At 70.7% G+C, this 686,834-nt stretch carries 610 protein-coding genes, 5 tRNA genes, 1 other RNA gene, 9 pseudogenes and 2 riboswitches (1 of these 627 only partly in view); of the genes and pseudogenes, 253 read left to right on the top strand and 372 right to left on the bottom strand.

Annotated features, from left to right (window positions below; genetic code table 11):
* Positions 1-4 precede the first annotated feature (4 nt).
* Positions 5-382 carry a transposase gene (locus ACFY2Q_RS08185; protein ID WP_387128488.1) on the top strand — a complete coding sequence of 126 codons (378 nt, stop codon included), beginning with the start codon at positions 5-7 and terminating at the stop codon, positions 380-382.
* 205 nt (positions 383-587) lie between these two features.
* Here the strand turns inward: ACFY2Q_RS08185 and wecB are convergent, their stop codons facing one another.
* Positions 588-1,787: a non-hydrolyzing UDP-N-acetylglucosamine 2-epimerase gene (wecB, locus tag ACFY2Q_RS08180; RefSeq protein WP_387128450.1), complete on the bottom strand. Its 1,200-nt coding sequence runs from the start codon at positions 1,785-1,787 to the stop codon at positions 588-590.
* A 211-nt stretch (positions 1,788-1,998) separates the two neighbouring features.
* Between wecB and ACFY2Q_RS08175 the strand changes: the two genes are divergently transcribed.
* Genes ACFY2Q_RS08175 through ACFY2Q_RS08165 form a run of 3 tightly spaced genes read left to right on the top strand, consistent with a single transcriptional unit; the run spans position 1,999 to position 5,263 of the window.
* Positions 1,999-3,033 (top strand): SDR family NAD(P)-dependent oxidoreductase, encoded by a 1,035-nt coding sequence (locus ACFY2Q_RS08175; RefSeq protein ID WP_387128449.1) that lies wholly within the window; start codon positions 1,999-2,001, stop codon positions 3,031-3,033.
* Positions 3,030-4,352 carry a glycosyltransferase family 4 protein gene (locus ACFY2Q_RS08170; RefSeq protein ID WP_387128448.1) on the top strand — a complete coding sequence of 441 codons (1,323 nt, stop codon included), beginning with the start codon at positions 3,030-3,032 and terminating at the stop codon, positions 4,350-4,352. The genes ACFY2Q_RS08175 and ACFY2Q_RS08170 overlap by 4 nt, the downstream gene beginning before the upstream one ends.
* Complete coding sequence (locus ACFY2Q_RS08165) at positions 4,349-5,263, top strand: dTDP-4-dehydrorhamnose reductase family protein (protein ID WP_387128447.1); 915 nt, start codon at positions 4,349-4,351, stop codon at positions 5,261-5,263. The genes ACFY2Q_RS08170 and ACFY2Q_RS08165 overlap by 4 nt, the downstream gene beginning before the upstream one ends.
* 478 nt (positions 5,264-5,741) lie before the next feature.
* On the opposite strand, the gene ACFY2Q_RS08160 is transcribed toward ACFY2Q_RS08165, so the two are convergent.
* Positions 5,742-7,268 (bottom strand): hypothetical protein, encoded by a 1,527-nt coding sequence (locus ACFY2Q_RS08160; RefSeq protein ID WP_387128446.1) that lies wholly within the window; start codon positions 7,266-7,268, stop codon positions 5,742-5,744.
* Positions 7,269-7,381: 113 nt separating this feature from the next.
* On the opposite strand from ACFY2Q_RS08160, the gene ACFY2Q_RS08155 reads away from it, so the two are divergent.
* The 3 genes from ACFY2Q_RS08155 to ACFY2Q_RS08145 all read left to right on the top strand — a co-directional run bounded on the left by ACFY2Q_RS08155 (position 7,382) and on the right by ACFY2Q_RS08145 (position 13,463).
* A complete protein-coding gene (locus tag ACFY2Q_RS08155; protein WP_387128445.1) occupies positions 7,382-8,674 on the top strand; it encodes a glycosyltransferase in 1,293 nt (430 codons plus the stop codon).
* Between the two features lie 209 nt (positions 8,675-8,883).
* Positions 8,884-10,107: a hypothetical protein gene (locus ACFY2Q_RS08150; protein WP_387128444.1), complete on the top strand. Its 1,224-nt coding sequence runs from the start codon at positions 8,884-8,886 to the stop codon at positions 10,105-10,107.
* Between the two features lie 248 nt (positions 10,108-10,355).
* Entirely contained in the window at positions 10,356-13,463 is a 3,108-nt protein-coding gene (locus ACFY2Q_RS08145; RefSeq protein WP_387128443.1) for a M14 family zinc carboxypeptidase, read from the top strand.
* A gap of 67 nt (positions 13,464-13,530) precedes the next feature.
* On the opposite strand, the gene ACFY2Q_RS08140 is transcribed toward ACFY2Q_RS08145, so the two are convergent.
* Complete coding sequence (locus ACFY2Q_RS08140) at positions 13,531-14,787, bottom strand: acyltransferase family protein (RefSeq protein WP_387128442.1); 1,257 nt, start codon at positions 14,785-14,787, stop codon at positions 13,531-13,533.
* A 207-nt stretch (positions 14,788-14,994) separates the two neighbouring features.
* Between ACFY2Q_RS08140 and ACFY2Q_RS08135 the strand changes: the two genes are divergently transcribed.
* Complete coding sequence (locus ACFY2Q_RS08135; protein ID WP_387128487.1) at positions 14,995-15,906, top strand: NAD(+)/NADH kinase; 912 nt, start codon at positions 14,995-14,997, stop codon at positions 15,904-15,906.
* Positions 15,907-15,928: 22 nt separating this feature from the next.
* Here ACFY2Q_RS08135 and pgm read toward each other — a convergent pair whose 3' ends face one another.
* Entirely contained in the window at positions 15,929-17,572 is a 1,644-nt protein-coding gene (gene pgm / locus ACFY2Q_RS08130) for a phosphoglucomutase (alpha-D-glucose-1,6-bisphosphate-dependent) (protein ID WP_387128441.1), read from the bottom strand.
* 31 nt (positions 17,573-17,603) lie between these two features.
* Positions 17,604-18,836 (bottom strand): glucose-1-phosphate adenylyltransferase, encoded by a 1,233-nt coding sequence (gene glgC / locus ACFY2Q_RS08125; RefSeq protein WP_387128440.1) that lies wholly within the window; start codon positions 18,834-18,836, stop codon positions 17,604-17,606.
* A 72-nt stretch (positions 18,837-18,908) separates the two neighbouring features.
* Between glgC and glgA the strand changes: the two genes are divergently transcribed.
* Positions 18,909-20,117 carry a glycogen synthase gene (gene glgA, locus ACFY2Q_RS08120; protein ID WP_387128439.1) on the top strand — a complete coding sequence of 403 codons (1,209 nt, stop codon included), beginning with the start codon at positions 18,909-18,911 and terminating at the stop codon, positions 20,115-20,117.
* 105 nt (positions 20,118-20,222) lie between these two features.
* On the opposite strand, the gene ACFY2Q_RS08115 is transcribed toward glgA, so the two are convergent.
* From ACFY2Q_RS08115 to ACFY2Q_RS08105, 3 genes are all read right to left on the bottom strand, one after another.
* Positions 20,223-20,618 carry a fluoride efflux transporter FluC gene (locus ACFY2Q_RS08115; protein ID WP_387128438.1) on the bottom strand — a complete coding sequence of 132 codons (396 nt, stop codon included), beginning with the start codon at positions 20,616-20,618 and terminating at the stop codon, positions 20,223-20,225.
* Positions 20,618-21,016 carry a fluoride efflux transporter FluC gene (locus tag ACFY2Q_RS08110; protein WP_387128437.1) on the bottom strand — a complete coding sequence of 133 codons (399 nt, stop codon included), beginning with the start codon at positions 21,014-21,016 and terminating at the stop codon, positions 20,618-20,620. The genes ACFY2Q_RS08115 and ACFY2Q_RS08110 overlap by 1 nt, the downstream gene beginning before the upstream one ends.
* Before the next feature lie 88 nt (positions 21,017-21,104).
* Complete coding sequence (locus ACFY2Q_RS08105) at positions 21,105-21,266, bottom strand: hypothetical protein (RefSeq protein WP_387128436.1); 162 nt, start codon at positions 21,264-21,266, stop codon at positions 21,105-21,107.
* A 133-nt stretch (positions 21,267-21,399) separates the two neighbouring features.
* Here ACFY2Q_RS08105 and ACFY2Q_RS08100 point away from each other — a divergent pair, with 133 nt between their 5' ends.
* From ACFY2Q_RS08100 to glgB, 3 genes and pseudogenes are all read left to right on the top strand, one after another.
* Positions 21,400-22,650: a DUF222 domain-containing protein gene (locus ACFY2Q_RS08100; RefSeq protein WP_387128435.1), complete on the top strand. Its 1,251-nt coding sequence runs from the start codon at positions 21,400-21,402 to the stop codon at positions 22,648-22,650.
* A gap of 325 nt (positions 22,651-22,975) precedes the next feature.
* A pseudogene (locus ACFY2Q_RS08095) lies at positions 22,976-25,024 on the top strand (maltotransferase domain-containing protein); the annotation flags it as partial.
* 209 nt (positions 25,025-25,233) lie between these two features.
* Positions 25,234-27,336 (top strand): 1,4-alpha-glucan branching protein GlgB, encoded by a 2,103-nt coding sequence (gene glgB / locus ACFY2Q_RS08090; protein ID WP_387128434.1) that lies wholly within the window; start codon positions 25,234-25,236, stop codon positions 27,334-27,336.
* A 172-nt stretch (positions 27,337-27,508) separates the two neighbouring features.
* Here the strand turns inward: glgB and ACFY2Q_RS08085 are convergent, their stop codons facing one another.
* The 3 genes from ACFY2Q_RS08085 to ACFY2Q_RS08075 form a co-directional block, all read right to left on the bottom strand.
* Entirely contained in the window at positions 27,509-27,853 is a 345-nt protein-coding gene (locus ACFY2Q_RS08085; RefSeq protein WP_387128433.1) for a hypothetical protein, read from the bottom strand.
* An 11-nt stretch (positions 27,854-27,864) separates the two neighbouring features.
* Positions 27,865-28,386 carry a hypothetical protein gene (locus ACFY2Q_RS08080; RefSeq protein ID WP_387128432.1) on the bottom strand — a complete coding sequence of 174 codons (522 nt, stop codon included), beginning with the start codon at positions 28,384-28,386 and terminating at the stop codon, positions 27,865-27,867.
* A gap of 131 nt (positions 28,387-28,517) precedes the next feature.
* Positions 28,518-29,558, bottom strand: coding sequence for an App1 family protein (locus ACFY2Q_RS08075; protein WP_387128431.1), 1,041 nt, complete (start codon positions 29,556-29,558; stop codon positions 28,518-28,520).
* Between the two features lie 115 nt (positions 29,559-29,673).
* On the opposite strand from ACFY2Q_RS08075, the gene ACFY2Q_RS08070 reads away from it, so the two are divergent.
* The 4 genes from ACFY2Q_RS08070 to ACFY2Q_RS08055 all read left to right on the top strand — a co-directional run bounded on the left by ACFY2Q_RS08070 (position 29,674) and on the right by ACFY2Q_RS08055 (position 33,994).
* A complete protein-coding gene (locus ACFY2Q_RS08070; RefSeq protein ID WP_387128430.1) occupies positions 29,674-31,299 on the top strand; it encodes an ArnT family glycosyltransferase in 1,626 nt (541 codons plus the stop codon).
* A 64-nt stretch (positions 31,300-31,363) separates the two neighbouring features.
* A complete protein-coding gene (yaaA, locus tag ACFY2Q_RS08065; RefSeq protein ID WP_387128429.1) occupies positions 31,364-32,161 on the top strand; it encodes a peroxide stress protein YaaA in 798 nt (265 codons plus the stop codon).
* 106 nt (positions 32,162-32,267) lie between these two features.
* Positions 32,268-32,957: a hypothetical protein gene (locus tag ACFY2Q_RS08060; RefSeq protein ID WP_387128428.1), complete on the top strand. Its 690-nt coding sequence runs from the start codon at positions 32,268-32,270 to the stop codon at positions 32,955-32,957.
* Positions 32,958-33,040: 83 nt separating this feature from the next.
* A complete protein-coding gene (locus ACFY2Q_RS08055) occupies positions 33,041-33,994 on the top strand; it encodes a TAXI family TRAP transporter solute-binding subunit (RefSeq protein WP_387128427.1) in 954 nt (317 codons plus the stop codon).
* Between the two features lie 10 nt (positions 33,995-34,004).
* On the opposite strand, the gene ACFY2Q_RS08050 is transcribed toward ACFY2Q_RS08055, so the two are convergent.
* From ACFY2Q_RS08050 to ACFY2Q_RS08040, 3 genes are all read right to left on the bottom strand, one after another.
* Positions 34,005-35,438, bottom strand: coding sequence for a sensor histidine kinase (locus tag ACFY2Q_RS08050; RefSeq protein WP_387128426.1), 1,434 nt, complete (start codon positions 35,436-35,438; stop codon positions 34,005-34,007).
* Between the two features lie 9 nt (positions 35,439-35,447).
* On the bottom strand, positions 35,448-36,104 hold the full coding sequence (locus tag ACFY2Q_RS08045) for a response regulator transcription factor (protein ID WP_387128425.1): 657 nt from the start codon (positions 36,102-36,104) through the stop codon (positions 35,448-35,450).
* Positions 36,105-36,190: 86 nt separating this feature from the next.
* The gene (locus ACFY2Q_RS08040) at positions 36,191-36,502 is read right to left on the bottom strand and encodes a hypothetical protein (RefSeq protein WP_357005949.1); all 312 of its coding nucleotides are present in this window, start codon (positions 36,500-36,502) and stop codon (positions 36,191-36,193) included.
* Between the two features lie 101 nt (positions 36,503-36,603).
* Here ACFY2Q_RS08040 and ACFY2Q_RS08035 point away from each other — a divergent pair, with 101 nt between their 5' ends.
* Complete coding sequence (locus tag ACFY2Q_RS08035) at positions 36,604-36,942, top strand: DUF952 domain-containing protein (RefSeq protein WP_387128424.1); 339 nt, start codon at positions 36,604-36,606, stop codon at positions 36,940-36,942.
* A gap of 53 nt (positions 36,943-36,995) precedes the next feature.
* On the opposite strand, the gene ACFY2Q_RS08030 is transcribed toward ACFY2Q_RS08035, so the two are convergent.
* The 3 genes from ACFY2Q_RS08030 to ACFY2Q_RS08020 form a co-directional block, all read right to left on the bottom strand.
* Positions 36,996-38,759: a CDP-glycerol glycerophosphotransferase family protein gene (locus tag ACFY2Q_RS08030; protein ID WP_387128423.1), complete on the bottom strand. Its 1,764-nt coding sequence runs from the start codon at positions 38,757-38,759 to the stop codon at positions 36,996-36,998.
* A 350-nt stretch (positions 38,760-39,109) separates the two neighbouring features.
* A complete protein-coding gene (locus tag ACFY2Q_RS08025; protein WP_387128422.1) occupies positions 39,110-41,206 on the bottom strand; it encodes a DUF6077 domain-containing protein in 2,097 nt (698 codons plus the stop codon).
* 138 nt (positions 41,207-41,344) lie between these two features.
* Positions 41,345-41,947: a TetR/AcrR family transcriptional regulator gene (locus tag ACFY2Q_RS08020; RefSeq protein WP_387128486.1), complete on the bottom strand. Its 603-nt coding sequence runs from the start codon at positions 41,945-41,947 to the stop codon at positions 41,345-41,347.
* A gap of 217 nt (positions 41,948-42,164) precedes the next feature.
* Between ACFY2Q_RS08020 and ACFY2Q_RS08015 the strand changes: the two genes are divergently transcribed.
* The 4 genes from ACFY2Q_RS08015 (at position 42,165) to ACFY2Q_RS08000 (ending at position 47,243) form a co-directional block, all read left to right on the top strand.
* Positions 42,165-43,061 (top strand): ABC transporter permease, encoded by an 897-nt coding sequence (locus tag ACFY2Q_RS08015; protein ID WP_387128421.1) that lies wholly within the window; start codon positions 42,165-42,167, stop codon positions 43,059-43,061.
* Entirely contained in the window at positions 43,054-43,872 is an 819-nt protein-coding gene (locus tag ACFY2Q_RS08010; protein ID WP_387128420.1) for an ABC transporter ATP-binding protein, read from the top strand. The genes ACFY2Q_RS08015 and ACFY2Q_RS08010 overlap by 8 nt, the downstream gene beginning before the upstream one ends.
* A gap of 145 nt (positions 43,873-44,017) precedes the next feature.
* Positions 44,018-45,532 carry a D-ribitol-5-phosphate cytidylyltransferase gene (locus ACFY2Q_RS08005; protein WP_387128419.1) on the top strand — a complete coding sequence of 505 codons (1,515 nt, stop codon included), beginning with the start codon at positions 44,018-44,020 and terminating at the stop codon, positions 45,530-45,532.
* 25 nt (positions 45,533-45,557) lie between these two features.
* On the top strand, positions 45,558-47,243 hold the full coding sequence (locus tag ACFY2Q_RS08000; RefSeq protein WP_387128418.1) for a CDP-glycerol glycerophosphotransferase family protein: 1,686 nt from the start codon (positions 45,558-45,560) through the stop codon (positions 47,241-47,243).
* A gap of 9 nt (positions 47,244-47,252) precedes the next feature.
* Here ACFY2Q_RS08000 and ACFY2Q_RS07995 read toward each other — a convergent pair whose 3' ends face one another.
* From ACFY2Q_RS07995 to ACFY2Q_RS07975, 5 genes are all read right to left on the bottom strand, one after another.
* Complete coding sequence (locus tag ACFY2Q_RS07995; protein ID WP_387128417.1) at positions 47,253-47,999, bottom strand: alpha/beta fold hydrolase; 747 nt, start codon at positions 47,997-47,999, stop codon at positions 47,253-47,255.
* Positions 48,000-48,123: 124 nt separating this feature from the next.
* The gene (locus ACFY2Q_RS07990; protein WP_387128416.1) at positions 48,124-48,972 is read right to left on the bottom strand and encodes a C39 family peptidase; all 849 of its coding nucleotides are present in this window, start codon (positions 48,970-48,972) and stop codon (positions 48,124-48,126) included.
* 242 nt (positions 48,973-49,214) lie between these two features.
* Positions 49,215-49,356: riboswitch (cyclic di-AMP (ydaO/yuaA leader) on the bottom strand.
* A gap of 287 nt (positions 49,357-49,643) precedes the next feature.
* A complete protein-coding gene (locus ACFY2Q_RS07985; protein ID WP_387128415.1) occupies positions 49,644-50,408 on the bottom strand; it encodes a hypothetical protein in 765 nt (254 codons plus the stop codon).
* A 153-nt stretch (positions 50,409-50,561) separates the two neighbouring features.
* On the bottom strand, positions 50,562-50,960 hold the full coding sequence (locus ACFY2Q_RS07980; protein WP_387128414.1) for a hypothetical protein: 399 nt from the start codon (positions 50,958-50,960) through the stop codon (positions 50,562-50,564).
* A 93-nt stretch (positions 50,961-51,053) separates the two neighbouring features.
* Positions 51,054-52,280 carry an acyltransferase family protein gene (locus tag ACFY2Q_RS07975; RefSeq protein ID WP_387128413.1) on the bottom strand — a complete coding sequence of 409 codons (1,227 nt, stop codon included), beginning with the start codon at positions 52,278-52,280 and terminating at the stop codon, positions 51,054-51,056.
* 228 nt (positions 52,281-52,508) lie between these two features.
* Here ACFY2Q_RS07975 and ACFY2Q_RS07970 point away from each other — a divergent pair, with 228 nt between their 5' ends.
* Both ACFY2Q_RS07970 and pseI read left to right on the top strand, forming a co-directional pair.
* Positions 52,509-53,708: a glycosyltransferase family 2 protein gene (locus ACFY2Q_RS07970; protein WP_387128412.1), complete on the top strand. Its 1,200-nt coding sequence runs from the start codon at positions 52,509-52,511 to the stop codon at positions 53,706-53,708.
* On the top strand, positions 53,705-54,757 hold the full coding sequence (gene pseI / locus ACFY2Q_RS07965) for a pseudaminic acid synthase (protein ID WP_387128411.1): 1,053 nt from the start codon (positions 53,705-53,707) through the stop codon (positions 54,755-54,757). The genes ACFY2Q_RS07970 and pseI overlap by 4 nt, the downstream gene beginning before the upstream one ends.
* 57 nt (positions 54,758-54,814) lie before the next feature.
* Here pseI and ACFY2Q_RS07960 read toward each other — a convergent pair whose 3' ends face one another.
* Genes ACFY2Q_RS07960 through ACFY2Q_RS07945 form a run of 4 tightly spaced genes read right to left on the bottom strand, consistent with a single transcriptional unit; the run spans position 54,815 to position 57,581 of the window.
* Positions 54,815-55,195: a hypothetical protein gene (locus tag ACFY2Q_RS07960; RefSeq protein WP_387128410.1), complete on the bottom strand. Its 381-nt coding sequence runs from the start codon at positions 55,193-55,195 to the stop codon at positions 54,815-54,817.
* Between the two features lie 34 nt (positions 55,196-55,229).
* Entirely contained in the window at positions 55,230-55,985 is a 756-nt protein-coding gene (locus ACFY2Q_RS07955; RefSeq protein WP_387128409.1) for an SDR family NAD(P)-dependent oxidoreductase, read from the bottom strand.
* Positions 55,978-57,330, bottom strand: a complete 1,353-nt coding sequence (locus ACFY2Q_RS07950) for an AMP-binding protein (protein WP_387128408.1) — start codon at positions 57,328-57,330, stop codon at positions 55,978-55,980. The genes ACFY2Q_RS07955 and ACFY2Q_RS07950 overlap by 8 nt, the downstream gene beginning before the upstream one ends.
* Positions 57,327-57,581, bottom strand: a complete 255-nt coding sequence (locus ACFY2Q_RS07945) for a phosphopantetheine-binding protein (RefSeq protein WP_387128407.1) — start codon at positions 57,579-57,581, stop codon at positions 57,327-57,329. Before ACFY2Q_RS07945 ends, ACFY2Q_RS07950 begins: the two co-directional genes overlap by 4 nt.
* A 99-nt stretch (positions 57,582-57,680) precedes the next feature.
* Here ACFY2Q_RS07945 and ACFY2Q_RS07940 point away from each other — a divergent pair, with 99 nt between their 5' ends.
* The gene (locus ACFY2Q_RS07940) at positions 57,681-58,190 is read left to right on the top strand and encodes a GNAT family N-acetyltransferase (protein ID WP_387128406.1); all 510 of its coding nucleotides are present in this window, start codon (positions 57,681-57,683) and stop codon (positions 58,188-58,190) included.
* A 106-nt stretch (positions 58,191-58,296) separates the two neighbouring features.
* On the opposite strand, the gene ACFY2Q_RS07935 is transcribed toward ACFY2Q_RS07940, so the two are convergent.
* Positions 58,297-60,030, bottom strand: coding sequence for a hypothetical protein (locus tag ACFY2Q_RS07935; RefSeq protein ID WP_387128405.1), 1,734 nt, complete (start codon positions 60,028-60,030; stop codon positions 58,297-58,299).
* 240 nt (positions 60,031-60,270) lie between these two features.
* Between ACFY2Q_RS07935 and pseB the strand changes: the two genes are divergently transcribed.
* The 7 genes from pseB (at position 60,271) to ACFY2Q_RS07900 (ending at position 67,665) form a co-directional block, all read left to right on the top strand.
* The gene (pseB, locus tag ACFY2Q_RS07930; RefSeq protein ID WP_387128404.1) at positions 60,271-61,254 is read left to right on the top strand and encodes a UDP-N-acetylglucosamine 4,6-dehydratase (inverting); all 984 of its coding nucleotides are present in this window, start codon (positions 60,271-60,273) and stop codon (positions 61,252-61,254) included.
* 5 nt (positions 61,255-61,259) lie between these two features.
* Entirely contained in the window at positions 61,260-62,411 is a 1,152-nt protein-coding gene (locus tag ACFY2Q_RS07925; RefSeq protein ID WP_387128485.1) for a DegT/DnrJ/EryC1/StrS family aminotransferase, read from the top strand.
* Between the two features lie 10 nt (positions 62,412-62,421).
* Positions 62,422-63,273: a hypothetical protein gene (locus ACFY2Q_RS07920; protein WP_387128403.1), complete on the top strand. Its 852-nt coding sequence runs from the start codon at positions 62,422-62,424 to the stop codon at positions 63,271-63,273.
* A 40-nt stretch (positions 63,274-63,313) separates the two neighbouring features.
* Complete coding sequence (locus ACFY2Q_RS07915) at positions 63,314-65,071, top strand: class I SAM-dependent methyltransferase (RefSeq protein ID WP_387128484.1); 1,758 nt, start codon at positions 63,314-63,316, stop codon at positions 65,069-65,071.
* 116 nt (positions 65,072-65,187) lie between these two features.
* Positions 65,188-65,910 (top strand): cytidylyltransferase domain-containing protein, encoded by a 723-nt coding sequence (locus ACFY2Q_RS07910; RefSeq protein WP_387128483.1) that lies wholly within the window; start codon positions 65,188-65,190, stop codon positions 65,908-65,910.
* The gene (locus ACFY2Q_RS07905; RefSeq protein WP_387128482.1) at positions 65,907-66,965 is read left to right on the top strand and encodes a PseG/SpsG family protein; all 1,059 of its coding nucleotides are present in this window, start codon (positions 65,907-65,909) and stop codon (positions 66,963-66,965) included. The genes ACFY2Q_RS07910 and ACFY2Q_RS07905 overlap by 4 nt, the downstream gene beginning before the upstream one ends.
* Positions 66,966-67,029: 64 nt before the next feature.
* A complete protein-coding gene (locus ACFY2Q_RS07900) occupies positions 67,030-67,665 on the top strand; it encodes an alpha-ketoglutarate-dependent dioxygenase AlkB (protein WP_387128402.1) in 636 nt (211 codons plus the stop codon).
* Positions 67,666-67,713: 48 nt separating this feature from the next.
* Here ACFY2Q_RS07900 and ACFY2Q_RS07895 read toward each other — a convergent pair whose 3' ends face one another.
* From ACFY2Q_RS07895 to ACFY2Q_RS07880, 4 genes and pseudogenes are all read right to left on the bottom strand, one after another.
* Entirely contained in the window at positions 67,714-70,023 is a 2,310-nt protein-coding gene (locus tag ACFY2Q_RS07895; protein WP_387128481.1) for a DNA topoisomerase (ATP-hydrolyzing), read from the bottom strand.
* Positions 70,024-70,443: 420 nt separating this feature from the next.
* Positions 70,444-71,076: pseudogene (locus tag ACFY2Q_RS07890) on the bottom strand (LAGLIDADG family homing endonuclease); the annotation flags it as partial.
* Positions 71,074-71,502: pseudogene (locus ACFY2Q_RS07885) on the bottom strand (DNA gyrase subunit A); the annotation flags it as partial. The pseudogenes ACFY2Q_RS07890 and ACFY2Q_RS07885, both read right to left, overlap by 3 nt.
* A 32-nt stretch (positions 71,503-71,534) precedes the next feature.
* Entirely contained in the window at positions 71,535-73,592 is a 2,058-nt protein-coding gene (locus ACFY2Q_RS07880; protein ID WP_387128401.1) for a type IIA DNA topoisomerase subunit B, read from the bottom strand.
* Positions 73,593-73,933: 341 nt separating this feature from the next.
* Between ACFY2Q_RS07880 and ACFY2Q_RS07875 the strand changes: the two genes are divergently transcribed.
* Together ACFY2Q_RS07875 and ACFY2Q_RS07870 are read left to right on the top strand one after the other, a co-directional pair.
* A complete protein-coding gene (locus ACFY2Q_RS07875) occupies positions 73,934-75,205 on the top strand; it encodes a hypothetical protein (RefSeq protein ID WP_387128400.1) in 1,272 nt (423 codons plus the stop codon).
* Positions 75,206-75,315: 110 nt separating this feature from the next.
* Positions 75,316-76,179, top strand: coding sequence for an alpha/beta fold hydrolase (locus ACFY2Q_RS07870; RefSeq protein ID WP_387128399.1), 864 nt, complete (start codon positions 75,316-75,318; stop codon positions 76,177-76,179).
* An 18-nt stretch (positions 76,180-76,197) separates the two neighbouring features.
* Here ACFY2Q_RS07870 and ACFY2Q_RS07865 read toward each other — a convergent pair whose 3' ends face one another.
* On the bottom strand, positions 76,198-76,368 hold the full coding sequence (locus ACFY2Q_RS07865) for a hypothetical protein (RefSeq protein ID WP_387128398.1): 171 nt from the start codon (positions 76,366-76,368) through the stop codon (positions 76,198-76,200).
* Between the two features lie 186 nt (positions 76,369-76,554).
* Between ACFY2Q_RS07865 and ACFY2Q_RS07860 the strand changes: the two genes are divergently transcribed.
* Positions 76,555-77,187: a hypothetical protein gene (locus ACFY2Q_RS07860; protein ID WP_387128397.1), complete on the top strand. Its 633-nt coding sequence runs from the start codon at positions 76,555-76,557 to the stop codon at positions 77,185-77,187.
* A gap of 202 nt (positions 77,188-77,389) precedes the next feature.
* On the top strand, positions 77,390-77,761 hold the full coding sequence (locus ACFY2Q_RS07855; RefSeq protein WP_387128396.1) for a hypothetical protein: 372 nt from the start codon (positions 77,390-77,392) through the stop codon (positions 77,759-77,761).
* Positions 77,762-77,809: 48 nt separating this feature from the next.
* On the opposite strand, the gene ACFY2Q_RS07850 is transcribed toward ACFY2Q_RS07855, so the two are convergent.
* The gene (locus ACFY2Q_RS07850) at positions 77,810-78,733 is read right to left on the bottom strand and encodes a DUF72 domain-containing protein (RefSeq protein WP_387128395.1); all 924 of its coding nucleotides are present in this window, start codon (positions 78,731-78,733) and stop codon (positions 77,810-77,812) included.
* A 126-nt stretch (positions 78,734-78,859) separates the two neighbouring features.
* On the opposite strand from ACFY2Q_RS07850, the gene ACFY2Q_RS07845 reads away from it, so the two are divergent.
* Positions 78,860-79,363 carry a DinB family protein gene (locus ACFY2Q_RS07845; RefSeq protein WP_387128394.1) on the top strand — a complete coding sequence of 168 codons (504 nt, stop codon included), beginning with the start codon at positions 78,860-78,862 and terminating at the stop codon, positions 79,361-79,363.
* A gap of 30 nt (positions 79,364-79,393) precedes the next feature.
* Here ACFY2Q_RS07845 and ACFY2Q_RS07840 read toward each other — a convergent pair whose 3' ends face one another.
* Together ACFY2Q_RS07840 and ACFY2Q_RS07835 are read right to left on the bottom strand one after the other, a co-directional pair.
* Positions 79,394-81,472 (bottom strand): glycogen debranching N-terminal domain-containing protein, encoded by a 2,079-nt coding sequence (locus ACFY2Q_RS07840; RefSeq protein ID WP_387128393.1) that lies wholly within the window; start codon positions 81,470-81,472, stop codon positions 79,394-79,396.
* Positions 81,469-81,858: an SCP2 sterol-binding domain-containing protein gene (locus tag ACFY2Q_RS07835; protein ID WP_387128392.1), complete on the bottom strand. Its 390-nt coding sequence runs from the start codon at positions 81,856-81,858 to the stop codon at positions 81,469-81,471. The genes ACFY2Q_RS07840 and ACFY2Q_RS07835 overlap by 4 nt, the downstream gene beginning before the upstream one ends.
* 182 nt (positions 81,859-82,040) lie before the next feature.
* Between ACFY2Q_RS07835 and ACFY2Q_RS07830 the strand changes: the two genes are divergently transcribed.
* A complete protein-coding gene (locus ACFY2Q_RS07830) occupies positions 82,041-83,087 on the top strand; it encodes an NAD(P)-dependent alcohol dehydrogenase (protein WP_387128391.1) in 1,047 nt (348 codons plus the stop codon).
* 3 nt (positions 83,088-83,090) lie between these two features.
* On the opposite strand, the gene ACFY2Q_RS07825 is transcribed toward ACFY2Q_RS07830, so the two are convergent.
* Positions 83,091-83,600 carry a DinB family protein gene (locus tag ACFY2Q_RS07825; protein WP_387128390.1) on the bottom strand — a complete coding sequence of 170 codons (510 nt, stop codon included), beginning with the start codon at positions 83,598-83,600 and terminating at the stop codon, positions 83,091-83,093.
* Between the two features lie 300 nt (positions 83,601-83,900).
* Between ACFY2Q_RS07825 and ACFY2Q_RS07820 the strand changes: the two genes are divergently transcribed.
* Positions 83,901-84,086, top strand: a complete 186-nt coding sequence (locus ACFY2Q_RS07820; protein WP_387128389.1) for a hypothetical protein — start codon at positions 83,901-83,903, stop codon at positions 84,084-84,086.
* A 15-nt stretch (positions 84,087-84,101) separates the two neighbouring features.
* Here ACFY2Q_RS07820 and corA read toward each other — a convergent pair whose 3' ends face one another.
* Positions 84,102-85,232, bottom strand: coding sequence for a magnesium/cobalt transporter CorA (gene corA, locus ACFY2Q_RS07815; RefSeq protein WP_387128388.1), 1,131 nt, complete (start codon positions 85,230-85,232; stop codon positions 84,102-84,104).
* A 203-nt stretch (positions 85,233-85,435) separates the two neighbouring features.
* Here corA and ACFY2Q_RS07810 point away from each other — a divergent pair, with 203 nt between their 5' ends.
* The 4 genes from ACFY2Q_RS07810 (at position 85,436) to ACFY2Q_RS07795 (ending at position 90,267) form a co-directional block, all read left to right on the top strand.
* Positions 85,436-87,385, top strand: a complete 1,950-nt coding sequence (locus ACFY2Q_RS07810; protein ID WP_387128387.1) for an amino acid transporter — start codon at positions 85,436-85,438, stop codon at positions 87,383-87,385.
* 72 nt (positions 87,386-87,457) lie between these two features.
* Positions 87,458-87,569, top strand: a riboswitch (SAM riboswitch).
* Positions 87,570-87,847: 278 nt separating this feature from the next.
* Entirely contained in the window at positions 87,848-88,705 is an 858-nt protein-coding gene (locus ACFY2Q_RS07805) for an ABC transporter substrate-binding protein (protein WP_387128386.1), read from the top strand.
* A 45-nt stretch (positions 88,706-88,750) separates the two neighbouring features.
* Entirely contained in the window at positions 88,751-89,527 is a 777-nt protein-coding gene (locus tag ACFY2Q_RS07800) for an amino acid ABC transporter permease (RefSeq protein WP_387128385.1), read from the top strand.
* Positions 89,528-89,529: 2 nt separating this feature from the next.
* Positions 89,530-90,267 carry an amino acid ABC transporter ATP-binding protein gene (locus ACFY2Q_RS07795; protein ID WP_387128480.1) on the top strand — a complete coding sequence of 246 codons (738 nt, stop codon included), beginning with the start codon at positions 89,530-89,532 and terminating at the stop codon, positions 90,265-90,267.
* A gap of 30 nt (positions 90,268-90,297) precedes the next feature.
* Here the strand turns inward: ACFY2Q_RS07795 and ACFY2Q_RS07790 are convergent, their stop codons facing one another.
* Both ACFY2Q_RS07790 and ACFY2Q_RS07785 read right to left on the bottom strand, forming a co-directional pair.
* Positions 90,298-91,908 carry a Na+/H+ antiporter gene (locus ACFY2Q_RS07790; RefSeq protein WP_387128384.1) on the bottom strand — a complete coding sequence of 537 codons (1,611 nt, stop codon included), beginning with the start codon at positions 91,906-91,908 and terminating at the stop codon, positions 90,298-90,300.
* 85 nt (positions 91,909-91,993) lie between these two features.
* Positions 91,994-95,371 (bottom strand): BTAD domain-containing putative transcriptional regulator, encoded by a 3,378-nt coding sequence (locus ACFY2Q_RS07785; protein ID WP_387128383.1) that lies wholly within the window; start codon positions 95,369-95,371, stop codon positions 91,994-91,996.
* Positions 95,372-95,521: 150 nt separating this feature from the next.
* Here ACFY2Q_RS07785 and ACFY2Q_RS07780 point away from each other — a divergent pair, with 150 nt between their 5' ends.
* The 3 genes from ACFY2Q_RS07780 to ACFY2Q_RS07770 all read left to right on the top strand — a co-directional run bounded on the left by ACFY2Q_RS07780 (position 95,522) and on the right by ACFY2Q_RS07770 (position 97,600).
* Entirely contained in the window at positions 95,522-96,400 is an 879-nt protein-coding gene (locus ACFY2Q_RS07780; protein ID WP_387128382.1) for an alpha/beta fold hydrolase, read from the top strand.
* A 358-nt stretch (positions 96,401-96,758) separates the two neighbouring features.
* Positions 96,759-97,208 (top strand): hypothetical protein, encoded by a 450-nt coding sequence (locus tag ACFY2Q_RS07775; protein ID WP_387128381.1) that lies wholly within the window; start codon positions 96,759-96,761, stop codon positions 97,206-97,208.
* On the top strand, positions 97,205-97,600 hold the full coding sequence (locus tag ACFY2Q_RS07770; protein ID WP_387128380.1) for a hypothetical protein: 396 nt from the start codon (positions 97,205-97,207) through the stop codon (positions 97,598-97,600). The genes ACFY2Q_RS07775 and ACFY2Q_RS07770 overlap by 4 nt, the downstream gene beginning before the upstream one ends.
* Here ACFY2Q_RS07770 and ACFY2Q_RS07765 read toward each other — a convergent pair.
* The 4 genes from ACFY2Q_RS07765 to ACFY2Q_RS07750 form a co-directional block, all read right to left on the bottom strand.
* Positions 97,595-99,784, bottom strand: coding sequence for a hypothetical protein (locus ACFY2Q_RS07765; RefSeq protein WP_387128379.1), 2,190 nt, complete (start codon positions 99,782-99,784; stop codon positions 97,595-97,597). The two genes, ACFY2Q_RS07770 and ACFY2Q_RS07765, sit on opposite strands and share 6 nt — an antisense overlap.
* A gap of 7 nt (positions 99,785-99,791) precedes the next feature.
* The gene (locus ACFY2Q_RS07760) at positions 99,792-100,991 is read right to left on the bottom strand and encodes a low temperature requirement protein A (RefSeq protein WP_387128378.1); all 1,200 of its coding nucleotides are present in this window, start codon (positions 100,989-100,991) and stop codon (positions 99,792-99,794) included.
* A 99-nt stretch (positions 100,992-101,090) separates the two neighbouring features.
* On the bottom strand, positions 101,091-101,867 hold the full coding sequence (locus ACFY2Q_RS07755) for a TetR/AcrR family transcriptional regulator (protein WP_387128377.1): 777 nt from the start codon (positions 101,865-101,867) through the stop codon (positions 101,091-101,093).
* A 53-nt stretch (positions 101,868-101,920) separates the two neighbouring features.
* Positions 101,921-103,552, bottom strand: a complete 1,632-nt coding sequence (locus ACFY2Q_RS07750) for an MFS transporter (RefSeq protein WP_387128376.1) — start codon at positions 103,550-103,552, stop codon at positions 101,921-101,923.
* A 233-nt stretch (positions 103,553-103,785) separates the two neighbouring features.
* Between ACFY2Q_RS07750 and ACFY2Q_RS07745 the strand changes: the two genes are divergently transcribed.
* The 3 genes from ACFY2Q_RS07745 to ACFY2Q_RS07735 all read left to right on the top strand — a co-directional run bounded on the left by ACFY2Q_RS07745 (position 103,786) and on the right by ACFY2Q_RS07735 (position 106,906).
* On the top strand, positions 103,786-105,099 hold the full coding sequence (locus ACFY2Q_RS07745) for a histidine kinase (protein ID WP_387128375.1): 1,314 nt from the start codon (positions 103,786-103,788) through the stop codon (positions 105,097-105,099).
* Positions 105,087-105,749, top strand: a complete 663-nt coding sequence (locus tag ACFY2Q_RS07740; RefSeq protein ID WP_387128374.1) for a response regulator — start codon at positions 105,087-105,089, stop codon at positions 105,747-105,749. Before ACFY2Q_RS07745 ends, ACFY2Q_RS07740 begins: the two co-directional genes overlap by 13 nt.
* Positions 105,750-105,844: 95 nt before the next feature.
* A complete protein-coding gene (locus ACFY2Q_RS07735) occupies positions 105,845-106,906 on the top strand; it encodes a Gfo/Idh/MocA family oxidoreductase (protein ID WP_387128373.1) in 1,062 nt (353 codons plus the stop codon).
* A 104-nt stretch (positions 106,907-107,010) separates the two neighbouring features.
* Here the strand turns inward: ACFY2Q_RS07735 and ACFY2Q_RS07730 are convergent, their stop codons facing one another.
* Both ACFY2Q_RS07730 and ACFY2Q_RS07725 read right to left on the bottom strand, forming a co-directional pair.
* Complete coding sequence (locus tag ACFY2Q_RS07730; RefSeq protein WP_030335934.1) at positions 107,011-107,232, bottom strand: hypothetical protein; 222 nt, start codon at positions 107,230-107,232, stop codon at positions 107,011-107,013.
* Positions 107,233-107,426: 194 nt separating this feature from the next.
* Positions 107,427-108,521 (bottom strand): NYN domain-containing protein, encoded by a 1,095-nt coding sequence (locus tag ACFY2Q_RS07725; protein WP_387128372.1) that lies wholly within the window; start codon positions 108,519-108,521, stop codon positions 107,427-107,429.
* 237 nt (positions 108,522-108,758) lie between these two features.
* Between ACFY2Q_RS07725 and ACFY2Q_RS07720 the strand changes: the two genes are divergently transcribed.
* Positions 108,759-110,780 (top strand): glycosyl hydrolase family 28-related protein, encoded by a 2,022-nt coding sequence (locus tag ACFY2Q_RS07720; RefSeq protein WP_387128479.1) that lies wholly within the window; start codon positions 108,759-108,761, stop codon positions 110,778-110,780.
* A gap of 63 nt (positions 110,781-110,843) precedes the next feature.
* Here ACFY2Q_RS07720 and ACFY2Q_RS07715 read toward each other — a convergent pair whose 3' ends face one another.
* From ACFY2Q_RS07715 to ACFY2Q_RS07700, 4 genes are all read right to left on the bottom strand, one after another.
* The gene (locus tag ACFY2Q_RS07715) at positions 110,844-111,482 is read right to left on the bottom strand and encodes a hypothetical protein (protein WP_387128371.1); all 639 of its coding nucleotides are present in this window, start codon (positions 111,480-111,482) and stop codon (positions 110,844-110,846) included.
* Between the two features lie 14 nt (positions 111,483-111,496).
* Positions 111,497-112,582, bottom strand: coding sequence for an SRPBCC domain-containing protein (locus ACFY2Q_RS07710; RefSeq protein WP_387128370.1), 1,086 nt, complete (start codon positions 112,580-112,582; stop codon positions 111,497-111,499).
* Between the two features lie 68 nt (positions 112,583-112,650).
* Positions 112,651-113,700 carry an NAD(P)H-dependent flavin oxidoreductase gene (locus ACFY2Q_RS07705; protein ID WP_387128369.1) on the bottom strand — a complete coding sequence of 350 codons (1,050 nt, stop codon included), beginning with the start codon at positions 113,698-113,700 and terminating at the stop codon, positions 112,651-112,653.
* A gap of 17 nt (positions 113,701-113,717) precedes the next feature.
* Entirely contained in the window at positions 113,718-114,908 is a 1,191-nt protein-coding gene (locus tag ACFY2Q_RS07700) for a hypothetical protein (RefSeq protein WP_387128368.1), read from the bottom strand.
* 123 nt (positions 114,909-115,031) lie between these two features.
* Between ACFY2Q_RS07700 and ACFY2Q_RS07695 the strand changes: the two genes are divergently transcribed.
* The gene (locus ACFY2Q_RS07695; RefSeq protein ID WP_387128367.1) at positions 115,032-115,304 is read left to right on the top strand and encodes a hypothetical protein; all 273 of its coding nucleotides are present in this window, start codon (positions 115,032-115,034) and stop codon (positions 115,302-115,304) included.
* Between the two features lie 332 nt (positions 115,305-115,636).
* A complete protein-coding gene (locus ACFY2Q_RS07690) occupies positions 115,637-116,038 on the top strand; it encodes a hypothetical protein (protein WP_387128366.1) in 402 nt (133 codons plus the stop codon).
* A gap of 80 nt (positions 116,039-116,118) precedes the next feature.
* Here ACFY2Q_RS07690 and ACFY2Q_RS07685 read toward each other — a convergent pair whose 3' ends face one another.
* From ACFY2Q_RS07685 to ACFY2Q_RS07660, 6 genes and pseudogenes are all read right to left on the bottom strand, one after another.
* A complete protein-coding gene (locus tag ACFY2Q_RS07685; RefSeq protein ID WP_387128478.1) occupies positions 116,119-117,324 on the bottom strand; it encodes an ROK family protein in 1,206 nt (401 codons plus the stop codon).
* Between the two features lie 165 nt (positions 117,325-117,489).
* Entirely contained in the window at positions 117,490-118,593 is a 1,104-nt protein-coding gene (locus tag ACFY2Q_RS07680) for a substrate-binding domain-containing protein (RefSeq protein ID WP_387128365.1), read from the bottom strand.
* Positions 118,594-118,647: 54 nt separating this feature from the next.
* Positions 118,648-119,946, bottom strand: a complete 1,299-nt coding sequence (gene mmsB, locus ACFY2Q_RS07675; RefSeq protein ID WP_387128364.1) for a multiple monosaccharide ABC transporter permease — start codon at positions 119,944-119,946, stop codon at positions 118,648-118,650.
* A complete protein-coding gene (gene mmsA, locus ACFY2Q_RS07670; RefSeq protein WP_387128363.1) occupies positions 119,943-121,490 on the bottom strand; it encodes a multiple monosaccharide ABC transporter ATP-binding protein in 1,548 nt (515 codons plus the stop codon). The genes mmsB (ACFY2Q_RS07675) and mmsA (ACFY2Q_RS07670) overlap by 4 nt, the downstream gene beginning before the upstream one ends.
* Before the next feature lie 345 nt (positions 121,491-121,835).
* Positions 121,836-122,720, bottom strand: coding sequence for an alcohol dehydrogenase (locus ACFY2Q_RS07665; RefSeq protein ID WP_387128491.1), 885 nt, complete (start codon positions 122,718-122,720; stop codon positions 121,836-121,838).
* A 28-nt stretch (positions 122,721-122,748) separates the two neighbouring features.
* Positions 122,749-122,874: pseudogene (locus tag ACFY2Q_RS07660) on the bottom strand (alcohol dehydrogenase catalytic domain-containing protein); the annotation flags it as partial.
* 307 nt (positions 122,875-123,181) lie between these two features.
* Here ACFY2Q_RS07660 and ACFY2Q_RS07655 point away from each other — a divergent pair.
* The gene (locus tag ACFY2Q_RS07655; RefSeq protein ID WP_387128362.1) at positions 123,182-124,630 is read left to right on the top strand and encodes an aminotransferase class V-fold PLP-dependent enzyme; all 1,449 of its coding nucleotides are present in this window, start codon (positions 123,182-123,184) and stop codon (positions 124,628-124,630) included.
* Between the two features lie 45 nt (positions 124,631-124,675).
* On the opposite strand, the gene ACFY2Q_RS07650 is transcribed toward ACFY2Q_RS07655, so the two are convergent.
* The gene (locus tag ACFY2Q_RS07650; protein WP_387128361.1) at positions 124,676-125,074 is read right to left on the bottom strand and encodes a hypothetical protein; all 399 of its coding nucleotides are present in this window, start codon (positions 125,072-125,074) and stop codon (positions 124,676-124,678) included.
* Between the two features lie 296 nt (positions 125,075-125,370).
* Here ACFY2Q_RS07650 and ACFY2Q_RS07645 point away from each other — a divergent pair, with 296 nt between their 5' ends.
* The gene (locus ACFY2Q_RS07645) at positions 125,371-126,630 is read left to right on the top strand and encodes a family 16 glycosylhydrolase (RefSeq protein ID WP_387128360.1); all 1,260 of its coding nucleotides are present in this window, start codon (positions 125,371-125,373) and stop codon (positions 126,628-126,630) included.
* Between the two features lie 61 nt (positions 126,631-126,691).
* Here ACFY2Q_RS07645 and ACFY2Q_RS07640 read toward each other — a convergent pair whose 3' ends face one another.
* Positions 126,692-127,990, bottom strand: coding sequence for a DUF1479 domain-containing protein (locus ACFY2Q_RS07640; RefSeq protein WP_387128359.1), 1,299 nt, complete (start codon positions 127,988-127,990; stop codon positions 126,692-126,694).
* Positions 127,991-128,080: 90 nt separating this feature from the next.
* Between ACFY2Q_RS07640 and ACFY2Q_RS07635 the strand changes: the two genes are divergently transcribed.
* Positions 128,081-129,199: an ROK family transcriptional regulator gene (locus ACFY2Q_RS07635; RefSeq protein ID WP_387128358.1), complete on the top strand. Its 1,119-nt coding sequence runs from the start codon at positions 128,081-128,083 to the stop codon at positions 129,197-129,199.
* 98 nt (positions 129,200-129,297) lie between these two features.
* Positions 129,298-130,320 carry a DUF4331 family protein gene (locus ACFY2Q_RS07630; RefSeq protein ID WP_387128357.1) on the top strand — a complete coding sequence of 341 codons (1,023 nt, stop codon included), beginning with the start codon at positions 129,298-129,300 and terminating at the stop codon, positions 130,318-130,320.
* A 94-nt stretch (positions 130,321-130,414) separates the two neighbouring features.
* Here the strand turns inward: ACFY2Q_RS07630 and ACFY2Q_RS07625 are convergent, their stop codons facing one another.
* From ACFY2Q_RS07625 to ACFY2Q_RS07610, 4 genes are all read right to left on the bottom strand, one after another.
* Entirely contained in the window at positions 130,415-130,645 is a 231-nt protein-coding gene (locus tag ACFY2Q_RS07625; RefSeq protein WP_387128356.1) for a DUF2188 domain-containing protein, read from the bottom strand.
* 95 nt (positions 130,646-130,740) lie between these two features.
* Positions 130,741-131,385, bottom strand: coding sequence for a M23 family metallopeptidase (locus ACFY2Q_RS07620; RefSeq protein WP_387128355.1), 645 nt, complete (start codon positions 131,383-131,385; stop codon positions 130,741-130,743).
* 107 nt (positions 131,386-131,492) lie between these two features.
* Positions 131,493-132,368 carry an N-acetylmuramoyl-L-alanine amidase gene (locus ACFY2Q_RS07615; RefSeq protein ID WP_387128354.1) on the bottom strand — a complete coding sequence of 292 codons (876 nt, stop codon included), beginning with the start codon at positions 132,366-132,368 and terminating at the stop codon, positions 131,493-131,495.
* Positions 132,369-132,432: 64 nt separating this feature from the next.
* Entirely contained in the window at positions 132,433-133,599 is a 1,167-nt protein-coding gene (locus ACFY2Q_RS07610; RefSeq protein WP_387128353.1) for a peptidoglycan DD-metalloendopeptidase family protein, read from the bottom strand.
* Positions 133,600-133,988: 389 nt separating this feature from the next.
* On the opposite strand from ACFY2Q_RS07610, the gene ACFY2Q_RS07605 reads away from it, so the two are divergent.
* The 3 genes from ACFY2Q_RS07605 (at position 133,989) to ACFY2Q_RS07595 (ending at position 138,686) form a co-directional block, all read left to right on the top strand.
* Entirely contained in the window at positions 133,989-134,642 is a 654-nt protein-coding gene (locus tag ACFY2Q_RS07605) for an ABC transporter ATP-binding protein (RefSeq protein ID WP_387128352.1), read from the top strand.
* Between the two features lie 79 nt (positions 134,643-134,721).
* Positions 134,722-137,778 (top strand): FtsX-like permease family protein, encoded by a 3,057-nt coding sequence (locus ACFY2Q_RS07600; RefSeq protein ID WP_387128351.1) that lies wholly within the window; start codon positions 134,722-134,724, stop codon positions 137,776-137,778.
* Positions 137,775-138,686: an ABC transporter ATP-binding protein gene (locus tag ACFY2Q_RS07595; RefSeq protein WP_387128350.1), complete on the top strand. Its 912-nt coding sequence runs from the start codon at positions 137,775-137,777 to the stop codon at positions 138,684-138,686. The genes ACFY2Q_RS07600 and ACFY2Q_RS07595 overlap by 4 nt, the downstream gene beginning before the upstream one ends.
* A gap of 57 nt (positions 138,687-138,743) precedes the next feature.
* Here the strand turns inward: ACFY2Q_RS07595 and ACFY2Q_RS07590 are convergent, their stop codons facing one another.
* The 18 genes and pseudogenes from ACFY2Q_RS07590 to ACFY2Q_RS07505 form a co-directional block, all read right to left on the bottom strand.
* Positions 138,744-139,862, bottom strand: coding sequence for a DUF3103 family protein (locus tag ACFY2Q_RS07590; protein WP_387128349.1), 1,119 nt, complete (start codon positions 139,860-139,862; stop codon positions 138,744-138,746).
* 167 nt (positions 139,863-140,029) lie between these two features.
* Positions 140,030-141,280 (bottom strand): multiple monosaccharide ABC transporter permease, encoded by a 1,251-nt coding sequence (mmsB, locus tag ACFY2Q_RS07585; RefSeq protein WP_387128348.1) that lies wholly within the window; start codon positions 141,278-141,280, stop codon positions 140,030-140,032.
* Positions 141,277-142,815, bottom strand: a complete 1,539-nt coding sequence (gene mmsA / locus ACFY2Q_RS07580) for a multiple monosaccharide ABC transporter ATP-binding protein (RefSeq protein ID WP_387128347.1) — start codon at positions 142,813-142,815, stop codon at positions 141,277-141,279. Before mmsA (ACFY2Q_RS07580) ends, mmsB (ACFY2Q_RS07585) begins: the two co-directional genes overlap by 4 nt.
* 82 nt (positions 142,816-142,897) lie before the next feature.
* Positions 142,898-144,043, bottom strand: a complete 1,146-nt coding sequence (gene chvE, locus ACFY2Q_RS07575; RefSeq protein ID WP_387128346.1) for a multiple monosaccharide ABC transporter substrate-binding protein — start codon at positions 144,041-144,043, stop codon at positions 142,898-142,900.
* Between the two features lie 260 nt (positions 144,044-144,303).
* Complete coding sequence (locus tag ACFY2Q_RS07570; RefSeq protein WP_387128345.1) at positions 144,304-145,293, bottom strand: LacI family DNA-binding transcriptional regulator; 990 nt, start codon at positions 145,291-145,293, stop codon at positions 144,304-144,306.
* A gap of 411 nt (positions 145,294-145,704) precedes the next feature.
* Positions 145,705-147,831, bottom strand: a complete 2,127-nt coding sequence (locus ACFY2Q_RS07565) for a family 43 glycosylhydrolase (protein WP_387128344.1) — start codon at positions 147,829-147,831, stop codon at positions 145,705-145,707.
* A 346-nt stretch (positions 147,832-148,177) separates the two neighbouring features.
* Positions 148,178-149,680 (bottom strand): L-arabinose isomerase, encoded by a 1,503-nt coding sequence (gene araA, locus ACFY2Q_RS07560; RefSeq protein WP_387128343.1) that lies wholly within the window; start codon positions 149,678-149,680, stop codon positions 148,178-148,180.
* Between the two features lie 26 nt (positions 149,681-149,706).
* On the bottom strand, positions 149,707-150,696 hold the full coding sequence (gene yjfF, locus ACFY2Q_RS07555) for a galactofuranose ABC transporter, permease protein YjfF (protein WP_387128342.1): 990 nt from the start codon (positions 150,694-150,696) through the stop codon (positions 149,707-149,709).
* Positions 150,693-151,763 (bottom strand): ABC transporter permease, encoded by a 1,071-nt coding sequence (locus ACFY2Q_RS07550; protein ID WP_387128341.1) that lies wholly within the window; start codon positions 151,761-151,763, stop codon positions 150,693-150,695. Before ACFY2Q_RS07550 ends, yjfF begins: the two co-directional genes overlap by 4 nt.
* On the bottom strand, positions 151,760-153,301 hold the full coding sequence (locus ACFY2Q_RS07545) for a sugar ABC transporter ATP-binding protein (protein ID WP_387128340.1): 1,542 nt from the start codon (positions 153,299-153,301) through the stop codon (positions 151,760-151,762). Before ACFY2Q_RS07545 ends, ACFY2Q_RS07550 begins: the two co-directional genes overlap by 4 nt.
* A gap of 191 nt (positions 153,302-153,492) precedes the next feature.
* On the bottom strand, positions 153,493-154,494 hold the full coding sequence (locus ACFY2Q_RS07540; RefSeq protein ID WP_387128339.1) for an ABC transporter substrate-binding protein: 1,002 nt from the start codon (positions 154,492-154,494) through the stop codon (positions 153,493-153,495).
* Positions 154,495-154,621: 127 nt separating this feature from the next.
* Positions 154,622-155,314, bottom strand: coding sequence for an L-ribulose-5-phosphate 4-epimerase (locus ACFY2Q_RS07535; protein ID WP_387128338.1), 693 nt, complete (start codon positions 155,312-155,314; stop codon positions 154,622-154,624).
* Entirely contained in the window at positions 155,311-157,017 is a 1,707-nt protein-coding gene (gene araB, locus ACFY2Q_RS07530) for a ribulokinase (protein ID WP_387128337.1), read from the bottom strand. The genes ACFY2Q_RS07535 and araB overlap by 4 nt, the downstream gene beginning before the upstream one ends.
* A gap of 560 nt (positions 157,018-157,577) precedes the next feature.
* Complete coding sequence (locus tag ACFY2Q_RS07525) at positions 157,578-158,366, bottom strand: ABC transporter permease (RefSeq protein WP_387128336.1); 789 nt, start codon at positions 158,364-158,366, stop codon at positions 157,578-157,580.
* On the bottom strand, positions 158,363-159,319 hold the full coding sequence (locus ACFY2Q_RS07520; RefSeq protein WP_387128335.1) for an ATP-binding cassette domain-containing protein: 957 nt from the start codon (positions 159,317-159,319) through the stop codon (positions 158,363-158,365). The genes ACFY2Q_RS07525 and ACFY2Q_RS07520 overlap by 4 nt, the downstream gene beginning before the upstream one ends.
* Before the next feature lie 32 nt (positions 159,320-159,351).
* Complete coding sequence (locus ACFY2Q_RS07515; RefSeq protein ID WP_387128334.1) at positions 159,352-160,194, bottom strand: DUF4097 domain-containing protein; 843 nt, start codon at positions 160,192-160,194, stop codon at positions 159,352-159,354.
* 76 nt (positions 160,195-160,270) lie between these two features.
* Complete coding sequence (locus tag ACFY2Q_RS07510) at positions 160,271-160,795, bottom strand: hypothetical protein (RefSeq protein ID WP_387128333.1); 525 nt, start codon at positions 160,793-160,795, stop codon at positions 160,271-160,273.
* Positions 160,796-160,857: 62 nt separating this feature from the next.
* Positions 160,858-161,088 (bottom strand): annotated as a pseudogene (locus tag ACFY2Q_RS07505) (aromatic acid exporter family protein); the annotation flags it as partial.
* A 186-nt stretch (positions 161,089-161,274) separates the two neighbouring features.
* Between ACFY2Q_RS07505 and ACFY2Q_RS07500 the strand changes: the two are divergent.
* The 3 genes from ACFY2Q_RS07500 (at position 161,275) to ACFY2Q_RS07490 (ending at position 165,546) form a co-directional block, all read left to right on the top strand.
* Complete coding sequence (locus ACFY2Q_RS07500) at positions 161,275-163,482, top strand: hypothetical protein (protein ID WP_387128332.1); 2,208 nt, start codon at positions 161,275-161,277, stop codon at positions 163,480-163,482.
* Positions 163,483-163,571: 89 nt separating this feature from the next.
* Positions 163,572-164,222 (top strand): class I SAM-dependent methyltransferase, encoded by a 651-nt coding sequence (locus ACFY2Q_RS07495; protein WP_387128331.1) that lies wholly within the window; start codon positions 163,572-163,574, stop codon positions 164,220-164,222.
* A gap of 331 nt (positions 164,223-164,553) precedes the next feature.
* Complete coding sequence (locus ACFY2Q_RS07490) at positions 164,554-165,546, top strand: ice-binding family protein (RefSeq protein WP_387128330.1); 993 nt, start codon at positions 164,554-164,556, stop codon at positions 165,544-165,546.
* Between the two features lie 184 nt (positions 165,547-165,730).
* Here ACFY2Q_RS07490 and ACFY2Q_RS07485 read toward each other — a convergent pair whose 3' ends face one another.
* Entirely contained in the window at positions 165,731-166,261 is a 531-nt protein-coding gene (locus ACFY2Q_RS07485; RefSeq protein WP_387128329.1) for an adenylate kinase, read from the bottom strand.
* A gap of 165 nt (positions 166,262-166,426) precedes the next feature.
* Between ACFY2Q_RS07485 and ACFY2Q_RS07480 the strand changes: the two genes are divergently transcribed.
* From ACFY2Q_RS07480 to ACFY2Q_RS07465, 4 genes are read left to right on the top strand one after another with little or no spacing between them, the layout of a single operon-like run.
* Positions 166,427-167,605 (top strand): RNA ligase RtcB family protein, encoded by a 1,179-nt coding sequence (locus ACFY2Q_RS07480; RefSeq protein WP_387128328.1) that lies wholly within the window; start codon positions 166,427-166,429, stop codon positions 167,603-167,605.
* Complete coding sequence (gene prfH, locus ACFY2Q_RS07475) at positions 167,602-168,207, top strand: peptide chain release factor H (RefSeq protein WP_387128327.1); 606 nt, start codon at positions 167,602-167,604, stop codon at positions 168,205-168,207. Before ACFY2Q_RS07480 ends, prfH begins: the two co-directional genes overlap by 4 nt.
* Before the next feature lie 43 nt (positions 168,208-168,250).
* A complete protein-coding gene (locus tag ACFY2Q_RS07470; RefSeq protein WP_387128326.1) occupies positions 168,251-169,078 on the top strand; it encodes a PIG-L family deacetylase in 828 nt (275 codons plus the stop codon).
* Between the two features lie 13 nt (positions 169,079-169,091).
* A complete protein-coding gene (locus tag ACFY2Q_RS07465) occupies positions 169,092-169,424 on the top strand; it encodes a putative quinol monooxygenase (protein WP_387128325.1) in 333 nt (110 codons plus the stop codon).
* Between the two features lie 120 nt (positions 169,425-169,544).
* Here the strand turns inward: ACFY2Q_RS07465 and ACFY2Q_RS07460 are convergent, their stop codons facing one another.
* Positions 169,545-170,933, bottom strand: a complete 1,389-nt coding sequence (locus ACFY2Q_RS07460; protein ID WP_387128324.1) for an endo-1,4-beta-xylanase — start codon at positions 170,931-170,933, stop codon at positions 169,545-169,547.
* 431 nt (positions 170,934-171,364) lie between these two features.
* Here ACFY2Q_RS07460 and ACFY2Q_RS07455 point away from each other — a divergent pair, with 431 nt between their 5' ends.
* Positions 171,365-171,934: a hypothetical protein gene (locus ACFY2Q_RS07455; protein ID WP_387128323.1), complete on the top strand. Its 570-nt coding sequence runs from the start codon at positions 171,365-171,367 to the stop codon at positions 171,932-171,934.
* 64 nt (positions 171,935-171,998) lie between these two features.
* On the opposite strand, the gene rox is transcribed toward ACFY2Q_RS07455, so the two are convergent.
* The 3 genes from rox to ACFY2Q_RS07440 all read right to left on the bottom strand — a co-directional run bounded on the left by rox (position 171,999) and on the right by ACFY2Q_RS07440 (position 176,087).
* Positions 171,999-173,426 carry a rifampin monooxygenase gene (rox, locus tag ACFY2Q_RS07450; RefSeq protein WP_387128322.1) on the bottom strand — a complete coding sequence of 476 codons (1,428 nt, stop codon included), beginning with the start codon at positions 173,424-173,426 and terminating at the stop codon, positions 171,999-172,001.
* Positions 173,427-173,979: 553 nt separating this feature from the next.
* A complete protein-coding gene (locus tag ACFY2Q_RS07445; protein ID WP_387128321.1) occupies positions 173,980-175,623 on the bottom strand; it encodes an MDR family MFS transporter in 1,644 nt (547 codons plus the stop codon).
* The gene (locus ACFY2Q_RS07440) at positions 175,620-176,087 is read right to left on the bottom strand and encodes a MarR family winged helix-turn-helix transcriptional regulator (RefSeq protein WP_387128320.1); all 468 of its coding nucleotides are present in this window, start codon (positions 176,085-176,087) and stop codon (positions 175,620-175,622) included. The genes ACFY2Q_RS07445 and ACFY2Q_RS07440 overlap by 4 nt, the downstream gene beginning before the upstream one ends.
* A gap of 107 nt (positions 176,088-176,194) precedes the next feature.
* Between ACFY2Q_RS07440 and ACFY2Q_RS07435 the strand changes: the two genes are divergently transcribed.
* Entirely contained in the window at positions 176,195-176,815 is a 621-nt protein-coding gene (locus ACFY2Q_RS07435; RefSeq protein WP_387128319.1) for a TetR/AcrR family transcriptional regulator, read from the top strand.
* Positions 176,816-176,953: 138 nt separating this feature from the next.
* Here the strand turns inward: ACFY2Q_RS07435 and ACFY2Q_RS07430 are convergent, their stop codons facing one another.
* Positions 176,954-178,441, bottom strand: a complete 1,488-nt coding sequence (locus tag ACFY2Q_RS07430; protein WP_387128318.1) for an arabinofuranosidase catalytic domain-containing protein — start codon at positions 178,439-178,441, stop codon at positions 176,954-176,956.
* Between the two features lie 160 nt (positions 178,442-178,601).
* Positions 178,602-180,437 carry an RICIN domain-containing protein gene (locus ACFY2Q_RS07425; protein ID WP_387128317.1) on the bottom strand — a complete coding sequence of 612 codons (1,836 nt, stop codon included), beginning with the start codon at positions 180,435-180,437 and terminating at the stop codon, positions 178,602-178,604.
* Positions 180,438-180,731: 294 nt separating this feature from the next.
* Between ACFY2Q_RS07425 and ACFY2Q_RS07420 the strand changes: the two genes are divergently transcribed.
* Genes ACFY2Q_RS07420 through ACFY2Q_RS07405 form a run of 4 tightly spaced genes read left to right on the top strand, consistent with a single transcriptional unit; the run spans position 180,732 to position 185,526 of the window.
* Positions 180,732-181,973: an extracellular solute-binding protein gene (locus tag ACFY2Q_RS07420; RefSeq protein ID WP_387128316.1), complete on the top strand. Its 1,242-nt coding sequence runs from the start codon at positions 180,732-180,734 to the stop codon at positions 181,971-181,973.
* Positions 181,974-181,991: 18 nt separating this feature from the next.
* Positions 181,992-182,960 (top strand): carbohydrate ABC transporter permease, encoded by a 969-nt coding sequence (locus ACFY2Q_RS07415; protein ID WP_387128315.1) that lies wholly within the window; start codon positions 181,992-181,994, stop codon positions 182,958-182,960.
* The gene (locus ACFY2Q_RS07410; RefSeq protein ID WP_387128314.1) at positions 182,957-183,781 is read left to right on the top strand and encodes a carbohydrate ABC transporter permease; all 825 of its coding nucleotides are present in this window, start codon (positions 182,957-182,959) and stop codon (positions 183,779-183,781) included. Before ACFY2Q_RS07415 ends, ACFY2Q_RS07410 begins: the two co-directional genes overlap by 4 nt.
* Positions 183,782-183,813: 32 nt before the next feature.
* Positions 183,814-185,526, top strand: a complete 1,713-nt coding sequence (locus tag ACFY2Q_RS07405) for an amylo-alpha-1,6-glucosidase (protein WP_387128313.1) — start codon at positions 183,814-183,816, stop codon at positions 185,524-185,526.
* A 19-nt stretch (positions 185,527-185,545) separates the two neighbouring features.
* Here the strand turns inward: ACFY2Q_RS07405 and ACFY2Q_RS07400 are convergent, their stop codons facing one another.
* Positions 185,546-186,568, bottom strand: coding sequence for a LacI family DNA-binding transcriptional regulator (locus ACFY2Q_RS07400; protein ID WP_387128312.1), 1,023 nt, complete (start codon positions 186,566-186,568; stop codon positions 185,546-185,548).
* Positions 186,569-186,777: 209 nt separating this feature from the next.
* Here ACFY2Q_RS07400 and ACFY2Q_RS07395 point away from each other — a divergent pair, with 209 nt between their 5' ends.
* Complete coding sequence (locus ACFY2Q_RS07395) at positions 186,778-187,218, top strand: iron chaperone (RefSeq protein WP_387128311.1); 441 nt, start codon at positions 186,778-186,780, stop codon at positions 187,216-187,218.
* Positions 187,219-187,226: 8 nt separating this feature from the next.
* Here ACFY2Q_RS07395 and ACFY2Q_RS07390 read toward each other — a convergent pair whose 3' ends face one another.
* The 7 genes from ACFY2Q_RS07390 to argG form a co-directional block, all read right to left on the bottom strand.
* Positions 187,227-188,168 (bottom strand): GlxA family transcriptional regulator, encoded by a 942-nt coding sequence (locus ACFY2Q_RS07390; RefSeq protein WP_387128310.1) that lies wholly within the window; start codon positions 188,166-188,168, stop codon positions 187,227-187,229.
* 17 nt (positions 188,169-188,185) lie between these two features.
* Complete coding sequence (locus ACFY2Q_RS07385; RefSeq protein WP_387128309.1) at positions 188,186-188,629, bottom strand: DUF6010 family protein; 444 nt, start codon at positions 188,627-188,629, stop codon at positions 188,186-188,188.
* Positions 188,630-188,744: 115 nt separating this feature from the next.
* A complete protein-coding gene (locus ACFY2Q_RS07380; RefSeq protein ID WP_387128308.1) occupies positions 188,745-189,725 on the bottom strand; it encodes a DUF2804 domain-containing protein in 981 nt (326 codons plus the stop codon).
* A 52-nt stretch (positions 189,726-189,777) separates the two neighbouring features.
* Positions 189,778-190,917 (bottom strand): RNA polymerase sigma factor, encoded by a 1,140-nt coding sequence (locus ACFY2Q_RS07375; protein WP_387128307.1) that lies wholly within the window; start codon positions 190,915-190,917, stop codon positions 189,778-189,780.
* Complete coding sequence (locus ACFY2Q_RS07370) at positions 190,914-191,321, bottom strand: YciI family protein (protein WP_387128306.1); 408 nt, start codon at positions 191,319-191,321, stop codon at positions 190,914-190,916. Before ACFY2Q_RS07370 ends, ACFY2Q_RS07375 begins: the two co-directional genes overlap by 4 nt.
* A gap of 216 nt (positions 191,322-191,537) precedes the next feature.
* Positions 191,538-193,103, bottom strand: coding sequence for a polysaccharide lyase family 1 protein (locus ACFY2Q_RS07365; protein WP_387128305.1), 1,566 nt, complete (start codon positions 193,101-193,103; stop codon positions 191,538-191,540).
* A 373-nt stretch (positions 193,104-193,476) separates the two neighbouring features.
* Positions 193,477-194,928, bottom strand: a complete 1,452-nt coding sequence (gene argG, locus ACFY2Q_RS07360; protein WP_387128304.1) for an argininosuccinate synthase — start codon at positions 194,926-194,928, stop codon at positions 193,477-193,479.
* A gap of 154 nt (positions 194,929-195,082) precedes the next feature.
* On the opposite strand from argG, the gene ACFY2Q_RS07355 reads away from it, so the two are divergent.
* Complete coding sequence (locus ACFY2Q_RS07355) at positions 195,083-195,958, top strand: alpha/beta fold hydrolase (protein ID WP_387128303.1); 876 nt, start codon at positions 195,083-195,085, stop codon at positions 195,956-195,958.
* A gap of 108 nt (positions 195,959-196,066) precedes the next feature.
* Positions 196,067-196,780, top strand: a complete 714-nt coding sequence (locus ACFY2Q_RS07350; protein ID WP_387128302.1) for a hypothetical protein — start codon at positions 196,067-196,069, stop codon at positions 196,778-196,780.
* Positions 196,781-196,845: 65 nt separating this feature from the next.
* On the opposite strand, the gene ACFY2Q_RS07345 is transcribed toward ACFY2Q_RS07350, so the two are convergent.
* From ACFY2Q_RS07345 to ACFY2Q_RS07290, 12 genes are all read right to left on the bottom strand, one after another.
* On the bottom strand, positions 196,846-197,481 hold the full coding sequence (locus ACFY2Q_RS07345) for a GntR family transcriptional regulator (protein ID WP_387128301.1): 636 nt from the start codon (positions 197,479-197,481) through the stop codon (positions 196,846-196,848).
* Positions 197,482-197,510: 29 nt separating this feature from the next.
* On the bottom strand, positions 197,511-198,260 hold the full coding sequence (locus ACFY2Q_RS07340) for an SDR family NAD(P)-dependent oxidoreductase (RefSeq protein WP_387128300.1): 750 nt from the start codon (positions 198,258-198,260) through the stop codon (positions 197,511-197,513).
* 26 nt (positions 198,261-198,286) lie between these two features.
* Complete coding sequence (locus ACFY2Q_RS07335; protein WP_387128299.1) at positions 198,287-199,495, bottom strand: CaiB/BaiF CoA transferase family protein; 1,209 nt, start codon at positions 199,493-199,495, stop codon at positions 198,287-198,289.
* Positions 199,492-200,376, bottom strand: coding sequence for a hydroxymethylglutaryl-CoA lyase (locus ACFY2Q_RS07330; RefSeq protein ID WP_387128298.1), 885 nt, complete (start codon positions 200,374-200,376; stop codon positions 199,492-199,494). The genes ACFY2Q_RS07335 and ACFY2Q_RS07330 overlap by 4 nt, the downstream gene beginning before the upstream one ends.
* Positions 200,373-200,804, bottom strand: coding sequence for a heme-binding protein (locus ACFY2Q_RS07325; RefSeq protein ID WP_387128297.1), 432 nt, complete (start codon positions 200,802-200,804; stop codon positions 200,373-200,375). Before ACFY2Q_RS07325 ends, ACFY2Q_RS07330 begins: the two co-directional genes overlap by 4 nt.
* A gap of 10 nt (positions 200,805-200,814) precedes the next feature.
* Entirely contained in the window at positions 200,815-201,135 is a 321-nt protein-coding gene (locus tag ACFY2Q_RS07320; RefSeq protein WP_387128296.1) for a NifU family protein, read from the bottom strand.
* Positions 201,125-202,183, bottom strand: coding sequence for an amidohydrolase family protein (locus ACFY2Q_RS07315; protein ID WP_387128295.1), 1,059 nt, complete (start codon positions 202,181-202,183; stop codon positions 201,125-201,127). The genes ACFY2Q_RS07320 and ACFY2Q_RS07315 overlap by 11 nt, the downstream gene beginning before the upstream one ends.
* Positions 202,180-203,283 (bottom strand): ABC transporter permease, encoded by a 1,104-nt coding sequence (locus ACFY2Q_RS07310; protein WP_387128294.1) that lies wholly within the window; start codon positions 203,281-203,283, stop codon positions 202,180-202,182. The genes ACFY2Q_RS07315 and ACFY2Q_RS07310 overlap by 4 nt, the downstream gene beginning before the upstream one ends.
* Positions 203,280-204,059 carry an ATP-binding cassette domain-containing protein gene (locus ACFY2Q_RS07305; RefSeq protein ID WP_387128293.1) on the bottom strand — a complete coding sequence of 260 codons (780 nt, stop codon included), beginning with the start codon at positions 204,057-204,059 and terminating at the stop codon, positions 203,280-203,282. The genes ACFY2Q_RS07310 and ACFY2Q_RS07305 overlap by 4 nt, the downstream gene beginning before the upstream one ends.
* Complete coding sequence (locus ACFY2Q_RS07300; protein WP_387128292.1) at positions 204,056-205,261, bottom strand: substrate-binding domain-containing protein; 1,206 nt, start codon at positions 205,259-205,261, stop codon at positions 204,056-204,058. The genes ACFY2Q_RS07305 and ACFY2Q_RS07300 overlap by 4 nt, the downstream gene beginning before the upstream one ends.
* Before the next feature lie 324 nt (positions 205,262-205,585).
* The gene (locus tag ACFY2Q_RS07295) at positions 205,586-205,969 is read right to left on the bottom strand and encodes a hypothetical protein (RefSeq protein WP_387128291.1); all 384 of its coding nucleotides are present in this window, start codon (positions 205,967-205,969) and stop codon (positions 205,586-205,588) included.
* Positions 205,966-207,075 (bottom strand): amidohydrolase family protein, encoded by a 1,110-nt coding sequence (locus tag ACFY2Q_RS07290; RefSeq protein ID WP_387128290.1) that lies wholly within the window; start codon positions 207,073-207,075, stop codon positions 205,966-205,968. The genes ACFY2Q_RS07295 and ACFY2Q_RS07290 overlap by 4 nt, the downstream gene beginning before the upstream one ends.
* A gap of 480 nt (positions 207,076-207,555) precedes the next feature.
* Between ACFY2Q_RS07290 and ACFY2Q_RS07285 the strand changes: the two genes are divergently transcribed.
* Genes ACFY2Q_RS07285 through ACFY2Q_RS07260 form a run of 6 tightly spaced genes read left to right on the top strand, consistent with a single transcriptional unit; the run spans position 207,556 to position 213,177 of the window.
* Entirely contained in the window at positions 207,556-208,299 is a 744-nt protein-coding gene (locus tag ACFY2Q_RS07285; RefSeq protein ID WP_387128289.1) for an ATP-binding cassette domain-containing protein, read from the top strand.
* A gap of 47 nt (positions 208,300-208,346) precedes the next feature.
* Positions 208,347-209,456, top strand: a complete 1,110-nt coding sequence (locus ACFY2Q_RS07280) for a sugar ABC transporter substrate-binding protein (protein ID WP_387128288.1) — start codon at positions 208,347-208,349, stop codon at positions 209,454-209,456.
* Positions 209,457-209,495: 39 nt separating this feature from the next.
* The gene (locus tag ACFY2Q_RS07275; protein ID WP_387128287.1) at positions 209,496-210,443 is read left to right on the top strand and encodes an ABC transporter permease; all 948 of its coding nucleotides are present in this window, start codon (positions 209,496-209,498) and stop codon (positions 210,441-210,443) included.
* Positions 210,440-211,471 carry an ABC transporter permease gene (locus ACFY2Q_RS07270; protein WP_387128286.1) on the top strand — a complete coding sequence of 344 codons (1,032 nt, stop codon included), beginning with the start codon at positions 210,440-210,442 and terminating at the stop codon, positions 211,469-211,471. The genes ACFY2Q_RS07275 and ACFY2Q_RS07270 overlap by 4 nt, the downstream gene beginning before the upstream one ends.
* Before the next feature lie 47 nt (positions 211,472-211,518).
* Positions 211,519-212,724: a CaiB/BaiF CoA transferase family protein gene (locus ACFY2Q_RS07265; RefSeq protein ID WP_387128285.1), complete on the top strand. Its 1,206-nt coding sequence runs from the start codon at positions 211,519-211,521 to the stop codon at positions 212,722-212,724.
* 33 nt (positions 212,725-212,757) lie between these two features.
* Entirely contained in the window at positions 212,758-213,177 is a 420-nt protein-coding gene (locus ACFY2Q_RS07260) for a heme-binding protein (RefSeq protein WP_387128284.1), read from the top strand.
* Between the two features lie 71 nt (positions 213,178-213,248).
* Here ACFY2Q_RS07260 and ACFY2Q_RS07255 read toward each other — a convergent pair whose 3' ends face one another.
* Positions 213,249-213,878, bottom strand: coding sequence for an enoyl-CoA hydratase/isomerase family protein (locus ACFY2Q_RS07255; RefSeq protein WP_387128283.1), 630 nt, complete (start codon positions 213,876-213,878; stop codon positions 213,249-213,251).
* A 9-nt stretch (positions 213,879-213,887) separates the two neighbouring features.
* Entirely contained in the window at positions 213,888-214,655 is a 768-nt protein-coding gene (locus ACFY2Q_RS07250) for an enoyl-CoA hydratase-related protein (protein ID WP_387128282.1), read from the bottom strand.
* Between the two features lie 299 nt (positions 214,656-214,954).
* Here ACFY2Q_RS07250 and ACFY2Q_RS07245 point away from each other — a divergent pair, with 299 nt between their 5' ends.
* The 11 genes from ACFY2Q_RS07245 to ACFY2Q_RS07195 are packed head-to-tail and all read left to right on the top strand — an operon-like array spanning position 214,955 to position 226,669.
* Positions 214,955-216,109, top strand: coding sequence for an acyl-CoA dehydrogenase family protein (locus tag ACFY2Q_RS07245; RefSeq protein WP_387128281.1), 1,155 nt, complete (start codon positions 214,955-214,957; stop codon positions 216,107-216,109).
* Positions 216,106-216,939 carry a cyclase family protein gene (locus ACFY2Q_RS07240; RefSeq protein WP_387128280.1) on the top strand — a complete coding sequence of 278 codons (834 nt, stop codon included), beginning with the start codon at positions 216,106-216,108 and terminating at the stop codon, positions 216,937-216,939. The genes ACFY2Q_RS07245 and ACFY2Q_RS07240 overlap by 4 nt, the downstream gene beginning before the upstream one ends.
* Entirely contained in the window at positions 216,936-217,577 is a 642-nt protein-coding gene (locus tag ACFY2Q_RS07235; RefSeq protein WP_387128279.1) for a TetR/AcrR family transcriptional regulator, read from the top strand. The genes ACFY2Q_RS07240 and ACFY2Q_RS07235 overlap by 4 nt, the downstream gene beginning before the upstream one ends.
* Complete coding sequence (locus ACFY2Q_RS07230; protein WP_387128278.1) at positions 217,574-218,896, top strand: phenylacetate--CoA ligase family protein; 1,323 nt, start codon at positions 217,574-217,576, stop codon at positions 218,894-218,896. The genes ACFY2Q_RS07235 and ACFY2Q_RS07230 overlap by 4 nt, the downstream gene beginning before the upstream one ends.
* 12 nt (positions 218,897-218,908) lie before the next feature.
* Positions 218,909-220,075: a thiolase family protein gene (locus ACFY2Q_RS07225; protein ID WP_387128277.1), complete on the top strand. Its 1,167-nt coding sequence runs from the start codon at positions 218,909-218,911 to the stop codon at positions 220,073-220,075.
* Positions 220,072-221,475, top strand: coding sequence for a 3-hydroxyacyl-CoA dehydrogenase NAD-binding domain-containing protein (locus ACFY2Q_RS07220; protein WP_387128276.1), 1,404 nt, complete (start codon positions 220,072-220,074; stop codon positions 221,473-221,475). Before ACFY2Q_RS07225 ends, ACFY2Q_RS07220 begins: the two co-directional genes overlap by 4 nt.
* Complete coding sequence (locus tag ACFY2Q_RS07215) at positions 221,472-222,287, top strand: SDR family NAD(P)-dependent oxidoreductase (RefSeq protein WP_387128275.1); 816 nt, start codon at positions 221,472-221,474, stop codon at positions 222,285-222,287. Before ACFY2Q_RS07220 ends, ACFY2Q_RS07215 begins: the two co-directional genes overlap by 4 nt.
* Positions 222,284-223,087: a CoA transferase subunit A gene (locus ACFY2Q_RS07210; RefSeq protein WP_387128274.1), complete on the top strand. Its 804-nt coding sequence runs from the start codon at positions 222,284-222,286 to the stop codon at positions 223,085-223,087. Before ACFY2Q_RS07215 ends, ACFY2Q_RS07210 begins: the two co-directional genes overlap by 4 nt.
* Positions 223,084-223,812 carry a co-chaperone HscB gene (locus ACFY2Q_RS07205; protein ID WP_387128273.1) on the top strand — a complete coding sequence of 243 codons (729 nt, stop codon included), beginning with the start codon at positions 223,084-223,086 and terminating at the stop codon, positions 223,810-223,812. The genes ACFY2Q_RS07210 and ACFY2Q_RS07205 overlap by 4 nt, the downstream gene beginning before the upstream one ends.
* Positions 223,809-225,923: an acyl-CoA dehydrogenase family protein gene (locus tag ACFY2Q_RS07200; protein ID WP_387128272.1), complete on the top strand. Its 2,115-nt coding sequence runs from the start codon at positions 223,809-223,811 to the stop codon at positions 225,921-225,923. Before ACFY2Q_RS07205 ends, ACFY2Q_RS07200 begins: the two co-directional genes overlap by 4 nt.
* Positions 225,920-226,669, top strand: a complete 750-nt coding sequence (locus ACFY2Q_RS07195) for an enoyl-CoA hydratase (protein ID WP_387128271.1) — start codon at positions 225,920-225,922, stop codon at positions 226,667-226,669. The genes ACFY2Q_RS07200 and ACFY2Q_RS07195 overlap by 4 nt, the downstream gene beginning before the upstream one ends.
* 58 nt (positions 226,670-226,727) lie before the next feature.
* Here the strand turns inward: ACFY2Q_RS07195 and ACFY2Q_RS07190 are convergent, their stop codons facing one another.
* A complete protein-coding gene (locus tag ACFY2Q_RS07190) occupies positions 226,728-228,170 on the bottom strand; it encodes a non-reducing end alpha-L-arabinofuranosidase family hydrolase (RefSeq protein WP_387128270.1) in 1,443 nt (480 codons plus the stop codon).
* A gap of 349 nt (positions 228,171-228,519) precedes the next feature.
* Between ACFY2Q_RS07190 and ACFY2Q_RS07185 the strand changes: the two genes are divergently transcribed.
* The gene (locus ACFY2Q_RS07185) at positions 228,520-230,181 is read left to right on the top strand and encodes a Na+/H+ antiporter (protein WP_387128477.1); all 1,662 of its coding nucleotides are present in this window, start codon (positions 228,520-228,522) and stop codon (positions 230,179-230,181) included.
* A gap of 108 nt (positions 230,182-230,289) precedes the next feature.
* On the opposite strand, the gene ACFY2Q_RS07180 is transcribed toward ACFY2Q_RS07185, so the two are convergent.
* Together ACFY2Q_RS07180 and ACFY2Q_RS07175 are read right to left on the bottom strand one after the other, a co-directional pair.
* On the bottom strand, positions 230,290-232,812 hold the full coding sequence (locus tag ACFY2Q_RS07180) for a M14 family metallopeptidase (RefSeq protein ID WP_387128269.1): 2,523 nt from the start codon (positions 232,810-232,812) through the stop codon (positions 230,290-230,292).
* A 426-nt stretch (positions 232,813-233,238) separates the two neighbouring features.
* Positions 233,239-235,938: a ricin-type beta-trefoil lectin domain protein gene (locus tag ACFY2Q_RS07175; protein WP_387128268.1), complete on the bottom strand. Its 2,700-nt coding sequence runs from the start codon at positions 235,936-235,938 to the stop codon at positions 233,239-233,241.
* A 513-nt stretch (positions 235,939-236,451) separates the two neighbouring features.
* Here ACFY2Q_RS07175 and ACFY2Q_RS07170 point away from each other — a divergent pair.
* The 4 genes from ACFY2Q_RS07170 to ACFY2Q_RS07155 all read left to right on the top strand — a co-directional run bounded on the left by ACFY2Q_RS07170 (position 236,452) and on the right by ACFY2Q_RS07155 (position 240,431).
* Positions 236,452-236,805 carry a hypothetical protein gene (locus ACFY2Q_RS07170; RefSeq protein ID WP_387128267.1) on the top strand — a complete coding sequence of 118 codons (354 nt, stop codon included), beginning with the start codon at positions 236,452-236,454 and terminating at the stop codon, positions 236,803-236,805.
* Positions 236,806-237,061: 256 nt separating this feature from the next.
* Complete coding sequence (locus tag ACFY2Q_RS07165) at positions 237,062-237,568, top strand: SigE family RNA polymerase sigma factor (RefSeq protein WP_387128266.1); 507 nt, start codon at positions 237,062-237,064, stop codon at positions 237,566-237,568.
* Positions 237,565-238,971, top strand: a complete 1,407-nt coding sequence (locus tag ACFY2Q_RS07160) for a WD40 repeat domain-containing protein (protein WP_387128265.1) — start codon at positions 237,565-237,567, stop codon at positions 238,969-238,971. The genes ACFY2Q_RS07165 and ACFY2Q_RS07160 overlap by 4 nt, the downstream gene beginning before the upstream one ends.
* Positions 238,972-239,438: 467 nt before the next feature.
* Positions 239,439-240,431, top strand: coding sequence for a glycoside hydrolase family 11 protein (locus ACFY2Q_RS07155; RefSeq protein ID WP_387128264.1), 993 nt, complete (start codon positions 239,439-239,441; stop codon positions 240,429-240,431).
* A gap of 547 nt (positions 240,432-240,978) precedes the next feature.
* Here ACFY2Q_RS07155 and ACFY2Q_RS07150 read toward each other — a convergent pair.
* Positions 240,979-242,274, bottom strand: coding sequence for a protein NO VEIN domain-containing protein (locus tag ACFY2Q_RS07150; RefSeq protein ID WP_387128263.1), 1,296 nt, complete (start codon positions 242,272-242,274; stop codon positions 240,979-240,981).
* A gap of 440 nt (positions 242,275-242,714) precedes the next feature.
* Between ACFY2Q_RS07150 and ACFY2Q_RS07145 the strand changes: the two genes are divergently transcribed.
* Both ACFY2Q_RS07145 and ACFY2Q_RS07140 read left to right on the top strand, forming a co-directional pair.
* Entirely contained in the window at positions 242,715-243,683 is a 969-nt protein-coding gene (locus ACFY2Q_RS07145) for a hypothetical protein (protein ID WP_387128262.1), read from the top strand.
* Positions 243,684-243,706: 23 nt separating this feature from the next.
* Positions 243,707-245,215 carry a PIN-like domain-containing protein gene (locus ACFY2Q_RS07140; RefSeq protein ID WP_387128261.1) on the top strand — a complete coding sequence of 503 codons (1,509 nt, stop codon included), beginning with the start codon at positions 243,707-243,709 and terminating at the stop codon, positions 245,213-245,215.
* Positions 245,216-245,642: 427 nt separating this feature from the next.
* Here ACFY2Q_RS07140 and ACFY2Q_RS07135 read toward each other — a convergent pair whose 3' ends face one another.
* The 4 genes from ACFY2Q_RS07135 to ACFY2Q_RS07120 are packed head-to-tail and all read right to left on the bottom strand — an operon-like array spanning position 245,643 to position 254,733.
* Positions 245,643-248,744, bottom strand: coding sequence for a DEAD/DEAH box helicase family protein (locus tag ACFY2Q_RS07135; RefSeq protein ID WP_387128260.1), 3,102 nt, complete (start codon positions 248,742-248,744; stop codon positions 245,643-245,645).
* Complete coding sequence (locus ACFY2Q_RS07130) at positions 248,745-250,739, bottom strand: site-specific DNA-methyltransferase (RefSeq protein WP_387128259.1); 1,995 nt, start codon at positions 250,737-250,739, stop codon at positions 248,745-248,747.
* A gap of 44 nt (positions 250,740-250,783) precedes the next feature.
* Positions 250,784-251,560, bottom strand: coding sequence for a DUF4391 domain-containing protein (locus ACFY2Q_RS07125; protein ID WP_387128258.1), 777 nt, complete (start codon positions 251,558-251,560; stop codon positions 250,784-250,786).
* Complete coding sequence (locus tag ACFY2Q_RS07120) at positions 251,557-254,733, bottom strand: helicase-related protein (protein WP_387128257.1); 3,177 nt, start codon at positions 254,731-254,733, stop codon at positions 251,557-251,559. The genes ACFY2Q_RS07125 and ACFY2Q_RS07120 overlap by 4 nt, the downstream gene beginning before the upstream one ends.
* 303 nt (positions 254,734-255,036) lie before the next feature.
* Here ACFY2Q_RS07120 and ACFY2Q_RS07115 point away from each other — a divergent pair, with 303 nt between their 5' ends.
* A complete protein-coding gene (locus ACFY2Q_RS07115) occupies positions 255,037-256,110 on the top strand; it encodes a hypothetical protein (RefSeq protein WP_387128256.1) in 1,074 nt (357 codons plus the stop codon).
* A 93-nt stretch (positions 256,111-256,203) separates the two neighbouring features.
* Entirely contained in the window at positions 256,204-256,389 is a 186-nt protein-coding gene (locus tag ACFY2Q_RS07110; RefSeq protein ID WP_387128255.1) for a hypothetical protein, read from the top strand.
* Positions 256,390-256,682: 293 nt separating this feature from the next.
* On the opposite strand, the gene ACFY2Q_RS07105 is transcribed toward ACFY2Q_RS07110, so the two are convergent.
* From ACFY2Q_RS07105 to ACFY2Q_RS07090, 4 genes are all read right to left on the bottom strand, one after another.
* Positions 256,683-258,155, bottom strand: coding sequence for a tyrosine-type recombinase/integrase (locus ACFY2Q_RS07105; RefSeq protein WP_387128254.1), 1,473 nt, complete (start codon positions 258,153-258,155; stop codon positions 256,683-256,685).
* Positions 258,152-258,559, bottom strand: coding sequence for a hypothetical protein (locus ACFY2Q_RS07100; RefSeq protein WP_387128253.1), 408 nt, complete (start codon positions 258,557-258,559; stop codon positions 258,152-258,154). The genes ACFY2Q_RS07105 and ACFY2Q_RS07100 overlap by 4 nt, the downstream gene beginning before the upstream one ends.
* Positions 258,534-259,451 carry a DUF2637 domain-containing protein gene (locus ACFY2Q_RS07095; protein ID WP_387128252.1) on the bottom strand — a complete coding sequence of 306 codons (918 nt, stop codon included), beginning with the start codon at positions 259,449-259,451 and terminating at the stop codon, positions 258,534-258,536. Before ACFY2Q_RS07095 ends, ACFY2Q_RS07100 begins: the two co-directional genes overlap by 26 nt.
* Positions 259,452-259,832: 381 nt before the next feature.
* The gene (locus tag ACFY2Q_RS07090; protein WP_387128251.1) at positions 259,833-260,720 is read right to left on the bottom strand and encodes a replication-relaxation family protein; all 888 of its coding nucleotides are present in this window, start codon (positions 260,718-260,720) and stop codon (positions 259,833-259,835) included.
* Positions 260,721-261,196: 476 nt separating this feature from the next.
* Between ACFY2Q_RS07090 and ACFY2Q_RS07085 the strand changes: the two genes are divergently transcribed.
* A complete protein-coding gene (locus ACFY2Q_RS07085) occupies positions 261,197-261,709 on the top strand; it encodes an HAD domain-containing protein (RefSeq protein WP_387128250.1) in 513 nt (170 codons plus the stop codon).
* A gap of 114 nt (positions 261,710-261,823) precedes the next feature.
* On the opposite strand, the gene ACFY2Q_RS07080 is transcribed toward ACFY2Q_RS07085, so the two are convergent.
* The 6 genes from ACFY2Q_RS07080 to amcA (ACFY2Q_RS07055) are packed head-to-tail and all read right to left on the bottom strand — an operon-like array spanning position 261,824 to position 264,949.
* Complete coding sequence (locus tag ACFY2Q_RS07080; protein ID WP_387128249.1) at positions 261,824-262,393, bottom strand: kinase; 570 nt, start codon at positions 262,391-262,393, stop codon at positions 261,824-261,826.
* A gap of 15 nt (positions 262,394-262,408) precedes the next feature.
* Entirely contained in the window at positions 262,409-263,071 is a 663-nt protein-coding gene (locus ACFY2Q_RS07075; RefSeq protein ID WP_387128248.1) for a pentapeptide repeat-containing protein, read from the bottom strand.
* Between the two features lie 60 nt (positions 263,072-263,131).
* A complete protein-coding gene (amcA, locus tag ACFY2Q_RS07070; RefSeq protein ID WP_377568327.1) occupies positions 263,132-263,314 on the bottom strand; it encodes a multiple cyclophane-containing RiPP AmcA in 183 nt (60 codons plus the stop codon).
* Complete coding sequence (gene amcB / locus ACFY2Q_RS07065; protein ID WP_387128247.1) at positions 263,311-264,447, bottom strand: cyclophane-forming radical SAM peptide maturase AmcB; 1,137 nt, start codon at positions 264,445-264,447, stop codon at positions 263,311-263,313. Before amcB ends, amcA (ACFY2Q_RS07070) begins: the two co-directional genes overlap by 4 nt.
* Entirely contained in the window at positions 264,444-264,791 is a 348-nt protein-coding gene (locus tag ACFY2Q_RS07060) for a hypothetical protein (RefSeq protein WP_387128246.1), read from the bottom strand. The genes amcB and ACFY2Q_RS07060 overlap by 4 nt, the downstream gene beginning before the upstream one ends.
* On the bottom strand, positions 264,788-264,949 hold the full coding sequence (amcA, locus tag ACFY2Q_RS07055; RefSeq protein WP_387128245.1) for a multiple cyclophane-containing RiPP AmcA: 162 nt from the start codon (positions 264,947-264,949) through the stop codon (positions 264,788-264,790). The genes ACFY2Q_RS07060 and amcA (ACFY2Q_RS07055) overlap by 4 nt, the downstream gene beginning before the upstream one ends.
* Before the next feature lie 370 nt (positions 264,950-265,319).
* On the opposite strand from amcA (ACFY2Q_RS07055), the gene ACFY2Q_RS07050 reads away from it, so the two are divergent.
* Positions 265,320-266,546: a helix-turn-helix domain-containing protein gene (locus tag ACFY2Q_RS07050; protein WP_387128244.1), complete on the top strand. Its 1,227-nt coding sequence runs from the start codon at positions 265,320-265,322 to the stop codon at positions 266,544-266,546.
* Positions 266,547-266,552: 6 nt separating this feature from the next.
* On the opposite strand, the gene ACFY2Q_RS07045 is transcribed toward ACFY2Q_RS07050, so the two are convergent.
* The 4 genes from ACFY2Q_RS07045 to ACFY2Q_RS07030 form a co-directional block, all read right to left on the bottom strand.
* Entirely contained in the window at positions 266,553-267,227 is a 675-nt protein-coding gene (locus ACFY2Q_RS07045; RefSeq protein WP_387128243.1) for a YdcF family protein, read from the bottom strand.
* A gap of 293 nt (positions 267,228-267,520) precedes the next feature.
* Complete coding sequence (locus tag ACFY2Q_RS07040; protein WP_387128242.1) at positions 267,521-269,425, bottom strand: hypothetical protein; 1,905 nt, start codon at positions 269,423-269,425, stop codon at positions 267,521-267,523.
* 190 nt (positions 269,426-269,615) lie between these two features.
* Positions 269,616-270,449: a hypothetical protein gene (locus tag ACFY2Q_RS07035; RefSeq protein WP_387128241.1), complete on the bottom strand. Its 834-nt coding sequence runs from the start codon at positions 270,447-270,449 to the stop codon at positions 269,616-269,618.
* Positions 270,450-270,892: 443 nt separating this feature from the next.
* A tRNA-Lys gene (locus ACFY2Q_RS07030) sits at positions 270,893-270,968 on the bottom strand.
* Between the two features lie 186 nt (positions 270,969-271,154).
* Here ACFY2Q_RS07030 and ACFY2Q_RS07025 point away from each other — a divergent pair.
* Together ACFY2Q_RS07025 and ACFY2Q_RS07020 are read left to right on the top strand one after the other, a co-directional pair.
* The gene (locus tag ACFY2Q_RS07025) at positions 271,155-272,429 is read left to right on the top strand and encodes an Ig-like domain-containing protein (RefSeq protein WP_387128240.1); all 1,275 of its coding nucleotides are present in this window, start codon (positions 271,155-271,157) and stop codon (positions 272,427-272,429) included.
* A 250-nt stretch (positions 272,430-272,679) separates the two neighbouring features.
* On the top strand, positions 272,680-273,969 hold the full coding sequence (locus ACFY2Q_RS07020) for an Ig-like domain-containing protein (RefSeq protein WP_387128239.1): 1,290 nt from the start codon (positions 272,680-272,682) through the stop codon (positions 273,967-273,969).
* A gap of 110 nt (positions 273,970-274,079) precedes the next feature.
* Here the strand turns inward: ACFY2Q_RS07020 and ACFY2Q_RS07015 are convergent.
* Both ACFY2Q_RS07015 and orn read right to left on the bottom strand, forming a co-directional pair.
* Positions 274,080-274,152, bottom strand: a tRNA-His gene (locus ACFY2Q_RS07015).
* A 168-nt stretch (positions 274,153-274,320) separates the two neighbouring features.
* A complete protein-coding gene (gene orn / locus ACFY2Q_RS07010) occupies positions 274,321-274,911 on the bottom strand; it encodes an oligoribonuclease (RefSeq protein WP_387128238.1) in 591 nt (196 codons plus the stop codon).
* 72 nt (positions 274,912-274,983) lie between these two features.
* Between orn and ACFY2Q_RS07005 the strand changes: the two genes are divergently transcribed.
* The gene (locus ACFY2Q_RS07005; RefSeq protein ID WP_387128237.1) at positions 274,984-276,261 is read left to right on the top strand and encodes a glycosyltransferase family 87 protein; all 1,278 of its coding nucleotides are present in this window, start codon (positions 274,984-274,986) and stop codon (positions 276,259-276,261) included.
* Between the two features lie 128 nt (positions 276,262-276,389).
* Here the strand turns inward: ACFY2Q_RS07005 and ACFY2Q_RS07000 are convergent.
* The 3 genes and pseudogenes from ACFY2Q_RS07000 to ACFY2Q_RS06990 all read right to left on the bottom strand — a co-directional run.
* Positions 276,390-276,845, bottom strand: a pseudogene (locus tag ACFY2Q_RS07000) (hypothetical protein); the annotation flags it as partial.
* Positions 276,846-277,520: 675 nt separating this feature from the next.
* Complete coding sequence (locus ACFY2Q_RS06995; RefSeq protein WP_387128236.1) at positions 277,521-278,258, bottom strand: YcnI family protein; 738 nt, start codon at positions 278,256-278,258, stop codon at positions 277,521-277,523.
* Between the two features lie 17 nt (positions 278,259-278,275).
* The gene (locus tag ACFY2Q_RS06990) at positions 278,276-279,940 is read right to left on the bottom strand and encodes a copper resistance CopC/CopD family protein (protein WP_387128235.1); all 1,665 of its coding nucleotides are present in this window, start codon (positions 279,938-279,940) and stop codon (positions 278,276-278,278) included.
* Positions 279,941-280,142: 202 nt separating this feature from the next.
* Between ACFY2Q_RS06990 and ACFY2Q_RS06985 the strand changes: the two genes are divergently transcribed.
* Genes ACFY2Q_RS06985 through ACFY2Q_RS06970 form a run of 4 tightly spaced genes read left to right on the top strand, consistent with a single transcriptional unit; the run spans position 280,143 to position 283,066 of the window.
* The gene (locus tag ACFY2Q_RS06985; protein ID WP_387128234.1) at positions 280,143-280,721 is read left to right on the top strand and encodes a sigma-70 family RNA polymerase sigma factor; all 579 of its coding nucleotides are present in this window, start codon (positions 280,143-280,145) and stop codon (positions 280,719-280,721) included.
* A gap of 32 nt (positions 280,722-280,753) precedes the next feature.
* Positions 280,754-281,278, top strand: coding sequence for a MauE/DoxX family redox-associated membrane protein (locus ACFY2Q_RS06980; RefSeq protein WP_387128233.1), 525 nt, complete (start codon positions 280,754-280,756; stop codon positions 281,276-281,278).
* Complete coding sequence (locus tag ACFY2Q_RS06975) at positions 281,271-281,987, top strand: DsbA family protein (protein WP_387128232.1); 717 nt, start codon at positions 281,271-281,273, stop codon at positions 281,985-281,987. The genes ACFY2Q_RS06980 and ACFY2Q_RS06975 overlap by 8 nt, the downstream gene beginning before the upstream one ends.
* A complete protein-coding gene (locus tag ACFY2Q_RS06970; RefSeq protein WP_387128231.1) occupies positions 281,984-283,066 on the top strand; it encodes a hypothetical protein in 1,083 nt (360 codons plus the stop codon). The genes ACFY2Q_RS06975 and ACFY2Q_RS06970 overlap by 4 nt, the downstream gene beginning before the upstream one ends.
* A gap of 303 nt (positions 283,067-283,369) precedes the next feature.
* On the opposite strand, the gene ACFY2Q_RS06965 is transcribed toward ACFY2Q_RS06970, so the two are convergent.
* Genes ACFY2Q_RS06965 through ACFY2Q_RS06950 form a run of 4 tightly spaced genes read right to left on the bottom strand, consistent with a single transcriptional unit; the run spans position 283,370 to position 286,058 of the window.
* Positions 283,370-284,140: an energy-coupling factor ABC transporter ATP-binding protein gene (locus ACFY2Q_RS06965; RefSeq protein ID WP_387128230.1), complete on the bottom strand. Its 771-nt coding sequence runs from the start codon at positions 284,138-284,140 to the stop codon at positions 283,370-283,372.
* Positions 284,137-284,907, bottom strand: coding sequence for a cobalt ECF transporter T component CbiQ (cbiQ, locus tag ACFY2Q_RS06960; protein WP_387128229.1), 771 nt, complete (start codon positions 284,905-284,907; stop codon positions 284,137-284,139). Before cbiQ ends, ACFY2Q_RS06965 begins: the two co-directional genes overlap by 4 nt.
* Before the next feature lie 15 nt (positions 284,908-284,922).
* Positions 284,923-285,345: a PDGLE domain-containing protein gene (locus tag ACFY2Q_RS06955; RefSeq protein WP_387128228.1), complete on the bottom strand. Its 423-nt coding sequence runs from the start codon at positions 285,343-285,345 to the stop codon at positions 284,923-284,925.
* Positions 285,342-286,058, bottom strand: coding sequence for an energy-coupling factor ABC transporter permease (locus ACFY2Q_RS06950; RefSeq protein ID WP_387128227.1), 717 nt, complete (start codon positions 286,056-286,058; stop codon positions 285,342-285,344). The genes ACFY2Q_RS06955 and ACFY2Q_RS06950 overlap by 4 nt, the downstream gene beginning before the upstream one ends.
* A 165-nt stretch (positions 286,059-286,223) precedes the next feature.
* Here ACFY2Q_RS06950 and bcp point away from each other — a divergent pair, with 165 nt between their 5' ends.
* The 4 genes from bcp to ACFY2Q_RS06930 all read left to right on the top strand — a co-directional run bounded on the left by bcp (position 286,224) and on the right by ACFY2Q_RS06930 (position 288,022).
* On the top strand, positions 286,224-286,700 hold the full coding sequence (gene bcp / locus ACFY2Q_RS06945) for a thioredoxin-dependent thiol peroxidase (protein WP_387128226.1): 477 nt from the start codon (positions 286,224-286,226) through the stop codon (positions 286,698-286,700).
* Positions 286,701-286,730: 30 nt separating this feature from the next.
* Positions 286,731-287,327, top strand: a complete 597-nt coding sequence (locus tag ACFY2Q_RS06940) for an HNH endonuclease (RefSeq protein WP_306272622.1) — start codon at positions 286,731-286,733, stop codon at positions 287,325-287,327.
* Positions 287,318-287,391, top strand: a tRNA-Leu gene (locus tag ACFY2Q_RS06935). Before ACFY2Q_RS06940 ends, ACFY2Q_RS06935 begins: the two co-directional genes overlap by 10 nt.
* Positions 287,392-287,494: 103 nt before the next feature.
* The gene (locus ACFY2Q_RS06930; RefSeq protein ID WP_387128225.1) at positions 287,495-288,022 is read left to right on the top strand and encodes a GNAT family N-acetyltransferase; all 528 of its coding nucleotides are present in this window, start codon (positions 287,495-287,497) and stop codon (positions 288,020-288,022) included.
* A 4-nt stretch (positions 288,023-288,026) separates the two neighbouring features.
* Here ACFY2Q_RS06930 and ACFY2Q_RS06925 read toward each other — a convergent pair whose 3' ends face one another.
* The 4 genes from ACFY2Q_RS06925 to ACFY2Q_RS06910 form a co-directional block, all read right to left on the bottom strand.
* Entirely contained in the window at positions 288,027-289,046 is a 1,020-nt protein-coding gene (locus tag ACFY2Q_RS06925; protein ID WP_387128224.1) for an expansin EXLX1 family cellulose-binding protein, read from the bottom strand.
* A 53-nt stretch (positions 289,047-289,099) separates the two neighbouring features.
* Complete coding sequence (locus ACFY2Q_RS06920; protein ID WP_387128223.1) at positions 289,100-289,432, bottom strand: hypothetical protein; 333 nt, start codon at positions 289,430-289,432, stop codon at positions 289,100-289,102.
* Positions 289,433-289,494: 62 nt separating this feature from the next.
* Positions 289,495-290,313: an MOSC domain-containing protein gene (locus tag ACFY2Q_RS06915; protein ID WP_387128222.1), complete on the bottom strand. Its 819-nt coding sequence runs from the start codon at positions 290,311-290,313 to the stop codon at positions 289,495-289,497.
* 4 nt (positions 290,314-290,317) lie between these two features.
* On the bottom strand, positions 290,318-291,151 hold the full coding sequence (locus ACFY2Q_RS06910) for a class I SAM-dependent methyltransferase (RefSeq protein ID WP_387128221.1): 834 nt from the start codon (positions 291,149-291,151) through the stop codon (positions 290,318-290,320).
* 139 nt (positions 291,152-291,290) lie between these two features.
* Here ACFY2Q_RS06910 and ACFY2Q_RS06905 point away from each other — a divergent pair, with 139 nt between their 5' ends.
* Positions 291,291-292,382, top strand: a complete 1,092-nt coding sequence (locus ACFY2Q_RS06905; protein WP_387128220.1) for an LCP family protein — start codon at positions 291,291-291,293, stop codon at positions 292,380-292,382.
* A 337-nt stretch (positions 292,383-292,719) separates the two neighbouring features.
* A complete protein-coding gene (locus ACFY2Q_RS06900; RefSeq protein WP_387128476.1) occupies positions 292,720-294,021 on the top strand; it encodes a sugar transferase in 1,302 nt (433 codons plus the stop codon).
* A gap of 31 nt (positions 294,022-294,052) precedes the next feature.
* Here the strand turns inward: ACFY2Q_RS06900 and ACFY2Q_RS06895 are convergent, their stop codons facing one another.
* Both ACFY2Q_RS06895 and ACFY2Q_RS06890 read right to left on the bottom strand, forming a co-directional pair.
* A complete protein-coding gene (locus tag ACFY2Q_RS06895) occupies positions 294,053-295,525 on the bottom strand; it encodes a glycosyltransferase (RefSeq protein WP_387128219.1) in 1,473 nt (490 codons plus the stop codon).
* A complete protein-coding gene (locus ACFY2Q_RS06890; RefSeq protein WP_387128218.1) occupies positions 295,518-297,293 on the bottom strand; it encodes a hypothetical protein in 1,776 nt (591 codons plus the stop codon). The genes ACFY2Q_RS06895 and ACFY2Q_RS06890 overlap by 8 nt, the downstream gene beginning before the upstream one ends.
* Positions 297,294-297,812: 519 nt before the next feature.
* On the opposite strand from ACFY2Q_RS06890, the gene ACFY2Q_RS06885 reads away from it, so the two are divergent.
* Positions 297,813-299,519 carry a hypothetical protein gene (locus tag ACFY2Q_RS06885; RefSeq protein WP_387128217.1) on the top strand — a complete coding sequence of 569 codons (1,707 nt, stop codon included), beginning with the start codon at positions 297,813-297,815 and terminating at the stop codon, positions 299,517-299,519.
* A 27-nt stretch (positions 299,520-299,546) separates the two neighbouring features.
* On the opposite strand, the gene ACFY2Q_RS06880 is transcribed toward ACFY2Q_RS06885, so the two are convergent.
* The 7 genes from ACFY2Q_RS06880 to ACFY2Q_RS06850 form a co-directional block, all read right to left on the bottom strand.
* Positions 299,547-301,043 (bottom strand): flippase, encoded by a 1,497-nt coding sequence (locus ACFY2Q_RS06880; RefSeq protein ID WP_387128216.1) that lies wholly within the window; start codon positions 301,041-301,043, stop codon positions 299,547-299,549.
* Positions 301,040-302,104, bottom strand: coding sequence for a glycosyltransferase family 4 protein (locus ACFY2Q_RS06875; protein WP_387128215.1), 1,065 nt, complete (start codon positions 302,102-302,104; stop codon positions 301,040-301,042). Before ACFY2Q_RS06875 ends, ACFY2Q_RS06880 begins: the two co-directional genes overlap by 4 nt.
* A 22-nt stretch (positions 302,105-302,126) precedes the next feature.
* Complete coding sequence (locus ACFY2Q_RS06870) at positions 302,127-303,209, bottom strand: glycosyltransferase (RefSeq protein ID WP_387128214.1); 1,083 nt, start codon at positions 303,207-303,209, stop codon at positions 302,127-302,129.
* On the bottom strand, positions 303,206-304,360 hold the full coding sequence (locus ACFY2Q_RS06865; protein WP_387128213.1) for a glycosyltransferase: 1,155 nt from the start codon (positions 304,358-304,360) through the stop codon (positions 303,206-303,208). The genes ACFY2Q_RS06870 and ACFY2Q_RS06865 overlap by 4 nt, the downstream gene beginning before the upstream one ends.
* Positions 304,361-304,425: 65 nt before the next feature.
* On the bottom strand, positions 304,426-305,637 hold the full coding sequence (locus ACFY2Q_RS06860; RefSeq protein WP_387128212.1) for a glycosyltransferase: 1,212 nt from the start codon (positions 305,635-305,637) through the stop codon (positions 304,426-304,428).
* A 15-nt stretch (positions 305,638-305,652) separates the two neighbouring features.
* Positions 305,653-306,744, bottom strand: a complete 1,092-nt coding sequence (locus tag ACFY2Q_RS06855) for a glycosyltransferase (RefSeq protein ID WP_387128211.1) — start codon at positions 306,742-306,744, stop codon at positions 305,653-305,655.
* A gap of 53 nt (positions 306,745-306,797) precedes the next feature.
* On the bottom strand, positions 306,798-308,243 hold the full coding sequence (locus ACFY2Q_RS06850) for a hypothetical protein (RefSeq protein WP_387128210.1): 1,446 nt from the start codon (positions 308,241-308,243) through the stop codon (positions 306,798-306,800).
* A gap of 145 nt (positions 308,244-308,388) precedes the next feature.
* Between ACFY2Q_RS06850 and ACFY2Q_RS06845 the strand changes: the two genes are divergently transcribed.
* Genes ACFY2Q_RS06845 through hutH form a run of 6 tightly spaced genes read left to right on the top strand, consistent with a single transcriptional unit; the run spans position 308,389 to position 316,253 of the window.
* Complete coding sequence (locus ACFY2Q_RS06845; RefSeq protein ID WP_387128209.1) at positions 308,389-309,240, top strand: MurR/RpiR family transcriptional regulator; 852 nt, start codon at positions 308,389-308,391, stop codon at positions 309,238-309,240.
* A 16-nt stretch (positions 309,241-309,256) separates the two neighbouring features.
* Positions 309,257-310,906, top strand: a complete 1,650-nt coding sequence (gene hutU / locus ACFY2Q_RS06840) for a urocanate hydratase (RefSeq protein ID WP_387128208.1) — start codon at positions 309,257-309,259, stop codon at positions 310,904-310,906.
* Positions 310,907-310,917: 11 nt separating this feature from the next.
* Positions 310,918-312,138: an allantoate amidohydrolase gene (locus ACFY2Q_RS06835; protein WP_387128207.1), complete on the top strand. Its 1,221-nt coding sequence runs from the start codon at positions 310,918-310,920 to the stop codon at positions 312,136-312,138.
* Positions 312,139-312,175: 37 nt separating this feature from the next.
* The gene (locus ACFY2Q_RS06830) at positions 312,176-313,537 is read left to right on the top strand and encodes a formimidoylglutamate deiminase (protein WP_387128206.1); all 1,362 of its coding nucleotides are present in this window, start codon (positions 312,176-312,178) and stop codon (positions 313,535-313,537) included.
* Positions 313,534-314,718: an imidazolonepropionase gene (gene hutI / locus ACFY2Q_RS06825; protein ID WP_387128205.1), complete on the top strand. Its 1,185-nt coding sequence runs from the start codon at positions 313,534-313,536 to the stop codon at positions 314,716-314,718. Before ACFY2Q_RS06830 ends, hutI begins: the two co-directional genes overlap by 4 nt.
* A complete protein-coding gene (gene hutH, locus ACFY2Q_RS06820; protein ID WP_387128204.1) occupies positions 314,715-316,253 on the top strand; it encodes a histidine ammonia-lyase in 1,539 nt (512 codons plus the stop codon). The genes hutI and hutH overlap by 4 nt, the downstream gene beginning before the upstream one ends.
* Before the next feature lie 30 nt (positions 316,254-316,283).
* Here hutH and rdgB read toward each other — a convergent pair whose 3' ends face one another.
* The 9 genes from rdgB to ACFY2Q_RS06775 all read right to left on the bottom strand — a co-directional run bounded on the left by rdgB (position 316,284) and on the right by ACFY2Q_RS06775 (position 323,204).
* On the bottom strand, positions 316,284-316,901 hold the full coding sequence (rdgB, locus tag ACFY2Q_RS06815; protein WP_387128203.1) for an RdgB/HAM1 family non-canonical purine NTP pyrophosphatase: 618 nt from the start codon (positions 316,899-316,901) through the stop codon (positions 316,284-316,286).
* A 106-nt stretch (positions 316,902-317,007) separates the two neighbouring features.
* Positions 317,008-317,733 (bottom strand): ribonuclease PH, encoded by a 726-nt coding sequence (gene rph, locus ACFY2Q_RS06810; RefSeq protein ID WP_387128202.1) that lies wholly within the window; start codon positions 317,731-317,733, stop codon positions 317,008-317,010.
* A gap of 77 nt (positions 317,734-317,810) precedes the next feature.
* Positions 317,811-318,554, bottom strand: a complete 744-nt coding sequence (locus tag ACFY2Q_RS06805) for an MBL fold metallo-hydrolase (protein WP_387128201.1) — start codon at positions 318,552-318,554, stop codon at positions 317,811-317,813.
* A gap of 226 nt (positions 318,555-318,780) precedes the next feature.
* The gene (locus tag ACFY2Q_RS06800) at positions 318,781-319,746 is read right to left on the bottom strand and encodes a PLP-dependent cysteine synthase family protein (RefSeq protein WP_387128200.1); all 966 of its coding nucleotides are present in this window, start codon (positions 319,744-319,746) and stop codon (positions 318,781-318,783) included.
* 11 nt (positions 319,747-319,757) lie between these two features.
* On the bottom strand, positions 319,758-320,111 hold the full coding sequence (locus tag ACFY2Q_RS06795; RefSeq protein WP_387128199.1) for a MoaD/ThiS family protein: 354 nt from the start codon (positions 320,109-320,111) through the stop codon (positions 319,758-319,760).
* A gap of 68 nt (positions 320,112-320,179) precedes the next feature.
* Positions 320,180-320,668 (bottom strand): Mov34/MPN/PAD-1 family protein, encoded by a 489-nt coding sequence (locus tag ACFY2Q_RS06790; protein WP_387128198.1) that lies wholly within the window; start codon positions 320,666-320,668, stop codon positions 320,180-320,182.
* Positions 320,669-320,720: 52 nt separating this feature from the next.
* The gene (locus tag ACFY2Q_RS06785; RefSeq protein ID WP_355592229.1) at positions 320,721-321,215 is read right to left on the bottom strand and encodes a DUF2017 domain-containing protein; all 495 of its coding nucleotides are present in this window, start codon (positions 321,213-321,215) and stop codon (positions 320,721-320,723) included.
* 2 nt (positions 321,216-321,217) lie between these two features.
* Positions 321,218-321,508 (bottom strand): ATP-dependent Clp protease adapter ClpS, encoded by a 291-nt coding sequence (gene clpS / locus ACFY2Q_RS06780; protein WP_387128197.1) that lies wholly within the window; start codon positions 321,506-321,508, stop codon positions 321,218-321,220.
* 148 nt (positions 321,509-321,656) lie between these two features.
* The gene (locus ACFY2Q_RS06775; protein ID WP_387128196.1) at positions 321,657-323,204 is read right to left on the bottom strand and encodes a hypothetical protein; all 1,548 of its coding nucleotides are present in this window, start codon (positions 323,202-323,204) and stop codon (positions 321,657-321,659) included.
* 196 nt (positions 323,205-323,400) lie between these two features.
* Between ACFY2Q_RS06775 and ACFY2Q_RS06770 the strand changes: the two genes are divergently transcribed.
* The 3 genes from ACFY2Q_RS06770 to ACFY2Q_RS06760 are packed head-to-tail and all read left to right on the top strand — an operon-like array spanning position 323,401 to position 328,014.
* The gene (locus ACFY2Q_RS06770) at positions 323,401-326,079 is read left to right on the top strand and encodes a LuxR C-terminal-related transcriptional regulator (protein ID WP_387128195.1); all 2,679 of its coding nucleotides are present in this window, start codon (positions 323,401-323,403) and stop codon (positions 326,077-326,079) included.
* A gap of 16 nt (positions 326,080-326,095) precedes the next feature.
* Complete coding sequence (locus tag ACFY2Q_RS06765) at positions 326,096-327,382, top strand: nicotinate phosphoribosyltransferase (protein WP_387128194.1); 1,287 nt, start codon at positions 326,096-326,098, stop codon at positions 327,380-327,382.
* A gap of 50 nt (positions 327,383-327,432) precedes the next feature.
* Complete coding sequence (locus ACFY2Q_RS06760) at positions 327,433-328,014, top strand: isochorismatase family protein (protein WP_387128193.1); 582 nt, start codon at positions 327,433-327,435, stop codon at positions 328,012-328,014.
* Positions 328,015-328,391: 377 nt separating this feature from the next.
* Here ACFY2Q_RS06760 and ctaD read toward each other — a convergent pair whose 3' ends face one another.
* Both ctaD and ACFY2Q_RS06750 read right to left on the bottom strand, forming a co-directional pair.
* Positions 328,392-330,152, bottom strand: coding sequence for a cytochrome c oxidase subunit I (ctaD, locus tag ACFY2Q_RS06755; RefSeq protein ID WP_387128192.1), 1,761 nt, complete (start codon positions 330,150-330,152; stop codon positions 328,392-328,394).
* A 128-nt stretch (positions 330,153-330,280) separates the two neighbouring features.
* Positions 330,281-331,393 (bottom strand): FAD-dependent monooxygenase, encoded by a 1,113-nt coding sequence (locus ACFY2Q_RS06750; RefSeq protein ID WP_387128191.1) that lies wholly within the window; start codon positions 331,391-331,393, stop codon positions 330,281-330,283.
* A gap of 301 nt (positions 331,394-331,694) precedes the next feature.
* On the opposite strand from ACFY2Q_RS06750, the gene ACFY2Q_RS06745 reads away from it, so the two are divergent.
* Positions 331,695-332,819 carry a cellulose binding domain-containing protein gene (locus ACFY2Q_RS06745; RefSeq protein ID WP_387128190.1) on the top strand — a complete coding sequence of 375 codons (1,125 nt, stop codon included), beginning with the start codon at positions 331,695-331,697 and terminating at the stop codon, positions 332,817-332,819.
* A gap of 89 nt (positions 332,820-332,908) precedes the next feature.
* On the opposite strand, the gene ACFY2Q_RS06740 is transcribed toward ACFY2Q_RS06745, so the two are convergent.
* Positions 332,909-333,382: a winged helix-turn-helix transcriptional regulator gene (locus ACFY2Q_RS06740; protein WP_387128189.1), complete on the bottom strand. Its 474-nt coding sequence runs from the start codon at positions 333,380-333,382 to the stop codon at positions 332,909-332,911.
* Between the two features lie 136 nt (positions 333,383-333,518).
* Here ACFY2Q_RS06740 and ACFY2Q_RS06735 point away from each other — a divergent pair, with 136 nt between their 5' ends.
* Positions 333,519-334,385 (top strand): aldo/keto reductase family oxidoreductase, encoded by an 867-nt coding sequence (locus ACFY2Q_RS06735; protein WP_387128188.1) that lies wholly within the window; start codon positions 333,519-333,521, stop codon positions 334,383-334,385.
* Positions 334,386-334,554: 169 nt separating this feature from the next.
* Here ACFY2Q_RS06735 and ACFY2Q_RS06730 read toward each other — a convergent pair whose 3' ends face one another.
* From ACFY2Q_RS06730 to ACFY2Q_RS06715, 4 genes are all read right to left on the bottom strand, one after another.
* Positions 334,555-335,145: a hypothetical protein gene (locus ACFY2Q_RS06730; protein WP_387128187.1), complete on the bottom strand. Its 591-nt coding sequence runs from the start codon at positions 335,143-335,145 to the stop codon at positions 334,555-334,557.
* A gap of 85 nt (positions 335,146-335,230) precedes the next feature.
* The gene (locus ACFY2Q_RS06725; protein ID WP_387128186.1) at positions 335,231-336,193 is read right to left on the bottom strand and encodes an N-acetylmuramoyl-L-alanine amidase; all 963 of its coding nucleotides are present in this window, start codon (positions 336,191-336,193) and stop codon (positions 335,231-335,233) included.
* The gene (locus ACFY2Q_RS06720; RefSeq protein WP_387128185.1) at positions 336,193-336,345 is read right to left on the bottom strand and encodes a hypothetical protein; all 153 of its coding nucleotides are present in this window, start codon (positions 336,343-336,345) and stop codon (positions 336,193-336,195) included. Before ACFY2Q_RS06720 ends, ACFY2Q_RS06725 begins: the two co-directional genes overlap by 1 nt.
* 125 nt (positions 336,346-336,470) lie before the next feature.
* On the bottom strand, positions 336,471-337,259 hold the full coding sequence (locus tag ACFY2Q_RS06715) for an aldo/keto reductase (RefSeq protein ID WP_387128184.1): 789 nt from the start codon (positions 337,257-337,259) through the stop codon (positions 336,471-336,473).
* A 95-nt stretch (positions 337,260-337,354) separates the two neighbouring features.
* Between ACFY2Q_RS06715 and ACFY2Q_RS06710 the strand changes: the two genes are divergently transcribed.
* Complete coding sequence (locus ACFY2Q_RS06710) at positions 337,355-338,404, top strand: DNA polymerase ligase N-terminal domain-containing protein (RefSeq protein ID WP_387128183.1); 1,050 nt, start codon at positions 337,355-337,357, stop codon at positions 338,402-338,404.
* A 14-nt stretch (positions 338,405-338,418) separates the two neighbouring features.
* Positions 338,419-339,609 carry a threonine synthase gene (locus ACFY2Q_RS06705; RefSeq protein WP_387128475.1) on the top strand — a complete coding sequence of 397 codons (1,191 nt, stop codon included), beginning with the start codon at positions 338,419-338,421 and terminating at the stop codon, positions 339,607-339,609.
* A gap of 52 nt (positions 339,610-339,661) precedes the next feature.
* Here ACFY2Q_RS06705 and ACFY2Q_RS06700 read toward each other — a convergent pair whose 3' ends face one another.
* From ACFY2Q_RS06700 to ACFY2Q_RS06685, 4 genes are all read right to left on the bottom strand, one after another.
* The gene (locus tag ACFY2Q_RS06700; protein WP_387128182.1) at positions 339,662-341,038 is read right to left on the bottom strand and encodes a pectate lyase; all 1,377 of its coding nucleotides are present in this window, start codon (positions 341,036-341,038) and stop codon (positions 339,662-339,664) included.
* A gap of 238 nt (positions 341,039-341,276) precedes the next feature.
* Complete coding sequence (locus tag ACFY2Q_RS06695; protein WP_387128181.1) at positions 341,277-343,073, bottom strand: glycoside hydrolase family 15 protein; 1,797 nt, start codon at positions 343,071-343,073, stop codon at positions 341,277-341,279.
* A gap of 39 nt (positions 343,074-343,112) precedes the next feature.
* Positions 343,113-343,508, bottom strand: a complete 396-nt coding sequence (locus ACFY2Q_RS06690; RefSeq protein WP_387128180.1) for a cupin domain-containing protein — start codon at positions 343,506-343,508, stop codon at positions 343,113-343,115.
* 263 nt (positions 343,509-343,771) lie between these two features.
* Positions 343,772-344,665: a sulfotransferase domain-containing protein gene (locus ACFY2Q_RS06685; protein WP_387128179.1), complete on the bottom strand. Its 894-nt coding sequence runs from the start codon at positions 344,663-344,665 to the stop codon at positions 343,772-343,774.
* A gap of 91 nt (positions 344,666-344,756) precedes the next feature.
* On the opposite strand from ACFY2Q_RS06685, the gene ACFY2Q_RS06680 reads away from it, so the two are divergent.
* Positions 344,757-345,827 carry a hypothetical protein gene (locus tag ACFY2Q_RS06680; RefSeq protein ID WP_387128178.1) on the top strand — a complete coding sequence of 357 codons (1,071 nt, stop codon included), beginning with the start codon at positions 344,757-344,759 and terminating at the stop codon, positions 345,825-345,827.
* A gap of 15 nt (positions 345,828-345,842) precedes the next feature.
* Here ACFY2Q_RS06680 and ACFY2Q_RS06675 read toward each other — a convergent pair whose 3' ends face one another.
* Both ACFY2Q_RS06675 and ACFY2Q_RS06670 read right to left on the bottom strand, forming a co-directional pair.
* Positions 345,843-346,124 (bottom strand): adhesin, encoded by a 282-nt coding sequence (locus ACFY2Q_RS06675; RefSeq protein WP_387128177.1) that lies wholly within the window; start codon positions 346,122-346,124, stop codon positions 345,843-345,845.
* A gap of 194 nt (positions 346,125-346,318) precedes the next feature.
* Entirely contained in the window at positions 346,319-347,392 is a 1,074-nt protein-coding gene (locus ACFY2Q_RS06670; RefSeq protein WP_387128176.1) for an NAD(P)-binding domain-containing protein, read from the bottom strand.
* A gap of 109 nt (positions 347,393-347,501) precedes the next feature.
* Between ACFY2Q_RS06670 and ACFY2Q_RS06665 the strand changes: the two genes are divergently transcribed.
* The gene (locus ACFY2Q_RS06665) at positions 347,502-348,233 is read left to right on the top strand and encodes an MIP/aquaporin family protein (protein WP_387128175.1); all 732 of its coding nucleotides are present in this window, start codon (positions 347,502-347,504) and stop codon (positions 348,231-348,233) included.
* Positions 348,234-348,284: 51 nt separating this feature from the next.
* Positions 348,285-349,868 (top strand): D-alanyl-D-alanine carboxypeptidase/D-alanyl-D-alanine-endopeptidase, encoded by a 1,584-nt coding sequence (gene dacB, locus ACFY2Q_RS06660; RefSeq protein WP_387128174.1) that lies wholly within the window; start codon positions 348,285-348,287, stop codon positions 349,866-349,868.
* A 34-nt stretch (positions 349,869-349,902) separates the two neighbouring features.
* On the opposite strand, the gene ACFY2Q_RS06655 is transcribed toward dacB, so the two are convergent.
* The 3 genes from ACFY2Q_RS06655 to ACFY2Q_RS06645 all read right to left on the bottom strand — a co-directional run bounded on the left by ACFY2Q_RS06655 (position 349,903) and on the right by ACFY2Q_RS06645 (position 352,108).
* Positions 349,903-350,229 (bottom strand): hypothetical protein, encoded by a 327-nt coding sequence (locus tag ACFY2Q_RS06655; protein WP_387128173.1) that lies wholly within the window; start codon positions 350,227-350,229, stop codon positions 349,903-349,905.
* Between the two features lie 117 nt (positions 350,230-350,346).
* Positions 350,347-351,321 (bottom strand): hypothetical protein, encoded by a 975-nt coding sequence (locus tag ACFY2Q_RS06650; RefSeq protein ID WP_387128172.1) that lies wholly within the window; start codon positions 351,319-351,321, stop codon positions 350,347-350,349.
* 193 nt (positions 351,322-351,514) lie between these two features.
* Entirely contained in the window at positions 351,515-352,108 is a 594-nt protein-coding gene (locus ACFY2Q_RS06645; RefSeq protein WP_387128171.1) for a pentapeptide repeat-containing protein, read from the bottom strand.
* A gap of 95 nt (positions 352,109-352,203) precedes the next feature.
* On the opposite strand from ACFY2Q_RS06645, the gene ACFY2Q_RS06640 reads away from it, so the two are divergent.
* The gene (locus ACFY2Q_RS06640) at positions 352,204-353,436 is read left to right on the top strand and encodes a serine hydrolase domain-containing protein (protein WP_387128170.1); all 1,233 of its coding nucleotides are present in this window, start codon (positions 352,204-352,206) and stop codon (positions 353,434-353,436) included.
* 12 nt (positions 353,437-353,448) lie between these two features.
* Here ACFY2Q_RS06640 and ACFY2Q_RS06635 read toward each other — a convergent pair whose 3' ends face one another.
* Together ACFY2Q_RS06635 and ACFY2Q_RS06630 are read right to left on the bottom strand one after the other, a co-directional pair.
* Positions 353,449-353,913 carry a PPOX class F420-dependent oxidoreductase gene (locus ACFY2Q_RS06635; RefSeq protein ID WP_387128169.1) on the bottom strand — a complete coding sequence of 155 codons (465 nt, stop codon included), beginning with the start codon at positions 353,911-353,913 and terminating at the stop codon, positions 353,449-353,451.
* A gap of 44 nt (positions 353,914-353,957) precedes the next feature.
* Positions 353,958-354,596, bottom strand: a complete 639-nt coding sequence (locus tag ACFY2Q_RS06630) for a DUF6642 family protein (protein ID WP_387128168.1) — start codon at positions 354,594-354,596, stop codon at positions 353,958-353,960.
* Positions 354,597-354,900: 304 nt separating this feature from the next.
* Between ACFY2Q_RS06630 and ACFY2Q_RS06625 the strand changes: the two genes are divergently transcribed.
* Positions 354,901-355,680 carry a D-Ala-D-Ala carboxypeptidase family metallohydrolase gene (locus ACFY2Q_RS06625; protein WP_387128167.1) on the top strand — a complete coding sequence of 260 codons (780 nt, stop codon included), beginning with the start codon at positions 354,901-354,903 and terminating at the stop codon, positions 355,678-355,680.
* Between the two features lie 98 nt (positions 355,681-355,778).
* Here ACFY2Q_RS06625 and ACFY2Q_RS06620 read toward each other — a convergent pair whose 3' ends face one another.
* The 3 genes from ACFY2Q_RS06620 to ACFY2Q_RS06610 all read right to left on the bottom strand — a co-directional run bounded on the left by ACFY2Q_RS06620 (position 355,779) and on the right by ACFY2Q_RS06610 (position 358,445).
* Entirely contained in the window at positions 355,779-356,216 is a 438-nt protein-coding gene (locus ACFY2Q_RS06620) for a hypothetical protein (RefSeq protein ID WP_387128166.1), read from the bottom strand.
* A gap of 244 nt (positions 356,217-356,460) precedes the next feature.
* Positions 356,461-357,213 carry a response regulator gene (locus ACFY2Q_RS06615; RefSeq protein ID WP_387128165.1) on the bottom strand — a complete coding sequence of 251 codons (753 nt, stop codon included), beginning with the start codon at positions 357,211-357,213 and terminating at the stop codon, positions 356,461-356,463.
* Complete coding sequence (locus ACFY2Q_RS06610) at positions 357,192-358,445, bottom strand: sensor histidine kinase (protein WP_387128164.1); 1,254 nt, start codon at positions 358,443-358,445, stop codon at positions 357,192-357,194. The genes ACFY2Q_RS06615 and ACFY2Q_RS06610 overlap by 22 nt, the downstream gene beginning before the upstream one ends.
* A 132-nt stretch (positions 358,446-358,577) precedes the next feature.
* Between ACFY2Q_RS06610 and ACFY2Q_RS06605 the strand changes: the two genes are divergently transcribed.
* From ACFY2Q_RS06605 to ACFY2Q_RS06590, 4 genes are all read left to right on the top strand, one after another.
* Positions 358,578-359,474: an ABC transporter ATP-binding protein gene (locus ACFY2Q_RS06605; protein ID WP_387128163.1), complete on the top strand. Its 897-nt coding sequence runs from the start codon at positions 358,578-358,580 to the stop codon at positions 359,472-359,474.
* Positions 359,471-360,265: an ABC transporter permease gene (locus ACFY2Q_RS06600; protein ID WP_387128162.1), complete on the top strand. Its 795-nt coding sequence runs from the start codon at positions 359,471-359,473 to the stop codon at positions 360,263-360,265. Before ACFY2Q_RS06605 ends, ACFY2Q_RS06600 begins: the two co-directional genes overlap by 4 nt.
* A 2-nt stretch (positions 360,266-360,267) precedes the next feature.
* A complete protein-coding gene (locus tag ACFY2Q_RS06595; RefSeq protein ID WP_387128161.1) occupies positions 360,268-360,978 on the top strand; it encodes a hypothetical protein in 711 nt (236 codons plus the stop codon).
* A gap of 71 nt (positions 360,979-361,049) precedes the next feature.
* A complete protein-coding gene (locus tag ACFY2Q_RS06590; protein ID WP_387128160.1) occupies positions 361,050-361,595 on the top strand; it encodes an SOUL family heme-binding protein in 546 nt (181 codons plus the stop codon).
* Positions 361,596-361,616: 21 nt separating this feature from the next.
* Here the strand turns inward: ACFY2Q_RS06590 and ACFY2Q_RS06585 are convergent, their stop codons facing one another.
* A complete protein-coding gene (locus ACFY2Q_RS06585; RefSeq protein WP_387128159.1) occupies positions 361,617-362,594 on the bottom strand; it encodes an MBL fold metallo-hydrolase in 978 nt (325 codons plus the stop codon).
* 153 nt (positions 362,595-362,747) lie between these two features.
* On the bottom strand, positions 362,748-363,659 hold the full coding sequence (locus ACFY2Q_RS06580; protein WP_387128158.1) for a serine hydrolase: 912 nt from the start codon (positions 363,657-363,659) through the stop codon (positions 362,748-362,750).
* A 51-nt stretch (positions 363,660-363,710) separates the two neighbouring features.
* Between ACFY2Q_RS06580 and ACFY2Q_RS06575 the strand changes: the two genes are divergently transcribed.
* Together ACFY2Q_RS06575 and ACFY2Q_RS06570 are read left to right on the top strand one after the other, a co-directional pair.
* A complete protein-coding gene (locus ACFY2Q_RS06575; RefSeq protein WP_387128157.1) occupies positions 363,711-364,679 on the top strand; it encodes a LysR family transcriptional regulator in 969 nt (322 codons plus the stop codon).
* A gap of 97 nt (positions 364,680-364,776) precedes the next feature.
* Positions 364,777-365,628 (top strand): aldo/keto reductase, encoded by an 852-nt coding sequence (locus ACFY2Q_RS06570; protein ID WP_387128156.1) that lies wholly within the window; start codon positions 364,777-364,779, stop codon positions 365,626-365,628.
* Between the two features lie 24 nt (positions 365,629-365,652).
* On the opposite strand, the gene ACFY2Q_RS06565 is transcribed toward ACFY2Q_RS06570, so the two are convergent.
* The gene (locus ACFY2Q_RS06565) at positions 365,653-366,168 is read right to left on the bottom strand and encodes a GNAT family N-acetyltransferase (protein WP_387128155.1); all 516 of its coding nucleotides are present in this window, start codon (positions 366,166-366,168) and stop codon (positions 365,653-365,655) included.
* Between the two features lie 130 nt (positions 366,169-366,298).
* Here ACFY2Q_RS06565 and ACFY2Q_RS06560 point away from each other — a divergent pair, with 130 nt between their 5' ends.
* Genes ACFY2Q_RS06560 through ACFY2Q_RS06550 form a run of 3 tightly spaced genes read left to right on the top strand, consistent with a single transcriptional unit; the run spans position 366,299 to position 368,755 of the window.
* Positions 366,299-366,856 (top strand): NADPH-dependent FMN reductase, encoded by a 558-nt coding sequence (locus ACFY2Q_RS06560; RefSeq protein ID WP_387128154.1) that lies wholly within the window; start codon positions 366,299-366,301, stop codon positions 366,854-366,856.
* Positions 366,857-366,881: 25 nt separating this feature from the next.
* Complete coding sequence (locus tag ACFY2Q_RS06555; RefSeq protein ID WP_387128153.1) at positions 366,882-367,895, top strand: ATP-binding cassette domain-containing protein; 1,014 nt, start codon at positions 366,882-366,884, stop codon at positions 367,893-367,895.
* Positions 367,892-368,755 (top strand): ABC transporter permease, encoded by an 864-nt coding sequence (locus ACFY2Q_RS06550; protein WP_387128152.1) that lies wholly within the window; start codon positions 367,892-367,894, stop codon positions 368,753-368,755. Before ACFY2Q_RS06555 ends, ACFY2Q_RS06550 begins: the two co-directional genes overlap by 4 nt.
* A 50-nt stretch (positions 368,756-368,805) precedes the next feature.
* On the opposite strand, the gene ACFY2Q_RS06545 is transcribed toward ACFY2Q_RS06550, so the two are convergent.
* Positions 368,806-369,711, bottom strand: a complete 906-nt coding sequence (locus tag ACFY2Q_RS06545; protein ID WP_387128151.1) for an AraC family transcriptional regulator N-terminal domain-containing protein — start codon at positions 369,709-369,711, stop codon at positions 368,806-368,808.
* A 158-nt stretch (positions 369,712-369,869) separates the two neighbouring features.
* Between ACFY2Q_RS06545 and ACFY2Q_RS06540 the strand changes: the two genes are divergently transcribed.
* Together ACFY2Q_RS06540 and ACFY2Q_RS06535 are read left to right on the top strand one after the other, a co-directional pair.
* Positions 369,870-370,175, top strand: coding sequence for a putative quinol monooxygenase (locus tag ACFY2Q_RS06540; RefSeq protein ID WP_387128150.1), 306 nt, complete (start codon positions 369,870-369,872; stop codon positions 370,173-370,175).
* 50 nt (positions 370,176-370,225) lie between these two features.
* Complete coding sequence (locus ACFY2Q_RS06535) at positions 370,226-371,179, top strand: alpha/beta hydrolase (protein WP_387128149.1); 954 nt, start codon at positions 370,226-370,228, stop codon at positions 371,177-371,179.
* 28 nt (positions 371,180-371,207) lie between these two features.
* On the opposite strand, the gene ACFY2Q_RS06530 is transcribed toward ACFY2Q_RS06535, so the two are convergent.
* Positions 371,208-374,510 carry an ATP-binding protein gene (locus tag ACFY2Q_RS06530; protein ID WP_387128148.1) on the bottom strand — a complete coding sequence of 1,101 codons (3,303 nt, stop codon included), beginning with the start codon at positions 374,508-374,510 and terminating at the stop codon, positions 371,208-371,210.
* Between the two features lie 181 nt (positions 374,511-374,691).
* On the opposite strand from ACFY2Q_RS06530, the gene ACFY2Q_RS06525 reads away from it, so the two are divergent.
* The 4 genes from ACFY2Q_RS06525 (at position 374,692) to ACFY2Q_RS06510 (ending at position 377,124) form a co-directional block, all read left to right on the top strand.
* Positions 374,692-375,141, top strand: coding sequence for a helix-turn-helix domain-containing protein (locus tag ACFY2Q_RS06525; protein WP_355631634.1), 450 nt, complete (start codon positions 374,692-374,694; stop codon positions 375,139-375,141).
* Positions 375,134-375,502: a DUF4180 domain-containing protein gene (locus ACFY2Q_RS06520; RefSeq protein WP_387128147.1), complete on the top strand. Its 369-nt coding sequence runs from the start codon at positions 375,134-375,136 to the stop codon at positions 375,500-375,502. The genes ACFY2Q_RS06525 and ACFY2Q_RS06520 overlap by 8 nt, the downstream gene beginning before the upstream one ends.
* A gap of 134 nt (positions 375,503-375,636) precedes the next feature.
* Positions 375,637-376,476, top strand: a complete 840-nt coding sequence (locus ACFY2Q_RS06515; protein WP_387128146.1) for an AraC family transcriptional regulator — start codon at positions 375,637-375,639, stop codon at positions 376,474-376,476.
* A gap of 66 nt (positions 376,477-376,542) precedes the next feature.
* Positions 376,543-377,124: a dihydrofolate reductase family protein gene (locus tag ACFY2Q_RS06510; RefSeq protein ID WP_387128145.1), complete on the top strand. Its 582-nt coding sequence runs from the start codon at positions 376,543-376,545 to the stop codon at positions 377,122-377,124.
* Between the two features lie 23 nt (positions 377,125-377,147).
* Here the strand turns inward: ACFY2Q_RS06510 and ACFY2Q_RS06505 are convergent, their stop codons facing one another.
* Positions 377,148-377,783 carry a hypothetical protein gene (locus ACFY2Q_RS06505; protein WP_387128144.1) on the bottom strand — a complete coding sequence of 212 codons (636 nt, stop codon included), beginning with the start codon at positions 377,781-377,783 and terminating at the stop codon, positions 377,148-377,150.
* Positions 377,784-377,930: 147 nt separating this feature from the next.
* Here ACFY2Q_RS06505 and ACFY2Q_RS06500 point away from each other — a divergent pair, with 147 nt between their 5' ends.
* Positions 377,931-378,818, top strand: coding sequence for a fibronectin type III domain-containing protein (locus tag ACFY2Q_RS06500; protein WP_387128143.1), 888 nt, complete (start codon positions 377,931-377,933; stop codon positions 378,816-378,818).
* Positions 378,819-378,884: 66 nt separating this feature from the next.
* On the opposite strand, the gene ACFY2Q_RS06495 is transcribed toward ACFY2Q_RS06500, so the two are convergent.
* The 4 genes from ACFY2Q_RS06495 to ACFY2Q_RS06480 are packed head-to-tail and all read right to left on the bottom strand — an operon-like array spanning position 378,885 to position 380,768.
* Positions 378,885-379,193 carry a DivIVA domain-containing protein gene (locus ACFY2Q_RS06495; protein WP_387128142.1) on the bottom strand — a complete coding sequence of 103 codons (309 nt, stop codon included), beginning with the start codon at positions 379,191-379,193 and terminating at the stop codon, positions 378,885-378,887.
* Positions 379,193-380,257, bottom strand: coding sequence for an FAD-binding oxidoreductase (locus ACFY2Q_RS06490; protein ID WP_387128141.1), 1,065 nt, complete (start codon positions 380,255-380,257; stop codon positions 379,193-379,195). The genes ACFY2Q_RS06495 and ACFY2Q_RS06490 overlap by 1 nt, the downstream gene beginning before the upstream one ends.
* Positions 380,254-380,544 (bottom strand): hypothetical protein, encoded by a 291-nt coding sequence (locus tag ACFY2Q_RS06485; protein WP_387128140.1) that lies wholly within the window; start codon positions 380,542-380,544, stop codon positions 380,254-380,256. The genes ACFY2Q_RS06490 and ACFY2Q_RS06485 overlap by 4 nt, the downstream gene beginning before the upstream one ends.
* On the bottom strand, positions 380,541-380,768 hold the full coding sequence (locus ACFY2Q_RS06480) for a hypothetical protein (protein ID WP_387128139.1): 228 nt from the start codon (positions 380,766-380,768) through the stop codon (positions 380,541-380,543). The genes ACFY2Q_RS06485 and ACFY2Q_RS06480 overlap by 4 nt, the downstream gene beginning before the upstream one ends.
* 219 nt (positions 380,769-380,987) lie before the next feature.
* Between ACFY2Q_RS06480 and ACFY2Q_RS06475 the strand changes: the two genes are divergently transcribed.
* The 7 genes from ACFY2Q_RS06475 (at position 380,988) to ACFY2Q_RS06445 (ending at position 390,796) form a co-directional block, all read left to right on the top strand.
* A complete protein-coding gene (locus ACFY2Q_RS06475) occupies positions 380,988-381,506 on the top strand; it encodes a flavoprotein (RefSeq protein ID WP_387128138.1) in 519 nt (172 codons plus the stop codon).
* A gap of 585 nt (positions 381,507-382,091) precedes the next feature.
* Positions 382,092-383,087 (top strand): hypothetical protein, encoded by a 996-nt coding sequence (locus tag ACFY2Q_RS06470; protein ID WP_387128137.1) that lies wholly within the window; start codon positions 382,092-382,094, stop codon positions 383,085-383,087.
* On the top strand, positions 383,084-383,986 hold the full coding sequence (locus ACFY2Q_RS06465; protein WP_387128136.1) for an aminoglycoside phosphotransferase family protein: 903 nt from the start codon (positions 383,084-383,086) through the stop codon (positions 383,984-383,986). The genes ACFY2Q_RS06470 and ACFY2Q_RS06465 overlap by 4 nt, the downstream gene beginning before the upstream one ends.
* Positions 383,987-384,270: 284 nt before the next feature.
* Positions 384,271-385,869, top strand: coding sequence for a restriction endonuclease (locus ACFY2Q_RS06460; protein ID WP_387128135.1), 1,599 nt, complete (start codon positions 384,271-384,273; stop codon positions 385,867-385,869).
* A 27-nt stretch (positions 385,870-385,896) separates the two neighbouring features.
* A complete protein-coding gene (locus ACFY2Q_RS06455) occupies positions 385,897-386,562 on the top strand; it encodes a DUF4433 domain-containing protein (protein ID WP_387128134.1) in 666 nt (221 codons plus the stop codon).
* Positions 386,559-387,638, top strand: a complete 1,080-nt coding sequence (locus tag ACFY2Q_RS06450) for a macro domain-containing protein (RefSeq protein WP_387128133.1) — start codon at positions 386,559-386,561, stop codon at positions 387,636-387,638. The genes ACFY2Q_RS06455 and ACFY2Q_RS06450 overlap by 4 nt, the downstream gene beginning before the upstream one ends.
* A 74-nt stretch (positions 387,639-387,712) precedes the next feature.
* Positions 387,713-390,796: a DUF3427 domain-containing protein gene (locus ACFY2Q_RS06445; protein ID WP_387128132.1), complete on the top strand. Its 3,084-nt coding sequence runs from the start codon at positions 387,713-387,715 to the stop codon at positions 390,794-390,796.
* Between the two features lie 10 nt (positions 390,797-390,806).
* Here ACFY2Q_RS06445 and ACFY2Q_RS06440 read toward each other — a convergent pair whose 3' ends face one another.
* A complete protein-coding gene (locus ACFY2Q_RS06440; protein WP_387128131.1) occupies positions 390,807-391,106 on the bottom strand; it encodes a multiprotein-bridging factor 1 family protein in 300 nt (99 codons plus the stop codon).
* Positions 391,103-391,441, bottom strand: a complete 339-nt coding sequence (locus ACFY2Q_RS06435) for a type II toxin-antitoxin system RelE/ParE family toxin (protein WP_387128130.1) — start codon at positions 391,439-391,441, stop codon at positions 391,103-391,105. The genes ACFY2Q_RS06440 and ACFY2Q_RS06435 overlap by 4 nt, the downstream gene beginning before the upstream one ends.
* 208 nt (positions 391,442-391,649) lie before the next feature.
* On the opposite strand from ACFY2Q_RS06435, the gene ACFY2Q_RS06430 reads away from it, so the two are divergent.
* Positions 391,650-392,078 (top strand): VOC family protein, encoded by a 429-nt coding sequence (locus ACFY2Q_RS06430; protein ID WP_387128129.1) that lies wholly within the window; start codon positions 391,650-391,652, stop codon positions 392,076-392,078.
* Between the two features lie 13 nt (positions 392,079-392,091).
* Here the strand turns inward: ACFY2Q_RS06430 and ACFY2Q_RS06425 are convergent, their stop codons facing one another.
* Positions 392,092-393,321 (bottom strand): hypothetical protein, encoded by a 1,230-nt coding sequence (locus ACFY2Q_RS06425; RefSeq protein ID WP_387128128.1) that lies wholly within the window; start codon positions 393,319-393,321, stop codon positions 392,092-392,094.
* 162 nt (positions 393,322-393,483) lie between these two features.
* On the opposite strand from ACFY2Q_RS06425, the gene ACFY2Q_RS06420 reads away from it, so the two are divergent.
* On the top strand, positions 393,484-394,185 hold the full coding sequence (locus tag ACFY2Q_RS06420; protein WP_387128127.1) for a hypothetical protein: 702 nt from the start codon (positions 393,484-393,486) through the stop codon (positions 394,183-394,185).
* A 78-nt stretch (positions 394,186-394,263) separates the two neighbouring features.
* Here the strand turns inward: ACFY2Q_RS06420 and ACFY2Q_RS06415 are convergent, their stop codons facing one another.
* The 6 genes from ACFY2Q_RS06415 to ACFY2Q_RS06390 all read right to left on the bottom strand — a co-directional run bounded on the left by ACFY2Q_RS06415 (position 394,264) and on the right by ACFY2Q_RS06390 (position 399,849).
* Positions 394,264-395,400 carry an epoxide hydrolase family protein gene (locus ACFY2Q_RS06415; protein WP_387128126.1) on the bottom strand — a complete coding sequence of 379 codons (1,137 nt, stop codon included), beginning with the start codon at positions 395,398-395,400 and terminating at the stop codon, positions 394,264-394,266.
* 182 nt (positions 395,401-395,582) lie between these two features.
* Complete coding sequence (locus tag ACFY2Q_RS06410; protein ID WP_387128125.1) at positions 395,583-395,963, bottom strand: YciI family protein; 381 nt, start codon at positions 395,961-395,963, stop codon at positions 395,583-395,585.
* A 34-nt stretch (positions 395,964-395,997) separates the two neighbouring features.
* Positions 395,998-396,672 (bottom strand): DUF998 domain-containing protein, encoded by a 675-nt coding sequence (locus ACFY2Q_RS06405; RefSeq protein ID WP_387128124.1) that lies wholly within the window; start codon positions 396,670-396,672, stop codon positions 395,998-396,000.
* A 113-nt stretch (positions 396,673-396,785) separates the two neighbouring features.
* On the bottom strand, positions 396,786-398,060 hold the full coding sequence (locus ACFY2Q_RS06400) for an RNA polymerase sigma factor (protein ID WP_387128123.1): 1,275 nt from the start codon (positions 398,058-398,060) through the stop codon (positions 396,786-396,788).
* A 49-nt stretch (positions 398,061-398,109) separates the two neighbouring features.
* The gene (locus tag ACFY2Q_RS06395; RefSeq protein WP_387128122.1) at positions 398,110-398,643 is read right to left on the bottom strand and encodes a hypothetical protein; all 534 of its coding nucleotides are present in this window, start codon (positions 398,641-398,643) and stop codon (positions 398,110-398,112) included.
* A 45-nt stretch (positions 398,644-398,688) separates the two neighbouring features.
* Positions 398,689-399,849: a hypothetical protein gene (locus ACFY2Q_RS06390; protein ID WP_387128121.1), complete on the bottom strand. Its 1,161-nt coding sequence runs from the start codon at positions 399,847-399,849 to the stop codon at positions 398,689-398,691.
* A gap of 152 nt (positions 399,850-400,001) precedes the next feature.
* On the opposite strand from ACFY2Q_RS06390, the gene ACFY2Q_RS06385 reads away from it, so the two are divergent.
* The gene (locus tag ACFY2Q_RS06385) at positions 400,002-401,567 is read left to right on the top strand and encodes a gluconokinase (protein WP_387128120.1); all 1,566 of its coding nucleotides are present in this window, start codon (positions 400,002-400,004) and stop codon (positions 401,565-401,567) included.
* A gap of 12 nt (positions 401,568-401,579) precedes the next feature.
* Here ACFY2Q_RS06385 and ACFY2Q_RS06380 read toward each other — a convergent pair whose 3' ends face one another.
* The gene (locus tag ACFY2Q_RS06380; RefSeq protein ID WP_387128119.1) at positions 401,580-401,864 is read right to left on the bottom strand and encodes a putative quinol monooxygenase; all 285 of its coding nucleotides are present in this window, start codon (positions 401,862-401,864) and stop codon (positions 401,580-401,582) included.
* 157 nt (positions 401,865-402,021) lie between these two features.
* Here ACFY2Q_RS06380 and ACFY2Q_RS06375 point away from each other — a divergent pair, with 157 nt between their 5' ends.
* On the top strand, positions 402,022-403,389 hold the full coding sequence (locus tag ACFY2Q_RS06375) for a serine hydrolase (protein ID WP_387128118.1): 1,368 nt from the start codon (positions 402,022-402,024) through the stop codon (positions 403,387-403,389).
* A 7-nt stretch (positions 403,390-403,396) separates the two neighbouring features.
* Here the strand turns inward: ACFY2Q_RS06375 and ACFY2Q_RS06370 are convergent, their stop codons facing one another.
* The 10 genes from ACFY2Q_RS06370 to ACFY2Q_RS06325 all read right to left on the bottom strand — a co-directional run bounded on the left by ACFY2Q_RS06370 (position 403,397) and on the right by ACFY2Q_RS06325 (position 413,962).
* Positions 403,397-404,203: a hypothetical protein gene (locus ACFY2Q_RS06370; protein ID WP_387128117.1), complete on the bottom strand. Its 807-nt coding sequence runs from the start codon at positions 404,201-404,203 to the stop codon at positions 403,397-403,399.
* A 92-nt stretch (positions 404,204-404,295) separates the two neighbouring features.
* Entirely contained in the window at positions 404,296-405,054 is a 759-nt protein-coding gene (locus ACFY2Q_RS06365; protein ID WP_387128116.1) for a MerR family transcriptional regulator, read from the bottom strand.
* A gap of 39 nt (positions 405,055-405,093) precedes the next feature.
* Positions 405,094-407,361: a putative bifunctional diguanylate cyclase/phosphodiesterase gene (locus ACFY2Q_RS06360; protein WP_387128115.1), complete on the bottom strand. Its 2,268-nt coding sequence runs from the start codon at positions 407,359-407,361 to the stop codon at positions 405,094-405,096.
* Positions 407,362-407,741: 380 nt separating this feature from the next.
* Positions 407,742-407,975 (bottom strand): zinc-ribbon domain-containing protein, encoded by a 234-nt coding sequence (locus tag ACFY2Q_RS06355; protein WP_387128114.1) that lies wholly within the window; start codon positions 407,973-407,975, stop codon positions 407,742-407,744.
* 89 nt (positions 407,976-408,064) lie between these two features.
* Positions 408,065-408,343 (bottom strand): hypothetical protein, encoded by a 279-nt coding sequence (locus ACFY2Q_RS06350; RefSeq protein ID WP_387128113.1) that lies wholly within the window; start codon positions 408,341-408,343, stop codon positions 408,065-408,067.
* 21 nt (positions 408,344-408,364) lie between these two features.
* The gene (locus ACFY2Q_RS06345) at positions 408,365-409,462 is read right to left on the bottom strand and encodes a hypothetical protein (protein ID WP_387128112.1); all 1,098 of its coding nucleotides are present in this window, start codon (positions 409,460-409,462) and stop codon (positions 408,365-408,367) included.
* A gap of 245 nt (positions 409,463-409,707) precedes the next feature.
* A complete protein-coding gene (locus ACFY2Q_RS06340; RefSeq protein ID WP_387128111.1) occupies positions 409,708-410,571 on the bottom strand; it encodes an SRPBCC family protein in 864 nt (287 codons plus the stop codon).
* Positions 410,564-411,121: a helix-turn-helix domain-containing protein gene (locus ACFY2Q_RS06335; protein ID WP_387128110.1), complete on the bottom strand. Its 558-nt coding sequence runs from the start codon at positions 411,119-411,121 to the stop codon at positions 410,564-410,566. Before ACFY2Q_RS06335 ends, ACFY2Q_RS06340 begins: the two co-directional genes overlap by 8 nt.
* 103 nt (positions 411,122-411,224) lie before the next feature.
* Entirely contained in the window at positions 411,225-412,568 is a 1,344-nt protein-coding gene (locus ACFY2Q_RS06330) for a class I SAM-dependent methyltransferase (RefSeq protein WP_387128109.1), read from the bottom strand.
* Positions 412,565-413,962, bottom strand: coding sequence for an FAD-binding oxidoreductase (locus ACFY2Q_RS06325; protein ID WP_387128108.1), 1,398 nt, complete (start codon positions 413,960-413,962; stop codon positions 412,565-412,567). The genes ACFY2Q_RS06330 and ACFY2Q_RS06325 overlap by 4 nt, the downstream gene beginning before the upstream one ends.
* Positions 413,963-414,055: 93 nt before the next feature.
* On the opposite strand from ACFY2Q_RS06325, the gene ACFY2Q_RS06320 reads away from it, so the two are divergent.
* Genes ACFY2Q_RS06320 through ACFY2Q_RS06310 form a run of 3 tightly spaced genes read left to right on the top strand, consistent with a single transcriptional unit; the run spans position 414,056 to position 415,609 of the window.
* Positions 414,056-414,526 (top strand): aminoacyl-tRNA deacylase, encoded by a 471-nt coding sequence (locus ACFY2Q_RS06320; RefSeq protein WP_387128107.1) that lies wholly within the window; start codon positions 414,056-414,058, stop codon positions 414,524-414,526.
* Between the two features lie 39 nt (positions 414,527-414,565).
* A complete protein-coding gene (locus tag ACFY2Q_RS06315) occupies positions 414,566-414,850 on the top strand; it encodes a DUF427 domain-containing protein (RefSeq protein ID WP_387128106.1) in 285 nt (94 codons plus the stop codon).
* A 45-nt stretch (positions 414,851-414,895) separates the two neighbouring features.
* Positions 414,896-415,609, top strand: a complete 714-nt coding sequence (locus ACFY2Q_RS06310; protein WP_387128105.1) for an RICIN domain-containing protein — start codon at positions 414,896-414,898, stop codon at positions 415,607-415,609.
* A 128-nt stretch (positions 415,610-415,737) separates the two neighbouring features.
* Here ACFY2Q_RS06310 and ACFY2Q_RS06305 read toward each other — a convergent pair whose 3' ends face one another.
* The 5 genes from ACFY2Q_RS06305 to ACFY2Q_RS06285 form a co-directional block, all read right to left on the bottom strand.
* Positions 415,738-416,205 (bottom strand): hypothetical protein, encoded by a 468-nt coding sequence (locus ACFY2Q_RS06305; RefSeq protein WP_387128474.1) that lies wholly within the window; start codon positions 416,203-416,205, stop codon positions 415,738-415,740.
* A 120-nt stretch (positions 416,206-416,325) separates the two neighbouring features.
* Positions 416,326-418,278, bottom strand: a complete 1,953-nt coding sequence (locus ACFY2Q_RS06300; protein ID WP_387128104.1) for a VWA domain-containing protein — start codon at positions 418,276-418,278, stop codon at positions 416,326-416,328.
* A 2-nt stretch (positions 418,279-418,280) separates the two neighbouring features.
* Entirely contained in the window at positions 418,281-419,759 is a 1,479-nt protein-coding gene (locus ACFY2Q_RS06295) for a magnesium chelatase (RefSeq protein ID WP_387128103.1), read from the bottom strand.
* Positions 419,760-419,807: 48 nt separating this feature from the next.
* A complete protein-coding gene (locus ACFY2Q_RS06290) occupies positions 419,808-420,305 on the bottom strand; it encodes a hemerythrin domain-containing protein (protein ID WP_387128102.1) in 498 nt (165 codons plus the stop codon).
* Positions 420,306-420,310: 5 nt separating this feature from the next.
* Positions 420,311-421,291: an aldo/keto reductase gene (locus ACFY2Q_RS06285; RefSeq protein WP_387128101.1), complete on the bottom strand. Its 981-nt coding sequence runs from the start codon at positions 421,289-421,291 to the stop codon at positions 420,311-420,313.
* A 70-nt stretch (positions 421,292-421,361) separates the two neighbouring features.
* Between ACFY2Q_RS06285 and mgrA the strand changes: the two genes are divergently transcribed.
* Positions 421,362-422,357, top strand: a complete 996-nt coding sequence (gene mgrA, locus ACFY2Q_RS06280) for an L-glyceraldehyde 3-phosphate reductase (RefSeq protein ID WP_387128100.1) — start codon at positions 421,362-421,364, stop codon at positions 422,355-422,357.
* Between the two features lie 30 nt (positions 422,358-422,387).
* Here the strand turns inward: mgrA and ACFY2Q_RS06275 are convergent, their stop codons facing one another.
* On the bottom strand, positions 422,388-423,314 hold the full coding sequence (locus ACFY2Q_RS06275) for a lytic polysaccharide monooxygenase (RefSeq protein ID WP_387128099.1): 927 nt from the start codon (positions 423,312-423,314) through the stop codon (positions 422,388-422,390).
* A gap of 137 nt (positions 423,315-423,451) precedes the next feature.
* Here ACFY2Q_RS06275 and ACFY2Q_RS06270 point away from each other — a divergent pair, with 137 nt between their 5' ends.
* A complete protein-coding gene (locus tag ACFY2Q_RS06270) occupies positions 423,452-423,574 on the top strand; it encodes a ribosomal protein bL36 (RefSeq protein WP_053657252.1) in 123 nt (40 codons plus the stop codon).
* 144 nt (positions 423,575-423,718) lie between these two features.
* Here the strand turns inward: ACFY2Q_RS06270 and ACFY2Q_RS06265 are convergent.
* Positions 423,719-423,791, bottom strand: a tRNA-Ala gene (locus ACFY2Q_RS06265).
* A 96-nt stretch (positions 423,792-423,887) separates the two neighbouring features.
* On the bottom strand, positions 423,888-424,478 hold the full coding sequence (locus ACFY2Q_RS06260; protein ID WP_357008696.1) for a YqgE/AlgH family protein: 591 nt from the start codon (positions 424,476-424,478) through the stop codon (positions 423,888-423,890).
* A 522-nt stretch (positions 424,479-425,000) separates the two neighbouring features.
* Between ACFY2Q_RS06260 and mdlC the strand changes: the two genes are divergently transcribed.
* On the top strand, positions 425,001-426,596 hold the full coding sequence (gene mdlC, locus ACFY2Q_RS06255; protein ID WP_387128098.1) for a benzoylformate decarboxylase: 1,596 nt from the start codon (positions 425,001-425,003) through the stop codon (positions 426,594-426,596).
* A gap of 13 nt (positions 426,597-426,609) precedes the next feature.
* Here mdlC and ACFY2Q_RS06250 read toward each other — a convergent pair whose 3' ends face one another.
* The 9 genes from ACFY2Q_RS06250 to pruA all read right to left on the bottom strand — a co-directional run bounded on the left by ACFY2Q_RS06250 (position 426,610) and on the right by pruA (position 434,879).
* The gene (locus ACFY2Q_RS06250) at positions 426,610-427,554 is read right to left on the bottom strand and encodes a hypothetical protein (protein ID WP_387128097.1); all 945 of its coding nucleotides are present in this window, start codon (positions 427,552-427,554) and stop codon (positions 426,610-426,612) included.
* Between the two features lie 36 nt (positions 427,555-427,590).
* Complete coding sequence (locus ACFY2Q_RS06245; protein ID WP_387128096.1) at positions 427,591-428,118, bottom strand: hypothetical protein; 528 nt, start codon at positions 428,116-428,118, stop codon at positions 427,591-427,593.
* 398 nt (positions 428,119-428,516) lie between these two features.
* Positions 428,517-428,892: a transfer-messenger RNA gene (ssrA, locus tag ACFY2Q_RS06240) on the bottom strand.
* Positions 428,893-428,997: 105 nt separating this feature from the next.
* Complete coding sequence (gene smpB, locus ACFY2Q_RS06235) at positions 428,998-429,477, bottom strand: SsrA-binding protein SmpB (protein ID WP_387128095.1); 480 nt, start codon at positions 429,475-429,477, stop codon at positions 428,998-429,000.
* Between the two features lie 152 nt (positions 429,478-429,629).
* On the bottom strand, positions 429,630-430,505 hold the full coding sequence (ftsX, locus tag ACFY2Q_RS06230; RefSeq protein ID WP_387128094.1) for a permease-like cell division protein FtsX: 876 nt from the start codon (positions 430,503-430,505) through the stop codon (positions 429,630-429,632).
* A gap of 67 nt (positions 430,506-430,572) precedes the next feature.
* Complete coding sequence (ftsE, locus tag ACFY2Q_RS06225) at positions 430,573-431,253, bottom strand: cell division ATP-binding protein FtsE (protein WP_328423791.1); 681 nt, start codon at positions 431,251-431,253, stop codon at positions 430,573-430,575.
* Positions 431,254-431,371: 118 nt separating this feature from the next.
* A complete protein-coding gene (gene prfB / locus ACFY2Q_RS06220) occupies positions 431,372-432,493 on the bottom strand; it encodes a peptide chain release factor 2 (protein ID WP_387128093.1) in 1,122 nt (373 codons plus the stop codon).
* Positions 432,494-432,557: 64 nt separating this feature from the next.
* A complete protein-coding gene (locus tag ACFY2Q_RS06215; RefSeq protein ID WP_387128092.1) occupies positions 432,558-433,073 on the bottom strand; it encodes a PadR family transcriptional regulator in 516 nt (171 codons plus the stop codon).
* Between the two features lie 177 nt (positions 433,074-433,250).
* Positions 433,251-434,879 carry an L-glutamate gamma-semialdehyde dehydrogenase gene (pruA, locus tag ACFY2Q_RS06210; protein ID WP_387128091.1) on the bottom strand — a complete coding sequence of 543 codons (1,629 nt, stop codon included), beginning with the start codon at positions 434,877-434,879 and terminating at the stop codon, positions 433,251-433,253.
* 361 nt (positions 434,880-435,240) lie between these two features.
* Here pruA and ACFY2Q_RS06205 point away from each other — a divergent pair, with 361 nt between their 5' ends.
* Positions 435,241-436,329, top strand: coding sequence for a hypothetical protein (locus ACFY2Q_RS06205; protein ID WP_387128090.1), 1,089 nt, complete (start codon positions 435,241-435,243; stop codon positions 436,327-436,329).
* 100 nt (positions 436,330-436,429) lie between these two features.
* Here the strand turns inward: ACFY2Q_RS06205 and ACFY2Q_RS06200 are convergent, their stop codons facing one another.
* On the bottom strand, positions 436,430-436,939 hold the full coding sequence (locus ACFY2Q_RS06200; RefSeq protein ID WP_387128089.1) for a DUF6912 family protein: 510 nt from the start codon (positions 436,937-436,939) through the stop codon (positions 436,430-436,432).
* Between the two features lie 218 nt (positions 436,940-437,157).
* Here ACFY2Q_RS06200 and ACFY2Q_RS06195 point away from each other — a divergent pair, with 218 nt between their 5' ends.
* Positions 437,158-437,385, top strand: a complete 228-nt coding sequence (locus ACFY2Q_RS06195; RefSeq protein ID WP_357008733.1) for a helix-turn-helix domain-containing protein — start codon at positions 437,158-437,160, stop codon at positions 437,383-437,385.
* A gap of 196 nt (positions 437,386-437,581) precedes the next feature.
* A complete protein-coding gene (locus ACFY2Q_RS06190) occupies positions 437,582-438,163 on the top strand; it encodes an Rv3235 family protein (protein ID WP_387128088.1) in 582 nt (193 codons plus the stop codon).
* A 272-nt stretch (positions 438,164-438,435) separates the two neighbouring features.
* On the opposite strand, the gene secA is transcribed toward ACFY2Q_RS06190, so the two are convergent.
* Positions 438,436-441,363 (bottom strand): preprotein translocase subunit SecA, encoded by a 2,928-nt coding sequence (gene secA / locus ACFY2Q_RS06185; protein ID WP_387128087.1) that lies wholly within the window; start codon positions 441,361-441,363, stop codon positions 438,436-438,438.
* A gap of 159 nt (positions 441,364-441,522) precedes the next feature.
* On the opposite strand from secA, the gene ACFY2Q_RS06180 reads away from it, so the two are divergent.
* Both ACFY2Q_RS06180 and ACFY2Q_RS06175 read left to right on the top strand, forming a co-directional pair.
* Positions 441,523-442,674, top strand: a complete 1,152-nt coding sequence (locus tag ACFY2Q_RS06180; protein ID WP_387128086.1) for a GNAT family N-acetyltransferase — start codon at positions 441,523-441,525, stop codon at positions 442,672-442,674.
* Positions 442,671-443,783 (top strand): GNAT family N-acetyltransferase, encoded by a 1,113-nt coding sequence (locus ACFY2Q_RS06175; protein WP_387128085.1) that lies wholly within the window; start codon positions 442,671-442,673, stop codon positions 443,781-443,783. Before ACFY2Q_RS06180 ends, ACFY2Q_RS06175 begins: the two co-directional genes overlap by 4 nt.
* A gap of 62 nt (positions 443,784-443,845) precedes the next feature.
* Here ACFY2Q_RS06175 and hpf read toward each other — a convergent pair whose 3' ends face one another.
* From hpf to mtrA, 5 genes are all read right to left on the bottom strand, one after another.
* Positions 443,846-444,487 carry a ribosome hibernation-promoting factor, HPF/YfiA family gene (gene hpf, locus ACFY2Q_RS06170; protein WP_387128084.1) on the bottom strand — a complete coding sequence of 214 codons (642 nt, stop codon included), beginning with the start codon at positions 444,485-444,487 and terminating at the stop codon, positions 443,846-443,848.
* Between the two features lie 245 nt (positions 444,488-444,732).
* Positions 444,733-445,440 carry a ComF family protein gene (locus ACFY2Q_RS06165; protein WP_387128083.1) on the bottom strand — a complete coding sequence of 236 codons (708 nt, stop codon included), beginning with the start codon at positions 445,438-445,440 and terminating at the stop codon, positions 444,733-444,735.
* Positions 445,441-445,444: 4 nt separating this feature from the next.
* A complete protein-coding gene (locus ACFY2Q_RS06160) occupies positions 445,445-447,220 on the bottom strand; it encodes an LpqB family beta-propeller domain-containing protein (RefSeq protein ID WP_387128473.1) in 1,776 nt (591 codons plus the stop codon).
* A gap of 38 nt (positions 447,221-447,258) precedes the next feature.
* Positions 447,259-449,016, bottom strand: coding sequence for an MtrAB system histidine kinase MtrB (gene mtrB / locus ACFY2Q_RS06155; RefSeq protein WP_387128082.1), 1,758 nt, complete (start codon positions 449,014-449,016; stop codon positions 447,259-447,261).
* A 12-nt stretch (positions 449,017-449,028) separates the two neighbouring features.
* The gene (mtrA, locus tag ACFY2Q_RS06150) at positions 449,029-449,718 is read right to left on the bottom strand and encodes an MtrAB system response regulator MtrA (protein ID WP_007455837.1); all 690 of its coding nucleotides are present in this window, start codon (positions 449,716-449,718) and stop codon (positions 449,029-449,031) included.
* 304 nt (positions 449,719-450,022) lie between these two features.
* On the opposite strand from mtrA, the gene ACFY2Q_RS06145 reads away from it, so the two are divergent.
* Complete coding sequence (locus tag ACFY2Q_RS06145; protein ID WP_387128081.1) at positions 450,023-450,181, top strand: hypothetical protein; 159 nt, start codon at positions 450,023-450,025, stop codon at positions 450,179-450,181.
* A 61-nt stretch (positions 450,182-450,242) separates the two neighbouring features.
* Here ACFY2Q_RS06145 and ahcY read toward each other — a convergent pair whose 3' ends face one another.
* The 14 genes from ahcY to ACFY2Q_RS06075 all read right to left on the bottom strand — a co-directional run bounded on the left by ahcY (position 450,243) and on the right by ACFY2Q_RS06075 (position 465,274).
* On the bottom strand, positions 450,243-451,742 hold the full coding sequence (ahcY, locus tag ACFY2Q_RS06140; RefSeq protein WP_387128080.1) for an adenosylhomocysteinase: 1,500 nt from the start codon (positions 451,740-451,742) through the stop codon (positions 450,243-450,245).
* 274 nt (positions 451,743-452,016) lie between these two features.
* Positions 452,017-453,180: a mannose-6-phosphate isomerase, class I gene (gene manA / locus ACFY2Q_RS06135; protein WP_387128079.1), complete on the bottom strand. Its 1,164-nt coding sequence runs from the start codon at positions 453,178-453,180 to the stop codon at positions 452,017-452,019.
* A gap of 3 nt (positions 453,181-453,183) precedes the next feature.
* Positions 453,184-454,191, bottom strand: coding sequence for a cation diffusion facilitator family transporter (locus tag ACFY2Q_RS06130; protein WP_387128078.1), 1,008 nt, complete (start codon positions 454,189-454,191; stop codon positions 453,184-453,186).
* 49 nt (positions 454,192-454,240) lie between these two features.
* Positions 454,241-455,437 (bottom strand): SIS domain-containing protein, encoded by a 1,197-nt coding sequence (locus tag ACFY2Q_RS06125; protein ID WP_387128077.1) that lies wholly within the window; start codon positions 455,435-455,437, stop codon positions 454,241-454,243.
* Positions 455,434-455,619 (bottom strand): Trm112 family protein, encoded by a 186-nt coding sequence (locus ACFY2Q_RS06120; protein WP_091394023.1) that lies wholly within the window; start codon positions 455,617-455,619, stop codon positions 455,434-455,436. The genes ACFY2Q_RS06125 and ACFY2Q_RS06120 overlap by 4 nt, the downstream gene beginning before the upstream one ends.
* A gap of 61 nt (positions 455,620-455,680) precedes the next feature.
* Positions 455,681-457,066 carry a phosphomannomutase/phosphoglucomutase gene (locus tag ACFY2Q_RS06115; RefSeq protein ID WP_387128076.1) on the bottom strand — a complete coding sequence of 462 codons (1,386 nt, stop codon included), beginning with the start codon at positions 457,064-457,066 and terminating at the stop codon, positions 455,681-455,683.
* A gap of 69 nt (positions 457,067-457,135) precedes the next feature.
* Complete coding sequence (locus ACFY2Q_RS06110) at positions 457,136-458,200, bottom strand: hypothetical protein (protein WP_387128075.1); 1,065 nt, start codon at positions 458,198-458,200, stop codon at positions 457,136-457,138.
* A gap of 175 nt (positions 458,201-458,375) precedes the next feature.
* Positions 458,376-459,020, bottom strand: a complete 645-nt coding sequence (nfi, locus tag ACFY2Q_RS06105) for a deoxyribonuclease V (protein WP_387128472.1) — start codon at positions 459,018-459,020, stop codon at positions 458,376-458,378.
* Positions 458,902-459,192, bottom strand: a complete 291-nt coding sequence (locus tag ACFY2Q_RS06100; protein WP_387128490.1) for a hypothetical protein — start codon at positions 459,190-459,192, stop codon at positions 458,902-458,904. The genes nfi and ACFY2Q_RS06100 overlap by 119 nt, the downstream gene beginning before the upstream one ends.
* Positions 459,173-459,484, bottom strand: a complete 312-nt coding sequence (locus ACFY2Q_RS06095) for a hypothetical protein (RefSeq protein WP_387128074.1) — start codon at positions 459,482-459,484, stop codon at positions 459,173-459,175. The genes ACFY2Q_RS06100 and ACFY2Q_RS06095 overlap by 20 nt, the downstream gene beginning before the upstream one ends.
* Before the next feature lie 179 nt (positions 459,485-459,663).
* Positions 459,664-460,044: a hypothetical protein gene (locus tag ACFY2Q_RS06090; RefSeq protein ID WP_387128073.1), complete on the bottom strand. Its 381-nt coding sequence runs from the start codon at positions 460,042-460,044 to the stop codon at positions 459,664-459,666.
* A 59-nt stretch (positions 460,045-460,103) separates the two neighbouring features.
* Positions 460,104-464,507, bottom strand: coding sequence for a toxin glutamine deamidase domain-containing protein (locus ACFY2Q_RS06085; RefSeq protein WP_387128072.1), 4,404 nt, complete (start codon positions 464,505-464,507; stop codon positions 460,104-460,106).
* Between the two features lie 15 nt (positions 464,508-464,522).
* Positions 464,523-464,855, bottom strand: coding sequence for a hypothetical protein (locus ACFY2Q_RS06080; protein WP_387128071.1), 333 nt, complete (start codon positions 464,853-464,855; stop codon positions 464,523-464,525).
* The gene (locus ACFY2Q_RS06075) at positions 464,852-465,274 is read right to left on the bottom strand and encodes a YbaB/EbfC family nucleoid-associated protein (RefSeq protein WP_387128070.1); all 423 of its coding nucleotides are present in this window, start codon (positions 465,272-465,274) and stop codon (positions 464,852-464,854) included. The genes ACFY2Q_RS06080 and ACFY2Q_RS06075 overlap by 4 nt, the downstream gene beginning before the upstream one ends.
* Before the next feature lie 79 nt (positions 465,275-465,353).
* Between ACFY2Q_RS06075 and ACFY2Q_RS06070 the strand changes: the two genes are divergently transcribed.
* Positions 465,354-466,583, top strand: coding sequence for an SUKH-3 domain-containing protein (locus tag ACFY2Q_RS06070; protein ID WP_387128069.1), 1,230 nt, complete (start codon positions 465,354-465,356; stop codon positions 466,581-466,583).
* A 49-nt stretch (positions 466,584-466,632) separates the two neighbouring features.
* Here ACFY2Q_RS06070 and ACFY2Q_RS06065 read toward each other — a convergent pair.
* A pseudogene (locus ACFY2Q_RS06065) lies at positions 466,633-467,100 on the bottom strand (aldehyde dehydrogenase family protein); the annotation flags it as partial.
* A 141-nt stretch (positions 467,101-467,241) separates the two neighbouring features.
* Between ACFY2Q_RS06065 and ACFY2Q_RS06060 the strand changes: the two are divergent.
* Together ACFY2Q_RS06060 and gabT are read left to right on the top strand one after the other, a co-directional pair.
* On the top strand, positions 467,242-468,678 hold the full coding sequence (locus tag ACFY2Q_RS06060) for a gamma-aminobutyraldehyde dehydrogenase (protein ID WP_387128068.1): 1,437 nt from the start codon (positions 467,242-467,244) through the stop codon (positions 468,676-468,678).
* Complete coding sequence (gene gabT, locus ACFY2Q_RS06055) at positions 468,678-469,946, top strand: 4-aminobutyrate--2-oxoglutarate transaminase (RefSeq protein ID WP_387128067.1); 1,269 nt, start codon at positions 468,678-468,680, stop codon at positions 469,944-469,946. The genes ACFY2Q_RS06060 and gabT overlap by 1 nt, the downstream gene beginning before the upstream one ends.
* Positions 469,947-470,003: 57 nt before the next feature.
* On the opposite strand, the gene ACFY2Q_RS06050 is transcribed toward gabT, so the two are convergent.
* The 6 genes from ACFY2Q_RS06050 to ACFY2Q_RS06025 form a co-directional block, all read right to left on the bottom strand.
* A complete protein-coding gene (locus ACFY2Q_RS06050) occupies positions 470,004-470,669 on the bottom strand; it encodes a hypothetical protein (RefSeq protein WP_387128066.1) in 666 nt (221 codons plus the stop codon).
* Between the two features lie 57 nt (positions 470,670-470,726).
* Complete coding sequence (locus ACFY2Q_RS06045) at positions 470,727-471,392, bottom strand: M15 family metallopeptidase (RefSeq protein WP_387128065.1); 666 nt, start codon at positions 471,390-471,392, stop codon at positions 470,727-470,729.
* Positions 471,389-472,516 (bottom strand): D-alanine--D-alanine ligase family protein, encoded by a 1,128-nt coding sequence (locus ACFY2Q_RS06040; RefSeq protein WP_387128064.1) that lies wholly within the window; start codon positions 472,514-472,516, stop codon positions 471,389-471,391. The genes ACFY2Q_RS06045 and ACFY2Q_RS06040 overlap by 4 nt, the downstream gene beginning before the upstream one ends.
* Positions 472,513-473,511: a threonine/serine dehydratase gene (locus ACFY2Q_RS06035; RefSeq protein WP_387128063.1), complete on the bottom strand. Its 999-nt coding sequence runs from the start codon at positions 473,509-473,511 to the stop codon at positions 472,513-472,515. Before ACFY2Q_RS06035 ends, ACFY2Q_RS06040 begins: the two co-directional genes overlap by 4 nt.
* Positions 473,512-473,608: 97 nt before the next feature.
* Entirely contained in the window at positions 473,609-474,673 is a 1,065-nt protein-coding gene (locus ACFY2Q_RS06030; RefSeq protein WP_387128062.1) for a sensor histidine kinase, read from the bottom strand.
* On the bottom strand, positions 474,670-475,335 hold the full coding sequence (locus ACFY2Q_RS06025; protein ID WP_387128061.1) for a response regulator transcription factor: 666 nt from the start codon (positions 475,333-475,335) through the stop codon (positions 474,670-474,672). Before ACFY2Q_RS06025 ends, ACFY2Q_RS06030 begins: the two co-directional genes overlap by 4 nt.
* 235 nt (positions 475,336-475,570) lie before the next feature.
* Here ACFY2Q_RS06025 and ACFY2Q_RS06020 point away from each other — a divergent pair, with 235 nt between their 5' ends.
* The 3 genes from ACFY2Q_RS06020 (at position 475,571) to ACFY2Q_RS06010 (ending at position 478,917) form a co-directional block, all read left to right on the top strand.
* Positions 475,571-476,848, top strand: a complete 1,278-nt coding sequence (locus tag ACFY2Q_RS06020) for a transcriptional regulator (RefSeq protein ID WP_387128060.1) — start codon at positions 475,571-475,573, stop codon at positions 476,846-476,848.
* 48 nt (positions 476,849-476,896) lie between these two features.
* Positions 476,897-478,402, top strand: a complete 1,506-nt coding sequence (gene adh, locus ACFY2Q_RS06015; RefSeq protein ID WP_387128059.1) for an aldehyde dehydrogenase — start codon at positions 476,897-476,899, stop codon at positions 478,400-478,402.
* A 146-nt stretch (positions 478,403-478,548) separates the two neighbouring features.
* Positions 478,549-478,917: a DUF779 domain-containing protein gene (locus tag ACFY2Q_RS06010; RefSeq protein ID WP_387128471.1), complete on the top strand. Its 369-nt coding sequence runs from the start codon at positions 478,549-478,551 to the stop codon at positions 478,915-478,917.
* A 201-nt stretch (positions 478,918-479,118) separates the two neighbouring features.
* On the opposite strand, the gene ACFY2Q_RS06005 is transcribed toward ACFY2Q_RS06010, so the two are convergent.
* The 8 genes from ACFY2Q_RS06005 to ACFY2Q_RS05970 all read right to left on the bottom strand — a co-directional run bounded on the left by ACFY2Q_RS06005 (position 479,119) and on the right by ACFY2Q_RS05970 (position 488,110).
* The gene (locus ACFY2Q_RS06005; protein ID WP_387128058.1) at positions 479,119-479,970 is read right to left on the bottom strand and encodes a type IV toxin-antitoxin system AbiEi family antitoxin domain-containing protein; all 852 of its coding nucleotides are present in this window, start codon (positions 479,968-479,970) and stop codon (positions 479,119-479,121) included.
* A 261-nt stretch (positions 479,971-480,231) separates the two neighbouring features.
* A complete protein-coding gene (locus ACFY2Q_RS06000; protein WP_387128057.1) occupies positions 480,232-480,831 on the bottom strand; it encodes a G5 domain-containing protein in 600 nt (199 codons plus the stop codon).
* 550 nt (positions 480,832-481,381) lie between these two features.
* Positions 481,382-482,569 carry a saccharopine dehydrogenase C-terminal domain-containing protein gene (locus tag ACFY2Q_RS05995; RefSeq protein ID WP_387128056.1) on the bottom strand — a complete coding sequence of 396 codons (1,188 nt, stop codon included), beginning with the start codon at positions 482,567-482,569 and terminating at the stop codon, positions 481,382-481,384.
* A complete protein-coding gene (locus ACFY2Q_RS05990; RefSeq protein WP_387128055.1) occupies positions 482,569-483,990 on the bottom strand; it encodes an NAD(P)/FAD-dependent oxidoreductase in 1,422 nt (473 codons plus the stop codon). Before ACFY2Q_RS05990 ends, ACFY2Q_RS05995 begins: the two co-directional genes overlap by 1 nt.
* A 37-nt stretch (positions 483,991-484,027) precedes the next feature.
* Positions 484,028-484,864, bottom strand: a complete 837-nt coding sequence (locus ACFY2Q_RS05985; protein WP_387128054.1) for an ABC transporter permease — start codon at positions 484,862-484,864, stop codon at positions 484,028-484,030.
* On the bottom strand, positions 484,864-485,772 hold the full coding sequence (locus ACFY2Q_RS05980; RefSeq protein WP_387128053.1) for an ABC transporter permease: 909 nt from the start codon (positions 485,770-485,772) through the stop codon (positions 484,864-484,866). Before ACFY2Q_RS05980 ends, ACFY2Q_RS05985 begins: the two co-directional genes overlap by 1 nt.
* The gene (locus ACFY2Q_RS05975; protein WP_387128052.1) at positions 485,769-486,920 is read right to left on the bottom strand and encodes an ABC transporter ATP-binding protein; all 1,152 of its coding nucleotides are present in this window, start codon (positions 486,918-486,920) and stop codon (positions 485,769-485,771) included. Before ACFY2Q_RS05975 ends, ACFY2Q_RS05980 begins: the two co-directional genes overlap by 4 nt.
* A 5-nt stretch (positions 486,921-486,925) precedes the next feature.
* A complete protein-coding gene (locus ACFY2Q_RS05970; protein ID WP_387128051.1) occupies positions 486,926-488,110 on the bottom strand; it encodes an extracellular solute-binding protein in 1,185 nt (394 codons plus the stop codon).
* A 217-nt stretch (positions 488,111-488,327) separates the two neighbouring features.
* Here ACFY2Q_RS05970 and ACFY2Q_RS05965 point away from each other — a divergent pair, with 217 nt between their 5' ends.
* From ACFY2Q_RS05965 to ACFY2Q_RS05955, 3 genes are all read left to right on the top strand, one after another.
* On the top strand, positions 488,328-488,840 hold the full coding sequence (locus tag ACFY2Q_RS05965) for an Lrp/AsnC family transcriptional regulator (RefSeq protein ID WP_203177830.1): 513 nt from the start codon (positions 488,328-488,330) through the stop codon (positions 488,838-488,840).
* 401 nt (positions 488,841-489,241) lie between these two features.
* Entirely contained in the window at positions 489,242-490,588 is a 1,347-nt protein-coding gene (locus ACFY2Q_RS05960) for an aspartate aminotransferase family protein (RefSeq protein WP_387128050.1), read from the top strand.
* Complete coding sequence (locus ACFY2Q_RS05955; protein WP_387128049.1) at positions 490,573-491,979, top strand: NAD(P)/FAD-dependent oxidoreductase; 1,407 nt, start codon at positions 490,573-490,575, stop codon at positions 491,977-491,979. The genes ACFY2Q_RS05960 and ACFY2Q_RS05955 overlap by 16 nt, the downstream gene beginning before the upstream one ends.
* Positions 491,980-491,987: 8 nt before the next feature.
* Here the strand turns inward: ACFY2Q_RS05955 and ACFY2Q_RS05950 are convergent, their stop codons facing one another.
* Positions 491,988-492,353 carry a DUF3499 domain-containing protein gene (locus ACFY2Q_RS05950; RefSeq protein WP_053658603.1) on the bottom strand — a complete coding sequence of 122 codons (366 nt, stop codon included), beginning with the start codon at positions 492,351-492,353 and terminating at the stop codon, positions 491,988-491,990.
* 153 nt (positions 492,354-492,506) lie between these two features.
* Between ACFY2Q_RS05950 and ACFY2Q_RS05945 the strand changes: the two genes are divergently transcribed.
* Entirely contained in the window at positions 492,507-492,956 is a 450-nt protein-coding gene (locus ACFY2Q_RS05945) for a metallopeptidase family protein (protein ID WP_007455785.1), read from the top strand.
* 82 nt (positions 492,957-493,038) lie between these two features.
* Here the strand turns inward: ACFY2Q_RS05945 and ACFY2Q_RS05940 are convergent, their stop codons facing one another.
* From ACFY2Q_RS05940 to ACFY2Q_RS05915, 6 genes are all read right to left on the bottom strand, one after another.
* Positions 493,039-493,296 (bottom strand): WhiB family transcriptional regulator, encoded by a 258-nt coding sequence (locus tag ACFY2Q_RS05940; RefSeq protein ID WP_007455784.1) that lies wholly within the window; start codon positions 493,294-493,296, stop codon positions 493,039-493,041.
* 467 nt (positions 493,297-493,763) lie between these two features.
* Positions 493,764-494,093: a phospholipase gene (locus ACFY2Q_RS05935; protein ID WP_387128048.1), complete on the bottom strand. Its 330-nt coding sequence runs from the start codon at positions 494,091-494,093 to the stop codon at positions 493,764-493,766.
* Positions 494,094-494,113: 20 nt separating this feature from the next.
* Entirely contained in the window at positions 494,114-495,508 is a 1,395-nt protein-coding gene (locus ACFY2Q_RS05930) for a DUF4331 domain-containing protein (RefSeq protein ID WP_387128047.1), read from the bottom strand.
* A 53-nt stretch (positions 495,509-495,561) separates the two neighbouring features.
* Complete coding sequence (locus ACFY2Q_RS05925) at positions 495,562-495,840, bottom strand: hypothetical protein (RefSeq protein ID WP_387128046.1); 279 nt, start codon at positions 495,838-495,840, stop codon at positions 495,562-495,564.
* Positions 495,841-495,999: 159 nt separating this feature from the next.
* The gene (locus ACFY2Q_RS05920) at positions 496,000-498,540 is read right to left on the bottom strand and encodes a bifunctional FO biosynthesis protein CofGH (protein WP_387128045.1); all 2,541 of its coding nucleotides are present in this window, start codon (positions 498,538-498,540) and stop codon (positions 496,000-496,002) included.
* Between the two features lie 190 nt (positions 498,541-498,730).
* Entirely contained in the window at positions 498,731-499,792 is a 1,062-nt protein-coding gene (locus ACFY2Q_RS05915) for a hypothetical protein (RefSeq protein WP_387128044.1), read from the bottom strand.
* A 98-nt stretch (positions 499,793-499,890) separates the two neighbouring features.
* Here ACFY2Q_RS05915 and cofD point away from each other — a divergent pair, with 98 nt between their 5' ends.
* Both cofD and ACFY2Q_RS05905 read left to right on the top strand, forming a co-directional pair.
* Complete coding sequence (gene cofD, locus ACFY2Q_RS05910) at positions 499,891-500,838, top strand: 2-phospho-L-lactate transferase (protein WP_387128043.1); 948 nt, start codon at positions 499,891-499,893, stop codon at positions 500,836-500,838.
* Positions 500,835-501,923, top strand: coding sequence for a coenzyme F420-0:L-glutamate ligase (locus ACFY2Q_RS05905; protein WP_387128042.1), 1,089 nt, complete (start codon positions 500,835-500,837; stop codon positions 501,921-501,923). Before cofD ends, ACFY2Q_RS05905 begins: the two co-directional genes overlap by 4 nt.
* Before the next feature lie 70 nt (positions 501,924-501,993).
* On the opposite strand, the gene ACFY2Q_RS05900 is transcribed toward ACFY2Q_RS05905, so the two are convergent.
* Entirely contained in the window at positions 501,994-502,983 is a 990-nt protein-coding gene (locus tag ACFY2Q_RS05900) for an ArsR/SmtB family transcription factor (RefSeq protein ID WP_387128041.1), read from the bottom strand.
* Positions 502,984-503,354: 371 nt separating this feature from the next.
* On the opposite strand from ACFY2Q_RS05900, the gene ACFY2Q_RS05895 reads away from it, so the two are divergent.
* Complete coding sequence (locus tag ACFY2Q_RS05895) at positions 503,355-503,954, top strand: NUDIX hydrolase (protein ID WP_387128470.1); 600 nt, start codon at positions 503,355-503,357, stop codon at positions 503,952-503,954.
* On the opposite strand, the gene ACFY2Q_RS05890 is transcribed toward ACFY2Q_RS05895, so the two are convergent.
* The gene (locus ACFY2Q_RS05890; RefSeq protein ID WP_387128040.1) at positions 503,923-505,014 is read right to left on the bottom strand and encodes a mannose-1-phosphate guanylyltransferase; all 1,092 of its coding nucleotides are present in this window, start codon (positions 505,012-505,014) and stop codon (positions 503,923-503,925) included. The two genes, ACFY2Q_RS05895 and ACFY2Q_RS05890, sit on opposite strands and share 32 nt — an antisense overlap.
* Before the next feature lie 63 nt (positions 505,015-505,077).
* Entirely contained in the window at positions 505,078-506,223 is a 1,146-nt protein-coding gene (locus tag ACFY2Q_RS05885; RefSeq protein ID WP_387128039.1) for a glycosyltransferase family 4 protein, read from the bottom strand.
* Between the two features lie 154 nt (positions 506,224-506,377).
* Between ACFY2Q_RS05885 and ACFY2Q_RS05880 the strand changes: the two genes are divergently transcribed.
* Positions 506,378-507,067 carry a TIGR03089 family protein gene (locus ACFY2Q_RS05880; protein WP_387128038.1) on the top strand — a complete coding sequence of 230 codons (690 nt, stop codon included), beginning with the start codon at positions 506,378-506,380 and terminating at the stop codon, positions 507,065-507,067.
* Positions 507,068-507,213: 146 nt separating this feature from the next.
* On the opposite strand, the gene ACFY2Q_RS05875 is transcribed toward ACFY2Q_RS05880, so the two are convergent.
* Positions 507,214-509,184 (bottom strand): acetoacetate--CoA ligase, encoded by a 1,971-nt coding sequence (locus ACFY2Q_RS05875; protein WP_387128037.1) that lies wholly within the window; start codon positions 509,182-509,184, stop codon positions 507,214-507,216.
* A 142-nt stretch (positions 509,185-509,326) separates the two neighbouring features.
* Positions 509,327-509,845: an acyl-CoA thioesterase gene (locus ACFY2Q_RS05870; RefSeq protein WP_387128036.1), complete on the bottom strand. Its 519-nt coding sequence runs from the start codon at positions 509,843-509,845 to the stop codon at positions 509,327-509,329.
* Positions 509,846-509,868: 23 nt separating this feature from the next.
* On the opposite strand from ACFY2Q_RS05870, the gene ACFY2Q_RS05865 reads away from it, so the two are divergent.
* A complete protein-coding gene (locus ACFY2Q_RS05865) occupies positions 509,869-510,534 on the top strand; it encodes a hypothetical protein (RefSeq protein ID WP_387128035.1) in 666 nt (221 codons plus the stop codon).
* A 48-nt stretch (positions 510,535-510,582) separates the two neighbouring features.
* On the opposite strand, the gene ACFY2Q_RS05860 is transcribed toward ACFY2Q_RS05865, so the two are convergent.
* Both ACFY2Q_RS05860 and ACFY2Q_RS05855 read right to left on the bottom strand, forming a co-directional pair.
* Positions 510,583-511,866: a multidrug effflux MFS transporter gene (locus ACFY2Q_RS05860; protein ID WP_387128034.1), complete on the bottom strand. Its 1,284-nt coding sequence runs from the start codon at positions 511,864-511,866 to the stop codon at positions 510,583-510,585.
* Positions 511,867-512,062: 196 nt separating this feature from the next.
* Positions 512,063-512,788 carry a TetR/AcrR family transcriptional regulator gene (locus ACFY2Q_RS05855; RefSeq protein ID WP_387128033.1) on the bottom strand — a complete coding sequence of 242 codons (726 nt, stop codon included), beginning with the start codon at positions 512,786-512,788 and terminating at the stop codon, positions 512,063-512,065.
* Between the two features lie 127 nt (positions 512,789-512,915).
* On the opposite strand from ACFY2Q_RS05855, the gene ACFY2Q_RS05850 reads away from it, so the two are divergent.
* Entirely contained in the window at positions 512,916-513,953 is a 1,038-nt protein-coding gene (locus ACFY2Q_RS05850; RefSeq protein ID WP_387128032.1) for an amidohydrolase family protein, read from the top strand.
* 123 nt (positions 513,954-514,076) lie between these two features.
* Here the strand turns inward: ACFY2Q_RS05850 and ACFY2Q_RS05845 are convergent, their stop codons facing one another.
* Positions 514,077-515,240 (bottom strand): acyl-CoA dehydrogenase family protein, encoded by a 1,164-nt coding sequence (locus ACFY2Q_RS05845; protein WP_387128031.1) that lies wholly within the window; start codon positions 515,238-515,240, stop codon positions 514,077-514,079.
* A gap of 248 nt (positions 515,241-515,488) precedes the next feature.
* Between ACFY2Q_RS05845 and ACFY2Q_RS05840 the strand changes: the two genes are divergently transcribed.
* Positions 515,489-516,916 (top strand): UDP-glucose dehydrogenase family protein, encoded by a 1,428-nt coding sequence (locus tag ACFY2Q_RS05840; RefSeq protein ID WP_387128030.1) that lies wholly within the window; start codon positions 515,489-515,491, stop codon positions 516,914-516,916.
* 150 nt (positions 516,917-517,066) lie between these two features.
* Positions 517,067-521,956: an SCO7613 C-terminal domain-containing membrane protein gene (locus ACFY2Q_RS05835; protein WP_387128029.1), complete on the top strand. Its 4,890-nt coding sequence runs from the start codon at positions 517,067-517,069 to the stop codon at positions 521,954-521,956.
* 163 nt (positions 521,957-522,119) lie between these two features.
* On the opposite strand, the gene purE is transcribed toward ACFY2Q_RS05835, so the two are convergent.
* From purE to mca, 6 genes are all read right to left on the bottom strand, one after another.
* On the bottom strand, positions 522,120-522,608 hold the full coding sequence (gene purE, locus ACFY2Q_RS05830) for a 5-(carboxyamino)imidazole ribonucleotide mutase (RefSeq protein WP_387128469.1): 489 nt from the start codon (positions 522,606-522,608) through the stop codon (positions 522,120-522,122).
* 26 nt (positions 522,609-522,634) lie between these two features.
* Complete coding sequence (locus ACFY2Q_RS05825; protein WP_387128028.1) at positions 522,635-523,810, bottom strand: 5-(carboxyamino)imidazole ribonucleotide synthase; 1,176 nt, start codon at positions 523,808-523,810, stop codon at positions 522,635-522,637.
* 99 nt (positions 523,811-523,909) lie between these two features.
* Positions 523,910-525,967, bottom strand: coding sequence for a thioredoxin domain-containing protein (locus ACFY2Q_RS05820; protein WP_387128027.1), 2,058 nt, complete (start codon positions 525,965-525,967; stop codon positions 523,910-523,912).
* A gap of 73 nt (positions 525,968-526,040) precedes the next feature.
* On the bottom strand, positions 526,041-528,572 hold the full coding sequence (locus ACFY2Q_RS05815; protein WP_387128026.1) for a putative bifunctional diguanylate cyclase/phosphodiesterase: 2,532 nt from the start codon (positions 528,570-528,572) through the stop codon (positions 526,041-526,043).
* Positions 528,573-528,752: 180 nt separating this feature from the next.
* Positions 528,753-529,046 carry a hypothetical protein gene (locus ACFY2Q_RS05810; protein WP_387128025.1) on the bottom strand — a complete coding sequence of 98 codons (294 nt, stop codon included), beginning with the start codon at positions 529,044-529,046 and terminating at the stop codon, positions 528,753-528,755.
* Between the two features lie 48 nt (positions 529,047-529,094).
* Positions 529,095-529,976: a mycothiol conjugate amidase Mca gene (gene mca, locus ACFY2Q_RS05805; protein WP_387128024.1), complete on the bottom strand. Its 882-nt coding sequence runs from the start codon at positions 529,974-529,976 to the stop codon at positions 529,095-529,097.
* A 201-nt stretch (positions 529,977-530,177) separates the two neighbouring features.
* On the opposite strand from mca, the gene ACFY2Q_RS05800 reads away from it, so the two are divergent.
* Both ACFY2Q_RS05800 and greA read left to right on the top strand, forming a co-directional pair.
* Positions 530,178-530,618: a DUF4307 domain-containing protein gene (locus ACFY2Q_RS05800; RefSeq protein ID WP_387128023.1), complete on the top strand. Its 441-nt coding sequence runs from the start codon at positions 530,178-530,180 to the stop codon at positions 530,616-530,618.
* A gap of 158 nt (positions 530,619-530,776) precedes the next feature.
* On the top strand, positions 530,777-531,274 hold the full coding sequence (greA, locus tag ACFY2Q_RS05795) for a transcription elongation factor GreA (RefSeq protein ID WP_387128022.1): 498 nt from the start codon (positions 530,777-530,779) through the stop codon (positions 531,272-531,274).
* A gap of 57 nt (positions 531,275-531,331) precedes the next feature.
* On the opposite strand, the gene ilvA is transcribed toward greA, so the two are convergent.
* The 4 genes from ilvA to ACFY2Q_RS05775 are packed head-to-tail and all read right to left on the bottom strand — an operon-like array spanning position 531,332 to position 535,619.
* On the bottom strand, positions 531,332-532,552 hold the full coding sequence (gene ilvA / locus ACFY2Q_RS05790) for a threonine ammonia-lyase (RefSeq protein WP_387128021.1): 1,221 nt from the start codon (positions 532,550-532,552) through the stop codon (positions 531,332-531,334).
* Between the two features lie 56 nt (positions 532,553-532,608).
* On the bottom strand, positions 532,609-533,058 hold the full coding sequence (locus ACFY2Q_RS05785) for a DUF4328 domain-containing protein (protein ID WP_387128020.1): 450 nt from the start codon (positions 533,056-533,058) through the stop codon (positions 532,609-532,611).
* Positions 533,055-534,464 (bottom strand): amidase, encoded by a 1,410-nt coding sequence (locus tag ACFY2Q_RS05780; RefSeq protein ID WP_387128019.1) that lies wholly within the window; start codon positions 534,462-534,464, stop codon positions 533,055-533,057. The genes ACFY2Q_RS05785 and ACFY2Q_RS05780 overlap by 4 nt, the downstream gene beginning before the upstream one ends.
* 12 nt (positions 534,465-534,476) lie before the next feature.
* Positions 534,477-535,619 (bottom strand): cystathionine gamma-synthase, encoded by a 1,143-nt coding sequence (locus tag ACFY2Q_RS05775; RefSeq protein WP_387128018.1) that lies wholly within the window; start codon positions 535,617-535,619, stop codon positions 534,477-534,479.
* Between the two features lie 67 nt (positions 535,620-535,686).
* On the opposite strand from ACFY2Q_RS05775, the gene ACFY2Q_RS05770 reads away from it, so the two are divergent.
* The 4 genes from ACFY2Q_RS05770 (at position 535,687) to ACFY2Q_RS05755 (ending at position 538,648) form a co-directional block, all read left to right on the top strand.
* Entirely contained in the window at positions 535,687-536,097 is a 411-nt protein-coding gene (locus ACFY2Q_RS05770) for an HIT family protein (protein ID WP_387128017.1), read from the top strand.
* Between the two features lie 84 nt (positions 536,098-536,181).
* Positions 536,182-536,844: a peptide-methionine (S)-S-oxide reductase MsrA gene (gene msrA / locus ACFY2Q_RS05765; protein ID WP_387128016.1), complete on the top strand. Its 663-nt coding sequence runs from the start codon at positions 536,182-536,184 to the stop codon at positions 536,842-536,844.
* Between the two features lie 368 nt (positions 536,845-537,212).
* Positions 537,213-538,142, top strand: coding sequence for a ribonuclease Z (locus ACFY2Q_RS05760; RefSeq protein WP_387128015.1), 930 nt, complete (start codon positions 537,213-537,215; stop codon positions 538,140-538,142).
* Positions 538,139-538,648 (top strand): GNAT family N-acetyltransferase, encoded by a 510-nt coding sequence (locus tag ACFY2Q_RS05755; protein WP_387128014.1) that lies wholly within the window; start codon positions 538,139-538,141, stop codon positions 538,646-538,648. The genes ACFY2Q_RS05760 and ACFY2Q_RS05755 overlap by 4 nt, the downstream gene beginning before the upstream one ends.
* A 364-nt stretch (positions 538,649-539,012) precedes the next feature.
* On the opposite strand, the gene ACFY2Q_RS05750 is transcribed toward ACFY2Q_RS05755, so the two are convergent.
* Together ACFY2Q_RS05750 and ACFY2Q_RS05745 are read right to left on the bottom strand one after the other, a co-directional pair.
* The gene (locus tag ACFY2Q_RS05750) at positions 539,013-540,383 is read right to left on the bottom strand and encodes a cystathionine beta-synthase (RefSeq protein ID WP_387128013.1); all 1,371 of its coding nucleotides are present in this window, start codon (positions 540,381-540,383) and stop codon (positions 539,013-539,015) included.
* Positions 540,384-540,455: 72 nt separating this feature from the next.
* Entirely contained in the window at positions 540,456-540,812 is a 357-nt protein-coding gene (locus ACFY2Q_RS05745; RefSeq protein WP_357008924.1) for a YkvA family protein, read from the bottom strand.
* 151 nt (positions 540,813-540,963) lie between these two features.
* Here ACFY2Q_RS05745 and ACFY2Q_RS05740 point away from each other — a divergent pair, with 151 nt between their 5' ends.
* From ACFY2Q_RS05740 to ACFY2Q_RS05730, 3 genes are all read left to right on the top strand, one after another.
* A complete protein-coding gene (locus tag ACFY2Q_RS05740) occupies positions 540,964-542,016 on the top strand; it encodes an SGNH/GDSL hydrolase family protein (protein WP_387128012.1) in 1,053 nt (350 codons plus the stop codon).
* Entirely contained in the window at positions 542,013-542,825 is an 813-nt protein-coding gene (locus tag ACFY2Q_RS05735; RefSeq protein ID WP_387128011.1) for an SGNH/GDSL hydrolase family protein, read from the top strand. The genes ACFY2Q_RS05740 and ACFY2Q_RS05735 overlap by 4 nt, the downstream gene beginning before the upstream one ends.
* A gap of 78 nt (positions 542,826-542,903) precedes the next feature.
* Complete coding sequence (locus ACFY2Q_RS05730) at positions 542,904-544,166, top strand: acetyl-CoA C-acetyltransferase (protein ID WP_387128010.1); 1,263 nt, start codon at positions 542,904-542,906, stop codon at positions 544,164-544,166.
* 7 nt (positions 544,167-544,173) lie between these two features.
* Here the strand turns inward: ACFY2Q_RS05730 and ACFY2Q_RS05725 are convergent, their stop codons facing one another.
* From ACFY2Q_RS05725 to ACFY2Q_RS05710, 4 genes are all read right to left on the bottom strand, one after another.
* On the bottom strand, positions 544,174-544,494 hold the full coding sequence (locus tag ACFY2Q_RS05725) for a hypothetical protein (RefSeq protein ID WP_387128009.1): 321 nt from the start codon (positions 544,492-544,494) through the stop codon (positions 544,174-544,176).
* Positions 544,495-544,525: 31 nt separating this feature from the next.
* Positions 544,526-545,284, bottom strand: a complete 759-nt coding sequence (locus ACFY2Q_RS05720; protein WP_387128008.1) for a Bax inhibitor-1/YccA family protein — start codon at positions 545,282-545,284, stop codon at positions 544,526-544,528.
* Between the two features lie 136 nt (positions 545,285-545,420).
* A complete protein-coding gene (locus ACFY2Q_RS05715; protein ID WP_387128007.1) occupies positions 545,421-546,236 on the bottom strand; it encodes a Bax inhibitor-1/YccA family protein in 816 nt (271 codons plus the stop codon).
* Between the two features lie 107 nt (positions 546,237-546,343).
* Positions 546,344-546,427, bottom strand: a tRNA-Leu gene (locus ACFY2Q_RS05710).
* A gap of 101 nt (positions 546,428-546,528) precedes the next feature.
* Here ACFY2Q_RS05710 and ACFY2Q_RS05705 point away from each other — a divergent pair.
* Positions 546,529-548,385 carry a hypothetical protein gene (locus ACFY2Q_RS05705; RefSeq protein WP_387128006.1) on the top strand — a complete coding sequence of 619 codons (1,857 nt, stop codon included), beginning with the start codon at positions 546,529-546,531 and terminating at the stop codon, positions 548,383-548,385.
* A gap of 83 nt (positions 548,386-548,468) precedes the next feature.
* Here ACFY2Q_RS05705 and ACFY2Q_RS05700 read toward each other — a convergent pair whose 3' ends face one another.
* From ACFY2Q_RS05700 to eno, 16 genes are all read right to left on the bottom strand, one after another.
* Positions 548,469-549,800: an NAD(P)/FAD-dependent oxidoreductase gene (locus ACFY2Q_RS05700; protein WP_387128005.1), complete on the bottom strand. Its 1,332-nt coding sequence runs from the start codon at positions 549,798-549,800 to the stop codon at positions 548,469-548,471.
* Between the two features lie 102 nt (positions 549,801-549,902).
* Complete coding sequence (locus ACFY2Q_RS05695; RefSeq protein ID WP_387128468.1) at positions 549,903-550,463, bottom strand: hypothetical protein; 561 nt, start codon at positions 550,461-550,463, stop codon at positions 549,903-549,905.
* Between the two features lie 202 nt (positions 550,464-550,665).
* Entirely contained in the window at positions 550,666-552,108 is a 1,443-nt protein-coding gene (locus ACFY2Q_RS05690) for a DUF58 domain-containing protein (protein WP_387128004.1), read from the bottom strand.
* Positions 552,108-553,115 (bottom strand): AAA family ATPase, encoded by a 1,008-nt coding sequence (locus ACFY2Q_RS05685; RefSeq protein ID WP_387128003.1) that lies wholly within the window; start codon positions 553,113-553,115, stop codon positions 552,108-552,110. The genes ACFY2Q_RS05690 and ACFY2Q_RS05685 overlap by 1 nt, the downstream gene beginning before the upstream one ends.
* On the bottom strand, positions 553,115-553,699 hold the full coding sequence (locus ACFY2Q_RS05680; RefSeq protein ID WP_387128002.1) for a hypothetical protein: 585 nt from the start codon (positions 553,697-553,699) through the stop codon (positions 553,115-553,117). Before ACFY2Q_RS05680 ends, ACFY2Q_RS05685 begins: the two co-directional genes overlap by 1 nt.
* 55 nt (positions 553,700-553,754) lie before the next feature.
* Positions 553,755-554,558, bottom strand: coding sequence for a DUF4129 domain-containing protein (locus ACFY2Q_RS05675; protein ID WP_387128001.1), 804 nt, complete (start codon positions 554,556-554,558; stop codon positions 553,755-553,757).
* 21 nt (positions 554,559-554,579) lie between these two features.
* Complete coding sequence (locus ACFY2Q_RS05670) at positions 554,580-555,320, bottom strand: uracil-DNA glycosylase (RefSeq protein ID WP_387128000.1); 741 nt, start codon at positions 555,318-555,320, stop codon at positions 554,580-554,582.
* Positions 555,313-555,999 carry a dienelactone hydrolase family protein gene (locus ACFY2Q_RS05665; RefSeq protein ID WP_387127999.1) on the bottom strand — a complete coding sequence of 229 codons (687 nt, stop codon included), beginning with the start codon at positions 555,997-555,999 and terminating at the stop codon, positions 555,313-555,315. The genes ACFY2Q_RS05670 and ACFY2Q_RS05665 overlap by 8 nt, the downstream gene beginning before the upstream one ends.
* Before the next feature lie 213 nt (positions 556,000-556,212).
* A complete protein-coding gene (locus tag ACFY2Q_RS05660; protein ID WP_387127998.1) occupies positions 556,213-556,695 on the bottom strand; it encodes a hypothetical protein in 483 nt (160 codons plus the stop codon).
* 130 nt (positions 556,696-556,825) lie between these two features.
* Entirely contained in the window at positions 556,826-557,842 is a 1,017-nt protein-coding gene (locus tag ACFY2Q_RS05655; RefSeq protein WP_387127997.1) for an HAAS signaling domain-containing protein, read from the bottom strand.
* Positions 557,839-558,171, bottom strand: a complete 333-nt coding sequence (locus tag ACFY2Q_RS05650; protein WP_088986312.1) for a PadR family transcriptional regulator — start codon at positions 558,169-558,171, stop codon at positions 557,839-557,841. The genes ACFY2Q_RS05655 and ACFY2Q_RS05650 overlap by 4 nt, the downstream gene beginning before the upstream one ends.
* Positions 558,172-558,303: 132 nt before the next feature.
* Positions 558,304-559,245: an exopolyphosphatase gene (locus ACFY2Q_RS05645; protein ID WP_387128467.1), complete on the bottom strand. Its 942-nt coding sequence runs from the start codon at positions 559,243-559,245 to the stop codon at positions 558,304-558,306.
* A 44-nt stretch (positions 559,246-559,289) separates the two neighbouring features.
* Positions 559,290-559,811, bottom strand: coding sequence for an amino-acid N-acetyltransferase (locus ACFY2Q_RS05640; RefSeq protein ID WP_387127996.1), 522 nt, complete (start codon positions 559,809-559,811; stop codon positions 559,290-559,292).
* Positions 559,808-560,365 (bottom strand): DUF501 domain-containing protein, encoded by a 558-nt coding sequence (locus ACFY2Q_RS05635; protein ID WP_387127995.1) that lies wholly within the window; start codon positions 560,363-560,365, stop codon positions 559,808-559,810. Before ACFY2Q_RS05635 ends, ACFY2Q_RS05640 begins: the two co-directional genes overlap by 4 nt.
* A 34-nt stretch (positions 560,366-560,399) precedes the next feature.
* The gene (locus ACFY2Q_RS05630) at positions 560,400-561,041 is read right to left on the bottom strand and encodes a septum formation initiator family protein (protein WP_387128466.1); all 642 of its coding nucleotides are present in this window, start codon (positions 561,039-561,041) and stop codon (positions 560,400-560,402) included.
* 34 nt (positions 561,042-561,075) lie between these two features.
* A complete protein-coding gene (gene eno, locus ACFY2Q_RS05625) occupies positions 561,076-562,359 on the bottom strand; it encodes a phosphopyruvate hydratase (protein WP_387127994.1) in 1,284 nt (427 codons plus the stop codon).
* Positions 562,360-562,572: 213 nt separating this feature from the next.
* Here eno and ACFY2Q_RS05620 point away from each other — a divergent pair, with 213 nt between their 5' ends.
* Positions 562,573-563,265 (top strand): hypothetical protein, encoded by a 693-nt coding sequence (locus ACFY2Q_RS05620; protein WP_387127993.1) that lies wholly within the window; start codon positions 562,573-562,575, stop codon positions 563,263-563,265.
* Between the two features lie 49 nt (positions 563,266-563,314).
* On the opposite strand, the gene ACFY2Q_RS05615 is transcribed toward ACFY2Q_RS05620, so the two are convergent.
* The 4 genes from ACFY2Q_RS05615 to mfd form a co-directional block, all read right to left on the bottom strand.
* A complete protein-coding gene (locus ACFY2Q_RS05615) occupies positions 563,315-564,934 on the bottom strand; it encodes a DUF885 domain-containing protein (RefSeq protein ID WP_387127992.1) in 1,620 nt (539 codons plus the stop codon).
* Positions 564,935-565,100: 166 nt separating this feature from the next.
* Complete coding sequence (locus tag ACFY2Q_RS05610) at positions 565,101-566,087, bottom strand: nucleoside triphosphate pyrophosphohydrolase (RefSeq protein WP_387127991.1); 987 nt, start codon at positions 566,085-566,087, stop codon at positions 565,101-565,103.
* Between the two features lie 2 nt (positions 566,088-566,089).
* Complete coding sequence (locus ACFY2Q_RS05605; RefSeq protein WP_387127990.1) at positions 566,090-566,872, bottom strand: hypothetical protein; 783 nt, start codon at positions 566,870-566,872, stop codon at positions 566,090-566,092.
* A gap of 116 nt (positions 566,873-566,988) precedes the next feature.
* On the bottom strand, positions 566,989-570,618 hold the full coding sequence (gene mfd, locus ACFY2Q_RS05600) for a transcription-repair coupling factor (RefSeq protein WP_387127989.1): 3,630 nt from the start codon (positions 570,616-570,618) through the stop codon (positions 566,989-566,991).
* 294 nt (positions 570,619-570,912) lie between these two features.
* On the opposite strand from mfd, the gene ACFY2Q_RS05595 reads away from it, so the two are divergent.
* Both ACFY2Q_RS05595 and ACFY2Q_RS05590 read left to right on the top strand, forming a co-directional pair.
* Positions 570,913-571,827: a cyclase family protein gene (locus tag ACFY2Q_RS05595; protein ID WP_387127988.1), complete on the top strand. Its 915-nt coding sequence runs from the start codon at positions 570,913-570,915 to the stop codon at positions 571,825-571,827.
* A 176-nt stretch (positions 571,828-572,003) separates the two neighbouring features.
* On the top strand, positions 572,004-572,906 hold the full coding sequence (locus ACFY2Q_RS05590; protein WP_387127987.1) for a helix-turn-helix domain-containing protein: 903 nt from the start codon (positions 572,004-572,006) through the stop codon (positions 572,904-572,906).
* A 266-nt stretch (positions 572,907-573,172) separates the two neighbouring features.
* On the opposite strand, the gene ACFY2Q_RS05585 is transcribed toward ACFY2Q_RS05590, so the two are convergent.
* Entirely contained in the window at positions 573,173-574,213 is a 1,041-nt protein-coding gene (locus ACFY2Q_RS05585; protein ID WP_387127986.1) for a S66 peptidase family protein, read from the bottom strand.
* Between the two features lie 153 nt (positions 574,214-574,366).
* Here ACFY2Q_RS05585 and ACFY2Q_RS05580 point away from each other — a divergent pair, with 153 nt between their 5' ends.
* Positions 574,367-575,029, top strand: a complete 663-nt coding sequence (locus tag ACFY2Q_RS05580; protein ID WP_387127985.1) for a hypothetical protein — start codon at positions 574,367-574,369, stop codon at positions 575,027-575,029.
* Between the two features lie 396 nt (positions 575,030-575,425).
* Positions 575,426-578,212: a phosphoenolpyruvate carboxylase gene (gene ppc / locus ACFY2Q_RS05575; protein ID WP_387127984.1), complete on the top strand. Its 2,787-nt coding sequence runs from the start codon at positions 575,426-575,428 to the stop codon at positions 578,210-578,212.
* A gap of 70 nt (positions 578,213-578,282) precedes the next feature.
* Here the strand turns inward: ppc and ACFY2Q_RS05570 are convergent, their stop codons facing one another.
* Positions 578,283-579,110: a hypothetical protein gene (locus ACFY2Q_RS05570; RefSeq protein ID WP_387127983.1), complete on the bottom strand. Its 828-nt coding sequence runs from the start codon at positions 579,108-579,110 to the stop codon at positions 578,283-578,285.
* Between the two features lie 54 nt (positions 579,111-579,164).
* Between ACFY2Q_RS05570 and ACFY2Q_RS05565 the strand changes: the two genes are divergently transcribed.
* On the top strand, positions 579,165-580,319 hold the full coding sequence (locus ACFY2Q_RS05565) for a DNA recombination protein RmuC (RefSeq protein WP_387127982.1): 1,155 nt from the start codon (positions 579,165-579,167) through the stop codon (positions 580,317-580,319).
* Between the two features lie 8 nt (positions 580,320-580,327).
* On the opposite strand, the gene ACFY2Q_RS05560 is transcribed toward ACFY2Q_RS05565, so the two are convergent.
* Together ACFY2Q_RS05560 and ACFY2Q_RS05555 are read right to left on the bottom strand one after the other, a co-directional pair.
* A complete protein-coding gene (locus tag ACFY2Q_RS05560) occupies positions 580,328-580,729 on the bottom strand; it encodes a hypothetical protein (protein WP_387127981.1) in 402 nt (133 codons plus the stop codon).
* A gap of 64 nt (positions 580,730-580,793) precedes the next feature.
* Positions 580,794-581,786: a 4-hydroxy-3-methylbut-2-enyl diphosphate reductase gene (locus tag ACFY2Q_RS05555; RefSeq protein ID WP_387127980.1), complete on the bottom strand. Its 993-nt coding sequence runs from the start codon at positions 581,784-581,786 to the stop codon at positions 580,794-580,796.
* 155 nt (positions 581,787-581,941) lie between these two features.
* Here ACFY2Q_RS05555 and xseA point away from each other — a divergent pair, with 155 nt between their 5' ends.
* Together xseA and ACFY2Q_RS05545 are read left to right on the top strand one after the other, a co-directional pair.
* The gene (xseA, locus tag ACFY2Q_RS05550; RefSeq protein WP_387127979.1) at positions 581,942-583,165 is read left to right on the top strand and encodes an exodeoxyribonuclease VII large subunit; all 1,224 of its coding nucleotides are present in this window, start codon (positions 581,942-581,944) and stop codon (positions 583,163-583,165) included.
* A gap of 58 nt (positions 583,166-583,223) precedes the next feature.
* Entirely contained in the window at positions 583,224-583,445 is a 222-nt protein-coding gene (locus tag ACFY2Q_RS05545) for an exodeoxyribonuclease VII small subunit (RefSeq protein ID WP_030328827.1), read from the top strand.
* Between the two features lie 39 nt (positions 583,446-583,484).
* Here ACFY2Q_RS05545 and ACFY2Q_RS05540 read toward each other — a convergent pair whose 3' ends face one another.
* Positions 583,485-584,342, bottom strand: coding sequence for a hypothetical protein (locus ACFY2Q_RS05540; protein WP_387127978.1), 858 nt, complete (start codon positions 584,340-584,342; stop codon positions 583,485-583,487).
* 161 nt (positions 584,343-584,503) lie between these two features.
* Entirely contained in the window at positions 584,504-585,253 is a 750-nt protein-coding gene (locus tag ACFY2Q_RS05535) for a DUF4245 family protein (RefSeq protein ID WP_387127977.1), read from the bottom strand.
* 156 nt (positions 585,254-585,409) lie between these two features.
* Between ACFY2Q_RS05535 and glpX the strand changes: the two genes are divergently transcribed.
* Positions 585,410-586,441, top strand: a complete 1,032-nt coding sequence (gene glpX / locus ACFY2Q_RS05530; RefSeq protein ID WP_387127976.1) for a class II fructose-bisphosphatase — start codon at positions 585,410-585,412, stop codon at positions 586,439-586,441.
* Positions 586,438-587,412 carry a DMT family transporter gene (locus ACFY2Q_RS05525; RefSeq protein ID WP_387127975.1) on the top strand — a complete coding sequence of 325 codons (975 nt, stop codon included), beginning with the start codon at positions 586,438-586,440 and terminating at the stop codon, positions 587,410-587,412. The genes glpX and ACFY2Q_RS05525 overlap by 4 nt, the downstream gene beginning before the upstream one ends.
* A gap of 117 nt (positions 587,413-587,529) precedes the next feature.
* Here ACFY2Q_RS05525 and ACFY2Q_RS05520 read toward each other — a convergent pair whose 3' ends face one another.
* The 3 genes from ACFY2Q_RS05520 to ACFY2Q_RS05510 all read right to left on the bottom strand — a co-directional run bounded on the left by ACFY2Q_RS05520 (position 587,530) and on the right by ACFY2Q_RS05510 (position 591,896).
* Positions 587,530-589,158 carry a hypothetical protein gene (locus ACFY2Q_RS05520; protein ID WP_387127974.1) on the bottom strand — a complete coding sequence of 543 codons (1,629 nt, stop codon included), beginning with the start codon at positions 589,156-589,158 and terminating at the stop codon, positions 587,530-587,532.
* A 119-nt stretch (positions 589,159-589,277) separates the two neighbouring features.
* A complete protein-coding gene (locus ACFY2Q_RS05515) occupies positions 589,278-590,885 on the bottom strand; it encodes a hypothetical protein (RefSeq protein ID WP_387127973.1) in 1,608 nt (535 codons plus the stop codon).
* A 93-nt stretch (positions 590,886-590,978) separates the two neighbouring features.
* A complete protein-coding gene (locus ACFY2Q_RS05510) occupies positions 590,979-591,896 on the bottom strand; it encodes an NAD-dependent epimerase/dehydratase family protein (RefSeq protein ID WP_387127972.1) in 918 nt (305 codons plus the stop codon).
* 142 nt (positions 591,897-592,038) lie between these two features.
* Here ACFY2Q_RS05510 and ACFY2Q_RS05505 point away from each other — a divergent pair, with 142 nt between their 5' ends.
* Complete coding sequence (locus ACFY2Q_RS05505; RefSeq protein ID WP_387127971.1) at positions 592,039-592,737, top strand: TetR/AcrR family transcriptional regulator; 699 nt, start codon at positions 592,039-592,041, stop codon at positions 592,735-592,737.
* Positions 592,738-592,767: 30 nt separating this feature from the next.
* Here the strand turns inward: ACFY2Q_RS05505 and ACFY2Q_RS05500 are convergent, their stop codons facing one another.
* The 6 genes from ACFY2Q_RS05500 to ACFY2Q_RS05475 all read right to left on the bottom strand — a co-directional run bounded on the left by ACFY2Q_RS05500 (position 592,768) and on the right by ACFY2Q_RS05475 (position 598,088).
* A complete protein-coding gene (locus tag ACFY2Q_RS05500) occupies positions 592,768-593,736 on the bottom strand; it encodes an NAD(P)/FAD-dependent oxidoreductase (RefSeq protein ID WP_387128465.1) in 969 nt (322 codons plus the stop codon).
* Between the two features lie 104 nt (positions 593,737-593,840).
* Complete coding sequence (locus ACFY2Q_RS05495; protein ID WP_387127970.1) at positions 593,841-594,488, bottom strand: rhomboid family intramembrane serine protease; 648 nt, start codon at positions 594,486-594,488, stop codon at positions 593,841-593,843.
* A 115-nt stretch (positions 594,489-594,603) separates the two neighbouring features.
* Positions 594,604-595,281: a lytic transglycosylase domain-containing protein gene (locus tag ACFY2Q_RS05490; RefSeq protein ID WP_387127969.1), complete on the bottom strand. Its 678-nt coding sequence runs from the start codon at positions 595,279-595,281 to the stop codon at positions 594,604-594,606.
* 276 nt (positions 595,282-595,557) lie between these two features.
* Positions 595,558-596,973: a PhoH family protein gene (locus ACFY2Q_RS05485; protein WP_387127968.1), complete on the bottom strand. Its 1,416-nt coding sequence runs from the start codon at positions 596,971-596,973 to the stop codon at positions 595,558-595,560.
* Between the two features lie 403 nt (positions 596,974-597,376).
* Positions 597,377-597,712: a hypothetical protein gene (locus ACFY2Q_RS05480; protein WP_357009047.1), complete on the bottom strand. Its 336-nt coding sequence runs from the start codon at positions 597,710-597,712 to the stop codon at positions 597,377-597,379.
* Positions 597,713-597,743: 31 nt separating this feature from the next.
* The gene (locus ACFY2Q_RS05475; protein WP_387127967.1) at positions 597,744-598,088 is read right to left on the bottom strand and encodes a hypothetical protein; all 345 of its coding nucleotides are present in this window, start codon (positions 598,086-598,088) and stop codon (positions 597,744-597,746) included.
* A gap of 264 nt (positions 598,089-598,352) precedes the next feature.
* Between ACFY2Q_RS05475 and ACFY2Q_RS05470 the strand changes: the two genes are divergently transcribed.
* The 3 genes from ACFY2Q_RS05470 (at position 598,353) to otsB (ending at position 600,205) form a co-directional block, all read left to right on the top strand.
* On the top strand, positions 598,353-598,796 hold the full coding sequence (locus tag ACFY2Q_RS05470) for a helix-turn-helix domain-containing protein (protein WP_387127966.1): 444 nt from the start codon (positions 598,353-598,355) through the stop codon (positions 598,794-598,796).
* Positions 598,797-598,957: 161 nt separating this feature from the next.
* On the top strand, positions 598,958-599,311 hold the full coding sequence (locus ACFY2Q_RS05465; protein WP_387127965.1) for a hypothetical protein: 354 nt from the start codon (positions 598,958-598,960) through the stop codon (positions 599,309-599,311).
* 69 nt (positions 599,312-599,380) lie between these two features.
* Positions 599,381-600,205, top strand: coding sequence for a trehalose-phosphatase (gene otsB / locus ACFY2Q_RS05460; protein ID WP_387127964.1), 825 nt, complete (start codon positions 599,381-599,383; stop codon positions 600,203-600,205).
* 21 nt (positions 600,206-600,226) lie between these two features.
* Here otsB and ACFY2Q_RS05455 read toward each other — a convergent pair whose 3' ends face one another.
* The 4 genes from ACFY2Q_RS05455 to ACFY2Q_RS05440 form a co-directional block, all read right to left on the bottom strand.
* The gene (locus ACFY2Q_RS05455; RefSeq protein WP_387127963.1) at positions 600,227-600,997 is read right to left on the bottom strand and encodes an isoprenyl transferase; all 771 of its coding nucleotides are present in this window, start codon (positions 600,995-600,997) and stop codon (positions 600,227-600,229) included.
* A 31-nt stretch (positions 600,998-601,028) separates the two neighbouring features.
* Positions 601,029-602,171: an NAD(P)/FAD-dependent oxidoreductase gene (locus ACFY2Q_RS05450; protein ID WP_387127961.1), complete on the bottom strand. Its 1,143-nt coding sequence runs from the start codon at positions 602,169-602,171 to the stop codon at positions 601,029-601,031.
* A 233-nt stretch (positions 602,172-602,404) separates the two neighbouring features.
* The gene (locus tag ACFY2Q_RS05445; RefSeq protein WP_387127959.1) at positions 602,405-603,262 is read right to left on the bottom strand and encodes a hypothetical protein; all 858 of its coding nucleotides are present in this window, start codon (positions 603,260-603,262) and stop codon (positions 602,405-602,407) included.
* A gap of 37 nt (positions 603,263-603,299) precedes the next feature.
* Positions 603,300-605,144, bottom strand: a complete 1,845-nt coding sequence (locus ACFY2Q_RS05440; protein ID WP_387127957.1) for a phosphoenolpyruvate carboxykinase (GTP) — start codon at positions 605,142-605,144, stop codon at positions 603,300-603,302.
* A 439-nt stretch (positions 605,145-605,583) separates the two neighbouring features.
* Here ACFY2Q_RS05440 and ACFY2Q_RS05435 point away from each other — a divergent pair, with 439 nt between their 5' ends.
* The 3 genes from ACFY2Q_RS05435 to ACFY2Q_RS05425 all read left to right on the top strand — a co-directional run bounded on the left by ACFY2Q_RS05435 (position 605,584) and on the right by ACFY2Q_RS05425 (position 607,685).
* Positions 605,584-606,144 (top strand): GtrA family protein, encoded by a 561-nt coding sequence (locus ACFY2Q_RS05435; protein ID WP_387128464.1) that lies wholly within the window; start codon positions 605,584-605,586, stop codon positions 606,142-606,144.
* Positions 606,145-606,207: 63 nt separating this feature from the next.
* On the top strand, positions 606,208-606,912 hold the full coding sequence (locus ACFY2Q_RS05430; RefSeq protein ID WP_387128463.1) for a GtrA family protein: 705 nt from the start codon (positions 606,208-606,210) through the stop codon (positions 606,910-606,912).
* Positions 606,909-607,685 carry a MaoC/PaaZ C-terminal domain-containing protein gene (locus tag ACFY2Q_RS05425; RefSeq protein WP_387127955.1) on the top strand — a complete coding sequence of 259 codons (777 nt, stop codon included), beginning with the start codon at positions 606,909-606,911 and terminating at the stop codon, positions 607,683-607,685. Before ACFY2Q_RS05430 ends, ACFY2Q_RS05425 begins: the two co-directional genes overlap by 4 nt.
* 37 nt (positions 607,686-607,722) lie before the next feature.
* On the opposite strand, the gene ACFY2Q_RS05420 is transcribed toward ACFY2Q_RS05425, so the two are convergent.
* Together ACFY2Q_RS05420 and ACFY2Q_RS05415 are read right to left on the bottom strand one after the other, a co-directional pair.
* The gene (locus ACFY2Q_RS05420; protein WP_387127953.1) at positions 607,723-608,295 is read right to left on the bottom strand and encodes a PH domain-containing protein; all 573 of its coding nucleotides are present in this window, start codon (positions 608,293-608,295) and stop codon (positions 607,723-607,725) included.
* A gap of 197 nt (positions 608,296-608,492) precedes the next feature.
* Positions 608,493-609,368, bottom strand: a complete 876-nt coding sequence (locus ACFY2Q_RS05415) for a biotin--[acetyl-CoA-carboxylase] ligase (protein ID WP_387127951.1) — start codon at positions 609,366-609,368, stop codon at positions 608,493-608,495.
* An 84-nt stretch (positions 609,369-609,452) separates the two neighbouring features.
* Between ACFY2Q_RS05415 and ACFY2Q_RS05410 the strand changes: the two genes are divergently transcribed.
* Positions 609,453-611,036: an acyl-CoA carboxylase subunit beta gene (locus tag ACFY2Q_RS05410; protein WP_387127949.1), complete on the top strand. Its 1,584-nt coding sequence runs from the start codon at positions 609,453-609,455 to the stop codon at positions 611,034-611,036.
* Between the two features lie 8 nt (positions 611,037-611,044).
* Here ACFY2Q_RS05410 and ACFY2Q_RS05405 read toward each other — a convergent pair whose 3' ends face one another.
* The 4 genes from ACFY2Q_RS05405 to ACFY2Q_RS05390 form a co-directional block, all read right to left on the bottom strand.
* A complete protein-coding gene (locus ACFY2Q_RS05405) occupies positions 611,045-611,905 on the bottom strand; it encodes a hypothetical protein (RefSeq protein ID WP_387127947.1) in 861 nt (286 codons plus the stop codon).
* The gene (locus ACFY2Q_RS05400) at positions 611,898-612,398 is read right to left on the bottom strand and encodes a sigma factor-like helix-turn-helix DNA-binding protein (RefSeq protein ID WP_387127945.1); all 501 of its coding nucleotides are present in this window, start codon (positions 612,396-612,398) and stop codon (positions 611,898-611,900) included. Before ACFY2Q_RS05400 ends, ACFY2Q_RS05405 begins: the two co-directional genes overlap by 8 nt.
* Before the next feature lie 62 nt (positions 612,399-612,460).
* On the bottom strand, positions 612,461-613,444 hold the full coding sequence (locus ACFY2Q_RS05395; protein ID WP_387127943.1) for a ketopantoate reductase family protein: 984 nt from the start codon (positions 613,442-613,444) through the stop codon (positions 612,461-612,463).
* 89 nt (positions 613,445-613,533) lie between these two features.
* On the bottom strand, positions 613,534-614,277 hold the full coding sequence (locus ACFY2Q_RS05390) for a M50 family metallopeptidase (RefSeq protein WP_387127941.1): 744 nt from the start codon (positions 614,275-614,277) through the stop codon (positions 613,534-613,536).
* 318 nt (positions 614,278-614,595) lie between these two features.
* Between ACFY2Q_RS05390 and ACFY2Q_RS05385 the strand changes: the two genes are divergently transcribed.
* Complete coding sequence (locus tag ACFY2Q_RS05385) at positions 614,596-615,348, top strand: GH25 family lysozyme (RefSeq protein ID WP_387127939.1); 753 nt, start codon at positions 614,596-614,598, stop codon at positions 615,346-615,348.
* Between the two features lie 82 nt (positions 615,349-615,430).
* Here the strand turns inward: ACFY2Q_RS05385 and ACFY2Q_RS05380 are convergent, their stop codons facing one another.
* Positions 615,431-615,664, bottom strand: coding sequence for a hypothetical protein (locus ACFY2Q_RS05380; protein WP_387127937.1), 234 nt, complete (start codon positions 615,662-615,664; stop codon positions 615,431-615,433).
* Between the two features lie 87 nt (positions 615,665-615,751).
* Positions 615,752-617,725, bottom strand: coding sequence for a protein kinase (locus ACFY2Q_RS05375; RefSeq protein WP_387127935.1), 1,974 nt, complete (start codon positions 617,723-617,725; stop codon positions 615,752-615,754).
* A 90-nt stretch (positions 617,726-617,815) separates the two neighbouring features.
* Between ACFY2Q_RS05375 and ACFY2Q_RS05370 the strand changes: the two genes are divergently transcribed.
* From ACFY2Q_RS05370 to ACFY2Q_RS05345, 6 genes are all read left to right on the top strand, one after another.
* Entirely contained in the window at positions 617,816-618,028 is a 213-nt protein-coding gene (locus ACFY2Q_RS05370) for an acyl-CoA carboxylase subunit epsilon (RefSeq protein ID WP_387127933.1), read from the top strand.
* A gap of 85 nt (positions 618,029-618,113) precedes the next feature.
* On the top strand, positions 618,114-618,572 hold the full coding sequence (locus ACFY2Q_RS05365) for a hypothetical protein (RefSeq protein ID WP_387127931.1): 459 nt from the start codon (positions 618,114-618,116) through the stop codon (positions 618,570-618,572).
* Positions 618,569-619,939: a hypothetical protein gene (locus tag ACFY2Q_RS05360; protein WP_387127929.1), complete on the top strand. Its 1,371-nt coding sequence runs from the start codon at positions 618,569-618,571 to the stop codon at positions 619,937-619,939. The genes ACFY2Q_RS05365 and ACFY2Q_RS05360 overlap by 4 nt, the downstream gene beginning before the upstream one ends.
* On the top strand, positions 619,939-621,105 hold the full coding sequence (locus ACFY2Q_RS05355) for a S8 family serine peptidase (RefSeq protein ID WP_387128462.1): 1,167 nt from the start codon (positions 619,939-619,941) through the stop codon (positions 621,103-621,105). Before ACFY2Q_RS05360 ends, ACFY2Q_RS05355 begins: the two co-directional genes overlap by 1 nt.
* A 254-nt stretch (positions 621,106-621,359) precedes the next feature.
* Complete coding sequence (locus ACFY2Q_RS05350) at positions 621,360-622,028, top strand: Maf family protein (protein WP_387127927.1); 669 nt, start codon at positions 621,360-621,362, stop codon at positions 622,026-622,028.
* The gene (locus ACFY2Q_RS05345; protein ID WP_387127925.1) at positions 622,025-622,678 is read left to right on the top strand and encodes an O-methyltransferase; all 654 of its coding nucleotides are present in this window, start codon (positions 622,025-622,027) and stop codon (positions 622,676-622,678) included. Before ACFY2Q_RS05350 ends, ACFY2Q_RS05345 begins: the two co-directional genes overlap by 4 nt.
* Before the next feature lie 70 nt (positions 622,679-622,748).
* Here ACFY2Q_RS05345 and ACFY2Q_RS05340 read toward each other — a convergent pair whose 3' ends face one another.
* The 3 genes from ACFY2Q_RS05340 to ACFY2Q_RS05330 all read right to left on the bottom strand — a co-directional run bounded on the left by ACFY2Q_RS05340 (position 622,749) and on the right by ACFY2Q_RS05330 (position 625,216).
* Positions 622,749-623,504 carry an ABC transporter permease gene (locus tag ACFY2Q_RS05340; RefSeq protein WP_387127923.1) on the bottom strand — a complete coding sequence of 252 codons (756 nt, stop codon included), beginning with the start codon at positions 623,502-623,504 and terminating at the stop codon, positions 622,749-622,751.
* Between the two features lie 18 nt (positions 623,505-623,522).
* Positions 623,523-624,482 (bottom strand): ATP-binding cassette domain-containing protein, encoded by a 960-nt coding sequence (locus ACFY2Q_RS05335; RefSeq protein WP_387127921.1) that lies wholly within the window; start codon positions 624,480-624,482, stop codon positions 623,523-623,525.
* A gap of 122 nt (positions 624,483-624,604) precedes the next feature.
* Positions 624,605-625,216: a PadR family transcriptional regulator gene (locus ACFY2Q_RS05330; protein WP_387128461.1), complete on the bottom strand. Its 612-nt coding sequence runs from the start codon at positions 625,214-625,216 to the stop codon at positions 624,605-624,607.
* 148 nt (positions 625,217-625,364) lie between these two features.
* Here ACFY2Q_RS05330 and ACFY2Q_RS05325 point away from each other — a divergent pair, with 148 nt between their 5' ends.
* The 5 genes from ACFY2Q_RS05325 (at position 625,365) to ACFY2Q_RS05305 (ending at position 633,206) form a co-directional block, all read left to right on the top strand.
* On the top strand, positions 625,365-627,116 hold the full coding sequence (locus tag ACFY2Q_RS05325) for an acetyl/propionyl/methylcrotonyl-CoA carboxylase subunit alpha (protein ID WP_387127919.1): 1,752 nt from the start codon (positions 625,365-625,367) through the stop codon (positions 627,114-627,116).
* 144 nt (positions 627,117-627,260) lie between these two features.
* Positions 627,261-628,700 carry a GuaB1 family IMP dehydrogenase-related protein gene (locus ACFY2Q_RS05320; RefSeq protein WP_387127917.1) on the top strand — a complete coding sequence of 480 codons (1,440 nt, stop codon included), beginning with the start codon at positions 627,261-627,263 and terminating at the stop codon, positions 628,698-628,700.
* Positions 628,701-628,918: 218 nt separating this feature from the next.
* Complete coding sequence (locus ACFY2Q_RS05315; protein WP_387127915.1) at positions 628,919-629,401, top strand: MarR family winged helix-turn-helix transcriptional regulator; 483 nt, start codon at positions 628,919-628,921, stop codon at positions 629,399-629,401.
* Positions 629,395-631,128: an ABC transporter ATP-binding protein gene (locus tag ACFY2Q_RS05310; protein WP_387127913.1), complete on the top strand. Its 1,734-nt coding sequence runs from the start codon at positions 629,395-629,397 to the stop codon at positions 631,126-631,128. The genes ACFY2Q_RS05315 and ACFY2Q_RS05310 overlap by 7 nt, the downstream gene beginning before the upstream one ends.
* A 164-nt stretch (positions 631,129-631,292) precedes the next feature.
* Entirely contained in the window at positions 631,293-633,206 is a 1,914-nt protein-coding gene (locus tag ACFY2Q_RS05305; protein ID WP_387128460.1) for an ABC transporter ATP-binding protein, read from the top strand.
* A gap of 46 nt (positions 633,207-633,252) precedes the next feature.
* On the opposite strand, the gene ACFY2Q_RS05300 is transcribed toward ACFY2Q_RS05305, so the two are convergent.
* Positions 633,253-633,402, bottom strand: coding sequence for a hypothetical protein (locus ACFY2Q_RS05300; RefSeq protein WP_387127911.1), 150 nt, complete (start codon positions 633,400-633,402; stop codon positions 633,253-633,255).
* Positions 633,403-633,792: 390 nt separating this feature from the next.
* On the opposite strand from ACFY2Q_RS05300, the gene ACFY2Q_RS05295 reads away from it, so the two are divergent.
* Positions 633,793-634,404 (top strand): DedA family protein, encoded by a 612-nt coding sequence (locus tag ACFY2Q_RS05295; protein ID WP_387127909.1) that lies wholly within the window; start codon positions 633,793-633,795, stop codon positions 634,402-634,404.
* Between the two features lie 182 nt (positions 634,405-634,586).
* The gene (locus ACFY2Q_RS05290) at positions 634,587-635,315 is read left to right on the top strand and encodes a DUF998 domain-containing protein (RefSeq protein WP_387127907.1); all 729 of its coding nucleotides are present in this window, start codon (positions 634,587-634,589) and stop codon (positions 635,313-635,315) included.
* On the opposite strand, the gene ACFY2Q_RS05285 is transcribed toward ACFY2Q_RS05290, so the two are convergent.
* The gene (locus ACFY2Q_RS05285; RefSeq protein ID WP_387127905.1) at positions 635,272-636,675 is read right to left on the bottom strand and encodes an NAD(P)H-quinone dehydrogenase; all 1,404 of its coding nucleotides are present in this window, start codon (positions 636,673-636,675) and stop codon (positions 635,272-635,274) included. The two genes, ACFY2Q_RS05290 and ACFY2Q_RS05285, sit on opposite strands and share 44 nt — an antisense overlap.
* Before the next feature lie 106 nt (positions 636,676-636,781).
* On the opposite strand from ACFY2Q_RS05285, the gene ACFY2Q_RS05280 reads away from it, so the two are divergent.
* On the top strand, positions 636,782-637,237 hold the full coding sequence (locus tag ACFY2Q_RS05280; RefSeq protein ID WP_387127903.1) for a gamma-glutamylcyclotransferase: 456 nt from the start codon (positions 636,782-636,784) through the stop codon (positions 637,235-637,237).
* 75 nt (positions 637,238-637,312) lie between these two features.
* Here the strand turns inward: ACFY2Q_RS05280 and ACFY2Q_RS05275 are convergent, their stop codons facing one another.
* The 4 genes from ACFY2Q_RS05275 to ACFY2Q_RS05260 all read right to left on the bottom strand — a co-directional run bounded on the left by ACFY2Q_RS05275 (position 637,313) and on the right by ACFY2Q_RS05260 (position 640,790).
* Positions 637,313-638,272, bottom strand: a complete 960-nt coding sequence (locus ACFY2Q_RS05275; RefSeq protein ID WP_387127901.1) for a GNAT family N-acetyltransferase — start codon at positions 638,270-638,272, stop codon at positions 637,313-637,315.
* Between the two features lie 70 nt (positions 638,273-638,342).
* The gene (locus ACFY2Q_RS05270) at positions 638,343-639,077 is read right to left on the bottom strand and encodes a hypothetical protein (RefSeq protein ID WP_387127899.1); all 735 of its coding nucleotides are present in this window, start codon (positions 639,075-639,077) and stop codon (positions 638,343-638,345) included.
* 116 nt (positions 639,078-639,193) lie between these two features.
* A complete protein-coding gene (locus tag ACFY2Q_RS05265) occupies positions 639,194-640,156 on the bottom strand; it encodes a hypothetical protein (protein ID WP_387127897.1) in 963 nt (320 codons plus the stop codon).
* Between the two features lie 4 nt (positions 640,157-640,160).
* Positions 640,161-640,790, bottom strand: coding sequence for an MBL fold metallo-hydrolase (locus ACFY2Q_RS05260; RefSeq protein ID WP_387127895.1), 630 nt, complete (start codon positions 640,788-640,790; stop codon positions 640,161-640,163).
* Between the two features lie 93 nt (positions 640,791-640,883).
* On the opposite strand from ACFY2Q_RS05260, the gene ACFY2Q_RS05255 reads away from it, so the two are divergent.
* Positions 640,884-641,846, top strand: a complete 963-nt coding sequence (locus ACFY2Q_RS05255) for a DUF4349 domain-containing protein (RefSeq protein ID WP_387127893.1) — start codon at positions 640,884-640,886, stop codon at positions 641,844-641,846.
* Here ACFY2Q_RS05255 and ACFY2Q_RS05250 read toward each other — a convergent pair.
* Positions 641,803-643,062, bottom strand: coding sequence for an amidohydrolase (locus tag ACFY2Q_RS05250; RefSeq protein WP_387127891.1), 1,260 nt, complete (start codon positions 643,060-643,062; stop codon positions 641,803-641,805). The genes ACFY2Q_RS05255 and ACFY2Q_RS05250 overlap by 44 nt on opposite strands.
* Before the next feature lie 448 nt (positions 643,063-643,510).
* Positions 643,511-645,094, bottom strand: coding sequence for a methylmalonyl-CoA mutase (locus ACFY2Q_RS05245; RefSeq protein WP_387127889.1), 1,584 nt, complete (start codon positions 645,092-645,094; stop codon positions 643,511-643,513).
* Positions 645,095-645,300: 206 nt separating this feature from the next.
* Between ACFY2Q_RS05245 and ACFY2Q_RS05240 the strand changes: the two genes are divergently transcribed.
* Positions 645,301-647,355, top strand: a complete 2,055-nt coding sequence (locus ACFY2Q_RS05240; protein ID WP_387127887.1) for a serine/threonine-protein kinase — start codon at positions 645,301-645,303, stop codon at positions 647,353-647,355.
* Positions 647,356-647,403: 48 nt separating this feature from the next.
* Positions 647,404-649,071 carry a phospho-sugar mutase gene (locus ACFY2Q_RS05235; RefSeq protein ID WP_387127885.1) on the top strand — a complete coding sequence of 556 codons (1,668 nt, stop codon included), beginning with the start codon at positions 647,404-647,406 and terminating at the stop codon, positions 649,069-649,071.
* A gap of 79 nt (positions 649,072-649,150) precedes the next feature.
* On the opposite strand, the gene ACFY2Q_RS05230 is transcribed toward ACFY2Q_RS05235, so the two are convergent.
* Both ACFY2Q_RS05230 and upp read right to left on the bottom strand, forming a co-directional pair.
* The gene (locus tag ACFY2Q_RS05230; RefSeq protein WP_387127883.1) at positions 649,151-649,828 is read right to left on the bottom strand and encodes a GPP34 family phosphoprotein; all 678 of its coding nucleotides are present in this window, start codon (positions 649,826-649,828) and stop codon (positions 649,151-649,153) included.
* Positions 649,829-649,901: 73 nt separating this feature from the next.
* Entirely contained in the window at positions 649,902-650,534 is a 633-nt protein-coding gene (gene upp / locus ACFY2Q_RS05225; RefSeq protein WP_357009184.1) for a uracil phosphoribosyltransferase, read from the bottom strand.
* A gap of 134 nt (positions 650,535-650,668) precedes the next feature.
* Between upp and deoC the strand changes: the two genes are divergently transcribed.
* The 10 genes from deoC (at position 650,669) to ACFY2Q_RS05175 (ending at position 662,082) form a co-directional block, all read left to right on the top strand.
* Positions 650,669-651,628, top strand: coding sequence for a deoxyribose-phosphate aldolase (deoC, locus tag ACFY2Q_RS05220; RefSeq protein WP_387127881.1), 960 nt, complete (start codon positions 650,669-650,671; stop codon positions 651,626-651,628).
* A 6-nt stretch (positions 651,629-651,634) separates the two neighbouring features.
* Entirely contained in the window at positions 651,635-653,065 is a 1,431-nt protein-coding gene (locus ACFY2Q_RS05215; RefSeq protein ID WP_387127879.1) for an aldehyde dehydrogenase family protein, read from the top strand.
* Positions 653,058-653,882 (top strand): aldehyde dehydrogenase family protein, encoded by an 825-nt coding sequence (locus tag ACFY2Q_RS05210; protein WP_387127877.1) that lies wholly within the window; start codon positions 653,058-653,060, stop codon positions 653,880-653,882. The genes ACFY2Q_RS05215 and ACFY2Q_RS05210 overlap by 8 nt, the downstream gene beginning before the upstream one ends.
* 209 nt (positions 653,883-654,091) lie before the next feature.
* Positions 654,092-654,556: a BlaI/MecI/CopY family transcriptional regulator gene (locus ACFY2Q_RS05205; RefSeq protein WP_387127875.1), complete on the top strand. Its 465-nt coding sequence runs from the start codon at positions 654,092-654,094 to the stop codon at positions 654,554-654,556.
* Between the two features lie 6 nt (positions 654,557-654,562).
* A complete protein-coding gene (locus ACFY2Q_RS05200; RefSeq protein WP_387127873.1) occupies positions 654,563-655,468 on the top strand; it encodes a M56 family metallopeptidase in 906 nt (301 codons plus the stop codon).
* Between the two features lie 138 nt (positions 655,469-655,606).
* Positions 655,607-656,857: a cytochrome ubiquinol oxidase subunit I gene (locus ACFY2Q_RS05195; RefSeq protein WP_387127871.1), complete on the top strand. Its 1,251-nt coding sequence runs from the start codon at positions 655,607-655,609 to the stop codon at positions 656,855-656,857.
* Positions 656,858-656,867: 10 nt separating this feature from the next.
* Entirely contained in the window at positions 656,868-657,875 is a 1,008-nt protein-coding gene (locus ACFY2Q_RS05190) for a cytochrome d ubiquinol oxidase subunit II (RefSeq protein WP_387127869.1), read from the top strand.
* Positions 657,872-659,548 (top strand): thiol reductant ABC exporter subunit CydD, encoded by a 1,677-nt coding sequence (gene cydD, locus ACFY2Q_RS05185; RefSeq protein ID WP_387127867.1) that lies wholly within the window; start codon positions 657,872-657,874, stop codon positions 659,546-659,548. Before ACFY2Q_RS05190 ends, cydD begins: the two co-directional genes overlap by 4 nt.
* Positions 659,545-661,338 (top strand): thiol reductant ABC exporter subunit CydC, encoded by a 1,794-nt coding sequence (gene cydC, locus ACFY2Q_RS05180; RefSeq protein ID WP_387127865.1) that lies wholly within the window; start codon positions 659,545-659,547, stop codon positions 661,336-661,338. The genes cydD and cydC overlap by 4 nt, the downstream gene beginning before the upstream one ends.
* A 69-nt stretch (positions 661,339-661,407) precedes the next feature.
* On the top strand, positions 661,408-662,082 hold the full coding sequence (locus ACFY2Q_RS05175; RefSeq protein WP_387127863.1) for a permease prefix domain 1-containing protein: 675 nt from the start codon (positions 661,408-661,410) through the stop codon (positions 662,080-662,082).
* Positions 662,083-662,116: 34 nt separating this feature from the next.
* On the opposite strand, the gene ACFY2Q_RS05170 is transcribed toward ACFY2Q_RS05175, so the two are convergent.
* On the bottom strand, positions 662,117-662,458 hold the full coding sequence (locus tag ACFY2Q_RS05170; protein WP_357009217.1) for a helix-turn-helix transcriptional regulator: 342 nt from the start codon (positions 662,456-662,458) through the stop codon (positions 662,117-662,119).
* A 177-nt stretch (positions 662,459-662,635) separates the two neighbouring features.
* On the opposite strand from ACFY2Q_RS05170, the gene ACFY2Q_RS05165 reads away from it, so the two are divergent.
* The 3 genes and pseudogenes from ACFY2Q_RS05165 to ACFY2Q_RS05155 all read left to right on the top strand — a co-directional run.
* A complete protein-coding gene (locus tag ACFY2Q_RS05165; protein WP_387127861.1) occupies positions 662,636-663,565 on the top strand; it encodes a DNA primase in 930 nt (309 codons plus the stop codon).
* A gap of 39 nt (positions 663,566-663,604) precedes the next feature.
* Positions 663,605-665,270, top strand: a pseudogene (locus ACFY2Q_RS05160) (transposase); the annotation flags it as partial.
* Between the two features lie 281 nt (positions 665,271-665,551).
* A pseudogene (locus ACFY2Q_RS05155) lies at positions 665,552-666,019 on the top strand (transposase); the annotation flags it as partial.
* Positions 666,020-666,269: 250 nt separating this feature from the next.
* Here ACFY2Q_RS05155 and ACFY2Q_RS05150 read toward each other — a convergent pair.
* From ACFY2Q_RS05150 to ACFY2Q_RS05135, 4 genes are all read right to left on the bottom strand, one after another.
* Positions 666,270-666,863 carry an ATP/GTP-binding protein gene (locus ACFY2Q_RS05150; protein WP_007455465.1) on the bottom strand — a complete coding sequence of 198 codons (594 nt, stop codon included), beginning with the start codon at positions 666,861-666,863 and terminating at the stop codon, positions 666,270-666,272.
* A gap of 1 nt (position 666,864) precedes the next feature.
* Entirely contained in the window at positions 666,865-667,242 is a 378-nt protein-coding gene (locus ACFY2Q_RS05145; protein WP_377663989.1) for a DUF742 domain-containing protein, read from the bottom strand.
* Positions 667,243-667,339: 97 nt separating this feature from the next.
* On the bottom strand, positions 667,340-667,744 hold the full coding sequence (locus tag ACFY2Q_RS05140; protein ID WP_007455462.1) for a roadblock/LC7 domain-containing protein: 405 nt from the start codon (positions 667,742-667,744) through the stop codon (positions 667,340-667,342).
* Positions 667,741-671,409: a nitrate- and nitrite sensing domain-containing protein gene (locus ACFY2Q_RS05135; protein ID WP_387127859.1), complete on the bottom strand. Its 3,669-nt coding sequence runs from the start codon at positions 671,407-671,409 to the stop codon at positions 667,741-667,743. Before ACFY2Q_RS05135 ends, ACFY2Q_RS05140 begins: the two co-directional genes overlap by 4 nt.
* A 501-nt stretch (positions 671,410-671,910) precedes the next feature.
* Between ACFY2Q_RS05135 and ACFY2Q_RS05130 the strand changes: the two genes are divergently transcribed.
* A complete protein-coding gene (locus tag ACFY2Q_RS05130; RefSeq protein WP_387127857.1) occupies positions 671,911-672,204 on the top strand; it encodes a hypothetical protein in 294 nt (97 codons plus the stop codon).
* 3 nt (positions 672,205-672,207) lie between these two features.
* On the opposite strand, the gene ACFY2Q_RS05125 is transcribed toward ACFY2Q_RS05130, so the two are convergent.
* The gene (locus ACFY2Q_RS05125; RefSeq protein WP_387127855.1) at positions 672,208-673,287 is read right to left on the bottom strand and encodes an adenosine deaminase; all 1,080 of its coding nucleotides are present in this window, start codon (positions 673,285-673,287) and stop codon (positions 672,208-672,210) included.
* Between the two features lie 103 nt (positions 673,288-673,390).
* Here ACFY2Q_RS05125 and ACFY2Q_RS05120 point away from each other — a divergent pair, with 103 nt between their 5' ends.
* Entirely contained in the window at positions 673,391-674,428 is a 1,038-nt protein-coding gene (locus tag ACFY2Q_RS05120) for a putative RNA methyltransferase (protein WP_387127853.1), read from the top strand.
* Between the two features lie 12 nt (positions 674,429-674,440).
* Here ACFY2Q_RS05120 and ACFY2Q_RS05115 read toward each other — a convergent pair whose 3' ends face one another.
* The 9 genes from ACFY2Q_RS05115 to ACFY2Q_RS05075 all read right to left on the bottom strand — a co-directional run bounded on the left by ACFY2Q_RS05115 (position 674,441) and on the right by ACFY2Q_RS05075 (position 685,357).
* The gene (locus tag ACFY2Q_RS05115) at positions 674,441-675,121 is read right to left on the bottom strand and encodes a DUF4272 domain-containing protein (RefSeq protein WP_387127851.1); all 681 of its coding nucleotides are present in this window, start codon (positions 675,119-675,121) and stop codon (positions 674,441-674,443) included.
* A gap of 112 nt (positions 675,122-675,233) precedes the next feature.
* Positions 675,234-676,517 carry a thymidine phosphorylase gene (locus ACFY2Q_RS05110; RefSeq protein WP_387127849.1) on the bottom strand — a complete coding sequence of 428 codons (1,284 nt, stop codon included), beginning with the start codon at positions 676,515-676,517 and terminating at the stop codon, positions 675,234-675,236.
* A 17-nt stretch (positions 676,518-676,534) separates the two neighbouring features.
* Positions 676,535-677,239 (bottom strand): cytidine deaminase, encoded by a 705-nt coding sequence (locus ACFY2Q_RS05105; RefSeq protein ID WP_387127847.1) that lies wholly within the window; start codon positions 677,237-677,239, stop codon positions 676,535-676,537.
* Between the two features lie 77 nt (positions 677,240-677,316).
* Entirely contained in the window at positions 677,317-678,597 is a 1,281-nt protein-coding gene (locus tag ACFY2Q_RS05100) for an ABC transporter permease (RefSeq protein ID WP_387127845.1), read from the bottom strand.
* 3 nt (positions 678,598-678,600) lie between these two features.
* Positions 678,601-679,956, bottom strand: coding sequence for an ABC transporter permease (locus ACFY2Q_RS05095; protein ID WP_387127843.1), 1,356 nt, complete (start codon positions 679,954-679,956; stop codon positions 678,601-678,603).
* On the bottom strand, positions 679,953-681,629 hold the full coding sequence (locus ACFY2Q_RS05090) for an ABC transporter ATP-binding protein (protein WP_387127841.1): 1,677 nt from the start codon (positions 681,627-681,629) through the stop codon (positions 679,953-679,955). The genes ACFY2Q_RS05095 and ACFY2Q_RS05090 overlap by 4 nt, the downstream gene beginning before the upstream one ends.
* Before the next feature lie 124 nt (positions 681,630-681,753).
* Positions 681,754-682,821 carry a BMP family protein gene (locus tag ACFY2Q_RS05085; protein ID WP_387128459.1) on the bottom strand — a complete coding sequence of 356 codons (1,068 nt, stop codon included), beginning with the start codon at positions 682,819-682,821 and terminating at the stop codon, positions 681,754-681,756.
* Positions 682,822-683,097: 276 nt separating this feature from the next.
* Positions 683,098-683,439, bottom strand: coding sequence for a hypothetical protein (locus ACFY2Q_RS05080; RefSeq protein ID WP_387127839.1), 342 nt, complete (start codon positions 683,437-683,439; stop codon positions 683,098-683,100).
* 142 nt (positions 683,440-683,581) lie between these two features.
* Complete coding sequence (locus ACFY2Q_RS05075) at positions 683,582-685,357, bottom strand: LVIVD repeat-containing protein (protein WP_387127838.1); 1,776 nt, start codon at positions 685,355-685,357, stop codon at positions 683,582-683,584.
* 269 nt (positions 685,358-685,626) lie between these two features.
* Here ACFY2Q_RS05075 and ACFY2Q_RS05070 point away from each other — a divergent pair, with 269 nt between their 5' ends.
* Positions 685,627-686,346, top strand: a complete 720-nt coding sequence (locus ACFY2Q_RS05070; protein ID WP_387127836.1) for a DUF305 domain-containing protein — start codon at positions 685,627-685,629, stop codon at positions 686,344-686,346.
* A 33-nt stretch (positions 686,347-686,379) separates the two neighbouring features.
* Here the strand turns inward: ACFY2Q_RS05070 and ACFY2Q_RS05065 are convergent, their stop codons facing one another.
* A protein-coding gene (locus tag ACFY2Q_RS05065) for a glycoside hydrolase family 13 protein (RefSeq protein ID WP_387127834.1) crosses the window boundary here: on the bottom strand, positions 686,380-686,834 show its 3' end. The gene runs 1,360 nt beyond the window's last position; the window shows 455 of its 1,815 coding nt (coding positions 1,361-1,815); the start codon falls outside the window, past its right edge; its stop codon occupies positions 686,380-686,382.

Below are 686,834 nucleotides of genomic sequence, written 5' to 3'. Positions count from 1 at the left end.
CCGCATCCGCGACCGGAAACGATGGCGGGAGTTCCTCAGCTTCCTCAAGACACTGCGCGCCCGGTGGCCCGATGACCGGCTCTACCTGATCCTGGACAACTTCTCCCCACACAAGCACCCCGAGGTCCGCGCCTGGTGCACCGCCAACCAGGTCGACCTGGTGTTCCTACCGACCTACGCCTCCTGGCTGAACTGGATCGAGGCCGAATTCGCCGCCGTACGCTACTTCGCCCTCAACGGCACCGACCACCGCACCCACGCCGAGCAAGACACCGCCATCGGCGCCTACATCCGCTGGCGCAACCAACACGCCCAACCCAAAACCGGATACGCGATCAACTCCAAGATCCGCCATCCCGATTACCCGTTCAAGGCCGCATGACGAGGCACTAGATAGCAATTCTGCTCGACGCATCGGCTTCGGTCGACGGCGAGAGGAAGTCGGGTGGGGGCCGTCGCGGCGACACCTGCGGACGTGACGACGGATGGGGTGATGGTGGGCCCGGGAATAAGCCCGAGCCCACCATTCACGCGCTACTACCGGATCGAGTTGAGCGTGACGATAGGCGCGGCAGGCGGCGACCAGGTCAGCGCCGAATGCCCGCCCAGTCGTGGTGGCGACGCACGGTCGACAGAATGAAATCGACGACCCGTCGCGACGTGTCGGACACCTGGTAGTCACTCGGGCACGGAGCAGCGCCGACGGTGGCCTGCTGGACCATCACCCCCACCGACTCCAGCACGGACTCAGGATCGAGCCCTGTCATGACGATGCCGCCGACGTCCAGGGCTTCCGGCCGTTCGATCGATTCCCGCAGTGTCACCGCCGGAAAGCCGAGGATCGTCGCCTCCTCGCTCACGGTGCCGCTGTCAGACAATGTGCAACGGGCGTGCCGCTGCAACGTGATGTAGTCGAAGAAGCCGAACGGTTCGTGGAAGGCGATCCCGTCGAGCACCGCGTCGTCCATGGCGAGGCCTTCCAGCCGCTTGCGGGTCCGGGGGTGAGTGGAGACCAGCAGCGGCAGGCCCCACCGGTCCCGGACCGCTCGCAGACAAGCCAGCAACCGCCGCAGTCGCTCGGGATGGTCCACGTTCTCCTCGCGGTGAGCGCTCACCACAAAGTACTGGCCAGGCTCGATCTCAAGCTGACGCAGCACCGTCGACCGCTCGATGTCGGGCCGGTAATGGTCCAGCACCTCGCGCATCGGCGATCCGGTGTGCAGGATGCGACGGGGATGCAGCCCTTCGGCGAGCAGGTTGCGGCGAGCGTGCTCGGAGTAGACCAGGTTGAAGTCGGCTACGTGGTCCACGAGCCTGCGATTGGTCTCCTCGGGCACGTTGAGGTCGAAGCAGCGATTTCCTGCCTCCATGTGGTAAACCGGCACGCGCATACGACGGGCCATCAGGGCCGCGATGGCGCTGTTGGTGTCGCCGAGCACCAGGAGAGCGTCCGGTCGGAGCTCGGCGATCGCCTGTTCAGTGCCGACCAGGACCGCACCGAGGACGTGACCCAGCGACTGGGTGTCCACCTGGAGTAAGCGGTCGGGCTGTCGCACCTTCATCTCGCGGAAGAACACGTCGGACAGCGCGGGATCCCAGTTCTGCCCGGTGTGCACGAGTACGTGATCCACGGTCTCGTCGAGCCGCTCGATGATCCGCGACAACCTGATGATTTCGGGTCGCGTTCCCACGACCGTCATAACCCGCGTCATGCAGCACCCTTTCACCGTTGATCCTGCCGGGGCCAGCGGGTCGCCGTTCGCCTGCCTGAGCACACCACGCCGCATGACCTTCTCTGGCGGAGCAACGACTGGATCGCCACGCCGTAACGCGGCATGAACTAATTTTCTGTTTCACAAGTGTAGTGAATTGAGAACCGATTATTGGCGTTTCGCGGTTGAAGCGCCAGTTCGATCGCTATCGTCACTCTCTGATCCCGTCCCTTACCTTTCGCCATCAGCGGCGAATCAGACAGGAGGAGATGTGTCGTCCTCACTTATGGACCGACGCGTTTTGATCACCGGCGGGACCGGGTCGTTCGGTCAGACGATGGTGTCCAGGCTGCTCGACGCCGGTGCGGCCGAGGTACGCGTATTGAGCCGAGACGAGGCCAAACAGGAGGCCATGCGGATCCGCCGGGTCGACGACCGGGTCCGGTTCTACGTGGGCGATGTCCGCGATATGGACAGTGTCAACAAGGCGACCCGGGGCGTCGAGTACGTGTTCCACGCCGCGGCGCTCAAGCAGGTCCCCTCCTGCGAGTTCTTCCCCTTGGAGGCGGTGCGGACCAACGTCCTCGGCAGCGCCAACGTGGTCGACGCCTGCGAACGCAACGAAGTCGCTTCCCTGGTCATGCTGAGCACGGACAAGGCGGTCTACCCGGTCAACGCGATGGGGATGACCAAGGCGCTCATGGAGAAGGTCGCCCAGGCCCATGTCCGCAACAACCCTCGGGCCAACACCCGGGTCTGTGCTGTCCGCTACGGCAACGTGATGTGCTCCCGGGGCTCGGTCATCCCGCTGTTCATCGACCAAATCAAGAGCGGCGTGCCGCTGACCGTGACCGAGCCGACCATGACGCGGTTCCTGATGTCCCTGCGGGACTCGGTGGACCTCGTCGAGCACGCGTTCCACCACGCACAACCCGGTGACGTCTTCATCCGTAAGGCCGACGGCTGCACCATCGGCGACCTGGCTACGGCGCTGTGCAACCTGTTCGAGGTACCGGCCAAGTTCGACGTGCTGGGGTTGCGGCACGGCGAAAAGATGTCGGAGACCCTGGCGAGCCACGAGGAACTGGCCCGAGCCGAGGACTTCGGCGAATTCCTGCGCGTGCCGGTCGACAGCCGCGACCTGAACTACGCCCTCTACTTCGAAGAGGGCGACAACACCAGCAACCACCGCGTGGACTACACCTCGGACAACACCACGCGGCTGTCGGTGCCGGAGATCATGGCGCTGCTGCTCACCCTGCCAGAGGTACAGCAACACCTCGATCCGGTGCAGTCTCTGTCGTTGGCGGCGCGCGGATGAGCCCGGCTACGGGCTCCCCGGGCGCCGACGGGGTGGGGGGACAGGCCCGGCCCCGCGTCGCCTTTGTCACTCAGTGGTTCGCCCCCGAGCCGAACAAGACTCCGGTCTGGATCGCACAATCACTCACTGAGCAGGATCTGCGGGTAGAGGTCCTGACCGGGGTGCCCAACTATCCGACCGGTGTCGTCCACGACGGCTACTCGCGCTGGCGGCGCAGCAGGGAGATCCACCAGGGCATCCCGGTGCGCCGCGTACCGCTGTATCCGAGTCATGACCAGTCCGCGGTGCGTCGTGTCACCAACTACGCCAGCTATGCCGCGTCCGCCGCGACCATGGGGGCATCGGTTCTGCGGTCCGCCGACGTGGCGGTGATCTACTCAACGCCGGCGACCGCCGCCGCTGCAGGCATGTACGCGCGCCTGCGCTGGGGACTGCCGTACGTGCTGATGGTGATGGACGTCTGGCCCGACTCGGTCTTTGCCACCGGCTTCCTCACCGCAGGCGCCAAGCGGCGCATCGCGGAGCCCGTCCTCACCTGGTACACCGAGCAGACGTACCGCTGGGCCAGCCACGTCACCGCCACGTCGCCCGGGATGCGGGACGCGCTGGTCTCGCGCGGTGTGCCCGAGGACAAGGTCTCGGTCGTTTACACCTGGACCGACGAGAAGGTCATGCGGCCCAGCGAGCCCGACCAGCAGCTACGGGCCAGCCTGGGCCTGTCGTCCGAGTTCGTGCTGATGTACGGCGGTAACCACGGCGCGGCACAGAACCTGGACGTCGCCGTCCAGGCGATGGACGAGCTGCGCGATGTGCCGATACATCTGGTGTTGATCGGCGACGGCATCGAAAAGGCCCGGCTTCGTGCGCTTGCCTCCGACCTCGGCCTTCGCTCGGTGCACTTTCTCGACCCGGTGCAGCCGGAGCAGATGCCGGGCGTCATGGCCGCTGCGGACATGCAGTTGGTCGCTCTCGCCGACGAGGAACTTTTCCGATTCACACTGCCCAGCAAGGTCCAGTCCATCCTCGCGTGCGCCCAACCGATCCTCACCTGTGCACCGGGCGACGCCGCCCGGGTGACGCATGAGGCGGGCGCAGGGTTCAGCTCACCACCGGGCGATCCACATCAGTTGGCGAAGACCATCAGGCGGGCCGCCGAGTTGCCGCGCGCCGAACTCCGGTCCATGGGCCAGGCCGGGTACGCGTACTACCGGTCCCGACTCAGCGAGGAAATCAACGCCCGCGCGCTGGCCGACATCGTCCGGGCCTCGGCCGGTCGGCGCCGTCGGACCCGCAGTGGTGAGACACGAGGTGTGAGATGACGCAACGCGTGCTGATCCTCGGGGCAACCGGGATGCTCGGCCATACCCTGCTGCGCGAGCTGAGTGAGGCCGCCGAGTTGGAGGTCCATGGTTGTGCGCGCAGCACCGCAGTGCCGCAGGCCATGTTTCCCAGTCACCTGGCGCAGCAGATCACACCGGGGATCGATGTCACCGAGCCCGGCTCGCTCCGCCGGATCCTGACTGGGCTGAACCCGCACGTCGTGGTCAACTGCGTGGGCGTCATCAAGCAACGCCCGGACGCGGAGGACGCCCTCAACACCATCGCGGTGAACGCTCTCTTCCCCCACGTACTCGCACGGGAGTGCGAGGCGCAGGGTGCCCGGCTCGTGCAGGTCAGCACGGACTGCGTCTTCTCCGGCAAACACGGCGACTACCGGGAAGAGGATGTTCCCGACCCGTACGACCTCTACGGTCGCGCGAAGCTGCTCGGCGAGACCTCCCGGGCGCCTGCGCTGACCTTGCGAACCTCGATCATCGGACACGAGCTGGCGAGTTCGCGGTCCCTGGTGGACTGGTTCCTCACCCAGCGCGGCACGGTGAACGGCTACACGAAGGCGATCTACAGCGGATTGACCACTGTTGAGTTCGCCTCGATGCTGCGCACGGTCGTGCTGCCACGGCAGGATCTCACCGGCCTCTACCACGTGGCCTCAACCCCGATTTCGAAGTACGAGCTACTGCAGATCGTCGCCGACGTGTACGGGTGGTCGGGCCAGCTGGAGCCGTCGGAGCAGGTCCGGTGCGACCGGTCGCTGTCGGCGCAAGCGTTTCGGAAGCGGACCGGCTACCAGGCGCCCGCGTGGCGGGACATGATCGTGGAGATGCACCGACGCGCTGTTCAGTGGCACCTTCCGGTGGCGCTCGACTCTGCCCAGCCGGCACATTCCTGAACGATTTCGGTACTGAACCGGACCGTTGGCGCGAGAACGGTTCCGCCCGGTCGAGCCTCTCACTGTCCAACGTAAATCTTTCGCTGCCGCACAGGCCCCCAGCACAGTCGTGTTTGGGGCCTTCGGCGTGAGACGGTGGGAGTTGTGTGATAGCGCAGCCGCGCTCGCGGTCCTGCCTGATCACACGGCTCCCGCACCGGCGGCACGGTCGCCTGGCGTCGGCACCGGTGTTACTGGCGATCTGCCGTTTCCTTGAGCCTACAAACGCGCTGGACTCATCTTCCCCGGCCAGCCGGGGCACCGACCATGGACGACGCGAAGGCCGGAGCGCCTACTATGACGCGAACCCGCGGAACGCAGGGGCGCGGGGCCTGCCGGCCCCTACCGGCGGTCAAACCGCTCTGCCCGTCCGGTGACCGCAGAATATCCTCCCGGCCGTGGGTTCCGCTCGCGCGGTTGCCCGACCTTCACGTGGGCGTCACGGTCGTCGCGTCCCCACAGGCCCCCGCGACCAGGAGCTTCGGCCGCCGGAACCGCCGGCGGCCGGGCCGCCCCGGGCAGTCGTTCGCCGAGTTCGGTCATCGAGTGGCGACCCCGGCCCGACCTCCGGCGCGGCCCACCGTAGCCATCCCACGGCCAGGACCAGCACCGCCAGTACCGCCAGGCGACCGCCGGTCCGCGCCATGTAGGTGAAACTACCGACCCAGACGAGATCGAACAGACCCACGACGGCGAGGACCGCCGCGACATAGGCGCCCATCGCGCGGGGCGTGGTCAGGGGCCGGCCCGACGCCCAGGCGAGCAGCCGGTCGATGCCTCGCACGGCGAGGCCGGTCACCGGAATCATGAGCGCCAGACCGAGCAGGCCGAAGTTGTACAACCACTCCCCTTGCCAGAGCGCTGCCGAGGAGTGCCCCGTGCCGACCAGTTCCGGCGACAGGAAAGGCACCAGTTCAGTGCCGAAGCCAACTGGCTTGTCCGCCCAGAACTCGCGGGGGACCAATGCGACGGACGAGTTGAGGAAGGTCACCCCCCCTCCGTGGGGCAGCAGCCCTTCCGTGTCCAGACGCAGCAACTGGGCAAACGAGTAGAGCGGGATCACCGCGGACTTGAATCCGTCGGGATCTGCCGTGAAACCCGGGCTGCCCGGTTCGGCGGCCCGAAGCCCGGCGAGGAACAGCAGGACCGGTGCCGCCCCGAGAACGAGGACGGCCTTCGTGAGCCGCTGTCGGTCCCGGTGGGCCAGAACGATGAGCAACGCGAGCGCGAGCGTACCGATGACGATCCGCCCGAAACCATCGAAGAGGTAGATGAAGTAGAGCGCGAAGGCGACCGCGACGATCGCTCCACAGACCACCGTCCACCGGCCCATCGGCCCGCGCAGCAGACCCGCTCCGAGAAGGAGGACGCCGACGAATCCCGTCGCATCGACCATGAGCCCTGGCTGCGGCAATAGGGCCGACATGGCTAATGCGAGCACCAGCAGGACACAGCCGTACTTCACCGCCCACCACGCCGTCTTCGCGTCCGCACGGGCGGCATCGGGTAGTGGCCGGGATGGCGGCTCCGCACTCCAAAAGAACAGCCATGTCGTCACCTGACCGAAATAGCAGACCGCCGCGACGGTGAGCAGTGGGACGCCCGGGTCGTTCGTGGACATCTTCAGGGCGTAATACAGGCCACCGAAGCCGACGAAGACAGCGAAGGCGAGGTTGTAGACCCCCACGGCCGTGATCCGGCTGCCGCCGTGACACCAGAACACCCAGCCGCCGAACAGGGTCGCCAGCACGCCCAGCAGCAGCGTCCCGTCGTGCCCCCAACCGCTTGACGCCACGGGATCGAAGACGAGACACGCCGCGCCCAACCCCAGCCACGTCAACGCCGCGAAGCCGCGCCGGAGGAAAGCGGGCATGGCTCCCCCGGCCGGTCGACCGTCGTCCGGATCACGGCGATGGCGCCCACCCGCGCGTTGAGTTACGCCCACCGCTGAGGGCGCGCCGATCACTAGTCCCATAACAGCGAAGCCTATTACGAGCAATGACCTCTCATCGTCAACTCCGGCGATATGCCCGCGCCAATTCCACCGTCACCATCTCACACCCTCGTCGTTAGCCAGGCGTGGCTGAACGCTCTACCACCGCGCGCCACGACAGCACAGGATATGCCCTGAACCATATTCGCGATCCGGGGGAATCCGCCGTGACGGTCCACGACGGGCGATTGACCACTCACGCGGCAGAAAGAATTCGGCCGGAGACGCCTTCCCAGCCGTTCCGAGTGCTGCTGACGTGCGACTTCTTCGAGCCGGGATTCCGCGCCGGAGGGCCCGTCCGGTCCATCGCGCAACTACTCGACGCCGTCTCGCCGGCGGTCGAGGTCACCATGGTGACCAGAGACCGGGACCTCGGCTCGACAACACCGTACCCCGGTCTCTCCGGCCGCTGGGTCCAGCGGGGGCGCACCCGGATCTTCTACCTCGACCCGAGCAGTCCGCGGCATTGGCGCGCACTGCTCCGCAGCCTCCGATACACCCGTTTCGACCTGCTGTACGTCAATAGCCTGTGGGCGACTTCATCAATACTGCCGATCCTCGCGGCGCGGATCCGACTCATCCACGTCACGCAGATCCTTATTGCGCCACGGGGTGAGCTCGCGCCGAGCGCACTCAGCGCCAAAGCCGGTAGGAAGCGACTGTTCCTGCCGATGTGGCGAACATTTCTCAGGTGGTCCGGGGTACGCTGGCACGCCACCAATCCGCAGGAAGCGAACTTCATTCGGGAAACCTTTCCGTGGGCCCGAATCGAGATTCGGCAGAATGAGGTCTCGCTTCCGCCGGAGCCAATACCGCCGGCCGCTACGGGGGAATCCGTACGACTCGTCTTCATCGGACGGATCAATCCGATCAAGAACCTGTCGCTGGCGATCGCTGCGCTCGCGCAGGTCACGGTGCCGGTGGTGTTCGACGTCTACGGCCCGCTGGAGGACAGCGCGTACTGGGCGGAGTGCCGGGAACACGCCCGGCAACTTCCCGACGCCGTGCGGGTCACCTACCAGGGGGAACTGACGCCAGATCAGGTCCGGGCCACCTTCGCCAGGTACGACGCGTTCGTCTTCCCGACCCAGGGAGAGAACTTCGGCCACGTCATCGCCGAGAGCCTGTCCGCGTCGTGTCCGGTCATCTGTTCCGACCAGACGCCGTGGAGCCCGGTGCTGCGCGCCGGTGGGGGGATCGTGCTGAACGACCTCACGCCGGCCGCCCTGGCCGACCAGCTGAAGCGGGTGGCGACGATGTCGGCGGCCGACCGGCTTCGGGCACGCCGGGCGGCGGGTACGGCGTACCGGTCGTGGCGCGCCGACACGGCGGGTCCGAACATCCTCGACCGGATCAGGCTGAGCGCAGGGGGGCGTTGACGCCGGACCGCCTGGAGGCCCGCCCGGTGGAATCACCGGCGACGAGCAGCCACGGCTGCCGGTCCCCCGTTAGCGCGAAAGGACTGCGAGTGAGTGACCGGTTGACGCGGGAGCAAACAGAGCCGCCGCCCGCGGGGCTCCCCGGACCGCGCCGGTTCCGCACAGGTGGCGTCCGGTCGAACACCATAGTGGCGTCGGCCGCGAGTCTGGTGAGCGGCCTGCTGAACGCCGGGATGCTCGCCTACAGCGCACGGCAGGGCCAGACCGGTGAGCTCGCCGCGTACAGCGTCATGACGGCGGCGCTCACCTGGGTCGCGATTCTGATCATGGGCGGGTCGTCGCTCCTGTACGTCTCCGGAAACGACGACGAGCGGCGCTCGGTGCGTAGTCAGCGCCTGCTGCTGGCGGTACCGGCAATGGTCGTGGCCACACTGCTCATCGCCGGGGCCTACGCCGGCCGGGGATACGGTACGGCGGCTCTGATCAGCGCCGGCGGCGTGCTGATCCTCAACAGCCTGGCGGAGCTACGCTTCAGCGACCTCATCCGGGGGATGAGGTTCCTGGCGGCGGCGGCCGCGCTGACCACCACCCGGCTACTCGCCACGTTGCTGCTGATCGCCGGTGTGCCGCTCACATTCGCCCTGGCGGTCGGGGCAGCCTCGTACCTGCTCACCACCGAGGTGCTCGCCTGCCGCGGCCGATCCGGCACCCGGCCGATGTGGCGCGACCTGTCGTTGCCCGCAGCGCGACGGGCCTTCCGGTTGAACCGCCAGCTCTTCACGTACAGTCTCGCGGACGCGTTCACTGGGAAAGCCAGCACCATCGCGATCTCCCTGGTCGCCGGCCCGCACGTGGTCGGCTGCTTCGGCGCCCTGATCAGCATCTATCAGGCGCTGATCGCCGTCGTCTTCAGCGGGCTCCGGGTGCCGATGGCGATCCGTACTCGGCGGCGGCACAACCTCGGGCCTACCGAGGCCGTCAACCGGGACGGCGAGGTGATCTCGATAGGCGGCGCGACCCTCATCGCCGCGGTGGTCATCGTCTCCGCTCCGTGGCTCGCGACCAGTGTGCTCGGCCTGCAGATCCCCGCGTCGGCGACCTGGTTGCAACTGCTGGCGCTCGCCCTGCCGTTCACCACGGTCAACCGGGCCTTCGCGCTGAATCGCATCGGCGACGGCAACTACCGCGCTGCCACCCGGGTGGTGGTGTCCATCTCCGTGGCGGTCGCCGGCGGGCTGCTCGTCCAGGCCATGGGGCTCGGTCCGGCGGGCGCCGCCGCCACAACGTTGGGCGCGGAAGCGGCAGTCGCTGGCGTCCTCGTCTCGCTGGCCGCGTCCCGTTGGTACCGGAGCAGGAAGGCGAAGGGTCGTAGCCCGGGTGCCGCTGATCAGGGACATGACCGCCCCCGGCCCTCCGCCGCCGTCGGCGGATGACGAGCGGCACCCCGGCGTTACTCGACCGGACGCCGGCGGCGTTCCGCGAACAGCCACCCGCGCTCCATCAGCGCACGCACGTTTGATTCGACTCCTGGCTTCGCCGCCACCCGTGGGGAGCAGAACCCACCCATCACCCGCAGCGCCGACACCGACACGGTCAGCCACGACGCTCCCATCGACCGATTGACATTGATCAGTTCACACCGAAGGCTCGCGCCTACAGGTCCTTCACCCAAGGAGGCGCGATGAGACCGAGACCACTGGCGATCGCCGGCGTGGTCACCCTGCTCGGCGCACTGGCGCTGGCCCCACCGGCGAGCGCGCGGCCACCATCCGACCCGGGCGCCCGCGACGGTCTGGAGGTGTACGTCGGCACCGTCGACGCGAAACAGCGCGACCAGCTACGCGCGGCGGGCGTGGACCTCGGTCACGACGCGAAGGCGGACTCGGCCGGTCGTACCAACGTCGAGACGGTCCTCACCCGTCGGCAGGCCAAGCGGCTGACCGACAAGGGCGTCCCGCTGTCGGTGAAGAAGGTCCGTGGCAAGGACGCCTCGCAGGCGCTGCGGGAGCAGGCCGCCGCCGGCTGGACGTCGTTTCGCCCGTACGGCAAGCCGGGCGGCATCCGGGACGAGCTGGCCGCCACCGCCGCCCGCTATCCGAAGCTGGCCAAGGTGGAGACGATCGGCCGCAGCCAGCAGGGGCAACCGATCGTCGCCGTGAAGGTCACCAATAACGCGCGGACCGTCCCGGACGGCAAGCGACCGGCGGTGCTCTACGCCGGCGCCCAGCACGCCCGGGAGTGGATCACGCCGGAGATGACCCGCCGGCTCATGCACCACGTGCTGGGCAAGTACGGCACCGACCGTGAGATCACCCGTCTGCTGGACACCACCGAGTTGTGGTTCCTGCCGGTGGCCAACCCGGACGGCTACGACTTCACGTTCACCCCTGGCAACCGGCTGTGGCGCAAGAACCTGCGCGACAACAACGGCGACGGGCAGATCACCTCAGGTGACGGCGTCGACCTGAACCGCAACTTCAGCTACAAGTGGGGCTACGACAACGAGGGCTCGTCGCCGGAGCCGAACAGCGAGACGTACCGCGGCCCGGGCCCCAACTCGGAGCCCGAGACCAAGGCCCTGGACGGCCTCTTTCGCCGGGTCGGCTTCGAGTTCTTCGTCAACTACCATTCGGCGGCCCAACTGCTGCTCTACGGCGTCGGCTGGCAGGTGAGCACGCCCACCCCGGACGACGTGATCTACGAGGCGATGGCCGGTGACGACGCAAACCCGGCCGTTCCCGGCTACGACCCGGACATCTCCGCCGAGCTGTACACGACAAACGGTGACACCGACAGCCACGCCACCGTCAAGTACGGCACGTTGGGCTTCACCCCGGAGATGTCGACGTGTGAATCCGTCTCGGCCATCGACCCGAACGACCAGTGGCGCCCGGAGGACTGCGTCAGCGGCTTCAACTTCCCCGACGACGAGAAGCTGATCGCCGGTGAGGTGAGCAAGAACCTGCCGTTCGCGCTGTCGGTGGCGCGCTCCGCGGCGGACCCGGACGACCCGGTGTCGGTCGTCGGCCGCAGCACTCCGGACTTCGTTGTCGACTCGTTCGACACGTCGTACGGGCGCACCCAGCAGGTCGCCGCGATCACCCGCCGGGCGTTGAAGAACGTGCGGATGCACTACACCGTCAACGGCGGTCGAGCGAATACCGCGCCGGTCCGCGAGTGGCGCGGTGGCGAACGGTACGGCGACACGCACAACGACTACTACGCCGAACTGCGCGGCACGGTCACCGGAACGAAACCTGGTGACCGGGTGGAGGTCTGGTTCACGGGGGTCAAGCAGCGGGCCGGGGTGGTGGCAAGCGAACATTTCACCTACCGGGTGCACACCGACATCGGCGGCGACGTGCTGGTCCTCGCGATGGAGGACGTCACAGGGCTCAGCCCGGCGCAGACGGGCACCACCGCGAAGTACGCCGACGAGATCGCGGCGTCCCTGAAAGCCGCCGGGCGCAGCAGCGACGTGTACGACTTCGACGCGCGGGGACGCGCGGCGCCACACCCGCTCGGCGTGCTGTCGCACTACAAGACGGTGGTCTGGGAGACCGGCGACGACGTGATCCTGCGCTCCCCCGGTCAGGTGCCCGGCACGGCGGCCAAGGCCGCGCTGAACACCGAACTGGCCGTGCGGGATTACCTCAACGAGGGCGGAAAACTGCTGGTCAGCGGTCAGTACGCGCTGTACGGGCAGGGCGCCAACGGGTCGTACGTGTACCGCCCGGACGCGCCGCCGGAGTGCACCGACGCCGAGGACCCCACGTGCCTGCCACTGTTGAACGACTTCCAGCAGTACTGGCTGGGCGCGCACACCTACGTCAGCGACGGCGGCACGGCACCTGAGGGTGACCCGTACCCGGTCGCCGGCAACAGTGCGGCGTTCACCGGGTTCACCGGGCAGCTCAACGCTCCCGGCTCGGCGCAGAACCAGGCGCACACCGCCTCGTTCCTGACCACGTCGAGCTTCCTGCCGGCGGACCAGTTCCCGCAGTTCGCCAGCTCCGCGCCGGTGGGCTGGAGCAGGCCGGGCGGCGCGCCGTTCGACCCGCGCACCGGGCAGTGGTACCTGTACGGCGGCCAGGCGGACGAGTCGTACAAGCGGCTCTCCCGCACTGTCGACCTGACCGGGGCGACGAGCGGCGAGCTGCGCTTCTTCACCTCGTACGACATCGAGGCGGACTGGGACTTCCTCTTCGTCGAGGCGCACGAGGTGGGCAGCGACACCTGGACGACCCTGCCGGACGCCAACGGCAAGACCAGCACTTCCACCGGGGAGAGCTGCGCCTCGGGCTGGGTGGCGCAGGTGCACCCGTTCCTCGCGCACTACCAGGGCGCGGACTGCTCCCCCACCGGCAGCACGGGCAGCTGGAACGCGGCGACCGGCTCGTCGGGCGGTTGGAAGGAGTTCGTGGTCGACCTGTCCGCGTACGCCGGTAAGCAGGTCGAGGTGTCGATCTCGTACGCCTCGGACTGGGCCACCCAGGGCCTCGGCGTCTTCGTGGACGACGCCCGGGTGCTCGTCGACGGGTCCACGGTCAGCGAGACGTCGTTCGAGTCGGCTGACCTGGGCGGTTGGACGGTGGCCGGTCCGCCGGCCGGGTCCGCCGGCAACGCCAACGACTGGTCGCGCAGCCAGCAGGCGTTCGAGGAGGGTTCGGTGGTGGTCACCGCCGACACCGTCTACCTGGGCTTCGGGTTGGAAGGGCTGTCGCCGGCGGCCCGCAACGACCTGGTCGCCCGCTCGCTCAACCACCTGAGCGGCCGACCCCGCCGCTGACGGCGGGAGACAGCGCAAGGAACGGGAGGTGCCCCGGACGCGGTCCGGGGCACCTCGCTCGTCCGGCTCAGTCGGTGGGCCGGGGAGTGACCGTGGCCATCGCGAGGGTCGGGCCGTCGATCGGCGACCGCGGTGCGTCCGGCACGGGCACCGCGTCAACGGCTGCCGTCGCCGGCACGGGCTCGGCCGCTGGGCCGTCGGTCGACACCGGCGGGGGCGGACGCAGCCAGGACGGCGCGGCGCCCGCCGGGTTCCGCAGGTACGCCGACTTCCGGGCCTCGGCGAAGCGGCGCCGCAGCCAGCCGGAGACGGGCTTCTCGACGAACCGGTGCACGAGCCACGAGGCGACCAGGAGGATCACCACCACGATGAGCCCGGTCAACCAGGCCGGGAGCACCTGGTGCAGGTAGTGGATCATCACCCAGCCGATGTACTCGTGCAGCAGGTAGAGCGGGTAGGTCAGCGCCCCGGCGGTGGTCAGCCAGCGCCAGCCGACCGCGAGACGACGGGTGGCCACCGCAGCCAGGACCAGGTAGAAGAGCGTGACCAGCGCCGCCTCGACCATGCTGATCTGGGTCGACGACAGCATGGTCCGGTTCGGGGCGTACGGGTTGACCGTGCCGATCATCTGGAGCGCGACGAGCCAGGACGCGCCCACCAGCCCCCAGAGGTAGATGTCGGAACCGTGGCGGTAGATCAGGAACAGGGCCATGCCGCCGACGAAGCAGGCCGCGCTGCGGGGCACCAGCAGATCGGTGAGCATCGGGATGGAGTGGTACGCGAAGAGGCTGGCGATCAGCCACCCGGAGGCGAAGAGCAGCACCCGCCGCGGGGTGTATCCGCGGACCAGCACGAAGAGACCGAAGAGGAGGTAGAAACGCAGCTCGTGGGCGAGGGTCCAGTAGACGGAGTCGACCGCGTCCACTCCCATGAGGTCGTTGAACATGGTGAGGTTGGTCAGCACGTCGCCGGGACGCATCGGCTGGCGGACCACCGGCCAGAGGGTGAGCACCGCGGTGGTGGCGAGCACCCCGAACCAGTACGCGGGGTAGAGCCGGATGATCCGAGCGGCGGCGAACTGCCCCAGGCCACGCCCCTCCGCGCTCATGCAGATCACGAAACCGCTGATCAGGAAGAACAGGTAGACCCCGAGCCACCCGAACTGGGTGTAGAGGCTGAGCGTCGGCAGGGCCGCGCCGTCCGGACCACCCCAGGCGCCGCCGAAGACCGTGAGATGGAAACCTACGACGAACAGGGCTGCGACCAGTCGCAGGCCATCGAGCACATACAGGCGTGAGGGCGCGACCCCGGAAGGCGATTTCACACGAACTCCCCGTCAAGGGGGCCCTGGCCCCGTGCCGGCCCCCAATGTGCCGTTGCACAATGGCGATCGGCGAAGCGCAAGTTAGCAGGCCGGCGCGAGGGCGGCAATCCCGTCCGAGAGCCGGGGCCGGGCCTTCGTCGGCCGGCGACCTGCCCGGTACGCCGGACGCGTCCGACGCCTGTGTGATGAGCTGTACGGGTGTCGGGGCTGGGACTGGTACTGCACCCCACCCGGGATGTCACCGAGGTGGTCGGGATCATCGAACGGTGGGCGACGCGCCACCACAAGTCGTTGATGGTGCGCACGGAGGACGCGCACCGCGTGCCGGGCAGCATCGAGCCGGTGCCGGAGGCCGAGGTGGCGACACGCGCCGACGCGTTGATCAGCATCGGCGGTGACGGCACCATGCTGGGGGCGCTGCGTTCGGCAGTCCTCGACCCCAAGCCGGTGCTCGGCGTACACCTGGGTCGGCTCGGTTTTCTCGTCGAGGTCGAGCCGCCGGAGCTGCCGGAGGCGTTGAGCCGGTTGCTGTCCAAGGACTTCACCGTCGAGTCGCACGCCTGCCTGGCCTGCGACGTATGCGGCGACGACGTCGTGGCGTTCAACGACATCGCTCTTGTCCGCCAGCCCGGGTCCGGTTTCGTCACCGCCACCCTCGCGGTCGACGGCCAGCAGTACGGCTACTACCGCGCCGACGCCGTGGTGGTCAGCACGCCGACCGGTTCGACAGCGTACAGCTATGCCGCCGGTGGTCCGCTGATCTCCCCGGCGACGGACGCGGTGGTGATCACGCCGTCGGCGCCGATGGCCGGCATCTCCCGGTCGGTGGTGCTGTCGCCGGACGAGAGGGTCCGCCTCGAATTGGAGCCCAACTCGTCGGCGGTCGTTGTGGAGATGGACGGGTTGGTGTTCCGCGACGCGGCGACCGAGGGGGCCGTCGACATCAGCTACCGCCGCAACGCGGGTCTGGTGGTGCGCTTCGACCCGCAGCGCTACCAGGAACGCAACCAGCTGAAGATGACCCTGCTGGACCTGCCGTTCCTACCCGAGCAGCTCCGCGAACTGCTCCCCAGTGAACTCCGCAACGCACCCAACCAAGAAATCCCCCCACGCTGCTAACCCCATCCCAGTGGGGGTGGGGTTAGGCGCTTTCTAGGGCCTGGTCCACGAGGCTTTTGGCTTCTTGTTGGATGCGCTTCAGGTGGTCGGGGCCTTGGAAGGACTCGGCGTAGATCTTGTAGACGTCCTCGGTGCCGGAGGGTCGGGCGGCGAACCAGCCAGACTTCGTGCTGACCTTGAGACCGCCGATCGGGGCGCCGTTGCCGGGCGCGGTGGTCAGGGTCGCGGTGATCGGCTCACCTGCCAACTCGGTGGCGGTGACCTGCTCCGGGGAGAGCTTGGCGAGCACGGCCTTCTGCTCGCGGGTGGCCGGGGCGTCGATGCGGGCGTACGCGGGTGCGCCGAACCGGTCGGCCAACTCCGCCCAGTGCTCGCTCGGGCTGCGACCGCTGGCGGCCAGGATCTCGGAGGCGAGCAGGCAGAGCAGCAGGCCGTCCTTGTCGGTGGTCCAGGTGGAGCCGTCCCGGCGCAGGAACGACGCGCCGGCGCTCTCCTCGCCGCCGAAGCCGACCGCGCCGTCGAGCAGCCCCGGCACGAACCACTTGAAGCCGACAGGCACCTCCAGCAGCGGCCGTCCCAGGTCGGCGGCAACCCGGTCGATCATCGACGAGGAGACAAGGGTCTTGCCCACCGCGGCGGCCGGACCCCAGTCAGCGCGGGTACGGAACAGGTGGTCGATCGCCACCGCCAGGAAGTGGTTGGGGTTCATCAGGCCGGCGTCGGGGGTGACGATGCCGTGCCGGTCGGCGTCGGCGTCGTTGCCCGTGGAGATCTGGTAGTCGGCGCGGGCGGCGATCAGCGACGCCATCGCGTTCGGCGAGGAGCAGTCCATCCGGATCTTGCCGTCGCCGTCGAGCGTCATGAACCGCCAGGTTGGGTCGACCGTCGGGTTGATCACGGTCAGGTCCAGCCGGTGCCGCTCGGCGATCTCACCCCAGTACGCGACGCTCGCCCCGCCCAGGGGGTCCGCGCCGATCCGCACACCGGCGTCGCGGATCGCGTCCACGTCGATCACCGCCGGCAGGTCGTCGACGTAGTTGGCGAGGAAGTCGTACTCCCCTGTGGTGTCGGCGACCCTGGCCCGCGCGTAGGTGATCCGGCGGACCTCCTTGAGCCCGGCGGCGAGGATCGCGTTGGCGCGGTCCTGGATCCACCGGGTGACGTCGGTGTCGGCGGGCCCGCCGTTTGTGGGGTTGTACTTGAAGCCCCCGTCGTCAGGCGGGTTGTGCGACGGGGTGATCACGATGCCGTCGGCGAGGCCGCTGGTGCGCCCCCGGTTGTGGGTGAGGATCGCGTGCGACAGCGCCGGCGTCGGCGTGTAGCCGTCGCGGCTGTCGACGAGCACTGTGACCCCGTTGGCGGCGAGCACCTCCAGCGCGTCCACAGCGGCCGGCGCGGAGAGCGCGTGGGTGTCCCGAGCCAGGAACAGCGGGCCGTCGAGGCCCTGCTCCCGCCGGTAGTCGCAGAGCGCCTGGGTGACCGCGAGGATGTGGTCGGAGTTGAACGCGTTGCGCAGGCTGGAACCCCGGTGGCCGGAGGTGCCGAAGGAGACCTGCTGCGCCGGGTCCGCCGGGTCGGGGTGCTCGGCGTAGTAGGCGGTCACCAGGCGCGGCACGTCGACCAGGTCGCCGGGCTGGGCGGGTTGGCCGGCACGGGGATGGGTCACTGCGGGAACCTCCAGGAGCAGGTACGGGTGGTCACAGCTCGACCTTCTGGCCCTTGCCGATCACGACGATGCCGTTGTCGGAGACGGTGTAGCGCTGCCGGTCCTTTTCCAGGTCGACGCCGATCTCGGCGCCCTCCGGGACGAACACGTTCTTGTCCAGGATGGCCCGCCGGACGACCGCGTGCCGGCCGATCTCCACACCCTCCATCAGCACCGAACCCTCGACGTGCGCCCAGGAGTGCACCCGCACCTTCGGCGACACGATCGAGTTCTCCACAAGCGACCCGGAGATCACCACGCCCGGCGAGACCATCGAGCCGACCGCCCGACCGACCCGCTCCCCCCACTGGTGGACGAACTTGGCCGGCGGCCACGGCAGCTGCTCGGTGTATATCGGCCAGTCGAAGTTGTACATGTTGAAGACGGGGTGCACGTTGATCAGATCCATGTGCGCGTCGTAGAACGAGTCGAGCGTTCCCACGTCGCGCCAGTAGCCGCGGTCCCGATCGGTGCTGCCCGGCACCTCGTTGTCGCGGAAGTCGTAGACGTTCGCCTCGCCCCGCTCGACGAGCATCGGGATGATGCTGCCGCCCATGTCGTGCTTGCTTGTCTTGTCGTCCGCGTCGCGCTCGACCGCCTCGCACAGCGCCCGCGTGGTGAAGACGTAGTTGCCCATCGAGGCGTAGATCTGGTCGGGCGCGTCGGGCAGGCCGACCGCGTCGGTGGGCTTCTCGCGGAACGCCCGGATGCGCCGGCCGTCCTCGCCGACCTCGATGACGCCGAACTGGTCGGCCATCGACAGCGGCTGGCGGATGCCGGCGACGGTGACCGCCGCGCCGGAGGCGATGTGGTCCTCCACCATCTGCCGCGGGTCCATCCGGTAGATGTGGTCGGCCCCGAAGACGATCACGTAGTCGGGCTGCTCGTCGTGGATGAGGTTGAAGCTCTGGTAGATGGCGTCGGCCGAGCCGGCGAACCACCAGGGGCCGCGACGTTGCTGCGCCGGCACCGGCGTGACGTAGTTGCCGAGCAGCGTCGACATCCGCCAGGTCTTGGTGATGTGCCGGTCGAGGGAGTGGGACTTGTACTGGGTCAGCACGACGATCTTGAGATAGCCGGCGTTGGCCAGGTTGGAGAGGACGAAGTCGACCATGCGGTACATCCCGCCGAACGGGACGGCCGGCTTGGCCCGGTCCGTGGTGAGTGGCATCAGGCGCTTGCCCTCCCCACCCGCCAGGACGATCGCGAGCACCTTGGCAGCCATGCCCCGACGCTATCCACCCGCGTCGGACTTCACCACTCGTACGGTGAGTCTTCTGCACTAGGGTGCGAGGTCATGACGGAACCCACCCCGCTGCGCGTCGACCTGCTCACCCGTGAGTACCCGCCGGAGGTCTACGGCGGCGCCGGTGTGCACGTCGAGTACCTGGCCCGGGAGTTGCGCCGCCTCGCCGACGTGCGGGTGCACTGCTTCGGCCTGCCGCGCACCGAGGCGGGCGTCACCGCGTACCCCGAACCGCCCGGCCTGACCGGCGCGAACGCCGCGCTGCGCACGATGGGCGTGGACCTGGAGATGGCCGCCGGCACGGCCGGCGCCGACGTGGTGCACAGCCACACCTGGTACGCGAACCTGGCCGGGCACACCGCGAAGCTGCTGCACGGGGTGCCGCACGTGGTGACCGCGCACAGCCTGGAGCCGCTGCGGCCGTGGAAGGCCGAGCAGCTCGGCGGCGGCTACGCGCTCTCGTCCTGGATCGAGCGCACCGCGATGGAGACCGCCGACGCGGTGATCGCGGTCAGCGGGGGGATGCGCACCGACGTGCTGACCGCCTACCCGCAGATCGACCCGTCGAAGGTCCGGGTGGTCTACAACGGCATCGACACCATCCAGTACGCACCGGACCAGGGCACCGACGTGCTGGACCGGCTCGGCATCGACCCGTCCCGCCCCAGCGTGGTCTATGTGGGAAGGATCACCCGGCAGAAGGGGCTGCCCTACCTGCTGCGTGCCGCCCGGGAGTTGCCGGCGGACACGCAGCTGGTGCTGCTGGCGGGCGCTCCGGACACGGCCGAGATCGCCGCCGAGGTGGAGGGGCTGGTCGCCGAGCTGCGGGCCAACCGCTCCGGGGTGGTCTGGGTGGCGGAAATGCTGCCCAAGAGCGAGGTGATCCAGGTGCTCACCCACGCGACGGTCTTCGCCTGCCCGTCGGTGTACGAGCCGATGGGCATCGTCAACCTGGAGGCGATGGCCTGCGAGACGGCAGTGGTGGCGACAGCCACCGGCGGCATCCCCGAGGTCGTGGCCGACGGCGAGACGGGCCTGCTGGTGCCCATCGAGCAGGCCACCGACGGCTCCGGTACCCCACTGGCCCCGGACCGCTTCGTGGCCGACCTGGCGGCGGCGATCAACACCCTGCTGGCCGACCCGGTGAAGACCGCCGAGATGGCCCTCGCCGGCCGGCGGCGTGCGGTGGCCCACTTCTCCTGGGACGCCATCGCCGCCCGCACCCTCGACATCTACCGCGAGGTCCGCGCCGCCGGCTGACCAGGGCTCGCGGGCTCCGGGGCTCGCGGGCTCGGCGCTCGGGGCTCAGGGCTCGCGAGCTCGGCGCTCGGGCTCGCGGGCTCGGCTCGGCTCGGCTCGGCTCGGCTAGAGCAGGCTGCCGATCCACAGGCCGAGGGCTGCCAGCACGAGGCTCGCGCAGATGCTGCCGAGCACGTTGAACGCCTCGACGGCGGCGTTCTTGCGCAGCAACCCCAGCGTGTGCCATTCCTCGGTGGAGAACGTGGTGTACGCGCCGAGGAAGCCGACCCCGACGATCGCGGCGAAGTCCTGCGCCCCGGCAGCGGTGTGCTTGACCGCATAGCCGGTGACGATGCCGAGCACGAATGCGCCCGAGACGTTGATCAGGAAGGTGCTCGCCGGGAACGCCTTACTGGACCCGGTAGCCCGTCTGCTCCACCACGGCTTCACCAGCGCGTCGACCCCGGCGCGGCTCAGCGCCCCGAGTCCGCCGGCCAGGAACACCCCGATGCCAACCCACATCACGCGCCCCTTTCCGCCGGACGCCCGATCCGCATTTCCACCAGGCGGGCGCCGAGCGCCGCCGCGATCACCCCGCCGACGATGGACACGACCAGATAGACGATGCCGATCCCGCTGCGCCGCGCCCCGATCAGTTGGTCGGACTCGACGATGAAGTGCGACCAGGTCGTGAACCCGCCGATGAGCCCGGTCGACAGGAACGGCTTGCCCCACGGGCCGGGCAGCCGACGCGCCGCGAGCAGCGTCATCACGGCGCCGAGCGCGAAGGCGCCCACCATGTTGATCACGAAGGTGACCCACGGGAAGTCCGGTGGCGTGGACGGTGCGAGCCCCAGCCCCAGCAGGTACCGCAGCGTGGCGCCGATGCCACCGCCGACGACGATCGCGAGGATTGTCATGCACCCATTCACCCACCGGCGTCCCCCGTCGCCGGCCATGGGTGGACGGCGTCACCCGATCGGTCCGGCCGACACGCCTGGGCCGATCTCAGATCGACGTTCCCGGCGGGGACTTGAGCAACGACGTCGCCTCGGCGGCATGACCACCACGCCCATTCCGTAGCGCGCTGGCGGCGATGCGGATCAGGTCGCTGTTGACGCCCGCGGCACCACTCGGATCGTGCACCGTCAGCTTCACGTCGAGGCTCACCGAGGTCTCACCCCAACCCTGCGCCTCAAGGTTGAGGTGCGCTGGGAGGCTACGTCACCGAGCCGATCCGGTGGTTCGGTGACCCGCTCTGGCAGCGCCGAAAAGTGTCGTACACGTGTTCTAGTCTTTGGTGGTGATCGATGAGTTGGCGCAGGCAGAGGCCGCTGTGGTGGCGTGCCTCGACCGCTCCACCTGGGCCGCCACCGATCAGGACCTCGTCGCCGCCCTGGACGCCGCCCACCGCCTGGAGCAACGCCTGGCCGCGGTCAAGCTGACTCTCGTGCGCGAGTTGGACGGTCGAGGCACCGCCACCGCGCAGGGTGCGTCCTCGACGGCGGTGTGGCTGCGGGACCGACTGCGGCTCGGGGTCGGTGCCGCACGCCGTCTGGTCGAGTTGGCCGTGACCCTCGACGCCGCCCCGTCCGGGGTGCGCGACGCGCTTGCCGCTGGGTCGGTCACCGTGGAGCAGATCCGGGTCATCGCCGAGACGGTCGAGACCGTCCACGCCAGCGCCGGCGCGCAGGCCGCCGACAAGGCCGTCGGTGTCCTCGTCGACTGGGCGGCGCAGTTCGACGCCGCCCTGCTGCGCAGGCTCGGCACCCGGATCCTCGACCACGTCGCCCCCGAGGCGGCCGACGCTGCCGACGAGGCCGCGCTACGGGCGCAGGAGTCGCGGGCCGCACGGGACCGGCACGTCACCGTCAGCGAGCAGCCCGACGGTCGGCTGCGCCTCACCGGCGTCCTCGACGCCGAGGCCGCCGCCCTGCTGCGCGCCGCCATCGACCCGCTCACCACACCCAGCGGCCCCGACGACGCCCGCGCTCCGGGCCAGCGCCGCCACGACGCGCTAGCCGACGTGTGCCGGCTCGCCCTGCGGACCGGTGAGCTACCCGAGACCGGCGGCGACCCCGCCCAGGTCGTGGTCACCGCGGGCTATGACGCACTGGCCCGGCAGTTGGGCGCCGGTGCCCTTGACACCGGTCTTCAGCTCACCCCCGAGGCCGTGCGTCGGCTCGCCTGCGACGCCGCGATCCTTCCCGCCGTCCTCGGCGGCGCCGGGCAGGCACTCGACGTCGGCCGGCAGCGCCGCCTCATCAGCGGTCCGCTACGGCGCGCGCTGGTGTTGCGCGACGGCGGCTGCGCGTTCCCCGGCTGTGACCGCCCGCCCCGGTGGTGCGACGGTCACCACATCCGGCACTGGGCCGACGGCGGCACCACAAGCCTCGACAACGCCGTCCTGCTCTGCGGTCACCACCACCGACACGTCCACAACGGCGACTGGGCCGTCCGCCTGGGCGGCGACGGGCACCCCGAGTTCGTCCCACCGGCCTGGCTCGATCCCGAACAACTCCCCCGCCGCAACCACTACCACCGACGCAGATAGCCGACGACCTCACTGCTGAAGCGTGCGCACGGGCGTCATGGGCCACCACCACCCGCAGGTGTTGGCGCGACGCTGCGATAAGCGGCCGCCACGACGCGGAGCCAGGGCTGACGACGGGCCGACCGCACCGTGCTCTACTCCGTCGGCATCGCACCGGCCACCGCGAAGATCCACACGACCTCGGGGATGTTGCTCCGTCACGGCGCCTTGAGGCAGCAACCTCCCGAAAGTTCGCGGATCGTGACGTGTGACGCCGGTCGGCGACGAGGGACTGACAGGGGTGCTTGGCCGCGCGCGAACGGATCTCGCGCAGTAGGTTGGCGGGGTGACTGGACGGTTCCCGATCGAAGACGTCTCCCCCGTCGTCTCGTGCGGGCGGTACCCGGCCAAGGCGGTGGTCGACGAACCGGTTCCGGTGTCGGCGCGCGCCTACCGGGAGGGGCACGACGCGCTGGGTTGCAACGTGGTGTGGAGCGGCCCGGACGGCACGAGCCGGCCGTTCACCCGGATGCGCCCCGGCGAGCCCGGTCAGGACCGCTGGCACGCCACGATCACGCCGGACGCCGTCGGCAAGTGGACCTTCTCCGTCGAGGCGTTCCAGGACCCGTACCTGACCTGGCAGAACGCGGTGACCAAGAAGATCGCCGCCGGGCAGGGGCCTGCCGATCTGGCAAACGACCTGGCCGAGGGCGCGCGGGTGCTCGCCGCCGCCCGGGACCTCGTTCCCGCAGCCGACCAGGCCCGGGTCGCCGACGCGCTCACCGCCCTCGCGGCCACCGACCTGCCGTTGCCGCAGCGGGTCGGCCCGGCGCTGGCCCTGGCCGACCTGCTCTGGGAGCACCCGGTGCGGGAGTTGGTCACCGCCGGTGCGACGTACACCATCTGGGTTGACCGCAAGCGGGCGCTCTACTCGGCCTGGTACGAGTTCTTTCCGCGCTCCGAAGGAGCCGCGGGCGGCCGGTCGGGCACCTTCGCCACCGCGACCGAGCGGTTGCCGGGCGTTGCCTCGATGGGCTTCGACGTGCTCTACCTGCCGCCGATCCACCCGATCGGACGGGTCAACCGCAAGGGCCGCAACAACGCGCTCACCGCCGGGCCCGACGACGTGGGCTCGCCGTGGGCGATCGGCGCCGCCGAGGGCGGCCACGACACGATCCACCCCGACCTGGGTACGCCCGCGGACTTCCGAGCCTTCATCCAGGCGGCGGCGGCGCAGGGCCTGGAGGTGGCGATGGACCTGGCGTTGCAATGCGCGCCGGACCACCCGTGGGTCACCGAGCACCCGGAGTGGTTCACCACCCGCGCCGACGGCAGCATCGCGTACGCGGAGAACCCGCCGAAGAAGTACCAGGACATCTACCCGGTCAACTTCGACAACGATCCGGAGGGCATCCGGGCCGAGGTGCTGCGGGTGGTGCTGCACTGGGTGGGCGAGGGCATCCGGATCTTCCGGGTGGACAACCCGCACACCAAGCCGTTCGACTTCTGGCACTGGCTGATCGCCGAAGTCAAGGCTGTCGACCCGGACGTGCTGTTCCTGGCCGAGGCGTTCACCCGGCCCGCGATCATGCACGGGCTGGGCAAGATCGGCTTCACGCAGTCGTACACCTATTTCACCTGGCGCACGACGGCGGCCGAGATGCGGGAGTACTGCGAGGAGCTTGTCGCGTCGGCCGACTACATGCGGCCGAACTTCTGGCCGAACACACCCGACATCCTGCACGAGTCGTTGCAGCACGGCGGGCCGCCGATGTTCAAGATCCGGGCGGTGCTGGCCGCGCTGCTCTCCCCCTCCTGGGGGCTGTACGCGGGCTACGAGCTGTTCGAGCACGTGGCCCGGCCCGGCGCGGAGGAATACCTGGACAACGAGAAGTACGAGCTGCGGCCCCGCGACTGGGCCGCCGCCGAGTCGCAGGGCCGCTCGCTGGCGCCGTTCCTGACCACCCTCAATCGGGTACGCCGGGACAACCCGGCCCTGCACCAGCTGCGCAACCTGCGGTTCCACGAGATCGACAACCCGGCGTTGCTCTGCTGGTCCAAGCACGACCCGGCGACCGGCAACACGGTGATCGTGGTCTGCTCGTTCGACTCGCGCGAGGTGCAGTGGGGCAACACGACACTCGACATGCCGGCGCTCGGGTTCGACTGGCACGAGCGGTTCACCGTGCACGACGAGCTGACCGGCACCAGCTACGACTGGGGTCAACGCAACGCGGTGCGCCTCGACCCGTACCTGCAACCGGCACACGTGTTGACAGTGCGCCGCCCGACGCCGCCCGCCGCACCGGCGCCCGCCGCTACCGTCGCGGCGGAGCTGACCGTCGCGGACATCCCCGACGACATCTCCGGCGGAACCGCACCGACCGCGCCGGCACCGACCGCGCCCGTGCCGACTACGCCCTCGCCGACCGTGCCCGTGCCGCCAAAGCCCGTGCCGACCCCGCCTCGTCGGTCCGCTCCCGTTCCGACCCCGCCCCGCCGGTCCGGCTCGCGCACGCCCGCGTCCCGCAGCCTGAACGGAGCACCGGGCGACGCCCCCCGCACCGACACCGCACCGACCGACGCCGCCCCGAAGGACGCCCGATGGACCAGCTGATCACCGGCGCGACGCACGACCCGCACGCGCTGCTCGGCGCGCACCCGGCCGACTCCTCGACGACGATCCGCACGATGCGCCGAGGCGCCGGTGACGTGGTGCTGCTCGTCGGTGACGAGCGCTACCCGATGAAGCGGGTCCACGACGCGGGCGTCTTCGAGGCGCAGGTCGAGGGCAGCGTGCTCGACTACCGGGTGGAGGTCGACGGGGCCGTCCACGACGACCCGTACCGCTATCCGCCGACCCTCGGCGAGTTGGACCTGCACCTCATCGGCGAGGGCCGACACGAGCGGCTGTGGGACGCGCTCGGCGCGCGGGTCTTCGACGAGGGGGTGGCGTTCAGCGTGTGGGCGCCCAACGCCCGTGGGGTGCGGGTCATCGGTGACTTCACCGGCTGGTCGCCCGACGACGGCTGGCCAATGCGGTCGCTCGGGTCCAGCGGCGTGTGGGAACTGTTCGTGCCCAACGCCCGCGTCGGCGCCCGCTACAAGTACCGGGTGCTCGGCGCCGACGGGCAGTGGCGCGACAAGGCCGACCCCTTGGCGGCGTACGCCGAGGTGCCGCCGGCCACCGCGTCGGTGGTGTACCACTCGACGTACCTGTGGAACGACGCGGACTGGCTGGCCCGGCGGGCCGAGCGGCAGCCGCACCAGGAGCCGATGAGCGTCTACGAGGTGCACCTCGGCTCGTGGCGGCCCGGCCTGGGCTACCGCGAGTTGGCCGAGCAGCTCACCGCGTACGTCACCGAGCTGGGCTTCACGCACGTGGAGTTCCTGCCCGTGATGGAGCACCCGTTCGGCGGTTCGTGGGGCTACCAGGTGACCGGCTACTACGCGCCGACCTCCCGCTTCGGCGACCCGGACGAGTTCCGGCACCTCGTCGACGCGCTGCACGCCGCAGGCATCGGGGTGATCCTGGACTGGGTTCCCGCGCACTTCCCCAAGGACGAATGGGCCCTGGCCCGCTTCGACGGCACCCCGCTCTACGAGCACCCCGACCCACGGCGGGGCGAGCATCCCGACTGGGGCACGTACGTCTTCGACTTCGGTCGCAACGAGGTGCGCAACTTCCTTGTCGCCAACGCACTCTACTGGTGCGACCAGTTCCACATCGACGGGCTACGCGTCGACGCGGTCGCCTCGATGCTCTACCTGGACTACTCCCGCGAGCACGGCCAGTGGGCCCCCAACCAGTACGGCGGTCGGGAGAACCTGGAGGCCATCGCGCTCATGCAGGAGGTGAACGCGACGGTCTACAAGCACCACGCCGGTGTCGTCATGATCGCCGAGGAGTCCACCGCCTGGCCGGGCGTCACCAGCTCCACGGCAGAGGGCGGGCTGGGCTTCGGGTTCAAGTGGAACATGGGCTGGATGCACGACACCCTGCTCTACACGTCGAAGGACCCGATCTACCGCCAGCACCACCACCACCAGCTCACGTTCTCCCTGGCGTACGCCTGGAGCGAGAACTACGTGCTGCCGATCAGCCACGACGAGGTCGTACACGGCAAGGGCTCACTGGCCGGCAAGATGCCCGGCGACACCTGGCAGCGGCTGGCAAACGTACGGGTGCTGCTCGCGTACATGTGGGCGCACCCCGGCAAGCAACTGCTCTTCATGGGCTCCGAACTGGCCGACGACAGGGAGTGGAGCGAGGAACGCGGCCTCGATTGGTACCTGCTCCACGACCCGGCCCGCGCGGGCGTGCAACGGCTCGTCGGCGACCTCAACCGGGTCTACCGGGACACCCCGGCGCTCTGGGCACAGGACACCGCACCGGCCGGGTTCCGCTGGATCGCCGGTGACGACGTCGCCAACAACACCGTGTCGTTCATCCGGATCGCCCCGGACGGCTCGACGCTTGTCTGCGTGGCGAACTTCTCCGCCCAGCCGTTGCACGACTACCGGATCGGGTTGCCGGCCGGCGGGACGTGGACCGAGGTACTCAACACCGACGCGCAGCACTACGGCGGGTCGGGCGTGGGCAACCTGGGCGCGGTGCGGGCCGAGGACGTGCCGTGGCACGGGATGGTCGCCTCGGCGGCCCTTCAGGTCCCGCCGCTCGGTGCCGTCTGGCTCCGGCAAGGCTGACCATGCCGCCGCCGACACCGGCCGAACACCGGCTGTTCGATCACGCACTCTCCATCGTGGAGAGAGACGTGAAGGCGGAGGTCGGCGACGCCGGACGACTACGCCTGGTCACCAGCGGAGGTGAAGTTCGTAGCTCTGAATGATGGCCGGTTTCACGGTGGCCCGGTCCAGGTCACTCCCGGCGGGCGTTGGGACTCCACGGCAGGGTCACCAGATCCACCAGAAGCATGCGACTGAACCGGACCTGCCGCTGCAAGGCCCCTCTGCCGAGAGGGTCGACCGAGAAGTGAGCTGCCTGAATCGCACCGGTCACGAGCAACAGGAACAAGGAACCACCGAAGGCCGCAACAAGCGGAACGACCACGACCACTGAAGCCAGATGGCCGATGATGTGATTGGCGCGCAGGACCTGGGTCAACGCGGCAAGGGCACCGGCCAGGAACGCCAGCCGCCAGGACAACACGTGCAGACGGTAGGACGTGCGACGCCTGGTCGCGGCCACCTGCTCATTGGGCATCTGCCGGCTCCTCAGAGGACGCGGACCAACGATGGTATGAGCAACGCGAAAACCGACCAGCCACCCACCAGAAACACGAGGTGCCGCCTCCAGGCAACTGCTCTTTGTGGATCGTCCTCGCCGGCTGTCCGGACAACGGCCTGCCCATAGCTTTCGATCTTTCTGACCGCCCGATGGGCGCCCGGATACCCCAGCAGCCGGCCGACGACGGAGGGCTGGAACGCGGAGCAGTGGACATCCTCCGCGTCTCGGACCCGCACCACCAGACCACGCTCCGCGGCCACCTTCTCGACCCGATTCCACGGTATCGCGGCCGACAGGCCCGGGTTGACCACCAGAAGGGCGGTCGGAGTCACCTTCACGTAGGAGAACATGGCGTCGAGCGTGACGAGGTGACAGAGGCCGACGAAGAACGCGGCGACCACCATCAGCTGACCCCAACCGTTTGCCGGGTTCCTGCTGAACATCACCATCATGAAGCCGAACACGGCCCACAGCAGCAAACCGCCGAACCAAAGGCCCCAGTTCCTCATCGGCATCAAAGTACGGGGCCGAACAACTTCCCGGAAGTTGCTGCCTCCGACGCGTGGGAGACACCAACAGCCCTGATGTTGCGCGGATCTTGGCGACGGGCAACCCCCTCGGCCGAGGCCAGCCGGCGGTTTCAGACCAGGCCGGCGTCGCGCAGCAACTGCCACAGGCCTGCGCCGTCCGGGGCGGACAGCCACTTCTGCCCCACCGGCCCCGCCGACGACGAGCCGGCCGGGGCGGGCAGGCTTCCGGCAAGCACCGACTGGGTCGGGGAGAGCCGGCGGATCGCCACGCCGGCGACGTTCTCCGGGTGGGCGGCGGCGAACTCGCGGTAGATCTCCTGGTCGTGCTGGCCGTCGTCGCCGACCAGCAGCCACTTCACGTCGGGGAACTCCTTGGCCAACCGGGCCAGGGTGCTGCGCTTGTGTTCCATGCCGCTGCGGAACCAGCGGTCGGCCGTCGGGCCCCAGTCGGTGAGCAGCAGCGGCCCGGCCGGGTAGAGGTGCCGGGAGAGGAAACGGGTAAGCGTCGGCGCGACGTTCCACGCGCCTGTGGACAAGTAGAACACCGGGGCGCCGGGGTGGGCGGTGACCAGGCGCTCGTAGAGCACCGCCATGCCCGGCACGGCGTTGCGGGCGTGCTCGTCGAGGACGAACGTGTTCCACGCGGCGAGCAGCGGCCGGGGCAGCGCGGTCACCATCACCGTGTCGTCGATGTCGGAGAGAATGCCGAACGTGACGTCCGGGTCGAGGATCCGCACCGGCGCGTCGACCGGCTCGGCGTCGGCGACGCTGAGCCGGACCGAACCCCAGCCGGGCGGCAGGTCGGCCTCGACGAGCGTGTCGACGAAGCCGCTGCGGTCGGCCTGGGCCTCGTGCCGCACCCCGCCGGCCTCGATGTGCACCGTGACGTGCTTGGCGGGCAGGGTGGTGAAGCTGCGCCAGCCGCGGACCTTGTCCAGGCGGCCCCGCTGGCGGGTGTCGGGGCGGCCCAGCAACACCCGGCACATCACCCGCACCCAGCCCGGACGGCCATAGCCGGCGTACGCGACGATGTTCATCCGCCAGCCGGTGCGCCGCAACCGGCGCTCCACGAGCTGGTGCACGGCGTCCTCGAACCGCGCGGCCCGGTGCAGGCTTGGCACGGCCAGTTGACCGGCGGGAGTGGGGGGCACCCGCCAACCCTGCCACACCCCGGCACTCGCGGCCACGCGAGCCGACCCGGCTACGCCGATCCACCTCGGCGGCCCCGCCGAACGTGAAACACTCCGTCGGAGCGACGACGGGGGCGTGGTCGTGACACATCCAGAGCAGCACCGTGGGCGGTGGCGTCCGCGACTCGACAGGCCGGCGCTCGTGGCGCTGCTGTTCGGGCTGATCGGCGTGGGATACCGGCTGGTCCTCACGCTGTACACCGTGCCGTCGTCGAACAGCGACGAGGCGACCTTCGGGTTGGCCGCGCTGCACATCGGGCAGGGTCGGGAACGGCCCGTCTTCCTCTACGGCCAGCACTACATGGGCATGCTGGAGTCGTATCTCGCCGCGCCGCTGATCGCGGTGACCGGACCGAGCTGGCCGGTGCTGCGGCTGCCGATGCTCGCGCTGTACGCGGTCTTCCTCTATCTGATCTACCGGCTCACCCGGCGGATCTACACGCCCTGGTTGGCCGTCCTCGTCGTCGGTCTGCTGGCACTCGGGCCGGAGCGGGTGGTGCGCGACCAACTCACAGTCGTCGGCGGGCGGCCTGAGGTGAAGCCGGCGGTGCTGCTGATGCTGCTGATCACCGTGGGGCTGGCCGCCGGGACGATTCGCCACCGCCGGCTCGCCGTCGCGCTGTTCGGCCTGCTCGTCGGGCTTGCCGTCTGGTCGGACTGGCTGATCGTGCCGTACCTGGCGGTGGCCGGGTTGGCGCTGGTCTGGGCGGTGCGACGGGAGTTGTTCGGCTGGTCCGGGCTACTGCTGGTGGCGGGTGTCGTCGGCGGCGTGGCGCCGATGATCTGGGACAACCTGCGCGCCGGGCCGGGCGAGGACTCGCTGTCGGTGTTCCAGGAGGTCAGCACCAAGGCCGGGCCGATGCCAGCATGGTCGGAGCGGATCCGGGGCGGCCTGCTGGAGGGGGTGCCGCTGGCGCACGGGCTCTGCCCGGTGGACGGTTGCGGCCGCTGGCAGCAATGGTTCGGGCTGCTCTACCCGGTGCTGCTGCTGGCCGCCGCGGTGCTCGCTTTGCTCGCGTACCGCAGGGCCGCCGGCCTGCCGCGCGGCGCGCGGGTCGGGCCGGTGGTGCACCTCGCGCTTGTCGCCGGCGCGGCGTTGACACTGCTGTCGTACGTGCGCAGCCCGCTCGCCGCCACCAGCCCGCTGGACAACGCCCGCTACCTGTCGGTGCTGCAACTGTCGCTGCCGGCGGTGCTGTGGCCGCTCTGGGTGGCGGCGGTCGCCTGCTGGCGGGGCACTGTGGGCGCGCTCGGCCGGCTCACCGGCGCGCTTGCCACCGCCGTGCTTGCCGCGCTGACCGCGACCACGCTCGTGGTCACCGTGCTCTTCGCGACAAGCGGCGTGGCGGCGCCACGGACCGAGGAGCGCCAGGCGCGGGAGTTGGCCGCCGCGCTGCGCGCCGACGGCCCCCGCGAGGTGTACGGGGACTACTGGACCTGCAACCGGCTGGTGTTCAACACCGACGAGACGGTGGTGTGCGGGGTGCTCGACGGCGACCTGTCCCCCGGGCAGAACCGCTACCGGCCGTACTGGCGGCAGGTCGGGCGGGCCGAGCGGCCGGGCTACGTGGTGGCTGTCGACTCGCCGATGGAGCGGCGGTTGCGCGGGCTGCTCGCCGACCGGGCGGACACCGCGCTGGTGCGGGAGGTCGGCGGCTATCGCGTGTACCACCCCGACACCCCGGTGCGGCCCTGGCGGTAACGGCGGGTCGTACGCTGGCCGGGCCGGCGCGTGGGGCGCCGTACCGCCCGTCGAGGAGACCCCGATGCTCATCCTGCTGCCGCCCTCGGAGGGGAAGGCCGACGCCGGCACCGGACGACGGTGGACTCCCGACAAAATGTCGCTGCCGGAGCTGAACCGGGCCCGCGAACGGGTCCTCGACGCGCTCGTGACACTCAGCGCCGGCCCCGACGAGGAGGCGGCGCGGGCCGCGCTGGGGCTCAGCGAGGGCCAGCGCGGCGAGCTGCGCCGCAACGCCCGGCTGCGGGTGGCGGCCACCGCGCCCGCCGCGCAGATCTACACAGGGGTGCTCTACGAGGCGCTGGACCTGGCGTCGCTGCCGTCGGAGGCGAAGCGGGCGGCACGCCGCACGATCCTCATCAGCTCCGGGCTGTGGGGCGCGGTACGCCTCGCCGACCGGATCCCGCCGTACCGCTGCCCGATCGGCACACGCCTGCCGGACGTCGGGGCGCTGTCGGCGTACTGGCGTAGGGAGCTGGCGCCGGTCCTGGCCGGCGCGGCCGGCAGGGGCCCGGTACTGGACCTGCGCTCCGGGGCGTACGCGGCGACCTGGACGCCGCGCGGGGAGCTGGCCGAGCGGACGGTGACCGTGCGGGTGCTACACGAGCGCGACGTCGACGGTGTGCCGACGCGTTCCGTGGTGAGCCACTTCAACAAGGCCACCAAGGGGCGGCTGGTCCGTGACCTTCTGCTCGCCGGGGCGCGCCCGCGAACCGCCACAGAACTCGTCGGCGCGCTGCGCGAACTGAAGTTCACGGTCGAGGAGGAAACCCCCGTCGCCGGTCGTATCCGGCAGGTGGATCTGGTGGTCAGCGACCTGTAGGGGCGCTCTGCCGCAAGATTTCCTCAAGGCTGGGCGAGAGCGGTTCCGCAACGGCCCCGCACAGGTCACGGTAGGGAAGCCCAGATTCCGACGAGGGAGCCCTCTGTTGGCCCGCAATCCCGCCCTGCTCGACCGGCCCCGCCCTCCAGCGACCCCACCCCCGCTGGACTGGCTGACCCTGGGCGACGCGTTCGAGGCTGCCTGCCTGCTGCGCTGCACGGCGGCGCCGATCCCCGCGCGGCCGAGCACCGCACTGGAGTGGCACTCACCTGGGGTGGAGTTCAATCGGGAGGACGCCGCGCAGCGGATGCGGCAACTGCTCGCCCGACTCGACATCCCGGTCACCCAGGAGGTGGCGGTCGGCGGTCTGCGCCGCCGCTACGAACTGCACCGACTCTGGGTGCCCCCGGAGCACCGGGGGACGTACACCCGGATGGTGAACTCCGGCTGGTGGCAGGGTCGTCGGGAACTGCTCGGCGGTCCCCTGCCGGGCGCCTCGCCGGCCCGCCGGCGTTGGGTGTCCCGGCTCGCGGCGGCAGCGTGGCGGTCGGCGCTGCTGGCCGGCGGGCGGCACGTCCGGCGGCACATCCTCGGTGTCCGGATCACCGACCGGGAGATGGCCGCCGTGCTGATCCGCAGCGCGACAGTGTTGGACGTGCCTGCCGTCCTCCGCCCGGGCACCGGTTGTTTCCTGGTGAGCGTGGCCGACGGCCCGGATCGGGACCGCATTCTGCGGAGCGCGTCGATGGAGCCGGCACGCGGCACGGTACTGGAACCGGCCCAGCACGCCGGCTGAGGCAGGTTCGCGCCGCCCGGCACGGCGGCCCGCTGGCGAGACGAGCTTGCGCACCGCCACTCCGACAGCGCACAGTGCACCGCGTGAGTCGTACCTTGTCGGGCCGGTTCGGTCAGCACCGTGCCAGCGCGGCCGCGCTGGTGCTGGTCGCGGCCCTCCTCGCCGCCGGCTGCCGGGACGCCCGGGCCGAGCCGGTGGCGATCCGGATCGCCACCGGCAGTCCCACGGCCGTCTACTACGCGTTCGGGCAGTCCCTGGCGACAATCCTCAACCGGGAACTGCCCGGGGTACGCGCCAGCGTGGTGGTCACCGCCGCCTCTGCGGAGAACGTGCGCCTGGTCGGCTCCGGTGCGGCCGAGCTGGGCTTCACCCAGGCCGACGTGCTGCCGGCCAGCGCGACGGCTGTCCAGTCGGTGGAGGCGGTCGCCCGGGTGTACGACGACCAACTGCACCTGGTCGCGATGGACGGCGGGCCCATCCGCACGGTCGAGGATCTGCGCGGCCGGCGGGTGTCGGTGGGCGCGCCCGGTTCCGGCACCGAGATCACCGCCACCCGGCTGCTGGAGGTGGCCCATCTCGCCGGGGACGGGGTACGCCGGGCACGGCTCGGGTTGGACGACTCGGTTGTCGCGCTGCTCGCCGGGCGCATCGACGCGTTCTTCTTCTCCGGCGGCCTGCCGGTGCGGGCCATCGAGGAGCTGGCCGGGCAGAGCGCCACCCGAATCGTGGACCTCGGTGACTGGATCGAGCCGCTGCGCGACCGCTACGGCCAGGTCTATGTCTCCCGGGACATACCCCGCTCGGTGTACGGCGTGAGCTCCGTGATCACGGTGGCCAACCCGAACTACCTGATCGTGCGACCCGACCTGCCGGAGTCGCTGGTGCGGGACGTGACCCGGCTGCTCATGGAACGGCGGGCCGAGCTGGCCGCGGCGCATCCGGCGGCCGGACGGATGAGTCCCCGCTCGGCGATCGCCATCGCACCGTTGTCGCTGCACCCCGGGGCCGCCGCCTGGTATCGGGCGGCGAAACCCTGACGCCCGGCAGCTACCGCGCCAGGGTGGGCCGTAGGTCGACGACCGCGTCCCCGTCCGCCGGTTCCGCCACCGCGTCCGGTGGGGGCGCCGGGAACCACAGGCCCGCGACCAGCCCGCGCGGCTTTCCGGCGCGCATGGTGAGCCGTCCGTCGGACGCGTCCACAAGCACCGCGACGATGGTCAGGCCGAGCCCGGCGCCGTCGACGTTCTGCGCGTCCGGCGCCCGCCAGAACCGCTCGGTGGCCTGATCGAGCTGCCTCTCGGTCATCCCCGGGCCGGTGTCGCGCACCTCCAGGGCCACCCCGTCGTCGTGGCGTGCCACCGTCACCGTCACCGACGCGCCGGCCCCACTGAACTTCACCGCGTTGTCGATCAGGGCGTCCAGCGCCTGGTCGACGGCGGTCGGCACGGTCCGGGCGTACACCGGGGCGTCGCTCGTTTCGAGCCGCAGCTCGACCGACCGGTGCCGGGCCAGCGGCGCCCACGCCGCCACCCGGGACGCGGCCACCGCGGCGGCGTCCACGGTGACCCGCTCGTTCTCCTCACGCTCGGCCCGGGCCAGGGTGAGCAGGGCGTCGAGCACCAGCGCCAACCTGTCGGTCTCCTCCAACGCCAGCCGGTGCTCGGCGCGCCCGTCCGGGTCGGTGAGGCTCGGCCCCAGCTCCTCCACCCGCAGCCGCAGCGCGGTGAGCGGGTTACGCAACTGGTGGCTGGCGTGCGCGACGAACGCCCGCTGCCGGTCCATCACGTCGGACACCACGTCGGCCATGTGGTTGAAGCTCGCCGCGAGCCGACGCAGCTCCGGCGGGCCGAGCCGATGCTGCACCCGGGCACCCCGGTCACCCTCGGCGATCTCGTGGGTGACCGCGTCCAGCTCGGTGACCGGGCGCAGCACCCAACCGGCCAGCCCGAACGCCGTGAGCACGCACGCCAGCACGAAGAGCAGGCCGGCAAGGGCGAGCAGCAGCCACCACGCGACGACGGCCCGACGGATCTCGTCGGCAGGCGTCACGATCACCACCGCGCCGAGCACCTCACCGACGTCGTTGATCGGCACCGCCACCACCACCGGGCCGGCCGACCAGGGCCACACCGATTCGGGGTGGCTCACCTGCTGGCCGGACAGCGCGGTGTCCAGGACCGTTGAGGTGTCGGCGGCCGGCCAGAGCGCCGAGCCGACCACGATGTCCCGGTCCCTGTCGACGACGGCCGCGCCGATCCCGTACAGCTCGCCGTAGCTGCGCAGCTCCGCCTCGATCGGGCCCGGTGCGCCGCCGCGCAGCGCCGGGCCGGCAAGCGAGGCGAACCGGGTGGCGTCGGCGAGCCGGTCGGCGCGTACCCGCTCGGTCTCGCGGCTGGCCAGGGTGATCGCGAGCGGGCTCTCCAGCCCGACGAGTACGAGCACCATCAACAGCAGATAGCTGATCACCAGTCGACGGCGCACGACAGCCCCTCACGCATCGCGCAGCCGGTAACCGACCCCGCGTACGGTCTCCACCAGGCGCGGGTCGCCCAGCTTGCCGCGCAACGACCCGACGTGCACCTCGACTGTGTGGCGGTCGGCCCAGGTGGTGCCCCAGGCGTCGAGCAGGATCCGGTCGCGGGGCACCACCACGCCGGGCTGACGGGCCAGCGACAGCAGCACGTCGAACTCCTTGCGGGTCAACGTGACAGTGCGGCCGTCGACAGTCACCATGCGGGCGGCCACGTCGATGCGCATCGCTCCCGCCTCGATCAGGTGCCGCTGGGGCGCGGCGTTCGCGGCCCGGCGCAGCACCGCCTCGATGCGCGCCTGCAACTCCACCATCGAGAACGGCTTGACCACGTAGTCGTCGGCGCCCAGGCGCAGGCCGAGCACCCGGTCGCGTTCCTCACCACGTGCGGTCACCGCGATGATGCCGATCTGGCTGCTGCGCCGACGCAGCTCACGGCACAGGTCGGTGCCGTCACCGTCGGGCAGGGTCAGGTCGAGCAGCACCAGGTCGCACGGGGCGGCGGACAACGCGGCGGCGACGGTGGCCGCGTGCTCGACCTCGTACCCACGGCGTGTGAGAGCGGACGAGAGCGCGGCGGCCACCCGGCGGTCGTCCTCCACCAGCAGGATTCGCACCCGTGCCCCCGTCCATCGCAGCGTCGTTCTGCGAATGGTGGCAGAAGGGTGCCGCGAACGGGAGCGCCGCCTCCCGTCGTCTCGATCTACAGACCGAAGACGTCGTCGGCGACGGCGTCCCGGACGCCGTCGGCGAAGCCCCGGAAACCGGGGTCGTCGTGGCGGGCCGGCACGCTTGTGACGTCGACTCCGCTGGCCTGGGTGACCGCGTCGACAAGAGGCGGATAGTCGATCTCCGCGTCGTTGAAGGCGTCGTCGTCCGCCTCGGCGAGATTGATCACATGCTGCACGTCGTCGGACGGGGTGTCCGGGTCCTCGGCCCACTCGCCGCCGGCCCGGTAGCACTCGTCGTACAGTGCGCGCTGGCTGTCGGTCCAGTCGTCGTCGTAGCTCGCCATCGTCCATCCCTCCACGGCCGCTCCACCTGAGCATGCCGGGCCGCGACCGGCGTCGGCGGCGGTACGGCCGAAACGCGTGCCTGTCGACGTAGGCTGCGGAGGTGATCTACAAGCTGTTGCCGACCATCGAGTGGGACGACGCCCAGGCCGCCGGCAGCTTCACCGGCTCGGCGGTGGACCGGCAGGACGGTTTCATCCACCTCTCCGCCGCCGACCAGGTGGTGGAGACGGCCCGGCGGCACTTCGCCGGCGCCACCGGGCTGACCCTGCTCAGCGTCGACGAGCAGCCGCTGGGCGACGCGCTGCGCTGGGAGCCGTCCCGCGGCGGGCATTTGTTTCCGCACGTGTACGGCCCGCTCCCGGTGACGGCTGTGGTGGCGGCGCAGGCGCTGCCCGAGGACACGCCGGTCGCCGACGCGGTGGCCGCCCTGCTCGGCTGACACGACCGCGCCCGGCCGGTGTCGGGCCGGGCGCGGGTCGTCACACGCGAGGGTCAGCGGCAGAGGCGGGCGATCTCCTCCTGGAACCGGTCCATCGGGTTGGCCTCGGCGGGGCCGAGCAGGTAGGTCTTCAGCTCCCGGCGGGCCTCGGTCATCGGGTCGTCGCCGGCCCGGGTCACCGTCACGATCTTCTCCAGCTCACCGCAGTCCTTCGAGAGCAGGTACGCGGCCCGAGCCGTCGGGTACTCGCGGCGGAAGTCGTCCTCCGAGAGGCCTGCCGGGTTGGCCACCACGTACGGCCGCTGGCTCTGCACGAAGTCGGAGACCACACTGGACACGTCACTGATCAGCAGGTCGGTCTGGTTGAAGCAGTCGAACAGCGCCGGCGTGCGGCCGGTGACCACCAGATGCGCGGTGCCGTCCAGGGAGGACGCGTCCGGGTTGCCGCCGGCGGCGCGGATGGCCGCCACCACCCGCTCGTGCGCCACCCTGGCCGCCCTGGACCGCGACCCGGTGAGCGGGTGCGGCTTGTAGATCAGGCGCAGCCGGGGGTTCGTGGCCAGCAGACCCTTGACGATCCGCTCACCCATCAGCACCAGCGAGGTGTGGTAGGGGTCGTCGTCGAGCCAGCCCTCCCAGGTGGGGGCGTAGAGCACTGTGAACGGACGGTCCACCGACTCCGCGCCGAAGGTGTGCACCCCGGCGAGCTGCGGCCGGCCGATCTCGACGATGTCCGAGTCGAGCACCCCCACCCCGGCCCGGGCGTAGCGCTCCCGGCCGGCCAGACCGGCGACCCAGACCTCGTCGTACACCTTGCTGTAGGGGTTGACGCTTGCCTGCTTGTCGCTGTCGCCGTGCCCGACGAAGATGTGCTTCGTGCTCGGCTCACGGAGCATGTGGATGTTCGCGCCGACGTTCGCGGCGTAGAGCGCCGCGCGGACACCGCTGAGTTCGAGGTTCATGAAGTCGACACCGGCCGGTACGCAGATCACCGGCAGCCGGGTGTCGGCCAACTCCAGGAACGCCTCCTTGCTGCGCAGCAGCACCACCGCGCGCTGCTGGAGCGCCTCGGTCGGTGCCAGCCACATGTTCGCCTGGTAGACGTCCTTGGCGGGGCCGGCGAAGTAGAGCGCCACCTCCGGCCGGTAGGTGTCCAGCCACCGCTGAACGGCCGACAGCACGGGGCCCTGCCCCGTGCCCTGGCCCCGACCCCGCAGCCAGGTCAGCGCGACGATGGCACCCACCACACCTGTCGCCGCGACCGACACCGCGCCGGCGACAAAGAACGGCGTCGGATCGTGCTGCACGGCGGCGACCACGGCGGCCGGCACCAGCAGCAGGTTGAGCAGCGGCATCCGATCGCCGGCGACCGCCGCCGCCCAGGCGGGCGGCTGGGGTGCGGCGTGCAGCGGACCCAGCTCGATGTTGCGCACCATGGCGGAGAGCGGGTTACGACGCTCGATCATCGTGGAGAACGCCCCGGCGAAGACCGACACGACCCACACCGCCGCCGGCAGCACCAGCAGCAGGGTCAGCTCGCCGCCAGTGAGCCGCACCTCGGCGGCGACAAGCAACACGGCAGCGAGGTCCCGGGTCAGCTGCCGGTACGACCAGTGCAGACCGACCTTCTCCAGGAGCAGCAGCGACGGCGGTGACCAGCGGGCGACCGCGAACTCGCCGATGATGGCGGCCAGCCCGGCGACGGCGAAAAGGCCGATCCAGCCGAATACGCCACAGACGAGCATGAGCAGATAGGCCAGCACCAGCAACGCGCTGTAAGCGGCCACTCCGAGGCGTCCTGTCAACGTGCCGAACAACGAGTTCGCTCCCCTACTAGGTCGTGTACGGGCAGGGCCCGAGGTCGTCACGGAAGGACCGGACGGCTGTGCTCGGGAAGTCGCGGCCCGGTCCGTCCACCATCACCGTGGGTGACCGTCGCGGAGCTGGGTGGCCGTCGACAGCACCGCAGCCTCGTCCCATGTCCGAACTCCCGCATCGCAAGCTGTACGAAGCGACCCGATCCGCCGCTTCGTACACCTGCGACCTTAACGCGAGGCGACAACGAGGCGCCGCTCGGGTATCAATGCCCCGACCGGTCAAAACTCGCTACCCGTTCGGCGTTCGACGCACCCCGCCATTCGTGCAGCACAACGGCCGGTACGGGCTCTCACCCACGCCGGAAACAGGTCATCGCCCCCGGCCGCTTGCGAGTGGCGAACTGCTCGAAGCCCAACTGCGGAGCCAGATCCCGGGCCACCCGGTTTCCCGAGTAGACGCAGATCGTGGTGACGTCGAGCCGCTCGATCGCCCCGGCCAGCTCGGCCGTCGGCGCGAGGTCGGCACTGCCGTTGGCGAGCGCCGCCAACTTCAGCCGGTCCTGGGCGAACGGCGTGTCGATGCCGTAGTCGGGCAGGTAGCGCTCGTTGGGGCTGACCACCCGCATCCTGCTGGTCACCATCGGAGCGGTGTGCATCAGGGTGGACGGAGCCAGCACCACGCCGTTGGGCCGGTCGAGTTGGGTCATCCAGAAGACGATCGACTTGCGCTGCTGCGGCAGCTTCCAGACCGGCTTGTCGTGCACCGTCACATAACTCTTCGGCGACCACATCGGCGTGCCGACGAGGGCGAAACCGGCGACAAGCGCCACCGCGATCGCGACGCTGCCGAACACCCGCAGGCGCGGCAGCTCGACTGTGCAGAGGATGCCGATAACCGCCGGGAGGGCGAACATCCACGGCATTCGCCAGAGCACGACGCCGATGCCGGTCAGGCTGTTGATCACCTCAAGGACACCGGGGAAGAGCAGCACGCTCATCGCGAGCGTGCTGCCCGCGACGAGCAGTTGGGGCGTCCGTCGGCGGGCGACCAGCGGGCCGAGCCACAGGGCCAGGCCACCGATCACGCCGAGCACACCGAAGAGGATTGTCCGCCGGTAGGTGATCTCGGCGTCGTAGAAGGCCGCCGCCGCGTTCTCGGTGATGGGGCCGGCGTTGAGCCGCGACCAGATGGTCGCGCCGATGGGATAGAGCAGCGCCGCCGCACCGGCCACGATCGCGTCCCGCCAACGGCCGACCACGATCATCGCGAACGCCGCGCCGCCGACCAACAGGGGAAGGACGATCGCGGAGGTGGTGCTGAGGCCTGTGGCCACGATGGAGAGGGCGGCGATGAGAACCAACCCGCGACGGGACCGCGAGTCGAACCACTCGGTCAGGTAGACCCACATCAGCGGCACCACCGCAGCCACGAACATGGTCTTGCCCTGGTGCAGCCGCGTCAGGTGGAACGTGCCGAGGGCCGCGTCCTGGCCGGCGACCAGGTAGAGGTAGGCCACGGCGACGGTGAAGGCGAGCACGGCGCGGCGCGGCGCCCAGCGCTGCACCAGCCGCCACAGGGCCAGCACGGCCAGCACGGACATGACAGGCACCACGATGTACCAGGTGGCGGAGGCGGCGTGCAGGCCGAAGACGTGCGCGAAGGCGCCGTAGAAGACCTCGATCGAGGGCACCGGCGGCTGGGAGTTCATCGCGGGCGCGACGCCGTCGGTGAACAGGAAGTCGCGCAGCGGCACCTGGTCGCGCTCGGCAACCCACACCGACTTACCGACGAAGAAGGCGTCGTCGACGGAGTTGCGGGCGAAGAAGAGCCCGGAGATCGCGGCCAGCACGGCGACGATCAGGGCGTACGCCGACGAGAGCGGGGTCGCGGCGGCGGCCGGCGCGGCGCCGACCGGCGTGGCGAGCCAGCGCCACCGGGCCAGGTGTAGTGCCCCCACCCCGGCGAGGGCGCCGAAGCCACCCGGGATCCACCACGGGATGCCTGCGCCGAAGCCGTCGTCGACGGTGGTCAACCCCGCCGTGACGGCGGCCACGATGCCCGCGCCGAGCACAAGGGCGAGCAGGGGACGCGGATACGCCGGGGCGACGCCGCCGGCGGCCTCCTGATCGGCGGGACCGGCGGCGGACGCCGGACGCGCCCGGCGGCGCCGCCACAGCCACCCCGCGAGCCCGACGACACAGGTGCCGGCCCAGACAAGGAACGTCGTCGACGGGGCCAGGCCGAACAGGAAGGCCAGGTGGTAGAGGACGGTCCAGAGCGCGAACGCCAACACACCCGCGTCGGTCACCAGCACCGGGGCCGCGGCCACGAGGGCGCGCAGTCGCGCTCCGGTGGTTGGCCGAGGTTCGCTGGCGCCGCTCTGCGCCGGCTCCGGCCCGGCGCCTGCCGAGGTGGGCGCGACGGCGACGTGTTCGACGTTGGGCACAGGAGGTCCTTGTCGTCATACGAACGAGTTCGCGAAACGTTGATCAGATATAGGTGGCGACGCAGGGCCCCGCCACGGCGGGGGCAAGCCTAGCGGAATCGGTCCTGGCGACACCTCGTCCGACTCGTCACGAGATGGTCAACTGCCCACCGAGGCGTCACGTTGGCGGGTGACGCCCGCGCTGCCCGCGCCGAGAGCGACGGCCACGGATTCGACGAGGTTGTCCAGGTAACTGTCGGTGAGCGGCAGCCGGGCGATGGCGAGCCGCCAGTAGAGCGGGCCGACGATGAGGTCGACGGCGGCGTCCGCGTCGGTGCCGGCGGGCAGCTCGCCGCGCTGCACGGCGCGGGTGACCAGGCGACCGCCGATCTCCTGCTGCCGGGCGTGCAGCACCTGGCGCAGGGTCTGGTCGATGGCCGGGTTGCGGGCGGCCTCGGCCAGCAGGTCCGGGATGATCTGCGACGCGAGGGGGTGGCGCAGCGCGTGGGCCACCGCCTGGAACAGCAGCGCGAGGTCGCCGCGCAGGGTGCCGGTGTCCAGCACCGGCAGCTTGCCGTGGACCGCCGCGGCGACGATCTCCACCACCAGGTCGAGCTTGGAGTTCCACCGCCGGTAGATCGCCGTCTTGCTGACGCCGGCCCGGCGGGCCACCGCCTCGATGGAGAGCCGGCCGTAGCCGACCGCGGCGAGCTCCTGCATCAGCGCGTGCCGGATGGCCGCGGTGATCTCGCCACGCAGCACCGCCGCCCCGGCCGGGGCGCGCCTCTTCTCGGTCGTCACCAGGATCTCTTCTCGCAGGTCACGCCCATCAGCGTAGCGCAACGACGGTACGGTTGCGTCCCGACGTGTTTCGGACTACTGTCCTCGCAGCGACGAGGCGGCGCCCCGCGCACACTTCCCACTAGGATCTCATCGTCGCGAGCCACCCGTCTGCACGAAAGATCGGAGCGCCATTTCCATGGCCACCACCGCGCTGGTCGACCCCGACACGGGCCTGACCCAGGCGCAGCTGGCCGCTCGGCACGGACTGCGGGTCGCCGGTGAGCGCCCCTCTCTCGTCGAGTACAGCCGCCGACTGTGGGCCTACCGGCACTTCGTCGCCGCGTACGCCAATGCCAAGCTGGTCGCCTCGTACAGCAATGCCAGGCTGGGCCAGCTCTGGCAGGTGCTCACCCCGCTTACCAACGCTGCCGTCTACTACCTGATCTTCGGGGTGGTGCTGGGGCAGAACGACCGGATCCCGAACTTCATCGGCTACCTGACCACCGGGCTCTTCATCTTCAACTTCACCCAGAGCGCGGTGCTGGCGGGCACCCAGTCGATAAGTGGCAACCTCGGGCTGATCCGGGCCCTGCACTTCCCCCGGGCCAGCCTGCCGCTGTCCACCACCGTGACCCAGTTCCAGCAGCTCCTGGCCTCGATGGTGGTGCTCATCGGGATCGTGCTCGTCACCGGCGAGTCGATCACCTGGAAATGGCTGATGCTGGTGCCGGCCCTGCTGCTCCAGGCGGTGTTCAACGCCGGCGTGGTGCTGTTCGTCGCCCGGTTGGGCTCCAAGGCGAGCGACCTCAAGCAGGTCATGCCGTTCCTCATGCGCACCTGGATGTACGGCTCCGGCGTGCTCTACAGCGTCAGCCTCTTCGCGCGGCTGCCCGGCTGGGCGGCGACGCTTGTCCAGTACAACCCGCTGCTTGTCTACATCGAGCTGGCACGCTACGCGCTGCTCGACGAGCCGCCGTTGCTCAACGAGTCACTGACCCAGCTCTGGCTGGTAGCGGCGGGTTGGGCGGTGGCGGCCGGGATCGGTGGCTTCATCTACTTCTGGCGCGGCGAACAGGAGTACGGCCGTGGTTGAGCACATCGGGGCCTCCAACGAGGCGACCGCGACACTGACCCCCACGCGGGAACGCATCCCGACAGTGGTGGTGGACGACGCGCACATCATCTACCGGGTGCACCAGGGCGCCGGCGGTGGCACCACGCCGGTGGCCGCGCTGCGCCGGCTGATCAAGCGCACCAACGCGCCGAACGTCCGGGAGGTGCACGCGGTCAAGGGCGTCTCGTTCACCGCGTACCGGGGCGAGGCGATCGGGCTGATCGGCAGCAACGGCTCCGGCAAGTCCACGATCCTGCGGGCCATCGCCGGTCTGCTGCCGGTCAACAGGGGTGCGATCCACACGCAGGGGCAGCCGTCGCTGCTGGGCGTCAACGCGGCACTGCTCAACGACCTGTCGGGTGAGCGCAACGTCGTCCTGGGCTGCCTGGCCATGGGCATGCATCCCGACGAGGTCGCCAAGCAGGCCGAGGGGATCATCGACTTCTCCGGGATCAACGAGCGGGGTGACTTCGCCAGCCTGCCGATGCGGACGTACTCGTCAGGCATGGCGGCCCGGCTGCGGTTCTCCATCGCCGCCGCCAAGAAGCACGACGTGCTGCTCATCGACGAGGCGCTCGCCACCGGCGACAAGGGCTTCCGCAAGCGCAGCGAGCAGCGGGTGCGGGAGCTGCGCGAGGGCGCCGGCACGGTGTTCCTGGTCAGTCACCAGCTCTCCTCGGTACGCGACACGTGCGAGCGGACGATCTGGCTGGAATCGGGCGTCCTTCGGATGGACGGCCCCACTGACGAGGTCATCCGCGAATACGAGGCGTACGCGAACAGCAAGTAGAGTCCCGGCAAACCTGCGGCATCGACACGGCACCATGGGCCGCGTCGCCCACGTTGGGGCGGCGCGGCCCGCGCGTTAAGGTTCATTCCGTCGCCGCTGGGGCGGAGCCTTCCGTTAACGCATTCCCGAGAGTGAGGATCCGGCAATGACGCAGGACCAGACCACTGGCCCGGACGCCGCAACGGAGACTCCCGTGCCGTGGCGGCCCGCACGGACAGTGGCCGTGGTGCTGGCGGGCGGCACCGGGACCCGGCTGGGCCTCGGCATCCCCAAGCAGCTGCTGAAGATCGCCGGCAAGCCGATCATCGAGCACACCCTGGCGGTCTTCGAGGCCGCACCGGAGATCGACGAGATCATCGTGCTGATGGCCACCGGTCACGTCGAGGACGCCCAGCAGATCGTCGACAAGGCCGGCCTGCGCAAGGTCACGAAGGTGATCGAGGGCGGCGACACCCGCAACGCGACAACCCGGATCGCACTGGACGCGGTCGGCGCGGCCGACTGCAACATCCTCTTCCACGACGCGGTACGCCCGCTGCTCAGCGGCCGGATCGTCCGCGAGTGTGTCAACGCGCTCTGGACCTACGACGCCGTGGACGTGGCCATCCCGTCCGCGGACACGATCATCCAGGTGGACGAGAACGACTGCATCACCGACATCCCGGTGCGCTCCCGGCTGCGTCGCGGCCAGACCCCGCAGGCGTTCCGCTCCCCCACCATCCGCGAGGCGTACCGGCTCGCCGAGGGTGACCCCGACTTCGCCGCCACCGACGACTGCGGCGTGGTGCTGCGCTACCTGCCGGGCACCCCGATCAAGGTGATCGACGGCTCGGACGAGAACATCAAGGTCACCCACCCGGTCGACGTGCACCTGGCGGACAAGCTCTTCCAGCTCGCCGCGGCGCAGGCGCCCCGGCTGACCGACCACCGCAGCTACACCGAGGAGCTGACCGGCCGCACCATCGTGGTGTTCGGCGGCAGCTACGGCATCGGCCACGAGCTGACCGAGCTGGCCCGCCGCTACGGCGCCCAGGTCTTCCCGTTCAGCCGCTCCACCACAGGCACCCACGTGGAACGCGCCGCGGACGTCGAGGCCGCGCTGAAGACCGCCTTCGGGGCCACCGGCCGGATCGACCACGTGGTGGTCACCGCCGGGATCCTGGAGCGGGGCGCCCTCGCCGAGATGGACGAGGAGACGATGGACCGGCTCCTGCAGGTCAACTTCGTCGGCCCGGTCACCATCGCCCGCCAGTCCCTGCCCTATCTCCAGCAGACAAAGGGGCAGCTGCTGCTCTACACGTCCAGCTCGTACACCCGGGGTCGGGCTCGCTACGCGCTCTACTCGGCCACCAAGGCCGCCCTTGTCAACCTGACCCAGGCGCTCGCCGACGAGTGGGCCGACGTCGGGGTCCGGGTCAACTGCATCAACCCGGAGCGGACGGCCACCCCGATGCGGACCCGTGCCTTCGGCGAGGAGCCGGAGCACACACTGCTCGCCGCGGAAGCCGTCGCCCAGTCGTCGCTGGACGTGCTCGTGTCCGACCTGACCGGCCAGGTCATCGACGTACGCCGAGCGCCAGGGGACGCGCCGGCCGCCGTGCCGGCCCAGCCCGGGTCGGAGCGGGTCGAGGTGTCGGCCGGCACGATCGCCGCGAACTGACGCGGACAGCGGCGAACGGAGCGCCATGCGTGGTGACCTGATCCGAAAGCTGGCCGCTCGGTGCCTGAGCGTCGGCCTGGCAGTCCTGGCGTTCGTCGTGGTGGCGCTTACCGGCGCCACCGGGTGGGGGCTGGCGCTTGGGATCGCCGCCCTGGCCGCGGCCGCCGCCGAACAGCGGATCCGGCCCGGCGCCGACCTCGTCGCCGAGACCGCGCTGATCGCCGCCGCCGTGCTTGTCGGCTACTCCCGGCGGCTTGACGACGGGGTCGACCTGGCGCTTGTCGCGACCGCGCTTGTCGTGCTCGGGCTGGTGCTGCTTGTGGGGCCGCTGCGCACCGCCGGCAACCTGGAGATCCGGGCGGCCAACCTGCCGGTACGGACCTGGACCCCGCTGATCGTGGGCCATCTCGGTGTCGGCGTGCTCGGGCTGCTCGCCGCCGTGGCCCTGGCCGCCGCCCTCGCCCTGCCCGCCGCCGTCGCACTGGCCGCCAGCCTGCTCGTGGGCGCCGGCGCCGGGGCTGTCGCGCTGGACCTGGCCCGGCGGCGGTTCCGGCCGAGCAACGGCGGCGGCTCGGTCGCCCGCGCGCTGCGCCGGCACCAGCCGGAGTTCCTGCTCCACTTCTCCGCGCCGCCCGGCTCCGAATACCAGGTCACCATGTGGCTGCCGTACCTGGAGCGGATCGGCCGCCCGTTCATGGTCATGGTGCGTGAGCCGGAGTTCCTCGCGCCGATCGCCGCGGCCACGAACGCGCCTGTCGTCTACTGCCCCACCCTGCGGACCATGGACGACGTGCTGGTGCCGAGCCTGCGGGCTGCCTTCTACGTCAACCACGGCGCGAAGAACAGCCACTGCATCCGGTTCACCCAGCTCACCCACGTGCAGTTGCACCACGGCGACAGCGACAAGGCGCCCAGCGCCAACCCGGTGTCGGGAATCTTCGACCGGATCTTCGTGGCCGGTCCGGCGGCGATCGACAGGTACGTCCGTGCCGGGGTGCAGATCCCGGCGGAGAAGTTCGTCGTGGTGGGCCGGCCGCAGGTCGAATCGATCGAGGTACGCCCCGAGCCGACGGTCGGCCTGGCCCACCCCACGGTGCTGTATACGCCGACCTGGACCGGGCACCACGCCGACGCCGACTACTGCTCCCTGCCGGTGGCCGAGGAGCTGCTGCGGCGGCTGCTGGAGCGTGGCGCGACGGTGATCCTGAGGGCCCACCCCTACACCGCGCAGAACCCGACGTCGGCCCGTCAGTTGGGCCGGCTCACCGAGCTGCTGGTCGCCGACCGCAGCCGCACCGGCCGGCAGCACGTGGTCGGCGCGGCGGCTCGGGAGCTGAGCCTGACCGAGTGCGTCAACCGCTCCGACGCGCTGATCTCCGACGTGTCCGGAGTGATCTCGGATTACCTCTACTCCGGCAAGCCGTACGCGGTCACCGACATGGGCGACGAGGGCGACCGGTTCACCGAGAACTTCCCGCTGGCCGGGTCGGGCTACGTGCTGCGGCGGGACATGTCGAACGCGGTCGAGGTGCTGACCTCGCTGCTCGACACCGACCCGCTGGCCGAGGCGCGCTGGGCCACCCGCCGTCACTACCTGGGTGACTTCCCCGCCGACACGTACGCCGAGGCGTTCCTGACCGCCGCCCGCCGCGAGTTGGCGCCGGCGCACCAGACGATCGAGCGGCCGGCGCAACTCACTCCCCTGACCTGACGCCGCCGCTCAGCGGTACGCGTCCAGCAGCGCCAGCACTGCCGCCGGGTCCTCCACGTGCGCGTTGTGCCCGAGACCGGGCAGCGTGGCGACCGGCACGCCGTACTCCTTGAGCTGCGCGTCGGTGACCATCGGGTCGTGCTCACCGCGCGCCAGCACCACAGGCACGTCGGTCGCCGCCAGCAGCGCGGCGAGATCGGGATCGCCGACGGCGAACGCGCCCGTGTCCATGGCGAGGCGCCACCGACCGTCGACCTGGCGCAGGCCGGCGTCCACGATCGGGGCGTCCGGCGGGACCAGGCCGGCCAGGCCGGCGACCCGCAGGTAACGGCGGGCCGCCTCGGCGCGGCTGGCGAACCAGCTGACCGGGCGGGCGGCGAGGTCGGCGGCGCGGGTCAGCTCGTCCGGTGACCAGACGGCCTTGATACCCAACCCGACGACGGCGTCCACAGGCGTCCCGGCGGCGCGGGCGGCCAGCGCCAGGCCGACCACCCCGCCCAGCGAGTGCCCGAGCACCACCACGCGGTCGCCGGGCGCCAGGGCCTGGGCGATCCGCTCGGCGAAACCGCTGAAGGAGTACGACGGCAGCGGGGCCGACCAGCCGTGGCCGGCGAGATCCGGTGCCAGCCACCGCCCGGGCCAGTGCCGCTCCAGAAGCGGGGCCCAGGGCAGCCAGACGTCACCTGTCGCCCCCATGCCGTGCAGCAGAAGCAGGACCGGCCTACGGTCGGCGTGACCACCCGATTCATCCACCACGGCCGCAGTCTCCCACGGTTCACAGCCCGCGACGAGAGCCGTCGCCCCCGCATCGACGAAGACGCCACGAGCGCCGGCCCCTTGTGGGGGACGGCGCTCGCGGCGTCTTCGGACTCCGCCTGGGTCAGGCGGAGTAGCCTCGTGTGGCGATCCAGTTGGCCAGGTCGATCGTGGTCATCCAGTACTCGGGGTAGGCCGCGTTGGCCGAGTCGGCGATCCGCACGGTACGGCCGTCGTCCTTGTAGCCCACCACCGCGATGTAGTGCCCGCCGCCGTAGGAGTGCCAGCCGCCGCCTGTGTCGACGGCGTCACCGGCGACGTTGGCCACCACGCCGCGACCGTCGGTGATCGCGGTGACGACGTCAGCCTGGAGGCGGTCCATCTGGGCCGGGCTGGGCGAGCCGGCGAACATCCGGGTCTGGTACGGAGAGCCCTTGACCTCGGCGTTGAGCACCCGGGTGGTGTCCAGGGCCGAGTTGGTGCCCATCTCGGTGGTGCCCAGCTCGGCACCCAGCTGACTCTGGGTGCGGTTGATGCCGGCGGCGCTGAGGGCGTTGCGGGTGGCAGCCGGGCCGCAGTTGTAGTACGTGTTCTGCACCTGGTAGTCGTAGTCGAGCACCTTGGTCGCGGGCGGCTTCGGCGCTGCCTTGGCGGTCAGGTCCGGGTCGCTCTTGGCCTTGGCGGCGGGCGGGGCGGCGCTTGTGGCCGGCGCGGCGGTTGTCGGCGCGGCGGTTGTCGGCGCGGTGTTTGCCGAGGGGGGCGCGACGCGGGCCTCGCTGCGGGACGCGGCGGTGTCGCTGCGCATCTCGGCGACAGTTGTCGCTGTGTGCTGGCTGGCCGGGGCGTCATCGGCGCCGGCGGCCAGGGTGCCTGCGGTGGTCGCGATGACGAGGACCGCGGCGGAGGCGGCGGCGATCTGGTACGGACGTTCGGTGGCGAGGCGACGCAGTTGACGCTGCAGGGTGTGCTTCACGGTTCCTCCACGGTTCGGGGGGAGAGCGGCACACCGGGGCAGCCCGGTATCCGTGCAGGCGCCAGCGCGCGGACCGTGGTCCGCGGATGGTGAACCGCTCAGGGGTACGCCCGGCGCGGCCGGGCGGGGATGCGGTGGCCCGGGGGGTCAGCTCACCGTCACGAGACGGACGAGCGCGGGTACCGCGACGCCGTGAAGGCGGAGGAATGGCGCAGGGGTGCAGGGGTGCTGCATGAAGATGGAACTCCTTCCGACACCGCCTACCGGGTTAGCTGACGGATTCGGGCGGGAAGATCGCCCTACCGCGGGCCGTGGCTCGCGGATTCACCCCAGACGTACGTGTGGGTCCCCGGTTCGTTGATCACGATTGAGCGGGTCAGCGCGGCGTCGCCACTTGCGATCAATTACCGCACTCGACGGCACGACACTACTGGCCGGCCTTAACCCCTGCCAAGCCTGGCTCAGCTGCGTAAACCCCAAACGGCGCGACAATTTCTGGGCGTATTGCCGCTGACGTGACTCGATAGGACGAGCGGTTACGGCGGCACCTCAGGTCGACAATCGGACAGGCCGTCGACAATGGCGACACATCCGCGCGAACAATCCGGCCGAACGCGCCAGCCGCCCGGTTTCCGGGGCGTGTGACCGGGCTCACCGAATATTCGGGGCGATCAGCCCACCCGGGCCGGGCGCCACCGCGCCGCAGCCGCCGGAAGGGCCGCCGCCACGCGCACGGGTCGGCGGGGCATCGCCCGGGTCGGCCGCAGCCGGGCCGCCGCCGCGTACGCCTCGTCGGCCAGGGCGCGAGCCGAGGACGCGGCCAGTTCGGCGTCGCGCCAGGCCGACCGTTCCCGCGCGGCGGCGACCTCGTAGTCGGCTCGCCTCGCGTTGCGGATCGCCCGGCTGAGCAGCGCCTCCTGCTCCACCGGGTGCCGGCGCGGATCCCAACCGTGCCGGTGGCCGAACACGTCGCTGAGCTGCCGCATGGCCAGGTCCCCCCGCCAGTGCGCCGCCATCGCCGCCTGGTGCAGGTAGCGCTCCCGGGCGGCGTACTCGGCGGGCGTACGCGGCGTACGCGGGGTGGGCAGCGCCCCGGCGCCCGCGAACCGGCGGGCGGCGGCGTCCGCCTCGTCGTACCTGACCCAGGCCCGCTCCACCTGCTCCTGAGCGGTAAGCCAGTCGGCGCGTCGACGACGGGCGGTCTGCGCCGCGCCGGCCGCGGCGACGGCCACCTCGTCGGCGTACCGGCGCAGGTCGGCGGCCTCGGCGGCGGCCAACTCCCGGGCGGTGGGCGCCGGGTCGACAGCCGGCGTGTCCCGCTCGGGACGGGCGACCAGGACAGCGAGCACGGTAAGCGCCAGCAGGAGCAGGAGCGACCAGATGGCGGCGGCCTGCGGCACCTCGGTCAGGAACTGGTAGAAGACGATGGTTTCCATGGTCGGCACCTCGGCGAGAGAGCGTTGCGATGGGAAGCCGCACGACCGTCCGAGCCAGGGCGGGGCCACGGGTCGGCGGGGTGCGGAGCGGCGTGTCGACAGGTGCGGTGGCGGGACGGGCGTCCCGGAGGGCGGGACGGGCGTCCCGAGGGCTCAGCGCCCGGGTGGGGCGCGAGGACCCGGGCTGGCCGGGTCGTCGGCGTGGGGCAACCGGTCGGCGGTCGGGCCCGCCGGCACCAGCCCGACCGCGACGGCGGGCACGGCACCCACGCCGCCGGGCGGTGCCGGCTGCGGGTCGGTCGCGCGCACCGAACCGGTCTCGTCGGCGGTCATCTCGGCGGAAGCCGGGTGCCCGACGCCGACCACCGAGGCGGGCTGGTGCGACGACACGGCAGACCCGACGGCGAACGTCCCGGCGGCCGGCGACGACGCCGCACCCGGGGCGGCCCAGGCACCCAGCGCGAGGGCGGCGACGACGGCGAGGCTGGTCAGCACCCGTGTCGCCCAGCGCGCCACCCACCACAAGGGACAGGTGAGCGCAACCGGAAGCACGGTCCCACGCTACCGCCGGGCCCGATCGGGCGCATCGGCAGCGGGCGTGTCGGCACACGCCGCGCCGAAGGCGTCCGACCAGGACGGCTCCCGTCAGCGCGAGTCGGCGTACGTCGATCGCTCGTCGGGCTTGTCGGCGCCTCCGCTGCCGGCGGCCTCGCTGCCACGGGCCTCGCTGCCGGCGATCTCGGTGTCGCCGTTCCGCTGCCGGGGGACCGCCGCCGGCCGGGGCGTGCGGCGCGGCGCGAGCCGGCGCATCAGCGGCGTCTCGACGAAGCGGTGCAGCAACCCGGCAAGGGCCAGGCTCACGACCAGGAACCCGAGCACCACCGCCGGGCCACGCCAGCCACGGAAGCCGGTCCCCCAGTCCCCGCTCCAGCGCAGCACGCTCGTCATCACCAGCACATGCACCAGGTAGAAGGCGAAGGAGACCTCGCCGAGCCAGACCAGCGGGCGGGACCGCCACGGCGAACGCCGCTCCCGCACGTCCGCGTCTGCGGCGGCGGTGATCACCAGCAGGTACGCGACCGCGAGCAGTGTGGTCCACAGTTCGGCGCGGATCCACTGCGCGGCGACCACCCAGGTCGCCACGAAGATCACAGTCGCCGCCGTCAGGCCGGGGCCGCGCCAGAGACGCCGACGCATCAGCTCGGCCGCCACCGCACCCAGCCAGAACTCCAGCGACCGCACGGGCGGGAAGATCTGGGTGAACCACCACCGGCTGACCTCCGGCACCAACTGCTGGGCCGGCCAGAGCGCGAGGATCAGCAGCGGCAGCGCGACGATGAGCGTCCAGAGCACCGCCGGACGGGCCCGGCGCAGCAGTGGCAGCGCCAGCGGCAGGCAGAGATAGAAGAAGAACTCGCAGGAGAGCGACCAGCTCACCGTGTTGATGCTGTAGAACCAGCCCGGCCGGGGATCCCAGGCCTGCAACAGCAGCAGGTTCTCCAGGGCCGCCGCCGGCAGCACCGGGTCGGCGAACCACCAGGCGACGAGCAGCGCCGCCGCCCACAGCACCAGGTGATTCGGATAGATCTTGGCGACCCGCCGGCGCCAGAAGGCGCGCCGGGAGTCACCCGGGCGGGCCGACCAGACCAGCACGAAGCCACTGAGGATGAAGAAGAACTGCACCCCGGACAGGCCGAGGGAGAACACCGCGTCGACAACTGCCTTGTAGTCCGGCTCGGCGATGATCCGCATGGTGCCGGCGTGGAAGCCGAACACCAGCAGCGCTGCGATCCACCGCAGCCCGGTCAGCGAGGGAAGCCGGGCGAACGCGGGTACGGGCGGCGTCACCGAGACGTCGGCGGTGCTCGTCATGCCGGGGTCCCGACGCTCCGCAGGGTCACCAGCACGTACGTCTCCTCCTGGGCGCGGGTCAAACGACGTGGCGGCCCCGGAAGGCCGCCCCGGGGCACCTTACCGGGTCACTCCCGGGTGAACCGGGCGGCGTTGTTAACCTTCCGCTCCGCCGGAGTTCAGGAATTTCACCTTCCGCCGCCACGTCAGGTTCCGGGGCTGTCCACCCCCGTCGTCGAATGTGGCGACGTGGTCAATGAGCCGACGCACGCACCGCTGCTGAGCATCGTCGTGCCGGTCTACGGTGTCGAGGCGTACCTGTACCAGTGCCTCGAATCGATCCGGGCCGGCATCCCGACGGGCGAGTCGGACGCGGTCGAGCTGATCGCCGTCGACGACGCCTCGCCGGACGGCTGCGGTGAGATGCTGCGCTCGTACGCGGCCGGACGCGACGGCGTCCGGGTCGTGCACCTGACCAGCAACGTGGGCCTGGGCCTGGCCCGCAACGCCGGCCTCGACGAGGCCACCGGCCGGTACGTCTGGTTCGTCGACAGCGACGACTGGCTTCCCCCGGGCACTGTCGCGGCGGTGCTGGACCGGCTGCGCGAGCACCAGCCCGACGTGCTGATGCTCGACCACCTGCGGGTGCACGAGGACGGTCGACGGGAGGTCGACGCGAGCAGCCACCTGCTGCGCGGGGTGTCGGGCGTGGCCCGGCTGGCCGACCAGCCGCACCTGCTGCGGGTGCAGCACACCGCGTGGAACAAGGTGATCCGCCGGGCGTTCCTCGACGAGTTGGAGCTGCGCTTCTTTCCCGGCTGGTACGAGGACATCCCGTTCAGCCACCCACTGCTGATCGGCGCGGAGAAGATCTCGGTGCTGGACCGGGTCTGCTACCTGTACCGGCAGGGTCGCCAGGGCGCCATCACGTCCACCCGCAGCGGCCGGCACTTCGACGCGTTCGCCCAGTACGAGCGATTGATGGACTGGGTCAGCCGGCGGCACCCGGACGAGGGCCTGCAGGCCGAGTTGTTCCAGCTGATGATCAGCCACTACCTGGTGGTGGTCGGCAACGACGACCGGCTGCACCCGCACCTGCGGCGGGCCTTCTTCCGTCGGGTGGCCCAGCACTACCGCCGCTACCTGCCCTCCGGCGGCTACCCGATGCCCTCCGGGGTGAACGGGGTCAAGCACCGGCTGGTCGGGCGCGGCGACTGGTTGGCGTACTCGGCGCTGCGTCAGGCGCACCGGGTCGCGGGCCGGCTGCGCCGGTCGGGCGCAACCGGCGGCACCGGCGGCGGCTCGGCCTCGGCCGACGAGGACCCGGGCCGACCACCGCACACCACACCGGTTCCCGGTGCCCTTGTTTCCCAGGCCGTCCGCCCGCCGGGCGGACGACGACAGCACCACCGCACACTGGTGCGGGTACCTGAGCAGAGGTCGGAATGACGGCGACAATCAAGATCGGACCGCACGCGGTCGGTGCCGGGGAGCGACCCTTCGTGGTCGCCGAGATGTCCGGTAACCACAACGGCGACCTGAACCGGGCGCTGGCCATCGTGGACGCGGTGGCGGAGAGCGGGGCGCACGCCCTCAAGCTCCAGACGTACCGACCGGACACCATCACGATCGACGTGGACACCCCGGCGTTCCGCATCTCCAGTGGTCACGAGCTGTGGGGCGGGGAGAACCTGTACCGCCTCTACGAGCGGGCGCACACCCCGTACGAGTGGCATGACCCGATCTTCGAGCGCGCCCGCGAGCGAGGGCTGACGGTCTTCTCGTCACCGTTCGACTCGACGGCCGTGGAGCTGCTGGAGTCGCTGGACGCGCCGGCCTACAAGATCGCCTCGTCGGAGTTGGTCGACCTGCCGCTGATCCGGCTGGTGGCCAGCACCGGCAAGCCGATGGTGATCTCCACAGGGATGGCGACGGTGGCCGAGATCGACGCCGCCGTACGGACCGCCCGGGACGGCGGCGCGGCGGGCATCGTCCTGCTGGCCTGCACCGCCTCCTACCCGGCGCCGCCCGCCGACAGCAACCTGCGCCGGCTGCCGGTGCTGGCCGGCGCCTTCGACGTGCCTGTCGGGCTCTCCGACCACACGCCCGGCATCGGCGTGGCGGTCGCCTCGGTGGCGCTCGGCGCCTGCTTCATCGAGAAGCACGTGACCCTGGACCGGGCCGACGGCGGCGTCGACTCGGACTTCTCGCTGAACCCCGCGGAGCTGACGGCCCTGGTCGCCGAGTCCGGCCGGGCGTACGCGGCGCTGGGCGGCACCGCGATCGGCCCCACCCCTGCCGAGCGGGAGGGCCTGCGGTTCCGCCGTTCGCTGTTCGTGGTCGAGGACGTCCGCACCGGCGACACGGTGACGGCGGACAACGTCAGGTCCATCCGGCCGGCGGGCGGACTCGCCCCGGTCGAGATCGAGCGGGTGCTGGGCCGCACCTTCACCACCGACGTCCCCCGAGGCACTCCCCTGAGCTGGAACCTGATCTGAACGATCCCCACCCAGGCAGTCCATGGTGGGCGAGGGCTGGACGCGGCGAGGGGCTGGCTACCGGGTGGGGGCGAAGCCGACCGTGACCACCAGGTCGGCAAGCCGCAGGGTCCGCCAGATCGCCGCCCCGTCGTACGGTGTGCCCAGGCCGTAGCGGCGCCACCAGGCGACCACCGGCACGTCGGCAAGCTTGCAGCAGCACTCGGCCCGGGTCCACCGGGCCCAGAAGTCCCCGGCGCCGAACCGGCGGGCGAGCGCCGGGGGCACCGGGGCGTCGGCGCGCTCCGCGTCGATCGCCACCTGCCAGCCGGGCGCCGGCGGGCCGTACCAGCCGACGCACCTGCCGTCGTCGAGGTAGCTGCGGGTCACCGCGTCGGCGAGCGCGTCCGCGGGGCCGATACGCAGGTGCCGTTCGGCGGCGGCCAGCAGTCCCGGCACCGGACGCGGCCCACCGGCGCCACCCGGGCGCCGGTCAGATGGAGGCCGCACCGTCCACCACGATGACCTGGCCGTTGATGTTTGTGTGCTCACGCAGCAGCATCCGCACGACGGGCACGACCTCCGCCGGCTCGGTCAGGTGACCGGAAGGGGTGCGGCGCACGATCTGGTCGAGCTGGGTCGGGCCGAGCACCGCTGACATCTCCGAGGCGAAGAAGCCGGGCGCGACCGCGTTCACCAGCATCCGGCCGCCGAGTTCCCGGGCGAGCGACCGGGTGGCGGCGTCCATGCCGCCCTTGGTGGCGGAGTACGCGACCAGACCCGGAAAACCGCGCTGCGCGCAGATCGAGGTGATGTTGACGATCCGCCCCCGCAGGCCCTTGCCGAGCATCCGGCGGATGACGAGCCGGGTCAGTTGCAGCGGCGCGGTCAGGTTGGTGTCGATGATCCGGGCGATGTCGTCGGTGGCGGTGTGCACGTGCAGGGAGTCCTGCCCGATGGCCGCGTTGTTGACGACGCCGTCGATCGGGCCGAGGCGCTGCTCCACCTCGCGGACGAAGCTCTGGGCGGCACGCATGTCGGTGACGTCGACCGCGCCGACGTGCACCCGGTCGGGGTGCTCGGCGGCGAGCTTCTCCAGCTCCGGCGTGACGGTACGCGCGAACGCGGCCACCCGTACGCCCGCGTCGAGCAGGTCGGTGACGATGGCCAGGCCCAGCCCTCGGGAGCCGCCGGAGACGAGGACCACGGAGCTGGGCGGTACGAGTGGGGTGTCGGCGAGGTCAGACATCGCTCTTCAGGGTCTCCTTGACGGGAATCTCGGTCAGCACACGGATCCGGCGGGGCACCGCGTGCTCGGGCAGCCGGTCGGCGCACCAGCGGACCAGCGCTGCCTCGTCCGGCACGGCAACGGGCCGGTCGGCCCGGGAGGCGGCACTGTCGGCCAGGGGGGCGGCACTGTCGGCCAGGGGGGCGGCACTGTCGGCCGGAGCGGAGAAACCGGCTGTGGGGGCGAGGACCACGTCGGCGACCACCATCGCGCCGAGCACCGGCGCCCGGCGTCCGGTCACCCGAGCCCAGGCCACCGCGGGGTGCCCGGTCAGCACGCCACGGACCACGCCGGCGGACACCTTGCTGCCGCCGACGTTGATCTCGTCGGAGTCCAGGCGGCCGGTGATCAGCACCCGGCCGTCGAGCACCTGCACCCGGTCGCCGGTGCGGATCGGGCCGGCCAGCCCGGCCCCGTGGTGCGGCGAGGTGACGACCAGTTCGTCGTCGTGGACGGAGAGGGTGGGCCGGCCCGGGGTTTCCCGCCCCAGCCACTCGACGGGGAACCCGGCCCGCCCGTCGTGCACCACTATTGACGCTCCCACCTCGGAGGACGCGTAGATCCAGGAGATCCGCGCGGCGGGAAAGACCTCCCGCAGCCGGTCCAGGATCGCCTGGTCCACAGGCTCACCGCCGAGGGTGATCTGCCGCAGCGGCACCCGGGCGAGCGCGTCGGGGTCCCGGTAGAGGGTGCGCCGCCAAAAGGTCGGGGTGCCGGACGCGGCGTCGACCCCGTGGGCGGCGGCGACGGCCGGCCAGTCGTCCAGCTCGTCCGGCTCGACAACCACGAGGTGCTGACCGGGCTGGGTCAGCGACAGCGTCACCACCTGCCACCAGGCGTACGTGCCGGGGGCGTACGGGCACAGCCAGGTCCGTGCCGGCTGGTCGCCCCGCACGGTGGTGAGCGTGTCGAGGGTGTGCCCGACCCGCTTCGGGCGACCTGTCGACCCGGAGGTCAGCAGCCAGAGCCGTCTGGGCTCGGCGGCACGCGGCCGGGTCGGCGCGCTGAGGTGCACGCCGTCGTCGTCGACGAGTGTGACGGTGAAGCCGGCGTCCGACAGCTCCGAGCGCATCGTCGCGTCGACCCGACTCGCGGTGCTGAGCAGCAGCTCGGTGCCGTGCGTGGCGTGCTGCCGGGCGGCCGCGAGCGCGTGCCCCGCGCTGTGCGCCAGCACCGCGGCGGGGTCGGGTAGGACCGGCGTCGGCAGCGTCCGCCAGGTCAGCGGGGTGCCGCCGACGACGAGCCGGTTGTCGACGCCGGCCGGCGCCGGGCGCGCGGAGGCCGGACCGGCGGGCGGGACGTTCACTGCTGCTGCTGGAGCTCGACGAGGAAGTCGAGGACGTCGGAGACGGTGGCGATGCGCCGCAGGCCGGGGGCGTCGAAGTTGAGCTCCTCCCCCGTCTCGTCCTCCACCCGCAGGGCCAGCTCGGAGAAGTCCAGCGAGCGGAAACCGATCTCCCGCAGTTGCGCCGTGTCGTCGGCGGGCAACTCCTTGCCCTGGTTCTTCAACACCTGAGCCATGAGGTCGCGGATCTGCGCGCGACTCAATTCGTTCATGCGCCGGAGTCTACAACCCAACGAATGGATATTCGATTTCCGGTGACCCGGTAAGGTGCCTGGAGACCAACTGTTAACAGGTGCGAAAGTGAGAGGCACGTGCTGCGCGAAGCGACGGCGGACGACGTTCATCTGATGTTGTCCTGGCGTAATCAGGAAACCAACCGTCAGGTCAGCAAGACGAGCCACGAAATCACCTCCGACGAGCACGACCGGTGGTGGTCGGCGGTGCGCGACGACCCGTCGCGGCGGGTTCTGGTGTACGTCCGCGACGACCGGCCCTGCGGCGTGGTCACCTTCTTCGACCTGCGGCTGGACGGTCCTCGCACAGGCGCCTGGGGCTTCTATCTGGACGCCGACGGGCTGGCCGAGCGGGACGAGACGCTGCCCGCCTGGCTGGCGGTCATGCGGGAGGCGGTGGAGTACGCCTTCGACGGGTTGCACCTCGATCGGCTCGACGGGGAGGTGCTCGCGCACAACACCGTCGTGCGGCAGATGAACAGGCGTTTCCGATTCGTCGAGGGCACGCCGCGACAGGAGTTGTCCGACGGTCGGGAAATCACCGTCATCCCGATTTCGCTGGCCCAGGCCGATCGTCGTCGACGCTGATTGTCGACGCGCAATTGTCGTACATGTAACCGCCCGTGCCCCCGGTGGCCATCCGCCGTTCACAAAAGGCGATTCCCACCGGGGCACGGGCGAAAAGAATTGGCGGTCAGGCTCGCCGCCAGGCAGCCCAGTGCTGCTGCGCGTTGCCGCCGAGCCGGACGAAGCCGTACTTCGCGCCGTCCCAGTCGTCGGGTTGGCCGGGCGCCCAGCGCGTGAAGACCACCTGCGCCGCGGCCGGCGGCTGTTCCCGGAACCACCGCACGTCGGTCCAGGTCACCTGGTGGCTGAGGTTGAACCGCAGGATGTAGTGCACTCCCGTCGAGGCCCACACCCGCTCGCCGGGGCGTACCCCGACGTCGGCGACCCGTGGGGTCGGCGCGGTGCTCGCCACCATCGGCCGCACCAGCCTCTGGTCGATCACCTGCATGGTGATGAGGTTGACCACTACCAGTGCGCCGAGCATCGGCAGCCGTAGCCGGGGCACGCGGACCACTGCGACGAGCAGCAGGCAGCCGGTGATGCCGACAAGCGATCCGACGACGGGTCGCATCTCCCGCCAGCCGTTGGTGAGCGTCATCAGGTCCGGCGCGCCAAAGCCGCCGTAGCGCAGGGTGTGCCCCCGGCTGGCCACATAGGCGAGCCGGACGGCGACAAGCGCGCCGCCCGCGACGAGCAGCGCCACCGCGACGGCGGCCCGGCGCAGCACCACCCGGCGCCCGGCGGTGAGCAGCACCCCGAGGCCGACCAGCAGCCAGAACGGGGCGAGCATCTGCACATAGCGGCCGTAGATCGCGTCCAGCGGCTTGCCGGTGATGCCGGCCAGGATCACCGACGCGCCGCTGGCCACCCCGACGCTCACCACGAGCGCCACACCCATCGTCCAGCGGGTGGCGTCGCCCCGGCGCGGGCGCCACAACTCCCGGACGGCGGCGGCCCAGGCCACCCCTGCCATCCCGAACGTGATCACCACGAGGTACCAGAGTTGGGTGGCGACGGCAGCGCCGACGCGTACCACGCCCTGGCCGGAGGCGACCGCCGCGACAGTGCCGCCGCCCGGCGTGCTGCCCAGCAGATAGACCTTGTCGCCGAGCAAGCGGATGCCTGCCTCGTTGACAAGCGCCATGGCCAGCACCGGCAGGAGCGCCGCGAGCACCGCCGCCGGCGTGATGCGGCGGCGGACGAGCAGCAGCAGGACCAGACCGGCGTGCACCGCCACGATCACCAGGCCGCGCGAGTGCAGCAGGTGGAACGCGCCGACCAGCAGGCCGACGGTGGCCGCGGCGAGCGGGCCGGGACGCTCGATCCAGCGGTGCACGGCGAGCAGCCAGGCGACCACGAGCGGGGCCATCACCGTGTCGATCATCGCGACGCCGGCGTAGAAGGCGGTGGCCGGCAGGGTCGCCGCCACCACCGCCGCGAGCAGGGCGTACGGGCGGGGCAGGTGGAGCACGCGTCGACCGAGCAGGTACGCCAGCGGCAACAGCGCCGAGTTGACCATCGCGTTGATCAACTGGACGAGCCGGTAGCTGTCGGTGAAATCCCTGTCGCCGAGGAAGGCCGGTGAGATCAGCATCGGATAGCCGACCCGCCGCAGCAGGTCGTTCTCGCTGCTGAACCCACCGGGCCCGCCAGCGAGGGCGCGGGCGGTGTTGAGGTAACTGTCCTCGTCGGTGTGCGCGATGGGCAGCACGATGTGCCGGGACAGCCACATCCGCCAGGCGACGCTGAGCACCCAGCCGACGACGAGCAGCAGCGGCACCAGCCACCGCCGCGCGGGTGCCTCGGGCGGCGTCTCGGCCGGGACCGCCGGCCGTTCCATCACGTGGCTGCCGGATGCCATCAACGCCTCCTGAAGTGCGAGCCGGGTCGCTCGCGCGGCCACTGTAGCGACCAGATCCGGCCTGGTCAGCCCACCTTCCGGGCGGTCGGAAGTGTTCGCCTGCCCGCTGCCGGCCATTCACCTCTGCCGGTCTGGTGGTTAACCCGCGAGCGCCGACCCGTTAACCCGCCACGGTTAGCGTCTCACCCCGGTCGGCCGGCCGAGGGCCGCCCGTTCATCCACGATCACGGGAGCACCACATTGAGTGAGTTGAATGGATCGTCCATTCTCATCACCGGGGGAACGGGTTCCTTCGGCAGGACCTTCCTCAAGCACGTTCTCACCGAGGCCGACCCCGCCCGGGTGGTGGTCTTCTCCCGCGACGAGCTCAAGCAGTACGAGCTGCGCCAGCAGCTCGGTGACGACCCGAGGCTGCGCTGGTTCATCGGCGACATCCGGGACCGGCACCGCCTCACCCGCGCGATGCACGGCGTCGACCACGTCGTGCACGCCGCAGCCCTCAAGCAGGTCGACACCGCGGAGTACAACCCCTCCGAGTTCATCGCCACGAACATCACCGGCTCCCAGAACGTTGTCGACGCCGCGATCGAGGCCGGCGTCCGCAAGGTCGTCGCGCTCTCCACCGACAAGGCGTCCAGCCCGATCAACCTGTACGGAGCGACAAAGCTGGTCGGCGACAAGCTGTTCGTCTCGGCCAACCACTACGCCGCGCATCACCCGACCCGGTTCGCGGTGGTCCGCTACGGCAACGTGGTGGGCAGCCGCGGCTCGGTGGTCCCGCTGTTCCACCGGCTGGCCGCCGAGGGCAAGAGCCTGCCGATCACCGACAAGCGGATGACCCGGTTCTGGATCACGTTGGAGCAGGCCGTTCAGTTCGTCATGGACTCGTTCGACCAGATGCAGGGCGGCGAACTGTTCGTCCCGCGCATCCCCAGCATGCGGATCCTCGACCTGGTCGAGGCCGTCGCGCCGGAGGCCACCACGCACGAGATCGGCATCCGCCCCGGCGAGAAGCTGCACGAGGAGATGATCGCCCCGGACGACAGCCGACGGACGCTGCGCGCCACGGACCGCTACATCGTCCAGCCGACAATCGCCGGCTGGGGTTACCAGCCGCCGGTCGACTGCGAGCCGGTGCCGGACGGCTTCGCGTACCAGTCGGACAGCAACGACGAGTGGCTCACGGTCGACCAGCTACGCACCATGCTCGGCCTCACCGCGTGATGGCGATGCTCCCGTACGGCAGGCAGTCGGTCACCGACGCGGACGTCGAGGCGGTCGCGGCGGTGCTGCGCAGTGACTGGCTCACCACCGGCCCGCAGGTCGACGCCTTCGAGGCGGATCTGGCCGAGGTGACCGGCGGGGTCGGTGTCGCCGCCGTCTCCAACGGCACCGCCGCGCTGCACGTGGCGTACGCGGCTGCCGGTGTCGGCCCCGGCGACGAGGTGATCGTTTCGCCGATGACGTTCGTGGCGACCGCCAGCAGCGCGGTCGCCCTCGGCGCGACCATCGTCTTCGCGGACGTGGAGGAGGAGACCTTCTGCCTCGACCCGGCGGCGGCGGCCGCCGCTGTGACATCGCGGACGACTGTCGTCGCGGCGGTCGACTACGCCGGCCACCCGGCCGACTACGACGCACTGCGCAAGTCGGTCGAGGGCAGCGACGCGCTGCTGCTCGCCGACGCGGCGCACTCGATCGGCGGGACGTACCACGGTCGGCCGGTCGGCTCGCTCGCTGATCTGACGACGTTCTCGTTCTTCCCGACGAAGAACCTCACCACCGCCGAGGGCGGCGGGGTCGCCGCCCTCGACCCGCAGGTCCTGAAGCGGGCCCGCCGGTTCCGCGGCGTCGGCATGGTGCGCGAGCGCGACGACCTGCGACGGCCCGACGAGGGCGGCTGGTTCTACGAGGTCCCCGAGTTCGGGCTCAACTACCGCCTGCCCGACGTGCTCTGCGCGCTGGGCCGCAGCCAACTGCGCCGCCTCGGTGAGTTCGTCGCCCGCCGGGCCGCACTTGTCGCCCGCTACAACGAGGCACTTGCCGACCTGGACGGGGTACGGCTGCCGGTCCAGCAACCGTGGGCCGAGCCCGCCTGGCACCTCTACCCGATCCGCGTCCTGGACGGGCGTCGCCGCGAGATCTACGACGCGATGCGCGCGGCCGGCATCGGCGTGCAGGTCAACTACATCCCCGTGCACTGGCACCCGGCCTTCGCCGACCTGGGCTACCGGCGCGGGTCCTGCCCGGTCGCCGAGTCGTTCTACGCCCAGCAACTCTCGCTGCCGCTCTACCCGACACTCAGCGAGGCAGACCAGGATCGCGTCATCGACGTGCTCACCGCCGCACTGCGCGGCCACCGGGCGCGGTCCGCCGCCGCGTGATGGGACGCTGATGCACCACGCCAACCACTTCTATGGCCACGCGCACGTCCTGGCCCGCTACGCGGGGCTCGGCGACCGCCACCCGCCCCGAATCAACGGGTACGTGCAGCACGGCTGGAACATCGGCGACGGCCTGGCCCCCGGCCACCCGTACGCCGACCGCACCCCGAGCCTGCTCTGGTCCGAGCAGACCCGCCGCCGCGCCTGGTCGGTGGGGCGGCGCAACGTCGTCGTGATCGGCGCCCCGTTCGTCTACCTGCTGGGCATGCGGCCCGAGGACCCGCCGGCGCAGGAGCGCGAGGGCACCATCTGGTACCCGTTCCACGGTTGGGAGGGCCAACACGTGAAGGGTGACCACCGGGCGCTGATCGCCCTGATCCGGGACACCGAGCCCGGCCCGGTCACCGTCTGCCTCTACTGGCACGAATACCGGATGCGCAACGTCCGCCGGCTCTACGAACGCGCCGGGTTCCGGGTGATCTGCCACGGCTACCGGGGGCACTGGTGGAAGGACACCGACCCGGAGTTCCTCGACAAGCAGCTGACCGAGCTGCGCCGGCACCGCCGGGTGGCATCCAACCGGCTGACCAGCGCGATCTTCTACGGAATCGCGGCCGGCTGCGAGCCGGCCGTCTACGGCGACCCGATGATCCTGTCGAACGAGGACCCGACCTTCGGCGGAACCGCCCGCATCCGACGGCAGTGGCCGGAGTTGCACGGCACCGCCGTCGACCTGCCCACCGCGGTCGAGATAGCCCGCGCCGAACTGGGCACCGATCACCGCTGCACCCCCGCCGAGCTGCGCGAGCTGCTCGGCTGGGCGAACCTCCCGGAAGAGGAAGAGGACGACAGTGAAGACTGAGACGGCACCCGCCGGCCGGATCACCCTGCCGGGCGGCGAGATGCTGGCCTGGTCCGACCTGCCGCCGGAACCGTTGGCCGACGGAGGGCCCCTCGCCACGCTTGCCGCCCGGATCGTGCCGCCCGGCGGCCGGGTCCTGCTCGCCGGCCCACACGACCCGGCACTGCTCGACCGACTCGCCCACGCCGAGGTGACCTGCCTACTGCGCAGTCACCGGGACGCGGTGGCGCTGGCCCAGCGGGCCGCCCGCGTGGTGGTAGGTGGCCCGGCCGGGCTGCCCGACGACGAGACGTACGACGTGGTCATCGCCGGTGCCGGACTGGACCCGGTGGAGTCCGTGGAGGGCACCCGGCTCGGCTGGGACGGCGTGCTGGCACGGCTGGCGGCGGCGGTGCGCCCGGGTGGCACGCTGCTGCTGCGCCTGGACAACCCGATCGGGCTGCACCGGCTCGTCGCCGCCACCCCCTGGTACGCCGGCCGCGACGACTCCGCCTGGGTGATCGGCGGGGTGCTGGACCAGACCCACCCGGCCAACCGGGACCAACTGCGGGAGCGGCTCACACGTGCAGGGCTGCACCCGAGCGCCTGCTGGGCCGCGTACCCCGATGGGAAAACCGCGACGGCGCTGCTCGACGCCGACAAGCTCGACCGGGGCGCGGGCTCGGGGTTGTTCGACGCGGTGCTGCACGGCGCCTGCGCCGTCGGCACCGCGACGGTTCTCCAGGACCCGGCGCGGCTGGCGGTGGACGCGCTGCACGCGGGACGGGCCGCCGACCTCGCGCCGAGCTGGCTGATGCTCGCCAGCCGACCCGGCGTTGCGGTCACGGCAGTCGACGGTGACCTGCCGGTGGCGCTCGTGCAGACCGGGCGGCCCGGTCGACCCGGCATCGGTGTGCTGGAGGTCCTGGACGGCCCGTCCGGCTGGCGGTGGGGCCTCGCGGCCGGCACGAACGCGCCGGCCGCGCCGTTCGCCAGCCGCGAGGCCGCGTACCGGGACCTCGACGCGCTGTCCGGGCCGGTGCCGTCCGGGCGGCTGCTGCGCACCCTGCTGCTCGACGCCGCGCTGCGCCGCGACCTGACGACGCTGCGCACACTGCTGCACGGGTACGCGGCCTGGCTCGCCGACCAGGCCGACACCGACGGCCGGCTCACCGGCGCGGTGGCGCTTGCCAGCACCGACAACGTGGTGGTCAGCGGCGAGCGCTACGCGGTGCTCGACCCGAGCTGGCAGGCCACCGGCACCCTGCCCGGCGACGTGGTGCTGGCCCGTGGCCTGTGGCGCTTCGCGGCGGGCCTGCTCACCGGCGGGTACGCCCACCCGTGGCCGTCCACACTCGACGTGGCGGGTCTGACGGTCGTCCTCGGCGGGCTCGCCGGCCACGACCTCGACCGGGCGACAGTGGCCGAGGCGGTGCAGTCGGAGGCGGCAATCACGGCCACGCTGCACGGCCTGGACGCCGACGACCAGGCGAACCTCGCCGGCGAACTACGCGCCGTCGAGCCGACCGACCCGCCGGTCGGCTCGCACAGCTACCAGCAGCTGCGCGAGGCGTGGCTGCGCCAGCGCGAGGAGATCAGCCGTCTCACTGCGCTGACCAGATGGACCGATGAGCTGCTCACCTCCCGGGAACGCGCGCTGCGCCGGGCCGAGGCGACGATCGGCCTGCTCAGCGGGTCCATCAGCTACCGCGTCGGCCGGCTGGCCATCACCCCCGCCCGGCTCGCCAAGCGCGGTGCCCGGGCTGCCAAACGCCGGGCGCGTGCCGTGCTCGCGCCGAGGCAGGAGGAGCAGCAGTGACAGGCGACAGCCACGGCACCGTGACTCCCGCCGGGACGGGCAGGACGGCCCCGACGGCCGGCACGGGGGTGGCCGTCGGGGCGCGGGCCTTCGGGGCGCAGGGCGCGGGGCCGCGCATCGTCGGGATCGTGCAGGCCCGGATGGGCTCGTCGCGACTGCCCGGCAAGGTGCTCCGGCCGCTCGCCGGGCGATCCGTGCTGGGCCGGGTGGTGCGTGCCGCCCGGGACAGCGGCGTCCTCGCCGACCTGGCGGTCGCGACAAGCACGGACACGGTCGACGACGCGGTGGCGGCCGAGTGCCGGCGACTGGACGTGCCCTGCCACCGCGGGCCTGTCGACGACGTGCTGGGCCGGTTCGTGGGTGCCCTGGCAGCCCACCCGGGAGACGCGGTCATGCGGTTCACGGCCGACTGCCCACTGCTCGACCCGGAGATCATCACACTCGTCGCCTCCGTGTACCGGGCGGTGCCCGGCCTGGACTACGCGAGCACGTCGATCGCCCGTACCCTGCCCCGAGGCCTGGACGTCGAGATCATCCGCGCGGAGGCGCTGCGTACCCTCGACAGGCTCGCCACAGGGCACCACCGGGTGCACGTGACCTCGTACGCGTACACCCACCCGGAGCTGTTCCGGGTGCTCGGGGTGACCCTCACCCCGGACCGTTCGGCGCTGCGGCTGACCCTCGACACCGAACAGGACTGGGCGCTTGTGAGTGCCGTGACCGACCATTTCGGCGACGTCAGCGTGCCGCTGGCCAAGCTCGCCGACTGGCTGGACGGGCAGCCCCGACTGCGGGCGCTCAACGCCGACGTACGCCAGAAGCGGTTGGAGGAGTCCTGAGCACGCTACGCGTCGGACTGCGCTGCGACGCCGGGCCGCGGCGCGGCGTCGGCCACCTCGTCCGCTGCCTCGCGCTCGCCGAGGAGTTCCTGGCCCGCGGCGCCCACGTCGCCGTGTTCGGCACTGTGGAGCGGCTCGACTGGGCCACCGTCGAGTTGGCCGCACGCGGGATCCCCCTGCACCCCGGCCCCGAGTCGCCGGCCGACCTGGTCGAGACGGCCCGCCGGCACGACCTGGACGTGGTGGTCCTCGACTCCTACGAGCTGGACCCGGCGGGCGCGGGCGCGCTGCGCGCCGCCGGGGTGTTCACCCTCGCGGTGATCGACGGGGACAGCCGGGGCCAGGACGCCGACCTCTACCTCGACCAGAACTTCGGTGCGCGGCTTCCCGACCTGCCCGGACGGCTGCTCGCCGGCAGCGGATACGCTCTGCTGCGCGACTCGGTAACGACCGCCCGGCCGGCGACACCCCGGCCCGCCACAGCGGTCAGCCGACCCCGGGTGCTTGCCTTCTTCGGCGGCACCGACGCCCTCGGCGCCGCCCCGGTGCTGACCCGGGTGCTGCTGGCCACCCGCCAGCCGATGGACCTCACGGTCGTCGTCGGCCGACCCGAGATCGAGACCGAACTGGAGGAGATCACCCCCGGTCGGGGGCAACTCGTCCGTACCGTCCCACCCACCGGCTCACTGCCGTCGCTCATCACCGAGGCGGACCTGGTCGTCAGCGCCGCCGGCACCTCGACGTGGGAGCTGTGCTGCCTCGGCGCACCCGCCGCACTTGTCTGCGTGGTCGACAACCAACGCGAGTCGTACGCCCGGGTGGTCCAGCACGGCCTGGCCGCCGGCCTCGGCGAACTGCCGGAGCTGACCGAGGGCGGCCTGCCCGGGCGTACCGCCCGCGCGGCGGCGGCACGGACCCTGCACGGTCTGCTCAGCTCGCCGCAGCGCCGCGCCGCGCTCGCCGCCCGAGCCTGGTCCACTGTCGACGGGCAGGGCCGGGCACGGGTCGTGGACGCGGTGTTCGACGCCGTACGCCCCGCTGCCGTACGCGGCTGAACCCGGTCACGCCCACCCGGCCGGGAGTAGCACGGGTGTACGAATGTGCTGCTAGGGTGGCCGCATGACGCCTGCCGCCTACCAGCCGTCGATGCTCGACCTCGCCGACGCCGGGCCGACTCTGGGGCCACTGGCCGGTCAGATCCGGCGGCACCAGCTCAGTCGGGGCGCCTGGGTCGACCACCTGCCCGGCTGGGTGCGCGGCTCCGACGCGGTCCTCGACACCCTGCTCAGCGAGGTGCCGTGGCGGGCCGAGCGACGCACCATGTACGACAGCGAGGTCGACGTGCCCCGCCTGCTCTGCTGGTATGCAGGCGACCGGCAACTGCCACACCCCGTGCTCAGCGCGGCACGGGCGGCCCTGAGCGGGCACTACGCTCCCGAGTTGGGCGAGCCGTTCGTCACCGCGGGCATGTGCCTCTACCGTTCCGGCCGCGACAGCGTCGCCTGGCACGGCGACACCATTGGCCGCTCCGCGCACAGCGACACCATCGTCGCGATCGTCTCGTTCGGGTCACCCCGACCGCTGCTGCTGCGCCCGCGCGGCGGTGGCGACAGCCTGCGCTTCCCGGTGGGCCACGGCGACCTGATCGTGATGGGTGGCTCCTGCCAACGCACCTGGGAACACGCCATCCCCAAAACCACACGCCCCGTAGGCCCCCGGGTGAGCGTCCAGTTCCGCCCCGTAAACGTCGCCTAATCCCCGCCCGCCCCGGTCTGGGCCGGGGCGGTGCGGGGGCAGGCGGGGTTAGTCGCGTTCTATCAGATGGCCCACCACGGTTGGGCCGAGCATCACCGCGAAGCCGCTGCCGTCGCGACGGGGGTCGGCGGCGGGCAGTTCGACAGGTTCGCCGGTGCCTGTGGCGCCGACCGGGCGCGGCCCCACCCAGGCGACCGCGACGTCCGTCTCGTCCTTGAGGAAGCGGTGCGCCCGCACGCCGCCGGTCGCCCGGCCCTTCGGCGGGTACGCCTTGAACGGCGTCACCTTTACCGTCGCCCCGGTGGACGTGACGACCATCGGCTCACCGTGCCCCGGATCGTCGGTGCGCACGGCCCCGAAGAAGACCACCCGCGCCCCGGCCGGCAGGTTGATGCCTGCCATTCCGCCACCCTTGAGGCCCTGCGGGCGGACCACCCCGGCGGCGAAGCGCAGCAGGGACGCCTCCGAAGTGACGAAGGTGAGCGTTTCGGTGCCGTCGGTCAGCCACGCCGCCCCGACCACCTCGTCGCCGTCGCGCAGACCGATCACGTCGAACTCGTCGGACCGCACCGGCCACTCCGGCGAGCAGATCTTCACCACGCCCTGCCGGGTGCCCAGCGCCAGCCCGGGCGAGCCGTCCGCCGACCCGCCGAGCGGGGCCAGCCCGACAACCGTCTCCCCCGCCTCCAGCGGCACCAACTCGGCGGCCGACATGCCGCCACGCAACGACACCGTGCCGGCCTGCTCGGGCAGCACCGGCAACGGCAGCACGTCGATCTTGAAAGCGCGGCCGGCGCTCGTCACAAGGAGCACCCGGCCACGGGCCGTGGAGTGCACGATCGCGCGTACCGTGTCGTGCTTGACCCGGCCGTTGCGCCGACGCCCCTCGGCGCTCTCCTCCGACTCGGCGGCGGTCCGGGCGACAAGCCCGGTCGCGGAGAGGATCACCTGACACGGGTCGTCGGCCACCTCCAGCGGCCCGGCCGGCGCGGACGCGGCAAGCACCTCCTTGAGGTCACCGTCGACAAGCGTGGTGCGCCGCTCGGTGCCGAACTGCTTGACCACTGCCGCCAGCTCGTCGGAGACCAGCTTCCTGAGCACCCGCTCGTCGTCGAGGATCGCGGACAACTCGGCGATCTCGGAGCGCAGACGCTCCTGCTCGGCCTCCAGCTCGATCCGGTCGAACTTCGTCAACCGGCGCAGCGGAGTGTCCAGGATGTAGGTGGCCTGGATGTCGGAGAGGCCGAACTGGCTCATCAGCCCGTCCTTGGCGGCCTGCGCGTCGTCGCTGCCCCGGATCAGCCGAACCACCCGGTCGATGTCCAGCAGAGCGATCAGCAGACCGTCGACCAGGTGCAGCCGCTCCTGACGCTTACGGCGACGGTACGAGGTGCGCCGGGTGACCACCTCGTAGCGGTGGGCGAGGAAGACCTCCAGCAGCGCCTTGAGCCCGAGGGTACGCGGCTGACCGTCGACCAGGACCAGGTTGTTGACGCCGAACGACTGCTCCAGCGGGGTGAGCCGGTAGAGGTCGGCGAGAAGCGCCTGCGGGTTGACCCCCACCTTGCACTCGACGACGAGTCGGGTGCCGCTCTCGCGGTCGGTGAGGTCCTTGACGTCGGCGATGCCGGTCAGCCGCTTGGTCTTGGTGACCTCGTTGGTGATCGCGGCGATGACCTTCTCGGCCCCGACGCCGTAGGGCAGCTCGACAACCGTGATCGCCTGACGGCCCCGGCTGCCCTCGATCGGGCCGATCTCCACCTTGCCGCGCATCCGCACCACGCCACGCCCGGTCTCGTACGCCCGGCGCACCTCGTCCAGGCCGAGCAGCACGCCGCCGGTGGGCAGGTCGGGGCCGGGGACGAACTCCATGAGCTTGTCCAGTGTGGCGTCCGGGTGGTTGATCAGCCACCGGGCGGCCTGGACGACCTCGGCCAGGTTGTGCGGGATCATGTTTGTGGCCATGCCGACCGCGATCCCGGACGCGCCGTTGACGAGCAGGTTGGGGAAGGCCGCCGGCAGCACCGTCGGCTGGGTCAGTGAGCCGTCGTAGTTGGGCTCGACGTCGACGGTGTCCTCGCCCAGCTCACCGACGAGCAGCATCGCCTCGCGGGACATCCGGGCTTCGGTGTAACGCGAGGCTGCCGGGCCATCGTCCGGAGACCCAAAGTTCCCATGCCCGTCGATGAGTGGCACGTTGAGGGAGAAGTCCTGCGCGAGGCGGACCATGGCGTCGTAGATCGCCGTGTCGCCGTGCGGATGGTACTTACCCATGCAGTTGTGAACGACAAGGCCTTCGGCAACGAAGGCGTGCTCGTCGCTGTCCACCTGGATGTCGTACGTGACATCGGTCGACACCGCCTCGACAGAGGTGACCCGCAGGAACGCACTACCGACCAGCGCCTCCAGCCGGGCAGCGAGCGGTGAGCCGATGCGGTGGAGCTTGCCAATCCAGCCGTCTCTTACCGCCCGCTCCAACTGGAACGACCGGTCGGCGAGGGGGACGCCATTGCGGTCCTTGCCGTACCGCACCTTCGGTCCACCGCTCGCCGAGAGCGAATCACGGAACGCCTGCCCGTTTTGGTCCCGAAACCAACCGCCACCTTGATGCGCTGCGGCGAATTCCGCGATGACCGGGCCGTACGGCAACCGGTCGTTGCCCTGTTTGCCGCTGTACCGGTAGTCGATCTCGGTGATCCGCTGCAGGCCGTCCTGCTTGTAACCGATCCGCACCCATGGCAGCAGCAACCGAGCAAGGTCTGCGGCGTCCCGCCCGCTGATCGAGAGACCAAACAGCGGGTTACCGTCGGAGGCACGACCGCTGGTCCAGTGGTGCCCATGCAACCCCAGGTCGGCGAGCATGGCGTAGATCTGCCGCACCAGCACCTCACTCGTGCTGACGAAGACGATCTCTCTAAAGCGCTTACGGACGTAGCCGTCACCGTCGAAGAAGCCGGCGAGGAACGGCACCCACGCCGACCGGTCCCGGATGATGTCGTCGGGCACGCGCTTGTCGCGGCTGAGCGGCTGTGCGGCCTCCAGCAGCCCTTCATGTCGAGCGAAGGTCACAATGTGTTGGTCGCGATGGAGCGGATTCTGCGCCTCGCGCTTGCCTCGGGAGACGTTCAGTCCGCTGGCGATGGCCCAGCCGTGGGCGACATCCAGCGGCTCGACGTCACACATGTGGATCCGGACACGACCGTCCGCATCGCGAGATCGCTGCACAGGGAACCCCTCAGCCACCAACAGCCCGCGCACATAGTCGTAGACGTCGCCAGCAGGAATCGACACCGCACGGCGGCGGCTCCCGTACGCCAGCGCCACCTGCCCCGCGAGATCCTGAGCCTCGACCCATCTGACTGAGAGGTCATCGGCTACCACGCGGAACCGTTGGCCCGGGGTTACGACCATCGTGTGCCCGTTGCTCCAGGTGACGCGTACGAGGTCGGAAGTCGGATTCCGATACACAGCATTCACCGGCACGGAGGCTCCGTCTCCGTCCAGCACGAGGTCCCCTACCTCGATCTCCTCGATTGGCCGTAGGCCATCGGGCGTGGAGACCAGTGTGCCGGCAACGAAGCAGTCGCCCACGATGCGCGCCGACTTCACGTGCCCACGGTCGGGGCGATAGCCCTGCTCGTACATCGACCAGAGGATGCGTCGGTGCACCGGCTTGAGGCCGTCGCGGGCGTCGGGCAGGGCACGGGAGTGGATGACCGAGAACGCGTACTCCAGATAGGAGTCGGAGACCTCGGTGACGAGTGGGTTGTCGAAGACCCGCGCGCCGGCCTGGTCGAACGAGGAGAGATCGACCTTGTTTTCCTTACGGCGTGCCATGACTCAGATCTCCACTCGAACGAAACGGGTGCTCATGCGTCGATCGCCTCGCGGTCGACGCGGTCGGCGGAGTCGATGAGCCAGTTGCGGCGCGGCTCGACCTTCTCGCCCATCAGCAGTTCGAGGATGCTTTCGGCGGCGTCCACGTCCTCGATGGTGATCCGGCGTACGGCGCGGGTGGCGGGGTTCATAGTGGTGTCCCACAACTCGTCGGCGTCCATCTCGCCGAGGCCCTTGAAGCGTGGGATGGGCGTGACGATCTGCTTGCCGGCCTTCTCCAGCTTGCGGACCGTCGTCTCCATCTCGGCCTGGGTGTACGTGTAGACGGTCTGCGGGTTGCGCCCCTTGGTGGTGATCTTGTGCAGGGGTGGCATCGCGGCGTAGAGCCGGCCGGCCTCGATCAGCGGGCGCATGTACCGCGCGAAGAGCGTGATCAGCAGCGTACGGATGTGCGCGCCGTCCACGTCGGCGTCGGCCATGATCAGCACTCGGCCGTAGCGCAGCGCGGACAGGTCGAACGTCCGCCCCGAGCCGGCCCCGAGCACCTGGACGATGGCCGCGCACTCGGCGTTGTCCAGAACCTGCTGGAGGTTTGCCTTCTGCACGTTGAGGATCTTGCCCCGGATCGGCAGCAGCGCCTGGTATTCCGAGGAGCGGGCCATCCGGCTCGTCCCGAGGGCGCTGTCACCCTCCACGATGAACAGTTCGCTGCGGTCGATGCCCGTGGCCCGGCAGTCGACGAGCTTCGGCGGCATCGACGCGCCCTCCAGGGCGGTCTTGCGCCGGGCGGCGTCCTTCTGTTGCTTCTGGGTGAGCCGCACCCGCGCCGCGTCGACGATCTTCTGGAGGACGACGCGCGCCTCGGCCTTGGTGCGCCTGTCGTCCAGCCACGCCTTGACGTGCGCGTCGACGAGGGACTGGATCACCTTGGTGATGCCTGTGGTGGAGAGCTCGTCCTTGGTCTGCGAGGTGAACTGCGGCTCCGGGATCCGCACGTGCACCACGGCTGTCATCCCCTCCAGGACGTCGTCCAGGGTGGGTGGCTCCTCCTTGGCCTTGAGCAGCCCGCGGGTGTTGCGGACGGCGTCGCCGAGGGAGCGGACCAGTGCCCGCTCGAAGCCCTTGCGGTGGGTGCCGCCGTGCGCGTTGCGGATGGTGTTGGTGAAGCACTCGACGGTGCGCTCGTAGCCGGTGCCCCAGCGGAACGCCACCTCGACCTCGGCGCGGCGTTGCACGTTTGACTGCATGACGCCGTTGGCGTCTGCGGCGTTCTCCCGGTAGGTGCCCTCGCCGTTGACGAGCAGGATGCCGGAGACGGGCCGGTCGCCGGCCGGTGCGAGGAACTCCACCATGTCGCTGAGCCCGTTGGGGTAGTGGAACCGCTCCTCGACTGGCATCTCACCGGTCAGGTCGCGCAGCAGGTAGCTCACGCCGGGGACCAGGAACGCGGTGTTGCGCAGCTTCGTGCGGACGGCGTCGACGTCGAGCGCCGCACCTGTCTCGAAGTAGCGGGCGTCGTGCCACCAGCGGATCGAGGTGCCGGTGCGGTGGCCGCGCTTCATCGCGCCCATCACCTGGAGGCCGGGGCCGGCGGTGAAGGGCGCCTGCGGGCCGTCGCCGTCGAAGATCCCGGGGACGCCGTGCCGGAACGACATCGCGTGGACCTTGCCGCTGCGGCGGACGGTCACGTCGAACCGGCGGGAGAGCGCGTTGACCGCCGAGGCGCCGACGCCGTGCAGGCCACCGGAGGTCTTGTAGCCGGAGCCGCCGAACTTGCCGCCGGCGTGCAGGCGGGTCAGCACCAGCTCGACGCCGGAGATGCCGGATTTGGCGTGCACGTCGGTGGGGATGCCGCGACCGTCGTCGTCGACCTGCACCGAGCCGTCGGCGTGCAGTGTCACCTCGACCTTTGTGGCGTGGCCGGCGACACCCTCGTCGGTGGAGTTGTCGAGGATCTCGTTGACGAGGTGACCCACGCCACGGCTGTCGGTGGAACCGATGTACATGCCGGGCCGCTTGCGGACAGCGTCCAGCCCCTCAAGGTGGGTGAGGTCATCGGCCCCGTACAGGGTGTCAGGCTCTGCGGTCAACTGGTCGTACTCCCCGGTCTCGGCGGTGTGCTGCCCGTCACCGGCGAGATCAGCCGGCGTGGCGCGCCGCAGCGAGCCTAGCCCGAGGCTAGGACAACCCCCGGAGGACCTACGCGACCCGCCGCGTCGCAGCCCTCAGACGTGAGCCAGCAAACACCCACGATGGTACGCGGGTTCGGCGGTCTCGGCTCGGGCAGCGCGCGGCCACTGACGGAACGCTACGTCCGCTCGGTCGTGTCATTCATTGAACGATTCCGTTACGGGCCATTGACGCCCGTCATGCGCGGGTGATCTGATCGCGCTCTCAGAGAATCTTTCATCTTTCGATGGATGGGGGCCCCATGCCCAGAATTCGGCGTACCGCGCTCGCCGCGGCACTCACGATCGTCACGGCCGCCCTGTCGACGGCCGTCGCGCTACCCGCGCCCGCTGCCGCCGCGCCCGCGGTGGCCGCACTGCCCACCGCCGCGGTGGCCCTCGGTGACAGCTTCATCAGCGGCGAGGGCGCCGGGGCGTACACAGCAGTTGTCGACGCCAACGGGGTCGCCCAGGGCTTCCCGGGCTGGACGGCTCCCAACAACAACGCGTACTTCTGCCACCGGTCGGCGAACGCCTCACTGAACAAGGCGAACCTGCCGGGCATCCAGAACCGGTTCAACCTCGCCTGCTCCGGCGGCCAGCCACACGACATCGCCAACGCCTCCGGCGCGCGGGCCAACGGCCGCACGGTCGCCGCGCAGCTCGACCAGCTGCGGGCGGTCGCACAGACCAACGACATCGACCTGGTGCTTGTCGGCCTCGGGTCCAACAACAGCTCGTTCACGTTCGGCAGCGTCGCGGAGAAGTGCGCCAACCGGTTCATCGCCGACGCCTGGACCGGCTGGTGGGAGTTCTGGGCATACCTGGGCGGCCCGGTGGAGCAGAAGCCGTGCACCGACGCCGACCTGGCCACCGCCGCACAGCTCAGCGCCGCCACCGCGGAGACCACCGCCGCCGTACGCCAACTGCTCACCACCCTCGACCAGGTGGACGCGGACGGTCAGCACCGGGTGGTGTTCCAGGACTACACAAACCCGCTGCCGTTGGACCTGAACGCCACGTTCCACAGCGAGGACAGCCGCGACGACACCCGGGACAAGTTCCGCGCCCTCGGCGCCGAGCGGTACGCGGCCGGCTGCCCGATCCACCGGGCCAGCCTCGCTCCCGGGCACCGCTTCTCGCAGGGCCTGGGCACCATCGTGAAGACCACCCGGGACACCCTCGCGGCCGAGTTCCCCGCCGACGACCTGGTCTACCTCAACGTGCAGCGGGCCTTCGACGGCGCACGGCTCTGCGAGACGACCACAAGCCCCACCGGCTCGCTGGCCACGCCGATCCGGTTGCAGGACAGCCCGAACGGCACATTCGTCACAAGCCTCTCCGGCAAGGACAAGATCGCCATTCAGCGGATCGCCAACACCTGCGTCAGCTACTTCCAGACCTGCCAGGAGTCGTGGCACCCGAACGCCAGCGGACACCAGGTGCTCGGCCAGTGCCTCGCCGGGGCGGCGACCACGAGCGCCCGCGCGGTGAGCTGCGTCCGGGCCGGCAACGGCACGATCACCGTCTCCTGAGCCAACCCCGCGTCACCGGAGGCCCCGCCACCCCGGCGGGGCCTCCGCCGGCGTCCGGCCGCCCGACCCGGCCGCTACCAGCCGGTAACCTCGGCGACTAGGCTGAGCCGGTGAACGGTGACCCGGAGTACGCGCAGGAGTTCGTCGACGTCGACGGCGCCCGAATCGGCGTACACATCTATCCGGAGCCGGACGGCCCGCCCGGCGCCCCGGTCGTGGTGATCTGGCCCGCGATGGGGGTCCGGGCCCGCTACTACCGTCCGTTCGCCGCCGAACTGCGCGCCGCCGGGCTGGCCGTGGTGGTCGCCGACCTGCGCGGCACCGGGACGAGCACCCCTGCGCCGAGCCGCGCCGACCGCTACGGCTACACCGAACTGGCCGGCGACGTGGGCGCCGTCCTGGCCGCGCTGAAGCCTCGCCTGGACGGACGTACCCGACTGCTGCTCGGCCACTCCCTCGGCGGCCAGGCCGCGCTGCTGCACCTCGCCCTGGACGGCGGCGACACTGTCGACGGGTTGGCGCTGATCGCCGTCGGCATCCCCTACTGGCGCGGTTACCCGGGCCTGCGCGGGCTCGGCGTGCTGCCGTACACCCAGGGGATCGCCGCCATGGCGGCGCTGCTCGGCGTCTGGCCGGGGTGGGGTTTCGGCGGCCGGCAGGCACGCGGCGTGATCCGCGACTGGGCACACACCGCGCGGACCGGCCGTTTCCCCCACCTCGACGGTACGGACACCGAGGCGGCGGTACGCGCGGTGCGGACACCCGTGCTCGCGATAAGCGTTGACGACGACCAGTACACCCCGCACGAGACAATGGACCAGCTCTGCGCGAAGCTCGCCGCCGCCCCGGTGACCCGCCAGCGCTACACGGTGGAGCAGGCCGGCACCGCGCTGGACCACTTCACCTGGGTACGCGCGGGCGCCCCGCTGGCGCAGCAGGTGGCCCGCTTCGCCGGCGGCCTTCCGCCCCGCTGAGTCGCGCCGCCCGCCGGCTTACTCGTCCTCGTCCAGCGGGACCAACTCGTCGTCGCGTTCCACCTGGATCTCGCCGTGGTCCTTGCGTGGAGCGACCTCGGCGATGTTCCTGTGCGGGTCGTTGCCCGGGTGCATGAGCACCGGGTCGGTGGTGGCGGTCTTCTCCCTGCTCTCCTCCGGCTGCGACATCGCGTCTCCCCCTCCGTCGGCGTCGGAGGGATCTACCCGCCACCGCCCCGACGACTCCTGTCACCGACCTCCGGACCCGGATGTCCGTGACGTGCCCGCTGGGACGGGGATCGGCCGGCCCGGGCCGGGGTTAGCGACCCGGGCGGCGGGTAAGCCGCAGCGCCCGACACGGCGGAAGGGGATCAGATGTCCGAACGGCATACCGCACTGCGCTCCATGCACGATCTGGGCTTGGCGGCCTGGTTCGGCGGCTCCCTGATGGGGGCCTTGGGCGTCAACGGCGCAGCGACGAAAATCAACGATTCAACCCAACGGCTCCCGATCGCATCGGCGGGGTGGTCCAAGTGGACTCCGGTCAACGCGGCAGCGATCGGCGCCCACCTGGCCGGCGCGGTCGGCGAACTGGTGACGGAGAGCCCACGCGTGGCCGCCCAGTCCGGGGTGGCCCGGGCCAGCGCACTCAAGACGGCGCTGACGATCGGCGCCCTCGCGGTGACCGCTTACAGCCGCCTGGTCGGCATGCGGCTGGAGAAGGCGGGCGGGCCACCGGTCAACGGCACCACCGAGCCGAATCACCAGACGCCGGCGAGTGTGGCGTCCTCACAGCGGCAGATGAAACTGCTCCAGTGGGCGGTTCCGGCGATAACCGGAACGCTTGTGGTGGTGACCGCGTACATGGGCGAGCAACAGAAGCCCGGCCAGGTTCTCCGGGGAATTCTCAATCGGTCCGGTGGGCTGATGAGCGCCCCGAAGTCGATGGCCAAGATGGGCATGAGCATGGGTGCCGGCAAGCGGCCGATGGCGATGGCCGGGCGCTGACCGCCCCGGCCCGGCCGGCGTCCCGCCGACACCTCGACGGCGGGGCGCCGGCCGGCCTGCACCGGGTACGACGCGCCGTCCCCGCACACCACGCGGCCGGCGGGCACGGCGGTCCGGGGCGCCACCACAACCCCGGGCGGCACAGCCGTCTGAGGACGGGCAATCGTCCGCCGGTTGCGGCGGACCGACGAGCGAGGTGGCCATGACGGCGCACGAGGGACGCAGTGGCGAGGGCGCCCGGCTGGAGCCGGAGGCGACCAAGCCGTGGAAGGCCGACGGCGGCTTCGACGCGGAACCGCCCTGGGGCACCGATGAGGACTCGCCGCTGGACGAGGGCAGCGAGGAGACGGCGGTGCCGCAGGGGCGGCGCGGGGAACGCCGCGCGGGAGCCCCGACGGGCCGGCACGACCCGGCCGGACGGCACGGCTTCGGCTCGGTGGAACCGACGCGTACGACAGCGGCCGGACCGACCGCGCCTCCGGACCCGGCTCCGAGCGGCAGGTCCTTTCCCGACGACGCGGACATCGACGACCGGGCGCAGGACGCGCTGCGCAGCCGGGGTCGACGCTCCTGAGGCGCCCGCCGGCCCGCCCCGCGTGCCGGCTGCCCGCCGGCCCGACAGTCAGCTGCCGGAGACCGCCGGGACTGTCGGCCGCCCGGCCTCGTCGCCGACCAGTGTCTCGGTGAGCACCTGCGCCATCCGGGTCGCGTCGCGCTGCGCCTGGCCGGCGCAGCAGTTGTTGAAGAGCACGTGCAGCTCGTCGGCCGGGTCGGCCACCTCGGCCAACCTCCCGGCCCAACGCCGCAGCTCCTCCTCGGCGTACGCGTAGCGGAACTTCTCCTGCTTGTCGCCGTCGTGCCAGGCGTCGCTGTGGCCGTGGAACCGGACGATCGCCGGCTCCGCAGTGGTGGTCAGGATCGGCGGCACCGACGACGGGTGCCCCTGGGGCATGTCGACGCAGACCAGCGACAGGTCGTGGGCGCGCAGCAGGTCCAGGGTGTCGGCTGCCGCCGGACCGTCGAACCAGGACCCGTGCCGCAGCTCCACAGCGACCCGCCACGGCCGGCACCGCTGCGCCAGCTCGACGATCCGGTGCTGCGCGGCGGCGCCGCGCGCCAGCCACGGCGGGAACTGCAACAGCACCACGCCCAGCTTGCCGGCGCCCGCGATCGGGGCCAGCGCCGCCCGGAACCGGGCCCACAGCTCGTCGTACGTCGACTCCGGCAGGTCCCGACGGCGGACCCGGCTCGGGCCGACGGCCGGACGAAGGTCGCGGGGCAGCGTGGCCACCGGAGTGGGGTGGCCGGTGAAGAGGCTGAACGCCTTGACGTCGAATGTGAACTCGTCAGGTGTGGCGTCCACCCAGCCCTGGGTGACCTCCGGCACGGGGATCGCGTAGTAGGACGTGTCCACCTCGACGAGCGGGAACCGGGTGGCGTAGAAGCCCAGCCGTCGGGCCGGCGTGTTCGCCGAGCGCGGGTACCACCCCGAGCGCAGCAGCGACTGGTCGGCCCAGGAGGACGTACCCACCCTAATGACACCCATGTTGTTCAGTGGACCGCTGTCCGGGCGGATTGGCAACCGCTGAGGGCTTCCGGGCGTCCCGTCCCGGAAAGTGTCGGTCCGTCGCCATACCCTCGGGCGAACCCACGACTACGGAGGGACGTCACCATGACCAGCACCACCCAACTCACCGGCGAGCGGGCCGACCTGTTGCAAGCGCTGCGCCAGCACCGGAGTTTCCTGCTGCGCACTGTCGACGGGCTGACCGACGAGCAGGCGGCGACCCGCAGCACCGTCAGCGAGCTGTGCCTCGGGGGCCTCATCAAGCACGTGGCCGGCATCGAGGAGCAGTGGATGCGTTTCGCCGTGGGCGGCGCCCAGGAGATGCAGCGCGAGGCTTTCGACTGGGCCGGTCAGTTCCGGATGGCACCGGGCGAGACCCTCGCCGGGCTTGTCGAACGGTTCCGTGCCGTGGCCGACCAGACCGACGAGCTTGTCGGCACCCTCGACCTGGACGCGGCCCACCCGCTCCCCGATGCGCCGTGGTTCGAGCCGGGGGCGACCTGGACGGTTCGCCGGGTGCTGCTGCACGTGATCGCCGAGACGTCCCAGCACGCAGGGCACGCCGACATCCTGCGCGAGACGATCGACGGCGCCAAGACGATGGGCTGAGCCTCGGCGCGACCCCTCCTGGCCGGGGGGTCAGCGCTGGGGCTTCGGTGAGCGGGGTGCCGTGCGGTCTCCGGCGTAGGCGTCCAGGCGACCCCATCGGCCGGGGATGCCCAGCAGCTCGACGCGGCCGAAGCCCGCGGGCAGGGCCGGGTTCACCAACAGGTTGTCGCCTGTTGGTCGCAGGCCCAGCAGGGTGCCCAGCAGCATCAGCAGCGCCCCCGACGACCACGACTGGGGGCGACCCGCAAGTGGCAACTGGACCGGATACTTCGTCAGGCTGCGCTCATAGCCGGCGATCACCTCCGGCACCGCCCCGCCGAGCGTCTGCGCCATGTCGAAGATGCCTGCCGCGATCTTGGCCGCCTGCGCGTCGAAGCGGTAGTGCCGCAGCCCGGCGGCGATGAGCGCGTTGTCCGACGGCCACACCGACCCGAGATGCGAACCCATCGGGTTGTACCGCCGCTGCTCGGTGGCGAAGGTCCGCACACCCCAGCCGCTGAACAGCCGCGGCCCGACCAGGTGCTCGGCGACCGCCTCGGCGCGATCGTCAGGGACGATCCCGCTCCACAGCAGGTGCCCGATGTTCGACGACAGGGCGTCGACGGGCTCGCCGTACGGGTCCAGGGCCAGCGCGTAGTACTCCCGGTGTGGCAGCCAGAAGTCCCTGTTGAACCGCTCCTTGAGCGCCGCCGCCTCCCGCTCCAGCCGGTCGGCGTACTCGGGGTCTCCCCAGCACTCCCGGGCCAGTCGCGCGCCGCGCCGCTTGGCGTCGTACGCGTAGCCCTGCACCTCGCAGGTGGCCCGAGGAAAGGCGGGCTCCCGCCCGTACGCGTCGACGATGGCGTCTGCGGAGTCCTTCCAGGACTGGTTGACCACGCCGTGCCGCTCGTTTCGGCGCTGGTAGCGCAGGTAGCCGTCGCCGGTCAGGTCGCCGTACTCGTCGATCCAGTCCAGCGCCATCCGCGCCGGGTGGCGCAGTTCGCGGACCAGGTCGGCGTCGCCGGACCAGCGTTCGTACTCGTCGAGCAGGACGACGAACAGCGGGGTGGTGTCCACCGCGCCGTAGTACCCGGCGGTCGGCCGGTCGCCGAACGCCGCCGATTCGCCGTAACGCGCCTCGGCCAGGATCTTGCCCGGCTCCTCCTCGTGCTCGTCGTCGAGCCGGCTTCCCTGCAGCAGGGCCAACATCCGCAGCGTCGCCTGGGTCAACTCGGGGGTGAACGCCATGGTCTGTAGGCAGGTGACGATGCTGTCCCGCCCGCACAGCGTCATGGCCCACGGCAGGCCACCGACCGGCACTCGCTCGCTGTATGCCAGCGGCGTGTACCGCAGCGCCGCCAGGTCGGCGAGGCTGCCCTGGTACATCCGCTCCAGACTGTTCCGCTCGGCAATCAGCTGCGGCGCCCGGTCCAGCCAGGTCGTCAGGTCGTCGCGCATCCCACCGCCGATGTCGCGCTGGTGGGACTCCAGGCTGGCACGCACGTCCCGGCCGCCCTCGCTGAGCATGGTCGTGGCGACGTGCAGTGTGGTCTCCCACGTACCTTCGGGTGCGACGCGGATCCGGAATGTCAGTCCCCGCTCGTCGATGTCGGCGGGGGCGGTGCTCATCACGGTGGTCACGCGGACGAAGCGTTCCCGTTGGTAGCGCAGCACCAACCGTTGGTCCCTGGTGTCGACGGTGACCTGGACGTCGCGCTGCCGTGGGCCGCCGTTCTCGGCGACGTAGGCGATGTCCGCAATGTCGGCGAAGTCGTTGCGGACCTCCATCCGCACGGTGAAGTCGGCGGGCTTGGACGAGTGGTTGAGCACTGTGATCCGCTCGTGCATGCGGTCGTGGATCGAGCGGTGCCGGATGACCGACACGTCGGCGTCGATGTAGTGACTCGCCACGCCGGGCACCAGGAAGAACCGGGTCTCGTAGTACGCCATGTCGTCGCGGGAGAGGGCGTTGAGTCGTTCCCCGTCGACGCTGAGCACCCAGTGGGACAGGAAGCGGGTGTCGAACGAGAAGAGACCGACAGGCGCCCGCGGATCGACCTCCATGTCGCCCTGGGCGTCGCTGATGGCGAACACGTTGCCGGCGACGACGTGCACCTGCTCCTGTTTCACGACCGCCCCTCCCGTTGCTCCAGAGCGGCCCGGCCCAGCTCGCGGGGGTGCCGCGCGCCGGGCGGGCCGGGAAAGATCCGCCGCAGCAGCATCAGCAGCGCCATGTTGCCCCGCACGGTCAGCTCGTTGCGCACCAACGCCACCGCGAGGTGCATCTGGCCGTTGGCCAGCTGGTCGAAGATCGCGCGGGAGGCCCTGACCACCAGGTCGGCGTCGTCGGCCGACCGGGTCACCTGGACGTGCTGGTCGGCGATCGTCAGGTACCAGTGCTCGGTGCAGCCGTCGCTGCGGATGTCCAGCCGCACCGTCCCGGCGGTGGTCTCCGGCAGTTCGGGACGCCGACCGGCGCCCAGGTCTCGCAGGAACTGCTGCGCGGTCGTGGCCATCACGTCCCCTCTCCCGGCATAGCGGCAGGATCACCGACGTCCGGGTGAGTCCGGTTCACCCGGACCGGGTGACGCCGACCCGAGCGGCGGGGTCGCCCCCGGATCGGGCATCCGAAACCGGCTGTTTGCCGATCTTTCGAGTGGGCAGGCACCGGCAGAGCCAGACCAACGGGAGGTATCGGATGCGTGCGCTGCGACTACGGCAGTGGAAGTCGGAACCGGAACTGATGGAGGTCCCCGAGCCGACGCCCGGCCCCGGTGAGGTGGTGGTACGCGTCGGCGCGGCCGGCGCCTGCCACTCCGACCTGCACCTGATGGACGAGTTCGAGCCCGGCACCGTGCCGTGGAACCCGCCGTTCACGCTGGGCCACGAGAACGCGGGGTGGGTGCACGCCGTCGGCGACGGCGTGCGCGGGCTGACGATCGGTCAGCCCGTCGCCGTGTACGGCCCGTGGGGCTGCGGCACCTGCGCCCGCTGCCGCGTCGGCGTCGACCCGTACTGCGAGAACCCGGCCGGCGCGCCGGTGCCCGGTGGCGGCGGCGGGCTGGGCCTGGACGGCGGCATGGCCGAGTACGAGCTGGTGCCGGACGCGCGGCACATCGTGCCGTTGCCGGACGGGTTGGATCCGGTGGACGCGGCGCCGCTCACCGACGCCGGTCTCACGCCGTACCACGCCATCCGGCGCTCCTGGGCGAAGCTGCCACCGGGCAGCACCGCGGTCGTCATCGGGGTCGGCGGGCTGGGCCACGTCGGCGTGCAGATCCTCAAGGCCACCACTGCCGCCCGGGTGATCGCCGTGGACAACCGCGCCGAGGCGCTGCGGCTGGCGACGGAGTGCGGCGCCGACCAGACCGTCGCCGCCGGGCCCACCGCCGCGGAGGAGATCCGGGCGGCCACCGGGGGCCGGGGCGCCGACGTGGTGCTCGACTTCGTGGGCGCGGACGCCACCCTGGCGCTCGGTGTGGCGGTGGCCCGCACCGTTGGCGACCTGACGATCGTGGGCATCGGCGGCGGCACCCTGCCGGTGTCGTTCTTCTCGGTGCCGTACGAGGTGAGCATCGCCACCACCTACTGGGGCAGCCGTCCCGAGCTGGTCGAGGTGCTGGAGCTGGGCGCTCAGGGGCTGGTCCGGCCGAAGACCACCACCTTCGCGCTCGACGACGCCCTCGACGCGTACCGCCAGATGCGTGCGGGGACGCTGGAGGGTCGGGCCGTGATCGTGCCGTGACGGTCAGCGGGCCTCGAGCAGGCCTCGGACGTAGTTGGCCTGGCCGGCGTGCTGCTGGTCGTCCTCGGCGATGCTGACCAGCCGCACGCCGAGGGTGACCGGCGGGTCCCATGCCTCGTCGACGACGCGGTCCAGGTCCGCCGGTCGCAGCCCGGCCAGGAACGATCCGGTACGCGCCGAGACGGCCGCGTAGTAGTCGATGAGCGCCTGCGCGCTCTCCGGGTGCACCGCCGCGACCTGCTCGGCCGAGTGGCCGTAGCCGGTGTCGTCCGGGTCCGGGGTGAGCCCGAACCGCCCCGCCCAGTCGCCGCTAGCCCAGATCTGCTCGGCGTCCAGCAGGTCGGCGACGTGATGGTCCTGGACCCGGGTGAGGTGCCAGACGAGCCAGCCGATCGAGTTGGCGCCCGGGCCGGGTGCCCAGCGCAGTTGCTCAGGGGTGAGCCCGTCGACCGCCGCGCGGACGAGGTCGGGCAGCCGGTCGTACGTCTCGGTCAGCAGGTCACTCACGTCCACGGGTCACGCCTCCTGGTCTTGTTGCGGATCAGGTACCGCCGACGCCGACGCGTCAAACCTCGTCCGCTGTGATGATCGTGCCCCGTGACCGTCCGCGGCGCGACCACTGACCTCGGTGCGGAATGTCCGGTTTGGCAGGCGGCAGTCGGGAAAACGCAAACAAGCGGTGCGAACCTGGCCGGGCGTGGGATGGTTCGACGTGGATGCCGTACCGGTGTCGACCCGTCCTGGGTGGCCCGGCCGGTGGCGTGGGTGCACACCGCGCGCCGAGGGCGGCTTCGACGAGGAGAGGCAGGGCCCATGCAGGCTCAGCGCAGGCCACCGCGCAACCAGCGGAGCCAGACCCGGGACGACCGTACCGGCGGCGGCATGACCGGGGCGGCCACACCGCTGACCATCTGGGCCGCCGCCGTGCTCCTCGGCCGGATCGGCGCCGGTGAGGACGACGTCGAAGACGAGCGGCACATCCTGCGCGGCATCGAGTGACCCTCGGCGGCCCGGTCACAGCCAGCCGCGCCGCTTGAAGATCAGGTAGAGGGTGCCGCAGACGAGCAGCATGAGCAGCAGCGCGAACAGGTAGCCGAAGCGCCACTGCAGCTCCGGCATGTGGACGAAGTTCATGCCGTACACGGTGCCGATCAACGTGGGCGCGAACAGGATCGCGGCCCACGACGAGACCTTCTTCAGCTCCTCGTTCTGCGCGTAGCTGGCCGCCGTGAGGCTGCGCATCTCCTCGTTCTGCTGCTGCGAGACGAGTGTGGCGTTGACGGTGAGGATGTTCTGCAGCAGGTGCCGGAAACCGTCCACCCGCTCCACCACCTGCGTGAGGTGGTCGGTGACGTCGCGTAGGTAGCGGCGCAGCTCCTCGTCGGCGGCGTAGCTGCCGGCGCCGTCGGCCAGGGCGTCGAGCATGGTGAGCAGCGGTCGGGCCGCCCGCTGGAACTCGATGACCTCCCGGCTGAGCCCGTAGATGCGCCGGCTGGCGTTCGGGTCGCCGCCGAACACCTGCGTCTCGATCTCGTCGATGTCGTTCTCCAGACCGGCCACCACCGGCGCGTACCCGTCGACCACCTGGTCGAGGATCGCGTACAGGACCGCCTCGGGTCCCTGGGCGAGCATCGGCGCGTCGGCCTCCATCCGCCGCCGTACCGCGGCCAGGTCGGGGGCCTCGCCGTGGCGGACCGTGACCACGAAGCCCGGCCCGATGAACAGGTGCAGCTCGGAGAACTCGACCTCCTCCCGCATGTCGTCGTAGCGGGCGGCGCGCAGCACCACGAACAGGGTGTTCCCATAACGTTCCAGCTTGGGCCGCTGGTGGGCGTTGATCGCGTCCTCCACCGCCAGGTCGTGCAGGCGGAACTCCCGGGCCAGCGAGGTGATCTGGTCGATGTCGGGTCGGTACAACCCGATCCAGGCCATCGCGTCGTCCTGCTCCTGAAGGCAGCGGTACGTCTCCGCGAGGCCGTTCGGCGAGGCGAAGCGGTGGCCCCTGATGTAGACAGCGCTGTCCACCAGCCCGCCGGCCGGTATGGGGGCCGGTTCCCCCGCGGGCGGGACGCCGACGCGGGTCTCGTACTCGTCGAGCTGGCGGCCGAAGCCACCACCCGGGCGGAACCGACGGCCGCCGACCATGGCCCGCTCCCCTTTCCCGGTGTCGCCCGTCCGGCGGCCTGCCTGCCGTGGGGGCGCTGCTTTCCCCCGGCCTCCGGCCCGAAACCCTCCGACACGCGCTCGCAGGTGGCCACGACGGGCGGGTTTCCGCGCACGGCGGACGGGTGCCGGCCTGCCGGCGGATACTCGCGGTGACCATGGGCGGGACGACGGGGGTAGCGCCGATGGAGGTCGACAGGCGCGCCGGTCGGCGGACCGACCGGCTGCGGCGCTGGCTGCTCGCCGACGCGTCGGAGCGGCAGGTGCCGCAGGGCCTGCATGTCCGCCAAGCGCAGCAGCGGCACCACCCGTGGTGGAAGGTGATGTGCCTGACCGGCGTCGACTACTTCTCGACGCTCGGCTACCAGCCGGGCATCGCGGCGCTCGCCGCCGGGGCGCTGTCGCCGGTGGCGACACTGGTGCTGGTGTTGGTGACGTTGCTCGGCGCGCTGCCTGTCTATCGGCGGGTGGCGGCGGAGAGCCCGCACGGTGAGGGCTCGATCGCGATGCTGGTACGCCTGCTCAGCTACTGGCCGGGCAAGCTGTTCGTGTTGGTGCTGCTCGGTTTCGCGGCCACCGACTTCATCATCACCATCACCCTGTCCGCGGCCGACGCGACAGCGCACCTCGACGAGAACCCCTTCTGGCCCAGTGGCCTCAAGGGCCACGAGGTGCTGCTCACGTTGCTGCTCGTGGCGTTGCTCGGCGCGGTGTTCCTCAAGGGATTCGGCGAGGCCATTGGGATCGCCGTCGTCCTGGTCGCGGTCTACCTGACGTTGAACGCGGTGGTGATCGTCGACGCGCTGTGGCGGGTGGTGACCCATCCGAGCGCGGTCGGGGACTGGACGAGCACGCTGACCACCGGGCACGGCGATCCGCTGATGGTCGTCGCGCTGTCGCTGCTGGTGTTCCCGAAGCTGGCGCTGGGCCTGTCCGGCTTCGAGACGGGCGTGGCGGTGATGCCGCACATCCGGGGGGACCGCCAAGATTCGGAGGATCGGCCGCTGGGTCGGATCCGGGGCGCGCGTCGGTTGCTCACCACCGCCGCCGCCACCATGAGCGTCTTTCTGATCACCAGCAGCGTGACCACCACAGTGCTGATCCCGCCCGAGGCGTTCCAGCCGGGCGGTCCGGCGAACGGGCGGGCGCTGTCCTATCTGGCACACCAGCACCTCGGCCAGGTGTTCGGCACGGCGTACGACCTGTCGACAATCGGGATCCTCTGGTTCGCGGGCGCCTCGGCGATGGCCGGCCTGCTCAACCTGGTCCCCCGCTACCTGCCCCGGTACGGCATGGCGCCGACCTGGGCCCGGGCGATCCGGCCGCTGGTGCTGGTGTTCACCGGGGTGGCGTTCCTGATCACGATCGTCTTCCGGGCAAGCGTCGATGCGCAGGGCGGCGCGTACGCCACGGGGGTCCTTGTGTTGATCACCTCGGCGTCGACGGCGGTGACCCTCGCGGCGCGACGGCGCCGGCAGCGCGGGCGCATGATCGCGTTCGGGATCATCGCTGTGGTGTTCGTCTACACCACTGCGGCGAACGTGGTGCAACGTCCCGACGGCGTGAAGATCGCCGCCTGCTTCATCGGCGCGATGATCCTGGTGTCGGCGCTGTCGCGGCTGATGCGGGCCTTCGAACTGCGGATCGACCGGGTCGATTTCGACCCGGACGCGGCGGCGTTCGTGGCCGAGCGCAGCGGGCGACGGATCCGCCTCATCGCGCACGAACCGGCGCGACGCGACCTGACCGAATACCGCGACAAGCTGGCGCAGACCATGGCGGACAACGACTTCCCCGACGACAGTGACGTCATATTCGTCGAGGTCCACGTCACCGACCCGTCGGATTTCGAGACCGGGCTGCTGGTGCGCGGCAGCGTGGCGCACGACCGGTTCCCGGTGCTCAGCCTGGCCAGCTCGTCGGTGCCCAACGCGCTGGCCGCCCTGCTCCTGGAGATCCGCGACCGCAGCGGACGACGCCCGCACATCTACTTCGAGTGGACCGAGGGTGGCCCGGCCCGCAACGTCCTGCGGTACCTGGCTTTCGGGCAGGGCGAGATCGCCTCGGTCACCCGGGAGATCCTGCGCCGCCAGGAGCCCGACCAGACCCGCCGGCCGCACGTGCACGCCGGCTGACCAGGCGACGGACGGTGAGCATGGTCATATCGGCTGGACGATCGGCCGGGCTCTGCTGCTAGCCTCGGCGCAGGTCATGAGTGCCAGCGCGAAGCCCCGGCTCGCTGGCCGGCAACCCTCCTCCGCGGTGGGGTGCCCCGGGTGAAGACCAGGCACCGGCAGCACGCCGGTGCAAGCGTGGCCTGGCACCCAGGTCAGCACAGACCCGGGAGACCTGATGCACATCCTCAGCACCGATCCACCCGCCCTCGGCGCGCACGTCCGCGCCGGTCGACCCTCGCCGGCACTGATTCGGCGGCGGCACGTGGACATGATGCGAGTGTGCAGCGCCGCCTGTCGCGGCCGCGCAGCGCACTAGCGCACGCCCTCTTTCCACGAACCACACAAGCGGTACGCCCTCATCGGGCGCACCGTCGGCGGCGCACGCCCATGGCCGCCAGACGCGACCCCTCGGAGACACTCATGCGATTCCTTCCTGCCCTGACCCGTGCCGCCGCCGTCGGCGTCGCCGCCATCCTGGCCGCGACCGCGCTCACCGCCTGCGGCTCCGACGATTCGTCGTCCGACGCCGACAGCAACCCGTACGGGCTGATCCAGGCCGGCGTGCTGCGCGCCGGCACGCTGTCGGACGCGCCGCCGAACGTGTACCTCAAGGACGGCAAGTTCACAGGCTTCGACAACGACCTGCTCACGGCGGTCGCCGACAAGATCGGCCTGAAGGTCGAGTTCGTCGGCACCGACTTCTCCGCGCTGTTGTCCCAGGTCAACAACCGCAAGTTCGACGTCGGCAGCTCCTCGATCACCATCACCGAGGCGCGGAAGAAGAACGTCGACTTCGGCAACGGCTACGACTTCAGCTACTTCGGCCTGGACGTTCCGGCCGGTTCGTCGATCACCGGCTTCGACCAGCTCGCCGGCAAGCGGGTCGTCGTGGTGCAGGGCACCGTCCAGGACGACTACGCCACCGCACAGAAGCTCGACCCGGTGCGGGTGCCGGACTACAACGGTGCGATCAACCAGCTCAAGGCGGGCACCGCCGACGCGTGGATCGCCCCGGCGGAGATCGGCGACAAGTTGGCGGCCGACAGCAACGGCAAGATCACGGTGGCGGCCAAGCAGCTCAGCAACGCCCCTACCGCGTACGCCGTGGCCAAGGGCAACGACAAGCTGCGCGAGGCGCTGAACAAGGGCCTCGACGAGGTCATCGCGGACGGCACGTGGAGCCGGTTGCAGTTGCAGTACTACCCGGGCCGGCCGGTCCCGGAGGACTTCAAGCCAGGCAGCGGCACGGTGGCAGTGCCGTCGCCGGCCGTGTCCTGACGACGTACCGGTGACGAGCGAGCAGGGCGGTAGGAGAGGCGACCGATGGATCCGTTGAGCACCCTGTGGGAGACGTTCTTCGACTGGGACGCCATGCGCGAGGCACTGCCCGACATGCTGACGGTCGGGCTGCCCAACACGCTGATCCTCGCGGTCTCCGCCGCCCTGCTCGGCTCGGTGCTGGGCCTGCTGCTCGCCGTCGCCGGCATTTCCCGCAGCCGGTGGCTGCGCTGGCCGGCGCGGGTCTACACCGACGTGTTCCGAGGGCTGCCGGCGGCGGCGACGATCCTGCTGATCGGCGTCGGGCTGGCCCCGCTGGGCATGCAGGTCTGGGGACCCGATCCGTACCCGCTCGGCATTCTGGCGTTGTCGCTGATCGCGTCCGCGTACATCGGTGAGATCTTCCGCTCGGGCATCCAGTCGGTGGAGGCCGCCCAACTGGAGGGCGCGCGGGCTCTCGGCTTCTCCTGGGCCGACTCGATGCGGCTGGTGATCATCCCGCAGGGCATCCGGCGGGTGCTGCCGGCCTGGGTGAATCAGCTCATCGCGCTGATCAAGGACTCCAGCCTTGTCTACTTCCTCGGGCTGGTGGCCAGCCAGCGGGAGCTGTTCCGGATCGGGCAGGACTACGCGGCAAACACCGGCAACCAGTCCGCGCTGCTGCTCGCGGGGCTCTTCTACCTCGCGTTGACAGTCCCGCTGACACACATCGTCAACTGGATCGACAGGCGCCTGCGCCACGGCCGGCCGGCGACCGCGCCGCCGGACGACGACGAGGACGAGTCGGCGCTGGCCGGCAGCACGGAAGGAGACCGGCGATGAGCATCGTGACGACCACATCGGTAAGCCTCGACGCGCGGGACGTCCACCTCGCCTTCGGGCCCAACCGGGTGCTGCGCGGCGTCGACCTGAGCGTGCCGCGCGGTGCGGCGGCCTGCGTGATCGGGCCCTCCGGCTCGGGCAAGTCCACTCTGCTGCGTACGCTCAACCGGCTGATCGAGCCCGACCGCGGCGACGTGCTGCTGGACGGGCGCAGCGTGCTCGGCGACGACCCGGACGCGCTGCGGCAGCGGGTGGGCATGGTCTTCCAACAGTTCAACCTCTTTCCGCACATGAGCGTGCTGCGCAACATCACCCTCGCGCTGCGCCGGCTGCGAAAGCTCGGCGAGGACGAGGCGGTGGCCGTCGCCCGCGCCCAGTTGGAGCTGGTGGGGCTCGCCGGCAAGGCCGACGCCCGGCCGACGCAGCTCTCCGGCGGTCAGCAGCAACGGGTGGCGATCGCCCGGGCGCTGGCGCTGCGACCCCAGGTGATGCTCTTCGACGAGGCCACCTCGGCGCTCGACCCCGAGCTGGTCAAGGGGGTGCTCGCGGTGATGGCCGACCTGTCCTCCGCCGGGATGACAATGGTGGTGGTCACCCACGAGATGGGCTTCGCCCGGCAGGTCGCCGACACCGTCGCCTTCATGGACCGGGGCGTGGTGCTGGAGGCCGGCCCGCCGGAGGCGATCTTCGAGGGGGCCGAGCATCCCCGGCTGCGTCGCTTCCTCGACCAGGTGCTCTGAAGGGCGCTGGGACCGCCCCGCAGGGCGACGTCAGTCCTCGGGGCCACGGCCCAGCAGCCGGATCTCCTCGTTGTCGAGCGCGGCCTGCAACTCCAGCAACACGAGGTCGTCGATCTCCCGGTTGTCGCGCAGCCGGGTGACCTCCCGGCGCTTGTGGGCGAGGACCTCGAGGCGCAGTCGGCGTTCCAGTTGGCGTTCCTCGGCGGTGTCGCCGTCGATCTCGTTGATGTCCGCCAGGTGCCGTTGGTACTCGGCCTGCAAACGGCGTACCGACTCCTCCCGGGCGCCGACCTCGGACGCGATGCGGGGCAGTTCGGCCAGGCCGACCTCGGTGGCCCGCATCTGGGCCCGCCGCAACTCGTCGGCACGTCCGGGGTCGCCGCCCAGTCCCGCCCAGCGCACCACAAGCGGCAGGGTGGTGCCCTGCACCAGCATGATCAGCACGATGACCAGTGCGGTGACGAAGATGATCAGATCGCGTTCGACGACCGGTCGACCGGCGACCGTCATCGTCGGGACGGCAAGCGCGGCGGCGAGCGAGACGGCCCCCCGGAAACCGGCCCAGCCGGCGACGGTCCCCACCCGCCAGCGGGACACTCCCGCGTTCTGGTCGTCCGTCATCCGGCGGCGCAGCAGCATCGCCGATTCGGCGGTCAGGTAGACGAAGAGCAGCCGGGTGCCGACGACTACCGACGTCACCACCACCACGATCACCAGGGCCCGCTGCGGCGACGTGCTGGTGATGCCCCGGACGGCCCGAGGGATCTGCGTACCGAGCAGGACGAACAGCCCGCCGTTGATGAGGAACGTGGACAGGTCCCAGAACGCGTACGCCAGCACCCGGGAGCGGGCGCGGATCACCCGTGGGCCTGCGTAGGCGAGGACCAGGCCGGCGACGACCACCGCGAGCACACCGCTTGCGTGCACCGCGTCGGCGAGCAGGAACGCGGCGAACGGCGTCAGCACGCTCAACGCGCCCTCGCGCAACGGGTCGTCGAGCCGCTTGCGGACCAGCACCACGGCGCCGCCGACCAGCAGACCGGCGAGCACCCCGCCGAGGCTGGCACCGACGAACTCCTCGCTGATGCCCAGGACACCCGGCTCCGCTCCGCCGGTGAGCAGACCCACGGCCACCGCGAAGATCACCAGGGCGGTGCCGTCGTTGATCAGGCTTTCCGCGTGCAGGGTGGTGAGGAGCTTGCGGGGCAGCCGTTTCGCCAGGCCGGTGACCGCGGCGGCGTCGGTCGGCGCGAGAACCGCGCCGAGCACCCACGCGGCGGCGGGGTTCACCCCGAACGCCTGCGCGGTAAGCGACACAGTGACCATCGTGAGCAGCACGAGCACCACGGCGAGCAGCCCGATCACCGGCAGGTTGGCCCGGATCTCGCGCAGGCTGATGGTGAGGCTCTCCCGGTAGAGGATCGCCGGCAGGAAGATCAGCAGCACCAGGTCCGGTTCCAGGGTCAGCTCGGACAGCGGCGGCGTCAGCCCGAGCAGGACCCCGAACGCGATGAGCAGGACCGGCGGGGCGACCCGGTACCGGCCACCGAGGGTGGTGCCGACCAGGACGGTGGCGCCCAGCACCACGATCAGGACAAGCACCTCCACGCGTACCCCCTCGATCCGTGGTCGACGGCGCACACGCCGGTGCTTCCATCTGACCGCACGTCGCCGGCCCGTTCCGCGAGATCCGGTAAGTCACCTCGGGCGCGAGCGTCGGGGACGTTCAGGCGGGGTCGACGGTGGCGCGGGCCCGTGCGGTGACCGCGTGGGCGGTATGGCGGTGGTGCGCCGCCTCCTCGTCGCGGCCCAGGGCGGCGGCCAGATCGGCGAGGTGAGCGGCCACCGGGCCGACGGTGAGCACCCCGCTGCCGGCGGCCAGTTCGGCGGCGGCCGGCCGGAGCGCCGCGGCGACGTCCTCCATGATCGCCCGGTCGTCCACGGCGAGCGCCGCGCGGGCGGTGAGGCAGAGCCGCGCCTCCCGCAGCAGGTCGTGCGGTCCGTCCGGCAGGGCCCGCAGGGCCGCTCGGGCGGCTTCCCGGTCGCCGTCGGCCGCGAGCAGCAACGGTCGGACCCACGGCTCGTGCGGACCCCAGTCGAGGCTCGCCCAGGCCGCGTCGTCCGGCCCGGGGATCGACACACCGCTCAGGCCGAGGACCGGCCGCGTGGCACCGGCCGGCGGGGCGGTGCCGGCCCCGTCGGCGGGAGGCGGGTCGGCCGGCGGTTCGGCCAGACGCAGGCCGAGCAACGCGAGCGGGAGCAGCCCACGGGTCAGACCCGGCATGCCGTCGGCGGGCAGCCGATCGGCCGCCGCCCGGTACGCGTCGGCCGCCGCCGCCCGGTCACCGTCCAGGGCCAGGCGCAGCGCGGCGTACCAGCCGGTGAAGACGCCGACAAGCGGCAGCTCGTACCGCAGCGCGAGGTCGTCGGCGGCGCGGGCGTGCCCGTCGGCGCCGACACGGTCCGCCTGCGCACAGCACGCCTGGACCAGGATGAGGTGGCCCAGCACCTCGAAGGTGACCAGCTGGTGCCGGCGGGCCAGGTCGACAAGTTCGGTGCCGATCCGGGCCCGCTGGGCGGCCTGCCCGACGCGGTCGAAGGCGTGCATGAAGCGCGCGTTGAGCGCGAAGGCCAACAGCCCGGGGTCTCCGGCGGCCCGGGCGATCGTCTCGGCCTCGACGGCGGCCCGGCGACCACTGTCACCGGTGGTGCCGCGCAGCTCCAGCGCGAGCGTGCTCAACAACCGACTGCGCTGCGCGGAGCCGGTCGGGCCGAGCCCGGCCAGGGCCTGTTCGGCGGCGCGGACGATCCGCTCGGAGAGCAGGTCGTCGTCGTTGCGGGTCCAGATGGCGGGCACGTCGAAGCCGGCAAGCACCTCCGCGATCAGACGGGCGTCACCGACTGCCTCGGCGTCGGCGATCGCCTCGGCCCGATACCGCCGCGCCTGCGCCAGCCGGCCGGTCACCGCCAGGGCACGCCCCAGGCCGAGCACCGCGCCCAACCGCTCGCGCCGCTCGGTCCCGCCGGCCCTGTCGTACGCCTCGATGACCTGCGCCCACAACCGGGCCGCCTCGTGCGGATTGCCGTCCCGCTCGGCCAGTTCGGCGGCGGTACGGGCGTAGCCGGCCGCTCGGTGGGCGGCCGCCGGCCCGCCGGCGCGCAGCAGGTGGTGGGCGAGCGCGGCCGGGTCGACGGGCTCGCGTCGTTGCAACGCCTCGGCCACCGCGGCGTGCCAGGCCGCGCGGCGTGGCGCGGACAGGTCGGCGTAGAGCGTGTCGCGGACCAGGATGTGGGTGAACCGTAGCCGTCCGTCGGGCTCCTGCTCGGTCAGGAACCCGGCCCGCAACGCCCGTTCCAGGGCGTCCAGCAGGGCCGCCGGGTCGCCCGTCAGCGCGTCGAGCACCTCCGGGTCGAGGTCCCGGCCGAGCACTGCCGCCTGCCGCAGCACGGTGCGGGTCGGCTCGGGCAGCTGTGCGAGGCGGTGCCGGATGACGTCGCGTACCCCGGGCGGCACCGCCGCGAGCGCGGCGGCACCCTCGGCCGCGTACAGCTGGGCCAGCTCGCGGACGAAGAACGGATTGCCGCCGCTGCGGTGGTGGATCAGCCGGACGGTGGGTGGGTCCAGGTCGACACCGGCGACGACGTGGGCAAGCGTGCCTGTCGCCTCGTCGGCCAGGCCGCCCAGGTACTCCCGCACCGGTTCGAGGCCGGCGGCGCGGGCGAGGGCGGCGGTCAACTCCGGGCTGATCTCGGTGGCCCGGTAGGTGCCGAGGATCAGCACCGGCCCGGTTGCCGGTTGCGGGCCGGTGAGCAGGGCGGTCAGCAGGTCGAGCGTGTCACCGTCGGCGCGGTGCAGGTCGTCCAGGACCAGCAGCACGGGCGCCCGGTCGGCGGCGGCCGAGATCAACGCCGCCACCGCGCGGTGCCTGCGGAACCGGGCCACGGCGGGATCGCCCGGGACGTCCGTTCCGGCCGCCCGGACCGGACCGCCTGCGGGCGGCCCGGCGAGCGCGTCGGTGATCTGTGTCCACGGCCAGGCCGCCGGCGCGCCCTCGTACTCCGGGCTGCGGCCCCACGCGGTGGTCCAGCCCTCGGCGGCGAGTCGCCGGGTCAACGCCTCGGCCAGCGCGGTCTTGCCGGCGCCCGGGTCACCGCTGATCAGTGCGAGCGCGGGTCGGCCGTCGCGGGCAGCGGTCTCGGCGGCGTGTCGCAGCCGATCCAGCTCCGCGTCCCGCCCCACGAACGGCCGTTGCGGCACTGGTCCGGACACGCCTGCCCGCGCCGGTCCGGCCGGGTTGGCCGTGGCGGGGGCGACGGTGAGGTGCGGCGCCTGGGCCAGGATGTCGGCCTCCAACCGCCGCAGCTCCGGCCCGGGGTCCAGACCCAGCTCGGCCACCAGGATGTCGCGGGCCTGGCGCAGCGCGGCCAGCGCCTCACCCTGCCGACCGGCGCGGTACCGGGCCATCGCGAGCAGTCGCCAGGCGTCCTCCCGCAGCGGGTGGCGGGCGAGGTGGGCGGGCAGGTCGGCGGCGGCCTCGTCCGGCCGGCCCAACGCCAGCAGCGCCTCGGCCCGCCGCTCGACGGTAAGCGTCCGCAGCTCGTCCAGCCGGTTGATCTCGGCGATCGCCCAGACCTCGCCCGCGCAGTCGGCGTACGCGGGGCCACGCCAGAGGCCGAGCGCGGCGTCCAACTCGTCAAGGGCCGGCGCGGGCAGCCCCGCCGTCAACAGCCGTCCCGCCTCGCCCACCGCCGCCTCGAACCGCCCGGCGTCGACCGCCTCGGCTGCGGCCCGCAGGACGTACCCGGAGGGCTCCGTCACCAGAAGTCGGGGCGGCTGCCGGGGCGGACGGTCGGGCTCCAGCGCCCGTCGCAGGTCGGCGACGAAGGTCCGGATCGCGCCGACCGCGCCGACCGGCGGGACCTCCCAGAGATCGTCGACGAGACGCTCCACAGGCACGACCCGGTCGCGGGCGATCAGCAGCCGGGCCAGCACCGAGCGCTGCCGAGGCCCCTTGAGCGGGACGGGGCCGTGCTCCGCCACTGCGGTCACCGGCCCGAGCACACCGAATGTCACCGCCGGGGGTGCGGTCGGCTGCCTGGTCATGGCACCAATCTAGGCGGATCGTCGCGGGCGGCCCGGCCGCCGGCACTGATCCGACGCTGACCGGCCACTGATCGCCGCCGCGCAGGCTCGACAGCGTACGACGGCGACGGGCACCGCCCCCGCCGGCCCCGCTCACCAGGAAGGTTCCCCGTGGACCCGAGGATCAACGGTTTCGACTACCGGCGCGTCACCGTCGCCGACGGCGTGACGCTCACCGCCGCCGTGGGCGGTTCCGGACCTCCGATCGTGCTGCTGCACGGCTTCCCGCAGACCCACCTCATGTGGCGTCACGTCGCGGCCGACCTGGCCGCCGACCACACCGTCATCTGCCCCGACCTGCGGGGGTACGGCGACAGCGACAAGCCCGTGGACACCGACGGCAGTGTGTACGCCAAGCGCACCATGGCCGCCGACGTCGTGGCGCTGGCCAAGGCGCTCGGCCACGAGCGCTTCGCGCTTGTGGGGCACGACCGGGGCGCCCTTGTCGCGTTCCGCGCCGGCCTCGACCATCCGGCGGCGGTCAGCCAGCTCGCCCTGCTCGACGTCCTGCCCACGCTTGACATGTGGGATGTGATGCACGGCGTCTCCGCGGCTGTCGGGTTCCACCTGTACCTGATGGCGCAGCCGCCCGGCCTGCCCGAGGAGATGATCGGTGCCAGCCCGGACGCGTTCTTCGGCCACTTCCTGGACGTCTGGACCCGCGATCCCGACGCGCTGCCGGCCGATGTGCGGGCCGCGTACCTGCGCGCGTCCCGGGAGGCGGTCACCTCGATCGTGGCCGATTACCGGGCGTCCGCCGGGGTCGACGTCGCCCACGACACCGCCGACCGGGAGGCGGGTAATCGGCTGCGGATGCCGGTGACCGTGCTCCAGCAGGACTGGGGCGCGGCCCTCGGCTACGACGCCGCAGCGGTGTGGCGGGCGTGGGCGGCGGATCTGGAGCACCAGACGGTCACCTGCGGGCACTTCATGGCCGAGGAGGCGCCGGCAGTGGTGGTCCGGGCGCTGCGTGCCCTGCTGCTGCGGTGATCGATCAGCCAACCCTCATGACGTTCAGTTAAATATCCGACACTGAAAGTAGTCAGTGGCGTGGAGGGGTCGGTGAGCCGGCCCCTCCACGCGCGTGCGCCGCCCAAACGCCCTCCGCAGGGCCTCCAACCGGGCTCTGACCTGCGGAAACACGACGTTACGCAGGTGGACGCAAACCGCCTGCCGGTGATAAACAGGCAGATACCGGCCAGCCAACGGCGGCGAGTCGCTCACCTCCTCGACCATCGACCGTCCACACGTACCGCCTCCACCGGGCGCCCCGCGGTCGCGCGCCAGCAGCAACGGAACGGCCCCGGGCAGGCGGCGGGTGACCACGGTCCTCGACCAGGGAGTTGCCGTGGGAAATCTGCGAAACCGGGCCAAGCACCAGCCGTTCGAGGTGGCCGCGCTTGTCACGACGCCCATCTGTGGTGTCCTACTGATGGCGCTCGACGCCCGACCTCAGTCGGTCGAACTGTCCATGCCGGACGTGGTCCAGCTCGGCTGGGAAGTTTCCCTGATCATCGTCGGCGTCGCCGGGCTGCTGGGCATCCTGTGGCCGGGTCGGCTCTCCACAGGCCTCGGCATCGAGTTCGCGTCCGTCCTGGTGCTCGGCACCATCACCGGCATGTACGCGGTGGCGCTCGTGGCGGTGACGGGCCAGCAGGGCGTCGTCGCGGCGTCGTTGATCAGCGCGGTGCCGGCGGGGTCGTTCTGGCGGGCCGCCCAGATCGCCGCCGACCTGCGCTGCCTGGCCTACAGCCACCAGTGCGCGACCCATCAACAGGTCGTCGGAGGTGTCACGTGATCTCAGCACCCGCCCCCGAGGCGCCGCACTGGGTGCAGGTGCTCCTCAGCCTGCTCGGCATCCTCGGCGGAACCACAGGCCTCGCCGCCATCGCCACAGTCGTGGTGCAGCGCGGCAAGTTCAAGGCCGACGCGGCCGACACCCTCACCGAAGCCGCCCTGACCCTCGTGCAACCGTTGCAGACCCGGATCACCGAGTTGGAGGGTCAGGCGATAAGCGCCCGATCGGAGCTGGGGCTGCTGCGCGAGCAGGTCAACCAGCTGCAGTTCGTCGTCCGGGTGCTCACCCGCACGCTGGACCGGTGGCGGGCGGCGATCCGGGCGCCCGACGCGACCCTGCGCAAGGTCCGGACCGTCGTCGCCGAGTCCGACAGGCAACCCGAAGGCTCATGACCTGTCCCCGGGCTCGCGATCCGCGCGGCGACGGTCCAGGTCGCGCAGCCGTCCGGCGAGGTCGCACACCGCCGCCCGGAACTCGGGGTCGGACTCCCCCGGGTGGTGGCCCCGCACCGGCGGCGGGTGGTGCTCGCCCGGCGCCGGCGACACGTCCCGTGGGTCCCGCAAGCGACTGTCGACCCGTCCGGCCGGGTCGGCGGCGTCGGCCGGTGGATCCCCGGGCCGGTGCGCGACGAAGATCCAGCCGCCGACCGGGTCGGTGTCGCGCCACAGGTTGACCCACCGCCAGCCGACCCGCTCCCCCACCTCGCGCAGCACTTCCACACCGAGATACGCCGGGAACAGCCGCGCGTACAGGCGGTCCAACGGGGAGCCGTAGGTGAGCAGCGCGACCCGTCGACGCACCCGCGCCGGAAGCCGCAGCACCGCCAGGGCCAGCAACACCGAGCCGTGGCTGTGCCCGCAGAGCAGCACCCCTGTGTGTCGCTCAGCCAACCGGGTGATCCGGTCGACAAGCTCCGGCACCGCCCGGTCGGCGTAGCTCGGCGGGGCGAACGGGTGGGCCGTGCGGGGCCAGAACGTGCCCAGGTCCCACAGGATCCCGACGTGCCGGCGGAACCACGTCGTCCGGTAGGCGAACACACCGCCCAGCACCAGGGCGACCACCACGCCGGCGACGAGATAGCTGCCCAGGGCGAGGCCGACGCCGACGGACCCGGCGGACAACCCGAGCACCTGCTCGGCCAGCCGGTCCGGTTCGAGCCCGAACAGCCCCGGCACGCTCGTGCCGAGGCCGACCACCGCGAGCAGGGCGTACGTGACGGTGAGCAGCCCCAGCCACTCGGTGATCCGGGCCCGCGCGATTGTCGCCGTCACCTGCCGCAGTCGTCCGCCGGCCACGGAGGGCGCGACCGGGAAGTCCCGCGCGGTGATCGCCTCCGCCGCGCGCCACCGGCGTCGCCACGACAACAGCAGCAACGCGCCGCACAGCACCGCCGCCGAGGCGACGTGCAGAAAGAAGGCCAGGATCGTCCACCGGTACGCCCGCGGCGGCCCACCATCGCCCCGGTAACCGCCGAGCAGGTCCCCGGTCTGATAGACGAGGTTGGCCGAGAACGCACCTGCCAGGCCGACCGCGAGGGCCGCCACGACCGCCGCGCCGAGCCCACCCGAGAGGGCCGACCGACCGCTCCAGCCGGACGGCCGCCACAGCACCACACCACTCAACGCCACAAGCAACGCCATCTGGCTCAGCAACGCAACGGCGACGATCTGGTCATAGCCGGGCAGCCCGGCCGACGACGGCCACCCGCGCGAGTCCATGGCGACTGTCACGAGGGTGGCGACGCTCAGGGCGTACGCCATCACCCGCGTCGCGTGGGCGACCCGGGTGACGCCGCGCTCGACCCGCATCCCGCCGAGCCGGCCCCCGGGTACGGCGACCAGACCGGCGCCGACCAGCAGCACCACGACGGCGAGCGCCAGCAGCGTGGACGTCCAGGCCGTCGCCCCGCCCGCCGACCGGGCCACGAGCAGCAGCACGTCCAGCACGACGAGCGCGACGGCGATGTGGATCACGCGCAGCCGTCCCACAGTCGGTTCGACTGCCACCTGCGGGATGTCGGCCGCTCGGGGCCGCCGGGTGCCGAGCAGGCGCAGGAAGGCGACGGCGGCGATCGGCAGCAGCGCCAGCACCGCCAGCCGCTGCCCGACCTGTCGGTCGTCGAGCCCGGCCAGGGTGTCGAACGGGCCACGGCAGCCTGCCGCGCCGAGACACCTCCAGGCGAGCAGGTCGAGTGCGACACCTGCGGTCGACAGCACGTACAGCGTGGTGAGGTTGAGCGCGAGGAGCCGGCACAGCACGGTGACCGCCGGCCCACGGCGCCGGCCGACCGGCCGCATCCAGACCGCCACGTTGCTGAGCATGAACGGCAGCAGGAAGACCAGGGACAGCGTGCGGGCCACGGTGCCCGACGGCAGATCACCCCACCGGTACGCCTCAAGCGTCACGCCGTCCGGGCTGGTGCCGTCCGGCGGATCGGGGCGGTGGAAGCCGCCGTGCTCGTCGCCGGCGACCTGCCGGACGTGCGCCCGGTCGAGGATCCGCTCCGGTCGTGCCCCCGACACGCCGTGCACCCGCAACTCCACGATGTCGCCCCGCCGTGCCGGCCCCTCAGGCATCGGCCCGCTACGCACGGCGCCGCTTGTCGACCACGTCGCTTCCGTCGGCTGTCTCCCGCCTCCACAGGCCGGGCATCGCGTCGAGCAGGACGATCAGGAGCAGCAGCACGGTGATGACTGCGCTGGCGGCGAGCTGCGACAGCCGTATGCTCGCGATCCCGCCCACGATGATGACCGGCACACCGATCAGCCGAGCCCAGGGCAGGTTGGAGTCGACAAGCGTCGAGAGCAGGATCCGGCCGGTCAGGAACAGCGCCGGGCCGACGACACCCACGACCAGGTGCCCCTGATCGCGCAACGCCGGGTCCTCGATCGTCATCTCCACGGCGACGGAGGTGGCCAACACGCCCGCGATCATGACGAGGTGCAGGTAACCGGCGAGGAGCGCCAGCTTGCTGCCGGGCGGGCCGGCCGCCTGGATGGCGATGCCCACCCGCCCGCCGGCGGGCACCAGGTAGAGCCGGGCGAGGGCAGCCGCCGTCACGACCGCCACGACGAACGCCGTGGTGCGCTGCCGATCGAAGCCGGCGTCGCTGTAGGTCACGCCGGCCATCAGGATGAGCTCACCAAGCGCGATGATGAAGATCTGCTGGTAGCGCTCGGAGAGATGGTCGCCGTTGACCTGGAGGTCCGACCACGAGCTGCGGCCGAGCTTCGGCGTCGGCCAGCGCAGCCGCGCCAGGCCGTACTCCATCAGCAGGGCAAGCGCCCAGAGCACCTCCCGTGCCCGGGCGACCACCGCGCCGACGATCCACAGCACGCCGGAGACCGCGAACCAGATAGCCACGCGCGCGGTCCGCAGCCGCGCGGGGTGCCCCCACAGGGCCGGCAGCAGCAGCGCCGCCCGGCCCAGGTGGATGGCGACGTAGGCGACAGCGAACACGAGGGCGTGCTTGTCGAACGCGGTCGGCACGGCGGCGGCCATGAACAGGCCGCCGAACATCACCCAGAGCAGCAGGACGACGATCAGCGGGGCGCGCGGGTCGAACCAGTCGGCCGACCAGGCGGTCACGAACCACACCCACCAGATCGCCGCCAGCAGCAGCAACACCTGAAAGCCGCCGCGGATGCTGAGGTCGTCGAGGATCGCCCGGGACAGCCGGGTCAGCGCGAAGATGACGGTCAGGTCGAAGAAGAGCTCCAGGAACGACGTGCGGCGAGGATTTTCCCGCCGTTGCAGCAGCCGCGCCGGAAGACCGCTCGCCATTCGCCGTCCTCCCCGGGCCGCAGCCGACGTCGCCGCCACAGTCGTACCACCCATGGGGAGGTGCCCGGGGTGATTCCGGCGGGCCGCCGGGACGCTTCGCTAGCCGGCCTGCCCGCTGGACGCCCGCTCGGCGACAACCACCGAGATGCCGTCGAGGACGCGTTGCAGGCCGAACTCGAAGGCGTACTCCGGGGCGTACGCGGCACCGTGCTGCTGACCTGCCGCCGTGCCGACCCGCGAGGCGGTGGGGAACTTCTCGGCCGTCAGGAACGTCTCCAGCCACGGCGCGTGCGACTGCCACCACTGACCCTCGGTCAGGCCGGTCTCCCGCTCCAGGTCGAGAACCTCCGACGCGGCGCGTGCGGCGCTCTTGACGTGCCCGAGGACGAGGGTGAGCACCGCGTCCATCTCCACGTCGGTGAGCCCGATGTCGGCGACCGCGCCGAGTTCGTGGTCGTACTTGGCGACCAGGTGGGGACCGAGCACCGGCCGGGTCGTCTCGGCCCGCAGCATCCAGGGGTGGCGCTGATAGAGCGCGAGATTGTCGCGGGCGATCCGCTCCAACCGGGCCCGCCAGTCGCCGGGGACGGGAGTGCGGGGCATCTCGCCGTACGCGGTGTCGATCATGACGTCGACGAGTTCGGCCTTGCCCGGCACGTACGTGTAGACGGACATCGTGCCGACGTCCAGCGCCTCACCGACCCTACGCATGGTCAACGCGTCGAGGCCCTCGGCGTCGGCGATCTCGATCGCGGCGCGGACGATCCGGTCGACGGTGAGCCCCGGCCCGGCACTGCGGCTGGTCGGCTCCCGGGTGCGCCACAGGATGGCCAGACTGCGGGCCGGACCCGCGGTCGCCTTACGCTGACTCGCCATGATCCGGCCATCCTAACAACGTGCCCGTACGCCGTACGTCACCCGGAGCCGGGTCAGACGCCTTCGCGATCGTCGCTGAGTGTCGGGCCTGCGGCCGCCGGCAGCAGGTGGAGGATCTCCGGCGCACCCTCGGTCAGTTCCTGGACCCGCCGCTCGGCCGCACGGTCCTCGGCCGTCAACCGGCCGCCGTGCTGGCGCAGGTGCTCGCCCCAGGACGGCACCAGGTACACCTCGACGAACAGGTTCTCCGTCTCGGCCGGCCGGAACAGCCCCCATCGCATCGCGCCGGTCCGCTGCCGGGCACCGCGCACCACGTCCATCGCGGCGAGGAACGCCTGCGCACGTTCCGGCCGCACCCTGTAATTCACGGTCACCAGCACCGGCCCGACCCCCGGATCCGGCTCGTACACCAGGTCCAGTTGCGGCCAGTAGACCGCCGGTTGCCGGTTGTCCGTGCGCAGGTCCGGCAACGGCCAGAGCCGACTCGTCACGGTGCCGAGCAGCATGACCGCCGCCGCAGCCAGATAGGCGAGCACCAGCCCGCCCAGGTCGGCGACCAGACCCCAGACGAGGGCACCGGCAGCCTGCCCGCCGGCGAAGAAGATCTGGTAGACGGCCAACCCTCGGGCTCGTACCCAGCCGGGCAGGAAGAGCTGCATCTCGGCGTTGATGTTGGCCAGCACCGTCACCCAGGCCATCCCGGCGGGCAACAGGGCGACGAGCACAAGCGGCACCACACGTACCGTGCCGACCACTGTCAACGCGATGGTGAACAGCGCGCCGGAGATCAGCAGCAGCTGGTTGGCCGACAGTCGGGTGCGGAAAACGGACAGCAGGAATCCACCTCCCACCGCGCCGACCCCGAGGGCGGCCAGCAGCAGCCCGTACCCGCCGGAGCCCAACCCCAGCCGTCGATCCGCCACGAGCGGCAGCAACGCCCACAACGAGCTGGCCGGGACGACGAAGACCATGGAACGGCGCAGCAGCCGGCGGGCGATCGGTGAGTGACGTACGAAGCGGCTGCCGGCGCGCAGCGCGGCGGTGAACCGCTCGGGCACCTCGACGGCGCGGGTGTTGCCGGGCCGCCAGCGCCACAACGCGTACGCGAAGATGCCGAACGCCACAGCGTTCAGCGCGAAGACCGGGGCGACGCCGGTCTGGGCGATGAGCACGCCTGCCACCGCCGGTCCGACGGCCCGCGCGGCGTTCACGCTTATCGAGCCGAGAGCCGACGCCGAGCGCAGGTGCTCCTGCGGCACCAGCTCCGGAATCACCGCCGCCCAGGCCGGCAGGGTCAGCGCCTGCCCGACCCCGAACGCGAAGGTGAGGGTGAGCAGCAGCGCCGGCGGCATCCGGTCGGTAAAGGTGAGCACTGCCAGCACCGCCGCCACCGCGACCAGGAACAGCTGCACGGAGATCAACAGGTGCCGACGGTCGAAGCTGTCGGCCAGCACCCCGGCGGGCAGCGCCAGCAGGAGCACCGGCAGCAGGCTGGCGGTCTGGACCAGCGCGACGAGCGTGGAGGCGTTGGCCTGGTGGATGAGCAGCCACTGCGCGCCGACGGTCTGCATCCACGTGCCGACGTTGGCGGCGAGCAGAGCCAGCCAGAGATTGCGGTAGGCAGCGATGCGCAGGGGCGCCCAGGCGGGGGCCGGACGCTCAGCGGGTCCGGCCGCGGCTGTCACCGCCGCCCGTCCGCGCGCAGCCGGCGCCCACCGCCGACCACCACAGACGTTCCTGCACCCATGTCTCTCCATCCGCGACCTGAGGGCGTGACGGCACCTTCTTCCCGTTTGTCGTCATGCCACACCCGGCGGGGTTCGTATCGACGACAGGTGGCACAGGTAGGCCTGGGCATACCTCGGTTGGGGATCTGGACGGCTGGGGTGCCGGGCCGTCGGCGAATAGCGTCTGCGGCATGACCTCGGAACACAGTCGTCACCTGGCCGAGGCGCTGCGCCGCCGCGACTGGCTGGTGTCCGCCTGGCCCTGGCGAGCGCTTGCCTACCTGATCAGCACAGTGCCGGTCGCCGGCGTGCTCGCCGTCGGGCTTCTCGTCATCGGCGCGCCACTGCTTGCCGCCGTCAACGCGCTCCGGCAGCACGGCCGACCGCCGGATCTCCCCCTCATGCTGTTCCTGGCCGTCGGCAGTCTCACACTGCTGGCGCTGGCGCCGATCGTGAGCTTCCCGGTCGCCGTCGTCGAACGCTGGCGGCTCGGCCTCGTGGACGGCCGCCCTCTGCCGGCGCCGCGGTGGACCGGCCTGGCCGCCCGCTACCGCAGCGCTGCCGGCTGGCGTGAGGTGGCGTACCTGTTCTGGCTGGGCGGGATCGCGCCCGTCGCGTACTGGGTGTTCCTGCTTCTGGTGCTCCTCGACCTCGGGTTGATCGCGAGCCCGTGGCTGGCGTTCGACAGCACGTCCGAGTCCGGCGACGCCGCGCAGGTGATAGTCGTCTGGGGCACGGTGGACACCGCTGGCGAGGCCATCCCGTACGCGATCGTGGGTGTGCTGCTCGTTCCCGTGCTCTGGTACGCGGCAGGGCTGCTCGCCGCCGGTCAGGCCGCGGTGGCCCGGTGGATGCTGGCCCGGCCGGTCGACGCGGCCGCGCTGCGCGAGGTCGCCCGGTCCCGGACCCGGCTTGTCGGCGCGTACGAGGCCGAGCGACGCCGGATCGAGCGCGACCTGCACGACGGCGCGCAACCCCGGCTGACAAGCCTCACGCTCCAGTTGGGCCTGGCCCGGCTGGACTTGGCAGAGGACTCCCCCGCCGCCCGGCCGCTCGCGGTCGCGCACGACCAGGCGAAGGGCCTGATGGTGATGCTCCGGCAGTTGGTGCACGGCATCCGCCCGCAGAGCCTCACCGATCTCGGCCTCGCCGGCGCCGTCCGGGAACTTGCCGACGCGGCTCCTGTCGCTGTCACCGTCTCCGCCGACCTGGACGGGGAGTTGCCGGAGATCGTCGAGACCACCGCTTACTTCGTGGTGTCCGAGGCGCTTGGCAACGTGGTCCGGCACGCCGGGGCGACCCGCGCCCAGGTCCGCCTCAGCCGGGCCGACGGCGATCTCGTCATCGAGGTGTCCGACGACGGACGCGGCGGCGCCGACCCGTCCCGGGGCACCGGCCTGACCGGTCTCGCCGACCGGGTCGCCGCCGCCGATGGGCGGCTGCTGCTGGCCAGCCCACCCGGTGGGCCTACCCTGATCCGGGTGGAGCTGCCATGGCCCCGGTGACTGTGGTGCTCGCCGAGGACGAGGTGCTGTTGCGGGAGGGCCTTGTCGCGCTGCTGACCCGCTTCGGCTTCGAGGTGTGCGCCGCCGTCGGCTCCGCGCCCGAGTTGCTGGACGCGGCGCGCACGCACCAGCCGGATCTGGTGCTCACCGACATCCGGATGCCGCCGGACCGGCGCGACGACGGGCTGCGTGCGGCAGTCGCGCTGCGCGCCGAGCGACCCCGGCTCCCGGTGGTGGTCCTCAGCCAGTACGTGCAGACCGGGTACGCGGCGGCGCTGTTGGACAGCGGCGACGGCCAGCGGGTGGGCTACCTGCTCAAGGACCGGGTGGCTGAGGTCACCGAGTTCGTCGACACGCTGCGCCGGGTCACCGCCGGCGGCACCGCAATCGACCCGGACGTGGTGCGGCAACTGCTGCACCGCCCGCGCGACCCGCTGCGCGCCCTCTCCAATCGGGAACGTGAGGTGCTGGCGCTGCTGGCCGAGGGCCGGTCCAACGCGTCGATCGCCGCCCGACTGCACGTCACCGAGGCGGCGGTCGGCAAGCACGTCGGCAACATCCTGTTGAAGCTGGACCTGCCGCCGAGTGACGACACCAACCGCCGCGTGCTCGCCGTTCTCACCTATCTGCGCGCCGACCCGGCCGGCTGACCAGCACCGGGGCCGGATCACGCCTCCTGCCGCAGCGCGTAGATTCGACAGGCGGTGCCGCAGCCACTCGGGCGCGGGCCGGGGAGGAGCACGGCATGTCGGAGGCGTTGCGGGTCGGTCTGCTGGGGTACGGGTTGGCGGGGCGGGTGTTCCACGCGCCGCTGATCGCCGCGACGCCGGGGCTGCGACTCGACGCCATCGTGACCCGCGACCCGCAGCGGCGCGAGCAGGCCCGCCAGCACTTCCCGGACGCCCGGCTTGTCGACGACGCCGCCGAGCTGTGGCGTACACCGGAGGCTCTGGACCTTGTCGTGGTGGCGACGCCGAACCGGCAGCACGTGCCGATGGCGCGGGCGGCGCTGGCCGCCGGTCTGCCTGTCGTCGTCGACAAGCCGCTCGCCCCGACCGCCGCCGAGAGCCGCGCGCTCGTCGACGAGGCCGCGGAGCGTGGGGTGCCGCTGACGGTGTTCCAGAACCGGCGTTGGGACGGTGACTTCCTGACCGCCCGTCGCCTGGTGGAGCAGGGCGAGCTGGGGCGGGTGCTGCGCTTCGAGTCCCGCTTCGAGCGGTTCCGGCCGACGATCAAGCCGGGCTGGCGCGAGCTCGCCGGCCCCGAGGAGGCCGGTGGTGCCCTCTTCGATCTCGGCGCCCACCTCGTCGACCAGGCGGTGCAGTTGTTCGGTCGGGTCGAGCGCGTCTACGCGGAGGTGGACCGTCGCCGTGCCGGTGCGGCCGTCGACGACGACGCCTTCGTGGCGTTGACCCACGCCAACGGGGTGCACTCGCACCTGTGGATGGGTGCGGTGACCGCTCAGCTCGGGCCTCGGCTGCGGGTGCTGGGCGACCGGGCCGGCTACACGACGTACGGCCTCGACGTGCAGGAGGCAGCGCTGCACGAGGGTGGCCGACCGGACCAGCCGGGCTGGGGTGAGGTCGGTCCGGAGCGGTACGGCCTGCTCGGCGTCGACGGCGACCTGCGCCCGGTGCCGACCGAGCCCGGGGCGTACCAGAACTTCTACGAGCAGGTGGCGGCGGCATTGCGCGACGGCACGCCGATGCCTGTGGACCCACGGGACTCGGCTGCCACGGTCGAGCTGATCGAGTTGGCGCACCTGTCGGCCACCGAGGGTGTGACGCTCCCGGTCCCGATCGCCTGATCGTCGTCCGCAGCACCGGTGCCCGGGTGACGTGGACACCGGGCCGGCCGGCTAGCGCGCCGGGCTGGAGCCCAGGAGCGTTGCCGGCCCGGCCCGGTGCCGGATCAGCGCTGCTTCAGCTCACGCCAGGATGGGTGCGTGCCGCGCCACGCATCGGCGAGGATGGCCGCCGAGGCCCGGCTTGGGCACTGCTGCACCCGCTCACGACCCGACGCCCCACCGATCTGGGCGCGGACCTCCCAACCCTGCCCATCAGTACGGATGTACACGTCCCGGCGCCCGCGCGGAGTCGTGTCTCCGTTCCACCAATGCTCCTCGACCTTCATTCGCCGACCGTATAGCAAATTTTGCGCGGAGGGTACGGCGCAGGAATGGCCAGAACGGGGCAAGGAGAACAAGTCGGGCGTAAATCCGGCGCAGTGTTAACGGTTAGCAACCTTCCAACGGGCGACCCTCCTCCACCTGAGCGCCAGCTCAGACGACGACGGCCCCATTCACCAACCCGGATCGGGGTGGGGGGTCAGGTCCGGGTGGTGAGCAGGTAGTCGTCCGCCTCCGGGCTCCAGCGCAGGTCGACAGCACCACTTGTGGCGGCGGCCTTGCAGAACTGGAGGAAGCTGCGGTAGCCGAGTTTCTTCTCACTGAAGTCGGGACGGGCGCGACGCAGTTGGTTCTTCAGGCCGGACAGCGCCACCGGGTTGCCAGCGCTGCCGAGGTCGCCCACCACGCCACGGAGCAGACCGAAGGCCACCTCCCGGTCGCCGTGCTCGGGCAGCGAGACCTCAGGGTCGCCCTTCGCCGGGCCCTCCGCCAACTCGACCACGTTGTGCTGGGCGAGGTGGCGCAGCAGCTCGCCGAAGGTGCGGAAGCCGTAGTCGGACTCACTGAATGTCGGGTCCTTGCGCAGCAGGGTCCGCTTGAGCCGGGAGGCGGTCACCTCGCCGCTGGCGCTGCCCTGCAACCCGGCCACCGTCTGGGCCACCAGCACGGCGAGGGCGTCCACGTCGCGGCCGGGCTCCTCCCCCGCCGGCCGACCCTCCGCCTCCTGCTCCCGCTCCTCCTGCTCCGGCTCGGGCGGTCGCTGGCCGGGCCCGGGCTGCCGGACCGGGCGGCCCCGCCGGCTGGAGGTCGGCGGGATGTCCACGCCCTCCAGCCGGTCGTAGTAGAGGAACTCGTCGCACGCCGGGGGGAGCAGCGCCGAGGTCGACCCCTCGACGCCGACGCCGATGACCTTCTTGTTCAGCTCGCGGAGCTTGTGCACCAGCGGGGTGAAGTCGCTGTCACCGCTACAGATGACGAACGTGGAGATGTAGTCACGCTCGAAGGCCAACTCGATCGCGTCCACTGCCATCTTGATGTCGGCCGCGTTCTTGCGGGAGGCGCCCATCCGCTGCGGGATCTCGATCAGCTCCACGTGGGACCGGGTGAGCATCCGGCGGTCCTCGTCGAAGAACGACCAGTCGGCGTACGCCCGCCGCACCACCACCCGCCCCCGCTCGGCCAGCGCGTCGGCGATCGGCCGGAAGTCGAAGGCCGCGCCGCCACGATTGTCGCGGGCCCCCAGCGCGAGGTTCTCATAGTCAAGGAAAAGGGCGATCCGGTCTTCTTGCTCCACGCGGCACAGCCTACGCCGGGCGGGTGCGGCCGGGGCGCACCCGTAGAACGACACCTCAACTCGCCGAAGGTCCATTTTTTGCAGTCGAGCTGTCTGTTCTTTTCGCTACTCGATTGCGGTCTTGCAGCGCTATGTTCGGTGCTGGCATCATAACGATCAATGTCGGGCGCGGGGGAAGCGCCGGACGGGCCTCCCACCACCACCCACAGAGGAGTGTCACCGATGTTTCGGATGTCGATGCCAGCGCGGGGGCGCCCAGGCCGGTCGGCCTTGACCGCCGTCACCCTCGCGACCGCCGTCGCCCTGCTCGTCACCGGCGGGTCCACAGTCGCCGTCGCCGGGCCGCCCTCGTCCACCGCGCGGCCGGTGGTCACCCGGGCCGCCCTCGACCCGGCGCTCGTCGCCGGACGCGGCGCCGACGTCGACTTCGTCGAGCAGGAGGCCGAGAACGCCCGCACCAACGGCACCGTCATCGGCCCCGACCGGTCCGCCTACACGCTGCCCTCCGAGGCGTCCGGCCGCCGGGCGGTCCGGCTCGCCCCCGGCCAGTACGTCGAGTTCGTCCTGCCCCGCGCGGCCAACGGCATCACCGTTCGGTACAGCATCCCGGACGCGCCGGCCGGCGGTGGGATCACCGCGCCGCTGCGGGTCGCCGCCAACGGCACGCACCTGCGCACCATGACGCTCACCTCGCAATATTCGTGGCTCTACAACCAGTACCCGTTCTCCAACGACCCCCGCGCCGGGCTGCTGCACCCCGACTGGTGGATCACCGAGTGCCAGTGCGTGCCGGCGGCCACCACGCCGTACCCGAGCATCAGCACGCCGTTCCGGCCCACCCACTTCTACGACGAACAGCGACTGCTGCTCGGACGCACCTACCGGGCCGGCGACACGATCCGGCTCACCGCGCCGACCGGCACCGCCGCCGCCTGGACGGTCATCGACCTGCTCGACTCCGAACTGGTCGCGCCACCGCGCATCCGACTGCTCGCGGCGAACGTGCTGGCCTTCGGCGCCGACCCCACCGGCCGGCGGGACTCCGCCGACGCCCTGGACCGGGCCATCGCCCTCGCCCGGCGCGCCCACCTGAAGGTCTACATCCCACCGGGCACCTACCAGGTCAACAGGCACATCGTCGTGGACGACGTGACAATCGAGGGCGCCGGCAACTGGCACACGATCATCAGGGGGCGCGAGGTGGCCCTGCCGACGCCCGCGCCGGACGGCTCGGTGCACACAGGCGTCGGCTTCTACGGCCGCGACGCCGCCGACGGCGGCAGCCGCAACGTCCACCTCTCCGGCTTCGCCATCGAGGGCGACGTCCGGGAGCGCATCGACACCGACCAGGTGAACGCGATCGGTGGCGCGATGAGCGACTCCACGATCGACGGCCTCTACCTGCACCACACAAAGGTCGGCGTGTGGTTCGACGGGCCGATGCGCAACGTACGCGTCACCAACAACATCATCGTCGACCAGATCGCCGACGCGCTCAACTTCCACACCGGCGTGACCGACTCGCTCGTCGCGCACAACTTCGTCCGCAACACAGGCGACGACGGCCTGGCGATGTGGTCGGAGAAGACGGCGAACGCGCGCAACACGTTCGACCACAACACAGTGCAGTCCCCGACGCTCGCCAACGGCATCGCCATCTACGGCGGCACCGACACCACCGTCTCCAACAACCTCGTCGCCGATCCGGTCCGCGAGGGCAGCGGCCTGCACGCCGGGTCGCGCTTCGGCGCCGAGCCGTTCACCGGGCACCTGCGGTTCACCAACAACACGACCGCCCGCGCCGGCACGTACGAGCTGAACTGGAACATCGGTCTCGGCGCCATCTGGATCTTCGCCCTGGACCGGAGCATCGGCGCGAGCATCGAGGTGACCGGCGACGCGTACCTCGACAACACCTACAACGCGATCATGCTGGTGAGCGACTGGCCCGTGAAGGACCTCTACTCGATCAGCAACGTGCGGTTCCGCGACATCCGCATCGACGGCACCGGCACCTCGGTGGTCAGCGCCCGCTCGGCGGGGTCGGCGTCGTTCGCCAACGTGGACGCCCGAAACATCGGCGCGGTAGGCGTCAACAACTGCGGGTCGTTCCACTTCACACCTGCCGGATCGGAGTTCACGCTCACCGACCTCGGCGGCAACGACGGCGGCTGGCTCGCCCCGTGGCTGCTGCCCAACACCATCACCTGCGACGACCGGCCGCCGGTCTCGCCGCCGCCGCCTCCGTCGCGGTGGTGAACGCGGTGGGCGGCCCGATCTCGTCGGGCCGCCCACCGCACGGCTTCTCCGACCGCCCCGACGTCAGAGCGTCCGGGCGTACGCCAGCGGCACGATCGTCGGCTGCCCGTCCCAGTTGCCGCTCAGGGTGGCACCGGCCGCACCCACGGCCCCGTCCGTCGCGGGTCGGCGGACCACTACCAGCTCGACGGAGTCGGTGAAAATGACAGCGCTGGCCCCGTCGACCACCCGACGGATGTCGCCGACCGGGCGCACGCTCGTGTCCCCCGCGCCGCTGGCGACGACGGTCATCGTCGGCTCGCGCACCTCACGCCGGCCGTCGACCTCGAAATACTGCTCCGCCTGACCGGTGCCGGCCAGGATCGCGTGGGCCAGCGCCGCCGCGTAGACCGGGTCGCCGCAGCCGTCGTACACCCAGCGCGGGCCGAGCGCCGAGTGCTCGGTGGTGCCCACCAGCCACTCGTCGGCGCCGTCGAGGGGCGCGCCACGGTAGGTCAGCGGCACCTGGTGCACGGCCCCGCCGGGGGCACCGACAAGCATCGTCTCGATGCCCACCGAGCCGGCCGGGTCGTCGAATCGGTAGGCGCCCGCGCTCACCACGTCGACCCCGGCCGGCCCCTCGTACCACTGTCGGCCGGGCAGCCAGGTCGTCAGCAGGTCGAGCTTCGTGGGGCGCAGCGTCGCCCGGTGCAGCAGTGCCATGTCGAGAGCCTAGGTCAGAGGGCCGCGCACGGGTTGCCGTCCACCGTGCAGCCCACCGGCTCCCTGGCCTTGGGCCGGCCGTCCCGCACGTCGAAGCGGATCGTCCGTGACCCGCCCGCCGGCACGGGCGGCCCGCTGAAGGTGATCGCCCGCCCGTCCTGCCGCCAGTCCGCGCCGTCCACGTCGTCCACGCTGCTGCCCTCGGCGAGGGTCACCACCACCGACCACTGCTCCGCAGGTGCTCTGCCCGGATTGGCGACCACCACCTCACCTGTGTAGCCGAACAACCGGCCCTCGATGCCGTAGCGGGCCGTCAGCGGCGGCGGGGGCGGCGGCGCGGTCGTGGGCGTACTCGATGGTTTCGCCGTCGGAGTGCGGCTCGGGCTTGCGGTGGGCGATGCGACGGTCCGGGACGGGCGCGCCGACGGTGTCGCCTTCGGCGGTGCGCTGGGCGCGACCGCCGCGGCGGTCGACTCCGGCGCCGACGGCGACGCCGAGACCGCCGCGGCGGTGTTCTTCGGCCCGTCCGGGCGCGTCATCCACGCCACCAGACCCGCCACGAGGACGACCCCGACCAGCGCGGCGACAAGCGCCCAGCGACGACGGCGGGCCCGGGCGGGGCCGCGCGCGCCGATCATCGGTAGCTCGGTAGTCATCCCGGCGTCGTCGCGACGCAGGTCGACCTGTTGGAACGCGAGCCAGTCGAGAATGGCCGGCAGGCGCACGGTCAACGCCTGACGGAGCTGCTGCTCGCGCGGCTCGTGCTGCTCGGCCGACCAGGAGCCGTGCGTGGGGACTTCCCGAACGGTCAGCCGGCTGCCCTGCCTGGTGGTGGCGATGACGCAGGTCAGCTCGGTGAGCCGGCCGGCCTCGTCGCAGCGCAGCTCCAGCAGCTCCGGCACCCGCCGCTCGGTCACCTCGACCTCGACGTTGGCATCGAAGCCGGGCAACCCGGCGGTGTGCAACAGCAGCCGGTCCGGCACTCCCTCGACCATGTCGGCCTCGGCGAACCACCGGCCGATCAGCTCCCGATCGGTCAATGCGAGCCAGACCCGGTCGGGCGGGTGGGACAGGTCGACGTGCGCGTCGATCTCGATCACGGCGAGACTCTAACGGGTTGCCCACCCGGTGCGTCCCGCCCGCCCGGGGCCGACCGCCGGTCGCCTGGTCAGCCCCAGCGGGTCGACCGCTCGACCGCCGCCGTCAACGCGGCCCGCGCACCGGCGCTGACCCCGGCGACCACCTGCGCCGCCGGCACGTCCCGGGCCAGCGGGTGGGCCTGTCCGGCCCACAGGTTGGCCACCGAGGCGTCCTGGTCGCGCCGGGCCGCGGCGAGCAGCGGGCGGGTCAGGTGCAGCACCTGCGGGTAGCCGGTCGGTGCCGCCGGGTCGTGCTCCCGCAGGAAGGCGTTGACCACACCCCGGGCGCGCTTGCCGGTGTACGCCCGCGTCAACGCGGTAGGCGCGGCGCTGGCCACCGCCGCGCGGTGCAGGTGCGAGCTGCCCGCCTCCGGGCAGCACAGGAACGCCGTGCCGAGCTGCGCGGCAACGGCACCGGCGGCCAGCGCCGCCGCCAGAGCCGGGCCGTCGGCGATGCCACCGGCGGCCACAAGTGGCAGGTCGCAGCGGGCGGCGGCCAGCCGGAGCAGCGGCAGCACCGCGTAGTCGTCGTCGTCCGGTACACCGCCGCGATGCCCGCCGGCCTCGGTGCCCTGGAGCACGACGGCGTCCACTCCCCGCTCGGCGGCGGCCGTGGCGGCGTCGGGACGGGTGACGGTGGCCCACACCTCGGTGCCCCGCTCACGCAGGGCCGCCACGGCTGCCCGATCGGGCAGCCCGAAGGCGAAGGACACCACCGGGACCGGGTCCGCGAGCAGCGCGGCCAGCTTCTCCGGGTACGCGTCGTCGCCGCCCACCGGCTCGCCCAGGCTCACCCCGAACCGGTCGGCCTGCGGGGCGAGTCGTCGCGCGTACACCCGGATGGCGGCCTCGTCGACGGCGCCGTCACCGGGCAGGAAGACGTTCACCCCGAATGGTCGGTCGGTCTGCGCGCGGACCTCGGCGATGTCGGCGACCAGCCGCCCGGTGTCGATCATTCCGGCGGCCAGGAAGCCCAGCCCGCCGGCCGCGGAGACGGCCGACACGAGGGCCGGCGTGGACGGGCCGCCGGCCATCGGGGCGGCGATGATCGGGTGGCGCAGCGCGGAGAGCACGGACATCACCACATCCTGCCGCGTCAGCGCCGGAGGGTGTGCCGCCGCCACAGCACTCCACCCACCGCGAGGAGCGCCAGCAGCGTCCCCCCGCCGGCCGCCAGCGGCCAGATCCGGCCCACACCGATGCCTGCCGCCTGGGTCGTCGGGCTGCCCGGCGTGGAGGCTGGTGGGGCTGCGGTGGTGGCCTCGGCGGGTTGCGGCGTCGGCTCCGGCGCGGAGCTTGCGGGGTAGCGCAGGACCCTCGGGTGGGTGCCGGGCGGCTGGCCGGCGGACTCGGAGACGGTGAGCAGCGACAGACCGTCCCGGCTGTAGGTGATCGACTCGCCCTGCGGCTCGTCGGGCAGCGCGACGATCTTCGGGGTGCCGGTGGTCAACGCGGCGACGACGTCACCGTTCGGTACGTCGTACTCGAACGCGTCGGCGTAGCTGCGCAACGCCACCCGGCGGCCGTCCGGGGCGCTCGCCGCGCCGGTGATCACGCTGCGCCCGACAAACGAGTACGGGTTGCTCGTGGTGGTGGACGGCAGGGCCACCTCGCCAACCAGGGCCATCGGCGTGGCGGTGCCCGGCTTCAGGGCGGTGGTCGGCGCGTACAGGTAGACGGCCCCGCTGCCGCCCTTGGTGATGACGAGCGGCAGTCCCTTGCCGTCGAGCAGCAGCGCCTCCGCGTCGTGCGGGCGGTCCGGGTACGTCATCCGGTACAGCACCGGCTGGTCGGCGCCCGGAGCGAGCCGCCACAGCCCTATCGTCTCCCGGGTGCGGTCGTTGTCACCGATGTCGGCGACCCAGACGGTGCCGTCCCGGCCGATCGCCAAGTCCTCGGTGTCGCGGGGCCGGGACGGGTAGCTGACCGCGCGCCGCACCGCACATCTGTCGTCGAGGAAGAAGATCCGGCGGCGGGCCTCGTCGTCGGCGCCGTCGTTGACCACCACGTACCCGTCGTCGGTGGCGACCATCCCGGAGATCTCGGTGAGCCGGTCGTCGCGTACCTGGCACACAGATGTTCCCGCCGGCGCGGCCGCCGCCAGACCCGGGGCCGGCACCACGGCCAGCGGCAGCGCCACGGCCAGCGCGGCGGCGAGCGTCGTACCCAGGCGGGCGCGCCGCCCTCGGGTCACCCAGCCGCGTACCCGCATCGTGCGCCTCCTCGTCGTGACCGTGGCCCGGTCCTCCCGCCCATCCTGGCGCATGCCGAGCGCCCCCGGCGGCATCCGGGCACACCTGTCGGCGAGACCCCCACCAGGGCGTTGGCGCCGGCTCGGATGCCTGAGCGTGACGGCGGCGGGTAGGCAGTGGCCCGGCGGCCGTCGACACCCGCCGGGCAGGAGGCTCCGATGAGCACGTACCGGGATGAACAGGGCGCGACGTTTCCTCCTCCGGAGGCGGACGCCGTGGAGCAACGGCAGAACGCCGTCGACTACGGGCCGCCGGACCGGGTGTCGGGCGACGTCGACACGGAGGCGTCCGAGGCCGACCTGGCCGAACAGGGCGCCCTACCGGCGGGCACGCTGGAAGAGGTCACGACGCTTCCGGCCGATGCCAACCCGGCGGACGCACTCGAACAGCGCCAGGAGATCCCCACCCGCGACGAGGGCCGCCGAACCTGACCCGGGACCCACGGACCTACGGACGGGGCTCAGCCGGCGACGACCTGCCACTGGCAGCTCTACCAGCCGGCGGACCGGTTCTGGCTGTTCCAGGGCATCGAGGCTCGAGCGCCCGCAGCACCTCCACGAGGGCACCGGGTCGATGCCCGACGCCGACGCTTACCGCTCGGCGGTCCAGGGCGTATCGGTCCCGATACCGCTTCCGTAGCCCCTCCGCGACTATCGCCGCACCGCTCGTTGTCACATCCATCCCCTTCCGACGCATCGAAGGCGTCTACCGTACAACATACGGTAGGGGGTACGGGAACAGTTGATCGAGTACCTTCGGCGGCATGACGATCTCGTTGGACGGTCGGCGTTTCGCCGCCGAGACGGATGTGGTGGCCGGTGAGGTCGGCACGGAGACAGTCTTCGCGTACCACGAGCGGGCCGGCGAGGTGTGGGCCGAGTACGCCGGGGGGTCGATCCGTCGTGGCTACCTGGTCGGCACACGCGAGGGCGACCGGCTGGACTTCCGCTACGTCCAACTCAACGCCGAGGGACAGACGTCCTCGGGGCACTGCGTCTCCGAAGTGACGGTGCTCGCCGACGGCCGGCTGCGGTTGCACGAGACCTGGTCCTGGGAGTCCCGGCCGGGCACCGGCACCAGCGTGGTGCAGGAGTTGCCCGCGCGTCGGCGGTCGGAGCGACAACACCGACACGACGACGACCACCCGGCTGAGCGCGGCGCGTAGGGCGACGGCGGCCGGGCGGCGACGTGGCGCTGCTGGGCGACGGCACCGGCTGGTTCATCGCCGGCTCAGGCCCGGGGGACCTACGCCGAGTCGGTGGACCCCAACTGGCCGGCGACGCCGACGTTGAGCGGGTCGGCCAGGAGCTTGTCGAAGGCCAGTTCGGCGGCGCCGATCAGGACCGCGTTCTGGTCCAGGGCCGCCGGCTGGAGCCGCAGGTGCTCGCGGGAGATCGGCAGCGGCATGGCGTCCAGCCGACGACGGACCGTGTCCGCCCCGGCGGTGAAGATGTCGCGCAGCGAGCCGCCGAACACCACGGCGTCCGGGTTGACCACATTGACCAGGTTGCCCACGCCGAAGCCGAGCCAGTCGGCGACCTGGTCGACGGCCTGTCGGGCCTTCGGGTCGCCGTCGGCCGCCGCACGCAGCACGTCGGTCACGGCGGCGCGGTCACCGGGTTCCCGTCCGGCGTGGCGCAGCAGGGCGGCCTCGCCGATCTCGGTCTCCCAGCAGCCGCGCGAACCGCAGCCGCAGGGCAGGCCGTTCGGGTTGACCACCATGTGGCCGACCTTGCCGCTGTAGCCGTGGTGGCCCATCATCAGTCGGCCGCCGACGATGATGCCGGCGCTGATGCCCAGGTCGCCGTGCAGGTAGATCACGTCGTCGACGCCTGCGGCCACGCCGCGGACGTGCTCGGCCAGGCCGGCGATGTCGGCCAGGTCGCCGCTCACGAAACCCGGGCCGCCGGGGAACTCGGCCTCGAGGGCGACGCCCAGGCTCTCGTTGACGCTGGCGATCTGGATCCTGCCGTCCGGATCGCGGGTGGTGTCGGTGACCGCGACCGCGCCGCCGACAAGCAACGTGTCGGGGGCCACGGCGCGTTCCATGTCGCGGACCAGGTCAGCAAGGGGGCCGACGGCGTCGACGGCCGACATGCCACGGGGCCGGGGCGCCTCCCGCAGGTCGAGGATGCGCCCGCCGAGGCCGACCCGGGCGGCACGCAACCGCTCCGCCTCGATGCTCAGCGCGTTGGCGTAGACCCGGTCGGAGCGTGGGCTGACCACAAGCGAGGGGCGGCCGGCGCGGCGGGCGCTGGTCGGCGCTTCCTCGGTGACCAGGCCGCTGGCGGTCAGGTCGGCCGCGAGCGCGCCGATGGTGCTGCGGTTGAGGCCGAGATGTCTGGTCAGCGCGGCGCGCGACGTCGGTCCGTGCAGGTGGACGTAGCGCAGCACGGCGCCGAGGTTCTGCCGCCGGATCTCCTCCTGGCTCGCGCCGGGGATCGAGGACAGCGGGGATTCGGGGTGGTGGCCGGCGCCGGAGGGCCTGGACCGTACGGGTATGTCCACGGTCAGACCTCCTTCCGGGGTTGGTGCCGGGTGGTGCGGGACGATCAGACGACGATGGGTCCCGGAACAGGAGATCCGGGACCCATCGGCGTTACCTGCTGTGCGGAATTACTTGGTGAGCGGAGCGAGCTTCGGGTCGTTGGCGTACGCCTCGGCCGCGTTCGCCTTGGTGACGGCGACCGGCGGGAGCAGGAACGTCTCGACGACCTTGCTGCCGTTGTTGTAGGACGAGGTGTCGTTCACCTGCGGCTTGTCACCGGCCTGGAGAGCCTTGACCATGTTGATGGTCTCCTTGACCAGGTTCCGCGTGTCCTTGTTGATCGTCATGTACTGCTCGCCAGCCACGACCGACTTGACCGACTCGACCTCGGAGTCCTGACCGGTGACGACCGGGATCGGCTTGCCAGCACTCTTGACCGAGGTCAGGATCGCGCGGGCCAGCGTGTCGTTCGGGGAGAGGACGCCGTCCAACTCCTTGTTGCCGTAGGTCGAGGTGAGCAGCTGGTCCATGCGGGCCTGCGCACCCTCGGCCTTCCAGCCCTGGATGGCGGCCTGCTTGATGTCCTTCTGACCCGAGCTGACGACAACGTTGCCCTTGTCGATCTCCGGCTTGAGCACGTCCATCGCGCCGTTGAAGAAGACAGTGGCGTTGTTGTCGTCCGGCGAGCCGGCGAACAGCTCGATGTTGTACGGGCCGTTCGGCTTCTTGGCCTTCATGCCTTCCAGCAGGGCCTGGCCCTGGAGCTGGCCGACCTTGAAGTTGTCGAACGCCACGTAGTAGTCGAGGTCCGGCGTGTTCAGGACGAGCCGGTCGTAGGCGATGACCTTGACGCCGGCCTGGTGGGCCGCCGCGACCTGGGTCGACAGCTGCGCGGCGTCGGTCGCGCCGATGACGATGGCCTTGGCGCCCTTGGTCACCATGGCGGTGATCTGGGCCTGCTGGTCGGCGACAGTGGTCGACGCGCCGGCGTACTGCACGTCAGCCTGGAAACCGGCCTCCTTGAGACCGTTGGTGAACAGGTCACCGGCGAGGACCCAGTTCTCCGAGGTCTTGGCCGGCAGGGCGACGCCGATCAGCGAGTTCGCCGCGAAGCCCTTGGCGTCTCCGCTGGAGCCGCCGGACTCCTCGCTACGGCCGGAGCCGCAGCCAGCGAGGGCCAGCATGGCGGCGGCGCTGATGGCCACCACCGACGTGCCGAAGGATTTACGCATGGTGAGGACTTGCCTTTCTGAAAGGTGGAGACGGGTGGTGAGGGTCGGTGGCCGTCAGCCGGACACCGCTGCCTTGGCGGGCTCACGCTCCGCGTCCGGCGGTGAGGCGGGCGGTCCGGAATCCTCGCGTCGGAACGGCCGCGTCAGGCTTCCGATGATCGAGAAACGACCCTGGCTCTTGTTGTAGACGTCGATCGCGACGGCCAGCAGCAGGACCAGGCCCTTGATGATCTGGACGCGGTCGGTGCCGACGCCCATGAGTTGCAGGCCGTTGTTGAGCACGGCCATGACGAGACCACCAACGATCGACCCGCTGATGGTGCCGATACCGCCGGAGACGGCCGCGCCGCCGATGAAGACCGCGGCGATCGCGTCCAGTTCCCAGCCGTTGCCGTCCTGCGGACCGGAGGCCGCCGAACGGGCCACGAAGATCATGCCGGCCAGCGCGGCCAGGACGGACATGTTCATCATGACGAAGAAGTTGACCCGCTTGAGCTTCACACCTGACAGCTCGGCCGCCCGGGAGTTGCCGCCCACCGCGTAGATGTGCCGGCCGCCGGCCGTGTTGCGGGTGTAGAAGGAGTACGCGATCACCAGGACCAGCAGGATGATGCCGGAGATCGGGAAGCTGGTGCCGACGCGACCGCTGGCGAAGCGCAGCGCGGCGAAGGCGATGACCCCGACCATGATGGCCATCCGCAGGATCGAGACCCACATCGGCGCCGGCTCGGCGTCCATCGCCCGACGGGTCTTGCGGGCCTGGATCTCGCGCCACACCACCGCCACCGCCGCGGCCAGACCGAGCAGCAGCGTGGCGTTGTTGTAGCCCGTGTTCGGCCCGAACTCGGGCAGGAAGCCGGAGCCGATCTCCCGGAAGCCCTCCGGCACCGGGATCGTGTTCGCGTTACCGATGAACTGGTTGCCACCGCGGAAGAGCAGCATGCCCGCCAGGGTGACGATGAACGCCGGCACCCCGACGTAGGCCACCCAGAAGCCCTGCCAGGCGCCGATGAGCGCGCCGATTCCGAGGCCGAAGAGGATGGCCACGGGCCAGGGCAGTGACCAGTCGGCCATCGACTTGGCCACGAGGATGCCCGCGAAGGCGGCGACGGAGCCGACCGAGAGGTCGATGTGCCCGGCGACGATCACCATGAGCATGCCGATGGCCAGGATCAGAATGTACGAGTTCTGCTGGAACAGCGCGATCAGGTTGTCCGATCGCAGGGTCAGGCCGTCCGTGAGGATCTGGAACAGGACGACGATCGCCACCAGGGTGAAGATCATCCCGAACTGGCGAGCGTTGGAGGTGGTCCCTCCGAACAGGTTCTTCTGAAGGTCCTTCAATCGGCTCATCGTGTGGCCATCTTCTTCGTCGAGGTCATCTGCTTCATGAGGTTTTCGGGGGTGGCGTCGGCCCGGGCGATGTCGCCCGTGATGGCGCCTTCGAACACGGTGTAGATGCGGTCGCAGAGCCCGAGCAGCTCAGGCAGCTCCGAGGAGATGACGACGACGCCCTTCCCCTGGTCGGCGAGCCGCTGGATGATGCCGTAGATCTCGTACTTGGCGCCCACGTCGATGCCGCGCGTCGGCTCGTCGAGGATCAGCAGGTCCGGATCCGTGAACATCCACTTCGCCAGCACCACCTTCTGCTGGTTACCGCCGGAGAGCTTGGAGACGCTCTCGTCGACAGTCGGCGCCTTCGTCCGCAACTCCTTGCGGTACGCCTCGGCCGCCTGGTATTCCTCCACCTGGCTCAGAACCCCGCGGTGGGAGATCTTGGACAGCTTGGCGGCCACCGTCGACGACTTGATGTCGTCGAGCAGGTTGAGGCCGATCGCCTTGCGGTCCTCACTGACGTACGCGAGCCCGTTGTCGATCGCGTCCGCCACGGACTTCAGGACGATCTCCTTGCCGTCCTTGATGATCGTGCCCGACTCGTACACCCCGTACGAGCGGCCGAACACGCTCATCGCCAGCTCGGTGCGGCCCGCGCCCATCAGGCCGGCGAAGCCGACGATCTCGCCGCGGCGCACCACGAAACTCTCGTTCTTGCAGACCTGCCGGTCGGCGGAGATCGGGTGCCGCACGTTCCAGTCGCGGACCTCGAAGAAGACCTCACCGATCTTGGGAGTGTGGTCCGGGAACCGGCTGCTCAGCTCGCGACCGACCATGCCCCGCACGATCCGGTCCTCGTCGACCCCGTCGGCCTTGACGTCAAGCGTCTCGACCGTCTTGCCGTCGCGCAGGATCGTGATCTGGTCGGCGATCGCCTCGATCTCGTTCAGCTTGTGCGAGATCATGATCGAGGTGATGCCGCGCGAGCGGAAGCCACGCAGCAGGTCCAGCAGGTGCCGGGAGTCGGCCTCGTTCAGCGCGGCCGTCGGCTCGTCCAGGATGAGCAGCTTGACGTCCTTGGCGAACGCCTTGGCGATCTCCACCAGCTGCTGCTTGCCGACCCCGATGTCCTTGATCAGGGTGTCCGGGTTCTCCTGGAGGCCGACCCGGGCCATCAGGTCCAGTGCCATCCGGTTCGCGGCCTTCCAGTCGATCGCGCCCCGCTTGCGCGGTTCGTTGCCGAGGAAGATGTTCTCGGCGATCGACATGTCCGGAATGAGCGCGAGCTCCTGGTGGATGATCACGATGCCGGCGTTCTCGCTCGACCGGATGTCGGAGAACCTGCTCTCCGACCCCTGGTAGATGATCTTGCCGTCATAGGTGCCGTGCGGGTAGACCCCGCTGAGCACCTTCATCAGCGTGGACTTGCCCGCGCCGTTCTCGCCGCAGATGGCATGGATCTCGCCGGCGCGAACCACCAGGTTGACGTCGGAGAGGGCCTTGACTCCGGGGAACTCCTTGGTGATGGCACGCATCTCAAGGAGGATGGGCACGTTGCTCATCGCTCGTACCACCTCGCCAACGTCATCGTTGCCTCCGGAAGGTTGGACCTTCACTCGGTTTTGTTGTTGACGGCAACGTATTGCGGCGGACGGCCGATCTGCAAGGCGAGAGCCTGTTGAAAATGTAACAATCCGGCAATATAGACGTAGCACTGTGTTCGCCTGCCCCAGCGGTCCCCACAGCCACTCGGCCACCATGGATCCGCTGCGCGCACAGCCGTCGACCTGGCGATTTCGCCCTGATCGACCCCGGCCGCTGCCCGGGAGCTCTCACCAGGCAGGACCGCCAGCGGTACGCGCCAACGCCTCCACAACCGGGAACGTCGATGCGATAAGCCGAGCCGTTCAGCTCGGGTGCAGCACCGCCTTGATCACCCCGTCCTCCCGGCGGTCGAAGCTGCGGTACAACTCCGGAGCGTCGGCGAGGGTGCCGTGGTGGGTGACGATCATGCTGGGTCGGGCACGGCCGGCGACGACCAGGTCCCGCAGCAGCAGAGTGTAGCGGCGGTCGTGGGTACGGCCGAACCGCACCGCGACGCCCTTGCTGAACAACGTCCCCCACGGGGCGCGCAGATCCTCATGGGTGCTGGCGCCGGGGCGGGGATGCAGGTCCTTGTCCGGGTACACGCCCGCGACGGCGATCGAGCCGGCGGTGTTGACCAGCCGGGCCGCGTCGGCGATGACCTGGTCGGGGCGCTCCTGGTCGGGGTGCTCGCGGTCGCGGGCCTGGAACCCGACCGCGTCGATGACCTTGTCGATCCCGCCCAGCTTCTCCTCGCCGAGCGGCAGCCCTGCCCGGGCACGGTCCGCGCGAATCTGCTCGACCGGGTCGCCGTGCCGGAAGTCGACAGGCACCGCGCCGATCTCACCGGCCTTGTCGAGCCGGGCGTCGACGCCGTCCACGCAGTACACGACCCGCGCGCCCCGGATCAGCGCCGAGTAGGCGCTGAGCAGGCCGATGGTGCCGGCGCCGAACACGGCAACGGTGTCGCCGGGCTGCACGTCGGCGAGGGTGGCGGCGGCGTGCCAACCGGTGACGAACGCGTCGGCGAGCAGCACGAAGTCGTCCTCGTACGCGTCGCCGGGCTCCCCCGGCAGCGGCACGCAGTTCGCGTCGGCCCACGGCACGCGCAACAGGTCGGCCTGGGCACCCCGGTAGGGGCCCATCCCGGCGTAGCCGTACGCGGCCCCCGGCGCCTCGGCCCGCGCCCGCAGGCAGGCCTCGGGCACACATCACGCATGTCCCGCAGAACAGGTGCGTCGGGATGACCACGCGGGTGCCCGGCCGGACGGTCTGCACCGCGCTGCCCACCTGCTGCACGACGCCCAGCGGCTCATGGCCGAGCACCAGCCCCGGCTCCGCGCCGGTCCGCCCGTCATACATGTGCAGGTCGGTGCCGCACAGGGCGGTGGAGGTGATCCGCACGAGCGCGTCGGTCTCCGCCTCCAGCGTCGCGTCGGGCACCTCTCGCACGGCGACGGCGCGGACGTCCGCGTACACGACGGCTCTCATCCCGAATCCCCTCGCGCGGTGGCCTCCCCCGGACGCCGGTCTTCCCGCCGCCCGCGCGTTCATGCCAACCCGTGCCCGCCGCCGCCGGGGAGCGCGCAGGTCGGCGTCGCGACAGACATCGCATCGGCGAGGCGCGATATTCAGGCGGACACACCACCGACAGGATCGGGCCTTCGCCATGACGATCGAGCAGAGCACACCGACGGCCATGCCGGGGTACGCCGCCACCACACGCCTCGACGACGTGCGCGCCACCGACTACCGGCACTTGGACCAGACGGGTCAGGTCTACCTCGACTACACCGGGTCCGGGGTCGCCGCGCAGGCGCAGGTGCGCGCCCACTACGACAGGCTGCTCGCCGGGCTGCATAGCAACCCGCACTCGGAGAACCCCAGCTCGGAGGCGTCCGGCGCAACAGTGGACTCCGCCCGTCGGGCGGTGCTCGACTTCTTCCGCGCCGACCCGTCCGAGTACGCGGTCGTCTTCACCCCGAACGCCAGCGGCGCGTGCCGGCTGGTCGGCGAGGCGTACGACTTCGGTCCGACGACACCGTTCGCGCTGACGTGGGACAACCACAACTCGGTCAACGGCATCCGCGAGTACGCCCGGGCGGCGCACGCGCCGGTACGGTACGTGCCGCTGGCCGGCCCGGAGCTGCGAGTCGCCGAGTCGGACCTGGGCGGTGTGCTGACCGCCGGTCAGCATGGGCTGCCCGGGCGACGGGGCGGGCGCGGGCTCTTCGCGTACCCGGCGCAGAGCAACTTCTCCGGGGTGCAGCATCCGCTGAGCTGGGTGGAGTTGGCCCACCGGCACGGCTACGACGTGCTGCTCGACGCCGCCGCGTTCGCGCCGACGAACCGGCTGGATCTGAGCGTCGTACGGCCCGAGTTCGTCTGCCTGAGCTGGTACAAGCTGTTCGGCTACCCGACGGGCGTCGGCGCGCTGCTGGCCCGCCGGGACGCGCTGGCCCGGCTGCGCCGGCCGTGGTTCTCCGGTGGCACGATCCGCGCGGTGAGCGTGCAGGGCGACTGGCACCAGCCGATGGACGACGAGTCGGCGTTCGAGGACGGCACGCCCAACTTCCTGAGCATCCCCGACGTGGAGTTCGGGGTGCACTGGCTCGACTCGATAGGTGTGGACCTCGCGCACACCCGGGTCGGGCTGCTCACCGAGTGGCTGCTGGCCCGGTTGACCACGCTGCGGCACCGCACCGGCGAGCCGCTGGCGCAGGTGTACGGGCCGGTGACAGGCGAGGGCCGGGGCGGCACCGTGACATTCAACGTCCGTCACCCGGACGGAACACTCGTCGACGAGCGGCTCGTCTCGCGAGAGGCCAGGGCCGCCGGCTTCCTGTTGCGTACGGGCTGTTTCTGCAATCCGGGCGCGGCGGAGGTGGCATTCGGGATCGACAGGGACTCGCTGCGTGGCCACCTGCTTGCCCGTGTCGACACGATCGACAAGTACCTCGACGCGCTGCGGTTGCCGACCGGCGGCGCGGTCCGCGTCTCGTTCGGTCTGATGTCGAACGCGAGCGACGCGCAGCACTTCCTCGCGTTCGTCGAGTCGACCTATCTGGACCGTGCCGCCACGGGCGGAGCGCCGTTGCCACCCCGGCTGCGCTGTTGACGCGCACCGCAGCCGGGCGGCAGGGCCCTCGGGTGCCGGGTCTGGCTAGCCGACCTGGGCGGCCGGTGCGGTGCGGCGCTTCATCTCCTCCATGAACGCGAACCGGGCGGTGAGCTCGGCGAGCGTCGACCCGGCGCGCCAGGCCGCGGCCATCTGGGCCACCTGGAGCAGATCCATGGCGTCGCCCCGGGCCTGGACCTCACCATCAATCCGAAGATCGACCATGAAGTATCGGGCCTGAGCGCCGAGCCCGACGCAGACGACGCCCTGCTCGGAGTGCAGCTCGGCGCAGGTGAACCGGGCACGGCCCTCCTCGGGGGCGGTCACCCGGCCGAGGTCGAGGTGGTGCCGGGCGGCGGTCTCGATGAGCGCGGGGGCCAGGCCACCCCGCTCGACCAGGTCCGGGTAGAGGCGCACACCCAGCGCCGTCGACGCGTCGCTCATGACTGACTCCCACTTCCTTGTGACAGAGACCAGCAGCTCGCACGTTACGGGGAGGTTTCGAGCGAGCCTCCGTCATCCTGTCCCCCATGGACGGCTGACGGCAATAGGAAGAGTCGATTCGCCCCCTATCGGAGTTAGGCGCGTTTCGGGCTCGTAACCATCGGTGTTCACCACATCCTCGAATTGGAAACACTCTTGACAGAAAGAAGGCACATCGACATCCTTCGGTATAGAGAGCGCTCTCCGGACTCTCCGGCGCGAAGCCTCCGCCACCCCCTCCCGCTGAGGAGCCTCCCGTGTTCACAGCCCGCCCCACCGCCCGCCTGCGACCCCTCGTCCTCGCGGCGGTCGCGCTCATCGCCACCGCCGCCGCCCTCGTCCTTCCCGGACACAACGACCAAGCCGAGGCCGCCATCGGCCCGATCACGTGGCAGGACGAGTTCAACGCCTCGGCCGGCACGCCCGTCGACCAGAACAAGTGGCGCTTCGACATCGGCGGCGGCGGTTGGGGCAACAACGAGCGGCAGTACTACACGAACAGCACGAGCAACGCCGTCCACGATGGCCAGGGCAACCTGGTCATCACCGCCCGCCGGGACAACCCCGCCAACTACCAGTGCCACTACGGGCGCTGCGAGTACACGTCGGCGCGGCTGCTGAGCGCGGCCACCTTCACCCAGACGTACGGCCGGTTCGAGGCCCGCATCAAGATTCCGCGCGGCCAGGGCATCTGGCCCGCGTTCTGGATGCTCGGCACCGGCGGCGGGTGGCCCGACGCCGGCGAGATCGACATCATGGAGAACATCGGCCGGGAGCCCAACACCGTCTACGGCACCGTGCACGGCCCGGGTTACTCCGGCGGCGGCGGCATCACCGGCAGCCGCACGATCGGCGGCCCGCTCGCCGACGGCTTCCACACCTACCGGGTGGACTGGGAGCCGAACGTGATCACCTGGTACCTGGACGGCGTGCAGTACCACCGGGTCGACCCTGCCCGCCTCGGCGGCAACCGCTGGGTGTTCGACCACCCGTTCTTCATGATCCTCAACGTGGCTGTCGGCGGTAACTGGCCCGGCTACCCGGACGGCTCCACGCAGTTCCCACAGCAGATGCTCGTCGACTACGTCCGGGTGTCCAGCTACACCTCCGACGGCGGCGGCAACCCGGCTCCCGGCACCACCCGGCTCCGCGGGGCGCAGAGCGGCCGCTGCATCGACATCCCCAGCGCCAACCCGGTCGACGGCGCCAAGCTACAGATCTGGGACTGCAACACCACAGCCGCGCAGGCCTGGACCTTCGCCTCGGACGGGACCGTCCGCGCGATGGGCAAGTGCATGGACCCCGCCTGGGCCGGCACCGCCAACGGCACCGAGGTCAACCTGGTGACCTGCAACGGCAATCCCGCCCAACGCTTCACCCTCAACGGCGCCGGCGACCTGGTCAACATCAGCGCCAACCGCTGCGTGGACGTCCGGGAGGCCAACCCCAACAACGGCGGCAAGCTGCACCTGTGGGACTGCCTCGGTGCGTCCAACCAGAAGTGGTCCCGCTTCTGAGGACCCACCACAGGCGTGCGGGCCGCCCGACCACACGGTCGGGTGGCCCGCACACCGTTGATCAGTCGAGCCCCAGGCCACGCCGCCCGGTGGAGTTGAGGTCGTCGGCCCGGAAGCGGTCGGGCCAGTCGCGCTCGTAGTCCTCGGCCGGAAAGTCGGTGGGGCTCGACCCGGTCCGGAAGGCCTCGCGGACGGCCGCCGAGTACCGCTCGTTGCGCGGGCACCACGGTGCCGCGGGGATGTACATGACGTTGCCCCACCCCTGCTGGTCCCGCACCGGCGCCACGCTGTGGATCATGTCGCAGTGCCACCAGACGGAGTCGCCCGCCCGGACGTCGGGAATGCCGCTGAGGGCCTCCACCAACAGCGGGTGCCACCGCTCGCTGACCGGGAAGACCTGGTTGACCGTGACGCCGCACATGTCGTCCGCGGGCACGTCGGCAAGCAGCGGCCGCAGCATCAGATAGGCCATCGCCTCCGGGATCGGGACGGTGTGCAGCACACCCTGGTCGTGGTCCATGTCGGACAGGGCGGTCCAGCCCTGGAAGGTCCGGAAGGCCGAGCACATGGTGCTGCCGGGGTACTGCGGGCCGGCGGTCCGGTGGGCGGCGTCCCACGGGTCGTACCGCTCGACAGTCCCGTCGAAGAGGTGCCGGAACGCCCTCTGGTACGCCTCGGTCATCCACAGGTCCAGGGTGCCGGGGTCGAGGTGGGTGCCCAGCCCGTTGGAGTCGGCGCCCGGCGGCCGGCGGCGGATCCGGTCCGGGTAGAGCGAGTCACGGTCGGGGTCGAACCAGCGCACGCCGTCGGACTCGTGCTTCCACTGACTGTTGAGGAACGCCTGCACGCGGGCCATCCGGTCGCTCTGCCGAGCCTGCATCTGGGCGGCCGACCAGTAGATCGGGTAGATCTCGGGTTTCGACCCCACGCTGCCGAAGAAGTCGTCGCCGGGGCCCCGGTACGCCTCGAAGAACCGGTTGGAGTCCACGTAGTCGACGATGTCGCGGTCCCAGTCCAGGGCCTGCTGGCGGTCGAAGTGCCCGCGTACGACGAGGCACCCGCGCTGACGGAGCTTCGCGACCGCCTCGGCCGACACGGTGCCGGCGGCGATGTCCGCGTACTCGATGACCGGCCAGATCTCCTCGCCGCGGTCCCGCGCGGCGGTGATCTCGTCGACCCGCGCCCGGACGCGCCGCTCGACGACCGCGAACACCTCCTCGACCGTCCGGCCGGAGGCCTCGATCCGGGTCCGTAGCGCCGCCTTGATCTCACGGATGGCGGACGGGAGGTCGTCCGGCGTCGACTCCCAGTGCGGCAGCGACGGGAGCGGGGCGACGGCCAGGTCGGGCGTGGCGTTCATGGCGCGACTCCTTCTAGTAAGGGCTCCTTCTTGGAAAAGACACTAGGCGCGTGCACACTTCTAGGCAAGACTCCTGCCTAGAATCGCGACGTGACCACCGTCAAGCCCTCACTGGAGCTGCTCCGCTCGCTCACCGACGAGCACGTGCTGCGCGAGTTGATGCGGGAGCGGCGGCTGACCCGCGCCGACCTGGCGGCCCGCAGCGGCCTGTCCAAGCCCACTGTTGGTGAGAGCGTGCGCCGACTGACCGAGGCCGGGCTCGTGGTCGACACCGGGGAGCGGACCCCCGGCGGGCGGGGCATGGGCCGCGTCGGCTCGTACTACGCCCTCGCCGGCACCGCCGGCACCGCCCTGTCCGTCAGCATCGCTCCCGACGGGGTGGTGGTCGAACGGGTCGACGCCCATGGCGACGTCGTCGGACGGACCCGGCACGACATCAGCCGGCCGGCCCACGCCGAACGGGTGGCCGCCGCGCTGCGCTCGGCGGTGGCGGAGGTCCGGGAGGGCGGCGCGGGAACCATCCGGCTGGCGGTCGTCAGCGCCGCCGACCCGGTGCACCGCGGCACCGGCCGACTGGTCCGGCTACCCGACGCACCGTTCCTTGTCGGCGATCTCGACCCGGTCGCGGTGCTGACGCCACACGTCGCCGGCCCGGTCATCGTCGACAACGACGTCAACTGGGCGGCGCAGGCCGAACGCGACCTCGACCCGGCCGGCCTGCGCGACTTCGCCTACGTCTTCCTCGGCGAGGGGCTGGGGTGCGCGGTCGTCAGCGACGGCGCGGTACGCCGGGGCCACACCGGCGTCGCCGGCGAGATCGCGCACCTACTGACCACCGGCCCACACGGCCAGGCAACCCGGTTTATCGACGTGTTCGGCGACCTGGACCTCCGCCACGCCGGCACGACAGCCATCGACGTCGAGCGGGTCCGCCACCTCCCGGCGGCCGGCAGCGCCGCGTTGGGGCATGCCGTCAGCGGGGTGCTCGCCGCCATCGTCGCGCTCAGCGATCCCCGGCTGGTGCTGATCGGCGGCTCCTGGGGCAACCATCCGGTGATCCTCGACGCCATCACCGCTGCCTTCGACCGGATGCCCCGGCACGTCGAGGTACGTCCGGCGCGGCTCACGGACGAGCCGTCGCTGACCGGCGCACGCGCGGAAGCCGTCGACCGCCTCCGCGCGGCGGTCATCGCGCAGCGGACACCCTGAACGCCAGCGAGGACGGCTTTGGCCGATGCCGGGAGTGCGCGCCGAATCGCGGCTAATGTTCGGATCATCCCGATTCGGCGTCGCCAGGAGAGAGCCAGATGTCGCACCACCTCGACACCCCCCTCGCAGCCCAGGGCGGTCAGCTCTACATCGACGACCTGTACGTCTTCAACGGCGACCGCGCCACGGTCTTCGTCATGGACGTCAACAGCTCGGTGACGAAGGCCGACATCAAACGGGGCTTCCACGCCGAGGCGCGCTACGAGTTCAAGATTCACTTCAACGGCGCGGAGACCGAGGAGTTGGCCTACCGGTTCGCCTTCGGTGAGCTGGACGGCGACAGCAGGCAGACCCTCCAGGTGTACGAACTCACCGGCTCCGATGCCCGCGACGACAGCGCGATGGGCACTCCCGTCGTCCAGGGCCGCACCGGCGAGGTGTGCGGCGGAGGCAACTTCCGGGTCTGGGCCGGGCGGATCACCGACCCGTTCTACATCGACCTCGGTCAGCTCGCGACGGTCAACGCCGCGTTCAAGAACCGCGCCAAGGTGGACCGGTCGGCGTGGCGGGCCGACCAGGCCACCAACAGCTTCGCCGGCACCACTGTCGAGTCGATAGTCATCGAGGTGTCCCAGGACGAGCCGCTGCTGCGCGACGGCACCGAGATCGGCGTCTGGTGCCGCACGCTGCTGGCCACCGACGCGGGCGGCTGGCGCCAGATCAACCGCGCCGGCCACCCGATGATGTGGCCGATCTTCTGGCCCACCGACACCGACTTCTCCGACCCGGCCAACGCGCGGCATCCCGGTCAGGATCTCCCGGAGGACGGCGAGGAGATCGCGTCGGCGGTGGCCGGAGTCGTGGCGGCGAACGGCACCGCTGCGGATCCGCAGTCGTACGGGTGGAGCGTGGCACGGCAGCTCTACCCCGACCTGCTGTCCTACAAGGTCGGGACGGCGGCCAACTACGGCTTCGCCGCCCGCAACGGTCGTACCATGGCCGACAACGCGCCCGAGGTGATGTTCTCCCTGGTGCTGAACACCGCCATGACCTCCGGCCTCACCTCGGACGTCACAAGGGGCGCGCGGTCCGACACGTTCCCGTACGTGGTGCCGGCCTGATCGGGCCCACCCGCACACGACGAGTGACTCCCGAACGCGGACCGACCTCCTGCGGCAGGGCCGAGGAGGTCGGTCGCGGGGAGGCGGGACGCGGTCAGCCCGGGATCTCCCGCGGGTCGCGGCTGCGCGGGTAGGTGTTCTTCTCCCCGATCGTGCCGTCCTGCTTCTTGATCACGTGCTCGACGCCACGGTCGGCCGCCATCTCGCGACCCTGCGCCTGCGCGTCGGCCTTGTCCTCGTGCGTGCTGCTGGCGCGCTCGTTGCCCTCCGGGCGGTTCTTCCACTGCCCGTCCTCGTGGTACGTGTCGACGTCACCCTTGGTCACGGTCGGCTCCTCCCTGAGTCTGAACTGTTCGTCAGAGACAGTGCCCCGAGCCACACCTGGCAAACGTCAGCGGCAGTCCTCGGCGGACGGTCGCGTCACGCGGGCGGGCAGTTGTTGCTCACCCGCTTGAGGATCTGCTCGCGCTCGTCGGTGGTGATGCCCGACGGCTCCCCGTCGAAGTGGGTCTCGACCTTCTCCCAGCCGCGACGCTGCTCGTAGTGCAGGTGCGGGGCACCGGAGTTGCCGGTGCTGCCGAGCCGGCCGATCTGCTCGCCCTGGGCGACCTTCTGGCCCTCCTTCACCATCGGCGGTTCGAGCAGGTGCAGATACTGCGTCTCCCACTTGCCGCCGTGGTCGATCTTCACCCAGTACCCGCCGCCCCGACCGCGCGGGCCCTCCGGGTTGTCCGGGTTACGCCCGCCCACCGACCCGTTGACACCCGCCACGGTGACGGTGCCGGCGTACGACGCGAGCACCGGCCGCCCCCACGTCTCACCCTCGGTCGGAAACAGGTCGACGTCGTAGTCGTCGTGGCCGGGGTAGGTGCTGAGCTGCCACGTCTCACCGCAGGCGACAGGCATCTGGAAGAGCGGGCGGGGGCCGGCCGGGCGCAGCATCGGCACGGCGACCACTGCCACACCGACGACGACGGCCAGCGCGACGAGCGCGACGAGGAGGCCGATGATCCGGCTCCGGGGGCGGCGGTGGGAGCGGGCTCGGGTGGGGCGGCCGGTCGTCACCGGCCCGAGCATGACAGACGCCGCCAACGCCCGTGGTCCGGGTGCCGGGAACCCCCGGGCCAGCTCACCGCTCCGGAAGGGCGGTGAGCTGGCGTCGGGCCGGGCCGTCAGCAGCGCGGCACGTTCGGGATGTATCCGTCGTACCCGGTCAGCAGGTACGCGTCGGAGACGTACCGGTTGGTGCCGATCCGGTTCCAGACGGATGTCGTGCCGTACGGGCCGGTGACCGTGCTGCCGAGGGCCTGGCAGTAGACGGCGACTGTGGCGCCGTCGGCGACCGAACCGACGACCGGATAACTGGCGCCGGGGCCGGAGCGCACGTTGAGGGTGCTCGCGCTGGTGCTCACCGTGCCGGAGCCGATGCCGGTGATCCCGTTGACCAACTGCATGTAGTAGGTCCAGTTCCAGTTCGGGCCCGGGTCGGTGTGTGTCGCGCCGGGCACTTCGTTGTGCCCGATGATGGACGCCCGGTTCTTCGGGATGCCGTACCTGTTGGCGAGGTTGCGGGTGAGCGCTGCGGACGCCCGGTACATCGCGTCGGTGAGCCACGCGGCGTTGTCGACGTACCCCTCGTGCTCGATGCCTATCGTCTGGGTGTTGTAGGTCCAGTTGCCGGCGTGCCAGGCGATGTCCTTCTCCCGCACCGACTGGGTGACGGCCCCGTCGGAGGACCTGAAGGTGTAGTGCGCGCTGGCCTGCGCCGCCGGGTTCTGGAACCAGCCGACGGTGCCGGAGTAGGAGCCCTGCGCCGTGTGGATGACGATGCGGGTCACCTGGTGGCTGCCCGGGCGGCTGGCCGCTGTGTAGTTGCTCGTGCTGGCCGGCGCCCACGCGGCCGGCCCGTAGTCGGTGCTGAGGGTGCCGATCCCGGTGGGGTCGGCGGCGGCCGGTGACGCGACCGAGACGACTCCGGCCAGGGCCGTGGTCAGGGCTGTGGTCAGGGCGAGCAGGAGGCGACGTCGGTAGGAGGGTCGAACGGGCATGGGCACTCCTCGCGGTGTCTGAGGTTGGCGGCCGGCCGGCCGCCAACCTCGGCTGTCGAACTCGTCAGCACCAGCCGTTGACCGGCCCGTTCACACCTGTCGACAGGTACGCGTCGGACACCCAACTGCCGTCGCTCAACCGGTTCCAGAGCGCCGTGGTGCCGTACCGCCCGGTGTGCGAGGTGCCGTTGGCGGAGCAGGAGATGGTGACTGTGGCGCCGTCGGCCACCGAGCCGAGCGAGCCGTAACCCGTTCCCGGGCCGGCGCGGCGAGTGAGCACCCCACCGCCGTTCGCGTCGACCACTCCCTGGTTGAAACCGAGCGCGCCGTAGTTGTAGAGGCCACCGCCGACACCTGCGAAGGCCGAGCCGTGCCGCGCCCCGCCCTGGTAGGCGGCGCCGCCGTTGGCCAGCACCCACTTGCCGATGTCGTGCCCGGCGATCGGCACGTAGGCGCTGTTCTGTCGGAGTCCGAAGTGGACGTGTCGGCCGTAGGCCGCCCCACCGCATGTGACATCGGTGCCGGTGTTACCGAGGACGGCACCCTGGCCGACGCTTGCGCCGTTGACCGAGATGCTGTTCCACAGGTGGTAGTAGTCGGTCGAGTAGCCCCGGTCGTGGATAACCCGGATCCAACCCCGACACATGGTGTACGCCGCGCCGGCCCGGGTCGCGCGGACCACCTGGTCACCGCCGGCCAGGTCCACCGAGCTGTACGGCGACTCGGTGCCGCCCCAGCCGTGCGGGCCGCTCGTGAGCGTCCACGTCTGGCCCACCCCGAACGGCAGGGCCATCCCGGTCCGGTAGTCCCCGCCCGCGTACAGGGGGGTCGGGCCGGTGAGTGCGCTTCTCTCCTGGCTGCCCACCAGGGGCGACTCGGCTGCCAGCTCGCTGAAGGCCGCCTCCCCGTCGAAGGCGACCCGCCACCCGGCGGGCTCGGACCGGGCGATGAAGACCGAGCCGGTCGGGTGGGCGTCCTCCTGTCGGGGCGCGAGGGCGACGGCGGTGCCGAACGCCCACCGGCCGCTGGTGCGGGTCACTGTGACGCGCGTGTCCCGCTGCTGCACGGCGGCGGTGGACAGTTCGGCGGAGCCGAGCAGCTTGGCGGTCACCACGGCGGTGAGGGCGGGTGTGGCCGCCGCGGCGGCGACGCCCGGAGCCACCCCGATCAGGCTCGTGACCATCAGCAGGGCTGCGGCTGCGCCGCCGACCCATCGTCGACCATGTCTCATCGTGACCTCGCTTTCGTCGGAGCGGGTTTCAGGCCGGGACGACGGAGAGCCCGCGGCCGCTGGCGGGCGGGGTGCCGGCCAGGCTGAGCAGGGTGTGACCTGTGACGTCGTCGACGACGGCGACCCGCACCCCATGCAGAGACAGGGGTGAATATTGACGCTGATTGTTGTGTAGCAAACCATCGAAGTCAACGCACCCATCGAAAGTTTTCTACATCCCTGTCTTCGGCCCCCGGACGTGCCGTACGGCGCTCCGCGCGCCCCAACTCGCCGCGATCGGCGTGGCGCTCCGCGGAGGCGGCGGGACGCGTGGCGGCGCAGCGGCCGACGAGGATTGTGCGCGCGAGTCGCGCGTGGCACTCTGCGGACGCCGGTACCGGAGAGGGCGGGTGCAGATGTTGACAATCCAAGAGGTGTCTGTCGGCTACGGCGACGCGCCGGCCGTCCTCAGCGACGTGTCGGTGACCGTCCGCCCGGGGCGGGTGCTGGCGTTGACCGGATCGTCGGGCGCCGGCAAGACCACCCTGCTCAACGCGATGGCGGGGCTGCTGCGGCCACGGGACGGCACGGTGACAGTCGACGGCCAGCCGCTGCGCGACCGCGATCACGCGGTGGCGCACCGGATCGTCCTCATTCCGCAGGACAACGGCCTGGCCCCGATCCTGACCGCCGCCGAGAACGTGCAGGTGGCACTCGTCGCCGACGGTGTGTCGGCACCCGAGGCTCGCCAGCAGACCGCCGCGACACTGGATCTCCTCGGCCTCTCCGGCCAGGCCGACCAGCTCGTCGAGGAGCTGTCCGGCGGCCAACAGCAGCGTGCGGCGATCGCCCGCGGCCTGGCCCTGCGCGGCGGCGTGCTGCTGGCCGACGAGGTGACCAGCGAGCTGGACGCGGGCAATCGGCAGCGGGTCCTGGAGTTGCTGCACGACCAGGCGCGCCGGGGCGCGGCCGTCGTGTTCGCCACCCACGACCCGGAGGTGGCCGCCGCCTGCGACGCGGAACTCCACCTCGTCGAGGGGCGGGCGGAGGTCGTGCGCGGCTGAGCGGCGCCGGTCACGGGACAGTCTCGGTTCGACGGCGCGGGACAGCGGGCCGACAGGCCCGTCGATAACGTCGCACTCGATGCTGGCCGTCATGTGGGGAGCTCTCGCGGCCCGCCGGGCACAAGCCCTGGCGGTGCTACTGCTCGCGGTGCTCGCCAGTGCCGCCGCCGCGGCCGCGCCCAGCTACGTCGCAGCCACCGGGCAGGCCCTGGCCCGACACGAGGTGTCCACCGCGGAGCCGGCGGAGCTTCGAGTGCAGTTCCAGGAACCCGTCGAGTACGCAGGCATGCCCGGTGACCCCCACCTGGGCGTGTTCGGCACCAACGTCCGAAGACTTGCGCCGCCCGGGTTCGATGTCGTCTTCGGCTCGCAGACCGGTGGCGTGGCCACCGGCCCGGCCGGGAGGGTCACCTCGAACCTGACCTTCCGAGCGGGTGTCTGCGAGCGGGTCTCCGTGACCGGCGCGTGCCCCCGGTCCACAGCCGGGGCTCAACTCCCCGAGGTGATGGTCAGCACGCACACTGCGGCGCACCTCGGTGTCGTCGTCGGCGACCAGTTCACGTTCGGTGCCGTTCCGGTGCGGGTGACCGGCGTCTACCTGCCCCTCGACGTGACCGACCCGTACTGGCGGGGCACGGAGCTCATCCGACCACCGGCGCCGGGTCCGGCGGGCACGTCGACCCCCGGCAGCGCCGAGGACGCCATCTTCACCGCCGAGTCCGCGTACCTCGCCGACGACGGTGCCATCGTGCACCGGTCGACTGCCGACCTCTTCATCACCGAGCACATGTTGGACACCCGGTCCCTGCGGGACCTACAGGCCGCGGTCGACGTGGTGACGCGTGACGGCGCCCGTAAGGGCTACGGGGCCGGCACCGGCGCGCCGGCGCTCTTCGACCGCGTCGCGCTGCAACGCGGGCAACTCGCCGACGGCGTGACACTTGGCGCTGGGCTGCTCGTCCTGCTCTGCTGGTTGGTGCTCTTCGTGGCGGTCAGCTCGGGCGCCGACGAGCGCAGGCCGGAGCAGGGCCTGCTCCTGCTGCGTGGCGTGCAACGTCGACGCCTGTGGGCGCTGGCGATCGGCGAGCACGCCGTACCCGTGCTCGCCGCGATCCCCCTGGGCTGCCTCGGCGGCCTTGCCGCAGCCACACTGCTCGCCAGGCACACCCTGCCGGCTCGCGCCGACGTCACGGTGGACGCGACCACCATCGGCTACGCCGCCGTCGGCGCCGCCGGCGCGCTCGCCGCCGTGTTGCTGGCCCAGGCCCGGACGATGTCGGCGCCGGTTGTCGACCTGCTGCGCCGGGTGCCGGCACGGATGCGGGGATGGCGGGCGACAATCGGTGACATCGTCGCGGTGTCCGTCGCCGTGGCCGCCGGGGTGCAGCTGCGTTCCGGCGGGTCGCCGACCGGGCTCGCTCTGGTGGCACCGCTCGTCGGTGCGCTCGCCGCAGGCGTCCTCCTGGCGCGGGTGGCCATGATCGCCGCGGCGGCGGTGGGTGCGAGGCTGCTGGCGCGAGGCAGGACGACAGTCGGTCTGGCCCTCGTGCAGGTGGCCCGGCAACCACGGTTCCGGCCCCTGATCGCGCTGCTCACAGTTGTTGTCGCGATGCTCACCTTCACCGCCGCGACGAGCGAGGTCGCGTCGGGCGCCTACAGCGATCGGGCAACTGTCGAGGTGGGCGCTCCCCGCGTGGTAGAGGTCGACGCCACGTCCCGTTCACACCTGTTGGCAGCCGTGCGGGCGGTCGATCCTGACGGGCACTTCGCCATGGCCACTGTGGTGACGGACGCGCCCTCCCGGGCCGGCACACCGGTGCTCGCCGTGGACTCCGGGCGGCTGGCGGCGGTGGCGGCTCCGCACTCGTCCTACGGCGCGTCCATGGCGGACATCGCGCGAACGATCCGCCCGGATCCGCCTGGAGAACCGTTGCGGCTGCGGGGACGGCTGCTCACAGTAGTCGCCGACGCCACCTTCGACGTGGACGCGTTCGGCGGCAATCGGGTCCGCCTCTCGGTCACGGTTGCCGGTGCTGACGGCACACGTCTGATCATCGCGCGCGACTACGTCAGACCCGGTCTGCGGGAATACGTCATGACGGTTCCGGAGTGCGCGCAGGAATGCCGGGTCGTCAACCTCGAGATCGTCGCTCCAGTCGTCGCCAGGCCCCTGCGCGTCCGCTTCGAGGAGCTGCGCATCGGAGACGGCGACACGGATGGTGACGGCGACAACGACGGCGACACGGTCCGCCTGACCGGTGCGCAGTTCGCCGACCTCAAGCGTTGGAGGCTGTCCGACAAGGACAGCACCGAGGTCACCGCCGCGGGCGGAAGTCGCGCGGCGCTGGTTCTCGACGTGTCGGAGGGCCGGCGGGAAAGGCCTGCTGGCATCAGCGTCGCCGATTCGCCGTTCCCGTTACCCGCTTACCTGACCCGGTCAGCGGGGACGCCGCTCGGCTGGGCTCACGCCTACGAGGGGATCGACGGGGCACCATCCCAGGCGTGGGCCTCGGGCGTGGTCGACCGTCTGCCGCGGCTCGGCGGGTCCGGCGTGATCGTCGATTTGGAGTACGCCGATCGGCTCGCCGTCGCCGGCCAGGCTGGCGTCAAGGAGGTCTGGTTGGCGCAGTCGGCACCCGCCGACATCCTCGACCGGCTTCGCGCGCGGGGTCTGGTCATCAGGGATGACCGGACGATCGCCGGCGAGCGAGAGGAATTCGACAGACAGGGCGCGGCGCTCGCGGTGCGCTTCAACCTGTTCGCCGCGCTGGCCGGGGTCCTGATCGGGTCGGCCGGCCTGGTCGCGATGGCGGCGGCCGAGAAGCGCAACCGGGTGGCCATGCTTGTGGCGCTGCGTCGACAGGGCCTGTCACCGCGCGCCGTCCGGGGCGGCTACGGGTGGCCGGTCGCGGTCGCCACCGTGTCGGGTGGTCTCGCCATCCTGACGATCTGGCCCCTCACGCGAAGCGGGCAGCGCATCTTCAGCGACGGCCGCTCGCCGCTCCCTTTGCCCGAGTGGCCCGATGTCGACCGTCTGCTGTTGTTCATCGTGCCGACTGTGGCGCTCTTCGCCGTCACCGCGGCGGTGCTCGGTCGGGTCGTCGCCGCCTCGGTTCGCCGTCGGACCAGCCGATGACCGCCGTGACGAGCGCGGCGGGCGTGGCGGTGACCTGCCACCGGCTGATCCACATCTACCCCACCGGGACCGGCGACGTCGTCGCCCTCTCCGGCGTGGACCTGCAGATCTCCGCCGGTGAGATGCTGGCGCTGGTGGGCCCGTCCGGCTCCGGGAAGTCCACGTTGGTGGCGATCCTCGGCGGGCTCATGCAGCCCTCCGCCGGTCGCGTCTACGTGGGCGACCACGAGTTGTCCCGGCTCTCCTCGTCGGGCCTGGCCGCCCTACGCGGCGCCACTGTCGGCACCGTCCTGCAGGGCGCCGAACGCAACCTGCTGCCGTACGTGTCGCTGTGGCGCAACGTCTGGCTGGCACAGCGACCCGCCGCACGCCTCACCGGGCGGCGGCTGAACCCGCCGGAGGCGATCCTGGACCTCGTCGGCCTCGCCGACGCCAGCGCGCGGCGAGTAGCCGATCTGACGCCGGGGCAGCGTCAACGGGCCGCTCTGGCGCAGGGGCTCGCCGCCGGTCCCGGGCTACTCCTGGTCGACGAGCCGACCAGTCAACTCGACGCCGCCGGCCGCGACGAGGTGCTCGCGGCGCTGTCCACCATCAACGCGCAGCGGGGCACCACAGTGGTCGTCGTCACCCACGACAGCGAGGTCGGCACCCGACTGGGCAGAGCCGTCACCATCCGGGACGGCCGAGTCGGAGCCGAAGGACGCAACGGCCGCGACTTCGCCGTGGTGGCCGGCGACGGGACGATCCAGCTGCCGCCCGAGACGTTGACGGCCTTCCCAGCCGGCACCCTCTTCGAGGTCGACCACACAGACCTGTCGGTCACCCTGCGCGCCACAGCGCACCCGGCACCCGGCGGCGGAGACGACGAGGCGGAGACAGCCACGGGCGAGCCCGCCGACGCGGGGTGACACCAGCGCGGCCATCGCCTCTCCCGGGCCGGCGGCCCGGGAGAGGCGATGCCCGTCTCAGAGCTGTTGGACCCAGTACGGGGTGACGTCCATCCAGCCGTTGGCGGCCGCGCCGTTGAGTCGGCCCGAGCTGCCGGTGCTGAGCGTGTACCACGAGTCGACGTAGTCCGGGTCGTCGGTCCACCAACTGGCGGGCATCGCGTTGATGATCGCGGTGACCAGCGGGGTGTAGGTGCCGTAGTCCACGATGGTCAGCAGCGCGGTGATCAGTGCCGTGGCCAGGTCGCGGTAGTTGGTGTCGCCGTCGTCCTCCCACATCACCACATCTGCGAGGTTGTACTTGTAGGCGTTGAAGTGGACCAGCAGCTGGTTGGGGTAGTAGACAGTGCCCTCGTTGTCCAGGTAGGGCATTTCGACCACTGTGGCCGTCGGCCGGCCGTCGTGGCCGAAGCCGGCCACCACGTTGAAGATCTCCGCCTTGCCCTTGATCCAGGTCTCTTGGTCGTTGCTGAGCCGGATGGCGTTGACCTTGGTGGCCCAGTAGCCGGCCTGCGCCGTCCGGCTGGTGGCCCTGACGCCGTTGAGCCCTCGTTGGGTCAGCTCCTGCCGCAACTGCGCGAGCCCCTGCTCCATTGCCCTTGTCACATCGACCTCGACCACCAGCACGGGTCGGCTGGGCAGCCGCACCGGGTCCAGCAGGACGTGACCACCGGCCGGGTCGTACGCGACGACGCTGTTCAGCTCGTCATCGGTCGGGGCCGCCGCAACGAGGGGAAGGGCGGTACGCGTCGACAGGGCCCCGCTGCCCGGGTGCCCGAGTCGCAGATGCAGCACCGAGCCGGTCGTCGCCGACAGCCCCTTCGCCGCCAACACCGCCTCGTTCGCGGCCCGGGAGGCGCGGTCGACCCGGGCGCCCAGCCGGGCCGCCAGCGGGTCCACCGGTCCGGCGGTCACGGCCGCGAGAGCCCGCGCGCGAGTGGCCGGGTCGGCGAGCGCGTCGGCCACCTCGCGGGCCAGCCGGTCGGTGGCCGAGAAGACCGGGCCACTGCCGGACGGGGCGACCTGGGTGGCCGAGGTCGTGTCGACCGGGCGGGCCTGGGCGGGGGTCGAGGCGACTAGCGTGGTTGTCACAAGCGTGAGCGACAGCACGCTGAGCCGGAACGAACGGGGATGCATGAGGGCTCCTCTCCAGTCGCGACGCCAGCTCGTGACAGGCGACGCGGGCGTCCAGAGATGATCGCACCCATACATCGGGGTTGGTCAATGACAAGCATTTCCCTCGCCGATACGCCTGTCCCCTGCGTACCCGGAGGTACGCAGGGGACATCAGTGCCGTAACGGCGTCAGCGGGCCGTGCCGGCGCGGCGCTTGTTGTAGACGTCGAAGGCCACGGCCACGAGCAGGACGAGTCCCTTCACCACCGACTGTGTCGACTGGTCGATGCCCATCAACTGCATGCCGTTGCTCATCACCGCCATGATCAGGCCGCCGACCATCGCGCCCACGACGGTGCCCACCCCGCCGGTGACCGCCGCGCCCCCGATGAATGCCGCAGCGATCGCGTCCAGTTCGAACATGTTGCCGGCGGCGGGCTGCGCGCCGTTGGACCGGGACGAGTAGATGACGCCTGCCACCGCCGCCAGGAAGCCCATGTTGACGAACATCCAGAAGTTGACCGTGCGGACCTTCACGCCGGACAGCGCCGCCGCCGACAGGTTGCCGCCGATCGCGTAGACCTGGCGACCGAAGACGGTGCGCCTGGTGAGCAGGCCGTAGACCAGCACGAGGACCGCCAGGATGATCAGCACGATCGGCAGGCCGCGGGCGTGCGCCAACTGCCAGGCGAAGTACATGATGACCGCGCCGACGGCGACGACACGGGCGACGAACAGCGGGAACGACTCGACTGGCTGCTGGTAGCGGATCCGGGCCACGCGGGTGCGGAAGCCGCTCACCGCGTACCCCGCGACGGCGACAGCGCCAATGAGCAGCGTGAACGCGTCGAAGCCCTCACCGCCGAGGAGTCCGTTGAGGAAGCCCGCGGCGACGCGCTGGTATTCGGCCGGGAACGGCGACAGCGAGATGTTGTCGAGCACCCGCAGCGTGAGGCCACGGAACAGCAGCATGCCGGCCAGGGTCACGATGAACGCCGGGATTCCGGCGTACGCGACCCAGAAGCCGTGCCAGGCACCGACCGCGACGCCCACGACGAGCGCGGCCAGGATGCCGACCCACCACGGGTACCCCTGCTGGATCACCAGGACGGCGGAGACCGCACCGGTGAGCGCCACCACCGACCCCACCGACAGGTCGATGTGCCCGCCGATGATCAGGATGACCATCCCGATCGCCAGGACCAGGATGTACGAGTACTGGAGGACGATGTTTGTGATGTTGCCTGGGCTGAGCGACACGCCGTCGGTCAGGATCGCGAAGAGCCCGACGATGACGACAAGGGCGACGTAGATCCCGCTCTGCCGCAGGTTGTTCAACAGCAGAGCCCGCAGGTCGCTCGTCCCGGTGTGCAGGGCGGCGGCGGGCGCGGTGTCCGAGGGCGTCGGGCGCTCCGTCGAAGGGGTCTTGATGCTTGTCATCCGACGAGCTCCTTGTCCTTTGTCATCAGCTCCATGAGGCCCTCCTGGGTCGCCTCGCCCACCGGCGTGTCACCGGTGATCCGCCCTGCGGCGAGGGTGTAGATGCGGTCGCACATCCCCAGCAGCTCCGGCAGCTCGGAGGAGATGATGATCACCGCTTTGCCGTCGGCCACGAGCCGATTGATGATCGTGTAGATCTCGAACTTGGCGCCGACGTCGATCCCGCGCGTCGGCTCGTCCAGGATCAGCACGTCCGGGTCGGTGAAGAGCCACTTCGACAGCACGACCTTCTGCTGGTTGCCGCCGGAGAGCTTGCCGACCACCGCCATGACGCTCGGCGCCTTGATGTTCATCTCCCGCCGGCTCGTCTCGGCGACCTTGATCTCCTCGTTGCCGTTCACCCAGCCCAGTCGGGACAGTCGGTCCAGCGCGGCGGCGGAGACGTTGCGGCGGACGTCGTCGATGAGGTTGAGGCCGTACCGCTTGCGGTCCTCGGTGACGTACGCGATGCCGTTGTCGATGGCCTCGGCGACGGTACGGGCGTTCACCTCCCGCCCGTGCATGAACAGCCGGCCCTTGATGTCGCGGCCGTACGAGCGGCCGAACACGCTCATCGCCAACTCGGTCCGGCCGGCGCCCATCAGCCCAGCGATGCCGACGACCTCACCGGCACGTACGGACAGGCCAACGCCCTCGACGACCATCCGCTCCTGGGTCGGGTGCCGCACCGTCCAGTCTTCGATCCGCAGCACCTCCTCGCCGGGCGACGACTCGCGGTCGGGGTAGAAGCTGTCCAGGTCACGCCCGACCATGCCGCGGATGATGCGTTGCTGGGTCACGTCGTCGGCGCGCATGTCGAGGGTCTCCACCGCGCGTCCGTCGCGGATGACTGTTGTCGAGTCGGCGATCGCGGTGATCTCGTTGAGCTTGTGGGAGATCATGATGCAGGTGATCCCCCGCTCCTTGAGCTGTCGGAGCAGCCCGAGCAGGTGCGCCGAGTCGACGTCGTTGAGGGCGGCTGTCGGCTCGTCCAGGATGAGCAGGCGCACCTTCTTCGACAGCGCCTTGGCGATCTCCACCAACTGCTGCTTGCCCACGCCGAGCTGGATGACCGGGGTGACCGGGTTCTCGTGCAGCCCGACGGACGCCAGCAACTCCGCCGCCTCGGCGTTGGCCCGGTTCCAGTCGATGAGGCCGCTCCGACCACGGCGCTCGTTGCCGAGGAAGAGGTTCTCGGCGATCGACAGGTGCGGCACCAGGGCGAGTTCCTGGTGGATGATGACGATGCCGTTGGCCTCGCTGTCCCGGATGCCCCGGAACTGCATCGGCTTGCCGTCGAAGAGGATCTCGCCGTCGTACGAGCCGGATGGGTGCACGCCGGACAGCACCTTCATCAGCGTGGATTTGCCGGCGCCGTTCTCTCCGCAGATGGCGTGGATCTCTCCCCGGCGCACCGCGAGGGTGACGTCCTCCAGAGCGGTCACCCCGGGGAAGGTCTTCGTGATGCGACGCATCTCGAGGATGGTGTCGTCCATGGTCACTGTCCTCTGTCAGGTCCGGACGTGGTCCGCCACGACGTCGGGCTCGGCGGGGTGACCGCCGAGCCCGACCGACGGCTTACTTCTTGGCCTGACCGGCGGCGACCTCTTCCGCCGTCCAGTACCCGGAGTCGATGAGCGCGGTCTTGATGTTGTCCTTGTAGACGGTCACGAACGGCAGCAGGTACGACGGGACGACCTTGACGCCGTTGTTGTACGTCTTCGTGTCGTTGGCCTCGGGCTGCTTGTCCTGGAGGAATGCCTCGGCGGCGTTGACGGCCTGGTCGGCGAGCAGACGGGTGTCCTTGAAGACCGTGCAGGTCTGCACGCCGTCGTTGATCAGCTTGATCGACGCGATCTCGGCGTCCTGACCGGTCACCGCCGGGAGCTTCTTGCTGCCGCTACCTCCGTAGCCGGCGTTCTGCAGGGCGGTGATGATGCCCCGGGAGATGCCGTCGTACGGCGACAGCACGCCGTCGACCCGCGAGCCGTCGTTGTAGCTGGAGGTGAGCAGGTCTTCCATCCGCTTCTGCGCGGTCTCCTGCTGCCACCGCAGGATCGCCACCTGCTCGATTGTGGTCTGGCGCGACTTCACCTTCAGCGTGCCGGCGTCGATGAACGGCTTCAGCGTGTCCATGGCGCCGCCGAAGAAGTACTGGGTGTTGTTGTCGTCGAGCGAACCCGCGAACAGCTCGATGTTGAACGGGCCGGTCGCCGTGCCCTTCGAACCGTCCTGGTTCTGGAGGCCGAGGCCGACGAGCAGCCCGGTGGCCTGGGCGACGCCCACCTTGTAGTTGTCGAAGCTCACGTAGAAGTCGACGTTCTTGCTGCCGCGGATGAGCCGGTCGTACGAGATGACCGGGATCTTCGCGTCGGCGGCGGCCTGCAGCTGGCCGCTGAGCGCCGTTCCGTCGATCGCCGCGATGACCAGGACGTCCGCGCCCTGGGTGATCATCTGGTCGACCTGCTGCGACTGGGTGGGGATGTCGTCGCCCGCGTACTGGAGGTCGACCTTGTAGCCCTTGGCCTCCAGCTTCTGCTTCACGGCGTTGCCGTCGGCGATCCACCGCTCGGAGGTCTGGGTCGGCATCGAGACGCCGATGGTCAGGTCACCGGGCTTCTTGTCACTTGTGTCGCCGCCGCTGCCGGCACCTCCACCACTGCACGCCGTCAAACTCAGCGCCAGCATCGCGCTACCCAGAGCAACCAGGAATTTCCTGCTCACGGGTCTCTCCTCTCCGGATTCCGCCGCCGACCGCCGGGGCGCACGTGTCACTTTGGGGTAGTGTTAGCGCTCACATAAGGCACGTCAACACTTCACCTGAAATACCGGTGTCACGGTCTCGTAACGAGAGGCTGCATAGCCGCGCGGCCAGGGATATCACCGTCCACAGTGGAATGGAGCGGTCCACGCGGGCGCTCCATGGCAAGACGTGTGGCGGCTACCGACGGTGATCGTGGTCGCCTGTCAGCGCGACCCGTTCGTCAGCGGGAAGGCGGCGGGGCGACGCTGTCGCGGGCGACGAGGGTCGGTGCGATTGTCTGCCGCAGCGCACCGCCGCTGCCCGACTCGATCTGGGTCAACAGCATCTGCAGACTCGCCCGCGCGACCGCGTCGAAATCAGGCCGGACGGTGGTCAGCGGCGGGATGAAGTACGCGGCCTCCGGCACGTCGTCGAAGCCCACCACGCTGATCTCCGCCGGCACCCGCCTGCCGAACTCGTGCAACGCCCGCAGCACGCCCAGGGCGAGATGGTCGTTGGCCGTGAAGATGGCGGTGACCTCAGGCATCCGCGCCAGCATCTGCCCGCACCGGTAACCCGATGCCGCCGACCAGTCCCCCGGCATCAGCGGCGGCGGGGTCACCCCGGCGGCCAGCAGAGCCTCCCGCCAGCCCTCGATGCGACCGGCGCCGTCGAACCAGTCCGACGGCCCCGACACGTGCCACACGGTGCGGTGCCCGGCGTCGAGGAGATGCTGGGTCGCCGCCCGGGCACCCGCCACCTGGTCGACGGTCACCAGTGGCATCGGCCGATGCGGATCACCGTCGACGGTGACCAACGGAACGTCCTGGGGCAGCCGCTCCAACGCCTCGCCTGCCGACTCGACAGGCGCGATGACGACGATGCCGGCGACCCTGTGCGCCAGGTGTCGCTCCACCGCGGCCGAGATCGACCGGTGGTCGAGGTCGCGCACGCTGCCCACGCTCACCGCAAAGCCCTCTTCCGCTGCGGTCTGCTCCAGGGCGGCCAGCAGCGAGGCCGGGCCGTAGAGCGTGGTGTTCTGTGCGACCACGCCGATCACCTGGGACCGGCCGGTCACCAGGGCGCGCGCCGCGCCGTTCGGGCGGTAGCCCAACTCGGCGATCGCTGCCCGCACCCGCAGCCGGGTCTGCTCACGAACGTTGGGATGCCCGTTGAGCACCCGCGACACCGTCTGGTGGGAGACACCGGCGAGACGAGCGACATCAGTCATCGCGGGACCGTGGACGGCCATTGCACTCCCCCCGCCTCATCCGGCCCGCGGCCCGTCGACGTCGACTGGAGCGGCCCGGCCCGATCCCCCTCGCTCAGTCACCACGCCGGTGCTGAATCCCAGGTGACCAGCGCTGGATCGCCGACAGTCTACGCCAGCCCGCAGCCCGGACAGGGCACGGCCGAGAGGGAACGACGCGACGGGTGCCAGGCCGGCGGCCCAACCTCCGCACCACCCACACCCATGCCCCCGAACGGACCGGACCGCGACAGGTACGCCGCCCCGCTCCACGCTCCCGGAACGGGCGCGGAGCAGGGCGGCGACGGACGTGAACAGTGGCGCGAACTCCCCGTCCCAGATTCGAACGGGTAGTCCGCGCCACCGGTCAGAACACCAGCGCTGTGACAGGTGTCACGGTGTCGTCAGATCGAACCGGCGCACCGTCACCGCACCCCCGAGCGCCGAGGTGGCGTGGTTGAAGATGGCGAACCGGTAGCCCATGAAGAACTGCCAGTTGTTGGCGAGCGTCAGGGCGTTGCCGAACGAGGTGAAGTTGACCCCGTCCGTGCTGTACGAGAAGCGGGCCTGCCGACCGGATCCGGGTCTGATGTCGGCGTTGGCACGCAACCAGATCCGGCCACCGGAGACGGAGGTGCTCGCCACCTCGCTGCCGGTGCTCGTGGTGTTCCAACTGCCGTCCATCGTCAGGCCGTTCTGCATGACCAGACGGGTGGCGCCGTTGTCCCGTCGGACACCGATCCAGGCCGACGAGTTCCGCAGCACCGCCAGGCCAGTGCGGTCCCCGTCGCGCATCGTGGAGTAGTCCAACTCGATTGTCGCGGTCGAGGTCGGCCCCTGGATGCGGTGGGTGAGCGTGTTGCGCGCCTTGTACAGGTCGCCGGTGACGGTGGCGGTCTGCAGGTTCAGCCCGTTGTTCACCGACCACTTGCTGTTGTCCGGGTTGTGGTTCCACTCCCACTGCGGGCCGAGGGTGGTGCCGGCGAACGTGTCGGTGCCGGTGAGCGGCTTCACCGCCCGGGGCGCGGCGGGCAGGTTCGGCTTCGGGTACGTGCTGCCCCAGGCGCCGTTGACGGTCTGCAACACGGGCCAACCGTCGCCGGTCCAGGTGATCGGCGCCATCGCCGGCATCCGACCACCGGGGTACGCGTCGACGAACGCCATGTAGTACCAGTCGCCGTTCTGGGTCTGCACCAGTCCACCCTGGTGCGGCACACCGCCCCCGGAGATCGGCCCGGGCAGGTTGAGCAGCACCTGACGCTGCTCGTACGGGCCGAACGGGCCGTTTGTCGACTTCAGCACGTACTGGCCGTTGGCCGGGCGGGTGAGCCAGATGTAGTAGGCGCCGTTGCGCTTGTAGAAGCGGGCGCCCTCCAGCGTGCCGATGCTCGACGGCGTCTGGTACACCTGCTGGGCGCGGACCTGCGACTTACCGTCGGCGGACAACTGGGCGACGCTGATGGTGCCGTTGCCGTACGCCACGTACATGGTGTCGTTGTCGTCGATCAGCATCCCGGCGTCGTAGTAGCAGTTGGGGATGGTGGTGTGCTTGCTCCAGGTGCCGTCGACGGCGCTCGCCGTGTAGATGTGGGTCTGCGCGAAGTCGATGCACCCGGCCCAGTAGTACGTCCGGTTGCTCGGCCGGTAGTTGAGTGTCGACGCCCAGATCCCGTCGACGTACGCGTTACCGCCACTCATGTCGTACTTCGAGCCGAAGTCCAGCCGGGGCACCGAGTGCCCGGCGAACTCCCAGTTGACCAGGTCGTACGAGCGCAGGACGGGCGCGCCAGGCGAGTAGTGCATTGTGGACGCCGACATGTAGTAGGCGTTGTCGACGCGGATGATGTCGACGTCGGCGAAGTCCTGCCAGACGACCGGGTTGGTGTACGTGCCGTTCGACGGTGGCGGAGTCGTCGGCGGCGGCGTGGTGGGGTTGCCTCCGCCGCCGACCTGGACGAGCTGCCACTGCTGGTTGTTGCCGCCCCAGTCGTCGTACTGCACGATGTTGCCGCCGTCGGCGGTGGAGGCGTTCTGCACCTCGACGGCCTTGCTGCTGTTGCGGTTGATCAGCCGTACGTAGCCGCCGGCGGAGTCGGCCAGGCGGAACTGCTGGTTCACCCCGTTGCCGTCGGCCCACTGCACCACAGCCGCGCCGTTGGCGGTGGAGAAGTTGTACACGTCGAGCACCTTGCCTGAGTGCCGCGACTTCAACCGGTAGTAGCCGCCGCCGGAGTCGACGAACTGCCACTGCTGCCACGCGCCGTCGTTGCGCGCCCACTGGGTGATCCGCGCGCCGTCGTTCGTCGCCTGGTTGTACACGTCAAGCGCCTTGCCACTGTTGCGGTTCACCAACACGTACCAGGCGTTGGTGTCCACCGTCGCCGCCGATGCGGGTGACGAGGCCACCGCCGTCAGCGTGCCGCCCACGAGCACTGCCGCCGCGGCGGCGGTGAGCCGCCTCAACCACCCACGCCGCCGCGCTTGTGGCGCAGCCCAGGGAACCCGACCGATGGCAACCATGATCCTCCTTCGATGACGCGAACCGAGCGGTCTGGGCCGGTATCCGCGGCACCGGGCGGGGCACCGTACTGACCACGAGCCCGGCCAATGTGATCGCTAACATCGCACCTGCGCCGCTGCGACGGGGATCCGTCGAGGTCGGGGGGTGGACACGGTCGCGGCCGGGCCAGCCGCAGACATTGATTGTCTTGGCTATAGACTGTGAGCGATAACACGCTCTTAGTCAAGCCGTAACACAACCGGCTCCAGGTCGTGCTGGGCACCCACGCGAACGGGTGGCCCGTCCCGGCCAGCGGTCGCAGGCAGGGACGGACCACCCGTCAGGAAGACGCGCGGCGCGAGGGGGTCAGAAGCCGCGGGCCAACCGGTAGTAGGCCTGGTTCCACCGGATCTCGTCGGCGAAGCGGCGAGGCCTCGTCTCCGCGTCGATGACGACGAGTTCGGTGCGGCTCATCTCGGCCAGGTCGTGCAACTCCTCCACGCCTACGGCCTGGGACAGCACTGTGTGGTGGGGGGCGCCCGCGGTGATCCACGCCTCGGCCGAGCCGGGCAGGTCGGGTTGCGGACGCCAGACGGCCCGCGCCACCGGCAGCCGGCGCAGCGGCTGCGGCGGGGTCACGACGTCGATCGTGTTGGCCACCAGCCGGAAGCGCTCCCCCATGTCCGCAAGCCCCAGCACCACGGCCGGGCCGGGCGCGGCATCGAAGACGAGACGGACCGGGTCCTCCCGGCCACCGATGCTCAGCGGGTGGATCTCCACATTGGGTACGCCGGAGGCGATGGTCGGGCAGACCTCAAGCATATGGGCGCCGAGCACCAACTCCTCGCCGGGGGTGAGGTCGTAGGTGTAGTCCTCCATGAAGGACGTGCCGCCGTCCACCCCCACCGACATCGACTTGAGGGTGTGGACCAGGACTGAGGTCTTCCAGTCACCCTCGCCGCCGAAGCCGTAGCCGTCGGCCATCAGCCGCTGCACGGCGATGCCGGGCAGCTGACGCAGGCCGCCGAGGTCCTCGAAGTTCGTCGTGAAGGCCCGGAACCCGCCCTCGTCGAGGAAGGCGCGCATACCGAGTTCCAGGCGGGCCGCGTACCGAAGGGAGTCGTGCTGCGCACCCCCGGAGACCAGCGCCGGGACGACGCGGTAGGTGTCCTCGTACTCCTTCACGAGGTCGTCCACCTGCGCGTCGGTGACCTCGCCGACCACGTCGACCAGGTCGTTGACGCCGTAGGTGTTCACCGACACCCCGAAGCGCAACTCCGCCTCGACCTTGTCGCCCTCGGTCACCGCGACGTCGCGCATGTTGTCACCGAAGCGGGCCAGGCGCAGCGACCGCATCGCCGACCAGCCGATCGCCGCGCGGGCCCACGCGCCGACCCGGGCGGCCACCCGGGGGTCGCTGACGTGCCCGGCGACGGTCTTGCGGGCCACACCGAGGCGGGTCTGGATGTACCCGAACTCGCGGTCGCCGTGGGCGGCCTGGTTCAGGTTCATGAAGTCCATGTCGATGTCGTTCCACGGCAACACGACATTGGCCTGGGTGTGCAGGTGCAGCAGCGGCGTCTGCAGCGCGTCCAGACCGGCGATCCACATCTTCGCCGGCGAGAAGGTGTGCATCCACGCGACGACCCCGATGGCGCCCTGGGCGGCGGCGTCCCGGCAGACCCGCAGGATCTCGCCGCTGTTGGTCAGGACGGGCTTCCAGACCACGCGGGCGGGGATCTGCGGCGAGTCGTCGAGCGCGGCCGCGATCTGGCGGGACTGCTCGGCCACCTGCCGGAGCGTCTCCTCGCCGTACATGCCTTGGCTGCCGGTGAGGAACCAGATCTCGGGTTCGGTGTGTGGTGCCATGGGGTTGCCTTCCGCGAGAGGGGCGGTCACTTGTAACGGATTCCGATGAGACGCTGGAGGAGGATGAACGCGAACAGCAGGCCGCCGATCACGATCTTGGTCCACCAGGAGTTGAGGCTCCCATCGAAGGTGATGAGGGTCTGGATCACGCCCAGGACCAGCACGCCGAGCACCGTGCCGAAGACGTATCCCGCGCCGCCGGTGAGCACGGTGCCGCCGATCACGACGGCGGCGATGACGTCCAACTCCATCCCGACGGCGATGAGTGGCGCGCCGGAGAGCGTGTAGAACGACAGCAGGATCCCGCCGATCGCCGAGCACAGACCGCTGATCGTGTAGACCGCGATCCGGGTACGCCCCACCGGCAGACCCATCAGCAGCGCCGACTGGGGGTTGCCGCCGATGGCGTACACGTTGCGCCCCAACCGGGTGTAGGCGAGCGTGTACGCGGCCACGACGACCACGACGAAGGCGATCAGCACGCTTATCGAGACGAAGTTGCCCTTGGGATCGCCGATCCGCTCCTGCGACATCCTGGTCCAGAACCCGTCGGTGATCGGGATGGACGAGCCGGAGATGAACGTGCACATGCCCCGGGCGAAGAACATCCCGGCGAGCGTCACGATGAACGGCTGGATCTCGAAGAAGTGGATGGCGCAGCCCATCAGCAGGCCGAGCGTCGGGCCGATGAGCAGGGCGATGACGAGCACCAGCGCGGCCGGCAGGCCCTCCTGGAGCAGCCAGGCCGACACCATCGCCGTCATGGCGACGACGGACCCGACCGACAGGTCGATGCCGCCGGTGAGGATCACGAACGTCATCCCCACCGCGACGACGAGCAGGAAGCCGTTGTCGATGAAGACGTTGAAGATGACCTGCACGTTGGAGAACGCCGTGTACTGCGACACCCCGATGCCGTACATGACCAGGAGGAGGACGAGCGTCGCCAGGACCGGTATCTGCCGTCTCGGCAGCCGGAACCGGGGACGGCCAGCGGTGAGCGATCCAGTGGTCATGCCGGCACCTGCTCCTTCGGCTTGTCGGCGATGGCGCTGGGCGGCGGCGCGTTCCTTCTGCGGCGGCTGAACCGGGCTCGGAAGGCGGGCGCCTGGACGAGGCAGACGGCGATGACGACGACCGCCTTGAACAGCAGCGAGGTCTGCGGGGAGATGTTCATGGCGTACACGGTGGTGGTCAGGGTCTGGATGATCAGCGCGCCGAGGATCGTGCCGCTGAGGAAGAACCGCCCGCCGGCGAGGGACGTGCCGCCGATGACCACCGCGAGGATGGCGTCCAGCTCCACCCAGAGGCCTGCGGCGTTGCCGTCGGCGCTGGAGACGTTTGCCGTCATCATGAAGCCGGCGATCGCGGCGCAGCCCGCGCTGAGCACGTACGCGAGGAAGATGACACGGCCGGACCGGATGCCGGCGAGCCGACTCGCCACGGCGTTGCCGCCCACCGATTCGACGATCATGCCGAGCGCCGTGCGGCGGGTGAACGCGGCGACGAGCAGGGCCGCCGCCAGGGCGATGAAGATGGCAAGCGGCAGCGTCAGCACGTGCCCCAGGCCGATCGCCCGGTACGGCTCGGAGTTGATGGTGATGATCTGGCCCTCGGTGACCAACTGGGCGAGGCCCCGACCGGCCACCATCAGGATCAGCGTGGCGATGATCGGCTGAATACCGATCACCGCCACCAGCACCCCGTTCCAGGCGCCGAGCACCAGCGAGACCCCCATCGCCATCGCGAGGGCGGTCAGCACCACTGTGAGGCTGTTCTGGTCGGGCTGCTTGCTGATGTACATGCAGGCGATCGCGCCACTTATCGCGCAGACCGAGCCGACCGACAGGTCGATGCCGCCGGTCGAGATGACAAGGGTCATGCCCAGCGCGACGAGGATCAGCGGTGCGCTCAGTCGCAGGATGTCGACAGGCGTGCCGTACAGGTGCCCGTCCTTGAGCTCGATGGACAGGAACCCGGGCCGGTAGATCGTGTTCGCGGCGAGCATGACGACAAGCACGGCGGCGGGCCAGAACAGCCGGTGACCGATCATCGCCCGGTAGCGGCCCATGGTGTCGTTCATCGGTCTGCCTCCTCCCGGTGGGATCCACTCGCGATGGTCTGCATGATGCGGTCGGCGTCGAGGCTCTCGTCGTTGGCGAGCTGCGCGACCATCTGCCGGTCCCGCATCACTGCCACCTTGTGGCTGAGGCGCAGCACCTCCTCCAACTCGGCGGAGATGAACAGCACCGCCATGCCGCCGTCGGACAACTGCGTCACGAGCTTCTGGATCTCGGTCTTCGCGCCGATGTCGATGCCGCGGGTCGGTTCGTCGAGGATCAGCAGTCGTGGCTCGGTGATCAGCCACCGGGCCAGGAGCACCTTCTGCTGGTTGCCGCCCGAGAGGTTGCGGACCGGCACCTCCGGGTCCGCCGGGCGGATGTTGAGAGCCTTGACGTACTTGTCGACGAGCTCGTCCTGGCGGCGCCGCGGAATGGGCCGCAGCCAGCCCCGGGCGGCCTGCATGGCGAGGATGATGTTCTCGCGGACCGACAGGTCGGCGACGATGCCCTCCGCGCGGCGGTTCTCCGAGCAGAAGCCGACGCCGTGGTCGATGGCCTGCGCGGGGGTGCGAAGGCCGCTCGCCGTGCCGTCGACGGCGACCTGGCCACCGTCGGCCCGGTCGGCCCCGAACAACAACCGCGCCACCTCGGTACGCCCCGAGCCCAGCAGGCCGGCCAGGCCCACCACCTCGCCGGCGTGGATGGTGAGGCTGAACGGCTCGACAGCGCCCGCCCGGCCGAAGTCCGACACCGCCACCAGCGGGGTGCCCTCCTCAAGCGCGGCCAGGTCCCGTCGGGAGTGCTCCTCGATGCCTTCCAGGACGTCGAGTTCCTTGCCGATCATCTTCTCGACGAGGGCGAGCTGGGGCAGCTCGGCGGTCGGGTACTCGCCGACGAGCCCGCCGTTGCGCAGCACCGTGATGCGGTCGGCGATCTCGTAGACCTGGTCGAGGAAGTGGGTCACGAACAGGATCGCGATGCCCTCGTCGCGCAGTTGCCGCATGATGCGGAACAGTTGCGCCACCTCGCCCGCGTCGAGGCTGGACGTCGGCTCGTCCAGGATCAGCACCCGGGCCTTGATGTCGATGGCGCGGGCGATGGCGACCATCTGCTGGATCGCGAGGGAGTACGAGCCGAGCGGCGCGCTGACGTCGAGGTCGAGGTCGAGGCGGGCCAGCAGCGCACGGGCGCGGCGGCGGACCTCACCCCAGCGAACGGCACCGAGAAGACGCGGCTCGCGTCCGATGAAGATGTTCTCCGCCACCGAGAGGTTCGTGCAGAGGTTGACCTCCTGGTAGACGGTGCTCACCCCGGCGGCCGTCGCCTGCATCGGCCCGCTGAAGGACACCGGCTCACCGTCGAGGGTGATCACGCCCGCGTCGGTGTCGTAGACACCCGTCAGCACCTTGATGAGTGTCGACTTGCCGGCGCCGTTCTCGCCCATCAGGGCGTGCACCTCGCCGGGAAAGAGCCGGAAGTTGACGTCGTGGAGTGCGCGCACCCCGGGGAAGGACTTGGTGATCCCGGCCATCGTCACGACCGGACGGCTATCCGTCATCCCATCAGACCTCTTCTGGGGGTTGTCGACGCGGAAGGGCCGTCACGCTCCCGCCGATCCCGCCCGAGCCACCCTCGCGGGTGGCTCGGGCGGGCGGGTCACGGGGTTGTCGCGGGCCATGCCCAGTCCGTTGGGGGTTGGGGGCGACGCGGCGGGGCCGCCACGCGAGCGCGGCGACCCCCCGGCGTCGATCAGTACTTGCGGTTGGGCAGTGCTTCCTTGGCCTGCTCCGACGTGAAGGTGGTCTCCTCGGTCTCGATCCGAGCAGGCACCTCCTCGCCCGCGTGGACCTTCTTGGCCAGGTCCATCAGCTGCGGGCCGAGCAGCGGGCTGCACTCCGCGATGAAGTTGAACTTCCCGTCGGCGAGGGCCTGCATGCCGTCCTTCACCGCGTCGACGGTGATGATGGTGATGTCCTTGCCGGGCACCTTGCCGGCCGCGCTGATCGCCTCGAGCGCGCCCAGGCCCATGTCGTCGTTGTGCGCGAACAGCACGTCGATCTTCGGGTTGGCCTTGAGGAACTGCTCCATCACCTGCTTGCCACCTGCCCGGGTGAAGTCCCCGGACTGCGACGCGATGACCTTCAGGTTGGGGTTGGCGGCGATCGCCTCAGCGAAGCCCTTCTTGCGGTCGTTGGCCGGGGCAGCGCCGGTCGTACCCTGCAACTCGACGATGTTCACCGGGCCGGAGGCGGCCTTCTTCTGCTCGACGAGCCACTCACCGGCGAGACGGCCCTCCTTGACGAAGTCCGAGCCGAGGAACGTCTTGTAGAGGGTCTTGTCGGCCGAGTCGACCGAGCGGTCCGTCAGGATCACCGGGATGCCGGCGTCCTTGGCCTCCTTGAGGACGGTGTCCCAACCCGACTCCACAACAGGAGAGAAGGCGATCACGTCGACCTTCTGCTGGATGTAGTTGCGGATCGCCTTGATCTGGTTTTCCTGCTTCTGCTGCGCGTCGTCGAACTTCAGCTCGATGCCCGCGGCGGCCGCCGCATCCTTGATCGAGGTGGTGTTCGCGGTACGCCACCCGCTCTCCGCGCCGACCTGGGAGAAGCCCATCGTGATCTTGCCGTCGTCCGTGGACCCGCCGCCGGTGTCGCTGTTGCCGCAGGCCGCCACGCCGCCGACGAGTAGCACGCTGGCGAGGACCGCGACAGCGCGCCACGGAGCGGACTGCGTTCGCATCTTTCTCATCAGTTCTCCTTGGCTGGGTGTGGTGGTTGACCACGTCAACCGCCGAGGTGCCGAGGCGGCCTACGCGGGTGGTGCGTGCTGGTGCGTCGTGGTGCAGACCGGCGGGTTCCGGCTCCACTCAGGAAGGTCAGGAGCCCGCCGGTGCGACTGGTTGTTGACCGTAGACGTTCTGATAGCGGTGATACAGGGCATCGATGTCTGCCTGTGCGATCGGAAGGGGTTGACCGAGCGCGCGGGCCAGGTGCGCGGTACGCGCGACGTCCTCACACATGACCGCGGCCTTGACCGCCGCGCGGGCGTCCCGCCCGATCGTGAAGACGCCGTGGTTGCGCATCAGCACCGCGGGTGAGCGGTGTCCGGCGAGTGTGGTGACGATGCCCTTGCCGATGTCGTCGCCGCCGATCAGCGCGAACGGACCGACCGGGATCTCCCCGCCGAACTCGTCGGCCTGCGCCGTGAGGTGGCAGGGGATGGCCTCGCCACGGGCGGCCCAGGCGGTGGCGTACGAGCTGTGCGTGTGCACCACCCCGCCCACCTCGGGCATGGCCCGGTAGACGTAGGCGTGGGCGGCGGTGTCGCTGGACGGTGCGAGGTCGCCCTCGACGAGGACGCCGTCGAGGTCACAGACCACGATGGTGTCGGCGGTGAGATCGTCGTAGCCGATCCCGCTCGGCTTGATCACCATGAGGTCGCGTCCCGGGACGCGGGCGGAGATGTTGCCGGCCGTCCAGGCCACCAACTGGTACCGGGTCAGCTCGGAGTGCAGACGGGCGACCGTCTCGCGCAGCTCCTGGATTTGTCGGGTCACCTCGGCGGTCATGCGACGACCTCCAGCGTGGTCTCGGGCGTGCTGACGGGTGTGGTCTCGACCGGTGCCGCGATGGTGCTCACCGCCGCGTTGCGGATCGCCCGCAGGCGGAGCATGACGTCGTTGCCGCCACGGCCGAAGTGGTCGTGCAGCGCCCGGTATTCCGCGTAGAGAGCGTCGTAGGCGCGGGCCCGGTCGGGGTCCGGTCGGTAGACGGCCTCGTACACCCGACCCATCGCCTGCGACGCCTCGTGCACCGACGCGTACGCACCGGCGGCGACGGCGGCGTGAATCGCCGACCCGAGCGCCGGGCCCTGCGCGGAGGCGATGATGTTCAGTGGCCGCCTGGTCACGTCGGCGTAGATCTGCATCAGCAGCTCGTTGGAGGTGAGACCGCCGGCGATCACCAGGTCGTTCACCGCCACCCCGGCCTCGACGAACGCCTCGATGATCATGCGGGTGCCGTAGGCGGTGGACTCCAGCAACGCCCGGTAGACGTCCTGCGGCCGGGTGGCCAGGGTCATTCCGACGACCATCCCGCTGAGGTCGTGGTTGACAAGCAGCGAGCGGTTGCCGTTCCACCAGTCCAGCGCGATCAGGCCGTGCGCGCCCACCGGTTGGGCGGCGGCCAGCTCGGTGAGGTGCTCGTGCGAGGCGAACCCGGCCGGGGCGGCGTGCTCGACGAACCAGCCGAAGATGTCGCCGACACCGCTCTGCCCGGCCTCGTAGCCCCACGCGCCGGGGCTGATGCCGCCGTCCACCACACCGCACATCCCTGCCACCTCGGCGAGCTGCGTGCCGTTGACCACGTGGCAGGTCGAGGTGCCCATGATCGCGACGAGCCGGCCGGGCTCCACGGCCTGCGCGGACGCGGCGGTGACGTGCGCATCGACGTTGCCGACGGCCACCGCGATCCCCTCCGGCAGGCCGGTGAGCGCTGCGGCGTCGGCCGTGAGCGTGCCGGCCCGGGCGCCGAGGGGCAGCAGCGGACCGTCCAGCTTGGCCACGAAGTCGCCGAAGTCGGGGTTGAGCGCGGTCAGGAAGCTCTCGGACGGATAGTGGCCGTCCTGGAGGATGCCCTTGTAGCCGGCCGTGCAGACGTTGCGGGTCTCGGTGCCGCAGAGCTGCCAGACGATCCAGTCGGCGGCCTCGATGAAGCGTTCGGCCCGGCGGTAGACCTCAGGGTCCTCCTCCAGGATCTGCAGACCCTTGGCGAACTGCCACTCGGCGGAGATCTTGCCGCCGTACCGGCCGATCCACGGCTCGGCCCGCTCATGGGCCAGTGCGTTGATCCGGTCGGCGTGCGGCTGCGCGGCGTGGTGTTTCCACAGCTTGACCCACGAGTGCGGCCGGTCGCGCAGCTCGGGGTCCTCGCAGAGCGGCGTGCCGTCGACGGTTGTCGGCAGCACAGTGCAGGCGGTGAAGTCGATGCCGATGCCGATGACCGCGGCCGGGTCCACCCCCGCGGCGGACACCGCCTCCGGGACGGCGTAGCGCAGCACGTCGCGGTAGTCCTGCGGGTTCTGCAGCGCCCAGTCCGGGGGAAGCGGCCGACCGCTGGGCAGCGCGGCGCTGATCACCCCGTCGCGGTATTCGTGGACAGCGGTCCCCAACTCGGCGCCATCACGGACCCGGACCACGAGGGCCCGCCCGGAAAGCGTGCCGTAGTCGACGCCGACGACGTAGCTTTCGGCAGCTCCGTCCACACGATTCATGTCCACCTCCGCTTTTGACGGGGATAGTGTTAACGCTCACATCCAACCTCGTCAAGACATCTGGCCGCAACAGCTCCGTAACGGAACGCGGAGACGCACCCACTCGGGCGCGCCGACCGTCAGACCGGGGTGAAGCGAACCATTCCGACCGCACCCGTGGACGCCGGCCGGGACACCTCGCCGCCCGGCACGACCGACGACCGGACACCTCCGGCAGGCAGGGCGACCTGACGACTCTCGCACCGGACCGCGCAGCGGAGCTTGCCCGCACCTCTGCGTACCGGCCGGCGACGATGGCAGCGATAACATCGGCGGACTGCCCAGCGCCGTGATCGGATCCCACGGACTGGGCGACGGGCGACACCTCCCAGGGTCGGGCCGGTGGGTGAGCGAACAGCCGCCCTGTTCAGTCCGACGACGACACGGTGTTACCGATAACATTCGATGTTTCGGAGCCGCCGCCAAAGGGGTCGCGCGGATCGCCGACGGCCCGGCACCCCCTCGGAGGGCCGGGCCGTCGTTCACCTCTCGCGCGGGCTGTCCGTCGAGCGCGGATCGGGTCAGGCGCTCGGATTGCGGTTGTACAGCGCCCGGGCCCAGAAGAAGCACACCATGCTGACGGTCACGCACCACGCGACCGCCTCGATCGCGTTGCTGCCGATGCCGGTGCCGAAGAACAGGCCGCGGAGGGTCTCCATGACAGGTGTGAAGGGCTGATGATCGGCGAACCACCGCACCGGGGCCGGCATCGAGTCGGTGGGGACGAAGCCGCTGCCGAGGAAGGGCAGCAGCACAAGCGGCATCGGCAGGTTGCTTGCCGTCTCGACGCTCTTGGTGACCAGGCCGAGGGCGACCGACAGCCAGGTGACCGCGAAAGTGATCATGACGAGGACGCCGGTCACGGCGACCCACTCGATCGCGGTGGCCGTGGGCCGGAACCCGACGAGCAGCGCCACCCCGATGACCGCCGCGAGACCGAGCAGCGTCTGGATCAGGCTGCCCAGCACGTGGGCGGTGAGGACCGATGGCCGGAAGATCGCCATGGTGCGGAACCGGGCGATGATGCCCTCGGTCATGTCCATGGCGACCGAGATGGCGGTGCCCTGCGCCGCACTCGCCACAGTGATGAGCAGGATGCCCGGGGTGACGTAGTTGGCGTAGTCGGCGCGGCCACCCGAGGGCCCGAGGCCGACGCCCAGGGTGCCGCCGAAGACGTAGACGAAGAGCAGCAGCAGGATGACGGGGATGCCGACGAGCATGAGTGTCAACGACGGGTAGCGCCGCATGTGGAGCACGCTGCGCCGCAGCATCGTGCTCGAGTCGCGGACGGCGAGGGTGAGTGTGCTCATCGCGCCAGGGCCCCTTCCTTGTCGGTAGTTCCGGTGAGGGTGAGGAAGACGTCGTCGAGGTCGGGGGTGTGCACGGCGAGGCCGGCCACGCTTATCGAGGCACTGTCGAGCTGGTCGAGCAGGGAGCGCAACGACGCGACGCCGCCGTCGCTCGGAACGTGCAGGGTGAGTGCCGCGTCGTCCCGGGTCGCCTCCGCGAACGTACGAGCCGCCGCGTCGAGCCCGTCCTGGTCGGCGAACCGCAGCACGACGTGCCCGCCGGGGATGAGCCGTTTGAGCGCGTGCGGAGTGCCCTCGGCGATCAGCCGGCCGTGGTCGAGGAACGCGACGCGGTCGGCGAGCTGGTCGGCCTCCTCCAGGTATTGCGTGGTGAGCAGGATGGTGACGCCACCGGCGACGAGGTCGCGGATGATCTGCCACATGGCGCGGCGGCTCCGCGGGTCGAGGCCCGTCGTCGGCTCGTCGAGGAAGATGACGCGGGGGTCGCCGACCAGGGTCATCGCGAGGTCGAGGCGTCGGCGCATGCCACCGGAGTACGTCGCCACCGGCTTGTCCGCCGCCTCGGCCAGGTCGAACTGGTCGAGCAGGTCGGCGACACGCCGCCGGCCGGTTGCCCGATCCAGGTGGCACAGGTCGGCCATGAGGCGCAGATTTTCCCGCCCCGTCAACAGGTTGTCGACTGCGGAGAACTGGCCGGTGACGCCGATCAACGCGCGGACCGCGTCCGGCTCCCGGGTCAGGTCGTGTCCCCCGATGCGGGCCCGGCCGCCGTCCGGGCTGACCAGTGTGGACAGGATCTGCACTGTGGTGGTCTTGCCGGCCCCGTTGGGACCGAGCAACGCGAAGATGGACCCTTCGGGGATCTCCAGGTCGATGCCGTCGAGCACCACCTTGTCGCCGTAGGACTTGCGCAGGCCTGTCGCGACGATCGCGGGCCGGGTGGGGACTGTCATGTCGCCTCGATTCGTTGCGGTGTCGTCGGCGGTCAGGCGCGGCGGATCATGATGTCGCCGTAGGACGTGTTCGCCCGGATCTCGACGGTGTCGTCGGTCTCCGCGGGCCCATCGGCGGTGGACAGTGCGTTGTGGACCCGACCGTGGCGGGAGCCGACGTCGAGCCAGGCGGCGGTCCCGCGCCGGACGCCGACCTCGATGGCCCCGTACGAGGTCTGTAGCTCCACCGACCCTCGGACGACCTCGCCCAGCCGCACGTTGCCGTACGCGGTGCGTGCCGTCACCGAGGCGGACGACTCGTCGACCGTGATGTCGCCGTGGGCGGTGTTGATCCGGACGTCCCCGCCGGTCCGGCCGATCCAGCAGTCGCCGGAGGAGTTCTTGATCTCGGCGGTGCCGTCGACCTCGCCGAGGCGCACCTTGCCGGAGGATGCCTTCACCCGGGCGGGGCCGGCGACCCGTGTCACGGTGACCTCCCCGTGGCTGGTGTCGACGTCCAACGGGCCGGTCTCGTCGAGTCGGATCGCACCGCCGGTCTTGACGTGGCACTCGCCGAGCCGCCCCTCACAGCGCACGGCCGCCCACGCCGCCTCGGCGTGCACACGTGAGCCGGTCGGCACCTCGATCAGGACATCGACCGACGGGCCGGCGCCGAAGCCGTAGCGGCGCCAACTCTTCGGCACCCTGATCATCAGCTGACCGGCGGCGTACTCGACGGTTGTCTGGTTCGCGGCGCTCACGTCGGCCTTGCTCGACGGGTCGCGGGGCCGCACCTGCACCACCGTGTCGGTGCGGTCGGACGCGGAGATCCACGCGTCCCCGACGGGCAGTTCGAGCTGGACGGAAATGGGTTCTGGTGTGTCGAAAACAGGCATGGTGGTCTCCCGGGAGGACGCCAGCGGCCATCGCCGCTGGTGCGTGGGGGTGGAAAGAAAAGGAAGGCGGGGCGGGTCAGCGCGCCCAGCCGGTGAAGTGCTGGCCGGAGCGCGGCTCCGGACGGCGGGGCGGGCGACGGTCGGCGTCGCCGGCCCCGACGGCACCGGCGACCGCCCGCACCAGCCAGGCGTTCACCGACAGCCCGGCGCGGCCGGCGGCCTCCTCGACGCTTGTCTTCAGGTGGTCGGGGAGGCGGAGGTTGATCCGCGACGTGCCGCCCTCGTCGCCGTCCGGCGGCAGCACCGGCGCCGGCAGCGCGGGCGGGTCGGTCTGCTCGGCCGTGCCGCCGGTCGGCGGGTTGGCCGATGCCACCACGAAGTCGGGTTCACGCCCGCGCAGCCGGACGTGCACCGACCCCGGAGCGAGGTCGCGGGTGATCTCGTCGGCCGCGTCGGAAAGCGCCTCGAGCAGCGTGAGGTGGGTCGCCGCCTCCAACTGGGTGAAGAGCCGCTCGGCCAGCACCCGACCCTCCGGGTCTACCCCCTCGGCGGCGACGGCGAACTCGTTGCGCAGGTTCTCGACGTACGGCCTCAAATCCATGACGCCATCATGGCACCACTTTGGCTCAGTGTGCAACACATTTGGCTCGCCGTGATGCCAGCTCACCCGTCGGTGTTGGTGTCGCTGGCGCGGCTCAACTCCCCGAAAGCCCGCCTGACCAGCCGGTTCGCGACCTCCTGGGTGAGTCCGGTGGCCACCAGCAGGTCGCTGACGGTCGTCCGGACCTGTGCCACCACGACAGCGCCGGAGAAACCGACACCCTCCCGATAGGCGTCGCCCGCCCTGCACACCGCCCGTAGCGCCTGCTCCCGCGCCCGCTCCGGTTCGTGTCCGGCGACGGCAACAGCACGGCGCTGACCAGCAGTGCCGCGCCTCCGCGGCGGGCGGCGGCGCCACGATTGGGTCCGCCCGAGCGGGGTAGACGCGGGTCTGCCACACCGGTGGCGGAGCCGACGCCGGCAGGATCGCTGGCTGGGCTGCCGGGAAGCCTCAGGGGGCTGGCGGATGGATCGGCACGGTTGAGCACGCCCGACACCTCCGGCGACATCGTGGAGCTGCGGGTACACGGAGTCTCCGGCGCGAGCGCCGACCAGGTCTTGGGCCTGCGGCTGTCGACGCAGGTCGCCGGCGACCGCAGCGGGGGCTTCTTCCGGACTCGCCCGCCGGGACCGGCACCCGACGAAGCGCCGGGTGTGACGCTTGAGGCGTACCGCTGGGGTGACCTGCCCACCGGGACCGTGGCCCGGACCCTCGGGCTGGTGTTCCTGCTGCCGTTCATGCTGGCCAACGTGGCGATCTGGATGCGCCCCGCCAACCCCGAGTCGGAGGCGGTGGTCAAGTCCCTGTGCCGGGTGCTGGCGCTGACGCTCACCGTGCTGTACGTGCTCGCCGTCGCGGGCGTCGCCCTGGACCTGATCGCCTGGACGTGCCTGACGTCGCCCCGCTGCCTGGCCGGGCGCAGTTGGTTGTCCTGGCTGAGCGGGCAACCGGTCGGAGTGCGGCTGGCGGCGCTCGCGCTGGTCCCGGCCGCAGCGATCGTCCTGGTCTGGCGGCTCAGCAACAGACCCGGGAGGTCGTTCGAGGCGTTCCGCGCCCCCGACGGGGAGCTTTCCGGGCATCGGCTCAGCGCGGTCGGCACGTGGGACGCCGAACCGCTTGTGGGGCGACTCCGCTCCGTTCACGTCGCGGCGGCGTTCGCGACGGTGAGCCTCGTCCTGCTCGCCGCCCGTGTCACGAAAGGCGCCTCGACCGTCACACTCGCGCTGCTGGCCGCCACCGGCGCGGTCCTGGCTGCCGCTGTGGTCCTGCTGTGCACTCCCCCGCTGATCGACAGTGCCCCGCTGAACCCGCGGCTCGACACGATCACCCGCACGCTGCGAACGACAAGCGTAATCCTGACCGTCCTGGTCGTGGCCCATGTGCTGGCCAGCCCCGACTCGTGGCAGGAGGGGCGCCAACTGCCCGGGTACGACGCGGTACTGGCCGGACTGTGCGTCACCCAGACGACACTGTTTGCCGCTCTCGGCGTCGTCCTGCTCCGGCAGCGGGACCGACAGCGCGGCGACAGTCCGCTGTTCGGGTTGGGAGCGCTGGCCGTCACTGCCATCGCGATCAGCATGGCGGTGGCGTACTCCTCCGAACTGGTCTACCGGGTGGCGGACTTCCTGGACCGCGACGTGCCGACCGGGGAGGGCATCGCCGCCGGCCCGCCCGCGGCGTACACCTGGGCGATCTTCGGGTTTTTCCGCACCGTGCTCGTCACGACGATCGTCGCCGGGTTGACAGTCGTGCTCTCCCGCCCCGGCCGGTACCGTGCCGCGGCGGCGGTCGTCGCACGCGACTACCCGGACCCGCCAGCGGATGCCCGACCACGGCTGCGACAGGTACGGGGCGCGATAGCCAAGGCGCGGTTCACCGAGAAGCTGGTGCTGGTGGCCGTGGTCTTCGCCTTCCTCGCCGGCATCGGCATGGCCACCAGCACCATCGGTCTGCTGGGGCTGTTCCCCGGCGACGTCGTCGAGCGGTACGTGAGGGTGCCCGCCGACATGATCACCTTCGCCATCGCGTTCGGCAGTTGGGTGATCGCGGCGATCATCCTCGCCCTGCTCCTCGGCGGCATCTTCGCGTACCGGACCGTCCCGTTCCGGCGACACGTCGGCGTCATCTGGGACCTCGGCACGTTCTGGCCCCGAGCCGCCCACCCGTTCGCGCCGCCCTGCTATGCCGAACGCGCCGTGCCGGAGCTAACCCGGCGAATCACCTACCTGGTCGAACGCGGCGACAAAGTGCTGCTCACCGGGCACAGCCACGGCTCGGTCCTGGTCGCCGCGACAGTGCTCCAGCTGCCACCACACATCGGCGCCCGGGTCGCGCTGCTCACGCACGGGTCACCGCTGCGCCGGCTCTACACGCGGCTCTTCCCCGCGTACATCGACGACGGGGTGCTGCGCGAGATCGGCGACCGGGTCGGCTGGCGGTGGGTGAACCTGTGGCGCGACACCGACCCCATCGGCGGCACTGTCTTTCCCGCACCGGGAGCAGCCGAGGGCGACAGCGACCCGGCGGCCACCGTGGATCGTCGCCAGCGTGACCCCCGCGACGTGGTGACCCCGCCGGGCGACAGCGTTCCGCCACCCATCCAGGGACACTGGCCGTGCGAATCCGACGAGGCATTCACCGACGCGGTACGAGACTTGGCGCGCCGCCTCGGCGGGCCCCCGCGATAGCCGGCGGGATCCACTCAGAGGTCGTGATTGGCTAACCTGCGGAAGCGGATAGCCGGAGCCCATCCGCATCTGGAGCCTGGGAGGTCGACGTGGCCGCGGTGTCCCACCCGGTGTTCGCCCGGGTCTACGAGCGGCTCAGCGTGGCCATGGACCGCGCCGGCCTCGACGAGTTCCGCCGCGACGTGGTCGCCGGCCTGTCCGGCCGGGTGATCGAGGTCGGCGCCGGCAACGGCCGCATGTTCGGCCACTACCCGCCGGGCGTGACCGAGGTCGTCGCGGTCGAGCCGGAACGACGGCTGCGGGCCGCCGCCGTGCGGGCGGCGGCGACCGCGCCGGTGCCGGTCACTGTCGTCGACGGCCTGGCCGAGGCGTTGCCCGCCGGGGACGGCGAGTTCGACGCGGCCGTGGCCGCGTTGGTGCTGTGCACCGTGCCCGATCAGGGCAACGCGCTCGCCGAGATCCACCGCGTGCTGCGGCCCGGCGGTCAGCTGCGCTTCTTCGAACACGTCGCCGCCGAGAACCCCGGCCGCGTGCGCCGCATCCAGCGGCTTGTCGACGCGACGGTGTGGCCGACCCTGTGCGGCGGCTGCCACACCGGCCGCGACACCGCCGCCGCCATCGCGGCCGGCGGATTCGTCATCGACGAGCTGCGCCGCTTCCGGTTCCCGACCACCAGTTCCAGCCCGTCCTCGCCGTGTGTGCTCGGCCGTGCGACCAGGCTCGAACAGCGCCGAGACTGAGGCCGGCACTGGTCGCCGTGACCCGCTGGACGTCCGGGTGCAGCCGCTGTCCGGTTTGGACAGATCACGTGTCGGCGGGGCCGTCCGAAGATGATGAACGCGAGTTCCTTTTACTTCGACTGTCCGCTTATTGTCTAACTTGTCAGCATTACCCCCTCCTGATGTGATGTGGTGGTCACCGCAATCGGCCGCGTCATCGGGCCGTTTTGGGCAGGAACGCGAGGTGCCTCCTGCGAGTAGTAGCCACGGAGGATGTTCTGTGACAGCAAAACCCATTCATCGGCTTCGGCGGGCGGTCCTGCCCGCCCTCGGGGCTTGCACGGCCGTCGCAGTGGCGGCCAGCTTGCTGCTCTTCAGCTCGACTGCGGCCAACGCGGCAGACGCCCCGGTGGGCCTCGGGACGGCCGGCACCTTCTCCGTCCTGGCCGGCGCGGAACCGACAAACACCGGCCCGAGCTTCCTCGCCCAGAGCCTCGGGAGGTTCCCGGGAACCACTTCGTCCGGCTTCGGAACAGCGACCATCGGCGGCGAGGTCCATCTTGGCGACGCAGTCGCGCTCCAGGCCCAGAGCGACCTGACCATCGCCTACAACGACGCCGCCGGCCGGACGCCGTTCACCAACCTCCCCGCGGAGCTCGGCGGCAACACCCTCAACCCTGGCGTCTACCGGATCGGGGCGGCGCAGCTGACCGGGCCACTGACACTCAACGGTCAGGGCGATCCGGCGGCCGTGTTCATCTTCCAGATCGACTCCGCACTGACGACGGCGTCGAACAGCAGTGTCGTACTGATAAACGGGGCGTCAGCCTGCAACGTGTTCTGGAAGATCGGCAGCTCAGCGACGGTCGGCACAGGCACCACCTTCGTGGGCACCATCATGGCTCAGGCGTCGATCACCATGGCCACGGGTGCGACTCTCCAGGGCCGCGCGCTCGCGCGAACCGCCGCCGTCACCCTCGACACCAACGTCATCACGGCACCGGTGTGCGCCGGTCCGACCGGGCCGCCCGGACCAAGCGGCCCGCCCGGACCGTCTGGCCCACCGGGCAGCCCCGGCGCACCCGGCAGCCCCGGCGTACCCGGCAGCCCCGGCGCACCTGGCGCACCTGGCGCACCTGGCGCACCTGGCGCACCAGGCAGCCCCGGCGCACCGGGCAGGTCCGGAGCACCCGGCAGCCCCGGAGCACCTAGTGGATCGGGCGACGAGACCCTGCCCGTCACCGGTAGCAGCGCGCTTCCTGCCATGACGGGCGTCGGAAGTGTCATGGTCGCCTTGGGTGGGCTCGTGCTCTTCCTCGCCCGGCGCCGAATCCAGAGATCCTGACTGGTAGCCCCGGCCGGTGACCTGCCGGCCGGGGTCTCCGGACCTCGCCGATCACTTCGCCCCGGTAGACCGCGTGGAAGACGAGCGCGGTCTACCGGGGCGAAGGCGCGTGCGACGGCCTCGATGCTGGCCGTGCCCACCTCACCTCGTTCCACAGTCCCTCAGCCGTTCACTGTCCGCAGTCTCAACGGCGGGGAAGGCCGGCCAGCCAGGCGTCCAGGGCCGCCGGGCTCTGGAACAGCAGCACCGGCGGTCCGGCCGGGTCGCTCTGCCAGGCCCGCATCCGCCGCCGCGCCCGGCCGAACGCGCCGACGTGCCAGAGCAGGATCGAGTCCCGCGACAGCACGCTGCCAAGCGATTCCCTGTTGCCGTTGCAGATCTCCTCGCGCGTCGCGAGTCGGCGCAGGGTGCGACGCAGCAACCGCCCGAACGACAACCACCGCGGGTAGTCCAGGCCCACCACCAGGTCGGCGCGGGCCAGGGGTACGTCCCGCCAACCGTGGTACGCCCCGTCGAGGATCCAGGCGTCCCGGCGGCAGATCTCCTCGATCCGGCTGCGCTGCTGCGCGACAGGCACCTCGACCCAGCCCGGCAGCCACAGTTGGTCGTCCACCGGATACCACGGCAACCCGAGGCGTACGGCCAACTGCTGCGACAGTGTGGTCTTTCCGGCGCCGTACACCCCGTAGACCAGGATGCGCCGTGGTGCGCTCATCGCGGCAGCGTACGCGCGAAAGTCGGTTGCCGCCCGCGGCGGGTTCGGCGAGAGTGCTCCCCATGACGTACTGACGGACACCACCCCACCGCACCGGGCCGCATGAGGCCGACAGGTGCCGTACTGCCGTCCGTCCCTTGCGTTCTCAGCGAGAAGTGAGCGTCGTTGTCTGAGCACCACTCCCCTGGGGAGTCTCTGTCCGCGTCCGTTCCGGCGACCGTCACCGTGTTCGCCTCCCCCACGAGTTGGATCGAGTCCACCGCGCTGGACCAGTGCCGTCAGGTAGCCGCCCTGGACGGCATGGTCCACGTTGCCGGCATGCCGGACCTGCACCCGGGCAAGGGCGCCCCCATCGGCGCTGCCATGGCGTCGAGGGTGCTGTATCCGTACCTTGTGGGATCCGACATCGGCTGCGGCATCGCCGTGTTCCCGTTCCGGCTCAAGCGCGTCGTACCGGAGCGGCTGGCGGCCCGGTTCCCCGACCTCGACCGCGCGCTCGACCCGGATCAGGACGCCGACGACAGGGCCTGGGACGTCCTGCGCGGTGCGGTTCCCGCCGGTCACCTGGACGGGCTCGCGACGGTCGGGCGCGGCAACCACTTCGTCGAGCTCGCCCGGGTCGACACCGTGCTGCACCCGGGCCACGCGAGTCGCCTCGGGCTCGACGCCGGTGACCACGTACTCATCGTGCACAGTGGCTCGCGCGGCCTGGGCGAGCGGATCCTGCGGGCGCACACAAGCGCGCACGGCGCCGGTCCCGCGCCGGACCCGGCCGCCTACCTCGCCGCCCACGACGACGCCGTGCGGTGGGGTTCACTCAACCGCCGGCTGCTGGCCGCCCGGGTCGCGCATGCCCTGGGCGCCGCGCCGGCAGAGCCGATCGTCGACCAGTGCCACAACCTGGTCGAGGTCCGCGACGGGGTCTACCTGCACCGCAAGGGCGCGGCGCCCGGTGACGGCCGCGACGTGCTCATCGCCGGCACGAGGGGCACGGCGTCCTACCTCGTTGCGGCGCACGCCGGGCCCGAGGCCAACCACTCGGTGGCGCACGGCGCGGGCCGAAAGATGTCCCGTGCCGACGCGCTGCGCCGGGGCCGGGCCAAGCACACTGTCGAAGAGTTGCGTCGCACGGCTGTGGGTTCACTTGTGGTGTGTGGCGACCGTCAGTTGCTCTTCGAGGAGGCTCCCACCGCGTACAAGCGGATCGAGCAGGTGATCGGTGATCTCGTCGCGCACCGGCTGGCCACGCCTGTAGCCACCACGACTCCCGTGGTCACCTACAAGACACCGGATGCGGGGTCCACGCCGCGACCGGACCGTCGCCGCGGGCGGGGCCGGTCATGAGTACGCGACTGCTGCTGTCCAGTGGACGCGGCCCGCAGGAGTGCGCCTGGGCGCTGGCCCGGTTGCTGCACCGCCTGGAGGGCGAAGCCGCCCGGCGTGGCCTGACGGTCCGGCGGGTCGAGGTGGTGCCGGGCGACCGGGCCGGCACCTACCGGTCGGCGTTGATCGAGATGTCCGGTGCCGACTCCGAGGCCTTCGCCGCCTCCTGGACAGGCACGCTGTGCTGGCAGGGGCCGAGCCCCTACCGTCCGGGCCACGGCCGGAAGAACTGGTATGTCACGGCGCATCCACCGCCGGGTGACGTGGGGACGACGACGTTCACGGAGGCGGACGTCGACGTCGTCGCGTGTCGCACCGGTGGTCCCGGCGGTCAGCACCGGAACAAGGCAAGCACTGCGGCACGGGCGACCCACCGGCCGTCGGGGCTCGTCGTGGTGGTGGACCGGGAGCGGCAGTACAGCCTCAACCGCGTCATCGCCCTGCGCCTGCTGCGGCAACGCATCGAGGCCGGGAACGAGGCAGCCCGGCGCGCGGTGACCACCGCCTGCTGGCGCATCCACGACGATCTGGTGCGGGGCGACCCGGTACGCACCGAACGGTGACGGATGTTCCTTTCCCCGGCGTCGGCCCCCGTAGGGTGGTGGCATGGCTGAGCGATCTCTGACCCTGATGGCGGTGCACGCCCACCCCGACGACGAGGCGACGAGCACCGGCGGCGTCCTGGCCCGCTACGCGGCCGAGGGAGTGACGACGGTCCTCGTGACCTGCACGGACGGGCGATGCGGTGACGGGCCCGGCGGGGTGAAGCCCGGCGACCCCGGTCACGATCCGGCCGCCGTGGTGGCGATGCGCCAGACCGAGTTGGAGGCCAGCTGCGCGGCGTTGAAGGTCACCCATCTGGAGACCCTCGGCTATGGCGACTCCGGGATGATGGGCTGGCCGAACAACGACCAGCCCGGCTCGTTCTGGTCCACGCCTGTGGCGGAGGCGGCGGACCGGCTGGCCGAGCTGATCCGCCGGTACCGACCGGACGTCATCGTCACCTACGACGAGAACGGCTTCTACGGCCACCCGGACCACATCCAGGCCCACCGCATCACGATGGCGGCCGTCGCGCAGACGGACGTTGCGGCGAAGGTCTACTGGACGACTGTCCCCCGCCGCGCGTTCGAGGACTTCGGCCGGATCATGAAGGAGCTGGGCGTCGAGTGGGCCGACCCCGACCCGTCGTCGCCCGAGCCGGCGCTCGGCCTGCCCGACGAGGAGATCACCACCTGGGTCGACACCAAGAGCTACGGCGACCAGAAGTTCGACGCGTTGGCGGCGCACGCCAGTCAGACCGAGAACATCTTCTTCCTGCAACTGGGCCGGGAGCGCTTCACCGAGTTGATGGGCGTCGAGACGTTCGTCCGCGTGCGGGACACCACTGACGCGCCGGTGCCCGAGGACGACCTCTTCGCCGGCCTACGCTGAGTAACCTGGTGCCATGATCTTCATTACCGCCAAGTTCCGGGTGCTGCCCGAGGATGCCGACAAGTGGCCCCAGATCGCCGCCGCCTTCACCGAGGCGACCCGCGCCGAGCCGGGCTGCCTGTGGTTCGACTGGTCCCGCAGCCTGGACGACCCGACCGAGTACGTCCTGGTCGAGGCGTTCCGCGACGACGAGGCCGGCGCGGCACACGTGCAGTCGGCGCACTTCCGGGCGGCCCAGAAGGACCTGCCGCCGCACCTGGCCGAGACGCCGCGCATTGTCAACACCACGGTGCCGCAGCAGGACTGGTCGCTGCTCGGGGAGATGGCCGTACCCGAGCGCCGCTGACCGGGTCCAGGCCCGAACCGGGCCGCCTGCTGAGGTACGTCGAGCCGGTGCCCAGGAAGGGCACCGGCTCGACGTGGTCCTACCGCTGGCCGTGTCCGTTGGCGCGGCGCACCTCGATGGTCAGCTGGCGGTGCAGGTGGGGGTCAGGCTGCCCGCGCTGCCGGTGCCCTGGAACCCGAACTCGGTCACCTGACCGGCAGCAAGCTGCCCGTTGTAGTCCACGTTCGTGAACCGCACCGAACCGCTGCTGCCACTGGCCGTGGCCGACCAGGTGTTCGTCACGCCCGCCCCACCGGGCAGCGTCAGCGCGACGGTCCAACCCCTCGTGCCGGACGAACCAGCTGTCACCTTCACGTTCACCACGAACCCGCCGGTCCACGAGTTGACCGACGTCGACGCCGAGCACCCACTCGGCCCCGGCGGCGGAGTCGTCGGGTTCGGCGGCGGGGTGGTCGGGTTCGGCGGCGGCGTGGTCGGGTTCGGCGGCGGGGTCGTCGGGATGGGCGTACCGCTGTTGAGGGCGTTGAGCACAGCGTCGTACGCGGACTTCTTGTTGCCGTTGCAGTCGAACAGCAGCGCGTTGTCGGAGCCGCGCCACGAGTCGCAGTCGCGTACGCCCCACACGGTGATTCCGGTGCAGCGGGTGACGGCCAGGCATGCGCGGGTGACCGCGCCGAAGATGTTCGCCTGGTTGCCGCCGGTCATGACGTCCAACTCGGTGATCTGCACATCCACGCCCAGATCGGCGAAGCGCTGCAGGTTGGCCTGGTAGTCACTGGCCAGGCTGGTGCCCAGGTGGGACTGGAAACCCACGCAGTCGATCGGCACGCCACGGGACTTGAAGTCCCGCACCATGTTGTAGATGCCCGTCGACTTCGCGTTGATCCCGTCGGTGTTGTAGTCGTTGTAGCAGAGCTTCGCGCCCGGGTCGGCAGCCCGCGCGGCCCGGAACGCCGCCTCGATCCAGTCGTTGCCGGTGCGCTGCAGGTTCGAGTCCCGCCGGCCACCACTGCCACCGTCGGCGAACGCCTCGTTCACCACGTCCCAGGCATAGATCTTGCCCCGGAAATGCGTGGCGACCTGGGTGACATGGTTGATCGCGGCATTGCGCAACGCGCTGCCCGACATGCCCTGCGCCCAGCCCGGCTGCTGCTGGTGCCACAACAACGCATGACCCCGCACACTCATGCCGTTTGCCTGCGCATGACTGACCAGACGATCACCGCCGGTGTAGCTGAACCGACCCTGCTGCGGCTCGGTGGCATCCCACTTCATCTCGTTCTCGGCCACGACGCTGTTGAACTCGCGGTTCAGAATGTTGACGTACGTGCTGGTGGAGAGCTTGCCCGTCGCGACTGCGGCGCCGAAGTAGCGGCCCTTCTCGGCCGCCGCCGTGCGCAGGGTCGTCCCGGCGCTGGCGTTGGGGGCCAGGGCCACCATCGTGGCCGCGGTCAGTGCGCCGGCGACGGCGAGGATCACCGTCGCCCGCAGGGCTTTCTTGGGTTTCATGTCCAGTCCTTCGTGGAGGTTGCAGCGGTGGTGGTACCCCGACGTCGCTGCCGGCGTCGGTTCCGGGATGTCCCGAGGTGGATCGCCGTGAATTCCGGATCGGTCGTCCTGTGCCGGTCGGCAGGCGCAATGCGCCCGCCATGTGGCCGGCTGCTGCTGACACGGTGCTGATACGACGTCCGCATGCCCTGGGGGGACGTCTGGTCGTGAGGTTCGGCCAGCGGGCTCGCCCGGTGAGCCACAGCTACTGTCGTCCTCGACATCGACTGTGAGCGATAACATGCCGTTCGTCAAGTCGTAACGAAGGACATCTATCAAGCCGCAGCAAACAGGCCATGGGCCGTCCTGTTACCGGTAACAGGACGGGCCATGGCAGACGGATCGGGTGATCCCGAGGATCGCCGCAATTGATCGGCAGGCATCATGTCGGCGTGAACTCAACCCTGGCTGCCCTGCTCGGCTCCGCGATCACCGCCTTCGCATCACTGCTCGTGGTCCTTGTGCACTCTCGGATGAGGCGACGGCACCAGGAACGGGCCGACCTCCAGCGGGCGTACATCCTGATCCTGTCCGGCGCCCTGCGGCTCGCACACAAGACCGAAGCGCTGCGGCAGACCAGGTACTGGCGCTCCAGCCTGCCGGAGGCGGGCAACGAGTTGTTCGCAGGGCACAAGCCTCTGGGGCCGATGGTGCTGCACGACTGGTTGGCCCGAGACATGACCACTGTGGAGACGGCCTGGTCGCAGATCTGGACCCACGGTGACCAGGACGGCATCGCCCTGGCCAACGGGCTGATGACCGCGTACAACGGGGTGATGGCCGCCGCCATGGAGTGCAGCGGCACCGAACCATTCGAACCGTCCGACGAGATGAGCATCGCCAGCCGCCGCCTTGGCGAGGCACGCCGGCAGCTCGCCCTGCACGCCCGGCAGGTCGCGAAGCTGGGGCCGCGGGACGTGGACCTGTTCACCGACCGCGAGTACGGTCTCGCGGCACGCTGACACCACGTCCCGGTGCGGCCCGACGGGGCGGGCGCGCGGGTGCCCTCTTCGACGGGCGTGTCCGTCAGTCGACGGCGGCGCCGAACCAGCGGCGCGTCTGGTCCAGCAGCTCCTGCTGGTCGTCACCGACCCATGCCACGTGGCCGTCGGGCCGCAGCAGCACGGCGGGCGCGTCCAACTCGTCGCTGATGTCGACGACGTGGTCGACCCGATCCGCCCATCCCGCGACCGAGAGCCTGCCGGTCTGGTCCAGCAACAGCCCTCGGCCGCCGTGCATCAGCTCGTAGAGCCGCCCGCTCTTCAGTCGTGTGTCCCGCAGGTGCCGGCCGAGCAGGTCATGCCCCGCGCCGAAGTCGTAGCGGACCCCGAGCGCGGTGACCTTCTCGATCAGGTACCTGTTCACGTCCTCGAAGTCCATCAACTCCGTCAGCAGTCGACGTACCGCCCGGGCACCCGGCTCGGTGGACAGCAACTCCATCTGCGCGCGGGTGTTGTCCAGGACGTCGGCGGCGACCGGGTGCCGTTCGGTGTGGTAGGTGTCCAGCAGCCCTTCCGGCGCCCAGCCGTTGATCTCGGCGGCCAGTTTCCAGCCGAGGTTGAACGCGTCCTGGATGCCGAGGTTCAGCCCCTGCCCACCGGTCGGCGGGTGGATGTGCGCCGCGTCGCCGGCCAGCAGCACCCGACCCGTCCGGTACCGCTCGGCCAGCCGCGTACCGTCGCCGAAGCGGGACAGCCAGCGCGGCGAGTGCACGCCAAAGTCGGTTCCGGCGACCGCCCGCAGTTGCCGCTTCACCTCCTCCAGGGTCGGCGGGACCGAACGGTCCGCAGCCAACCCCTCAGCCGGTACGACAACGCGGTACACCCCCTCGCCGAAGGGTCCGAGACCGAATCGGAGTTGGGTCTTGCAGACTTCGGCCACCACGGCTGCCACCGTCTCCGGCGGCACCCCCACCTCCATCTCACCGAGCAGCGTCTCGACCCTGCTCGGTTCACCGGGGAAGCCGACGCCGAGCAGCCCGCGTACGGTGCTGCGGCCCCCGTCGCAGCCGACCAGATAGCGCGAGCGCAACCGCGCTCCGTCGGCCAGCTCGACTGTCACCCCGTGCTCGTCCTGGCTCAGCCCCACCAGTTCGCAGCCGCGCCGCACCTCGGCGCCGAGTTCGATCGCGTGCTCCGCCAGCAGGCGATCGGTGGTGGGCTGCGGGATGCCGAGGACGTACGGGTGAGCGGTGTCCAGCCCACCCGGCGACGGCTTGGTGATGGCGGCGAAGAAACCACCGACCGGGTACCGCTGGCCGAGCGCGAGAAACCGCTCCAGCAGCCCACGCTGATCCAACACCTCGATGCTGCGCGCGTGCAGGCCCAGCGCGCGGACGTACCCCGTCGGTTCCGTGTCCCTCTCCAGCACGAGCGTGCGTACGCCGTGCAGCCGCAACTCGCCCGCCAGCATCAGGCCGGTCGGCCCCCCGCCGACGATGATCACGTCGATCATGAAAATCCCCCATTCGCCGTGGTTACGGCCGCCCGGCAGTGCGGCGCGATCCGCACCCGCGAACCCCTCGTTCGCGCAGGCCGTGGCCTTGGCTGGGAGATTCTGCGGTACGACAGGGGCCTTGCGGCAAGACCCCCGGTGCGATATATGTTGAGAGTGGCAGGGAGTGCACCTCTTGCCTCCTGCGTCCGGATTTGGCCCACGCACCGCGGCCGCCTCCCTCTCTCGAGTAGCGGGGCGCCACCGGCCGAGATCGGCGATGTCGGGGTATCCCGCAAGCAGGACACCCCCGTTTCGGCGATATCGAGTCGATCATCGAGGTGGTCCCGACAAGCGGGAGGGTTTGCCCGAATACTGGGAGTACGGCCCGCGCGGGCACAGCCGGTCGAGTCAGGCGGGATGCGGCCGTCAGGCACCGTCGTTGGGCGCTGGACGACTCAGGCGCCACCTCACCTGCCGGTGCCGAATATCGCTCCGGTTCCTGAGTCGTCGGACAGCGCGGGGCCGCCACCGTTGGAAATCGGTGGCGGCCCCGGTTCGTGCGGGTTCGGCGTCAGCGCCGGCGAGTCGTCTCCTTCGGCGCGTCGTCCACAGAGGTCTGGTCGAACGCGGGAGCACCGTCGATCGCGTCGGCGGCCACGGCCGTCGTCGTGGCGGTGTCCGGCAGGTCCAGGCTGGTACGCAGGGTGACCGGCCGGAGCAGCAGCGCGGCGATGACGCCGACGACCGCGATGGCTGCCGAGATGAAGAAGATGTGCCCGGTGGCGTCGCCGTACGCGGCCCGGACGATGTGCTGAACAGCTTCGGGCAGCGCGGTGATGTTGAGGTTGCTGCTGCCCTCGGAGCTGCCGGAGGTGGGGATCCCGGCGGCGGTGAGGTCGTGGCTGATCTGGTCGGTGACCCGGCGAGCGAGGACGGCGCCGAGCACCGACACCCCGATGGTGCCGCCGAGCGACCGGAAGAACGCCACGCTGGAACTCGCCGCGCCGATGTCCTTGAGCGAGACCGTGTTCTGCACGGCGAGGACGAGGTTCTGCATGGTCATACCGACACCCGTGCCGACGATGAACATGGCGACGCCGACAAGGACGAGCGACGTCTCGTGGTCGATCGTGCCGAGCAGCGCGAACCCGACGACGAGGGTGATCGAGCCGGCCACGATGTACGGCTTGATCTTTCCGCTCTTGGTGATCAGGCGTCCGGCGATGATCGAGGACAGGAGCACCCCGGCCATCATCGGGATGGTGAGCAGGCCCGCCTCGGTGGGGCTGTAGCCGCGGCCGATCTGGAAGTACTGGCCGAGGAAGACGGCGCCGCCGAACATGGCCATGCCGACCGCGAGGCTGCCGAGGATGGCCAGCGCGGTGGTGTGCTGGCGCACGATCTCGAGTGGGACGACGGGCTCGGCGGCCCGTGACTCGACCCAGACCGCGAGGGCGAGCAGGATGACCGCCCCGCCCACCATGGCCGCGGTCTGCCAGGAGACCCAGGCGAACGAGCCGTCGACGAAGGAGATCCAGATCAGCAGCACGCTGACGCCTGCGGCGATCAGGCCGGCACCCAGATAGTCGATCTTGACGTTCTCACGCCGGGCGGTCGGCAGGTTCAGGGTGGCCTGGAGCAGGATCAGTGCGATGGCGGCGACCGGCACGCCGACGAAGAAGCACCAGCGCCAGCCGAGCCAGGACGTGTCGACGATGAGTCCGCCGAGCAGCGGGCCACCGACCGTCGCGACCGCCATGACGCCACCGAGGTAACCGTTGTAGCGGCCCCGCTCGCGCGGCGGGATCATCGCGGCGATCGCCACCTGGACCAGCGCCTGCAGGCCACCCACCCCGATGCCCTGGAACGCGCGGGCGGCGATCAACTGGCTGGCGGTCTGCGAGAACCCGGCGATGACCGAGCCGAGCAGGAAGACCACGATGGCGACCTGGATCAGGACCTTCTTGTTGAACAGGTCGGCCAGCTTGCCCCAGATCGGGGTGGTCGCTGTCGCGGTGAGCAGGGTCGCGGTGACCACCCAGGTGTACTGGGTCTGCGAGCCGTTCAACGCCCCGATGATCTTCGGAAGCGCTGTGGAGACGACGGTGCTGCTGAGCATCGCGACGAACAGCACCAGCAGCAGGCCACTGAGCGCCTCGAGCGTCCGCCGATGGGTCATCGGCTCAGCGCCGGTCGTGATGGTGGGTGCGCTCATCGCGCGGCCTCCAGGTTGTCGTTGTTTCCGAGGGCAACCTCGGTGTCGCGGGCGAACCGGCCGAGGGCGCCGCTCAGCGCGTCGATCTCGTCGGGGGTCCAGTCGGCCAACGCCCGGCGCAGCACGTCGCCGTACCAGCCGAAGCTCTCGGCCAGGGCGTCCCGGCCGGCGGGTGTGATCGCGAGGAAGCTCGCCCGCTTGTCCGACGGGTCGGGCCGCCGCTCGACCAGACCGTCGGCGACGAGCGCCGCGATCGATCGGCTGACGGTGGACGGGTCGAGCCGGGTGCGCTGGGCCAGCTCACGGGCCTGGCAGCTGCCAGAGAGCTTGTCGATCTGCATGAGCATGCCGAGCAGCCCCGGCGCGACGGCCTGCCCTTCCTCCGCCCGGTGCTGCTTCAGTAACCGGACAGTCCGCACCAGGTCGTACAGCCGAAGGCCGATTTCTCCCACGGTGCCGTCCACGCCTGCCCCTCACACCTAGTTGGTTGCCTCACGCAAGCATCTACCGATCTTGCCCACCAGGCAAGTTTGCTCGTTGAGAAGCGCATCACCCCACTACGCTGGGGCCGATGGACGAGATCACCGGGCTGCGGGAGCGCAAGAAGGCGGCCACCCGCCTCGCCCTGCACGAGGCGGCGCTACGCCTGGCCGCCGAACACGGGCCCGACGGCGTGACCGTCGAGGCCATCGCCGACGCCGCGAACGTCTCCCGGCGAACGTTCTCCAACTACTTCTCCAACAAGGAAGAAGCGCTCTTTCACGGCGATACCGTACGCCTGCGACGGCTGCTGCAACTGGTCCACGAGCGGCCTGTCGACGAGCCGCCGTGGACGGCGCTGAGCCGGGCGGCCGAACGGTTCACCCCCGAGGCGTTCGGCGGGCGGGACCGGTTCTGGCTGCCCCGACGCCGACAGTTGCGCGGGAACCCTGGCCTGGCCGCACAGCAGGTCGCGGCGTACACGGCGATCGAGCGCGAACTGGCGACAGCGCTCGTACCCCGGCTCACCGGCGCGGACGTGGCGCTACGCGCCCGTCTGCTGGCCGCGACGTTCATGGCGATTCTGCGCGTCGCCATCCAGCACTGGATCGACCACCCCGACGACCAGTTGCTGGACACCGTGCGGGCCGCGCTCGCCGAGGTCGCTCCCCCGTCGGCCGCCCCGGACCACACGAACGCCGCCGCCCACTGACGCACCACGCCGCACCAGCCACCACCAGTGACGCGACCACGCCGCGCCAGCCGCGGACGACTGACGCGACCGCGCCGCGCCGGCCACCACTGTGGGAGTGATGACCGGCGGCGGTTGGCCCGCGAGCGGCGCGCCGGTTCAGCGGTAGCCGGCGGTCACCACGTTGGCCTGCACCGCGTTCTCGGTCGCGTCGGACGGATAGCCGGCGACCATGGCTCCCTCGTAGAAGGTGCCGGCGCTCAGGTTCGCGCCGCCGTCGGGCTTGCAGCAGTCCCCGCCGCTGCCCAGGATGATCGCGCCCTGCTTCTTCATCGGGCTGTATCCAGGCGGGAGTGAGCCGTCCCAGAGGGTGTAGAGGCTGCCCGACTGGGCGTTGCTGCCCTTGATCGCGAAGCGGGACGTGCCGTTGTTCTTGAGCGTCGCGGTGACGAACTTGCTGGTGAAGGAGCGCTGGTTGGGGTTCCAGGTCTGACTGCCACCCGGGAAGAGGCCCCATTCGAGGTCCGCCTGCACCCAGGGGCCGGTGCCGGAGCAGCCGCCGAACCAGCACTGGGTGCCGAAGTTGATGGCGTCCATCGCCCCAGCGGCGTCGGCCTTCCTCGTCGTCTCACTGTTGCCGTAGTCGAAGCAGCAGCCGTTGTTGACGTGGGTGCCGCTTGTCACCATGTACATGCCCTCGGGCGCGGCCCCGGTCGGCACCCCGGTCAGGTGCCCGTCGCGCCAGTAGCTGTTGCCGGGGTTGATGTAGAGCGAGTACGCCTTGGCCCCGCCCACGGTCAGGGACTCCGAGGTCGCCACCGCAGGCCTGCTCTGCGGCGAGCCCGGAACCACGCTCGACCCCTGGTACCAGAGGTCGTTTCCACGCCCGGACTGGTCGTACACGACTGTCACCACGCAGGTCGTGCCGGCACAGAACGCGTCCTGCGTCGCCGCGTTGGCGGTGCCACCGGCGGTCACCAGCCCGATGTTGCGGGACGTGTTGTCCGACGAACGCCGGACCTGGTAGAGGTTGCCGGCGTACGCCGCGTAGAGCGCACGCGTCGTGCTGTGTGCCGCCACGCACGGGGTGCCGCCGGAGGCGTAGATGTCGCACGGCCGCGCGCCCGACGGCGGCGGGGTGGTCGGCGGCGGCGTGGTCGGCGGGGTGGACGGCGAACTCCACTGCTGGTTCGTGCCGCCGTGGCACGCCCACAGGTGGATCTTGGTGCCGTTGGTGGTGCCGTAGCCGCTGGCGTCGAGGCACAGCCCGGAGTGCACGCCGGTGATGGTGCCGTTGGCGTTGACGTTCCACTGCTGGTTGGTCTGACCGTTGCAGTCCCAGATGATCGCCGCCGTGCCGTTGGCGGTGCCCTGGCCGGAGGCGTCCAGGCACTTGTTGCCGTACACGATGAGTTGTCTGCTCGACGTCCAGGTCCAGGTCTGGTTGGGGCCGCCCTGGCAGTCCCAGAGTTGGGTCTGGGTGCCGTTCGTGGTGCTGGCGTTGGGGACGTCGAGGCAGCGGCCGGAGGGCACGCCGACGATCCTGGTGCTCTGACCCGGCTCGATGGCGGCGGCGGACGCCTGTGGTGCGGCAGCGACGGTGCCGACCCCGACGAGGACGCTGGCCAGAACAGCGGCCAGCATCATCAGGTGACGGACGCGACCGCGTCGCGGCCGGGGGTGACGGACCGGGCCTTCAACTGGCCCGGTACGGGACGAGGTTTGCACGGAGCGGCTCCTCGGAGTCGTCGAAGCGCGAGGGCTCGCCGACGCGCCACGGATGGTGGGGTTGTTACGGGGGTGACGCCTACCGGCCCAGGACCCGCCACGTCTGGTTCAACGGGCTGCCCTGACCGGCCGGATTGCAGGTCCACTGGTGCACCAGGGCCCGGGGCGCCGTGGAGATCGTGCTGACATCGACGCACTTGCCGCTGTGCCGGGCGACGAGTTGGTAGTCGTGCGAGTCGTTGCCCGCGTAGGTCACCTTGCGGAGGGCGAACTGCTGGTTGAGGCCGTTCAGGCAGGTCCACTGGTGCACAGCCGCACCGTCGGCGGTGGAGACACCGCTGACGTCCAGGCACTTGCCGCTCTGCTGGTTGACCACCGTGTACGTGTTGGCCACCCCGGCGACCGGACGGAAGTTCCAGAGCTGCTGGTCGCCGCCCTCGCAGTAGAACTGCTGCTGGACGTTGCCGTCCGCTGTGCTCAGCCCGGCGTTGTCCAGGCACTGCTGGGAGTGCTGGGCCACCGCCACCGACTGGAACCCGCCGTCCGACGGCGGCAGCAGGGTGATCGCGTAGGTGTCGGTCTGGTTGGTGTACGGCAACGTCACAGTGGCGTTGTTGTTTGCCACGCCGACGACGCTGTTCGACACCGTGATCGGCCCCTGCACGGCACCGCCACCGTTGTGCGGGATGCGCTGGACGAGGGCCCGGACCTGGTTGTTCTGCACGATGCCGCTCGTCGTGTCGAGGCGTTGCAGGTTGACGGTCAGGTTCCCGGTGGTCCGACCGCCGCCGACGAGGACCTTCGCCGCGCCTGTCGCCTTCGTGGCGTACGCGTCGTACGACTGGCTGGGCGTCACCGCGGCGACCTGCCCCGTCTGCCCGGCGTAGAAGCGGTATGCCCACCACTCGCCCTTGGGCTGGTGCTGCCCGGCCGAGTTGCGGACCAGCAGGTTGCCGAGGTCGTTGTGCAGGTTGCCGCCGCCGGCCCAGTTGGCGCGGAGGCCGTCGGCGCGGGCTCGCTCCAGGCGGGCGATGTACCACGCGCCGTCGGCCGGGTTCTGCTCCTCGGGCGCACCGTACTCGTTGATCTGGTACGGCCGGGGGTGGGCGATGCCGCGCGGGTCGAGGGTGGCGTTTGCGGCGGCGACGTTGGCGACCGGGTCGCCGGGCAGCGAGTGCCAGCTGATGATGTCCGGCACGGTGTTCGTCGAGCGGACGAAGTCCAGGTACTGGTTCCAGAAGGCGTGTGTGGTGGACGGGACGCAGGCGCAGCTCGGCCCGACGATGAGTTGGTTGGGGAACTCGGCCCGGATGCGCTGGTGGGTGCGGCGCCACAGTTCGAGGTACTGGGAGATCGGCCGGTTCCAGAAGATGGTGATGTTGGGTTCGTTCCAGATGTCCCACTGCACCGAGAGCCCGGACGCCCGGACGTCGTTGACGAGGCGGGTCAGGAAGGCGTCGTAATCGGCCCAGTTGCCGTTGTCGCCTGGGAAGCGGGAGATCCCGGCGCCGTCGGCACCCCACAGGTCGTGCGGCAGCAGGATGAACTGACCGCCGAGGGCGACGGTGCGGCGCGCCTGGGCGAGTGTGGAGTTCCACCGGCGGTCGTAGTTTCCGCCGACCCAGCCGCTTCCCGGCAGCTGCGCGCCGCCCGCGCGCATGTACTGGAACTTGACGTCCCGGTAGAAGTGGTCGGGCGGGCCGCTGGCGTTCTCGGTCATGCCGTAGATCCAGCCGGACGCGCGGTAGGTAGGCGTACCGCTTGTCGTGGCGAAGTTGACGCTTATCGACTCGTCGGCGGCCTGGGCCGGGGACCCGACGGCGACTGTGGTGGCGGCGACGGCGAGCAGGCCGGCGACGAGTCGGGCGACTGTCGCACGGGTTCGTCCTGGTCTGCCACGGGACGGGGTTGACACGGGGCGGCTCCTTGGTGGGGCGTGGGGGACGCACTCCGGAGGGCAGCGCTTGCGAATCGGTTCGAACGGATCGTAGGACCGGACACTGAACGATGTCAATGCGATGACGATCCGATGAAGCGGGCGTTTCCAGTGCAGCCCCGCAACCACTGCGATCAGCTGTTGACCGCATGGCATGGGCCGACCTATCTTCGGCCGAACAGTTGTCGAATCGGTTCGCTTCATCTCGAGCCGAGACGACCCGCGACGGCCGATCCCACCCCACCTGACGATCGACGTGAAGTGAGGCACCAGATGACTCGACCCAACCACCGGCGGCGCCTGGCCGCTGTCGCCGCGGCAGCGCTCGCCGTCGCCGCCGTCAGCGCCTGTTCGTCGTCCGCCGACGATCCCTCCGGCGGCAACGCCGCGTACGTCGTCTGGGATCCGTACCCGCAGTTCGCCGACGACTCGGAGTGGGTCGCACTGCTCGACAAGTGCGGTACCTCCGCCGGGGTGACTGTCGAGCGGACCGGCTACGACACCACAGACCTGACGAACAAGGCGCTGCTCGCCGCCCAGCAGGGCAACTCGCCGGACGTGCTGATCGTGGACAACCCCGTCATCTCCACACTGGCCGAGGCGGGCGCGCTCACCACCACCGACGACAACAAGCTCGACGTCTCGGCCATGGCACCGAACCTGCTCGGCGCGGGCCAGAGCGAGGGCAAGACGTACGGGGTGCCGATCGGGGCGAACACCCTCGCGCTCTACTACAACAAGGATCTGCTGACTGCCGCCGGCGTGGACCCGGCCACCATCACGGACTGGACGTCCCTGACCACGGCGCTGACCAGGGTCAAGGCCGCGGGAAAGAAGGGCATCACCTTCTCGGCCATCGGCACCGAGGAGGGCAGCTTCCAGTTCCTGCCGTGGTTCTGGGGCGCGGGAGCCCAACTGACCGGTCTGGACTCACCGCAGGCGGTCTCCGCGCTGACGCTCTGGACGGACTGGCTGAAGCAGGGGTACGCCCCCAACTCCGTCATCAACAACACCCAGACCACGAGTTGGCAGGAGTTCGCCACAGGTGACTTCGCGTTCGCCGAGAACGGCACCTGGCAGTTGGCGAACGCCGAGAAGCTCGGGTTCTCGTACGGCACCGTCGCCATCCCGGCCAGCGCCGGTGGTCCGGCGCCAGCGCCCACCGGTGGCGAGTTCGTCTCCATCCCCGTGCAGAAGAACACCAAGCGGTACGCGACGTCGCAGAAACTGGTCACCTGCCTGACGAGCGCCGACAACCTGCTCACCACCGACACCACGCTCTCCTACGTGGCACCCGTCACGGCCGTGCAGGATCGGCAGGCGGCGGCGGACCCCAAGCTCACGGTCTGGGTGCAGGCGGTCCGGGCTGCCAAGGGCCGCACCGGGGACAACCTCGGCACGAAGTACCCGAAGATCTCCGAGGCCCTGTGGACGGCGGTGCAGTCGGCCCTGAGCGGTCAGAAGTCGCCGCGTGAGGCGCTTACCGCCGCGCAGACCGCGGCGACCTCCAGGTAAGCGCGCCGCACCGACACCATGCCCCCTACGACGCAGACCTCCACAAGCGCACGAGAGCCGGGTGCGACCGCGACAGCCGCCCCACCCGCGCCTGCCCGTGCCCGACGCCGACGCGGCCGATGGCAGGCCTGGGCCTTCCTGGCACCCGTGACCGTCTACCTGACCGCCTTCTACGCCTATCCGCTCTACCGCAATGTCGAGTTGAGCCTGCGCGAGTACACCGTCCGCTCGTTCGTGCAGGGCGGCGCGCCCTTCGCCGGTCTCGACAACTACCGGACCGTCCTGACCGACCCGGCCTTCGGGTCGACGCTGGCGCACACAGTGGTCTTCACCGGCGCATCGCTGTTCTTCCAGTTCACGATCGGCATGGCGCTGGCGCTCTTCTTCCACAAGCACTTCCCGCTGTCGCGCACGCTGCGGGCGGTGATCCTCATTCCGTGGCTGCTGCCGCTTATCGTCTCGGCGTCGACCTGGTCGTGGCTTCTCAACAGCGACTCCGGGTTGGTGAACGCGGCGCTCGGCGCCCTCGGGATCGACCAGGTCCACTGGCTTACCTCGCCGGGCTGGTCACTCACCTCGGTGATCATCGCGAACATCTGGATCGGCATCCCGTTCAACCTTGTGGTGTTGCACAGCGGCCTCCAGGGGATCCCGGTCGAGGTGCACGAGGCGTCCGCGCTCGACGGCGCGTCGGGCTGGCAACGGTTCTGGTCGATCACCCTTCCGCTGCTGCGTCCCGTCTCGGCGATCACCCTGCTGCTGGGGCTGGTCTACACGCTGAAGGTCTTCGACATCATCTGGATCATGACCAGGGGTGGCCCCACCGACTCCTCCGCCACGCTCGCCACCTGGTCGTACCGGCTCGGTTTCGGCAATCTCCTGCCGGAGTTCGGGCCCGGCGCGGCGGTCGGCAACCTGCTCATCGTGATGGCCCTGGTCGCCGGTCTCGGCTACATCCGTTTCGAACGGAGGCAGCACCTGCGATGACCACCTCCCCACCTCGCGCCCTGTGGAAGACCCTCATCGGACTGCTGGTGACCGGGCTGATGCTCTTCCCGGTCTACTGGATGGTCACCGTGTCGTTCACCCGGGACGAGAACCTGCGGGCCAGTCCCCCGCAGCTGTTTCCGATCGACGGCACCCTTGACGGCTACCGCGCGGTGCTCGACCAGCAGCTCCCGTACCTCGGCACCAGCTTCCTCGTCGGTCTCGGCACGGTGGCCCTGACCCTGGCGCTGGCCGCACCGGCCGGCTACGCGCTGGCCAAGCTCCGCCCGCCCGGCGGCCCGGCACTGAGCTTCGTGCTGCTGATCGCGCAGATGATCCCGGGAATCATCATGGCCATGGGCTTCTACGCCGTCTATCTCCACCTCGGCGTGCTGAACACGCTGCCCGGTCTGATCCTTGCCGACTCCACACTCGCGGTGCCGTTCGGGGTGTTGATCTTCACGGCCTTTATGTCCGGGATCCCCGACGAGTTGCTCCAGGCCGCCGTCGTCGACGGCGCCGGCCGGCTCCGGACCTTCTGGTCCGTCGTGCTGCCGGTCAGCCGCAACTCCATCGTCACGGTGTCACTGTTCGCGTTCCTGTGGTCCTGGTCGGACTTCATCTTCGCCTCGACCCTCGCCGGTGGCGGCGACCACCAGCCGATCACCCTCGGCATCTACCACTACATCGGCAACAACAACCAGCAGTGGAACGCCATCATGGCCACCGCCGTCGTCGCCTCCGTCCCGGCCGCCGTGCTGCTGGTCCTCGCCCAGCGGTACGTCTCGACGGGCGTGACGGCCGGCGCGGTCAAGGACTGACCATCCGTAGCGCAGAAAGGCAACCGCCACCCATGACCGTCGCCTCGTCCGGTCCGGAGTTCCCCATCCAGGACATCCCCTTCAGCTGTCGCGGGTCCTGGTTCAACCTCTCACCTGTGGTAGCCGAGAAGACGTACGCCGACGATGTGCACCTGGTCTCCCACCAGACCGGGCTGCATCCGGTGCTGCGCCTCACCCCGGCGGTCGCCGGCACCACGGTCGTCGCCACGCCCGCGCTGCTCACCTGGCGCAGTGGCGCGGACCGGATCGAGGCCGTCTATGACGGGCCGGCCACCCTGCGGATCCGGGGCCGACGCCTCGGCCTGCGGATAGCCGCGGCGGCAGGCACCCTCACCCCGTTCAGCGGCACCTACCTGTACCTCGACCCGACCGACGGTTCGCACGTGTTCACCTCGTACGAGACCGGCCGCCGCTACCGCATCACAGTGCTCTCCGGCGCGCTGCGGCGGACCGACGGCGTGGAGGCGCTCGGCACCGCCGACCGGTTCCTGGACCTCGGCGGCGAGCAACAGTGGGAGGTCGCGATCGAGGAGTACGCCACCGCGCGCCTGCCGTACACCGGATCGGCCACCTTCGACGAGCTGCGCCGGCGCCGCAGCCGGGAGTTCACCGCGTTCGTCGACGCGGTCGCGCCGTGGCGCGGCGCGGACACGCCTGCCGCCGAGCTTGCCGCGTACGTCCTGTGGTCGGCCACCGTCTCCCCTGCGGGCTTCGTCTCCCGGCCGGCCGTCCTGATGTCCAAGCACTGGATGGACAAGGTGTGGAGCTGGGACCACTGCTTCAACGCGATAGCCCTGGCCGCCGGCGAGCCGGAGCTCGCCTGGCACCAGTTCCACCTGCCCTTCGACCACCAGGACGAGGCCGGCGCCCTGCCGGACTCGGTCGCACACTCCGAGGTCCTGCACAACTACGTCAAGCCCCCCATCCACGGCTGGGCACTCCGGCAACTGCGCCGACGTCTCCCCCAGCAACCGGACCGGGTGGCGCTTGCCGAGACGTACGACCGGCTGGCCCGTTGGAGCAGGTTCTGGCTCGACGCGCGCCGCGCCCCCGGCCACGATCTCCCCCACTACCAGCACGGCAACGACAGTGGCTGGGACAACGCCAGCACCTTCGACGACGATCGGGTCCTGCAGACCGCCGACCTCGCGGCGTTCCTGGTCTCGCAACTGCGCTGCCTCGCGGACCTCGCCGTCGAGCTGGGCGAGCCCGCCGAGCAGTGGTCCCGGGAGGCCGACCGGGTGCGCACGGCGCTGCTCCGCGACCTGTGGGACGGCGAACGCTTCACCGCCCGCAGCCCACACACCGGGCAGCGGCGGGTGAGCCGCAGCCTGCTCGACCTGATGCCCGTCGCGCTCGGCGCGGACCTGCCCGCCCCGGTCACCGCCGCGCTGGCCCGGGGCGTCGAAGCCCACCTGACGACGCACGGACTGGCGACCGAGCCGACGGACTCGGCCCACTACGTCGCCGACGGCTACTGGCGTGGCCCGATCTGGGCACCCTCCACTGTGCTCGTCGAGGACGGTCTGCGGCGGGCCGGGCACCTCCGGATCGCCGACGACATCAGCCGACGCTTCCTCGCTCTGTGCGAGAAGTCCGGCTTCGCGGAGAACTTCGACGCCGAAACGGGTGCCGGGCTGCGGGACCGCGCCTACACCTGGACGGCCAGCAGCTATCTCATCCTCGCCGCCGCCCAGGAGGAGCGGCGGTTGACCGGCGGATAGGTGGCGCGGGGCAACAGCGTCAGCGGATCGGCTCGCGAGCCCTCGGCCCGGTGCTGGAGCGCAACGAGATGGGCGGGCTGTAGAGCCGGTGCCGGGGCACGGCCCCCGGCTCGGCGATGCTCTCCAACAGCAGCGCCACGGCCTCGGCGCCCATCTCCCGCGTCGGCACGTCCGCGGCGGTCAACGGTGGGCGGAAGTCCTCCGCCCAGTGCTGGGCGGCGACTCCGGTGACGGAGAAGTCGGCAGGCACGGACAGCCCGGCGTTGGTAAGCGCCCGCTGCATTCCGGGCAACGCCGCCTCGTTGATGGTGGCCACCGCCGTCACCTCCGGGTGCGTGGCGAGCAACTGCTCGACGCACGCCTCTCCGGCGGCGGTGTCGTCGCCGCAGCAGACGTCCACTCCGGTCAGCCCCCGCTCCGCGACCGCTTCCCGGAAGCCGGCCAGCGCTCGGTGGCTGGGGCCGTACCCCGCGGCCACCAGCTCGGCGGAGCGGTTCACAAGCGCGACCTGCCGGTGCCCCAGATCGGCCAGATGGTGTACGCAACGGGCGATCAGCCCGGCGTAGTCGACGTCGACCCAGCTCATGCCGCGCGGCTCGGCGGTCCGACCGATGGTGACGAACGGCAGACCCGCCTTGGCCAGCCGGGTCACCCGGTCGTCCTCCAGCCGGATCTCCATCAGGACCACGCCGTCGACCCGCCGGCCCGTGACGATCCGCTCGAACGACCGGTCATGATCACCACCGGACGGGGACAGCAGCACGTCCAGGTCATGGCGGGCGGCCGCCTCGACGACACTGGCGACGAATCCCAACTGCATGTCGGTCAACCGCTGGCTAGCCGGCGGGATCACCAACCCGAGGGTGCGGGTGCGGCCCTCCTTCAGGGCACGGGCGCTGGCGTTCGGCCGGTAGTCCAGCTCGTCGATGACCGCCTGGATGCGCTGCCGGGTGGCCTGGGACACCGCCCGCTTGCCGCTCAGCACGTAGGAGACGGTGCTGCGGGACACCCCGGCCCGGCGGGCGATCTCCCCGATATTCATGTACGCCTCGAATCGACACCTGCCCCGAAGTGGGGACGCAGCATGCTCCGCCGACGCGAGCATATCCGTCCGGATTCCCGTCCCTGGTTCGGCGACAGCTCGGCGGTCCGCACATTCGATCAGGAATCGAGAAGCCACCCGGCGGGCGCCGGCCCTAGCCTTTTCCCAGGTGGCCGGCGCACGCCGGGCCGGAGACGAGGGAGCCGAGAATGTCGACGACTACCGAATCCGACGGTTTCAGCGCCGCGGAGCGCGCCGCGATGAAGGAGCGCGCCGCCGAGATGCGCGCCGAGGGCAGGAAGGGCGCCAAGAAGGCGGACGGGCTACAGGCCGTGCTCGACCGGATCGCGCAGATGGCGCCGGAGGACCGGGCGCTCGCCGAGCGCGTGCACGTGGCGATCACCACCGCCGCCCCCGAACTGGCACCGAAGACCTGGTACGGGATGCCCGCGTACACAAACGCCGACGGCAAGATCGTCGTCTTCTTCCAGGACGCCGGCAAGTTCAACTACAGGTATTCCACGGTGGGCTTCCAGGACACTGCCAACCTCGACGACGGCGACCTGTGGCCCGTTGCGTACGCGCTGAAGGCATGGAGCCCGGCCGTGGAGAAGAAGGTCATCGAGCTGGTGCGTGCCGCGATCTCCTGACCCGGCGCTCAGGTGCTGCGGAAGGAGCGGCGGTACGCCTGCGGACTGGTGCCGGTGACGAGTTTGAAGCGGTCCCGGAACGCTGTGGTGGAGCCGAAGCCGACCCGGGTCGCGATGTGGTCGACCGGATGGGCAGTGGTCTCCAGGAGGCGCTGCGCCTGGTGGACGCGTACGCGGAGCAGCCACTGCAAAGGGGTGGTGCCGATCTGATCGCGGAAGCGACGGTTCAGGGTGCGGGTGCTCATGCCTGCGTGCTTGGCGATGTCGGCGAGGGTCAGTTCGTGACGGGCGTTGTCGCGTAGCCACGCCAGCAGCGGCTCCAGGGTGATCCCGTCGGGGATCGGTGGTTCGTGCACGATGAACTGCGCCTGACCTCCGGCGCGTTCCAGCGGCATGACGGACAGGCGGGCGGCGTCCGCTGCCACGGCGGCGCCATAGTCGCGCCGGATCATGTGCAGGCACAGGTCGAGCCCGGCGGCGGCGCCCGCCGAGGTCAGGAACTGGCCGTTGTCGACGTAGAGGACGTTCGGGTCGACATGCACTAGCGGAAACCGGGCGGCGAACTGATCGGCGGCGACCCAGTGCGTGGTGGCACCGAGCCCGTCGAGGAGGCCGGTGGCGGCCAGGGTGAAGGCGCCGCCGCAGGTCGAGGCGATACGGGTGCCGTTGGCGGCGGCGGCCCGCAGCGCGTCGAGAGCGTTGGCGGGGGTCGCCGCGTCCGGGTCGGCGACACCCGGCACGATGATCGTGTCGGCGTCGGCGAGGAGCTCCAGCCCGTACGGCACCGCGATGCTGAACGCGCCGGCGGTGACCGTCGGGGTCTCCGCGCAGATCCGGACCTGGTAGCCGGCCCGGCCATCGGCCAGCCGCGTGCGGTGGAACACCTCCATCGGCGTGGCGAGGTCGAACGGGACGACGCTGTCGAGTGCGAGCACTGCCACTGTGTGCATCGCAGAAATCTAGCCAGTCAGGCTTCGACGCCCACGGGTGGCGCCGGTCGGCTCGCACCGGTCGCCCGACGGCTGACACGGTCGTACACGTCTTTGATCGACAGGCCGCCGGCGAGGCACCACAGGGCGATGACGGGATCGCAGAGGGCACAGCCGAACGACGAGTCGTGCAACGACGGGATGATGGGGGTGCCGCGGCGGTGGTGCAGGACGTCCCAGGCGGTGTGCAGCAGCCATCCGACGCCGATGAATGTGTAGGACCTGAGCCCGGCGTAACCCACCACCACAAGCGCGGCGCAGAAGGCCAGTTCCCACAGACCGAAACCTCCGCCACTGATGTAGGCGGCACCGGCGCCCGTGACGACGATCGCGTTCAGGCGACGGCGGTGCGGCTCGGGGACAAGGGAGTTGAGCCCTACGTAGACCAGCCCGATGACGACGGGCATGACATAACGAAGCATGATCACCTTCTCGATGTGCCGTATCGAGAAGGCAGCCTAGGCAGCCGGAGGGCAGGCAACGAGAGGCGAAACTGCCACTGTGCAACGGGTTCCGGCCAGCACGCGATACACCGCCCTACCAGCGGTTGCGCGCCTCCTCGGCCCAGCCGACAAGCCCGTCGAGGCTCACCTTCGTCCCGTCGTCGGTCTTCGCCCACCCGGAGAAGTGCCCGAAACACTGGTGCGTCTCGTTCGCGACGACGCCGAGGTTGGTGCGGCCCACCTTCTCGTGGAACGGCTGGAACTCGGCCTCGACCCGGTCACCGCTGATCCGCCACGGGCGGAGCCAGTCCGACCGGTCGTAGGTCCAGCGCAGCTCGTCACCGACCTTGTGCAGCCGGCCGTCGACGAACACGGCGTTCTCGGTGACGCCGGTGCCGTCGGTCCACTGACCGCCGAGCTGGATCGCCCGCCCCGGTGCCGCGCCGGCGGCCCAGTTCCACGTGATCGAGTACGGCCACCTGCCGCGACCGTGGTCCAGCACGGCGAAGGCGTCCGGCCCACCGATCTCGTACGTCTGGCCGTGCAGTTCCAGCGTGCCGAGGACGGGACGGCCGATGTCCTTGACCGTGTACTGGAACCGCGTCGGGCTCCACGGCACGACCACGGCGAGGGACTCGTGCCCGGCCGGCAGCGGCACCCGCACGTCCAGCCGTACTCCGGGGGCGTTCGCCGAGATGGCGGTGCCGTCCGGGCGCTGGGTGATGCGGATGTCCAGGTCGCGGCCGAGCGCCCGGACCTCGCCCGCGCCGCTGTGCGGCGGCAGCACCGCGCCGCGCGCCAGCGGCACCACGACCTCGGTCTTCGTCTCGACGCCGCTCGCCCGATCGAGAACGTAGACGCTGTGCACACCTGCGTAGTCGAGCGACGAGGCGACCAGCCCGACGATGTGTCGGGGCGTGACGATGCCCCAGTACTCCCACCGCTTGGTCCGGCCCCAGCCGCGCAGGTTCGCGGTGTGCAGGGGACGCCGGGACCAGCCGACAGCCTCCGGGTTGAGCCGCCCGTCCGGCCGGCACAAATCGACAGGCGAGGTCAGCTCACGTTCGTGGGTCACGGTGGGGAGGATAGCCGCCCGTGCGAGCGGCCCTCCCGGTCCGCGACGGGCGTCAGCGGCAAGCGTTGAGCCGCGCGGCCTGGCGCGTCAGGTGGTCCCGTTCGGCGAGGTTGGGCGCCGACCGGGCCGCTTCGGCGTACAGCCGCGCCGCCGCCGCCAGGTCGCCGTCGCGTTCGCGTAGGTAGGCCTCCACCGCCCGGTGGCGGGGCAGCGCGTCGTCCAGGGCCGCGAGCGCCGCGAGGCCGGCGCGCGGCCCGTCGGCCTGACCGACCGCCACCGCGCGGTTGAGCCGTACGACAGGGCTGTCGGTCAGGTGCACCAACTCGTCGTACCACTCGACGATCTGCACCCAGTCGGTCTCCTCGGCGGCGGGCGCGTCGGCGTGCAGAGCGGCGATGGCGGCCTGGGCCTGGAACTCGCCCAACCGGTCGCGGGCGAGGGCCGTCTGGAGGATTTCGACGCCCTCGGCGATCGACGCGGTGTCCCACCGGCGGCGGTCCTGCTCGGCGAGCGGCACCAGACTGCCGTCGGGTGCGGTCCGGGCGGCCCGCCGGGCGTGGTGCAGCAGCATCAGGGCGAGCAGCCCGGCCACCTCCGGATGGTCGATCGCGGCCGCGAGCTGCCGGGTGAGCCGGATGGCCTCGGCGGCGAGGTCGACGTCGCCCGAGTAGCCCTCGTTGAAGACCAGGTAGAGCACGCGCAGCACGGTGGCGACGTCGCCGGGCTGGTCGAACCGCACTCCCGAGACGGTGCGCTTGGCCCGGCTGATCCGCTGCGCCATTGTCGCCTCGGGAACCAGGTAGGCCTGCGCGATCTGACGGGTGGTCAGTCCACCGACGGCGCGCAGCGTGAGCGCGACAGCCGACGACGGCGTCAGCGACGGGTGGGCGCACAGGAAGTAGAGCTGAAGCGTGTCGTCGACCCCGGGCGCGGGGCCGGGTGCCGGTTCCTCGTCGACGAGGTCCTCGCGCCGGCGGCGGGCGGCGTCCGATCGGGTCGCGTCGAGGAACCGGCGCCAGGCCACGGTGACCAGCCAACCCTTCGGGTCCCGTGGCGGGTCGGCCGGCCAGACGCGGATCGCCTCCACAAGCGCGTCCTGCACGGCGTCCTCGGCCGCCGCGAAGTCGGCTCCGCGGCGGACGAGGATCGCGAGCACGCTCGGCAGGAGGCGCCGGAGCAGAGCGTCGTTCACTCAGTGATGGTGGGCGACGCGGTCAGGAACGGGCGCAGCTCGAGCCATTCGTGGATGGGCTTTCCGCCGGCCCCGGGGGCGGCGGACAGCTCCCCGGCCAGTTCGACGGCGCGCTCGTAGCTGTCGACGTCGATCACCATCCAACCGGCGATCAGGTCCTTGGTCTCGGCGAAGGGACCGTCGGTGACCGGCGGGCGCCCCTCGCCGTCGTACCTGACGAACGTCCCCTCGGGGGCGAGCGCCTGCCCTTCGACGTACTCGCCGGTGCCTTCCAGCCGGGTCGCGAAGTCGTGCATGTACTGCATGTGCGCCGAGATCTCCTCCGGGGTCCACTTGTCCATGGGGACGTCGTTGACCGCGCTCGGGGCGCCCCGGTAGTGCTTGAGCAGCAGGTACTTGGCCATCGTGTCTCTCCTCGAAGCCGATCCGACCCATTGTGGTCGCGCTCACCCCAGGGACGGAACCAGACCCGGGTTCTCGACATGGGCGTCCGGTCGAGATTCGACGCCCTGGTGCGGCAGCCGGAAAGGGCGTGATTCCGCTCTGGCATCAAGATGCCAGAGCGGAATCACGCCCAGGAGGGGGACCGAGGGGTGTCGCCCCCGTCCAAAGCCAGTCGTCTAGCTGGCGTACGTCTCGAACTCGCCGACGCGCGGCGTACCGCCGGAGCTGTTGATCTTGAAGTTGATCTTGGTCAGGGTCGTCGCGGCGAAGCTGATGGAACCCGCCCCACTGCCCGAGGCCAGGACGGCGCCGGTGTCGTTGTTGACGAGCTGCCAGGACCCGATGGAGCCCGAGGTGCCGGACGGCTCGCGGATGACCACGCGGGACACCCGGGTGGCGGAGCCCCACTTGATCGAGATGGTGCCGGTCGACCCGGCCGGCGACCAGTAGGTGCCGAGGCTGCCGTCCCGCACGTTGCCGTAGCTGGTCCCGCTGGCCTTGCTGGACCCGTCGGCACCGGCGCCGAGGCTGAGGTTGGTCCCACCGGACGGCGGTGGGGTGGTCGGCGGCGGCGTGGTGGGTGCCGGCGTGGTCGGCGCGGGAGTGGTCGGCGCGGGAGTCGTGGGCGACGGGGTCTGCGGCGTGCAGCTACCGTTCGACACCTTGAGCCCCGTGTTGGCGCCGACCGTCTGACGGACGATGTTCGGCACGCAGCTCGCACCGTCGAGGCTGTACGAGTACGGGATGCTGACAGTGGTGTTCGACGTCGGGTTGGGGCCGGCCGGGTAGTTCTCGCTGCCGGCGCTCGACCAGGTCACGTTGTCGAAGATGTTGCCGCTGACCTGCCAGTAGCCGCGCTCGTTCGTGTAGAACGTGCCGAGCACGTCCTTGGAGTTCTGGAAGTAGTTGTTGTCCACCCTGGCCTTCGCCCCGGCTCGGGAGTTGATGCCGGACTCCCGCAGGCTCACGTAGTGGTTGTTGTAGATGTGGGCGGTGCCACCGCGCAGCAGCGGCGTACGCGAGTCGATGTTCTCGTACAGGTTGTGGTGGTACGTGATGAAGCCGTTCGAGAGGTCGCTCTCGCTCGACCCGACCAGGCCGCCGCGACCGGAGTTGCGCAGGATGCTGTAGGACAGGGTCACGTACTGGGTGTTGTCCTTCATGTCGAAGAGGCCGTCGTACCCCTCCGACTCCCCGCCGGACGCCTCCAGGGTGACGTGGTCGACCCAGACGTTGCGGACCGTGCTCTCCATGCCGATGGCGTCACCGCCGTTCGAGGTGGGCGAGCCCGACTTCTTGACGTTCCGGACTGTCACGTTCTGGATGATGATGTTGCTGGAGTCGCGGATGTGGATGCCGAGCTGGTCGAAGACGGCACTGCCGACCCCGATGATCGTGACGTTGCTGATCTGCTTGAGCTCGATCACGCCCGCCGCGGTGTTGCAGCTCGAACCGGACACCTTGCTGGTGTTGCCGTGGTTGATCGTCCCGCTGACCTCGATGGTGATCGGGGTGCTGCTGCTGGCCCGTCCGCACAGCGCCGCGTGGATAGCGGTCCCGGTGGTCGCGCGGACCGTCTGGCCGCCCGCGCCGCCCGTGGTTCCGCCGTTCTGGGTGGCGTAGCCGGTGGCGCTGCCGACCGCCGCCGACGCCTGCGGGGTCGGCAGGCTCACCCCTATCGCGATCCCCACGGCCGCCGTGGCCAACACCGCCTGAAGTCGCAGTGCGACTGGTCGTCTCATCTCGCCTCACTTCGTATCGGTTTGGCTGTGCCCGTGTGCGGCAGCCGTCGCGGCCGCGTTTTTCGGCACGGGGAACTGCCGACCGTCCGGAATCGTCGACGATCAACTCGTCGGATTGCCATCGCCCAGAAAAAGAGGAAGCCGTCGCGCGAAACGGCATAGATCAAGTGGCGATGGTCGATGGGTGTCTGCCCGACTCACGAACGAAACATCGATGTGAGGCAATCGTAGGAAAGCGGTTTCCCTAGAGGCAAGGGCTGGCGCTTGCAGGTTTGTTGCAGTGCCCGCCGGCGTCGGTGCAATGCCACACCGACGGCGACGGCCCGCCACGCGGGATGCGTGGCGGGCCGTCGGGTGAATTCGAAGGCGGCGCTCAGTCGACGCCGAACTCCATCGCGGCGCGGTCGAGGGCCGCGTCGTCGGCGGACGAGACACCCCGGGACGCGATTGCCTCCGCGCCGCCTTCCGGCATCGCGCCGATCAGCCCGGTCGAGGCGGCCTGCGCGGCCCCGACCATCCGCTGCGAGGCCCCGCCGCCGACGATGCCGAGCGTCGCGTACTGCTCCAGCTTCGCCCGCGAGTCGGCGATGTCCAGGTTGCGCATGGTGAGCTGGCCGATCCGGTCCGACGGGCCGAACGCCGAATCCTCGGTACGCTCCATCGACAGCTTGTCGGGGTGGTAGCTGAACGCCGGGCCTGTGGTGTCCAGGATCGAGTAGTCCTCACCCCGGCGCAGCCGCAGCGTCACCTCGCCGGTGACCGCCGTGCCGACCCAGCGCTGCAACGACTCGCGCAGCATCAGCGCCTGCGGGTCGAGCCAGCGCCCCTCGTACATCAGCCGGCCGAGGCGGCGGCCCTCGCTGTGGTAGTTCGCGAGCGTGTCCTCGTTGTGGATGGCGTTTACCAGCCGCTCGTACGCGGCGTGCAGCAGCGCCATCCCGGGAGCCTCGTAGATGCCCCGGCTCTTGGCCTCGATGATCCGGTTCTCGATCTGGTCGGACATGCCCAGGCCGTGCCGACCGCCGATGGCGTTGGCCTCCAGCACCAGGTCGACGGGGCTGCCGAACTCCTTGCCGTTGATCGTCACCGGGCGGCCCTGGTCGAAGCCGATCGAGACGTCCTCGGTCGGGATCTCCACCGACGGGTCCCAGAACCGGACTCCCATGATCGGGTCGACCGTCTCGATGCCGGTGTTCAGGTGCTCGAGGGTCTTCGCCTCGTGCGTGGCGCCCCAGATGTTCGCGTCGGTGGAGTATGCCTTCTCGGTGCTGTCCCGGTAGGGCAGGCCGCGCTCCAGCAGCCACTCCGACATCTCCTTGCGCCCACCCAACTCGGTGACGAAGTCGGTGTCCAGCCACGGCTTGTAGATGCGCAGCTGCGGGTTGGCCAGCAGGCCGTACCTGTAGAACCGCTCGATGTCGTTGCCCTTGAACGTCGAGCCGTCGCCCCAGATCTGGACGTCATCGGAGATCATCGCCCGCACCAGCAGGGTCCCGGTCACGGCCCGGCCCAGAGGCGTCGTGTTGAAGTACGCCCGCCCGCCCGATCGGATGTGGAAGGCCCCGCAGGTCAACGCTGCCAGGCCCTCCTCGACGAGGGCGGCACGGCAGTCGACAAGCCGGGCGACCTCGGCGCCGTAACTGAGCGCGCGACCGGGCACCGAGTCGATGTCGGGCTCGTCGTACTGGCCGATGTCGGCGGTGTAGGCGCACGGGACGGCGCCCTTGTCGCGCATCCACGCGACGGCCACGGAGGTGTCGAGGCCGCCGGAGAAGGCGATGCCGACACGTTCACCGATGGGCAGGGAGGTGAGAACCTTGGACACGAGGAAGAGTATGCACCATGCCGCATGGTCATGCATAGGGAAGTGGTCGACGCCACGAGGTTTTACCGTCGACGACTCCTCCCGCCGGTCGGCGGTGCTCTGGCCACGCGATTCGCGCACCCCGATCCCATCCCGTCGGCCGTAGTCTCACCAGATGACGGAACCGCAGGCGCACACCCTCGCCATAGCCGGCGTCGACCTGGTCTACGACGTTCGCGGCCCGCTGCCGCCGGCCGACGGGCTCCCCGTGCTGCTCATGATCGGCCAGCCGATGACGGCCGAGGGCTTCGACGCCCTCGCCCCACACTTCCCCGACCGCACTGTCGTCACCTACGACCCGCGCGGTCTGGGCCGCAGCATCCGCACCGACGGCAGGTCCGACCACACGCCGCAGCGTCAGGCAGCCGACCTGCACCTGCTGATCGAGGCGCTCGACGCCGGCGGTGTCGACGTGTTCGCCAGCAGCGGCGGCGCGGTGACCGCACTCGAACTCGTCGCCACCCACCCCGACGACGTCGTCACGCTCGTGGCGCACGAGCCGCCGATAAACGCCGTGCTCCCCGACGCCACCGGCGCCGAGCGCGCCCGGGCCGCCTTCTACGAGGCGTACCAGGCAGGGGGCACCGGCGCGGGCATGGCCTCCTTCATCGCGATGACGTCGTGGCAGGGCGAGTTCACCGACGCCTACTTCGCCCAACCCACGCCCGACCCGGCGATGTTCGGCCTGCCGACCGAGGACGACGGCGGCCGCGACGATCCGCTGCTGTCGCAGAACTCGTGGGCGATCACCGACTACCGCCCCGACGCGAGCGCGCTCACCGCGGCACCGACCCGGATCGTGGTCGCGGTCGGCGAGGAGTCGGCGGGGACGTACACCGCGCGTACGGCACTGGGCACCGCGGCGCTGCTCGGCCAGGAGGCCGTGGTGTTCCCGAGCCACCACGGCGGCTTCCTCGGTGGTGAGTTCGGCTACGCGGGCAAGCCCGAGGAGTTCGCGGCGCGGCTGCGCGAAGTGCTCGACGGTCGCTGAAACCGGCATCTGCGGCGCACGGGCCCCGCCGGCACCCCAACGCGACAGAAGGGACATCCACCGCACTAGCATGGCAGTCCGGTAGGGCTCTGCTGAAATGAGGCGGACATGGGGTGGCTCCGGCGGTTGCTCGGCGGCGGGCGGGTCCAACTCGACCCGGAGCGGCAGCAGGTGCTGCTACGCGACGCGCAGCAGCGGTACGGCGCCCACGCCCGGGTCCGGTTCTCCGAGCAGGTCGCTGCGATCACCGGGATGCTCGACGGCGATGACGGCCTGGTGGTGGCGGCCCAGATCGTGGGTCAGGTCGCCGACGAGGCCCACTCGGACCTACAGGCCCAGGCCCACGACATCCACCGACGGACCGGCAGGCGGCTCGTGGTGAACCGCCGCAACTACCGGCCGCTGTGGATGGAGGCCGGCCCCGCGCTGCGCTGGCCGCTGTTCGCGTTGCCGTCCGGCTTCCACCCGTACGCGCAGGTCACCGCCGCCGTCGCGGTGGTCGGCGACCAGGCGCCACGGCTCGACCGGGTGACCGACCCGAACCCCGTCCTGACCCGCATGTTCGAGGTCCTCGACCTCACCACCGCCGGCTGGGAGTACGGCCGGGTGCGGGTCGACACCGACGCCGCCACCCTGGCCGATCGACTGATCTCCAGCGCCGGGCAACTCCTCACCGCCGTGGACGACCCACCCCGGCTGCCGCCTGCGGTCCGCGAGCTGATGCGCCGCAACAACACGGTCGCCGTGCACGACCCGACCGGCCCGCGCCCGGTCGGTGGCATCAACCTGGGCGCGATGCTGCGGGAGCGCCTCCTGGTCTGAGGCGACAACCCCGCCCGACCTGATCACGGCAGGGGCAGCCGGCCGGAACCTGTCGCGCGGGTCGGTCAGGGCTTGCCGAGCGTCGCGCGGGCGGCCAGGATGTGCGCCCGCATCACCGAACCCGCCCAGGCCCGGTCACCCGCCTCGAGCGCGTCGATCAACTCCCGGTGGTGCGACATGCTGCGGGCCATCGCTGCCTCGTTGTATCTGCGAAACGTCCGGTTGACCAGCGGCGTCTGCACCACCGCGCCGAGCAGGGCGCTCAACCGCCGGTTCCGCCCGGCGCCCAGAATGATCTCGTGGAACTGCGCGTTGCACACCGCGATCGGGTCCGCCCTGTCGCTTCGCTGGCTGGCCGCGTAGCCCTCCATCTCGGTGCACAGCTCACGCAGCCGGGCGATCTCGGTCGGTGTGATCCGCGCCGCGGCCAACTCCGCGCCGTACCCCTCCAGCAGCGCCCGCAGCTCGAAGATCTCCTCCAGGTCCTGCTTGCGCCAGGCCGGGACTGTCGCGCCCCGGTTGGCCTCCCAGTCCACCAGACCCTCGGCGTGCAGCCTGCGCAGCGCCTCCCGCACAGGTGTGCGACTCACACCCACCGCAGCGGCGAGATCCTCCTCGGAGAGCTTCTTGCCCGGTTCGTATGTCCCCCCGAGGATGCGGTTTTTGATCGACTCGTACGCGGACTGAGTGGCTCGGCCCATGCGTCCCCCTCCGTTCACCGATGGTGAACCTACATCGACGCGGTCGATCCGGCGTTCACTGCGTACTCCGACCCGGTCACCTGCCGCGAGCGGTCGCTGGCGAGGAAGAGCACGACCTCGGCGACGTCCTCCGGCTCGTTCATCCGGCCGAGCGGCAGCTTGCGCAGTTCGTGCACCACGTGGTCGGCGGCGTCGGAGACGTCGATGCCCAGCCGGTCGGCGACCGATGCCAGGTACGCGTCCATGGTGGCGGTGCGCGTCGGCCCGGGTGCGACGGTGTTGACCCGTACGCCCCGGGGGCCGTACTCCTGCGCCAGGCTCTTCGACAGGCTGAGCAGGGCCGCCTTGGTGACGGCGTAGTCAAGCATGTAGTGCTTCGGGTGGCGGGCCGCCTCGGAGCCGATGTTCACGACGCTGCCGCCGCCACGGTCGGCCATGATCGGGACGAGCGCGCGGCACAGGCGTACGCAGGACATCACGTTCACGTCCCAACTGCGCTGCCAGGCCGCGTCGTCGATGTCGGTGAAGGCGTCCCGGTAGGGGGCGATCGCCACGTTGTTGACCAGCACGTCGGCACCGCCGTACCGGCTCGTCACCTCCCGCACCACTGCGGCGACGCCTGCCGCGTCACCCAGGTCGGCGGCGACCGCCGGACCGACGCACGCCGAGACGTCCAGGTCGGCGGAGAGCACGTCGGCGCCCTCGGCGGCGAGCCGGCGGGCCACCGCGAGCCCGATCCCCGAACCGGCGCCGGTGACGACGGCGACCTTGCCCTTCATCTGACTCTCCTGTCTGCCGACGGCTGTCATCGGGCGTCGTCGGTGTCGACGTCGGCGAGCACCTCGTCGCCGTGCTCGCCGAGCGTGGGTGCGTGCCGCCCGACCGGCGACGGCAACGGGGACGCCGACATGGTGATCGGAGAGGCGATGCCGCGTAGCCGCCCGGCGACCGGGTGCTCGACGATCGACACGAAGCCGGACTCGGCCAACTCCTCGTCGCGCAGGATCTCCTCGTAACCGGCCAGCGGTGCGCACGGCACGTCGATCGCCGCCAGCTCCGCAAGCCAGTCGGCCGTCGTACGCGCCCGAAGCACCTCGGCCACGACCTGGTAGAGCCCGTCGGCGTTGGTGATCCGCTTGCCGACCGTGTCGTAGTCGGGGTGCTCCAGCAGGTCCGCCCGCCCGACCAGGGTGAGGAACCGCAGCCACTGCCGTTCGGTGTAGATGAGGACGCACAGGTGGCCGTCGGCGGTGGCGTACGGGCGGCGGTTCGGCGCGGCGGTACGCGGATACAGCGGTGGCCCGATCGGCGGGTCGAACGTCCAGCCGTCGAGCTGTTCGAGCAGCCCGAAGGCGACCATCGTCTCGAACATCGGCACCTCGACCCGCTGCCCCTCGCCGGTGGCGTCCCGGTGCCGCAGCGCGGCAAGGATGGCGGTGGAGGCCGTCAACCCGGCGATCTTGTCGGCGAGCGGTGTGGTGACGTACCCGGGTTGCTCCTGGTTGACGCTCTGCAACCGGGCGATGCCCGACGCGCCCTGGATCACGTCGTCGTAGGCCGGCCGGTCGGCGTGCCGGCTGGTGCTCCGGTAGCCGGGGATGGCGCAGTAGACGATCGCCGGTTGGGTGGCTCGGATGTCCTCGTAGGTCACCGCCAGCCGAGCCGCGGCGGCGGGGCGCATGTTGTGCACAAGCACGTCGGCGGTCGGCACCAGCCTGTCGAACGCCGCCCGGTCACCTGGCGTCTTGAGGTCCAGGACGACGCTCTTCTTGCCCCTGTTCATGTTGAGGAACACCGCCGCCATCCCCGGGGTCCGGCAGGCACCGAGCTGGCGGGCGATGTCCCCACCCGGCGGCTCCACCTTGATCACCTCGGCCCCCAGATCGGCGAGCGTCAGGGTGCAGAACGGGCCGGAGAAGGTGGTGGTCAGGTCCAACACCCGCAGCCCGGCCAAGGGCCCGGTCGACGGCCCGATCGACGGCCCGATCGACGGGCCGGTCGACGGGCCGGTCACGGGAACCCGCCGGCCCGGCTGAGCATCCCCGGCAACTGGGTGCCGAACACGCCGCTGAGCCACTGGGCGTTGTCGATCGCCGTGTCCAGTGAGACGCCCGTGCTCTGCCCGGAGCGCTCCAGGGCGTACACCACGTCCTCGGTGGCCACGTTGCCCGTCGCCGCCGGCGCGAACGGGCAGCCGCCGATGCCGCCGACGCTGGAGTCGATCGCCCGCGCGCCGGCCGCTACGGCAGCGAGCACGTTGGCGAGCCCCAGGTTGCGGGTGTTGTGGAAGTGACCGCGCAGGCTCGCCGCGGTGCGCTCGCGTACGGCGGTGAACGCCCGCTCCACCTCGAACGGCACGGCGACGCCGATGGTGTCGGCAAGCGCCACCTCGTCCGGCGCCACGGGTGCGAGGTCGTCGACGATGCGCAGCACCCGGTCCAGGGGAACCTCCCCCTCGAACGGGCACCCGAACGTGGCCCCGACCGTCACCGACGTCCGCAGCCCGTGGTCGCGGGCCCGGGGCACCAGCCGCAGCACCTCCGCCACCGCCTCGGCCGAGGACATGCCCTGGTTGCGCCGGCAGAAGGTGTCACTGGCGATGACCACGAAGTTGACCTCGGCGACCCGCGCCGCGACCGCCCGGTTGAGGCCGCGCTCGTTCATCACCAGGCCGATCGGCACCAGGGCCGGCTCGTCGCGGACCAGCGCCATCAACTCGTCGGCGTCGGCGAGCTTGGGCACCTTGGCGGGGTTGACGAAGCTTGTCACCTCGACCCGGCGGCTGCCCGCCGCGACGGCCCGGCGCACCAGTTCGGCCTTCTGCGCTGTCGGTAGCGTCGCCGGGTGGTTCTGCAGACCGTCCCGGGGCCCGACCTCGACGATCTCGACGCTCAAGACAGCGCCTTCAGGCCGGCCTGCGCGACCTCCATGTCCTGGGTGTAGTGCCCGCCGCTGACACCGATGCCTCCGACGAGCACGTCGTCGACCTTCACCGGGTATCCGCCGCCGAAGGTGACCAACCGGTCGATGGCGGCCGGCGCACCCATGGCGAGCGGGGCGTCGTCCTTGATGAAGTCGAACCAGCCGTCGGTGCTGAGCCCGAATCCGACTGCGGTGTGCGCCTTGTCCTGGGCCAGTTGGACGCTCACCAGGGGTGCACCGTCCATCCGCTCGTACGCCTTGAGCACCCCGCTCTCGTCGCACACCGCGACGGTGACCGCGAAGCCCATCTGGTCGGCCTTCGCCACCGCGGCGTCGACAATCGCCCGCGCGGCACGGGAGGAGATCGACTGTTTCTTCACCACGTACGGGTTCTTCGCCATGACTACCTCCTCAGTTGGCGCCGTCGGCGCGTGGGTCGGTGGATTCGGACAGGCCGAACATCTTCTCGATGCGGGCCTCGGCGAACCGGGAGACCGCGCCGTTGCGGGTCACCGAGCGAACGCCCTCGATCTTCAGGAGCGTCGGGCGCACCAGCGAACCCATGGTCACCGGCGCGGACGGGCAGGCGGCGCACCGGCCGTGGAAGGTGACGTGCGCGTCGCCTGCGGAGTCGACGTCCACCGAGATTCCGCCGCCATGCGCCTCGACGAGCTGGCGCACCTTGCCGTCCAGGGCACGGTCGGCGGCGCGTGTGGTCTTCTTAGCGCCCATTCTCGCGGTCCTTCTTCTTGGCCTTCTTGCCGCTCTTCCCGCTCTTCCCGCTCTTGCCGTACAGCTCCTTCGTCTTGGCTGCCACGTCGATGCCCATGAGACGGGCGAAGTTCAGGCCGAAGATCTTGGCCTTGACCTCGTCGGTGATCTCCGGGTAGCCGTAGCCGTCCTGAAGGTCCTCGGGCATGCGCATCTCGGCGAACAGGTCGATGTAGGCCTGCACCTTCGGCCAGACGAATGCCTCCGAGCCCCACAGCAGCCGGTCCGGCCCGACGTGCAGCAGGCACTTGCCGATGGCGTGCAGGGCGGCCCGCGGCGCAATCGGGTACTGGTTGATCCAGGCGGTGAGCGCGAGGTGGATGTTCTCGTACCGGGCGGCGATGTTGATCGTCTCGTTGATGAACGGCTCACCGAGGTGGTGCACGATGAAGTTCATCTCGGGGAAGTCCTGCGCCGCGCGCTCCAGGTCGAACGGGGCCAGGTCGGCGATGTGCTGGGTGTTGAACGCCAGTCCCTTGTGGAACTGCACGTTCGTCACGCCGTGCTCCAGCGCGGTCTCCCAAAGCGGGTAGGCGACCTGACGGTCGTCGATCTTCCAGGAGACCCCGCCGGAGTGTGCCTGGTAGAACTTGAAGCTGGTGGCGCCCCACTCCTCGATCTGCCGGATCATCTCGGTCACCGCGCCGTAGCGGCCATGGGTGATCGGGTCGACGCCGCCGCAGAACAACACCCGTTCCGGGTACGCCTCCTTGAGCTTGTAGTTGTTCTCGGCAGGTGAGAAGCCCAGCTTCCAGCCGCCGTGGCTGGGCACCGTCTGGGCCATCGCCAGGTCGGTGTCGGACTCGTCGAACAGCAGCCGGTACGCGTCCTCGACGGAGAGTTCCCGCCCGGAGATGTCGTCGTACGGGTAGCCCGGGGCGGAGTACTTCTTGGCGTACTCGACGAGCGCGTTCGTCGACTTCTTGCCGCCGTGGTTGAAGTCGATGTTCTCGTCGGTGAGCTTGTACATGTGGACCGCGTTGTCGAAGACGAAGAAGTCGTTCTTCATGAGGTGGTGCGTCCCTTCGATTCGGTGTCGTTCTCAAGTCGTTCGACGTGGCGGACAGCGAGTTGACGGCGGCGACGGACCGACCACGCGGCGACCGAGACGCCGACGATGACGGCGAGGCCGTTGAAGACACGCTCGATCCAGGTCGCGGCACCCAGGTGTTGCAGACCGGCGATGGTGAAGGTGATGAAGTACGCGGCGATGACCGTGCCGAGGATGTTGACCCGGCCCGGACGCAGCGCGGCGGCGCCGAGGAAGGCCGCGGCGAACGCGGGCAGCAGGAACTGCTCGCCGACGGTCGGCTGTGCCGAGCCGACCCGCGACGCCAGCAGGACACCGGCGAGCGAGGAGAGCACTGCGGCGCCGACGAACGCCCGGATGGTGTAGCCGCGTACGTTGATGCCGGCTCGGGCGGCGCCACGCAGGTTGCCGTCCATCGCGTACAGACGCTGCCCGAAGGGCGTCCACACGACTATGAACTCCAGCACCAGCACGAGGACCACGAGATAGATCAGGGGCAGCGGGATGCCGGCCAGCTCACCACGGGCGATGCTCGTGAATCCCGGCGGCACGTTCTGGTAGAGCACCCGGCCGCTGGTGATCATGTAGAGCAGGCCCATCAGCAGGCTGCCGACCGCGAGCGTGCCGATGATGGAACTCATGTCGAACTTCAGCACCAGCAGGCTGTTGAGCAGCCCGACCGCGACGCCTACCGCGAGCACGGCCAGCAGCGCGAGCCACACGGGTACGCCGTGCACCGAGATCAGCCAGATGCTGATGCCCTGGGCCAGGCCGAGCATCGGGCCGACCGAGGCGTCCAGGTAGTGCGCCAGCAGCGGCAGCGTGGCGGCCATCGCCACGATCACCGTCACCGTCTGGTTGACCAGGATCAGCCGGAAGTTGGTAGTGGTGAAGTAGGTGTCCGGGGTGAGCACGGAGAACACCGCGATCACCAGGACGAGCATGCCGAGGAGCCCGAACCGGCTGACCCCGCCGACGATCCGCTCGCCTGTGCCGGCGCGGGACCTGTCGGCGCTCTGCCGCACGACCGTCCGCCCGGTCCCGCCGGACGGGGCGGGCGCCGTCGTGGATGTGCTCATCGGGTCACCTCCCCCGCCGACGCGAGTTCGCCGGCGACGATCAGTTGGACGCACCGCTCGACGTCGAGCCCGTCGGTCGTGCCGTGGTAGACGTTGCGGCCGGCCTTCATCACCAGCAGCCGATCAGCCATCGACAGGATCTCGGGGATCCGATGGCTGATCACGATGACGGCGTAGCCCCTGTCGCGCAGGCGGCCGATCAGGGCGTTGACGCCCGCCGACTCCGTGGTGCCGAGCGCGGCTGTGGGCTCGTCCATCACCATGACGCGCGGCTCGTTCTCGGTGACAAGCGCGCGGGCGATGGCGACCATCTGCCGCTGCCCGCCGGAGAGGCCCTCCACGAGCACGTTCATGTCGTGCAGGTCGATGCCGAGTTCTTCGAGCACCGCCCGGGTGCGTACCCGCATGGCCTTCTTGCGCAGGATCGGAATGCCGCGTACGCCGCCGGTCCACTCCCGGCCCAGGAAGACGTTCTCGACGATGCTGAGGTTGTTGGAGAGCCCGAGATCCTGGTAGATCATCTCGATGCCGGCGGAGCGGGCGTTGCTGATGGTGTGCGGCAGCAGGTCCCGACCGGCCACCCGGAGGCGACCGGAGTCCGGGGCCAGCGCGCCGCTGACCATGCTCATCAGTGTCGACTTGCCGGCGCCGTTGTCCCCGACGACGCCCAGGATCTCGCCCGGGCGTACGTCGAAGGAGACATCGGTGACGGCCCGCACCCGGCCGTAGGACTTGCCGAGGCCTACCGCTTCGAGCACCGGTGAGGCGGTGCTCATTTGGCCTCGCTCCACATCTTTTCGTAGCGCTCGGCGTAGTTCACGTAGCTGTTCCAGTCGACGGCGCCGTCCTTGGGGGCGTTGCTCTTGTCGAACACCGTCGCAGGGATGCCCTGCTCCGCGTCCGGGAGCGCGGGCTTGCCCGCGGCCAGGCGGCCCACCTGGTCGATCGCGGCGTAGGCGTTCCAGCCGCGGATGGCACCGAAGTCGGCGAGCTGGTCACCGGCGGCCACGCTGCCCAGCCGCTCGGGCTCGGCGTTCTTGGAGAGCACCTTGATGTCGTCCCGGCCGGCGGCCTTGACGGCGGCGATGATGGACTCCACGCCGTTGCCGTACGGGGTGAGGATGTACTGCAGGTCCTTGCCGTGCCGCTGGATCAGCGAGGTCGTGATGTTCTGCATCTCGATCGGGTCGACGGCCTGCGACAGCGTGCGCTCACGTACTTCCAGCAGTTGGCAGCCGGTGCACCCGGCGAGCACGCGCTTGCTGGCGTTGAGCGCCTCGACCAGGTGCGGGTAGCCGACGTCCCAGAGGAAGACGACCTTCGCGGTGCCATTGGAGTCGGCGACGGCCTTGGCCGCCTCGAGCACCGCCTGGAAGGTCTCCCGGCTGGAGACGTGTGCGTCGTAGCCGACCGCGCCGCCCTCGGCCACCGCCGAGACGCCGACCACCGGGATCTTCGCCTTCTGCAGCTCGGCGATGCCGTCGGCGACCTGGTTCTCCGGAATGGCGACGGTGATGACAGCTGTGGGCTTGTTGGCCGCCGCGGTGGCGAGCGCCTTCTGGTAACCCTCCGGCGAGCCCTGCCCGTCCAGGATCTCGGCGCTCCAGCCGAGCTTCTCGGCAATGGCCGTGGCCCGCTTGCCGACCTCCTCGCAGGAGGTGCCGATCTTGCAGACGATGATGTTCAACTTGCCGTTCGCCGGCGGCTTGACCGACGCGGTCGGCCCGGACCACTGGTCGTAGACCTTGATCTTGTCGAGGGTGATGTCGGCTTCCTTGCCCTCGAAATAGAGCATGCCGCCGGTGCCGGCCTCGATCAGTTTGCGGGCCATCTGGGTGTATTCGTCGTTGACGGCGGCGGGGGGGCCGGACGTCGCGCTGTCGTCACCCGATCCGCACGCGGCGGTGGTGAACGCCAACGCTGCGACGAGCGCGACGGAGAGGGCGCGGAACCGGGAAGCTCTGGGGGTGTTTGTCACGGTACTACTCCCTGAGTGGGGCGCAGACGTCCAAGAACGAGTCTGATGAGTCAGCGCATAAGGGGGGTGGAGGGACCGAGTCCAGCGCGAAACGGTGCGTCAGGTTGCATGCAATCGCAGTCCAACACGATCAACATCCACAGTCAATAGTTCACATTGCCGAAACATAGTCCCTGTTCGAGACGGGAATATCGCCCACAGACGCAGAAGTCGACGCGGCTCCGCATTGAAGGATTGTATTTCCAGGCCTCGGTCCGACACCGTGTATCGATCCGCCGCCAGACGGTCCCGAGCCGACCTGCCCCGAGGGCCGGCTCGGGACCGTCAGCGGGTCACGGTCGCCGGAGTGAGCCGTCCGATTCGCAGGATCGCCTTGCCCTCGTCGGTCATCATCGCCTCGGACCAGTCGGTGCTGTCGCCCCACTCGACCTCGACCTCGTCGACCTCGGGCACCAGCTTGCCGATCTCCTGCCGCACGCTCTGCTCGAAGAACGGCGTGTACATGCAGAACGGCCCGGTGGTGATCAGATCCACCGCCGCCCGCAACCGGCCGTCGGAGATCCGCTCCACCCGGACGCCCCGGACCAGGCCCATGTCGACGATTCCCAGCCGCCGGCCGACCCCGAGGCTGCACGGGTCGTAGACCATGTTGCAGGCCTGGAACACGCGCGGCTCCAGGTCGGCCACGGCGACGTCATCGACGCTCATGCGCTCAGCCGCTCACGGTGCAGCGCCCACGGCCGGGGCTCGTGTGCGACGTACTCCGCGCGGCGCCGGGACAGCTCGTCTCCCGCCACCTTCGCGCGCACCTCGGCCTCGTCGAGGCCGTGCAGACGCAGGGCGTTGCCGCCCAGCAGCTTGCCGAGCAACTCCGGAGTGAACTCCGGGAACCCCCAGCCGTCCACCAGGTCCCGGGGCATCTCGAAGTTCACGAGCGCATCGATGATCGGCTGCGGATGCGCGGACGGCACGCCCGTCGCGAACATGATCCGGTCGGTCCCGCCATGCATCATGAGCATGCCGACGATCTCGGCGAACCGGCGCGGCTTGCGCACGACCATGTTCGACACCGACTCGATCGTCGCCCAGATGTTGGGGTGCGTCCGCAGTTGCAGCGCACAGTCCTCCAGGAACGCCCAGCCGCTGTGCACCACCTCGAACGTCAGGCTCGGGAAGGCGATGGCCGCACAGGTCACGTCGTCGATGTGGTTCAGCACCCGCGGGCCCGCGCCGGCCGGCACCGCCTTGTGCGCGCCGATGTGGTGGACGCCGAGGTCGAGCGCCTTCTGGAGGAAGGGAAACGCCAGCTCACGGTCGTCCAGGAGCATCAGCTTGGAGGAGTTCACCTCCGGGTCGATCACCCCGTTGGTCGGGTAGAACTTGAACCCGTCGATGTCGTCCTCTTCGGCACGCTGCTGCATAAGGTCGAGCTCGGCGGGCCCGCGCAGCGGGTCCACCGGGGCGAAGAGCAGCACCCGGTCCGGATGCCTGCGCTTCAGCTCGCGGCCGAGCTCGTACGGCGAGGCGCCACCGTCGAAGAATCCGTCGATCTCCACCCCGTGGTAGACCATCACGTCGACGGCGCTCTCCACGAACACGATGTCCGCGAGCTCCTCGGCAGTCCAGCCGGCGGTGAACTCGTCGCGCGTCATCGGGTAGTTGTGCAGCGGCGACTCGACAGACGTGTGACCGATGCGGTAGAGCGCGTTCACCATGCCGTCGTACGCGGCCTGCGAGCAGTGCGGCGCCCTGTTCTCGGGGCGGAAGTCGTACCCGTGGACGACACCGTCCACGACGATCCTGTCATTGATCATGTCGACTCCGTTCTTTGTCGATAGCCCGAGCTCACCTCGACCGCTGGGGAACGGGTGCGGGTGGTGGCGCGGTGGGTGGGCGCGGCCGCTGTCGCGCCGGTGCCCGGTCGGCGGAGACCGTGTGACCGGGGCCACCGCCTGGGTTGCGAATGTACACAACATAGGGGGGCGCCAGTTGTCGGTCAAGAAACATCTTCGTACACCGACGACCGCCGGGCCGGCAGCCCGAGATAAGCCCTCCACCTCGGTAGAGTCCAGTTCTAACGGCCGCTATCTGGTGGAAATGCCGCACCCCAGCCGAGTCGGTAGAGATCTCGTGGACATCTGCCCGACACAAATCCTTGACAGGCATTGCATACATTGCTTGACTCTCACGCCATGACAGAGCAGGCAGCAGCCGCCCCTCCCAGCGGGGGCGCAGAGCGCCGCCGGGACGACGTCCGGTCCCCCTCCGCGACACCGGTTCTGCAGGCGCGGAACATGGCCCGCAGCTTCGGAGCCGTCCGCGCCCTGCGCGACGCGTCGGTGACGCTTCGTCGCGGCGAGGTCATGGCGCTGATGGGCGACAACGGCGCCGGGAAGTCCACACTGGTGAAGACCCTCGCCGGTGTGGTCACGCCGGACACCGGCGGGCTCCTCGTCGACGGCGAGCCACGCCGGTTCTCCGGGCCGGCCGACGCGCTCGACGCCGGCATCGAGACGGTCTACCAGGACCTGTCACTCATCAACTCGATGAGCGCGGCCGAGAACGTCTTTCTGGGCCGGGAGCCGCTGCGCCGTGACGCCGTGTCCCGGTTGCTGCGCCTGGTGGACCGCCGAGCCATGGCGGTGCAGACGCAGAAGGCCATCGACCGGATCGGGGCCCGGCTCCCCTCACTGTCCGCCCACGTGTCGTCGATGTCGGGCGGACAACGCCAGGCCCTGGCCGTCGCGCGGGCCACGATGTGGGGCCGCAACATCGTGATGCTCGACGAGCCGACCGCAGCGCTCGGCGTCACCGAGTCGGAGCACGTCCTGGAGATCATCACGGCGCTCAAGCAGCAGGACATCGCCGTGCTGATGATCTCCCACAACCTCGAACACGTCTTCAAGGTCGCCGACCGCGTCACGGTCATGCGGCAGGGGCGCACGGTGGGCGAACTCGCCACCGCCGACGCGACATCCAGCGACATCGTCGCCCTGATCACCGGGGCGGCCCCCGCCATGCCCCTCCCCCAGGCCTGACACCCGAGAACAACGGACGACACACGTCCGCAGAGAAAGGTCAACGAGTGAGATTGAAATCGTTCGCCGGCGCGGCGCTCGTACTAGCGCTGGGCATGTCGGCAGCAGCCTGTTCGACCGAGGGAGCGACCCCGTCGACCCCGACCGAGGGCAAGGCTCTGGAAGCGAAGGACGTCCGGATCGGCTTCGCCAACTTCGCGGAACCGGCCAGCCCCGTCCTGAAGGCCATCGACGTCGGCATGCGCAAGGAGGCCGAGAAGCGGGGATGGGAGATTCTCGTCCTCAACAACGACCGGGACGGCCCGACAGCGGTCGCGAACGCGGAGACCATGGTCTCCCGCGGCGTCACCCACGTCGTCGAGTTCCAGGGCGACGGCAAGGTCGGCCCGCAGATCATGGACATCTTCAACAAGGCCGGTGTCCCGGTCATCGCCATCGACATCGCCCACCCGGGCGCCCACTTCTTCGGGATCAACAACATCGAGTCCGGGCGGCTGTCCGGCCGGGCCGGCGGGCAGTACGCAAAGGAGAAGTGGGACTGCAAGCCGGACCTCGTCACCGTCCTGGAGAACGAGGAGTCGGGCGACGTGGCGCTGCTGCGTACCGAGGGCATCCTCAAGGGCCTCAACGAGGTGTGCCCGGACCTGGGTGACGCCATCACCAGGCGCAACTCGCCGACCACCCCGGACGGCGCCCAGGGCGTCGCGCGGGACATCCTGGTGTCCAAGCCCAACGCGAAGAAGATCCTCGCGCTCGGCGGCAACGACAACATGATCATCGGCACCATCAACGCCGCCGAGCAGCTCAGCCGTGCCGGTGACGTGTACGGATACGGTCTCGGCGCGGACCTCATGTTGTTCGGCGTCGACACGCCCGGACTCGGCGGATCGACGGCCTTCTGGTACGAGGGTTACGCGAAGCAGATCTACACGATCCTCGACCGGATGGTCGGCGGCGAGAAGATCCCGGTGGTCGACTCCCCGAAGGACCCGAAGGCCCTGTTCAACCCGGTCTGCGCGTTCCCGAAGGACGCCGTGTCGTCCATCCCGCCGCTGCAGGACCGGATCACCGCCCTCTACGCGAACGACGCACCGAAGAAGTCCGCAGCCGAGCAGTACTGCCCCGCGGGTACCGAGACATACGGACTCAACGGGTGAGCAACTGACATGTCTGTGACTGCCCCGGAGGCAGCCGTCGTGCGGAGCACGGGATTCTCCGTGCTCCGCCGGCACGGCTCCACACTCGCCCTGGCCGCCCTGTGGCTGGCGCTGGTGCTGACCACCGCCCTGAAATCGCCGGCGTTCCTGTCCCACCAGACCCTCATCGCCGTCGCCTTCAACATGGCGTTCGTCGGCATCCTGGTCGTCGGCGTCAGCGTGGTCATGCTCAGCGGCGCCGAGTTCGACCTGTCCGTCGGCGTGACAGCGGTCGCCGCAGCGCTGATCGCCGCCCAACTGCTTACCGAAGGCATGCCGTTCGTCGTGGTGCTCGCGGCGGTCCTGGTGTTCGGCGCGCTCATCGGCGCGGTGAACGCGACCCTGATCGTTACCGTGAAGATCCACCCCATCGTCGCCACCCTCGGGACGATGTTCCTGGTCAGCGGCACCACCAGGCTGTTCATCGAGTTCGTTCCGATCCCGCGCAGCAGCTTCCTGCGTCAGCACATCTCGGGCGACGTGTTTGGCGTTCCCCGGGTCTTCTGGATCATGATCGTGCTGCTCGTCGTCACCGGCTTCGTCGTCGAACGGACCCGCCTCGGCCGACACATCGTCGCGGTCGGCGGCAACCAGCAGGCCGCCCTCGTCCGAGGGCTGCGGCCCGGCCGGATCCAGGCCGGCGCCCTCGTGTTCTGCGGGCTGATCGCCGGCGTCGCCGGTCTGGTCCTCGCCTCCCAGGGCGACATCGTCCAGTCCACACTGACGCCGGGGACCGAGTTCCGGGTGATCTCGATCCTGTTGCTGGGCGGGATGGCGCTCACCGGTGGCCGTGGCAACTTCGTCGGCGTCCTCGCCGCCCTGCTGCTGCTCAGCACGCTTCCCACAGCCATCGTCACCTGGGGGGTCTCCTCCAGTTGGCAGCCCGTCATCGAGGGCCTCGTGCTCGCCGTCGCGCTCGCCGTCAATTCCGTGAGGAGTGCGAGATGAGGACCACCCGACCGGAGGCCGGATGGGCTCTTCTGCTGAAGCGTCCGTCCACCGCAAGCGTGCTGCTGTTCGTGATCGCCGTGGTCACCGCGGTGAGCGTCGCGCCCGATTTCCTGACCCGCGCCAACGTCTCCAGCATGCTCGGCGACATGCTCGCCCCGGCGATCATCCTGCTCGCCGCGAGCCTTGCCATGACCGGCGGCGTGGCCGACCTGAGCGTGGGATCGGTGCTGGGCCTCGGCGCGGTCGTCTACGCCACCGTCTACACCAGTTCGGGTTCCTGGCAGGTAGGCGTCCTGGCCGCCCTCGGTGTCGGCCTGCTGGCCGGGCTGCTGAACGGCAGCCTCGCGCTGATCTTCGGGGTCTGGCCGCTGATCGCCACGCTCGGGATGCTTGTCGCCGCCCGCGGCCTGGCGAAGGTGCTCAGCGACGGCAGCTCGGTGGCCGCGTACACCCCGGACCTCAGCACGATGCTCAAGACGACGATCGGCCCCCTGCCGGTGCCCATCCTGATCGTGCTGGGGCTCGCGCTCGCCAGCAGCCTGATGCTGCGCCGGTCCCGCCTGGGTAACCACCTGCGCGCCACCGGCGGTGACGAGGTGGTCGCCACCCGGGCGGGCATCCGGGCACCCCGGATCCAACTGGCCCTGTTCGTGCTGACAAGCACGGCCGCGGCGGTCGCCGGCTGCATCCAGGTGATGCGCACCGGCGCCTCGGCGATGACCCTCGGCGAGGGAACCGAGTTGTACGTCTACGGAGCGCTCCTGATCGCCGGCTTCCGGCTGGCCGGCGGCGGGCACGGAAGCCCGATGACGGCCTTCCTGAGCCTGCTCTCGCTGAGCATCGTGCTGAACATCTTCCGGCTGCGCGGGATGCCGCTGCCACTCGGCGACATCCTGCTCGGTCTCACGCTGCTCGGGGCGGTGTCGCTCGGTTGGATCCGCCAACGTATGGAGCGGCGCTCCCCCGAGCCCGAGCCCGAGCCCGAGCCCGAGCCCGACGTGCAGCCGCAGGCCGTAGCGGCCTGAGTCACCGCACCGACCGACGAGACGAACCACGAGAGAACAGGGACGACATGAACGACTATGCCCGCGGTCCGCTGTCCGGCTTACGCGTGATCGAAGCCGGGGTGTTGCTGGCTGGCCCGTTCTGCGGTCAGATCCTCGGTGACCTCGGTGCCGATGTGATCAAACTGGAGGAGCCGGGCAAGGGCGACCCGATGCGCGAGTGGGGGCGCGAGCGCCCGTACGGCAAGTCGCTCTGGTTCCCTGTGGTCGGGCGCAACAAGCGCTCGGTCACCCTCAACCTCCGGGTGCCCGAGGGGCAGGAGGTGCTGCGCCGGTTGGTGGCCGACTCCGACGTCTTCGTGGAGAACTTCCGGCCCGGAACGCTGGAGCGGTGGGGTGTCGGCCCGGACGTCCTGTGGGAGATCAACCCGCGGCTCGTGATCGTGCGCGTGTCGGCGTACGGCCAGTCCGGGCCGTACGCCGGGCGGGCCGGTTACGGGTCCATCGGCGAGGCGATGGGCGGCATCCGCTACACCACAGGCGACCCCGACTCGTTGCCCAGCCGGGTGGGCATCAGCCTCGGTGACTCGCTCGCCGGCACCTTCGCGGCGGTCGGCGCGATGGGCGCGCTGCGGGTCGCCGAGGCGACCGGCCGGGGGCAGATCGTCGACAGCGCGATCTACGAGTCCGTGCTCGCGCTTATGGAGTCTCTGGTGCCGGAGTACGCGCTCGGCGGCTACATCCGCGAGCGCACCGGGTCGATCCTGCCGAACATCGCGCCCAGCAACGTGTACGTGACGTCCGGCGGCGACATGGTGGTGATCGCGGCCAATCAGGACACGGTGTTCCGGCGGCTGGCCGAGGCCATGGCGCAGCCGGAGCTGGCGACCGACCCGCGCTTCGTCAGCCACACCGAGCGCGGCCGTCACCAGCGCGAGCTCGACGAGCTGATCGCGGCGTGGACCGTCGGGTTCACCGCTGACGATCTGCTGGATCTGTTGCACGGCAACGGAGTGCCCGCCGGCCGGATCTTCACGGCGAAGGAGATGCTGTCCGACCCGCACTACCACGCCCGTGAGGCGATCGTCCGCCTGGACCACCCCGACTTCGGCGAGTTCCCCATGCAGAACGTCGTGCCGAAGCTGACCGCGACGCCCGGCGGCATTCGCGGCGTCGGGCCCGAACTGGGCCAGCACACCGACGAGGTGCTCCGCGACATCGCCGGACTCGACGGCGAGGAGATCTCTCGCCTGCGTGCCGCCGGAGTCGTCTGACTTTCCGTACACCCCTCCCAGAAAGGAACCTTGATGAACAACTTCTCGAAGAACTCGATCACGGTCGACGCCGCCCAGCGGATCCTCACCGCCGCGATCGCCAAGGCGGAGCAGATCGGGCTTCCGTGCGTCATCGCCATCGTGGACGAGAGCGGCGTGCTGAAGGCGTTCGCCCGGATGGACGGTGCCGCGCTCCTGTCGGTGCAGGTCGCGCAGGACAAGGCGTACACGGCGGCGGGCTTCGGCATGCCGACCGACGGCTGGTACGACTTCATCAAGGACGACGGTCCGCTGGCCACCGGCGCGACCGCCGGCATCGACCGGCTGGTCGTCTTCGGCGGCGGCTTCCCGGTCACCGAGGACGGCGCGGTCATCGGTGGCATCGGCGTCAGCGGCGGGCACTACAGCCAGGACATGGAGGTCGCGCGAGCCGGCCTGGAGGCTGTGGCGTGATCCAGGCGTCCGGCACCGCCGGACGCTGCGGCACGAGGTCGGGGACGTCCGGTCCCCGGCCTCGTGCCGGATCACTCGATGCCGGCCAACCAGGACTCGTAGTCCAGCGCGGCGGTCAGGTCCGGCCGGTCGCGGCCGCGCAGGGCGCGGGCGAGCGCCGACGCGGTGCCGGCGCCGATCGTGGCCACCTGGGCGGCAAGCGCGGCACCGGCCTGCGGGTTGGCCGTCACCGACCCGACGAGGCCCCGGTGCAGCGCCTCGTCAGCGGTCAGTGCGACGCCGGTCCAGGCCATCTGCGCCAGCACCCCGGTGCCCACCACGCCGGCGAGCAACTGCCCCACGCCGCCGGCCAGGAACGCGGCGGGCGAACCGACGGCGAAGCTCGCCGTGGGTGCCGCGACCCGCAGGTCCGCGGCGAGCGCCAGACCGAGCCCGAGGCCGCGTACGTCGCCGGCCAGCTGGACGATTACCGGCCCGGGCGCGGCGCGCACCCGCAGCACGAGATCGTGCAGTTGCCCGCGTACCACCGCATGGGTGAGGTCGTCGGGTTCGTGGCACCAGGCGTCGCCCTCGACGCGGATCAGCAGCGGCTGCCCCGGCGTGCGGGCGTGCCGCTTGAGGGCGTCGGCCAGGGCGGCGCGGGCGGCCGGGCCGAGTCGTTCGCCGGCGCCCGGGTCGCCGGCCTCGTAAACCTGCACCACGTGCCTCTCCTATCGGCCGGTGAAGTTGGCGGGACGCTTCTCCAGGAACGCGTCGATGCCCTCGATGTGGTCGTCGGTGGACAGCAGGGTCAGCAGCAGCGACCGTTCGTGCGCGAGGCCTGCGGTCAGGCCGATCTCCTCGGACGCGCGCAGCGCCTGCTTGCCCAGCCGTGTCGCGATCGGGCTGCGTGCCGCCACCGAGGCGGCAAGCGCGATGCCGGCCTCGACCACCCGTTCGGCGGGCACCACCTGGTTGACAAGGCCCATCCGCTGCGCGGTCCAGGCGTCCACGAGGCCGCCGCCGAGGACCAGTTCGGCGGCGCGGAACCGGCCGGCGACCCGCGCCCAGCGTTGGGTTCCGCCGGCGCCCGGGATGATGCCGAGATTGATCTCGGGCTGGCCGAGCACTGCGGAGTCGGCCGCCACGATGAGGTCACACGTCAGGGCGAGTTCACACCCGCCGCCAAGGACATAGCCGGCCACCGCGGCGACGGCCGGTTTACCGAAGCGGGCGAACCGATTCCAGCACTCCAGTCGCTCGGAGAGCAGGTAGTCGGCGGGCGACGTGCGGCGCAGTTCGCGGATGTCGGCGCCGGAGGCGAACACTCGCGGGCCGCCGGTCAGCACCAGCGCGCGGACCTGCGGGTCGGCCTCTGCCCGGTCCATCGCGGCGGCGAGGCCGTGCAGGACGTCGGTGCTGAGGGCGTTGCGCGCCTCGGGCCGGTCAATCGTGGCGACCGCTACCACGCCGCTCACCATGTAGCCGACGGGTTCCACGGACCACCTCCCTGTCATCTGGGCCAGCAGCAGAACATACTCGTCGGTATGTCGTCAAGAATTCGATGACGCAGCGGAGTGCACCGCGTTTACAAGCGCTGCGAGCATCTGGGACGCCCCTTGACATGATCGCCTGCCGTCCAACTAGCATCTCGACATACGCGGCAGTATGGAGCGTGGCGGCAGCGGGACGGCACGTCCCCACCACGACCGGGCGCGCCGGTGGCAGCCGCCGGCCCACCCGCGGCATTCGAGGCGCGGGAACAAGCCGGGCCGCACGACAGACTGGGAGGCACCACGTGTCCGTGATCTGGGAGCCACGCCTGGACGACGAGGGCCGCCACTGGCGCGACCTCGCCCGGGACGTGGCGGCGCGCGACTTCGTGCCGCTCGTCGAGGAGCTCGACCGCGAGCAGCGCTACCCGTGGGAGAGCGTGCGGGTGCTTGTCGAGCAGGGCCTCGCCGGCCTTCTCGTGGACAAGGAGCACGGTGGGCAGGGCGCCTCGTTCGTGACCACCTGCGCGGTCATCGAGGAGGTCTCCAGGGCCTGCCCGTCCACCGGCGCGATCCTCACCGCGTACGCCCTCGGCGCCACCCCGCTGACGCTTGCCGGCACGGCGGAGCAGCGCGAGCGCTATCTGGGCGGGCTGGCGAAGGGCGCGGCGATCAGCTTCGCGCTGACCGAGGAGGGCGCCGGCAGCGACGCCGCCCGGATCCGCACCACCGCCGAGCGGGAGGGCGCGGGTTGGCGCATCCGCGGCGAGAAGATCTACATCGGCAACGGCGGCGCGTCGCAGTACTACGTGGTCTTCGCGCTTACCGACCCGCAGGCTGGCACCCGCGGCATCTCCGCGTTCATCGTGGACAAGGACGCCGACGGCGTCACCATCGACCGGTACGAGGACAAGATGGGCATCCGCGGGACGCTCACCAGCAACCTCAAGCTGGACACCTGGGTGTCGGACAGCGACCTGCTGGGCGACCTCAACCGTGGCATGCGGCTGGCCATGCAGACCCTCTCCGCCGGGCGGATCAGCGTGGCGGCGCAGTCCCTCGGTGTCGCGCTCGCCGGATTCGACGTCGCGTCCCGGGAGGCGGTCCGGCGGGAGACCTTCGGCCGGCCGATCATCGACAACCAGGGCATCTCGTTCCCCCTGGCGGACGTGGCCACCGGCATCACCGCCGCCCGGATGATCACCTTCGAGGCCGCCCGGGTGCACCAGGAGGGCGGCGACGTCAGCACCCTCGGCGCGATGGCCAAGCTGTACGCCAGCGAGGTCGCGCACCGGTCGGTGGACACGGCGGTGCAGGTGTTCGGCGGCGACGGCTACTGCAAGCCGTGCCCCGCCGAGCGGCTCTACCGGGACCAGCGGATCCTGGAGATCTACGAGGGCACCTCGGAGATCCAGCGACTGGTGCTGGGCCGGGCGATCAAGGCGTCGGTGGCGGCGTGAGCGCGTCCTGGCGGCTCACCGTCGACTGGCCGTCGTTCACCGACGCGCGGGTGTTCGACCTGGCGCAGCAGATGTACACGGGAATTCCGCACCACCCGAACCACCCGCCGTACAGCTTCACGCTGACGAAGCGGCACGGCGAGGTGATGTATCCCGACGGCGTCTCGGCGGCGGCCGAGATGATCACCACGGGCGGGCATGTGGGCACCCACGTCGACGGCCTCGCCCACGTCTCCCGGCTCGGCAAGGTCTACGGCGGCGTGGACGTCACCGCCAACCAGTCCTACGTCGACGGCGTGCGTGACGTGTCCGTGCACGAACTGCCGCCGATGTTGGCGCCGGGGCACCTGGTGGACGCGACAGTCGCGCTCGGCCGGCCGCTGACCCCCGCCGACTCCGTCGGGGCGGACCTTTTCGAGAGCTGGTTCGCCAGCCGACCCCGGCCCCGCCCCGGCGATGTCGTGCTGGTGCGTACCGGCTGGGACGAGAAGTGGACCGACAACGCCGCCTACCTCGGCGTCAACTCCGGCGCGCCGGGTGTCGACCTCAGCGGGGCACGCTGGCTCACCGACCACGGTGTGGTCGCGGCGGGGGCGGACACCATCGCGTTCGAGCACATCCCCAGCCCCGCCCTCGCGGTGCACTGCCACCTGCTTGTCGACAACGGCGTGCTGATCATGGAGGCGATGAACCTCGCGCCACTGGCCGCCGAACAGGTCTGGGACTTCTTCTTCATCGCCACGCCGCTGTCGATCCGGGGCGGCACCGGCTCGCCGATCCGCCCCCTCGCCATCGCACCGCAGGCCACCGAGTCGGAGCCCACCCGATGACCGCCGACGACAACGAGCCGGTCACCCGGCCCCCGACCCCCGGCCGGCGCGACATCCTGGAGGCCGCGGCGACGGCATTCACCCGCGGTGGCTACACCGCCACCACGATCGACGACATCGCCCGCGAGATGGGCGCCACCAAGGGCCGCGTCTACCACTACTACCGGGCCAAGGCCGACGTCTTCCTCGACATCGTCACCACTGGCATGCAGGAGCTGATCGACGGGGTGCAGCCCATCGCCGGCAACACCGGCCTGGACCCGGCCACCCGGCTCTGGCGGATGGCGCACCACCACGCCGGGCTGATGATGACCCGCAACTCGTTCCAGCGGGTCGCCATGCGCGCCGTGGAGATGCGCCGGCTCGGCGAGGCGCCCGCCCAGCAGCAGGCCCTGGAGACCGTGGTCGCCATGCGCGACACGTACGAGCAGCTCTTCGCCGACGTCATCGACGAGGGCCGGCAGGCCGGGGTGTTCCGCGACGTCGACAGCCGGCTGGCCACCAAGCCACTGCTCGGCGCCCTCAACTGGATAAGCCTCTGGTACGACCCGCAGCGCGGTGACTACAACACCCGCCAACGCGTCGCGGACGAGTACGCCGACTTCATCCTCGGCGGCCTGCGAAGGAGCCCGCGATGACCGCCCCGTTCTCGGAGCGCTACTGGCACGAGGCCGAGACGTGGCCCCGCGAGCGACTCGCCGCGCACCAGCTCACCCGGCTGAAGACCCAACTGTCCTACGTGTACGCCAACAGCGACTTCTACCGGGCCAGGTGGGACAGCCTCGGCTTCCACCCCGGCGACGTGCGGGAGCTGTCCGACCTGCGCCGCCTGCCGCTTGTGACCAAGGCCGACTACGTGGCCGACCTCGCCGACAACCCGCCGTGGGGCAGCGCCGTCGCGGCACCCGTCGCGGACCGTCGTCGGGTGCACTTCTCCTCCGGCACCACGTCCAGCCCCACGCCCGTGCTCTGGAGCGCGTACGACCTGGACCGCTGGGCCGACCTGTACGCCCGGTCGGCGTACAGCCAGGGCGTGCGGGACACCGACGTGTACCAGTGCCTCTTCAGCTTCGCGTGGTTCGTCGGCGGGCTCGGCGTGACGGCGGGCTACCAGCGGATCGGCGTGACGCTGCTACCCGGCGGCTCCAGCGACACCCAGCGCCAGATCGACACGATCTTCCGGTACGGGACCACCGCCGTCGGCGGCACCCCGTCGTTCATGCTGCACCTCGCCGAGACCGCCGAGCGCGCCGGCACCCCGCTGCGCGAGTCGCCGGTCCGACGGATCCAGGTCGGCGGCGAGCCGGGCGCCGGGGTGCCAGCCACCCGCGCGCACATCGAGCAGCGCTGGGGCGCGAAGTGCTTCGACGGCTACGGCAGCCTGGAGTTCCAGCCGATCGCCTGGGAGTGCGAGGAGCAGGCCGGCGGCCACCTGGCGGAGGATTTCGCGTACGCCGAGGTGCTCGACCCGCAGACGCGCGAGCCGGTGCCCGACGGCACCCCCGGCCTGCTGGTGCTCACCCACCTGGACAAGCGGGCGTCCCCGCTGGTCCGCTGGGCGACCGGCGACATAGTGGTCCGGGACAGCACCGCGTGCCCGTGCGGGCGCACCCTCGCCCGGCTGCCTGGCGGCGTCGTCGGGCGTGCGGACGACATGCTCGTCGTACGCGGGGTGAACCTGTTCCCGTCCGCGGTCGAGCAGGTGGTGCGCGCCACCCCCGGCACCTGTGGCGAATACCTGATCGTGCTTGACGACGACGTCACCGACCCGGTGACCGGCTATCTCACAGGAATCAAGCTGCGCGTCGAGGTGACCGGCGACCGCCCGGATCTCGCCGGGGAGTTGGCGCACGCCCTCCGCGCCGCACTCACCGTGCGCGCGGTCGTGGAGACCGTCCCGGAGGGGACGCTGCCCCGCAGCACCCACAAGAGCAAGCGCGTCGTCCGCGCCGACTGAGAGGTTCCGTCCATGGACAGGCAAGCATTTCTGGTCGGTGCCGTGCGTACGCCGCACGGCCGGTACGGCGGTTCGCTGCGCGACGTGCGGGTGGTGCGGCTGGGCGGGTTGGCCGGCGCCGCCGCGCTGGAGCGGGCCGGTGTCGCCGCGGACGCTGTCGACGAGACGGTGGTGTCCAACTGCCGCCAGGCGGGCAACGGACCCAACCCGGGCCGGCAGATCTCGCTCGCGGCCGGCGTTCCGGTGCCCGTGCCGGCGCAGACAATCAACATGGCCTGCGCCTCCGGGCTCAAGGCGATCCACCTCGCCCACCAGTCGGTGGTGACCGGCGAGGCGGACGTGGCGTTGACGGTGGCCGCCGAGAGCATGAGCACGATGCCGTACATCGCCCCGTACAACCTGCGCTGGGAGGGCGTCCGCCGCGGCGACATCCTGCTGCAGGACGGCTGGCGCGACGGCGGCACCGACCCGATCTGCGGGATGAACATGGGCGAGACCGCCGAGAAGGTGGCCCGCGAGTTCGGCATCTCCCGCGCCGACCAGGACGCCTGGTCGGCACGCAGTCACCAGCGGCTGGTCCGGGCCTGGGAGGCCGGCACGATGGCCGAGGAGGTGGTGGCGCTCGCGGAGTTGGAGCGCGACGAGACGTTCCGCGTCGACAGCACCCCGGAGCGGCTGGCCCGGCTCACGCCGTCCTTCACCGAAGGCGGCACGGTCACGGCGGGCAACGCCAGCCAGATGGCCGACGGCGCCGCGGCGGTCGTGGTGGCAAGCGGCGACGCGGTGCAGCGGCACGGGCTGACGCCGCTGGGCCGGATCGTCGGCTTCGCGGCCGTCGGTGTGGACCCGACGATGATGGGTATCGGACCGACGGCGGCGATCCCGCTGGCCCTCAAGCGCGCCGGGCTGACCGTCGGCGACGTCGACCTGTTCGAGATCAACGAGGCGTTCGCGGCGCAGATCGTGCAGAACGTACGGGTGCTGGGCCTGGACGAGGACCGGGTGAACGTCAACGGCGGTGGGATCGCCCTCGGCCACCCCACAGGCCAGAGCGGCACCCGGCTTGTCGTCTCGCTGCTGCACGAACTCGCCCGCCGCGACGGCCGGTACGGCGTGGCGAGCCTCTGCGTCGGCGGCGGTCAGGGCATCGCCGCGGTGATCGAGCGGGTGACCCGGTGATCGCCGTCGTCGTCGGCCTCGGCCCGATGGGGCGGGGCATCGCACAGGTCCTCGCCGGGGCCGGGCACACCGTACGGGTCGTCGACGCCAGCGCCGACCTGGGCCGCACCGGTCTGGAGCGGATCCGCGCCGACGGCGGCACCGGCGACATCACGGCCGCCGCCGACGTCGAAACCGCGCTCGTCGACGCCGAGGTGCTGATCGAGGCGATCGTCGAGAACATGGACGCGAAGCGTGACCTGCTCGCCCGCGTCGCCGCAGCCGGTGGACCGGACCTGCTCGTCGCGTCCAACACCTCGTCGTTGAGCGTCAACGAGATGGGCCGGGCGTTCGGCGCGCCGGAGCGTCTGATCGGGCTGCACTTCTTCAACCCGCCCACCAGGATGCGCCTGGTCGAGGTGATCGTCGGCGCGGCAACCAGCGACACCACTGTCAAGAGGTCGATGTCGCTCGTGGAGTCCCTGGGCAAGACCGCTGTGGTCTGCCGCGACTCGCCGAACTTCATCGTCAACCGGGTCTGCCGGCCGCTGTACTACGAGGCGCAACTCCTCGTCGCGCAGGGCGTCGAGCCGGCCGTGGTGGACGCGGCCGCCCGAGGCGGGCTCGGCCACCCGATGGGGCCGCTGCAACTGCTGGACTTCACAGGTCTGCACACCCACCTGGCGTCGTCGGAGACCGCGCTGCGTGAGTTCGGCGACCCGCGTTACCGGCCCATCCCCCAGGTCCGTGGCCTGGTCCGCGGTGGCATGACGGGCAAGGCCGCCGGGCGCGGCTTCTACGACTACGCCGCCGAGTCGCCCCGGGACGCCAACTCCCGGGTGGTACGCCGGCCGGGGCCAGCGGGCGAATCGACGGTACGTGTGGTCAGCTGCGGCGCGCCCACAGCCGCCCTCGTCGCCGAGCTGGGCCGGCTTGCGGAGCAGGGGAACGTGGTGCTGGACAGCTCCGACGGCGGCTGGCTGCCGGTGCTGCCCGACGGCGTCGGTTGGGTAAGGCTGCACAGGCGCGCCGACGGCGCCGCGTTCGCGGAGGTCGTCGAGGACACCACCGCAGGGATCGCCGTACCCGGGTTCGTCGACGAGCTGCTCGACCACCTCCAGGCGCCCTCGGTCCGGGTTCCGGCGCTGCCCGGCCTTGTCGTCGACAGGCTCGCCTACTGCATGGTCAACGAGGCGGTCACTGTGGTCGAGGAGGGCACCGCCACCGCCGACGACGTCGACGTGGCGCTACGGCTGGCGATGAACCACCCGCGCGGGCCGTTCGAGACACTCGGTGCGGCCGGCGCGGCGGCGGTGCATCAGGCGCTGCTGTCGATGACCCTGGCGTTCGGCGACCCGCGCTACCGGCCGGCGCAGCTGCTGCGCCGTCGTGCCCTCGGCGAGGCGAGGGCCAGCCGATGACCGCGACCCGGACCGCCGGCGCGTCGGTGCTGCGCGAGGGCGCCCTCGCCGGCCACCACGCGGTCGTCACGGGCGCCGGCACCGGCATCGGCCGGGCGGTGGCCGTCCGACTGGTCGAGTTGGGGGCCGGCGTCACAGGCCTCGGCCGGCACGCCGACACGCTCGCCGGCACCGCCGCACTGGCCACCGGCGAGGGCCACTACGAGTACGTCGTCTGCGACGTCCGCGACCACGACCGGGCGGCCGCCACGCTCGCCGAGGTGGGCGGACGGCGCGGCATCGACCTGCTGGTGAACAACGCCGGAGGGCAGTTCTTCGCGCCCGCGACCCAGATCTCGGCGGGCGGCTGGGCGGCCGTCCTCGACCTCAACCTGACGAGCGTCTTCCACCTGACGCGGGCCGCGTACCCGTACCTGAAAGAGGCCGGCGGCTGCGTCGTCAACCTGTCGCTGTCCGGGGTGGAGCGCGGCGGGCAGGGCATGGCGCATTCCGTCGCGGCCCGCGCCGGGGTGCTCGGGCTTACCCGCACCCTGGCGCTGGAGTGGGCCGTCGACGGGATCCGGCTCAACTGCCTCGGGCCCGGCACTGTCCTCACCGCCGCGCTCGACGACGAGGGGTCGCGGCACGTCCTCGACAACCTGGTGGACCGGGGCACCCCGCTGCGCCGGCCCACACGCGTCGACGAGGTGGCCGAGTTGGTGGCGTTCCTGGCCAGCCCGGCCGCCGCCATGATGACCGGCCAGCTCATCCAGATCGACGGCGGCGCGCACCTCGGCGCCGGCCTGCACATGCTGCCGGAGGCGTACCGGTGAAGAGCCGCACCCTCGCCGCCGCCGTGGCCGAGTACGTCCTGCCCGGCCAGCGCGTCTACCTGGGCAACTTCGGCGCGCAACTGTTCAGCGTGGGCCACGAGATGATCCGCCAGCGGGCACACGGCGTGCACGCGGTGATCGCCTCCGGCGGGCTGCTGATGGACCAGTTGCTCGGCTCGGGCGTGCTGCGCTCGGCCACCTACGGCCACTGCTGGAGCCCCGTCGGCCCGGCACCGGCCTGGAACTTCCGGCGCGCCGCACAGGCCGGTGACACCACTGTCGAGCTGCACGAGCTGAGCCTCGGGCTGCTCACCGCCGCCCTCACGGCCGGCGCCTGGCGGGTGCCGTTCATGCCGGTGCCGGACGTGCCGGGCACCGGCTACCTGGACGAGGACTGGACCGGTGGCCGGCTGTCCGCCGTGGAGTCCGAGTTCGGATCGGCCCGGGTCGTACGAGCCGAACGGCCGGACGTCGCGTTCGTGCACGTGGACCTGGCCGACCCGGACGGCAACGGTGTGCTCCGCGGCCCGCTGGGTGAGGTGCTCGTCGCCGCCCAGGCGGCCCGGCGGACCGTGCTCGTCGCCGAGCAGGTCACCGACGCCGAGACGGTACGCGCCGCCGGCATCAGCATTCCCGGCCTGCTCGTCGACGCGCTCGTCGAGTCACCCGGCGCGGTCCACCCGGACGGCGCTGCCGGCCGCTACCCGCGCGACGTCGAGGCGTACGAGCGGTACTCCCGCCGTTCGGCCACTGTGGACGGCTTCGGGCAGTGGCTCGCCGAGGAGGTGTTCACCACGTGACGACTGTCGACTTCCTGGCAAGGGCAGCGCGCGAATTCCGACGCGGCGGCTGGGTGTTCACCGGCTTCCACTGGCCTGTGCTCGCCGGGCAGTGCGCGTACGCGCTCGACGGCGAACCGTTCACCCAGGTCTTCGAGGCGGGGGCGAGCGTCCACCTGCCCGGCGCGGACGTGCCGACCAGCACCACCGACTACCCCGCGTACGCCAACGGGTTCGGCTGGCTGGGCAGCACGGCCGACGTGCTGCTGGCGATGGGCCACCGGTTCGACCGGGTGGTGCTCGACGCCAGCAACGTCGACCTGCGCGGCCGGATCAACTCGTCCTACGTGGGGCCGCGGGAGCGGCCCACGGTGCGGCTGCCGGGCGGCGGCGGAGCCGCCGACATCGCGGCGGTCGCACGGGAGCTCGTGCTGCTGCACGGCGCACGGGACCTGCGCCGGATCGTGCGGGCCGTCGAGCACGTGACAGCCGCGCCCGCGCCGGACGCGCTGGTCCGGCTGCACACCCGGTGGGGCGTCGTCCGGCTCGGCGCCGACCCCCGGCTCGAAGAGATCACCGCGGACGCCACGGCGTTCCGCGACCACCTGGCCGGGCTCGGCGTCCGCACGGACGGCGCGGTGATCCGCACCGCGGTCACCGCCGACGAGCGCGCCGCGGCCACCGAAGTGCTGCGCAGAGCGGCCGAACGCGGCTACTCAGTGGCGAAGGAGACGGACAACCGATGACTGGCAACGATCTGGGTGAGCTGCGCCGGCAGGTGCGTGAACTGGTGCGGGCGTGGCACGACGACAGCCGGTTCAGCGCGGTCTGCGACGCGTGGCTGCGGTCCTACGACGCCGAGTTCAGCCGCGACCTGGCCGCCCAGGGCTGGATCGGCATCACCTGGCCGCACGAGTACGGCGGGCAGGCCCGCTCGAACCGGCACCGGCTGGTCGTCACCGAGGAGCTGCTCCGGGCCGGCGCCCCGGTCGCCGCGCACTGGATCGCGGACCGGCAGATCGGCCCGGCCATCCTGCGGTACGGCTCGCCCGCGCTGCGCAGCCGCTACCTGCCGGGGATCGCCAGCGGCGAGGTGACGTTCTGCCTCGGCATGAGCGAGACCGAATCCGGCAGCGACCTCGCCTCGGTACGCACCACCGCCCGCCCGGACGGCGAGGGCTGGCGACTCACCGGCGGCAAGATCTGGACCAGCCACGCGCACCGCTCGACACACGCGTACGTGTTGTGCCGCACCGACACCGACGCCGGTAAGCACGACGGTCTGAGCGAGCTGATCGTGGACATGGCGGCGGCCGGTGTCACCGTCCGGCCGATCATCGACCTGCGCGGCGAGCACCACTTCAACGAGGTCGTCTTCGACGACGTGTACGTGCCCGGCGACCACGTGCTGGGCACTGTCGGCAACGGCTGGAAGCAGGTCACCGAGCAGCTCTCCTTCGAGCGCGGCGGGATGGAGCGGGTGCTCAGCACGTACCCGCTGCTGGCCGCCACGATCGACGCGTGCGCCACGCGGCGGGGCGCGGACGTCGAACTGGGCGAGGCGCTCGCCCGGCTGGCCGGGCTGCGGGGGCTGGCCTGGCGCATCGCCGGTGACCTCGACGCCGGGCAGGCTCCGGTGCACGCCGCCGCGGTGCTCAAGGACCTGGGCACCGAGTTCGAGCGGGAGGTCAACGAGATCGCCCGCACGGTCCTCGACGTGGAGCCCGACCCCGACGGCGACGGCCCGGCCGGGCTGCTCGCCCAGGGACTGCTCGCCGCGCCCGGCTTCTCGATCCGTGGCGGCACCACCGAGGTGCTGCGCACCATCATCGCCAAGAGCGTCGCGCGGCCCGGGAGCCGCGACGGCGACGACCTGCGTGAGCTGGCCGACGACGTGCTGGGCGGGCACGGCGGTGACCCGGACGGCGTACCCCCGCTCTGGTCGACCGTGCGCGAGCTGGGCTGGACCGGCGTCTCCGTGCCGGAGGAGGCCGGCGGCTCGGGTGGCACCCTCGCCGACCTGGCGGCGTTCGCGCAGGGGTTGGGCCGGCACGCCGTCTCCCTGCCCCTGGCCGAGACGGCGCTGGCCGGACGGCAGCTCGCCGCGGCCGGTCGAGGCCTTCCGGATGGCGTCGCCACTGTGGTCGTCGGCGTCGGGCTCGACGTGGCGGACGGCCGGCTGCGCGGAACGGCGACCCGGGTGCCGTGGGCAGGCGAGGCGCGAACCCTCGTCGTGTACGCGCAGGACGAGGCGTTCGCCGTTTCCGCCGACCTTCCCGGGGTGCGCGTCACCTCCGGCCGGAACCTGGCGGCCGAGCCCCGCGACGATGTCGAGTTCGACGTGGTGGTCACCGACGACATGCGACTGTCCGGGGCAGCGCCGGCACGGACGGTGCGCGCGGAGGCGGCGTTGTTGACGGCGGCGGCGCTCGTCGGCGCGCTGGAGGCGGCCGTGGAGCACACCCGGCAGCACGTGACGACACGGGAGCAGTTCGGCCGTCCGCTGCTGGCTTTTCAGGCCGTCGGGCAGACCCTGGCGCAGATGACGTCTCACACCATGCTGGCCCGCACCGCGCTGACGGCGGCCCTCGCCGACCCGGACCCGCTGAACGTGGCCACCGCCCGGGTTCTCGCCGGCCGGGCCGCCACGATCGTGGCGCGGGGCGCGCACCAACTGCACGGCGCCATGGGCGTCACCCGCGAGCACCCGCTGCACCTGTCTACCCGCCGGCTCTGGTCGTGGCGCGACGAGAACGGCACCCAACAGTCGTGGGCCGAGACGCTCGGGACGGCGCTGGTGCCGCTCGGCAGCGCGGGCGTCTGGTCCTGGCTCACCAACCAGGAGGTTACGTCGTGAGCAAGGTTGACCTGCACAACGCGGATGGACGCTGGACGCTCACGCTCAACGATCCGGACCGGCGCAACGCCATCGACACCGAGATGCGCGACGCGCTGCGCGACGCGGTGACCGAGGTGGCCGCCGACCGGCACGCGCGCACGCTTGTCGTCACGGGCGCGGGCACGGCGTTCTGCTCGGGTGCCGACCTGCCCGCCATGTTCGGCGAGGCGGGCCGGTCGGTGCAGGAGATCCGTGCCGACCTGCACCGCATCTACGACAGCTTCCTGCGGGTTCGGGAACTGCCCATCCCCACCATCGCGGCGGTGCAGGGGCCGGCAGTCGGCGCTGGCCTGAACCTGGCGATGGCCTGCGACACACGGATCGTCGGGGAGAGGGCGAAGTTGGTCGCGTCGTTCACGAAGATCGGTCTGCACCCCGGCGGCGGCTGCACCTGGTTCCTCACCAAGGCGCTCGGCCCGGAACGTGCCCTCCAGATGCTGCTCGACGGCGGCGCCGTGGACGGCGCCGAGGCGGTGCGGATCGGGCTCGCCGCGACGCTCGCCGACGACCCGGTCGCGGCCGCGCACGAGCGCGCGGAGCGGTGGGCCGCGCTCGACCCGGCGCTGGCCCGCGACATCAAGACGTCGGTACGCACCGCCGACAGGTCCGACTTCGCGGCAAGCCTGGAGTTCGAGGCGTGGGCACAGGCGTCCTCGGCGACCGGCCCGGCGATCCAGGAGGCGGTCGCGAAGTTCCGCCGCTGACCACGAGCGGGCGGGCTCGGTGTGGCACCGAGCCCGCCCGTTGTTCGGCTGTGTCCGGTCAGCGTTGCAGGGTCAGCAGGCCCGGCCGGTAGGGCAGCAGACCGTAGTCACCACCCGAGTTGGGCGAACGCCCCTGGTAGAGCAGTTGCAGGTTGCACGGGTCCACCGTCATCGTCTGATCGGCGTTGGTCCGCAACAACTCACCATGGCTGATGTCATTGGTCCACGTCGCGCCACTGTTGGCCTTACCCGCGAACGGGTTGCTCTCCGTCGCCGCCTGCGGCGTCCACGACCCACCCAAACTGGTGGCCGTGAACGACCGGAAGTAACGACCCTGCGACCCGATCGCCTCCACGATCATCAAATACCGACTCTGACCCTGAAGCTTGTAGACCTGCACCGCCTCGAACAGGTTGTTCGTCGAGTCACTCATGATCGTCGTGTAGTTCGACCCGAAACTACCCGGGAAGTTCCCAATCGGCATACTCGCCCGATAGATCTTCCCGTTGTCCCCGGCGAAGAACAGATACATGTTCGTACCGTCACCGATCACCGCCTGATCAATCGGCCCCGTCCCCGAACCCGAGATACTCCCCGTGAACAACGGCTGCGCCGCCGACCACCCATTAGCGTTCGTCGGATCCGTCGACGTCCGATACGAGAACGCCGTCGGCCCCCACTGATAGGCCAACACCCAGATGTTGCGCGGCGCGAAGTAGAACAACGACGGCGCCACAGTCGCCGACGACATCGCATTCTGCGACGCCGACGCCATCTCCGAGTAGTTCGTGAACAGACCGAAGTTCATCGAACCCCACCGCGTACCCGTGTCGTGCGTCGTCGCGTACACCAGTTGCCGCCCGTTGTACGGCGCCACGGTGAAGTCCTTCAACGACACCCAGCCCGACCGCGGAGTGGCCAACACACCCGACGACGACCACCGGTACGTCGACGGAAGGTTGCACTGATCCGGCGGCGGAGTCGTCGGGGGCGGGGTGGTGGGTGGCGGGGTGGTCGGGGGCGGACTCGTCGGGGGCGGACTCGTCGGGGGCGCCGTGGTCGGCGGCGCGGTCGTCGGCGTCGTGCCGCCCGTGCACGTCACGCCGTTGAGGGCGAAACTCGTCGGCGACGGGTTGCTGCTCGTCCACGACCCGTTGAAACCGAACGACACCGCACCGTTCGTCGGGATCGAGCCGTTGTAGCTCACGTTGCTCGCGCTCACCGCCGAGCCGCTCTGCGTCAACGACGTGTTCCACGACTGCGTCACCGTCTGCCCGGCGCCGAACGACCACGTCAACGTCCAACTGCTCAACGGGTCACCCAGGTTCGTGATCGACACGTTGGCACCGAACCCGCCGGGCCACTCGGACGACACGGCGTAGTTCACCGAACATCCGGCAGCCGCGGCGCCAGCCGGCATCGCCGCGACGACCGTCGCCGATGCCAGCAACGCGACGCCGGCCGACACCAGGCCGACGTTTGTCGCTCTGGACCTGCTCATAAAGCACCCTCCTAACGGGTGGGGCGGCCGGGGGCATTCGTGGGGGTGATTGTTTTGTGAACGTTAACAGCCGCGTCAGGTATGTTACGGGAGCGCTCCCACACACTCAACGTCATCTATCGAATGTTTTTTGACCCCGAACGCCGGGCACGCCTCGCGCTGGCCACCGACGGCCGGTCTCGTTGATCAAGCGGGTACGCTCGACACTGCTGCGGAGTGCGCTGCCAGGCATCAACGCGTCGACGGTTTGCACCGATCGGTCACGCCCGGCCGCAGGCCGACAGTGGACCGAACACATCTCGCGCCTCGCGCCACTCCAAGGGGAAACCACCAGGTGAGTACCCACTCGATGTTGCTGTTCGTGCTCGCCGCCGTCGCGGTCATCGTCGCCGTGCGGTGGGTGGCGACCCACACCGGCCTACCCGCGGCGGCGCTCCTGCCGCTCATCGGCATCGCGTACGCGCTGCTCCCCGGCCCCAACGTCGGCCTGGATCCCGAGCTTGTGCTCATGGTCGTGCTGCCGCCGCTGCTCTACAGCGCCGCACTGGACTCCTCGCTGCTGGACATCCGCCGGAACCTGCGCATCGTGGTCAGCCTCTCCGTGCTGCTCGTGCTCCTCACCGGGCTACTCGTGGGCATCGGGTTCCACCTGTTCGTCGCCGGGGCGACACTTGCGGCCGGAATCGCTGTCGGCGCCGCCGTCGCGCCACCCGACCCGGTGGCCGCCCTTGCGGTGGGCCGCCGGGTCAACCTGCCGCCGAAGATGGTCACGATCATCCAGGGCGAGGGGCTGCTGAACGACGCCACCGCCCTGACGATGCTCAGCGTCGCGGTGGCCGCCGCCGTGGGCGGTGAGTTCTCGTTCCCTGGGGCCGTCGGGAAGTTCGTGCTGGCGGCGGCCGGTGGGGTGGCCGTGGGAGCGGCCGTCGCCTGGGTGGTTCGACTGGCCCGACCGCTCACCACCGACCCGCTGCTGTCCAACGCCATCTCGCTCGCGACCCCGTTCGTGGCCTACCTCCTGGGCGAGGAACTGCACGTCTCCGGGGTGCTCGCCGTGGTGGTCGCAGGGCTGATCGTCGGCCACCAGACACCGCAGTTCGGGTCCGGCGCCGCCCGGTTGCAGACCAACGCGGTGTGGCGGCTCGTCGACTTCTTCCTCGAAGGCTTCGTCTTCCTGCTCATCGGCCAGCAGTTGCCCGAGGTCATCAGCGGCCTGCGCGAGTACGACACGTCGACAATCGTCATCGCCGTCGCGGTATCCGTGGGCGTGGTGCTGCTGCTGCGCCCCGCGTGGCTCGTGCTGACGCAGTCCCTGCCCCGGTCGCTGCACACCCGCCTGGGTGGCATCTCCGAGCAGGACTCCGACGAGCCCGGCACCGCCCGGCAGATCGCCCGCTCCGACCGCAACGACCGGCGGCTCACCCCCAGCGAGGTGACGGCGCTCAGCTGGTCCGGCACGCGCGGTGTCATCAGCCTGGCCGCGATCTTCACCTTGCCGTTGACCACCAACAGCGGCGCGCCCTTCCCCGACCGCAACCTTCTGCTGTTCTGCACCTTCGTGGTCGTTCTCGTGACGCTCGTCGGGCAGGGCCTGACGTTCGCGCCGCTCGTGCGGATGCTCGGCCTACGCGCCAACGAAACCGACCAGGCCCGCGTACGCAACGAGGCCCGCTCGGCTGCGGTCGAGGCCGCCCTGGCCCGCCTCGACGACCTCGCCGCCGAGGAGCCGGACTGCGCGGCGGCCGTCAACGGCACCCGCACGCAGCTGCTGGCCCGGTTGAAGCGCTACCGCGGACGCCTCGACCTGCTCCAGCAGAGCGGATCGAGCGAGATACCCACCTCGCCGGAGTACGAGAGGGCACTTCGCGTCCGCCGGACGGCCATCGCCGCGCAGCGCGAGGAACTCGTGCGCTGGCGCGACTCCGGCCGGCTGCCCGACGAAGAGCTCCGCGTCCTGGAACGTGAACTCGACCACGAGGAGCTGCTGCTGCCGAAGCGGGCAGCCAACTGACCTCGCGCGGCACTGCTGTGTGACCTCAACGCCCTGCGGGACGCCAACATGACGTTGCCTCGTCAGTGTGGTGGAACCACTGACGAGGCAACGATCATGCCAGATGCGTTACTTCTTCGGTTCGATCTTGATCGTCGCGGTGCGGTAGTTGTTGCGCTTGTCGTTCTTCGTCGGGTCGTAGTTCTTCTCGATGTTGCCGGCGCTGTCCACCGAGAACCAGTTGAACGTCGTCGTCTCGGTCAGGTGGAAGACCTGACCCGGCTCACGGAACTCGGTCGCCGCGTAGCGGGGCGACTCGAGCGTGGGCCGACTGCCGTCCGTCGTGTAGTAGATGGTGGCCGGCTCGCTGGTCTCGAAGCGCACGTTGACCGGCCCGCTGTACTTCCCGTTGCCGGGCACGAGTTCGGACGTCGGCTTCTTCTTGTCCTTGCCCCAGTCAGCCGCGACCCGGAACATCTCCATGATGCCGTTGGCGTACTCCATCGTCTCGGCGTGGCCGCTGACGAGCTCGGGGTTGCCCTCCCACACCGGCTGGAACGAACCGCCCTGCCAGTTGCCGGTGGCCGGGTTGTAGATGGAGCCGCCGACCTCCCAGCCGAAGGCGTAGATCCCGTAGTTGTGGTACAGGTCCTCGCGGACGTTGCCCGCGGAGGAGTAGAGCACGTCGGACGAGCCGCCGACGTTCTCCGGCGTGACGACGGTCTCCCGGTGCGCCTTGACCTGACCCAGGATGCGGGAGGCCGACTGCCAGTAGAACGCCTCGTCACCGAGCGGCGGGCGCGGAGTGGTGATCCGACCGTCGGCGACGTAGGCGCCGGGCTGCCAGAACAGCTGGCCGCCGTTGGAGTGCACCGACATCATGAACTTGATGTTCTTGTACTTCTCGACGAGCCAGACGATGTTCTTCGACTCGGGCTCGGACAGCTTCTCCGGGCCCTGGTAGGTGCCGCTGGTGCACACCGACGAGCCGCCGGAGTAACCGTCCTGAGCCGACCCGACCCGGTAGTTCCGGTTCAGGTCGACACCCCACGAGTTCCGGTTCGCCGGGTCGGCGGCCGTGTCCGCGCAGTGGTTCGTCATGTTCTTACGCTGCGAGGCGAAGTTGTAGAAGCTGTAGTTCGCCCCGTCGGGGTTGTTGGACAGGATGAAGAAGACGTCGGTGTTGTCGACGATGTTCTTCGTCTCCTTGTCGCTCTTGTAGTTGTTCACCAGACGCTCGGCCGACTCCAGGCTCGTCGTCGCCGGCACCCACTCGCGGGCGTGGTCCTGCGCCTGGATCAGCACGCCGGGCTTCTTGCCGTCCCGGTGCTTGCCGATCCGCAGAACGGGGATGGTGACGGGGCCGCGCGGCACCTCACCCTCCGGTGCGCCGACGCGCTTCTCGTCGAGGGAGTCGGTCAGCGCGACCGGACCGGTCGTCGGCACGACGATGCCGGTGCCGGCGTTGGTGCGGTACGGGTGCGACCGGTCGATGAGGCCCTGGGACTGGGTCCGCAGTGCCTCCGCCACCTGCGCGGCCGTACTCGCCAGGGCACCGGAGGCGTCCTTGGCGAGCAGGACGCGGACGGCCTTGCCCGTGACCTCCACCGCGAGCGGAAGGTTGGCGCCGTCACGGTTCACGAACTCGACCGTGACGTCGTTGCCGCCCTCGTGGCCCCACGCCGCCGTGGTGACGACGACAGCCGACTGTCCCGTACCACCGATGGTGGCCTGCGCCTTGCGCTGGTAGCCGTTCGTCTGGTTCGGGAGGTAGACGATCTCCGCGATGCCCGGGTACTGCTGGGCGATCTCCTTGGCACGGGCGAAGAGCTGCTGCGGGTGCCGGTAGCCGTCAACGAAGTCCGACTGGTAGCCGGGCTTCTCCGTCAGCGGCGACGGGGCGTTCTCCAGCCAGTCGGAGACGACACCCGTGGTGACGCCGCCTGTGGAGCTGGTCACCCGGATCTCGCTGGGACGCGCGTCGAGCTTGAACAGGTTCCGGTGGAACATGTACTGCCCGGAGTCCACGAACCGGCTCATCGTCCGCGCGAACTCGAACGGCGTGCCCTTGCCCGAGTTGTTCTCCAGCTGCATCCCGACGATCGGGGACGCCTGCTGCCCCTCGGTGGTGCGCGCCTCGACGTACAGGAAGCCCTGGCCCTTGGTGGTGAACCAGTCGGCGCGGGCGATGCGTACCGTCTCCAGCGCCGGGTCGGTCGCCGGCGGCTGCGCGTTCGGGCCGCCGGGCGCCGGCGGCTTCGCCTTGGGGCCGGCGGGGCCCTTGAGGCCGCCGTCGGCCTTTTCGCTCCACTTGAAGCGCGCGTTGTCATCGAGGAGCTGCACACCCATCGACTTCAGCCTGGTGAGCTCGTCGGCGGTGACCATCACCTCGCCTTCGATGCCGTCCGGCACACGCTTGAGGCCGTGCTCAATATCGAATCCGGCGGCGACGACCTTGTCCAACATGTCGGCGCCGGCCAGCTTGATGTCTACGTGATGGGCCTGCGTGAGGTTCTCGAGCTGGGAATACCCGGAACCGGCCGTGGCCCTCGGCCCTGCGGGCTCCGCACCAGCGGGCCCGGTCGAGACGAGGACGCCCGCCACCAGGGCGGGCACCGCGAGAAGTGCGATACGGCGTTGTCTGTGTCGCATTTGCCCCTCCTATTACTTGCGACGTTTAATGCCGCGCTGGCCGGCCCCCGCACGGCCGCGCCTCTACCGAGGGCGGACGTACTGAACGCTTGTATTGGGGTACGACGGTGGGGGTTGCGGAAGGGATCGGGGGTCGTCAGCGCGCTGAGTTCGGTGAGCGTATGTGCGAACTGGGGCCACGCCGAGCGGCATGATCCGAATTTGAGCATTACTTGAGGCATCGAGGCAGGTCGAGACCACACCGGAGTGACCGGCGCACATAGAGGGGCGTAAACGCCTGCGGGGGTCGGCCGGTCCCACCCACACGGACACGTGACCGTGCGGACGGTCTACAGCTGCCGCAGGATCACCGGGCCCTTGATCTTCGTGTCGGCCGCAAGCAGCAGCAGGGGGCCGGGCCTGGTCGGCCCGGCCTCCCGGTACGGGTCAGCTGCGCAAGCTCCACTGCTGGTTCGCGCCACCGTTGCACGACCAGAGAATGATCTTCGTGCCGTTGGCGGTGGCGGCACCGTTGGCGTCGACACAGAGCCCGGACTGGACGTTCGTGACGGTGCCGTTGGTGTTGAGGTTCCACTGCTGGTTGAGCCCGCCGTGACAGTCCCAGATGATGACCGCCGTGCCGTTGGCCGTGCCCGCTCCGGAGGCGTCCAGGCACTTGTTGCCGTACACCGTCAGTTGTTTGCCTGTGGTGTAGGTCCACCGCTGGTTCGTGGCGCCCGAGCAGTCCCAGATCTGCACCTGTGCGCCGTTGGCGGTGGTGGAGTTGGGTACGTCGACACAGCGGCCGGACTGGCCACCCACGAGCTGGCCGGTCCGCTGGCCGCCGCCGGTGCCCGGCTGCCGGACGATCGACGTCGACTCGGCTGACCTGTTGCCCTGGGCGTCGACCACGTAGAGCCGGTACTCACCCTGGGCGGTCGGCACGGCGATGGAGGTGGCGGTGCCGCCCGCGCTTGTCATCGTGGGGCCGGCGGCGAAGCTGGTCGTGCCGGAGGGTGCCAGCCAGATCGTCCTTGTCGCGTCGCCGGTACTCCGGATCGGGATCGACGACGTCGCGCTGCTGACGGCAGTGCTCGCCGGCAGGACGTAGTTCGGCAGGGACAGGTTGCTTGCCGGGATGACGTCCCGGTACGAATCCTCAAGGCCTGAGTTCACGGCGATGCCGTACGCCGCAGCCGGCCACACGTAGTCGGAGGAGACGAGGATGTCGCCGACCGTGCTGTTCGGCAGGTTCTTGTTCGAGACCTTGTTGATCGGGCCGTAGGTCTGCGTGATGCTCAGGTCGTGCTTGCGCCCGAAGCCGTCGGAGTTGATCATCCAGGTGACGTTCTTGTCGATGCTCAGGACGTTGTCCCGGAACGTGATGAACGCCGAACCCTCGTCCGGGTGCAGCCCGTACTTGTGGCCCGCCGGAACGCCCTGGAGATAGTTGTTGGTGATCGTGGTGCCCGGCTGACTGCCCAGCGTGTAGATCGGTGCGGTGTCGCTGAGTCGCTGCACCGTGTCGATGATGTGGTTGTAGCTGATCGTGTTGTTACGCGCCGTGGTGGTTGGCCGGTTGGGTGCGATCGACCCCGATGAGCCGTCGAAGTTCCACCAGCCCCAGCCGAGGGTGATGCCCGACCACGGGGTCTTCTCGATCCGGTTGTGCTGGATGGTGAGGGTGTCGGCGAAGTACGCCGAGATCGGGCTGTGCCCGTTGAACAGCACCGCGCTGTCGTACAGATAGTTGTTCTTGATGTCGATGTTCCTGGGCAGCCCTTCGACCTGGGCGGAGTATTTCTCGCGGTTGGTCGACGTACCGTCACCGATGTAGACGTGCTGGGGATGGCCCACGGAGATGGCCGAGCCGGCGATGTCGTTTGTGTAGTTCCCGATCAGCTGCGTGCCCTGCACGTCGTTGACCATGCTGATGCCGTCGGCGCCGGTGTGCTGGATTCGGTTGCGCTGCAACAGGATCCCGTCGGCGTTCTGCACCTGGACGATGCCGGGGGTGACGTCGACGTTGCGGTAGTAGTAGACGTGGAAGTTGCCCTTGGCGTACGCGACGGCACTCAGGTTGCCCTGCTGGGCCTGCTTGAAGGCCGAGCCGGCGACGTTCACCAGATTCCAGTCGGAGTGCTGCACAGTCAGCCCGGAGAATGTGATGTTGCGAGCGTGGTTGCTCGTCGAGGTGCCCGCGACCCGCAGCAGGGTGGTCACGTTGTTCGGCGCGTACACCGTCGCGGTCGACATGTTCTCGGAGCTGGCCTTGTAGTAGTACAAGGTCCGGCTGCTCTTGTCGAAGTAGAACTCGCCGGGCGCGTCCAGGAACTCGTAGGCGTTCGAGACCTTGTGGGAGCCGCCCACCTGGGCGTTGCCGTTGAACGCGCCCTGGGCGATCGCTGCACCCGGCTGCTGGAACAGGGCGACCCGGTTCGCACCGTCGGAACTCGTCGTCACCTGGCGAACGCCCACGAAGGCCGTGGTCCAGGTCGTCCCCGTCTCGATCTCGATGTCGTCCTGGTTGCGGGCGATGGCGGGAAAGTCGTTCAAGCTGTATTTGGCGCCATCACACTGCGACCCCGACTCCCAGGCCCAGTCGGCCTGGCCAGCTGTGATGGTGTACGTCCCGTAACACCCCGCCGAGTTGATCGTCTTCGACGCCATGAGCGCGCGCTTGTCGTTGACGTACAGCGTCCGCAGCTTGTTGGCGCGGTCCAGCGGCGCCTTCCAGATGTTGCCGCTGTGCTGGGTCCACCCCGTCACCTGGACGCCGCCGTCGAGGACCGGCCGCTCGTTGCCGTAGGCGGCGTAGGCGACCCGGAACCCGTTGGTGCCCGAGTCGGCCGCGCCGAACTCGACGGTGCTGCCGATCGGATAGGTGCCGCCGCGCAGGAACACGTTGATGTCGCCGGTCATGCCCGCGTTCACCGTGCGGACCACGTCCCGGGCGCGTTGCAGAGTGCGGAACGGTGATTGGAGGGTCCCCGGGTTGGCGTCGTTGCCGTCGGGGGCGACGTAGAAGGTCTGCTGGACCGCTGCGGATGCGGGGGCAGGATTCGTCAGCACAGCCGGGAACGCGGCGGCGACGAGCACGGCGAGCGCCAGCAATGACGTTCGAGCGGTGGTGGTGGGTGACTTCACGTACTTGTTCCTCTCACTTGCCGTCGACAGTGGACGTACGACTCTGCCGCCCGACCGCACTTGCCCATCGCTACGAAAGTCCTCCTCGGAGCGTAGGTCACACGTGTGACGTTTGCAACACTCAATCCGTCGGCGTCTATGCGCAAATGCCAACGAGATCGGGCAGAGCGATCAGCGCAGCCACCATGCTGTTCTGGATCATCAGATGATTCGCGTGGGTCGCCGCCGCCGCTGATTGCGTCGCTCAGCGGCGTTGTGGCGACGGACCGGCCTCGCCAGCACGGGTCGTGGACGGCCCATGGTGGACTGCGAGATTTAGTTCACGTGAACCGGATCGGCTCTCCGTGCGTTTATCATGGGCAATTTTCTGCCGGCGACCGCATATCCGCAATGTTTGTGATCGACGCATTGACATGCACTTCGTTGAGGCGTCAAATGTTTAGTCAGTTGGCTTTGCGGAGTGAATCCCTTCCCGCGCCAACTCAACCACACCCGTGTCTACAGGAGGATGCCATGCGCCCATCACCGTCCGCCAAAGCCGCCCTGCTTGCGGCCATCAGCGCCGCGACAATCGCGGTGACTGCCACGCCCGCTGTAGCGGCTGAACCCAACAGCAGCTGCACCTATCTCGACGGCACTCTCTGCCTACACGTGTCGAAATGGTTCGACGGCGCCACCATGGAATACACGGCGCCGCTCGGCACCGATTGCGTCGACACCCCGGTCGGCTACCTGGGCTGGGTGAACCTCACCGACGAAACCCTGATGGTCTACTCGGGCGCCGGCTGCACCGGCATCTCCTACTTCGTCCCGACCGGCGATCTCCACAACGTCCAGTCACCCCTGCGCAGTTTCAAGGTCGTCTGATTGCGGCTCCCCGAATCGCATTAGATGCGGTAGCGCCGGCTGCTCTACGGAGACGGAACGTTCGGAATAAAGCCGTTGCCGCGGACGGTCTGGGTAGCCCGGCGGCAGCGGCGACAGTCTCGACGGCCTGGTCCTGCCCGGTGGTCTCGGGCAGGACCAGGCCGCCGCGCCAACCCAGCACGTCGTGGGCGGACTTTGTCGTAACCTGCCACAACCGAATCCGACTCCGGCCACTCAGTGTTGTTGGGAGGCTGGGTTGCAGAGTGAGCGAGAGTACGTCGAGTACGTCCAGGCGCGGATGCCGTGGCTGCGACGGTTGGCGTATCGGCTGTGCGGGCGGTGGTCGGCTGCCGACGACCTGGTGCAGGAGTGCCTCGTCGCGCTCTACCGGCACTGGCGCAAGGCTTCGGCTGCGGACTCTCTCGACGCGTACGTCCGGTCGATGCTGGTGCACGTCTACCTGGCCGAGCAGGAGCGGTTCTGGGCCCGCCGGGTGCGGCCCGTGGCCGACGTGACCGGGCCGTCGGTGGCGCCGCTGGCCCGTGCCGAACACCGCGTCGACCTCCTGGTCGCGCTCGCGAAGCTGTCACGCGGGCAGCGGGCCGTTCTGGTGCTGCGGTTCTGGGAGGACCTTGACGTCGCGCAGACCGCTGCGGCCCTGGGCTGCTCGACGGGCACCGTGAAAAGCCAGACCTCGTACGCGATCACGGCACTTCGTCGCCTGCTGCCGAACTACGTGCCAGGAGGATCGGACACGCCATGAGAGACCTGTTCGCCACCGTGCCGGACGATCCGCCGCCGCTGCCGCCCGGCTACCTGGAGGGCGTACTCGTCCGAGGTCGCCGCTCGGTGCGGCGCCACCGGATCGCGACCGCGGCGATATGGGCGGTCGTCGTGCTCGTCCTGGCCGTCCTGGTCGTGCCCGGCCTCCCGTTGCCCGTCCAACCGGCAGCCCCGTCGACGAAGCCGAGCCTGCCCGACCGCTTCGCGGGGTATTCGGTGCTGACCAGCACCGTCACGTCAGCTCCACCCGGCCGCGCGATCGCCCTCTACGGCTACGGCAACGGCGAGACGTTCAACATGTTTCAACCGCTTGTCGTCGGGTCCAACGGGGACACGTACCGGCGGGTCGACGCCATGGAGGAGCGGGACAGCCCCTCGGCACTGCTCTCCCCGGACGGTGCCCGCGTGCTGCTCGGTGACGACCGTGGCGCGACAGGCGACCTTGTCCTCGTCGACCTGACCACCGGCACGCGTCGGTCGATTCCGCTCGGTGACCAGGTCGGCGTACGGCTGCTGGCCTGGTCTCCGGACGGCCACCACGTCGCGTACAGCGCCGCACCCCTGACCAACTCCGGCGAGTTCGGCACCGTCGGCGTCGTCGAGGCCGAGGTCGCCCGCGCCGGTACGCTACGCCTGCTCGACCTGTCGACCGGACGCAGCACCGACGTGCCGGCGATCAAGCCGGCATGGACGGCGGCATTCGCACCGGACAGCCGCCGGCTGGCCGTGCAGGTCGGCCAGGTGGCCCACCTCGTCGACCTCGACGGCAACGAACACGGCAGAATCCCAATCCCAGGTGGACGCGAACTGGCCGCGGAGGTCGGCTGGTCGCCCGACGGCAGCCACCTCGCCACCGTGCCCTGGATCGGCGACGGCCCGTTCAACGGCACCACCGGCGGCGACCCCGGTCACCACAGCACCTTCCTGTGGAAGGTCAGCGACGTCACGTTCGTGCCCACCACGGGCACCGGCACGCCACCGGCACCGGTCCCCGACGTCGCGCAACTGCTCGGGTGGCGCTCGGCGGGCAGCGTCGTCGTCGCGACCATCAACACCGCAGGTCACATGTCGCTGGCCGAGGTGCGACTCGGCGACGGCGCCCGCCAGACCCTGGCCCGCTTCGACACCGGTCACACCTGCGAACTCGGCCTCCAGAGCTGCCAACTCTTTGACCTGCACCTCGCCACCGGCCTGCTGACCGACCTCACCGTCCGCGACGCCGGTCGACCGCAGCGCGGGCCCTGGCCGATGCCTCTCAACGCCGCCATGGGCGCGGCCGTCATAGGCGTCGCATACCTGCTATGGCGCCGAACACGCCCTCGACGCGGCCCCGATCGCAGTGCAGGAGCCGCCAGCCGGGCGCGGCTGTCCTCGGAGATGTGAAAGCAGATCGGACGCGCGTAGCTCACGATCCATCCGGCGCGGCACAGCCGAGGTCCGGCCGGACTGAAAGTTTCGGTGGCTTGATTGCGGATCACCGCTCCCACCCGGGAATAGACGGCTGGCCATGCCGAGCACGATGAGCGAGGCTGGCAGCCAGTTGCAGCTACCTAAGACACCACTTCGCTAGGAATATGTTCCGGGAAGGTTTCGGAAATTGTTGACGGACCCAGAGTCGGGGCCATACGATCGCCATCGACGTCCCTCAATGATCTCGATTCACCGCGACCCGTCTCGGTCGCACAGGAGGGCCGTCCACCCACCACGTGGTGATACGCCGAAGACCGGCTGCCGCACCTGGCCACCCGACAGCCCGCCGGGTCACATCGCGGCGCTGCCCACCACCAGCTGTCACGAGGAGGAACACGTACATGAAGGACACCTCGACCAGGCCGCGAAAGAGCAGTCGCATGCGGCTGCTCCTCAGCGCCGCGTGCGCTGCGGCGCTCGCGGTCACCGGCACGTTCATCGCCAGCCCCAACGCGCACGCCGAGGCCGACCGGACCCTCACCTCGAACCTCACCGGCACGCACAACGGCTACTACTTCTCGTTCTGGAAGGACAGCGGCAACGCCAGCATGACGTTGCGCGCCGACGGCCGGTACAGCAGCAGTTGGGACAGGAGCACCAACAACTGGGTCGGCGGCAAGGGCTGGGCCACCGGCAGCCGACGGACGGTCAGTTACTCGGGCAACTACAACCCGGGCAACAACAACACCTACCTCGCCCTGTACGGATGGACGCGGAACCCGCTCATCGAGTACTACGTGGTGGAGAACTTCGGCAGCTACAACCCGAGCAGCGGCGCCCAGCGGCTGGGTACGGTCACCACTGACGGCGGCACCTACGACATCCTCCGCAGCCAGCGGGTCAACGCCCCGTCGATCGACGGCAACCAGACGTTCTACCAGTACTGGAGCGTCCGTCAGCAGAAGCGTTCGAGTGGCACCATCACCACCGCCAACCACTTCGACGCCTGGGCCCGCGCCGGCCTGAACCTGGGCAGCAACCACGCCTACCAGGTCATGGCGACCGAGGGCTACCAGAGCCAGGGCAGCTCGGACATCAATGTCTGGGAAGGCGGCGGGGGCAACCCCACCACCGGGCCGACCACCGGGCCGACCACCCCGCCCGCGAACGGGAACTGCACCGCAGTGCTGTCGGCTGCCGAGCGGTGGGGTGACCGGTTCAACCTGAACGTGGCGGTCAGCGGCACCAACAACTGGGTGGTCAGCCTCGGGCTCAACGGCGGCCAGAGCATCCAGAACAGCTGGAACGCCTCGGTCAGCGGCACCTCCGGAACCGTCACCGCCAGGCCGAACGGCAACGGCAACAACTTCGGCATCACGATCATGGCCAACGGCAACTGGACCTGGCCGACGGTCACCTGCCGGACCAGCTGACCCCGACCAACCGACCCCTGCGGGTGGCGTGCCGGCCGGGCCGGCACGCCACCCGTCGTCGCGTTCAGGACACGACCCACGGCCGGGTTCGCACGAGGCCGAACCGAAGGTCACGGGCGACCGGTGCAGGACTTCGACCTGGTCGTCACTACCGGCATCCATACCCCATCGAGCCACGGAACCTGGAAAAGGGGCAGGCCCAGTCCAACCGGACCGGGCCTGTCTCTTCTCGCTGGTGCGCCGCCAGGGACTCGAACCCCGAACCCGCGGATTAAGAGTTGGATCATCGTAGACTCAATTCGTCTAACTGAATCGCATACGCCCATCTATTCCCAGTCAGGCTGCGACTTCACCGAGGGGGTGTACCGCTCAGTCCACCGGATGATTTGTGGTCCAATTCCGCCGGAGCACCCACGGAGCACCCACATGGCCCTGTCGTGAGCACCGAACCGGGCTCGAATGCAGCACGACCATGACGTTCTGTCGGCCGCAGGCCCAAGCAAGCCGAGCAACCCCGGCCGGGGTCAGTCCGTCCGACCCGTCCGTCTCAGTACTGTCGGTCGTTTTCGGATGGCGTGAAGTCGTAGTCACGGGGCGAGAGCGCACCGCCGTCAGGGTTCCAGGTGAAGATCCGGAAAGTCCCGCTTGCCGGGTCCACTTCACCGTCTGCCGTGAAGACGACGTCGGACAGGATGCCGAGCACGCAGTCACCGACGTGCTCCCGTGCCCACTGCACCTCGTTGCGCGAGACGATCACAGTCGCGCCCTTGGTCTCCGTGCCCTTGGCCTCAAGCCATAACGTCTGATCGTTCTTGGTGGCCATAGCGTCGTAAGGATTGCCGAACCGGACGTCTTGCACTATCCAGCCACGGTCCCGGAAGTGCGCCATTAGCCCGTCCTGGGCGGCGTCTTCGACTTTTCGGCGCCGCACGGGATCCAATTGCCAGCCCTGTCGAGGCGCGCCGCGAGCCGGTAGCGGAGCCGAATGACCAAGATGTGCCGCCCAGAGCTCTTCGAGCTTCGCGGCGACGTATGGCGACAGGACCCATCCGCTGCCTTGCGGCCGCCACGCGCCGGCTTCGGGAATGTGGTTGACCAGGAGCGCGTGCGGCAGCCCGTCCTCCGGCAGCAGGAGCGTGTCCCAGTCAATCAGTAGGTAGTTGGCGTGCTGGCCCGCGCGTTCGTCGTCCCACTGCTCATCAGGGAAGATTCGGCTCGCGGCGGTGCCGCTGCCGATGATGCCCCGTGGTTCTGGTCCCTGTCGCAGGAAGAAGATGCGGTCACCTGGCTCGATGCCGCCCTTGCGGCTTCCAGTGGACCATCGGTCCCGCAGGAGCCGGCCCGACTCGACGACTTCAACGTGCCGGGGGTAGACGGTCTCCCCCCAGCCGTCAGGGTTCCACCGCTCGGGGTTCCACGTCACCACCATGGTGGCCCGCTCGCGTTCGTCGATGCCCGCCCGATCGGCCGCGGAGAGCACGTCCAGCCTGGCAGTACCGAAGTAGCTCACCGGATTGCGGTGTCGAGGCGCCAACTCGCCCTTCAGCGCGTCGTGCACGGGATCACCAGGGCGCAGCACCCGCCCGACCAGCGCCCACTTCGTCACGCCGTCAACATCGTGGCGGGTGCGGCCCTCAATCTCAGCGACGACCTGGACACGACCATCGAACGACAGGGTGGCGATTCGCTCGCCGTCGACCCGGCCCTCGAGGGTCCAGAGGCCGCGGTTGACCTCCCACAGTTCGTCGTCGGTCGCGGTCGCCTCCCACCCCACCCAGGTGCGCCCGAGCGGGTCACCGGACGGCACGTCACGCGACTCGGTCAGCACAAAGTTCACGGCCATCCGGGCATCTTGCCGGGGTGGTCGACCGGACGCCAGGGCCGGACGGACATCTGCAATCAGCGCAAGTGCGGTAGCCAGCGTCCGGAGCGGTGGGCTGCCGTCAGCGTCGCCTGAGAGATTGGGCTGGCGTTGTTCGCCACCCGACCCCGTCCTGCTGGGCAGGGCATCGGCGCGGTCGCGAAGTGGTGCTTGTGCGTCGCGCGGGTCCGTCGTACGGTGCAGAAGCCGGGACGTCGGTCGATCCGTCTCCCTTGCTGCCGCCTCCTCTTGCGGAGCCCACCTCGCGGCCTGAGTGCCGAGGGCTACAGAACCGCTCGCGGCCCCACTCACCTGACTGGTGAAGGCGTTTTTCCGAGCTGATGTCTCGCGCCTTCCATGCTCGCTGGGTCTGCTGCCGCGTCCGCGGTCAGCGTCACTTGCGCCGTGAGAGGACTACCACCATGTGCGTCCGATTCCGTCACCTGCAGCAGGATCCTGTCACCGCCTGGTTCGCGGAGACCTTTCCGCACCAGGATGTGCTGCGCGCCGAGATCGGGGCGGACCTGCGCCGCTGTCCGGTCCTGCTGACAGACCCGCCGAACAAGTCGTACTTCGGCCACGTCGTCGAACTCGCCATCGGCCTGGCCCTGTGCAATCAGAGTCCGTACCCACGTCTGTTCCACTGCCTCGACCCCTGCCTGGCGACCCGGTTGCTCACCACGGCCGGCCATCAGCCCTCCGTTGCCGGTGCCGCAAGCTACGACGCCGGGCGCCGTAGCGACCGCGCGCTGCGCCCGGCGCACCTCTTCACCGCCGCCAGCCGGCTCGCTAACGTTCGTATCCTGCTCAACCAGATCGACCGCCACTACTCCGACGCTGTGCCTAGCACCCGTCATGTTCTTGAGCAGTACCCGCACCTTCTCCACGGTCATCCCAGGGAGACCTACCAGACCAGGCATGCCTTCCGTATCGTGTGGTCGAGCTACTCCAGCGGCTTCCACGACGCTCTCCGCTCATACGGGCCGGCGACTGCGCAGCTGTCCCTTCTCGACGGACGCCGCCACGCCGACTTCCTCCTGGGCACCACCGTGCTGGAAGTGAAAAGCGGCCGACTCGACGAAAACCACTACCTCGACGAGCTGATCCGTCAGATCCTGACCTATGCACTGCTCGCCCATCACGACGGGCACCACGTCACCCACGTCGCCGTCTACGCGACTCGATACCAGCGGCTGCTGCGATACCGCCTCGGCGAGCTGATCAACCAGCTCGCCGGCAATCCCATCGACCTCACCGCAACCGGCGCCGAACTAGCCGCCCTCGTCAGGAGCCAGCCCCGCCGAAGGCGGCCTGACCGCAAGAGCGGACCAGAAGAACGGCAAATCGGCCGCTCGGCCCATAGGACCGCGCCATGGGATCGACAACAATGAGGTCCGTCTTGGGGAGGTCATCGATGGCTGGGCTGTTCGACGGGTTCGAAGGCTACCGCGTGGTAAGCGAGGCCGAGTCGCGCCAGGCGTTGACCACTGCGCTAGTCGCGGTAGACGCGAACGTGCTTCTCAACCTCTACCGCTACAACGCTCGGACGACGGCGGACCTGTTGACGATCTTCGAGAAGCTCGGTGACCGTCTCGTCGTGCCGTACCAGGCTATGCGCGAGTTCCACCGCAATCGGCTCCGCGCCATCGGCAATCCCGAGCAGGCGACAGGCGAAGCCCGGACCGCCCTGGAGAAAAGCCGGGCAGCGGCAGTGCGGGCTCTCGAGACGTGGTCCAAGCAGTTGGCCATCGACGACGCCGAACTGCAGCGATTGCACGTTGACATCGACGGCGTGTTCGAACGCCTACGGGATGCGATCGACCGAGCCACACCCGACCGCGTTCACCCCTCCACACCGGCCGATGCGGATCCCGTACTGAGCAGGCTCTCCGAGCTTCTGACCGGCAAGGTGCTGGGACGCCCTGCGGACAAGGTCTGGGATGCCCTGATCGCCGAGGGCAATCAGCGCGTCGACGAACTCATACCGCCCGGCTATCTGGACGCCGAAAAGGCCGACCAGTATCCGGAGGGCGCGGCTGGCGACTTCCTCGTCTACCGACAGGCATGCCACGAGGCGAAAACGCGGGACATGGACCTCATCATCGTCACGAACGACGAGAAAGAGGACTGGTGGTGGCGCCGCGGGCCAGACATGATCGGCCCACGACAGGAAATGACGAAAGAGTTCTTCGACAGCACGGGGCACCGCCTGTTACTGATGCGGGCCAGCGACCTGCTGAACCGATCACAGGCTCTCGACGTCGAGGTCAATCCCGAGTCCGCCAGAGACGCCGACGTCAACCGCGCAGACATCCACGAGCCCGGCAAGTGGACGGCTGAAGCGGTGGACATGCTGCTCGAGCAGCTCCGCGGAGAAGGACGACGCGACCTAGCCGACGTGATCACTGCCGCCGCGTCTACCGGCGGCACCATCAGCCGCGAAGACATCTACACCCTCTGCGACTACCGCGAGGATCGCATGCTGCGCGGCATCACCCGACCAACCGCCCGGATCACCAGCGACCTGCAGGCCGCTAGGGTCCTACCGCCCTCCGTCACACCGATGATGAAGCCGGTTTACATCGACGCAGGCGCCTTGAGTGCCATCCGAATCCCGTCGGAAGTCGTGGAAATTCTCAATCCGAACACAACACCGCCCAGCGCAGGGCTGGATGCAGAAGCGAGCGGCAAGTATCAACCGCTCGCTGACTATCTGGCGGCTCTGGATACCGAGACGATGTCAATGACCTTCGGTGAGATCGAAGACATCCTCGGCGACACGCTTGCACCCTCGGCCCGCAAGCACCTCCCCTACTGGTACTCCCCGCAGAACTCACTGGGCAAAGCGATAGCAGCGGCAGGCTTCAAAGCTCGCGGTGTACGGACGGAGACCGAAACGGTCGAGTTCGTCCGGCGCTCCTAGACCAGTCGAGCCGAGACGGCCCGACCGCCGCAATGGAACCCCCCGCGACGGCGTTGCCGAGGCCAGCAGCGCGAGCGACGGGAGTCGCCATCACCAGCCGCGACAGCAACGCAACACTGAACTTGAGCCCCGCCAACGCCTCATCTCTCACCCAGGTAGACAGATGCGCCACCTGGCGTCCGCGATCGACTCTTCCCAGGCAGCCGACAGACCACGCCGATCCCGACGATACGGCGATGAACATACATCAGAATTCTCGATCTCTCGTCGCTGAAATCAATAGGTATCACTTTCACTGATGCCGTACGCGCCCACCTCGATGAGCTTGCTACGTAGTGGGCTAGGCAGAACCTTCTTACTGCTCAGGCCGCGGCCTCCCGGGCACGCCGACTTTGTAGGCCCTCAGGGCCCGTTGACCTCGGTGCGGTTACAGGTGCGCGTCTCGTTCCATGACGGCGGTCGCTGCCTCAATGCCGTTGACGACCTCGTACTCGAGGTCATTCATCCCGATGCCACGCTTGACCGCCTCGAAGTGGATGCGGGCGCAGGTGACCTTTCCCTGCTCCGCGGGGCGGAGCAGGGCGATCTCATTGACGTCCTTGGTCTCGAAGACGATGTAGCGGCTACCATCGGAGCGTTCAACGGTCAGCGCCCAGTCAGGGTTGTAGCGTCCCAGGGGAGTTGGGATCCGGAATGAGGGCGGCAGCTTCACGAAGGCCTTGACCTCGGAGCGCCGCAGCAGCGCAAGCGCGAAGTCCTTCTCCGTATTCGAGTCGACGACCAGGTATCGGTAGACGGAATTCCTCTCGAACGAGATAGCGTTGCCCTCCCCGTCGGAGATGATGTTGCCTCCGGAGCCGGTGTACCCCGCGACCTCGGCCTCGCGAAGCAAGCTCAGCGCGTACCGGCGGTCTGCTTCGGGACGGGAGGAGTCGACCAGTTCGTAGCGCAATCCCTTGACCAGGAAGTCAGCCTTGGTGATGTTGAGTTGGCGGCCTACCTGATCGATGTAGGCCTGCGGGTTGTCGCGGAACTGCCCGAGTGTGCCGGACTCGGTAAGGACGTGAGCGAGCGTGGCACGGGTCAGCTGGGTGCGGTCTGCAAGGACGGACAGAATGTCCGGCAGGACCTCGCTGTCGGCGTAGGTGACGTCCGCACGGCGCGCTGCGGCGGCTTCTGCGGTCAGGCCACCCTGGTCGATGCGCTTCACACGATGCGTGACCCACTCGCCCCGACGCTTAGGCACTGGAAGCATGTCGCGCAGTGCCCTGATCATTGCGGCACGTAGATCGGCTTCGCCGACCTCGACGCGGTACTCCGTGCGGTGCTGGATGCGGTCCCACAGTTCCTGGAACTCGGAGCTCTCCAGGCGCTCCTGAACAAGGGGCACCGAAACGCGTTTGCCGGCCTTTTTGACGTCGATCGGCTTGGTCAGGCGTTTAATGAGTCCGAGCACTGCCTTGGTCGCGGCGTCGGAGTCCACGGAATCGCTGACTATCTTCGTAAGGTTCGCGTCGCCGGCCTGCACAGCCCGGCGCAAGCTGTCCTGCACCTTTCCCTTGGCATCGATATACCCCGCAGAGAACAGCGCCTGGTACAGCAGTTGAGCGACGGCAGAGCCCACGGGAATTACATTCCCGTCCTCTGCCTTGAAGGACAGTCGCGCGAAGCCGTCCACGGTGATGACGCCGAACTGGATGTCCAAATCGTCCGCCATCTCACGCTGGAGGCGGTCGGCGAACTCCTCGTAGGACTCGTTCGCGATCACCGTGAGGCGGTTGGTGTCGAACCCGTGCACACGGTTGCCGGACCCGTCCACGCATAAGCGCAGACCACGGCCGATGGACTGGCGCCTCCACCGATCGGTGCCCATGTTCCTCAGGACACAGATCTGGAAGACGTTCGGGTTGTCCCAGCCTTCCTGCAGCGCGGAGTGGCTGAAGATGAACCGGATGGGAGTGCCCGGCGTGGTCAGCCCAACCTTGTCACGCATGATCTGCTCGTAGGCCAGGCCGGCTTGCTGGCGTCCCTTGTCCGTGGTCTCTTGGGTGTCCACCAGCACCTCGGCACCCCCCTTGCGACGGTCCACGGAGAAGTACCCCTGGTGGGCTTCCTTCGCATCCTTATCGGCAGCACAGCCGCCCAGCAGGGTGTTGAAATGCGGCTCGCAGGCGATGCGCTCGTACTCCTCCTCGAAGATCCGCGCGTACTCACCGGGAAGTGCCTCGCCGTTGGGGCCGTAGTGGCGGTACTTGGCCACGGAGTCGACGAAGAAGAGGCTCAACACCTTTATGTCACGTCCGTGGCTCGCGAATTCCTGCTCCTTGAGCAAGTGCTGCCGGATGGTCTGGGCGATCATCTGGCGGGCTCGCTCACCGATGCTGACCTCGGCACCAATGCTGTCGCCGACGCTCAGCGGATGCGCGACAGTATCGAAGGAGATGCTCTCCTGCCCTGGGGCCGCGTTGATGGCGACCGCGGTGAGTTCCCTGTACAGGTCACGACCGGTGACGTCCGCGAGGTTGTTTCGTGACGCGGTGTCCACCGTGACAGCCCTGCGCTTGATCTCGTTGCCCTGCTCGACGTCCGCCTCGACGCGTGCGGTGATCCCTCCGCCCCTACCTCGCGTCACTCCAAGCAGCTTGACGTAGGGGGTTGTCCCGCTGGAAAAGGTGATCAGGGAGTCGACCTCGATCTGCTTGACCAACTGCTTCTCGTAGGCGGCGATGGCGTCCAGGCGGTAGATGAGGTTGGCCTTGTCACCCTTGGGGTGGGTGGCCGAGTAGCGCAGGGTCGCGAGGGCGTTGAAGTCCTCTAAAGCGTTGCGACCTGCGCCCTTCTTGTTGCCGGTGCCTGTGTCGCCGTACACGCTCTGCGGCTCGTCGACGATGATGATCGGGCTTGTGGCCCGGATCAGGTCAGCGGGCACCTCGAAGTCGAGGTCCTCGGCCAGCTGGTAAATTTTGTTCGTCTTCTTGTTGATCGCCCCGACGGTGACGATCATGATCTCGATGCTCGGCGAGGTGGCGAACGAGCGCACGCGAGACGGATTGCTGCCGTCAAACTGGAAGAAGTTCATCGGCGGGTTGCCATACAGGGCTCCGAAGTGCTCGCGCAGCATCCGGATCGACGTCTCGACGCCCTCCTTGATGGCCACCGACGGCACCACCACCATGAACTTCGTAAACCCATAGAGCTGGTTGAGCTCGTAGATGGTACGCAGGTAGACGTACGTCTTGCCGGTGCCAGTTTCCATCTCGATGGTGAAGTTCATCGATCCCAGCGACAGCTCCGGAGCGAGACCGCTGCGGTTCTGTACCTCGTGCAGGTTGGCCAGAATCGTCTCCGGGTCTAGGTGCAGCATGTTGCCGTAGCCCCGGTCGGTGAGCCCATCGAATCCCGCATGGGCGGCCGGGTGAGCGTGCACCGTGAACTGGGAGGCCATGACCTCCTGGCCCCTGAACAGGCCTGTGACCGCGTCGATGGCCTGACGCTGGTAGTCGAGGTCCGCGTCGAAGGAGAACTTCATTTAGATGCTCCGCAGCGTGGTGAAGCCGGCTTGCTCAAGAGCAGCGGCGAAGTTTAGCTTGGCGGCAGAGTCAATAAAGCCGGTGTCACGGACGACGACCGTGGTGTCGGCATCGCCAGGTTCCTCGTCACGCCAGGCCACCAAGGCTTTGGCAACCTCATTCGCGCGCCCGACTGTGATGCCGGTGCCGAAGTACGCGAATAGCGTGCCGCCTAGGTTGTACAGCGTGCTACCAACGACCTCGCGCATCTCCAGCGGCGTGGTCAGGTCCACGCCTAGGCGCAACATCATCTCGATTAGCAGGTCATCCGTCGTACGCCCGGCGACGAGGTTGTCCACGGCTTCGAGCAGATTGAGCTGGTCGGCCGTTCCGTCCCAGGCCTTCACATTACTGGAGGCCAGGCGGTACGACCGGAAGCCGGTGTCGATGTCCTCAGCGTCGGAGGTCTGCTTCGAGGCAATCTGCTTGCCCGCACGGCGCAGCCGCTCGCGCGTGATGTCTGCGATCGTGTCGTAGCCGTCCTTGTCGACAGGCTCGTCGAGCTGGACCAAGATGTAACGGCGGCTTCCCCCATCGGCAGCATTCAGGGCCATGACGGCGTGGCCGGTGGTGCCCGATCCTGCAAAGAAGTCAAGGACAAGAGCATTCGGGTTCGACTGCGTAACGAGCTCAACCCATCGGGCAATGACGTTCTCGTCCTTCGGGAAGGGGAAGACGCCCTTACCCAAAAGGGAATCCAACCGCTTTGACGCCGCGCGCCGGTCCACGTAGAAGACCGGCAGTACCGTCTGTGTACTGGTCTCGTCCAAATAGCGCTTAAAAGTCGGACGTGTTGTTTCATCCGGTCCGAATTTAACGCGCCCCTCCGCGACGAGCTGCGTCATTCTCGACTTCTCGCAAACCCATCCGTTGGGATGCATGTTAACAGGCTTTGCCGTCACCGGATGGAGAAGCTCGTAGCACAAGTTGGGACGCGGGTTTGGACTGCGCAAGTTGTCACCGAAGTACACCACACCCGGACGGCCGCTAATCCCGTCAACCTGGTCGTAGTGCGCGGACGCTCGCCGCGGGTCGTCCATCGCGAGGCTGGCCCACCACCTTTTCATCAGTTTCGTCGCGGCGGCTTCGTCTTGGCCAGAATCTGCCCATGCCTTGCGTCCAGCGGCCAAGATCGAATCGACACCAGGCTTCGGCTCGCGCCATCGCGCGTCCGCCAGAGCGCCGATGTCCTTGACGTAAATCAGCATGTAGTCGGTCGACGGCGATAGGAAATGGGCATCGTTCTTGCGCCCGCCCTGCCAGGTCACGCTGGCGATGAAGTTTTCCGCTCCGAAGACTCGGTCCATCAGAAGCTTGAGACGTGCATGCTCGACGTCATCGATGGCAACGATGATGACGCCCGTTTCCCTAAGCAGGTGGTGAGCCACGAGCAGGCGCGGATACATCATTGATAGCCAGGCCGTGTGCTTGGAGGCGCCGCTCTTCCGGTCATGGGCCCGATCGGATCCCTCGCCGGTCTGGAGCACGCCCTCGTTGTCTCGCTGCCCGGCTGTCGTCTCGTGCTCGGCCTGAGACGTGGTGCGCTTGTCGTCGTAGACGAAGTCGTTACCAGTGTTATAGGGCGGGTCGATGTAGATCACGTCGACCTTATTGGTGTAGCCACGGCGCAGCAGACGCAGAACCTCGAGGTTGTCCCCCTCGATCATGATGTTGCGCGTACGGTCCCAGTCCACGGATTCCTCCGGCTTCGGCAGGAGCGTGCCGGTGGCCGCAAGGGTGGACAAGCGGCGGGCATCTGCCATGCCCGGCCAGCGCAGGCCGAACGCCTCCGCGGTACTGGAGGCGGCATCGTGACCCACCAAGTCACGGAGGGCATCGATGTCGATCGCGCCATCGACGACGGCGTCGGGAAACAGGCGAGCCAGAAGGTCGAGGTTCGACTTGGCCTCTCCGGGGCCGGTCAAGTCGTTGACCAGCTCGAAGTTCAGATTCACAGGCGGGTCTTTTCTTCTGCGGGGGGGGAGGGGTACCGCTCGTATTAGCTGGCGCCGTGGTTGTCATTGGGACTGTAGAGGGTGGCTCGGACACCCTCGATCTGAGTGCGTAGCCCCCGTGCTTTCACGTTAAGCTCAATGCGTCGTTGCTGGTTCTTCGCCTGTTTGGCGTTCCGTGCGACGGTGGTCAGTTCGGTCTTGAGGTCGGTCAGCCGTCGACGCAGCGCGATGGCGTCGGCTGCTTGCAGGGCTACGCTGGCGGGGCGGCCGTCGGCTGCGGCGATACGCACGAGGTCGCGATACAGCGTCCACATGTTTGTGTGGTCGAGCTGATCCAGATGCAGGGCTCCCTGTTCGATCTGCCGGGCTGGCACCATGACGTGTGCGTCGATTACGGAGGTCGAACGGGTGGGGTCCGTGCGGCTGACATGGCTGAGCGCCAGGGAGAGCACCGTGGTGCCGTCAGGCATGTGGACGAGGAGCACTACGGGCTTGGCCATGCTGCGGTGCACGAGCTCGGTCACGCGAGTGCAGTCGGCCGATGACGTCTTGTCGGCCAGGACGACCTCCAGGACCGGGACGTCGACGACGGCACGTTCCGCGTCCTCGTACTTGGGTACCTGGATGGTCTCGGGGCGTAGGATCCCGACCAGTTGCGCTGAGGTCAGCGCCTTGGTGATCAGTCTTGCATCCCCAGGTGCCTGCTCCTCGAACTGGGCAGCAAGCATCTTCTTGGTAATGCGGTGCTGCTGGCGTGCCTCGTCGGGCAGACCCAGCAAGCTCACACCGTTGTGCTCGTGAGGTATGTCGGTGACGGTCATGGGAAGAGCACCAACCAGGCGACCAGGTCTACGGCTTCCAGGCCAGGCGCGGTAGCGTCCGTGCCCAGCTGGGAGGGGCCGGCGGAGAACAGGGAGGCCACCATACTCTCCTCGGCGTTGCCGGAAGCGGCTCGGACCGCCATGTTCAGCAGGTCGCGGTAGTGTTTCATGGATTTGCCCGACCTGGTTGCCTTGTCAAAGTCGGCAAGGACAGCGGCATCAGGTTCGGTGCTGCCCAGGCAGTGGTGGCGCAGGACGTCGAGGGCTAGCTTGGGTTCCTCGATCGCGTGGGCAAGCCTGCCGTCGTCGGTCACGTAGGCGAGCACGTAGGGGGCCAGCGGGTAGGCCTTGGAAAAGGTGAATGCGTCGTCTCGCACTCGCAGGATGAAGACCGCACCGGGCGCGAGCCCGTCGTCGGCCAGGGTCTTGTCGAAGCGGGTGACGCCGAACAGGGCCAAGGGCCACCCGGTGATTTCCCGAATCTCTTCGCGGGGGCGTGCAGCGGCGTCCATACGGAAGTCGGAGAGGGTCAGGTCGGTGATGCTCAGGCCGCCAGCTAGGTCTTCCATCGTGGGAGCGGCGTTCTGCATCTGCTGCAGCTGCCTGCGCCGGTAGTCGAGGTCGTTCATACCACCGGACGTGACGTCCAGGATGTTCTCCTCGCCGGTCGCGGAGACGTCCAAGAGGGTCATGCGGCTGGACACGCGCGTCTCGAGGTTGATGTAGGCATCCAGGTCCATGTTCGGCCAGAAGTTGACAAGCTGGACGCTAGTGTTGGTGGTACCCAGGCGGTCCACGCGTCCGAAACGCTGGACGATACGCACAGGGTTCCAGTGGATGTCGTAGTTGATCACCGTGTCGCAGTCCTGAAGATTCTGGCCTTCCGAAATCGTGTCGGTGGCAATCACGATGTCGATTTGCGGAGAAGCCAGATCACCGCCCTTGGAGCGCGGGCAGAAGGCGGTAAGCACGTCGATCATGCGGGTGGGCTTCATCGGGAGCGTAGTCCGGTTGGTCTGGCCGGTGATCAGGGCGACGTGCACGCCAAGATTGTCGTTGGCCCAGCGGGCCACGTGATTATAGAGGTAGTCAGCGGTGTCGCTGAACGCGGTGAAGACCAGGGCCTTGCGGTTTCCGTCGTTGGTGGGGTGCTCGGCTTTGTTGCGCAGGAACTGCTTGAGCTGGGCCAGCTTGGCGTCGCGCGTGGCGTCGACCGCCCTCACCTCGGCTAGCAGTGCTGCCATGGTGTCCCGGTCCTGCTGAAGTTCTTGCCTCCACCTAATCCGATCGATGTCGGCGAGGAAGACCTTGACACTGCCGCCGACGGTGTCCTCGAACAGGGGGTCGTCCAGGTCGATGTTCTCCAGGTCGGCGAGGCTGTCGATGGAAGTTCCCTCGCTCCCGGTCGCCTCGTAGGCGTCGATGCTGGCGATCGCGCTGTCGATCGTGGCGAGAATCTTGTCGAGGGTCTTACCCAGGGAGTTAACCGACGACTCCAAGCGCTTGAGTAGCCCTACTCGCAGCAGGTGGACCACGTTGTTCTCGCGGTCGGTCTGCTTCCACACACGCTGACCGCCCGTGCGCACCTTTTGGTCGTACATGGCGGCGTACTTGCTCTCGTACTTGGTGCTCACGTAGGAGGTGGGCTTGTAGGCTGCCAGGTTCAGGCGCAGGATCGACCGGTTGATCTGCTCCAGCGGGATCATCGTGCGGGCCGAGTCGATGGGCGGAGTGAGGTTGATTGGGGCCAGGCGGTCGGGGAACTTCCCCACGTCCTTGGTCCCGTAGTACTTCTGAATATGCTTGCGCGAACGGGCGATCGTGACCAGGTCTAGCAGGCGGATGTAGTCCATGCCGAGTGTGCCGACCAGTGACTTCGTACTGCGGGTGGCCGCGGGCGTCCGCTGCCAATCGTTGAAGTGCTTCTGCGCCTTGGCCAGAGTCGCCTCGATGCTCTTAATCCCATCTGCGGCCAGAGCCTGGTCGTCGCCCTCGGTAGCGAACAGTACCTGGTTCTTGAGATCGGCCAAACGGGTGTTCACGGGCGTGGCGCTGAGCATGAGGACCTTGGTCTTGACACCGGTCTTGAAAACCTCGTTCATAAGGCGCTCATACCGGGTCGTCCGGCCCTTGACCTGCGGGTTGTTGCGGAAGTTGTGGGACTCGTCGATTACGACGAGGTCATAGTTTCCCCAGTTGATGTTCGCCAGGTCCATGTTCCCGGACAGCCCGCTGGCGCGGCTGAGGTCCGTGTGGTTGAGGACATCGTAGTTAAAGCGATCCTTGGCCAGCGGGTTGCGGTTGTCGTTGCTGCGATAGATAGTCCAGTTCTCTCGCAGCCGCTTGGGGGCCAGGACGAGGACGCGATCGTTACGCAACTCGTAGTACTTGATGACCGCGAGGGCCTCGAAGGTCTTCCCCAGGCCCACGCTGTCGGCGATTATGCACCCGTTGTGGCGCTCAAGCTTCTCGATCGCACCGAGTACACCGTCGCGCTGGAACTTGTAGAGCTTGTTCCACACGACCGAGTCGTAGAAGCCGGTCTTGCCGCGTCCGGCAGTCTCCTCGCCGGATTCCTCGATGAAGTCCTTGAATAAGGAGGTCAGGACACGCAGGTAAACGGACTCGGGGGCCCTGTCCTCAAAGAGAGCTCGGGCAGCGTCGAGGAACTCCTCCTGGACGGTGCGGGTGGTCGCGTCGTCGTACCACATCCGCTCGAAGTTGACGACGGCCTGCGCCACCTTGTCTGCGTCCGTGGTCTCGAGGGGGAAATACAGGTCCTGGGATGCCACCAAGCCCAAGCTCTCGGCCTCAAGACCTGCGCCGTCGACTACATAGGGGAAAGGGCCATTGACGCTCGTCCAGGTACCGCGAGTACGGCGCTTGAGCGCTCTTGTCTGAAGATGTTCTTCGGCCCAACCCACGAAGGCGTGGGCGATGCGGTGCTGGTCCAGCCGTGCACGCTTGAGGTTCTCTTCCTCAAGCCCGTTGAGCGGGAACTCCTCGAGACTATGTCCGTGCAAAAGCAGACGCAGGTCGACGTCGGCCAGCTCGTCTTGGAGCGCCTCGTAGACGAAGAGGGAGAGCGACTCCGACAGCGAGTCCAGCCGCGTGGCGCCGGTCAGGTGCTTACGCAAACGGACGATCGCATGGCCTGCGTCGCTGGGGACCATGAAGGCTGAACCTCCGGGGTGTGGGTGGGTTCGTTGTCGTGCGGGCCACGAATGACGCCGACCCTATCGACGCCGTGTGGCTGGCCGGTCACACGGTAGCCGCCTGGGGCGGGTGAAATCGACGGTCGGCAGGGTGGGCCTTGCGGGGCGAGCTGAGATCGGCCAAGATCCGGTGCCAGCGCCCATGCGCTCGCCGGTGCGGCCCGACGGACGAACGGGAGAAGGCGGCGTCGTCGATGGGAGCCTTACTTCTCGGCAAATCGGTGGCGCATGTGTCGTACCTGCGGTGCAGAATCGGCAGCTATGTGGAACGTGACCGGCGGTTCGTGGGATGGCAGCGACGAGTTCCGGGTGGCGCCGGGTGCCAGCATCGTTGGTCGTGACGGCGACTCGTTCGAGATGCGGGTCAGCATCCCGAGCGACGAGCACGGATTCTTCGGCCGGCAGTGCCCGAGCTGTCGACAGATCTTCCGCGTCGACGGTGATGCCTACGAGGCGCTGCCGGACGATCTGCAGCTGTGGTGCGTGTACTGCGGCCACCACGCGGATCACAGCGAGTTTATGACCCAGCAGCAGCTCGACCGGGCGATGCGCGCCGCCGAGGATCTCGGGATGCAGATGGTCGGGCAGGCGCTCGACGAGGCGTTCAGCAGCTTCAGGTCGCCACGGCGCCGGTCTTACCGGTCCGGGTTTGGGATCGATGTTGAGATTCGCTACCGGTCCGAGCCGTTCTACCCGGAGCCGCTGCCGGGCATCGACGAGGAAAAGCTGATCCGGGTCCGCACCTGCGCCAGCTGCTCGCTGCGGTACGCGGTGTTCGGTGAGCACCGGTTCTGCCCGGTATGCGGTCAACTTCCGGCGATGGTGGTTGCGCTGGACGCGCTGGGCGCTGAGACCGCGCGCCTCGACGGTTTGGCACAGCTGCCAGCGGAGACGGCTGCCAGCCTGCGCGAACAAGGCGTGTTCACTCGGCTGTGGGTCGACACCCTCAAGAACTTGGTCGGGGTGGTGGAGGCACTCGGCTCGGCGGTTTTCCGCGACGTGGTCGCGGACGCCGATCAGCGGCTTCGCGGCAAGGGCAACGTCTTCCAGCGGCTGGACGACACTGCCGACCTGTTCATCGACGCCGGGTACCCGGACCTGCGTACCGTTATTGATGCGGACCGGTGGCAGCGGCTGATCGAGTTCTGGGCGACCCGGCACGTGTTCACCCACAACGACGGGCTGGTCGACGCCAAGTTCCTGACGAAGGTCCCGTCCAGCACTGCTCGGATCGGCCAGCGCCTCACGATCAGCGAGGAGCTGTGCCGGCAGGCCATCACCGACGCCGAAGCCCTCTGCCGGGCCCTTGCGGCGCTCGCCCCGGCGCGGGCCTGACCGCGCTGCCCGGCCTCGGAGTCGGGGTTGCGTCGGCTTCCTGCCGATGTAACCAGGGGAAGGCGCAAGCATCGCTCCCTGCAGGGTATCGCCATGACCGATGAAGAACTCCTCGATCGGCTCGGGCCGCTCGACCTCGGCCGCCCGCGGCCCGAGATCAACGCGCGATTCGTCGGGGTACGGGCTGAACTTTCGGGTATCGCGGAGCCCGTGCCGCCGACCGCGAAAGCTCACCTCGTCACCCGCCCGGCCGCAGTCACTGACCTCGACAGGCTGTAAGACCAGACGGCGCTCGCGCATCCCGGCCCGGCGGCGAAGCCGTCTTCCAACCAAGGAATAACCACCGACCCGCGCTGCCGACGAGCACCACGCCATGATCTCGCCAGCAAGCGCCGGGCGGGCCAGAGTCCCACCATTCCGCTGACCACCCAGCGCGCCCGGTGTGGATCACGGCAGCGGTCGGGGTCATTGCCGGAGGACCTTGCAGATCGCTACGAACAGGCTCGTTGCAGTACCGCGCCGGCGACGCCGCTGGCTGGCCCTACGCTGACGACCGGTGGACCACCTGCGAATTACGCCAGCCTTGCCGTACCACGTCGACGCGGCACGACGGATGCGGTTGCTTCGGCGGCGGCGTGTGAGAGTTCGGGTAGGACGTCGCCGTAGAACTTGGCGGTGAAGTGTGGGCTGGAGTGGCGGAGTCGGTTGGAGATGACTTTCATCTGGACGCCGGCGGCCAGTCCCATGGTGGCAGCACCATGGCGGAGGTCGTGGAGTCGGATGGGTGGTAGTCCGGCTTGGGTGGCGAGGTGGTGGAAGTGGTCGGTGACGTCGGCAGGGTGGAGCCGACCGCCCGCGGGCGTGGTGAACACGAGCCCGGTGGTGGTCCAGGCGGCACCGGCGGCGAGGCGTTCGCGGTGTTGCCGGGTGCGGTGGGCGCGCAGTACCGCGACGGTCTCGGTGTCGAGAGCGACCGCGGCCTCGCTGTCGGTGGTTTTCGGAGTGTCGATGGCGGTGGCCCAGCCGTGTTGGACGAGTTGCCAGCGGACGGTCAGGGTGTGGGCGTCGAGGTCGAGGTCGTCCCAGTGCAGGCCGCAGGCTTCGCCTCGGCGCAGGCCGGTGAAGGTGATGAGGTGGTACAGGGCGTAGAGCCGGTCACCGGCGTCGTGGGTGTGGTCGAGGAATCTGCCGGTGTGTTCGGGGGTCCAGATCATGACGGGGCTGGGGGTCTTGCCGGTGTCGCGCCAGGTGCGGATGCGTTGGTCGGTCCAGATGGTGGGCTTGGGTGGTCTGGCTGCTGGTAGTTCGATCATGAGGGCGGGGTTGGTGTCGATGTAGCGGTGGCGGCGCATCGCGTCGTTGAGGGCTTTGCGCAGGGTGGCGTGGATGACGTGCAGGGTTCTGGGGCCGACGATCCGCTGGTTCTTGACTTGAGCGCGTTTGGCGGGGTCGCGGCTGGCGCGCAGGGTGGCGATGGTGGTGTTGCGCTCGGCAATGGCGTCGTACATGGCGTCGATGTGGCCGGGGCGGAGCCGGTCGATGCGTAGGTGGCCGAGGTGCGGGGTCAGGTACAGCCGGATGTGTCCTTCGTAGGAGCGCAGGGTGCCGGTCTTGATGTTCTTGCGTCCGGCGAGCCAGTCGGTCAGGTACGCCTGCATCGTGGGTAGCTCGGTCGGGGTGATGTCCAGGTGCAGCGCCCGCCGGACCTGGTCCGGGGCGGGAACCGGCGCGCCGGTCTTGACGGCGGTTTCGATGAGGTCGCCGGTCTTGACCGTGGTGTGCGCGTCGGTGGGATCGGGGACGGCGAGCGCGGCCCTGATGCGGTCCAGGACGGCGTCCGCGTCGGCCTGGGTGGCGTAGGGGCCGTGACGGAGCGGTCGGCGGGTGCCGTCGGCGCGGGCGGGCACTTCGATCTGCCAGTGCCAGTGGCCGTGGGTACGGGACCAGCCGCCGCCGGGCCGGCGAAGCTGGGGACAGGTGCGTCCCAGTCGCCGGCCCGTGACGCTGTCGCGGCAGCCGCAGCGTTTGAAGGTGGATCCCTTCACTCATCGTCTCCTGGATGCTCTTTGTGGTGCCGCCAGCGGGGCCGGGTGGAATCCGCTGGTGGCGGGGTCATCGCATCCACGCTCACCTTCGCGTCGGCTTCAAGTCGCCCACCGCCGGTGGCGTTGGGTTCGGGTTGGAGGAGGTGGAGCAGGGCGGCGACCGGGACGATGATGCGGCTACCGGCCCGGATCAGCGGTAGAGGGAACTGGTCGGTGGCGGCGAGCCGGTACGCCTGGGATCGGCTGATCCCGAGCACTGATGCGGTGGTGGCGAGGGTGGTGGTCACGCCGAGGGCGCGGATGCGCTCGATCGTCCACACCTGCCCGACGCCAGGCGCGGTGGTGGTGGTGCTGTCAGTCGTGGCACGGATGGTTTGGTCAGCGGGGTTCGTGGGGCTGTTCATGATCAGGCTTCTCCTGGTCGCGAGAGGGATGACTGGGCTGTATCGGCGGGGCGATTCCGCCGAGGTCGACCGGCGCGGGGGTGGCTGCTAGGCCGCCGTTGCGCCGCTCCGGTGACAGAGGCGGTGGCGTCGGGTTGGTCGGCATGACCGGGCTGACGATCAGTCCGGGTGGTGCCGACGACTCGACCTTGAGGGCCTTGAGGAGTTCGGATACTCGGGTGTTGGACACGGAGTGACCGGCTGCGCGCAGCGCTTCGGCGAGCGCTGCCCGGGTCAGTGCCTGCCCGTCCGCGGCGAGCCGGTCCCGAACCTTTCGCGCCGCTGGCAGCAGCTCGGCCACCGTGCGGGACGGCTGCGGGGATGGTCCCCGGTCCGCTCGCCGTCGCCGGTCCTGTCCGCCATGTCCGAGACGAGCGTCCGGTGAGCGGACGGTCCGGTTGCTAGACCGCTCCCCCGCCGTGACCGCGGACCGCACCGTCTCATCCGGTCCGCTGTCCGAAACGGTCCGCCCGTACTCATCCGGTCGGTAGTCCACAACCGCCGCGTCAGGGGCGGGCGTGGCGGTACTGGTCCGGCCGAGGGCGATCTTGACCATGACGAGGAACCCGAGCGCGGGTACGGCGGCGGCGACCCAGCCGATGACCGAGGGTTCGGCCTCGACGACCTGCGCCGCCAGGGACAGGGTGACCGCGCACGCCAGCACGGTGGCCGGGAAGACGGTGGAGGTGTGGGCGCGTTTGCGGCGTCGGAGTTCCAGGCCGGAGGCGATGGACATCAGCTCCAAGACGATCGCGTCTGCCCAGGCCAGCCAGCCGGGTTGGCCGTGCGCGGCGGCTACGTTGTGCACGTGGGTGAAGCTGGCCGCTCCGGCTGCGCCGCCGATGGCCAGCATGATGACGACCTGGACGCCACCCTCGACGCGGCTACCCCGCAGCCCCGCGTTCGGGTCAGTGGCCGGTGCCGTCGTGGCCCATCACCTCCTCGACCCAGGCCGGAACAACGAGCCGTCCGCCTGTCACGAGAGGCTGGACCGGATGGCGGACCGACCTGGCGTTGGACAACCATCGGGACGGGGACCGCACGCTGGCTGCGGACCGCCCGCCGCAGACGCGGGACCGGGACGCGGTCCGGCCGCGGTGGGAGCGGACGTCCGGTGCTCTCCCAGATTCGTCAGCACTGGCCGAACTGCTCACGACAGGTCCGTGACAGACGCCGGCCGTTGCTGTCCGATCCTCAGCGGAGGTACTGTCCGCCGCCGTCGTGCCGTCGCCGATCACGCGGCCTCACCCGCCCCGCTGGGGGCGTCAACGACGTAACCGGCCAGATCCGCCAGCCGCAGCCGCTGCCCTTCGCCACCGTTTATGGCCCACACCGCGTCCGCTGGGCCCAGGCCGGCCGTCGCGGCGTGGTCGCGGGCCCCGGTGGCCACCGGCACCGACAGCGGCAGGTCGGCCAGAACACGGCGCAGGTTGCGCTCCCGGGCGGCCGAGGGCAGCCAGAACAGCACCGGCCACGCCCGCCCGAGCGTGCCGAACAGCTCCTGATAGCCGTCCACCTTGCCGGCGAGGATCGACAACTGTTCGGCGCCGGTGTCGTACTCGACGAAGAACGGCACCTCTGCGCCGCCGTCGAGCCACCGGCCGTAGCCGTCCGGGCGTACCCGCGGCTGGTACGCCCGCACCAGCCCCGGATCCTTTCGGCTGGTGAACGTGCCGGCGCGCTGGCACACCGCCTCCGGCAACCACTCCACCAAGCCGGTACCCAGGTGGGTGCGGGCGTGCCCGGCCAGGTCGGTGAAGAAGCCGTTCACCCCGAGGCGGTGCGCGAGGCTGCGGGTCGAGGTCCAGCGCCGCCGCTCCACCCGGGCGTGGTCCCGCCGGGGTGGGCGTTCATCCCGACTCGCAGCGACGACTTCGGCGCCGAGCTGGTCGATGACGTAGTGGTACGGGTACGAGCCGCCGTCGGCCCGCTGCGGCCGGAACCGGGCCACCAACCGCAACCGGTACAGGGTCCGCAGCCGCCGCTGACAGAAGTCCAACGACGGGAATAAGGCGTGCGCGATCTGGAACGACGTCAACACGCCGTGGTCGTACAACCAGCCGAGCAGCACACGGTCACGGCCGGTCAGCTGGGACTGGACCCGGAGGACTGGATCATCCACCGGCTACCACCTCCTTCCCCAGTAGGGAATGCCAGCCCCAGGGGGAGAGACCCGAGACCAGGCAGGGTCTGTCGCAGGACAAGCCGACGACACTGACAGACGAGCTGACCTGCGATGTGAGAGGAAACAGGGGGTCGGTTCGGGAGTCCGGCTGAAGACTGACGTCAACGCTGACGCCAAGCCCGACCCCCGAGCGGGGATCAAGCCGGAACTCGCTGCCAATGCCTACGGCAATAGGTGAAGGTGTCGGCGAAAGCACGAGAACTCCTTGGGTGAGGCTGTGGAATGTGGTGTTGCTGGCGTGGTCGGGTCACCGGCGGCGCCGGAGCGGAAAGGATCCGGTGCATCCCGGCGCCGCCCCTGCCGTGGTCGCCGTCGGTGGCGCACGCCTGCGGGCACGGATTAGCAGCGAGACGAATGGCCTTGGGAAAGCGCGGAGGTAGTCGTTGACGGGGTGAGGGCTAGCCTCTTGGGTCATGTCGGACCCTGCGCCGCGTCCCTTGCTGTTCCTTGACGTGGACGGCACCCTCATCCCGTTCGGCGCCCTCACGGCGGCTCCGCCGGGCATGCCGCATGGCCACACCGAGGCACCGGCCCTACCGGCCGACGCCCATCCCCTGCTGCACAAGGTCGATCCGAAACACGGCCGCCGACTGGAGGTCCTCCCGTGTGATCTCGTGTGGGCGACGACCTGGATGAACGACGCGAACGACGTGCTCGCACCCCTGCTCGGGCTACCGCCCCTGCCCGTCGTCGACTGGCCTGACTCCGACGAGATTGGGCCCCTGCACTGGAAGACCCGTGGGCTGGTCGAATGGGCGCAGGGACGCCCCTTCGTCTGGATCGACGACGAGATCTCCCACGCCGATCAACAGTGGGTATCGACTCATCACCCAAGTCCGGCTCTGCTGCATCGGGTCGATCCCCGTCGCGGGTCGACCGAGCACGACTTCACTGTCATCGAGAGCTGGCTCAGGCGGGCGCGGTAGAGCGAGCTCCACGCCGTCGCAGTCGCCGTGCTGGGCGGGCTGTCTGGCCACTCGGGACCGACGTTGGCGAACGGTGCGCCGGAACGGCGGACACCGGTAGCCGGCTGAGCTGCTCTACAAGGACGGAACGTTCGGTAGCAGGTCGTCGTCGCGTCCGGTCTGGGGTAGCCCAGCCACAGCGGCGATGGTCTTGACGGCCTCGTCCAGTCCGGTGGTCTCGGGTAGGACGAGTTCGTCGGGCCAGCCCAGGACGTCATGGGCGGCGTACCAGCCGCCCATGTCCTCGGCGGTGAATTCACCAGCCTGCGGGCGGGTGAGGTGCCGGCGCAGGGTCTCAGCCAGGGACACGTCGAGGTAGCAGAACAGCGACCGGCCCCGGTGGTCGTTCCGCAGGGCGGTCAGCATGCTGCGGTAGCGGCTGGTGTGCAGGATGCCCTCCAGCACGACGTGGTAGCCGTGGTCTAGCGCGAACCGCACGGTCTGCCCGATCAGGGCGGGTGCGGCGCCGCCGGGCTTGTCCCGCTCGCGCAGCAGGATGCGGCGTAGGTAGTCCTGCTCGACCAGGGCGCAGCCCCGGCCGTGCCGGCGTCGTAGCTCGCGGGCGATGCTGCTCTTGCCTGAGCCGGAGTTGCCCCGGATGCAGACGAGGATCGTGTCCGGGCTGCCGGTGGGTTCCGCGAGCACGATGCCTCCTCGGCTTCAGTCGTTGCGCACGGTGAGGTCGAGAGCGGCGACGGTCAGCTGGGTGAGGTCAGGAAGCTGGTCCTCGCCGAGGGTGACGCCGCGCAGGTTGTCCAGCGAGGTCTTGAGGCCCTGGAGTCGGCTGCCCCGCAGGTCGGTGCCGTCGAGGTGGCAGGAGTCCAGTTCCAGGCCACACAGGTCGCAGGATCGCAGCGCGATGCGCGGTAGTCGGCAGGAAGACCACGCGCCGTTGGTGAGAGTGCAATCGGTGAAGGCGACCGAGCCGGCGGCGGTGACGCGTTGGAGGGTCGCGTAGTCGAAGCGGCAGCCGTTGAACAGGACATCCTTGAGGCGTACGTCGGTGAGTCTGGTGCCGGTGAACCGGGAGCCGCTGATGGCGCAGCGTTCGATGGTGATGCCGGTCAGGGTCGCGCCGGAGAAGTCGGTGCGGGTGATCTCGCAGCCGTAGAGGCTGCCGGCTTCCCAGGTGCTCTCACTCAGGTCCACGCCAGTGATCAGACTGCTGCGGATGTGGGCGTCCTCAAGGTGCGAGCCGTGCCACGCGGTGCCCTCGACGAGGGCCTCGGTGAGGCCGTCGGCCAGGTCCGTGGTGGTGTCGAGGTCGTCCGGTTCGAGGTCCGGCAGCAGGACCTTCACGTCGCCGATCGTGGTGGTGCGCATGTGTCCTCAACCTGTGTGGGCGCGGGGTGGGCACGCACCCCCGCGCGTCCCGTGGTGGGGCTACTTCTTCTTGTTCCAGTTGTCCCAGCCGGGTCGACTGTCGAACTTACCCTTGTTATCCCAGGTGGGGCGGTTGTCGAACTTCGCCGCGTCGATCGACGCTACCGACCGCTGCGGGTCGACGCCGAGGCGGGCGAGTTGCTCGGGTGCGGCGTTGATGAGGGTCGCGAGTGCGTTGGTCATGGTGCTCCTCCTTGAGGGGTGAGGTGATCCGCGGCGGCGCGGACGAGGGCCTGTCGGGTGGTGCGGCAGTAGGTGGTCTCTCGGGCGGTGAACGTCGCGTGCTCGAAGTAGCGGTTGCCGGCCTGGGCGCCACGGCAGAAGTCGTAGAAGGCGCAGTGGTCGGCGCAGTCGTTGAGGGCCGTGACGAACTCGGCGACGTAGTCCAGGTCGCCGGCGCGGGCGAGCATGGCGGTGATCGGCTGATGGAGGACGTTGCCGGCGATGAAGTGGCCGTATCGCGGTTCGGTGATGCCGAGCAGTTCCGGTGACAGCAGCACCACCTGCCCATCCCAAGAGACGGTCGGGATCGGTTCGTACGGCGCGTGGTCGACGTTTCCGGCGCGGGTGGCGGCGAGGTAGTCGGCCAGCCGGTCCACGTCGCGGATCCGCAGCGGGCTGCCGCCGACGCGACGTGCGATGAGGTGCTGCCAGAACTGGTACGCGGCGTTCTCCGACACCGGTGTCCGGTCGGCGCCCTCCTGCTCTTCGATGTTGAAGCCGACCGACTCGCAGCCGGGCAGGCCGGTGAAGAAGTCGACGAGGGATTCCGCGTGGTCGATGGTTTCCGGTGTGACCACACAGATCACCGAGTAACTCTGCCCCGCGTCGGCCAGCGTGTGCATGCCGCGCAGGGTCCGGGCGTCCGTCGGGTTGCCGGCCCGGTCGAGGCGGTTCCGGTTCAACGCGCCCGGTCCGTCGATGCTGACCCCGACCTCGAACCCGTAGGCGGTGAACAGCTCGCACCACTGTCGGTTGATCAGCGTCGCGTTCGTCTGGATCTCGTGACGCACCATCCCCGCGCGCCGCAGCTCCTCGAACGGGGCCAGTAGGCCCCGGAACAGCCCGATGGGTGTGGCGGTGGGTTCGCCCCCGTGCCACACGACGCTCACGGGATGACCGCTGTTCTGCTGGGCGATCGACTCGGCGCAGGCTTGCGCGACCGCGCCGCTCATCAGGCGCAGGAATCTCCGGTCGGGCAGGTAGCAGTAGGTGCAGTCGAGGTTGCAGAAGCTCGTCGGCTGCACGATCAGGGTGTGGAAGCTGCCGGCGATCGCCGGCTGGCCGGTGGCATTGATGAAGCCGATGCCGTTCACGAGGAGGCCTCTTCGATGCTGGCGGCCGTGGTGGTGCTGACGCGGTAGGCGCGGGTGTGGCGGGCGGGCCAGCCGAGGAACCGGTCGAACATGTCGGCGGCGCTGCCCGTGACGCTCGGGTTGAGCCGGTGCAGGTCGTCGATCGCGTCGTGCAGGCAGCCGGCCAGGTAGAGGAAGAGGCTCACCGGCAATTCTCGGTACTCGGCCAGGAGCGCGAGCTTCGCTGCGCCGCAGGGCCACGGCTGCCCGCATCGGCGGCACAGCCACAGCGGGCGCATCGGCAGATGTTCCACCTCGGCTGGCGCGAGCCGGTTCGCCGCGAGACGGCGCTGCTGCCCGGTCACCGGCGACCGCCCTCTCGGGCCTGCTGCTCGAACAGCCGACGCCACACGAAGGTGAGCAGCGGAGGATCAGCGCGCACCTGCCCCTGTGAGGACGTCAACCTGGGCTCGGGGCGCCGGGACTGGCCGGCCATCGCGTTACGCGAGACGTACACCGTCATGCCGCCACCCCCACCAGGGACGATGAGCGGCGGGCTCGCCGGGGGAAGGGCGAGCCCGCCGCCGCATCACGGCGGCTGGTAGCAGACCGCCGATCACCCACCCACGCAGCCCTCATGGCGGTACGCAAGCGGGGAAAGCGTCGAGACAGTTCGCTCATGGAAGGGCCGAGCCAGCGGCCCAAGCCGTGGTGTGGTGCGCCGCTCATCGATCCCTCCATCTGCAGCTCCCTGTCAGTCATCCCTGACACCGACATCGACACACGCCGGTGATCCGGGGTGAACTGAACGTAGGGGCGGTCCGTCCGGAGGACCGGGAAAATCCGTACCGGGTCCGGCGGCCTTCAGCGGGCAGGGTGATGGTGTGCGAGGGATGACGGACGACATGACGATCGGCCAGCGCGTCGCCTTCTACCGGCGTCGACGAGGGCTCTCCCAGGAGGTGCTGGCCGGTCTGGTCGGCAAGACGCAGGAGTGGTTACGCAAAGTCGAGACGAACCGGGCCGACCTGGACCGGCTGTCAGTCATCCGCGCGATCGCCAAGGCCCTCGACGTGTCCCTCGGCGACCTGATCGGTGCGCCAAGCCTGTTCGAGTGGTCGGACGACTCAGGTCGCGAGACCATCCCGGCCTTGCGGGCCGCGCTTCACGACTATCGTCACCTCGCGCCAGCGCTGGCCAGCACGGGAGACGTCGAGGCTCCCGCTCTGCGCGAGATCGAGAACGACGTCGCCGAGATCTGGAGCGCCTACCAGCACTCGCGGTACGGCACCCTCGCCCGCCGGCTGCCCTACCTCATCCACGACTGCCTCACCGCCACCGAGGCGTACGACGGAGACGACGGCCAGCGCGCGCATGCGATGACCGCATACGCCCACCAGCTCGCCGCGTTGTTCCTCACCAAGCTCGGCGAAGGTGACCTCGCGTGGACCGCCGCCAGCCGGGGCCTGGCTGCCGCCAACTTTAGCCAGGATCACGCCGTCATCGGCTCACTCAGCCGCTCCGCCGCGCACTCGCTGGCGTCCATCGGTGAGTACGCCCAGGCCCGCGGCCTCGCCGCCACCGCAGCGCAGTTTCTGGAACCACGGCTGGCAAAGCCGACTCCGCAGCTGCTGTCGGTCTACGGAAGCCTGCACCTCGTCTGCGCGCTGGCCGCCGCTCGAGACGACGATCGCGCCTCGGCCGACACCCACATCGCCGAGGCCGATGCCGCCGCACAGCGGCTCGGTGCCGATGGCAACCACGTCTGGACCGCGTTCGGGCCGACCAACGTCTCGATCCACAAGACCACCGTGGCGATGGAACTCGGCGACGTGCAGCGCGCCATCGCCATCGGCGCCCCACTCGACACCAGCACCGTGCCCGTCGAGCGGCAGGTCCGGCACGCCATCGAAACCGCCCGAGCCCTTGCCCGGTGGAACCGCATCGACGACGCGCTCGCCGCGCTTCTGGAGGCCGAGGTCATCGGCCCTGACCAGGTGCGCTACCACCAGCTCTCCCGCGACCTTCTCCGGGACATCCTCACCCGCCCTCGGCCGCCTCGACTGGCCGTCGAACTCAGCGACCGGATGGGCGTCCGGTCGGGTGGGCCGCGCTGGTAGCTGGGCTCAGATCAGCCGGCTCGTGTAGCCAGCCGCCACCAGGCGCTCGAAGGCCGCCCGCACCTCGTCCGGCATCTCCTGCGGGATCGCGAACCCTCGCTCGGCGTACACCTCGATCCGCTGCGTGTCGCCGACCAGCATGTCCACCACCCGCCGCGGGTCGCCAATGCTGCGCACGTAGTCGTCCAGTTCAAGCGGGTTCGACGCGCACACCACCTCGACCTCCGGCCACATCAGCCGGCAGGTGGCGTAAGCCCGACGCTGCTGGTAGGGCCGCGACATGATCAGCACCGACTGCACTGGAATCTGGCGTTCGGCCAGGAGCGCACGGGAGAACTCGAGGTTCTCGGCGGTGTTCGTGGCACGCGGCTCCACAAGAATCGCTTCCGGGGGCACACCCTGGTCAACGGCGTAATCGCGGTAGTGCGCCGCCTCTCCACGCGGGAACCGTTCGACTGTGGTCGGGGCGTTCGCACCGGTGAAAACAATCCGTGGGAACAGGCCCGCTTGAAACAGCCGCGTTGCGATAACCGCAACGCCGAGGTCATGGCTGCCAAGCCCGATGCCCACGTCGCATGGGCGCAGCTTGTGATGCATGTCGTGGTATCGCCACAGCGTCTCCACGTCAGCACGGGCTTCGTCTGGGAGCACGTGAGTCGCCACCGCGGCCTGCCGATCCATCAGCGCCCGCCAGGTAGGGCAAGCGCTGGAGTTCGACTCACGCCCCGTTTTCTCATGGCGTCAGCGTAGGGCAGGCCGATCCAGATCAACTACAGCTCCTCTGTCCACCGGGGGACATTCAGGCACGGCCGACACCATCAGCACCATCGGCAAGCCGCTCGTTCCGTCGGCGCCAGCTCGGGTACCTGAACCCACAACGCCATCTCGCTGGCCTCGCGGACGGCCGTACCGAGCGGGGAGCGAGCCGCGCGATCTGCGGCATGAGAGTAAGCACGGCACGCTTCGGCAGGTCGTCAACTCCGCGGAAATAATGCTATGCCTGAATTAGGCGAGCTGCGGATCCCAGCGCGCCAGTCATCACTCGCCTTTTTTCGATCCGCATGCTCCTCGATGATTCCTTTATCCGCTACGCCAGAAATGCATGCCGAAATCGACCATGCGGCGAGCTGCCTGCTGAACGCGCTGACACTGCGCATGCCAGCTTCACTCAGAGGGCCACCGTGCGCCACACAGTTTCTGATTCGCTGCAGGCGAGCGCGAGTCAGCTCCCATTCCAAGTCAATCACATCGCACCTATCGGCAATGGTTGCCGGGGAGGCCAGCCACCTTACGAGCGACCGCACCCTTCTGGCCATCAGCGTGAATGGCGACAGGGCCACATCGATCTCCCGGAGAACAGCAACCGCTTCCAGCATGTTGATAGATCGAGTTCCATCGCGATATTGGAGTACGCGCCTCCTGAGCGACTCTTTCGCATGAGCGGTGAGTCCCGTTTCAGTATCCAGTCTATGTATTGCCTGGTAGGCCGTTTCGCCGAGCGCACCTTCGATGTTGCTTCGAATCCATCGGAATCGCATATTGAGTTGAAGGTATTCATACCACGCATAATGATCTACGCGCGATGCTATATGCTCGATGATCTGCACATATTGCGCAATCGCCGCCGCCGGTTGCTGATCAGATGCCTCCCGCCACAGCTGGACGGCATCGACAACTGTTAACATATCGCCGTTGGATGGCGTCAGAGAAGCGCCAATCGTTTGCCCCTTGGCGTCGATCTCGTCGCCTGTGTAATCGATGCTCAAGTCGCGTCCGGGCATCTCGAATGAAGGAGTGAAAGGGGACATGCTGAAGAGTTCATCATCGACGAAATGCAGGAACCCGCTCATCGCATTCCAGTTCTTGGTGGCGCCACCGTAGAACTTGCCAATAGATACGGCACCCTCCGCCAACCTCGAGGCCATCGCTGGCGCATCGTGTAGTGCGGCAGACCCTAATTCCACCCGCGCATATACAACGTCCGGTTCTTCCGCGAAATCTTCGATGGTAAACCAAGGGTCTGCGCGGGTCAATTCGACGGGAAACCGGGGATCATCATTCTTGCGTGCTTCTACAAGGCTCTTCAATAGTTCGCCCCAGTAGAACGTGACGGCGCCGAAATTTACTACCATGGAAGGAATCCTCGCCTTATCGAAAGCGAGCCATACGACATGGCGGCCCACCCTTGGCGGTGCCGCCAAGAATTGTGCACAGAGTTCGACCTTCTCGGATTCACTGAGATTGGAATTCTCGTTACGGCTGGGGCGCGGCGCGGATGTGTCGCCAAGTCTCCGCTTCGCCTCGTGCACGCTGGAAGCGCTGTTACCTAGAACTCCCGTTACGACGTTCGCAACCTCTCGCCGGTTGGCGCCTGAAGCAACAACAATTCGCCAGAAAAGATCTCGTCGTTGTGACGCATCATCGAAGTCTGTCGCAGATTCCCTGCAATCATCTGCGACGTCACGCCAGGCTGCAGCCACTGATGTCGGGGTGCAAAGTTTCGCGTTGAGCGCCTCTGCGGTCATTGAAGCGCGGGAGCCCGCCACTGCCGACGCGGCAGGTTTATCTTTTTCCAATCCGTTTGGGAGTGCTCCCACTTCCGAAATCAGCGTGCTAAGTTCCGGCTCTAACGCTGTGCGAAGGTGAGGGCCGACGAAAATGCTGGCTCGTTTGAAATCCGAGATCACAGAAATCCAGCCGGACTTTTGCTTGTTGTCATATGGCCTAAAATGACTCAGCCATGCTCGCAGCTCGACTAATGCCAGCGAGATGTCTACGGTGTATTCGCTCGCCCACCATTGATCATGATTGACCCATCTAGACGCGTCACGTAACTCGTCAAGCCAACTGGCTTGCACTGCGCTGGAAGGCATTTCCACCAGTCCACCATACGTACGGCAGATGCTGAAAGATAACGGCCGACAGTGTCTGTCTCGTCTTGGACCATGCGTGCGATCGATAAACCCATAGTTGCGGGAGTTCACTCTCATCGACAGAAGCGGATACCTACACGGTCGATGCTTGCTCCTCAGGGTGCCAGAGCCATGGCGGCTCCCACGCATTCGCTTACTACGGCCCAGCTACCTTCGAATCAACGGCGATAGCTCCGGCTGGAGGAGGGAGGTCGATCAGCCGGTGACGTGCGGTGCCCGCCGCCGGGATCCTCCACACCTGCTCGTGCGGCCGGTGGTGGTGCAGCAGGTCGACGGTGGTGATCGCGATCGGTGCCCGCAACGGCCGGCTCACCAGATCAGCGACCAGGTTGGCCTCCCGGGCCGCGTCCTGAGCGATGACCAGCACCACGCCGACCGGCAAGACCGGGTCCGTGCGCCGATAGCCAGCCAAAACAGCACCGAGCCCGGCAGTTGACCCCTCTCGTTCGGCGATCACGTCACCAACCGGGCCGGGATCGACGTGCACCAGGAATCGCAGGCACCGACCGTCCTGCAGCCACACGCCGTACCCGTCAGCACGCAGATGCGCCAAGCCACGCTCCCGCAGCCACACCGACGTGTCCAATGTCGTCAACCACTGGAACAGCCCATACCGAGCGGGCTCCTGGCGTGACACCGCGAGCAGCGGCAGGAACAGCAGGTAGTGCGCCGCACCCCAGTCCCGCTGACCCAGACGCAACGGCACCGGCCGCCCCGACAAGACGAGATCACGATCCAGCAGCTCGGTGCCCTCCCCGGTGATCCTGTACCACCAGGCGTGCGCCCGGTCCTCCGCCGACCGTTCCCGGCCCACCAAGCCCATGGTGTGCAACCAGGTGAGGTCCCGGTGCGCGGTCAACCGCGGCACCCCCGCCGCCACCGCGATGTCGCTCGTGGTGGCCCAGCCGTGCAATGCCAGGAACGACAGGATCCGCCACCGCCGAGGAGACAGCTCACGACCACCGGCCACCCATCGATGATCCTCCACTCCGCCGACGCCCCACCATGCCGGTGCCTCGTCGTTGCAGTGGCCCCCGAGGGAACTCCCGCACCCTCAAAACGGGCTTTGTGAGACGTTTTCCATGATCACTGTTCACCGAATCAGCCGAAGAGTTGACGACGGAAGCCGCAGAACCGGCATACCGCGCTCCGCCAAGATCGCCGGACCCCGGCTCCGATCCCATTCGGGAACCGCCCATCGAACCGATCCGGAACCACCGACAGCCGCAACCCCGGCCGCCCGACCATCCCGCGCCACAGCCACCGACCGGCGTCCCGGAGCACCCCGCCGCGTCCCACCGGCACCACCCCGGTCCACGGGCTCCCGAGCACCCACCGAGCCACCACCGCCCGCCAGCAGACGCGAAAAAGGCCCCGGCCCGGTGTGAACCACCAGGTCAGGGCCTTGCTCGTTGGTGCGCCGCCAGGGACTCGAACCCCGAACCCGCGGATTAAGAGTCCGCTGCTCTGCCAGTTGAGCTAGCGGCGCTCGTGGCAACGGAGAGAACATTAGCACCCCGCTGAACCGGGCTCCAATCCGGTTACCCGGGTCCCCCCTTCGGTCGAGCTTACCGGTCAAAACTCCCCAAATCCGTCAGCGCCTGTGAGATGGGTGCATGGGGCTAGGCGCTGATACGGCACGATGTCCGCCAGGTACGCGAGAACAGAGGTGGGGATGGCACGGTTCACGCGAGCCGGGGCGGTGGTGGGCGCTCTGACCCTGGCTGCGTCGTTGGCACTGACAGGGTGCGGCGACGAGCAGAAGAAGCCGGAATTCGTTGGTGGGATCGAGGCGAGCGCCCCGGCGAGCGCCGGCGCCGATCCGGGCACGGCCGAGCCGTCGACGCCCGCGGCGCCGAGCGGGCCGGCCCTGACGTTGAGCCCGGCCAACGGCACGAAGAACAAGCCTGTGAGCACGGAGATCAGCGCCAAGCTGCCGGACGGCGGCAAGGTGTCAGCGGTGACGCTGGCCGCCGCGGACGGCAAGACGGTGGAGGGCAAGCTGCGCACGGACGGCTCCGCGTGGGTGCCGAACGCTCCGCTGAAGTACGGCACCAGCTATACCGCCACGGTGACGGCGAGCGGGTCTGACGGCACTACCAGCCAGGGCACCAGCACCTTCACCACGATGGCCAAGCCGAAGTCGACGATCGGTTCGGGCCTGTATCTCTTCGACGACAAGAGCTACGGCGTGGCCATGCCGGTGGTGACCGAGTTCCACCCGGGCATCCCGAAGAAGGACCGGGCCGCGGTGCAGAAGCGGATGTTCGTCCGTACCGACCCGCCGCAGCCGGGGGCGTGGCACTGGGTCGACAACGGTACGCAGGCGTACTACCGCGCGCCGGAGTACTGGAAGCCGGGCACCACAATCACCGTGCGGATCGCGCTGGCCGGCGTGCCGCTGAGCAACGGCCGGTACGGCGACATCGACCGCAAGGCGACCGCCAAGATCGGTCGGTCGCTGGAGATGAAGGTCGACAACGCCACCAAGAAGATGACGGTGTACGAGAACGGCGCTCTTGTCCGCACCATCCCGGTGAGCCTGGGCAAGAAGAGCACCCCGTCGTCGAGCGGCACGATGGTGGTGATGGAGAAGAAGGAGTCAACGGTCTTCGACACCCGCAACGACCCGAACCCGGCGAACCGCTACGTCACCGACATCGACTTCGCCCAGCGGCTCACGTGGGGCGGCGAGTACATCCACGCCGCGCCCTGGTCGGAGCACGTGCAGGGACGGCAGAACGTCTCGCACGGCTGCGTGAACGTGTCGATGGCGAACGCCCGCTGGTTGTTCGAGAAGACGCGGATCGGTGACCCCATCACGGTGAAGGGCACCGAGCGCAAGCTGGCCGCCGGCAACGGCTGGACGGCGTGGAGCCTGAGTTGGTCGGACTTCGTCAAGGGCAGCGCCCTGCCGGTGCCGGAGGGTGGGTTCGGCCCCGCGCTCTGAGTGATCCGACGGTACGCGCCGGCCCCCGCCCGAGGCGGGGGTCGGCGCGTACCCTTGCAATGCCCTGGCGCGAAGGTGCCGGCGGCGGCCCTCCGTCCCGATACGGAGGCGAGTCAGGCTCACGAATCGCCGATAATAGCAAGATTCCGACATCATCATCGGCGTGTTCCGGTTTACCCTCGGCAACCGGGACCAGGTCTGACACGTCTGTAAGAGACGATGGGGCAGGGACCACGACTGTGAGGGAATCATGCGAGCTAGCCAGCACCAGCTGATCCGGCCCGGTGGGCGACGCCGCGTGTTCGCGGCGGGGCTTCTCGCCGCGGCGCTGGCCTTGACCTCCGCCTGCACCGACGGTGGCGGCGGCAAGCCGTCCTCCTGGCAGGGCGGCGGCGAGAGCACGGCGCCGAAGGCGGCGGCGACGATCAGCGAGCCAGCGACCGACGCGAAGGACGTGCCGGCGTCCACAGGCATCACCTTCACCACGAAGGACGCGGTGGAGACCGCCGTCGAGTTGAAGGACGCGGCCGGCAAGGCGGTCGAGGGCTCCCTGTCCTCGGACGGCAAGACCTGGCTGCCGGCCGGCGCCCTGGCGTACGGCACGAGCTACACGGCCACGGTGACGGCCACCGGCGACGACGGCAAGCCGGCCACCGCCACCAGCACCTTCACGACGATGACCAAGCCGAACAACCAGATCCGCGTGAGCAGCTTCCTCGGCGACAACCAGGTCGTTGGTGTCGGGATGCCGCTTATCGTGAAGTTCAGCCGGGGCATTCCGGAGGACTACCGCGACGACGTGCAGCGCCGGATGACGGTGACCTCGACGCCGGCCCAGGAGGGTATCTGGCACTGGGTCAGCCCCACCGAGGTCCGGTACCGGCCGAAGGAGTTCTGGAAGGCCGACAGCAAGGTCTCCTACCGGGTGCAGGCCGGTGGCCTGCCGATGGGTGACGGTTGGTACGGCCGCGCCGACCTCAGCGTGGACATCAAGATCGGCGCTTCGGTGATCATGACTGTCGACAACAAGACCAAGCGGATGACTGTGACCCGCAACGGCTCGACGGTCAAGACCATCCCGGTGAGCCTGGGCAAGAAGAGCACCCCCTCGTCCAGCGGCACGATGATCGTGATCGAGAAGCTGCGCAAGACGGTCTTCGACACGTTCGAGGAACTCGGCCCGGAGGACGGCTACCGCACGAAGATCGACTTTGCGCAGCGCCTCACCTGGGGTGGCGAGTTCATCCACGCGGCCCCCTGGTCCGAGGGCCAGCAGGGCAGCGTCAACGTGTCGCACGGCTGCGTTAACGTGTCGATGGCCAACGGCGAGTGGCTGTTCAAGAACACCCAGATCGGCGACCCGATCACGGTCAAGGGCACCGAGCGCAAGCTCCAGAACGGCAACGGCTGGACGGACTGGAACATGAGCTGGGACGAGTACGTCAAGGGCAGCGCCCTGCCGTACGAGCCGCCGGCCGACCCGGATGCCACCACGGCCCCGGACGGTGCCGGCACCCCGTCACCCACACCCACCGCCTGAGCCACCGCGACCACGGGCGCCGCCTCCGTGCAGGGGCGCCCGTCGCCGCACTTCCCCGACAACGACTCAGGCCCCCTCCGAGGAGGGGGCCTGAGCTGTGTCACTAGCTGGGTGACTGATGGGAATTGAACCCACGACAACCGGGACCACAACCCGGTGCTCTGCCAACTGAGCTACAGCCACCACGCCGCCACCACCCGGTCGATCGCCCCGGGCGGGGTGCGGACCAATAATAGCCATACCCACGCCAACCACGTCCACTGGGTTGCCCGCTCCACCTTGCGACAGGTGTTAGGAGGGGACCCTTCCTATGCACCAGCCGTTAATAAGGTGCCCTTCCTTCGCTGCGGGTCAGAGATCGGCGGCGATCGCCTTGGCGGTCTCGACATCCGGGCCGGGCAGCGGCACGAACAGGGTGCGTCGGTAGTACTCCAACTCCCGGATGCTCTCTCGGACGTCCGCGAGCGCCCGGTGCGCCAGGCCCTTCTGCGGCTGACCGAAGTACACCCGGGGGTACCAGCGGCGGCACAGTTCCTTGATCGACGAGACGTCGATCATGCGGTAGTGCAGGTGCGCGTCGAGGCGGGGCATGTCCCGGGCGATGAAGCCCCGATCGGTGGCGATCGAGTTGCCGCACAGGGGCGCGGTACGCGGGTCCTTGACGAAGCTTGTGACGTACTCCAGCACCAGGTCCTCTGCCTCGGCGAGGGTCACCGCCGAGCGGCGGACCTCCTCGGTGAGGCCGGACTTGGCGTGCATCGTCTGGACGATCTCCGGCATCCCCTCCAACGCGGCCTCGTCGGCGTGGATCACCACGTCGACACCGTCACCCAGCACGTTGAGGTCAGGATCGGTGACCAGTGCCGCAACCTCGATCAGTTTGTCCCTGCCGAGGTCCAAACCGGTCATCTCACAGTCGATCCAGACGAGGAGATCAGCCACCGGGACAGCCTACGCGCAGCCCACGCCCCGCGGCTGCGCGCTCTCGGCCGAGAGGACCGCTAGGGTTTCGGGGTGCCAGCAGAACCAGTCGCACCGCCCGCCGTCACCGAGGACGATCCCGGCGGCCGGGCGGTCCGTCGGTTGGTGGCGGTGGTGGCGCTGCTCGCCGTGCTGCCGGCGCTCTACCTGCCCGGCCTGGTCCACAACTTCTTCGACCTGAAGATCTACATGTCCGCGATGGACTGGTGGACGGCGGGTCACCCGCTCTACGACTACGTCCAGCCGGATCGGGTGCAGGGCGAGCTGTACTTCACGTATCCGCCGTTCAGCGCGCTGCTGCTCTGGCCGTTCGGCCTGCTGCGGCTCGGCGTCACCGTGACGATCTTCACGGCGCTCACGGTGCTGGCCGTGGTGGTGACCACCCGCTGGCTGGTCCTGCCGGTGATCGCCCGGCACGGCCTGCCACGGTCGTTCACACTGATCGTCGCCGTGCTGCTGGTGATGGCCGTGGAGAGCACCCGCGAGACGATCACCTTCGGGCAGATCAACATGCTGCTTGTCGTGCTGATCCTGGCCGACCTGCTGTTCGCCGTACCGCAGGCGAGGCGCTGGGCCGGGGTCGGGGTGGGGCTGGCGACGGCCCTCAAGCTCTTTCCCGGCATCTTCATCGTCTATCTGCTGGCCACCCGGCGGTGGCGGGCCGCAGCCGTGGCGAGCGCGATCGCCGCTGCGGCGACCCTGCTCGCGGCGGCGATCGCGCCGGGCGACTCGTGGCGGTTCTGGACGCGGGAGTTGTGGGACAACGACCGGGTGGGTCGCACCGACTACGTCGGCAACCAGTCGCTGTTCGGTCTGCTCAGCCGGTTCACCGCGCCGGAGAAGCCGGACCGGCTGCTGTGGCTGCTGCTGGTGGCAGTGGTGGCCGGCTACGGGCTGTGGCGGGCGGCCCGCGCCGCTCGCGCCGGTGACCTGTTGGCGGGCCTGACCCTGACCGGGTTGGTGGGCGCGCTGGTCAGCCCGATCACCTGGACCCACCACATCTTCTGGTTCGTGCCGGCGGTAATCCTGCTCCTGGACGCGGCGTTGAGCGCCGACCGACCGGACGAGATACGCCGGCGTGGGTGGTTGGCCGGGCTCGCGCTTGTCACCACCGCAGTCATCGTCTACGGCGTGGTGACGTTCCAGAAGTGGGGGACGGACCCGGTCCGTACCCACGACCCGGTGGACTTCGTCACGCAGAACACCTACGTGCTGCTGTGCCTGCTGCTGCTCGTGGCCCTGCCGGTGCGCGCGGTCCGCACGACCCGGCCCGTGGAAAAGTCGCACCAAATGGACAGGACTCCCCACTAGCCGCTATCGGCGCTAATCTGGTCACACCTACCTCAAGCGTCGCTCGGGTAGCACCGATCCCCCGGTGAAGGCGGCCCTCCGCGTCGGCAGCGCGGAGGGCCACTCGCCGTTCAGTCCACTGGCGCCGTTCAGTCCACTGGCGCCGGCCGGGCCGTCGGCTCCACGGTGGCCGGAGGCCAGGCCAGGCTCAACGTCACCTCCGGCGGGCGGGGCGACCCGGCGGGCGGATCCAGGTCGGCGAGGGTGGCAGGTCGGGCCGGTTGGGCGCCGATCGCCGACCGGGGTCGTCCACCCGCACCGGAGCCGACCGGGACGAGTTGCCGAACGCTCGGCAACGACGGGGCGACGTCGACCGGCCCGACAGCACCCAGGCCGCTCAGCGAGCTGACCCCGAGCCGGCCGGCGAGCACCGGCACCTGGTCCGGTTCGACCACGAAGACCACCTCGCGCGGACGCGGTGGACGCAGCAGGAGCAGCACCGCGCCCACCACCAGCAGCACCCCCGCCGCCAGCAGACCCCAGGTGGCCGGGCCGACCCATCCCGCCCGCAGTTCGGCGCGCAGGTCCAGGGTCAGGTCCGCCCCGCCGTCCGGGCGCATCACCACGAGACTCATCGGCTCGCCGGTCAGGTCGGCGGCGCTCCACTGCAGCGAGCCGATGCCCTCACGCGCCCAGAACGTGTGCCCCAGCGGCGCAACCGCAGCCGCCCCGGCGACTGCCGAGCCGGCCGGGTCCGTGCGGACCGGCAGCGGGCCCCGGGCCAGCGCCACCCGGCGCACCGAGGCGTACGGCACGGGCTCCAGCCATCGGCGTACCTCGGCGGTGGGCGCCAGGCCCACGAAGGCCGGGCCGTCGGACGTACGGGCGTCGAGCCGGATCTGGGTCTGCGCGCCGCGCGTGAACGGTGCCTCCTGCCGCAGCAGGCGTTCGAGGTCGGTCACCACGACCGCGTGGCCGGGCGTACGGACCGTCTCGAACGAAGCGGTGAAGGCACCGCCGGGGTCGGCGTGCCGGGTCACCAGCCAGAGCCCACCACCGACGAAGAGCGCCGGAATCCCCACGACCAACAGCAGCACTCCGGCGATCCCCCGCACGAAACGCATTCGCACCGTCCCCCTCCGTAGCCAGATACCCGGCAGACCTTACCGACGTAAGCGGCCTGATCAGGGGATATCCACGGCACGGTTGGTGCCGGTCCGGCGAGAAGCGCGCTGGCCCGCCGGAAACGAACTCCGGCGGGCCAGCGGGTGAGCGACGGGTCAGGACTTGGCGGCCGGCTCCCGGCGGGTCCGGGCGAACGCGAGGCCGCCCAGCACCAGGCCGGCCAGGCCGGCGACGAGACCGGCGACGCCGAGGCCGATCGCGGCGCCCTCGCCCTCGTCGTCGTCATCGTCGGACGCGACGGCCGACGCGGCGGGTGCGGCCGACGCCGACGCCGACGGTGCCGACGCCGGGGTGAGGGTGAGCACCGGCGCCGGGTGATCCGGCTCCTCGCCGCCCGCCGCCGGCTCGTCGATCCAGCGCGAGATGTTGCCGTCCGAGTACGTCTGGAGGGTCTTGAAGACCATCGACTCGACCTGCGGCAGTGGCCCCATCGAGACGGGGAACTCCTGGAACTGGCCCGGCTTGATCCCCGCGTCGCCGGTGGCCGTCCAGGTCAGCTTGGACACCGCCTCCGTGATCGGGCTGCCGTGCACCTCGATCGGCGGGTCCACCTTGCGCTTCTCCACGGCCACCGTCCAGCCGGGCACCGGCATTGTCGACACCGAGCCGACCGGCGCGTTCTCCGGCAGCACCACCTCCAGCTTGACTGTCGACGCGGTGTCGCTCTCGTTGGGCACCCGGAACGCCACACGGGCGTAGCCGCCCTGGGTCGCCTCCTTCGGGTTCACCGTGACGTGGGCCGACGCCGGCCCGGCGAAGCCGAGCACGGCGGTGGCGACGGCGGCGAACGCCAGGACGGCAGCGGCGGATGCGGTACGCCGGAGACGGGTCATGGGCTTGGTGAACCTCTCTAACGGATGGGCACGGTGGCGGTCACCGTGGCCTGGTCGATGTCGGACGTACGGACGGTGATCTTCAGTTGCCACTCGCCGGCGGCCGGCATGCTGATGTCGCCATAGGCGTGGTTGTCCGTCAGCGGCAGCAGCGGGACCTCGATCGGCTCGATCCCGGCCGAGGGCAGCGCGGCGGTCGCCCGCCACTCCGCGACCTTCTGCGGCTGGTTGTCCTTGGTGTACGCGTACAGGTGCATCGAGTTGTTGCCCCGCTCGGCCGGGTCCAGCTCGACCTGGAGGGTGAACAGCGAGCTGGACAGCGTGGCGGTGAAGAGCCCGGCCTGGGTGCCGGACGGCTCGGACACGGCGGTCCGGGCGGGCGTGGTCTGCACGAGGGTCGCCGACAGGCCCAGCACCACGACGGTGACCGCCAACTCCACAAGGACCGCGCGGCGCACCGGCACCGGCTGCTGCGCCGCGGTGCGCCGCCGCACCAACTGCCGGGAGTACGCGGCAACGGCGATCACCACAGCGAACAGCCCGATCTTGGCGAGCAGCAGCCGCCCGTACGTGGTGGAGAACAGGGCGTCCAGGTTGCCCACCTCGATCAGCGCCTGGACGATGCCGCCCAGCAGCAGGGCCGAGACGGCGAGGGCTGCCCAGCGCGACCAGATCGGCAGGATCGCACCCAACTCCCGCTCGTCGGCCTGCCGCAGCAGGAAGACGGCGAGCATCAGCAGGCCACCCAGCCAGACCGACATGCTGCCCAGGTGCACCGCGTCGACCACCACGGAGACCGCCGGCGCCGGGGAGGCCGCCGGGTGCCCGGCCAGCGGCCAGGTCAGCAGGGCGGCGCCACCGAGCACCGCCAGGATGATCGCGTCGGTCCGGCCGACCGGCCCGCTCAGCAGCGGCCGCAGCAGGAACGCCGCCGCCGCCAGCAGACCGAGCCGCACCAGGTGGGCGGCGCCGAAGGTGCTGCCGAACACGCTGCCGAACCCCTCGCCGGTCACCTCGAACAGGCCGCCACCTGCGGTGTAGGGCACCTGCAACCACAGGTCGGCGAGGGTGGCGACGGCGATCAGACCGAGACCGGTCCAGGCCAGCCGGGTCGGCCCCCGCCGGGACAGCCGGCGCGGCCACAGCGCGGCGAGCACCAGTACCGGCCCGACCAGCAGCACCAGACCGGCGTAGCCGAGGAAACGGGCCACCTTCACGGCGTTGCCCACCACCGGGTCGGCGCGACTGTCGACCCCGGAGTCGACAGGCGCCGCCGACGGCGCGCCCACCGAGTAGGTGAAGGCACCGGAGACCGGGTGGCTGTCGGCGGAGATCACCCGGAAACTCACCAGGTAGGTGCCACGCTCACCGGCCGGATCCACCGGGATCGTCACCACCCCGCCGTCGAAGGACGGCTCACCCCTGTCGGCCCGGGAGCCGTCCGGCGCGATGACCCGGATCTTGCCGGGAACCTTGCGGACCGACTCGCTGAACGTGAGCACCACCTCGGCCGGCCCACTCGGCACCACCGAAGAGGCGGCCGGGCTGGTGCGGGACAGCACCGCGTGGGCGCTGGCCGGGGTGGCTGGCGCAATCAACAGGGCGACGGCAGTGACCAGGAGGCCGGCGGCGACGGCCAGCCGAGCGATCCAGCGGCGAGGGGCGACAGTCATGCCGGCCATGGTCGCCGACGGACCGGGGTGTCGGCGACCCGAGTCGGGCAGGCGGCTCAATTGCGCTCAGCCGCCAGCGCCGCGCGTACGGCATCGCGTGTCATGCGCAGGTAGTCGGCGCCAGTCGGGAAAAAGTTCCCGACGTGGTGCAGACCATCCACGGGTCGAAGGACCCTAACGGCACGCCGGGCGCCGCGTAACCTGGTTTTTCGTGATCCCCGTCCCGCGTGACTTCGGTGTCGGTCCGGCCGGTGACCCCGCCCGGGACGAGGCCACCGAGTGGGCGCTGACCGCCCGCGACGGCGACCCGGCCGCTCAGGCCGCGTTCGTCCGGCTGACCCAGGCCGAGGTCTGGCGGTTCGCCGCCGCACTGGTGAGCCCGGACACCGCCGACGACCTCACCCAGGAGACGTACCTGCGGGCGTTCCGTGCCCTGCCGGCGTTCGAGGGTCGCTCCAGCGCCCGCACCTGGCTGCTCGGCATCGCCCGGCGGGCCTGCGCCGACCACCTCCGCACGGTGATCCGTCGCCGCCGCCTCGACGAGCGGCTGGCCGTCAACGCGCACACCGACCAACCGCATCCGGACCCGGCCGGGCAACTCGGCGCCACCGACCTCGTGCGCCGGTTGAGCCCCGAGCGACGCGCGGCGTTCGTGCTCACCCAACTGCACGGCCTGTCGTACGCCGAGGCCGCCGCCGTCGAAGGGGTGCCGGTGGGCACCATCCGCTCCCGGGTCGCCCGGGCCCGTGACGAACTCGTCCAGGCGGTCGGCGACGCCCTCACCGGCTGAGCCCGGAACTTCCGGCGGAGACGGGACGACAAATGACAGTGACAGCACCCCCCACCCGGGCCGGCCGTTGGGCGCTCGTGCGGCAGTGGCTCGGCATCGCGGCCCGGCTCGGCCTCGCCGCCGTCTGGTTGGTCGCCGGCGCGTCGAAGGTCGGCGACCTGGCCGCCTCCGGCCGGGCCGTGAACGCCTACCAGGTGATGCCGTACGACGTGGCGACCGTGATCGGCGCCGCACTGCCCTTCGTCGAGCTGGCCCTGGGCGTGCTGCTGCTGCTCGGGCTGGCCACCCGGCTCAGTGCGGCTGTCTCCGCGGCCCTGCTTGTGGTCTTCATCGTGGGCATCGCCTCGGCGTGGACGCGGGGCCTGGCCATCGACTGCGGCTGCTTCGGCAGCGGTGGGCAGCTCGCCGAGGGACAGGCACCCAGTTACCTCCCGGAGATCCTGCGGGACCTGGGATTCTTGGTTATGGCCGGATTTTTGCTGATCTGGCCGCGTACGCCCGTCTCGGTGGACGGGTGGCTGTCCGCCGAACCGGACGTGGAGGACGAAGATGAGTAGTCGCAAAGGACAGCGGGACGCGGCCCGGGTCGTCCGCCAACAACTGGCCCGCGAACGACGCCGCCGCCGCACCATCTGGATCTCCGCCGCCGCCGTCGCCGTGCTGGTGATCGCCGGCCTGATCGGATGGGCCGCCCTGTCCAGCCAACAGTCGGACGACTTCACCACACCGCCCGGCGCCAACGCCGACGGCACCGGCATCGTCACCGGCGGCGGACCGGTCACCGTCGACGTCTACGAGGACTTCCTCTGCCCGGCCTGCAACCAGTTCGAACAGACCAGCGGGTCGACCCTTGAGCAACTGGCCGCCGAGAACAAGGCGAAAATCGTCTACCACCCCGTCGCGTACCTCAACCGCTTCTCCACCACCGCGTACTCCACCCGCTCGTCGGCCGCCTCCGGCTGCGCCGCCGCCGGCGGCAGATTCCACGAGTACGCCAAGGCGCTCTTCGCCAAGCAGCCACCGGAGGGCAGTGCCGGGCTCAGCGACGACGAGTTGATCGACATCGGCGCCGGCGTGGGCCTCGACCGGGCCTCGTTCGGCAGTTGCGTCAAGGACGGGACGTACAAGACGTGGACCGAGCACGTCACCGAGGAGGCCAGCCGCGACAACATCACCAGCACGCCGACCATCCTGGTCAACGGTCAGCCGCTCGCCGACCGTAGCCCGCAGGGCCTCACCGCAGCCGTGGCGGCGGCCGGCAAGTGATCCGTACCCTGCTGGCCCGAGCCGGCCTGGTCGCCACCGCCGCCTGCGCGGCGACCCTGCTCACCGCGGCGCCCGCCGCGGCGCACGGCGCGGACGCCCCGGACGGCACCGACTACCGCACACGCGTCACAGGCGTCACGCCCGCCCGGCCCGGTCTGGAGGTACGGGTGATCGAGGCGGGCGCCCGACTGGAGTTGACAAACCACACCGGCCGCCCGATCGAGGTGATCGGCTACTCCGGCGAGCCGTACCTGCGGGTCGGCCCGGACGGCGTCTACGAGAACAGCCGCTCCCCCGCCACATACCTCAACCGCACCCTCGCCGGGGACACCACCCTTCCCGCCGACGCCGACCCGGCAGCCCCGCCCTCCTGGCGACGCGTCGACGACGGCACCACAGTGCGCTGGCACGACCAGCGGGCGCTCTGGCAGGAGTCGTCACCCCCGGCAGCCGTACGCGCCGCGCCCGACCGCGAACACCGCGTCCGGGACTGGACGATCCCGCTACGCGACGGCGCCGACCCCGCGACGATCGGCGGCACGCTGGACTGGGTGCCACCGCCGGACGCGTACACCTGGTGGGCGGTGACAATCGTGGGGGCGCTCGCGGTGGGGGCGCTCGGCCTGCTCGCCGCCGCCGCGCCCGCCGGCGCCCGAGGACTTGCCGCGCTGGGCGGGCTGCTGATCGTCGGCGGCGCGGTCGCCGTGGTGTACCCGGTAGGGCGGGAACTGGACGCCGGCGCCCAGGGCGTGGGCGGGGTCCTCGTCGGGCTGCTGGGCGGGCAGCTCTGGTCACTGCTCACCGGCCTCGGCGCGCTCGCCGCCGGAGCGTACGCGCTGACCCGCCGCCCAGCCGCCGACTTCGCGGTGGCGCTGGCCGGCGCCTGCCTTGCCCTCTTCGCCGGGGTGACGAACGCGGCCGTGTTCGCCCGATCCATCGCCCCGGTCCCCTGGCCCGCCGAGATCGCCCGAATCATGATCGCCGTGGCTCTGATAACCGGCGCCGGAGCAACCGCCGCCGGCGTCCTACGCCTACACGCCGCCTCCAGAACCTCAGCCCGAACCCGAACCCGGACCTGACCCCACCCGCACGCCCGCGCCCATCCCGCACGCCCGCGCCCCGCGGTCACCCCGCGCGCCGCGCGCCGCGCGCCGCGCGCCGCGCGCCGCGCGCCGCGCGCCGCGCGCCGCGTGATCTTGCCCGCGCTCCGGCCCCGCGCGCGCTCCGGCCCATACTCCTCCCGCGATCTTGCACTTTCTGCCCCCGCATTTAGCGCGAAAGCCGCATAAGGGCGACCGAAAGTGCAAGATCGCGGGAGGGCGGGCGGGGAGGGTCGGGAGGGCTGCGGGAGGGAGGGTTGGGGCGCGCGGGGCAGGGTGGGGTTAGGGGCGTGGGTGGGGGGTTGGGGTGAAGCCGTGGGGGAGTTCCAGGCGGTGGCGGGCCAGCAGGGCCTGGTCGCTCAGCAGGGCCGGGGTCGGGGCGTCGGCGACGATCCGGCCGCCGTCCAGGATCACTGAGCGTTCGCACAACTCCGCCGCGTAGGGCAGGTCGTGGGTGACCATCAGCAGGGTCACCGGCAGGCCGCGCAGGATCTCGGCCAGCTCGCGTCGGGCGGCCGGGTCCAGGTTCGACGACGGCTCGTCAAGCACCAGGATCTCCGGGTGCATGGCGAGCACTGTCGCCACCGCCACCCGGCGGCGCTGCCCGAAGGACAGGTGCTGCGGCGCCCGGTCCCGGTGCTCGCTCATCCCGACGGCGGCGAGCGCCTCGTCCACCCGGGCGGCCAGCTCTGCCCCGCGCAGGCCCAGATTGGCCGGCCCGAACGCCACATCCTCGGCCACCGTTGGCAGGAAGAGCTGGTCATCCGGGTCCTGGAAGACGATGCCCACCCGGCGGCGCACCTCGGACAGGGTCGCCCGGTCCGGTGTGACTGTCAGCCCGCCGACGCTCACGCTGCCCTGCGTAGGGGTGAGGATGCCGTTGAGGTGCAGCACCAGCGTGGTCTTGCCGGCGCCGTTGGGCCCCAACAACGCCACCCGGTCGCCGCGCGGCACCGTCAGGTCCACCCCGTGCAGGGCCACGTGCCCATCGGGGTACGCGTACCGAACGCCACGAACGTCAAGCGAGACAGCGGTAGGCACAGCTCCGATCATGTCAGCACGACGGCGGCGGCGGCGATGGAGGCCGCCACCACCGGCACGGTCGCCGCGACCAGCCACTGGCCTGCGGTCGCCGCGCCGTCGCCCTGCCACACGGCAGGCATCCGCCCGGTGTAGCCCCGGGACAGCATCGCCAGGTAGACCCGCTCGCCGCGTTCGAACGCCCGCAGGAACAGCGCACCGATCCCGGCGGCGAAGCCGCGCAGCTGCCACAGGAAGCGCGGGTCGTCACCCCGCGAGACACGGGCCACGCGCATCCGCCGCGCCTCGCCGACAAGCACGTCCAGGTACCGCAGCATGAACGTGGCGATCTGGGTGAACACCTGCGGGCAGTGCAGCCGGTCCAATCCGACGATCAGGTCACGGGTGGTGGTGGTCGCGGCGAGCAGCAGCGAAACGAGGACACCGAGCGTGCCCTTGGCCAGGATGTTCCACGCCCCGTACAGCCCGTCCTCGGACAGCCGCAGCCCCAGCACCTCGACCCGCTCACCGGCGCCGAGGAACGGCAGCGCCACGGCGAACAGCACGAACGGCACCTCGATCAACGCCCGGGTCAGCAGCCAGCGCGGCCCCACCCGGGCCAGCGCGGCCACCGCCACCACCAGCACGGCGTACGCGCCGAACGCCCAGAACGCCTCGCGCGGGGTGGCCACCACGGCGACCGTGAAGACCACCATCGCCACGATCTTGACCTCGGGCGGGAGCCGGTGCACTGGCGAGTCCGACTCGCGGTACAACACGTGCCCGTGACCGGCGCCCATCCGCGTACCCCCTGATCAGCCGGCGGTGCCGACGTGGCGTCGGTCGTCGGCGGACCCGGCGTCGCCCTCGGCGGGCGTCGTCGCGTCGCCGTCGGCCGGCGTGGTGCCCCGGCGGCGCAGCAACCAGAAGCCGCCGGCGCCGATCGCAAAGGTCACCAGCACCCCGAGCACCCCGGACAGGCCCGTCGAGACGAAGCTGTTCTCCACACCCCGGACGCCGTAGTCGGCGAGCGGGCTGTCGCCCAACTCGTGCTCCCGGGCCTGCTGCGCGGGGCAACTGCCGCCGACGATGTTGTCGTCGGCGTCGACGGTGCAGCCCTTGAGCAGGGAGGAGTCCAACCCGTCCGGGTGGGACGAGGCGTAGTTGCTCACGACACCGGCGAGCAGCAGCGCGACAAGCAGGCCGCCGGCCAGAAAGACCCAGGAACGGTTCTTCATCGGACACTTCCGGCGACCGGGACGGTGGGGGCGGCGGGGGTGCGCAGCGAACGCAGCGCGTACACCAGGTCGGGGCGCACCTTCGCCACGGTGAGAACGGTGGTCGCGGTGATCAGGCCCTCGCCGATGCCGATCAGCACGTGGGCGCCGGCCATCGTGCCGGCCAGGCCGGCGAGGTTGCCGCCGAGGTCGGTGGTGCCACCCAGCCAGTACTGCAGGACGAAGCCCTGCGACGCGACGACCACGCTGACAAGCGCCGCGACGAACGCGGTCACGGCCAGGCCGGCCCGCGTGCGCGGCAGCACCCGCAACAGAACCGAGATCAGCAGGTACGCCGCGGCCGTGCCGAGCAGCGCCATGTTGGTGATGTTGAGGCCGAGCATCGCCACGCCACCGTCACCGAAGATCAACGCCTGCACGACGAGCACCACCGCCACGCAGAGCGCGCCGACCCACGGCCCGACGAGCATCGCGGCGAGCGCGCCGCCGAGCAGGTGACCACTCACGCCGGCCGTGAAGATCGGAAAGTTGAGCATCTGTACGGCGAAGATGAACGCCGCCACCAGGCCGGCCATCGGGGCGAGCCGGTCGTCCAGATCCCGCCGCCCGCGCAGGACGCAGACGGTGAGCGCGGCGAGCGCCAGTGCCGCGAAGACCGCCGCCACGGGACCATTGATGATCCCGTTCGAGATGTGCATCGCAAGCGTTTCCACGCGACCTCCCACGCGTCAGCGGACCCCGTCCCGGGCCGGCGGGGTCAGCCTATTTCCTGGGAGTTGTTGTTGCCAGAGTCTTGCAACAACGCATGCTGTTGTTCACCTCTCGTTGCCGCGCGGCGGTGGCGGCGACGATCAGCTCCCCGGCGGTAGGGTCGGGCCATGACCGCGCCCGACCGCCTCTCCCCCGGTGACCCCGCACCCGAATTCACCCTCCCCACCGACACCGGCGACCAGCTCTCCCTGGCCGACCTGCGCGGCCGCAAGGTGGTCCTGTACGCCTACCCGGCGGCGATGACCCCCGGCTGCACCAAGCAGGCCTGCGACTTCCGCGACTCGCTCGCCTCGCTCCAGGCCGCCGGCTACGAGGTGGTGGGCATCTCCCCGGACAAGCCGGCGAAGCTGGCGAAGTTCCGCGAGCGCGACGCCATCACCTTCCCGCTGGTGTCGGACGAGGACAAGGCCGTCCTCATCGCCTACGGCGCGTACGGCGAGAAGCAGCTCTACGGCAAGACCGTGACCGGCGTGATCCGCTCGACCTTCATCATCGACGCCGACGGCAAGATCGAACGCGCGCTCTACAACGTCAAGGCCACCGGGCACGTCGCCAAGCTCCGCCGCGACCTCGGCCTGGACTGACCTGTCACACCGGATCGCTACCGTGCGTCAGTGGTCCGATACAAGTACACGCCTGAGGCGCTCGCCGAGGCAGCCGCCGCCGCGCGCAACATCACCGAGGTGATGCGGCTGCTCGGCGTACGCGTCAGCGGCGGCTCGCACGCGCACATCAGCCGCCAGCTCAAACGCTTCGGCATCGACACGTCGCACTTCACGGGCCAGGCGCACAACCGGGGCGTGCGATGGCGTCGAATGTCCCCTGCGGAACTGCTGGTGGTGCTACCTGAGGGCTCCCGCCGGATCCCTGGCTTCCGACTCAAGCGCGCCCTGGCGACAATCGGTCTCCCCGAGAACTGCGAGGTGTGCGGTACCGGTTCGACGTGGCAAGGGGGCAAGCTGACGCTGCACGTCGACCACATCAACGGCGATTTCCTCGACAACAGGCCACGCAATCTCCGACTACTGTGCCCCAACTGTCACAGCCAGACATCTACGTATGCCGGCCAGAGACGGCCTGCCCTCGTCGAGCCCGCGGTGGTCTACGATCCTGATGCGGTTACTCCGACCGGCTTCCGCATCGGCAGGCGCTTGCCCGCGCGGCAAGAATGGCCGTGGACCCTGGTGGAGTACCGCGCGAAGGGGCCGTAGCCCAACGGCAGGAGGCATGCGGTTTAGGTCCGCACCAGTGCGGGTTCGAATCCCGTCGGCCCCACCTCATCGCGGCCTGACCAGGCTGCGCGGCTCGACAGGCGTCAGCTGTCGGCCGGGTCACAACCCTGAGCCGATCGGGTGCTTGACCAGCCAGGATTGGCGCCGTGAGTCTGCGTTTCGTCCTCGACCCCGACCTGACCCCGCAGTTGCGCGCCGAGATCGTCGCCCTCTGGGTGGACGTCAGCAACGCCGGTGGGGCCGTCGGTTTCGTACCCCCGGTCACCGCCACCGACGTCCGCACGATCGCCGATCCGACCTTCGCCGGCATCGCCGACGGGCCGGACCGGCTGCTGGTCGGGTACGACGGTGACCGGGTGGTGGCGGTGCTGGTCTTCAGCGACAACCGGTTCCCACTCAAGGCGCACTGGTGTGTGCTGAAGCGGGTGATGGTCCATCCGGACACCCAGGGCACGGGCTACGGATCGGCGCTGATGCGCGAGGCCGCCCGGCTGGGTCGGGAGTTGGGTCACGAGGCGCTGCACCTGACGGTGCGGGACGGGCTGGGGCTGGACGGGTTCTACCGCCGCCTGGGCTACCGCGAGATCGGCCGGCTGCCGGGCGCGCTGCGGGTGGCAGCCGGTGACGACCGGGACGAGATCCTCATGTGGCTCGACCTGACGTCGGCCAACTGACCGCTCAGCCACACCAGCGGGCGGTGGCCCTCGTCGGGCGGGTGGACGGCGTCTCGGCGGGCGGCGTGACCGACGCGTCCGCCTGCGCCACCTCGGCCGGGCGGCGGGCGGGTGTCGGCGTACCGGCGGGTCGGGTGGGGGCCGGGCGGGCCGACGTGGGCGGACGCGTGCTCGCGCGAGCGGTGCCGGGCTCGTACATCCGCACGACGCTTGTCTGCACCTGGCCGGGCGTCATGCGGATGCCGGACACGGTGACCTGGTGGCCGTACACGTCGCTGACCCGCACGCTGAACGGGCCGGGACCGGCACCGGAGGCCAGCAGCCAGTAGTTGTAGTCCTGCCGGGCGGTCGCCCGCCACGGGCCGGTCGTGCCCTGGCGCACCTCGACGGCGCGCAGGGGGTTGCCGTGGTTGCCGACGCGGACGGCGAACCAGAACCGCGACGCGCCCTCCTTGATGCGGAAGGTGAGCGGGCCGGGCAGCGGCGGGTTGACCACGGCACGGTAGGTGACCGGGACGATGCCCTGGACCGGGTCGGCGATCCGGGTGAACGCCTCCCGGGACAGGTCGAGGTGGCCGGGCTCGCACTCCGGGCACTGATCCATGATCAGGACGCGGACGGCGCCCTTCGGGCCTGTGACGTCGAGGAAACCGCCGCAGGCGGCACCTGCGGCGTACTCGGTCGGGCCGAGCGCGACGTAGAGCCGGTTGGCCGGGGCTGCCGGGTTCGAGCAGTTGCCGCCGCCGCCGTTGGAGTCGTAGAAGGTGGCCTTGCCGCTGTGCGTGGCGGTGCCGGTGGGCGGTGCGGCGGCGAGGGTCCGGCCGGCCGCGCAGGCCGGGGTGGAGCCGGAGCGCAGGGCCAGGGTGAGTCCGAGCGCCGCCGCGAGGACTGTGACGCCTGTGGCGACCAGCCAGGGCAGCGGGCCGGGCGCGGACGCGGGCCGGTTGTCCGAAGCAGCGTCCAGGTCGAGTTCGATGTCGACGTCGGTGCTGTCGACACCGCCGGGAGTGCTTCCGTCCGTCACGTCGGCGATGCTGCCGGACCCGTTGACGGCCGGACAAGCCCGCTAAGGCAAAGCTAAGACAGCATCGACGGACGGTGACCGGCGCGTTCCCGCAGCAGACCGGCGGTAAGCGTGGTGAGGCTCTGCAACTCGCCCGCCAGCCCTGGTCGGGCGCGCAGCACGTCCTCCAGGCGGGCCCGCCACAGTCCTGTCTCGACCGACGCGCGGGCGCCGTCGGGGTCGTGCCGGAGTTGGTCCCGGGTCCGGTCGAGCGACTCCTGGCAGGTCGGCCCGAGCAGGTCGCCCACCTGGACGCTGAGCCAGTCGAACAGGTCGTCGTCGTGTGTCGCGCCGACGAGCACCCGGGCCGCGTCCCATGCCACCCGGGGCTGATGCAGGGCCACCATGGCGTCACCTCCAGATTCGACAATCATCGATCGGGGTCGCGAGCGGGGCAAGGCCTGGCAGGTCAGGGTTCGATGACGATGGGATCGTCGACGTGCAGGGGGCCGCTGTCGACAGGCACCAGGTGCAGTCCGAAGAGCAGCTTCTGCCGGACGGTGCGGTAGCGGGCGAGTGTCCGCAGGGGTTCTTTCGCGCGTACCCCGGTCTCCTGGTCGGTGGTGGTGACCACGCACCTGTCGCACGGCCCGGCGGCGCGCAACCGCAGGTCGCCGATACGCAGTGACCGGCCGACCCAGTCGTCCTCGGCCCAGGCCGGCGCCCCGTCGACGACCAGGTTGGGCCGGAACCGGGCCATCGGCACGGCTGGCTCGCCGGCCTCGGCGAGCCAGCCGTTGAGGGCGTGCAGGGAGGCGGCGTTGGCAAGTAGCAGCGGGTAGGCGTCGGCGAAGCTGACCTGGTCGCCGGTGTCGTGGTCGCGCTCGTCGGCGGCCAGGTGCCGGGCCGGCCGGGCCAGCCAGACGAGCCGCACGGGCCGGCCGAGCAGCGCGCCAAGCCAGGCGTCGGCTGCCGGGCCGGCCTGCAGCGCGGGCACCGGGATCTTCCGGCTGCGGAAGGTTCGCACCGGGACCGGGTCGCCGCCGGCCGGCTCGGGCACGTCGAGGTCGGGCTGCCCGTCGGCGCGCAGGGTCAGGCCGCCCGGGTGCACTGTGGCGCGCAGACCGACCAGGCGGGTGGTCTCCCGTTGGGTGACGCCGACGCCGTCGGCGTCCACCACCATCCACCGCCGATCGCCGGCCAGGCCCCACGGCTGCACGAACGCGCCGTCGTGGTCGAGGCGGTGACAGCCCTTGACGGGGTACGTGTGGATCGAGCTCAGCCGCACCCGGCTACCATGCCACGCCGATTCCGTCGCCGGGGTACCAGTGGTTGGCGGGGCTCTCCCGGTAGGCGAGGAACCGTCGCCCGCTGCGTTCGGCGTGCTCGGCGAGCACGTTGGTGCTTGTGACGTTGTCGGTGAGCAGGATCGCGCCGGGGGCGAGTTTCGGTTCGATCGCGTCGAACTCGCGCTTCTCGTGGGCGCGGCTGTGGTCGCTGTCGTGCAGGAACAGGTCGACAGGGCGGTCCAGCGCGCCGATCGACGCGATCGAGTCGCCGATGACCAGGTCGACGACCTCGGACCAGGGTTCGCTGCGGGCCAGGTAGCCGGCCTCGGGGTTGATGTCCAGCGAGGTGACCCGACCCGGGTGGCCCTCCTGCGCGTTGCGCAGCAGGGCGGCGGCCAGCACGCAGGTGCCGAGTCCCTTGTCGACGCCTGTCTCGACGATGTGCGTGGGACGGGTGGCGCGGACGATCGCGTACCAGCCGATCCGGCGGGCGTAGCGGACGTGCCGGTCGGCGAGCCCGCGCCGGGCGGCGCCCGCGGTGGCCCGCTCGATGTGTTGGCGCAGCGCCTGGTCGGACTCGATCTCGTCGAGCCACCCCCGGACCTGACTGACCGGTCGGTCACAGACCACGCTGACGAACCACGCCAGGTGGTTGCGGCTGAGCTTGGTCAACTCGTACGTGTAGTTGTGGTGTTCACGGGAGGTGACCAGCCACCGGGCCGAGACGCGCAGCACCTTGGCGTCATGGCGGGCGACCCGGACGAGCCGCTTGGGAAACGCGGCGACCGGGGCCAGGGGCGTGCGGGCGATGGCCCGTCGGAGCTTCGTTGCGTCCACGGCTGCGTTCATACCAGGTCCAGGCGAACGATGGCGGGGAATGTCATCGATAGATTTCTACGATCATCGCACCAATGGTGGGCGCTCCTGGCTGGACGAGGGTACGCGGGGCGAAAGCTGAATCAGTAGCATCGCCGATATGCCGCGCGCAGACCAGACCGCAGAACTCAACCTCTCGACGAACCCGGAGCCGGCCGTCGGCCGTGGGCAATCAGGCGGCGGCGAGCAGGGCCCTTCCCGGTCGCCTCGGCCCCGCCGCAGGTGGAAGCGGATCGCCCTGATCACCTTCGTGGTCCTGGCGGTGCTCGCTGGCGGCGGCGCTGTCGCGAGTGGCCTGTACGTCCGCTCCATCACGTCCGACATCGAACGGGTCGACGCCTTCGACGGCGTTCCCGAGGACACGCGCCCGCAGCCGGTGGCGGCCGGCGCCATGAACATCATGATCCTGGGCAGCGACTCTCGCGACACCGAGAACACCTCGGGCTCCCGGTCGGACACCATCATCCTGGCCCACCTCCCGAAGGACCGGGCGAGCGCTCAGCTGATCTCCATCCCCCGCGACAGCTGGGTGCACGTGCCCCGGTCGAAGGAGGGCCGCGGCGGCACCGACGCCAAAATCAACGCCGCGTACGCGTGGGGCGGCATCCCCCTGATGGTCCAGACGGTGGAGGAGTTCACGAACGTCCGCATTGACCACGTCGCGATTGTCGACTTCGCGGGCTTCAAGGAGATCGTCGACGCGCTGGGCGGGGTGGAGATCGACGTCGAGCAGAGCTTCACCTCGACCCACTCGCTCAACCCCGATGGTCGCCGCGAGTTCACCAAGGGGCGGCAGACGATGGACGGGGCCGCCGCTCTGGACTACGCCCGCGAGCGTTACGCCTTCGCCAACGGCGACTTCACCCGCATCAAGCACCAGCAGCAGGTCATCAAGGCCATTCTAGACAAGGCGGCGTCCGGCGGCACGCTCAGCAATCCCGCCAAGCTGAACTCGTTCGTAAAGGCCACCGCCAATTCGGTGGCGGTCGACCGCTCACTGTCCCTGGTGGACCTGGCGATGGAGCTTCGTCATCTCCGGGGCGGCAACCTCGGGTTCTACACCTGCCCCACCAAGGGGACCGGTCGAGTCGGCACGGAAAGCGTCGTGCTCGTGGACAAGGGCAAGGCACAGCGCGTATTCGACGCGGTCCGTCGCGATTCGGTCGCCGACATTGCGTCGGCCGCAAAGTAGGAGACAGGATTGCCGTGCCGGCTCTGGTGGTGCAACTGACGCGGCCGTAACCTGCGATCGCCCCCTGGTTGTCAATTGCGCCGGAGGGTTCACGGGGAGGATCGCTGTGTCAGGCCAACCAGTCATGGGTTATCCGCGTACGAAACGGACGGAGGTCGGCGCGGCAGCGCCGTCGGCGATGGCACAGCACGACGCGGACGGCGACGAGATGACAGCCGCGGCGATCCCCGAGCCGAGGAGGACGCCGACGGCAGTCCGCGCCGGCATGGACACGACAACCGTTCTGCCGTACGCCGGCTCGCGGGCCTCGAAGCGTACGCGTCAACTCCGCGCCTGGATGCTCACGGCACCCATCGACGTCGTCGGGCTGCTCGTGCCGCTGTTGATCAGCCAGAACTACTGGCGTGGGACGCTCGCCAACGCGGTGCTCACGGTGGCCATCTTCGCGAGCGGAGGGCTCTACCGTGCCCGCCGGCACGTCGGCATCCTGGACGAACTGCCAAGCATCTGCGGGCGGTTGCTGGCGTCCGCAGCGGTGGTCGCCATCATCGCGGCGGAGCGCCACGAATCGGTGCACTACGTGGGCGGGTTTATGCGCGGTGTCGCGCTCTCCGCCGGCCTGGTGATCGTCGGCCGGGCGTTCAGCAGGGCGCTCACCATTGCCGCCCGCAAGCGCCGGTGGGTGGAGCACAACGCCATCATCATCGGCAGCGGCCCGGTAGGCCTGGAACTCGCGCGACTGTTGCGCCGCTACCCCCAGTACGGCCTGCGCTTCGTCGGCTGCGTCGACGTCACACGCGACGAGGGTGTCGGAGGGGTTCCGTTGATCGGCACTCTCGACGACCTCGAAAAGCTCACTGACATGCTGGAATGCGACGTCCTGATCATCGCCGACCCGGCTTGTTCCGAGTCCGCCCTGATGGAGATCCTGCTGCAGGCCGTCAATTCGCGTACGGACCTGTGGGCGGTGCCGCGCCTGTGGGGTTCCCGGTCACTCGGCGGATACCCCGACCACATCGGAGCGATCCCGATCGTCAAGATCGGTGACACAAGGCTCTCCGGCCCGCGATGGGCCGTCAAGCGGGCCTCGGACGTGGTCTTCGCCGCGGCGGCGTTGATCGTCCTGAGCCCGGTGCTTCTGCTCTGCGCCCTGGCGACGTTCCTGGACGGCGGGCGGGGCATCTTCTTCTACCAGGAACGGATCGGCCGGCACGGCAAGCCATTCAAGGTCATCAAGTTTCGTTCGATGCCTGCCGACGAGCGTGAGTCGCAGACGAACTGGTCCATCGCGCACGACCAGCGGGTCGGCCCAGTCGGCCGTTTCATGCGCCGGACGTCGCTCGACGAGCTGCCGCAACTCTGGAACATCCTGCGCGGCGAGATGAGTGTGGTCGGCCCTCGTCCGGAACGCCCGCACTTCGTGGAGAAGTTCTCGGTCGAGTTCCCCACCTACGCGATGCGGCACCGGGTTCCCGTCGGGCTCACCGGTCTCGCTCAGGTAAGTGGCCTGCGCGGCGACACCCCGATCTCGGACCGGGCGAGGTTCGACAACTACTACATCGAGAACTGGTCGCTCTGGCTCGACATCAAGGTCGTGTTGCGGACCATCGCGGAGGTGGTGCGCGGAGGTGGTCGCTGACCACCACCGCCCGGGTGGGAGGTCCGTGGCGTCAGCCGTCGGTGCCGCGCCGGCCGTCGGCGGGCAGCGGGTCTCCGAGCGCCACGGCACGTAGCACCCGCGCGTGCCCGGCCAGTGACTCGTCCGGGGAGAACAGCCCGATCGCCTCCGCGCGCAGGCGCTCGCGGCTGGCCGCCCACGCCGCGCGTTCGCGGACCATCGACGACATCGCCGCGACCAGGTCGGAACGGTTGCCCTGAGGGCGGTACCGAAGGTCGTTGATGACCTGCCAGTCGACCAACTCGGCGTCGCCGGCCGGGTTGCCGACCAGGTGACCGCGCCTGCCGTTCGCCAACTGCTCGCGGGCACCACCGACGTCGGTGAGCACCACCGGCACGCCGGCCGCCAGCGCCTCCATCGACGCCAACGACCACCCTTCGAAGAAGGAGTCGAGGACGAACGCGTCCGCCGCCGCCAGCAGGGCGAGCGGGTTGGCGCAGTGGCCCCGAAGGTGGATGCGGTCGGCGCTTGGCAGCGACGCGGCCGCCTGCCGGGTCTGCTCGTAGTAGAGCATGTCGTCGTTGGCCCGACCCGCCACCAGCAGGTGGGCGTCCGGGTGCGCGGCGGCCACGTCGGCAAAGGCCGTCACCAGGCCGAACGTGTTCTTCTGCAGGCAGTAGCGCGCGAGCGAGACGAAGAGGAACTCGTCGGTAAGCCCCAGCGCGGCGCGGGCACTCGCGCGGTCCACACGCCTGACGCGCGACGCGTCGACGCCGTTCGGCACGGTGATCAGCCGATCGCCGGGATAGCCGGGGTTGCGGACGAGATACTGCTGCCGGACGAGGTCACTCACCGCGACCTGCGCGGCGATCCCTCGCGCCCGCCGACCCTCCGGCACCCAGGAATCCGGGTGGTAGAAGCGGTGCATGTCGTGAAGCGTCTCCACCCACGGGACGCCGGCCTCGGTCGCCGCGTCGAGCAGCCAGTCGTCGGCGTTGTGCCCGCTGATCACATCGGGCCGCCAGGACCGCAGCCAGGCACCGGCGTCGTCCGGTGTCACCAGGTGCGTCGAGATCCCCTCGTCGGCGAGGGCGCGGGCCAGCCGGCCACCGGCACCCTCCTGGCCGGGCAGGCGCGTACCGGTGTGGATGACAGCGGTCTCGAAGCGATGGGCCGGGAGTCGCCGGGCGAGGAACGCGGCGACCTCCTCGGCCCCGCCGACATCGAGCACCCCCGTGGCGATGGCGCAGCGCACCGGCCGGGACCCGGTGTTCTCGGCCGCAGCGGGCGGGGTCGACGGAGGCATGTCGGCCACCATCGGCCGCAGTGCCTCCAGGTCACCCGCACCCCTGCCGGGTACGAGTGGCACCGACCAGTCCTCGCTGGGACCCGACGTCCCCTCACCCGGGTTCGCGAGCCGTCGGAGGGTCCGCCCGCCCAGCCGGCGCAGCGGCGCCGGCACGACGTGTGCCTGACGCTGGGCCCACAGGGCGAGTCGCAGCGCCCGTGACGACCTGTCACTCATTCGGCTGCCTCTCGTGCTGGCCTCGACCGAGGAAGAACGGGACCACGATTCCTGCCGCGATTCCCAGCAGCAGCGGCCATCGGCTCGTCTCGGACAGGAACGGCGCGGTCATCAGACACAGCGGCGCGATCAGGCAGAACGCGGCCGCGGACCGAACGATCCCGTCGCTTTCCGGGTCGCGGATGGCCTTCAGCGCGGCCAGTGCGGCGGCGGCGAGGAAGAGGACGACGAGCAGCGGCGCCAGTGGGCCGTACCGCAGCCAGTCCTGCAACAGTTCGTTGTGGACGTAGATCCGCTCGGAGTTGTTCGCGGCCAACCCGGCGAGTTGGGGGGCGAGCGGACCGATGCCGGTCCAGAAGTTGGCGCGTACGTACTCCCACCCGAGGCGGAGGTCCGTGAGGTGCCCGCTCGTGGACGCCGCCTGGTGCATCGCGCTCTCCTGCGCCGGCGGGGTCTGCACCGGCCGGCTGGGTGCCACGGACGCGCTTGTGGACCGATTCGGGCTGGCACTCGCCGCACCACCGGCCGGGCGCGGGGTCACGCTCGGCTTACCCGTCGCGGTGGGCTTGGCGGTCGCGGTGGGCTTGGCGGTCGCGGTGGGCTTGCCGGTCGCGGTGGGCTTGGCGGTTCCGCCGGGGCCGCCCTGCACGCCGTTCGGTCCGTTGCTCGCGCTCGGCCTGGCAGTGCCGCCCGAGGCGGCCATCGGGCTCGGCGTCCCCGCCGCGCTCGGCTGGCCGCTCGGGCTGGGTTGGCCGGTCACGGTCGGCTGGCCGTTCGCGGTCGGTTGGCCGTTCGCGGTCGGTTGGCCGGCAAGGTCGAAGCTGCCCACGCTGCGCAGGCCGAGATCCGCGGCGAAGCCCGGCGCTGCCAGCACCACCACCGCCACCACCAGGACCGCGAACCCGAACTGCCGGATCATCGGGCGCCACCGCTGCCAGGTGAGGACGACGACGGCGATGAGTGCGGCCGCGGCCGCTACCCACACACTGCGGCGGAAACTGATCAGGATCAGCAGTGGCGTGGCGGCGGCCAGGGTCAGGTGTCGCCAGTCCCAGCGCCACCCGTTGTCACCGAGCACGCCGATGAACACCGCCGCGGCGATCGCCGGCAGCGCCGAGTCGTAGTAGATGAAGTACGCGCTGAGCCGGTCGTCGGCGGTCTCACCGAGCGGAATGGCGATGGCCGCCGCGACCAGCAGGCCGATCAGCCCGGCCCAGACCGCCACCCGGACCGATCGCTTGTCGTCCCGGAGCCACCGCAGGCTCATGCCGATGACGAGGCCCAGAACCAGCAGGACGAAGGGCCGCGCGTTCTGGTTGACGGCGGAGAAGATCGACTGCCCGTGGATCAGGCCGCTGACGATGGCCAGCACGACGAGGCCGAGGGCCGGGCCGAGCAGCGCGGGGCCGACCGAGCGCAGGCGGGGGCGCTCCCGCGGCCACCACCGTGCGGCGGCCGCGAGCACCGCCGTCACCGCGAGGGGCAGGATGATCGGGGCCTTGCCGGTGCTGATGAAGGCCTGGTAGCCGAGCGTGGTCAGCTCACCGAAACGGCCATTCGGTTTGATCTCCTGGGCGAGCACCGCGACGAGCACGATCCCGGTCACGGGAAGCCGACGCACGAGCAACGGCAGCGCGATGGCCATAGCAATGCCGACGAGTGACGGCGTCGTCCAGGCGACATACAGCGCCGACAACGCGGCGAACGCCCAGGACGCCCACCAGATCAGGCGTGCGCCGGCGGCGGCGGGCGGGTGAGGATCGAGCACCCGGTCGAGGACGCGGGTCAGCGAGGACCCGGAAGGCGTGTCACTGTCGGCGCCTCGATCGGCGGCCTGCTCGACTGGACCGATGTCCGCGTCGTCCGTGCCGGAATCGGTCGCAGTTCCTCTGGAACCCATCGCTGCCTTTGCCCCGAGTTCGGGCTCCGGCCGGCCTTCGCTGACACAGAACCCTGCTGACAACAACGCTGAAATCGGCTGCCGTGACAATCGGGGGACGACCACAGCCCAGGCAGCCCGGTGACCAGCGCCGCCGTGCAATGTGGTGGGTCGAGCATCACGACCCCACGGCCGCCGCGGCACACGATATCAGCAACGACGATGACTAGTGGCTCCGGAAGCGCGCACCGACGACCCCGACCAACTGCGGTCCGGGATCGACAGTCGAGCAATTGCCCGGACATCAGTAGGATGCTTATCGTTTTCGGTCGGACAGTTGACTTGGCGTACGCGTAATCGGCGGCCGCCGCCCGGCATGGTCGCCCGGGATCACCCCCGGAGCCGCAAATGATCACCCGCCGCACCCTTCTCGCCGCCGCCAGCGGCATGGTCCTCGCCGGTGATGCCCCGCCCCGGGAGGGCACCGTGCTGCTGCCGCCCCCGTCCGGGGGCGACGACACAGGCGCGCTCAATGCCGCCCTGAGCCGCGGATCCGGTGGCGTCGTACGCGGTTCCCCCGGCGCGCACTACCAGGTAAGCGCCCCTCTCGTGGTGTCCAGCGGCACGACGTTGATCATGTCGGGCTGCACTGTCACCCTGGCGACCGGCAGCGCCTGCAACCTGCTCACCAACGCGGCTGTCGCTGGGGGCGGTCGGGACCGGGACATCACAGTCATCGGCGGCACCTGGGTACGCGCGGCTGGGGTCGGTGGCACCGGCCCCGACCTGCACACCCTGCGCTGGCGACGGGTCGACGGCCTGAACCTCAAGGGACTGACGGTGCGGACCGCGAGCGACAAGTACGCCATCTCCCTGGGCGACGTCGTCGACACCTCCGTCACCGAGATCAGGTTGGCGGTGCACTCCGACGGCGTACACCTTCAGGGGCCGGCGACGCGGACCCGGATCTCCGGGATCCGCGGTTCGACTGGTGACGACACCGTCGCCATCACCCCCCGTGACTGGCAGGCGTACGACGACGTGTTCGGGCCGGTGACCGACACCGTCATCGAGAACGTCGACGCGGCCTCCCTCGCGGCCCTGGTCAAGGTGCTCGGTGGGTCGCCGGAGACCGCAGCGTTGCGCACCACTGTCCGGGGCGTCACGGGTATCGCCGGCAACAACGTCGTCTGGATCGGTGACGACACCGCCGACTGGCGCACCACAGGCGGCCGGGTCGACGAGTTGGTCGTGGACCAGGTCTCCGCCGGCACCCTGCCCGGCCGGGGCGGCATGGTGCACATCAACGGCTCCTTCGTGGGGCACGTGCACCTTCGCGAGTTGCGGGCTCGGGGGCCTCGCGGAAACGAGCCGTTGGTGCGGGTGACGCCCCTCCGGCCGGCGGTCCTCGACGCTCTCACCGTGGAGGACGTCGACGTCGAGCAACTCGATGCCGCGCCCCTGCTCGCCGTGGCTCAGACGGTGACGATCGGCCACCTGCTTGTCGACGGGATCACCGTCGCGGGCACGTCCGCGGGCACCGCCGTCACCCAGATCGCGGGAGTGGTGGACGACCTGACCGTCCGTTCGGTAAGCCTGGCCGCGAGCGGCGACAGCTACCTGGTCGAGTTGCCCGCGTGGGCGAGGCACGCGGCGGTACGGCGGGCGGACCTCTCCGACGTGCGGGTCGCCGGCCAGGGCGGCGCCCTGGTCACCGCCCCGGCGGCCACGCACGTCCTGCCCCGACTGGCCGTCAGCCAGACGCGGACGGTGGGGACGGCCTGGCTTGTCGACCTCAACACCAGGACCGAGCTCATGGTGTCGGACGTGACAATCGACGACACGACCGGCGGCGTGGCGCGGGTACGCCACTCGGGGGCGGCGGTGGTCCGTGGCGACGGGCTGCGCTCGGCAAGCGCCTCCCGGGGGGCGGCGGTGTCCGCCGGAGGATCGCTCGTCTCGTACGCGCTGGATTTGGCCGTCGACGTGAGCGCGCTCGTCCGGGCCGACGGAAGCCGGGCGACGAACACGAACGCGCGACTGTCCTGCGGAATCGGACCCGTCGAGTGCACGGGTCTGACCTGGCAGCACCTTCGGACCGGCGCGACCTACTGAGGCGCTTACGCCCGGCCGGCAGTGCGCTCAGAGGGCCTTGCGGGACAGCACGCGCCTGAGGTCCGCCACTGTGATCGCCCGCGTGGCCAGCACGGCCACCGCGAACAGGCTGGCGGCAAGCGCTCCCTCGATCTGCCACGGAAGCCGGACCAGCCACAGCGCCAGAATGGCGGTGGCGCCGATCGCGAGGACGCTTGCCATCTCGCGTACGGGCAGGCGCGAGGTCATGGCCCGGGCGGCGAGCAGGCAGGTGGCGGCACCGATGACGAGTTCCGTCACCGCCGCGACGGCTGCCGCACCCGTGGCTCCCCACCGGGCGCAGGCCCAGAACTGCGCCCCGAGGTTGACCACCGCCACCGAGACCGTCAGCACCGCGATCGGCCGCACCAGGCCCAGTGCGGAGCAGATAGTCGTGCCGACGTACCCCAGGGTGACGCCGACGAAGGCCACCGCCAGCAGGAGCAGGGGTGTGACCGCGGGGCCGAAGTCGTCACCGTAGAGGTAGGCGACGAGGGCGGGGGCCAGCGCGATCAGCAGCACTGCCGTACCCACGCCGATGACGGTGCCGGTGCGGGTCGCCAGGCTGAAGATGAGGTTCCGGCGGTGGGCGTCCATGGTCAGGCTCGTCGCCACGATCGGCAGCAGCGGGGCCACAAGCATGGCCGGCCCGAGTTGGGCGACGTCGAGGAACTTGTAGGCGGCCGAGTAGTAGCCCACCTCGGCGGCGCCCTGGAGATGGAACAGGATCACCGAACCCAGGCGGTAGTAGGCCATCACCGCGAGCGAACTGATGGCGAGCGGCCAACTGAGCGCGAAGATGCGGCCCGCCTCGGCCCAGGATGGCCGGCCCAGTGGCACAAGCCTCCGGTTGATCGCGACGCCGATGCCTGTCTGCACCGCCACGACGGCGACGAAGAACCAGGCCAGCAGGACGACGTCGCCGCCGGTGCGAGCGATGAAGACGACCGCCACCAGCCAGAGCACGCCCTGCACGAGGGCGAGCACTGCTGACACCTCGGGGCGGAACCGGGCGGTGGCTCCCGCGGTGAGGATGGACGCGGCGGACAGGGGTGTCGCGATGGCGACCACGCTGACGACAGCGCTGGAGTCTCCGAAGAACCCGCCGGCGGCGGCGAGGAGCAGGCCCACTGTCGCGAGCAGCGCCACCGACGTACGGATGAGCAGGCCGGTCGTCAGGATGCGGCCGGCCGCCACCCGCTCGCGCGCGATCCGGGAACTCACGGTGATCGTGGTGCCCATGTCGGCGACCTGCGCCGCCGCCGTGCCGAGGGTGAGCGCGAGGGCGAACACGCCGTACCCGCTGGGGTTCAGATAGCGGGCGAGCACGGAGGTGGTGGCCATGCCCACGACCATGCCCAGCAGGCGGAGGCCGAGGGAGACGGCGGTGGCGGTGCTGAGCCCGCGTACCGATCGCGTGGCGTCGGCGGGGATGCCCGGCGCGGCGTCCGCCGGGCCGGTGCCCCGGTCGGCGGGCTCGGTCGCCGTCGGTCCCGGTGAGGTCATCGCAGGCACTCCCCGAAGGTGCGTTCGTACGCGTCGAGCCAGCTCTCCCTGCCGTGCCGCTGCTCGACGTAGGCGACGCCGACGCCGCGCCGTTCCAGCACCGCCGACACCGCCCCGGCCGTCAGCTCGGACGGGCTGTCGACGACGAGGCCGCCGCAGTGCGGAACCAACTCGGTGCCGGGGTCGTCGTGGAACGCCACGATCGGCAGTCCGCAGGCGGCGGCTTCCAGGACGCAGGTCGGCGTGCCGTCGGTCTCCGCGCCGCAGTAGATGTAGAAGTCGCTTGCCGCGAGCAGGTCGGGCACGTCGTCGCGGTGGCCGGTGAAGTGCACGTCGTCGGTGCCGGCGGCGAGCCGTTCCAGCCGCTCACGGTCCGGGCCGTCACCGACAACGACAAGGGCGCTGCCGCTGGCCAGCGCCGCCGCGATGGCCCGGTCGTGCCGCTTCGCGGCGTGCAGCCGCGCCGCGAGCACGGCGACCCGGCGGTCACGGAAGCGGCTCGGGAGCAAATCCTGGCGTAGGGCCGCTCGGGTGGCTGCCGGTGGCGCGGCGTAGCGGTCGGTGTCGATCGCGTTGGGCACCACGACCAACTTGTCCCGGCCGATGACGGTTGCCAGGTCGTCGGCCACCGCCTCGCTGACGCAGACCACGCGCGAGACGTGTTCTGCGGCGCGGGCGTAGCCGGAGAGAAGCAGGCGGCCGACCGGGCCGCCCATCCACCGGCCGTGTTCGGTCCACACGACAGGCGCGCGGCGCGACAGCGGGGCGGTCAGCGCGATCTGTTCCCGTTTGAACTGGAGGTAGTAGACCGACGAGTCGGTGACGGCCTGGATCCGGTGCCGCTCGACGGGCACCCTCAGCAGCCCGGTCGCCATCGTCCGGCGGGACCACTTCGGGCCGAGGCCGATGTCGCTGCGGCTGAGGCCGTGCTCCTCCCACCCCGGGCACCGGCCGTACAGGGCGACGTCGTGGCCACGGTCCCGCAGCCCTCGGCCGAGCGCGACGGTGTGCGCCTCGGCGCCACCGGCGGTGTCCGAGACGGAGACCATCGTGACGGTCATGGGGGCCAATGCGGTCCTTCCCTCAGCGGACGCCGGCCCGGCCGGCGGTCCGGCCGTGCCAGGCGGTGGTGTACGCGGCAAGGAACTGGCCGGCCGCGTCCGCCGTGTCGAGCGGTGTCGCACCGCGTTCGCCCGCCAGCGCGATGGCGTCCCGGACAGCCTCGACGCTCGTGTCCCGGGCGACGACTGTGGCGAGTTCCCCCAGACCACCGCAGGGCGCCACGGCGGTCGGCACGCCCAGCCGGGCCGCGACGGCGAGAACGCCGGACTGGCTGGCGACGGCGTACGGCGCGACGACGACATCGGCGGCCGCGACGAGTGCGGTGAACTCGTCCACGCCCAGGTAGCGGTACGCCGTCGTCACGGGGGCCCCGGTCTGCTCGATCAGGCTGTCGACCTGCTGCCCCGGCCCGAGGTCCTCACCGACCACTGCGCCCCGCCAGCCGGGCAACTGCGCGACCGCCCGGACGAACAGCTCGGGATTCTTGTCCGCCCGCACCTGACCGGGCAGCAGGGCGAGCCGGGCGCCGGCCGGACTCAGCGCGGTGCGCCACCGTTCGACAAGCTCCGGTCGCGCGGGTGGAGCCCACTGGGCAAGGGGCACCAGGTCGACGTTCGTCACCCCCCGGTCGTGGAGGTCGCGCCGGTCGGCGTCGGAGTAGACAAGCACCCGGTCGGCGTCGCGCAGGGCGCTTTGGAGTGCCCGACCGCCACCGGGAGCGTTCGACCTGACGAATGTGTTGTGCGGGCTGGCGACGACCGTCGCGCGGCGCAGGCGGGCAATCGAGATCAGTTCCGGCGTGAGCGCGAACAGGCCCTGGATGTGCACGACATCCTGCGGGCCGATCACCCGGTGCAGGTGCGGCAGCGTACGAAGGAGGTAGCGCGTCGACGTGCGGGCCTGGCGGACGCGGCGGTTGGTCGAGGCACGGTGCCAGGTGACGCAGCGGCAGAGGCGCACCGTGGGCGGTGCGGCGTCGCAGTCGTCGGCGGTATGCACGACCACGTCGACGCCCAGATCCCGCAGGCCGGCGGCGACCTCGACGGCGTGGTTGAAGACGCCACCCCGACCGCCTGACTCGATCATGTGGACGCGGCGGATCACGATGCCGCCGTCCGGCCGGCGAGTGCGGACGTGGCGTCGACCAACTCGCGGACCGCCTCGGGCCAGCCGAGCGCGGCGCACCGCTGCCAGCCCGCCAACTCCCGTGCGTGCCGTGCCGACGGATCCCGCACGGTGTCGACGACCGCGGCGGCGAAGGAGCGCGGGTCGTCGGCCACCCGGTGGGCGCCGGCGTCGCGTACGGCGGCCGGGAGGCCCCGCGCCGCGAACGAGCTCATGACGACGCAGCGCCCCCTCGACATCGACTCGGTCAGCTTGAGCTGCGCGCCTCCGCCTGTGGTGGCGGGAGCGACGGTAAGCGCGGCGCCCGCGTAGGCGGCGGCAACGTCGTCGAGCGTGCCGCCGACCGTCACCCCTGGGACGTCGGCGAACTCCGGTGCCAGGAGCTCGCTCCGGCGGCCCGCCACCAGCAGGCGGGCCGAGGGAACGTCGGCGCGTACGAGTGGCCAGGTGTCGCGCACGAACGCGCGCAGCGCCCGTACGTTGGGTTCGTAGTCGTAGGACGCCAGCGCGAGAACGTAACCGTCGGGCGGCGACGGATCGTACGGCCAGACGTCCACACCGTTCGGCGCGATGACGACGTCGCTGGCCCACCCGCGCAGCACCGCCAGATCCGGCTCGGAGAGCGCGACGCAGAGGGCTGCGCGGGCGGCCACCCGGGGTTCCCAGAAGGCTGCCTTGGCGGCCTCGGCGCGGCGGGCCATGCGCTGCCACCCGTGGGCCGACGTCACCAACGTCGCGAGGCGTCGGCTCTCGATGTTGGCGAACTCGACGACCTGCGGCACCTGTCGTGCCGCCGGGGGCGCCCAGGCGGCCAGGTAGGAGTGCGACCAGTACACGACGTCGGGCCGGAATTCGCCGCACAGCGCCGTGAGGGAGTCGGCGACCGGCACCATGTAGTGCCCGCCCAGGTGGGGTCGGCCCGATGCCCTGGTTCGCACGGCCGACGGCGGCGACCAGGGCAGCGCACGGGTCGCCACCGGCGCATCCGGCTGTCGATCGCCGTGCTCGGGGAATGTGACAAGCACGTCGGCGTCACGCCCCAGCGCCTCGGCGACCCGGGCGGTGCGGATCCGGCCACCGTGCTGCGCCGGCCAGGGCGGTTCGACGGTGACGACGAGCACGCGTGTCACGCCACGACCGCCCGGCTGCGGGTGGAGCCCCGGCGCGGCTCACGATCGGCTGTTGTCATGGCCTGTTACCGCCCGCCGGCCAGTTCGGTCACCAACAGGTCGCGCAGCAGCGCCCCGCGCCCCTCCCAGCCGTGCTCCGCGGCGCTCGCCATCCGGGCGCGTACGACCGCGTCGTCGACCGGTCGCAGCAGGTCGGGCAGATGGGCGGGCAGGTCAGCCGCGTCCGCAACCGTCACGTGCCTGTTGGTACGCGCCAGCTCGGCGACCGTCGGCAGTGGGCTGCTCAGCACGGCCAGCCCGGACGACAGGTACTCGAAGCACTTGAGCGGGCTGACCCCGCGTGTGTAGTCGTTGATCGCGTACGGGATGACTCCCACGGCGCAGGTGCCGGCCGCCTCGGCGAGTTGGTCGGGGGTGAGGACGCCGAGGTGGCGGGCACCGAGATCCTCCAACTGCCGCAACTGCGCGTCGAAACTGCCCCCACCGGCGGCGAGCGGACCCGCCAGGAGCAGCTCGCCGCGGCCGCGTACGGCGCGGGCGATTGATTCGAGCAGCGGCATGTCGAGCTTGTGCGGGGTGAGGTTGCCGGAGAAGAGGACGGTGGGACGGCGCTCCCCCGCCGGCCTGCTCGCCGCCGTGAAGACCGAGACGTCCGCGACGTTGGGCAGGAGCTCGACGCGGGGAAAGCCGGTGGCGGTGAGGTGCTCCCGCACCGCCGTGCTTGTGGCGATGGCGACGGCGGTGCGCGACGACAGTGACCGTTCACCGCGGCCCACGGCGACGGCGTCCACGCCGGGAAATGTCGCCAGCAGGTCGACGCAGTGGTAGATGACGAGGTCGGCGGACTGTTCGAGGCCGTAGGTGACGGGTGTGAACGTCCAGAGCACCCGAGGGCGTGCGCTGTTGAGCCAGTCGCCGGTGGCGCGCCGCAGCAGGGCACGGTTGACCGGATAGGTGGGCGTACGGTGCACCGGCAGCACGAGCGGCGACACGATCCGCGCTCCCGCCGGCCGGGGTCGCTGCGCCGGGGTCTGCCGGTCGCCCACGGCACGGCGAACCCGGGACGCCATCCGGACGACGTCGTCGCGCCGCAGCGTGGGCCGGCGCAGGCCCAGCGACTCGACGAACGTCACGTTCGCCGTCTGGGCGAGCTCCCGCGCCACGTAGTGCTGGTTCGTCGCGATCGGAGAGTCCCACTCGGCGGTGCCCAACATCAGCACGTTCGCCACGGAGGCCCCGCCCGCTCGGGCGTGCTCCGGCACGGGCGCCGTCACCATGAGGTCATCTCCCGCTCATCGTCCCTGCTCGGCCAGCCACCGGGACATGTTCGCCTGGAAGGCCCGCGGTGTGAACCGTTTGGCGTTTGTCACCGCCGCCTGCGCGGACAGGTGCGCCGCCCGACGGATCGGTTCCACGTACGCGGCCGGGTCGGTGGAGTCGAGGAGGAAGCCGGTCTCGCCGGTCACCACAGTCTCGAGCAGCCCGCCACGCGCCCAGCCCACCACAGGTGTCCCACACGCCTGCGCCTCGACCGGGATCATGCCGAAGTCCTCCAACGCCGGATACAGCAACGCGGAGGCACCCCAGTACAGCTCGCGGAGCCGCTCGGTTGTCGGCCTGACCTCGAACTCGACGGGCACGTCGATGCGGGCGGCGAGCCGGCGCAGGTTGTCCTCCTCCGGGCCGCTGCCGGCGAGCACAAGCGGCAGCCCGGCCGCCGCGGCGATCTCGATCATCAGGTCGAAGTTCTTGTACGGAATCCAGCGGCCGACGCCGAGCAGGTAGCGGCGTTCCTGGTCGCGGACCGCAGGTGGGGCCGCGGCGAAGTAGTCCACGTCCACCGGCGGGTTGATCACCCTGGCGTCACGGCCCCAGTAGCGGCGGATGCGGGCCCGCACCTCAAGCGAGTTCGCCGCGTAGCCGTGCACGTGCCGGCTCAGCCGCTTGTCGCCAGCCTGCAGGACCGCGCGCACCGGCGCGAGCGCGGCGCTGGCGCCCCGCTGGTCCAGGTCGGGGCTCCACACGTAGCGCGCGGGCGAGTGCACGTAGCTCAGGTGGCGGGTGTGGTCCGGATCGCCGATCTTCACGGTGTGCGCGAAGGCGTGGCTGGACGAGAGGACGACGTCGTACGTCTTGCGGGTCAACGTTCGCCAGGTGAGAGGCATGAGCGGCAGCGCGAGGGCCTTGCTGTGCCGCAGCGGGGTCTTCGCCAGCCAGGACTCGTGGATCTCCTGGTCGACAGTCGCGTCGTGGTCCTTCCACAGGACGAAGCGGTCGGCGTGCGGCACGATCTCGGCCATCTTCAGGAACACCTGCTCGGACCCGCCGGTGGCACCGAACCACTCGTGGATCAGCGCGACGGAACGGTCGGCGAGAGGCCGCATGTCGGTGTCCGATGTGGACGGCGCCGTCTCCGTCGTTTCACCGCTCAACCCGCTCAAAAGACGACCACGTCACGGAGATAGCTGGCGAACCTCCGCAACTGGTACGCCTCGGGCACGGGTGAAGTCATCCGGATCACGAGCTGACGGTTGATGGCGCCGTCCTGTCCACTGCGGAAGTAGGCGACCACGACCAGGCCGTGCCGCTGCACACCGTCGACCTCGATGATCTGCTCGGCGTAGCTCGCGTACAGGCCGCTGCGGATCCACTGCGCGCCCCACGCCTCCTCGACCGAGCGCATGGCGTTCTGCCACTGGTCGGTGCACGGCTGGGGGCACTCGCGCACGATCACCTCGCCGCCGACCGCCTCGTTGCCGGAGGCGGTGGTGCCGCACTCGTACTTGACGATCCCCTCCGCCCGGGCGGCGAGCGTGCACTGCCAGTTCGTGGGCATCTTCACGGGGAAGCCCAGACCGTCGAGGTCGGTGAGCGTGCGTACGGTGTCCCGCTCGGTGAACCGTGGCCACTGCGTCGGCCACGCTCCCGGCTTGGGCGGCTCAATGCCCGGCGACTGCGGCGGTGTCGTCGGGATTGGCGGCGACAGGACGCTTGTGCTGGGCGCGGTCTGCGGCGTCGCGGGGTCGTCCGAGCCTCTCCAGATCGCCAGGCCACCCGCAGCGGCGAGCAGCACCAGGACCAGCGCGCCGGCCCCTACCCAGAGGCCGGTACGCCGTGGGCGAGGCTCGGAGGGCTTGATGCGGCGCACGGGTGCGACGAACGGGTCGGCGGGCGGCACCACCGGGCGGGTCTGCGCGATCGGTGACCCCGAGGCGTCGGTGAAGTCCGGAGTGGAGGGTGACGTCGGCACGCCCGAAACGGGCTGCGGGGACGTCGACACCGGCTGGCCGGAGACCGGGTTGGTGTGCACCGCCCAGGGGAGTTGCGGCATGTGCGCCACCAACTCGGGCGCACCGGAGACCGGCGGCCCGCTGGCCTGCTGCGGCACACCGGACACCGGCGGGGCCGACGCGGGTGGCGCGGAGGCGGGCGGCGCGGAGGCGGGCGGCGCGGAGGCGGGCGGCGCGGAGGCGGGCGGCGCGGAGGCGGGCGGCGCGGAGGCGGGCGGCGCGGAGGCGGGTAGCGCCGATGTGGGCGGTGCCGATGTGGGCGGCGCCGAGACCGGCAGGTCGGGCACCGGTTGGTAATCCATGCCGAGGCTCTGGAAGAGGCGCTGCGGCGCGTTCCCCTCCTCGGCCCGGTACGCCACCCACGGGTGGGCGGCGGTCAGGTTGGCGTGCGCGTAACGGTGGCCGCCGGCGGCCTGCGCCAGCGCGTTGGCGGCGTTGCCGAAGGCGACCCGCCAGCGCTCGTCGGACGCGGCGACACCGTCCAGCACGGCCACAGTGGCGAACTGGCCCTGCCCGTCGACTGCGGCCCAGGCCTTGCCAACCTGGCACGCGCCCAGCATATGGGTGTACCTGTACGGGCTCTCCGGCTGCATGCCACTCCTCCGCTCAACCGCCGTGCGGATCCTACAGAGGCGGCGCCATCGCAGCGCCACACCCGTCAGCGGTGCGACAGGTCGGTGGAGCGGGTGGTCCGGCGCCTTCTTGCCCTCTGAAAGTTTTCATGCATAGAGTCGCGTCGTGAATGACGGAGCTGTCGAGGCGTCGGTGGAGCAGGTGCTCGACCTGTTCGACGGGGTGCGACTCACCCCTACCCAGCGACGGATCGCGCACTGTCTCGTGCAGCACGCACCGACCGTGGCGTACCTGTCCGCTGCGGAGGTGGCCGAGCTGGCCGGGGTCAGCCAGCCGTCGGTCACCCGGTTCGCCGTCGCGCTCGGCCACGACGGTTACCCGGCGCTGCGCCGCCGGTTGCGCGATCTCGCCACCGCCAAACCCGGTGGTCCGGCCGACGCCGGAAACGAACTCCAGCAGGCGGTACGCGCCGAGATGGGCAACCTGGACCGGCTGGCCGGTCAGCTCGCCGACCGGGAACGGATCGCCGAGACCGGGCGGCTCCTCGCGGCCAGCCGCCCACTGCCGGTGCTCGGCCTGCGCGCCGCCGCCCCGCTTGCCGCGTACTTCGCCTACTTCGCCGCCAAGGTGCACCCGGACGTGCGGGTGCTCGACGACGGCGGCAGCCTGCTCACCGACCGCCTCGAACAGGCTGCCGAGGCCGGCGCGACGGCGGTGCTGGCCTTCGTGCTGCCCCGCTACCCGCGCGAGACCCTTGACGCGCTGCGCGACGCCCGCGCCGCCGGTCTGACAGTTGTGGCGATCACCGACTCGCCGGTCAGCCCGGCCACCGAGCACGCCGACGTGGTGCTGCCCGCAGCCGTCGGCGCCCAACTCGTCTTCGACCTGCACACCGCACCGATGACCCTGGCCATGGTGGTGTTGCAGGCGATCTGCGACGCCGCGCCGGCCGACACGCAACGCCGGCTGGAGGCATTCGAAGCCTCAGCGGCCCGCCGACAGTTGTTCCTCGGATGACCGGAGGAGACAAGAGATGACCGAGCCGATCCGTGCCGCACGGGGCAGCCAGCTGACCGCCCGTGGGTGGCAGCAGGAGGCCGCCCTGCGGATGCTCATGAACAACCTCGACCCCGAGGTGGCCGAACGCCCCGACGACCTCGTGGTGTACGGCGGCACCGGCAAGGCGGCGCGGGACTGGCCGTCCTACCACGCGCTGGTCCGCACACTCACCGACCTGCGCGAGGACGAGACGATGCTCGTGCAGTCGGGCCGGCCGGTCGGCGTGCTGCGCACCCACGAGTGGGCGCCCCGGGTGCTGCTGGCCAACTCCAACCTGGTCGGCGACTGGGCGACCTGGCCGGAGTTCCGTCGCCTCGAACACCTCGGCCTCACCATGTACGGGCAGATGACTGCCGGCTCGTGGATCTACATCGGCACCCAGGGCATCCTCCAGGGCACCTACGAGACGTTCGCGGCCGTGGCCGCCAAGAGGTTCGGCAGCACCCTCGCGGGCACGCTGACGCTCACCGCCGGCTGCGGCGGGATGGGCGGCGCCCAGCCGCTCGCGGTCACCATGAACGGCGGTGTCTGCCTGATCGTCGACGTGGACCGCACACGCCTCGACCGGCGGGTGCACGACCGCTACCTGGACGAGGTCGCCGACTCGCTCGACGACGCGGTACGGCGGGTGCTGGCCGCGAAGCGGGACCGGCGCGCACTGAGCGTCGGCGTGGTCGGAAACGCCGCCGAGGTGTTCCCCGAGCTGCTCAGCCGGGGCGTCGAGATCGACATCGTGACCGACCAGACGAGCGCCCACGACCCACTGTCGTACCTGCCCGTGGGCGTGGAGCTGGCCGACGCCCGGGAGTACGCGGCGGCGAAGCCTGCCGAGTTCACCGACCGGGCGCGGGCGTCGATGGCGCGACACGTGGCGGCGATGGTCGGCTTCCTCGACGCCGGCGCCGAGGTCTTCGACTACGGCAACTCGATCCGGGGCGAGGCGCAACTCGCCGGCTACCAGCGCGCCTTCGACTTCCCCGGCTTCGTGCCCGCGTACATCAGGCCGTTGTTCTGCGAGGGTAGGGGCCCGTTCCGGTGGGCGGCGCTCTCCGGCGACCCGGCCGACATCGCCGCGACCGACCGGGCGATCCTGGAGCTGTTCCCGGAGAACGAGTCCCTCGCGCGGTGGATCCGGCTGGCCGGCGAGCGGGTCGCGTTCCAGGGCCTGCCGGCCCGGATCTGCTGGCTCGGCTACGGCGAGCGCGACCGTGCCGGCGTGCGGTTCAACGAGATGGTCGCCTCCGGTGAGCTCTCCGCCCCGGTGGTCATCGGCCGGGACCACCTGGACGCGGGAAGCGTCGCCAGCCCCTACCGGGAGACCGAGGCGATGGCCGACGGCTCCGACGCGATAGCCGACTGGCCGCTGCTCAACGCCCTCGTCAACACGGCAAGTGGCGCCTCCTGGGTGTCCATCCACCACGGCGGCGGCGTCGGCATCGGCCGGTCCATCCACGCCGGTCAGGTCTGCGTGGCCGACGGCACCGCGCTCGCGGGGCAGAAGATCGAGCGCGTGCTCACCAACGACCCGGCGATGGGTGTGATCCGGCACGTCGACGCCGGCTACGACAGCGCCCGCGAGGTCGCCGACCGCACCAACATCCGCGTCCCGATGACCGAGCAGTAAGGAAGGGCCCCTTGTTATCGGATTCGGTTGTAGAAGGGCCCCTTCCTAACAGGTTCCGCTCGCTGTGGGACGAGATCGCGCCGGTCGGGCGGGACGCCGGCAGCGGCGGCTACCTGCGCTACGCGCTCACCGAACCCGAGATCGAGCTGCGGGGCTGGTTCCGTACGCAGGCGCAGCAGCGAGGGATGCCGGTCACCGAGGACGGCAACGGCAACCTCTTCGCCCACTGGGGTGACCCGGAGGCCTCCGACGCGGTGCTTACCGGCAGCCACTTCGACTCGGTGCCGCACGGCGGGGCGTACGACGGGCCGCTCGGCATCGTCAGCGCCTTCCTCGCCGTGGACGAGCTGCGCGCCGCAGGCGTCACCCCGGTCCGGCCGCTTGTGCTTGCCGCGTTCGTGGAGGAGGAGGGGGCGCGCTTCGGCGTACCGTGTCTGGGGTCGCGTCTGCTCACCGGGGCGCTGCCGGCGGATCGCGCGGCCGGGCTGCGCGACGCGGCAGGGGTGAGCTTCGCCGAGGCGCTCGGTGACCGGCCGGCGGGCGCCCGCCCGGAGTTGCTGGGCCGGTTCGGCACGTTCGTGGAGCTGCACGTCGAGCAGGGCCGCGCGCTCGTCGACGCCGACGCGCCGGTCGCGGTGGCGAGCGCCATCTGGCCGCACGGCCGCTGGCGTTTCGACGTGACAGGCGAGGGCAACCACGCGGGTACGACACGGATGGCCGACCGCCGCGATCCGATGCTCACCTACGCGTTCGGTGTGTTGGCCGCGAACAAGGAGGCCCGGCTGCGCGGCGCGCACGCCACTGTCGGCCGGGTCGCCGTCGAGCCGAACGCCACAAACGCCATCCCGTCGAAGGTGACAGGCTGGCTGGACGCCCGTGCCGCCGACCCGCAGACCCTCGCGGGGCTGGTCGAGGCGGTGCGGGGCAAGCTCGCCGAACGGGCCCGCCGCGACGGTACGGAGGTGGCAGTCACCGAGGAGTCGGCGACGCCACTTGTCGCCTTCGACGGCGGGTTGGCGGGCCGGTTGGCGGCGCTGCTCGACGCGCCGGTGCTGCCCACCGGCGCGGGGCACGACGCCGGGGTGCTCGCCGCGCACCTGCCGACCGCGATGCTCTTCGTGCGCAACCCGACAGGGGTGTCGCACTCCCCCGCCGAGGCGGCCACCGACGACGACTGCGCCGCCGGGGTACGGGCGCTGGCCCGGGTGCTGGAGGAGCTGACATGCCGGTGATGACACAGACAATTCAGCTCCAAAGGAGGCGAGGCGCATGACAGCCACCCGTTGGCTCGCCGAGTACGCGTGGCTGCCCGAGCACGCCGAACCCACTCCCGACGTGCTGATCGAGATCGAGGGCGGCCGGATCACCGGCCTCACGCCGCTCGCCGGGGCCGCGGGTCCGACCGCTGGGGTGGAGGTGCTGCGGGACGCCACCCGGCTGCCCGGCCTGACCATGCCCGGTTTGTCCAATGTGCACTCGCACGCCTTCCACCGGGCGCTGCGCGGGCGCACCCACGGCGGCCAGGGTGACTTCTGGAGCTGGCGCGACCGGATGTACGCGGTCGCCGACCGGCTGGACCCGGACACCTACCTGGCGTTGGCCCGCGCGGTCTACGCCGAGATGGCCCTGGCCGGGGTCACCTCCGTGGGCGAGTTCCACTATCTGCACCACCGGCCCGACGGCGGCTCCTACGACGACCCGAACGCGATGGGCGCGGCACTTGTCGAGGCCGCCGCGCACGCCGGTATCCGGCTCACCCTGCTGGACGCCTGCTATCTGACCGCCGGAGTGGACGGCCGAGCCCTCAGCGGGCCGCAACGGCGCTTCGGCGACGGTGACGCCAGCAGGTGGGCCGAACGGGCCTCGGCGTTCCCGCCGGCGGAGTCCCACGTCCGCCTCGGCGCGGCCGTGCACTCGGTCCGGGCGGTGCCCGCCGACCAGCTCCGCACGGTCGCCGACTGGGCGCAGAGCCGGCAGGCGCCGCTGCACGTACACCTGTCGGAGCAGTACGCCGAGAACGACGAGTGCCGGGTCGTGCACGGACGCACACCCACCGCGCTGCTCGCCGAGCACGGCGTGCTCGGGCCGGACACCACAGCCGTACACGTCACCCACCCGACCGGCGCCGACCTGACGCTGCTCGGCGACAACCGGACCGGCGTGTGCCTCTGCCCCACCACCGAACGGGACCTCGCCGACGGGATCGGCCCGGCCCGGCGGATGGCCGACGCGGGGCTCCGGCTGAGCCTGGGCAGCGACAGCCACGCGGTGATCGACCTGTTCGAGGAGGCCCGCGCCGTGGAGCTGGACGAGCGGCTGCGCACCCGCCGCCGCGGCCACTTCACCCCGGCCGAGCTGCTGACGGCAGCGACCGCCACCGGCCACGCCGCGCTGGGCTGGGCCGACGCCGGGCGGATCGCCGTCGGCGCCCGCGCCGACCTGGTCACGGTACGACTCGACAGCGCCCGCACCGCCGGGGTGCCGCCGGCGGGCGTGTTCTTCGCCGCCTCTGCGGCGGACGTCGATCAAGTGCTTGTGGACGGCCGGGTCGTGGTGGCCGATGGCCGGCACCTCACCGTCGACGTACCGGCCGAGCTGTCGGCGGCGATCGAGGCAGTGATCCCCGCGTGAGCAGCCTGCTTGTCGACAACATCGGGGAGCTGGTCACCAACGGCACCGGTGAGGGTCGGCTGGGCATCCGCCGCAGGGCGGCCGTGCTGATCGAGGAGGGCCGGGTGGCCTGGGTCGGGCCGGCCGCGTACGCGCCGGCCGCCGACCGGCGGGTCGACGCCGGTGGGGCCGCCGTGCTGCCCGGCTTCGTGGACAGCCACGCCCATCTGGTCTTCGCCGGTGACCGGGCCGCCGAGTTCGCCGCGCGGATGGCCGGCGAGCGCTACACCGGCGGCGGCATCCGCACCACTGTCGGCGCGACACGCGCCGCCAGCGACGACGAGCTGCGGGCCACAGTGCGCCGGCTGCGCGGGGAGGCGCTGCGCCAGGGCACCACCACCATGGAGATCAAGAGTGGGTACGGCCTGACTGTCGCCGACGAGGCCCGCTCGCTACGGATCGCCGCCGAGACCAGCACCGAGACCACGTTCCTCGGCGCCCACGTGGTGCCCGCCGAGTACGCCAACCGCCCCGACGACTATGTCGGGCTGGTCTGCGGGCCGATGCTTGCCGCCGCCGCGCCGCACGCGAAGTGGATCGACGTGTTCTGCGAGCGGGGTGCCTTCGACGTCGACCACGCCCGCGCCATCCTGGCCTGCGGGCAGGCCGCCGGGCTTGGCGTACGGGTGCACGCCAACCAACTCGGCCCGGGCCCCGGCGTCCAGCTCGGCGTGGAACTGGGCGCGGCAAGCGTCGACCACTGCACCCACCTCAGCGACGACGACATCGACGCGTTGGCCGACACCGCCAGCGACGACGGGTCCGGGACCCGCACGGTGGCGACCCTGCTGCCCGGGGCCGAGTTCTCCACCCGCTCGCCCTACCCGGACGGCCGCCGGCTGCTCGACGCCGGTGTCACGGTCGCGCTTGCCACCGACTGCAACCCCGGCACCTCGTACACCTCGTCGATGCCGTTCTGCGTGGCCCTCGCGGTCCGCGAGATGGGCATGACCCCGGCGGAGGCCGTCTGGGCCGCGACCGCCGGTGGCGCGCGGGCGCTGCGCCGCGACGACGTGGGCGTGCTCGCCCCCGGCGCCCGGGCCGACCTGATCGTCCTGGACGCGCCGTCCTACCTGCACCTGGCCTACCGGCCCGGTGTGCCACTGATCCGCCGGGTCCTGCTCAATGGAGTGCCGCAATGACGACCGTGACCGTCCAGCCCACCGGAATCTCCGCAGACGACGTGCTCGCCGTGGCCCGCGGCACCGCCACTGTCGTCCTCGACCCGGCCACCATCGAGGCGATGGCGACCAGCCGGGCCATCGTGGACGGCATCGAGTCGTCCGGCCGGCCCGTCTACGGCGTCTCCACAGGCTTCGGCGCGCTTGCCAACACGTTCGTCGCGCCGGAGCGCCGGGCCGAACTGCAACACGCGCTGATCCGCTCCCACGCGGCCGGGGTGGGCGCCCCGATGCCGCGTGAGGTGGTCCGCGCCATGATGCTGCTGCGGGTACGTTCGCTGGCCCTGGGCCGCTCCGGGGTCCGCCCGCTCGTCGCCGAGGCGCTTGTCGACCTGCTCAACCGCGACATCACCCCGTGGGTGCCGGAGCACGGCTCGCTTGGCGCGTCCGGCGACCTGGCGCCGCTTGCGCACTGCGCGCTCGTGCTGCTCGGCGAGGGTTGGGTGCTCAGCCCGGCCGGCGAGCGGCAGGACGCGGCAGACGCGCTTACCGCCGCCGGGCTCAAGCCGATCGAGCTGGCCGCCAAGGAAGGGCTGGCGCTGATCAACGGCACCGACGGCATGCTCGGCATGCTGCTGCTCGCCATCCACGACGCGGCGCACCTGTTCGCCATGGCGGACGTGACGGCCGCGCTCGCCATCGAGGCGATGCTCGGCTCGGAGCGGCCGTTCCTGCCCGAGCTGCACGCCATCCGGCCGCACCCCGGCCAGGCCGCGTCGGCGGCGAACATCCACCTGCTGCTCCAGGACTCCCGGGTCATGGACTCGCACCGCGACGACGTGGCGCACGCCGTGCAGGACGCGTACTCGATGCGCTGCGCGCCGCAGGTGGCCGGCGCGGCCCGGGACACCCTTGACTTCGTCCGCACTGTCGCCGCACGGGAGCTGGTGTCCGTTGTGGACAACCCGGTCGTGCTGCCGGACGGCCGGGTCGAGTCGACAGGAAACTTCCACGGCGCGCCGCTCGGCTTCGCCGCGGACTTTCTCGCCATCGCCGCCGCCGAGGTGGGCGCGATCGCCGAGCGGCGTGTGGACCGGCTGCTGGACGTCACCCGATCCCGGGAGCTGCCCGCGTTCCTCTCCCCCGACGCCGGGGTGAACTCCGGGCTGATGATCGCCCAGTACACGGCGGCCGGCATCGTCGCCGAGAACCGCCGCCTGGCCGCCCCCGCGTCGGTGGACTCGCTGCCCACAAGCGGCATGCAGGAGGACCACGTCTCGATGGGCTGGGCGGCGGCCAAGAAGCTGCGCACCGTCCTGGACAACCTCACAAGCCTGCTCGCCGTCGAGTTGCTGGCAGGCGTACGCGGCCTGCAACTCCGTGCGCCACTGGTGCCGTCGCCGGCCGGCCGGGCCGCCGTCGCCGCGCTCGGCGAGGCGGCCGGCGAGCCCGGCCCGGACGTGTTCCTCGCCCCGGTGCTGGAGGCCGCCCGCGCGGTGCTGGCCGGCCCGGAGCTGCGTGCCGCAATCGAACGGGAGGTCGGCCCACTGGGCTGACCTTTGCGGGTCGCTGTCGTCCGCCGCGGGTCAGGCGGCGGGCGGCAGCACCTTCGCCACCAGCTTCGCCAGCTCGCGCAGGGCCTTGCCACGGTGGCTGACCGCGTCCTTCTCCTGCGGGGTCAACTCGGCGTTGGTGCGCTCCTGCCCATCGCCCAGGAAGATCGGGTCGTAGCCGAACCCGCCGTCACCGCGCGGCGCCCGCAGGACCCGCCCGGACTGCCGGCCGTCGACCAGGTGCTCCTTGCCACCGGGCAGCACCAGCGCCACCGTGCAGACGAAGGCGGCACCCCGGTGCTCGTCCGGCACGTCGCCGATCTGGTCCAGCACCAACTGAAGGTTGGCCCGGTCGTCGCCGTGCCGGCCCGACCAGCGGGCGCTGAACACGCCAGGCATCCCGTTCAACGCGTCCACGGCGAGCCCCGAGTCGTCGGCGATCGTCGGCAGCCCGGTGCGCCGGCAGCCCTCCCGCGCCTTGATCAGCGCGTTCTCACCGAAGGTCAGGCCGGTCTCCGGCAGCTCCGGAAATTCCGGCACGTCGTCGAGCCCGAGCAGGGCGATCCGGTGCGCGCCCAGCGCGCCGTCCAGGATCCGCTGAAGCTCCACAAGCTTCTTCTGATTACGCGTAGCAAGCAGAACCTTGTTCATGCTGAGTCACCTCTGTTCGCGACTGCGGGGCTCGCAAGCTCACTCCTCGCGCTCACCAAATCACCTCTGTTCGCGACTGCGGGGCTCGCAAGCTCACTCCTCGCGCTCACGCGAGCGCCTTTCGCTGGGCCTCGGCCAACTCCGCGCAACCCGCGACCGCCAGGTCGAGCAGGCTGTCGAGCTGGTCGCGGGCGAACACACCCGCCTCGCCGGTGCCCTGCACCTCGACGAAGTCACCCGCGCCGGTGCAGACCACGTTCATGTCCACCTCGGCGGCGACGTCCTCCTCGTAGCAGAGGTCCAGCCGCGCCTCGCCGGCGATGATCCCCACGCTGACGGCCGCGACCGAGCGGTGCATCACCTTCTCCGGCTTGCCAGCCAGCGCCTTGCGGGCGGCCAACCAGCCCACGGCGTCGTGCAGCGCCACGTACGCGCCGGTGATCGCGGCGGTCCGGGTGCCGCCGTCGGCCTGGAGCACATCGCAGTCGAGGACCACCGAGTTCTCGCCGAGCGCCTTCAGGTCGATGCTTGCCCGCAGGCTCCGGCCGATCAGCCGAGAGATCTCATGCGTACGGCCGCCGACGCGACCCTTGATGCTCTCCCGGTCGGAGCGGGTGTTGGTGGCCCGGGGCAGCATCGCGTACTCGGCGGTCACCCAACCGAGCCCGGAACCCTTGCGCCAGCGGGGCACCCCCTCGGTGACGCTCGCCGTGCAGAGCACCCGGGTGCCGCCGAACTCGACGAGCACCGAACCCTCCGGATGGGTGCTCCAGCCCCGGGTCAGAGTCACCGGTCGAAGTTGATCGGGCCCTCGCCCGTCAGGTCGCGCCATGCCTGCACCCTATGCGGTGCGGCGATCCACCTCCCTCGGGGTGTCCCGAGCGGCCCCGGCGTCGTGCCCCTGAGGGCTCAGACGTCGTAGCTGGCGCCGGCCCGGACCACCTCGAGCGGCCCGGTGTACGCGGCAGCGGCCGATTCGAGCGTGTGCGCCTCGCTGCCCCACGCCGCCACCAGGTGGGTGAGGAGCAGCCGACCCACCACCGCCTTGGTGGCCGTCTCACCCGCCTCCCGGCCGGTCAGGTGCAGATCCGGCGGATTGTCGACGCCGTCGAGGTAGCTCGCCTCGCAGAGGAACACGTCGGCGTTCTGCGCCAGCCGCAGCAGGGCGTCACAGGGCGCGGTGTCCGACGAGTAGCACAGCGACCGGCCACCGTGCTCCAGCCGGACACCGTACGTCTCGACGGGATGGTTGACCCGGTCGACGGTCACAGTGAACGGCCCGATCGGAAAGGTGCCCGGCTCCAGCGCGTAGAACTGGTAGACGTCCTCCACGGTGCCGTCGTCGCCGTACGCCGCGCTGAGCCGGTCCGGTGCGCCGGAGGGCGCGTACACCGGCAGCGCCGGGTAGGGGCCGTCCGGGGCGTAGCGGCGGACGACCACGTACGACGTGGCGTCGAGGATGTGGTCGCAGTGCAGGTGGGTCAGCAGGATCGCGTCGGGGGCGTGCAGCCCCGCGTAGCGCTGGAGGCTGGACAGCGAGCCGGGGCCGAAGTCGACAAGGAGCCGGAAGCCGTCGGCCTCGACGAGATAGGCCGAGCACGGCGACTCGGGGCCGGGGAAGCTGCCGGCGCATCCCAGGACGGTCAGTCGCATCGGGTCTTCTCGCTGTCACTGTCAGTAGCAACCGTGCCAGCGGCGCTCCCGGCCATGATCTTCATCGACGCCTGCGCCACGCTGCGCAGCCTACGCCGGGGTGCCCGACGACCAGAATCATCCACTCGAACTTGTCACGAACGTGACACCTGCTCACAGCAAGGCAGGGCAGCGTGACGGGCCGCCGACCGAGTACGCCGACGGCCCGTACGGGCAGACCAAGCGGTCAGGCCCAGAGCTGACCCTCCAGGGCGTCCTCGGCGTCGGCAAGCGTGCCGCCGTACGCGCCGGTGGACAGGTATTTCCAGCCGCCGTCGCACACCACGAAGGCCACATCGGCACGGCGACCGTCACGGACCGCCTCGTGCGCCACCGCGAGCGCGGCGTGCAGGATGGCGCCCGTGGAGAAGCCGGCGAAGATGCCCTCCACCTCGACGAGCTGACGGGTGCGCAGCACCGCGTCCCGGGTGCCCACCGAGAACCGCCGCGACAACACCGACGCGTCGTAGAGCTCCGGCACGTACCCCTCGTCGATGTTGCGCAGCCCGTAGACCAGCTCGCCGTAACGCGGCTCGGCCGCCACGACCTGGATGCCCTCGACCTTCTCGCGCAGGTAACGCCCGGTGCCCATCAGGGTGCCGGTAGTGCCAAGCCCGGCCACGAAGTGCGTGATGGTGGGCAGGTCGTGCAGCAGCTCCGGCCCTGTCGTCTCGTAGTGCGCCCGCGCGTTCGCCTCGTTGCCGTACTGGTAGAGCATCACCCAGTCGGGATGCTCGGCGGAGATCTGCTTCGCGGTCGCGACAGCCTGGTTGGAACCGCCCGCCGCCGGCGAGAAGATGATCTCAGCCCCGTACATCCGGAGCAGTTGGATCCGCTCGGTGGAGACGTTCTCGGGCATCACACAGACCAGCCGGTATCCCCGCAGCTTGGCCACCATCGCCAGCGAGATGCCTGTGTTGCCGCTTGTCGGCTCCAGGATCGTGTCACCCGCGCGAAGCCGGCCGGCCTCCTCGGCCGCGCGCACCATGAACAGCGCCGCGCGGTCCTTGATGCTGCCCGTCGGGTTGCGGTCCTCCAGCTTGGCCCAGAGCCGCACCTCTGGTGCGCCGTCGGGAACCACCGGGGAGAGCCGGGGCAGGCCGACCAGCGGCGTGCCCCCACAGGCGTCGAGCAGGCTTTCGTACCGCGCCATGGCGGCCGTCCTCAGCGGGCAGCGACGGCGCCGCGGGCCGCTGCCGTGACGCTGTGCGAACTGATCGCCGCGGCGGCGGCGAAGCCGAACGCGCCGCCGGCCACGGCCGGCAGGATCGTGACGCTGTCGCCGTCGGAGAGCTTGGCGTCGAGGGCGCCGAGGAAACGGACGTCCTCGTCGTTGACGTAGACGTTCACGAAGCGGTGCAGTACGCCGGCGTCGGTGATCAGCCGGCCGCGCAGCCCGGCGTGCCGGGAGTCCAGGTCGGTGAGCAGGTCGCCCAGGGTGTCGCCAGCCCCTTCGACGACCTTCGCGCCGCCGGTGTAGCTGCGCAGGATGGTGGGAATGCGAACCTCGATGGCCATGATGTCGTGCTCCTCATTCGGGTGTGCCAACGGTGACGGGACGTGAAACGGGTGCGGATGCTGACGGGTCAGCGGCCGGAACACTCGTAGTCGACCGTCGCCGGGCTCTGCCCGAACATGTAGGACTGCACGGCGTGCGGGTCGACCCCGGCCTCCACGATCCGGACCGGCTCCTCGGTCACCACGCCGTCGACGATCCGGAACGACCGGATCTCCTCCGAGTCGGGCTCACGGGTCGAGACGAGCAGGTAGTGCGCCCCCGGCTCGCCCGCGAAGGAGACGTCCGTGCGGGACGGGTAGGCCTCGGTGGCGGTGTGCGAGTGGTAGATGACAACGGGCTCCTCGTCCCGGTCGTCCATCTCCCGCCACACTCGCAGCTGCTCCATCGAGTCGAACTCGTAGAAGGTCATCGACCGCGCCGCGTTGTCCATCGGGATGTGCCGGGACGGGGTGTCGCTGCCGATGGCGCCGGCGACGACGCCGCACGCCTCGTCGGGGTGGTCCCGGCGCGCGTGGGCGACGATCGCGTCGATGATCGACCGCTCGATGCTCAGCACGTCCACCAGCCTAGCCCGTGCTGGGCGGGGCCTGAAGTGGTGCCTGTCACGCCTAGTCGATCAAGGCGTTGAGCAGCGACTCCTGCAGATATCCGAGGTACGCGTAGACCGACAGTTGGAACACCCGGCTGGACGCCGGGTCCTCGGCTACCGCGTCGTCCAACTCCTCGCCCAGGTCCGTGCCGTCCTTGATCTCCAGCCGGACGCCCATCGCCAGCCGCGCGTCGTTCAACGCCCGCAGCCACGCCTCGGCCGCCTCGGCGTCCAACCGCACCTCGCCGCCCGCCTCGTCGGGCAACGCGGCCAGGATGGCCCCCGCCTGGTCGATCTTGGCGGTCTTGAGGTCACCCTCGGTGTAGCGGCGGAACTCGGCAGTGCCGGGCGCGTCCTTCGGGTAGACCGCCGGAAAGAGCCGGCCCACGACCGGGTCGGTGTGGTCGAAGCCGTCGGTGAGCAGACCGACCACCTCGGAGGCGACCTTGCGCAGCACCCGCACCTCGTCGACCGCGAAGGTGGCGACGTAACGGCCAGCCTGCCGCCGGAACATACTCACGAGCGGTCCACCGTCGCCCACAGCCCGTACGCGTGCAACTGCGACGCGTCGTGCTCCATCCGCTCCCGGGCGCCAGTGGAAACCACGGCACGCCCCTTGTGGTGCACGTCCAGCATGAGCTGCTCCGCCCTCTCCCGGCTGTAGCCGAACAGCTTCTGGAACACCCAGGTCACATACGTCATCAGATTGACCGGGTCGTCCCACACGATCGTCACCCACTGCTGGTCCGCCGCCGGCACCTCGTCGGTGGCCGACGTCTCGACCGGTGCAACCTGCGGAGCCGCCATGCCCCCCATCGTGCCACCGGTTTCCCGGAACCGAGGAACCGGAACGCCGGCTCGTCGCGGATCGCCCGTCCCAGCCGCCCCGGAACCACCCCGACCACCGTCGGAAACGAGGCATGGTAGGCACCCGTGACAGCGGGCAGCCACGCCATCAGGCGAGCAGAAGGCCGTGGTCGACTGCATCGGAGAGCACCACGCCCAGCGAGAGGCGGATCACCTCGAACCGTCGGGAGATCTCCCGGGAAAGTTCCAACTCGACCTCCCGCAACGCCCGCTGGGACCACGCCCGCGCGGCGCTGTGGTCATCGTTGCCAGGTGTACGCCACTGCTGCCAGCAGCCACCGGAGAGCGCCACCGCGATCGGCGGCAGCACCTCGTCGCGGTACGCCGACGGATAGCCGGCCAGCGCGTCGATCGCCTCGGCACCGGTCAGCCCGGCCACACCGGCCGTACTGGTGATCAGCAGGACGCGGTCCAGGTCACGGCCGGGCCGGTGGTCCGCCAGGCCGTACTGCACGGCCTTGGCGATCCTGCGGCGTACGCCCTCGACCGGCGGCGCGCCGAGCACCTGGGCGGCGGCGTCGTCCAGGATGCGCCGTACCGCCTGATCGCACTGCGCGGTGGCCAGCAGCGACAGGGCCGCCATCTCCCGGTCCAGCAGATCCGGCAGGCCTGCGCAGCCGACCCCGAAGACGATCTCCTGGACGGCCCGCAGGTGGATGTTCGCCAACTCCAGGGCGAGGTGCTGACGGATCCGCTGAGAGCAGGAGCGGCTCCTCCGGTCGAGCTGCTCGGACCAGTCCCCCGGGTCGGTGACCACCGCCACCCGGCCGTGCTGGCCCGGCAACACCGGCGGATCGTTGCTGGCCCGCTGCAACCCCTCGCCCGCCGACCAACCCACAAGCGCCCGGCGCAGGTCGGCGGCGTCCACGCCGTCGATCGGGAACCACCGGGCGCCGGCCAGGGCGGGCACGGCGGCCAGCAGGGCCGCTCGGTGCGCCGCGATCGTCACCGCGATCGAGTCCACCTCGCCGGGGCGACCGCCGGCCGGCGAGGATGACGACTCCGCGTCCCGTGTCGTCGCCGCACTGTCGGTCGGCGGGGCCCAACCCGCCGCGCCGGGAGTCACCGCGAAGACGACCTCCACGGGCGCCGCGGCCACCTCGGCGAGCAGGTTCAGCTCCGGAGCGGTGAACGCCTGGTCGGCCGCGATCACGAAGAGCAGCGCGCCGGCCCGGCCGACGGCGTCGAGCAACACCCGAACGCCGGCCACGCCGAGAGTCCCCGTGTCGGGGGTGTCGATAAGGGTGAAGTGCCGCAGCAGCGGCTCGGGCACGCTCAACTCGACCCGTCGCGGCGGGCGGGCCAGGGCCGGGCCGGCGGCGTCGCGGTCCGCGCCGTACGAGTGCGGCTGCCGGTAGCCGGGCACGAACGCCGCCCGGGTCGGCACCTTGGCGTGCCGCACCACGAGCCAACTGCCCGCCGGCACGGTGAGCATCACCGGGTCGAGCCCGACGAGGGTGGCGAGCACCGCGCGCCGGTCGGCGCCGGCCGGACCGACGGCGACAACGCCGAGCGGCTCCTGGGCGCCGGGGCCTGTCACGCCGACCGCGGCGGGCAACGGGCCGCAGGCCGGCACGCCGGTCGGGCTGTCCATGTCGGCCGACGGATCGGCCGAGGGGAGAAAGCCCTGCTGCATCAGGTGCCTCCCGGGGCAGGCGACCGGTCGGGCCGGTCGGGTGGAAACTCCGGTGGCGGTACCCGGATGCCGGAAGACTACGGGCGGCCCGCCGACCAGGCAGAACACTCGGATACTCATGGGTAATTGTGCCACTACTCAACTTCGGTGCGTGACGGTGCGAGCGCAGACGGAGTTCGATGGATATGCTGCGCGGATGAGTCGATGGAAGTTCGTCGGCCGGACCGACGAACTCAACCGCCTGCTGGCGGCGGTGACCGGCGAGGCCGGCCGCGGGCTCCTCTTCAGCGGCAGCGCGGGCATCGGCAAGAGCCGACTGCTACGCGAGGGTGTCAACGCGCTGCCCACCGACAGGTATGCGATCTGGTCGATCGCGGCCAGCGCCACCACTGCCGCGCTGCCCTTCGGTGGTCTGGTGCAGGTCCTCCCCGCGGAGCAGCCCCAGGGCCTCTCCCCCGCCGGCATCCTGCGCTGGGCGCTCGGCGTTCTGCAACAGCAGGCCGCCGGCCGCCGGATCGTGCTCGCGATCGACGACGCGCACCTGCTCGACCCGCCCTCGGCAGCACTTGTGCACCTGGTCGCCCGCGCCGACAACGCGACAGTCGTCGGCACGCTGCGCGACGGCGAACAGATCCCGCTGCCGATCCGCGCACTCTGGACCGACGACCTGGTCGAGCACGTCGAGCTGACCCCGATGCCACCGTCGGAGACCGCCGGCCTGTTGGCGGCGATCCTGGGCGGCCCTGTCGACGCCGGCTCCGCCGACCGGCTCGGCCGACTGTCGGCCGGCAACCCGCTGCTGCTACGCGAGTTGGTGCACGCCGCCAACGGCAGCGAGGAGTTGAAGCGCACCTACGGGATCTGGAAGTGGACCGGCCGGCTGGAGCTGGCACCCAGCCTGACCGACCTGATCGACACCCGCGTCGGGCAACTCACCGACGGCGTCCGCACCGTCGTGGAGCTTGTCGCCTTCGGCGAACCGCTCGGTCTGCACCTGCTCAACCAGGCCGCCAACCCGTCCGATGTGGAGACCGCCGAGGAGCGCGGTCTGATCACCGTCGTGCAGCACGACAGGCGGACGAACGTCCGCCTGGCCCATCCGCTCTACGGCGAGGTGATGCGCCGCCGCTGCCCGGTCAGCCGCACCCGCCGACTACAGGCGCTCCTCGCCGAGCTGCTGGAGCGGGTCGGCAAGCGGCGCCGCGACGACCTGCTGCGGGTGGCGGTGTGGCGACTCGACTCGGGCACCGCACAGGACGCCACCCTGCTGGTGGACGCCGCGGTGCAGGCGTTCACCCGCTACGACGTGCCGTTGGCGACCCGGCTGGCCCGCGCCGCGCTGAACGCCGACGGCGGTTCGGACGCGGCGGAGCTGCTCGCCACCATCCTGATGTTCGCCGACCGGCCGGACGAGGCGATGACCGTCCTCGACGCGGTGACCCTCGAACCCGGCGACGAGCGCCGGCTCTGCCGGTGGCTTACCGTCCGCGGAATGGTCAGCTACTGGGGGCTGAGCCGGGAGTCCACCGTGGAGGAGATCGCGAGCCGGGTCGAGCAGCTCGGCGACTCCGCCGACCGGGCGCGTGTGCACGCCTTCGAGGCGATCATGCGCCTGCACCGGCTCGACACGGCGACCGCCGTACGGCTGAGCCAGCGCGTACTGGACCGGCCGGCGGCCAGTGTCGCCGCCCGCGAGCTGGCCCGCAGCACCATCGCGCACGTCCAGGCCGCGCAGGGCGAGCTGTCCCGCAGCGGCGCGGCGATCGCCCAGGTGCACTCCTCGGCGGCCAGTTGGCGCACCGACATGCCGTACCTGCAACTGGCCCTGGAGCTGGCCCGGGGCACCCGGCTGATGCTCACCGGCGACCTGGTCGGGATCGACGCGATCGTGGCCGACGAGTTCGCCGACCTCGCGGGCGCCGGCGACTTCCGGCTCGGCACCGGCTACCTGGCCATCCTCCAGGCGTACGCGGCGCGGCTGCGCGGGCAGAGCGACGCGGCGATGCGTACCTCGCTGGGCGCCTGCGCGGTGCTGGCGACCAGCCGGGTCTACGCCGGCCTGGCCCAGGCCGAACGGGCCCAGGCGGCGGCGCTGCGCGGAGACGCGGCGCAGGCCGCCGAGGCGATGGCCGAGGCCGACCGCACCCACGCACCGGGCATGGCGGTGCTCTACCCGTGGCTGGAGCAGGCCCGAGGCGCGGCGCTCGCCGCGTCGGGTGACCTACCGGGCGCGATCAAGCAGTTCAGCGACCTGGCCGAGAGGCTGCGGGCGGACGGTTTCGCCGGGCACGAGGTGCACGTCCTGCACGACCTGGTCCGGCTGGACCAGGCCGGCGCGCCGACCGGGCCCACCTGCTCCGACGGCAGCCGGCGCACAGTGGCGCAGCGCCTCGCGGAGCTCTCCGAGCGGGTGGACGGGGTGCTTCCGCCACTGCTGGCCCGGCATGCCCGGGCCGCGGTGACCAACTCCGCCACGGGCCTGCTCGCGGCCGCCGACGACTATGCCGCGCTGGAGCTGACCGTGTACGCCGCCGAGGCCACCGCTCAGGCCCTGCACCTGCTGCGCCAGCAGCATTCGGTGGCGGCCGGCGAGGCCCGGGAGCGGCTGGCCGGGCTGCTCGGCCGCTGTGACCTGGTCCGCACACCGGCGTTGCGCGCCGGGGCGCCGGTGCTCACCGAACGCGAGTGGCAGGTGGCCCGCCTCGCCGCGCACGGCGCGGCCAGCAAGGCCATCGCCGAGCGCCTCTACCTCTCCGCACGCACCGTGGAGAACCACCTTCAGCGGATCTACACCAAGCTCGGCGTGACCGGCCGTGCCGAGTTGTGGGCCGCGCTGCGGTCGATCCCGGGCCACGAGGGCGGCGACGCGGACTGAACCTTAGGCTGGGGCGGTGAGCAACCTCCGCCCCGCGCTGTTGACCGACCACTACGAGCTGACGATGGTCAGTGCCGCGCTGAAGGACGGCACCGCCGACCGCCGATGCGTCTTCGAGGTGTTCAGCCGCCGCCTGCCGGCCGGCCGTCGGTACGGCGTCGTCGCCGGCACCGCCCGGCTGATCGAGCTGATCCGCGACTTCCGATTCGAGCCGGCCGAGGTCGACTTCCTGCGCCGGACCGGCGTGGTCGACGACGCGGCGGCGGCCTGGCTCACCGACTACCGCTTCACCGGCGACATCGACGGGTATGCCGAGGGTGAGTTGTTCTTCCCCGGCTCGCCGATCCTCACCGTCTCCGGCGGCTTCGCCGAGTGTGTGGTGCTGGAGACGGTGGCGCTCTCCGTGCTCAACCACGACTGTGCGGTGGCGGCAGCGGCGGCCCGGATGGTCACCGCGGCCCGGGGCCGGGCACTTATCGAGATGGGGTCGCGTCGGGCACACGAGGAGGCGGCGGTGGCCGCGGCGCGGGCCGCGTACCTGGCCGGGTTCCGGTTCACCTCCAACCTCGCCGCCGGTGCGCGCTACGGCATCCCCACGGCCGGCACGGCGGCGCACGCGTTCACCCTGCTTCACGACGACGAGCGGGCGGCGTTCGCCTCGCAGGTGGCCACGCTGGGCAAGGACACCACGCTGCTCGTCGACACGTACGACATCAGCCAGGGCATCCGCAACGCCATCGCGGTGGCCGGGCCGGACCTGCGGGCGGTACGGATCGACTCGGGTGACCTGGCGGTGATCGCCCAGCAGTCCCGTGAGCTGCTCGACTCGTTGGGCGCCACCGAAACTAAGATCATCGTTTCGGGTGACCTGGACGAGTACGCCATCGCCGCGCTGGCCGCCGAGCCTGTCGACATGTACGGCGCGGGCACCGCGGTGGTCACCGGCTCCGGGGCGCCGACCGCCGGGCTGGTCTACAAGCTCGTCGAGGTCGAGGGCCGGCCCGTGGTCAAGCGCTCCGAGCACAAGGCGACAATCGGCGGCCGGAAGGTCGCGGTCCGCCGGCACAAGCCGACCGGCACCGCCACCGAGGAGGTCATCGTCCCGCAGGGTGTGCCGGATCGGCAGGCCAACGACCGGATGCTCCAGCGGTCGTACGTGGTCGACGGCGAGCCGGTGGCCCTGCCCACCCTCGACGAGTCGCGGGCACACCTGCGGGAATGTCTCATCTCCATCCCGTGGGAGGGGCTGAAGCTGTCGGCCGGCGACCCGGCCGTGCCGGTCACCGTCCTCCCCGCCACCTGAGTTCGTCCAGGACCGCTGCCGCTGACTTGAGCAAGATGAGAGGAAGCCCGATGGCCAACGCGCTGATCATCGTGGACGTGCAGAACGACTTCTGTGAGGGCGGCTCACTTGCCGTCGCCGGGGGCGCCGGGGTGGCCGCCGGCATCTCCCGGCTGCTCGCCAGCGAGCCGGACCGATGGGACCACGTGGTCGCCACGAAGGACTACCACGTCGATCCGGGCGCGCACTTCGGCGATCCGCCGGATTTCGTGGAGTCCTGGCCCCGGCACTGTGTGGTCGGCACCAGCGGGTCGGAGTTCCACCCCGATCTGGCGACCGAGCGGGTCGAGGCGATCTTCCATAAGGGCGAGCACGCGGCCGCGTACTCCGGATTCGAGGGGCACGCCGACGACGGCGAGTGCCTTGCCGACTGGCTGCGGCGGCACGACGTGGACCGGGTCGACGTGGTCGGGATCGCCACCGACCACTGCGTCCGGGCCACCGCGCTGGACGCCGCCCGGGAGGGCTTCGCCACCACAGTGCTGCTGGAGCTGACCGCCGCGGTCGCTCCGGCGACCACCGACGTGGCGCTGCGGGCAATGGATGGCGCCGGAGTGACCCTGCACGGCACGCCTGTGGTCAGGGCCGCATGACGCGGTAATCGGCCCGCCCGCCAAGACGAGCCGAGCACACCCCGAAGTGAGCGCAGCTCGCCCCGCGAAAGCGAAGGCGCAGCCCGCCGGCGCCAGGAGCGACCCGGGGCACCTACTCCGGTGAGCGTGATTCCGCTGTGGCATCAAGATGCCACAGCGGAATCACGCTCACAGGACCATCTCCGACCCTCCGCCGGCCGGCCCCGCCCGCAGACACCGCCCGTGGACACCGCAGCCGGCCAACGACCCGCAGACGCCGGGCCTGATGGTGGCCGGACATGGCGACGGGCGCCGCTCCCGGTGATCCCAGGGGGCGGCGCCCGTCGTACGGCTCGGTCGAAGCTGATGTCGTCAGCTTGGCCCGGTGGTGCTGGACGTCACTTGCGGTCGACGTCGCTGGCGGTGTCCTCGCGGTAGCTGGCACCGCCGTCCGACTCGCTGGTGAGCGGCTTGGAGCCACCCTCCGGCGGGCCGGCCAGGCTCTGGCCGCCGGCGGCCAGCTCCGGGAACTTCGCGTCGAACGCCGGCCGCTCGGAGCGGATCCGAGGCATCCGGTCGAAGTTGCGCAGCGGGGGCGGGCTGCTCGTCGCCCACTCCAGCGAGTTGCCGTGACCCCAGGGGTCGTTCACCTCGACGACCGGACCGGTCTTGTACGACTTCCAGCAGTTGTAGATGAACGGCAGCGTGGAGATACCTGTGATGAACGCGCCGACCGTCGAGATCATGTTCAGCGTGGTGAAGCCGTCGCTGGGCAGGTAGTCGGCGTACCGGCGGGGCATGCCCTCGTTGCCGAGCCAGTGCTGCACCAGGAAGGTGGTGTGGAAGCCGATCATGGTGAGCCAGAAGTGCACCTTGCCCAGGCGCTCGTCGAGCATCCGGCCGAACATCTTCGGGAACCAGAAGTAGATGCCGGCGAAGACCGCGAACACGATGGTGCCGAAGAGCACGTAGTGGAAGTGGGCCACCACGAAGTAGGAGTCCGACACGTGGAAGTCCAGCGGCGGGCTGGCCAGCAGCACACCGGTCAGACCACCGAAGAGGAACGTGACGAGGAAGCCGACCGCCCAGAGCATGGGCGTCTCGAAGCTGATCTGGCCCCGCCACATGGTGCCGATCCAGTTGAAGAACTTCATACCGGTCGGCACGGCGATCAGGTAGCTCAGGAAGCTGAAGAACGGCAGCAGCACCTGACCGGTGGCGAACATGTGGTGCGCCCAGACGCTCATGGAGAGCGCGGCGATCGCGATGGTCGCGGCGACCAGACCCTTGTAGCCGAAGATCGGCTTGCGGGAGAAGACCGGGATGACCTCGCTGATGATGCCGAAGAACGGCAGCGCGACGATGTACACCTCGGGGTGGCCGAAGAACCAGAACAGATGCTGCCAGAGCATCGGCCCACCGGTCGCCGGGTCGTACACGTGGGCGCCGAGGATGCGGTCCGCGGCGAGCGCGAAGAGCGCGGCGGCCAGCAGCGGGAAGACCAGGATCACCAGGAGGCTGGTGACCAGGATGTTCCACGTGAAGATCGGCATCCGGAACATGGTCATGCCGGGCGCACGCAGGGTGAGGATCGTGGTGATCATGTTCACCGCGCCGAGGATGGTGCCCAGGCCGGAGATGGCCAGACCCATGACCCACATGTTGGCACCGACGCCTGGCGAGTGCTCGACGCTGCTCAGCGGCGCGTACGCGAACCAGCCGAAGTCGGCGGCACCACCAGGGGTGATGAAGCCGGCGGTCGCCATCGTGCCGCCGAACAGGTACAGCCAGTAGGCGAAGCTGTTCAGGCGGGGGAAGGAAACGTCGGGCGCGCCGATCTGGATCGGCACGATGTAGTTCGCGAAGGCGAACACGATCGGTGTCGCGAAGAACAGCAGCATGATCGTGCCGTGCATCGTGAAGAGCTGGTTGTACTGCTCGGGCGACAGGAACTGCAGCCCGGGTCGAGCCAGCTCAGCCCGCATGATCAGGGCCATCAGGCCGCCGATCATGAAAAACGCGAACGCGGTGACCATGTACATGATCCCGATTTGCTTCGCGTCCGTGGTCCGCAGCAGCCGGGCGATGGCCGACCCCTTGACCGGCTCTCGGACCGGCCAGGGCCGGGTCACGACCGGCTTGGGTGCGACGGTGGTCACGAGTGGCCTCCGGTTCTCGGTTGTCGCTCGGCACACGCTGGTTATCTGCGGGCCGTCATCCGTAGGGAGGATAGTCCCCGGCAGGTCGCAGCGCCGCGTGGGGTGGCGTGACACGATCTACTACGGGCCTACAGCGGGCCGACCAGTAGCCGGTAGTGCTCCCCGAAGATCCGACCGCCGCGTCCGCGCAGCAGCGGGTCGCGTAGCGCCGGCGGCACGTCCCTGGTGCGGTTGCGGTCCCGGGTCCGGTCGGCCACCCATCGGGTACGCGGGCGACGACGACTCTCGTACGCCACGAGCGCCGCATCGACGCTTGCTGCGGCACCCAGCGACTCGGCCAGCACCACTGCGTCCTCAAGCGCCATGGCGGCACCCTGCGACAGGGTCGGCGCGGTGGCGTGGGCGGCGTCGCCGACGAGCAGCACCCGGCCCCGGTACCAGCGACCCAGCTCCACCTCGTCGGTGAGCCCGACGTGGACCTGGCCCTGCTCCAGCATCTCCAGCACCTCGGGCACGGGGCCGCGATAGTCGCCGAAGAGTTCGCGGAGCCGGGCCAGCGGGTCGGCGGGCGGCTCGGTGCCGGCCTCGTCTGCGTAACAGTGCAGTCGGCCCCCGCCGATCGGCACCAACAGCAGACCGGAGCGCTGCCCGAGCAGTGCGGTCCATTCGGTCACGGGTGGGCCGTCGCGCAACACGGCCCGGTAGACGACCTGCCCGACGGGGCGGGGCGGTCCGCCGAGCGCGGCCAGCGAGCGGACCGAGGAACGTGGCCCGTCGGCGCCGATGACCAGGTCGTACTCGCTGGTGGTGCCGTCGGTGAAGGTGACCCCGACGGCGCGCGGGAGCAGGTCCAGGTTGCGGACCTCGGCGCCGTGGCGGACGGCGCCGCCGGCGCCGCTGAGCAGCACCTGGTGCAGGTCCGCCCGGGGCAGCGCCCGGCATTCGCCGACGCCGGCCCAGAGGGTGTCGAGATCCACCTCACACAGCGGCGCGCCTGTCGCGTCGAAGAAGCGTTGCCGGTGGATGACCTGCCCTAGTGGACGGACCGGGTCGTGCAGGTCGAGTTGGTGCAGCGCTCGGGCGGCGTTGCCGGGCAGGTAGAGCCCGGTCGCGGTGGACTCACCCGGCGGCAGCTTGTCGGTGACGTCGGGCCGGAAGCCCGCCAGGCGTAGCGCCCGGGCTACGGCCAGGCCGGCGATGCCCGCGCCGACGACGAGGATGCGCAGGGGGGAGCCACCCATGGTGGTGTACGCCTCCGGAGGGGTTACGGCACGCGTTGGAGGCAACACGCTACTCGGCGCTATTGGCGCACGCCAGGCCCCAATCGGCCGGCTCGGCGGCGCTCGTCGGCGGCTCGGGTCGCTCAGCTGGCCGTCCGGTGGCAGCCGTCCGGCGGCTGGGTGGCAATCCTCACTATTCACCAGTTTGGTGCATGCGGTTGCGCAGGAATTTCAGGCATGTAAATGTGTCATTGAGCGTGGGAGCGCTCCCGCACCGCCCCACCACATCCGGCGCCCGGCACGCGCCGAGTCAAGGAGCGTCATGAAACGTCAACTTCGAGCCCTGGCAGCCGCTGGGCTGCTACTCACCAGCTCGCTGGTCGCCGTGGCCCTCGGCGGCACCGCCTCGGCCGACACCCAGATCTGCGAGCAGTACGGCTCCACCACCATCCAGGGTCGGTACGTGGTGCAGAACAACCGCTGGGGCACCACTGCCCAGCAGTGCATCAATGTGACAAGCACCGGCTTCGAGATCACCACCCTGAACGGCAGCAGCCCCACCAACGGCGCGCCCACTGCGTACCCCTCGGTGTTCTTCGGTTGTCACTACACCAACTGCTCCCCCGGCACGAACCTGCCGATCCAGGTGAGCCAGATCAGCAGCGCCACCAGCAGCATCTCCTACCGCTACGTCAGCGGCGCCACCTACAACGCGTCGTACGACATCTGGCTGGACCCGTCGCCGAAGCGGGACGGCGTGAACCAGATGGAGATCATGATCTGGCTCAACCGGCAGGGCCCGATCCAACCCATCGGCTCGGTGGTCGGCACCACAAACCTGGCCGGCCGCACCTGGGAGGTCTGGCGGGGCAGCAACGGCTCCAACAACGTCATCTCCTACGTCGCGCAGTCGGCGATCTCCAGCCTGAACTTCAGCGTGCTGGACTTCATCAACGACACCCGCAACCGCGGCGCGATCACCAACTCCTGGTACCTGACGAGCATCCAGGCCGGCTTCGAGCCCTGGCAGGGCGGTGTCGGCCTCGCGGTGAACTCGTTCTCCGCCACCGTCAACGGCGGCGGCAACCCCACCAACCCGCCCCCGTCGACTCCTCCGCCGGGTGGTGGTTCGGGGTGCGCGGTGAAGTACACGCCGAACTCGTGGAACAACGGCTTCACCGCCGACGTGCAGATCACCAACACCGGGTCCAGCGCGATAAACGGCTGGACGCTCAACTACACGCTGCCCAGCGGGCAGACGGTCACCAACGCGTGGAACGCCACTGTCAACCAGAGCGGCTCCGCGGTGACCGCCCGCAACGTCGGCCACAACGGGTCGATCGCCCCCGGTGGCACGGCGAGCTTCGGCTACCAGGGGACCCTGAACGGGTCGTACTCGTCCCCGACCAGCTTCTCGCTCAACGGGGCCACCTGCTCGCGCGCCTGAACACGACCGGGCGTGACCGGTGACGCCCAGAGAGTTGTTCAACTATCGGCCCCGCCAAGCACAGCTTGGCGGGGCCGTCTCGCACCCGCTCACGCCCCCGTAGCCCTCGGCGTGCGCTCTCCGCTGGCGCGGGTGTCGTACGTCTCGCGGTTGGCGAACACGTCGTCCATGTGCGCCTGGGCCCAGATCTTGAGGCCGCGCATCGTCTGGTGCAGTGAGCGGCCCAGCTCGGTCAGCTCGTAGGAGACCGTGACGGGCACGGTCGGCGTCGCGGTGCGGGTGATCAGACCGTCCCGTTCCAGGGCGCGCAGCGTCTGAGTGAGCATCTTTTGACTGACGCCGGCCAGCAGGCGGGACAGTTCCGAGTAGCGCAACGCCCGGGGCTCGCCGGCGCAGTCAGCACCGAACCGGTGCGAGCCGTCGTTGCCCAGCGCGGCCAGGATCAACGCGACCCACTTGTCGGAGAGTCGGTCCAGCAGCTGGCGGCTGGGGCATTCCGCCAGGAATGCGTCATATTCCGCTCTGGCCTGGGCTCTCTTCTGCGCCGCCGTCATCGTTGCCATCGACCGCTCCTGTGACCGTGGGTGCCTTACGCACTTTTAGGTGCCTACTTCCCATCAGGAAGTTACACCCCCATCGTGGAGGAGGAACCGCCAGGCGCGAGCGGCGCCTGGACCACGACGAAACCTGAGGTACGCAATGCTTCCCACCTCCCTTCCCGGCGGCACCTGGACGCTGGGCGACCTGACCGTCACCCGGTTCGGCTACGGCGCCATGCAGCTCGCCGGCCCCGGAGTCATGGGGCCGCCCGCCGACCACGACGGCGCACTCGCCGTGCTCAAGGAGGTCGTCGATCTCGGCATCACCCACATCGACACCAGCGACGCCTACGGCCCACACATCACCAACCACCTGATCCGCGAGGCGCTGCACCCCTACCCCGACTCGCTGCACATCGTGACCAAGGTCGGCGCGACCCGCGACGCGCAGGGCGGCTGGCCGCCGGCCCGGAAGCCCGACGACCTACGCCGGGCCGTGCACGAAAACCTGGAACACCTCGGAGTCGAGGTGCTCGACCTGGTCAACCTCCGGCTCGGCAACGCTGCGGGACCCCAGCCCGGCTCGCTCGCCGAGCCGTACGAGACGCTCGTCGAACTCCAACAGCAGGGCCTGATCCGGCACCTCGGTGTGAGCACAGCGACCGCGGAGCAGGTCGCCGAGGCACAGGCCATCGCGCCGATCGTCTGCGTGCAGAACATGTACAACCTCGCGCACCGCAACGACGACAAGCTGATCGACGTACTCGCCGAGCAGGGCATCGCCTACGTGCCCTACTTCCCTCTCGGCGGCTTCAGCCCACTGCAGTCCTCCGCGCTGGAGTCCGTGGCCACCCGGTTGGCCGCGACGCCGATGTCCGTCGCCCTGGCCTGGCTGCTGCAACGCTCGCCGAACATCCTGCTCATCCCGGGTACGTCGTCGACCGCGCACCTGCGTGAGAACGTCGCGGGCGCGGCGCTCACGCTCTCCGAGGAGGATCTTGCCGAACTGGACAAGATCGGCAGCTGACGAGGGTCGGCGGGTCGATCGCACCCGGCGGCACGGCCGGCTTCGGATATCAGGGGGCCCTGAACGGGTCGTGCTCGTCCCCGACCAGCTTCTGCTCGCGCTCCTGAGCGGTATCACCAAGGCTGGGGGGCGTGACCGTCAGGTCACGCCCCCCCAGTTCGAGGCTCGCTCAGGCGGCTGGCGGAATGGACCGCGTCCGGGACAGCTGGCCGAAGCTGCTCGCCGGATCGTCGTACGTGCTGCCGAAGCCGCTGCCCGAGACGGTTGTCCACGCCGACGTGGTGATGTGGACCGTGCCGTCCTCGCTCTTCCACCGCTCGCGCCGGAGCGGCTCGTCGAGTGCCACCCAGGTGACCTTGAGGGTGGTCGTGCCCGCGCTCTCCTGCCAGGCGCCGCAGATCTCGTCCCCGTCGATCATCTCGCAGCGCCGCTGAAGCTCCTGGTACGGCACCGTCGCGGTGAGCTTGGCGCCGGTCAACGAGAACGAGAAGCGGGTGACCGGCACGTCCTGCGCCCGACGGGAGACGGTGTCACAGGCGTACACGCCGTCGGTGGTGCCACAGACACTCTTCTGCCATTCGACGTCCACCACTGTGGCACCGACCGCTGGCCGCGTCACGTCGACGAACATGCTGCCGTCGCCGTCGAAGTGGGCATGGGCGGACCGGCTGACGCTGTCGGCCTGCGCCGGACTGGCGGCCAGCGCGACCGTGGCGGCGGTGACGACGCCGACGGCCAGGATGTCGCGGAAGCGGATCACAATGCTCCTTCGTTCACAGGGAACAGTGATCTTAAATGTATGCGTCGCGTTGCGCCGCCCGATCGGGTCGGACGGCGCAACGCGATCAGACCCGTGTGAGCCGGACGGCGTCGGCGATGACCAGACCGGCGGCGCTGCTCCACCGACTCACGCCGACCCGGTTGGCGTCGCCGGCCGGAAGCGTGAACGTGCCGAGGACACGCCACTGGCCGCCGGTGGCCCGCTGGTCGACGGTGACCGTCCGGTTGCCGCTGCTGGTGGCGACGATGTACGGGGTGGCGCTGTTGTAGCCGGAGTTCGCCGGCCACCACGCATCGACCCGGTAGCTGGCGGTGGCCGGGACGTTGAACCGGTACCACGCGACGTCGCTTGACGCGACGGGGTCGGCGTACCGGTAGTCGGCGCCGTACCGCTGCGAGGAGTACGTCGACACACCCCAGTTGGCACTTGCGGTGAACCGGCCGGCGGTGGCGTTGTCGGCGATCGACGACCAGGCGGTGCCGCCGGCCATCTTCGCCGCCACGTCGGCCCGCATGACGTTGAGGTCGATGAAGGACGGGTCGATCTTGCCGGTGGTGCTGGTTTCCCGGTGACCGCGGGCGTAGCTGCTGTCGCGGCCCAGCCGTTTGAGCACGGCGGCGGTGGCGGCGATCGACGCGTTGTACTGCGCGGCGGTCATCTCCTGATTGACACCGTTGTAGTCGATCTCCCAGCCGATCATGAGGGTGTTGCCGTCACCGGCGGGGATCGGCCCGCTGCCGCCGCTGACCCCTGCGTGGTTGCACCGGCCGGCCGAGATGACGTGGAAGACGCCGTTGTAGTCGACCAACGCCTGGCAGAGCGGGCCGGGCAGGTCGGATCGGCCGTTGATGCAGATGCCGAGGGCCGGGTGCGGGTTGCTGGCGCTGGAGGTCGAGGCGGTGTGGTGCCAGAGCACCCCGATGGGGTCGAAGGAGCCCGGCCGCATGCGGTTGAGCCAGTCCCCCTCGACGACGACCTGGACCCCTGCGGCACGCAGCACGTCCACGAGCCACCCAACGGTGGCCATCAGGAGTCACCGAGCAGGTCGGCAAGGCACTCGGCCTTCGGTGCGGCGCTCGCCGGGGTGGGCCGGGCGACGACTGTCAGGGCGGCGGCCACCAGGGCGGGGATGCCGAGCACCCCGCGGCGGCGCAGACGGATGGATGGTGTTCGGGCCATGGCGATCCTCCAGCGACGGCGGGTTCGGACGCATCGACGAACGCGATGACGGCACGCTATACCGTCACGAACGTCTATGTCGATACCCTTCAATCACCATCCGCCGACTGAAGGAATCCGCCGTGTCAGGCGCCGCCGAGCGCGTCGATGTCGCGCATCTCCTCCGCCGTCAGTGAGAAGTGAAAGACGTCGAAGTTGGCGCTGATCCGCTCGGGCGTCACCGACTTCGGGATCACCACGATCTCGTGGTCGACATGCCAGCGCAGCACCACCTGTGCCGGCGAGACGTCGTGCGCGGCGGCGATCCGGGTCAACACCGGGTCGCTGAGATCGGTGGTCTTGAACGGGCTGTAGCCCTCCAGCACCACACCCCGGTCCCGGTGCTCGGCGTGCCGCTGCCTGTCGTACAGCATCGGACCCCAGCGGATCTGGTTGACCGCCGGATTCTCCTCGGTCGACTGGATCAGCTCGTCGATCTGCCCGGTGCTGTAATTGCTCACCCCGACCGCCCGGGTCAGGTTCTCGTCCCGGGCGGCAAGCAACTCCCGCCACATCGGGATGCTGGCCGCCGGCGACGACGGCGGCCAGTGGATCAGCCAGAGGTCCACCTGGTCGACGCCGAGCGCCTCCAGGCTTGCCTCCAGCGTCTCCCGCTCCCGGCCCACCCGGTCCGGCGGGAGCTTTGTGGTGATGAAGATGTCCTCCCGGCGCAGCCCGCTCTCCCGGACCGCCCGGCCGACCTCCTGCTCGTTGCCGTACATGGTGGCCGTGTCGAGATGCCGGTAGCCGGTGTCGAGCGCGGCCAGCACGGCTTCGTAACCCTCTGTGCCGGTGGCCTGCCAGGTGCCGAAGCCGAGCAGGGGCATCCGCACGTCACCGGGGAGCAGGGCGGTGGGCTGGTCGATGTGGTCCATGAGGACCGTTCTACCCCGCCGCGGCCCCAGCCGCCGAGCGAACCGGACACTCGGGCAGGCAGCGCGACGGTCCGCTTTGCCGGAGAATGCGGGGTGTGACGGACCGGCTGGATGAGTACCGGCGCCGGCGGGACGCGACCCGCACGCCCGAGCCGGTGCCGGCGCGCAGCCCGACGTCGGCCGAGCCCGCCGACGGCGAGGGCCGCTTCGTCATCCAGCAGCACCACGCCCGCAGCCTGCACTGGGATCTGCGCCTGGAACACAACGGGGTGCTCGCGTCCTGGGCGGTGCCGCGCGGCCTACCCCGCGATCCCGGTCGCAACCACCTCGCCGTGCACACCGAGGACCACCCGATGGAGTACCTCGACTTCTCCGGCGAGATCCCCGCCGGCGAGTACGGAGGCGGCCGGATGGTCATCCACGACCGGGGCACCTACCGCCGCGAGAAGTGGCGCGACGACGAGGTGATCGTGACCCTCGCAGGCGAACGGACCGCCGGCCGCTACGTGCTGTTCGCCACCGGCGGCCGGGACTGGATGGTCCGGCGCACCGACAGCGCACCACCCGGGTGGACGCCGATGCCCGAGTTGATCCGCCCGATGCACGCCACGCCGGCCGCCAAGCTGCCCCGCGACCGCGCCGAGTGGGGGTACGAGCTGCGCTGGGACGGCGTCCGGGCGATGGCGTACGTCTCCGGCGGGCGGCTGCGGCTGCTCTCCGAGAGCGACGAGGAGATCACCGGCGGGTTTCCGTGGCTGCGCGCGATGGCCGAGGCGCTGGCGCCGACCGAAGCGGTGCTCGACGGCGTGCTTGTGCGCATCGACGACGCCGGTCGGGTGCGCCCGATCCGACCGAGCACCGGCGGCCGGGTTCCCGCCGGTGCCCAGTACCTGCTCGTCGACCTGCTGTGGCTGGAGGGCGTGAGCAGCGTCGACGTGCCGTACGCGCAACGCCGGGAACTGCTCGACGGGCTGGCGTTGACAGGTACGCACTGGCAGACTCCGCCGTGGTTTCCCGGCGCCGGCGACGAGGCGCTGCGTACCGGCCGTGAGCAGGGCCTGCCCGGTGTGGTCGCCAAGCGGCTGGATTCGGTCTACGAGCCGGGGCGGCGCAGCCGGCGCTGGCAGAGCATCGACGCCGTCTGATGGCGAGGAGCGACGTGTACCTGACCCACCTGGACTGCCCACGCTGCGGCCGGGAGTACGCCGCCGACCAGTTACGGAACCTCTGCGAGTGCGGCTCCCCGCTGCTGGCGCGCTACGACCTGGCGGCGGTGGCGAAGGCAGTCACCCCGGAGCGCTTTCCGCTGCGCCCCGCCGACCTGTGGCGCTACCGGGAGCTGCTGCCGGTCGCCGATCCCCGGCACGTCACCACGCTCGGCGAGGGGTGGACGCCGCTGCTGCGCGCCCCGGCGTACGGCGCCGAGATCGGCATCGTCGACCTGATGGTCAAGGACGAGGGGTTGATCCCGACCGGCTCGTTCAAGGCTCGGGGCGCGGCGGTCGGTGTGAGCCGGGCGCGTGAGCTGGGTGTCGAGCGGATCGCGATGCCCACCAACGGCAACGCGGGCTCGGCCTGGGCGACGTACGCGGCGCGGGCCGGGATGGGCGCCACGATCGTGATGCCGCTGGCGGCGCCGAGCATCTGCCGGCGCGAGTGCGTGGCGGCCGGTGCCGACCTGCGCCTGGTCGACGGGCTGATAAGCGACGCCGGCCGCCTGGTGGCCGAGCTGATCGCGGAGTCGGACGGGGCGATCTTCGACGCCGGCACTCTGCGCGAGCCCTACCGCCTGGAGGGCAAGAAGACGATGGGGTACGAGATCGTCGAACAGCTCGGCTGGCAGATACCGGATGTGATCATCTATCCGACGGGCGGCGGGGTCGGTCTGATCGGCATCCACAAGGCGCTGCACGAGATGCGGGAGCTGGGCTGGGTCGGCGACAAGCTGCCCCGGCTGGTGGCGGTGCAGTCGACAGGCTGCGCGCCGATCGTGCGGGCGTTCGCCGCGGGCGAGGATCGGGCTCGGCCGTGGGACGACGCGCACACCGTGGCTTTCGGCATCACCGTGCCGGCGCCGCTGGGCGACGAGTTGATCCTGGCCGCGCTGCGGGAGTCCTCCGGCACCGCGGTCGCCGTCGACGACGCGGAGATCCTTGCCGACCTGCGCGACTTCGCCGCCCGCGAGGGGCTGCTGCTATGCCCGGAGGGTGCCGCCTGCCTGACCGCGGCACGGCACCTGCGCGCCGGGGGCTGGATCCGGGCCGGCGAGCGGGTGGTGGTGCTCAACACTGGCGCGGGTCTGAAGTATCCGGAGACGGTGGACGTCTCGGGCGTACCCGTGGTGGCGTGAGGCGGTGAGCACCCCGCGGACCACGCGGTCCGCGGGGTGCCGTCGCTTCGGCCTACTGGTAGGTGATGTCGGACGGTGAGTAGAAGCAGTTGACGCCGTCGGCGCCCTCACCGATCTTGGTCGGTTCGCTGCCCTTCGGCACACCCTTGTACTTGACGCAGATCGAGGTCTCCCGGTCCGAGTCGCCGACGATTGTGATCCGGCTGAACCGGGCGGTGTCGCCCCAGTTGGTGTTGATGCCGGCGATCGCGTCGGTGTCCCGGACGACCACGTTGTCGATCACCACGTGCCGCTGGTAGGACGTGGAGCAGTTGCCGCAGGCACGGTAGAGCTTCCCGGCGTTCTCGACCCGGAAGTTCTTGATGTAGACGGTGCCCGAGCCGTTGTGCTGGAACACCTTGTCGCTCGCGGACCGGGCGCCGCCGCCGTCGACGGTGTAGGTGGTGCCGCCGCGGAAGGTGGCGGCGTCCTCGCCCACGTCCTCCCACCAGACGTTGATCAGGGTGCAGTTGCCCTCGCAGTGCACGCCGTCGCCCGCCGGCGCACCGATGATCACGTTGCGCAGGGTGGCCCCGGCCGCCAGCTCGAACATCGGGTCCTGGCTCTCGCTCTGCCCGCCGTCACCGATGCCGTAGTAGCGCTTGAGCCCGCCGTCGAAGGTGCCGGAGACCGGGATTGTCGCGTCCACCTTCTGGCTGCCGGCGGGCGTCGGCCAGCCCGCCGGCGGTGCTGTGGTCGGGCCCGGCGTGGTGGGCGGTGGGTTGGTCGGCGGTGCGGTGGTGGCCGGCGGGGTGGTGGGGGTGCCGCCGCCGGACGAGTCGACAGTCACGTCGTCGAAGCCGCCGCTGGCGTACGCGGTGACCAGGCCGATCCGGCCCGCGCCGGCCAGGCTGTTGCTGCCGGAGGCGATCTGCGTGCCGTTGACGAAGCCGCGGATGGTGCTGCCGCTGGTCTCGATGCGCAGGGTGTACCAACTGCCCGTGCCGATGCCCAGCGACGCGGAGCCGATCGCGGTGATGCTGCTGCCGTTGACGGCCTGCAACTCGGCGCGGCCGGAGCCGAGCAGGGCCAGCCGGTACATCTTCGTGCTGCTTGTCGACCGGGCGGCCAACCCGACCAGTGCGCTGGACGAGCCGAAGCTCGCCGGCCGCACCCGGGCCTGCACGGAGTAGTCGGTCCAACTGGTCTGCCCGGCGAACTGCCGGGCCAACTCGCTGCCGGCGTTCGTCTGGTTGAGCACGCCGGAGCCGTCGACGGTCCAGGTGCCGCCGGACTTGGACCAGCCGGAGGTGTCGCCGTCGTTGAAGTTGTCGGTGAAGACGGTGGCCGCGAAGGCCGAGGTCATGCCGGCGGCGAGGGCCGCGGTGGTCACGCCCGCGCCGACGGCCAGGAGCAGTGGTCGTCGGCCGAGGTGTCGTCTCTTCTGCACAGGTGTCCTCCTTGACGCGTGTGGTGGCGATCCGACGGCCGTGGCGTGCGGGGACGTGCCGGCATGGCGAACTGCCCTGGCCTGGGATCGGTGTGCCCCGTCGGATGCCCGGGTCCGGAGCGGGGTGAAGCGGGATCAAAGCCGTTGGGAAAGGGCTTTCCCGCCCCTTCGAGGCTAGGACCGCTCAACCATCAGCGTCAATGCCTTGCGCTTGCAGGTCTGTTGCAGGATTCGACGGTCAGTAGCTGTCCGGCTCGGTCAGACGCCAGGCCGCGTTGATCAGACCGACGTGCGACAACGCCTGCGGGGTGTTGCCGAGCTGCGCCCGGGTGTCCAGGTCGATCTGCTCGCTGAACAGGCCCACGTCGTTGGCGTACCCGACCACCCGCTCGAACAGCTCCTCGGCCCGCTTCGGCTCCCCCGTCATCACCAGGCACTCCACAAGCCAGAAAGAGCAGAGCAGGAAACCCGCCGGATCGGTCGTCCACCGGCGGAGCAGCCCGTCCTCGGTGCCCAACTCCCGTTCGACCATCGCGATTGTCGACCGCATCCGCGGATCGGTGGCCGGCAGGAAATGCGCCACCGGCAGGATCAGAGCCGAGGCGTCCAGCTCCGCCGAGCCGAACGCGCCAGTGAACGCCCCGATCCGGTCGTTCCACCCGTCGCGCAGCACCGCGTCGCGGATCTCGTCGCGGACCGCGGCCCAGCGTCGCGGGTCGGCACGCTCACCGAGCCGGTCGGCGAGCCCCACGGCCCGGTCCATCGTCAGCCAGCAGAGCACCTTTGACGACAGGTAGTGCCGCTCCTCGTCGCGGGTCTCCCACATACCCCGGTCCGGCAGGTGCCACGTCTTGGCGACCTGCTCGGTCAGCCCGAGCACCATCTCCCGCAACTCCTCCTCGAACGTCGCGCCGAGGTAGTCGCGCAGCCGCCACACCGCCGAGACGACCTCACCGGGCACGTCGAGCTGCCGCTGCCGCCACGCGTCGTTGCCGATCCGGACCGGCTGGCTGCCGCGGTATCCGCGCGCATGGGTGCACATGTGCTCGGACAGGTCACGTTCGCCCTCCACCCCGAAGAGCACAGGCACCGGCTCGTCGCCGATCCGACCGATCGACCGCGTCACCCACGCGAACAGGCGCGACGTCTCGTCCGGGCAGGCCGCCACCCAGAGCGCGCGCATGGTGAGCGAGAAGTCCCGCAGCCACGAGAAGCGGTAGTCGTAGTTGCGGTCCCCGCCGATCCGTTCCGGCAACGACGTCGTCAGTGCTGCGGCGACCGCGCCGCTGCGGGCGTAGGTGAGGCCGGTCAGCACCGTCGCGCTGTGCCGCACCAGGTCGGGGTACCGGCCGGAGTACTTGTGCGACTCCCGGAACGCCTCCCACGCCCGCGTCGTCTCGGCGAGCGTGGCCACCGGGTCGAGCCGGGCCGGCGGGGCGCCGTAGGCCTCGCCGAACGCCACGTCGATCCCGACCACCTGGCCGGCGGAGACCTCGAACTCCTGGGTCACCCGGTCCCGGTCGGCCCGCAGCGACAGGCCACCGACGTGCAGCACCAGCACCACCGGGCCGGCGCCGGCAAGCACCCCGCCGTCCGGCTGCTCGTGCAGGTACGGCGTGAGCAGGCCGTACTCGGGGCGGGGCGCGAAGTCCAACGCCATCCGTACCCGCCCGGACAGCCCCTCGACCACACGGATCAGCACGGCGGGAGAGTTCATCCCCAGCTCGTGGGCGCGTGCGCCGATCTCGGCGGCAAGCGCGTCGGTGACCGCCACGCTTCCCTGCGGCGTGTGGTGCACAGTCCGCAGCACGAGCGTGTCCGGCCGGTACGCCCGCTCCACCCGGTAGCCGGGGCCGCCCGCGCCGACCGGGGCCACCCGAAAGTGCCCGGCGGTCGGGTCGAGCAGCCGGCCGAACACCGAGGCGCTGTCGAATCGGCTCGGGCACCACCAGTCGACCGAGCCGTCCCTGCCGACGAGCGCGCCGGAGCGGGAATCCGAGAGGAATCCGTAGTCGGAGATCGGCGGCTGCTCCACCCGCGCGGCGTACCCGGTTGGGCCCGGATCAGGCCGCGCTCACGCCGCTGTCGGCGGCTCGTCCTTGCCGGCGGCCTCGGCCTCGTCGGCCTCCTCCTTGGTGCGGTGCACAGCCTGGTCGGCGTGCTCCGGCGGACCGTAGACCGTGTAGAGCACAAGCGGGTTCGGGCCGGTGTTGACGAAGTTGTGCTTCGTGCCGGACGGGACGACGACGAGGTCACCCGCGACGACCTCCCGCTTCGCGCCGGCTACCCGGGCCTCGCCGGTGCCGCTCACGAAGGTAAGGATCTGGTCGATGCCCTCGTGCACCTCCTCGCCGATCTCACCACCCGGGGGAATCGTCATGATGACCAGTTGGGTGTGCTCCCCGGTCCACAGCACGCGCCGGAAGTCCGGGCTCTTCTCGGCGACGGTCGCGATCGTGAAATGCTCCATGCTCCGCTCATTACCCCGTTCGGCGGCGCGTCACGCCGGGACTGGCAGATGGTGGAATTCCCCACGGTCGGCGGGTTTGGATTCGCGCGCAAGGGGGATCGAGCACTCTGACCGGCGCGCGAACGGCCGGTCGAGCCAGGTCCCCGCCGGCGTACTGCCGAACGGCTGCGATGGTGGGAGACGGCCAGAGCGCGGCGACGTTCCGACCACTGTCGAACGGCGCCGTGCGCTCGTCTGTACGGCCGGTCCGCGAGACCCCGCCGTCAGGCGTCGCGGTGCAGCCAGGTGAGCAGGTCCGGCGGCGCGAGGGCGGCCGTACGCGCCCGGTAGCGGGCCAGCCCGGCCGCGTCCAGCAGGTCCCGGCCCTGACCCGAGCGGCCCTGGCGGAAGAACGCCTGGCGGTCCCGCAGCACGCCGAGCGCGTCCGGGGCGAGCTGGTCGGCGCGCTCCCGCATCCGGCCGAAGGTGGCCGCCTCCACCAGGTCGGGCCAGCGCTCGGCGGGCACCGTCAGGCCCCACCGGTCGGCCAGCCGAAGCATCTGCCCGCCCAGGTCGGCCCGGAGGTCGTCGTAGTGCACAAGCTCGACGTTCGGCTCGTTCCGGCGCGCCCAGGCGTCGCTCAGGTGCCACAGCACCCCCGGCAGCGAGTCCAACTCCGCACGCGGGTCCACTTCGCGGTCGACCCAGCTCGGCAACCACTGCTCCAGCGGCAGGCGCGCCCGTGGCGGTCCCGCCGGAGCGGGATCACCGGTCAGCTCGCGGAGGCGTGCCTTGTCCAGGTTGCCGGCCTGGTGATAGAGGGAGACCGCCATGTCGAGCGGGTGCCGGGCCACCACCACGTAGTGCACCCGGGGATCGAGCGGCACGCCGTCCAGCGGGGTGTGGGTCTTGATGAACCGCCGGTGCGGCTGGGCGGCCAGCCGGCGGTACACCGCGTCGCGCGACTCGACCCGCCAGTCCAGCCAGGGTGACAGCTCGATGAGCGGTGCCGGCAGCTCCGGAGTGCCCAACACCAGCAGCGCGCAGATCATCTGCATCCAGGTGGTGCCGCTCTTGGACCGTGTGCTGATCACGATGTCACCGTCGCGGAACGGGAACCCGACCCAGCGGGCGCTGTCCTCGTCTTCACTGCGGTAGCGGTGCGGTGGAGCGGGCATCGGACGAGCGTAGTCGCCGAACCGACAGCCAGGGACCGGATTTTCGCGTCGACGGCTGGGAAGGCATGCGAATGCCTGGCTAGATTGAATTATGGTGCCCGCCCACGGGGGCCGCGCGGCGGAACCGGTCTACCGCCCCATCCTCGCCAGCCGCCGACGCGGCGAGCTGGAGGCGTTGCACCACCTCGACCCCGCGGTCACCCCACTGCTCGCCCCGATCGTGGAGATCGACACCCTTGATCGGTCCACTATGGACGCTTTCCGACGCCTGCCGGCCGGACTGCTGCCGGCCGTCGATGTCGCGGCCCTGCCCGACGCGGCCGACCCGGATATCGTCCGTTGGGGCGTACCCCTGATGCCCGTCATCGGGCTCACGGAGAGCGACAGGCGGTTGGCCGCGCACGGCACGGCGGCCCGGGCGTACGCCGGACGGGCGCTGGTCCGGCTGCGCGCCGCCCGGGACCGGGCGGGGCCGGACGCGAGCACCACGGCCGTCGAACGGATCTGGCGGTTCACGGCGCTGGCGCCGGAGGAGTGTGACCTGCTTGTGGACGCCGGCGACGTGTGCTGCCCGGCGGACGTGCGGGTGGCCGAGCCGCGGGTGCGGCGGCTGCTGGGCTGGGCCCGCCGCCACGCCTGGCGCTCGGTGACGGTGGCCGCCGGCGGGATGCCGCCGACACTGTCCCGGCTGCCCAGCGACGAGCCTGTCCGGTTGGACCGTTGGGACTGGCAGCTCTGGCAGCGACTGAGCGACACGGGCGTCGACTACGGCGACTACGGCGTCGGGCCGGCCGATGCCGGTTCCGGTGATCCCGGCGACCGGCTGCCGACAGTGCGGTACACCGCCGAGGGCGGCTGGTGGGTCTACCGCTGGTCGCGGCGGGGTGGGCGGGGTGACGACAGGTTCGCCGACCTGTGCCGCGCGCTGGTGTCGGCGCCGCACTGGCCGAGCACCGGCGCGGCGTTCTCCTGGGGCGACCATGAGCTGCTGCGCCGGGCCCGTCGGGGCGCCGGAGCCGGATCGGCCGCCAACTGGACGGCGTGGAGCACGTCGCACCACCTGGCGCACGTGCTCACCACGCTGTCCCGCCCGGCCGGCGACACCCTGCCCGGCTGGCACCCCAGGCCGGCCCCGCAGCAGCGGGGACGGCCGCCGAGGTAGGAACGAGCCGAGGCGCTACTGCTGCTCGGTGAACCCGAACTGGATGATGCCCTCGTCGTCGACGGTGGCGTCCACCGACGCGTCGCCGAGCAGTTCGACGGCGTCCGCGTCGAGGAAGATCCGGGCGCCCTGGTTGTCGACCACCTGGTCGCCCTGCTCCGGCTCGGGCACCAACTCCACGGTGAGCGACCCGGCGTCGGCGTCGGCGGCGATCCGCACGCCGCCGTCCTGGGCCACGTCCTGCTGGTTGGCGAGGTCGCGAATGACGAGCACGGCATTGTCGGTCATGGTGAGCATGTGGGGAACTCCTCGTGGATTCTCGGCTCGCGGTCGGTTTCGCGCAGACCGGGCAGTGGGCCCGCCGCACGAGCACACGTGGGAGGCGGCAGGAGAGCGGACGGGCATCGCCGTCGCGTCGAATCGGGGCAGCTGACAGGCCCCTTCCCTGCCCACGGTGCCCGCTGCCGGGCGATCCGTCAAATAGAGCCGCGTCAGTCGAGAGCGGGGGCAGGCGCGAGCAACGCGCGGATCTCGTTGACCGCCGCGCGGCCCGCCCGGTTGGCGCCGATCGTGCTCGCCGACGGGCCGTAACCGATCAGGTGGATCCGGTCGTCTGCGACGACACGGGTGCCGTCCATGACGATTCCACCGCCCGGTGCACGCAGCGCAAGCGGGGCGAGATGGTCGAGTGCGGCACGGAAGCCGGTGCACCAGAGGATCACGTCGGCCGGGACGAACCGCCCGTCGGCCCAGGTCACCCCGTCGGGCGTGATCCGGTCGAAGACGGGTAGCCGGTCGAGGACGCCGTGCTCCCGGAGCCGACGGATCTCGGGGTTTACCGGCAGCCCGGTCACGCCCACCACGCTGCCCGGCGGGCGTCCGGCGCGTACCGCGGCGTCGACGAGTGCCACCGCGGCCCGGGCTCGCTCCGGGCCGAACTCGTCCTCGGAGAACTGCGGCGGGCGGCGGGTCACCCAGGTGGTGGACGCCGCGACCGGAGAGATCTCGGCGAGCAGTTGCACCGCGGAGGTGCCGCCGCCGACCACCACCACGCGGCGGCCGGCGAACTCCTCCGGCCCCCGGTAGTCGGCGGTGTGCAGTTGCCGCCCCCGGAACGTGGACCGACCTGGGTAGTGCGGCCAGAACGGGCGCGTCCAGGTGCCTGTCGCGTTGATCAGCGCCCGCGCCGTCCACAGGTCGTGGTCGCTGTGGACGTCCAGCCGGCCGTCCGGGCGGGAGCGCACCTCGCGGACCCGTACCGGTCGCCGGACCGGCAGGTCGAAGGCCCGCTCGTAGCGGGCGAAGTAGGCGCTTACCTCCGCCGCGGCCGGGCGTTGCGGGTCGGCGGGAGGGAAGGGCATCCCGGGAAGGTCGTGGAAGCCGTGCACCCGCTCCAGGCGCAGCGTCGGCCAGCGGTGCTGCCAGGCTCCACCCGGGCCGTCGTCGCCGTCCAGGACGACGAAGCCGCTGCCGGCAGCGAAGCCGGTGCGGCGCAGGTGGTAGGCGGCGCTCAGGCCGGCCTGACCGGCCCCGATCACCACGACGTCGACGGAAAGGGTGCCCACGCGCTGTGCAACGTCGGGGCCGCCTCCGCTGTGCCCGCAGGCGCCCGTCGCGCCTGTCACAACACTGATTCCGGCATCAGAACACCCGAATTGTCCCTACGCTGAGGGGATGGACGATGCCCGTCGCGCAGCCGCCGAGTTCCTCGGCACGCTGCTGCTGGTCTTCTTCGGCGTCGGCGCCGCCGTCGCCGCGAGGGTCCAGGGTGGTGTGGTGGTGGTCGCGCTGGCCTTCGGGTTCGCCATGCTCGCCCTGGTCTACATGATCGGCCCGCTGTCCGGCAGCCACGTCAACCCGGCGGTGACGCTCGGCGTGCTGCTCTCCGGAAAGATCTCGGTGCTCGGTGCGGTGGCCTACTGGATCGCGCAGTTCGCCGGTGCGACGGTGGCCGCCTTCATCCTCTGGGCGCTGACCCGCTGGGGTGACGTGGCGGACCAGACCGGAGCGCTGGGCTCGAACGGGTACGGCGCGCACATCAACAGGGGCGGTGCGGCCGTCCTGGAGATCGTGCTTACCTTCCTCTTCGTGCTTGTCGTCCTCGTGGTGACAAGTCGCAGCGAGAATCCGGGCACCGCCGGGGTGGCCATCGGGCTGGCCCTGGCCGCGACGCAACTGGTCGGCGTGACGCTTACCGGCGCCGCGGTCAACCCGGCCCGCGCCTTCGGCCCGGCCGTCTTCGAGGGCGGCGTAGCGCTGCGTCAACTCTGGGTGTTCATCGTCTTCCCGCTGCTCGGCGGGGCACTCGCCGCGCTTGTGGCACCCCTGGCCATGGGGGCGCAGCGGCACTACTGGGGCGGGCACGACAAGTCCGTGGGTCGACCGCCGGAACCCGAACGGCAATAACTTTCGGCCCAACCTCTTTCCCGGCGAATATTTGCGTGGCAGCATCGGCGCATGCATCGCCGTCTCTTTCCGCGAGCCCTCGCGCTGATCGCGCTTGTCGCCGCCGCGGCCACCGCCGGCGCGCCCGGCGCCACAGCCGAGTCGCCCACCCCCGCGACGACCCGGCTGCGCGCCACGATCGACGCGATCCTCGCCGACAACCGGCTGGCCGGCGCACAGGCGTCGGTGGTCGTCGTCGACACCAGCACGGGGCAGACCCTCTACGACCGCAACGGCGAGCGGCGCCTGATCCCGGCCTCGAACACCAAGCTGCTGACCTCGACTGCCGCCATGGAGCTGCTCGGCCCCGGGCACCGGTTCACCACCGACGTGCAGACCACCGGCAAGCGTCGCGGCGGGTTGCTCTCCGGCAACCTCTACCTGCGCGGCGGCGGCGACCCGACAATGCTGGCGGCCGACTACGACGCGCTCGCCGCGCAGGTCGCCGCCGACGGCGTCCGGGTGGTCACCGGCAACCTGATCGCCGACGACACCCGCTACGACCACACCCGGCTCGGCCCCGACTGGACCTGGGACGACGAGCCCTACTACTACGCCGGCCAGGTCTCCGCGCTCACCGTCGCACCGGACACCGACTACGACGCGGGCACCGTGATCGTGCACGCCGCCCCGGCCGACCGGGCCGGGGGCAGGCCTGTGGTGAGCACCACCCCCGCCACCGGCTACCTGCGGATCGACAACCGGGCCGAGACGGTGAGCCAGGGCGAGACCTCGATCTCGATCGAGCGCGAGCACGGCGGCAACACGATCGTGGTGACCGGCCAGATCGCCGTCGGCGGCGAGCCCGCCAGCGACTGGGTGACCGTCTGGGAGCCCACCGGCTACGCGGCCGACGTGTTCCGGGCCGCGCTGCACCGACACGGCGTACGGGTGCTCGGCCGGACGGTGCTCGGCCAGCCGACCCCGGAGACGGCCCACCCGGTGGCCCGGCACGACTCGATGAGACTGGGTGAGCTGATGACGCCGTTCCTCAAGCTCTCCAACAACGGGCACGCCGAGGTGTTGACCAAGGAGATCGGCCGGGTGCTGTCCGGCTCGGGCACCTGGTCCGCCGGACTCACCGCGATCAGCGAGTACGTCGCCGACACCGGAATGGACACCGGCACGCTGCGCCAGCGTGACGGCTCCGGGCTGTCTCGGCGCAACCTGGTGCCGGCGACGGAGTTCGTCGACCTGCTGGCCGCCGTCCGGGCCGAGCCCTGGTTCCCCACCTGGTACGCCTCGCTGCCCATCGCCGGGCAGCCCGAGCGGTTCGTCGGCGGCACGCTGCGCAGCCGAATGGCCGGCACCCCGGCGGCCGGCAACGTGCACGCCAAGACCGGCAGCCTGACCGGCGTGTCCGGCCTCTCCGGCTACGTCACCACCGCCGACGGCCGACTGCTGGCGTTCTCGATCCTGCTGAACAACTACCTGACGGCGTCGGTCAAGACGCTTGAGGACCAGATCGCCGTGGCGCTGGCTGGCCATCGCGAGGGCGGCGCGAGCACGGCACGGGTGGCACCGCCCTCGGTGCCGGAGACGCCGCGTACCCCGGAGGGCGTGGAGTGCTCCTGGGTCAAGCCGATCACCTGCTGATCGGTGGTGGGGGGGCACGTGCCCCCGCCACCGATCAGGCCGGGCGGTCCGGAGTGGGGGGCACCGCCGCGGGGTCGCCGCGCTCGATGAGCGCGGCGATCTCGGCGGCCCGCAGCCCGCGCAGCGCCAGCACCTGGGTGCCCCAGCGGTGCAGGCGACACGGGTGCGGGTTGGCGTCGTTGCGGCAGATCACCCCGCCGGACCACCGCCGGGGCGCGTGGACCACCACCGCTCGCACCGCGAACTGGGCGTCCTCGCCCGTCACGTACGGCGGCAGGGGGATGTCGCGGAGCACCTCCCCGGGCACCTCATCGGCGCCGGAGGAGACGGCGGGACGGACGCGGTGGGCGGTGCTGCTCATCTGCGCTGCCTCCACAGTGGATGGCTGGACGGGGACAGCAGAAAGTTACGACGTCATCGACCGAGCGCGACGGACAAACTGTCCCGACTCGTGGACACGGACACGCGACAGGCACCGTCAGCGCAGCGCGACGGCCTGGAGGCCGACGTTGCCGCAGTGCTCGGTGAATACCTTCTCGACTGTCCACGTCAACACCAGCCGGGCGCCTCGGGGCAGGTCGAACCGGATGGTGAACTGGGCGCTCTGGCTGGTGTACGGGTCCTCCAGCCCCACCGTGCTGACCGGCCCTCCGGTGGACAGCCGCGCGTCCAGTCGACCGCGCGCCATCCAGATCCCGGCGTAGAGCTGGACGATGCGCGGCTCACCGCTGCCGGCTATCGCGAGGCTGAAACCGTTGCCGACGCCGCAGGTGTAGACACCGTCCGGGCTGCCGCCGACGGACCGCTCGGGCGCACCGTCGGACCAGCGGACGACCTCCTGGTTGCCGTCCCAGCCGACCCGGTCGCCCTTTCCGCCCGCGTCGACGATCTCACCCGAGCCGGAGCGTTTGCGGACTGTCGAGTTGCCGCCACGCAGCCCCCAGTGCATCCAGTCCCGGGTGCCCACGGCGCTGAGGTCGATCTCGGCGGGCGCCTCCGCCCTGCTCACCGAGAGCGTCGGCGCGGCCGGCGACCCCGGCGGTCGGGCGGGCGGCGGAGCGGGCGGGCTGGCCGACGAAGGCTCGGGCGAGGGCTGGCGCTCCCGGGGGCGCAGGCCCGGCGTCGCCGGCCCCGCCTCGTTGGTACGCCCTTCCGCGCCGGGAAGGCCGGTCGGGCGGCCGGCACCGGCGGGCACGCCACCCGGCCCCCCGCCCGGGTCGTCCCCCGGCTTCGGGGCGGCATGTGTGCCGAGGTACGAACCCAGGACGACAAGACACACGAGTGCGGCGATCCCCTCCAGCGCCCAGCGCCGCCGCCGGCGGACACGGGCGAGCCTGCGCAGCGCGCTGCGGGTCCGCGCGGCGTCGACGGCGTGTGACCGGTGCGACGCCGGTCGGGTGGTCGGCTCACTTTCGGCCCGTGACTGCGCCCGCGTGCGGTCCTCGTCCGCCACCGACCCCTCCACTCCGCCGCCTGACCGCCATCGGCCGCGGCGGACCGCACCGTCCACTGTGGGCCGTTTCACGTTTGCACCGGCGTGGTCGACACGCTAGATCCGGACGGGTGGGTGTGTCCAGTCCGGAACCGGACGGTATCGGACAGTCGGACCCGGGCCCGATCGGCCTTTCGAGGGCGAGCGCCAGGCGTCAGCCGACCCGGAAGCCGAGCGCCTGCGCGATGACCACCGCCTGCTCGACGTCCACCATCGCGCCGGCCCGTTCCACAGTCGTCGGGTCCAGCGCGGTCAGGTCGCTGCGCCGCAGGTCAGCGCCCCCGAGGCGGCACTTCTGCAACTGCGCGCCGGAGAGGTCGACGCCGGCCACCGTGGCATCTGTCAGGTTGGCGCCGCTCAGGTCGGCCTCGCGCATCCGCACGCCACTCAACCAGGCGCCACGCAGGTCCGCGCCGGGCAGCGCGACGAACGACCAGTCGCCACCGTCGACCCGCAGCGGACGAAGCTGACACTCGACGAATGTGCTGCCGACCATCTTGCAGCCGATGAACTGGGCCTCGAAGAAGTTGCACCGCTTGAAGACACAGCGGGTGAAGGCCGAATCCTGGTGCCGGGACGCGTTGAACAACACGTTGCCGAACGTGCACCCGGTGAAGACCGCGCCGCGCGTGACCGCCTCGGTCAGGTCCACCTCGAAGAACTCACAGCCGACGAAGTGCCTGTCGGCCAACTCCTCGCCGTACCAGTCTTCGTGGCGGAACGTCACACTCTCGGTCAACTCCGGCATCCGGCCAGGCTAGTACCACCCACCGACGGCAGGGCGCCGACTCAGCCCGGACACCCCCTTCCGACACCGCGGTACTGCCAAGTAGGTTCGGCGGCGTGAGTGTGGCTCGAAGCAGGGACCCAGATCAGCTCGGCTTCGACCCGGCGCGGCTCGCGCGGATCGACGAGCACTTCGGCGCTTACGTCGACGACGGTCGGCTCGCCGGCTGGCAGGTGGTGGTCACCCGGCGCGGCGAAGTGGCGCACTCCTCGACGTACGGGCTGCGGGACCGGGAGTCGGGTGCCCCGGTCGAGGCCGACACGCTCTGGCGGATCTACTCGATGACCAAGCCGGTCACCTCGGTCGCGGCCATGATGCTGTGGGAGGAGGGCCGCTTCGAGCTGACCGACGAGATCAGCCGCTGGCTGCCCGAGTTCGCCGACCTGCGGGTCTATTCGAAGGGCTCGACGCTCAAGCCGTACACCGTGCCGGCGACCGAGCCGATCCGGATCTGGCACCTGCTCACCCACACGTCCGGCCTGACGTACGGCTTCATGCAGACGTCAGTGGTCGACGGGCTCTACCGGGCGGCCGGCTACGACCTGTACCCGCCGAGGGACGTCGACCTGGCCGCCGCCTGCGCGGTGTTCGGCGAGCTGCCGCTGCTCTTCCAGCCCGGCACCGCCTGGGGCTACTCGGTCGCCACCGACGTGCTCGGCCGGCTGATCGAGGTGGTCTCCGGGCAGAGCCTCGACGCGTTCTTCGCCGACCGGATCTTCGGCCCGCTGGGCATGACCGACACCCGCTGGTGGGTCGAGGGCGACGAGGCCGACCGGTTGGCCACGCTCTACGCGCCGGACCCGCGCAACGGCCAGGCGGCCCGCTACGACCAGCTCGGCTCGATCGCGCACTACAAGCCCATCCTGCACTCCGGTGGCGGCGGCCTGATCTCCAGCGCCGCCGACTACCACAGGTTCACCCAGTTCCTGCTGCGCGGCGGCGAGTTGGACGGCGTACGCCTGCTCGGGCCGCGCACGGTGCGTTTCATGACCCGCAACCACCTGCCCGGCGGGCAGGACCTGGGCACCCTGTCCACCGGCGGCTTCGCCGAGACCACCCTCGACGGGATCGGGTTCGGCCTCGGTTTCGCTGTGGTCGACGACCCGATTCCCAGCCGGGTGCCGAGCAGCGTCGGCGAATATTACTGGGGTGGAGTGGCAAGCACGGCGTTCTGGGTGGACCCGGCCGAGGAGATCACCGCGCTCCTGTTCACCCAACTGATGCCGTCGAGCACCTACCCGCTGCGCTCCCAGCTGCGCCAACTGGTCTACGCCGCGCTTGTCGACTGACCGGGCCGGCGGTCAGTCGGCGAGCCGGGCCGGGAAACCGCCGGTGGCGATCGGCCCCCAGGCGTCGATGGTGACGCGGATCAGCGACTTGCCCTGGCGCACCATCGCCGCCCGGTAGTCGTCCCAGTCCGGGTGCTCGCCGGAGATGCTGCGGAAGTATTCGACAAGCGGCTCCAGCGCCTCGGGCAGGTCCAGCACCTCTGCGGTGCCGTCGACCTGCACCCAGGGGCCGTTCCAGTCGTCGGAGAGCACGCAGGCCGACACCCGGGGGTCGCGGCGGATGTTCGCCACCTTGGCCCGCTCCGGGTAGGTGGAGATGACAAGCCGGCCCTGAGCGTCGATGCCCGCGGAGACCGGGGACGACTGCGGGCGACCGTCGGCCCGGGTGGTCATCAGCACGACGCGGTGCCGTGAGCGGAGGAAGTCGAGCAGGGCGTCCCGGTCGGCCCGGGTGTTCGTCGCGATGCTGGGTGCCATGACTCCCGTTCCTACCAGGGTCGGGGCGGGCCGGCGGCGGCGGGTCAGCGAGGGCGGGCGGCGGCGCGGGGCACCGCCTGGGTGGGCACGCGGGGCCGGCCGGTCGGCCGCCAGGCCCGGCCGCTGGCGTAGATCACCCGAAAGCCGAGGTACGAGGCGAGCGGCGCCCAGTGCGCCGAGCCCATCCGCAGTTCGGCGGCATTGTGCCGCTGCCCATTGACCAATATGTCCAGCAGGACGGTTTCGAAGGCCGCCGATTCAACCCAGTCGACTTCCCGGGTAAAACCGCAGATCAGGGCCGCTCCGGTGACGTCCAGGAACTCGCGCAGCACCGCGTCGGAGGCGCGCAGGACGGAGCAGCTGCCGAAATAGAGTCGGCGGCCGTCGCAGCGACCGGCCATCAGCTCGGCCACCTCGTCCAACCCCACCGACTCCCGGTCGGTGAGGCAGAGTCGGCTCGGCTCGCCGTGCATGGCGAAGAAGCCGACGCGGTGGTCGGCGTACTGCTTGAGCAGCCAGCGGTCCAGGAAGTAGAACAGCTCGTCCCGGGTGGCCGCGCCCTTGTGGATGTAGCGGATCTTGCCGAGCCGTTCGAGGAGTTCGAGGGTCGGCAGCACGGAACCCCTGTCGTTGAGGTCGCGGTGCCACTGACCCTCGACACAGAAGACGCCACCGCGTGCCACTCGCACCTCCGCCAGTCCGCCGCTCGCGCTGACGTTACCGGGCACCACCGACCTCGGGACATCGCCCCGGCTGTGACTGATTGCGACGTTCGGTCGGGTTGACGTATGCCCGGGGTGATCCGGGGTGAATGGCTGTTTCGCAAATGGGCGTATTCCCAGGCAGTACCCAGGAACGGCAAATCGCGAGGACAATTCTCGTTAATTGCCGCCAACCGCCTTGATCGGTGCGAGGGTGGAAATCACGGGACGTCCCGGCCGATGTCCCGGCAGCCACCCCATTCGCTCTCCTATCGGGAGGACTTCTGTGCGCGTAAACACCTTGAAGCGAGCTGCTGTCGCTTTCGCCCTGGCTCTGCCCGGGGTAGCGATCGCCACGGTGGTCGCCGCGCCAGCGGCGCACGCGGACGCCTGCTACACCTGGAACCGCAACCTCTACCAGGGCCGCTCGGGCGACGACGTCCGCCAGTTGCAGATCCGGGTCGCCGGCTGGGCTGGCAACCGGAACATCGTGGAGAACGACGGCCGCTACGGCCCGAAGACCGCCGCCGCGGTCAAGCGGTTCCAGCAGGCGTACGGGCTGCGGGCCGACGGCGTCGCCGGCCCGCAGACCTACGCCAAGCTGTACCAACTCCAGGACAACGACTGCACGCCCGCGCACTTCACCTACAACGAGTTGGACAACGGCTGCGGCGGCAGCGGGTGGAGCGGCGGCCCCCTGTCGGCGGCCCAGACCAAGCAGAACGCGCTGCGCACGATGTGGAAGCTGGAGGCGCTGCGCAAGAGCCTCGGCGACAAGCCGCTCTACGTGTCCAGCGGGTACCGCAGTCGGGCCTGCAACGACCGGGTGGGCGGCGCGTCGGACAGCCAGCACCTCTACGGCAACGCCGCCGACGTCACCTCGCGGACGTCATCGCTGTGCCAGATCGCCCGCACCGCCCGCAACCACGGCTTCAGCGGGATCTACGGGCCGGGCTACCCCGACCACGACGACCACGTGCACGTCGACTCGCGCCGGGAGAACAACAGCGACCGCAGCTCGAACACCACGAGCTGGTCCGCCCCCGACTGCGGGGTCAACAACTGAGCGACCGGCCAGAGCGACGCCGGCCCGGCGCGGTGGGGAACCTCCGCATCGGGCCGGCGTCGTGTCGCCCCGGGCTGGGCGGGCGGGGGTAGCGCCGCTCAGCTCGCCCGAGGCCAGCGCGGCGCGGTGACGGGGGGAGTCACCGGCCGGGCAGCGGCGGTGGGTCGTACCCCGGGGGGAGCGACCCGCGCGGCCTGGTGTCGCGCCGGCGGCCCGGCGCGCCCGGCGCTCGGGGCCGGGTAGCCGGCGCTCGCCGTCGCCGGCCGGGTGCCGGCGGGGCGCGCGGGCGACGGCCCGGTCGCGGTGAACGGGAAGGGTACGTGCACGAACGGGTTACCGTGCCGGATCAGCGCCTCGATCTGCCGCTCGTTGAGCCCGTGGGTCTCCAGCACCCGCCGCCCCCACCTGTGCAACCGGCAGGGGTAGGAGGCGCCGTCGTTGCGGCACAGCGGCCCGGTCGGCCACTCCTCGGCGGTGTGCACGACCACCGCCCGGACCGCGAGCCGGACATCCTCCGGGGTCAGAGGCGCCGGCATCGGCACCTCACCCAGTACCTGATCGATGGGATCCGTCGACTGCTCACCAACTCGCACGGCAGGCCTCCCGCAGTTCGGCAGCGGTACGGCGGACCTACCGCACCGACATCCTCAGCCAGTGGTACGGCCGACACCTGACGAAAGTTCAAATCCGGTACGCGGTAAGCAGTTCCACCTCTGATACTTCCAAGTCCGGAACCCTCACGAATGAGCGTGTCGGTGCTTCACCGCCGACGAGGCCGCCTCAGACCAGGCCGGCGTCGTGCACCAGCAGGGCCACCTGGACCCGGTTGTTGAGGTCGAGCCGGGTCAGCAGGCGAGAGACGTACGCCTTCACCGTGGCCACGCTCATGAACAACTCCCCCGCGATCTCCGCGTTGGTGCGGCCCCGGCCCACCGCGACCGCTACCTGCCGCTCCCGCTCGCTGAGGCCGGTGAGCAGCCGCAGCGCCCGCTCCCGGCGCGGGTCCGGGCCGACCGGGCTGGGGGCGGCGGCTGTCACGTGGTCGATGAGCGTCCGGGTCACCGTCGGGGAGAGCGTCGCCTCACCGGCGGCGACCCGGCGCACCGCGCGCACGATCTCCGCTGGCGGGGTGTCCTTGAGCAGGAAACCGGCGGCCCCGGCGCGCAGCGCCCGCAGCACCTGCTCGTCGGCGTCGAAGGTGGTCAGCACCAGCACCTCCGGCGGGTGCGGCTGGGCGCGCAGCAACTCGGTGGCGGTCAGCCCGTCCACCCGGGGCATCCGGATGTCCATCAGCACCACGTCCGGGGCGTACGCGGCCACCGCTGCCGGCACCTCGCCGCCGTCGGCCGCCTCGCCCACCACCCGCAGGTCCGGCAGGCCGCCGAGGATCATCGAGAGTCCGGCCCGGACCAGCGCGTCGTCATCCACGATCAGCACCCGCACCGCAGCGGTGGGCGAATCGGCCCTGTCGCCAGCCCCGCCCGTGGGACCAGCCCCGCCGGACGGCCCGGTCACGCCGGCCACGGCAGCCACGCGGCCAACCGGAAGTCGCCCGTGTCGTCGCGCCCGTACGCGAGCCGGCCGCCGGCCAGGGTGACCCGTTCGGTGATGCCGACCAGCCCGGTGCCGGCGCCGGGCAACTCGCCCCCGGTGGGCGGGCCCACCGGCCACCGGTTGGAGATCACCACGGTCAGCCCGGTGCCCGGCCCGCCGGCCACCTCCACGTCGACGGTCGCGCCGGCCGCGTGCTTGCGGGCGTTGGTAAGCCCCTCCTGCACGATCCGGTACGCGGCCCGGCCCAGTGCCGCCGGAACCGTGCCCGGGCTGGCGGCGGTGTCGCTGACGTTGACCCGTACCCCGGCCGCCCGCGACTCGGCGATAAGTGACGGCAGGTCGGCGAGGGTGGGCTGTGGCGGCTCCGGGGCGTCGCTGCCGCCGTCCCCCTCGGCCCGGAGCACCCCGATGACCTCCCGCAGGTCCTGTAGGGCGGCGCGTGCGCTGTCCCGGATCACCCCGGCCGCCCGGGCCACCTCGTCCGAGGGCGCGTCGGGGCGGAACTCCAACGCGCCGGCGTGCAGGCTGAGCAGGGAGATCCGGTGGGCCAGCACGTCGTGCATCTCGCGGGCGATCCGGGTGCGTTCGAGGTGTCGGGCCTGGGCGACCCGGAGCTGCTGCTCGGCCTCGGCCCGCTCGGCCCGGTCCCGCAGCGACACGATCAACTGCCGCCGGGCGCGGACGAACATTCCCCAGGCCAGCACGGCGAAGGTGATCACCACGCCCCAAGCCACCGTCCCCCAGTACGGCATGGCCGGATCCGGACGACTCCAGCTGAAGACCAGGTTGGTGAGGAGACCGGCCCCGGTCACCGCCACCGCCACGGCGGTCCGCCGGTGCACCACGACGGTGAAATAGAAGATCAACAGCGGGATGGAGGCGGCCATCGAGAACAGGTTCAACGGCAGCGTCGCCGCCGCCAACCCGAGCGGCCACCGCCTGCGGAACCAGAGCAGCCCGCAGCAGACCAGACCGATCAGCGCGTCCACGCCGACCATCCAGTCGTGCGGCAGCGGGACCGCCGTCTGCGGGTCGGGCGACAGCGCGTCCCCGGTGGCGTACAGCACCCAGATGAGCCCGAGCAGGAACGCGAGGCTGTCCACCACCCAGTCACGGGTGGTGCGGCGCGGACGCGCACGCTCGGGCTCCGCCGGCACCACCAGCTCCCCCGGCAGCAGCCAGGGGTGCTCCGGGACGGCGATGCTGGTCACGCGCCCATGCTAGGCAGCATCGGGCCCCGACAACCAGCTACCAAAGTCGAGTTCCGATGATCGACCAAGGTCGGCGCGGCACCGACCGCCGGCCGCAGCGGATGGCCGGGCGGCGCGGACACACTCGACGACATGATCACCGTGGAGAACCTCACCAAGCGGTACGGGCCGCACCCGGCCGTGGACGACGTGTCGTTCCAGTGCGAACCAGGCACCGTCACCGGCTTCCTCGGGCCCAACGGGGCCGGCAAGTCCACCACCATGCGGATGATCTGCGGGCTCACCGCGCCGACCGCCGGCCGCGCCACCGTCTCCGGGCTCCCCTACCGGGACCTGCCCAACCCGGGGCGGGAGGTCGGGGTGCTGCTGGACGCCTCCGCCCAGCACGCCGGGCGCACCGGCCGCGAGGCGCTGACGCTGTCCGCGTACACGATGGGTCTGGGCCGGCGGGAGGTCGCCGCGAAGCTCGACCTGGTCGGGTTGAACGCGGTGGCCGCCAAGCGGCGGGTGAAGGCGTACTCGTTGGGTATGCGTCAGCGGCTCGGGCTGGCGCACGCGCTGCTCGGCGACCCCCGGGTGTTGATCCTCGACGAGCCGGCCAACGGCCTGGACCCGGAGGGGATCTTCTGGATGCGCGGGCTGCTGCGCGACTTCGCCGACCGGGGCGGCACGGTGCTGCTCTCCTCCCACCTGCTGCGGGAGGTGGAGGCGGTCGCGGACCGGCTGGTGGTGATCGGGGGCGGCCGGATCGTGGCTCAGGGCGACAAGAGCGAGCTGTTGGCCGCCGGCGGGACGGTGGTCCGGGCCCGCGACGGCGCGGCGCTGCGCCGGGCGCTGGAAGCGGCCGACCTGACCGCCGCCGACAGCGCGGACGGCCTGCTGGTGCAGGCCGACGCCGAGGTGGTCGGCCAGGCCGCGGCCGACGCCGGCGTCGCGCTGGCCGAGCTGCGCCCCGCCACTGGCGGCGGCCTCGAACAGCTGTTCCTCACCCTGACCGCCGGCGAAACCACAAAGGAGGCCGTCCGATGACCACCACCACCGCGCCCGCGGCCGGCGCCGTCGCACCCCCGCAGCACGCTCCGGTACGCCGACCGTCGCTGCTTCGTCTCACCGGCGTCGAGCTGCGCAAACTCGTCGACACCCGGGCCGGACGCTGGCTGCTGATCACCATCGGTCTGGTTTCCGCCGCGATCGTCGTCCTCCTGCTGATCTTCGGGGAGGACGCCGAACTGACATTCGTCACCTTCTTCGTTCCGTCGCTGCTGCCGGTCAGCGTGCTCCTGCCGGTGCTGGGCATCCTGTCGATCACCAGCGAGTGGTCGCAGCGCACCGCCCTCACCACGTACGCGCTTGTGCCCCGACGGGAGCGGGTGGTGGCCGCGAAGCTGATCGCTGTGGTGCTGGCCGCGCTCGCCTCGCTGGTTGCCATCCTGGGCGTCGCCGCCGTCGGGACGCTTGTGGCGTCGTCCAGCGGCGGCGCGGGCACCTGGGACGCCGACGGGTCGCTGATCCTGCACGCGGGGGTCGTCCAGGTCGCCAGCGTTCTCATGGGCGCCGCCTTCGGCCTGCTGCTGCTCAACCCGCCGCTGACAATCGTCGGCTACCTGCTGCTGCCGACCCTCTGGACGGTGCTCAGCCAGTTGGTAAGGCCCTTGCGGGGTCCGTCCGGCTGGCTGGACACTAGCCAGACCATGGAGCCGTTCTTCACCAGCGACGTCACGGGCGAACAGTGGGCACGGCTGGGAGTCTCCCTGCTGCTCTGGCTGGTCCTGCCGCTGGCCCTCGGAATGGTCCGGACGATCCGCCGGGAGGTGTCCTGACCATGGCCGTCGCCGGCACCCGTCCGCACACCGTCGTCAGCGGTGGCCCGCTGGAGTTGGTTGTCATGTGGGGCGGCTTCCCGCTGCTCGGCGCGGGTGCCGGCGGCCTGCTCGCCCTGGCGGCGGGCTGGGTCGCCGGGCTGCCGTGGGCACCCGTGCAGTGGCTCTTCGGGCTGCTCGACCGGCTGCCCGACGCGCAGGCCCTCGGCGGTGCGGCGGCGGTGGGCGCGCTTGCCGGTCTGGTCGTGGCCGGGATCGGCACCGCCGAGCGACTGATCGTCACCGTCGACCCGGCGCAGGTCACGCTCCGCCGCGACGGCAAGGACCGGCACGTCGGGCGGGCCGAGACCCGGGTGGTATTCGTCGACGACGGGCACCTGGTGCTGCTCGACTCCGACGGCGCGGAGCTGGCCCGGGAGCCGACGGACCTGCCGGCCGACCGGCTGGCGGCGGCGTTCCGCGCGCACGGCTGGGGCTGGACCGACGGCGACCCGCACCGCGCGGCGTACCGGCTGTGGGTGCCCGGGCTGCCCGACCTGCCCGCCGGGGCGGACGCCCTGCTGCAGGCCCGCGAGCGAGCGCTCGGCAAGGACCGCCGCGACGACGCCCAGGAGATGCGCCGGGAGTTGGGCCGGCTCGGGGTGGTGCTGCGCGACGAGAAGACGCGGCAGCACTGGCGGCTGACCGGGCGGGCGGTCACGCCCGGGCAGTAGGAGACGACTTCTGCCGAGCCCGGGCCGGATGGGCGGTAGCGTCTCCCCCAGGAGATCACTGGGAGCGCGCGATGACCGAGCGGCAGCGGTACCGGGTGGTGGCCCGTCATCCCGGCTTCGAGCTGCGTCGGTACTCGGCCCACCTGGTGGCCGAGATGCGGGTCCAGTCGTCGTTCACCAGGGCCCCGTTGGAGGCGTTCCGGCCGCTCACCGCGTACCTCGGGGGTGCCAACCGGGCGCCTACCGGGCCGGCGACACCGGGCGGCGGCACGCAGAAGATCGCCATGACCGCGCCTGTGGTGCAGATCGAGGGCGAGTGGCCGGGCGCGTACCTGATCCAGTTCATCCTGCCGGCCACCTGCACCGCCGCCACCCTGCCCGAGCCGGTGGACGCCCGGGTGCGGATCCGCGAAATTCCGGTGCAGTTGGCGGCGGCGCTGCGCTTCTCCGGGCGGTGGACGGAGAAGGCGTTCAGCCAGCGGGCCACCCTGCTCGGCCGGTCGGTCACCGCCGCCGGGCTGCAACCCACAGGCGCCATCCGGTACGCGCGCTTCGACCCGCCGTGGAAGCCGTGGTTCCTGCGCCGCAACGAGGTCGTGCTGCCGGTCGTGGAGTAGCCGAGGGCCGCGTCGACAGGGTCAGAAGTGGTACGCGGTCTCGTACTCGGGCACGAGCACCCGGGTACGTGGCGAGATCCGGCGGATCGCCGCGATCATCTCGTTCAACCGGGTGCGGTCGGCGGGGGCGACGACCGGAGGGTTCCGCAACGGGGTCTCGAAGTTGTCGTAGTGCACCGGCACCACGACCTTCGGGTAGTCCAGGCCGGCGAGCAGCCGGGGCAGGTAGTCGCCTGTGGTGGTGGCGTTCTGCAGGGCCACCATGGCGACGTCCGGCGCGAGGCCTGTGAGGTTGCGCTCGGCGACGTCGCTGGCCCCGGTGAAATAGACCGACGGCCCACCCTCGACGCGCAGCAGGTAGCCCAGGGTGTCGCCCTCCGGCAGGTCGGCGATGGTCGCCGGCAGCGGCGGCGGGCTCACCCGCACCCCGGGAAAGGCCACCGAGTACGAGGCGTTGCGGCTGTGCAGCGAGCCGACCACCTCGACTGTGTGGTCGCCGAAGTCCAGCACCTCGCCACCCTTGACGGCGCTGAGCTGCGTCGACGGCACCCCGTAGGCCAACCCCAGGTGGTACGCGGTGAGCGTGCCGAACACCCGCGCGCCGGTGCGGCCGGCGATGTACGGCACGTCCATGAAGTGGTCCCAGTGGGTGTGGGTGACAAGCACTGTCGTGGCCCGGTCGACGCGCCTGTCGATCACGTCGGTGCGCACGGTCAGCTTGGCGGCCTGGTTGAACGGGCCGGTGAACAGGCCGGTGTCGATCCGGCTCAGGTACGGGTCGACCAGGACGGTCCGGTTCCCGATGTCGACGCGCCAGCCGGCCGTACCCCACCAGCGGAAGCTGACGGCACCGCCGCGGCGGGTGGTCGGCGCGGGCGCGGTGGCCGGGGGCGCGGCCTGGGCAGGGGTCGTGGAGCCGGCGGTGAGGCCGCCGGCGGTGACAAGGGCGGTGGTGGCTGCGGCGTCGCGGAGGAAGCGACGGCGGTCGAGGTTGGACATGTGGATCTACTCCCCGTGGTCGGGTGGTTGGTCGACATGAGCCAATCAGCGCCCACCGGCCCAGGTCCAAGATCCAACACCGCCGGCTCCGATACGCCGCCGCATATCGGGCCTGGTGCGAGGTCGTGCTCCACGGCGGAGACCGGCGGAAAATCAGCCGCCGCGCAGCGCCTCGACGGCGGCCCGGGCTGCCTGCCCCATCGCCAGGTCCACGTCGATCCGGCGCGGCGTCAACTGGTCGGCGCGGGCGAAGATGGCGATGGCGTACCGGCAGCCGTCGGGATATTCGGCGACCCCGGCCTCCAGGTGCAGACCGGGCAGGGTGCCGGTCTTGCCGGACACCCGGACGCCCGGCGGGAACCCGGCAGCCAGCCGGGTCCAGAAGATCTGTCGGGCCATCCAGGTGCGGACCATCGCGCAGGCCGCCGCCGGCCCGGCCTCGTCCCGCCAGATCAGCGCCAGCAGCCGGGTGATCTCCCGAGCCGTGCTGGAGGTGGTTCGCGCCGGGTCGAAGACCCGCATGGCCCGGACCCGGTCGTCCGGCAGGGTGGGGAAGATCCGTGCGAACTCCGCCTCGGTCCGCGCGCCCACGTCGGCGAGCATCACCTCGACCAGTTCCCGGGGACCGCCGAGGACGCGGGTACGTGTCAGCCCCAACTCGGCGGCGAGCATCGGCAACAGGTCCGGGCCGACCCGGCGCAGCAACAGGTCGGCGGCCGTGTTGTCGCTCACCGACATGGCGAAGTACGCGAGGTCGCGCAGCGACACCTCGACGTCGTCGGTGCAGCCGGCCACGCCCCAGCCGCCGAGCCTGTCGTCGGCAGTGACCAGGATCCGCTCGGTCGGGTCCAGTTGACCTGCCTCGACCTGCCTGGCGAACTCCAGCACCAGCAGGATCTTGAAGATCGAGGCGATCACCACCTGCTCGTCGGCCCGCACACCGACCTCCGGCCCGGCACCCTCCTGGTCGGCGGTCAGGTCCACCGCGTCCAGGTCGACAGCGTGCAGGCTCGCGGTCACCCCGGCGCTGGCGAAGATGGCCTCGATGCGTTCCCCCACGTCCACGCCCGCACCGTATCCACAGGCGGCCCGCCGCCGCTGGCGTAGGGTCCGGCCGTGGACCTGCTCCGACACCTGCGGCACTTCGTGGTGGTCGCCGACGAGCTGCACTTCGGGCGGGCGGCCGAGCTGCTCGGGATGGCCCAGCCGCCGCTGAGCCAGTCGATCCAGCGGTTGGAACGGGAGCTGACCGTCGAGCTGTTCGACAGATCCCGCCGCCAGGTGCGCCTCACCACCGCCGGTGAGCTGCTGCTCGGGGAGGCGGAGGAACTGCTCGCGGGCGAGGGCCGGCTGCGCAGCCTGATGGGCCAGGTCCGCGCGGGTGAGCTGGGTGTCCTGCGGGCCGGTGTGCCGCCGGAGACCCCCGCGGTGACCCTGCGTGCGCTGCTCGACGGGCTCACCACCAGGGCGCCCGGCCTGGACGTGGAGCTGCACGAGCTGACCACCGCCGAGCAGAGCCGGATGCTCACCGAGCGCACCCTCGACGTGGGGCTCGTGCACCACCCGGTCGAGGCCGACGGGCTGCGCTTCGGCGCCGCTGTCGACGTACCACTCGGGGTGTTGCTGCCACGGACCTCGCCGCTTGCCCGCGGCCGGGAGGTGCCGCTCGCGTCGCTTGCCGACCTGGACCTGGTGGCCGCGCCCCGGGCCACCGCGCCCGGCTGGCACGACCACCTGCTGGGCGTGTGCCGACGGTACGGCTGGCGGCCGGCGCGGGTCCGGCCGGCGCGCAACCCGGAGTTCCTCTTCGGGCTGGTGCTGGCCGGCGGCGGGGTGGCCGTGGAGCCGGCCACTGTGGCCCGCCGGGAGCCCCGGATCGCCTGGCGGCCGATCGCCGACGCGCCGCTGGCGAAGCGCACCTCGGCGGCCTGGCCGGACCGGTCCGCGCATCCGGCGGCGCCGATGTTCGCGCAGCTCGCCGCCGATGTGCTTGCCGACGCCGAGCCAGCACCACCCGCGTCGGCCGACCCACCGCCGGTGCCTGCGGCGCGGCCCTGGCCGGTGTTGTTCGACACGACCGGGTGAACGGCCCGGCGTTGCGCTCGTCACCCTCGCCCCGAACGGTGAATAGGCGCCTCGCCCGGGTAAGGAGGCAATGACACGAAGACGCGAAGGAGCCGCAGTGGCCATCACGATTCCCGACATCAGCATGAACGACGGCAACACCATTCCGCAGCTCGGCTTCGGGGTGTTCCAGATCAAGCCCAAGGACACCGCCGCGGCGGTGAGCACGGCGCTGGAGGTGGGCTACCGGCACATCGACACCGCCGAGATGTACGGCAACGAGGCCGAGGTGGGCGAGGCGGTGCGCACGTCCGGGCTGGACCGTGCCGAGGTCTTCGTGACCAGCAAGCTGAACAACGGCTTCCACCGCCCGGACGACGCCCGCAAGGCGTTCGACTCGACGCTTTCCGCCCTGAAGATGGACTACATCGACCTGTTCCTCATCCACTGGCCGCTGCCGACCCTCTACGACGGCGACTTCGTCTCCACCTGGAAGGTGCTTGAGGAGTTCCAGCGCGACGGCCGGGCCCGCTCGATCGGGGTGTCGAACTTCCAGGTGCCGCACCTGGAGCGCCTGGCAGCCGAGACGAGCGTGGTCCCGGCGGTCAACCAGGTCGAGGCGCACCCGTACTTCGGCAACGAGGAGGTCCGCGCGTACGACCGCGAGCACAACATCCTCACCGAGGCGTGGTCGCCCATCGCGCAGGGCAAGGTGCTGGGCGACCCGACTGTCGTCGACATCGCCGAGCAGCTCGGCCGGACCCCGGCGCAGGTGGTGCTCCGCTGGCACGTGCAGCGCGGCGACATCATCTTCCCGAAGTCCACCACCCCGAAGCGGATCGAGGAGAACACCCGGATCTTCGACTTCGAGCTGGACGACGCGGCGATGGAACGGATCACCGAGCTGGACAGGGGCGAGGCCGGCCGGCAGGGCGCGCACCCGGACACGTTCGACTACGTCCCCCGCTGATCCAGGCCGACCGCTCCGCCGATCTCAACTCGTGGTCGGCGGGGCGGTCAGGTCGAGTTGCCAGTCGTTGGCGCGCATCATCCGGCCCGGCGGATATTCGAAACCCGTCTCGCCCAGCAGCGTGAAACCGGCCTTGCGGCAGACCGCGTTCGAGGCGGGGTTGTCGACCGAGGGGTAGGCGTGCGCGTGGCGGCGGTCCCGCCGGGCGCGGACGACGTCGACCGCCGCGCGCACCGCGGCGGTCGCCAACCCCTGCCCCCGGTGAGCGGGCAGCACCGCCCAGCCCAACTCGTACACCGGCTGGTCGCGCCACTCCCGACCCCAGTAGCCGACACTGCCCACCCGTGCCCCGTCCGGCAGCACCAGTGTGAACATGCAGCCCTGCCCGCCCTCGGCGAAGTGCACGTACCTGTGGTGCCGGGCGAGCACCTGCTCGTCGGTCTCCGGGCCACCTGTGTGTTTGCGGGTGTCCGGTGAGTTGAGCTGCCGCAGCAGGTCGAGGTCGTCCTCCTGCCACGGCTGGATGCGTACCTGTGCCATCGCACTCCCCCGTTCGTCGGCCCCAGTCAAGCCGACCCCACCGACATCTCGCACCGAAACGCCGCCCGCTAGATCCGATCTAGCGGGCGCGCGTCGTCGTCTCGCGCCTTGAGGATGGAAGGGGGTAACGATGACACCGTTAGCGCTCGCCGTGATCATCGGCAGCACCCGGGAAGGGCGGGCGGGCGACCGGGTCGCCCACTGGTTCATTGATCAGGCCGTGCGGCACGACGACCTCACCGTGACTGTCGTTGACCTCAACGAGTACGACTTCCCGGCCAGCTACCCCGCCGAGCCGACCGCCCCCATCCGGGCGTTCGTCCGCGAGGTGGGCCGGGCGGACGCGTTCGTCGTGGTCACCCCCGAGTACAACCACAGCTTCCCGGCCCCCCTGAAACAGGCGATCGACTATGCGTACGACGAGTGGCAGGCCAAACCTGTCGGCTTCGTGTCGTACGGTTGTCGATCCACAGGTCTGCACGCCGTCGACCACCTGCGCACGGTCTTCACCGCACTGCACGCCATGACAGTGCGCGACATCGTCGGTATCGACCTGCTCGCGGGTGAGCCGACGACGCCACACTGCACCGACGAGCTACTCCGCGACACCCGCGCCCTGCTCGACCAGCTCCGCTGGTGGGGCCTGGCGCTGCGTGACGGCCGGGCGGCCCGGCCCTACGTCTCCTGAACACGTTCGACGAAAGGTAACCATCATGAGTAGACGCACCACCGGCCTGGCCATCGAGGCCGAAGGGCTCACCCGCTCGTTCGGGGACAACCAGGCGCTTGCCGGCATCGACCTGCGGGTGCCCGCCGGCACCGTCTACGGTCTGCTCGGGCCGAACGGGGCGGGCAAGACCACTGCGGTCCGCGTGCTCGCGACACTGCTGCGACCCGACGGCGGCTCGGCGCGGGTCTTCGGGCACGACGTGGTCACCGAGGCGGACGCGGTCCGCAGCCGGGTGAGCCTCACCGGCCAGTACGCCTCCGTCGACGAGGACCTGACCGGCACCGAGAACCTGGTGCTCCTCGCCCGGCTCCTCGGCCTGCGCAAACCGGCCGCCCGCGACCGCGCCGCGGCCCTGCTCACCGCGTTCGGCCTCACCGAGGCGAGTGACCGTCAGGTGAAGAAATACTCAGGCGGGATGCGGCGGCGCCTGGACATCGCCGCAAGCATCGTCAACACTCCCGACCTGCTCTTCCTCGACGAACCGACGACAGGCCTCGACCCGCGCAGCCGCAACCAGGTGTGGGAGATCGTCCGGGCCGTGGTGGCGCACGGCACGACAGTGCTGCTGACCACTCAGTACCTGGACGAGGCTGATCAGCTCGCCGGGCGGATCGCGGTCGTCGACCACGGCCGGGTGATCGCGGAGGGCACCCCGGGCGAGCTGAAGTCGTCGGTCGGCTCCGGCACTGTCCACCTGCGACTGCGCGACCCCGGGCAGCGACCCGAGGCGGAACGGGTGCTCCAGGCGGCGCTTGGCGTACCTGTGCAGCTCGAAGCCGACCCGGTCGCGCTGCTCGCCCGCGTCGGCGAGGCCGGCACCAACCTCGACGCCAGCGCCCAGGCCGCCCGCGCGCTCGGCGAGCTGGCCCGCGCCGGCATCGTCGTCGACAACTTCTCCCTCGGTCAGCCCAGCCTGGACGAGGTCTTCCTGGCCCTGACCGACCATCCCGCCGTGCCCGCCGACGAGCGTGACGACCAGCTGGAGGCAGCCCGATGAGCGACACCACAACGACCACTACCACCACCGAACGGGCGCCGTCGGTCTACGTACCCTCCGCCGAGGCGCTGGCAACGGTCCTCGCGCCCGGAGCGCGACCGCCCCGACCCAGCGCGCTGGGGGCATCGCTCACCTTCGGCTGGCGGGCCATGCTGAAGATCAAGCACGTGCCGGAGCAGCTCTTCGACGTGACCGCGTTCCCGATCATCATGGTGCTGATGTTCACGTACCTGTTCGGTGGCGCCCTCGCCGACAGCCCGCGCGACTACCTGCAGTTCTTCCTGCCCGGCATCATGGTGACGAGCGTCGTGATGATCACCATGTACACAGGCGTCGGCCTCAACACCGACATCGAGAAGGGGATCTTCGACCGCTTCCGGACCCTGCCCGTGTGGCGGCCGGCCGCCCTGGTCGGGATGATCTTCGGCGACGTGCTGCGCTACATCCTCGCCGCCCTGGTCATCCTCGGCGTCGGGTTGGCGCTCGGCTTCCGGCCCGACGGCGGGGTGGTCGGGGTGGCTGTCGGGATCGGGCTGCTTGTGGTCTTCTCGTTCGCGTTCTCCTGGGTGTGGACGTTCTTCGGGCTGGTCCTGCGCAGCGAGAAGTCGGTGATGGGGGTCAGCATGATGGTGCTGTTCCCGCTCACGTTCCTGAGCAACGTCTTCGTCGAGCCGAGCACCATGCCCGGCTGGCTCCAGGCGTTCGTGAACGTCAACCCGGTCACGCAACTGGTGGCCGCCGTACGCGCCGCGATGGCCGGCTCGTCGGACCCGTCCAGCACCATGTGGTTGCTGGCGTGGAGCGCCGGGTTCCTCGTCGTCTTCGGCACGCTGACCATGTACCGCTACAACCGGCGCTGACCCTGCTCCGCTCGACGGGCGCCGCCACGACAGTGGCGGCGCCCGTCGCGTCAGACGACCGCGGGCACCTCGACTCGGGGGACGGCGCGCAGGCGTGTGGCGTCCTGACTGGGCGGCGCGCCGAACTGGCGACGATATTCGCGGCTGAACTGCGATGCACTCTCGTAGCCGACGCGGGTGGCCACCCCTGTGACGTCGTTGGGGTGGGTCGCGAGGAGGAGCCGCGCCTCCTGCAACCGGATCTGCTTCTGGAACTGGATCGGGCTCATCGCGGTCACGGCCTGGAAGTTGCGGTAGAACGCCGACACGCTCATCCCGGACAGCCGGGCCAGATCTTCCACCCGAAACGACTGCGCGAAGTGGTCGCGGATCCAGCGGACCGCCCGGGCGACGTGGCTGAGGCTGCTGTCGGCCAGACCGAGCTGCCGGACAGCAGCGCCCTGCTCGCCGGTGAGCAGCAGCCACAGGATCTCCCGCTTGATCAGGGGCGCGAGCACAGTGACGTCCCGGGGCCGGTCCAGCAGCCGGAGCAGTCGGATCACCGCGTCGCCGAGCTCGTCGGGCGCGTCACTTACCACCAACCCCGACGGCGGCGGACCGGCCAGCGGCGGTAGGTCGCCCGGCGCCGCCTGCAACAGCAACTCCGCGACCATGGCCGGGTGCAGCACCAGCCCGAACCCCAGAGCCGGAGCGTCCGGGCTGGCCTGGGTGAAACGGCCGGTGACCGGCAGATCAACCGACGCGACAAGGTACTGCCCCGCGCGGTACTCATACACGCGGTCGCCCAGCGCCATCCGCTTCGCACCCTGAGCGATGAGCGCCAGCACGGTGCCCGACATCGACGTGGTGGGCGGGGTCTGTCGCTCGACCTTCGAAATCCGCACCCCGTCGATGGCGGTGCTCATGTCCGGCCGCGCGTGGCGGGCCAGCAGCGCCCTCAGCTCGTCAAGGTTCACGACCTCGATTGAAGCACGTTACCGATCCTCGCCGCAACGAGAGGATCAGGCAAGTCTCCGCGAGCATTCTTCTAACGTTTCTGCTGGTGCAGCTGATTTCATTGGAGTGTCAGTTTCCCCGAGAGCGCAGCACTGCTCGACAATGAGGAGTCCTACCGATGACCGTCCACCACGGGTTCCAGGCCACAATGACCGCCCAGCCGGGAAAGGCCGACGAGCTGATCCAGTTGCTGCTCGACGCGCCGTCGCTGCCCCACGACGACTGCCTCGTCTTCCTGGTGTCCCGCTCCGCCTCCGACCCCGACGTCGTCCACGTCACCGAAGGCTGGACCAGCGCCGAGGCGCACAGCGCGTTCTTCGCCGGCGAGCAGGCGCAGGCCCTGGTCGCGAAGCTTCAGCCGCTGCTGGCCGGCGAGTCCGCGTACACCGATGCGGTGCCGGTCGGCGGCAAGGCGATCTTCTGAACCGCGACCGCATCCCTCACCCGAACCGACAGCAACGGAAGGACCCTCCGATGAGCACCCCTCGACCGACCATCGATCCCGAACTGCTCGTGCCCCTGGCCGACCTGCCCACCCTGCCGCCCCTCGGTCCCGAGGTGATCGAGCAGCTGCGTCACTTCCCGCAACCGCCGATCGAGACGCATCTGGAAGGCCGGGCGGTGCAGCGGCGCGAGGTCACAGTTCCCGCCGGTGACGGAACGCCGATCCCGCTGACCATCCTCAGCCCCACCGATCGTGCTGCCGACGCACCCTGCGTCTACTGGATCCACGGCGGCGGCATGATGTGGGGCGACCGCTTCTCCAACATCGACGTCCCGCTGGAGTGGCTCGACGAGTTCGGCGCCGTCGTGGTCACGGTCGACTACCGACTGGCCCCGGAGGCAACCGGCGAGACCCTGGTCGATGACTGCTACCAGGGCCTGCTCTGGGTCGCCGAGAACGCCGCGGACCTTGGCATCGACCCGGCCCGCATCGTCGTGGCCGGTGCCAGCGCCGGAGGTGGCCTGGCAGCCGGGGTGACACTCATGGCCCGCGACCGCAACAGCCCGGCCATCGCCGCCCAGTTGCTGTCGTGCCCCATGCTCGACCACCGCAACGACACCACGTCCAGCCGCCAGTACACCGGACCTGACGGCGTGTGGACCCGGGAGATGAACGAGTTCGGCTGGCGCAGCGTCCTCGGCGGACACAGCGCCTCCGCGTACGTCTCCCCTGCGCTGGCCGACGACCTTTCTGGCCTGCCGACGACCTACATCGACGCCGGTTCCGCCGAGGTCTTCCGCGACGAGGACGTCACCTACGCGACCCGGATCTGGGCCGCCGGCGGCCAGGCCGAGTTGCACCTGTGGGCCGGCGGCTTCCACGGTTTCTCGACGCTTTTTCCGCAGGTCCGTGTCTCAGCAGCGGCCCGACGGGCACAGGCCGACTGGCTCGCCCGAGTCCTGAACCCACAGCCCAAGGACTGAGCCGCACCGGCGGCGGGCACCGCCGTGCTCAGAGCCGCCACGGCACCGTCTCGGGCGGCAGGTAGCGACAGGTGTTGCCGGTCGAGACGGCGTCGCGCAGGTGGCCGGCGAGCGCCGGGTGGCGCTCGTCGAGCTTGCGCAACGTGTCCCTGATTCGCGCGGTCACCGTCTTGCGGGCCCGCTCTGCCTCGTCACCCAGCCGGCGACTCCGGCCGGCCAGCCCCGCCGCGGCGCGCAGCTCGTCGAGCAGCGCGCCGCGCTCGGCGTCAAGCGCGGCCACCTTCCTGTCGTCGTCGCGGGCGGCGGCCCTGTCGATCTCCTCGTCGAGGCGCTCCAGGTGCCGTCGGTAGCGGGCCTTCGCCTCGTCGTCGAGGACCGGGTCACCGCCCATCCGGCGGGCCGCGACCAACTCCGGCCCCGCGGCCGGGTCGAGCAACTCCACGGCGGGCACGTCACCGCCGGGCCGACTCAGCAGCAGGTGCAGGTCGTGCAGACCCTTGGCGTCGGGCAGTTGGACGACGACGCCCGCGTAGGCGAGCTGCCAGACGGGCCCGTCGCGCCGAAACTCGTACCCCTGAATTGCAGTCACGACCGACGCGGCCTGGCCTGGCACGGCGCTCTGGCTTGGCACGTCGCTCTGGCTCGGCATGGCGGTCTGGTTTGGCACGGCGGTCTGGTTTGGGCTGGCGGGATGGGTGGTGGTGGCTGGCGCTGGGGTGCCGAGTCGGTGCAGGACCTGGAGCATGCCGAGGGCGGTGGCGTCGCGGGTGGTGGTGGCGCGTAGCTCGGCCACGGTCGCGGTGTCGCTCGCGTGGCCGCGGGCGGCCAGGGCGTTCGCCAGCCCGGCGCGGGCGATGAGCGACCAGGTTCGGGAGCCCAGCCGGTCGGCGGAGTCGCGGGCCGCCGTGAACCCGTCGATGGCGTCGTCCCAGCGCTCCTGCGCGGCGTCGACCACCGCGAGCCAGTGGTCGACGGGACCGCTGATGTCGCAGCCGAACAGCCCGACCATCCACTCTCCACGATGTGGGGTCAGCGCGGCCCGCGCGTCGTCGCAGCGCTGCGGGTCGCGGGACGCGGCGGCGGCCTGCGCACGCAGTCGTAGCCAGAGCGGCGACACGGGACGCGGGTACCGGATGTTGGCGGCCTCGATGCCGGCGGTCAGCCGGATCGTCGTCACACCGTCGCCACGCTCAGCGGCAGTGATCGCCCGCAGCAACTCCTGATAGGGGTAGTCGATCGGTGCCAGCTCGTCGAGCAGGGTCTCGGCCTCGGCGAACCAACCCTGGAGCACCAGCCGGGACCAGCGCAGGTGATGGCCCATGAACCCGAACTGGGCGTGGCCCGGGTCGGAGAGGTCGGCGAGAAAGACGAACCGCTCGTCGGCCTCCGCGAAGTCACCCCGGAAAGCCGCGATGATCCCGCTGTCGACGATCGCCGAAATCTGGTGCCGGGTGAGGTCGCCGTGCCGGTCCGCGTTGACGAAGGCGGTGAACTCCTCGACGAAGCCGGGGTTGCCCAACTCCAGCAGTGCCACCCAGCGCAGCGAGGTGGCCCACAGCTCCGTCTCCCGGTCGCCCGAGCGCCGGGCCACGTCCCGAATCTCGGCGGTGAGCGCCGCCCGGGCCGCGGCGGTCCCCAGTCCCCAGGTGGTGTCGTGGCGGGCCCACAGGCTGAAGGTGAGGGCCTCGTCGTCCTGCCCGCGGCGAGCGATCGTCTCGGTCGCGGTGATCAGGTCGGCGACCAGCGCGCTGACCGGCGCGGTGGCGTCCGGCTCGCCGATCAGCCGTCGGTACGCCTCCCGCACCAGCTCCGCCGCCTCGACCGAGTGGATGGTCTCCACCTGGCGGGAGCGGTTGACGATGAGGGCGACGCGAGCCAGCAACACCGGGTCGTCGAGGGTGCGGGCCAGCGCCCCGGCCTCGGTGAGCAGTGTTGCGGCCTCGTCACGGCCGGCGTGGTGATATTGCGCCTCACCGAACTCGATGAGCATCCGCACCCGTTGCGCCCGGTCGTCGACGACCTCCAGCGCCCGGCGGAAGTGCACCGCCCCCTCGTCGGCGGCCAGCCGGCCGAACGCGTCCCGCCCGGCGGCGACCAGCAGCGTGGCCACCCGGGCCCGTTCGAGCGCGGGGCCGGCAAGGTAAGCGTGCCGGGCGAGGTCGGCCGGGATCAGCCGGTCGGTGAGCTCCCGCAGATCGTCGACCGCTCGCACGACCGCGCCGTGCCGGGTCTGCCGGTCGTGGTCGGTCAGCCCGTCGTAGAGGGTCTCCCGGACCAGGTCGTGGGCGAAGGCGAACCGGCCGCCGCCCCGGGCGACCACCAGCCGGGCGGTGACCGCCCGGTCGAGTAGCCGGTCGACCTGTGCCACCGGGGCGGCCACGCAGGCCGCGAGGACCTGACGGTGGAACTCGCGACCCAGCACGGCGGCGACGGTGAGCGCCTCGACCACGGCCGGGGGCAACTGGGCCAGTCGTCGTCGGACCGCTTCTCGTACCCCGGGTGCGATGGTGCCGGCCGCACCGTCGGCGTGCCACAGCCGCGCGGTCTGCTCGACGAAGAACGGGTTGCCGCCGGTACGCCTGTGGACCTCGTCGACCAGGTCGGCTTCGGGCTCCCGCCCGGCGGTGCGTGTGATCAGCGCGGCCACCTCGTCGCGGGTCAGGCCGGTGAGGGTGATCGTGGTGGCCTTGGCGACCAGCGGCATCAGCAGCGGGCGCAGCGGATGGTCGCCCGACTCGACCTCGGCGTCACGGTAGGTGCCGATCAGCAACAGCCGTTCGAACCAGGTGTGCTGGGCGGCGAACTCCAGCAGCCGCAGTGAGGCCGGGTCGGCCCAGTGCAGATCGTCGAGGACGACCACGACCGGCCGGTGCTGGGAGACGGCGACTAGCGCGGCGGTCACCGCGTCGTACAGGGCGAACGCCTCACGGTCCGCGATGTCGCCACCCGTGTCGACGCCGGCCCAACTGGCGGTGCGGCCGGCCTGGTCCTTGGTGTTGGTCTCCCCGAGCAGAGCCGCAAGGGCCGGCTCTGCGGACTGCCGCGCCGCCGCCCAGTCGTCGGCGGAGCGCCGCAGGCCGCGCAGCACCTGCAACCACGGCCAGTAGCCGGGAGCGCTGTCGGAATCCCAGCAGGCTGCGCCAAGCACCAGCGCGCCGCGCTGCCGAGCCTCCCGGGCAGCCGCCGTGACCAGGGTGGTCTTGCCGATGCCCGGCTCGCCGGTGACGAGGGCGAGGCCGCCGTGGCTGGTGGCGGCCCTGTCCAGCTCGGCGTGCAGCAGGGCCGCGGGATGATCCCGCCCGATGATGGCGTCGCCGAGGTGCGCGTCCATGGTTTCCAGACGGTACTGGAACCGTCCGACACCGGTCGCCTGCTTATCTACTCAGGGTGACACCGCCGCTGGGGGCACTGGTGCCCCCCAGGCCCTTTGGAGCTGATGTCGTAAACGAGTCACGGTTGCCACCACTCCCCATCACTCCCTAACATCCTTGGTTAAGGTAAGTTAGGGAGTGATGAAGGAAGACATGTACTCGGTGGAGCAGGTCGCCGACCGACTCGGGCTGCACGTGCGGACAGTGCGCGGTTACATCCGGTCCGGTCGGCTGAGGGCGGTGCGGATCGGCAAGCAGTACCGGATCGCCGCCACCGACCTCGATGCGCTCACCGGGCAGACGTCGCCCGCCGTGGCCCCCGGGCCGGCCGAGGTGTCGAGCATCGTGCAGATCGACGGCGTCGACCGGGCTTCCGCCGACCGACTCGGCACGCTCGTGCTCGCCAGCGCCAACACCGGCCACGACCAGGCCAATCCGCTACGGGTGCAGACCGTGCACGACGAGGCGCGACGCCGCTTGAAGATCATCATTCTGGGCGACCCCGCCGCCACCGCCGAACTGCTGCACCTGCTCGACGCCGTCCTCAACGCCGACAACGGCCTTATCGACCGGGAGGTCCACGATGCCTGACCAGATCCAGGAACGCGTCGGGGTGCAGGTGCTCGTCTGCGACCCGGCCGGCCCGCCGGTCGCCACCGAGCAGGACGCGCTGGACCTGATCGGAGCGGCCTTCCTCGGCGCCCAGGTGGTCGCCGTGCCCGCCAACCGACTCGACGAGCGCTTCTTCTCGCTGGGCACCCGCTTCGCCGGTGACGTTATGCAGAAGTTCGTCAACTACCGGCTGCGCCTGGTCGTCGTCGGCGACATCTCCGCACAGCTCGCGGAGAGCTCGGCGCTGCGCGCCCTGGTGCACGAGTCGAACCAGGGCGGGCACGTCTGGTTCGTCCCCGACCTCGACGCGCTCGACGACCGCCTCCGCGCCGCGGCGTAGCCGCTGTCAGCGCTCACGTAATTCCCCCGGCGGGCTGCGATCGGATGGCGGGCGTCCGGGATCGATGCCGGCTCGATGCTGGCGGCAGCGCGGGCTGGACCATCCCGGCGCGCGATATCGGCGATGCTGTGGGCGTGGAGTACGTGTCCAGAGTGCCGCGACCGCCGCTGGACGGGCTGATCGACGACCTCTACTACCTGGAGGGTGTGCCGCCGTACGCCCGACTGACGCTGCCGGCAAGTCCGGCGGCGTTGCTCATCGTCAACCTCGGGGCGCCGTTCCGCATCCGCGCCGGCACCGACATCGAGACGGCCGACTACGCCGACGGCTGCGTGGTCACCACGCCCACCCGCGCGTTCGAGTTCGGCTACCCACGCCCGACCCGGTCCGTCGGCGCGCACTTCAAGCCGTGGGGGCTGGCGCCGTTCCTGCCGATGCCCGCGGCCGAGCTGTGTGACCGGCCGGTGACGGTAGAGCAGATCTGGGGCCGGCCCGCCGTTGCTGAGTTGCGAGACCGGCTGGCCACGGCGGACGGACCGCACGAGATGCTGACGCTGCTCGAGGAGGAGCTGATGCGACGGCTGTGCGAGACCGCCGGCCTGGGGCTGGTCCGCCATACGAGCAGGGTCATCGCGGCGACCAGCGGGGCGGTGGCGATCGGCGACCTGAGCGAGGCAGCCGGTGTCAGCAGCACTCATCTGGCACAGCGGTTCAAGGCGCTCGTCGGCGTCACGCCGAAGCGGTTGGCCCGCACCTACCGCTTCACCGCCACCGTGTTCGCCATCAACCCCGCCGAACCGATCGACTGGGCCGACCTCGCCGGTAGCGCAGGCTACTTCGACCAGGCCCACTTCGGCCACGAGTTCCGGGCCTTCACCGGCCTCACCCCGACACGGTACGTCGAAGTCCGGCGGCGGTTCCTGCGCGAACATCCCGACCACGTGCTGGACAGCTGGCCGCTGCCGACGGATTGATTTCTTACAAGAGCGGCAGCTAACGGCACGCTAATTTGGGGGCATCCCAGAGCAGAGGAGAGCCCCGTGGGCAAGGTGGTCATGTACAGCTCCGTGTCGGTGGACGGCTTCGTCGCGGACGAGAATGACCAGCCCGGCCCGCTGTTCGACTGGTTGCTCAACGGTGACGTCCCGTTGGACTCCAGCGGCGCGGTGAAGGTGTCGCAGACCTCCTACGACTACACCCGGCCGTACTGGGACCAGATCGGGGTGACAGTCGTCGGCCGCCACGTCTTCGACATGACGGACGGCTGGGACGGGAAGCCTCCAGGCGGGATCGACCACGTGGTCGTCGTGACGCACCGGCCGGCGCCCGAGGGCTGGGACCCCGAGGCACCGTTTCACTTCGTCGACGGCGTCGAGGCAGCCGTGGCCAAGGCGCAGGAGCTTGCGGGTGACCGCATAGTCGAGGTCGCCGCTGGCGACGTCGGCGGCCAGGTGCTTGCCGCGGGCCTGATCGACGAGGTACGCATGGACGTCGTACCCGTCGTGTTCGGGTCCGGCAAGCGCTACTTCGGGTCGGTCGACGCGCAGCACCTGCTGGAGGACCCTGACGTGGTGATTCAGGGCAACCGGGTGCTTCACCTGCGCTATCAGGTGCGCCGCTGACCGATCTGAGCGTCCCCACCGCCTCACCAGTCGTTCGCGACCGCCATCGTCACCGCCTCCGGCTCGATCCCCCTTGCCTGGGCCTGCGAGCCTGCCCACCGCAGATAGGCCAGCCACTCCTCAGATGACCACCCGTTGCGGCGACTGACACCGGCCTCCGCCGGAAGGTGGCTGGCCACGACACGGTCGAGGATCAACGGCTGCACACCGCCCACGCCGCGCCGGTAACCGACGAAGTAGAGGACCTTCGTGAACAAACCCGGCCCCAACCACGGCAGGCGTGCATGGTCGGGGTCGGACAATCGGCCGTACGCCGTGCGCAGCGCATCCTCGTCCGGCGCTGGCTCGGACATCGCCTCCAGCGCGTACGCCAGGCGCTTGCCGTCCGGGTCGGCCGCGAGCGACTTGGCGGTGCGCCACGGGCCGTACCCGATGGGTCCGTAACTCCAGGCCAACACGGCGGTCAGCAATTGTCGCGGACTCGCGGACCCGGCCCGGTACGCGTCGGCCACCGCGAAGACATCGCGCCGCCAGATCTCGCCGTTGGTCGGAAGGCTGTCGGGCCACGCGTCCGGCGGCAGCCCCGCCCGCCACCGGTCGATGTTGACGGTTACCGGAGCCCGCTCACCCGGTAATACCCCACCCTCGACTGCCTGCATGGTTGCCCCCTCGGATCGCGCCAACTGCACCGGACGCTACGGCCGAGGCACTTCCAACCACCGCCCGCTGACGCCATATCGCGGTATCGATGGGAAATATCGACAGTCAGCTATTGATCTCGGCGGGGCGGCCCTAACATTCGGAGCATGCGTGCTCGCCGCGTCACCGCCACCATCGCCCTCGCCGCGTTGGCGAGCCTGCTCACCGTCCACGCCGCACGTGCCGACGGTCCGGCAATCAGCACCCCCGGCAGCCCAACCGTGGTGGCCAACGAGCCACACCGGCTCACCCTGACCTGGACGCCGTCCGCCTGGGTCGGTGAGCCGGCCGGCGACGGCCCGATCAGCTACGAGGTGCAGGTGCCGCTGACCCACAACACCTACCGCCTCCTCGGCACCACCACCGACACCACCATCACGGTGACCGACCTGGCGCCCAGCACGACGTACCGGATCGCGATCGCCGCCCGCGCACTTGGCGGCTACTCGGACAGCTCGCCTCCCACGGCCGTCCGCACCGCCACCGGCCGCGCGACGCTCAGCTATCTCAACCTCGACTGGGCTCCGACGAACAACCAGATCCAATACAGCCTCCAGGTCACCAATACCGGCAGCGGTCCGCTCGATCTGGCCACCGTGCGGGTGCGCTACCACCTGCGCTTCGAGGGCGGCAACACCTCGCTCGTGACGAACTGCGACTGGGCCGCGCTGGGCTGCGACCAGATCCGGCAGACGGTGCAGGTCTTCATACCGCCGGGCGGGTCCCCCGGTGGTACGCCGACGCCGACACCGACGCAGTATCCGATCCCGGGCACCGCGGCCATCGGCTGGGTCGAGCTGACCTTCGCCAGCGGGACGCTCGCTCCGGGCGAGTCGACCGGGCCGATACAGCTCCGCCACCACCGGCACAGTTGGAGCGACATCAACGAACGCGACGACCCGAGCTGGCTCGCCGCCACTGCGCAGTGGACCGAGAACGGGCGGATCACCCTCGACGTCAACGGGGTACGCGAATTCGGCGACCTGAACACCTGACCCGCACGACCGGCCGTCCGAAGGCCTTCCGGCCGGCCGTGTCCTGACAAACCTGATAGCTGTGAGTCATGGTGATGGCTCACAGGTATCGGCCCTTTCGGCGATCGCGCCCACCCGATCCTGCTCCTGTCCGATCCTGGTCGCTCGGGTCTGCCAGCTGCGCAACGCGTCCTTGATGCGATGGTTCTCGGCCTCGACGAGGTCGAGGTGGCGGCCCTGTCTATCCAGCTCGTGGGCGAGGCGACACAGCAGCGCGTCGACATGTGCGGGTTCGTAGCCGCGTCGGCCGAATCGGGTGCGCGGCAGGTCGAGGGCGGCGATCCGGTCGGGGGTGAGCGGGCCGGTCAGGGCGTGTCGGCTGCGGTAGACGGCCATCACAGCATCACAGGTAGGTGGATGTGGTCGGCTGGCACGTCGGCGGCGAGCAGGCGCAGGCGGGCACCGGCGAGCATCAGCGGCGGCCCGCAGACATACACGGTCTGCGAGGCGGCGTGGTGCTGGAGGGCGATGGTCAGGGCGTCGCCCTGTTCGCGCGGCTCGGCGCTGGGATCGTGCGAGAAGGCCGGTACGACGGTCAGCCAGTCGTGGGCGTGTTGCAGCTTGTCGAGGGTGATCGCGTCGTACAGGTCGGTGAAGGTGCGCGCCCCGACGACCAGAGTCACCCGCCGACCGTCGGGTGCGGCGGCAACCTGTTCGACCAGGGCGCGCAGCGCCGCCAGGCCGGTGCCGCCGGCGACGAGCAGCAGATCATCGGTACGCGCCGGGTCGAGGCCCAGGCCGGTGTTGGCGGGTGGGCCGAGCCAGATCAGCTCGCCGGGGCGTACCTCATGGGTCAGGTGGTGGGAGACGGTGCCGGCGGGTACGGCGCGGACGTGCAGCTCGACGGTGCCGTCGGCGCGTGGGGCGTTGGCCGGGCAGAGCCAGCGCCACCGTCCGGGCAGGCGTGGTGTGCAGACCGGGACGGCCTGGCCGGGCTGGTGGGGCAGGCGTCGCCAGGGACGTACCGTCAGGATGGCGATGTCGGGCGACGGCCGTTCGTGGCCGATCACCTGGGCGGGCCACCAGGCCGGGCCGTCGCCGACGCGGGCGGCGGCGCGACGCACGGCGTGCGTGGCGCGGCCCATGGCGCGCTCACCGGCGAGGGTCAGCGACGGCGTCCACGGTGGACATGAGTGCCGGGCCACCGTCGCGAGCAGCGCGTCACCGATGGTGGGGGCATGTGGGAGCAGGTCATAGCGACGGTACGCGCGGCCGAGCACCAGCAGCAGCGCTGCCCGGCCTGCCCGGTCGTCCCCTCCGAGCATGAGCTGACCCAGCGCGTGGAAGAGCAGCGGCGCCTCGCGGTTGGGGAGCAACCCGGGTCGGCGGTCCTCCACGGTGCACCAGAAGTCGCCGGCGGCCCGATCGTCGACCGACGACCAGGCTGCGGCGAGGTTCACGCGTCCACCTCGAACGCCCGCCCCACCTGGGCGATCTGATCATCCGGCAGATCGGCCGCCCAGAGCACCCCCACGAGGTAGTCGACGACCCTCCGATGCTGCGCCTCCGACAACCCCAGGCCGCGCCAGCCGTCGCTCGGCGTTGCTCCTCCGGCGAGCGCTTTCGCCAGGCCCGCGGTGAGGTGCGCGGCGAGTCGACCCAGGTCAACCCCGATGAGGTACGGCGACAGCTCCGCGTCCGCCACCACCAGCCGCAGCCATCGGCCGACCGCCTCCCCTGGCGTCATGCCGCCGGCCCCTGACCGAACTGCGCCTCGGTGAAACCGGCGGCTTCCAAGGTCGCCCTGCCCCAGCGGGCGAGCCGGCACGGGAACGGGACGCGTTCGCTGCGGCACAACTCGCCCTGCGGCCAGCTCTCGGGCACGTGGACGGTGACCGCCCGCAGTGCGATGCACAGGTCCTCGTCGGTGACGGGCGTGAGGACCGGAAAGTCGTCGATCAGGGTGGGCATGCCAGCTCCGAGACGTTGACGGATGAGGCGGCGCCGGGGCGGGCGGGAGCGGAGTTACGCCGTTCGGGTCGGCGCAGCCCCGGAGCCAGCACCCGCCCCGGGCCATGCGTCGACTTTCGCGGTTGGTCAGGTACGCCGGTATGACCCCGTGATCGTCGGGAGCATGCGCGCTCGGTATGCGCTCGACTACGCGTCATCGGAGTCGGGCAGACTGCGGACATGACGGAACGCCGGGTGCTGTATCTGGTCGTCTGCGCCGCCGGTCCGGCGGAAAACATCGACGAACTGGTCGACCTGCTGATCGCCGACGGATGGCGGGTATGCCTGATCGTCAGCCCCACCGCCGCGCCATGGCTCGACCGGGAGGCCTTGCAAGACAAGACCGGCTATCTCGTACGCGTGGAGTGGCGGATGCCCGGCGACCCCGAGCCACACCCGCCGGCCGATGCGGTGCTGGCCGCGCCTGTCACGTTCAACACGATGGCAAAGTGGGCGCTGGGCATCAACGACACGTTAGCGCTCGGTGTTCTCAACGAGTCGCTGGGCGCTGGCCTACCGATCGTCGCGTTCCCGCACGTCAAGGCTGAGTTGGCCGCGCATCCGGCGTACGCCGGTCACCTGGCGGTGCTGCGCGCTGCCGGCGTGCACGTCGCTGACGGGAAGGTACTGGACCCGGCACACGGGCCGGTTCGGTGGACCGTGATCATCGACGCGCTGCGTTCAATACGTCAGTCCTGAGCAGGCACCCATCTGCCGGCGCGACCCGGCGGGCCTCGGATATGCGTCGCGCGCATAGCGAACCTCTACACACCGTGTTCAATGGACAGGCTTGATGAGGCTAGACGGATGGAGCCGCCGGTGACCCACGCGAACTGCCCCCGGTGCGGCGGCCGGCTGGCCCGGGACAACGACAGCGGACGGTGTACGCCGTGCCACGTCGCCGAGCGCGACCGGTTGAGCGCGCCACCGGTGGTGCCGGCGAGTTTCTGGGACCACGAGCCGGTCCGGCGGGCGCTGGCAGAGCGGCATCTCGGGCGGGTGGTCAGGGCTTATCGCTGCCATCCGTACCACGGGCGGGTCGCCTTGCCGCAGACCGTGGTGGCGGGGTGGCTGGGGATCACGCAGGCACAGTTGAGTCGGGTGGAGAACGGACCACCGCTGGTGCACCTTGACCGGCTGTCGCACTGGGCTCAAGTGCTCCACATCCCCGAGGCACACCTATGGTTCACGCTCCCTGGTCGAGCTCACCGCGCGAGCGAGAACGGTCAAGCCGCCAGTACCTCAGTCGCGCCTCGAAGTGGTGGACCCGACGAAGGTAGGCGAATGCTGCTGGCCGGCATCGCCGCTGTGGCCGCAGGCGCTGGGCTGCTGGGAAGCACCGAGATCGTTCAACCCCGACGCGTCGGCGCTGCCGATGTCGCTCGACTGAACGCGGTCCTGGAGCTTTACCGTTCCGTCGACTACGAATGCGGCGGCGGCCTGTTGTACCGGGAAGTCGCCCGATTCGCCGAGTCGGTATACCGGATGCTCGACTGGTCGCACCCGGCCGGGCTCACCCCACGCCTCGTCGCGGCGGTGGCGGCAGCTCGGCATCTGGCAGGGTGGACCGCGCTCGACGCAGGTCGACATGCTGACGCACAGCGGCACTTCGTGGCAGGCGAGCGGGCCGCGCTGACGGCCGGGGACGTGCCGCTGGCCGCGATGATTCGGTACTCACAGGCCAAACAGCTTCAACACCTACGGCACAACCGGGACGCCCTCGCAACGCTGCAACTCGCTCATGCGCAGCTCGGGCCGCACGCAACCCCGGCAGTTGACGCCCTGCTCTGGGGCGCGGAAGCCGCCTCGATTGCCGCGCTCGGGGACCACCAGAGCGCAGTAACCACCCTCGGCAAGGCGAGCGACGCGTTCGAGCGCATCCAGAACGAGCGCGAGCCGGATTGGATGGGCTTCTACGACCAGGGCGAACTGTTCGCTCAGTACGGCCGTGTCTACCGAGACAGGGCGCGACGAGACAGCGGGCAGGCATCCGAGGCGGTGCGCTGGGTTGAGGATGCCATCGCCGCATTCGGTCCGGCGAACGTACGAAGCACAGTCCTGAACGAGGTTGGCCTGTGCAGCGCGTTGTTCCTCGCCGACGAGCCCGAGCAGGCGCTCGCGGTCGGTGCCAGGGTGGTGAAGAAGTCGCAGGCGATGAGCTCCAAACGGGTGGTCGATCGAGTCGTCAATCTGCGTCGCGATCTCGCTCGGCATCGGGCGCTGCCCGAGGTGGCCGAGTTCGATCGCGTGCTAACCGCTCGGGCTGCGGCAGCAGCATGAGCGGGCGGTTCTCTGAGGAGACGATGACGGCTGCCATGCGAGAGATGGCTGCCACGCTGGACGTGTCCCCTGAGGATGCCCAGTTGCTGCAGTTGACCAACAACGCCGTCTTCGCGCTGCCCAGGGCAGGAATCGTCATCCGGATCGCGCGGACCCATCAGCTACTCGACCGCGTGACCAAGGTGATCCAGCTCGGGTGCTGGTTCGCCGAGATCGACGCACCGACGATCCGCCTAGCGCGGGACGTCGAGCAGCCAATCGAATTCGAGGGCCTGGTCGCTTCGGTATGGCAATACGTCCCACCGCATCCACCTGCTCTGACGGTCGAAGACCTCGGCACCGTGCTGCGCGAATTTCACGCCCTCGGCACGCCCCCCTTCCCGTTGCCCATCTGGGACCCAGTTGGTGACGCACGGCGACGGCTGGCCGACGCTGACGGGATCAGTAAAATCGACCAGAACTTCATAGCCGACTGGTGTGACCGCTTGGAACCGAAAGTCGCGGCCCTCAACAAGTCGGCGCGGCGGACACTCATCCACGGAGACGCCTACGTCGGCAACCTGCTCCGAGAATCGTCTGGCCGAGCTGTCCTGTGTGACTTCGACGCCACGTGCGTCGGCCCGTGGCAGGTTGATCTGGCAGCGGTTGCAGTCGGCGAGGCGCGATTTGGAGGCACAGGGACATATTCATCCTTGGTCGCCGCGTACGGATCCGATGTCGTTCAAGCCCACTCGTGGACGCTCTTGCGACACGCACGCGAGCTGAAGATGATCGCCGCAGCCGCACCTCTCTTGGCGGCTTCGCCAAAAGTCGCTCAGGAATTCGCTAAACGTCTCCGCACCGTCCGGGACAAGGAGCATGAGACGCGTTGGACACCATTCGCTGAACTCGCAGGCTGACGGAATCACGGACCAGAGATCCGTTCGATCGCGCAACGGGGTTGAGGCGGTGCGAGCACCCGCCAGTAGAGCAGCAGTGATTCGGTCGCTGGTTCGCCTCAGGAACCACATCCGACCCGAGCGGAGGAATGTGTCCGGAATCCGACACCGAGAATGCTAGTTACTGCACAGAATGGGACGTATCGATCCGCACACTTCACCAGCACAACCCCGAATCGGACTTCGCCTTACCTGGTCGCTGGCTATGGTGTGCGAGCCGCAGTCGCCGCGAGATTAGGAATGACGTGGGGATCCTCAAGGAGATGCAGCGGGCGCAGGCACGCCAAGCCCGCGTCCAGAAGCAGGCTCAGACCGCCGCTTACCGACACCATCAGCACATTCACCGAGAGGCTGAGCGCGCCAGAAAGGCAGCCGAGCGTGCATCCGCCGCCGATGCGCGGGAACGCAAGCGGCTCTACGTGGAAGCCCGCATTGCCGAGGTCGCGGCGAACAACTCGGACTTGCAAGCGCACGTGGATGAGCTTGACGCACTGCTCGTGGCCACTCTCGACGTGGACGACCACATTGACCTTCGGCGCCTTCGTAAGACCGTCAAGCACCCGCCCTTCAAGCCCGGGGCCCTCGCCAACCCTTTGCCCCCGCCGGATTGGCGACGTTTCGAACCATCCGCCCCGTCGCTCCTCGGGAAGCTATTCGGAGGCCAGGCCAAGTTTGAACAACAGCAAGCCCATGCCCGGTACACCTTCGAGCAGGCGCAGGCGCAACATGCGGCGGCAGAGTCCGACCGGCAGCGTCGGCTGGCCGCCGCTCACCAGCGCTATCAGCAGGGCCGTGCAAAGGTCGAGGCCGAGGCCGCAGCGCACAACGCCGAGGTCGACCGCTTCGCCGCCGCGTTGGCTGCCGCGGATCCCGCAGCGGTAGTCGACTACTTCGGGATGGTGCTGGGCAACTCCGTCTACCCCGACGACTTCCCCCAGCACTACCGCATCGCGTATGTGCCGGAGTCTCACCAACTCGTGGTGGAGTACCACCTTCCGACGTTGGACGTTATCCCCGGCGTGCGGGAGTATCGCTACATTAAGGCGCGCGATGAGATCAGCACTGTTGCGCGCCCAGCAAAGGAAATAAGGGAACGTTACGCGAGCATCGTGGCGCAGGTTACGTTGCGGACCGTCCATGAGCTTTTCGAATCCGACCGCGCCGGACTCATAAGCGCTATCGCCTTCAACGGCATAGTTGAAACGACCGACCCGCGCACTGGCGTTGCTATTCGCCCGTGCCTAGTTACACTTCGCACAACTCGCGAGTTGTTTACCGCACTAAACCTTCGAAAAGTCGAACCAGCCGCCTGCCTGCAACACCTCAATGCCTCAGTGTCTAAGCGTCCCGATGCGCTCTCGCCAGTTCGGCCGGTACTGGAGTTCGACATGGTCGACAAGCGCTTCATTGATGAGGTAGACGTGCTTGCCGACCTCGACCAGCGCCCAAATCTCCTAAGGCTGACGCCCGGCGAGTTCGAGAGCCTAATTCAAAATCTCTTCGCGAAGATGGGGCTTGACACTAAGCAGACGCGCGCATCCCGAGACGGGGGTGTGGACTGTGTCGCCTTCGACCCTCGACCAATCTTCGGCGGCAAGGTCGTTATTCAGGCAAAGCGTTACCGCAACACCGTCGATGTTTCCGCCGTCCGTGATCTCTACGGCACGCTTCAAAACGAGGGCGCATCCAAGGGGATCTTGGTTACAACGAGCGGATACGGCCCCGCTTCGTACGAGTTCGCGTCCGGTAAACCACTCGAGCTGATCGACGGCTCGAATTTGCTCTACCTACTCGCGGAACATGGCGACGTGAAGGCACGAATCGACCCGAGCGACTTGGATTGATCGATGCTCGGACCGGCCGCTGGGCCGATGCGCGCCCGGATCATGCACTTCACACATATCGACAACCTGCCAGCCATCCTCTCCACGGGCCGACTTTTCGCCGAGAATGCGGTGGGCGACCGGTTAGCAACAAACGTGGGTGCTCCGGACATCAAGGCCAGTAGGCGCCAGCGCCCAGTACCATGCCCGCCAGGCGGATCGGTCGCCAACTACGTACCCTTCTACTTCGCCCCTCGCTCACCAATGATGTACCGGATCGCCCGCGAGCATCAGGACGGGAAGGTGGGTTGCTACCCAGACGGGGACGATCCGCTCGTCTACATGGTCAGTTCCCTCGACCGAGTGCACGAGGCTGGGCTGAGGTGGGTCGCCAGCGACGGCAACTGCGCTGCAAGCTTGACCAGGTTCTCCAGCGCCGTAGAGGACCTGGCCGAGCTCGTTGACTGGCCGTTGATGAGGGAACGAATCTGGAAGAACCTGCCGGAAGACCCCGACCGAGTCCGACGCCGCATGGCGGAGTTGCTGGTCCACCGTGAGTTCCCTCTCGACCTGCTGGCGGGCTACGTCGTAAGGACACCGGCTCGGCAGCAGCAGTTGAGGCGGGTCTTACGGGATGCTGGCATCATCGACGCGTACGTTGATGTCAGGCCCGACTGGTACTACGGATTCCTGCGAGGGGAGGCGCGCGCATGATCGTCATCGCTCACGGCAACCTGCTGACCGCTGACGTGGAGGCCCTGGTCAACACCGTCAACACCGTGGGTGTGATGGGCAAGGGGATAGCCCTGCAGTTCAAGCGCGCCTACCCGGCGAACTACGCCGCTTACCGCGCAGCATGCGCCGCCAAAGAGGTCCAACTGGGTCGAATGTTCCTATTCGATTCGGCTCTCCTAGGGCCACGCCGCTACGTGATCAACTTTCCGACAAAGGGGCACTGGCGTACTAGCTCGAGGGTGTCGGACATCCAGGCGGGCCTCAATGACCTCGTCCGAGTCATCCGCGAGCGTGGAATCTCCTCGGTGGCCGTACCGGCGCTGGGTTGCGGTAACGGCGGTCTTGACTGGGACGAAGTCCGGCCGTTGATAGAACGGTCCTTCGCGGCCCTCCCAGACGTTCGGGTGCTGCTGTTTCCGCCGGAAGGCGCCCCGGACCCCGCGGACATGCCGGTGGCAACCACCAAACCTCCGCTCACTCCAGGTCGCGCCACCTTGCTGTGCGCGATCGACCGCTATCTGGAGCGCGCACGGGCGCTCGAACCTCGGGATGGGGTGACCGTGCTTGAGATCCAGAAGATTGCCTACTTCCTTCAAACCTTGGGGCAACCGCTCCGACTCAAGTTCGCCCGAGGGCGGTACGGGCCGTACGCGGACAATCTGAACCATGTGCTCGACAAGCTGGAGGGCCACTACCTCATCGGCTTCGGTGATCGCAGCGATAGGGTCGAGGATCTTCAGCCAATCCGACTGACCGCCGCGACGACAGAGGCGCTGTCATCGCGGTTCGAGCCTCTCGTCTCACCAGCGCTGCAATCGCTGGAGCGGCTGGCTAGCCTCATTGAGGGCTTCGAAGCACCGTACAGCCTCGAACTTCTGGCAACTGTGCACTACGCCGCCGAACTGGACCCGCATACCAACGACCTCGGTGAGTTGACCGAGCGGGTGCAAGCGTGGAGCGGCCGCAAGGCGAGGCTGTTTACGCCGGACCACATCCGGATGGCGTACGACCGCTTGCAGTCAGCGGGACTGCTGCCCTTGCTGACCAACGCGTAGTTTGCGAAGCCCAGGGTTAATTCCGACAGCGTGGCGGAGGGCAGCGCCGCTTCGGAAAGAGTTACCGTGCCTGCGTGACGGATCTTGAGCGGGGTGTTTACGAGCACCTGATCACCCGTGAGCTGGCCGAGCGGCTCCAACACGTCGACGCCGCCCTGATCCAGCACCACAAACTCGACCCCGCCGACGCCCACAGCACCCTCGCCCGCCACATCGCCGCCCTGGCCGCCCGCGCGTTGCAATCCCTCCCGAACGGCGATAACAAGCTCCACCACCAGGTCGAGATGGCAAATCGCATCGCCGATGCCATCGCCACCCTGAGCCCAAAGGCGGCAACGGAGCAGGACCAGGTAACCGACGCCAAGCACCTGCTCCACGCCATCGCGGCCCCGCCAACGCCTCCCGCGCTACCAGCGTTCCCGCAGCGCCCGACCACTCCCCTCTCCACCGGCGCGCTGCTGGTCAACGGCCGCCACCAGCCGCGGATCGGCCACGAGGTCAACCACGAGATGGCGTCGGCCGAGAGCGTGGATCTGCTGTGCGCGTTCATCAAGTGGTACGGCCTGCGCATCGTCGAGCCGGCCATCCGCGAGCTGATCGCCCGTGGCGGCCGAGTCCGCGTGATCACCACGACCTACCTGGGTGCCACCGATCAACGGGCACTGGACCGGCTCGTCGAGCTGGGCGCCGAGGTCAAGGTGTCGTACGAGACGAGGACCACTCGCCTGCACGCCAAGGCGTGGCTGTTCCGCCGGTCCAACGGCACCACCACCGCGTACGTCGGCTCGTCGAACCTGTCGAAGACCGCGCTTGTGGATGGCGTGGAGTGGAACGTCCGTATCTCGAACATGGAGCAGCCGCACGTCATCGACACGTTCACGGCGACGTTCGAGGATTACTGGAACGATCTGGCGTTTGAGACGTACGACGCGGCAAGTGACGCCGAGCGGCTGCGGCACGCGTTGAGCGGGGAGCGCCGTGACGACGCGCCCACCGAAATTTCGAACCTGGACGTGCGCCCGTACCCGTACCAGGCGGAGATCCTTGCCGACCTGGACGCCGAGCGCCTGGTGCACGGGCGCTGGCGCAACCTGGTGGTAATGGCGACCGGCACCGGCAAGACCGTCGTCGCCGCCCTCGACTACCGCCGGCTGCACCGCAACAAAAGGGCGGATTCGCTGCTCTTCGTCGCGCACCAGGAGCAGATCCTGCGGCAGAGCCTGTCGACGTTCCGGCAGGTGATGGGGGACGGCAGTTTCGGCGAGACACTTGTCGCGGGCGAGAAGCCGAACGGCTGGAAACACGTCTTCGCCTCCATCCAGTCGCTGCACCGGCGGGAGGTCGACCCCGAGGCGTACGACATGGTGATCGTCGACGAGTTCCACCACGCGGAGGCGCCGACGTACACGCGGCTGTTGGAGCGGCTGCGTCCCCGCGTACTCCTGGGACTGACGGCGACCCCCGACCGGGCCGACGGCGGCGACGTGCGCCGGTGGTTCGACGGCCGCGCGGCCGTTGAGCTGCACCTGTGGGACGCGTTGGAGCGGCAGTTGCTGGCGCCGTTCCAGTATTTCGGGCTGCACGACGACGTGGACCTGTCGCACGTCACCTGGAAACGCGGCCAGGGCTACGACCCGACGCAGCTCGGCACCATCTACACCGGCAATGATGCTCGGGCGCGGTTGGTACTGCGGGCGGTCCGCGACAAGGTCGACGTCGGGCGAATGCGGGCGCTCGGGTTCTGCGTGAGCATCGGGCACGCCGAGTTCATGGCCGCGTTCTTCAGGAAGCAGGGTGTCGCGGCGGCGGCGGTGACCTCGAAGGCCGGCACCGACCGGGCGGGGCTGCTGCGGGACTTCAAGGCCGGCAAGCTGCGGGTGCTCTTCACCGTGGACCTGTTCAACGAGGGCGTCGACCTGCCGATGGTCGACACGATCCTGATGCTGCGGCCCACCGAGAGCGCCACGATCTTCCTGCAACAGCTCGGCCGTGGCCTGCGCCTCGACGACGACAAGCCGTGCCTGACCGTGCTCGACTTCATCGGCGGGCAGCACGCCAACTTCCGCTTCGACCTGCGCTGGCGTGCCCTGACCGGGGTGAGCCGGCGGGCGATCACCGAGGCAGTGCGCGACGACTTTCCGAGCCTGCCGAGTGGCTGCCACGTCGAGCTGGATCGGGTGGCCAAGGAGGTGGTGCTCGCCAACCTGAAGTCGGCGCTGCCCACCTCGAAGGCCGGCCTGCTCTCTGAGCTGCGGCAACTCGGCGACGTCAGCCTCGCCACGTTCCTGCGGGAGACCGGCCTGGAGGCCGAGGACGTGTACCGATCGGCAAGCGTCGGCGGCTGGACCGGGCTGCGCCGGCTCGCCGGCATCGAGACGTCCCCGCCCGGCCCGGACGACCGGGAGTTGGGCCGGGCCGTCGGCCGCATGCTGCACACCGACGACCCCGACCGGCTGGATCTGCTGACCCAGGTCGCGGCCGGACCGCCCGCGCCAGGTCAGCAGGTGTACGCGGGCAACGGCCGACTGCTGGACATGCTGCACTTCAGCCTGTGGGGAGCGAACGCAGCGCTGGCGACACGGGATGAACGGCTCGCACGGCTGTGGAAGGACCCGGCACGCTGTGCCGAGTTGCGGCAGGTCGCCGAGGTGTTGCAGGACCGCATCCACCGGGTCACGCCACCTGTCGCCCCGGGTGCCGTCCCGTTGCGGGTGCACGCCCGCTACAGCCGCAACGAGGCGTGCGCCGCCTTCGGGATGACCAACCCGGGCTCACTCCGCGAGGGGGTGAAGTGGCTGCCCGATGCCCAGGCCGACCTGTTCTTCGTCACCCTGGTCAAGTCCGAGGCGCACTACTCCCCCACCACCATGTACGCCGACCGGGCCATCACCGACACGCTGTTCCAGTGGGAGTCGCAGAGCACCACCTCGTCGGCCTCGGCGACCGGGCAGCGCTACACCTCGGGCGGCTCGACAGTGCATCTCTTCGTCCGGGAGACCCGGATCGCCGAGGGCGACTTGGGCGCACCGCCGTACCTCTACGCCGGCACCATGACGTACGAGTCGCACACCGGCGACCGACCGATGCGTGTCCTCTGGCGGCTCCACCACGCCCTGCCCGCCGACGTGTACGCCACCGCCCGGACGATCGCCGCATAGCCCCACCCGGTCAAGCGGCGTCCGCGTTCGGTGCAAACCTGACGTCCAACCTCCGGTCCAGGGCTCGCGCTAGGCGTTCCAGAACCGGCAAGGTCGGTACGGTGCCGCCGGCCTCGAAGCGGGCCACCGCAGACTGGGTCATGCCGGCGGCCCGCGCGAGCTCGGTCTGACTCCAACCATGCCCTTCCCGCAGGTGACGCACCTCCTGACCAAGCTCGAAGGCGATCCGGGTGGCCTCGTAGGTTTCGGCCGCCCCTGGTTCTGCCATCCGGCGCTCGCGTAGGTCATTCCAGTCCAGGCGATCACTCATCGCTCTGCCCCCTCGTTCACGATGTGCCGCTCCGCCACGCACCGCTCGAATGCGCGGCGAGCCCGCTCGACTTCCCGGTCCTCCCGCATCCGCGTTTTGCGGAACACCGTGAGCAGGATGATCCTCCGGTCGGAGGCTATCCAGTACGTAACTCGTACTGCGTCGCGCTCTAGGTAGAACCGCAGCTCTCGCAATTTGCCGTCGAGTTGCCTGCTGTGCGGCTCTCCGAGCAGCACACCTCGGTTGGCCAGGAGATCGATGTAGAACGCCGCTCGGGCGAAGTCGGCGGTTGGTAGTTCCTCCAGCCAGTCTCGGACTTCTGGTTCCAACTCCACGCTACCCCAACCCATAGCATCGATGCTATGGGTTGGGTGGGCTGGCGGCGGGCTTCCCTTGAGTACGTGTCGTCAATGACGCGAGTCGGACCGGGTGATGAACGAACGCAAGCCGCGCGTCACACCCCACCGTTAGCGTGACCTCGGTCCCCGAGCACGAGGCAGCGTCCAGGCCACCTGCCGCTCCTCTGAGTGATTGGATCTACCGATGGAACAGCGGATCAGCCTCGTCACTCTCGGAGTCACGGACGTGGCACGCGCGAAAGCGTTCTACGAGCAGCTCGGATGGCGTGGCCAGGAGGTCGAGGAGACGGTCTTCTTCCAGGCCGGCGGCCTGGCCCTCGTCCTGTGGGGTCGCGACAAGCTCGCCGCCGACGCCGGCATCTCCAATCCGGGCACCGGCGCGATGACCCTGGCCCAGAATGTCCGCTCCCGGGCAGAGGTCGACGAGGTGATCGCCACCGCGATCGAGGCCGGTGCCGAGGTGACCAAGCCGGCGCGGGAGACGTTCTACGGCGGCTACGCCGGCTACTTCGCCGACCCGGACGGCCACATGTGGGAGATCGCCTGGAATCCTGGCTTCCTGCTCGGCCCGGACGGCACCCTCACCGTCCCCGACTTCGGCGCCACGGGCTGACGCGAGCAACAGGTCACGACTCGGCCGGCGGGCAGAGCAGCAGGTCCACCAGCGGCAACAGCGGATCCAGGCAGACCGTCAGCAGGGTGGGGTCCTCTGGCGTCGGCGTGGTGGCCACGCCCGTCACGGTGGGCGACGGCGATGGTGTGGGCGGGTCCGGTGTCGGCGGCGAACTGGCGGTTGGGGCCGGAGCGGTAGGCGGAGCTGGCGCGGTGGACGCGACCGGAGCGGTGGGCCGCTCCGGAACAGCGGTCGGGGCCGGAGCAGCTGACAGAACCGGATCAGCAGCGGTGGCCGGAGCAGCCGGTGGAGCAGGGACATGCGACGGGACCACCGGCCGGACGGGCTGAGAAGGACTCGACGGCCCGACCGGGGCAGCACCGGGAACAGGTAACAGTGCCGCCAGGCTGGTCGTACCCGTGTGGAATTTCAGTGGTCCGACCGCGCGCGGCGGGACGACAGTGACGACGGCGGACGCCGCCCGCCGCTCCGGGCTGGCCTGCGGTGGCCCGACGGCGGGGCTGAGCGTGGCGGCCACCACCGTCGCGACCGCTGCGGCGGCGAGTGCCCGGCGGTCGGGGCGTACCGCGAGCAGTGGCGCTTCGTCCGGCTCAGCCGACGGTGGCGGGGTCGGCCTTTCGCGCCGGTGGGTGGTCAGCAGGGTGTCGAGCTGGGCGACGACTGTGGCGCGCTCGCCGGCGGCGGCAGCGACGGCGAGGGCGAGGTAGAAGCGGACGTTCACCACGGCGTTGGCCGGCACACGCAGCCCTGCCAGCGAACCGTTGTCGGGCAGCAGCGTGACCGGCACGTCGGGGTGGTGCGCGGGGGTGGCCAGGTCGGCGAATCGCCACTCGCGCCGGTGTTCGCGGCCGGCGAAGGCGACCCGCCGGCTGGTGACGACGGCCATGCCGGCGTCGACGACCCGCAGGCCCGCCGGCAGGGCGTGGCCGGGTGTGTCGGCGCAGGTGAGCGGCCCGGGTGTGGGCAGGCCGGGGACGTGCCGCGCCTCGGCCTCGACCAGCTCCGCGACGGGTACGACCCGGAAGACGAGTTCGTCGCCGTCGAGGTCTACCGGCAGGCCGGTACGCGGTTGCGTGCACCCGAGGAACCCGGCGGCCTCGATCCGCAGCCGGGTCAGGTGCTCGTCGCGTCGCCGCCAGGTGTCGGCCGCCCTGCGGTACGCGTCCCGGCGCCGCTCGTTCTCACGCTCGGCCCAGGCGGCCCGCCAGGGAGAACTCTCCACAGAGGTCACGGTCACACGCCGTACAACCGCTCACGTGCGGGACAGGGAACGCATCGAGGATCGATGCTTCCCTTTGCTCCCGAAAGGAGAGATTTGACGGACGCCAGCGCCGGTGCTGCGAGGCTAGCCTGCCCATGACCCCCACAGCCGAGGAGCTTCCCGATGCTCGATGACATGCGCGTGCTGCGTGACGCGGTACGGGAGTATCGCGTTGCGGCGACGGCTGCCGGTCTCGACTGGCCCGACCAGGCCGAGTCGCCGGCCGAGCAGCCGCCGGACCGGGTCTACCGGATCTTCGGCGTGGATCACGTCGCGGAGCAACTGACCTGGTTGCAGTCGCAGCGCTGGCCGGATCGGCGATTGCTGCCCAACGCCGGATGGCGGATGCCGTGGCTCGAGGGTGCGGACGTGCTGGACTATCTGGGACTGTCGGTCGGCACACCGTTCCCCTGGCGGCAGCAACTACCCCTGTTCCACTTCGACTTCGTCCTCTACACGTTCGTCCTCGCGGGCGAGCACGAGGGTGAGATCTGGCGCTACGAGGTGTCACCCGACGCCTGGGACTCGGTGCGTGCCGCCACCAGCCTGGCCACGCTCTTCGACCAGTGGACCAAGGGGATCACCGCCGGTGTGATCGTTCACGACGACCACAACAGGTGGCTCCTGGTCGACGACGTCGATGGCGTGGACGGCCTTCCCGGCCTCGACCCGCTGGCCTTTCCGGTGGCACCGGTGGAGGAGACGCTGCTGCGGACGCGGCAACGCGAATGCGGGGTGAACATTGCCGTCGTCGAGGAGGGCTTCGAACACAACGAGGAGTTGTCCGACGCCATCGACGCCGCCAAGGCATCGCTCGGCGCGTAGCCCGGGTGCCGACGGCTGTCCGGGTGACACCCCGGACAGCCGCCGACCACGTCGGACGCTACGAGGCCAGGGCGAGTACTACGGGCGCAGCGAGGTGAAGAACTGCCTCATCTCATCGGCCAACAGGTCCGGTTCCTCCAGCGGCATGAAGTGCCCGCCCCGGCCCGGTTCGCTCCAGTGCCGGATGTCGGTGCACGCCCGCTCGGCGATCGAGCGGGGAAGGTTGGCCTGCGAGGGTTCGGTGCTCACCGTGAACGCGGCGGGCACGGTGATCATGGGGCGTGGGGTGTTGTGGGCGAAGTCGGCGTACTGCCGGAACGACGAACCGATCGTGCCGGTCGCCCAGTACAGCGTGATGATCGTGAGCAGGGTGTCCCGGTCGATGCTGTTCGCCAGGTCCCCGTGGTTGTCGCTCCAGTCCCGGTATTTGTCGACGAGCCAAGCGGCCAGCCCGGCCGGCGAGTCGGCGAGCGCCGCCGCGAGGGTGTCCGGGCGGGTGCCCATGATGGCGCTGTAGCCGCCATCGGTCTCGTCGTACGCGGCTTCGGCGTCCAGGTACGCCTGCTCGGCCGCTGACAGCGGTCGGGCGTCGAAGCTGGCGGGGAACGGTGGATGGATCATGTGGATGCCGGCCACCTGCTCCGGGTACAGGGCACCGAGCCAGCCGGTGACCACTCCCCCGACGTCGCCGCCGAAGGCGCCGTAGCGCTCGTAGCCGAGCACGTCGGTCATCAGCTCGTGCAGTGTCCGAGCCAGCAGCGCCCGGGTCACCGGCTCGTCAGGGACCTCCGAGAAGCCGAAGCCGGGCAGCGAGGGCACCACCACGTCGAACGCGCCGCCCGGCCGGTCGGGGTCGGTCAGCCGGTCGACCAGCGGCAGCATCTCGACGAAGCTGCTGGGCCAGCCGTGGCTGAGGAGCAACGGCAACGGCGTGGGCGTACCCGCCGGACGAGCCGCGCGGACGTGCAGGAAGTGCACCTTCCGGCCGCCGACGAGGGCCAGGTGGTGCGGGTACGAGTTCAGCTCGGCTTCGCGGGCCCGCCAGTCGAACCCGTCGTGCCAGTAGGACACCAGGTCCCGCAGGTAGTCGGGCTCGACACCGCCCTGCCACAGCTGGGAGCCGCTGCGGTCGGTGAAGCGGGTACGGGCCAGTCGAGCCCGCAGGTCGTCGAGGACCGCATCGGACACGTCGATGCGGAAGGAAGAGACAGACATTGGTCCTCCGATAAGGAGGGCGCTCCCCGACGCGAGAGGTCAGCTGAGGGGGACGGCCGAGAGGAGCGCCCAGGAATGACGATGGGTGGTCACCGGGCTCACCTCCTCTCAATGGCTGACGAAGATCACCGTACACGACCGCGCCGCCACCCGGATGAAGTGGCGGCGCGGGCGTGGTCGGATCAGGCCGGCGGCGCAACCTCCGGCATCTCGAAGACCCGGCGGACGTCCACCTCGACCTCGCCGATCGTCTCGGCGAAGATGTCGGCGAACCGCCGCCCCCACTCCACCGCCTCCTCCTGGGAGCGCACGTCCAGCAGGGCGAACCCGGCGATCAACTCCTTGGTCTCGGTGAACGGCCCGTCGGTGACGGTGGTCTTCCCACCGGTCACGGTGATCCGAGTCGCGCCCTTGGAGGTCTCACACAGCCCCTCCGCGGCGAGCAGCACACCGGACTGCGCCACCTCCTTCAGGAAACCCTCCATCCGGGCGATGAACTCGGGGCTCGGGTTGAACGCCTCGGGCAGGTTCTCGTCGAGCTTGTGCATCAGCATGTAGCGCATGGTTTCGGTCCTCTCGTGATCAATGAAACGACGGTCAGCGGGCGAGCTGCCGGCTGCAGAGCGCCGTCAGCCAGGCGAAGATGACGGCGCAGCCGAGCGCCATCCGGACGCTGATGGTGTCCTGGTCGGGCCAGGCCAGCAGCACGACGGCGGCCAGCGCGCAGCCGAGGGAGAACGCCGCCCAGCCCCGCTCCCCGGCCCGCGACGACCGACGGGCGAAGACGAGACAGGCCACGACCAGCGACCCGAAGGCCAGCATCGCCCCGACACCGTGGCCGACGGCATGCCAGCTCAACGTGTCCGGCGCGCCCTCCGGGGCACCGGCCGGCCAGCCCATGCTGGGGTCGGAGACCAGCACCCCGCCGATGATCAGGCCGATGCCATGTACGGCGACGAGCGCCGGTCCCCACGTGCCGGCCGGCTCGCCGCGCAGCGTCCGGCGTAGCCCGACCGCGCCGGCCAGGGCGAGCAGCCCGGTCAGCACGAAGTTGGTGATCTGGATCCAGCCCAGATCACCGAGGGCCAGCAGGCTCAGCGGCTGCCGGGTCAGGTCGAACCCGTCGCGGGTGAGCACCTGGGCGGCGGCCACCACCCCGAACAGCGGACCGGCGAGGACTCCGCCGGCAAGCAGCGCCCTCGTCGTCGTACGCCGGGAGTCGACGCCCGCCACCGCGGACCCCACACCACCTGTGCTGGTCATGGTCGTCATGTCGTCCTCCTCTCGCCGGCCCGGTGGCCGGTTCCCGCGTGCCGGCCGGGCCGGCTCTTCACTGACGCGTCGAGCGGCCGGACCGGGATACGACATGGCGGGCAGAGAATTTTTCAGCGGGTCGGCGCGACACCTCGGGCGCAGTCGGCGGCACGGGCGCGCAGCAGGGCGCGTTCGCGTTCGTTGCCGGTCAGGTCGGCGGCCCGTTCGAACTCGGCACGCGCCTCGTCGTGGCGGCCAAGCTTGGCCAGCAGGTCACCGAGCACGCTGGGCAGCAGGTGGTAGTGGGCAAGCGCCGGCTCGTCGGCCAGCGCCTGGGCCAGTTCCAGGCCGGCGGCCGGGCCGTGCGCGAAGGAGACCGCGACGGCCCGGTTCAGCTCCACGACCGGCGACGGTACGACACGGGCCAGCTCCGCGTAGCCGGCGGCGATGCGCGCCCAGTCGGTCTCCTGCGGGGTCGCCGCGCGGGCGTGGCAGGCGGCGATCTCCGCCTGGAGGGTGTACGCGCCGGGCGGGCCGCTCGCCGCCCGGGCGTGGTCCAGGGCGGCCAGGCCACGGCGGATCAGCAGCCGGTCCCAGCGCCCCCGGTCCTGTTCCAGCAGCAGGACCGGCTCGCCGTCGGCGTCGACCCGGGCGGCGGTGCGCGACGCCTGGATCTCCAGCAACGCGGCGAGCCCGTGCACCTCCGGCTCCTCGGGCATCAACTCCTGAAGGAGGCGGGCCAGCCGCAGCGCGTCAGCGCAGAGTGCCGGGCGCATCCAGTCGTCGCCGGCGGTCGCCGAGTAGCCCTCGTTGAAGATCAGATAGATCACCTCCAGCACGGAGGCGAGCCGTTCGCCGCGCTCCTCGACGCCGGGCACCTCGAACGGCACCTTCGCCTCGGCGAGGGTCTTCTTGGCCCGGGTGATCCGCTGCGCGACGGTCGTCTCGGGCACCAGGAACGCCCGGGCGATCTCCTCGGTCTTGAGCCCGCCGAGCATCCGCAGGGTCAGCGCCGCCCGCGCCTGCGGCGACAACACCGGGTGGCAGGCGGTGAAGACCAGGCGCAGGAGGTCGTCGTCGATGCGCTCCTCGAAGGCCGCGTCGAAGTCCGGTGTGAAACCGTCGTCGTCGAGATCCTGCCCGAGTTCAGTGACCGAGCGCTCCAGCAGCTTGCGACGGCGCAGCGCGTCGATCGCCCGCCGCTTGCCGACAGTGGTCAGCCACGCGCCCGGGTTGGCCGGTACGCCGTCGCGCGGCCACTGCTCCAGCGCGGCGACCAGGGCGTCCTGGGCGAGTTCCTCGGCCCAGCCGACGTCGCGTACCAGCCCGGCCAGGGCGGCGACGACCCGCCCGGCCTCGATTCGCCACACCGCCTCCACCGTGCGGTGCACCTGCTCAACCTCCATGACCGCACATCAGAGCAGGGCGGCTCAGGCTCCACAAGGACCGCACGGTTCAGTCGGCACGGCGCGGGTGGGTCAGCGGACCCCGGGCCGGAAACCGCGACCGGGCACGCGGCGGGTACGCCTCGCAGTGCCCGCCCCACTGTTCGGCGGCGACCGTGAGGGCGTCGGCGGAGACGGTGAGGATCAGCGGGTAGATCGCGGTGGTCGGGCGACGCATCCACGGGGGCAGCGACTCGGCGGAGAATTCCACGATCAGCTCCAGCCGGCGGCGGCGGAGCACACGCGTCCGCAGCGCCAGGTTGGGTTCGGTGAAGCGGACCGTCGCCGGTGGCGGGTTCGGCTCGGCGGCGGCTCGCGCCTGGCCGTGCAGCCAACTGCCCAGCGCCCGGGCCTCCTCGGCCATCAGGCTCGGGTAGTGGTGCGACCACATCTGACCGTCGGCGGTGCGGGCGTCCACCTCGATGAGCAGCCAGTCGTGCCAGCCGGGCGCAGACCGGTCGGGGTCGTCGGGCGGGTCGATGCCGGGCTGGTAGCCGATCGGGCGGATCCGCACCCGGGCGCCATCGTCGGACCGGATCTCCACTCGATCATTCTGGCCGACCGAAGCAGACTTTAACCCCCAAATCGGTCACTTCGTAATGGTCTGGCGTACGCCCCTGTGCTTCGCGCAGGCATCCGACCGACCACCTGTCAGGCTTACCGAGCCGTCCCGGCACTGCACCAGATAACCCCGACCGGCCCAGAACTGCGGCACGCACTCGAACCAGTCGCACACCTCGGCGGCCGGCCGGCGGATCCGGGTGCCGCCGCAGAAGTCGTACCCCAGCGGGTTCTCCGGGGCGCCGCAGCGCGGATCGCGCGACGCGGTCGACGACGGACGCGGCGACGGCGGTTTCGTCGACTTCGACGGCTTCGGCCTGGCGCTCTGGGTGGGCGTCGGGAGCGCCGGGCGGACCAGTGCGGGGACCGCGCTGGGGCCGGGTGCCGGGGTGGCCGCGACAGCCACCTCCGTGCCGGTCGGGTCGGACGGATTCGAGTCGATAAGGGCCACCGGCACCAGCAACGCGATGCCCGCCGCCACCGCGACAGTGCGCCGACCACCGGGCACGAACGACAGGAGCCGCGCCTGCCCGGGCGTGGCCACTGCCGGCCGGAACGGCTTGAGCTGGCCGTGCTCGGCGATCAACTCGTCGAGCTGGGCGAGCACCGCCGGACGCTGCTCGATCGCGTCGGCGAAGGCAAGCGTGAGCTTGAACCGGAAGTCCGCCGCCGCGTCGGCAGGCAGCAGCAACCCGGAGGTACGCCGCCGGTCCAACACCTGGATCAGGGTGACCGGCGCCGCCGGGTCGTGGGCAAGGCCTGTCATCCGGCCGTACGCCCAGTCGCGCCGGCCGCGCCCGCCGAGCAGCACCAGCCGACGGCTCGTGATCACGGCCATGCCGGCGTCGGCGACGCGGACGCCGTCCGGGCGGCGTAGGCGCAGCGGCCCGGTGGTCGGGGTGACCGTGAGGTCCGGCGCGGGCAGCACTGTCGTGTGTCGCACCTCGACCAGTTGCGCGGCGGGCAGGGCCCAGAGGACCACCTCGCCGTCGGCCAACTCCAGTGGCAGGCCGGCGCCGGCCGCCGCGGAGCCGTGGAAGTCGGCGGCCAGGGCGCGGAGCCGCCGTAACTCGTCGTCGCGACGCCGCCACGCCGCCTCGGCGCCACGGAACGTGCTAACCCTCCGCACGTTCTGCCGGTGCGCCCACCGGTACCGCCAGGTGGAACCCGTCGATTCAGTCTTTGCCACGCCGACTCCTTCGCCGCGCAGGCCACCAATCTGGGGTGTCACTTGGTTAACAGCCCCGGCGCGCAGACCGGACACGCCAGACTGGACGAAATATCCGATCGGCGGGCCAAATCACACGATTGGGCGATATTGCTACGGGAGGGGGTGAGGTCGTGCGGACAGGCACCCTGCCCGGAGTGGTGATCGGGGTCGACCTCGGCACCACAAGCACCAAGGCCGTCGCGTATGGCACCGACGGGCGGCTGCTCGCCAGCCACGCTGCCGAATATCCCCTCGACGATCCGCAGCCCGGGTACGCCGAGCAGGACCCGGAGGTCATCCTCGCCGCTGTCGTCGAGTCGATCCGCGCGGTGGTGGCCGAACTGGCCGCGCCGGTGGCCGGGCTGTCGTTCGGCTCCGCCATGCACAGCCTCATCGGGCTGGACCGGGACGGCAACCCCCTCACCGCGTCGCTGACCTGGGCCGACGCGCGAGCCACCCGGCAGGCCGAGCGGTTGCGGGCGGTGCCGTCCGGGCTGGCTCTGCACCAGCGCACAGGGACACCGATGCACCCGATGTCGCCACTGCCCAAGCTGCTCTGGTATGCCGAGCAGGAGCCGAAGCTCTTCGAGCGGGTCGCGCACTGGGTCGGCATCAAGGAGTGGGTGCTGCTGCGACTCTGCGACGCCCTGGTCATCGACCACTCGATCGCCTCGGCCACCGGGCTGTTGGACATCCACCGGCTGGAGTGGGACAGCGAGGCGCTGACCATCGCCGGCATCACCGAGGAGCAACTGCCACAACTGGTCGCCACCACCGCCGTCCTACCCGGGCTCACCTCGCAGGCCGCGACCGCGACCGGCCTGCCGAAGCGCACACCTGTGGTGGTCGGCGCCGGTGACGGGCCGCTTGCCAACCTGGGCCTGGGCGCGGTGCACCCCGGCATGGTGGCCTGCTCGATCGGCACCAGCGGCGCCATGCGGGTGATGGTGGAACGGCCCGGCGTCGACCCGCTGGGCGGGGTGTTCTGCTACGCGCTCACCGAGGATCGCTGGACGGTCGGCGGCGCGATCAACAACGGCGGCATCGTGCTCAAGTGGGCCGGCGAGGCACTCGCACCCGACCTGGGCGAACACGCCGAGGAGGAGCTCGTCGCCATCGCCGCCCGGGCGCCTGTCGGCTCGGGCGGGCTCATCATGCTGCCGTACCTGCACAGTGAACGCGCTCCACACTGGAGCGCTTTGCCGCGCGGCGCGTACGTGGGGCTGACCCACGGGCACCGCCGCGAGCACCTCGTCCGTGCCGCGTTGGAGGGCGTCTGCCAGCAGCTCGCGCTTGTGCTCAGCTCGGTACGCGCCGCCGGCAACGAGGTTCGTGAGATCCGCGCCGGTGGCGGCTTCGCCCGCAGCGGCCTGTGGCGGCAGATGCTCGCCGACGTGCTCGGTATGCCTGTGAGCTTCCCGGCCGGGCACGAGGGGTCGAGCTTCGGCGCGGCGCTGCTGGGCATGCAGGCGCTGGGGCTGATCCCCAGCATCGACCTCGCCGCCGATCTGGTGCGGATCGAGGAGACCGTCCGCCCCAACGCGGCCGCCGCCGCCACCTACGCGTCCCTGCTGCCGCTCTTCGCCGAGCTGTACGAGGCGTTGGTGCCCGCCTTCATCTCGCTGCGCCGGCTGGCACCCGGCCTTCCCGCCCAACCCGCCACTCCCGCCGGACCACCGAGTGGCCCTTCGGATTGACCGTAAGCCCGGTCAGGGCGCCTCGACGCCGGAGATCAGGTAGCGGTGCACGTCGGCGTCGAGGATGGCCACCGCCTGCTCTTCGCTCGGCCCGGAGTCGCGGAACGCCGCCAACTGCTCCGGAGACTCCCAGCGTTCGTAGACGTGGATCCGGCCCGGCTCCAGCGGGTCGGCTGCGAGCAGGAAGTCGAGGCAGCCGGCGGCGGCGCGTGCCTGCGCGATGACCGGGGCGCAGTCGGCGAGATAGCCGTCGCGCGCATCCGGCTCGACGCGCAGACTGCCAGCGATGATCAACATGGAGGCTCCCGAGGGCTGGCGGTCTGGTGATGCGCTCGATACGGCAGAGTCATATTTATACCTCTGAGGTATGTCGCTCGCGGGAGCATCGCCGCCCGGACGGGTGACGCCAGTCCCCGCGACCCCACCCGCCCCCGACGCTTCATATCGTGCAAACGTGAGAAAAAGCGACAAGAGGCGCTCATCTTCCCTGCCGGGGATGCCTGTCGGCGTACCCATGAAGTGGCTGACGGCGGCGGTCGCGCTCGCGGTGGTCGCGACGACCGGGCCTGCCACCGCGGACGGTCCGGGCCGCGCGCCCGTCGCGGAGTCGGGGCAGCAGGCCGAGCCGGGGTACGGAGTTGAGCCCGGCGACGACCAGGGCGACGAGCCCGGGGCGGAGCCGACGCCGGAGCGGCCGCCGACCAGCGAGGTGTCCTGGTTGTCGTTCCCGGGCGGGGTGTTCGCGGTGGACTCGCTCGGGCACACCGTGCGCTACCGCGCCTGCGACGGCGACACCGGCCGGGTCGCCGACCCGGACATGCGGGTGGCCGCCGGGGTGGCCAGCGGTGAGGTCATCGTCGGGGGCACCGGATACCGCTACCGGGTGCCGCTGGCCGGGCGGAGCGAGGGCACGCTTGAAGTGGTCCGCCGGCACCGCCCGCCAATCGAGCTGCCCGGCGTGGTCGTCACCAGCCCGCAGCCGCCCACCGACCCGGTCGCGGGAGCGCGGTTGTTCCCGCTCAGCGGGCAGCTCGCCCGCGCCGTCGCCGACGCCAGCCTCAACCCGGCCGGGGTCACCGTCCGCGACCTGTCCGGCCGGTACGGCGACCAGCAGATCGCGGTCAACGGCGCGTTGCGCCCCAAGGCCGCCAGCGTCATCAAGCTGTGGATCCTCGTCGAGCTGCTCCGCAGGGTCGACTGTGGACAGGTCTCGCTCGACGACGGTGTGCTGGTGACCCCGGACGACGTGGTCGGCGGCACCGGCCAGCTCCAGTTCGAGACGTTCCCGCAGGTGGTCACCCTGCACCGGCTCGCCCAGTACCTGATCAAGTACAGCGACAACATCGCCGCGAACGTGCTGATCACCTACCTGGGCGGGTTCGCCCCGGTCAACGCGCTGATCGACTCGATGAACCAGCGGTCCACCATCCTGGCCCGCCGGATGCTCGACAGCGCGGCCGCCCAGCGTGGCGAGGAGAACTACACCAGCCCCGACGACGTGGTGTCGCTGCTCGGCGCGGTCTGGGACGGCGACATCCTCAGCCCGGACTCCCGCGACCTGATGATCGGCTTCATGCGGGAACAGACCCTCAACACCAAGATTCCGGCGGCGCTGCCACCCGGGGTGCCGGTGGCACACAAGACCGGCGACCTGCCGGACGCCTCCCACGATGTCGGCTACTACCTGATCCCCGGCACGGAGACCGCCGTCGCGTTCCTCACCGCCGGGCCGATGGCGACCGGCGACGAGACCGTGCGCCGGATGGCCCGCACCGTCTACGACTTCCTCGTCACCCCGACCTACGCCGCGGTCGAGGAGTGAACCGACGTCACGCGCCGGGAATGTTCGCCGGTGGGTCCTCGCCCACCAGGTCGGCCGCCGGCGGGTCGGCCGACACCGGAAGCCCGAAATCCGAGTACGTCAGGTCGAGCTGAGCGGTCTTCGACTGCTCGGCGGCCAACTCGATCCGGTAGCGGACCAGCCGACCCTGCTCGTCGACGGTGGCGGTGAACGGCACCGCGGCGGCCCGGTCGCCGAGCACCCCGCCGACCCCGCTGCCCAGCACGGCCGCGCTGTCACGCAGGTCAAGCGTGCCCGCGTACTCCCGCACACCCGTCTGCCGGACGTTTGCCGGCGCGGTGAGCGTGCTGGCCAGCCGGGTGTTGTCCAGGCCCTGCTTGGACCCCGGTGCGCCAGGTGCGCCGACGTGCCACCAGGTCTTGCCGTCCCAGACCGGCACCCGACGGTCCGGGGCGCTTACCCGCACGTAGACGTCCGGCCCGGTGGTCAACCGCTCGATCTTCACCTCACCGTTCGGCACCTTCAGCGAGGTGGTCTCCAGCCCGCGCTTCGCCTTCGGGTCCCAGAGCAACACAGTGCTGTCCCCGCCCGCCGCCCCGCCGGTGCCCACCGTCAGCTTGTACGACTGCTCGTCGGCCTTCACCGCGGCGGCCTTCAGCGCGCCGACCGGGTCGGTCGGGACCGGCGCGGGTGACACGCTGGCCGGGGCGGTCGACGCGCCTGCCGACGGGCGGCTGGCGTCCGGCTCGTCACCGGCGGCGACCACTGCCCACACCCCGGCGGCCACCGCCACGGCGAGGGCGACGCCTGCGGCGACCAGCTTGGGCTTCTGCACGGTCATCTCCCCCGATCGGGCACGCCGCCGGCCGGTCGCCGATCGACGGTCACCGCGGTGCGGTCCGGCCAGACTAGCCGGACCGCACCGGCTCACGCGCGGGTGATCGCGTTGGCGTGGATCGCCTCGTTCAGGTACTCCGCAAGACCGGGGGCGATGTTCTCGTAGTGCGCGGTGAACCGCTCGTCGGCCAGGTACATGTCGGCAAGCCCGGTGTGGATCTCGTACGAGCACTCGTAGAACCAGCGGCTGATGATCTGCCTGTGCTCCTCGGCCAACTCCATCGCCTCCGGGCTGTCCGCGGGCGCGCCCGAGGTGAGCACGGCGACGATCTGCCGACCCCACTCCTCGTTCTCCGCCTTGATCCGCAGCCAGTCCTCCTTGCTGTGGCCCGCCGCCCGCCGGTTCGACTCCCGGTACGCGTCGGTGTCACCCCACCGCCGCTCGGCCTCGGCCTCGTGCTCCTCCGGCGTGAAGTCCCCGAAGACCTCGAAGCGCTCCTCGGGGGTGAGATTGATGTTCAACTTGCTCGCCTCCATCGCGAACTCGATCGCCGCGAGCATCTCCTGCAACCGTTTGATGCGTACCGTCAGCAGCTCGTGCTGGCGACGCAGGTGCGCGGCCGGGTCGGCCGCCGGTTCGTCGATGATCTCGGCGATCTGCTCCAGCGGGAAACCCAGCTCGCGGTAGTACAGGACGAGCTGCAACCGTTGCAGGTCCGCGTCGTCGTAGCGGCGGTAGCCGGCCGGCGTCCGGCCGCTCGGCGAGAGCAGACCGATCTCGTCGTAGTGGTGCAACGTCCGGACCGTCACGCCGGCGACCTTCGCCACCTGACCCACCGTGTACGCCATGGTTCCCCTCCCTTCCGGCAACCAGGCTCCCGCCTGCCGTTACGTGAGGGTCAAGCCCTGATTCTGGCCCACGGTGGCGGCGGTATCCGGCCGCCCGTACAGATAGCCCTGGCCCCGTGGGCAGCCGATCGCGGTGACCGCCTCGTGTTGGCGTTCGGTCTCGACACCCTCGGCGACCACCGCCATGTCGAACGCGCCGGCCAGCCGGGTGACCATCTCCACCGTGGCGTACGCGCGGTCGTCGGCCCCGAGCCGAGCCACGAACGACCTGTCGATCTTCAGCTCGGTGGCCGGGATGCGGTGCAGGTAGCTCAGCGACGAATAGCCGGTGCCGAAGTCGTCGATGGCGATCCGGATGCCCAGATCCCGAAGCTGGTGCAGCCGCTCCAACACCGCGTCGGTGCCCTCGATCAACGCCGACTCGGTCAGCTCCAGGGTCAACGCCCGGGGCGCCAGACCGGCGGCGCTTGTGGCCGCCGTGACAGTGGCGATCAGGTCCGGCCGGCGCAGGTGCGCGGCGGCGATGTTGACCGCGACTGTCGCGTCCGGCACCCGCTCCCGCCAGGTCGCCGCCGCCCGACACGCCTCATGGATCACCCAGCGGTCGATCGGCAGGATCAGGCCCGTCTCCTCGGCCAGCGGCAGGAACCGGGCCGGCGGCAGCATTCCCAGCCGGGGATGCCGCCAGCGCACCAACGCCTCGGCGCTTCGTACCGCGCCGGTGGACAGGTCGACGATGGGCTGGAACTCCAGGTGCAACTGGTCCTCGTCGACGGCGCGGCGCAGGTCGGCGATCAACTCGGCCCGGGACACGGCCGACTCGCGCAGCGCCGGGGTGCACGTTCGGTACGCGGACTTGCCGGCCGCCTTTGCCGCGTACATGGCGATGTCGGCGTCGCGCAGCAGATCGGTGTGGGAGGTGTGCTGCGGCCCGTACTCGGCGATGCCGATGCTCGCCGACGGGTGCACACCGACGTCCTCCTCGCCGTCGGAGGGGCGCAGCGCGTCCAGCAGCCGTTCCGCGAGGCGTTCCGGGGGCACCGGCCGGTCACCGTCGACAAGCACCGCGAACTCGTCGCCGCCGAGCCGCGCGATGGTGCCGTCACCGCCGACAGCCACGCGCATCCGGGCCGCCAGGCCGGTCAGCAGGGTGTCACCCGTGGCGTGCCCGAACCTGTCGTTGACCTGCTTGAACCCGTCCAGGTCAAGCAGCAGAACGGCTACCGGTCGCCCGTCGCGCAGGGCCAGGCGCAGCCGCCTGTTGAACAGCAGCCGGTTGGGCAGCCCGGTGAGCTGGTCGCCGTACGCGAGCCGGCGCAGCCGGACCACAAGCCGCAGGTTCTCGTTGGCCGCCAAACCCTGCCGTACGGCGAGGGCGCCGAGCAGCACCATCATCGTCACGAAGATCAGCTGTGGGGTCTGGCCGGTGGGTCGACGGGCCAGCATCACAGCGATGATCGCCCCGCCGACCGGCAGGTACGGCAACGCCACCCGCCACCAGGGCGGCAGCGGCGACTCGGCGGTGTCGTCGGTGCCGTCGCAGTCCGGCGGCGGCGGGTACCTGGTGGCCAGGCCGATCAGCAGGTAGCTCAGCGGCCAGCACAGGTCGATCGGATGACCGGCGGCGTAGCTGTCGCGGGCGACAAGCGACACGTAGACGATGTCGGCGACCACGCGCAGGGTGAGGCTCGCCGCGAGCACGCTCATCGGCCGCCACATCGGCCGGGCCGGGCCGGAGACCGCTACCAGGATGGTGAGCTGCATCAGGTCGAACATCGGGTAGAGCAGCCCCAGTGTGCGCGCCGGGTCGGCCAACTCCGCTGCGGCGACCCCGCGGAACACGAGCACCCAACCGATCGGCACCAGGGCCAGTGCGACGATCACCCCGTCCAGCAACGTACGGGCCTGCCCGACGGCGCTCCGTGGCGCGGACGGCGAGCCGAGCAGCGCGGCCGTGCCGGTGAGGATGCCGGCGGTGAAGACCGCCCCGACAAGCGGCGTGTGCGGCAGGTCGTCACCGACGAGCCGCTGCGTCGTCCAGATCGCCCGGCCGAGCGCGGCGAGCGCCATGGTGACGGCCAGCAGCGTCCAGAAGCGGCGCAGCGGCGCCGGATGTCGACGTGCCGCACCGACACAGGCGGTCGTCGCCCAGCCGGCCACGAGCATCCCGCCGACGTCGCTCACCAGCGCGGCGCCGGGCAGCGCGGCGAACAGCCAGCACGCCTCCACGACGATTACCGCAGCCGTGACGAACGCACCGGCGCGGGTGCGCGCGCTCGCAGCCTGCTGCACGTCCTGTCGGGACACGGTCGCTCCGGCTCGTCGTCGTGCGTGCACCCTCGAAAAGGCCGGTCCACGGCAAACTCCGAAAGCCTAACCACCGCCCGAGTACGCCGCCAGGGCCGAAGGTTTACGCCGGTCCAGCCACGAACGGCCGTCCAGTCAGGGTCTCCGGACAGCCGGTGCGCGCCCGGCGGGTCCGGTGCCCGCCCGGCGGGTCCAGTCAGCGGCCGGTGGAACGGTTCCAGGGTGAGCGGGGCAGCCTGGTGCCGGCCAGCGGGCGGCGGGCGCGGCTGCGTTTCCGCCAGCCGGGGGTGCAGGGCGGGCGCGAGGCGGTGTGCACCGCAGCGCCTGCCGGGGGCGGTGGCCGGCGGATCAACCAGCAGAGGAAGCGTTCCATCGACGGGTCAGCCGACCGGGAGACGCTCGGCGTCGGACTTGGAGATCTCGTACTGCGCCCCGCAGAACGTGCACTGCGACGCGTACCGGGTGCGGATCGGGATGAGGGGAACGAAGAAGAGGGAGAATTTGGTCGACCGGCGGGTGATCACCTGGGCGGCGTGGTTGCCGCAGTGGCGGCAGACCTGCTGCACGACACCGACCCGGTCGACCTTGGTACGCAGACCGAAGATGAAGAACATCGTCCGCCAGTACCCACTCCACCCGGGAAAGTCACCGGATCCAGCCGGCGGATCAGAGCGACCGCGCTGACGCCTGCCTCACGGCTGGTCTACTGCCCCCGCCGTTCGTTCAACTCGCCCGCGAGCCTGCGCAGGAAATCGCGGAAACCCTGCTCGCTGTGCGGCGTCTCGATGTCGTCGGTCAGCGGGCCGGTGTATCGCTGAGCCTGGGCGATCGCGTCCGCGTACACGTCCGGACCATCGCCGAAGTAGCGCCGCTCCATCATCGCTGCGGCCATCTGGCTGGCGGCGGCGTCGTCCAACTGCGGGGTGAACATCACCCCGTACAGGATCTGGTTGGTGACGCCCTTCCAGTCATGCTCGCTCATTCCGCATCCCTTTCCGACGGGTCAATTCAACCGGGTACGGCCGTCGAAGCCGAAGAGCGGAATGTCGTTGACGCCGTTACGGCTCAACTCGTCGGTGACCTGCCGCATCTGTTGCGGATCGGGGCGATAGTGCCCGCTGGCGGAGGTCACGTACTGCACCTTACCGTCGACGACCGCGATCTCGCCGGCTGCCGCGACCGGCCGGCCGTTGCCCAGGGTCGAGTGGTGGAAGTTACCGACCTCCTGGTAGTTCGAGGCGTAGATGTTGCCCCGCTCGTCCATGACGAAGATGGCCCGGCCGCCGTCCTGGCTCCAGTGCGTGGACGCGGCACGGGTGTCGAATGGCTTGCCGTCCAGTGCCTGGCGCAGGACGCCGTCCGAGTCGATGTACACCCGGTGATCTTCCAGTTCCGACTCGCTGAGTCGACGCACCGATTTGGGTCGGAAGGGATTCCCCGGGTGGTCGCCCATGGTCTCGTACCGGTAGTCATCCCGCATCGGTCGGCCCTGGTAACGGACCTCCTGCATCGGCCTCGGCACGCCGGGTCGCTCCGGACGACGTTTGGGGCCCTTGCGGTTGAACCGGCGCAGCAACGTCTTGGCGCGGCGGAGCATTCGCGGAATGATCTCCTTGACGACCCGTTCCACGACCTCCTTGATGATCCGGCGGATCGCGACCCGGGCCACGCCGATCGCGATCGGGATCTGTGCCAGCGAACCACCGAGGGTGGGGGTGGCTGCCGCCAGGGCCATGGCAACCTGGATCACCAGGATCGTCAGCTGAACGATCGTGAGGATCTTCTGGGCCAACGTGATCACGGCCATCACGAGTAGCGCGGCGGCGATGAGTTCCGCGGCCTCGGCACCGTCCTCGATACGGCGGAGTGGACCCTCCTCGTCGCGCCACTGTGCTTCGAAGGCGGTGATGTCACGCCCACGATTTGTCGCGCTCACGGCGCTGGCTCCGGCGTTCGCCTGGGCAGCCGTCATGCGCAGCTTGCCGGCGAAGGACATCCACGCCTGGGCGGCCTCGAACAGTAGTTCCTCGTCGGCCTCCGGCCAGGTGAAACCTACCCAGTTGAGGGCTTCGGCGAGCTCAGATGGCAGCTGCAGGCCCACCGGGCAGCTCCAGTCTCGGGTCGGTCAGCCCACACACCGGCCAGGCGTCGTCGCCGCCCCGGAGGGCCTGATCCGCACGCTCTGGATGTGCCACCACACCGCCTTGGCCGCCGGGTCTTCGGAAACTGGGCCGATCTTACCGGCCGCGCGGGAAGCCAACGAGCCCGTGTTATCCGATGCTCCACCCTGGACCGACCGGCCGGCGGCGCGGACTGTCCAGGGTGGAGGCCGACTCGACGTGTCGATCAGTTGGCGGGCTCCAGGCCGGGCACCTCTTCCGCGAGCCAGATCGGCTGCCAGCCCCGCACCTCGTGGAAGCGGCGCAGCTCGGCCAGCCCGGCCACCGAACCGCTCCAGGCCGCGTACGGGGGGTTGCCCTCGTCGAAGCCGCTCTGCACGAAGGTCAGCGTGGTCCGACCGCCGGACTCGGCCAACTCCCAGTGCGTGACACCTGTCGGTCCCCAGTCGACGGACATCTTGCGGCCCGGCTCCAGGTCAACGACCTTGGCCGCGTAGCCGTTTTCGAAGCCGCCCATCGCGTACCGGCCGCCGACCCACGGCTCGATGCCGATCGGGTAGCCGAACCAGGCGCTTGCCTGCTCGGAGTCGGTCAGCGACTCCCACACCTTGTCGGCGGGGGCGGCGATGACAAGCTCGCCGCGCAGGTCGGCGGAGGTGAAGTCGGTGCGCGGCAGGAGCGGTCGGCCCTCCAGGTGGGAGGCCAGGTTGGCGATGGCCAGCGCCCAGTACGTCTGGAGGACACCACGGATGCTGGAGCCGCTCATCGCCTCGGCGAAGTCGAAGTGGCTCTGGGTCAACGTCAGGACGGTGCTGTCGGCACCCTCGGCGGTCAACTGGAACTCGGTGGTGGTCTCCACACCGTCGAGCGACCAGCCGAAGCGCAGGGTGTCGTCGTCGGCGTGCAGCAGACGCTGATGCGGGGCGTCGCCCTCGGGCGTGTAGCGGCCCCAGAACTCGTACCGCCGGGGCAGCTCGACCTCGGCGTGCTCGGCCAGCCAGAGGCGCAGCTCGGCCGGGTCGGTCAGGGCCTGGCGGACGCGCCCGACGGGCGCGGAGAGGCGGGCCTGCACCTTCAACGGTTCACTCATTGTCGTTGCCTTTCGGATAGCAGGCCACGGCGATCTTGAAGGCATCTCCCTCGTTGCCGCCGTAGCGGGTGAACAGATCCTGAAGTGCGGTTTGCAGGTCGTGCAGGAACTGCTGGCGATGCTCCGCCGGCACGCGGATCTCGCCGGAGACCCCGATCGAGGGCAGCTCGGGCGCCGCCCGGTCCAGGGCGGCGATGTCGGCCTGGACGTCCTCCATCAGGTCGAGCAGGTAGCCCAGGCTCAGCTCGTCGCGGGCGCGGCGCAGCCCGATCCGGCCGACCAGCCGGGGCGAGAGCCAGTAGGACCGGGCGGCGGCCTGGTAGATGCCCTCGGTGATGCCGCGGACCTTGCGCTCGTTTACCAGCTCGACCAGGCCTGCCGCGACGAGCTGTTTGACGTGGTAGTAGACGCGCTGTGGCGTCTGGTCGAGTCGGGCCGCGACCTCGGTGCAGGTGCGCGGTTCGGCCAGTTGCCGCAGCACCTCGACGCGCTGCGGCTTGAGCAGGACCTCGGCCTGCTCGATCTGCTCCAGGTACAGGACATCTCTCATGGCAAAATCAGTTTGTACGTACAAAATTTGTTTGTCAATCGCTTCGCGAGAAGCCGCGCCGACTTTTTCGGCGCGGCTTCAGGCGACGGCGGTCAGCAGGCGGTCAGGCCAGCCAGTCCGGGCGCAGCGGATAGCCGCTCACGCCGTCCGGGCCGTTGTGGGTGGCAAGCACCTGGTGCAACTGGATGCCGTTGCGCTCGAACGCCATCCGCGACCCGGCCATGTACAGCCCCCACACCCGGGCGGTGCCCGCGCCCACCTCCGAGACGCAGAAGTCCCAGTGCTCCACCAGGTTGCGACACCAGGCGGCGAGCGTCAGCGCGTAGTGCTCGCGCAGGTTCTCCTCGTGGTGCACCTCAAGCCCGGCGTCGTGCACCTCGCTGATCAGCCGACCCGGGCCGGCCAGCTCACCGTCCGGGAAGACGTACCTGTCGATGAACGCGCCCGAGCGGTGCGGCGCGCGATTGTCCGCCCGCGTGATGCAGTGGTTGAGCAACCGCCCACCCGCACGCAGCCGCGACCGCAGCGCCCCGAAATAGGCCGGGTAGTTGCGCACCCCGATGTGCTCGGTCAACCCGATCGAGGAGACCGCGTCGAACTGCTCCGCGGGCGCGTCCCGGTAGTCCATGTGCCGCACCTCGGCCAGCCCGGTCAGGCCCTCCCGCTCGATCGCGGCCTGCGCCCACTGCGCCTGCGCCTTCGACAGGGTCACCCCCAGCGCCTTCACGCCGTACTCCCGCGCGGCGTGCCGGACCATGCCACCCCAGCCGCAGCCCACATCCAGCAGCCGCATCCCCTTCTTCAGCCCCAGCTTGCCGGCGACCAGGTCGTACTTCGCCGCCTGGGCCTGCTCCAGGGTGTCGTCCGGAGAACGGAAAACCGCGCAGGTGTACGTCATCGACGGGCCGAGCACCTTCTCGTAGAAGGCGTTCGAGACGTCGTAGTGGTGCGAGATCGCGGTGCTGTCGCGCACCCGCGAGTGACGCAGCCCGTTCACCACCCGCTTCCACCGCGGCAGCGCCTCCTGCGGCGGGGCCGGCGGCGGCATCAGCCGCTCCCAGCCCAGCCCACGGACCAGCGCGAGCCCGTCGGTAAGCGACGGCGGACGCAACCGCAGCTCGTCCTTGAGCACCCGCAACGCCTCGTACGGGTCGCCCGGGTGCACCCCCTGCAACGCCAGGTCGCCGCTGACGTACGCCCGGGCCATGCCCAGGTCGCCAGGGGCCGTGAGCAGGTACGACAACCCCCGCTCGGAACGGATCGACAGGGTGATGCCGGCGTCGGACGGGCCGACGGCGCTGCCGTCGTACCCGGTGATGCGCACCGGCAGCGGCCCCGCGGTGACCGCGCGGACGACGTCCGCCACGGTCGGACCCGTGGGCCGGCCCCCCGCCGGTGGGGTTGCGGGAGCGCTCGCCGCCCCCTGGTCTCGGTCGGTCAGGCTCATGCTCGTGCTACCGCCTTCTCGTACAGTCCCGTCAGCCGGTGGTCCGGGTCGTAGCGGTCCTTCACCGCGCGCCACGTCTCGCCGCCGTAGAGGCGATCGAACGCGTCCCGGTCGTAGTACGCGTCGGAGTAGAGCGACTTGTGACCGCCCGACTCCGACACCCTGCGTTCGATCGTGCGGTTGACGTCGCCGTCAGCGGCGCCCGGCGCGATCGGCACGCTCCCCCAGAACCCAATGTTGACGTAGTCCAGCCCCGGCCGGAGCGGATACAGCGGCCAGGAGCGCGCGGAACCGGGACCCGCCGGCTCGCGCAACCGCAACGGACACAGCCACACAGGGGTCATCCCCACATTGCCGGCGAACCACCGCAGGAAGTCGGCAGTACGGTCCAGCGGAATCTCCACGTCCTGCACGACCCGCTCCCGGGCCGGCTGGCCGCGCAGCCTGTCGACCCGGGCCGCCACCTGGTGCCGGTGCTCCAGCCGCACCAACCTGTGGTAGACGTCGCTGCGCCGGTAACGCGCAGGCCAGAGCCTGCGCACCACCGGGTGCTGCGCGCCGAACGCCGCCGAGCACCAGAACCAGTCGGTGTCCCAGCGCCACAGATAGTCGTACGCGGTGAGCACGTCGCGGGTCCGCCGACGCAGCGACCGGTAGTAGATCGCCTGACCGGTGTAGTCGCTCGGCGGGTCGGCCGTGTCGGTGAAGGTGCCCAGCACCAGGTACGACTCGCCGGGGCTGAACATCACCCCGTCCAGCGTGTCGACCGGCTCGCCGGCCCAGGACCGGGTGGCGGTCACCTCGGCGATCGCGTCGGTGAGCGCCTCCAACTGGGTGAACCGGACGTTGCGCAACGCCACGTACCGGCCGACCGGTTGCAGCTCGATGCGCAGCCGGGTGGCGTAACCGAGACTGCCAAGCGAGTTGGGGAACGCCGCGAACAGGTCGGCGTGCTCGCCGTCGGGCCGGGCCGTGACGATCTCGCCGGAGCCGGTGAGGATGTCCAACTCCAGCACCGACTCGTGCGGCAGGCCGTTGCGGAACGACGTCGACTCGATGCCGAGGCCGGTCACCGCCCCGCCCAGGGTGATGGTGCGCAGTTGCGGCACCACGAGCGGCATCAGCCCGTGCGGCAGCGTCGCGTCGACCAGGTCCTCGTACGTGCACATGCCCTGCACGTCGGCGGTCCGGGCGGTCGCGTCGACCGAGAGCACGCGGTTGAGGCCACTCACGTCGAGGCCCGGGGTCCGGGGAGCGGACCGGGGGCGGAACAGGTTGGAGGTTCGTTTGGCCAGCCGGACAGGCTCGCCCGTGGGCACTGCGGCGTACGACCGTCGCAACGTGTCCACCGCTTGATCATGGTCAATGGGGTGATCCACACGCTCAGCGCGCATGTGATCACCTTACGCCCGAGCCCCGAAATTCGTGGGATGTCGCCAGCGGCCATTTCCCGTCCAGTGCCAGGCCGGGCCACTACCGTGACGATCATGCCGTCGCCCGCGATCGCCGCCCTGGACTCCGCCGGACTCCCGTACCGATTGGTCAGCCACGGCCCGGTCGGCAGCCTGGCGGAGGCCGCCGCCGCCCGCGGCGTCGCCATTCCGGACGTGGTCAAGACGATCGTGGTACGCCGACACGCAGACGATCATCTCTTCGTTCTCACCCCCGGCGACCGGGTCGTCTCCTGGCCTAAGCTGCGGAAACTGCTGGGGGTGCACCGTCTGTCCATGCCGGACGCGGCAGCTGCCCTGGCCGCCACCGGCTACGAGCGCGGGACCATCACCCCGTTCGGCGCGAGCACGGCCTGGCCGGTCATCGCCGACGAGCGGCTGCGCGGTCGGGAGATCACGCTGGGCGCGGGCGAACGCGGTCTCGCCATTGCGGTCGACGCCGATGCCGCGATCACCGCGCTGGGGGCAACCGTGGCCGATGTCACAGACCCACAGCCCACCCGCTGAACCCTGTCGTCGTCAATGCGGCGGCCTACTGTGGGAGGCATGCCGAAAGCCGTGTGGAACGACCTGGTCGTCGCCGAGAGCGACGACACCGTGCTGGTAGAGGGCAACCACTACTTCCCCCGCTCCGCCCTGCGCGACGACCTGATCCGCGAGTCCTCGACGCACACCGTCTGCCCGTGGAAGGGCACCGCCTCGTACTACACCCTCGAACACGAGGGCAGCACCAGCGAGGACGCGGTCTGGTACTACCCGGAGCCCAAGCCGGACGCCGAGATGGTGCGCGACCGGGTGGCGTTCTGGAAGGACGTCCGGGTCGTCGACTGAACGCCGGGTTGGCTCCGGCGCGCCGGAGTGGGTGAGGATGGCCCCATGTCCGCGCCCGAGGAACGCCCCCCGCCCGCCGGCACCGTCTACGGCGGTCGCCGGGCGCCGAACTCCGGCCTGTTGAGCGATCCTCTGCTGCGGCTGGCGGTGGCGGTCGGGCTGATCGGCGTACTCGTGGGGGTGGTCTTCGCCACCGGGCTGTTCGACGGTGACGGCGACCCGGTGGTGCCGGCGACGGTGGGCGCGCCGTCAAGCGTGCCGGCGCCCACCACCCCGGCGGCCGAGCCGAGCCCGACCGCCTCGGTCGAGCCGTCGCCGACCCCGTCGCCCACCACCCCGGCCGGCCCGCCCACCGGGCCGACGACGGTACGGGCCACCTCCGGGCTCTGCCTCGGGCTCGACGGCGACGGCGAGAAGGCCGACGCCGAACTGGCGGCCTGCACCGGTGGCCCGGAGCAGCAGTGGGTGGTCAACCCGGCCGCCGCGGACGTCGTCACGCTCACCAACGCCGCCTACGGGCAGTGCCTCGACGTCGAGGGCGGCAGCGGCGACGACGGCGCCCGGATGATGCAGTTCCCCTGCCACGGCAGGCCCAATCAGCAGTGGCGGCTGACCGCCACCGGCACCGGCCCGGTGCTGGTGGTGGCGGCGCACAGCGGCAAGTGCGCGCAGGCCGACGACGACGGCGACGAGGCCGGGGACGACATCCGGCAGCGCCCCTGCGACGGGCGGCCCGCCCAGCAGTGGACCCTCGGCTGACCGTCCGGCTCAGCCTCGAAACCTCCCGGCCCCCGGCCACCCACCCTCCCCGCGATCTTGCACTTTCGGTCGCGGATTTGCCCCTTACGTCCTCTTCGCCGGGGCAGGAAGTGCAAGATCGACGGGGGTCAGGGGTTGGTGCGGAGCTCGCGTAGCTGGGTCTGGTGTTTTGGGAGGTGGACTCGGGTGTGCAGGTCCAGGGTGCGGGCCCAGGGCAGGGGGCCGTCGACGTCGAGGTCGAGGCCCTCCCGCAGGCAGGTCGCGACAGGAGTCTCCGCCTCCAGGCCGAGCTGACCCACAAGCACGCAGAGCCGTTCGCTCGTGCCGTGCAACAGCGCGGTCAGACCACGGAGGCCGCCCTGCTCGGCAACCAACGCGTCGAGCTGCGGACGGTGCATGTCATCCAGGTCGTAGTAGGCGAACGTCGACCCCGCCAACAGCGCCTCGGTGGCCTGGATCATCAGCTCGTCGTTGGCGACCAGGTGCGCGACGATCTGCTCGGCACTGAGCTGCCCCTGCGGGGCAGGCCCGAACGTCGCCCCGTCGATCTCGGCGAACACCCCGTCGTACGCCCGCCGCAACCCGTCACTCTCCACCACAACCCCACCCCACCCGCCCCACCCCGTCGATCATGGCGTTGTGGTGCCCGATTCACTCGGACGGGCACCTTTTATCACCCAGCACGACCCCATGATCGGCGCGGGGCGGGCGGGGCGCTAGCGGCGGGACTGGCGGGAGCGGAGGTAGTCGGACACGACATACTCGCCTAGGTCGTCGGTGTCCGGGGTGAACATGCGGCCTCGGCTGCGGCGGGCCACCGCGTCGACGAAGCGGCGCAGGCCAGGGTCGTCGCCGAGCATGAACAGGTTGAGCGTGGCGCCGTAGCGACTGAGCCGGTCCACCTCCCGGACGGTCGCCTCGATCGTCTCCGGCAGGGGCGGCCAGTGAAACAGGGCCTCCCCGTCATCCGGGTCCAGGTGGGCTGTCGGCTCACCGTCGGTGACCACCAACACCACCGGCTCGGCGTCCGGATGCCGGCGCAGGTGCCGACCCGCCAGCCGCAGCGCGTGCTGAAGGTTGGTGCCCTGTTCCAGATCCGGCTCCACGGCGGCCAACTCCTGCTGGGTGAGCGTCATCGCCTCCCGACCGAAGCCGACGATCTGCAGGGCGTCCTGCGGGAAACGCGTCTCCATCAGGTGCGCCAGGGCCAGCGCCGTCTGCTTCATCGGCCCCCAACGACCCTGCGAGATCATCGAGTACGACAGGTCGACGCAGAGCACCACCGCGGCGGAGGCCCTCTTCTCGGTCTCCACCACCTCGAAGTCGTCCACCGCGAGCTGCACCGGAACGGTCGGCCCGGCCCGGGTGACCGCCCGCGTCAGGGTGCGGACGACGTCAAGGGGCTGCTCGTCGCCGTACTCCCACTGTCGCGACGCACCGCTGACCTCGCCGGCGGCGCCCGCCGAACGCAGGTCGTGCTGCCCCCGCGGCCCGGCGGTCAGATCGGCGAAGACCCGCCGCAGCGCGGTCCCACCGAGCCGGCGCAGCGCCTTCGGGCTGAGCGTGAGCCCGTCCGCGTCCCGGCTCACCCAGCCCTGCCGGCGCAGCTCCCGCTCCAACTCGCGCAGCCGGCGGACGTCGTCGGCGGCGTCCCGGCCCAGCGTACGGGCGACCGCGTCGACGTCCACGTCGTCAAGGGTGGCACCGGGATGGTCCTGGTCGAGCTGGTCCAGCAGGTCGTCCAGCTCGCCGATCTCGCCGAGCGCCCCGGCCGCGTCGGCGTAGTCCAACGGCTGCTCGCCCCGGACCCGCTCGCCGCGTCCCCACCGCAGATCCGGCCGCAACGCGCGCAGGTTCGCATCGAGCGCGGACAACTCCCCGGCCAGCCGGTCCCCCAGCGACTGCTGCATCAGACCGGCCAGCTCGGCGCGCTGCCTGTCGGAGAGCGAGTTCATCAGCCGCTCGCCGGCCGCCGAACGGCGGGCCAGCACGTCGATCAGCTCGTCGACGGTCGTCGGCTGCTCCGGGAAGAACTCGCCGTGCCGGCGCATGAACTCGGCGAACGCGTCTGTGGTGTCCTCCGCGCGGCCGTGCCGGGCCAGCAGGTCGTTCAGGTCCCGCATCATGTCGGCGAGCCGCTGCTGAACGGCCGGGTCGGCGGAGGCGCGCGCCGCGTCGCGCAGCCCGGCGAACCGCTGACCGAGTACGTCGTCACGGAGCTGGTCGAGGATCTGCTGGTACGAGCGGCGGGCGGCCTCGCTGGCCCACTGGTAGCCGGCCAACTCCTCCACCGCCCGCGCGGTGGACCGGGGCAGGTTGTCGAGCACCGACTCGGCGAACCGCGCGTTGTCGTCGTCGCGGCCCCGCAGCTCGTCCCGCTCGGCGGCGAGGGCCTGGTCGAGCAGTGCCTGCGCACGGGTCACCGCGCCGTCCAGGTCGCCACGGCGAAGCGCCTCCCGACGCAGCCGCCGTGCCCGGGCGGCCAGGTCGTCCAGGCCACCACGCCCCTGTGGACCACGGCGCAGCAGGTTGCGCAGCGCCTCGCGCAGGCTGCCGCCGGCCAGCACCTCGGCGCCGACCGCGTCCACCGCCTCTTGCACGTCGTACGGGGGCGCGAGCGGGTCGGGTCCGCCGCGCCACTGCCCGTACCGGAACCGGTTGCCGGCCACGGTCAGCCCCGGCCGCCGTAGACGGTGCGTCCCGAGTCGGTGACGTCCTTGCCGAGTCGCCGGGTCAGGTGCAGCCCTTCCAGCACGAACTCGACGGCGGCGGCGGCCTCCTCCGGGGTGGGCGCGTCGCCCAGGCCGAGCCGGTCCATGACCTTGGCCAGCCCGGGTACGGTGCCCACCTGGCGCAGCACCTCGCCGGAGCCGACCAGTTCACCGGTCTCGATGACCGCGTCCTCCTCGACGAGGGCTGTGAACCCGGACAGGTCCAGCCCGGCGAGGCGTGCCCGGAACGTCTCGGCGGTCGCGGTACGCAGCAGGTGGGCGAGGATCTCGATCTCCCGCCCCTCCTCGCCGCTCTCGAACTCGACCTTGCCGCGCAGGGTGCTCGTCACCGAAACGGCGTCACCGACACGGGCGACGGCCGCCTCGGGACGGCCCTCCGGGTTGTCCGAAGCGGCGAGGGTGTCCGAGGCGGCGAGCAGCCCGGCGCGACGCAGAGCGGCACCGGCGACCGTCTCGGCGGCGGCGATCGCGAAACGGGCGGAGACACCGGAGCGGGGGTCCACCGACGGCGACTCCCGCACCGCGCGGGCGAACCGGGCCAGCACCTCCAGCACGTGCTCCGGCACCTCGGCGACCAGGTCGGCCTCCTGCCGGATCAGGGCCAGCTCCAACTCCAGGTCGATCGGGTAGTGGGTACGGATCTCCGCACCGAACCGGTCCTTGAGGGGCGTGATGATCCGGCCCCGGTTGGTGTAGTCCTCCGGGTTGGCGCTTGCCACCAGGAGCAGGTCCAGTGGCAGCCGCAGCTGATAGCCACGGACCTGGATGTCCCGCTCCTCAAGCACGTTGAGCAGGGCCACCTGGATCCGCTCGGCCAGGTCGGGCAGCTCGTTGACGGCGAAGATGCCCCGGTTGGTGCGGGGCACCAGCCCGAAGTGGATCGTCTCCGGGTCGCCGAGGGTCCGGCCCTGGGCGATCCGGATGGGGTCGACATCGCCGATCAGGTCGCCGACGCTTGTGTCCGGGGTGGCGAGCTTCTCGCCGTACCGCATCGAACGGTGCAGCCAGCCGACCGGCTGGTCGTCGCCGGCCTCGGCGACCTGGGCGCGGGACGCCGGGGTGAGCGGGTGCATGGGGTGCTCGTTGAGCACCGAGCCGGGGATGACCGGGGTCCACTCGTCGAGCAGCGCGGCGAGCGAGCGGATCAGACGGGTCTTGCCCTGGCCGCGTTCGCCGAGCAGCACCATGTCGTGCCCGGCGAGCAGCGCCCGCTCGACCTCGGGCAGCACGCTGTCGTCGTACCCGACGATGCCGGGGAAACGGGGCTCGCCGGAACGCATCCGGGCGAGGAGGTTGTCGCGGAGTTCCTGCTTGACGGTGCGGTACTGGTGACCGGCCGCCCGCAGCGCGCCGAGCGTGCCGGGCAGGTCGGCCGGTGGAACCGGAATTACCGGATTAGGCGCAGTCACCCGACCCACGCTAGCTCACGGTGCGAGGGGGTCCCCACACAACGAATCGGGCCGTGGTCAGCGGTGGTCGGCCACGTACGCCTGCGGGTCCTTGTCCCGGAAGGGCAGGTTGCGTCCGTTCTTGTGCTCGCCGTAGAAGGTCAGCCACCGTTGGCCCAGCTCGGCGCGCAGCTCGGTGCTGGCGTGGCGGCGGAAGTCGGGAAGCGCCTCGTCCTCCTCCTCGGCCAGGTGCTCGCTGTTCTCCCGGCGTGCCGTGCCGACGGCGTCCCACCAGGGCTTCGAGCCGACCGGGTGCAGCTTGGCCTCGGCGATGGCGTCTCTGATCTTGTTGTGGTCGCCGATGGCGTCGGCGGTCTCGTCCTCGCCGTCGTCGCCGTGCTTGACCAGGTGCGGATAGAGGATCGCCTCCTCCGCCTCGGCGTGGATGTCCAGGTGCAGGGCGAGCGCGTCCCAGATGGCGAGGAGTTCCTGCTCGTCGCGGGCGTCGTCGAGGCGGGCGAAGCCGCGCCGGAAGGAGGCGTGGTCGTCCAGGATCAGCGCGGTGATGTCGTCCACTGTGCTCACTTTCCCGATGGGCCGGCGAACCGGGCACGCAGCATCCGGGGCATCGCGGCGAGCCCGGTGACCGGCCGGAACTGTTGGGCGGCCCCGGCCAGTGCCGCGTACTCGTCGTCGGCGAGGTCGATGTCGGCTGCTGCGGCGTTGCGTTCCATCTGCTCCACGCCCGACGCGCCGGGGATGGCCAGCACGTTGGGGTGGCGCAGCAGGTACGCGAGGGCGATCTGGCTGGGGGTGGCGTCGTGGGCGTCGGCGACCTGGCGCAGGGTGTCGATGAGCGCGGCGCCGCGTTCCAGGTTCTCCGGCAGGAAGTACGGGTTGGCCCGCCGGACCGCGCCCGTCGGCGGGTTCTTGGCGTCGTACCGGCCGGAGAGGAAGCCCTGGGCCAGCGGGCTGTACGCGATCACGACCCGGCCGGTCTGCTGGGCGTACGGCAGCAGGTCCTGCTCGGGCGCGCGGTCCAGCATGCTGTAGCGGACCTGGTTGCTGAGCACCCGCCGGCCGAGTGCCGCCTCGGCGATCTGCCAGCGGCGCAGCCCGTAGTTGCTGACGCCGACCTCGGAGACGAGCCCGACGTCCTGCAGTGTCCGCATGCCGCGCATGGTGGTGTGGTCGGCGACGAGCGGGTTGGGTTGGTGCACCTGGTAGAGGTCGAGGGTGGTGACGCCGAGCCGGGCGGCCGAGGCGACGGCCCGCTGCTGCACCACGGCGGCCACCGGCAGCACCGGGAAGATCTTGGTGGCGACGGTGACCTTGGGCCGGTCGTCGCCGAGTGCCGCGCCGAGGATCCGCTCGCTGCGACCGAACCCGTAGACCTCGGCGGAATCGAAGACAGTCACGCCCAACTCGACGGCGCGTCTGACGATCTGGGCGGCGCGCTGTTCGAAGTCGGGGCCGTAGCCCCACTCCCGGGAACCGAACTGCCAGGTGCCGAGACCGATCTTGGAGAGCGGTTTGGGGGTGTCGAGGGGGATGAACCGCATGGCCTCGAAACTACCCCGTTGTCCTGGTTTGCACGCGCCATCGCGCGTACTCCCGAGCGGGTCTAGGCTCATGATCGTGACCTACCTCGCCGCGGATGACCGCTATGAGAGCATGACCTACCGGCGCAGTGGACGCAGTGGCCTGCGGCTGCCCGTCGTCTCCCTCGGGCTGTGGCACAACTTCGGTCCCGACCGTCCGCATCAGCGGCAGCGCGACATCGTCCGGCGCGCCTTCGACCTGGGTGTCACCCATTTCGACCTGGCCAACAACTACGGCCCGCCGCCCGGTTCCGCCGAGGAGAACTTCGGCCGGATGCTCGCCACCGACCTGAAGGCGTACCGGGACGAGCTGGTCATCTCCAGCAAGGCCGGCTATCTCATGTGGCCCGGCCCGTACGGCGAGTGGGGCTCGCGCAAGTACCTGATCTCGTCGCTGGACCAGTCGCTGAGCCGGATGGGCCTGGACTACGTCGACATCTTCTACTCGCACCGGTTCGACCCGGACACCCCGCTGGAGGAGACGATGGGCGCGTTGGACGCCATCGTCCGCTCCGGCAAGGCGCTCTACGTCGGCATCTCCAACTACAACTCCGAGCAGACCGCGCGCGCCGCCGCGATCCTGCGCGACCTGGGTACGCCGCTGCTGATCAACCAGCCGTCGTACTCGATGCTCAACCGCTGGACCGAGTCCGACGGCCTGCTCGACACGCTGGAGGAGGTCGGTGCCGGCTGCATCGCGTACAGCCCACTGGCCCAGGGTCTGCTGACAGACCGCTACCTGGGTGGCATCCCCGCCGACTCGCGGGTGCGCACAAGCGTCTTCCTCAACGAGAGCGACCTCAGCGACGAGAAGATGGCCACCATCCGAGGCTTGGGCGCGGTCGCCGAGCGGCGGGGCCAGTCGCTGGCCCAGTTGGCGCTGGCCTGGGCGCTGCGCGACCCGAGGATGACCAGCCTGATCATCGGGGCGAGCAGCGTCGAGCAGTTGGAGACAAACGTCGCCGCAGTTGGCAATCTCGACTTCACCGCCGACGAGTTGGCCGAGATCGACCGACTGCTGGGCTGAGCGCCGCCGGGCCGCGGGCGGCCGGTCGGATCACCAGATCCGGCGCCGCCCGGCCCGGTGGTTGCGAACCTCGCACACCCGCCCGACCGGGACGACGGCTCCACGCCGCCGCCGGCCCACGCCGACCAGCAGCAGCGCCAGGACCAACACGGTGGCCGCGCCGGCCAGCACCGGCCACCGCGCGCCGAGGTCGCGTACCGACGCCACAGGCACGCCCGGGTCGGCCGCCGCCGCCACCGCCGACTCGGCGGCGGCGGGCCGGCTAGCCGTGGTACGCGGCGGCGCGCTCTTCGCCGGGCCGCTCTTCGCCGCCCCGCTTTTCGCCGCCCCGCTTTTCGCCGCTCGGAACACCACGTCGGAGCAGGAGTAGTAGGTGTCCGGGGTGTTGGAGTTCTGCCAGATCGTGTAGATCAGGTGTCGTCCGCTCCGACCCGCCGGCAACCGACCCGCCAATTGGTACGCCCCGGCCCGCACCGGCGGGTCGGTCACCGTCAGAAACGGGCGCGACTCCAGGTCCGCCCAGGTCAACGGGGTGCGAGGGTCATAGCCGGGCCGGGTGACGTAGAGCCGGAAGCTGCCCCGGTGCTCGATTGTGGTCCGGTAGCGGAAGGTGAACGTCGCGCCGGCGGTCAGGTCGGTGCTCGGCCAGTCGGTGCGCGGCAGATCCAGCCCTCGGTACGCGGACAGCCCACCGCTGCACAGCTCACCGTCCGGGATCCGGTCCCGGTCCCGACCGTTGATAGCGGCAACCCGCACGTTGTCCCACTCCCGTACCGCAGCGCCGGCCGCGACGGCCGCCCGGCAGGCGGCGCTTGCCGCGTGCCGACCCGCTGGCCCGCAGGCCGCAGCCCTGCTGATCGGGTCGGTCGGTGCGCCGTGCGCGGCGGCGGGCGTGGCAGCCAGCGGCACTGTCGCGGCAGCGACAAGGACCGCTGCGAGCAGCCGGCCTACCGTCATGACGTTTACCTCCCGGCAGTGGTACGGGCGCGGGGAGGCAAAGGTTCGACGCCGGGGGCGCGGGAATCGCAGGGTGGGCCAGGGCGTTCCGATAGACGGTACGGATCGAGGCCAGACCCCAGGCCGAGGAGGCAGACATGAAGGTACGCACCTCGTTGCGCGCGCTCAAGCAGAAGCCCGGTTCGGTGGTGGTCCGCCGGCACGGTCGGGTGATCGTGGTGAACCGCGCCAACCCGCAGTGGAAGAGCCGCCAGGGCTGATCCAGCCCCGTAACGGACATATAGCAGTCAACGCCCCGCCCGGAAGGTTTCCGGTCGGGGCGTTGTCGCTTCCAGGGCGGTAGGGAGATCACGAAAACGCCCTGGTGGGGTATTTGTTTACCTCACCAGGGCGTTTCACAAGGGTGGAGCCGAGGGGACTCGAACCCCTGACCCCCACACTGCCAGTGTGGTGCGCTACCAGCTGCGCCACGGCCCCTTGCCTGTCCCGGTCGCCCGGGCACTGGGAAACTATACACAGACCGGCCGGCATGGTCATCTCGCGGGGTCCCCGCCGGTTTCGGACCGCGCCGGGTCAGTTGAGCGCCACGTCCGGCGGGAAGTGGGCAACGGCGGCCATCATGCCGCCCTGCCGGCGCAGCACCATGGGCCACAGGTCGTCCGGGCGGTCGACGAACGCGTCACCGGGCAGGGCGTCCAGCAGGAACCAGGAGCCGTCGGCGATCTCCTGCTCCAACTGCCCGCTGCCCCAGCCGGAGTAGCCGGCGAACACCCGGATGCCGCCGATGCTCTCCCGCAGCTTCTCCGGGTCGATCGAGAGGTCGATCGTGCCGACCGCCCCGGAGACCTGGTGGAAGCCCTTGAGCCGGCGCAGCGGCTGCCGCATCCGGGCCAGGCAGATGGCCGAGTCGGGCTGCACCGGCCCGCCCTCGAAGAGCACCGCCGGGTCGCGGGCCAGGTCGCTCCAGTCACCCAGCACCTCGGCGACCGGCACCTCGGTGGCCCGGTTCAGCACCACGCCGAGCGCGCCGCCCGGCTCGTGGGCGACCAGCAGCACCACCGTACGGTCGAAGTTCGGGTCTTTCAGCGCCGGAGTCGCGACCAGCAGCCGCCCGGTCATCGACTCCATCGCCCGTCCGCCGATCGCCTGGCCCTCTCCCTGCATCCCACCTACCGTCAATCGTGAGCCCGGACCGGGGACCCGCCACCCACGGGATCCGCACGGTGCGCCAGCTTCAGCCCCGCTGTCAACGCCATGCCTGGCACCATAGCCTGCGTCCCGGGTGCTGGCTAAGGTCTGACCGGCGGGTGATCAGACACTTAAGTCGAAGGTTCGGCCGCACGGGCGGCGGAGTCGCGGTGGTCGGCGGATCGGGCCCGCGCGCCGGCCTCGACGACACCCCGGATGACCTGGAAACTCCGTACGAACGTCCGTCGGACGCGTCGGAGCGCCGCGTTCCCGGGACGCGCGTCGGCGATGCCTGCTACTCGTCGATTGCGTTGATCCCCGGCGGCTTCGCACCGCCCGGGGCTGGCCCGCGCGTGACCCTTCGACTGTCCACCGAATGAGCGGTGCCACCGACGCCGGTGAAACGACCGAAAGGTCCGTCACATCCCGATAGATTCGGCTGGTCGGGAGGGCGACCACGATCGTCCCTGCGCGTACGCGACACGGAGGCAGGTGGCGATGGCAACGGTCCGGGACGCGACGTACGACGTGCTCCGCAGCCTCGGCATGACCACCATCTTCGGCAATCCCGGGTCCACCGAGGAGCCGTTCCTGCGGGACTTCCCGGCCGACTTCCACTACGTCCACGCGCTGCACGAGGCAACTGCCGTCGCGATGGCCGACGGGTACGCCCAGGCCACCGGCACGCCCGCGCACGTCAACCTGCACACCGCCCCCGGCACCGGCAACGGCATGGGCAACCTGGTCACCGCCTGGCACAACAAGACGCCACTTATCGTCACCGCCGGCCAGCAGACCCGGGAGATGCTGCTTCTCGAACCCCGGCTCACCAGCCGCCGTGCCGTCGAGTTGCCCGAGCCGTACGTCAAGTGGAGCTACGAGCCGGTCCGCGCGCAGGACATCCCGGCGGCGCTGCTGCGGGCGTACGCGACAGCCGTGCAGCCGCCGGCCGGGCCGGTCTTCCTCTCGCTGCCGATGGACGACTGGGCGCAGCCGGCCGAGGAGGCGCCCGCGCCGCGCTCGGTGGCCACCCGCTTCGGGCCGGACCCCGAGCGGTTGGCCGAGTTCGCCCGGGTGCTTGTCGACAGCCGCAACCCCGCGCTGGTGTTCGGTCCCGGGGTGGACCGCTCCGGCAGTTGGTCGGCGGCGGTCGCGCTTGCGGAGCGGCTGGCCGCGCCGGTCTGGTCCGCTCCCGCACCGGAGCGGGCCGTCTTTCCGGAGGACCACCCGAGCTTCCGTGGCGTGTTGCCGTTCGCGATCGAACCCCTGGCCGAAGCATTGGACGGGCACGACACAGTGCTTGTCATCGGCGCCCCGGTGTTCCGCTACTACCCGTACGTGCCGGGTGGTCACCTGCCCGACGGCGCCCGGCTGCTGCACGTCACGGACGACCCGGACGAGGCCGCGCGGGCTCCGGTCGGGGACAGCCTGCTCGGCGACCCCGGGCTGACCCTTACCGCGCTGCTCGACCTGCTTCCTCCCGCCGACCGACAGCCCCCGACGCCCCGGGCCATCCCGGCACCGCCGGAGATCGCGACGCCGCTGAGCGCCGACGCCCTGTTCGCCGCGCTGGCGACGCACTGGCCGGCGGACGGCGTGCTGGTCCAGGAGTCGCCGTCCAACCTGTCCGCGCTGCGCCGACAGTTGCGGATCACCCGACCGGCGTCGTACTTCACGATGGCCAGCGGCGGCCTCGGCTACGGCCTGCCGGCGGCGGTCGGGGTGGCGCTGGCCGAGCGGGACACCGGGCGCGGACGCCCGGTGGTGGCGGTGATCGGCGACGGTTCGTTCCACTACTCGGTGCAGGCGCTGTGGACCGCCGCGCGCCTGGCCCTGCCCGTGGTGGTCATCGTCCCGGTCAATCAGCAGTACGCGATCCTCAAGGCGTTCGCCGAGTTGAAGGACACCCCCGGGGTGCCTGGACTGGACCTGCCGGGGTTGGACGTCACAGCGATCGCGGCCGGCTACGGCTGCGCCACAGCTGTGGTGGAAACCCCCGACCAACTGGGCGCGGCGCTCGCCACCGGCCTGCGCGCCGACCGTCCCACAGTGCTGCCGGTGCCGATCAGCACCGACGTACCCAAGATCCTTTGAGGGTGGCGCCCGATCAGCGGGGAGCGATCGACAGTGGAGCCCCGCTGAACACGTCAAGCACCGGCCGCGCCCCCAGCGGGGCGGCAAGGGTAACGGTGACCGGCTCGACCTTCAGCATGGCGATGCACTGACCGGTGGCCCGCGTGACCGCGCCGCCGACCACCACCACGTCCGGTCGTTCCCACACCAGCGGCGTGATCCCGGTGTCACACGCGCCGACACCGAGCCGGACGGTCAGCCGTACCCCGTCGACCGCCGCCAGGTCCTGGGCCGCCACCAGACCGTCGGCCAGCGGCGCCGCCGGCGCGGTGGGTTCGGGGACCGGGGTGACCGCCGTGGGCGCGACCGCGAGTCGGGCCACCGGGGTGGCCAACTCCTCGACCGCGAACAGCCAGGCCGGGACCTGAGCCTCACCCCGACTGGTACGCACCGGCACCGCGCCGAGCGTGACACCTGTGACGGTAAGCGAGAGGCAGGCGGTAGACGTCGAACTTGTGGACCAACCGTCCGGGCCCGGCTCGACGGTGGGGCCGCCCGGGGCGGGCAGCCCGGGCTGCTTGGGCCGCCCCGGGCAGGGCAGCGGATCGCCCTGGTCGAGCTGCCGGTACGCCTCGGCCGCGCTGACAAGCGGCACTGTCGACCGGCCGTCCGGGAAACGGATCTCCCCGTCGCCCACGCCGGCCGGCGGGATGGGGACCTGGGCGCGGTACCAGCCGGCACGGAAGGCCGCCTCGGTGTCCGGGGTGAAGCGCGGGTCGCCGGCCAGCACGGTCGGCTCCTGCAACGGCACGTACCCGGTGCGCCACTCGGGGCCGGGCCGCCACGCCTCGGCGACCTCGGCGGCCCTCCGGTCGAACGCCTCCGCGCGGTGCTCCGGGCCGGGAGGTCCGCCGGCCGGGCCGGCGCAGCCCACCCCGAACAGCAGCGGGAGTACGAGCAGCAGGGCCTGTCGACGCATACCCGCTTCGACGTGTCCGCCGACCTCCCGGTTCCTCTAGGTCTCACCCCCCAGATCCATCTGGTACGCCTGCCACAGCAGATCGGCACCCCGCCGCCGATGCCGGGTCAACACCCGCAGCAGGTGGCTCGCCCGGTGTCGCAACTCGTCGAGGCTGGCCTCGGGCCGCTCGGCGACCCACTGCACGGCGAGCATGGCGGCGACGATCGCCGTGTGCTCCCGGGTCAGCAGCCGAACCCGGTGGTCCAGCCGAGGCGAGTGGGTCAGCAGCTCCCGGTAGAGGCCGGCCGGGCCCTCGGTGACCCGGACGTGCTCGGCGAAGCCCTGCCCGACCGGACGCAGCCGGAGCAGCACGTTCTCCCGCCAGCACGGCTCGGTCGTCGGGTTGGCCAGGGCCCGGGCGAGTGCGTGCACGTCACCGGCGAGTCCGGCAGGTCGCGGCTGACCGGGCAAACCGACGGGGTACGCCCCGGTGTGCGATTCGGGGGTGAGCCCGGTCGCCCACGGATGGGCGGTGGATGACCGGGTGGTGACTGACGGCTGCTGGACCGGACCGGTGACCATGGCACCTCCCGCGCGGCGCTGCTACCCCATACCGCGATGGTGAACCCGCCCGTGTGCGCTGTCCAGAGGCCCTGACGGCCTCATCTGCACCAGCGGTCACAGCCTTCACTCCAACCTCGTGAAGGCTCTCTGAGCACCACCGAGTAGGCCCTTCAGTTCCCCGGTCGGCGTCACAGCGGCAGCGTAGGCGAACCCGTCCCCGACAGGCACCCGGCCAGGAGTGATCGACTCGCGTTCAATGAAGTCGCGGTGTCCCAGCACTCCGGATGCCCCGCCTTCAAGGAAGCCGAGTCGATCATCGCCTCGGGACTGGCGGCTGGCGGTGACGCGTTCGACCCCGGGTGGCACAGGAACGACGAAGCGCCCCGGCCGGTGGGCCGGGGCGCTTCGCTTCGAGGTGGTGGAGGTGCCGGGAATCGAACCCGGGTCCTTCGCCGGTTTGTCAGGGCTTCTCCGAGCGCAGCTCGCTGTGCCTCTACTCGGCCCCACCGCTCACGCGAGCAAGTTGGTGTGACGGGCCCAGTCGCTGATTAATCTCGCCGCACGGACCCCGCGACCGGGTCCGATTGGCCAGCCTCCTAGCTGATGCCGGCTACTGGGACGAAGGCGTTCCCAGGCCGACAGACTTAGCTACTCGCCTCAGGCGGCGAGAGCGAAGTCAGCGCGATTGTTCTTGGCGCTTATAAGTTTCCGACGACCGATTCTCGAGACGACGTCGGCTTCCTCGGCTCGCTTCCCCTGTCGCTGCGTACGAAGTCGAAACCAGTCACCCCCTCGACAGGCCGCCGATGTGGCGGCACTGACAAGACTAACGCCTGCCGCAACAGCTTTCATCCCGAGCCCCAGGCCGACGCGCCGACCCGGACAAACAGGATGAATTCAGTCGTCCATGCCCTTGCCGCGCCGACCGGACACCCGGGCGATCTCCCGGTCCGCGTCCCGCTTGGCGAGGTCCTGACGCTTGTCGTACGACTTCTTGCCCTTGGCCAGGGCGATCTCGACCTTGGCCCAGCCATCGGAGAAGTAGACCTGCAACGGGACGATCGTCAGCCCGCCCTCGCGGGTCTTGCCGATCAGCTTGTCGATCTCAACGCGGTTGAGCAGCAGCTTGCGGGTACGCCGGGGCTCGTGGTTGGTCCAGGTGCCCTGGGTGTACTCCGGGATGTGCATCGCGTGCAGGTACAACTCGCCGTCGCGCTCCTGGGCGAACGCGTCGACAAGCGACGCCCGCCCGGCCCGCAGCGACTTGACCTCGGTGCCGGTGAGCGCCATGCCCGCCTCGTACGTGTCGAGGATCGCGTAGTCGTGGCGCGCCTTCTTGTTGGAGGCGACCACCTTGCGCCCCTTTTCCCGTGGCATTCGGCGCCACCCCCTCTCCTCTGACGTCAGCGGTCGGGGCCACCCCGACCGGACAACCGATCATGCTACCTGAATGGCAAGGACCCTCCCGCGCCGTTTATTTCCGGCCGCGGGAGGGTCCCCGGGAGACGACGGGACGACCCGTACGGTGCCTAGACCCGCAGGTAGAACCGGAGGGTGATCCAGGCGGTGGCGGCGCTGATCAGGCCACCGACGCCGGCCATCAGCGGGAAGACGAACAGGATGTCACCCCAGCTGATCGGCGACATCAGGCCCTGCAACGCCTTGAGTGATCCGTCGAAGAGCAGATATTTCGCTGCCACCAGGGCCACCAGGCCGAGCAGTGAGCCGATCAGGCCGGCCACGACGGCCTCCAGCACGAACGGCGCCTGGATGAACCAGTTGGACGCGCCGACCAGCTTCATGACCGCCACCTCACGCCTCTTGCTGTACGCGGCGACCTGGATGGTGTTCGCCACCAGGAGCAGCGCGGCGACGGCCATCACGATCGCGGCGGCGAGGGCGATGTTCTGGATCGCGGTGAGGACGTCGAAGATCTTGTCCAACAGTCGACTCTGGTCGACGATCTCGTCGACGCCCTCGGTGTCCTTGTACTTGTCGTAGATTTCCTTGTATTGCTCCGGGTTGTTCAGCTTGAGCCGGAACGACTCGGGCAGCTGGTCCGGCTTGACCGCGTTCACCAGGTCCGGCGCGTCCTGGTACATCTCCTGGAACTTCTTGTACGCCTCGTCCTTGTTGACGTAGGTGACAGCCTTGACCAGGGGGTCGCCGTCGAGCTGAGTGTTCAGGTCGGTGCGCTGCTGCTCGCTCACCTCCTGGTTCAAGAAGATCGAAACCTCGATGTTCTTGTAGTAGAGGTCCTTCATGTCGTCAACCTGGCGGTACATGAGACCGCTGGCACCGAGCATGGTCAGCGAGACCGCCATCGTGATGATCATCGCGACGGTCATGGTCACGTTGCGCCACAGTCCGACCAATACCTCGGACAGGACGTATTTCACGCGCATCGGGATTTCCTCCGGGTCTCCGGCATGAAGTGTTCGTCGTCAGGCTGCGCAGGGGTGGAGCGCCGGCTCACCCGTAGACGCCGCGGGCCTGGTCACGCACGATACGGCCGCTCTCGATCTCGACGACGCGGCGGCGCATCTGGTTCACGATGTTGGAGTCGTGGGTGACCATCACGACGGTCGTGCCGGTGCGGTTGATCCGGTCCAGCAGACGCATGATCTCGATCGAGGTGTCCGGGTCCAGGTTTCCCGTCGGCTCATCCGCCAGCAGGATCAACGGGCGGTTCACGAACGCCCGGGCGACGGCGACCCGCTGCTGCTCACCACCGGAGAGCTCGTGCGGATAGCGGTGCTCCTTGCCACCGAGCCCGACCAGCTCCAGCACCTCCGGCACGACCCGGCGGGCAACCGCCTTGGTCTTGCCGATCACCTCAAGGGCGAACGCCACGTTCTCGTAGGCGGTGCGGTTCGGCAGCAGCCGGAAGTCCTGGAAGACACAGCCGATCGAGCGCCGGAAGTGGGGTCGCTTCCAGGAACGCATCGAGGTGACGTCCTTGCTGTTGACGATGACCCGCCCCTTGTTCGGGGCGACCTCGTGCAGCAGCATCTTGATGATCGTGGACTTGCCGGAGCCGGATGGACCGATGAAGAAGACGAACTCGCCCTTCTCGATCGAGACGGACACGTTGTCGAGCGAAGGCCGGGACGCCTTCGGGTACGTCTTCGTCACTTGCTCAAGCTGAATCACGGGTGGTGAGTCTACGCGGTGTAACAACTTAGCCAAGTCCCACGCCCCGCAGAAGCAGCGCGCGTCGTCGATTCAGGCCTCTACCTGGAGATCGACGACGCGCTCCGCCCGCGAATCGTCACGCACCGTCGCCGGCGAGTTGCCGCTGCTTGCGCCAGCGGATACCAGCCTCGATGAAGCTGTCCAACTCGCCGTCGAAGACCGCGCTCGGATTGCCGGTCTCCTGCTCGGTTCGGAGATCCTTCACCATCTGATACGGGTGCAGGACGTAGGAGCGCATCTGGTCGCCCCACGAGCCGGCGGCGTTCTCCTTGAGACCCTCCAGCTTGGCCTGCTCCTCTTGGCGCTTGCGCTCCAACAGGCGAGCCTGGAGGACCCGCAGCGCGGAGGCCTTGTTCTGCAGTTGGGACTTCTCGTTCTGGCAGGTCACCACGATGCCTGTCGGAATGTGCGTGAGCCGGACCGCCGAGTCGGTGGTGTTGACGCTCTGCCCACCGGGGCCGGAGGAGCGGTAGACGTCGACGCGTACCTCGTTCTCGGGGATGTCGATGTGGTCGGTCTGCTCGGTCACCGGCAGGACCTCGACGCCCGCGAAGCTGGTCTGCCGGCGGCCCTGGTTGTCGAACGGGCTGATCCGGACCAGCCGGTGGGTGCCGGACTCGACGCTGAGGGTGCCGTACGCGTAGGGCACCTTGACCGCGAAGGTGGCCGACTTCAGACCCGCCTCCTCGGCGTACGAAGTCTCGTAGACCTCGGTCGGGTAGCCGTGCCGCTCCGCCCAGCGCAGGTACATCCGCAGCAGCATCTCGGCGAAGTCCGCCGCGTCCACACCACCGGCGCCGGCCCGGATGGCGACGAGCGCCTCTCGGGAGTCGTACTCGCCGGAGAGCAGGGTGCGGACCTCCATCTCCTGGATGGCCTTGGTCAGCCCGGTGATCTCCACCTCGACCTCGGCCAGCACACCCGGGTCGGATTCGGCCTCGGCCAACTCCAGGAGCACCCGGGCGTCGTCGAGCTGGGAGCGCAGGCTGCCCAGCTTGCTGATCTCGCCGTTGACGTACGACAGCTGCGAGGTCACCTGCTGCGCCTTGGCCTGGTCGTCCCACAGGTCAGGGGCGGAAGCCTCCTGCTCCAGTCGGGCCTTGTCCTCGTGCAGGCGGTCCAGGTTGAGGACGGCCTCGATGTTGCGCAGGGTCGCGTCGAGTTCCTTGAGCTGTTCGGCGTAATCGGCAGCGGTCACGACAGACAAGCGTACTGTGCCGCGACCGGAGCAGCTCGTTCCGTATGCGGGAACTTGCCGATCGTCACCCGACGGGGGCGGACTTCAGCCACGACAGCGCAGCCCGGTGGTAGGCGACGGCGAACTCCAGCGCGCTGGCGTCGTACGTCTCGCCGTCCCGTTTGGCGTTCTTGACCTGCTCCCGGACCTGCGCCAGGGCCTCGGTGTGGTATTCGTTGGCAGAGGCGTACAGGCTCTTGAGCTGGCTCGCGGAGTGCAGGTTGCCGAAGGCCATCCGGAGCGCGATCGGGTTGCGGATGGTGTCCTTCCCCGGGTTCTCCGCCAGCCAACGGGAGAATGTCCGTTTTCCGCTGGCAGTGAGCGCGTACGGTTGGCTCATCCGCGGGCCCGGCTTGCCGAGCCGCACGTAACCTCGCTCGGCCAGCACCGGCAACTCCCGGTAGACCTGACTGCGTGTCATCGACCAGTACGGCGCCAGTCGGCGCTCAGCGGCGGCCATCAACTGACCGCCTGTCATGGGCCCCTCGTGGAGCAGCCCGAGCAGGGCCGCCGCCGTGGGGTTGACTCCGGATTCCGCCATGCCCGTTACGCTGCCACTTTGCGGTGCCGACGTCCAGGTTTTGACGGTTTGCCACCCAAAGGACTTCCTAAGTGCACTGTCGGCGACAGACTGTCCGTTGAGGACTATCGATGGATTGCGACAAGCCGGGCCGACCCGCCGACGGCGCTGCGCGCGCCGCCGGCGGGTCGTGGCAGGTCAGCCCATGTGGGGGTACGTGTGGTCGGTCGGCGGAACGAAGGTCTCCTTGATCGTCCGCGGTGACAGCCAGCGGACCAGGTTGAGCCAGGAGCCCGCCTTGTCGTTGGTGCCACTGGCCCGCGCGCCGCCGAACGGCTGCTGCCCGACGACCGCCCCGGTGGGCTTGTCGTTGATGTAGAAGTTGCCTGCGGCGTACCGCATCCGCTCGCCGACCGCGTCGATCACCCGGCGGTCGGTGGCGAAGATCGACCCGGTCAGCGCGTACGGTGCGATCGACTCGGCCTGCGCGACCACCTCGTCGAAGCGCGCGTCGTCGAAGACGTGCACGCCCAGGATCGGCCCGAAGTACTCGGTGGTGAAGGTCTCGTGGGCGGCGTCGGAGCACTCGAAGAGCGTCGGCCGGACGAAGTAGCCGACCGAGTCGTCGGCGGTGCCGCCGGCAAGCACCCGGCAGGAGTCGTCCCCAGCGATCAGCTCGAACGCGGCGGTGTGCCGGGCGAAGGCCCTGTCGTCGATCACCGCGCCGCCGAAGTTGCCGAAGTCGGCCACGTCGCCGTAGGTGAGCGAGTCCGTGGTGGCGGCCAGGCGGTCCCGCAGCCCACCCTCCCAGAGCGAGCGCGGCACGTACGCCCGGGAGGCCGCCGAGCACTTCTGGCCCTGGTATTCGTAGGCGCCCCGGATCAGCGCGGTGTGCAGGGCGTCCACGTCGGCGCTTGTGTGCGCGACCACGAAGTCCTTGCCGCCGGTCTCGCCGACCAGCCGGGGGTAGCCCCGGTAACGCGCGATGTTGTCGCCGACGGTCCGCCACAACTGCTGGAAGACCTTTGTCGAGCCGGTGAAGTGGATGCCGGCCAGGTCCGGGTCGGCGAGCACGACGTCGGAGACCTCCTCGCCCCTGCCCGTGACCATGTTGATCACGCCGGGCGGAAGGCCGGCGGCCTCGAACAACCGCATGGTGAAGTGCGCGGCGAACTGCTGGGTCGGGCCCGGCTTCCAGATCACCGTGTTGCCCAGCAGGGCCGGCGCCGACGGCAGGTTGCCGGCGATGGCAGTGAAGTTGAACGGGGTGACCGCGTAGACGAAGCCCTCAAGCGGGCGGTGGTCGAAACGGTTCCAGACGCCGGGCGACGAGGCCGGCTGCTCCTCCAGCAGGCGGCGGGCGAAGTGCACGTTGAACCGGAGGAAGTCGATGAACTCGCAGGCCGCGTCGATCTCCGCCTGGATCGCGGTCTTCGACTGGCCGAGCATGGTGGCGGCGTTGAGGGTGTCGCGCCACGGGCCGGCGAGCAACTCGGCAGCGCGCAGGAAGATCGCGGCGCGCTCCTCGAACGGCAGCGCCCGCCACATCGGGGCGGCGGACTTGGCCGCCTTGATCGCGGCGCGGGCGTCGTCGTGGGTGGCGTGCGCGGTCACGCCGAGCACGTGGGCGTGCTTGTGCGGCTGCACCACGTCGATCGGGTCACCGGCGGCCATCCGCTGCTCGCCGTCGATTGTCATCGGCAGGTCGATGCGCTCGGCGGCCAGCTCGGTCAGCCGCCGCTGGAGCCGCTCCCGGTCTCCGCTGCCCGGCTCGTAGTTGCGAACCGGCTCGTTGCGCGGCTCGGGTACGGAGAACACGGCATCCATCAACGCTCCTGGCGATATCGACAGCGGTGGCGAAACCGGACCCGCGCGCACCGACCGGACGGCCGGGCACCGAACGCCGCACGGCGTGGCCGAGTAGCAGCGGGACCTCCCCCGATTCTTCCATGCGGGCCTGGTCACCTCACCTCCACCACCGCCCTGTCGCCAAGGACCGATCCCCTCTCCGTTCCTTACCGCCCGGCCTCGATCGGGTGATCCGTACACCCGGGTCGCCGGCATGGCGGGTGGCTGTCCGGAGGGGCCAAGCTGGTCCTATGCGGCGCGGCCGTCCCAGGGTCGGTGGGCACTCCACCGGGCCCGCGTACCCTGAATGGCGGTGACCTGCCGCCTCGAAGGGGAGACGATGACCAAGCAGCCCGGCCGCGCCCCAGCCGCGGAGTCGGACCAGCCGGCGGGCGACGCGACCACCCCCGACGCTCAGTTCGCGCCCGCGCCCGGCGCGGCGGTGCTCGCGCTGCTGACGCTCGGCTGGCTGGCCGCGATGCTCTGGTCGACCCGGGAGGCCATCACCTCGGCCGCAGAGGGGATCACCGCGATCAGCCTCTCCGCGTTCGCCCTGCCCGGCGTGATCTCGGCCGCGTTGGTGGCCGGAGCCGCCACTGCCCTGGCCTTCGGCAACCTGCTGTCCCGCCGGTACGGCGACTCGATCACCCTGCGGTTCGTCGGCGCGATCGGCGCGGGGATGCTCGTCGGGCTGGCCGCCGCGCTGGCGATCAACCTCACCTACTTCGACACCTCGACCACAAACGTGATCGCCGGCACCACGGCTGCCGCCGCGATCATCGGTGGCGCGGTCGCCGGCGCGCGGACAGCCCCGCCGGTAGGCGCGGTGGTGGCCGCCGCGCTTGGCACGCTTGTCTTCGTGGTCGCGTTCAGCCGCGCCCGGGACCCGCTGTTCAACCTCTTTGGCGCGGGCGACACCCAGCAGTCCCTCGTCGACGCGGCCAAGTGGGTCTCGCGCACCGAGTCGCTCGTGGGCGGGCTGCTCGCCGGGCTGCTCGCCTTCGCCTACCTCACCTGGGCCCGGCGGCGAGCCCTGCGACGCGACCCGAACGCGGCGGCGCTGCGCTGGCCGGCGTACCTGATCGCCGGCGCCGGGCCGGGGCTGCTCCTGCTGCTCGCCGAGGTGATCATCCGGGTCGGCGGCCGTTCGCTCCTGGATCTGGCCAGCAAGCTCAGCGAAGCCGACGCGGTGGCACAGACGTCGCTGGGCACCTCACGGGTGGACAACGGCATCTGGGTGCTGTTCGTGGGCGCGCTGACCGCGCTCATCGCGTTCGGCCGCACCCTCGGCCCGACCCCCACCGACGACGAGCCCACCTCGACCGACGGCCCGGACGCCGCCGCGCCAGTCCGCCCGGCCGAGACGGCCGACGCGGGCGAGTCGGACCTGGCCGATCCGGACGCCGTCGACGCCGGCCCGGCCCGCTGACCAACCACCGCACGCGCTGCCACACGGCCCGCTGGGCCGAGTCGGGCCTGAGGCCTTCTGGGTGCCCGCTGACCGGGTGCCCGCTGACCGGGTGCCCGGGTCAGTCCGCGGCGCGTAGCAGTTCGTCCAGCTCCGACACGTCGTACCACTCCAGTTCGTGATCCTCGGCGCCGTCGACGGTGAACTGCGCGTCCGGGTCCCCGGCGGCGGCCTCGGTCACCACGTCGGCCGCCGCGGCGACCTCCTCGACGGCGTCCGCGCCGTCGACGTGGATCGCCGCGACAGCGCCCTGCGGCACGGCGCCGGCCAACATCACAGTGCTGGAGCCCAGCTCACCGTCACCCCGACCGAGCGCGGCCGGCGGCAGGTCGACCGAGACGACCACGCGGCGGCGGGGCGCCGCCGGGTCGGCCCGGAGCAGGTGCAGCGCGTCCTGGGCGGCCCGGGTGAACGCGACGTACTCCAACTCCTCCTCGTCGCCCTCGGCGTACCACTCGCGCAGCGCCGGGGTCACCGCGTGCGCCTGGTCGGCGGTCAGCCCGTGCTCGCGCAGGCCGGCCAGCATCGGTACGGTCGCCGGCACGTACACCCGGACAAGCTCGTCGGTCACCTGTCGTCTCCCCGCTCACAGTCCTCCACCGGCGGCCGCCGGCACGGGCGCAGATCATGCCGCACGCCGTGACCGTCATACACCTCGCCTGCGGTCGGAGGAAGTTTTCCGCCGGTGTGTCCGCCGGTGATTGGCTCCGCATTCGGCCAGCCGGTGTTGGGCGGTGGGGCTTGTCGGTGGCAAACTGAGGCAAACGACATCAACCCCGGGAGTTGTCTGTGGAGCCGAGGTTCCTGCTGCTCTCCGACGTGGCCACCGAGCTGAACGTGTCGGACTCGCAGGTCTACCACATGGTCCGCAGCGGGGAGCTGCCGGCGATCAAGATCGGCGGGCGCGGGCAGTGGCGGGTCGAGCGTGCCCGGCTGGAGGAGTACATCGCCCAGAAGTACGCCGAAACCGCCGACTGGGTTCGCGGCAACCCCCTCGTCGACCGCGAGCCCGAGTAGTCGGTCGTGATCCACTCCAGACCGCCGACATGGCGGTGTCCGACCTGCTCGGATGCCGCGACATCGGCGACATGGAATCGATCACACCAGTGCGGCTGGTGATTCCCTCGTGAGCATTGACCGGGGCCATTCTATCGCTCAGAATCAGAGCTGTCGGAGGCAAACGAAAGCAAACGCAAGATCAATGGGGGCAGCGATGAGCGAGTGGCGACCCGGTCCCTCCCGACCACCCGTGCGGCTGCGCCCGGTCCCGCCCATCGACCCGCCATACCCGGACGAGACATACTGGCCGGCACCCACCCACGGCCAACTCGCCCTCGACCTGTTCGCCGCGAACCGACCGGACCCGGTCCGGCCCGTGGATCGGCGCGCGGTCCTCCGTCGGGTGCCCACCCGACCCACCACCCACCCAGGTGCCCCGTTGCCACCGGCGACGGCCCCCGAGGCGACCCGGGCCGCGCACCGCTTCGTCGGCACGTGCCTGGAGGTGGTCAACGGCTACCGGTCACCGGCGCAGATCCGCCCACTGCTCGACCCGGGGCGTGCCGTCGAACTGCTCACCGAACTCGCCCGGGCGACCGGGCGGGCCGGGCCGATCCGTCGCCGTGCCGCGCGACCGGCGGTCCGGCTGCTCCGGTTGCGGCTCTGCGAGCCTCGGGAAGCCGCGGTCGAGGCGGCCGCCGTCCTCACCGGCGCGGGCGGTCAGAACTGGGCCATGGCGCTGCGCCTGGAACACCGCCGTGGGCGTTGGCTCTGCACAGCGCTGCAGGTCCTCTGACAGCGGCCCGCACATGGCGCCCCCGGGAGGCCGGGGTGTTCGCGGCGGCCCCACCACCGGCCACCGCCGACTGATCAGCTCGACTTCCTGGAAGTCGGGCCATCGGACAGGGGCGGATACACCGACTTCCGGGAAGCCGTGACGATCTTCATCGTCGCGTCATGCGTAGGTGGCGGCCCATTCCTAGGCGGCCAACCAGGCGAGGTGCACCGGCCCGGAGACGCCGACAGGCCCCGGCCTGGTGGGCCGGGGCCTGTCGCACGTGCTGTCGGTCAGTTGCCGCCGTTGGGGGCACCGTGGCAGCGCTTGTACTTGCGACCCGAGCCACAGGGGCACGGCGCGTTGCGGGACGGGCCGTTGCTCGCCTCGGCCTGGTTGGGAGCGGCTCGACGGGAAGCTGCCGACGGGACCGCCGGACCACGCAGCCCGGAGCCCGGCCGCTGCGGCGAGGACGGAGCAGTGCGACCCGGTGCCGCCGGGGCACCCGGTGCCGGACGACCCACGCCGAGCGCCGGCGCCTGCTGCTCCGCCTGCTCGACGGCGACCGCGCCAGGGCTGGACTCGCCGTCGATCGTCGGGGCGGAGTATTGCAGGCCCTGCCGCTGCGGCGCCCGGTTGAGGCCCTTGGCCCGGATCTCCACCGGCTTGTCGAGCAGCGTGACCTCGTCCGACTCCTCGGTGGCTTCCGGCTCGGTGACCTGGACATCCATGTTGTAGAGGAAGCCGACCGTCTCCTCCTTGATGCCGTCCATCATGGTGGCGAACATGTCGAAGCCCTCGCGCTGGTATTCCACCACCGGGTCGCGCTGGGCGTACGCCCGGAGGTTGATGCCCTCCTGGAGGTAGTCCATCTCGTAAAGGTGCTCACGCCACTTGCGGTCGATCACCTGGAGCAGCACCATCCGCTCGAGCTGGCGCACCCCCTCGGCGCCGAGCTGCTCCTCGCGGCGGTCGTACGCGGCGTGCGCGTCCTCCTTGAGGCGGGCGACCAGGAAGTCGGCGTCCATGCCGGCCCGCGAGCCGCCGGCCTCCTCCTCCAGCTCCTCGATCGTGAGGCCGACCGGGTAGAGCTGCTTGAGGTTGGACCAGAGCTGCTCGAGGTCCCAGTCCTCGCCGTAACCGTCGGAGGTGGCACCCCGCACGTACGCCTCGACCGTTTCGTCGATCATGTTGCGGACCTGGTCGGACAGGTCCTCGCCGTTGAGCACCCGCAGCCGCTCGGCGTAGACGACCTTGCGCTGCTTGTTGAGCACCTCGTCGTACTTGAGGACGTTCTTGCGGATCTCGGCGTTCTGGCCCTCGATCTGGGCCTGGGCGCTCTTGATCTGCCGGGTGACCATCTTGGACTCGATGGGCACGTCCTCCGGGATGTTGAAGCGCTCCATCACCGCCTCGACCGCACCGGCCCGGAAGCGCCGCATCAGCTCGTCCTGCAGCGACAGGTAGAAACGGGACTCGCCCGGGTCACCCTGCCGGCCGGCGCGACCGCGCAGCTGGTTGTCGATCCGCCGGGACTCGTGCCGCTCGGTGCCCAACACGTAGAGGCCGCCGGCGGCGGAGACCTCGTCCGCCTCGGCGTCGCAGGCCTGCTTCCACGTGGGAAGGACCTCCTCCATCGCCTTGGCGTACTCCTCCTCGTTCTCCAGCGGGTCGAGGCCGCGCTGGCGCAGCTCGTTGGCCGCGAGGAACTCGGGGTTGCCGCCGAGCAGGATGTCGGTGCCTCGGCCGGCCATGTTGGTGGCCACGGTGACCGCGCCCTTACGCCCGGCCTGGGCGACGATCTCGGCCTCCCGCGCGTGGAACTTGGCGTTCAGCACGTTGTGCGGGATGCCGCGCCGACGCAGCAACTGGGAGAGGATCTCGGAGTTTTCCACCGAGACGGTGCCGACGAGCACCGGCTGGCCCATCTGGTGCCGCTCGGCGATGTCCTCGATTACCGCGTTGAACTTGGCCTTCTCGGTCTTGTAGATGACGTCCGGCCGGTCCTCGCGAACCATCGGGCGGTGGGTCGGGATCGTCACGACGCCGACCTTGTAGACCTTGTTGAACTCGCTCGCCTCGGTCTGCGCCGTACCGGTCATCCCGGACAGCTTCTCGTAGAGGCGGAAGTAGTTCTGGAGGGTGATGGTGGCCAGGGTCTGGTTCTCCTGCTTGATCTCCACCCCCTCCTTGGCCTCGATCGCCTGGTGCATGCCCTCGTTGTAGCGACGGCCGTGCAGGATGCGACCTGTGAACTCGTCGACGATCAGGACCTCACCGTCGCTGACGATGTAGTCCTTGTCGCGCTTGTAGAGCTCCTTGGCCTTGATGGCGTTGTTGAGGTAGCCGACAAGCGGAGTGTTGACCGACTCGTACAGGTTGTCGATGCCGAGCCGGTCTTCCACCTTGGCGACGCCGCGCTCGGTCACCGCGATGGTGCGCTTGGAGTGGTCGACCTCGTAGTCGCCCTCGCCGTCCTTGCCGGGCTGGAGGCGGGCCACCACGCCGGCGAACTCGCCGTACCAGCGGGCCGAGTGCTCGGCCGGGCCGGAGATGATCAGCGGGGTGCGTGCCTCGTCGATCAGGATGGAGTCGACCTCGTCGACGACCGCGAAGTTGTGGCCGCGCTGGACCAGCTCTTCCTTCGACCAGGCCATGTTGTCGCGCAGGTAGTCGAAGCCGAACTCGTTGTTGGTGCCGTAGGTGATGTCGCACTCGTAGGCGGCCTTGTGCTCGCTGGCCGGCCGGTTGGGCAGCACCACGCCGACGGTCAGCCCGAGGAACTCGTGCACCCGACCCATCCACGCCGCGTCACGCTGGGCGAGGTAGTCGTTGACGGTGATCACGTGGACGCCCTTGCCGGACAGCGCGTTGAGGTAGACGGCCATGACCGAGGTCAGCGTCTTACCCTCACCGGTCTTCATCTCGGCGATGTTGCCGAAGTGCAGCGCCGCCCCGCCCATCACCTGGACGTCGTACGGGCGCTGGCCGAGCACCCTGGCGGCCGCCTCGCGGGCCACCGCGAACGCCTCCGGCAACAGGTCGTCGAGGGTCTCGCCCTCGTCGAGCCGTTCCCGGAACTGTTCGGTCATGCCGGCCAGTTCCTCGTCGGTGAGGTTGATGTAGTCGTCCTCGATCGAGCTGACGGCATTGGCGATGGCCTTGAGCCGGCGCACCATGCGGCCCTCGCCCGCGTTAAGGACCTTTTCCAGAATCGACACGGATCAACGCTCCCCTAGACAGTCTCGAACCATCGTAGGCGCTCCCTCGGCGCAATGGTCACTGGTGGCGGTGGTCCATCCCGTCGAACCCGACATAACTCGCGTGCTGGGGACGATATCCGGTTACGCCGTCGGCGAACGTTCCGGCAGGATGCACGGGTGGACCCTGCGGAGATCATCGAGGACGGAGTGCTGCTGCGGCCCTGGCAGGAGGCGGATGCCGACGCCGTGCACCGTGCGTGCCAGGACCGCGACATTCAGCGCTGGACCACCGTACCGCGCCCATATCGGCCGGAGCACGCACACGGCTTCGTCACGGAGATCAGCGGTCGAGCCTGGGCGGAGGGCACCGGGGCGCCGTTCGCGGTCTGCGATCCGGCCACCGGGGAACTACTCGGCTCCGGCGGGCTGGTCTCCATCGCCGACGACGGCACCGGCGAGATCGGCTACTGGACTGCCCCCTGGGCGCGCGGGCGGGGCGTGACGGTCCGCGCCGTCCGGGCGGTGGCCCGCTGGTCCTTCCAGACGCTCGGCCTGCGCCGGCTGATCTGGCAGGCCGAGGTGGGCAACCACGCCTCCCGGTTGGTCGCGCTCCGCGCCGGGTTCCGGATCGACGGTCGGGTTCGGCTGGCCGACCCGACGCCGGGCGGCGGCCAGGACGCCTGGATCGGCTCGCTGCTGCCCGGCGAGGTGCCCGAGCCCGGGTCCGCCGGTCCGGCCAGCCGGGGCACTCTGGTGGCCCGCCGGGCCGCGGTCTTCGGTCGCCCGCAGCCGACCCTGTTCGCCACGGCCCCGGTCGGTGAGCTGCGAATCCGGCCGATGGAGGAGCAGGATCTGGACGCCGTGGTGCGGACCTGCCAGGACCCGGAGACCATCCGCTGGACCACCGTCCCGGACCCGTACGAGCGCGCCGACGCCCAGTGGTACCAGGGCTTCGGCCAGGCTGCCTGGGCTCGGGGGGACGCCGCCTGTTTCGTGATCGCCGACCCGGACGACAGGTACGCCGGCTCGCTCGACCTGCGCCTGTCCCCCGCCGATCCGCTGCTCGCCGACGTGGGGTTCATGACCGCCCCGGCGGCTCGCGGTCGGGGCTACCTGCCAGCCGCGCTGCTCGCGCTGAGCACCTGGGGTTTCACCACGCTGGGTCTGGCGCGGATCGAGTGGAAGGCGAACGTGGGCAACGACGCCTCCCGCCGGGCCGCCGAGAAGGCGGGCTTCACCTTCGAGGGGATCGCCCGTGGCGGGGTGTCGCACCGGGGCAAACGTACCGACGTGTGGGTGGGCGCGCTGCTCGCCGAGGACCTGACATGACGGGGCAGCCTGTCGTCGAGGCGCACGGGGTGCGGCTGCGGCCGTTCCGGGCCGACGACGTCGCGGACGTGGTCGACGGCTGCTCCGACCCGCTCAGCCAGCGGTTCGTGTCGAGCATGCCGACGCCGTACACCGAGGTCGACGCCCGTTGGTGGATCGAGGCCGGCGCGCCCGCGACCTGGGCCGGGGGCGGCGCCGCGTACGCCATCGCGGACCCGGCCACCGACCGGCTGCTCGGCGGGGTCGGCCTGAGCAACCCGGTGCCCGGCCGCAGCCAGGCCGAGATCGGCTATTGGGTACGGCCGTCGGCGCGCGGCCGTGGGGTGGCGACCGCCGCCACCCGCGCGTTGGGCGAGCACGCGTTCGCCAACGGAACACGGCGGCTGGAGTTGCTGACCGAGCTGGAGAACGCGGCCAGCCAGCGGGTCGCGCTGGCCGCCGGCTACCGGTACGAGGGCCTGCGCCGGTCGGCCGGCCAGCACCGGGACGGTGGTCGGCACGACCTGCTGGCCTGGGTACGCCTCGCCGAGGACCCGCCCGGCCCGGTCGCTCGCCTGCTGCCCGACCTGCCCGGCGGGGTGCTCACCGACCAGGTGGTGGCCCTGCGCCCGGCCGGGCCGGACGACGCGGAGTGGATGTACCGGCTGCACAGCCGACCCGAGGTGGTGGCGAACCAGGCGCCGCCGGTGCCGCCGACCCGGGAGGCGTTCGAGCGGCGCTGCCGGCTCGCGGAGAGCGGCTGGCTGACCGGCGACCTCGCCCGTCTGCTGATCACCGACGTGGCCACCGGTGAGCCGGCGGGGAGTTGCGGCTTGTCGTACTCGGACGTGCGCAGCGGCGAGGGGTCGATCGGCTACGCGCTGCTGCCCGAGTGGCGGGGCCGCGGGTACGCCACCCGCGCGGTCCGGCTGCTCGCCGGCTGGGCGTTCGGCCCGGTCGGGATGGCTCGGCTCACCGCCGGCACGGTGCCGGAGAACACCGCCTCACACCGGGTGTTGGAGCGGGTCGGGTTCGAGCGCGAGGCCCTGCAACGGGGCCGTCTGCCCGGGCTGGCCGGCACTCGCCTGGACGACCTGACGTTCGCGCTGCTGCCGGACGGCCTGCGCTGACGAATCATGGAGTTGTGGTGGGGTCGTTTCCCCACCACAACTCCATGATCAACACCTGGCGGTTACCTGTCGGTCGCGAGGGAGATGATGCCGTAGTCGTAGGCGTGGCGCCGGTAGACGACGCTGGGGCGGCCGGACTCCTTGTCCTGGAACAGGTAGAAGTCGTGCCCGACGAGTTCCATCTCGAACAGCGCGTCGTCGATCGTCATCGGCTCCGCCGGGTGCACCTTCTCCCGGGCGATGTGCCACGGCTGCTCGTCGCGCTCCTCCTCGACCCGCTCGGCGACGGCTGTGCCGGCGCGGGCACCGTCACCCGGCGCGCTCAGCGGGGCGGCCACCAGGTCCGCGACCGGCAGGCCGGCGGTGGCGGCGGCGACGGAGATCGGCGCGTGCCGACCCCTGTGTACGCGACGGCGGTCGGCCGCACGACGCAGTCGGGTGTCGAGCTTCGCGATGGCCGCGTCGAGCGCGCTGTAGAAGTCGTTCGTGCAGGCCTCGGCCCGGATCACGGGGCCCCGTGACACGCAGGTGATCTCCACCCGCTGGCAGTGGTCGGCCTGGCGCGGATTGCGCTCGTGAAACAGCTCGACATCGATGCGAATCAGTTTGTGGTCGTAGCGTTCGACCTTTGCGAGTTTCTCGGCTACATGCACCCGGTAATGGTCCGGCACTTCGACGTTGCGGCCCTTGACCACGATGTCCACGTGACCTCCCTTGTTCGGCCGTCTTCGATCCGGTAACCCGGTCGTACGCCGTGGGGAGACCCGCTGGCGTTGACCGGTCAGTACGGCTACGCCTCCTCTCACCGCCGAGGGCGGGATGGAAAGACCTCCTACCCCCGACAGCGAAACGCTAACTCCTGTTCCTGTGCCAGTCACCCCGTGTTGCCAAGACCGCCCCGGAATTTCCGTGGCTCATACACCAACGGGTGAAACGGAAACACTGTCGGTTACGAGTGGTGTCTCTTCTCGGTCGCCGCGAGCACCGCGGCGACAGTCGGCGCCCACCCGGTGCCGGCCAGCACCCGGGCCGCCGCGGCGAGGGTGACCCCTGTGGTGACGATGTCGTCGAGAAGCACCACGACGGGCGCGCCGCCCGGCACACCGCGCCGGCCCGCCGCCCGGGGCCGGGGCCGGAACGCCGCCTCGGCCGCCGCCGCGCGGCCGGCGCTGTCCAGGGTCACCGAATCGGGCCGGGGCAGTGCACGCAGCGGCCAGTGCACCCGTACCGGCCAGCCACCCCTGCTCAGCCGGGCCGCACAGTGCCGGGCCAACCGGCCCAGATGGTCGCCGTAGCGGGCCCGGGCGGCCGCCGCGGTGTCCGGCACCGGCACCAGCGCCAGCGGACGGACCTCACCGACCGCCGCCGCTACCACCTCGGCGAGCAGTCCGCCGAGCGGGCGGGCCAACCCGTGCCGGCCGTGCTCCTTGTACGCCAGCAGCGCCTCGCGCAGCGGACCGGCGTACGGACCGAGGGCGACGCAGGGCGGCAGCCCCGGCGGGGCGGGGGTGGGGCGAACCGACCGGGGACGCAACGCGGCCAGCGCCGTCTGGCAGGCCGGGCAGACTCCGTGTCGCAGACCCGGGTGGCGCTGCCGACAGCCCGCGCAGTCGGCGGGCAGGACCAGGTCGGCGAGGTCCGCCCAGAGCCCGCCCATCGTGTCAGTAGAGGAAGAACGGGGCGGACGGGTTGCTCGGGCGCACGCCGGCCGGCGGCGGGGCGATGCCCCGCACGCGGTTGGGCTCGATCCGCTCGAACGGGCTGCTGCGGTAGGCCACCCGGTTCGCCTCGTACATGTAGGCCCCGCTGGGCGCACGCACACTGCGGTTGGTGGGGTACGCCGCCAGGTGGTTGACCTTGGCACCCACGTCGGTGCGCAGCGGTGTCTCCAGGGCGCCGTCCACGCTTGTCTCGTAGATCGCCGGCTGCCCGACCGACCCGGCCACCACCAGCCGATCCTCCCTGATCCAGTCGACAGCGGTCAGGCCGGTCAGCGAGGTGACAAGCGCCCGGGGCGGGCCGACGGACACGCCGCTCCCGGCGCCTTCCAGGTTGACCGCCGCGACGTAGAGCTGGCCGCCGGCGATGAACGCGATCCGCTGACCATCAAGCGCTGCGGCCACCGCTGTGACGCCTGCCGAGGGCAGATTGAGGGGCACCTCGTACATCCGGGCGGCCTCGTCGAAGCGGTAGAGGCGGCCGTCGGCGACCACCAGACCCTGCGCGGGACGGGAGTCGACAGTCCGCAGCCAGACCGGGCGGCTGATCGAGGCGTACTCGCTGCCGCTCCGGTTGACAACTGCCACCGGAGCAGCGCCGGCGCCCACCGCGAGTCGCTGCCGATCCTTGCCGCTCGTCACCACCATCGCGGCGAGGATCCGACTGTTGGCCCGGGCCAGGCCGGCGGAGACGATGTTGCGATTGACCTCGTCCGCCACCGGCACCTCGCCGCTGGGCTCACCGACGAAGTCGAGCGGACGGATCGCGCCCTCGTAGACGCCGAACCGCTGCGGGCTCTCCGTCACCGGGTAGAGCGGAACGGCGACCCGACGCTCGTTCAGGTTCTGCACGGGCTGCGAGTTGTTGCGGATCTTCAGCTCCAACTCGCCCGGCAGGTCGCCCAGCGACCAGGCGAGCTGCGTGATCAGCTGGTCGATCCTGTTCTGGTCGTCACCGGACATGTCCAGGTTGACCTCCCACCGGTTGTTCGCACCGGTGGCGTTGTTGATCAACTCGGTGCCGTCGGGCAGGCCGACGACGCCGGGGCGCAGCCACTCGGACGGGCCACCGACAAGCCATTTCACGACCTCGTTGACCCGCCGCTCGTCCGGCACCGCCAGCGGCAGGTAGCGCTGGTCCGGCACCAGTCGAGTGCGGTCGGAGCTCCAGAAGTAGATCGACTCGTCCTGGTAGTACTGCTGGAGCGCCACGTCGCTGAGCAGCAGGACGTTCGGCGCGTCCAGGACGTACAGGCCGGCACGCTCGTCGCTCTCGGTGCTGCCGAACGCCGCGCTGCGCAGCCGGAACTCGTACTCCGTCTCGGTCGCCACCGGCGGAGCCAGGGTGCCGTTGGTCCGCAGCACGCCGATCTGCTGCACGGCGATCTTGACGGTGGTGGTCGAGTCGCTGTTGAGGGTGAAGACCGAATCCCCCAGCCGGACCACGGTCAGCGCGACCTCGCTGCCCTTCTTCACCTGGAGGCGGCTCTTGTGTTCCGGGGCGATGAACTGCGTGACGCGCTCGTAGGCCCGGTCCGGCTCGCCCGCGGCGGCGGACAGGAAGTTACGCACGAACGCCTCGGTGTCGCTGCCGCTGGCCGTCCGCGACGGCGGTTCGCTGCGTCGGCCGTTTACCGACCCGGCCTCGGTCGCGGTGCCGGCCCTGCCGTCCACCCGCACGTCGGACGCCGCCGGGATGCCACACCCGGCGCTGAGCATCAGCGCCGCACCGAGCGCGCCGAGCAGCGGCCGGGCCCTCACGAGCGCACCTCCGCGGGCTGCTCGTCCTCGGTCACCGTCGGGCCGATCGCCAGCGCACCGCCCGTGCCGGGCCCGATTGCCAGCGGGCCGCCATCGCGAGGGCCACCGAACGGCAGCGCCGCGTCGGCGGGCACCAGGCGCAGCGGAGAGGTGGTCAGCCGGTCACCGGCACGGGCCGGCAGGGTGAGCCGGAACTGGGCGCCCTGCCCGGGCGCGCCCCACGCCTCCAGCCAACCGCCGTGCAGACGGGCGTCCTCCAGGCTGATCGACAGGCCCAGCCCGGTGCCTCCGGTCTGCCGGGCACGGGACGGGTCCGCCCGCCAGAACCTGTTGAACACCAACTTCTCCTCGCCGACCTTGAGCCCCACACCGCGGTCGCGGACGGTGATCGCCACAGCGGTCTCGTCGATGCCGAGAGTGATCAGCACCGGTCGGGCCTCGCCGTGCTCGACGGCATTGCCGACCAGGTTGCGCAACACCCGCTCGACGCGGCGCGGGTCGACCTCGGCGATCACCGGGGTGCCCGGCAGATCCAGCTCGATCGGGACGCCCACCCGCTCGGCCAGGCCGGCCAGCCGGTCGACCACCCGGTGCACCACAGGCACCAGGTCGGTCGGTTCGGCGTCCAGCATGGCGAAGCCCGCGTCGAACCGGCTGATCTCCAACAGGTCGGTGAGCAGCTCCTCGAAGCGGTCCAGCTCGGCTTGGAGCAACTCGGCGCTGCGGGCCACCGCCGGGTCGAACTCGTCGCGCTCCGCGAAGATCAGGTCGGCCGCCATCCGGACCGTGGTCAACGGGGTACGCAGCTCGTGCGACACGTCGGAGGTGAACCGACGCTGCAACCGGGACATCTCCTCCAGGCGGAGGATCTGCCGTTGCAGGTTGGTCGCCATCTGGTTGAACGAGGCGGCGAGCAGGGCGAGGTCGTCCTCACCGTTGACCACCATCCGCTGGTCGAGCAGGCCTGCGGAGAGGCGCTGGGCGGTGCGCGCGGCGACCCGGACCGGGTTTACGACAAGCCGGGTGACAAGGGCGGCGAGCAGGCCCAGCAGGATCACCAGGGCGACGCCGGTGGCGACGACTGTGGCTCGGGCATCGGCCGCGGTGGCGTCCTGCCGCGTCAACGGCACGAGGTAGTAGAGCTCGATCTGGCCGAAGCGGGTCGGCACCGGCGAGCCGTACACCAGGTATTTGGTTGCCTCGCCGGTGAGCCGACCGGTGCGGATCTGGCTGGCCACCTGGCCGTTGGCGACCGCGGCTCGCAACTCCTTGCTGATCAGCGGCTGGACGTTGGCCACGGGCGCCGTGCGGGTCTGGATGACGGCGGGGTAGCCGTCGGCGGTGATCGCCACGACCACCCCGCTTGTCTGCTGAGGGTCGCCGCCGGCCAGGTAGTTGACCGTGTCGTCGATGGTCTCCTGGAGCTGCGCCTCCTGCGGCTGGCCGTAGAGGGAGACCTGCTTGGCCGCGTAGCCGGCGCCGCCCTCCACCCGCTGCCGGACGTCGGTGCGGGCGTTGTCCAGCAGGATCGTAGTGATCTTGTCAGCGATCAGGTAGGCGAAACCGCCGACCAGCAGGCTGGACGCGACCAACGTGATGGTCACCACACGAACCTGGAGCGAACGGCGCCAGGTCTTGTGCACCCGGGCCACCACCCGGGCGGCCCGCCCGCTCACCGCACGCCAAAGCTCCCGGCCAGCGCCGGACGGGCGGATGGCCGTGCTCTGGGGGTGCGGGGGCGGGGGGATCGACACAGTGTGACCAGGTTATCCGGTCCCCGCCTTGTAGCCCACGCCCCGCACGGTGAGGATGATTTCCGGCCGCTCCGGGTCCGGCTCGATCTTGGCGCGCAGCCGCTGCACGTGCACGTTGACCAGGCGGGTGTCGGCCGCGTGCCGGTAGCCCCAGACCTGCTCCAGCAACACCTCGCGGGTGAAGACCTGACGCGGCTTACGGGCGAGCGCGACGAGCAGGTCGAACTCCAGCGGAGTCAGCTTCACCTCCTCGTCGTTGCGGCTGACCGTGTGGGCCGGCACGTCGATGGTGATCTGGTTGCCGGGCGGCCCGATGGTCAGCATCTCCGGTGCCACGTCCTCGCCCCGGCGCAGCCGGGCCCGCATCCGGGCGACAAGCTCCTTGGGCTTGAACGGCTTGACCACGTAGTCGTCGGCCCCGGATTCCAGGCCGAGCACCACGTCGACTGTGTCGCTCTTGGCGGTCAGCATGACGATCGGCACGCCGGATTCGGCCCGGATGGACCGAGCAACGTCGATGCCACTCATTCCGGGCAACATCAGGTCGAGCAGGACGATATCTGGACGACTGTCGCGAAAAGCCGCCAACGCCCGCTCGCCGTCGGCCACGAACGAGGGCAGGAAACCCTCGCTGCGCAGCACGATGCCGAGCATCTCGGCGAGTGCGGGGTCGTCGTCGACCACCAGTACCCGGGCTCTCATGGGATTAATATTGCATCCTCATTCAGTTCGGTGGGACCGGCGTCAACCGGCACGGACAGCGCCGCCGGTAACACGTGCATCCCGACCTGCGGCGGCGGCGCCACTTGGGTGCGGGGAACTCGGCGCGCACAGATCCGCACCGGGCTGCCACCATGATCCCCCTTCGGCGCTGCCCGGCGCCACCGCAACCTCCGGCCGGTCGCGCTGTCGCGATCACGACGGACGATGAATGGCCGACCCCGGTGGTCCCCGCCGACGGCCACCCCGCTGGTAGGCGACGACGAAGAGTGGAAGGATCCCCGCCGTGAAGGGACTCCTGCCGTGGCTGACGGTGCTGGCCGTGGTGCTGCTGCTCAGCGCACTACGCATGCGGGCCCTGGCCACCGTCGTGTCGGTCGGCTGGCTGGCCTGGTGCGTGTGGACGTGGATCCGCCCCACCCGTCGCCGCCCTCGATCGAGCTGAGCACCCCGGAGACGACGAACCGGGCCGGCTGCGAACAGCCGACCCGGTCCGGAGGTGTCGATCAGTAGCGGTAGTGGTCCGGCTTGAACGGGCCCTCCTGGGAGACGCCCAGGTACGCGGCCTGCTCCTTGGTCAGCGTGCTCAGCTTGGCGCCGAGCGCGCCCAGGTGCAGACGGGCGACCTTCTCGTCCAGGTGCTTGGGCAGCACATAGACGCCGATCGGGTAGTCCTCGGTCTTGGTGAACAGCTCGATCTGGGCGATCGTCTGGTTGGCGAACGAGTTCGACATCACGAAGCTCGGGTGGCCCGTGGCGTTGCCCAGGTTCAGCAGGCGGCCCTCGGAGAGCACGATGATGGCGTGCCCGTCGGCGAAGCGCCACAGGTCGACCTGCGGCTTGATGTTCACCCGCTCGACGTCGGAACGCTTGGCCAGGCCGGCCATGTCGATCTCGTTGTCGAAGTGACCGATGTTGCCGACGATGGCCTGGTGCTTCATCCGGGCCATGTGCTCGTTGGTGATGACGTCGAAGCAGCCGGTGGCGGTGATGAAGATGTCGGCCTGCTCGACCACGTCGTCAAGTGTCGCGACCTGGTAACCGTCCATCGCGGCCTGGAGTGCGCAGATCGGGTCGACCTCGGTCACCACGACCCGGGCGCCCTGGCCACGCAGCGACTCGGCGCAGCCCTTGCCCACGTCGCCGTAGCCCATCACGACGGCCATCTTGCCGCCGATCAGCACATCGGTGGCCCGGTTGATGCCGTCGATGAGCGAGTGCCGGCAGCCGTACTTGTTGTCGAACTTGCTCTTGGTCACCGAGTCGTTGACGTTGATGGCCGGGAAGAGCAGGGTGCCGGCGCGGTGCATCTCGTAGAGCCGGTGCACGCCCGTGGTGGTCTCCTCGGTGACACCCTTGATGCCGGAGGCGATGCGGGTCCAGCGCTGGTTGTCCTCGGCAAGCGAGCGGTGCAGCACTTCGAGGATTACCGCGTACTCCTCGGAGTCGGCGGACTCGACAGGCGGCACGACCCCTGCCTTCTCGAACTCGGCGCCCTTGTGCACCAGCAGTGTGGCGTCGCCGCCGTCGTCGAGGATCATGTTCGGGCCCTGCCCGTCGGGCCAGGCGAGCACCTGCTCGGTGCACCACCAGTACTCCGACAGCGTCTCGCCCTTCCAGGCGTACACCGGGACGCCTGCCGGCGCCTCGGGGGTGCCGTTCGGGCCGACCACGATGGCCGCGGCGGCGTGGTCCTGGGTGGAGAAGATATTGCAGGACGCCCAGCGGACCTGCGCGCCGAGGGCGACAAGTGTCTCGATCAGGACGGCCGTCTGGATGGTCATGTGCAGCGAACCGGTGATCCGCGCGCCGGCGAGCGGCTGCGCCTCGGCGAACTCCCGACGGATCGACATCAGGCCGGGCATCTCGTGCTCGGCGAGTTGGATTTCCTTCCGCCCGAATTCGGCAAGCGACAGATCCGCCACCTTGAAGTCGCCGTCGGCGAGCGTGCTCGGCCGGGCCTCGGACGGCGAACCGCTGGCGGATGCCGGGAGGGTGCTGGTCATAAAAGCTCCTGTCGAACGATGTCTGCGCCGACCTTCCACCTTACGCGCGCCAGCGACGGGCGCAGGGGACGGACTGCGGACAGCGCACGGGGCGGTCGGTTGTGGACAGACCTGCCGCCCACTTCCGCCCGCCCCGCGCATCCCCCCGGTTTGGTTCCCCGCACGTCGTCGGACCGTCGTCGCGATAACGCTGCGTACTCATAGAGTCACACTCGGAGAATGCAGCGTCAAGCTATTCCGGAAAAGTCGGACTTGCGCTGTCCGGCGGGCTGCGTCAGCGCAGTCCTGACGTCGCCACGTACGCCTCACCGGCACCGCTGACCCGCAGCGGCTCCCCGGCCGCCGTGCCGATCGCCGCCTGACCGGACACGAGCGTCAACGCTCCCGCCCCGTCGTCCACCGTGACCGAGCCCGCGCCGCACAGCACCACCCGAGGGCCGGGCAACGGCAGCGTGACCTCCGGCACGGCGGCGTCAACCCGCACCCGGTGCAGCGCGAAGTCGTCCACAGGCACCGGCCACCAGTCCACCCCGGGCCCGACCGGCTCGGGAGCGCGCACCGGGTCGTGGAGCACCTCGAACCGCAGCACCCGCAGCAACTCGTCGACGTCGACACGCTTCGGGGTCAGGCCACCGCGCAGCACGTTGTCGCTTGCCGCCATGATCTCCACACCGCAGCCGCTCAGATAGGCGTGCAGGTTGCCCGCGGGCATCCAGATGCCCTCCCCCGGCACCAGGCGCACATGGTGCAGCAGCAGCGCCACCAGCACACCCGGGTCGCCCGGATTGCCCGCCGCCAGCCGGCGGGCCAGATCCGCGTCCGGGCCGTCGGTCGCCGCCGCCAGCACCGACCGCAGCAGCCCGTCGCGCTCGGCGGCCGGCCAACCGAGCAGCGTCCGCACCGCCGTCCGCAACCCCGCCGGACCGGCCCGCAACGCCTCGACCACAGGTGCCAACGCCGGTACGCCGAACGCCGCCAGCGCCTCCGCGGACTCCGCAGGAGGCCGGAAGCCGCACAGCGCCTCGAACGGCGTGAGCGCCACGAGCAACTCCGGCTTGTGGTGCGGATCGGAGTAGTTGCGCTCCGTCTCGGGGCGGCCCGCCTCCGCCGCGAAGCCCATCCGGGCCTGCTCGGCATCCGGGTGGGCTTGCAGGCTCAGCGGCGAGTCAGCGGCGAGGACCTTGAGCAGGAACGGCAGTCGGGTGCCGAACCGGTCGGACACCCGCTGGCCCAGCCACTGCCCCGGCTCGTCCCGCACCAGGTCGCACAGGCTCACCCGCAGGCCGGCGCGCTCGACCGTGGCCGGGGCGGCCGGGTGGGCGCCCAGCCACAGCTCCGCCTCCGGGCCGTCGGTGGGCGCCGGCCGCCCCTGCAGGAGCGCGATGGCCGAACGGGAACCCCACGCGTAGTCACGGATCGGTCCATACAGCGGTTCCACTCGTCAGCTCCTGGGCCGCCCGGCCGCCTCGTCCGATGCGTCCTGCGACTGTGGTACGGCGGTGTCCGCGGCGGCGCCGGTGCCCGCCTTCTCGGCAGCGACGCTGAAGATGTCCGGCTCCAGGTAGATCACTCGGGCGATCGGCACCGCGACGCGGATCCGCGCCTCGACGGCGTTGATGCCACGGGCCAACTCGCGGGCGCTCTCCCAGGTCGGCACGCCGATCTTCGCGGCCACCATCAGCTCTTCCGGGCCGAGGTAGAGCGTCTTCATGTGGATGATCCGCTCCACCTCGGGGCCGGCGGTGATCGCCCGCTCGATGGCGTCCAGATCCTGCTGTTCGGCACCCTCGCCGAGCAGCAGACTCTTGGTCTCGATGGCCAGCACGATGGCGATGAGCACCAGCAGGATGCCGATCATCGCGGTGCCTGCGGCATCCCACCGGCCGTTGCCGGTGATCAGCGTCATCGTCACGCCGAACAGCGCGAACACGAGACCGACAAGCGCGCCGAAGTCCTCCAGCAGCACCACCGGCAGCTCCGGCGCCTTGGCCCGGCGGATGAAGCGCACCCAGGACTGCTTGCCCCGGGTGAGGTTGGACTCCTTGATGGCGGTCCGGAAGGAGAACGACTCCATGAGGATCGCCGCCACCAGCACGACCACCGGCAGCCAGTGCCAGGACTCGATTCCGCCCTCGTGGCCCCACTTGTGGTACGCCTCGTAGAGGGCGAAGAGGCCACCGATGCTGAACAGCACGATGGACACGATGAACGCGTAGATGTAGCGCTCCCGGCCGTACCCGAACGGGTGCTCCGGGGTGGCGGCGCGCTTGGCCCGCTTACCGCCGAGCAGCAGCAGGGCCTGGTTACCGGAGTCGGCGACCGAGTGGACCGACTCGGCAAGCATCGACGACGAGCCGGAGAGCAGGAACGCAATGAACTTGGTGACGGCGATACCGACGTTCGCCAGCAGAGCGGCGACGATTGCCTTCGTCCCACCTGTCGCGCTCACGCCGCCACTCCGCTGCGCGTCGCGGCGACCTGGGACGCCCTACGTTCGTTCACTGGTTCGACAGCTCCTTCATCTCGGTAATGGCCGGAACGGCCATCGGGTCAAGCCCGTGAGCCAGAGCAAGATAGATCGAGGCGAAATCCGGTACGGCGATCAGCGACGCCAGCCGCTCCAACGCCGACCCGCCCTCGGCGGTCACCACGTCGCAGCGCACACCGCGACGCTCCGCGAGAGTCTGCACCGCGTCCGCGCGCCGCTCCTCGACTGCGAAGGGCTCGTCGGTGTCGTCCTCGGCGTTGAGCCCGCCGTCGCGCAGCAGCACCAGCCGCAGCCGGGTCCCCTCGCCGTCGTCCTCCGCCCGGTCGGCGAAGATGTCGCGCTCCCCCTCGGCCAGGCCGCCGAAGACGCCGTCCAGCAGACCGACGCGGCCCCGACCGGCCTCGCCGAGCGCCCCGGTGACCACCGGGTAGCGGGCGTTCGCGGACAGGGTGTCGCCGAACCGGCGAGCGGCAACGGTGGCAAGTGGTGACGAACCCCAGACGATCGGGACCGAGCCGGCCAGGCCCAGCGCCAGCGCCTTCGCCGGGTTGACGAACGACTCCGCGGTGGAGCGGCAGCGGTCGGCGTCCGCGTCGAGCCGCGCCGCCGTCTCCGCCAGGTCCGCCTCGTTGACCTTTACCAGCCCGAGCGAGCGGGCGGCGAGCAGGACCGGCACGGTCAACGCCCAGAGGCTCGCCCGCGCCGGAGCACGCCGGGGCACCGGAATGAACGGCGCACGGGCCCGCTCGGCCACCGACTGCAACTGCGAATCCGGGGCACCCACTGCGACCAGCCGCGCGCCCCGCCGGTGCGCGGCCTCGGCCGCGGCCAGCGCCTCCGGGCTGCGACCGGACGCGCTCACCGCGATCACCACGTCGGCGGCACCCACCCAACCGGGTACGCCCGAGCTGCGGTGCCCGATGATCGGGACCGGGCAGCGTGGCCCGGCAACCGTGGCCAACACGTCACCGGTCCGCCCGGCGGTGCCGATGCCGGCGATGACCACGGCCCGCGGCCGCCCGTCGTCGGCAAGCACCGCCAGGTTCGCCTCGGCGGCCAACGCCGCGCTCTCCCGAACCTGCGCGCCGGCCGACGCGGTGTGCCGCAGCATGTCACCGGGGTCGTGCTCGGCAAGCGCCGCCGGGTTGTCGAGCAGGGCCTCGTCGGCCTCGCGGCGCCCGCTGACCCCCGCCGTACCGTCGATCATGAGGACTGCCCGGGGCCGCCACGTGCCTCGTCGAGAAGCAGCACCGGCACGTCGTCGCGGACCTCGAAGATCCGACCACACTCCGTGCAGGTGAGCGTCTGCGCCTCGGCATCGTAGGTCAGCGGGGCGTGGTGCGTGTCCGGACAGGCAAGGATCTCAAGCAACTGCGGATCCAGGGCCATGGCGCGGCTCCTTCCACGAGTGCGGGGTCACCGGCGGCGGTGCCGACCGGCGCAGGCGATCTTATCGGCGAACGCGGTCGAGCACGTCGTCCCGCAGCGAGATCATCCGCTCGCGGGTGGGTGCCTCGACATTGAGCCGCAACAACGGCTCAGTATTGGAGGCGCGCAGGTTGAACCAGGCGCCGTCGGGGAAACGCAACGTCAGACCGTCCATCTCGTCGGCCGTCGCATCCGGGTACGCGGCACGCACGTCGGCCACCGCCGCGGCCTGGTCGACCACCGTCGAGTTGATCTCGCCGGAGGCGATGTAGCGCTCGTACTCCCCGGCCAGCACGGACAGCGGCAGCGACTGCTCGCCGAGCGCGGCCAGGGTGTGCATGGCGGCGAGCATCCCGGTGTCGGCGAACCAGAAGTCCCGGAAGTAGTAGTGCGCGGAGTGCTCGCCACCGAAGACGGCGTTGGTACGGGCCATCTCCGCCTTGATGAAGGAGTGCCCCACCCGGGCGACCACCGGCTCCCCACCGTGCTCGCGGATGATCTCCGCAACCGCGCTGGAGGTGATCAGACCATGGATCACCGTGGAACCCGGGTGCTTCGCCAACTCACGTGCGGCGACCAGGGCGGTGATCGCCGACGGCGAGACCGGCTCACCCCGCTCGTCCACCACGAAGCACCTGTCGGCGTCCCCGTCGAAGGCCAGCCCGATGTCGGCCCGGTGCTCGACCACCGCGCGCTGGAGGTCGACCAGGTTCGCCGGGTCCAGTGGGTTGGCCTCGTGGTTGGGGAACGTGCCGTCCAGTTCGAAGTAGAGCGGCACGATCTCCAGTGGCAGCGCCGACAGAGCCGCGTCGCCAAGCACCGTGGGGACGGTGAAGCCGCCCATCCCGTTGCCGGCGTCGACCACCACCTTCAGCGGCCGAATGCCGGACAGATCGACAAGCTTGCGCAGGTAGGAGGCGTAGTCGGGCAGCAGGTCACGCCGCTCGGCCGGCCGGGTCGGCTCACCCGCCGGGCGCGACGCGCCCGAATCCAGCAGCGCCTGCGCCCGCTCGCGGATCTGCGCCAGCCCGCTGTCCTGGCCGACCGGCCGGGCACCCGAGCGGCACATCTTGATGCCGTTGTACTGCGCCGGGTTGTGACTGGCCGTGAACATCGCACCGGGCAGATCGAGCGAGCCGGAGGCGAAGTAGAGCAGATCGGTGGAGGCGAGCCCGATCTCGATCACCGAGCGGCCCTCGGCCCGGACCCCAGCGGCGAAGGCGGCTGCCAAACCGGGCGAACTGGCCCGCATGTCGTAGCCGACGACCACCGCGTCACCGGGCTCGTCAGTGGTGTTGAGCAGTTGGGTGAATGCGGCACCGAGCGCCTCGGCGACCCGTTCGTCCCACTGGTCCGGCACCGTCCCTCGGACGTCGTACGCCTTCACGATCTGGGACAAATCAGACACTATTTCCGCTCCTTGGCCGCAGGTTTCCAACGAACCTGAGCGTAACGGAGCGCCCGGCCCGGACCCCGCTCAGCCGGGGAGCCGGGGCATGAACACGGTGTGATCGCCGCCGTCCTCAGGCGGAGGCTGGTCACCGGGGAGCGGCCGAGCATCCGGAGTGCCCGCGGCACCTGGCATCGGCTGCGTCGCGTCCGGCGGCGGCACGGCCGGTCGCGACCCGTAGACCCCGCCGGTGGCGGGCCGGGGCGACGGCACCACGCCGTAGCCGTCGGCCGGCTGCTGCTGGCCGTACACCGAGCCGGGGCGACCGGGCACGGCCGGCGACCCGCCCCCGGACCGGTAGGTGGTGCCACCGGGGTTGCCGGGCAGCGGGCCCGGCTCGTCGGTCGGCGTCCGGTCCTGCCGCGAGCGGCGGAACAGCAGCACGATGAGCAGCAACCCGACAGCCACCATCGCGATGCCGAAGAACATCACAGGCGAACCCCCACCGGACGACTCGGAGGCGGCCGACACGGTGCTGGGCGCGGCGGAGACGGCGCCCAACGCGGCCGGGTTCACCGCATCGGCTGGCGTCGTGACCTCGGTGGGGCTCGGGGTGGGCGTCGGCTTCTGCGACGGAGTGGGCGACGCCGAGACCCGCGCGCCGGTCACCCTCGCCGTGTCGGCCCCCCGAGCCAACTCCTCGCCGGCCGCGGTGGCACCCAGCCCGGTCACCACGAGCCGACCGCCCGGAGCACCGGCGGCGAACGCCACCCGGTAACGCACGGTGATCCCCTTGCCCCTGCACAGCCTCGGCTTCGCCGGCGACGTCTGCTCGGTCGCGACGCTGCCGCCCCCGCCGGACACGGGCACCGGGAACCAGTGCCCGCCCGCGTTTACCTGAACCGTCACCTGGCCCGGCTCAAGACCCTCAAGGCGCAGACCCAGGGCGGTACGCAGCAGGACGCACCCGTCGGAGCGCTTGCGCACCGCGACGTTCACCCCCTGCGCCGACCCGCCGGCGGCGAAGCTGCTGGCAGATCCGACCCGGACCGAGTCATCGGCGGCCAGCGCCGGCGACGCACCGAGCATCACCAGGCCGCCCACCAGACCGCAGATGGTCGCGAGCCGTGCCGCGCGTCGACGCACCGACATGATCACCTCACCGTTCCTCCCCGGGTGGGGTCCGCGGGCCAGGCTACTACCAGGCCACCTCCACCACCGGTCATAGAGCGGCCCAAATGTGTGCGGCGTTACGGTTTACGGGCCCGACTCGCCTACCTGCTGTGGCCTGCCGAATTGCCGGCTCCGGACGGGCCGCGACGCCCGGCTAGCGCGCCCGCGCGAGGGCGTCGCGACACAGCCGATCGGCGGTACGCGTGGTCTCCGGCAGTCGGTAACGCGGGGTCAGTGCGAGCACCTGCGCGTTGGCGTTGTCCAGGCTCATCCGGTGCCCGACGCTCACGAAGACCGGCTTCACCCCGCCCCGGGTACGCAGCACCCGGCCGACGATCTCGTCCCCGTCGCGCAACGGCGACCAGGCACCCCGCTCGACGGGCGGCGGATCCCACCGACCGACCAGCGGCGTCTTCCCCACCCCGATCGCGGGCAGCCCGGTGACCACACCAAGATGGCAGGCGAGCCCGAAACGGCGCGGATGGGCCAGCCCGTGCCCGTCACAGACCAGCAGGTCCGGTGAGGTGGTCAGCCGGTCCAGCGCGGCGAGCAGCGCGGGCAGCTCACGGAACGCGAACAGGCCCGGAACGTAGCCGAACGCGGGCCGGCCCACACTGACGGCCGAGTCCACCACGGCCAGCGTCCGGGCATCCAACACAGTCACGGCCGCCGCGAGAAGGTCACCGCTCTCCTCGTACGCGACGTCTAGGCCAGCCACCGTCGCCGGCGAGGTCGGCCCCGGCCCCACCACGTCCACCAGCGGCCGCAACCCCTCCTGTCTGGCCACCGCCTCCGCCACACTGCCCGGCGAAGGCAACCCCGGCGTCGGCGTCGGCGTCGGCGTCGGCGTCGGCGTCGGCGTCGGCGTCGGCGTCCATGATCCACTCGACATCGCCGATGTCGGGGTATTCAAGGCCCCCGGATACCCCGACATCGCCGATCCGGAGTCGATCACGGCCGAGAAGGCCCATCGACGGGGCCACCGCTGGCCGTGCCGTCCAATTCGTCCTGTTTGGAAGATCCGATCGGGGCATCATCAACGGTGGAGCTGGCCGCCACTTGCGACTCGGCGCCAGCACTGCCCCCTTCGGCCCGATTTGTGGTGGCGCCAAAGGCGACCGCGAAGGCAACACCGATGGCGACGCCGAAGGCAACGCCGCCTGCCGAGCCGAACAAGGGAATGCCGATCGCCAGACCGATCAAGATGCCAGCCGGCCACGCCCAGGCATTGGACTTGCCGCTCCTCGTGTCGGATTTCGCCATGCACCGATGTTATTCGGCGCTGCACCCCTCCAGCGCCATGAGGTCCCGCTCCGTCTCGTCCACGTGCTTCGCGTCGCCGCCGAAGACCGCCTGCCCGTAGCGCTCCTGCACCCGCGTCAACCGAGCATCCACATCCGCGCAGCACGATGACGTCGCCCTCGCGTTGCCGCCCCCGTACGTCACCTCGAAGGCCCGGCCGACAAGTCGGGATCGGCGCCTGGATCGCCGGCAGCCCGTAGCTGTTCCTCGAACATCACGAACGTTCGCTGGCGAATCCCCCGGATTAGTGCCTGCTCCTTCGGGGTCAGGTGGCGCCCCTCGATCTTCGCCGCATCCCTGAGTGCCTGCACCGTCTCGTACAGGGCGAAGATCGGCCCCTCGCCCTCGAGATAGTGAGCTCTGAAACGCTCCACCTCCTGCACGAAGTCTTCGGGCGTACGTCGAAAGATCTCGCCCCCGACACCGAGCGTGATCTCCACGAAGATGTCGTTCTTCTCCTGCCAGCCACCTGTCTGGATGGAGACGCGCCATACCCTTGCGCCCCCATCTGCGGTTTCCACGATCTTTACTGGGGATTGGTAATAGAGGTAGTAGGAGGGAAGTGAAAGACCTCCGGACACTAGGCGTTCTCCTCGAAGGTTGACTGCAGCGCCTGCCAGAACAACTGTTGCTCGCGACGGCGGACACCTCCTGTGATCGCTCGCTCTCGCAGCATCAACGCCCGACCGTCAGCTTGAGCGAGGGCTTCAATATCCCGACGCACCTCATAGAGCACATGCTCCCAAACTGCGACCGCGTCGAGCGCCGCCAGGTGCAGGCGGAACTCAGCCAGGTGGCCATTGCTCATCTGCAACACGAGTTGCACGTCCCGATAGCCGCTGTCCATGGGCGATACGAAGCGGTCATCGCCCCTCACGATCACGACGTCGGGATGTTCACGTATCCGCGTGAGCGCCCTGTAGAGGTCTTCGAGGCAGCGAAACTCGACCTTCGCGGCGGCCAGATCGAACAACCTGGAAGCGTCGCCCTGATACTTGTCCAGCTTATCGTCAACCCGACGACGATCCTTGGGTTGAAGGCGCCAGCCAGGTTCACCAACACGAAGACCCCCGACTTGAGCGAGGGACACGGCCAACTGATTCAGCTCCAACTGAGCATCAGCCGCCGCCTCATAGAGGTCGTCGAGGTAGTGCTGCCGGTAAGACCGGTCGGCCTGACGATGCTTGTCGAAGCCTGGCTGGGTTGCCGGGTCATCTGGCAACTGGAGACTCGCGCTGATCTGCCGCTGCTGGTCCGTGAGAGGAGTCGGCTCGGGTTGGTCCACGCCCCTGTTGGCTGCAGCCGGCAATCCCGCCGCCTCCTGTTGCGCGACGTCGTCGAGTACCTCGGCGAGGACGTCGATGGCCTGCTGATGGCCGGCCAGGTGGTAAAGGGTCAACGGGCGGGCGGTCAGCGAGTTCGCGAGTTCGGGTGTGGACAGGATCATGCGCGCCAGGTCGGGATGCCGCACCTGCCGGGCCAGGTGCTCGGCCAGTTCCGGCTCGTTCGCGGGCGGCTCCCTCCGTGTGCGGTCGAGCATGTCGCGGACCCGGGCGTCGGAGAACAGCCGCGCCACATCCCGGGCCGCCGCCTCGTCCAGTTCCGGTACCAGGCGACGGAGCGCAGGCGGGTCCACCTCTGTGACGAACTCAAGGGGACTCACCCCGGCCGTGAAGACGTCGTCCAGACTGCCCGCCGTCGCAATGACGCGCGCCGGACCGCCGCCCGAGGGACCATCCTCGGCACGTCGGGGCGAGGGGTCAGCCTGCTCGGCGTCGTACGCGGACGAGGCTGAACCGGGACCGTCCAGGAGCAGGTACATGCGGTTGATGTACGGGTCGCCGTGGCTGCCGTTGTCATGTGCGGGTGGATGGTCCGGCAGGTCGGGGCGTTCGCTGAACCGGCCCCGGGGCAGCCCGCCGAGCGGCATCGGCCGGCCGTCTCCGCTCAGCACGAGCGCGTCGATGCCGATCACGTCGGGGTACAGCGGCCGGTCCAGGACGGCGCCGGTCTGCGGGTCGACGTAGAGCACAGTGCCGTTCTGGTTGAGTGCCACCCATGCGTGCGAGCCGCCGTGTGGCCATTCGGTGACCAGGAACGCGTAGCTGCCGTGGCCGCCCAGCAGCAGTTGGTCGTGCAGGTTGCGGTAACCCCGGTCGGCGGCCTGCCGCGCCTGCTCCGGATGGGACCACTGGCCCGGTGGTGGGGCGAGGACCTGCTGGAAGCGTCCGCCGGTCACATCTTCCACCCGGCCCGGGCCGCCCGCCTCGCCGCGGATCGGGCGTTGGATGTCACCGTTGAGGTAGCCGTCGAAGGTCCGGGGCGCCGACACCCTCGGTCGCCCGTGCACCCACGTCTCGAACAGCGACAGCGTGCAGTCCAGGCAGTTGATGCCCCGGGTGGCGTCGGCGCGGGGGCCGCCGTCGTTCAACAGGCGGAACCAGCCGCCCCGGCGAGGATCGGCGGTACGGGTGACGGAGCCATCCCGCTCGCGGGGCATCTGCCGTTCGACGTCGACCTGGTGCAGGGCCAACGGCGGCCGCAGCCCTCCGGGTTGCCCGTACGGTCGGGAGTCGTCGATCGGCGCAGGACCGTCGTCGCCGGTGAGAGCGGACCGGCTGGCAGTCTCCACCGCGCCGAGCGCGAGGGCGCCCACGTCGGTGTTGGTGTGCTCGAAGCCGGCGACGTCGATGTCCACGACCGGCGGCGCCTTGGTGCCGGCCAGCACCGCGTCGACCAGGTCGCGCCACTGGGCGTACGCGCGCGCCTCGTCGTTGGCGGCGCGCTGCCAGCCGTCGGCCCACTGCCGGTGGCCGGCCCGGTGCAACTGTCGGGCGTAGGTGGCGTACTCGACGGCTCTGCGATCGTGCTCTGCCGCCCAGGCGCGCAGTCTGTTGGCCTCTGCCTGCCGTCGGTTGTTCTCGAACCCGGCCCGCTGCGTTTCGTAGTGGAGCTGGTAGCGCCGCCGCTCGACGGCTTCCGCCTCGGCCGCCCAGCGGGCCGCGTACCTGTCGTGGTCGTCCTGCGCGGGGACCGTCGGATCGCCGAAGGCCACCACGTCGAAGGGGACCGACGCCCGGCCACGGGCCGGATGAGGGGGTACGCGGGCCGGCGCTGATGGCTCGCGCGGCGACACCGAATGGTGGCCCACTGCCGAACCGCCTCCCGGCCCCGCCGTGACACCCGAGGTGGCGGCGGAGCCGTTCGGCGCAGCGACCGCCTGGCCGGTCGACGTGGGCGGCGGCGCCGCTGCGGTGGGGGCCGTCGAGGTGGGTCCGGCGTGTGTGACAGGCGGCCCGGGTGTGCCTGTCGCTGCCGACGTGCCGGGCGACGCGGGCCATGCTGTCAGGCCGTTGCTGCTCGGCGCGAGGCCGTTGCCGCTCGGGGCGAGCGGGGTAGCCGCGTGCGACGCGGTCGGACTGCCCGGGAGCGCCGGATCCACCGCCACCGAGGAGAGCCGCGGATCCGAACCAACCGAGCCAACCGAGCCAACCGAGCCAACCGAGCCAACCGAGCCAACCGAGGAGAGCGTGGGATCGGTCGGGAGTGCCACTCGGGCCGGCCCGTCGTCCACCCTGGCCAGCTCGACAGCACCTGCCGACGGCCGGCCCGGGTCCGGTCCGGCGGACTGCGGCGGCCCGTCGCCGTCGACGGCCGCGGACGCCGTCAGCTCAGCGCCGAGCGGCGTCGCATGGTCGACTGCCGTCGTCACCGGCGCGGCGACCACCCCCGCCCCCACCGGCTCGCCCGCCCCCGACACCGACACCGAAGGCGCAGACACCAGAGGCGCAGGCTCCAGAGGCGCAGACATCAGAGGCGCAGGCAATGGCGCAGGCCCCGAAGACGAGGACCCCAGGGGCGAAGACCCCGAGGACGAAGCGAGCCCAGGCGTCGGAGACGCGGCGTCCACGGGAGGGACGACGTGGGTCGGCGGGAGGAGCTGGCCGGCGAGGGGCGCCCCGGCGAGGGCGTTGGCCTGCGCGTGGAGACGCGCCTGCAAGGCGTGGTCGGCCTGGGCGGTCGCCGATCCGGTGGCCCCGGAGGCGGCGGCGCGTGCCGCGCCCTCCAGTGAGGTCAGGCCCTGGCCGGTGGCGAGGCTTGCGGCGGTGTCGGCGAACACCTCGCCGGTCATCTCCCGCCCCAGGTGCTCCCCGATCCGTGCCGCTCGGCCGGTCGCGTGCCGGCCCAGGCCCGCCAGCGGCGCCACAGTCCCGCCGGCGAGTCCGCCTACCGCTGACGCGCCGAGGTCGGTGAGGTCCAGGCCGTGTGCCCGCCCGGTGGAGTTCTGGTACGCCTGAGTCGCGAGGGTGACGCCGGCCTCCTCGGCAGCCTCCTCCACTCCCCCACGGGCGGCCCGCTTGGCGAGCCCACGCACGCCACCGCGGACGACCTCCTTGGCCGCACGCTCGCCGGCCTCCTTGAGCCCGTGTTTGAGGGTCTTGGCGGCCAACTGGCCCATCAGTCGCTTGAAGATCTGTTGGATCAGCAGCCGGGTCGCGGTGATCGCCGCACCTGCGGCGGGGGTCGCGGCCCCGGCGGTGAACACCGCCGCCACCGCCACCGAGAGCAGCTCGATGACCAGGATGCCCAGCTCGATCCAGACTTCGAGTTTGGCGCCCTCGATGTCGCAGCCGCACTCCTCGACCAGCCGGCCGAGGTCGGCGGTGACCGCGAGCAGCACGGGCAGCGGAGCGTCGGTGCCCTCGGCGATCCCCCGCCAGGCCGCCTCGAACGCGGCGTTGACCGCACCGACGCCCCCGTACCCGCTGCGGACCTCGGCGGCGGCCGCCGCAGCGTCAGCGTGTGGGCCGGCGAGCACGGTGGCGACGGCGTACCACTTGTCGGCGATGTCCCAGACGGCCCGCTCGTTGCCCTCCGGCCACTGCACGCCGACCACCCAGTCGAGGGCCTCGTAGATCCAGCCCGGAACGTCCCAGGGTGCGTAGTCAAGTGGGTGCGGAATCGGGCTCGGCAGCACGCTCATCGGCTTCGCCAGCCGTCAGCGCTTGTCGGCGGCCCGACCGAACCGGGCGGCACTCGCCCCGTCGGTCTGCACGCTCGCGTCGACCGCGCGAACCACGTCGCCGCCGAGGTCGGTGAGCCGGCGCCCGACGCCCGCCCAGGCCCGCAGCACGGTCTGCTCGAACTCACGGTAGTTGCGCTCGAACGCACCACCGATGTCGTCGCGGCCCCACGGTCGGACGGCGCTGGCGGCCTCGATCGCGCCACCTTCGGCGGCTCGGCGGGCCGTCACCGCCTCGCCGGCGAGCGCCAGATCGGCCCCACCGCGTCGCGCGCGGGCCGGATCGAGCCAGAGCTGACCGTCGGTCATGCCGACCCCTCGCCGCGCCCGAGCACGGCGTCCGCGCGGCCCAGCAACGCGCCGAAATCCCCGGTACGCAGGAAGTCCGCCGAGCCGGAGGCGACCGGCATGGTCTCGGCGACCAGGTCGTGAATGGCGGCGGTGACGGCGGCCGTGGCGGCGCTGATCGTCTCGGAGATCTTTCGGCTCAGTGCCGCGGCGTCCCGGTCTCGGTAGATGGCCGGCGTCAGGTCGAGCGAGACCAGTTCCCCCCGGGCACCGACGGTCGCCGTCACCTGTCCGTCGGCCGACCGCCGGGTCACCCGCAACTCGGCGACCCGCGTCTGCAGAGTGTCCAAACCGGACCTGAGCTGCTGGTACTGCCCATGAACATCCTCGAATCGGGCTCGCAGCTCGCGATTGGCATCCCGGTCCACGCGTTCGGTCACCGCCGCCCTCCCCGTCACCGTCGGTAGAGCGAGACGATACCGGCCGACATCGATCCGTGTGGTCCGGTAGTTTCACTGTGTGATCGACCGTCATCAGGCCGAGCAGCTCGCGGCCACCTGGGCACGCCGCGACTCGCAACGCCTCGGCTACGAGTGCTCGGCGCTTGTCGACGAGTTCGACCTGGGCTACGTCATCACGTCCGTCGTGCCCACCGAGGTGCGGACGATCCCCGGTGACCTGCCGACGACTGTCATCGACAAGCAGACCGGCACGGTGACCACCTGGCCCCGGGTGCCGAGCACTGTGGTGGCGGAGATGTACCGCCGCAGCCAGCCGGTCGGCCCGACCGCTCCCCGCACCGTCGACCCCTCGACTCTGCTGGCCCGGGAGATCCATCGGCTGCCGGCCCCGAACACCGCCGCGCACCTGACCATCGACGGTCGGATCTGGACGGCTCAGGGCGCGAAGGGCGGCGTCCCGCTGAACCATCACCCGCTCGTGCGCTCCTACCTGGACGAACTGCCCCTCGGTGAGCTGGTCCGGGGTGGTGAGGCCCACGCCGAGATGATCGTGGTCTCCGACGTCCTCCACGAGTACGACCACCGCCGGGCCGCCGAGGGCATCGCGCCGATGGGTCGGGCCGAGGCAGCGGCGCTACTGGACAGCGCCCGGTTCGAGATTTTCCGGATCCGTGAGCCGGGTGACTCGGTCGGCGGGCCCGCCGACCGGCCCTGCGACTCGTGTCTGGAGTTCCTGGTCCGCGTGGGCGTGTTTCCGGAGGCGGCTCGGGGCTTCATCGAGGCGTGGCATGCGCCTGCGGCGCCCGACCCCGAACCGGGTCGCTTCCCACCCGAGGTGGCCAACGCGCTGGTGGCGGCGGGCTGGCGACCGCACATCGGAGACCAGATCATGGCGGCGGCCGCCGTGCGGGACGTCACGGCCGTGCCGGGGCACGCCGTCTTTCCCGCCGCCGTGGAGGCGCTCACCGCTTTTCCCAGCCTGGTCGGTGCTCGACGCGGCCGGGGCGAGCAGGTGTGGATCTCCCGCTTCGACATCCGCCCGCACATGATCTCGCACACCGCCGCCACCCTCGCGGACTTCGGCGCGGTCCTCGGCGTACGCCTCTTCCCGATCGGCACCGAACAGCAGGACAGCATCCTGGCGGTCGACGAGCGCGGCCGGGTGTTCGCGCTCGACCAGGCCGGCGAGTGGTTCCTCGGCGACACCATCGACGCCGCGTTGACCACGCTGCTGCTCGGCCGCGCGCCCGCCCGGGTCCGCGACGACGGCACCTGGCAGGCCCAGTAACTCAGAGCGCGAGGCCGGTAAGCACCATGACCCTCGGCTCGGTGTAGTCGTCCATCGCGAAGTTGAACGGCGCGATGCCGAGCACCGGCCCCTTCGGCATCCGCCGGACCAGCGCGATCCGCCCGGTGGCGGCCGGGTCGGTGTCGAGGCGTTGCAGTTCGCCGGAGAAGCGCCGGGTCTCCTCGGCGGCCCACCGGAACGTGGAGACCGCCCGACCCACCTCGGCCCGCGCCCACTTCACCGGCTTGCCGTTCTCGGCGGTGATCAGGGCCGCGACCTCGTCGGTGCGTTCGGCGAGCCGCCGGGACACGTGGTCCAGGGCCGCCGCGCGGGCGTGCGCGGGCAGGGCCGCGGCCTGCGCGGCCACCCCGGTCGCCGCGGCGACGGCGGCTTCGACCTGGTCGGCCGTGGCAACTGTGGTACGCCCCACCGGGCGGCCGTCGTACGGGTGGTGGACGGTCAGCTCGCCCTCACCGTGGACGGGGCGGGAGGCGACGAAGATGGCTGTGGGCTCCACGGCGAGCAGCGCAGACGAGAGAGCAGCCGACGGAAACAGTCGCCGGAGGCCTTGTCTGCCGCGAATTCAGTAGCCAAGATGGCAGACAGATTGCGATAACCGCCGCAGACCGCACCTCGGCCCCTTCGGAGAGATCCCGTCATGAGTGACCAGCAGCAGCTGCGCAACTTCGTCAACGGCTCCTACGTCGACCCGGTCGACGGCGGGTACGCCGACCTGCTCGATCCCTGCACGGGTGAGGTGTTCGCCCAGGCCCCAATCTCCGGCCCCGCCGACGTGGACGCGGCGATGACCGCCGCCGCGACGGCGTTCGAGAGCTGGCGGGACGTCACCCCTGCGGAGCGGCAGCGGGCGATGCTCAGGCTCGCCGACGCCGTGGAGGCCCGCGCGGCCGAACTTGTCGACGCCGAGGTCCGCAACACCGGTAAGCCGCGTCAGCTCACCGCCGAGGAGGAGCTGCCGCCCGCGGTGGACCAGTTCCGCTTCTTCGCCGGCGCCGCCCGGCTGCTGGAGGGTCGGTCCGCCGGGGAGTACCTGGCCGGGCACACCTCGTACGTGCGGCGCGAGCCGATCGGCGTCTGCGCCCAGGTGACCCCGTGGAACTACCCGCTGATGATGGCCGTCTGGAAGATCGCCCCGGCGCTCGCCGCCGGCAACACTGTGGTGCTCAAGCCGTCGGACACCACGCCGGTGTCGACGCTGCTGCTCGCCGAGATAGCCGCCGAGTTCTTCCCGCCGGGGGTGTTCAACGTGGTCTGCGGCGATCGAGACACCGGTCGTACCCTCGTGTCACACCCCACCCCGCAGCTGGTGTCGATCACCGGCTCGACCCGCGCGGGCATGGAGGTCGCCGCCGCAGCGGCGCCCGACCTGAAGCGCACCCACCTGGAGCTGGGCGGCAAGGCCCCGGTGGTGCTCTTCGACGACGCGGACGTGGCGGCGGCGGCCGAGGCCATCGCGATGGGCGGCTATTTCAACGCCGGGCAGGATTGCACTGCCGCGACCCGGGTGCTGGCCGGGCCGGGCATCCACGACGACTTCGTGGCGGCGCTCGCCGAGCAGGCCCGCAACACGAAGACCGGCGCACCGGACGACGCCGACGTGCTCTACGGCCCGCTGAACAACGCCAACCAGCTCGCCCGGGTCAGTGGCTTCGTGGACCGGCTGCCGGACCACGCGGCGATCCAGACCGGTGGCTCCCGGCAGGGTGAGCGCGGCTACTTCTACGCGCCGACAGTCGTCTCCGGGCTGCGTCAGGCCGACGAGATCATCCAGGACGAGGTGTTCGGGCCGGTCATCACCGTGCAGCGCTTCTCCGACGAGGACGAGGCGGTGCGCTGGGCCAACGGCGTCGACTACGGCCTGTCGGCGTCGGTGTGGACGCGGGACCACGGCCGGGCGATGCGGATGACCCGGCGGCTGGACTTCGGCTGCGTCTGGGTGAACACGCACATCCCGTTCGTCTCGGAGATGCCGCACGGCGGCTTCAAGCACTCCGGCCACGGCAAGGACCTCTCGGTCTACAGCCTGGAGGACTACACCCGGATCAAGCACGTCATGCACAACATCGAGGGCTGATGACATCCTCCGAGGATCTGCACAAGCGGCGCGGCGGCGCGGTCGCCCGGGGCGTCGGCGGCGTGATCGCGTCCTACGTGGACCACGCGTCGGGCGGGACGCTCACCGACGTCGACGGGCGGGAGTGGATCGACTTCGCTGCCGGCATCGCGGTGACAAGCGTCGGCAACTCGGCCCCGAAGGTCGTCGAGGCGGTCCGCGCGCAGGTCGAGCGGTTCACCCACACCTGCTTCATGGTCGCGCCGTACGAGTCGTACGTGGCGGTGTGCGAGCAGCTCAACGCGCTCACGCCGGGCGGGTTCGAGAAGCGCTCGGCCCTGTTCAACTCCGGTGCCGAGGCGGTGGAGAACGCTGTCAAGATCGCACGGCACGCCACCGGGCGGCCGGCAGTTGTGGTGTTCGACCACGCGTACCACGGTCGGACCAACCTGACCATGGCATTGACCGCGAAGAACATGCCGTACAAGCACCGGTTCGGGCCGTTCGCCGGGGAGATCTACCGGGTGCCGATGTCGTACCCGCTGCGCGACGGCGGGCTCTCCGGCGCCGAGGCGGCGGCACGGGCGATCGAGATGGTCGAGAAGCAGGTAGGCGCGGAGAACGTCGCCGCGCTGCTCATCGAGCCGATCCAGGGCGAGGGCGGTTTCGTGGTGCCCGCACCCGGTTTCCTGCCGGCGCTACGGGCCTGGGCCACGGCCGCCGGTGTGGTGTTTGTCGCCGACGAGATCCAGACCGGCTTCTGCCGTACCGGCGACTGGTTCGCCTGCGACCACGAGGGCGTCGAGCCCGACCTGGTCACACTGGCGAAGGGCATCGCCGGCGGCCTGCCCCTCGCGGCGGTGACCGGTCGGGCCGAGCTGATGGACGCGGTGCACGTCGGTGGGCTCGGCGGCACGTACGGCGGCAACCCGATCGCCTGCGCCGCCGCGCTGGCCACCATCGAGACCCTGCACGAGCTGGACCTGGCCGGCGCGGCCCGCCGCATCGAGTCGGTGCTGGCACCTCGACTACGGGCCATCGCCGAGCGGGACCCCCGGGTCGCCGAGGTACGCGGGCGGGGCGCGATGCTCGCCGTCGAGCTGGTCCAGCCGGGCTCACTCGTGCCCGACCCGGCCGCCACGGCGGCGATCTCGGCCGCCTGCCACGCCGCAGGCCTGCTCACCCTGACCTGCGGCACGTACGGCAACGTGCTGCGCTTCCTGCCCCCGCTGGTGATCTCCGACGAACAGCTCACCCAAGGCGCAGACATCCTCGACGCCTGCCTTTGAGCGAAGGAAGGGCACCTTATTAACGCCTGACGTTAACAAGGTGCCCTTCCTTTCACTTCAGCGGAGCACTTCGACTGTGTTGCGGCGGACCAGGTTCTTGCCCGGCTCGCGGATCTGGTCCATGGCTGCCGTGTTGAGCAGCACGCAACTGCCCGACGGGCCGGTCACCGTCACAGTGGTCGCCCGGTTGTTGTCCAGGTTCGTCACCCGCAGCCGGGTGCCGATCGGGAACTGACCGCTCGTCGCCGCCGGCGCGGCAGCCTCCTCGAAGAAGGTGATCGCACCCGAGCAGGCCGAGTTGGGCGCCGCTCCCGGGACACCTGGTGACGCGGCACCGGGCCGGACCGAACCGGGGGCGGGCTGCGCCACGGCACCGTCGAGCCGTTCCACCACGTTGCGGCGGATCACGTTCTTGCCCGGCTCGCGGACCAGCTCCATGGCTGCGGCGTTGAGGAGCACGCAGCTGCCCGACGGGCCGGCCACCGTCACAGTGGCCGCCCGGTTGTTGTCCAGATTTGTCACCCGCAGCCGGGTGCCCACCGGGAACCTGTCGCTTGTCGCCGCCGGAGCGCCGGCCTCCGCCGAGAACGTGACCGAGCCGGAGCAGGCGGACTGCCGTGCGGGGCTGGTGCCGGCGAACCCGAACCCGGTCCCCACCGCCACACCCGCCGCGGCGAGCACCGCCACGGTCGCCGCCAGCACGTGCCTGCGCTGCACCCTCATCGCCGTCACTCCCGTCCTCGGTGGTGTTCGTCACCGACGGGTACGGATGGGAGCGCCCTACCGTTCAGCCGCCGCCGCGACGGCCAGGTCCACAGGCCCGTACCGGGTCTGCGACGCCCCGGTCATCAGCGCCCAGTAACGATCCCCGTACGACCAGTGCCACCACTCGGTCGGGTAGTTCACCAGCCCGGCACCCCCGAGCGCGCCCACCAGGAGCTGCCGGTGCCGCCGGGCGACCGGGCCGATGGCGGGGGCGTCGGTGAAGCAGGCGTCGGCGCTGTCCTCGGGTGTGGCGTCGACGGCCGTACCGAGATCCAGTTCCACGCCGTCGTCGGTGCACAGGGTCAGATCGACCGCGCCTCCGGTGGTGTGCGGGGCCACCTCGACAGGCGAGACGAACTTGGTGGTCTCCCGGTGCAGCCGTTGCGGCGACCAGTCCGGGTGCCGTCGGCGCAACTCGTCGCGGTAACCGGTGAAGATGGCCAACTGCGCCCGACACGGCCGGTACCCCTCGATGACCAGCAGACGTACCCCGGCGGGCAGGGCGCGCTGCGCGGCAAGCAACCGGTCCGCGACACCGGCCCGCAGGCGGGCGTGCGCCCCGGTCTCGTCGGCCGCCCGCCCGTCCAGCCGCAACTCCGGCAGCTCCCGCAGGTCCACAAGCGGGTCGCCGTCGTCGGCGCTGCGCACCGCCGCGACCCGAGGGTCGGAGAGCAGGATCATCGACCGCTCCCGGTGGTCGCCTGTCGCTCCGCATATCGGGTACGCGCCAACGCCACCAACCGGTTCACGACCTCGCGATAGCCGACGCCTGCCGCCGCCCACACCTTCGGGTACATGGAGTGCGCGGTGAAGCCGGGCATCGTGTTCAGCTCGTTGACGTACAGGTCGCCTGTCGTCTCGTCATAGAGGAAGTCCACCCGGGCGAGACCCCACCCGCCGATCGCGGCGAACGCGCGCAGCGACAGCTCGCGGACCCGTTCGGTGACCTCGTCGGGCAGCACCGCCGGGACGATCATCGGGTCGCTGTCGCCGAAGTACTTCTGCTGGTAGTCGAACCAGCCGCCGGCGACACGCACCTCTCCCACCGCGGATGCCTCCGGCCGCCAGCCGCCGAGCACCGCGCACTCCAACTCCCGGCCGGCGACGCCCTGCTCGACAATGACCTGCTGGTCGTGCCGCAGCGCCTCCTCCACGGCTGCGGCCAGGTCGTCGCCCTCGCCGACCCGGGAGATGCCGATCGACGAGCCCATGCTTGCCGGCTTGACGAACAGCGGCCGGCGCAGCCCGAGCACCAGCTTCTCCGGGTCGGAGGTCTCCCGGAACGTGTGGGCGTCGAAGGCCACCGACGGTGTCACCGGGATGCCCTCGGCCCGCAACGCCCTCTTCATCGCCACCTTGTTCATGCCCACGGCGGAGGCGAGGATGCCGCACCCGACGTACGGCACGTCCAGTTGCTCCAGCAACCCCTGCACCACACCGTCCTCGCCGAACGGGCCGTGCAGCACCGGGAAGATCACGTCGAGTTCCGCGTGCACCGCGCCGGGGGCATTGCTGGCGCACACCTGCACGGTTCCCGCGCGCGGGCCCGACCGCAGCTCGACCGCCGGCCCGGTCACCGTCAGCCGGTCGTCGATGGCCCGCTCGGCGGCGGGCCTGTCACGCAACTCGGTAAGCAGCGCGTCGGGCAGCAGCCGGAACCCGCCGGTGCGCGTGACGCCTATCGCGACCGTGCGGTAACCACCGCCGGCAAGCGCACGGACGACGCCGAGCGCGGAGGCGCAGGAGACCTCGTGCTCCGCCGACGGGCCACCGAACAGAATTCCGATCCGAGTCGGGGCGCTCATGCCGCCGCTCCTTCCACAGTCGTCAACTCCGCGAGCCGTGGCGCCGCCAACCGGGCCACAAGCGCCGCCTCCACATTTCCGCCGGTCAAGACCACGCCGATCGTCCGCTCCCGCAGTCGGAGCGCCCCGGCGAGACCGGCGGCCCCGGACGGCTCGACGAGCACCTTCAGCTCCATCAGCAGCAGCCGGAACGCCGCGGCGATCTGCTCGTCGTCGACGCGGACCACGCCGCGCAGGGCGGTCCGCAGGATCGCGAACGGCAGCTCACCCACGCAGGTCGGCCGCAGCCCGTCGGCGATGGTGCTGGCCGGCGCGACCGCAACCCGCTCGCCGGCCTCCAGGCTGCGCGCCAACGAGTCGCAGCCGACCGGTTCGACGCCGTACACCTCGATGCCGGTGCCGGCGGCGGCAAGGCAGGCGCCCGCCACCCCACCGCCACCGCCGACCGGGACGACTATCGCGTCGAGCGGGGTGCCGGCGCGTTCGGCCTGCTCGATCAGCTCCAGGGTGGCGCTGCCCTGCCCGGCGATCACGTCCGGGTGGTCGTACGCGTCGACGACCGGGTGCCCGGTCTGGTCGCGGAGCGCGTGCGCCACGGCCACCCGCTCGTCGACGCCGGTGCCCGCGAACACCACACGCGCACCCGCCGCGCCGGCCCGGTCGACCTTCGTCGCCGCCGCGTCGACAGGCAACACCACTGTTGCCGCGAGCCCGTGCTGGCGGGCCGCCAACGCCACCGCCACCGCGTGGTTGCCGGTGCTCTGCGCGATGACCCCGGTGTGGCCGGCCGCCGCGAGCCGGCCGACCGACCGCAGCGCGCCACGCATCTTGTACGAGCCGCCGGTCTGCAGGTTCTCCGCCTTGAGCAGGACCCGGGCTCCCGCCAGCAGGTCGATCGCCGGCGAGCGCAGCACTGGCGTACGGATCACCCGCCCGCTGAGCCAGCGGGCGGCCTCCTCGACATCGGCCCGGACGGGGCCAACGGTGGAAGACATCGAACTCCTTTGTCACAGCCCGGTCCATGACTGTGGTTTTCGGGCACGCCGAAGGTGGGGTTGCCGCGGTGCGGGCCCCCCGGATCGGTGCTGGGTGCTAGGACGAAGTGGGTAGGTGGACGTCCACCCGCAGGCCGCCGTGCTCGGCGGGGCGGGCGGCGATTGTGCCTTCGTGCGCCTGGGTGATCGAGCGGGCGATGGCCAGGCCCAGGCCGGCACCTCCGCCGTGCGAGGTGCGGTCCCGGGCGAGGCGACGGAACGGTTCGAAGAGGCCCGCGACAGCCTCCGCCGGCACGGGCTGGCCGGTGTTGACCACGGACAGCGCGGGCGTCGGACCGACAGTGGCGGTAAGCGAGCCGCCACGCCGGTTGTACTTGATGCCGTTCTCGACCAGGTTGGTGACAAGCCGTTCGAGCAGGACCCGCTCGCCGACGACGACCCTCGGCGCGAGGTGACTCTCGATTGTCACGCCGGCCTCCCGAGCCCGGTCCTGGTAGCTGGCGAGCACCTCGGCGACGAGACGGTCGAGCCGCTGCGGGATCCGCGCCCGCAGACCCTGGTCGCTTTCGCTGAGCGCCAGCAGACCCTCGATCAGCCGCTCGTTGCGTTCGTTGGTCTCCAGCAGCTGGCCGGTCAGCAGCTCCAACTGCTCGGGGGTCAGCGACCGGGCCATACCCACCTCGATCAGCGTCCGCTGCACGGCAAGCGGCGTACGCAGCTCGTGTGAGGCGTTCGCCGCGAACCGCCGCTGCCCCTCGTACCCGGCGGAGACGCGTTCCATCATCTCGTCGATGGCACGGGCCAGCCGGGCCAGCTCGTCGCGGCCCCGGGGCCGGAGCCGATGGCCGAGGTTCTGCGGACCGAGGTGCCCGATCGGTTCGGCGAGGTCACGCACCGGCCGCAGGCACCACGCCGCCCCGAACCAGAGCCCCAGCAGGGCGGCCAGGGTCACCACCAGCACGGACAGCACGGGAAGCACGAACGCGCCACGGCCCGCCTGGGTGCAGGACTCCAACACGCCGGGCAACGGCAGGCCGCAGAGCTGAAGGCCGCGATCCCAGATCAGGCCGGTCAGCCGGTTACCGACCGTCGGCAGCACCGGCCCGGCGAGCAGCGCCAGCAGACCCACAAGCAGGACCCGTCGGCGGGGAGTCCAGCTCACGCCGGGCCGCCGATGCGATAACCGGCCTTCGGCACGGTGTGGATGACAGGCGGGTCGCCGAGCTTCTTGCGCAACGTCATCACGGTGACCCGTACGGCGTTTGTGAACGGGTCGGCGAATTCGTCCCAGGCCTGCTCCAACAACTCCTCGGCGCTCACCACCTGCCCGCCGGCACGCAGCAGCACGTGCAGCACGGCGAACTCCTTCGGGCTGAGCGCCAGCGGTCGCCCGTCCCGGGTGGCGTGGTGCCGGGCCACGTCCAGCACCACGCCAGCCTGGGCGAGCACCGGCGGAAGCGCCGGGGTGGACCGCCGACCGAGGGCCTGCACCCGAGCGACCAGCTCGGCGAAGGCGAACGGTTTGGTGAGGTAGTCGTCGGCCCCGAGGTCGAGGCCCTCCACCCGGTCCCGGATGCCGGCCGCCGCCGTGAGCAGCAGCACCCGGGTGCCGACTGCGGAACCGGCGATGCTGCGGCACACCTCGTCGCCGGTCCGGCCGGGCATGTCCCGGTCCAGCACCGCCACGTCGTACCGGTTCACCCCGACCCGCTCCAACGCACCGTCACCGTCGTAGCAGACGTCGACCGCCATCGAAAGGCGTCGCAGCCCTTCGGCCACCGTGTCCGCCAACAGCCTCTCGTCGTCCGCCACCAACACCCGCACGATTCCGCTCCCCCGTGGTTCGCCTTGCCCGCATACCGTCGCAGGCACGGGTTAAGGGTTCTGTAAGCACCCGCCGGAGCCATCCTCCACGCCGTCATCCGGCCGACAAACCACCGCAACCAGGCGCTGTCGCCTTCCTCCCCGCCACATGCGGTGTGCGTCATGCGTCCCGCTGCCCTTGACTGTTGGCGATCGAGGGTGAGCTGCGTCACGATGGGGCCCGAGGAGGTCGCCGATGGCTGACCCGTGGCTCGCCCTGGAATTCGGCGTCGATCCGGCGGAGCGGATCGCGCAGGTCGGCGCCGCCCACGAGGCGTTCCTCACCGCCGGTGCCCCGCCGCACCGGGTCCGCGAGGTGGTACGCCGCTCGTGGGAACGCTCCGCGCGACTCGACCCGGAGGCCACCCCGCCTGTCGACCTGACCGACGACGCGCTTGCCGCGTACCGGGCCGCGCATCCGCTGGCCCGGGTGCTGCCGCTGTTCCGGGACCTGCTCGGCGGCATCGCGCAGGACGGCGAGCACCTGATGGCGGTGTGCGACGCGTACGGGCGGCTGCTCTGGGTCGAGGGGCACCCGGGGGTGCTCCGGCACGCCGAGCGGATGAACTTCGTGCCCGGCGCACGGTGGGACGAAACGCACGCCGGCACAAACGCCCCCGGCACCGCCCTGGCCGTCGACCACAGCGTGCAGATCTTCGCCACCGAGCACTTCAGCCGGCCGGTGCAGCGCTGGACGTGCGCCGCCGCGCCGATCCACGACCCGGCCACCGGGCTGCTGCTCGGCGCCGTCGACATCACCGGCGGCGACCACCTGGCAAACCCGCAGAGCCTGGCGCTGGTCCGGGCCACCGCCCGGGCCGCCGAAGCGCAGCTCGCCGCCGCCCGACCCATCGAGCCGGGCGTCGCCTTCGTCACCGCGCTCGGCCGCGACGAGGCGGAGCTGCGTGTCGACGGGCGGCGCATCCGGCTCGGCCGCCGGCACAGCGAACTGCTCGTGCTGCTGCTGCACCATCCCGAGGGCCGCACGGGCGAGCAACTGGGCCTCGACCTCTACGGCGACGACCGACTGCACCCGGTCACCCTGCGCGCGGAGCTGTCGCGGCTGCGCCGGGTGCTCGGGCCGGAACTGCTCGACTCCCGCCCGTACCGACTGCGCGGCACCGTCCGCGCCGACTTCACCACAGTCGCCGCACGGCTGGACCAGGGCGATCCGGGGGGAGCGCTCGACGCGTACTCCGGGCCCTTGCTGCCCGGGTCGGACGCGCCGGGAGTGACGCGACTGCGCCGACTGATCGACGGCCAGCTCCGCGCGGCCGTGCTGGCCGGCGCGAACCCGACGCTGCTCGCGGCCTGGACCGCGACCCCGGCCGGCGCCGACGACCTGGCCGCGTGGCAGGCCCTGGCGCGGGCGTTGCCGGCGGGCGCGCCGCGCCGGCCCCTCGCCCTAGCGCGCGTCGACCAGCTCTCCGAGGAGTACGACCTTCCGCGCGCAACGTGGCTGCAACGTTCCTGAAACTACAGTCGCCGCCGGCACACCCGCACAACGACGGCGGAGGTAACCATGACGCGCTACGACGCGCCCACCCACTGGCAGTCCCGTTACGACCACTTCATCGGCGGCGAGTACGTCAAGCCGCACGGTGGTGACTACTTCGAGAACCCCACACCGGTCACCGGGCAGACCTTCACCGAGGTCGCCCGGGGCACCGCACCCGACGTGGAGAAGGCCCTGGACGCCGCGCACGGCGCCGCCGACGCGTGGGGCCGCACATCGGTGGCCGAGCGGGCGCTGATCCTCAACCGGATCGCCGACCGCATGCAGGACAACCTGGAATCCCTTGCCATCGCCGAGAGCTGGGAGAACGGCAAGCCGGTCCGGGAGACCCTCGCCGCCGACATCCCCCTCGCCATCGACCACTTCCGTTACTTTGCCGGGGCGATCCGCGCGCAGGAGGGGTCCCTCGGCGAACTCGACGACGACACCGTGGCCTACCACTTCCACGAGCCGCTCGGCGTTGTCGGGCAGATCATCCCGTGGAACTTCCCGATCCTCATGGCCACCTGGAAGCTGGCGCCCGCGCTTGCCGCCGGCAACGCCGTGGTGCTCAAGCCGGCCGAGCAGACGCCGGCGTCCATCCACTACTGGCTGTCGCTCGTGGCGGACCTGCTGCCGCCGGGCGTGCTCAACATCGTCAACGGCTTCGGCGTGGAGGCCGGCAAGCCGCTGGCCTCCTCCGCCCGGGTCGCGAAGGTGGCGTTCACCGGCGAGACCACCACCGGGCGGCTGATCATGCAGTACGCCAGCGAGAACATCAAACCCGTCACCCTTGAGTTGGGCGGCAAGAGCCCCAACATCTTCTTCGACGACGTGAGCGCATCCCGCGACGACTTCTTCGACAAGGCGCTCGAAGGCTTCACCATGTTCGCCCTCAACCAGGGCGAGGTCTGCACCTGCCCGTCGCGGGCGCTGATCCAGCAGGGCCACTACAGCGACTTCCTCGCCGCCGCCGTCGCCCGCACCGAGCAGATCGTGCAGGGGCACCCCCTGGACACCGACACGATGATCGGTGCGCAGGCCTCCAACGACCAGTTGGAAAAGATCCTGTCCTACCTGGACATCGGTCGGCAGGAAGGCGCAAAGGTGCTGACCGGCGGCGCCCGCGCCGACCTGGGCGGCGAGATGTCCGGCGGGTACTACGTGCAGCCGACCATCTTCGAGGGCGACAACTCGATGCGCATCTTCCAGGAGGAGATCTTCGGGCCGGTCGTGTCGGTGACCTCGTTCGCCGACCTCGACGACGCCGTCAAGACCGCCAACGACACCCTGTACGGGCTGGGCGCCGGCGTGTGGACCCGCGACATGAACACCGCGTACCGGGCTGGGCGGGCCATCCAGGCCGGTCGAGTGTGGACGAACTGCTACCACGCGTACCCGGCACACGCCGCGTTCGGTGGCTACAAGCAGTCCGGAATCGGGCGGGAAAACCACAAGATGATGCTGGAGCACTACCAGCAGACCAAGAACCTGCTGGTCAGCTACTCCACCAAGAAGCTCGGCTTCTTCTGATGAGTGACATGTCCGTCGGCAGCGCGGTGCCCGGATCGTCGGGTGCCACGGTGCCCGGATCGTCAGGCGCCGCGATGCCCGGATCGTCAGGTGCCGCGATGCCCGGATCGTCGGGTGCCGCGATGCCCGGACCGTCGGGTGCCGCGATGCCCGGATCGTCGGATGCCGCGGTGCCTCCGGTCGCTCTGACTCCCGCGGCGGCCGACCTGATCCGGTCGCTGCGAGGGCGGCACGGGCCGCTGATGTTCCACCAGTCCGGCGGCTGCTGCGACGGCAGCGCACCCATGTGCTTCCCGGCTGGCGAATTCCGCACCGGCTCGTCAGACGTACTGCTCGCCTCGCTGACGGTCGACGGGGTGTCCGAGCCTGTCGAGTTCTGGATGTCGACGTCGCAGTGGGAGTTGTGGAAACACACGAGGCTGACCGTCGACGTGGTCCCCGGCCGAGGCAGCGGTTTCTCCCTAGAAGCCCCAGACGGCGTCCGCTTCCTAATCCGCTCCCACCTAGCCCCCTAAATCCCCCTCCCTCGCCCCGCCCCCGCTTCTCCCGGCCCCGTCCGCCCCGCCCTGCCGCGTCGATCATGGAGTTGTGGTGGGCGCTAGATGACTAGTTGCACCTTTTGTGAGGCACCACAACTCCATGATCGACGGGCGGCGGCTGGTCAGGCCAGGAGCCCGGGGGCGGGGGCGGGGGCGGAGGGCGGAGGGCGGATTGGGTTACGGGCGGAGGAGAGGAGCGAGGGTGGCGACGATGTGTGTTGGGCGGCGGTAGAGGTCCAGGTCGGTGAAGTGGCGCATTTGCCAACCGTTGGCGGCGAGCCAGTTCATCCGGGACCGATCATGCCGGAGCCGCTCACGGTCCAGGTGGGACGAGCCGTCGTACTCGACTCCGACCTTGCGTTGCCGGTAGCCAAGGTCAAGGCGGTACAGCGGTATCCCGTTGCCGTCGGGGACCCAGAGCTGCGGCTCCGGCGGCGGGAGGCCTCCATCGATCAACACCAGTCTAAGCTGGCTTTCCTGTCGACACTCCGCGCGAGGGTCGGCACGTGGCACGAGCTCGCGCGCCTGGCATACGCCGCGCAGGCGTTCGTGCCGACCAACTTCGATCCGAAGTTCCTCCGGTCGACAGGCGCCGACGCGGAGGCACAGGTCCAGTAGCGGCATCGCGTCCATCCGACGCAACGATCGGGCCAGGTCGACCGCACACCGGGCGGCGGGAGCACAAGGCACTCCACCCAGTAGCACCGTGTCCCGGACGGGCAGAACCGCCTCGTGGGCAACGACCCCCCGGATGTGCGGAACGCTCTCCCCGGCCGGCACGATTATGTGGACGTCGGCGCTGCGGGCATCGCCGAAGCCGTGCAACTGCGCGCCGGTATGGAAGCCGACAACGGCACTGTCAGGCAGCCGCCGAAAGATCGCAGGCAGGTGCTTCGGCGAGTACGCCGAGGACGCGTAGACGCTCCGCGAAAACCGGCGCAGCCTGGACTGCTCTGCCAGCCTCCGCACCTGTTCCCGGCTGAGGCCCGCAGCGAGCAGCTCCGAGTATCGAAAGAGGCGCTCCGTCATGCCTGAGAATCTGCAGCCAAACCTGGGATCCGGCGCCCCCAACTCGGCACCCTGTGGAAAACCGCCGCCCCTGTGCACAACCCCCAATCAAACGCCATCCGTGCTACGGCCCCGAGCCCCATCCCCCGTCGATCATGGAGTTGTGGTGCCGGACAGAGGCCGCAAATCGGTGCTCACCGCCCACCACAACTCCATGATCGACGCAAGCGGGGCGGGGCGGGGCGGGGCGGGCGGGGCGGGTTGGGCTGGTGTTGCTTGGGATTAGTCGCAGCCGTAGCCGTCGTTGTCGCGGTCCAGGTCGTAGATGTCGATGCCGATGACTTTGACGACTCCGCTGACGTAGGCAGGACCGTTGCCGCTGCCTCCTGCGCAGTCGACATCGCTGGCAATGGGCACGCAGGGGGTGTAGTTCGGATCGCACCTGGATGACTGCGCCTTCTTGGTACCGATGGCGACGACCTGGGTGACCGGCTGCTTCGTGACCGTGGACTTGACCAGCTTCTTGCCCGTCTGCACCCCGTCGGTGGTGGTCACCTCGTAGGTCAGGGTCCGGATGCCGTTGGCGCCCTTGGTCCGTACGACCCGCTTGCCCTCGGTCAAGGACGAATCCTTGACGGTCCGCTCGCCGTGTCGGATCGTGGCCCGCTCCGTCACGGTCGAGACCTGCACCACCGGCGCAGGCGCAGCACTGGACGGGGACGGCGAGGCCGAGGCCGACGGTTCGGCCGCGGTGGAGGGTGCGGCGATCGGCGGCACCGCCTTTGCGGGGGCCTCGGTCGGCTCGGCTGGCGCCGCCAGGATGGGCTGCTGCGCTTCGTCGGCCGCGGTATTGGTGCGGCCGGGCGTCGGCTCGCCGACCATCGCGCCGACGATCGCGCTGCCGGCGCAGCAGAGCAGTAGGAACGACAGGGCGATCGAGCCGAGGATCACGGCGACTCGACTCGCGGGACTGGCCCGGCGGAACCAGTTCGGTCGGGGCCCGGAGGACGGTGCGTGCGGCGGGCCAGGAAACGGCGGTGGATGCATCGTCACGGCGATGAGTGTCGTCGCAAATACTTTGTGCAATATCCACCGTCGCGCTCGTCACGATCGCCGTCTGATCCACACCGGACGTTCATCGGCTACCACCAGTGCAACGCATCGGTGACGGTCAGCGCCGAACACGGCATTCCGGGCAGCTCCACGGCCAAGACTGAAAGCCGAACGGGCAACCCGCACATGCAGCAAAGGCACAAATCGTCACGCATCAAGCGAACCTACGGCGGAATACGCCGAGGTCGCCCGGGAGCCGCCGATGACGTGTCGGGTTGGCGTCACTGCGGCGGTCAGCGGGGTTCAGGGAGGGCTTGTGCGGGTTCAGCCCTGAACCGGACGACGGGTGATCGCGGCGGACGGTGGCATTCGGCCCCGCTCATGGATTCCGCTCCTCCAACCCCCACGGCGAGCCGTACGCGGTCAGCAGGTCGAGGAACGGCACTGCCGGTAGCGCCTCGGGGCCGAGCACCCCGACTCCCGACCAGACGCCATCGGCTAGCAGTTCCAGCGCTACGACCGGGTTGACCGCGGTTTGCCACACCACTGCCTGGTGGCCGTACTCGCGCATCGACCACTCGTTGTCGACCACGTGGTAGAGGTAGACCTCGCGGGGGTGTCCGTCCGGGCCGAGGCCTCGAACCCAGGTGCCGGCGCAGGTCTTGCCGCGCATCCGCGCGCCGAGGGTGGCCGGGTCGGGCAGGCAGGCCGCCACCACGTCGCGGGGGGACACGTCGACGCCACGTACCCGCACCGGCGCGACGGCGTCCAGGCCGAGCTTGTGCAGCGTCTTGAGCACTTCGATGAACTCGTCGCCGAGGCCGTACTTGAAGGTGACCCGCTTGGCGTCGACCCAGCGCGGGATGAGCAGCACCTCCTCGTGCTCCACGTTCACGCACTCGACCGGCCCGATCCCCTCGGGGAAGTCGAAGACCTCGGGCTCGGAGAACGGCGACGTGGTGAACCAGCCCCGGTTCTTCTCCCAGACCACCGGCGGGTTGAGGCACTCCTCGATTGTGGTCCAGATGGAGAACGAGGGCGCGAAGTCGTAGCCGTCGACGGTGAGGTTCGCCCCGTCCCGGACGCCGATCTCGTCGATTTCGCTGAAGAGTTCGTCGGCGGCGTACCTGGCGAACACGTCGGACAGGCCCGGTTCGACGCCGATGCCGCAGAGGGCCAGCCGACCGGCAGCGGACCACTCGTCGGCCCGGGCGAACTGCTCGTCGCCGAGCTTCACGCCCGTCGCGGCGTGCGACAGCGACATCGCCATGTCGAGGTAGTCCGCGCCGGCCGCGAACGCGCCGTCGAAGATCGGCATGACGAAGCGCGGGTCGACGGCGTTCAGCACGTGGGTGATCCGATGTTCCCGGCAGAGTGCCGCGACCGCGTCGGCCGAGGAGGCGTCGACCTGGGCGGCGACGAACCGGTCGCCGTGGCCGGTGATCGCGCGGCGGGCCCGGTCCGGGTCGTAGTCGGCGACCACGATCGTCTCGTAGAAGGTCCGTCGGGCGGCGATGGCTACGGCTGCGGAGCCGACGCCACCGGCGCCGACGAGTAGGACACGCATCAGGAATCAAACCCCAAACCAAGGCGATCGAGAGTACGGAGCCACAGGTCGCGCCGACCCTCGCGCGCGTCGGCCCGGGCCATCGACCGACGGGTGAGATTGATGCCGATCGCGCGTACAGGTTCCGGTGGGAACGGCAGCGGTTTGCGGCGTACCAGGTCGAGCCGGGTCAGCGGGGTGTCCCCGCCGTCCAGCAGGTCGAGCAGCACCCGGGCGGAGAAGCGGGTGGCGCCGACGCCGAGGCCTGTGTAGCCGGCCGCGTACGCCAGTCGACCGTCGTAGGCGGTGCCGTAGAAGGGGCAGAACCGGGTGCAGGTGTCGATGACGCCGCCCCAGCGGTGACTGAAGCGCATGTCGGCGAGCTGCGGGAACGTGGTGAAGAAGTGCTCGGCGAGGGTGGTGAAGGTGGCCTGGCGCTGCTCCAGCTCCGGTGCGACCCGGTTGCCGTAGTGGTAGACCGCGTCGTAGCCGCCGAAGAGGATCCGCCCGTCGGAGGTGATCCGGTAGTAGTGGAACTGGTTGGCGGTGTCGGCAAGCCCCTGCCTGTTGCGCCAGCCGATCGCGTCCCGCTGGTCGGGGGTGAGGGGCTCGGTCATCAGCACGTGGTCGTAGACCGGCACCACGTACGCGCGCAACCGGCGCAGCAGCGGCGGAAACGCGTTCGTGGCCAGGACGATCCGCCGGGCCCGCACCGAGCCGGGCGCTGTGTCCGCCCCGCCGGCCGTCACCGCGTGCAGGGCCGCACCGTCAGCGCGCAGCCCGGTGACCCGTGTGTGCTCGTGCACCCGTACGCCCAGGTCGAGGCAGGCGCGGCGCAGGCCCCACGCCAGCTTCGCCGGGTCCACCATCGCCACCCGGTCGGGGTCGAACATGCCACCCAGGTACGTCGGTGAGTCGACCTCGGCGCGCACCTCGTCCCGGTCGAGCAGCCGCACCCGATGGCCGTACCGGCGGGCCAGTTCCGCGTCGGCGGCCAGCCCGTCGAGTTGGTACGGCTCGACGGCGACTGCCAGCTCACCGGTGCGTTCGAAGTCGCAGTCGATGTCGTGTTCGGCGACGGTGGCGGCGATGGCGTCCAGGTTCTCCCGCCCAAGGCGTTCCAGCGCCCCGACCTCGTCGGGGAACCGGTCGACGCCGTTGGCGAGCCCGTGGGTGAGCGAGGCGGCACAGAAGCCGCCGTTGCGCCCGGACGCCGCCCATCCGCAGGTGCCGGCGTCGACGAGCAGCACGTCGCGGTCGGGGTCGGCCTGCTTGGCCAGCAGGGCGGCCCAGAGCCCGCCGTACCCGCCGCCGATCACCAGCAGGTCGGTGCTCTGCGGGCCGACGAGTGGTGGCAGCGGGTCGGGGCGGCCCGGGCGGTCCAGCCAGTACGGCACGGGTGCCGCGTCGGCGAGCGCTCTGCCGACATGCGGGAGGGTCATGACCGGCGACCTGTCAGACGACCCGCTGCCGGGGTGTTCATGACGACCGGCGCGCTTGGGGCACCGGACCGGCCAGCAGGCTGGCACGTCGAGCCCGTCGGCCGCGCAGCGAGCTGAGCCCGACGAGCAGCAGCGCGATCGCGAACATCGCGGTGCCGATGACGTTCACCTGCGGCGGAATGCCCCGCTGGGCGGCGCCCCAGACGTACATCGGGAACGTGACTGTGGTGCCGGCGTTGAAGTTCGTGATGATGAAGTCGTCGAAGCTCAACGAGAAGGCCAGCAGCGCGGCGGCCACGATGCCGGGCAGCACCAGCGGCAACGTGATCCGCCGGAAGGTCTGCCACTCGCTTGCGTAGAGGTCCATGGCGGCTTCCTCCAACCGCCGGTCCATCCCGGCAAGCCGCGCCTTCACTGTCACCACGACGAACGACACGCAGAACATCACGTGCGCGATGACGATCGTCCAGAAGCCCTGCGGCACCCCTGCGGAGACGAACAGCGCCAGCAGCGACGTGCCCATCACCAGTTCCGGAGTGGCCATCGGCAGGAAGATCAGCACGTTGATGCCGGACCGGCCCCGGAAGCGGTGCCGGACCAGCGCGAACGCCATGAGGGTGCCGAGCACTGTGGCGACCACTGTGGCGATGAAGCCGATCTGCACGCTGCGGACGACCGCGTCGCACATGTCCGAGGTGGCGCACGGCTGACGCCAGTTGTCGAGTGTGAACTCGTTGAAGTCGTACGACAGCCGGCTCGACGGGCGGTTGAACGACAGCGCGGCCACCACGAGGATCGGCAGCGCCAGATAGCCGAGCACCAGGAGCGCCACGATCATCACCCAGCGGTCAGCCAGCCAGCGGGAGATTCGCATTAGAGCACCTCCTCCGTGCCGGCCCTGCGCAGATAACCGAAGACCACCGCGAGGATCGCCGCCATCAGCAGGAACGACAGCGCGGCGCCCTGCGGATAGTCCAGCCGGACCAGGAACGCCGAGTCGATGACGTTGCCGATCATGTATTCGTTGGGGGTGCCGAGCAGTTCGGCGTTTATGTAGTCGCCGCTTGCCGGAATGAAGAACAGCAACGTGCCGGCGACCAGACCGGGCATGGACAGCGGCAGGGTCACCCGGCGGAACGACTGCACCGGGCTCGCGTACAGGTCACTCGCCGCCTCCAGCAGCCGCGAGTCCAGCCGCTCCAGGCTCGCGTACAGCGGCAGCACCAGAAACGGCAGGAAGTTGTACGTCAGGCCGAGCACCACAGCGAACGGCGTGGCGAGCAGCCGGCCGTCCGGGCTGAGCAGGTGCACGTCACGCAGCAGACCGACAAGCGCGCCGTTGTCCGACAGGATCGTCTTCCAGGCCAACGTACGGACCAGGAAGCTTGTGAACATCGGCGCGACCACGCACACCAGCAGCAGGTTCTTCCACCGGCCGGCCTTCTGCGCGATGGCGTACGCCAGTGGGTAGCCGAGCAGCAGCGCCAGCACCAGGGCCAGGCCGGCGTAGCCGAACGAGCGCAGCAACTGCGGCCAGTACGCCTGCACCACGTCCGGGTAGTTGCCGAACGCCCACGTCATCGCGTACCCGGTGGAGAGCGAGCCGCTGGGGTCATACAGGCTCGCCGCGGCGAGTTGCAGCAGCGGCACACCGAAGAACACCAGCAGCCAGGCCGCACCGGGCAGCAGCAGCAGGTACGGCAGGAGCCGGTACCTCCCGCGCCGGGCGGCCGGGGGCGGGGGTGGCGGCTGCCCCGGTTTGGTGGGGGCCAGGAGGGTCATGACGACGCGCCCACCGGCTCGTCGAGCACCGGCGAGGTCCGGTCGGTGTCGGCGGCGTCGCGGGGCAGCAGGAACGCGTGCCGCGGATCCCAGTACGCCACCGCCTCGCTGCCGACCGGCACCTGTGCCACCGCACCGCTGTTGGCGGCGAATACCGACAGTTCGGTGCCCCAGTCGGTACGCAGGAGGTACTGCGTGCTGACCCCCACGTAGGAGGCGTCGGTGACGACCCCTGTGACGTGCTGATGCCCAGCGGGCACCTGGTCGGCGGAACCGACCAGGTGCAGCTTCTCGGGGCGTACCCCAAGGTGGACGGGCCCTCGGTCGGCCCGTGCCCGGCCGGCGGGCACCGAGAAGCGCGAGCCGTGTGCCGTCACCGCGACGTCGCCCCCGCCGGTGCCGGCGGCCTCGGCGGCGAGCAGGTTTGACTGGCCGAGGAAGTTCGCCACGAACGCGGTGGCCGGGAACTCGTAGATGTCGGCCGGGGCACCGAGTTGCTCGATGCGGCCGGCGTTCATCACCGCGACGGTGTCGGCCATCGTCATGGCCTCTTCCTGGTCGTGGGTGACGTGCACGAATGTGATGCCGACCTCGGTCTGGATCCGCTTCAGCTCGATCTGCATCTGCCGGCGCAGCTTCAGGTCGAGCGCGCCCAACGGCTCGTCGAGCAGCAGTACCTGCGGTTGGTTGATCAGCGCACGGGCCAGTGCGACCCGCTGCTGCTGGCCGCCGGAGAGCTGGGCGGGGCGGCGGCTGCCGAAGCCGTCGAGCTGCACGAGCGACAGCATCCGCAGGACCTCGTCGTCGACCGAGCGGATGCCCCGCCGACGCAGCCCGAAGGCCACGTTCTCGAAGATCGTGAGGTGCGGAAAGAGCGCGTAGCTCTGGAAGACCGTGTTGACGGGCCGCTTGTACGGCCGCAGCCGGGTGATGTCGGTGTCGCCGAGCAGCACCTGACCGCTTGTCGGCTCCTCCAGCCCGGCGATCATCCGCAGGGTGGTGGTCTTGCCGCAGCCGGACGCGCCGAGCAGCGCGAAGAACGAACCCTGCTCGATGGTGAGGCTGAGGTCGTCGACGGCAGTGAAGATGCCGAACCGTTTGGTGAGGTTGGCCAGGCGCAGATCGCCTGCGGGTGTCTCGCGCGCCATAGCCGTCACGCCCCGATGACCTGCTGGAACTTGCCTTCGTACTCTCGCTCCTGCTTTTCGTCCAGGGCCATGAACACCCTGGACTTCGACAGCAGCGCCTCGTCCGGGAAGATCAGCGGGTTGGCGGCGAGCTCCGGGTCGATCTTCTCCATCTCGGCCTGCGCGCCCTTGACCGGGCAGATGTAGTTGACGTACGCGGCGAGCTTCGCGGCGACGGCCGGCTCGTAGTAATAGTTGATCAACGCCTCGGCGTTGCCCTTGTGGGTGGCCTTGTTGGGAACCATCATGTTGTCGCTGAACAGCATCACGCCGGAGTCGGGCGCGACGAACTTCACCTTCTCGTTCTCACTGTTGAGCTGGATGACGTCGCCGGACCAGCCGATGCAGGCGGCGATGTCGCCCTTGGCCAGATCCGGCGCGTAGTCGTTGCCTGTGAACTTGCGGATCTGCCCCGAGGCGACGGCCTTTTTGAGGGTGTTGAGCGCGTCGTCGAACTGGGCGGTGGTGAAGCTCGCCGGGTTGTGCCCGGCTGCGCCGAGCAGCAGGCCCATGGTGTCGCGCATCTCGCTGAGCGCCGTCACCTTGCCCTTGAGGTCGGGCCGGGTCAGCAGCTCGTCGACGGTCCGCACCTCCTTGGTGACGCTGCCGTTGTACGCCAACCCGGCGAGGCCGGACTGCCACGGGATCGAGATCCGGTTCTCGGTGTCGAAGGGGCGGTTGAGCAGCGACGGCAACAGGTTCGCCTGGACGTTCGGGAGCTTCGCCGGGTCGAGCTTCTGGATCCAGCCGAGCCGGATCATCCGCGCCGCCATCCAGTCGGTCAGGACGATGATGTCCCGGTCGGTGCTCTGGCAGGCGGCGAGTTGGTTCTGCACCTTGCCGAAGAACTCGTTGTTGTCGTTGATGTCCTCGGTGTAGGTGACCTGAATGCCGCTGCTCTTGACGAACTCGTCAAGGCTCGGCCGCTTGGATTCGTCCTTCTCGTCGACGTCCATGTACTGCGGCCAGTTGGAGAAGGCAAGCTTCTTCTCGGTGCCGGAAAGGTCCTCGCTGACGCAGCCGGCCTCGGTCTGCTGCGCGCCCTTGGTGCCACAGCCGGCGAGGCTGCCGCCCATGGTGAGCAGTGCGGCCGAACCGAGAGTGCCGGTGAGCAGTCCACGCCGGGAGAGAGGCCGGAGGGGAGTACGCATGACGACTCCTAAAGGGGGTCATCGTCGGCGGGCGGGACGGGGGAGGCGCGCCGGCGGAAGGGTCGGGACAATCAGGTGCCGTGGACGACTGATCCTGACATGAGGTGACCTCCCTTACAAGGGATTCCGTTGCCGGAATAGCGATGCACGACGAAATACGCCAGACTACGCGGAGATACACGCGCGACATCACGATTCGGGACATGGGGAGCGCACGATGACGAACCGGCAGCACGAGAACGGCAACGGCGGTCGGCGCGTCGCTGTCCGTGAAGGTGCTAATCACGCTCTGCTCGATGACGTGGCCAAGCAGATCATCGAACAACTCCAGGAGGACGGCCGCCGCCCGTACGCGACAATCGGCAAGGCGGTCGGGCTCTCCGAGGCGGCCGTGCGCCAACGGGTGCAGCGGCTCCTCGACTCCGGCGTGATGCAGATCGTCGCCGTGACCGATCCTCTCCAGCTCGGCTTCCCCCGACAGGCGATGATCGGCCTGCGTACCGACGGCGATCTGGAGGCCGTCGCCGACCGGCTGGCCGAGTTGGACGAGGTCGACTACGTGGTCATCACCGCCGGCTCGTTCGACCTGCTCACCGAGGTGGTCTGCCGCAACGACGACCACCTGCTGGAGATCCTGCAACGGCTGCGCGCGGTGCCCGGGGTGCTCTCCACCGAGGCGTTCGTCTATCTCAAGCTGCGCAAGCAGACCTACACCTGGGGTACGGCCTGAAGCCCACGGGGGCGCCCTTTCGCTTGATCCGCGGTTGATCCACTCGACAGCGCCGACCTGACCCGGACCGGGTGGGGACTGCTCACGTCCTTTGCTCTGCTTCAACCGGCGCAACACCCCGTGTCCGAATACCGGACGCGCGCTGGTGCGTCCGCTGAAGCAGAGCAAAGGATCCCGAAAGGGGTCCGCGGGCGACCGCCGGGCATTGAGCGGGCGACGACGAGCAGGGATGACACTGGTGCGAATTCCGTCGTTCCCAGGGCTTTTTTTCGCCGAATCCGTCGCCATTGAGTCTCCACACCACTGATCGCACTTGCCATTCCGGGCCCTGCTGTGCGATAACCGTGGGCAGAGCGGCCGGTGTCACCCCTTTGACCGGCCCGACGACCGATGGGGCTGACATGGCCAACGCCACCGACCACCTCTGGATGCACTTCACCCGGATGGCGAGCTACTCCGACGGCGAAGTGCCGACAATCGTGCGCGGCGAGGGCGCGTACGTGTGGGACGCGCAGGGCCGCCGCTACCTGGACGGGCTCGCCGGGCTCTTCGTCGTCAACGCCGGCCACGGCCGCACCGAGTTGGCCGAGGCCGCCGCCAAGCAGGCCGGCGAGCTCGCCTACTTCCCGCTCTGGTCGTACGCCCACCCGAAGGCCGTCGAGCTGGCCGAGAAGATCGCCTCGCTCACCCCCGGCGACCTCAACCGGGTCTTCTTCACCACTGGCGGTTCGGAGGCGGTCGAGGCGGCGTGGAAGCTGGCCCGGGCCTACTTCAAGCGCACCGGCCAGCCCAACAAGTACAAGGTGGTCAGCCGGTACATCGCGTACCACGGCACCTCGATGGGCGCCCTGTCGATCACCGGCCTGCCCGGCATCAAGAGCGACTTCGAGCCGCTGGTGCCCGGCGGGATAAAGGTGCCGAACACCAACTTCTATCGGGCGCCCGAGCACGGCGACGACCCCGAGGCGTTCGGCCGCTGGGCCGCCGACGAGATCGGCCGGGCCATCGAGCGCGAGGGGCCGGACACGGTAGCCGCGGTCTTCCTGGAGCCCGTGCAGAACTCCGGCGGCTGCTTCCCACCCCCTCCCGGCTACTTCGAGCGGGTGCGGGAGATCTGCGACGCGTACGACGTGCTGCTCGTCTCCGACGAGGTGATCTGCTCCTGGGGCCGGCTGGGCGAGTACTTCGGCGCCGTGCGGTACGGCTACCAACCGGACATCATCACCACGGCCAAGGGCATCACCTCCGGCTACGCCCCGCTCGGCGCGATGATCGCCAGCGACCGGCTGATGGAGCCGTTCCTCACCGAGACCGGCATGTTCGCCCACGGGGTGACGTTCGGTGGCCACCCGGTGTCCTGCGCGGTGGCCCTGGCCAACCTGGAGGTGTTCGCCCGCGAGGACCTCATCGGGCACGTACGGGCCAACGAGGACGCGTTCCGGGCCACTCTGGAGAAGCTGCACGACCTGCCGATCGTCGGCGACGTCCGGGGTGACGGCTACTTCTACGGCATCGAGTTGGTCAAGGACAAGACCACCAGGGAGACCTTCGACGAGGCCGAGTCGGAGCGGCTGCTGCGCGGCTTCCTGTCCACCGCGCTGTTCCAGGCCGGGCTCTACTGCCGGGCCGACGACAGGGGTGACCCCGTCATTCAGCTCGCGCCGCCGCTGATCGCCGAGCAGCGGCACTTCGACGAGATCGAGCAGATCCTGCGCACGGTCCTCACCGAGGCATGGACGCGACTCTGAGCGGCGATCCCGCCGAGCGCTACCGTGACCTGTCGTTTTGGCTGTCCACCCTGGACGAAACACTGACTCCGCGACCCGCGCTGCCCGGCGACACGGACGCGGACGTGGTGATCGTGGGAGGTGGCTACACCGGGCTGTGGACGGCGTACCACCTGGCCCGGGCGGACCCGGCGCTGCGGGTCACGGTGCTGGAGAAGGAGATCGCGGGGTACGGCGCGTCCGGCCGCAACGGCGGCTGGTGCTCCGCGCTGTTCCCCACGTCCCTGACCGGGCTGGCCCGCCGGCACGGCCGGGACGCGGCGGTCGCCATGCAGCGGGCGCTGCACGAGACGGTGCGCGAGGTGGGCCGGGTGGTCGTGGCCGAGGGCATCGACTGCGACTGGGCCGACGGCGGCACGATCACCCTGGCCCGCACCAGCCCACAGCTCGCCCGTGCTCGGGCCGCCGTGGACGAGGCCCGCGCGTTCGGCTTCGGCCCGGAGCACCTGGCGCTCCTCGACGCCGGCGAGGCCGTCGGCAGGTGCGCCGCCGAGGGGGTACGCGGTGGGACGTACACCCCGCACTGCGCGGCCGTGCACCCGGCGAAGCTGGTCCGCGGTCTCGCCCGAGCAGTGGAACGCCTCGGGGTGACCATCCACGAGGGCACCCCTGTCGTCGCGATCCGGGCCGGCGCGGCGGTGACGGCGGCCGGGACGGTGCGGGCGCCTGTGGTGGTCCGGGCCACCGAGGGGTACACGCCGGCGCTGCCCGGCCAGCGGCGGGCCGTGGCGCCGGTGTACTCGCTGATGGTGGCCACCGAGCCACTTCCGGCGCAGACGTGGGAGCGGATCGGGCTGGCCCGGCGGGAGACGTTCTCCGACTACCGACATGTGATCATCTACGGCCAGCGCACCGCCGACGGTCGGTTGGCGTTCGGCGGGCGCGGTGCGCCGTACCATCTCGGATCCCGGGTCTCCCCCGGCTACGACAGGGAGCCCCGGGTGTTCGCCGCGCTGCGGCGGACCCTGGGTGACCTCTTCCCGGTGCTCGGCCCGGACGTGCCGTTGACACACACCTGGGGTGGCCCGCTGGGTGTGGCCCGGGACTGGGCCGCGTCGGTCGGTTTCGACAGGGCCAGCGGGCTGGCCTGGGCCGGCGGCTACGTCGGGGACGGTGTGGGCTCCAGCAACCTCGCCGGCCGCACGCTTGCCGACCTGATCCGTGGCCAGCGCACCGAGCTGACCGCGCTGCCCTGGGTGAACCACCGCTCGCCCCGGTGGGAGCCGGAGCCTCTGCGCTGGCTGGCGGTCAACGCCGGCCTACGGGTCATGACCGGCGCCGACGCCGCCGAATCCCGTACCGGCCGAGCGGCACGCCGAGCCGCCGTGTTCTCTCGCCTGCTGGGCCACTGACCCGGGGGTCAGTGGTTGGGCGGGATCACCCGAAGGTGGCCTCGACGGCCGGTCTGGTGGGGGTTCTCGTGGTGCTGGTCGGGCTCCGGAGGGCGGGGAGCCGGGCGGGCTGCCTCGCGGACCGCCTCGGCCAGCGCGACCAGGTCGTCGGTGGTGGGCGGCGGCGGCTCGAACTCGCCCTCGTGCCGGACCACGTCCCAGCCACGCGGCGCGGTCAGGCTGCGGGCGTGCGGCTCACACAGGTCGTATGTGTGCGGCTCGGCGAACGCCGCCAACGGACCCACGACCGCTGTCGACTCGTTGTAGACATAGGTCAATGTGGCGACCGCTTGCCGGGGGCAGCCGTTACGGGAGCAGCGCCGTGGTGACCTCACGGCGGCAGGGTATCTCCATTACCGGGTCCCGCGCATCGCTTCGCGTTGCGACACGCCCGTCATGGTGATCACAATTCACGGCCCCGAACCGCGCCGCGCCACGGGAGCGCCGCTGCCGCTGACCGACCCGGCGCGAGGGCTACGCTTTGCCTCATGACGAGCCCGGAACACCGCCGCCCCGGCCCCGGCCGGCGAGCGCACCGTGACCGGCACGGGCGTGGCCTGCGCGGGCGGCTGGTGCCGGCCACCGTACCGCTGGCCCGGACCAAGGCCGAGGTCTTCGACGACCTCGTCCTGGACACCGTCGAGACGTTGGAGCGCCGGTTCGCCAAGGAGTTGGCAGGTGTCGAGTTCGCGGTCGAGGACGTCCCGCCGGATCTGAACGTCTACGACTCCGACGTGCTGGAGGACGGCGAGGTGCCGCTGGCCCGGCTGCTACCCGGCCGGCCCGGCCGCCAGGAGGTGCCACCGCGGATCGTGCTGTATCGGCGGCCACTGGAGTTCCGGGCGATGGACCGCGAGGATCTCGCGGACCTCGTGCATGACGTGATCATCGAGCAGGTGGCGAACCTGCTCGGCGTCGACCCCGACGAGTTGGCCTGAGCAGCCCCCTGCCGCGTCGGCCGGGGTGACCTGGCGTTCGACGGCTGAGTCGGGCGGCCCCCACCGCCCCGACCCGCACCGCTCAAGCGGCCCGCCGCTTCAACTTGCGCCGCTCCCGCTCCGATAGACCACCCCAGATGCCGAAACGCTCGTCGTGCCCCAGAGCGTATTCGAGGCATTCGGTCTTGACCTCGCAACGCGAGCAGATCCGCTTCGCCTCCCGGGTGGAGCCGCCCTTCTCGGGAAAGAACGCCTCGGGGTCGGTCTGCGAGCACAAGGCTCGCTCCTGCCACTCCGGCGCGTTTCCGAGCAGGTCGGCCACTTCTAGCTGGCCGTCCATCAAATGCCTCCTTGTCGCGCACCGGCGTCATCGCCGCTGCAACCCCCCACGCGAAAGGCGTGCTTGTCCGTCCGGTCCCGTTTTGTTGCGTTCCGTGCGAACAACCCCATTCAAATTACACGCGTGTAATGCGTGCGCCGTCAAGCCAAACTTGATAATGGAGTCGCCCTCCCGACACCCCCGGTCGGCCACCAGGACCGTCCGGCCTCGCAACCTGCCCTACCGATCCAGACCCCGGCGGGGTAACGCCCTCTCCGGCGAGTTGCCCGACTTTTCTGCCGTGGCGCTCCCCCGACTGAGGACGGTCATGGCGATGCCGGGCATGTGGTCGACCCCCTCCCACAAAGCTGATCTTGGTGGGAGACAGGTTAACGCGGCGCGGCGCAGACCGCCCGTCGAGCCGTGGACAGCCAACGCGCCCCGTCCACCATGTGGACGGAGCGCGATCGCAAACGGGCGACGGGCGGTCAGCCGGGCGGCCTGAAATCGCTGCTGGGCAAGACGAACTCGGCTATCCCTCCACCGTGGACAGAAACAGTGCCGGCGGAGGCGTCGCCGTCCCACCAGACGGTATAGATCCCGGCGGGCAGATCGGGGTAGACCGCACTGTGGAAGGATCCGTCCCGCACCCGGCGCTCCCGCACCGCCGAGTGGACCCGCCGCTCACCGTCGCGGCTGATCTCGATTTCCCGACCGTGCAGATCCCGACCGGTGTAGACGATCAGGGCACCTGTGTCGCCGCCCAGGTCGAGGACGACGCTACCGGTCTCCGACGGCCCGTACGCGTGCTCGTGCATCCGCCACTCCCCCGCGCCGATCAGGCCGATGCCGGCGGGTTGTTGAACCCGTCGTACGGCGTACCCAGGTAGGGGAAGTTCGCGAGAAACGGCGCTGTCACGTCGGCCGCGCTCAACCCCGGCGTCACCGCCGCGGCCGCCGCATCCGGGCGGAACGCCTTGTCCACGAGCGGGACGGTCACCCCGGCGATGGCCCGCAGCGCGATGCTGACCACGTCGTCGCCGACCCTGCGCCCGTTCGGATAGCCGGCCAGGTCGCCGCCGAGCACGCCGAACCGGTCCGGGCGGCGGCTCGGCGGGATCGCCGTGTTGAGCCGGAGCATGTCGGCCTGCACGTCACCTGTGGCGTTTGTGAACCCGTCGATCAGACCGGCCGGCACACCGGTGAGCAGGATCGCCACCAGGTCCGCCCGAGCCTTCTTGGCCTTTGTGAGCTTGTCCAGGTTGGGAAAGACATCCGGGTAGAGCGCCGGCAGCAGCGCGGCCAACTCCGGTTGCTCGACGAACTGCGCGAACCGCTTGTCCTCCGAGGGCGGCAGCGAGTTCCACAGATCCTTCTTGGACATCGGCACGATGACCTCGTTGAACAGCGGATTGCCCAGCCGGGAGACCTGGGTGAACGGGCCGGTCGAGGTGTCCGCGGCCACCCGGTCGCCGAGCACCCGGACCTGCCGGCGCGACGCCGAGGTCCACACTCCGATCACGGAGGCCGGGTCGGCAGCCCCGTACCGGTTGGCGCGCCGACGCACGTTCTTCAGCGGCACCTGCACGGCGATGCTGTGCACGTTCATCCGGTCGGTGGCGTTTACCGGTTCCCCCTCGGCCTTGAAGATCTTCTTGCCCGCCACGTGCAACTGCTGGAACGGCCGCAACGTGCCGAGGTCGAAGATCGCCCCGAGGTCGACGAAGAACCCGTCCGCGCGCTGGCCGGCGAAGACCCGCTCCCCCGTGGACAGCGTGTAGGTGGCCTGCCGGACCAGGTCGGCGTACTTCGGGGTGGACAGCGGGCCGACATTGCACGGCGGGCAGGGCAGTTTGTGCGCGAGCCGGTGCTCACGGCCGCCGGCCACCCGGGTCAGGCTGTAGAACTGCCGCCGGTTCCAGTTTCTGCTGTCCAGCGAGTCGATCGGGCCGGTGTTGTAGAGAAAACTGTTCGGATTCGTGATCTCGGTGGTGAATTCGAACCGGTAGGTGACATCCGCACGGCCGTCGCCGTCGTTGTCGATATGGATTTCGTACCGCACATCGTCGCCGAACTCGAAGAAGTTCGGCCCTCCCGACGGGAGTTGCAACGGCACGTAGTTGGCGATCAACGTGACCGTGTCCGGCTTGTCGGGGCTGACGAACGCGTAAAGGTCGGAGCTGTCGGCGACCGGATCCTTGGCTATTTCCGGAGCCTCGCGGTGGGAAGACATGGCGGACCAACCTCACTGGGCGGAAAGCAGGAGTGGGAGGCGAAACGTCGAGGTCAGCGCCGGGCGGCGCGCCGCAGCCGGTCCGCCAGGCCGCGGTCGCGCACCTCGATCCGGGATTCACCGACGAAGACGTCAATCGTTCCGGAGGCGGCGTCGCGCAGGTGCACGACTATCGGCTCGTCGGCCTGACCGGCCGCGCCCGGCGCGTTCTGCGCCGCCGACAGACCCGGCACGGTGAGCGCGGCCGCGCCGAGGGTGGCGCTGGCCGCGGCGGTCAGCGTCTGCCTGCGGGTCAGTCGCGGCCACTGCCGCTTCCGCTGATCACTGGTCATGGGCAACCTTTCCGGCTGCGGCGCGAACGCGCCCGCGGGGACGGACGGGTCCGGTGCCGCCGACAGACGCCGCCGGGCCCTGGGGACACCGGCGGCGGTCCGCACCGCGACCGCCGCCGGCATCGCTTGGTACGGCCGGCGGCGGGGAAAGGTTCGACCTCAGGGCCGAGCGTGACCGTACGCGGTCGTACGCTTGCGCGCCGGACGCCCGGCCGCCTTCGCGATGGCCCGCAACTGCTCCTCGGTACGCGCCGAACCGTTGTCGGAGCCGGCCATCCGAGAGATGGTCTCCTCCATCAACGTGCCGCCCAGGTCGTTGCAGCCACCCTGGAGCATCGCCACAGTGCCCTCGTCGCCGAGCTTCACCCAGGAGCACTGGATGTTGTCGATCCGGCCGTGCAGCAGCAGCCGGGACATCGCGTGCACGACGCGGTTCTCCCGCCACGTCGGCCCCGGGCGGGCGATGCCGGCCAGGTAGATCGGGGCGTTCGTGTGCACGAACGGCAGCGCCACGAACTCGGTGAACCCGCCGGTGCGGTCCTGCACACCGGCCAGCACCCGGAAGTGCGCCAGCCACTGCCCGGGGTGGTCGACGTGGCCGTACATCATCGTGGAGCTGGACCGGATGCCCAGCTCGTGGGCGGTGCTCACCACGTCGACCCAGGCGGCGGCCGGGAGTTTGCCCTTGGTCAACACCCAGCGCACGTCGTCGTCGAGGATCTCCGCTGCGGTGCCCGGGATGGTGTCCAGGCCCGCCTCACGCAGCTGGGTCAGCCACTCGCGGACCGGCACGCCGGCCTTCGCCGCAGCGGTGACGATCTCCATGGGCGAGAACGCGTGCACGTGCATCCCGGGCACCCGCGCCTTGACCGCCCGCACGATGTCGGCGTACCCGGTGACAGGCATCTTCGGGTCGATGCCGCCCTGGAGGCAGACCTCGCTGGCACCGAGGGCCCACGCCTCCTCGGCCCGGTCGGCGACCTGCTCGACGGAGAGCCGGTACGCGTCGGCGTCCCGCTCCCGCTGCGCGAAGGCGCAGAAGCGGCAGCCGACGTAGCAGACGTTACTGAAGTTGATGTTGCGGTTGACCACGTAGGTGACGTCGTCGCCGACCGTGTCGCGGCGCACGTCGTCGGCGAGCCGGCACAACTCGTCAAGCGCCGGCCCGTCCGCCCCGAACAGCGCCAGCGCGGCGTCGGTGTGCTGGGGATCGAGCAGTGCTGCCGGGTCGTCGGCGGCGAGCCGCAGCCCGGCCGCGAGGTCCTGTGCCACGCCGCTGCCGGCCACCGACGGGCCGCCCGCACGCCGCGCCGCCGCCTCGGGAGTGACCTTGCCGGCCACCTCCGCCCAGTCGCCGTAGACGCTGTCGAAGTCACCCCGCCGGTCCTCGGTCCGGCCGGTGGTGTCGATCGTGGCGTGCAGGTCGGTCCGCCCGCCGAACACCTCCTCCGGCTCCTGCCAGGGGTGGCCCTGCGGCATGGCCGACTCGACAGCCAAGCCCGTCGCCGGATCGGCCAGGGCACCGACGTGCGGCAGCAGCCGAGGGTCCAGCCACGGGTCACCGGCGCGCACGTACTCCGGGTAGATGGTCAGCCGCTCCCGCAGCGTGAACCCGGCCAGCTCGGTGTGCCGGGCCAACTCCTCGATCTGCGGCCAGGGACGTTCCGGGTTGACGTGGTCCGGGGTGAGCGGCGACACACCACCCCAGTCGTCGATGCCGGCCCGCAGCAGCAGGGCGTACTCCCCGGCGATGAGGTTCGGTGGTGCCTGGATCCGGGCCTTCGGGCCGAGCAGCAGCCGCGCCACCGCCACCGTGGCGGCCAGGTCGTGCAGCTCCGCGTCGGGCATGCCACGCATCGCCGTGTCCGGCTTGGCGCGGAAGTTCTGCACGATCACCTCCTGGAGGTGGCCGTACTCCCGGTGCGCCCGCCGGATCGCGAAGAGCGCGTCCACCCGCTCGGCCGCTGTCTCGCCGATGCCGATGAGGATGCCTGTGGTGAACGGCACGCCGACGCGGCCGGCGTCGTCGAGCACCCGCAGCCGGACCGCAGGCTCCTTGTCCGGTGAGCCGTAGTGCGGGCCGCCCGGCTCGGACCACAGCCGGGTCGCAGTGGTCTCCAACATCATGCCCATGCTCGGCGCGACCGGCTTGAGCCGTTGCAGCTCCGACCAGGTCAGCACGCCCGGGTTGAGGTGCGGCAGCAGGCCGGTCTCCTCCAGCACCGCCACCGCGCAGGCGCGCAGATAGTCGAGGGTGGAGTCGTAGCCGCGCTCGTCCAGCCAGCTCCGCGCCGCCGGCCAGCGGTCCTCCGGCCGGTCACCGAGGGTGAACAGAGCCTCCTTGCAGCCCAGTGCTGCACCCTCCCGGGCGATCGCGAGCACCTCGTCGCGGTCCAGGAACGGCGCCGGCAGCCGGTGCGGCACTGTGGCGAACGTGCAGTAGTGGCAGCGGTCCCGGCACAGCCGGGTCAGCGGGATGAAGACCTTCTTCGAGTACGTGACGACGCCCGGCCGCCCGGCCTCACGCAACCCGGCGTCGCGGATCCCACCGGCGGTCCGCAGCAACTCGTCGAGCGCGTCACCGCGGGCGGCGAGCAGCGCGGTCGCCTCGTCGACGTCCAGCGACCGCCCGGTAGCGGCCCGGCCCAGGGCCCGCCGCACGCTCGCCTCGCTCGGGCCGGAGTGGGTGCGATCAACCATCCGCCCAGCCTATGCGCAGCGTCCCGCCACCCAACCCCGCGCCCTCCCGTCCCACTCCGCGCCCCGCCCCCGCCCTCGTGCCGTTGATCATGAAGTTATTGCCCTCGATGCCGGCGTGTCAGGGCAATAACTTCATGATCAACCGGGTGGGTCGGTGGGGGAACGGGACGGGGGTTGGGGTTGGGGTGGGTCAGCGGGGTTGGGTGGGGTGGTCGCCTGGGTTGAGGTGCTGGGTGCGGTCGGTGTCCGCGTCGGCCGGGCTGGAAATCGCCTGGGTCGGGTCAGCGGACTGGCGCGGAATGGCCTGGGTCGGTTCGGCCGGCTGGCGCGGAATGGCCTGCGTGGGGTCGGCCGACGGCGGCTGCCCGAACGGCGACGCGGGCGGCGCCGACTGCGGGGCGGGGTTTACCGGGGGCGCCGACTGCGGGGCAGGCGGGGCCGACTGCGGGTACGGCGGCGCCGACTGCGGGGCCGGCGGCGCCGACTGCGGGGCCGGCGGGGCGGACTGCGGAGCGGGCGGGGCCGACTGCGGAGCCGACTGGAAGGGGGGCGAGGGCTGGCCGTACTGGCCGCCGAACTGGGCCGGCGGGTAACCAGCGGGCTGTCCCGGAGCCGGCCAGCCCTCCTGCGGCTGACCACCGGGCTGGCCCGGAGCGGGCCACCCGCCCTGCGGCTGACCACCGGGCTGCCCCGGAGCCGGCCAGCCACCCTGCTGCTGCGGCCAGCCCTGCTGCGGCTGGCCGTAGACGCCCGGCTCGGGCTTCGGCTTGCGCACGTAGTAGAGCCCACGCCAGATGGTGAAGACCACCCAGGCGGCAACCCCGAAGATGACCAGCCAGGCGAACCGGCTGAGCACCCCGAGGAGCGCGTCGAGGATTTCGACGTCGGCGAGCCGTCCCACCGTCCAGATCAGCGCGGTCAGGATGCCGAAGAGCGCGCTGGCGGCGTACTCACCCAGGGCCACCTGGGTGATCAGCTTCGCCTTGGGAACGATCGGCGAGATGTGGGTGGCAAGCAGCACGGCCAGCAGCGGCAGGACCACCGCCTCCACGCCGACGAACGAGAAGAACGCACCTCCCGCGCGGTCGGTGATGTCGACGTAGTCGTTTGGGCTGAGCACCCGGAGCAGACCAACGAAGAGGAGCACGGCGTTCGCACCGAGCAGCGCGAACGCGCCCAGTTCGCGTAGTGGCTTGGTCAGCTGGCGGGCCTGCGGCGCGTCTGTGGACGCGGGCTCGGCGGGGCTGGTCACGAGCTCCCCCTCGGGGCGTAATCGGACAGGGCGCACGTGAGCCTAGTCTCCCCGTGCACCGGCGGACCGGAGGCGTCACGTACGCGAGGATGGTCGGTATGCGCATCGTGGTTCTGGCCGGCGGCATCGGCGGCGCTCGGTTCCTGCTCGGCGTCCGGGCGTACGCCCGCGAGGTCGGCGCCGACGTGACAGCCGTGGTGAACGTCGGCGACGACCTGTGGCTGCACGGGTTGAAGGTCTGTCCCGACCTGGACAGCGTCATGTACACGCTCGGCGGCGGCGCGGACCCCGAGCGGGGCTGGGGCCGCGTCGGGGAGAGCTGGACGGTCAAGGAGGAGTTGGCGGCGTACGGGGCGGAACCGACCTGGTTCGGCCTCGGCGACAAGGACATCGCCACCCACCTGGTCCGCAGCACCATGCTCAACGCCGGGTACCCGCTGAGCGCTGTCACCGAGGCGCTTGCGACCCGCTGGCAGCCGGGCGTACGTCTGCTGCCGGCCACCGACGACCGGTTGGAGACCCACGCCGTCGTCGGTGACGATGACGGCCAACGGGCGATCCACTTCCAGGAGTGGTGGGTGCGGTACCGGGCCGACATCCCCACCCACCGCTTCGTCTTCGTCGGTGCGGAGACGGCGAAGCCGGCGCCCGGCGTGCTGGAGGCGATCGGGGCGGCCGACCTGGTGCTGATCGCGCCGAGCAACCCGGTGGTGAGCGTCGCGCCGGTGCTGGCCGTACCCGGGATGCGCGAGGCCGTTGTCGACGGCCCGGCGCCGGTGGTGGGTGTTTCGCCGATCATCGGCGGGGCTCCGGTGCGCGGGATGGCCGATCGCTGCCTCGACGTGCTGGGCGTGGAGTGCAGTGCGGCAGGGGTGGGCCGGCTCTACGGGGGCCGGTCGGCCGGTGGGCTGCTGGACGGCTGGCTGGTGGCCGAGGAGGACGCGGGCACGCTGGTGCCGGAGGTGACGGTCCGCGCGCTCCCGCTGCGGATGACCGACGAGGCGGCGACGGCGGCGATGGTCCGCGCCGCGGTGGAGTTGACGTGAGGCTGGAGATCCTGCCGGTGCTGGGCATCGGCCACGTGACCGAGGGCGACGACCTGGCGGCGCTTATCGCCACCGCCGCGCCCTGGCTGCGCGACGGCGACGTGCTGGTGGTCACCAGCAAGATCGTCTCCAAGGCAGAAGGGCGGCTTGTCGACGTTCCGGCGGACGGACCCGAGCGGCTCGCCGCGCGTGACGACGTGCTGGCCGGTGAGACCGCCCGGGTGGTGGCAAGCCGGGGGCCGACCCGCATCGTGCAGACCCACCACGGCTTCGTGATGGCGTCCGCGGGAATCGACGCGTCGAACGTCGACAAGACCCAACTGGTGCTCCTGCCGGTCGACCCGGATGCGTCGGCCCGCGCGCTGCGGGCGGCGCTCAAGGACCGGTACGACCTGGATGTCGCCGTGATCGTCAGCGACACCATGGGCCGGCCGTGGCGCAACGGACTGACCGACGTCGCGCTCGGGGTGGCCGGGATGCCTGCCATCCGCGACCACCGGGGCGAGGTGGATCCGTACGGCAACGAGTTGCAGTTGACCCAGATGGCAGTGGTGGACGAGCTGGCGGGCGCCGGCGAGCTGATCAAGGGCAAGTGCGACCAGGTTCCCGTGGCTGTGGTGCGGGGCTACCTCTCCGGCAACGGCACCGACGACTCCGGCGGAGCGAAGACCCTCGTCCGCGACGCGGCGCAGGATCTCTTCTCCCTCGGCACCGCCGAAGCCCGATCGGCCGGGCTGGCCGACGCCGCCGCCCTCGTCGACTCGCTGAGCCCCACGCCGGCAGACCCGGTCGCGGTGCGCCGGGCGATCGAGGCGGTCGCCCGGGTGGTCGCCCCCGGCACGGTCTTCACGCTGCTCGACGAGACGGAGATGCGGCTCGGCCTGATCGCCGGGGTGCCCGGCTGGCCGGACGACGCCACCGCCCTGGTGCTCGGCACGGCACCCGCGCCTGTCGACCCGAGCGACCTGGTCCGCTTCGGCGCCGACCTGCACCGGCTGCGCATCGCCCTGGCCGCCGAGGGCATCGGGTCGACCCTGCTGCCCCCGCCCGCCGGCAGCCCGGCCAGCGCCACACTCGCCCTGTGACAGCCCGCTGAGCCATCCGTCCGGCACGGCCCGGTCGGGTCTGGCCGGGCGGGTCGGCCGGGCGGGCGGGTCAGGCTTCCAGCACCGCTTGGCCGAGCGGGGTCAGTGTGTGCAGCACTGTGTTGCGGTCGCGCTGACTGACCAGCAGACCTGCGTTGCGCAGCACTGTGGCGTGCTGGCTGGCCGCCGCAGCCGAAATGTTGAGCCGGCGGGCCACCTCGCCTGTGGTGCAGCCGTCGCCGCTAGCCTGCAACACCGCGGCCCTGGTCCGGCCGAGCAGCGCGGCCAGCGCCTCACTTGCGGCACCCGGCGTGGCACTGTTGTCCGAGGCCAACCCGCCCAGCCGGTCCACCGGATAGACAAGCACCGGGGTCAGCGCCGGATCGAGCAGGGCGACCGGGGTGCTCGCGCAGAAGAACGACGGCACCAGCAGCAGCCCTCGACCATCGAGGTGCAGCTCCCGGCTGTGCGGATAGTCACGGACCTCCAGCACACCGTCCTCCCAGCGCATGGCCGGTCGAAGGCTTGTCAACAGGCCCTCCACGCCGCCGTCGAGCAGGGCCCGCGCTCGTCGGGTGCGGTCCGCCGCCACCGCGGCCTGGATCTGACCCCAGTACGGGCTGATCGCCAGCGCCCGGTACTGCTCCATCGAATCGGCGAATTGGCGCAGCGCCACCGTGTCGCCCCGGGCCAGCGCGGCGGCCGAGGCCGGCAGCGGGGTCGCGGCGGCCAGCACTGCCATGTCTCGCTGCAACCGCGTTTTCGGCGTGCTGCAGACGGCGTCCAGACCGGCCTCGAAGCCGTCGACGCTTGCGTACGGGGTGAGGAAGTCGGGGAAGTACCCGCGCGGCGGGTTCAGCGCGAAGAGCAGTCGCAGCTGGTCGGATGCGGCATCCTGGCGCAGGTCACGGGTGACGGCACGCCGCCACATCAACGTCAGCGGGTCACGGTCTCGGCCCTGCAGCAGGTGCAGGCTGAGGATCAGTTCCCAGACCGGGTCCGCCGTCGGCGCCACCCGGGTCCGGAGAATGTCCTCGCCCGAAAAATAGATCCTCAGCATTGGAGCTCCCGTGTCGCCGGCAGAGGGATGCCGGGTAACCGTTCGACTCTACCTGGCTGGCAGTTATCTCCACTTTTAAGTCTGGGCTGAAAGAGCTCGACGCCTCCGGGGGCAGTTAGGCATGCTTCCAATACCCGAGCGCGGCACCGGCACGTCATCTTGCCGGTGCTCCGGGACCGGGAACGACCGGTGATCGGGCGGCACCACGAGGGTCTGCGGCCCTTGCTCCGCAGAGGTGCCGCCCGGTCACTCGTCAGCCCGTCACCTGCCAGCCAGGTCAGGCGACCCAGAGCGCTGTGAAACGGGCGCAGGGTCACCGGCCCCGGGTGTGGGGCTTGCGCTCGTACAGTGTCGGGGTGCCTGACACCACGATCGCCGAAGCCGCCCGACCGGCCGACCCCGAGACGTACGCGGCGCTGCACGCCGACGCCACCGCGCTGCTCGCCGGTTGGCAACCGACCAGTCCGGGCGCGGCCACGGCCCGGGATCGGACCCTCGCGCTGCTCGCCACCGGGCCGGCCGCGATGAGCCGCCAGCACCTCCCCGGCCACGTCACCGCGAGCGCGCTGGTGCTGGACGCCACCGGGTCGCGGGTGCTGCTCTGCCTGCACACCAAGCTGGGGTGGTGGGTGCAGCTCGGCGGGCACTGCGAGCCCGAGGACCGAACCCTGGCGGGTGCCGCGCTGCGCGAGGCCACCGAAGAATCCGGGATTGTCGGCCTGCGCATCGACCCCGTGCCGATCGACGTCGACATCCACCCGGTGCGCTGCCAGGGCGGCTCCCTGCATTACGACGTACGGTTCGCGGTGCTCGCCCCTCCCGGAGCGGTCGAGCAGGTCAGCGACGAGGCCGAGGAGCTGGGCTGGTTTCCGCCGGACAGGCTGCCCGAGCCGCTGGCCGGCGGGACCGTGCAAATGGTCGCGCCGGCCCTCGCGGCCCTCAGACGTAGCCCTCTTCGCCTCGCTCCTTGAGCTCGTCGACAAGGGCCTTTACGCCCTGGGCCTGGTCGCGTGGGCAGACCAGCACGGCATCCGGGGTGTCCACCACGATCAGGTCGTGCAGCCCGAGGACGGCCACCAACCGACCGGACTGCGGCACGACCACCAGGTTGGAGCTGTCCCGCAGCAGCACACCCGGCTTGGCGTCGGTGCCGAGCACCACGTTGCCCGCGTCGTCGGCCGGCAGCACCTCGCCGAGCGTGTGAAAGTCGCCGACGTCGTTCCAACCGAAGTCGCCCGGCACGGTGGCCACCCGGCCCGCGGTGGCCGCACCCTCCATCACCGCGTAGTCGACGGAGATCTTCGGCAACGTCGGCCACACAGTGCCGAGGACGTTGTCCTGCTCAGGGGTGCCCCAGGCGGCTGCGATCGCGATGACGCCGGCATGCAGGGCCGGCTGCTGGCGAGCCAACTCGGCGAGGAACACGTCCACCCGCCAGACGAACATGCTCGCGTTCCACAGGTGCCGGCCCGAGCGGACGTACGCCTCGGCGACCTCGGCGGCCGGCTTCTCCTTGAACTCGGCCACCGGCCGCCACGGCAGATCCCCTGTCGGGTCACCGGTCTCCAGATAGCCGTAGCCGGTCTCCGGCCGGGTCGGGGTGATCCCGACCGTCATCAGCATGCCCTGCTCGGCCCCCCGGACCGCCTCCCGGACCGTCCGCACCCAGCTGTCCGGGTCGCCGATCAGGTGATCGGCGGCGAAGCTGCCCATCACCGCGTCCGGGTCACGGTGCGCGATCACCGCCGCGGCCAGCGCGATCGCCGCGCAGGAGTCCCGAGGTGAGGGCTCGACCAGAATGTTCTCCTCGGGCAACCCGGTCAGCTGTCGGGCCACCGCCGCGACGTGCGCGGCACCGGTGACCACAAGGGTCCGATCCGGTGTGGTCAGCGGCGCGAGCCGATCCACGGTGGCCTGGAGCAGTGAAGCGCTGGTGCCGGTCAGCGGGTGGAGGAATTTGGGGTGGCCGGCGCGGGACAACGGCCACAACCTCGTGCCGCTGCCACCTGCCGGGATAACCGCATAGAGCATCCGCACATCATGCCCGACGAACCCACCCAGAGTGGCACGGGTCACCGCCAGCGGCGCGGATGCTCACGAACGGGCGCGACTCCAGGCGGCGATGTGGACCTCGGCGCTGGACTCCCAGGTGAACTCCTTGGCCCTGTCGAAACCGGCCTTCGCCAGCGACAGCCGGCGCTGTTCGTCGTCGAGCAGGGCGGCCAGGTCGGTAGCGATCTGCTCCGGGGCCTCCGAGGTGTACGCAACCGCGTCGCCACCCACCTCGGGCAGCGACAGCCGGGGCGTGGTCAGCACCGGGGCCGCGCACGCCATCGCCTCCAGGATCGGCAAGCCGAACCCCTCGCCGTACGAGGGATAGGCGGCGACCAGCGCACCACCGAGGAAACCGGGCAGGTCGGCGTAGCGCAGGTAGCCGGGGCGCAGCAGGCGCAGGTGCGACGGGACCTCGGCCACCGCCCTGTCGATGTCGTCGTCGTGCCCCTGCCCACCGGCGATCACCAGGGCCGGCGGGTCCTCCCGGTCGGCCACCGCACGGGCCCAACCGCGGATCAGATTAGGTACGTTCTTGCGCGGCTCTTTGGCACCGAGGAACGCGACGTAGCTGCTGTTGCCCAACCCCAACCGGGCACGCACCCGGGCCTTCTCCTCCTCGCTGGGCGCGTGGAAGGCGGCCTGGTCGACCCCGTGGTAGGCCACGTCGATGCGGGTCGGGTCGGCGTCGAGCAGCCGGATCAGCTCGTCCCTGGTGGCCTTACTGGGCACGATCACCCGGTCGGCGCGGCGCAGGGACGTCTTGATGGCGCTGCGGAAGAACGTCCGGCGGGACTTGTCGTAGTGCTCCGGCTCGGTGAAGAACGTCGCATCGTGCACGGTGACCGTGACCGGGCATCCCGCCCGCAGCGGACAGGTGTAGAAGGGCGAGTGCAGCACGTGCGCGCCCACCTGCTGGGCGAGCAGCGGCAGGCCGGTCTGCTCCCAGGCGAGCCGCGCCGGGCGGTGCGCCACAGCCGCCGGAGCAGGGATGATCTCTGCGCCGGGCAGCATCCGGGTGTAACGCTCCAGGTCGGTGCGGAGGCTCACCACAGCCAACTCCACCCCCGACCCGCACACCTTGCCGAGGGCGCCGAGCAGACCGTCGACGTATCGACCGACACCACCACGGTCGGCGGGGACACTCGTGGCGTCGATGAGCACGCGGGGCGGGCGACCGGCGGTCACGGGGCGACTCCTTGTACTGGTGGGTCTGTGGGGAACAACACTCCGGGGGTCAAGCGTACGCCGGAGTGCGGGACGGACGCTGACTGCGACCCGACGGTACGCGGACTTGTCATCGTCTTCGAGTACGGCCCGCAGAGGCGTATCGTTCGCGCCGATGGCCGACAATATTGCCCGGGTCTTCGCCGACGCGATCGCGACCGACCCGACACGACCGCTGCTGACCTGGTACGACGATGCGAGCGGCGACCGCACCGAACTTTCCGGCGCCACCCTGGCGAACTGGGTGTCCAAAACCGCCAACCTCCTCGTCGACGAGGTCGGCCTGGCGCCGGGCACACTGGCCGGGCTGCTGCTGCCGCCGCACTGGCAGACGGCGGCCGTGCTGCTGGGTTGCTGGTCGGCCAAATTGAGCGTGATCGACACGCCGGGCACCGTGGACGTGCTCTTCGCCTCCGCCGACCGACTCGACGAGGCACAGTCCTGGTCTGCCGACGAGCGGTACGCCCTCGGACTGTCCCCACTGGCCGCCCCGCTGCGACAGGTGCCGCCCGGCTTTGCCGACTACGTGGTCGAGGTGCGCGGCCACGGCGACCACTTCACCCCGCAGCCCGGGCCGGGCCCGTCCGACGCGAACCTGCTGGCCCGCGCCGAGGCACGCGCCACGGAGCTGGGCATCGAGCCCGGCGCCCGCATCCTCGTCGACGCCGCCCGCTACCCCGACCCGGTCGACTGGCTGCTGGCCCCCCTGACGCGGGCGGCGACGGTGGTCCTGTGCGCCAACCCGGACCCGACGCGCCTCCCGGCCCGCCAGTCCACAGAAAAAGTCACCCACCCCCTCCCGTAACAGCCCCGCCCGCGCCCCGCCCCGCCCCGCCCCGCCCCGCCGATCTTGCAGTTTCGGTCGCCGAAGTGCACGGAATGCCCGTTAAGTCGAGGCAGTAAGTGCAAGATCGCGGGAGCCTCACGCCCCGCGCCGACCCCGCGGGGTTTTTACGCTGGGGTGCGGTTTTGGGCGAAGGTTGCGAAGGCGTTCAGGGATTCGGGGTTGGCCAACGCGCCCTTGGCCGCGGCGCGGTCGACGGGGATTCCGGTGAGGATTTTCTTGACCGGGACCTCGAGCTTCTTGGCGGAGAGGGTGCGAGGCACCGCGCGTACCTGGTGGATCTCGTCGGGCACGTGCCGGGGTGAGAGGGCGGTACGCAGCTCGCGGCTGATCTTGGCGCGCAGCGCGTCGTCCAACTGCAGGCCCTCGGCCAGCACCACGAAGAGCAGCAGCTCGCCGGCGCCACCCTCGTCGTCCTCCAGGTGCACGACTACCGAGTCGGCCACCTCGTCGAGCCCTTCGACCACCGAGTAGAACTCGGCGGTGCCCAGCCGCACCCCGCCACGGTTGAGTGTGGCGTCGGAGCGGCCGGTGATCACGCAGCCGCCGCGGGAGTTGATGGTGATCCAGTCGCCGTGCCGCCAGACGCCCGGGTAGACGTCGAAGTACGCCTCGCGGTAGCGGGTGCCGTCCGGGTCGTTCCAGAAGCCCACGGGCATGCTCGGCATCGGCTCGGTGATCACCAACTCGCCCAGCTCACCGATCACCGCGGTGCCGTCGGCGGAGCGGGCCTCCACCTTGGCCCCCAGCGCCCGGCAGGCGATCTCACCGGCGTACACCGGCAGCAGCGGCACACCGCCGACGAAGCCTGTGCACACGTCGGTGCCGCCGGAGAGCGACTGGAGTTGGAGGTGGTCGCCGACGGTCTCGTACACCCAGGCGAAGCCCTCGGCGGGCAGCGGCGCACCTGTGGAGCCGACGCCGCGCAGTGCGGACAGGTCGGCGAAGTCCCGGGGCACCAGGCCGGCCTTGCGGCAGGCCAGCAGGAACGGAGCGGAGGTGCCGAAGTACGTGGTGCCGGTCTCGGCCGCCAGCCGCCACAGCCCACCGAGGTCGGGGTGGCCCGGGTTGCCGTCGAAGAGCACGATTGTCGCGCCCACCGCCGGGCCGGAGACCAGGAAGTTCCACATCATCCAGCCGGTGGTGGTGAACCAGAAGAACCTGTCGGCCGGGCCCAGGTCGTGGTGCAGGGCCAGCATTTTCAGGTGCTCCAGCAGGATGCCGCCGTGGCCGTGCACGATCGGCTTCGGCAGCCCTGTGGTGCCCGAGGAGTAGAGCACGTACAGCGGGTGGTCGAACGGCACAGGCGTGAACGTCAACGGCTCGTCGGTAGGTGCGGCCAACTCGTCCCAGCTCAGCGCGCCCTCGGGCGGGGCACCGGCCGGATCCAGGTAGCCGATGCTGACGGTGTGCCGCACCGACGGCAGGGCGGCGCGGATGGCGGCGACCTCGGCGCGCCGGTCCACAGGCTTGTCGCCGTACCGGTAGCCGTCAACGGCGACAAGCACTGTCGGCTCGGTCTGCTGCCAGCGGTCGGTGACACTGCGGGTGCCGAACTCGGGTGCGCAGGACGAGAAGATCGCGCCGAGGCTGGCGGTGGCGAGCAGCAGGACGTACGTCTCACCGATGTTCGGGGCGTACGCCGCCACTCGGTCACCGGCGGTGACGCCGAGCCGGCGCAGCCCTGCCGACACCCGGCGGACCTGCTCGCGCAGTTCGGCGGCGGTCAGGGTGACCGGCGCGCGGGTCTGTCCGTGCTCGATCACCACCGGGTCGTCGTCGGCGCGCCCCGGCATCCGCAGCACGTTCTCCGCGTAGTTGAGCGTCGCCCCAGGAAACCAGCGTGCGCCGGGCATGCCCCGCCCGGCCAGGGTGGCGGTCGGCGGGGTGTGCGCCACGACCTCGAAGTGGTCCCAGATCGAGCGCCAGAACCCGTCCAGGTCGGTGACCGACCATTGCCACAGCGCGTCGTAGTCGGCGAAGTCCAACCCGCGGTGCTCCCGCAGCCAGCGTAGGTAACCGCCGATGCGGGACCGATCGAGTACGTCCGCCGGCGGCGTCCACAGCACGTCACCCACTGTTCCACCCTCCCCTGGCCCGGCACGACACTGTGTATGGGCCGTGGCGCCATCTTGCCCTACCTCGAAGCGTCATTCTTCGCACTGGGTACGGCCACCGACGCGTGCCCGGCCCACACACCAGCCCTGCCGCCCATGTGGATCAGCTGGCGCGGTGGGCCTGGATGGCGCGGCGGCGGGCGAGGCGGTGCGCGCGACGGATCTCGGCCTCCTTGTAGCGGCGCTCGTCCTCAGGTGTCTCCGGCAGCACCGGGCGGACCATGCGCGGCGCGCCGCCGACGTCCACCCCGACGAAGACCAGGTACGCGGTGGCCACCCGGACCGGCGCGTCCTCGGCGGAGTCCCACCGTTCGGCGACGACCCGCACGCCGACCTCCATCGAGGTCTGCCCGGTCCAGTTCACCTGGGCGTGCGCGTGCACCAGGTCACCGACCCGGACGGGCTCAGAGAAGACGATCTCGTCGATCGCCGCGGTCACCGCCGTGCCGCCGCTGTGCCGGGCGGCGGCCGCTCCCGCCACGTCGTCGACGAACTTCATCAGGACCCCGCCGTGGACGGTGCCATGGAGGTTCACGTCGACGGCCGTCATGATCCTGCTGAGGGTGACCCGCGAGTACGAAGTCGGCTTGCCCGTCGGAGCGTCGGAGAGATGCTCGGTCATGCCGGAAACGGTACGGTGCGCGGATGCGACATCTCTGGAGCTTCCTCGCCGGGCTGGTGGTGGCGCCCATCACCTGGGTGCTCGTCACACTGGGGCAGGACGGGTCGAGCCGGACGGTCGACCGCTGGGTGGAGATCGGCACTTTCAACACGGCCAACCTGATCGAGCCGGCCGTGTATCTCGGTGTCGGCGGTGTCCTGCTGGGCCTGCTCGGCACACTGCGTTTCTCGCCGGCCGGCCCGCTGGTCGCCGGGCTGCTGCTGGCTACCCCGTACGTCGGGATGTTCGTGGCGCCGTTCGAGGTGCGCGACGCGATCCCGCAGGGCTGGAAGGTGTTCGGTGACCCACTGCCGCTGCAACTGCCTGTCGAGAACGGCACGCTCTTCCTGATCGGCCTGCTGCTGCTGATGGCGACGTTCAGCGGGCAGCGCTGGCGCCCCTGGCCGCAGGCGGCGACCACACCGGCCCCGGCGGCGGCACCGGCGGACGGCCCGCGCAGCGACGACTTCACCTTGACCGACTGGCCGGCGCCCGAGTCCGCGGAGCGCGACACCGCCCCGCTGACACTTGGTTACCCGGCCGATCCGACACCCACCGAACCGCTGCCGCGTCGTGTGGGCGGCGAGTCACCGTGGTCCGCCCCGCCGCGCGGCCAGCCGCGCCCCGGGGACACCACCGAGATCCACTGATCATCGGGCGGGCTGGTCACCCGGCCCGCCCGACCAACCCGCCGGGCGTCAGTGCAGGCCGACGGCCAGATTCGGGTCGACCGTGTCGCTGAGGGCGGCGCGGGGCACGACCAGGAGCATGACCGCCAGCGCCGCGGCCATGCCGCCCGCGATGACGATCGCCATCGGTACGCTTCCGGTGCCGAACAGGCCCGCCAGAGGTGCCGAGAACGCGCCGATGCCGAACTGCACGGCGCCGAGCAGTGCCGCGGCCGTTCCGGCGGCCTCGCTGTGCCGGGTCATCGCCAGCGCGGGCGCGTTCGGCATGGCCAGGCCCGTCGCGGCCAGCACCAGCCACAGCGTCGCGAGCAGGGCGCCCAGGCCGCCGAAGCCGGTCGCGGCGACCACGATCAGCAGCACGCCGAACGCCGTTCCGGCGATCAGGGCGCTTACCAGAATCTGCTGCGGCGTGAACCAGCGCAGCAGCCGCACGTTGAACTGGGTGGCCGCGATCAGGCCGACCGCGCCCGCACCGAAGGCGATGCCGAACTCCTGCTCGTCGAGGCCGTACTGCTGCTGCAACACGAATGACGACCCCGAGACGTACGCGAACAGGGCCGCCATCGCCAGCCCCGCGACCAGCACCAGGCCGACGAAGGCCCGATCGTTGAGCAGCCGCCGGTAGTCGCCAAGTGTCGCCCGCACACCGCCGTGGCGGCGACGGGCGACGGGCAGGGTCTCCGGCAACCGCAGGGCGGCGACGATGATCAGCAGTACGCCCAGCACCGCCAACGCCGCGAAGACGCCTCGCCAGTCGGTCCAGCTCAGCATGGCGCTGCCAAGCGTCGGCGCGAGGATCGGCGCTATCCCCATCACCAGCATCAGCCGGGAGAAGATCCGGGCGAAGGCGGAGCCACTGAACAGGTCGCGCACGATTGCCGTGGCGACCACTGCGGAGGCGGCGACGCCGAGCCCCTGCAGGACGCGCAGCACACCGAGCACGGCGATGTCGGGCGCGAAGACGCACAGCACGGAGGCCACGATGTGCACGACCAACCCGGCCAGCAGGGGCTTCCGCCGGCCGATCGCGTCGGAGAGCGGCCCGATCAGCAACTGACCCAGGGCGAGGCCGACAAGCGTGCCGGTCAACGTCAACTGGACGGCGGTCTCGGTGGTCTGGAGGCCGGACGTGATGGCGGGCAGCGCCGGCAGGTACATGTCGATGGTCAACGGCCCGATCGCGATCAACGCGCCGAGCACCAGGACGAGCTGTGCCCGCTGGCGGTTGGTCATCAGGTCACCCGGTAGCACCTCGGGCTCGGCGGCGGTCTTCTCCACCAACTGCTTCATCATCTCGATCTTTCTGCGGTGTTCGTACGTCGTGGGGCATGCCCGACGGTGGGCTGCGAGGGGACGAGGCAGGTGGTGGTGGCAGGTGAGTCGCTCTGAGTCTGCCTATCCCGCAACGTCACAGGCCCGTCCAGCACAGCGACTGTGGGCGGACTCACGCGCAGACGCATGCCAATGCCCAGGCCCGGGTCAGCAGGGGCTATGCGGACAGTCTCCCCAGCCACTCCGTCAGGAGTTGCTGTTCCGCGCCGCTGAGGATGTCCTGGCTGGGCAGGGCGGCGCGCAAGGCGCGAGCGGCGCCCGCCAGGCCCTCTTCCCGCACGGCCGGTTCCTGACTGGTGACGGCGGTGATCATCGTTTCGCGCAGCGCGACCAGGAGGGCGGGGTCTCGCTCGGCCTCGGGCAGGGACAGCCAGGTCAGGACGGCGCCACGGGCGGTGGCGTGGATGATCTGGGCGGCGAGGTTCTCGTCGACGCGTAGTCGGCCCGCGACGGCCAGGCGGCGGATGCGGTCCATGAGCAGTCCGAGGCCGAGTCGGAAGGCCACGGAGGACCGGGCGGGCTCGCCGTACATGAGCGCGTACAGAGCGGGGTTGGTCAGTCCGAACTCGACTGCGGTGTCCCAGCGGACGCGTAGTTCCTTGATCGGGTCCTGCGGGTCGGGGTCGATGTGCTTGGCGGCCAGGAACCGGGTGAACCCGTATTCGGCCACCGCCTCGAGCAGGGCCTCCTTGTCACCGAACAGCCGGTACAGGGCCGGCGCCTGCAGCCCGGCGGCCTCAGCGACCGCACGGGTGGTGACCGCGTCGCGGCCCCCGCGCTCCAGCAGGTCGATCGCGACGTCCAGGATCCGGCGGCGCGTCTGCTCCCGCGCGGTGCCGTCGGGCTTCGCGGCAGACGTCGAGCGGGTCGGGTCACCAGGCATTTATCAAGGGTAACCCGAGCCTGATACCAGGGATATTTCCATCGTTAACACGCTCACGTTTACAGCGCTAGTATCAGTGATACCGTAGTTTCGGTTTCATCGGAAACACTAGTGAGGGAGCATCACCATGGCCGACCGTCTGCGGATCATCGGGGTGGAGGAGACTGTCGTGGTACCCGCCGTCTACGAGGCGTACCAACGAGCCGGGTCGCCGCGAATCCCCGCCCGCGGCTTCGGGGACAACCCGATCGCGACGAACCTGCGCGAAGTCGGCGAGCGGCGGCTCGCCCACATGGATGACCAGGGCATCGACGTCGCGGTGCTGTCCCTGTCCTCGCCCGGCGTCCAGGACCTGCCGCCGGCCGACGCGATCACGGTGGCACGTGACGCCAACGACCAACTCGCGGAGATCGTCGCCGCGCACCCGGACCGGTTCCAGGCGTTCGCCGCGATTCCCACCCAGTCGCCCGGCGCCGCCGCAGCCGAACTGGAGCGCGCGGTGGTCCAGCTGGGCTTCCCCGGCGCCATGCTCTACGGCCGCACCGGGGACAAGCTGGCCGACCATCCGGACAACGACCAGTTGTACGCCGCCGCCGAGCGGCTCCGGGTGCCGCTGCACTTCCACCCGCAGATGCCGGTCCAGCCGGTCATCGACGCCTACTACTCGGGCATCGGCCCGATCGGCACCCCGCTGGCCGGGGCGGCGATCGGCTGGTACTACGACCTGGGCGTGCAGTACCTGCGGATGATCTTCTCGGGTGTCTTCGACCGCTTTCCCGACCTGCAGGTGATCGCCGGACACTGGGGCGAGGTTGTTCTGTTCTACCTCGACCACACCGGATTCTTCGCCGAGGCCGGCGGCCTCCAGCGACCACTGGCGGACTACTTCACACAGAACTTCTGGGTCGCCGGCAGCGGCACCAACAGCCCCCGCTACCTGCGCTGGACCGCAGAGATCATGGGCACCGACCGGATGTTGTACTCCACCGACTACCCCTTCACCTACGGCTTCCGCCCCGGCGGTTTCCCCTACGTCGACACCAGCAACGGCGCCGCCCGCTCCTTCCTGGAGAACGCGCCGTTCGACGACGACCAGAAAGCCGACATCGCCCACCGCAACTGGGAACGCCTGACCGCCCGCGCAGCCAGGCCGACAGCGGCCTGACCCGTCGCACCGGCCGGTCGGACCGCCACCGCGCTCCGACCGGCCCCGAGCGACCGGGTGGAGCATTGCCCGCCTGAGCGAGCGCGGCGCTCGCCACCGACGAGTCCGGGAAACAGGTCGGTCTCAGCCCTTCAGAAGCTGCCGTGCCATCACGATGCGCTGCACCTGGTTGGTGCCCTCGTAGATCTGGGTGATCTTGGCGTCGCGCATCATCCGCTCGACCGGGTAGTCGCGGGTGTAGCCGTAGCCGCCGAGCAACTGCACGGCATCGGTGGTGATCTCCATGGCCGCATCGGAGGCGAAGCACTTGGCCGCCGCACCGAAGTAGGTCAGGTCCGCGTCGCCCCGCTCGGACTTGCCGGCGGCGGCGTACGTGAGCTGCCGGGCCGCCTCCAGCTTCATGCCCATGTCGGCGAGCATGAACTGGATGCCCTGGAACTCGGCGACCGCCTTGCCGAACTGCCGGCGCTCGGCGACGTACCCCTTGGCGTAGTCGAGCGCGCCCTGCGCGATCCCGACGGCCTGCGCGGCGATGGTGACCCGGGTGTGGTCCAGGGTCTTCATCGCGGTGGCGAAGCCGGTGCCCTCGGCGCCGATCATCCGGTCGGCGGGGATCCGCACGTTGTCCAGGTAGACCTCGCGGGTGGGCGAGCCCTTGATGCCGAGCTTCTTCTCGGGCGCGCCGAAGCTCACCCCGGCGTCGGACTTCTCGACCACGAACGCCGAGATGCCCCGGGACCGGGCGGCCGGGTCGGTGACGGCGAAGACCGTGTAGAACTCGGAGACCCCCGCGTTGGTGATCCAGCGCTTCACGCCGTTGAGCACCCAGTGATCCCCGTCACGCACCGCCCGGGTGGTCATCGACGCCGCGTCGCTGCCCGCCTCGGGCTCGGAGAGGCAGTACGAGAACATCGCCTCGCCGGCCGCGACAGGGGTCAGATAACGGCGCTTGAGGTCCTCGGAACCGGACAGCAGCAGCGGCATCGTGCCGAGCTTGTTGACCGCCGGGATCAGTGAGGAGGACGCGCAGGCGCGTGCCACCTCCTCGATCACGATGGCGGTGGCCAGCGCGTCCGCGCCCGCGCCGCCGTACTCCTCCGGGATGTGCGGCGCGTGGAAGTCGGCGGCCCGCAGCGCGTCGTAGGACGCCTTCGGGAACTCCCCCGTCTCGTCCGCCTCGGCGGCGTGCGGGGCCACCTTGGCGGTACAGACCTCGCGTACGGCCTCCCGGATCGCGTCGTGCTCCTCGGGCAACCGGTAGACGTCGAACGACTCCCCTGCGGCCATGTTGGCCCTCCCCTTCACCGCTATCATGCGCAGTCTGTGGCCTCTCCTGACCGCCGACAGCGCAGACTGAAGGATAGCGACTGCAGTTCAGGTGATGTTACCGGCGCGTAGGTACGGGCATGACGGAGCACCCACACCGCTGGGCGATGATGAGATAGACAGTTGAGCCACCACTCCGGTGCCCGGCCAGGCGCCGCAGCAGAATGCGACGCGACGACGCGCCGCCAGTGCGAGCGGAGAAGACAGGCGTGACGATCCCCTACCCCACCATCCAGCCGAGCCCCGCCATCGCCGCGGTGACCCCGCCGTCGGGCGCACCTCGGCCGCGGGTGACCTTCCTGGGGACCGGCTACCTCGGTGCGACGTACGCCATCTGCTACGCGGAACTCGGGTACGAGGTGCTCGGGTACGACGTCGACGCAGACAAGATCGCCAAACTCAACGCCGGTGCGGTGCCGATCCACGAGCCCGGCCTTGACGAGCTGCTCAAGCGCAATCTGGCCGCCGGCCGGCTGCGGTTCAGCACCGACATCGCCGAGACCGCCGAGTTCGGCGACGTGCACTTCATCTGCGTCGGCACCCCCCAGCGGGCCGACGGGATGGGCGCCGACCTGTCGTACGTCGAGGCGTCGGTGACGAGCCTGGCGCAGCACCTGACCCGCAAGGCGCTCATCGTCGGCAAGTCCACCGTGCCGGTGGGCACCGCCGAGTGGGTGGAGCAGCTCGTCGGCAAGCACACCCCCGACAACCTGGGTGTCGAGGTGGCGTGGAGCCCCGAGTTCCTCCAGGAGGGCTTCGCCGTCGACGACGTGCTGCGCCCCAACCGGATCGTGGTCGGCGTCAAGAGCGAGTGGGCCAACGGCATGCTCTACGCCGCGCACAAGGGCGTCTTCGACCTGGCCGCCACCGAGGACCGCGAGGTGCCCCTGGTGGTCACCGACTTCGCCACGGCCGAGCTGGTCAAGGTCGCCGCGAACGCCTTCCTCGCCACGAAGATCTCCTTCATCAACGCGATGGCCGAGGTCTGCGAGGCCTCCGGCGGGGACGTGACCCAGCTGGCCCGGGCGATCGGGTACGACCCTCGCATCGGCAACCGGTTCCTCCAGTCCGGCCTCGGCTTCGGCGGCGCCTGCCTGCCCAAGGACATCCGCGCCTTCCAGGCCCGCGCGCAGGAGTTGGGTGCCGGCGAGGCGCTGCGCTTCCTGCACGAGGTCGACCTGATCAACCTGCGCCGCCGTACCCGCGTGCTCCAGCTCGCGGCGGACCTGCTCGGTCGCCGCTCCGGCCCGGCCGGTCCGGATTTCTCCGGCACCCGCATCGCCGTGCTGGGCGCCACGTTCAAGCCCAACACCGACGACGTCCGCGACGCCCCGGCGCTCGCCGTCGCCGCGCTGCTGCACAAGGCCGGCGCCGACGTGCATGTGTACGACCCGCAGGGCACCGAGAACGCCCGCCGCGCGGTTCCGGAGCTGACCTACGAGGCCGGCATCAACGAGGCGGTCACCGGCGCTGACCTGGTCTGCGTCCTCACCGAGTGGGCGGACTTCCGCAACGCCGACCCGGTCGCCCTTGGCGAGCTGGTCGCCGGCCGTAGGGTCGTCGACGGGCGCAACTGCCTCGACTCGGCGCTGTGGGCCCAGGCCGGCTGGGAATACCGGGGCATGGGTCGCCCCTGACGGTCCCCACCCATCGGCCGGTCGCGAAGCACCTCTTTGCGGCCGGCCGGTGACGTTGTTTGCCCCGGACCCGCCGACAAGAGTCGAAATCCGCGCCAGCTTTGGGCATGCTGCGACAGTGGGAGTCCACAGTGCGGGTGGAGGGGTGTCGTGGCGACCTTTCAATGCTCCTCGTGCGGCCGGGAGATCAAGCCGGCCGTCCGCTGCCCGCACTGCGGTGTCGATCAGCCACAGTGGGCGGAGCACCTGGCCAACATCGAGCGCTCGATCGCGGAGATGAAGGCGCGCGACGCCGCCATCGCCCGCGAGCAGCGGCAGATCGCCGCCAAGATGCAGGCCGCCCTCTTCCAGCGGGACATCCTCGCCCACGCCGGGGAGGAGCGACTCAAGCAGGCCACCCGCCCTCGCCGGGTGCTGCGCCGCCGCCCCGGCCGTCGTCCGCCGACGGCCACGACCGGCGCCCCGCCGCGGGTTCCCCGCCAGGGCACCTCGGCCGCACCGGAGGATCCGCCACCGCCGCCCCCGCCGACCTGGCTGGACGCCGACGACCCGGAGCACCCCCCGGAGGCTTCCTCCCGGGAGGTGCAGAACATCCCCCTCGGGCTGGGTGCGCTGCTGCTCGGCGTGGCCGCCGTGGTCTTCGCCGCGGTGGCGACCAGCTCGATGGACGCGCTGGCCCGCCTCGGTGTCCTGCTGCTCGCCACAGTGCTAATGCTGCTCGCCCCACCGGCGCTGGCCCGGCGTGGGCTCACCTCGACCGCGGAGACGATCGCCGCGGTGGGTCTGCTGCTCGTGCCACTGGCCGGGTACGCCCTCTGGGCGGTGGACCGGATCGGCGACGGCGGCACCTCCGGCGCGATCTTCGCCAGCCTGATCTTCGCCGGCACCGCCGCCGTGTCGGTCGGGTACGCGGCGTGGACCGGTCTGCGCGCACCCCGCTTCGCCACAGTGCTCGCCGCACAACCGATCCTGCCGCTGCTCGCGTACGACCGGATCACCGGGCCGGGTGGCTGGGCCCTGGCGCTCACCCTTGTCGCCCTCCTCGACCTCTGGCTGGCCCGCTCCGGGCTGATGGTGGAGCGGCCCGTCCGGCAGGACCTGCCGGAGCCGAGCACGCCGAGCACGCCCCGGCAACGCGGCGCCGAGGGCCGGCCGGAGGGCGACCCGGAGGAGGCCGGCGAGCTGATCGACGCAGGCGCGGGGACGGCCCAGGCGCCGGCCCGCCCGGTGCCCGGGCTGCGCGAGCTGACCTGGTCGCTGCACGCGGTGGCGGTCGCCGTCGCCCTGGCGTACGCGGTCACGGCCCTGCTCCGGGCGCAGACCGTTCCGACGGCGACAAGCGCGGGGCTGGTGCTGCTGCTGGCCGCGGCGGTCGGGATGGCCGGCGCGTTGGTGCTGCGCCGCCCACCGCTGCCCGACGTCGGTGCCGGCATCCTCACCCTGGCCGTGATCGGCGCCCTCGGCCGGATCGCCTCCGTGGCCCTGCCCGGCCAGTCGTTGCTGCTGATCGCCGCGGTCATCACGGTGACCGGGCTGGCGGTCCGCGCGGTCCCCGAGGCCGCCCGGCGTGGCCCGCAGGTCGCGTCGGCGGTGGCGCTTACCGTAAGCGGACTGGTGGTCGCCGGGGGCGCGCTGCGCGCCGGCGTCGCCCCGGTCCGGGCGGCGCTGCCCGCGTGGGGCGCCGACCTCGACGGGTACGCCGCTGAGCTGGCCGCCGCCGTCGGCCCGAACACGTGGCAACTCGCCGCTGCCGCGTTCCTGCTCACGATCGCGGCGGTGCTGGCCCTGCCACCAGACATCCGCCGCGAGTTCGCCGTCGCGGGAGCCACGCTGACCGCGCTCGCCGTACCGGCCTCGCTAGGCCTCGGCTGGGCGGCGGCGCCCTGGCCGATGGTGCTCACCGCGATCGGCATCGGGGTTATCGGCCTCTCCGCGCGGACTACCCGGGCCGCGCTGGCACACGCCGTCGGCGCCGCAGTGGTGGGCCTGTTCGGCGTCGGCGCGGGCCTGGCCAGGCCCGCGCTCACGGCTGCCGTCCTGCTCACCGTCTTCGCGGCGGCCGCGCTTGTCGCGCTGGCCCCCCGCGTCCGGATCGCGTCCGCCGCCGCCGACACGGTCACCGACTGGGCCGCCGGTGGCGCCGCGTTCGCGCTGCCCGGCGCGGTGGCCGCGTTCGTGACCGCCACCGCGTCCATCGACCCGACGCCCACCCCGGCCAGCCTCCGCGAGGTGACCGTCCCGGTGTTGGCGGCGAGCTTCCTGGCCGTCTGCGTGACCCTCGGGTACGCCGCAATGGTGCAGGTCTCCCAACGGCGCATCCCGGCGCCCCTGTCGGTCGGCACCGGGCTGGGCGCGCTTGTGGTCACCGCCGCCGCCTTCGGTGCCCCCGGGGCTACCGTCGCCGACGCCTGGGTCGGCGCGCTCCTGTTGGTCGCCGCGGTGCTGCTCTACCTGGCACCCTCGATCGACGCCGGCCGCCGTTCCGACCTGACCCTGGACGGCTCCGACCTGGCCGCTGCGGCGGTCACCACCGCGCTGATCGCCACGATGGTCCGCATCGGCGCGGTCCTCGCCCCCGGCGGGCAACTGGCGGTGGCCGCCGGCCTCGTGCTTGTGGTCGCCGTGGGTGCCCGTGCCATGCCCGAGGAGTGGCGGCGCGGCCCGATCCTCGGCATCACCGTCGGCGGCGTACTCATCGGTGTGCTCGCCGGTTGGTCGGCGCTGCGCGGCGGGGTCGGTGTGCTGGCCACGCCCGGCCCGATCTGGGACGGCGACCTGAACGGTTGGCCGGCCGCGCCGACCGGCGGGTCGACCTGGCAGGCCCCGATCGCGCTGCTGTTGCTGGCCGTCGCCGCCGGCATCCTGCTGCCACCGCCCTGGCGATGGGACGTGTCCGGTGCCGCGGTGGTGCTCGCCACGATCGGCGCGCCGGCCGCGTTCGACCTGCCCTGGTGGTCGCCGGTGCTGATCGGCAGCATGGTCGCCACCCTCTACGGTATGGCGTCGGTGGCCACCGAGGAGGCCCGCGCCGGGCTGTCCCGGGCCACGGTCGCCGGTGTGGTCGCGCTACACGCGGCCGGCGCCGGCCTGGTCCGCCCCTGGACCACCGCGTTGGCGCTGGGCAGCATCGCGCTCATCGGCGTGGTCGTGGCCGCGGTGGCCCGCGTACTGGCCGGGCCGCAGGTGACCGACCTGGAAACCGAGGGGATGCCACCGCACCTGGCCCAGATCGGCGGTGCGGCCACCGGCGCCGCGCTGCTGGCCCTACCCGGCGCGATGGCGGCGCTTGCCGTCGAGTTCGAGCACTCGGCGCAGGTGGTGCTCACCGCCGCGCTTGCCGCGTCCAGCCTCGGTCTCGCGGCCGTGGCCGCCGTTCGCCGGCACGTGCCGCAGTACCTGCCCTGGGTAAGCGTGGCGGTGGTCGGTGGTGCCACCATCAGCGCCCTCGCCGCCATTCCCACAGGCCTCCCCGCCGGGGTCTACGCGGCCGCCGCCGCCCTGCTCGGCGTCCTCGCCGAACTGGTCCGGGCAGCGACCGCGCCGCCCACCAACTCGGCCCAGCCGGTCCGGCGGTGGGCCGTGCTCCTCGACGGCGCGCTGCGACGGTTGCCGGACGACCCGGAGCGGCGGCGGTGGCGGGTCAGCCCGTCCGCCGGCGCCCTCGCCGCGGCCACCCTCCCGACCGTCCTGGCACTTCTGTCGATCGGGCCCGCCCTGTACACCGCCCTCGTCGAGCCGCACCGCGCGTTGACACGGATCTGGCAGGGTCCGCCCCCGGAACTGCTCAACCCGCCGCCGGACGTCGTGAACCCGACCCACGTGCTGACCGCGCTGCTGCTCACCGCGACCGCCGCGCTGGCCGCCACCGGATTCAGCGGCGGACGGCGGTCCCGCGCCGTGCCGGTGGTGCTGCCGGGCGCGGCCGTCACGCTGCTCATCGCACCCGCCGCGCTGGGCCGGGGCTGGCCGGCGAGCACCATGGGGGCGCTCTCCGTCTTCACCATCGCGATGCTCGGCCTCGCGCTTACCCCACCGCCCGCGCTCGTCGAGCCGGCTCGCTCGCTGCGGCTGGCCCGGGTGCTGGTGTTCGCCATCGGGCTGGCCGGCGGCAGCGCCGGGCTCGCCGGCAGCCTTGCGGACCGCCAGATGACCCTGTTCACCCTCGGCAGCGCCGTCGGTGTGGGCGCGGTGGCGGCGCTGTTCGGCGTCACACAGCGGGCGCGCATCCTCGGCTGGCTCTTCGCATCGCTGATGGCGCAACTCTTCGTGCTCACCGCCGGCCTGGTCGCCGGCCTCGCCCCGGTCTGGTCCGCGTTCGGCGTCCTCGCCGTCGGCGCGGTCCTACAGGTGCTCGCAGCGACCCTGCCCCGGCTGCGCCGCCCCGAGGCTCAGCGCGAGGCATCGACCGTGGAGTGGAGCGGGTACGCGGCGGCACTCATCGCGCTGGCCCTCGCCTTCGACTCGCCCCGCCACATCGCCGCGCTGCTGGCCGCGTGGGGCGCGGTCCTGGGCGTGGCGGCCACCCGACCCGGTCGCCGGCCGGTGGAGCGCCGCATCCTCTTCTGGGCGGTGGTGTTCTGCGAGATCACCGCCTGGTGGATCCTGATGCGCGTAGCCGACGTGGCGCTGCCCGAGGCGTACACGCTGCCCTTCGCCGTCCTGGCCCTCCTGGTCGGGGTGCTGGAACTGCGGCACCGGCCGGACATGAGCAGTTGGGTGGCGTACGGGCCTGCGCTTGTCGCCGCATTCGTGCCGACGCTGGCCATCGTGGTGGCCACCGACACCAGCACGCTGCGGCAGATGCTGCTGCTACTCGGCGCGGTGGCGGTGCTGATCTTCGGCTCGTCCAGCCAGCAGCAGGCGCCGGTGATCGTCGGCGCGTCGGTCACCGCGATCACCGCGATCCACGCGCTGTTCAGCCTCGGCCCGTGGCTGGCGCTGATCCCCGTCGGCATCCTGCTGCTCGTCCTCGGCGCCAGCAACGAACGCCGCCGCCGAGCCCAAGAGCGCCTACAAACCGCCCTACGAAGCATGAGATAAACCGGAGGGGCCCCGTGGCGTGGGTGGGTGGGGGCGGTGAGCGCGCCGGGCCCGCCCGCCCGCTCCCCCGCGATCTTGCACTTTCTGCCCGGGCGTAAGGGACACACCCGCCCCAATCGGCGACCGAAAGTGCAAGATCGCGGGAGGAGGGCGGGCGCGGCGGTTACAGGGTGGCCTGGAGGGCTTCGTCTTTGGTTTTGATGAGCTGTTCCAGGTCTTGCTGGTAGGTCGTCATTTGGGCGCGTAGGGGCTCGTCGGTAGCGCCCAGGATTCGTACGGCAAGCAGGCCGGCGTTGCGGGCGTTGCCGATCGAAACGGTGGCCACCGGGATACCCGCCGGCATCTGCACGATGGACAGCAGCGAGTCCATGCCGTCGAGATGCTTGAGCGGCACCGGCACCCCGATCACCGGCAGCGGCGTCACCGAGGCCACCATGCCCGGCAGGGCGGCTGCCCCGCCCGCACCCGCGATGATCACCTTGATGCCCCGGCCGGCGGCCTCCTGGCCGTACTCGATCATCGTGACCGGGGTCCGGTGCGCCGAGATCACCCGAACCTCGTACGACACGCCGAATTCGTCGAGCACCTCGGCTGCGGCCCGCATGGTCGGCCAGTCCGAGTCGCTGCCCATGATCAGCCCGACCGTGCTCACACCGACCCCCTCGTCGTTCACGTGGCTCACTCGTGCCCCTCACGCAGCCAACGGGCGGCCCGAACGGCCCGGGCTCGTACGTCGTCCAGGTCGTCACCGAGCACTGTCACGTGCCCCACCTTCCGGCCGGGTCGCACCTGCTTGCCGTAGAGGTGCACCTTCGCGCCCGGCTCGGCGGCGAAGAGATGGTGCAGTCGCTCGTCGATCGACATTCCGCCCGGCTCGCCGCCGAGCACGTTCGCCATCACCACCACCGGCGCGGTCAGCGAGGTGTCGCCCATCGGGTAGTCCAGGACCGCCCGCAGGTGCTGCTCGAACTGGGAGGTCCGGGAACCCTCGATGGTCCAGTGCCCGGAGTTGTGCGGGCGCATCGCCAACTCGTTCACGACGATCGCCGGCCGGCCGGCCTCGTCACGTACCTCGAAGAGTTCGACGGCGAGCAGGCCGACCACGCCGAGCGCGGTGGCCAGGTCGATGGCGAGCTGCTGGGCGGCGACCGCCAGCTCCTCGTCCAGGCCGGGCGCCGGGGCCAGCACCTCCACGTTGATGCCGTCCCGCTGGACCGTTTCGACCACCGGGTACGCGGCCACCTGGCCGAACGGCGACCGGGCCACCTGCACGGCCAACTCCCGGCGCAGCGGCACCCGTTCCTCGACGATCAGCGGGGTGCCGCCGGCGAGCAGCATGCCTGCCAGCTCGGTAGCCTGCGCGGCGTCGTCGACCATCCAGACGCCCCGGCCGTCATAGCCGCCCCGGGCTGCCTTGAGCACCACCGGCCAGCCGACCTGCTCGCCGAAGCCGATCAGGTCCGCGGGGTCGCCGACCGGTCGCCACGCCGGGTTGGGCGCGCCCAGCTCGGTCAGGCGTTCCCGCATGACCTGCTTGTCCTGGGCGTGCAGCAACGCGTCCGCCGGTGGGTACAGGGTCACCCCTTCCGCCGCCAGCGTGCGGATGTGCCCGGTGGGCACGTGCTCGTGGTCGAAGGTGACCACGTCGCAGCCCTTGGCGAAGGTGCGCAGGGCGGCCAGGTCGGTGTGCTCGCCGTACTGGACGTCGGCGGCGACAAGCGCCGCGCCGTCCTCGGGGCTGGCAGCGAGCACACGCAGTGACTGGCCGAGGGCGATCGCGGCCTGATGGGTCATCCGGGCCAACTGGCCGCCACCCACCATGCCGACAACAGGCAGTCCGGTACGGGAATCCATAGCCCGGCCAGCCTATCCGGGCCGTCGGCGTGGCCGGCCGCAGGGCCGGCGGCCGTCCGAGAGTCGCGGGACGGACCGGCCCTGGGGCCGCGCGGGCGACTACCGGGCGTCGCCGGGTGCCGCTCCGAGTTCGGCGACCAACTCGTCGACGGAGGTGACCGGCCGTTGGCAGACGAAACCCCGGCAGACGTACGCCGCGGATTGCCCGTCGACAAGCGGCCGGTCGGCGAGCAGCGGCACCCCCGGCTGGTCCGGCGCTCCGGCGACCACCACCGCCCCGGGCGGGGCGTGCCGGCGGGCAGCGGCCACCAGTGGGTCGCCGGCCGGGTCGCCGGTCACGACGGCGATCTCGTACGGCCCGGACAGCAGCGCCTCGCCGACCATTGCCGCGTACCCGGTGAAGCGGGCGTGCCGCCCGACGATCGGCGCCACGGTGGCCAGCGCCGCCTCGGCGGCCTCCCGGTACCGCGTCTGCCCGGTCAGCGCGGCGTACGCCACCAGCCCGGCCACAAGCGCCGACCGGCCCGACGGGGTGGCGTTGTCGGTCGGGTCGGCCGGCCGGGCAACCAACTGCTCCGCGTCGTCGGCGGTGTCGTAGTAGGCGCCGCCGGACGCGGCGAAGTGCTCCAGCGCGGTGTCCAGCAGCCCGCCGGCCAGGGTGAGCCAGCGGCCCTCGCCGGTGAGCTGGTGCAGCGCGCAGAACGCCTCGGCCACGCTGCCGTAGTCCTCAAGCACCCCGACCGGCTCGCCGACCTTGCCGTCGCGGGAGACCCGGCGCAGGCGGCCGTCCACCAGGTGCACGGTCGCCAGGTGCTCGGCGGCGTCGCGCATCGCGCCGTCGGCGACGATTGTCACGCCGTCCATCAGGTTGGCGTCCTCGTCCTGCGGCGACACGTACAGGGCGGCGACCTGCTGGAACTCGGCGATCGCGGTGATCGCCAGGCCGTTCCACGCGGCCACCACCTTGTCGTCACGGGCCGGCTGGGGACGCGCGTCCCGGGCCATGAGCAGCCGCCCCACCACCCGCTGCCAACGGGCGCGGACCTCGGGGGCGGCATCGTCGACGTCCCGGGCGAGCCGCAGCACGCTCATGCCGTGCTCGAAGGTCCCCTCGTCGGTGACAGCGAACAGGTCGGCTGCGAAGCGGCCGTCCTCCTCGCCGAGCACCTCGACGAGTTGGGCGGGCGTCCAGGCGTAGGTGAGCCCTTCGACGCCGTCGGTGTCGGCGTCCAGCGCGGACGCGAACCCCTCCCCCGGCCGGTGCAGCTCGTCGGCGAGGAACCGGGCGGTGTCCCGGGCGATCCGGCGGGCCAGCGGGTCACCGGTCAGCCGCCAGAGCTGCGTGTAGAACCGCAGCAGCAGCGCGTTGTCGTAGAGCATCTTCTCGAAGTGCGGCACCGTCCAGTGCGCGTCCACCGAATACCGGGCGAAGCCGCCGGCGAGCTGGTCGTAGATGCCGCCCCGGGCCATCGCCTCGCCGGTGTGCCGGGCGATCTCCAGGCTGCGCGGGTCGCCGGTGCGCTGGTGGTGGCGCAGCAGGAAGAGCAGATTCATGTGCGGCGGGAACTTCGGGGCGCTACCGAAGCCGCCGTTCGTCGCGTCGTACTCACCGGCGAGGTTGGCGGCCGCGGCGTCGAGCAGCGGGGCGTCCAGCGGGGCGGTGGGGCCGCCCACGGCCTGTGCGCCGCCGATCGCCTCGACCACTGCGGCGCCCTGGCGCAGCACCTCGTCCCGCTGGTCGCGCCAGGCGGTGGTGACCGACTGGAGCAGGCGTGTGAAGTTGGCGCGCGGGAAGTAGGTGCCGCAGAAGAACGGGGTGCCGTCGGGGGTGGCGAAGACAGTCATCGGCCAGCCGCCCTGGCCGGTCATCGCCTGGGTGGCGGTCATGTAGACCGCGTCGACGTCCGGGCGCTCCTCGCGGTCCACCTTGATCGACACGAAGTTGTCGTTCATCAGGGCGCCGACCTGCTCGTTCTCGAACGACTCGTGCGCCATCACGTGACACCAGTGGCAGGCGGCGTAGCCCACCGAGATGAGCACCGGGACGTCACGCCGTTTCGCCTCGGCGAACGCCTCGTCGCACCACGGCCACCAGTCGACCGGGTTGTCGGCGTGCTGAAGCAGGTACGGACTTGTGGCGTTGGCGAGTCGGTTCACCCGACGACCATAACCAGCGCCGAGGGGCCGCGCCGGGCGGTCACCCGGCGAAGCCGTGCGGGGGCCCGGCGCGTCAGGAGGCGCCGTCGGCGCGGAGCCGGAAGACGTTCGACTCCGCCGAGTCGCGCAGCGACCCGAGCACCGCGCCGATCTTGTCCGCCGGCATCGGCTTGAAGAAGTGGTAGCCCTGCGCGGACGTGCAGCCCAGCTCGGCCAGGGCCAGCCGCTGCTCGGCGGTCTCCACTCCCTCGGCGACCACGCGCAGCCCCAGCTCGTGGGCGAGCCCCACTGTGGTCCGCACGATCGCCGCCGCCTCCGGCGAGTCGGCCATCCGGATTACGAACGAGCGGTCCACCTTCAACTCGTCCACGGCGATCCGGGTGAGGAAGGTCAACGAGGAGAAGCCGGTGCCGAAGTCGTCCACCGCGAGCTGCACGCCCATCGACCGAAGCGTGGCCAGCACCTCGTCGATGACCTCCAGCTCGCTCATCACCACGGTCTCGGTGATCTCCAGGACCAGGCGGTGCGGCGGCACCTGATGCCGGCGCAGCGCCTCGGCGATCTCCACCGGCAGGCGGGGGTCGAGCAGGCTACGCGCGGACAGGTTCACCGAGATCGGGACGTCGAGCCCTTCGCGGGCCCAGCTGGCGGCCACGGCGAGCGCCTTGTTCAGCACGTACCGGGTGAACGTGCCGAGCTGCTCGCTGTTCTCCACAGGGCGGATGAAGTCGACCGGGTTGAGCCAGCCCCGCCGGGGATGCTGCCAGCGGATCAGCGCCTCCACCCCGGTGGGCGCGCCGGTGGCCAGGTCCACGGCCGGCTGCAACGCCAGCACGAGCTGGTCGTCGACCTCCAGCGCCTCGCGCAGCTCGGCCAGCAGTGCCAACTGGTCGGTGCTTGCCGCGTCCCGGGTGCTGTCGTACGCGGCGACGCTGCCGCCGCCCTCCTTCGCCTGGTACATCGCGATGTCTGCCCGGCGCAGCAGCTCGGTCAGGTCGGCCGCACCCGCGTCGGCGACCACCACACCGACGGAGACCTCGATCGACATCCGTACCCCGGCCACCTCGGTCGGCGCGGCCAGCCGCTCGGTGATCTCCCGGGCCTGCCGCAGCGCGTACGCCATCGGGGCGGTCCGGTCGTCCAGCACGGGCACCGAGGTCAGCAGCAGCGCGAACTCGTCGCCGCCGAGCCGGGCGAGCAGGTCGCCGGAGCGGGCCAACGCGCTGAGCCGGTTGGCGGTCAACCGCAGCAACTGGTCGCCTGCCGCGTGCCCGAGGGTGTCGTTGACTTCCTTGAACTGGTTGATGTCCAACAGCAGCAGGGCCACCGGGTGCTCGTGCGCGAGCTGCCGCAGCGACCTGTCGCCCTTGCCGAGCATCGCCGTCCGGTTGGCCAGCCCGGTCAGTGGGTCGTGCACCGCCTCGTACGACGATCGGGCGGTGACAAGTCGCAGCTCACGGTGGGTCGCGGCGTCGTGCAGGGCGGCGGCGAGGGCGTCGCCAAATGCGGCCACCGCGTCGCGCTCCCGAGCGTTGGGTGGGGCGGAGCGGGGGAACCGGACACGCAACTGCCCGACCGGCGCGGCGCCCACCGACAGGGAGCGGATCAGCTCGTGCTCGTCGGGCTCCGGCCGGCCCGGTGGGCTCACCTCCCGGTCGATCAGCTGGCCGCCGGCGTCCCCCCGGTACCGGTGCCACCTGCCGTCGGTGCGAGCCACCTCGACGTCGACAAGTTCGGCGTTGAACAGCGTCAGCGCGCCGCTCACCGCGGCGCTGGCAACGCCCCGCTCGTCGAGCTGGTTGAGGGCGGCGGTGGCCTCGGCGAAGGCCCGCCACGTCCGGCGTTCCTGGTCGGCGCGCAGCCGGTAGCGGTAGGTCTGCTGGAGCAGCCACAGCAGCGGCGGAAGCAGCAGCAACCAGCGCGCGTCCAGCTCCAGCAGCGTGACGATCACCAGGCCGACCGCCACGTTGCCCACGAACATCAGCAGCTTGCCGCGCAGCGCGGCGAGGAGCGGCGGGCCGATCGGCAGCCCGTGCCGCAGACCCAACGTGACCCCAGCGAGCCAGAAGGTCACCAGCAGGTACGTCACCGACCCGGCGATCACGGCGAGCGCCAACATCGGGGTCGGCGCGGCGAGAAGCGGCTGCCCGAGGGCCGTCGTCACGGACACCGCAAGGGCCGACGCGGCGGCAAGCGACGCGGCGACGCGGACGATCTCCAGTGGTGACCGGTGGTCGCTGTACAGCGAGAGCCCCGTCCAGGCGAGCCCCGCACCGAGCAGGGTGGCCGCGGGCAGCCAGCCGGCCGGCGCGAGGTACAGGCAGACGATAAGCGCCGCCTCGCCCCAGCTGATGCTCACCATGCCCGCGCCCGCGCGGAACCGCAGCCGGGCGAGTTGGGCGACGGCGAGGACGGCCACGGCGATGCCGAAGCGGGCCGGAGCGCCGAGCGGATCGTCGGCCGGCAGCCGGGTCGGGAGGGTCAACCCGATCGCGGCGGAGACCAGAGCGGTAAGCGTCACCGCACCGGTCAGCAACAGCAGCCGGGGCGGCATGCCGCGCGTCCCGACTCGGTCGGACGGGTCGGCGGCCGGGCCGGAGGTCATTGATCGCCCTCGTTGGACGGCAGACCGACGCGACGACGGGCCACCGGTGCGGTGTCGGTCATCGGCGCCCCCTTCCGCGCACGGCTCGGGGACTTTTGGTCCCCCCCGGCGGAAGGCTAAGCCAAACCGGCTGGTCGCAACAGGGGCCGACCACCCGGTTCGGCGTGAATCATGCGCGGACTACCCGTTCCGGTGCTGCTGGTGCCCGTTGGGAGCGGGCGTGGATGAATCACGCGCTCCGGTCCCGTCTGTCGGATCGACGACTGACGCGTCCGCCCTGGTCGGGTCGACGGGCCGTCCCTGCTGCGGGAACCGGTCCGGCAGCCGGCGCAGGCGGGCGTTCATGTTGCGGATCAGCAGGATGGTCGCGGTGGCCAGCAGCAGGATGAGGAAGAGGCCCATCGGCCCGGCCAGTCCACCCGTGCGGGTGTCCCCGAAGTTGTTCTCCGCGAGCACCTGGGCAGCGGTCAACATGGCGTTCCTCCGATGTGCGGTTGGCTACCAGGGTAGACCGGGCCGGAATCAGCGCGCGTGCGCCGTCTCCCGCACCCCGGCGAAGAGGTCGGACTCGGGCAACGGGCTGTCCACCACTGTGCGGGCCAGTTGGAAATCCTCGGTCGGCCAGGCACGCTGCTGCAACTCCATCGGCACGTGGAACCAGAAGCCGTCCGGGTCGACCTGGGTGGCGTGGGCACGCAGCGCGTCGTCGCGGACCGGGAAGTATTCGCCGCACTCCACCCGGGTGGTGATCCGCGGGCCCTTGTCGGGTCGCTCGTCCCAGCGCTTGAGCCACTCTTGGTAGGGAGAGTCGCCGCCGGTCGCGAGCATTGCCTCGTGCAGGGCCATGATCTTGGCCCTGGAGAAGCCGATGTCGTAGTAGAGCTTCAACGGCTGCCAGGGCTCGCCCAGCTCCGGGTAGCGGGTCGGGTCGCCGGCGGCCTCGAAGGCTGCCACGCTCACCTTGTGGCACATGATGTGGTCGGGGTGGGGGTAGCCACCCTCCTCGTCGTACGTGGTCACCACATGCGGACGGAACTCGCGCATCAGCCGCACCAGCGGGCCGGCGGCCACCTCGACGTCCTGGAGGGCGAAGCAGCCCTCGGGCAGCGGGGGCAGCGGGTCTCCCTCGGGCAGGCCGGAGTCGACGAAGCCGAGCCAGGCCTGCTCGACGCCGAGGATCGCCCGCGCGGCGTCCATCTCGGCGCGCCGGATGTCGGCGATGTTGGCCCACACGTCGGGCCGGTCGAGCTTGGGGTTGAGCACGCTGCCGCGCTCACCGCCGGTGCACGTCACCACAAGCACGTCGACGCCCTGGGCGACGTACTTCGCCATGGTCGCCGCACCCTTGCTCGACTCGTCGTCCGGGTGCGCGTGAACGGCCATGAGACGCAGTTGCTCTGCCAACTTCGGCGCTCCTCGTCTGTGCCGGCCGGGTGGACCCGACCGGTATCGACCGGCTGACCTGCCGGGATCTTCCGCACTCCGCCGCCGGTCGGCGCTGCGGCCCCGACCCGGCCTGCCATTCCTGCCGTTGAGCCGGGTGGGAGGATGGACCCTGTCATTCTTGCTGATGCCGCCGACAACAACCTCAGGAGATACCCGCCGGTGACCGAGACGCACGCCACAATTTCGCCGGGCGCGCCGGTTTTTCCGGCCGGCCGCTACGGCCGCCGCAGGTCTCCCGGCGGAGGCCGCCGTCGTACGCTGACAGCCGCGCTGGCGCTGCTCGTGCTGGTGGCCGCGCTGAGCCTGATCTCGGTGCGGCTCTACCGACAGTACGGTGATCCGAACTACCGCGCCCAGGTGATCACCTACACCGACATCACGGACAACCAACTGCTGCTCGACTTCCGGGTGACAGTGCCGTCGGGCGGATCGGCGGTCTGTGTCCTGCGCGCCCGTGACCGCGACGGTGCCCAGGTGGCCCGCGAGGAGATCACGGTGACCGCCGCCCCGGGCGAACGGCACCTCACCATCCGGCACCGCATGACCACCACCGCCCGGCCGTTCATCGGCGAGGTGCTGCGCTGCCGTCCGCCCGCCTGAGGCCGCACGAACCACTGCTGCACGCGGCTCGCGAGCGCCTCTACCATCGGCTGCCCGATCCGGACAGCGGTGATGATCGCCGACACGCTGTGTCGTACCGCACTGGTAACTTGGTAGTTCACCTGTCAGCCAGCCACGCACATCTGAGGAGACCGCCTGTGTCCACTGGCAACGAGGCGCCCGCCACCTGGCTGTCCCAGGACGCGTACGACCGCCTCCAGGCCGAGCTCGACGAGCACATCGCCAACCGTCCGGCGATCGCGGCCGAGATCAACGCCCGCCGCGAGGAGGGCGATCTGCGGGAGAACGGCGGCTACCACGCCGCCCGCGAGGAGCAGGGCAAGGCTGAGGGGCGCATCCGTTACCTGCAGGAGTTGCTGCGCACCGCCAAGGTCGGCGAGGCGCCGACGACGGACGCGGTGTCACCTGGAATGGTCGTGACGATCTACTTCGACGACGACACCGACGACACCGAGACGTTCCTGCTCGGCTCCCGGGAGATCGCCGCCACGACCGATCTGACCGTCTACAGCCCCGAGTCCGCGCTCGGCAAGGCGATCCTTGGCGGTCGGGCCGGGCAGACCTGCACCTACACGGCACCGAGTGGCGCCGACATCAAGGTGACAGTGGTCAGCTTCGAGCCGTTCTCCGGCTGAGCGCCGGCCCCCGGGCCGTCTGAGGCGTACCGCCGCCGAGGTGTGGCACCCGCCGTGTCACGCCTCGGCGGCGAACACCACCTGGTAACCGCTGGCCCGCAGCGCGCTGATCAGCGTGTCCGAATGCTCCACTCCACGGGTCTCCACCGACAGCGCCACCTCCACCTCGCCGAGGCCCAGGTGGGGGTTGGCCCGCTGGTGCTCCACGTCCACCACGTTGGCGCGGTGCTCGGCGATCTGGCTGAGCAGCGACGCGAGCTGCCCGGGCCGGTCGGAGCACCGCACCGTCACCCGCAGGTAGCGTCCCGCGGCGGCCAGGCCGTGCTCGATCACCCGCAGCATCAGCAGCGGGTCGATGTTGCCGCCGGAGAGCACCGCGACCACTGGTGTCTCCACCTCCACCACGCCGGCGAGGAGCGCGGCCACGCCTACCGCCCCGGCCGGTTCGACGACCTGCTTGCCCCGCTCCAGCAGCATCAGCAGGGCCCGGGAGATGTCCTCCTCGGAGACCGTGACGATCTCGTCGACAAGCTTGCGGACGTGGTTGAAGGTGATCTCGCCGGGCCGCCCGACAGCGATGCCGTCCGCGATCGTGGCGAACGTGGGCAGGCGGACCGGCTCCCCGGCCACGAGGGAGGGCGGGAAGGCCGCCGCGCCCGCCGCCTGCACGCCGATGATCCGGACGTCCGGTCGCAGCGCCTTGGCGACGACAGCCATGCCCGAGATCAGACCGCCGCCGCCCACACCTGTGATGATGGTCCGCACTTCCGGGCACTGTTCGAGAATCTCCAGTGCCACAGTGCCCTGGCCGGCGATCACATCCGCGTGGTCGAACGGGTGGATGAGCACCGCGCCGGTGCGCTCGGCGTACGTCTGCGCGGCCACCAACGACTCGTCGACGGTGTTGCCTGCCAACTCGACCTGCGCGCCGTACCCCTTGGTGGCGGCGACCTTCGGCAGCGGCGCGTTGACGGGCATGAAGACGGTGGCGTGCGTACCGACCAGGCCGGCGGCCAGCGCCACGCCCTGGGCGTGGTTGCCGGCGCTCGCCGCGACGACCCCGCGTTCGCGCTCCGCCGCCGACAGCCGGGAGATCCGCACGTACGCGCCGCGCACCTTGTAGGAGCCGGCGCGCTGGAGGTTCTCGCACTTGAGCCAGGTCGGCCCGCCCAGCGCCGCGCTGAGTGGCCGCGAGGGCTCCATCGGGGTGACCCGGACGATGTCGGCGAGCAGTTTCCGCGCGGCCCGCACGTCGTCGAGGCCGACCAGTTCCGTCATGCCCCGATCGTGCCATCCGGGCTGGACGGCTCCTGCGTCGACACCGGGGCAGTCGGTCAGACCGGGGAGGCCGGGGCAGTCGGCCAGCTCGGCGACGCGCCGGCGATGCGTGTTTGCTGGGCGGCGGAGATGCGTCGGATCAACAGGATCAGCGTCACCCCGACGACCACGCAGGCCACCGTGGGCACTGCGTTACGGAGCAGGGAGTCGCCGTAGTAGTCGATGTACTCCTGGTAGTCGGCATCGGTGGACGGGTTCAGCGGCAGCCTGATGTACGCCTGGCTGTTGCCGCGGTTGACGAACCCCTCGCCGATGCTGAACGCCAGCCATGAAGTCCACCAGACGAACACCGTGATCGGGGTGGAGCGCCGCCACAGACTGTCCCGCGCGACGCCGGCCACCACCCGGGCCGGCACCACGAGGTTGGCGAACGGGACCAGCCAGCCGGCGATCGCCCATGTCTCCCGGGTCCGCGCGACGGAAGCGCGTCCACAGTAGACGGTCACACGGCGGCAGGCGAGTCCAGTCCGACCCGGGGGTAGCCGGGGGCGTGCCGTGACCAGGGGGCGGCCATCTCGAACTGACCGGCCACACCGAGCAACAGCAGCTCCGAGCCGGGCGGGCCGACCAGTTGCACGGCGACCGGCAGGCCGTCCGGGCGGCGGCCCACCGGCACCACGACCGCCGGCAGGCCGGCGACGTTCCACGGAGCGGCGTACGGGGCGTACCTGATGCTCGCCGACATGTTCGACCGCCAGGACCGCTCGGACCAGCGGCTGGCCTCCGGCGGGGCACTTGCCAGCGCCGGGGTGAGCAGCAGGTCGACCGAGTGGTCGGTGAAGAAGTCGATCGACCGCTGCCGCCAGGCGGCCCGGTCGGCCTCCCGGACGTACCCCCGGCGCTGCGCCCACTCACCGAGCGCGACGTGCCGACGGGTACGCCGTTGCAGGCCCCGCCGGTCCAATCCGGAGGCCCGGACGTCGGCGGCGGCGGCGGCGAACCAGGTGGCGATGCCCTGTAGACCCAGCGCGGTGGGATAGACCGGGTCGGCCGGCACGGTGTCGTGCCCGGCGGCGGCGAGCAGCCGGCCGGCGACGGCTACCGCGTCCCGGTTGGGCGCGTCCGGCGAGACACCGCGCACCGGGGAGCGCAGCGAGACGCCCACCCGCAGCCGCTGTGGCGGCACCAGCTTCTCGGGACGACGACCGGCAAGCACCGAGAAGCCGACCGCCGCGTCCGCGACGGTGCTGGTGAGCATGCCGTGCTCGGTGAGGCCGAACCAGTCGTCCGCGCCGAGCTGGCAGGGCACCACGCCCCGGCCCGGCTTGAGCCCGACCAGGCCGCAGCAGGCCGCCGGGATCCGGATCGAACCGAGGCCGTCGTTGCCGTGCGCGATCGGCACCAGCCCGGCCGCCACCGCCGCGGCGGCGCCACCGGAGGAGCCCCCGGGGGTACGCGTGCTGTCCCACGGGTTGCGTGTCACCGCGCTGTCGTCGTCGGTGAGCGCCCACAGGCCGAACTCCGGCATCCGGGTCACGCCCAGGATCACCGCACCGGCGCCGCGCAGCCGGCGAACCACCTCGTGGTCGGCCTCCGCGACCTCGGTACGCGCCGCCTGCGACCCGTTCCAGGTGGGCAGGCCCGCGACCGGGGTGTTCTCCTTGACTGCGATCGGCACCCCGGCCAGCGGCAGGTTGGCCAGGTCCTCCTGCTCGTCGACCTTCTCCGCCTCGGTGATCGCCTCGCCGCCGCGAACGGCCCGGAACGCGGCCAGATCGCGGTCGGTCGAGGCGATGTACTCGAGGTGGTCGGCGACGACCTGGGTGGCCGAGACGTCACCCCGGCGTACGCCCCGGGCGATCTGCCTGGCGGTCGCCCCGACCCAGGTCGCCATGATGTCCTGCACGGCCATCCTCCCCAGCGGTCAGCCCAGCGCCTGCTCCAAATCGGCGAGCAGGTCGTCGACCGTCTCGATGCCGACAGACAGTCGCACGAGATCGCCGGGAACTTCAAGCGGCGAGCCGGCAGCACTTGCGTGTGTCATCCGGCCGGGGTGCTCGATCAGGGATTCCACGCCGCCGAGCGACTCGGCGAGCACGAAGAGCTTGGCCCGGTTGCAGATCTCCACGGCGTGGTCCTCGCCGCCTGCCGCGCGGAACGAGATCATGCCGCCGAACCGGCGCATCTGCTTGGCGGCCACCTCGTGACCGGGGTGCGAGGGCAGCCCCGGATAGATCACCTGGGCCACCTTGGCGTGCCCGTCGAGGTACGCGGCGAGCCGCTCCGCGTTGTCGCAGTGCCGGTCCATGCGTACACCGAGGGTCTTGATGCCGCGCAGGGTGAGCCAGGCGTCGAACGGGCCGTTGATCGCGCCCATGGCGTTCTGGTGGTAGCGCAACTCCTCGCCGAGCGCGGCGTCGGAGACGACGAGCGCCCCACCGACCACGTCGGAGTGCCCACCGATGTACTTGGTGGTGGAGTGCACGACCACGTCGGCGCCGTGCGCGATGGGCTGCTGGAGGTACGGCGACGCGAACGTGTTGTCGACAACCAGCAACGCGTCGACGTCGTGTGCCACACCGGCCAGGGCGGCGATGTCGGCGATGCCGAGCAGCGGGTTTGTCGGCGTCTCCACCCAGACGATCTTCGTCTGGCCGGGCCGCACGGCGGCGCGGACGGCCGCCGGGTCGGACACCTTGGCCGGGGTGAACTCGATCCCCCAACGCTTGGCGACGCGGGCGAAGAGCCGGTAGGTCCCGCCGTACGCGTCGTCCGGGATCACCACGTGGTCGCCCGGCTGGCAGACGGTCCGCAGCAGGGTGTCCTCGGCCGCCAGGCCACTGGCGAAGGCGAGCCCGACCGGGCCACCCTCAAGCGCGGCCAGGCACTCCTGGAGGGCGTCGCGTGTGGGGTTGCCGGAGCGGCTGTATTCGTAACCGAGCCGGGGCGCGCCAACGGCGTCCTGGGCATAGGTGCTGGTCTGGTAAATCGGTGGGATAACCGCGCCAGTGCGGGCCTCTGGGTCCTGACCGGCGTGGATAGCGAGCGTCTCAAAGCCGTGGTTCATCCTGTGAGGCTAGTGCCCCCGTCCCGCTGTGCGTGGCGCAGCCGGGCAGTCGGCATAGCCTGGACCGGTGAGCGGCTGTGTGTTCTGCGGAATCGTGGCGGGTGAGGTTGCGGCGTTTCGGGTCGCCGACGAGCCGGACGGGGTGGCGTTCCTGGACACCCGTCCGGTCTTCGCGGGGCACGTGCTGGTGGTGCCCCGGGTCCACCTGGTGACCCTCGCCGAGTTGCCGGCCGCCCTGCTGCCCGGCTACTTCGCCCTGGTGCAGCGGCTGGCGGTGGCGGTGGAGACCGCCCTGGGTGCCGGTGGGACGTTCGTGGCGATGAACAACAAGGTGTCCCAGTCCGTCCCGCACCTGCACACACACGTGGTGCCCCGGACCAAGGGCGACGGGCTGCGGGGCTTCTTCTGGCCCCGCACCCGCTACCAGGACGACACCGAGGCCCAGGCCTACGCCGACCGGATCGCCGCCGCCCTCTGAGCGGGCCTGAGTCACAATCACGCGGGTAAGGAAGGAAGACCCACCGGTGTTACACGCTGGGAGAGGTACGAGAGGAGTCCCACCGTGTTCCTGCGCCGTATGAACGCCGAGATGATTTCGCCCGAGCAGGCCCTGCCGGGCCGCCCGATCGCCATGCCTGTCGCCGACCGGCACGAGGTGCTGGGTACCCCGCTCAAGGGCCCGTTCCCCGAGGGGCTCCAGGTCGCCGTCTTCGGCATGGGCTGTTTCTGGGGCGCCGAGCGGCTGTTCTGGACGCTGCCCGGCGTTTACACCACCTCCGCCGGCTATGCGGGTGGCATCACCAAGAACCCGACGTACGAGGAGACGTGCTCCGGCCGGACCGGGCACGCCGAGGTCGTCCAGGTGGTGTACGACCCCAGCAAGATCACGTACGAGGACCTGTTGAAGGTCTTCTGGGAGAACCACGACCCGACCCAGGGCATGCGCCAGGGCAACGACGTGGGCACCCAGTACCGGTCGGCGATCTACACGACCACCGACGAGCAGCGCACCATCGCGGAGTCGTCCCGCGACGCCTTCCAGCCGATCGTGAGCCGCGCCGGCAAGGGTGAGATCACCGCCGAGATCGCCCCGCTCGGCAGCTACTACTTCGCCGAGGACTACCACCAGCAGTACCTGGCCCCGACGAAGAACCCGAACGGCTACTGCAACCACGGCCCGAACGGCCTTAGCTGCCCGGTCGGCGTGGCCCGTACCGCCGGCTGACGTCACCACCTGCACGAACCGCGATGCCCGGCCACCCGACGAGGTGGCCGGGCATTCCCGTCTGGGCGTGTGATCGAAATCCGTTGCCGAGCCCGCCGGGGACTCGATAGCGTGCAGGTACACGTGAAAGGAGGTGGTCCAGACTTGTATAGCAATCGGACTCGTGAGGTGGCTGTCCGCTAGCCGCTGTCCTCGACAGTGATCGGTTCGCCGACAGGCGGGCACCAGCACCATCGTCGAGACCGTGTGGCAGCGGTGCGGCGAATCCACGACAGCCACCCGACCCCCGGGGTGCCGGCCTCAGTCCAGCCGGCCCGCGCGCAAGCGCGGAGCACCCCGGGGGTCGCTTCATATCCGGAGGACCCGCGATGTCGATGCGCGAGCTGGTGATCCTGGGAACGGCCAGCCAGGCGCCGACCCGGCAGCGCAACCACAACGGGTACGTGCTGCGCTGGGACGACGAGGTGATCCTCTTCGACCCGGGCGAGGGCAGTCAGCGTCAACTGCTGCACACCACCGTCACCGCCACCGACCTGACCCGGATCTGCATCACGCATTTTCACGGCGACCACTGCCTGGGCCTGCCCGGCACCATCCAGCGGCTCTCCCTGGACCGGGTGGCGCAGCCGGTCGCCGTGCACTTTCCGGCGGGCGGCGCCGAGTACTTCGCCCGGCTGCGACACGCCACCTCGTTCTACGAGACGGCCGAGCTGGCAGTCACACCGATCGAGGCCGACGGGCAACAGATCGCCCTGCGCTGCGGCACGCTGGAGGCCCGCCGGCTGCGGCACCCCATCGAGACGTACGGCTATCGGCTTGTCGAGCCCGACGGGCACCGGATGCTGCCGGAGAAGCTGGCCGCGTACGACATCGCGGGGCCGGCCGTCGGTGAGCTGATCCGCGTCGGGCACCTGGACCTCGACGGGCGTCGCGTCACCCGCGACGAGGTGAGCGAGCCCCGGCCGGGGCAGCGGTTCGCCTTCGTGATGGACACCGGCCTCTGCGACGGCGTCTACGCCCTCGCCGAGCACGCCGACCTGCTGGTCATCGAGTCGACATTCCTGGAGTCGGAGGCCGCGCTCGCCGCCGAGGTCGGCCACCTGACCGCGGCGCAGGCCGCGCGGGTGGCCACCGAGTCCGGGGTACGCCGGCTGGTGCTCACCCACTTCTCCCAGCGCTACCCCGACCCGCGCCGGTTTTACGACGAGGCCCGCGCGCACTTCGACGGGGATCTGATCATCGCCGAGGATCTGACCACCGTGCAGGTGCCGCCGCGCCGGGTAGCCTCGGCCGGGTGACCGTCACGCTCCGTCCCACGACTGGTGACGACCTGATGGGAGTGGGTGCCCTGCACCAGCGCTCCCGGGTCGCCGCGTACTCCTCGTTCCTCCCGGCCGAGGCGCTTGCCGAACCGACGGGGGAGGCGATGGGCGCGTACTGGACCGAGCGGTGGCGATGGGAGCGGGACACCCACCGACTGACAGTCGCGGAGCGTGCCGGGGCGCTTGTGGGGTTCAGCTACCTGGGCCCGGACGACGAGGACGACCCGGTGACGGGGCTGCTCAACGCCATCCACCTCGACCCGGCCGAGCAGGGCCGGGGCGTGGGCCGGGCGCTGATGGTGGACGCCCTGGACGCCATGCGGGCGCGGGGCTGGCAGCGGGCGGTGCTGTGGGTGCTCCGCGACAACGCGCACGCCCGCGCGTTCTACGAGCGCGGCGGGTGGGCGCCGACGGGCGCGCAGCGCGAGGAGTACATCGGCACCGCCCCCACGCCGCAACTGCGCTACGCCCGCCCGCTCTGAACTCTGCCCGACGCTGAGCTGAACCCGGCATTCGTGCGGTTCATCCCGCATTCGTGCGGTTCGTCCGCATTCGTTGCTTGGGTGTTCGAGTGGTTCGCCCTGGAGTCCATGCGGCTCGTGGGACGCCGGCCTCCACCCCTACCTCACGTCCTTTGCTCTGCTTCAACATACGCAACACCAGGTGTCCGGTAATCGGACACCTGGTGTTGCGTGGAGTGAAGCAGAGCAAAGGACAGGCAGGACGCCCGGTGCCCGGTGCGCCGACAGGCCCGGTGCCGCCGACAGGCGCGGTGCTCGCCTGCGGCGGGGCCGACGGGCGACGGACCGACGGGCCGACGGGCGACGGGCCCTCGGGAAGCGCTGGCTAGTGGGCGCCCAGGTGGGCCAGGAGATCCTGGCGGGTGAGGACGCCCTTGGGCTTGCCATCGACGAGGACCAGCGCGGCGTCGGACTTCTCCAGCAGGCCGACTGCCTCGCTCACCGGCTGACCGCCGCCGATCATCGGCAGCGGGTCGCCCATGTGCCGCTCGATCGTGTCGTGCAGGTGGGCCTGCCCGGTGAACAGCGCGTCGAGCAGGTCCCGCTCGGCGATCGAGCCGGCCACCTCACCGGTCACCACCGGCGGCTCGGCCTTGAGCACCGGCAACTGCGAGACGCCGTACTCGCGCATGTAGTCGATCGCGTCGCGGACCGTCTCGGTCGGGTGGACGTGCACCAGCTCGGGCAGCCCACCCGGTTTGCTGGCCAGCGCGTCGGCAACCGTCGGCTCGGCGCCGGAGTTGTCGAGGAAGCCGTACCGGGCCATCCACGAGTCGTTGAAGATCTTCGAGAGGTAGCCCCGGCCGCCGTCGGGCAGCAGCACCACCACCACGTCGTCCGGGCCGGCCCTGCGGGCCACCTCCAGCGCGGCGACCACTGCCATCCCGCAGGAACCGCCGACAAGCAGCCCTTCCTCGCGGGCCAGCCGCCTGGTCATCTCGAAGGACGCCTTGTCGGAGACCTCGACGATCTCGTCGGCCACGCCCCTGTCGTACGTCTCCGGCCAGAAGTCCTCGCCGACGCCCTCCACCAGGTACGGACGGCCGGTGCCGCCGGAGTAGACCGAGCCCTCCGGGTCGGCCCCGATGACCTTCACCCGGCCGTCGGAGGCCTCCTTGAGGTACTGCCCGATGCCGGAGATCGTGCCGCCGGTGCCGACGCCCGTCACGAAGTGGGTGAGCCCGCCCTCGGTCTGCTTCCACAGCTCCGGCCCGGTGGTCTCGTAGTGCGAGCGCGGGTTCGCCGGGTTGCTGTACTGGTTGGGCTTCCAGGCGCCGGGAATCTCCCGGGTCAGCCGGTCGGAGACGTTGTAGTAGGAGCGCGGGTCCTCCGGGGCGACAGCGGTCGGGCAGACCACCACCTCGGCGCCGTACGCCCGCAGCACGTCCTGCTTGTCCTGGCTGACCTTGTCGGGGCAGACGAAGACACACTTGTAGCCCTTGAGCTGGGCCACAAGTGCCAGCCCGACGCCTGTGTTGCCGCTTGTCGGCTCGACGATGGTGCCGCCCGGCTTGAGCAGGCCCGCCGCTTCGGCGTCCTCCACCATCCGCAGCGCGATCCGGTCCTTCACCGAGCCACCCGGGTTGACGTACTCCACCTTGGCGAGCACTGTGGCCTGGATGCCCTCGGTGACGTTACGCAGACGTACAAGCGGGGTGTTGCCGATCATGTCGACGACGTTGTCGTAGTACTGCACGGTGTGCCCTTCGTCGCGGCACCGGCAACGGCGGCCGGGCAGAATTATCCTCACCGCCCAGCGTACGTGCTGTCAGGGCACCAACCCGCCGGGGATGACCGAGCTGCGACGGGCCTCCCACTCAAGGAATCGCTCGGTCTCGGCGAGCACGCTGCCGGCCAGCCAGGTGACCATCACCGCGTCGTCGGCCAGCCCGAAGATCGCCAGCGGGATCTCCGGCAGCAGGTCGAAGGGCGAGACGATGTACGCCGTCGCCGCGGTCATCAGGGCCAGTCGGAGACCGCCGTCGTACTCGCCCTTGGTGGTGGCGCGGATCATCCGGGGCAGCGCTGCCAACCGGGTCCCCAGCGAGGGTCCGCCGCGCGCCCCCGCCGTCAGTGCCCGGGCCAGCGCCGCGAACGCCGCGCTGCGCTTCAGTGTCTTACCCATGGTTGCGCTCCTCTCCGCCGGATCAGCGTGGCGGGTCGGCGCAAGTATGGCCGGCCTCCACCGGACAGATACCCCGTCGCGTCGGGTTCCAGGCATCCATGAGGCATCACGACGACAGCGGCGTGTCGGGCCGGCGCGATAATGTCGCTGTATGGGGGTGGTTGGTTCTGTCCTGCCCGTTGGTCCGCGCTGGCGACACGCCTGGCGGATCGCTCGCCTGGCGGCCATCGGCACGGGCGCCACCGCGGCGGCCGTGATGGCGACCGGCGGGGTGCTGCTCGGCCAGGCCCGGCAGGCCCGGCGCACCATTCCGATGGCCGAGGCGCCGCCGCCGCGCTGCGACGGGATGTACGGCGCGAAATTCCCCGGCCCCGCACTCACGGTGGTCGTGCTCGGTGACTCGTCGGCGGCCGGTTACGGCGTGCACCGCCGCCGCGAGACGCCCGGCGCGCTGCTCGCCACAGGCCTGTCCCGCCGGCTGCACCGGCCGGTCCTGCTGCGCCGTTTCGCGGTGGTCGGGGCCATCTCGTCGGCGCTGCGACACCAGGTGGAGGCTGCGCTGGAGTGCGAGCCCGACATCGCGGTGATCCTGATCGGCGGCAACGACATCACCAACCGCACCCCACGCGGGTTGGCTGTGCGATATCTGGTCGAGGCGGTCCGAAAGCTCCGGGACGCGGGCTGCGAGGTGGTCGTCGGCACCTGCCCCGACCTGGGTGCGATCCGGCCGATCCAGCCACCGCTGCGGTGGCTGGCACACAGGTGGAGCCGTCAACTCGCCGCCGCCCAGACGGTCGCGGTGGTCGAGGCGGGCGGTTGGACGGTGTCCCTGGGTGACCTGCTCGGCCCACGGTTCGCCGCCGAGCCGCACCGGATGTTCGCCTGGGACCGGTTCCACCCGTCCGCCGAGGGGTACGCGGTAGCCGCCGCGGCCCTGCTGCCGACGATGCTCTCGGCGCTCGGCACGGGCCAGGAACGACGGGCTACCACGGCACGGGGTGAGGGCGTACGGTCGCTGCCTAAGGCCGCACAGGAGGCGGCCCGGCACGCCGGCACCGAGGTCAGCGGCACCCAGGTCCGGGGCCGGGACCGAGGGCCGGCCGGTCGGTGGGCGCAACTGCGCCGCCGGGCGTTCTTCGGTGTCAACGCGGTGCCGCAGCACGGCGCCGCACCGGACACGTCGACTGTGGAGGGACTGGCATGAACCAGCGCAGCGAGCGGCACGTGACCGCCGGCCTTCCCGGCCGACTGGGCCGGGCGGCGGCGCTGTCGCTGCTGGCCGGCACGGTGGGCGGCGCGGCCGTCCTCGCCGGTGAGGCGTTCGTCGCGCGGCACCGGCGGTACGCCCAGCCGGAGTTGGGTTTGGCGCTGCGCGCCACTGTCGGCCGGGCCGGCGCGACGCCGCTGCGGCTGGTGCTGCTCGGCGACTCGTCGGCGCTGGGTGTGGGTGTCGACCGGCTCGACGACACCATCGGCGGGCAGTTGGCGAACCTGCTCGCCGAGGGCCCGGCCGGCCGTCGGGTGCACCTGTCGAGTGTCGGCGTCTCCGGCTCCCGCTCGACCGATCTGGCGACCCAGGTGGCCCGGGCTCTGCTGGGCGAGCGGCCCGACGTGGCGGTGATCCTGATCGGTGCGAACGACGCCACCGGGATGCGCCGGCCAGCCGACGCGTCGGCCTATCTCGCGGCGGCGGTGCACCGGCTGCGGGAGGCCCGCGTCGAGGTGGTGGTGGGCACCTGCCCCGATCTCGGCGCCGTACGCGCCATCGCGCCCCCACTGCGGCAGCTGGTGGGCTGGTCCGGCCGGCGAATGGCACGCGCACAGACCGCAGCCGTGCTGGAGGCCGGCGGCGCGGTGGTCGATCTCGCCACCGAGACCGGGCCGGTGTTCCGGGCCGACGCGGGGACGCTCTGCCACGACGGCTTCCACCCCTCCGCCGACGGCTATCGGGTGTGGGCGCACGCCCTGCTGCCGGCGGTCGCGGCCGCCGCGGCGGTCGCCTCCCGACGCTAGATCAGACCCGCGCGGGGTGACATTTCCCGCCGTGTCTGCTTCTTCCGCGCCATGTTACTGCCGCGTTAACGTTGGCCCATGCCGATTGAGTCGTCCCGCGACGCCGTCATCGTCGCTACTGCCCGCTCCCCCATTGGCCGGGCGTACAAGGGGTCCCTGCGCGATGTCCGCTCCGACGACCTCGCCGCGACGATCGTCCAGGCCGCCCTGGACAAGATCCCCCAGCTTGATCCGACCACCATCGACGACCTCTACCTCGGGTGTGGCCTGCCCGGCGGTGAGCAGGGCTTCAACATGGCACGCGTGGTGTCCACCCTGCTCGGGCTCGACACCGTCCCCGGTGCCACGCTGACCCGCTACTGCGCCTCGTCGCTACAGACCACCCGGATGGCCCTGCACGCGATCCGGGCCGGCGAGGGCGACGTGTTCGTCTCCGCAGGCGTCGAGGTGGTCTCCCGGTTCGCCAGGGGCAACTCCGACGGTCTGCCGCCGGAGGCTCAGGCGCTTGTCGGCGGCCGCTGGGAGAATCCGCGTTTCGCCGCGGCCCACGAGCGTTCGACGCGCCGCGCGCAGGGCGGCGCCGACGTGTGGACCGACCCGCGCGAGTCCGGCGACCTGCCGGACATCTACCTGAGCATGGGCCAGACCGCCGAGAACCTGGCCCAGGTGCACGACGTCTCCCGCGCCGACATGGACGAGTTCGGCGTTCGCAGCCAGAACCTCGCCGAGAAGGCCATCGCCGACGGCTTCTGGGCCCGGGAGATCACCCCGGTGACCACGCCGGACGGCACCGTGGTCAGCACCGACGACGGGCCACGCGCGGGCGTCACCCTCGACGCCGTGGCCGGGTTGAAGCCGGTGTTCCGCCCGGACGGCCGGATCACCGCCGGCAACTGCTGCCCGCTCAACGACGGCGCCGCCGCCGTGGTGGTGATGAGCGCCCAGCGTGCCGAGGAGTTGGGGCTTACCCCGCTGGCCCGGATCGTCTCGACAGGCGTCACCGCCCTGTCGCCGGAGATCATGGGCCTCGGCCCGGTCGAGGCGTCCCGGCAGGCGCTGAAGCGGGCCGGCATGACGATCGACGACGTCGACCTGGTGGAGATCAACGAGGCGTTCGCCGCCCAGGTGATCCCCTCCTACCGGCAGTTGGGCATCCCGGAGGAGAAGCTGAACGTGATGGGCGGCGCGATCGCCGTCGGCCATCCGTTCGGCATGACCGGCGCCCGGATCACCGGCACCCTGCTCAACGCGCTGGAGTGGCACGACAAGACCATCGGCTTGGAGACGATGTGCGTCGGCGGCGGCCAGGGCATGGCAATGGTCCTCGAGCGGCTGAGCTGAGCTGACGTCAGAGCGCCCCGCGGGTCGCCGCCACCTCGGCGGCGGCCCGCGCCAGCGTTTCGGCATCGGGCCCGGCGGCCAGCAGGTCGGCCGTCACCACCCGCAACTGGTCGGGCAGCGCCAGGTCGTTGACCAGCCGGGGGACCACGCGGCGAGGTGTGCCCTCTGCGTCGGCGGCCAGGTTGGCGACCTCCTGCACCAGCCGGTGCATCAGGTCGGCGCGGGACATGTTCGCCGTCGTGGCGGCCGCCGCCCAGCGCGGCTGCTGCCAGTGCCCGACCTGACGGACCAGCAGTCGAACGGCCTCATCCAACTCCGCTGCGCTCATCGCCGCCGAGTCTACGGCTGGCGCCGGCCGTTCACCGGCGCAGGTAGCTGAGCAGCCGCAGCAACTGCCAGTAGAGGAAGACCAGGCCGGTGACCAGGCCGAACGCGCTCAGCCACGCGTACCGGCGGGGTCGGCCGTCGCGCACCGACCGCTCGACGAGGTCGAAGTCGAGAATGAAGCTGAACGCGCCCGCGATGATCGCCACCACCGAGAAGGCGTACGCCAGCCAGCCGACCTCGCCGTCGACGCTGTAGACCGCCAACCCCGACCGCCCGGATATCAGGTACGACACCAGGTTGACGACGCTGAGCACGGCGATGCCGATAAGCGTGCCGATCACCAGGCGAGCCAGCCGGGGCGTCGCCCGGATCACCCGGGCCCGGTAGAGGGCCGCCATACCGAGGAAGACGCCGAAGGTGCCGGCCACCGCCTGCACCACGATGCCCGGATAGATCTGCTCGAAGGTCCGACTGGCCACCCCCAGCAGCAGCCCTTGCAGCAGCGCGTAGCCGGCGATCGGCACCGGATTGGTGATCCCCCGCAGCGAGATGACAAGGACCAGCGCGATCGACGCGAGCGCGGTGCCGGCCAGCGCGGCACCCAACCAGGCCGCGTCGGGCACCACCACCCAGGACACCGCCGCGGCCGCGCCGGTGAGCAGGAGCAACCCGACGGTACGGACCACCACGTCGTCGACGGTCATCGGCTCGACATCCCGGGAGCCGAGCACCCGGCTCTCGAACCGGCCGGTCTCGTCCAGCCTGTTGAGCACCGGATTGTTGCTGCGCACCGTCGCCTCCCTCACCCGCGTACCCCTCGCAGTCACTCTGCCCCGGGCGGCCCGGCGGCGACGGCGAAACGGCGCGGACGACGGCGCCCGCCCCCACGGAAGCGGAGGCGGGCGCCGGTCGGCAGTGCGGACGAGGTCAGTCGTCGCCCTGGAAGTAGCTCAGCAGGCGCAGGATCTCGATGTAGAGCCAGACCAGGCTGACCAGGATGCCGAACGCGGCCACCCAGGAGTAGCGCTGCGGCAGGCCCATCCGGACGCCGTCCTCGATCTCCTTGAAGCTGAGCACGAAGCTCAGCGAGGCGACCACGATGCAGACGAGGCTGAAGCCGATGGCCAGCTTGCTCCCGTCGCGCAGCCCGGTGTTGGTACCGAATTGTGCCAGCACCAGATTGATCAGCATGACGGCGAAGAGGCCAACCATCACCGCGATCATGCCCTTGACGAAAGCCGGGGTGGCCCGGATGACCTTCGCCTTGTAGAGCATCGCCATCAGGAAGAAGATGCCGAAGCTGGCCACCGCGGCCTGGAGCACGATGCCGTCGTAGCGCGTCTCGAACGCCTTGCTCACCATGCCGACGAAAACGCCCTCGACGAGCGCGTACGCGATGACGAGTGCCGGGTTGGCCATCCGGGAGAACGAGATGATCAGGCCAAGGACCAGGCCGACCACCGCAGCGCCGATCCAGGCGGTGCTGACCAGCGAGTCGGGCACGAGCACCCAGGCGGCCGCGGCGGTGATGCCGAGGATGCCGAGCAGAGCGACCGTCTTGACGACAACGTCGTCGACGGTCATGGGGGCCACGGTGGGCGGCGCGGCCGGGTAGCCGGCCTGGGACGGGTACTGCTGGGGAATGCCGGGCTGTCCGTACGGCCCGGCCGGGGCGTACCCGGCGGAGCGCTCCCGCTCGGCCGCTTGGCCGAGCCGGGCGAGCACCGGGTTCGAGGTCTTCACTGTCTGGCCTCCCTCAGGGGGTCGTTTGCACGTGAACGTGCCCTCCAAGAGTAAACTGCCCGGCCCACTCCCGGTGATCACGGATGGGAATATGAGCCGGTGGCGGCTGGTGCCCGGGGCGGGGGTCGAACCCGCACGCCTTGCGGCAGCCGCTTTTAAGGCGGCCGTGTCTGCCTTTCCACCACCCGGGCGGGGCGGCACCGGCGCGCCGACACGCGGGTGCAGTGTCACCGTAGCCGGTCGTCGGCAACCCGGCGTACCCCGACGGGCAGGCCACATTAGGGTCGATGCCGTGAGCAGCGCAGCCCCCACGGCCCCCGACGCCGCCCCTGACCAGGCCTTGCGCCTCGTCGATCAGGTCGAACGCCGAAACCGGGCCGTCCGGCTGCTGGCTGCCGTCCGCCGCCACCGGGCGGACCTGCTGGTCGCGCTGATCTGGGTGGTGCTGGCCGGCTGGTTGACCCACGGGCTGTGGCCCGACCCGGGCGGGCGGACGCTGGCGCTCAACCCCGAGGACCAGGCCCTCTACGAGTGGTTCCTGGCGGTCGACGCGAGAGCGGTGCTCGGCGACTTCTCACTGCTCACCGACCGGCTCAACGCCCCCGACGGTGTCAACCTGATGGCCAACACCACTGTCATCGCGCTCGGCATCGTCTGCGCGCCGCTCACCCTCCTGCTCGGTGCGCCCGTCACGTTCGCGCTGCTCGCCGCCGCCAACCTGGCCGGCACCGCCCTCGCCTGGTACCTGCTGTTCCACCGGACGCTGCGCGCCCGCCGGTTGGCCGCCGCGCTCGGCGGCGGGCTCTGCGGCTTCGGCCCGGGCATGGTCTCGCAGACCAACAGCCACCTGCACATGACCGCCCAGTGGCTGGTGCCGGTGATCGTCTGGCTTGTGGTCCGGCTGCTGCGGGCCGCCGATCCGGGTCGCACACCGGCCAGCTCCGTGGATGCCCTGCACACCGGGCCGGACCGGCGACGGATGTTCAGCTCGGCCGCCGGGCTGGCCGCAGCGGTCGTCGCGCAGGTCTTCATCGGCGAGGAGGTGCTCTTCCTCGCCGCCGTCACCCTGCTGGTGATGGCGATCAGCTACGCCGTGGCGGACCGGGACCTGGCCCGACGTGCCCTGCCCGGCTTCGCCGGCGGACTGGCGATCGCCGCCGGTCTGGCGTTAATGGTGCTCGGCTATCCGCTGTGGTTCCAGTTCGCCGGGCCGCAGGGCGTCGCCGACGGCATGTTCAGCCCCGCCTACTTCTCTGCCGACCTGAGCAGTTGGTGGACGATCTCCCCGCTGTCGGTCGCCGGCAGCGACCAGGCGTCCCGCCTGACCACCGGGCCCGCCGAATACAACACGTTCCTCGGTTGGCCACTGCTGCTGGTCACCGCGGTCTGCGCGATCTGGGCCGGTCCACGCCGGCTGGTGTTCAGCTGCGTGGCGGCCGCGCTGGTGATGGGCGCGCTCTCGCTCGGCCCGGAGGTGGTGCTCGGCGGCACCCGCACGGCACTCCCCGGGCCGTACGCCCTGCTGTCCGGGCTACCGGTGGTGGACGGCGCGCTGCCGATGCGGTTCGGCCTGGCGCTGCTCCCGATCGTCGCGACGCTGTTGGTGTTGGCTGTCGACCGGGCACTGCGTACCACCGGACGCGCGCGACGGCTGGTGCCGCTTGCCGTCGTCGCGGCGCTGCTGCCGATCTTCCCGACCCCGCTGCCGACCGCCGAGCGGCCCGCCGTTCCCGAGTTCATCACCGGCGGGCACTGGCGGCAGTGCGTACGCGCCGGCGGGGTGCTCGTCCCGGTGCCGCTGCCCACACCCAAGGAGCCCTGGCCGATGCGCTGGGCAACCGCCGCCGACGCCGGATTCGGCATGCCCGAGGGCTTCTTCATCGGCCCCTACGGGCGGGGTGGCACCGCGGCCATGGGCACCTTCAAGCAGCCCACCTCTGCCCTGCTGGCGGACGTCGCCCGGCGCGGCGACCAGCCGGCAATCGGCGACGAGCAGCGCCGACAGGCAGCGCGGGACGCGGAATTCTGGGGCGCCTCCTGCGTGGCACTTGCGGACGACGCACCCCACGCCGAGAGCCTCCGCGCAACCCTGGAGCAGCTCTACGGCCCGGCAACCCGCATAGCCGACGCGTGGACCTGGCGGGTCTGACCTCGCCGATCTTGCACTTTCTGCCCCGACAAGCCGGGCAAACCACGCATCACTGCGACCGAAAGTGCAAGATCGGCGAGGGCTCAGACGCGCGGGGCGCCGACGGGTTGGGACGCCTCTACGAACTCTTCGCGCGGATCGTGAAGCTGGCCCAGGGCTACCACCTCGCGCTTGAGGAAGAACGCCAACGACCAGTCCACCACTACCCGGACCTTGCGGTTGAACGACGGGATACGGCTCATGTGGTACGTCCGGTGCATGAACCACGCCGGCCAGCCGGTCATCTTGATGCCGTACACCTGGGCGACGCCCTTGTGCAGGCCGAGGCTGGCGACGCTGCCCGCGTGCTTGTGCTTGTAGTCGACCGGCTCGCGGCCCCGAATCACCGCCGCGATGTTGTCGGCCATCCGGGCGGCCTGACGCACCGCGTGCTGCGCGCTCGGCGAGCAGAAGTTGCCCGGCTCCTTCGTCAGGTCGGGAACGGCTGCGCAGTCGCCGGCGCTCCACGCACCCTCGACCACCCGGTCGCCGTCGACGACCTGGAGGGTGGGCAGGCACGTGACCCGGCGGCGCTCGTCGCGCGGGAAGTCGGTCGCGTCGAGCATCGGCGACGGCTTCACGCCAGCCGTCCAGACGATCGTGTCCGACCGGAAGCTGTCACCGTCGGAGAGCTTGACCACCCCGTCGACGCAGGACTCCAGGCGAGTGTCCAGCCGGATGTCCATGTTCCGCTTGAGGAGCTCCTGCACCGTGTAGGCGCCCATGTCCCGGTCCACCTCGGGCAGCACCCGCTGGGTGGCCTCGACGAGCACCCAGCGCATGTCCTCCGGCTTCAGCTCCGGGTAGTAGCGCAGGGCGTCCCGGGCCATGTCCTCCATCTCGGCGAGCGCCTCGATGCCGGCGTACCCACCACCGACGAACGTGAAGGTAAGCGCCGAGCGGCGAACGTCCGGGTCCGGGGTGACAGCCGCCACGTCCAGCCGGTCCAGCACGTGGTTGCGGAGGTAGATCGCCTCGCCGATCGTCTTGAACCCGATGCCCTCTTCGTGCAGGCCCGGGATCGGCAACGTACGGGACACCGAACCCGGCGCCACGATCACGTGGTCGTACGCGATCTCCCGGGCCGGGCCGGCGATCGGCTGCACGGAGGCCACCTTGCGGTCGTGCTCGACGCGGGTGACAGTGCCCGCCACCACCGTGCATCGCCGCAACTCTCGACGCAGCGGCACCACGGCATGGCGCGGGGAGATGTTGCCCGCCGCTGCCTCTGGCAGGAACGGCTGGTAGGTCATGTGGGGCTGAGGGTCCACCACAATGACCTCAGCCTCACGGGAGCTGAGCTTCTTCGACAGTCGCAGGGCGGCATAAAGACCGACATGCCCGGCGCCCACCACAAGGATCCGCTTCGGATTCACGTCATCTATCTTTCCCCGGCCGGCTCAGGTAATCCCGCTCGCGCCCCCCATCTGTGACGGAGCACAACCCGTGTGACCTGCGTAACCCGGCCCCCCAGCGGCCTACCGACGCCGCAGCAACCAGCCCAGCAACCCGACCAGACCCACCGCCACCAGCAGCCCCAGCACCGTCACCCACTGGTAGCCGGTCTCACCGCCCAAACCCGCCACCTGCAACAGCAGCACCGCCAACACCGACGTACCCAGCAGCACCGCCGCCGCCCGCAGCAACCACCGGCTGATCAGGTCCGGATCCACCACCCCGTCGTACGGCAGTAACGCCGCCAACGCGCACAGCGAGTGCGACAGATAGAGCAACGCGGCGACGGCGAGCAGCCGCCACAGCTCCACCGGGCGGCCGTACCCGTCGGTGGCGAGCAGCCAACCACCGACCGTGACAAGTGCCGCGAACGTCGGCCACGGTCGGCGCGGGCCAACCGCCGGCAGCAACGCGGCCACCGACAGGAACAACAACGGCCGACCGGGCAACACCTCGGCGGGAAAGGCCAGCGCGAACCCAGCCAGCACGGTGACGAAGATCCCCGCCCGGACCAGGAGCGGAACGACGGTGACCCGCGCCACGGCGCGCTGCGCCGCCCGGACCCGCCCAGTGACCGCGTCGATCATCCGCACCGACCCCCCAACCTCAACGGACCGGCTTGGGCTCGCGACTGCGGGGCTCGCAAACCCGGCTCACTCCTCGCACTCACCGAGCCGCCCTGGGCTCGCGACTGCGGGGCTCGCAAACCCGGCTCACTCCTCGCGCTCACCGAGCCGCCCTGGGCTCGCGACTGCGGGGCTCGCAAACCCGGCTCACTCCTCGCGCTCACCGGGACCCGACCCTTGGGGCCGTCGCCAACCGCGCCACATCCCGCAGCACCTGGTCCAGGCTGCCGGCGCCAGCCCAGGGCACGACTGGCACGCCATGCTCCCGGAGCTGCCCGATCATGGTTTCCCGATCCAGCCGCCACAGCCGGTACGCCACCTCGGCCCAGCCCCGGTCCTTCGGCGGCGTCAGGTCCGCCGGCAGCGTGTCGACAGCCACCACGAACCGCCCGGAGCGGGCCAGCCGGGCCAGCATCTGCGCCGACCGCTCGTCAAGCAGTGGGGTGAGGACCACCACCAGCGCGTCCGACGAGAGCATCTGCGGGCCGAAGACCTGGTCGTACGGCTCGTGGTGGGAGGCGTCGGCGCGTACGTCGAGCAGCCACTCCAGGACGGTCAGGTACTGCCGGCGGCCGGCGGCCGGGCGCAACCGCCGAGCACCCGGCCCGTACTCCAGCAGCGAGACCCGGTCACCCCTGTGCAGGTAGTGCTCGGCGATCGCGGCGGTCGCGCGCACCGTGGTGTCCAGCACCGAGGCGGCACCGCCGACGCCACCGGAGCGGCCCGCCTCGGCGAGCACGTCGAGCAGCACCACCACCTCGGCGTCCCGGTCGGACAGGGTCGCCGCCACGTGCAACTGCCGGGCGCGCAGCGAAACCCGCCAGTCGATGCGGCGCAGCCGGTCGCCCGGGGCGAAGATCCGCACGCCGGCCAACTCACCGCCCTCACCGGGCCGCCGGGAGTGGTGCGCGCCGACCAGGCCGGCAGCCCGGGGCATCGCCTCCACCGCCTCGAACGGCTCGGTACGCGGGTAGACCCGCACCGCGACCGGCTCGACGATCACCGACCGGGAGATCAACAGACCACCGGCCGCGGCGACCCGGGCACCGGCCGGGCCGACCGGGTGCCGGCCCCAGCGCAGGGCCCGACCGGTCAGCTCCAGATCCACCACAGCGGCCACGGGCACCGAGGTCACGAACGGGCGGTCGGCGGCGGAACGACCCGCGCCGTTCGCCGGCTCCCCGGTAGACACGGCATCGGTAGGCGCAGCACCCTCGGCGGCCTCGGCGCCCGCGAAGCCCGCCCGTGTGATCCGCAGCCACGGAGAGACCCGGGACCGCACCACCACCAGGTCGTAGCCGACCGTGTCGGGATTGCCGACACTCACCGTCGCCGCGACCGCACCGCCCTCGACAAGCGGCCCGTCGTCACCGGCGTTGACCCAGACCTGCGGCAGCGCGGTGGGCCGGCGACGCAGCGCGTACGCGGTGCCCAGCGCGAACGGGGCGGCGAGTACGACGAGGTCGATGCGCCCCAGCAGCACCCCCGCCACCAGCAACAGGCCGGCGAGCAGCACCGCGCGGGCGAGCGCAGGGGTGGGTGCCCAGCCGGCGGTCGAGTCCGGCTCGGTGGATCGCGGCACGGGCGCTGTCGGTCCGGTCATCAGCGTCGGAGCCCACCGGCGGCGTAGCTGGGCAGGGCACCACTGGCCGGGGCGGGCGTCGCCTCCAACACCTCACCGACCACAAAGGCCGGGTCGACCCGGCGCAGCCACATCTCCGGGCGCAGGGTGATCCGGTGGGCGAGCGCGGGCGCCGCCACCTCCTTGACGTCCTCCGGCACCACGTAGTCCCGGCCACCGAACACCGCGCGGACCCGGGCCAGCAGCAGCAGCGCCAGCGAACCGCGCGGCGAAGCCCCAACAAGCACCGACGGGTGCTCCCGGGTGGCCGCGGTGAGAGACACGATGTAGCGGCCGATGGAATCCTCCACCACCACGTCCTCAAGGGCGGCCTGCATCGCCCGCAGGGTGGCCGCGTCGACCACCGGCTTGATGTCCGCCTCCTCACGGCGACGGCCCATCCGGCGGCGCAGCACCTCCCATTCCTCCTCGTGCTCCGGGTAGCCGAACGACACCCGCAGCAGGAACCGGTCCAGTTGCGCCTCGGGCAGCGGATAGGTGCCCTCGTACTCGATGGGGTTGGCGGTGGCCAGCACGTGGAACGGCTCGTCCAACTTGTAGGTGACGCCCTCCACGGAGACCTGCTTCTCCTGCATGGCCTCCAGCAACGCGGACTGGGTCTTCGGCGGCGTCCGGTTGATCTCGTCGGCGAGGAGCAGGTTGGTGAAGACCGGCCCGGCCCGGAAGGCGAAGTCACCGCTGCGCTGGTCATAGAGGAACGAGCCGGTGACGTCGGCGGGGAGCAGGTCCGGGGTGAACTGGAGCCGGCGGAAATCCAACCCCAACGCCTGGGCGAACGACCGCGCCGTGAGCGTCTTGCCCAGGCCCGGCAGGTCCTCCAGGAGCACGTGCCCACCGGCAAGGATGCCGGCGAGGACCAACTCCAACGCGTCCCGTTTGCCGACCACGACGGTGCCGACCGCGTCCAGGACCGCCCGGGCCAGGTGACCGACCTCGGCGGTGGGCATGCTCCGGTCCACGTCGTTCATCAGATCTTCTCCAGTTCGGCGACGATCACCGCGAGATCGCGCGGCGACGGGGGGCGGCGGGGCGGGCTTTCCAGGAACGTCCACAGCCGGTCACCCAGCAGCGCACGGGCGCGGGCCGGGTCCGACTCACGGGTCACGGCGTGCTTCAGGCGCAGCCGCTCGTCGGCCAGTTCGCCGAGCCGGGGCAGAATCACCTCGCCGAAGCGTTCGGGCCGAGTCGTGGACCAGTCAAGCGGAACTTCCCACCCGTTGATGGCGGCGCGCAGCGCGTCCCGGGCGCCCCAGTTCCAGGTGCCGTCGTCGTAGCGGATGGTCGGAGGCCGGGACCTGCCCGCCGCCGGCGGTGCCAGTGCGGCGGCGATCCGACGCACCGCGAACACCGCGAACACCCCCGCGACCAGGATCACCAGCGAGACCTTCAAGCCGACCGCGCGGAGGCCGACGATCAGCACGACGACCACCGCAGCGTTGCCGGCCAGGGCACGCAGCACCCGCCCGGCCCGGCTGCCCCCGGCCCGGTCGTCGCGCCTCGCCGGCTCCTCCTCGAAGGTGAGCAGGTCGTCAATGCTGGCGCTGCCACTCACGGTGTCACCTTCGTTCGCGACTGCGGGGCTCGCAAAACCGGCTCACTCCTCGCGCTCACGGTGACACCTCGGGGGCGCCCATCGTCACCACTGTGAGCTCGCCGCGTAGTCGGCGCAGGGCGGCGCGGGCCTGGTCGCGGGTGCCCTCGTCGACCTCACGAGTGGCGTACCGGGCCTCGCGGTAGACGTGTGCGAACTCTGCCAGCACGTCGGCGCTGACGATTGCCGGAATCCCGGCCGACGGGTCGCCCCGCAACAGCCGGGTGACGAGATCCGTCGGGGTGTCGCCGGGCAGGCGGGGAACGCCGGCCGCGGCGGCGGCCTCTTCGAGGCGCACCCAGCAGGCGATCACCGCGACGCGGGGGTCGGTGTCCTGATCGTCCAACTCCACAAGGCCGGCGTCCAGGGCGGCGACCACCTCGCGGGCGGTGCCCTCGGCCGTACGCCGGGCCCGTTGCGCCGGCAGCGCCCGGGTGGTGCGGCGCATGACGCCCCGAATCAGGATCCAGGTGAGGTAGCCCAACGCGGCGAGGACCGCCAAGCCGAGCAACCCGATAGCCACTGTCGCGATCCACTGCGGGATGTGCGCCTGGGTGGCCTCACCGGCGTCCCTCGGCTCCACAGGGAACGACGACGCGGGCTGCTCCGACGGGTACTCGGGCACCCACGGCACGTTCTCGGCGGCCGGCGGGATTCGATTGGCACCGATCGACGAGTGCGCGGAGGCCAGGGCCGCCCCGGCGAGCAGGACGACGACAGCGCCCACCGGCCACCAACGCCACAGCAGGCCGAGCACCGGGGGCAGCACCCCCGGTTCGGCGGGCGGTGACGGCGTGGGCGGCCGCGTTCCACTCGTCATCGCCACCACCCCACGCGCATCTCAGTCCACTTCGGCCAACAGTTTGGCCCGGCCGAAGACGTCGTCCAGCATCCCCGGCGTCAGCCGCCCGGTGAAGGTGTTCTGCTGGCTCACGTGGTAACAGCCGAGCAATTCTGGTACGGCCACGCCGGACCAGTGTGCCCCATGCCCGAACGCCGGTCGCGGGCTGGGCGGGCGCTGGCCGTACACCTGGCGTAGCACCGGCCACCACGCGGCCCAGGCGAACGCGCCAAGCGCGACCACGACGCGCAGGGTGGGCCGGATCAGGGTGACCTCACGGTGCAGCCAGGGCGCACAGGTGTCCCGCTCGACAGGGGTGGGCTTGTTGTCCGGCGGCGCGCACCGGACGGCCGCGAAGATCCGCGTGCTGCGCAGGGCCAGCCCGTCGTCGGCGGCGACACTTGTCGGCTGGTTCGCCAGCCCGGCCCGGTGCAGGGCGGCGAAGAGCACGTCACCCGACCTGTCGCCGGTGAAGATCCGGCCGGTGCGGTTGCCACCGTGCGCGGCGGGCGCCAGCCCGAGGATGCCGATCCGCGCGTCCCCGGGACCGAAACCCGGGACCGGGCGGCCCCAGTACTCCTGGTCGCGGAAGGCGGCCCGGCGGGTGCGGGCCACCTCCTCGCGCCACTGGACAAGGCGGGGGCAGGCGAAACAGTCACTGACGGCCGCGTCGAGGTCGGCCAGGTCCCTCGCCCGCGCGGAGCGGGCGACTACCTGACCCGGGGTACGCGACTCAGCCAAGCTTGGCCCGGAACAGTTCCAGGGTGCGTGCCCAGGCGCTGGCGGCGGAGCGCTGGTCGAACGCCTCCGGCCGGTCGTCGTTGAAGAAGGCGTGCGCGGTGCCCGGGTAGTCGTAGAGGTGGCAGCTGCCGCCGGCCTCCTCGATGGCCCGGCGGGCGGTCTGTACGCCCTCGCCAGTCGAGGTGCCGTCCTCTTCGGAACAGTGGATGACTGCCGTCTTGCCCGCGTAGTCGGCCCAGTCGGGGCGCATCGACTCCCACGGGAGCACTGGGTAGAAGCCGACGGTGGCGACGATCCGCTCGGAGAGCGTCGCCGACCACAACGCCAGACTGGCACCGGCGCAGAACCCCACGGTGCCGACCTTACCGGTGACCTCCGGCCGACCGACGAGATAGTCGGCCGCGCCGGCGATGTCCTTCGCGGCCTCGTCCATCCGCATCGCCAGCAGCAGCCGCTGCGCCTCGTCGGGCTCGGTGGTGGTCTTGCCGTGGTAGAAGTCCGGGGCGAGGGCGACGAAGCCGGCCTCGGCGAACCGGTCCGCCACCGACCGGATGTGCGGGACCAGGCCCCACCACTCCTGGATGACGATGACGGCCGGGCTCGCCGTGCCACTGGCGGGTATCGCGAGATACCCCTCGCTCGTGCCCCCGTTGCTGCGGTAGCTCACCATCTCGCCCATGGGCCGTCCTCCTAGCGGTCAGTCATCGTTGGCTGGTCGCCCAGTGGTCCTACGTGCCGGTAGCCTGCCATGCCGTGACCGCACCGGGGAAGACGCGGGAACAGTGGCATTCACCTCCTGTTTCCCGCGATGGTGACCCCGCTTACAACGGCGGCGGCAGGGGAGCCTCCCCCGCCGCCGCCATTGCTGGTGCCTGGTCTGTCGATGCTCCGGTCAGGCCTTCTTGGTCAGGCAGAGCACATAGCCCGTCTTGCCCGACGCGATGCTGGAGTAGACGTACCCCTGTTCCACTTCCTTGAAGAACTCGCTGCACATGGTGTCGGCCTTGGCCTGGGCCGCGGTCTGGTCGTCGACCCGACCGACCACGTTGTACGCGGCGTCGGTGGAGGTGCACTCGACGACCTTGGCGCCGCTGACCTCCTCCTGCTCGGTGCCGGTGACCTCAGGCAGCTCTGCGATGCAGTCGCCGGCCTTGGCGTCGGCGGTCTCGTCCTTGTTCATGAAGTTGCCGATCGCCGAGGCGACGCCGAACTTCAGGCCGGCGATGACGACGACCACGAGGATCGTGCCGATGATGCCGAGGGCCTTCTTTGCACCCGATTTCTTCGCCTCCGGCTCGACCGGGGACGGCGTCGCGACGGCCGGCTGGGGTGGTGCGGCGTCGGGCGCGGGGGGAGGTGCGACCTGCTCTGACAACGGGTTTCCTTCCGAGGGCTGGATGAGCAGACGACACCGTAACGATCATTGATTTTCGGCGCTGCCCCGCTCGCCTCGTCCGTTCAGCTATTTCCCAGCTTCGTGTGAATGGCCTCGGTCACCTGGCATCTCAACTCGTCGTGGTCGGGGCCGGCGCACCACTGGGCGTCACGGTGGGGCTCACAGTGGGTGGCACGCTGGCCGTGCCGGACGGTTCCGGCGTGGTGGTCGGGCCGGGTGTGGCGGTCGGCTCGGGCGTGGGGCTGGGCGTCGGGAACGGAACCGCCGCGCCCGGCGCGCGACGGTCGAAGGGCGCGTTGTCCGGGCAGTACGGATACGTCTGCAGCAGCGGGTTGCCGTACTCGTCGACGTGGCGTTCACAGTCGGGGTAGCCCAGGCGGATCGGGTTGCCGTTCTGGTCGAACAGGCGGGCGTTCTGCACCAGCCGACCCTCGCTGTCGTAGACGAAGACGTCCCGGATCTGGCTGTACTGGCTGTCGACAGACGTCGGGTCGTAGCCGTAGTCGCCGTAGCGCATCCGGTCCTCCGTCTGGATCAGGGCGGAGAGCGCGAAGAACACCAGCACGGCGCTGCCGACCTGGAGCGCCGAGCGCGGCCAGCGGCTCAACTGGCCGGCCCGACGGCCGAGCCAGATCGAGGCGAGCACCAGACCGACAAGCATGATCAGGCCGGCGAGCAGTTCACCGCCGAACCGGGGCAGCAGACCGAAGGTGCCGCTGGTGGTCATCGCGGTGAGCAGCATCGCCGCCAGGTAGCCGCGCAACACCCACCAGGCGGGCCGCAGCAACCGGAAGAAGTCGCTTGCCGTCTCGTACCCCAGGGCTGGGCCGATTCGCGTGTCGATAGCCCGGAGCTGGCCGCGGACCCGGGCCAGCGCGGTGGTGACCCGCTGGTCGAGGTTGCGCCCGCGGCCTGCACCGAGGCCGGCCGCGGCGCGCAGCTCGGCGGCGTACGCCTCGGGCTCACCGAGCCGCTCGACGAGTGTGCCCTCGGACTCGGCGGCGACCTCGGTGAGGTGGTCGGGCAGGTCCTCGGTCAGCTCGTCGCGCTGCCCCGGCGGCAGGTCGGCCAGAGCGGCCCGGACCCGCGCCACGTAGTCGGTGATCTCCTGCTCCGTGACGGTCATGCCGCCAGCCCCCGATCGTCGAGCAGCGTGTCCATTGTGGTGGCGAACGAGCGCCAGAGCTTGCCGGAGCGGGTCAACTGGTCGCGCCCGGCGGCGTTTAGTGAGTAGTACTTCCGGTGCGGGCCTGATTCGCTCGGCACGACGTAGGTGGTGAGCAGGCCGGCGGCGAAGAGGCGGCGCAGCGTGCCGTAGACCGAGGCGTCGCCGACCTCCTCCAGGCCGGCCTCGCGGAGCCGGCGCAGGATGTCGTAACCGTAGCCATCCTCCTCCCGGAGCACGGCCAGGACGGCCAGATCGAGCACGCCCTTCAACAACTGTGTGGTGTCCACGCATTGCACACTAGTGCGCAATGCGTAGTAGCGTCAACGAACCTGCCCTGATCCACTCGGGTTCCTGACAATCGGGCATCCCCGGTCGCCGGACACCCCGATTTCCGGGAAGGCGAGTCGATCAAACGCCGGCTAGCGCGCGGCGGGCTGAAGGCTCCAGGCGATGCCGTCGAGGATGTCGTGCTCCGAGGCGACCACCGACGGCATCCCGGCCCGCTCCATGATCACGCGGAGCACAAGCGCGCCCGCGCCGATCACGTCGGCTCGACCCGGGTGCATCACCGGGTCCACCAACCGCTGAGTACGGGTCTGGCTCAGCAGGTCAGTGGTCACCTGGGCGACCGCCTCGTACGGCACCCGGGCGTGGTGGATGCGCGCCGGGTCGTACTCCCGCAGGCCCTGCGCGAGGGCCACCACTGTGGTGACCGAACCGGCGAGGCCGACCAGGGTCGCCGCCTCGCGGCCGGGCACCACCGCGAGCGCCCGGTCGACCACTGCCGCGATGTCGGCTTGCGCCGCCGCGACCTGCTCGGGCGTCGGCGGGTCGCCGGGCAGGTGCCGCTCGGTCATCCGGACGCAGCCGATGTCCACCGAGACCGCCGCCCGCACACCGCCGGCCCGGTCACCGACCACGAATTCGGTCGAGCCGCCACCGATGTCGACCACCAGGAACGGCTCCTTCGCGTCGGCGGGCAACCCGCGGACCGCGCCGGTGAACGACAGCCGGGCCTCCTCGTCGCCGGTGACCACCTCGGGCGCCACACCCAGGGTGCGCTGCACCATCTCGGTGAAGTCGGAGGCGTTTGCCGCATCGCGGGACGCCGACGTGGCGCACATCCGCACCCGCTGGGCACCGAACTTCTCGATGTCGGCGGCGTACGACGCCAGCGCCACCCGGGTCCGCTCGATCGCCTCCGGGGCGAGCCGCCCCGTCCGGTCCACGCCCTGCCCCAGCCGGACGATCTCCATCCGCCGGGTCACGTCGGTCAGTGGCGCCTCCGGGCCGGCGGACGCGTCGGGCAGGTCGGCGATCAACAGTCGGATCGAGTTGGTCCCGCAGTCGATGGCCGCCACACGCGTCGTCACCCCGCAACCCTACGACAGCGCACCGGCCGCGCTCAGAGCCGCAGCAGCATCCGGGTGTTGCCAAGCGTGTTCGGCTTGACCCGCTCCAGGTCCAGGAACTCCGCGACACCCTCGTCGTACGAGCGCAGCAACTGCTCGTAGACCGGCTGGGGCACCGGCGCGCCGTCGATCGCCCGGAACCCGAACGAGGCGAAGAACTGCGTCTCGAAGGTGAGCACGAAGATCCGTGCCACGCCCAACTCCCGGGCAGCGTCGATCAGCTCACCCACGAGCCGGTGCCCGATCCGCCGCCCCCGGCAGGACGGATCCACCGCCACCGTGCGGATCTCGGCCAGGTCCTCCCACATCACGTGCAGCGCCCCGCAGCCCACCACCGCGTCGTCGGAGGCCCGGACCGCCACCCGGAACTCCTGCACCTGCTCAAACAGGGTGACGGTGGCTTTGCTCAGCAGCCGCCGATCGTCGGCGTACGTGTCGATCAGCCCCCGGATGCCGCGCACGTCCCCGGTGCGGGCGCGCCGAACCGTGATCTGATCCTCCACCTGAGCTGTCATTCGGGCGAGGGCACGTCCACGCACGGGCCGGCCGTCCACCAGGGCTCGACAAGGGCCAACGTCTCGTCGCCGAACGGGTTCACGCCGGGGCCGGCGCCCAGCGCGTGCCCGAGGTGCACGTGCAGGCACTTCACCCGCCCCGGCATCCCACCGGCGGAGATCCCGGCGATCTCCGGCACCTCCCCGACAGCCTCCCGCCGGGCGAGATAGTCCTCGTGCGCGGCCCGGTAGTGGGCGGCCAACTCCGGATCCGTCGACAGCCGTTCGGCCATCTCCTTCATCAGCCCCGCCGACTCCAGCCGGCTGCACGCGGCCGTGGCGCGGGGGCAGGTCAGGTAGTACAGCGTCGGGAACGGCGTGCCGTCGGCGAGGCGGGGCGTCGTCTCCACCACGTCCGGCAGGCCACAGGGGCAGCGGTGCGCCACCGCCCGGGTGCCCCGGGGCGTACGGCCGAGCTGCGCCGCCACCGCGGCCAGGTCGGCCTCGGTGGCCGGCTCCCGCTGCGGCAGGGGAACGGAATCCGCCGCCGACTCCGACGGTGGTACGACAGTCACGGTGCCCATCTTTCCTGGTGCGCTGGTCGGTGTATCACTTACCCGGCTGCTGGCTGTCCGCCGCCTGCACGCTCGACCAGAGCGTGTCGTACCAGGTCGCTGGGCCGGTCTCGGTGGGCGAGCCGGCCGACTTCCCGGCGTCGCGGTCAGCGCCCTCCGGGTCGTGCAGCACCACCATTATCTTCTCGCCCGGCCGGCCCATGAAGAACCGCTCCCGGGCCTTCGTCTCGATGAACGCCGGGTCCTTCCAGTTGGCGGCCTCGGCTTCGAGCTTGGCGATCTCTGCCTTCTGCACCGCCTGGGCCGCCTCCATCCGCTCGATGTCGGCCTGCTGGTCCAGGTAGACCCGCACCGGATAGGTGTAGGCCAGCGCGAGCGCGATCAGGACCGCGAACAGCACTGTCGCGCGGCCGGTGAAGCGACGGGGGTGGGGTGCGGCGAGACGCTTGACGGCACCACCGGAGGCGGTGCGCCGGGCAGCGGCCGGACGGTTCGCGGAGCGCGTGCCCTCAGCACCCCGGACCGCGCTCGGCGCCCGACCGGCGGCACCGCGCGGCTCGGCGCGTACGCCCGCGTCCCGGACGGACCCACGGGTGGCCCGGCCACCGCCCGGCCGGCCGGATTGACCCGGCCGGCGGGCGGGACGCTGACCACCCGGTGTGCGGCGCTGCTGCATCGTCACACCCCCTCCCCCGAGGCTTCTGCGCGTCTCAGGCCGAACGGTAGCGCGGGAAAGCGCCCGCACCGGCGTAGCGCGCCGCGTCGGCCAGCTCCTCCTCGATCCGGAGCAGCTGGTTGTACTTGGCGACCCGGTCCGAGCGGGCCGGCGCACCGGTCTTGATCTGACCGCAGCCGGTAGCCACCGCCAGGTCGGCGATTGTGGTGTCCTCGGTCTCGCCGGAGCGGTGGCTCATCATGCACTTGAAGCCGGCCCGGTGGGCCAGGTCCACCGCGTCCAGGGTCTCGGTCAGCGAACCGATCTGGTTGACCTTGACCAGGACGGCGTTCGCCGCCTTCTCCGCGATGCCGCGGGCGATGCGCAGCGGGTTGGTGACGAACAGGTCGTCGCCGACGATCTGCACCCGGTCGCCGATCGACGCGGTGAGCGTCTGCCAGCCGGTCCAGTCGTCCTCGGCCAGCGGGTCCTCGATCGACACGATCGGGTATTCGTCGGCCAGCTTGGTGTAGTAGGTGCTCATGTCCTCGGCGGACTTCGCGGCACCTTCGAAGGTGTAGGTGCCGTTGTCGAAGAACTCAGTGGCCGCCACGTCGAGGGCGAACACGATGTCGGTGCCGAGCCGGTAGCCGGCCTTCTCGACGGCCTCGGCGATCAGGTCCAGAGCCGCCGCGTTGGTCGGCAGGTTCGGCGCGAAGCCACCCTCGTCGCCGAGCCCGGTCGACAGGCCCTTCTTCTTCAGCACCGACTTCAGCGCGTGGTAGACCTCCGCGCCGGAGCGCAGCGCCTCACGGAAGGTGGGCGCGCCGATCGGCGCGATCATGAACTCCTGGATGTCGACGTTGGAGTCGGCGTGCGCGCCACCGTTGAGGATGTTCATCATCGGCACCGGCAGGAGGTGCGCGTTCGGGCCGCCCAGGTAGCGGAAGAGGCTCAGCTCGGCGCTGCCGGCGGCGGCCTTGGCGACCGCGAGGGAGACGCCGAGGATGGCGTTCGCGCCCAGCTCCGACTTGCTGTCGGTGCCGTCGATGTCGAGCATCTTCTGGTCGATCAGCCGCTGCTCGCTGGCCTCGTACCCGATGATCTGGTCGACGATCTTGTCTTCGACGTTGGAGACCGCCTTCTCCACGCCCTTGCCCTGGTAGCGGCCGGCGTCACCGTCGCGCAGCTCGATCGCCTCGAAGGCGCCGGTGGAGGCGCCGGAGGGCACAGCGGCGCGAGCCACCGTGCCGTCGTCCAGGCCGACCTCGACCTCGACCGTGGGGTTGCCCCGCGAGTCGAGAATCTCCCGGGCGACGATTCCCTCGATGGTTGCCACTAAGTCGCTCCTCGTTGTTGTGATCCGGTCCGTGGTTGGGCCGCGACGGTGCGGCTGAGGCAGGTGTTGAACGCAGCGTATCGGGCGGCGCGAACGGACACGGCGTCGCCCGCGCACCCGAGCCGCCCCGCACTGACGGACATTCCCGGATTTCCGGGCGTCAACCGGCAACTGGTTTGCGCTGCGCGGACCAAATCCACCAGGCTGGTCGCCATGCCCAGCGCCTCGACCACCCTCCGCATGCTCGCCGTGTCGGTCATCGCGTCGCTCACGGTCACCGGCTGTCAGACATTCGAGGACACCGGACGCGCCATGGGCCGTTCCGACCTCGTCAACGACCTCGCCGCCCGACTCGACCGAGCACTGGAGTTGACCTACACGGCCGACTACCAGCTCCCCGGTGGCCAGGCCGCCGCGATCGTGCAGGCGCAGGACCCGGCCCGCTCCGCGTACACCTATCCGGGCGGGCTGCTCACCGTCACCCCGGACGCGGTCACCAGGTGCGCGGAGACCGGCGGCCGCATGGCGTGCACGGTCGTCACGCCCCCCACTCCGGGCACCAAGCCCACCGTGGCGCTCTTCACCGAGGCCAACCAGCAGGGCCTGGTCACCCCACCGGTGGTGGTCGGGATGCTGACCGCCGCCGCGCTCGACCCGCAGGCGGTGATCAAGCAGAGTGACACCACAGTCGCCGGCCGTCACGCCGCCTGCGTCGAGGTGCAGCGCGCCGACGGCGACTTCACCGCCTGCGTGACCACAGAGGGCGTGCTGGGCAGCTTCAGCGGCCCGGTCGACGGCAAGCCGACGGAGCTCGCGCTGAGTCGCTACAGCACGACAGTGCAGAACGACGCGTTCCAGCCGCCCGCCGGCGCCGGCGTGGTGGACCGCCGGCCCGGCGGTTCGTGACCGACCGGCACACATCGCCACCGCGTAGCACGTGCAGCGCCGTGGACCCTCAGACGCCGAGCAGGGTACGCAGGTGGCGCGGCGGCGGGCAGCCGTGGGCGAGCATCGCGTCGTGCCAGTCGCGCACCGACACCCCGTCGGGGCGCGCGGCGGCGATCTCGGCCACCTCGCTGTAGCCGACGAAGTAGGTGGAGAGCTGGGTGGAGGTGAGCAGCGCCCGCCGCCACTTGCCGGCCGCCTCGCCCTCCTCCTGGAAGCCGCGCCCGGTCATCAACGCCATCGCCTCGGCCTCGGGCATGTCCTCGGCGTGCACCAACTGGTCGAGCAGCGCGTTTATGGTCATCCGTAGCTGCATCTTGAGCTGCTGCAACCGCACCGGCACGCCGCCGAAGCCGAGGCCCACCATCAGCTCCTCCGCGTGCACCGCCCAGCCCTCGATGAACGGACCCGACTCGGCAAGCGCCCGGACCCGGGTGGCACCGTCGTAGCGGCGGGCGTGCGCCAACTGGAGGAAATGCCCCGGCATCGCCTCGTGCACCGTCAGGTTGCGGATCATGTGGTTGTTGTATTCGCGGTAGAACGACTCGACCCGCTGCGCCGGCCAGTCCGACGGGGTGGGCGCGATGCAGTAGAACGTGGGCACGGCCGCGGTCTCCAGCAGGCCGGGCGAGTCGCAGTACGCCACCGCTACGCCCCGCGCGAACTCCGGCATCTCCTGGATCACACACCTGTCGTCGACCAGGCTGACCAGGTCGTGCAAGCGGACGAAGTCGGTAGCCTCGTCCAGGGTCACCCCCGCCAGCTCGACGATCGTCGCGTCGTCCGGGTGCTCCGCGGCGAGCACGTCCAGCGCTCGGCGTACTGCCGCGTCGTCGGCCGGACCACCGACCAGCTCGACGGCCGCCTCGCGGATCTCCGCGGTGACCCGGTCCAGGTTGGCCCAGGCGCGGCGCTGGATCTCGGCGGCGCCCAACTCGGTGTCGAGGGTGTGCCAGAGCCGCGCCTCCCAGCGGCGGCGGCCCAGCCGGGGGTCACGGCCCGGGCCCGCGTCGGCGGCCAGGCCGGCGCGCAGCCACGCGACGAACTCCTCCAGCGCGGCGACCGCCGCCGTGGCCGCCGGCTCGACCCGGTCGAGGGCGCTCGGCGCCTGGGCGAGCAGCGGCGGCAGCTCGTCGCGGATCAGCGCGGCAGTGCCGGCGAACTGCCCGACCGCCGTCTCGGCGTGGATCCGCGGCATGTCCCGCAGCGTCGCGCGAGCGGTCGCAAGCGCATCGGGTACGGCGGCGAGCCGGCCGGCAAGCTGCGTCAACCGCACCTCGACCGGGGCGTACGGGCGGGCCATCAGCGGGTGCAGCAGCGGGCCCGGGTTGTGGCGCAGCGGATCCCACTCGTGCGACCTGATCTCGGTCAGCTCGAACAGCTCGCGGTCCACGAATGAGGTGAGCAGCGCGTGATCCACCTGCTCGTCGACGCCGAGCGAGTCCGGGTCCAACTCGGACAGCGCGTTGGCCGCGTCGGAGAGCATCGCCCGGTCGGAGGCCAACGCGTCGGCGGACAGATCCGGCAGCCGGTCGTCGAACCGGTGGTCCCCCGCCGCGGTGGCGACACCCGGCCGTGTCTCCAACAGAGCCTCGACAACCCGCTCCGCCAAAACCCCAAACTCTTCCACCAACCCACCCTACCGACGCCCACCCCGGCCCGGCCCCGCCCGCGCCCGCCCGGGGCCCCGTCGATCATGAAGTTATTGCCCCCCCGCATCGGCGTGTCATGGCAATAACTTCATGGTCAACGCGCACGTCGGGGGTGGATCAGCGCGCAGGGGGTTGGGCGTCGGATCAGGGTGGGGGTGGGGGTTTGGGTTCGGTTTTGCGGATGGCGTCGGCTGTGGCCAGGGTTGTGTGGCGTAGGGCCTGTTCGGGGTCGAGGTTCGCTTCGCGGGCTGCGGCGACCATTGCTAACAGGCGGGCACCCAGTCGGGTTTCCTCGTCCGGCTGGGCGTCCGGCGGCGGGAGCGCGACGGTCAGGCCGGCGCGGGCGGCACGGTCCAGGATCTGCGTGGCGAGAGCCAGGGCGGGCTGACTCAGTGCGATGCCGTCCAGCACCGAGTCGCGGGCCTTCTCGACCCGCTTGATCCGCTCCCAGTTCTCGGTGATCTCCTCAAGCGTGCCGGCCTCCGCGTCGGCGAAGACGTGCGGATTACGCCGGATCATCTTGTCGACCAGGCCACCGGCCACGTCGTCGACGGTCCACCGCTCACCTTCGGGCAGCTCCTCCGCGAGCCGGGCGTGCAGCACCACCTGGAGCAGCACGTCGCCCAACTCCTCGCGAAGCGCGTCGGTGTCGTCGGCGATGATCGCGTCGTACGCCTCGTAGCTCTCCTCCAGCAGGTAACCGGCGAGGCTGCGGTGCGTCTGCGCCCGCTTCCACGGGTCACCGCCCGGCGAGGCCAGCCGGTCCAGCACGGCCACCGCGTCGAGCAGCCGCGCGCCCGGCGGATCCCACGAGCCGTACATCAGCTCCATTTCGGCCAGCCCCGGCTCCCGGGCCAGCCGCAGGCCCAACTCCCGGGCCAACGACTCGTCGCCCGCCGGACCTGCCAACCACACCACCGCGTCGTGCGCCGCCACAGCGTCCAGCAGCGGCTGCGTCGCGGGGCCGTCCACCACTGTCACGTCGGCGCCCGCCTGGCGCATGGCCGTGGTCAACTCGCTCTCCGCGCCGGTCAGCACCGGGTGCTGACGTACGACGTCCCAGGCGGCGGCCGTGAGCAGGCCGGCCGGCAGCCGGGGCGAGGTGACAAGCAGGACGATCCGTGCCGTCATGCTCAGTTGGCCGTGCCCTCGTCATGCGAGTGGGAGTCCGAGTCCGAGTCCGAGTGCACCGGGCTGGGGGTGGAGATGTCGGTGACCGCGACCGAGCCCGGCTTACTCAGCGGCACGCTTACCGCCGAGACGTCGCCGGAGAAGCTGAGCAGCGGGAACTCCAGCGGGCGGTACCGAGGGCTGACCGTCACGTCGTAACGCTCGACCGCCTCGGCCAGGATCCGCTTGGTCGCCAACGCGCCGCGCAACTGCTCGCCGTCGAGCTGACGGGCGGCGTCCGCATCGGACACCTCGCCCGGGATGTTGCCTCCGGCGCGGCCGGCGGCGATAACGTCGGCCATCTCCTGCTCGGTCGGCTCGACCGGTTCGGCCGGCAGCCCGGACAGGCAGGTGAAGAGCTTGGCCATCTCCCGCACGTACCCGGTCTCGGGGTTGAGGCCGAGCTGCTGGGCGGCCTGCTCGACCGTGACCTGGCTGCGCGGCTGGTAGCCCTTGTCGGCGGAGGTCTGCTCGCACACGTTTGTCAGCACCATCACCTGGACCACGTCAGTCAGCCCGGGCAACTGCGGTGCCGGTGCCGCCGGCTGGCCGCCGACGCCGGGCTGCGGCGCCGCGGTAGGCGTCGGGTTCTTCGTCCGCAGGTCGTTCATCGCGGCGGTGACGTCGCCCTCGGTGATGCGCTGGTCGCCGATGTAGGCGGCGACACCCGGCTCAGCACGGCAACCGGAGAGGGCGACGAGGCCGAGCGCCACACTGGCGACGGCGACAAGACGGCGAGCACGCATGGCTGCCACTCTCTCACGCCGTCAGCGGCTGTTGTGACACCCCCCACCTCCGCCCACCTGGCGGCCAGGGCCGGCGTCGAGTCGACACCAGCCCCGGCCGGCAGGAGATCACCGGGTCAGACGCTCGCGGCCACGGCCGGGGCGGGAGCGCCCAGCACGTCGGACAGCAGTTGGGCGCACCATTCGAGCAGCGCCTGGTCACGCAGCGGCTCGCCGCCGATCCGGCGGGTGCTCGGCCGGGGCACGCTCACCTGGTCGGTGGCCTGCTTGTAGACCGCGTCCGGGTGGTAACGCTTGAGCCGCAACTGCTTCGAGTCGGGCAGCGGCAGCGGACCGAACCGGACGTGCTTGCCCTGCATGGACACGTCGGTCAGGCCGTACCGGCGGGCCAGCAGGCGGAACCGGGCCACCGCCACCAGGTTCTGCACCGGGGCGGGCGGCTCGCCGTACCTGTCGGTCATCTCGGCCACCACCTCGCGCAGGCGCTCCTCATCGCGGGCCTCGGCGAGCTTGCGGTACATCTCCAGGCGCAGCCGCTCCACACTCACGTAGTCGTGCGGCAGGTGCGCGTCGATCGGCAGGTCAATCTTGACGTCGACCTCCTCCTCCGGCCGCTCACCCTTGAACGCGGAGACCGCCTCGCCGACCATCCGCACGTACAGGTCGAACCCCACGCCCTCGATGTGCCCGGACTGCTCGCCGCCGAGCAGGTTGCCCGCGCCCCGGATCTCCAGGTCCTTCATCGCCACGTACATGCCGGCACCCAGCTCGGTGTGCTGCGCGATGGTCGCCAACCGCTCGTGGGCGTGCTCGGTGAGCGGCTTCTCCGGCGGGTAGAGGAAGTACGCGTACGCCCGCTCCCGGCCCCGGCCCACCCGGCCACGGATCTGGTGTAGCTGGGCTAGGCCGAGCAGGTCGGCCCGCTCCACGATCAGGGTGTTGGCGTTGGGGATGTCGATGCCGGACTCCACGATCGTCGTGCAGACCAGGACGTCGAACTCCTTCTCCCAGAAGCCGACCATCACCTTCTCCAGGGCGTCCTCGCCCATCTGGCCGTGCGCCACCGCGACCCGCGCCTCGGGCACCAGCTCCCGCAGGCGGCGTGCCGCCCGGTCGATCGACTCGACCCGGTTGTGCAGGTAGAAGACCTGCCCGTCGCGAAGCAGCTCCCGGTGGATGGACGCGGCGACCTGCCGGTCGTCCTGTGCGCCGACGAATGTGAGCACCGGGTGGCGCTCCTCCGGCGGGGTGGCGATTGTGGACATCTCCCGGATGCCGGTGATCGCCATCTCCAGGGTGCGCGGGATCGGAGTGGCCGACATGCTCAGCACGTCCACCGAGGCACGCAGGGTCTTCAGGTGCTCCTTGTGCTCGACGCCGAACCGCTGCTCCTCGTCGACGATCACCAGGCCGAGCTGCTTGAACCGGGTCGCGGTCTGCAGCAGCCGGTGGGTGCCGATGACGATGTCGACGGTGCCGTCGGCGACCATCTCCAGGGTCCGCTCGGTCTCCTTCGGGGTCTGGAACCGCGACAGCTGCCGGATCTCCACCGGGAACTGGCTCATCCGCTCGGCGAACGTGTTGTAGTGCTGCTGCACCAGCAGCGTCGTCGGCACCAGCACCGCCACCTGCTTGCCGTCCTGCACCGCCTTGAACGCCGCCCGGACCGCGATCTCGGTCTTGCCGTAGCCGACGTCGCCGCAGATCAGCCGGTCCATCGGGACGGTCTGCTCCATGTCCCGCTTGACCTCGTCGATGGCGGCGAGCTGGTCGGGCGTCTCCTGCCAGGGGAACGCGTCCTCCAACTCCCGCTGCCAGGGGGTGTCCGGGCCGAACGAGTGACCCTTGGACGCCTTGCGGGCGGCGTAGAGCTGGATGAGCTGCGCGGCGATCTCCTTGACCGCCTTGCGGGCGCGGGCCTTGGACTTCTGCCAGTCCGAGCCGCCCATCTTGTGCAGGGTCGGCTGCTCGCCGCCCACGTAACGGGACAACTGGTCGAGCTGGTCGGTGGGGACGAACAGCCGGTCGCCGGGCTGCCCCCGCTTGCTGGCCGCGTACTCGATGACCAGGTATTCCCGGCTTGCGCCGTTGACGGTGCGCTGCACCAACTCGACGTACCGGCCGATGCCGTGCTGTTCGTGCACCACGAAGTCGCCGGCCTTGAGCTCCAGCGGGTCGATGGTGTTGCGCCGCCGGCTCGGCATCTTGCGCATGTCCCGCGTCGAGGTGCCCCGACCGCCTGTCACGTCGTTGCCGGTGAGCAGCACGAACCGGGACGCCTCGTCGACGAACCCGCTGCCCAGCGGGCCGCAGGTGACGATCAGCTCGCCGGGGGCGGGCGCGGTCGGCACCTCCTCGGTCAGCCGGGCGCCAAGCCCCGCGTCGCGCAGCACCTCCACCGCACGCTGGGCGGGGCCGTGCCCCTCGAAGACCAGCGCGATGGACCAGCCCTCGCCGGCCCAGCGCTTGAGGTCGTCGACCACCCGGGCGGTCTCGCCGTGATAGAGCGGGGCCGGCTGGGCGGCGAGGGTCACCGCGATGGCGTCGTCAGGGGTGACGCTCGCCTGCTCGGGTGCGTCCTCCCAGGGCTGGCGCGCCTCGGCGGTCTCCCCCTCGACCAATCCGAACGGGGACAGCGTCCACCACGGCTGGCCGAGCTTGCCGGCGGTGGCGCGCACCTCACCGAGGGTCCGGAAGGCGGCGGCGCCGACGTCCACCGGGGCCTGGCCGCCGACCGCGGCGGCGGCCCAGGAGGCCTGCAGGAACTCCTCCGAGGTACGCACCAGATCGTGCGCCCTCGTGCGGATGCGCTCCGGGTCGCAGAGCAGGACGTGGGTGCCCGGCGGCATCGCGTCCAGCAGCAACTCCAGCGAGTCGGGGCCGACGAGCACCGGTGCCAGCGACTCCATCCCCTCCACCGGGATGCCCTCGGCCAGCTTGTCCAGGATTTCGGCCAGCTCGGGGTGCTGCTCGGCGAGCGCGGCGGCCCGGTCGCGGACCGCCGGGGTGAGCAGCAGCTCACGGCAGGGCGGTGCCCAGAGCAACGGGACCTGCTCGATGGTCCGCTGGTCGGCGACGGCGAAGGTGCGGATCTCCTCCACCTCGTCGCCCCAGAACTCGACACGCGACGGATGCTCGTCGGTGGGCGGGAAGACGTCCAGGATGCCGCCGCGCACCGCGAACTCGCCGCGCTTGGTGACCAGGTCGACCCGCGCGTACGCCATGTCGACCAGGCGGTGGGCGACCTCTTCCAGGTCGGCCTCCTCACCTGCGGCGAGCTGCACCGGCTCCAGGTCGCCGAGCCCCTTGAGCTGCGGTTGCAGCAGCGAGCGGACCGGCGCGACGACAACCCGCAGCGGGCCGGTGCCGCCGTGCGCGTCGGCCGACTCGGGGTGCGCGAGCCGGCGCAGCACTGCCAGCCGTCGGCCCACCGTGTCGGAGCGGGGCGAGAGCCGCTCGTGGGGCAGCGTCTCCCAGGAGGGGAAGACCACCACCTGCTCCGGCGGCAGCAGCCCACCCAGCGCGGCGGCCAGGTCGTCGGCCTCCCGGGTGGTGGCGGTCACCGCCAGCACCGGCCGGCCGGCGCCTTCGTTGTCGGCGGCGACCGCCGCGACGGCGAACGGGCGCAGCGCCGCCGGAGCGGTGATGTCGAGGCCGTCCACCTGGGCGGCACCGGAGCGCGCCAGGTCACGCGCCCGGGCCAGCCCGGGATCGGCCAGGGCGGCGGAGAACAGACCGGTGAGCAAGCGAATCACATCCAGGAGAGTCGACGCACACGACGGCTGCCCCTCGTCCGGTCGGACGGGGGGTGCACGACGACAAGCCTATCCCCGTCCACCGACAGCAACCCCCATCCGCCCAGGTCCACGAGGCGCGCAGGGCGCGCCACGTCTTCCCCACCAATCAAGATCCGCGCACTTACGGGGAAAGTGCTGCTTGCGGGAGCGCGGGAGGCAGCAGTTTCCCCGATGTTGCGCGGATCTTGCCGGGCCTTTCCGTCCGATCTTGACCTTTGACTGCTGTCATGGTCGGGTTTCGAGGTGGGTGAGCAGTGGCGGGCACAGTTCGACGCGGAGGTGAGCTTCGCCAACGGCGGCGGGCTGCGCACCGAGGGGTTCCGGCTGGACATCCCGGGCCGGGAGATCAGTGACGAGGATCTGGCCGCGCTCTTCGTCCGGCACCTCGGGCTGCTGATGGTCGCCGAGGTACACGTCAGTGCGAAGACGATCATCGAAGAGCCGCACAAGGGCGGCCGGGGTGTCGCCGTCGACCGAACCGGTGCTGGGCGTCGGCTCGTCGAGCTGAGCCACGTGATCAGCAACGGGATGATCACCCTGCCCGGCTGGCCTGGGCCACGGATCGACGACTGGTTGACCTTCGAGGCGTCCCGGGCGAACTACGCGGCGGGCACCGAGTTCCACGTGGCAAGGATCGACATGATCGCCAACACCGGCACGTACCTGGACACCCCCGCCCACCGCTGGTCAGGCGGCGACGACCTGGCCGGGGTGTCGCTGGACCGTCTGGCGGACCTGCCCGGCGTGGTGGTCCGGGTGCCGGCCGGCACCCGAGCCGTGGACCGGCTGCTGCTGGCGCCGTACGAGGTGGCCGGGCACGCGGTGCTGCTGCACACCGGCTGGGACGCACATTTCGGCAGCGAGCGGTACGCCTCGCCGGAGGCGCCGTACCTCACCGGGGACGCCGCCCAGGCGCTTGCCGACGCAGGTGCGGCCCTTGTCGGCATCGACTCGATCAACATCGACAACATGGGTCCGGCGGCCGGCGGTCAGCGCCCCGCGCACAGCACCATGCTCGCCGCAGGCATCCCGATCGTGGAGCACCTGACCGGCCTTGACGCGCTGCCACCTGATGGTTTCCGGTTCACGGCGGCCCCACCGCTGGTGGCCGGCATGGGCACCTTCCCGGTCCGCGCCTTCGCCGCCGTCGGCACCTGACATCACAGGAAGAAGCCTTCACCACAGGCGCCTTCACCGCTGTCAGCGCCGGACGTTCGGCGGACGGCTCGGCCGCGTATCGGGGTGGACGAGGGATCGTTGAGTCGGCACTATCGGCTCAGGAGCGCGACGGTGACGGTCTGAAACGCCGCGGTGATCGCGAGTCAGGGGGGACGATGCCCGCCGAGGGAGTCGGCAGTGATCCGCGTAGCCCCACCACGCCTGGCCGATGGCGGTTCCTGGGGCACCCGGCCGGGATGCTTGTCTACCAGGTGCGGTGCGTCGTCGAGAACCGCGGCTGGACGGAACTCGACATGATGAACCGGCACAGGGTCATCCTGGGGCGCTCCGGGGCGTACCAGCGCCGGCTCAACGGCCGGGTTGAGCTCTCCGATGCCACGTCCGTGATGTTCATTCGACCCGGCGACGAGTTGGCAGTGGCGCACCCGTTCGGCTGCGGTGACTCGTACACCTGCTTGGAGATCGACCCGGTGGTGCTGGCGGACCGGCCGGACGCGGCAGCCTGGCTGGCCCGTGGCGGCTGGTCCGGGACCTCGGACGCCGCACTGGACCTGGCACACCGGCTACTGGTCGCGGAGTTTCGGCGCGGGCTGGACGACTTCGAGATGGCCGAGCGACTGCATCGGTTCCTGGCTCGTCTGCTCCAGAACAGCCCTCTCGGCGGTGACGTGGGTGACGAGGTCGATCGGGCCGTACGCCGAAGACCCGCGACGCTTGCCGCGCACCGGCGACTGGCCGACCACGCCCGTGAGGTGCTTGCGCATTCCAGCTACACGCTCGGCCTGGACGAGGTCGCCAAGGCGGTCGGCAGCTCCCCGCACCACCTCAGCCGGGTGTTCCAGCGGATGACCGGCAACAGCCTCACCGCCTACCGCAGCCGGCTGCGGGTGCGGGAGGTGCTGGACACCCTCGCCGAGCCCGACGGCCGTCCGCTCGGCGCACTCGCCACCGAATACGGGTTCGCCGACCAGGCGCACCTGACCCGTGCCGTCCGGGAGCAGGTGGGCCACCCACCGGCCCGGCTACGCCGACTGCTCACTCCGTCCGAACCGGGCTGACCACGGCTCCCTGCCGGCTGCCGGCTGCGGGCGGAGGTGCCGCACGGAAGCGTGCGGCACCTCCTCGATCGCCCAGGGGCGTTCCGGGGCCTTGCGAGGAGTCGGGCCTCCCCGAGAAGGTCCGCGTGCCCCGCTCCGGTGCCGCCCCGACGGGCAACTCCGGACCCACATAACCAATCCTCGGGGCGGCCGCTTCCCTCGTCTTGAAGAAATTTGCTCGTCTCGACCGGCCCCCTCCAGATCCGCCGAGGGCGGGAGCAGGCGGATCAGTAGCGCACCGCGATACGGCGCGTACGAGCGTCGACTCGAATCTCTCCGCCGTACGGGATGATCAGCTGCGGGTCGGTGTGACCGAGGTCGACGTCGAAGACCACCACCGCGTCGGGGTTGTACGGCGCGAGCGCCCGGGTGATCGCCTCCCGCTGGGCCTCGGCCCACGCCAGCCGTTCCGGCACCGGCAGTGGCTTGTCGAAGTCCCACGCCTTGGGCCGACCGACGACGATCGCCGGGAAGGCGGCGAGCAGGCCCCGCTCCCCCATGTTCCGCACGATCCGGAACACCTCCTTGGCGCTGGGCATCTCCTGCGAGGTCTCGAAGATCAGCACGGACCCGGCCAGCTCGTCGGCGGGCGGCACCCGGTCGGTGGCCATCAGCCAGTGCAGGATCTCCAGGCAGCCACCCCAGGTGCGGCCCTGCACCACCCGCTCCGGGCCCTGCCAGCGCCAACCCTCGCCGGGCAGCATCTCCGGCTCGTGCGCCAACGACTCCGGCTCGGTCCAGGAGTTCGGCCGGTCACCCCATTCGGGCGCGGCCGTCAACTCGTACCAGTCGGAGGTGAACAGGGCTGCGCGCAGCGAGTCGGCGGTCAGCGGGTGGATTGCGCCGGGCCGGCCGAGGTGCACCAGGACCGACCCACCGTGGTACGCGACGATGCCCAGCCCATACAGGTGGTTGAGCACGTTCGTGTTGTCGGAGTAGCCGAAGTAGGGCTTCGGGTTGGCCCGCAATACCTCGTCGTCGAGGTGCGGGGTGACCGTGATCAGGTCGTCCCCGCCGACGGTGGCGAGCACGGCCGTGATGGTCGGGTCGGCGAACGCGGCGGTCAGGTCGCGGGCCCTGTCGCGCGGGTCGGCCCCCATCACACGTGTGGTCGGATATTCGACCGGCTCCAGGCCGATCTCCTCGCGCAGCCGACGCAGCCCCAACTCGTACACGTGGGGGAAGAGGGCCGGCAGGCCGGCGGACGGTGAGACGACCGCGACCCGGTCGCCCGGTCGCGGCTTCGGGGGGTAATTCGGCACCACCATGCTCAGAGGCTAGCCGCGTGGTCGAACGGGTTTTGGCGACTGAGAGCACGACCGGGGGTCGCCCAAGGACGGCCGACAACCGGCCCGGCTTGTGCGCTGGCGTACGCCTAATAGGCTGGGCGCCCCCAAAGTGGATCGAGAAGCGGAGCGCCCGTGACCACCCCGACCGGACATCCCCCGCAGCCCTTCTACGGCGGCCCGCAGTTCCACCACCCCCACGGCGGATATCCCGCGCCGTCCACGCCGGTGGCCAAGCGCATCCCGGAGAACGAACCCTTCGTCGTACGCCCCAATGTCGCGAAGCGGGGCCTGCTGGCCGCGGGGGTCGTGCTCGTCGTGGTCCTCCCGGTCGCCTTCCTTGCCGTCCTCGGCATCGTGAGCTCGATGGAACCGGAGGTACGCTCCGGGGCCATCATCAGCGTCGTCGGCTTTTTTGTGTGCCTGATGATCATGATTGCCCTACCGCTGGGGATCCAGCTCTGGCTGATCGGCTCCGGCGGACCGGTGCTGGCGCTCAGCCCGGCAGGGCTCTGGATCCGTACCCGGCCCACCAGGGGCCAGGCGATCTGGATGCCCTGGGAGGCCGTCGCGCGAATCTCCCGCCGACGGTGGAGCCTGGAGAAGATGGTGGTGGTCACGCCCCATGACCCCCGGATGCTCCAGCAGCTCGGGGCGTTCACGAGGCTGGACAGCGCGCCACTCAACATCTTCTACGGCTCGGGCCTGGCCGCCACGCTCAACTTCGCGGACCGGCCGGAGGCGGAGATCATGGGGGCGATCGCCCACTACAGCGCGGGCCGCTGCCCGATCATTTGATCATCAGGGCGACGCACCGGGCACGGGAAACGCCCGGCACGGGGCACGGGACCGACCTAGGCTGACGGCGTGGACCTGGAGACGCGTGACAGGCCGTCACGTTCCGTGCGGCCGCCCGGCGCCGCCATCTCGTACGGCCGGGCGGTCACCGCGCTCACCATCTGGACGCCACACGGCGCGCAGAATGTGCTCCGCGCCACGTCGCTCCGCTCCGCCCACCGCCCGGCATCAGCCTCCCACCAGCCCGAAAGCGCGTGCCGCCGGCCGAGATGACACGAAGGTCCGCTGCCTTCACCGCAGGAGTCGGGAAGGTCCCCCTCCTTACCGGCGGGGTACGCGGATACGATCCAGGAAGTCGGACAGCGCTGTCCTTCGTACTCACGTAAGGAGCGCATCGTGACCGACCAGCATGACCACGACGGCCCGGACGCCGCGCTGCGCGCCGACATCCGCCGACTCGGCACCCTGCTCGGGCAGACTCTGGCCCGTCAGGAGGGCCGCCCGCTGCTCGACCTCGTCGAGGAGATCCGCGCCCAGGTCCGCACCGACGCCCCGGCGGCCGCCCAGCGGCTCGGCGGGCTGGACGTGACCACAGGCACCAAGCTGGCCCGCGCCTTCTCCACCTACTTCCACCTGGCCAACATCACCGAGCAGGTGCACCGTGGCCGGGACCTGCGCCGCCGTCGCGCCGTGCAGGGCGGCTGGCTGGACCAGGCGGCCAAGATGATCGCCGAGCGGGGGGTGCCGGCCGAGGAGATCGCCGCCGCCGCCCGCCGGCTGGCGGTCCGGCCGGTCTTCACCGCCCACCCGACCGAGGCGGCCCGCCGCTCGATCCTGTCCAAGCTGCGGGCCATCGCCGACGAACTGGACACCGAGACCGCCAACGCGATCCTCTACGGCGCCAGCGACGAGGGCCCCGCCAACCGCCGGCTTGCCGAACTGCTGGATCTGATGTGGCAGACCGACGAGCTGCGGCTGGACCGGCCCGACCCGACCGACGAGGCCCGCAACGCCATCTACTACCTGCGCGACCTGTACGCCGAGGCCGCCCCGCAGGTGCTCGACGACCTGGCCGACACGCTGCGCACGCTCGGCGTGGAGACGTCGCCGACGGCCCGCCCGCTGAGCTTCGGCACCTGGATCGGCGGCGACCGGGACGGCAACCCGTTCGTCACCCCGGCCGTCACCCGCGAGGTGCTGACCATCCAGCACGAGCACGGCATCGCCGCCACCGAGAAGGCGATGGACCACCTCATCAACGAGGTTTCGGTGTCCCGCCGGCTGCGCGGGGTCTCACTGGACCTCTCGGCGAGCCTCGCCGCCGACCTGGACGCGCTGCCCGAGGTGGCGCCCCGCTTCCGCCGGGTCAACGCCGAGGAGCCGTACCGGCTCAAGGCCCGCTGCGTGAAGGCGAAGCTGGCCAACACCCGGCAGCGGCTGCGTCAGGGCACCGCGCACGTGCCGGGCCGGGACTACCGGGGCTCCGCCGAGCTGATCGCCGACCTGGATCTGCTGCGCGCCTCGCTGGCCCGCAACTCCGGGCAGCTCACCGCCGTCGGCCGGCTGGCCTCCACCATCCGTACGGTCTCGGCGTTCGGCCTGCACCTGGCGACGATGGACGTCCGTGAGCACGCCGAGGCGCACCACGCGGTGCTCGCCCAGCTGTACGAGGCTGTCGGTGAGGTCTCCGACTATCCGGCGCTGACCCGGCTGGAGCGCACCAAACTGCTCGCCGACGAGCTGACCGGCCGCCGACCGCTGTCCACCCTGGACACTCCGCTCTCCGAGGCGGCCCGCAAGACGTTCGACGTGTTCGGGACCATCCGGGAAGCCCAGGACCGGTTCGGCACCGAGGTGATCGAGTCGTACATCATCTCGATGACCATGGGCGTGGACGACGTGCTGGCAGCCGTGGTGCTGGCCCGTGAGGCCGGCCTCGTGGACGTGCACAGCGGGCGGGCGCGAATCGGGTTCGTGCCGCTGTTGGAGACCCCTGCCGAGCTGAACGCCGGTGGCGAACTCCTCGACGAACTGCTGTCGCTGCCCGCGTACCGGGCGCTTGTCGCGGCCCGCGACGACGTGCAGGAGGTCATGCTCGGCTACTCCGACTCCAACAAGGAGGCCGGGATCACCACCAGCCAGTGGTCGATCCACCGGGCACAGCGCGCACTGCGTGACGTGGCCGCCCGGCACGGGGTGCACCTGCGCCTGTTCCACGGCCGTGGCGGCACGGTGGGGCGCGGCGGCGGGCCGACGCACGAGGCTATCCTCGCCCAGCCGTACGGCACGCTCGACGGCGCGATCAAGGTGACCGAGCAGGGCGAGGTCATCTCCGACAAGTACAGCCTGCCCTCACTGGCCCGGGAGAACCTGGAACTCACCCTCGCCGCGGTGCTCCAGGCGACGCTGCTGCACACCGGGCCGCGCCAGCCGGCGGAGATGTTGGAGCGCTGGGACGCCACGATGGACGTGGTCTCCGAGTCGGCCTACCGGTCGTACCGGTCGCTCGTGGAGGACCCGGACCTGCCCGCGTACTTCTGGGCGTCCACCCCCACCGAGTTGCTCGGCGCGCTCAACATCGGCTCCCGGCCGGCGAAGCGCCCCAACACAGGTGCCGGGCTGTCCGGGTTGCGGGCCATCCCGTGGGTGTTCGGCTGGACGCAGACCCGGCAGATCGTGCCCGGTTGGTTCGGCGTCGGGTCGGGGCTGGCCGCCGCCCGCGAGGCCGGGCTGGCGGACGTCCTTGCCGAGATGCACCGCAACTGGCACTTCTTCCGGACGTTCCTGTCGAACGTCGAGATGATGCTTACCAAGACCGACCTGAGCATCGCCCGCCGGTACGTCGAGACCCTGGTGCCGGAGCAACTGCACCCGATCTTCGAGCAGATCGAGCGGGAGTACGAGCTGACCAAGCGGGAGGTGCTGGCGGTGACCGCCTCACCCGCCCTGCTGGAGAACTCGCCGGTGCTGCAACGCACCCTTGCGGTCCGGGACACCTACCTGGAGCCGCTGCACCACCTCCAGGTGGCGCTGCTGCGGCAGTACCGGGATTCGGGTGCCGCCGGACGGGCGGTTGCCACCGCGCCGGGCGGCCGGCGCGCACCGAGCGACGGCACGGCGCTGGAACGGGCGCTGCTCACCACTGTCAACGGCATCGCCGCCGGTATGCGCAACACCGGCTGACCAACCCCGAACGGAGAACAGGCCCCGGTCGCTACGACCGGGGCCTGTTCGTGTGGTCAGTCAGCGGCGCTCACCAGTCACCGCCGCCGAAGTCACCGCCGCCGAAGTCACCGCCACCGAAACCGCCGCCACCGAAGTCACCGCCTGCGTAGTCACCGCCGCCGCCGAAGTCGCCGCCCTGGTCACCGCCGCCGAAGTCGCCGCCCTGGTCGCCGCCGCCGAAGTCGCCGCCCTGGTCGCCGCCGTCCATGCCCTGGTCGGCACCGGCCGCGTCGGCGCCGTACCCCGGATCGGCGAAGGCCGGCGAGAACAGCGCGTCGGCGATCAGCATGCCGCCGAGCACACCCGCGCCGGCACCCAGCGCGGTCTTCCACCACGGCGTCGAATACCAGCCAGCCGGCACCGGCCGGCCCTGGTACCGACCACCCGGGTAGTAGTAGGGCGTGCCCCCACCAGGCTGTGGGCCGGCCCGGAAGGTCTGCCCCTGCACCTGCACCTCGCGCTCCTTGGTGAGCTGCCCGACGCCCCGCGCGGCGGCCAGCGGCGGCAGTTCGGGGCCGGGATCGATCCCCAGCGCGGTCCGCGCCGCCCGGATGTACGCCAATCCCTCAAGCGCGGTCTCCCGGGCAAGCGTGAACTGGTGTGGCGTACGCGCCTGCTCCAACTGCGACCCCGCCGCGTTGTACCGCTCACCGGCGTCGGATAGCGCCTGGCGGACCGCCGGCGTGTCGCCCTGCAGGGTCAACAGTTGGCCGCCGAGGCGCTCGTACCAGCGTTGCGCCTCCGCGCGGGCGTCGCCGAGCTCGGTACGCCGACGGGCGGTGGACTGGGAGCGCATGAGGGCCACCGCACCCACGGCAACCAGCAGCACGATGGCGAGGCACAGCACAAGTTCCATGTCATCGAACGTACCCTCGGTTGTCCCGTCATAGACGTCTGGCAAGCTCCGGTGATGGACGTCTCGACGCTGCTAGTGGTGATCGTGTGCCTCGGCACCGGCGGCGCGGTGGGCTGGCTCGCTGCCCGGTCCCGCTCGGCGGCCGACATCGCCCGACTGGACGCCACCCTGACCGCGACCCGCGAGGGCGAGGGCCGGCTGGAGCAGTCCATGCGGGCGCTGAGCTATGAGGCCACCGCGCAGTCGCAGGAGGCGGTGGCTCGTGCCGTCGCGCCGCTGCACGACACGCTGCGCCGCTACGAGCAGCGCGTCGCCGAACTGGAGCACGACCGGGTCGACGCGTACGCCGAGCTGCGCGAGCAGGTCCGCTCGATGAGCGCCGTCTCCGGCGAGCTGCGCACGGAGACCAAACAACTGGTGGCCGCGCTACGCGCGCCGCAGGTGCGGGGCCGCTGGGGCGAGCATCAGTTGCGTCGGATCGTCGAGGCCGCCGGCATGTTGGAGCACTGCGACTTCTCCGAGCAGGTCACCGCCACCACCGACGAGCATGTCGTACGCCCGGATCTGGTGGTCCGGCTGCACGGCGGCCGGTCGGTGGTGGTCGACGCCAAGGCGCCGTTCGACGCGTACCTCACCGCGATGGAGGCCCGCGACGAGCGCGGCCGGGACGCCCACCTGGACGCGCACGCCCGGCACCTGCGAGGGCACGTCGACGCCCTGGCGGCCAAGTCGTACTGGACCGCGTTCGACAGCTCCCCCGAGTTCGTGGTCCTGTTCGTGCCCGCCGACCCGTTCCTCGACGTCGCGCTGCAACGTGACCCGACGCTGCTGGAGCACGCCTTCACCCGCAACGTGGTGCTCGCCACGCCTGCCACCCTTGTCGCCCTGCTCCGCACCGTGGCCTACTCGTGGCGGCAGGAGGCGCTGGCCCGCAACGCGCTGGCGGTGCACACCCTCGCCCGGGAGCTGTACGGCCGGCTCTCCACCCTCGGCGACCACGTGGGCAAGCTCGGCTCGTCGCTGGCCGGGGCGGTCACCGCGTACAACAGGGCGGTCGGCTCGCTGGAGGCCCGGGTGCTGGTCAGTGCCCGCAAGCTCGCCGAGATGGGTGTCTCGGACGACGACCTGGCGGCCCCGGCCCAGGTCGAGCTGACGCCCCGCCAACCGCAGGCGCCCGAGCTGTTGGACGGGGCCGAGCGCGACCGCTGACCCGCTGGTCAGCTGCGGCGGGCACCCTCCACGACGAACGGGGTGCCCTGCTGGCAGGTGGTCATCATGCCCGCCTCCACCCGGCCGGTGACGGTGACCCGCCCGCCGGAGGTCAGCACGTCGCGGGGGCCGCCGATCAGCAGGTAGCCGTCGAGCAGCAGGCAGTTGGGCTCCACCCCTGGGGTGACCGTGCCGGTGATTTCGGTGGCACCGACCGGCGGTGGGAGGCTGGGGCCACCTGGGGACTTGAGCGTGGGGGCCGGAGTCGCAGGGGTCGACGGGGCGACCGAGGTTGGCTGCCCGGTCGCTGTCGACGGTGTGCCGGGGCCGGCGGGGTCAGCCGTCCCACCGCAGGCGCTCAGCGCCGCGCAGACGACAAGGGCGGGGACGACGAGCCGAAATGTCCTCATGCCGGCTTGGACGCACCGGAACGCCCCGGCGTTCCCGTCGAACAGCACTCGGCGCCCGGGATGCTCAGCCGCGCGCCGCGGCGGCGGCGGCCTTCATGTCCCGCTTCAACTCCTGCGGCAGCGAGAAGGTGAGCCGCTCGTTGGCGGTCGTGATCTCCTCGACGTCGCCGAACCCGCGCGCGGCCAGGTGCGCGAGCACATCCTGGACCAGGTCCTCCGGGACGCTCGCGCCGGAGGTCACCCCGACGGTGCGGGCGTCGGCAAGCCAGGCGTCGTCGATCTCGTGGGCGAAGTCGACCAGGTGACCGGCGCGAGCGCCGGCATCCAGGGCCACCTCGACCAGCCGGATCGAGTTGGAGGAGTTCGTCGAGCCGACGACGATCACCACGTCGCACTCGGCGGCGATCTCCTTGACGACGTGCTGCCTGTTGGAGGTGGCGTAGCAGATGTCGTCGCTGGGCGGCGACTGCAACAGCGGCAGCCGCTGCTTGAGCCGGGCGACGGTCTCCAGCGTCTCGTCCACCGAGAGCGTGGTCTGGGAGAGCCAGACCACCTTCTCCGGGTCACGGACGGTGATCTTGTCGGCCCCGTCCGGGCCGTCCACGAGCTGGATGTGCGCGGGAGCCTCACCGGCGGTGCCGATGACCTCCTCGTGGCCCTCGTGGCCGATCAGCAGGATGTCGTAGTCCTCGGCGGCGAACCGCTTCGCCTCCTGGTGCACCTTTGTGACAAGCGGGCAGGTCGCGTCGATCGCCTTCAGCGAGCGCGCCCTTGCCTGCTCGTAGACCTCGGGTGCCACGCCGTGCGCGGAGAAGATGACTGTGGCGCCCTCGGGCACCTCCTCGTTCTCCTCCACGAAGATCGCGCCCTGGGCCTCAAGGGTCTGCACGACGTGCTTGTTGTGCACGATCTGCTTGCGGACGTAGATCGGAGCGCCGTAGAGCTTGAGCGCCTCCTCGACGGTCTGCACCGCGCGGTCGACACCCGCGCAGTAGCCGCGGGGCTTCGCCAGGAGTACGCGCTTGCCGGTCCGGGAAGTCGCTTCAGCCTGAGTCACCCACCCATCCTACCCATCACCACCCCGCCCCACCCGACACGCGTTGATCATGAAGTTATCGCCGCGACACGCCGCAGTAACTTCATGATCACGCGCTGAGGGCGGGGGACGGCGGGGCGCGGAGGGCTGATGCTGGTGGGCCTTAGGGTGGGCGGGTGAGTGATACCGCGCGGGTGGGTGGCAGCACCGCTGAGGAGCCTTGGCCGGTCCGGGTGGTCAGCCAGAAGGTCGGCGCGTGGATCGCCAAGCTGGGCTGGGTCTGGGTGGACGGGCAGGTGGCGCAGATCAGCCGCCGTCCGGGAGCCACCACCGTCTTCCTCACCCTGCGGGACCCGTCGGCCGACCTGAGCCTGACCGTCACCACAAACCGGGACGTGCTCGACGCCGGCGCTCCGGAGCTGCGCGAGGGCGCCCGCGTGGTGCTGCACGCCAAGCCGGAGTTCTACGCCGCCCGGGGCACGTTGAGCCTGCGGGCCGACGAGATCCGGCAGGTGGGCCTCGGTGAGCTGCTGGCCCGGCTGGAGAAGCTCAAGAAACTGCTCGCCGCCGAAGGGCTTTTCGACCGCTCCCGCAAGCGCCGGCTGCCGTTCCTGCCCGGCCGGGTCGGGCTGATCACCGGGCGCGCCTCGGCGGCCGAGCGGGACGTGCTGACAAACGCCCGGCGACGCTGGCCCGCTGTGGAGTTCCGGACGGTGAACGTGGCCGTGCAGGGCCCGTCCGCGGTGCCGCAGATCATCGACGCGCTCAAGGTGCTGGACGCCGACCCGAGCATCGAGGTCATCGTCATCGCCCGGGGCGGCGGTGGCATCGAGGACCTGCTGCCCTTCTCCGACGAGGCGCTCTGCCGAGCGGTGTTCGCGTGCCGTACCCCGGTGGTCAGCGCGATCGGCCACGAGACGGACACGCCCCTGATCGACTATGTCGCCGACCTGCGGGCCTCCACCCCGACCGACGCGGCCAAGCGGGTCGTCCCCGACCTCACCGAGGAGGTACGCCTCATCGGCCAGGCCCGGCACCGCCTCGAACGGGCGGTACGCAACCTGGTCGACCGCGAGTCCCACCGCCTCGACAGTCTGCGCTCGCGGCCGGTGCTGGCCCGGCCGCAGGTGATGGTGGAGCACCGCGCGACAGAGCTTGCCGCGCTGCGCCAACGGGCCGGTCGCTGCCTCGACCACCGGCTCGCCGGCGCGGAGGACGAGCTGCGGCACACCCTGGCCCGCCTCCGTGCCCTCTCCCCCGCCGCCACCCTCGACCGGGGGTACGCGATCGTGCAGCGCGCCGACGGCCAGGTGGTCCGCGCGGCGGCCGAGGTCGGCAAGGGCGACCCGCTGCGGGTGCGCCTGGCCGACGGTGAGCTGGCCGCGACGGTGGACGGCTGAGTGCGACAGCGCGGTGGCGACGCGGTGACCGCGGGAGGGATGTGCTGAGATGGGCGCGATGACTGACGACACGAAGGCCGGGCCGGACGAGCGGCTCAGCTACGAGCAGGCGCGGGCCGAGCTGGCCTCGGTGGTCGAGCGGCTGGAGGCCGGCGGCACGTCGCTGGAGGAGTCGCTGGCGCTCTGGGAGCGCGGCGAGGCGCTTGCGGTGATCTGCCAGCGCTGGCTTGATGGTGCCCGGGCGCGGATCGACGCCGCCCGGCAGGAGCCCGCTTCCTGACGGCCTGTGGGGCGGCCGGAGCCACCCCACAGGCGTCCATCAGTTGAACAGGCTGTAGAGCTCGGCGGGCGCCTCGACGACCTGGTCCGCCGGCGGCTTCTGCGCGGCGGTGGCGGCACCGTAGTCGGAGTACGTCATCTTGATCTCCTGGGCGGCAGTCTGACCGGCGGCCGGCAGTTGCAGCACCAACTCGCTGAGCCGGCCCTGCGGGTCCACCTTCGCGGTGAACGGCACGGTCTTCGCCTGGGTGCCAAGCGCGGCGATCGTGGCGGCGTTCAGCGAGCCGGCCTCGGCCGCCTTGGTGACGTCGATGGTGCCGGCGTACGTGCCGGTGCCGGTGCTGCGGACCTCGGTGATGCCCTGGGTCAGCACCGCGCTGCCGGCCGGGTCGACCTTGTCGAAGTCGAAGCCGAGGTTCTTGTTGCCCTTGATGCGGGCCTGGTCCAGGTGCTGGTATTTGCCGAGGTTGAGCTGCTTGATGGCAGGCAGGCTGTCGGCGGCGGGGCCGGTCAGCTCCAGCTTGACCCAGCTGTCCGGCTTGGCGTGGATCACGTCGAGCTTCATGGCCAGGTCGGATGAGGGCCCGCCGATGGCGAACTTCATCGCCGCGCTCTGGCTCGGCTGGTGCACCTGCCCCTCGGCCGTCGAGCCGGCACCGGAGAGGGTGAACCGGAAGTTGCCGTCGCTTATCGCCTTTGTGGAATCGAGCAGCGCCTGCTTGGCGTCGCCCGAGACCGGCGCACCGGACGCGCTGGGCGTGCTGGGCGTGCCGGACGCGCTCACCGTCGGGGACGCGGTCGACCCGGCGGTGCCTGTCGTGCCGGCGGCGCAGGCGGCCAGGGCGGGCGTGAACAGAGCGGCGGCTACCAGGCCGGCACTGAGTCGTCGAACAGTCATTCGTGTCTCCCAAGGGGGTCACCCGACGACCTGGTCGGCGCCGGAAACCGGGCGACGCGGCAGCGTCGGCCACGTCGCGTGACCCGGACCGCGCCCGGGTCACCCCCTCCTTGTTCCCTGTCGACGCGTCGGACAATCACCCATTCTGTCCAGTTGCCCCGTCAGCGCAGCGAGCCGGCGAGTTCGCGCAGTTCGTTGTCCCGGGCGTCACCGAGGACGATCACGGTGCGGGTCGGCTCCAGCAGGACCAGCGCCTGCTGGTTGCCCCGGGCCGCGTAGCGCTGCCAGGTGCGCCCGGCCAGCTCCGTCGGGCCCTGCGGCTGGCCCTCGTCGGTCAACTCGGCCGGGAGCAGCCGCTCGGCCGGCACGCTGCTCTGCAACAACTGGACCCCCCGCCCCTCCGGCGTGAGGTAGCCGATTCGCAGGTTCGCGCCATCCTCGACGCTCTGGTAGCGGGCGCTCACCGTACGCCAGTCGGAGCCGAGCCCCTGCGGCTGGCTCACCGGGAAGGTGTTCGCCGACCGGGCCTGCTCGATCGCCGGTGCCGGGTCGACGGTGGTGGCCTGGTCGCCGCCGAGGAAGCCCCGGTAGAACGCCAGCAGCAGCGCGATCGGTATCAGCAGCACCAGCAGCGAAATCGCCATGTCCTTCGGCGACCGCTCGGTCTTGGCTGCCGCCGCCCTGGGCGGCGTGGGTCGTCCGCCGGTGCTCGGGACCCCGGGGGCGCCGAGCGGCGCCGGCGGTTGTGCCGCCGGCTCCGACGCGACAAGGGCAGGCTCGCCGGTGGCCGGCGTCGTCGGACCGGTCACGGCGCGCTCGGCAGCGGCATCGGCGGGCAGCCCGGCCGGCGGCTGGCCGTCGGGCGGCGTGCGGTCGGCGGGTACGCGATCAGCTGGCTGTGCGGGTTCCACCCTCCCATCTTCGCAGCCGCCCGACCGGCGGTATCCGCGCCATCACCGCCCCGCGCCGCAGCTCGGTCGGCCATCGTGTGAGGATCAGCGACAAAGCCGGCAGCAGGGACCACCCTGCCGCCGGCCGTCCCCGCACCGTCGCGAGGAGGAGCCGTCATGACGAACACCAGGACGCGGATCCCACAGGATCTCGACCGCAACCTTGCCCTCGACCTGGTCCGGGTCACGGAGGCCGCAGCGATGGCCGCCGGCCGTTGGGTCGGCCGAGGCGACAAGGAGGGCGGCGACGGAGCCGCCGTCGACGCCATGCGCAAGCTGATCAACTCCATCCAGATGCGCGGCGTCGTGGTGATCGGCGAGGGCGAGAAGGACAACGCCCCGATGCTCTTCAACGGCGAACACGTCGGCGACGGCACCGGCCCGGAGGTGGACGTCGCGGTCGACCCGGTGGACGGCACCACCCTGATGAGCAAGGGCATGCCGAACGCGGTGGCGGTGCTCGCCGTCTCCGAGCGGGGCGCCATGTTCGACCCGAGCGCGGTCTTCTACATGGAGAAGCTCGCCGTCGGCCCCGCGTACGCCGACGTGATCGACATCAACGCCGGTGTGGCCGCGAACGTGCGCCGGATCGCCAAGGTCAAGGGCACCGACGTGTCCGAGGTGACGGTCTGCGTGCTGGACCGCAGTCGCCACGACGACCTGGTCACGCAGATCCGCCGCACCGGGGCGGGCATCCGGTTCATCTCCGACGGCGACATCGCCGGCTCCATCGCGGCGGCCCGGGGCGAATCGGACGTCGACGTGTTGATGGGCATCGGCGGCACCCCGGAGGGCATCATCTCGGCCTGCGCGCTGAAGTGCATGGGCGGCGCGATGCAGGCCAAGCTGTGGCCGCGCGACGACGAGGAGCGGGAGAAGGCGCTCGCCGCCGGGCACGACCTGGACCGTGTGCTGGGCACCGACGACCTGGTCACCGGGGACAACTGCTTCTTCGTGGCGACCGGTGTCACCTCCGGCGACCTGCTGCGCGGGGTGCGCTACCGGGCCGGTGGCGCGTACACCCAGTCGATCGTGATGCGGTCGAAGAGCGGCACCATCCGGGTGATCGACTCGTACCACCGGCTGGAGAAGCTGGCGCTCTACTCGGCCGTCGACTTCGACGGACGGCCGCTGGCCGAGCAGGAGTGACAGTCACCGGCACTGCGACCCCGCAGTCCCTCTCCGCCGCCCGCCGGATCGCCGGTGTCGCGCTGGCGTCGGTCTCCGGAGTCGCGGTGGCGGTGCAGTCCCGGATCAACGGCGAGCTGGGCGTACGCCTGGCCGACGGGTTCGCCGCCGCGGTGGTCTCGTTCGGGCTGGGTCTGCTGGTGCTGCTGGTGCTGGTGCCCGCCACCCCGGGCGGGCGACGAGGGCTGATCGCGCTGCGTCGCGCCCTCGCGGCGGGCGCGCTCCGACCGTGGCAGTGCCTGGGCGGGATGTGCGGCGCATTTCTGGTGGCCTCCCAGGGCCTCACCATCGGCACGTTGGGCGTGGCGGTCTTCACCGTGGCCGTTGTCGCCGGCCAGTCCGGCAGCAGCCTCGCCGTGGACCGGGCCGGCATCGGTCCGACCGGCCGGCAGCCGGTGACCCGGCAACGGCTGGCCGGCGCGGTCCTCACCGTGCTGGCTGTCGGCTTGGCGGTCGGTGACCGACTCAGCGCTCCGGGCGCGCTGGCACTGGCACTCCTGCCACTTGTCGCCGGGGTGGGCACGGCCTGGCAACAGGCGGTCAACGGGCGGGTCCGGGCGGCGGCCGACAGCGCGTTGACCGCCACACTCGTCAACTTCGCCGTCGGCACGGTCACGCTGCTCGTCGCGTTCGCCATCGACATCGCGATACGCGGCTGGCCGACCGGCCAGCTCCCGACCGAGCCGTGGCTCTACCTGGGCGGCCCGATCGGCATCGTGTTCATCGCGATCGCCGCCGCGATCGTGCGCTTCACCGGCGTGCTGCTGCTCGGCCTGGCCACCATCGCCGGACAGATCGTGGGCGCGGTCCTGCTGGACCTGGTGCTGCCCACGGCGGCGTCCCATCCCGGCGTGAACACCCTGCTCGGGGCCGCGCTGACGATGGTGGCCGTGCTGATCGCCGCGCTCGCGCCACCCGCCCGCAAACCGTGACCGGGTCCGGCGGCACACCTGCCCGCGCCGATCTTGCGGTTACTGCCGCGACATAAGCCGCACTTACCCACACTTCGACGACACAAAGTGCAAGATCGGCGCAGGTGGGGCGGGCGGTCAGCGGGGTGGCACCTGCTGGGGCTGGGGCGGGCTGGGCACGGGCGGTACCTCGGGCAGGTCAGGTCCCGCTTTGTGCCTAGCCTGCGGCAGGGCCGGATCGGCCAGGCCCACGAGCCGCTTGGCCGCCAGCAGGCCCGACAGCGCGGCCACCACGGCCAACCCGACCGCGACACGAGTCCTCGCCGGGGTCCCGTACAACCAACCGGCCAACGGCAGCCCGGCAACGAACGCGGTGAGCAGCAGGTTCTTCATGGTCTTCCCGACCCAGTCGGAACACGCTCCCCGCATCCGGGCACCCACGAGCGACAGGAACACCGTCAGCAGGTTCAACGGCAGGACCGCGAGCAGCAACGCCCGAAGGGTCTCGAAATCGCTGTCCCGGGACCATACAGCTCGCAGCGCGTACGCGGAGAGCAGCAGCGCCACCACTCCTACGATCCCCCACCATCGTCCTCCACCGTTACGGCGGATCGCGAGATGAGCACCGACAAGCGTGACGGCGCAGCCGAGGGTCAGGGCAAGCGCGACGGCGAGCAGCACATCCGTCTGCCGATGGCCCGGCCCACCACCGTCGAGTGCCGGCGGGCTGCCCGACGTACCGAGGTGGTCAGCGCCGAGGAACCCATCCCGACGCCACTCACCGCCCGCTCCCCGGTGGACGAAACCGTCCCGACCGTTGGCGACGAGCACCTCGTGGCCACCCCCGGCCGTGGGGTAGACGATCAGATCACGGGAGGCGAAGTGTCGGCGGACGTCACCCGGGTTCGCGGATCCTCGGGCCAACGCCTCGCGGTGTGCGTCCGACACCTCCCAGGCCACCCTCCAGGTCGTGCCGGCGTCGTCGCTCTGCTCCACCCGCAGGTGGCCCTCGACCACCCGGTAACACCGCCGGGGCTCGGCCGGTACGCACCCCTGGCGCTGCCCAGCCTCCTCGCCGGGTAGTCGTCGCTGCTCGTCTTCGCTTGTCGGCCGCCACGTGGTCGCGCCGTCGTCGCTGATCAACCAGCGACCCTCGGCCACGCTCGTCGGCCACGGGGTCAAATCGGTGCCGGAGCCGACCGAGATCGCCGGGCGGCCGTCGAGTGTCGAGGTGCCGATCGCGTAGGGGTAGTGGATTGCGCTGGTGGCGGCCACCGCCAGCACCGCCGGGGGCAGGATCACCAGCAGCCGGACCAGTCGGGCCGTCCGGTAGCGCACCGGCCGCCTCCGGGCCCGCCTCCACGTCCACCCCGACAGGCCGAGCGCCGGCAGGGTGAGCAGATCGGTCCAGTCGGCCCGAACCAGCGACGGCCCCGCCAGCGCGGTCCACGCCGAGGAGGCCAACTCGGCGGCGTACCCGCTGGATTTCAGGACGGCGAACCCGACACCCACGGTGGCCAGGCCGACCAGCGCGGCCACCCGGCCCGGCAGCCTCGGCACGAGCAGCGTCACCAGCACCGCCACCAGCGGCGGAGCGAGCACCAGACCCGCCACATCGCTCAACTTGCCCGTCACCCAGCCGGGGAAGGCCACCTTCAGCACGTGGTCGTTGACGACGAGCACCACCAGGGCCAGCAGAGTGACGGGATGGCACAGCCACGACAATGTCGCCAGCGCGCCGTCACGCTGCGTATCGAACCTCGTCATCTTTTCAGGATCGTGCCTGCCCGTCTCGGTCCGGACACGCGCTGGTGTGTGTCCGATACCGAGAAGGCGTGCTCGTTCCGCGCTGGCACGACCCGCTCGCCAGTGCGCCGCGCCAGGTGTCAGTGGAGCGGCGCCCGTGGCGGCAGGGGTTGATAGGGCGGGTAGGGCGGGGTGTCGCGCCGGTGCTCCTCACGGGTACGGTCGGCCAGGCTGGCGAGCCGGACGCCCAGCAGCAGTCCCGGCACTGTGGCCAGCAGTGCCAGCGCAACTGCGACCTCGCTCTGTTCCGGGGTCCCGTTCAGCCAGCCGGCCATCGGCAGCCCGGCCAGGATCACGGTGAGCAGGAAGCTGACCACGGTCCAGCCGACCCAACGGTCCGGCGCGGGGCCGAGCCACGGTACGAGGAGCAGCGCCCCCACCGCTAACGCGCCCAACGGGACGACGACAAGCACCGTGACCACGCTGGTGCCGTCGACCTGGGACCAGGAGGCCTTCAACGCGAGTCCGGCAAGCAGAATCGTGAGAGCCCCGGCGATCCCCCAGCCGCGACTGCCGCCACCACGTCGGATTGCCAGATGACCGGCGGCCACGATGACCGCGCAGCCGAGGAGCAACGCGAGCACCGACGCGAGCCACACGTCGATCTTGCGCTGGACCCGCCCGCCGTCGTACTGCGCGGGCAGTTCGGGCGTGGCAGCCAGGTACGACTGGACACTGAGGAAGCCGTCGCGTCGCCATCCGCCGTCCGACAGGCGGCGCAGGAATCCGTCCCGGCCGTTGGCGACAAGCACCTCGTGACCACCCCCGGCGTGCGGGTAGACGACCAGTTCCCGCGAGGAGAAGTGGCGGCGGGCGTCGCCGGGTCTCTCGTAGCGTTGGGCCAACTCGTCGCGCCGCGCGTCCGACACCTCCCAGGCCACCTGCCAGGTCACGCCGGCGTCGTCGCTCTGCTCCACCCGCAGGTGCCCGGTGACCACTCGGTAGCAGCGTCGGGGCTCGTTCGGTGCACACGCCTGCCGGCGCGAGGAGTCCTGGGCGTTCAGCAGGTACGTCTCGGCGTCGGTGGCGGGCCGCCAGGTGGTCGCCACGTCGTCGCTGACCCGCCACTGGCCGTCGGCCGGCTTGTCCGGCATGTATGGATCCTCGAAGCCCCCGCCGATCGAGATCGCCGGCTTGCCATCAAGTGTCGTGGTGCCGAGCGCGTAGGGGTAATTGACCGCGCTGGTGGCGGCCACCGCCAGCACCGCCGGCGGCAGCACCACCAGCAGCCGGACCAGCCGGGCGGTCCGTTGGCGCACCGGCCGGCTCCGAGCCCGGGTCCAACTCCACCGGGCCAGGCCGAGCGCCGGCAGCGCGAACAGATCGGTCCAGTCGGCCCGGACCAGCGACTGTCCGGCCAGCGCGGTCCACGCCGAGGAGGCCAGCTCAGCGGCGTACCCACTGGATTTGACGACCGCGAACCCCGCACCCACCGCGACCAGGCCGACCAGCGCGGCAGCCCGGGCCGGCAGCCGCGGCACCACGAGAGTCAGCAGCACCGCCACCAGCGGCGGAGCGAGCACCAGACCGGCGACGTCGCTCAGCTTGCCGGTGAGCAGACCGGGGAAAGCCGCCTTCAACACATGGTCGTTGACCACCAGGACGACAAGAGCGAGCAGGGTGGCAGGGTGGCACAGCCACGACAGCGTCGTGGGTGCGCCGTCACGCGATCTCTCGGGCCCCGTCATCCCCTCAGGGTCGAGGGGACGCGTCTCGTTGCGGCAACGGAATGGCCCGCGTCCGATATCGACTCAGCCCTGACGGGTCGACGGCGTGGCGGTTCAGTTGCGCAGTCCCGCGACGGTCTCGGTGAGTGCGGCGTCCAGCGGAGTCGCTTCGATGCCAAGGGCTGCGGAGGCGGCGGTCGAGTCCATCAGAAACGGCCGGTCGAACTGGTAAGCGGTCTCGCGCAGTTCCCGGGCCAGCGGGTTGATCAGGCCGCCCAGCCACAGCATCGGGTACGGCATCCGGGTCAGTTTCGGCGCTGGTGCGCCGGCCAGCGCCGCCGCCCGGGTGGCCAACTCACGCATCGGCACAGCGGGTGTGCTGGGCACGTGCCAGGCGCGCCCCCAGGCCGCCGGGTCGGTGGCGGCTGCGACGAGGGTACGGGCGACGTCCGGAATGTACGTCCAGGTGTGCGGGGCGTCCCAGTCGACGGGCAGGACGACCCGCTGCCCGGCGAGCACCCGGGGCAGCACCATCATCGCCAGCGACGTGCCGTTGACGCCGAGGTAGTCGGAGCCGCGTACCTCGGTGACCCTGACCCGACCGGCCTCGTGGGCGACGAGAGCGTCGGCCCACATCTGGTTGCGGACCCGCCCCTTGATCCCGGCTGCCGCCGCAGGGGTCTGTTCGGTCATCGGGCCGTCGACCGGCCCGTACCCGTAGAGGTTGCCGACCGTGGCGAGCACCGCGCCGGATCGCTCGGCGGCGGTGAGCAGCGCGGCGGCCAACGGCGGCCAGTCGATGGGCCAGCGGTGGTACGCCGGGTTCGCGCAGTTGTAGAGCACCTGCGCGCCGCTGGCCAGTGTGGTGAGCCGGTCGGCGTCGGCAGCGTCGGCAGCGACGCGTTCGATGCCCGGGTGCTCCGGTCCGGCGCCCCGCCGGCTCAGGACCCGGACCTGCTCACCTCGTTCGGCGAGGAGGCGGGCGGTCGCGGTGCCGACCGGACCAGTGCCGACGATCACGTGGAATGCCATGAGATAGACCTCTCGAAGCGATGATCCGAATAGAGAGCACTGCTCTCGACTGACCTGACCAGGATGGCCCACCACAGGCACTCATGTCCAGAGCACTGCTCTCTTTTTGGATTGGCGATCCACCTCATGGCAGACTCCTCCCATGCCCGCCTCCTCGATCCGCGCCCGGGTCCGCACCGAGATGCTCGACGAGATCAAGGCGGTGGCCCGCCGGCACCTCGCCACCGACGGCGCCAACCTGTCGCTGCGCGCCGTGGCGCGGGACATGGGCATGGTTTCGTCGGCCATCTACCGCTACTTTCCGAGCCGGGACGACCTGCTCACGGCGCTGATCATCGAGGCGTACGACGCCCTCGGCGAGGCGGTGGAGATCGCCGCCGCCGACCGCGACCAGCTCGACCTGCGCGCCCGTTGGCAGGCGGCGTGCCGGGCGGCCCGGGACTGGGCGATCGCCCACCCCTCCGAGTACGCGCTGCTCTACGGCAGCCCGGTCCCCGGATACGCCGCCCCCAACGACACCGTCGGCCCGGCCCAACGTCCGCCGCTGGCCCTGGTCGGCCTGGTCCGTGAAGGGCTGGAGGCCGGACTGCTCAGCCCTCCGCCGGCCGATGAGCTGCCGACGCCGCTGCACGACGACCTGACCGAGCTGGCCGACACGCTCTTTCCCGGGTTGCCCCCGGCCCTGCTGGCCCGGGGCATGGCCGGCTGGACCCAGCTCTTCGGGCTGATCAGCTTCGAGTTGTTCGGCCGGCTCAACCGCACCGTCGCACACCGGGACGCGTACTTCGACCATCAGGTCGGGCTGCTGGCCGACCTGATCGGCCTACCCCCGTCGCGCTGACGCAGGAGACGTCGCGGTTCGCGGCGTCGCTCAGCCGGCGTCGGAGGAGTGCCCAGGGAACAGGTGTGCGCTCGGATCGATGGCCACCGCCGCGTTGTTCACTGCCGTGGCGGCCTCGCCGAAGCCGGTCGCGATGAGCCGGACCTTGCCCGGATATTCGGTGATGTCGCCGGCCGCGAAGACCCGGGGCAGGTTCGTGGCCATGGCGCTGTCGACAAGGATGTGGCGATGGTCCAGGCGCAGTCCCCACTCGGCGAGCGGGCCCAGGTCGGCGGTGAAGCCGAGGGCGGCGACCACGGTGTCCACCGGCAACGTCTCGGCGGCGCCACCGCGCACTGTCACCTCCGCGCCGGTCACCGTGGCGTCCCCGAACAGCCGGGTGACCTCGGCGTTGACCACCACCCGCACCGGCAGCGACAGCACCCGGGCGACAGTCGACGCGTGCGCCCGGAACTTCTCCCGCCTGTGCACAAGCGTCACCGAGCGGGCCAGCGGTTGCAGGGCCAGCGCCCAGTCGAATGCGGAGTCCCCGCCGCCGACGATCAGCACGTCCCGGTCGGTCAGCTCGGTTGGGTCGGTGACGAAGTAGACGATCCCGGTGCCGGGCGCGCCGTCGGCGCAGGGCAGCGGCCGTGGGCTGAAGCTGCCCAGCCCGCCGGTGATCACTACGGCACCGCAGGCGAGCTGGTCGCCGCCGGCGAGGCCGAGCACCGGCCGGCCATCAACGTACGAGAGCTTCTCGGCCCGGGTGCCAAGCAGGTACCGGGGGTTGAACGGGGCCGCCTGGGCGACCAGATTGGACACCAGGTCGCGGCCCTTGATGGAGGGAAACCCGGCCACGTCGAGGATCAGCTTCTCCGGGTACATGGCACTGACCTGGCCGCCCGGCTCCGGCAGCGCGTCGATCACCGCCACCGACAACCCGCGAAACCCGGCGTAGTACGCGGCGAAGAGGCCGGCCGGGCCGGCCCCGATCACGGCAACATCGACCTCATGCATGGCGTACCGTCGCTTCCCGCTCACGGATCAACGCTTGCTGATCAGACGGTAGGCGTGTGGCACCGGACGGGCAAGCATGTCCCCGAGGCGCGCCGACGAGCAGGTCAGGGCAGGCTGAGGGTGGACCCCGAGTAGTCCTCCACGGTGGGGCGACGGCGGCGGAACAGGATCGCGGCCACCACGCCACCGAGCAACCCGAACAGGTGCCCCTGCCAGGAGATCCGCTCGTCCGTGGGGAGGATGCCCACCAACTGCCAGCCGTAGAGCAGACCGACGAGCAGGAAGACGGCGAAGTTCCACCAACTGCGCTCGAAGATGCCCCGGGTGAGCAGGATGCCCAGGTAGCCGAAGATCACCCCACTGGCGCCGACCACCACCGAGTTGGGCGAGCCGGTGAACCACACGCCGAGCCCACTGACCAGGATGATGATCAGGGTCGACCAGAGGAACCGGCGGGCGCCCGCGGCCAGCACGAACGTGCCGAGCAGGATCAGCGGGATGCTGTTGCTGTAGAGGTGGTCGAAGCCGTGGTGCAGGAACGGCGAGAAGAAGACCCCGTCCAGCCCGTCGATGCGGTGCGGGATGATGCCGGCCGTGGCATCCAGGCCGAAGTCGAGGCCCTGGTCGACGGCCTCGACGAAGAAGAGGAACGGGACCACCGCGCACATCGCGACGAAGGCCCGGCCGAGGGCTGCGTAGAACGCCTCGGTGCCGAATCGGTTGGGGTCGCCGCTTGACGGGTGCAGGGTCACCCCCCAACTGCTATCAGCAAAAGGGGCCGACCGCCACTCACGTCCGATTTGATCAGTCAGGTGTACGGACGACAGCGGGGCGGATGGTCGCCCACCCGCCCCGCCGTGGAGATCGTCAGTACGTGTTGTTGTTCTGGAAGTACGTCCAGGCACCGCAGGGCGTCTTGTACCTGCCCTTGATGTAGCCCAGCCCCCACTTGATCTGCGTGGCCGGGTTGGTCTGCCAGTCGGCACCGACGGAGCCCATCTTGCTCCCGGGGTACGCCTGGGGGATGCCGTACGCGCCGGACGAGGAGTTGCGGGCCTTGTGGTTCCAGCCGCTCTCCTTGGTCCAGAGCTTCTCCAGGCAGGGGAACTCCGCGATACCAAAGCCCGCGTCGATCATCAACGCGCAGCCGACCTTGCGGTTGCCGCTGTACTCGGCGCAGGAAGCCGGGATCGGCCCGTTGTACGGCTTGGCGGCCTGGTCGAGGGCCTTTCGCTCGGCCTTACGGGCGGCTGCGGCGGCCTCGGCCTTACGGGCCCGCTCGGCGGCCTCCTTGGCGGCCTGCGCGGCCCGCAGCTTGGCCTTGTATTCGGCGGCCCGCTGCTTGGCGAACGCGACCTGGTGGTGGGCCTGCCGATCACGCTGGTAGGCGAAATCGGCCCGGTCGACCTCGAGGCCGACCTGCGCGGTCAGGCCCTGTTGCTGAGTTTCCCGGTCTTCGCCCAGGTAGAAGCCACCGGCAACGCCCACGGAGAGCAGCGCGACAGCAGCCGTACGGGCGCCCAACCGGCTCCACAGCCGACTCACGAAGTGGTCCCTTCGTCGGGGGCAAGGTCACGGCGCGGCCAGGCCCACGCGGGCCGTCGGCCGTGCCGCGAGCGCCCCGACCGGTGTGCCGGTCGCGCCGACGCACCGATCGTCACCGACCCCTGCCCATCACTGGGCAACGATCACCGGCGATCCCCGTGGTGCGTGGGCGCTCGTTGGACACCATCGCGCACAGTGAGGCCGATGGGAAACCAACAAGCCGCTTTGTGATCTGCACCACACCGAAAATGCGGACGAAAGCCTACAAAAGACCCATTAAAGCGGGATGTCCTCCAGAAGATCCGTCACCATCGCGGCGATCGGCGAGCGCTCCGAACGGCTGAGCGTGACATGGGCGAAGAGGGGATGGCCCTTGAGCGCCTCGATGACAGCGGTCACGCCGTCATGCCGGCCGACCCGCAGATTGTCCCGCTGGGCAACGTCATGGGTGAGCACCACCCGGGAGCCCTGCCCGATCCGGGACAGGACGGTCAGCAGCACCCCGCGCTCCAGCGACTGCGCCTCGTCCACGATCACGAAGGCGTCGTGCAGGCTGCGCCCCCGGATGTGGGTAAGCGGCAGCACCTCGAGAATGCCCCGCGAGGTGACCTCCTCCAGCACGTTCTCGTGCACCACCGCGCCGAGCGTGTCGAAGACCGCCTGGGCCCACGGCGACATCTTCTCCGACTCCGACCCCGGCAGGTAGCCCAACTCCTGACCGCCCACGGCGTACAGCGGGCGGAACACAATCACCTTCTTGTGCCGGCGGCGCTCCATCACCGCCTCCAGCCCGGCGCAGAGCGCCAACGCCGACTTGCCGGTGCCGGCCCGGCCACCCAGCGAGACGATCCCGATCGACTCGTCGAGCAGCAGGTCGAGAGCGATCCGCTGCTCCGCCGAACGGCCGTGCAGGCCGAACGCCTCCCGGTCGCCCCGGACCAACCGGACGGACTTGTCCGGCAGCACCCGGCCGAGCGCGGAGCCACGCGTCGAGTGCAGCACCAGGCCGGTGTGGCAGGGCAGGCCCGCCGCCTCGTCGACGTCGAGCGTCTCGCCCGCGTACAGCTGGCCGATCTGCTCCTCACCCAGCTCCAGCTCGGACATGCCGGTCCAGGTCGGGTCGCTGGCCTGGCCGTGCCGGTACTCGTCGGCGCGCAGACCCACCGAGGCGGCCTTGACCCGCAGCGGCATGTCCTTGCTGACCAGCGTGACGTCCCGGCCCTCGGCGGCGAGATTGAGCGCCACGGAGAGAATCCGGGCGTCGTTGCTCTCGGTCCGGAACCCGGGCGGCAGCACGCCGTCGTCGGTGTGGTTCAGCTCCACCCGCAGCGTGCCGCCGACGTCGTTGGCGGGCACCGGACGGTCCAGTCGGCCGTGCAGGATCCGCAGCTCGTCGAGCATGCGCAGCGACTGTCGGGCGAACCAGCCCAGCTCCGGGTGGTGCCGCTTGCCCTCCAACTCGGTGATGACCACAAGCGGCAGCACCACCTCGTGCTCGGCGAACCTGTGGAACGCCGCCGGGTCGGACAGCAGCACGGAGGTGTCCAGAACGAACGCCTGCCCGGCTGGTCGCGGCTCCTCGGGGTCGGCCGGCGCGGCGGCCGGCGCACGGCGGCTCCGGGTGGCGCGGCGGGTCGTGGCAGTCGCGGCCGGGGTCTGGTCGGCACCGGCGGTGATACGGCGAGTCGTCACAGGCCTGCTCCGACGGATGGGCACCCGGCCACCCGCGTTCCGCCTCGTCCGGTGCCCGGGGACACGGGGTCGGATGCGGAACCCCGTGTGCGAGGTCGCAGATCCGGGCGGACCGGCTGGCTCGGGAGAACCCCGTGCCATGCCTAGACGCTAGCGGCGGCGGACCGTCCCGGCTAGTGCACGATCGTGGATCTTCGGAGACAGCACTGTGAACACCCCGCCCGGCGTGGACGTAGCGGGAAGCGGCGAGCCGGCCGGGATGCATGCCCCCTGCGCGCATCCCGGCCGGCGGGGCCACCGTCACCGGTCTGACGTGACCCCGACGGTGCGTGTCCGCCGCGGACGACGCACCGCGTTCTCGGCGCCGGTCGGCGGGACCGCTCGCGGCGGCCCGCCGGCCGGCTCAACCGGTCCGTCGAACGAGCGTGCCGGTCGGGTGCCGCCCGGTGATCGGGGCGGCCGGCGCGGTGAACGACGAGCCGGTGTAGGTGGTGCCGGGGCGGGCCACAGTGCCGGCGGAGCGGACCGCGCCCGCCGAGGAGACCGACAGGGCGGAGGCGATCGCCGCCTGGGCGTCGCGCCGCCGCCGGTTCCAGGCGCCCCGGTCACCGTCGAAGTAGCCCTGCCGGTAACCGAAGCGGTATCCGATGCGGTAGCTCAACTGCCCGTGCAGCCGACCGGCCGCGTAGCTGGTGGCAGCGAGAACCAGGACGAGGAAGACCACGAGGAAGGGGCTCATCGGGCGGCCCCAGCCCGGCCCGGACGCCTGATCATCGCTCCTCCGGCTCGACCTGGGTCGGATCGGCGACGAGAAGCCGGTCCAGGTCGTCGGTGCTGACCTCCTCGACCAGCTCGACGCTGATCCGGCAGCCGTCCAGCACGACCTCGGCCATGGAGGAGCGGCGGATCTCCCCACCGGCGTCGTAGACCCGGACGCTCAGCTCGGGGCAGCCGAGGTGGGTGCGCCAGGCATTCCACTCGGTGCGGTCGCTGACGCTCAGCGACAGATATCGGCAGCCTCGGGCGAGGTAGAGGCGCCACGGGGCGCTCAGCCCTGCGGCCACCCCGTCGGCGATCAGCCCGAAGGCCTGGGCTCGGGTGGCGAGCTCGGTCACCACACCCCCCTGGCACCGGGGGCGTGACGCATGCGAGCACCAGTCGTCTCATGCACGTGACACACCGTAGGTTGTCCCATGAACGTGACAGTATCAGCTTTTCGTCTGTTTACCTTGACCACTATGGGCATCTATTCTGCCCGGGTGACACCCCTCAAGAGTGACCCTGGATCGTTTACTGGAAACCCGAGAAAACCGTCACGTTCGCGTGACAGCAGCGTGCCTGATCGCACACGGGCCTCCCCTTGGCCGTACCGTCACGGGGTGACTGAGACGGCCAATGCGCGAAAGATCGCCTTCGCCACCTTCGTCCGGCGTGCCCTCGACGAGGCGCGAGCCACCCGGGCCTGGAGCGGCACCGAGGTGTCCCGACGCACCGGCGTCTCCCGCCAGACCATCAACCGGTGGGTCCGTGGTGACTGGGCCAGCGACCCCGAGGCCGAACGGGTGGTCGCCTTCTGCGAGGGCCTCGGGCTGAATCCCGCCACCGCCTTCGCCGCGCTGGGCTGGGACCGCACCGGATCCGGCCCACGGGTCAGCCAGCCTGCCCCGCCGATGGACCCGGACGTGGAGGCTCTGCTGCGTCGCCTGGTCGACCCCGACGTGTCGGACGCGGAGAAGTTCCACATCCGCGAAACCATCAGATATCTCGCATACCGTCCAACACTCCCGGTCGATGTCCGAAAAAGAGGGAATCAAGCAGGGTAGTTCCTCAGATGGCGAAAGAACGCCTGGTCAGGTTCATTCGTTTCCCTCCGGGGCCGGAACGGGCACGCTAGCGTCCCTATTCGTACTGCTTGGGCTCGTCATCGGCGGGGGACGGGACAAGGCCGAACTCAGCCCTGCGGGACAGAAGGAGGGGTCTGTCCATGACCCTCAAGTGGGTGGCAGTCGTTGTCGCCGCGGTGTCGATGACATTGTGGGCGACAGGCAATGCGGTGACCCTCGCGGTCAACGGCGGGCAGCTTCCGCTGTTCGTCAACCTCCTCGCGCTCGTCAGCGCCGGCACGGCGGTCGTCCTGGCCGTCCTCGCGGAGCTGCACGAGCGCCTGAACGACCGGCTAAACGCACTCACCGACTTCCTGGTGGCACGGCTCGCCGAGATCGAGGCGCGCTCCGGAGATCGCAACACCGGTTTCGTGGAGGGCTACCTGTTGAACCACGGCCAGGAGGCGGCTGTCGTGCCGATCGGCCGGCGCGGACGAGGGGCCGCCGAACGCTGACCGCGCCCCAGCCGGGCGGGGTGCGCTCGGCCAGGAATAGGCCCCCATCGCCGGGGTACGCTGACGCGCGTGCCACCGTTGAATCTGGGCAGCCAGCAGCCGAAGACCCCGTTGAACGCCGACCAGGCCTGGCAGGTCACCGCCGGCCGGGCCGCCGGGACGGTGCTCTTCTTCGACTTCGACGGCACACTCGCGCCCGTCGACGATGATCCGACCGCAGTGCGGCCCGCCCCCAAGGCACTGGCCGCGATCGAGGCGTTGGCCCCGGTGGTCAGGCGAATCGCGATCGTCTCCGCGCGACCCGTCGAGTTCCTCCGCGAGCGCCTCGGCGATCTCGGCGGCGTGGACCTCTACGGCCTCTACGGGCTGGAGCACAGCCACTCCGGCGGCGAGACCGTCACCGAGCCCGCCGCCCTGCCCTGGGTGCCGACCATGGTGGAGCTTGCCGACCTGGCCCGTGCCGAGTTGCCGCCCGGCACGCTCGTCGAATACAAGCGGCTCTCCGTCGCGCTGCACTGGCGGACCGCGCCGCAACTCGGCCCGACCGTCCAGGCGTGGGGGCAGGCGCAGGCCGACCGGCTGGGGCTGCGGGTGCAGGCCGGGCGGATGGTGCTGGAGATCAAGCCGCCCGTCGACCGGGACAAGGGCATGGTGATCGGCGAGGTGGTCCAGGAAGCCACAGGTGCCTGGTATTTCGGCGACGACGTCTCGGACATCAAGGCGTTCGCGGCGCTGCGAGCACGCGCGGCGGCGGACCCGGACTTCTTCGGCGTGTGCGTGGCCGTCGCCAACTCGGAGACAGGTCAGGAGGTGGCCGACGCCGCCGACCTGACAATCGAGTCCCCGGCCGCCCTGGGCGACTTCCTCACCCGGGCGCTGACCCACCTGCCCTGAGCTGCGGCGGGCGTCGCCCGCTCAGACGCCGTAACGGCGTTGGCGGTTGGCGTACGAGCGCAGCGCACGCAGGAAGTCGATGTGCCGGAAATCCGGCCAGTTGAGCTCGCAGAAGTAGAACTCCGAGTGCGCGGACTGCCAGAGCATGAAACCGGACAGCCGCTGCTCCCCGCTGGTGCGGATGACCAGGTCGGGGTCGGGCTGGCCACGGGTGTAGAGATGCTCGGAGATGTGCTCGACGTCCAGCACCTCGGCCAGCTCCTCGAGGGTTCCGCCGGCGGCGGCGTGCTCCAGCAGCAGCGAGCGGACCGCGTCGGTGATCTCCCGTCGGCCGCCGTACCCCACCGCGATGTTGACCTCGGCCCCGTCGCTGCGGTCCCGGGTGCGCTCCTCGGCGCCCTTGAGCGCCGCCGCGGTCTGGGCCGGCAACAGGTCCAGGGCACCGACGATGCGCAGCCGCCAGGGGTTGCCCTCCTCGGCCAGCTCCACCACCAGGTCTTCGATGATCTGAAGCAGCGGGTCCAGCTCACTGGCCGGGCGGCGCAGGTTGTCGGTGGCCAGCAGATAGAGGGTGACGTGCCCGATACCGGCCTGGTCACACCAGCCGAGCACGTGCTTGATCTTCGCCGCGCCGACGCGGTGCCCGTCGTTCGGGTCGACGAAGCCCATCTCCCGCGCCCACCGGCGGTTGCCGTCACACATCACCCCGACGTGCCGTGGCACCGGTTTGCCCGCGAGCTTCGCCGTGAGGCGGCGCTCGTAGACGGAGTAGATAAGGTTCCGCAGCGTCATCACCTAGCAGCGTAGCGACCCGCCGGCCGACTCACCGCCTCGGAGCCCGATCACCGGCGGACAATTCGATGCCGATCATGCCCAGCGTACGGGCGGTGAGCCGACCGTCACCGAGCCCCAACTCGACCACATCGTCGAACACCCGGTCGTCGCGACGGGCCGCCCGGACCGCCGCGTCGACAACCCGCCGACGCCGAGCCAGCCAGGCCGCCACCGAGCTGTGCCGCAGGTGAGTGCCGAGGCGGCGGCGAAGCCCTTCGGCGTACCGGCGGGCGGCACCCTCGGGCTCGCGGGCTGCCGCGTCCCCGGCCAGCGCACCGGAGAGCAACGCGTAGAAGATGCCCTCGCCGGTGAACGGGTTGATCAGCGACAGCGCGTCCCCGACGAGCAGGATGCGACCCCGCCCCGGCGCCGGCCGATGCGTGGACAGGGGCAGGTGGTGTGCCCGCAACGCGGTCACCGTCGACAGGTCGGTGCCGGGCAACAGCGCGACAAGCCGATCCAGCAGATACGAACGGCTCATCGACTCGCCGCGCAACACCTCCCCGTACCCCACGTTCGCCCGCCCGTCGCCGATCGGAAACGACCAGGCGTACGCCGGCCAGCGCGCCTTCGATGTCACGATGAGCTGCTCGGGCGGGCCGGGCAGCGCCGGAGCGTACCCCCGGATGGCCAGCGCCAGGTGCCGGTCCGGGTTGACCGGATGGCCGAGCGCCCGGCGCACCACCGACCCAGCCCCATCCGCGCCCACCACCACCCGACCGGACAGCGCCCCGTCTAGCACCACCCGGTCCGCCCGCGCCTCGACGCGGCGGACGGTGTGCCGACGTAGCTGCGCGCCAGCGGCCACCGCCGCCGCCACCAGCCGCGCGTCGAAAACCTCCCGGGGCACGGTGTACGCCGGCCGGGGCAGCGCCCGGGCCACCGCCCCGCCACCGGGGGCAACCATGCGCAGCGCGGGCAGCGGAGCGTAACCGGCCACCGCCTCGGTGACGCCCAGCTCGGCGAGCACGTCCACCGAGTGCGCGGCGATCCCGTCACCGCACGCCTTGTCGCGGGGAAAGTCGGCCCGGTCCAGCAGCAGCACACTGGCACCCGCCCGACGGGCCGTCAGTGCGGCAGCCGCCCCGGCTGGCCCCGCTCCCACCACCACCACATCAAACTCGTCACCCACGCGGCCTCCTCCCGTCCACCCACCCGACCACCCACTGTGACCCCCGCCACTTCAATCCTCCCCCACCCCACCACCCCCACCCCCCACCCCCGCGATCTTGCACTTTGTGTCGCCGATTCGTACCTTTCACGGCTTTCGCCCAGGCAGAAAGTGCAAGATCGGCGAGCAGGAGGGCGATGGGCGGGATGGGCGGGGTGGGATCAGGGTGGGGTGGGGTCAGGGTGGGGGTGGGGTCAGGGTGGGGGTGGTTGGGGGGCGCGGGCTGCTCGGCGGAGGCCGTAGAGGGTTAGCGTGGCGGCAGCTAGCAGCGGGGCGCCGTCACGGACCAGGCCGTCCACGCCGAGCAGCCACCAGCACAGCGGCAGGTCCACGGCGAGGACTACCACCGTGACGACGACCAGCAGGCCGCGCGCCCAGTGCTTGCCGCGCATCAGGAAGGCGGTACAGAACAGCACCGCGTAGCTGGCCGAGATGCCCGCGCCGAACCAGATGAGCACGGCGGGGACGGCGCTCAGTCGACCGTCCAGGATGGACCCTCCGGCCACAAGTGCCGGTACGAGCATCAGTGGGCTGTAGGTGAAGGCCGCAACCCGACTGGTCAACAGCCAGCCGCTCGCCTCCGGTCGGCGCGGGGGGATTTCCCGCCAGGAGATGCCGGCCCGGTCGATGACCAGCCGCGGCCGGTACCGCACGAGGTGCCCGGCCAGTGCCGACGAGCGGTAGAGCAGCCAGACCACCGCCACACAGAGCGCGGTGAGTACGGCGAAGCCGAGCAACCCGGGCAGCGGAGGCACCCCCTGTCGGGGCACGATCAGGCGCCCGACAGCGAAGATCGTGGTGACGGCGAGGATCAGCCCGAACGGGCGGGCCACCGTCCGGCCCCGGCGCACGTGCCCGATCAGCAGCAGAAACCCGAACGAGCGCAACATGGCCCAGCCGGTGCGTACGGCCAGACCAAAGCCCTGCTCCGGGGCGTACCACCAGTTGAGCAGCTCGACCACGACGGTGGCCGCCGCCGTGGTCGCCAGCAGGATGGTGAGCACCCGGACGGCGGACGGCCGCCGGACCTCGGTCTCGGCGGCCGTCCTCATGGAATCTGATGATGCCCGTGGCGGGCGATGTTCACACCTACCGCTGTGGCTGCGCGGCGTCCAGACGGGCCCGCAGCGCGTCCAACTCGGCCCAGAGCACGCCGGGCAGCTTGTCACCGAACTTCTCGAACCACTCGGTGATGAGCGGCAGCTCGTTGCGCCACTCCTCCGGGTCGACCTTGAGCGCGATCCGGACGTCCTCGGGCGTCATGTCCAGGCCCTCGACGTCGAGCGCGTCGGGCGCCGGCACCATACCCACGGGGGTCTCCACCGCGTCGGCCGTGCCTTCGATCCGCTCCACGACCCACTTGAGCACCCGGGAGTTCTCCCCGAAGCCCGGCCAGAGGAACGAGCCGTCCGGGTCCTTGCGGAACCAGTTGACGTAGTAGATCTTCGGCAGCTTGGCCTCGTCGCCGTCGGCGCCCTTGCCCATCTCGATCCAGTGCCGGAAGTAGTCCCCGGCGTTGTAGCCGATGAACGGCAGCATCGCCATCGGGTCCCGGCGGACCACGCCTACCGCGCCGGACGCGGCGGCAGTGGTCTCCGAGGAGAGCGTGGCGCCCATGTAGACACCGTGCACCCAGTCGCGGGCCTCGGTCACCAGCGGGATGGTGTCCTTGCGGCGGCCACCGAAGAGGATCGCGTCGATGGGCACGCCGTTGGGGTCGAAGTACTCGTCGGCGAGGATCGGGCACTGGGTGATCGGGGTGCAGAACCGGCTGTTGGCGTGCGAGGAGAGGCTGTCGCTCTCCGGCGTCCAGTCGTTGCCCTTCCAGTCGATCAGGTGCGCCGGCGGCTCACCCATGCCCTCCCACCAGACGTCCCCGTCGTCGGTGAGGCCGACGTTCGTGAAGACGGAGTTGCCCCGGTCGAGGGTCCGCATGGCGTTGGCGTTGGTCTTCCAGTCGGTGCCGGGCGCGACGCCAAACAGGCCGTACTCCGGGTTGACCGCGTAGAGCCGGCCGTCCGCACCGAACCGCATCCAGGCGATGTCGTCGCCGATGGTCTCGACCTTCCAACCGGGGATGGTCGGCTCCACCATGGCCAGGTTGGTCTTACCGCAGGCCGACGGGAACGCGCCGGCGATGTGGTAGACCTTGCCCTCCGGCGAGGTGATCTTGAGGATGAGCATGTGCTCGGCGAGCCAGCCCTCGTCGCGGCCCATCACGCTGGCGATCCGCAGCGAGTAGCACTTCTTGCCCAGCAGCGAGTTGCCGCCGTAGCCGGAGCCGTACGACCAGATCTCACGGGTCTCCGGGAAGTGCGAGATGTACTTGGTCTCGTTGCACGGCCACGCCACGTCCTGCTGGCCCGGGGCGAGCGGGGCGCCGATCGAGTGCAGCGCGTGCACGAAGCCCGCGTCGTCACCCATGGCCTCGAGGACCTTCGCGCCCATTCGGGTCATGATGCGCATGGACGCGACCACGTAGGGGCTGTCGGTGATCTCGACGCCGAACATCGGGCTCTCGGCCTCGACCGGACCCATGACGAACGGGATGACGTACATGGTGCGACCGCGCATCGAACCGCGGTACAGATCGGTCATCGTCCGCTTCATCTCGGCCGGCGCCATCCAGTTGTTGGTGGGGCCGGCGTCCGCCTCGTCGACGGAACAGATGTAGGTGCGCTCCTCGACCCGGGCGACGTCAGTCGGGTCGGTACGCGCGTAGAAGGAGTTCGGCTTCTTCTCCGGGTTCAGCCGGATCAGCGTGCCGGCCTCGACCAGCTCATCGGTGAGGCGGAGCCATTCCTCGTCGGACCCGTCCACCCAGACGACCCGGTCGGGGGTGGTCAGTTCTGCGACCTCACGGACCCAGGCGAGCAGTTTCGGGTGGGACGTCGGGGCCTGATCAATACCCCGCACAACAGCCGGAGCAACCATGACACATCTCCTTGTGGTCGACGCTGACCGATCTATGGGATGCACGAGACTCGGCGGCGCCGAATGCGTCGCCTTCGTGGAAACCTGGGATTGGCCTCAGCGTAAACCGGGCAGCCTTCCGAGTCAGTGGGACTGGTTGTGAAGAACTGCACAAGGTACGGCTTCGCTGCGGTATCACGAGCTGATACCCGCTTTCCTGCGCAGTTTCACGCAAATCTTGTCGTGCACCCCGGCCGACGCGCGTTGCGGTCGAGCCGTGAACCCGCATCGCCGACCGGTTCGGGGATTCCCGTTCCAGGCCGCCTCAGTCCTGCGAATTGGTTACGCTGCGTTCAACGGCGCGCACCCGGCGACAGGCCGCATCGAGCGGCGACGCCCGCTCGCGTTGCTACCCCTCCGACTGGTCCGCAGCCGGTAGGCTCGCCCCGTGGCCGCGACGATGACCGGGGAGCAACCGGGTCCCCGGCAGACCCGCCCGGGTCTGGTCCGTGGACTGCTCGACCGTTTCGGTCACCTCATCCGCGAGCTGAGCAAGTTCGCCACGGTCGGCGGGATCGCGTTCCTCATCGACTTCGCGCTGTTCAACTACCTGACGACCGCGCGTGGCGTCGAGCAGGTGACCGCGAAGACGATCTCCACGGTGATCGCGGCGACCTTCGCCTTCGTCGGCAACCGGTTCTGGACCTGGCGGCACCGCCAGCGCAGCAACCCGGCCCGCGAGTACGCACTGTTCTTCTTCTTCAACGCGGTTGGCCTCGGCATCGCGGTGGCTTGCCTCGCGATCAGCCGCTACGGGCTCGGCAGCATCTGGCCCGCTGTCTTCCAGACACAACTGGCCGACAACCTCGCCAGTTTCGTGGTCGGCACGGGCCTCGGGACGCTGTTCCGATTCTGGTCCTACCGGCGGTTCGTCTTCGTCGAAGCGGGAACTCGGCCCGTTCAGCAGGCGGAGCACGGTCGCGCTCCGCAGGCGGAGCACGACCGCGACCACGGGGCGTGACCTGCCGCCCACCTCGTCCGGCCGGTGATCGCCGGCTTCACCGACTGCCCTAAGGTGTTTCGCATGCGTCTTGTCCGTCTGCTGCCTGAGCGCTGGCAGAAGTTCATCAACGAGGCGCTCAAATTCGGGATCGTCGGCGGCATCAACACCGTCATCAATTACGCGGTGTTCAATGCCCTCGCACTTACCGTCTTTGCCGACGGTCAGCTGAAGGCGACCGTGATCGCGACCATAGTGGCGACGATCACGTCGTATCTGATGAATCGTCATTGGACGTACCGGGATCGCCCGAAATCGGCGCTTCGGCGGGAGTACGTCCTGTTCTTCCTTTTCAACGCGACGGGGCTGTTCATCGAGCTGGGGGTGCTGGCGGCCGCCAAGTACGGCCTCGGCATGAACAGCCTGCTGGCGCTGAATCTGGCCAAGACCGTCGGCGTCCTGCTGGCCACGCTGTTCCGCTTCTGGTCATACCGGACCTTCGTCTTCCAGCCCATCGCACCGGCCGAGGCCGAGGAGAAGGCCGAATCCACCTGGCACAGCATCCCGCGCGACGAGTGGGACACGATGGCCGAGATGGACCCGGTCGCCGAGCTGGCCGAATCCGTCTCCGAGCTGGAAGAGGCGCAGTCCAGTGACCGCCCGGAGGCCGCACCCGGCCCGACCGGCACCACTCCCGCCCAGGGACGGCCCACACCGATGACCGCCGGCCTCCCCGCCGACCTGGCGGCGGAACTGCACGCCGGCACCCGCCGCGCGCCCCGCCGGTGACCACTCCCCACACCCGCTCCGGCACCGGGGCGCCCGCCGAACTGTTCTTCGAGGACCTCGTTCCGGGGCTCACCGTCGATCTCGGTGTGGTGACCGTGGACGGCGACGAGATGCGTGCCTTCGCCCGTCGCTTCGACCCGCAGTGGTACCACGTCGACCCGGAACTGGCCGGGGCGAGCCGGCACGGCGGTCTGATCGCCAGCGGCTTCTACACGGTCAGCCTGTTCATGCGGGCGTACGTCGACCATCTGCTGTCCCGCGCGGCGGCCGACGCCTCCCCCGGTCTGGAGGAGCTGCGGTGGCTGGCCCCGGTACGCGCCGGGGACCGCCTCGCCGTCCGGGTGGACGTGATGGGCGCCCGGCCGTCGACGGCCCGCCCAGGGCTCGGCACCGTCAGCCTCACCGGCACCATGCTCCGCCTCGGCCCCGACAACCGGCCGGAGCAGGAGGTGCTGCGGACCCGCTTCCGCGGCTGGTTCGCCCTGCGCCCGGTCGAGCCAACGCCCGAGGCCGAGCGGCCCGAAGCCGAACGGCGGCCCGAAGCCGGCCCGATCGATGCCGAACGGCGGCTCGAAGCTGGATCCCCCGATGCCGAGCGGCGGCCCGAAGCCGGACCGCTCGAAACCGGACCCGCCGGGCCGCCCGAAACCGGACAGGACGGACCGCCCGAAGCCGAACAGGCCGGTCCGCGCGAAACCGATCGGCCCAACGCCGCACCGGCGCAGGTCGAACGGCCCGACGCCGACCGGCCCGGTGCGGAACTGACCCACTGACCGATCCGCCCCGGCACGATGGCCGGGGCTGTCGGGATCAGCTGGTGGGGTCGCGCAGCGGCTTGCCCTCGCGCATGTCGGCGAGGATGTCGCGCATCTCGCCGTCACCAAGCGAGTGCTTGTCGTGTTGCGCCTCGATCAGCTCGTACAGGGTGGTCTGCACCCGGCTGACCCCCGGCACGTCGACGAGCACCGACTGGCCGCGCTCACCGGCGGACTCGATGGTGAGCGTGCCGCAACCGACCAGGCGCTCGATGAAGCGCTGCTTCATGGAGTGGTCGTTGACCCGGGTGAGCGGGAGGTCCCGCCTGTCGCGGGAAAAGACACCGTGTTGCAGCAGCACCCGCTCGTTGGTGAACAGGTAGTGCGTGGTGCGCCAAACCAGGAACGGCCACAGCCCCAACCAGAGCGCCGCGACCAGCGCGATCGCACCGATCACGGCAAGCGCGATCGACCCACCACCGCTCTGGGGCAGCAGGAGCACACCGACCACCACCGCGGCGATGGCCAGCACCAGCACCGCGATCGGCCGGATCAACGCCTTCCAGTGCGGGTGCAGGTGCAGCACGACGTGCTCGTCCTCGGTGAGCACGTCTTCGGGAAACGCCACGGTAAACCTCCAACGCCTTATCTCGACGCGCAGACCGTAAACCCCCCAAGGCCCACCACAACATCCGCCACGCGGCCCACCCCAAGTCTTTACGATCTTGCAGTTTCGGTCGCCCTTCTGCGGCTTTCACCCGTTTAGCCCGGGCAGAAACTGCAAGATCGCGGGGAAGGGGTGGGTGGGGGGTGGGACGGGACGGGTTAGCGGACGTGGAGGACGTCGCCTGCGGCTATGGAGTGGTTGCCTGTGGTGGTTGTTAGTAGGAGTTGGCCTCCTGGGTCTACGCCTGTTGCGGTGCCGGTCACCTCGTTGCCGTTGGGGAGCAGGACCCGCACCTCGCGGCCGACCGTGGCGCAGGCCGCCACGTAGGCGTCGCGCAGGCCGCTGCCCACGGCGTCCCCGCCAGCGGATCGCCAACGGTCGTACCAGTCGGCGAGGGAGCGCAGCAGGGCCCGCAGCAGCGGGTCCCGGTCGGTGGCCGCCGCGCCGGACAGTTGCAGCGAGGTCGCCGGCAACCCGGTCGGGTTCACCGGCAGCTCGTCGGCGCGCAGCGTCACGTTGAGGCCGATGCCGAGCACGATGGCCGGCGGCTGGGCCGGTGAACGCCCCGGCACCGCCTCGGCCAGCACCCCTGCGCACTTCGCGTCATTGATCAGCAGGTCGTTTGGCCACTTCAGGACGGCCTCCAGCTCGGCCAGCCGGGCCACCGCCTCGACAAGCGCGACGCCGGCCAGCAGCGGCAGCCACCCGTACCCAGTGGTGGGCACCGCCGGCCACCCACGCTCCGGCACGGCATCTCCGGGCCGCAGCAGCACGCTTGTGGCGATTCCGGCCCGTGCCGGGGACTGCCAGATCCGGCCGCGCCGGCCGCGCCCGGCGGTCTGCCGCTCGGCGACCACGACCAGACCCTCCGGCTCGCCGGCCGCCGCCGCCTCGGCCACGTCGGCGTTTGTGGAGCCCGTCTCGGTGCGCAGTTCCAGCCGGGCCCACGGGCCGTGCGGCGCGACAAGTGCGCGCCGCAGGCGGGCCGCCGACAGCGGTGGGCGGTCCAGATCGGTGTACGGGGAGCCCGGCATCCCGCCAGCCTACGGCGGTGGCGAACCCGGCAGTGAGGCGTACTGCACAGCCGCAAAGGCCTTAACCATCGTTATATTCCCTGGGTGACTACCGAGACCGGGACCAACATCCACAGCACTGCGGGCAAGCTGGCGGACCTGGAGCGCAGGGTCGACGAGGCGGTGCACGCCGGTTCGGCTCGCGCGGTCGAGAAGCAGCACGCACGCGGCAAGAAGACCGCCCGCGAGCGGATCGAGATGCTGCTCGACGAGGGCTCGTTCGTCGAGCTTGACGAGCTGGCCCGGCACCGGTCCACCGCCTTCGGGCTGGAGAAGAACCGCCCGTACGGCGACGGGGTGGTCACCGGCTACGGCACTGTCGACGGCAGGCAGGTGTGCGTCTTCGCGCAGGACTTCACTGTCTTCGGTGGCTCGCTCGGCGAAGTCTTCGGCGAGAAGATCGTCAAGGTGATGGACCTCGCCATGAAGATCGGCTGCCCGGTGGTCGGCATCAACGACTCCGGCGGGGCGCGCATCCAGGAGGGCGTGGTCTCGCTCGGCCTCTACGGTGAGATCTTCTTCCGCAACGTCCGGGCCTCCGGCGTCATCCCGCAGATCTCGCTGGTGATGGGGCCCTGCGCCGGCGGTGCGGTCTACTCCCCCGCGGTCACCGACTTCACGGTGATGGTCGACCAGACCTCGCACATGTTCATCACCGGCCCGGACGTGATCAAGACGGTGACCGGCGAGGACGTCGGCATGGAGGAGTTGGGCGGGGCGCGCACCCACAACTCGCGCAGCGGCAACGCGCACTACCTTGCCTCCGACGAGGAGGACGCTGTCGACTACGTCAAGGCACTGCTGTCGTACCTGCCGTCGAACAACCTCGACGAGCCTGTGGTCTTCGAGGCCCCCGCCGAGCTGGAGATCAGCGACGAGGACCGCGAACTGGACACGCTGATCCCGGACTCGGCCAACCAGCCGTACGACATCCAGAAGGTGATCGAGCACGTCCTCGACGACGGGGAGTTCCTGGAGGTCCAGCCGCTCTACGCGCAGAACATCGTGGTCGGCTACGGGCGCGTCGAGGGGCGGCCCGTGGGCGTGGTGGCCAACCAGCCGATGCACTTCGCCGGCACCCTTGACATCGCCGCCTCCGAGAAGGCCGCCCGGTTCGTCCGCACCTGCGACGCGTTCAACATCCCGGTGCTGACCTTCGTGGACGTGCCCGGCTTCCTGCCCGGCACCGGCCAGGAGTGGGACGGCATCATCCGTCGGGGCGCGAAGCTCATCTACGCGTACGCCGAGGCGACCGTCCCCAAGGTCACGGTGATCACCCGCAAGGCGTACGGCGGGGCGTACGACGTGATGGGCTCCAAGCACCTCGGCGCGGACCTGAACTTCGCCTGGCCGACCGCGCAGATCGCGGTGATGGGCGCACAGGGCGCGGTGAACATCCTGTACCGCTCGGAGCTGGCCGGCGCCGAGGACCCGGCAGCGGTCCGGGCCGAGAAGATCGCCGAGTACGAGGACACCCTTGCCAACCCGTACGTGGCCGCCGAGCGCGGGTACATCGACGCGGTGATCCCGCCGCACGAGACGCGCACGCAGATCGTCCGGGCGCTGCGCGTCCTGCGCACCAAGCGCGAGACCCTCCCGCCGAAGAAGCACGGCAACATCCCCCTCTGACCGCGCGGTCAGCAGGATGGGACGGCGGCGGCGCACATCCGCTGCGCCGCCGCTCGCCCGAGCGCCTGGAATTCCGTGTCGGTGAGGGTCAGGTCGGAGCCGGGCACTAGCACCGTAACCAGGTCACCGACCCGGATCACGAGGGTCATGTCGACCCGACCGGTGGTCCGGAGCTTCCTCCCCGGGGGCGGACCGAGTGGCACGAGCGGCACGTGCCGCACCAGTAGCGACTCGTCGCCGGCGAAGTCGCTCGCCGCCATCTCCCAGGCGTGCGAGGTCTCGGCCGGCGTCGTCTCGCCGTCCGTCACGTCGGGTTCGACGTGACGCCACTCGCGGCAGACGTTCAGCAGGGTCCTCAACTGGGCGAAGAGCTGCCCGCTCGCCCCCGGATCGAGCCGGTAGACGTCCTGGCTGAGCTCCGCTCGCACCGGGCCGCCGTCGGTCGTCGGCGACAACAGGGTCTGTGACCGCGAGTAGCGGGAGTACGCGCGCACCTGCGGCAGGCCACGGTCGTCGCCGCACCGTTGCAGGACCGGGTCCAACCGCACGACCTCACCGAGGCCGGCGTCGCCCAGCTGCACACCGGTGACGACGGGGACCTCGCTCGGCGTCAGCAGGGACTCCTGCGGGATGTCCGCTGTGGCCATGGTCCCGACCGGTTTCGGCACAGCCGTCTCGGGAGGAGGCGCCGTTCGCTCCGTGAGGGCGTACACCGGGCCGGTCACCGCCACGAGCACCGCGACCGCCGCCAGCGCAGCCGTACGCCGGCTGCGGCGCCGGGCCCGGGCCCGGATCTCCTGCGGCTCCGGCCACCGTATGTCGCTCAGGTCGCGGTGGACCCGTTCGACGAACGTCGGGTCTTCACGCATCGGTTGCCTCCTCCAGGTCAGAGACGGCGAGCAGACCGGCGAGCGCGGCGCGCCCCCGGGAGAGTCGGGCCTTGACCGTGCCGACCGGGGCCTCGGTCTCCCGGGCCACATCGGCGACGGGCATGCCGACCAAGTAGTACAGGGCGATGGCGGTGCGTTGCTCCTCGGGCAGTCGACGCAGCGCGGCGACCACCTCGACAGTGTCGGTGCCCGGCCCGGGGACGGCTTCGACGGCACCGTGCCGCAGGTAGGCGCGGGCGCGACTGCGCAGGCTGCGCCACCGGCTGACCGCGACCCGGCTGGCCACCACCCGCACCCACGCCTCGGGGTCGTCGTATCGGCTGACCGTCGACCAGCGCTGCCAGGCCCGGATGTACGCCTCCTGCACGGCGTCCTGCGCCTCGACCCGATCGCCGGTAAGCGCGTAGACGAAACCGAGCAGCCGCTGCCGGCTCCCACGGTAGAACTCGTCGAACCCGTCGACGTCCGGCACCCGCTACCTCCCCGTGTCGGTCGCAGGGAACACGCGCCGGGCCGGGCTGTCGGTTGCCCCGTTCAGCCGATCATCTTCTCCAGCTCGGCGAGCGGGAACTCACCGGCCGGGATCCGCTGCCGGGCTGCCCGCCGTACCGCCCGCTGCACCGCCACGTTGGCCGGCGTCGGTACGCCGTGCAGCCGGCCGAGCAGCGCGACCTCCCCGTTGAGGTGGTCGACCTCGGTGGAGCCGGTGGCCCGGGCGAGGCTCTGCCAGGTCGAGCCCCCGGACCGGCTCGCGCCGTCGACCGGGCGCTGCTGCACCAGGTCGCCGCGTTCGGCCCTCTCCTCCTCCGGGGAGGTGTGCGAGATGCGTGCCGCGGCGAGCGCGGCGACGCCCTCGACGCGTACCCGCTCGGCCAGGGCGTCCGGGATGTCCTTCCCGAGCAACGCCTGGAGGCCGTTGCCGAGATTGTTGAGCAGCTTGCCGTACTTCCAGCGCAGCACGTCCTCGCGTACCGGCGCGACGAAACCGGCGGCGGTCAGGTCGGCGGCGACGGCCCGGTCGGTGTCGTCGGCGCCGCCCGGGTAGCGACCGATGTGGAGCATCCCGGGGTGCGGGTGTCCATTGGCCACCACCACACCCGGGTCCAGGTGGGTGGCCGGCAGCCAGACGCAGACCGGGTGCACGTCGGCGAAGAGCCGCAGGGCGGTCCGCTCGTTCGCCACCCCGTTCTGCGCGGTGACAAGCGGCAGCCTCTCGCCGGCCGTGCCGCCGCCGGCGACCGGCGCGTCCACCCAGGTAGCCAGCGCGGCCTCGGTGTCCTGCGACTTGACCGTGAGCACCAGCACCGTGTCGGCCGGCAGCGGCCGGTCGTCCGGGCCGTCGATGGCGGCGAGCCGGGCGGTCACGTCGCCGTCTGGCTGCCGCAGCGTCAGGCCACGCTCCCGGATCGCGTCCAGGTGCGCGCCGCGGGCCACAAGTGTCACATCCCGGTCGGCCTGCGCCAGCCGTACGCCGATGGTCCCGCCGACCGCGCCCGCCCCGATGATCACGTATCGCATGCCCTCATTCTGCATCGTGCCCGAATGCGGAAGGATCGCGGCTTTCGTAACCCACCACAACCCCCTGCTCAACCGGGGAGAGGGTGGGGTCAGAGCGTCAGGCCGGCGTCGGTGAGGATGGGGCCGGCCAGCAGGAGCGCGCCGGTGACCAGGGCGGCCAGGTTGACCAGGGCGAAGACGACCACCCAGAAGAACGCCGGGAACGGCGTCAGCCCGGCGAGCTGGTCGGCGTCGGAGGCGGGCATCCGGCCACGGGAGCGCAGGCGTTGCAGCTCCGCCACCGGCCGCAGGCCGCCGAGCAACAGGAACCACACCCCGGTGTACGCGAACGCGGCCTGCACCTGCGGCGTCGCGTACCACGAGACGGCGAACACCACCGCGCCGGTGACAAGCAGCGACACCACGCCGAACGCGTTGCGGATCATGATCAGCATGGCGAGCAGCAGCACCACCGCTACCCAGAGCAGCAGGGTGATGCGGTTGCCGCCGAGCAGCCAGGCGCCGGCCAACCCGACAAGCGGCGGGGCGACATAGCCGGCGAGCAGCGTGAGGATCATTCCCGGCCCCGACGGTCGACCGGCGGAGAGCGTCAGTCCGGACGTGTCCGAGTGCAGCCTGACGCCGCGCAGCTTGCGACCGGTGAGCAGGGCGACAAGCGCGTGCCCGCCCTCGTGCGCGATGGTGATGGCGTTACGGGCGACCCGCCACGGCAGCCGCGTGGACACCACCACAAGCGCGACGGCCGCGGTGATCAGCACCAGCAGCGGGGGCGGGTCCGGCTGCGCGCCGAACAGCGTGTCCCACGTCTCGCCCAGTCCGTCGATCGACATCATGGGGCGCGAGCCTACCGGCGGCGTTCGGTGTCGCTGCCGAGGCACCGGTCTCCTGGTCTGCGAGATCGTCTCGCCGGGCAACGCGGCTGCCGATCGGCTGGTCAAGATGCAGCTCTACGCCATCGCGCGAATCCCCTGGTACCTGCTTGTCGAGCAGGACGGCGACGGTCACTCGATCCGGCCACGTTGCGCTGACTCGTCCACCTCCGGCCACCCGGACGAATGGCACCCGCCAATGAAACTTTCTTCAGCAGCTCTTGTGATCTAGGGCACTAAGCTCCAATGATGGGCGTCAATAGATCGTCCTTGGAGGCACTCATGGCCCGTACCAGATCACCGCTGCGCCGCGTGCTCGCGGCCAGCCTCACCGTCCTCGCCACCGCGGCGGCGGCCCTGGTCGCGACCGCCGGACCGGCGGCTGCGGCAACCACGCCCGGCATCGACGTGTCCCGCTACCAGGGCTCCATCAACTGGACAAGCGTCCGCAACGCCGGCATCCAGTTCGCCTTCATCAAGGCGACCGAGGGCACCAGCTACAAGGACCCGAACTTCAACGCGAACTACGTCAACGCGTACAACGCGGGGGTGATCCGCGGGGCGTACCACTTCGCCCGCCCGAACATCTCCGCCGGCTCGACCCAGGCCAACTACCTGGCCTCCAACGGCGGCGCGTGGTCGGCGGACAGCCGCACCCTGCCGGCGGCGCTGGACATCGAGGGCAACCCGTACAGCGGCGGCTACTGCTACGGCCTCAGCACGACAGCGATGCGCAACTGGGTGCAGGACTTCCTGAACACCTACCGCTCCCGCACCGGCCGGTACGCGGTCATCTACACCACCACGAGCTGGTGGAACCAGTGCACAGGCAGTTGGAGCGGTCCGTGGGCCAACCACCCACTGTGGCTGGCCCGCTGGGCGAGCGCGCCGGGAACGCTGCCGGCCGGCGCACCGGTGTGGAGCTTCTGGCAGTACACGAGCACCGGCGCCGTCTCCGGGATCAGCGGCAACGTGGACCGCAACTACTGGAACGGCGACCGGAGCCGCCTCATCGCGCTGGCCAACAACACCTGATCGGGCCGTTGGCGGCAGCGGGATCGACGGTCACCTCACGGTCGACAATCGGTCCGGCTGCCGCCACACCACCGGTTACGGGTCAGGCCCGCCGTCGGCTCATCGCCGGCACCATCACCGGAGCGTCCTCGCGGACGACCGCGTCCCGCCGGCTGAGCCGCCGGGCGCCCACCGCACCAACGGCGATGGCGACGACGCCGAACAGCGCGACGAGTACCGGAAGCCCAACGCTGATCAGCAGCAGTGCCACATCGCCGAGTGCGACGAGCATCCACAGTGCCAGCCGGGGCCGGGCGTTCCTGTATCGGTAACCCATGTCGCACCTCCCTCCGTCGTTGGAGATCAGATACCCCGAACGACGCAAGAACATGCGAGAGAGGTTCGCGCAGGTGCGGAACGCGGGTCAGTTGACCCGGTCGGGCTTGAAGCCCTTGACGATCTGGTCGAAGTTGGCGAGGTTGGCCTGCCAGTCCTTCTCCGCGATCTCCCACCGGATGGCGTAGCCCCGGTTGCTGGCGGTTACGAAGCCCCGGTTGCGCACGTGGATGCGGGTGTTGTCCCGGGTCTCCAACCACTCCCAGTCGGCGCAGGTCCGATACCAGTCGCAGGCCTTGATGCTGCCCACCAACTGGTAGTTGCTGACCAGATTCCGACGGTACGGTTCCTGGCCCTTCCAGTCGACGACCGCGTCCTTCTTCGGGCTGGGGGTCCACTGGACCAGCATCTTGCCGGGCCCGCCGGACTGGTTGAAGACGACCGTGTCCGAGTTGGTCTGACGGCCGCTCCAGCCGGGTGGGAGCGGGATGGAGAAGGTCGGCCCCTTGTGTAGCTTCCAGCCCGCCGGCAGGGCGTTCGGATCGGCCGAGGGCGTGGCCGACGCCGTCGGACTGGGCGCGCCGGTGGTCGGCGGGGGTACGGCGGGAGCGGACGTCGGCGCCGGAGCGGTCGTCGCGGCATCGCCGGTCTGGCCGGCCTGCGGGGTGTCCGGGTCGTCGCCCCCGCCCAGTCTCGGCACGATCACCGCGAGACCGATCAGCAGGAGGGCCACCACGGCCCCGATCAGCACGTTGCGTCGGGTGTTGTTCGGCTTCGCACCTGTCGACGGCGGCACCGTGGCCCGCCCCGCCGGGCTGGCCGAGGGCATGACCGACGTCGGCGTGGACGGCGGCTTGCGCTGCTCCGGCGCCACCCCCGCGCCGTCGACGGCCGTCGGCTCGTCGTCGCCCTTCGTCGTACCGTCACCGGTCTTGTCGCTCGCGGCCGCGACCTTCGCGGTCGGGTCCGCGTCGGACGTAGCCGTGCCGTCGATCTTCGCAGTCGGCTCGGCCGGCACCAGCGCGGTCGGCTCGGCATCCGCACCGGACGACACGGTCGCAGTCGGCGCGGCCTCGGCGGGGGTCGCGGCGACGGACGTGGCGGCGGCGACCGGCGGCGGAACCGACCTGTCCGCGGTGTCCTCGGCGGGCCGTGGCACCGGCACGTGCGGTGGGCGCGGCTCGCGTGGACCGTTCGGCCCCGGCCGGCGTACGCCATCAAGCAGTGAGATCCCGCGCGACCGCCTGCCACCGGCGCGGCGCAGCATCCGCTCCGCCACCTCGGCGGTGATCCGCTCGGTCGGGTCCTTGCGCAGCAACCCGTTCAGCACCGGCTTGAGCGGGCCGGCGTTCTTCGGCGGCGGCATCGGTTCGGTGGCCAGCGCGGCAAGCGTGGCGATGGCCGACGGTCGCGCGTACGGCGACTTGCCCTCCACCGCCGCGTACAGCGTCGCGCCCAACGACCACAGGTCGGCCTCCGGCCCGGCGGTGCCCTCCCGGGCGCGCTCCGGGGAGATGTACGCAGGTGAACCGAGCACCATTCCGGTGCGGGTGACGTTGGGGTCGCCCGGAATGGTGGCGAGACCGAAATCGGTCAACACCACCCGGCCGTCGTCACCGAGCAGCACGTTGCCGGGCTTGACGTCGCGGTGCATGACGCCCGCCTTGTGGGCCGCGTTGAGCGCACCAAGCACACCGAGCCCGATCTCGACCGCGCGCGCCGGCGTGACCGGACCGTCCTCGGCGAGAGTGTCCTGCAACGACTTCGACGCCACGTACTCCATGACGATCCACGGGTCGCCGTCCGTGCGCAGCACGTCGAAAATGCGCACCACGTTGACGTGGTTGAGCCGGGCGATGGCCCGCGCCTCACGCAGCGAACGCTCCCGCATCTCGCGGCGTTCCTCGTCGGTGAGGCCCGGCGGCGGCACCAACTCCTTGATCGCGACGTCCCGGTGCAGCACCTCGTCGCGCGCCTTCCACACCCGGCCCATGCCGCCCTGACCGAGCGGCGACAGAAGCCGGTATCGGTCAGCGACGAGTTGGGGAAGCGCGTTCGACATCGCTGAGACGGTACCCGGACGCGCCGACGCTCACACCGCCGGCACGCCACTGTGCGCTTCCCATAACTTCGGGCCGCGTACCCTGGCGGCATGTCTGCCGAACAGCCGCTGTTCCGGATCGTCCGCGGCGTACCGACCGCCGAGGAACTGGCCGCCCTGGTCGGCGCGATCGTCGTCCGATCCCGCCCCGCCGCCGCCCCGACCCGCGCGACCGCGTCCACCTGGGCACGCAGCGCCCGACCGGCCGGCACGACGTCCTCCGCCGGACCCGGCGGGTGGCGCACCGCCGGCCTGCTCCGCTGACCTGACCGCCGGGCAGGGCTGCCAGAGGGGCGCTCAGCCGTTAACCTCACTCAGGGAAACGGTGCCGTGACGGTAGGGAGGATCCGTGATCCCCGAGGAGGACCGGCCAGCGCCCTGGCTACGCGACTACGGCGGCATCGAGGCCGATATCCGACAGCTTCAGGACTTCGCCGACCGGCTCGCCACTGAGGTCCAGCGCAACTACGCGCCCCACCTGTCGTACATCGCCGACGACATGTCCGCGAAGGTGCCAAACCCCTGCGACGCCTTCGTCGAACTGGTCACCTTCCTGCACGCACACCACGAGACGCAGCAGGCCACCACCGACATGGTGTACGCCGTCCGAGGCGCCACAGGCCACCTCGCCGCCGTCGCCAACCGGGTCGCCACCCAGTACGCCGACACCGACGCCTTCTCCGCCGCCCGCGCGACGGACGTCCACCGGGCCCTCGCCGACCCCGGCACCGTCCTGAGCGGCGGCCGGACGCCAACCCTCAACGACCCCACCGGCCCCGACAGCGAGAGGCCGGGGGTCCTACCGTGATCGAACGGGGCAGCGGCCGCACCTCCGGCCACACCAACTGGCAACTGATGGACGTCAACAGCATGTGGGCGTGCCTACAGGACCACGACACCACAAACCACTGGAAGCAGGTCGCCGGCTGGCGCAAGGTCTGCGACCTCGCCCAGATCCACCTCGGCCGCCTCCAGGAATACCGTCGCGGCCTCGCCGAAGCCTGGCCACCCGCGACCAGCGCCGCCTCCGGCGCGTACCTCGCCCAACTCGACGACCTGATCGACAAGGTGCGGCACACCCACGACGCTGCAGCGGCGAACTACACGGCGCTGTCCGCCGCCACCCAGGCCATCGGCACCACCCGCGCCGCGCTCCGCCAGGTCCACGAGGAGTACGCCGCCAAGCTCCAGCAGAAGCAGGCGTTCGAGGAGATCGCCGCCGACCCCAAGGCGGCCATGGGTAACCGGGCCACCGAGTCGCCGGTGACCGATGCGGAGCTGGAGCGGCTGAATGTGCGGGCACGGGCGATGATGTTCGGCCTGAGCGGCGAACTCCAACAAGCCCAAGCCACCCTCCAAAAACCACCCGCGATGCCGCCACCTCGATCGAGGCGAGATCCCTCAAGCCCGGATGCTTACGATTCCGGGATCGCGCCAATAATTCCACCGATTGTGCCGGTTCCGCTTGCCCCCATCAACGCCAAACCAACCCTGCCAGGCTCATCGACAATCTCGAGCCCCGTTCAGACCGTCACTGGCGTAGGGCCAATTCTGGGCGGCGCTAGCCCAGGCGTTGCGACCGCGCCCACGAATGCCGCGCACCAGGGAGTTCAACCAAACGCCTCAACTCCTAGCCAAGCGCTGCTGCCGACCCCATTGTCCAGTGGCTCAACGACCCGGCCACTAGTTCCACCTCCGGGGAAATCCGGGCCGCTAGGGTGGCCGTCCGTCAAGCCGGTCAACGACGCCTCTCACATTCCATCGACCCCTCAGGCACGATTTATGCCACCTAACGGCATCATCGGTGGCGCACCTGGGCTTGGTCAACCTACCGCCGGAGGAAATTCGACCCGAAGAGTCAATCCGATTGGCGGCGTAATAGGTGGCGGCGGGGCAGGGACAGCACCGACGGGCGGCGCTGGCTCGCGCCCAGGCGCGGGTCGGAGCGTGGTCGGTGGATCGAATTTCCCACCTATCGGCGGCGCTCCCGTTTCCAACAACTACACGGGCCGAGGCGCTCCTCGTGATCGCCTGATGCAAGAACACGAAGACGATAGGCGCGCATGGGATCCGGACCACCCTTGGGCGGTCGGCCGCGGTGTGGACCCCGTGGTCCGCTCAACTGAAGAGCCAGGCCCTCCGGATCCCGGCCCTGCCATCGGCTTCAATCGGTGATGCGCGTCAGGCAACAAGGTCTAACGATTTTGACTGCTGCCCTATCGTTGACTATTGCGGCAGTACCGCCGTCTGGAATCCACGCCCTCGAGCCGGGTAGCGACCCCGGCCCAACCAAGCGCGTTCGAGCCGACCAATGGCACCTGACATATTTGAATGTAGGCGAAGCGCAGCGTATCACCCGGGGGGCGGGAGTAACCGTTGCTGTTCCTGACACTGGCGTCCAACCCCACCCCGACCTCCGTGACAATCTTCTTGACGGCACTGACGTAATCTCCGGCGGCGACGGAAACGGACAAGATGACTTAAACAGCCACGGCACTGGCATGGCTGGCCTGATAGCCGCTCATGGGCAAGGGGAAAACCTGGGAGCCCTAGGCATAGCACCCGAAGCGAAGATCCTTCCCATTCGCGACACGCCTGGCGACGGGCAGGGCCAACCCGATGATCTTGCCGCAAGTATTGATTATGCAGTACGCCATGGGGCTAACGTAATTTGCATCTCATCAACCGGCGGCGCGGGGATTACGTTGCAGCGCTCAATTGAAGCAGCACTCGCGGCTGATGTAGTATTAGTTGCTTCTGTCGGCAACGCACCGCAGGATACCGTTGTCGGCTACCCCGCGTCAGCGCATGCCGTTATTGCAGTCGGCGGCATTGGGCGCAATGGGATGCATTCTGCTATCTCAACAACCGGGCCTGAGGTTGACGTGGTTGCGCCGGCTGTCGATATCTACAGCACGAGCATCGACGGCAAGTACCGCAAAGGCACCGGCACCTCTGACGCAACGGCGATTGTGGCGGGGGCGGCGGCGTTGATCAGGTCGAAGTATCCCCACCTGCCCGCGCAGGAGGTGGCGCACCGACTCACGGCCACGGCCGTCGACAAGGGTCCGCCTGGGCGGGACGACGAGTACGGGTATGGGGTTATCGACCTCGTGGCGGCCCTGACGGCAGACGTACCCCCGTTGGGGTTTGAGTCGGTGAGCGCTCCGGCCGGGGGTGGCGCGAGCACGACGGCCGGTGCTCGGCCGGGCGACGACGATGGGGCGACCGTACGTGGGCTGGCCACTCTCGGCGTGATCGTGGCCGCTGGTGTCGGGTGGGCGCTGGTGCTGCGCCGTCGGCGTCGTGGCGACGATCCACCGCCCCGGATCAGTCGCTGATGTGGTGATCGACTCGGGTTCTTTGATGTCGCGGTGTCCTGGGCTGTCGGATAGCCCGACTTCATTGAACCCGAGTGGACCAACGCCGATCGGCGGGTCTGAACAGCGGTGATCGACACGAGGTCGGCGATGTGGGGGTGTCGGAGGCCTGGGGATAGCCCGATATCGGCGAAATGGAGTTGATCATCGGGCGCGGGGTGCCTAACGGCGGTGGTGGGCGGGGTGGTGACTCGGGAGGCGGTAACGTCGGACGGGTGTCTGAATCTTTGCCGCTCCGCCTCGTGCTCGCTTCGGCGAGCCCTGCCCGACGCAAGTCCCTCCAGGCCGCTGGCATCGAGCCAGATGTGCTGGTCAGCGGGGTGGACGAGTCGCTTGTGGTGACCGATCGGGCTGAGGATCTGTGCCTGGAGTTGGCGCGCCTCAAGGCGCAGGCGGTGTTGACCCGACTGAGCCCCGGCGCCGACCAGCGGACGCTCGTCATCGGATGTGACTCGGTGCTCGCGTTCGACGGGGAGATCCTCGGCAAGCCGGCGGATCCGGCGGACGCCACCCGGCGCTGGCAGCGGATGCGGGGGCGTAGCGGCGTCCTGCACAGTGGCCACTGTCTGATCGACGTCGCGGCCGGGCGGCGCGCGGAGGCGGTCGCCTCGACGACCGTCCACTTCGCGGACATCAGCGACGACGAGATCACCGCGTACGTGGCCAGCGGGGAGCCGCTGGCGGTGGCCGGCGCGTTCACCATTGACGGGTTGGGCGGGGCGTTCGTGGAGCGGATCGAGGGTGACCCGGGGACGGTTGTCGGCCTGTCGATGCCCCTGCTGCGTCGCCTTCTCGCCGAGTTGGGCCTACAAATCACCGACTTGTGGACAAAGGTCGCGCCGGGCGGTCAGACGGTCGAGCCGATCGGTAACGTCCGATCATGACCACCAAGTCGATCCCGCTCACCGACGAGCTGCACACGTACCTGGTCGCGCACGGCGCCCCACCAGACGAGATCATCCGCGACCTGGCCGAGGAGACCCGGTCGGTGCTGCCGGAGCACGCGACAATGCAGGTAGCGCCGGAGCAGGCCGCGTTCCTGACCTTCCTGACCCGACTGCTCGGCGTACGGCAGGCGGTCGAGGTCGGCACGTTCACCGGGCTGTCGTCGCTGGCGATCGCCCGCGGGTTGCCCGAGGGTGGCCGGTTGACCTGCTTCGACATCTCCGAGGAGTTCACCGGCATCGCGCGGCGTTACTGGGCTCGGGCCGGCGTGCAGGACCGGATCGACCTGCGGATCGGCCCGGCTGGAGACCGGCTGCGGGAGCTGCCGCACGAACGTCACCTGGACTTCGCGTTCATCGACGCGGACAAGACGGGATACCCGGTCTACTGGGCGGAGCTGGTGCCCCGGATGCGGCCGGGCGGTGTGATCGCTGTCGACAACGTGCTGCGCGGCGGCAGGGTGATCGCCCCGCAGGACGAAAACGACAGAGCCATCGCCGCCTTCAACGACGAGGTCCTCGCCGACGTACGGGTGGACCCGGTGATGCTGCCGATCGCGGACGGCCTCACCCTCGCCCGGGTGCACTGAGAAGCGTCACCACCACACGGCTTTCGGGGTGCCCCGAACCACAAACAGGGCACCCCGAAAGACCTGAGCGTCAGCGGACGCTGCGGGCGAACTGGCGGGCCGCCCAGAAGACGCCAAGTGCGGCGAGTACGGCGGTGATGGTCAGGCCCTGCCAGACCTTGTCGCTGCCCAGGTCGCCGGCGAACAGCGCGCGGGTGCCGTCGACCGCCCAGGAGAACGGGTTCCAGTCGGCGATGCCCTGCAGCCAACCGGGTGCGAAGGTCAGCGGCAGCAGGATGCCGGAGAGCAGCAGCACCGGCTGTGCGACGGTGTTCATCAGCGGGGCGAGCGCGTCCTCGCTCTTGACCTTGAGGGCGACGCCGTACGAGACGGCCGAGGTCATGAGGGCGATCAGGGCGAGCATCAGGTACGCCAGCAGCAGGTCACCGATGAACACCCGCAGGTCGAACAGGAGCGCCAGCAGGGTGATGATGACCGCCTGCACGAGGAGCGACACCACGTCGCGCAGTGAGCGGCCGAGCAGCAGGGCGAGCCGGCTGATCGGGGTGACCCGGGAGCGTTCGATGACGCCGGCACGCAGCTCGGCGATCAGGCCGAAGCCCTGGAACAGGCCGCCGAAGATGGCCAGCAGCACCAGCAGACCGGGTACGAAGATCTTGTAGGCGGCGGCCTGGGTGGGCGCGTTGAGTGCCGGCTTGAGCAGCGGGGCGAAGAGCAGCAGGTACATGACCGGCTGGAAGACGCCGACGAAGACCCAGACCGGGTTGCGCAGCAGAAGTTGGGTCTGGCGCTGGAAGATCAGCCACGTGTCACGGGCGAATTTCATGAGTCGTCTCTCCGGTGGTCAGGACTCGCGCAGCGAGCGGCCGGTCTTGGTGAGGAAGACGTCGTCGAGGCTGGGTCGGTGCAGCTCGATCGAGCGCAGCTCCAACCCGGCGTGGTCGAGTCGGCGCAGCACCTGCGGGATGGCGGTGGCGCCCTCGTCGACATAGAGACGCAGGCCGCCCTCGTCTGCGGTCTCCAGCTTGTTGACGTACGGCTCGCCGTCGAGCGCCTGTGCGGCCTGCGGGGTGGCGGCCAGGTCGAGGCCGACAAGCACCACGTCGCCGGAGATCTCCCGCTTGAGCTCGGCGGGGGTGCCCTCGGCGACGACCTCGCCGTGGTCCATGATCGCGATGCGGTCGCAGAGCGCGTCGGCCTCGTCGAGGTAGTGCGTGGTGATGAAGACTGTCATCCCGTCGCTGCGCAGTCGCCGGATCTCGTCCCACATGTGCGCGCGGCTCTGCGGGTCGAGGCCGGTGGTCGGCTCGTCCAGGAAGACGATCTTCGGCTCGTGGATGATGCCGAGCGCGATCTCCACCCGCCGTCGCTGGCCACCCGAGTAGGTCTTGCACTTGCGGTCGGCGTACTCGGTCAGTTGGAAGGCCGCCAGGGCGCGGGCGGCGCGCTGCTGCGCGTCGGCCTTGCTGATGCCGTACATCCGCGCGTGCAGCACCAGCTCCTCGCGGGCGGTGGACTCGTCCCAGGTGCTGCCGCCCTGCGGGACGTAGCCGATCCTGCGGCGCACCTCGGCGGGGGCTTTGCGCAGGTCGGCGCCGGCGATTGTGGCGTCGCCGCCGTCGGGTTCGATGAGGGTGGCGAGCATCCGCAGGGTGGTGGTCTTGCCGGCGCCGTTGGGGCCGAGAAAGCCGAAGATCTCGCCCTCGGCGACTTCGAGGTTGACGCCGCGTACGGCGTCCACCGTCTTCGTCTCTCGACCCGCGCGGGAGCGGAACGACTTCCGCAGCCCCCTGGTCTCGATCATTTCTGCTCCTGGTCGTCCGTGCCGGCCTTGCCGGCTGTCGAGAGGGACGACGCCAGACGGCGCACTCCCCCGATGTGCCCGCCAGCAGGCTAACGAGATATAACTCTCTTAGTCAACGTTGATTATGTCGCGTGTGGGTCGGGCCGCTCTTCGCCGTCTCTCCAACCCGACCAACCATCCGCGTTCTCTAGCTCAGCAGGCAGGTACGACACTCCGGACTCGACGCGTTCCGCGATCCGCTCGCACCAGGCCATCTCCGCCTCGGCGCGCTCGGACCAAAGTTCGATCATCCAACTGACATGCACCGGCTTGGCGTTGCGGATCCAGTCCGACTCGAGCGATGCGCGCATCGAGGCGGCGTTGGCGCGCAGCAGGTTGGCCCGGTTGCGCAGGGCAGCCGCCGCCTCGGATCGCGGCATCGCGGGCAGGAAGGAGAACGCCGCCGAGAACGGGTCGAGCGGCTCCGAGAGACCCCACCACAGGTTGCGCAGCAGCGTCTCGAACTCGTCCTCGCCCTTGGCAGTCACCTCGTAGGTCGTACGGGCCGGACGGGCACCTACCTGCTCGGTCGCGACGGCCCGCAGCAACTCCTCCTCGGTGAGCTTGCGCAGAGCGTGGTAGATCGAGCCGGGCTGCACGTTGGCCCACTTGTCGGCACCCCAGCTCAGCAGCTCACGGCGCACGTCGTAGCCGTGCACGGGCTGCATCCACCGCACCAGCCCGAGGATCATCATCCGAGTCGCAGACACCTGATAAGCGTAATAGACAAGTTTGATTAGAGCGTTGTGACCACAGTGCGGCATCCCACACTGAGCGACCGTTAGGGTGGGCAGGGTGACCGCTAAACTCCCGGTCAGTAACCTGCCGGGAGGAGTCACAAAGGTGCGCAAGGTACTCATTGCCAACCGCGGCGAGATCGCCGTCCGGGTTGTCCGCGCCTGCCGTGACGCCGGTCTGGACAGTGTCGCGGTGTACGCGGACTCCGACCGCGACGCCCTGCACGCCACCCTCGCGGACGAGGCGTACGCCCTTGGTGGCGACAGCGCGACGGACACGTACCTGCGCATCGACAAGCTGCTCGACGTCGCCGCCCGGGCCGGTGCCGACGCCGTACACCCGGGTTATGGCTTTCTCAGCGAGAACGCCGACTTCGCCCAGGCGGTCATCGACGCCGGCCTGACCTGGATCGGCCCCACCCCGCAGGCGATCCGCGACCTGGGCGACAAGGTGACCGCCCGGCACATCGCGCAGCGCGCCGGCGCTCCGCTGGTCCCCGGCACCCCCGACCCGGTGGCCAGCCCGGACGAGGTGATGGCGTTCGCCGTCGACCACGGCCTGCCGGTCGCCATCAAGGCCGCTTTCGGTGGCGGCGGGCGCGGGCTCAAGGTGGCCCGCACGATGGAGGAGATCCCCCAGCTCTTCGAGTCGGCCACCCGGGAGGCGGTCGCGGCGTTCGGCCGTGGCGAGTGCTTCGTCGAGCGCTACCTGGACCAGCCGCGGCACGTCGAGGCGCAGGTCCTCGCCGACCAGCACGGCAACGTCATCGTGGTGGGCACCCGGGACTGCTCGTTGCAGCGACGCCACCAGAAGCTTGTCGAGGAGGCGCCCGCGCCGTTCCTCACCGACGCCCAGCGGGCGCAGATCCACGACAGCGCCAAGGCGATCTGCCGCGAGGCCGGCTACCACGGCGCCGGCACCGTGGAATACCTGGTCGGCGTGGACGGCACGATCTCGTTCCTGGAGGTCAACACCCGGCTCCAGGTCGAGCACCCGGTCACCGAGGAGACCGCCGGCATCGACCTGGTCCGTGAGCAGTTCCGGATCGCCGACGGCGAGAAGCTGCGGATCACCGAGGACCCGACGCCGCGCGGGCACTCGATCGAGTTCCGGATCAACGGCGAGGACCCGGGCCGCAACTTCCTGCCCGCACCGGGCACGGTCACCGCGCTGCGCCTGCCGACCGGCCCGGGCGTGCGGGTCGACACAGGCATCTCGGCCGGCGACGTGATCGGCGGCAACTTCGACTCGCTGCTGGCCAAGGTGATCATCACAGGTGAGACGCGCACCGAGGCGTTGGAGCGCGCCCGCCGCGCGCTCGACGAGATGGTGCTCGACGGCATGGCCACCGCGCTGCCGTTCCACCGGCTCGTGGTGCGCGACGAGGCGTTCACCGCCGAACCGTTCACCGTGCACACCCGGTGGATCGAGACCGAGTTCCACAACACCGTGCCGCCGTTCGTCGCGGCCGCCTGCGCCATCGAGGCACCTGCCGAACGCGAGACCGTCGTGGTCGAGGTGGGCGGCAAGCGCCTCGAGGTCAGCCTCCCCGCCGGCTTCGGCGGGGGTACGACCGCAGCCGCGCCCGCCACGCGCAAGCCGACCCGGCGTAGCGGTGGTGCCAAGGCCGGCGCGACGGTCGGCGGCGACGCGCTCACCTCGCCGATGCAGGGCACCATCGTCAAGATCGCGGTCGCCGACGGTGACACGGTGGCCGAGGGCGACCTGGTCGTGGTGCTGGAGGCGATGAAGATGGAGCAGCCGTTGCACGCCCACAAGGCGGGCACTGTCAGCGGGCTCAGCGCGGAGGTCGGCGCGGTCATCACCGCCGGCGCACCCATCTGCACCATCGCCTGAGCGGTAAGGAAGGGCACCTTATTAACGCCTGGTGTATAGGAAGGGGCCCTTCCTAACGCTTTGCCGGCTGCGTGCGGCGCGTCGCGGGGGTGGTTTGCAGCACCGACGTGGGCGCGGGCGGGCGGGTGCGGGAATGATGGCCGGGTGCAGTTCCTTCACGGCGCGGCCCCCGCGCACGACCTGACCTACACCGACGTCTTCATGGCGCCGGCCCGCTCCGACCTCGGTTCCCGGCTCGACGTCGACCTGTCCACCGGCGACGGCACCGGCACCACAATTCCTCTTGTGGTGTCGAACATGACAGCGGTCGCCGGGCGGCGGATGGCCGAGACGGTGGCCCGGCGGGGCGCGGTCGCGGTGATCCCGCAGGACATCCCGATCGAGGTGGTCGCGAACGTCGTCGCCTGGGTCAAGCAGCGGCACCAGGTCTACGACACCCCCATCACCCTCGGCCCGACCGAGACCGTCGGCGACGCCATCCACCTGCTGCCGAAGCGGTCGCACGGTGCGGTGATCGTGGTCGACGAGGCGGGGCGGCCGATGGGCGTGGTCACCGAGGCGGACACCGTTGGGGTGGACCGGTTCGCCCAACTGCGGCACGTGATGTCCACCGAGCTGCACACAGTGCCGGCGGACGCGGACCCGCGTACCGGCTTCGACCTGCTCTCCGCCGGTCGCCGTCGGCTCGCCCCGGTGGTGGACGCCGACGGCAGGCTTGTCGGGGTGCTGACCCGGAAGGGCGCGCTGCGCGCCACCCTCTACACACCGGCGGTGGACGACAGGGGTCGGCTGCGTATCGCCGCGGCGGTCGGGATCAACGGCGACGTCACCGGCAAGGCCGCCGCGCTGCTGGAGGCCGGGGTGGACACGCTTGTCGTGGACACCGCGCACGGCCACCAGTCGCGGATGATCTCCGCGCTGCGGGCGGTCCGGAAGCTGGACCCGGGCGTCCCGGTGGCGGCCGGCAACGTGGTCACCGCCGAGGGGGTACGCGACCTGGTCGAGGCGGGTGCCGACATCATCAAGGTTGGTGTCGGACCGGGCGCGATGTGCACCACCCGGATGATGACCGGCGTGGGTAGGCCGCAGTTCTCCGCCGTGCTGGACTGCTCGACGGCGGCCCGGGAGCTGGGCCGGCACGTCTGGGCCGACGGCGGGGTGCGGCACCCCCGCGACGTGGCGCTCGCGCTCGCCGCAGGCGCGTCGAACGTGATGATCGGCTCCTGGTTCGCCGGCACCTACGAGTCGCCCGGTGACCTCTACACCGAGCCGGACGGTAGGCGTTACAAGGAGAGCTTCGGGATGGCTTCGGCGCGGGCGGTAAGCGCCCGTACCGCCGACGACAGCCCGTACGACCGGGCCCGTAAGGCGGTGTTCGAGGAGGGCATCTCCTCGGCCCGGATGTATCTGGACCCGGCCCGACCCGGCGTCGAGGACCTGATCGACGAGATCATCGCCGGGGTGCGCAGCGCCTTCACCTATGCGGGGGCACGGAACCTGACGGAGTTCCACGAGCGGGCGATCGTCGGTGTGCAGAGTGCGGCGGGCTTCACCGAGGGAATGCCGCTGCCCACGAGCTGGTAACCCACCCCGCCGTCCCCGCCCGTCTCCCGCGTCGATCATGGAGTTGTGGTGCCTCACAAAAGGGGCACTGCTGGGTGAACCGCCCACCACAACTCCATGATCGACACTGCGGAGGAGGGCGCGGGCGGAGGAGAGGGCCGGGCGCGGAGGAGGGACGGGGCGCGGGGGTCTGGGGAATTCGTTTGGAACCTGACTATCAGGGGGCTAACCTGCTCTCCGTGAGACTCGCGACCCTCCAGGACGCACCGCTCGGCAGACTGCTGCTGGTGGCCGGGCACGTCGTCGAACAGCGGTGGAACCGCTACCTCGCCGAGGAGCACGGCCTCACCCATGCCGGCATGGTGACCCTGATAACGCTCGCCCGACACGGCGAGATGCCGCACCGCGAGGTCGCCCAGATGGGCTTCGTTCGCCCGGCCACCCTGACCGGCATCGTGGACACGCTGGCCCGGGACGGGTTGGTCGAGCGGCAGCGCGACGACAGCGACAGGCGCAGCATCCGACTCGCCATCACCCCCGCCGGCCGGGAGCGCGTGGCGGCGCTCACCGCCATGATCCACTCTGGCCGCCCCGTCACCTCGGTCGACGCCGACCCGGTGAAGGCCCAGGTGATCCGCGAGTTCCTGCTCGAAGTCATCGCCAGCGCGGACGACCCGCCGATGACCGGACGCCCCACCGAACCAAAGGACCCGGCGTGCTGATCCGACTCCTGCGCGGCCAACTGCGCACCTACCGACGACCGCTGCTCGCGGTGGTGCTGCTCCAGTTCGTGGGCACCATGGCCTCGCTCTATCTGCCCAGCCTCAACGCGGACATCATCGACCAGGGCGTGGCCCGGGGCGACACCGACTACATCGTGCGCACCGGCGGCTGGATGCTGCTGGTCAGCCTCATCCAGATCATCTGCTCGATCGCCGCGGTCTACCTGGGCGCGCGGGTCGCCATGGGCTTCGGCCGTGATGTCCGCGCCCGACTGTTCGGCCACGTCAACCGCTTCTCCGCCCGCGAGGTGGCCCGGTTCGGCGCGCCGTCGCTGATCACCCGCAACACCAATGACGTGCAGCAGGTGCAGATGCTCGTGCTGATGAGCTGCACAATGCTCGTCGCAGCGCCGATCATGAGCGTCGGCGGTGTGGTGATGGCGCTGCGGGAGGACATCGGGCTCTCCTGGCTGATGCTGGTAAGCGTGCCGGTGCTGGCCATCGCGCTCAGCGCGATCATCCGCCGGATGGTGCCGGGCTTCCGGCTCATGCAGACCCGGATCGACACGGTCAACCGGGTCCTGCGCGAGCAGATCACCGGCATCCGGGTCGTCCGCGCGTTCGTCCGCGAGCCGTACGAGACGGACCGCTTCGCCGTCGCCAACGCCGACCTGACCGCCACCGCCCTGCGTACCGGCCGGTTGATGGCGATGATCTTCCCGGTGGTCATGCTGGTGCTCAACGTCTCCAGCGTGGCGGTGCTGTGGTTCGGCGCTCAGCGGGTCGACAGCGGGGCGATCCAGGTCGGCGCGCTCACCGCCTTCCTGCAATACCTGATGCAGATCCTGATGGCCGTCATGATGGCGACCTTCATGCTGATGATGGTGCCCCGCGCCGCCGTCTGCGCCGAGCGGATCACCGAGGTGCTGGACACCGACTCGTCGGTGGTCCCCGCCGCCGAGCCGGTCACCGAGATGCCCACCCGCGCCGAGCTTGAGCTGCGCGGGGTGCGCTTCCAGTACCCGGGTGCCGTCGACCCGGTGCTGCGGGACATCTCCTTCCGGGCCACCCCGGGCACCACCACGGCGATCATCGGCAGCACCGGCGCCGGCAAGACGACCCTGCTGTCACTCATCCCCCGCCTGGTGGACGTCACAGGTGGAGCGGTGCTCGTCGACGGCGTGGACGTGCGGGAGATGGCACCGGACGAGCTGTGGCGGCGGATCGGCCTGGTGCCGCAGCGGCCGTACCTGTTCACCGGCACGGTCGCCAGCAACCTGCGCTACGGCAACCCGGACGCGACCGACGAGGAGTTGTGGGCGGCGCTGGAGATCGCCCAGGCCAGCGAGTTCGTGGCCCAGATGCCCGGCGGCCTGGACGCCCCGATCGCCCAGGGCGGCAGCACCGTCTCCGGTGGGCAGCGGCAGCGCCTGGCCATCGCGCGGGCGCTGGTCCGCCAGCCGGAGATCTACCTCTTCGACGACTCGTTCTCCGCGCTCGACCTCGGCACCGACGCGCGGCTGCGGGCAGCGCTGCGGCCGGTCACCGCGCAGTCAGCGGTGGTGATCGTGGCCCAGCGGGTCTCCACAATCGTCGACGCCGACCAGATCATCGTTCTTGAGGACGGAGGGGTCGTCGGAGTGGGACGACATGCGCAGTTGTTGGAGACCTGTCCGACGTACGCCGAGATCGTTGCCTCCCAGCAGACGACGGAGGTGACGGCATGAGCGAGCCCGACGATCGGCGGACCGCGGCCGTACCCACGCAGAAGCCGGCCGGCGACGCACGGACGCCGGCAGCCGGCGCGGGGCAACCCGGCGGCGACGCGGCGGCACCGAAGCGGCTGCCGCCGGGCCGCCCGGCCGGCGGCCCACACTGGGCGAGCGCCGGGATGCCCGCCGAGAAGTCGATGAATTTCGGGCCGTCCGCCCGGCGGCTGCTCGGCCGGCTGCGCCCGCACCGGCTGCACCTGACCGCGATCATCAGCCTCGCGGTGGTGAGTGTCGGGTTCAGCGTTGCCGGGCCGAAGATCCTCGGCCACGCCACCGACCTGATCTTCAGTGGGGTGATCGGCCGGCAACTGCCGGCGGGCACCACCGCCGAGCAGGCCGTCGAGGCGGCCCGGGCCAGCGGCAACGGCAACTTCGCCGACATGCTGGCCCGGATGGACGTGGTGCCCGGCGTCGGTGTCGACTTCACCGCCCTGAGCCGGGTGCTGCTGCTGGCGCTCGGGCTCTACCTGGCGGCGAGCCTGCTGTCGTGGTGGCAGGGCTGGCTGCTCAACGGCGTGGTCCAGCGCACGGTGCTGCGGCTGCGCGCCGAGGTGGAGGAGAAGCTCAACCGGCTGCCGCTGCCCTACTTCGACAGGCAGCCTCGGGGTGAGCTGCTGAGCCGGGTCACCAACGACATCGACAACATCTCGACGAGCCTCCAGCAGACCCTCAGTCAACTGCTCACCTCGCTGCTGACAGTGGTCGGCGTGCTGGGCGTGATGTTCTGGATCTCGCCGCTGCTGGCCCTGGTCGCACTCGTCGCGGTGCCGCTGTCGGTGCTTGTCACCCAGCGCATCGCCAAGCGCTCGCAGAAGCAGTTCATCGCGCAGTGGAAGCACACAGGCGAGTTGAACGGCCAGATCGAGGAGGCGTACACAGGCCATGAGCTGGTGAAGGTCTTCGGCCGGCAGCGTGAGGTGGAGGCCGCGTTCCACGCCAAGAACGAGGAGTTGTTCCGGGCCAGCTTCGGCGCGCAGTTCGTCTCCGGGATCATCATGCCGTCGATGATGTTCATCGGAAACCTGAGCTACGTGGCGATCGCCGTGGTCGGCGGGCTGCGGGTCGCCTCCGGGACGATGAGCCTCGGCGACGTGCAGGCGTTCATCCAGTACTCCCGGCAGTTCACCCAGCCGCTCACGCAACTCGCGTCGATGGCCAACCTGCTCCAGTCCGGGGTGGCGTCGGCGGAGCGGGTCTTCGCGGTGCTCGACGCCGACGAGCAGAGCCCCGACCCGGTCGCGCCGGCCCGGGTCGTCGACCCGCACGGTCGTGTCGAGTTCGAGCACGTCTCCTTCCGGTACGAGCCGGACAAGCCGCTGATCGACGACCTGTCCCTGGTCGCCGAGCCGGGGCACACGGTGGCCATCGTCGGCCCGACAGGCGCCGGCAAGACGACCCTCGTCAACCTGATCATGCGGTTCTACGAGTTGGACGCCGGCCGGATCACCCTTGACGGCGTGGACATCACCACGATGCGCCGCGACGACCTGCGCGGTCGGATCGGCATGGTCCTCCAGGACACCTGGCTCTTCGGCGGCACCATCCGGGCCAACATCGCCTACGGCCGGCCGGACGCGACAGAGGAGGAGATCCTCGCCGCGGCCCGGGCCACATTCGTGGACCGGTTCGTGCGGAGCCTTCCGGACGGCTACGACACGGTCATCGACGAGGAGGGCAACAACGTAAGCGCCGGCGAGAAGCAGCTCATCACGATCGCGCGGGCGTTCCTCGCCGAACCGTCGCTGCTGATCCTGGACGAGGCGACCAGCTCGGTGGACACCCGCACCGAGGTGCTGCTCCAGCGGGCGATGGCGGCACTGCGCTCGGACCGGACCAGTTTCGTCATCGCGCACCGCCTCTCCACCATCCGCGACGCCGACCTGATCCTGATGATGGAGAACGGTCGCATCGTCGAGCAGGGCACCCACGAGCAACTGCTCGCCGCAAAGGGCGCGTACCACAAGCTCTACCGATCCCAGTTCACCGGCGCGGTGGTCGACGAGGAACCAGCCGCCCAACCAGCGTCGGTGTAGGGCGGACCGCGCAATGGCGACGGTCCGCCCCACACCTCCGATCCGGTCAGCCGGCCGGCAGCAGGTCGCTCGCGCGGGCGGCGACCTGCCCGCCGATCAGGGCGAGCGCGTCGGCGACGGGCATCGGAGCCAGGGCGCGGCCACCGCGCAGGCGCAGTGCGAGGAGCCCGTCGGCCACCTCCCGAGGGCCCAGCACCCCGAGGTACGGGACACGGCGGCGGGCCCCATCCCGTACCCGGGCGCGTCGGGCGGTCGAGGACGCACCCGGATTTGCGACGGTGAGGGGGCGGGGGCGGGCCGCCGGCGCGGGACCCGCCGGCGGCCCTGTTCGACCCGAATCGTCGGGAACGGGGGACCCGACGGGCTGGGCCGCGCCGACTACGGTACGCCGACAGACGCCGATCCGCCGACCGCTTCGGGCACCGTGAAACGATCTCGGAGCCGTCACCCGAGGCCGGTTCGCCTCGTTGTAACCGGGTGGCCTTCGGTGTCGATGGTCACGACGGGATGGGGCCGTGCTCGGTGACGCAGGACACGACGTCAGGCTCGATAGACCCTATCGGCCGCATTCGGCGAGGTGGCAGGCGTGCCCGAACTACTGACTGACGTCGCGTCGCCGACGTGGGCGTACCTCGTCCTGCTCGGATTGCTTATCGCGGACGCCTTCGTCCCGGTGATCCCCACCCAGATCATCATGATCACCAGCGGCGCGCTCACCGTGTACGGCGGCCTCAGCCTGCCGGTCACCATCGCTGTCGGCGCGCTCGGGGTGTTCGTCGGTGACATGGCGTGCTACCTGCTCGGCCGGGGCGCACCGGACCGACGAGCACCTCGACATACCGAGCCGAGCCGTGCCCGCCGGATGGCCAGCCGGGTGACGCAGGGTCTGCGCCAACCCGGGCCGATGGTCATCCTGCTCTGCCGGTTCGTGCCCGGGGGACGCATGGCGGCGTGCTTCTCGGCCGGGCGCAGCCGGTACCCGTACCGCCTGTTCGTGCTCTACGAGGCGGTGGCCGCGCTGAGTTGGTCGACCTACGGGGCGATGGTCGGGCACCTGGGCGGCACGGCACTCACCCATTCGGCGTGGCGCCTGGCCATCATCGCCGCCGCCGCAGCGACCGGCTTCGCAGCAGCCGGATGGGCAATCACGCTGGTAAACACCCGCCAAACCCGCACAGCAAAAGTCCCCCTGGACTGAGCGTCATCCCCGCGCGATCTTGCAGTTTGTGTCGGGGTAATTGGTGCGAAGGGTGCACAAGGGCGACCGAAAGTGCAAGATCGCGGGGATAGGTGGGCGGGGGCCTTTAGGGGTTGTTTCGGGGGGTTAACTCGGTGGGGTTCCCGGATTTGGTTGGGGTGTCCGCGGCGACAGGCTGAGGCATGCCTGGAACCCGGAACACCGGTCTGCTGGCCCTCGGCGGGATCGCCCTCGCGGCCCTGCTGACCGTGATCGGCCATCTTGAGGTCAGCGACGACCTCGACCCGTGGACGTTGACCATCAGCGACTTCGCCGTCTCCGACAGAGGTGGCGTCATCGACGTCGCAATGGTGGTGCTCGCGCTCGCAAGCATCGCGGTGTTGTACGGGCTACGCCGCACCGGAGCACCCCGGCCGGGTTCCGGCCGCACGGCTGAGCTGCTGCTCGGCGCGTGGGTGGCCGGGCTGCTGCTGGCCGCGATCGTGCCGACGAACGATCCGGGCACCGCCATGACCACAGCCGCCTACCTGCACCGGTACGCCTCGGTGGTCGCCTTCCTGGCACTGCCGGTCGGCGGGTGGCTGCTCGCCCGGAGGCCCGACCTGGCACCCGCGGCGGGGACCCTGCGTGCACTTGTAGCGCTCAGCCTGGCGTTGGCGGTGGCGATGATCTGGTCCGCCTACCCCGGTGACCGCGTGCTGCTCGGCCTCATCGAGCGCGCGCTGATCCTGACCGAGGTAGGCGTCCTGGCGACGTTGGCGGCGCTCCAAACCCGCCTCCCGGTCGATCATGGAGTTGTGGTGCCCCGCAACAGCGGCGTACCAGCGTTGACCGGCCACCACTACTCCATGATCGACGCGGGCAGGGTCACTCCAACTCGTGGAGCATCAACTGGCGGGCCGCTTCGGTGATGGAGCCGGAGAGGCTCGGGTAGATGGTGATGGTCTGGGCCAGCTCGTTGACGGTCAGGTTGTTCTCGACAGCCATGGTGATCGGCAGGATCAGCTCGCTGGCCTTCGGGGCGACCACCACACCGCCGATCACCTGACCACTTGCCGGCCGGCAGAACAACTTCACGAAGCCGTCGGACAGGTCGTCCATCTTGGCGCGGGCGTTGCCGGACAGCGGCAGCATCACCTGCCGGGCCGGCACCTTGCCCGCGTCGACCTCGTCCTGCGAGACACCCACGGTGGCCAACTCCGGGTCGGTGAACACGTTCGCCGCGACGGTCCGCAGCCGCAGCGGGCGGACCGCCTCACCTAGGGCGTGCCACATCGCGATCCGGCCCTGCATGGCGGCGACGCTTGCCAGCAGCAGCACACCTGTGCAGTCGCCGGCGGCGTAGACGCCTGGCACGTTGGTCCGGGAGACCCGGTCGACAGTGACGTAGCCACCCCGACCCAGCTCCACGCCGTACTCGGCCAGGCCCAGGTCGGCGGTGTTCGGGATCGAACCGACAGCGATCAGCGCGTGCGAACCGGTCACCTTACGGCCGTCGGAGAGCTCCACCTCGACCCCGTCGGCGGTACGCCGGACCGTGTCGGCGCGCGAGTTGTTGAGGATGGACATGCCCCGGTTGCGGAACACCCGCTCGATTGCCGACGCCGCGTCGGCGTCCTCGTGCGGCATCACCCGGTCCCGGCTGGACACCAGCGTGACCTGGACCCCCATCGCCAGATAGGCGCTGGCGAACTCGGCGCCGGTCACACCGGAGCCGACCACGATCAGGTGCTCGGGCAACTCCGGCAGGTCGTACACCTGACGCCAGGTCAGGATGCGCTCGCCGTCCGGCACGGCGGTGGGCAACTGGCGGGGCGTCGAGCCGGTGGCGATAAGCACCGTGGACGCGGCGATCGAGTATTCCTCGCCCCCGTCGGCCGGGGTGATGATGACCAGGTGGGTGTGCCCGAGGGCGTCATCGCCCAGCCGGGCGGTGCCGGCCACGAAGGTGACCCCCGCCTTGAGCAGCTTGGCGTGGATGTCGGCGGACTGCGCCAGCGCCAGTCGCTTGACCCGCTCGTGCACCGCCTGGGCGTCGACGGTGACCGCCTCCAGTCCGTCCGAGTGCACCCCGAACTCCTCGGTGTCCCGATAGCCGGTGACCACCTGCGAGCTGGCGATGAACGTCTTCGACGGCACGCAGTCGGACAGCACGCAGGCGCCACCGGCACCGTCGGCCTCCACCACGGTGACATCGGCGTCCAGTTGGGCGGCGACAAGCGCTGCCTCGTACCCGGCCGGCCCGCCGCCGATGATCACGATCCGGCTCACAGCGTTCGCCCTTCGTTGATGCTCACAGTGACTTTCTTCTCCCGAACGCATCCGACACGCACAGTCGTATTCTCCCCCACCCGCCCGCCGGGCTATCGTCATCGCCGTGCGTCATCACGCCGCCTACGGCTCAAACCTCGACCCGGCCCGGATGCGGGCCTACTGCCCGCACTCGCCCATGGTGGGCACCGGGTGGCTGGAGGGGTGGCGGCTGACCTTCGCCGGGGAGGACGTCATCGGCTGGGAAGGCGCGGTGACCACTGTCGTCGAGTCCCCCGGCGACCGGGTGTTCGTGGCGATCTACGACATCCACCCGTACGACGCGGCCCAGCTCGACGAGCTCGAGGGGGTGACCGCCGGGACGTACCGCAAGCTGCACGTCCGGATCTCCACCCTCGACGGCGACGTGACCGCGTGGATCTACGTGTTCGACGGGTACGAGGGCGGCCTGCCGACGTCGTGGTACCTCACCGAGATCGCGAACGCCGCCGAGAAGGCGGGTGCGCCGGACGACTACGTCACCGAACTGCGGTCGCGTCCCACCGGCACCGCCTCGGCCTGACCGGGTCTTCCGCACCCACACAGTCTGCAACCGTCGCCGGTGCGGCGGTGCGCCGGGCCGCACGGGCGTCGTCAATCACACACCGGCGGCCGGGACCACCCGCTCGTACATGTCGCTCCACCAGGTTTCCCGCATCCCAACCGATCGGTAGAGCGACGCCGGGGCGGTCGGGTTGGTGAGATCCACGCCCAGGCCTGCGGACAACCGGCCCTTCTCGGCGTAGCGGGCGAAGGCGCGGCGCAGCAACGCCGCACCCACCCCGCGCCGACGGTACGCGGGCAGCACCGACAGGCTCCGCACGAAACCCTCCTGCTGGTCGAGCCCCTGATCCGAGGACTGCAACGCGCCGGCGAGCACCCCGTCGACCTCGGCGACGAACCATTCGTCCCAGGCGGTCACGTCGCCGATCCGGGCGCGCCACCGCTCGTACGACAGCGGCTCGTGATCCGGCGTGTCGCCGAAGGCGATGTCGTGGACCCGGTGGAACTCCCGCAACTCGGCCTCGTCGTCGCGCCGCACCGGCCGTACCGTCACCCCGACCGGCGGGGACGGCTCGGCGGGCAGATCGGTAAGCGGGCGGTTCATCCGGACGTACCGCTTCACGAGTGTGAACCCGGCGGCGCGCAGGTCGCGTTCCCAGTCGCGCTCGGGCGCGAAGACCGCGCAGCGGACGGTGAGCGCCGGCAGCCCTCGCTCGGCGGCGCGTTCGGCGACCCGCTCCACCTGCCGGGCCAGCAGCGGCGCGCGGACGTGACTCGCCCGCTCCGGGTCGACGTAGACCTCCACGAACTCCCGACCGACCCCTGTCGGATTGTCCACAGTCGCCCAGCCCACCACTGTGCCGTCCGGGTCCGTCGCCAGCCAGGAGTCCCGGGTCGGGTCGAAGTGGGGCGCGGTCAGCGACGCCTCGACGTCCTGTGCGTCGAAGTCGGGATGGCCGATGGCGAAGGTGTCCGCCGCGTGCACGACCGCGAGGATCGCCGGTACGTCGTCAAGTGTGGGCCGGCGCGTCGCCCAGCCAGCGGGAAGCGTCACGGCAGCACATCCTGACAGCCGCCCGCCGCCAGCGCCGCCCATTTTCTCCGGGGGTCAGGCCTCCGGCCGTTCAGGCGAGGGCCGCGCGGGTGTGGTGCAGCAACTCCACAAGTTCGGCGCCGTCGGCGGGGCCGAGCGCCGCGAACGCCGGCGCGGCCAGCCGGTTCGTCACCGCCTCCGCCCAGAGTCGCCGACGCACAAGCGGACCGATCGGCGGGTACGGCGGCGGCCAGCCGCACGCCACAGCGCCGGCCTCGCCCTCCGGCCCGGCCAGCACCGCCTCCAGCGGTGTCATTCCGGCGGCCCGCACCGCCAACAGGTACGCGCCTGTGAAGTGCTCGCGGAGCAGGCGCAGCCCGGCGGCGCTCCGGGCTCCCGGGGTGAGGTCCGGCAGCGGCATGGCCCGCCAGGCGGCGAAGAGCGGCATCCCGCTGGCGTTCGCGGCTGCCACGGCCTGCTCGACGAGCCCGGCCAGCCGCTCGGTTCCCGGCAGCGCGCCCAACCGCTCCGTCCCCCACCGGCAGCACTCGGCGAGGCTGGCAGCGGCCACCTCGACCGGCGGGAGGACCCGCGCGGCAGCGTCCCACCCGTCCGCGACCGCGTCCGGGGCGACGAAGCCGATGGCAGCGGCGGCTGTCTCCGCTCGTACGTCGCCGAGCGCGCCTGCCCGGCCGCTGATGTAGAACGCCCAGCCGGAGATGCCGAGCAGCCGGGCCCGGCGCAGCGTGGTCGGGCATCTGCTGAACCCGTCGCCGAGATCGAGGACGACTGGTTTGCTGGCGGCGGCGAGCTGCTCCGGCGTCATCCGGTCACCGCCGGCAGGCGGCTCGGCCGGCGGCCCCGGTGGGTGTGGCCGCCCGGCACGCCAGCGGCGGCCCCGGTCGACACGCGGTGGCCCCATTCGTCGTCGTCCATCGATTGTCAGTCTGCCGCGCCACCGTCCACGTCCGCATCCCCCTCTTCGGCCGCCAGTGCCTCGACGGCCGCCTCGACCTCACCCGCGCGTCGGCGGGCCACAGTCACCGCCCGCTCAGCCGCGCGCCGCGCCAGCCTGGCCCGGCTGAGGTCCTGCTCGGCGACGGCACGCCGCCGCTCCAACTCGGCCAGCTCGGTCTCGATCCCGTCGAGCACTGCGGCGCCGTCGCGCTCCTGCCCGGTCGCCTCCGTCAACTCCGCCTCGGCCCGCTGCTGGTCGGCGTGGGCGCGGTCCAACTCCCGGTCCAGTGCGCGACGTCGGCGTGCCCGCTCGGCCCGGGCCGCCCGCTGCGCCGCGCGTTCGGCCTGCGCGGCACGCTCCCGGGCCTGGTCGGCGCGGGGGGCCGCCGAGGGCGTGCGCTGGGCGACGGGGCGAGGCTCCGGCTCCTCGTCGTCGGTGACCAGCCGCAGCTGCGGCCGGGGCACCTCGCCGAAGCCGGCGTAGCTGGCCGATCGGAGCAGCCGGCCGGTCCGGACCTGCTCGGCGACCTCGGTGTCGGAGAGCGCCGCATTCAGGGTCGCCTCCACCTCGGCCAGCGGCAGCCGGCTGGCCGGCGGCGCCTCCGGCTCGGCGGCGGCGAGCTTGCGGACCTCGGCGACAAGCGCGCCGACCACCGCCCGGCGTTGGGCCGACAGCTCCCGTAGCCGTGGCCCCCGCAGTTCGCGCTGTGCGACGCGCAGCGCGTCGGCGAGCTGGACCAGGTCGGCGACCAGTTCGGGACGGTGGATGGCCAGCAGGTTCACCAGCCAGGCGGCCACGGTGGGGCGGCGCAGCCGGGCCAGTTCCCGGGCGGTGCCCGGGTCGCCGGACCGTCGGGCCTCGGCCACGGCGGCGTCCCGGGCCGCCACGAACCGGTCCGGTGGGGTGCGGTAGAGCTGCTGCACCAGCTCCGAGGGCGGGCTGGGCATCGGCTCAGACGTCCACCCGGCTGCCGGGCTCCAGACGCTTGTAATCCGTGCCGGACAGGGCCGCGTACTGCCGGTTGAGCACAGTCAGCCCGTTGTCGTTGAGCAGGGCGTCGTGCAGGGCGTACGCGCGGCGCGGGGTGACCGCCCGGATGAAGTCGACGACCTCGGAGAACTTCGACCACGGTGCGTGGATCGGCGCGAAGAGCGTGTCGACAGGTGTCTCCTCCGGCACCACGAGGGAGTCGCCGGGGTGGTAGACCACGTCGTTGATCAGGTAGCCGAGGTTGTCGATCACCGGGATGTCCGGGTGGATGACCGCGTGCCGCCCGCCATACGCGCGGACCGCGATCCCTGCGGCGGTGAACGACTCGCCAGACTCGACCGGGCGCAACGCCTCGGCGGCATCGCCAAGGGTGCCGGCGAGCGAGGCCGGCCCGTGGATCGCCAGCGGTCGCTGGTCCAGGTGCAGGCGCAGCGCCGCCAGGTCGAGGTGGTCCGGGTGTTCGTGGGTGATCAGCACCGCGTCCGCACCGTCCAACGCCTGCGGGTCGCTGAAGACCCCGGGGTCCACGACGAGCACTCCCCTGTCGTGTTCCACCCGGAGGCAGGAGTGGGCGTACTTGGTGAGCCGCATCGTGACTCCTCGACTATCGAATCGTGATGTCCTCCCGGCAGTCTGCCGGAACCAGCCGGCGGGCGCGCCGCGTCCGAGGTATCGCCACACCGGTTGACGACGATGGGAGCGGGGATGGACGGACGGGCAGGTTGGCGTCGCGGCGCACTACTGACGGCGACAGCATTCACGGCGACGCTGGCACTGGCCGGGTGCGGTGCCGGCGACAGCGGTGCGCGGGACTCGGCGGCCTCGGCGCCCGAGCGGGCCGTCGCGGAGGGCGGAGCGGCGGACCGGAACAGCGGCACGGACGCGGCGGGGGCGGCCGGGGCCGGTGCTCCGGACCTGCGGGTCGACCAGCGAGCGATCATCTACACCGGAGCGATGCGGGTGCAGGTGACCGATGTGGACACGGCGGCCCGTGACGTCAGTGCCATGGTCACCCGGGCCGGCGGCTTCATCGGCGGTGACGTGCGGCGCAGCGCCGACGCGGACGCGGTGGCGGAGTTGCAGTTGCGCGTGCCGGCGGCGAAGTTCGCCGAGGTGGTCGAGGAGGTCGCGAAGCTCGGCCAGCAGCAGAGCCGGGAAATCAACACTCAGGACGTCACCGAGGAGACCGTCGACCTGGAGGCTCGGATCATCAGTCAGCGGGCACGCGTGGACAGTGCGCGTCGCCTGCTGGGCCGAGCCACCTCCATCACCGACCTGGTGTCGCTGGAGAACGAGTTGGGTCGTCGGGAGGCGGACCTGGCCTCGCTGGAGGCCAAGAAGCGACGGCTCGCCGACCTGACCGCTCTCTCCACGATCACCGTGTCGCTGGCCGGGCCGGCGGCGAAGGCCAGCGGGGAGAAGAGCGAGACCGGCTTCCTGGTCGGCTTGAAGGGTGGCTGGAAGGCGTTCCTCGCCTCGATGACCATCCTGCTCACCGTGCTGGGGGCGCTGCTGCCCTGGCTTGTGGCGTTCGGCGTACCGCTGGCGGTGTTGCTGCTGGTGCTGGGCCGGCGGCGGAAGACCCCGGCGCAGACCGCTCCGGTCAGCGCGCCGCCACAAGTGCCCGCAGCGCGGTCTGCACCATGACGCGGATGCCGGCCGGGATGGCCCGCTCGTCCACGTCGAAGGACGCGCGGTGCAGGTCGACGTTGGGGCCGGAACGGCCCACGCCGAGTCGGGCGAGGGCGCCGGGGACGTACTCCAGATACCAGGAGAAGTCCTCGCCGCCCATGCTCTGCGGAGTCTCGGCCACGCCTTCGGGGCCGAGCGCGGCGCTGGTGGCGGCGGTCAGCACCTGGATGGCCCGGGAGTCGTTGCACACCGGCGGCCTGCCGCGCAGGTATTCCAGGTCGACGGTGGCGCCGGTCGGGGCGATGACGTCCCGCACCACCTGAGCCACGATCTTGGGAGCCTGCTCCCAGGTGTCACGGTCCATCACCCGCAGGGTGCCCGAGGCGGACGCCTCGGAGGGGATGACGTTGTAACGGGTGCCGGCCGAGGCGTGGCCGAAGACCAGCAGCAGCCCGCTGTTGGCCGGCACCCGGCGGCTGACCAGGGCGGGCACCTCGGTGATCAGGCGGCCGAGCGCGTCGACCAGGTCGACGGTCAGGTGCGGGCGGGCGGTGTGCCCGCCCGGCCCCGTGAGCCGGACGGTGACGTTGTCGGCGGCGGCCGTGATCGGGCCGACGCGCAGCCCGATCTGGCCCACCGGCAGGTTCGGGTCGCAGTGCAGCGCGAAGATCTGCACCACGTCGTCCAGGCCGCCGGCCTCGATGACCTCAAGCGAGCCGCACGGCAGGATCTCCTCCGCCGGCTGGAAGATCAGCCGGACCCGGCCGTCCAGCTCGCCGAGGTCGGCGAGCTGCGCCAGCAGCATGGCGACGCCGAGCATGATCGTGGTGTGTACGTCGTGGCCGCAGGCGTGGCAGACGCCCTCCACAGTGGAGCGGTACGGCACGTCCTTGGAGTCCTCGAGCGGCAGGGCATCGATGTCGGCGCGCAGCGCGACGACCGGGCCGTCCGGGCGGCCGTCGATGTCGCAGATCACCCCGTTGCCCTTGGGCAGCAGTCGAGGGTGCAGGCCCGCCAGGGTGAGCTCCCGGGCGATCAGGGCGGCCGTCTCGAACTCCGCACCGGACAGCTCGGGGTGCGAGTGGATATGACGGCGCGTGGCGATGAGCCCGGGTACCCGTAGGGCGAGGAGGTGGTCCAGGTCGCGGGGCAGCGGCTGGGACCCGGGCGGCGCGTCCGGCCAGGACGACGCCAGCTGGCCGCCGGTGGGCAGCGTCAACGCACTCGTCACGTCGAAATCTCGATTACTGGAGATGGATGGATCATCGGGGACAGCAGACAGCCTAGACCTCCGGCGGTGACGCTGCGCAACCTCGTTACGGTGATGATCAGACCGCGCAGCGTCACGTATGCCCTGCTGAGAACGCTCGGAGATGGACGAGACAGCAGGTAGATCACGGTCGAAGGCCGTCATCCGCTCCCTCACCTCCTACAACGCGTAACCAAAACAGGCGTTGCGAGTCGCGGTACCACTCACACACCCTTGCTTGCGAATTGTCGCATTAGTCGGGGTGATGAACTGACACTCCGACAATTAGCCGACCACACTCCGCCACGGCCGGATAAGGACGCTCACACGCGATCGTGCGCCCTGACCGCACACCATGTGCGTCGCGGTGCATGGTCGGCGTACCCCCGAACCCGGGGCGGCACACCCCGGGCCCGGCGGCCGGGGACGGTCAGAACCGGTCGGTGGGCCGGTACAGCCCCCACACCTCTCGCAGCGTCCCGCACACCTCGCCCACCGTGGCCCGCGCCCGCAGCGCCTCCTTCATCGGGTAGAGCACGTTGTCCGAGCCCTCGGCGGCTGCCCGCAACTCGGCGAGAGCGCGCGTCACCGCGTCGGCGTCCCGCTCGGCGCGCAACCGGGCCAGCCGGTCGGCCTGCGCCGCCTCGATCGTCGGGTCGACCCGCAGCGGCTCGTACGGCTCCTCCTCGTCCACGGTGAACCGGTTGAGCCCCACCACCACGCGCTCGCTGGAGTCGATCTCCTGGGCGATCCGGTAGGCGGACTGCTCGATCTCCCGCTTCTGGAACCCGGCCTCGATCGCGTCCACAGCCGAGCCGTGGTCGGCCACCCGCTCCATCAGCTCGATGGTGGCGGCCTCGATCTCGGCGGTCATCGCCTCCACCACGTACGAGCCGGCGAACGGGTCGACGGTGGCGGTCAGGTCCGTCTCGTACGCCAGCACCTGCTGGGTACGCAGCGCGAGCCGGGCGGCCTTCTCGGTGGGCAGCGCGATCGCCTCGTCGAAGCTGTTGGTGTGCAGCGACTGGGTGCCGCCGAGCACCGCGGCCAGCCCCTGCACCGCCACCCGGACGAGGTTCACCTCCGGCTGCTGGGCGGTGAGCTGCACGCCCGCGGTCTGCGTGTGGAAGCGCAGCATCATCGACTTCGGATCCTTGGCGCCGAAGTCGTCACGCATCACCCGGGCCCAGATCCGCCGTGCGGCGCGGAACTTCGCGACCTCCTCCAGCAGCGTCGTGCGGGCCACGAAGAAGAACGACAGCCGGGGCGCGAAGTCGTCAACGGCGAGCCCGGCGGCCAGCGCCGCCCGGACGTACTCCACGCCGTTGGCGAGGGTGAACGCGATCTCCTGCGCGGGCGTCGCGCCGGCCTCGGCCATGTGGTAGCCGGAGATGGAGATGGTGTTCCACTTCGGCACCTCCTTGCGGCAGTACGCGAACGTGTCGGCCACCAGGCGCAGCGAGGGCTTCGGCGGGAAGATGTACGTCCCCCGGGCGATGTACTCCTTGAGGATGTCGTTCTGGATGGTGCCGTTGAGGGCCGCGCCCGGCACACCGTTCTCCTCGGCGACGAGCTGGTAGAGCAGCAGCAGCACCGAGCCGGGCGCGTTGATCGTCATGGAGGTGGAGACCTTGTCCAGCGGGATGTCGGCGAAGAGCAGCCGCATGTCCTCGATGGAGTCGATTGCCACACCTACCTTGCCGACCTCGCCGTGCGCGATCGGGTCGTCCGAGTCGTAGCCCATCTGCGTCGGCAGGTCGAAGGCGACCGAGAGACCCATCGTGCCGGCCCGCAGCAGCTGGTGGTAGCGCGCGTTGGACTCGGTGGCGGTGCCGAAGCCGGCGTACTGGCGCATCGTCCACGGACGGGACGTGTACATCGTGGGGTAGACCCCCCGGGTGTACGGGAACTCGCCCGGGCCGCCCAGTCGGGAGTCCAGGTCCTCCGGGAGGTCGGACGCCGTGTAGACGCCGTTGATCGGAAAACCGGACTCGCTTGACCGCCGCTCACTCATCCCCGGATGGTATGGCGCGTTGGCGTCAGATCGGGTGAGGGATACCGCACACTGTGTCCCGACCGGTCGACGGGAGGTGAACGGTTGGGCACGATCTGTCGACTTCGGTAAACGTCCGCCGCGTCGGCTTTCGCATCGGGCGTCGGAACCAGCAAGATAGGGGGGTTGTGTCCCAGCCCCCCTCGATTTCCCCCGGTGGCTTTTCTGTGACTCAGATCCCGACGTGGAGCGGCGGACAGGTAAGTCCCGCCAGCGGACGTGCGGCGCCCGGCACCATTATCGGTGACCGGTACTCGCTGCGGTCCGCGGTGGGCAACGGCGGCATGGGTACGGTGTGGCGCGCCACAGACACCCTGTTGCGCCGCGACGTGGCCGTGAAGGAGGTGGTCCTTCCCCCCGGACTGGCCCCCAGCGACCGCGACGCCATGTACGAACGCACCCTGCGCGAGGCCCGCGCCGCCGCCGCCATCCAGCACCCCGCCGTCGTGCAGGTGTACGACGTGGTCACCGAGGCCGGTCGCCCGTGGATCGTGATGGAGCTGCTGGACGCCCGCAGCCTCGCCGACATGGTCATCGAGGACGGCCCGGTGGCGCCCCGCGCCGTCGCCAAGATCGGCATCGCGCTGCTCGGCGCGCTGGAGGTCGCACACGCCATCGGCGTGCTGCACCGCGACGTCAAGCCGGCCAACGTGCTGATCTGCACCGACGGGCGGTGCGTGCTCACCGACTTCGGTGTCGCCCGGATGCCCACCGACGTGCAGCTCACCACCCCCGGCATGGTGCTCGGCTCGCCGCACTTCATCTCGCCCGAGCGGGCCATGGGCCAGGAGTTCGGCCCGCCGAGCGACCTGTTCTCGCTTGGCGTGACGCTCTACACGGCGGTCGAGGGGCGTCCCCCGTTCGACAAGGGCGACCCAATCGAGACCATGCACGCCGTGGTCGAGGACCCGCCGGCCCCGCCCCAGCGCAGCGGCCCGCTGACCCGGGTGCTGATGGGCCTGCTGGAGAAGGACCCGGCCCGCCGGCTGGACGTGCACACCTCCCGGGCCATGCTGCGCGAGCTGCTCGCCGGCCCGCTGGGCAGCACCGCCACCGCCGTGCACTCGGTCACCGACCCGTACGCCGTGGTGCCGGTGCAGCAGCGCCCGGTGCCCGTCCTCCCGCCGCAGCCGGAGTCGAAGCCGGACAGCCAGATCGGCGGTCCGGCCATGCTCGCGCCGAACGAGTCGCTTACCGACCGGCTCGCCGCGTTGCGCCGGGGCGAGCGCCCCCCGCCCGCCGGGGCCCCGGCCTCCGCCGGCCTCGATGAGACAAGCGCCGACGCGCTCGCCGGCCCGCTGCACACGCCCACCGGCGCGATGCCCGCCACCGGCCGACCCGGCAGCGGGCGCACCTACGGCGGCAACGCGGACGCCACCCAGCGGGTGGACGCGGGCGCACACCCGGACGCCACCCAGCGGGTCACCTACGGCAGCCGAGCCGACGCGACCCAGCAGGTCCACTACGGCGCGCCGGATGGCACGCAGCGCATCGGCGGCACCTACGGCGGCGGCAACCAGTGGTCGGTGCCCGGCACCGGCCAGCCCTGGACGACGCCGTCCGCCACGGCCGGCGGCGGCGCACTGGGCAAGGTCCGCGCTACCGGCGGCCAACTGGTCGGCACCGTCAAGGGCTGGCCGCGCAAAGTGCAGCTCGCCGCGGCCGGCGGGTTGGCCCTGGTGCTGCTGCTCGGCGTGTTTGCTCTCTCCGGCGGCGACGACCCCGGCCCGACCACCCCGCAGGCGCAGCCCACCCCGTCCGCCGCTGCGGGCCCGGCGGTCGAGATGCAGGAGCACAGCGCGCGGGGCATCCAGGTCATGGTGCCCAAGGGCTGGAAGAAGGCCACCGGCGGCTCGTACACCGACTACATCGACCCGGAGGACAGCGGCCGCAAGGTGCGGATCATCACCGAGAAGTGGTCCAGCAGCTCCGCCCGGTGGGCCGAGACGGCCGAGAACGGTCTCAAGACCAGGGCCACCTCCTGCGTCAAGCCGTACAACCAGGTCGCCTCCACGGAGACCGAGCTGGCCAGCAAGCCGGCCGCCGAGTTCGAATACACGTGCGGCGAGGGCGACGCCATGCGGCACGGCATCTGGCGGGGCGTTGCGCAGGACGGCAAGGCGTACTCGTTCTATCTCACCTCGACCGACACCAAGTTCGCCGAGAGCAAGCCGATCTTCGACGAGATGGTGCGCACATTCCAGCTCACCGGGGACGGCTGAGCCCGAGGGAACCGACAGCGGTGATCCGCCGCCGTGCTATCAAGGGGCATGGCGGCGGACACCCCTGAGATCGACGACATTCGCGAGCAAGCTCGGCGCTGGCTGGCTGACGACCCCGACCCGGCCAGCCGGGACGAGCTGACGGCGGTGCTCGACGCTCTGCCGGCGAGCGCACCGGAGCTGGCCGACCGGTTCGCCGGGCCGCTGACCTTCGGCACCGCAGGCCTGCGCGGCCCGCTGCGCGCCGGCCCGAACGGCATGAACCTCGCCGTGGTCACCCAGGCCGCTGCCGGCCTGGTCGGCTGGCTCGCCGCCCAGGGCGGCACCGGCCCCCTGGTGATCGGGTACGACGCCCGGCACGGCTCCCGGCAGTTCGCCGAGCGCACCGCCCAGGTGGCCACCGGCGCCGGACGGCCGGCACTGGTGCTGCCCCGCCCGCTGCCCACCCCCGTGCTCGCGTACGCGGTGCGCCAGCTCGGGGCGGTGGCCGGCGTGATGGTCACGGCCAGCCACAACCCGCCGCAGGACAACGGCTACAAGGTCTACCTCGGCGCGGAGCTGGGCGGTGAGCTGGGTGCCGGTGCACAGATCGTGCCCCCTGCCGACGCCGGCATCGAGGCGGCCATCCGGTCGGTCGGCCCACTGACCCAGGTGCCGCTCGGGAGGCCCGGCGAGGTGCTCGGTGACGACCTGGTCGCCTCGTACGTCGAGCGGGCCACCGCGGTGATCGACCCGGACGGGCCCCGCGATCTGACTGTGGCGTACACCCCGCTGCACGGGGTGGGCGCGGCCGTGCTCACCGCCGCCTTCGCCAGCGCGGGTTTCCCGGTCCCCGGTGTGGTGCCCGACCAGGCCGAGCCGGACCCGGAGTTCCCCACCGTGTCGTTCCCCAACCCGGAGGAGCCGGGGGCGGTGGACCGGCTCATCGCCCTTGCCGACTCCACAGGCGCGGACCTCGCGATCGCCAACGACCCGGACGCGGACCGCTGCGCGGTGGTGGTCCGTGAGCGCGCCGGTGGCTGGCGGATGCTGCGCGGCGACGAGGTGGGCGTGCTGCTGGCCGACCACCTGATGCGGCGCGGGGTGACAGGGCTCTACGCCACCACGATCGTCTCGTCGTCGCTGCTGCGGGCGATGTGCGCGGCGCGGGGCCTGCCCTACGACGAGACGCTGACCGGCTTCAAGTGGATCGTCCGGGCCGGCGGCGGGAGCGCACCCCTTGTCTTCGGCTACGAGGAGGCGCTCGGCTACTGCGTCGCCCCGGGGCACGTCCGGGACAAGGACGGCATCACCGCCGCGCTGACCGTGGCCGAGTTGGCCGCCGGCCTCAAGACGCAGGGGCGCACCCTGACCGACCGGCTGGACGAGTTGGCCGCCGAGTTCGGCGTGCACCACACCGACCAGCTCTCCGCCCGGGTGGACGACCTGCGGGTGATCGCCGACGCGATGGCCCGAATCCGGGCGGCCACCCCCACTCACCTGCTGGGGCAGCCCGTCGACAGCGTCCGGGACCTACTGCCGGAGTCGGACGTGGTGATCCTGCGCACCGGGACGGCCCGGGTGGTGATCCGCCCCTCCGGGACCGAGCCGAAGCTCAAGGCGTACCTGGAGGTGGTGGAACCGGTGCCGGACGGCGACGTCGCCGCCGCACGCGCCCGCGCCGGCGCGGCGATCGCGCAACTCCGAGCCGAGATCGCCGCAGCCCTCAACCTCTAGCGCAAGGAAGGGCACGTCATTAACGCCTGGTGCATAGGAAGGGGCCCTTCCTAACGTCTGGCGGCGGGGGCCGAGACGTCTAGCGGCGGGGGCCGAGCGCCTGGTCCACCGCGCGGCCCAGGGCTGCCACGACCAGGCCCACCGACGGGCGGACCACCGAGTCGTCGACGCTCACCTCGCCGGAGAACCCGGCGCCGGTGGCGATCTCCGTCAGGCGGCGGCGGGCGTCGGCGGCGGCCTCGCCGCTCACCCCGAGCGCGGACTCCATCCGCAGCACCACGACCAGGGTGGCCAGGGCGGCGGTCCGCTCGTCCGGCGCTGCCGCGCCGGTAAGCGCCTCGGTCAGCCGCTGGCGGGTGTCGGCCTCGACGGAGGTGTCCACCACCGGGTAGCGGTGCACGTGGATGAAACCCATCTCGGTCTCGTCGACGTCCCGCACCACGCCCTGCCGGCACAGGTCACCGAGGATCCGGTCGCGCAGGCCGTGCCGTAGGCGCTGCACCCAGGAGGCCGGGGTGTGCGGGGTGTCGGCCGCGATCCGGACCAGCACCTCGTCGGCGACAGGCTCGCCGGTAGGCGTCGGGTCGACCACGGTCAGGGACCCGTCGGCGTACGCGAGCCGCCCGGCCAGGGCCAGCTCGACCAGCACCGCCGCGGCCATGCCGAGGTCCAGGCTGATCCGCGGCATGGTCGCCTTGCCGGTCGTGTCGTCGTAGGCGAGGAGCAGCAACTCCTCGGCGAGCGCAACACCAGTCATGGCCGGAGACGGTAGCGGGTCCGTGCACCACCGCGCACGGACCCGCCGGAGGGGGCACCAACCGGGTAACGCCTCAGAACCGGGGCATGCCGCCGAACTGACGGTCACCGGCGTCGCCGAGCCCGGGGACGATGAACATGTTGTCGTTGAGGCCTTCGTCGATCGAGGCGGTGACCAGGCGCAACGGCAGGCCGGAGCGTTCCAGCCGCTCGATGCCGACAGGCGCGGCGAGCACGCAGAGCACCGTGATGTCGGTGCAGCCGCGGTCGGCGAGCAGCCGGCAGCAGTGCTCCAGCGAACCGCCTGTCGCGAGCATCGGGTCGAGGACAAGCACCGGCAGGCCGGCCAACTCCCGGGGCAGCGACTCCATGTAGGCGCGCGGCTCGTAGGTCTCCTCGTCGCGGGCCAGGCCGACGAAGCCCATCGACGACTCGGGGAGCAGGCCGAGCGCGGCGTCCGCCATGCCCAGGCCGGCCCGCAGCACCGGCACCAGCAGCGGCGGGTTCGCCAGCCGGGTGCCGACCGTGCCGGTGACCGGCGTCTGCACCGGATACCGCTCGACGGGGAAGGAACGGGCCGCCTCGTACACCAGCATGGTGGTCAGTTCGTGCAGCGCCGCCCGGAACGTCGAGGAATCGGTGCGCGCGTCCCGCATGGCGGTCAGCCGAGACTGGGCCAGCGGGTGGTCAATGACGTGTACATCCACGATCGCTCAACCTACCGGTCCGTAGCGAGTAGCGGTGTGCGTGCGGCCGGACCAGCGACGCCGCTCACGTCGGCGTGCCCTCCAGCCGATCGTGAGCAAGATCACGCGACACTCCGGTGCGTAGACTTCGGGGCATGACGGCGACAACGACGTCGGCCCGGTCGGAGCTCTCCGAGCTGGGACGATCCGAGACCGCTCTGCGGACCTTCCTGCACGGCCTGCCGGGCGTGGATCAGGTCGGCGCGGAGCAGCGGGCGGCACAGCTCGGCACCCGCTCGATCAAGACCACCGCCAAGGCGCAGGCGATCGACCTGGCGATCCGGATGGTCGACCTGACCACCCTCGAAGGGGCGGACACCCCAGGCAAGGTCCGCGCGCTGGCCGCGAAGGCGCTGCGCCCCGACCCGGCCGACCCGTCCTGCCCGCACGTCGGCGCGGTCTGCGTCTACCCGGCCATGGTCCCGTACGTCGCCGAGGTGCTGCGCGGATCCGCCGTACACCTGGCCAGCGTGGCGACCGCCTTCCCGTCCGGCCAGGCACCGCTGGAGATCAAGCTGGCCGACACCCGGGCGGCCGTCGCTGCCGGCGCCGACGAGATCGACATGGTGATCAACCGGGGCGCGTTCCTGGCCGGTAGGTACAAGGAGGTCTACGACGAGATCGTGGCCACCAAGGACGCCTGCGGGGACGCCCACCTCAAGGTCATCCTGGAGACCGGCGAGCTCGCCACCTACGACAACGTGCGTCGCGCCTCCTGGCTGGCGATGCTTGCCGGCGGCGACTTCATCAAGACCTCCACCGGCAAGGTCCCGATCGCGGCGACGCTGCCGGTGACCCTTGTGATGCTGGAAGCTGTCCGTGACTTCCGCGCTGCGACCGGACGGCAGGTAGGCGTGAAGCCGGCCGGCGGCATCAAGAACACCAAGGACGCGATCAAGTACCTGGTGATGGTCAACGAGACCGTCGGCGCGGACTGGCTCGACCCGGACTGGTTCCGCTTCGGCGCGTCCAGCCTGCTCAACGACCTGCTGATGCAGCGCACCAAGCTGACGACCGGCACCTACTCCGGTCCCGACTACTTCACCCTGGACTGAGAGCCGATGTTCGAATACGCACCCGCCCCCGAGTCCCGCTCGGTGGTGGACCTCAAGCCCTCGTACGGGCTGTTCATCGACGGTGAGTTCGTCGACCCGACCGACGGTGGCAGCTTCAAGACGATCAACCCCGGCTCCGAGGAGGTGCTGGCCGAGATCGCCGAGGCCGGCGCCCCCGACGTGGAGCGTGCGGTGCGCGCCGCGCGGAAGGCGTACGACAAGGTCTGGGGTCCGATGTCGGGCCGGGACCGGGGGAAGTACCTGTACCGGATCGCCCGGCTCATCCAGGAGCGCTCCCGCGAGCTGGCCGTGCTGGAATCCCTCGACAACGGCAAGCCGATCCGCGAGTCCCGCGACGTCGACCTGCCGCTGGTCGCCGCGCACTTCTTCTACTACGCCGGCTGGGCCGACAAGCTGGGTCACGCTGGCTTCGGTGCGAACCCGCAGCCGATCGGCGTGGCCGCGCAGGTCATCCCGTGGAACTTCCCGCTGCTCATGCTGGCCTGGAAGATCGCCCCGGCGCTCGCCGCGGGCAACACGGTGGTGCTGAAGCCCGCCGAGACCACCCCGCTCACCGCGCTGCTCTTCGCCGAGATCTGCCAGCAGGCCGACCTGCCGGCCGGTGTGGTCAACATCGTCACCGGCGCTGGCGACACCGGCCGCGCGCTTGTCGAGCACCCAGGGGTGGACAAGGTCGCGTTCACCGGCTCCACCGAGGTCGGGCGGGCCATCGCCCGATCGGTCGCCGGCACCCGCAAGAAGCTCACACTTGAGCTGGGCGGCAAGGCCGCGAACATCGTCTTCGACGACGCCCCCATCGACCAAGCCGTCGAGGGCATCGTCAACGGCATCTTCTTCAACCAGGGGCACGTCTGCTGCGCCGGCTCCCGACTGCTGGTCCAGGAGAACGTGGCCGACCGCGTGCTGGAGTCGCTGAAGCGCCGGATGGCCCAACTCCGGGTCGGCGACCCACTGGACAAGAACACAGACGTCGGCGCGATCAACTCCGCCGCACAGTTGGAGCGGATCCGCGAACTCTCCGACGCCGGCTCCGCCGAGGGCGCCGAGCGCTGGTCGCCGCCGTGCGAGCTGCCCGAGCGTGGCTTCTGGTTCGCGCCGACGATCTTTACGGGCGTCACCCAGGCGCACCGCATCGCCCGCGAGGAGATCTTCGGCCCGGTGCTGTCGGTGCTGACGTTCCGCACGCCGGCCGAGGCCGTCGAGAAGGCAAACAACACGCCGTACGGCCTGTCGGCGGGGATCTGGACCGACAAGGGTTCCCGGATCCTGTGGATGGCCGACCGGCTGCGCGCCGGCGTCGTCTGGGCCAACACGTTCAACAAGTTCGACCCCACCTCGCCGTTCGGTGGCTACAAGGAGTCGGGCTACGGTCGCGAGGGCGGCCGGCACGGGCTGGAGGGCTACCTCAATGTCTGAGCGGGTCGCGGTACGCAAGACGTACAAGCTCTTCATCGGCGGGAAGTTCCCGCGCAGCGAGTCGGGACGGTCGTATCTCGTGCAGTCCTCGAATGTGTCGCTGGCCTCCCGCAAGGACGCCCGGGACGCGGTGGTCGCCGCCCGCGCCGCCGTGAAGGGCTGGGCCGGCGCGACCGCGTACAACAGGGGTCAGATCCTCTACCGGGCCGCCGAGATGCTTGAGGGCCGCCGCGAGCAGTTCGTCGCCCTGGGCGTGCCCGGCGACGAGGTGGACGCCGCGGTGGACCGCTGGGTCTGGTACGCCGGCTGGGCCGACAAGCTCGCCCAGGTGTACGGCGGCGCCAACCCGGTCGCCGGCCCGTACTTCAACATCTCCGCTCCCGAGCCGACAGGCGTGGTCGCGGTGGTCGCCCCGGAGCGCCCGGCGCTGCTGGGGCTGGTCAGTGTGATCGCCCCGGCGATCGTCACGGGCAACACGGTGGTGGTGGCGGCGTCGGCGACCGAGCCTCTGGCTGCGGTGACGCTCGCCGAGGTGCTGGCCACCTCCGACCTGCCCGGCGGGGTCGTCAACATCCTGACCGGCGCGATCACCGAGACCGCGCCGACACTTGCCGCGCACATGGACGTCAACGCGATCGACCTGACCGGGGTGAGCGACGCCTCGCTCGCCACCGACCTGGAGGTCAAGGCGGCGGAGAACCTCAAGCGGGTGCTCCGGCCGGCGTCGGCCGAGGTCGACTGGTTCGCCGATCCGGGCCTGACCCGGATGACAGCCCTGTTGGAGACGAAGACGGTGTGGCACCCCAAGGGGGTGTGAGTCTGTCCTGACCTTGGGTTTTCCGGGGGAGCCCGCCCACTCCGGGCGGTCAGGCTTGATCCCTGCGTGGGCGGGCTCCCCCGGAAAACCTGACGTGGGCCGGGTCCGTGGGTGAGTAGAGCTTCAGTCGTGTTGCCTCTGGCGGCCGGGTCCGTGGGTGAGTGGATCTCGGGGGTTGGTTGATCTACTACAGGGGGTAGGATTGTGCCGTGACTCGGCTGGGTGATCTTGAGCGTGCGGTGATGGACGTGCTGTGGGACGTGGTCCCGGGCACGTCGGACGGTGTGACCGTGCGCGAGGTGGCCGACGCGCTCGAAGGCCGCGAGTTGGCGTACACGACTGTGATGACAGTGCTGGACCGACTCGCAGGCAAGGGCATGGTGCAGCGGGAGCGGGAGGGTCGCGCCTGGCGTTACCGGCCCGCAGCCAGCCGTGAGGCGCACATCGCCCAGCTCATGCTCGACGCCCTCGACCTGGGCGGCAGCCGGGACGCGGCACTTGTGCGCTTCGCCCGCTCGGTGACCGGCACCGAGGCAGAGGTGCTGCGGGCAGCCCTCGGCAGCGAGGCCGGCCTGACCGGGCCCGCCTCCACGGGCGGGCCGGATCCTGAACTGACGGACCGGGTGGACGGGCCGACCGGCCGACGACCGGCCGGCGAGGCAGCGGAGCGGTAGCGCGTCATGCCCTACGCCGCGCACTTCGCCGCCACAATGCTTGCCTGCTATCTGACCGCTCAGGTGCTGGCCCGCTCCACCTGGACGTGGCGCAGCCCTCGGGTGGCGATCATCTGTTGGCAGGCTGTCGGGTTGGCGCTGGGCCTCTCCGCAATGGGTCTGCCGATGGCGCTCGGCCTGTCCGCGTACGACCTGCCGACCGGGAGCGCACTGCTCGCCCTGGCCACCGATCTCGCCCACGGCACCCTGCCGGCCGGCGAGACAGCCCTCCACCTCGCCGGCGTCGGGGTCGGGTTCGGCATCGGGGCGGTGCTGCTCGGCACGACAGTGCACAGCATCTACGGCACCGTCCTCGCCCAGCGGCGGCACCGGGACCTGCTCACCCTTGTGGCCCGCAACGACCCGGCCGCGCCCGGTGCGCTCGTGCTGGATCATCCGAGTGCCGCCGCGTACTGCCTGCCGGGTGTCAGGCCGCAGGTGGTGGTAAGCGCCGGCACGCTCAGCCTGCTGGACCGGGCCGAGTTGGCGGCGGTGCTCAGCCACGAGCGTGCGCACGCACACGAACGGCACGATCTGGTGCTGCTGCCGTTCACCGCGCTGTGCCGCGCGTTGCCGTGGTTCGGCTGGGTGCGTGACGCGCACGAGCGGGTCGCCCTCCTGGTCGAGATGCGCGCCGACGACAAGGCGCGCGAGTTGCACGCCGAGGCGCCCCTGGCGGGCGCGCTGCGCCGGTTCGCCGCCGCCGGCCACCGGATCACACCGGCCGGTGCGCTGGGTGTGGGCGACCGGGACCTTGACGTACGGATGCAGCGCCTCCTGATCAACGGCCAGCCACCCCGGGTGCTGGGCGCCATCGCCCTGGCGGTCGCCGCCACCCTGGTAACCCTCCCGATCAGCCTCTTCCTGAGCTGATCCCGGCAACCGCCGGCCACTCGACACACCTCACACACCGCGCGAGCCGCAGCGCGACCGATCAGCGCTGTCTCGATAGGTAGCGTTGCTACGTGTAGGGTTTCTATCTCAAGGGAGACTATCTACGGAGAGCCGGCCATGGACACGCTGCTCATCGCCCGCCTGCAGTTCGCCACCACCACCTCGATCCACTTCCTGTTCGTGGTCGTCACGCTCGGGCTGGTCACCCTGCTGGTCGGCATGCAGACCGCCTGGGTGCTCACCGGCAACCCGAGGTGGGAGCGGCTCACCCGCTACTGGGGTCAGCTCTACGTGATCAATTACGTCCTCGGCATCGCCACAGGCATCGTGATGGAGTTCCAGTTCGGGCTGAACTGGAGCGGCCTGTCGCGCTACGTCGGCAACGTCTTCGGCGCTCCGCTGGCCATCGAGACGCTCGTGGCGTTCTTCCTGGAGTCCACGTTCCTCGGGATGTGGATCTTCGGTTGGCACCGGCTCCGCAAGGGTGTCCACCTCGCGCTGCTCTGGGGCGTGGCGCTCACCGCGTACGCCTCGGCGTTCTGGATCATGGTGGCCAACTCCTGGTTGCAGAACCCGGTCGGCTACGAGGTCCGCGACGGGATCGCCCACCTCACCGACTTCGGCGCGCTGCTCACCAACCCCAGCCTCGGCATGGCGTTCGGGCACGTGGTGTCCGCCGCGCTGCTGGTCGGCGGGATGCTGATGGCGGCCGTGAGCGCCTGGCACCTGATCCGGCGTACACCCGATATTTTGCTCTTCCGCACCTCGCTGCGGATCGGCCTGGTCACCTCGGCGCTGGCGATCACGCTTGTGCAGGGCTTCGGCTTCGCCCAGTTCGGCCCGGTCGGCGACGTGCAGCCCACCAAGTTCGGCCAGGGCCCCGAGGCGCAGACGCTGATCGCCGACTGGACCGCCCGGTTCGGTCCCGGCGACTACACCCCACCCGTGCTGGCAAATGTCGGGCTGGGTTTCATGATCCTGATCGGCTTGACCCTCGGCTGCGTCTGGTTCCTGCTCCCCCTGCTCGTCAAGGACTGGATCATCCGGCTGCGTTTCCCGCTCTGGCTGATCCTGCTCGCCCTGCCGCTGCCGTTCGTCGCGGTGATCCTCGGCTGGATCGCCCGGGAGGTCGGCCGCCAACCCTGGGTGGCGTACGGGCTGCTCCCCACCGAGCAGGCGGTCTCCCCGGTCGGCGCGCCAGTGATGCTCACCTCGTTCATCGGCTTCAGCCTGCTCCTGGGCACCCTCGCCGTCACCAACTGGGTGCTGCTCGCCCGGCACGCGGCACGCGGCGCGGCCGACCCGGCTCTCGGCCGCCCACCGACACCGTCCAGTGAGCCGGCACGCCCCGAACCCGCCCTCTTCTGAGGAGATCACCGTGGCCCTCGCCTGGTACGCCCTGCTCGGCTTCTTCTTCGCCACCTACCTGGTGCTCGCCGGCTACGACTACGGCGTGGGGCTCCTGCTCGCACGCGGCACGGGCCCTGCCGGTCGGCGGGCCGCGCTCAACGCCCTCGGCCCGTTCTTCCTCGGCAACGAGGTCTGGCTTGTCGCCGCCGTCGGCATCCTGTTCGGCGCGTTCCCACTGCTGGAGGGCGAGTTGCTCGCCGGCTGCTATCCGGCCGTCGCCGGCGCGCTCGTCGGTGTCGTCCTGGTCACCGCCGGGGTGCAGCTGCGCAGCCGGTCGGCCGACGAGCGGACCCGCGCCCGCTGGGACCGGGTCGTGATCGTCGGCAGCACGCTCGCCGCGCTGGGCTGGGGTGTGCTGCTCGCCGCTCTGCTCCAGGGCGTACCCCGGCACGCCGACGGGCACGTCGCCGGAGTGTCGCACCTGGTCACCCCGTTCGCAGCCGCCGCCGGCCTGGCCATTGTCGCCCTCGTCGCGGTGCACGGTGCGACGTTCCTCGCCCTGCGACTGCCGGCCACCGACGCCGCCGTGGTCGGCCGCACGGCCCGCCGGCTGGTGCCGGTGGCGCTGGCCGCCGTCGCCCTGGCCACCGTCGTGGGCCTGCTCTCCGCTCGGGTACGCGACGCCGTGCAGCGACCGACGCTTGGCGTACTCCTGCCGGTGTTGCTGGTGGCGGCGTTGCTGGCGGCCCGCGCGGCGCTGGCGCGGCGGCGGCCGGGGTGGGCTCTGATCGCCACCGGCGCGGCCCTGGCGCTGCCGGTGGTGCTTGTGGGTGCGGCGCTCTGGCCCTACGTGCTGGTGTCCACGACCGACCCGGGTGCCTCGCTGACGGTTGCCGACGCCGCCGCGAGCACACCGACGTTGCGGTTGCTCGGCTGGGTGGCGCTGCCGCTGCTACCGGCCCTACTAGGCTTCCAGGCGATGTGTTTGTGGGTTTTCCGGGGACGGACTGACGGCAGGGCACCGGTGTACTGGTGAACCGTCGTCCCTTCGACCCGCGTCTGCTGCGTCGGGTCCCCGCGGCCCGGCGCGACCTTGCCGTGCTCGCGTTCCTGGGCGTGCTCGCCGCCGGGCTGATCGTCGCGCAGGCCACCGCGTTGGCGTCGGCGCTTGCCGCCGCCTTCGAAGGGCAGCTGAACAGCCGGGCGCTTGCGGGTTTCGTGGTCGCGGTCGCCGCCCGTTCGGCGCTGGTCTGGGCGCAGGGCACGGTCTCCGCGCGGGTCGCCGCCACAGTCAAGGCCACGCTGCGGGCCGACCTGTTCCAGGCGGTGGGCCGGCACGGGCCGGGCTGGGTGGCCGGGCAGCGGGCCGGTCAGCTCGCCACCCTGGCCGGCCGCGGGCTGGACGCGCTTGACGCGTACTTCACCGGGTATTTGCCGCAGTTGGTGCTCAGCGTCACGGTGCCCGTGGCGGTGCTGGCCCGGGTCGTCTTCGCCGACTGGAGCTCGGCGGTGATCATCGCGTGCACGCTGCCGCTGATCCCGATCTTCGGCGCGCTGCTCGGCTGGCAGGCGCAGGCCGCCACCGAACGGCAGTGGCGGCGACTCTCCCTGCTGGGCGGGCACTTCCTGGACATGGTGGCCGGGCTGCCCACGCTGCGGGCATTCGGCCGGGCGCGGGCGCAGACCGATGTGGTGCGCCGGATGGCCGACGGGCACCGGGTCGCCACAATGAAGACGCTGCGGATCGCGTTCCTCTCCGCGCTGGTGCTGGAGCTTGTCGCCACCCTGTCGGTGGCACTGGTCGCCGTGCCGGTCGGCATCCGGCTGCTCGACGGCGGGCTGGCCCTACAGACCGCGCTGCTGATCCTGCTGCTCACCCCTGAGGCGTACCTGCCACTGCGGGCCGCCGGCAGCCGCTTCCACGCCAGCATGGAGGGGCTCACCGCGCTGGACGAGGCGCTCACCGTCTCGGCCGCCCCTGCGGCCCTCCGCGCCAGCGAGGGCGCGGCCACCCCACACGGCCGGGGCGAGATCCGGTTCGAGGGCGTGACAGTGGCGTACGAGCGGACCACAGCGCTGCGCGACGTGACAGTGACCATCCGGCCCGGCGAGCGGATCGCCATCATCGGGCCCAGCGGCGCCGGCAAGAGCACACTGCTCGGCCTGCTGCTCGGCTTCGTGACACCGACAAGCGGCCGGGTCACGGTGGACGGCGTCGACCTCGCCACCGCCGACCCGGACGCCTGGCGTCGACAGGTCGCCTGGGTGCCGCAGCGAGCCCACCTCTTCGCCGCCTCGCTCGCCGACAACATCCGCCTCGGCGCGCCGGACACCCCACCACAGGCGCTCGCCTCGGCGGTGCACGACGCGGCCCTTGACGACGTGGTGGCCGGCCTGCCGGACGGGCTGGACACGCTGCTCGGCGAGCGCGGGCACGGGCTCTCCAGCGGGCAGCGGCAACGCGTCGCCCTCGCCCGGGCGTTCCTGCGGGACGCCCCGCTGGTGCTGCTCGACGAGCCCACCGCGCGACTGGACACGGCCGCCGAGACGGTGGTTCTCGACACCACCCGCCGACTGGTCGCCGGGCGGACCGCGCTGCTCGTAGCGCACCGGCCAGCGCTGCTGGCCGACGCCGACCGGATCCTGCGCATCGAGGACGGCCAGGTCACCGAACTGACGCCCGAGCCGATGCCGAAGGTAGCCCGATGAGCGCGGCACCAGTGCCACAGGCAACCGGGCCGGAGCCGGCCGGGCGGATCGCCGCCGAGCGGGCAGTGCTGCGACTGGCCCGCCCGTACCTGAACCGGCTGGTCGGCGCCGGGTTGCTCGCCGCCGCCACGGAGTTCGCCGGGCTCGCCCTGATGGCCACGGCGACCTGGCTGCTGATGAGTGCCGCCGGCATGCCCCCGCTGGACCGGCTCACCGTGGCGATCGTCGCCGTACGTGCGCTGGCGATCAGTAGGGGCGTGTTCCGCTACACCGAGCGGCTCGCCGGGCACGACGCGGTCCTCCGCATGATCACCGACGTCCGGGCCCGGGTGTTCGCCACCCTCGCGGCCCGCCGCACCGCCGCGCACCGCTCCGGGGACATCCTGAGCCGGCTGGTCTCCGACGTCGAGGCGGTCCAGGACCTGCTGCTGCGGGTGCTGGTGCCCGGTGCGGCGGCGGCCCTGGTCGGCGTGGTGGCGGTGGGTGGCGCGGCGCTGATCTCGCTGCCGGCCGCCGGGGTGCTCGCCATCGGCCTGCTCGTCGCCGGGGTGGCGCTGCCCGCGCTTGCCACGGCGGTCACCCGACGCAGCGCGGCAGAGGTGGCCCCGCTGCGGGGCGCGCTTGCCACCGACGCTGTCGACCTCACCCACGGCGCCGCCGACCTGGCCGCGTTCGGCGCGACCGACGCCGCGCTGCGCGCCGCCGAGCACCGGGCCGCCCGGCTGGCCAGGCTGGAACGCCGGCTTGCCGCCACCGGGTTCGCTGTGGACGCGGCAGGGGTGCTGACCGCCGGGTTGACGGCCGCCGCGGTGGTGCTGGTCGCGCTCGCCGCCGACGTGCGGGGGGTGCTGGTCGGCGTGCTGGCCGTCGGCTCACTGGCCGCCGTCGAGGTGGCGCTGGCAGTGGTCGCGGCGGCCCGACAGTGGACCCAACTGCGGCCCGGCCTGGCCCGGGTGGCAGCCCTGCTCGATGCCGAGACCCCTGATTCCCGGCCCGTGCGGGCGGAGGGCGACGCCGCTCCTGACGCACCGCACGAGCTGCGCTTCACCGACCTGACCGTGCGATACCGGGCCGGTGCCGCGCCCGCGCTGGACCGGCTGAACCTGGCCCTGCCGGCCGGCCGACGGATCGCTGTCGTCGGCCCGAGCGGCGCCGGCAAGAGCACCCTGGCCGCCGTGCTGACCGGCGCGGTCCGACCCGACTCCGGCAGCATCACCCTGGCCGGGCGCGACCTGTCCACGTACGCCGAGGAGGAGTTGCCCCGCACTGTCGGTGGGCTGCTCGCCGAGGCGTACGTCTTCCACGCCACGGTGCGGGAGAACCTGCTGCTCGGCCGGGCCGACGCGAGCGAGGACGACCTGGCCGCGGCGACCGCCGCCGCAGGCCTTCTCGACTGGGTACGCGCTCAGCCGGCCGGCTGGGACACAGTCGTCGGCGAGGAGGGCGGTCAACTCTCCGGGGGTCAGCGGCAGCGGCTCGCGCTCGCCCGGGCCCTCCTGGCCGCTCCCCCGGTGCTGGTGCTCGACGAACCCACCGAAGGGCTCGACCCGGCCGCCGCCGACGCGGTGCTCGCCTCCGCCCTCGCCGCCACCCCCGCCGGGCACTCGGTGCTGCTGATCAGCCACCGGCTCAGCGGGCTTGCCGAGTTGGACGAGATCGTCGTCCTGGACGGCGGCCGGGTGATCCAACGCGGCCGACACGCCGAGCTTGTCGCCTCCCCCGGCTGGTACCGGGACCAGTGGCTGCTCCAGGCCGCGGCCGAACGCGGCTATCTGGCGCTCGCCCCCTGAGTCGGCTCGGGGACGGACCAGGGTTCTCCCCGACGTGAGGGCGTCGGCGTCCGTGGCAGGGTGGTTGTCATGCCACGCGCTGAGGACGTCCTGGTGGAGGAACACCTGCGGGAGCTGGCCTCCCGACTGCACGGGCCGGCGCGGCTGAAGTCCGACCTGCTGACCGAGGCGCGACACGATCTGCTGGACGTCGTCGACGCGTACCGGGAAGGCGGGGTGCCGCCCACTGAGGCGCAGCGCCGGGCGGTGGCCGAGTTCGGCTCACCGGCGCAGCTGCTCCCCTCCTGGCAGGCCGAGTTGGCGGTGGCCGCCCTGCGCGGGCTCTCTCTGCGGATGCTTGCCGTGGCCGGGGTGGCGGTGGTCGCCGGCGACCTGACCTGGCGCGGGTCGAGTTGGAGTGACAGCGCGCCCCCGCCGGCCGCCTATCGGCTGCTGTCCGCCTCCGTCGACTGGATCTGGATGGGCGCGCTGCTGCTCGCCGTGGCCGGTCTGCTGGTGGTGGCGGCGAGCGCCCGGTCGCCGCGACCGGGCCTGGCGGTCGCGCAACGGGCGGTGGGCGCCGGTCTGACCGGCACTCTGGTGCTCGGCATGCTGACCGGCGGCGCCCTGTTCGCCTGGTCGATCGACAGGTGGGACGCGGCACTGACCTGGCCGCCGATGATCATCGGGCTGGTGCTGGCCGGCGGGGCGTACTTCTCGCTTACCCGCGCGGCGCGTGGCTGGCTGCTGGCCGCGGCTCGCTGATCCGTGGATGGCCGCGCCTGCGGCTCGGCACGGTTCAGGCAGGGGTGGTGGGCGGTGTGCCGGGGTCGAGGAACCTGCCAACCGTCACGCGGAACTCCTGCCACCCGGCCCGCTCCCCGGCCAGCGCCCGGCGGCCGGAGTCGGTGAGCTGGTACGTGCGCCGCTCCCGCCCGTTGACAGTGCTCCAGGTGCTCGCCACGTGCCCGGCGCGCTCCAACCGGCGCAGCGCCGGATAGATGGTGCCGGTGGGCAGGTCGAGACTGCCGTCACTGCGCGCACGCAGCGACTCGATGATCGCGTAGCCGTGCAGCGCGCCCTGTTCGAGGACGGCGAGCAGAAGGGCGTCGAGGTGGCCGTGCAGCGACTGGGCCTTCATGCGTAGCAACGCTACTTGTCAGCGGGCCCGTGCGCCACCGCCACGCACGTGCAGGCCCGGCCGGTCATCGGGGTGCGGGCTCCAAGCTTCCCGAGCCGCCGACTAGGGTATGTGCCCAGAGTCACTCGTCGTGCGAGACGCCGACGGGTCAGCAACCCGAAGCACACGGAGGTCAGCGTGGCCCGCCAGTCGCCCCAACGGCCCGACGCCGACGAGCCCGAGCTCGACGACACCACCGGCCCCGAGCCCGACGAGGCCGACGAGGCCGACGACACCCCCCGCGCCGCGGCCGACCGGGCGCTCTGGGAAGAGCTGCGGATCGACCCGGTGGAGATCGCCCTGCCCGCCGGCACCGGCTTCACGCTGCGGGCGTACCGGCCCGCGGGGTCGCTGACCCCTACCGACGTGAGCGAGCGCGACCAGGACGACCCGTTCCTCGCCCGCCGTCAGGTCGTCGAGGAGGAGGACGACGAGACCGTCGTCATCCTCGACGAGGAGTTCGCCGACGAGGACGAGCCGTCCCGCCGTCGCCGGGGCGGCAGCACTGACGCCGACGCGACCGCCGACGACGACGAGGAGGAGGAGGCGGACGACGAGGACGCCACCGACGAGGCGGACGACGAGGAGGTGCCGGTCTTCCTCAGCCACCGGGGCAAGCTGCTGCTGTTCAAGACCCCCGAGTCGTTGGTCAGTTTCATCCGTTCCGGCGCACCGAACGATCTGTCCCAACTGGACAGCTGGAATGAATTGTCCGAACGGGTGGAGCCGGCCGACATCGTGCCGCTCGACGAGGACACCTACGAGCTCGACCTCGTGGTGGAGAACCTGCGCGGCGGGCACGACGCCTGGGATTCGACGCTGCTCATCGAGGCCGGCGAGGTCGCCCGCGACCTGTCGTACGCGTTGCGGCTGCCTGCGGTCTTGGACATGCTCTCCGCCGGGTCCAGCCTCGACAACCTGGACGAGGCACTGCGCGCAACGGTCAACGGCGGGATCGGCGGTTTCATGGGCCGGCGTCGGTTGAAAAAAATCGGGGCACAAACCGCAAGTCTGGGTTGGCGCACGATTGTCGGCAAGATCTCTGCGGTCGTGGACTGGCGCGACTGACCCGTACCGGGGAGCATCAGTTGCTGGCAGTAGAAAGACCTGTCCCGGGAGGAGGACGACGCCTTGGCGCTCGTGCGCGTGTACTGCGGTCTGGCCTCGGCGGATTCGGCTGACCGACCGGCTCCGGTCAGGTCGACGCTGACGTCCGCGGTGGTCGACGACGCAGGCCGTCTGCTGCATGTCAGCGAGATCAGCGATGACGCGGCTGGCTACGCCCAGCTCGTCGCGCTGCTCGTGGAGCGGTCGGGCGGGCCGAGCGGTGCGGCCATCGCCGCCGACAGCGACGACCACACAGTCATCTCGCTGTTGAGCGCGGCGGGTCGCCCCCTGGCGATCGCGGACGACGACTCGGTGGATGACTTCGCTGAGCGGTTCGCCGACGACGACTCGCTTGAGGAGATGCAGTCACCGCCGGCCGAGCGGCGTGCCGTCGGCCTGGCCCGCGCGCTGCAGGCGGGTGCGCTCTCCGCTGTCACGCTGCCGGCGCCCCGCGACCTCGCCGGCTACAAGCAGGTGCTCGCCGCGCATGCCGCCCTGGCAAGCGGTCGGCACTCCGCCGCCGTGGCGCTGCGCGAGGTCCTGCGGGAGCTCTACCCGGCGGCGCTGCGTGCGTACCCGGATCCGGCCGAGCCGGTCTCACTGGCGGTGCTGGACGCGCTGCCCGAGCCGGGAATGCTCGGCGGCACCGTAGCCCGGGGTCGTGAGGTGTCCGTCGCCGCCGACGCCATCGCCGCGCACCTCGCGGCGGACGGGGTGGCCGACGCCGAAGAGATCAACGAGGCGGTCACCGCGCTGCGGGTCGCCATCTCGGAGACGCCGCGCCGCGCAACCGTCAACCGGGCACTCACCTCCGCCGTGGCCGAGACGGTGCGGCAGGCCGTCGCCTCCGTCCGCGCCTGCGACGCCGGTTGCGAGGCGCTTGTGAGCGCGCTCGGCGCGCGGGTCAGGACGCCCGCTCCGGCTCCCGGTCGCCGGGCCGCCGCCCGTCGCGGCGACTCGATCGACGATCTGGCCGGCCTGACAAACACCGGCACTGGCCTGACAAACACCGGCACCGGCCTGCGTCCCGTCCGACCTGCCCCGACCGCCGCCGAGCCCACGCCAGTCGTCGGCCGACGCAGCCGCCCCGAGCCGGCCCCGGGCAGTGCCCCACTGGCGTCGCCGCGCCCGCTCGGCCCGCCGCCTGTCGCACCGGCCCCGGTCACTCCGCCGCCGGTCGCCCCCGCACCGATCGCACCGGCCGCCGCCATGGCGGGCCCGCCGGTGTCGGCGCCCCCCGGCCGCGCCGAGCCGCTACCGAGCCGGATCGACGGCCCGACGAACCGCCCGGTCTCCTCGCCGCCGCCCCCGCCGCCCGGGATCACCCCTATCGCTCCGGCGCAGCGTGGCACCGTCCCGCCGGCCGAGGCGGGCGAGCCGTTCCGGCCGACCCTGACCACCGCCGCGATCAACCACGCGCGGGCCGAGCGGCAGCGCACTGTCATCCCGCCCCGCCCCAAGACAAACGGCGAGCGACCGAGCCACCTGCAGCGGCCGGTCGAGGAGCCGCCCACCGGCGGGTTCAGCGCCACCGACCTCAGCATTCCGGTGCCCGCCCCCCGGCCGGGCCAGGAGCAGGCGCCACCGGGCTCCCGGGCGAACTGGCCGCTTGTCAACAACCCGGAGGACCCGGCCGACAGTTCGCCGAACAACCCGGCCGCCTACTCGTACGGCGGCGGTCGTGGCATCGAGGCCCCCACGGACCCGGGTCGGGCCGACGGTCGGGTCACCCCGCCGTGGCTCGCCGACGACCTGCCGCAGGAGCCGCCGATGTTGCGGCTCGTCGAGCCGCCGCCGCTGGCCGACCGCGCGCTGCGGGAGGGGCTCAACCCGTCGACCGACCCGCGCCTGGAGACGCCGCCGCTGCGGCTCGTCGACCGGGAGCAGGCCGCCCGCAACGGCCGCCCCGCACCCCGCGCCGACCGTGCCCCCGAGCACCGGCCCGCGCCGCCGGTCGAGCACCGGCCGCCGCCGGTGGCCGACGAGGGCGACGGTGACCTGCTGATCTTCGCGCAGGCCAAGTCCGCCTGGTTCGTCGGCCAGCCCGAGGAGTCCGATCTGGACTGGTCGACCACTGCCGACACCGGTTGGCAGGCCGCCGAGCAGGCCGCCCGTCCCTCGGTGGGTGCCGAGACCAACGCCGGTCTGCCGAAGCGGGTGCCCCAGGCCAACCTGGTCCCCGGTTCCCCGCTGCGCGAGGAGCGTCCTCTGCGGATAGTGCGTGACGCCGCGAGCCTCGCCGAGAACACCACAGGCTACTTCCGCGGCTGGCGTCGCGGGCAGGAGATCGGCGGGTTCGCGGTGGGTGGCCGGCCGGGTCGCGAGGCTGCTGGCGGCTGGGACTTCAGCCGCGATCACGGCGACCGCGACGACGACCGCGAGTACGAGTACCGCTCCGCCGGCTACCAGTCCTGACCGACTGGCGTCCCCGGCTCCGCCACACGTGCCGTCCCGCCCTCAGGTATCGAGCCTGAGGGCGGGATACCAGGCGGCGCACCCTCACCGCGCACCAACGCAAAAGATCTTGGACTAGGTGACCCCCTGCGCGGGGGCGACACCAATCCAAGATCTTTTTGCGGTGCGCTGGCGTCCGAGAGGGTGGGCTCGGGCAGCACTCAGCGCCCGGTGGCGGCCAGGGCCACCACCGGGCGCGGGATCGTCCCGGTCAGGCCGGAGCGACGGCGCGCGTACGGCGCATGGTGAGCACGTACTCGACAAGCGAGATCAGCACGTGCTTCGTCGACTCCCTGTTACGGGCGTCGCAAGCCACCACCGGCACGTCGCTCGAGATCGCCAAGGCGTCCCGAACGTCCTGCGGGTCGTGGTACTGCATCCCGTCGAAGCAGTTGATGGCCACCAGGTACGGCAGCCGCCGGTGCTCGAAGAAGTCGATCGCCGCGAAGCAGTCGGCCAGCCGGCGGGTGTCCACCAGCACGACCGCGCCGATCGCGCCCCGGACCAGTTCATCCCACATGAACCAGAATCGGGTCTGACCCGGTGTACCGAAGAGGTACAGGATCAGGTCACGGTCGATCGAGATCCGGCCGAAGTCCATGGCCACCGTGGTCGTCGTCTTGCCCGGCACCTGCCGGGTGTCGTCGACGCCCACGCCAGCGGAGGTCATGATGGCCTCAGTGGTCAGCGGCGTGATCTCCGAGACCGAGCCGACCAGCGTCGTCTTACCGACGCCGAACCCACCGGCAATAACGATCTTCGCCGACGTCACGCGCCCGCTCGGGTTCGGCGGGCGGTGCGACATGTCAGAGCCTGCGAAGTCCACTCAGCACCCTCTCCAGCAGTTCAGTGCCCACCGCGTCGTCGGAGTCGTCCAGGATGGTCGGCTCGTGGACCGCGACCAGGCCGTCCGTCGCCATGTCGGCGATGAGCACCCGGGCCACACCGAGCGGGAGCTGCATCCGCGCCGCGATCTCAGCGAGCGATTGCACGCGTCCGTCACACAGCGCGGCGATGTACTGGTGCTCGCGGCCCTGGCCACCGTTGCCATGAGCAGCGGCCCGGCCGCGCACCGTCGTCTCGACGAGCGCCTCCAGCGCGATGTCGAGCCGGGGACGGGTACGACCACGGGTCACGGCGTACGGACGGACCAACGCTCCGGTCGGTTCGTCACGATCGACCATGTCGCCGCTCACCTCCTTCGCACCCGGAACCGGCTCCCACCGGTGAAACTCGTCGTTGTTGTCGTTGCAGTTGCGCCAACCTCAGGTTGGTGGGACGTCAGCCCAGCATGCCCGCTGCCGCACGCGGCTGCGGAGTCAGGGCGTCGCCCACCCGGTCGACCAGTAGTGCCATCTCGTAGCCAACCTGCCCCACGTCCGAGCTGCGGGCGGCAAGCACCGCGAAGGACGAGCCGTCCGAGATGGACATCAGGAACAGGAAGCCATTGTCCATCTCTACGACGGTCTGGAGTACGGCGCCTCCCTCGAAGCAGCGGGCCGCCCCCTGGGTCAGACTGACCAGCCCGGACGCGATCGCGGCGAGCTGGTCGGCCCGGTCCCGCGGGAGATCCCGTGACGACGCGAGAAGCAGGCCGTCCGCCGAGACGGCGACCGCATGCGCGACACCGGGCACCCGGTCGGCGAAGTTGGCAAGCAGCCAACCAAGATCCTGCGTAGTTGTCATCCTTCTTGCTCCTTCTGCCCGCTCCCGGCCGCTGAGCCTGAGCCAGACTGCGAGGATTGCTGCCCTCCCGGAGTCGCCTCCGGGCTGGTCGGGGTGTCCGAGGTGTTACGCCCTCGCTGCACGCCCCGGTGGTAGGCGGAGAGCAGGCCACGGACCGCCTCCGGGGAACGCCGCTGGACCGAGGTGGCAGGCTTCTCCACCGCGCCCGGCACCAGCTGCGCCATCGGCTTGCGCTTCGGCAGACCGGTCGTGGTGGTCTCGTTCACCGGGGGCGCGCTCGCCGCTGCCGAGGCTGCACGCCAGCCGTCGTCGGCGGCGGTCTGCCAGCCGTTGGTCTGCGGCTGGGGCCGGCGGTTCGGCAGGCTTTCGGCGAGACTGGGGCGGGCGCCCCCGTTCGCTGTCGACCCGTTGTCCCGCGGCGCTCCTCCGGCCGTCGGAGTCTCTGCCATCGGCGTGTTACCTGTCGTCCCGGGTGGTGTCTTGTGGACCGTCCGTCCGGTGGCCTCGACCGTGGCGAACTGCTGGGTCGCGTCGCCGCCGTTCGTCGCCGGCTTGGCGGCGGCTGCCGCCTCCTCCGAACCCGGACGGCGGGTACGGAACCAGGCCGACTCGAGCTCCCGGAAGATCGGCAGCTCCATGGTCTCGTCCGCGTACCGCTGCCGGTTCTGGGCCTGCGGCTGCTGGGGCGCCGGGCGGCTCTGTGCCGGCGCGGGAGTCGGCGGCGGTGGAGTCGCCGGCTGCTGAGCCGCAGCGGTCTGCTGCTCGGCGCGTGGCACCCGGGGCAGCTCCGTCGTCATGTCCAGGGCGGCGGCGAGCCGCTCGGGCACTGGCGGGGTCTGCGTGTCCCGCTCGCCGCCCGGCACCGGCGGCCAGGCCGGCGGCGCGGGGGTGCTCGGTCCCGGGTCGGGTGGGGCGGACCGGGGCGTGAAGCCGCTGAACGACTGGCCGGAGGCGGGCGGCGCCGAGTACGGCTGCCCCGATGTGGGCGGCGCCGAGTACGGCTGGCCGGAGGCCGGAGGCGCCGAGTACGGCTGTCCCGAGTACGGCTGGCCGGAGGCCGGCGACGCGGACACCGGCGGACTGGCGTACGGCTGGCCGGAGGCCGGCGCGGCGGACACCGGCGGGCTGCCGTACGGCGCACCCGAGTAGGGCTGGCCGGAGTACGGCTGGCCGGAGTACGGCTGCCCGGAGTAGGACTGCCCCGAGTACGGCTGCCCGGAGGCCGGCGCGCCGGAGTACGGCTGCGCGGAGACCGGCGGCGCGGAGTACGGGCGCGCTTCCGGGCTGCTGGGCAGCTGCCGGGGGATGCCCGGCTGCTGGCCGGTGGTCGTGGGCTCGTCGCCCGCCCGGCGCTGCGGCAGCGGGTCGATCGGCTGGCCGTTCGTCGTCCGGGGAGTGAACCCGTCGCCGCCGTTGACGCCGTTCGTCGCGCTCGCGCCGGTCAGGTCGGACCAGGCCGGCATCGAGCGGTACGCACCGGTGTTGGCGGGCGTGCCGGCACCGTTGCGCGAAGCCGGGTCGAACGGCCGACCGCCGAGGGTGACCTGGTTGCCGGATTCGCTGGGGCGAGGGCCGTTGCCCAGTGCGGGCAGCGCGCCGAGGGCCGGCGGTGGCCCGCCGTACTGCGGGCTGGATGCTGGCAGGGCTGGCGACTGCTGCTGCCGGCCGGAGAGCGCCCGGGGCACCAGCACCGAGGTCGGCAGGGTCACGTCGGCGACAGTGCCGCGGTCGGCGCCGGGGCGCAGCTCGACACGGACCCCGTGCCGCGACGCCAGGCGGGCGACCACGACCAGGCCCATCATCCGGGACACGGCCACGTCCACCTGCGGGGGCGTAGCGAGCCGCTCGTTGAGGTCGTTCAGCTGCTCGCGGCTGATGCCGATGCCACGGTCCTCGACGTAGAGCGAGGAGCGGTCGCCGACCCGGCGGGCCTCGACCATCACCTGCGAGTCCGGCGGGGAGAACGCGGTGGCGTTGTCGAACAGCTCGGCGACGAGGTGCACCAGGTCGTTCACCGCGTGCGCGGCGACCTCGATGTCGCGGTCGATGACCCCGAACTCGATCCGGGTGTAGTGCTCGACCTCGGACTGAGCTGCGCGCAGCACGTCGATGAGCGCGGCGGGCTCGCGCTGCACGCGCGTGGAGTCGGCGCCCGCGAGCACCAGCAGGTTTTCGTCGTTGCGGCGCATCCGGGTGGCGAGGTGGTCGAGCTGGAACAGCTCGGCCAGCCGGTCCGGGTCTTCCTCGCCGCGCTCCAACCGGTCGAGGTGCCCGATGAGGCGGTCGACGAGGATCTGCGAACGGCGGGCGAGGTTGACGAACATGGTCGCGACGGAGGCGCGCAGGGCAGCCTGCTCGGCGGCCGTCCGGACGGCTTCCAGGTGGACGGCGTTGAACGCCTCGGTCACCTGGCCGAACTCGTCCTTGCTGCGGACCGGCAGCGGCTCGGCGATCTGGTTTGCCAACTGCACAGGCGTGAGCTGACCGACGACCTGCGGGTCACGGAGTCGGGCCACCGCCTGCGGTAGGCCGTACTGGGCGACCGAGAGGGCACCCTGGCGCAGCTCGCGCAGGGAGCGGGCCATCGAGCGGGCGACCAGGTACGCGAAGAGGATGGCCAGCAACAGCATGCTGAGGAGCAGGCCGGTCTCCAGGAACACCTGACGCTGGACCTCGGCGCGCAGGTTGTCGGCCTCGGCGACCACGTCGCCGTCGAGCTTCACCTCGACGTCGCGGATCAACTTGGCGTTGGCGGTCATGGCCGCGTCCCACTGGTCCGGGCCGAACGGCGCGCCGCGCATGTCGCCTGTGGTGTTGCCGTCGATCCAGCCGATGTAGTTCTGTGCCTCGCGGCGGTCACCGCCGGCGACCGTCTGGTCGTGGAACTTCGCCTCGTCGGGGCTGGCGACGGCCTTGAAGCTCTGCAGCGCCTGCTGCTGGCCGGTGCCGCTGGCGATGTAGTCGGTGCGGAGCGCAGGGGTCAGTCGCTGCCCGCCCTGCACGCCGAGCGCGCGGTGCACGACGACCCGGCGGACGGCGAGGAATTCCTTCTCGCGGGCGACCGCCGCGGCGGCGCGCATCCGGTCGCTCAGGTCGTTGTTACCGGCGAGCTGGGTGGCCGAGTCGCGGATGGCGAGCAGGTCGTTGATCAGGCCTTCGTACGCCTGGACGGCCTCGGCGAGCTTGAGCTTGCCGTTGAACACCTGACTACGGACGCCCGGCAGGTCCTTCAGGCTCTGGTCGATGCCGTCGAGCAGACCGTCGAGGCTGGCCGTCAGCTCGTCGATCTGGCCACGCTGCTGCCGGTAGGGACCGGTCGCCCGGTCGACCCGGGTGTTCACCCGGTTGTAGGCCTCCTGGTACTGGGCCTTCGGCTGCGTCCCGGTCGCCTGCAGCAACAGCACGGCGGTGGTCCGCTCATCCTGCAGCGTGTCGACCAGGTCACCTGAGTAACTCGACAGGTTTGCCAGGTCGCCGGCGCGGTTGGCATTGTCGAGCGTATCCAGGTGGTCGACGAGACCACTGGTGCCCACCACGACCGTGGCGATGGTCGGCACGATCATGATGAGACCGAGCTTGGACCAGATCGGCATGTCCCGGAGCCGGCTGGCCGGCCGGCGCAGCCGCGACAGGAAGGAGCCCGCCGTCTTTGGCCGTTTGCTCACGTCACCGCCCTCGCGATTACAGCTTTACGCGTTGCCTCGGGCAACGCCCAGCGACCGACCCGGCGGGTCGGACCCCCGAGATTCCATCACGACGCTCGGCAAGAAGAAAGCCCAGGTTGTCCCACGCCGGAGGTGTGATGAGATGTTGATACGTTTTGATAGCAGTCCGTCTGGTCGGAGTAACTGAAGGTAATGGAACATCGGCATCGTGTTGTCCTGCTCGCCGGCCCTTCTGGCTCCGGAAAGTCGTACATAGCGCGGCAAACCGGCCTCCCGGTGCTTTGCCTGGACGACTTCTACAAGAACGGCGATGACCCTACGTTGCCAAGACGAAACGGCCAGGTCGATTGGGATTCCCCCCAGTCCTGGGACGCGGCGACTGCCGTCGAAACGATTGCGCGACTGGCCCGCGAGGGTCGTGCCGATGTGCCGGTTTATGCGATCGGCGCGGATCGTCGGGTAGCCACCCGGGCATTCGATGTCGACGGATCGCCACTTTTCGTGGCCGAAGGGATTTTCGCCGCCGAGATCGTCGAGGAGTGCCGACGGCGAGGGCTGCTCGCCGGGGCGTACGCGCTGCGCCGGCCGCGGGGTGCGACATTCCTGCGCCGGCTGGCCCGCGACCTGGCCGAGCAGCGCAAGGCGCCCCGGGTGCTGGTCCGACGTGGGGTGGCCCTGCTGCGGGCGGAGCCCGCGGTGCTGCGCCGGCAGACCGGGCTGGGCGCCGAGGCGGCCCGCGCCCGGGAGGTGCTGCACCGGGTGGCCGGCCTGCTCTCCGGCCACCCGCACACCTGACGATCAGGCAAGCAGCTTGGCGTACGCCGGCTTGATCACCTCGTCGATGATCCGGAGTCGTTCGTCGAACGGGATGAAGGCGCTCTTCATCGCGTTGATGGTGAACCACTGCAACTCCCGCCAGCCGTAGCCGAACGTCTCCACCAGCAGCGACATCTCCCGCGACATGGAGGTGCCGCTCATCAGCCGGTTGTCGGTGTTGACCGTGACCCGGAAGCGCAGGTCCCGCAGGAGACCGATCGGGTGGTCGGCGATCGAGTCCACAGCACCTGTCTGCACGTTCGACGAGGGGCACAGCTCCAGGGGGATCCGCTTGTCGCGGACGTACGCGGCCAGCCGACCGAGCACCGGCGTCCCGCCCGGGGTGATGTCGTCCACGATCCGCACGCCGTGACCGAGCCGGTCCGCGCCGCACCACTGGATCGCCTGCCAGATGGACGGCAGGCCGAACGCCTCACCGGCGTGGATGGTGAAGTGGAAGTTCTCCCGCTGGAGGTATTCGAAGGCGTCGAGGTGTCGGGTGGGCGGGAAACCCGCCTCGGCGCCGGCGATGTCGAAGCCGACCACCCCGGCGTCCCGGTGCCGTACGGCCAGCTCGGCGATCTCCTGTGAGCGGGCGGCGTGGCGCATGGCGGTGAGCAGTGTGCCCACCCGGATGCCCAGACCCGCCTCGGCGGCCTGGGCGGTGCCCTCGGCGAACCCGGCAAGCACCGCCTCGACGACCTCGTCCAGGCTCAGGTCCCGTTCCAGGTGCTGCTCCGGTGCGAAGCGCACCTCGGCGTAGACCACCCCGTCGGCGGCCAGGTCCAGGGCGCACTCGCGCGCCACCCGGCGCAGCGCCGGCCCGGTCTGCATGACCGCCACTGTGTGCGCGAACGTCTCCAGGTAGCGCTCGAGCGACCCGGAGTCGGCGGCGTCGACGAACCAGCGCCCGAGCGCCTCCGGATCGGTGGTGGGCAGTTCGTGGCCCACCTCCGCGGCCAGCTCGACGATCGTCGCCGGCCGCAGCCCGCCGTCGAGGTGGTCGTGCAGCAGCGCCTTCGGGACCTTGACGATGTCCTCGTATCGGATAGTTGCGACCATGCTCAGACCCTAGTCAGCGACCCTCTGGGCCGGGGCCGGCCGGGGTCCTCGCCGCGCCTCCGCCGGTGAATTCCGACAGGTCAACCACCACTAGACTTGATCCGTGGACTCAGCTCGGTGGCTCGACGAGGGGGCCGGGCGCGTTCTGGAACGGCTGCGCTGCCCGCTCTGTGGTGAGCCGCTGAGCGAGGTGACCGCCGGCACCAGCCGGGCGCTGCGTTGCCCGCGCCGGCACAGCTTCGACATCGCCCGACAGGGTTACGTCAACCTGCTCGTCGGTCGCGCCCCGCACGTCGGGGACACCGCCGAGATGGTCGCCGCACGGGCGGACTTCCAGGCCGCCGGGCACTATGACGTCATTTCGGCCGCCCTCGCCGCCGCCGCGACGGAGGCCGCCGCCCGGCTCCGCGCGACTGCGGCAACGCGGCCAGCACCTGCCCCGCCCGCCCTTTGCTCTGCTTACCTCCACGCGACGGCCTCCGACGAGGACTGTTGCGTAGAGGTAAGCAGAGCAAAGGACACGACCGCAGGGGTACGGGCCGACCCGCCGGCGCCGGACTCCGGGGCGTACCCCCTGGTGGTGGATGTCGGCGCCGGCACCGGCCGGCACCTCGGCGCGGTGCTGGCGGCGCTGCCGGACGCCGTGGGCCTGGCCCTGGACGTGTCCAAGCCGGCGCTGCGACGCGCGGCGCGGGCGCATCCCCGGGCGGCCGCGGCGCTCGCCGACACCTGGCAGCGGCTGCCCCTCGCCGACGCCTCGACGGCAGTGCTGCTGAACGTCTTCGCGCCGCGCAACGGAGCGGAATTCCACCGGGTGCTCGACCCGGCAGGCACGCTGCTTGTGGTCACGCCCGCCGTCGACCACCTCACCGAACTTGTAGACGCGCTCGACCTGCTGCGCGTCGACCCGGACAAGGCCGACCGGGTCACCGCCAGCCTGGGCGGGCACTTCGTCCCGGTCAGCTCGACTGTGCACCGCGCGGAGCTGGCCCTGACCCGGCCGGAGGTCGCCACACTTGTCGGAATGGGCCCGAGCGCCTGGCACACGGACCCAGCCAGGCTCGCCGAACGGCTGGCCGCACTGCCCGAGCCGATCCGGGTGACGCTTGCGGTCCATCTGGACACCCACCGGCCGCGCTGACGGCGGCGCGGCTCAGGTGGAGAGGTCGACCTCTTCCCAACCCGGCGGCTCGTCGTGGTACGGCCCGCGCAGGATCACCGCCCACTCCAGTGCCCAGCGCCGCTGCCCGATCGCGTTCGCGTCGACAAGCCCCGGCGCCCGTTGACCGCTCCGCTCGGTCTCCAGGTATGCCCAGTCCAGGCAGTAGTGCAGGTCGAGCAGGGCAGCAGCGTCGGCCGGGTGTTGCGGGGCGGCGAGGATCCTGGTTCGCCAGTGGGCGAACGTCTCCCCCTCGGCGATGTGCGGCAACCGCTCGACCAGCCGCTCGTCGACGGCCAGGGTCGGATCGAGCTGCTTGCTCAACCCCAGCACCCAGGCCAGCGCGAAGAGCGCGTCGTGATGCAGCACGAACGAACGGTGGTCGCCCTTGCCACCCATGACGAACTGCCACTCCGGCGGCGTGACCATCTCGACCAGGTGCGAACCGAGCAGCCAGCTCATCGCCGCCTGCGGGGGCATCCCGAAACAGCGGGCCAGGATCAGGTGCAGCACCGCGATCCGCGCCTCGATCTCCGCCCTCGGGCGCAGCTCGATCTCGTCACCCGGCTCCCAGACGAGCGGGAACTGTGCCGGCGGCAACGGCAACCCGAGCCGGGACAGCTCGTCCAGGCTCGCCTCGCGCACCTCGCGTGGGTCGGGGGCAGGTACGGTCACGGCGGATCATCCTGTCTGCTCGCGACGGCGCAAGGCCGATCGTCCCCCCTTGGCCTGCGACAATAGCGCTCCCAGATGACCAGCACCATGCCGACCCGACCGACCGCCCGGGTCAGCCGATCCGCTCGATGACAAGCGGCGTCGCGGCCGGCGCGGTTGGCGCGATCCGTACCGCGCGGGCTGCCTCCGCGAGTGCCGCCGGGATCCGCGTCGCCTCGTCGGCGCGCAGCTCGTAAAGGGGGTCGCCGGCCCGCACCGCGTCGCCCGGCCGCTTGTGCAGCACCACCCCGGCCGGCACGCTGACCGGGTCCTCCTTGCGGGCGCGGCCCGCGCCGAGCCGCCAGGCGGCAACCCCCATGGCGTACGCGTCGACGGCCGCCACGTACCCGTCCTGCTCGGCGCGGACCACCTCGACCTCCGGCGCGCTCGGCATCGGCGCGTCCGGGTCGCCGCCCTGGGCGCGGATCATCGCCCGCCAGGAGTCCATCGCCCGACCGTCGCGCAGTGCCGTCGCCGGGTCGGCGTCCGGCAGGCCTGCCGCGTCGAGCATCTCCCGGGCCAGGGCCAGGGTCAGCTCCACCACGTCGGCCGGCCCGCCGCCGGCCAGCACCTCGACCGACTCGGTCACCTCTACCGCGTTGCCGATCGCCAGGCCGAGCGGGGTGGACATGTCGGTGAGCAGGGCGACAGTTCGCACGCCGTGCGCGCCACCCAGCTCGACCATCGTGCGGGCCAGCTCGCGGGCCTGGTCGACGGACTTCATGAAGGCACCCGAGCCGACCTTGACGTCGAGCACAAGCGCTCCGGTGCCCTCGGCGATCTTCTTGCTCATGATCGAGCTGGCGATCAGCGGGATCGCCTCAACGGTGCCGGTCACGTCGCGCAGCGCGTACAACTTGCGGTCGGCGGGGGCGAGCCCGGCGCCGGCCGCGCAGATCACCGCGCCGACGTCGCCGAGCTGGGCGATGAACTCGTCGTTGCTCAGCGCGGCGCGCCAGCCGGGGATGGATTCCAGCTTGTCCAACGTGCCGCCGGTGTGCCCGAGGCCCCGCCCGCTCAACTGCGGCACGGCCGCGCCACACGCCGCCACGAGCGGCGTGAGCGGCAGGGTGATCTTGTCCCCGACGCCGCCCGTGGAGTGCTTGTCCACCGTCGGCCGGCGTACCGCCGAGAGGTCGAGCCGCTCACCGCTGGCGATCATCGCGGCGGTCCACCTGGCGATCTCCGGGCCGGTCATGCCGTTGAGCAGGATCGCCATGGCCAGCGCGGACATCTGCTCGTCGGCGACAACCCCCCGGGTGTACGCGTCGACCACCCAGTCGATCTGCGCGTCCGACAGCACACCGCCGTCCCGCTTGACCCGAATAACGTCAACAGCAGCAAAGCCATTACTCATCAGAAGATCTTCCCTAGTCAGGACCAGCGAACCGGAATCTCCGCAGGCGGCTCACCCTCGCCGGCCCAGAAGATCGTGCCGGTGGCGTCAACCACCACGACCCGGGGCGTACGGGCCGCTCCCCAGGCGATCGCCTCCGCCGGGTCGTCCCAGCTGGGCGCCTCCTCCAGCACACCGGTCTCGGCGCCCGCGTCGTCGCCCGCCGACCGCTCCCAGTACCCCGTCCAGACCTGCTTCCCTGCGGCCATGTCCGGGTGCACGAAGACGGTGCCGCGACCACGCCAGGCGGCCAGCCGCTCCGGGACCACAGGCACCGGAGACTCACCGGTGACCGCCTCCAGGTCCTCCACGCCGAACGCGTGCGGCAGCAACTCGGCCATCCGCAGCGGCCGGGTCTTCGTCTCGATCAGGCACTCCGGCCCGCCGTGCTCCCACAGCAGTTGCCGGCACCGGCCGCACGGCATCAGCGGCTCGCCTGTGGCGTCGACGCAGGAGAGCGCGACGAGTCGCCCGCCACCTGTCGCGTGCAGGCTGGAGACCACCCCGCACTCGGCGCACAGCGTCACCCCGTACGCGGCGTTCTCCACGTTGCAGCCGACCACCACGCGACCGTCGTCGACCAGGGCGGCCGCGCCGACCGGAAACGTCGAGTACGGCGCGTACGCGTGCCGCATCGCGTCGATGGCGGCGGCGCGCAACCGCGCCCAGTCAATGTCTGTCATGCCATCATTCTGCCGAAGTAGCCCGGTTCAGAAGCGGGCAGGGCCGCCCCACCCCGCCGGGGCAGAGCCTCCGAGGGTCAGCCCTTGATGTACGGCTTGCCGTCGGCGGCCGGTGCCCGGACCCGGCCGACCAGCCCGGCGACCGCCAGGATCGTCGCCAGGTAGGGCAGCATGGCCAGGAACTGACTGGGGATGACGCTGTTGATCGCGCCCAGGTAGGTGGCGAGCTGGTCGGCGAAGCCGAAGAAGAGCGCGGCGAGCAACGCGCCGGTCGGGTTCCAGCGGCCGAAGATCAGCGCGGCCAGCGCGATGAAGCCCTTGCCGCCGATCATGTTCTTGGTGAACGAGTAGAGCGCCAGCGTGTAGGACGCGCCGCCGATGCCCGCGACCACGCCGGCCAGCAGCACGTTGCGGTAGCGCACCCGCAGCACCTTGACGCCGAGCGTGTCGGCGGCGATCGGGTGTTCGCCGACCGACCGGGTGCGCAGCCCCCAACGGGTCCGGAACAGCGCGATGTGGATCACCAGGACCAGGAGCAGGCCGAGGTAGAGGAAGATGTTGCCGCGGAACAGCGCCGGCCCGAGCACCGGGATGTCCTTCAGCAGAGGGATCTCCCAGTTGCTGAAACGCGGCGCGCTGTTGTACTTCTCCGCGTTGGTCTGCATCAGCCGCTCGTAGAGGAAGCCCGTCACGCCGACCGCGAACAGGTTCAGCACGATGCCGATGACGACCTGGTCGACCAGGTAGCGGATGGCGAAGACGGCAAGCAGCAGCGAGATGAACGCGCCACCGATCGCGGCGGCCACGAGGCCCACCCAGACGCTGCCGGAGATGCTGCCGAACAGCGCGCCGCTGAACGCGCCCATCAGCAGTTGCCCCTCGATGGCCACGTTCACCACGCCGGACCGCTCACACAGGACCCCGGCGAGCGCTCCGAAGATCAGCGGCAGCGCCAGGATGAAGGTGCCCCGGATGATGTTGACCAGCGGCATGAAGTTCTGCCCGGCCGGCGCGGCCGAGACCTGCCAGCACAGGAAGGACAGCACGAAGCCGAGCAGCCCGGCGCCGAGCACGGGTATGAACCACCGCTTCGGCACCCCGGCGAGCAGGGCCGCCCCGGCGGCGATCGTGATGATGCCGAACAGGATCGCGCCGATCGTCCCGTTGATCTCCAACGCGGCGCCGGCGGCGTCGTCGCTGAGTGTGAAACGGGCCTCCTGGTCGGTGGCGAGCGCGCCGAAGAGCACTGTCGAGAGCAGCCCGAGCGCCAGCAGCACGGCGCCGACCTTGCGGTTCCGGGTCCAGAAGCCCTCGTCGACCGCGGCGACCGCGACGTCGGGGACAGCCATGGTGGACATGCGTTACCAGCCCTTCGCCAGGCTCGTCTGCAACCGGGCGGCCCGCGCCGCCCGGAGCTGGAAGATCGCCTTCACCAGGGCGGGGGCGGCGATGAAGATGACGATCAGTGCCTGGAGCACGGTCACCAGTTCCAGCGAGATGCCGGAGTACGACTGCATCCGGTTGCCGCCGGCCTGGAGCGCACCGAACAGCAGCGCGGCCAGCAGCACCCCCCAGGGCTTCACCCGGCCGAGCAGCGCCACAAGGATGCCGTCGAAGCCGATCTGCGCGACGACAAGCGGCGTCAACGCGCTGGCGGTGGAGCCCAGGACCATGTTCGCGCCGCCCAGGCCGGCCAGAACTCCGGCGAAGACCATGATCAGGATGTACGTCTTGGTGACGCTGATGCCGGCGGTCCGGGCGGCGTCCGGGTTGGCGCCGACCGCGCGCAGCTCGAAGCCGAATGTGGAGCGGTTGAGCAACCAGGCGATCGCCCAGGTGGCCAGTACGGCGAGCAGGATGCCGGCGTGCACGCGCAGGTTGTCACCGAGCAGTCGGGGCAGCTGGGCGGAGCTGTTCACCGCCCGGCTGATCGCGTCCGCGCGGGACGGGTCCTGCACACCGTTCTGCACGATGATCCAGGCCAGGAAGTACGTGGCCACGTAGTTGAGCATGATCGTGTTGATCACCTCGTGCGCGCCGGCGCGGGCCTTGAGGATGCCGGGGATGAAACCCCAGACAGCCCCACCCAGCGCGCCGGCCAACACCGCCACCAGCAGGTGCAGCCCGGGCGGCAGCGGCAGCAGGAAGCCGGTCACCGCCGCGATGATCACGCCGATCATGGCCTGGCCTTGGGCGCCGATGTTGAACAGGCCGCCTCGGAAGGCCAGCGCCACCGACAGGCCGGTGAAGACCAGCGGCGCGGTGTAGGTGAGCGTCTCGGAGATCGGCGCGAGCACGGCCTCCCAACCGCCGTCGCCGTTCACCCAGGCGGAGAACGCCTCGGGGTCGAAGACCGACCCCTTGAACAGGTTCGCGTAGGCCTCGCTGACGAGCGTCCAACTGGAATTGATCGCGTCGGACGGGCGGGAGGTGATGTACGAGTAGGTGGAGAGCACGTCCGGATCAGAAATGATCATCAGCACCGCGCCGACCACGATCGCCAGCACCAGCGACAGCAGCGTCACGGTGAAGGTGTTGGCCGCCCACAGGTTGTCCAGGAACAACCGGCCCAGGGACTGCTTCGGTTCCGGCTCGGACACCTTCGGCGTGTTGGCCGTGCTGGCCTGCTCGGTGTTGCCGAGCGCGGACTGCGCCGCCTGCGCCTCGCTCGCCGGTTCCTTGTCCGGTGATCCCGACTGCGGGTTCACGTCGCTCATGCCTCGTCCTCGCTCGCGGAGCCGTCGGCGCTCGCCGGGCCCCTGCCGGCCGTGCCGGGATCGTCGGCGGTGGGTGCCGCGCCGGACTCGGCGGCGGCGTCCGGGCTGATGCCGGCCATCAACAGGCCGATCTCCTCGCGCGGGGTGTCCGGGGCGACGATGCCGATGATCCGGCCGCGGTACATCACCGCGATCCGGTCGGCCAAGGCGACCACCTCGTCGAGCTCGCTGGAGACCACCAGGACGGCGGTGCCGACGTCCCGCTCGCGGATGATCCGGCTGTGGATGAACTCGATCGACCCGACGTCGACGCCACGGGTCGGCTGGGCGGCGATGAAGAGCTTCAGCGGCCGGGACAACTCCCGCGCCACGATCACCTTCTGCTGGTTGCCGCCGGACAGAGTGCCCACCGCCGCGTCGGCCGACGAGGTACGAACGTCGAACTGCTCGATCCGCTCCTTGGCCGAGGCGGCGATCGCGTCGGGCTTCAGTGCGAGCCCGGAGCCGAACGGCGGCCTGTCGTAGATGTCCAGCACCAGGTTCTCGGCGACGCTGAACTCCTTGACCAGGCCGTCCACGCTGCGGTCCTCCGGCACGTAGCCGACGCCGGCGCGGAGCACCTTCTTGGGTGTCCAGCCGTCGATCCGGTCGCCACCGAGGCTGACCGTGCCGGCGAGCGCCGGGCGCAGCCCCATGATCGCCTCGATCAGCTCGGTCTGACCGTTGCCCTGTACGCCTGCCACGCCGAGCACCTCGCCCGCGCGCACGGTCAGGTCGACGCCGTCGACCGCCCGAACCTGTCGGTCGTCGTCGACGACCAGTCCGGCGACCTCCAGCACGGGCTCACCCGGCGCGGCCGGGGACTTGTCGACGGTGAGCCGCACGGCGCGACCGACCATCAGAGCCGCCAACTCGTCCCGGCTGGCCTCCGGAGAGGCGGTGCCGACTGTCTTTCCGCGCCGGATCACTGTGATCCGGTCGGCGATCGCCTTGACCTCGCCGAGCTTGTGGGTGATGAAGACGATCGACTTGCCGGCGGCCTTGAGTGACCGCATGACAGTAAGCAGTTCCTCGGTCTCCTGAGGCGTGAGCACGGCCGTCGGCTCGTCCAGGATGAGCAGGTCGACGTCGCGGGTGAGCGCCTTGACGATCTCGACGCGCTGCTGGATGCCGACCGGCAGGTCCTCGATCACCGCGTCCGGGTCGACCCGGAGGTTGTAGCGCTCGGACACCTCGGTGACCTCGCGCCGGGCGCGTCGCCGGTCCAGGAAGCCGGCGATGCCGCCCCGGACCTGCTCGGCGCCGAGCATCACGTTCTCCGTCACGGTGAAGACCGGCACCAGCATGAAGTGCTGATGCACCATGCCGATCCCGGCGCCGATCGCGTCCGACGGGCCCTTCAGCTTCAACGGCTTGCCGTCGACAAGGATCTCGCCCTCGTCGGGCTGGTAGAGCCCGTAGAGCACGTTCATCAGGGTCGACTTGCCCGCGCCGTTCTCGCCGAGCAGGGCGTGAATCTCTCCAGGCTCCACCGTCAGGTCGATGTGGTCGTTGGCGACCAGATCACCGAACCGCTTGGTGATGCCGCGCAGTTCGAGTCTCAGCGCAACCTCCTGGAGTGCGAGCGATGGTGCAGCGTAGCTGCCGCTGACCCGGCCGGCCGGCCCGGTCACCGTGGCGCGCGATCGGCCGCTCCGCCGCCGCGGGTGGTTGACCCGCGGCGGCGGAACGGCCGGATCGGTCGTACCTGTCCCCCGCCGCTCCTGCGATGATCTCACCGCACGAGACGGCCGGTTGTCACTTGGCCGGCTGGGCCTTCGAGCTGACCGTGATGGTGCCGGCGGCGATGTCCGCCTTGATCTTGTCGACCTCGGCCTTGAGCTCGGCCGGAACCTTGCTGGCGAAGTCGTGGTACGGGGCGATCGAGACACCGTTGTTGGCAAGGGTGCCGACGAAGCCCGGCTTGGCCGGCAGCTTGTCGCCACCGGCGGCCTTGATCACGGCCTCCTTGACGGCGTCCGGGATGTTCTTGACGACCGTCGTGATGATCGCGGCGCAGTCCGGGGTGCTCTCGCAGCCGTCGACGTCCACCCAGATGGTGCTGTACTTGCCACCCGAGGCCTTGGCCGCGCTCGTGGTGCCGAGACCGGCGCCACCGGCGACCGGCATGATGATGTCCGCACCCTGGGCGACAAGCGCGTCGGAGACCTTCTTGCCCTCGTCCTGCTTGTCGAAGGCGTTGGAGAAGGAACCCTTCTGGGTCTCCTTGTTCCAGCCGAGCGCCTGGACGTTCGCCTTCTTCGTGGTGTTGTAGTACGCCACACCGTCGACGAAGCCGTCCATGAAGATCGTCACCGGCGGGATCGGCAGACCACCGTAGGTGCCCACCTTGCCGGTCTTGCTCATCCCGGCGGCCAGGTAGCCGGCCTGGAACGCGGCCTGGGCGGTGTCGAACTGCATCGGGTAGACGTTGTCCACGCCCGGGTTGCCGTCGACGATGCCGAAGTGCTGCTCCGGGTTCGCCTCGGCGATCTTCTTGGTGGCGTTCTCCATCAGGCCACCGACCGCGAGGATGAAGTCGCACTTCTGGTTGACGTACTGCGTCAGGTTGGGCTCGTAGTCGGCCTCAGCCTTCGAGGCGACGTACTTGATGTCGATGTTGTCGTTGGCGGCCTTGGCCTCCTGCAGACCCTTCCAGGCCGAGGTGTTGAACGACTTGTCGTCGATGCCGCCGACGTCGGTCACCATGCAGGCGCTGAACTTCTTGGCGCCACTGCCGGCGTTGTTGTCTTCATCGGGGGCCTCGCCACACGCGGCGGCGGCGAGCACGAGCCCACCCACCGCGAAGATCGAGGCGATCCGCATCCCACGCACCGAGCGCAAGACGTCTCCTTCCCATTGCACACCGCGCCTAGTGCGGTGGCAGCCCATCAGCCGACCTGCGGGGTGCCGTCGGCTGTCCCACGTTACGGACGGGAGCGTACGCCCGCGCCCACCCACCGGCCGCCAATCGTGCACGACTGTTGAACGTCCGTTACCCCGGCGTAACCCTGGGGTGCGGCAAATCACAAATCGTGTGGATCGGCGACCACGTGGGCGTCACGAACGTCCGTTTCTCGTGGTTCCCCAATGCCTGGCGAACTAACGCCAGAACACCGCCACAGCCGCGTTGACCAGCGTCAACCCGACGATCGCGAGGAAGTGGCCACGGTTCACGCTCTCCCGCTTACGGGAAAAGAAGACCATGACAAAGATCAGCAGCGCGAACACCAACTTGGTAACAAGCTTCGCGGGGTGCGGTTCGTCGCCGTCACGCAGCGGGGCGGAGAGGCCGATGCCGGTGACAACCTGGATCACCGACCCCCAGAGCATGGCAGCGTTGATCCGCAGACGACCGGTGACATATTGGGCGATCCCGCCGCCGAGCAACAGGGCAAAGCCGATCAGGTGGACATAGAGAAGAATCAGTCGGGTTGTTTCCATGCAAGCCATTCTCCCCTATCAACGACACTGTGTAGTAGGGCCCGCCCGGGGGCGGGGCGAACGGGCGAGGCGCCCGGCCGGAATCTCCCGGCCGAGCGCCTCAACGAACTGTCCGCCACCGTGGGGCGGCGGTGCCGTGCTGTCAGCTGTCGATCTTGACCGAGCCGTTGACCTTGCTGTCCCGCACCGACGCCTTGGCGCCGAGGGCGGTCAGCCCACCATTGACCTGGCTCTCCACGACCGACACCACAGAGGCGCCGTTCGCCTTGACGCCACCGTTGATCTTCGCGTTGAACGCGATCAGGCTGGCACCCGGCGCAACGTTGACGCCACCGTTGACCGTCGCCCCGTCCAGGCAGACGACGCCGGACTTGACGGTGAGCCCGCCGTTGCGGCGCTCGGTGATGACCTCGGTGCAGGACGGGTAGCTGGGCTGGCTCTGCACGTTCAGCTCACCGAAGGCGATCGCGCGGGCGTTGTCGGTACGCGGGTCGGTCAGCTTGAGGACGTCCAGGCCCTTCTGGATGTCACTCGAGTAGATGTACCCGTTGTGGTAGTACGTCGACCAGGCGCCACCGAGGACGAGGCGGCTCGCCGAGATCGGCCCCCGCTCCCAGTAGGCGATCTCCTGCGGGTTCGCCGAGTCGGTGAAGTCCCAGACCGAGATGCCACCCTGGTACCAGGCCTGGACCATGATGTCGCGGCCCATCGCCGGGATCAGCGAGCCGTTGTGCGCCACGCAGTTCTCGGTGCTGGTGTTCTCGCGCGGGATCTTGAAGTAGCTCTTGAACTCCAGGGAGCGGTTAGCGCCCGAGCCCACGATGTCGAAGATCGCGTCCGCGCCGCGCTTCGGCCCGATGGTCGCGTTGCAGGTCGCGCTGCTGCCGCCGCCGAGCTCGTCGGTGAAGACCACCTTGGTGCCGGCGTTGTTGAACGTGGCCGAGTGCCAGAACGCGAAGTTGGCGTCCCGGACCCGGCTGAGCACCACCGGGTTCTCCCGGTCGGAGATGTCCATCAGGATGCCGTCACCCATGCAGGCGCCGGCCGCGAGGTCCAGCTCCGGGTAGACGGTCACGTCGTGGCAACCGCTCGTCGAGTTCGCGCCCAACGTGTCGGGGAACAGGTTCGGCGTGGCCACGACGGCAGCCGCGGTCGGGTTGGCCAGCGGCACCTTGATGATCGACAGCTTGTCGTGCGGCGGCTTGCAGTCCGCGGCGTTGTTCGACGGGCTGTACGACTGCACGTAGACGTAGAGGTTGCCGTCGTTCTTGCCCGGCACGAGGGTGTGGGTGTGCGAGCCGCAGTCGGTCTCGATGGCCTTGATGTAGGTCGGGCTGGCCTTGTCGGTCACATCGAAGATCCGGACGCCCTCCCAGGAGGTCTTGATGTTCGCCGACTGGCTGGTGCTGTTGCACGAGTCGTCGTTGCGCGACGAGTCAACCGAGAGGAACACCAGGTTGCCGAAGACCGAGAGGTCGTTCTGCGAGCCGGGGCAGACGACCTGGCTGGTGACCTGCGGCGCGCTGGGCTTGCTGACGTCGTAGATGGTGAAGCCGTCGTAGTTGCCGACGAAGGCGTAGTCACCCTGGAACGCCATGTCGGTGTTGTACGACGCCTCCCGGGCGAACGCCCCGGACTTCGGCAGGTTCGCGATCTGCTTGAGGTTCGGGGTGCTGGCGATCTCGTCCACGCCCGGGGCGACGTACGCCGCCGGGGTGCCGGTCTCGTCGGCGGAGAGGCAGAGCTCGGCGAAGTTGTCCCCGGCCTCCCGCAGCGACTCGCAGTTGTCGACGGTCTCGCTGGTGTCGACCGCGCCGACGGCCGGAGCCCCTGCGACGGCCGTAAAGAGAACAGCGGTGGCGGCGGCGAGGCTGACGGCCCCGACTCTGCGCACCCCTGGTGATGTCTGTCTGAACACTGGGTGACGCCCTTTCCAACAAAGGTGGATCATGAAGTAGGCGGACCATATCCAGTGCTCAGGCTGTTTATTGTGATCTACGGCACAATCGGGAACCGTCTGAGGTAACGATCAAATAACGAATGCTCGGGATGGCCGTCACCAAAAGCGCAAGGTGGGGCCTATGGCCCATATCCCGGCACGTCTTTTCGCCCAGGTCAGCGCGCGCTACGATCCCCGCCAACCTGATCAGCGGCGGGAGACAAGTTGTGCTAAGTGAGCGGATTCGGATGATCTCTCCCCGACTTCGGGTGATCCTCCTTGTGGAGTTCGCCGTCGTTCTGGTGCTGGCCGCCGGCACGGCGGTGGCCCTCGGACTGCGCGAGGACGCCCCGACGCCAGCGGCACGGGCCGGCGCCGAGGCCACCCCGCCAGCGCCCATCGCTCAGCCCGGCTTGCCGGACTCCACAGCCCCTGTGGTGCTGCCCGGACGGCCCGGCGAGATCGCCCGGACCACCCGGGCCAACGAGGTGACACCGGGGCCGAGCCCGTCCTACAACGCCACGGACGTCCGGTTCGTCACGATGATGATCCCGCACCACGAGCAGGCGCTCGTGATGGCGCGGTACGCCCCGGGCCGGGCCGAGAATGCGGCGATCCTCGCCATCGCCGACCGGATCCTCGCGTCGCAGGGGCCCGAGATCGGGGCGCTGGAGGGCTGGCTGGCGGCCCGGGGCCTGGACCGGAATTCCGGAAGCGGCGGCGCGCACCAGCACGAGATGGCGGGCATGCAGTCGGCCGAGGCCCTGCGGGGGTTGGAGGCCGCCCGTGGCGCCGCCTTCGACCGGATGTTCGTGGCCATGATGAGTGAACACCACAAGGGCGCCATCGACATGGCCCAGCAAGCCTTGACCCTCGGCGTCGACAGCATCGTCAACGAGATGGCGACAAGCGTCGGCTTCGAACAGGCAGTGGAGATCGAACGGATGCGCGAGGCGCTGGCCGGCTGAGAGCAACCACCGCTCGACTCGAGCCGGCTTCCGTCAGCCGAGTCGCCAGACCTGGAAGGTCGGGCCGTCGGCGGGGAGGACGACCACACCGTCGGCGTCCGGGCGCAGCGCGGGAGCACCGCCGTAGACGTTCTCCCCCGCCTGCAGGCCGGCGATCCGGGCCGGGGCGCCGGCGGAGCGTCGGGCCAGCACGAGAACCGAGCCTGTCGGCGCCTCGCGGAGGAAGACAAGGGTGTCCGCGTCGACGTACACCCGGCGCAGGCCGCCGTGGCGCAGTGCCGGCTCGGTGCGGCGCAGCGCGACAAGGGCCCGGTACGCCGCGAACGTGCCGGTGTCCCAGCTCTGCGGTCGGTGCCACGGCATCGGGGTACGCGAATCCTCCCCGTACGCTCCGGTCAGCCCCAACTCGTCCCCGGCGAAGATCACCGGGGTGCCCGGCATGGTGGCGAGCAGGCCGGCGGCCACCTCCTGCCGGGCCGCGTCGCCGA

This window comes from Micromonospora sp. NPDC000316 (genome assembly GCF_042898885.1).
Classification (GTDB): domain Bacteria; phylum Actinomycetota; class Actinomycetes; order Mycobacteriales; family Micromonosporaceae; genus Micromonospora.
The sequence above is the reverse complement of the archived record's forward strand: the minus strand, read 5'-3'. Positions and strand labels throughout refer to the sequence as shown.

What these genes read in the sequence shown, in the direction of transcription:
- wecB (WP_387128450.1), bottom strand. Translation starts at nt 1,787, where the DNA reads ATGCGGCGTGGTGTGCTCAGGCAGGCGAACGGCGACCCGCTGGCCCCG.
- ACFY2Q_RS08175 (WP_387128449.1), top strand. Translation starts at nt 1,999, where the DNA reads ATGGACCGACGCGTTTTGATCACCGGCGGGACCGGGTCGTTCGGTCAG.
- ACFY2Q_RS08170 (WP_387128448.1), top strand. Translation starts at nt 3,030, where the DNA reads ATGAGCCCGGCTACGGGCTCCCCGGGCGCCGACGGGGTGGGGGGACAG.
- ACFY2Q_RS08165 (WP_387128447.1), top strand. Translation starts at nt 4,349, where the DNA reads ATGACGCAACGCGTGCTGATCCTCGGGGCAACCGGGATGCTCGGCCAT.
- ACFY2Q_RS08145 (WP_387128443.1), top strand. Translation starts at nt 10,356, where the DNA reads ATGAGACCGAGACCACTGGCGATCGCCGGCGTGGTCACCCTGCTCGGC.
- glgC (WP_387128440.1), bottom strand. Translation starts at nt 18,836, where the DNA reads ATGGCTGCCAAGGTGCTCGCGATCGTCCTGGCGGGTGGGGAGGGCAAG.
- glgA (WP_387128439.1), top strand. Translation starts at nt 18,909, where the DNA reads ATGACGGAACCCACCCCGCTGCGCGTCGACCTGCTCACCCGTGAGTAC.
- ACFY2Q_RS08115 (WP_387128438.1), bottom strand. Translation starts at nt 20,618, where the DNA reads ATGTGGGTTGGCATCGGGGTGTTCCTGGCCGGCGGACTCGGGGCGCTG.
- ACFY2Q_RS08110 (WP_387128437.1), bottom strand. Translation starts at nt 21,016, where the DNA reads ATGACAATCCTCGCGATCGTCGTCGGCGGTGGCATCGGCGCCACGCTG.
- glgB (WP_387128434.1), top strand. Translation starts at nt 25,234, where the DNA reads ATGGACCAGCTGATCACCGGCGCGACGCACGACCCGCACGCGCTGCTC.
- ACFY2Q_RS08085 (WP_387128433.1), bottom strand. Translation starts at nt 27,853, where the DNA reads ATGCCCAATGAGCAGGTGGCCGCGACCAGGCGTCGCACGTCCTACCGT.
- ACFY2Q_RS08080 (WP_387128432.1), bottom strand. Translation starts at nt 28,386, where the DNA reads ATGAGGAACTGGGGCCTTTGGTTCGGCGGTTTGCTGCTGTGGGCCGTG.
- yaaA (WP_387128429.1), top strand. Translation starts at nt 31,364, where the DNA reads ATGCTCATCCTGCTGCCGCCCTCGGAGGGGAAGGCCGACGCCGGCACC.
- ACFY2Q_RS08040 (WP_357005949.1), bottom strand. Translation starts at nt 36,502, where the DNA reads ATGGCGAGCTACGACGACGACTGGACCGACAGCCAGCGCGCACTGTAC.
- ACFY2Q_RS08015 (WP_387128421.1), top strand. Translation starts at nt 42,165, where the DNA reads ATGGCCACCACCGCGCTGGTCGACCCCGACACGGGCCTGACCCAGGCG.
- ACFY2Q_RS08005 (WP_387128419.1), top strand. Translation starts at nt 44,018, where the DNA reads ATGACGCAGGACCAGACCACTGGCCCGGACGCCGCAACGGAGACTCCC.
- ACFY2Q_RS08000 (WP_387128418.1), top strand. Translation starts at nt 45,558, where the DNA reads ATGCGTGGTGACCTGATCCGAAAGCTGGCCGCTCGGTGCCTGAGCGTC.
- ACFY2Q_RS07985 (WP_387128415.1), bottom strand. Translation starts at nt 50,408, where the DNA reads ATGGAAACCATCGTCTTCTACCAGTTCCTGACCGAGGTGCCGCAGGCC.
- ACFY2Q_RS07975 (WP_387128413.1), bottom strand. Translation starts at nt 52,280, where the DNA reads ATGACGAGCACCGCCGACGTCTCGGTGACGCCGCCCGTACCCGCGTTC.
- pseI (WP_387128411.1), top strand. Translation starts at nt 53,705, where the DNA reads ATGACGGCGACAATCAAGATCGGACCGCACGCGGTCGGTGCCGGGGAG.
- ACFY2Q_RS07955 (WP_387128409.1), bottom strand. Translation starts at nt 55,985, where the DNA reads ATGTCTGACCTCGCCGACACCCCACTCGTACCGCCCAGCTCCGTGGTC.
- ACFY2Q_RS07945 (WP_387128407.1), bottom strand. Translation starts at nt 57,581, where the DNA reads ATGAACGAATTGAGTCGCGCGCAGATCCGCGACCTCATGGCTCAGGTG.
- ACFY2Q_RS07935 (WP_387128405.1), bottom strand. Translation starts at nt 60,030, where the DNA reads ATGGCATCCGGCAGCCACGTGATGGAACGGCCGGCGGTCCCGGCCGAG.
- ACFY2Q_RS07925 (WP_387128485.1), top strand. Translation starts at nt 61,260, where the DNA reads ATGCTCCCGTACGGCAGGCAGTCGGTCACCGACGCGGACGTCGAGGCG.
- ACFY2Q_RS07920 (WP_387128403.1), top strand. Translation starts at nt 62,422, where the DNA reads ATGCACCACGCCAACCACTTCTATGGCCACGCGCACGTCCTGGCCCGC.
- ACFY2Q_RS07915 (WP_387128484.1), top strand. Translation starts at nt 63,314, where the DNA reads ATGCTGGCCTGGTCCGACCTGCCGCCGGAACCGTTGGCCGACGGAGGG.
- ACFY2Q_RS07900 (WP_387128402.1), top strand. Translation starts at nt 67,030, where the DNA reads ATGACGCCTGCCGCCTACCAGCCGTCGATGCTCGACCTCGCCGACGCC.
- ACFY2Q_RS07875 (WP_387128400.1), top strand. Translation starts at nt 73,934, where the DNA reads ATGCCCAGAATTCGGCGTACCGCGCTCGCCGCGGCACTCACGATCGTC.
- ACFY2Q_RS07865 (WP_387128398.1), bottom strand. Translation starts at nt 76,368, where the DNA reads ATGTCGCAGCCGGAGGAGAGCAGGGAGAAGACCGCCACCACCGACCCG.
- ACFY2Q_RS07860 (WP_387128397.1), top strand. Translation starts at nt 76,555, where the DNA reads ATGTCCGAACGGCATACCGCACTGCGCTCCATGCACGATCTGGGCTTG.
- ACFY2Q_RS07855 (WP_387128396.1), top strand. Translation starts at nt 77,390, where the DNA reads ATGACGGCGCACGAGGGACGCAGTGGCGAGGGCGCCCGGCTGGAGCCG.
- ACFY2Q_RS07850 (WP_387128395.1), bottom strand. Translation starts at nt 78,733, where the DNA reads ATGGGTGTCATTAGGGTGGGTACGTCCTCCTGGGCCGACCAGTCGCTG.
- ACFY2Q_RS07845 (WP_387128394.1), top strand. Translation starts at nt 78,860, where the DNA reads ATGACCAGCACCACCCAACTCACCGGCGAGCGGGCCGACCTGTTGCAA.
- ACFY2Q_RS07835 (WP_387128392.1), bottom strand. Translation starts at nt 81,858, where the DNA reads ATGGCCACGACCGCGCAGCAGTTCCTGCGAGACCTGGGCGCCGGTCGG.
- ACFY2Q_RS07830 (WP_387128391.1), top strand. Translation starts at nt 82,041, where the DNA reads ATGCGTGCGCTGCGACTACGGCAGTGGAAGTCGGAACCGGAACTGATG.
- ACFY2Q_RS07820 (WP_387128389.1), top strand. Translation starts at nt 83,901, where the DNA reads ATGCAGGCTCAGCGCAGGCCACCGCGCAACCAGCGGAGCCAGACCCGG.
- corA (WP_387128388.1), bottom strand. Translation starts at nt 85,232, where the DNA reads ATGGTCGGCGGCCGTCGGTTCCGCCCGGGTGGTGGCTTCGGCCGCCAG.
- ACFY2Q_RS07810 (WP_387128387.1), top strand. Translation starts at nt 85,436, where the DNA reads ATGGAGGTCGACAGGCGCGCCGGTCGGCGGACCGACCGGCTGCGGCGC.
- ACFY2Q_RS07805 (WP_387128386.1), top strand. Translation starts at nt 87,848, where the DNA reads ATGCGATTCCTTCCTGCCCTGACCCGTGCCGCCGCCGTCGGCGTCGCC.
- ACFY2Q_RS07800 (WP_387128385.1), top strand. Translation starts at nt 88,751, where the DNA reads ATGGATCCGTTGAGCACCCTGTGGGAGACGTTCTTCGACTGGGACGCC.
- ACFY2Q_RS07785 (WP_387128383.1), bottom strand. Translation starts at nt 95,371, where the DNA reads ATGACCAGGCAGCCGACCGCACCCCCGGCGGTGACATTCGGTGTGCTC.
- ACFY2Q_RS07765 (WP_387128379.1), bottom strand. Translation starts at nt 99,784, where the DNA reads ATGCCTGAGGGGCCGGCACGGCGGGGCGACATCGTGGAGTTGCGGGTG.
- ACFY2Q_RS07760 (WP_387128378.1), bottom strand. Translation starts at nt 100,991, where the DNA reads ATGGCGAGCGGTCTTCCGGCGCGGCTGCTGCAACGGCGGGAAAATCCT.
- ACFY2Q_RS07755 (WP_387128377.1), bottom strand. Translation starts at nt 101,867, where the DNA reads ATGGCGAGTCAGCGTAAGGCGACCGCGGGTCCGGCCCGCAGTCTGGCC.
- ACFY2Q_RS07745 (WP_387128375.1), top strand. Translation starts at nt 103,786, where the DNA reads ATGACCTCGGAACACAGTCGTCACCTGGCCGAGGCGCTGCGCCGCCGC.
- ACFY2Q_RS07740 (WP_387128374.1), top strand. Translation starts at nt 105,087, where the DNA reads ATGGCCCCGGTGACTGTGGTGCTCGCCGAGGACGAGGTGCTGTTGCGG.
- ACFY2Q_RS07735 (WP_387128373.1), top strand. Translation starts at nt 105,845, where the DNA reads ATGTCGGAGGCGTTGCGGGTCGGTCTGCTGGGGTACGGGTTGGCGGGG.
- ACFY2Q_RS07730 (WP_030335934.1), bottom strand. Translation starts at nt 107,232, where the DNA reads ATGAAGGTCGAGGAGCATTGGTGGAACGGAGACACGACTCCGCGCGGG.
- ACFY2Q_RS07720 (WP_387128479.1), top strand. Translation starts at nt 108,759, where the DNA reads ATGCCAGCGCGGGGGCGCCCAGGCCGGTCGGCCTTGACCGCCGTCACC.
- ACFY2Q_RS07715 (WP_387128371.1), bottom strand. Translation starts at nt 111,482, where the DNA reads ATGGCACTGCTGCACCGGGCGACGCTGCGCCCCACGAAGCTCGACCTG.
- ACFY2Q_RS07705 (WP_387128369.1), bottom strand. Translation starts at nt 113,700, where the DNA reads ATGTCCGTGCTCTCCGCGCTGCGCCACCCGATCATCGCCGCCCCGATG.
- ACFY2Q_RS07700 (WP_387128368.1), bottom strand. Translation starts at nt 114,908, where the DNA reads ATGCCGCCGGGGGCGCTCGGCATGCGCCAGGATGGGCGGGAGGACCGG.
- ACFY2Q_RS07695 (WP_387128367.1), top strand. Translation starts at nt 115,032, where the DNA reads ATGAGCACGTACCGGGATGAACAGGGCGCGACGTTTCCTCCTCCGGAG.
- ACFY2Q_RS07690 (WP_387128366.1), top strand. Translation starts at nt 115,637, where the DNA reads ATGACGATCTCGTTGGACGGTCGGCGTTTCGCCGCCGAGACGGATGTG.
- ACFY2Q_RS07680 (WP_387128365.1), bottom strand. Translation starts at nt 118,593, where the DNA reads ATGCGTAAATCCTTCGGCACGTCGGTGGTGGCCATCAGCGCCGCCGCC.
- mmsB (WP_387128364.1), bottom strand. Translation starts at nt 119,946, where the DNA reads ATGAGCCGATTGAAGGACCTTCAGAAGAACCTGTTCGGAGGGACCACC.
- mmsA (WP_387128363.1), bottom strand. Translation starts at nt 121,490, where the DNA reads ATGAGCAACGTGCCCATCCTCCTTGAGATGCGTGCCATCACCAAGGAG.
- ACFY2Q_RS07655 (WP_387128362.1), top strand. Translation starts at nt 123,182, where the DNA reads ATGACGATCGAGCAGAGCACACCGACGGCCATGCCGGGGTACGCCGCC.
- ACFY2Q_RS07650 (WP_387128361.1), bottom strand. Translation starts at nt 125,074, where the DNA reads ATGAGCGACGCGTCGACGGCGCTGGGTGTGCGCCTCTACCCGGACCTG.
- ACFY2Q_RS07640 (WP_387128359.1), bottom strand. Translation starts at nt 127,990, where the DNA reads ATGAACGCCACGCCCGACCTGGCCGTCGCCCCGCTCCCGTCGCTGCCG.
- ACFY2Q_RS07630 (WP_387128357.1), top strand. Translation starts at nt 129,298, where the DNA reads ATGTCGCACCACCTCGACACCCCCCTCGCAGCCCAGGGCGGTCAGCTC.
- ACFY2Q_RS07615 (WP_387128354.1), bottom strand. Translation starts at nt 132,368, where the DNA reads ATGCCCGTTCGACCCTCCTACCGACGTCGCCTCCTGCTCGCCCTGACC.
- ACFY2Q_RS07610 (WP_387128353.1), bottom strand. Translation starts at nt 133,599, where the DNA reads ATGAGACATGGTCGACGATGGGTCGGCGGCGCAGCCGCAGCCCTGCTG.
- ACFY2Q_RS07600 (WP_387128351.1), top strand. Translation starts at nt 134,722, where the DNA reads ATGCTGGCCGTCATGTGGGGAGCTCTCGCGGCCCGCCGGGCACAAGCC.
- ACFY2Q_RS07595 (WP_387128350.1), top strand. Translation starts at nt 137,775, where the DNA reads ATGACCGCCGTGACGAGCGCGGCGGGCGTGGCGGTGACCTGCCACCGG.
- ACFY2Q_RS07590 (WP_387128349.1), bottom strand. Translation starts at nt 139,862, where the DNA reads ATGCATCCCCGTTCGTTCCGGCTCAGCGTGCTGTCGCTCACGCTTGTG.
- mmsB (WP_387128348.1), bottom strand. Translation starts at nt 141,280, where the DNA reads ATGACAAGCATCAAGACCCCTTCGACGGAGCGCCCGACGCCCTCGGAC.
- mmsA (WP_387128347.1), bottom strand. Translation starts at nt 142,815, where the DNA reads ATGGACGACACCATCCTCGAGATGCGTCGCATCACGAAGACCTTCCCC.
- ACFY2Q_RS07570 (WP_387128345.1), bottom strand. Translation starts at nt 145,293, where the DNA reads ATGACTGATGTCGCTCGTCTCGCCGGTGTCTCCCACCAGACGGTGTCG.
- ACFY2Q_RS07565 (WP_387128344.1), bottom strand. Translation starts at nt 147,831, where the DNA reads ATGGTTGCCATCGGTCGGGTTCCCTGGGCTGCGCCACAAGCGCGGCGG.
- araA (WP_387128343.1), bottom strand. Translation starts at nt 149,680, where the DNA reads ATGGCACCACACACCGAACCCGAGATCTGGTTCCTCACCGGCAGCCAA.
- yjfF (WP_387128342.1), bottom strand. Translation starts at nt 150,696, where the DNA reads ATGACCACTGGATCGCTCACCGCTGGCCGTCCCCGGTTCCGGCTGCCG.
- ACFY2Q_RS07550 (WP_387128341.1), bottom strand. Translation starts at nt 151,763, where the DNA reads ATGAACGACACCATGGGCCGCTACCGGGCGATGATCGGTCACCGGCTG.
- ACFY2Q_RS07545 (WP_387128340.1), bottom strand. Translation starts at nt 153,301, where the DNA reads ATGACGGATAGCCGTCCGGTCGTGACGATGGCCGGGATCACCAAGTCC.
- ACFY2Q_RS07540 (WP_387128339.1), bottom strand. Translation starts at nt 154,494, where the DNA reads ATGAGAAAGATGCGAACGCAGTCCGCTCCGTGGCGCGCTGTCGCGGTC.
- ACFY2Q_RS07535 (WP_387128338.1), bottom strand. Translation starts at nt 155,314, where the DNA reads ATGACCGCCGAGGTGACCCGACAAATCCAGGAGCTGCGCGAGACGGTC.
- araB (WP_387128337.1), bottom strand. Translation starts at nt 157,017, where the DNA reads ATGAATCGTGTGGACGGAGCTGCCGAAAGCTACGTCGTCGGCGTCGAC.
- ACFY2Q_RS07525 (WP_387128336.1), bottom strand. Translation starts at nt 158,366, where the DNA reads ATGAGCACACTCACCCTCGCCGTCCGCGACTCGAGCACGATGCTGCGG.
- ACFY2Q_RS07520 (WP_387128335.1), bottom strand. Translation starts at nt 159,319, where the DNA reads ATGACAGTCCCCACCCGGCCCGCGATCGTCGCGACAGGCCTGCGCAAG.
- ACFY2Q_RS07515 (WP_387128334.1), bottom strand. Translation starts at nt 160,194, where the DNA reads ATGCCTGTTTTCGACACACCAGAACCCATTTCCGTCCAGCTCGAACTG.
- ACFY2Q_RS07510 (WP_387128333.1), bottom strand. Translation starts at nt 160,795, where the DNA reads ATGGATTTGAGGCCGTACGTCGAGAACCTGCGCAACGAGTTCGCCGTC.
- ACFY2Q_RS07485 (WP_387128329.1), bottom strand. Translation starts at nt 166,261, where the DNA reads ATGAGCGCACCACGGCGCATCCTGGTCTACGGGGTGTACGGCGCCGGA.
- prfH (WP_387128327.1), top strand. Translation starts at nt 167,602, where the DNA reads ATGAGTACGCGACTGCTGCTGTCCAGTGGACGCGGCCCGCAGGAGTGC.
- ACFY2Q_RS07470 (WP_387128326.1), top strand. Translation starts at nt 168,251, where the DNA reads ATGGCTGAGCGATCTCTGACCCTGATGGCGGTGCACGCCCACCCCGAC.
- ACFY2Q_RS07465 (WP_387128325.1), top strand. Translation starts at nt 169,092, where the DNA reads ATGATCTTCATTACCGCCAAGTTCCGGGTGCTGCCCGAGGATGCCGAC.
- ACFY2Q_RS07460 (WP_387128324.1), bottom strand. Translation starts at nt 170,933, where the DNA reads ATGAAACCCAAGAAAGCCCTGCGGGCGACGGTGATCCTCGCCGTCGCC.
- rox (WP_387128322.1), bottom strand. Translation starts at nt 173,426, where the DNA reads ATGATCGACGTGATCATCGTCGGCGGGGGGCCGACCGGCCTGATGCTG.
- ACFY2Q_RS07445 (WP_387128321.1), bottom strand. Translation starts at nt 175,623, where the DNA reads ATGAGCGCACCCACCATCACGACCGGCGCTGAGCCGATGACCCATCGG.
- ACFY2Q_RS07435 (WP_387128319.1), top strand. Translation starts at nt 176,195, where the DNA reads ATGGACGAGATCACCGGGCTGCGGGAGCGCAAGAAGGCGGCCACCCGC.
- ACFY2Q_RS07430 (WP_387128318.1), bottom strand. Translation starts at nt 178,441, where the DNA reads ATGATGCTGGCCGCTGTTCTGGCCAGCGTCCTCGTCGGGGTCGGCACC.
- ACFY2Q_RS07420 (WP_387128316.1), top strand. Translation starts at nt 180,732, where the DNA reads ATGACTCGACCCAACCACCGGCGGCGCCTGGCCGCTGTCGCCGCGGCA.
- ACFY2Q_RS07415 (WP_387128315.1), top strand. Translation starts at nt 181,992, where the DNA reads ATGCCCCCTACGACGCAGACCTCCACAAGCGCACGAGAGCCGGGTGCG.
- ACFY2Q_RS07410 (WP_387128314.1), top strand. Translation starts at nt 182,957, where the DNA reads ATGACCACCTCCCCACCTCGCGCCCTGTGGAAGACCCTCATCGGACTG.
- ACFY2Q_RS07405 (WP_387128313.1), top strand. Translation starts at nt 183,814, where the DNA reads ATGACCGTCGCCTCGTCCGGTCCGGAGTTCCCCATCCAGGACATCCCC.
- ACFY2Q_RS07400 (WP_387128312.1), bottom strand. Translation starts at nt 186,568, where the DNA reads ATGAATATCGGGGAGATCGCCCGCCGGGCCGGGGTGTCCCGCAGCACC.
- ACFY2Q_RS07395 (WP_387128311.1), top strand. Translation starts at nt 186,778, where the DNA reads ATGTCGACGACTACCGAATCCGACGGTTTCAGCGCCGCGGAGCGCGCC.
- ACFY2Q_RS07390 (WP_387128310.1), bottom strand. Translation starts at nt 188,168, where the DNA reads ATGCACACAGTGGCAGTGCTCGCACTCGACAGCGTCGTCCCGTTCGAC.
- ACFY2Q_RS07385 (WP_387128309.1), bottom strand. Translation starts at nt 188,629, where the DNA reads ATGCTTCGTTATGTCATGCCCGTCGTCATCGGGCTGGTCTACGTAGGG.
- ACFY2Q_RS07370 (WP_387128306.1), bottom strand. Translation starts at nt 191,321, where the DNA reads ATGGCCAAGTACCTGCTGCTCAAGCACTACCGGGGCGCCCCGAGCGCG.
- ACFY2Q_RS07365 (WP_387128305.1), bottom strand. Translation starts at nt 193,103, where the DNA reads ATGAGACGACCAGTCGCACTGCGACTTCAGGCGGTGTTGGCCACGGCG.
- ACFY2Q_RS07355 (WP_387128303.1), top strand. Translation starts at nt 195,083, where the DNA reads ATGACGGAACCGCAGGCGCACACCCTCGCCATAGCCGGCGTCGACCTG.
- ACFY2Q_RS07350 (WP_387128302.1), top strand. Translation starts at nt 196,067, where the DNA reads ATGGGGTGGCTCCGGCGGTTGCTCGGCGGCGGGCGGGTCCAACTCGAC.
- ACFY2Q_RS07345 (WP_387128301.1), bottom strand. Translation starts at nt 197,481, where the DNA reads ATGGGCCGAGCCACTCAGTCCGCGTACGAGTCGATCAAAAACCGCATC.
- ACFY2Q_RS07340 (WP_387128300.1), bottom strand. Translation starts at nt 198,260, where the DNA reads ATGAAGGGCAAGGTCGCCGTCGTCACCGGCGCCGGTTCGGGGATCGGG.
- ACFY2Q_RS07325 (WP_387128297.1), bottom strand. Translation starts at nt 200,804, where the DNA reads ATGGCGAAGAACCCGTACGTGGTGAAGAAACAGTCGATCTCCTCCCGT.
- ACFY2Q_RS07320 (WP_387128296.1), bottom strand. Translation starts at nt 201,135, where the DNA reads ATGGGCGCTAAGAAGACCACACGCGCCGCCGACCGTGCCCTGGACGGC.
- ACFY2Q_RS07315 (WP_387128295.1), bottom strand. Translation starts at nt 202,183, where the DNA reads ATGAAGAACGACTTCTTCGTCTTCGACAACGCGGTCCACATGTACAAG.
- ACFY2Q_RS07310 (WP_387128294.1), bottom strand. Translation starts at nt 203,283, where the DNA reads ATGAGCACATCCACGACGGCGCCCGCCCCGTCCGGCGGGACCGGGCGG.
- ACFY2Q_RS07305 (WP_387128293.1), bottom strand. Translation starts at nt 204,059, where the DNA reads ATGAGCACCGCCTCACCGGTGCTCGAAGCGGTAGGCCTCGGCAAGTCC.
- ACFY2Q_RS07295 (WP_387128291.1), bottom strand. Translation starts at nt 205,969, where the DNA reads ATGAGCGTCGATGACGTCGCCGTGGCCGACCTGGAGCCGCGCGTGTTC.
- ACFY2Q_RS07290 (WP_387128290.1), bottom strand. Translation starts at nt 207,075, where the DNA reads ATGATCAATGACAGGATCGTCGTGGACGGTGTCGTCCACGGGTACGAC.
- ACFY2Q_RS07285 (WP_387128289.1), top strand. Translation starts at nt 207,556, where the DNA reads ATGGCCCGCAGCTTCGGAGCCGTCCGCGCCCTGCGCGACGCGTCGGTG.
- ACFY2Q_RS07270 (WP_387128286.1), top strand. Translation starts at nt 210,440, where the DNA reads ATGAGGACCACCCGACCGGAGGCCGGATGGGCTCTTCTGCTGAAGCGT.
- ACFY2Q_RS07265 (WP_387128285.1), top strand. Translation starts at nt 211,519, where the DNA reads ATGAACGACTATGCCCGCGGTCCGCTGTCCGGCTTACGCGTGATCGAA.
- ACFY2Q_RS07260 (WP_387128284.1), top strand. Translation starts at nt 212,758, where the DNA reads ATGAACAACTTCTCGAAGAACTCGATCACGGTCGACGCCGCCCAGCGG.
- ACFY2Q_RS07235 (WP_387128279.1), top strand. Translation starts at nt 216,936, where the DNA reads ATGACCGCCGACGACAACGAGCCGGTCACCCGGCCCCCGACCCCCGGC.
- ACFY2Q_RS07230 (WP_387128278.1), top strand. Translation starts at nt 217,574, where the DNA reads ATGACCGCCCCGTTCTCGGAGCGCTACTGGCACGAGGCCGAGACGTGG.
- ACFY2Q_RS07225 (WP_387128277.1), top strand. Translation starts at nt 218,909, where the DNA reads ATGGACAGGCAAGCATTTCTGGTCGGTGCCGTGCGTACGCCGCACGGC.
- ACFY2Q_RS07215 (WP_387128275.1), top strand. Translation starts at nt 221,472, where the DNA reads ATGACCGCGACCCGGACCGCCGGCGCGTCGGTGCTGCGCGAGGGCGCC.
- ACFY2Q_RS07200 (WP_387128272.1), top strand. Translation starts at nt 223,809, where the DNA reads ATGACTGGCAACGATCTGGGTGAGCTGCGCCGGCAGGTGCGTGAACTG.
- ACFY2Q_RS07190 (WP_387128270.1), bottom strand. Translation starts at nt 228,170, where the DNA reads ATGAGCAGGTCCAGAGCGACAAACGTCGGCCTGGTGTCGGCCGGCGTC.
- ACFY2Q_RS07185 (WP_387128477.1), top strand. Translation starts at nt 228,520, where the DNA reads ATGTTGCTGTTCGTGCTCGCCGCCGTCGCGGTCATCGTCGCCGTGCGG.
- ACFY2Q_RS07180 (WP_387128269.1), bottom strand. Translation starts at nt 232,812, where the DNA reads ATGCGACACAGACAACGCCGTATCGCACTTCTCGCGGTGCCCGCCCTG.
- ACFY2Q_RS07170 (WP_387128267.1), top strand. Translation starts at nt 236,452, where the DNA reads ATGCGCCCATCACCGTCCGCCAAAGCCGCCCTGCTTGCGGCCATCAGC.
- ACFY2Q_RS07160 (WP_387128265.1), top strand. Translation starts at nt 237,565, where the DNA reads ATGAGAGACCTGTTCGCCACCGTGCCGGACGATCCGCCGCCGCTGCCG.
- ACFY2Q_RS07155 (WP_387128264.1), top strand. Translation starts at nt 239,439, where the DNA reads ATGCGGCTGCTCCTCAGCGCCGCGTGCGCTGCGGCGCTCGCGGTCACC.
- ACFY2Q_RS07150 (WP_387128263.1), bottom strand. Translation starts at nt 242,274, where the DNA reads ATGGCCGTGAACTTTGTGCTGACCGAGTCGCGTGACGTGCCGTCCGGT.
- ACFY2Q_RS07145 (WP_387128262.1), top strand. Translation starts at nt 242,715, where the DNA reads ATGTGCGTCCGATTCCGTCACCTGCAGCAGGATCCTGTCACCGCCTGG.
- ACFY2Q_RS07140 (WP_387128261.1), top strand. Translation starts at nt 243,707, where the DNA reads ATGGCTGGGCTGTTCGACGGGTTCGAAGGCTACCGCGTGGTAAGCGAG.
- ACFY2Q_RS07135 (WP_387128260.1), bottom strand. Translation starts at nt 248,744, where the DNA reads ATGAAGTTCTCCTTCGACGCGGACCTCGACTACCAGCGTCAGGCCATC.
- ACFY2Q_RS07125 (WP_387128258.1), bottom strand. Translation starts at nt 251,560, where the DNA reads ATGACCGTCACCGACATACCTCACGAGCACAACGGTGTGAGCTTGCTG.
- ACFY2Q_RS07120 (WP_387128257.1), bottom strand. Translation starts at nt 254,733, where the DNA reads ATGGTCCCCAGCGACGCAGGCCATGCGATCGTCCGTTTGCGTAAGCAC.
- ACFY2Q_RS07115 (WP_387128256.1), top strand. Translation starts at nt 255,037, where the DNA reads ATGTGGAACGTGACCGGCGGTTCGTGGGATGGCAGCGACGAGTTCCGG.
- ACFY2Q_RS07110 (WP_387128255.1), top strand. Translation starts at nt 256,204, where the DNA reads ATGACCGATGAAGAACTCCTCGATCGGCTCGGGCCGCTCGACCTCGGC.
- ACFY2Q_RS07100 (WP_387128253.1), bottom strand. Translation starts at nt 258,559, where the DNA reads ATGAACAGCCCCACGAACCCCGCTGACCAAACCATCCGTGCCACGACT.
- ACFY2Q_RS07095 (WP_387128252.1), bottom strand. Translation starts at nt 259,451, where the DNA reads ATGCTGGCCATCGGCGGCGCAGCCGGAGCGGCCAGCTTCACCCACGTG.
- ACFY2Q_RS07085 (WP_387128250.1), top strand. Translation starts at nt 261,197, where the DNA reads ATGTCGGACCCTGCGCCGCGTCCCTTGCTGTTCCTTGACGTGGACGGC.
- ACFY2Q_RS07075 (WP_387128248.1), bottom strand. Translation starts at nt 263,071, where the DNA reads ATGCGCACCACCACGATCGGCGACGTGAAGGTCCTGCTGCCGGACCTC.
- amcA (WP_377568327.1), bottom strand. Translation starts at nt 263,314, where the DNA reads ATGACCAACGCACTCGCGACCCTCATCAACGCCGCACCCGAGCAACTC.
- amcA (WP_387128245.1), bottom strand. Translation starts at nt 264,949, where the DNA reads ATGACGGTGTACGTCTCGCGTAACGCGATGGCCGGCCAGTCCCGGCGC.
- ACFY2Q_RS07050 (WP_387128244.1), top strand. Translation starts at nt 265,320, where the DNA reads ATGACGGACGACATGACGATCGGCCAGCGCGTCGCCTTCTACCGGCGT.
- ACFY2Q_RS07045 (WP_387128243.1), bottom strand. Translation starts at nt 267,227, where the DNA reads ATGGATCGGCAGGCCGCGGTGGCGACTCACGTGCTCCCAGACGAAGCC.
- ACFY2Q_RS07025 (WP_387128240.1), top strand. Translation starts at nt 271,155, where the DNA reads ATGGCACGGTTCACGCGAGCCGGGGCGGTGGTGGGCGCTCTGACCCTG.
- ACFY2Q_RS07020 (WP_387128239.1), top strand. Translation starts at nt 272,680, where the DNA reads ATGCGAGCTAGCCAGCACCAGCTGATCCGGCCCGGTGGGCGACGCCGC.
- ACFY2Q_RS06995 (WP_387128236.1), bottom strand. Translation starts at nt 278,258, where the DNA reads ATGACCCGTCTCCGGCGTACCGCATCCGCCGCTGCCGTCCTGGCGTTC.
- ACFY2Q_RS06990 (WP_387128235.1), bottom strand. Translation starts at nt 279,940, where the DNA reads ATGGCCGGCATGACTGTCGCCCCTCGCCGCTGGATCGCTCGGCTGGCC.
- ACFY2Q_RS06980 (WP_387128233.1), top strand. Translation starts at nt 280,754, where the DNA reads ATGACAGTGACAGCACCCCCCACCCGGGCCGGCCGTTGGGCGCTCGTG.
- ACFY2Q_RS06975 (WP_387128232.1), top strand. Translation starts at nt 281,271, where the DNA reads ATGAGTAGTCGCAAAGGACAGCGGGACGCGGCCCGGGTCGTCCGCCAA.
- ACFY2Q_RS06965 (WP_387128230.1), bottom strand. Translation starts at nt 284,140, where the DNA reads ATGATCGGAGCTGTGCCTACCGCTGTCTCGCTTGACGTTCGTGGCGTT.
- cbiQ (WP_387128229.1), bottom strand. Translation starts at nt 284,907, where the DNA reads ATGGGCGCCGGTCACGGGCACGTGTTGTACCGCGAGTCGGACTCGCCA.
- ACFY2Q_RS06955 (WP_387128228.1), bottom strand. Translation starts at nt 285,345, where the DNA reads ATGAAGAACCGTTCCTGGGTCTTTCTGGCCGGCGGCCTGCTTGTCGCG.
- bcp (WP_387128226.1), top strand. Translation starts at nt 286,224, where the DNA reads ATGACCGCGCCCGACCGCCTCTCCCCCGGTGACCCCGCACCCGAATTC.
- ACFY2Q_RS06920 (WP_387128223.1), bottom strand. Translation starts at nt 289,432, where the DNA reads ATGGTGGCCCTGCATCAGCCCCGGGTGGCATGGGACGCGGCCCGGGTG.
- ACFY2Q_RS06905 (WP_387128220.1), top strand. Translation starts at nt 291,291, where the DNA reads ATGCCGCGCGCAGACCAGACCGCAGAACTCAACCTCTCGACGAACCCG.
- ACFY2Q_RS06900 (WP_387128476.1), top strand. Translation starts at nt 292,720, where the DNA reads ATGCTCACGGCACCCATCGACGTCGTCGGGCTGCTCGTGCCGCTGTTG.
- ACFY2Q_RS06895 (WP_387128219.1), bottom strand. Translation starts at nt 295,525, where the DNA reads ATGAGTGACAGGTCGTCACGGGCGCTGCGACTCGCCCTGTGGGCCCAG.
- ACFY2Q_RS06885 (WP_387128217.1), top strand. Translation starts at nt 297,813, where the DNA reads ATGATCACCCGCCGCACCCTTCTCGCCGCCGCCAGCGGCATGGTCCTC.
- ACFY2Q_RS06880 (WP_387128216.1), bottom strand. Translation starts at nt 301,043, where the DNA reads ATGACCTCACCGGGACCGACGGCGACCGAGCCCGCCGACCGGGGCACC.
- ACFY2Q_RS06875 (WP_387128215.1), bottom strand. Translation starts at nt 302,104, where the DNA reads ATGACCGTCACGATGGTCTCCGTCTCGGACACCGCCGGTGGCGCCGAG.
- ACFY2Q_RS06860 (WP_387128212.1), bottom strand. Translation starts at nt 305,637, where the DNA reads ATGGTGACGGCGCCCGTGCCGGAGCACGCCCGAGCGGGCGGGGCCTCC.
- ACFY2Q_RS06855 (WP_387128211.1), bottom strand. Translation starts at nt 306,744, where the DNA reads ATGCGGCCTCTCGCCGACCGTTCCGTCGCGCTGATCCACGAGTGGTTC.
- ACFY2Q_RS06850 (WP_387128210.1), bottom strand. Translation starts at nt 308,243, where the DNA reads ATGCAGCCGGAGAGCCCGTACAGGTACACCCATATGCTGGGCGCGTGC.
- hutU (WP_387128208.1), top strand. Translation starts at nt 309,257, where the DNA reads ATGACCGAGCCGATCCGTGCCGCACGGGGCAGCCAGCTGACCGCCCGT.
- ACFY2Q_RS06830 (WP_387128206.1), top strand. Translation starts at nt 312,176, where the DNA reads ATGACAGCCACCCGTTGGCTCGCCGAGTACGCGTGGCTGCCCGAGCAC.
- hutH (WP_387128204.1), top strand. Translation starts at nt 314,715, where the DNA reads ATGACGACCGTGACCGTCCAGCCCACCGGAATCTCCGCAGACGACGTG.
- rdgB (WP_387128203.1), bottom strand. Translation starts at nt 316,901, where the DNA reads ATGAACAAGGTTCTGCTTGCTACGCGTAATCAGAAGAAGCTTGTGGAG.
- rph (WP_387128202.1), bottom strand. Translation starts at nt 317,733, where the DNA reads ATGGCGCGACCTGACGGGCGAGGGCCCGATCAACTTCGACCGGTGACT.
- ACFY2Q_RS06805 (WP_387128201.1), bottom strand. Translation starts at nt 318,554, where the DNA reads ATGCGACTGACCGTCCTGGGATGCGCCGGCAGCTTCCCCGGCCCCGAG.
- ACFY2Q_RS06800 (WP_387128200.1), bottom strand. Translation starts at nt 319,746, where the DNA reads ATGGCGCGGTACGAAAGCCTGCTCGACGCCTGTGGGGGCACGCCGCTG.
- ACFY2Q_RS06795 (WP_387128199.1), bottom strand. Translation starts at nt 320,111, where the DNA reads ATGGCCATCGAGGTTCGCATTCCCACCATCCTGCGCAGCTACACCGGC.
- ACFY2Q_RS06785 (WP_355592229.1), bottom strand. Translation starts at nt 321,215, where the DNA reads ATGTTCCGGCGGCAGGCTGGCCGTTACGTCGCCACCTTCGCGGTCGAC.
- clpS (WP_387128197.1), bottom strand. Translation starts at nt 321,508, where the DNA reads ATGGCGGCTCCGCAGGTTGCACCGGTCGAGACGTCGGCCACCGACGAG.
- ACFY2Q_RS06775 (WP_387128196.1), bottom strand. Translation starts at nt 323,204, where the DNA reads ATGCAGCAGGGCTTTCTCCCCTCGGCCGATCCGTCGGCCGACATGGAC.
- ACFY2Q_RS06770 (WP_387128195.1), top strand. Translation starts at nt 323,401, where the DNA reads ATGAGTCGATGGAAGTTCGTCGGCCGGACCGACGAACTCAACCGCCTG.
- ACFY2Q_RS06760 (WP_387128193.1), top strand. Translation starts at nt 327,433, where the DNA reads ATGGCCAACGCGCTGATCATCGTGGACGTGCAGAACGACTTCTGTGAG.
- ACFY2Q_RS06750 (WP_387128191.1), bottom strand. Translation starts at nt 331,393, where the DNA reads ATGGGTGGCTCCCCCCTGCGCATCCTCGTCGTCGGCGCGGGCATCGCC.
- ACFY2Q_RS06745 (WP_387128190.1), top strand. Translation starts at nt 331,695, where the DNA reads ATGAAACGTCAACTTCGAGCCCTGGCAGCCGCTGGGCTGCTACTCACC.
- ACFY2Q_RS06740 (WP_387128189.1), bottom strand. Translation starts at nt 333,382, where the DNA reads ATGGCAACGATGACGGCGGCGCAGAAGAGAGCCCAGGCCAGAGCGGAA.
- ACFY2Q_RS06735 (WP_387128188.1), top strand. Translation starts at nt 333,519, where the DNA reads ATGCTTCCCACCTCCCTTCCCGGCGGCACCTGGACGCTGGGCGACCTG.
- ACFY2Q_RS06725 (WP_387128186.1), bottom strand. Translation starts at nt 336,193, where the DNA reads ATGGCCACCGTTGGGTGGCTCGTGGACGTGCTGCGTGCCGCAGGGGTC.
- ACFY2Q_RS06720 (WP_387128185.1), bottom strand. Translation starts at nt 336,345, where the DNA reads ATGGCCCGAACACCATCCATCCGTCTGCGCCGCCGCGGGGTGCTCGGC.
- ACFY2Q_RS06715 (WP_387128184.1), bottom strand. Translation starts at nt 337,259, where the DNA reads ATGGACCACATCGACCAGCCCACCGCCCTGCTCCCCGGTGACGTGCGG.
- ACFY2Q_RS06690 (WP_387128180.1), bottom strand. Translation starts at nt 343,508, where the DNA reads ATGGAGCATTTCACGATCGCGACCGTCGCCGAGAAGAGCCCGGACTTC.
- ACFY2Q_RS06685 (WP_387128179.1), bottom strand. Translation starts at nt 344,665, where the DNA reads ATGCCCGCTCCACCGCACCGCTACCGCAGTGAAGACGAGGACAGCGCC.
- ACFY2Q_RS06680 (WP_387128178.1), top strand. Translation starts at nt 344,757, where the DNA reads ATGGTGCCCGCCCACGGGGGCCGCGCGGCGGAACCGGTCTACCGCCCC.
- ACFY2Q_RS06675 (WP_387128177.1), bottom strand. Translation starts at nt 346,124, where the DNA reads ATGCTCACCATGACCGACAATGCCGTGCTCGTCATTCGCGACCTCGCC.
- ACFY2Q_RS06665 (WP_387128175.1), top strand. Translation starts at nt 347,502, where the DNA reads ATGGACGATGCCCGTCGCGCAGCCGCCGAGTTCCTCGGCACGCTGCTG.
- dacB (WP_387128174.1), top strand. Translation starts at nt 348,285, where the DNA reads ATGCATCGCCGTCTCTTTCCGCGAGCCCTCGCGCTGATCGCGCTTGTC.
- ACFY2Q_RS06655 (WP_387128173.1), bottom strand. Translation starts at nt 350,229, where the DNA reads ATGAGCAGCACCGCCCACCGCGTCCGTCCCGCCGTCTCCTCCGGCGCC.
- ACFY2Q_RS06645 (WP_387128171.1), bottom strand. Translation starts at nt 352,108, where the DNA reads ATGCCGGAGTTGACCGAGAGTGTGACGTTCCGCCACGAAGACTGGTAC.
- ACFY2Q_RS06635 (WP_387128169.1), bottom strand. Translation starts at nt 353,913, where the DNA reads ATGGCACCCAGCATCGCGACGAACACCCGGGCCGACCGGGACGCCCTG.
- ACFY2Q_RS06620 (WP_387128166.1), bottom strand. Translation starts at nt 356,216, where the DNA reads ATGCCGGCGCCTCTGACCCCGGAGGATGTCCGGCTCGCGGTCCGGGCG.
- ACFY2Q_RS06605 (WP_387128163.1), top strand. Translation starts at nt 358,578, where the DNA reads ATGATCACCGTGGAGAACCTCACCAAGCGGTACGGGCCGCACCCGGCC.
- ACFY2Q_RS06600 (WP_387128162.1), top strand. Translation starts at nt 359,471, where the DNA reads ATGACCACCACCACCGCGCCCGCGGCCGGCGCCGTCGCACCCCCGCAG.
- ACFY2Q_RS06595 (WP_387128161.1), top strand. Translation starts at nt 360,268, where the DNA reads ATGGCCGTCGCCGGCACCCGTCCGCACACCGTCGTCAGCGGTGGCCCG.
- ACFY2Q_RS06590 (WP_387128160.1), top strand. Translation starts at nt 361,050, where the DNA reads ATGACCGAGCGGCAGCGGTACCGGGTGGTGGCCCGTCATCCCGGCTTC.
- ACFY2Q_RS06585 (WP_387128159.1), bottom strand. Translation starts at nt 362,594, where the DNA reads ATGTCCAACCTCGACCGCCGTCGCTTCCTCCGCGACGCCGCAGCCACC.
- ACFY2Q_RS06565 (WP_387128155.1), bottom strand. Translation starts at nt 366,168, where the DNA reads ATGGCACAGGTACGCATCCAGCCGTGGCAGGAGGACGACCTCGACCTG.
- ACFY2Q_RS06560 (WP_387128154.1), top strand. Translation starts at nt 366,299, where the DNA reads ATGACACCGTTAGCGCTCGCCGTGATCATCGGCAGCACCCGGGAAGGG.
- ACFY2Q_RS06555 (WP_387128153.1), top strand. Translation starts at nt 366,882, where the DNA reads ATGAGTAGACGCACCACCGGCCTGGCCATCGAGGCCGAAGGGCTCACC.
- ACFY2Q_RS06550 (WP_387128152.1), top strand. Translation starts at nt 367,892, where the DNA reads ATGAGCGACACCACAACGACCACTACCACCACCGAACGGGCGCCGTCG.
- ACFY2Q_RS06540 (WP_387128150.1), top strand. Translation starts at nt 369,870, where the DNA reads ATGACCGTCCACCACGGGTTCCAGGCCACAATGACCGCCCAGCCGGGA.
- ACFY2Q_RS06535 (WP_387128149.1), top strand. Translation starts at nt 370,226, where the DNA reads ATGAGCACCCCTCGACCGACCATCGATCCCGAACTGCTCGTGCCCCTG.
- ACFY2Q_RS06530 (WP_387128148.1), bottom strand. Translation starts at nt 374,510, where the DNA reads ATGGACGCGCACCTCGGCGACGCCATCATCGGGCGGGATCATCCCGCG.
- ACFY2Q_RS06525 (WP_355631634.1), top strand. Translation starts at nt 374,692, where the DNA reads ATGAAGGAAGACATGTACTCGGTGGAGCAGGTCGCCGACCGACTCGGG.
- ACFY2Q_RS06520 (WP_387128147.1), top strand. Translation starts at nt 375,134, where the DNA reads ATGCCTGACCAGATCCAGGAACGCGTCGGGGTGCAGGTGCTCGTCTGC.
- ACFY2Q_RS06505 (WP_387128144.1), bottom strand. Translation starts at nt 377,783, where the DNA reads ATGCAGGCAGTCGAGGGTGGGGTATTACCGGGTGAGCGGGCTCCGGTA.
- ACFY2Q_RS06500 (WP_387128143.1), top strand. Translation starts at nt 377,931, where the DNA reads ATGCGTGCTCGCCGCGTCACCGCCACCATCGCCCTCGCCGCGTTGGCG.
- ACFY2Q_RS06495 (WP_387128142.1), bottom strand. Translation starts at nt 379,193, where the DNA reads ATGGCCGTCTACCGCAGCCGACACGCCCTGACCGGCCCGCTCACCCCC.
- ACFY2Q_RS06485 (WP_387128140.1), bottom strand. Translation starts at nt 380,544, where the DNA reads ATGACGCCAGGGGAGGCGGTCGGCCGATGGCTGCGGCTGGTGGTGGCG.
- ACFY2Q_RS06480 (WP_387128139.1), bottom strand. Translation starts at nt 380,768, where the DNA reads ATGCCCACCCTGATCGACGACTTTCCGGTCCTCACGCCCGTCACCGAC.
- ACFY2Q_RS06475 (WP_387128138.1), top strand. Translation starts at nt 380,988, where the DNA reads ATGACGGAACGCCGGGTGCTGTATCTGGTCGTCTGCGCCGCCGGTCCG.
- ACFY2Q_RS06470 (WP_387128137.1), top strand. Translation starts at nt 382,092, where the DNA reads ATGCTGCTGGCCGGCATCGCCGCTGTGGCCGCAGGCGCTGGGCTGCTG.
- ACFY2Q_RS06465 (WP_387128136.1), top strand. Translation starts at nt 383,084, where the DNA reads ATGAGCGGGCGGTTCTCTGAGGAGACGATGACGGCTGCCATGCGAGAG.
- ACFY2Q_RS06455 (WP_387128134.1), top strand. Translation starts at nt 385,897, where the DNA reads ATGCGCGCCCGGATCATGCACTTCACACATATCGACAACCTGCCAGCC.
- ACFY2Q_RS06450 (WP_387128133.1), top strand. Translation starts at nt 386,559, where the DNA reads ATGATCGTCATCGCTCACGGCAACCTGCTGACCGCTGACGTGGAGGCC.
- ACFY2Q_RS06440 (WP_387128131.1), bottom strand. Translation starts at nt 391,106, where the DNA reads ATGAGTGATCGCCTGGACTGGAATGACCTACGCGAGCGCCGGATGGCA.
- ACFY2Q_RS06430 (WP_387128129.1), top strand. Translation starts at nt 391,650, where the DNA reads ATGGAACAGCGGATCAGCCTCGTCACTCTCGGAGTCACGGACGTGGCA.
- ACFY2Q_RS06420 (WP_387128127.1), top strand. Translation starts at nt 393,484, where the DNA reads ATGCTCGATGACATGCGCGTGCTGCGTGACGCGGTACGGGAGTATCGC.
- ACFY2Q_RS06415 (WP_387128126.1), bottom strand. Translation starts at nt 395,400, where the DNA reads ATGTCTGTCTCTTCCTTCCGCATCGACGTGTCCGATGCGGTCCTCGAC.
- ACFY2Q_RS06410 (WP_387128125.1), bottom strand. Translation starts at nt 395,963, where the DNA reads ATGCGCTACATGCTGATGCACAAGCTCGACGAGAACCTGCCCGAGGCG.
- ACFY2Q_RS06405 (WP_387128124.1), bottom strand. Translation starts at nt 396,672, where the DNA reads ATGACGACCATGACCAGCACAGGTGGTGTGGGGTCCGCGGTGGCGGGC.
- ACFY2Q_RS06400 (WP_387128123.1), bottom strand. Translation starts at nt 398,060, where the DNA reads ATGGAGGTTGAGCAGGTGCACCGCACGGTGGAGGCGGTGTGGCGAATC.
- ACFY2Q_RS06380 (WP_387128119.1), bottom strand. Translation starts at nt 401,864, where the DNA reads ATGTTGATCATCGCTGGCAGTCTGCGCGTCGAGCCGGATGCGCGCGAC.
- ACFY2Q_RS06365 (WP_387128116.1), bottom strand. Translation starts at nt 405,054, where the DNA reads ATGGCGTACACGGTGGGTCAGGTGGCGAAGGTCGCCGGCGTGACGGTC.
- ACFY2Q_RS06355 (WP_387128114.1), bottom strand. Translation starts at nt 407,975, where the DNA reads ATGTTCTTCATCTTCGGTCTGCGTACCAAGGTCGACCGGGTCGGTGTC.
- ACFY2Q_RS06350 (WP_387128113.1), bottom strand. Translation starts at nt 408,343, where the DNA reads ATGAGCGAGCATGACTGGAAGGGCGTCACCAACCAGATCCTGTACGGG.
- ACFY2Q_RS06340 (WP_387128111.1), bottom strand. Translation starts at nt 410,571, where the DNA reads ATGAGTGAACCGTTGAAGGTGCAGGCCCGCCTCTCCGCGCCCGTCGGG.
- ACFY2Q_RS06335 (WP_387128110.1), bottom strand. Translation starts at nt 411,121, where the DNA reads ATGAGAGATGTCCTGTACCTGGAGCAGATCGAGCAGGCCGAGGTCCTG.
- ACFY2Q_RS06330 (WP_387128109.1), bottom strand. Translation starts at nt 412,568, where the DNA reads ATGAGCCTGACCGACCGAGACCAGGGGGCGGCGAGCGCTCCCGCAACC.
- ACFY2Q_RS06325 (WP_387128108.1), bottom strand. Translation starts at nt 413,962, where the DNA reads ATGCGCGCTGAGCGTGTGGATCACCCCATTGACCATGATCAAGCGGTG.
- ACFY2Q_RS06320 (WP_387128107.1), top strand. Translation starts at nt 414,056, where the DNA reads ATGCCGTCGCCCGCGATCGCCGCCCTGGACTCCGCCGGACTCCCGTAC.
- ACFY2Q_RS06315 (WP_387128106.1), top strand. Translation starts at nt 414,566, where the DNA reads ATGCCGAAAGCCGTGTGGAACGACCTGGTCGTCGCCGAGAGCGACGAC.
- ACFY2Q_RS06310 (WP_387128105.1), top strand. Translation starts at nt 414,896, where the DNA reads ATGTCCGCGCCCGAGGAACGCCCCCCGCCCGCCGGCACCGTCTACGGC.
- ACFY2Q_RS06285 (WP_387128101.1), bottom strand. Translation starts at nt 421,291, where the DNA reads ATGCGGTTCATCCCCCTCGACACCCCCAAACCGCTCTCCAAGATCGGT.
- mgrA (WP_387128100.1), top strand. Translation starts at nt 421,362, where the DNA reads ATGATCGTGACCTACCTCGCCGCGGATGACCGCTATGAGAGCATGACC.
- ACFY2Q_RS06275 (WP_387128099.1), bottom strand. Translation starts at nt 423,314, where the DNA reads ATGACGGTAGGCCGGCTGCTCGCAGCGGTCCTTGTCGCTGCCGCGACA.
- ACFY2Q_RS06270 (WP_053657252.1), top strand. Translation starts at nt 423,452, where the DNA reads ATGAAGGTACGCACCTCGTTGCGCGCGCTCAAGCAGAAGCCCGGTTCG.
- ACFY2Q_RS06260 (WP_357008696.1), bottom strand. Translation starts at nt 424,478, where the DNA reads ATGCAGGGAGAGGGCCAGGCGATCGGCGGACGGGCGATGGAGTCGATG.
- mdlC (WP_387128098.1), top strand. Translation starts at nt 425,001, where the DNA reads ATGGCAACGGTCCGGGACGCGACGTACGACGTGCTCCGCAGCCTCGGC.
- ACFY2Q_RS06250 (WP_387128097.1), bottom strand. Translation starts at nt 427,554, where the DNA reads ATGCGTCGACAGGCCCTGCTGCTCGTACTCCCGCTGCTGTTCGGGGTG.
- ACFY2Q_RS06245 (WP_387128096.1), bottom strand. Translation starts at nt 428,118, where the DNA reads ATGGTCACCGGTCCGGTCCAGCAGCCGTCAGTCACCACCCGGTCATCC.
- smpB (WP_387128095.1), bottom strand. Translation starts at nt 429,477, where the DNA reads ATGCCACGGGAAAAGGGGCGCAAGGTGGTCGCCTCCAACAAGAAGGCG.
- ftsX (WP_387128094.1), bottom strand. Translation starts at nt 430,505, where the DNA reads ATGCGCGTGAAATACGTCCTGTCCGAGGTATTGGTCGGACTGTGGCGC.
- ACFY2Q_RS06215 (WP_387128092.1), bottom strand. Translation starts at nt 433,073, where the DNA reads ATGGCGGAATCCGGAGTCAACCCCACGGCGGCGGCCCTGCTCGGGCTG.
- pruA (WP_387128091.1), bottom strand. Translation starts at nt 434,879, where the DNA reads ATGGATGCCGTGTTCTCCGTACCCGAGCCGCGCAACGAGCCGGTTCGC.
- ACFY2Q_RS06205 (WP_387128090.1), top strand. Translation starts at nt 435,241, where the DNA reads ATGACCAAGCAGCCCGGCCGCGCCCCAGCCGCGGAGTCGGACCAGCCG.
- ACFY2Q_RS06190 (WP_387128088.1), top strand. Translation starts at nt 437,582, where the DNA reads ATGAGCGAGTGGCGACCCGGTCCCTCCCGACCACCCGTGCGGCTGCGC.
- ACFY2Q_RS06175 (WP_387128085.1), top strand. Translation starts at nt 442,671, where the DNA reads ATGACGGGGCAGCCTGTCGTCGAGGCGCACGGGGTGCGGCTGCGGCCG.
- ACFY2Q_RS06165 (WP_387128083.1), bottom strand. Translation starts at nt 445,440, where the DNA reads ATGGGCGGGCTCTGGGCGGACCTCGCCGACCTGGTCCTGCCCGCCGAC.
- ACFY2Q_RS06160 (WP_387128473.1), bottom strand. Translation starts at nt 447,220, where the DNA reads ATGCTCAGCGCCGGGTGTGGCATCCCGGCGGCGTCCGACGTGCGGGTG.
- mtrA (WP_007455837.1), bottom strand. Translation starts at nt 449,718, where the DNA reads ATGAGAGCCCGGGTACTGGTGGTCGACGACGACCCCGCACTCGCCGAG.
- ahcY (WP_387128080.1), bottom strand. Translation starts at nt 451,742, where the DNA reads ATGACCAGCACCCTCCCGGCATCCGCCAGCGGTTCGCCGTCCGAGGCC.
- ACFY2Q_RS06125 (WP_387128077.1), bottom strand. Translation starts at nt 455,437, where the DNA reads ATGATCGACGGTACGGCGGGGGTCAGCGGGCGCCGCGAGGCCGACGAG.
- ACFY2Q_RS06120 (WP_091394023.1), bottom strand. Translation starts at nt 455,619, where the DNA reads ATGGCCCTGGATCCGCAGTTGCTTGAGATCCTTGCCTGTCCGGACACG.
- ACFY2Q_RS06110 (WP_387128075.1), bottom strand. Translation starts at nt 458,200, where the DNA reads ATGTCGGTGCGTCGACGCGCGGCACGGCTCGCGACCATCTGCGGTCTG.
- ACFY2Q_RS06100 (WP_387128490.1), bottom strand. Translation starts at nt 459,192, where the DNA reads ATGGGCCTTCTCGGCCGTGATCGACTCCGGATCGGCGATGTCGGGGTA.
- ACFY2Q_RS06095 (WP_387128074.1), bottom strand. Translation starts at nt 459,484, where the DNA reads ATGGCGAAATCCGACACGAGGAGCGGCAAGTCCAATGCCTGGGCGTGG.
- ACFY2Q_RS06085 (WP_387128072.1), bottom strand. Translation starts at nt 464,507, where the DNA reads ATGAGCGTGCTGCCGAGCCCGATTCCGCACCCACTTGACTACGCACCC.
- ACFY2Q_RS06080 (WP_387128071.1), bottom strand. Translation starts at nt 464,855, where the DNA reads ATGACCGACGGTCAGCTCTGGCTCGATCCGGCCCGCGCGCGACGCGGT.
- ACFY2Q_RS06060 (WP_387128068.1), top strand. Translation starts at nt 467,242, where the DNA reads ATGAGTGACCAGCAGCAGCTGCGCAACTTCGTCAACGGCTCCTACGTC.
- gabT (WP_387128067.1), top strand. Translation starts at nt 468,678, where the DNA reads ATGACATCCTCCGAGGATCTGCACAAGCGGCGCGGCGGCGCGGTCGCC.
- ACFY2Q_RS06050 (WP_387128066.1), bottom strand. Translation starts at nt 470,669, where the DNA reads ATGAGGGTGCAGCGCAGGCACGTGCTGGCGGCGACCGTGGCGGTGCTC.
- ACFY2Q_RS06045 (WP_387128065.1), bottom strand. Translation starts at nt 471,392, where the DNA reads ATGATCCTGCTCTCCGACCCTCGGGTCGCGGCGGTGCGCAGCGCCGAC.
- ACFY2Q_RS06040 (WP_387128064.1), bottom strand. Translation starts at nt 472,516, where the DNA reads ATGAGCGCCCCGACTCGGATCGGAATTCTGTTCGGTGGCCCGTCGGCG.
- ACFY2Q_RS06035 (WP_387128063.1), bottom strand. Translation starts at nt 473,511, where the DNA reads ATGTCTTCCACCGTTGGCCCCGTCCGGGCCGATGTCGAGGAGGCCGCC.
- ACFY2Q_RS06020 (WP_387128060.1), top strand. Translation starts at nt 475,571, where the DNA reads ATGGCTGACCCGTGGCTCGCCCTGGAATTCGGCGTCGATCCGGCGGAG.
- adh (WP_387128059.1), top strand. Translation starts at nt 476,897, where the DNA reads ATGACGCGCTACGACGCGCCCACCCACTGGCAGTCCCGTTACGACCAC.
- ACFY2Q_RS06010 (WP_387128471.1), top strand. Translation starts at nt 478,549, where the DNA reads ATGCCCGGATCGTCGGATGCCGCGGTGCCTCCGGTCGCTCTGACTCCC.
- ACFY2Q_RS06005 (WP_387128058.1), bottom strand. Translation starts at nt 479,970, where the DNA reads ATGACGGAGCGCCTCTTTCGATACTCGGAGCTGCTCGCTGCGGGCCTC.
- ACFY2Q_RS06000 (WP_387128057.1), bottom strand. Translation starts at nt 480,831, where the DNA reads ATGGTCGGCGAGCCGACGCCCGGCCGCACCAATACCGCGGCCGACGAA.
- ACFY2Q_RS05995 (WP_387128056.1), bottom strand. Translation starts at nt 482,569, where the DNA reads ATGCGTGTCCTACTCGTCGGCGCCGGTGGCGTCGGCTCCGCAGCCGTA.
- ACFY2Q_RS05990 (WP_387128055.1), bottom strand. Translation starts at nt 483,990, where the DNA reads ATGACCCTCCCGCATGTCGGCAGAGCGCTCGCCGACGCGGCACCCGTG.
- ACFY2Q_RS05985 (WP_387128054.1), bottom strand. Translation starts at nt 484,864, where the DNA reads ATGCGAATCTCCCGCTGGCTGGCTGACCGCTGGGTGATGATCGTGGCG.
- ACFY2Q_RS05980 (WP_387128053.1), bottom strand. Translation starts at nt 485,772, where the DNA reads ATGACCCTCCTGGCCCCCACCAAACCGGGGCAGCCGCCACCCCCGCCC.
- ACFY2Q_RS05975 (WP_387128052.1), bottom strand. Translation starts at nt 486,920, where the DNA reads ATGGCGCGCGAGACACCCGCAGGCGATCTGCGCCTGGCCAACCTCACC.
- ACFY2Q_RS05970 (WP_387128051.1), bottom strand. Translation starts at nt 488,110, where the DNA reads ATGCGTACTCCCCTCCGGCCTCTCTCCCGGCGTGGACTGCTCACCGGC.
- ACFY2Q_RS05965 (WP_203177830.1), top strand. Translation starts at nt 488,328, where the DNA reads ATGACGAACCGGCAGCACGAGAACGGCAACGGCGGTCGGCGCGTCGCT.
- ACFY2Q_RS05960 (WP_387128050.1), top strand. Translation starts at nt 489,242, where the DNA reads ATGGCCAACGCCACCGACCACCTCTGGATGCACTTCACCCGGATGGCG.
- ACFY2Q_RS05955 (WP_387128049.1), top strand. Translation starts at nt 490,573, where the DNA reads ATGGACGCGACTCTGAGCGGCGATCCCGCCGAGCGCTACCGTGACCTG.
- ACFY2Q_RS05945 (WP_007455785.1), top strand. Translation starts at nt 492,507, where the DNA reads ATGACGAGCCCGGAACACCGCCGCCCCGGCCCCGGCCGGCGAGCGCAC.
- ACFY2Q_RS05940 (WP_007455784.1), bottom strand. Translation starts at nt 493,296, where the DNA reads ATGGACGGCCAGCTAGAAGTGGCCGACCTGCTCGGAAACGCGCCGGAG.
- ACFY2Q_RS05935 (WP_387128048.1), bottom strand. Translation starts at nt 494,093, where the DNA reads ATGCACGAGCACGCGTACGGGCCGTCGGAGACCGGTAGCGTCGTCCTC.
- ACFY2Q_RS05930 (WP_387128047.1), bottom strand. Translation starts at nt 495,508, where the DNA reads ATGTCTTCCCACCGCGAGGCTCCGGAAATAGCCAAGGATCCGGTCGCC.
- ACFY2Q_RS05925 (WP_387128046.1), bottom strand. Translation starts at nt 495,840, where the DNA reads ATGACCAGTGATCAGCGGAAGCGGCAGTGGCCGCGACTGACCCGCAGG.
- ACFY2Q_RS05920 (WP_387128045.1), bottom strand. Translation starts at nt 498,540, where the DNA reads ATGGTTGATCGCACCCACTCCGGCCCGAGCGAGGCGAGCGTGCGGCGG.
- cofD (WP_387128043.1), top strand. Translation starts at nt 499,891, where the DNA reads ATGCGCATCGTGGTTCTGGCCGGCGGCATCGGCGGCGCTCGGTTCCTG.
- ACFY2Q_RS05900 (WP_387128041.1), bottom strand. Translation starts at nt 502,983, where the DNA reads ATGCTGAGGATCTATTTTTCGGGCGAGGACATTCTCCGGACCCGGGTG.
- ACFY2Q_RS05890 (WP_387128040.1), bottom strand. Translation starts at nt 505,014, where the DNA reads ATGCTCTATGCGGTTATCCCGGCAGGTGGCAGCGGCACGAGGTTGTGG.
- ACFY2Q_RS05880 (WP_387128038.1), top strand. Translation starts at nt 506,378, where the DNA reads ATGGCCGACAATATTGCCCGGGTCTTCGCCGACGCGATCGCGACCGAC.
- ACFY2Q_RS05870 (WP_387128036.1), bottom strand. Translation starts at nt 509,845, where the DNA reads ATGACCGAGCATCTCTCCGACGCTCCGACGGGCAAGCCGACTTCGTAC.
- ACFY2Q_RS05865 (WP_387128035.1), top strand. Translation starts at nt 509,869, where the DNA reads ATGCGACATCTCTGGAGCTTCCTCGCCGGGCTGGTGGTGGCGCCCATC.
- ACFY2Q_RS05860 (WP_387128034.1), bottom strand. Translation starts at nt 511,866, where the DNA reads ATGATGAAGCAGTTGGTGGAGAAGACCGCCGCCGAGCCCGAGGTGCTA.
- ACFY2Q_RS05855 (WP_387128033.1), bottom strand. Translation starts at nt 512,788, where the DNA reads ATGCCTGGTGACCCGACCCGCTCGACGTCTGCCGCGAAGCCCGACGGC.
- ACFY2Q_RS05850 (WP_387128032.1), top strand. Translation starts at nt 512,916, where the DNA reads ATGGCCGACCGTCTGCGGATCATCGGGGTGGAGGAGACTGTCGTGGTA.
- ACFY2Q_RS05845 (WP_387128031.1), bottom strand. Translation starts at nt 515,240, where the DNA reads ATGGCCGCAGGGGAGTCGTTCGACGTCTACCGGTTGCCCGAGGAGCAC.
- ACFY2Q_RS05825 (WP_387128028.1), bottom strand. Translation starts at nt 523,810, where the DNA reads ATGGATTCCCGTACCGGACTGCCTGTTGTCGGCATGGTGGGTGGCGGC.
- ACFY2Q_RS05815 (WP_387128026.1), bottom strand. Translation starts at nt 528,572, where the DNA reads ATGACCTCCGGCCCGGCCGCCGACCCGTCCGACCGAGTCGGGACGCGC.
- ACFY2Q_RS05810 (WP_387128025.1), bottom strand. Translation starts at nt 529,046, where the DNA reads ATGTTGACCGCTGCCCAGGTGCTCGCGGAGAACAACTTCGGGGACACC.
- ilvA (WP_387128021.1), bottom strand. Translation starts at nt 532,552, where the DNA reads ATGACGGAACTGGTCGGCCTCGACGACGTGCGGGCCGCGCGGAAACTG.
- ACFY2Q_RS05780 (WP_387128019.1), bottom strand. Translation starts at nt 534,464, where the DNA reads ATGGCCGTGCAGGACATCATGGCGACCTGGGTCGGGGCGACCGCCAGG.
- ACFY2Q_RS05775 (WP_387128018.1), bottom strand. Translation starts at nt 535,619, where the DNA reads ATGAACCACGGCTTTGAGACGCTCGCTATCCACGCCGGTCAGGACCCA.
- ACFY2Q_RS05760 (WP_387128015.1), top strand. Translation starts at nt 537,213, where the DNA reads ATGTCGATGCGCGAGCTGGTGATCCTGGGAACGGCCAGCCAGGCGCCG.
- ACFY2Q_RS05745 (WP_357008924.1), bottom strand. Translation starts at nt 540,812, where the DNA reads ATGGGTAAGACACTGAAGCGCAGCGCGGCGTTCGCGGCGCTGGCCCGG.
- ACFY2Q_RS05740 (WP_387128012.1), top strand. Translation starts at nt 540,964, where the DNA reads ATGGGGGTGGTTGGTTCTGTCCTGCCCGTTGGTCCGCGCTGGCGACAC.
- ACFY2Q_RS05735 (WP_387128011.1), top strand. Translation starts at nt 542,013, where the DNA reads ATGAACCAGCGCAGCGAGCGGCACGTGACCGCCGGCCTTCCCGGCCGA.
- ACFY2Q_RS05730 (WP_387128010.1), top strand. Translation starts at nt 542,904, where the DNA reads ATGCCGATTGAGTCGTCCCGCGACGCCGTCATCGTCGCTACTGCCCGC.
- ACFY2Q_RS05725 (WP_387128009.1), bottom strand. Translation starts at nt 544,494, where the DNA reads ATGAGCGCAGCGGAGTTGGATGAGGCCGTTCGACTGCTGGTCCGTCAG.
- ACFY2Q_RS05690 (WP_387128004.1), bottom strand. Translation starts at nt 552,108, where the DNA reads ATGACCGGACCGACAGCGCCCGTGCCGCGATCCACCGAGCCGGACTCG.
- ACFY2Q_RS05685 (WP_387128003.1), bottom strand. Translation starts at nt 553,115, where the DNA reads ATGAACGACGTGGACCGGAGCATGCCCACCGCCGAGGTCGGTCACCTG.
- ACFY2Q_RS05675 (WP_387128001.1), bottom strand. Translation starts at nt 554,558, where the DNA reads ATGACGAGTGGAACGCGGCCGCCCACGCCGTCACCGCCCGCCGAACCG.
- ACFY2Q_RS05665 (WP_387127999.1), bottom strand. Translation starts at nt 555,999, where the DNA reads ATGGGCGAGATGGTGAGCTACCGCAGCAACGGGGGCACGAGCGAGGGG.
- ACFY2Q_RS05655 (WP_387127997.1), bottom strand. Translation starts at nt 557,842, where the DNA reads ATGACCGTCACGGAGCAGGAGATCACCGACTACGTGGCGCGGGTCCGG.
- ACFY2Q_RS05640 (WP_387127996.1), bottom strand. Translation starts at nt 559,811, where the DNA reads ATGACAGCTCAGGTGGAGGATCAGATCACGGTTCGGCGCGCCCGCACC.
- ACFY2Q_RS05630 (WP_387128466.1), bottom strand. Translation starts at nt 561,041, where the DNA reads ATGCAGCAGCGCCGCACACCGGGTGGTCAGCGTCCCGCCCGCCGGCCG.
- ACFY2Q_RS05620 (WP_387127993.1), top strand. Translation starts at nt 562,573, where the DNA reads ATGCCCAGCGCCTCGACCACCCTCCGCATGCTCGCCGTGTCGGTCATC.
- ACFY2Q_RS05610 (WP_387127991.1), bottom strand. Translation starts at nt 566,087, where the DNA reads ATGACGGCACGGATCGTCCTGCTTGTCACCTCGCCCCGGCTGCCGGCC.
- ACFY2Q_RS05605 (WP_387127990.1), bottom strand. Translation starts at nt 566,872, where the DNA reads ATGCGTGCTCGCCGTCTTGTCGCCGTCGCCAGTGTGGCGCTCGGCCTC.
- ACFY2Q_RS05590 (WP_387127987.1), top strand. Translation starts at nt 572,004, where the DNA reads ATGCCCGCCGAGGGAGTCGGCAGTGATCCGCGTAGCCCCACCACGCCT.
- ACFY2Q_RS05585 (WP_387127986.1), bottom strand. Translation starts at nt 574,213, where the DNA reads ATGGTGGTGCCGAATTACCCCCCGAAGCCGCGACCGGGCGACCGGGTC.
- ACFY2Q_RS05570 (WP_387127983.1), bottom strand. Translation starts at nt 579,110, where the DNA reads ATGGAACTTGTGCTGTGCCTCGCCATCGTGCTGCTGGTTGCCGTGGGT.
- ACFY2Q_RS05565 (WP_387127982.1), top strand. Translation starts at nt 579,165, where the DNA reads ATGGACGTCTCGACGCTGCTAGTGGTGATCGTGTGCCTCGGCACCGGC.
- ACFY2Q_RS05560 (WP_387127981.1), bottom strand. Translation starts at nt 580,729, where the DNA reads ATGAGGACATTTCGGCTCGTCGTCCCCGCCCTTGTCGTCTGCGCGGCG.
- ACFY2Q_RS05545 (WP_030328827.1), top strand. Translation starts at nt 583,224, where the DNA reads ATGACTGACGACACGAAGGCCGGGCCGGACGAGCGGCTCAGCTACGAG.
- ACFY2Q_RS05540 (WP_387127978.1), bottom strand. Translation starts at nt 584,342, where the DNA reads ATGACTGTTCGACGACTCAGTGCCGGCCTGGTAGCCGCCGCTCTGTTC.
- glpX (WP_387127976.1), top strand. Translation starts at nt 585,410, where the DNA reads ATGACGAACACCAGGACGCGGATCCCACAGGATCTCGACCGCAACCTT.
- ACFY2Q_RS05520 (WP_387127974.1), bottom strand. Translation starts at nt 589,158, where the DNA reads ATGACGAGGTTCGATACGCAGCGTGACGGCGCGCTGGCGACATTGTCG.
- ACFY2Q_RS05515 (WP_387127973.1), bottom strand. Translation starts at nt 590,885, where the DNA reads ATGACGGGGCCCGAGAGATCGCGTGACGGCGCACCCACGACGCTGTCG.
- ACFY2Q_RS05510 (WP_387127972.1), bottom strand. Translation starts at nt 591,896, where the DNA reads ATGGCATTCCACGTGATCGTCGGCACTGGTCCGGTCGGCACCGCGACC.
- ACFY2Q_RS05505 (WP_387127971.1), top strand. Translation starts at nt 592,039, where the DNA reads ATGCCCGCCTCCTCGATCCGCGCCCGGGTCCGCACCGAGATGCTCGAC.
- ACFY2Q_RS05500 (WP_387128465.1), bottom strand. Translation starts at nt 593,736, where the DNA reads ATGCATGAGGTCGATGTTGCCGTGATCGGGGCCGGCCCGGCCGGCCTC.
- ACFY2Q_RS05480 (WP_357009047.1), bottom strand. Translation starts at nt 597,712, where the DNA reads ATGAGCCCCTTCCTCGTGGTCTTCCTCGTCCTGGTTCTCGCTGCCACC.
- ACFY2Q_RS05465 (WP_387127965.1), top strand. Translation starts at nt 598,958, where the DNA reads ATGACCCTCAAGTGGGTGGCAGTCGTTGTCGCCGCGGTGTCGATGACA.
- ACFY2Q_RS05455 (WP_387127963.1), bottom strand. Translation starts at nt 600,997, where the DNA reads ATGACGCTGCGGAACCTTATCTACTCCGTCTACGAGCGCCGCCTCACG.
- ACFY2Q_RS05445 (WP_387127959.1), bottom strand. Translation starts at nt 603,262, where the DNA reads ATGAGGACGGCCGCCGAGACCGAGGTCCGGCGGCCGTCCGCCGTCCGG.
- ACFY2Q_RS05440 (WP_387127957.1), bottom strand. Translation starts at nt 605,144, where the DNA reads ATGGTTGCTCCGGCTGTTGTGCGGGGTATTGATCAGGCCCCGACGTCC.
- ACFY2Q_RS05435 (WP_387128464.1), top strand. Translation starts at nt 605,584, where the DNA reads ATGACCGGGGAGCAACCGGGTCCCCGGCAGACCCGCCCGGGTCTGGTC.
- ACFY2Q_RS05430 (WP_387128463.1), top strand. Translation starts at nt 606,208, where the DNA reads ATGCGTCTTGTCCGTCTGCTGCCTGAGCGCTGGCAGAAGTTCATCAAC.
- ACFY2Q_RS05415 (WP_387127951.1), bottom strand. Translation starts at nt 609,368, where the DNA reads ATGCCGGGCTCCCCGTACACCGATCTGGACCGCCCACCGCTGTCGGCG.
- ACFY2Q_RS05405 (WP_387127947.1), bottom strand. Translation starts at nt 611,905, where the DNA reads ATGCGTGAAGACCCGACGTTCGTCGAACGGGTCCACCGCGACCTGAGC.
- ACFY2Q_RS05395 (WP_387127943.1), bottom strand. Translation starts at nt 613,444, where the DNA reads ATGCGATACGTGATCATCGGGGCGGGCGCGGTCGGCGGGACCATCGGC.
- ACFY2Q_RS05390 (WP_387127941.1), bottom strand. Translation starts at nt 614,277, where the DNA reads ATGATGTCGATCGACGGACTGGGCGAGACGTGGGACACGCTGTTCGGC.
- ACFY2Q_RS05385 (WP_387127939.1), top strand. Translation starts at nt 614,596, where the DNA reads ATGGCCCGTACCAGATCACCGCTGCGCCGCGTGCTCGCGGCCAGCCTC.
- ACFY2Q_RS05380 (WP_387127937.1), bottom strand. Translation starts at nt 615,664, where the DNA reads ATGGGTTACCGATACAGGAACGCCCGGCCCCGGCTGGCACTGTGGATG.
- ACFY2Q_RS05375 (WP_387127935.1), bottom strand. Translation starts at nt 617,725, where the DNA reads ATGTCGAACGCGCTTCCCCAACTCGTCGCTGACCGATACCGGCTTCTG.
- ACFY2Q_RS05370 (WP_387127933.1), top strand. Translation starts at nt 617,816, where the DNA reads ATGTCTGCCGAACAGCCGCTGTTCCGGATCGTCCGCGGCGTACCGACC.
- ACFY2Q_RS05355 (WP_387128462.1), top strand. Translation starts at nt 619,939, where the DNA reads ATGCGCGTCAGGCAACAAGGTCTAACGATTTTGACTGCTGCCCTATCG.
- ACFY2Q_RS05345 (WP_387127925.1), top strand. Translation starts at nt 622,025, where the DNA reads ATGACCACCAAGTCGATCCCGCTCACCGACGAGCTGCACACGTACCTG.
- ACFY2Q_RS05340 (WP_387127923.1), bottom strand. Translation starts at nt 623,504, where the DNA reads ATGAAATTCGCCCGTGACACGTGGCTGATCTTCCAGCGCCAGACCCAA.
- ACFY2Q_RS05335 (WP_387127921.1), bottom strand. Translation starts at nt 624,482, where the DNA reads ATGATCGAGACCAGGGGGCTGCGGAAGTCGTTCCGCTCCCGCGCGGGT.
- ACFY2Q_RS05330 (WP_387128461.1), bottom strand. Translation starts at nt 625,216, where the DNA reads ATGATGATCCTCGGGCTGGTGCGGTGGATGCAGCCCGTGCACGGCTAC.
- ACFY2Q_RS05305 (WP_387128460.1), top strand. Translation starts at nt 631,293, where the DNA reads ATGCCCGCCGAGAAGTCGATGAATTTCGGGCCGTCCGCCCGGCGGCTG.
- ACFY2Q_RS05290 (WP_387127907.1), top strand. Translation starts at nt 634,587, where the DNA reads ATGCCTGGAACCCGGAACACCGGTCTGCTGGCCCTCGGCGGGATCGCC.
- ACFY2Q_RS05270 (WP_387127899.1), bottom strand. Translation starts at nt 639,077, where the DNA reads ATGACGCCGGAGCAGCTCGCCGCCGCCAGCAAACCAGTCGTCCTCGAT.
- ACFY2Q_RS05265 (WP_387127897.1), bottom strand. Translation starts at nt 640,156, where the DNA reads ATGCCCAGCCCGCCCTCGGAGCTGGTGCAGCAGCTCTACCGCACCCCA.
- ACFY2Q_RS05260 (WP_387127895.1), bottom strand. Translation starts at nt 640,790, where the DNA reads ATGCGGCTCACCAAGTACGCCCACTCCTGCCTCCGGGTGGAACACGAC.
- ACFY2Q_RS05245 (WP_387127889.1), bottom strand. Translation starts at nt 645,094, where the DNA reads ATGAGTGAGCGGCGGTCAAGCGAGTCCGGTTTTCCGATCAACGGCGTC.
- ACFY2Q_RS05235 (WP_387127885.1), top strand. Translation starts at nt 647,404, where the DNA reads ATGGCGGCGGACACCCCTGAGATCGACGACATTCGCGAGCAAGCTCGG.
- ACFY2Q_RS05230 (WP_387127883.1), bottom strand. Translation starts at nt 649,828, where the DNA reads ATGACTGGTGTTGCGCTCGCCGAGGAGTTGCTGCTCCTCGCCTACGAC.
- deoC (WP_387127881.1), top strand. Translation starts at nt 650,669, where the DNA reads ATGACGGCGACAACGACGTCGGCCCGGTCGGAGCTCTCCGAGCTGGGA.
- ACFY2Q_RS05215 (WP_387127879.1), top strand. Translation starts at nt 651,635, where the DNA reads ATGTTCGAATACGCACCCGCCCCCGAGTCCCGCTCGGTGGTGGACCTC.
- ACFY2Q_RS05210 (WP_387127877.1), top strand. Translation starts at nt 653,058, where the DNA reads ATGTCTGAGCGGGTCGCGGTACGCAAGACGTACAAGCTCTTCATCGGC.
- ACFY2Q_RS05200 (WP_387127873.1), top strand. Translation starts at nt 654,563, where the DNA reads ATGCCCTACGCCGCGCACTTCGCCGCCACAATGCTTGCCTGCTATCTG.
- ACFY2Q_RS05195 (WP_387127871.1), top strand. Translation starts at nt 655,607, where the DNA reads ATGGACACGCTGCTCATCGCCCGCCTGCAGTTCGCCACCACCACCTCG.
- cydC (WP_387127865.1), top strand. Translation starts at nt 659,545, where the DNA reads ATGAGCGCGGCACCAGTGCCACAGGCAACCGGGCCGGAGCCGGCCGGG.
- ACFY2Q_RS05175 (WP_387127863.1), top strand. Translation starts at nt 661,408, where the DNA reads ATGCCACGCGCTGAGGACGTCCTGGTGGAGGAACACCTGCGGGAGCTG.
- ACFY2Q_RS05170 (WP_357009217.1), bottom strand. Translation starts at nt 662,458, where the DNA reads ATGAAGGCCCAGTCGCTGCACGGCCACCTCGACGCCCTTCTGCTCGCC.
- ACFY2Q_RS05150 (WP_007455465.1), bottom strand. Translation starts at nt 666,863, where the DNA reads ATGTCGCACCGCCCGCCGAACCCGAGCGGGCGCGTGACGTCGGCGAAG.
- ACFY2Q_RS05145 (WP_377663989.1), bottom strand. Translation starts at nt 667,242, where the DNA reads ATGGTCGATCGTGACGAACCGACCGGAGCGTTGGTCCGTCCGTACGCC.
- ACFY2Q_RS05140 (WP_007455462.1), bottom strand. Translation starts at nt 667,744, where the DNA reads ATGACAACTACGCAGGATCTTGGTTGGCTGCTTGCCAACTTCGCCGAC.
- ACFY2Q_RS05125 (WP_387127855.1), bottom strand. Translation starts at nt 673,287, where the DNA reads ATGGTCGCAACTATCCGATACGAGGACATCGTCAAGGTCCCGAAGGCG.
- ACFY2Q_RS05110 (WP_387127849.1), bottom strand. Translation starts at nt 676,517, where the DNA reads ATGAGTAATGGCTTTGCTGCTGTTGACGTTATTCGGGTCAAGCGGGAC.
- ACFY2Q_RS05105 (WP_387127847.1), bottom strand. Translation starts at nt 677,239, where the DNA reads ATGACAGACATTGACTGGGCGCGGTTGCGCGCCGCCGCCATCGACGCG.
- ACFY2Q_RS05100 (WP_387127845.1), bottom strand. Translation starts at nt 678,597, where the DNA reads ATGTCCACCATGGCTGTCCCCGACGTCGCGGTCGCCGCGGTCGACGAG.
- ACFY2Q_RS05095 (WP_387127843.1), bottom strand. Translation starts at nt 679,956, where the DNA reads ATGAGCGACGTGAACCCGCAGTCGGGATCACCGGACAAGGAACCGGCG.
- ACFY2Q_RS05085 (WP_387128459.1), bottom strand. Translation starts at nt 682,821, where the DNA reads ATGCGGATCGCCTCGATCTTCGCGGTGGGTGGGCTCGTGCTCGCCGCC.
- ACFY2Q_RS05080 (WP_387127839.1), bottom strand. Translation starts at nt 683,439, where the DNA reads ATGGAAACAACCCGACTGATTCTTCTCTATGTCCACCTGATCGGCTTT.
- ACFY2Q_RS05070 (WP_387127836.1), top strand. Translation starts at nt 685,627, where the DNA reads ATGATCTCTCCCCGACTTCGGGTGATCCTCCTTGTGGAGTTCGCCGTC.